Annotated in this window: 898 protein-coding genes, 10 tRNA genes, 2 pseudogenes and 1 riboswitch (2 of these 911 only partly in view); of the genes and pseudogenes, 411 read left to right on the plus strand and 499 right to left on the minus strand. The window is 70.7% G+C overall.

Annotated features, from left to right (window positions below):
* On the plus strand, positions 1 to 53 hold the end of the coding sequence (locus tag EDF28_RS00530; RefSeq protein WP_111086323.1) for a FadR/GntR family transcriptional regulator. It extends 625 nt beyond the left edge of the window; only the last 53 of its 678 coding nucleotides appear in the window; its start codon lies beyond the left edge, outside the window; its stop codon occupies positions 51 to 53.
* A 96-nt stretch (positions 54 to 149) separates the two neighbouring features.
* Positions 150 to 428: a GlsB/YeaQ/YmgE family stress response membrane protein gene (locus EDF28_RS00535; RefSeq protein ID WP_123936825.1), complete on the plus strand. Its 279-nt coding sequence runs from the start codon at positions 150 to 152 to the stop codon at positions 426 to 428.
* 91 nt (positions 429 to 519) lie between these two features.
* Here EDF28_RS00535 and EDF28_RS00540 read toward each other — a convergent pair whose 3' ends face one another.
* From EDF28_RS00540 to EDF28_RS00580, 9 genes are all read right to left on the minus strand, one after another.
* On the minus strand, positions 520 to 1470 hold the full coding sequence (locus tag EDF28_RS00540) for an aldo/keto reductase (RefSeq protein WP_123936826.1): 951 nt from the start codon (positions 1468 to 1470) through the stop codon (positions 520 to 522).
* The gene (locus EDF28_RS00545) at positions 1467 to 1787 is read right to left on the minus strand and encodes an L-rhamnose mutarotase (protein WP_123293339.1); all 321 of its coding nucleotides are present in this window, start codon (positions 1785 to 1787) and stop codon (positions 1467 to 1469) included. Before EDF28_RS00545 ends, EDF28_RS00540 begins: the two co-directional genes overlap by 4 nt.
* Positions 1787 to 3112, minus strand: coding sequence for an alpha-L-fucosidase (locus EDF28_RS00550; RefSeq protein ID WP_111086327.1), 1326 nt, complete (start codon positions 3110 to 3112; stop codon positions 1787 to 1789). The genes EDF28_RS00545 and EDF28_RS00550 overlap by 1 nt, the downstream gene beginning before the upstream one ends.
* Positions 3113 to 3146: 34 nt before the next feature.
* Positions 3147 to 4064, minus strand: a complete 918-nt coding sequence (locus EDF28_RS00555; protein ID WP_123936827.1) for a carbohydrate ABC transporter permease — start codon at positions 4062 to 4064, stop codon at positions 3147 to 3149.
* The gene (locus tag EDF28_RS00560) at positions 4057 to 5034 is read right to left on the minus strand and encodes a carbohydrate ABC transporter permease (protein WP_123936828.1); all 978 of its coding nucleotides are present in this window, start codon (positions 5032 to 5034) and stop codon (positions 4057 to 4059) included. Before EDF28_RS00560 ends, EDF28_RS00555 begins: the two co-directional genes overlap by 8 nt.
* 107 nt (positions 5035 to 5141) lie before the next feature.
* A complete protein-coding gene (locus EDF28_RS00565) occupies positions 5142 to 6380 on the minus strand; it encodes a sugar ABC transporter substrate-binding protein (RefSeq protein WP_260154450.1) in 1239 nt (412 codons plus the stop codon).
* A 47-nt stretch (positions 6381 to 6427) separates the two neighbouring features.
* Positions 6428 to 7765 (minus strand): enolase C-terminal domain-like protein, encoded by a 1338-nt coding sequence (locus tag EDF28_RS00570; RefSeq protein ID WP_123936830.1) that lies wholly within the window; start codon positions 7763 to 7765, stop codon positions 6428 to 6430.
* A 319-nt stretch (positions 7766 to 8084) separates the two neighbouring features.
* Positions 8085 to 8669, minus strand: a complete 585-nt coding sequence (locus tag EDF28_RS00575) for a TetR/AcrR family transcriptional regulator (protein ID WP_123936831.1) — start codon at positions 8667 to 8669, stop codon at positions 8085 to 8087.
* 61 nt (positions 8670 to 8730) lie between these two features.
* Positions 8731 to 10785, minus strand: coding sequence for an MDR family MFS transporter (locus EDF28_RS00580; protein ID WP_123293332.1), 2055 nt, complete (start codon positions 10783 to 10785; stop codon positions 8731 to 8733).
* A 188-nt stretch (positions 10786 to 10973) separates the two neighbouring features.
* On the opposite strand from EDF28_RS00580, the gene EDF28_RS00585 reads away from it, so the two are divergent.
* Together EDF28_RS00585 and EDF28_RS00590 are read left to right on the plus strand one after the other, a co-directional pair.
* Positions 10974 to 11933: a phosphotransferase gene (locus tag EDF28_RS00585; RefSeq protein ID WP_123936832.1), complete on the plus strand. Its 960-nt coding sequence runs from the start codon at positions 10974 to 10976 to the stop codon at positions 11931 to 11933.
* 71 nt (positions 11934 to 12004) lie between these two features.
* The gene (locus EDF28_RS00590) at positions 12005 to 12394 is read left to right on the plus strand and encodes a hypothetical protein (protein ID WP_123293330.1); all 390 of its coding nucleotides are present in this window, start codon (positions 12005 to 12007) and stop codon (positions 12392 to 12394) included.
* Positions 12395 to 12428: 34 nt separating this feature from the next.
* Here EDF28_RS00590 and EDF28_RS00595 read toward each other — a convergent pair whose 3' ends face one another.
* The 3 genes from EDF28_RS00595 to EDF28_RS19085 all read right to left on the minus strand — a co-directional run bounded on the left by EDF28_RS00595 (position 12429) and on the right by EDF28_RS19085 (position 15065).
* Entirely contained in the window at positions 12429 to 13886 is a 1458-nt protein-coding gene (locus EDF28_RS00595) for an SPFH domain-containing protein (protein WP_123936833.1), read from the minus strand.
* Between the two features lie 143 nt (positions 13887 to 14029).
* On the minus strand, positions 14030 to 14857 hold the full coding sequence (nadE, locus tag EDF28_RS00600; RefSeq protein ID WP_123293421.1) for an ammonia-dependent NAD(+) synthetase: 828 nt from the start codon (positions 14855 to 14857) through the stop codon (positions 14030 to 14032).
* 40 nt (positions 14858 to 14897) lie between these two features.
* Complete coding sequence (locus EDF28_RS19085; protein ID WP_165901387.1) at positions 14898 to 15065, minus strand: hypothetical protein; 168 nt, start codon at positions 15063 to 15065, stop codon at positions 14898 to 14900.
* Between the two features lie 410 nt (positions 15066 to 15475).
* Here EDF28_RS19085 and EDF28_RS00605 point away from each other — a divergent pair, with 410 nt between their 5' ends.
* Both EDF28_RS00605 and EDF28_RS00610 read left to right on the plus strand, forming a co-directional pair.
* A complete protein-coding gene (locus tag EDF28_RS00605; protein ID WP_123340836.1) occupies positions 15476 to 15913 on the plus strand; it encodes a MarR family winged helix-turn-helix transcriptional regulator in 438 nt (145 codons plus the stop codon).
* A gap of 116 nt (positions 15914 to 16029) precedes the next feature.
* On the plus strand, positions 16030 to 17469 hold the full coding sequence (locus tag EDF28_RS00610; RefSeq protein WP_123936834.1) for an MATE family efflux transporter: 1440 nt from the start codon (positions 16030 to 16032) through the stop codon (positions 17467 to 17469).
* A 233-nt stretch (positions 17470 to 17702) separates the two neighbouring features.
* Here EDF28_RS00610 and EDF28_RS00615 read toward each other — a convergent pair whose 3' ends face one another.
* The gene (locus tag EDF28_RS00615) at positions 17703 to 18308 is read right to left on the minus strand and encodes a copper resistance protein CopC (RefSeq protein ID WP_123936835.1); all 606 of its coding nucleotides are present in this window, start codon (positions 18306 to 18308) and stop codon (positions 17703 to 17705) included.
* Between the two features lie 41 nt (positions 18309 to 18349).
* The gene (locus EDF28_RS19090; RefSeq protein WP_159570266.1) at positions 18350 to 18517 is read right to left on the minus strand and encodes a hypothetical protein; all 168 of its coding nucleotides are present in this window, start codon (positions 18515 to 18517) and stop codon (positions 18350 to 18352) included.
* Positions 18518 to 18730: 213 nt separating this feature from the next.
* On the opposite strand from EDF28_RS19090, the gene EDF28_RS00620 reads away from it, so the two are divergent.
* A complete protein-coding gene (locus EDF28_RS00620) occupies positions 18731 to 19462 on the plus strand; it encodes an alpha/beta hydrolase (RefSeq protein ID WP_123936836.1) in 732 nt (243 codons plus the stop codon).
* A gap of 127 nt (positions 19463 to 19589) precedes the next feature.
* On the opposite strand, the gene argG is transcribed toward EDF28_RS00620, so the two are convergent.
* Complete coding sequence (gene argG, locus EDF28_RS00625; RefSeq protein ID WP_123936837.1) at positions 19590 to 21032, minus strand: argininosuccinate synthase; 1443 nt, start codon at positions 21030 to 21032, stop codon at positions 19590 to 19592.
* Positions 21033 to 21142: 110 nt separating this feature from the next.
* Between argG and EDF28_RS00630 the strand changes: the two genes are divergently transcribed.
* Together EDF28_RS00630 and EDF28_RS00635 are read left to right on the plus strand one after the other, a co-directional pair.
* Positions 21143 to 21697 carry an RNA polymerase sigma factor gene (locus tag EDF28_RS00630; protein ID WP_123293323.1) on the plus strand — a complete coding sequence of 185 codons (555 nt, stop codon included), beginning with the start codon at positions 21143 to 21145 and terminating at the stop codon, positions 21695 to 21697.
* The gene (locus EDF28_RS00635) at positions 21694 to 22566 is read left to right on the plus strand and encodes a hypothetical protein (RefSeq protein WP_123936838.1); all 873 of its coding nucleotides are present in this window, start codon (positions 21694 to 21696) and stop codon (positions 22564 to 22566) included. Before EDF28_RS00630 ends, EDF28_RS00635 begins: the two co-directional genes overlap by 4 nt.
* A gap of 20 nt (positions 22567 to 22586) precedes the next feature.
* On the opposite strand, the gene EDF28_RS00640 is transcribed toward EDF28_RS00635, so the two are convergent.
* The 4 genes from EDF28_RS00640 to EDF28_RS00655 form a co-directional block, all read right to left on the minus strand.
* Positions 22587 to 22658 (minus strand) — tRNA-Arg (locus tag EDF28_RS00640).
* A 13-nt stretch (positions 22659 to 22671) separates the two neighbouring features.
* Positions 22672 to 23775 carry an epoxide hydrolase family protein gene (locus tag EDF28_RS00645; protein ID WP_123936839.1) on the minus strand — a complete coding sequence of 368 codons (1104 nt, stop codon included), beginning with the start codon at positions 23773 to 23775 and terminating at the stop codon, positions 22672 to 22674.
* Between the two features lie 61 nt (positions 23776 to 23836).
* Entirely contained in the window at positions 23837 to 24487 is a 651-nt protein-coding gene (locus tag EDF28_RS00650; RefSeq protein ID WP_260154451.1) for a cation diffusion facilitator family transporter, read from the minus strand.
* A 20-nt stretch (positions 24488 to 24507) separates the two neighbouring features.
* Positions 24508 to 24861: a helix-turn-helix transcriptional regulator gene (locus EDF28_RS00655; RefSeq protein ID WP_123936840.1), complete on the minus strand. Its 354-nt coding sequence runs from the start codon at positions 24859 to 24861 to the stop codon at positions 24508 to 24510.
* 130 nt (positions 24862 to 24991) lie between these two features.
* Here EDF28_RS00655 and EDF28_RS00660 point away from each other — a divergent pair, with 130 nt between their 5' ends.
* Positions 24992 to 25825 carry a CPBP family intramembrane glutamic endopeptidase gene (locus tag EDF28_RS00660; RefSeq protein ID WP_123936841.1) on the plus strand — a complete coding sequence of 278 codons (834 nt, stop codon included), beginning with the start codon at positions 24992 to 24994 and terminating at the stop codon, positions 25823 to 25825.
* Between the two features lie 138 nt (positions 25826 to 25963).
* Here the strand turns inward: EDF28_RS00660 and EDF28_RS00665 are convergent, their stop codons facing one another.
* The 3 genes from EDF28_RS00665 to EDF28_RS00675 all read right to left on the minus strand — a co-directional run bounded on the left by EDF28_RS00665 (position 25964) and on the right by EDF28_RS00675 (position 28740).
* A complete protein-coding gene (locus EDF28_RS00665) occupies positions 25964 to 26458 on the minus strand; it encodes an HNH endonuclease (protein ID WP_111085210.1) in 495 nt (164 codons plus the stop codon).
* Between the two features lie 365 nt (positions 26459 to 26823).
* A complete protein-coding gene (locus EDF28_RS19650) occupies positions 26824 to 27867 on the minus strand; it encodes a C40 family peptidase (RefSeq protein ID WP_123936842.1) in 1044 nt (347 codons plus the stop codon).
* A 177-nt stretch (positions 27868 to 28044) separates the two neighbouring features.
* Positions 28045 to 28740 (minus strand): metal-dependent transcriptional regulator, encoded by a 696-nt coding sequence (locus EDF28_RS00675; protein ID WP_111085212.1) that lies wholly within the window; start codon positions 28738 to 28740, stop codon positions 28045 to 28047.
* Between the two features lie 174 nt (positions 28741 to 28914).
* On the opposite strand from EDF28_RS00675, the gene serC reads away from it, so the two are divergent.
* On the plus strand, positions 28915 to 30030 hold the full coding sequence (serC, locus tag EDF28_RS00680; RefSeq protein WP_123340884.1) for a phosphoserine transaminase: 1116 nt from the start codon (positions 28915 to 28917) through the stop codon (positions 30028 to 30030).
* Positions 30031 to 30126: 96 nt separating this feature from the next.
* Here serC and EDF28_RS00685 read toward each other — a convergent pair whose 3' ends face one another.
* Together EDF28_RS00685 and EDF28_RS00690 are read right to left on the minus strand one after the other, a co-directional pair.
* Positions 30127 to 30837, minus strand: a complete 711-nt coding sequence (locus EDF28_RS00685; protein ID WP_123936843.1) for a DUF3027 domain-containing protein — start codon at positions 30835 to 30837, stop codon at positions 30127 to 30129.
* 4 nt (positions 30838 to 30841) lie between these two features.
* Positions 30842 to 31219, minus strand: coding sequence for a cold-shock protein (locus EDF28_RS00690; RefSeq protein WP_111085215.1), 378 nt, complete (start codon positions 31217 to 31219; stop codon positions 30842 to 30844).
* A 55-nt stretch (positions 31220 to 31274) separates the two neighbouring features.
* Between EDF28_RS00690 and EDF28_RS00695 the strand changes: the two genes are divergently transcribed.
* The 5 genes from EDF28_RS00695 to EDF28_RS00715 all read left to right on the plus strand — a co-directional run bounded on the left by EDF28_RS00695 (position 31275) and on the right by EDF28_RS00715 (position 37650).
* A complete protein-coding gene (locus EDF28_RS00695; protein WP_123936844.1) occupies positions 31275 to 31574 on the plus strand; it encodes a hypothetical protein in 300 nt (99 codons plus the stop codon).
* Between the two features lie 28 nt (positions 31575 to 31602).
* The gene (locus EDF28_RS00700) at positions 31603 to 33366 is read left to right on the plus strand and encodes a helicase-associated domain-containing protein (RefSeq protein WP_123936845.1); all 1764 of its coding nucleotides are present in this window, start codon (positions 31603 to 31605) and stop codon (positions 33364 to 33366) included.
* A gap of 48 nt (positions 33367 to 33414) precedes the next feature.
* Positions 33415 to 35112 carry a DNA repair helicase XPB gene (locus EDF28_RS00705; protein WP_123936846.1) on the plus strand — a complete coding sequence of 566 codons (1698 nt, stop codon included), beginning with the start codon at positions 33415 to 33417 and terminating at the stop codon, positions 35110 to 35112.
* A 51-nt stretch (positions 35113 to 35163) separates the two neighbouring features.
* Positions 35164 to 35859, plus strand: coding sequence for a response regulator transcription factor (locus EDF28_RS00710; RefSeq protein ID WP_017888045.1), 696 nt, complete (start codon positions 35164 to 35166; stop codon positions 35857 to 35859).
* A 66-nt stretch (positions 35860 to 35925) separates the two neighbouring features.
* Complete coding sequence (locus EDF28_RS00715) at positions 35926 to 37650, plus strand: cell wall metabolism sensor histidine kinase WalK (RefSeq protein ID WP_123936847.1); 1725 nt, start codon at positions 35926 to 35928, stop codon at positions 37648 to 37650.
* Positions 37651 to 37774: 124 nt separating this feature from the next.
* On the opposite strand, the gene EDF28_RS00720 is transcribed toward EDF28_RS00715, so the two are convergent.
* The 7 genes from EDF28_RS00720 to EDF28_RS00750 form a co-directional block, all read right to left on the minus strand.
* Positions 37775 to 38671 (minus strand): hypothetical protein, encoded by an 897-nt coding sequence (locus EDF28_RS00720; RefSeq protein ID WP_123936848.1) that lies wholly within the window; start codon positions 38669 to 38671, stop codon positions 37775 to 37777.
* Between the two features lie 294 nt (positions 38672 to 38965).
* Positions 38966 to 40588, minus strand: a complete 1623-nt coding sequence (gene groL / locus EDF28_RS00725) for a chaperonin GroEL (protein WP_111085221.1) — start codon at positions 40586 to 40588, stop codon at positions 38966 to 38968.
* Positions 40589 to 40849: 261 nt separating this feature from the next.
* Positions 40850 to 41053: a cold-shock protein gene (locus EDF28_RS00730; protein ID WP_111085222.1), complete on the minus strand. Its 204-nt coding sequence runs from the start codon at positions 41051 to 41053 to the stop codon at positions 40850 to 40852.
* 181 nt (positions 41054 to 41234) lie between these two features.
* A complete protein-coding gene (locus EDF28_RS00735; RefSeq protein ID WP_123936849.1) occupies positions 41235 to 41840 on the minus strand; it encodes a LytR C-terminal domain-containing protein in 606 nt (201 codons plus the stop codon).
* Positions 41837 to 42178 carry a DUF3263 domain-containing protein gene (locus EDF28_RS00740; RefSeq protein ID WP_243692318.1) on the minus strand — a complete coding sequence of 114 codons (342 nt, stop codon included), beginning with the start codon at positions 42176 to 42178 and terminating at the stop codon, positions 41837 to 41839. Before EDF28_RS00740 ends, EDF28_RS00735 begins: the two co-directional genes overlap by 4 nt.
* Positions 42179 to 42274: 96 nt before the next feature.
* Complete coding sequence (locus tag EDF28_RS00745; RefSeq protein ID WP_123936850.1) at positions 42275 to 43354, minus strand: DUF2332 family protein; 1080 nt, start codon at positions 43352 to 43354, stop codon at positions 42275 to 42277.
* Positions 43354 to 43827, minus strand: coding sequence for a GNAT family N-acetyltransferase (locus EDF28_RS00750; RefSeq protein WP_185094105.1), 474 nt, complete (start codon positions 43825 to 43827; stop codon positions 43354 to 43356). The genes EDF28_RS00745 and EDF28_RS00750 overlap by 1 nt, the downstream gene beginning before the upstream one ends.
* 65 nt (positions 43828 to 43892) lie before the next feature.
* Here EDF28_RS00750 and msrB point away from each other — a divergent pair, with 65 nt between their 5' ends.
* On the plus strand, positions 43893 to 44300 hold the full coding sequence (gene msrB, locus EDF28_RS00755) for a peptide-methionine (R)-S-oxide reductase MsrB (protein ID WP_123293306.1): 408 nt from the start codon (positions 43893 to 43895) through the stop codon (positions 44298 to 44300).
* 37 nt (positions 44301 to 44337) lie between these two features.
* Positions 44338 to 44413: transfer RNA gene (locus tag EDF28_RS00760), tRNA-Thr, on the plus strand.
* Between the two features lie 104 nt (positions 44414 to 44517).
* Here the strand turns inward: EDF28_RS00760 and EDF28_RS00765 are convergent.
* The 3 genes from EDF28_RS00765 to EDF28_RS00775 all read right to left on the minus strand — a co-directional run bounded on the left by EDF28_RS00765 (position 44518) and on the right by EDF28_RS00775 (position 47358).
* Positions 44518 to 45225: a DUF3800 domain-containing protein gene (locus tag EDF28_RS00765; RefSeq protein ID WP_159570302.1), complete on the minus strand. Its 708-nt coding sequence runs from the start codon at positions 45223 to 45225 to the stop codon at positions 44518 to 44520.
* Positions 45226 to 45465: 240 nt separating this feature from the next.
* Positions 45466 to 46497 carry an aldo/keto reductase gene (locus EDF28_RS00770; RefSeq protein ID WP_123936853.1) on the minus strand — a complete coding sequence of 344 codons (1032 nt, stop codon included), beginning with the start codon at positions 46495 to 46497 and terminating at the stop codon, positions 45466 to 45468.
* Between the two features lie 81 nt (positions 46498 to 46578).
* Complete coding sequence (locus EDF28_RS00775; protein WP_123936854.1) at positions 46579 to 47358, minus strand: alpha/beta fold hydrolase; 780 nt, start codon at positions 47356 to 47358, stop codon at positions 46579 to 46581.
* Here EDF28_RS00775 and EDF28_RS00780 point away from each other — a divergent pair.
* Positions 47357 to 48091 (plus strand): NAD(P)H-hydrate epimerase, encoded by a 735-nt coding sequence (locus EDF28_RS00780; protein WP_260154453.1) that lies wholly within the window; start codon positions 47357 to 47359, stop codon positions 48089 to 48091. The genes EDF28_RS00775 and EDF28_RS00780 overlap by 2 nt on opposite strands.
* 26 nt (positions 48092 to 48117) lie before the next feature.
* Here EDF28_RS00780 and EDF28_RS00785 read toward each other — a convergent pair whose 3' ends face one another.
* Entirely contained in the window at positions 48118 to 49260 is a 1143-nt protein-coding gene (locus EDF28_RS00785; protein WP_123936856.1) for a glycerol dehydrogenase, read from the minus strand.
* A gap of 112 nt (positions 49261 to 49372) precedes the next feature.
* Between EDF28_RS00785 and EDF28_RS00790 the strand changes: the two genes are divergently transcribed.
* Positions 49373 to 50266: a neutral zinc metallopeptidase gene (locus EDF28_RS00790; RefSeq protein ID WP_123936857.1), complete on the plus strand. Its 894-nt coding sequence runs from the start codon at positions 49373 to 49375 to the stop codon at positions 50264 to 50266.
* Positions 50267 to 50269: 3 nt separating this feature from the next.
* Here the strand turns inward: EDF28_RS00790 and EDF28_RS00795 are convergent, their stop codons facing one another.
* On the minus strand, positions 50270 to 51220 hold the full coding sequence (locus EDF28_RS00795; RefSeq protein WP_123936858.1) for a thioredoxin domain-containing protein: 951 nt from the start codon (positions 51218 to 51220) through the stop codon (positions 50270 to 50272).
* A 264-nt stretch (positions 51221 to 51484) separates the two neighbouring features.
* Here EDF28_RS00795 and EDF28_RS00800 point away from each other — a divergent pair, with 264 nt between their 5' ends.
* Together EDF28_RS00800 and EDF28_RS00805 are read left to right on the plus strand one after the other, a co-directional pair.
* Positions 51485 to 52585: an ABC transporter ATP-binding protein gene (locus EDF28_RS00800; RefSeq protein WP_123293301.1), complete on the plus strand. Its 1101-nt coding sequence runs from the start codon at positions 51485 to 51487 to the stop codon at positions 52583 to 52585.
* An 88-nt stretch (positions 52586 to 52673) separates the two neighbouring features.
* Positions 52674 to 53984, plus strand: a complete 1311-nt coding sequence (locus EDF28_RS00805; protein WP_123293300.1) for a DUF4032 domain-containing protein — start codon at positions 52674 to 52676, stop codon at positions 53982 to 53984.
* Between the two features lie 438 nt (positions 53985 to 54422).
* Here the strand turns inward: EDF28_RS00805 and rlmB are convergent, their stop codons facing one another.
* Genes rlmB through EDF28_RS00825 form a run of 4 tightly spaced genes read right to left on the minus strand, consistent with a single transcriptional unit; the run spans position 54423 to position 58604 of the window.
* On the minus strand, positions 54423 to 55433 hold the full coding sequence (gene rlmB, locus EDF28_RS00810; protein WP_123936859.1) for a 23S rRNA (guanosine(2251)-2'-O)-methyltransferase RlmB: 1011 nt from the start codon (positions 55431 to 55433) through the stop codon (positions 54423 to 54425).
* Positions 55434 to 55461: 28 nt separating this feature from the next.
* Positions 55462 to 56871, minus strand: a complete 1410-nt coding sequence (gene cysS / locus EDF28_RS00815) for a cysteine--tRNA ligase (RefSeq protein ID WP_123293299.1) — start codon at positions 56869 to 56871, stop codon at positions 55462 to 55464.
* Positions 56872 to 56889: 18 nt separating this feature from the next.
* Positions 56890 to 58080, minus strand: a complete 1191-nt coding sequence (gene ispD, locus EDF28_RS00820) for a 2-C-methyl-D-erythritol 4-phosphate cytidylyltransferase (protein ID WP_123936860.1) — start codon at positions 58078 to 58080, stop codon at positions 56890 to 56892.
* A gap of 41 nt (positions 58081 to 58121) precedes the next feature.
* Positions 58122 to 58604 carry a CarD family transcriptional regulator gene (locus EDF28_RS00825; protein ID WP_017888066.1) on the minus strand — a complete coding sequence of 161 codons (483 nt, stop codon included), beginning with the start codon at positions 58602 to 58604 and terminating at the stop codon, positions 58122 to 58124.
* Positions 58605 to 58813: 209 nt separating this feature from the next.
* Between EDF28_RS00825 and EDF28_RS00830 the strand changes: the two genes are divergently transcribed.
* Positions 58814 to 59278: a hypothetical protein gene (locus tag EDF28_RS00830; RefSeq protein ID WP_148086805.1), complete on the plus strand. Its 465-nt coding sequence runs from the start codon at positions 58814 to 58816 to the stop codon at positions 59276 to 59278.
* Positions 59279 to 59362: 84 nt separating this feature from the next.
* On the opposite strand, the gene EDF28_RS00835 is transcribed toward EDF28_RS00830, so the two are convergent.
* Both EDF28_RS00835 and EDF28_RS00840 read right to left on the minus strand, forming a co-directional pair.
* Positions 59363 to 60043 carry a response regulator transcription factor gene (locus EDF28_RS00835; RefSeq protein ID WP_123936862.1) on the minus strand — a complete coding sequence of 227 codons (681 nt, stop codon included), beginning with the start codon at positions 60041 to 60043 and terminating at the stop codon, positions 59363 to 59365.
* Positions 60040 to 61206 (minus strand): cell wall metabolism sensor histidine kinase WalK, encoded by a 1167-nt coding sequence (locus EDF28_RS00840; RefSeq protein ID WP_123936863.1) that lies wholly within the window; start codon positions 61204 to 61206, stop codon positions 60040 to 60042. Before EDF28_RS00840 ends, EDF28_RS00835 begins: the two co-directional genes overlap by 4 nt.
* A 146-nt stretch (positions 61207 to 61352) precedes the next feature.
* Between EDF28_RS00840 and phoU the strand changes: the two genes are divergently transcribed.
* The gene (gene phoU, locus EDF28_RS00845; protein ID WP_123936864.1) at positions 61353 to 62021 is read left to right on the plus strand and encodes a phosphate signaling complex protein PhoU; all 669 of its coding nucleotides are present in this window, start codon (positions 61353 to 61355) and stop codon (positions 62019 to 62021) included.
* 45 nt (positions 62022 to 62066) lie between these two features.
* Positions 62067 to 62615, plus strand: coding sequence for an AAA family ATPase (locus tag EDF28_RS00850; RefSeq protein WP_123936865.1), 549 nt, complete (start codon positions 62067 to 62069; stop codon positions 62613 to 62615).
* Between the two features lie 188 nt (positions 62616 to 62803).
* Here EDF28_RS00850 and EDF28_RS00855 read toward each other — a convergent pair whose 3' ends face one another.
* Complete coding sequence (locus EDF28_RS00855; RefSeq protein WP_123293294.1) at positions 62804 to 63550, minus strand: phosphoglyceromutase; 747 nt, start codon at positions 63548 to 63550, stop codon at positions 62804 to 62806.
* A gap of 45 nt (positions 63551 to 63595) precedes the next feature.
* Between EDF28_RS00855 and EDF28_RS00860 the strand changes: the two genes are divergently transcribed.
* On the plus strand, positions 63596 to 64369 hold the full coding sequence (locus EDF28_RS00860; RefSeq protein ID WP_123936866.1) for a class I SAM-dependent methyltransferase: 774 nt from the start codon (positions 63596 to 63598) through the stop codon (positions 64367 to 64369).
* Between the two features lie 205 nt (positions 64370 to 64574).
* On the opposite strand, the gene EDF28_RS00865 is transcribed toward EDF28_RS00860, so the two are convergent.
* From EDF28_RS00865 to EDF28_RS00875, 3 genes are all read right to left on the minus strand, one after another.
* On the minus strand, positions 64575 to 65669 hold the full coding sequence (locus tag EDF28_RS00865; protein ID WP_123936867.1) for a folate-binding protein YgfZ: 1095 nt from the start codon (positions 65667 to 65669) through the stop codon (positions 64575 to 64577).
* Positions 65669 to 66271, minus strand: coding sequence for an FABP family protein (locus tag EDF28_RS00870; protein WP_123293291.1), 603 nt, complete (start codon positions 66269 to 66271; stop codon positions 65669 to 65671). Before EDF28_RS00870 ends, EDF28_RS00865 begins: the two co-directional genes overlap by 1 nt.
* A gap of 137 nt (positions 66272 to 66408) precedes the next feature.
* Entirely contained in the window at positions 66409 to 66690 is a 282-nt protein-coding gene (locus EDF28_RS00875; RefSeq protein ID WP_123936868.1) for a hypothetical protein, read from the minus strand.
* A gap of 174 nt (positions 66691 to 66864) precedes the next feature.
* On the opposite strand from EDF28_RS00875, the gene EDF28_RS00880 reads away from it, so the two are divergent.
* From EDF28_RS00880 to EDF28_RS00890, 3 genes are read left to right on the plus strand one after another with little or no spacing between them, the layout of a single operon-like run.
* Positions 66865 to 67548: a winged helix-turn-helix domain-containing protein gene (locus tag EDF28_RS00880; RefSeq protein ID WP_123293289.1), complete on the plus strand. Its 684-nt coding sequence runs from the start codon at positions 66865 to 66867 to the stop codon at positions 67546 to 67548.
* A complete protein-coding gene (gene mshD / locus EDF28_RS00885; RefSeq protein WP_123936869.1) occupies positions 67548 to 68387 on the plus strand; it encodes a mycothiol synthase in 840 nt (279 codons plus the stop codon). Before EDF28_RS00880 ends, mshD begins: the two co-directional genes overlap by 1 nt.
* Positions 68388 to 68443: 56 nt before the next feature.
* Positions 68444 to 70447 carry a serine/threonine-protein kinase gene (locus EDF28_RS00890; RefSeq protein ID WP_123936870.1) on the plus strand — a complete coding sequence of 668 codons (2004 nt, stop codon included), beginning with the start codon at positions 68444 to 68446 and terminating at the stop codon, positions 70445 to 70447.
* An 88-nt stretch (positions 70448 to 70535) separates the two neighbouring features.
* On the opposite strand, the gene EDF28_RS00895 is transcribed toward EDF28_RS00890, so the two are convergent.
* Genes EDF28_RS00895 through EDF28_RS00905 form a run of 3 tightly spaced genes read right to left on the minus strand, consistent with a single transcriptional unit; the run spans position 70536 to position 78979 of the window.
* Positions 70536 to 74771, minus strand: a complete 4236-nt coding sequence (locus tag EDF28_RS00895; protein WP_123936871.1) for an FtsK/SpoIIIE domain-containing protein — start codon at positions 74769 to 74771, stop codon at positions 70536 to 70538.
* Positions 74772 to 74807: 36 nt separating this feature from the next.
* Entirely contained in the window at positions 74808 to 76226 is a 1419-nt protein-coding gene (locus EDF28_RS19095) for a hypothetical protein (protein WP_185094106.1), read from the minus strand.
* A complete protein-coding gene (locus EDF28_RS00905) occupies positions 76223 to 78979 on the minus strand; it encodes a hypothetical protein (protein WP_123936872.1) in 2757 nt (918 codons plus the stop codon). The genes EDF28_RS19095 and EDF28_RS00905 overlap by 4 nt, the downstream gene beginning before the upstream one ends.
* A gap of 252 nt (positions 78980 to 79231) precedes the next feature.
* Between EDF28_RS00905 and EDF28_RS00910 the strand changes: the two genes are divergently transcribed.
* Positions 79232 to 79825: a hypothetical protein gene (locus EDF28_RS00910; protein ID WP_123936873.1), complete on the plus strand. Its 594-nt coding sequence runs from the start codon at positions 79232 to 79234 to the stop codon at positions 79823 to 79825.
* Between the two features lie 111 nt (positions 79826 to 79936).
* Here the strand turns inward: EDF28_RS00910 and EDF28_RS00915 are convergent, their stop codons facing one another.
* The 4 genes from EDF28_RS00915 to EDF28_RS00930 all read right to left on the minus strand — a co-directional run bounded on the left by EDF28_RS00915 (position 79937) and on the right by EDF28_RS00930 (position 86981).
* Positions 79937 to 80377, minus strand: coding sequence for a hypothetical protein (locus tag EDF28_RS00915; protein ID WP_123936874.1), 441 nt, complete (start codon positions 80375 to 80377; stop codon positions 79937 to 79939).
* A gap of 395 nt (positions 80378 to 80772) precedes the next feature.
* Positions 80773 to 81213: a hypothetical protein gene (locus tag EDF28_RS00920; protein ID WP_123936875.1), complete on the minus strand. Its 441-nt coding sequence runs from the start codon at positions 81211 to 81213 to the stop codon at positions 80773 to 80775.
* Between the two features lie 28 nt (positions 81214 to 81241).
* Positions 81242 to 86593, minus strand: coding sequence for a DUF6531 domain-containing protein (locus tag EDF28_RS00925; protein WP_123936876.1), 5352 nt, complete (start codon positions 86591 to 86593; stop codon positions 81242 to 81244).
* Positions 86594 to 86699: 106 nt separating this feature from the next.
* Entirely contained in the window at positions 86700 to 86981 is a 282-nt protein-coding gene (locus EDF28_RS00930; RefSeq protein ID WP_027466625.1) for a hypothetical protein, read from the minus strand.
* 207 nt (positions 86982 to 87188) lie between these two features.
* Here EDF28_RS00930 and EDF28_RS00935 point away from each other — a divergent pair, with 207 nt between their 5' ends.
* The 6 genes from EDF28_RS00935 to pstB all read left to right on the plus strand — a co-directional run bounded on the left by EDF28_RS00935 (position 87189) and on the right by pstB (position 94656).
* The gene (locus EDF28_RS00935) at positions 87189 to 89354 is read left to right on the plus strand and encodes an RNA degradosome polyphosphate kinase (RefSeq protein WP_123293277.1); all 2166 of its coding nucleotides are present in this window, start codon (positions 87189 to 87191) and stop codon (positions 89352 to 89354) included.
* A complete protein-coding gene (locus tag EDF28_RS00940; RefSeq protein ID WP_123293276.1) occupies positions 89351 to 90298 on the plus strand; it encodes an NUDIX domain-containing protein in 948 nt (315 codons plus the stop codon). The genes EDF28_RS00935 and EDF28_RS00940 overlap by 4 nt, the downstream gene beginning before the upstream one ends.
* A 210-nt stretch (positions 90299 to 90508) precedes the next feature.
* Positions 90509 to 91612 carry a phosphate ABC transporter substrate-binding protein PstS gene (gene pstS / locus EDF28_RS00945; RefSeq protein WP_123936877.1) on the plus strand — a complete coding sequence of 368 codons (1104 nt, stop codon included), beginning with the start codon at positions 90509 to 90511 and terminating at the stop codon, positions 91610 to 91612.
* A gap of 180 nt (positions 91613 to 91792) precedes the next feature.
* On the plus strand, positions 91793 to 92743 hold the full coding sequence (gene pstC / locus EDF28_RS00950) for a phosphate ABC transporter permease subunit PstC (RefSeq protein WP_123936878.1): 951 nt from the start codon (positions 91793 to 91795) through the stop codon (positions 92741 to 92743).
* Positions 92744 to 92756: 13 nt separating this feature from the next.
* Positions 92757 to 93842 carry a phosphate ABC transporter permease PstA gene (gene pstA, locus EDF28_RS00955; RefSeq protein WP_123936879.1) on the plus strand — a complete coding sequence of 362 codons (1086 nt, stop codon included), beginning with the start codon at positions 92757 to 92759 and terminating at the stop codon, positions 93840 to 93842.
* A gap of 34 nt (positions 93843 to 93876) precedes the next feature.
* On the plus strand, positions 93877 to 94656 hold the full coding sequence (pstB, locus tag EDF28_RS00960; protein ID WP_123293274.1) for a phosphate ABC transporter ATP-binding protein PstB: 780 nt from the start codon (positions 93877 to 93879) through the stop codon (positions 94654 to 94656).
* A 278-nt stretch (positions 94657 to 94934) separates the two neighbouring features.
* Here pstB and EDF28_RS00965 read toward each other — a convergent pair whose 3' ends face one another.
* The 3 genes from EDF28_RS00965 to EDF28_RS00975 form a co-directional block, all read right to left on the minus strand.
* Complete coding sequence (locus EDF28_RS00965; protein ID WP_123936880.1) at positions 94935 to 95804, minus strand: anti-sigma factor domain-containing protein; 870 nt, start codon at positions 95802 to 95804, stop codon at positions 94935 to 94937.
* On the minus strand, positions 95801 to 96400 hold the full coding sequence (gene sigK, locus EDF28_RS00970; protein WP_123340923.1) for an ECF RNA polymerase sigma factor SigK: 600 nt from the start codon (positions 96398 to 96400) through the stop codon (positions 95801 to 95803). Before sigK ends, EDF28_RS00965 begins: the two co-directional genes overlap by 4 nt.
* A 648-nt stretch (positions 96401 to 97048) precedes the next feature.
* Entirely contained in the window at positions 97049 to 97678 is a 630-nt protein-coding gene (locus EDF28_RS00975; RefSeq protein ID WP_123936881.1) for a DNA-directed RNA polymerase subunit beta, read from the minus strand.
* Positions 97679 to 97804: 126 nt separating this feature from the next.
* Between EDF28_RS00975 and EDF28_RS19045 the strand changes: the two genes are divergently transcribed.
* The 4 genes from EDF28_RS19045 (at position 97805) to EDF28_RS00990 (ending at position 99391) form a co-directional block, all read left to right on the plus strand.
* On the plus strand, positions 97805 to 97966 hold the full coding sequence (locus EDF28_RS19045) for a DUF2207 domain-containing protein (RefSeq protein WP_146249745.1): 162 nt from the start codon (positions 97805 to 97807) through the stop codon (positions 97964 to 97966).
* A gap of 53 nt (positions 97967 to 98019) precedes the next feature.
* Positions 98020 to 98092, plus strand: a tRNA-Lys gene (locus tag EDF28_RS00980).
* A gap of 52 nt (positions 98093 to 98144) precedes the next feature.
* Entirely contained in the window at positions 98145 to 98894 is a 750-nt protein-coding gene (locus EDF28_RS00985; protein ID WP_165901129.1) for an SGNH/GDSL hydrolase family protein, read from the plus strand.
* Between the two features lie 176 nt (positions 98895 to 99070).
* Positions 99071 to 99391, plus strand: a complete 321-nt coding sequence (locus tag EDF28_RS00990) for a hypothetical protein (RefSeq protein ID WP_111085292.1) — start codon at positions 99071 to 99073, stop codon at positions 99389 to 99391.
* Positions 99392 to 99465: 74 nt separating this feature from the next.
* On the opposite strand, the gene EDF28_RS00995 is transcribed toward EDF28_RS00990, so the two are convergent.
* Together EDF28_RS00995 and EDF28_RS01000 are read right to left on the minus strand one after the other, a co-directional pair.
* Entirely contained in the window at positions 99466 to 100398 is a 933-nt protein-coding gene (locus EDF28_RS00995) for an aldose 1-epimerase family protein (RefSeq protein ID WP_123936883.1), read from the minus strand.
* A complete protein-coding gene (locus EDF28_RS01000) occupies positions 100395 to 101240 on the minus strand; it encodes a DeoR/GlpR family DNA-binding transcription regulator (protein WP_173168871.1) in 846 nt (281 codons plus the stop codon). The genes EDF28_RS00995 and EDF28_RS01000 overlap by 4 nt, the downstream gene beginning before the upstream one ends.
* A gap of 64 nt (positions 101241 to 101304) precedes the next feature.
* Between EDF28_RS01000 and galT the strand changes: the two genes are divergently transcribed.
* Both galT and galK read left to right on the plus strand, forming a co-directional pair.
* Positions 101305 to 102402, plus strand: a complete 1098-nt coding sequence (gene galT / locus EDF28_RS01005) for a galactose-1-phosphate uridylyltransferase (protein ID WP_123340927.1) — start codon at positions 101305 to 101307, stop codon at positions 102400 to 102402.
* Complete coding sequence (galK, locus tag EDF28_RS01010; RefSeq protein ID WP_123936884.1) at positions 102399 to 103535, plus strand: galactokinase; 1137 nt, start codon at positions 102399 to 102401, stop codon at positions 103533 to 103535. Before galT ends, galK begins: the two co-directional genes overlap by 4 nt.
* A gap of 105 nt (positions 103536 to 103640) precedes the next feature.
* Here the strand turns inward: galK and EDF28_RS01015 are convergent, their stop codons facing one another.
* The 3 genes from EDF28_RS01015 to glyA all read right to left on the minus strand — a co-directional run bounded on the left by EDF28_RS01015 (position 103641) and on the right by glyA (position 106584).
* A complete protein-coding gene (locus EDF28_RS01015; protein ID WP_123936885.1) occupies positions 103641 to 104144 on the minus strand; it encodes a hypothetical protein in 504 nt (167 codons plus the stop codon).
* Positions 104145 to 104350: 206 nt separating this feature from the next.
* Complete coding sequence (locus tag EDF28_RS01020) at positions 104351 to 105262, minus strand: tetrahydrofolate dehydrogenase/cyclohydrolase catalytic domain-containing protein (RefSeq protein WP_123937598.1); 912 nt, start codon at positions 105260 to 105262, stop codon at positions 104351 to 104353.
* A gap of 17 nt (positions 105263 to 105279) precedes the next feature.
* Complete coding sequence (gene glyA / locus EDF28_RS01025) at positions 105280 to 106584, minus strand: serine hydroxymethyltransferase (RefSeq protein ID WP_333925078.1); 1305 nt, start codon at positions 106582 to 106584, stop codon at positions 105280 to 105282.
* 53 nt (positions 106585 to 106637) lie between these two features.
* Positions 106638 to 106723, minus strand: a riboswitch (ZMP/ZTP riboswitch).
* Between the two features lie 37 nt (positions 106724 to 106760).
* On the opposite strand from glyA, the gene clpS reads away from it, so the two are divergent.
* From clpS to nagA (EDF28_RS01065), 8 genes are all read left to right on the plus strand, one after another.
* The gene (gene clpS / locus EDF28_RS01030; protein ID WP_185003162.1) at positions 106761 to 107066 is read left to right on the plus strand and encodes an ATP-dependent Clp protease adapter ClpS; all 306 of its coding nucleotides are present in this window, start codon (positions 106761 to 106763) and stop codon (positions 107064 to 107066) included.
* A complete protein-coding gene (locus EDF28_RS01035) occupies positions 107063 to 107539 on the plus strand; it encodes a DUF2017 family protein (protein ID WP_123936886.1) in 477 nt (158 codons plus the stop codon). Before clpS ends, EDF28_RS01035 begins: the two co-directional genes overlap by 4 nt.
* Positions 107536 to 108462 carry an N-acetyltransferase gene (locus EDF28_RS01040; RefSeq protein WP_123936887.1) on the plus strand — a complete coding sequence of 309 codons (927 nt, stop codon included), beginning with the start codon at positions 107536 to 107538 and terminating at the stop codon, positions 108460 to 108462. Before EDF28_RS01035 ends, EDF28_RS01040 begins: the two co-directional genes overlap by 4 nt.
* 76 nt (positions 108463 to 108538) lie before the next feature.
* Positions 108539 to 108964 (plus strand): MarR family winged helix-turn-helix transcriptional regulator, encoded by a 426-nt coding sequence (locus tag EDF28_RS01045; RefSeq protein WP_123936888.1) that lies wholly within the window; start codon positions 108539 to 108541, stop codon positions 108962 to 108964.
* A gap of 100 nt (positions 108965 to 109064) precedes the next feature.
* Entirely contained in the window at positions 109065 to 110405 is a 1341-nt protein-coding gene (locus EDF28_RS01050) for an MFS transporter (RefSeq protein ID WP_123936889.1), read from the plus strand.
* Between the two features lie 39 nt (positions 110406 to 110444).
* Positions 110445 to 111350 (plus strand): formyltetrahydrofolate deformylase, encoded by a 906-nt coding sequence (gene purU, locus EDF28_RS01055; RefSeq protein WP_260096799.1) that lies wholly within the window; start codon positions 110445 to 110447, stop codon positions 111348 to 111350.
* An 8-nt stretch (positions 111351 to 111358) separates the two neighbouring features.
* Positions 111359 to 111766, plus strand: a complete 408-nt coding sequence (locus EDF28_RS01060) for a YrdB family protein (protein ID WP_123936890.1) — start codon at positions 111359 to 111361, stop codon at positions 111764 to 111766.
* The gene (gene nagA / locus EDF28_RS01065; protein WP_123936891.1) at positions 111763 to 112929 is read left to right on the plus strand and encodes an N-acetylglucosamine-6-phosphate deacetylase; all 1167 of its coding nucleotides are present in this window, start codon (positions 111763 to 111765) and stop codon (positions 112927 to 112929) included. The genes EDF28_RS01060 and nagA (EDF28_RS01065) overlap by 4 nt, the downstream gene beginning before the upstream one ends.
* A 5-nt stretch (positions 112930 to 112934) precedes the next feature.
* Here the strand turns inward: nagA (EDF28_RS01065) and EDF28_RS01070 are convergent, their stop codons facing one another.
* The 6 genes from EDF28_RS01070 to EDF28_RS01095 all read right to left on the minus strand — a co-directional run bounded on the left by EDF28_RS01070 (position 112935) and on the right by EDF28_RS01095 (position 119448).
* Complete coding sequence (locus EDF28_RS01070) at positions 112935 to 113237, minus strand: hypothetical protein (protein ID WP_123936892.1); 303 nt, start codon at positions 113235 to 113237, stop codon at positions 112935 to 112937.
* Between the two features lie 48 nt (positions 113238 to 113285).
* A complete protein-coding gene (locus tag EDF28_RS01075; RefSeq protein WP_260154456.1) occupies positions 113286 to 113849 on the minus strand; it encodes a hypothetical protein in 564 nt (187 codons plus the stop codon).
* The gene (locus EDF28_RS01080) at positions 113833 to 115704 is read right to left on the minus strand and encodes an alpha/beta hydrolase (protein ID WP_123936893.1); all 1872 of its coding nucleotides are present in this window, start codon (positions 115702 to 115704) and stop codon (positions 113833 to 113835) included. Before EDF28_RS01080 ends, EDF28_RS01075 begins: the two co-directional genes overlap by 17 nt.
* Positions 115701 to 115979 (minus strand): hypothetical protein, encoded by a 279-nt coding sequence (locus tag EDF28_RS01085; RefSeq protein ID WP_123936894.1) that lies wholly within the window; start codon positions 115977 to 115979, stop codon positions 115701 to 115703. Before EDF28_RS01085 ends, EDF28_RS01080 begins: the two co-directional genes overlap by 4 nt.
* A 67-nt stretch (positions 115980 to 116046) precedes the next feature.
* A complete protein-coding gene (locus EDF28_RS01090; RefSeq protein WP_260154457.1) occupies positions 116047 to 118503 on the minus strand; it encodes a GH92 family glycosyl hydrolase in 2457 nt (818 codons plus the stop codon).
* A gap of 42 nt (positions 118504 to 118545) precedes the next feature.
* Entirely contained in the window at positions 118546 to 119448 is a 903-nt protein-coding gene (locus EDF28_RS01095; RefSeq protein ID WP_123936895.1) for an SDR family NAD(P)-dependent oxidoreductase, read from the minus strand.
* Positions 119449 to 119525: 77 nt separating this feature from the next.
* On the opposite strand from EDF28_RS01095, the gene EDF28_RS01100 reads away from it, so the two are divergent.
* Together EDF28_RS01100 and EDF28_RS01105 are read left to right on the plus strand one after the other, a co-directional pair.
* The gene (locus EDF28_RS01100) at positions 119526 to 120113 is read left to right on the plus strand and encodes a TetR/AcrR family transcriptional regulator (RefSeq protein ID WP_123936896.1); all 588 of its coding nucleotides are present in this window, start codon (positions 119526 to 119528) and stop codon (positions 120111 to 120113) included.
* Between the two features lie 262 nt (positions 120114 to 120375).
* Complete coding sequence (locus EDF28_RS01105) at positions 120376 to 121563, plus strand: MalY/PatB family protein (RefSeq protein WP_123936897.1); 1188 nt, start codon at positions 120376 to 120378, stop codon at positions 121561 to 121563.
* Between the two features lie 9 nt (positions 121564 to 121572).
* Here the strand turns inward: EDF28_RS01105 and nagB are convergent, their stop codons facing one another.
* On the minus strand, positions 121573 to 122358 hold the full coding sequence (nagB, locus tag EDF28_RS01110) for a glucosamine-6-phosphate deaminase (protein ID WP_111085323.1): 786 nt from the start codon (positions 122356 to 122358) through the stop codon (positions 121573 to 121575).
* 59 nt (positions 122359 to 122417) lie between these two features.
* Here nagB and EDF28_RS01115 point away from each other — a divergent pair, with 59 nt between their 5' ends.
* Positions 122418 to 122897, plus strand: a complete 480-nt coding sequence (locus EDF28_RS01115; RefSeq protein ID WP_123936898.1) for an NUDIX domain-containing protein — start codon at positions 122418 to 122420, stop codon at positions 122895 to 122897.
* Between the two features lie 164 nt (positions 122898 to 123061).
* Here the strand turns inward: EDF28_RS01115 and EDF28_RS01120 are convergent, their stop codons facing one another.
* The 4 genes from EDF28_RS01120 to EDF28_RS01135 are packed head-to-tail and all read right to left on the minus strand — an operon-like array spanning position 123062 to position 127168.
* Positions 123062 to 124132: an ABC transporter ATP-binding protein gene (locus EDF28_RS01120; RefSeq protein ID WP_123936899.1), complete on the minus strand. Its 1071-nt coding sequence runs from the start codon at positions 124130 to 124132 to the stop codon at positions 123062 to 123064.
* The gene (locus EDF28_RS01125) at positions 124129 to 125043 is read right to left on the minus strand and encodes an ABC transporter permease (RefSeq protein ID WP_123936900.1); all 915 of its coding nucleotides are present in this window, start codon (positions 125041 to 125043) and stop codon (positions 124129 to 124131) included. Before EDF28_RS01125 ends, EDF28_RS01120 begins: the two co-directional genes overlap by 4 nt.
* Positions 125040 to 126020 carry an ABC transporter permease subunit gene (locus EDF28_RS01130; RefSeq protein ID WP_123936901.1) on the minus strand — a complete coding sequence of 327 codons (981 nt, stop codon included), beginning with the start codon at positions 126018 to 126020 and terminating at the stop codon, positions 125040 to 125042. The genes EDF28_RS01125 and EDF28_RS01130 overlap by 4 nt, the downstream gene beginning before the upstream one ends.
* A 5-nt stretch (positions 126021 to 126025) precedes the next feature.
* Positions 126026 to 127168, minus strand: coding sequence for an ABC transporter substrate-binding protein (locus EDF28_RS01135; protein ID WP_123936902.1), 1143 nt, complete (start codon positions 127166 to 127168; stop codon positions 126026 to 126028).
* Positions 127169 to 127397: 229 nt separating this feature from the next.
* On the opposite strand from EDF28_RS01135, the gene EDF28_RS01140 reads away from it, so the two are divergent.
* Positions 127398 to 127835 (plus strand): YdeI/OmpD-associated family protein, encoded by a 438-nt coding sequence (locus EDF28_RS01140; RefSeq protein ID WP_123936903.1) that lies wholly within the window; start codon positions 127398 to 127400, stop codon positions 127833 to 127835.
* A gap of 138 nt (positions 127836 to 127973) precedes the next feature.
* Here the strand turns inward: EDF28_RS01140 and EDF28_RS01145 are convergent, their stop codons facing one another.
* The 11 genes from EDF28_RS01145 to EDF28_RS01195 form a co-directional block, all read right to left on the minus strand.
* The gene (locus tag EDF28_RS01145) at positions 127974 to 128837 is read right to left on the minus strand and encodes an NAD(P)H-hydrate dehydratase (protein ID WP_123936904.1); all 864 of its coding nucleotides are present in this window, start codon (positions 128835 to 128837) and stop codon (positions 127974 to 127976) included.
* Positions 128827 to 129567 carry a histidine phosphatase family protein gene (locus EDF28_RS01150; protein WP_123936905.1) on the minus strand — a complete coding sequence of 247 codons (741 nt, stop codon included), beginning with the start codon at positions 129565 to 129567 and terminating at the stop codon, positions 128827 to 128829. The genes EDF28_RS01145 and EDF28_RS01150 overlap by 11 nt, the downstream gene beginning before the upstream one ends.
* A gap of 33 nt (positions 129568 to 129600) precedes the next feature.
* Positions 129601 to 130572: a hypothetical protein gene (locus EDF28_RS01155; RefSeq protein ID WP_123936906.1), complete on the minus strand. Its 972-nt coding sequence runs from the start codon at positions 130570 to 130572 to the stop codon at positions 129601 to 129603.
* Between the two features lie 291 nt (positions 130573 to 130863).
* The gene (locus tag EDF28_RS01160; protein ID WP_123936907.1) at positions 130864 to 133977 is read right to left on the minus strand and encodes a glycoside hydrolase family 38 C-terminal domain-containing protein; all 3114 of its coding nucleotides are present in this window, start codon (positions 133975 to 133977) and stop codon (positions 130864 to 130866) included.
* A gap of 37 nt (positions 133978 to 134014) precedes the next feature.
* Entirely contained in the window at positions 134015 to 134914 is a 900-nt protein-coding gene (locus EDF28_RS01165) for a carbohydrate ABC transporter permease (RefSeq protein ID WP_333925055.1), read from the minus strand.
* Positions 134914 to 135864, minus strand: coding sequence for a carbohydrate ABC transporter permease (locus tag EDF28_RS01170; protein WP_111085332.1), 951 nt, complete (start codon positions 135862 to 135864; stop codon positions 134914 to 134916). Before EDF28_RS01170 ends, EDF28_RS01165 begins: the two co-directional genes overlap by 1 nt.
* A gap of 108 nt (positions 135865 to 135972) precedes the next feature.
* Positions 135973 to 137331: an extracellular solute-binding protein gene (locus tag EDF28_RS01175; protein WP_123293238.1), complete on the minus strand. Its 1359-nt coding sequence runs from the start codon at positions 137329 to 137331 to the stop codon at positions 135973 to 135975.
* A gap of 222 nt (positions 137332 to 137553) precedes the next feature.
* Positions 137554 to 138396, minus strand: a complete 843-nt coding sequence (locus EDF28_RS01180; protein WP_123936908.1) for a PhzF family phenazine biosynthesis protein — start codon at positions 138394 to 138396, stop codon at positions 137554 to 137556.
* A gap of 122 nt (positions 138397 to 138518) precedes the next feature.
* A complete protein-coding gene (locus EDF28_RS01185) occupies positions 138519 to 140924 on the minus strand; it encodes a lamin tail domain-containing protein (protein WP_123936909.1) in 2406 nt (801 codons plus the stop codon).
* A gap of 116 nt (positions 140925 to 141040) precedes the next feature.
* Positions 141041 to 141970, minus strand: coding sequence for a hypothetical protein (locus EDF28_RS01190; RefSeq protein ID WP_123936910.1), 930 nt, complete (start codon positions 141968 to 141970; stop codon positions 141041 to 141043).
* A gap of 124 nt (positions 141971 to 142094) precedes the next feature.
* Complete coding sequence (locus EDF28_RS01195) at positions 142095 to 143438, minus strand: ROK family transcriptional regulator (protein WP_123936911.1); 1344 nt, start codon at positions 143436 to 143438, stop codon at positions 142095 to 142097.
* A gap of 85 nt (positions 143439 to 143523) precedes the next feature.
* On the opposite strand from EDF28_RS01195, the gene EDF28_RS01200 reads away from it, so the two are divergent.
* Positions 143524 to 143979: a GNAT family N-acetyltransferase gene (locus EDF28_RS01200; protein ID WP_111085338.1), complete on the plus strand. Its 456-nt coding sequence runs from the start codon at positions 143524 to 143526 to the stop codon at positions 143977 to 143979.
* A 30-nt stretch (positions 143980 to 144009) separates the two neighbouring features.
* Complete coding sequence (locus tag EDF28_RS01205; RefSeq protein WP_235035781.1) at positions 144010 to 144357, plus strand: MGMT family protein; 348 nt, start codon at positions 144010 to 144012, stop codon at positions 144355 to 144357.
* 39 nt (positions 144358 to 144396) lie between these two features.
* Here the strand turns inward: EDF28_RS01205 and EDF28_RS01210 are convergent, their stop codons facing one another.
* The 8 genes from EDF28_RS01210 to sucC form a co-directional block, all read right to left on the minus strand.
* Positions 144397 to 144822, minus strand: a complete 426-nt coding sequence (locus EDF28_RS01210; protein ID WP_123293233.1) for a DUF805 domain-containing protein — start codon at positions 144820 to 144822, stop codon at positions 144397 to 144399.
* Between the two features lie 37 nt (positions 144823 to 144859).
* Positions 144860 to 146668, minus strand: coding sequence for an ABC transporter ATP-binding protein (locus tag EDF28_RS01215; RefSeq protein WP_123341009.1), 1809 nt, complete (start codon positions 146666 to 146668; stop codon positions 144860 to 144862).
* Between the two features lie 110 nt (positions 146669 to 146778).
* Positions 146779 to 148587 (minus strand): ABC transporter ATP-binding protein, encoded by a 1809-nt coding sequence (locus EDF28_RS01220; protein WP_123936912.1) that lies wholly within the window; start codon positions 148585 to 148587, stop codon positions 146779 to 146781.
* A gap of 594 nt (positions 148588 to 149181) precedes the next feature.
* Positions 149182 to 150816, minus strand: coding sequence for a bifunctional phosphoribosylaminoimidazolecarboxamide formyltransferase/IMP cyclohydrolase (purH, locus tag EDF28_RS01225; RefSeq protein WP_123936913.1), 1635 nt, complete (start codon positions 150814 to 150816; stop codon positions 149182 to 149184).
* Positions 150813 to 151406: a phosphoribosylglycinamide formyltransferase gene (gene purN, locus EDF28_RS01230; RefSeq protein ID WP_123936914.1), complete on the minus strand. Its 594-nt coding sequence runs from the start codon at positions 151404 to 151406 to the stop codon at positions 150813 to 150815. Before purN ends, purH begins: the two co-directional genes overlap by 4 nt.
* A 41-nt stretch (positions 151407 to 151447) precedes the next feature.
* Positions 151448 to 153430 carry a DUF6350 family protein gene (locus tag EDF28_RS01235; RefSeq protein ID WP_123936915.1) on the minus strand — a complete coding sequence of 661 codons (1983 nt, stop codon included), beginning with the start codon at positions 153428 to 153430 and terminating at the stop codon, positions 151448 to 151450.
* 104 nt (positions 153431 to 153534) lie between these two features.
* Positions 153535 to 154422, minus strand: a complete 888-nt coding sequence (sucD, locus tag EDF28_RS01240) for a succinate--CoA ligase subunit alpha (protein ID WP_123340958.1) — start codon at positions 154420 to 154422, stop codon at positions 153535 to 153537.
* A gap of 11 nt (positions 154423 to 154433) precedes the next feature.
* Positions 154434 to 155603 (minus strand): ADP-forming succinate--CoA ligase subunit beta, encoded by a 1170-nt coding sequence (gene sucC, locus EDF28_RS01245; protein WP_123671459.1) that lies wholly within the window; start codon positions 155601 to 155603, stop codon positions 154434 to 154436.
* A gap of 357 nt (positions 155604 to 155960) precedes the next feature.
* Between sucC and EDF28_RS01250 the strand changes: the two genes are divergently transcribed.
* From EDF28_RS01250 to EDF28_RS01275, 6 genes are all read left to right on the plus strand, one after another.
* On the plus strand, positions 155961 to 156395 hold the full coding sequence (locus EDF28_RS01250; RefSeq protein WP_123936916.1) for an ester cyclase: 435 nt from the start codon (positions 155961 to 155963) through the stop codon (positions 156393 to 156395).
* Between the two features lie 43 nt (positions 156396 to 156438).
* Positions 156439 to 156732 carry a hypothetical protein gene (locus tag EDF28_RS01255; protein ID WP_111085347.1) on the plus strand — a complete coding sequence of 98 codons (294 nt, stop codon included), beginning with the start codon at positions 156439 to 156441 and terminating at the stop codon, positions 156730 to 156732.
* A 61-nt stretch (positions 156733 to 156793) separates the two neighbouring features.
* Positions 156794 to 157159, plus strand: a complete 366-nt coding sequence (locus tag EDF28_RS01260; RefSeq protein WP_123936917.1) for a hypothetical protein — start codon at positions 156794 to 156796, stop codon at positions 157157 to 157159.
* A 92-nt stretch (positions 157160 to 157251) separates the two neighbouring features.
* Entirely contained in the window at positions 157252 to 158055 is an 804-nt protein-coding gene (locus EDF28_RS01265) for an oxygenase MpaB family protein (protein ID WP_185094107.1), read from the plus strand.
* A 5-nt stretch (positions 158056 to 158060) separates the two neighbouring features.
* Positions 158061 to 158669 carry a hypothetical protein gene (locus EDF28_RS01270; RefSeq protein ID WP_123936919.1) on the plus strand — a complete coding sequence of 203 codons (609 nt, stop codon included), beginning with the start codon at positions 158061 to 158063 and terminating at the stop codon, positions 158667 to 158669.
* Entirely contained in the window at positions 158669 to 159277 is a 609-nt protein-coding gene (locus EDF28_RS01275) for an FHA domain-containing protein (protein WP_123936920.1), read from the plus strand. Before EDF28_RS01270 ends, EDF28_RS01275 begins: the two co-directional genes overlap by 1 nt.
* 78 nt (positions 159278 to 159355) lie before the next feature.
* Here EDF28_RS01275 and EDF28_RS01280 read toward each other — a convergent pair whose 3' ends face one another.
* Positions 159356 to 163777, minus strand: coding sequence for an FtsK/SpoIIIE domain-containing protein (locus tag EDF28_RS01280; protein WP_123936921.1), 4422 nt, complete (start codon positions 163775 to 163777; stop codon positions 159356 to 159358).
* Between the two features lie 107 nt (positions 163778 to 163884).
* Between EDF28_RS01280 and EDF28_RS01285 the strand changes: the two genes are divergently transcribed.
* The 10 genes from EDF28_RS01285 to EDF28_RS01330 all read left to right on the plus strand — a co-directional run bounded on the left by EDF28_RS01285 (position 163885) and on the right by EDF28_RS01330 (position 172282).
* Positions 163885 to 164181 carry a WXG100 family type VII secretion target gene (locus EDF28_RS01285; protein ID WP_071404660.1) on the plus strand — a complete coding sequence of 99 codons (297 nt, stop codon included), beginning with the start codon at positions 163885 to 163887 and terminating at the stop codon, positions 164179 to 164181.
* A 100-nt stretch (positions 164182 to 164281) separates the two neighbouring features.
* The gene (locus EDF28_RS01290) at positions 164282 to 164611 is read left to right on the plus strand and encodes a DUF6507 family protein (RefSeq protein ID WP_123936922.1); all 330 of its coding nucleotides are present in this window, start codon (positions 164282 to 164284) and stop codon (positions 164609 to 164611) included.
* Positions 164612 to 164613: 2 nt separating this feature from the next.
* Positions 164614 to 166500, plus strand: a complete 1887-nt coding sequence (locus EDF28_RS01295; protein WP_395874777.1) for a WXG100 family type VII secretion target — start codon at positions 164614 to 164616, stop codon at positions 166498 to 166500.
* Positions 166497 to 167360, plus strand: a complete 864-nt coding sequence (locus EDF28_RS01300; protein WP_123936924.1) for a hypothetical protein — start codon at positions 166497 to 166499, stop codon at positions 167358 to 167360. The genes EDF28_RS01295 and EDF28_RS01300 overlap by 4 nt, the downstream gene beginning before the upstream one ends.
* Positions 167360 to 168040: a hypothetical protein gene (locus EDF28_RS01305; RefSeq protein WP_123936925.1), complete on the plus strand. Its 681-nt coding sequence runs from the start codon at positions 167360 to 167362 to the stop codon at positions 168038 to 168040. The genes EDF28_RS01300 and EDF28_RS01305 overlap by 1 nt, the downstream gene beginning before the upstream one ends.
* A 200-nt stretch (positions 168041 to 168240) precedes the next feature.
* The gene (locus EDF28_RS01310; RefSeq protein ID WP_123936926.1) at positions 168241 to 168516 is read left to right on the plus strand and encodes a hypothetical protein; all 276 of its coding nucleotides are present in this window, start codon (positions 168241 to 168243) and stop codon (positions 168514 to 168516) included.
* Between the two features lie 24 nt (positions 168517 to 168540).
* Positions 168541 to 169392 (plus strand): phosphoribosyltransferase family protein, encoded by an 852-nt coding sequence (locus EDF28_RS01315; RefSeq protein WP_123936927.1) that lies wholly within the window; start codon positions 168541 to 168543, stop codon positions 169390 to 169392.
* The gene (locus EDF28_RS01320; protein WP_123936928.1) at positions 169389 to 170981 is read left to right on the plus strand and encodes a nicotinate phosphoribosyltransferase; all 1593 of its coding nucleotides are present in this window, start codon (positions 169389 to 169391) and stop codon (positions 170979 to 170981) included. Before EDF28_RS01315 ends, EDF28_RS01320 begins: the two co-directional genes overlap by 4 nt.
* Complete coding sequence (locus tag EDF28_RS01325) at positions 170978 to 171628, plus strand: NUDIX domain-containing protein (RefSeq protein WP_123936929.1); 651 nt, start codon at positions 170978 to 170980, stop codon at positions 171626 to 171628. The genes EDF28_RS01320 and EDF28_RS01325 overlap by 4 nt, the downstream gene beginning before the upstream one ends.
* Positions 171629 to 171646: 18 nt before the next feature.
* A complete protein-coding gene (locus EDF28_RS01330; RefSeq protein ID WP_123936930.1) occupies positions 171647 to 172282 on the plus strand; it encodes a pyridoxal 5'-phosphate synthase in 636 nt (211 codons plus the stop codon).
* Positions 172283 to 172298: 16 nt separating this feature from the next.
* Here the strand turns inward: EDF28_RS01330 and EDF28_RS01335 are convergent, their stop codons facing one another.
* The 6 genes from EDF28_RS01335 to EDF28_RS01360 form a co-directional block, all read right to left on the minus strand.
* On the minus strand, positions 172299 to 172871 hold the full coding sequence (locus EDF28_RS01335; RefSeq protein WP_123936931.1) for a hypothetical protein: 573 nt from the start codon (positions 172869 to 172871) through the stop codon (positions 172299 to 172301).
* Between the two features lie 132 nt (positions 172872 to 173003).
* Positions 173004 to 175379 (minus strand): GNAT family N-acetyltransferase, encoded by a 2376-nt coding sequence (locus EDF28_RS01340; RefSeq protein ID WP_123936932.1) that lies wholly within the window; start codon positions 175377 to 175379, stop codon positions 173004 to 173006.
* The gene (locus tag EDF28_RS01345) at positions 175376 to 176752 is read right to left on the minus strand and encodes a lysine N(6)-hydroxylase/L-ornithine N(5)-oxygenase family protein (protein ID WP_123936933.1); all 1377 of its coding nucleotides are present in this window, start codon (positions 176750 to 176752) and stop codon (positions 175376 to 175378) included. The genes EDF28_RS01340 and EDF28_RS01345 overlap by 4 nt, the downstream gene beginning before the upstream one ends.
* Positions 176749 to 178170: a pyridoxal-dependent decarboxylase gene (locus EDF28_RS01350; protein WP_123936934.1), complete on the minus strand. Its 1422-nt coding sequence runs from the start codon at positions 178168 to 178170 to the stop codon at positions 176749 to 176751. The genes EDF28_RS01345 and EDF28_RS01350 overlap by 4 nt, the downstream gene beginning before the upstream one ends.
* Positions 178171 to 178320: 150 nt before the next feature.
* Entirely contained in the window at positions 178321 to 180765 is a 2445-nt protein-coding gene (locus tag EDF28_RS01355) for an ATP-dependent helicase (protein WP_123936935.1), read from the minus strand.
* Positions 180766 to 180777: 12 nt separating this feature from the next.
* Entirely contained in the window at positions 180778 to 181788 is a 1011-nt protein-coding gene (locus EDF28_RS01360; protein WP_123293190.1) for a glycerophosphodiester phosphodiesterase family protein, read from the minus strand.
* Positions 181789 to 181894: 106 nt separating this feature from the next.
* Between EDF28_RS01360 and EDF28_RS01365 the strand changes: the two genes are divergently transcribed.
* On the plus strand, positions 181895 to 182902 hold the full coding sequence (locus EDF28_RS01365) for a DUF817 domain-containing protein (protein WP_123936936.1): 1008 nt from the start codon (positions 181895 to 181897) through the stop codon (positions 182900 to 182902).
* Between the two features lie 36 nt (positions 182903 to 182938).
* Positions 182939 to 183811 (plus strand): Bax inhibitor-1/YccA family protein, encoded by an 873-nt coding sequence (locus tag EDF28_RS01370; protein ID WP_123936937.1) that lies wholly within the window; start codon positions 182939 to 182941, stop codon positions 183809 to 183811.
* Between the two features lie 306 nt (positions 183812 to 184117).
* On the opposite strand, the gene guaA is transcribed toward EDF28_RS01370, so the two are convergent.
* From guaA to EDF28_RS01395, 5 genes are read right to left on the minus strand one after another with little or no spacing between them, the layout of a single operon-like run.
* Positions 184118 to 185698, minus strand: a complete 1581-nt coding sequence (gene guaA / locus EDF28_RS01375) for a glutamine-hydrolyzing GMP synthase (RefSeq protein ID WP_123936938.1) — start codon at positions 185696 to 185698, stop codon at positions 184118 to 184120.
* Positions 185695 to 186141: a DUF3817 domain-containing protein gene (locus tag EDF28_RS01380; RefSeq protein ID WP_111083416.1), complete on the minus strand. Its 447-nt coding sequence runs from the start codon at positions 186139 to 186141 to the stop codon at positions 185695 to 185697. Before EDF28_RS01380 ends, guaA begins: the two co-directional genes overlap by 4 nt.
* A gap of 10 nt (positions 186142 to 186151) precedes the next feature.
* Positions 186152 to 186931, minus strand: a complete 780-nt coding sequence (locus EDF28_RS01385) for an SURF1 family cytochrome oxidase biogenesis protein (protein ID WP_123339494.1) — start codon at positions 186929 to 186931, stop codon at positions 186152 to 186154.
* Between the two features lie 5 nt (positions 186932 to 186936).
* A complete protein-coding gene (locus EDF28_RS01390) occupies positions 186937 to 188388 on the minus strand; it encodes a cation:proton antiporter (protein ID WP_123936939.1) in 1452 nt (483 codons plus the stop codon).
* A 3-nt stretch (positions 188389 to 188391) separates the two neighbouring features.
* Positions 188392 to 188922 carry a cation:proton antiporter regulatory subunit gene (locus EDF28_RS01395; protein WP_071260110.1) on the minus strand — a complete coding sequence of 177 codons (531 nt, stop codon included), beginning with the start codon at positions 188920 to 188922 and terminating at the stop codon, positions 188392 to 188394.
* A 75-nt stretch (positions 188923 to 188997) separates the two neighbouring features.
* Between EDF28_RS01395 and EDF28_RS01400 the strand changes: the two genes are divergently transcribed.
* On the plus strand, positions 188998 to 189501 hold the full coding sequence (locus EDF28_RS01400; RefSeq protein ID WP_123936940.1) for a hypothetical protein: 504 nt from the start codon (positions 188998 to 189000) through the stop codon (positions 189499 to 189501).
* A gap of 10 nt (positions 189502 to 189511) precedes the next feature.
* On the opposite strand, the gene EDF28_RS01405 is transcribed toward EDF28_RS01400, so the two are convergent.
* The 7 genes from EDF28_RS01405 to EDF28_RS01435 form a co-directional block, all read right to left on the minus strand.
* Positions 189512 to 191398, minus strand: a complete 1887-nt coding sequence (locus tag EDF28_RS01405; protein ID WP_123936941.1) for a glycerol-3-phosphate dehydrogenase/oxidase — start codon at positions 191396 to 191398, stop codon at positions 189512 to 189514.
* 65 nt (positions 191399 to 191463) lie between these two features.
* Positions 191464 to 192582 (minus strand): GuaB3 family IMP dehydrogenase-related protein, encoded by a 1119-nt coding sequence (locus EDF28_RS01410; RefSeq protein ID WP_123339491.1) that lies wholly within the window; start codon positions 192580 to 192582, stop codon positions 191464 to 191466.
* Between the two features lie 52 nt (positions 192583 to 192634).
* Positions 192635 to 192826: a hypothetical protein gene (locus EDF28_RS01415; RefSeq protein WP_123936942.1), complete on the minus strand. Its 192-nt coding sequence runs from the start codon at positions 192824 to 192826 to the stop codon at positions 192635 to 192637.
* Positions 192827 to 193015: 189 nt separating this feature from the next.
* A complete protein-coding gene (locus tag EDF28_RS01420) occupies positions 193016 to 193834 on the minus strand; it encodes an ABC transporter ATP-binding protein (RefSeq protein WP_123293180.1) in 819 nt (272 codons plus the stop codon).
* Positions 193831 to 194733 (minus strand): ABC transporter ATP-binding protein, encoded by a 903-nt coding sequence (locus EDF28_RS01425; protein ID WP_123293178.1) that lies wholly within the window; start codon positions 194731 to 194733, stop codon positions 193831 to 193833. The genes EDF28_RS01420 and EDF28_RS01425 overlap by 4 nt, the downstream gene beginning before the upstream one ends.
* Positions 194726 to 195712, minus strand: coding sequence for a branched-chain amino acid ABC transporter permease (locus EDF28_RS01430; protein WP_123293176.1), 987 nt, complete (start codon positions 195710 to 195712; stop codon positions 194726 to 194728). Before EDF28_RS01430 ends, EDF28_RS01425 begins: the two co-directional genes overlap by 8 nt.
* Before the next feature lie 12 nt (positions 195713 to 195724).
* On the minus strand, positions 195725 to 197119 hold the full coding sequence (locus tag EDF28_RS01435) for a branched-chain amino acid ABC transporter permease (protein WP_260154461.1): 1395 nt from the start codon (positions 197117 to 197119) through the stop codon (positions 195725 to 195727).
* 242 nt (positions 197120 to 197361) lie between these two features.
* Here EDF28_RS01435 and guaB point away from each other — a divergent pair, with 242 nt between their 5' ends.
* From guaB to EDF28_RS01450, 3 genes are all read left to right on the plus strand, one after another.
* Positions 197362 to 198864, plus strand: a complete 1503-nt coding sequence (gene guaB / locus EDF28_RS01440; protein WP_123293173.1) for an IMP dehydrogenase — start codon at positions 197362 to 197364, stop codon at positions 198862 to 198864.
* 74 nt (positions 198865 to 198938) lie between these two features.
* A complete protein-coding gene (locus EDF28_RS01445) occupies positions 198939 to 199322 on the plus strand; it encodes a VOC family protein (protein ID WP_123293171.1) in 384 nt (127 codons plus the stop codon).
* Between the two features lie 191 nt (positions 199323 to 199513).
* Complete coding sequence (locus tag EDF28_RS01450; RefSeq protein ID WP_123936943.1) at positions 199514 to 200845, plus strand: ABC transporter substrate-binding protein; 1332 nt, start codon at positions 199514 to 199516, stop codon at positions 200843 to 200845.
* Positions 200846 to 200952: 107 nt separating this feature from the next.
* Here EDF28_RS01450 and rarD read toward each other — a convergent pair whose 3' ends face one another.
* Together rarD and groES are read right to left on the minus strand one after the other, a co-directional pair.
* Entirely contained in the window at positions 200953 to 201915 is a 963-nt protein-coding gene (gene rarD / locus EDF28_RS01455) for an EamA family transporter RarD (RefSeq protein ID WP_185094108.1), read from the minus strand.
* Positions 201916 to 202069: 154 nt separating this feature from the next.
* Positions 202070 to 202366 carry a co-chaperone GroES gene (groES, locus tag EDF28_RS01460; protein ID WP_110893972.1) on the minus strand — a complete coding sequence of 99 codons (297 nt, stop codon included), beginning with the start codon at positions 202364 to 202366 and terminating at the stop codon, positions 202070 to 202072.
* A 160-nt stretch (positions 202367 to 202526) separates the two neighbouring features.
* Between groES and EDF28_RS01465 the strand changes: the two genes are divergently transcribed.
* Positions 202527 to 203717, plus strand: a complete 1191-nt coding sequence (locus EDF28_RS01465; RefSeq protein ID WP_123936944.1) for a class I SAM-dependent methyltransferase — start codon at positions 202527 to 202529, stop codon at positions 203715 to 203717.
* On the opposite strand, the gene EDF28_RS01470 is transcribed toward EDF28_RS01465, so the two are convergent.
* The 6 genes from EDF28_RS01470 to EDF28_RS01495 form a co-directional block, all read right to left on the minus strand.
* Positions 203710 to 204483 (minus strand): DUF4190 domain-containing protein, encoded by a 774-nt coding sequence (locus EDF28_RS01470; protein WP_123936945.1) that lies wholly within the window; start codon positions 204481 to 204483, stop codon positions 203710 to 203712. The genes EDF28_RS01465 and EDF28_RS01470 overlap by 8 nt on opposite strands.
* Before the next feature lie 89 nt (positions 204484 to 204572).
* The gene (gene tsaD / locus EDF28_RS01475; RefSeq protein WP_123936946.1) at positions 204573 to 205628 is read right to left on the minus strand and encodes a tRNA (adenosine(37)-N6)-threonylcarbamoyltransferase complex transferase subunit TsaD; all 1056 of its coding nucleotides are present in this window, start codon (positions 205626 to 205628) and stop codon (positions 204573 to 204575) included.
* Positions 205615 to 206178, minus strand: a complete 564-nt coding sequence (gene rimI, locus EDF28_RS01480) for a ribosomal protein S18-alanine N-acetyltransferase (protein ID WP_185094109.1) — start codon at positions 206176 to 206178, stop codon at positions 205615 to 205617. The genes tsaD and rimI overlap by 14 nt, the downstream gene beginning before the upstream one ends.
* The gene (gene tsaB / locus EDF28_RS01485) at positions 206175 to 206810 is read right to left on the minus strand and encodes a tRNA (adenosine(37)-N6)-threonylcarbamoyltransferase complex dimerization subunit type 1 TsaB (protein WP_123936947.1); all 636 of its coding nucleotides are present in this window, start codon (positions 206808 to 206810) and stop codon (positions 206175 to 206177) included. Before tsaB ends, rimI begins: the two co-directional genes overlap by 4 nt.
* Positions 206811 to 206830: 20 nt before the next feature.
* On the minus strand, positions 206831 to 209443 hold the full coding sequence (locus EDF28_RS01490) for a polynucleotide kinase-phosphatase (RefSeq protein WP_123936948.1): 2613 nt from the start codon (positions 209441 to 209443) through the stop codon (positions 206831 to 206833).
* Complete coding sequence (locus EDF28_RS01495; protein ID WP_123936949.1) at positions 209440 to 210873, minus strand: 3' terminal RNA ribose 2'-O-methyltransferase Hen1; 1434 nt, start codon at positions 210871 to 210873, stop codon at positions 209440 to 209442. The genes EDF28_RS01490 and EDF28_RS01495 overlap by 4 nt, the downstream gene beginning before the upstream one ends.
* A 165-nt stretch (positions 210874 to 211038) precedes the next feature.
* Here EDF28_RS01495 and EDF28_RS01500 point away from each other — a divergent pair, with 165 nt between their 5' ends.
* Positions 211039 to 211266 carry a type II toxin-antitoxin system VapB family antitoxin gene (locus tag EDF28_RS01500; RefSeq protein WP_123936950.1) on the plus strand — a complete coding sequence of 76 codons (228 nt, stop codon included), beginning with the start codon at positions 211039 to 211041 and terminating at the stop codon, positions 211264 to 211266.
* Positions 211263 to 211667 (plus strand): DUF5615 family PIN-like protein, encoded by a 405-nt coding sequence (locus tag EDF28_RS01505; protein WP_123936951.1) that lies wholly within the window; start codon positions 211263 to 211265, stop codon positions 211665 to 211667. The genes EDF28_RS01500 and EDF28_RS01505 overlap by 4 nt, the downstream gene beginning before the upstream one ends.
* Positions 211668 to 211718: 51 nt before the next feature.
* Here the strand turns inward: EDF28_RS01505 and tsaE are convergent, their stop codons facing one another.
* Genes tsaE through glmS form a run of 5 tightly spaced genes read right to left on the minus strand, consistent with a single transcriptional unit; the run spans position 211719 to position 216720 of the window.
* The gene (gene tsaE / locus EDF28_RS01510; RefSeq protein WP_260154464.1) at positions 211719 to 212231 is read right to left on the minus strand and encodes a tRNA (adenosine(37)-N6)-threonylcarbamoyltransferase complex ATPase subunit type 1 TsaE; all 513 of its coding nucleotides are present in this window, start codon (positions 212229 to 212231) and stop codon (positions 211719 to 211721) included.
* Positions 212228 to 213394 (minus strand): alanine racemase, encoded by a 1167-nt coding sequence (gene alr / locus EDF28_RS01515; RefSeq protein WP_185094110.1) that lies wholly within the window; start codon positions 213392 to 213394, stop codon positions 212228 to 212230. The genes tsaE and alr (EDF28_RS01515) overlap by 4 nt, the downstream gene beginning before the upstream one ends.
* On the minus strand, positions 213391 to 214494 hold the full coding sequence (gene alr / locus EDF28_RS01520; protein WP_123936952.1) for an alanine racemase: 1104 nt from the start codon (positions 214492 to 214494) through the stop codon (positions 213391 to 213393). The genes alr (EDF28_RS01515) and alr (EDF28_RS01520) overlap by 4 nt, the downstream gene beginning before the upstream one ends.
* On the minus strand, positions 214491 to 214865 hold the full coding sequence (locus EDF28_RS01525) for a holo-ACP synthase (RefSeq protein WP_123293157.1): 375 nt from the start codon (positions 214863 to 214865) through the stop codon (positions 214491 to 214493). Before EDF28_RS01525 ends, alr (EDF28_RS01520) begins: the two co-directional genes overlap by 4 nt.
* Before the next feature lie 7 nt (positions 214866 to 214872).
* Positions 214873 to 216720: a glutamine--fructose-6-phosphate transaminase (isomerizing) gene (glmS, locus tag EDF28_RS01530; RefSeq protein ID WP_123936953.1), complete on the minus strand. Its 1848-nt coding sequence runs from the start codon at positions 216718 to 216720 to the stop codon at positions 214873 to 214875.
* A gap of 70 nt (positions 216721 to 216790) precedes the next feature.
* Here glmS and EDF28_RS01535 point away from each other — a divergent pair, with 70 nt between their 5' ends.
* A complete protein-coding gene (locus tag EDF28_RS01535; protein ID WP_111083439.1) occupies positions 216791 to 217276 on the plus strand; it encodes a glutathione peroxidase in 486 nt (161 codons plus the stop codon).
* Positions 217277 to 217303: 27 nt separating this feature from the next.
* Positions 217304 to 218248 (plus strand): type I pantothenate kinase, encoded by a 945-nt coding sequence (gene coaA, locus EDF28_RS01540; RefSeq protein ID WP_123339480.1) that lies wholly within the window; start codon positions 217304 to 217306, stop codon positions 218246 to 218248.
* A 229-nt stretch (positions 218249 to 218477) separates the two neighbouring features.
* Here the strand turns inward: coaA and glmM are convergent, their stop codons facing one another.
* From glmM to truA, 5 genes are all read right to left on the minus strand, one after another.
* Positions 218478 to 219851: a phosphoglucosamine mutase gene (gene glmM, locus EDF28_RS01545; RefSeq protein WP_123936954.1), complete on the minus strand. Its 1374-nt coding sequence runs from the start codon at positions 219849 to 219851 to the stop codon at positions 218478 to 218480.
* Positions 219852 to 219873: 22 nt separating this feature from the next.
* Positions 219874 to 220359 (minus strand): 30S ribosomal protein S9, encoded by a 486-nt coding sequence (gene rpsI / locus EDF28_RS01550; protein WP_111083442.1) that lies wholly within the window; start codon positions 220357 to 220359, stop codon positions 219874 to 219876.
* A gap of 36 nt (positions 220360 to 220395) precedes the next feature.
* Positions 220396 to 220842, minus strand: coding sequence for a 50S ribosomal protein L13 (rplM, locus tag EDF28_RS01555; RefSeq protein WP_071259898.1), 447 nt, complete (start codon positions 220840 to 220842; stop codon positions 220396 to 220398).
* 331 nt (positions 220843 to 221173) lie between these two features.
* Positions 221174 to 224293 carry an ExeM/NucH family extracellular endonuclease gene (locus EDF28_RS01565; protein ID WP_260154465.1) on the minus strand — a complete coding sequence of 1040 codons (3120 nt, stop codon included), beginning with the start codon at positions 224291 to 224293 and terminating at the stop codon, positions 221174 to 221176.
* Positions 224294 to 224374: 81 nt separating this feature from the next.
* Positions 224375 to 225262 carry a tRNA pseudouridine(38-40) synthase TruA gene (gene truA / locus EDF28_RS01570; protein WP_260154466.1) on the minus strand — a complete coding sequence of 296 codons (888 nt, stop codon included), beginning with the start codon at positions 225260 to 225262 and terminating at the stop codon, positions 224375 to 224377.
* 175 nt (positions 225263 to 225437) lie between these two features.
* Here truA and EDF28_RS01575 point away from each other — a divergent pair, with 175 nt between their 5' ends.
* Both EDF28_RS01575 and EDF28_RS01580 read left to right on the plus strand, forming a co-directional pair.
* On the plus strand, positions 225438 to 226451 hold the full coding sequence (locus tag EDF28_RS01575; RefSeq protein ID WP_123936955.1) for an ATP-binding cassette domain-containing protein: 1014 nt from the start codon (positions 225438 to 225440) through the stop codon (positions 226449 to 226451).
* Positions 226448 to 227281, plus strand: a complete 834-nt coding sequence (locus tag EDF28_RS01580) for an ABC transporter permease (RefSeq protein WP_123339476.1) — start codon at positions 226448 to 226450, stop codon at positions 227279 to 227281. The genes EDF28_RS01575 and EDF28_RS01580 overlap by 4 nt, the downstream gene beginning before the upstream one ends.
* 24 nt (positions 227282 to 227305) lie before the next feature.
* On the opposite strand, the gene EDF28_RS01585 is transcribed toward EDF28_RS01580, so the two are convergent.
* From EDF28_RS01585 to infA, 8 genes are all read right to left on the minus strand, one after another.
* Entirely contained in the window at positions 227306 to 230512 is a 3207-nt protein-coding gene (locus tag EDF28_RS01585; RefSeq protein WP_123936956.1) for a BTAD domain-containing putative transcriptional regulator, read from the minus strand.
* A 41-nt stretch (positions 230513 to 230553) separates the two neighbouring features.
* On the minus strand, positions 230554 to 231672 hold the full coding sequence (locus EDF28_RS01590; RefSeq protein ID WP_123936957.1) for a hypothetical protein: 1119 nt from the start codon (positions 231670 to 231672) through the stop codon (positions 230554 to 230556).
* 157 nt (positions 231673 to 231829) lie between these two features.
* Complete coding sequence (gene rplQ, locus EDF28_RS01595) at positions 231830 to 232399, minus strand: 50S ribosomal protein L17 (protein ID WP_123293149.1); 570 nt, start codon at positions 232397 to 232399, stop codon at positions 231830 to 231832.
* A 63-nt stretch (positions 232400 to 232462) separates the two neighbouring features.
* The gene (locus EDF28_RS01600) at positions 232463 to 233458 is read right to left on the minus strand and encodes a DNA-directed RNA polymerase subunit alpha (protein ID WP_071259847.1); all 996 of its coding nucleotides are present in this window, start codon (positions 233456 to 233458) and stop codon (positions 232463 to 232465) included.
* A gap of 190 nt (positions 233459 to 233648) precedes the next feature.
* Positions 233649 to 234047: a 30S ribosomal protein S11 gene (rpsK, locus tag EDF28_RS01605; protein WP_017885507.1), complete on the minus strand. Its 399-nt coding sequence runs from the start codon at positions 234045 to 234047 to the stop codon at positions 233649 to 233651.
* A 9-nt stretch (positions 234048 to 234056) separates the two neighbouring features.
* Complete coding sequence (gene rpsM / locus EDF28_RS01610) at positions 234057 to 234431, minus strand: 30S ribosomal protein S13 (RefSeq protein ID WP_058728274.1); 375 nt, start codon at positions 234429 to 234431, stop codon at positions 234057 to 234059.
* A 186-nt stretch (positions 234432 to 234617) separates the two neighbouring features.
* Entirely contained in the window at positions 234618 to 234734 is a 117-nt protein-coding gene (rpmJ, locus tag EDF28_RS01615; protein ID WP_071276701.1) for a 50S ribosomal protein L36, read from the minus strand.
* Positions 234735 to 234804: 70 nt separating this feature from the next.
* Positions 234805 to 235026: a translation initiation factor IF-1 gene (infA, locus tag EDF28_RS01620; protein WP_017885509.1), complete on the minus strand. Its 222-nt coding sequence runs from the start codon at positions 235024 to 235026 to the stop codon at positions 234805 to 234807.
* Between the two features lie 294 nt (positions 235027 to 235320).
* Here infA and EDF28_RS19100 point away from each other — a divergent pair, with 294 nt between their 5' ends.
* Positions 235321 to 236607 carry an LCP family protein gene (locus EDF28_RS19100; RefSeq protein ID WP_185094111.1) on the plus strand — a complete coding sequence of 429 codons (1287 nt, stop codon included), beginning with the start codon at positions 235321 to 235323 and terminating at the stop codon, positions 236605 to 236607.
* Positions 236608 to 236829: 222 nt separating this feature from the next.
* Here EDF28_RS19100 and map read toward each other — a convergent pair whose 3' ends face one another.
* From map to EDF28_RS01850, 44 genes are all read right to left on the minus strand, one after another.
* Entirely contained in the window at positions 236830 to 237663 is an 834-nt protein-coding gene (gene map, locus EDF28_RS01635; protein WP_123936958.1) for a type I methionyl aminopeptidase, read from the minus strand.
* A 6-nt stretch (positions 237664 to 237669) separates the two neighbouring features.
* Entirely contained in the window at positions 237670 to 238260 is a 591-nt protein-coding gene (locus EDF28_RS01640) for an adenylate kinase (protein ID WP_123293144.1), read from the minus strand.
* A complete protein-coding gene (gene secY / locus EDF28_RS01645; RefSeq protein WP_111083457.1) occupies positions 238257 to 239579 on the minus strand; it encodes a preprotein translocase subunit SecY in 1323 nt (440 codons plus the stop codon). Before secY ends, EDF28_RS01640 begins: the two co-directional genes overlap by 4 nt.
* Positions 239580 to 239726: 147 nt before the next feature.
* The gene (gene rplO / locus EDF28_RS01650) at positions 239727 to 240191 is read right to left on the minus strand and encodes a 50S ribosomal protein L15 (RefSeq protein ID WP_027466723.1); all 465 of its coding nucleotides are present in this window, start codon (positions 240189 to 240191) and stop codon (positions 239727 to 239729) included.
* Positions 240188 to 240373: a 50S ribosomal protein L30 gene (gene rpmD, locus EDF28_RS01655; protein ID WP_173168934.1), complete on the minus strand. Its 186-nt coding sequence runs from the start codon at positions 240371 to 240373 to the stop codon at positions 240188 to 240190. The genes rplO and rpmD overlap by 4 nt, the downstream gene beginning before the upstream one ends.
* Positions 240373 to 241227, minus strand: coding sequence for a 30S ribosomal protein S5 (rpsE, locus tag EDF28_RS01660; RefSeq protein ID WP_123936959.1), 855 nt, complete (start codon positions 241225 to 241227; stop codon positions 240373 to 240375). Before rpsE ends, rpmD begins: the two co-directional genes overlap by 1 nt.
* Entirely contained in the window at positions 241224 to 241598 is a 375-nt protein-coding gene (gene rplR / locus EDF28_RS01665; RefSeq protein WP_031259041.1) for a 50S ribosomal protein L18, read from the minus strand. The genes rpsE and rplR overlap by 4 nt, the downstream gene beginning before the upstream one ends.
* A 2-nt stretch (positions 241599 to 241600) precedes the next feature.
* On the minus strand, positions 241601 to 242137 hold the full coding sequence (rplF, locus tag EDF28_RS01670; protein WP_111083459.1) for a 50S ribosomal protein L6: 537 nt from the start codon (positions 242135 to 242137) through the stop codon (positions 241601 to 241603).
* A gap of 6 nt (positions 242138 to 242143) precedes the next feature.
* Positions 242144 to 242542 carry a 30S ribosomal protein S8 gene (rpsH, locus tag EDF28_RS01675; RefSeq protein WP_017885519.1) on the minus strand — a complete coding sequence of 133 codons (399 nt, stop codon included), beginning with the start codon at positions 242540 to 242542 and terminating at the stop codon, positions 242144 to 242146.
* Positions 242543 to 242695: 153 nt separating this feature from the next.
* Positions 242696 to 243289, minus strand: coding sequence for a 50S ribosomal protein L5 (gene rplE / locus EDF28_RS01680; RefSeq protein ID WP_111083460.1), 594 nt, complete (start codon positions 243287 to 243289; stop codon positions 242696 to 242698).
* Entirely contained in the window at positions 243289 to 243648 is a 360-nt protein-coding gene (rplX, locus tag EDF28_RS01685; protein WP_111083461.1) for a 50S ribosomal protein L24, read from the minus strand. The genes rplE and rplX overlap by 1 nt, the downstream gene beginning before the upstream one ends.
* A gap of 3 nt (positions 243649 to 243651) precedes the next feature.
* A complete protein-coding gene (rplN, locus tag EDF28_RS01690; protein WP_111083462.1) occupies positions 243652 to 244020 on the minus strand; it encodes a 50S ribosomal protein L14 in 369 nt (122 codons plus the stop codon).
* A 31-nt stretch (positions 244021 to 244051) separates the two neighbouring features.
* Positions 244052 to 244336 carry a 30S ribosomal protein S17 gene (gene rpsQ, locus EDF28_RS01695; RefSeq protein ID WP_111083463.1) on the minus strand — a complete coding sequence of 95 codons (285 nt, stop codon included), beginning with the start codon at positions 244334 to 244336 and terminating at the stop codon, positions 244052 to 244054.
* On the minus strand, positions 244336 to 244656 hold the full coding sequence (rpmC, locus tag EDF28_RS01700; RefSeq protein WP_111083464.1) for a 50S ribosomal protein L29: 321 nt from the start codon (positions 244654 to 244656) through the stop codon (positions 244336 to 244338). The genes rpsQ and rpmC overlap by 1 nt, the downstream gene beginning before the upstream one ends.
* The gene (gene rplP, locus EDF28_RS01705; protein ID WP_111083465.1) at positions 244656 to 245075 is read right to left on the minus strand and encodes a 50S ribosomal protein L16; all 420 of its coding nucleotides are present in this window, start codon (positions 245073 to 245075) and stop codon (positions 244656 to 244658) included. The genes rpmC and rplP overlap by 1 nt, the downstream gene beginning before the upstream one ends.
* Before the next feature lie 2 nt (positions 245076 to 245077).
* Complete coding sequence (rpsC, locus tag EDF28_RS01710) at positions 245078 to 245890, minus strand: 30S ribosomal protein S3 (protein ID WP_017885527.1); 813 nt, start codon at positions 245888 to 245890, stop codon at positions 245078 to 245080.
* On the minus strand, positions 245890 to 246282 hold the full coding sequence (gene rplV / locus EDF28_RS01715; protein WP_111083466.1) for a 50S ribosomal protein L22: 393 nt from the start codon (positions 246280 to 246282) through the stop codon (positions 245890 to 245892). Before rplV ends, rpsC begins: the two co-directional genes overlap by 1 nt.
* 25 nt (positions 246283 to 246307) lie before the next feature.
* The gene (gene rpsS, locus EDF28_RS01720; RefSeq protein ID WP_017885529.1) at positions 246308 to 246589 is read right to left on the minus strand and encodes a 30S ribosomal protein S19; all 282 of its coding nucleotides are present in this window, start codon (positions 246587 to 246589) and stop codon (positions 246308 to 246310) included.
* 11 nt (positions 246590 to 246600) lie between these two features.
* Positions 246601 to 247440, minus strand: coding sequence for a 50S ribosomal protein L2 (rplB, locus tag EDF28_RS01725; RefSeq protein ID WP_111083467.1), 840 nt, complete (start codon positions 247438 to 247440; stop codon positions 246601 to 246603).
* An 18-nt stretch (positions 247441 to 247458) separates the two neighbouring features.
* Positions 247459 to 247758, minus strand: a complete 300-nt coding sequence (gene rplW / locus EDF28_RS01730; protein ID WP_111083468.1) for a 50S ribosomal protein L23 — start codon at positions 247756 to 247758, stop codon at positions 247459 to 247461.
* Positions 247755 to 248414, minus strand: a complete 660-nt coding sequence (gene rplD, locus EDF28_RS01735; protein ID WP_111083469.1) for a 50S ribosomal protein L4 — start codon at positions 248412 to 248414, stop codon at positions 247755 to 247757. The genes rplW and rplD overlap by 4 nt, the downstream gene beginning before the upstream one ends.
* A gap of 2 nt (positions 248415 to 248416) precedes the next feature.
* A complete protein-coding gene (rplC, locus tag EDF28_RS01740; RefSeq protein WP_027466731.1) occupies positions 248417 to 249073 on the minus strand; it encodes a 50S ribosomal protein L3 in 657 nt (218 codons plus the stop codon).
* A gap of 12 nt (positions 249074 to 249085) precedes the next feature.
* Entirely contained in the window at positions 249086 to 249394 is a 309-nt protein-coding gene (gene rpsJ, locus EDF28_RS01745) for a 30S ribosomal protein S10 (protein ID WP_017885534.1), read from the minus strand.
* A gap of 510 nt (positions 249395 to 249904) precedes the next feature.
* On the minus strand, positions 249905 to 250732 hold the full coding sequence (locus EDF28_RS01750; RefSeq protein WP_123293140.1) for a DarT ssDNA thymidine ADP-ribosyltransferase family protein: 828 nt from the start codon (positions 250730 to 250732) through the stop codon (positions 249905 to 249907).
* 79 nt (positions 250733 to 250811) lie between these two features.
* Positions 250812 to 251789 (minus strand): DNA topoisomerase IB, encoded by a 978-nt coding sequence (locus EDF28_RS01755; protein ID WP_123936960.1) that lies wholly within the window; start codon positions 251787 to 251789, stop codon positions 250812 to 250814.
* Between the two features lie 205 nt (positions 251790 to 251994).
* Positions 251995 to 253182 carry an elongation factor Tu gene (tuf, locus tag EDF28_RS01760; protein WP_123293136.1) on the minus strand — a complete coding sequence of 396 codons (1188 nt, stop codon included), beginning with the start codon at positions 253180 to 253182 and terminating at the stop codon, positions 251995 to 251997.
* Positions 253183 to 253329: 147 nt separating this feature from the next.
* The gene (gene fusA, locus EDF28_RS01765; RefSeq protein WP_111083473.1) at positions 253330 to 255447 is read right to left on the minus strand and encodes an elongation factor G; all 2118 of its coding nucleotides are present in this window, start codon (positions 255445 to 255447) and stop codon (positions 253330 to 253332) included.
* A gap of 87 nt (positions 255448 to 255534) precedes the next feature.
* On the minus strand, positions 255535 to 256005 hold the full coding sequence (gene rpsG, locus EDF28_RS01770) for a 30S ribosomal protein S7 (protein ID WP_055950927.1): 471 nt from the start codon (positions 256003 to 256005) through the stop codon (positions 255535 to 255537).
* A 5-nt stretch (positions 256006 to 256010) separates the two neighbouring features.
* Positions 256011 to 256379, minus strand: a complete 369-nt coding sequence (gene rpsL / locus EDF28_RS01775) for a 30S ribosomal protein S12 (protein WP_017885540.1) — start codon at positions 256377 to 256379, stop codon at positions 256011 to 256013.
* A 229-nt stretch (positions 256380 to 256608) separates the two neighbouring features.
* Positions 256609 to 257820 carry a hypothetical protein gene (locus tag EDF28_RS01780; RefSeq protein ID WP_123936961.1) on the minus strand — a complete coding sequence of 404 codons (1212 nt, stop codon included), beginning with the start codon at positions 257818 to 257820 and terminating at the stop codon, positions 256609 to 256611.
* Between the two features lie 36 nt (positions 257821 to 257856).
* The gene (locus tag EDF28_RS01785; RefSeq protein WP_123936962.1) at positions 257857 to 258342 is read right to left on the minus strand and encodes a DUF6121 family protein; all 486 of its coding nucleotides are present in this window, start codon (positions 258340 to 258342) and stop codon (positions 257857 to 257859) included.
* Positions 258343 to 258369: 27 nt separating this feature from the next.
* Positions 258370 to 258963 carry a hypothetical protein gene (locus EDF28_RS01790; RefSeq protein ID WP_123936963.1) on the minus strand — a complete coding sequence of 198 codons (594 nt, stop codon included), beginning with the start codon at positions 258961 to 258963 and terminating at the stop codon, positions 258370 to 258372.
* A 176-nt stretch (positions 258964 to 259139) separates the two neighbouring features.
* A complete protein-coding gene (locus EDF28_RS01795; protein ID WP_123936964.1) occupies positions 259140 to 259874 on the minus strand; it encodes a hypothetical protein in 735 nt (244 codons plus the stop codon).
* A complete protein-coding gene (locus EDF28_RS01800) occupies positions 259871 to 260635 on the minus strand; it encodes a hypothetical protein (protein ID WP_123936965.1) in 765 nt (254 codons plus the stop codon). The genes EDF28_RS01795 and EDF28_RS01800 overlap by 4 nt, the downstream gene beginning before the upstream one ends.
* Positions 260632 to 261684 (minus strand): type IV pilus assembly protein PilM, encoded by a 1053-nt coding sequence (pilM, locus tag EDF28_RS01805; RefSeq protein WP_123936966.1) that lies wholly within the window; start codon positions 261682 to 261684, stop codon positions 260632 to 260634. The genes EDF28_RS01800 and pilM overlap by 4 nt, the downstream gene beginning before the upstream one ends.
* 13 nt (positions 261685 to 261697) lie before the next feature.
* Positions 261698 to 262531 carry an A24 family peptidase gene (locus EDF28_RS01810; protein ID WP_123936967.1) on the minus strand — a complete coding sequence of 278 codons (834 nt, stop codon included), beginning with the start codon at positions 262529 to 262531 and terminating at the stop codon, positions 261698 to 261700.
* The gene (locus EDF28_RS01815) at positions 262528 to 264333 is read right to left on the minus strand and encodes a hypothetical protein (RefSeq protein WP_123936968.1); all 1806 of its coding nucleotides are present in this window, start codon (positions 264331 to 264333) and stop codon (positions 262528 to 262530) included. Before EDF28_RS01815 ends, EDF28_RS01810 begins: the two co-directional genes overlap by 4 nt.
* A gap of 11 nt (positions 264334 to 264344) precedes the next feature.
* The gene (locus EDF28_RS01820; protein WP_185094112.1) at positions 264345 to 265049 is read right to left on the minus strand and encodes a hypothetical protein; all 705 of its coding nucleotides are present in this window, start codon (positions 265047 to 265049) and stop codon (positions 264345 to 264347) included.
* Positions 265049 to 266431 (minus strand): prepilin-type N-terminal cleavage/methylation domain-containing protein, encoded by a 1383-nt coding sequence (locus tag EDF28_RS01825; RefSeq protein ID WP_123936970.1) that lies wholly within the window; start codon positions 266429 to 266431, stop codon positions 265049 to 265051. The genes EDF28_RS01820 and EDF28_RS01825 overlap by 1 nt, the downstream gene beginning before the upstream one ends.
* A gap of 80 nt (positions 266432 to 266511) precedes the next feature.
* On the minus strand, positions 266512 to 266937 hold the full coding sequence (locus tag EDF28_RS19655; protein WP_123936971.1) for a type II secretion system protein: 426 nt from the start codon (positions 266935 to 266937) through the stop codon (positions 266512 to 266514).
* A 194-nt stretch (positions 266938 to 267131) separates the two neighbouring features.
* Positions 267132 to 268355, minus strand: coding sequence for a type II secretion system F family protein (locus EDF28_RS01835; RefSeq protein ID WP_123936972.1), 1224 nt, complete (start codon positions 268353 to 268355; stop codon positions 267132 to 267134).
* On the minus strand, positions 268355 to 269878 hold the full coding sequence (locus EDF28_RS01840; protein ID WP_123936973.1) for a type IV pilus twitching motility protein PilT: 1524 nt from the start codon (positions 269876 to 269878) through the stop codon (positions 268355 to 268357). The genes EDF28_RS01835 and EDF28_RS01840 overlap by 1 nt, the downstream gene beginning before the upstream one ends.
* 19 nt (positions 269879 to 269897) lie before the next feature.
* Positions 269898 to 271565, minus strand: a complete 1668-nt coding sequence (locus tag EDF28_RS01845) for a GspE/PulE family protein (RefSeq protein ID WP_111083486.1) — start codon at positions 271563 to 271565, stop codon at positions 269898 to 269900.
* 178 nt (positions 271566 to 271743) lie between these two features.
* A complete protein-coding gene (locus EDF28_RS01850; RefSeq protein WP_123936974.1) occupies positions 271744 to 272772 on the minus strand; it encodes a GNAT family N-acetyltransferase in 1029 nt (342 codons plus the stop codon).
* Between the two features lie 85 nt (positions 272773 to 272857).
* Here EDF28_RS01850 and EDF28_RS01855 point away from each other — a divergent pair, with 85 nt between their 5' ends.
* Entirely contained in the window at positions 272858 to 273253 is a 396-nt protein-coding gene (locus EDF28_RS01855; protein WP_123936975.1) for a VOC family protein, read from the plus strand.
* A gap of 129 nt (positions 273254 to 273382) precedes the next feature.
* Here the strand turns inward: EDF28_RS01855 and rpoC are convergent, their stop codons facing one another.
* The 6 genes from rpoC to EDF28_RS01885 form a co-directional block, all read right to left on the minus strand.
* On the minus strand, positions 273383 to 277264 hold the full coding sequence (gene rpoC / locus EDF28_RS01860) for a DNA-directed RNA polymerase subunit beta' (protein WP_111083489.1): 3882 nt from the start codon (positions 277262 to 277264) through the stop codon (positions 273383 to 273385).
* Positions 277265 to 277309: 45 nt separating this feature from the next.
* Positions 277310 to 280798 carry a DNA-directed RNA polymerase subunit beta gene (gene rpoB, locus EDF28_RS01865; RefSeq protein ID WP_111083490.1) on the minus strand — a complete coding sequence of 1163 codons (3489 nt, stop codon included), beginning with the start codon at positions 280796 to 280798 and terminating at the stop codon, positions 277310 to 277312.
* 429 nt (positions 280799 to 281227) lie between these two features.
* Positions 281228 to 281839, minus strand: a complete 612-nt coding sequence (locus EDF28_RS01870; RefSeq protein ID WP_123936976.1) for a hypothetical protein — start codon at positions 281837 to 281839, stop codon at positions 281228 to 281230.
* A gap of 305 nt (positions 281840 to 282144) precedes the next feature.
* Positions 282145 to 282795: a response regulator transcription factor gene (locus EDF28_RS01875; RefSeq protein ID WP_123936977.1), complete on the minus strand. Its 651-nt coding sequence runs from the start codon at positions 282793 to 282795 to the stop codon at positions 282145 to 282147.
* The gene (locus EDF28_RS01880) at positions 282792 to 284144 is read right to left on the minus strand and encodes a histidine kinase (protein WP_123936978.1); all 1353 of its coding nucleotides are present in this window, start codon (positions 284142 to 284144) and stop codon (positions 282792 to 282794) included. Before EDF28_RS01880 ends, EDF28_RS01875 begins: the two co-directional genes overlap by 4 nt.
* Complete coding sequence (locus tag EDF28_RS01885; protein ID WP_123936979.1) at positions 284141 to 284683, minus strand: hypothetical protein; 543 nt, start codon at positions 284681 to 284683, stop codon at positions 284141 to 284143. Before EDF28_RS01885 ends, EDF28_RS01880 begins: the two co-directional genes overlap by 4 nt.
* A 141-nt stretch (positions 284684 to 284824) precedes the next feature.
* Here EDF28_RS01885 and EDF28_RS01890 point away from each other — a divergent pair, with 141 nt between their 5' ends.
* The 6 genes from EDF28_RS01890 to EDF28_RS01915 all read left to right on the plus strand — a co-directional run bounded on the left by EDF28_RS01890 (position 284825) and on the right by EDF28_RS01915 (position 289995).
* Entirely contained in the window at positions 284825 to 285667 is an 843-nt protein-coding gene (locus EDF28_RS01890; protein WP_123339452.1) for a spermidine synthase, read from the plus strand.
* A gap of 115 nt (positions 285668 to 285782) precedes the next feature.
* Positions 285783 to 286472, plus strand: coding sequence for a hypothetical protein (locus EDF28_RS01895; RefSeq protein ID WP_123936980.1), 690 nt, complete (start codon positions 285783 to 285785; stop codon positions 286470 to 286472).
* A gap of 125 nt (positions 286473 to 286597) precedes the next feature.
* Positions 286598 to 287428 carry a hypothetical protein gene (locus tag EDF28_RS01900; RefSeq protein ID WP_123936981.1) on the plus strand — a complete coding sequence of 277 codons (831 nt, stop codon included), beginning with the start codon at positions 286598 to 286600 and terminating at the stop codon, positions 287426 to 287428.
* Complete coding sequence (locus tag EDF28_RS01905; RefSeq protein ID WP_123936982.1) at positions 287425 to 287916, plus strand: SprT-like domain-containing protein; 492 nt, start codon at positions 287425 to 287427, stop codon at positions 287914 to 287916. Before EDF28_RS01900 ends, EDF28_RS01905 begins: the two co-directional genes overlap by 4 nt.
* Before the next feature lie 47 nt (positions 287917 to 287963).
* The gene (locus tag EDF28_RS01910) at positions 287964 to 288659 is read left to right on the plus strand and encodes a CGNR zinc finger domain-containing protein (RefSeq protein ID WP_111083499.1); all 696 of its coding nucleotides are present in this window, start codon (positions 287964 to 287966) and stop codon (positions 288657 to 288659) included.
* 76 nt (positions 288660 to 288735) lie between these two features.
* Complete coding sequence (locus EDF28_RS01915; protein WP_221182533.1) at positions 288736 to 289995, plus strand: Nramp family divalent metal transporter; 1260 nt, start codon at positions 288736 to 288738, stop codon at positions 289993 to 289995.
* Positions 289996 to 290013: 18 nt separating this feature from the next.
* On the opposite strand, the gene EDF28_RS01920 is transcribed toward EDF28_RS01915, so the two are convergent.
* Positions 290014 to 290316 (minus strand): DUF427 domain-containing protein, encoded by a 303-nt coding sequence (locus tag EDF28_RS01920; RefSeq protein ID WP_111083501.1) that lies wholly within the window; start codon positions 290314 to 290316, stop codon positions 290014 to 290016.
* Between the two features lie 67 nt (positions 290317 to 290383).
* The gene (locus EDF28_RS01925) at positions 290384 to 290989 is read right to left on the minus strand and encodes a hypothetical protein (protein ID WP_260154470.1); all 606 of its coding nucleotides are present in this window, start codon (positions 290987 to 290989) and stop codon (positions 290384 to 290386) included.
* A 97-nt stretch (positions 290990 to 291086) separates the two neighbouring features.
* Here EDF28_RS01925 and EDF28_RS01930 point away from each other — a divergent pair, with 97 nt between their 5' ends.
* Entirely contained in the window at positions 291087 to 291719 is a 633-nt protein-coding gene (locus tag EDF28_RS01930) for a GNAT family N-acetyltransferase (RefSeq protein ID WP_123936984.1), read from the plus strand.
* A 3-nt stretch (positions 291720 to 291722) separates the two neighbouring features.
* Here the strand turns inward: EDF28_RS01930 and EDF28_RS01935 are convergent, their stop codons facing one another.
* Complete coding sequence (locus EDF28_RS01935; RefSeq protein WP_123936985.1) at positions 291723 to 292490, minus strand: carbonic anhydrase; 768 nt, start codon at positions 292488 to 292490, stop codon at positions 291723 to 291725.
* A 74-nt stretch (positions 292491 to 292564) separates the two neighbouring features.
* On the opposite strand from EDF28_RS01935, the gene EDF28_RS01940 reads away from it, so the two are divergent.
* The 3 genes from EDF28_RS01940 (at position 292565) to EDF28_RS01950 (ending at position 294121) form a co-directional block, all read left to right on the plus strand.
* Positions 292565 to 293047, plus strand: coding sequence for a hypothetical protein (locus EDF28_RS01940; protein ID WP_123293092.1), 483 nt, complete (start codon positions 292565 to 292567; stop codon positions 293045 to 293047).
* A gap of 131 nt (positions 293048 to 293178) precedes the next feature.
* Complete coding sequence (locus EDF28_RS01945; protein WP_123293403.1) at positions 293179 to 293751, plus strand: DUF1684 domain-containing protein; 573 nt, start codon at positions 293179 to 293181, stop codon at positions 293749 to 293751.
* Between the two features lie 10 nt (positions 293752 to 293761).
* Positions 293762 to 294121, plus strand: coding sequence for a GntR family transcriptional regulator (locus EDF28_RS01950; protein WP_165901018.1), 360 nt, complete (start codon positions 293762 to 293764; stop codon positions 294119 to 294121).
* A 111-nt stretch (positions 294122 to 294232) separates the two neighbouring features.
* Here EDF28_RS01950 and EDF28_RS01955 read toward each other — a convergent pair whose 3' ends face one another.
* Positions 294233 to 295066, minus strand: a complete 834-nt coding sequence (locus EDF28_RS01955) for an endo alpha-1,4 polygalactosaminidase (RefSeq protein ID WP_123936986.1) — start codon at positions 295064 to 295066, stop codon at positions 294233 to 294235.
* Between the two features lie 288 nt (positions 295067 to 295354).
* Here EDF28_RS01955 and EDF28_RS01960 point away from each other — a divergent pair, with 288 nt between their 5' ends.
* Positions 295355 to 296962, plus strand: a complete 1608-nt coding sequence (locus EDF28_RS01960) for a DEAD/DEAH box helicase (RefSeq protein WP_123936987.1) — start codon at positions 295355 to 295357, stop codon at positions 296960 to 296962.
* A gap of 143 nt (positions 296963 to 297105) precedes the next feature.
* Entirely contained in the window at positions 297106 to 297315 is a 210-nt protein-coding gene (locus EDF28_RS01965; RefSeq protein ID WP_111083508.1) for a CsbD family protein, read from the plus strand.
* 102 nt (positions 297316 to 297417) lie between these two features.
* On the opposite strand, the gene EDF28_RS01970 is transcribed toward EDF28_RS01965, so the two are convergent.
* Positions 297418 to 297960, minus strand: coding sequence for an NUDIX hydrolase family protein (locus EDF28_RS01970; RefSeq protein ID WP_111083509.1), 543 nt, complete (start codon positions 297958 to 297960; stop codon positions 297418 to 297420).
* Positions 297961 to 298033: 73 nt separating this feature from the next.
* Between EDF28_RS01970 and EDF28_RS01975 the strand changes: the two genes are divergently transcribed.
* Positions 298034 to 298651: an alpha/beta hydrolase gene (locus EDF28_RS01975; RefSeq protein ID WP_185094113.1), complete on the plus strand. Its 618-nt coding sequence runs from the start codon at positions 298034 to 298036 to the stop codon at positions 298649 to 298651.
* 139 nt (positions 298652 to 298790) lie between these two features.
* Here EDF28_RS01975 and EDF28_RS01980 read toward each other — a convergent pair whose 3' ends face one another.
* Positions 298791 to 299447 carry a PadR family transcriptional regulator gene (locus EDF28_RS01980; protein ID WP_111083510.1) on the minus strand — a complete coding sequence of 219 codons (657 nt, stop codon included), beginning with the start codon at positions 299445 to 299447 and terminating at the stop codon, positions 298791 to 298793.
* Positions 299448 to 299608: 161 nt separating this feature from the next.
* On the opposite strand from EDF28_RS01980, the gene EDF28_RS01985 reads away from it, so the two are divergent.
* Together EDF28_RS01985 and EDF28_RS01990 are read left to right on the plus strand one after the other, a co-directional pair.
* Entirely contained in the window at positions 299609 to 304393 is a 4785-nt protein-coding gene (locus tag EDF28_RS01985; protein ID WP_123936989.1) for a DEAD/DEAH box helicase, read from the plus strand.
* Complete coding sequence (locus EDF28_RS01990; protein ID WP_123936990.1) at positions 304386 to 305165, plus strand: Fpg/Nei family DNA glycosylase; 780 nt, start codon at positions 304386 to 304388, stop codon at positions 305163 to 305165. Before EDF28_RS01985 ends, EDF28_RS01990 begins: the two co-directional genes overlap by 8 nt.
* A 37-nt stretch (positions 305166 to 305202) precedes the next feature.
* On the opposite strand, the gene EDF28_RS01995 is transcribed toward EDF28_RS01990, so the two are convergent.
* Positions 305203 to 306129, minus strand: coding sequence for a LysR family transcriptional regulator ArgP (locus tag EDF28_RS01995; protein ID WP_123936991.1), 927 nt, complete (start codon positions 306127 to 306129; stop codon positions 305203 to 305205).
* Positions 306130 to 306199: 70 nt separating this feature from the next.
* Between EDF28_RS01995 and EDF28_RS02000 the strand changes: the two genes are divergently transcribed.
* Positions 306200 to 306961 (plus strand): LysE/ArgO family amino acid transporter, encoded by a 762-nt coding sequence (locus tag EDF28_RS02000; protein WP_185094114.1) that lies wholly within the window; start codon positions 306200 to 306202, stop codon positions 306959 to 306961.
* A gap of 14 nt (positions 306962 to 306975) precedes the next feature.
* Here the strand turns inward: EDF28_RS02000 and EDF28_RS02005 are convergent, their stop codons facing one another.
* The 7 genes from EDF28_RS02005 to EDF28_RS02035 all read right to left on the minus strand — a co-directional run bounded on the left by EDF28_RS02005 (position 306976) and on the right by EDF28_RS02035 (position 313149).
* Entirely contained in the window at positions 306976 to 308451 is a 1476-nt protein-coding gene (locus tag EDF28_RS02005) for an APC family permease (RefSeq protein ID WP_123936993.1), read from the minus strand.
* Between the two features lie 191 nt (positions 308452 to 308642).
* Positions 308643 to 309515, minus strand: a complete 873-nt coding sequence (locus tag EDF28_RS02010) for a hypothetical protein (RefSeq protein WP_131845918.1) — start codon at positions 309513 to 309515, stop codon at positions 308643 to 308645.
* 18 nt (positions 309516 to 309533) lie between these two features.
* Positions 309534 to 310355 carry an alpha/beta fold hydrolase gene (locus EDF28_RS02015; RefSeq protein ID WP_165918691.1) on the minus strand — a complete coding sequence of 274 codons (822 nt, stop codon included), beginning with the start codon at positions 310353 to 310355 and terminating at the stop codon, positions 309534 to 309536.
* A gap of 146 nt (positions 310356 to 310501) precedes the next feature.
* Positions 310502 to 310762: a type II toxin-antitoxin system RelE/ParE family toxin gene (locus EDF28_RS02020; RefSeq protein WP_123293075.1), complete on the minus strand. Its 261-nt coding sequence runs from the start codon at positions 310760 to 310762 to the stop codon at positions 310502 to 310504.
* A complete protein-coding gene (locus EDF28_RS02025; RefSeq protein WP_123293073.1) occupies positions 310759 to 311019 on the minus strand; it encodes a type II toxin-antitoxin system Phd/YefM family antitoxin in 261 nt (86 codons plus the stop codon). The genes EDF28_RS02020 and EDF28_RS02025 overlap by 4 nt, the downstream gene beginning before the upstream one ends.
* A gap of 28 nt (positions 311020 to 311047) precedes the next feature.
* Positions 311048 to 311560, minus strand: coding sequence for a methylated-DNA--[protein]-cysteine S-methyltransferase (locus EDF28_RS02030; protein WP_123936995.1), 513 nt, complete (start codon positions 311558 to 311560; stop codon positions 311048 to 311050).
* A complete protein-coding gene (locus EDF28_RS02035) occupies positions 311557 to 313149 on the minus strand; it encodes an AlkA N-terminal domain-containing protein (RefSeq protein ID WP_395874935.1) in 1593 nt (530 codons plus the stop codon). Before EDF28_RS02035 ends, EDF28_RS02030 begins: the two co-directional genes overlap by 4 nt.
* Before the next feature lie 318 nt (positions 313150 to 313467).
* Here EDF28_RS02035 and EDF28_RS02040 point away from each other — a divergent pair, with 318 nt between their 5' ends.
* The gene (locus tag EDF28_RS02040) at positions 313468 to 314004 is read left to right on the plus strand and encodes a molybdenum cofactor biosysynthesis protein (protein ID WP_123937609.1); all 537 of its coding nucleotides are present in this window, start codon (positions 313468 to 313470) and stop codon (positions 314002 to 314004) included.
* 91 nt (positions 314005 to 314095) lie between these two features.
* On the opposite strand, the gene EDF28_RS02045 is transcribed toward EDF28_RS02040, so the two are convergent.
* The 5 genes from EDF28_RS02045 to folE form a co-directional block, all read right to left on the minus strand.
* A complete protein-coding gene (locus EDF28_RS02045; protein ID WP_123936996.1) occupies positions 314096 to 314638 on the minus strand; it encodes a type 1 glutamine amidotransferase domain-containing protein in 543 nt (180 codons plus the stop codon).
* Between the two features lie 115 nt (positions 314639 to 314753).
* Complete coding sequence (locus EDF28_RS02050) at positions 314754 to 315407, minus strand: HAD-IA family hydrolase (protein WP_123936997.1); 654 nt, start codon at positions 315405 to 315407, stop codon at positions 314754 to 314756.
* Between the two features lie 10 nt (positions 315408 to 315417).
* Positions 315418 to 316206, minus strand: a complete 789-nt coding sequence (locus EDF28_RS02055) for a pyrimidine reductase family protein (protein WP_123936998.1) — start codon at positions 316204 to 316206, stop codon at positions 315418 to 315420.
* Positions 316203 to 317141, minus strand: a complete 939-nt coding sequence (gene folP, locus EDF28_RS02060; protein WP_123936999.1) for a dihydropteroate synthase — start codon at positions 317139 to 317141, stop codon at positions 316203 to 316205. The genes EDF28_RS02055 and folP (EDF28_RS02060) overlap by 4 nt, the downstream gene beginning before the upstream one ends.
* The gene (folE, locus tag EDF28_RS02065; RefSeq protein ID WP_123293064.1) at positions 317138 to 317731 is read right to left on the minus strand and encodes a GTP cyclohydrolase I; all 594 of its coding nucleotides are present in this window, start codon (positions 317729 to 317731) and stop codon (positions 317138 to 317140) included. Before folE ends, folP (EDF28_RS02060) begins: the two co-directional genes overlap by 4 nt.
* 176 nt (positions 317732 to 317907) lie before the next feature.
* Here folE and EDF28_RS02070 point away from each other — a divergent pair, with 176 nt between their 5' ends.
* Positions 317908 to 319380, plus strand: coding sequence for an NCS2 family permease (locus EDF28_RS02070; protein ID WP_123293062.1), 1473 nt, complete (start codon positions 317908 to 317910; stop codon positions 319378 to 319380).
* Between the two features lie 166 nt (positions 319381 to 319546).
* On the opposite strand, the gene EDF28_RS02075 is transcribed toward EDF28_RS02070, so the two are convergent.
* The 3 genes from EDF28_RS02075 to EDF28_RS02085 form a co-directional block, all read right to left on the minus strand.
* Positions 319547 to 319999, minus strand: a complete 453-nt coding sequence (locus tag EDF28_RS02075) for a hypothetical protein (protein WP_123937000.1) — start codon at positions 319997 to 319999, stop codon at positions 319547 to 319549.
* A 39-nt stretch (positions 320000 to 320038) separates the two neighbouring features.
* Positions 320039 to 320260, minus strand: coding sequence for a hypothetical protein (locus tag EDF28_RS19475; protein WP_235035857.1), 222 nt, complete (start codon positions 320258 to 320260; stop codon positions 320039 to 320041).
* A 127-nt stretch (positions 320261 to 320387) separates the two neighbouring features.
* Positions 320388 to 320852: a prevent-host-death protein gene (locus EDF28_RS02085; protein ID WP_123937001.1), complete on the minus strand. Its 465-nt coding sequence runs from the start codon at positions 320850 to 320852 to the stop codon at positions 320388 to 320390.
* A gap of 103 nt (positions 320853 to 320955) precedes the next feature.
* On the opposite strand from EDF28_RS02085, the gene EDF28_RS02090 reads away from it, so the two are divergent.
* Positions 320956 to 321216, plus strand: coding sequence for a hypothetical protein (locus EDF28_RS02090; RefSeq protein ID WP_123937002.1), 261 nt, complete (start codon positions 320956 to 320958; stop codon positions 321214 to 321216).
* Positions 321217 to 321235: 19 nt separating this feature from the next.
* Here EDF28_RS02090 and EDF28_RS02095 read toward each other — a convergent pair whose 3' ends face one another.
* Together EDF28_RS02095 and EDF28_RS02100 are read right to left on the minus strand one after the other, a co-directional pair.
* Positions 321236 to 322495 (minus strand): MFS transporter, encoded by a 1260-nt coding sequence (locus tag EDF28_RS02095; RefSeq protein WP_123937003.1) that lies wholly within the window; start codon positions 322493 to 322495, stop codon positions 321236 to 321238.
* Positions 322492 to 323064 carry a transcriptional regulator gene (locus EDF28_RS02100; protein WP_123671389.1) on the minus strand — a complete coding sequence of 191 codons (573 nt, stop codon included), beginning with the start codon at positions 323062 to 323064 and terminating at the stop codon, positions 322492 to 322494. The genes EDF28_RS02095 and EDF28_RS02100 overlap by 4 nt, the downstream gene beginning before the upstream one ends.
* 91 nt (positions 323065 to 323155) lie before the next feature.
* Between EDF28_RS02100 and EDF28_RS02105 the strand changes: the two genes are divergently transcribed.
* Together EDF28_RS02105 and EDF28_RS02110 are read left to right on the plus strand one after the other, a co-directional pair.
* Positions 323156 to 323671 (plus strand): DUF1697 domain-containing protein, encoded by a 516-nt coding sequence (locus tag EDF28_RS02105; RefSeq protein ID WP_123937004.1) that lies wholly within the window; start codon positions 323156 to 323158, stop codon positions 323669 to 323671.
* Complete coding sequence (locus tag EDF28_RS02110; protein WP_123937005.1) at positions 323668 to 324054, plus strand: VOC family protein; 387 nt, start codon at positions 323668 to 323670, stop codon at positions 324052 to 324054. The genes EDF28_RS02105 and EDF28_RS02110 overlap by 4 nt, the downstream gene beginning before the upstream one ends.
* 40 nt (positions 324055 to 324094) lie before the next feature.
* On the opposite strand, the gene EDF28_RS02115 is transcribed toward EDF28_RS02110, so the two are convergent.
* From EDF28_RS02115 to hxlB, 6 genes are all read right to left on the minus strand, one after another.
* Positions 324095 to 326605 (minus strand): glycoside hydrolase family 65 protein, encoded by a 2511-nt coding sequence (locus tag EDF28_RS02115; RefSeq protein WP_123937006.1) that lies wholly within the window; start codon positions 326603 to 326605, stop codon positions 324095 to 324097.
* A 76-nt stretch (positions 326606 to 326681) separates the two neighbouring features.
* Complete coding sequence (locus EDF28_RS02120; protein WP_111083533.1) at positions 326682 to 327449, minus strand: HAD family phosphatase; 768 nt, start codon at positions 327447 to 327449, stop codon at positions 326682 to 326684.
* Between the two features lie 85 nt (positions 327450 to 327534).
* On the minus strand, positions 327535 to 328275 hold the full coding sequence (locus EDF28_RS02125) for an alpha/beta hydrolase (protein WP_123339425.1): 741 nt from the start codon (positions 328273 to 328275) through the stop codon (positions 327535 to 327537).
* A complete protein-coding gene (locus EDF28_RS02130; protein WP_123937007.1) occupies positions 328272 to 328766 on the minus strand; it encodes a GNAT family N-acetyltransferase in 495 nt (164 codons plus the stop codon). The genes EDF28_RS02125 and EDF28_RS02130 overlap by 4 nt, the downstream gene beginning before the upstream one ends.
* A gap of 180 nt (positions 328767 to 328946) precedes the next feature.
* Positions 328947 to 329573, minus strand: coding sequence for a 3-hexulose-6-phosphate synthase (gene hxlA, locus EDF28_RS02135; RefSeq protein WP_123937008.1), 627 nt, complete (start codon positions 329571 to 329573; stop codon positions 328947 to 328949).
* Positions 329574 to 329584: 11 nt separating this feature from the next.
* Positions 329585 to 330148, minus strand: coding sequence for a 6-phospho-3-hexuloisomerase (gene hxlB / locus EDF28_RS02140; protein ID WP_111083824.1), 564 nt, complete (start codon positions 330146 to 330148; stop codon positions 329585 to 329587).
* Positions 330149 to 330259: 111 nt separating this feature from the next.
* Here hxlB and EDF28_RS02145 point away from each other — a divergent pair, with 111 nt between their 5' ends.
* The gene (locus tag EDF28_RS02145; protein ID WP_111083538.1) at positions 330260 to 331105 is read left to right on the plus strand and encodes a LuxR C-terminal-related transcriptional regulator; all 846 of its coding nucleotides are present in this window, start codon (positions 330260 to 330262) and stop codon (positions 331103 to 331105) included.
* Here the strand turns inward: EDF28_RS02145 and EDF28_RS02150 are convergent.
* The 7 genes from EDF28_RS02150 to EDF28_RS19105 form a co-directional block, all read right to left on the minus strand.
* Positions 331089 to 331790 carry a response regulator gene (locus EDF28_RS02150; RefSeq protein WP_123937009.1) on the minus strand — a complete coding sequence of 234 codons (702 nt, stop codon included), beginning with the start codon at positions 331788 to 331790 and terminating at the stop codon, positions 331089 to 331091. The genes EDF28_RS02145 and EDF28_RS02150 overlap by 17 nt on opposite strands.
* Positions 331787 to 334279: an ATP-binding protein gene (locus tag EDF28_RS02155; RefSeq protein ID WP_123937010.1), complete on the minus strand. Its 2493-nt coding sequence runs from the start codon at positions 334277 to 334279 to the stop codon at positions 331787 to 331789. The genes EDF28_RS02150 and EDF28_RS02155 overlap by 4 nt, the downstream gene beginning before the upstream one ends.
* Before the next feature lie 126 nt (positions 334280 to 334405).
* Complete coding sequence (gene kdpC, locus EDF28_RS02160; RefSeq protein ID WP_123937011.1) at positions 334406 to 335011, minus strand: potassium-transporting ATPase subunit KdpC; 606 nt, start codon at positions 335009 to 335011, stop codon at positions 334406 to 334408.
* Positions 335012 to 335013: 2 nt separating this feature from the next.
* On the minus strand, positions 335014 to 337107 hold the full coding sequence (kdpB, locus tag EDF28_RS02165) for a potassium-transporting ATPase subunit KdpB (protein WP_123937012.1): 2094 nt from the start codon (positions 337105 to 337107) through the stop codon (positions 335014 to 335016).
* Positions 337104 to 338795 (minus strand): potassium-transporting ATPase subunit KdpA, encoded by a 1692-nt coding sequence (gene kdpA, locus EDF28_RS02170; RefSeq protein ID WP_123937013.1) that lies wholly within the window; start codon positions 338793 to 338795, stop codon positions 337104 to 337106. Before kdpA ends, kdpB begins: the two co-directional genes overlap by 4 nt.
* 8 nt (positions 338796 to 338803) lie before the next feature.
* Entirely contained in the window at positions 338804 to 338893 is a 90-nt protein-coding gene (locus EDF28_RS02175) for a potassium-transporting ATPase subunit F (protein ID WP_017887940.1), read from the minus strand.
* Positions 338890 to 339027, minus strand: coding sequence for a hypothetical protein (locus EDF28_RS19105; RefSeq protein WP_155896901.1), 138 nt, complete (start codon positions 339025 to 339027; stop codon positions 338890 to 338892). Before EDF28_RS19105 ends, EDF28_RS02175 begins: the two co-directional genes overlap by 4 nt.
* Positions 339028 to 339153: 126 nt before the next feature.
* Between EDF28_RS19105 and EDF28_RS02180 the strand changes: the two genes are divergently transcribed.
* A complete protein-coding gene (locus EDF28_RS02180; RefSeq protein WP_123937014.1) occupies positions 339154 to 339504 on the plus strand; it encodes a hypothetical protein in 351 nt (116 codons plus the stop codon).
* A 19-nt stretch (positions 339505 to 339523) separates the two neighbouring features.
* On the opposite strand, the gene EDF28_RS02185 is transcribed toward EDF28_RS02180, so the two are convergent.
* Positions 339524 to 340471 carry a YafY family protein gene (locus EDF28_RS02185; RefSeq protein WP_123937015.1) on the minus strand — a complete coding sequence of 316 codons (948 nt, stop codon included), beginning with the start codon at positions 340469 to 340471 and terminating at the stop codon, positions 339524 to 339526.
* A 62-nt stretch (positions 340472 to 340533) separates the two neighbouring features.
* Between EDF28_RS02185 and EDF28_RS02190 the strand changes: the two genes are divergently transcribed.
* A complete protein-coding gene (locus tag EDF28_RS02190; protein ID WP_123937016.1) occupies positions 340534 to 340959 on the plus strand; it encodes a VOC family protein in 426 nt (141 codons plus the stop codon).
* Positions 340960 to 340975: 16 nt separating this feature from the next.
* Here the strand turns inward: EDF28_RS02190 and EDF28_RS02195 are convergent, their stop codons facing one another.
* Positions 340976 to 341806, minus strand: coding sequence for a putative RNA methyltransferase (locus EDF28_RS02195; protein ID WP_123937017.1), 831 nt, complete (start codon positions 341804 to 341806; stop codon positions 340976 to 340978).
* Between the two features lie 35 nt (positions 341807 to 341841).
* On the opposite strand from EDF28_RS02195, the gene EDF28_RS02200 reads away from it, so the two are divergent.
* Genes EDF28_RS02200 through EDF28_RS02215 form a run of 4 tightly spaced genes read left to right on the plus strand, consistent with a single transcriptional unit; the run spans position 341842 to position 344807 of the window.
* A complete protein-coding gene (locus tag EDF28_RS02200) occupies positions 341842 to 342597 on the plus strand; it encodes an SDR family NAD(P)-dependent oxidoreductase (protein WP_123937018.1) in 756 nt (251 codons plus the stop codon).
* Positions 342598 to 342646: 49 nt separating this feature from the next.
* Positions 342647 to 343267: a CG0192-related protein gene (locus tag EDF28_RS02205; RefSeq protein ID WP_123937019.1), complete on the plus strand. Its 621-nt coding sequence runs from the start codon at positions 342647 to 342649 to the stop codon at positions 343265 to 343267.
* Positions 343268 to 343318: 51 nt separating this feature from the next.
* Entirely contained in the window at positions 343319 to 344257 is a 939-nt protein-coding gene (locus tag EDF28_RS02210) for an aldo/keto reductase family oxidoreductase (protein ID WP_123937020.1), read from the plus strand.
* A gap of 22 nt (positions 344258 to 344279) precedes the next feature.
* Positions 344280 to 344807: a GNAT family N-acetyltransferase gene (locus EDF28_RS02215; protein ID WP_123937021.1), complete on the plus strand. Its 528-nt coding sequence runs from the start codon at positions 344280 to 344282 to the stop codon at positions 344805 to 344807.
* Positions 344808 to 344900: 93 nt separating this feature from the next.
* Here EDF28_RS02215 and EDF28_RS02220 read toward each other — a convergent pair whose 3' ends face one another.
* From EDF28_RS02220 to EDF28_RS02245, 6 genes are all read right to left on the minus strand, one after another.
* Complete coding sequence (locus EDF28_RS02220) at positions 344901 to 345107, minus strand: hypothetical protein (RefSeq protein ID WP_185094115.1); 207 nt, start codon at positions 345105 to 345107, stop codon at positions 344901 to 344903.
* Between the two features lie 79 nt (positions 345108 to 345186).
* Positions 345187 to 348354, minus strand: coding sequence for a GH92 family glycosyl hydrolase (locus tag EDF28_RS02225; protein ID WP_260154479.1), 3168 nt, complete (start codon positions 348352 to 348354; stop codon positions 345187 to 345189).
* A gap of 47 nt (positions 348355 to 348401) precedes the next feature.
* Positions 348402 to 350045: a serine/threonine-protein kinase gene (locus EDF28_RS02230; RefSeq protein WP_123937023.1), complete on the minus strand. Its 1644-nt coding sequence runs from the start codon at positions 350043 to 350045 to the stop codon at positions 348402 to 348404.
* Positions 350046 to 350152: 107 nt separating this feature from the next.
* Positions 350153 to 351349, minus strand: coding sequence for a Fic family protein (locus EDF28_RS02235; protein WP_123937024.1), 1197 nt, complete (start codon positions 351347 to 351349; stop codon positions 350153 to 350155).
* Positions 351350 to 351434: 85 nt separating this feature from the next.
* Positions 351435 to 352256 carry a phosphatase PAP2 family protein gene (locus tag EDF28_RS02240; protein WP_123937025.1) on the minus strand — a complete coding sequence of 274 codons (822 nt, stop codon included), beginning with the start codon at positions 352254 to 352256 and terminating at the stop codon, positions 351435 to 351437.
* A 32-nt stretch (positions 352257 to 352288) separates the two neighbouring features.
* Positions 352289 to 352891 carry a TetR/AcrR family transcriptional regulator gene (locus EDF28_RS02245; RefSeq protein ID WP_123937026.1) on the minus strand — a complete coding sequence of 201 codons (603 nt, stop codon included), beginning with the start codon at positions 352889 to 352891 and terminating at the stop codon, positions 352289 to 352291.
* Positions 352892 to 352984: 93 nt separating this feature from the next.
* On the opposite strand from EDF28_RS02245, the gene EDF28_RS02250 reads away from it, so the two are divergent.
* Positions 352985 to 354223, plus strand: coding sequence for an NAD(P)/FAD-dependent oxidoreductase (locus EDF28_RS02250; RefSeq protein WP_123937027.1), 1239 nt, complete (start codon positions 352985 to 352987; stop codon positions 354221 to 354223).
* Here the strand turns inward: EDF28_RS02250 and EDF28_RS02255 are convergent.
* The 10 genes and pseudogenes from EDF28_RS02255 to EDF28_RS02300 all read right to left on the minus strand — a co-directional run bounded on the left by EDF28_RS02255 (position 354202) and on the right by EDF28_RS02300 (position 362938).
* Entirely contained in the window at positions 354202 to 354483 is a 282-nt protein-coding gene (locus EDF28_RS02255) for a hypothetical protein (protein ID WP_123937028.1), read from the minus strand. The two genes, EDF28_RS02250 and EDF28_RS02255, sit on opposite strands and share 22 nt — an antisense overlap.
* Positions 354484 to 354506: 23 nt before the next feature.
* A complete protein-coding gene (locus EDF28_RS02260; RefSeq protein WP_123937029.1) occupies positions 354507 to 356192 on the minus strand; it encodes a bifunctional 3'-5' exonuclease/DNA polymerase in 1686 nt (561 codons plus the stop codon).
* A gap of 78 nt (positions 356193 to 356270) precedes the next feature.
* Positions 356271 to 356420, minus strand: a pseudogene (locus EDF28_RS02265) (YegP family protein); the annotation flags it as partial.
* A 124-nt stretch (positions 356421 to 356544) separates the two neighbouring features.
* Entirely contained in the window at positions 356545 to 356751 is a 207-nt protein-coding gene (locus EDF28_RS02270) for a hypothetical protein (protein ID WP_111083557.1), read from the minus strand.
* A gap of 34 nt (positions 356752 to 356785) precedes the next feature.
* Positions 356786 to 357559 carry a hypothetical protein gene (locus EDF28_RS02275; protein ID WP_123937031.1) on the minus strand — a complete coding sequence of 258 codons (774 nt, stop codon included), beginning with the start codon at positions 357557 to 357559 and terminating at the stop codon, positions 356786 to 356788.
* Positions 357556 to 358416 carry a carbohydrate ABC transporter permease gene (locus EDF28_RS02280; protein ID WP_165901014.1) on the minus strand — a complete coding sequence of 287 codons (861 nt, stop codon included), beginning with the start codon at positions 358414 to 358416 and terminating at the stop codon, positions 357556 to 357558. The genes EDF28_RS02275 and EDF28_RS02280 overlap by 4 nt, the downstream gene beginning before the upstream one ends.
* Positions 358413 to 359390, minus strand: coding sequence for a carbohydrate ABC transporter permease (locus tag EDF28_RS02285; RefSeq protein WP_123937032.1), 978 nt, complete (start codon positions 359388 to 359390; stop codon positions 358413 to 358415). The genes EDF28_RS02280 and EDF28_RS02285 overlap by 4 nt, the downstream gene beginning before the upstream one ends.
* An 11-nt stretch (positions 359391 to 359401) precedes the next feature.
* Positions 359402 to 360727 carry a sugar ABC transporter substrate-binding protein gene (locus EDF28_RS02290; RefSeq protein ID WP_123339407.1) on the minus strand — a complete coding sequence of 442 codons (1326 nt, stop codon included), beginning with the start codon at positions 360725 to 360727 and terminating at the stop codon, positions 359402 to 359404.
* A 23-nt stretch (positions 360728 to 360750) separates the two neighbouring features.
* A complete protein-coding gene (locus EDF28_RS02295; RefSeq protein ID WP_123937611.1) occupies positions 360751 to 362001 on the minus strand; it encodes a Gfo/Idh/MocA family protein in 1251 nt (416 codons plus the stop codon).
* A 148-nt stretch (positions 362002 to 362149) separates the two neighbouring features.
* Positions 362150 to 362938 carry a DeoR/GlpR family DNA-binding transcription regulator gene (locus EDF28_RS02300; RefSeq protein ID WP_165901013.1) on the minus strand — a complete coding sequence of 263 codons (789 nt, stop codon included), beginning with the start codon at positions 362936 to 362938 and terminating at the stop codon, positions 362150 to 362152.
* A gap of 132 nt (positions 362939 to 363070) precedes the next feature.
* On the opposite strand from EDF28_RS02300, the gene EDF28_RS02305 reads away from it, so the two are divergent.
* The 5 genes from EDF28_RS02305 to EDF28_RS02325 are packed head-to-tail and all read left to right on the plus strand — an operon-like array spanning position 363071 to position 367761.
* On the plus strand, positions 363071 to 363949 hold the full coding sequence (locus EDF28_RS02305) for an SIS domain-containing protein (RefSeq protein WP_123293030.1): 879 nt from the start codon (positions 363071 to 363073) through the stop codon (positions 363947 to 363949).
* The gene (locus EDF28_RS02310) at positions 363949 to 364854 is read left to right on the plus strand and encodes an ROK family protein (RefSeq protein ID WP_123293029.1); all 906 of its coding nucleotides are present in this window, start codon (positions 363949 to 363951) and stop codon (positions 364852 to 364854) included. The genes EDF28_RS02305 and EDF28_RS02310 overlap by 1 nt, the downstream gene beginning before the upstream one ends.
* Positions 364851 to 365972, plus strand: a complete 1122-nt coding sequence (gene nagA / locus EDF28_RS02315; protein WP_123937033.1) for an N-acetylglucosamine-6-phosphate deacetylase — start codon at positions 364851 to 364853, stop codon at positions 365970 to 365972. Before EDF28_RS02310 ends, nagA (EDF28_RS02315) begins: the two co-directional genes overlap by 4 nt.
* Positions 365969 to 366928: a 1-phosphofructokinase family hexose kinase gene (locus EDF28_RS02320; protein ID WP_123937034.1), complete on the plus strand. Its 960-nt coding sequence runs from the start codon at positions 365969 to 365971 to the stop codon at positions 366926 to 366928. The genes nagA (EDF28_RS02315) and EDF28_RS02320 overlap by 4 nt, the downstream gene beginning before the upstream one ends.
* Positions 366925 to 367761: a class II fructose-bisphosphate aldolase gene (locus EDF28_RS02325; protein WP_123937035.1), complete on the plus strand. Its 837-nt coding sequence runs from the start codon at positions 366925 to 366927 to the stop codon at positions 367759 to 367761. The genes EDF28_RS02320 and EDF28_RS02325 overlap by 4 nt, the downstream gene beginning before the upstream one ends.
* A gap of 28 nt (positions 367762 to 367789) precedes the next feature.
* Here EDF28_RS02325 and EDF28_RS02330 read toward each other — a convergent pair whose 3' ends face one another.
* The 3 genes from EDF28_RS02330 to EDF28_RS02340 form a co-directional block, all read right to left on the minus strand.
* Positions 367790 to 369211: an L-serine ammonia-lyase gene (locus tag EDF28_RS02330; RefSeq protein WP_123937036.1), complete on the minus strand. Its 1422-nt coding sequence runs from the start codon at positions 369209 to 369211 to the stop codon at positions 367790 to 367792.
* Between the two features lie 141 nt (positions 369212 to 369352).
* Positions 369353 to 369547: a PspC domain-containing protein gene (locus EDF28_RS02335; RefSeq protein ID WP_111083567.1), complete on the minus strand. Its 195-nt coding sequence runs from the start codon at positions 369545 to 369547 to the stop codon at positions 369353 to 369355.
* Between the two features lie 132 nt (positions 369548 to 369679).
* A complete protein-coding gene (locus tag EDF28_RS02340; RefSeq protein ID WP_235035886.1) occupies positions 369680 to 370618 on the minus strand; it encodes an NADP-dependent oxidoreductase in 939 nt (312 codons plus the stop codon).
* Between the two features lie 78 nt (positions 370619 to 370696).
* On the opposite strand from EDF28_RS02340, the gene EDF28_RS02345 reads away from it, so the two are divergent.
* Complete coding sequence (locus EDF28_RS02345; protein ID WP_123937037.1) at positions 370697 to 371515, plus strand: shikimate 5-dehydrogenase; 819 nt, start codon at positions 370697 to 370699, stop codon at positions 371513 to 371515.
* A 77-nt stretch (positions 371516 to 371592) separates the two neighbouring features.
* On the opposite strand, the gene EDF28_RS02350 is transcribed toward EDF28_RS02345, so the two are convergent.
* Genes EDF28_RS02350 through EDF28_RS02360 form a run of 3 tightly spaced genes read right to left on the minus strand, consistent with a single transcriptional unit; the run spans position 371593 to position 374195 of the window.
* The gene (locus tag EDF28_RS02350) at positions 371593 to 372036 is read right to left on the minus strand and encodes an SRPBCC family protein (protein ID WP_123293024.1); all 444 of its coding nucleotides are present in this window, start codon (positions 372034 to 372036) and stop codon (positions 371593 to 371595) included.
* A 5-nt stretch (positions 372037 to 372041) separates the two neighbouring features.
* Entirely contained in the window at positions 372042 to 373487 is a 1446-nt protein-coding gene (locus EDF28_RS02355) for an NAD(P)/FAD-dependent oxidoreductase (protein WP_123937038.1), read from the minus strand.
* Between the two features lie 39 nt (positions 373488 to 373526).
* Positions 373527 to 374195 carry a hypothetical protein gene (locus EDF28_RS02360; RefSeq protein WP_123937039.1) on the minus strand — a complete coding sequence of 223 codons (669 nt, stop codon included), beginning with the start codon at positions 374193 to 374195 and terminating at the stop codon, positions 373527 to 373529.
* Between the two features lie 102 nt (positions 374196 to 374297).
* Between EDF28_RS02360 and EDF28_RS02365 the strand changes: the two genes are divergently transcribed.
* Entirely contained in the window at positions 374298 to 374573 is a 276-nt protein-coding gene (locus EDF28_RS02365; RefSeq protein ID WP_123339397.1) for a hypothetical protein, read from the plus strand.
* Between the two features lie 38 nt (positions 374574 to 374611).
* Here EDF28_RS02365 and EDF28_RS02370 read toward each other — a convergent pair whose 3' ends face one another.
* Genes EDF28_RS02370 through EDF28_RS02380 form a run of 3 tightly spaced genes read right to left on the minus strand, consistent with a single transcriptional unit; the run spans position 374612 to position 377186 of the window.
* A complete protein-coding gene (locus tag EDF28_RS02370) occupies positions 374612 to 375139 on the minus strand; it encodes a GNAT family N-acetyltransferase (protein ID WP_123937040.1) in 528 nt (175 codons plus the stop codon).
* Positions 375140 to 375165: 26 nt separating this feature from the next.
* Positions 375166 to 376443, minus strand: coding sequence for an ABC transporter permease (locus EDF28_RS02375; RefSeq protein WP_123937041.1), 1278 nt, complete (start codon positions 376441 to 376443; stop codon positions 375166 to 375168).
* Positions 376440 to 377186 carry an ABC transporter ATP-binding protein gene (locus EDF28_RS02380; protein ID WP_123293019.1) on the minus strand — a complete coding sequence of 249 codons (747 nt, stop codon included), beginning with the start codon at positions 377184 to 377186 and terminating at the stop codon, positions 376440 to 376442. The genes EDF28_RS02375 and EDF28_RS02380 overlap by 4 nt, the downstream gene beginning before the upstream one ends.
* An 80-nt stretch (positions 377187 to 377266) precedes the next feature.
* Between EDF28_RS02380 and EDF28_RS02385 the strand changes: the two genes are divergently transcribed.
* Complete coding sequence (locus EDF28_RS02385; RefSeq protein ID WP_123937042.1) at positions 377267 to 377896, plus strand: TetR/AcrR family transcriptional regulator; 630 nt, start codon at positions 377267 to 377269, stop codon at positions 377894 to 377896.
* 81 nt (positions 377897 to 377977) lie between these two features.
* Here EDF28_RS02385 and EDF28_RS02390 read toward each other — a convergent pair whose 3' ends face one another.
* From EDF28_RS02390 to EDF28_RS02425, 8 genes are all read right to left on the minus strand, one after another.
* Complete coding sequence (locus EDF28_RS02390; protein ID WP_123937043.1) at positions 377978 to 378988, minus strand: glycine betaine ABC transporter substrate-binding protein; 1011 nt, start codon at positions 378986 to 378988, stop codon at positions 377978 to 377980.
* The gene (locus tag EDF28_RS02395) at positions 378985 to 379746 is read right to left on the minus strand and encodes an ABC transporter permease (RefSeq protein ID WP_123937044.1); all 762 of its coding nucleotides are present in this window, start codon (positions 379744 to 379746) and stop codon (positions 378985 to 378987) included. The genes EDF28_RS02390 and EDF28_RS02395 overlap by 4 nt, the downstream gene beginning before the upstream one ends.
* A complete protein-coding gene (locus EDF28_RS02400; protein WP_123937045.1) occupies positions 379743 to 381020 on the minus strand; it encodes an ABC transporter ATP-binding protein in 1278 nt (425 codons plus the stop codon). The genes EDF28_RS02395 and EDF28_RS02400 overlap by 4 nt, the downstream gene beginning before the upstream one ends.
* On the minus strand, positions 381007 to 381654 hold the full coding sequence (locus EDF28_RS02405; RefSeq protein ID WP_111083581.1) for an ABC transporter permease: 648 nt from the start codon (positions 381652 to 381654) through the stop codon (positions 381007 to 381009). Before EDF28_RS02405 ends, EDF28_RS02400 begins: the two co-directional genes overlap by 14 nt.
* A gap of 208 nt (positions 381655 to 381862) precedes the next feature.
* Complete coding sequence (locus EDF28_RS02410) at positions 381863 to 382567, minus strand: DinB family protein (RefSeq protein ID WP_123339390.1); 705 nt, start codon at positions 382565 to 382567, stop codon at positions 381863 to 381865.
* Complete coding sequence (locus EDF28_RS02415) at positions 382564 to 383175, minus strand: hypothetical protein (RefSeq protein ID WP_123339389.1); 612 nt, start codon at positions 383173 to 383175, stop codon at positions 382564 to 382566. Before EDF28_RS02415 ends, EDF28_RS02410 begins: the two co-directional genes overlap by 4 nt.
* A gap of 58 nt (positions 383176 to 383233) precedes the next feature.
* The gene (locus tag EDF28_RS02420) at positions 383234 to 384112 is read right to left on the minus strand and encodes an aminoglycoside phosphotransferase family protein (RefSeq protein ID WP_123937046.1); all 879 of its coding nucleotides are present in this window, start codon (positions 384110 to 384112) and stop codon (positions 383234 to 383236) included.
* A 117-nt stretch (positions 384113 to 384229) separates the two neighbouring features.
* On the minus strand, positions 384230 to 384880 hold the full coding sequence (locus tag EDF28_RS02425) for a ScbR family autoregulator-binding transcription factor (RefSeq protein ID WP_185094116.1): 651 nt from the start codon (positions 384878 to 384880) through the stop codon (positions 384230 to 384232).
* A 73-nt stretch (positions 384881 to 384953) separates the two neighbouring features.
* Between EDF28_RS02425 and EDF28_RS02430 the strand changes: the two genes are divergently transcribed.
* A complete protein-coding gene (locus tag EDF28_RS02430; RefSeq protein WP_123293011.1) occupies positions 384954 to 385397 on the plus strand; it encodes a hypothetical protein in 444 nt (147 codons plus the stop codon).
* A 44-nt stretch (positions 385398 to 385441) separates the two neighbouring features.
* Here the strand turns inward: EDF28_RS02430 and EDF28_RS02435 are convergent, their stop codons facing one another.
* Both EDF28_RS02435 and EDF28_RS02440 read right to left on the minus strand, forming a co-directional pair.
* Complete coding sequence (locus EDF28_RS02435; protein WP_123937049.1) at positions 385442 to 386596, minus strand: PP2C family protein-serine/threonine phosphatase; 1155 nt, start codon at positions 386594 to 386596, stop codon at positions 385442 to 385444.
* Positions 386593 to 387369: a ThuA domain-containing protein gene (locus EDF28_RS02440; RefSeq protein ID WP_260154481.1), complete on the minus strand. Its 777-nt coding sequence runs from the start codon at positions 387367 to 387369 to the stop codon at positions 386593 to 386595. The genes EDF28_RS02435 and EDF28_RS02440 overlap by 4 nt, the downstream gene beginning before the upstream one ends.
* 89 nt (positions 387370 to 387458) lie before the next feature.
* Between EDF28_RS02440 and EDF28_RS02445 the strand changes: the two genes are divergently transcribed.
* The gene (locus EDF28_RS02445) at positions 387459 to 387911 is read left to right on the plus strand and encodes a DUF3817 domain-containing protein (RefSeq protein WP_123937050.1); all 453 of its coding nucleotides are present in this window, start codon (positions 387459 to 387461) and stop codon (positions 387909 to 387911) included.
* A gap of 133 nt (positions 387912 to 388044) precedes the next feature.
* Here EDF28_RS02445 and EDF28_RS02450 read toward each other — a convergent pair whose 3' ends face one another.
* Positions 388045 to 390255, minus strand: coding sequence for an NADP-dependent isocitrate dehydrogenase (locus EDF28_RS02450; RefSeq protein ID WP_123937051.1), 2211 nt, complete (start codon positions 390253 to 390255; stop codon positions 388045 to 388047).
* A 193-nt stretch (positions 390256 to 390448) separates the two neighbouring features.
* Here EDF28_RS02450 and EDF28_RS02455 point away from each other — a divergent pair, with 193 nt between their 5' ends.
* A complete protein-coding gene (locus EDF28_RS02455; protein ID WP_123937052.1) occupies positions 390449 to 390814 on the plus strand; it encodes a hypothetical protein in 366 nt (121 codons plus the stop codon).
* Between the two features lie 318 nt (positions 390815 to 391132).
* Positions 391133 to 392824 carry a sodium:proton antiporter gene (locus tag EDF28_RS02460; RefSeq protein ID WP_123937053.1) on the plus strand — a complete coding sequence of 564 codons (1692 nt, stop codon included), beginning with the start codon at positions 391133 to 391135 and terminating at the stop codon, positions 392822 to 392824.
* Positions 392825 to 392860: 36 nt separating this feature from the next.
* Here EDF28_RS02460 and EDF28_RS02465 read toward each other — a convergent pair whose 3' ends face one another.
* On the minus strand, positions 392861 to 393355 hold the full coding sequence (locus EDF28_RS02465) for a hypothetical protein (RefSeq protein ID WP_111083592.1): 495 nt from the start codon (positions 393353 to 393355) through the stop codon (positions 392861 to 392863).
* Positions 393356 to 393516: 161 nt separating this feature from the next.
* On the opposite strand from EDF28_RS02465, the gene EDF28_RS02470 reads away from it, so the two are divergent.
* From EDF28_RS02470 to pucL, 7 genes are all read left to right on the plus strand, one after another.
* Entirely contained in the window at positions 393517 to 394506 is a 990-nt protein-coding gene (locus EDF28_RS02470) for a M23 family metallopeptidase (protein ID WP_123937054.1), read from the plus strand.
* Positions 394507 to 394648: 142 nt separating this feature from the next.
* Positions 394649 to 395908, plus strand: a complete 1260-nt coding sequence (locus EDF28_RS02475; protein ID WP_123339379.1) for a hemolysin family protein — start codon at positions 394649 to 394651, stop codon at positions 395906 to 395908.
* A gap of 114 nt (positions 395909 to 396022) precedes the next feature.
* Positions 396023 to 396934, plus strand: coding sequence for a helix-turn-helix transcriptional regulator (locus tag EDF28_RS02480; RefSeq protein ID WP_123293003.1), 912 nt, complete (start codon positions 396023 to 396025; stop codon positions 396932 to 396934).
* Between the two features lie 40 nt (positions 396935 to 396974).
* A complete protein-coding gene (locus EDF28_RS02485; protein WP_123937055.1) occupies positions 396975 to 397769 on the plus strand; it encodes a class I SAM-dependent methyltransferase in 795 nt (264 codons plus the stop codon).
* A gap of 169 nt (positions 397770 to 397938) precedes the next feature.
* Positions 397939 to 398421 (plus strand): FBP domain-containing protein, encoded by a 483-nt coding sequence (locus EDF28_RS02490; protein WP_123937056.1) that lies wholly within the window; start codon positions 397939 to 397941, stop codon positions 398419 to 398421.
* A gap of 185 nt (positions 398422 to 398606) precedes the next feature.
* Positions 398607 to 399404, plus strand: a complete 798-nt coding sequence (uraD, locus tag EDF28_RS19660) for a 2-oxo-4-hydroxy-4-carboxy-5-ureidoimidazoline decarboxylase (RefSeq protein ID WP_123937057.1) — start codon at positions 398607 to 398609, stop codon at positions 399402 to 399404.
* Positions 399405 to 399409: 5 nt separating this feature from the next.
* Entirely contained in the window at positions 399410 to 400327 is a 918-nt protein-coding gene (pucL, locus tag EDF28_RS02500) for a factor-independent urate hydroxylase (RefSeq protein ID WP_123937058.1), read from the plus strand.
* Here the strand turns inward: pucL and EDF28_RS02505 are convergent.
* Both EDF28_RS02505 and EDF28_RS02510 read right to left on the minus strand, forming a co-directional pair.
* Positions 400324 to 401730, minus strand: coding sequence for a nucleobase:cation symporter-2 family protein (locus EDF28_RS02505; RefSeq protein ID WP_260154483.1), 1407 nt, complete (start codon positions 401728 to 401730; stop codon positions 400324 to 400326). The two genes, pucL and EDF28_RS02505, sit on opposite strands and share 4 nt — an antisense overlap.
* A 177-nt stretch (positions 401731 to 401907) precedes the next feature.
* Positions 401908 to 402894, minus strand: coding sequence for an aldo/keto reductase (locus tag EDF28_RS02510; RefSeq protein ID WP_123937059.1), 987 nt, complete (start codon positions 402892 to 402894; stop codon positions 401908 to 401910).
* A gap of 128 nt (positions 402895 to 403022) precedes the next feature.
* Here EDF28_RS02510 and EDF28_RS02515 point away from each other — a divergent pair, with 128 nt between their 5' ends.
* The 8 genes from EDF28_RS02515 (at position 403023) to EDF28_RS02545 (ending at position 411394) form a co-directional block, all read left to right on the plus strand.
* Entirely contained in the window at positions 403023 to 403562 is a 540-nt protein-coding gene (locus EDF28_RS02515; RefSeq protein WP_123937060.1) for an acyl-CoA thioesterase, read from the plus strand.
* Positions 403563 to 403665: 103 nt separating this feature from the next.
* Positions 403666 to 403902, plus strand: coding sequence for a hypothetical protein (locus tag EDF28_RS19110; RefSeq protein ID WP_185094117.1), 237 nt, complete (start codon positions 403666 to 403668; stop codon positions 403900 to 403902).
* Positions 403899 to 405437 carry an FAD-binding oxidoreductase gene (locus tag EDF28_RS02520; protein ID WP_185094118.1) on the plus strand — a complete coding sequence of 513 codons (1539 nt, stop codon included), beginning with the start codon at positions 403899 to 403901 and terminating at the stop codon, positions 405435 to 405437. Before EDF28_RS19110 ends, EDF28_RS02520 begins: the two co-directional genes overlap by 4 nt.
* Before the next feature lie 142 nt (positions 405438 to 405579).
* Positions 405580 to 406212, plus strand: a complete 633-nt coding sequence (locus EDF28_RS02525) for a YdeI family protein (RefSeq protein ID WP_123937062.1) — start codon at positions 405580 to 405582, stop codon at positions 406210 to 406212.
* A gap of 9 nt (positions 406213 to 406221) precedes the next feature.
* Positions 406222 to 407103, plus strand: coding sequence for an aldo/keto reductase (locus EDF28_RS02530; protein WP_123292994.1), 882 nt, complete (start codon positions 406222 to 406224; stop codon positions 407101 to 407103).
* Between the two features lie 165 nt (positions 407104 to 407268).
* The gene (locus EDF28_RS02535; RefSeq protein WP_260154484.1) at positions 407269 to 407853 is read left to right on the plus strand and encodes a PadR family transcriptional regulator; all 585 of its coding nucleotides are present in this window, start codon (positions 407269 to 407271) and stop codon (positions 407851 to 407853) included.
* Entirely contained in the window at positions 407850 to 408578 is a 729-nt protein-coding gene (locus EDF28_RS02540; protein ID WP_123292992.1) for an ABC transporter ATP-binding protein, read from the plus strand. Before EDF28_RS02535 ends, EDF28_RS02540 begins: the two co-directional genes overlap by 4 nt.
* Positions 408575 to 411394 carry an FtsX-like permease family protein gene (locus EDF28_RS02545; protein ID WP_123937063.1) on the plus strand — a complete coding sequence of 940 codons (2820 nt, stop codon included), beginning with the start codon at positions 408575 to 408577 and terminating at the stop codon, positions 411392 to 411394. The genes EDF28_RS02540 and EDF28_RS02545 overlap by 4 nt, the downstream gene beginning before the upstream one ends.
* A 45-nt stretch (positions 411395 to 411439) precedes the next feature.
* Here the strand turns inward: EDF28_RS02545 and EDF28_RS02550 are convergent, their stop codons facing one another.
* Together EDF28_RS02550 and EDF28_RS02555 are read right to left on the minus strand one after the other, a co-directional pair.
* Positions 411440 to 411877, minus strand: coding sequence for a hypothetical protein (locus tag EDF28_RS02550; protein WP_123937064.1), 438 nt, complete (start codon positions 411875 to 411877; stop codon positions 411440 to 411442).
* 86 nt (positions 411878 to 411963) lie between these two features.
* On the minus strand, positions 411964 to 412287 hold the full coding sequence (locus EDF28_RS02555; RefSeq protein WP_123937065.1) for a DUF952 domain-containing protein: 324 nt from the start codon (positions 412285 to 412287) through the stop codon (positions 411964 to 411966).
* A gap of 53 nt (positions 412288 to 412340) precedes the next feature.
* On the opposite strand from EDF28_RS02555, the gene EDF28_RS02560 reads away from it, so the two are divergent.
* Positions 412341 to 412883, plus strand: coding sequence for a TetR/AcrR family transcriptional regulator (locus EDF28_RS02560; RefSeq protein ID WP_123937066.1), 543 nt, complete (start codon positions 412341 to 412343; stop codon positions 412881 to 412883).
* A 131-nt stretch (positions 412884 to 413014) separates the two neighbouring features.
* Here the strand turns inward: EDF28_RS02560 and EDF28_RS02565 are convergent, their stop codons facing one another.
* Positions 413015 to 413686 carry an SDR family oxidoreductase gene (locus tag EDF28_RS02565; RefSeq protein ID WP_111083610.1) on the minus strand — a complete coding sequence of 224 codons (672 nt, stop codon included), beginning with the start codon at positions 413684 to 413686 and terminating at the stop codon, positions 413015 to 413017.
* A complete protein-coding gene (locus EDF28_RS02570) occupies positions 413683 to 414081 on the minus strand; it encodes a cupin domain-containing protein (protein WP_123937067.1) in 399 nt (132 codons plus the stop codon). The genes EDF28_RS02565 and EDF28_RS02570 overlap by 4 nt, the downstream gene beginning before the upstream one ends.
* A 109-nt stretch (positions 414082 to 414190) precedes the next feature.
* On the opposite strand from EDF28_RS02570, the gene EDF28_RS02575 reads away from it, so the two are divergent.
* Positions 414191 to 415360, plus strand: a complete 1170-nt coding sequence (locus EDF28_RS02575; RefSeq protein WP_260154486.1) for a sorbosone dehydrogenase family protein — start codon at positions 414191 to 414193, stop codon at positions 415358 to 415360.
* A 63-nt stretch (positions 415361 to 415423) separates the two neighbouring features.
* Positions 415424 to 416311, plus strand: coding sequence for a helix-turn-helix transcriptional regulator (locus EDF28_RS02580; protein ID WP_123937069.1), 888 nt, complete (start codon positions 415424 to 415426; stop codon positions 416309 to 416311).
* Here the strand turns inward: EDF28_RS02580 and EDF28_RS02585 are convergent.
* From EDF28_RS02585 to EDF28_RS02600, 4 genes are read right to left on the minus strand one after another with little or no spacing between them, the layout of a single operon-like run.
* Positions 416298 to 417272 (minus strand): S1C family serine protease, encoded by a 975-nt coding sequence (locus EDF28_RS02585; protein ID WP_123937070.1) that lies wholly within the window; start codon positions 417270 to 417272, stop codon positions 416298 to 416300. The two genes, EDF28_RS02580 and EDF28_RS02585, sit on opposite strands and share 14 nt — an antisense overlap.
* Positions 417273 to 417288: 16 nt before the next feature.
* On the minus strand, positions 417289 to 418284 hold the full coding sequence (locus EDF28_RS02590; RefSeq protein ID WP_123937071.1) for a VWA domain-containing protein: 996 nt from the start codon (positions 418282 to 418284) through the stop codon (positions 417289 to 417291).
* Positions 418281 to 419195, minus strand: a complete 915-nt coding sequence (locus tag EDF28_RS02595; protein ID WP_123937072.1) for a DUF58 domain-containing protein — start codon at positions 419193 to 419195, stop codon at positions 418281 to 418283. Before EDF28_RS02595 ends, EDF28_RS02590 begins: the two co-directional genes overlap by 4 nt.
* On the minus strand, positions 419192 to 420292 hold the full coding sequence (locus tag EDF28_RS02600) for a MoxR family ATPase (protein ID WP_123937073.1): 1101 nt from the start codon (positions 420290 to 420292) through the stop codon (positions 419192 to 419194). Before EDF28_RS02600 ends, EDF28_RS02595 begins: the two co-directional genes overlap by 4 nt.
* Before the next feature lie 138 nt (positions 420293 to 420430).
* Between EDF28_RS02600 and EDF28_RS02605 the strand changes: the two are divergent.
* Together EDF28_RS02605 and EDF28_RS02610 are read left to right on the plus strand one after the other, a co-directional pair.
* Positions 420431 to 421111: pseudogene (locus EDF28_RS02605) on the plus strand (response regulator transcription factor); the annotation flags it as partial.
* A gap of 92 nt (positions 421112 to 421203) precedes the next feature.
* Complete coding sequence (locus EDF28_RS02610) at positions 421204 to 422469, plus strand: cell wall metabolism sensor histidine kinase WalK (protein WP_221182534.1); 1266 nt, start codon at positions 421204 to 421206, stop codon at positions 422467 to 422469.
* Between the two features lie 72 nt (positions 422470 to 422541).
* On the opposite strand, the gene EDF28_RS02615 is transcribed toward EDF28_RS02610, so the two are convergent.
* Positions 422542 to 423426, minus strand: coding sequence for an aldo/keto reductase (locus EDF28_RS02615; RefSeq protein ID WP_123937075.1), 885 nt, complete (start codon positions 423424 to 423426; stop codon positions 422542 to 422544).
* An 86-nt stretch (positions 423427 to 423512) separates the two neighbouring features.
* On the opposite strand from EDF28_RS02615, the gene EDF28_RS02620 reads away from it, so the two are divergent.
* Both EDF28_RS02620 and EDF28_RS02625 read left to right on the plus strand, forming a co-directional pair.
* Positions 423513 to 424385 (plus strand): helix-turn-helix transcriptional regulator, encoded by an 873-nt coding sequence (locus EDF28_RS02620; RefSeq protein ID WP_185020981.1) that lies wholly within the window; start codon positions 423513 to 423515, stop codon positions 424383 to 424385.
* The gene (locus EDF28_RS02625; protein WP_123671333.1) at positions 424382 to 424585 is read left to right on the plus strand and encodes a hypothetical protein; all 204 of its coding nucleotides are present in this window, start codon (positions 424382 to 424384) and stop codon (positions 424583 to 424585) included. Before EDF28_RS02620 ends, EDF28_RS02625 begins: the two co-directional genes overlap by 4 nt.
* A 151-nt stretch (positions 424586 to 424736) precedes the next feature.
* On the opposite strand, the gene EDF28_RS02630 is transcribed toward EDF28_RS02625, so the two are convergent.
* Positions 424737 to 425753 carry an aldo/keto reductase gene (locus EDF28_RS02630; RefSeq protein ID WP_123292981.1) on the minus strand — a complete coding sequence of 339 codons (1017 nt, stop codon included), beginning with the start codon at positions 425751 to 425753 and terminating at the stop codon, positions 424737 to 424739.
* A gap of 123 nt (positions 425754 to 425876) precedes the next feature.
* Here EDF28_RS02630 and EDF28_RS02635 point away from each other — a divergent pair, with 123 nt between their 5' ends.
* Complete coding sequence (locus EDF28_RS02635; protein ID WP_123937076.1) at positions 425877 to 426575, plus strand: carboxymuconolactone decarboxylase family protein; 699 nt, start codon at positions 425877 to 425879, stop codon at positions 426573 to 426575.
* 16 nt (positions 426576 to 426591) lie between these two features.
* On the opposite strand, the gene EDF28_RS02640 is transcribed toward EDF28_RS02635, so the two are convergent.
* Positions 426592 to 427563, minus strand: a complete 972-nt coding sequence (locus EDF28_RS02640) for an NAD(P)-dependent oxidoreductase (RefSeq protein ID WP_123937077.1) — start codon at positions 427561 to 427563, stop codon at positions 426592 to 426594.
* Positions 427563 to 428051 (minus strand): DUF4126 family protein, encoded by a 489-nt coding sequence (locus EDF28_RS02645; protein ID WP_111083622.1) that lies wholly within the window; start codon positions 428049 to 428051, stop codon positions 427563 to 427565. The genes EDF28_RS02640 and EDF28_RS02645 overlap by 1 nt, the downstream gene beginning before the upstream one ends.
* Before the next feature lie 107 nt (positions 428052 to 428158).
* Between EDF28_RS02645 and EDF28_RS02650 the strand changes: the two genes are divergently transcribed.
* The gene (locus EDF28_RS02650; protein ID WP_123292977.1) at positions 428159 to 428809 is read left to right on the plus strand and encodes an SDR family oxidoreductase; all 651 of its coding nucleotides are present in this window, start codon (positions 428159 to 428161) and stop codon (positions 428807 to 428809) included.
* 46 nt (positions 428810 to 428855) lie between these two features.
* Here EDF28_RS02650 and EDF28_RS02655 read toward each other — a convergent pair whose 3' ends face one another.
* The 6 genes from EDF28_RS02655 to EDF28_RS02680 all read right to left on the minus strand — a co-directional run bounded on the left by EDF28_RS02655 (position 428856) and on the right by EDF28_RS02680 (position 434026).
* Positions 428856 to 429857 (minus strand): matrixin family metalloprotease, encoded by a 1002-nt coding sequence (locus EDF28_RS02655; RefSeq protein ID WP_123937078.1) that lies wholly within the window; start codon positions 429855 to 429857, stop codon positions 428856 to 428858.
* Positions 429858 to 429981: 124 nt separating this feature from the next.
* Positions 429982 to 431073: an acyl-CoA desaturase gene (locus tag EDF28_RS02660; protein ID WP_123937079.1), complete on the minus strand. Its 1092-nt coding sequence runs from the start codon at positions 431071 to 431073 to the stop codon at positions 429982 to 429984.
* A gap of 96 nt (positions 431074 to 431169) precedes the next feature.
* Positions 431170 to 431886: a GAF and ANTAR domain-containing protein gene (locus tag EDF28_RS02665; protein WP_123339354.1), complete on the minus strand. Its 717-nt coding sequence runs from the start codon at positions 431884 to 431886 to the stop codon at positions 431170 to 431172.
* A 12-nt stretch (positions 431887 to 431898) separates the two neighbouring features.
* A complete protein-coding gene (locus tag EDF28_RS02670) occupies positions 431899 to 432597 on the minus strand; it encodes a GAF and ANTAR domain-containing protein (RefSeq protein WP_123937080.1) in 699 nt (232 codons plus the stop codon).
* Positions 432598 to 432715: 118 nt separating this feature from the next.
* Entirely contained in the window at positions 432716 to 433174 is a 459-nt protein-coding gene (locus EDF28_RS02675; RefSeq protein ID WP_123339352.1) for a hypothetical protein, read from the minus strand.
* Between the two features lie 150 nt (positions 433175 to 433324).
* Positions 433325 to 434026, minus strand: coding sequence for an SDR family oxidoreductase (locus EDF28_RS02680; RefSeq protein ID WP_123937081.1), 702 nt, complete (start codon positions 434024 to 434026; stop codon positions 433325 to 433327).
* Positions 434027 to 434122: 96 nt separating this feature from the next.
* Between EDF28_RS02680 and EDF28_RS02685 the strand changes: the two genes are divergently transcribed.
* Positions 434123 to 434518: a MerR family transcriptional regulator gene (locus EDF28_RS02685; RefSeq protein WP_123937082.1), complete on the plus strand. Its 396-nt coding sequence runs from the start codon at positions 434123 to 434125 to the stop codon at positions 434516 to 434518.
* 58 nt (positions 434519 to 434576) lie between these two features.
* Here EDF28_RS02685 and EDF28_RS02690 read toward each other — a convergent pair whose 3' ends face one another.
* The 8 genes from EDF28_RS02690 to EDF28_RS02725 all read right to left on the minus strand — a co-directional run bounded on the left by EDF28_RS02690 (position 434577) and on the right by EDF28_RS02725 (position 443190).
* The gene (locus tag EDF28_RS02690; protein WP_123937083.1) at positions 434577 to 435854 is read right to left on the minus strand and encodes a family 1 glycosylhydrolase; all 1278 of its coding nucleotides are present in this window, start codon (positions 435852 to 435854) and stop codon (positions 434577 to 434579) included.
* A gap of 53 nt (positions 435855 to 435907) precedes the next feature.
* Positions 435908 to 436780, minus strand: coding sequence for a carbohydrate ABC transporter permease (locus tag EDF28_RS02695; protein ID WP_123937084.1), 873 nt, complete (start codon positions 436778 to 436780; stop codon positions 435908 to 435910).
* Positions 436777 to 437730, minus strand: a complete 954-nt coding sequence (locus EDF28_RS02700) for a carbohydrate ABC transporter permease (protein ID WP_111083634.1) — start codon at positions 437728 to 437730, stop codon at positions 436777 to 436779. The genes EDF28_RS02695 and EDF28_RS02700 overlap by 4 nt, the downstream gene beginning before the upstream one ends.
* A 9-nt stretch (positions 437731 to 437739) precedes the next feature.
* Positions 437740 to 439002, minus strand: coding sequence for an ABC transporter substrate-binding protein (locus EDF28_RS02705; RefSeq protein WP_123937085.1), 1263 nt, complete (start codon positions 439000 to 439002; stop codon positions 437740 to 437742).
* Between the two features lie 110 nt (positions 439003 to 439112).
* Positions 439113 to 440132, minus strand: coding sequence for a LacI family DNA-binding transcriptional regulator (locus EDF28_RS02710; RefSeq protein WP_185094119.1), 1020 nt, complete (start codon positions 440130 to 440132; stop codon positions 439113 to 439115).
* 142 nt (positions 440133 to 440274) lie between these two features.
* Complete coding sequence (locus tag EDF28_RS02715) at positions 440275 to 441102, minus strand: CPBP family intramembrane glutamic endopeptidase (protein WP_123937087.1); 828 nt, start codon at positions 441100 to 441102, stop codon at positions 440275 to 440277.
* Entirely contained in the window at positions 441099 to 441887 is a 789-nt protein-coding gene (locus EDF28_RS02720) for a CPBP family intramembrane glutamic endopeptidase (RefSeq protein ID WP_123937088.1), read from the minus strand. The genes EDF28_RS02715 and EDF28_RS02720 overlap by 4 nt, the downstream gene beginning before the upstream one ends.
* A 76-nt stretch (positions 441888 to 441963) precedes the next feature.
* Complete coding sequence (locus EDF28_RS02725; RefSeq protein WP_123937089.1) at positions 441964 to 443190, minus strand: FAD-dependent monooxygenase; 1227 nt, start codon at positions 443188 to 443190, stop codon at positions 441964 to 441966.
* Positions 443191 to 443213: 23 nt separating this feature from the next.
* Between EDF28_RS02725 and EDF28_RS02730 the strand changes: the two genes are divergently transcribed.
* Complete coding sequence (locus tag EDF28_RS02730; protein WP_123937090.1) at positions 443214 to 443789, plus strand: MarR family winged helix-turn-helix transcriptional regulator; 576 nt, start codon at positions 443214 to 443216, stop codon at positions 443787 to 443789.
* Here the strand turns inward: EDF28_RS02730 and EDF28_RS02735 are convergent, their stop codons facing one another.
* From EDF28_RS02735 to EDF28_RS02745, 3 genes are all read right to left on the minus strand, one after another.
* Entirely contained in the window at positions 443790 to 444065 is a 276-nt protein-coding gene (locus tag EDF28_RS02735; protein WP_123292961.1) for a hypothetical protein, read from the minus strand.
* A 161-nt stretch (positions 444066 to 444226) separates the two neighbouring features.
* Positions 444227 to 444946, minus strand: coding sequence for an SDR family oxidoreductase (locus EDF28_RS02740; RefSeq protein ID WP_123937091.1), 720 nt, complete (start codon positions 444944 to 444946; stop codon positions 444227 to 444229).
* 46 nt (positions 444947 to 444992) lie between these two features.
* A complete protein-coding gene (locus tag EDF28_RS02745; protein WP_123937092.1) occupies positions 444993 to 445859 on the minus strand; it encodes an SDR family NAD(P)-dependent oxidoreductase in 867 nt (288 codons plus the stop codon).
* 50 nt (positions 445860 to 445909) lie between these two features.
* Between EDF28_RS02745 and EDF28_RS02750 the strand changes: the two genes are divergently transcribed.
* A complete protein-coding gene (locus tag EDF28_RS02750) occupies positions 445910 to 446485 on the plus strand; it encodes a TetR/AcrR family transcriptional regulator (RefSeq protein WP_123937093.1) in 576 nt (191 codons plus the stop codon).
* A gap of 4 nt (positions 446486 to 446489) precedes the next feature.
* Here EDF28_RS02750 and lpdA read toward each other — a convergent pair whose 3' ends face one another.
* Together lpdA and EDF28_RS02760 are read right to left on the minus strand one after the other, a co-directional pair.
* A complete protein-coding gene (lpdA, locus tag EDF28_RS02755; protein WP_123937094.1) occupies positions 446490 to 447902 on the minus strand; it encodes a dihydrolipoyl dehydrogenase in 1413 nt (470 codons plus the stop codon).
* The gene (locus EDF28_RS02760; protein ID WP_123937095.1) at positions 447899 to 448561 is read right to left on the minus strand and encodes a TetR/AcrR family transcriptional regulator; all 663 of its coding nucleotides are present in this window, start codon (positions 448559 to 448561) and stop codon (positions 447899 to 447901) included. Before EDF28_RS02760 ends, lpdA begins: the two co-directional genes overlap by 4 nt.
* Positions 448562 to 448669: 108 nt before the next feature.
* Between EDF28_RS02760 and EDF28_RS02765 the strand changes: the two genes are divergently transcribed.
* The 3 genes from EDF28_RS02765 to EDF28_RS02775 are packed head-to-tail and all read left to right on the plus strand — an operon-like array spanning position 448670 to position 451462.
* Positions 448670 to 449530 (plus strand): alpha/beta fold hydrolase, encoded by an 861-nt coding sequence (locus tag EDF28_RS02765; protein WP_123937096.1) that lies wholly within the window; start codon positions 448670 to 448672, stop codon positions 449528 to 449530.
* Positions 449531 to 449579: 49 nt separating this feature from the next.
* Complete coding sequence (locus tag EDF28_RS02770; protein ID WP_123937097.1) at positions 449580 to 450575, plus strand: NADP-dependent oxidoreductase; 996 nt, start codon at positions 449580 to 449582, stop codon at positions 450573 to 450575.
* Between the two features lie 32 nt (positions 450576 to 450607).
* On the plus strand, positions 450608 to 451462 hold the full coding sequence (locus EDF28_RS02775; protein WP_123937098.1) for an alpha/beta fold hydrolase: 855 nt from the start codon (positions 450608 to 450610) through the stop codon (positions 451460 to 451462).
* Positions 451463 to 451478: 16 nt separating this feature from the next.
* On the opposite strand, the gene EDF28_RS02780 is transcribed toward EDF28_RS02775, so the two are convergent.
* The 3 genes from EDF28_RS02780 to EDF28_RS02790 form a co-directional block, all read right to left on the minus strand.
* Entirely contained in the window at positions 451479 to 452120 is a 642-nt protein-coding gene (locus EDF28_RS02780; RefSeq protein ID WP_123937099.1) for a TetR/AcrR family transcriptional regulator, read from the minus strand.
* 127 nt (positions 452121 to 452247) lie between these two features.
* A complete protein-coding gene (locus tag EDF28_RS02785; protein ID WP_123937100.1) occupies positions 452248 to 452898 on the minus strand; it encodes a dihydrofolate reductase family protein in 651 nt (216 codons plus the stop codon).
* A 17-nt stretch (positions 452899 to 452915) separates the two neighbouring features.
* Entirely contained in the window at positions 452916 to 453638 is a 723-nt protein-coding gene (locus EDF28_RS02790; RefSeq protein ID WP_123937101.1) for an SDR family NAD(P)-dependent oxidoreductase, read from the minus strand.
* A gap of 139 nt (positions 453639 to 453777) precedes the next feature.
* On the opposite strand from EDF28_RS02790, the gene EDF28_RS02795 reads away from it, so the two are divergent.
* A complete protein-coding gene (locus tag EDF28_RS02795) occupies positions 453778 to 455184 on the plus strand; it encodes a hypothetical protein (RefSeq protein WP_123937102.1) in 1407 nt (468 codons plus the stop codon).
* 23 nt (positions 455185 to 455207) lie between these two features.
* Here EDF28_RS02795 and EDF28_RS02800 read toward each other — a convergent pair whose 3' ends face one another.
* The 3 genes from EDF28_RS02800 to EDF28_RS02810 form a co-directional block, all read right to left on the minus strand.
* Positions 455208 to 455777: a manganese efflux pump MntP family protein gene (locus tag EDF28_RS02800; RefSeq protein ID WP_123937103.1), complete on the minus strand. Its 570-nt coding sequence runs from the start codon at positions 455775 to 455777 to the stop codon at positions 455208 to 455210.
* 175 nt (positions 455778 to 455952) lie between these two features.
* Positions 455953 to 456600, minus strand: coding sequence for an NADPH-dependent F420 reductase (locus tag EDF28_RS02805; RefSeq protein WP_123937104.1), 648 nt, complete (start codon positions 456598 to 456600; stop codon positions 455953 to 455955).
* Between the two features lie 65 nt (positions 456601 to 456665).
* The gene (locus EDF28_RS02810; RefSeq protein ID WP_123937105.1) at positions 456666 to 457451 is read right to left on the minus strand and encodes an inositol monophosphatase family protein; all 786 of its coding nucleotides are present in this window, start codon (positions 457449 to 457451) and stop codon (positions 456666 to 456668) included.
* Positions 457452 to 457556: 105 nt separating this feature from the next.
* Here EDF28_RS02810 and EDF28_RS02815 point away from each other — a divergent pair, with 105 nt between their 5' ends.
* Positions 457557 to 458468: a LysR family transcriptional regulator gene (locus EDF28_RS02815; protein WP_173169042.1), complete on the plus strand. Its 912-nt coding sequence runs from the start codon at positions 457557 to 457559 to the stop codon at positions 458466 to 458468.
* 99 nt (positions 458469 to 458567) lie between these two features.
* Here EDF28_RS02815 and EDF28_RS02820 read toward each other — a convergent pair whose 3' ends face one another.
* The 3 genes from EDF28_RS02820 to EDF28_RS02830 all read right to left on the minus strand — a co-directional run bounded on the left by EDF28_RS02820 (position 458568) and on the right by EDF28_RS02830 (position 461105).
* On the minus strand, positions 458568 to 459422 hold the full coding sequence (locus EDF28_RS02820; protein WP_123937106.1) for a LamG domain-containing protein: 855 nt from the start codon (positions 459420 to 459422) through the stop codon (positions 458568 to 458570).
* The gene (locus EDF28_RS02825) at positions 459419 to 460303 is read right to left on the minus strand and encodes a S26 family signal peptidase (protein ID WP_123292956.1); all 885 of its coding nucleotides are present in this window, start codon (positions 460301 to 460303) and stop codon (positions 459419 to 459421) included. The genes EDF28_RS02820 and EDF28_RS02825 overlap by 4 nt, the downstream gene beginning before the upstream one ends.
* Positions 460304 to 460451: 148 nt before the next feature.
* Positions 460452 to 461105 (minus strand): hypothetical protein, encoded by a 654-nt coding sequence (locus tag EDF28_RS02830; RefSeq protein ID WP_123293393.1) that lies wholly within the window; start codon positions 461103 to 461105, stop codon positions 460452 to 460454.
* Between the two features lie 174 nt (positions 461106 to 461279).
* On the opposite strand from EDF28_RS02830, the gene EDF28_RS19115 reads away from it, so the two are divergent.
* The gene (locus EDF28_RS19115) at positions 461280 to 461729 is read left to right on the plus strand and encodes a MarR family winged helix-turn-helix transcriptional regulator (RefSeq protein WP_185040719.1); all 450 of its coding nucleotides are present in this window, start codon (positions 461280 to 461282) and stop codon (positions 461727 to 461729) included.
* A gap of 7 nt (positions 461730 to 461736) precedes the next feature.
* Here EDF28_RS19115 and EDF28_RS02840 read toward each other — a convergent pair whose 3' ends face one another.
* From EDF28_RS02840 to EDF28_RS02890, 11 genes are all read right to left on the minus strand, one after another.
* A complete protein-coding gene (locus tag EDF28_RS02840) occupies positions 461737 to 462297 on the minus strand; it encodes an MOSC domain-containing protein (protein WP_123937107.1) in 561 nt (186 codons plus the stop codon).
* 42 nt (positions 462298 to 462339) lie between these two features.
* Positions 462340 to 462654 (minus strand): multidrug efflux SMR transporter, encoded by a 315-nt coding sequence (locus tag EDF28_RS02845; RefSeq protein ID WP_123937108.1) that lies wholly within the window; start codon positions 462652 to 462654, stop codon positions 462340 to 462342.
* The gene (locus tag EDF28_RS02850; protein ID WP_123937109.1) at positions 462654 to 463016 is read right to left on the minus strand and encodes a multidrug efflux SMR transporter; all 363 of its coding nucleotides are present in this window, start codon (positions 463014 to 463016) and stop codon (positions 462654 to 462656) included. The genes EDF28_RS02845 and EDF28_RS02850 overlap by 1 nt, the downstream gene beginning before the upstream one ends.
* Positions 463013 to 463627: a TetR/AcrR family transcriptional regulator gene (locus EDF28_RS02855; RefSeq protein ID WP_123937110.1), complete on the minus strand. Its 615-nt coding sequence runs from the start codon at positions 463625 to 463627 to the stop codon at positions 463013 to 463015. The genes EDF28_RS02850 and EDF28_RS02855 overlap by 4 nt, the downstream gene beginning before the upstream one ends.
* A 142-nt stretch (positions 463628 to 463769) precedes the next feature.
* On the minus strand, positions 463770 to 463955 hold the full coding sequence (locus EDF28_RS02860; protein ID WP_123937111.1) for a hypothetical protein: 186 nt from the start codon (positions 463953 to 463955) through the stop codon (positions 463770 to 463772).
* A 58-nt stretch (positions 463956 to 464013) separates the two neighbouring features.
* A complete protein-coding gene (dnaB, locus tag EDF28_RS02865; RefSeq protein WP_111083664.1) occupies positions 464014 to 465378 on the minus strand; it encodes a replicative DNA helicase in 1365 nt (454 codons plus the stop codon).
* Positions 465379 to 466033: 655 nt separating this feature from the next.
* Positions 466034 to 466486, minus strand: a complete 453-nt coding sequence (gene rplI / locus EDF28_RS02870; protein ID WP_111083665.1) for a 50S ribosomal protein L9 — start codon at positions 466484 to 466486, stop codon at positions 466034 to 466036.
* Positions 466487 to 466500: 14 nt separating this feature from the next.
* The gene (rpsR, locus tag EDF28_RS02875) at positions 466501 to 466758 is read right to left on the minus strand and encodes a 30S ribosomal protein S18 (RefSeq protein ID WP_017887834.1); all 258 of its coding nucleotides are present in this window, start codon (positions 466756 to 466758) and stop codon (positions 466501 to 466503) included.
* A 50-nt stretch (positions 466759 to 466808) separates the two neighbouring features.
* Positions 466809 to 467399 (minus strand): single-stranded DNA-binding protein, encoded by a 591-nt coding sequence (locus EDF28_RS02880; RefSeq protein ID WP_123937112.1) that lies wholly within the window; start codon positions 467397 to 467399, stop codon positions 466809 to 466811.
* Between the two features lie 3 nt (positions 467400 to 467402).
* The gene (gene rpsF, locus EDF28_RS02885; RefSeq protein ID WP_111083667.1) at positions 467403 to 467786 is read right to left on the minus strand and encodes a 30S ribosomal protein S6; all 384 of its coding nucleotides are present in this window, start codon (positions 467784 to 467786) and stop codon (positions 467403 to 467405) included.
* A 159-nt stretch (positions 467787 to 467945) separates the two neighbouring features.
* Complete coding sequence (locus tag EDF28_RS02890) at positions 467946 to 469382, minus strand: CCA tRNA nucleotidyltransferase (RefSeq protein WP_123937113.1); 1437 nt, start codon at positions 469380 to 469382, stop codon at positions 467946 to 467948.
* A 110-nt stretch (positions 469383 to 469492) separates the two neighbouring features.
* Between EDF28_RS02890 and EDF28_RS19395 the strand changes: the two genes are divergently transcribed.
* From EDF28_RS19395 to trxA, 3 genes are all read left to right on the plus strand, one after another.
* Positions 469493 to 473617 (plus strand): DUF6049 family protein, encoded by a 4125-nt coding sequence (locus EDF28_RS19395; protein ID WP_221182535.1) that lies wholly within the window; start codon positions 469493 to 469495, stop codon positions 473615 to 473617.
* Positions 473618 to 473700: 83 nt separating this feature from the next.
* Complete coding sequence (gene trxB, locus EDF28_RS02900; protein WP_111083668.1) at positions 473701 to 474687, plus strand: thioredoxin-disulfide reductase; 987 nt, start codon at positions 473701 to 473703, stop codon at positions 474685 to 474687.
* A 76-nt stretch (positions 474688 to 474763) separates the two neighbouring features.
* Complete coding sequence (trxA, locus tag EDF28_RS02905) at positions 474764 to 475090, plus strand: thioredoxin (RefSeq protein WP_017887828.1); 327 nt, start codon at positions 474764 to 474766, stop codon at positions 475088 to 475090.
* Between the two features lie 109 nt (positions 475091 to 475199).
* Here trxA and EDF28_RS02910 read toward each other — a convergent pair whose 3' ends face one another.
* Positions 475200 to 475544: a hypothetical protein gene (locus EDF28_RS02910; RefSeq protein ID WP_123937114.1), complete on the minus strand. Its 345-nt coding sequence runs from the start codon at positions 475542 to 475544 to the stop codon at positions 475200 to 475202.
* A gap of 268 nt (positions 475545 to 475812) precedes the next feature.
* Here EDF28_RS02910 and EDF28_RS02915 point away from each other — a divergent pair, with 268 nt between their 5' ends.
* The 4 genes from EDF28_RS02915 to EDF28_RS02930 all read left to right on the plus strand — a co-directional run bounded on the left by EDF28_RS02915 (position 475813) and on the right by EDF28_RS02930 (position 479514).
* Positions 475813 to 477117 (plus strand): PLP-dependent aminotransferase family protein, encoded by a 1305-nt coding sequence (locus EDF28_RS02915; RefSeq protein ID WP_123339332.1) that lies wholly within the window; start codon positions 475813 to 475815, stop codon positions 477115 to 477117.
* Positions 477118 to 477177: 60 nt separating this feature from the next.
* Positions 477178 to 478140: a D-alanine--D-alanine ligase gene (locus EDF28_RS02920; RefSeq protein ID WP_123937115.1), complete on the plus strand. Its 963-nt coding sequence runs from the start codon at positions 477178 to 477180 to the stop codon at positions 478138 to 478140.
* 151 nt (positions 478141 to 478291) lie between these two features.
* Positions 478292 to 478930 carry a ClpP family protease gene (locus tag EDF28_RS02925; protein WP_123937116.1) on the plus strand — a complete coding sequence of 213 codons (639 nt, stop codon included), beginning with the start codon at positions 478292 to 478294 and terminating at the stop codon, positions 478928 to 478930.
* A complete protein-coding gene (locus EDF28_RS02930) occupies positions 478927 to 479514 on the plus strand; it encodes a ClpP family protease (RefSeq protein ID WP_123937117.1) in 588 nt (195 codons plus the stop codon). The genes EDF28_RS02925 and EDF28_RS02930 overlap by 4 nt, the downstream gene beginning before the upstream one ends.
* A gap of 21 nt (positions 479515 to 479535) precedes the next feature.
* Here EDF28_RS02930 and EDF28_RS02935 read toward each other — a convergent pair whose 3' ends face one another.
* From EDF28_RS02935 to rpmH, 9 genes are all read right to left on the minus strand, one after another.
* Positions 479536 to 479844, minus strand: a complete 309-nt coding sequence (locus tag EDF28_RS02935; protein WP_123937118.1) for a helix-turn-helix domain-containing protein — start codon at positions 479842 to 479844, stop codon at positions 479536 to 479538.
* 179 nt (positions 479845 to 480023) lie between these two features.
* Entirely contained in the window at positions 480024 to 480989 is a 966-nt protein-coding gene (locus EDF28_RS02940; RefSeq protein WP_123937119.1) for a ParB/RepB/Spo0J family partition protein, read from the minus strand.
* Positions 480989 to 481882 carry a ParA family protein gene (locus EDF28_RS02945; RefSeq protein ID WP_311394731.1) on the minus strand — a complete coding sequence of 298 codons (894 nt, stop codon included), beginning with the start codon at positions 481880 to 481882 and terminating at the stop codon, positions 480989 to 480991. Before EDF28_RS02945 ends, EDF28_RS02940 begins: the two co-directional genes overlap by 1 nt.
* 81 nt (positions 481883 to 481963) lie before the next feature.
* Positions 481964 to 482644 carry a 16S rRNA (guanine(527)-N(7))-methyltransferase RsmG gene (gene rsmG / locus EDF28_RS02950; RefSeq protein WP_123937121.1) on the minus strand — a complete coding sequence of 227 codons (681 nt, stop codon included), beginning with the start codon at positions 482642 to 482644 and terminating at the stop codon, positions 481964 to 481966.
* Positions 482641 to 483141 carry a R3H domain-containing nucleic acid-binding protein gene (locus EDF28_RS02955; RefSeq protein WP_111083678.1) on the minus strand — a complete coding sequence of 167 codons (501 nt, stop codon included), beginning with the start codon at positions 483139 to 483141 and terminating at the stop codon, positions 482641 to 482643. Before EDF28_RS02955 ends, rsmG begins: the two co-directional genes overlap by 4 nt.
* A complete protein-coding gene (gene yidC, locus EDF28_RS02960) occupies positions 483142 to 484110 on the minus strand; it encodes a membrane protein insertase YidC (RefSeq protein WP_123292941.1) in 969 nt (322 codons plus the stop codon). It abuts the gene before it with no gap.
* An 8-nt stretch (positions 484111 to 484118) separates the two neighbouring features.
* Positions 484119 to 484499, minus strand: a complete 381-nt coding sequence (gene yidD, locus EDF28_RS02965) for a membrane protein insertion efficiency factor YidD (protein ID WP_165901008.1) — start codon at positions 484497 to 484499, stop codon at positions 484119 to 484121.
* Complete coding sequence (rnpA, locus tag EDF28_RS02970; protein ID WP_123937122.1) at positions 484496 to 484846, minus strand: ribonuclease P protein component; 351 nt, start codon at positions 484844 to 484846, stop codon at positions 484496 to 484498. Before rnpA ends, yidD begins: the two co-directional genes overlap by 4 nt.
* A 47-nt stretch (positions 484847 to 484893) precedes the next feature.
* Positions 484894 to 485031 (minus strand): 50S ribosomal protein L34, encoded by a 138-nt coding sequence (rpmH, locus tag EDF28_RS02975; RefSeq protein WP_022889115.1) that lies wholly within the window; start codon positions 485029 to 485031, stop codon positions 484894 to 484896.
* A 517-nt stretch (positions 485032 to 485548) separates the two neighbouring features.
* Here rpmH and dnaA point away from each other — a divergent pair.
* The 10 genes from dnaA to EDF28_RS03025 all read left to right on the plus strand — a co-directional run bounded on the left by dnaA (position 485549) and on the right by EDF28_RS03025 (position 496854).
* On the plus strand, positions 485549 to 487003 hold the full coding sequence (dnaA, locus tag EDF28_RS02980; RefSeq protein WP_111083682.1) for a chromosomal replication initiator protein DnaA: 1455 nt from the start codon (positions 485549 to 485551) through the stop codon (positions 487001 to 487003).
* Positions 487004 to 487410: 407 nt separating this feature from the next.
* Positions 487411 to 488556 (plus strand): DNA polymerase III subunit beta, encoded by a 1146-nt coding sequence (gene dnaN / locus EDF28_RS02985; RefSeq protein WP_111083683.1) that lies wholly within the window; start codon positions 487411 to 487413, stop codon positions 488554 to 488556.
* A gap of 70 nt (positions 488557 to 488626) precedes the next feature.
* Complete coding sequence (gnd, locus tag EDF28_RS02990; RefSeq protein ID WP_123292939.1) at positions 488627 to 489514, plus strand: phosphogluconate dehydrogenase (NAD(+)-dependent, decarboxylating); 888 nt, start codon at positions 488627 to 488629, stop codon at positions 489512 to 489514.
* Positions 489515 to 489545: 31 nt separating this feature from the next.
* Complete coding sequence (gene recF, locus EDF28_RS02995) at positions 489546 to 490745, plus strand: DNA replication/repair protein RecF (protein WP_123292938.1); 1200 nt, start codon at positions 489546 to 489548, stop codon at positions 490743 to 490745.
* Complete coding sequence (locus tag EDF28_RS03000; protein WP_123937123.1) at positions 490745 to 491245, plus strand: DUF721 domain-containing protein; 501 nt, start codon at positions 490745 to 490747, stop codon at positions 491243 to 491245. The genes recF and EDF28_RS03000 overlap by 1 nt, the downstream gene beginning before the upstream one ends.
* A 133-nt stretch (positions 491246 to 491378) precedes the next feature.
* A complete protein-coding gene (gene gyrB / locus EDF28_RS03005) occupies positions 491379 to 493382 on the plus strand; it encodes a DNA topoisomerase (ATP-hydrolyzing) subunit B (RefSeq protein WP_123292937.1) in 2004 nt (667 codons plus the stop codon).
* Positions 493383 to 493516: 134 nt separating this feature from the next.
* Positions 493517 to 496174 carry a DNA gyrase subunit A gene (gyrA, locus tag EDF28_RS03010; RefSeq protein WP_216834274.1) on the plus strand — a complete coding sequence of 886 codons (2658 nt, stop codon included), beginning with the start codon at positions 493517 to 493519 and terminating at the stop codon, positions 496172 to 496174.
* Complete coding sequence (locus EDF28_RS03015) at positions 496167 to 496574, plus strand: DUF3566 domain-containing protein (protein ID WP_027466922.1); 408 nt, start codon at positions 496167 to 496169, stop codon at positions 496572 to 496574. The genes gyrA and EDF28_RS03015 overlap by 8 nt, the downstream gene beginning before the upstream one ends.
* A gap of 75 nt (positions 496575 to 496649) precedes the next feature.
* Positions 496650 to 496726 (plus strand) — tRNA-Ile (locus EDF28_RS03020).
* 55 nt (positions 496727 to 496781) lie between these two features.
* A tRNA-Ala gene (locus EDF28_RS03025) sits at positions 496782 to 496854 on the plus strand.
* A 391-nt stretch (positions 496855 to 497245) separates the two neighbouring features.
* Here EDF28_RS03025 and EDF28_RS03030 read toward each other — a convergent pair.
* Entirely contained in the window at positions 497246 to 497821 is a 576-nt protein-coding gene (locus tag EDF28_RS03030; RefSeq protein WP_111083687.1) for a hypothetical protein, read from the minus strand.
* 116 nt (positions 497822 to 497937) lie between these two features.
* Here EDF28_RS03030 and EDF28_RS03035 point away from each other — a divergent pair, with 116 nt between their 5' ends.
* Both EDF28_RS03035 and EDF28_RS03040 read left to right on the plus strand, forming a co-directional pair.
* Complete coding sequence (locus tag EDF28_RS03035; protein WP_111083688.1) at positions 497938 to 498477, plus strand: peptidylprolyl isomerase; 540 nt, start codon at positions 497938 to 497940, stop codon at positions 498475 to 498477.
* A 7-nt stretch (positions 498478 to 498484) separates the two neighbouring features.
* The gene (locus EDF28_RS03040; RefSeq protein WP_123937124.1) at positions 498485 to 499339 is read left to right on the plus strand and encodes a rhomboid family intramembrane serine protease; all 855 of its coding nucleotides are present in this window, start codon (positions 498485 to 498487) and stop codon (positions 499337 to 499339) included.
* A gap of 509 nt (positions 499340 to 499848) precedes the next feature.
* Here EDF28_RS03040 and EDF28_RS03045 read toward each other — a convergent pair.
* A complete protein-coding gene (locus EDF28_RS03045; RefSeq protein ID WP_123292935.1) occupies positions 499849 to 500103 on the minus strand; it encodes a cell division protein CrgA in 255 nt (84 codons plus the stop codon).
* 81 nt (positions 500104 to 500184) lie between these two features.
* Between EDF28_RS03045 and EDF28_RS03050 the strand changes: the two genes are divergently transcribed.
* The gene (locus EDF28_RS03050) at positions 500185 to 500829 is read left to right on the plus strand and encodes an aminodeoxychorismate/anthranilate synthase component II (RefSeq protein WP_123937125.1); all 645 of its coding nucleotides are present in this window, start codon (positions 500185 to 500187) and stop codon (positions 500827 to 500829) included.
* Between the two features lie 212 nt (positions 500830 to 501041).
* Here EDF28_RS03050 and pknB read toward each other — a convergent pair whose 3' ends face one another.
* From pknB to EDF28_RS03085, 7 genes are all read right to left on the minus strand, one after another.
* Entirely contained in the window at positions 501042 to 502862 is a 1821-nt protein-coding gene (pknB, locus tag EDF28_RS03055) for a Stk1 family PASTA domain-containing Ser/Thr kinase (RefSeq protein WP_123937617.1), read from the minus strand.
* Between the two features lie 133 nt (positions 502863 to 502995).
* Positions 502996 to 504777, minus strand: coding sequence for a serine/threonine-protein kinase (locus EDF28_RS03060; protein ID WP_123937126.1), 1782 nt, complete (start codon positions 504775 to 504777; stop codon positions 502996 to 502998).
* Positions 504774 to 506228 carry a penicillin-binding protein 2 gene (locus EDF28_RS03065; RefSeq protein ID WP_111083694.1) on the minus strand — a complete coding sequence of 485 codons (1455 nt, stop codon included), beginning with the start codon at positions 506226 to 506228 and terminating at the stop codon, positions 504774 to 504776. The genes EDF28_RS03060 and EDF28_RS03065 overlap by 4 nt, the downstream gene beginning before the upstream one ends.
* Positions 506225 to 507667, minus strand: a complete 1443-nt coding sequence (locus tag EDF28_RS03070) for an FtsW/RodA/SpoVE family cell cycle protein (protein WP_123292931.1) — start codon at positions 507665 to 507667, stop codon at positions 506225 to 506227. Before EDF28_RS03070 ends, EDF28_RS03065 begins: the two co-directional genes overlap by 4 nt.
* Positions 507664 to 509022 (minus strand): Stp1/IreP family PP2C-type Ser/Thr phosphatase, encoded by a 1359-nt coding sequence (locus tag EDF28_RS03075; protein ID WP_111083696.1) that lies wholly within the window; start codon positions 509020 to 509022, stop codon positions 507664 to 507666. Before EDF28_RS03075 ends, EDF28_RS03070 begins: the two co-directional genes overlap by 4 nt.
* A gap of 6 nt (positions 509023 to 509028) precedes the next feature.
* Complete coding sequence (locus EDF28_RS03080) at positions 509029 to 509580, minus strand: FHA domain-containing protein (protein ID WP_111083697.1); 552 nt, start codon at positions 509578 to 509580, stop codon at positions 509029 to 509031.
* Complete coding sequence (locus tag EDF28_RS03085) at positions 509577 to 510257, minus strand: DUF3662 and FHA domain-containing protein (protein ID WP_123937127.1); 681 nt, start codon at positions 510255 to 510257, stop codon at positions 509577 to 509579. Before EDF28_RS03085 ends, EDF28_RS03080 begins: the two co-directional genes overlap by 4 nt.
* Before the next feature lie 86 nt (positions 510258 to 510343).
* Between EDF28_RS03085 and EDF28_RS03090 the strand changes: the two genes are divergently transcribed.
* A tRNA-Leu gene (locus EDF28_RS03090) sits at positions 510344 to 510430 on the plus strand.
* Between the two features lie 86 nt (positions 510431 to 510516).
* Here EDF28_RS03090 and EDF28_RS03095 read toward each other — a convergent pair.
* Complete coding sequence (locus tag EDF28_RS03095; protein ID WP_123937128.1) at positions 510517 to 510996, minus strand: hypothetical protein; 480 nt, start codon at positions 510994 to 510996, stop codon at positions 510517 to 510519.
* 58 nt (positions 510997 to 511054) lie between these two features.
* Between EDF28_RS03095 and EDF28_RS03100 the strand changes: the two genes are divergently transcribed.
* Positions 511055 to 511756, plus strand: coding sequence for an NUDIX domain-containing protein (locus EDF28_RS03100; protein ID WP_123292927.1), 702 nt, complete (start codon positions 511055 to 511057; stop codon positions 511754 to 511756).
* On the opposite strand, the gene EDF28_RS03105 is transcribed toward EDF28_RS03100, so the two are convergent.
* Entirely contained in the window at positions 511739 to 512356 is a 618-nt protein-coding gene (locus EDF28_RS03105; protein ID WP_123937129.1) for a TetR family transcriptional regulator, read from the minus strand. The two genes, EDF28_RS03100 and EDF28_RS03105, sit on opposite strands and share 18 nt — an antisense overlap.
* A 20-nt stretch (positions 512357 to 512376) precedes the next feature.
* Positions 512377 to 513912, minus strand: a complete 1536-nt coding sequence (locus tag EDF28_RS03110; protein WP_123937130.1) for a PucR family transcriptional regulator — start codon at positions 513910 to 513912, stop codon at positions 512377 to 512379.
* Between the two features lie 92 nt (positions 513913 to 514004).
* Here EDF28_RS03110 and gabT point away from each other — a divergent pair, with 92 nt between their 5' ends.
* The 4 genes from gabT to EDF28_RS19120 are packed head-to-tail and all read left to right on the plus strand — an operon-like array spanning position 514005 to position 518478.
* Positions 514005 to 515366, plus strand: a complete 1362-nt coding sequence (gabT, locus tag EDF28_RS03115) for a 4-aminobutyrate--2-oxoglutarate transaminase (RefSeq protein WP_123937131.1) — start codon at positions 514005 to 514007, stop codon at positions 515364 to 515366.
* Positions 515363 to 516895 (plus strand): NAD-dependent succinate-semialdehyde dehydrogenase, encoded by a 1533-nt coding sequence (locus EDF28_RS03120; RefSeq protein WP_123937132.1) that lies wholly within the window; start codon positions 515363 to 515365, stop codon positions 516893 to 516895. The genes gabT and EDF28_RS03120 overlap by 4 nt, the downstream gene beginning before the upstream one ends.
* Positions 516892 to 518280 (plus strand): NAD(P)/FAD-dependent oxidoreductase, encoded by a 1389-nt coding sequence (locus EDF28_RS03125; RefSeq protein WP_123937133.1) that lies wholly within the window; start codon positions 516892 to 516894, stop codon positions 518278 to 518280. The genes EDF28_RS03120 and EDF28_RS03125 overlap by 4 nt, the downstream gene beginning before the upstream one ends.
* Before the next feature lie 36 nt (positions 518281 to 518316).
* Complete coding sequence (locus EDF28_RS19120) at positions 518317 to 518478, plus strand: hypothetical protein (protein WP_185094120.1); 162 nt, start codon at positions 518317 to 518319, stop codon at positions 518476 to 518478.
* An 84-nt stretch (positions 518479 to 518562) separates the two neighbouring features.
* On the opposite strand, the gene EDF28_RS03130 is transcribed toward EDF28_RS19120, so the two are convergent.
* The 4 genes from EDF28_RS03130 to EDF28_RS03145 all read right to left on the minus strand — a co-directional run bounded on the left by EDF28_RS03130 (position 518563) and on the right by EDF28_RS03145 (position 523570).
* Positions 518563 to 519927 carry an NAD-dependent succinate-semialdehyde dehydrogenase gene (locus tag EDF28_RS03130; RefSeq protein ID WP_123937134.1) on the minus strand — a complete coding sequence of 455 codons (1365 nt, stop codon included), beginning with the start codon at positions 519925 to 519927 and terminating at the stop codon, positions 518563 to 518565.
* 19 nt (positions 519928 to 519946) lie between these two features.
* Positions 519947 to 521368: an APC family permease gene (locus EDF28_RS03135; protein ID WP_123937135.1), complete on the minus strand. Its 1422-nt coding sequence runs from the start codon at positions 521366 to 521368 to the stop codon at positions 519947 to 519949.
* Between the two features lie 160 nt (positions 521369 to 521528).
* Positions 521529 to 522539 carry an agmatine/peptidylarginine deiminase gene (locus EDF28_RS03140; RefSeq protein ID WP_123937136.1) on the minus strand — a complete coding sequence of 337 codons (1011 nt, stop codon included), beginning with the start codon at positions 522537 to 522539 and terminating at the stop codon, positions 521529 to 521531.
* The gene (locus EDF28_RS03145) at positions 522536 to 523570 is read right to left on the minus strand and encodes a nitrilase-related carbon-nitrogen hydrolase (RefSeq protein ID WP_123937137.1); all 1035 of its coding nucleotides are present in this window, start codon (positions 523568 to 523570) and stop codon (positions 522536 to 522538) included. Before EDF28_RS03145 ends, EDF28_RS03140 begins: the two co-directional genes overlap by 4 nt.
* A 60-nt stretch (positions 523571 to 523630) precedes the next feature.
* Here EDF28_RS03145 and EDF28_RS03150 point away from each other — a divergent pair, with 60 nt between their 5' ends.
* Together EDF28_RS03150 and EDF28_RS03155 are read left to right on the plus strand one after the other, a co-directional pair.
* Positions 523631 to 524071 carry a VOC family protein gene (locus EDF28_RS03150; RefSeq protein WP_123339303.1) on the plus strand — a complete coding sequence of 147 codons (441 nt, stop codon included), beginning with the start codon at positions 523631 to 523633 and terminating at the stop codon, positions 524069 to 524071.
* Between the two features lie 106 nt (positions 524072 to 524177).
* Positions 524178 to 524996: an SDR family oxidoreductase gene (locus EDF28_RS03155; protein ID WP_123671290.1), complete on the plus strand. Its 819-nt coding sequence runs from the start codon at positions 524178 to 524180 to the stop codon at positions 524994 to 524996.
* Between the two features lie 6 nt (positions 524997 to 525002).
* Here the strand turns inward: EDF28_RS03155 and EDF28_RS03160 are convergent, their stop codons facing one another.
* On the minus strand, positions 525003 to 525656 hold the full coding sequence (locus EDF28_RS03160) for a DUF1345 domain-containing protein (RefSeq protein WP_123937138.1): 654 nt from the start codon (positions 525654 to 525656) through the stop codon (positions 525003 to 525005).
* Between the two features lie 703 nt (positions 525657 to 526359).
* Here EDF28_RS03160 and EDF28_RS03165 point away from each other — a divergent pair.
* Positions 526360 to 526797: a hypothetical protein gene (locus tag EDF28_RS03165; RefSeq protein ID WP_123937139.1), complete on the plus strand. Its 438-nt coding sequence runs from the start codon at positions 526360 to 526362 to the stop codon at positions 526795 to 526797.
* Positions 526798 to 526802: 5 nt separating this feature from the next.
* Here EDF28_RS03165 and EDF28_RS03170 read toward each other — a convergent pair whose 3' ends face one another.
* From EDF28_RS03170 to EDF28_RS03185, 4 genes are read right to left on the minus strand one after another with little or no spacing between them, the layout of a single operon-like run.
* The gene (locus EDF28_RS03170) at positions 526803 to 528140 is read right to left on the minus strand and encodes an NAD(P)/FAD-dependent oxidoreductase (RefSeq protein WP_123937140.1); all 1338 of its coding nucleotides are present in this window, start codon (positions 528138 to 528140) and stop codon (positions 526803 to 526805) included.
* Positions 528140 to 529504 (minus strand): FAD-binding oxidoreductase, encoded by a 1365-nt coding sequence (locus tag EDF28_RS03175; RefSeq protein WP_123937141.1) that lies wholly within the window; start codon positions 529502 to 529504, stop codon positions 528140 to 528142. Before EDF28_RS03175 ends, EDF28_RS03170 begins: the two co-directional genes overlap by 1 nt.
* Positions 529505 to 529506: 2 nt before the next feature.
* On the minus strand, positions 529507 to 530949 hold the full coding sequence (locus tag EDF28_RS03180; protein ID WP_123292906.1) for an aspartate aminotransferase family protein: 1443 nt from the start codon (positions 530947 to 530949) through the stop codon (positions 529507 to 529509).
* The gene (locus EDF28_RS03185; protein WP_035809531.1) at positions 530946 to 531428 is read right to left on the minus strand and encodes an Lrp/AsnC family transcriptional regulator; all 483 of its coding nucleotides are present in this window, start codon (positions 531426 to 531428) and stop codon (positions 530946 to 530948) included. The genes EDF28_RS03180 and EDF28_RS03185 overlap by 4 nt, the downstream gene beginning before the upstream one ends.
* Before the next feature lie 133 nt (positions 531429 to 531561).
* On the opposite strand from EDF28_RS03185, the gene EDF28_RS03190 reads away from it, so the two are divergent.
* The 6 genes from EDF28_RS03190 to EDF28_RS03215 all read left to right on the plus strand — a co-directional run bounded on the left by EDF28_RS03190 (position 531562) and on the right by EDF28_RS03215 (position 538162).
* Positions 531562 to 533016 carry an aminobutyraldehyde dehydrogenase gene (locus EDF28_RS03190; protein WP_123937142.1) on the plus strand — a complete coding sequence of 485 codons (1455 nt, stop codon included), beginning with the start codon at positions 531562 to 531564 and terminating at the stop codon, positions 533014 to 533016.
* 31 nt (positions 533017 to 533047) lie between these two features.
* Positions 533048 to 534235: an ABC transporter ATP-binding protein gene (locus EDF28_RS03195; RefSeq protein WP_123292904.1), complete on the plus strand. Its 1188-nt coding sequence runs from the start codon at positions 533048 to 533050 to the stop codon at positions 534233 to 534235.
* On the plus strand, positions 534232 to 535452 hold the full coding sequence (locus EDF28_RS03200; protein WP_221182536.1) for a PotD/PotF family extracellular solute-binding protein: 1221 nt from the start codon (positions 534232 to 534234) through the stop codon (positions 535450 to 535452). Before EDF28_RS03195 ends, EDF28_RS03200 begins: the two co-directional genes overlap by 4 nt.
* Positions 535449 to 536384, plus strand: coding sequence for an ABC transporter permease (locus EDF28_RS03205; protein WP_123339295.1), 936 nt, complete (start codon positions 535449 to 535451; stop codon positions 536382 to 536384). Before EDF28_RS03200 ends, EDF28_RS03205 begins: the two co-directional genes overlap by 4 nt.
* Positions 536381 to 537241 carry an ABC transporter permease gene (locus EDF28_RS03210; protein ID WP_123937143.1) on the plus strand — a complete coding sequence of 287 codons (861 nt, stop codon included), beginning with the start codon at positions 536381 to 536383 and terminating at the stop codon, positions 537239 to 537241. The genes EDF28_RS03205 and EDF28_RS03210 overlap by 4 nt, the downstream gene beginning before the upstream one ends.
* Before the next feature lie 534 nt (positions 537242 to 537775).
* Positions 537776 to 538162 carry a hypothetical protein gene (locus tag EDF28_RS03215; RefSeq protein WP_123937144.1) on the plus strand — a complete coding sequence of 129 codons (387 nt, stop codon included), beginning with the start codon at positions 537776 to 537778 and terminating at the stop codon, positions 538160 to 538162.
* Between the two features lie 21 nt (positions 538163 to 538183).
* Here EDF28_RS03215 and EDF28_RS03220 read toward each other — a convergent pair whose 3' ends face one another.
* The 6 genes from EDF28_RS03220 to EDF28_RS03245 are packed head-to-tail and all read right to left on the minus strand — an operon-like array spanning position 538184 to position 548798.
* Positions 538184 to 539632 (minus strand): L-fucose/L-arabinose isomerase family protein, encoded by a 1449-nt coding sequence (locus tag EDF28_RS03220; RefSeq protein WP_123937145.1) that lies wholly within the window; start codon positions 539630 to 539632, stop codon positions 538184 to 538186.
* Positions 539629 to 543564: a hypothetical protein gene (locus EDF28_RS03225; RefSeq protein ID WP_123937146.1), complete on the minus strand. Its 3936-nt coding sequence runs from the start codon at positions 543562 to 543564 to the stop codon at positions 539629 to 539631. The genes EDF28_RS03220 and EDF28_RS03225 overlap by 4 nt, the downstream gene beginning before the upstream one ends.
* Before the next feature lie 31 nt (positions 543565 to 543595).
* The gene (locus tag EDF28_RS03230) at positions 543596 to 544525 is read right to left on the minus strand and encodes an ATP-binding cassette domain-containing protein (protein WP_123937147.1); all 930 of its coding nucleotides are present in this window, start codon (positions 544523 to 544525) and stop codon (positions 543596 to 543598) included.
* 1 nt (position 544526) lies between these two features.
* Positions 544527 to 546305: a dipeptide/oligopeptide/nickel ABC transporter permease/ATP-binding protein gene (locus EDF28_RS03235; RefSeq protein ID WP_123937148.1), complete on the minus strand. Its 1779-nt coding sequence runs from the start codon at positions 546303 to 546305 to the stop codon at positions 544527 to 544529.
* Positions 546302 to 547243, minus strand: coding sequence for an ABC transporter permease (locus EDF28_RS03240; RefSeq protein WP_123937149.1), 942 nt, complete (start codon positions 547241 to 547243; stop codon positions 546302 to 546304). Before EDF28_RS03240 ends, EDF28_RS03235 begins: the two co-directional genes overlap by 4 nt.
* A gap of 19 nt (positions 547244 to 547262) precedes the next feature.
* The gene (locus EDF28_RS03245; RefSeq protein ID WP_185094121.1) at positions 547263 to 548798 is read right to left on the minus strand and encodes an ABC transporter substrate-binding protein; all 1536 of its coding nucleotides are present in this window, start codon (positions 548796 to 548798) and stop codon (positions 547263 to 547265) included.
* 181 nt (positions 548799 to 548979) lie between these two features.
* On the opposite strand from EDF28_RS03245, the gene EDF28_RS03250 reads away from it, so the two are divergent.
* The 5 genes from EDF28_RS03250 to EDF28_RS03270 all read left to right on the plus strand — a co-directional run bounded on the left by EDF28_RS03250 (position 548980) and on the right by EDF28_RS03270 (position 557491).
* A complete protein-coding gene (locus EDF28_RS03250) occupies positions 548980 to 549993 on the plus strand; it encodes a LacI family DNA-binding transcriptional regulator (protein ID WP_185094122.1) in 1014 nt (337 codons plus the stop codon).
* Between the two features lie 127 nt (positions 549994 to 550120).
* Positions 550121 to 552688 carry a carboxylate--amine ligase/circularly permuted type 2 ATP-grasp protein gene (locus EDF28_RS03255; RefSeq protein WP_123937152.1) on the plus strand — a complete coding sequence of 856 codons (2568 nt, stop codon included), beginning with the start codon at positions 550121 to 550123 and terminating at the stop codon, positions 552686 to 552688.
* On the plus strand, positions 552688 to 554472 hold the full coding sequence (locus tag EDF28_RS03260) for an N-acetylglutaminylglutamine amidotransferase (protein ID WP_123937153.1): 1785 nt from the start codon (positions 552688 to 552690) through the stop codon (positions 554470 to 554472). The genes EDF28_RS03255 and EDF28_RS03260 overlap by 1 nt, the downstream gene beginning before the upstream one ends.
* On the plus strand, positions 554469 to 556418 hold the full coding sequence (locus EDF28_RS03265; protein WP_123937154.1) for a prolyl oligopeptidase family serine peptidase: 1950 nt from the start codon (positions 554469 to 554471) through the stop codon (positions 556416 to 556418). Before EDF28_RS03260 ends, EDF28_RS03265 begins: the two co-directional genes overlap by 4 nt.
* A 155-nt stretch (positions 556419 to 556573) precedes the next feature.
* Complete coding sequence (locus EDF28_RS03270; protein WP_123937155.1) at positions 556574 to 557491, plus strand: GNAT family N-acetyltransferase; 918 nt, start codon at positions 556574 to 556576, stop codon at positions 557489 to 557491.
* Positions 557492 to 557511: 20 nt separating this feature from the next.
* Here EDF28_RS03270 and EDF28_RS03275 read toward each other — a convergent pair whose 3' ends face one another.
* Positions 557512 to 558381, minus strand: a complete 870-nt coding sequence (locus EDF28_RS03275) for a phosphotransferase enzyme family protein (protein ID WP_123937156.1) — start codon at positions 558379 to 558381, stop codon at positions 557512 to 557514.
* Positions 558382 to 558511: 130 nt separating this feature from the next.
* On the opposite strand from EDF28_RS03275, the gene EDF28_RS03280 reads away from it, so the two are divergent.
* The 9 genes from EDF28_RS03280 (at position 558512) to EDF28_RS03320 (ending at position 568225) form a co-directional block, all read left to right on the plus strand.
* Positions 558512 to 559489, plus strand: coding sequence for a matrixin family metalloprotease (locus EDF28_RS03280; RefSeq protein WP_185094123.1), 978 nt, complete (start codon positions 558512 to 558514; stop codon positions 559487 to 559489).
* 84 nt (positions 559490 to 559573) lie between these two features.
* Positions 559574 to 560593, plus strand: a complete 1020-nt coding sequence (locus EDF28_RS03285; protein ID WP_123937158.1) for a YhcG family protein — start codon at positions 559574 to 559576, stop codon at positions 560591 to 560593.
* 44 nt (positions 560594 to 560637) lie between these two features.
* The gene (locus EDF28_RS03290) at positions 560638 to 561354 is read left to right on the plus strand and encodes a GntR family transcriptional regulator (RefSeq protein ID WP_123937159.1); all 717 of its coding nucleotides are present in this window, start codon (positions 560638 to 560640) and stop codon (positions 561352 to 561354) included.
* Positions 561355 to 561445: 91 nt separating this feature from the next.
* On the plus strand, positions 561446 to 562468 hold the full coding sequence (locus tag EDF28_RS03295) for a sugar phosphate isomerase/epimerase (protein ID WP_123937160.1): 1023 nt from the start codon (positions 561446 to 561448) through the stop codon (positions 562466 to 562468).
* Positions 562465 to 563418, plus strand: a complete 954-nt coding sequence (locus EDF28_RS03300; protein ID WP_123937161.1) for a 3-hydroxyacyl-CoA dehydrogenase family protein — start codon at positions 562465 to 562467, stop codon at positions 563416 to 563418. The genes EDF28_RS03295 and EDF28_RS03300 overlap by 4 nt, the downstream gene beginning before the upstream one ends.
* Positions 563419 to 563429: 11 nt before the next feature.
* Complete coding sequence (locus EDF28_RS03305; protein ID WP_123937162.1) at positions 563430 to 564209, plus strand: SDR family NAD(P)-dependent oxidoreductase; 780 nt, start codon at positions 563430 to 563432, stop codon at positions 564207 to 564209.
* Positions 564210 to 564372: 163 nt separating this feature from the next.
* Positions 564373 to 565764 carry an MFS transporter gene (locus EDF28_RS03310; RefSeq protein ID WP_123339283.1) on the plus strand — a complete coding sequence of 464 codons (1392 nt, stop codon included), beginning with the start codon at positions 564373 to 564375 and terminating at the stop codon, positions 565762 to 565764.
* The gene (locus EDF28_RS03315; protein WP_123937163.1) at positions 565761 to 567467 is read left to right on the plus strand and encodes a dihydroxyacetone kinase family protein; all 1707 of its coding nucleotides are present in this window, start codon (positions 565761 to 565763) and stop codon (positions 567465 to 567467) included. The genes EDF28_RS03310 and EDF28_RS03315 overlap by 4 nt, the downstream gene beginning before the upstream one ends.
* Positions 567464 to 568225, plus strand: a complete 762-nt coding sequence (locus tag EDF28_RS03320) for a triose-phosphate isomerase family protein (protein ID WP_123937164.1) — start codon at positions 567464 to 567466, stop codon at positions 568223 to 568225. The genes EDF28_RS03315 and EDF28_RS03320 overlap by 4 nt, the downstream gene beginning before the upstream one ends.
* On the opposite strand, the gene EDF28_RS03325 is transcribed toward EDF28_RS03320, so the two are convergent.
* Positions 568218 to 569060 (minus strand): NAD(P)H-binding protein, encoded by an 843-nt coding sequence (locus tag EDF28_RS03325; protein ID WP_123937165.1) that lies wholly within the window; start codon positions 569058 to 569060, stop codon positions 568218 to 568220. The genes EDF28_RS03320 and EDF28_RS03325 overlap by 8 nt on opposite strands.
* A 79-nt stretch (positions 569061 to 569139) precedes the next feature.
* On the opposite strand from EDF28_RS03325, the gene EDF28_RS03330 reads away from it, so the two are divergent.
* Complete coding sequence (locus EDF28_RS03330) at positions 569140 to 569871, plus strand: TetR/AcrR family transcriptional regulator (RefSeq protein WP_260154498.1); 732 nt, start codon at positions 569140 to 569142, stop codon at positions 569869 to 569871.
* On the opposite strand, the gene EDF28_RS03335 is transcribed toward EDF28_RS03330, so the two are convergent.
* The 3 genes from EDF28_RS03335 to EDF28_RS03345 form a co-directional block, all read right to left on the minus strand.
* Entirely contained in the window at positions 569868 to 570542 is a 675-nt protein-coding gene (locus tag EDF28_RS03335) for a response regulator transcription factor (RefSeq protein ID WP_123937166.1), read from the minus strand. The two genes, EDF28_RS03330 and EDF28_RS03335, sit on opposite strands and share 4 nt — an antisense overlap.
* Positions 570539 to 571750 carry a sensor histidine kinase gene (locus EDF28_RS03340; protein ID WP_123937167.1) on the minus strand — a complete coding sequence of 404 codons (1212 nt, stop codon included), beginning with the start codon at positions 571748 to 571750 and terminating at the stop codon, positions 570539 to 570541. Before EDF28_RS03340 ends, EDF28_RS03335 begins: the two co-directional genes overlap by 4 nt.
* Before the next feature lie 343 nt (positions 571751 to 572093).
* A complete protein-coding gene (locus EDF28_RS03345; RefSeq protein ID WP_123937168.1) occupies positions 572094 to 572864 on the minus strand; it encodes an alpha/beta fold hydrolase in 771 nt (256 codons plus the stop codon).
* 50 nt (positions 572865 to 572914) lie between these two features.
* Between EDF28_RS03345 and EDF28_RS03350 the strand changes: the two genes are divergently transcribed.
* Together EDF28_RS03350 and EDF28_RS03355 are read left to right on the plus strand one after the other, a co-directional pair.
* Positions 572915 to 573328, plus strand: coding sequence for a MarR family winged helix-turn-helix transcriptional regulator (locus tag EDF28_RS03350; protein WP_123937169.1), 414 nt, complete (start codon positions 572915 to 572917; stop codon positions 573326 to 573328).
* Between the two features lie 90 nt (positions 573329 to 573418).
* Positions 573419 to 574210 carry an NAD(P)-dependent oxidoreductase gene (locus EDF28_RS03355; protein ID WP_123937170.1) on the plus strand — a complete coding sequence of 264 codons (792 nt, stop codon included), beginning with the start codon at positions 573419 to 573421 and terminating at the stop codon, positions 574208 to 574210.
* Positions 574211 to 574563: 353 nt separating this feature from the next.
* Here the strand turns inward: EDF28_RS03355 and EDF28_RS03360 are convergent, their stop codons facing one another.
* The 3 genes from EDF28_RS03360 to EDF28_RS03370 all read right to left on the minus strand — a co-directional run bounded on the left by EDF28_RS03360 (position 574564) and on the right by EDF28_RS03370 (position 576052).
* Complete coding sequence (locus EDF28_RS03360; RefSeq protein WP_123292885.1) at positions 574564 to 575250, minus strand: SDR family NAD(P)-dependent oxidoreductase; 687 nt, start codon at positions 575248 to 575250, stop codon at positions 574564 to 574566.
* 99 nt (positions 575251 to 575349) lie between these two features.
* Positions 575350 to 575670 carry a DUF6355 family natural product biosynthesis protein gene (locus EDF28_RS03365; RefSeq protein ID WP_123937171.1) on the minus strand — a complete coding sequence of 107 codons (321 nt, stop codon included), beginning with the start codon at positions 575668 to 575670 and terminating at the stop codon, positions 575350 to 575352.
* A 10-nt stretch (positions 575671 to 575680) separates the two neighbouring features.
* A complete protein-coding gene (locus EDF28_RS03370; protein ID WP_111028791.1) occupies positions 575681 to 576052 on the minus strand; it encodes a DUF6355 family natural product biosynthesis protein in 372 nt (123 codons plus the stop codon).
* A 170-nt stretch (positions 576053 to 576222) separates the two neighbouring features.
* Here EDF28_RS03370 and EDF28_RS03375 point away from each other — a divergent pair, with 170 nt between their 5' ends.
* Positions 576223 to 576429, plus strand: coding sequence for a hypothetical protein (locus tag EDF28_RS03375; protein ID WP_123937172.1), 207 nt, complete (start codon positions 576223 to 576225; stop codon positions 576427 to 576429).
* 57 nt (positions 576430 to 576486) lie between these two features.
* Here the strand turns inward: EDF28_RS03375 and EDF28_RS03380 are convergent, their stop codons facing one another.
* Together EDF28_RS03380 and EDF28_RS03385 are read right to left on the minus strand one after the other, a co-directional pair.
* Complete coding sequence (locus EDF28_RS03380; RefSeq protein WP_235035995.1) at positions 576487 to 577137, minus strand: helix-turn-helix domain-containing protein; 651 nt, start codon at positions 577135 to 577137, stop codon at positions 576487 to 576489.
* The gene (locus tag EDF28_RS03385; protein WP_123937173.1) at positions 577134 to 578651 is read right to left on the minus strand and encodes an APC family permease; all 1518 of its coding nucleotides are present in this window, start codon (positions 578649 to 578651) and stop codon (positions 577134 to 577136) included. The genes EDF28_RS03380 and EDF28_RS03385 overlap by 4 nt, the downstream gene beginning before the upstream one ends.
* Positions 578652 to 578885: 234 nt before the next feature.
* Here EDF28_RS03385 and EDF28_RS03390 point away from each other — a divergent pair, with 234 nt between their 5' ends.
* From EDF28_RS03390 to EDF28_RS03415, 6 genes are all read left to right on the plus strand, one after another.
* Positions 578886 to 580379, plus strand: a complete 1494-nt coding sequence (locus tag EDF28_RS03390) for an APC family permease (protein ID WP_123937174.1) — start codon at positions 578886 to 578888, stop codon at positions 580377 to 580379.
* An 80-nt stretch (positions 580380 to 580459) separates the two neighbouring features.
* Positions 580460 to 582499, plus strand: a complete 2040-nt coding sequence (locus EDF28_RS03395) for a primary-amine oxidase (protein ID WP_123937175.1) — start codon at positions 580460 to 580462, stop codon at positions 582497 to 582499.
* 1 nt (position 582500) lies between these two features.
* A complete protein-coding gene (locus EDF28_RS03400) occupies positions 582501 to 583154 on the plus strand; it encodes a hypothetical protein (protein ID WP_123937176.1) in 654 nt (217 codons plus the stop codon).
* A gap of 563 nt (positions 583155 to 583717) precedes the next feature.
* Positions 583718 to 583900 (plus strand): hypothetical protein, encoded by a 183-nt coding sequence (locus tag EDF28_RS03405; RefSeq protein WP_123292879.1) that lies wholly within the window; start codon positions 583718 to 583720, stop codon positions 583898 to 583900.
* 18 nt (positions 583901 to 583918) lie between these two features.
* A complete protein-coding gene (locus EDF28_RS03410; RefSeq protein ID WP_123292878.1) occupies positions 583919 to 584455 on the plus strand; it encodes a MarR family winged helix-turn-helix transcriptional regulator in 537 nt (178 codons plus the stop codon).
* A 151-nt stretch (positions 584456 to 584606) separates the two neighbouring features.
* Complete coding sequence (locus EDF28_RS03415) at positions 584607 to 585221, plus strand: TetR/AcrR family transcriptional regulator (RefSeq protein ID WP_123937177.1); 615 nt, start codon at positions 584607 to 584609, stop codon at positions 585219 to 585221.
* 125 nt (positions 585222 to 585346) lie between these two features.
* Here the strand turns inward: EDF28_RS03415 and EDF28_RS03420 are convergent, their stop codons facing one another.
* Together EDF28_RS03420 and EDF28_RS03425 are read right to left on the minus strand one after the other, a co-directional pair.
* Positions 585347 to 586483 (minus strand): Gfo/Idh/MocA family protein, encoded by a 1137-nt coding sequence (locus EDF28_RS03420; protein WP_123294463.1) that lies wholly within the window; start codon positions 586481 to 586483, stop codon positions 585347 to 585349.
* The gene (locus tag EDF28_RS03425) at positions 586459 to 587259 is read right to left on the minus strand and encodes a sugar phosphate isomerase/epimerase (protein ID WP_173169103.1); all 801 of its coding nucleotides are present in this window, start codon (positions 587257 to 587259) and stop codon (positions 586459 to 586461) included. The genes EDF28_RS03420 and EDF28_RS03425 overlap by 25 nt, the downstream gene beginning before the upstream one ends.
* A 254-nt stretch (positions 587260 to 587513) precedes the next feature.
* Here EDF28_RS03425 and EDF28_RS03430 point away from each other — a divergent pair, with 254 nt between their 5' ends.
* The 5 genes from EDF28_RS03430 (at position 587514) to EDF28_RS03450 (ending at position 592606) form a co-directional block, all read left to right on the plus strand.
* The gene (locus tag EDF28_RS03430) at positions 587514 to 588812 is read left to right on the plus strand and encodes an MFS transporter (RefSeq protein ID WP_123294465.1); all 1299 of its coding nucleotides are present in this window, start codon (positions 587514 to 587516) and stop codon (positions 588810 to 588812) included.
* Positions 588813 to 588816: 4 nt separating this feature from the next.
* Positions 588817 to 590049 carry an MFS transporter gene (locus tag EDF28_RS03435; protein ID WP_123339270.1) on the plus strand — a complete coding sequence of 411 codons (1233 nt, stop codon included), beginning with the start codon at positions 588817 to 588819 and terminating at the stop codon, positions 590047 to 590049.
* Between the two features lie 10 nt (positions 590050 to 590059).
* On the plus strand, positions 590060 to 591382 hold the full coding sequence (locus EDF28_RS03440) for a carboxylesterase family protein (RefSeq protein WP_123937178.1): 1323 nt from the start codon (positions 590060 to 590062) through the stop codon (positions 591380 to 591382).
* Positions 591383 to 591496: 114 nt separating this feature from the next.
* Entirely contained in the window at positions 591497 to 592087 is a 591-nt protein-coding gene (locus EDF28_RS03445; protein WP_123937179.1) for a TetR/AcrR family transcriptional regulator, read from the plus strand.
* A gap of 78 nt (positions 592088 to 592165) precedes the next feature.
* Entirely contained in the window at positions 592166 to 592606 is a 441-nt protein-coding gene (locus EDF28_RS03450; RefSeq protein WP_123294468.1) for an NUDIX hydrolase, read from the plus strand.
* 4 nt (positions 592607 to 592610) lie between these two features.
* Here the strand turns inward: EDF28_RS03450 and EDF28_RS03455 are convergent, their stop codons facing one another.
* The 3 genes from EDF28_RS03455 to EDF28_RS03465 all read right to left on the minus strand — a co-directional run bounded on the left by EDF28_RS03455 (position 592611) and on the right by EDF28_RS03465 (position 593957).
* Positions 592611 to 593327: a hypothetical protein gene (locus EDF28_RS03455; RefSeq protein WP_123937180.1), complete on the minus strand. Its 717-nt coding sequence runs from the start codon at positions 593325 to 593327 to the stop codon at positions 592611 to 592613.
* On the minus strand, positions 593324 to 593512 hold the full coding sequence (locus EDF28_RS03460) for a hypothetical protein (protein ID WP_123937181.1): 189 nt from the start codon (positions 593510 to 593512) through the stop codon (positions 593324 to 593326). The genes EDF28_RS03455 and EDF28_RS03460 overlap by 4 nt, the downstream gene beginning before the upstream one ends.
* 76 nt (positions 593513 to 593588) lie before the next feature.
* Positions 593589 to 593957, minus strand: coding sequence for a VOC family protein (locus EDF28_RS03465; RefSeq protein ID WP_123937182.1), 369 nt, complete (start codon positions 593955 to 593957; stop codon positions 593589 to 593591).
* Positions 593958 to 594011: 54 nt separating this feature from the next.
* On the opposite strand from EDF28_RS03465, the gene EDF28_RS03470 reads away from it, so the two are divergent.
* Both EDF28_RS03470 and EDF28_RS03475 read left to right on the plus strand, forming a co-directional pair.
* Positions 594012 to 594650, plus strand: coding sequence for a nucleoside/nucleotide kinase family protein (locus EDF28_RS03470; RefSeq protein WP_123937183.1), 639 nt, complete (start codon positions 594012 to 594014; stop codon positions 594648 to 594650).
* A gap of 37 nt (positions 594651 to 594687) precedes the next feature.
* Positions 594688 to 595515, plus strand: a complete 828-nt coding sequence (locus EDF28_RS03475; RefSeq protein ID WP_123937184.1) for an SDR family oxidoreductase — start codon at positions 594688 to 594690, stop codon at positions 595513 to 595515.
* Positions 595516 to 595635: 120 nt separating this feature from the next.
* Here the strand turns inward: EDF28_RS03475 and EDF28_RS03480 are convergent, their stop codons facing one another.
* The 4 genes from EDF28_RS03480 to EDF28_RS03495 form a co-directional block, all read right to left on the minus strand.
* The gene (locus EDF28_RS03480; RefSeq protein ID WP_311394732.1) at positions 595636 to 596976 is read right to left on the minus strand and encodes a CynX/NimT family MFS transporter; all 1341 of its coding nucleotides are present in this window, start codon (positions 596974 to 596976) and stop codon (positions 595636 to 595638) included.
* On the minus strand, positions 596973 to 597629 hold the full coding sequence (locus EDF28_RS03485) for an HAD hydrolase-like protein (protein ID WP_123937185.1): 657 nt from the start codon (positions 597627 to 597629) through the stop codon (positions 596973 to 596975). Before EDF28_RS03485 ends, EDF28_RS03480 begins: the two co-directional genes overlap by 4 nt.
* Positions 597630 to 597822: 193 nt before the next feature.
* Positions 597823 to 598518 carry an endonuclease NucS gene (gene nucS, locus EDF28_RS03490; protein ID WP_111083752.1) on the minus strand — a complete coding sequence of 232 codons (696 nt, stop codon included), beginning with the start codon at positions 598516 to 598518 and terminating at the stop codon, positions 597823 to 597825.
* 9 nt (positions 598519 to 598527) lie between these two features.
* Positions 598528 to 599859 (minus strand): MFS transporter, encoded by a 1332-nt coding sequence (locus tag EDF28_RS03495; RefSeq protein ID WP_260154503.1) that lies wholly within the window; start codon positions 599857 to 599859, stop codon positions 598528 to 598530.
* A gap of 118 nt (positions 599860 to 599977) precedes the next feature.
* Here EDF28_RS03495 and EDF28_RS03500 point away from each other — a divergent pair, with 118 nt between their 5' ends.
* Entirely contained in the window at positions 599978 to 601105 is a 1128-nt protein-coding gene (locus EDF28_RS03500; protein ID WP_173169108.1) for a LacI family DNA-binding transcriptional regulator, read from the plus strand.
* A gap of 57 nt (positions 601106 to 601162) precedes the next feature.
* Here the strand turns inward: EDF28_RS03500 and EDF28_RS03505 are convergent, their stop codons facing one another.
* Together EDF28_RS03505 and EDF28_RS03510 are read right to left on the minus strand one after the other, a co-directional pair.
* Positions 601163 to 601759 (minus strand): TetR-like C-terminal domain-containing protein, encoded by a 597-nt coding sequence (locus EDF28_RS03505; RefSeq protein ID WP_123937186.1) that lies wholly within the window; start codon positions 601757 to 601759, stop codon positions 601163 to 601165.
* Entirely contained in the window at positions 601756 to 602847 is a 1092-nt protein-coding gene (locus EDF28_RS03510; protein WP_123294475.1) for an amidohydrolase family protein, read from the minus strand. The genes EDF28_RS03505 and EDF28_RS03510 overlap by 4 nt, the downstream gene beginning before the upstream one ends.
* Before the next feature lie 48 nt (positions 602848 to 602895).
* Between EDF28_RS03510 and EDF28_RS03515 the strand changes: the two genes are divergently transcribed.
* Positions 602896 to 603834, plus strand: a complete 939-nt coding sequence (locus tag EDF28_RS03515; protein ID WP_123937187.1) for an amidohydrolase family protein — start codon at positions 602896 to 602898, stop codon at positions 603832 to 603834.
* Here EDF28_RS03515 and EDF28_RS03520 read toward each other — a convergent pair.
* Positions 603800 to 604438: a TetR family transcriptional regulator gene (locus tag EDF28_RS03520; protein ID WP_123294477.1), complete on the minus strand. Its 639-nt coding sequence runs from the start codon at positions 604436 to 604438 to the stop codon at positions 603800 to 603802. The genes EDF28_RS03515 and EDF28_RS03520 overlap by 35 nt on opposite strands.
* A 116-nt stretch (positions 604439 to 604554) precedes the next feature.
* Between EDF28_RS03520 and EDF28_RS03525 the strand changes: the two genes are divergently transcribed.
* Both EDF28_RS03525 and EDF28_RS03530 read left to right on the plus strand, forming a co-directional pair.
* Positions 604555 to 606294 carry a CocE/NonD family hydrolase gene (locus tag EDF28_RS03525; RefSeq protein WP_123937188.1) on the plus strand — a complete coding sequence of 580 codons (1740 nt, stop codon included), beginning with the start codon at positions 604555 to 604557 and terminating at the stop codon, positions 606292 to 606294.
* Entirely contained in the window at positions 606291 to 606947 is a 657-nt protein-coding gene (locus tag EDF28_RS03530) for a hypothetical protein (protein WP_123294478.1), read from the plus strand. Before EDF28_RS03525 ends, EDF28_RS03530 begins: the two co-directional genes overlap by 4 nt.
* A 100-nt stretch (positions 606948 to 607047) precedes the next feature.
* On the opposite strand, the gene EDF28_RS03535 is transcribed toward EDF28_RS03530, so the two are convergent.
* The 6 genes from EDF28_RS03535 to EDF28_RS03560 form a co-directional block, all read right to left on the minus strand.
* Entirely contained in the window at positions 607048 to 607851 is an 804-nt protein-coding gene (locus tag EDF28_RS03535) for a MerR family transcriptional regulator (RefSeq protein ID WP_185094124.1), read from the minus strand.
* A complete protein-coding gene (locus EDF28_RS03540; RefSeq protein WP_123937190.1) occupies positions 607844 to 608380 on the minus strand; it encodes a VOC family protein in 537 nt (178 codons plus the stop codon). Before EDF28_RS03540 ends, EDF28_RS03535 begins: the two co-directional genes overlap by 8 nt.
* A gap of 716 nt (positions 608381 to 609096) precedes the next feature.
* A complete protein-coding gene (locus EDF28_RS03545) occupies positions 609097 to 609486 on the minus strand; it encodes a tautomerase family protein (RefSeq protein WP_123339250.1) in 390 nt (129 codons plus the stop codon).
* A gap of 191 nt (positions 609487 to 609677) precedes the next feature.
* The gene (locus EDF28_RS03550; protein WP_123937191.1) at positions 609678 to 610895 is read right to left on the minus strand and encodes a lipopolysaccharide biosynthesis protein; all 1218 of its coding nucleotides are present in this window, start codon (positions 610893 to 610895) and stop codon (positions 609678 to 609680) included.
* Positions 610892 to 612202: an MATE family efflux transporter gene (locus EDF28_RS03555; protein WP_123937192.1), complete on the minus strand. Its 1311-nt coding sequence runs from the start codon at positions 612200 to 612202 to the stop codon at positions 610892 to 610894. Before EDF28_RS03555 ends, EDF28_RS03550 begins: the two co-directional genes overlap by 4 nt.
* A 183-nt stretch (positions 612203 to 612385) precedes the next feature.
* Positions 612386 to 613723, minus strand: coding sequence for a uracil-xanthine permease family protein (locus EDF28_RS03560; RefSeq protein WP_123937193.1), 1338 nt, complete (start codon positions 613721 to 613723; stop codon positions 612386 to 612388).
* Positions 613724 to 613790: 67 nt separating this feature from the next.
* On the opposite strand from EDF28_RS03560, the gene EDF28_RS03565 reads away from it, so the two are divergent.
* The 3 genes from EDF28_RS03565 to EDF28_RS03575 are packed head-to-tail and all read left to right on the plus strand — an operon-like array spanning position 613791 to position 618097.
* Positions 613791 to 615155, plus strand: coding sequence for a hypothetical protein (locus tag EDF28_RS03565; protein WP_123937194.1), 1365 nt, complete (start codon positions 613791 to 613793; stop codon positions 615153 to 615155).
* Between the two features lie 39 nt (positions 615156 to 615194).
* On the plus strand, positions 615195 to 617159 hold the full coding sequence (locus EDF28_RS03570; protein ID WP_123937195.1) for a M13 family metallopeptidase: 1965 nt from the start codon (positions 615195 to 615197) through the stop codon (positions 617157 to 617159).
* Positions 617159 to 618097 (plus strand): serine hydrolase, encoded by a 939-nt coding sequence (locus EDF28_RS03575; RefSeq protein ID WP_123294500.1) that lies wholly within the window; start codon positions 617159 to 617161, stop codon positions 618095 to 618097. The genes EDF28_RS03570 and EDF28_RS03575 overlap by 1 nt, the downstream gene beginning before the upstream one ends.
* A 9-nt stretch (positions 618098 to 618106) precedes the next feature.
* On the opposite strand, the gene EDF28_RS03580 is transcribed toward EDF28_RS03575, so the two are convergent.
* The 3 genes from EDF28_RS03580 to EDF28_RS03590 all read right to left on the minus strand — a co-directional run bounded on the left by EDF28_RS03580 (position 618107) and on the right by EDF28_RS03590 (position 620777).
* Positions 618107 to 619462, minus strand: a complete 1356-nt coding sequence (locus tag EDF28_RS03580) for a hypothetical protein (RefSeq protein ID WP_123937196.1) — start codon at positions 619460 to 619462, stop codon at positions 618107 to 618109.
* A gap of 59 nt (positions 619463 to 619521) precedes the next feature.
* Positions 619522 to 619941, minus strand: a complete 420-nt coding sequence (locus EDF28_RS03585; RefSeq protein WP_123937197.1) for a GNAT family N-acetyltransferase — start codon at positions 619939 to 619941, stop codon at positions 619522 to 619524.
* A 137-nt stretch (positions 619942 to 620078) separates the two neighbouring features.
* Entirely contained in the window at positions 620079 to 620777 is a 699-nt protein-coding gene (locus EDF28_RS03590) for a DUF4232 domain-containing protein (RefSeq protein WP_123937198.1), read from the minus strand.
* 99 nt (positions 620778 to 620876) lie between these two features.
* Between EDF28_RS03590 and EDF28_RS03595 the strand changes: the two genes are divergently transcribed.
* Positions 620877 to 621152, plus strand: a complete 276-nt coding sequence (locus tag EDF28_RS03595; RefSeq protein WP_123294504.1) for a hypothetical protein — start codon at positions 620877 to 620879, stop codon at positions 621150 to 621152.
* A 3-nt stretch (positions 621153 to 621155) separates the two neighbouring features.
* On the opposite strand, the gene EDF28_RS03600 is transcribed toward EDF28_RS03595, so the two are convergent.
* Together EDF28_RS03600 and EDF28_RS03605 are read right to left on the minus strand one after the other, a co-directional pair.
* Entirely contained in the window at positions 621156 to 621596 is a 441-nt protein-coding gene (locus EDF28_RS03600) for an NUDIX domain-containing protein (protein WP_260154613.1), read from the minus strand.
* Positions 621593 to 622915, minus strand: a complete 1323-nt coding sequence (locus EDF28_RS03605; RefSeq protein ID WP_123294506.1) for a glutamyl-tRNA reductase — start codon at positions 622913 to 622915, stop codon at positions 621593 to 621595. Before EDF28_RS03605 ends, EDF28_RS03600 begins: the two co-directional genes overlap by 4 nt.
* Positions 622916 to 622953: 38 nt before the next feature.
* Between EDF28_RS03605 and hemE the strand changes: the two genes are divergently transcribed.
* The 12 genes from hemE (at position 622954) to EDF28_RS03665 (ending at position 633158) form a co-directional block, all read left to right on the plus strand.
* A complete protein-coding gene (hemE, locus tag EDF28_RS03610) occupies positions 622954 to 624060 on the plus strand; it encodes a uroporphyrinogen decarboxylase (RefSeq protein WP_123937200.1) in 1107 nt (368 codons plus the stop codon).
* Positions 624057 to 625397, plus strand: a complete 1341-nt coding sequence (locus EDF28_RS03615) for an NAD(P)/FAD-dependent oxidoreductase (protein WP_260154504.1) — start codon at positions 624057 to 624059, stop codon at positions 625395 to 625397. Before hemE ends, EDF28_RS03615 begins: the two co-directional genes overlap by 4 nt.
* A 100-nt stretch (positions 625398 to 625497) precedes the next feature.
* Positions 625498 to 625752, plus strand: a complete 255-nt coding sequence (locus EDF28_RS03620; RefSeq protein ID WP_017887727.1) for a hypothetical protein — start codon at positions 625498 to 625500, stop codon at positions 625750 to 625752.
* Positions 625749 to 626207 carry a phage holin family protein gene (locus tag EDF28_RS03625; protein WP_111083766.1) on the plus strand — a complete coding sequence of 153 codons (459 nt, stop codon included), beginning with the start codon at positions 625749 to 625751 and terminating at the stop codon, positions 626205 to 626207. The genes EDF28_RS03620 and EDF28_RS03625 overlap by 4 nt, the downstream gene beginning before the upstream one ends.
* 32 nt (positions 626208 to 626239) lie before the next feature.
* Positions 626240 to 626470, plus strand: a complete 231-nt coding sequence (locus EDF28_RS03630; protein ID WP_111083767.1) for a DUF3618 domain-containing protein — start codon at positions 626240 to 626242, stop codon at positions 626468 to 626470.
* 67 nt (positions 626471 to 626537) lie between these two features.
* On the plus strand, positions 626538 to 627281 hold the full coding sequence (hemQ, locus tag EDF28_RS03635) for a hydrogen peroxide-dependent heme synthase (RefSeq protein WP_243834039.1): 744 nt from the start codon (positions 626538 to 626540) through the stop codon (positions 627279 to 627281).
* Complete coding sequence (locus tag EDF28_RS03640) at positions 627278 to 628513, plus strand: ferrochelatase (RefSeq protein ID WP_123937201.1); 1236 nt, start codon at positions 627278 to 627280, stop codon at positions 628511 to 628513. The genes hemQ and EDF28_RS03640 overlap by 4 nt, the downstream gene beginning before the upstream one ends.
* Positions 628510 to 629469 carry a hydroxymethylbilane synthase gene (hemC, locus tag EDF28_RS03645; protein ID WP_123937202.1) on the plus strand — a complete coding sequence of 320 codons (960 nt, stop codon included), beginning with the start codon at positions 628510 to 628512 and terminating at the stop codon, positions 629467 to 629469. Before EDF28_RS03640 ends, hemC begins: the two co-directional genes overlap by 4 nt.
* Before the next feature lie 35 nt (positions 629470 to 629504).
* Positions 629505 to 630221: a uroporphyrinogen-III synthase gene (locus tag EDF28_RS03650; RefSeq protein ID WP_123937203.1), complete on the plus strand. Its 717-nt coding sequence runs from the start codon at positions 629505 to 629507 to the stop codon at positions 630219 to 630221.
* Complete coding sequence (gene hemB / locus EDF28_RS03655; RefSeq protein WP_260154506.1) at positions 630218 to 631273, plus strand: porphobilinogen synthase; 1056 nt, start codon at positions 630218 to 630220, stop codon at positions 631271 to 631273. The genes EDF28_RS03650 and hemB overlap by 4 nt, the downstream gene beginning before the upstream one ends.
* Positions 631270 to 632601, plus strand: a complete 1332-nt coding sequence (gene hemL, locus EDF28_RS03660) for a glutamate-1-semialdehyde 2,1-aminomutase (RefSeq protein WP_123294513.1) — start codon at positions 631270 to 631272, stop codon at positions 632599 to 632601. The genes hemB and hemL overlap by 4 nt, the downstream gene beginning before the upstream one ends.
* 92 nt (positions 632602 to 632693) lie before the next feature.
* Complete coding sequence (locus EDF28_RS03665) at positions 632694 to 633158, plus strand: DIP1984 family protein (protein ID WP_123339224.1); 465 nt, start codon at positions 632694 to 632696, stop codon at positions 633156 to 633158.
* Between the two features lie 226 nt (positions 633159 to 633384).
* Here EDF28_RS03665 and EDF28_RS03670 read toward each other — a convergent pair whose 3' ends face one another.
* The 5 genes from EDF28_RS03670 to EDF28_RS03690 form a co-directional block, all read right to left on the minus strand.
* Complete coding sequence (locus tag EDF28_RS03670) at positions 633385 to 633978, minus strand: hypothetical protein (RefSeq protein WP_123937204.1); 594 nt, start codon at positions 633976 to 633978, stop codon at positions 633385 to 633387.
* A gap of 142 nt (positions 633979 to 634120) precedes the next feature.
* Entirely contained in the window at positions 634121 to 634951 is an 831-nt protein-coding gene (locus tag EDF28_RS03675) for an ABC transporter ATP-binding protein (RefSeq protein WP_243648929.1), read from the minus strand.
* A 19-nt stretch (positions 634952 to 634970) separates the two neighbouring features.
* Positions 634971 to 635678: a GntR family transcriptional regulator gene (locus EDF28_RS03680; RefSeq protein ID WP_123294516.1), complete on the minus strand. Its 708-nt coding sequence runs from the start codon at positions 635676 to 635678 to the stop codon at positions 634971 to 634973.
* Between the two features lie 88 nt (positions 635679 to 635766).
* On the minus strand, positions 635767 to 636744 hold the full coding sequence (locus tag EDF28_RS03685) for an MDR family oxidoreductase (protein WP_123937205.1): 978 nt from the start codon (positions 636742 to 636744) through the stop codon (positions 635767 to 635769).
* 153 nt (positions 636745 to 636897) lie between these two features.
* The gene (locus tag EDF28_RS03690; RefSeq protein ID WP_111083779.1) at positions 636898 to 637926 is read right to left on the minus strand and encodes a 6-phosphofructokinase; all 1029 of its coding nucleotides are present in this window, start codon (positions 637924 to 637926) and stop codon (positions 636898 to 636900) included.
* A gap of 88 nt (positions 637927 to 638014) precedes the next feature.
* On the opposite strand from EDF28_RS03690, the gene EDF28_RS03695 reads away from it, so the two are divergent.
* Positions 638015 to 638977, plus strand: a complete 963-nt coding sequence (locus tag EDF28_RS03695; protein ID WP_123937206.1) for a DNA-3-methyladenine glycosylase — start codon at positions 638015 to 638017, stop codon at positions 638975 to 638977.
* Positions 638978 to 639075: 98 nt separating this feature from the next.
* Here EDF28_RS03695 and EDF28_RS03700 read toward each other — a convergent pair whose 3' ends face one another.
* From EDF28_RS03700 to EDF28_RS03710, 3 genes are all read right to left on the minus strand, one after another.
* On the minus strand, positions 639076 to 639933 hold the full coding sequence (locus EDF28_RS03700; RefSeq protein ID WP_123937207.1) for an NAD-dependent epimerase/dehydratase family protein: 858 nt from the start codon (positions 639931 to 639933) through the stop codon (positions 639076 to 639078).
* Between the two features lie 71 nt (positions 639934 to 640004).
* Positions 640005 to 641015, minus strand: coding sequence for a TerC family protein (locus EDF28_RS03705; protein ID WP_123294520.1), 1011 nt, complete (start codon positions 641013 to 641015; stop codon positions 640005 to 640007).
* Between the two features lie 109 nt (positions 641016 to 641124).
* Entirely contained in the window at positions 641125 to 641457 is a 333-nt protein-coding gene (locus EDF28_RS03710) for a hypothetical protein (RefSeq protein WP_123937208.1), read from the minus strand.
* A 64-nt stretch (positions 641458 to 641521) separates the two neighbouring features.
* On the opposite strand from EDF28_RS03710, the gene EDF28_RS03715 reads away from it, so the two are divergent.
* Genes EDF28_RS03715 through EDF28_RS03725 form a run of 3 tightly spaced genes read left to right on the plus strand, consistent with a single transcriptional unit; the run spans position 641522 to position 643349 of the window.
* Positions 641522 to 642133 carry a YceI family protein gene (locus EDF28_RS03715; RefSeq protein WP_260154507.1) on the plus strand — a complete coding sequence of 204 codons (612 nt, stop codon included), beginning with the start codon at positions 641522 to 641524 and terminating at the stop codon, positions 642131 to 642133.
* Entirely contained in the window at positions 642130 to 642645 is a 516-nt protein-coding gene (locus tag EDF28_RS03720) for a sigma-70 family RNA polymerase sigma factor (protein WP_123294523.1), read from the plus strand. Before EDF28_RS03715 ends, EDF28_RS03720 begins: the two co-directional genes overlap by 4 nt.
* Entirely contained in the window at positions 642642 to 643349 is a 708-nt protein-coding gene (locus EDF28_RS03725; protein ID WP_123937209.1) for a zf-HC2 domain-containing protein, read from the plus strand. Before EDF28_RS03720 ends, EDF28_RS03725 begins: the two co-directional genes overlap by 4 nt.
* 160 nt (positions 643350 to 643509) lie before the next feature.
* Here EDF28_RS03725 and EDF28_RS03730 read toward each other — a convergent pair whose 3' ends face one another.
* A complete protein-coding gene (locus EDF28_RS03730) occupies positions 643510 to 643986 on the minus strand; it encodes a MarR family winged helix-turn-helix transcriptional regulator (RefSeq protein WP_111083786.1) in 477 nt (158 codons plus the stop codon).
* Between the two features lie 153 nt (positions 643987 to 644139).
* On the opposite strand from EDF28_RS03730, the gene EDF28_RS03735 reads away from it, so the two are divergent.
* Together EDF28_RS03735 and EDF28_RS03740 are read left to right on the plus strand one after the other, a co-directional pair.
* Complete coding sequence (locus EDF28_RS03735) at positions 644140 to 644400, plus strand: DUF4190 domain-containing protein (protein ID WP_165918699.1); 261 nt, start codon at positions 644140 to 644142, stop codon at positions 644398 to 644400.
* Positions 644401 to 644479: 79 nt separating this feature from the next.
* Positions 644480 to 648052: a bifunctional proline dehydrogenase/L-glutamate gamma-semialdehyde dehydrogenase gene (locus EDF28_RS03740; protein ID WP_123937211.1), complete on the plus strand. Its 3573-nt coding sequence runs from the start codon at positions 644480 to 644482 to the stop codon at positions 648050 to 648052.
* A gap of 15 nt (positions 648053 to 648067) precedes the next feature.
* Here EDF28_RS03740 and EDF28_RS03745 read toward each other — a convergent pair whose 3' ends face one another.
* From EDF28_RS03745 to EDF28_RS03760, 4 genes are all read right to left on the minus strand, one after another.
* Positions 648068 to 648265, minus strand: a complete 198-nt coding sequence (locus EDF28_RS03745; protein WP_123937212.1) for a hypothetical protein — start codon at positions 648263 to 648265, stop codon at positions 648068 to 648070.
* A 10-nt stretch (positions 648266 to 648275) separates the two neighbouring features.
* Positions 648276 to 648818 carry a dihydrofolate reductase family protein gene (locus tag EDF28_RS03750; protein WP_123294528.1) on the minus strand — a complete coding sequence of 181 codons (543 nt, stop codon included), beginning with the start codon at positions 648816 to 648818 and terminating at the stop codon, positions 648276 to 648278.
* A 65-nt stretch (positions 648819 to 648883) separates the two neighbouring features.
* The gene (locus tag EDF28_RS03755; protein ID WP_123937213.1) at positions 648884 to 649225 is read right to left on the minus strand and encodes a hypothetical protein; all 342 of its coding nucleotides are present in this window, start codon (positions 649223 to 649225) and stop codon (positions 648884 to 648886) included.
* A complete protein-coding gene (locus EDF28_RS03760; RefSeq protein ID WP_123937214.1) occupies positions 649222 to 650217 on the minus strand; it encodes an SDR family oxidoreductase in 996 nt (331 codons plus the stop codon). The genes EDF28_RS03755 and EDF28_RS03760 overlap by 4 nt, the downstream gene beginning before the upstream one ends.
* Before the next feature lie 100 nt (positions 650218 to 650317).
* On the opposite strand from EDF28_RS03760, the gene EDF28_RS03765 reads away from it, so the two are divergent.
* On the plus strand, positions 650318 to 650998 hold the full coding sequence (locus EDF28_RS03765; RefSeq protein ID WP_123937215.1) for a hypothetical protein: 681 nt from the start codon (positions 650318 to 650320) through the stop codon (positions 650996 to 650998).
* Here EDF28_RS03765 and EDF28_RS03770 read toward each other — a convergent pair.
* From EDF28_RS03770 to EDF28_RS03785, 4 genes are read right to left on the minus strand one after another with little or no spacing between them, the layout of a single operon-like run.
* A complete protein-coding gene (locus EDF28_RS03770; protein WP_207895503.1) occupies positions 650956 to 651729 on the minus strand; it encodes a YqjF family protein in 774 nt (257 codons plus the stop codon). The two genes, EDF28_RS03765 and EDF28_RS03770, sit on opposite strands and share 43 nt — an antisense overlap.
* A complete protein-coding gene (locus EDF28_RS03775) occupies positions 651726 to 652559 on the minus strand; it encodes a nitroreductase family protein (protein WP_123937216.1) in 834 nt (277 codons plus the stop codon). Before EDF28_RS03775 ends, EDF28_RS03770 begins: the two co-directional genes overlap by 4 nt.
* 22 nt (positions 652560 to 652581) lie before the next feature.
* Positions 652582 to 652956, minus strand: coding sequence for a hypothetical protein (locus EDF28_RS03780; protein ID WP_123937217.1), 375 nt, complete (start codon positions 652954 to 652956; stop codon positions 652582 to 652584).
* A 10-nt stretch (positions 652957 to 652966) separates the two neighbouring features.
* Positions 652967 to 653404: an Lrp/AsnC family transcriptional regulator gene (locus tag EDF28_RS03785; RefSeq protein WP_111083794.1), complete on the minus strand. Its 438-nt coding sequence runs from the start codon at positions 653402 to 653404 to the stop codon at positions 652967 to 652969.
* A gap of 246 nt (positions 653405 to 653650) precedes the next feature.
* Here EDF28_RS03785 and ddaH point away from each other — a divergent pair, with 246 nt between their 5' ends.
* Together ddaH and rocD are read left to right on the plus strand one after the other, a co-directional pair.
* The gene (ddaH, locus tag EDF28_RS03790) at positions 653651 to 654553 is read left to right on the plus strand and encodes a dimethylargininase (protein ID WP_123294534.1); all 903 of its coding nucleotides are present in this window, start codon (positions 653651 to 653653) and stop codon (positions 654551 to 654553) included.
* A complete protein-coding gene (gene rocD, locus EDF28_RS03795; protein WP_123937218.1) occupies positions 654553 to 655782 on the plus strand; it encodes an ornithine--oxo-acid transaminase in 1230 nt (409 codons plus the stop codon). Before ddaH ends, rocD begins: the two co-directional genes overlap by 1 nt.
* Before the next feature lie 91 nt (positions 655783 to 655873).
* Here the strand turns inward: rocD and EDF28_RS03800 are convergent, their stop codons facing one another.
* Positions 655874 to 656866: an SDR family oxidoreductase gene (locus EDF28_RS03800; protein WP_123937219.1), complete on the minus strand. Its 993-nt coding sequence runs from the start codon at positions 656864 to 656866 to the stop codon at positions 655874 to 655876.
* Positions 656867 to 657244: 378 nt separating this feature from the next.
* On the opposite strand from EDF28_RS03800, the gene EDF28_RS03805 reads away from it, so the two are divergent.
* Positions 657245 to 658255, plus strand: coding sequence for an aldo/keto reductase family protein (locus EDF28_RS03805; RefSeq protein ID WP_123937220.1), 1011 nt, complete (start codon positions 657245 to 657247; stop codon positions 658253 to 658255).
* Positions 658256 to 658323: 68 nt separating this feature from the next.
* Here the strand turns inward: EDF28_RS03805 and EDF28_RS03810 are convergent.
* From EDF28_RS03810 to EDF28_RS03820, 3 genes are all read right to left on the minus strand, one after another.
* Positions 658324 to 658396 (minus strand) — tRNA-Phe (locus tag EDF28_RS03810).
* Between the two features lies 1 nt (position 658397).
* A tRNA-Asp gene (locus tag EDF28_RS03815) sits at positions 658398 to 658474 on the minus strand.
* 53 nt (positions 658475 to 658527) lie between these two features.
* A tRNA-Glu gene (locus EDF28_RS03820) sits at positions 658528 to 658600 on the minus strand.
* Positions 658601 to 658858: 258 nt separating this feature from the next.
* On the opposite strand from EDF28_RS03820, the gene EDF28_RS03825 reads away from it, so the two are divergent.
* Positions 658859 to 660136: a M23 family metallopeptidase gene (locus EDF28_RS03825; protein ID WP_123294538.1), complete on the plus strand. Its 1278-nt coding sequence runs from the start codon at positions 658859 to 658861 to the stop codon at positions 660134 to 660136.
* Between the two features lie 33 nt (positions 660137 to 660169).
* Positions 660170 to 661654, plus strand: a complete 1485-nt coding sequence (locus tag EDF28_RS03830) for an NlpC/P60 family protein (protein WP_123937221.1) — start codon at positions 660170 to 660172, stop codon at positions 661652 to 661654.
* Positions 661655 to 661844: 190 nt separating this feature from the next.
* Here the strand turns inward: EDF28_RS03830 and EDF28_RS03835 are convergent, their stop codons facing one another.
* Positions 661845 to 662336, minus strand: a complete 492-nt coding sequence (locus tag EDF28_RS03835) for an inorganic diphosphatase (protein WP_111086931.1) — start codon at positions 662334 to 662336, stop codon at positions 661845 to 661847.
* 64 nt (positions 662337 to 662400) lie between these two features.
* On the opposite strand from EDF28_RS03835, the gene tilS reads away from it, so the two are divergent.
* The 14 genes from tilS (at position 662401) to EDF28_RS03900 (ending at position 675134) form a co-directional block, all read left to right on the plus strand.
* The gene (gene tilS / locus EDF28_RS03840; RefSeq protein WP_123937222.1) at positions 662401 to 663420 is read left to right on the plus strand and encodes a tRNA lysidine(34) synthetase TilS; all 1020 of its coding nucleotides are present in this window, start codon (positions 662401 to 662403) and stop codon (positions 663418 to 663420) included.
* A gap of 9 nt (positions 663421 to 663429) precedes the next feature.
* Complete coding sequence (gene hpt / locus EDF28_RS03845; RefSeq protein ID WP_111086933.1) at positions 663430 to 663981, plus strand: hypoxanthine phosphoribosyltransferase; 552 nt, start codon at positions 663430 to 663432, stop codon at positions 663979 to 663981.
* A 135-nt stretch (positions 663982 to 664116) separates the two neighbouring features.
* The gene (gene ftsH / locus EDF28_RS03850; RefSeq protein WP_123294542.1) at positions 664117 to 666105 is read left to right on the plus strand and encodes an ATP-dependent zinc metalloprotease FtsH; all 1989 of its coding nucleotides are present in this window, start codon (positions 664117 to 664119) and stop codon (positions 666103 to 666105) included.
* Positions 666106 to 666114: 9 nt separating this feature from the next.
* On the plus strand, positions 666115 to 666981 hold the full coding sequence (gene folP / locus EDF28_RS03855; protein WP_185094125.1) for a dihydropteroate synthase: 867 nt from the start codon (positions 666115 to 666117) through the stop codon (positions 666979 to 666981).
* Positions 666978 to 667367 (plus strand): dihydroneopterin aldolase, encoded by a 390-nt coding sequence (gene folB / locus EDF28_RS03860; protein WP_123294543.1) that lies wholly within the window; start codon positions 666978 to 666980, stop codon positions 667365 to 667367. Before folP (EDF28_RS03855) ends, folB begins: the two co-directional genes overlap by 4 nt.
* Positions 667364 to 667921: a 2-amino-4-hydroxy-6-hydroxymethyldihydropteridine diphosphokinase gene (folK, locus tag EDF28_RS03865; RefSeq protein ID WP_123937223.1), complete on the plus strand. Its 558-nt coding sequence runs from the start codon at positions 667364 to 667366 to the stop codon at positions 667919 to 667921. Before folB ends, folK begins: the two co-directional genes overlap by 4 nt.
* Complete coding sequence (locus EDF28_RS03870) at positions 667918 to 668406, plus strand: DUF3180 domain-containing protein (protein ID WP_111086937.1); 489 nt, start codon at positions 667918 to 667920, stop codon at positions 668404 to 668406. The genes folK and EDF28_RS03870 overlap by 4 nt, the downstream gene beginning before the upstream one ends.
* A gap of 58 nt (positions 668407 to 668464) precedes the next feature.
* The gene (locus EDF28_RS03875; RefSeq protein ID WP_123937224.1) at positions 668465 to 668986 is read left to right on the plus strand and encodes a PH domain-containing protein; all 522 of its coding nucleotides are present in this window, start codon (positions 668465 to 668467) and stop codon (positions 668984 to 668986) included.
* Positions 668987 to 668995: 9 nt separating this feature from the next.
* Positions 668996 to 670753, plus strand: a complete 1758-nt coding sequence (locus EDF28_RS03880; RefSeq protein WP_123937225.1) for a PH domain-containing protein — start codon at positions 668996 to 668998, stop codon at positions 670751 to 670753.
* Positions 670750 to 671442 carry a Rossmann-like and DUF2520 domain-containing protein gene (locus tag EDF28_RS03885; RefSeq protein WP_165901135.1) on the plus strand — a complete coding sequence of 231 codons (693 nt, stop codon included), beginning with the start codon at positions 670750 to 670752 and terminating at the stop codon, positions 671440 to 671442. The genes EDF28_RS03880 and EDF28_RS03885 overlap by 4 nt, the downstream gene beginning before the upstream one ends.
* Positions 671443 to 671659: 217 nt before the next feature.
* Positions 671660 to 673186, plus strand: a complete 1527-nt coding sequence (lysS, locus tag EDF28_RS03890) for a lysine--tRNA ligase (RefSeq protein ID WP_123937227.1) — start codon at positions 671660 to 671662, stop codon at positions 673184 to 673186.
* 29 nt (positions 673187 to 673215) lie between these two features.
* A complete protein-coding gene (locus EDF28_RS03895) occupies positions 673216 to 673419 on the plus strand; it encodes a hypothetical protein (protein ID WP_111086942.1) in 204 nt (67 codons plus the stop codon).
* Between the two features lie 146 nt (positions 673420 to 673565).
* Positions 673566 to 673697: a hypothetical protein gene (locus EDF28_RS19490; RefSeq protein WP_258373406.1), complete on the plus strand. Its 132-nt coding sequence runs from the start codon at positions 673566 to 673568 to the stop codon at positions 673695 to 673697.
* A 378-nt stretch (positions 673698 to 674075) separates the two neighbouring features.
* Positions 674076 to 675134: a sigma-70 family RNA polymerase sigma factor gene (locus EDF28_RS03900; protein WP_123294550.1), complete on the plus strand. Its 1059-nt coding sequence runs from the start codon at positions 674076 to 674078 to the stop codon at positions 675132 to 675134.
* 150 nt (positions 675135 to 675284) lie between these two features.
* Here EDF28_RS03900 and EDF28_RS03905 read toward each other — a convergent pair whose 3' ends face one another.
* On the minus strand, positions 675285 to 676217 hold the full coding sequence (locus EDF28_RS03905; RefSeq protein WP_111086944.1) for an NAD(+)/NADH kinase: 933 nt from the start codon (positions 676215 to 676217) through the stop codon (positions 675285 to 675287).
* A 70-nt stretch (positions 676218 to 676287) separates the two neighbouring features.
* Here EDF28_RS03905 and EDF28_RS03910 point away from each other — a divergent pair, with 70 nt between their 5' ends.
* The gene (locus EDF28_RS03910; RefSeq protein WP_185021088.1) at positions 676288 to 676764 is read left to right on the plus strand and encodes a Clp protease N-terminal domain-containing protein; all 477 of its coding nucleotides are present in this window, start codon (positions 676288 to 676290) and stop codon (positions 676762 to 676764) included.
* 222 nt (positions 676765 to 676986) lie between these two features.
* Positions 676987 to 679506 (plus strand): ATP-dependent Clp protease ATP-binding subunit, encoded by a 2520-nt coding sequence (locus EDF28_RS03915; protein WP_123294552.1) that lies wholly within the window; start codon positions 676987 to 676989, stop codon positions 679504 to 679506.
* Between the two features lie 85 nt (positions 679507 to 679591).
* Here EDF28_RS03915 and EDF28_RS03920 read toward each other — a convergent pair whose 3' ends face one another.
* Complete coding sequence (locus EDF28_RS03920) at positions 679592 to 680044, minus strand: SRPBCC family protein (protein WP_123294553.1); 453 nt, start codon at positions 680042 to 680044, stop codon at positions 679592 to 679594.
* Between the two features lie 98 nt (positions 680045 to 680142).
* On the opposite strand from EDF28_RS03920, the gene EDF28_RS03925 reads away from it, so the two are divergent.
* Both EDF28_RS03925 and EDF28_RS03930 read left to right on the plus strand, forming a co-directional pair.
* Positions 680143 to 680685, plus strand: coding sequence for an amino-acid N-acetyltransferase (locus tag EDF28_RS03925; RefSeq protein WP_173170102.1), 543 nt, complete (start codon positions 680143 to 680145; stop codon positions 680683 to 680685).
* Between the two features lie 64 nt (positions 680686 to 680749).
* Positions 680750 to 681418 carry a hypothetical protein gene (locus tag EDF28_RS03930; protein WP_123937228.1) on the plus strand — a complete coding sequence of 223 codons (669 nt, stop codon included), beginning with the start codon at positions 680750 to 680752 and terminating at the stop codon, positions 681416 to 681418.
* 173 nt (positions 681419 to 681591) lie between these two features.
* Here EDF28_RS03930 and EDF28_RS03935 read toward each other — a convergent pair whose 3' ends face one another.
* Positions 681592 to 681801: a cold-shock protein gene (locus EDF28_RS03935; protein ID WP_017887662.1), complete on the minus strand. Its 210-nt coding sequence runs from the start codon at positions 681799 to 681801 to the stop codon at positions 681592 to 681594.
* Between the two features lie 281 nt (positions 681802 to 682082).
* Between EDF28_RS03935 and EDF28_RS03940 the strand changes: the two genes are divergently transcribed.
* Complete coding sequence (locus tag EDF28_RS03940) at positions 682083 to 682466, plus strand: SseB family protein (RefSeq protein WP_123937229.1); 384 nt, start codon at positions 682083 to 682085, stop codon at positions 682464 to 682466.
* A 4-nt stretch (positions 682467 to 682470) separates the two neighbouring features.
* Here EDF28_RS03940 and radA read toward each other — a convergent pair whose 3' ends face one another.
* A complete protein-coding gene (radA, locus tag EDF28_RS03945; RefSeq protein WP_123294558.1) occupies positions 682471 to 683832 on the minus strand; it encodes a DNA repair protein RadA in 1362 nt (453 codons plus the stop codon).
* Between the two features lie 10 nt (positions 683833 to 683842).
* Positions 683843 to 684808 carry an SGNH/GDSL hydrolase family protein gene (locus EDF28_RS03950; RefSeq protein WP_185040703.1) on the minus strand — a complete coding sequence of 322 codons (966 nt, stop codon included), beginning with the start codon at positions 684806 to 684808 and terminating at the stop codon, positions 683843 to 683845.
* 143 nt (positions 684809 to 684951) lie between these two features.
* On the opposite strand from EDF28_RS03950, the gene EDF28_RS03955 reads away from it, so the two are divergent.
* A tRNA-Ser gene (locus tag EDF28_RS03955) sits at positions 684952 to 685041 on the plus strand.
* A gap of 275 nt (positions 685042 to 685316) precedes the next feature.
* Here the strand turns inward: EDF28_RS03955 and EDF28_RS03960 are convergent.
* Positions 685317 to 685550, minus strand: a complete 234-nt coding sequence (locus EDF28_RS03960) for a hypothetical protein (RefSeq protein WP_123937232.1) — start codon at positions 685548 to 685550, stop codon at positions 685317 to 685319.
* 147 nt (positions 685551 to 685697) lie between these two features.
* Between EDF28_RS03960 and EDF28_RS03965 the strand changes: the two genes are divergently transcribed.
* Positions 685698 to 685973, plus strand: coding sequence for a hypothetical protein (locus EDF28_RS03965; protein WP_123937233.1), 276 nt, complete (start codon positions 685698 to 685700; stop codon positions 685971 to 685973).
* Between the two features lie 906 nt (positions 685974 to 686879).
* Entirely contained in the window at positions 686880 to 688130 is a 1251-nt protein-coding gene (locus tag EDF28_RS03970) for a hypothetical protein (RefSeq protein ID WP_123937234.1), read from the plus strand.
* A gap of 608 nt (positions 688131 to 688738) precedes the next feature.
* Here the strand turns inward: EDF28_RS03970 and EDF28_RS03975 are convergent.
* Positions 688739 to 689791 carry a hypothetical protein gene (locus EDF28_RS03975; protein ID WP_123937235.1) on the minus strand — a complete coding sequence of 351 codons (1053 nt, stop codon included), beginning with the start codon at positions 689789 to 689791 and terminating at the stop codon, positions 688739 to 688741.
* Between the two features lie 203 nt (positions 689792 to 689994).
* Positions 689995 to 690813 carry a hypothetical protein gene (locus EDF28_RS03980; RefSeq protein ID WP_123937236.1) on the minus strand — a complete coding sequence of 273 codons (819 nt, stop codon included), beginning with the start codon at positions 690811 to 690813 and terminating at the stop codon, positions 689995 to 689997.
* A gap of 211 nt (positions 690814 to 691024) precedes the next feature.
* Between EDF28_RS03980 and EDF28_RS03985 the strand changes: the two genes are divergently transcribed.
* Positions 691025 to 691948, plus strand: a complete 924-nt coding sequence (locus tag EDF28_RS03985) for a nucleotidyltransferase (RefSeq protein WP_123937237.1) — start codon at positions 691025 to 691027, stop codon at positions 691946 to 691948.
* The gene (locus EDF28_RS03990) at positions 691948 to 692580 is read left to right on the plus strand and encodes a hypothetical protein (RefSeq protein WP_123937238.1); all 633 of its coding nucleotides are present in this window, start codon (positions 691948 to 691950) and stop codon (positions 692578 to 692580) included. The genes EDF28_RS03985 and EDF28_RS03990 overlap by 1 nt, the downstream gene beginning before the upstream one ends.
* 458 nt (positions 692581 to 693038) lie before the next feature.
* Here the strand turns inward: EDF28_RS03990 and EDF28_RS03995 are convergent, their stop codons facing one another.
* The 4 genes from EDF28_RS03995 to ppk2 form a co-directional block, all read right to left on the minus strand.
* On the minus strand, positions 693039 to 693458 hold the full coding sequence (locus EDF28_RS03995; protein WP_123937239.1) for a hypothetical protein: 420 nt from the start codon (positions 693456 to 693458) through the stop codon (positions 693039 to 693041).
* 68 nt (positions 693459 to 693526) lie between these two features.
* Positions 693527 to 694054, minus strand: coding sequence for a DUF6611 family protein (locus tag EDF28_RS04000; RefSeq protein WP_123937240.1), 528 nt, complete (start codon positions 694052 to 694054; stop codon positions 693527 to 693529).
* On the minus strand, positions 694051 to 694587 hold the full coding sequence (locus EDF28_RS04005; protein WP_123937241.1) for a hypothetical protein: 537 nt from the start codon (positions 694585 to 694587) through the stop codon (positions 694051 to 694053). Before EDF28_RS04005 ends, EDF28_RS04000 begins: the two co-directional genes overlap by 4 nt.
* An 86-nt stretch (positions 694588 to 694673) precedes the next feature.
* Entirely contained in the window at positions 694674 to 695621 is a 948-nt protein-coding gene (gene ppk2 / locus EDF28_RS04010) for a polyphosphate kinase 2 (protein ID WP_111086461.1), read from the minus strand.
* 120 nt (positions 695622 to 695741) lie between these two features.
* Here ppk2 and EDF28_RS04015 point away from each other — a divergent pair, with 120 nt between their 5' ends.
* On the plus strand, positions 695742 to 696743 hold the full coding sequence (locus EDF28_RS04015; RefSeq protein ID WP_123937242.1) for an aldo/keto reductase: 1002 nt from the start codon (positions 695742 to 695744) through the stop codon (positions 696741 to 696743).
* A 90-nt stretch (positions 696744 to 696833) separates the two neighbouring features.
* Here EDF28_RS04015 and msrA read toward each other — a convergent pair whose 3' ends face one another.
* From msrA to EDF28_RS04030, 3 genes are all read right to left on the minus strand, one after another.
* The gene (msrA, locus tag EDF28_RS04020) at positions 696834 to 697355 is read right to left on the minus strand and encodes a peptide-methionine (S)-S-oxide reductase MsrA (protein ID WP_111086459.1); all 522 of its coding nucleotides are present in this window, start codon (positions 697353 to 697355) and stop codon (positions 696834 to 696836) included.
* A gap of 99 nt (positions 697356 to 697454) precedes the next feature.
* Entirely contained in the window at positions 697455 to 698276 is an 822-nt protein-coding gene (locus EDF28_RS04025) for an aldo/keto reductase (RefSeq protein WP_123937243.1), read from the minus strand.
* A gap of 152 nt (positions 698277 to 698428) precedes the next feature.
* The gene (locus EDF28_RS04030) at positions 698429 to 698887 is read right to left on the minus strand and encodes a DUF4383 domain-containing protein (protein WP_123937244.1); all 459 of its coding nucleotides are present in this window, start codon (positions 698885 to 698887) and stop codon (positions 698429 to 698431) included.
* Positions 698888 to 699064: 177 nt separating this feature from the next.
* On the opposite strand from EDF28_RS04030, the gene EDF28_RS04035 reads away from it, so the two are divergent.
* Positions 699065 to 699421 (plus strand): VOC family protein, encoded by a 357-nt coding sequence (locus tag EDF28_RS04035; protein ID WP_123294566.1) that lies wholly within the window; start codon positions 699065 to 699067, stop codon positions 699419 to 699421.
* A 78-nt stretch (positions 699422 to 699499) separates the two neighbouring features.
* On the opposite strand, the gene EDF28_RS04040 is transcribed toward EDF28_RS04035, so the two are convergent.
* Genes EDF28_RS04040 through aztB form a run of 4 tightly spaced genes read right to left on the minus strand, consistent with a single transcriptional unit; the run spans position 699500 to position 703720 of the window.
* Entirely contained in the window at positions 699500 to 700678 is a 1179-nt protein-coding gene (locus EDF28_RS04040; protein WP_123937245.1) for a hypothetical protein, read from the minus strand.
* A 26-nt stretch (positions 700679 to 700704) separates the two neighbouring features.
* Positions 700705 to 701634, minus strand: coding sequence for a metal ABC transporter substrate-binding protein (locus EDF28_RS04045; protein ID WP_395874855.1), 930 nt, complete (start codon positions 701632 to 701634; stop codon positions 700705 to 700707).
* Entirely contained in the window at positions 701631 to 702845 is a 1215-nt protein-coding gene (locus EDF28_RS04050) for an ABC transporter (protein ID WP_123937246.1), read from the minus strand. Before EDF28_RS04050 ends, EDF28_RS04045 begins: the two co-directional genes overlap by 4 nt.
* The gene (gene aztB / locus EDF28_RS04055; protein WP_123937247.1) at positions 702842 to 703720 is read right to left on the minus strand and encodes a zinc ABC transporter permease AztB; all 879 of its coding nucleotides are present in this window, start codon (positions 703718 to 703720) and stop codon (positions 702842 to 702844) included. Before aztB ends, EDF28_RS04050 begins: the two co-directional genes overlap by 4 nt.
* A gap of 50 nt (positions 703721 to 703770) precedes the next feature.
* Here aztB and aztA point away from each other — a divergent pair, with 50 nt between their 5' ends.
* On the plus strand, positions 703771 to 704403 hold the full coding sequence (aztA, locus tag EDF28_RS04060) for a zinc ABC transporter ATP-binding protein AztA (RefSeq protein ID WP_260154513.1): 633 nt from the start codon (positions 703771 to 703773) through the stop codon (positions 704401 to 704403).
* Between the two features lie 15 nt (positions 704404 to 704418).
* Here aztA and EDF28_RS04065 read toward each other — a convergent pair whose 3' ends face one another.
* The 4 genes from EDF28_RS04065 to EDF28_RS04080 form a co-directional block, all read right to left on the minus strand.
* On the minus strand, positions 704419 to 705660 hold the full coding sequence (locus tag EDF28_RS04065) for an MFS transporter (protein WP_123339170.1): 1242 nt from the start codon (positions 705658 to 705660) through the stop codon (positions 704419 to 704421).
* A 49-nt stretch (positions 705661 to 705709) separates the two neighbouring features.
* The gene (locus EDF28_RS04070; protein ID WP_260154514.1) at positions 705710 to 706738 is read right to left on the minus strand and encodes a Gfo/Idh/MocA family protein; all 1029 of its coding nucleotides are present in this window, start codon (positions 706736 to 706738) and stop codon (positions 705710 to 705712) included.
* Entirely contained in the window at positions 706735 to 707754 is a 1020-nt protein-coding gene (locus EDF28_RS04075) for a Gfo/Idh/MocA family protein (protein WP_123937248.1), read from the minus strand. The genes EDF28_RS04070 and EDF28_RS04075 overlap by 4 nt, the downstream gene beginning before the upstream one ends.
* An 81-nt stretch (positions 707755 to 707835) precedes the next feature.
* Complete coding sequence (locus tag EDF28_RS04080) at positions 707836 to 708858, minus strand: LacI family DNA-binding transcriptional regulator (RefSeq protein ID WP_123937249.1); 1023 nt, start codon at positions 708856 to 708858, stop codon at positions 707836 to 707838.
* Positions 708859 to 709074: 216 nt separating this feature from the next.
* Between EDF28_RS04080 and EDF28_RS04085 the strand changes: the two genes are divergently transcribed.
* The 6 genes from EDF28_RS04085 to EDF28_RS04110 all read left to right on the plus strand — a co-directional run bounded on the left by EDF28_RS04085 (position 709075) and on the right by EDF28_RS04110 (position 716174).
* Complete coding sequence (locus EDF28_RS04085; RefSeq protein WP_123294574.1) at positions 709075 to 711108, plus strand: beta-galactosidase; 2034 nt, start codon at positions 709075 to 709077, stop codon at positions 711106 to 711108.
* Complete coding sequence (locus EDF28_RS04090) at positions 711105 to 712016, plus strand: carbohydrate ABC transporter permease (RefSeq protein WP_123294575.1); 912 nt, start codon at positions 711105 to 711107, stop codon at positions 712014 to 712016. Before EDF28_RS04085 ends, EDF28_RS04090 begins: the two co-directional genes overlap by 4 nt.
* On the plus strand, positions 712013 to 712963 hold the full coding sequence (locus tag EDF28_RS04095; RefSeq protein WP_243648935.1) for a carbohydrate ABC transporter permease: 951 nt from the start codon (positions 712013 to 712015) through the stop codon (positions 712961 to 712963). Before EDF28_RS04090 ends, EDF28_RS04095 begins: the two co-directional genes overlap by 4 nt.
* A 64-nt stretch (positions 712964 to 713027) precedes the next feature.
* Complete coding sequence (locus EDF28_RS04100) at positions 713028 to 714368, plus strand: ABC transporter substrate-binding protein (protein WP_123937250.1); 1341 nt, start codon at positions 713028 to 713030, stop codon at positions 714366 to 714368.
* 136 nt (positions 714369 to 714504) lie between these two features.
* Positions 714505 to 715632 carry an XRE family transcriptional regulator gene (locus EDF28_RS04105; protein WP_123937251.1) on the plus strand — a complete coding sequence of 376 codons (1128 nt, stop codon included), beginning with the start codon at positions 714505 to 714507 and terminating at the stop codon, positions 715630 to 715632.
* Positions 715633 to 715634: 2 nt separating this feature from the next.
* Positions 715635 to 716174 (plus strand): hypothetical protein, encoded by a 540-nt coding sequence (locus tag EDF28_RS04110; protein WP_123937252.1) that lies wholly within the window; start codon positions 715635 to 715637, stop codon positions 716172 to 716174.
* A gap of 49 nt (positions 716175 to 716223) precedes the next feature.
* On the opposite strand, the gene EDF28_RS04115 is transcribed toward EDF28_RS04110, so the two are convergent.
* The 3 genes from EDF28_RS04115 to EDF28_RS04125 are packed head-to-tail and all read right to left on the minus strand — an operon-like array spanning position 716224 to position 719694.
* Complete coding sequence (locus EDF28_RS04115; RefSeq protein WP_123937253.1) at positions 716224 to 716964, minus strand: copper homeostasis protein CutC; 741 nt, start codon at positions 716962 to 716964, stop codon at positions 716224 to 716226.
* Positions 716961 to 718517 (minus strand): M81 family metallopeptidase, encoded by a 1557-nt coding sequence (locus EDF28_RS04120; protein ID WP_260154516.1) that lies wholly within the window; start codon positions 718515 to 718517, stop codon positions 716961 to 716963. The genes EDF28_RS04115 and EDF28_RS04120 overlap by 4 nt, the downstream gene beginning before the upstream one ends.
* Positions 718510 to 719694: an ROK family protein gene (locus EDF28_RS04125; RefSeq protein WP_123937255.1), complete on the minus strand. Its 1185-nt coding sequence runs from the start codon at positions 719692 to 719694 to the stop codon at positions 718510 to 718512. Before EDF28_RS04125 ends, EDF28_RS04120 begins: the two co-directional genes overlap by 8 nt.
* Before the next feature lie 216 nt (positions 719695 to 719910).
* Between EDF28_RS04125 and EDF28_RS04130 the strand changes: the two genes are divergently transcribed.
* The 5 genes from EDF28_RS04130 (at position 719911) to EDF28_RS04150 (ending at position 726317) form a co-directional block, all read left to right on the plus strand.
* The gene (locus tag EDF28_RS04130) at positions 719911 to 721707 is read left to right on the plus strand and encodes a peptide ABC transporter substrate-binding protein (protein ID WP_123937256.1); all 1797 of its coding nucleotides are present in this window, start codon (positions 719911 to 719913) and stop codon (positions 721705 to 721707) included.
* A gap of 93 nt (positions 721708 to 721800) precedes the next feature.
* Positions 721801 to 722760, plus strand: coding sequence for an ABC transporter permease (locus tag EDF28_RS04135; protein ID WP_123294582.1), 960 nt, complete (start codon positions 721801 to 721803; stop codon positions 722758 to 722760).
* A 55-nt stretch (positions 722761 to 722815) separates the two neighbouring features.
* Positions 722816 to 723709 carry an ABC transporter permease gene (locus EDF28_RS04140; protein WP_111085912.1) on the plus strand — a complete coding sequence of 298 codons (894 nt, stop codon included), beginning with the start codon at positions 722816 to 722818 and terminating at the stop codon, positions 723707 to 723709.
* On the plus strand, positions 723709 to 725397 hold the full coding sequence (locus tag EDF28_RS04145) for an ABC transporter ATP-binding protein (RefSeq protein WP_123937257.1): 1689 nt from the start codon (positions 723709 to 723711) through the stop codon (positions 725395 to 725397). Before EDF28_RS04140 ends, EDF28_RS04145 begins: the two co-directional genes overlap by 1 nt.
* Complete coding sequence (locus EDF28_RS04150) at positions 725394 to 726317, plus strand: ROK family protein (protein WP_207895507.1); 924 nt, start codon at positions 725394 to 725396, stop codon at positions 726315 to 726317. Before EDF28_RS04145 ends, EDF28_RS04150 begins: the two co-directional genes overlap by 4 nt.
* Before the next feature lie 23 nt (positions 726318 to 726340).
* On the opposite strand, the gene EDF28_RS04155 is transcribed toward EDF28_RS04150, so the two are convergent.
* Positions 726341 to 727075: a hypothetical protein gene (locus tag EDF28_RS04155; RefSeq protein WP_123937258.1), complete on the minus strand. Its 735-nt coding sequence runs from the start codon at positions 727073 to 727075 to the stop codon at positions 726341 to 726343.
* A 122-nt stretch (positions 727076 to 727197) separates the two neighbouring features.
* On the opposite strand from EDF28_RS04155, the gene EDF28_RS04160 reads away from it, so the two are divergent.
* The 5 genes from EDF28_RS04160 to EDF28_RS04180 all read left to right on the plus strand — a co-directional run bounded on the left by EDF28_RS04160 (position 727198) and on the right by EDF28_RS04180 (position 733602).
* Positions 727198 to 728484 carry a HupE/UreJ family protein gene (locus tag EDF28_RS04160; protein ID WP_123937259.1) on the plus strand — a complete coding sequence of 429 codons (1287 nt, stop codon included), beginning with the start codon at positions 727198 to 727200 and terminating at the stop codon, positions 728482 to 728484.
* A 114-nt stretch (positions 728485 to 728598) separates the two neighbouring features.
* Positions 728599 to 730734, plus strand: a complete 2136-nt coding sequence (locus EDF28_RS04165) for a metallophosphoesterase family protein (protein ID WP_221182538.1) — start codon at positions 728599 to 728601, stop codon at positions 730732 to 730734.
* 258 nt (positions 730735 to 730992) lie between these two features.
* Positions 730993 to 731208 carry a helix-turn-helix domain-containing protein gene (locus EDF28_RS04170; protein WP_123937260.1) on the plus strand — a complete coding sequence of 72 codons (216 nt, stop codon included), beginning with the start codon at positions 730993 to 730995 and terminating at the stop codon, positions 731206 to 731208.
* Positions 731205 to 732467, plus strand: coding sequence for a type II toxin-antitoxin system HipA family toxin (locus tag EDF28_RS04175; RefSeq protein ID WP_123937261.1), 1263 nt, complete (start codon positions 731205 to 731207; stop codon positions 732465 to 732467). The genes EDF28_RS04170 and EDF28_RS04175 overlap by 4 nt, the downstream gene beginning before the upstream one ends.
* 97 nt (positions 732468 to 732564) lie before the next feature.
* The gene (locus EDF28_RS04180) at positions 732565 to 733602 is read left to right on the plus strand and encodes a carboxypeptidase-like regulatory domain-containing protein (protein WP_123937262.1); all 1038 of its coding nucleotides are present in this window, start codon (positions 732565 to 732567) and stop codon (positions 733600 to 733602) included.
* 16 nt (positions 733603 to 733618) lie between these two features.
* On the opposite strand, the gene EDF28_RS04185 is transcribed toward EDF28_RS04180, so the two are convergent.
* Together EDF28_RS04185 and EDF28_RS04190 are read right to left on the minus strand one after the other, a co-directional pair.
* Positions 733619 to 734326: an NADPH-dependent F420 reductase gene (locus EDF28_RS04185; RefSeq protein ID WP_123937263.1), complete on the minus strand. Its 708-nt coding sequence runs from the start codon at positions 734324 to 734326 to the stop codon at positions 733619 to 733621.
* Positions 734323 to 734949, minus strand: coding sequence for a TetR/AcrR family transcriptional regulator (locus EDF28_RS04190; RefSeq protein ID WP_123937264.1), 627 nt, complete (start codon positions 734947 to 734949; stop codon positions 734323 to 734325). The genes EDF28_RS04185 and EDF28_RS04190 overlap by 4 nt, the downstream gene beginning before the upstream one ends.
* A 171-nt stretch (positions 734950 to 735120) precedes the next feature.
* Between EDF28_RS04190 and EDF28_RS04195 the strand changes: the two genes are divergently transcribed.
* From EDF28_RS04195 to EDF28_RS04210, 4 genes are all read left to right on the plus strand, one after another.
* Positions 735121 to 735852: a trypsin-like serine protease gene (locus EDF28_RS04195; protein WP_123294589.1), complete on the plus strand. Its 732-nt coding sequence runs from the start codon at positions 735121 to 735123 to the stop codon at positions 735850 to 735852.
* Positions 735853 to 735973: 121 nt separating this feature from the next.
* On the plus strand, positions 735974 to 736861 hold the full coding sequence (locus EDF28_RS04200) for an SDR family oxidoreductase (RefSeq protein ID WP_123937265.1): 888 nt from the start codon (positions 735974 to 735976) through the stop codon (positions 736859 to 736861).
* A gap of 29 nt (positions 736862 to 736890) precedes the next feature.
* The gene (locus EDF28_RS04205; protein ID WP_185094126.1) at positions 736891 to 737196 is read left to right on the plus strand and encodes a Dabb family protein; all 306 of its coding nucleotides are present in this window, start codon (positions 736891 to 736893) and stop codon (positions 737194 to 737196) included.
* Positions 737197 to 737290: 94 nt separating this feature from the next.
* The gene (locus EDF28_RS04210) at positions 737291 to 738040 is read left to right on the plus strand and encodes a hypothetical protein (protein ID WP_123937267.1); all 750 of its coding nucleotides are present in this window, start codon (positions 737291 to 737293) and stop codon (positions 738038 to 738040) included.
* Positions 738041 to 738050: 10 nt separating this feature from the next.
* Here EDF28_RS04210 and EDF28_RS04215 read toward each other — a convergent pair whose 3' ends face one another.
* Entirely contained in the window at positions 738051 to 738899 is an 849-nt protein-coding gene (locus tag EDF28_RS04215; RefSeq protein ID WP_123294637.1) for a helix-turn-helix transcriptional regulator, read from the minus strand.
* Positions 738900 to 738985: 86 nt separating this feature from the next.
* On the opposite strand from EDF28_RS04215, the gene EDF28_RS04220 reads away from it, so the two are divergent.
* Positions 738986 to 739768 (plus strand): SDR family NAD(P)-dependent oxidoreductase, encoded by a 783-nt coding sequence (locus EDF28_RS04220; RefSeq protein WP_123937268.1) that lies wholly within the window; start codon positions 738986 to 738988, stop codon positions 739766 to 739768.
* Positions 739769 to 739859: 91 nt separating this feature from the next.
* On the opposite strand, the gene EDF28_RS04225 is transcribed toward EDF28_RS04220, so the two are convergent.
* Together EDF28_RS04225 and EDF28_RS04230 are read right to left on the minus strand one after the other, a co-directional pair.
* Positions 739860 to 741353 carry a putative Ig domain-containing protein gene (locus tag EDF28_RS04225; RefSeq protein WP_123937269.1) on the minus strand — a complete coding sequence of 498 codons (1494 nt, stop codon included), beginning with the start codon at positions 741351 to 741353 and terminating at the stop codon, positions 739860 to 739862.
* A 141-nt stretch (positions 741354 to 741494) separates the two neighbouring features.
* Positions 741495 to 742337, minus strand: a complete 843-nt coding sequence (locus EDF28_RS04230; RefSeq protein ID WP_123937270.1) for a helix-turn-helix transcriptional regulator — start codon at positions 742335 to 742337, stop codon at positions 741495 to 741497.
* A gap of 101 nt (positions 742338 to 742438) precedes the next feature.
* Between EDF28_RS04230 and EDF28_RS04235 the strand changes: the two genes are divergently transcribed.
* On the plus strand, positions 742439 to 743122 hold the full coding sequence (locus EDF28_RS04235; RefSeq protein WP_123339147.1) for an SDR family NAD(P)-dependent oxidoreductase: 684 nt from the start codon (positions 742439 to 742441) through the stop codon (positions 743120 to 743122).
* A gap of 66 nt (positions 743123 to 743188) precedes the next feature.
* Here the strand turns inward: EDF28_RS04235 and poxB are convergent, their stop codons facing one another.
* On the minus strand, positions 743189 to 744913 hold the full coding sequence (poxB, locus tag EDF28_RS04240; RefSeq protein ID WP_123937271.1) for a ubiquinone-dependent pyruvate dehydrogenase: 1725 nt from the start codon (positions 744911 to 744913) through the stop codon (positions 743189 to 743191).
* 89 nt (positions 744914 to 745002) lie between these two features.
* Here poxB and EDF28_RS04245 point away from each other — a divergent pair, with 89 nt between their 5' ends.
* A complete protein-coding gene (locus tag EDF28_RS04245; protein ID WP_123937272.1) occupies positions 745003 to 745701 on the plus strand; it encodes a phosphatase PAP2 family protein in 699 nt (232 codons plus the stop codon).
* A gap of 9 nt (positions 745702 to 745710) precedes the next feature.
* Here EDF28_RS04245 and EDF28_RS04250 read toward each other — a convergent pair whose 3' ends face one another.
* The gene (locus EDF28_RS04250; protein ID WP_123937273.1) at positions 745711 to 746952 is read right to left on the minus strand and encodes a multidrug effflux MFS transporter; all 1242 of its coding nucleotides are present in this window, start codon (positions 746950 to 746952) and stop codon (positions 745711 to 745713) included.
* Positions 746953 to 746998: 46 nt separating this feature from the next.
* On the opposite strand from EDF28_RS04250, the gene EDF28_RS04255 reads away from it, so the two are divergent.
* On the plus strand, positions 746999 to 747439 hold the full coding sequence (locus tag EDF28_RS04255) for a MarR family winged helix-turn-helix transcriptional regulator (protein ID WP_260154525.1): 441 nt from the start codon (positions 746999 to 747001) through the stop codon (positions 747437 to 747439).
* Here the strand turns inward: EDF28_RS04255 and soxR are convergent.
* The 3 genes from soxR to EDF28_RS04270 all read right to left on the minus strand — a co-directional run bounded on the left by soxR (position 747436) and on the right by EDF28_RS04270 (position 749568).
* Positions 747436 to 747918, minus strand: a complete 483-nt coding sequence (soxR, locus tag EDF28_RS04260; protein ID WP_111085894.1) for a redox-sensitive transcriptional activator SoxR — start codon at positions 747916 to 747918, stop codon at positions 747436 to 747438. The two genes, EDF28_RS04255 and soxR, sit on opposite strands and share 4 nt — an antisense overlap.
* A 97-nt stretch (positions 747919 to 748015) precedes the next feature.
* Positions 748016 to 749062, minus strand: a complete 1047-nt coding sequence (locus EDF28_RS04265; RefSeq protein WP_123937274.1) for a YdcF family protein — start codon at positions 749060 to 749062, stop codon at positions 748016 to 748018.
* A gap of 50 nt (positions 749063 to 749112) precedes the next feature.
* Entirely contained in the window at positions 749113 to 749568 is a 456-nt protein-coding gene (locus tag EDF28_RS04270) for an iron chaperone (protein WP_123937275.1), read from the minus strand.
* On the opposite strand from EDF28_RS04270, the gene EDF28_RS19125 reads away from it, so the two are divergent.
* Together EDF28_RS19125 and mgrA are read left to right on the plus strand one after the other, a co-directional pair.
* Complete coding sequence (locus EDF28_RS19125; protein ID WP_185094127.1) at positions 749567 to 749737, plus strand: hypothetical protein; 171 nt, start codon at positions 749567 to 749569, stop codon at positions 749735 to 749737. The genes EDF28_RS04270 and EDF28_RS19125 overlap by 2 nt on opposite strands.
* Entirely contained in the window at positions 749734 to 750777 is a 1044-nt protein-coding gene (mgrA, locus tag EDF28_RS04280) for an L-glyceraldehyde 3-phosphate reductase (protein WP_123294639.1), read from the plus strand. Before EDF28_RS19125 ends, mgrA begins: the two co-directional genes overlap by 4 nt.
* Before the next feature lie 8 nt (positions 750778 to 750785).
* On the opposite strand, the gene EDF28_RS04285 is transcribed toward mgrA, so the two are convergent.
* Positions 750786 to 751832: an aldo/keto reductase gene (locus EDF28_RS04285; protein ID WP_123937276.1), complete on the minus strand. Its 1047-nt coding sequence runs from the start codon at positions 751830 to 751832 to the stop codon at positions 750786 to 750788.
* 206 nt (positions 751833 to 752038) lie between these two features.
* Between EDF28_RS04285 and EDF28_RS04290 the strand changes: the two genes are divergently transcribed.
* Positions 752039 to 753304, plus strand: coding sequence for an MFS transporter (locus EDF28_RS04290; RefSeq protein ID WP_123937277.1), 1266 nt, complete (start codon positions 752039 to 752041; stop codon positions 753302 to 753304).
* Between the two features lie 3 nt (positions 753305 to 753307).
* Here the strand turns inward: EDF28_RS04290 and EDF28_RS04295 are convergent, their stop codons facing one another.
* The 7 genes from EDF28_RS04295 to EDF28_RS04325 form a co-directional block, all read right to left on the minus strand.
* Positions 753308 to 753655 carry a monovalent cation/H(+) antiporter subunit G gene (locus EDF28_RS04295; protein WP_243648940.1) on the minus strand — a complete coding sequence of 116 codons (348 nt, stop codon included), beginning with the start codon at positions 753653 to 753655 and terminating at the stop codon, positions 753308 to 753310.
* Between the two features lie 5 nt (positions 753656 to 753660).
* Positions 753661 to 754005 carry a sodium:proton antiporter gene (locus EDF28_RS04300; RefSeq protein ID WP_123294605.1) on the minus strand — a complete coding sequence of 115 codons (345 nt, stop codon included), beginning with the start codon at positions 754003 to 754005 and terminating at the stop codon, positions 753661 to 753663.
* Complete coding sequence (locus tag EDF28_RS04305; RefSeq protein WP_123294606.1) at positions 754002 to 754586, minus strand: Na+/H+ antiporter subunit E; 585 nt, start codon at positions 754584 to 754586, stop codon at positions 754002 to 754004. Before EDF28_RS04305 ends, EDF28_RS04300 begins: the two co-directional genes overlap by 4 nt.
* Complete coding sequence (locus EDF28_RS04310; protein WP_123339137.1) at positions 754583 to 756274, minus strand: Na+/H+ antiporter subunit D; 1692 nt, start codon at positions 756272 to 756274, stop codon at positions 754583 to 754585. The genes EDF28_RS04305 and EDF28_RS04310 overlap by 4 nt, the downstream gene beginning before the upstream one ends.
* Positions 756271 to 756723, minus strand: coding sequence for a Na(+)/H(+) antiporter subunit C (locus tag EDF28_RS04315; RefSeq protein WP_111085885.1), 453 nt, complete (start codon positions 756721 to 756723; stop codon positions 756271 to 756273). The genes EDF28_RS04310 and EDF28_RS04315 overlap by 4 nt, the downstream gene beginning before the upstream one ends.
* The gene (locus tag EDF28_RS04320; protein WP_123937278.1) at positions 756720 to 759632 is read right to left on the minus strand and encodes a Na+/H+ antiporter subunit A; all 2913 of its coding nucleotides are present in this window, start codon (positions 759630 to 759632) and stop codon (positions 756720 to 756722) included. Before EDF28_RS04320 ends, EDF28_RS04315 begins: the two co-directional genes overlap by 4 nt.
* A gap of 109 nt (positions 759633 to 759741) precedes the next feature.
* Positions 759742 to 760686, minus strand: a complete 945-nt coding sequence (locus EDF28_RS04325; protein WP_123937279.1) for a zinc-binding alcohol dehydrogenase family protein — start codon at positions 760684 to 760686, stop codon at positions 759742 to 759744.
* 81 nt (positions 760687 to 760767) lie between these two features.
* On the opposite strand from EDF28_RS04325, the gene EDF28_RS04330 reads away from it, so the two are divergent.
* Positions 760768 to 761175: a MarR family winged helix-turn-helix transcriptional regulator gene (locus tag EDF28_RS04330; protein ID WP_111085883.1), complete on the plus strand. Its 408-nt coding sequence runs from the start codon at positions 760768 to 760770 to the stop codon at positions 761173 to 761175.
* Positions 761176 to 761179: 4 nt separating this feature from the next.
* Here the strand turns inward: EDF28_RS04330 and EDF28_RS04335 are convergent, their stop codons facing one another.
* Entirely contained in the window at positions 761180 to 761929 is a 750-nt protein-coding gene (locus tag EDF28_RS04335) for an SDR family NAD(P)-dependent oxidoreductase (protein ID WP_123937280.1), read from the minus strand.
* A 45-nt stretch (positions 761930 to 761974) separates the two neighbouring features.
* Between EDF28_RS04335 and EDF28_RS04340 the strand changes: the two genes are divergently transcribed.
* The 6 genes from EDF28_RS04340 (at position 761975) to EDF28_RS19665 (ending at position 767116) form a co-directional block, all read left to right on the plus strand.
* A complete protein-coding gene (locus EDF28_RS04340; RefSeq protein ID WP_123937281.1) occupies positions 761975 to 762697 on the plus strand; it encodes an SDR family oxidoreductase in 723 nt (240 codons plus the stop codon).
* Entirely contained in the window at positions 762694 to 763353 is a 660-nt protein-coding gene (locus EDF28_RS04345; RefSeq protein ID WP_123937282.1) for a FadR/GntR family transcriptional regulator, read from the plus strand. Before EDF28_RS04340 ends, EDF28_RS04345 begins: the two co-directional genes overlap by 4 nt.
* A gap of 66 nt (positions 763354 to 763419) precedes the next feature.
* Positions 763420 to 764040: a DedA family protein gene (locus EDF28_RS04350; RefSeq protein ID WP_185094128.1), complete on the plus strand. Its 621-nt coding sequence runs from the start codon at positions 763420 to 763422 to the stop codon at positions 764038 to 764040.
* 37 nt (positions 764041 to 764077) lie between these two features.
* Positions 764078 to 764956 (plus strand): SMP-30/gluconolactonase/LRE family protein, encoded by an 879-nt coding sequence (locus EDF28_RS04355; protein WP_260154527.1) that lies wholly within the window; start codon positions 764078 to 764080, stop codon positions 764954 to 764956.
* Positions 764957 to 764963: 7 nt separating this feature from the next.
* Positions 764964 to 766115: a 23S rRNA (uracil(747)-C(5))-methyltransferase RlmC gene (gene rlmC, locus EDF28_RS04360; protein WP_123937285.1), complete on the plus strand. Its 1152-nt coding sequence runs from the start codon at positions 764964 to 764966 to the stop codon at positions 766113 to 766115.
* A 302-nt stretch (positions 766116 to 766417) separates the two neighbouring features.
* Positions 766418 to 767116, plus strand: a complete 699-nt coding sequence (locus EDF28_RS19665) for a transglycosylase family protein (RefSeq protein ID WP_123294616.1) — start codon at positions 766418 to 766420, stop codon at positions 767114 to 767116.
* 87 nt (positions 767117 to 767203) lie between these two features.
* Here the strand turns inward: EDF28_RS19665 and EDF28_RS04370 are convergent, their stop codons facing one another.
* Entirely contained in the window at positions 767204 to 768244 is a 1041-nt protein-coding gene (locus EDF28_RS04370) for an LCP family protein (RefSeq protein ID WP_123937286.1), read from the minus strand.
* Between the two features lie 78 nt (positions 768245 to 768322).
* Positions 768323 to 768736 (minus strand): MarR family winged helix-turn-helix transcriptional regulator, encoded by a 414-nt coding sequence (locus tag EDF28_RS04375; RefSeq protein WP_123294618.1) that lies wholly within the window; start codon positions 768734 to 768736, stop codon positions 768323 to 768325.
* 117 nt (positions 768737 to 768853) lie between these two features.
* On the opposite strand from EDF28_RS04375, the gene EDF28_RS04380 reads away from it, so the two are divergent.
* Entirely contained in the window at positions 768854 to 770959 is a 2106-nt protein-coding gene (locus EDF28_RS04380; RefSeq protein WP_260154617.1) for an efflux RND transporter permease subunit, read from the plus strand.
* Between the two features lie 12 nt (positions 770960 to 770971).
* Positions 770972 to 771622 carry a GntR family transcriptional regulator gene (locus EDF28_RS04385; RefSeq protein ID WP_111085873.1) on the plus strand — a complete coding sequence of 217 codons (651 nt, stop codon included), beginning with the start codon at positions 770972 to 770974 and terminating at the stop codon, positions 771620 to 771622.
* 105 nt (positions 771623 to 771727) lie between these two features.
* On the opposite strand, the gene EDF28_RS04390 is transcribed toward EDF28_RS04385, so the two are convergent.
* Positions 771728 to 772504, minus strand: coding sequence for an IclR family transcriptional regulator (locus EDF28_RS04390; protein ID WP_123294849.1), 777 nt, complete (start codon positions 772502 to 772504; stop codon positions 771728 to 771730).
* Positions 772505 to 772533: 29 nt separating this feature from the next.
* Complete coding sequence (locus tag EDF28_RS04395; RefSeq protein WP_395874864.1) at positions 772534 to 774855, minus strand: FAD-dependent oxidoreductase; 2322 nt, start codon at positions 774853 to 774855, stop codon at positions 772534 to 772536.
* A 34-nt stretch (positions 774856 to 774889) separates the two neighbouring features.
* Between EDF28_RS04395 and EDF28_RS04400 the strand changes: the two genes are divergently transcribed.
* The 3 genes from EDF28_RS04400 (at position 774890) to EDF28_RS04410 (ending at position 778642) form a co-directional block, all read left to right on the plus strand.
* Positions 774890 to 776242 carry an MFS transporter gene (locus EDF28_RS04400; protein WP_123937289.1) on the plus strand — a complete coding sequence of 451 codons (1353 nt, stop codon included), beginning with the start codon at positions 774890 to 774892 and terminating at the stop codon, positions 776240 to 776242.
* A gap of 88 nt (positions 776243 to 776330) precedes the next feature.
* Positions 776331 to 777824, plus strand: coding sequence for an LCP family protein (locus tag EDF28_RS04405; RefSeq protein ID WP_123937290.1), 1494 nt, complete (start codon positions 776331 to 776333; stop codon positions 777822 to 777824).
* A gap of 35 nt (positions 777825 to 777859) precedes the next feature.
* Positions 777860 to 778642 (plus strand): endonuclease/exonuclease/phosphatase family protein, encoded by a 783-nt coding sequence (locus EDF28_RS04410; protein WP_123937291.1) that lies wholly within the window; start codon positions 777860 to 777862, stop codon positions 778640 to 778642.
* Between the two features lies 1 nt (position 778643).
* On the opposite strand, the gene EDF28_RS04415 is transcribed toward EDF28_RS04410, so the two are convergent.
* Positions 778644 to 779360, minus strand: coding sequence for a hypothetical protein (locus EDF28_RS04415; protein WP_123937292.1), 717 nt, complete (start codon positions 779358 to 779360; stop codon positions 778644 to 778646).
* 273 nt (positions 779361 to 779633) lie between these two features.
* Between EDF28_RS04415 and EDF28_RS04420 the strand changes: the two genes are divergently transcribed.
* Positions 779634 to 780515, plus strand: coding sequence for an SDR family oxidoreductase (locus tag EDF28_RS04420; RefSeq protein WP_123937633.1), 882 nt, complete (start codon positions 779634 to 779636; stop codon positions 780513 to 780515).
* A gap of 90 nt (positions 780516 to 780605) precedes the next feature.
* Here EDF28_RS04420 and EDF28_RS04425 read toward each other — a convergent pair whose 3' ends face one another.
* The gene (locus tag EDF28_RS04425; protein ID WP_123937293.1) at positions 780606 to 780923 is read right to left on the minus strand and encodes a hypothetical protein; all 318 of its coding nucleotides are present in this window, start codon (positions 780921 to 780923) and stop codon (positions 780606 to 780608) included.
* Between the two features lie 179 nt (positions 780924 to 781102).
* On the opposite strand from EDF28_RS04425, the gene EDF28_RS04430 reads away from it, so the two are divergent.
* Positions 781103 to 781786: a TetR/AcrR family transcriptional regulator gene (locus EDF28_RS04430; RefSeq protein WP_123937294.1), complete on the plus strand. Its 684-nt coding sequence runs from the start codon at positions 781103 to 781105 to the stop codon at positions 781784 to 781786.
* Positions 781787 to 781850: 64 nt separating this feature from the next.
* Here EDF28_RS04430 and EDF28_RS04435 read toward each other — a convergent pair whose 3' ends face one another.
* Both EDF28_RS04435 and EDF28_RS04440 read right to left on the minus strand, forming a co-directional pair.
* Positions 781851 to 783380, minus strand: coding sequence for a threonine/serine exporter ThrE family protein (locus tag EDF28_RS04435; protein WP_123937295.1), 1530 nt, complete (start codon positions 783378 to 783380; stop codon positions 781851 to 781853).
* 113 nt (positions 783381 to 783493) lie between these two features.
* A complete protein-coding gene (locus tag EDF28_RS04440; protein ID WP_123339114.1) occupies positions 783494 to 783934 on the minus strand; it encodes an OsmC family protein in 441 nt (146 codons plus the stop codon).
* 176 nt (positions 783935 to 784110) lie between these two features.
* On the opposite strand from EDF28_RS04440, the gene EDF28_RS04445 reads away from it, so the two are divergent.
* Positions 784111 to 785154 (plus strand): NAD(P)-dependent alcohol dehydrogenase, encoded by a 1044-nt coding sequence (locus EDF28_RS04445; RefSeq protein WP_123937296.1) that lies wholly within the window; start codon positions 784111 to 784113, stop codon positions 785152 to 785154.
* A gap of 116 nt (positions 785155 to 785270) precedes the next feature.
* On the opposite strand, the gene EDF28_RS04450 is transcribed toward EDF28_RS04445, so the two are convergent.
* Both EDF28_RS04450 and EDF28_RS04455 read right to left on the minus strand, forming a co-directional pair.
* Positions 785271 to 787190, minus strand: a complete 1920-nt coding sequence (locus tag EDF28_RS04450) for a gamma-glutamyltransferase family protein (protein WP_123937297.1) — start codon at positions 787188 to 787190, stop codon at positions 785271 to 785273.
* A 29-nt stretch (positions 787191 to 787219) separates the two neighbouring features.
* Positions 787220 to 788038 carry a sulfite exporter TauE/SafE family protein gene (locus tag EDF28_RS04455; protein WP_123937298.1) on the minus strand — a complete coding sequence of 273 codons (819 nt, stop codon included), beginning with the start codon at positions 788036 to 788038 and terminating at the stop codon, positions 787220 to 787222.
* Between the two features lie 76 nt (positions 788039 to 788114).
* Between EDF28_RS04455 and EDF28_RS04460 the strand changes: the two genes are divergently transcribed.
* From EDF28_RS04460 to EDF28_RS04545, 18 genes are all read left to right on the plus strand, one after another.
* Positions 788115 to 788870 (plus strand): helix-turn-helix domain-containing protein, encoded by a 756-nt coding sequence (locus EDF28_RS04460; protein ID WP_123937299.1) that lies wholly within the window; start codon positions 788115 to 788117, stop codon positions 788868 to 788870.
* Positions 788871 to 788948: 78 nt separating this feature from the next.
* A complete protein-coding gene (locus EDF28_RS04465) occupies positions 788949 to 789356 on the plus strand; it encodes a helix-turn-helix transcriptional regulator (RefSeq protein WP_123937300.1) in 408 nt (135 codons plus the stop codon).
* A complete protein-coding gene (locus EDF28_RS04470) occupies positions 789353 to 789829 on the plus strand; it encodes an SRPBCC domain-containing protein (RefSeq protein WP_123937301.1) in 477 nt (158 codons plus the stop codon). The genes EDF28_RS04465 and EDF28_RS04470 overlap by 4 nt, the downstream gene beginning before the upstream one ends.
* Before the next feature lie 123 nt (positions 789830 to 789952).
* Positions 789953 to 791149 carry a peptidoglycan DD-metalloendopeptidase family protein gene (locus EDF28_RS19670; protein WP_123937302.1) on the plus strand — a complete coding sequence of 399 codons (1197 nt, stop codon included), beginning with the start codon at positions 789953 to 789955 and terminating at the stop codon, positions 791147 to 791149.
* Between the two features lie 271 nt (positions 791150 to 791420).
* Positions 791421 to 791834, plus strand: coding sequence for a helix-turn-helix domain-containing protein (locus EDF28_RS04480; protein ID WP_123937303.1), 414 nt, complete (start codon positions 791421 to 791423; stop codon positions 791832 to 791834).
* Between the two features lie 224 nt (positions 791835 to 792058).
* Complete coding sequence (locus EDF28_RS04485; protein ID WP_123937304.1) at positions 792059 to 793162, plus strand: type I restriction endonuclease; 1104 nt, start codon at positions 792059 to 792061, stop codon at positions 793160 to 793162.
* 1 nt (position 793163) lies between these two features.
* A complete protein-coding gene (locus tag EDF28_RS04490; protein ID WP_123937305.1) occupies positions 793164 to 794807 on the plus strand; it encodes a DUF6119 family protein in 1644 nt (547 codons plus the stop codon).
* A gap of 116 nt (positions 794808 to 794923) precedes the next feature.
* Positions 794924 to 795628, plus strand: a complete 705-nt coding sequence (locus EDF28_RS04495; protein ID WP_260154528.1) for a sulfite exporter TauE/SafE family protein — start codon at positions 794924 to 794926, stop codon at positions 795626 to 795628.
* Positions 795625 to 796266 carry a DNA alkylation repair protein gene (locus EDF28_RS04500; protein WP_123937306.1) on the plus strand — a complete coding sequence of 214 codons (642 nt, stop codon included), beginning with the start codon at positions 795625 to 795627 and terminating at the stop codon, positions 796264 to 796266. The genes EDF28_RS04495 and EDF28_RS04500 overlap by 4 nt, the downstream gene beginning before the upstream one ends.
* Before the next feature lie 69 nt (positions 796267 to 796335).
* Positions 796336 to 797868 carry an MFS transporter gene (locus tag EDF28_RS04505; protein WP_221181237.1) on the plus strand — a complete coding sequence of 511 codons (1533 nt, stop codon included), beginning with the start codon at positions 796336 to 796338 and terminating at the stop codon, positions 797866 to 797868.
* An 8-nt stretch (positions 797869 to 797876) separates the two neighbouring features.
* Entirely contained in the window at positions 797877 to 798434 is a 558-nt protein-coding gene (locus EDF28_RS04510; RefSeq protein ID WP_123294868.1) for a TetR/AcrR family transcriptional regulator, read from the plus strand.
* Positions 798435 to 798540: 106 nt separating this feature from the next.
* Positions 798541 to 799428, plus strand: coding sequence for an aminoglycoside phosphotransferase family protein (locus EDF28_RS04515; RefSeq protein WP_123937307.1), 888 nt, complete (start codon positions 798541 to 798543; stop codon positions 799426 to 799428).
* A 124-nt stretch (positions 799429 to 799552) separates the two neighbouring features.
* Positions 799553 to 800746, plus strand: a complete 1194-nt coding sequence (locus EDF28_RS04520; protein ID WP_123937308.1) for a zinc-dependent alcohol dehydrogenase — start codon at positions 799553 to 799555, stop codon at positions 800744 to 800746.
* Complete coding sequence (locus EDF28_RS04525) at positions 800746 to 801831, plus strand: NAD-dependent epimerase/dehydratase family protein (protein WP_123937309.1); 1086 nt, start codon at positions 800746 to 800748, stop codon at positions 801829 to 801831. Before EDF28_RS04520 ends, EDF28_RS04525 begins: the two co-directional genes overlap by 1 nt.
* A gap of 183 nt (positions 801832 to 802014) precedes the next feature.
* Positions 802015 to 802368, plus strand: coding sequence for an SHOCT domain-containing protein (locus tag EDF28_RS04530; protein ID WP_123294873.1), 354 nt, complete (start codon positions 802015 to 802017; stop codon positions 802366 to 802368).
* Positions 802365 to 802619, plus strand: coding sequence for a c-type cytochrome biogenesis protein CcmI (gene ccmI / locus EDF28_RS04535; protein WP_123294874.1), 255 nt, complete (start codon positions 802365 to 802367; stop codon positions 802617 to 802619). Before EDF28_RS04530 ends, ccmI begins: the two co-directional genes overlap by 4 nt.
* Positions 802620 to 802628: 9 nt before the next feature.
* A complete protein-coding gene (locus EDF28_RS04540) occupies positions 802629 to 803039 on the plus strand; it encodes a DUF6314 family protein (RefSeq protein WP_123937310.1) in 411 nt (136 codons plus the stop codon).
* A 34-nt stretch (positions 803040 to 803073) separates the two neighbouring features.
* Positions 803074 to 803739 (plus strand): pentapeptide repeat-containing protein, encoded by a 666-nt coding sequence (locus EDF28_RS04545; RefSeq protein WP_123937311.1) that lies wholly within the window; start codon positions 803074 to 803076, stop codon positions 803737 to 803739.
* Positions 803740 to 803822: 83 nt separating this feature from the next.
* Here EDF28_RS04545 and EDF28_RS04550 read toward each other — a convergent pair whose 3' ends face one another.
* Positions 803823 to 804809, minus strand: a complete 987-nt coding sequence (locus EDF28_RS04550; protein ID WP_123937312.1) for an NAD(P)/FAD-dependent oxidoreductase — start codon at positions 804807 to 804809, stop codon at positions 803823 to 803825.
* Between the two features lie 67 nt (positions 804810 to 804876).
* Here EDF28_RS04550 and EDF28_RS04555 point away from each other — a divergent pair, with 67 nt between their 5' ends.
* The gene (locus EDF28_RS04555) at positions 804877 to 805485 is read left to right on the plus strand and encodes a helix-turn-helix domain-containing protein (protein ID WP_123339097.1); all 609 of its coding nucleotides are present in this window, start codon (positions 804877 to 804879) and stop codon (positions 805483 to 805485) included.
* Positions 805486 to 805519: 34 nt separating this feature from the next.
* Here the strand turns inward: EDF28_RS04555 and EDF28_RS04560 are convergent, their stop codons facing one another.
* Both EDF28_RS04560 and EDF28_RS04565 read right to left on the minus strand, forming a co-directional pair.
* Positions 805520 to 806197, minus strand: coding sequence for a hypothetical protein (locus EDF28_RS04560; protein ID WP_123937313.1), 678 nt, complete (start codon positions 806195 to 806197; stop codon positions 805520 to 805522).
* Positions 806198 to 806292: 95 nt separating this feature from the next.
* Entirely contained in the window at positions 806293 to 807048 is a 756-nt protein-coding gene (locus tag EDF28_RS04565) for a glycosyltransferase family 2 protein (RefSeq protein ID WP_123937314.1), read from the minus strand.
* A gap of 52 nt (positions 807049 to 807100) precedes the next feature.
* On the opposite strand from EDF28_RS04565, the gene EDF28_RS04570 reads away from it, so the two are divergent.
* Genes EDF28_RS04570 through EDF28_RS04595 form a run of 6 tightly spaced genes read left to right on the plus strand, consistent with a single transcriptional unit; the run spans position 807101 to position 811854 of the window.
* Positions 807101 to 807526, plus strand: a complete 426-nt coding sequence (locus EDF28_RS04570; RefSeq protein WP_123937315.1) for a MarR family winged helix-turn-helix transcriptional regulator — start codon at positions 807101 to 807103, stop codon at positions 807524 to 807526.
* A gap of 56 nt (positions 807527 to 807582) precedes the next feature.
* A complete protein-coding gene (locus EDF28_RS04575; RefSeq protein ID WP_123937316.1) occupies positions 807583 to 808224 on the plus strand; it encodes an MBL fold metallo-hydrolase in 642 nt (213 codons plus the stop codon).
* Positions 808225 to 808279: 55 nt separating this feature from the next.
* A complete protein-coding gene (locus tag EDF28_RS04580; RefSeq protein ID WP_123937317.1) occupies positions 808280 to 808969 on the plus strand; it encodes an HAD family hydrolase in 690 nt (229 codons plus the stop codon).
* A 40-nt stretch (positions 808970 to 809009) separates the two neighbouring features.
* Positions 809010 to 809492, plus strand: coding sequence for a GNAT family N-acetyltransferase (locus EDF28_RS04585; protein ID WP_235035794.1), 483 nt, complete (start codon positions 809010 to 809012; stop codon positions 809490 to 809492).
* A 50-nt stretch (positions 809493 to 809542) separates the two neighbouring features.
* Positions 809543 to 810163 carry a TetR/AcrR family transcriptional regulator gene (locus tag EDF28_RS04590; protein ID WP_260154530.1) on the plus strand — a complete coding sequence of 207 codons (621 nt, stop codon included), beginning with the start codon at positions 809543 to 809545 and terminating at the stop codon, positions 810161 to 810163.
* On the plus strand, positions 810160 to 811854 hold the full coding sequence (locus tag EDF28_RS04595; protein WP_123937318.1) for an MDR family MFS transporter: 1695 nt from the start codon (positions 810160 to 810162) through the stop codon (positions 811852 to 811854). Before EDF28_RS04590 ends, EDF28_RS04595 begins: the two co-directional genes overlap by 4 nt.
* 321 nt (positions 811855 to 812175) lie before the next feature.
* Here EDF28_RS04595 and EDF28_RS04600 read toward each other — a convergent pair whose 3' ends face one another.
* The gene (locus EDF28_RS04600) at positions 812176 to 813174 is read right to left on the minus strand and encodes a LacI family DNA-binding transcriptional regulator (protein ID WP_260154531.1); all 999 of its coding nucleotides are present in this window, start codon (positions 813172 to 813174) and stop codon (positions 812176 to 812178) included.
* Positions 813175 to 813337: 163 nt separating this feature from the next.
* Here EDF28_RS04600 and EDF28_RS04605 point away from each other — a divergent pair, with 163 nt between their 5' ends.
* From EDF28_RS04605 to EDF28_RS04630, 6 genes are read left to right on the plus strand one after another with little or no spacing between them, the layout of a single operon-like run.
* Positions 813338 to 814351, plus strand: coding sequence for a nucleoside hydrolase (locus EDF28_RS04605; RefSeq protein WP_123937319.1), 1014 nt, complete (start codon positions 813338 to 813340; stop codon positions 814349 to 814351).
* 5 nt (positions 814352 to 814356) lie between these two features.
* Complete coding sequence (locus tag EDF28_RS04610; RefSeq protein WP_123294886.1) at positions 814357 to 815787, plus strand: MFS transporter; 1431 nt, start codon at positions 814357 to 814359, stop codon at positions 815785 to 815787.
* Entirely contained in the window at positions 815784 to 816644 is an 861-nt protein-coding gene (locus tag EDF28_RS04615) for a ribokinase (protein ID WP_123937320.1), read from the plus strand. The genes EDF28_RS04610 and EDF28_RS04615 overlap by 4 nt, the downstream gene beginning before the upstream one ends.
* A 30-nt stretch (positions 816645 to 816674) precedes the next feature.
* A complete protein-coding gene (locus tag EDF28_RS04620) occupies positions 816675 to 817619 on the plus strand; it encodes a Ppx/GppA phosphatase family protein (protein ID WP_123937321.1) in 945 nt (314 codons plus the stop codon).
* A gap of 19 nt (positions 817620 to 817638) precedes the next feature.
* Positions 817639 to 818349, plus strand: coding sequence for a DUF998 domain-containing protein (locus EDF28_RS04625; protein WP_123937322.1), 711 nt, complete (start codon positions 817639 to 817641; stop codon positions 818347 to 818349).
* Positions 818346 to 818957: a TetR/AcrR family transcriptional regulator gene (locus EDF28_RS04630; RefSeq protein WP_123937323.1), complete on the plus strand. Its 612-nt coding sequence runs from the start codon at positions 818346 to 818348 to the stop codon at positions 818955 to 818957. Before EDF28_RS04625 ends, EDF28_RS04630 begins: the two co-directional genes overlap by 4 nt.
* Here EDF28_RS04630 and EDF28_RS04635 read toward each other — a convergent pair.
* The 4 genes from EDF28_RS04635 to EDF28_RS04650 all read right to left on the minus strand — a co-directional run bounded on the left by EDF28_RS04635 (position 818954) and on the right by EDF28_RS04650 (position 821703).
* A complete protein-coding gene (locus tag EDF28_RS04635; RefSeq protein ID WP_123937324.1) occupies positions 818954 to 819565 on the minus strand; it encodes an antibiotic biosynthesis monooxygenase in 612 nt (203 codons plus the stop codon). The genes EDF28_RS04630 and EDF28_RS04635 overlap by 4 nt on opposite strands.
* A gap of 239 nt (positions 819566 to 819804) precedes the next feature.
* Positions 819805 to 820008 carry a hypothetical protein gene (locus EDF28_RS04640; RefSeq protein WP_123937325.1) on the minus strand — a complete coding sequence of 68 codons (204 nt, stop codon included), beginning with the start codon at positions 820006 to 820008 and terminating at the stop codon, positions 819805 to 819807.
* A gap of 236 nt (positions 820009 to 820244) precedes the next feature.
* The gene (locus EDF28_RS04645; RefSeq protein ID WP_123937326.1) at positions 820245 to 820625 is read right to left on the minus strand and encodes a hypothetical protein; all 381 of its coding nucleotides are present in this window, start codon (positions 820623 to 820625) and stop codon (positions 820245 to 820247) included.
* Between the two features lie 70 nt (positions 820626 to 820695).
* On the minus strand, positions 820696 to 821703 hold the full coding sequence (locus EDF28_RS04650; protein ID WP_123937327.1) for a Ku protein: 1008 nt from the start codon (positions 821701 to 821703) through the stop codon (positions 820696 to 820698).
* A 106-nt stretch (positions 821704 to 821809) separates the two neighbouring features.
* Between EDF28_RS04650 and EDF28_RS04655 the strand changes: the two genes are divergently transcribed.
* The 6 genes from EDF28_RS04655 (at position 821810) to EDF28_RS04675 (ending at position 827208) form a co-directional block, all read left to right on the plus strand.
* Entirely contained in the window at positions 821810 to 822700 is an 891-nt protein-coding gene (locus EDF28_RS04655; protein WP_123294896.1) for an SDR family oxidoreductase, read from the plus strand.
* Positions 822697 to 825213: an ATP-dependent DNA ligase gene (locus EDF28_RS04660; RefSeq protein ID WP_123937328.1), complete on the plus strand. Its 2517-nt coding sequence runs from the start codon at positions 822697 to 822699 to the stop codon at positions 825211 to 825213. Before EDF28_RS04655 ends, EDF28_RS04660 begins: the two co-directional genes overlap by 4 nt.
* A gap of 179 nt (positions 825214 to 825392) precedes the next feature.
* Positions 825393 to 825548, plus strand: coding sequence for a hypothetical protein (locus EDF28_RS19130; protein WP_159570798.1), 156 nt, complete (start codon positions 825393 to 825395; stop codon positions 825546 to 825548).
* Positions 825549 to 825701: 153 nt separating this feature from the next.
* A complete protein-coding gene (locus EDF28_RS04665; protein WP_235035797.1) occupies positions 825702 to 826316 on the plus strand; it encodes an RNA polymerase sigma factor in 615 nt (204 codons plus the stop codon).
* Positions 826313 to 826882 carry a hypothetical protein gene (locus tag EDF28_RS04670; protein WP_123937329.1) on the plus strand — a complete coding sequence of 190 codons (570 nt, stop codon included), beginning with the start codon at positions 826313 to 826315 and terminating at the stop codon, positions 826880 to 826882. Before EDF28_RS04665 ends, EDF28_RS04670 begins: the two co-directional genes overlap by 4 nt.
* On the plus strand, positions 826879 to 827208 hold the full coding sequence (locus EDF28_RS04675; RefSeq protein WP_123937330.1) for a hypothetical protein: 330 nt from the start codon (positions 826879 to 826881) through the stop codon (positions 827206 to 827208). Before EDF28_RS04670 ends, EDF28_RS04675 begins: the two co-directional genes overlap by 4 nt.
* 3 nt (positions 827209 to 827211) lie before the next feature.
* On the opposite strand, the gene EDF28_RS19135 is transcribed toward EDF28_RS04675, so the two are convergent.
* The 6 genes from EDF28_RS19135 to EDF28_RS04700 all read right to left on the minus strand — a co-directional run bounded on the left by EDF28_RS19135 (position 827212) and on the right by EDF28_RS04700 (position 832305).
* The gene (locus tag EDF28_RS19135) at positions 827212 to 827388 is read right to left on the minus strand and encodes a hypothetical protein (RefSeq protein WP_165901280.1); all 177 of its coding nucleotides are present in this window, start codon (positions 827386 to 827388) and stop codon (positions 827212 to 827214) included.
* 11 nt (positions 827389 to 827399) lie between these two features.
* Positions 827400 to 828392 carry a sugar phosphate isomerase/epimerase gene (locus tag EDF28_RS04680; protein WP_148086808.1) on the minus strand — a complete coding sequence of 331 codons (993 nt, stop codon included), beginning with the start codon at positions 828390 to 828392 and terminating at the stop codon, positions 827400 to 827402.
* Positions 828393 to 828551: 159 nt separating this feature from the next.
* Entirely contained in the window at positions 828552 to 829235 is a 684-nt protein-coding gene (locus tag EDF28_RS04685; RefSeq protein ID WP_123937332.1) for a fumarylacetoacetate hydrolase family protein, read from the minus strand.
* Between the two features lie 33 nt (positions 829236 to 829268).
* Positions 829269 to 829484: a hypothetical protein gene (locus EDF28_RS04690; RefSeq protein ID WP_123937333.1), complete on the minus strand. Its 216-nt coding sequence runs from the start codon at positions 829482 to 829484 to the stop codon at positions 829269 to 829271.
* Positions 829465 to 829815 carry a hypothetical protein gene (locus tag EDF28_RS04695; RefSeq protein WP_123937334.1) on the minus strand — a complete coding sequence of 117 codons (351 nt, stop codon included), beginning with the start codon at positions 829813 to 829815 and terminating at the stop codon, positions 829465 to 829467. Before EDF28_RS04695 ends, EDF28_RS04690 begins: the two co-directional genes overlap by 20 nt.
* A 93-nt stretch (positions 829816 to 829908) precedes the next feature.
* Positions 829909 to 832305, minus strand: coding sequence for a phosphoketolase (locus EDF28_RS04700; RefSeq protein ID WP_123937335.1), 2397 nt, complete (start codon positions 832303 to 832305; stop codon positions 829909 to 829911).
* A 197-nt stretch (positions 832306 to 832502) separates the two neighbouring features.
* Between EDF28_RS04700 and EDF28_RS04705 the strand changes: the two genes are divergently transcribed.
* Positions 832503 to 833183 (plus strand): hypothetical protein, encoded by a 681-nt coding sequence (locus EDF28_RS04705; RefSeq protein ID WP_123937336.1) that lies wholly within the window; start codon positions 832503 to 832505, stop codon positions 833181 to 833183.
* 75 nt (positions 833184 to 833258) lie between these two features.
* Here EDF28_RS04705 and EDF28_RS04710 read toward each other — a convergent pair whose 3' ends face one another.
* Both EDF28_RS04710 and EDF28_RS04715 read right to left on the minus strand, forming a co-directional pair.
* Positions 833259 to 833861 carry a DUF1992 domain-containing protein gene (locus tag EDF28_RS04710; protein ID WP_123937337.1) on the minus strand — a complete coding sequence of 201 codons (603 nt, stop codon included), beginning with the start codon at positions 833859 to 833861 and terminating at the stop codon, positions 833259 to 833261.
* A gap of 13 nt (positions 833862 to 833874) precedes the next feature.
* Positions 833875 to 835704 (minus strand): glycoside hydrolase family 15 protein, encoded by a 1830-nt coding sequence (locus EDF28_RS04715; protein ID WP_123937338.1) that lies wholly within the window; start codon positions 835702 to 835704, stop codon positions 833875 to 833877.
* 509 nt (positions 835705 to 836213) lie between these two features.
* Between EDF28_RS04715 and EDF28_RS04720 the strand changes: the two genes are divergently transcribed.
* The 4 genes from EDF28_RS04720 to EDF28_RS04735 all read left to right on the plus strand — a co-directional run bounded on the left by EDF28_RS04720 (position 836214) and on the right by EDF28_RS04735 (position 840489).
* The gene (locus EDF28_RS04720) at positions 836214 to 837380 is read left to right on the plus strand and encodes an RtcB family protein (RefSeq protein WP_123937339.1); all 1167 of its coding nucleotides are present in this window, start codon (positions 836214 to 836216) and stop codon (positions 837378 to 837380) included.
* A gap of 109 nt (positions 837381 to 837489) precedes the next feature.
* Positions 837490 to 838323: a DUF1206 domain-containing protein gene (locus EDF28_RS04725; protein WP_123293429.1), complete on the plus strand. Its 834-nt coding sequence runs from the start codon at positions 837490 to 837492 to the stop codon at positions 838321 to 838323.
* A gap of 139 nt (positions 838324 to 838462) precedes the next feature.
* Positions 838463 to 839338, plus strand: coding sequence for an SMP-30/gluconolactonase/LRE family protein (locus EDF28_RS04730; protein WP_123937340.1), 876 nt, complete (start codon positions 838463 to 838465; stop codon positions 839336 to 839338).
* 71 nt (positions 839339 to 839409) lie between these two features.
* Positions 839410 to 840489: an alpha/beta fold hydrolase gene (locus EDF28_RS04735; protein WP_123937341.1), complete on the plus strand. Its 1080-nt coding sequence runs from the start codon at positions 839410 to 839412 to the stop codon at positions 840487 to 840489.
* A 97-nt stretch (positions 840490 to 840586) separates the two neighbouring features.
* Here the strand turns inward: EDF28_RS04735 and EDF28_RS04740 are convergent, their stop codons facing one another.
* The 5 genes from EDF28_RS04740 to EDF28_RS04760 all read right to left on the minus strand — a co-directional run bounded on the left by EDF28_RS04740 (position 840587) and on the right by EDF28_RS04760 (position 844444).
* Entirely contained in the window at positions 840587 to 841780 is a 1194-nt protein-coding gene (locus EDF28_RS04740) for an NAD(P)/FAD-dependent oxidoreductase (protein WP_123937342.1), read from the minus strand.
* Positions 841781 to 841794: 14 nt separating this feature from the next.
* Positions 841795 to 842595, minus strand: coding sequence for an SDR family NAD(P)-dependent oxidoreductase (locus EDF28_RS04745; RefSeq protein ID WP_111086919.1), 801 nt, complete (start codon positions 842593 to 842595; stop codon positions 841795 to 841797).
* Positions 842596 to 842603: 8 nt separating this feature from the next.
* The gene (locus tag EDF28_RS04750) at positions 842604 to 843110 is read right to left on the minus strand and encodes a Dps family protein (RefSeq protein WP_123937343.1); all 507 of its coding nucleotides are present in this window, start codon (positions 843108 to 843110) and stop codon (positions 842604 to 842606) included.
* Between the two features lie 111 nt (positions 843111 to 843221).
* The gene (locus EDF28_RS04755; RefSeq protein WP_123339939.1) at positions 843222 to 843734 is read right to left on the minus strand and encodes a MarR family winged helix-turn-helix transcriptional regulator; all 513 of its coding nucleotides are present in this window, start codon (positions 843732 to 843734) and stop codon (positions 843222 to 843224) included.
* Positions 843735 to 843886: 152 nt separating this feature from the next.
* Positions 843887 to 844444 carry an NADPH-dependent FMN reductase gene (locus EDF28_RS04760; RefSeq protein WP_123937344.1) on the minus strand — a complete coding sequence of 186 codons (558 nt, stop codon included), beginning with the start codon at positions 844442 to 844444 and terminating at the stop codon, positions 843887 to 843889.
* A 121-nt stretch (positions 844445 to 844565) separates the two neighbouring features.
* On the opposite strand from EDF28_RS04760, the gene EDF28_RS04765 reads away from it, so the two are divergent.
* The 6 genes from EDF28_RS04765 (at position 844566) to EDF28_RS04790 (ending at position 850781) form a co-directional block, all read left to right on the plus strand.
* Complete coding sequence (locus EDF28_RS04765; RefSeq protein ID WP_260154532.1) at positions 844566 to 846221, plus strand: glycoside hydrolase family 13 protein; 1656 nt, start codon at positions 844566 to 844568, stop codon at positions 846219 to 846221.
* A 109-nt stretch (positions 846222 to 846330) separates the two neighbouring features.
* A complete protein-coding gene (locus EDF28_RS04770) occupies positions 846331 to 848295 on the plus strand; it encodes a lectin-like domain-containing protein (protein ID WP_123937346.1) in 1965 nt (654 codons plus the stop codon).
* A gap of 146 nt (positions 848296 to 848441) precedes the next feature.
* Positions 848442 to 849101: a DUF308 domain-containing protein gene (locus EDF28_RS04775; RefSeq protein ID WP_123293438.1), complete on the plus strand. Its 660-nt coding sequence runs from the start codon at positions 848442 to 848444 to the stop codon at positions 849099 to 849101.
* The gene (locus tag EDF28_RS04780) at positions 849098 to 849361 is read left to right on the plus strand and encodes a hypothetical protein (RefSeq protein WP_111086912.1); all 264 of its coding nucleotides are present in this window, start codon (positions 849098 to 849100) and stop codon (positions 849359 to 849361) included. Before EDF28_RS04775 ends, EDF28_RS04780 begins: the two co-directional genes overlap by 4 nt.
* A 123-nt stretch (positions 849362 to 849484) precedes the next feature.
* Positions 849485 to 850024, plus strand: a complete 540-nt coding sequence (locus EDF28_RS04785; protein WP_123937347.1) for an RNA polymerase sigma factor — start codon at positions 849485 to 849487, stop codon at positions 850022 to 850024.
* Complete coding sequence (locus EDF28_RS04790; protein WP_123937348.1) at positions 850014 to 850781, plus strand: hypothetical protein; 768 nt, start codon at positions 850014 to 850016, stop codon at positions 850779 to 850781. Before EDF28_RS04785 ends, EDF28_RS04790 begins: the two co-directional genes overlap by 11 nt.
* A gap of 72 nt (positions 850782 to 850853) precedes the next feature.
* On the opposite strand, the gene EDF28_RS04795 is transcribed toward EDF28_RS04790, so the two are convergent.
* A complete protein-coding gene (locus EDF28_RS04795) occupies positions 850854 to 851732 on the minus strand; it encodes a LysR family transcriptional regulator (RefSeq protein ID WP_185094129.1) in 879 nt (292 codons plus the stop codon).
* Positions 851733 to 851813: 81 nt separating this feature from the next.
* On the opposite strand from EDF28_RS04795, the gene EDF28_RS04800 reads away from it, so the two are divergent.
* Complete coding sequence (locus EDF28_RS04800; protein WP_123937350.1) at positions 851814 to 853097, plus strand: MFS transporter; 1284 nt, start codon at positions 851814 to 851816, stop codon at positions 853095 to 853097.
* Positions 853098 to 853228: 131 nt separating this feature from the next.
* Complete coding sequence (locus EDF28_RS04805) at positions 853229 to 853834, plus strand: hypothetical protein (protein ID WP_123937351.1); 606 nt, start codon at positions 853229 to 853231, stop codon at positions 853832 to 853834.
* A 173-nt stretch (positions 853835 to 854007) separates the two neighbouring features.
* On the opposite strand, the gene EDF28_RS04810 is transcribed toward EDF28_RS04805, so the two are convergent.
* Positions 854008 to 854928, minus strand: a complete 921-nt coding sequence (locus EDF28_RS04810) for a cation diffusion facilitator family transporter (RefSeq protein ID WP_111086907.1) — start codon at positions 854926 to 854928, stop codon at positions 854008 to 854010.
* A 47-nt stretch (positions 854929 to 854975) separates the two neighbouring features.
* On the opposite strand from EDF28_RS04810, the gene EDF28_RS04815 reads away from it, so the two are divergent.
* Entirely contained in the window at positions 854976 to 855641 is a 666-nt protein-coding gene (locus EDF28_RS04815) for a DUF4166 domain-containing protein (protein WP_123937352.1), read from the plus strand.
* 1 nt (position 855642) lies between these two features.
* Positions 855643 to 856620 (plus strand): epimerase, encoded by a 978-nt coding sequence (locus EDF28_RS04820; protein ID WP_123937353.1) that lies wholly within the window; start codon positions 855643 to 855645, stop codon positions 856618 to 856620.
* Here the strand turns inward: EDF28_RS04820 and EDF28_RS04825 are convergent.
* A complete protein-coding gene (locus EDF28_RS04825; protein ID WP_123937354.1) occupies positions 856589 to 857536 on the minus strand; it encodes an EamA family transporter in 948 nt (315 codons plus the stop codon). The genes EDF28_RS04820 and EDF28_RS04825 overlap by 32 nt on opposite strands.
* Positions 857537 to 857607: 71 nt before the next feature.
* Between EDF28_RS04825 and EDF28_RS04830 the strand changes: the two genes are divergently transcribed.
* On the plus strand, positions 857608 to 858522 hold the full coding sequence (locus EDF28_RS04830; RefSeq protein ID WP_123937355.1) for a LysR family transcriptional regulator: 915 nt from the start codon (positions 857608 to 857610) through the stop codon (positions 858520 to 858522).
* 86 nt (positions 858523 to 858608) lie between these two features.
* Here the strand turns inward: EDF28_RS04830 and EDF28_RS04835 are convergent, their stop codons facing one another.
* From EDF28_RS04835 to EDF28_RS04855, 5 genes are all read right to left on the minus strand, one after another.
* The gene (locus tag EDF28_RS04835) at positions 858609 to 859418 is read right to left on the minus strand and encodes a L,D-transpeptidase family protein (RefSeq protein ID WP_260154533.1); all 810 of its coding nucleotides are present in this window, start codon (positions 859416 to 859418) and stop codon (positions 858609 to 858611) included.
* 2 nt (positions 859419 to 859420) lie between these two features.
* Positions 859421 to 860686: a hypothetical protein gene (locus EDF28_RS04840; RefSeq protein ID WP_123937356.1), complete on the minus strand. Its 1266-nt coding sequence runs from the start codon at positions 860684 to 860686 to the stop codon at positions 859421 to 859423.
* Between the two features lie 134 nt (positions 860687 to 860820).
* Positions 860821 to 862206: an adenylosuccinate lyase gene (purB, locus tag EDF28_RS04845; RefSeq protein WP_123672158.1), complete on the minus strand. Its 1386-nt coding sequence runs from the start codon at positions 862204 to 862206 to the stop codon at positions 860821 to 860823.
* Positions 862203 to 862715, minus strand: a complete 513-nt coding sequence (locus EDF28_RS04850; protein ID WP_123293449.1) for a low molecular weight protein-tyrosine-phosphatase — start codon at positions 862713 to 862715, stop codon at positions 862203 to 862205. Before EDF28_RS04850 ends, purB begins: the two co-directional genes overlap by 4 nt.
* 47 nt (positions 862716 to 862762) lie before the next feature.
* Entirely contained in the window at positions 862763 to 863161 is a 399-nt protein-coding gene (locus EDF28_RS04855; protein ID WP_111087052.1) for a phage holin family protein, read from the minus strand.
* 50 nt (positions 863162 to 863211) lie between these two features.
* Here EDF28_RS04855 and EDF28_RS04860 point away from each other — a divergent pair, with 50 nt between their 5' ends.
* The 6 genes from EDF28_RS04860 (at position 863212) to EDF28_RS04885 (ending at position 869741) form a co-directional block, all read left to right on the plus strand.
* A complete protein-coding gene (locus tag EDF28_RS04860) occupies positions 863212 to 864291 on the plus strand; it encodes a histidinol-phosphate transaminase (protein ID WP_123293828.1) in 1080 nt (359 codons plus the stop codon).
* A 23-nt stretch (positions 864292 to 864314) separates the two neighbouring features.
* Positions 864315 to 865451 carry a thiamine pyrophosphate-dependent dehydrogenase E1 component subunit alpha gene (locus EDF28_RS04865; RefSeq protein WP_111087051.1) on the plus strand — a complete coding sequence of 379 codons (1137 nt, stop codon included), beginning with the start codon at positions 864315 to 864317 and terminating at the stop codon, positions 865449 to 865451.
* Positions 865452 to 865537: 86 nt separating this feature from the next.
* A complete protein-coding gene (locus EDF28_RS04870; RefSeq protein WP_111087054.1) occupies positions 865538 to 866497 on the plus strand; it encodes an alpha-ketoacid dehydrogenase subunit beta in 960 nt (319 codons plus the stop codon).
* 46 nt (positions 866498 to 866543) lie between these two features.
* Entirely contained in the window at positions 866544 to 868136 is a 1593-nt protein-coding gene (locus tag EDF28_RS04875; RefSeq protein WP_123937357.1) for a dihydrolipoamide acetyltransferase family protein, read from the plus strand.
* Between the two features lie 159 nt (positions 868137 to 868295).
* Entirely contained in the window at positions 868296 to 868877 is a 582-nt protein-coding gene (locus tag EDF28_RS04880; RefSeq protein ID WP_185094130.1) for a GNAT family N-acetyltransferase, read from the plus strand.
* Between the two features lie 129 nt (positions 868878 to 869006).
* Positions 869007 to 869741, plus strand: coding sequence for a GntR family transcriptional regulator (locus EDF28_RS04885; protein WP_123293453.1), 735 nt, complete (start codon positions 869007 to 869009; stop codon positions 869739 to 869741).
* Between the two features lie 98 nt (positions 869742 to 869839).
* On the opposite strand, the gene EDF28_RS04890 is transcribed toward EDF28_RS04885, so the two are convergent.
* Complete coding sequence (locus EDF28_RS04890) at positions 869840 to 870292, minus strand: glucose PTS transporter subunit IIA (protein WP_123293454.1); 453 nt, start codon at positions 870290 to 870292, stop codon at positions 869840 to 869842.
* Entirely contained in the window at positions 870289 to 870525 is a 237-nt protein-coding gene (locus EDF28_RS04895) for a PTS transporter subunit EIIB (RefSeq protein WP_071253138.1), read from the minus strand. The genes EDF28_RS04890 and EDF28_RS04895 overlap by 4 nt, the downstream gene beginning before the upstream one ends.
* Before the next feature lie 178 nt (positions 870526 to 870703).
* Between EDF28_RS04895 and EDF28_RS04900 the strand changes: the two genes are divergently transcribed.
* The 12 genes from EDF28_RS04900 to EDF28_RS04955 all read left to right on the plus strand — a co-directional run bounded on the left by EDF28_RS04900 (position 870704) and on the right by EDF28_RS04955 (position 880930).
* Entirely contained in the window at positions 870704 to 871972 is a 1269-nt protein-coding gene (locus EDF28_RS04900; RefSeq protein WP_123293455.1) for a PTS transporter subunit EIIC, read from the plus strand.
* A 127-nt stretch (positions 871973 to 872099) separates the two neighbouring features.
* Positions 872100 to 873011: a metal ABC transporter solute-binding protein, Zn/Mn family gene (locus tag EDF28_RS04905; protein ID WP_123937359.1), complete on the plus strand. Its 912-nt coding sequence runs from the start codon at positions 872100 to 872102 to the stop codon at positions 873009 to 873011.
* Between the two features lie 47 nt (positions 873012 to 873058).
* Positions 873059 to 873904, plus strand: a complete 846-nt coding sequence (locus EDF28_RS04910; protein WP_123937638.1) for a metal ABC transporter ATP-binding protein — start codon at positions 873059 to 873061, stop codon at positions 873902 to 873904.
* Entirely contained in the window at positions 873904 to 874836 is a 933-nt protein-coding gene (locus EDF28_RS04915) for a metal ABC transporter permease (RefSeq protein WP_123937360.1), read from the plus strand. The genes EDF28_RS04910 and EDF28_RS04915 overlap by 1 nt, the downstream gene beginning before the upstream one ends.
* Positions 874833 to 875276: a Fur family transcriptional regulator gene (locus tag EDF28_RS04920; RefSeq protein WP_123937361.1), complete on the plus strand. Its 444-nt coding sequence runs from the start codon at positions 874833 to 874835 to the stop codon at positions 875274 to 875276. The genes EDF28_RS04915 and EDF28_RS04920 overlap by 4 nt, the downstream gene beginning before the upstream one ends.
* A gap of 10 nt (positions 875277 to 875286) precedes the next feature.
* The gene (locus EDF28_RS04925; RefSeq protein WP_123937362.1) at positions 875287 to 875979 is read left to right on the plus strand and encodes an alpha/beta fold hydrolase; all 693 of its coding nucleotides are present in this window, start codon (positions 875287 to 875289) and stop codon (positions 875977 to 875979) included.
* A 229-nt stretch (positions 875980 to 876208) separates the two neighbouring features.
* Positions 876209 to 876445, plus strand: coding sequence for a 50S ribosomal protein L28 (gene rpmB / locus EDF28_RS04930; protein ID WP_111085377.1), 237 nt, complete (start codon positions 876209 to 876211; stop codon positions 876443 to 876445).
* Positions 876445 to 876615 carry a 50S ribosomal protein L33 gene (rpmG, locus tag EDF28_RS04935; RefSeq protein ID WP_017886456.1) on the plus strand — a complete coding sequence of 57 codons (171 nt, stop codon included), beginning with the start codon at positions 876445 to 876447 and terminating at the stop codon, positions 876613 to 876615. The genes rpmB and rpmG overlap by 1 nt, the downstream gene beginning before the upstream one ends.
* 2 nt (positions 876616 to 876617) lie before the next feature.
* On the plus strand, positions 876618 to 876923 hold the full coding sequence (gene rpsN, locus EDF28_RS04940; protein WP_111085378.1) for a 30S ribosomal protein S14: 306 nt from the start codon (positions 876618 to 876620) through the stop codon (positions 876921 to 876923).
* A gap of 278 nt (positions 876924 to 877201) precedes the next feature.
* Positions 877202 to 877489, plus strand: coding sequence for an HU family DNA-binding protein (locus tag EDF28_RS04945; protein WP_111085379.1), 288 nt, complete (start codon positions 877202 to 877204; stop codon positions 877487 to 877489).
* 175 nt (positions 877490 to 877664) lie between these two features.
* Positions 877665 to 879602, plus strand: coding sequence for a cytochrome c oxidase assembly protein (locus tag EDF28_RS04950; RefSeq protein WP_123937363.1), 1938 nt, complete (start codon positions 877665 to 877667; stop codon positions 879600 to 879602).
* Positions 879599 to 880930 carry an ATP-dependent RecD-like DNA helicase gene (locus EDF28_RS04955; protein ID WP_123937364.1) on the plus strand — a complete coding sequence of 444 codons (1332 nt, stop codon included), beginning with the start codon at positions 879599 to 879601 and terminating at the stop codon, positions 880928 to 880930. The genes EDF28_RS04950 and EDF28_RS04955 overlap by 4 nt, the downstream gene beginning before the upstream one ends.
* 63 nt (positions 880931 to 880993) lie before the next feature.
* Here the strand turns inward: EDF28_RS04955 and EDF28_RS19140 are convergent, their stop codons facing one another.
* The gene (locus tag EDF28_RS19140; protein WP_165901145.1) at positions 880994 to 881443 is read right to left on the minus strand and encodes a DUF4383 domain-containing protein; all 450 of its coding nucleotides are present in this window, start codon (positions 881441 to 881443) and stop codon (positions 880994 to 880996) included.
* A gap of 238 nt (positions 881444 to 881681) precedes the next feature.
* Between EDF28_RS19140 and EDF28_RS04965 the strand changes: the two genes are divergently transcribed.
* On the plus strand, positions 881682 to 882581 hold the full coding sequence (locus EDF28_RS04965; protein WP_123937365.1) for a phosphatase PAP2 family protein: 900 nt from the start codon (positions 881682 to 881684) through the stop codon (positions 882579 to 882581).
* Between the two features lie 85 nt (positions 882582 to 882666).
* Positions 882667 to 883806 carry a CE1758 family FMN-dependent luciferase-like monooxygenase gene (locus EDF28_RS04970; RefSeq protein ID WP_123339972.1) on the plus strand — a complete coding sequence of 380 codons (1140 nt, stop codon included), beginning with the start codon at positions 882667 to 882669 and terminating at the stop codon, positions 883804 to 883806.
* A gap of 218 nt (positions 883807 to 884024) precedes the next feature.
* Here EDF28_RS04970 and EDF28_RS04975 read toward each other — a convergent pair whose 3' ends face one another.
* Together EDF28_RS04975 and EDF28_RS04980 are read right to left on the minus strand one after the other, a co-directional pair.
* Positions 884025 to 884384, minus strand: coding sequence for a multidrug efflux SMR transporter (locus EDF28_RS04975; protein WP_123937366.1), 360 nt, complete (start codon positions 884382 to 884384; stop codon positions 884025 to 884027).
* Between the two features lies 1 nt (position 884385).
* Complete coding sequence (locus EDF28_RS04980; RefSeq protein WP_123293830.1) at positions 884386 to 884700, minus strand: multidrug efflux SMR transporter; 315 nt, start codon at positions 884698 to 884700, stop codon at positions 884386 to 884388.
* Positions 884701 to 884796: 96 nt separating this feature from the next.
* On the opposite strand from EDF28_RS04980, the gene EDF28_RS04985 reads away from it, so the two are divergent.
* From EDF28_RS04985 to EDF28_RS05000, 4 genes are all read left to right on the plus strand, one after another.
* Positions 884797 to 885375, plus strand: coding sequence for a TetR/AcrR family transcriptional regulator (locus tag EDF28_RS04985; protein WP_165901146.1), 579 nt, complete (start codon positions 884797 to 884799; stop codon positions 885373 to 885375).
* Between the two features lie 221 nt (positions 885376 to 885596).
* Complete coding sequence (locus EDF28_RS04990) at positions 885597 to 886616, plus strand: permease (protein WP_123937367.1); 1020 nt, start codon at positions 885597 to 885599, stop codon at positions 886614 to 886616.
* Positions 886603 to 887445 carry a TIGR03943 family putative permease subunit gene (locus tag EDF28_RS04995; RefSeq protein ID WP_123937368.1) on the plus strand — a complete coding sequence of 281 codons (843 nt, stop codon included), beginning with the start codon at positions 886603 to 886605 and terminating at the stop codon, positions 887443 to 887445. Before EDF28_RS04990 ends, EDF28_RS04995 begins: the two co-directional genes overlap by 14 nt.
* Positions 887435 to 888877 (plus strand): hypothetical protein, encoded by a 1443-nt coding sequence (locus EDF28_RS05000; RefSeq protein WP_123937369.1) that lies wholly within the window; start codon positions 887435 to 887437, stop codon positions 888875 to 888877. Before EDF28_RS04995 ends, EDF28_RS05000 begins: the two co-directional genes overlap by 11 nt.
* Before the next feature lie 76 nt (positions 888878 to 888953).
* On the opposite strand, the gene EDF28_RS05005 is transcribed toward EDF28_RS05000, so the two are convergent.
* Complete coding sequence (locus EDF28_RS05005; RefSeq protein WP_123937370.1) at positions 888954 to 890000, minus strand: NAD(P)-dependent alcohol dehydrogenase; 1047 nt, start codon at positions 889998 to 890000, stop codon at positions 888954 to 888956.
* Between the two features lie 114 nt (positions 890001 to 890114).
* Positions 890115 to 891152: a glycerate kinase gene (locus EDF28_RS05010; RefSeq protein ID WP_123937371.1), complete on the minus strand. Its 1038-nt coding sequence runs from the start codon at positions 891150 to 891152 to the stop codon at positions 890115 to 890117.
* 118 nt (positions 891153 to 891270) lie between these two features.
* Between EDF28_RS05010 and EDF28_RS05015 the strand changes: the two genes are divergently transcribed.
* From EDF28_RS05015 to EDF28_RS05040, 6 genes are all read left to right on the plus strand, one after another.
* A complete protein-coding gene (locus tag EDF28_RS05015) occupies positions 891271 to 892398 on the plus strand; it encodes a hemin ABC transporter substrate-binding protein (RefSeq protein ID WP_123937372.1) in 1128 nt (375 codons plus the stop codon).
* Entirely contained in the window at positions 892395 to 893498 is a 1104-nt protein-coding gene (locus EDF28_RS05020; protein ID WP_159570927.1) for an iron ABC transporter permease, read from the plus strand. Before EDF28_RS05015 ends, EDF28_RS05020 begins: the two co-directional genes overlap by 4 nt.
* Positions 893495 to 894298, plus strand: coding sequence for a heme ABC transporter ATP-binding protein (locus EDF28_RS05025; protein WP_123937373.1), 804 nt, complete (start codon positions 893495 to 893497; stop codon positions 894296 to 894298). Before EDF28_RS05020 ends, EDF28_RS05025 begins: the two co-directional genes overlap by 4 nt.
* On the plus strand, positions 894295 to 895287 hold the full coding sequence (locus EDF28_RS05030) for a hypothetical protein (RefSeq protein ID WP_123937374.1): 993 nt from the start codon (positions 894295 to 894297) through the stop codon (positions 895285 to 895287). The genes EDF28_RS05025 and EDF28_RS05030 overlap by 4 nt, the downstream gene beginning before the upstream one ends.
* Positions 895288 to 895343: 56 nt before the next feature.
* The gene (locus EDF28_RS05035; RefSeq protein ID WP_111085395.1) at positions 895344 to 895919 is read left to right on the plus strand and encodes a hypothetical protein; all 576 of its coding nucleotides are present in this window, start codon (positions 895344 to 895346) and stop codon (positions 895917 to 895919) included.
* Between the two features lie 70 nt (positions 895920 to 895989).
* Positions 895990 to 897100, plus strand: partial view of an HtaA domain-containing protein gene (locus EDF28_RS05040; protein ID WP_123937375.1) — the start only. It continues 2462 nt past the right edge of the window; only the first 1111 of its 3573 coding nucleotides appear in the window; its start codon is at positions 895990 to 895992; its stop codon lies beyond the right edge, outside the window.

Raw genomic sequence — 897100 nt, forward strand, 5'->3', positions numbered from 1 at the left:
TGGTGTCGCACGTCGAGGGCGTCGAGCGCTGGTTGCGGCGCTCCCTCGACTGAACCCGAGAACGCGTGCAGCCGGGTGGGTGTTGTGTCGGTCGTCGGCCCTGACTCCGGCAACCATGCCGCGGCAACCGCACCCACGAGGAGGAAACCGTGCTCGGTCTCATCATCAGCTTGATCATCGTCGGACTCATCGCCGGCGCCATCGCCCGGCTCGTCGTCCCCGGCAAGCAGCACATCTCGATCCCCATGACCATCCTGCTGGGCATCATCGGCTCGTTCGTGGGCGGGTTCCTCGGGTTCCTGATCTTCCAGCACGACCCGATGGACGGCTTCTTCCAGCCGGCCGGCATCATCGGTTCGATCATCGGCGCCATCATCGTGCTGATCATCTACATCCGCTTCTCGGGTCGCAGCGCCAAGACCCGCTAGGCAGGTCTCGGCGGGCACGACTCGCTGCGCAACCAAAGTCACCCCGAACCGCGCATCCGTGCGGTTCGGGGTGATTTTGGTTGTGCGGGGCTCAGGCGGTGAGCAGGCCCGCGGCGCGGAGGTCGTCCCACAGAGCTTCCGGCACCACGGCCGCCACCCGCTCGACGTTGGAGCGCACCTGCTCGGCGGACTGCACGCCGAGGGCGATCGCGGCGACCGCAGCAGCACGCCGCGGGAACGCCAGCGCCGCCTCGGGCAGCGTGACCCCGTGCCGCTCGCAGACGTCGGCGATCGCGTTCGCCCGCGCGACGAGTGCCGCCGGTGCCGTCGCGTAGTCGTAGGTCGCCGTGGCGTCCGGCCGGTCCCGCCCGAGCAGTCCCGAGTTGTAGACCCCGACCGCGACGACCGCGACGCCGAGCGCGGCGCACCGGGCGACGAGCTCCGCCGCCGGCTGCTCCAGGAGCGTGTAGCGGCCCGCGAGCATGACCACGTCGCACAGCCCGGTGGACACCGCGGCGTCGAGGGCCTCGACCGAGTTCGACCCGACGCCGACGGCTCGGACCACGCCGTCGTCCCGCAGCTCGGCGAGCGTCGGCAGCGCCTGCGTCAGGCCGTCCTCGAGCGAGTAGACGTCGGGGTCGTGCAGGTACGCGACGTCGACGTGGTCGAGCCCGAGCCGTCCGAGCGACTCGTCCATCGACCGCCGAACACCCGACGGTGAGGGGTCCCACTGCCGCACGGTGTCGTTCGGCACCGCGAACCCGCCGGAGGCCAGGTCGTCCCCGTCGCCACGCCCGGGGACGAGCAGCCGCCCGACCTTCGTCGACACCAGGAACGCGTCACGCGGACGGTCGGCGAGCGCCGCCCCGAGCCGCCGCTCCGACAGCCCGAGGCCGTAGTGCGGCGCGGTGTCGAACCCGCGCACGCCGGCGTCCCACGCCGCGTCGACGGTGGCACGGGCGTCGTCGTCGGACACCGGGCGCAGCAGGTTCCCGATGCCGGCGCCGCCGAACCAGAACGGACCGCGGTCGAGGTCGGTCATCCCTGTCCTTCCAGGGTCCAGACGAGCGGGATCCCGTCGTCGTTCCCCGAGTAGTCGTCGTCGGCTTCGAGCAGCGGGTTGATGGTCTCCTGCCACTCGGCGTTGACCGGGTCGTCCGCCAGTGAGCGTCGCATCGCCCGGTAGTCGGACACCTCGATGAGGTGGACCAGGTCCTGGCCGTCGCGCCAGATGCTCCAGTTCGACACCCCGGCTGCCCGGAGTCGGTCGACGAGCGCGGGCGGGACGGCGGCGTGCACGCGCTCGTACTCCGCCTCCGTCCCGCTGCGCAGTCGGGTCCTCGACAGGATGCGCTGCATCAGTCGCGCAGGAACAGCTCGACCACCGGCACGGCGACGTCGGGTCGCACGATCGGCAGCGTGAGCGTCAGCGTCCCCGCCGGCTGCCCGCCGAGCCCGGTGTTCTGCGCGCGGGTCCCGGGCGGGATCTCGCGGAAGTGCAGCTCCGACGCGTCGTTGAGCAGCTGGGCGTAGGCGACGCGTCCGGCCAGGTCGGGCAGGTGCACGTGCTCGAACGGCCACGCGAACAGGTGCAGGTACAGGCGGTTGCCGTTCTGCGTGTACACGGTGTTGCGCGGCGCGACGAACGACGACGGTCCGGCGCCGTAGACGGACCGGGCATGCTGGTGCATCCACGTCCCGATGCCGTCGAGGGTCTGGCGCGAGACCCCGTCGAACTCGCCACGGCCGGTGGGGCCGATGTTGAGCAGCATGTTCCCGTTGTTCGAGACGCCGTCGACGAGCATGCGGACGAGCAGGTCGACGGGCTTGAGGTTCACGTTGTCGCGGTCGTAGCCCCACGATCCGTTGAGCGTCTGGCAGGCCTCCCACGGCACCTGGGCGCCGTCGACCTCCATCGGCTTGTCCGGCTGGTACTGCTCCGGGGTGACGATGTCGCCCGGCAGGTCGAGCCGGTCGTTGACGATGATGCCGGGCTGGAGCCGTCTGGTCAGTTCGAGCAGCTCCGAGGATCCCCAGTCGTCGCGACCCTTGCCGCCCCAGATGTCCTCGTGGTCGTTGTCCCGGTACGAGAAGTCGTAGAACAGGTAGTCGACCTGCCCGTAGTCGGTGAGCAGTTCCTCGACCTGCCCGTGCAGGTACTCCCGGTAGCGCGACATGTCGCGGCCCTGGTTGAACGCCTCGATCTCCTCGGGCGAGTCGTCGCGCCTCGGGTGCACGCCGTCGACGGTGAAGTCCGGGTGGTGCCAGTCGATGAGCGAGTGGTAGAAGCCGACCCGCAGTCCCTCGGCCCGGACGGCGTCGACGAACTCGCGCACGATGTCGCGGCCGAACGGGGTGTTCGTGGACTTGTAGTCGGTGAGCTTGCTGTCCCAGAGGCAGAAGCCCTCGTGGTGCTTCGTGGTGAGCACGACGTACTTCATGCCGGCTTCGCGAGCACGGCGGGCCCAGTCGGCGGCGTCGAACAGGTCGGGGTCGAAGTGGTCGAAGTACTTCTGGTAGTCGGCGTCGGTGATCCGTTCGCGGTTCTTCACCCACTCGTGCCGTGCCGGCAGGGCGTACAGCCCCCAGTGGATGAACATGCCGAACCGGTCGTGGGTGAACCAGGCGGGCAGGCCGCTCGCGTCGGTCGCGGTCTGCGGCTCTGCAGGTGCGGTGATGGTCATGAGGCCAGTGTTCCTTTCAGAGGGGGGAGGGGTGTCACCGGCCGCCGAGGCCGCTGGTGACGATGCCCTTGACGAGGTGCTTCTGCAGCAGGACGAGCAGGATCACGGTGGGCAGCATCGAGATCACCGACGCCGCCATCACGAGGTTCCACTCGGAGCCCTGCTGGCCGAAGAACTGCTGCAGGCCGAGTGGGATGGTGCCCCGGGCCTCGACGTCGTTGACGATGACGAGGGGCCAGAGGAACGAGTTCCAGTACGAGATGAACGAGAACACCGCGAGGACGGCCATGGTCGGTCGGGCGAGCGGCATCATCACCGAGAAGAAGGTCCGGATCGCGCCAGCCCCGTCGACCCGGGCGGCGTCGTCGAGTTCCTGCGGCACGGTCAGGAAGAACTGCCGGACCAGGAACGCGCCGAGGGCCGTGAACGCCCACGGGATGATGAGTGCCTGGAACGTGTCGACCCAGCCGAAGCCCTGCATCATCACGTACATCGGGATGACGAGGACGTCCTGCGGGATCATCAGCGTGACGAGGAACAGCAGGAACACCGTGTTCCGGCCGCGCCAGCGCAACCGTGAGAACGCGTACCCGGAGAGCACGGCCACGGCGACGTTGATCGCCGTCCCGACCGCCGCGACGAACACCCCGTTGAGGATGAAGCGGGCGAACGGCAGGTAGGTGAACGCCTGCACGTAGTTGTCCCACTCGAGCGAGCGACCCCAGAGCGTCGGCGGGGTGGTGAACACCTGGTCGGCGGGCTTGAGGCTCGTCGCGACCATGTAGATGAGCGGCGAGACGAACAGGAGCGTGACGAGGCAGAGCAGGGCGTACCCGATCGCGTGCCGGACCCGCCCCGGTCGTGGCGCGGACTTCGTCCTGGCGACGGCACGGGGGTTGACCGTCCGGTTCGACGTGGTGGCACCGACGTGCCCGCGGACCGCTTCACTCATAGTGCACCCACCGCTTCTGCCCGAGGAACTGGACGGCCGTGATCCCGAGGATGATGACGAACAGCACCCAGGCGCCGGCCGAGGCCAGACCGAGCTGCTGGTTCTGGAAGCCGGTGTTGTAGATGTACTGCACGAGGGTCTCCGTCGCGGTGCCCGGGCCGCCCTTGGTGAGGACGAACGGCTGCACGAACACCTGGAACGAGGTGATCAGCGTCATCATCGTCGCGAAGAACACGGACGGCGAGATGAGCGGGAACTTGATGGCCCAGAAGGTCTGCCAGGCGTTCGCGCCGTCGAGCTGCGAGGCCTCGATCTGGTTCTCCGGTACGGCGTCGAGCGCCGCCGAGAAGATGAGCATGTTGTAGCCGAAGCCCTGCCACACGCTCATCGCGACGATGGCGAGCATCGCCCAGTGCTCGTCGGCGAGGAAGTTCGGCGCGTGCACGCCCACGGTGGACTGCAGTGACGCGTCGATCGCCCCACCGGGCTGGTACAGCATCCGCCACACCACGACGTTCGCGACGATCGGCGTGATGGTCGGGATGAAGAACAGGACGCGGAAGACGTGCCGGCCGGCGATCCGCGGCGTCAGCCAAGCGGCGAGCCCGAGCGACACGACGAGGTTGAGGGGCACGTAGAGCACCACGAACAGCGCCGTGTTGAGGGCGACGGTGCGGAAGACCGGGTCGGCGAAGAGCCGGGCGTAGTTCTCGATGCCGGCCCAACTGCGCTCGCCGAGCATCGGCCAGTTCATGAAGCTGACGACGAGTGAGGCGACGATCGGGAACGCCGTGAAGACGACGAGTCCGATCGAGTGCGGTGCCGCGAACGCGGCGCCCCACCAGGAGCGGCGCCCGAGTGCGCTCGTGTCCTCGCCGTCCTTCCGCCGCGGGGTGGCGGCTCCGACCGCGATCGCGGTCGCGACCGCGGGGACGGCCGCTTCGGCCGGTGGGTCCTGGATGGTGGTCATGCGACGACCTCCTCGTCGTTCGCGCGGTCCTGAACAGGGGATGGATCGGACGGGAGGCCCGTGGCGGGGCCGCAACGGGCCTCCCGTCCGATCACTGGTTCAGCTGGTCACTGCGTGCCGAGCTGGCCGGCGATGGAGGACATCGTCTCCTTGCCGGAGGTCTGCCCGTTCACCGCCTGCAGCGCGTACTGCGTGAACAGCTGGGAGAGCTGGTCGCTCTGCTTGTTCCCGAGGAGCGGCGAGGACTTCGCGAGCCCTGCCTTGAGCGCGGCCTCGGCGCCGTCGATGCCGGCGCTCGAGTACCACGCCGACTGGGCAGCGGTACGGCCGGGGAAGGCTCGTCCCGCTTCGGCGAGCGAGGTCAGGACCTTCTCGCTGGTCATCGTCTGGACGGCCTTGAACGCCTGCTCCGGGTACTTGCACTGCTTCGAGACACCGAAGCCGGAGCCGGCGGCGAAGGTCGACGGACCGGACGTCCCCGCGGGGAGCGTCGTGACCCCGAGGTCGAACTTCACCTTGGCCTTCTGGCTGATGAGCGACCACGGACCGTCGGTGTACATCGCGACCTTGCCGGCGGCGAAGTCGTTGCCCGGCGTCGACGCGTCCGACGACGCCTGCGTCGCGTAGCCCTTCTTCACCAGTGTCGAGAGCCAGTCGAGGCCGTCCGCGAACTTCGCGTTCGACGCGTCGAGCTCGCCGTCGGACGTGATCACCCGGCCACCGTTGTAGCCGTAGACGAGGGACTCGAGGTTGAGGTCGCCCACCGTCGAACCGAACATGGTGACGCCCTTCGCCTTGAGCGCGGCGCCCGCCGCCTCGAAGTCGTCGACGGTCCACCCCGGCTTCGGCTCGGCCACGCCCGCCTTCGTGAAGACGTCCTTGTTGTAGAACATCATGATGGGGCCGGTGTCGTAGGGCAGGCCGTAGAGCTTCCCGTCGACCTTCATGCCGTCGAGCGCGGTGCTGTCGAACGCGGACAGGTCGGTGCCGTCCTGCTTCGCGAGGTCGTCGAGCGGCAGCAGCGACGACGTGTAGTTCGCGGTGCGGAGCGACTGCATGCTCACGACGCACTGGGCGCCGCCTGCACTCAACTGCGTGCTGAGCTTCGTGAAGTAGTTCTCGAACGGCGCGCCCTGGATCGTCAGGGTGATGTCGTCCTCGCTCTTCACGGTGTCGGCGACCTTCTGCCAGGCGGCCTTGTCCTCCTTCCCGGCGATCCACATGGACCAGGTCAGGGCGTCCTTCGACTGGCTTCCACCGGCACTGCTGCCGGAGGAACAGCCGGTGAGCACGAGGGCCGCGGCAGCTGCTGCCGCGAGCCCGGTGATGATGCGTCGTCGTTGCATCGGAGTCTCCACTTCGTCGTGGTGATGGGGTGTGTGGGGTGGTGGGATCAGGCGACGCGGACCGCGTCGGGGACCGTCTCCGTGTCGACCACGGCCCAGGCCGGGCCGTCCGGGAACGCGTAGGCGTCGAGGGAGTCGGCGAGCATCTCGGTGCCGGCTCCCGGAGCGGTCGGCGGCCAGTAGCGGCCGTCGTGGACGTCCACCGGGGTCACGAAGTGCTCGTGCAGGTGGTCGACGAACTCGATGCACCGGGTGTCGAGGTCGCCGGTCAGCGCGACGGCGTCGAACATCGACAGGTGCTGCACCGCTTCGCACAGGCCGACCCCGCCGGCGTGCGGGCACACCCGGACGCCGTGCTTCGCGGCGAGCAGCAGGATCGCGAGGTTCTCGTTGACCCCCGCGACCCGGGTGGCGTCGATCTGCAGCACCGACATCGACCCGGCCTGGATGAGCTGCTTCGCGATCACCCGGTTGGCCATGTGCTCGCCGGTCGCGACCGGGATCGGGGCGATGCGCCGGGCGATCTCGGCGTGCCCGAGGACGTCGTCGGGGCTCGTGGGTTCCTCGACCCAGGCGAGGTCGAACGGGCTCAGCCGTTCGATCCAGGTGACGGCCTCGTCGACGTCCCACCGCTGGTTGGCGTCGACCGCGATCCGGATGTCGGGTCCGACCGTGGCGCGGGCGATGCCCATCCGGCGGACGTCCTCGTCGAGGTCGCCGCCGACCTTGAGCTTGATCTGCTCGAAGCCCTCGTCGACGGCCTCGCGGCAGAGCCGGGCGAGCTTCTCGTCGTCGTAGCCGAGCCAGCCCGGGGTCGTCGTGTACGCCTGGTAGCCCTCCGCTTCGAGCCGGGCCCGACGGGTCGCACGGTGCGGTTCGGCAGCCCGGAACAGCTCGAGCGCCTCGTCCGGGGTGATCGCGTCGGTGAGGTACCGGAAGTCCACCAGTTCGACGAGTTCCTCGGGGCTCAGGTCCGCCAGCAGCGCCCACAGCGGCTGTCCCGCGCGCTTGGCTCGGAGGTCCCAGAGCGCGTTCACCACGGCGCCGATCGCCATGTGCATGACGCCTTTCTCCGGGCCGAGCCAGCGCAGCTGCGAGTCGTGGACCATCGCGCGCCAGGTGCCGCCCATGTCGGCGAGGACCGCTTCGGCGTCGACGCCGACCACGTGCCCGCGCAGGGCGGCGATCGCGGCTTCCTGCACCTCGTTGCCGCGGCCGATCGTGAACACGAAGCCCGTGCCGACGTGTCCGTCCAGGGCGTCGGTCGTGATCTCGACGTACGCGGCGGAGTAGTCGGGCGCGGGGTTCATGGCGTCGGATCCGTCGTGCTCCCGAGAGGTCGGGAAACGGATGTCGCGCACGTGCAGACCGGTGATGCGGCTCATTCGTGTCTCCTGCCGTTCGGTCTCCGTCGACCGAACGAGGCAATCAAAACATCGGATGTCTCGCGCGTCAAGAGAACTCTTCGTCACGTTCTGGTCTCGAACGGGGCCGAGTCGTCGGATGGCTGCGCGGCTTGCGCTTGCGTGGCCGATCCGCCAAAACGACAGATCCCCGCCAACTGTTCGCGGAGATCTGTCGCTTTCGCGAAACCGTCGACAGCGGAGCGCGCGCATCTGTCGCTTCAGCGGGGGCGACCGGACCACGGACGGGAGGCGCGGTGCGGGTCCGACCCGCGCCGCGCCTCCCGTCCGTGGTCGCGCTTCAAGCGGAGGCGAGTCGGCCCATCTCGGCCACCACGCCGCGGAGGCGGTCCGCCAGCTCGTCGCGCGAGCCGTCGGCGAAGCGGTGTGCCGACTCGATGAGCGCCGCCATGACGAGCGTCACCGCGGTCCGTGCGGAGTCCACGTCGGTGCGCTCGGCGGCGACCGTGAACACGGCGAGCCGGGCACGCGCCATCCACTGCAGCATCGCGGGCACCATCTCGGGTCGCGCCTGCACGAGTTCCTTCATGCGACGGCGGTCCGCCGGCAGTGTCACCGTGCGGGCGACGAGGTCGCAGAGGTCCGACACGAGCGGGCCCTCCGCGGTCAGGAACGCATGTCGTGCCACCTCGGGCACCGAGCTCTCGGGGAGCCCGAGTGCCGCGTCGCCCTTCGACGGGAAGTAGTTGAAGAAGGTGCGGGGCGAAACGCCGGCGTCGGCGCAGATCTCCTCGACCGTGACGCCGGCCAGGCCCCGGTCGGAGACCAGCGCCAGCGCCGCCTGGTGGATCGCGTGCCGGGTCTGCTGCTTCTTGCGTTCCCGCAGGCCACTGTCGCCTGCCGGGTGCGATTCGATCGTGCTCACTGCTGCTCCTGGTGCGGGTCGGGGCCTCCCGTCTGGTGACGAGAGGCCCCGGTGGCCGGTCCTACGCGCGGTCCCGCTGCACGGGGATCGATCCGGTGACGGGTGCCGTGGGCGACCCCATCGTGTCGGCCGCCTTGACGGCCTGCACCTCGAGGTCGTCGGCGGTGCCGGCCTGGTCGGCCTGCTCCTGCAGGGCCGAGCTCTTGCGGAGCGGCGGCGCCTTGAAGAACCAGCTGAGGATGAACGCCAGCAGGATCACGGCGAAGCCGACCCAGTAGACGGTCACGGCCGACGCGTTGAAGCCGGTCATGAACGGCTTGGTCAGCGCCGGGGTCGCACCGTTGAGGTAGGACGTGTCGCTCGTCTCGCTGCTCGAGCTGCTGCCGTCGCCGGCTCCCTTGTCGATCTGCTTCGACAGTTCGGGGGCGAGCTCACCGACCCAGTACGAGCGCTGCGAGGCGTCGGACCAGTCGACCACGAGCTTGCCGTCCTGCACGCTGGCGTGCGCCTTGTCGGCTGCGGCGGTGAGGGCCTGCTGCTGCACGGCCTCCGGAGCGCCGGTCGTCGCAGCGGTGACCTGCGCGGTGGCCTGGTCGAGGCCGGACTGCACCTGCGACTTCACCGGGGTGACGATCGGGTTCCAGATCTGCTCCATGACGCCCGCGTTCGCCTTCGCCGTGGCGACGGTCGGGTTCAGGGCGGCATCGAGCGCACCGGACAGGTTCTTCTGGTCCGCGGTGGCGTGCAGGATGTTCGCCGGCATGATCGAGAACAGGATGCTGAGCAGCACCGCCGTCCCGAGCGTTCCACCGATCTGGCGGAAGAACGTGGCGGACGACGTCGCCACCCCCATGTCCCGCGGCTGCACGGAGTTCTGCGAGGCGAGGGTGATGCTCTGCATGAGCTGCCCGAGGCCGAGGCCGATCAGGAACATGCCGATCATCAGGAACCAGAGCGGCTTGTCGATCGTCATGAACGTCAGGACGACGTAGCCGACCGAGACCAGGGCCGTGCCGATCACCGGGAAGATCCGGTAGCGACCGGTGCGGGCGACGATCTGCCCCGAGGCGATCGAGGCGATCATCAGACCACCGATCATCGGCAGGGTCGCGAAGCCGGACTCCGTCGGGGTGAGCCCCGTGACGATCTGCAGGTACAGCGGGATGGTCAGCATGGCGCCGAACATCGCGAAGCCGACCAGGAACCCGAGGATCGTGGCCATCGAGAAGGTGCCCGAGCGGAAGAGCTTGAGCGGGATGATCGCGTCGTCCTTCATCAGGGTCTCGATCACCAGGAAGGCGACGAGCCCGAGCGCACCGATCACGTAGCAGGCGATGGCACCGGCCGAACCCCAACCCCAGGTGCGGCCCTGTTCGGCCACGAGCAGGAGCGGGACGAGCGTCGCGATCACCGAGGTGGCACCCCACCAGTCGATGCGCGGCTTCGCCTTGGCGTCACCGAACTTCGGCAGGTGCAGGAAGGCGATGACCATCAGGAGCGCCGCGACGCCGATCGGCACGTTGATCAGGAAGACCCAGCGCCAGCCGGTGACACCGAGGATCGTGCTCGCGCCGGCGAACAGGCCGCCGATGAGCGGGCCGATGACGGACGAGATGCCGAAGACCGCGAGGAAGTAGCCCTGGTACTTGGCACGCTCACGCGGGGCGAGGATGTCACCCATGATCGCGAGCGGCAGCGACATCAGCGCACCGGCACCGATGCCCTGGAAGGCACGGAACGCGGCGAGCATGATCATCGAGGTCGACATCGTCGAGAGCAGCGAGCCGAGGATGAAGACCGCGATGCCGAAGATGTAGAGCGGGCGGCGACCGAAGACGTCGGAGAGTTTGCCGTAGATCGGCGTCGTGATGGTCGACGCGATCAGGTACGCGGTCGTGACCCACGCCTGCTGGTCGAGACCGTGCAGGTCGTCGCCGATGGTGCGGATCGCGGTGCCGACGATCGTCTGGTCGAGCGACGACAGGAACATGCCGGCCATGAGGCCGTAGATGACGAGCAGGATCTGACGGTGCGACATGATCGGCTTGCCCGGCGTGCTGGCCGGGGAGTCGTGTCGTCCCCGCGACACCTCGACGGGTGCGGTGGCAGTAGACATGGGGGTCCTTCAGGGGTGCGTGGTGGTCGTCGTGCGGGCAAGGGACGCCGGAGCGTGTGTGGCGGGCCGTCGAACGGCGGGTCAACCTTGCAGACGCTGCAACTTTACATCATCAGCACGTTTGCTGCCAACGCAAACTTGCCATCCGTGCACGTTGGTGAACGGCTTCTCAGGTAGCGTCATCGGCCATGGGGCGAACTGCGTGGACGGACGTGCCGGCGATCCTGCGCGACCGGGTGGAGCAGACCCTCGGCGGAGCGGTGACGACCACTGAGTCCCAGACCGCCGGGTGGTCGCCGGGGAGTGCCGACCGTGTGGTCACGGCGACGGGGCGACGGGCGTTCGTCAAGACGGTTTCGCGATCGCGGAACGCCGATGCCTTCGCCCTGCACCGCCGGGAAGCCCGCGTGGTGGCGCAGCTGCCGTCGACGGTGCAGGCACCACCCCTGCTGGACGCCTTCGACGCCACCGTGGACGGCGACGAGTGGGTCGTCCTGGTCCTCGACGACATCGAGGGCAAGCACCCCGGGGCAGCACTCGACGGCAGCGACACCGCGGCGGTGCTCGATGCGCTGGACACCCTGCCGCCGGCGACCGGCGACCTCGGCACGCTCCCCCGGATCGCCGACGACCTGCGCCGCGAGTTCGGCGCCTGGGACCGGATGCTCGGCGACCCGACCCTGGCCGACCGGGTGGCCGAGGTCGTGCCGGCACACGTCCTCACCGCCGGACCCGCGATCGCCCGAGCCGCCGACCGGGCAGCGGCACTCGTCGACGGCGACCACCTCGTGCACGCCGACTGCCGTGCCGACAACCTGCTCGTCGACGGTTCCGGGGTCGTCTGGGTCGTGGACTGGCCGTGGGCGAGCATCGGCGCGCACTGGCTCGACCCGCTGACCTACCTGATCGACACACTCGTCCGCGGCGAGGACAGCGACGTCGAGCACCACCTCGCCGCCCACCCGGTGTTCGCCGGCCTGCCCGCCGCGACGGTCGACGCCGTCCTCGCTGGTCTCGCCGGACTGTTCTTCGAGCACGCGCTGCCGCCCGCACCGCCGAACATGCCGACCATCCGTGACTTCCAACGGCGCGAGGGCCTGGCCGCGGCGGAGTGGTTGCTCCGCCGGTGGGACACGACACCGCACTGACGACGGGCGACAGGCGTCGGGTACCCCGTCTGTCCAGCAAGCGCGGCACCGCGGAGCGTACGGTCCCCCGCATGACTGATGAGCACCGCACTCCGCGTCCCGAAGACGACGCAGCGCGCCTCGGTCTCGTCGTCGTCGGAGAGGCAGCAGCGCTGCACTCCGGTGACGAGGCGGCACTGGACGCGAGCGAGCAGAACATCCGCGACACCATCGACGAGATGATCGACGAGCCCCTGACCCCACGCCAGGAGCAGGTGATCGAACGTCTGGCATCCGCCGGCGGGACCCTCACCGCCGGACTCAGCGGTGCGCTCGCGGCGCAGACCGGACGGAGCGTCGACGACATCCTCGAGGGTGCGGCCCGCAGCGTCGTGTGGCAGCAGCGGCTCGCCGACCAGCGCGAGGACGCCGGTGGCCAGCAGCGCGAGCGCCGGGACGAGAACGGGCGCGACGAGGACTGATCCTCGCCACGCCCGCCCAGGGTACCGCTGAGGACTACTCGGTCGGCTCCGCGACAGCGGTGGACTGCTCACGCACGACGGCCCGAGCGGCAGCCTGCCCCGTCGTCGAACTCTTGACGATGTCACTCAGGGTGAACCCGGCGGTCGTCCCGAGCAGGGCGTCGACCTCGCTGAACTGGCTCACGATGCTCTTCGACAGGGCGCCGGCGCCGTCGGAGGACACCACGGTCAGCTTGTCGATGTTGCCCATCGGCGCCGCGAGCTCGCGGGCGATGCTCGGCAGGGTCTCGATGGCCTTGACGCGCAGGACGGCCTCGGAGTGCTGTGCGAGTGCGTCGGCCTGGGCCTTCGTGGCGTCTGCCTCGGCCTGACCCTTGGCGCGGATCGCGTCGGCCGCTGCCTCACCTTCGGCACGGGAGGCGTCGGCGGCGAGCTTGCGCGCCTCGGACTCGGCCTTCGCCTCGGCGGCGATCGCTTCGGCGGAGATCCGACGGGCCTCGGCCTGGGCGCGGGCCGTCTCGACCTGGGCACCGGCGGCCGCTTCGGCCTCGACGCGGGTCTTGCGCGCCTGCGCCTCGGCGACGGCGGAGACCTCGGACTCGAGCTCGGCACGGCGCAGCTCGGCACGCTTCTGCGCGGTGATCTGCTCCTGCTCGACGACGCCCTGCGCCGCACGGGCCTGGGCGAGCGGACCGGCGGCTGCGGCCTCGGCCGATGCCCGGTCGGCGTCGAGCTGCAGTGCGGCGCGGCGGATCGCCAGGGTGTTCTCGGCTTCGGCGATGGCCTGGTCGGCGGTGGCACGGGCTTCTCGCGCTTCGCGGTCGGCCTGCGCCTCGGCGTTCTCCGCCTCGAGCCGGACTCGGGCGCGCTCGGCACGACCGAGGTCGCTGATGTACTCGTTGCGGTCCGAGATGCCCTTGATCTCGAAGGAGTCGACGTCGAGGCCCTGGCTGTGCAGGGCCTCCTTCGCCACGTCGAGCACCGCGACGGTGAGCTGGTCGCGGTTGCGGATGATCGTGGACACGTCGGTCGCACCGATCGACGCACGGAGCGATCCCGACAGGACCTCGCGCGCGAAGTCGTCGATCTTCTTCTCCTGCCCGAGGAACCGCTGCGCGGCCGCCCGGATCGAGGCGTCGGTCTCGCCGACCTTGACGAGCGCGACCGCTTCGACGTCGATCGTCACGCCGCGGGAGTCCTGCGCGTTGACGTTGATGTCGATCGCCCGGGAACTGAGCGAGAGCTTCGCGACCTTCTCGAAGAACGGTCGGACGAGGACGCCGGCGCCGAGCACGACCTTGATGCCGGACTCGACGGTCTCGGTTCCGTCGTCGTTCTTGACCTTGCGCGAGCGCTTGCCGGTGATGATGAGCGCTTCGTCGGCGCCGGCGTTGCGGTACACGACCTTCGCGTAGATCAGCGCGATCACGGCGAGGACGATGATCCCCACGATGATCAGCGGGATGGCTCCGAGCGCGAACAGGACTTCCATGACTCCCCCTCCGGACCAGGCGCCAGCCTGGATTCCGCATCTGTTGTTCCGTCGGCTCCCATCCTAGGAGACCGCGCGGACGGACAGGAGGCGCGGTGCAGGATCACCTGCAGCGCGCCTCCTGTCGATGGTCGCGTCAGCGCCTACGCGCCCGCACGCCACCAGTCGTCGAACGGCGTCGCCGGCACCTGGCGCTTGTGCTCGGTCGCGCGGTACCGCGACTCGATCGCCTCGGCGACCTCGAGCGGCACGTCGTGCCCCTGCAGGTAGGCGTCGATCTCGGCGTAGGACAACCCGAGGTTCGCTTCGTCCGTCTGGCCGGGCGTCTCGTCGAGCAGGTCCGCGGTGGGGGCCTTCTCGTACAGGCGGGCGGGCGCACCGAGGTGCTCGAGCAGCTGCCGCCCCTGGCTCTTCGACAGGCCGGTGAGCGGCGTCAGGTCGACGCCGCCGTCGCCGTACTTCGTGAAGAAGCCGGTGACCGCCTCGGCCGCGTGGTCGGTCCCGACGACGAGCAGCCCGCGCTGGCCGGCGACGGCGTACTGGGCGACCATGCGCATCCGGGCCTTGACGTTGCCCTTCACGAAGTCGCTCAGCTCGACACCCGAGGCAGCGGTGTCGAGCATGACGCCGTCGACGCCGTGCTCGATGTTGACGGTGATGCCGGGGTCGGCTGCGATGAACTGCAGGGCGAGCTGGGCGTCGTCCTCGTCGGCCTGCACGCGGTACGGCATGCGGACGGTCGTGAACTCGGCGGGGTGGCCCTCGGCGCGGAGGGACTCGACCGCGAGCTGGGTCAGGCGCCCGGCGAGCGTGGAGTCCTGGCCGCCGCTGATCGCGAGCAGGAACCCCTTCGCGCCGGTCGTGAGCAGGTAGTCACGGAGGAACCCGACACGGCGGGCGATCTCCTGCTCCGGCTCGATGGTCGGCTGGACGTTGAGGTCCGCGGCGATGGCGGCTTGGAGTTCACGCACCACCCCAGTATCCCGCTGCACCCGCCGGTGTGCACAGCGTTCAGCGGACGGGTTCTGCGTCCACCGGCCGGATCGTGTTGTCGTGGTCGACGCCGATCGCGCAGGTGCAGACGACGCCGAGCGTCTCGGCGCTCTGCGTCAGCCGGAACCGCTCGACGTGCGGCGGGCCGACTCGACGGTCGAGCGGGTGGGTGTCGTGATCGTGCACGGTGGTCCTCACTGACTCGTGGTGGTGCGGATGTCCGGTGCGGTGGCGGTCCGAACCGCCACCGCACCGGAGAGCCCGAGGCGACCCGAACGCCGCGGCCTCGTGGAGACGCACGCCGGTACCCGCCGGCGCGCGTCGGAGTTCATGGACGCCGGCGGCGTCGCGCTCGGAGCGCAGTGCGAGTCATGGGTCCCTTTCCCGGGCGGAGGTCCGCCGCTGCTGATCCATCCCCCGGCGGTTCGACGGGAGACCCGAACGGTCCGGCACCGGACCGAGGACGACGGCTGGTGAGGCCGTCTTCCTGTGCAAGCTACCAGCGCCACACCCCGAGGCCATACCCCCGTTCCGGGGCCGAGCCACGGGTCGGACCCTCGTTGACAGTTAGAGATCAAACAGTTAGAGTTCTGATCATGCAGGCACCGGATCTCACCACCCCGCTCGAACTCATGCGGTGGATCGGATGGGCACAACGCAAGGCGGCTGACGAGTGGGTCCGTGATCGGGACCTCACCCGCGAGCAGAGCTTCGTGCTCGGGTACCTGCAGCAGAACCCCGGGGCGATCCAACGCGACATCGCCGAGATCACCCGGACCAGCGCGGCCAGCGTCTCGAGCCTCCTGCAGGGCCTCGAGCGGCGCGGCCTCGTCGAACGGCGACCCGACGCCACGAACGGTCGGACGAAGACGGTGCACGCCACCCCGGCGGGCATCGACCTCATCGCCGGCTTCACCGACGCGATGGTCGCCCTCGACGACACCCTGCTCGCACCACTCGACACGGACGAACGCGCCACCCTGCGGCACCTGCTGCAGAAGGTGACCGCGGAGCTCGCACCGCCGACGCGGTAGCGCCGCCCCGGCACCGACGTCACCGGCGCGCTCGACGCGCCACGGGCCTCCCGGCCCCACCCCCGCACGCGACGGCATCCCGTCGCGCCCTCAGCCCTGCCCACGAGGAGGCAGTCATGACCACCACCACCCCCGAGAACACCGCCGCGGCCACCAACCGCTGGTACCTCTCCGCCGCCCCGATCGCCCGGGCCCTCGTGCACCTGTGTGTGCCGATGGCCGCTGCGATGGTCGTCAGCGCCCTGTACAACGTCATCAACGCCGGCTTCATCGGCTCGCAGCACGACACGTCACTGCTCGCCGCGATCACCTTCGGCACCCCGCTGCTCGGCATCGTCATGGCCGTCGGCGGCGTGTTCGGCGTCGGCGGCAGTGCCCTGATGTCCCGTCTGCTCGGCGCCTCGGAGCACGACCCCGCCAAGGCGCAGGACATCAAGCACGTCGCCTCGTTCGCGCTGTGGGGAGCCGTCGTCACCGGTGCGGTCCTCGCCGTCGTCGGGCTCGTGCTCCTGCGCCCCCTGGTCGCCGTGCTCGGTGCCGACGCAGCAGCTGTCCCCGCCACGAGCGAGTACGTCGCCGTGATGCTCGCGTTCGTCCCGGTGCTCGCCTCGTCGTTCGCCCTCGAGCAGATCGTCCGCTCCGAGGGTGCTGCACGCCAGGCGATGATCGGCCTGGTCCTGTCGACCATCGGGAACCTGGTGTTCGACGTGCTCTTCATCCTCGTGCTGCACTGGGGCGTCGGCGGCGCAGCGCTGGCGGTCGGACTCGCGAACGTCGTGTCGATCGCCTACTGGGTGACCTGGCTGCAGCGGAACAGCGAGAACGTCAGCTTCGCGCCGAAGTGGTTCACGCTCCGTGCCGACATCCTGAAGCCCGTCTTCGGCATCGGCGTCGGCGAACTGCTGCAGTCCGCCTTCCTGATCGTCACGACGCTCGTGCTCAACAACCTCGCCGCCGCCTACGGCGACGACCCGCTCGCCGCCATGGGCGTCGCGGTCCGCATCGCGCAGGTGCCGGAGTTCCTGGTGATGGGCGTCACGATCGGCGTACTGCCCCTGCTCGCCTACGCGTTCGGCAAGGGCGACGCCGCACGTCTCCGGGCCGCCCTGCGCGGAGCCGCCTTCACGGTCGGCGCGATCGTCCTCGTGTTCTCCGGCGCGGTCTTCACCTTCCGCGAGCAGGTGTTCACGATCTTCTCCGGCGACCACTCGGTCCTCGCGATCGGCCTGACGATCCTGACGGCGCAGCTCGTCGCCGCCATCGTGAACGGGTTCACGGGGTTGCTCACCTCGCTGTTCCAGGCGACCGGCATGGTGCTGCCCGCGATGGTGCTGTCGCTGGCGCAGGGCGTGCTGTTCATCCCGATCGTCATCGTCGGCAACCTGTGGTTCGGACTCGCCGGGATCATCTGGGCGCTGACCGTCACCGAGGTCATCGTGTTCGTCGCCGCGGTGGTGCTGTGGCTGGCGTCGCGCGGGAAGATCGCGCGCGGCCTGGCCGCCGGCAGCGAGGAGCGGGCGGACGCCGCACTCGAGGAGGCGCCCGCCGCCGCGTAGCGCGGTGCGCGGTGCGGTGCGGCGCGCTCGCATGGTGAGCAGAAGAGGTCGGGTCCCGTTCCAGGACCCGACCTCTTCTGCTCACCAAGCGGGGGTGAACGTGGCCAGCGTCTGACGGGAGGCCCGTGGCGGCCGGGTGGCGGGCCTCCCGTCCGGCGCGTGGCCGGGTGGCAGGCACGGCGCATGGTGCGCAGGAATGGTCGCGTGGCGCTCGGCCACCCGACCATTCCTGCTCACGAAGTGCGTCGGGTGCGGCGCAGGAGGAGCACGACGACGGCCCCGGCGGCGAGGACCGTGCCGGCGCCGAGCGCGACCCAGACACCCGGGGCGATGCCGGGCGCCGAGTCGGGCGCACCGTCGGATGCCCCGGTGGCCGTCGCGGTCGACGTCGGAGTGGGGGTGACGGGGTCCGACGTCGGCACCGTGGTCGGCGGCGCTGTCGCGGACGGCGTCGTGACGGCGGCCCGGTACTCGAACCCGTACGAGCCGTCGATCGGGTGCCCGTCCGGCGACACGTACCGCCAGAGCACCGTGTACGCGCCGTTCTCGAGGTCGACGGCCTTGCCCATCGTCATCCCGGAGACGGTCACCTCGCCCGTCGACACGTCGGTGCCGTCGGCGTCGGTGACCTGGATCCGCAGTCCGGCGTCGAGACCGGCGAGCGGTGCCTCGCTGAACGTCAGGTCGACCCGGTCGAGCGGTTCGGTGATGACCGCGCCGTCAGCGGGCGAGCTGCCGGTGAGCGCCGAGTGCGCCGAGGCCGGCTGGACCCCGACGAGCGCCAGGAGCCCTCCGACGACGATCGCGAGGGAAGCTGCCGTCGTTCGTCCTGTCCGCATGCACAGACTCTACAAGCCGTAGAGCAGCGGACCGGGACGGATCAGATCTGCTCGCCGAGGAAGTCGGCGTAGGACGGCTCGCGCCGTGCGTCACCCGTGCTGGTGGAAGCGTGACCGGTTCCTTCGAGGCGCTCGGCCACGAGGGCTTCGAGGTCCTCCGGCGACCGGAGGCCGTGGCGGTGCCAATCGTGCTGCATCCTGGCGGTCATGACGACCAGCCCTTCGTCGAGATGATGCGCATCTCGGATTCGTCCGGATCGACCCGCTGTGCCAGACCCCACATCTGTGAGGAGCATCGTGACGACGGGTCCCTGATGACCGATCCAGTTCCTCCACGGTAGGGGTTGCGTCCGACGCCGTCGAGCGCGGTGCGCTTCTCGGCCGATCGCACGCCGCCGCCCGGATCGCCGTAGCGTCGGGGCATGGAGATCCTGTTCGTCCACGGCGCCCTGGTCCGCGACGGTGCCTGGTGGTGGCAGCCCACCGCCGACCTGCTGCACAGTCGCACCGGAACCCGCGGCCGCACCGGCATCCGCAGCCGAGCGGTCTCGTTGCCGTCCTGTGGCGAGGGGCCGTCGGGACACCCCGACGGTGGGCTCGCCGAGGACGCAGCCGCCCTGCGTGCCGCCCTCGACGACAGCGACGGGGCGATCGTCGTCGGGCACTCGTACGGTGGCACCGTGATCGCCGAGGCCGGTCGGCACGACGCCGTCGCGCACCTGCTGTACGTGTCGTCGTACCTGCCCGACGTCGGGTCGGCGCAGGCGGGGATCATGTCCGACGAGCCAGACCCCGTGTCGATCGGGCCAGCGGGTGACGGAGTCCTCGCGGTCGCCGGGTACGACGCTGCGTCCTTCGGTGCGCGCTTCCTGCAGGACGCCGACGGGAACACGCAGCGAGCGGCATGGGAGCGGGTGACCGCCCAGTCGGCGGGGGCGTTCGTGACGCCGACGACGGCAGCAGGGTGGCAGGACGTCGACTCGACCTCCCTCGTCTGCATCGAGGACCGCAGCACCACCGTCGGGCTGCAGCGCGCGCACGCGGCGCGGGCGACGCGGAGCGTCGACGTGCCGACCGGGCACCACCCGTTCATCACCCGGCCCGACCTGGTCGTCGAGCAGCTGGAGCTGCTGCTCGGGGCTGCCACGGCCTGAATCGCCGCCAGGACGACGGACGGGAGGCGCGGTGCCAGCTGGCACCGCGCCTCCCGTCATGCTCTTTGCGCGTCCACGGCGCGTGACCGGCCGCGTGGTACCGGTCCCGTGGCGCTGCGCTCGTCAGTCAGTCAGTGCCGGAGTCGAAGGCTGCGCCCTCGGAAGCGAGGTCCGTCCGGCGACCGAGCGCGTCCTCGGCGTCCGAGGCGATGACGGCGCCACCGAGGATCTCCTCGGACTCGCCCGCCTCGAGCTCGCCGACGAGCTCGGCCGTCGCACCGCCGATGAGACCGGCCGCTGCGTACTGCTCGAGCCTTGAGCGGGAGTCCGCGATGTCGAGGTTGCGCATCGTCAGCTGACCGATGCGGTCGTCCGGACCGAAGGCGGCGTCGCCGACCCGCTCCATCGAGAGCTTGTCGGGGTGGTACGACAGCGCCGGACCCGTGGTGTCGAGGATCGTGTAGTCGTCGCCGCGGCGCAGGCGCAGCGTGACCTCGCCGGTGACGGCCGAGGCGACCCAGCGCTGCAGGGACTCGCGGAGCATGAGCGACTGCGGGTCGAGCCAGCGGCCCTCGTACATCAGACGCCCGAGTCGGCGGCCCTCGTTGTGGTACGACGCGACCGTGTCCTCGTTGTGGATCGCGTTGAGCAGCCGCTCGTAGGCGATGTGCAGCAGCGCCATGCCCGGTGCCTCGTAGATGCCGCGGCTCTTCGCCTCGATGATGCGGTTCTCGATCTGGTCGGACGCGCCGAGGCCGTGACGACCGCCGATCGCGTTCGCCTCGTAGACGAGTGCGACGGCGTCCGTGTACTCCTCGCCGTTGATCGCGACGGGGCGTCCGGCCTCGAAGCGGATGCTCACGATCTCGGTGGCGACCTCGACGTCGTCACGCCAGGCGGCGACGCCCATGATCGGCTCGACGATGTCCAGGCCGCTGGAGAGCTCTTCGAGGCTCTTCGCCTCGTGCGTGGCACCCCAGATGTTGGCGTCGGTCGAGTACGCCTTCTCGGTGGAGTCGCGGTACGGGAAGCCGCGGGCGACGAGCCACTCGCTCATCTCCTTGCGGCCGCCGAGCTCCTCGACGAACTCGGAGTCCAGCCACGGCTTGTAGACGCGCAGACGCGGGTTCGCCATCAGGCCGTAGCGGTAGAACCGCTCGATGTCGTTGCCCTTGTAGGTGGAGCCGTCGCCCCAGATGTCGACGCCGTCCTCCTTCATCGCGCGGACGAGCATCGTGCCCGTCACCGCACGACCGAGGGGCGTCGTGTTGAAGTACGTCTTGCCGCCGGAGCGGATGTGGAACGCGCCGGTCTGCAGGGCGACGAGGCCTTCTTCCACCAGGGCGCTCTTCGCGTCGACCAGGCGGGCGATCTCGGCACCGTACTCGTGGGCGCGGCTCGGGACGGCGTCGATGTCCGGCTCGTCGTACTGACCGATGTCGGCCGTGTACGTGCAGGGGATCGCCCCCTTCTCGCGCATCCAGGCAACGGCGCAGGAGGTGTCGAGACCCCCTGAGAACGCGATACCGACTCGTTCGCCGACGGGGAGACTGCTCAGGACCTTGGACACGGGGTCAATCGTACGGGGAGTCCGGGGGGCGCTACCGTCCAGCGCGACGGTTGTGGAGAACTCGTCCCGCGAACCGGGAACCGATCCGCTGCGCCCGGACAATACAGGGCATGAACCAGATCACGGGGGACCGAGCGGACTGGGCGCTGGGCATCGCCGGCGACGGCCGGGCGGTCGGACGCGTCTTCGACCGCCACGCCCCACGCCTGCGCCGGCACGCCGTCGGCCTCGTCCCCACACCGGCCGACGCCGACGACGTCGTGGCCATCGCGTTCCTCGAGGCCTGGCGGAAGCGCGAACGCGTCCGCTTCGTCGACGACTCCATGCTGCCCTGGCTGCTCGTCACGGCGACGAACACCGCGCACAACCTGACCCGCGCCACCCGCCGTCACCGGCTCTTCCTCGGGAGGTTCCCGGTCGACGACCCCGCTCCCGACCCCGCAGAGTCGTTCACCGACGCCGAAGCGGTCGCAGCATTGCGCGGGCTCCCGATCGCAGACCAGCGGGTCCTCACGCTCTGCGTGCTCGAAGGCCTCGGCGAACGCGAAGCGGCCGCAGCCCTCGGGGTCGCACCGGGCACCGTGAAGTCCCGGCTCCACCGGGCGAAGGCACGACTCCAGCAGCAGTACTCGACGTCAGCGGAACCCCTCGGAGGCACACTGTGAACGACCACATCTCCCCTCGTCTCGCCGCGATGCGCGACGCCCTCGTCGCCGACGTCGACGCAACGGCCCACCCCGCGCGTCGGCGGCGACCCACTCGCGGCACGGTCGCCGCGGTCGTGACGGCCTTCGCCGTCGGCGCCGGACTCACCGGAGGGATCACGGCTGCGGCGCTCCCCGGCGCCACCGCGGACGCCGCACGCGAGGATCTGCTCGCGACGACGACCCGCTACGGGACGGTCGAGGTCAACCACGCATCGATGCTCGGCTCCCCCGCGTTCACCGTCACCCACGGCGACGCCTCGTTCTCCCTCGGCGCTCGGCCGGAGGGCGCCGACCGGGTGACGCTCACGTGGGAGTGTCTCGACCCCGGCACCTTCACGGTCGAGGTCGGCGGGACGACCGTCGCGGACGCCGTCGCGTGCACGCCGGGTTCCATGCCGCGATGGAGCCTCTCCCCGCTGACCGGATCCGGAGCGGCCGCCGTGTCGGTCTCCGGTGGCGGCGGTGCCCGCTACGCCGTGTGGGCGTCGTGGGCCCGGTCGGCACGGATCGCGCAGCCCTCGCCCCAGCAGCAGGCTGCGATCGCCGACGGGACCATCACCCTGGCCGAGTACACCGCCGCCTTCGACCGGCTCGCGGCCTGCATGGCGCAGGCAGGGCACCCGATCGGCGACGTGGCGCCGTCGTGGTACGCCGACGGCTTGTGGTCGAGCACGGGCCCCGGCGCCGGCCCGTGGTACATCTGGTCGACGCCGACCGAAGCCGTCGACGTCCTCGACACGCAGTGCGCACCGCGCGAGTTCGAGCAGGTCGACACTATTTGGCAGGGCGAGCACCCGATCCCGGAGGACCCGCCGGCCGCGGGGTGATCCGCGGCGCCCGGCTTCGGTGCCCCTGGAGGGACTCGAACCCCCAACCGTTTCCTTAGGACGGAACTGCTCTTCCATTGAGCTACAGAGGCTGGCCCGTCCACTCTAGCGGCGGAACGGCTCCAGGAAGGTCGTCAGCTCGTCGACGTACAGCGCCGGTTGCTCGAACGGCGCGAAGTGCCCGCCGCGCGGCATCATCCGGTACGACACCAGGTTCGTCGTCCGCTCCAGCCACGCCCGCGGCGGCTCCACCAGGTCGCCGGGGAACAGCGAGAACCCGGAGGGCACCTCGACCCGTCGGGCCGACTGCTCCGGCGGGATGGCGGCGTTCGCGTGGTACATCCGCATCGCCGAGCCGATCGTCCCGGTGGCCCAGTACTCGGTCAGCAACGCGAGCACCTCGTCCCGCGTGTAGACGGACCACAGGTCACCGTCGCAGTCGCTCCACGACCGCAGCTTCTCGACGATCCACGCGGCGAGCCCGGCGGGTGAGTCGTTCAGGCCCACCGCGGCGGTCTGCGGCTTGGTGCGGTGCATCATCGCGTAGGCCCCCTCGGCGTCGCGCCACCGTGCCGTCGCCGCGACGAACCCGCGCTCCTCCGGCGACAACGTGTCCAGGTCGATGCCGGGCCAGGCGAGCCCGCCGTCGATGCGGTGCACGGCGACGACCCGGTCGGCGTGGTCGAGCGCGAGGTACCGGGCGACGTGCGTGCCGATGTCCCCGCCGGCGACCGCGAACCGTTCGTAGCCGAGCTCGGTCATCAGCTCGGCCCACATGCCGGCGACCGCTCGGGCGTCGATCGGCTGCGGCGGGGCGTCGGAGAACCCGTACCCGGGCATGTCCGGCACGATCACGTCGAAGCCGGCCTCGACGAGCATCGGCAGGACCTTGCGGTACCGCCATCCGGAGTCCGGCCAGCCGTGCGCGAGCAGGAGCGGCAACGCGTCGGGAGTGCCCGCTCGGGCGTGCAGCACGTGGATCCCGGTGCCGTCGATCGTCAGCCGTCGGCTCGGCAGTGCGGCGAGCGCCGCCCGGTGCGCGTCGAAGTCGAAGCCGTCGGCCCAGTACTCGATGAGCGACCGGAGCTCGTCGACGTCCGCCCCGAGCGACCAACCGGCGCCGGCGGGTGCGTCCGGCCAGCGCGTGGCCCGCAGTCGCGCGCGGAGGTCCTCGATGGTCGCGTCGTCGATCTGCGGTGTCTCGCCCATGCCCGCGACGCTACTCAGCGGGACCGACACGTGGACGGCGGTCACCGCACCCGAGCGCGCGTCAGCAGCAGTCGCAGGCGTCGGCCGTGCGCTCGCCGGTCAGGGCGGCGACCGGCTGCTTGCAGGCATCGCCCCGCCAGGCCTCGAGCCCCTCGCGCACCGCGAACACGACGACCACCAGGCCGGCCACCGGATCAGCCCACGACCAGCCGAACAGCGTGTTCAGGAGCAGCCCGACCAACACCGCGGCGGACAGGTAGCTGCACACCAGGGTCTGCTTGGAGTCCGCGATCGCCGACGCCGAACCGAGTTCCCTCCCGGTCCGCCGTTCGAGCAGGCTGAGGAAGGGCATCACGGCCAGGCTGACCGCCGCCAGCACGATCCCGACGGTGCTGTGCTCCGGCTCGCGCACCCCGGTCAGGGTCAGCACCGCGTCGACACTGACGTACAGCGCCAGCGCGAAGAACGACACCGCAATGACCTTGAGCGCGACGCGCTCCCGCGCCTCGGGGTCCGGCCCGGCGAACTGCCACGCGACGGCAGCGGCGGACAGGACCTCGACGACGGAGTCGAGTCCGAAGCCGATCAGGGCGGTCGAGGACGCCACCGAACCGGCGGCGATCGCGATGGCCGCCTCGATGACGTTGTACGTGATCGTCGCGGCGACGATCCACCGGATCCGTCGCTGCAGCACCCGTCGGCGATCAGGCACGACCGTAGCCGTCACACCGGTCACGCGCCGGGTCCGCAGCAGAGCGGGACGTCGCAGTCCTCGTCGGTGCAGGCTTCGCCGTCGTCGACGGCGAGCACGACCTCGAGGAGCGAGCGGATCGCAGCCCCGAGGTGCGGGTCGGCGATCTCGTACCGGGTGGAGCGCCCCTCGGGCACCGCGACGACGATGCCGCATCCGCGCAGGCAGGCGAGGTGGTTCGAGACGTTCGACCGGGTGAGCCCCAGGTCGGTCGCGAGCCGACCCGGGTAGACCGGCGCTTCGAGCATCTCGAGCAGGATCCGGGAGCGCGTCCGGTCCGCCATCGCCCGGCCGAGCCGGTGCATGACGTCGAGCCGCGGGGCTATGGTCAGCATTCGCTGACCATACAGCACACGCTGACGCATCGAGTGCCCTACCCCGGCAGGCGGACCCGGGATACGGCAGGCTGGGACCCTCTGCCACCCACCAGGCACTGCACACGACAGACACCTCAGGGGAAACCACATGACGGATCAGACGACCGCGAACGCGTGGCAACGCTTCTGGGCACGCGGCGGGTGGTGGCGTTCGGTCCTGCTCGCCGCCGTCTACCTGCTCGTGTACCTCGGCATCAGTCAGCTGATCGGCCTGTTCGTGCGGCCGTTCATCGACCTCGACGACCTGTACGGCGACCCCGCGAGCGTGCTCTTGGCCTCGATCCTGCCGATCGGCCTGATGGGTCTGCTCCTGCTGCTGTTCGCGCGCTCACTCGGGTGCCTGCCGCACCTGTTCCGCCGGCGCTCTGCACGCGCCCCGCGGTGGATGTGGATCGCGGTCGTCATCACCGTCGTCCCGCCAGTGATGAAGCTCGCCGGCACCGACTGGTCCCGCTTCACCCCCACGCTCGTCCTCGCGATCTTGTTCTTCGGCCTCTGCGTCGGGTTCGCCGAAGAACTCCTCACCCGTGGTCTCACGGTCGAGCTGCTCGAACACCACGGGTACAGCGAGCGTGCGGTCTACGTGCTGTCGTCGGTCGTCTTCGGGTTGATCCATCTGCAGAACCTGCTCGGCGGCGGCAACCCACTGCTCGTGTTCGCGACGGTCGGCTACGCGATGGGCTTCGGCGCGATGATGTTCCTCGCGCTCCGGGTGAGCCGGTGGCTCATAGTCCCGATGCTCCTGCACGCCCTCACCGACCCCACCACCCTGATGGCAGCGGGCGGCATCAACGATGCGCACGCCGTCGTGACCGGCGGATCGCACGCGCTGGTCACCTTCGCGTCGCTGTTCAACTTCGTCTACATCGCCTTCGGGATCGTTGCGGTCTTCCTCCTGCCGGGCCGCAAGCGCGCGCTCTGAACGCACCCACCTGACGGCCTGGAGGCACGTGGCGGGTTCGCCACGTGCCTCCAGTCCGTCACGGAGTGAGCACAAGACGACGGGTCGCCACCCGCGACCAGTCGCCTTCTGCTCGCTCGGCGCCTGCAGCGCAGGCCGCTACGCGGCCACGAGGTACTCGTCCCACTCCGCCTGCGGACGCTCGATGCCGCGGACGACCCACGACGAACCGTGCGGGATCTTCGGACGGAAACGCAGCCGCCACCCCATCTCCTGCGGGGTGCGGTCACCCTTCTCGTTGTTGCACGCCAGGCAGCAGGCCACGAGGTTCTCCCACGAGTCCTGCCCACCGCGCGACTTCGGCTGCACGTGGTCGATCGTCGTCGCGTGCCGGTCGCAGTACGCGCACCGGTTGGCGTCGCGGCGCAGGACTCCGCGACGCGACACCGGCACGAGTCTCGAGTGCGGGATGCGCACGTACCGGGTGAGGATGATGACGGACGGCCGATCGAAGCTCGAGGTCGACCCGGTGACCGGGTGTTCGAGGTCGGCTGCGACGACGGAGGCCTTCTGGTTCATGACCAGCACGAGGGCTCGTCGGAACGAGATCACCGCGAGGGGCTCGTAACCGGCGTTGAGGACGAGAGTGCGCATTGGTTCCCTTCCGACGTGCCTGGACGGCTTCCAGGCGCTGCGGGTGCGTCGGACCGGGGTCCTTCGCAGGTGACCGTCGCTCGCGCACACGTCCCCTGAACCACGAAGAGCACCACCCGGATGGGCAGTGCTCTGGTCATGCAGGGGCGTGCTCGTGCACGCAGGCGGTGGTCGACCGTATGTCGATGCGCGCGCGCCGACCCATGGTGCGGGTCGTGCGGAACAACGACATGGGGTCTCCCTGCTCGGGGCCTTGCGGACCGGTGCAGCGCCAGGCTACGTCAGAAACCGGCCCGGCACGAGGGTGCACGGGCCGGTTTCGGCGATGTTCACGGGTTCGATGCCCCGCGGTCGGGTCTGATGCCTCAGATGCCGAAGCGGACGATGTGGTAGTCGCTGGTCCAGATCGGACGGATCGACACGGAGCCACCGGGCTTCGGGGCGTCCATGATCATGCCGTTGCCCATGTAGAAGCCGTCGTGCGCCTCGTTGTTGAAGATGACGACGTCGCCGGGCTGCGCCTCGGACTCGGGGATCGTGGTGCCGGCCTGGTCCTGCAGCGGCACGGAGTGCGCGAGGTTGATGCCGTACTGGGCGTAGACGAACATGACGTAGCCCGAGCAGTCGAAGCCGGACGGGTCGGCGCCGCCGAAGACGTACGGGGTGCCGATGTACTGCTTGGCGGTGGCGACCACGGCCGGCAGCGAGAACGGGGTGTCCGCGGCACTGGAGCTGGCCACGTAGTCGGCGGCAGACGGACCGGTGTACGAGGCGTACTGCTCGGCGGTCTGGGCACGCGCCGCCTGCGTGGCCGATGCTGCCTGCTCGGCCTGCTCAGCGGCTGCCTCGGTCGCTTCGGCCTGGTCGGCTGCAGCCTGCTTGGCCGCTGCACGTGCGTCGAGCGTCGCGGTCGACGTGGCGCCGTAGCCGTCGCGGCTCGTGCCGGCCAGTGCGACGGCGTCGGACACCGAGAACTCCTGGCTCTGCGTCGCACGGACCTGACGCTGCGCGTTCGCAGCCTCGGTGCCGGTGGAGGTCTGCGCGGCGAAGGCCGGCGCGACCGCCACGGTGCCGAACATGCCGGCGGCGACCGTCAGGACGATGGGGGCGAGGAACTTGCGCTTGCGCGACGACGAGCTCGCCTTGGCAGCGGTCGCGGTGGCTGCGGCCTGTGCGGCACGACGGCCACCGGGGAGCGGGGCGGAGCGGACCGGGACGACCTTGCGGGTCGGGCGCGCGTCGGCCTGGCGGACGGACCGCCGGGTGAGCGGTGCGTCGGTGGCGTTCTCGGTGTTCGTCGGGTTGGCGGGCGTCTGGTCGTCCGCGGCGGAACCGGTCTGCGTCAAGGGTGTGGTCTCCGGCGTCTCGTCATCACGCTGCCGTGGGTGTCCGGCGACGTGCAACCCCATCCGTTCGTCATCGTTTCCGATCGAGGCAGGAGACGGGTTCGAGACGTCCTGCCACGGGTCTCCGGCTCAGGCGCAGCGCGGGGACTCGACGAGTGTACGGGGCCGTCGTTACCTTGTCGAGATGAAACGGGCCGTTTGTAACGAAACGGTAAAGAAGCCCTGGTCAGGGCCCTGAAATCAGTCCCGCTCGATGTACACGTGCTGCGCGACCTCGACGGGGAGCTCGATGCCCGAGTCCTCACCCTCGACGCGGACGGCGACGTAGGCCCCGGCGCGCTGCACGCTCGCCAGACGACCGGGCATGACGCCGGCCGTGCGGAGCTGGTGCAGGAGCTCGGGCTCGAACTGCACGGGCTCGCCCAGACGACGGATCACACCGGTCGCGACGGCGTCGGTGCCCTCGGTCGCGGCGACGATGTTCTGCACGCCGTCGAGGAACCCGGCGGCCGCGGGACCGCCGATCTCGGCCAGGCCGGGGATCGGGTTGCCGTAGGGCGACTCGGTCGGGTTGCCGAGCATCTCGAGCAGGCGGACCTCGACCTGCTCGCTCATGACGTGTTCCCACCGGCAGGCCTCGTCGTGGACGAACGCCCAGTCGAGTCCGATGACGTCGGCCAGCAGGCGCTCCGCCAGACGGTGCTTGCGCATGACGTGGGTGGCTCGGGAGCGCCCTTCGTCGGTGAGCTCGAGGTGGCGGTCGCCGGAGACGACGACCAGGCCGTCGCGCTCCATGCGGGCGATGGTCTGCGAGACCGTCGGGCCCGAGTGGCCGAGGCGCTCCGAGATGCGAGCGCGCAGCGGAACGATCGCCTCCTCCTCCAAGTCGAGGATGGTGCGAAGGTACATCTCCGTGGTGTCGACGAGATCGGTCACGGTCCGCCTCTCATGTCTGGGCCCAGCGGCCACCACCCTACTTGTTCGGACCGACGAACTCCGACCGACACTTGCACGGGGCAAGAAGAGGGCCGTGGCCACAGCGCTCCAGGCCTCCCCGTCCGGCCGGTACAGGCGCACCAGCACTGGGATCGCGCTCGGTAGGATCGGTGCATGGCAGACATCGTCATCCCCGCCGAACTCCTCCCCACCGACGGCCGCTTCGGCTGCGGACCGTCCAAGATCCGCGGCGCGCAGCTCGAGTCCCTCGTGACGCGCGGGGCCACGATCCTCGGCACGTCCCACCGCCAGAAGCCCGTGAAGGACCTGGTCGGCAGCGTCCGCTCCGGGCTCGCCGACCTGTTCCAGGTCCCCGAGGGCTACGAGGTCGTCCTCGGCAACGGCGGCTCGACCGCGTTCTGGGACGCCGCCGCGTTCGGCCTCATCGAGCGTCGCGCAGAGAACCTGTCCTTCGGCGAGTTCGGGTCGAAGTTCGCCAAGGCCGCCGGCGCCCCGTGGCTCGAGGCACCGCACGTCGTCGAGGCCCCCGGCGGATCGCTCGCCGCGCTCGAGCCCGTCGACGGCGTCGACGTCTACGCCTACCCGCACAACGAGACCTCGACCGGTGTCATGGCCCCGGTCGTCCGCGCCGCCGGTGACGCCGGAGCACTGACCGTCGTCGACGCCACGAGCGCCGCCGGTGGTGCCGCGTTCGACGTGGACGCCACCGACGTCTACTACTTCGCCCCGCAGAAGAACTTCGCCTCCGACGGCGGCCTGTGGCTCGCGCTGTTCTCCCCCGCCGCGATCGAGCGCGTCGAGCGCATCGCAGCGAGCGGTCGGTACATCCCCGAGTTCCTGTCGCTCAAGAACGCCGTCGACAACTCGCGCCTGAACCAGACGCTGAACACCCCGGCGATCTCGACGCTGCTGCTGCTCGACGACCAGGTCCGGTGGATCAACGAGTCGGGCGGCCTGGCCTGGGCGGACACCCGCACGAAGACCTCGTCGTCCACGCTGTACGACTGGGCCGAGTCGGTCGACTACGCGACGCCGTTCGTGACCGACCCCGCAGCCCGCTCGCAGGTCGTCGCCACGATCGACCTCGACGACTCGATCGACGCCAAGGCCGTCGCCGCGACCCTGCGCGCGAACGGCATCGTCGACACCGAGCCGTACCGGAAGCTCGGGCGCAACCAGCTGCGCGTCGCGACGTTCACCGCGATCGACCCGGATGACGTCGCGAAGCTCGTGCAGGCGATCGACTTCACGGTCGACGCCCTGCGCTGAGCCGTCCGTCGCGCGGGCCAGCGCCGGCGACGAACACCACGGAAACGACGAAGCACCACGGGATCCCGTGGTGCTTCGTCGTTCTTCGGGTGCGTGTCAGGAGCGGTGGAAGTCCGGGTCGACCTCACCGGCATCGAGCTGGGCGCCGTCGAGGTCGGCGTCCGGGTCGACGGGCTGCACGCGCTGCGCGCGACGACGGCGAGGGGGCTGCGGGGCGTCGTCGACGTCCTCGTCGTCCGCATCAGCGGTGTCGGCGAGCGCGTCGACGTCCACACCATCGATGTCGTCGTCGTCCGGTTCGTCGAGGTCGTCCTCGTCCGCTTCGAACTCGGAGTCCTCGTCGTCCTCGTCGTCCTCCGACTCGTCGTCGGCTTCGTCGTCGTCCGAGTCGTCGTAGTCGGCGTCCTCGTCCGACTCGTCATCGAAGTCGTCGTCGTCCTCGTCGTCCGACTCGTCGTCGTCGCCCTCGTCGTCGGACTCCTCGTCCGACTCGTGGTCCTGTGCCGCCCGGTACTCGGCCAGTCGCTCGGACCACGGCACCCACTCCGGCGCGACGAGCGAGCCGTCGCCGGGCATCAGCTCGACCTCGAGCACGGTGGGGTCCTCGTCGCCGACCTTCGCGACGCTGACGGTCCAGCGCCAGCCGGGGTAGCCCGGCATGCGGTTCGCGAACAGGACGGAGACGACGCCGTCGCCCTCGTCCACGGTGCCGACGGGCGCGCCGATGCTCGACTCGGGGGTCACCTCGAGCAGCGCGGTCCGCGCCAGGTCGGTGTAGTCAACGGGTACTGCGTCGCTGTCTGTCATGGCGTCACGCCTCCAACTGGTCTGCGACGTGCCGCAGGATGGCGGCGAGTCGATCGCCGTTCTTCGGGTAGCGGCCGTGGCGGAGGTCTCCGCTGATCCGGTCGAGTTCCTTCACCAGGTCCTCGACGATCACGGCCATGTCGTCTGCGGAGCGACGGGTCATCCGGGACAACGACGGCTGCGGGTCGAGGAGCCGCACGGACAGTGCCTGCGACCCCTTCTTCCCCTGCACGACGCCGTACTCGAGCCGGGATCCCGCCTTCACGGTCACGACGCCGTCGGGCAGCGAGGACGCGTGCAGGAACACCTGGTCGCCGTCGTCTCCGGTGATGAAGCCGAAGCCCTTGTCGTCGTCGTAGAACTTGACCTTGCCGGTGGGCATGCGTGGACTCCTCGAGGTCGTGGTACGGCCGTGGTGCGTCGGATATCCTGGGTCGATGGCCAATCCGACCCGATCAACCGGGAACCCGCAGGATTCCGCAGAACCCCCGGTGACGTTCAATCGTACCGAACGCGCTCTGGCGTTCATGGTCGGTGGCATATTCATCGCTGCGTTCCTCTGCATGGCGGCGATGATCGTCATGTGGCTGACGGTCCCGAGCGCGCAGGGCTCCATGCCGTGGCCGGTGATCATGGCGATCCCGCTCGTCGGTTTCCCGATCGGCATGGTCCTGGTCTTCACGCTCCTCGCCATCACTTGGACGCGCCGCGCACGAGCCAACCGGACGGCTCGCTGACGTCCGCCCCGGACGCTGGCACCGGACGATGACGACCACCGCCGACCTGGCCGCCCGACTCCGGGCGTTGCCGGACGACTCCCTCGAACGACTCGTCGCTGCGCGGAGCCTGCCCCCGGCCGCCCTCGGCGAGACCGGTCCGCAACGGATCACCGACTTCTTCGACCTGGCCGAGGCGCTCCGCACCGACGACGCGGTCGACGCCGCCGTCGAGCACCTGCCCCGCGCCACGATCCTGGCGCTCCGCGACGGCGGTGACACCGACCGCCTCGGTCCGGCGATCACGCTCGGCCTGGCCGACGAGGACGGCGCCGTCGACGACGCGGTCGCCGCACGCGTGGCCGCCCACCCCGACCTCGTGGCACTGCGATCGACGGGAGGCCCGGATCGCCCCGACCGCGCCGCCCACGCCGACGACGTGGCCGGCCAGGACCGCGCGCGCACCACCGGCGCGGAGCAGGCGTTCTCGAGCATGACCGTGCTCGCCGAGCTGCTGCGTGCGGTGGACGCCGGCACCGTCCGCGAACTCGTCAAGGGCGGCATCGGCACGCCGCTCGCGAAGACCCTGGCCGAGCGCATCGGCACCGACGCCGACGTCGTGCCCGGCCGCCTCGCACTGCTCGACCGGGTCGGGTTCGCCGACCCGGGCTCCGGCCGGTGGACGGTCACCGACGCCGGACAGGACTGGCTCGTCGCCGGCTGGCCGGACCGCTGGGCGACGCTCGTGTCGGCCTGGGCGGACACCCTCGGCCCCGCGGTGCACGAGGTCCTCGCACTCGCCGACGACGACCTGCGCGACCTCGTGGCACTCGGCCGCTGGGCGTACCCGGCGGGCTCCCGCTGGCTCGACGCCGTGCTGCTCGAGGCGGCCGGCACCGCCGCGTCGCTCGGACTCGCGGTCGACGGCATCGTCACGAGCACCGGCCGCGCGTTGCTGGACGGTGACGCCAGGCCCGCAGCGGACGACCTGCCCGGCACCGTCAGCCAGGTGTACCTGCAGCACGACCTGACGGTGATCGCCCCCGGGCCCCTCGCCCCGGTCGACGACGCCGCCCTGCGCACGGTCGCCGTGCTCGAGGCACCCGGTCTGGCCGCCCGCTACCGCATCTCCGAGGACACCCTGCGCACGGCGTTCCGTGCCGGGCACTCCCGCGACGACGTCCTGGCGCTGCTCACCCGACTGTCGTCGACCGGCGTCCCGCAGCCCCTCGCCTACCTGGTCGACCAGGTCGCCGGACGCGACGGCAGCATCGTCGTCGACCGCGGCGAGGGCGGGGTCGGCACCGTCGTCCGCGGCACCGCGGACCAGCTCGACCTGATCGGTGTCGACGCCGAACTCCGGCAGATGGCGTGGGAGCGCAGCGACCTGACGACGCTCACCACCCGCTACCCGGCGCACGTCGTGCACACCGCGCTCGAGGACCAGCGCTACCCGGCCGTGCTCGCGACCGGCGCCCGCCCCGAGACGCACCACGGGCCTCCCGGTCGGCGCAGCCCCACCGGACGCTCGCCGGAGCAGGCGGCGCACGCACTCGTGGAACGGCTCCGCCTGACCACCCAGCGCGGCGACGCCGAACCGGAGCAGGAGTGGCTCGGGCGGCAGATCGACCTGGCGGTGCGCGGTCGCACGCCGATCCGGCTGACGGTGCGGATGCCGGACGGCTCCGAACGGCCGTTCTCGATCATCCCGACCTCGGTCGCCGCCGGACGCGTCCGAGGGCGCGACACCAGCGTCGACGTCGAGCGCACGCTGCCGCTGTCGCTCGTCGTGGCGGTCGAGAGCGACGCCTGAGGGGCACGGTCACCCGAACGCAGGTGACGACGGCTAGGCTGGCAGGTCATGAACGGACCGCTGATCGTGCAGAGCGACCGCACCGTGCTCCTCGAGGTCGCACACCCCGACGCCGAGGACGCACGCCACGAGCTCGCGGCCTTCGCCGAACTCGAACGCGCCCCCGAGCACGTGCACACCTACCGCATCACCCGCCTCGGCCTGTGGAACGCACGGGCCGCCGGACACGACGCCGAGGCGATGATCGCCACCCTCGAGCGCTTCGCCAAGTTCCCGGTGCCGCAGAGCGTCACCGTGGACATCCGCGACACGGTGTCCCGCTACGGCCGACTCGTCATCCGGCGCGAGGAACGCGAGGACGCCCCGGTCATCGCGAACTCCCCCAACGAGGAACTCGAGCGCCTGCCCGTCCTGCTCCTGACCGCCGAGGACCCGTCCGTGCTGGCCGAGGTCATCCGGTCGAAGCGGATCAAGCCACTGCTCGGCGACATGCGGACCCCCTCCGAGGTCGAGCTGCAGCCGTGGGCACGCGGGCAGATCAAGCAGGAACTCGTGAAGCTCGGCTGGCCGGCCGAGGACCTGGCGGGCTACACCCCCGGGCAGCCGCACCCGATCGACCTCGACACGACCGAGTGGCACATGCGCCCGTACCAGGAGCAGGCCGTCGACACGTTCTTCGCGCAGGGCTCCGGTGTCGTCGTGCTGCCCTGTGGCGCCGGCAAGACCCTGGTCGGTGCCGGGGCGATGGCGACCGTCAAGGCGACCACGCTCATCCTCGTGACGAACACCGTGTCCGCGCGGCAGTGGCGCAGCGAGCTCCTCAAGCGCACGACCCTGCAGGCCGAGGACATCGGCGAGTACTCGGGCAGCGTCAAGGAGATCCGGCCGGTCACGATCGCGACCTACCAGATCCTGACCGCCCGTCGGAAGGGCGAGTACACGCACCTGTCCCTGCTCGACGCCCTCGACTGGGGCCTCATCGTCTACGACGAGGTCCACCTGCTGCCGGCCCCGGTGTTCAAGCTGACCGCCGACCTGCAGGCCCGCCGACGCCTGGGCCTGACCGCGACGCTCGTGCGCGAGGACGGCCGGGAGGGCGACGTGTTCTCCCTGATCGGTCCGAAGCGCTACGACGCTCCGTGGAAGGAGATCGAGGCCCAGGGCTACATCTCCCCGGCCGAGTGCTACGAGGTGCGCATCGACCTGCCGCACCAGGAACGCCTGGAGTACGCGGCCTCGAGCGACGACGAGCGCTACCGGCTCGCTGCCACCTCGCCTGCGAAGACCCCGGTCGTCCGCGAGCTCATCGAGAAGCACCGCGGCGAGCAGATCTTGGTGATCGGGCAGTACATCGACCAGCTCGACGCACTGGCCTCGTCCCTCGACGCGGCCGAGATCACCGGTGCGACGCCCGTCGACGAGCGCGAGCGGCTGTACGACGCGTTCCGTGCCGGCGAGGTGGACGTGCTGGTCGTGTCGAAGGTCGCGAACTTCTCGATCGACCTGCCCGACGCCACCGTCGCGATCCAGGTCTCCGGGTCGTTCGGGTCACGACAAGAAGAAGCGCAGCGCCTCGGTCGACTGCTCCGCCCGAACAAGGACGGCCTGCCCGCGTCGTTCTACACGCTCGTCGCCAGGGACACCGTCGACCAGGACTTCGCACAGAACCGGCAGCGGTTCCTCGCGGAGCAGGGGTACTCCTACACGATCCTGGATGCCGACCAGGTCCAGGCGCCCGTGGGCTGACGTACGCACCGCTCTCAGGAAACCATTAGGGAACGGTCAGAAGATAGGACCATGAGCGATGGCCCCAAGATCCTGATCGTCGACGACGAGCCGAACATCCGCGACCTCCTGACGACCTCGTTGCGCTTCGCCGGGTTCGCCGTCCGTGCCGTCGGCAACGGCGCACAGGCGATCTCGGCCGTGCTCGAGGAAGAACCCGACCTGATCATCCTCGACGTGATGCTCCCCGACATGAACGGCTTCGGCGTCACCAAGCGCCTGCGGTCGTCCGGGTACACCTCGCCGATCCTGTTCCTCACCGCGAAGGACGACACCGAGGACAAGATCACCGGCCTCACCGTCGGCGGCGACGACTACGTCACCAAGCCGTTCTCCCTCGACGAGATCGTCGCTCGCATCAAGGCCATCCTCCGTCGCACCATGAACGACGAGGAAGACGCGATCATCCGCGCCGGCGAGCTCACCATGGACCAGGACACGCACGAGGTCACGATCGGTGACGCGCAGATCGAGCTCTCCCCCACCGAGTTCAAGCTGCTCCGCTACCTGATGCTCAACCCGAACCGCGTGCTGTCGAAGGCGCAGATCCTCGACCACGTCTGGGAGTACGACTTCAACGGCGACGCCGGCATCGTCGAGAGCTACATCTCGTACCTGCGTCGCAAGCTCGACCAGTACTCGGCCGAGCCGATCATCCAGACCAAGCGCGGGTTCGGGTACATGCTCAAGGCGTCCAAGGCCTCGTAGCCCGTTCCGTTCTTCACGGCGGTCGTCCGGTTTCACCGGGCGGCCGCTGTCTATCGTTGGGGCAGCATGCACACGCGAATGAGCCGCTGGTGGGACGGGATCTCCCTGCGCACCAAGATCACCGGGATCACGGTGCTCCTGGTCGCGCTCGGCCTGCTCGTCGCCGGGCTCGGCACGATGACCGTCCTGTCGACGTACCTGATGGCGCAGCTCGACAACAACGTCAAGGGCACCACGGAGCAGCTCGAGGGCCAGAACATCAGCGACGGCGAGCAGTACTGCAAGCTGTCGGTCGTGCTGTCGCAGAGCGCCTACGTGGCCGCGTACGACGCCGACGGCGACCAGATCTGCCAGACGAAGGCATCGAGCCGTCCGGACATCCGCGAACTGGACTTCTCCGCAGCGGCGCAGAACGGCGCGCGCTTCTCGCTCTACGACAGCCAGCACAACCACGAGTGGCGTGCTCAGGTCATCCCGGCGTCGCTGCAGAACCAGACGAGCGGTTCCACCGAGACCGGCTTCGTGCTCGTCGCGGTGTCGAGCGCCGACACCGACCAGACCATCGCCCGGTTCACCGTCATCTTCCTGGGCTTCGGCATCTCGGTGATCCTGCTCGGCGCCATGCTCACGCGGCTGCTCGTCACCGCCACGTTCGACCCGTTGCGCGACGTCGAGGACACCGCTGCACGCTTCGCCGCCGGGGACTTCAACCAGCGCCTCGAGGCCGACACCCCGAACACCGAGGTCGGGCGACTGAACCGCTCCCTCAACGTCATGCTCGAGCGCATCGACACCGCGTTCGAGGACCGCCAGCGCACCATCGACCAGATGCGGCGGTTCGTCGGCGACGCCTCGCACGAACTCCGCACCCCGCTGGTGTCCCTGCGCGGGTACGCCGAGCTGTACCGGATGGGCGCCCTGCGCAAGGAAGAGGACGTCGCCCAGGCGATGGAGCGCATCGAGAAAGAGGCGAAGCGGATGGGCCTGCTCGTGCAGGACCTGCTCCAGCTCGCCCGCATCGACGAGTCCAAGCCGCTCGAGCTCGGCCCGGTCGACCTCGTCGCCATCGCCCGTGACTCGGCGCTCGACACCATGGCGTCCAACCCGGACCGCGAGATCCAGGTCCTGGTCGAGGACGCCATGACGGGCGAGAGCGTCCCCCAGGCAGTGCGGCCGCCCGCTTCGTCGTCCTCGCTCTCGTCGGGGTCGTCGGACTCGTCGGGCTCCTCGTCCGACACGGGCGAGGTCCCCCCGGCATCGCCCACGTCGGCGAACACCACGGGTCCCATCGCATTCTCGCGGCAGACGATCGCGCGGCTGCGTGCTCGGCGCACCCGGGCGATGGACATCGAGGCCGGTGCCGCTCCCACCGACGAGACCACGCCGCTTCCGACGGTCGTCATGCCCCAGCGTCCCCCGATCGTGCTGGCGGAGGAGAACAAGATCCGCCAGATCGTCACGAACCTGATGGGCAACGCCATGCGGTTCACCGAGCACGACGACCCGATCGAGATCGGCGTCGGGGTGGACGACGACCGCGGCATGGCCCACATCGACGTCATCGACCACGGTGAGGGGATCCCGGCGCAGCTGCGCGACAAGATCTTCCAGCGGTTCTGGCGTGCCGACACCTCGCGTGCACGGGACACCGGTGGCTCGGGCCTCGGGCTCGCGATCGTGTCGGGCATCGTCGCGGCGCACCACGGCTCGGTCGAGGTGTTCGACACCGAGGGTGGCGGCGCGACCTTCCGCGTCTGGCTGCCGCTGCTGCCGCGCGACTACGCCGCCTGACGCGGGCGCTTGCCGACTGGTCACGAACCGTCGCCCCGCAACTGTCCGTGCGACGAGCCCTGACCACTCGACGTGCACCCGACAGCACGTTGCGACCACTCTGTGGCGCCGGACTGCCGGGAGTTCACGTCCGGCGGAGACGGATCGTGACCGTCCGCGCCTCGAAGGCCTGGCGAAGCCGCTCCAACAGCACCGCTGGCCGCCCCGCGTCGGCAGCCGTCGCGTGGATGATGAGCCAGTCGTTCACCACGAATCCGTTGTCGCGTCGCTGGTCGTGACGGAACGCGTCGCGCTCCCGGTGGTGGTCGCCGTCGTACTCGAGACCGATCCGGAGCGCCGGCCAGACGAGGTCGACGCGACCAAGGAACAGCCCGCTCGGGTCGTGCACGTCCAGGTTGAGTTCCGGCTCCGGGAACCCTGCGTCCTCGACAGCGAGCCGGAGCCAGGTCTCCATCGCGGACTCTGCCCCCACGCGGATCCGGTCAAGCGCGCTCCGCGCCCGGCGGACGTAGCGGCTGCCCGGCAACACCGCCGCCCGGAGGTCGTCGATCGTCGCCAATCCGGATCGGCCGACCAGGTGATCACCGACCGCAACGAGCGCGGGGACGTCGAGACTCGCAGCACACTCGAACCACATCGCGGACGGGGCACTGACCCGGTGGCCCCTGTGCTCCACCACCTCGGGCTCTGCACGTCGGTGCCCGACGACGTTCGGACGGCGCATCCGCACCCCGTTCTCAACCGTCGTCACGTGGACGGCCGTCTCGGACCGCATCGACGCGGGAAGCGGCGCACCCCAGAGCCGAGCGGCCGTGGTGTGGCTGAAGTACTGATCAGGGCGCATCACCTGCGCGACGGCCTCGAGGAAGTCCGCCGACCCTGCCGGCGCGCGAACACCTCGGACCGGCGCGACGAGGTCACTCCGGCGGAGCCGCTCGGGATGCACACCCTTCCCCACGGCCTCGGCCACCGTGAAGGTGCGGACTTCGAGGGCTCGGGGCAGGCGGCGCGGCGTCGGCATCTGGCCAGCTTGAGGCGCGGGAGGGGGACGTGAGGCACGGGCGGACCGGACTGTGGAAGAGGAGGCGAGCCGGGCCTCCTGTGCAGGACTGGGCTCCGCCCGAGCCGGCACGCGTGCCCACCAACGGCCAGAACACCCCGTTCGCACGTCGGCGACCGGTCGCCTGCTGTCGGTACGCGCTCGCGCTGCCGACGTCTGGTGACCGCTCGGCGAACCTGAGCGGCGCGCCACCCCCCCCCCGCACGCGGAAGGGCCCCGCACGCGCAGCGTGCGGGGCCCTTCCGACAGGACTGCTTAGAAGTCCATGCCACCCGTCGGGTCGCCGGCCGGAGCGGCCGCGGCACGCTCGGGCTTGTCGGCGACGACGACCTCGGTCGTCAGGAACAGACCAGCGATCGACGCAGCGTTCTGCAGCGCCGAGCGCGTGACCTTGGCCGGGTCGATGATGCCCGCGGCGATGAGGTCGACGTACTCGCCGGTCGCGGCGTTGAGGCCCCAACCTGCTTCGAGCTCGCGGACCTTGGCGGCCACGACACCCGGCTCGAGACCGGCGTTCAGCGCGATCTGCTTGAGCGGTGCGTCGATGGCGACGCGGACGATGTTCGCACCGGTCGCCTCGTCACCCTCGAGGGTGAGTGCGTCGAGCGCGACCTTGCCGGCCTGGATGAGGGCGACGCCACCACCGGCGACGATGCCCTCTTCGACGGCAGCCTTCGCGTTGCGGACGGCGTCCTCGATGCGGTGCTTGCGCTCCTTGAGCTCGACCTCGGTCGCGGCACCCGCCTTGATGACGGCGACGCCACCGGCGAGCTTCGCGAGGCGCTCCTGGAGCTTCTCGCGGTCGTAGTCGGAGTCGGTCGCGTCGATCTCGGCGCGGATCTGACGGACACGGCCGGCGATCTGCTCGGCGTCGCCGGCACCCTCGACGATCGTGGTCTCGTCCTTCGTGATGACGACCTTGCGGGCACGACCGAGCAGGTCGAGCGTCGCGTTCTCGAGCTTGAGGCCGACCTCTTCGGAGATGACCTGGCCACCGGTCAGGATCGCGATGTCCTGCAGCATGGCCTTGCGGCGGTCACCGAAGCCCGGGGCCTTGACGGCGACGGACTTGAAGATGCCGCGGATCTTGTTCACGACGAGCGTGGCCAGAGCCTCGCCGTCGACGTCCTCGGCGATGATCAGGAGCTGCTTGCCCGCCTGGATCACCTTGTCGACGACCGGCAGGAGGTCCTTGATGTTCGAGATCTTCGAGTTGACGATCAGGATGTAGGCGTCCTCGAAGACGGCTTCCTGACGCTCGGGGTCGGTGACGAAGTACTGCGACAGGTAGCCCTTGTCGAAGCGCATGCCCTCGGTCAGCTCGAGCTCGGTGCCGAAGGTGTTCGACTCCTCGACGGTGACGACACCTTCCTTGCCGACCTTGTCGATGGCCTCGGCGATGAGCGCGCCGATGGTCGGGTCTGCAGCCGAGATCGACGCGGTCGCGGCGATCTGGTCCTTGGTCTCGATGTCCTTCGCGTTGGCGAGGAGCTGGTCGGAGACGGCAGAGACGGCCTTCTCGATGCCGCGCTTGAGCGACACGGGGTCGGCGCCAGCGGCGACGTTGCGCAGGCCCTCGCGGACGAGTGCCTGGGCGAGGACGGTCGCGGTGGTCGTACCGTCACCGGCGACGTCGTCGGTCTTCTTGGCGACCTCCTTGACGAGCTCCGCACCGATCTTCTCGTACGGGTCGTCGAGCTCGATCTCCTTGGCGATGGAGACACCGTCGTTCGTGATCGTGGGGGCGCCCCACTTCTTCTCGAGGACGACGTTGCGGCCGCGCGGGCCGAGCGTCACCTTCACGGCGTCGGCCAGCTGGTTCAGGCCGCGCTCGAGGCCACGGCGGGCCTCCTCGTCGAAAGCAATGATCTTAGCCATGTGAGTTCTCGTCCCTCCCGGACGTCGTGGGGTCGTGCTGGCACTCAACGTGAGCGAGTGCCAACGCCGATTCTGGCACTCGCCCGGTGCGAGTGCAACACGATCGGGAGGCTCGTCACGTCTTCCCAGGACACGCCCCGCCAACAGCGCACCCCGACCACCGCCGCGGACCTCCCGCCACGCACGTCACGCAGCAGGGGCCACGCACGACGAACGCGCCGCCCCTGACGGGACGGCGCGTTCGTGATGAGTGTCGTGCGTTCAGGCCGGTCGGACTGCCTCCGCCTGCGGGCCCTTCGACCCGGTGCCGACGTCGAACACCACTGCCTGGCCCTCCTCGAGGACCTTGTAACCCGACATGTCGATGGCCGAGTAGTGCACGAACACGTCCTGGCCTCCTCCATCGACGGTGATGAAGCCGAAGCCCTTTTCAGCGTTGAACCACTTGACGGTTCCGTTGGCCATGATCTCTTGCTCCCTGGTACTGCTGTGCGAACGACGTGTTCGTCGTCTGCAAGGGACTCTGCTCGAAGCGCGCCGATCAGGCAAGAGGTGTGACGTTGTTTCACGTCGATTCCGTCAGAAATCAACGTGCCCGAAACACGACCGTCACAAATGCGGGTCGAAAGCGCCCGCGGAATGCGGATCAGCCGGTGTAGTCGGCCCCGAGCACGACGCTCACGTCGGCGTTCGGGAACGCTGCCGACTGCTGCACGGCGGTGACCCCGAGCTGCTTCGCGATGCCCTGCGCGACCGCCGCCTGTGCGGCCTGCTGGTAGTACACGACGGTCGAGGTCGACCCGGTCGTGCCGGCGTCCCCGGTCGAGGCGACCTGCCAGCCGGCACCGGTCAGCGTGGCGCTGGCGCGGGCGGCGAGACCGGTGGTCGTCGTGCCGTTCAGGACGACGACAGTGGTCGTGCCCTGCTGTGCCGGCGTCGCGGCAGCGGCTCCGGAGTCGGCACCCGACCCGGCCGACGACGACGCCGAGGGCTTCGAGGTGGCGGACGCGGACGGCTTCGACGTGGCCGACGAGCTCGTCGACGCCGAGGGCGAGTCCGAGCCGCTGAACGAGTAGCTGCCGTTCAGGAGCGCGAGGACGAGCACGCCGATGCCGACGAGCACACCGGTGGCGAGTGCCGCCCAGGCGAACGCGATCCAGCCACGGCCGCGGCGCTGGGCACCGCGGTGTGCGCCGACCCGGGGGCCGTCGGCGACGTCGTCGAACCGGTCACGGGAGAATCTGGTGCTCATCGTTCCTCTTCACGTCCTTCGGGAGCGGCACCGGGCGCGACGAAGCTGCGCGTCGCCCGGGCGCTGGTGCGCGCGTGGCGGAGCCGCTGCAGCCTGGTGACGAGCTGCGGGTCGTACGCGAGTGCCGCGGGCGAGTCGATCACGCGGTTCAGCACCTGGTAGTAGCGCGCCGCCGACATCTCGAACTCGACCCGGATCTCCGCTTCCTTCGTGCGGTCGTGCCGTGCCCGGTCGTGCTCGAACGACAGCACACGCTGCGCGAGCTCACTGAGCTGGTCAGCGCGGTGCTGGTCAGCGCGGTGCTCGTCAGCACGGTGCTCGTCGGTGGAGCTGGTCACGGCGGTTCCGATCACGGTCGGGTAACGGGTCTCGAACATCGTAGGGGCGGAGAGCATCCGGACCCTGGCACGGCGCTGGACTGTCGCGAACACCGGTCACAGGTTCGGGTCGCGGAACCAGCGCACACGCGTGCCGAACGGGTCCGAGACGGCGACCGCGGTGCCGTCGATCGAGGCCGTGGCGAAGGCGTCCGGATCCGCCGCGCCGACGTCGTCGGGCAGCGTCGCCGCCACACCGCGCAGGATCCCGGTGCGTTCGAGCGCGATCCAGTGCACGCCGCGTTCGCGGACGCGGTCCACGAACCGCTGGCGCTCGGCACCCGGCACGTAGACCAGGGTGCCGGTGGTCAGCACGACCGGCTCCACGTCGTCCGGCAGGGCGTCCAGTGCACGGTCGAGGTCGCCGGGCAGCGTGCCCCGGATCCGCACGGGAGGCACGGCGAGCGTCGCGCGCGCCGCCTCGCGCATCAGGGCGATCCGGTCCAGGGCCTCTGGTGGGACCGCTTCGACCAGACGGTCGAACGCGCCGTCCGCCGAGAGGTCGATCGGGTTCGGGTCGAGCAGCACCCGCGCACCGACGCGGATCGGCGCGCGGGCTGGAGCCGGCACCGCCCCCGAGGCCGCGACGACGAGCCGGATCGAGGGGTCGTCCGCCGCCGTGTGCATCCGGACGAGCTCGGTGCGCACCCCACCGTGGTCGTCGCGCCCCGAGGAGTCGGGGCGCGACGACAGCACCGGGGCGCGATCCGCCGGCACCCGGGACTCCGACGTCCGGTGGTCGAGCGTGACCCGGTCCGGGATCGAGCAGAGCCCGGCGGCGCCCCCTGCGTCCACCAACCCGAGCGGCCGCGAGGCCCGCTCCGCGAGCGCCGCGAACAGCGGGACGACGGGACCGAGCCGCCGCGGGTCGTTGGCCTGCACCGTGGCGGAGGCGAGGGCCGTGACCAGCGCGGGGCGGGCCTCCCGACCGATCGCGCGCAGCGCACCGGGGTCCGACGGATCCGCGCCGAGCCGCCGCGCGACCGCGAAGAAGAGTTCCGGCTGCCGCTGCTGCTCGGCGACCTCGTCGAGGAGCGCAACCAACGCAGGGTCGAGCGACCGCGCCCAGGCGGCGTAGGACGGGGACACGGCCTCGATGCGGTCGGCGTAGGCGGCGTACCGGCCGAGGGTGTCCATCAGCGCCCCGGGCGGTGCATGCCGACGTGCCGGATGCCGGCTTCGTCGTAGGGCGTCCCGAACCGGACGAAGCCGTGGCGTTCGTAGAGCGCAGCGACGTACTCCTGGGCGTGCAGGACGACGGGTTCGTGCCCGTGGGCCGCGAGCACGGCGGCGACGAGCCGGCCAGCGATACCGTGCCCACGGTGGTCGGGGTGCGTCGCGACCCGGCCGATCACCCAGGACGGCGGCGGTGCATCCGCCGGGTGTTCTTCGTCCGCAGCCGGTCGGATCAGGCGCAGGTACCCAACCGCTTCGGTGTCCGCACCGAACCACCAGTGCTCGGTCTCGGGCTCACGGTCACGGCCGTCGAAGTCCTCGGCCGTCACCCGTTGTTCGAGTGCGAAGACGCGGTTCCGGAGCACCACGATGCCGTACAGTTCGTCCGTCGTCAGACGGGTCCAGCGGGCGTGGTGCACGGAATGCTCGGACATCGTCGCGAGTTTACTGAAGTGGTCGGGAGTGCCCGGAAGAACCCGACCGGAAGCAGGAGGAAACAATGGCATACAACGTCGACAAGTCCGACGCCCAGTGGCGCGAGGACCTCTCCCCGGACCAGTACGCCGTCCTGCGTCAGGCGGGGACCGAACGGCCGTGGACCGGTGAACTCCTCGACGAGGAGCGTGCCGGCGTCTACACCTGTGCGGCCTGCAACGCAGAGCTGTTCAAGAGCGGCACGAAGTTCGACTCCGGCTGCGGCTGGCCGTCGTTCTACGAGTCGGTGAACCCCGACGCCGTACAGCTGATCGACGACAAGTCGCTCGGCATGGTGCGAACCGAGGTCCGTTGCGCGAACTGCGGTTCGCACCTGGGGCACGTGTTCCCCGACGGCTTCGGCACGCCCACCGGCGACCGGTACTGCATGAACTCGATCTCGCTGAACTTCGCGGAGAAGCCGGCCGAGTGAGACCCCGACGCCCTCACCGGTAAGATGAGCGGCGTCAGCCGGCATGGCGCAATTGGTAGCGCACCGTACTTGTAATACGGGGGTTGCGGGTTCGAGTCCCGCTGCCGGCCCCATATACTGGATTCGCAGGCCGCGACCTCTTCGCCGCCCGCACCGCCTTCAGCCCCGCCGCGAGCGGGGCTGTCGTGCGTCCAGGGCTTCTTCCACCCCGCACTCGTCAGGGCCAGACCCCCGCGCTGTACGCGCAGCTCTCGATGTCCGAGACGAGTGCGGAGAGGACCCGCGCCTGACGATGATCCCGTTCGTCGACGGTCTGGGACCGCACCCAGACGAACGCGACGAGATCAGCGACCTGCAGCATCCTGGAGTAGTGGCTCGGCGCGAAGTGCACCGTGTCGAGAAGCCGTTCAAGCCGGGTTTGCATGTACGTTCCCGGGGTCCCGTAGGCCTGGTACACCGCGAAGCGCTCACGATGACGGTCCCGATCCGACCGTTCGTCCGCGATGACCAGGGCGTGCATCTCCAGGTCGCCGGCCCTCCTGTCCACCCGTTGCAGCAGGTGCTGGAACGCAACCTGCTCCGGAGTGTGCCGATCGCGGAACCCACGCGTGTCCTGGTAACGGCGGAGTTGCTCCGGCCGAGCGCCGCGGAGCAACACGGTCGCGCCGGAGGCAACAACGGCTTCGACGACGTCGAGGAACACCTTCACGCGCACGCGCGGAGGCACCCCGCTCCATGCTCCCTTTCCGTGGAAGATCGGATGGGCGTGGAGCTCCGTCTGCGGCTCGACGCCGTACTCCTGGAGCGCGGCGACGATCTCGTGCATGCGTTGCGTGAGCCAACGGGTCTGCGAGGCATCCGCCATCACGGCGCCGAACCCGTAGAGGTCCGGTTTGAACGATTCGTCGACGAAACAGAGCAGCACGCTGGAATACTGCCGTACACGATGCGCGGCAGGGATCGCGACGCACTGCCGGGCACGAAGCGATGCCCCGGGTGATCACTCACCCGGGGCATCGGCGCGTGTGGAACACGGATCAGGGAGTGTTCCCGGCGCTGGACGCGGTAACCAGCCGGTCGTGCGAAGAGGATGACACCTCACCGAACCGTGCGTCCACACCCGGAGCCCACATCAGCGCGAATCCGCACGAACGTGCACGGATCTTCAGCGCCCGCCGGTGATCTTGCGCCCCCGCTGTGCGACACCCGCGGTGCCGTACGGGTAGTCGTCGATGCGCGGCGCGCTGGCGTCGGTGAGCTGCGTGAGCTCCGCGTCGGTCAGCACGAGGTCGGCCGCACCGAGGTTGTCCTCGAGCTGGGACACGGTCCGGGCGCCGAGGATCACGCTCGTCACCGCCGGCCGGGCGAGCAGCCAGGCGAGGGCGACCTGCGACCGCGAGGCGCCGTGCGCGTCGGCGACCGCGGACACCGCGTCGAGGACGGCCCAGGTGCGCTCGTCACCGTTCCGCGCTTCCCAGGCCTCCATGCCGCGTGCCGGGTTCTCGCCGAGGCGGGTGGAGCCGGTCGGGGCTTCGTCGCGCTGGTACTTGCCGGACAGCCAGCCTCCGGCCAGGGGCGACCAGGGCAGCAGGCCGATCCCGGCGTCGAGGCTGGCGGGGACGATCTCGTGCTCGATGTCGCGGACGAGCAAGTTGTACTGCGGCTGCAGGGTGACCGGCGGGGCCCAACCGTGCGCCTTCGCCTCGTACACGGCCTTCGTGATCTGGTAGCCGAGGTAGTTCGAGAAGCCGTACGAGCCGATCTTGCCGGCGGAGACCGCGTCGTCGAGGAACCGGAGCGTCTCCTCGATCGGCGTCAGGGCGTCCCAGGCGTGCATCTGGTACAGGTCGATGTGGTCGACGCCGAGGCGCTCGAGCGAGGCGTCGAGCGCGACCCGGAGGTGCCGGCGCGACAGGCCGACGTCGTTCGGGCCGTCGCCCTGCGGGAAGCGGCCCTTGGTGGCGAGGACGACCTGCTGCGCCTCGGTGGGGTGTGCCGCGAGCCAGCGACCGATGATCCGCTCGGACTCGTTGCCCGAGTAGACGTCGGCCGTGTCGATCAGGGTGCCGCCGGCCGCGACGAACGTGTCGATGATGGTGTGGGAGGTGGGTTCGTCGGCTTCGCTGCCGAACGTCATGGTGCCGAGGGTCAGCGTCGACACCGATGTCCCGCTGTTGCCGAGGAGTCTGTAGTCCATGGCGGGGACGGTACGCGCGGTGTCCGGCGACAGCGAGGACCTACGAGTACCCCTCAGCGCGGGGCGGACAACGCGCCGCGGTCAGGAACGCAGGAACGCCAGCGCCGCCTCGCGGAACGCCCGTGACGTCGGTGCGTTGAAGTGGTTGCGCCCCGGGATCTCGAAGAACGACGCGTCCGGGGCCGCCTGCGCCAACCGCACGGCGCTGTCGCGGATGCCGTCCTCGCTGCCGGCCGCCATCAGGATCGGCTGCGCGGGAGCGTTGTCCGGCGTCGGCTCGATGCTGTTCCGCATCCCCTCGACCATCGCCACGAGCGCCGCGAGGTCGTTCCCCTCGACGTTCCCCGCCATGGTCAGGTAGCCGTTGGTCACGCGGTCCTCGATCGGGGTGCCGTCCGCCAGGTACGCCTTCGCCTGGTCGACCCGCACGCGGCGCATCGGGTCGGCGTCGGGGATCCCGCCGAACACCGCGCGGGTGATGCGGTCCGGCAGCCGTTCGGCGGTGTGCCAGCCGACGCGTGCGCCGAGCGAGTACCCGAGGAACGCCGCCTCGTCGAGCAGGTACGTGTCGATCACGGTGGTGACGTCCGCCACGAGCAGGTCCATCGAGTACGCACCGGGGTCGCGCGGCTTCGCGCTCGCTCCGTGCCCGCGCTGGTCGAACGCCAGCACGCGGTACCCGGCGCGGACGAGGTCACGGGTCCAACCGGAGGCGTGCCAGTTCAGCACCGCACCGGAGGCGAACCCGTGCACCGCGACGACCGCGGGGGCGTCGGGATCGCCGAAGTCGTAGGTCGCGAGCCGGAGGCCGTCGGGCGACATCACGATGCGGGGACGGGGCGCTTCGGGGACGAGTGACATGTCCCCTCCAGGGTACCGGGGCACTGTGGTCGCCATGGACGGCTACGGCGGTGACCAGATCCGGGCGGCAGAGCGGCCACACCTCGACGCGGGTGAGCCCCTCATGCAACGAGCGGCCGACGTGCTGGCCCGCATCGTCGGCGACCTGCTCGACGATCCGGCCGTCCGGCCGGGCGACGGACCGGGGTCCGTCCTACTGCTGGTGGGCAGCGGCGACAACGGTGGTGACGCCCTGTTCGCGGGTGCGCGGCTGGCGGCGGCCGGGAGGCACGTGGCAGTCTTGCGCGTCGGCTCACGCGTGCACGAGGCGGGCCTGGCAGCGGCGCTGGACGCCGGGGCGCGCCTCCTCGATGATCCTGCCGGACCGGAGGCTGCGGTGACGGACGCGGCACTCGACGCCGACCTGGTGCTCGACGCGATCCTCGGGATCGGGGTGCAGGGGCCTGCGGCCCTCCGCTCCCCCGCCCGCGAGGTCGTCGACGCCATCCGTGAACTCGCCCGCGACCAGCGCGCACCGTTCGTCGTCGCCGTCGACGTGCCGAGCGGCATCGACGTCGACACCGGCGGGATCGCGGACGACCACGTGCTGCACGCCGACGTCACGGTCACGTTCGGCGGGGTGAAGGCCGGGTTGCTGACGGGGCCGGCCGCCACCCTCGCGGGACGGATCGAGCTGGTGGACGTCGGGATCGGTGCGGACCTGGCGACGATGGAGCCGCTGGTCCGCACCTGACCCCGACCCGTCAGCGCAGCCGTCCCTCAGTGGTGCTGGTACAGGACCGGCTCCGGCAGTCCGTGCTCGGCGCGGATGCTCCGCGCGATGCCCTCGACGGCGATGAGCGCGTCCACCACGAGCTCCGGCGTGACCGGGAACGGCATGTTGTGGATGGTCTCGCCCTCGACGGTCGCGGCCTCGGCCACGGCGCGGAGCTCCGTCGTGTCGTCGACGGTCAGGCCGATCTCGGTCAGGGTGTTCGGCAGGCCGACCTTCGTGGTGAAGACGACGAAGTCCTCGATCTCCTCGGCCGGTGCACCCTCGAGCACGAGCTGCGCGATCGTGCCGATGTTGACCTTCTGCCCGTGCGCCAAGCCGTGCGCCTGCGGAGCGGCGGTCAGTCCGTTGTGGATCGCGTGCGCTGCCGCCAGTCCGCCGGACTCGAACCCCAGGCCCGACAGCAGGGTGTTCGCCTCGACGACCTTCTCGAGCGCGGGCGTGACGACCTTGGCCTTCACGGCCTCGATGGCCTGCAGGGCGTTCTCGTGCAGCAGCTTCCAGGACAGCTCGGCGAGCGCGACGCCGGTCTCGGTCTGCAGCCCGCCGGCCATGGTGTCGGCGTTCGCACGCTTGGCGGCACGGGCCTCGACCCAGGTGGCCAGGGCGTCGCCGATGCCCGCGACCAGGAACTGGACGGGAGCGTTCGCGACGAGCTTCGTGTCGATGAGGACGAGGTCGGGGTTGTGCGGGAAGAACCGGTACTCGATGAACTCCCCTTCCTCGGAGTAGATCACCGCGAGCGCCGAGGTCGGGGCGTCGGTACTCGCCGCCGTCGGGACACTCGCCCAGCGGATGCCGGCCAGGTGCCCGGAGGCCTTGGCCGCGTCGATCGCCGAACCGCCGCCGAGCCCGACGATGACGTCCGCGTCGGTCGACCGGATCTGCTCGACGAGGTCGTCGACCGCCTTCGGCGTCGCGAAGCGACCGAAGCCGACCCGCTCGACCCGCAGGTCGGCCGCCTGGAAGCTCGTCGTCACCGCGGCCTCGACGATGCCCCACACGACGTCGTCGGCGACGATCAGGGGGCGCTTGCCGATGGGAGCGACGAACTCGCCGACGCGGGTGATTGCGTCCTTGCCCTGCACGTAGCTGGCGGGGCTCATCACGGTGCTGATGGGAGTGGCCATGGTTGCGGTTCCTTCCGGTTGTACGACACGTGTCGGGGTCGCCGACGTCCCAGACGGTACGCGCGGGGCATGCGTGCGGCGTGCGAGTCCCGTGGGCCGTACATTCGGGGGCATGACGTTCAACGACGATTCGCAGCTCAAGGGCGGCAGGGTGAAGCGCCGGGGTCGGACGGCCGCGGTCGGCGGCGGCGCCGTCGGCGTCACGGCGATCGTCGTCTTCCTGATCGCGCAGTTCACGGGCTTCGACCTCAGCGGGTTCGTCGACGGCGGCAGCGGCACGACGCAGATCCAGCAGCAGGGCGAGACCGTGGACGCCGCGCCGGAGTGCCGCACCGGGCGAGACGCCAACCTCAAGGTCGAGTGCCGGATGGAGGGCGCAGCCGAGTCACTCGACGGCTACTGGACGGCCGAGGCCCGGAAGCTCGGGATCTCGTACACGGCGCCGGACTTCTTCCTGTTCGACGGCTCGACTGACACGTCGTGCGGTCAGGCGTCCGCTGCAACCGGGCCCTTCTACTGCCCGCCGGACCGCGCGATCTACCTCGACACCGCGTTCTACGACGACCTGCAGTCGAAGTACGGGTCGTCGGGCGGGCCGCTCGCGCAGATGTACGTCGTCGCGCACGAGTGGGGCCACCACATCCAGCAGCTGCAGGGTGCCTTCGCGAGCACGGACCGTTCGGGCACCGGGGCGTCGTCCGGCAGTGTCCGCGTCGAGCTGCAAGCCGACTGCTACGCCGGCGCCTGGGTCGGCGACGCGGCGAACACCGAGGACGCGAACGGCGAGACCTTCTTCGAGCCGATCAGCCGGTCCGAGATCGCCGATGCCCTGTCCGCCGCGAGCGCCGTGGGCGACGACAGCATCCAGGAGCGCTCGAGCGGCCGGGTCGACCCGGACTCCTTCACGCACGGCTCGAGTGAGCAGCGCCAGAAGTGGTTCGTCCGCGGCTACCAGCAGGGCGCGACGAGCTGCGACACGTTCAGCGTCCCTGGTTCGTCGCTGTAGCGATCAGCCCTTCGTCGGCGTGGGCGTCGGTGTCGCGCTCCGCGTGCGGGACGGCGTCGCGCTCGGCGTGGGGGTCGGGGTGGGCGTCGCCTCGGTGGCACCGGCCGCGGTGACCACGAAGGTGCGGAAGTCGTCGTTCGTGATCGGCGACGTGAGCTCGTACTGCTGCCCGTTGACGAGCACCAGCGGCGTGCCGGGGAAGTCGCTCAGGGTCGACCCGGGGATGTCGCCGCCGGACACCGCGGTCGTCTGCTCGTCGACCCACTTGCTGTAGTCCTGGTCGGCGATGCAGCTCGTGACGGCCCGGCGGTCCTGCAGGCCGGAGACCCCGGTGACGACCTTGGTGAGCTGCGCGTCGGTGAGCCCGGGTGTGCCTTCTTCCGGCTGCTCGGCGTAGAGCGCCTTGTTGACCGCGTAGAACTGGTCCGGCGAGTGCTCGGCGACGCAGGCCGCGGCGTTCGCGGCGCGCAGTGAGTACTTGGTGCCCTGCGACCGGTTCGACAGGACCGCGAGCGGGTGGATGTCGACGGTGGCGGCGCCGGAGTCGACGAGGCTCTCGATGTAGTCGCCGTTGGCCTGTTCGAACTCGCCGCAGGTCGGGCAGAGGTAGTCGACGTACAGCGTGATGCGCACCGTGCCCGCACCAGCGGTCGCCGAGGCGCTCGGCGACGCACTGCTCGACGCGGTCACGGGCTTGAGCCCCTCGCCGAGGGTGATGCCGCCCTGCGACATGGTCGAGGGCCCGGGGCCTGCTGGCTTCACGGAGTCGACCAGGACGAGCGTGACGACGGCGGCCGCTGCGAGCAGGACGACACCGAGTCCGATCTGGAGTCCGAGCCGGGTTCCGCGCTGGCGGCGCTTCTGCTGTGTCCTGTGGCGCTGCGCTCGCTGTCGGGCGGCTTCGCGGCGCTCGTTCCGCGCGGCGCGGGCGTCACCCTCGGGGCGGTTGGTCATCGGTGCGTCGTCCTCCTGATCGGCGTCCGCACGACCTACCCCCGCTCGGCGGACGGACCCGGCGATTGTAGTGGGCCGCTCTGGGAACCACCCAACCACGCTCTGGGAACCGACCGGCCAGGGGGAAAACACTGGCGCACCCGCGAGAACTCGTGTTGTATGAACCTCGATGGTCGACGACGACCATCCGGGGCCCTCGCGGGCTGACCGCTTCACTCGGATCGTCCGGCACGTACCTGCCGGTGAAGAAAGGACCGAACGCTCATGGCGTCCGTCACCTATGACAAGGCAACCCGTCTCTACCCCGGAGGCAACCGTCCCGCGGTCGACTCCCTCGACCTGGACGTCGCCGACGGCGAGTTCCTCGTCCTCGTCGGCCCCTCGGGTTGTGGCAAGTCCACCTCGCTCCGCATGCTGGCCGGCCTCGAAGAGGTCAACTCCGGTCAGATCCGCATCGGCGACCGCGACGTCACGGACGTCCCGCCGAAGGACCGCGACATCGCGATGGTGTTCCAGAACTACGCGCTGTACCCGCACATGACCGTCGCCGAGAACATGGGCTTCGCGCTCAAGATCGCCGGTGTCGGCAAGGACGAGCGCGCCACCCGCGTGCAGGAAGCCGCGAAGCTCCTCGACCTCGAGGACTACCTCGGCCGCAAGCCGAAGGCGCTCTCCGGTGGTCAGCGTCAGCGCGTCGCGATGGGCCGTGCGATCGTCCGTCAGCCGCAGGTGTTCCTCATGGACGAGCCGCTGTCGAACCTCGACGCCAAGCTCCGCGTCCAGACCCGTACGCAGATCGCGTCGCTCCAGCGCCGTCTCGGCGTCACCACGGTCTACGTCACGCACGACCAGACCGAGGCACTGACCATGGGTGACCGCATCGCGGTGCTCAAGGACGGCATCCTGCAGCAGGTCGGCACGCCGCGCGACCTGTACGAGAAGCCGAACAACGTCTTCGTCGCGGGCTTCATCGGCTCGCCGGCGATGAACCTGCTGCCGGCCGACGTCGTCGAGGGCGGCATCAAGTTCGGCACGCTCAACCACGCGATCGACCGCGACACGCTCTCCAACGCGCGTTCCGCCCAGATCACCGTGGGCATCCGCCCCGAGGACGTCGTCGTGGCGCAGTCGGGCGAAGGCCTGCCGGTCACGGTCGACGTGGTCGAGGAACTCGGCGCCGACGGCTACCTCTACGGTCACGCCGACGTCAAGGGCACGCGCGTCGACATCGTCGCCCGCGTGGACGGCCGTTCGCACCCGTCGATCGGTGACACCATCGTGGTGACGCCGAAGTCGGGCCACGTGCACGCCTTCGACACCGAGTCGGGCGAGCGCCTGGACGACAAGGCCGTCGTCAGCGCGTAACCGAAGCGCACTCCCCGAGAGCCCGCGCCGCCTCACAAGGGCGGGTCGCGGGCTCTCGGCTGTCCCCCACGACACCGAAGGATCCACCGTGCCCGACTCGATGTCCATCACCGCAGCCACCGTCGACCCCGGCCTGCTCGACCTGCCGTGGGACCTGCCGCTGGCGGACTGGCCGGACGAGACCATCGTGGCCCTGCCGAAGGGCATCTCACGGCACCTGGTGCGCTTCGTGCACCTGAGTGGGTACGTCGCCGCCGTGAAGGAGACGGGCGAGGAGATCGCGCGCTCCGAGTACGAGATGCTCCGCACGCTGCAGCGCATGGACGTGCCGTGCGTCGACCCCGTCGCCGTCATCACCGGTCGGGTCGACGCGGACGGCGAGCAGCTGCACCCCGTGCTCGTGACGCGGCACCTGCGCTTCTCGCTGCCGTACCGCGCGCTGTACTCGCAGACCCTGCGCCCGGAGACCGCGACCCGTCTCGTCGACGCCCTCGCGTTGCTGCTCGTCCGGCTGCACGTCATCGGCTTCTACTGGGGCGACGTGTCGCTCTCGAACACGCTGTTCCGTCGCGACGCGGGCTCGTTCGCCGCGTACCTGGTCGACGCCGAGACCGGCAAGCTCTACCCCGGCGGGCTGTCGAACGGGCAGCGCGAGAACGACCTCGAGGTCGCGCGCGTGAACATCGCCGGCGAGCTCCTCGACCTCGAGGCCGGCGGCCGTCTCGACGAGAACGCCGACCCCGTGGACGTCTCCAACCGGATCGTGGCGCAGTACCGGACGCTCTGGACCGAGCTCACGGGCACCGAGCAGTTCGACATCAAGGAACGCTGGCGCATCAACGACCGCGTCGAGCGGCTCAACGAGCTCGGCTTCGACATCGAGGAGCTCTCGATCCACACGACCGAGGGCGGTTCGCAGGTGCGGATCCAGCCGAAGGTCGTCGACGCCGGACACCACCAGCGACGCCTGCTGCGGCTGACCGGCCTGGACGCCGGCGAGAACCAGGCCCGACGCCTGCTCAACGACCTCGACTCGTACCGGGCACGCAACGGCCGCGACGAACTCGACGAGGAGATGGTGGCGCACGAGTGGGTCTCGCGGGTCTTCGAGCCCGTCGTCCGCTCGATCCCCCGTGACCTGCGCGGTCGCCTCGAACCCGCGGAGGTCTTCCACGAACTGCTCGAGCACCGCTGGTTCATGTCGCAGGAAGAGGAGCGGTCGGTCTCGCTGCCCGAGGCCACCACGGCGTACATCAACGACGTGCTGCGCCACCGCCGCGACGAGCGCCTGCTCATCAACCCGCCGACGTCGTCGATGACGCTGCCGATCCCCGTGGTCGACGACGCGGAACCCGCAGACGACGACGCCGACGTCCAGGACTGGCGCACCACCGTCTGACCCGGGTCGCCGGTCGGTCACGACACTCCGCCGGGTGGGTGCCGACTGGTCACAGACCGTCGCCGGCGGCGTCGCGCAGCGACGACTCGCGACCACCCGGAGGACACCGGCCGACATGTCGTGACCGTTCGGGGTCCGTGAACGCGACCGCCTGGAGGCCCGGCGTGCGTCCCGGAGACCGGCGCCGGCCCTCCAGACCGTCACGCCTGCACCGCCGGTGATGCCGTTGGACGTCGAGCGGTCACGACACCCCGCCAGGTGCACGTCGGCCGGTCACGGACGGTCGCCTGCGGCGTCGCGCGGCGACGACTCGTGACCACACGGCGGGCATCATCCGACGTGTCTTGACCCGTCCGGCCTGACCCGGCCGGCACCGCACGCAGGAACGGCCGCCTCCCACGAGGGGAGGCGACCGTTCCTGCGGACGAAGCGCCGCGGCTACTCGGCGCGACGGCGCCGGGCGACCTCCCACAGGGTGACGCTCGCGGCGATGCCGGCGTTGAGGGACTCGGTCGCACTCGAGATCGGGATCGACACGATCGCGTCGCAGGTCTCGGTGACCAGGCGCGACAGGCCCTTGCCCTCGGAACCGACGACGATCACGATCGGGCGGTCGGCGAGCGCGAGGCCGTCGAGCTCCACGTCGCCGTCGCCGTCCAGACCGAGGACGAACAGGCCCATCGACTTGAGGGACTTCAGCGTCTGGGTGAGGTTCGGGGCCATCGCGACGGGCGTGCGGGCCGCGGCGCCGGCGGAGGTCTTCCACGCCGACGCGGTGACGCCGACCGAACGACGCTGCGGCACGATGACGCCGTGTCCGCCGAACGCGGCGGTCGAGCGGATGATCGCACCGAGGTTGCGCGGGTCGGTGATGCCGTCGAGCGCGACGAGCAGCGGGACCTGGTCGCGCGAGAAGGCCTGCTCGACGATGTCCTCGGACACGGCGTACTGGTACGCCGGCACCTTGAGCGCGACGCCCTGGTGCACGCTGTCGTGGCCGGTGATGCGGTCGAGCTCGGGGCGCATGAGCTCGATGATCGGCACGCTGCGGTGGTTCGCGAGCGTCAGGATCTCCTTGACGCGGTCGTCGACCTCGATGCGGGACGCGATGTAGAGCGTCGTCGACGGGGTCTTCGTGCGCAGCGCCTCGAGCACGGAGTTGCGTCCGGTCACGAGCTCGGAGTCATCGGTCTTCCGGGCCGGCGGACGACCGGTGCGGCCCTGCGGGGTGCTCGAGGAACCGTGACGGCCCTTGGCTGCCTCGAAGCGGTCCTTCGCCGCCTTGCGCTTGCCGGCGGGGTGGTACGGCCGGTCCTCGGCCTTCGGGGTCGGCTTGCGACCCTCGAGCGCCTGGGCACCCTGACCACCGGAACCCACCTGCTTGTTGCCCTTGCGACCGGTGCGGACGGCGCCGGGCCGACCCTTCTTGCTTCCCGAGACGTTCTTCATGCGTAGCTCCTGTTCGGCACTGCCGTGTTCAGGCGATGCTCCAGCGTGTTCCGGACGGCGTGTCCTCGATCGTGATGCCCGCGGCGGCGAGGTCGTCGCGCACGCGGTCGGCCGCAGCGAAGTCCCGTGCTGCCCTGGCGTCCGCGCGCTCCTGCACGAGGCGTTCGACGAGAGCGGCGAGCGGGCCTGCCGAGGTGTCCTGACCGCCCCCCGACCAGTGGGCGGCTCGCGGGTCGATGCCGAGGACCTCTACCATGGCGGCCACCTGATGGTACGCGACCCCGAGCGTTTCCGCATCGTCGGCGTCCAGGGCAGCGTTGCCGGTGCGCACGGTCTCGTGCAGGACGGCCAGCGCCTGGGGCACTGCGAGGTCGTCGTCCATCGCGGCGGCGAAGGCGTCCGGCACGGCGGGGGCGTCGGCGAGGTGCACGCCTTCGAGCCGCACCTCGGCCCGCTGCAGGAACCCGTCGATGCGGTCGTAGGCCGCCTCGGCCTCGGCCAAGGAGCCGTCGTGGTGGTCGATCGAGGAGCGGTAGTGCGCAGCGCCGAGGAAGTACCGCACCACGGCCGGACGGGCATTGGCGAGGAAGTCGGCGGCGAAGATCGAGTTGCCGAGCGACTTCGACATCTTCTGGCCCTCGACCGTGACGAGCCCGTTGTGCAACCAGTACGACGCGAAGGGGTCGCCCGCCGCGGTGGACTGCGCGAGCTCGTTCTCGTGGTGCGGGAACCGCAGGTCGAGCCCGCCGCCGTGGATGTCGAACGCCGGACCGAGGTACCGCCGCGACATGGCGGAGCACTCGATGTGCCAGCCCGGACGACCGGGGCCCCACGGGGAGTCCCACGACGCGGTCGACGGCTCGCCGGGCTTCGCACCCTTCCAGAGCGCGAAGTCGCGGGCGTCGCGCTTGCCGCGTGGGTCGGCGTCGGCGGCCTCGACCATGTCCTCGCGACGCTGCCGGGTGAGCGCCCCGTAGGACTCCCAGCTGCCGGTGTCGAAGTAGACGTCGCCCGAGTCGTCGGCGGCGACGTAGGCGTGACCGCGGTCGATGAGCTTCGTGATGATGTCGTGCATCTGCGGCACGCTCGCTGTTGCCCGCGGCTCGTAGGTCGGGGGCAGGATGCCGAGGGCGTTGTACGCGGCGGTGAACTCGAGCTCGACGCGGTAGGCGCGGGCGAACCACGCTTCGTCGGTGCCGGCGGCCAGGTCGAGCACCTTGTCGTCGATGTCGGTGACGTTCCGCACGAGGGTGACGCGCAGACCGCGGTACGTCAGCCAGCGGCGCCAGATGTCGTAGACCAGGGCCGAGCGCAGGTGCCCGATGTGCGGCGACGACTGCACCGTCGGACCGCAGACGTAGACGCTGACCTGTCCGTCGACCAGGGGGACGAGGTCGACGACGGCTGCGGCGCGGGAGTCGTAGAGGCGAACGGTCACGATCCCAAGCCTAGGACGTCAGGCCGGTCGGGTGACGGCCGTGGCGATCGCGGCGAGCCCCTCGCCCCGGCCGGTGAACCCGAGGCCGTCGGTCGTCGTGCCGGACACCGCGACGGGGGCGCCGACGACGGCGGACAGGGCGTCCTGCATCTCCGCACGACGGGCCCCGATGCGCGGCCGGTTCCCGATGACCTGCACCGTGACCGACACGGGGACGAGGCCGGCGTCGGCGAGCAGCCCGACGGCACCGCGGATGAAGACGTCCCCGGCGGCTCCGGCGTAGGCGGGGTCCGCGGTGCCGAACGTCCCGCCGATGTCACCGAGGCCACCCGCGGAGAGCAGGGCGTCGCACACCGCGTGCGCCACGGCGTCACCGTCGCTGTGCCCGGAGAGGCCGGGTTCGCCGGGGAAGTCGAGCAGGCCGACGCGGCACGGCGACTCGACGTCGAACGCGTGCACGTCGACGCCCAGCCCGAGCCGGACCGCCGAGGCACCGGGGTCGCCCGGGACCGTGGCGCGCGACCGGACGATCGACTCTGCTCGTCCGAGGTCCCACGGCGTCGTGATCTTGAAGGCATCGGCGTCACCCGGCACGAAGCGCACCGTGCCACCGGCCGCCTGGAACACGCCGGCGTCGTCGGTCTCGGACTGCGTCGACACCGCGTACGCCCGTCGGAGTGCGTCGAGCGGGAAGCCCTGCGGCGTCTGGACCCCGACGAGCGCTGATCGGTCGACGGTCTCGACGACCACGTCGCCGGACACCCGCTTGACCGTGTCGGTGACGGGGAGCGCGGGGACGACGCCGTCACCGGTGCCGGTCGCGACCGAACCCTCGACCGCGTCGAACACCCGGTCGAACTGCGCGGCCGGCGTGAGGCACCGCGCCGCATCGTGCACCAGCACCGCGGTGACGGAGTCCGGCAGCACGCCCAGGCCGGCCTGGACCGAACCATGGCGATCCGTGCCTCCCGGAACCACCGCCGTGTACGCGACCGCGGCGCCCGCGACCGAGGCGACCACCTGACGGCAGTCCTCGAGCAGGGTCGACGGCGCGACCACGACGACCAGCGTCGGAGCCGACAACGTGAACAGCTGCTCGAGCGCCCGCGCGAGCATGAGCTGCCCCGCGACGGGCACGAACGCCTTCGCGGTGCCGATGCCGAGCCGGGTTCCGGACCCGGCTGCAACGACGACGACCGCCCGGTCCACCCCTTCGGGGAACCGTGCGGTCGTCGTGGTGTGCAGTGCGCTCAGGACGCGAGGACTTCGTCGAGGACGGTCGATGCCTTGTCCTCGTCGGTCTTCTCGGCCAGGGCCAACTCGGAGATCAGGATCTGCCGCGCCTTGGCCAGCATCCGCTTCTCGCCCGCGGACAGGCCGCGGTCCTGATCGCGTCGCCAGAGGTCGCGGACGACCTCGGAGACCTTGATGACGTCCCCGGAAGCGAGCTTCTCGAGGTTCGCCTTGTACCGGCGCGACCAGTTGGTGGGCTCTTCGGTGAACGGCGCCCGGAGGACCTCGAACACCTTGTCGAGCCCTTCCTTGCCGATCACGTCGCGGACTCCGACCAGGTCGACGTTGTCCGCCGGTACCTCGATCGTCAGGTCACCCTGCGTGACCCGCAGTTTCAGGTAGACCTTTTCCTCGCCCTTGATGACGCGCGTCTTGACTTCAGAGATGGTTGCCGCCCCGTGGTGGGGGTAGACGACGGTCTCGCCGACCTCGAATTGCATGTATCAGGCTCCGTTCCCAGACTTCCAGTTTACCACAAGGGGTGTTCGGGTAAGGGGACCCTCAGCACTGGGCCTTCCCGGTGATCGCTAAGATGGAGCGGGACCGTCTGGTCCTCATCGACTTACGGAGGAATCTCTTGCGAGCTCGGGTACTCGTGTCCGTCGCCGTTGCGGCAACCATCGCGCTGGGCGCCACCGGGTGCGAGTTCATGTCGCCTGCGCACACCGTCGACATCAAGCAGATCACCGACGGCGTCAACGTCTCGACCGGCAAGGTCGACGTGCGGAACGCCATCCTCATCTCGGACGACGGCGAGGGCGCGCGGTTCATCGGCACGCTGGTGAACAACTCCGACACCGACGGCATCACCGTGTCGGTCGAGATCGGTGGCGACACCGAGACCGTGCTGGTGCCGGCGAACTCGCACGTCGACCTGGCGAACGACTCGCAGCACGACACCCTCGACTTCGACAGCGCGGACGCGAAGCCCGGTTCGCTCGTCAAGGTGTACTTCTCGTACCCCGACGCCGAGGGCGTCTCGGCCAACGTGCCGGTGCTGACCACCTCGCAGGAGGAGTACGCCACCCTCGCGCCGACCTCGACCCCCGAGCCGTCCAGCCAGATCACGCTGCCGGTCGAGACCCCGTCGGCCACGCCGACGGACGGCGAGTAGCCGCACCGCGCAAGCGCCACCGCGTCAGACAGGAGGCCCGGTGCGAGTCCCAGGGACTCGCACCGGGCCTCCTGTCCGTCCGTCTCAGGCCTCGATGCGGTACCCGAGACCGCGGACCGTCACCAGGAGCTCCGGGGTGGACGGCACGCGCTCGATCTTCGAGCGGATGCGCTTGATGTGCACGTCGAGCGTCTTGGTGTCGCCGAAGTAGTCGGAGCCCCACACCCGGTCGATGAGCTGCCCACGGGTGAGCACCCGGCCGGCGTTCCGGAGCAGCAGCTCGAGCAGCTCGAACTCCTTGAGCGGCATCGCCGTCTCCGACCCGTCCACCGACACCGTGTGCCGCTCGACGTCCATCCGGATGCCCCCGACCTGCAGGATCCCGCTGTCCGCCGGGTCGTCCTCGGTGCGTCGGCGCAGGACCGCACGGATGCGGGCCAGCAGCTCGCGCGTCGAGTACGGCTTCGTCACGTAGTCGTCCGCGCCGAGCTCGAGCCCGACGACGATGTCGACCTCGGAGTCCTTCGCCGTCAGCATGATGATCGGCGCGTTCGACCGGGTCCGGATCTGGCGGCAGACCTCGGTGCCGGAGAGCCCCGGCAGCATGAGGTCGAGGAGCACCAGGTCCGGGTTCTCCGAGTCGAACTTCGACAGCGCGGTCACGCCGTCGGCCGCGACGGAGGTCTCGTACCCCTCACGCTGCAGCAGGAACTCCAGGGGCTCGCTCAGGGCCGGCTCGTCGTCGACGATGAGGATCTTGGTCACGATGGCTGCTCTTCCAGTTGCTCTTCGAGTGCGGTGGTCAGTTCGGTGTCCGCCTCGGGCAGGCGGATGGTGAAGGTCGAGCCCTTGCCTGGCTGCGACCAGACACGGACGTCGCCGCCGTGGTTGCCGACGACGTGCTTGACGATGGCGAGCCCCAGGCCGGTGCCGCCGGTGGCCCGTGACCGTGCCGGGTCGACACGGTAGAACCGCTCGAACACGCGGTCCAGGTCGGCCTCGGGGATGCCGACGCCCTGGTCGGTGATCGCGATCTCGACGAAGCCCTTCGCGGACCGGACGCCCACGCCGACGCGGGTGCCGTCGGGCGAGTACTTCACCGCGTTGGCGATGAGGTTCGAGACGGCGACCTGCAGCAGGCCCGGGTCGCCCATCACCCGGAGCTTCGACTTCTTCGCCCGGATGATCTCGATCGAGCGGGCGCGCGCGACGACCTCGTTCGCATCGATCGCTGCCTGCACGATCTTGTCGACACCGGTCTCCTCGCTGTTCTCCAACGCGTCGACCGACTGCAGCCGGGACAGCTCGATGATGTCCTTCGTCAGGGCGCCGAGCCGCTCGGACTCGGTGATGAGCTGCGCCGCGAACTTCTTGACGTGCTCCGGGTCGTCGGCCGCGATCACGAGGGTCTCGGACAGCAGGCCGATGGCGCCGATCGGGGTCTTCAGCTCGTGCGAGATGTTGGCGACGAAGTCACGGCGGACCTCGTCGATGCGCCGGCTCTCGGTCAGGTCGTCGGCCGTGATGAGCACGTACCGGTTGCCGAGCTGCGCGGCCCGGAAGCTGAGGTAGCCGATGAGCTCCCCGTGCCGTCCGCGCGGGAGCTCGAGGTCCTCCGCTCCCATCTCGCCGCTCTTGCGCACCCGGTCGACCAGGTCGAGGAGCTCCTGGTGCACGAGCCGGCGCCGCACGACGAGCCCGACGGTCAGTGCCTGGGGCGATGCGGCCACGACCGTGTTCGACGGGTCGATGACCACCGCCGGGTTGTGCATCGTCGCGATCACCGCTGCGACGCCGTCCGGCAGGGTGCGTTCCGCCACGTCTGCTGCACGAGCCGTGCGCTCGGCGGTGATGATCAGCACCACGACGCCCGCGCCGAAGACCCCGCCGAGGAGCATCGACAGTGGCACGAGCCACGCGTTGTCCATGCCGCCAGTGTAGGGATGGTCATGCGGGGTTCCGGTACCGTTCACCCGCCTCGGAAGGCCGGATCGCGAAGCGTTCAGCCCCACGTCACCGTTCGTTCACCTGGGCTGACGACACTCGTCCGGTACGCAGAGAGAGGTACTCCCCCATGCGCGAAGTCTTCCAGCAGGAACTCCAGGACGTCCAGGAGCGACTGACCGAGATCGCAGGACTCGTCGAGTCCGCCATCACCCGGGCCACCCAGGCCTTCAGCGACTCCGACGTCGCCCTCGCCGAGGAGGTGATCGCGGACGACCAGAAGATCGACGAGGCCGCCAACAGCCTCGACGAGATCGCCATCGACATCCTGGCCCGCCAGGCACCGGTCGCCCGCGACCTGCGCGTCGTCGTCACCGCCTTGCGCGTGAGCTCCTCGCTCGAGCGCATGGGCGACATGGCCGAGCACATCGCGCAGCTCGCCCGCCAGCGCTTCCCCGAGAAGGTCGTGCCGAAGGGACTCCGCGGCACCTTCAAGGAGATGGGCAAGCACGACGTCGCGATGTCGCAGAAGCTCACGCGGCTGCTCGCGACCGAGGACATCGCCCTGGCCGCGGAGATCCGCGACGAGGACGACGCCGTCGACGAACTGCACGCGAGCGTGTTCGACTTCGTGCTCGGCGAGGCGTGGAAGGGCGGACCGATCGACACCGTCGACGCCACCCTGGCCTCCCGCTACCACGAGCGCTTCGCGGACCACGCGGTGTCGATCGCCAAGAAGGTCGAATACCTGGCGACCGGCGACTGGACCGGCGCCTCGAGTTCGACCGCCACGGTCTGAGCGCCGTGGTCTGATCGCGGCTGCGCGGTCTGCGAGGATCGACGCATGGCTCAGGTCGCGATCATCGTCAACGGCATGCCCGGTTCCGGCAAGAGCACGATCGGCGCTGCGCTGGCCGAGGTGCTCGGCTGCCCGTTCCTGTCGAAGGACCGGATCAAGGAGCCCCTCGCCGACATCGTCGGGCCGATGATCGCGTCGCGTCCGCTCGGTGGCATCGCGATGGACACCGTGTGGGCGATGACGCGGGCCGTGGAGAACGGGGTCGTCCTCGACGCCGTCTGGCTCCCGTCACGCGATCGCGACCTCCTGGAGGCTGGGCTCGCGTCCGCCGGGTCGCCTCGCGCCGTCGAGGTGTGGTGCGACACGGACCGCGCCGCCGCCGAAGATCGGCTGCACGACCGGTACGACCCGGGCACCGTCCCGGTGCGGCACGAGGTGCACGGGGACCTGGCCGGCGTGCTGGCCTTCTGGGACGAGCACGGCGACGACGCGCAGCCGGTCGGGCTGCCGGGCGTCCCCGTGGTCCGCGTCGACACGACGAAGCCCTACGACGTCGGTGCCCTCGTGCAGGAGATCGCGTCGCACTTCGTCTGACCAGCCGAGGCTCGAGGAGCCGACCGCCCCGCCGAAGCGACACGTCGTCGGCGCGGTGATCCGTTCCTCCCGGCAGAGCGACAGGAGTCGGCGGAACGTTCGCGGCACACTGTCGCTTTCGCGGCCACACCAGGCAGAACGACGAACGCCCCGCCCGGAGACCGGACGGGGCGTTCATGCGTGCGGTGCTACTTCTTGGCGCCCTGGGCAGCCACGGCGGCAGCGCCGGCGGCAGCGGCCTCGGGGTCGAGGTAGTATGCCGGCTTCGTCGGACGGAAGTCGTCGTCGAGCTCGTACACCAGTGGGATGCCCGTCGGGATGTTCAGGCCGGCGATGTCGTCGTCGGAGATGTCGTCGAGGTGCTTGACGAGCGCGCGGAGCGAGTTGCCGTGCGCGGTGACCAGCACGGTCTTGCCCTCGCCCAGGTCCTTCGTGATGTCCGACTCCCAGTACGGCAGCAGCCGGTCGATCACGAGCTTGAGCGACTCGGTGCGCGGCAGCTGGTCGCCGAGGTCGGCGTAGCGGCGGTCACCGGCCTGCGACCACTCGGCGCCGTCGGCGATGGGGGGCGGCGGGACGTCGAACGACCGGCGCCACTCCATGAACTGCTGCTCGCCGTACTCGGCCAGCGTCTGGGCCTTGTCCTTGCCCTGCAGGTCGCCGTAGTGACGTTCGTTGAGGCGCCAGTCCCGCTTGACCGGCAGCCAGGCGAGGTCGGCCTGGAGCAGCGCGATGTCGGCCGTCTGGATCGCGCGGGTGAGGAGCGAGGTGTACAGGACGTCGGGGACGATGCCCGATTCGGCGATGAGGTCGCCGGCGCGCTTCGCCTCCTTCTCGCCCAGCTCGCTGAGCCGGACGTCGACCCAACCGGTGAACAGGTTCTTCTGGTTCCAGTCACTGTTTCCGTGACGGAGCAGGACGAGCGTGGAGGTCATGCTCCCGAGTCTACCGAGCGTCGGCAGGCCCGTACCCTTGACGTCATGCCCATCGGGAACGTGACGCGCGGGACGACCGGGTACAACCGGCTCCGCCGTGTCGACCGGTGGATCGCGTCGCTGCCGGCACTCCGCAAGGCCGACGACCCGCTGGTCGCCGACGTCGGGTACGGGGCCTCGCCGACGACGACGCTCGAGCTGCGCGACCGTCTCGCCCTGGTGCGTCCGGACGTCGAGGTCACCGGCATCGAGATCGAACCGGCACGCGTCGCGTTCGCGAACGCGGGCACCCGCGACGGCGTGACGTTCCGGCTCGGCGGCTTCGAGACCCCCACCCCCGGGCAGCGCCGACCGGCCGTGATCCGGGCGTTCAACGTGCTGCGGCAGTACAACGAGTCCGCCGTGGTGGGGTCGTGGCGGATCATGCAGGACCGGCTGCAGCCCGGCGGCGCGCTGGTCGAGGGGACGTGCAACGAGGTCGGGCGGGTGGCCTCGTGGGTGACGCTCGACGAGCACGCGCCGGTGTCGTTCACGGTGTCGCTGCGGCTCGCCGGGCTCGACGTGCCGTCGATCGTCGCCGAACGGCTGCCGAAGGCGCTCATCCACCGGAACGTGCCGGGTGAGCGGGTGCACGCGTTCCTGCGCGACCTCGACCTGTCGTGGGCGGTCGCGGCGCCGCTCGGCACGTACGGGCCCCGGCAGCGGTGGATCGCCACGGTGCGGGGCATGCGCGACCGCGGGTGGCCGGTGCTGCACGGGCCGACGAGGTGGCGGCTCGGCGAGCTCAGCGTGCCGTGGGCCGCGGTCGAGCCCGCCTGACGGGGGCGGCGGCGCGGCGGCGGGACTGCGCCACGGCGGCGGCGGCGAATTGGCGACGATCCACGAGTCGATCACCGCGTGCGCTGTCGGAAGATGCACACGCACACGATGCGTGCGCATCACCCGACGGAACACCAGTCGAGCAACTCGTGGTCTGTCGGAAACCTGCGCGCACACCAGGCGACCGACGACCGCCGGACGGAGCCTAGGAGCGCTTGACGGCTCCGAGCCGGGGCAGCCGCGGGACGTTCGCCGTGGCGCCGGCCTCCGGCGGGACGATGGTCTCCTGCGCCGCCGTCACCACGACGTCGTCGGCGGTGAGCGTCAGCGTCGCGGTGGGGTCGAGGGAACGCTTGACCACGGCCAGCCCGATCGGGCCGAGCTCGTGGTGGACCGCCGAGGCCGACAGTCGCCCGACTTCCTTGTCGCCGAGCATCACGTGCGTGCCAGGAGCCGGCAGCACGGCGTCGGAGCCGTCGAGGTGCAGCTGCACGACACGACGCGGCGGGTGCCCGAGGTTGTGCACCTTCGCGACGGTCTCCTGCCCGCGGTAGCAGCCCTTCGTCAGGTGCACGGCGGAGCGGAGCCAGTCGAGCTCGTGCGGGATGGTGCGCTCGTCGGCGTCGGACAGCGTCGGACGCCAGGCGGCGATCCGCAGCGCCTCGTACGCGAGCAGCCCCGCGACGGGTTCGTCCGACGCAGCGATCGCGGCCGAGGTGCCGGGCGTGACCACGGCGATGCGGAGGGTCCAGTCGGAGCCGGGGTGGGCCTCCTGGGCGGCGTAGCTCCACCCACCGGGCGTGACGGCCGCCCACGGGTCGACCCACTCGACGACGGGCGGGTCCGGCAGGACGGTCGACGCGAACGGGGCGGCCTCGCCGAACCAGCCGAGGGTCGCGAAGTCGGCCGAACGGTCGGCGACCTCGACCCGGAGCATGAAGCGCATCGAGTCGAGCCAGGCGGCGAGCGGTACGGCGTCCTGCGACGCGGTGAGGAGCCACACGACCGCACCGTCGTCGACCACGCGGGCGGCGTGCTCGACCCGGCCGGACTGGTCGAGCACGAGGGTCTCGGTGCTGACGCCGGTCGGCAGACCGGTCAGCTGCTGCGAGGTGATCGAGTTGAGCCACGACAGGCGGTCCGGACCGGAGACGGTGACGACGCCGAGACCGAGCTCGACGACCGCGCGGCCACGGGCCAGCAGCCGCTGCTCACCCAGGGGGTTGCCGAAGTGCGCTGCGGGCGCGCCGGGCGCACCAGATGCCGCGACGAACCCGTCGCGCACCGCGAACGCCGACATCAGTCGACCTTCGCGAGCTGCCCCGAGGCGTGCGAGGTGAGTTCACGACCGAGCGCGGCGATGTCCCACGCCCAGAACAACTTGCCCTCGACCAGGCCGTACAGCCGGGTCGCGGCGGAGTAGTCCTTCGCGTTCGGCGAGCGCATCACGGCGTCGGTGGCCAGGTCGATCCGGCCCTTGAGGACGCGGCCGACGTAGAGCTCGTTGACGCCCGTCGGGTGCACGATCGCGGCCTCGACGTCGAAGCCGTCGGTGGTGTTGCGCAGCGCCTCGACGCTCTCGACGGTGGTGAACGGGGTCGGTCCCTCACCCAGGAGCATCGCAGGGCCGCGGTCGCCGGGCTCGGTCGGACGGTCGATCCGCCAGTAGCCCATCTCGGCGGCGAGCGGGGTGTGGTCGTCGTCGAGCAACCACGTGGTGGACGAGTAGTTGAGGTACGGCAGGCCGTCGTGGCTGAAGCTCACGCGCTGGCCGAACTCGTAGGTGCGGGGTGCCTCTTCGTCACCGACGGGGTACTCCACGACTCCGGTGCCCTCCCAGACGCCGACGAGCCACGACAACGGGACCAGTTCGGGCGCCAGGCCCTCGGGGAGCTCGATCAACGCTGACCCTTGAACAGCTTCACGACGACGACGACCGAGATGAACGCGATCGCGAGCGACGCCAGGCCGAGGAGGCCCACGTAGAACAGCTCGAGCGCAAGCAGCGAATCCATGCCCCGGAGTCTACGCGGCTCGGCTCAACGCGCCAGGAGCACCACCGCGGTGACGAGGACCACGACGAAGGCACCGGACGACGCGATGCTGATCCGTTCGACCAGCCCGTCCTTCGTCGCGGTGATGAGCTGGAGCACGAAGCTCACCATCACGCAGGCGACGAACACGAGCAGCAGCCAGGCGAAGGCGTCGCGCTCGGCGAGCGTCAGGACGAGCACCGCCCCGACGACGGCCAGGATCCAGACCGGCAGGACGGACGTCAGCTTGAGGCGCCGCTGGTCGGTGGGCTGCACTGGCTGGGTCACGCGTTCCATCATGACAGGGGTCACGCCCGGCGCGCAGGCACAGCCCCGCGCCCGGCGCTTGCGCTGCGTGCGCGCTTGCGGGTTGCGGGTTGCCGCGCAAACCGTCCGGCCGGATGAGGACTTCCCGAGCATCACTAGGATGTGTCCACGACGTCATCCACCTGCGGAGGTCCTGTGGCACAGCTCCTGGTACTCACCTCGACCGCGCCCGGCGACGTCCTGCCGAGCCTCGGTCTCCTGAGCCACAGGATCCGTCACGTGCCGGCCGAGGCCGCACAGCTGGTCAACGCGCCGCAGAGCGACCTGATGTTCGTGGACGCCCGCACCGACCTGGTCAGCGCGAAGGCCCTGTGCAAGATCCTCGCCTCGTCCGGCTCGACGACGCCCATCGTGCTCGTCGTGACCGAGGGTGGCCTGACCGCCGTCAACAGCGAGTGGAACGTCGACGACGTGGTGCTCGAGAGCGCCGGCCCGGCCGAGATCGACGCCCGCATCCGGCTGTCCGCGGGCCGTGCGGCCAAGGGGCAGTCCAGCTCGAAGATCCAGGCGTCGGGTGTCGTCATCGACGAGGCCAGCTACTCGGCGAAGGTCCGCGGCCGGCCGCTCGACCTGACGTTCAAGGAGTTCGAACTCCTGCGCTTCTTCGCCACGCACCCGTCCCGGGTCTTCACGCGCGAGCAGCTGCTCAGCGAGGTCTGGGGCTACGACTACTTCGGTGGCACCCGCACGGTCGACGTGCACGTCCGACGTCTCCGCGCCAAGCTCGGCGACCTCGAGTCGCTCATCGGCACCGTCCGTAACGTCGGGTACCGCTTCAACGTCTACGACGACGAGGCCGAGCGCCTGATGGGCCAGTAGTGCCGGACCTCGCACGGTTCGTCGTGCCCGGTGAAGCACCGCCGTTCTCGGACCAGACCCTGGTCGACGTCCGCGCTGGGCGCGCAACCGTCCTCGCCGTCGACGACGGGGTCGCCGTGGTCCGTGACGGCGAGCTGGAACTCGTGGTCGACCGGGAGGCCCGTGGTCGCGGCACCGGCACCGCCCTCGTGACGCAGGCGCTCGCGCTGGGCGGCGGGGCCGCTCCCGTGCTCGCCTGGGCACACGGGGACCACCCCGCAGCTCGGGCCCTGGCCGATCGGTTCGGCTGGCGCGCGGTCCGCACCCTGCTGCAGCTCCGGGCGCCGATCGACGGAGCCGGGCCTCCTCCGGACGCGGCTTCTGCCGACGTGCCGGCCGGGTACAGCCTGTCCGCGTTCCGGCCCGGCACCGAGGACGAGGCCGACTGGCTCGCCCTCAACGCCGCGGCCTTCGCGCACCACCCCGAGCAGGGCCGCATGACGCTCGACGACCTGCACGCCCGCGAGTCGGACGCCTGGTTCTCCGGCGAGGACCTGCTGCTGCTCCGCGACGCCTCCGGGCAGCTGGCAGGCTCGTGCTGGCTCAAGGTCGAGGACGGCATCGGCGAGTTCTACGCCGTCGCCGTCCGACCCGACCTGCAGGGGCAACGGCTCGGCGGGGTGCTCATGCGTGCGGGCACCGCTCGGCTCAGCGGCCGTGGGCTGACCGCCGCCGCACTGTACGTCGAGGGCGACAACGAACCCGCGCTGGCGCTCTACCGGCGATCCGGATTCGAGCAGTATGCAATCGACGTGCAGTACGCCGCGCCGGAGCAGGCGGAGGCACCGACCGGCCGGTAACATTGCGTGGTCGGCGAGGGGTCGGCCAACGGGGGAATCGGGAAGTCGGGGACGCAGTGGCGCAGTACGGTCAGGGTGAGCCACTCGGTGCGTCGTACCGGTTGGTCGAGCTGCTCGGGACCGGTGCCACCGGCGAGGTCTGGCGCACCGAGCACACCGCGACCGGCGAGCACGTCGCCGCGAAGCTGCTCCGTGCCGAGCTCGCCGCCGACCCGCAGATCGTCGAACGCTTCGTCCGCGAGCGTTCGGTGCTCCTCGCGCTGCAGCACCCCTCGATCGTGCGGGTGCGGGACCTGGTCGTCGAGGGCGACCGGCTCGCGATCGTCATGGACCTGGTGCCCGGTGGGTCCGCCCGCGATCTGCTCGCATCGAACGGTCCACTGACCCCGCGGGACGCTCTGACGATCACCGCCGAGACCCTCGACGCCCTCGCCACGGCACACGAGCGCGACGTGACCCACCGCGACGTCAAGCCCGACAACGTGCTGCTCCAGGCCCCCTGGGCCGCCGGTGCGACGGGCGACGTCCGGGTCACCGACTTCGGCATCGCGTCGGTCGTCGCCGAGCGTGAGCGCACCACCACCGGGCTCCTCGGCACACCGCAGTACATGGCCCCCGAGTCGATCAGCCACGGCCGCGCCGGTCCGGCTGCGGACGTCTACGGCGCCGGGGTCATGCTCTACGAGCTGCTCTCCGGTCGCACGCCCTTCGCCGGACCGGGCACGGACTTCGCCGTGGCGTACCGGCACGTCACCTCGAACCCACCGCCGCTCGACGTGCCCGATGCGCTGTGGTCCGCGGTGTCCGCCCTGCTGACGAAGGACACGAACAGCCGTCCGGCAGCAGCGGACGCGGCGGCGACCCTGCGGCGGCTCGCCCGGTCCCTCGCCTCGGCCCCTGCGCTGGCCGCGACGAGCGACCCGGACGCGTTCGACGAGGTCGAGCGGCCCGCCACCGTGGTCCGCGGGGTCCGTCCCGAGCGCGATGCTGATCGGGATGACACCGGGGTACCAGAGGACGAAGCCCTGGCAGGGCCGGCTCCGGAACTGGGCCCGGCCGGATCGCAGACCGTCATCCGGCCGATGGCCCGACAGCCGCTGCCGGCCGCCCCCGCTGCCGAGCCCCCACCGGCGCGTCGGTTCGCCCGTCCCGAGTGGCTGACGAACCGTGCGCTCCTGTTCGGCGGCATCGGCGTCGTGCTCGTGGCCGCACTGGTCGTCGGTGGCGTCGTGTGGCTGCCCGGTGCGCTGCGGAAGACGCCGGGCGCCGGCACCGCGACCGCACAGGCGGCCAACGCCTACCAGCAGGACCGCCCATTGCCCACCGGCCTCGCGACCACCCGCCGCGCGACCATCGACCCCGCGAAGGGCACCGTGGACCTGCGCGTCACGTACGCGGCGCAGGCATCGGCCCTGACCGGTCCGTTCCTCGAAGTCGTCCCCGGAGCCCGCTCGGGTGCCGCATGCCCCGCCGTCACCTGGACCGGCGAGGGCATCGCCGCGAAGCGCAACCAGCCCTCGCTGACGGGTGTCGACACCGCGTGCGCCTGGAGCCTGTCCGGGGTCGAGGTCCCCTCCGGCGGGGACGTCACGGTCGAGGCCTCCGTGCCGCTCGCCTCCGTCACGGACGGCGCGGCGCTGCAGACGTGGCTCGACGGCGTCGGCGAGGCGACCACTGCTGCCGTGACCGACGACTCCGTGCGCGGGACCGCCTACCCGGTCCAGCGGCTGCAGGGCGTCGAGGTCCGCACGCCCGACCGCACGGTGAGCCAGACGGCCCTGCCGGTGACCCTGGTGCCGGTGTGGCCGAACGGTGCCGACGAGCTCAACCCGCTGTACCGCAGTCCCGCCACGGGGCGCCCGTCGCAGATGCTCGTCGACGTGGCCGGCGGGGAGTCCGGCGTGCGGTTCGCCGACGGCTGCTCGGGGGCTCTGGCCGTGTCCTCCGACGGGCTGGTCGTCACGGCTCTGTCGGTCGCGCCGTCGTGCACGGTGCGGGCCACGGTGGGGAACTTCACGAACCTCGAGAGCTCGCCCTTCGGGATCACGACGCGCGACTGAGCGCGCTCTGGTCGTGACCACGGGTCGACCCTCCCGTCCGTGGCGGACGCGGCCACGGGCCTCCCGGCCGACGGTCTCGGCGTCTCGGTCAGCTGCCAGCAGACGCGGTCTGCACGAGACGGACGGTCCCGCCTGAAGCGGCGTAGCCGCGGCCGACGGTCAACGCGACCGGTGCGCGACGCGGCAGCGTGACGCCGAGGAGCTCGCCATCGTAGTCGACGTCCGGCTGCAGCAGCACACCACACCGGGACTTCCGGACCGAACGGGTCCAGTGGCTGCACAGCGACCGGAGGTCCGCGGACCGGCCGGCCGCCACGACGCACAGTCCGGGGCGCTCGGTCGTGAGCAGCGTCGCGATGGCCTGGTCGCCGTCCTCGAACCGCTCCGCGTCGTCGATCAACAACAGCACCGGTCCACGCTCGAGCCGCAGCCCGGCCAACAGGGCCGGGACCTCGTCCGGGCCGACGGCGATGCTGTCGAACGAACCCGAGGCGAGCGGCGACCGGCGGTCGCAGATCGCCCACACCGCGGGACGGACACCCTCGGCGGCTCGCGCGAGCTCGGCGACGGCGAGGAGCACGCTCGACTTGCCGGACCGCGCCGGGCCGGCGACGAGCACGTGTTCGCCGTCGTAGACCTCGACGGACGCCGGCTGCAGGTCGTCCTCGGCGATGCCGATCGGGATCCGCCAGGGCTCACCCGCGAACACCGCTCCGGCACCGAGCTCGTCCACGAGCACAGCGTCGGGCAGCCGGCCGACCGCACTGGCCTTCTTCGTACCGTCCGACCGGATCTCCGCGATCCGTGCGACCGCCTGCGCGAGCGGGACGTCCGGCGTCGCGACGTGCGACTGTAGCCGCCTGGTCGAGTCGATGAAGCGGCCGGGCACCGGCGGCGGGACGTCCTTGGGGCGGACCCCGATGGACGCGTAGTCGTAGGGATCCGCGAGGCGGAACATCCACTTCTGCGTGGTGACCTCGTCCATCGCCGACGGCACCGCCTTCGCGCGCGTCGTGGAGACCGCGAACGAGATGCCGAGCGCCGGACCCTCGGCGTACACCCGGTAGAGCGCGTCGAGCAGCTGCTGCCCCTCGAAGTCCTGGTACTCGTCGCGCAGGGCGGCGAGGCCGTCGATGAGCACCACGGCACGGCGCCCACCGGGTGCCGCACGGCGACGCTCGAGCTCGACGCGGAGGTGCCGCAGGAACCGCGTCTGCAGCTCCCCCGCACCCGCACCGGAGCCGACGTAGGCCGTCGTGTGCGGTAGCTGTGCGAGCGGAGCGAGGTCCCCCGGACCCATGTCGAGCACGAGGAGGTCGAGCTCGTCGGGGCTCGACGCGGCGGCGAGCTGGAGCGCGATCGTGGCGAGGGCGGTGCTCGTCCCGCTGCCGGGGATGCCCATGAGCATGAGGTTGCCCTCGTCGAGGTCCCATCCGGTGGTGACCTGGCGCTGGTGGTCCGGGTCGTCGGCGAGGGCGACGGGCACCGTCGCGGGGCGCGGGTCGGTTCCCGGGCCTGGGGCGGTGAGGGCCGCCAGTTCGACGCGCTCGCCGAGCGCCTCGGGCCAGATCGGACGCGGCGGGGCGTACCCGGCTGCCTCGTTCGCCTGCCCGATCGCCTCGATGAGCTGGTCGAGGTCGGTGACGTCGGACGCCGTCGGAGCAGGGGTGGGCATCGGAGCAGGCACGCCGAAGACGTCGGTCGGTCGGACCGAGACAGGCTGCTCGGCACGCTCGTCACGGGCTCGGCCCGTGACCAGAGCGGTCTGCACCGGGGTGATGTCGTCCTGCCCGAGCTTCACGTAGGCGCGGCCGGTCTGCTGTCGACCGATCCCGGCTGCGGCGGGGACACCGATGACGTTCGTCGAGTCCTCGCGGCTCTGCACCCGCAGGGCGACCCGCATGTTCGTGTTCGCGAGGATGTCCTCGCTCACCACACCGGCCGGCCGCTGGGTGGCGAGGATCATGTGGACGCCGAGCGTTCGGCCGACGGCCGCGATGCTGACGAGCGACGTCAGGACGTCCGGGAAGTCCTTCGCGAGCATCGCGAACTCGTCGACGACCAGCAGCAGCCGCGGCATCGGCTCGACCGGCTTCGTCGCCAGGTAGGCATCGAGGTTGTCGATGTCGGCTCCGGCTGCCGCGAACACCCGCTGACGTCGTTCGAGTTCGGCTTCGAGTGCCCGGATCGCACGGTCGGCGAGCTGTTCGTCGAGGTTGCTGATCGTGCCGATGGTGTGCGGGAGGCGCTCACACGCCGCGAAGGCCGCACCACCCTTGAAGTCGACGAGCAGGAAGTTGAGTCGGGTGGGGTCGTTCCGGGCGGCGAGCCCGGCCACGAGGGACCGGAGGAACTCGCTCTTGCCGGAACCCGTCGTGCCGCCGACCAGGCCGTGCGGACCGTCGCGCACCAGGTCGATCTCGAGCACACCGCTCTCGGACGAGCCGATCGGGGTCGAGAAGCCCGTGCGGGCGTCCCACGCCGCGCGGATCCCCTCGCTCGACAACAGCTCGGGCAGGCGGACGAGCGAGGGCAAGGACGCCCCCGGCACCAGCAGTTCAGGATCGTCGAAGTGCGCCACGCTGCGCGCGCTGCGCTCAGCGGTCTCGACGCTGAGGCCGGCGAGCACGACGTCCTCGACACGGGTCCGGTCCTCTGGTCGGTAGACCGTGGCGGCGGCATCGGCACCGACCGTGATGATCGACGTGCAGGCGGCGGGGAGCTGCTGCTCGTTCGTCGCGATGACGATCCCGCTCACCCGGTGTGGTCGTTCCCCCGGGCGCAGGGATTGCCCGGGCACCGAGCGGCCCTGGCCGAGCAGGTTGCGGGCCGGGGCGTCCCGTCCCTCGGTGAGCACCTCGGAGTCGACCACGACGAGCAGGTTCGGCGTCGGCAGCTCGTCGAGCGACTCCCGCAGGCCACGGAGCATCGCCGCGCTCTGGTCGCGTTGTGCCGACATCCAGCGGGCGCCGGTGCTGCTCCCCGCCACACGCGCGTGCGGCAGCCAGGAGGCCCACCCCCAGTCCTCCGCGCGGCCCGCGTCGCAGAAGACGCCCACCGTCAGGTCCGCTGGACCGCAGTGCACGGTGGCCTGCGTGAGCAGGCTGCGCGCCAGGGCGAGGGCGCCCTGACGGTCGCCGACGATCCCGACGACGCCGGCGTCGGACAGGTCGGCAACCACCGGCGCGGCCGTCAGACGGCTGTCGGCGATGGCGGCCTTCGCCTCGTCCTCGAGCTTCGCGGACGCTGCACGCTGGTCGACCTCGGGCCGCCAAGGAGCGTCCCCGGTGCCGGCGTGCAGGCTCAGGAAGTCCTCGTCATCCGAGCGGCGCTGCCACAGCAGGGTGGTCGGCAGCTCGGCTCGCCGCACCACGGTCGCCGGATCGGGCACGAGCTCCTGGCGGCGGGCGGCCTCGACGGCCGCGGCTTCGGAGATCTCACCGCGGAAGGACTCCACGGCCTCGGCGAAGCGGGTGTCCTCCTCCTTCAGGTTCTTCGCGCGGCGGTGCTTCTGCTCGAACCACATGCCGATCGCGGTGACCGGGGAGAGCAGGGCGAAGAGCGCGAACCGTGCGTCGCCGAGCAGGAGCACCATCGCCCCGGCGAGCACCAGGGGCGCGGCGACGGTGATCCAGCTGAACTTCGACGCCGGTGGCACGTCCTTGCGTCCGGGCGGCACGACCGTCTCGGCGTCGGAGGTCCGTCCGGCGCGCGGTGGACGGTTGAACGGCGCCGTCGCCGCCGGGGTCAGGTTCGCCATCGAGCCGGCCGCCGGCACGGGCACCTCGTCGAGCGCCGGCCGGACGAGCAGCACGGCCCCGCCCACGATGACGCTCGTCGTCCCGCTGAGCAGGACGCCCTCGGCGTCGATGCGCTCCCCGGCGATGACGGTGCCGTTCGTCGATCCCGCATCACGCACCCGGACGCCGTCGTCCTCGCGCTCGACGGTGCAGTGCTCCCACGACGCGCTCTCGGTGGGGAGCACGACGTCGGCCTGCGGCGCCCGTCCGACCACGAGCTTCCGCCCGCGCGGGACCGGCACCACGAGCCCGGCTTCGAGCCCGCCGGCGAGCGTGACGGTCCAGCCGTCGGTGCCGAGCGGACGGTCCTCGGGGGTGCGGCCGATACGGGAGCCCTCGAGCAGCACGAGGTCACGGAGCGGGGTGTCGACGCTGGTGCGGTGCCCGTCGACCGCCAGCGTGGTGCCGGGTTCGAGTGTGAGGCCGACGGCCGCGGACACGAGTTCCCCGAGCGAGGATGCGCCGGACCACCCGTCGACCTCGACCGCTTCACGTCGGTCGTCGAGCTCGATCAACAGGCGCATGCTCGCGTTCCTCTTCCGGGTCGGTGCGTGGGTGGGTCAGTCCGTGCTGGAGTCGTCGAACCAGACGAGCGACGCGGTCCGGGCAGCGTCGGTTCCGCTCCCGGTGCCGTCGCCGGACGCGGTGCTGGCCGGACGGAGACCGAGCTGCTGTGCCGACGCCGCGAGCACCGTCGCCTGTGCGCCGAGTGCCTGCTGCCGCGTGAAGTCGAGCGCCGGACCGGCGATGCCCGCATCGGCGTCGAGGTCGAGCACGGCGAGGGCGTCGGTGACGTCCGTCGGCTCGACGCTCCGCGCCGTGCCGACGGCGCGGACCAGGGCGATGACGGCGTCGTGGCTACGCGAGTCCGCTGCGCCCGCTACCGCCGAGAACGGCTGGTCACCGGTCAGGTTCTCGGCGTCCTGGTCGCCGGCGAGCACCCGGACACCGCCGAGGAAGGCGGACATCGCGCGGCCCCCGGCGTCGGAGGCGAGCGCGCGGGCGTCGTCGGTGGCGACACCCACGGCCCGGAAGGAACCGCTCAGGCTGCCGCCGGCCTCGACGAGTGCGGCGCCGAACGCCGGGCTCGTCGCATCCGGCGTGAGGACGACCGGCACCGTGACGTTCTCGGCCTGGAGCGCGGCGACGAAGGCACCCTGGCGTTCTGCGGAGCCGCTGACGACGACGGCGTCGGAGTCCGGCGTCGGGGTCTTCGCGTCGGCATCGGCATCGGCATCTGCGTCCGCGTCTTGCTCGTTGCTCGTTGCGCCGGTGCGCTCGGCGACGGTCGTGGCGAGCGCTGCGGTGTCCGCGGTGTCGTCACCGTCCAGGACGTGCGCCACCCGCAGGCCCGCCGGAGCACCGCCGCCCAGGTCGACCAGCAGTGGAGCGTCGGCGTCACCGAGTGCCGTCGTCATCGCCTTGCTGATCGAGTCAGCGGCCGGCGCCGTCGACCAGGAGTCCTTCTCCGCCGGAGCGTAGGGCAGGACGACCGGGATGCCCTTCGCCGCAGCAGCAGTGAGGGCGCCGGACACGTGGCTGCCCGACGAGGCGACGACGATGCCCGCGACCCCGCTCTTCGCGAGGGCCTCGACCGCGGCCGTGCCCCCGGCAGCGGTCCCGCCGTCGTTCTTCGTGACGAGCGCGACGTCGGTGCCACCGAGTGCGAGCCGACGCTCCGCCACCAGCGCGCCCTGCGCCGCTTCGTTCCACTCGGACCCCTCGCCGTCTCCGAGCGTGACGATGATGCCGATCTTCGTCTTCGCCGGGACGTGTGCCACCTTGACCTTCACCGGCACGGTCGCCGACACCGCTTCGGCCGGGGTGCTGCTGCCGAACGCCCGGAACGTCAGGACGGCGGCGACGACCGCGGCCACGAGGAGCACCGCAATGCCGACGAAGAGCAGCGGACGGCGGCTGCTCGGACGCGTTCCGTCAGCGCCCTCGGTCGCAGTGGCTTCGGTCGTCTGGTCACTCATCGGTCGGCCCCGATCCGGAAGGTGTACAGCGTGGTCGACGTCGCGCTGGCGGGGACCTTCAGCTGGAACGCCGGCAGCGTCGTCGCCGCATCGAGCGATGCACGGAACTGCTCCTGCTGGAGCAGGATGCCGGCGACGTCCTCGGCCCGGACGTTCGCGTAGCCCGCTGCGTTCTGCGACGCCAGGGCGAGCTGGTAGTCGGCGGAGTCGGACTTCGCCGCGCTCGTGGCCATGGCGCCGAGGATGCCGGAGCCGTTCACCTTGCGGTCGCCGAGGTCGAGCATCACCCGGTTGAGGTCGCCGGTCAGGAGCGTCGAAGCACCCTGGACGTCACGCGTCGAGGCGCTCGTGCTGGCCGCGATGCGCTCGAGGCTGGACGCCGTCTGCCGGTCGACCGCGGAGGAGAGCTCCGAAGCCTCTTGCTCGAGCGTGCTCTTCTGCTCGTCGATCGTGCCCTTCGAGTCCTTCGTGACCTCGTCAGCGGTGGACCGCAGGCCCGAGATCGACTTGTCGAAGGCGTCGCGGACGGCCTGGTTGCTCTCGGACGCCGTGGTCGAGACCTTCCGGACCTGCGCGTCGATGGCCTTCTTGAAGGTCTCCGACGACTGGTCGGAAGCGTCCTTGAAGGTCTTCTCGACCTCGGCCGCGAGGTCGATCTGCGTCTGGCGGACCGTCCCGAGCTGCGTCGCGATGACCGCCTGCGAACGGTCGGCGTCCGCGACTGCTGCGCGAAGGCGTTCGATCGTGGAACCCACGTCGTCGCTCCCACCACGGACGGCGTCACGGACAGCGCGGATGCTGTCGTCGAGCGCGTCCAGATCGGTCCGCAGGCCGGCGATCGCGCTGCCGATGGTGCCCTCGGTCGTCGCGTCGGCGCTGGTCGAGTCGACGACGTCCTGCCAGCGCGCCGTCTGGTCGTCCAGTCGTTCGTCCATCGGGTCGGTGAACCCGAGACCGGGCTGGAGCACGGTCCCCTCAGGCGCACCGGCGCAGGGCTCGGCCGTCAGGTAGCCGCGGAGGCGATCAGCGTCGGCCTGGTCGAGCTGTCCGAGCGTCGCGAGGGTGCAGAGTTGGTCCGCGACCGCCGAGTTCTGACGCTGCATCGACAGCGGGAACCCTGCGCCGTCGACCAGGTCACGTGCCGCCTCGGCACGGTCGTGCGTTGTCTGCACGGCCGTCGCCAGTGCGTCGAGCCGCGTGCCGATCTGGTCCGCACTCGTCGACAGTGCGCGGAGGGCGTCCCCGGTGCCACCGTCCCCGCCGTTCTCGTATTCGTCGAGTGTGGTCGAGATGGTCGTGAGCTGCTCGTCCAGGTCGGCGGCGCTCGCGATGGCGTCGTCGACCGTCTCCGGCTGCAACCGCGCGGCGAGCGCCTGCCCGGTGCTCACCAGTCCGATCAGCGAACCGTTGATCGCGGTGGACGACTCGTAGAGCGTGCAGGTCAGTGAGTCTCGCGCGTCCGTCGCGGCGCAGGTCGTCGCGTCCGGGGCCTTCGGGCCGACGGCAGCGGACAGCTGCGCACTGACCTGCTGCTTGCACGCCTCGCTCGCGTCGGCGTAGCCCTTGAGCTGGGACGAGACGCGGAGCAGGTTGCCGTAGACGCTGCCGCCCGCGGTCGAGGTCTTCGGCGTCGCCGCGCACCCGTTGCCGTCGAGCACCGTGGCCGGTGCCGTCGCCGAGGTGTCGCCGAGCAGGCTGTCGAGACTCGTCGTGGTCTGCTGGAGCTGCTGCAGCACGGTGGACTGTGTCGCCTTCACGGTCGCGCCGAGGTCGCCGTTCAGGGAACCGAGCTCGCCGGACAGGGACCGCATGGTGCCCGCCAAGGACGAGCTGCTCTCCTTGAGCCGCTCGGCCGTGCTGACGCCGAGGGTCTTCGACGTGGTCTCGAGGTTGGACCGGACCTCGGTGATCGTGCCGCCCGCTCGTGCGAGCACCTCGTTCACCTGCGAGATGAGGTCGATGGTGCGGCGCTGGAGCGCGAGTTCGGAGTCGCTGTCGGACCCGAACGCCGCGTTCACCACGCCGGTCGAGGACAGGTCCGTGGACAGCCCGGGCTGCGCGGCGACGTCGAACGTCGGTGCCGTGAAGTCCTTGACGTCGGCGACGAGGTGCAGCGTGCTGCTCGCGCCGGATGTCGGCGGTGCCAGCAGGCGACCCCACTGGACGACCGCGTCCCCGTCCTCGTTCGTGCTGACGACGCCGTCCGTGGACGAACCGGAGTCAGCGGCATCGGTGACGATGCGGTCGGCCGCGGTGCCGGTGAGGACGGTCGAGGCCGCGACGCTGAACGGTGCACCCACGAGCGCCGGCGTCGAGCGTGAGGTGCCGGCGACGTCGTAGGTCAGGTTCTTCGACGTGACCGTGAGGTTCTCGATCGTCAGGTCGATCGCGATACGACCCGAGTACCCGTCGAGGTCGGCAAGGTCGGTACCGGTCTTCTTCGACGTCGAGTACTGCGTCGTGATGCGGAGCGGGAGGTCACCAGCCGCCTTCGCGGGGTCGTGGTCGGTCGTCGCTGACGAGGAGTCCTTGCCCGCGACGGAGATCGCGGTGTCGGAGATCGACGTGATCGAGCCGTCCGCGGCCAGACGCGTGTCGACCGTCTGCAAGATCCGTGACGGGTCAGCCACCGGCTTGTCGTCGGACGTGCACCCGGCGAGCACCAGAGCGGCGATGCCGGTGACGGCGACCGCCCCCACGAGCCGGCGAGTGGTGCTTCGTGCTCCGGTGTTCCCGGCACGCTGGTTGATCACGGTCTTCCCCCCAAGAGAATCGTCGAGCACATCGATGCTAGTTGCTCGATGGCGTCGGGTCCGCGTCGATCGGCCGCCCTGGCCGCCCCCGTTCGGGCCACACGCCCCGACTGGAATACAACGTATCGCATCCGGCGAGTTGCGCGTTCGCCTTCCACAACCGCGCTGATACTCTGCACGCATGATCCAGGGGGACCAGGGCTTCGGGCCCATCGAACGACGACGTCCGCACGCACGACCGGGGGCAGATCGGTGACACTCAACCTCTCGCCGGTCCTCATCGCGCTGCTCGCGATGATCGCGATCCCGGCCGCCGTCAGCGCGCTCGTCCGCCGCAGCGATCGCAAGCGACCACCGTCCACCGTCGTCGGCGACGAGGCCTACGGCGTGCTCTTCACCGTCCGCGCACGCCGGTGGAACTACCTGCTGCTCCGGATCATCGGGATTGTGTTCATCGTCGTGGGAGGGTTCTTCTTCCTCGCCACGCTTACGCTGCTCGACGACCCTGACGCGATCGGGATGCTCATCACTGCTGTCGCCATGGTGCTGTTCGGGATCCTGTTCGTCTACCTCGGCGTCGGGCAGAAGCGCCGTCGCGTCGAGGCGTACGACTCCCAGCTGGTGGTCACCCCGATGTTCCGCGCAGCACGGACCATCGACCCGACGGCGATCAAGCACATCCGTCCCACCACCAACCGATTCGGCGGCCTGGACATCAAGGTGAACGGGCAGCGCGGCGTCATCAGCGTCATCTCCATCGATGCGGCCTACCCGGAACTGTGCGCATGGCTCGAGCAGCGTGCGCCGGCGCAGTGGAACGATTTCGTCCGGGTCTTCGGGCACTGACGAGCGCCTCAGTCACCCTCAGGCCGGAACGAGCCTCGACCGACCGTGAACCGATGATCCTCCGGAGGTCACCCTGCAACAAGCCTGGCGATCGAAGCCGTCCACTCCGAGCTATTCACGAGCCACGTACGACTCCACGATCACAGGCGTCCGGAACGTGTGCAGCACTCCGCGCCACTTGAATGATGCCGCTCCGATGCGGAACTGGACACTGCCAGCGGCACCCAGTTCATCCGCGATGTCTTCCTTGTTCTGCTCGGTCACTCCTCGCCGCAGGACCAAAGGCCCGCAGTTCTTCGTGTCGACCTCGACCTGATCGAAAAGCGTGCCGATACCCCTCGAGGATGTCGAGCCACCGGATGAAGCCACAGCGGTCCGGACTTCGCAGGTCTCCTCGATCTGGTGGGATTTGTCGTACGCCCTGAAGGCCTGTCCGCCACCAACGATGCCGATCGTGACGAGGGCCGCGAGACCGAGAGCGGAGAAAACGAGAACATTTCCTCTTTTTCGCTTCCTCCGCGAAGCATCCGCGCTCCTCGCTTCGTGTTCCAACTTCTGCCCCTTCTCCGTCTACCCAGCCACACGTCTCGGTGTCGAGTACTTCGGGCCTTCCGCACCTGACAACAAGCCGTTGGTGAACCCTTGCACAGGCCCGTCTCCGCCAGGCCGCACCAATTCGTTCGCGCCGCCCTGCACGCCGCCCACGAAGCCATCAACGCCAGCCGTCACCACCCTGTTCACCAAGGTGACGTTGGGCGCCTCCGCGTGCTGCGGAGTCCACACGTGGCGTCCGTTGGGCTGCGGGAAGCGAGGCTCGATGTGGATGTTCGACAGCGCGAGGTTACTTGCCTTCGTCGACACCCAGCTTCCGCCGAGGCTGGTTCCGAAACCCGTGGCGGACGCCCTCGGCTCGGTCGAGCGCATGGTCGTCAATGGCAGATGCGAGGTCAAGCGGGTTCGAAGCTCTTCACGTAGACGGCTTGGCGGATTGCGTTCAGGAATCCCCGCATGTTGTAGGACCCCTCTCCCACGTCGAATCTGTAACGCCCGCCCTCGTCGACACCTCGGGCGATGTCCTCCTCGTTGTCGCGCGTGACACCCCACTGCAGCACGAGCGTTCCACAGTCAGACGTCTCGAACACGACTTGAGATGTCGACGACCCAACGCCCTTCAACGAACGAGAGGAATCGATGCTGCTGTGCGCCGAGCTGACTGTGCAGATCGGCTCGACCCGATGTCCGGCGTCGTACGCCTTCAAAGTTATCGGTCCGACGAAGAAGCCGAGCAGCGGAACCAAGACAACGAACGCCAGGACGATGGAAGCAAGAATCCGCCTCCTGCGCACGAGCCTTCTCTGCGCTGTGCGTTCGAGCGCCGATCTCGTCAACTGCAACTCCGATGTTCGTTGTTCCGCATCAGCGGCTGTGGAGACCAACCGTAGGCCCGCCGGCACCTGACACGGCGCCGTTGATAGCATCCTTCAAGTAGTCGCCCGGATCCTTCCCGGTGAGGACATCGTTCAAGACAGCGCCGCCCGCTCCGGCTGAGCGATCGATTGTCTCTGACGTGATCGTGTTCCACACCGCCGTCGATCCGCGAACCGCGTGCTCAGGAACGAAGACATGTCGGCCGCTGGGCTCGGGGAGCATCACATGCCGACCGCCCGTCGGGCTGAAGGAGTCCGCCACCCATCCCCCGAGCCGAGACGAGCCAACACTGACTGCCGCGCCGGTAGCGAATCCCGTGGCTCCCGTCTGGATGAACCCGCCGACAGTACGATCCTTGCCGTTGAACGCGTAATCCGTCATGTTGGACGCAGAGCCCGCGGCCCCGGCCGAGAGCGCAGACCGGCCCGTTGAACTCAGCAAGGTTCCGGCCAGGCGCTCCGCTCCTGGCACGGCTACTCGCGCAACGTTGGGCGCAAGGCGACCGAGTCCCAGCGCCGCGCCGCCGCCAGCTGCCCCGCCCACCGCTCCCACCACCGCGTCGACGCCGGCTGCTCGCCAATCCACTTCACCCTTCGTGGCTTTCTGTGTCGCCACAGAGATACCACCGGACATCAGGGCACCGGAAGCCGCCAAGAGTGCGACACCCGCCGGTCCACCCACTCCGGTGCACATGAGCGCGATGCCGCCAGCGATCGCAACCCCCGCGACCACGTACTCCCAGTTGTCGTCCCACCAGCTCCCGACAGCAGCGATCGCGCCCTGGTTCGCATCCCGGTACGCCTGCAGGTCCTTGTCCGTCGCCGGCCGCAGCCCGAGCGGGTCGACGGCCTGCAACGGGTCGTTGCCGGCGTACGAGTAGGGGTTCCCCGACCACGCCGCACCCAGGATCGGCGCGAGCGGATCGACCGACAGGAAGCCTCGCGCCGCAGGGTCGTACACACGTGCCCCGAGCCACTCCAACCCGGCGACGGACACCCCGCCCGAGCCGGTCAGTGCCACCCCCGCGGGCAGCCCGACGTCGGTGACGGCAGCGAGCGCCGCCCAAGGGTCCGCAGCGTCGGTGGCGCGCGCGCTGCGCCACGCGGGCTGCGTGACGACATCGCCGATCGCGGTGATACCCCCCGGCAGGTCGAGCAACGACGTGTCGGCAATGCTGATGAGCGACGGAACGACCGCGGCGGAGTCCCACCACGCCGCGACCCCGGCCACCTCGGCGAGTTCACCCAGGGCATCGACCCAGACGTCGAGCCGACCGGTCTCGGCGTACGAGGCGTCGCGGTCGACGACGGCAGCGAGGTACCCCAGGTCGGACCACGCGTACTCGGTGGTGGATCCGTCAGCGGCGGTCCGTCGGATGCGTCGACCGAGACCGTCGTGGACGTACTCGATCCGGCCGGCTTCGGTGATCGTCGCGACCAGCTGACCGGCTGCGTCGTACTCGTGGCGCGTCTCGACACCGCCGACGGTCTCGGCGACGAGTCGCCCACGGTCGTCGTAGGTCCACGTCGAGTCCCCGGCACGGACGAGCTGGCCGGCAGCGTCGTACTCGTACGACACCACTCCGGACGGTCCGTCGACCGCGGTGATCCGCGCGTCGGCATCGCGCTCGATCCGCGTGCTGGTGGCACCGTCGAGCGTGGTCGAAGTGTGTGCGACGAGGGCGCCACCCTCGTACGACCACGACTGCACCAGTTCGCCGGTGGCCGCCTGGACGATCCGACCCGAGGCGTCGTAGGAGAACGTCCCGGCAGGGGCGCCGTCACGGTCCACCCCGACGACGCGGCCGACGGCGTCGCGACGGTAGGTCGTTCGGGTCCCGTTCGGATCGACGCGAGCGATGCGGTTGCCGTCGGCGTCGTACTCCCACGCGACGGACCGGTCGCCTCGGGCACGGCGGACGAGCAGGCCACGGCGGTCGCGCTGGAGCTCGTGCTCGATCGTCCGACCGGCACCACGGGTGTGGTCCGACACGACGACCGTGCGGTGGACGGCGTCGCGGGAGATCTCCGACTGCACCGCACCGTCGACGAGCACGGCCCGCTGTCGGCCGGCCGCGTCGTACGTCCACTCGGTCGTTCGTCCCTCGGCATCCGTTTGCCGGACTTGACGGCCGGCGGCGTCGTAGGCCGCGGTGGTCGTCCGGCCGAGCGGGTCGGTGACCGCGACCACACGGTCGGCGGCGTCGTACTCGCGTCGAGTGGTCCCGCCGGCAGGGTCGGTGATCGTCACCAGGCGCCCGCGCTCGTCGTACTCGAACGAGGTGCCCCCGTCGAGACCGTTGACGACCTGGATCAGCTGGCCCGCGGGGTCGTAGCGGAACCGACGACGGCCGAAGCGTGCGTCGTGGCTGGAGACGAGCCTCCCGGCCTGGTCGTAGCGGAACCGCGCGGTGCCGGAACCCGGAGTCGTCTGCGTGACCACGCGCCCGACGGCGTCGTACGTGATCTCCTCTACCTCGCCGGTGGGCAGGGTCCGGGCCACGACACGGGAGTCCGCGTCGTAGCTAAGCGTCGTCCGCGCCCCCGCGGCGTCGGTGGCTGCGGCGGGACGCCCGCAGGCGTCGTACTCGTACGTGGAGCGCGCGCCCGAGGGAGCGACCAACGCCACGACACGGCCGGCGAGGTCGCGCTCGAGTCGGGTCAGGCCGCCTTCGCCGTCGACGAGTTCGACGGGTCGGCCGGCAGCGTCGTAGGTGACGAGTTCGGAACCGGTCTCGTCGGAGCTCGACTCGACCGGTCGGCCGTACTCGTCGAACCGGACGGTCGCCGAGTCGAAGGCGTCGCGCAGGGTCGCGACGCCGGTCGCGACGTCGTCCGAGAACTCCTGGCGGACGCCCGTCGGGTCGATGGTCGCCGTCAGCTCGCCGACGACGTCGTACTCACGACGCCAGGTCGCGCCGGCGGGGTCGGTGACGGCCTGGAGGCGCGACAAGGCGTCGTGCGCGAACGTCCAGACCGCGCCGCCCGGCAATGCGAGCTCCGCCAGGTTCCCCTGGTCGTCGAACGTCCGCGAGACACGCCGACCCAGCGGGTCGGTGGTCGTCGCGAGCTCGCCGTTCGGGGCGTAGTCGAACGTCGTGCGTGCTCCGAGCGGGTCCACGACCGCTGCGATGCGTGAGCCGGCACCGTACTCGAAGCGCCAGACGGCTCCGTCGGCGTCACGCCGTTCGACGAGGAGCCCCGCTGCGTCGTAGCGGTAATCGCTCCGTGCGCCGGAGGGGCTGACCGCGGCGACCGGGTGGCCGGCAGCGTCGCGCTCGATCCGAGCGGTGGCCCCGACGGCGTTCGTGGTCGCGACGAGCTCGCCGAACGTGTCGTGGTCGAAGGTCAGGACCACGCCGGTCGGGTCGACGACGTGGGTGAGCGCGCCGTCTCGCCAGCTCAGCTCAGTCCGTCCGCCGACCGGGTCGGTGATCACCGACGGGTCGCGGTCGTCGCCCACGTACTCGTAGGAGACGACGGCGCCGGCCTCGGTGACGACGGTCGTGACGCGGTCCTGCTCGTCGTACCCGTAGGTCAGGTCACCGCCGGACGGCGTGACGGTGCGGGTCTTCCGGCCGCGGTCGTCGTACGCGTGCACGGTGACGGACCCGTCGCGCTCGGTCGCCGACACGAGGTTGCCGTGCCGGTCGTAGCTCATCGACTGGCGGCGGTCATCGGAGTCGATGACCCCGACGAGACGCCCCTTGGCGTCGGCGATGTAGGAGTTCGACCGCGAGCCGTCGTGGTCGGACACCACCGTGACACGACCGGGCAGGTAGGCGAAGCGCACGGTGCGGCCGTGCGGGCTGACCTGCTCGACGACGCGGCGCTGGTCGTCGTAGGTGTTGTCGACCTCGACGACACCGGCCGCGCTGGTGACCGTCATGATCAGGTCGTCGTCGTTCCAGCCGTAGCGCCGGACGCCGACGGCATCGGTCACCGTGACGAGGCGGCCCCGGTCGTCGTACCCGTACTCGACCCGGCGGCCGTCGGATGCGCGGAGCACCGCGACCCGGCCGTCGACGTGGTCGACGTCGATCGAGCGGCCTCGCTCGTGCACCAGGCGGACGACGACGTCGTCGCTGTTCCGTTCGATGCGGACCGCTGTGCCGGCTCCGCCGCGCTGTCCGAGCCACTGCCCCGACGGCGAGAAGTCGATGCGCTCGCCCTGGTTGTCGCGGACGACGAGCCGGTCGCCATCGGCCGCGAGCCAGCGGTTCTCGCCGACGCCTCGGGCCCAGCCCTCACCGTCGCGCGGGAACCGGACCTGGCGGCCGTCGGCACCGACGAAGGATGCGCCCTCGTCGTCGATGAGCAACCGGGTCTCGAGGATCGACGCCCAGCCCGGACCGAAGAGCCCGACGTGCTGGTCGAGGGAGTTGTACATGCGGGTGACCTGCAGCGCTGCAGATGCACCGGTGAACCCGAGGTCGAGCTCCGGTTCGAGGAAGTTGCCCGTCGTGGTGTTGACCGGGTCCATCGAGTAGCCGGTCGTCGGCTGGGCCCCGTAGGCCGACGGCGGATCGAACTGCAGGTCGGTGCGGGACTGCGAGACCCCCGCGGCAGCCAGGGCTGCGGCGAGCGCGGCATCCGAGACCGTGGAGACGGCGCCTTCACCGCCGGCAGCAGCGAACGCGTCGGCGATGGTGTTCGCCCAGGTGACGTCCTGGCCGTTGGCGGTGATCCACTGTTCGAAGGCGTTCACCAGGCTCGTCGCGTCGATGTGCCCCCAGGAGCACTTCGACGCGAAGTCGGTGAGCTTGCCGCGCAGACCGGCCGGCTTGCCGTCGAGGGACTGGTTCAGCGTCGACGACCCGGTGGCGAACGAGCGGAGGTCGGCGGGCTTGGCGGACGACGTCCCACCGCCGCCCCCGCCACCGGAGCCGGGGTTCGGCGTCTGGCGCGGAGTGCTCGGTCCGGTCGCCTGGTCGAAGGTCGGTGCGTCCTCGTGGTGGACGGTGGGCGGCACGGGAGCCCCGGCGACCTTGTCGTGCACCCACTCGAAGAAGTTCCGGTCGCCGTACTCCGCTTCCCAGTCGCGGGCTTCCTTGCGACGAGCGTTCTCCCGCTCGGCAGCGGCCTTCATCTTGTCGACCCACCCCGCGACGGTGCGGAGGTTCGCGGCGATCGTCGAACCGTCGGACGCTGCTGTCGACGCGTTCTGCGCGAAGAGTTCGGAGAAGTGTCCCCGGAACTCCTGTGTCGCGGTGGTGACGTAGGACTGCCGTGAGCCGGCCTGCCCCTCGATCGACTCGGCCGCGCCGTTCAGCGCCGTGCTGAGTGCGTCGGCCGTGCCGTTGTCGAACTTGACCGGATCGTTGCCGTGCAGGTCAGCCATGGTTCATCCCCCGAAGTCGTACTGGTCGTGCTGGTCACGCGGCCCCACCGACCGCGAACGCCCGGACCGCCGCGAGCGCGACGGTCCGGGCGGAACGAGTGGCTGCTTACGCGCCGCCACCCGCGGTGAAGATGTCCTGCGAGATCTTGTCGAGCTGCGTGCGGAGCTGCTCGAGTTCGGTCTTCGCCTTGTCGAGGGCGGCCTTGGTCTCCGGCCAGGTCGACCCACGGAAGGTCGCCGCGAGCGGGCCGTCCCAGACGTTGGAGTCGGACAGGATCCGGCCCTGGGCGTCGAGCTGTGAGATCTGGTCGGTGAACCCACCGTTGATGATCGACTGGACCTGACGGATGGCGGTCTTGGCCTGCTCGGTCGAAAGGACACGCGACATGATGAACCTCTTTCATTCGTAGCTGCACCCCCGCGCAGTGGAATCCCCCCGGAGGCTCTGACGGGACCCACCATACCCACAATCCGGCGCAGATGTCACCGTTCGTATATCGTGATCGTTCCTCCACAAACAGTCCGTTCACCGCGGGTTTCCACAGCGTCCACCGGAGCCCCTCCGGCCGTGGCGCCCGGGTGGCAGGATGTTGACATGGACACCGAACCGCAGCTCGACGGCGAATCCGTCGCACCCGACCTCGACGACTTCGACGAGGTCGTCGAGATCGAGCACGAGTCGCTGCCGTCGGACCGCTACTTCGACCGCGAGCTGAGCTGGCTCCGCTTCAACCAGCGCGTGCTCGAGCTGGGCGAGGACCGCACGCAGCCCCTGCTCGAGCGGGCGAACTTCCTGGCGATCTTCGCGTCCAACCTCGACGAGTTCTTCATGGTCCGGGTCGCGGGCCTGAAGCGCCGCATCGACACCGGCATCGCCGTGCCGACGAACGTCGGCCGCGCCCCGAGCGACGTCCTGCGCGACATCGCGAAGAAGGCGCACGAGCTGCAGGACCGGCACGCCCAGGCGTTCATCGGGTCGCTCAAGCCCGACCTCGACGCCGCCGGCATCCACGTCGAGCACTGGTCCGACCTGGACGAGGCCGACCGGCTCCGGATGCGCGAGTACTTCAACGAGCAGATCTTCCCGGTGCTCATGCCCCTGGCGGTCGACCCGGCGCACCCGTTCCCCTACATCTCCGGGCTCTCGCTCAACCTGGCCGTCCGGGTCCGCAACCCGAAGTCGCAGCGCCAGGAGTTCGCGCGCCTCAAGGTGCCGCAGAACTTCTCCCGCTTCATCAAGCTGCCGGACGACAACTCCGGCCGGATGCGCTTCATCCCCCTCGAAGACCTCATCGCGAACCACCTCGACGACCTGTTCCCGGGGATGGAGGTGCTCGAGCACCACGTGTTCCGGGTCACCCGCAACGAGGACGTCGAGATCGAGGAGGACGAGGCCGAGAACCTCATCCAGGCCCTCGAGCGCGAGCTGCTGCGTCGCCGGTTCGGTCCGCCGATCCGTCTCGAGATCACCGAGGACATGGACCCGGTGACCCTCGACCTGCTCGTGCGCGAACTCGACATCACCGAGCAGGAGGTCTTCCGACTGCCGTCGCCGCTCGACCTCGGTGGCCTGTTCGAGCTCTCGAAGATCAACCGCCCGGACCTGCACTACCCGAAGCACGTGCCGACGACCCCGGTGCAGTTCCAGCCCGGTGAGCCGAACACGAAGCCCGACCTGTTCCGTGCGATCAAGGCGAACGACGTCCTCGTGCACCACCCGTACGAGTCCTTCGCGACGAGCGTGCAGGCGTTCCTCGAGCAGGCCGCGGCCGACCCGCACGTGCTCGCGATCAAGCAGACGCTGTACCGCACCTCGGGTGACAGCCCCATCGTCGAGGCCCTGATCGACGCGGCCGCCGCGGGCAAGCAGGTCCTGGCGCTCGTCGAGATCAAGGCGCGCTTCGACGAGCAGAACAACATCACGTGGGCCCGCAAGCTCGAGAAGGCCGGCGTGCACGTCGTCTACGGCCTGGTCGGGCTGAAGACGCACTCGAAGCTCGTGCTCGTCATCCGGCAAGAGGGCGGCACGCTCAAGCACTACAGCCACATCGGCACGGGCAACTACAACCCGAAGACCTCGCGCATCTACGAGGACATGGGCCTGTTCACCGCCGACGACACCGTGGGCAAGGACCTGACGCGCCTGTTCAACGAGCTGTCCGGCTACGCGATCGAGAAGAAGTTCAAGCGGCTGCTGGTCGCGCCGTTGCACCTGCGCAAGGGGCTGCTCAAGCGGATCCAGACCGAGTCCGACAACGCGCGTGCCGGCAAGCCGTCCGGCATCCGGATCAAGGTCAACTCGATGGTCGACGAGCAGATCATCGACGCCCTGTACCTGGCCAGCCAGGCCGGCGTGCCGGTGGACGTCTGGGTGCGCGGCATCTGCTCCCTCAAGCCGGGGATGGAGGGCGTGAGCGACACCATCCGGGTGCGGAGCATCGTCGGGCGGTACCTCGAGCACTCCCGTGCGTTCGCGTTCCACAACGACGGCGACCCGGCGGTGTTCATCGGCAGCGCCGACATGATGCACCGCAACCTCGACCGCCGCGTCGAGGCCCTCGTCCGGCTGACGGCTCCGGACCACATCGACGAGGTGCTCGCGATGTTCGACCTGGCGATGGCCGACACCGCGAGCTCGTGGCACCTCGAGTCCGACGGTGAGTGGACGCGGCACTCGACCGACGATGACGGTCGCCCGCTCGAAGACGTGCAGAATGTGACGATGCGGAAGATCTCGGCTCGGAAGCGCTCCACTCGGTGAGCGGCGGTCCCTCGGGCCCCGTCCTCGCCGCCGGCGCAGTCGTCTGGCGCGAACAGGACGGCACGCCCCTCGTGCTGCTCATCCACCGCGACCACCACAAGGACGTCTCCCTACCCAAGGGCAAGGTCGACCCGGGCGAGGCCGTCCCGACGACCGCCGTGCGCGAGATCGACGAGGAGACCGGGTACCGCGTGCACCTCGGCGCCCCGCTCGGCACTGCGGAGTACGTGCTGCCGAACGGCCGCGACAAGGTCGTGCACTACTGGGCCGCCCGCGTCTCGTCGAAGGAGTACGCCCGCGCGGGTGACTTCACCCCGAACCACGAGGTCGCCGCTCTCGAGTGGGTCACGATCGACGACGCCCGCAACCGTCTGACGTACGAGCGCGACGTGGCGATCCTCGACCGGTTCGCCGAGCGCGCCGCCGCGGGCCACCACCGCACGTTCGCCCTGATCGCGCTGCGACACGCGAAGACCGTGCCCGGCTCCGACTGGAACGGCCCGGACGCCACCCGTCCACTCCTGCCCGTCGGTCGTTCCCAGGCCAAGGCCGCCGCGTCGCCCGTCGCCGCGTTCGGCCCGAAGAAGATCGTGAGCAGCACGGCGGCCCGGTGCCTCGCCACCGTCGAACCGCTGTCCGCCACCACGAAGCTCGGCGTCTCGAGCACCCCCGACATCAGCCAGGACGCCCACGACCGCGGCGCCGCCGACGTCAAGGGCATCGTCCGCCGCCGGCTCGACAAGGGCAAGACCGCGGTGCTGTGCTCGCACGGGCCGGTGCTGCCGGACATCATCGCCCGGATCGCCACCGCGACCGCCGACGACTCCGGCCGGTTCGACCTCCGCCGCGCCGCGATGCTCTCGGTCGGCGACTTCTCGGTGATGCACATCGCCGGCGAGACCCTCGTCGCCGTCGAGACGCACCGCAACACGATCCCGGCGTAGCGACCGCACGCCCTGCACCCGGCCACGGACCGGGCGTCCGCCGCGCCCGGAACGCGATCCGCGCCTCCCGGTCGGCACAACCCCTCGTTCACCTTCCGTTTACCAACGCGCGTGATCCCCGTCACCTCGCGTCCCTACAGTCGCTCCCGGGTCGGCACCGGCCCAGGGACCGCAGTGGTCCCACTGCACCCCATCCCCGAAGGGACCCCTGTGAACATCAAGCGAATCGGTTCGATCGCAGCAATCGCGATCGCCGGCGCAGTCGTGCTCTCCTCGTGCGCGGCGAACGAGGACGCGGGCAGCACCGAGTCCTCCTCGAGCAACACCGGCTCCTCGAGCCTCACCGGCACCCTGACCGGCTCCGGCTCGTCCGCCCAGCAGACCGCGCAGGCCACCTGGGCCGCCGGTTTCCAGGACGTCGCCAAGGGCGTCACGGTGAACTACTCGCCCGACGGCTCGGGCGCCGGCCGCAAGAACTTCATCTCGGGCGCCGCGGACTTCGCCGGCTCCGACGCAGCACTGAACGACGAGGAGCTCTCGGGCTCCTTCGACCTGTGCAAGGCCGACACCAAGGCCATCGACATCCCGGTCTACATCTCCCCGATCGCGATCGCCTACAAGGTCGACGGCGTCAGCGACCTGACCCTCGACGCGAAGACCATCGCGGGCATCTTCTCGGGCAAGATCACCAAGTGGAACGACTCGCAGATCGCCGACCTGAACGACGGCGTCGACCTGCCGGACGCGAACATCACGGTCGTGCACCGCTCCGACGACTCGGGCACCACGCAGAACTTCTCGGAGTACGTCTCCGCGAACGCCGGCGACGTCTGGACCGAAGAGCCGAGCCAGACCTTCCCGTACTCGGTCGGTGACAGCGCGAAGGGCACCTCCGGTGTCGCCTCCGCCATGGGCAGCGCCTCCAACGCGATCACCTACATCGACGACTCCGGCGCGGGTGACCTCGACAAGGCGAAGCTGATGGTCGGCGACAAGGCCACCGAGATCTCGGCCGACGGCGCCGCGCAGGTCGTCGCCGACTCGAAGGTCGCCACCGGCCGCGAGGACAACGACCTCGCGATCGACATCGACCGCAAGGACACCGCTGACGGCGCCTGGCCGCTCGTCCTCGTCTCCTACGCCATCGCGTGCCAGGAGTACAAGGACTCGGACAAGGCCGACCTGGTCAAGGGCTTCCTGAACTACGTCGTCACCGGCGACGCCCAGGACGCCGCGGCGAAGGAGGCCAAGTCGGCCGCCCTGTCTTCCGACCTGGCCGAGAAGGCCGCTGCCGCGGTCGACTCGATCAAGTAAGACCCCCAAGCGCCCGGACGCCGGTCCCACCCACCTGACCGGCGTCCGGGCCCTTGCTCGTCGCGACGCGAGCAGCCCGGCTCCACCGCCAGCGCCCGTCCGACCAGCACCCCGTTCCACGCTCCACGCTCCACCACCCGAACCCGTCGCCTCCCCCGGCGTTCCTCCGACAGGAGTCCCATGACGACCGCACCGGCCCAGCCAGGGGCCACCGTCACCCCGACCAAGCCGAAGGCCGTCGTCCGCGTCGGTGACCGGGTGTTCTCCGCCGCTTCGGTGATCGCCGGCGGCCTCATCCTCTTCGTGCTCGTGCTCGTCGCGGCGTTCCTCGTCTGGCAGAGCATCCCGGCGTTCGCCGCCAAGGTCGGCGACCTGCCGAACAACGCCACGAACTTCTGGGACTACGTCGGTCCCCTGGTGTTCGGCACCGTCTGGTCCGCGCTCATCGCGCTCGTGATCTCGGTCCCGCTCGCCCTCGGGATCGCCCTGTTCATCTCGCACTACGCACCGCGACGCCTCGCGCCGGTGCTCGGCTACGTCATCGACCTGCTCGCCGCGGTCCCGTCGGTCGTCTACGGCCTCTGGGGCATCGTGGTGCTGGCGCCGTTCGTGAAGCCGTTCTACGGCTTCCTGAACGAGTACCTCGGCTGGTTCCCGCTCTTCTCCGGCCAGGTGTCCGGCACCGGCCGCACCATCCTGACCGCATCGATCGTCCTCGCCGTGATGGCGATCCCGATCATGACGGCCGTCATGCGCGAGATCTTCCTGCAGGCGCCCACGCTCAACGAGGAGGCCGCCCTGGCCCTCGGTGCGACGCGCTGGGAGATGATCCGCCTGTCCGTGCTGCCGTTCGCGAAGTCCGGCATCGTCTCCGCGATCATGCTCGGGCTCGGACGTGCCCTGGGCGAGACGATGGCGATCGCCCTGGTGCTGTCGGTCTCGACGAACGTCACCTTCCAGATGCTGACCTCGCAGAACCCCTCGACGATCGCCGCGAACATCGCGCTGCAGTTCGCCGAGGCATCGGGGACCGCCCTGAACGCCCTGATCGCGACGGGCCTGATCCTGTTCGTCATCACCCTGGTCATCAACATGCTCGCGCGGTACATCGTCCGCACGCGGGTCAGCTGAGAGGTCGCACCCGATGTCCCTCGCGCTCCGTCAGACCGGCACCGCCGGCAACGTCTACGCCAACGGCAAGCTGCACCGCTCGGTGCCGTGGCTGCTGCTGGTCGGCAGCTGGGTCGCCCTGGTGGCCGTGTTCGCCCTGCTCAACGCCGGCGGCTCGGTCAAGGACTTCAACGTCGTCGCCGCCCTGTTCCTCGGCACCGTCCTGTTCGACGTCCTGATCGTGGTCGTCTCGCGCATCGTCGAGGGCGGTCGTCAGGCCGTCAACCGACTGGTCACGTCGCTCGTCATCACCGCCTTCGTCATCGCGGTCCTGCCGCTGGTGTCGCTGCTCTGGACCGTGATCGCCGACGGCCTGGCCCGCTTCGACGCGAACTTCTTCTCGTACTCGATGCGCGGCGTGATCTCCGAGGGCGGCGGCGCGATCCACGCGTTGGTCGGCACGCTCGAGATCACCCTGTTCGCGGCGCTCATCTCGGTGCCGATCGGGCTGCTCACCTCGATCTACCTGGTCGAGTACGGCCGCGGCGCACTGGCGAAGGGCATCACGTTCTTCGTCGACGTCATGACGGGCATCCCCTCGATCGTCGCCGGGCTGTTCGCCTACTCGCTGTTCGCGCTGTTCCTCGGCCCTGGTGCCCGCTTCGGCCTGGTCGGCTCGGTCGCCCTGTCGGTGCTGATGATCCCGATCGTCGTGCGCTCCACCGAAGAGGTGCTGAAGATCGTGCCGATGGAGCTCCGCGAAGCGTCCTACGCCCTCGGGGTGCCGAAGTACCTCACGATCCTCAAGGTCGTCCTCCCCACGTCGCTCGCCGGCATCACCACCGGCGTCATGCTCTCCATCGCCCGCGTCATCGGCGAGACGGCTCCGCTGCTCGTCACCGCCGGGTTCACCGCGAGCATGAACTACGACCTGTTCAAGGACCCGATGATGACCCTGCCGGTGTACGCGTACACGCAGTACTCGCAGCAGGGCGCCAACCCGCAGCCGTTCGTCGACCGTGCCTGGACCGCCGCGCTGGTGCTCATCCTCATCGTGATGGCGCTCAACCTGCTCGCCCGGTTCGTCACCCGACTCTTCGCCCCCAAGCTCTCGCGCTAGCGAACCCACTTCCCCACCCACCAGAAGGATCAACGTGTCCAAGCGCATCGAGGTCGACGGCCTCAACGTCTACTACTCGAAGTTCAAGGCGGTCGAGGGTGTCGACATCACCATCGAGCCCCGCACCGTCACCGCCTTCATCGGCCCGTCCGGCTGCGGCAAGTCCACCTTCCTCCGCACCCTGAACCGCATGCACGAGGTCATCCCCGGCGCATGGGTCGAGGGCTCGGTCAAGATCGACGGCGACGACCTGTACGGCCCCGGGGTCGACCCGGTGCTCGTGCGTCGCCAGGTCGGCATGGTCTTCCAGCGTCCGAACCCGTTCCCGACGATGTCCATCAAGGACAACGTGCTCGCGGGCGTGAAGCTCAACAACAAGCGCGTCTCGAAGTCCGAGGCCGACGACATCGTCGAGCGCTCCCTGCAGGGTGCGAACCTGTGGAACGAGGTCAAGGACCGCCTCGACAAGCCCGGCATGGGCCTGTCCGGTGGGCAGCAGCAGCGTCTCTGCATCGCCCGCGCCATCGCGGTGCAGCCCGACGTGCTGCTGATGGACGAGCCCTGCTCGGCGCTCGACCCGATCTCCACCCTGGCCATCGAGGACCTGATCGGCGAGCTCAAGAAGGAGTTCACGATCGTCATCGTCACGCACAACATGCAGCAGGCGTCGCGCGTCAGCGACAAGACGGCGTTCTTCAACATCGCCGGCACCGGTGCGCCGGGCAAGCTCATCGAGTTCGACGACACCGCCACGATGTTCTCGAACCCGTCCGTCCAGGCCACCGAGGACTACGTCTCGGGTCGCTTCGGTTGATCGCCGTCCGTCCGTCGGCCTGACGGACGACCGGGAGGCCCGATGCACGTCCGCCACGGACGCGCACCGGGCCTTCGTGGTTGCGCTGGGTGCGGGGGCCGTGCGGGGTGCGTGCGTGCGCATGTTCCGACGATCCACGCGTCGATCGTCTCGTGGTTCGTCGCTCGATGCGCACGCAGACGGTGCGTGCGCATATTCCGACGATGCACGCGTCGATCGCCTCGTGGAACGACGAAAGGTGCCCACGCATCGATCGCGTGAGCACCTTCCGGGGAGGGTCAGGCCGAGGTGGTCGGGACCGCCATGATCGGCGTCGTGGTCGGCTGCTCCGAACCACCGGCCGGCTCGACCGTCATGCCGATCGTCGCACCGTCGGACATCGAGCCCTTGAGCACGGCCGAGTGCACGCCGTCCGCGACACCGTCGACCAGGCCGGCCGACTTGATCGTGCCGCCCTCGTTCTGGGAGCCGATGTACCAGAGCTCGTACGTCTTGCCCTTCGGCGCCTGGGCGACACCGTCGAGGATCACCGCGGACTTGCCGAGGTCGCTCGACCACACGACCGTGGCCGTGCCGCCGCCCTCGACCTTGGTGGTGCTGCGCTGGAAGTCCGACGCGGCGTAGATGCGGTCGAGACCACTCGAGGCCTGCGTGGTGCCGGTCCCCGGTCCGGAGCCGTTCGGGTCGAAGACCGATCCGAACCCGAGTCCCCCGAAGAAGACCGCGGCGACGGCAGCGGCGGCCGTCAGCATCACTGCCGGACGCTGGAACCAGCGGCGGCGAGCCTCGGAGGTCGCCCGGCCACCGGTGGTGGAGCCGTCAGCGATCGAGGCGACGTGCCTGGCGGGCTCGGGACGGGCCTCCTGGACGGAGGTCGTGTCGACGGCAGGAGCCGTCTCGGTGAGTGGTGCAGCCTGCGGGGTCGTCGCGATCTGGGCCAGCAGCGACGCGCGGAGCGATGTCGGCGGCTCGATCGGGGCGGCGGCGAAGGCCAGCTGCAGCGCGGTCTCGCGCAGCGAGTCGGCCTCGGCCTGGAGTTCGGGCGACGTCGTGAGGACGTCCTCGAGGAGCATGCGCTCATCGTCGGACAGCGCGTCGAGTGCGTAGGAACCCGTCAGCAGGGCGGGGTCGTCGTGTCGTTCGGTCATGAGGTCACCCCCATCTCGTCTCGGAGTCGGATCATCCCGTCACGGAGACGGGTCTTGACGGTGCCGATGGGGACACCGAGTTGTTCGGCCATCTCGCTGTGCGAGAAGCCTCCGTAGTACGCGAGCTGCACGGCCTGCCGCTGGAACTCGGTCAGCTTGGCCAGGGCCCTGCCGACACGTTCGTGTTCGATGCGGATCTCGACCGACTCGGAGACCTGGTCGAACCCGGACTCGAGGTCGCGGATACCGATCTTCGTGTCCCGGTCGTGCGAGGCCTGCGACGCCCGGACCCGGTCCACCGCTCGGCGGTGCGCCATGGTCAGGACCCAGCTGGAGGCCGTCCCGCGCTTCCGGTCGAACCGGGTGGCCTGTTGCCAGACTTCGAGGAAGACCTCTTGCGTGACCTCTTCGGACTGGGCGCGGTCCCGGAGGAGCCGCGTCACGAGTCCGAGGACCCGGCCGGAGAGGGCGTCGTAGAGGTCCGCGAAGGCGGCTTGGTCACCGGAGGCAACCCGCGCCAAGAGGTCGTCCGGCGATGCCTGGGCTGGCTCTGACGAGCTCCAGCGTTCGGTGTCGCTATCCACGAGGGCAAGCATTGCAGGTTTCCCTCCTCTCGGGTGCTTCGGCGACCGGTTGTGGCCGTTCTGTCAGGGGTGCTGCGTGATGCGGTGGTGCTGGTGGTGCTGTGCTGCGGTGGTGCTGTGCTGCGGTCGCGCCCCGGGTAGGACGAAGCCGCCGCGTCGTGCGGTCGAGACGAGAGGCCAGCGTGACCCACAGGGAATTGACCGGCGGATACCGGTCCGGGTCACGCCGGGCCTCTCGCGTTCGTGACGGTCATCAAGTCCGTCACGCTGATGATTCGGCGCGGTGCCCGTGGTGGATTGGATCGGATGCCGAGAAGTTGTCGGGACGCCGCGTCCGGGCAGTCTGCCGGGCACGCCCGGGTCCGGATCTGTCCACCGAGAGTGAACAGGGCAGCGGACTCAGCCGACGCGTCGTAGAGTTGGTCTCGCCGGGCCGCAGCAAGCCCCGGGCTCCAAAATTCGCCGCTTCGAGCGGCCTCGCGCCGAGAGGCGCTTCTGCGGCCCGGTCTTTCTCTGCCCTGCGGCGTTCCGTCTCGTCTTGCTTCGTCCCGTCTCGCTTCGTGAGCAGAAATGGTCGCTTGCATCGATGCGACCCGACATCTTCTGCTCACCATGCGCAGCCAGCCGGGAGGCCCGGTGCGGGTCCGGCGCGTTCGCTCGCTAGTCCAGGCTCTCGCGACGCCAGAGCGCCGCCGCCTCGGTCAGGTCGGCCGCCAGCTCCGTGAGACGGAGCGCCCGCCGCGTCAGCTCGCTCGCGCGGCCGGTCGAGGTCAGGTCGGACTCGTCCGCCACCGCAGTCGCACCGGCCGCGGTCAGCCGGCAGAACGCCGCCCCACGGTCGAGCGCCACGGCGAAGTCGCCCGTGTACAGCCCGTGCAGGATGCGGTCCGCCAGGGTGAGGATCTCGGCAGGACCGGTCGGCTGCTCCGCCCCCGCGACGGCCTGGTCGATCGTGCCGATGCGCTCGGTGCCGCGCTGGAAGAAGTACGCGATCTCCTCCGGGTTCTGCCGGATCACCGTGCGGACGAGGTACACCCGCCACAGGGCACCCGGCAGGGTGTGCGCACCCACCCGCGCCCAGAGTTCGGCGATCGCGTCGATGCCGTGCACGTCGGTATAGGTCACGAGCCGCTCCACCACAGCGGGGTCCGGGTCCTGACGCACCCGGTGCAGCAGCGCGTTCGCGGTCTCGTGCGCGACACGGTTCACGACGGCGGGGTCCTCGCCGCCCTGGATCGCGGCGAACTCGGCATCGGTGAAGTGGACAGGACGGTGGTGATCGCGAGGCACCGCGTCAGTGTAGGCACGGCCGGTGACACGCCCGCCCTCCGTTCGCCCAGAACGCAACGGCAGCGCCGCGGGTACGGTGTCTCGTCGGGAGGCGCTCCTCCCGAACGTGAAGGAGAGGACTCCCCCATGAACCCGTTGCTCATCATCCTGGCCGTCATCGCGGTCATCCTGCTGTTCGTCGGTGGCTTCACCGCGAGCCTCAAGTTCCTGCTGTGGGTCGGCATCGTGCTGCTCATCGTGGCCGTCGTCCTGTGGCTGCTGCGGACGCTCACCGGGCGTCGCGGCTGACCATCGACACCAGGTTCTTCCCAGAGGCCCTCACCCGCTAGCCTTGCGGGTGAGGGCCTCTAGCTCAGTTGGTAGAGCACCGGACTTTTAATCCGAGGGTCGTGGGTTCGAGCCCCACGGGGCCCACACACCCCTCCCTTCGGCGGCCGTCCGGACTGCGTTGTCTAAGATGTGGCGGATGGCACGACGACTCCTCCCCGGCATCGCGCTCGGAGCTATGGCTCTCGGCGTGAGCGGGCTGCTCGTCATCCTCCCGACCGTGTCGAGTGCCTGCCAGCCCGTCACGACGTCGTCGAGCGTCTCGTCCGCCGAGGTCTCCGACGCGATCGCCCCCGGCTCGCACGTGTTGATCGTCGGCGACTCGTACACCTCCGGCCGCGGCTCGACCAGCGGCATCGACGGGTGGGCGCAGGACCTCGCGGCCGACCGGGACTGGAAGGCCACGATCGACGGCTACCCGGGGACGGGCTACGTCGACACCGGCCGCACCGGGTCCTCGCACTACACGTTCGGCCCCCGCCTCGAACGGCACGCCGCGACCGTCGATCCCGAACTCGTCATCGTGCAGGGCAGCCAGAACGACTGGCTCGTCGACGCGTCGGTCCTGCAGGCCCGCGTCGAGAAGACCCTCCGCGACGCCGAGCAGACCTGGCCGGACGCCGTCATCGTCGCGCTCGGACCGTCGGCGCCGCTGCCGTGGGCGAAGTCGACCGTCGGGGTCGCCGCCTCGGTCTCCGCGGGGGCGGCAGCAGCGGGCGTGCCGTACATCGACGCGCTCGCCGGGCAGTGGTTCACCGCGGCGAACAGCCCGGGCTACGCGGCGATCGACGGCGGACACCTCAACGACGCCGGCTACCAGTACCTGGCGGACCGGGTCTCGGACTCCCTCGACGCGCTCGCTGCCTCCGACGACGAACGCTGCGCCTGATCTCGGGTTCGGGTTCGGGTTCGGGGTACAAGTCGTCCCCAGCTGGCTCATGGCAGATCCCCTGCACACATCAGCCCGCGCACAGCCGAGTGTTGGGTTGCCGCCGATAGTGTCGTTCCCGGATCCGATCATCGGATCCTGCAGCACCGCACCACCACGAACGAACGGGGTACACCGTGATCGAGCCCATCGAAGCCACGCAGACCAGCAGCACCGGGGACGCGCGCCGCATCGTCGAGCTCGCCGCAGCGACCAACACGACGATGAGCAACGAGCTCCTGCTCGACACGCTCCGTCGCAACGCGCAGGTCACGACCCGGCACATCCGCAAGGACTTCATCGAGGTCGCGACGGCCACCGCGGTGCTCGGCTACGTGTGCCGACAGCGCAAGGACTTCATCGCCCTGCGCGGGGACGACCCGGCCTGGGCGCACGAGGTCGGGCGCTACGCCAGCGAATCACTCGCGGTCGAGGCACTCCGCATGCGCCGCGGCTGACCAGCAGCTCCCCGCGACGAACGCAGCAGGCCCCGCCGGACATCCGGCGGGGCCTTCTCAGTGCACGAAGGCGATCAGGACCAGACGCGGCGGATGCCCCAGGTGCCCGTCCAGGTCTCGTCGGGCTCGAGCCACCGCAGGCCCTCGCCGGAGTTCAGGGCGTTGGCCGGAGCGGTCATCGGCTCGACCGCCACGGCCAGACCCTTCCCGTCGCCGCGGGGGTACTCCCGAGAGGTGAACACCTGCACGTACGGGAACGACGCGTCCTGCCAGAGCTGCACGCCGTCGCCCTCGGGGCCGTGCAGCGTCGTGTGACGGACCCCGTCGGCATCCGGGGTGATGTCGGAGTACGCGGTGTCGAGATCCGCGTCACCGGCGCGCAGTCCCCGTCGCAGGTCGAACGAAGTGCCCTCCACCGACACGGACCCGTTCGGCACCTTCTGCTCGTCGACGGTGAAGGCGGTGGCGGCGTCGAGCGTGACGACGAGGTCGTCGGCCGGGGTGTCGCCGGCGCGCAGGTACGGGTGCGCCCCCACGGCGAAGGGTGCGCGGGCCCCGGAACGGTTCGTGATCTCGTGCGTCACCCGGATGCCGTCGTCGACGAGCTCGTGGTGCACGCGGGTCTCGAGGGTGAACGGCCAGCCGTGTTGCGGGTGGATCGTGGCTTCCTGCACGATGCCCGTCTCGGTCTGCGACACCACACGGTACGGCGCGAAGCGGAGCAGGCCGTGCGACGCGTTGCCGTACTTCGGCTCCGAGACGTCCAGCTGCTGCCGCTTGCCGTCGAGTTCCCAGACCCCGCCGGCGACGCGGTTCGGCCACGGTACGAGCACGATGCCGTTGGCGCCGGGCGGCTGCTCGGTGACGGGGAACGGCTCGGTCAGGTCGAAGCCGGCGACGCGGAGTTCTCGGATGCCGGCGGCGACCTCGGTCACGACGGCCTCGACGACGCCGTCCGGTCCGGCGTGGTGCAGGCGGTACTGGCCACCGGTGGGTGCTGCGGTCATGGGGTGTGGTTCCTTCCGGCTGTGTCCTCGCCGTCCGCGACGACGACCTCGACGCCGGCCGCCCGGATCGTGGCGACCGCGTCGGCTTCGGCCTCGGCGGTGACGACGACGTCGATGTCCTCGAGCGCGCGGACGACCCCGATGTGGGCCCGGCCGAACTTCGACCCGTCCGCGACGACGACGGTACGCCGAGCCGTGGCCGCGAGCACCCGCTTGGCCTCGGTCTCGGGCAGGTTGACGTTGGTCAGACCGTGCGCGACGTCGACACCGGTGCCACCGAGGAACACGACGTCAGCGGCGATCACCGGCAACAGGGTGTTGTTGAACGGTGCGACGAGCGAGTGTTGGAGCGGTCGGAGGGTGCCGCCCGTGACGATCACCGTGAACCGCGGCACGGCGCGCTCGAGGGCCAGCGCGGTCGTCAGCGAGTTCGTGACGACGGTGAGGTCGGACAGCTCCGTGCGGGCGACGAGCGCCTCGGCGACCGCTGCCGGGGTGGTGCCGACGTCGAGCACGACGCACTCGCCGGACCGCACGAGCGCTGCGGCCGCGCGGCCGATGGCGGCCTTGGCCACCTGGTGCTCGACGGCGGTCTCCTCGAAGGGGCGCTCGGTGGACCCGGCCCCGAGGCGGACCGCTCCGCCGTGCACCCGGCGGATCCGGGCCTCCTGGTCGAGGACCGCGAGGTCCTGCCGGACCGTCACCTCACTCGTGCCGAGCGACGCGGCCAGCGCGGCGGTCCGGACCATGCCGGGCGCGCCCTCGACGATGGAGACGATGCGGTCCTGCCGCAGCGGCGCGGGCAGCGATCCGGCCAGGAAGGAGAGGTCGTCGTCGGTCACGGCTCTAGTTTCGCTTGCTTCCGAAGTCTTTCGCAACGCTTCGGATCGGCGCTAGGCTGTTCCGGTGATCACCAAGCGCGTGACGAAGCTCGCGGACGGCCGCGACCTGTTCTACTTCGACGATGCGGACAGCACCCTGCCCGCTGAGCGTGCCATCGACGAGCGTGCGCTCGACCCTCGGCCCGAGACCGCGCGGATGCGCCAGGACGTCCTGACCGGCGAGTGGGTCTCCATCGCCGCGAGCCGGCAGAACCGTGCGTTCCTGCCGCCGGCCGACCAGGACCCGCTCGCGCCGCAGACACCGCAGAACCCGTCCGAGATCCCGAGCACCTACGACGTCGCCGTGTTCGAGAACCGGTCACCGTCGTTCGGTCCGCTGCTCGAGGCCGATGACGCTCCGTCCTCGCTCCAGTCCTTGTCCGACGTCGGCCTGAACCGGCAGCTCCGCAGCGTCGGCCGGTGCGAGGTCGTGTGCTTCTCGCCCGCGACCGAGGGGTCCTTCGCGTCGATCTCCGAGTCGCGTGCCCGCACCGTGGTCGAGGCCTGGGCGGACCGCACCGCCGCGCTCTCCGCCATGCCCGGCATCCAGCAGGTGTTCCCGTTCGAGAACCGCGGCGAAGCGATCGGCGTCACGCTGCACCACCCGCACGGGCAGATCTACTCGTACCCGTACGTCACGCCCCGCACGCAGCGTCTGCTCGACTCCATCGAGCGCTTCGGACCGGACCTGTTCGAACAGCACCTGGCGAACGAGCGGGCCTCGGACCGGGTCGTCCTGCAGGGCGAGCACTTCACGGCCTTCGTGCCGTTCGCCGCACGCTGGCCCATCGAGATCCACATGCTGCCGCACCGCCACGTCCCCGACTTCGCCGGCCTGACCGAGGCCGAGAAGGACGAACTGGCCCACATGCACCTGCGCTTGACGCGGGGTATCGACGAACTCTACGGCGACCCGACCCCGTACATCGCCGCGTGGCACCAGGCGCCGGTGCACGTCGGGCGGGACACCGTGCGGCTCATGCTGCAGATCACGTCGCCGCGTCGGGCGGCGGACAAGTTGAAGTTCCTGGCCGGCAGTGAAGCCGCCATGGGCGCCTGGATCGGGGACCTCGTGCCCGAGAAGGCAGCCGAGTTCATCCGACAGGGAATCGAGCGAGCATGACGTTCCAGCAGGTCTACGGGTACGAGCCGGCGGTGCGGTACTCCGCCCCCGGCCGGGTCAACCTGATCGGCGAGCACACCGACTACAACGACGGGTACGTCCTGCCGTTCGCGATCGACCGGCGCACCACCGCGTCGATCGCCCCGCGGCCGGACCGTCTGCTGCGCGTCTCGTCCGCGTTCGACGCCGGCACCGTGCTCGAGCTGTCGCTCGACGACCTCGACCCGTCGAACATGACCGGATGGTCGGCGTACGTCTTCGGCATCGCTTGGGCACTCCGCGAGCAGGCCGGCGCGGACCTGTCGGACAAGACCGGGTTCGACGTCTTCATCGAGTCCGACGTCCCCGTCGGGGCCGGCCTGTCGTCCAGCGCCGCGATCGAGTGCGGCGTCGCGCTCGCCTTCAACGACCTGTGGGAGCTCGGGCTCGACCGCAAGACCCTCGCCCGCGTGGGGCAGTACTCCGAGAACCACGCCGTCGGCGCACCGACGGGCATCATGGACCAGTCCGCGTCACTGCTCGGCGAGCAGGACGCCGTCGTGTTCCTGGACTGCCGCACGCTCGACACCGCCGTGGTCGACCTGGCGCTCGAGGCCAACGGGCTCGAGGTCCTGGTCATCGACACCCGGGTCGAGCACGCCCACGCCACCGGTGGGTACGCAGCTCGTCGGGCCTCGTGCGAGAAGGGTGCGCAGGTGCTCGGTGTCGAGGCCCTGCGTGACCTGAGCGTCGATGACCTGCCCCGTGCGCAGGAGCTGCTCGACGACGAGACCTTCCGCCGCGTGCGCCACGTCGTGACCGAGGACCAACGAGTCCTCGACACCGTCCGGACGCTGCGCGAACAGGGCCCGCGGGCGATCGGCTCGCTGCTCGTCGCGTCGCACGAGTCGATGCGCGACGACTTCGAGATCTCCGTGCCGGAGCTCGACCTGGCCGTCGCGACCGCCGTCGAGCACGGCGCCGTCGGTGCGCGGATGACCGGTGGTGGGTTCGGTGGTGCGGCGATCGCGCTGGTCGACCAGGAATCGCGTGGTGCGATCACCGAGGCCGTCACCGCCGCGTTCGCAGCCACCGGGTACCGCGAGCCGAACGTCTTCACGGTGCACGCCGCGCAGGGCGCCCGCCGCGACTGAACCTGACCGGCGGAGTTTCGCGCTCACCGACACGTCACGCGGCGCACGGCCCGTGAGGTGTCGCTGACCGCAAAACTTCGGCGCAATCCAGCGCGAGGCCGTGCGTCAGCGGGTCATGTGTCCCGTGGTGACGGTGACGCCGCCCCACGGGAACCCGTGCGGGTGCAGCACCTCGTGCTGGAGCTGGTCCATCACGACGTGGCCCTGCCACACCGTGTAGACCAGCACGCCGACGACGATGCACACCGGGACCGCCAGGTACGCCGAGTACCGCACGATGTCGCCGAGAGTGCGGTGCCCGTACCGTTCGAGCATCGGCGGCAGGACGATCCCGACGACGACCACGAGCAGCAGCAGTGCGAGTGCGGCCGGTGCGACGTGCGCTTCGACCTGCACCGTGATGGGCGCGGTCTCCAGGACCTTGCCGCCGTTGTCGATCCAGTTGTCGTCGGCGTCGACCCCGCCGTAGCCCGTCGACGTGCTCCAGAGCACCAGGTTCGGGGACAGCACCAGTGCGACGATCCCGACGAGTACGAGTCCCCACGCACGCGGACGCAGCTTCCTGCCGGTGGCCGCCATCACGGGCGCGGTCTGGACGTTCTCCCCCATGCGGCGACCGTAGCACTGGGGCCGGCTCCGCACCCGTCCCCCGAACGCGCGGGGCGGGGGCGAGCCGTGCCTCCTGGCCGCCCGTGGACACGACCATCCCGCCAGAGCGACAGATTCCCGCGAACTGTTCACGGGAATCTGTCGCTTTCGCGGCACGGACCGCGGCACGAACGGACGCGCGCCAGCGGCACCGAACGCCGCGCGCGCTACTTCAGGTGGCGCTCCGCAGCCTCGACCACGTTCTTCATGAGCATCGCGCGGGTCATCGGGCCGACGCCGCCGGGCACCGGCGACATGAACCCAGCGACGGACGCGACGGCGGGGTCGACGTCGCCGTGCAGCTTGGCCTTCCCGGTCTCGTCGTTCACCACGCGGGTGATGCCGACGTCGATCACGGCCGCGCCGGGCTGGATCCAGTCCGGCTTGACGAGCCCGGCGACCCCGGCCGCCGCGATGACGATGTCGGCGCGACGGCACTCCGCGGCGACGTCCGCCGTCAGGGAGTGGGTCAGGGTGGCGGTGGCCTCGAGGCGGGTGAGCAGCAGACCGAGCGGCCGGCCGACCGTCAGGCCCTGCCCGATGATCGTGACGTGCGCGCCCCGGATCGAGATGTCGTACGCCTCGAGCATCGCGACGATGCCCCGCGGGGTGCAGGGCAGGGGCGCGTCGATGGTGCCGGCACCACCGGGCAGGGCGAGCACGAGCTCACCGAGGTTCGTCGGGTGCAGGCCGTCGGCGTCCTTCGACGGGTCCATCAGCTCGAGCATCGGCGTCGGGTCGATGCCCTCCGGCAGCGGCAGCTGCACGATGAACGCAGTGACCCGGGGGTCGTCGTTCATCTGCAGGATCGCGGCTCGGATGTCTGCGGCGGATGCCGTCGCCGGCAGGTCGATGCGGTGCGAGTCGAGCCCGATCTGCGCCGAGTCGCGGTGCTTGCCCGCGACGTAGGACAGGGAACCCGGGTTCTCCCCGACCAGGATCGTGCCGAGCCCCGGACGGATGCCGTGCTCGTGCAACCGATCGATGCGGACCCGCAGTTCGTCGAGGGTCCGGGCAGCGAGGGCGGTGCCGTCGATGCGGACCGCCGAGCCCTCCCCCGCCCATCGCTCGACGGGCAGGGGGGTCAGGGCGTCGCTCACGCGTAGAGGGGGAACGCGTCGGTCAGGGTCTTCACCCGGGCCGAGAGCGCTGCGATGTCCGGGTTCGGCATGAGGGTCAGCGCGATGATGTCCGCGACCTCGGTGAACTCGGCGTCGCCGAAGCCACGCGTGGCGAGCGCCGACGTGCCGATGCGGACACCCGAGGTGACCATCGGCGGACGCGGGTCGAACGGCACGGAGTTGCGGTTCACGGTGATGCCGACCTCGTGCAGCAGGTCTTCGGCCTGCTTGCCGTCGACCTCGGAGGTGCGCAGGTCGACGAGCACCAGGTGGACGTCGGTGCCACCGGTGAGGACGTCGACGCCGGCCGCGCGGGCGTCCGGCTGCGTGAGCCGATCCGCGAGCAAGCGGGCACCGCGGATGGTGCGCTCCTGGCGGGCCTTGAACTCGGGGGTGCCGGCGAGCAGGAACGCGGTGGCCTTGGCGGCGATCACGTGCATGAGCGGGCCGCCCTGCTGGCCCGGGAAGACCGCGGAGTTCAGCTTCTTGAACAGGGTCTCGTCGTTGGACAGGATGATGCCCGAGCGGGGGCCGCCGAGGGTCTTGTGCACGGTCGACGAGACGACGTGGGCGTGCGGGACCGGGGACGGGTGCAGACCGGCGGCGACGAGGCCGGCGAAGTGCGCCATGTCGACCCAGAGCTTGGCGCCGACCTCGTCCGCGATCTCGCGGAACTTCGCGAAGTCGAGCTGGCGCGGGTAGGCGGACCAGCCGGCGATGAGGACCTTCGGCTGGTGCTCGATGGCCTTGGCGCGGATGTCGTCGTAGTCGACCTCGAACGTCTCGGGGTCGACGCCGTACGCGACGGCGTTGTAGATGCGGCCGGAGAAGTTGAGCTTCATGCCGTGGGTCAGGTGACCGCCGTGCGCGAGCTCGAGGCCGAGGATGGTGTCGCCGGCGCTGGCGATGGCGTGCAGGACCGCGGCGTTGGCCGTGGCGCCCGAGTGCGGCTGGACGTTCGCGTAGGCAGCACCGAAGAGCGCCTTGGCACGGTCGATGGCGAGCTGCTCGGCGACGTCGACGTACTCGCAGCCGCCGTAGTAGCGCTTGCCGGGGTAGCCCTCGGCGTACTTGTTGGTGAGGACGGAGCCCTGGGACTCGAGCACGGCGCGCGGCACGAAGTTCTCGGACGCGATCATCTCGAGGGTGTCGCGCTGACGGCCGAGCTCCTGCTGCAGGACGGCGGCGATCTCGGGGTCGACCTCGGTGAGCGGGGCGTTGAAGGCTGCGCGGTCGGTGTCGACGGAGCCGTCGACGGCGGGCAGATCGGTGATGGACACGGTTCTCCTACGTGGGTTGGCGACGACCGGTGGGTCGCGCACGGACGATCGGTCGGTGCAGCCCAGGCGTACGGCCGCGCACCGTGTCAGGTGTCGCTCCCCGATGGTGACCCATCCAACGCCAGTCGCGACGTGACGATCGTACCGAGCCGCCCGCCCTGTGTCACCCTGGATGCATGACGCTGACCTCGCCCGACGTGGACGAACGGACCACCCCGGACGAACGCACCAGTGCGCGCGCGGACACCCCGTGGGTCACCGTCGTGTGGGACGACCCGGTGAACCTGATGTCGTACGTCACGTACGTCTTCCAGCGGCACTTCGGCTTCGGTCGCGCGCAGGCGGAGCGGCTCATGCACCAGGTGGACACGGAGGGTCGGGCCATCGTGGCGACGGGTCCGCGCGAGGCGATGGAGGCCCACGTCCAGTCGATGCACGGCTACGGCCTGCAGGCGACCGTCGACAAGGCCCCCGAAGCGTGATCCCCTTCGTCCGCCGGGCCGACGGCGTCCACCTCGGCATGTCCTCCGGCGAGCGCGGGCTGCTGACGTCCCTGACCGAGCAGCTGCGCCAGGTGCTCGACGGCGACCTGACAGCGGACCCGGTGGCGACACGGATGTTCCCGGACGCCTACCCGGACGACGACGACGCCAGCGCGGAGTTCCGGAAGTACACGCAGTCCGACCTGCTGGCGCAGAAGACCTCGAACGCGACGACCGTGCACGACTGGCTGACGGGGACCCGCGACGGCGCCCTCGACCCGGAGGACGAGCAGGCCTGGCTCCGCACGCTGACCGACCTGCGGCTGACGATCGCCGACCGCCTCGGGATCGTCGACGCCGACGACGAGGAGCGTTCGGTCGAGGCCGACGCGGGCGTCGGCCTGCGCGACGTCTACGACTGGCTCGGCTACGTGCAGGAGCACCTGATCACGACGATGACCGACCCGCGGTGACGGTCACCTTCCGCGCGACCACCGAGGACGACCGGGAGGCCCTGCTCGCGTTCTCGACGTCGGAACCGGTCGCGTGGATCGGTCCGGACCGGTACCGCGCCGAGTCCGGCACGGACAACTACCGGCCGGGGTGGTCGTGGCTGGCCGAGCGCGACGGCCGTCCGGTGGCACGGGCGCTCTGGTGGGGTGGCGCGGACGCCGAGGTGCCGTCGACCCTCGACGACCTGCTGGTGGCTCCGGACGTGCCCGAGGACGAGCAGGTGGCGATCGCCGCCGGGTTGATCACGGCGGGGACCGCTGCGTTCGGGGCGCGACCGGAGTGGATCGTCGACGTCGCGGTGGACTGGCACGACGACCCCGAGGCCGTCGCCGCGGTGTCGTGGCGCACGGCGGCCGCCCGGTCGGCGGGGCTCGGACGTTCGACGGAGCGGGTGAGTGTGGCGTGGACGCCGGACCACGGAGTGCCGATGCCGTCCTCGCTGCGCTTCCGGTCGGGTGACGACGACGAGTTCGTGGACCTGTTCGCCCGCGTCGCGGTGGGGAGCCTCGACGCCCACACCGTGGCGTCGGTGGACGAACTCGGCCCGCGGGGCGCCGCCGCCGACGATCTCGAGTTCTACCGCTCGCTGCCGGGGTCGCGCGACGGCTGGCGGATTGCGCTCGACGCCGACGGCCTGGTGGTCGGGTTCGTCCTGGCGACGCGGACGGCGTACGACGCGGCGATCAGTTTCATCGGCGTGCTGCCGCAGCACCGTGGGCGCGGTGTGGTCGACGGCCTGCTCGCCGAGGGGCTGCGCGTGCACGCCGAGGCCGTGGAGCCGAAGGTGGTCGGCACGACGGACGCGGCGAACACCCCGATGCGCCGGGCGTTCGAACGGGCCGGCTTCGTGGTGACGAAGCGCCGCATCGTGTTCGAGCACTGAGCCGATCCGGAGCGGCGGACCCGGGACTCGCAAGGCCACCTTGCAAGTTGCACTGTCGAAGTAGTACCGTGCCGGTATGGAATCACCCGATCCGACCGCGCTCGCCGGCGACCTGCTGACGCTCTACGGTCGGATCCGTCGCACGCTGCTGACCGGCAAGGCCGACGAGGTCACGGCGTCCCAGACCGCCGCGCTCGGCCGCCTGCTGCGGTACGGCGAGAGCACGGTCGCCGAGCTCGCCCGCGCCGAGGGCGTCCGGCCGCAGTCGATGGGCGCGACCGTCCAGGCGCTCGAGGACCTCGGCCTCGTCGGACGACGTCCTGACCCCGCCGACGGCCGCCGTGCGCTCGTCCGCGCGACCGACCAGGGCGCCCGTGCCCGCGAGGACGCCTGGACCACCCGCACCCGCGTCCTGACCGACCGGCTCGCCGCGCTGCCCGACGCCGACCGCGACACCGTCGCCCGAGCGATCGCGATCCTCGCCCCGCTCACCGAACGCTGACCCCGGAAGAAGCACTCCCACGTCCACCTCGACCACTCCCACCCCCGTCGTCGCCCCGGGCAGCACCGGCAGTGGCTTCGGTCCGAAGCTCCTCATCCCGGTGCTCGTCGGGCCGCTGCTCAACCCGATCAACACCACGATGGTGTCCGTCGCGCTCACACCGATCTCCCGCGACCTGGGGATCGGTGCGGCGCAGGCGATCTGGCTCGTCGCCGCCTTGTACCTGGCGAGTGCGATCGCGCAGCCGACGATGGGGAAGCTCGCCGACCGCTTCGGCCCGAAGAAGGTGTTCCTGACGGGGCTCGTGATCGTCGGCGTCGCCGGGGTCGTGCCCGAGTTCCTGACCGGCTTCGGCGGCGCGGTTTTCGCCCGCGTGCTCATCGGCATCGGCACCTCGTCGGCGTACCCGGCGGCCCTCACCACCCTCCGACAGCACTCGGCGCGGATCGGGAAGCCGACCCCGCCGCTCGTGCTCGGAGCGCTGTCCATCACCTCGCTCGTGTCCGCGGCGGCCGGGCCTCCGCTCGGCGGCGCGCTGATCGCCGCGTTCGGCTGGCACGCGATCTTCCTGGTGAACGTGCCCCTGGCGGCGTTCGGCATCGTCGTGGCATCGATGTGGCTGCCGTCCGACCGGCTCCGTCCGCGTGACGACGAGGCCCTGCCCGTCCTGCAGGCGCTCGACCCGTTCGGCATGCTGCTCATGACGGGCACCGTCTCCGCGCTGCTCGTGTTCCTGCTCGACCTGTCCGCCGGCCTGTGGTGGCTGCTCGCGGTGGCGATCGTGCTGCTCGTCGCCCTGGTGTTGTGGGAGCTGCGCGCGGTCCGACCGTTCGTGGACGTCCGGATGCTCGCTCGGAACGGCGCGCTGTCCCGCACCTACGTGCGGCTGTTCCTGACGTACCTGCTCGCGTACACGATGACCTACGGGTTCTCGCAGTGGGTGCAGGACGTCGCCGGGTACTCGAGCGACGTCGCCGGGTACATCCAGCTGCCGGCCGCGATCGTGGCCGGGATCGCGTCGTTCGTCGTCGCCCGGAAGACCGCCGTCCGCGGGCCCCTGATCGTCGCGGCCGTCGTGCCGATCGTCGGCGGGGCGCTCCTGCTCTTCCTGCACACCGGGTCGCCGGTCGTGCTGCTCGCGCTGGCGCCGGCGCTGTTCGGCGTCCCGCAGGCCCTGGCGTCGGTGTCGAACCAGGCGGCGCTGTACCGGCTCGTGCCCGCGTCGTACATCGGCACCGCGGCCGGGCTGTCCCGGACGGCGGTGTACATCGGGGCGATCGGGGCCTCGTCGCTCATCGGTGGTGTGTTCGGCCAGGCCCCGACCACACCGGACCTGCACGTGCTGGCGTGGGTGATCCTCGGGGTCGCGGTGCTCCTGACGGTCCTGACCCTGGCCGACCGCCGCCTCCGCACGGCCGCCGCCGCCACGCCCGCTTCGTGAGCAGAAATGGTCGGGTCGCGTGACGGCACTCGACCATTTCTGCGCACGAAGCACCGCGCTCGCCGCGCCCGGTACCCTGATCCGGTGACCGACCCGACCCCCACGCACTGGACCCTGACGCTCGTCTGTGACGACCAGCCCGGGATCGTGCACGCCGTCTCCGGAGCGGTCGTCGCCGCCAACGGCAACATCACCGAGTCGCAGCAGTTCTCGAGCGTCGACACGAACACGTTCTTCATGCGCCTGCAGGTCATGGCTCCGGTGGACCGTGCGACCTTCGAGGCGGCCCTCGCCCCCGTCGCCGCCCGGTACGACGCCCGCGTCCAGCTCGACGTCGTCGGTCGCCCGCTGCGCAGCCTCGTCCTCGTGTCGAAGGCCGGGCACTGCCTCAACGACCTGCTCTACCGCCAGCGCGGTGGGCAGCTGCCGATCGAGGTCCCCCTCGTGCTGTCCAACCACCCGGACCTGTCCGAGCTCGCGTCGTTCTACTCCGTGCCGTTCGAGCACCGTCCGGTCACCGACGCGGACAGCAAGGCGGCCATGGAGCGCCGTGTGCTCGAAGCCGTCGAGGAGCACGACATCGAACTCGTCGTGCTCGCCCGCTACATGCAGATCCTGTCGCCGGAGCTCTGCGCGGCGCTCGAGGGCCGTGCGGTCAACATCCACCACTCGTTCTTGCCCGGCTTCAAGGGCGCGAACCCCTACCGCCAGGCGCACGCCCGCGGCGTGAAGCTCATCGGTGCGACGGCCCACTTCGTCACGAGCGACCTCGACGAGGGCCCGATCATCGAGCAGAACGTCGTGCGCGTGGACCACACGAAGGACCCCGCCGAGCTGGTCTCCATCGGCCAGGACGAAGAGTCCCGCACCCTCACCCAGGCAGTGCGCTGGATCGCCGAGGACCGCGTCCTGCTCGACGGCGCCCGCACCATCATCTTCAAGTAGGCAGCACCATGACGAACGCCCCGCAGTCCCCCGTCGACTGGGAAGCAGTCCCCGGCCCGGCACCCGCCGGCAAGCAGCGACGGCCGTTCGACGTCTGGCGGGTGCTCCGCGTCCTGGTCTGCACGTTCGGCCTGCTCTCCCTGGCGTTCTGGGGCTACTGGTCGTGGCAGCTCCCCCTGCCCGGCTACCTGTTCATGGTCGGCGCCCCGCTGTTCGCTGCCGTCGTCTGGTACTTCTTCCGCTCGCCGGCGTCGCCGATCGAGACCGACATCGTCGGCAAGACGATCGTCGAGGTCGCCCTGGTCATCGCCGCAGGCGCGACCTGGATCTCCATCGGCCACCCGGTCGTGGGCTTCGTCTTCATCGTGGTCGCCGCCCTGAGCGGCGTGATCGCGTTCCGCAGGGAGACCGCATGACCGTCACGGGCCTCCAGGCCGGCCGGGAGGCCCAGCGCACCCTGGTGCGCGCATCCCGCGTCGTCGACGCGGCCGGGTCCACGGCGGACGGCTGGGTCCTGCTCGCCGGTGACGTGGTGCACGCGGTCGGCTCCGGCCCCGAAGCCCCCGCGGCGGACCAGGTCGTCGACCTGGGCGACGCGGTCCTGACGCCCGGGTTCACCGACCTGCACGGGCACGGCGGTGCGACCGAGTCGTACGAGGACGACTCCTTCGCCGAGTCGCTGGCCGTCCACCGGGCGCACGGCACGACCCGGTCGGTCCTGTCCCTCGTCGCGAACCCGGTCCCCGCCCTCGCGGACTCGCTCGCGCGGATCCGTTCCGTGATGGCGACCGACCCACTCGTGCTCGGTGCGCACCTGGAGGGGCCGTTCCTGTCCCCGCACAACAAGGGCGCCCACAACGAGTCGTTCCTCATCGACCCGTCCCCCGCAGCGGTCGACGCACTGCTCGAGGCCGGCGAGGGCGTCATCCGCCAGGTCACCATCGCGCCGGAACTGCCGGGCGCGCTCGACGCCGTCCGCCGGTTCGTCGCCGCCGGGGTCACCGTCGCCGTCGGCCACACCGTCGGCACCTACGACCAGGCCCGTGCCGCGTTCGACGCCGGTGCGACGCTGCTGACCCACGCGTTCAACGCGATGCCGGGGCTGCACCACCGCGCGCCGGGGCCGATCGGTGCCGCGGTGGCCGACGACCGGGTGACGCTCGAGCTCATCCTCGACGCCGTGCACGTGCACCCGGTCGTCGCGGACACCCTGTTCCGCGCTGCTCCGGGCCGGGTGGCGCTCATCACCGACGCCATGGGTGCTGCGGGCGCTGCCGACGGCTCGTACCGGCTGGGATCGCTCGACGTCACCGTGACGGACGGCGTCGCGCACGTCGCCGGGACCGACACCATCGCGGGGTCGACGTTGACGCAGGACGTGGCGTTGCGGAACGCGGTCTCGCTCGCCGGACGGACGCTGCCCGAGGCCGTCGCGGCCCTGACGAGCGTGCCGGCCGCGGCGCTGGGGCTCGGCGACCGACTGGGACGGCTCGCGCCGGGGTACGCGGCCGACCTCGTGGCGCTGTCCCCGGCGCTCGAGGTGCAGCGGGTGTGGGGCGGCGGGCGCGAGCTGCGCTGACCCGGTCACCGCCGGGCGAGTGCTCCCGCGACGAGCCGGAGCAGCAGGGCGACCGCGCCGACCACGGCGACGGCGACCCCGATGACGACCACGATGACGAGCCGGGTGAGGAAGTGCACCTCGGACTCGTCCTCGCGCACGCCGAGGGACGACGCACCCACGAACACGAACACCGCCGCGATGAGCAGCAGCCCCCCGATCCAGGTCGTGGCGCGCAGGGCGGCCGGTGCTGGTACTCGATTGCGATCGTCCGGGGTCGTCGGTCGGGCCTTGGCGCCCTCGGTCTCCCAGTCGGCGAGTTCGGTCATGGTGGCCCCCCTCTGTCGGGTCGATCGTAGGGCCTGCCGGCCCGTCGGTCAGGGCAGGTCGGTGGGGCGTGGGTTCAGTGGTTCGCCGAACTTCGGTGCCCTCCCCGGCACGCAGTGCCCGTAGATGGACACGTCGGCGTGGGACTCGTACACCTGGAACATGACGGCGAACCCGTCGCTCGCAGTACCGCCGAGGTAGCCGTTCGGGTAGCCGATGACCGTCCGCTCCGGCGACAGTGTCGCGTCGCGCTGCACCCGTGCGCCGTCGTACCCGACAGCGGCGAGCGCCGTCACGACGCGCCGGGCGACCTGCTCGGGCGTACCGGGCAGCGGCAGCCGACGGGTTGCCGAGTACGAGTACTGAGCCGCTTCGTGGCTCCCTGTACCGCAGATGAACCATGCGGGATCGTCATCGCCCCAGCCGTCCTCGCCGACGACCGACCGGACGGCAGCGAAGACGTCCAGGACGTCCTGATGGGATTCTTCGACGTTCATCGACGTGTCCTTCTGCATCGGGGAGTACGGGGCGGCGTCGGCGCACCCGGCCAACAGCATCGTGACGGCGATCGATGCCACGACGGCTCCGCCCCATCGTTCAGAGCCTCGGGTCACCGGTGAGTCCTGTCTGCCAGCCGTACATGAGCCAATCGTCCTTCGTCTGCTGTCGCATGCGGTCGAAAGGCCCGCCCTGTTCAGGGATCGTGCTGCCGAGTCCCATCGCTGCCCGCGCGCTGTTGTGCTGGGCCGTGGTGCCGTCGTCGAAGTACGAGTACCGGCCGTCACCGTTCCCGCCGACGTAGGGGCCGTGCTGCGTGACCCCGTGCAGCGTGCCGTCGCTGCCCCGCTGGGTCTCCGAGCTGAACTCGTGTGCGTCCCACGAGGACTCGGTCGGATCCCGCCGACCCGACAGGTTCTGGCCGGTGACGGCCCAGCCGTCCTCAGCACCCTGGCTGGCGAAGACCTCGCCCAGCGGCACGTGCAGCGCCGAAGCCTTCGGTGCGACGTCCGTGACCCCGGCCGAGCCGAGCAGCACCACGTGGTCGGCGTGGGTCCTCGTCAACGCGATCGTCGCCACGTTCGTGCCGTAGGAGTGCCCCAGCACGGTCAGGTCGGCGTCGCGTCCGGCGGCGGCGCGTGCCGCATGGAACCCGTCGAGGTCGGCCACCAGTCGGTCGGCGCCCTCGTGCGCGCGGCCGTTCGCGACGACGGCCGCGAACGTCGGGTCGTCGGCCATCGGCGGGTGGTAGCCGAGCCAGGACACCACGGCGATGTCGCCGGCGCGGACGCCGGACACGCGGACCTGCTCAGCGCGCATCCCCATCGCGATCTTGCCGTAGTTCTGCACCGTGCCGTCTTGGTCCGTCGCGGTGTTCATGCCCGGCACGATGACGCTGACGTGCGCGGCGCGGTCGAGGTCACCGGCGACGATCTGCGCGAGTGGTGGACGGTCGTCGACGAGTGACGCGAGCGACACCGGGGTCGTGTCGAGGGTGTCCTGGATGTTCCGGTAGGCATCGCGCTGCCGCGACCACGTGGACAGCTCCGCTCGGGCGGCGGCAGCTCCGGCCGGGGTCTTCGCGGCGTCGAGCTGCTCCCGCCAGTGCGCGACCTGCCGTTCCGCGTGGGCGAGCCGGTCGACCAGGGCCGTCGTGTTCGCCCGGGCTCGTGCCCAGTACGCGACGCCGTTCAGGTTCCCGATCACCGTGGGCAACGCCACGACGAACGCCCGCTGGGCTGCCGACGGCGCTCCGTCCGGGCCGGACATCGCCCGCCACCAGCCGGCGACGTCGGTGGCGTCGAGCCCTGCGAGACGCCGGGCGATGCGCGGGTCGTCCCGCAGCGCCGCGATGCTCTCGTGGTCGAGGGTGCCGAGCCAGGTGGTGAACTGCCCGTCGCTCATCGCCCGGGCGGCCGCAGCCGAGACCAGGCCGCCGAGCACCGCTCGGTCGTCGAGCGCAGAAGCCGCCGCACGGTCCGCGGCAGCGCGTCGGGCGACGAGCTCGTCCCACTGCGCCGACAACCGCGCTTCGAGCCCCGCGAGCCAGACGCCGCTGTTCTGCACCTGCTGCAGGAGGACCTCGTCCGCCTCGACCGCGTCGGGTCCGGCCGCCGTCCGGGTCGCGGCGCGGACCGCCAGCTCGTTCACCGCGATGTCGTCGGCCGTGTTCCGGAGCGCCGTCTGCAGGCGAGCGGCTTCGTCCTGGATCTGCTGGACCTCGCGCGCGTAGTCGGCGAGCGCCGTCGCTGCGGCGTCCAACCGTGCGGCGACGCGGTGCGCACTCGCCGGCACCGTCGCTGCGACCGTGAGGAACTGCTGCTGTGCTGCGCCCTGCCACCCGGCCGCCGCGGACTCCGCCGCGACGAGCACGTGACGGGCTCCGTCGCGGACGGCATCCGCGTGCTCGTCGTGCAGGCGGGCGACGCGTTGGATGCCGTCCGGGTCTCCGGCGGTGGGGTCGGCGCTCACCGGACCCGCCGGGCGAGGTCGGCGTCGGCGCGCAGGACCGCTTCGGCAGCGGTGGTCACGTACCCGCCCAGGGTGTCCGCGTCGTCGCCGAGCGAACGGATCATCGCGTCGAGGGCGCTGGCCGACAGGACGAATGCCGACTCCACCGTCGCCGACCCGAACGTGCCGCTGTCGGCCCCGGACAGCGCATGCTCCGGCCGGAAGTCACCAGCCGCCTGCAGGACCCCTCGTGACACCGCCTGCATCGTCGACAGGTCGACCACCAGATCCCCCATGCTGCCCCTTCCGCCCTCCGGACGGGGTCAACATATCAGTACTGGAGTACGACGTGTCAAGCGCTGTTCACCGGTCGATCGGGCGCCCCCGAGCACCGCTCGCCCACGTCGTGTCCGCCGTGTCCCCGACCCGGAGCGACAGCGTGCCGCCGCGGGTGACGAAGGACGCCGGGACCCACGACTTCTCGAGGGTCCGCCCGTCCAACCGCGCACCGTGCACGTACGGCGCGGTGCCGGAGGACCGGACGATGATCCGCTCCCCGCTCGACCGCCGGATGTCGACCGTGCTGAACGTCGGGCTGCCGATGAGCATCTCCGCCCGCCCCGGCGTCTGCGGGAACAACCCGATCGACGCGAAGACGTACCAGGCGCTCATCGTGCCCAGGTCGTCGTTGCCCGGCAGCCCGCTCGGCCCGGTCGTGTAGGCGTCGTCGACGACCCGGCGCACGGTCTCCTGCGTCTTCCACGGCTTCCCGAGCGCGTTGTACATCCACGGCGTGTGGATGTCCGGCTCGTTGGTCGGGTCGAACTTCGTGGCGTCGCCGCCGGTCACCGCGAACGCACCAGTGCTGTCGTGGAAGAACGCGTCGAGTCGCGCGACCGCCGCGTCGTCGCCACCCAGGGCCGTCGACAGCCCCTGTACGTCCTGCGGCACGAGCCAGGTGTACTGCGCACTCGTCCCCTGCGCGAACCCGGTGCCGGTCGAGGGTGACCAGTCGGGCGTCCACGATCCGTCGGCCTGCCGCGCGGCCTGGTACCCGACGGCGGCGTTGAAGGTGTTCTTCCAGTACTCGCCACGAACGCTGAACATCCGGGCATCGGAGCGCAGCCCGAGGGAACCCGCCCAGTACCCGAGCGCACTGTCGGAGATCGAGTCCTCGAGCGTCTCGGCAGCGCCGCCCCAGCACGAGCAGTCGTCGTTCGCGGCGTACTGGCGCTGCAGGTACTCGTCGAGCGCCGGGCGTTGCGCCAGGCACTGGCCCGGGCACCCGATGTCACTCTCGGCGTCGGCGTTCTCGACGGTCGCCTGGTGCTTCAGCGAGGCGTAGGCGGCTCGCACGTCGAAGTTCCGGACCCCCATCGCGTACCAGGTGGCGAGGGTCGCGGCCGAGGGGTCACCCGTCATCACGTGCGTCGGCGCCCCGAGGTGGAGCCAGCGGTCCCACACCCCACCGTTCTGCTGGGCGAACCGCAGCATCGACTGCGCCATGTCCCCGGCGACGTCCGGCCGCAGCAGTGCGAGCAGTTGGATCTGCGCCCGGTACTGGTCCCACCCGGAGTACGTGCCGTAGACGGCGCGGTGCCCTCGGTCCATGCGGTGCACCCGCTGGTCCGGCCCCAGGTAGCGGCCGTCGCGGTCGTTCAGCGTGTTCGGCTGCATGAGCGCGTGGTACACGGACGTGTACAGCTGGGTTGTGCGGTCCGCGGTGCCGCCTCCGACGCGCAGACGCGACAGTTCGCGGTTCCAGGAGGCCCGTGTGCCGGCCGCCACACTCGCGACGGTCGAGCGCTGGGTCACCTCGCCGTCGCGGTTCGCGATCGCTCCTGCGGCGCTCACGTACGAGATGCCGATCTTCGCGTGCACCGTCGCACCGCGACGCGCGTCGAACCCGATCCACGCGCCCGAGCCGCGTCCGGCACGGTCGGCGCCGGTCAGGTAGCCCTCCCCACCGGAGGAGGACGTGCCTCCCGGTCGGACCGTGCCGTCCTGCCAGGTGCCGGTGCTCGTGAACGCCTTGTCGAAGGTGGCCGTGAAGAACAGCCGGTAGTAGCTGCGCCGGTCGGGGTTGGTGGCCCCGCCGCCGTTCGCCCGGCGGCTGCAGAAGCCGCCGGTGAGGACGCTGCCGCTCACAGTGCGGGTCCGGGCGTCGACGCGGGTGGTCGCGGCCTCGCTGCCGTTGATCGAGTTCGAGGTGCGGAAGAGCAGGTTCGCGGCCTTCCCGGCGGGGAACGCGAACTCGCCGATCCCGGCCCGGGTGGTGACGGCGAGGTCGGTGCGGACACCGTTGTCGAGCGCGACGCCGTAGCGCCCGGGGCTCGCGGACTCGTCGTCGTGCGAGTAGCCGGCGGCGTAGACCGCGTCGGTGCTGTCGGCCGACGGCGAGGTCGTGATCGGGGTCGTGACCGGCATGATCGGCACGTCACCGGCGGCTCCCGGTGCGCAGCCGGCGCCGTTGAGGTGCGTCAGGCTGAAGCCGCGCAGCCGGTTCACGTCGTACGAGTAGCCGTTCGCGACCGGGGTCGAGGTCTGGTCACCCGCGGTGCCGGTGGGGCTCCACTGGAGCATGCCGAACGGTGCGGTCGCGCCGGGCCAGGTGTTGCCGTCGCCGCTCGTGCCGATGAACGGGTCGACGTACCGGGCGGGATCGGAGACAGTCCGCCCCGTCTGCGCTGCCTGCCCTGACGGCGATGCGACGGCCGGCGCGGCGACGACCCCCGTCCCGAGCAGCGCGGCGATCGTGGCCACCGCGGCGAGCGGGAGCGGGCGGACGAGCGGGCGACGGTGCACGCGAGAACGGTTCACGTCGGCGACGCTAGCCCCCTCGGACGGGGGACGCGCGATCCGTCACCGAGCCCTCTCCTGCTGTTCACGTCGCCCCTCCACGAAGGCCCGGACGCGAGCGCGGAACGCCGGGTCCGCCGCCGGGCCCTGCACCGGCACGACGTGCAGCCGCCGGTCACCACGACGGAGCGCCGGTCCGACGAACACCCCCTCGGTGACGTCCGGGGCAGTGGCTGCCCAGAGGGTCGAACGAGCGCCGTCCGCAGCGGTCCGGGCCAAGCTGCGTGCGACCATGCCGCCGAGGCGCTGTGTCAGGGTCTCCGCCTGGTCGTTCATCCCCGTCGCCGCGATGCCGGGGTGCGCGATCACCGACCGGATGTCCGAACCGGCAGCACGGAGTCGTTCACCGAGGTCGACGCTCAGCGCTGCGGCCGCGGTCTTGGAGTCGGTGTACACACCGAACTGCGAGTAGTCGTCCGGACCGTCGACCCCGCCCGGACCAGGCACGCGGCGGGTGCGCTGCGACAGGTTCGAGCCGACGAGCACGACGCGGGGAGAGGGCCCGCCGAGCAGCGGGAGCATCGCCTCGGTGAGCACGGCCGGCCCGACGACGTTCGTCGCCCAGGTGCGCTCGATTCCTTCGTCGGTGCGCCCGAACGTGCCGATCGTCGCACCGGCGTTGTTGACGAGGGCGTCCACGGCGATGCCGTCCTCGGCGAGCTGCCGGGCGAACGCCGTGACGGACGCGACGGACGCGGTGTCGACGAGCCGCGCCTCCAGGTCGAATCCCACGGGGAGGACGCGAGCCGCCTTGTCGAGGTCGCGCACCCCGGCGACGACGCGGGCGCCGGCCGAGGCGAGGGTCGTGGCGACGACGAGGCCGAGCCCACCGGTCGCGCCGGTGACCACCACGGTCCTGCCGTGCTGGTCGGGCATCGCTGCCGGTTCCCACTCGAAGCTGTCCATCGTCGTCTCCTGCTCGTTCAGCGCACCCAATCGGATGATTCATCCGGAACGCTAGCACAACCGGATAGAGTGTCCACATGACGATCGCGATGGCCCGACCCGAGGCGCTGCGCTCCGATGCCCAGCGCAACCGGACGGCACTGCTCGACGTCGCCCGCACCTTCGTCGACCGGGGCGAACCGGCCCTGCTCAACGCCGTCGCGCACGAGGCCGGAGTGGGGGTCGGGACGGCCTACCGGCACTTCCCGAGCCAGCAGCACCTGCTCGAAGCGCTCGCGATCGACGCGCTCGAGGACATGCTCGACCAGGTCCGCGACGCCGTCGTGCTGCCGGACGCAGCCGATGCGCTCCGCGGGGTCGTCACGGCCGCGTTCCGGAGCATGGTGGACGACGCAGCCCTCGGTGACCTGCTGACGAACGGCGGGTTCTCCTGCGCGGACACCGCAGCCCTCGCCGGCGACCTGGTGGTGTCCGTCGACGCGCTGCTCGTCCGCGGACGCACCGAGGGGATCGTCCGGACCGACGTCGACGCCGACGACCTCCGCCGGCTGCTCTGCGGGCTGCGCGAAGCGGCCGTCGCCGGCGGCACCCGGGTCAGCGATCCGGAGCGCTACGTCGAGATCCTGCTCGCCGGGCTCCGTCCGACGAGCCGACCGACGCCCTGATCGCGGCGAGACCGACGAGCGCCCCGAACCCGCAGACGGCCACCGCCGCCACCGCGACCGCGATGTAGGCCGCTTCGGTCGAGGGCCCCCGGTAGGGCATGTCGTCGAGCCATCCCAGTCCGGCGATCACGATCACCAGACCGATCGCGACGCTGCCGACGACCACCAGTACCGCATCACGGGCGGCCCGGAGCACGGTGCGCGAGCGGGGTTCCACGGGTTCATCCTGCCGGGCGGCGGCGGGCACTGTCAGGATGGGCGCATGAGCGTCATGGTCTCCGTGTTCGATGCGCACCGCAGCCGTACGAGCGAGAAGTACACCGCGTACCCGCCGGACGTCCTGCCGATGTTCGTCGCCGAGATGGACTCGATGCTCGCGGAGCCGGTGCGCGACGCCCTCGTCGCCGCGGTCACCAACGGTGACACCGGGTACGTCGGCCACGGTCGTGCGCTGCCCGAGGCGTTCGCGGACTTCGCCGAGAGCCGGTGGGCCTGGCGCGTCGACCCCGACCTCGTCCGCACCACCACCGACGTGTCGGTCGCTGCGGTGGAGATGCTCCGCCGGATCATCGAGCCCGGCGACCAGGTCGTCATCATGCCGCCCGTGTACCCGCCGTTCTGGGAGTACGTGTCCGAGGCCGGCGGCACCGTGACCGAGGTCCCGTTGCTCGCACCCGACGGCCCCGCGGACCCGTTCGACACCACGGCCGGTTGGCGGATGGACCTGGACGGCCTCGCGCAGGCGTTCGCCGACGGCGCGCGTACCGTGCTGCTCTGCAACCCGCACAACCCCCTCGGCCTGGTGCACGACCGCTCGTCGCTCGTCGCACTCGCGAAGCTCGCCGCCGAGTGGGACGCCGTGGTCGTCTCGGACGAGATCCACGCGCCGCTCGTGCATGCCGACGCGGTCTTCACGCCGTTCCTGGAGTCGTGCCCCGAGGCCGCCGCGCTCGGGGTCTCGTTGACGAGCGCGAGCAAGGCCTGGAACCTCGCGGGCACGAAGTGCGCGTTGATCGTCGGCGCCTCGGAGCGGGCCCGTGCGTGGTTCGACGCCCTACCGACCGAGGTCGTCGAGCGCACCGGGATCCTCGGGTACACCGCGAGCGTCGCCGCGTTCAGCGAAGGGGGGCCGTGGCTCGCGTCCCTACTCACCGAACTCGCCGCGAACCGCCGCACCCTGGCCGAGCGGATCGGTGACGTCCTGCCCGGGGCGGAGTACCGGCAGCCGCAGGCGTCCTACCTGGCGTGGCTGGACCTGCGCGCCCTGCCGTGGGGCGACGACCCCGCGGCACTGCTGGTCGACGAGGCGAAGGTGGCGCTCGCCTCCGGCCCGGCGTTCGGACGCCAGGGTCAGGGCTTCGCGCGGCTGAACTTCGGGTGCTCGGCCGAGACCCTGGACGACGGCCTCAGCCGCCTGCACATCGCGTTCCGGCAGCGTGCAGACGGCTGATCCTCGGTCCTACTCGAACACCTGCCACGCCGGCTTGTTCGCGTACGTGTAGCGGTAGTAGTCGGCGAGCTGCAGGCCGGCCGCGGCTTCCTCGTCGACGACGACCGTCGCGTGCTCGTGCAGCTGCAGCGCCGATCCGGGGACGAACGAGCTGAGCGGTCCCTCGACCGCGGCGGCGACCGCGTCGGCCTTGGCGGAGCCCTGCGCGACGAGGACGAGCTGCTGGGCGTCGAGGATGGTGCCGAGCCCCTGCGTCATGCAGTGCGTCGGGACCTGCTCGGGCGAGTCGAAGAACCGCGCGTTGGCGTCACGGGTCGACGGCGCCAGGGTCTTGATCCGGGTGCGCGAGGCGAACGAGGACGTCGGCTCGTTGAACCCGATGTGCCCGTTCGCGCCGATCCCCAGGATCTGCACGTCGATCCCGCCGGCGGCACGGATCGCGGCGTCGTACTCCTTCGCCGCGAACTCGAGGTCGTCGGCACGACCGTCGGGCACCCGCACCCGCGAGGGGTCGAACCCGAGCGGCGCCACGACGTCGCGCGCGATGACGCTGGCGTACGACTCCGGGTGCTCGAGCGGGATGCCGACGTACTCGTCGAGGGCGAACCCACGAGCCTCGGCGAACGAGATCTCGCCCGCACCGACCCGACGCTGCAGGTCGGTGTAGATGCCCTGCGGGCTGGATCCGGTGGCGAGACCGATGACGGCGGACGGCTTCTTGGCGACGACGGACGCGATCTTGGCCGCGGCGACGCGACCGACCTCAGCCGGCGTGGGCAGGATGATGATCTCCACACGCCCATGCTACTGGTCATGACCAGTCTCCGACAGGGCGGGATCGGTAGCGTGGGGACATGCCCACCCCCGACTTCGTCCTGTCCCTCCGGTCGAGGATCGGCACCGATCCGCTGTGGTTGACGGGCGTCACCGCCGTGGTCACGCGGGGTTCCGGTGCCGACCAGGAGCTGCTCGTGGTCCGTCGTGCGGACAACGGCGCCTTCACCCCGGTGACCGGCATCGTCGACCCGGGCGAGGAACCCGCCGTCGCCGCCGAGCGCGAGGTCCTGGAAGAGGCCGACGTCGTCGCCGTCGCTGAACGGCTGGCGTGGGTGCAGGTGCTGCCGGAGATGACGTACCCGAACGGCGACCGGGCGCAGTACCTCGACCTGGTGTTCGCCTGCCGGTACGTCTCGGGCACGCCGAACCCCGCGGACGGCGAGAACACCGAGGCGTTCTGGGCCCGGCTCGACGACCTGCCCGACATGCCCGCGAACATGCGTGCCCGCGTCGCGGCCGCCCTGTCCGACGAGCGCGAGGCGCGCTTCCAGCGCTGACCCCACCGGCCTGGAGGCGCGGGGCGGCCCCGCCCCGCGCCTCCAGTCCGCCCGTGGTCGCGCCCACCCCGCGAAAGCGACAGTGTGCCGCCGACCTTCCGCGGGAAACTGTCGCTTTCGCGGAGGGAACGGGCCCGGCCCGGCGAGGACTGTCGCTTCGCCGGTCAGGCGAGCGGGGCGACCGCCACGGGGGCGCCGAGCAGGCGGACGGCGACGGACTCGCCGGCGGCGCGACGGTCGCCGACCTCGTGCTGCACGATCACGACGGTGTCGTCGTCGAGCCGGACCGTGGTGCGGCGGATCGAGCCGAGGAAGCTCGACGACACGACGGTGCCGGTGATGCCCTCCGGGGCGAAGGCGACGTCCTCCGGTCGGACGTAGGCGAGCACCGGGCCGTCGGCGACCGAGGCGTCGAGCGCGGGCACGCGGAACCCGTACACGAACACGTCGCCGCCGCGCAGGTCGCCCTGCAGCCGGTTGGACTGGCCGACGAAGTCCGCCGTGAACGCCGACGACGGGGAGCGGTAGAGCTCCTCCGGCGTGCCGATCTGCTCGATGTCGCCGGCGTTCATCACGGCGATGCGGTCGGAGACGGCGAGCGCCTCTTCCTGGTCGTGGGTGACGAACACCGTGGTGATGCCGAGGTCGCTCTGGATGCGGCGGATCTCCTCACGGAGCGAGACGCGCACCTTGGCGTCGAGGGCGGAGAGCGGCTCGTCGAGCAGGAGGACGCGGGGCCGCGTGACCAGGGCCCGGGCGAGGGCGACGCGCTGCTGCTGGCCACCCGACAGCTGGTGCGGGTAGCGCTCGGCGAACTCGCCCAGGTGCACCATGTCGAGTGCCTCGACGACGCGGCTCCTGCGCTCGGCGGCGGGGACACGGCGCATCTCGAGGCCGAACGCGACGTTCTGCCGCACCGTCATGTGCGGGAACAACGAGTACTGCTGGAACACCATCCCGATGTCGCGCTTGTTCACCGGGGTGGCGGCGACGTCCTGGCCGTCGATGCGGATGGCGCCGGCGTCGATGGCCTCGAGGCCGGCGAGCGCTCGGAGCGCCGTCGTCTTGCCGCAGCCCGACGGGCCGAGCAGGGACACGAACTCGCCCGGTTCGACGCGGAGCGAGAGTCCGGCCAGGGCCCGGTGCGTGCCGTAGTGCTTCTCGACGGCTTCGAGCTCGACGACGGCGCCGGTGGAGGCGAGGGACGCCGGGGCTGCCGGTGCGGTGACGGTCATGCGGACTCCTTGACGCGGGTGGTGCGGACGGTGCGGGCGCGGCCGGCACGACGGCCCGTCCCGATGCGGCCGATGACGACGAGCAGGACGAAGCCGAACACGAGGGCCGCGACCGAGAAGATCGCGGCGACGTACGGGTCGGTCTGCTGCACGAGCACGAGGGCGGTCTGGAAGGTGGTGCGGGACAGGAACGCGGCGAGCGTGTACTCGCCGAGGACCACCGTGATGGTGAGGAAGCACGCGGCGGTGATGCCCCGGCGGAGGTTCGGCAGGAGCACCCGCCAGGTGACCGTCCACCACGAGGCGCCGAGCGACCGGGCGGCCTCGGACAGCACCGTCAGGTCCGTCGCGGTGATGGCGGCGGCGATCGGGCGGAACGCGAACGGCAGCGTGACGATGCCGATCGCGAAGGCCAGGGTCCAGGCACCGGACCCGAAGACTCGCGAGACCACCTGGTACACGGGGATGAAGCCGACGACGAGCACCACCACGGGGACCGTGATCGGGACGATGCAGACGAACTCGAGCACGCGGCGGAGCCTCGGGTAGCGCAACGCCGTGATGATCTGGGCGGGCAGCAGGACGAACAGCACGATGCCGACGGTGATGACCGCGATGAGCAGCGATGCCCCGAGGCCGTCGAACACCGGCTGGTAGGTGAACGCGTTGACCGGGTCGACGATGGCCGCCCAGTGCGCGACGGTCAGACCGTCGTCGGTGCCCTGGCGGAAGGTGAACTGCACCAGCGCGGCCAGCGGGACGGCGAAGACGATCCCGACGACCGTGAGCACGGCCGTGGCGGTGCCCCGTGACGGGGCCGTGCCGAAGCGGCCGACGCGGGGCGGGCCTCCCGTCCGACCGGACGCGACCGACGTCGGACGCGACGGCCCCACCGGCGTTGCCGCGCTCATCGCTGCCACCTTGCGGCCCGGCGCTGCAGCAACGAGTACGCGCCCATCACGACCGCCATCACGACGACCATGCCGAAGGCGAGCACGCCGGCGACGTTCTGCAGACCGATGAGCGTTTCGCTGGTGAGCTGCGTGCGGATCGTGAGCGGCACGATGCCGCCCTGCGAGATGAGTGCCGCGGCGGTGGCGAACGACGAGAAGCCGTTCGCGAAGAGCAGGAGCAACGAGCCCCAGAACGCCGGTGCGAGCACGGGCAGGGCGATCCGGCGCCAGTACGTGGCACGGGAGGCGCCGAGGGTGGCGGCGGCCTCGCCCCACTGCGTCTTCACGCCCTCGAGCGCGGGCATGAACGTGAGGACCATCAGCGGCACCTGGAAGTAGACGTAGGGGATCACGAGACCGGGCACCGTGTAGAGGAAGGCGCCGGTCGCGTTGCGGTCGACGCCGACGAGGGACACCAGCCACGTCGTGACGAGGCCCTGCACGCCGATCGTGGCGATGAACGCGAACGCGAGCATGACGCCGCCGAACTGGGCGAGGACGCTCGCGGCCGAGTCGATCATCGACCGGACGAGCCCGTCGGGCCGCAGTGCCGACAGCGCCCAGCAGACGAGCGCTCCGATGACGGCGCCGATCACGGCGGACACGGCGGACAGGCCGAACGAGCCGCCGAAGGCCCGCAGGACGGAGGGCTCGGCGAACGCTGCGAGGTTCGCGAGGGTGAACGCGCCGTCGTCGGTGAAGAACCCGCTGCCGACCGCGATCACCGCGGGGACGGCGAGGAAGAGCAGGACGTACGCGGCGAACGGGGTGAGGCCGAGCCAGGCCAGGCCGACACGGCGCCGGACACGGGGCCCGGCGCCGTGACGGACGGCATCGGCGGACGCTCGTGCGGACGGCGGGAGCACGGGGCTCGTCGCGCTCGTCGCCGGTGCGCTCGCCGCTGGCGCGGGCGCGCCCGCCGATGCGGTGGTCATGCTGGTCAGGACCCCATGGTCGAGGACCACTTGGCCGACAGCACCTTCGCGGCGTCTGCCACCTGCGCGTCGGTCAGCTCGACGTAGTCCTTCGGCGCACCACCGGCGGCGTCGAGGGCGTCCTGGTCGACCTTGCCGGACTCCTCCAGGGCGGCGAGGGTCGACGGGAACGCACCGGCCTGCAGGTACAGGTTCTGCGCCTCGGGGCTCGCGATGTACTCCTGCCACAGGCGCGCTGCGGCAGGGTGCGGGGCGTCCTTGTTGATGGCCTGCGAGTAGTACGAACCGAGCGCCTGACCCTCGGGCACAACGGTCTTCCAGTTCTTGTTGCCGCTCGCACCCGCTGCGGGGCCCCACGCGAGGTTGTTGTACGACCACTGGATGACCACGGGGGTCTCACCCGAGGCGACCGTGGCCTGCGTGGGCAGCACGTTCTGGAAGTTGCCGGCCTGCTTCAGCTTGCCGAAGTAGTCGACGCCCTTGGTGATGTCGTCGGCCGAGCCGCCGTTCTCGAGGGCGGCCAGGTACACGGCCGATGCGGCCTGGTTCGCCTGCGTCGGGTCGCCCGCGATGGAGACCTTGCCCTTGTACTCGGAGCCGAGCAGGTCCGTCAGGTCCTTCGGGGCGTCCGTGATCTTCGACGAGTCGTAGCCGATCGACATCAGGCCCGTGTAGTCGCGGGTCCAGGCGCCGTCCTGCTCCTTGAGCGTGTCCGGGATGTCGCTCCAGTTCGCGACCTTGTAGTCCGTCAGCAGGTCGAGGTTCTCCTGCAGCACGGCGTTGCCGAGGTCGAGCACGTCGGGAGCGGTGGACTGCCCCTTCTGCGACTTCACCGCGGCGACCTCGTCGGCGCTGGAGCCGTTCGGGTTCGCGGAGTTGACCTTGATGTCGTACTTCTTCGTGAAACCGTCGATGATCTTGCCGTAGTTGGCCCACGACGGCGGCAGCGCGATGACGTTGAGCTGGCCCTCGGCCTTCGCGGCCTTCACGAGGGCGTCCATGCCACCGGAGGCCTCGGCGCTCGTGGCGGTCTTCCAGTTCGTGTCGTCCTTCGTCGTGCTGGCCGAGCTCGTGGCCGAGCATCCGGCGAGGGTGACGATCGCTGCGGCGGCGAGGGCGATGCCGGCGATGGTGCGCTTGTGCTGCACGGGAGGTGCCTTTCGGGTGGGTGCTGCGGGTGCTTCAGGTGGGTGCTGCGGGTGCTGCGGGTGGGTGCTTCGGGCGGGGCCGCGGTTCTCGGCCCGGGACGATCGTGGAGGCGGCCGGTTTCCGGCCCGTGCTGCGGCGGTGAACGGCTGCGGAACAGCGGGTGCGGCTGTACGATCTCGCCTGGCGGCACGCTCGGTGCGTGCTCCGGTTCACGGCCTGGAGGCACGGATGCAGTTCACGACGACGGTCCTGCTGGCGAGGAAGACGGCGACAGGGCTCCCGGTCCCGTCGTCCGTGATCGATGCGTTGGGTGCGGGGAAGCGCCCGCCGGTGGTGGTCACGATCAACGGCGGCTACACCTACCGGTCCACCGTCGGGGTCATGGACGAGCAGTTCCTGGTGCCGCTGTCCGCGTCGCACCGCGAGGCCGCGGGCATCGCTGCCGGGGACACCGTCGAGGTCACGCTCGTCGTCGACACGCAGCCCCGGGTCATCGACCTGCCCGACGACCTGGCGGCGGCACTGCAGGACGCTGGGGTGCGTGCAGCGTTCGACACCCTGTCGAACTCACGGCAGCGAGCGCTGGCCGATCCGGTGTCGCAGGCGAAGGCGCCGGAGACCCGAGCGCGGCGCATCGCGAAGGCCGTGGAGGCGCTGCAGGGCTGAGCGGCGCGGCGCGGCGCGGGCGGGCGGGCGGGCGGCGCGGCGTACCTGGTCGATTCGGGCGTACCTGGTCAGAAGTTCCTGGCAGGTATGCCCGAAACCATGAGGTATCGCGCGCGCTCTGGGAAAGAACGGGCGAGCTCAGGCGCCGAGTTCGACGAGCACCCGCGGGATCTCGGTCACGAGTTCGCTTGCCAGGTACCCGAGGGGCCCGACCTGCACCGCGAGCCGATCACCGGCAGCCGCGTGCACGTAGGACGCCCACGCCACCGCCTGTGCCGGTTCCGCGCCACGAGCGAGCAGGCCGGCGACCGCACCCGACAGGACGTCGCCGCTGCCGCTGGTGCCGAGTCCTCCGGAGCCGGTGCCCTTGATCCAGCTCCGCCCCTGGGGAGTCGCGATGGCGTCCCCCAGGGCAACGACCGCACCGAACCGCTGCGCGATCGCCATCGCGTCGGCCACGTCGTCGTCGCTGCCCTCCCGACCGAGGAGCCGTTCGGCTTCGCCGGAGTTGGGCGTCATCACCAGCCGACCCCGGAGCGGTTCCAGACGGTCCCGCACGTCGGCCGCCACCCCGAGGGCGAACGCATCGAGCACGACGGTGGTCTGTGGTCCGACGACGTCGGCGAGTCCGGCCACCAGGTCACGGGTGCCGTTCGGCTCGTCGAGTCCCGGGCCGACCAGCAGCGCGTCCGCACTCGCAGCCGAATCCGCGATCCCCTCGATCGCGCCGACGGCGACGTGACCGTCCGCGTCCTCGTCGAGCGGTTCGACACCGGACTCGGGCACGGCGACCGCGACCTCGTTCGCGATGCTCCGCCCGACCGCGAGGGTGAGCCGCCCCGCTCCCACCCGGAGTGCAGCGAGCGCCGAGAGCATCGCGGCGCCGGGCGTCCGCGCTGCGCCGCCGACCACGAGCACCTGCCCGCGACCGTACTTGCCGGCGCCGGGCTCGGGGAGCGGCCAGTCCCGCAGGAAGTTCGGGGTGACGGTCTCAGCGGACATGCTCGTCGTCCTTCCGGCCGGTGTGTGCCGTGACCTCGTCGTCGTCGAGGTGCCCGACGGAGGAGAACTCCTCGAGCACCCACGGTGCGCCCGCACGCTCGCGCCGGAGTCGGGTGAGGGAGGCGTTCGCGACCGCGTGCGTCCGAGCGAACTCCATGAGCGCCGGCTCGTCGAGGTCGAGGCACACCGCCACGACCAGCATCACGACGGCATCGTGCGCCGCGACGACGAGCCGCTCGGTGCCCTCGATCCGTTCGATGTCGACCAGTGCCGATCGGAGCCGGAGCATCACGTCGGCCCAGGACTCGCCGCCCGCTGGCCGGTGGTAGTACTTGCCGAGCCACTGCCGGCGACGTTCCTCGTCGGGGTACCGGTTCCGGACACCCCGCAGGGTGAGCAGGTCGAGCACACCGAGCTCGCGGTCGCGGAGCCGCTCGTCCACCCGCCTGTCGGGCTCGGCCAGCCCGCCGGCCCCGAGCGCGATCTCGATGGTCTGCTGTGCACGCAGGTACGGCGAGACCCACAGCGCCACGGGGACGTCGTCGATGCCACGATCGGCGAGTTCCTGTCCGAGCGACCGCGACTGCGACTCGCCGAGCGGGCTCAGCGGGACGTCGGCGTCCCGGTACTCGACGTCGATGACGTCCTCGCCCGCGGCCTCTGCTCGGGCGGCGGCGACGTTCGCGAGCGATTCACCGTGGCGGACGAGCCAGATCTCCTGCACTGCCATGCCGCCACGCTAACCACGCCGCGCTGAGCCGGCTCACCGACGCCCACCGACTGCGGTGCGGCGGGCGCTCCGGACCGGGCGGATCGCACACGGCAACCCCGCGGCGCGGAACCGGAGCGCCAGCGCATCGAGGTCGAACAGGTCCCGCCACTCGAGCCGGATGATCGTCCGCACGCCCGGCACCGTGAGCAGCCTGGCGTGGCGACGTTTCTCGTCCAGGAACACCTCGGTCTGGCTGCGACCGCCGAGGTACCGGTCCTGCGTGTACTTCGCGCGTCCGTCGATCTCGACGACGACGCCTTCTGCGGGGAACCAGAAGTCGACGGCGGACCGGCGGCCATCGACGACGAACTCCTGCTGCAGCACGGGAGCGGGCAACCCGAGCTCGCGGAAGACCACGCGCGCGAGTGACTCCGCCGGCGACCCCGAACGCCCGTCGGCCAGGTCGAGGACCTGCGCGGCCCGGGCCCGCCCGCGAGCACTCGGGTGCACCGCTCGCCACAGCTCGTCGCGCTCGGTCCCGTTGCGCAGCGCAGCGTCTGCCACGACGACCCCCGTGCGCAGGTCTCCGGTCATCGCGATGTCGATCACCGTCCGCGGGACCGCGGTCACGGCGAGGTCGCCGACCCGGACCCGTTCGGCGCCGGACACCGGTCTCGTGTGCAGGACCAGATCGGGGGTCCTGCCCCGGTACATCGAATCCGGCACGGTGGCGTGCACCGGGACGCTCCACCCGCCGAGCGCGGGCAGCCCATGCACCGCGGCCGCTGAGTCGTGCGATGCCGTCGCCCGCGGGCCGAGCCGGCCGAGCCGCGCGTACACGCGGGTGACGTACCGCTGCCGTGGCCCGGCCGCGTCCCACGCTGCGCCGTCGACGAACGCGTTCGGCCCTGCCCGGACGAGTCGGCCCGGACCCTGGAGTCGGGTCCGGCGGCGCAGGGTGGTGGCGTCGAGTCCGGCCTCACGCGTGGCCGAGGCTCGGAGGATGGGCAGCGGTTCGTTCATGGAGGAGACGTTGCCCGACCCGCCATGCGCCCAGCGGGCTGACGTCGAGATCTGTGGACGGGCCTCCAGGACTGCCCGCCTGTGGAGGGAGGACGTTCCTTCCCAGAACGGCCGCGATGCCAAGCGGAATCGGGTGTACCTGGTCGGAACTTTCGACCAGGTACGCCCGAATCGACCAGGTACCCACCCACCCACGCACGCACCACACGCAGAAGGCGGCGCCGGACGGAACGCACCCGTGTCCCGTCCGGCGCCGCGGTCTCTCCCCCGAGGGGGACCGGCCCCGCTGCCTCAGGCCCGGCGTACCCGCAGGGTCACGATCTCGAAGGGCCGGAGCGTGAGCACGACCGGCTCCCCCGAGTCCCACGAGTCCCCCAGCGGGCGTTCCAGCAGGTCCACCGTCGCCACCGAAGCGACGTCGAACCCGAACGACACCCCGACGTCGGTCGCCCGACCACCGGAGGCCTCGTACAGTCGCACGACCACGTCACCGGAGCGGTCCTCGGCGAGCTTCACGGCCTCGACCAGCACCTGCGGCGACGACACCGAGACCAGCGGCGAAACGCCGGTCGTCCCCGCGACCGAGCGCACCGGCAGGTTCAACCGGTAGCCGGAGTCGGCGGCGTCGAGCACCGAGGCTCCCACCCGCAGCACCGTCCGGAACACGTGGCGCCCCTGGTCGGCGTTCGGGTCCGGGAACGTCGGCCCGCGCAGCAGCGACTCGCGCACGAGCGTCGTGGTGCCGCCGTCGGGCCGCGTCGAGCGTGTGATGTCGTGTCCGTAGGTGGAGTCGTTCGCCACCGCGACGCCGAACCCGGGCTCGGCGACGTGCACCCAGCGGTGCGCCGACGTCTCGAAGCGGGCGTGGTCCCACGAGGTGTTCTGGTGGGTCGGTCGGTCGATGTGACCGAACTGGATCTCGCTCGAGGCGGACGACGCACGGACGTCCACCGGGAACGCGAGCTTCAGCAGCTTCTGGTGCTCGTGCCAGTCGACCTCGGTCTCGATCACCAGCTCTGCGAGCCCGGCGACCGCCGAGTACCGGGTCGTGAGCGTCGACGACCCGAAGGACCGTTCCACCACGAGCGAGGAGCCGTCGATCGCGACCGACGAAGCCGACAGCACGGTGCCGTTGCGCTGGTACGCGCGGTCGATGTCCCACGCCTCCCACTGGTTCGGGGTGTCGCGGAAGACGGTGTACTCGGCAGCTGCCGCACCCGGTGCGATCGCGTCGCGCCCGCTGGCGCGGTCGACGAGCGACACGACGTGGCCGGCGCCGTCGATGGTCGCCGTGACGACGCCGGTGTCGAAGACGAAGTGGTCGCCGGAGCGGACGGGAGGCACGGGTCGCGGTTCCGAGCCGAGCGAACCACCCAGGGCGGCCGCGTCTCCCGCCGCGACCGGCGAGGCGTTGAAGCGCACGACGTTCCCGGACGAGCCGCTGCCGCCGACGGCGTCGGTGCCGGACGGCGCGTCGAGCAGCGCGCTGCTGCCGCCGGCGGCGGCCGACGACGACGCCCCGACGCCGGCGAGCGCCGCAGCACCCCCGTTCGCGAGCGCGGTCGTCGCGTTGCCGATCAGCCCTTCGAGCACCTGGGCGATCTGCGCGTAGTTCTCCTCGGCGTTCTCGTAGACCCAGGCGATCGAGGACCCCGGCAGGATGTCGTGGAACTGCTGCAGCAGGACGGTGTGCCAGGCGCGCTCGAGCTCTTCGTAGGGGTAGTCCAGCCCGAGGCGCACGGCCGCGGTCGACGCCCAGAGCTCGGCTTCGCGGAGCAGGTGCTCGGAGCGACGGTTGCCCTGCTTCGTGCGGATCTGCGACGTGTAGGTGCCGCGGTGGAACTCGAGGTACATCTCGCCGGACCACACACCGGGGGTCGGCAGCACCCGTTCGAGCTCCTCGAAGACCTGGGTGGGGGTGCCGAGCTGCACGCGCGGCGAGCCGTCCAGGTCGTGCTGGCGTCGGGCGGCCGCGACCATCTCGCGGGTGGGTCCGCCGCCGCCGTCACCGAAGCCGTAGAGCAGCATCGAGGTGTTCGCGACGCCGCGCTCCTTGTTGTTCCGTTCGCCGCGGTGCAGATCGGCGGCGGAGACGTCGGAGTTGTAGGTGTCGGCCGGCGGCAGGTGCGTCAGGACGCGCGAGCCGTCGATGCCCTCCCAGTGGAAGGAGGTGTGCGGGATGACGTTCGTCTCGTTCCACGACGGCTTCTGGGTGACGAACCACTTCGAGCCGGCGGCGCGGACGATCTGGGGCAGGGCGCCGGAGTAGCCGAACGAGTCGGGCAGCCAGGCCTCGGGGGTGTCGATGCCGAACTCCTCGAGGAAGAAGCGCTTACCGGCGACGAACTGTCGTGCGAGCGCTTCACCACCGGGCAGGTTCGTGTCCGACTCGACCCACATGCCACCGACCGGGATCCACCGGCCCTCGGCGACGCGCTGCTTGATCCGGGCCCAGATCGACGGGTAGCCGTCGCGGATCCACGCGTACTGCTGCGCCGACGAGCACGCGAAGGTGAAGTCCGGGTCGCGGTCCATCAGGTCGAGGACGTTCGAGAAGGTGCGGGCGCACTTGCGGATCGTCTCGCGCACCGGCCAGAGCCAGGCGGAGTCGATGTGGGCGTGGCCGACGGCGATCGCCCGGTGTGCGGCGGCACTGGCGGGGACGGCCAGTACGGGTGCGAGCACCTGACGGGCGTCCGCTGCGGTGCCGGCGACGTCGTCGGGGTCGAGGGCGTCGGCGGCGAGCTCGAGGGCGTGCAGGATGTCGGCGCCCCGTGTGCCGTCCGTGGGGAGTTCCGCCATCAGGCCGCGCAGGACCCAGAAGTCCTGCTGCAGCTCCCACACGGTGTCGTCGCGCTCGACGAGTTCGAGGGCACGCACGCGGTAGATCGGCTTGTCACCCGCGGTGGAGCGCGACCCGAGGGGCGTCGCGCCCTGGAACGAGTCGCCGCCGATGTCCGGGTTCGCGCCGGCCTCGACGTACAGCTCGAACGACTCCCCTGCGCCGACCTCGACGGGCACGGTGTCGTTCCGCGGCTCGACGCCCTTGATCGTGGAGCCGTCGGGCCGGTACGCCAGTCCCTCGGCCTGGAACCCCGGGTGCCGCTTGGTGAACCCGAGGTCGACGAGCAGTTCCGCAGTGGTCCCCGGCGCGGTACCGAAGTCGGCGGGGACGGTGCCGGTGATCCGGAACCAGGTGGTCCCCCACGGCCGGCCACCCCAGGCGCTGCCCACGGTGAACGGTGTGTACGCCTGCTGGACGGCGGAGTCGAACGGCACCGGCTCGTCCGGCACCTCCCACGCCTCGATCGTCACCGGCGCCGAGCGGCGGTGGACGGCGGGGTCGACACGGTCGCGGACGAGGCGGGCGATCCGGGCCTCGACGAGCGGTTCGTCCTGGTGCATGTGGTTCCTTTCGAGAGAGCCGGCCGGGGCCAGCAGATCAGCCCTTGATGCCGCCGGCGAGGGCGTTGCCGCCGCCGAGGCCTCGGGACACGATCACGTAGAGGGCGATGACGGGCACGGAGTAGACGATGGAGAACGCGGCGAGCTGTCCGTACGCGACCGCCCCGTTCTGCCCGAAGAAGTTGAAGATGCTCACCGCGGCGGGCACCTTGTCGGGCGAGAGCAGCAGGACGAACGGGACGAAGAAGTTCCCCCACGCCTGGATGAACACGAAGATGAACACGACGGCGATGCCCGGACGCATGAGCGGGACGACGATGCGCGTCAGGGTGGTCATCATCGACGCCCCGTCGGTCCACGCAGCTTCTTCGAGCGAGATCGGCACGGAGTCCATGAAGTTCTTCGCCATCCAGATCGCCATCGGCAGCGACGTGGCGGCGAGGAAGAAGATGCAGCCCCACACGTTGTCGATCAGGTTGAGCGACACGAACAGCGCGTAGACGGGCACCATCATGGCGGTGATCGGCAGACCGGTCCCGAACAGGATGCTGTACAGGAACGGCTTGTTGACCCGCATCTTGTAGCGGGACAGCGGGTACGCGGCGAGCAGTGCGAAGACCACGGTGACGACCGCCGTGCCACCGGAGAGCAGCAGGCTGTTCGCGAGCGGGATGAACGACAGCTCGGGCGTGAGCACCTTCGTGAAGTTGTCGAGCGTGAACTGCGTCGGCAGCTTCACGGACAGCGACGCCTGGGTGTCGACCGAGGCGAGGACGAGCCAGAGCAGCGGGACCGCGAAGCACACCGCGATGACGAGCAGCACGGTGTTCGCCACCCACCGCATGGTGCGGCCGCGGGGCGACGTCATGTGCAGCGAACCGGGAGCGGTCACCGAGCGGGTGGTGGTCGGGTCGAGGGACGGGGCAGTGATGGCCATCAGTCCACCTCCGGCTTGAGGGCTCGGATGTAGATGATCGAGAAGACCGCCCCCACCACGAGCAGGATGGTCGCGATCGCGGTCCCGAAGCCGAGCTGCGAGAACTTGAACGCCTCTTGGTAGGCGAGGATCGGCAGGGTCGACGAGTTCGTGCCCGGCCCACCCCCGGTCATCACGAAGATGAGGGTGAAGACCGACAACGTCTGCAGCGTCGTCAGCATCAGGTTGGTCGAGATGCTCCGTCGGATCACCGGCAGGGTGATGTAGACGAGGCGCTGCCATCCGGTGGCACCGTCGACCTCGGCGGACTCGGTGATCTCCTCGGGGACCTCCTGCACGGCGGCGGAGTAGACGAGCATCGAGAAGGCCGTACCGCGCCAGATGTTCGCCAGGATCACGGCGAACATCGGGAACGTGTAGAGCCAGTTCGGTCCGCTGATGCCGATGGACTTCAGGAACTCGTTGAGCGTGCCCTCGTCGTTGAAGAACGCGTACGCGGCGAACGAGGCGACGATCTCGGGCAGGACCCAGGCGGCGACGACGAAGGTACCGACGATCGCGCGGACGGCCTTGTTGGCCGAGCGCATCAGGAGTGCGAGGCCGAGCCCCAGCACGTTCTGTCCCACGACCGCCGAGGCGAGCAGGAACACAACCGTCAGGATGACGGACTTCGGGAAGTCCGGGTCCTGGAACAGTTCGACGTAGTTCTGGAAGCCGACGAACTGCTGGTCGGCAGCGCCAGCGCCGGTGAGTGCGGAGTTCGTGAACGACCCGTAGAACGACGAGATGACGGGGCCGAGCAGGAAGATGACGAGCAGGACGAGGGCGGGCAGGAGCGGGACCGCTCGGCCGACGTTCCGCAGTGGGCGCCGCTTGCGCGGCACGGGTGGATCGGTGCGCTTCGGCGCACCGGGCGCCGACAACGTCGGCGCGAGGGGGGTGCTGGACACGATGGGTGCCTTCCGGGTGCGGAGGGGTTCCGAAGGTGGGGAAGGACGGACCGGGAGGCGCGGTGCGGGGCCGCCCCGCGCCTCCCGTCCGTCAGTGGGTGACGTCCGTCAACCAGCCGAGACGGTGTTCTCCTTGCCGACCACCTGCGTGACGGCCTTGTCGTACACGGCGGCCGCCTGCTTCGGTGTCTGCTGTCCGGTCATGACCGACTCCATCGCGACCTGGATCGCGTTGGACACCTGCGAGTAGTCACTCGTCGCCGGGCGGAAGTTCGTGTTCTCCACCAGTCCGGAGAAGAACTTGAACGTCGGGTTGGCGTCGGTGTAGGCGGTGTCGTCCGCGACGTCCTTGCGGACGGCGATCTGGCTGTTCTCGGTGTCGTACTTCAGCGAGCCGTCCTTGTCGAGGAAGCTCGTGATGAAGTCGAACGCCGCCTGCGGGTTCTTCGACTTCGCGCCGACCGCCAGGGTCCAGCCGCCGGACATCGAGTTGTAGCCCGGGTCCTGACCGTTCTGCGTCGGCATCGGCGCCTGACCCATCACGTCGTTCCACTCGGCCCACGGCGCGGTGCCGGACTTGAGCCACGTGCCGGACTGCCACGAACCGTCGAGGTCGATCGCGAGCTTGCCCTTCGGCAGCCACGTCTGCGCGATGGTCGTGCCGACGTTCGTGTCGAGCGCCTGCTGCGGTGTCGGGCCGAGGCCGCCCTGGTAGACGTCCTTCACGAACTGCAGCGAGTCCTCGAACTGCTTCGAGCCCGTGACCCACTTCTTGTCCTTGTAGAGCGTGTTGCCGGAGCCGTCCGCCCCGTACAGGAGCATCTCGAAGCCCTGCATGGTCGACGCCTCGCCCTGCGCCTTGCCCGAGTAGATGTTGAACGGGATGAGGTCGGGCTTCTTGTCCTTGATCGTCTTCGCTGCGGCGAGCACGTCGTCCCAGGTCTTCGGCTGCCACGGCACGGGCAGGCCGACGGACTTGAAGATGTCCTTGTTGTACCAAAGCGCGCGGGTGTCGGTGCCCATCGGGACGCCGTAGATCTTGCCGTCGTCACCCTGGCCGGCCTGCTTGGCGTTGTCGAAGAACTGGTCCCAGTCCTTCCACTTCGCCGTGTACTTGTCGAGCGGCAGGAGGTAGCCGGCCTCGGCGTCGGCCTTGACGAGGAACGTGTCCTCGTACATGACGTCGGGAGCCGTCGCGGGCGCCTTGTTCATGAGCGCGAGCTTCGTGTAGTAGTCGTTGCCCTGGGCCTGGATCGGGACGAGCGTGACCTTCTTGCCCGGGTTGTCCTTCTCGTACTCCTTCTTGACGACCTTCATCTGGGCGTCGAGCTGCTGGAAGGCTCCGAACTTCTGGTACGCGATCTTGATCGTGTCGCTCGAGGCGGACCCCGAGGCTGAGCAGCCTGCCAGGCCGACCGCGGCGACGGCCACGGCTGCGAGTCCGGCGATGATGCGGGTGCGTTTCATCGGTGCTCCTTTGCACGGGTGACATCCGCGGGCTCCATCGCCCGCGCGCAGGATTAGTCCAGCGTATGGACTTATCCGTGTCAAGGAGTTTTTCGCGCCGCGCGCGTCGGGGCGCTGCTGTTTGGGGAGTACCGTGCCGAATCGGGCGTACCTGGTCGGAACTTTCGACCAGGTACGCCCGATTCCGCTTCCCATCCCACGCGCTCTGGGAAGGAACGTCCGTCAGTCGATCGGGGTCGCGCTCCCCGTCACGGTGATCCCGCCGGACTCCGGCACGTCGACGAGCAGCAGGCTCGGACGACCGACGTGCCGCCCCTGCCGGATGACGACGCGGTCCCCCGGCTCGACGGCACCCACCTCGCGCAAGTACGCCCCGGTCGACGCTGCCGCCGAACCCGTCGCCGGGTCCTCGGTGATGCGGCCGGCGGGGAACAGGTTCCGCGCCTCGTACTCGCGCTCCCCGGTCCGGAGCAGCACCGTGACCGTCCCCTGCCAGCCGGCCTCGCGCTTGAGGTCGGCGAGCGGGCCGGGTGCGAACCGGAACTGGTGGAAGAGCTCCGGGTCGTGCAGCACGACCACCGGGTGCCAGTTGCCGGCGAAGGACTCGAGCACCGGGAAGCCCGGCGCGATGTCGTCGGCCGTGAGCCCGAGCAGGTCGAACAACCGCGTGAGGAGCGCCGGGTCGATGTCCCGCGTCGCCGGTTCGACACTCGTCATCGCGACCTGGACCACTCCGTCCGGGCCGGTGGTGGCGTCGAGGGCGACCTCGCCGGCGGCCGTCGTGAACACTCGGCGGCCGAGCCCCTGCCGTTCGGCGAGCGCCACCGCGAGCGCGACCGTCGCGTGCCCGCAGAACGGCACCTCGGCGGCGGGCGAGAAGTAGCGGACGTGCGGGCCGGTCGCCGTGGTGCCGACGACGAACGCGGTCTCGGGGTAGCCGACCTCGCGGGCGACGGCGAGCATCTCGTCGTCGGAAAGCGCTGCTGCGTCGAGGACCAGGCCGGCGGGGTTGCCGCCCCCTGGCTCGGCGGCGAAGGCGGTGTACCGGAGGACGTCGATGCTCATGCTGCGACGCTACTGCGGGGGCGGCGAGGACTGCTGATCACGCATGGTGAGCAGGAATGGTCGGGTCCGCTGAGCGAACCCGACCATTCCTGCTCACGAAGTGCCCCCGTGGGGCGTGGGGGCTACTCCGCCGCCGCCTTGCGACGGCGGACGATCAGCACACCCGCACCCGCGGCGAGCAGCAGGAACGCGATGAGCGCACCGACACCGAGGCCCTCGGCACCCGTGAACGCGAGCTGCCCGTCAGCGGTGATCGTGATCGGGGTCCAGCCCAGCACCGTGCCGTCCGCAGCGGTCACCACGATGCGGTGCTCGCCAGCCGGAGCATCGGCCGGGATCGTGACGCGCACCGTGCCGTCAGCGCCGACCGTCACGGTGCCGAGCAGCGTCGGGGTCGAGTACAGCCACACGTTCACCTGGTCGCCGGCGTACTGCGTGCCCACCGTCACCGTGATGGTCTCCCCCGCACGAGCCGACGACGGCGCCGAGACGCCCCCACGGTTCGCGTCGGTCAGACCGGTCTCCGAGGGAGCCACCGGGGCGATCGGAGCGGCCGGAGCGGTCGGCGACGGGGTCGGCGACGGTCCACCGGTCCCGGGGGTCGGCGCAGGCGTCGATCCACCGTCACCCGGAGCAGGCGTGGGCGTCGGGTCGGTGCCCGGGTCCGTGCCCGGATCGGTGCCGCCGCCCTCGCACGGGTACGTCCCGGTGCGGAGCGAGAACCCGTCCGTGTCGTTGTCGTCGGCGTAGAAGGTCGCACGCTGCCCGTCGGCGCAGACGCCGGAGATCGCGAAGCCCTCGTTGGCGAGCGTCCGGTCCGCGTTCGACGGCGCCTCGAAGACCTTCGCGGCGGTGAAGGCACCGTCGGTCAGCTCGTAGAGCGCGGTGCGTCCGGCGCAGGCGTCGTCGCACACCACCCAGAGCGCGTCGAGGGTCGGGTCGAACTGCACGTCGGCGACGACCGCGAACGGCGAACCGATGGTGGCAACGCGCTGGGACGAACCGTCCGCCATCAGGGCGTAGGCGTAGACGCTCGCGGTGCCCTCGACGCCGACGAAGAAGAGCCCCTCGCCGTGTCCGGCGTACGTCGACGGCGCGTAGGCCGCGCCGGTGTGCTCGTCGGCGAAGCCGTGCTCGGTGAGCCACGAGTCCGGGATCCAGGTGACGCCCTCGAGACCGGCGTTCGCACCGAGCCCCGGGAAGTCGGCTGCGAGGTTCCACTCGTCGGTGGCGCGCAACGTCGACTCGGATCCGTCGGTGGTGGCGTACCGCAGGACCGACGGACGGCTGGTCTTCGACACGTCGTTGTCCCGCTCGGTCGACACGTACACGGCGCCCGGGTCGTCGCTCGTGACGGTGACGCCCTCGGCGTCCGGGGTCCCCGTGCCGTCGGCGTACCGCAGGTCCGTGCCCGCGGCGTTCGACGGCGCCCAGCCGCCCTGACCGTCCGAGGTCAGGTGGTAGAGCAGGCCGTCGCCGTTCTGCACGGCCCAGAGCTGGCCGTCCTCGGAGGTGCTGGAGGTGGTCCAGTCGATGCCGCTCAGGTCACCGGTGAAGGTGTCCTCGTCGTCGAGCACGGTCTCGTCGGCGCCACCGGGCCACGGCTCGGCGGTGACGACTCCGGCGAACCGGTTCGCCTTGCCCTTCGTCGACTCGGCGGTCTCGGCGAAGTCGCCGGTGCCGTCCGGGTTGCGGCCGTACGTGGCGGCGGCGTGGGCCGTCCACGAGTACGAGTCGACCAGCGCACCCCGCGGATCGAAGACCCGGGCGGAGTCGGCCTTGCCGAGTCCGAAGCCGAAGTCCGCCTCGTCGAGGACGGTGAAGCCCCCGGCCGCTATCGTCGTGCCGGCGGGGATCGTGTACGCGTGGTCGTCCTCGCTGTCCTTGAGGACGTACCCGCCCAGGTCGACCGTGGTGCTGCCGACGTTGGTCAGCTCCACCCAGTCGCCGGGGGTGCCGTCCTGCGACTCGACCTCGTTGATGCGCACGGGCGAGGAGCAGTCGTTGGCGGCCCCCTTCGTCGACGCGGTGGTGTCGACCAGCGCACCGGTCCCGTCGGCGCACCGGCCGTACGTGACGACCGCGTGGCTCGTCCACGAGTACCGGAGCACCAGGTCGCCGGCGGGGTCGTACACCCGCGCGGTGTCGGCGCCACCGAGTCCGAAGTCGAACCCGGGCGCGGTCGCCGAGAGCTGGTCGATGACGAAGTACCCGCCGGGGGCGATCGTCGAGCCGGCGGGCAGGACGTAGGCGTCGTGGGTGCTGTCGTCGTCGAGGAACGCGTAACCGGTCAGGTCGATCGACGCCGACGACGTGTTCGCGAGCTCGACCCAGTCGGTGTCGTCGCCGTTCGACTCGACCTCGTTGACGACGAGGCCGTTCGGGGCGGCGGCGCCGACGCTCGGGTCGTCGTCACCGACGGCGGCGAGTGCCGGGCTGGCCGTGACGACACCGGCGCCGAGGGCCAGCGCGGTGACGATGGCAGCACCGATCCGCACGGAGCGGGGGCGCAGGGCAGGAGTGCGCATGCAGGTCCTTCTCGGGAGGGGAGGGGAGACCTGCACGACTGTTCAGCACCCGGGCGTCCGACCGGTGGCCGCCCGGTGAACGACAGGTGTCGCGCGGCGCCCGAGCGCGGGATCCCTCAGCCCTGCGCGACCCCTGAGAAGTCGGGCGACCCGTCGGGCAGCGCCGGCAGTGGCGTGCCGTCGACGTACCGCGGCCACGCCAGGGCACGCGACGACGCCGGACGCGGCTCGTACCGGTACCGGTCCGCGCCGACCGGGCCGGCCGCCGTGGCGGCCGTGGCAGCCGTCGGGGCATCGGGCACCGGAGTGGCGGCCCACGTCGCGATCGGTGTCGCGGGCGCCATCGGGGGTGCTGCCGGCGGCGCTTCCGGCGGCGGCCACGCTCCGACCGCCCCCGCTGGGACGGCGCCCCGCGGGCGGAAGAGCGCGTTGCTGAGCGGGACGACGACCGTTCCGAGCAGGTCGAGGATGACCACCACCCAGACGAGTCGCCAGTAGCCGCGGGCGTAGTCCACGTCGGGTGCGAGCAGCGGGATCGACAGCAGCAGTGCGAGCAGGGCGATGACCCCGACGGTGGCCTTCGCGACGACCTGGAGCGCCGGTGTCGGGTACCGGCGGTGGATGACGAGCAGCAGGTGCACGTGCAGGAGCGCCACGCGGGCGACGCCGACGAGCCAGATCCAGTGCCAGAACCGCTCGCCGACGAGCCAGAGGCCGTCCTCGCCGGAGGAGTCCGTCGGGGCGAGCCACACCTTGTACAGCCCCGCGACGAGCAGGTACATCGACGTGGCAATGCTGACGAACGCGAACGTGCCCGATCGGCGTGACGAGACGTCGGCGTCGTACCAGGACAGCAGGGCGAAGACGACCACCACGACGATCGTCAGGAGCAGCTGCACCGCGACCCGTCCGAAGTCGCCGACCAGCACCGCCACGATGCCGACGAGCCCGGCTGCGACGACCGCGCCGATGATCGTCCGGAACACCAACGGCCGGACCTTCGCCCAGCGTCGGTCGATCGTGCCCGCGGCGCCGTTGTCCGTCATGTGTCCCCCGTCGTTCGCCGCCCACCTGGCGGATCCGTCGGTTCGCAGCGTAGCGGGCGGTGCGAGCCACCCCCGACCGCCGTCAGCGGCGGATGCACCGCGGTCAGCGGCGGACGAACCGCGGTCAGCGGCGGATGAGCAGCCCGCTCGCCCGCGGTGACAACGCGGCGTCGAGCACCAGGCACGCGGCTCCCACCGCGGCGACGTCGGCACCGCGGTCGCTCTCGACCACGTCGACCGCGTGCTTCGGCACGAGCAACGGCGACCCGACGATCGCCGCGCGGGCCGCCGGCAGTGCTGCACTCGCGATGCGGGACCAGAACGGTCCGCCGAACACGACCCGGTCGATGTCGAGCAGGTTCACGATGACGACGGCGGCGTCGCCCATGACGGTGCCGGCTTCGGCTGCGAGCGTGATCGCGGCCTCGTCGCCGGCGGCGATGGCCTCGGCGAGTTCGTCCCAGGCACGGTTCACCGCGTCGACCGACCCGTCGGACGGGACCGACCCGTCGGACGCGGCCGCACCACCGGACACGGCCGCACCACCGGACGAGACCGCACCACCGGACGAGACCGCACCGGCAGCGTCGCCGCCGCCGGACAACGCCACCCCCCGCTCCCGCGCGATCCGCACGAGTCGGTCCGGTGCCACGGCCGCGCCGACCTCGCCGCGGGTGCCGGACCCGTCGGGGGTGCCGGCGAGCGATCGCTGGTCGACCATGATGTGCCCGGCGTCCCCGGCGTTCGACCCGACCCCGCGCACGGGTTCGTGGTCGACGACGAGCCCGACGCCGAAGCCGGTGCCGAAGTACACGAACGCAAAGTTCCGCGCCGACGACTCCCCCGCCAGGAACATCTCGCCGACCGCGGCGGCCGTGACGTCCTTCTCGAGCAGGACGGGGTAGCCCGTTGCCTCGGCGAGCGCGTCGCGCAGGGGCACGTCCCGCCACCGGGGCAGGAACGGCGGGTCGACGACGATGCCGGCGTCGACGTCGATGGGGCCGGGGCTGGCGATCCCGACGCCGAGCACCCCGTCGACGTCCACGCCGGCGTCGGCGATCAGGCCGTCGACGGCGGAGCCGATGGTGCGGACGACCTCGGACGGGTCGTCGGCGGTCGGGGTCGAGGTGGTGGACGAGGCGACGACGGTGCCGGCCAGGTCGAGGAGCACGTAGGTGACGACGGCCGGGTCGACGTGCACGCCGACGGCGTAGCGGCTGCCGGGTTCGAGCCGCAGGATGGTGCGCGGCTTGCCCCGACCGGCGACGACGGTGCCGGACTCGACGATCATGCCGGCCTCGATCAGGAACCGGGTGACGTTCGACACGGTCTGCGCGCTGAGGCCCGTTCGCGAGGCGAGTTCGACGCGACTCAGGCCGTCCGGCGAGCGTCGGACGGCATCGAGCACGACCGTGCGGTTGAACCCGCCGATCGACGGGAGGTTCGCTCCACGCCGATGTTCTGCCATTCCGCGACCATACCGCGGCAACGGTGCGGTCTCGGTCTGCCGTCCGCGCTGGCCCCCACACGGGTCGCACCGTTACCCTGGCCGCATGGCCGACCTGCGTCTCGAAGAACTCTCCGCGAAGACCGCTGCCGCGGCGAACTCCCTGACGCTCAAGCCGGGTCAGGAACAGTTCGTGCAGCCGACCACCTACGGGGTCGCCGAGTCCGACGTCAAGCCGAGCTCCGCGTGGACCCGTGTGGTCCTGGACGGCGACGAGGTCCTGGGCCTCATCATCGGTTCGTTCGACGCGGACAACGCGCAGGAAGAGCTGCGCAGCGCCATCTGGCGGGTCAACGTCGCCGGCACGGCGCAGGGTCGCGGCGTCGGCCGCTTCGCCGTGCACGGCCTGGCGGACGAGGCCCGCAGCCGCGGGCAGGAACGCCTGACGGTCGTGTACGAGCCCGGTGGCGACGACAGCCCCGAGGCGTTCTTCCGCGCCGTGGGCTTCGAGGTCGTCCGTGAGACCCAGTACGGCGACCACTTCGCGGTCCTGACGCTCTAGTACGTCTCCGACGACGTACTCATCAACGACGTGCCCGAGGACGACGCCCCCGCGCCGGAGCAGGACTTCGGGGCGGCGGTGGCCGAGGTGGTCCGGATGATCCCGCCGGGTCACGTCATGACGTACGGCGACGTCGCCGCGGCGCTCGGCTCACGCGCGTCGCGTGCGGTCGGCAAGGTGATGGCGCACGAGGGCGCCGACCTGCCCTGGTGGCGCGTGGTGCGCGCGGGTGGGCACCCGCCGCTGCACCACGAGGCCCGTGCGCTCCAGCACTACCGCGCGGAGGGCACGCCGCTCGTGCAGGGGACGGCGGCCTGGAGGCTCGACATGCGTCGTGCCCGCTGGTCGCCGTCCACGGATGCGGACGACCCGTTCTGACGTCGGGCCCGCGCACGTCGGCCGTCCGTCCGCCGACGGTCAGCGGTCGAAGCGCTCGCCCTTCGGGCTCGTCGGGATCAGGCACAGCACGTACACGACGAGCGAGCCGATGCCCGGCACGACGTGCAGGAACTGCCAGAAGCCGGACAGGCCGGCGTCGTGCAGCCGTCGGGCGCCGAGGGCGAGCGACCCGATCAGGGTCGCGAGGCCCCAGAGGACGAACAGGTAGGACCCGACGGGGTTCTCGAACAGCGCGGTGTCCGGCGTGAACGCCTGCGGGACGAGCTGCAGGACGAGTCCGATCGCGAGCGACGTGATCCACCACCACCAGAACTCGGCACGCGAGGCCCGTCCGGTGAACACGGTGTACTTCCGCCAGAACCGCCGGACGGCCTCGGTGAAGGGTGCGCCGTAGAAGGGGTCGCGCAGGGCGACGCCGCCGGGCTGCACGCTGTCGTTGCTCATGGAGCAAGCCAACCACGTGGTGCAGCCCGGCTGCGTCCTACACGAGCGAGTCGCGCCAGGCCGCGTGCAGCTGGGCGAACCGCCCGGTACCCGAGATGAGGTCGGCGGGGGTGCCGTCCTCGACGATCTTCCCGTGTTCCATCACCAGCACGCGGTGGGCGATCGCGACCGTGGACAGGCGGTGCGCGATGATCACCGCGGTGCGGTCGGCGAGCAGGGTCTCGAGCCCTTCCTGCACCAGCCGCTCCGAGGGGATGTCGAGCGACGCCGTGGCCTCGTCGAGGATGAGCACCTTCGGGTCCGCGATGAACGCCCGCGCGAACGAGAGCAGCTGCCGCTGTCCCGCCGAGACACGACCACCGCGCTTGTTCACGTCGGTGTCGTACCCGTCGGGGAGCGCCATGATGAACTCGTGCGCGCCGACCGCCTTGGCGGACGCCTCGATCTCGGCACGGGAGGCCCCCGGCTTGCCGAGCGCGATGTTGTCCGCGACCGTGCCGGAGAACAGGTAGGCCTCTTGCGTGACCATGACGATCGCGCGGCGCATGTCCTTCGTGTCGAGGTCGCGCAGGTCCACGCCGTCGAGCCGCACGGAACCGTGCGACGGGTCGTAGAAGCGCGCCATGAGCTTGGCGAGCGTCGACTTGCCGGCGCCGGTGGACCCGACGAGCGCGATGGTCTGCCCGGACGGGATGTGCAGGTCGAACTCCGGCAGGACGACCTTGCCCGCGTTGTAGGCGAACACGACCTCGTCGAAGTCCATCTTGCCCGTGGCGTCGGCCAGCTTGGTCGGCTTCACGGGGTCCGGCACGCTCGGCCGTTCCTCGAGGACGCCGGAGATCTTCTCCATCGCCGCCGAGGCCGACTGGTACCCGTTGTAGAACATCGCGAGCTCCTGCGCCGGGTCGAAGAAGCGCTTGGCGTACAGCGCGACCGCGAGCAGCGCACCGACCTCGAGCGTCCCGCCGACGATCCGGAAGCCGCCGACGACGACCACCGCAGCGAGCGTGGCGTTGCCGATGAGCACGAGCACCGGGTCGAACGTCCCGAACAGGTTGAACACCTTCGTGTTCGCCAGCCGGTAGTCCTCGACGAAGCCGCCGTACTCGTCCTTGTTGCGGGACTCCTTGCGGAACGCCTGTACGGCGCGGATGCCCGTCATCGTCTCGACGAAGTGCACGATCACGCGCGCCGAGGTGACGCGGGTGGCGCGGAACAGCGTCTGCGAGTTCTTCTGGAACCAGCGGATCAGGAACCAGAGCGGCACGAGCGACACCGCGAGCACGAGCCCGGACGTCGGGTCGAGCAGCACCAGGGCCACGGCGGTGAACACCATGTAGAGCACGCCCTGGATGAGCTGGTTCAGGCCGGAGTCGAGCAGCTCGCGGATCGAGTCGAGGTCACTCGTCTGGCGGGAGATGATCCGGCCGGACGTGTAGGTCTCGTGGAACTCGAGCGACAGCCGCTGCGTGTGCAGGAACACCCGCTTGCGCAGGTCGAACAGGATCGCTTGGCTGATCCGTGCGGCGAGCACGGTGTACCAGGCGGTGAGCACCGCGCCGAGGACGGCCACGACGATGTACGTCGCGACGACGCCGAACGCCGGCACCCAGTCGTTCTGGTCCATCACGGCGGGCAGGGCGTTGTCGATGCCCCACGCGATGAGCGCCGGGCCCGCGACGGTGCCCGCCGTGGAGACCACGACGACGATCCCGAGCAGCACCAGGCGGAGCTTCAGCGGGGCCGCGAGGGAACCGAGCAGGGCGAGGGAACGACGCCGCAGGCGCTTGCTCTCCGCCTTGGTGAAGTCCTCACGCTCCTCGCCGCGCACGCCCAGGGTGGTGATCGAGGCGGTGACGGGCGCGGCAGACTGCGCGTCCTCGATGTCGTCGACGACGGGATCCGCGCCTCCCGGCCCGGCCGCCGTGTCCAGCGGCAGGTTCTTCTCTTGCTGGCTCATGCCATCGCCTCCTGTCGTGCGGTCGCGTCGTCGTCGTCGAGCGACGAGATGACGTAGCGGTAGTGCTCGTTGGTGGCCATCAGGTCGTGGTGGGTCCCGACGGCGGTGACGACGCCGTTCTCCATCAGGGCGACCCGGTCGGCCAGCGTCACCGTCGACGGACGGTGCGCCACGATGAGCGACGTGGTGTCGGCGAGCACGCGCCGCAGGCCTGCCTCGACCCGTGCCTCGGTGTCGACGTCGAGCGCCGACAGCGGGTCGTCGAGCACGAGCACCGACGGTCGCGCGGCGATCGCGCGAGCGAGCGCCAGGCGCTGGCGCTGTCCACCGGACAGCGACAGCCCCTCTTCGCCCACCCGGGTGTCCACGCCGTCGGGCAGGTCGTCCACGAAGGACGCCTGCGCGATGTCGAGGGCCTCGCGCATGAGCGCCTCGGCCTCGGCACCCTGCACGTCCGGTCGACCGAGCAGCACGTTCTCACGCACGGTCGACGAGAACAGGGTGGCGTCCTCGAAGGCGACGCCGACGTGCCGGCGCAGCTCTTCGCGGGTGAGGTCGCGGATGTCGACCCCGTCGATCGTCACCGATCCGCCGGTCACGTCGTACAGGCGCGGCACCAGCGAGAGCAACGTCGTCTTGCCGCAGCCCGTGAGCCCGACGAGCGCCATCGTCTCGCCCGGCTGCAGCTGCAGCTCGACGCCGTTGATCAGGTCCGGGTACTGCGGCGCGGAGTCCTGGTACCGGAAGTGCACGCCGTTGAACGACAGCGCACCGTGCGGCTCGGTGATCGTCTTCGGGTCCTTCGGGTCCGTGATGGTGTTCTCGGAGTCCATGACCTCGAAGAAGCGGTCGACCGCCGTGCGGGTGTCGAACGTCATCGAGAGCAGGAAGCCGATCGACTCGATCGGGAACCGCAGCACCGTCGCCGTCGCGAAGAACGCGAACAGCTGACCGACGGTCATCTCGCCCTGCGAGGCCAGCCAGATGCCGGCGAGCAGGCAAAGCGCGAACGCGACGTCCGGCACGAGCAGCAGCCACAGCCAGATGCTCGCGATGGCCTTCGCCTTCTTGATCTCCGTGCCACGCAGGGCTTCGGCCTGCTCGCTGAACTCCTCGAGCTTCGACCCGCCGCGACCGAACGCCTTGAGCACGCGGATACCGTGCACCGACTGCTCGACACTCGTCGCGAGGTCACCGACCTGGTCCTGGCTGCGGCGCGCGACGACGGAGTACCGACGCTCGAACAGCAGCCCGTTGATCCACAGCGGGATCGACGCGATCAGGAAGATCAGCCCGAGCAGCCACCCGAAGGTGAACAGCACGACGAAGCCGACGACGATCGTCACGACGTTCACGACGAGCAGGACGACACCGAAGGCCAGCCAGCGGCGGATCAACGACAGGTCCGACACGGAACGGGACAGCAGCTGCCCCGACTCCCACCGGTCGTGGAACGCGACGGGCAGGTCCTGCAGCTTCGCGTACAGCGAGTTCCGCATGCTGGCCTCGATCCGCGTCGAGGGGCGCATCACCATCCGGCGGCGCGAGGCGATGAAGAACGCCTCGAGCACACCGAGGGCGAGCACGCCGAGGCCGGCGGGCCAGATCTGTGCGCCGTCCTTCGATGACAGCGGGCCGTCGACGAGCCACTGCAGGACGTAGGGGATTGCGAGCGCCACCAAGGAGGCTCCCATCGCTGCGGCCATGCCGCCGATGAGGCGCCCCTGGTAGGGCTTCACGTAGGGGTAGATCCGCGCGATCGCGCGGAAGGTGGACGGGCGCGCCGTGGTGGGCGACTTGGACATGCGTTGCGTCCTCATGCGTCTGCCGGGTCCCCGGGTCGCGCTGCGCCCTGGCCGCCTGCTGCTTGCTTGCTGCTGGCGTGCGGTGCGTGCGCGGCCTCGACCTGGAGGCTCGGTGTGGCGTTGCGTGGTGATCATCGGCCGGGCGCGTGGTCGCGCCTCCGCCGTCACTCGCGTGACGTCGGTCGGGCCGGAGGGCACCGGGAGATACTCGTCCCCCGGGTTCAGGCGGGTGGTTCGCGGACGCTGGTCGTGCGGCGCCGCGAGGCCGTGGGAACGGCCTGGCTAGACGGCGGCCGCGACGCGCGGTCGCGGTGCGATCAGGGATCGCCGTGCGGGAGTGGTCCCCACGACGGACACGAGACCTGCACGGGCGGCCGTCGCCACGGTTCCGGTCATGTTGTCCATCGTCACTCCAGTCGTCGTCTTCGTCACCGTTGTGTCCGCGGTGCCACCGGTCCCGAGGGACCGTCGGCTGCCTGTCGCGGAGCCTTACAGACTATTCACAGTGACTCTCAGCGCGCAATAGGGTGCCGCGATTTGTTCACTTCAGTGGACGAAGTGGTGCTCGCCTCAGTGCTCGCCTCAGTGCACGCCTCAGTGGAAGAAGTGGCGCTCACCCGTGAAGTACATCGTGACGCCCGCGGCCGTCGCCGCGGCGATGACCTCGTCGTCGCGGACGCTGCCACCGGGCTGGGCCACCGCGCGCACACCGGCGTCGAGCAGCACCTGCAGGCCGTCGGCGAACGGGAAGAACGCATCGGACGCCGCGACGCTGCCGGTCGCGCGGTCACCGGCACGGTTCACCGCGAGGTGGCACGAGTCCACCCGGTTGACCTGGCCCATGCCGACCCCGACGCTCGCGCCCTGGTTCGCCAGCAGGATGGCGTTCGACTTGACCGAACGGCTCGCCTTCCACGCGAAGGCCAGGTCGGCGAGGGTCTGGTCGTCGGCGGGCGCGCCGGCGACCAGGGTCCACGTGGACTGGTCGAACGCCGTGAAGCGGTCGGCGTCCTGCACCAGGAAGCCGCCGGAGATCTGCTTGACCTCGCGCGGCGCCAGGGCGAAGTCCGCCGGCAGCGTGAGCAGGCGGATGTTCTTCTTGCGCGACAGGATCTCGAGCGCCTCGGGGTCGAAGCCCGGGGCGACGACGACCTCGGTGAAGATGTCCTTCACCGTCTCGGCCATCGCCACGGTGACCGGACGGTTCGCGGCGATGACCCCACCGAACGCCGACAGCGGGTCGCAGGCGTGCGCGGCGGCGTGGGCCGAGGCGATCGGGTCGGCGGCGTCCGCCGGGGCGATCGCGATGCCGCACGGGTTGGCGTGCTTGATGATCGCGACCGCGGGGGTGTCGAAGTCGAACGCCGCACGGACGGCCGCGTCGGCGTCGACGTAGTTGTTGTACGACATCTCCTTGCCGTGCAGCTGCGTCGCCTGCGCGATGCCGGCGCCGTCGGTGCTCGTGTACAGCGCGGCTGCCTGGTGCGCGTTCTCGCCGTAGCGGAGCGTGGCCGACAGGTCGGCGGTGAAGCCGAGGTGCTCGTCGAACGCGCCGGGCGTCTGGATGTCGCCGCTGGTCGTCGGCGCCGCAGCGGCCGCGACGACGTCGCTGGCGAAGTAGGACGCCACCGCGGTGTCGTACGCCGCGGTGTGCGCGAAGGCCTGGGCCGCCAGACGCTTGCGGAGCTCGAGCGAGGTGCCGCCGGCGCGGACGGCCTCGACGACCTCGGCGTAGGACGACGGCGAGACGACGATCGCGACGTTCGGGTGGTTCTTCGCCGACGCACGGACCATCGCGGGGCCGCCGATGTCGACGTTCTCGACCACGGTCGCGGTGTCGGCACCAGAGGCCACCGTCTCGACGAACGGGTACAGGTTCACGACGACGAGCTCGAACGCCGCGATCCCGAGGTCGGCGAGCTGCTGCTCGTGCGACTCGAGGCGCAGGTCGGCGAGCAGGCCCGCGTGCACCGAGGGGTGCAGCGTCTTGACCCGGCCGTCGAGCGACTCCGGGAACCCGGTGACGCTCGCGACGTCGGTTACGGCGTACCCGGCGTCACGGATCGTCTGGGCGGTGGACCCCGTCGACACGATCTCGACACCCGACTCGGCGAGGGCACCGGCGAGCTCGAGCAGGCCGGACTTGTCGCTCACCGAGATGAGTGCGCGGCGGACCGGCACCACGTCACGGTCGCGGTAGAGGCTGGGGTCGGCTGCGTGCACGCTCATGCGCTCGGGGTGCCCTTCAGGTCGGTGGTGCCGTTGGCGATGTCGAGGATGGTCTGGATGAGCAGGCGGCGCTCGACCGGCTTGATGCGGTCGTGCAGCGTCGACTCGGAGTCGCCCGGGAGCACGGGGACGCGCTCCTGGGCCAGGATCGGGCCGGTGTCCACGCCGTCGTCGACCGCGATGACGCTCGCGCCGGTCTCGGTGACGCCGGCTGCCAGGGCGTCCCGCACGCCGTGGGCGCCGGGGAACTCGGGCAGGTACGCCGGGTGGGTGTTGATGATGCCCGGGGCGAACTCGGACACCACCGCCGGGGGCAGCAGGCGCATCAGGCCGGAGAGCACGAGCAGGTCGGGCGACCACGGGCGGATCTGCTCGGCGAGCTCGTCGCCCCAGGCCGCGCGCGAGTCGAAGCGCGAGAACGGCACCGTGAAGGTGGGGATCGAGAACTCCTCGCCCAGACCGAGACCCTCGGCATCGCGGTCGGCACCGATGGCGACGACACGGGCGGGGTACTCGGCGTCGAAGGTCGCTTCGAGCAGGGCTCGGAGGTTCGACCCGGTACCGGAGATCAGGACGACCAGTTCGAGCACGGCACCAACCCTACCGGGACCCGCGCGGCATGACGTCGGCGCTAGCGATCGTCCTTCGGGCGGCGCCACCAGGGCAGCTCCTCGTCGGGGATCTGGTCGGTGACGTCCCAGTTCGTGGGACGGGCCGCCTGGGTGGGAGCGGCGGCGGGGGCCTCGGGTGCGGCCGGTTCGTCGTCGACGTCGTCCCGACCGGCGACGAACTCCTCGGTGCTCCACGGGAACGCCGGCTGCGCGTCGGTGTGGTCGGGTACGGGCGTCGACGTGGCGGGCCGTTCCGGAGCGGGCGCAGGGCGCTGCTGCTCCGCTACGGCGTCGGCACCGGTCACGCGGTCGCGGAGTCCACCGGCTCGCTCGCGGAGTCCACCGGCACGCTCCCGCACACCGTCGGCGGCACCGTGCAGTCGATCGCGCAGGGCACCCATCGCGGCACGTCCCGACGAGCGGGGCTCGGTCGGGCTCTCGTCCGCCAGACGCTCCGAGGCGACGGCGTCGGTCTTCGCCCAGGCCGGCAGTTCCACGTCGTAGTCCGGGTCGCGCGGGGGCGTCCGAGGCGTTGCGACGGGCGCCGGCGCGACTGGTTCGTCGGCGATCGGTTCCGTCGGGCTGTCCGCGGCGGTGCGGGGGCGGGCAGCGGTCGACCCGTCGTGCGTCTCCTCGACCACGAACCGGTGCACGTCGGTGGTCCGTCCCGCGCCGGCCTGGTCGAGCGCGGCGAGCAGCGATCCCGCCCCGGCCTCGGCTCCGGTCCGGTCTGCGTCGTCGTCGTCCGCCTCGGTCCAGCGCTCCCGTGTCCAGCCCCGGTCCGGCAGGCGGACGAGGTCGCTGCCCGCGGCGAGGGCGATGACCGCCGGCAGGCCGATCTCGAGCGCGGCGAACCCACCCACCACCAGGGCGTGCGGGCCGACGTCGGCCAGTCGTCCGGGGCCGAACGATCCGGACGACACCCAGGCGATCAGCCCGGTCAGGACACCGGCGACGATGCCCGTCGCGACACCGGCGAGCGCCCGGTGGAGTGCGGAGTCGGCGTTCCCCAGCGCACGGACGAGTCGCGGGCGCATCGAGCCGCCGATCGCGAAGCCGGCGATCACCGGCACCAGGATCCAGACCAGGCCGAAGGTGTGGCCCGAGGTCGGCAGCGCACCGAACACCGGCAGCCCGGGGATCGGTCCGAGGGTCGTGGCGATCGGGGACACGCTCGAACCGGTCCCGATGGCGAACCCGGGGCCGACCAGCCACGACGTCGCCCACCCGACGAAGTCCGGCAGGAACGCGAGCTGCCCGACGGTGAGGGCGATGCCGCCGATCACACCGGCGTGGGACTGCTCGTACAGGGTGATGACCTCGGCGAACGAGGTGAAGAGCAGGAGCGCGACGACGACCCCGGCGAACGCGACGACGACTCCGGTGGCGGCGGTCCCGGCACGGAGACCGAACCCGGCGATCGCACGCCAGAGCACGGGCACGCGGTCGAGCAGGTCGAGCACACGCTGGGTGGCGGGGTCCGCCGGAAGGTCCCGCCGTCGTCGGCAGACTTCGGAACTGACCAACGCCGGGATCCCGAACCACAGTGCGGGCAGGACCACGGCCTGCCAGATCGTCGGCTGCGTGGCAGCGGAGGTCGACGACAGCGCGACGCCCAGGCCGAGCGCCGCGACGACCGCCGTCCCGACCAGCAGGCCGGTGGTCCGGTGCTCGGTCTCCGCGAAGCGTCGACCGGCGCGGGCGCCGAGCCAGGCGGTCACGACAGCGAAGCCGAGCGCCGCGAGCGTCACGTGGATGGGATCGGCGGCACCGCTGACCCCGGAGCTCTTCGCCAGCGCGGACCCGAGCAGGAACGAGACGTCGACGCCGTGGCCGACGAGCCAGACGCTGCCGGTGGCCTTCCAGAACACGTCCCAGTCGATCTGCAGGCCGTACTCGAAGCCCCACAGCAGGGTGAGCGGCACCAGTGCGATCCCGATGCCGACGCCGACCGTCACGACCGCCTCGATCGCGGCGAGCAGAGCGGTTCCCAGGCGGTTCATCGCAGCGAGGATACGTGAGCCGACCCCCGAACGACGGGAGGCTCGGCGCGGAACCCGCACCGAGCCTCCCGGCTTCGTCCCGACCGTGTGCCGGGCGATGGCCGCTAGCGGGCGGCGACGACCTCACGCAGCAGCGCAGCGGTCTCGGACGGCGTCTTGCCGACCTTCACGCCTGCGGCCTCGAGCGCCTGCTTCTTCGCCTCGGCGGTGCCGGCGGAACCGGACACGATCGCTCCGGCGTGGCCCATCGTCTTGCCCTCGGGGGCGGTGAAGCCCGCGACGTAGCCGACGACCGGCTTCGTGACGTGCGCCTTGATGAACTCGGCTGCGCGCTCCTCGGCGTCGCCACCGATCTCACCGATCATCACGATGGCCTCGGTCTCGGGGTCGGCCTCGAACGCGGCGAGCGCGTCGATGTGCGTCGTCCCGATGACCGGGTCGCCGCCGATGCCGATGGCGGTCGAGAAGCCCAGGTCACGCAGCTCGTACATCATCTGGTAGGTCAGGGTGCCCGACTTCGAGACGAGGCCGATCGGACCCTTGCCGGTGATCGTCGCCGGGGTGATGCCGACGAGCGACTCCCCCGGGGTGATGATGCCGGGGCAGTTCGGGCCGATGATGCGGGTCGTCCCGCCGAGCGCCTTGGCGTGCGCCCAGAACTCGGCGGCGTCCTGCACCGGGATGCCCTCGGTGATGACGACGACGAGCGGGATCGCGGCATCGATGGCCTCGAGCACAGCGTCCTTGGCGAAGGCCGGCGGCACGAAGACGATGGAGACGTCGGCACCGGTGGTGTCGATGGCCTCGCGCACGGTGCCGAAGACGGGCAGCGACACGTCACCGTGGGTGACGGTGGTGCCGGCCTTGCGGGCGTTGACGCCACCGACGACCTGGGTGCCGGCCTTGAGCATGAGGGCGGTGTGCTTGGTGCCCTCGCCGCCGGTGATGCCCTGGACGATGACCTTGGAGTCCTTGTTGAGGAAGATCGACATGGTCAGTCCCTTCAGGCCGCGGCAGCGGCGAGTTCGGCGGCCTGCTCGGCCGCGTCGTCCATGGTCGCGGCGACGGTGACGAGCGGGTGCGCTGCCTCCGCCAGGATCCGTCGGCCCTCTTCCACGTTGTTGCCGTCCAGACGCACGACGAGCGGCTTGGTGGCCGCGTCGCCGAGGATCCCGAGGGCGGCGACGATGCCGTTCGCGACGGCGTCGCAGGCGGTGATGCCGCCGAAGACGTTCACGAAGACGCTCTTCACCTGCGGGTCGCCGAGGATGACGTCGAGGCCGTTGGCCATGACCTCGGCCGAGGCGCCGCCGCCGATGTCGAGGAAGTTCGCGGGCTTCACGCCGCCGTGACGTTCACCGGCGTAGGCGACGACGTCGAGCGTCGACATGACGAGGCCCGCACCGTTGCCGATGACGCCGACCTGGCCGTCGAGCTTGACGTAGTTCAGGCCGTGGGCCTTCGCCTTGGCCTCGAGCGGGTCCTCGCTCGCGGAGTCCTCGAGGTCCTTGTGCGCGGGGTGGCGGAAGTCGGCGTTCTCGTCGAGCGAGACCTTTCCGTCGAGCGCCAGGATCTGGCCGTCGCCGGTGCGGACGAGGGGGTTCACCTCGACGAGCGTGGCGTCCTCGCCCTTGTAGACGTCGTAGAGCTTCGAGAAGACGTCGGCCACCTGGTCGACGAGCTCCGCCGGGAACCCGGCCTGCTCGGCGATCGCGCGACCGGCGGCCGCGTCGATCCCGGTGAGCGGGTCGACCTCGACGCGGGCGAGCGCCTCGGGCTTCTCGACTGCGAGCTGCTCGATCTCCATGCCGCCCTCGACGCTGGTGAGCGAGAGGTAGGAGCGGTTGGCCCGGTCGAGCAGCACGGAGAAGTAGAACTCCTCGGCGATGTCCGCGCCCTGGGCGATCATGACGCGCTGCACGGTGTGGCCCTTGATGTCGAGGCCGAGGATCGCCTGGGCGTGCTCGAACGCCTCGTCGGGGGTCTTCGCGACCTTGACGCCGCCGGCCTTGCCGCGCCCACCGACCTTCACCTGGGCCTTGACGACCACGACGCCACCGATCTTCTCGGCCGCCGCTCTCGCCTCTTCCGGGGTGTCGGCGATGATCCCCTGGAGGACGGGGACGCCGTAGGACTCGAAGAGGTCCCTGGCCTGATACTCGAAAAGATCCACGCTGTTCTTCTTCCCGCACGGTTCGTGCGATCGGCATCGGTTTCCCGGTCGCGCACTCCACATCGAGGGTCGCTCGATGTCGAGACAACGGCCGTCACGCAGCCTAGCGCGGCGACATGGACGTCGAGACAACGGGCGGCGCGGGACGCAGGGGAAGGCGCGGTCGCTCGACCACCCGTCGGCGACCGCGCTCCACTCCCCCGAGCACCGGCAGTGTGCACGGCCACCGTGACGGGGAGGTGTCCCGCAGGTGAACTCGCGCACCCTGGACGCCGCTCTCACCGACCCGGCGTACACCGGAAAGCCCGAACCACCGGCAGGCCCGAACCACCGGATGGCCCGAACGAAGGAGCGCGCATGACCGCGGAACAGAACCAGCAAGCACAGGAACGACTCGGCGAGATCCTGGAGGCGCGGGCCTTCGACCGCTTCCCCGAGGTGTGGGCCGAGGACGTGGTGGACCACGACCCCGCGCCCAGCCAGCAGCCCGGCCTCGCGGGGATCGTCGACTTCTGGACCGAGTTCACCACGGCGTTCCCGGACCTCACGCTCGAGCCCGACCCGCTCGTCGTCACGGACGACTACATCACCGCGGTGTTCACGATCCGCGGGACCCACACCGGTCCGTTCCAGGGCCACGCGCCGACGGGTCGCACCTTCGAGGTCCGCGGCATCCAGGTCTCGAAGTTCCGTGACGGCAAGATCGCCGAACGCTGGGGCGCCACCGACGAGAAGGGTCTGGCGGAGCAGCTCGCGCTCGGCTCCGGCGACGTCCACTTCGTCAGCGCCTGAACACCATCCGACACCCGGCACCACCCACACCCAGGAGGACACCATGAGCGATCCCGGCATCAGCCCCGTCGACGACTTCGAGGCCCAGCAGCGCCGCGACGACGACATCGACCGCGAGCACGTCGGCCCGTACGAGGTGGACGAGTCCGAGGAGTCCCTCGAGACCGTGACGAACGACGCCGTCGCCGGCGAGACGGTCGAGCCGCAGCCCGGTGACGGTACGGACGACGGTCCGACCGGCGGCTCCCCGCGCGAGGGCTCGCCCGACCTGTGGGAGCACGACGCCGACGAGGACCGGCCGGACCTGGGTGACGACCTCGGCACCAAGCCGCTCTGATCCGCTTCCCCTGACCAGCGATCCCCAGGGATCCGCGGAACGCGGCCCGTAGCATCGGGCCGTGTTCCGTCGTGTCCGTGCCAGCGTCCGCAGCATGCCGTCGGCCGCCCGCCTGGTGGCCATCGCGGCGATGCTGCTCGTCGCAGCCTCCGCACACCTCGCCGCGCAGTCCGAGCCGGCAGGTCGATGGGTCCCGCTCCTCGCGTTCGCGGTGGTCGGAGCCGTCGTCACCGGAGCACCGAGCCGCCTCTGGCCGCTCCCCGCGATCTGGCTCGTCGCGACCCTGCTCGCCCTGACGGGCGACGTCCGGGTCGACGGCACGTACCTGGTGGCCGCCCTCGTGACCGGCGCGGTCGCGCTCGTCGCGGCGATCGTCGCTGATCTCGTCCCCATCCTGCGGGCGCGACGCCGACGGGGTGGACCGTGACCACCCCACGGCCTGGAGGCCCGGTGCCGGGCCCGCCACGTCCCTCCAGTCACGGCCGTCACCCCGCTGGCGCGGTGCGCCGGAACCGGCTGGTGGGGCCCACCTCCCGTCCGTCGTCCGGTCGCGCCCACGACCGCAGCCTGCGTCGGTTCCTCGGTGACAGCACGCCCGTGGCCGCGGGCGGCCGCGCCATCCTGCTGCAGATCGCCGACCCGGTCGTCGCGGCGGGGGTCCGCCGGCACTCGGACTTCGCCCGTCGACCGCAGCAGCGGCTGGCCCACACCCTGATGTTCGTGTACGCCGTCGTCTCCGGCACGGAGCGTGACGCCGCGATCGCCGCGGGTTTCGTGAACCGGGCCCACGCGCCCGTGACCGGCGCGGACGACGTCGACCGGCAGCTGTGGGTGGCCGCGACCCTGTTCGACTCGGCTCGTCGGGCGCACGACCTGTTCGGCGCTCCCGTCACGGCTGAACGCGCCGAGGCCGTGCTCGCCGCGTACGCCCCGATCGCGACGACGCTGCGGGTGCCCGCCGAGCGCTGGCCGACCTCGGTCGCGGCCTTCGACGAGTACTGGGCCGACGCCCTCGACCGGCTCGAGGTCACCGACGACGCCCGCGGGGTGGTGCGGGACCTGCTCCACCCGCGGTTCGCGCCGCTCTGGGTGCGTGCCGCGATGCCGCTCGTCCGGATCGTCACGGTCGGGATGCTGCCGGAGCGGCTGCGGACCGCGTACGGGTTCGCGTGGGGGCCGCGCGAGCAACGGCGGTTCCAGCGGACGGTCGTCGCGGTCAGCGGCGTGCGGTCGGTCCTGCCCGGGGACCTGCTGCGGCTGCCGGGTCCGCTGCTGCTGCGGGCGATGCGCCGGACGGCCGGGCGACACGCCACGGTACGGTAGCGGGCATGTCGGTCGACCACTTCGCCATCACGGTCCCGCGCTCCTGGTTCGAGCTGCCCGTCGAGCCGGAGCGCCGCGACGACCGGATCAGCGCCCTGGTGCAGGAGCGCATCGAGGACCAGCGCGAGCTCTGGGACCACCGGACCGAGATCGTCCGGGCTCTCCGTCGGTTCGCGCGGTCGGCGTGGGACAGCGGTGCGCGGTACTGCGCGGCCTTCGCCGAGCCGAGCGACGACGGCATCGTCTCCGGCGCCCTGACCGTCACGGTCCTGCCCGCGCCCGAGGCCGGCGGCGACCCGCTCGCCGCCCTGACCGACCACGTCGCCGCGCTCGGCGGTGACGACGACGGCATGCACGTCGACGTGCACGAGGTCCCGCGCGTCGGCCGGGTGCCGCGCGTCTGGGGCGTCTCGACCGTGCAGGCGCCGGACGGCCGCGGCTGGTTCGACGTCGTGCTGATGCAGACGTTCGTGCCGGCCGGTGACCAGGTCGCGCTGGTGAGCGTGTCCTCGCCCGCGACCGACCTGGCCGAGCCGCTGTACGAACTGTTCGAGACCGTGACCGACACCTTCGAGCTCATCGACTCGGCCACGGTCGGCGGCGGGGTCGACTGATGAGGATCTGGCCGTTCCGGAAGCGTCGGAAGCCCGTCGAGCCCGTCGTCGAGCGGGTCACCGTCGACGACCTCGCGCGGATGGCGCAGCGTGGCGAACTCGCCCGCGCGGTCGTCACGCCGCCGCCGGCTCCCCGCGCCAGCGCCGACCGGGTGCGGGCGACCGTCGCGCAGCTGCCCGGGCGTCCCCTGGGCTCCGCCGGTGGCACGGCTCGCCGTGACGCGGCCCCGGCTCGGCAGACCGCGGCGGCCGTCCTGGTGCTCGACGACCACCAGCGGGTGACCGTGTCCGGTGGCGGGCTGATCGGCCGTGACCCGGCGAGCGCCCACCCGGACGGCGGCTACGCGCACATGATCGCACTCGAGGACCCGGACAAGCTGCTCAGCCGCACGCACCTGGAGTTCGGCTTCGGTGCCGAGGGCTCGCTCTGGGTGCTCGACACGGCGTCGGCGAACGGGGTCGAGCTGCAGCGGCCGGGGTTCCCGGCGACGATGGTGCCGCCGGCGCAGCGCACCGTGGTGCAGCCGGGCGACGTGGTCGTGTTCGGCGGCCACACCCTGCGCGCCGAGCCGCAGACCGCGCTGGTCGCCGAAGCCCCACTCGGCTGACGCCGAGCGGCGCGGCGGCGCGACGCTGGCGCGCGACGTTGCGCGACGTCGGCGCGCGCCACTGCCGCGCTGTCCCCGTCAGTCGGCGGGCACCTGCACGAGCCGCAGCGCCTGGTCGGCGTCGTTGAGCAGTGCCCGACCCGGCACCCGGTCCTGCGTCACCAGGCTCTTCGACAGCTTCGTGCCGATCAGGTCGCCGTCGACGGTGCTGAGCGGTGCGAGCAGCATCCCGCGACGGGCCTTCTTCGCGTCGACCTGCCATCCACGGAACCCGCTCGCGACGCCCTCGACGTCGCCGGCGATGACGAGCCCGACCGAACGGCCCCGGTCGGAGTCCATGACCGCCCGGAACACCGGTTCGGCCGGGGTCTCCTTGAGCGCCTCGGCGTCGTCGACGAGCACGAGCGTGAAGCCGTCCGAGCCGGTGTCGATCGCGGCGGAGAGGCCCTCGGCCCCGATCCCGCCGTCGGTGACCACGGTCGCGCGCGGTGCACCCTCGAGTGCCCGGAGCGGGGAGTCCCGCGGCGTGACCGCGACGACCGACCCACCCGCGGACAGGACGTGCCGGGCCATCGCGACGAGCGCGGTGCTCTTGCCGGAGCGCGGGCTGCCGGCGACGATGAACACCGGGGTGTCCTGCACGAAATCGTGGGTGAAGAGCCGGAGCTCGTCGCCGCCGACGCCGAGCGCGACCCGGCCGACCGAGGCGTCCGCCGAGGGCAGGTACCGCACGGCCTCCTCGAACGTGATGGACCGCGGCAGCACGTCGATCCGGAACGGCTTCGGCACGGTCGCGGGGACGTGGGCGCGGACCTCGTCGCCGATGCCGCGGATCGCCGCCGCCTGGTCGCGTCCGCCGAGGCCGCCGGGCAGCACGGCGACCTGGGTCTCCGTCGCAGTGGCGTTCCGGAAGCCGCGGCCGGGCGGGATCGACTCCGGCAGCTTCTTGCCGTTGATGCCCTCGTAGTTGTAGTCGCCGCGGTCGGCCAGGGCGAGCAGCAGCTTCCGCTCCACCTGGCTCGACATCCGGCCGGAGGTCAGCGTGCGGTCCCCGGAGACGATCAGGTGCACGCCGACGCCGACGCCCTCGCGGAGCAGCGTCTGGACGGCGTCGTGCAGCGCACCGTTCTCGGCGTCGGCCAGGGTCGCCATGAAGCTCTCCCACTGGTCCAGGAACACGACGACGTGCGGCAGCGGGGTGGTGTGCTCGTCGGACCGCTGCTCGGCGATGGACGAGTACCCGCCGCTCGCGAAGGCCGCCTGGCGCTCCTGCACGGTGCGGAGCAGGATGCCGAGCAGCCGCGAGACCCGGTCGGGCTCGTGCCGCTGCACCACGGCACCGCAGTGCGGCAGGGCCCCGAGCGCGAGCAGGGCGCCGTTGCCGCAGTCGATCCCGTACATGTGCACGTCACCGACGCCGAGGCGCAGGGCCATCGCCCCGGCCAGGGTGCGGAGCGTCTGGCTGCGGCCGGAGCGCGGCGACCCGATGACGAACAGGTGGCCGTCGGCGTCGAGATCGAACACGGCGGGGCGCTGCTGTTGATCGGCGGGGTGGTCCTCGACGCCCCAGGCCACGGCGAGCGGCGGCAGCTCGGCAGCACCTGCGGCACCGGCGGCTTCGACGTCGTCGAGTCCGACGACCGCGCCGAGGGGCGGCAGCCACGGCTTCCGCTGCTCGGGGGTGCCGAGGGCGCGGGTGGCGTCGCCGATCGACGCGACGAGGACGCTCAGGTCGGTGACCTCCACGTCGCTGGCGGCGGCCTCGACGGCTGCCGGGCGGGGGGCTGGTTCGCTGTACGAGGCGAAGGTGAGTTCGCGGACCAGGGCGGGCCGGGCCTCCTGGTCGTCCGTGCCGGGCCGACGCCCGCCCACCCGACCGGACTGGAAGGGCAGCAACGAGGCCGCGCCGAGCCGCACGTACGCGCGACCGGGCGTCGTCTTCGCGATCCGCGCGGCGTCGTTCGCGCCGATGACGTCCTGGCTCTCCGACTGGTCGGTGACGCGCAACGCGATCCGCAGGTTCGTGTTGGCGCGGATCTCGGGCGACACGACACCGCCGGGGCGCTGCGTGGCGAGCACGAGGTGGATGCCGAGCGACCGACCACGCTGGGCGATGTTCACCAGGCCCTTGACGAAGTCGGGCAGCTCGCGGGCGAGCGAGGCGAACTCGTCGATGACGATGAGCAGCCGCGGCAGGCTCGGGATCGCGTCGCCCGACGCCGCGCGCTTCGCCTGCAGGTCCTGGTAGTCCTCCAGGTCCTTCGCGCCGACCTCGGCCAGGGCGTGCTCGCGGGTGCGCAGTTCCGCGCCGAGCGACTCCAGCGCCCGCTCCACCTGGTGGGTGTCGAGGTCGGTGACCATGCCGACCGTGTGCGGCAGGTCGACGCAGTCCTTGAACGCCGCACCGCCCTTGTAGTCGACGAGCACGAAGTTCATCTCGTCCGGCCGGTTCGCGACGGCGAGCGACGCGACGATCGTCTGCAGCAACTCGGACTTGCCGGAACCGGTCGTGCCGGCGACGAGTCCGTGCGGACCGTCGTTCCGCAGGTCGATCGCGAACGGCCCGTCGATCGAGGCGCCGATGACGGCGGTCGTGCTGCGTCCGCCGAGCAGCCACCGGGCCTGCACGGCCTCGGACGTCGGCGGTTCGAGCTGGAGGACGTCGAGCAGCCGCGCCGACGACGGGATGGCGCCGTCCTGCACGTCCGGGCTGGCGTCGACGATCGGCGACAGCGACCGGGCGACCCACTCGAGCCAGTCCTGGTCGACCAAGTCGGGTCGGGCATCGTCGATCCGCTCGGTGCGCTGCTGCGTGACCCGGATCCGGTCGTCGCGGACCACGACCACGGCGTCGCACTCCTCGGGCAGGAGCCGCTCGTCCAGGTCGAGGCAGATGCTGAACACCCCGACCGACGGCCCCTCCTTCAGCACCTGCACGAGCGACGGCATCGCACGCAGGCGTCGGGCGCCGTCCATCACGACCACGATCTCGTCGGCCGGCGGCGTCTTCTTGCCGATGCCGGCTTCCTTCCGGGCGTCGATGACCGCCGCGAGCTCGGCGATGGCCCGCGCGGTCGTCGCGGCGTTCGAGGCGATGCTCGTCATCGGCTGGTCGGCGCCGTCGCGGCGGACGTGCGGCAACCAGGACATCCACTCCCACAGCGCGGTCCGGGTGGTGTCGGTGAGCAGCGTGAAGGTGACGTCCTTCGGGCTCTGCAGCGTCGCGAGCTGCGCGACCACCCAGTTCGCCAGCCGTCGGGCGTCGTCGTCCGGGCCGGCGATGCCGATCACGCCGCGCTCCGCCAGGCGGATCCGGACCGGCACGTCGGTCGCGTCCCACGCGACGGTCCGCTTGTGCGACAGCTGTTCCGGGTCCTCGATGGTCACCTCGGAGCGCTGCGTCGCCGTGCCGACGCGGACGAGCAGGTGGTCGGGGTCGGTCCGACGCCGCTCCCACAGGCGCGGCAGCGGCGTGACCGCCGTCTCGTAGACGGCAGCCGGGTCGGGGGCGCTCGCGATCCAGCGTGCCCGTTCGGACTGGAGGCTCTCGGTCGCGTCCGCCTCGATGCGCGCCTTGGTGTCCTCGTACTCCACGATCCGCTGGCGGTACGTCTTCTTGCCCTGACGGCGACCCTGGAGGCCCGTGATGATCATCAGGATCGGTGACAGCAGGGCGATGAGCAGGTAGATCCAGCGACCGGTGGTCGACACGAACATCACGGCCATGCCCATCGGCGCCAGCGCCATCAGGATGGGCAGCGCCCGCGCCGGGGGTTCGGTCGGCGGGGCCGGAAGCTGGTAGCGGGTGTGCTCGTCGGGAGGCAGGATGCGCGGCGGGCGGTTGTACTCGAGCGACATGCCGTCGTCGGCCAGGGACAGGTGCGCCCCACGGTCCGGCGCCCGACCGAAGCCGAGCAGGACCCCGCCGATCGCCAGCTGCGCGGTCTCCGGCCAGTCGGTCTCCTCGGTGACGGCAGCACCGTCGAGCACCGCCCCGGCGAAGCCGTTCGCCGGACGGACCTTCGCGCCGTCGGCCGTGACCGACACGAGCAGGGCGACCTCCGGTACGGTCTCGGCCCCGGTGGCCTCGGCCTCGACTTCGGCGGTGGTGCTCACCGGGATGCGCACCGTGGCGTTCGTCGCCGTGCCGATCGTCACCGTGCCGGTGCCCACCCGCACGATGGTGCCGGCGTGCAGGCCCGAGACGATCCGGATCTCGGCGTCGGTCAGCGGACGGAGCGGCTGCGGCGGCACCTGCTCGAGGCTGCGGGCCACGACCACGCCCTCGCGCACACCGGACTCGGCGACCGTCGCCGCCAGGTCGAGCGGCTGCTCGCCGACGAAGTACGCCGGGGTCCGTCCGGAGGCCACGACGTCCGTCGCGATGAGGCGTTCGGCCTCGGCGACGAGCTCGCCGACCGCACGGGTGTCGTCCCCGTCGACGTAGACGTTGGCGGTCTGACCGCTCTCGCGGTCGACCATCGTGAACGTGAAGGTCATGGCATCCCCCGTAGCATTGACTACATGTCGCAGGACGATGGTAGTGTCCCCTGCAACACGCCCCGTTGGGGGGACATGACGAAACTCCGGGGAAAGGGAGTCACACCGTGGCGAACATCAACGTCTCGTACGCAGACCTCGAGGCAGCAGCCTCCGACCTCAAGGCGGGTCAGGCGGACATCGAAGACCGTCTCTCCGCCCTGCAGCGCAAGATCCAGCAGCTCATCTCCGACGGCTACGTCACCGACAAGTCGTCCGTCGCGTTCGGCGAGTCCTACGACGAGTTCAACCGTGGCGTGACCCAGACCGTCCAGGGGCTCGAGGGCCTCTCGACGTTCCTGTCGAAGGCGTCGCAGACCCTGTCCGAGACGGACGAGTCGCTCGCTTCCGGCCTCAAGGGCTGACACCGCTGACGACCCCGTGTCCCGCGATCGCGTGGGGCACGGGGTCGACGCGGTTCCGGTGGCGGTGGCTTCCGGTTCGTGATCGGGGAGGGATTGTTCCGTGGCTTCGAGACTGCTCGTTGACCTGATGGGGCTCGGGGAGCTCCAGACCGACCTGTCGACCGTGCACAGCACGCTCGAACAGGCGCACAAGCGCGTCGATGCGTCCGACGACGAGATCGGCTCGGGCACCGTGCAGGACGCCCTGCACGACTTCGACCACCGTTGGGGTGACAAGCGCGACAAGATCAGCGACTCGACGAAGGCGCTGGCGGACATGCTCAGCGCGTCCGTCGAGACCTACACCGAGACCGACGAGCAGCTCGCACAGGCACTGCAGGTCAACGACGAGAACGGCGGCGGCGGACCCGCTGCCTCGAGGGCGGAGTAGTCATGGGGCGGCCGTCGGGGTGGGATGTCGTCGATCAGGGTGATGACCCGGTCAAGGGGGATCCGTCGACGTTGCGGATGATGTCGCGGGAGTACCAGCGCATCTCCGACGCGGCCGATGACGCCTCGACCCGGCTGAAGTCGGTCAAGGGGTCGGGGTGGCTGACCGACTGGGAGGGTGAAGCGGCCGATGTGTTCGTCGACGCGATCGAGGACACCCCGTCGGACCTGACCAAGCTCGTCGACTCGTACGAACTCGCCGCGACGGCGTTGTCGGGGTGGGCGGACACGGTCGATGACACCCAGTACCGGGCTGATGGTGCGCTCGCGGACGCGAAGGACGCGTCCGGGGACCTCGCCGCGGCGCAGGACCGGCTCTCCGATGCGCAGTCGAACCTGTCGCACTACCAGTCGGCGTCGTCCGACCTGTCGAAGGTCGCGGAGAAGTACCCGGCTGGCTCCGAGGTGCCGGACGGGGTGGACGTGCCGTCGCCGGCGCAGTTGCGGGCGGCGTCCGACAACGCTTCCGTCGCGCAGGGGTCCGTGTCGTCCGCGCAGGGCGACATCGCGGCGGCGCAGTCGCGGATCGACGCAGCGAAGCGGCTCGTGGCGGATGCGAAGGGTGACTGGCAGGACGCGGAGCAGCGGACCGCGACGAAGATCGGTGAAGCGGCTGACGCGGGGCTGGGGAAGCAGTCCACGTGGGACAAGATCTTCGGGTCCGAGGCGTGGGAGACCATCGTCTCCATCGCGAAGGTCGTCGTCGCCGTGGGCGGGATCATCGTCATGATCATCGGCGGGCCACTCGCCTGGATCGTGCTCGGCGCAGCCCTGCTCGTACTCGCCGACACCCTGTACAAGATGTCGAAGGGCACCGCCGATGGGTGGGACCTCGCCTTCGCGCTGCTCGACTGCATCCCGGGGATGAAGGGGATCACCACCGCGGCGAAGATCGGCGAGGAGTTCGCGAAGGGCGCCTCACTCGCTGCCAAGTTCAGCTCGGCCGGTCGACACGTCGCCTCGGAGAGCCGACAGCTGTTCGCGCCGGGTCTGCACCTCGTCAACAACCTGCGCCACGGTGCAGCCCTCCGCTCGGTCGAGTCGCTCCGCGCCCTCGCCGTGCACGGCGGTTCCGCGGCGGTCGGTGCACTCCGACGTCCGGGCGACGGCTTCATCGCCTCGGTCCGGTCGATGCCGGAGATCGCGAACAAGGCCACGCAGGCGTACTGGGACAACGGCGGGTCCTCCCTCGCCGAGCTCGCGCGGCACTGGCAGGGTGGCAAGGGCGGCTTCCAGAGCGGCTACCTCGGTGTCGACCGCTGGGCGAACGGCGACGCCGACTCGCTCGTCGGGCAGACGCTCCAGATCAGCGGTCCTGGCCACGGCAACTTCTACGTCCCTGACGGCACCATGCACGCCGGCGGCAGCGCCTCGAACTACAGCGAGTCCGTGCAGGTGGGCGTCCAGTCCCACGCCGGTCACGACGGCGTCCCGGCAGGAGCGTCCACGCACCCCGACTACCGCAACACCGGCGACAGCTACCTGGTGAACCAACCGCTGCCACACGCCGAGGGCACCGCGCAGGCGAACACCCAGTTCGGCGGTGGCGGGCAGCACCAGCTCTTCACGGACAAGTCGACGAGCGACCTGGTGAACACCGGCGTGCTCAGCCCGGTCGACCAGGCGGGGAACGTCGTCCCCGACGGGATGAACCAGGTGCTGATGGACCCGGCCACGCGGAGTCCACAGCCGGGGGTCCTCACGACGAACCAGTACGCGAACGCGCTGCACGACCTCGGCTCGCGCGGGCCGGCCGTCGCGGCGGGCATCGTGACGGCGCCGTGGGACATCAGCGAGGCGACGCAGTCCGTCCAGGACCGACTGCGGTGACCCGCAGCGGCGTCACCCGGGCGGGTCACGAGCTCCTGGACCGTTCACCGTCCTGGAACGCCCTGCCCGAGCGCGCCGCGGACGGCCGGTGGACCATCACCGACACCGTCGACCCACTGTGGCCGGAGTACGGCGCGAGCCTGCGACTGCTCAACGCCCTGTCGGACGATGGCCACGAGGTCGAGGACCTCGACGGCACGCTGTTCGAACGCGGGCGACAGGTCGTCGTCCCGCGCGCGGCGCTCGTCCACACGACTTCCGCACCCGCGGTCCTCGAGTCGGTGGCCCTGCCGGACTCGTTCCACGTCGCATCGTTCGCCGTCGACGGCCGGACCGACGCGAACATCGAGGACGGCTGGCGGAACGAGTACGAACCGCGCCGCTTCCGCACGACGTTGAGCCCGGACCGAGCAGCGATCGACCGCCACGAACCCGGGGTGGTGCCGACGACGGTGTCCCGCATCGAGAAGACCGTGGAACCCCTGCCGGCCGATGCCCGCGGAACGTACACCGTGCCGTCGACCGGCCCGTACGAACAGGGTTGGGGCAGACTCGCTCCGATCGTCCGCACGATCGGCGATCTCGGGTACGACGTCCGTCCCGACCTCGGCGCGTACACGACGCTGTCCGGTGTCGTCCGCCCGACGTGGGGCACCGAGATCCGCGGAGCCGACGACTGGGCCGATCTGCTCGCCCGGTTCGTGTTCCCGCAGGGAGTCCAGTCAGAGGTACTCTCCGACGGGTACGCGATCATCCGCGACATCCCCCACCCCGGCGACCCGCTGCACCCGACGTTCGCGCTCGTGTTCACACCCCCGACGGCGGCACGACCGAGCCTGTTCGCGAGGATCTTCTCCTGATGAGCACCACCACGAACCTCACCTCCGCACAGCGACGCGCCCTGATGGTGCGCTCGCGGTTCGCGTTCGCAGCTGCCGAGGTCGTCGCGCTCCGACACGACGAGCAGGGAATCCCACTCGGCGTCGTCAGCCCCGAGGGCATCCCCCTCGCGCTGGCCTTCACCGATCCCGCAGCGGCCGTCGCGCGCATCCCGGCCGGGGTCGCCGCGACGCCGCTGTCACTGCCGATGTCACGTCTGGTCGCCGGCCTGCCCACTGACTGGGGTCTCGTGCTCGACATCGACCAGCCCTACCCGCAGGTCGTGCAGCCAGACGAGAAGCAGACGGTCATCGCCGCGGGTGGTCCGTTCCCCGACGGCGCCGAGGTCACGCTCCGCCCGGCACCGTCCGCGTCCCAGGGGTTCTCCGACGCGCTCGCCGAACGAGCCCCGCTCACGCCTGGCGTGGTCCGCGTGTGGCTGTTCCGCCACGGCGTCGACATCGTGCCCGAGGACCTCATGGTCGTGGTGGCGACGGCGGACCGTGACGCCGCGTTCGCCTTCTCCGAGATCGTGTTCGAGGTCGCACGCGCGCACGACGTGCCGGTGCCGGTCCTCACCGCCTGGATCGACGAGCTCCCCGTCGAGCACGCCACGTGGGTGCGTCAGCAGCAGCCGCTCGCGCACGTCGAACGGCGCTGAGCCCGATGCACCGTGGGCGCCCGGCGGTCGTGGCCCAGCGGGTCGGCGGAGCCGGCACGCAGTGCATCTCCAGCGACACACTCCGCCAGCGCGAGGCCACGGGCTCGGTACGGTTCGTCATCGACCCGGCGGGCCCGTCCCGCGCCGCTACGGAGTTGCTCCCATCTCCTCGGCCGCCGGTGCTCGCCACGCTCCGGTCCGTGACGCCGACGCCGCTCGGGACGGCCGCCGGCCTCTGGGCCGCGATCACCGCCGACACCGTCTCGCCCGGGCGGTCGCTCATGCTCCGTTCGGGTCGGTGGTCGCTCCCCGTGGTGCTGGCCCGAGACCCCCGGGCGACGACTGCGGCGATCAGACATGCCCTCGGCGACCGCCCGCACCCGGCGATCTTCGTGGTGGAACGTCCCGGAGGGCTGCCGCGGCCGTGGCGGGCTGGAGCGCAGGCAGCGATCGAGGCTGCATTCTTGTCCTCCTGACAAATACCGTGGTACGGTCGAGCCATGGCAGTCGAACTCAGCACCTGGGACGCCCAGGGCAACCAGACGACAGCGACGTTCTCCACCATGCGGTTCCCCGCCGGTGAAGCCCACGTCAAGGTCGCGAACGACACCGCCGAGCCGGGGGGACTCACCGAGATCGCGACCCTGCGCGGCACGAGCGGCGACGACCTGATCATGCTCGGCATGTGGGCGGACGCCGTGCGGCAGCGCGGATCGAAGTCCGTCGCGCTCGTCCCTTACCTGCCCGGTGCCCGGCAGGACCGCGGCTTGCCGTTCGGCGCGAAGGTCTACGCGGACGTCCTCAACGGCTTCCACCTCGACCAGGTCATCGCGTTCGACCCTCACTCGCCGGTCATCGTCGGCCTGGTCGACAACCTGACCGTCGTCACGAGCGAGCAGGTCGTCCGTGACGCCGTGGTCGGCGCACCCGAGCACGACGGCGGCGACCCGTACACCGGCATCATCGCTCCGGACAAGGGCGCGGTCCCCCGTGCAACCGCGGTCGCCGAGGCGTGCGGGCTGCCGCTCTACCGGGCCGAGAAGCACCGCAACCCCGACACCGGCAAGCTCGACGGCTTCACCTGCGAACCCCTGCCCGACACCGGCCGGTTCCTGGTGGTCGACGACATCTGCGACGGCGGCGGCACGTTCATGGGGCTCGCGGGCTCGACGGGCCTGCCCAAGGAACGCCTCGGCCTCTGGGTCTCGCACGGCGTCTTCTCCGGCCGGGCAGCACAGCTCGCCGACCACTTCGGCGAGATCGTCACCACCGACTCGTACCCGGCGCAGAACGCCATCGACGGCCTGCGCACGATCGCACTCACCCCCTACCTGACGGAGCAGATCCGATGACGCAGACCACGAGCACCACGACCACCGCGAACGCCGGAACGACCACGGGGATCGAGCCGCGCATCACCACGGCGAGCCCGATCGCGCCGCTGCTGGCCGTCGACGGCTACAAGCACTCGCACCGACAGGTCTACCCGGCCGGCACCACCCGCATCCTGATCAACTGGACGAACCGGTCGAACGCGCACATGCCCGAGTCGACGCACGCCGTGGTCTTCGGGCTGCAGGCGTTCATCCAGCGCTCGCTCGTCGAGGCCTGGGCACCGTTCTTCGCGGCGGACGAAGACGAGGTCGTCCGGCTCTTCGACGAAGCACTGCAGAGCTACTTCGGCGCGAACCACATCGGCACCGACCACGTCCGGGCCCTGCACCGCCTCGGCTCCCTGCCCCTCGAGATCCGTGCGCTGCCCGAAGGCACCCTCGCCCCGATCGGTGTCGCGACCCTCACCGTCGAGAACACGATCGACGAGTTCTACTGGCTGCCCAACTACATCGAGACCGCCCTGTCGGCGTCGATCTGGCACCCGTCGACGGTCGCGACGAAGGCGCTCGAGTACCGCGACCTGATGGAGGACTGGGCCGCCCGCACCGGCGCGGTCCCGGCCGGCATCGACTTCGCCGCGCACGACTTCTCGTTCCGTGGGCAGTCGAGCATCGAGTCGGCCGCAGCGGGTGGCGCGGGCCACCTCCTGTCGTTCCTCGGCACCGACTCGATGCCGTCGCTCGACTTCATCGACCGCTACTACCCGGGCGACAACGGTTGGGTGGCCGCGAGCGTGCCCGCCACCGAGCACAGCGTGATGTGCGTCCGCGGCGCCGACGGCGAGCTGGCGACCTTCAAGCAGATCCTCGACGTGTACCCGACGGGCATCGTCTCGGCGGTCAGCGACGGCTTCGACCTGTTCAAGGTCATCACCGAGACCCTGCCGCAGCTCAAGGACCGCATCACCGGTCGTGACGGCAAGCTCGTCATCCGACCCGACTCGGGCGACCCGGTCGACATCGTCACCGGCACCGTGCACGGTGTCGACCAGGCCGAACTGTTCGCCGCTGACCGCAGCCACGAGCAGAAGGGCGTCGTCGAACTGCTCGACGAGATCTTCGGGCACACCGTGAACGAGCAGGGCTTCAAGGTCCTCGACCAGCACATCGGCGTCATCTACGGCGACAGCATCACGCTCGACCGTGCCCGTCGCATCTACGAGCGCCTGGCCGCCAAGGGGTACTCGAGCGACAACATCGTGCTCGGCATCGGGTCGTACACGTACCAGTACATGACCCGCGACAACCTCGGCAGCGCGGTCAAGGCCACATGGGCACTCGTCGACGGCGAGCCCGTCGACATCCAGAAGGACCCGAAGACCGGCAGCGGCAAGAAGAGCGCGAAGGGCCGCATCGCCCTGCACCGCGACGAGACCGGCGAGATCCGGCAGACGGACCAGGCCACGGCCGACGACGAGGCGACCAGCCTGCTCCAGCCGGTGTGGGTCGACGGCCGCTTCACGCGCCTCCAGTCCTTCGCCGACGTCCGCCAGACGCTCCGCGACGAGCGTTCGGCTCGTGCCACCCGCCGGGGGGCCACCGCGTGACCGATGCCGCAGCGGCGATCCGCGACCAACCGCTCATCGCGATCGACGTCGTCCCGGTGTCCTTCGTGACGACGGACGGTCTACGGGTCGCCACCGCGCGTCGGGCGTACGCACCGTTCGCCGGACAGGAAGCGCTCCCCGGCGTGCTCCTCGACGGCACCGAGATCCTCGCCGACGGTGCGCGGCGCGCCCTGCGGACCAAGACCGGCGTCGGCCCGGCAGCGGTGCGCCACCTCGCGCAGGTCGGCGCGTTCGACGGACCCGACCGCGATCCACGGAGCTCCGCGATCAGCATCGCGTTCCTCGCGGTCATCGACCCGGCAGCACACGCCGACGCGACGTGGCACGACGTCGGCGCGCTGCCGCTCGGACTGCCGTTCGACCACGACCGGATCGTCGACTCGGCGCTCGAGCGCGCACGGGGCCTCCTCTGGTCAGACCTGCCGTTCACACGAGCGCTGCTCGGCGATCCGTTCACCACGGCGGACGCCGCTCGGCTGCGGATCGCCCTGACGGGGACCACACCGGATCCGGGCAACCTCAACCGGACGCTCCGTACGAACACCGCGCTTGCCCGGGTCGACCTCCCAGCGAGTGCGGGACCCCGGGGCGGGCGTCCCCCGGCAGCCTGGACGTGGCAGGACTGAGCACGGTTGGGTGGACCCATGTCCTCTTCCTTGTCCGGTGACGACTCCCTGCACCTGCCCGAGTTCGACGCACCCCCGGCGTCGCCGCTCGACCTCGCGCAGCGGTGGCTGGATGCCGCGGACGAACGCGACGTCTCCGAGCCGAAGTCGATGACCCTCGCCACGGCCGGAGCGGACGGCCGAGTGTCCGCCCGCACGGTCGACGTGAAGCGGCTCGACGACCGCGGGCTCGTGTTCGGCACCTCGACGCTGAGCCCGAAGGGTCGTCAGCTCGCCGACAACCCGCACGCGGCACTCCAGGTCTACTGGCGCGAGACGATGCAGCAGCTCCGGTTCGAGGGCCGGGCCGTGCAGCTGTCCGACGACGAATCCGACGTGCTGTTCGCCGACCGGTCGCCGAAGTCCCGCGCCGCCACCGCCATCGCGGACCAATCCGCCGTGCTCGAACCGCGGACGCTGCAGGACTTGATCGACGACGCCAACGTGCTGCTCGACGAATCCGACGACGCCGTCCCACGGCCAGCTGGGTGGGTCGCGTGGCGGCTCGAGCCCGACGTCGTGGAGTTCTGGCACGGCAGCCGCGACCGGATGCACCGCCGCCTGCAGTACGTGCTCGCCGACGGCGCCTGGTCGGCCACCCGCTTGCAGCCGTAGTCGAGTCCGCTCCCGGTCAGTCCCGCTGCCACCACGATGGCTTCGCGGACTCGACGGTGATCGTCAGCGACCGGGCGTCGTCGGACTTCCTGCCCACCACGAACACCGTCGCCGTGGGGTCCGCGGCCAGCACGCGCCACACCGGCCACGTGTGCGGACCGAGCTTCGGGTCGTACCACGGCCCCGGTCCGTTGTCGGTCTCGACCAGCACACGTCGAACGCTGGCAGGGTCGAGGTCGGGGACGCCAGCAGCCCGCGCCTGCGTGAGGACACGAGCGACACCAGCATCGACGGCCGTCGTCCGCGCGGCCCGGGCCAGCCGGAGCCGGCGTCGCGTGACCAGGTACCCGAGGGCGATGAGCCCCGCGGCAACCAGCACCGTGCCGACCAGGACCACTGCGGTACCGCGGTCTCTCGGCCGGTCCGCGACGACGACTCCCCCGACGAGGACCGCCCCGCCGAGCAACAGTCCGGCGCCTCGGATGCGCCTGACTAGCCGGAATGCACGGCGCCAGGTCTGATCCGCGTCGAGGACGTCCCCGAGGTCGACCGTGACCTCACCCGTCGCGCCGCCCCCGCCCGTCTGCACCCGTCCAGTCTCCCGCACCCCGCACCGGCGCCGCTCCGGCTGGTGCGAGGTTGACCACTCCGTGCGCGCTTCTTGCGCTGCACGGAGTGGTCAACCTCGCACCGAGTAGGTCCGCCGTCCGCCGCGCAGCCCCTACCGTCCGATCGGGTTCGCCATCGCCCCCGCCCGGATGAGCGACGACGACTGGTCCGCCAGGTCGACCATCGACAGGGTGTTCCGCAGCTGCAACCGGTTCAGGCAGGAGTGCTCGAACGTCGGCACCCGCAGGTCCAACGGACGGCGGCGGTCCGGGTGCGCGGCGGCGTGCGCGTCGATGCACTCCCCCACGACCTCCCAGAACCGGCCTTCCGGCAGCACTCCGTCGTCGTCGAGGATCGCCGCGACGAACCGCAGCACCCCGTCGAACACGTCGGTGAACACCGCGAGGGCCGCTTCGTCGTCGGACACCGGGTGCACGATCCGGTCGATGTCGGCGGGCACGGGGCGATCGTCGTGCCGCCCGAGCACCGCGGCTTCCTCCCCGATGTCCTTCATGACGGCACGGACCACGGCACCGTCGCGGACGACGAGCACGAGGTTCTCGCCGTGCGGCATGAACACCAGGTCGTGCACGGTCAGGCAGTGCACGACCGGCAACAGGTAGGCGTCGAGCCAGCGCCGCACCCACTCATCGGCAGGCAGCCCCGATGCCTCGATCAGCGCCGCCACGACGGCGTTCCCCGAGGCGTCCCGGTGCAGCAGCGCCGCCATCGTCAGCAGTCGCTCGCCCTCCGCCAGCCGCGGGATCGGGCTCTCCCGCCACAGGGCCGCGAGCATCTTGCGCTGCGGCGACGACACGTCGACCCGGTGGTACGCGTCGCCGGTGTAGCCGATGGCGGCGTGCTCCCGGAGCACCGAGAAGCCGGCGGCAGTCAGCGTCGGGTCGGCGGCGACGATCGACTCGACCCAGTCGTTCACCGCCGGAGTGTTCCGCATGTACGCGGGCGACATCCCCCGCAGGAACCCCATGTTCTGCACGGCGAGCGCCGTCTTGACGTACGAGCGCGTCGGGTCCGAGTGGTCGAACGCGGTACGGATCGACTGCTGGGGCTGGTACTCGTCCGGCCCCTCGCCGAGGTCGACGAGGTCCTGCCGCCCCAGGTCGGGTGCGAACGTCACGGCGATCCGGTGCTGCCACTGCCAGGGGTGCACGGGGATCCACACGTAGTCGTCGGGGTCGAGGCCTCGACGTTCCAGCGTGGCGCGGAACCCGGCGATGGTCTGCGGGTCGAGCTCGGCCGCCCAGTGGTCGCGCTCGGTCCGGTCCGCGGCGAGCGCCAGGTGCGTGTGCTCCCGTCGGGCGGCGAACCACCGGTACCGGAACCGACCGCCGACCTCCGGCGCGAAGGCCCGGTACTCATCGAGTCCGAACCCGATCCGCCCGTTCGCGGCGACGAACGCCGGGTGGCCCTCGGTCATCGCTGCCTCGACGTCCTGGAACGAGGCGACGGCAGCCTCGACGGAGTCGCCCGTCCGCCCACGCGCGAGCTGCGCGGCGGACGGCCCGCCCCGCCGGTGCTTCGCAGCAGCGCTCGCCAGGGTCGAGGCGATCTCCTCCAGGTACGTCCCGAGCAGCTCGTCGGGGATCCCGAGCACCTCGTGCAGTTCGAGCACGAAGTCCTGCGCACTGAGCGACGCCGGCGTCCCAGCGCGAGTGCGCGTCAGCGAGGCTTCGTCGATCGACCAGTGTTCGAGCACGTGCTGCCGTGCGTGGAACCGGTAGGTCGAGTCCCCCGCGTCGAGCCGCCACCCCTCCCCGTCCGGCACGGGTGCGATCAGCCGCTCGTGGGTGAACTCGGCGATGGCCTTCGCCACCAGGTGTCGTTCGGCGGGTTCCAGGTGCTCGGGTCGCAGGTGCGCGGCCGGACCGTCGTCGTCGGGCACGCCGATCCGGTCGGTGTCGAGCACGGACAACAGTGCCCGCTTGCCGTCGACGTCGACCTGGCGCAGTGCGCGGAAGCCCACCTCGGCGTTCTTCGCCTGCACCGCGGTGTTCCGCACGTCCGGCTCGACGACGACCCGCCGCGCGCCGAGGACGTCGCGGCAGTGCTCGACGACGGCGCGCATCACGGCGCTCGTCAGTCCGTGCACGCGGCCGCCGGCCGGCACCGGTGCGACGAGCAGGTGCATGCCGACGTCGCCGGGCTCCGCCGCCCACACGTCGGTGAGCAGGACGGCGGCGGGGTCGTAGGTCTCGACCAGGAAGCACGGCTCACCGTCGCGTCGGCCGAGCCACGCAGCCTGCGCCGGGTCCGCCTGCACGCCGGTCAGGTAGTCCCGGACGCCGTCCACGTCGAGGTCGCCCATCTCCCACCACGACGACGCCGGGTGGGCGAGCCACGACTGGACGACGGCGGCGTCGCGTTCCGGGTCCACGGGTTCGACGGCCAGGAGGCCCGGAGCGACTCCGGCAGACACCGTCGCCTCGGGCGCACCGGCCGGTGCACTGCTCGTCACGTGCGCGCTCATGCGGGCACCTCCGTGCGCTCGGTCGCCTGCCGGGCCGGCGCGCGGTGCGCACCGGCGGGAGCGGCGGTGGACTGGTCCGTGGCGGGCAGGCCGAACTCCTGGAAGGCGATCCGGGCCTCCAGGCCGTACACGGGGCGACCCGTGACGGACCGGATGATCGACGCGTTCCGCCACGCACCCATGCCGAGGTCGGGCGCGGTCAGGCCGTGCGTGTGCTCCTCGGCGTTCTGCACCCAGATGCGTCCGCCGAGCGTGTCGACGTGGTGATCGCGCGCGACGGCCAGGCGACCACGGGAGTCACGGGCGACGAGGTGCTCGACGGGGTCGAGGAACCGTGGCGTGCGCGGCGTGTAGCCGGTCGCCAGGACGAGCCGCTCGACCTCGTGCTCGTACGTCTCGCCGAGCTGCTCGTGGCGGAGCGTCAGCCGGTACGTCCCCCGGTCGGCGAGCCACTCGGCGTCGACGACACTCGTCTCGGTGCGCAGGGTCGTCGGGATCGGGCCTCGAGCGCTGATCCGGTACAGCTGGTCGTAGAGCTCGTCGACCAGGTCCGCACTGATGCCCTTGTACAGCCCGCGCTGCTCGCGCCCGAGACGGTCGCGAGCATCCTCGGGCAGGCCGTGGAAGTGGTCCGTGTACTCCGGACTCGTCATCTCGAGCGTGAGCTTCGTGTCCTCCATCGGGAAGAACCGCGGCGACCGGGTGATCCAGTCGAGTCGGTAGCCGTCTTGGCGCAGGTCCTCGAGCAGCTCGCGGTAGACCTCGGCAGCGGACTGCCCGCTGCCGACCACCGCGATCGAGGCGGCGCCGCGGAGCGCGTCGCGGTTCGGCAGGAACTCGGCGGAGTGGATCACCGGTCCGGCGATCCCACGCAGCGGGGCGGGGACCGACGGCTCCGTCCCGATGCCGACCACGACGTGGCGTGCGCGGTACGTCTCGGGACCCTGATCGGTCTCGGCGTGCACCGTGAACACGTCCGTCGCCGTGTCGTGCTCGACGGCCGTGACGGACCGGCCCCACCGGAGCGTGTCGAGCCGGTCGGCGGCCCACCGGCAGTAGGCGTCGTACTCGCTGCGCAGGGGGTGGAAGTCCTCGCGGATGTAGAACGGGTACAGGCGGCCGGTCTCCTTGAGCCACGCGAGGAACGAGAACGGCGAGGTCGGGTCGGCCATCGTCACCAGGTCCGCCATGAAGGGCACCTGGATCGTGGCGTCGTCGAGCATCATGCCGTGGTGCCAGGCGAAGCCGTCGGCGGCGTCGAGGAACACCGCGTCGAGGTCGTCGAGCGGGTCGGTGAGGCAGGCGAGGCCGAGGTTGAACGGGCCGATGCCGATGCCGATCAGGTCGTGGACGGGCTGCTCATCGTGGCTCATCGGATCGCTCCTTCCGTGGTGGTGGTGACGGCTCGGACGCGCGCGGCCGTCGCGGCGACGTGCTCCAGCGAGGCGCGCATCTGCGCCGGGGTGGTCTCGGGGTTGAGCAGCGTCAGCTTGTTGCAGGGTCGGCCGTCGATCACGGTCTTCGCGATGAGGACCCGGCCCTCGGCGAGCAGCGCCGCACGGATCGGTGCGACGAGCGCGTCGGCTTGCTCGTCGGTCACCCCGGCCGGCTGCCAGCGGAAGAGCACGGTGCTGAGCTGCGTCGGGGCGACGAGCACCAGGTCGGGGTGCTCCTCGACGATCCGGTGGGTGGCGGCGGCGAGGTCGATGACGGCGTCGAACGCGGTGCCGATCGCGTCGGCCCCGGTCGCGCGCAGCGTCGCCCAGAGCTTCAGGGCGTCGAAGCGGCGGGTGGTCTGCAGCGACTTGTCGACCTGGTTCGGCTCGGCGGCGTCCTCGGGGTTGAGGTAGTCGGCGTACCAGGCCGTCCGGCGCAGGTCGGCCGGGTCACGGACGAGCAGCGCACTCGAGGACACCGGCTGGAAGAACGACTTGTGCAGATCGGTCGTCACGCTGCGCGCCCGCTCGATGCCGGCGAGCAGGTGCCGACGCGTCGGGGAGACGAGCAGTCCGCAGCCGTACGCGGCGTCGACGTGCAGCCAGACGTCCTCCAGATCACACACGTCGGCGATCGGCTCGATCGGGTCGATGACCCCGCGGTCGGTGGTGCCGGCGGTCGCGACGACCGCGATCGGGGTACGGCCCGCTGCCCGGGTCGCGGCGATCGCCTCCGCGAGGGCTGCCGGTCGCATCCGACCGGCGTGGTCGGTGGCGACGTCGACCACGGCCTCGAGGCCGAGGAGGCGTGCCGACTTCGCGATGCTGAAGTGGGTCTCCGCCGTCGTGAACACGGTGCCGGCGACTCCGACGGCTTCGCGTGCCAGCAGCAGCGCCTGCAGGTTGGACTGCGAGCCACCGGAGGTGAACACCCCGTCGCCGGCAGCGAACCCGGCACGACGGGCCAGCCAGTCGACCACGTGGCGTTCGATGTCCGTGCCGATGCGGGACTGGTCCCAGGTGTCGACCGACGGGTTCACCGCGGCGAGGACGGACTCGGCGGCGACCGCGGGCAGTGCGACCGGGCAGTTCAGGTGCGCGAGGTAGCCGGGGTCGTGGAACCACACGGCCTCGCGGACGAACAGGTCGTCGAGTTCGGCGAGCGCCTGTGCCGTCCCGACGGGAGCGGCGTCCAGGTCGACCGCGCGCACGCGGTCGTGCAGCGCGTCCGGGGCGGTCGCGGTCGTCGGGCGGTCGACGGTGGCGAGTCGGTCGGCGAGCTGGTCCACCGTCGACCCGACGGTCGACCGGTAGCGCTCGGCGTTGGCAGTGGTCAGCAGTTCGATGGGTGTCACGTTAGGTAAGGCTAACCTCACCTGCTTTTCGGTGTCACCCGAACAGGGGTGGACTCCCAGGTCTCGGGCGTGGCGAGACGTCCTCGTGCCCGCGACGAACGCACCCCGCCGGGGAACCGGCGGGGTGTACGGACGTTCAGCCAGCTCTGGCTAGAGCTTCTCGATCGGCGCGATCTTGATGAGCAGCTTCTTGCGGCCCGCGGAGTCGAACGCGATCTCGGCGATGCGCTTCGCGCCCTGGCCGGTCACCGCCGACACGGTGCCCTCGCCGAAGTCGACGTGCTTGATCCGGTCGCCGGCGACGAGTTCCATGTCGCCGTTGTCGCGGACCTGGCCGGACACCCGGTTCGCCCACTCGGTCTTCGGGCGGGTCTTCGACGCAGCGGCCGCGCGGTCGTACGAGCCACCGCCCCAGCCGCCACCGCCGCGGTAACCACCGCCACCGCCGCCGCCGATGCCGCCCTCGCGCTTCGCGTTGAGCGCACGGGGCTGCGTGCCACCACGGCTGTTCGCCATGCCCGGCGACTGCTTCCACTCGATGAGCCCCTCGGGGATCTCCTGCAGGAAGCGCGACGGCATGGCGACGTTGACGTCACCGAACTGGGCGCGGGTCATCGCCAGCGACAGGAACAGGACCTTCTTCGCGCGGGTGATGCCGACGTAGAACAACCGGCGTTCCTCCGACGGACCACCCGGTTCGTTCGCGGACATCCGGTGCGGCAGCAGGTCTTCCTCGACGCCGGTCAGGAACACAGCCTCGTACTCCAGCCCCTTGGCCGTGTGCAGCGTCATGAGCGACACCGTGCCGGACGAGTCGTCGAGCTCGTCCGCCGCTGCGACCAACGAGACCTCGGTCAGGAAGTCCGTCAGCGTGCCCTCGGGGTTGTTCTTCTGGAACTCGCGCGTCACCGCCACGAGCTCGTCGATGTTGTCGGCCCGGGCGGCGTCCTGCGCGTCGGGCGACTTCCGCAGGTTCTCGAGCAGGTGGGAGCCGTCGAGCAGCTGGGTCAGGGTGTCGACGACCGGCTGCGTCGGGGCCTTCTCGGACACGGAGTCCAGCAGCGCCGCGAACTCAGTGATGGCGTTCCGCACCTTCGGCCCGAAGCCGAGCTCACCCGCGTGCCGCAGGGCATCACGCATCGTGGTCTCGTGCTCGTCGGCGTAGCGCTGCAGGGTCGTCTCGGTGACGGAGCCGATGCCGCGCTTCGGCACGTTGAGCACACGACGGAGCGCCATCGGGTCGGCGGGGTTCGCCACGGTGATCAGGTACGCCATGGCGTCCTTGATCTCGGCGCGCTCGTAGAACTTCGTGCCGCCGAGCACCCGGTACGGGATCGCGGCACGGATGAAGATCTCCTCGAGCGCACGGGTCTGCGAGTTCGTCCGGTAGAACACCGCCATGTCGCGGTAGTCCATGCCGTCCTCGCGCAAGCGCTGGATCTCGTCGGCGACGAACTGGGCCTCGTCGTGGCCGGTGTACCCGGTGAAGCCGACGATCTTCTCGCCCGCGCCGACGTCGGTGAACAGGTTCTTCGCCTGACGGTCGAAGTTGTTCGCGATGACGGCGTTCGCGGCGTCGAGGATGGTCTGCGTCGAGCGGTAGTTCTGCTCGAGCAGGATCACCTTGGAGTTCGGGAAGTCGCGCTCGAACTCGACGATGTTGCGGATGTCGGCCCCGCGGAACGCGTAGATCGACTGGTCCGAGTCGCCCACGACGGTCAGGGACGCTCCGGCGATCGACCCGTCGCGCTCGCGCATGCGGGCGACGTGCTGGCCGGAGTCCTCGAGCTTGTCGACCTGGTCGACCGGCACCGGACGCGTGAGCTCGCGGATCAGGGAGTACTGCGCGTGGTTGGTGTCCTGGTACTCGTCGACCAGGATGAAGCGGAAGCGCCGCTGGTAGAGCGCAGCGACCTCGGGGAACGCCCGGAACAGGAAGACGGTCTGGCCGATGAGGTCGTCGAAGTCGAACGCGTTCGCCCGGCGCAGGTCGTTCGTGTACCGACGGAAGACCTCGGTGAACATGACTTCCTGCGGGTCGTTCACGTTGATGTTGCGCGCGTACGAGTCGATGTCCTGCAGCTCGTTCTTGAGCTTCGAGATCTTCGACGCCGCGGCGCCCACCGTGAGCCCGAGCGTGTCCGCCTCGAGGTCCTTGATGATCCGCTTCAGCAGGGCCTTGGAGTCGGCGGAGTCGTAGATCGTGAACGACTGCGCGAACCCGAAGCGCTCGGCCTCGCGCCGGAGGATGCGCACGCACGCCGAGTGGAACGTCGAGATCCACATGCCGTCGGACTCGCCACCCACCAGGGCCCGGACGCGCTCACGCATCTCGGCCGCGGCCTTGTTCGTGAAGGTGATCGCGAGGATCTGCGACGGCCAGGCTTCACGGTTGGCGAGCAGCAGCGCGATGCGGCGCGTGAGGACGCTCGTCTTGCCGGATCCGGCACCGGCCACGATCAGCAGGGACTCGCCGCGGTACTCGACGGCTTCCTTCTGCTGGGGGTTCAGACCCGCGGTGAACGGGTCTTCGTACGCACGGGCACCGGCGCCCGGCTCGGGCGTCGATTCGAAGGGGTCGAGCACGATCGTCATGTTCGGGACAGTCTAAGCGGGACCCCCGACAGCCGACCGGGCGAGGACCGCCAGGTCGGTGTGGTCCGCGAACACCCCGTCGAGGCCGGTCCGGATCACCGAGGTGTACCAGCGCTCCCAGTCGCCGAAGGCCGCGACGTCCCCACCGCGGCGCAGCGGCCCGGGCAGGAACCGGTTCTCCGGTCGGAGCGTCCACGTGTACACCGCGAGGCCCACGGCGTGCGCACGGTCGACGATCGCGCTCCGGACCGGCGTCGGGTCCTCGAGCGCGACGCTGTCCACCCCGGCCATCAGCGTGCCGAGGTCGACGCTGATGCCGTGGAACTCGGTCGCGAACGACGCGAGCGCGTCCTCGGAACGCTCCGCGGCGTAGGTGGGGGCGAGCGATCCGTGGGACGCGACCTCGTCGGCGGCACTGCCACGGGCCTCCTGGAGGTACACCAGCCGACCACCCGTGTGCCGCTCGCGCAGGTCGCGGAGCACGCCCTTCTCGAAGCTCTCGACCGTGAGCCGCTCGTCACGGCGCCACCCGGCGTCACCGAGCGTGCGGTCGACGAGTTCGCCCATCGGGAAGCCCGCGCGGTCGAAGAACGCCGCGTGCTTGACCTCGGCGACCAGCCCGACCGGACGAGGCGCGGCGTCGAGGATCGCGAGCAGGTCCTCGAGGCGCAGGATCGGCTCCTCGCCGTCGTGCTCGGCCGACCCGGGCCGCAGGGCGGGCAGACGTTCCCGGGTGCGGAGCGTCTGCAGCTCGGCCCAGGTGAAGTCCTCGGTGAACCAGCCGGACAGGCTCTGGCCGTCGACGGTCTTCGTCGTGCGCAGGTGCCGGAACTCCGGGTGGTCCGCGACGTCGGTGGTGCCGGACACCTCGTTCTCGTGGCGGAGCACGAGCACGCCGTCCTTCGTGGGCACCAGGTCCGGCTCGATCGCGTCGGCACCGAGCTCGATGGCGAGTTCGTACGCGCTCCGCGAGTGCTCGGGGCGGTAGCCGGACGCACCGCGGTGGGCGATCACGAGGGTCATGGCGCGACCCTACTGGGCCAGGGTGACGGCGGACCGTCCTGTGTCGCGGGACACACGCGCCCGGCCGGAGCCCGTGCATCTCAGCATCGGCGCTGACCATCGCTGCATGACCGTCCGATCGCTCTCCACCGCCGTCGAGGCCAGGATCGACCGTGCCGCCCGCCGACTGCTCGACGCCGGGCACCAGCCGCACCGGCCCGTCCGGCTGTTCGTCACCGAGTTCCTGGTGTTCGGCGCGAAGCAGGCGTGGGCGTGCGCGTTCGGGGCGCTGCTGCTCGGTTCGATGGCCGTGGCCTCGCTGACCGTGCCGGCGGCGTTCCGGAACGACGCGCTGACCGTCGTGGCGGTGCTGCTGCAGCTCGGCATGCTCGTGTTCGGGCTCGAGACCGTGCGGGAACTCCGGGTCGTCCTGCTCTTCCACGTCGTCGGCACCGCCATGGAGGTCTTCAAGACGCACATGGGCTCGTGGTCGTACGAACCCGGCGGGCTGTTCGTGATCGCCGGGGTTCCGCTGTTCTCCGGGTTCATGTACGGCGCGGTCGGGTCGTACATGGTCCGCGTGTACCGCCTGTTCGACCTGCGGTTCGACCGGTACCCGCGGCAGTGGCTGCTCGCCGTCGTCGCTGCCGGCGTGTACCTGAACTTCTTCGGGCACCACTTCCTGCCCGACGCCCGCTGGGTCCTGCTCGCACTCATCGTCCTGCTCTTCGCCCGCACGACCATGCGCGTCCGGATCCACCGATCGACGATGCGCATGCCGGTGCTCGTCGCCATGGGACTCGTCGCCGTGTTCATCTGGTTCGCCGAGAACGTCGCGACCTGGGCCGGAGCGTGGAGCTACCCCGCGCAGCTCGCCGTCTGGCACCCGGTGGCCCCGACGAAGATCGTCGCGTGGTTCCTGCTCATGACGATCTCGGTCGCGCTCGTCACCTGGCTCTACCCGGCGGTGCCGTCGGGCTCGGCGCTGCCGTCCGGCTCGGCGCGTTGGACGGCGGACTCTCGACGACTTCGAGGCGCGCGCGCAGCGGGTGCCCATAGGCTGCCGTCGTCAGGGCCTCCGGGCCCGCGTCCGCTCGCCGCGAATCCTCAGCCTTCCGCGACCGAGCGCACCTAGGCTGAGAGGACTCATATCTCCTAGGAAGAGGACACCATGGCCTTCAAGCCCGGTTTCGACCAGTCCCCCGCCTTCAACGCCCAGGGACCCAACACCTGGGGCGGGCGTGGCGCTGGTCAGCAGCAGGCCGGCTGGGGACAGACCCCGCAGCAGGCACAGGGCGGGATGACCCCCGAGCAGCTGCAGTACATGTACGACCGCCCGGCGGCATCGACGGTCGACACCGACCGCATGTCGTACGAGGACACCATCGTCAAGACGCTGCTCGCCTTCGGCGTGCTGCTCGTCGGTGCGGTGGCCGGTTGGAACCTGCCCCCGATCGTCTGGATCGTCGGCGCCGTCGTCGGGTTCGTCCTGGCGCTCGTGAACACCTTCAAGAAGAAGCCGTCGCCGGGTCTGGTGCTGACGTACGCGTTCTTCGAAGGCCTGTTCGTCGGCGGGATCTCGAACTATTTCCAGACCGCGTTCCCGCAAGCGGACGGCATCGTCGCGCAGGCGGTCTTCGGCACGCTCGGGGTGTTCGGCGTCACGCTGCTCCTGTTCCTGTCGGGCAAGGTCCGTGCGACCCCGAAGGCCACCCGCTTCTTCCTGATCGCAATGGTCGGGTACATGGCGTTCTCGCTGGTGAACCTCGTCCTGATGTGGACCGGCGTCACCAGCACGGCCTTCGGGCTCATGGGCACGACGATCTTCGGTATCCCGCTCGGCGTCCTCATCGGCATCTTCGTCGTGGTCATGGCGGCGTACTCGCTGATCCTCGACTTCGACCAGATCAAGACGGGCGTCCAGCGCGGCGCTCCGAAGATCTACGCGTGGACCGCGGCGTTCGGCCTCATCGTGACGCTCGTCTGGCTGTACCTCGAGATCCTGCGCATCCTCGCCATCGTCGCGAGCAGCGCGCGCAACTAGCACCACCGCGTCCACGAAGGGTCCCGGCGCTGTGCCGGGGCCCTTCGTCGTTTCCGGGGTGCTGTGGGCGGGAGCGGCGGCAGCGCCAGTGGTCGCAACACCCCGCCGGTCGCCCGGCGAGTGGTCACGAAGTGTCGCCCGGGCCGGGGCCAATCGACAGTTCGTGACCGCTCGGCACCGGGCCCGCGGGGTGTTGTCGCCACTCGACCACCCCCAGCAGCACCCATTCCCCCGGCAGCGCCGCCCCCGGACGCGCGGAGGCCCGGCACGCAGGGCGTGCCGGGCCTCCGGTCGTTCAGGGGAGCGTCACTCCCACTCGATCGTCCCCGGCGGCTTCGACGTGACGTCGAGCACGACCCGGTTGACGTCGGGCACCTCGTTCGTGATGCGGTTCGAGATCTTCGCGAGCACGTCGTACGGCAGGCGCGTCCAGTCGGCGGTCATGGCGTCCTCGGACGAGACCGGACGGAGCACGATCGGGTGCCCGTAGGTCCGGCCGTCACCCTGGACACCCACGGAGCGGACGTCGGCGAGCAGGACGACCGGGCACTGCCAGATCTCCCCGTCGAGGCCCGCTGCGGAGAGTTCCTCGCGCGCGATCTTGTCGGCGGCGCGGAGCAGCTCGAGCCGCTGCTTGTCGACCGAACCCACGATGCGGATGCCGAGCCCCGGTCCGGGGAACGGCTGGCGGCCGACGATGACCTCGGGAAGGCCGAGCTCGCGACCGACGGCACGGACCTCGTCCTTGAAGAGCGCACGGAGCGGCTCGACGAGCTCGAAGGTCATGTCCTCGGGCAGGCCGCCCACGTTGTGGTGCGACTTGATGTTCGCGGTACCCGCTCCGCCGCCGGACTCGACGACGTCGGGGTAGAGGGTGCCCTGCACGAGGAACTTGACCTCGCCGTCGTCACCGTCCCCACGCGCCTCGAGCACGAGTGCCTCGGCCGCGGCCTCGAACGTGCGGATGAACTCGCGCCCGATGATCTTGCGCTTCTGCTCGGGGTCGCTCACACCGGCGAGGGCGTCGAGGAACTGCTGCTCGGCGTCGATCGTGATGAGCCGGACACCGGTGGAGGCGACGTAGTCCTCTTCCACCTGCTTGCGCTCGTCGGCACGGAGGAGCCCGTGGTCGACGAAGACGCAGGTGAGCTGGTCACCGACGGCCTTGTGCACGATGGCTGCGGCGACGGCGGAGTCGACACCGCCGGACAGCCCGGCGATCACGCGGTTCGACCCGACCTGGGCCTGGATCCGGGCGACCTGCTCGTCGATGACGTTGCTCGAGTTCCAGTCGCCGGGCAGACCGGCGGCGCGGTGCAGGAAGTTCTCGAGGACGGCCTGGCCGTGCTCGGAGTGCTTCACCTCGGGGTGCCACTGCACGCCGTAGAGCTTGCGCTCGTCGGACGCGAAGGCCGCGACGGGGGTCGACGCGCTCGACGCGAGGACCTCGAAGCCCTCGGGGGCCTTCGCCACGGAGTCGCCGTGCGACATCCACGTGACCTGGGACCCGGGCTGCCCGCCGAGCAGGACGCTGTCGGTGCCGCTGACGTCGACGGACGTCGCGCCGTACTCACGCAGGCCGGTGTTCGCGACCTCGCCACCGAGGGCGGTCGCCATGGCCTGGAAGCCGTAGCAGATGCCGAGCACGGGGACGCCGAGGTCGAGGATGTCGCCGTCGAGGGTCGGTGCACCTTCTTCGTACACGGACGACGGACCACCGGACAGCACGATGGCTGCGGGGTCCTTCGCGCGGATCTCCTCCGCCGTGATGGAGTGCGGGACGATCTCGCTGTAGACGTTCGCTTCACGGACCCGACGCGCGATGAGCTGCGCGTACTGGGCCCCGAAGTCGACGACGAGGACGGGACGCTGTTCGGTCTCGCTCACCGAGCGGCCTCCTTCTCACGCTGCTGGGCAGCGATCAGCTCGTGGTAGGTGTCCATGGCCTTCTGCTGCATGCGGTGTTCGACCACGAAGGACATGAACGGGATGATGCCACCGAGGGCGATGAGCAGGAAGCGGGAGGGCTTCCAGCGCATGATGCTCCACAGACGGAAGTCCGTGAAGAGGTAGAGGACGTACAGCCAGCCGTGCGCGATGAGGATCGCGATCGACAGGTTGAACGTGCCGGGTGCTTCGCCGGCCGTGCCGTTCGGCACGAAGAACGGGCCGTTGCCGAGCTGCATCTCGAGTTGGAGCGGCGTGTACTTGATGATGACCTCGATCACGAGGGCCAGCAGCAGCACACCGGTGATGTACGCGGAGACGCGGTACCACTTCACCGCACCCGGGATCTTCGGGATGTCGCGGGTTCGGACGGTCAAGGCCATGACGACCAGCCTACCGTCGGTCCGCGAGTGCCCCGTCGACGCTGAGGGCAGCCTCACGCCGCTCCTCTTCCTCGCGCTCCCAGGCGTCCTTCACGAACCGGTACCAGAGGAACACCGCGAAGCCGGCGAAGACGACCCACTCGATCGCGTAGAACAGGTTCAGCCAGTCGAACTGGACCTCGCGCGACGGCGCCCGGTCGGCGATGGTGCCGAGGTCGGCGGCCTGCGCGGTGGCACCGTCGGCGACGACGTACCCGAGGTACATCCGGTCGTCGAACGCCTTCCACGTGTTCACGAAGCGCGCGGGTGCCACGGCGGAGTACTCCGCCTGCTTGTAGGTGTCCTGGTCGGGCGACTCGGCGGGGTAGTACCGGCCCTGAACCGTGAGCGTCTGCCCGTCCGTCAGGCGGTCACCACCGGCGACGGCGGCCGACCGTTGGTCGGACCACCCGATGACGACCGGGAGGCTCGCCCCACCATCCGAGTCCACCAAGTGCCCGACGGTCTGGTACGTCCCACCCCCGGTGCGGCCGGTCAGGATCGTGGTGTCGCCGGCGACGAACGTGCCGGTGACGGTGACCTTCTGGCCGGCGATGGTCTCGCTCGCGGGTTCTTCCGGGGCGGTGACCGCATCGAGCGTCTTGCGGGTCTCGGTGGTCGCCGGCAGCGGCTTGCCGTTGGCGATGCTCCGCTCGAGCTGCCACTTGCCCAGCCCGGCGAACACCGCCGCGAGCACGAGCGCCAGCAACAGCAGCGCGATCCACCTCGGTCGTCGGGCAACGGCCCACATCTGTATCAGTACTCCGGATCGCGCTGTCGGACCGGACGCTCGGGGCGCTCGGTGGGGATCTCGACGGGCGACGTGACGGGTTCGTCGGTCGCCTCCGGTGACCCATTCTCCTGCTCGTCCCTGCCAGCGGCCTCCACGAGCGCGAACTCCTCTGCGAACCGGCGGTCCCGCTCGGCACGGCGGACCGCGGCGGCGGACGCTGCTTCGGCTTCCTCGGCCTCCGCTGCCTCGGCGGCGGCAGCCGCTGCGACCGCTCGGCGGCCACCGAGTCGTCCGCGCAGGCGGGCGAGGCGGGCGGGGCGCACCACGAGGCGGCCGATCCGCTCCGAGTTCACCGCGAGCAGCGGCCCGAGGATCGCCATGACGAGGACGTAGAGGCCCGCGAACGCGGTGATCCGGGCCTCCAGTCCGGCGGCAGCCGAGAGCGTCGCGAGGATCAGCGCGAACTCGCCACGGTTCACCAGGATCACGGCGGTGTTGATCCCCTGTTGGACGTTGAAGCCGTTCATGCGCGCGACGATCTGCCCGGCGACCGCGTTGAGCACGACCGTCATGCCGATCGCACCGAGGACCGGCCAGAGCACCTCGCCGAAGGTCGACAGGTCGAGGCCGAGGCCGAAGTTCACGAAGAAGAACGCGGCGAAGACGTCACGCATCGGCAGGGCGAGCTGTTCGATGCGGTCGCGGTACCGGGTGGCGCCGCAGAGCAGACCGATGACGAACGCGCCGATGGCGTCGGTCACGCCGAGCAGGTCGCCGATGCCACCGAACATCACGGCGAGCCCGAAGAACAGCACCGTGAAGAGTTCGTCGTCACGCGTCGCGAAGATCTTCGAGACCCACTTGCCGGCGAACCGGGCGAGCGTGAACATCACGATGAGGAAGCCGAACGCGAGCGCGAGCTTGCCGACGACGGCCCAGGCGTTGGTGTCGCCGGACAGCACGACGGACACGATCGCCAGGTAGACGGCGATGAAGACGTCCTCGATGACCGTGACGCCCAGGATCATCGGGGTCTCGTCGTTCGCGAGTCGTCGCAGCTCGATGAGGAGCTTCGTGACGATCGCACTCGACGAGGTGGCCGTCATGCCGGCGATGATCAGGGCTTCCCGGGTGCCCCAGCCGAGCGAGAACCCGAACGCGAACCCGACGCCCATGTTGATGACGACGTAGGTGCCGCCGGACACCAGGAGCTTGCCGGCGTTGCCGTAGAAGTCCTCTTGGTCGAACTCCAACCCGAGGTTGAACAGCAGCAGGATGAGCCCGAACGTCGCGATGAGCTCGATCGTGTGCGACTCGACGTTCAGGCCGATCCACGGCGTGTGCGGGCTCGCGATGAGCCCGACGATCATGTAGATCGGGATCGCCGGCAGACCGATGGTCTTGCCGAGCCGCCCGAGCACGTAGGCGATGACGAACAGCACACCGATGGTGAGCAGTTCACCGCCCAGGTGCATGCGCTAGCTCTTCCGCGGGGCCTCGGCCGATGCGGCCGCAAGCTCTCCGCTGCGGTAGAAGGAGAAGGCCTTGGCGACCTTCTCGGGGGAACCGGCGACGACGATGGTGTCACCGGGGAAGACGACGAAGTCCGGCGAGGGTGCCGGGTTGGCGCTGTCGCCACGGACGACGGCCACGACGGTCAGGCCGATGAAGCCGGAGTCGTGCAGGTCGCCGAGCGGCTTGCCGGCGATCGCGTCGTCGTAGTCGACCGAGAACCAGTCGATGGACAGCCCGGGGATCTCGTCGAGCTTGTCGAGGCCCTCGGTGATCCGGGTGCCGCCCAGGAGTTCGGCGAGGGTGTGCGCCTCGTCCTCGCTGAGGCGCAGCGAGACCTTCTCGGACTTGTCCGCGCCGTCGGAGACGTCGGCGAACGAGATGAGGTCGGAGTGACCCGACCGGTGCGTGATGACACCGCACTTGCCACCGTCGTCGGTGTAGAAGCTGTGCAGCACGCCGACTCCGGGGAGTTTGACGCGATGGACGTCGACCATGATGGCTCCCTTTTCGAGTACGCCCATGCTAACCACCGCACGGCCCCGCGCATTCCGGTCGCTACTGTTCTGTGGATGGGGAGAACTCGGATCGTCGTCGGGGTCGTCGGGACGCTGGTCGTCACACTGTACGCGGGGTTGCTGGCGCTCAATGCGCTCGTGCTCGATCCGCTCGGCGCGGTGCCGGGGCAGTCGCTCGCGCAGATCCACGCCGAGCTCACCCGCCAGGGCTTCTCGGTGCTGACCGACACGGTGATCGTCATCGTGGTCGGCGCGGTCGGTGTCCTGCTCGCCGCCGGACTCTCCGTGCTGCTGCTGATCACCCGCGCCACCGCACACGTGATGGCGACGGTGCTGCTCGCCGTCGTGGCGTTCGGTGCTCCGGCGTCGTTCTGGAGCGGGTTCGCACTCGGCATGGACATCGCGGACGGCTACGGGATCGGCGGCGGCGACCACACCATCTGGGCCGGTGTGCTGTACGTCACGAGTCTCGTCGCGCTGATCGCGGTGCCGGTCGTGCTCGTCGTCGGCCAGGCGGTGCACGTGCGCCGCGCCGCCCTGCGGGCGCGCGCCGCCTGACGGACGGTCGCTACTCCGGCTCGCTCGTCTTCTCCCCCACCACCTGCTCGTCGGACGCCTTCGCGCCCTCCGCGCCGCTGCTGCGGCCGCCGCCCACGACGACGTCGTCCTCGTCGAAGCCGAACGCGATGTCCGGTGCCTCGAGCCGCACTCGGTCCGCGCTCTCGTCGTCGGGCTGCAGCTGCGACTCGCGTTCCGCGGCCACACGCTTCAGGTAGTTCGACACCTCGTGCTCGGTGGTCTCCTGGTCCCAGCCGAGCACGTCGGCCATGAGCTTCGCGGCGACCGGGGCCGCCGACTCACCACGGTCCCAGGCCTCGATCGAGATGCGGGTGCGGCGGGCGAGGACGTCCTCCAGGTGCAGGGCCCCCTCGTGCGAGGCGGCGTACACGACCTCGGCACCGATGTAGTCGTCGGCTCCCGGCAGCGGCTCGGCCAGGGTCGGGTCCTGCTCGACGAGCTGCAGCACCTCGGTGGCCAGGGTGCCGTAGCGGTTCAGCAGGTGCTCGATGCGGACCTTGTGCACGTTGAAGCTGCGGGCGGTCCGTGCGCGGCGGTTCCACGCGGCCGGGTAGCCCTCGGCGCCGAGCAGTGGGATGTCCTCGGTCGTCGACGCCGGGATCTTGCCGTCCATCGCGGCGACGGCCTCGTCGATGGCGTCCTTGCCCATCACCCGGTAGGTGGTCCACTTGCCGCCGGCGACCACCACGAGCCCGGGCACCGTGTGCGCCACCACGTGTTCGCGGCTGAGCTTCGAGGTCTGGTCGGACTCCCCCGCCAGCAGGGGACGGAGGCCGGCGTAGACGCCCTCGACGTCCTCACGGGTGAGCGGGACGCGGAGCACCTTGTTGACGTGCTCGAGGATGTAGTCGATGTCGGCCGCGGTCGCCGCCGGGTGTGCCTTGTCGAGGTACCAGTCGGTGTCGGTCGTGCCGACCAGCCAGTGCCGGCCCCACGGGATCACGAACAGCACGCTCTTCTCGGTGCGCAGGATCATGCCCATGTTCGACTGGAACCGGTCGCGCGGGATGACCAGGTGCACGCCCTTCGACGCCCGCACCTTGAACTGCCCGCGGGTGCCGATCATCGCCTGGGTGTCGTCCGTCCAGACGCCCGTGGCGTTCACGACCTGCTTCGCGCGGATCTCGAACCGCTCGCCGGTCTGGATGTCGTGGGCCTGGGCGCCGACCACGCGCTCCCCGACCTTGATGAAGCCCTCGATCCGGATCCGGCTCGCGGCGTGCGCACCGTAGGACGCCGCCGTGCGGACGAGCGAAGCGACGTAGCGGGCGTCGTCGACCTGGGCGTCGTAGTAGGTCATGCCGCCGACGAAGGCGTCCTTCTTGAGCGACGGCATGGAACGGAGCACCTGCGTGCGGCTGAGGTGCCGGTGGTGCGGGACCCCGGGCGGACGACCGCCGGACCAGCTGAAGGCGTCGTACATCGCCATCCCGATGCCGATGTAGAACCGCTCCCACACGCGGTGGTTGAGCGGGTAGAGGAAGCGCACCGGCTTCACCAGGTGCGGGGCGATCCGCTGCAGCAGCAGGCCGCGTTCGATGAGGGCCTCGCGCACGAGCCCGAAGTTCAGCTGCTCCAGGTAGCGGATGCCACCGTGCACGAGCTTCGACGAACGGCTCGACGTGCCGGAACCCCAGTCACGCGCCTCGACGATGCCGACGGTCAGGCCGCGGGTGACGGCGTCGAGCGCACTGCCCGCACCGACGATGCCGCCGCCCACGACCAGGACGTCGAGTTCCTTCGTCTTGAGGGTCTCGATCGCCGCCGCGCGTTCGTCGGGGCCGAGCTTGGCCGCAGGGTCGAACCCCGCCCCCGGCACGACGTCGCCAGGACGTCCGGCCGAACTGGTCTGCTTCGTGGTGCTGGACTTCGCCATCGTCGCCTCCGGGTCACGGTCGGCGCCGAAGCGTCACCCGCGTCGGTGCGCGGGTGCCACCAGGATCACTGGTGGTACGGCGCCACGACCACTTCTACTCGCTGGAACTCCTTGACGTCGGAGTATCCGGTCGTCGCCATCGAGCGGCGCAGCGCACCGACGAGGTTGGCGCGGCCGTCGAACGTCGGGGTCGGGCCGTTCAGCACGTTCTCGAGCGGGGCGATCGTGCCCACCTCGACCCGGCGGCCGCGGGGCAGCTCCGGGTGGTGCGCCTCGGCACCCCAGTGGAAGCCGCCGCCCGGTGCCTCGGTGGCACGGGCGAGCGCGGTGCCGAGCATGACGGCGTCCGCACCGACCGCGATCGCCTTGACGATGTCGCCGGCGGTGTCGAGACCGCCGTCGGCGATGACGTGCACGTAGCGGCCACCCGACTCGTCGAGGTAGTCACGACGCGCACCCGCGACGTCGGCGACCGCGGTGGCCATCGGCGCGTGGATGCCCAGCGCGGCACGCGTGGTGGACGCAGCACCGCCGCCGAAGCCGACGAGGACACCGGCAGCACCGGTGCGCATGAGGTGCAGCGCCGACGTGTACGTCGAGGCACCGCCCACGATCACGGGGACGTCGAGCTCGTAGATGAACTTCTTGAGGTTGAGGGGCTCTTCGTTCTGCGACACGTGCTCGGCCGAGACCGTCGTGCCGCGGATGACGAACAGGTCGACACCGGCGTCGACGACCGTCTTCGAGAACTCCTGCGTGCGCTGCGGGCTGAGCGAGCCGGCGACCGGCACCCCGGCGGCACGGATCTCGGCCAGGCGCGCGGTGATCAGCTCCGGCTTGATCGGCTCGGAGTAGATCTCCTGCATGCGCTTCGTGACGTTGCCGTCGGTGAGCGACTTGATCTCGTCGTAGTAGGGCGTCGGGTCCTCGTAGCGGGTCCACAGCCCCTCGAGGTCGAGGACGCCCAGGATGCCGAGCTTGCCCATCTGGATGACCGTGGCCGGCGAGGACACGGAGTCCATCGGCGCGGAGAGGATCGGCGACGCGAAGGTGAACGCGTCGATCGACCACTGCACGCTGACGTCGCGCGGGTCACGCGTGCGCCTGGAGGGGACCACCGCGATGTCGTCGAACGCGTACGCCCGACGTCCGCGCTTGCCTGCACCGATCTCGACTTCGCTCACCCGGCAAGCCTACCGGGCAGGTCCGGGGGCGTGCACGGACCGGACGGTGCGGTCAGCGGGGGCGGCGCGGTGTCCGGCGTCGCTTGCGGAGCACCCGCAACACGAAGCCGAGCAGGAGCGCGAGCACCACGAGCACAACCAGGAGCGCAGCCGCCACCTTCACGAGCAGCGCCGCACCGACGAACAGCGCGATGAAGACCACCCACACCAGGGCGTCCATCGCGCCCGCCGACAGTCTCTGCACCTGCGGAACGATACCGACCCGGCGGACGCGGGGCGGGCCTCCCGGCAGAACCGGAGCCGGCCACGCACCGGGGTGGGCCAACAGACAACCGCATGCAGGAGCGGGGCCGTGCGGCGCGAAGCGACCACGCACGGCCCCACCCGTCGCGGATACCACCCCCACAGCGGTACCCGCAGTCGACACAGTGCGCTAGCGCCCCGCGTCGACGTCCTTGGCGAGCGTCCCGAGGTACAGCTCGATGACCTTCGGGTCGTCCGCGAGTTCCTTCCCCGTGCCCGAGTACGCGTTCCTCCCCTGGTCGAGCACGTACCCACGATCGCAGATCTGCAGACAGCGTCGCGCGTTCTGCTCCACCATGACGATCGACACACCGGCCTTGTTGATCCGGCGGGTCCGCAGGAACGTCTCGTCCTGCCGCACCGGGGACAGCCCGGCACTCGGCTCGTCGAGCAGCAGCACCTTCGGGTCCATCATCAGCGCACGCGCCATGGCGACCGACTGCCGCTCACCGCCGGACAGGGACCCCGCCCGCTGGCCGCGGCGCTGCGCGAGCACCGGGAACAGGTCGTAGATGACCTCGAGGCGCTCCGCGAACTTGCGGGGCCGCAGGTACAGCCCCATCTGCAGGTTCTCCTCGATGGACAGCGACGGGAACACGTTGTTCGTCTGCGGGACGAAGCCGACGCCGGCCTGCACGAGCTTGTTCGCCTTGAGGTTCGTGATGTCCTCACCCTGCAACGTGACCGACCCCTCGCGGATCGACACGAGACCGAACAGGGCCTTGAGCAGCGTGGACTTGCCCGCGCCGTTCGGCCCGATGATCCCGATCAGCTCACCGGGGTAGCAGTCCAGGTCGCAGCCGTTCAGGATGTTCACCCCCGGCAGGTAGCCGGCGACGAGGTTCTTCGCGCTCAGCACCGGCTCGCGTTCCAGCGTGGCGGTGCTCGCCTTCGGCGCTTCCGGACTGGAGGCGCTGCTCGCGTTCGTGGGGTCGACTGCGTCCGTCATCGGGTCTTCTCCTCTGCTGCTGCGTCCGCCGCGTCTTCTTCCGCGACTTCCTCCGCCAGTTCCTCGAAGGTCTCCTCGGTGAGGAGCGAGTCGTCACCCAGGTCGGTGTCGTGGTGCGCACCCAGGTACGCGTCGATGACCGCCTGGTCGTCCATCACGGTGTCCGCCGGCCCCTCGGCGACGACCTTGCCCTCGGCCATCACGACCACCCAGTCCGAGATGTGCCGGACCATGTGCATGTCGTGCTCGACGAACAGCACGGTCATGCCGTCGTCGCGCAGGGACTGGATGTGCCCGAGCAGCGACTGCGTCAGCGCGGGGTTCACGCCCGCCATCGGCTCGTCGAGCATGATCATCGTCGGGTCGGACATCAGCGCCCTGGCCATCTCGAGGAGCTTCCGCTGGCCGCCGGACAGCGACCCGGCGTAGTCGTCCGCCTTGTCGTCGAGCTTGAAGCGGGCGAGCAGGTCCTCGGCCTTCGCGGTGATCTCCCGCTCGCGCTTCGCCCACACCGGCTTGATCAGCGCGGCGAAGAAGTTCTCGCCGGGCTGGTCGCGGGCGCCGAGCAGCATGTTCTGCATCACGGTGAGCCGCGACAACGCCTTCGTCAGCTGGAAGGTGCGGACCATGCCGCGGTTGGCGATGTGGGTCGCGCTGGTCTTCTGCAGCGTGGCGCCGTTGAACTGCGTCCGGGCGCCGGGGCTGGGCTTGTCGAAGCCGGTCAGCAGGTTGAAGAAGGTCGTCTTGCCGGCGCCGTTCGGGCCGATCAGGGCCGTGATGGAGCCGCGCTGGACCTCGAGGTGGTCGACGTCCACGGCGGTCATGCCGCCGAAGTGCCGGGTGACGCCGTCGACCGTGAGGATCGGGTCGGCCTTCGTGTAGCCGTAGGTCTCAGACACTGAACGTCAGCTCCTTCTTGTTGCCGAGCAGGCCCTGTGGTCGGAACACGATCAGGAGCATGAGCGCGACGCCGACGAGCACGTACGAGAACTGCTCGGCCTGCTGGGCGTTCATGATCGAGTCGGGGATGAAGTCGCCGGCCAGGGTGCGGATGAAGAGCCGGACGACGAAGAACAGCACCGCGCCGAGCACCGGTCCGAACACCGTCGCGGCACCACCGAGGATGAGTGCCGTCCAGATGAAGAACGTCATCGAGCGGCCCATGGCGTCCGGTTGCACCGAACTCGGCAGGACGTAGATGATCCCCGCCAGCGCTCCGAGCGCACCACCGAAGACGAGCGCCTGCATCTTGTACGAGTACACGTTCTTGCCGAGGGAGCGGACGGCGTCCTCGTCCTCGCGGATCGCCTTCAGGACACGGCCCCAGGGGCTGCGCATGAGCAGGAAGAGCACGAAGGTGAACAGCGCGACGAGGGCCCAGGCGGCGATGCGGATCCACCAGCCGTTGACGCCGTTGTTCGCGTAGGTGAACCAGAGGATGGTCGTGGTGCCGTCCGGCAGCGGGCTCAGGGCGGTGAACGGGTCGCGGTAGCTCGATCCGGTGATGCCGTTGGAGCCACCCGTCGTCGTGGTCAGCAGGCTGGAGCGGCCGACCATGCGGATGATCTCGGCGCCGGAGATCGTCACGATCGCCAGGTAGTCGCCGCGGAGCCGCAACGTGGGGACGCCGAGGATGATCGCGAACACGATGGCGACGAGCAGGGCGATGAGCACGGCCATCACGAACGGCAGCCCGTTCGTGATCGAGATCGCGAAGCCGTAGGCGCCGAGCAGCAGGAACGCCGCCTGCCCCATGTTCACGAGCCCGGTCAGGCCGAAGTGCACGTTCAGTCCGATGGCTGCCAGGGCGAACGCCGCCGTGGTCGGGGCGAGGGCCTCCTGGGTGAGCGAGGACAGCAGGTTGAGGATGTAGTCCATGCGCGTGCTCCCTTAGCCGACCCGCTCGGCGCGGCCGAAGATGCCCTGCGGCCGGAACAGCAGGATGAGGATGAGGATGACGAGGGCGGTGGCGTACTTGAAGTCACCGGGCAGCACGAGGTTCGTGAGCTCGACGACGACGCCGATGATCATCGACCCCACCAGCGCGCCGTAGGCCGTCCCGAGACCACCGAGGGTCACCGAGGCGAACATGAGCAGGAGCAGCTGCAGGCCGGTCTGCCAGTTCACGCCGTTCAGCACCAGGCCGAGCATCACGCCGGACAGGCCGGCGAGACCGGCGGCGAGCGTCCACACGAACCGGATGACCCGGTCGACGTCGATGCCGGACGCCGCGGCGAGCGCCGGGTTGTCCGACACCGCACGGGTGGCCCGGCCGAAGCGGGTCTTCGCCAGGAACAGGCCGGTGGCGATCAGGACGACCAGCGCGATGCCCATCGCCACGTAGGACTGCACCGTGAGCGTGACCCCGGCGAACCGGACGGTCTCGGGGTTGCCCTGCTGGATCCGGACGGTCGCGGCGCCGAAGAAGTACTGGAACGCGTACTGGGCGGCGATCGACAGACCGATCGTCACGATCATGAGCTGCGTGAGGCTGATCCGCTTGCGCCGCAGTGGCCGCCAGATCCCGGCGTCCTGCAGGTACCCGGTCGCCGCGCACAGCAGCGTGACGACGATGCCGGTCACCCAGATGTTCCAGCCGAGCTGGTTCGCGAACACGTAGGCCAGCAGCCCGCCGAGGGTGACCTGCTCGCCGTGCGAGAAGCTCGACAGCCCCGTCGTGCCGTAGATGAGCGAGAGGCCGATCGACGCCAGCGCGATGAGCAGGCCGAGTCGGATCCCCGAGGCGAACTGCTGCCAGGCCCGCTGCGGGCTGACGCTCGACGAGTCCGCCGTGGTGGTGGCGCCCTTCTGGTCGGACAGCTGGAAGATCTGCCCGACGTTGGCGTTCAGGGTCGCCTGGACCTTGCGCTCCGCGTCCGCCGCGTTCGTCAGGTACTGGCCCTTCGGCAGGGTGTCCTGGTCGACGCTCACGGTGTACTCGCCGGCCTCGTCGACGCTGACCGACCAGCGGCCGTCGGCGTTCGTGGTGGCGGTCTCGGCGAAGCCGCCGGGCCCGGCGACGTCGACGTCGACGTCGTCGGCCGGTTCCCGCTCGGAGTCGGTGATCGTGCCCTGGATGCACCCGTTCGTCGGGCTGACGGTGCAGGCCTGACTGGTCGCCGGTGCCGACGTGGCACTGAAGGCCGGCAGTGTGACCGCCCAGTCGATCAGGAAGGTCGCCAGGAACGCGGCGACGAGCACGGCCGCCAGGACCGGTCGTCGCCGGGCCTGGCGGAGGCGGAACAGGCGCGGCTGCGCCCGTCCCGGAGGAGTGATGGATCCCACGGAAGAGCCTCTCGTTCGGATGTCGAGTGACGCTATGGGGATTGTGTGACACCCGTGTTTCCAACTCGTTCCCGCTGTGAGTCGTCGCGCAACCGTGACCTGTGTGGAGGAGAGCCGCGATCCGTTCTCCCAGGCGGAACGCGGAATAGCGGGACGGCCCACGCGCGTTACCATGTCCTATCCGGAACCCGCCGTTGCGTTCTCGGTGTCTCGACCACTTCACTCGCCCACGAAGGGGACCCATGGACCAGCCGGATCCGTTCGGATTCATCGGACTCACGTACGACGACGTCATGCTCCTGCCGGGGCACACCGACGTCATCCCGAGCGAGGCGTCCACCGCGTCCCGGCTCACCAGGCGGATCTCCGTCAACGTCCCGCTGCTCTCCGCAGCGATGGACACCGTCACCGAAGCCCGCATGGCCATCGCCATGGCGCGGCAGGGTGGCATCGGGATCCTCCACCGCAACCTCTCCATCGAGGACCAGGCGGCCTACGTCGACAAGGTCAAGCGCTCCGAGTCGGGCATGATCACCAACCCGGTGACCACAACCCCGGACGCCACCGTGGCCGAGGTCGACGCGATCTGCGGACAGTTCCGGGTCTCCGGCCTGCCCGTGGTCGAAGCGGACGGCACCCTCGTCGGCATCATCACCAACCGCGACATGCGGTTCGTGGCGACGTTCGAGCAGTCGACCACCTTCGTGCGCGACGTCATGACCAAGGCGCCGCTGATCACCGCGATGGAGGGCATCGACCCCGAAGAAGCCATCGCGATCTTCGCGCAGCACAAGATCGAGAAGCTCCCGCTGGTGGACGCCGAGGGCAAGCTCCGCGGCCTCATCACCGTCAAGGACTTCGACAAGAGCGAGCAGTACCCGGACGCCACCAAGGACGACGAGGGCCGACTGCGCGTCGGTGCCGCGATCGGCTTCTTCGGCGACGCCTGGCAGCGTGCCGAGGCCCTGCGTGACGCTGGCGTCGACGTGCTCGTGGTCGACACCGCCAACGGCGAGAGCGAAGGCGTGCTCGACATGGTGCGCCGCCTCAAGGCCGACCCGTCCTTCGCGGACATCGACGTCATCGGCGGCAACGTCGCGACCCGTGCCGGTGCGCAGGCGCTCATCGACGCCGGTGTCGACGCCGTCAAGGTGGGCGTGGGACCCGGCTCGATCTGCACCACCCGCGTCGTCGCCGGCGTCGGCGTCCCGCAGGTCACCGCGGTGTACGAGGCGTCCCTGGCTGCACGCGAGGCCGGCGTGCCGATCATCGCCGACGGTGGCCTGCAGTACTCGGGCGACATCGCCAAGGCCCTGGTGGCCGGCGCCGACACCGTCATGCTCGGTTCGCTGCTGGCCGGCACGGACGAGTCCCCCGGCGACCTGGTCTTCGTGGGCGGCAAGCAGTTCAAGGCGTACCGCGGGATGGGCTCCCTGGGCGCACTGCAGACCCGCGGCAAGAAGACCTCGTACTCGAAGGACCGCTACTTCCAGGCGGACGTCCCCAACGACGACAAGCTGATCCCCGAGGGCATCGAGGGCCAGGTGCCCTACCGCGGCTCGGTTGGCAACGTCGTGTACCAGCTCACCGGTGGACTCCGGCAGTCGATGTTCTACGTCGGCGGCCGCACGATCCCGGAGCTCAAGGCCCGCGGCAAGTTCGTCCGCATCACGGCTGCCGGGCTCAAGGAGTCGCACCCGCACGACGTCCAGATGGTCGTCGAGGCGCCGAACTACCGCAGCTGAGCCGACTGCACCCCGAACGCCCCGCTCCCCACCGGAGCGGGGCGTTCGTCGTCTGCCGGCAGTAGTGTCACGGCATGGTCAGCGCCGTCTCCCACACCACGATCGACTGCCGTGACGCCTTCGCCCTGTCGGAGTGGTGGAAGCAGGTCCTCGGCTACGTCGACATCGCCGACGACCCGAACGGCCCCGGGCACGAGGAGTGCATGATCACCGCTCCCGACGGCTCGCACCAGGTGCTGTTCATCCAGGTGCCCGAGGCGAAGTCCGTGAAGAACCGGATCCACTTCGACCTGCGTCCCACCGACCGCACGCGCGATGCCGAGGTCGAGCGGCTGCGGGGCATCGGTGCGACCGAACTCGCGGACCTCCGACACGACGACGGTGGGTGGGTCGTGTTCGCCGATCCGGAGGGCAACGAGTTCTGCGTGCTGCGTTCCGTGGCTGAACTCGACGGCTGACGCGCGGGCTGCGCGGCTCGCCGATCCCTGATCCTCCGCACAGAAACGATCACGGCTCGGTAACGAAACACTTTCCGTACCGCCCCGTCACACGGGCGAAACACCGGGACCCTACGTTTCTCGACATCCAGTGGAGGCGCCGCGTTCGACCCGAAGCGGCACGGCCTCCGCGCAGAGAAAGGGCTCCACGGATGATCAGAACCACCCGTGCCACCACGGCACTGGCGTTGGCAGGCGCAGCAGCCGTCCTGCTCGCCGCGTGTTCCACCACCAGCAGCGGCGACTCCCCTTCCAGCTCGGCGTCGAGCGATGCGAAGAAGGACCCCGCCGCCAGTTGCAAGGCCCCCGACACCCCCAGCACCGATGCGCTGAAGATCGGCACGATCCTGCCGCTCACCGGTTCGCTGGCGTACCTGAACCCGCCGGCCGAGTCCGGCGTCGGCCTCGCGGTGAAGGACATCAACGCCGCGGGCGGCGTCCTCGACAAGGACGTCACCATCGACCCGGCGACGGACTCGGGCGACAGCAACGACATGACCGTGTCGAGCTCGGCCGCGACGAAGCTCGTGAACGCGAAGGTCCCGGTCGCGATCGGTGCCGAGTCCTCGTCGGTCACGCTCAACGTCATCGACCAGCTCACCAGCAACTGCATCGTCGAGATCTCGCCCGCGAACACCGCGAGCGACCTGTCCGGCTACTCGTCGTACTACTACCGGACCGCTCCGCCGGACTCGGTGCAGGGTTCGGCACTCGGTCAGCTCGTGACCGGTGACGGCAACGCCAAGGTCGCGTTCCTCGTCTTCAACGACACCTACGGCACGGGCCTCCGCAACTCGGTGCAGTCCGCGGTCGAGGCCTCCGGTGGCCAGGTCGTCTACGGCGGCAAGGGCGAGGGCCAGGAGTTCCCGCCCGGTCAGACCACGTTCTCGTCCGAGGTGACGGCCGCACTCGCAGCCAAGCCGGACGCGATCGTCGTCCTGGCCTTCGACGAGACGAAGTCGATCATCCCGGAGCTCGTCTCGCAGGGGAACACGGCGAAGATCTACATGTCCGACGGCAACACGGCCGACTACTCGAAGGACTTCGACAAGGGCACCCTGACCGGCGCCCAGGGCACCATCCCCGGTGCCTCGCCGAAGGACGACTTCAAGAAGCAGCTGTCCGCCTTCTACAAGGACTCGTCGAACAAGACGCTCGCCGACTACTCGTACGCGGCGGAGTCCTACGACGCCACCGTCCTCGCCGCGCTCGCTGCGGTGAAGGGCAAGGGCACCGACTCGGGCACGATCCAGGCCAACATGGCTGCGGTCTCCGGAGCGGACGGCGGCACCGAGTGCGCCACGTTCAAGGAGTGCGTCGCGCTCCTCGACGACGGCAAGGACATCCACTACACCGGCCCGTCCGGCATCGGTCCGTTCGACGACAACAACGACCCGTCGAGCGCCTACATCGGCATCTACAAGTTCGACGGCGACAACAAGCCCGTCTACCAGAGCGCCATCCAGGGCGCGGTCAAGAAGTAGGGCACCGGGCTCCACCTCACGAAAGCGACAGTTCCCTGCGGATCATCCGCAGGGAACTGTCGCTTTCGCGTGTGGGACGGGCGGACGGGAGGCCCGGGGTGCGTCCGTCAGGCGGGCTCGGCCGGAGCAGGTGCGAGCGCTCGGCGACGGGACGCCCGCGCGGCGACGAACGAGTCCGCCGTCAGCACCACGAGCGCCAACCACACGATGCCGAAGCCGAACCAGCGCGCGGGCGGCATCGCCTCGTGCTGCACCACGACACCGACGAGCAACTGCATCACGGGCGCGAGGTACTGCGTCAACCCGAGGGTCGACAGGCTCACCCGCCGCGCCGACGAGGCGAACAGCAGGAGCGGGACCGCCGTCGCCGGACCGGTGAGCACCGTCACGAGGACGTGCACCCAGCCCTCGCTCGTGAACGTCACGCCGCCGCCGAGCCCCGTCGCGCCGAGCACGACCAGCGCCACGACCGCGATCGGCAGCAGCCACACGGTCTCGATCGTCAGACCGCTCAGCGCGTCGACCGTGCCGCCGACGCGCTTCTTCACCAGGCCGTACAGGCCGAACGAGCACGCCAGCACGAGCGAGATCCACGGCACCTGGCCGTAGCCGACAGCGATCACGACGACCGCCACGACGCTGATGCCGACCGCGGCCCACTGCGCCGGCCGCAGGCGTTCGCGGAGCACGACGACGCCGAGCGCGATCGTCACGAGGGGGTTGATGAAGTACCCGAGGGCGGCCTCGACCGTGTGGCCGGTCGTGGTCGCCAGGACGTACACGGTCCAGTTCACCAGGATGAGGACCGCGGCGAGCCCCATCACGGCCATCACCCGGCGCTGCGCCATCAGGGTGCGGGTGCGGAGCCACGAGCGGGTGACGGCGATCGCGACCGCGCAGAACACCAGCCCGAAGACGATCCGCCAGGCGACGATCTCGAACGCGCCGGCCGGGGCCATCGCCGCGAAGAGCAGGGGCATGAGGCCCCAGAGCCCGTACGCGATGATCGCCTGCACCACGCCGACGGATGCCTCGCTGCGGACGGGTCGCGCGGGACTCGGTTCACTCACGGAACCATCCTAGGAACGGCCACCGACGGGCCGGGCGTGCCACGGGCCTCCCGGTCGGAGCACGTGTACGCGACGGACCCGCCGGAAGCCCGCAGACGCACGAACGCCCCGCCGGCCGACAGGCCGAACGGGGCGTTCGCGTGGAGTACTGGACTCAGTTGACGACGACCGCGAGGACGTCGCGGGCCGACAGGACCAGCAGGTCCTCGCCCGAGTACTTGACCTCGGTTCCGCCGTACTTGGAGTAGATGACCTTGTCACCCACGGCGACGTCCAGCGGGACGCGGTTGCCGTTGTCGTCGATGCGACCGGGGCCCACGGCGACGACCTCGCCCTCCTGGGGCTTCTCCTTCGCGGTGTCGGGGATGACCAGACCGGATGCAGTGGTCTGCTCCGCCTCGACCTGGCGGATGACGATGCGATCCTCGAGCGGCTTGATGCTGACGGCCACGGTGACCTCTTCTTTCTCGGTACGGACTCGGTACAGATGAAAACCGGGTTGGCACTACGCACAGGAGAGTGCCAACGCCAACTCTAGGGGGACACTGGCACTCGGTCAATCCGAGTGCCAGCACATCAGGGGAACATCCAGCACCTGGGAGGATCGGGACATGGAAGCCGCCGAACTCGCCGCACTGCTGACCCCCGACGGGATGGCCCTGCTCGACCGTACCCCCGGCGTCTCGGACGGCGGCGAGATCGTCCGGGTGGTGTCGCGGCTCCGTGCCGAGGGGCACGACCCGCAGCTCGTCGCGGCGGTCCTGACCCAGGCCAAGCTCCGGCAGAAGGCCCGTGGCAAGTTCGGCGACTTCGCCGGACGCATGCTCTTCACCGAGGCCGGACTCGAGCAGGCCACCCGCCTGCAGGTCGCCGCGCAGCACGCCGGACGCTTCGCCGCAGCCGGACTGACCCGGGTCGCCGACCTCGGGTGCGGGATCGGCGGCGACGCGATGGCGATGGCGGCGCTCGACCTCGACGTCACGGCGGTCGACCGTGACGAGGTCACCGCGGCGGTCGCCACGCACAACCTCGCGGTGTGGCCGAACGCCCGGGTCGAACTGGGCGACGCGGCCTCGTTCGACGTCTCCCGCGTCGACGGCATCTGGATGGACCCCGCACGTCGAACCTCCGGCCACTCGGACACCCGCCGGCTGGCCGACCCGGACGACTGGTCGCCCTCGTTGGACACCGTATTCGCCACCGCGACGACGACCCCGACCGGCGTGAAGCTCGGGCCGGGCATCGACCGCGACCTGATCCCGGACACCGCCGAGGCGCAGTGGACGTCCGTCGACCGCGAGGTCGTCGAGCTCGCGCTGTGGTTCGGGCCCCTCGCCCGACCGGGCATCCGCCGAGCGGCGACCGTCATCGGTGCACACGGCATCGCCGAGATGACCGGCCCGGCAGACTCGGAGGACGCCGAGGTGGGGCCACTCGGTGCCTACCTGTACGAGCCGGACGGCGCCGTCATCCGCGCACGGCTCATCGGCGACCTCGCCCGCACCCTGGACGGCCACATGCTCTCCGACGGGATCGCGTACGTCACCTCGGACCGTGCCGCGTCGACGCCCTTCGCCCAGGGCTTCCGGGTGCTCGACACCATGCCGCTCGACGTCAAGCGGCTGGCAGCGCGGCTCGCCGCCGACGGCATCGGCACCGTCGAGATCAAGAAGCGCGGCGTCGACGTCGACCCGGCGCAGTTCCGCAAGCGCCTGCGGCTACGCGGGACCGGTCGTGTGACCCTCGTGCTCACCCGGCTGGAGGGCCGGCACACCGCGATCCTGTGCGAGCGGCTCAGCTGAGGAACGCGCCGGTCCCCGAGTCGTAGCCGTAGTCGGAGTACGAGCTCTGGCCGATCACGCCGAGGAAGATGATGAAGGCGATCCAGATCAGCCAGACGCCGGTCATCACCCAGCCGGCGATGATGCCGGTCAGGGCGAGCCCTCGGCCGGCCTCACCGTTCTGCTTGATCTTGCCGAGCGCGACGTGGCCGAGGATCGCGCCGGCGGGGCCGAGCAGGATCGCGATGAACCACATCGGGACGGCGGCGAGACCGAACACGATCGACAGGATCGCCAGGGTGTTCGTCTTCGGGCGCTGCGCGTAGGGCTGGTACCCCGTCGCACCGTAGGCACCCGCCGGCGCGTACGGCTGCTGCTGCGGCTGCGCGTAGGGGTTCTGACCGCCCTGCGGCTGCGCGTACGGGTTCTGCTGGCCGTACGGGTTCTGGGCGGCGCCGTACGGGTCCTGCGGCGCCTGCGGTGCCGAGTACGGGTTCTGCGGCTGCTGCGGCTGCTGCGGAGCCGCGTACGGGTTCGACGGCTGCGGCTGGCCGTACGGGTTGGACTGCTGCGGCTGGCCGTAGGGGTTCGGCTGCTGCGGTGCCGCGTACGGGTTCGACGGCTGCTGCTGCCCGTACGGGTTCTGCGGCTGCTCGGGAGCCGGCGGGGCCTGGGGTGCGTCGGGGGCCTGCGGTGCATCCGGTGCGGGCGTCCCCTCGGGCTGCCCGCCGGTCGTACCGCCCGGCGTCGTCTCGCCCGGCTTCGGCCACTCGTTCTGATCGGACACCGTCCACCCCTCTCGGCGCCCGGTCTCTCCGACGCCAGGTGAATCCTCCCACAGGCGCCCGAGGGCCGGCCGGTCGGGGCCCGGACGGTTCAGACCTGGACGGTCGTCACCGGCAACGTCGAGTCGGCCGCGATCCCGAGGTCGCTCGGCGCGTGCCCCTCGGCGACCAGGCGTGCGCCGACGGCCGCGATCATGGCGCCGTTGTCCGTGCACAGGTCGAACGGCGGGATCCGCAGCTGCACCCCCGCGGCGGCGCACCGCTCCTCGGCGACCTGCCGCAGCCGAGCGTTCGCGACCACACCGCCACCGAGCAGGAGCCGATCCACGCCGGTGTCGCGGCACGCGTTCAGGGCCTTGGTCAGCAGGACGTCGACGACGGCTTCGCGGAAGCTCGCGGCGACGTCGGCCACGGGCACCTCGCGGCCTTCGTCGCGGCAGCGCTCGACCCAGCGGGCGACGGCGGTCTTCAGCCCGGAGAACGAGAAGTCGTACCGGTGCGCGGCCAGGTCCTTCGGCAACGTCAGGCCGCGGGGGAACCGGATGGCCTTCGGGTCGCCGTCCGCCGCGGCGCGGTCGATCTGCGGTCCGCCGGGGTACGGCAGGCCGAGCAGCCGTGCGACCTTGTCGAACGCTTCACCCGCGGCGTCGTCGATGGTCTCGCCGAGCAGTTCGACGTCGCCGACCAGGTCCTTCACGAGCAGCAGCGAGGTGTGCCCGCCGGACACCAGCAGCGCGATCGTCGGCAGCTCGATGTCGCTGCCGTCCGTGCGCAGGACGTCGGCGCCGACGTGCCCGACCAGGTGGTTCACGCCGTACAGGGGCTTGCCGGTGGCGACGGCGAGCGCCTTCGCGGCACCGACCCCGACCATGAGCGCGCCCGCCAGCCCCGGCCCGGCGGTGACCGCGACGGCGTCGAGTTCGTCGAGGGTGACCCCGGCCCGCTCGAGTGCCTCGTGCAGCGCCGGGGTCATCGCCTCGAGGTGGGCCCGCGCGGCGACCTCGGGCACGACGCCGCCGTACCGGGCGTGCTCGTCCATGCTCGACGCGATGACGTTCGCGAGCAGGGTGCTCCCCCGCACGATGCCCACGCCCGTCTCGTCGCAGCTCGTCTCGATGCCGAGCACCAGTGGTTCAGCCACGCTCATCGAGCGCCTCCTGTCCGATCGGTCCGACGGTCGACGGCGACGGCGACGACGACGGCGTCGCGTCTGCTGCGACCGGCAGCTCCGCCCGCATCACCCACGCGTCGACGCCGTCCGGCTGGTAGTACCGGGGCCGGGTCGCGATGTGCTCGAACCCGAACGCCGTGTACATCGACTGCGCGACGGGGTTGTCGGCGCGGACCTCGAGGAACACCTCGCGCACACCGCGGCGACGGGCCTCGTCGAGGAGTTCCGTGAACAGCACCCGCCCGAGTCCCTTGCCGCGCTGCTCGGCTGCGACCGCGATGGTCTGCACGTCAGCGACCGGGTTGCCCGCCAGCGAGGACAGTCCGGCGTACCCGACGACCGACGGCGCTGCCGAGTCATCGACGGTCTCGATCACGACGTAGTACCCGTGCGGCGAGTACAGCTCGCCCGACATCTGCGACGCCGACCAGGCGTCCGCCGGGAACGAGACGTGCTCGAGCCACATGATGTCGTCGAGGTCCTGCGGGTGCGCCCGCCGCAGGCGGAGCCCGTCCGGCACCGTCACTGCTTCACCCGCTTCGGCGCACCCGGCACCGTGACGTCGGGTTCCCGCAGGTAGAGGGGGGTGTCCTGGTCGAACCCCGCGCCGGACCGCAGGCGGTCCGCGGCGAGTGATCCGAGCCTCCAGGCAGGGATGGACAGGGCCGTCACGCGGTCCCAGCCCACCGCTTCGGGCCGGGAGGCACGGATCGCCTCGTCGAGATCGGCCGGCCTGGCGAGACCCGGACCCGCAACACGCGTGCCGGTCTGGTCGTACGCGCTCCAGTAGACCTCGCGCCGGCGGGCGTCCGTCAGGACGACGAACGGTCCGTCCCGTCGGCCGTCGCGCTCGTCGGCCGCGACCGCGTCGTGGCTGACGAGCGGCAGGACGGGCACGCCGACGGCGGCGGCGAAGGTTCGGGCGGCGGCGATGCCGACGCGCAGACCGGTGAACGGGCCGGGGCCCATGCCGGCGACCACGCCCGTGACGTCCGCGCCGGTGATGCCGGCCTCGGCGAGCACCTCGGCCAGGAACGGGCCGATCACCTCGGCGTGCCGGCGACTGTCCTCGGTGTCGCGGGTGGCGAGGGGCTTGCCGGTGGCCGGGTCGACGACGGCCACGGAGGTTCCGGCGGAGGTGTCGATGGCGAGGAGCACCCGTCCATCGTAGGCGCGCGTCACAGGCGCGGGTCGACGGCCTCGGACTCCATCGCCAGGACCCCGAACACCGGCTGGTGCACCCGCCACAGCGGCTCGCCGGCCACGAAGCGTTCCAGGGACTCCAGCCCGAGGGCGTACTCGCGCAGCGCCATCGACCGCTTGTGCCGCAGGTCGCGGTCGCGCAGCCGAGCGAGGTTCTCGGCTTCGCTGTACTCCGGCCCGTAGATGATCCGCAGGTACTCGCGGCCGCGGACCTTCACCCCGGGTTGGACGAGTCCCTTCGGCCCGCGGACCAGGTTCGCCTCGGGCTTGACGACCGCGCCCTCGCCGCCGGCCTCCGTGATCGCCTGCCACCAGTCAGTCGCGGCGGCGCGGCTGGCATCGTCGGTGACGTCGACGAGGGCCGAGCGGGTGGCCCGGACCACGTCGGGAGCCGCCGCCGCCAACCGCTCGGACACGTCGAGGTGCCAGCCGTGCGGTCGGTCGGCGAACGTCCGCCCCTCGGCGGCGAGGACTTGGAACGGCGCGAACCGGACTTCGTCGATGCCGGTCGACGGCGTCGCGTACCGCCGGTAGGACGCCGTGTAGGCGTCCGCAGCGGCCGCACGTCGGCGGGTCCGGTCGAGCAGGTCGGCGACGTCGACACCGGCGTCCCGTGCGGACTCGAGCGCGGCGACGGCGGTCGGGAACGCGCCAGCGGCTGCGGCACCGACCTCGGCGTACCAATCGCGGATCATCCCCTCGGCCTTCACCGCCCACGGCAGCACCTCGCCGTCGAGCAGCACCCAGTCCGAGTCGAGTTCCGCCCACAGTCCGGCCCGCTCGAACGCCTCGGACAACCGTCCGGCGAACGTCGTGGTCGTCGCCGCGTCGAAGAACGACCGGCCGGTACGGGTGTACGCGACACCGTTCCAGCCGACGGGAGCGTCGAAGCGCGACGGGTCTCTGGCGAGCAGCACGGTGGCCCGTGAGCCCATGTGCTTCTCCTCCATCCGCGCCGACTGCACGCCCTGGTCGCGGTAGTACGTGAACGCCTCGGCGGGGTGCTCCAGGTGGTCCGGGAGCGCGGACGTCGCAACGGGACTCATCGTCGGCGGCAGGTACGGCAGCCAGCGTGGGTCGATGGCGAACCGGCTCATCACCTCGAGGGCGCCGGCGGCGTGCTCCGCACGGATGCCGACCCGCCCGTGGTGCCGGGTCTCGACGATCTGCCGGCCGGTCACGTCCTCGATCGGGAGCACGCCGGGGAGGCGACGTGGTGACGGGGCCGCACCGGGCCTCCCGTCCGTCGCGCTCGTCGTCGGACCGGACTCGGTCGGGCCACGCAACGGCTCGAGCGGCTTGGCCGCCTCGTAGTGGACGCGTTCCGCGTCCACCTGCACGAGCTCGCGCTCCGGGTACCGGAGCGCCGAGAGCTTCCCGCCGAACACGCAGCCGGTGTCGAGGCACATCGTGCCGTTGATCCACTCGGCGTCCACCGTCGGGGTGTGCCCGTAGAGCACCATCGCCGAACCCCGGTACGAATCCGCCCACGGCAGCCGCACGGGCAACCCGTACTCGTCACTCTCACCGGTCGTGTCGCCGTACAGCGCGAACGAGCGCACCCGACCGGACGCCCGGCCCTGGTACTGCTCCAGCATGCCGGCGTGCGCGACCACGAGCGCGCCGTCGTCGAGCACGAGGTGCCCGACGAGTCCGCGGCAGAACTCCCGGACCTCGGCGCGGAAGTCCTCGGACTCGGCCGCGAGCTGCGCGAGCGTCTCGGCGAGACCGTGCGAGGTCTGGACCTTGCGGCCGTCGAGCGCGCGGACGAGCTTGTCCTCGTGGTTGCCCGGCACCGCGAGCGCGTGCCCGTTCCGCACCATGCCCATCACCAGCCGGAGGACGCCGGGGCTGTCCGGTCCACGGTCGACGAGGTCGCCGAGGAACAGCGCCCGTCGGCCATCCGGGTGCACGGCGTCGACGGCGCGGCCCGCCTCGTCACGGAGCAGCGTCCAGCCGAGCCGACCGAGCAGCGCCTCGAGCTCCGACCGGCAGCCGTGCACGTCGCCGATGACGTCGAAGGGGCCGTGCTCGTCGCGCCGGTCGTTGAGCAGCGGCTGCCGGACGATCGTCGCCGCCGCGATCGCGTCTTCGCCACGGAGCACGTGCACCCGGCGGAACCCCTCCTTGTTCAGGCCCTTCAGCCCGCGTCGGAGCTGCCCCTGCTGGCGGCGCACCACCTCGGCGCCGAAGTCACGATCGGTCCTGGCGGCGTTCCGCGCGACGCACACCGACTCCGGGACGTCGAGGACGATCGCGACCGGCAGGACGTCGTGGTCGCGGGCGAGCCGGACGAAGTCGCGGCGGGCCTCCGGTTGGACGTTCGTCGCGTCGACCACGGTGAGCAGGCCGTCGCGGAGACGCTGCGCGGCGACGTGCTTGAGGGCCGCGAACGCCGCCGGGGTCGCCGCCTGGTCGTTCTCGTCGTTCGAGACGAGGCCGCGGAACACGTCGCTCGACAGGGTCTCGTACCGGCCGAAGTGCTGCGCGGCGAACGTGGACTTGCCGGAACCGCTCGTGCCGACGAGGAGCACCAGGGACATCTCCGGGATCGTCAGGGCGCGGTCGCCGTCGTCGTGGGCGTTCATGCGCGGGTCTCCGAGCCGTCGAGGCGGCGGAACAGGGCGAGCTGGGTGGGTGGGCCGACCTCGAGGTCGTCGTCGCCGATCGGGCGGAACTCGACCGTGTAGCCGTGCCGGTCGCCGACCGCCGTGGCCCACGACCGGAACTCCGCACGCGTCCACTCGAACCGGTGGTCGGGGTGTCGGAAGCGTCCGGCGGCGAGGCGTTCGAACCGGACGTTGTGTTCAGCGTTCGGCGTCGTGATGACTGCGGCGCGGGCTCGGGCGGCTGCGAAGACCGAGGTCTCGAGCGCCGGCAGCCGTTCGGGATCGACGTGCTCGACGACCTCCATCAGGACGATCGCGTCCAACCCCGCCAGGCGGTCGTCCGAGTAGGTCACCGACGACTGCAGCAGGCGGACCCTGGCACGCTGCGCGTCACCGGCCTCGTCGAGGTGCAGCCGTCGCTCGGCGCGTTCGAGCTCGCGCGGGGCGACGTCGGTGCCGATGATCGTGGTGAACGTGCGGTCGGCAACGAGGTGCCGGAGCAACGCACCTTCGCCGCAGCCGACGTCCGCGACCGTCCGGGCACCGGTGTCGGCGAGGGCCGTGAGCACGGCTTCGGCGCGGCGGCGGTACAGCGGGGTCTCGGTCTCGGTCTTCGTCGCGGTCGTCGTCTCGGTCTCGGCGACCGGCCCGGTCGTCGCGTCCTCCTCGGACCCGGTCAACCGGGTGGTCACATCGGCCACCAGGGAACGCTGGTGCGCGAGGGACCGGGTGGTGATGAGGTCCCGCAGCGGGTGCTCGGCGAGCCAGCCCTCGCCGCGGCGCAGGAGCTTGCCAACCTCGTCGTCACCCACCCAGTAGTGCTTCGCGTCATCGAGGACCGGCAGCAGGACGGTGAGCTGACGGAGGGCGTCGGACAGGCGGACGCTCCCCCGCAACCGCAGCCCCACGGTCGCCGCGTCACCCCACTCCGGACGGGTCTCGTCGAGCGGACGCCGGACCTCGTCGACGTCCCATCCCAGGGGCGCGAAGAGCCGGGTCGCGAGCCCGACACCATGCTCGTCGACCTCGCTCGGCACGCTCGTCAGCGTGATGTCGAGCTCCATCGGTGCAGCGGCCCGCTCCGGGCGGGACTCGCTCGAGCCGGCCATCGCGCTGCGGAACACCTGCCCGATCGCCAGGGCCAGCATGGACGTCGACACGTACGGTCGGTCGTTGACGTAGCGGGACAGCGCCTGGGCGTCGGCACCGTAGCGCTTGCTCCGGGCAAGGGCGATCGAGTCGACCTCGAGCAGCAGCGCCACGGTGCACACCGCAGGCTTGTCCGCGGGGTAGAACACGTGCGCCGTCCCGACGCTCAGGTCGAAGGCCTGCGCTCGGCCGGGGTGCTTGTGCAGCAGGTGGGAGAAGTCCGGGGCAGCCTCGCCCCGGGTCGAGAGCGTCACGAGCACGCGGTCCTCCGTCGGTCGTCCTCCGGCGATCTCGCCAGCCGGTGGTGGACCGGAGGACGAGCTTACGGGGCTTCCGGCGGTCGGTGGAACCAGCGGGCCGTCCCATCACTCGCGTTTCTATATAGAGCGATGTATATTCGGACGCAGCCGCGAAGGAGGTCCGCCATGACCGTCACCACCATCGATCTCGATCCCGACGTGCTCAGCCTCGCCAAGGAACTCACCGGCGCGCGCAGCAACCGCGACGTCGTCACCCGAGCACTGCAGACCCTCATCGCGATCCGACGTCAGCCCGCCGCGGTGGAACGGGTCATCGAGCGGCAGTTCACCGACGAGCAGATCGCTGCCAGCACGGTGCACTACACAGCTCCGCACACCCCCGCCGGGCTGTGAGCGCGTACATCGTCGACAACTCGGTGTGGTGGAAGGCCGGGCGGTCCCCCGGGATCGCGGCCCGTCTCCGAGCAATCTCGACGCGCGACCTCATCCTGACCTGCCCACCGCAGGTCCTCGAGTACTGCTTCTCAGCTCGGACTGCGGCCGAGCACGTCGAGTTCCAGGCCGACATGGCGTTGTACCTGTCTGCCGAGGAGCACCCGACCACCGATGACGTGCTCGCGGTGCAAGCGGCGCTCTGGGCGGGCGGGTACGTCCGCGGCGCTGGAGTCACGGACACCCAGATCGCCGCGTACGCGATCGCCAACGACGCCACCGTGCTGGCTGCTGACAAGGACTTCGAGCACATCGCTGCGGTCGTCCCCCGCTTCCGCCACGAGTACGTCCCCGAGGGCTGAACACGCCGCCGCCGTTGCGGTTCGACGTCGTGAGGCCGATGGGCCGCAGGGTCAGAGCGAAACGCCCGCCCAGCGTGGGCCGGTCGCGCTGACGACGACACGGCGGGGCTCATCGGGGACGTCGTCGGGGACGTCGGACTCGGAGGTGTCCGAGGCGTCGGCGCCGGTGGCACGGGTGATCTCGACGTCGAGCACGCTGTCGCTGATGCCGTCGACCATGCCGCGGCCCCACTCGACCACGACGATCGACGCATCCCAGTCAAGGTCGAGGTCGTCGAGCTCGACGGGGTCGGACAGCCGGTAGGCGTCGACGTGCACCAGGTCCGGGCCGGCGTTGGTGGGGTGCGTCCGGGCGAGGACGAAGGTCGGGCTCGACACCTGGCCACGCGCGCCGAGAGCAGCGCCGAGGCCACGGGTCAGCGTCGTCTTGCCGGCGCCGAGCGGCCCGGTCAGCACGACCAGGTCCCCGGCACGCAGGACCGCGGCCAGCCGCGCCCCGAGCTGGCCCATCGCATCGGTGCTGTCGACGGCCATGTCCAGCAGGACCCGAGCGGCGCCGGTCACGACTGGTCGCCCCGCAGGTACTCCCCGACGCGTCCCTCGATGTCGTGGCCCTCGTAGAACCGTGGGACGCGGGTCCCGATGCGGCAGACGATCTCCTCGCCGATGGTGCCGAGCGCACGGCCCCAGTCGAGGACGGTCATCTCGTCGTGCTCGCCGGTGCCGAACAGGGTCACGGTGTCGCCGGTGCGGACGTCGTCGTCGCCGACGTCGACCAGGAACTGGTCCATGGCCACACGGCCGGCGATCGGGTAGCGCTTGCCGCCGATCGCCACCTCGATGCGGCCCTGCGCCAGTCGGGGAACGCCGTCCGCGTACCCGACGGGCACGAGCGCGAGGGTCGTCTCCGAGGCGGTGCGGTACGTGTAGTCGTACGAGACGCCGGTGTCGACGGGGACCCGCTTGGTCTTCGCGACCGACGCCGTCAGGGTCATCACGGGTTCGAGCCCGAGGTCGGCCGCCGAGACACCGTCCGCCCCGGGGATGCCGAACAGGTTCGCGCCCATCCGGACCATGTCCTTGCGGAACTCCTTGCGCTCCAACCCGGCGAGCGAGGCGGCGACGTGCTCCATCGGGAGGTCGAGCCCGAGGTCGTCGGCCTGCTCCACGGCGGCGTCGAAGAGCGCCACTGCGTCGGCGTCGTCCTGGTCCGAGGACTCCGCCAGGTGCGTGTACGCCGCGACGACCTCGATGCGGCCGGCGCGCTGGGCGTCCAGCGCGAGCGACACGAGCGCCGGCCAGGCCGCCCGGGTCGCTCCGTCGCGGTGCAGCCCGGAGTCGAAGCCGAGGTGCACGCGCGCGGGTCGCTGGTCGACGGCGTCGATGACGCGCCGCAGCTCCGGCACGTTCGAGACACCGAGGTCGACGGCGGAGTCGATGGCGTCGCGGAAGTCCAGGGCGGGGTCGTGCTGCCAGGTGAAGAGGTGGACGTCCTCACCGACGCCGATCGACCGCAGACGCAGGGCCGCGGGGACCGTGAGCACCCCGATCCAGCGGATGCCGGCGTCCACCGCGGCGAGCGCGATCGGCTCGAGACCGTGGCCGTACGCGTCGGCCTTCATGATCGCCATGACCGCGACGGGGTCCATCCACTCGCGGACCAGGTCGAGGTTCGCGCGGTAGGCGTCCAGGTCGATCCGTGCCTGGCGCAGGGGTGCGGAGCTCACGTCGTCCTCCGGTGCACGCTGTGGCCGACCCGGGCGACCACCTCGTAGTTGATGGTGCCGATCGCGGCGGCCCAGTCCTCGACCGCGGGGTCGCCGTTCGCCGGGTCGCCCCAGAGCACGGCTTCGTCGCCGATGCTGACGTCGGCGTCGTCGATGTCCACGTGCATGGCGTTCATCGCGACCCGGCCGACCACCGGGAACGTGCGGTCGCCGATGCGGACCGAGACCCGGTTGCCGAAGTCGCGGTCGAAGCCGTCGGCGTACCCGAGGCCGATGACAGCGAGGCGAGTGTCGGTCGACGCCCGCCAGGTGTAGCCGTACGACACGCCCTCGCCGGCGCGGACGTCGACGGTGCGGAGCACGGCAGCGGTCACACGCATCGCGGGGCGGAGGCCGAGGTCGGCCGACGTGCGGTCGGTGAACGGGCTCAGGCCGTACAGGGCGAGCCCGACGCGGGACAGGTCGCGGCGCGTCTCCGGCACGGCGATGCTCGCGGCGCTCGCGGCGAGGTGCACCAGGTCGGGCACGATGCCGTTGGCGGCGAGGCCGTCGAGTGCGCGCTGCAGTGCGGCGTCCTGGTCGAGGTCGTCCGTGCGCGACGCGTTCGACAGGTGGGACATCAGCCCCTCGACACGGGTGCGGTTGCCACCACGGGCGAGGGCCCCGGCGGTCGCGAAGAGTTCGGTCCACTCGGACTCGACCGCACCGTTGCGGCTCAGGCCGGTGTCGACGCAGATGTGCACGGCGCCGACCTCGGAGTCGGCAGCGGCGGACAACTGCTCGACGCTCGACACCGCCGGGGTGATGCCGTACTGCGCTGCCCGGCGGAAGTCCTCGTCGGGGGCGTGCAACCACGCGAGGATCCGGACGTCCTCGTCGATGCCGCCCTGACGGAGCGCGACGGCCTCGTCGATGTCCGCGACGCCGATCCACTCGGCACCGGCGTCGACGAAGGCCCGTGCGGCGTCGAGCGCGCCGTGGCCGTAGGCGTTGGCCTTGACGACCGCGATGACGCCGGCCGGTGCGACCTGCTCGGCGATCGTCGCGTAGTTCTCGATCAGCGCTTCACGATCGACCGTGATGCCGGTGAACGCACTCACTTCGTTGTTCCTTCCAGGACCACGAACGCGGTCGCGATCCCTCCATCATGCGAGAGCGACAGGTGCACGCTCGTCACGCCACGCGCATCCGCCACCTGTCGCGCCTGTTGGTGCAGCGTCAGCGACGGGTTGCGCTGGTCGTCCGACACGACCTCGAGGTCCTGCCAGCTGAGCCCCGCACTGGAGCCGAACGCCTTGATCAGGGCCTCCTTGGCCGCGAACCGCGCAGCGAGCGACGCGATCGGCCGTTGTTCGCCGTCGCGGACCTGCTCGGCCGGGGTGAACAACCGCGCACGCATCGCCGGCGTGCGCGACAGCACCCGTTCGAACCGCTCCAGGTCCACCACGTCGACCCCGATGCCGATGATCATCGTGCGACTACTCGACGGTGACCGACTTCGCGAGGTTGCGCGGCTGGTCGACGTCGAGGCCCTTGGCCGCGGCGAGCTCCATACCGAACATGTGCAGCGGTGCCACGGCGAGCAGCGGCTCGAACAGCGGGGTCGCGAGCGGGATGCGCAGCACCTCGTCGGCGAAGGGCAGCACGGCGGCGTCGCCCTCTTCCGCGATGGCGATCACGCGAGCACCACGGGCGCGGATCTCCTGGATGTTCGAAACGACCTTCGGGTGCAGCGACCGCGGGTCACGCGGCGACGGCACGATGACGAAGACGATCTGTCCGGGCTCGATGAGCGCGATCGGGCCGTGCTTGAGTTCACCCGCAGCGAAGCCCTCGGCGTGGATGTACGCGAGCTCCTTGAGCTTGAGCGCGCCCTCGAGCGCGATCGGGTAGCCGACGTGGCGACCGAGGAACAGCACGCTGCGGGTGTCCGCCATCCAGCGCGCCAGGTCCTTGATGCCAGCGGCGTCCTCGATGGTCTGCTGCAGCTTCGGGGCCAGGCCCTCGAGCTCGGCGACCTGCTCGGCGATCTGCTCCGCCGTCATGGTGCCGCGAAGGGTGGCCAGGTGCAGGCCCAGGAGGTACAGCGCAACGCCCTGGGCGATGAAGGCCTTCGTCGACGCGACGGCGACCTCGGGCCCGGCGTGCGTGTAGATCACTGCGTCGGACTCGCGCGGGATCGTCGCGCCCTGGGTGTTGCAGATCGACAGCACCTGCGCGCCCTGCTCGCGGGCGTACTTGACGGCCATGAGCGTGTCCATGGTCTCGCCGGACTGGCTGATCGAGACGACGAGCGTGCGGTCGTTCAGCACCGGGTCGCGGTAGCGGAACTCGTGGGCGAGCTCGACCTCGACCGGGATGCGGGCCCACTGCTCGATGGCGTACTTGCCGAGGATGCCGGCGTACGCAGCGGTGCCGCAGGCGATCACGATGACGCGGTCGACCGTGGCCAGGCGCTCGGCGATCGGGTCGAGGTCGGTCAGGGTGACGGCACCGTCGTGCACGCGGCCGAGGATCGTCTTGGCGACGGCCTCGGGCTCCTCGCTGATCTCCTTCGCCATGAACGAGGACCAGCCGCCCTTGTCGGCCGCGGAGGCGTCCCAGTTCACCTCGAACTCGCTCGGGGTGGCCGGGGTGCCGTCGAAGTGGATGACGTCGACGCGGTCGGGGCGGATCGTGGCGATCTCGTCCTGACCGATCGCGAGCGCGCGCTGTGTGTAGGCGACGAACGCGGCGACGTCCGAGCCCATGAAGTTCTCGCCGTCGCCCAGGCCCACCACGAGCGGGGAGTTGCGACGGGCGCCGACGACGACGCCGGGCTGGTCGGCGTGCACGACGAGGAGCGTGAACGCCCCGTCCAGTCGCTGCACGGCCTGCTGCATGGCGGCGGTCAGGTCACCGGTCTCGCGGAACGCCCGACCGACCAGGTGCGCGGCGACCTCGGAGTCGGTCTCGCTGCGGAACTCGATGCCCTCGGCCTGCAGCTCGGCGCGCAGCTCGGAGAAGTTCTCGATGATGCCGTTGTGGATGAGGGCGAGCTTGTCGCCGTCGGCCAGGTGCGGGTGGGCGTTGCCGTCCGTCGGGCCGCCGTGGGTCGCCCAGCGGGTGTGCCCGATGCCCGTGGTGCCGTCCGGGATCGGCGACGACTCGAGCTCGTCGACGAGGGCCTGGAGCTTGCCCGCCTTCTTGGCGGAGACGAGGTCCCCCGCAGGATCGACCACGGCGATGCCCGCCGAGTCGTAGCCGCGGTACTCGAGGCGACGGAGGCCACCGAGGAGGACGTCCTGGCTGCTGTTGCTGCCGACGTAGCCGACGATTCCACACATGGAAGCGATCCTACGGTCTGCCTGAGCGCGGACCCTGCGAAGCAGCAGGGCTGGGGATAACGTTTCGGCCATGGGACGCTTCGACGACATCGCCATCACCACGCTGCACGGCGAGGACACCACGTTCGGCTCGTTCGCGGACAAGGCGGTGCTGGTCGTGAACGTGGCGTCGCGGTGCGGTCTCGCTCCGCAGTACGAGCAGCTCGAGGCCCTCCAGAAGCAGTACGGCCCGCGCGGCTTCACGGTCCTCGGGTTCCCGAGCAACCAGTTCCTGCAGGAGCTCGGCTCGTCCGAGGCCATCGACGAGTACTGCTCCACCACGTGGGGCGTCACCTTCCCGATGTCCGAGAAGGTCAAGGTGAACGGCAAGAGCGCGCACCCGCTCTACCAGGCGCTCAAGGAGACCCCGGACGCCGACGGCAAGGCCGGACGGGTCAGCTGGAACTTCGAGAAGTTCCTCGTCGCCCCCGACGGCACCGTCTCGCGCTTCCGTCCGACCACGAAGCCGGACGCCCCCGAGGTGATCGCGGCCATCGAGGCCGCCCTGCCCGCCTGACGGTCACCCGTCTGTACGCTCGTCCCCATGCCGATCCCGGAGACCGCCGTCGCGCACCCGACCCCGTTCGTGGAGATCCCGCGGCACGAGTGGTCGCAGCTCGCACCCAAGGAGCACCTGTCGCTCACCGAGACCGAGATCGTGCAGCTGCGCGGGCTCGGCGACCGGTTGGACATGCAGGAGGTGCAGGAGGTCTACCTCCCGCTGTCACGGCTGCTGACGCTCTACGCGGCCGGCGCCCGCAACCTGCACGCGTCGACATCGGCGTTCCTGGGTGACCGCGCCGGACGCACGCCGTTCGTCATCGGCGTCGCGGGCTCCGTCGCCGTCGGCAAGTCGACCGTCGCCCGACTGCTCCGCGAGCTGACGAAGCGCTGGCCGGACACCCCGCGCGTCGAGCTGGTGACCACCGACGGCTTCCTGTACCCGAACGCCGAGCTCGAGCGTCGCGGGATCATGGACCGGAAGGGCTTCCCGGAGTCCTACGACCGTCGCTCCCTGCTGCGGTTCGTCAGCCAGGTGAAGAGCGGCGCGACCGAGGTCCGGGCACCGTACTACTCGCACCTGGTCTACGACATCGTGCCGGACGCCGAGATCGTCGTCCGCCAGCCGGACATCCTCATCGTCGAGGGCCTGAACGTGCTCGCCCCGCCGGTGCACGGGCGGCTCGCGCTGTCCGACCTGTTCGACTTCACGATCTACGTCGACGCCAAGACCAAGGACATCGAGGCCTGGTACGTCGACCGGTTCCTGGCCCTGCAGGAAGAGGCGTTCTCGAGCCCGGACTCCTTCTTCCACCGGTTCGCCTCGCTGTCGCGCGACGACGCGGTCCGGACGGCGACCGAGGTCTGGCGGGCGATCAACGAGCCGAACCTGCTCGAGAACGTCCTGCCGACCCGGTCCCGCGCGACCCTGGTGCTCAAGAAGGCCGCCGACCACAAGGTGAACTCGGTCCTGCTCCGCAAGATCTAGCGCGGGCGCGCGCGGGTGCGCGCGGGCTTGCACCCCGGTATGGGCGTCGCGCCCCCAAGAGTCGGGGCGCAACGACCGCAGCGGGGCGCGCGACGCAAGCGGGGCGCGACGCGGTCGCGTGCTCGCCCGATTGCGCCCCGGTACGGGCATCGCGCCCCGAAGAGTCGGGGCGCAACGACCGCAGCGGGGCGCGAACGCGGCGCGCGCGCAGCGCGAAGTCGCGCCCGCCCTACGCGGCGTCGAGCGCCAGGCGCTCCTGCACGACGGCGGCGAGCTCCTCGGCGATGCGCTGGGCATCGTCCTGCGAGGCGGCCTCGACCATCACGCGCACGACCGGCTCGGTGCCCGACGGACGGAGCAGGACGCGACCGGTGTCACCGAGCGCTGCTGAAGCCGCGGCGACCGCGTCCTGCACGCCCTGGTCGGCGAGACCGTGCCGGTCGACCCCGCGCACGTTGAGCAGCACCTGCGGGAACACCGTCATGCACGAAGCGAGCTCCTGCAGCGACTTCCCGGTGCGCGCCATCTCGGCGACCAGGTGCAGCCCGGTCAGGATGCCGTCACCCGTGGTGGCGTACTCGTTGAAGATGATGTGGCCGGACTGCTCGCCACCGATGGAGTAGTCGCCCTCGTTCATCTTCTCGAGCACGTAGCGGTCACCGACGCCGGCCTCGATCACGGTGATGCCCGCATCCGCCATGGCACGTTTCAGCCCGAGGTTGGACATGACCGTCGCGACGAGGGTGTCGTCCTTCAGCCGGCCGCGCTCCTGCAACGACAGCGCCAGGATCGCCATGATCTGGTCACCGTCGATGGCGTTGCCCGCGGCGTCCACCGCCAGGCAGCGGTCGGCGTCGCCGTCGTGCGCGATGCCGATGTCCGCGCCGGCAGCCAGGACGGCGCGGGACAGGTTGTCGATGTGGGTCGAGCCGACGCCGTCGTTGATGTTCCAGCCGTCGGGCTCGGCGCCGATGAGCGTCACGCGGGCCCCGGCGTTCACGAACACCTCGGGCGAGACGCCGGCGGCAGCACCGTTGGCGCAGTCGAGCACGACGTGGATGCCGTCGAGCCGGTGCGGAAGCGTGCCGAGCAGGTGGACGACGTAGCGGTCCTCGGCGTCGGCGAACCGGGTGATCCGGCCGACGTCGATGCCGGTGGGGGTCGGCGCGGAGTGGTCGTGCATGGCCGCTTCGATGCGGTCCTCGACCTCGTCCGGCAGCTTGCGACCACCCGTGGCGAAGAACTTGATCCCGTTGTCCGGGGCGGGGTTGTGCGACGCGGAGATCATCACGCCGAAGTCGGCGTCGATGTCCGCGACGAGGAACGCCGCAGCGGGAGTGGGGATGACCCCGGCGTCGAGCACGTCGACGCCGGCGGAAGCGAGCCCGGCCGCGACGGCGGCACCGAGGAACTCGCCGGAGACGCGCGGGTCGCGCGCCAGGACCGCGCGCGGGCGCGGTCGACCGGACGCCCGGCGGGCGTCGGCATGGTGTCCGTGTGTGAGGACGGCCGCGCTCGCCTGGGCAAGACCCAGTGCGAGCGCGGCCGTCAGCTCGCCGTTGGCGAGACCACGAACCCCGTCGGTACCGAACAGACGCGGCATTGCGATCTTCAGCCGGTGACGACTAGCGCTTCGAGAACTGCGAAGCCTTGCGGGCCTTCTTGAGACCGGCCTTCTTGCGCTCGATGACGCGGGCGTCACGGGTGAGGAAGCCGGCCTTCTTGAGGGTCGCGCGGTTGTTCTCGCGGTCGATCTCGTTCAGCGTGCGGGCGATGGCGAGGCGGAGTGCGCCGGCCTGACCCGAGGGGCCGCCACCGGTGATGCGGGCGACGACGTCGTACGAGCCGAGGAGCTCGAGGACCTTGAACGGGTCGTTGATGAGCTGCTGGTGCAGCTTGTTCGGGAAGTAGTCCTCGAGCGAGCGACCGTTCACGACGAACGTGCCGGAGCCCGGAACGAGGCGAACGCGCGCGATGGCCTCCTTGCGGCGCCCGACGGCACCGCCGGAGACGTTGAGGATCTGACGGGGAGCAGCCTCGGCAGCGGCGGGTGCGCTCTCCGTGGTGAAGCTCTCCGGGGTCTGGTCGAGGGAATCAGCGATCTGAGCCATGAGTTTTCTGTGTCCTTGAAGTCGTCGTGGCCGGAACTACTGTGCGACCTGGTCGAAGATGTACGCCTTGGGCTGCTGCGCGGAGTGCGGGTGCTCCGCGCCGGCGTAGACCTTCAGCTTCTTGAGCTGCTCGCGACCGAGGGTGTTCTTCGGCAGCATGCCGCGGATCGCCTTCTCGACGGCGCGGGTGGGGTGCTTCTCGAGCATCTCCGGGTAGGAGGTCGCCGTCAGGCCGCCCGGGTACCCGGAGTGGCGGTAGTAGACCTTCTTCGCGAGCTTCGAACCGGTCAGGGCGACCTTGTCGGCGTTCACGATGATGACGTAGTCACCCATGTCCATGTGCTGGGCGAAGGTGGCCTTGTGCTTGCCGCGCAGGAGCGCCGCGGCGTGGGTGGCGAGACGGCCGAGGACGACGTCGGTCGCGTCGATGACGATCCAGTCGTGCTGGACGTCTGCCGGCTTCGGTGAGAACGTGCGAGTCACAGGAGTGCTGCTTTCGTGTCGAGGTGAGGAGTCCGTGAATCCCACTCCGGTCGGGGTTCCCCGCGGCAGAAGCCGGCGGAACGCCCGGATGGAGGGCTCATCTGACTGTCCGGCGCGCGTGGCGCACAGACCAAGGTGAGAGCCTAGCCGACGCGGGTCGCGTCGGTCAAACGCAGCCACTGCCGGACAGGAGGCCCGTGGCGGCCTGGCCACGGGCCTCCCGTCCGTCCGTGGGTCGCGCCCACCCCCGCATGGTGAGCAGCAATGGTCGGGTCGCGCACGGCGAACCCGACCATTCCTGCTCACGAAGTACCCCAGTGGGGCGTGGGGACTACTCCGCGGCCGCCGCCTTGCGACGGCGGACGATCAGCACACCCGCACCCGCGGCGAGCAGCAGGAACGCGATGAGCGCACCGGCACCGAGGCCCTCGGCACCCGTGAACGCGAGCTGCCCGTCAGCGGTGATCGTGATCGGGGTCCAGCCGATCAGGCTCCCGTCCGCGGCCGTCACCGCGAGGCGGTGTGCACCAGCGGGGGTGTCCGACGGGATCGTGACGCGCACCGTGCCGTCAGCCCCGACCGTCACCGTTCCGAGCAGCGTCGGCGTCGAGTACAGCCACACGTTCACGACGTCACCCGCGTACTGCGTGCCCACCGTGACCGTGATGGTCTCCCCCGCACGAGCCGACGACGGCGCCGAGACGCCCCCACGGTTCGCGTCGGTCAGACCCGTCTCCGACGGGGCCACCGGCGGCACCGCCCCCGGAGCCGACGGGGTCGGAGCAGGGGTCGGCATCGACGTGGGCGTCGGGGTCGGGGTCGGGGTCGAGCCGCCGTCACCCGGCGTCGGGGTCGGGGTCGGCACCGGGGTCGGGTCGGTCCTGGGGTCCGTGCCCGGGTCGGTGCCTGCAGCATCGAGGTCGAAGCCGACCAGGATCGGGTCGTGGTCGCTCGCGCGGAACACGTCGTCGGTGTACAGGTCCGACGCGTTGTAGTTGTAGCGGCTGTACTCCAGACCCACCGACTCGACCGAGTTGATGTTCCAGATGTCCACGCCCGTGACCGTCTCGAGCGCGGCCTTCGACGCGAACACGTGGTCCAGCGAGCCACTCAAGCCGGAGAACACGTACGAGTACTCGGTGGCGTCGAGGGCCGGGCCGAGGTCGGTGTAGCCGGCGTCGTCGAGGACGACCACCGGGTCCTCCTTGCTGTAGGCGTTGAAGTCGCCGAGCATGAAGACCTTGTCGGTGCCGTACTGCGCCTGCATGTCGGTGGAGAAGGTCACGAGGGCCTTCGCCTGCCGCACCCGGTCGGCGTTCGAGGCGCCCTGGCCGTCACCCTGGTCGGCGTTCTCGCCGGTGCCGGAGCCCTTCGACTTGAAGTGGTTCGCGATCACCAGGAAGTCGTCGTCCGCGGTGCCGCCGACGGGGCGGAACGCGTCCGCGACGGGCTGCCGGGCGTTCGTGAAGGCGTCGTCGAGCAGGATCGTCGACTCACCGACGGGTTCGACGCGGTCCTGCTTGTAGATGAGCGCGAGGCGGATGACGTCCTCGCTCGCCGGGACGGTCGCGGGCGACTTCGCGTAGGCCCAGGTGTCCTCGCCGGTGGCGGCGTTCAGGGCGTCGACGAGCGTGGCGACCGCGGCGTCGCGGTCCTGGCCGAAGCGCGCCGAGTTCTCGATCTCCTCGAGCGAGACGACGTCGGCACCGAGGCCGTTGATCGCCTTGACGATCTTGACCTGCTGGCGCAGGAAGTCTTCTTCCTCGGCAGCACCGCGGGCGTCGCAGCCGGAGTTCACCGTGACGGGGTCGCCCGCACGGTCGGTGTAGTACGAGCACCCGGTGAGCTGGTCGCCCGTGGTCGGGAAGTAGTTCAACACGTTGAACCCGGCGAGCTTGAGGTCGCCGCCGACGTCCTGCGGCTTCGCCTGGCGCACGTTCGAGAACGACGCGGGCAGGTCCGCCGCCGGGGTCGCACCGGTGATCGGCGCGGTCGGCTGGAACTTCCACCCGCTGTTGCGGTAGTCGAGGACGACCGGACCCTCGAACGTGGCGGTCGCACCGACGGTGACCGGGCCCTGGGTGAGCCAGGACACCGGGATGCCCTGGTTGGCCTTCGTCAGGAAGTTGGTGCTGGCACCGTCGTCGAGCGTGACCTTGCGCGCGGCGTTGGACGCCGCGGCGGCCGTCGCCTCGGCGCTGCCCGGACGACCGACCTCGGTCGGCTGGACGAGGCGGCCGGCACCGCTGGCGAGCACGACCTCGCCGTACTGGTTCGTCGTGTAGTTGTCGGCGACCGTGAAGGAGCCCTGCGGGGCGATGAGCATGCTCTCGAGCGACTCGCGCTGCGCGTCCGACGACGGGAACGCGACCGCGGCGGGCTGCGGAGCGACGACGGCGTCGCTGAGCTCTTCGAGCGAGGATGCCCCCGACACCGTCAGCTCGGTCAGGCCGAAGTACTCGGAGACCGCACCGGTGACCCGCACGTGGTCGCCCTCGGCCACCAGCCCGGCGGTCGCGGACGAGAAGACGAAGACGGCGTCGGACGCGGTGTGGGTGCCGAAGTCGATCGCGCCGCCGGTCCCCGGGGTCTGGATCGTGTAGCCGTTGAAGCCGCCGGACGCGTAGACCGCGGTCACGACGCCGTCGGTGGTGACGGTCTTGCCGGCGTAGGGCGAGGTGTCCGTGGTGCCCTGCAGCTGCGCGATGGTCACGGCCTCGGCAGGGGCGCCGGGGTCCGTCGGCTCCGTCGGGTCCGTCGGGTCGGTGGGCTCCGTCGGGTCGGTCGGCGCAGCCGTCTCACCCGCGGCGTTCCGCGGGGTCAGAGTCGTCGTCACCGAGAAGTCCGCGCCGTTGTCGTCGGTGTCCGCCGTGCCCTGGCGGACCAGGCCGTTCGGCACGGCGTTCGCACCCTCGACGGTGCGCACGGTGCCCTCGAAGGTGTTCGAGGCGCCGTAGCCGAGCAGGTCGACGACGCCCGCGGTGCCGGTCGCCACGGGACCCGCGGCGAGGGCCACCGGTGTGGCGGCGTTCGACAGCACGATCGTGCCCGTGGTGCCGGAGGGGTTCAGCGACGCGGTGTCGTCCGCCGTCGGCAGGTCCGCACCGACCGCGGTGGCCCCACCGTTGCCGGCCATCGACACCAGGAACGTGCCCTCGGCCGGCACGGTGCCCTCGAGCGCGCTCGTCGAGAAGGTGCCGGTGCTCGTCGCCGAGCGGTACTGCAGCGACCAGCCGTCGAGCGACACCGGGGCGTCGGTCGGGTTGCCGATCTCGATGAACTTCTGGTTGTAGAAGGCGCCGTTGCTGCCCGCCTTCAGGTAGGCCTCCTCGATGACGAGGCCACTCCCCTCGGGGTTCGCGGTCGCTGCGGTGACGGTGACGAGCGGGGCCGCGAGGAGTGTCGCGGCAGCCGTGGCGCACAGCAGAGTGCGCCCGAGGGAGTTGGGCATGCCCGCACGCTACCGACCTGCGGAGTCCCTCAGGTTTCGCGCAGATGAATGATTGCGTTCGGCAACATCAGGGCCGGGCGTTCACTCCCGCCGCGCCCGCGTCTGCTCCGCCCGTCCCGCGAGCTCCGCGTCGGCCGGGTACCCCACCTCGGTCAGCGTCAGCCCCTTCGCCGGTGCGGTCTTGAACGCGCTCGTCCGCGTCTCGGCGACGCGGAGCTCCTCGAGCCGCTCCGGCCCGAACCGCCCCTCGCCGACGGCGATGGTCGCCCCCACCATCGCGCGCACCATGGAGTGGCAGAACGCATCGGCCTGGAGGCGCGCCACCACCACGCCGTCCGGCTCGCGGTCCCAGCGGAACTCCTGCAACGTCCGGATGGTCGTCGCGCCCTCGCGCGGCTTGCAGAACGTCGCGAAGTCGTGCAGCCCCAACAGCGTCAGCGCACCGCGCTCCATCGCTGCCGGGTCGAGGCTCGCCCCGTGCCAGACCGTGTGCCCGCGTCGACGTGGATCGCGCGGGGCGTCGGCGTCCGCGATCCGGTACTCGTACCGTCGCCAGAGCGGCGAGAACCGTGCGTCGAACCCGTCGGGTGCGACCGACGCCCGGGTGACGACGACGTCGCCCTCGGGTGCCGCGATGCCGTTCACGCGTTTGACGAGCCCGTCCAGCGGCGAGCGCCCCGTGCCGCGTTTGGCGCTGAGCGCGTCCCACTGCTCGGCGGACAGGTCGAGGTGGGCGACCTGGCCGGTGGCGTGCACGCCGGCGTCGGTGCGTCCGGCGACGGTGAGCAGTGGCGGTTCACCCCACCGGGTGAAGACGGTGGCGAGGGCGGCCTCGAGCGCGCCCTGCACGGTCCGCAGCCCGGGCTGCCGGGCCCACCCGGAGAACGCGGCCCCGTCGTACGCGATGTCCAGCCGCAGACGGATCCCGGCAACCTCGCCGCCGCTCTGCGGGCCCGCCGTCTCGTCCACGCGACCACCGTACCGGGGCTGCACCGCGCCTCCCGGCAGTCGGCGGACACCCGTCTGCACAACCGAAGGCCGCTGCGCCGCTGACGCGCGCTGTCCACCGGTGTCAGCGCCACGTCAGTGCCGCGTGAGCGCCCCGCGGCACCATCGTCCTCGACATCGACGAAAGGACATTTCGATGACCACGACACCGCTCGCGGTGGAGGCCTCCGGCCTCGTGAAGACCTTCGGGACGAACCGCGCAGTGGACGGTGTCGACCTCCGTGTGGAGGCCGGCACGGTCTACGGCGTGCTCGGTCCCAACGGCGCCGGCAAGACCACCACCATCTCCATGCTCGCGACCCTGCTCAAGGCGGACGGCGGCGAGGCCCGGATCTTCGGGCACGACGTCCGGCGCGAGGCGCAGACGGTCCGCACCCTGATCGGGGTGACGGGCCAGTACGCCAGCGTCGACGAGACGCTCAGCGCGACCGAGAACCTGGTGATCTTCGCGCGCCTGCTCGGGTTGTCCCGCGCGGACGCGAAGCGGAAGGCCGTGGAACTGCTCGAACGCTTCGGGCTGACCGAGGCCGCGTCACGCCCGCTCAAGGGCTTCTCCGGTGGCATGCGTCGCCGGCTCGACCTGGCTGCGAGCCTCATCGCGCAGCCGCCGCTGATCTTCCTCGACGAGCCGACGACGGGGCTCGACCCCCGCACCCGTGCGCAGATGTGGGACACCATCCGCGAGCTCGTGGCGACGGGTTCGACGGTGCTGCTGACGACGCAGTACCTGGACGAGGCGGACCAGCTCGCCGACCGCATCGCGGTCATCGACCACGGCAAGGTCGTCGCCGAGGGCACGAGCGACGAGCTGAAGGCCTCGATCGGCAGTTCGTCGCTGCAGCTCCGCCTGACCGATGCGCTCCGGCTCGACGCCGCGCGCACGATCGTCCGGAACACCCTCGGTGTCGACGCGGTGGCCAGCCCCGAGGGCTCGCGTCTCACCGCACCGATGTCGGACCCCGACCGCGTGACGGACCTGCTGGTGTCGTTCCGCGAGGCCGGCATCACCCTCGCCGAGATGAGCGTGCAGAAGCCCACCCTCGACGAGGTCTTCCTGACGATCACCGGCGCACCGGCGACCACCGACGACGACGGCACCGACGACGCCAACGACAGCACCGACCGCGAACTCGCAGGGAGCATCGCATGACCACCATCACCACCACCACGGGCACCGCTGCGCCCCGGATCACCCCGCGCCCCGGCGTCGGTGCGACCGGCCTCGGCGCCACCGTCCGGCAGTCGCTCACGATGGCGTACCGCGGGCTGATCAAGGTCCGGCGCACCCCCGAGCAGCTGTTCGACGTCACCCTGATGCCGATCATCTTCACCGTGATGTTCACGTACATCTTCGGTGGTGCGATCGCGGGTGACGTCGCGAGCTACCTGCCGATCATCATCCCCGGCATCCTGGTCCAGACGAACATCACGTCGTCGATCGTCACGGGCGTGCAGCTGCGCGAGGACATGGACAAGGGCGTCTTCGACCGCTTCAAGTCCCTGCCCATCGCCCGGATCGCCCCGCTCGCGGGTGCGCTGCTCGCCGACACCGTCCGGTACGCGATCGCCACGACGATCACCTTCACGGTCGGCATCATCATGGGTCTGCGTCCGGCCGGCGGCTTCGGTGCGGTCGTCCTGGCCGGGTTGCTGGTCATCGTCGTCGCGTGGGCGATCAGCTGGATCTTCGCCTACTTCGGCGTCGTCGCGCGGACGGCGTCGAGCGTCTCCGGCATCTCCAACATGGTGCTGTTCCCGCTGACGTTCCTGTCGAACGCGTTCGTGCCGGCGGACACCCTGCCGGACTGGCTGCGCTGGTTCTCCGAGGTGAACCCGATCTCGCACCTCATCACGGCGGTCCGCGAGCTCGTGAACCACGGCACGGTGGGCGTCGACCTCTGGATCAGCCTGCTCGGCGCAGCGGTCGTGGTCGCGGTGTTCGCGCCACTGACGGTCCGCGCGTACATGCGGAAGGCCTGACGGGCGCGGATCAGCGCGCGCGGATCAGCGCGCGCGGAACCGCAGCTCCTCGAGCAGGAGCCGCGCCTCCGAGACGGCCTCGGTCCGGTTCGATCCGGCCGAGGCCGTCTCGGCGTCCGCCAGCACCGCGTCGCCGAGGGCGTCGGCCAGCACCGACCGCATCCGTGGGTGCGCGAGCACGCCGAAGTCCTGCCGCGAACCGAGTCGGGTCGCCAGCCCCCAGCAGCGAGCGGCGTGCTCCGGCTGTCCGTCACGGGCGGCGGCGAGCGCCAGGCCGAGCAGGGCGGTCCCGATCACGGGCAGGTCCAGCCACCACGGGTGGACGCGCAGCATCACGAGCGCACCGACGCGCAGGCGTCTCGCGACCGCCACGTCGTCGACCGGGAGGCCCGGCGCGGCTCCGTCGGTCCGGTGCACCGCCGCCTCGTCCCGCGCCGCGAGCCGCGCCGAGCCCGCCATGAGCGTCCAGTGCGGCGTCTGCTTCCGCAGGGGGAGCACGGAGTCCCAGGCGCGGGCGTACTCCGCCGCGGCGTCGTCGAGGGCTCCTTCCCAGCGCGAGCACTCCGCGCCGATGGCCATCGCGAGCACGCCGATCTGCACGCGGTCCTCGTCGAACCCGCCGCGGGCCTCGACCGGCCGGTGCTGCAGGTCGTCGGCGACCTGCCGGGCACGGACGACGTCGCCGGTGCTCGCGGCGCAGAGGCCGACGGTCCAGCCGATCTCGTACAGGTCGTCGTCGGCCCCGAACCGTTCGAGCTGCTCGCGGGCGACCTCGGCGGACCGCAGGGCGTCTGCGTGCCGGCCGGTCTGCGCCAGGAGCTGGGTCATGGTGACGGCGATCGACCCGGTGGTCCAGGCGTCGTCGCTCGACCGCGAGAGCGTCTCGGCGCGGGTCGCGTACCGCAGGGCGACGGCGGACTCCCCGTCGTTCTCGGCGAGCGGCGCGCTGAGCATGTTCGCCAGGCAGGCGACCCCGGGCTCCGGGTCGTCGCGGTAGCGGGCGAGCAGGGCGTACCCGTCGGCCGGTCGCCCCAGGGTGAGGAGCAGCGCTGCCTGGGCGTCGAGCACCGCGAACCCGGTGGTGCCGTCGCGCATCACGCGGCGCAGGGTCGACACGGCCAGGGCTGCGGTGCGCTTGTCGCTGAACGCGGAGGACCCGCCGGTGACGACGAGTCCGAGCACGGTCGCGGCACGGTCCTCGGTCGCCGGTCCGGTACGGCGCAGGACCGGGACGACCTCGGGGCCGAGTGCGACGACCTCACCGTGGGCACCGCGCAGCGACCAGTAGCCGCCGAGGGCCGCGAACAGGTGCGCGACCGCCGCGGTGTCGTCGGCCGCCAGGCTCCAGCGGAGCAGCGTGACGAGGTTGTCGGATTCGCGGGCGACCTCGCGGAACCGCTCGAGCTGGGCGGAACCCGTGATGGTGAGGAGGTTGCGCTCGGCCGCGAACCCACGGCCCCAGCTGATCATGGCCGCTCGGACGGCCTCGGTGGCGCCGCGGTCCCCCAGCCGGGCGGCACCGAACTCCCGCACGGTCTCGAGCAGCCGGTACCGCACGGGCTCGCCCTCGTGCTCGACGAGCTGCACGAGCGACTGCTCCACGAGCTCGGCGAGGTCGTCGAGCGCGTCGGCCCGGCGGTCCGGGGCGGCGACGGCCTCGACGGCGTCGACCGCGAGTCCGTCCGGGAAGAGCGCCAGCCGGGTCAACAGGTCCTGGGCCCCGTCGTCGAGCAGGCGCCAGCTCCACTCGATCACGGCGAGCAGGGTGCGGTGCCGCTCCGGGGCGCTCCGGTCGCCGCCGCGCAGCAGCGCGAACCGGTCGTCCAGCCGGCGCTCGATCTCGTCGGCGCTCATCCCCCGGATGCGTGCGGCCGCGAGCTCGATGGCCAGCGGTGACCCGTCGAGCCGCGTGCAGATCCGGCGCACCGCGTCCACCGGCAGCACGGCTCCGGGTCGTGCGGCCCGCGCCCGCTCGGTGAACAGCCGGACGGCTGCCCCGTCGGCCTCGACGGGCAGGGGCGCGAGGGGAGCCACGACCTCGCCGGCGATGGCGAGCGGCGCGCGTGACGTCGTCAGGATCCGCAGCTCGGGCACGGTCGCGAGCAGGTCCGCGGCGAAGGCGGCGACCTCGGCCACCAGGTGTTCGCAGTTGTCCAGGACGAGCACGGTCGGCCCGTCGGCGAGCGCCCGCACGACCCGGGTGCGCAGGTCGGCCGCGACGGCGTCCCGGAGCGACCTGGTGGAGCGGAACTCGGCGATCCCGAGCAGCGCGCCGAGGGCCGGCACGATGTCGTCAGCCGTGGCGAGCGGCGCGAGCTCGAACACGACGACGCCGTGTGTCGGCGGCAGGCCGGCGGCGACCGCCTGCGCGAGGCGGGTCTTCCCCAGCCCACCCGCACCGAGGATCGTGACCAGCCGTCCGGCGGACAGCAGGTCCGAGACGGCGGCGAGGTCGGCCTCCCTCCCGACCAAGGTGTTCGGCGCAGCACGCAGGCCGACGCGGCGGACGCTGCCCGTGGCGGGGCCGGACCGACGCAGCAACTCGGCGTTGAGGCGGACCAGGTCGGCCGAGGGGTCGGCGCCGAGTTCGTCGGCGAGCCGGTCACGGTGCGCTGCGAAGGCGGCGATGGCCTCGCTCGTGCGGCCGGCCGCGGCGAGGGCACGCATCGAACCGGCGACCGCGACCTCGTCGTAGGGGTTGGCGACGGCCTCTGCTGCCCAGAGTGCGGCGGCCTCGTCGGCGTCGCCCTCGTCGAGCAGTGCACCGCCGAGCGCGCGTCGGAGTGTCCGCCGGAGCGCTGCCGCACGGTCCGCGAGTGCTGCGCCCAGGTCGCCGTCGACGTCGGCGCCCGGTTCACCACGCCAGAGGTCGAGGGCGGCACGGACCGCTGCCGGCTCTGCCTCGCCCACCGCACGCTCGGCGCGGGCGAGGTCGACGTCCTCGGGGTCGCCGCCCAACGCGTACCCGGTGCTCGTCGACACCACGAGGCCGTCCGCCACGCTCCGGCGCAGTCGGGACACGAGCGTCTGCAGCGCCGCACGGGCACCCCGCGGCTGCACGTCCGGCCAGAGGTCGTCGATCAGGGACTCGGTGGTCAGGGCGTGGCCGCGCGCGAGCACCAGCGCCGTCACGAACGACCGAGCGAGCGCACCGGGCACCGGCGACTGCCGGCCGTCCGCACCCGTCACCGTGACCGGTCCGAGGACGTTGATTCGGGGCGGGACGGTCACGGTGCGAGTCTACGGAGCGCCGGTGTCACGGGGTCCTCGCGTCAGCCGCGCGGACGGTGGAACGCCGACGGCCCCGTGCGGGTGTCGAGGTTGTCCGTCGCACGGCGCTCGGACTCCACGATGCCGCGGAGCGCCACGAGCGCAGACGCCGTCACCGCGACGTGCGAGGGGTTCTCGCGCGAAGCGTCGAGCGCCTGCTCGAGTCGCTCGATCGCCTTGTCGCCTTCGTCCTCGGGGCACTCCCCGCGGATCATGCACGCGAGCTGACGGAGCGCCTCCGTGAGGGGCTCGGTGAACGCCGGATCCGGACGCCCGATGTTCGCCGACACCGGACCCGACCGGGCGACGAGCTCGGTGAGGTCCGTCGTGTACCAGGCGACCCGTTCGAGCGCCCGGAAGCGTGCCCCGTCCTGCTGGAGCCGAGCCCGTGACCCGCGGAGCGCCCCGCGGGGGTTGATCTTCCGGCTCTCGTGCGCAACGGACACCCGCGCGCGCACGTCGGCGATCGCACGGTCGAGCTTGTCCTGCTGCCGGTTCCAGGCGTCCTCGTCGCGTTTGCCGGTCTCCAGCACGCGCGCGAGCCCCTCGAGGTGCTCGGCCAACACGGCGTTCACCTCGTCGATCCGACGTTCGGCGTCCCAGAAGTGCAGCGGCGGGAACACCAGGAAGTTCACGAGCAGGCCGACCACGACGCCGACGCCCATCTGCACCAGGTACCCGAACGAGTAGCCCTCGGCGTTCGCCCCGCCGACGAGCAGCACGAACAACGCCGCCGTCGAGACCCAGGTGCTGCCCTCGCCGAGCACCCGGAACCCGCCGACGAGCACGCCGACGCCGACCGCCAGGGCCACGGCGAGGATCCCCGGGTCGCCCACGATCATCGTGAAGCCCGCGACGGCGATGCCGAGCAGGATGCCGACGAGCGTCTGGATGCCGTTGCGCAGCCCCGCGTAGACCGTCGTCTGCATCGCGACGATCGCCCCGAGCGGTGCGTAGTACGGGTAGTCGGACGCGACCCCGGGCACGTGCCTGGCGATGAACCAGGCCAGTGCCGCGGCGCCGGCGGCCTTGGCTGCGTGCAGCAGTCGCGGCTGTGTGCCGGACGTGCGGCTCCACCGCCACGCGCGGCGACCGACGCCCGCGATGTGTTGGAACTCCATGTGGTGACTCTCCCTGTCGGGCGGACACGCTACGGGGCGCCCACTGGGAAGGCGACGGTCCTGCGTTCTCCGGACGTCGGGGAGCAGGGGTAGCGCTCCCGAACGCGACGAAGCCCCCGCGACCTGGGTCGCGGGGGCTTCGTGGTGACGCGGGGTCCTACTTGGTGTCGTCGCTCTTCTCGGCGGCGTCGGCCTCGACCTCGGCGGCAGCCTCGGTCTCGGTCTCCGACTCGACCGGCGCGGACTCCTCGGTGGTCTCGGTCGCCTCGACCGGGGCCTCCTCGGTGGTCTCGTCGGCAGCCGGCTCCTCGACCGGAGCGGCGGCGGCCGGAGCCGCGGTGCGCTTCACCGGGGCGGGCGTGCCCGACACCGGCTCGAGGACGAGCTCGATCGACGCCAGCGGGGCGTTGTCGCCCTTGCGGAAGCCGAGCTTCGTGATGCGGGTGTAACCGCCCTGACGGTCCTCGACCTGCGGGGCGATCTCCGTGAACAGCGTGTGCACGACGGACTTGTCGCGCAGGGTCGCGATGACCCGACGACGAGCGTGCAGGTCGCCGCGCTTCGCGAACGTGATGAGCCGCTCGGCGACCGGACGGAGGCGCTTGGCCTTCGTCTCGGTGGTCGTGATGCGGCCGTGCGTGAAGAGGGCGTTGGCGAGGTTGCTCAGGAGCAGGCGCTCGTGAGCGGGACCGCCACCGAGGCGGGGGCCCTTGGTGGGCTTCGGCATGTCAGTTCTCCAGTGGTGAAAGTGGTGCGCGCGGTGTCAGCGCGCTTGCGCGTGAGCGCGAGATCAGTTGTTGGACTCGTCCTCGTCGTACCCGCTGTAGAAGTGGGCGCCGTCGAATCCGGGGACGGTGTCCTTGAGGGACAGGCCGAGCTCGGTGAGCTTGTCCTTGACCTCGTCCACCGACTTCTGACCGAAGTTGCGGATGTTCATGAGCTGCGTCTCCGACAGGGCGACGAGCTCGGACACCGTGTTGATGCCCTCGCGCTTCAGGCAGTTGTAGCTGCGGACCGACAGGTCGAGGTCCTCGATCGGCGTCTGCAGCTCGTTCGACAGGACAGCGTCGACCGGCGCGGGGCCGATCTCGATGCCCTCTGCGGCCGTGTTGAGCTCGCGAGCGAGCCCGAACAGCTCGACCAGCGTGCGACCGGCCGACGCGATGGCGTCGCGCGGCGTGATCGCCGGCTTCGACTCGACGTCGACGACCAGGCGGTCGAAGTCCGTGCGCTCACCGGCACGCGTCGCCTCGACGCGGTAGGTGACCTTGAGGACCGGCGAGTAGATCGAGTCGATCGGGATCTGACCGGCCTCGGAGAACTCGGAACGGTTCTGCGTGGCCGAGACGTAGCCGCGGCCGCGCTCGATCGTGAGCTCGAGCTCGAACCGCGCGGTGTCGTTCAGGGTCGCGATGACGAGTTCCGGGTTGTGGATCTCGACGCCGGCCGGAGCGGAGATGTCCGCTGCGGTGACCTGACCGGCACCCTGCTTGCGCAGGTACGCGGTGATCGGCTCGTCGTGCTCGCTGGAGACGACGAGGCTCTTGATGTTGAGGATGATCTCGGTGACGTCTTCCTTCACACCGGGAACGGTGCTGAATTCGTGGAGGACACCGTCGATGCGGATGCTGGTGACAGCCGCGCCGGGGATCGAGGAGAGGAGCGTGCGGCGCAGCGAGTTGCCGAGGGTGTAACCGAAGCCCGGCTCGAGCGGCTCGATGACGAAGCGCGAGCGGTGCTCGGAGATCGACTCCTCGGTCAGGGTGGGGCGCTGTGCAATGAGCACTGTGGGATTCCTTTCGGCGAAGTGTCCGCTATATGACACTTGGCGGTACGACGGGGCCGCGTGGGCCCCGACGGGTCTGTTGAGTTGTGATCACGCGCACCGATGTGCGCGATCGAACGACCAGGAATGGCCGCGGGCCCTGCCCGACCCCGTCAGGGGACGAGCAGGGCGCGGCCGGTTGCTCCTCGCGTCAGACGCGACGACGCTTCGGCGGGCGGCAACCGTTGTGCGCCTGCGGAGTGACGTCGTTGATCGAACCGACCTCGAGGCCAGCGGCCTGGAGCGAACGGATCGCGGTCTCGCGGCCCGAACCCGGACCCTTCACGAAGACGTCGACCTTCTTGACGCCGTGCTCCTGCGCCTGACGCGCAGCGGACTCGGCGGCGAGCTGCGCCGCGAACGGCGTCGACTTGCGCGAACCCTTGAAGCCCACGGCACCCGAGGACGCCCAGCTGAGGACGGCACCCGACGGGTCGGTGATGCTGACGATCGTGTTGTTGAACGTGCTCTTGATGTGGGCCTGGCCCACTGCGACGTTCTTCTTCTCCTTGCGGCGCGGCTTGCGCGCGGCAGTCTTGGGGGTAGCCATCGGGGTCTCCTATCGAGCCTTCTTCTTGCCTGCCACGGTGCGCTTCGGTCCCTTGCGGGTACGCGCGTTGGTCTTGGTGCGCTGACCGCGCACCGGGAGACCACGACGGTGGCGAAGACCCTCGTAGCTACCGATCTCGACCTTGCGACGGATGTCGGCTGCCACCTCGCGGCGGAGGTCACCCTCCACCTTGAAGTTGCCCTCGATGAAGTCACGGAGGGCGACGAGCTGGTCGTCGGTCAGGTCCTTGACGCGGATGTCACCGGAGATACCGGTCTCGGCGAGTGCCTGGACCGCGCGGGTACGGCCGACGCCGTAGATGTACGTGAGTGCGATCTCCACGCGCTTCTCGCGCGGGATGTCGACGCCTGCTAGACGTGCCATGTGATGGCTGCTCCTGTTGTCGATGGAGGTGTGGAGCAGTACCGGTGCCCGGGCCTCCGACCCGAGGTGTCCCCCGGCCGTGGTGCGACCGGGTTCTGGTACTGCGTTGTCGATCTTCAGTTGTGGGTCGTGCTCGAGCAGCCTGCTGTCCGAGGGACAGCGTCGGCGCCGGTCACGCGCCCGGGACTAGCCCTGGCGCTGCTTGTGACGCGGGTTGCTCTTGCAGATCACCATGACGCGGCCCTTGCGGCGGATCACTCGGCAGTGCTCGCACATGGGCTTGACGCTGGGGTTGACCTTCATTGTTCTTTCCTCGTGCTCGCTGGCTTCGTGCGCGGCAGGATTGCCGAGCCGTTCCTTTCCAGCTCGCGGATCACTTGTAGCGGTAGACGATCCGGCCGCGGGTCAGGTCGTACGGGCTCAGCTCCACGATCACGCGGTCCTCGGGGAGGATGCGGATGTAGTGCTGGCGCATCTTCCCGGAGATGTGCGCGAGGACCTTGTGTCCGTTCGTCAGCTCAACGCGGAACATCGCGTTGGGCAGAGCTTCGAGCACCGAGCCTTCGATCTCGATGACGCCGTCTTTCTTGGCCATAGCCTCACTGTCGCTTGGTTGTGGAACAGGTGTGATCCCCGAACCGGTCTGCGGGTCGGTCGCCACACCCGAGAGGGCATGACACACCAAAGATCGATCTTATGTGGTAAACCCGCAATTGCCAAGTGCAGGCGCGGCACGCCCCCTCACCTGGGGCTTCCGCGAGCACGCCTGAGTGTTCCACAGTGGTTTGACGGCGTGCTCCGGGCCGGAGCTTGTGCCCGGACCGTAGCGTTGCTCCGCAGCCACGTCCGCCGCCCACGTACCCTGCGCGGACCACCGAACGGAGACCACGTGCCCGACGCCACACGACGCCCCTTCGCCGCACACGGCAAGCAGGCCCGCCGTCGCGGCTGGACCACGCTCGTGACCGTCGTGGCCTCGGCGCTGGCCGTCGTGCTCGTGAGCGGGACGAGCGTCGCCGCCATCGCCGGCGCCCAGCTGGCCACCGCACCGCAGACCGTGCAGCTCAGCACCGACGACCAGAGCACCGCGAAGACCGCCGACATCACGGCGATCAAGGGCGGGGCGAACATCCTGCTCATCGGCAGCGACACCCGCGTCGGACAGTTCGACTCCGACGAGGACGTCGAGGGCGCCCGCAACGACGTCACGATGCTCATCCACATCTCCGAGGACCACCAGCAGCTCACCGCGGTCAGCTTCCCCCGCGACCTGATGGTCCCGATCCCGGCCTGCACCAACCCCGCGAGCGGGACGACGTACCCGGCCTCGACCTCCGCCATGTTCAACACGGCGCTCGGCAACGGTGGCGTCTCGTGCGTCGTCGACACCGTCGAGAACCTCACCGGCCTGAGCATCCCCTACGCCGGGCTCATCACCTTCGACGGCGTGATCGAGATGTCGAACGCCCTGGGCGGCGTCGACGTCTGCGTCGCGGAGCCCATCGACGACACCTTCACCGGGCTGCACCTCACGGCCGGCTCGCACAACCTCGAGGGCTCCGACGCCCTCGCGTTCCTGCGCACCCGCCACGGCGTCGGCGACGGCAGCGACCTGGCCCGGATCAGCTCGCAGCAGGTGTTCCTGTCGGCGCTGCTCCGCAAGGTCACCTCCGACGGGACCCTGTCGAACCCCATCACGCTCTACAAGCTCGCCGGCGCGGCCCTGTCGAACATGACGCTGTCCGACGGCCTGGCCCAGACCCGCACCCTCGTCGGCCTCGCTTCGGCACTGCGCGGCATGAGCACCGCCAACATGCTCTTCGTGCAGTACCCCGTCGCCGACGACCCCGACGACAGCGCGCGGGTGATCGTCGACCAGGAGACCGCCCACACGCTCAACGTGGCGCTGCAGAACGACGTGAAGTCCTCGCTGAGCGACTCGAGCACCGGGCGCGCATCCGAGGAGTCACCGACCGCCGGGGGCACCGCGACGACCGCACCGTCGACCGGCACCACGCCGTCCGACACGGCGTCGTCGCCCGCGTCGAGCGGCGCATCGTCGGGCACGTCGTCCGCACCGAGCTCGTCGGCCACGAGCACGGCGACGTCGACCCCGCTGCCCTCGTCGATCACCGGGCAGAGCGCCTCCGAGCAGACCTGCTCCGTCGGCAACTGACCGCACCCCAGACACCGTCGTCCTGGCACGACACCCCCGAACGCACGAGACGCCGCCGGATCCGACGGCGTCTCGGCGTCTTGCCGGCGTCTCCGCACGACGACGGCGTCTCTCGCGGCCGTGGACGTGGGACCGCCAGGCGCGCGCTGCGGGACGGAGCTGCGCCGAGCCTCCCGGTCGGGGTGTGCGGCCGGCAGTGGCGTGTCGGACTGGAGGCCCGTCCTACGGGATCGGGACGGGCGTCACGCCCAGCGGGGCCAGGCCCGCAGCGCCGCCGTCGGCGGCCGTCAGGACCCACACGCCGTCGGCGTGCACAGCGACACTGTGTTCCCAGTGCGCGGCGTCCTTGCCGTCCATCGTGCGGACGGTCCAGTCGTCGTCGTCCGTCGAGCTGTCGATCGTGCCCGCGGTGACCATCGGCTCGATGGCCACCACCAGGCCGGGCTTCACCGCCGGACCGGCACCGCGGACGCTGTAGTTGAAGACCGGCGGGTCCTCGTGCATGGAGCGACCGATGCCGTGCCCCGTGTAGTCCTCGACGATGCCCCAGGCGCCGGTCTCGTCGATCGCGTCCTCGACCGCGGAACCGACCTCGTGCAGGTTCTTCGCGTGGGCGAGCGCCGCGATGCCGTGCCAGAGCGAGCGCTCCGTGGTGTCGCAGAGCGTCTGGCGTGCTGCGGACACCTCGGCGTCACCACCGGGTACGACCGTGGTGAACGCGCTGTCGCCGTTCCAGCCGTCGACCTCGGCACCGGCATCCACCGACACGATGTCACCGGGAGCGAGCAGGCGGTCACCGGGGATGCCGTGCACGATCTCGTCGTTCACGGACACGCACAGCGTGTGCCGGTAGCCCGGCACGAGCTGGAAGTTCGGGATCCCGCCGCCGGCCCGGATCGTCCGCTCGGCGATCTCGTCGAGCTCACCGGTCGTGATGCCGGGACGGATCGCCGCACGCACGGCGTCGAGCGCCTCGGCGGTCAGCAGCCCGGGGCGCACCATGGCGCGGAGCTCGTCCGGCGTCTTGTAGATCGAGGGCTTGCGGAAACGGACCACGCCGGGTCAGACGCCCGCGGTGAGCCCGCGAGCCGACAGCGCCGCCTGGATGCGGTCGCCGACCTCGTCGATCGCGCCGAGGCCGTCGACGTCGAGGACGAGACCGCGGTCGCCGTAGGCACCGACGATCGGAGCGGTCTGCTCGGTGTAGACCTGCTGGCGACGACGGATCGTCTCCTCGTTGTCGTCACTGCGGCCCTGCTGCTCGGCACGCTTGAGCAACCGGCCGACGAGCTCGTCCTGGTCGGCGACGAGCTGCACGACCGCGTCGATCCCGGTGCCCTGCTCGGCGAGCAGCGCGTCGAGGTACTCGACCTGCCCGACCGTGCGGGGGTACCCGTCGAGCAGGAACCCCTCGGCTGCGTCGGCCTCGTTCAGGCGCGACTTCACGAGCTCGTTCGTCAAGGAGTCCGGCACGTAGTCGCCGGCGTCCATGATCGCCTTGGCCTGCACACCGAGCGGCGTGCCCTCTGCGACGTTCTTGCGGAAGATGTCGCCCGTCGAGACCGCCGGGATCCCGAAGGACTCGGCGATCCGCCCGGCCTGGGTGCCCTTCCCCGCTCCGGGGGGTCCGACGATGATGAGACGTGCGCTCAACGGAGAAGCCCTTCGTAGTGACGCTGCTGCAGCTGCGAGTCGATCTGCTTCACGGTCTCGAGACCGACACCCACGATGATCAGGATGCTCGCGCCACCGAACGGGAAGTTCTGGTTCGCGCCGAACAGCGCCAGTGCTGCCAGCGGGATGAGCGCGATGAAACCGAGGTAGAGCGAGCCGGGCAGCGTCACCCGGGTGAGGACGTAGTCGAGGTACTCGGCGGTCGGACGACCGGCACGGATGCCGGGGATGAACCCGCCGTACTTCTTCATGTTGTCGGCGACCTCTTCGGGGTTGAAGGTGATCGCCACGTAGAAGTACGTGAACCCGACGATGAGCAGGAAGTACAGCACCATGTAGAACAGGTTGTCGCCGGAGACGAGGTTGTTCTCGATCCAGGTGACCCACGCCGCGGGCTCGGAGCCGTCCGAGGGCTTGTTGAACTGCGCGACCAGGGCCGGCAGGTACAGCAGCGACGACGCGAAGATGACGGGCACGACGCCGGCCATGTTCACCTTGATCGGGATGTACGTGTTGTTGCCGCCGTACGTGCGTCGGCCGACCATGCGCTTGGCGTACTGGACCGGGATCCGCCGCTGCGACTGCTCGACGAACACGACGGCCATCATGATGACCAGTCCGACCAGGATGACGAACAGGAAGAGCTCGAACGACTGCGACTGCTCGATGGCCCACAGCGCCGACGGGAACTGCGCCGCGATCGACGTGAAGATGAGGAGCGACATGCCGTTGCCGATGCCGCGCTCGGTGACGAGCTCGCCCATCCACATGATGAGGCCGGTACCGGCGGTCAGCGTGACGACCATGAGCATGATCGCGTACCAGCTGTCGTTCGAGATGATCGACGAGCAGGAGGACGACGCGTTCGTGCCGAAGAGGGCACCCGAGCGGGCGACCGTGATCAGGGTGGTGGACTGCAGCACGCCCAGCGCGATCGTGAGGTAGCGCGTGTACTGCGTCAGCTTCGCCTGACCGGACTGGCCCTCCTTGTAGAGGGAGTCGAAGTGCGGGATGACCACGCGCAGGAGCTGCACGATGATCGACGACGTGATGTACGGCATGATGCCGAGCGCGAAGACCGAGAGCTTCAGCAGCGCGCCGCCGGAGAACAGGTTGATCAGGTCGTAGAGACCGCCGGACGACGAGGCGCTGGCGAGACAGCTCTGCACGGCCGCGTAGTCGACGAACGGTGCCGGGATGTACGACCCGAGGCGGAACAGCGCGATGATCGCGAGGGTGAAGCCGATCTTCTTGCGAAGATCAGGGGTGCGCATGATGCGCGCGACCGCTCTGAACACGAGGACTCCGAACTTCTGGGACCGGGGCCGTCGATCGCGGCCGTTCCGGTGTCGGTCGGCAGGGCCGACCAGGCTGGCGGATGCCGGCCACTGTCAAGGAAACCGTAACGGCGGCCCGTGCGCAAACGCACGGGCCGCCGACGGGGGTTACTGGGAGACGGTGCCGCCAGCAGCCACGATCTTCTCGGCGGCGGACGCCGAGACCTTGTCGACCGTGACCGTGATCTTCACGGTGATGTCACCCTGACCGAGAACCTTGACCTTCTCGTTCTTGCGGACGGCGCCCTTGGCGACCAGGCCCGCAACGGTGACGTCGCCACCATCGGGGTAGAGCTCCGAGATCTTGTCCAGGTTCACGACCTGGTACTCGACCCGGAACGGGTTCTTGAACCCGCGGAGCTTCGGGGTGCGCATGTGCAGCGGCATCTGCCCACCCTCGAAGCCGACCCGGACCTGGTAGCGGGCCTTCGTGCCCTTGGTACCACGCCCAGCGGTCTTGCCCTTCGAGCCCTCACCGCGACCCACACGGGTGCGGTCCTTCTTGGCGCCCTCTGCGGGGCGGAGGTGGTGCAGCTTCAGCACCTGCACGCGCTCGTTCTTCTCGTCGCTCATGCGTCGACCTCCTCGACCTTCACGAGGTGCGCCACCGTTGCGATGTACCCGCGGTTCTGGGCGTTGTCCTCACGCTCGACCGTACGGCCGATGCGCTTGAGACCCAGGCTGCGGAGCGTGTCGCGCTGGTACTGCTTCTCGCTGATAACGGACTTGATCTGCGTGATCTTCAGCGTCGCCATCACGCACCTGCCTTCTCGGTCGCGGCACGCAGTGCTGCGGCCTCGGCCTGGAGCAGACGAGCCGGGACGACCCGCTCGACGTCGAGGCCACGACGGCTCGCGACGGCGCGGGGCTCCTCGAGCTGCTTCAGAGCCTCGACGGTCGCGTGCACGATGTTGATGGTGTTCGACGAACCGAGCGACTTGCTCAGGACGTCGTGGATGCCGGCGCACTCGAGCACGGCGCGGACGGGACCACCGGCGATGACACCGGTACCCGGGCCAGCCGGACGCAGGAGGACGACGCCAGCAGCGGCTTCACCCTGCACGGGGTGCGGGATGGTGTTGCCGACGCGGGGGACGCGGAAGAAGTTCTTCTTCGCCTCTTCGACACCCTTGGAGATCGCCGTGGGGACCTCCTTGGCCTTGCCGTAGCCGACGCCCACGAGGCCGTTGCCGTCACCCACGACGACGAGCGCCGTGAAGCTGAAGCGACGACCACCCTTGACGACCTTCGACACGCGGTTGATGGTCACCACGCGCTCGAGGAACTGGCTGTCGCCACCGCGGTTGTTGCGGTCGCGGCCCTGCTGACGGTCACGACCGCCACCACGACGGCCACGGTTGTCAGCCGAGTCGCGGTTGTTCGATGCGGAACCGGCAGCGGTCTCGACGGGACGCTCGGCGACGGCAGGTGCCTCCGCCTCCTTGCCCTTCGCGGCGGTGTCGGTGCCCTCAGCAGTTGCCTCGGTGCCCTCAGCGGTCGCCTCGGTGGCCTCGGGGGCCTCCGTGCTCGCCTCGGTGGTCTCGACGGCGTCCGTGGCCTCGACGGCCTCGGTCTTGGCGTCTTCGTTGGTGTTCGCGTTGTCGCTCACAGGTTCAGCCCTCCTTCACGGGCACCATCGGCGATCGCGGCGACGCGACCGGCGTACTTGCTGCCACCGCGGTCGAAGACCACGGCCTCGACGCCAGCCGACTTCGCGCGCTCGGCGAGGAGCTCACCGACGCGACGGGCCTTGGCGGTCTTGTCGCCGTCGAACGAGCGGAGGTCTGCCTCCATCGTCGAGGCGCTTGCGAGGGTGTGACCCTTCGCGTCGTCGATGACCTGCACGAACACGTGACGCGACGAGCGGGTGACGGCGAGACGGGGACGAGCCTCGGTGCCGGTGATCTTCTTGCGGAGACGGTTGTGACGACGCGCCTTGGCGGCCGCCTTGCTCTTGCCTCGTGTCTTGAGGAGTCCCATGATCACTTACCTGACTTTCCGGCCTTGCGGCGCACGTTCTCGCCGGCGTAACGGACACCCTTGCCCTTGTACGGCTCGGGCTTCCGGAGCTTCCGGATGTTCGCCGCCACTTCGCCGACTGCCTGCTTGTCGATGCCGGCGACCGTGACCTTGTTGTTGCCCTCGACCGCGAAGCTGATGCCCGCGGGCGGCTCGACCGTGATCGAGTGGGAGTACCCGAGCGCGAACTCGAGGTTCGAGCCCTTCGCCTGCACGCGGTAACCGGTGCCGACGACCTCGAGGCCCTTGGTGTAGCCCTGGGTCACGCCGATGATGTTGTTGGCGATGAGGGTACGGGTCAGGCCGTGGAGCGAACGCGACTCGCGCTCGTCGTCCGGACGGGTGACGAGAACCTGGTTCTCCTCGACCTTGGCCTGGATGGGCTCCGCGATGACGAGCGCGAGCTCGCCCTTCGGGCCCTTGACCGCCACGCTCTGACCGTCAACGGAGACGGTCACGCCGGCGGGGATGTCGATGGGAAGACGTCCGATTCGTGACATTGTCGATCACCACACGTAGGCGAGGACTTCCCCACCCACGCCCTTCTGCTCGGCTTCGCGGTCGGTCAGCAGGCCGGACGAGGTCGAGAGGATCGCCACGCCGAGGCCACCGAGGACCTGGGGGATCTCCGTCGACTTCGCGTAGACCCGGAGGCCCGGCTTCGACACGCGCTTGATGCCGGCGATCGAACGCTCGCGCTCGGGGCCGTACTTCAGGTCGATGGTGAGGGTCTGCCCGACTCGGGCGTCCTCCACCTTCCACTCGCTGATGTAGCCCTCACGCTTGAGGATGTCGGCGATGTTCTTCTTGAGCTTGGAGCTCGGGAGCGCGACGGCGTCGTGGTGCGCGGAGTTCGCGTTCCGCAATCTGGTCAGCATGTCTGCGACCGGATCGGTCATCGTCATGATGTTCGTCCATTTCTCGCCTGGTTTCGACACCCGTTCCACGAATGCCGACCTGAGCGATCGAGTGATCCCGGGGCGGTTCCCCAGGATCGGTGTGTTCGTGCGTGCGGGCCGGAGGACGTGAATCCTCCGGCCCGCACCGCCCGAAGTAGTTTAGACCGTCTGCTCGTTGGAGCGGAACGGGAAGCCGAGCTGACGGAGCAGCGCGCGTCCCTCGTCGTCCGTCTTCGCGGTGGTGACGACAGTGATGTCGAAGCCGCGGACACGGTCGATGCGGTCCTGGTCGATCTCGTGGAACACGGACTGCTCCGAGAGACCGAACGTGTAGTTGCCGTTCCCGTCGAACTGCTTGTCGCTGAGACCGCGGAAGTCGCGGATGCGGGGCAGTGCGAGGGAGATCAGGCGGTCGAGGAACTCCCAGGCGCGGTCACCACGGAGGGTGACGTGCGCACCGATCGCCTGACCCTCGCGCAGCTTGAACTGCGCGATGGACTTGCGAGCGATGTTGACCTGGGGCTTCTGACCCGTGATCGCCGTGAGGTCCTTGATGGCCCCCTCGATGATCTTCGAGTCGCGAGCGGCCTCGCCGACACCGGTGTTCACGACGACCTTGACCAGGCCGGGGACCTGGTTGACGTTCGCGTAGCCGAACTGCTCGGTGAGCGTGGCCTTGATCTCGTCCTTGTACTTCTGCTTGAGGCGCGGCTGGGCCTTGGGGGCCTCAGTCGTTGCAGTCGTGTCAGTCATCAGAGCGTTTCACCTGACTTCTTGGCGTAGCGGACACGGACGGTCTTCTTGACCCCGCCCTTCTCCACCTCTTCGGTACGGAAGCCGACGCGGGTCGGCTTCTTCGTCTTCGGGTCGACGAGCGCGACGTTCGACACGTGGATCGAGGCTTCGTGCTTCTCGATGCCACCCGTCTTCGAGCCGCGCTGTGTCTGGCCGACGCGGACGTGCTTCGTGACGAAGTTCACGCCCTCGACGACGACGCGCTGCTTGTCCTTGAGGACCTCGATGACCTTGCCCTGCTTGCCACGGTCGCCGCCACGCTCCTGCGTCGCGCCCGTGATGACCTGGACGAGGTCACCCTTCTTGATGTTCGCCATGGCTTACAGCACCTCCGGCGCGAGCGAGATGATCTTCATGAACTTCTTGTCACGGAGCTCGCGACCGACCGGACCGAAGATGCGCGTGCCGCGCGGGTCGCCGTCGGCCTTGAGGATCACTGCCGCGTTCTCGTCGAACTTGATGTAGGAGCCGTCCTGACGACGGGTCTCCTTCTTGGTGCGAACGATGACCGCCTTGACGACGTCACCCTTCTTCACGTTGCCGCCGGGGATGGCGTCCTTCACCGTGGCGACGATGACGTCACCGAGACCGGCGTAGCGACGACCCGAACCACCGAGCACGCGGATGGTCAAGATCTCCTTGGCACCCGTGTTGTCGGCGATCTTCAGGCGGGATTCCTGCTGAATCACTGCTGTCTCCTATTCCGAAGCAGGCCGAGGCCTACTTGGCCTTCTCGAGGATCTCGACCAGGCGCCAGCGCTTGGAAGCGCTGAGGGGACGGGTCTCGCTGATCACGACGAGGTCACCGACACCAGCGGTGCCGAGCTCGTCGTGGGCCTTCACCTTGGACGTGCGACGGATGATCTTGCCGTAGAGCGCGTGCTTCACGCGGTCCTCGACCTCGACCACGATGGTCTTGTCCATCTTGTCGCTGGTCACGTAGCCGCGACGCGTCTTGCGGTAGCCGCGAGTGAGGGCGGCGGAGGTCTTCTCTTCGTTCGCCATTACTTCTCCTCGGCGGTCTCGGCCTCGGTCGACTCAGCCGGCTTGTCAGCCTTCTTCGTCGTCTTCTTGGCCTTGGTGGCGGTCTCGACGGGCGCGGGAGTGGCACGGATGCCGAGCTCGCGCTCGCGGAGGACGGTGTAGATGCGAGCGATGTCGCGCTTGACGGCACGGAGACGACCGTGGCTCTCCAGCTGGCCGGTGGCCGACTGGAAGCGGAGGTTGAAGAGTTCCTCCTTGGCCTTCTTCAGCTCGTCAGCGAGACGCTCGTTCTCGAACGTGTCGAGCTCCGTCGGACGGAGCTCCTTGGAACCGATCGCCATTATGCGTCGCCCTCCTCGCGCTTGATGATGCGTGCCTTGAGGGGCAGCTTGTGGATTGCACGGGTCAGCGCCTCACGGGCGATGTCCTCGGTGACGCCGGAGAGCTCGAAGAGCACACGACCCGGCTTGACGTTGGCGACCCACCACTCGGGCGAGCCCTTACCGGAACCCATGCGGGTCTCAGCCGGCTTCTTCGTGAGCGGGCGGTCCGGGTAGATGTTGATCCAGACCTTGCCGCCACGCTTGATGTGACGCGTCATGGCGATACGAGCGGACTCGATCTGACGGTTGGTCACGTACGCCGGGGTGAGGGCCTGGATGCCGTAGTCGCCGAAGCTGACCTTGGTACCACCGGTTGCCTGACCCGAACGCTTCGGGTGGTGCTGCTTACGGTGCTTGACTCGACGGGGAATAAGCATGGTTACGCCTCAACTCCTGCGCCGGCCGGCGCGTCCTGCGGGGCCTGCTGCGGGCGGCGGTCACCGCGGTCGCCGCCACGACGGTCGCCGCCACGGTCGCCACGCTCACCGCGCGGGCCGCCACGACGCTCGGGGCGCGACGAACGCTGGTTCGCCTGCTCGCGAGCGAGCTCCTTGTTCGTGATGTCGCCCTTGTAGATCCAGACCTTCACGCCGATGCGGCCGAACGTGGTCCGGGCCTCGTAGAAGCCGTAGTCGATGTTCGCGCGGAGGGTGTGCAGCGGCACACGGCCTTCGCGGTAGAACTCCGAACGGGACATCTCGGCGCCGCCGAGACGGCCCGACACCTGGATGCGGACACCCTTGGCGCCGGCGCGCTGTGCACCCTGCAGGCCCTTGCGCATGGCGCGACGGAACGCGACACGAGCGGAGAGCTGCTCGGCGATGCCCTGCGCGACGAGCTGGGCCTCGGTCTCGGGGTTCTTGACCTCGAGGATGTTCAGCTGGATCTGCTTCTTGGTGAGCTTCTCGAGCTCACCGCGAACGCGCTCCGCCTCGGCGCCGCGGCGGCCGATGACGATGCCCGGACGCGCCGTGTGGATGTCCACGCGGACACGGTCACGGGTGCGCTCGAGCTCGATGCGAGCAACACCGGCGCGGTCGAGGGTCTTCTTCAGGTACTCGCGCACCTTGATGTCCTCGGCCACGTAGTCGGCGTAGCGCTGACCGGCCTTCTTGCTGTCGGTGAACCAGTGCGAGACGTGGTCCGTCGTGATCCCGAGACGGAAGCCGTACGGGTTGACCTTCTGGCCCATTAGTTGCTCGCCTTCTTGCTCGTCGCGGCAGCCTCGGCCTCTTCCGGCGTCGCGAGGACGACCGTGATGTGGCTGGTGCGCTTGTTGATGCGGAAGGCCCGGCCCTGGGCGCGCGGCTGGAACCGCTTCAGGGTCGTTCCCTCGTCGACGAAGACGCGGCTCACGTAGAGGTCGCGCTCGTCGAGGAAGCTGTTCGTCGAGTCAGCCTTCACCCGGGCGTTCGCGATCGCCGAGGCGACCAGCTTGTACACGGGCTCCGAAGCGCCCTGGGGGGCGAACTTCAGGATGGCGAGCGCCTCGTGGGCCTGCTTGCCGCGGATCAGCTCGATGACGCGACGGGCCTTCTGAGGCGTGACGCGGATGTGTCGCACGCGTGCGATCGACTCCACCATTTCGTTCCTCCTCTGCGTCCCCGCGTTAGCGGCGACGGCCCTTCTTGTCGTCCTTCACGTGACCACGGAAGGTGCGGGTCGGCGCGAACTCGCCGAGCTTGTGACCGACCATCGACTCGGTGACGAACACCGGGATGTGCTTGCGGCCGTCGTGCACCGCGATGGTGTGACCGAGCATGTTCGGGACGATCATCGACCGCCGCGACCAGGTACGGATCACGTTCTTGGTGTTGGCCTCGTTCTGCGTGACGACCTTGCGGAGCAGGTGCTCGTCGACGAAGGGGCCCTTCTTCAGACTGCGTGGCATCTTCTGAACTCCTACTTGCGCTTCTTGCCGGCGTTACGGCGACGGACGATGAGCTTGTCGCTCGGCTTGTTCGGCTTGCGCGTGCGACCCTCGGCCTGGCCCCAGGGGCTGACCGGGTGACGACCACCGGAGGTCTTGCCCTCGCCACCACCGTGGGGGTGGTCGACCGGGTTCATCGCGACACCACGCACGGTCGGGCGGACGCCCTTCCAGCGCATGCGGCCGGCCTTGCCCCAGTTGATGTTCGACTGCTCGGCGTTGCCGACCTCGCCGATCGTGGCGCGGCAGCGTGCGTCGACGTTGCGGACCTCGCCCGACGGCAGACGGAGCTGCGCGTAGGGGCCGTCCTTGGCGACGAGACGCACCGAGGCGCCAGCCGAGCGGGCCATCTTCGCGCCGCCACCGGGGCGGAGCTCGATGGCGTGCACGACGGTACCCACGGGGATGTTGCGCAGCGGCAGGTTGTTGCCGGGCTTGATGTCGGCGCCGGGGCCCTGCTCGATGACGTCGCCCTGCTTGAGCTTGTTCGGCGCGATGATGTACCGCTTCGTGCCGTCCACGTAGTGCAGGAGCGCGATGCGCGCAGTGCGGTTGGGGTCGTACTCGATGTGAGCGACCTTGGCGTCCACGCCGTCCTTGTCGGAGCGACGGAAGTCGATCACGCGGTACTGGCGCTTGTGGCCACCACCGATGTGACGCGTGGTGATGCGGCCGGAGCTGTTGCGACCACCGGTCTTCGGCAGCGGACGAAGCAGGGACTTCTCCGGAGTCGAACGGGTGATCTCAGCGAAGTCGGCGACCGACGAGCCGCGACGACCGGGGGTCGTCGGCTTGTAGTTACGAATAGCCATGATTTATCCCTCTGGTCCTCAGCCGACAGCCGTGAAGATGTCGATCGAACCGGACTTGAGCGTCACGATGGCGCGCTTGGTGTCCTTGCGCTTGCCGAGACCGAACTTGGTGCGACGGGTCTTGCCCGGGCGGTTCAGCGTGTTGATGCTCGCGACCTTGACCTCGAAGATCTTCTCGATGGCGAGCTTGATCTCGGTCTTGTTCGAACGGGGGTCCACGATGAACGTGTACTTGCCCTGGTCGATGAGCGCGTAGCTCTTCTCCGAGACGACCGGCGAGATGATGACGTCGCGCGGGTCCTTGTTGAAGCCGCTCATGCGGTGATCTCCTTCGCGGTCTTCGACGCGATGAAGGCGTCGAGGGCGCTCTTGCTGAAGACGACGGCGTCCGACTTGAGGACGTCGTAGGCGTTCAGCTGGCCGTACGAGAGCGCGTGGACGTTCGGCAGGTTGCGGATCGACTTGAGCGTCAGCTCGTCGTTCGACTCGAGCACGATCAGCACGTGCTTGACGGGCGCGACCTTCTCGAGGAGCGTGCGAGCGACCTTGGTCGACGGCACGTCGGCCTCGACGAAGCCGTCGACAGCCGAGATGCGGCCACCGCGGGCGCGGTCCGAGAGCGAGCCGAGCAGCGCTGCGGCGATCATCTTCTTGGGGGTGCGCTGCGAGTAGTCGCGGGGGGTCGGTCCGTGGACGACGCCACCACCGGTGTGCTCGGGAGCACGGACGGAACCCTGACGGGCGCGGCCGGTGCCCTTCTGCTTGAACGGCTTGCGACCGGCACCGCGGACTTCGCCGCGGTTCTTGGTCTTGTGGGTGCCCTGACGCGCGGCTGCAAGCTGCGCGGTGACGACCTGGTGGATCAGCGGGACGTTGGTCTCGACGTCGAAGAGAGCTGCGGGCAGCTCGACGGTGCCGGACTTGACACCCGATGCGTCGAGGACGTCGATCGTGGTTGCGGTCGTGGTGGCCATGATCACTTACCCTTCACGGCGGTGCGGACGAAGACGGAGCGGCCACGAGCACCGGGGACGGCGCCCTTGACGAGCAGCAGACCCTTCTCGGCGTCGACGGCGTGCACCGTGAGGTTGAGGACGGTCACGCGGTCGCCACCCATACGACCGGCCATGCGCATGCCCTTGAAGACACGCGACGGGGTCGAGGAAGCACCGATCGAGCCGGGCTTGCGGTGGTTGCGGTGTGCACCGTGCGAGGCGCCGACGCCGTGGAAGCCGTGGCGCTTCATGACACCGGCGAAGCCCTTGCCCTTGGAGGTACCGACGACGTCGACCTTCTGGCCCGCCGTGAACGTGCCGTCCACGGTGAGCTCCTGGCCGAGCGTGTACTCAGCGGAGTCGTTGGTCCGGATCTCGGTGAGGGTGCGACGCGGGGTCACGCCAGCGGCCTCGAAGTGGCCAGCGGCCGGCTTGTTGACCTTGCGCGGGTCGATGGCACCGGCGGCGATCTGGATCGCCTCGTAGCCGTCGCGCTCAGCGTTGCGGATCTGGGTGACCACGTTCGGGCCGACCTCGATCACGGTGACGGGGATGAACTTGTTGTTCTCGTCCCACACCTGGGTCATCCCGAGCTTCTTGCCGAGGAGGCCCTTGACGGTCTTGGTTGAGTTCGCCATTGGTCAGCCCCCTTACAGCTTGATCTCGATGTTGACGTCTGCCGGCAGGTCGAGTCGCATGAGCGAGTCAACGGCCTTCGGCGTCGGGTCGACGATGTCGATGACCCGCTTGTGCGTGCGCTTCTCGAAGTGCTCGCGCGAGTCCTTGTACTTGTGAGGGGAACGGATCACTGCGATCACGTTCTTCTCGGTGGGGAGTGGCACCGGGCCGACCACGGTTGCACCGGCACGGGTCACCGTGTCGACGATCTTCCGGGCCGACGTGTCGATGACCTCGTGGTCATACGACTTGAGCCGGATGCGGATCTTCTGTCCCGCCATGTGTCTCTTGTCCTCTCTCTGCGCCGCGCACCCGCAGGCCGCCTGACGCCGCTCGGCTCCGCATTGCTGCAGACCGTGCTGTTTTCCTGAACCAACCGGCCGCATCCGCTGGGGATGACCGCTGTTCACCTGTCAACCGCGCGGGCGACCTTGGCCGTCCAGCGTGGGCAATCGACTTCCTCGCACTCCGGGCGCAACAGTGTCGCGTCCGTCATGACCTCGGGGAGTCGTGTTCTGCTGCCTGCGGCCCAACCCAGCCCTGCTGAACAGGGGGGTTGTGCACTGCCAGAGCAGTGATCCTGCGGACTCGCACCCGCGGGGAATTCGGAACCGGACAAGTCTCGCATGTCCCGAGCCCACGTGCAACCCGGGCGTGTCGCGATGTGCCGGGCGTGTCGACACCGGCTCGCTTCCCCGGATCCACGCGGATCGGACGGCCTGGAGGCACGGGTCGCCGCCGCAACGCGGAGCGCCCTCCGGACATGGTCCGGAGGGCGCTCGTGGAGACGGTTACTCGGCCGTCACCGGAGGGACGAACCACGGCGGGAAGACCGCCACGCGCGGCGCGTGGCCGCCGTGGTCGGCGAGCACCGCACGGACCGTCTGACGGGCCTTGTCGTTCGGGACACCGATCACCGCGACGGACGAGAACGGCACGCTCGGCCCCGCGAGGAGCTCGAGTCCGAGCATCTCGGGGTCGGAGAAGTCGGTGCGGCGGATCAGGTTCGTCCCGGCGTCGGGGCCGACGGCGAACCGGACGTCGTCGGCGTCGGCGTCCTGGTCGGCGACGACCACCGAGTCACCGAACGCCGAGACCGGGACGACGAGCACGACGTAGTCCACCGCGCGCGTGCGTCGGGCGGCGTCGGACCACCGCTCCCCGACGGCGCCGGTGCGGAGTTCGTCCCACCGGACGGCATCCGGCGACAGGGTGAACGGCACGTGGCTCGCGATGGTGCTGCCGTCGGGCGCTTCGGCCTCGGCGCGTGCGGCCCGGGTCTCGGGGCTGCTGACGTCGACGGCGGGCTCCGCCTGGTCGGCCGCCAGGATGGCGCCGGACCCGACGATGCCGTCGAGGTTGTCGATGTGGGTCACGTGGTGCGCACGCAGCGACGCGAACACCCGAGCCTCGGGCAGGTCGGCCGACGACGACCGGAGCGACGTCGGTGAGCGCAGCGACGTCCCGGGGCCGGAGGCCGGCGGGTCGACGCGCAGGTTGGTGGTGATGCGGGTCCGCCGTGGCGCCGGAGCGGCTGGGATCGCCGACTCCTCACGCTGCCGGGGCGCGCAGATGTCGCAGAGCTCGGTGGGGAAACCGTGGATGCACTCGTCAGTCACGACTGTTGTGGGTCCTTCCGTGCCGTGTGGGGTGGTCCGGCACGTCGACCAACGCTACGTCATCCGGACGCTCCCGGGGTCATTGTCGGTAGAGCAGTGCCCGGACCTCGGACTCGGCGGCGTGGATCCGGGCCGGATCGATGGTCTCGCCGTGCTCGTAGGCGTCGAGCAGCCGCGGGTCGATGTAGCTCTGCCGGCACACCGTCGGGGTGTTGCCGAGCTCGTCGCTCGCGGCCTTCACGGCATGGGACACCGCACGCTTCCGCTTCGCCTGCGACGACAGCGGACCGGTCTGGGCAAGGTCGACGGCCGCGGCCACCGTGCCGTGCAGGGTGCGGAAGTCCTTCGCAGTGAAGTCGTCACCAGCACGCTCCTTGACGTAGGCGTTGATGTCCTCGGCGGACAACGGCTCCCACTCGTCACCGCGGCGTTCGCGGAACGACAGCAGTCGGGCGTTCGGCCCACGGCGCTTCATGCCGGCGATCACCGTCGCGAGGTCGGCGTCGTGGATCGACGACGACCACTCCTGCCCGCTCTTGCCGGGGAAGTCGAGCTCGATGTCGTCACCGGAGACGTGGGCGTGCGCGCACAGCAGGGTCGACAGTCCGCGGCTGCCGTGCTCGCTGGCGTACCGCTCCGATCCGACCCGCAGCGAGCCCTGGTCGAGCATCCGGAACGCTGCGGCCAGCGCTCGGCGGCGATCGGGTTCCGGTCGTCGGAGGTCCTGCGTGACCCCGCGCCGTGCGACCGGCAGCGACTCCGCGAGGGCGAGCGCCCGGTCGTACTTGATCCGGTCCATCCGTTCGCGCCACGACGGGTGGTACATGTACTGGCGGCGTCCGGCTCCGTCGATGCCGGTCGCGAGGACGTGCCCGTTCTCGTACGGCGAGATCCAGACGTCGTCCCAGGCCGGCGGGATGACGAGGTCCTCGAGCCGCTGACGCACCGAGGCATCGGTGACGGTCGCACCGTCGGGGTCACGGTACGAGAAGCCGCGGCCGCTCCGGACACGGTGGTAGCCACGACCGGAGGTCGTGGAACGGCGCAGACGAGTCACCCGGCCGAGCCAACTCCCCGCTGCCTGGGACGCCGTACGGGGCGGACGGACGCCGTCGTGGCGGGCGTACCCCGGGCCTCCCGTCCGCCGCCCGCCAGGGCCGTGAGCGGCCGACAGTGGCTCCGAGCGCTGCCACGACGACCGGGGCAACGACACAGCGGGGCCGAGCCCGAAGGCTCGACCCCGCTGCGGCAGGTAACCGGAGTTACTTGAGGATCTTCTCGACCGTACCGGCGCCGACCGTACGACCACCCTCACGGATGGCGAAGCGGAGGCCCTCTTCCATGGCGATCGGCTGGATCAGCTCGACGGTCATGGCGACGGTGTCACCGGGCATGACCATCTCGGTGCCCTCGGGCAGCGTGATGACGCCGGTGACGTCCGTGGTGCGGAAGTAGAACTGCGGACGGTAGTTCGCGTAGAACGGGTTGTGACGCCCGCCCTCTTCCTTGGTCAGGATGTAGGAGTTCGCCTGGAACTCGGTGTGCGGCGTGACCGAACCCGGCTTCACGACGACCTGGCCGCGCTCCACGTCCTCGCGCTTGAGGCCACGGATGAGCAGACCGGTGTTGTCACCGGCGACCGCCTGGTCGAGCAGCTTGCGGAACATCTCGATGCCCGTGACCGTGGTCTTCTGCGTCGCGCGGATGCCGACGATCTCGACCTCGGCGTTCAGGTTGAGCGTTCCACGCTCGACACGACCGGTGACGACCGTTCCACGACCGGTGATCGTGAAGACGTCCTCGATCGGCATCAGGAAGGGCTGGTCGGTGGCGCGCACCGGGTCCGGCACGTGCTCGTCGACCTGGGCCATGAGCTCCTGGACCGACTTGACCCACTTCTCGTCGCCCTCGAGCGCCTTGAGCGCCGAGACCTGCACGACGGGGGCGTCCTCGTCGAACTGCTGCGAGCCGAGGAGCTCGCGGACCTCGAGCTCGACGAGCTCCAGGATCTCCTCGTCGTCCACCATGTCGGACTTGTTCAGCGCGACGACGATGTAGGGGACGCCGACCTGGCGGGCGAGCAGCACGTGCTCACGCGTCTGGGGCATCGGGCCGTCGGTGGCGGCGACCACGAGGATCGCGCCGTCCATCTGCGCCGCACCCGTGATCATGTTCTTCACGTAGTCGGCGTGACCGGGGGCGTCGACGTGCGCGTAGTGACGCTTCTCGGTCTGGTACTCGACGTGCGAGATGTTGATCGTGATGCCGCGCTGGCGCTCCTCGGGAGCGTTGTCGATCTGCGCGAAGTCACGGGCCTCGTTGAGGTCCGGGTACTGGTCGTGCAGAACCTTGGTGATCGCCGCCGTGAGCGTGGTCTTGCCGTGGTCGACGTGACCGATGGTTCCGATGTTGACGTGCGGCTTGGTGCGCTCGAACTTGGCCTTGGCCACTGTGGGTCCTCCTCAGGACTCGGAAGCGTCATCCCCGGCCGGCCCTGGATGGGCTCGCGACCGTTGATGCGCGGTGTGTGTCTGTACTTTACTTGGTGGCGAGGGGCCCGTCGCCGGGCACCCCCGCCTGTGGAGAAGCGCTGAGCGCTACTCCCCCGCGTTCTTCGCGATGATCTCCTCGGCGACCTTGGCCGGGACCTGGCTGTAGGTCTCGAAGGTCATCGAGTAGACCGCACGACCAGAGGTCTTCGACCGCAGGTCGCCGACGTAGCCGAACATCTCGGACAGCGGCACGCTCGCGCGGACCACCTTGACGCCCGAGGCGTCCTCCATCGAGGCGATCTGGCCACGACGGGAGTTCAGGTCACCGATGACGTCGCCCATGTACTCCTCAGGAGTACGGACCTCGACGGCCATGATCGGCTCGAGGATCGCGGGACCGGCCTTGCGGGCCGCTTCCTTGTAGGCGATGGAACCGGCGATCTTGAACGCCATCTCGGACGAGTCGACGTCGTGCGCCGCGCCGTCCTTGAGGATGGCCTTCACGCCGACGGTCGGGTAGCCCGCGAGGATGCCGACCTGCATGGCGTCCTGGATACCGGCGTCGACCGAGGGGATGTACTCGCGCGGGACACGGCCACCGGAGGTCGCGTTGACGAACTCGTAGACCTTCTCGCTCGTGACCTCCATCGGCTCGAGCGCGATCTGCACCTTCGCGAACTGACCGGAACCACCGGTCTGCTTCTTGTGGGTGTAGTCGTAGCGCTCGACGATCTTGGTGAGCGTCTCGCGGTAGGCCACCTGGGGCTTGCCGACGCTCGCCTCGACGTGGAACTCGCGCTTCATGCGGTCGACGAGGATGTCGAGGTGGAGCTCGCCCATGCCCTTGATCGTCGTCTGACCGGTCTCGGCGTTGAGCTCGACGCGGAACGTCGGGTCCTCTTCGGCGAGCTTCTGGATGGCCGTGGAGAGCTTCTCCTGGTCAGCCTTCGTGTTCGGCTCGATCGCGACCTCGATGACCGGCTCCGGGAACGTCATCGACTCGAGGACGACCTGGTTGGTCGGGTCGCACAGGGTGTCACCGGTGGTGGTGTCCTTGAGGCCGATGACCGCGTAGATGTGGCCAGCGGTCACGTTGGCGACCGGGTTCTCCTTGTTGGAGTGCATCTGGAAGATCTTCCCGATGCGCTCCTTCTTGCCCTTGGTCGAGTTGATGACCTGTGCGCCGGACTCGATCGAGCCGGAGTACACGCGGACGTAGGTGAGGCGACCGAAGAAGGGGTGCACCGCGACCTTGAACGCGAGAGCCGAGAACGGCTCCGACGCGTCGGGCTTGCGGATGATCTCCTTCTCCTCGTCCTTGACGTCGTGGCCGATCATCGGCGGCACGTCGAGCGGGGACGGGAGGTAGTCGATGACGGCGTCGAGCATCGGCTGGACACCGCGGTTCTTGAACGCGGAACCGCACAGCACCGGGTAGAGCGTGCTGCTCACGGTGAGGGCGCGGATCGCGGCCTTGATCTCGTCGACCGAGAAGTCGGTGTCGCCCTCGAGGTAACGCTCCATGAGGACGTCGTCCGCCTCGGCCACGCGCTCGATGAGCTTCTCGCGGTACTCGGCGGCGCGGTCCTGCAGGTCGGCCGGGATCTCTTCGATCTCGTACTTCGCACCCATCGCGACGTCACCCTTGGCGTCGCCGCGCCAGGTGAGTGCACGCATCTGGACGAGGTCGACGACGCCTTCGAACGAGCTCTCCGAACCGATCGGCAGCTGGAGCACGAGGGGCTCCGCACCGAGGCGGTTGATGATCGTGTCGACGGTGTAGTAGAAGTCCGCGCCGAGCTTGTCCATCTTGTTGACGAAGCAGATGCGCGGGACGTTGTACTTGTCAGCCTGACGCCACACGGTCTCGGACTGGGGCTCGACGCCCTCCTTGCCGTCGAAGACGGCGACCGCACCGTCGAGGACGCGGAGCGAACGCTCCACCTCGACCGTGAAGTCCACGTGACCGGGGGTGTCGATGATGTTGATCTGGTTGTTGTCCCAGAAGCAGGTCGTCGCGGCCGACGTGATCGTGATGCCGCGCTCCTGCTCCTGCGCCATCCAGTCCATCGTGGCAGCGCCGTCGTGGACCTCACCGATCTTGTGCGTGATGCCCGTGTAGAACAGGATGCGCTCGGTCGTCGTGGTCTTGCCGGCATCGATGTGCGCCATGATGCCGATGTTGCGGACCTTGTTCAGGTCGGTGAGCACGTCCTGTGCCACAGGGTTCCTCCGGAAGAGTTGTAGGAGAGGTTGGCGGCCGTCCGGGCGCCGGGGTTCTTGACCACCGGTGCCCGGACGGTGCCGGGACTACCAGCGGTAGTGGGCGAAGGCCTTGTTCGACTCGGCCATCTTGTGCGTGTCCTCGCGGCGCTTGACCGCGGCACCGAGACCGTTCGACGCGTCGAGGATCTCGTTCATGAGACGCTCGGTCATCGTCTTCTCGCGACGGGCCTTGGCGTACGAGGTCAGCCAGCGGAGCGCGAGGGTGTTCGCGCGGTGCGGCTTGACCTCGACCGGGACCTGGTAGGTCGAGCCACCGACGCGGCGGCTGCGGACCTCGAGGGTCGGACGGACGTTGTCGAGCGCCTTCTTGAGCGTGACGACAGCATCCTGCTGGTTCTTGGCAGTGACGCCCTCGAGTGCACCGTAGACGATGCGCTCGGCGAGGCCCTTCTTGCCGTCGAGCAGGATCTTGTTGACGAGCTGGCTGACGATCGGCGCACCGTAGACCGGGTCGGCGACGACGGGACGCTTGGGGGCGGGACCCTTACGAGGCATCTAACTCAACCCTTCTTCGCGCCGTAGCGGCTACGAGCCTGCTTACGGTTCTTCACGGCCTGGGTGTCCAGGGCGCCACGGATGATCTTGTACCGCACACCGGGGAGGTCCTTCACACGACCGCCACGGACGAGCACCATCGAGTGCTCCTGGAGGTTGTGGCCCTCACCGGGGATGTACGCCGTGACCTCGGTGCCGTTCGAGAGCTTCACACGAGCGACCTTGCGCAGTGCGGAGTTCGGCTTCTTCGGGGTGGTGGTGTAAACGCGGGTGCACACACCACGCTGCTGGGGGTTCGCCTTCAGGGCGGGCGCCTTGGTCTTGGTGACCTTCGGCGTACGACCCTTGCGAACCAGCTGCTGAATAGTAGGCAACTGTTCTCCTGGTTCTTCGCTCGTGCTCTCTGGCCGGCGCGATCCGCCGGCTTCCTCGTCCCACGCTGATGACCGCCTGACGGCGGAGGAACCTGCGGGGGGACGGAGTGGTCCGACTGGGCGATCTCGCTCGCCGGACTTTTCGGGCGCGCCCGAGGGCGCACACCCAGAAGAGACTACCCGCGTAACGGGACGAAATCAATCCGGGCCGGCACCACGCCGGACACCGTCATGAGCCGGTGTCCGAGGACCCGTTGCCGACCGCCGACCGGAACGTCGCGCCCGAGCTCGAGAACCCCGTGATGTACCCGCTCGCGTTGACGTTGAGCGGTCCGGCCGTGGCCGTCCCGGTGCCGCCCGCGCCGGCGATGTCCGCCGTGAAGGTGGCCCGACCGAAGGTGGTGGTGGAGACGAGCCAGCCGTTCGTCGTCCAGCTGCCGACGGCGACGGTCGGCCGCGACTCGAGCGTCCACTTCTCGTTCGTGTAGGTGTACGCGGGGTTCTCGCCGTACGCGTAGAAGCTGCACCCGGCCGGCGCGGCGTCGTTCGAGGCGATGCAGCCGTCCACCCAGGCGTCCACGGCCCGCTTCGCCGCCTGGTCGCCCGCGTTCGTGAGCGTCGCGGTCATCTGCACCGGCGTCGAGGTACTGCCACCGAACCCGCCCACGACGGCGCTGCCTCCAGTGGCCTTGGTCCACTTGCCGCCGTCGTACGTGACCGCGTAGGTGCCGGGGAGGGCGCGGAGACCGACCGTGCCGTCCTTCGGGGTCTTCGTCGACGTGCCCGCGACCTGCACCGAGGCGCCGGACGGACCCCGGACGCTGACGTCGACGCTGCCGAGCTCCGGCGCCTGCAGCTCCCACACCGGGAACACGCCCCAGTCGGTGCCGGTCTTGTCGAGCGTGAAGGTCGCCGCGACGTCACGGCCGGCCTGGCGCAGGTACGCGCGGACGGTGGCGGTGTCGCCGTCCGTGCGCGTCGCGGCCACCCGGTATCCGGTGACCTTCGCGGTCGCCTTCGCGTACGCGGCGTCGGTCAGGAGCACGTCGGCCTTCGTCCGGTCGATGCCCGCTGCGTCGAGGGCGTCGGTGACCTTCCCCGCGGTCAGGTCGTCGAGGAACGCCCGCACGGGGCGGTCGGCCGAGTGGGTGGCCGAGCCGACCGAGAACCCGACGACACCGGCGACGAGCAACAGCACGACGGCGGTGCCGCCGGCGATGATCCCGACCAGCTGGCCGCGGCGGAGCTTCCGGCGCGGAGCGCGCGACGCGGTCGGAGCGTACTGCGCGCCGTGCGCGGTCGTCCCGGCCTGCGCCGTCGACCCGGCCTGCGCGTTCTGCGCGGCCGCGGGCGTCTCTTGTGTCCCGCGGATCGACGCCACCGACGGCACGGCTCCCCAACCGTCCTGCTGGTCCGGATCCGGCGTGTTCTCGTCGCTCATCGTTCCCCCGTTGCGTGTGCGTCCTGCCCGGGCAGACTACCGCCCGACGGTGTCGTCACCCGCGACGGTCGGCTCCTGCCGCTGCCCTGCCGTGGGTGTCGAGCCCGTCGTCCGGGCCTGGTGCCGGGCCATGGAGATCCCGCCGATCACCGACAGGAGCGCCACCACGACGGAGCCGACGACGAACGGCCCGAGTGCGTAGCCGGCCGGGAAGACGAGGAGCTCGGTCAGGTCGCGGCGGATCGCCGCGTACCCGACGGCGCCGACGCCGAGCATCACCAGGTAGGCGGTCGCGGCGGCGACCAGGCCGGTGACACCGGGGTTGCCCTCTCGCGCGCCGACCGCGGTCGCGAGGAACACCACCACGGCGGCGCCGATCACCATGGCCGGGCCGAGGTACGGGGTCGCGTCCGGCTGCGCGATCGCCTCGACGTCGGCGAGGAGCGCTTCGAACCCCGCGACGGCGACGACGAGCGCGATGAAGAGGACGGACGTCATCGTCGCGATCAACCACCGGGACATGAGGTGATCGTATCGCCGACGGGACGGTCAGCGGGTGGCTTCGGTCCGCTCCGCGTGGTCGGCACCTTCGGTGGCGCCTGCGCTGTCCGCGCCGTCCGCACGCTCCACGTGCCCCTGGGCTGCGGCGACCAGGGCCAGTGCGATCGTCGCGGTGATGATCGGGACGGTCTCGGTCATCGGAGCGACCTGCGTCGTGCTGGTGGTCGGTGCTGCCTGCGTCGTGCTGGTGGTCGGTGCGACCTGGAGGCCCGGGGCTGCGTCCGCCTCGGAGGGCTCCTCCGGCTCGTGGTCACGCAGGGCCGGGCCGATGATCGGCAGGACACCGGTGGTGGCCGCCGGCTCGGCGTGCAGGACGGTCGCCTCGGAGGCCGCCGGCTCGCCGCGCTTCGCCGCACGACGGGCGCGTCCCATCTTCACCAGGACGACCACGGCCACGATCGCCCAGATGCCGTTGACGATGGTCGACGGCACCGCGTGGTGCGCGGCCACGTTGACGGCGACGGCCAGCCCGCCGACGAGGTTGAAGAGCTGGTAGACCGGCCCGTTCGGGAGCTTCCCCGTGGAGAAGAGAATGTAACCAGCCAGCACGGTTACAGCGCCGAACCAACCAAAGAATTCCACGATTCCGACCAACACGCGCGACTCCGGGCACGACGGGAACGGCCGGTTCGAGCCGACCGTTCGAGAGGGAGATGAGCAGCCGCGATCGCGGCGTCGTGAGCATCGTACGCACAGCGACGGGTGTCGCGGAAGAGGGGTCGGCGTGGCGCGCCGCACCCCAGTGGGAGGGGGTCGTATCAGCCCTTCGCGGAGGCCGCGGCTGCGGCGTCCGAGAGCACGTAGATCGACCCGCTGAAGGTCCACGACGGAGACTCCGCCTGCGCGTCGGAGTCATCGGCGGCTGCCGTGCTCGGCGACGACGACGAGATCGAGTCGATCAGGAAGAGCCGCGAGTTCGACTGCACACCCTTGACGAAGGCGAGCGCTCCTGGGAACTCACCGTTGACGGTCACCGACACCGGGATGACGGAGAAGTTCCGCGACGTGATGCTGCTGTCCGTCGCCGTCTCCGGAGCCGCCGGGGTCGTCGCGACCGCAGTCGGCGCCGGCGTCGCTGTGGCCGTCGCGGAGCCGTCGGAGGAGGCAGCGTCGCTGCTCGTGTCCCCTCCGGCCGGTGCTGCGGGCGGGGAGTACGCGGTCGCGTCACCGACGGTGATCGTCGCGACCTGGACTCCGGCCGTGTCAGCGGTCCCGTTGAGCTGGCTGATGAACGACGAGACTCCAGCCGCGTCGGGCACGGACGCCTGCAGCGTCGCGAGGCGGGTACGCATCTCGGGCAGGGTCTTCGCCTGCTGGCGGAGCCGTGCGATCTCAGCGCGCGTCGTCGCGTTGCCGGCGCTGATGCTCTCGGTGTCGCTCTTCGCCGTCGCAGCACGGTCGAGCTGCGGCTGCACGCCGAGGAAGAACCCGCCGGCGGCCACCACGACCGCTGCGACGACAGCGAGGAGGAGCATCAATCGGTTGCGGCTCATGATCCGTCCTTCGCTGCGTACTTGCCGTCGTAGACCTTCTCGTCGAGGTGGATCGTCATGTCCACCGTGTAGACGTTCGTCGACGTGTCGAGCGTCACCGAGTTGGCGTTCGCGTCGACGAACCCCCGGAGATCCTTCACCGAGTCGAGCCAGGTCGGCACCGACGGAAGGGTCGGGCTCGCGGCGTCGATCGTGAGCGTCGCCACACGCTGCCCCTGCAACGGGCTGGTCGCCTGGGCGTAGGCCTCGAGCGGGGTCGCGGAGTCGATCTGGACGCCCGTGATCGTCACGCCAGCGGGGAGCGAGTCCTGGACCCGTTGGAGCGTCGCCTGCCAGTCGATCTCCGTCGACCCACCGACCTGCTGAGCCGCACGCAGCAGCTCGGACTGCGTCTCCGTGCTGCGCACCTCGCGGTACTGCTGCTGCTCGACCAGGAGCGAGTCGGTCTGCTCACGGGCCGCTGTCAGCTGAGCGTCGGCCTGCATGGCCGTCGCGGAGGCCAGGACGACTCCGGCCCCGACCGCCACCGCGACGACCACGACACCGAGCCAGGCCCGCCGGACGACCGCGCGCTGGCGACGATCGATGAGGACTTCGGTCGGCAGCAGATCGACTCGCGGCACACCACCCACGACGACCGACTGGCCGTTACCGCGTCCCTGACGTTTCGTCCGCTGGGCGGTGTCCGCCGCGATCCGGACCTCGTGGGAGGTCCCTGCGCCGCGTCGTGCGCGCTTCGAGGGCTCGAGGATCTTGGTCATGCTGCACAGCTCCCGGTCGCGAGGCCCCAGGCGACCGCCACTGCGAGCCCACGGCCGGCAACGTCCTCTCGCCGGATCGACCGGTTCGTGGGCGCGTCGGCGAACGGGTCGCCGATGCTGACGTCGATGCCGGTCGACGCCTGGAGCGCCTCGGCGAAGCCCGGCAGCTGGGCGCCACCGCCGGCGAGGACGAGGCTCTGCACGCCGGCCCCTGGCCGCGTGCTGACGAAGTAGTTCACGGTGTTGCGCAGACTCGTCAGCAACTCGTTGCTGAGTTCACGGACGGTCGTCGCGGCGCGGACGTCATCAGGGGTCTGCGCACGAGCGCCGAGGCCGATCCAGCGCTTCACTGCCTCAGCCTGGTCGACCGCGATGTCGAGTGCCGTCGCGAGGGTCGCGGTCAGGTCGTCGCCGCCACTCGGGATGATGCGCACGAACTGCGGGACGCCGTCGGTCGCCACGACCACCGTCGTGGTGTTCGCCCCGATCTCGGCGAGTGCGTGGGTCCCGGGGAACCGCGATGCGGGGAGGTACACCCGGGTGAGGGCGAACGGGATCAGATCGACCCCGATCGGGTTCAGGCCGGCGAGCTGCACCGCACGGACGTTCGCGAGCACTGCGTCCTTGATGGCCGCGATCAGGAGACCGTGCACGACCGGACCGTCCGTCCCGTGGGACTCGGACACCGGGTAGAAGTCGAGGATCGCGTCGCCGACGGGCACCGGGAGCATGTCCTGGACCTGGAAGGGCAGTGACTCGCGGATCTGCGCGAGCGGAGCCTTCGGGACCGTGAGGTCGCGCGAGAGCACCCGTTGGTTCCCCATGCCGAGGACCACGTCCTTGGACCGGAACCGGCCGACGCGCCAGAGTTCCCGGAGACTGGCCGCGATCGTGTTCGGCTCGAGGACCTCGCCGCGCTTGGTAGCTCCGACGGGCAGGGGGACCTCTGCGACGCGCTGGATCACCGGCCCGGGCTTGTTCGGGTTCGTCACCTCGACAGCGCGGATGGTCTCACCCCCGATGTCGATCCCGACGACGTTCTTCGCCATGTGTGGTCCTTCCTCAGGCCAGTCCGATGATCCGCAGGTACCCGTCGAGGACCGACTGACCGATGAAGACACCGAGCCAGGCACCGCCGAGCATCCAGGGGCCGAACGGGATACCGGAGCCGCGCTTCGCACGTCCGGCCACCATGAGGCCGATGGCGAAGCTACCGCCGAGGACGAAGGCTCCGAAAGCTCCCACTGCGAGGGGTCCCCATCCGAGGTACGCGAGCACGAGGCCGAGCACACCGGCCAACTTCACGTCGCCGAGTCCCATGCCGCCCGGGACGGCGAGCGCCAGAACCAGGTAGCCACCGCCCAGGACCAGCAGACCGGCGCCCGCGCGCAGGAGGGCACCCCAGTCACCGCTCAGCGCGCTCGCGGCCGTCAGCAGCGCGGCGAGCACCGGGTAGGCGGGCAGGACGATCGCGTTCGGCAGGCGGTGGACGTCGAGGTCGATCAGGGCGAGTGCGACCGACACCGCCATCAGGTACAGCATCGCGACGAGGACGGTCGTCGCGACCGCCGCGGCACGGGCATCAGTGGCGGCCAGCAGTGCTGGTCCGAACTGCAGGACGACGAGCGCGAACAGGACTGCTGTCGCGAGCTCGACGAGCGGGTAGCGGACCGAGATCGGCTCGGCGCAGTCGCGGCAGCGCCCGCGCAGGACAGCCCACGAGAGCACCGGGACGTTGTCCCGCGCCCGGATCTCGTGACCGCACCGTGGGCACGCACTCGCCGGTGCCACCACGGACAGACCGGCCGGGACCCGGTGGACCACCACGTTGAGGAACGAGCCGATCGCGAGTCCCGTGGCCGCCGCGAAGCCGACGACCATCACCGCGGCGGTCATCGTGGGCTCCCGCCGGCGTCGTAGGCGGGCTTGACCTCGATCTGCGAGGTCACCTTGTACGTGGTGACCACCGGCTGCGGGAAGAACGGTGGCGTGTAGCTGGCGAGGCTCGTGTCGTACCCGTACGCCTTGAGGTACCCGTTCGCCCCCTTGCCGACGGCTCCGCGGTAGCGCTGAGCGATCGAACCGTTCACCGTCAGGGTTCCCCGGCCACCGCCGTACGCGTAGTTCTGCACCGTGAAGGTGCCCTGGTTCGACAGGATCGCTCCGGCGACGGTCCGGTTGTCCGCGAGGAACGCGTACGCGCTGGCGCCGCTGAAGTACATCGGGTTCCAGACCATCACGGCTTCCTGCCCGACGATCCCGAGCACGGTCGAGGCGGCCCGGTTGGCCACGTACTGCAGGTCCCCGGTGATGTAGACGTAGTTCTCGGCGGACAGCGTGATCGACGTGTCGACCTTGCCGGAGACGAAGAGGTCACCGTTGCTGCAGCCGTAGGCGGTGCTGAACGGGACCGGGTCTCCCTGTGCGTTCCGCGGGACCGACTCCGAGTAGGTACCGGAGTACCCGGAGATCGGCCCCGTGTAGGGGAAGCCCAATCCGTTGTCGGTCACCGACGGGCTCTTCATGCACGCGGACGGTGCGTTGCGGGTCGTGTACTTCGACCAGTAGTAGTTCGGGTTCGTCGAGCTGCCGCTGCCTGCGGAGGCGGGTTCGTCCTGCACGTAGACCAGGTTGTTCGCGAGCAGGCTCGTGCTCAGCGTGGCCCCAGCGCCCTGCAGATCGGCGATCGCCCCGCACTTCGTCGGCTCCGATCCGTAGTTCGGACCCGATTTCTGCAGGTTCGTCTTCAGCGTGAGCGGGGAGCGAACCGTCATCTTGCCGTTGCCGAGGAAGGTGATCTGGGTCGGCCCCGTGTACAAGCACCCCGTCCCGGGTGTCGTCGTGGTGATCGCGGTGTCGTCGGTGTACATGCGGTCGCGCCCGGCGCTGATCGTGGACGGCGGCGTGTACGAGCCGACGGTCTCCGGCGCGTAGCCGCTGTAGTACTGGTACGACGGCGTCCGCTTGGGCGAGCACCCGTAGTCGGTGGTGCCGACCGCGGACTGCACGGTGTTCTTGAAGGTCCCGCCGCAGATGAGCATCACGTCGTTCGACCGGATCGGCCCGTTCAGCGTGTCGCCGTCCTGGAACTGGATCCGCGAACATGCGCTCTTGCCGCCGCCGGGCGAGTTCGAGAACGTCGCGTTCTGGTACACGTTCGAGCAGTCCTCGCCGGTGATGTCCGGATCGCCGGATTCGTAGTCCGTCCAGTACAGGTAGTTCGAGAAGCCGTCCGGCTTGACGTTCGCGACCAAGGTCCTCGTCGTGTTGCCGGCCTTGCCGGTGACCTGGACCCGGACGATGCCCTGCTGCCCGTAGATGCTGTTGTCGACCGCGTACCGGTAGAACGTCGGGCCGCCGGCACCCGTCGAGTCCGGCACCGCGACCCAGGTCGTGAACGCGGCGTTGTCCCCCGTGCGGTTCGGGAACGTGTTCCCGGTGCTGAACGGCTGACCGGAGTCGCCGTACTTCGTCGCGTACGTGTTGTCGGCGTTGACGCGCGACTGGTAGTCGGCGAGCCCGGCGTACGCTGCCGCCATCGCGTTCGCGTAGTCACGATCGGAGGCGGACTTCGTGGCACCGGACGTCGAGAGACCGACCATCGTCGCGGCGAGGATCATCACGATCACCCCGATCCCGAGCACGGCGGTGAGGGCGACCCCGCGGTCGTCGTCCCGCGAGCGGATCACGTCGAGCATGCGGCGCACGGTCAGCCTCCGAACTGCAGGTTGGGCATGCCCACGGTGCTCGTGAGCGAGACGTTGTTGGCGGCGGACGGCTTCGACATGTCGCGTTCGCCCACGGTCAGGGCGACGGTGACGGATCGGACCGACTGCAGGTCAGCGACGCTCAGACCGGTCGCGCCGGGCATCAGCGCGTTCCCGCCCGCATCCCGGTACGTGAACAGCGCAGTCGGCACGACCGACGACGCGAGCGTCAGCCTCGAGGTCGGGGTGTTGCCGAGCGTCGCCGTCGTGGCGCGGGGGAAGTCGAAGTAGCTGTTCGACGCATCGGTCGCCGTGCCGTTCCACTTCGTCTCCGTGATCGTCCCCTTCGACGAATCGAGTGTGAACTGCACCTCGACGGGCTGGACGTCGACCGCGGAGTTCAGGTTGATGTACGCGAAGAAGCGCACCGACGTCGCCGAGGCGTACTGGAACGCGTACTGCGTGTCGATGCCGCTCGCGACGGGGTTGTTCGACGCGACCCGGAACATGCGCTGCATCTCCCGCATCGCGGTCGACGCCGCCCGGGTGTTGCCGTCGACCCCGGTGGTCGTCGTGGACGCGCGGGTCACGGACGCGAAGAAGGCTCCTGCCATCGCGAGGAGCAGGACGGTGACGCTCATCGCGACGATGAGCTCCGCGAGGGAGAGACCGCGGTCATCCCGGCGCAGCCGGGCGAGCGCGCGCATCACGGTGCCCGCCGGGGATCGAGCATGACCTTGCCGGACGAGGTGGAGACGCCCGTCGCCGTGGTCGCCGACGGGGTTCCGCTGCTGAGGGTCAGGGAGACGACACCACCGAGGATCTTCAGCACGGTGCCGGACTGGAAGGAGTACGTGCCGTAGGGCAGAGCGATCGTCGCGGTCTGGTTCGACAGGCCGGTGAAGGTGTAGGTCACCGGAGTTGCGCAGCCAGGATCACCCGAGTTCGCGGTCGGCGCGACGGTCGTGGCCGTCAGCGCGTTGTCGGTCTTCGCGGCGAGCTTCACGGTGACGACCTGGACGGGAGCCTTCACCGCGTTCGTGCCGGCCTGGGGCTGCGCGAGGGCGCGCGGGGCCACCGCGGCGCCCTTCGCCGTGGTCCAGTTCTCCGGGTCGACGCTCAGACAGGTCGCCGGGGTCCCCGGCACCGCCTTGTAGCCATCGGCGTAGGGGAAGACCTGGGCCGTCGTCCCGGCCGCGTAGGGACCGTAGTCGGCGGTCTTCCGTCGGAGCGACACCGGACTGCTGGTCGGTGGCGTGAAGGCGGTGGTGCTCTGGTTCGGATCCGACCACTGCGGCACGACCGTGAGCGCGGTGTCGTAGTTGAAGTTGGCAGCGGAGGTCTGGTTCGTCTGCACCGTGACCGTCGTGGACGGCGTGGCGGTCTGCGCGCCGAGCGAACCCGACGACGTCCCGTCGTCGATGTTCCCGGACTTCGTGAGCGTGACGTCGTACCGCCCGGGCTTGACGTTCAGCGCGTAGGTGCACCCCGTCACGTCCGTCTGTCCGATCGTGGAGGTGATCGCTGCGGCGCCGTTCGGGTTACTGGTGTTCGGCGCGATCGTCACGCCCACACCCTGGTTGCCCGAGCCATCGACCCGGGACACCGAGACCACGATGGTGCCGAGGTTCGCCGCCGTCACCGAGGTGGTCGGAGCGACCATGCTGTTCATCGAGATCGACTGGGTCGATCCACGCCCTCCGGCCGTCCAGCTGATGGTCATCGACACCCGCTTGTAAGCCAGCGGGCCGCCGCCGGACCCACAGGCGTTGGCGGTGCCGGAGGTCGGGACCCAGCGGGCCGTCTGCTTGACGGAGTAGTCGACGCCGTTCCGGGTCAACGAGTCCGTCGCGTCGGTGACGCCGAACAGGTTGCTGCTCGTCCGCGCCTTGTCGATGGCGTCCTGTGCCAGACCGATCGCGACTTCGCGCGAGCGCGAACCCTGTGCGAGGTAGAGGGAGCTCGCGATCCCCATGGCGACACCCGCTGCGATCATCGCGAACACGGTCATGGCGACGAGCACCTCGATGATCGAGAAGCCATCGTCTCGTTCGCGGGCGTCGCGAAGGAGCTCGGTCAGTCGCAGCATGGTCACCTCCGATACGCCGCGTTCATTGGAGACGGACCCCGACTCGTCACGAGCCGGAGTCCGTCTCGGAACTCAATCGATCAAGCGGGGCAGGAGCCGTCCTTGGCCCCGCCGTCCTGGTCGACGTAGAAGTTCTTCGTCGAGTTGCTCGTGACCTGGATGCAGAAGGAACCGGCAGTGGCATCGGACTTCTTGATCTCCGGCGCGGTGCCCTTGTCGTACGTCCCGCTGGCCGAGTAGCCCGCGAGGCCGGCGAGCTTCGTCGGGAACGTGTTGTTCTGCGTGTACGCGGCGATGACCGCGGTCTTCGCGTTCTGCAGGTCGGACTTCGCCGAGGCGTCCTTCGCGTTGTTCTGCACGTTCAGGTACACCGGGATGGCGATCGCGGCGAGGATGCCGATGATGATGACGACGACCAGGAGCTCGATGAGCGTGAAGCCCTTCTCCTCCTCGGCCAGCAGGCCCTTGCGGCGAGCGTCGAGCTTGCCCATGAGAGCGAAGTACATGGTGGTTTCCATTCTTCTGGGAATGCGATGGGGATTGTGCCGGGGACTGCTCCGCCGCCGGTCACAAGAGTATTCAGGGGTGTTTCCGGGCGTAATCCCGAGAACGGGGGGTCCGGGGGTACCGAAATGCCCCCAGTAACGGGGGCATTGCGTGCTTCCATACCCCCGTTACTGGGGGCATCGACTCCGAGTGGTTACTTGACGAGCGAGGTGATCTGGAAGATCGGCAGGTACAGCGCGACGATCATGCCGCCCACCACCACGCCGAGGAAGGCGATCAGCAGTGGCTCGATCAGTGACGTGAGCGCCTCGGTGGTGGACTCGACCTCGCTGTCGTAGAACGCAGCGATCTTCTCGAGCATGATCTCCAGCGATCCGGCGTCCTCGCCGACCGCGACCATTTGCGAAACCATTGCCGGGAAGATCGGTTCTTTTGCCAACGGTGCGGCGATGGATTCACCTTTCCGCACGGCTTCGGAAACGCGCCGGAGCGCTTTCTCGACCACGTAGTTGTTCGACACTTCTCCGGCGATCTGCAATCCTTGCAGAATCGGGACACCGGCTCCGATCATGTCCGAGAGGTTTCGTGAGAACCGCGCGATCACGATCTTGCGGTTGAGCTGTCCGAACACCGGGAGTCGGAGTTTCAGCGGGTCCACGAACGCGCGGACGCGTTCGGTGTTCTTGTTCGCTCGCCACCACACCCAGAACGCGATGGCCGCGACGAGCAGGACCGGACCGACGTACACCATCGCGTTCGACGCGTACACGAGCACCATCGTCGGCAGCGGGAGCTGCCCGCCCAAGGACGAGAACATCTTCTGGAAGATCGGCACGATGAAGATGAGCATGATGACGACTGCCACCAGCGACATCACGAGCACCACGACCGGGTAGGTCATCGCCGACTTGATGGTCGAGCGGAGCTTGTGCTCCTTCTCGAAGTTGGTGGCGATGGAGTCCATGGCCTGGTCGAGGAACCCACCGGTCTCGCCCGCGCGGATCATGTTGATCATGATCGGCGGGAACTCGACCGGGAACTTCGCCACCGCGTCGGAGAACGAGACGCCACGTTCGACGTCGTCGCGGACCTTGCCGAGGATCTCCTTGAGCTTCTTGTTCTCGGTCTGGTCGGCGAGGATCGACAGCGCGCGCAGCAGCGAGAGTCCCGAGGTGAGCATCGTCGAGGCCTGGCGCGACATGATCGCGAGGTCCTTGAGACCGACGCCCTTCTCGAAGCCCGGGATCTTGATCTCGGTCTGCAGGCCGGTGCCGGCCTTGGACTCCGTGATCGCGATCGGCGAGACACCCATGCCCCGGAGCCGCTGGACGACCGCTCCTTCGGACGAGGCGTCGAGACGGCCCTTGACGAGCTTGCCGGCACCGTCGCGCCCGCGGTAGTCGAATGCGAGGGACATCAGTAGCCTCCGGAGAACTTGTCGCCGAAGTCGATCCCGCTGGCGGCGATCGCGGCTGCCGAGGAGTCGGATGGGGACTCGACGCGCTGCACCAGCCGGTCGAAGCCCTCTTCGTCGTGCACCTTGTCCATCGCGGCCTTGCGCGAGATCGTGCCGACGTTGACCAGTTCGGCGAGGTCCTGGTCCATGGTGTGCATGCCCAGGTCACGGCCGGCCTGCATGGCGGACGTGATCTGGTAGGTCTTGCCCTCGCGGATCAGGTTGCCGATGGCGGGGGTGATCGTCATGATCTCGGTGGCGACGACCCGGCCGACACCGTTGGCCTTCGGCACCAGGGTCTGGCAGACGACGCCCTGCAGGGTCGCCGCGAGCTGCGTGCGGATCTGGCCCTGCTGGTGCGGCGGGAAGACGTCGATGACACGGTCGATCGTGCCGGGGGCGCTCTGCGTGTGCAGGGTGGCGAACACCAGGTGACCGGTCTCCGCCGCGGTGAGCGCGACCGAGATGGTCTCGAGGTCGCGGAGTTCGCCGATCAGGATGACGTCGGGGTCCTGACGCAGCACGTGCTTCAGTGCGGCGGCGAAGGAGTGCGTGTCGGCACCGACCTCGCGCTGGTTGATGATCGCCTTCTTGTGCTCGTGCATGAACTCGATCGGGTCCTCGACCGTCACGATGTGGTCGGCCCGGCTCTCGTTCACCAGGTCGATCAGGGCGGCGAGGGTCGTGGACTTGCCGGAGCCGGTCGGGCCGGTGACCAGGACGAGTCCGCGGGGCAGGCCGGCGAAGTCGCCGACGTGCTCGGGGATGCCGAGCTGCTTGAGCGTCTTGATCTTGGTGGGGATGATGCGGAAGGCTGCGCCCCAGTTGCCGCGCTGCTGGTAGAAGTTCACGCGGAAGCGGTACTCCGGCGACAGCGAGTACGCGAAGTCGAGTTCCTGCTCCTGGTCGAACTGGCCGGCCTGCTCGACCGACAGCATGGTCTTGAGTGCGGCGATGACCTTGCCGCGCGACCACGCGCCGCCGGGCACCGCGGGACGGAGCGAGCCGTCGACGCGGACGGTGGGCGGGGCGTCGGCGGTGACGTGCAGGTCGGACGCGCCCTGGTACACGACCTGGGCGAGTGCGGTGATCAGGTCGGGGTCGGCGACCTCGCGCGCGTGGCGGGAGAACTCGATGTCGCCGCCGATCGTGGCGGTCGGTGCCGGGGCGCCAGCCGTGGGGAGCTGCTGCGTCGGCGCCTCGGCGTAGCCGTAGGTCGCGATCGACGACGGCACGCCGGCGGGCGGCGTCGCCGGAGCGGCGAGCGGCTGCGCGACGGGCACGGCGACGGGCGACCCGGACGGTGCCGGCCATCCGGCGGTGTCGTCCCCGAGGTCGTACACCTGCTCCGGAGGGGCCGACGCTGCGGCGGCAGCCAGACGTGCTGCACGGCGGGAGCCCACCTCGGTGCCGGGGTTGCCCGGGTGCCAGCCGGCGACGGGTTCGTCGCCGGGGTGCGTGATGTCGTACACGGAGTCGGTCATCTGCTGCGCTCTCTCGTGACTACGCGACCACGCGCAGGATCTCGTCGACGCTCGTGAGACCGAGCTTGACCTTCTCGAAGCCGTCCTGGCGGAGCGTCAGCATCCCCTGCGCCTGGGCGACGCGGCTGATCTCGGCGCTCGAGGCGCGCGAGACGGCGAGGCGTTCGATCTCCTCGGTGACGGTCATGACCTCGTGCAGGGCGATGCGGCCGCGGTACCCGGTGTTCGAGCAGACCGCGCAGCCGATGGGGGCGAAGAACGCCGGGACCTCGTCGCCGGGGCGCAGGAACCCGAGGGTACGGAGCTGTTCGGCCTCGTACACGGCGGGGGCCTTGCACCGGTCGCACAGCCGTCGCGCCAGACGCTGGGCCACGACGGAGTCCAACGCGGAGCCGACCAGGAAGGGCTCGATGTCCATCTCGGTCAGACGGGTCACTGCCGAGGGGGCGTCGTTCGTGTGCAGGGTGGAGAGCACCAGGTGTCCGGTGAGGGATGCCTCGATCGCGATCTGGGCGGTCTCGTGGTCGCGGATCTCGCCGAGCAGGACGACGTCGGGGTCCGATCGCAGGATCGAGCGCAGCGCCGAGGCGAAGGTCAGCCCGGCCTTCGGGTTGACCTGCACCTGGTTGATGCCGGCCATCCGGTACTCGACCGGGTCCTCGACCGTGATGACGTTGATCTCGGGCTTCGCGACCGCGTTCAGGGTCGTGTACAGCGTCGTGGACTTGCCGGAGCCGGTGGGCCCGGTGACCAGGATCATGCCGTACGGCTTCGAGTACGACCGCTGGTACGCCTGGAAGTTCTGCTCGAGGAGGTTGAGGTCCTTGAGGGTCAGCGACGTGTTCGTGTTGTCGAGGATCCGCATGACGACCTTCTCGCCCCACACGGTGGGCAGCGTCGCCACGCGGAGGTCGATCTGGCGGCCACCGTGGCGGACCGACATGCGGCCGTCCTGCGGCTTGCGACGCTCGGCGATGTCGATGTCGCTCATGATCTTCAGGCGGCTGATGACGCCGTTCTGGATGTTCTTCGGTGCTGGGGCCATCTCGTGCAGTACACCGTCGATGCGGTAGCGGATCCGGACCTCGTGCTCACCGGGCTCGATGTGGATGTCCGAGGCGTGGTCCTGGATCGCCTGCGACACGAGCAGGTTCACGAAGCGGACGATCGGGACGTCGTCGAGGGCACCGTCGGCCAGGTCCACCTGGGCCGAGGAGCTGACCGAGGCTTCTTCTTCCAGCGACGAGGTCAGGTCGTTGAGCTCGTCGTCGGCACGCAGGTAGCGGTCGAGCGCGGTGAGCAGGTCCCGCTCGTCCACCTGGAGCGGCTTGATGGGCCGGCCGGACGCAGCGCGGGCGTCGTCGATCGCGAGCACGTTGGTCGGGTTGACCATCGCGAGGATGAGCAGCTCGCCCTCGAACCCGACGCCGAGGACACCGTGGCGCCGGCAGAGCGCAGCGGGGAGGATCGAGACCGCGGTGCCGTCGACCGGGTAGTCGGTCAACGGGACGGTGCGGGAGTTGTTCGACGCCGCGCGGGCGGTGATGAACTGCGCCTCGCTCACGACGCCCTGGTCGACCAGGCCGCGGATGGCGCGCTCGTCCAGGTCCTCGTCGCCCGTCATCGAGTCGAGGTGCTCGATCGGCAGGGCGCCGTTCAGGATGAGGATCTCGGACAGGGTCGCCATGAGTCCTGTGCCTCCTTGGACTCGCGCGCGGCGAGACGTGGTCGGGTTGCGCACCACCAGGGATGTGGCGCTCGACCACGCTACTTCTGCGACAGTCGTCGGCCGCAGTCCCAGAAGGAGGGGGCGGAGGGGGTCCGGATGCACCCAGAACTGGGGTCCAGGACCCCCGACGTGACGGTCAGAGCGACGTCGACGCGGTGACGTGGACCTCGCCGGCGACGAACCCGAGTCGCTCGTAGATGCGCCCGGCTCCGCTCGGGTTCTCGGCGTCGACGTGCAACACCGCTGCGGACAACCCGTCGGCGCGGATCGCCTGCAGCGTGGCGTCGAGGACGATCGGGGCGAGCCCCGTCCCCCGTGCTGCACGCACGACGCCGACCCAGTGCACGTACCCGTACGAACGGCCCCGGGCAGCGAACCCGTCGGGCTCCACCTCGACGATCGTGAACGCCACGACCGAACCGTCGGCACCGACGACGACCCGCGACAGGTCCAGCCGGCTCTTGTCCGAGGTGAGGAACCCCCGCCAGTCCGACGCGACCATCGGCTGGGAACCCCAGTGGTCGCGGAAGGCGTCGTTCTTGGCCGTCCGGAGCGGTTCGATGTCGTCCGCCGTGACGGGCCGCAGGACGAGCCCGTCCCCCAGGACGGGCACTGCGTCGGCGTCCGACGCGCGGTCGTCGAACACGACCTGCATGTCGAGCCACGTGCGCACCGGCGCGAAGTCGTGGTGCGCCGCCAGCCGCAACGCCGAGGACCCCTGCCGCCCACCGACGTCGAGCGTCGCCGGCAGGTCGACGTCGAGCGTCGCCAGGCGCTGCCGGGCGCGGCCCACCTGCCAGGCGAGCACCCGGCGTCCGATCCCCTGCCCGCGCAGGTCGGGGTGGACCGCCCCGTCGAGCACGGCGCGCGCAGCGGTGACGCGGGAGGGGACGTCGATGACGATGCCGTAGGCCTGCACATGCCCTCCAGCATCGACGCCCACCACGGTGTCCCTGGTGACGTCCAGCCCCTCGGTGGACAACGACCGTTCGAGGTCGGCTGTGGAGGGACGAGCGTGCGGGTCGTCCACCGCGGCCGACGCGACCGCGACGGCGTGCATCGCGCCGACGTCGTCGAGCCCGCCCGCCCGGAACGTCAAGCCGCCGATCGGCGTGGGGAACGAGAGGTGTGCCGGGGCCGTGATCCGTTCGCGCAGGGTCGCCATCCCTCCACCCTGCCAGTTCCGCCGCGCAGCGAGACGCCGCCGAAAGCCCCTCGACGAGCAGGCCCGACCGGGACCATGATGAGTCATGGACATCACGAGCGTGACCGTGGGGCTGCCCGTCACCGACATCGAGGCGTCCTGCCTCTGGTACGGCGCCGTCTTCGAGCGCACCGAACCGGACCTCGAACCCGAGGACGGTGTCGCCGAGTACGAGGTCGGCGGGATCTGGGTCCAGCTCTACGAGGACGACTCCGCCGAGGAGAACCCCGTGAGCGTCCGGTTCGGCGTCGACGACGTCGGAGCCCAGCACGCGCGCATCGGCGCACTCGGCATCGACATCGGACCGGTCGAGTGCGTCGACGGCGCCGTGAACTGGTTCGACGTCCGCGACCCCGACGGCAACGTCCTCAGCCTGTTCTCGCTCGTGGACGAGACCGGTCGCGGTTCGGGACGCGACAACGGCGCGGACCACGCGCTCTAGACACACCCGCTCGACGGCCTGGAGGCCCGTGGCGGCCTGGCACCGGGCCTCCTGTCCGTCACGTGGTGACGACACGACGAAGGCCCCGCCTCCTTGCGGAGACGGGGCCTTCGTGGGATCACATCAGACTCAGTTGTACGTGCCCGGCGTGAAGTCGTCCGACGAGAAGCTGTCGAAGTCGACGAAGCTCAGGTCGGCGTCCGAGAACGACGAGTCGTCCGCGAAGATGCGGTTGGGGTACCGCTCTGCCTTCGCTTCTTCCGTCGCGTTCACGTCCACGTCGCGGTACCGGCTGAGGCCCGTCCCCGCGGGGATGAGCTTACCGATGATGACGTTCTCCTTGAGGCCGACGAGGTGGTCCTGCTTGCCCTCCATGGCCGCCTGCGTGAGCACGCGGGTGGTCTCCTGGAAGGAAGCGGCGGACAGCCACGACTCGGTCGCGAGGGACGCCTTCGTGATGCCCATGACCTCCTGGCGAGCCGAGGCGGTCTTGCGACCCTCCTGCAGCGCCGCACGGTTCAGCATGTTGTAGCGCGACCGGTCGACGAGCTCACCCGGCAGCAGGTCGGTGTCGCCGTGGTCGACGACGGTGACCTTGCGGAGCATCTGACGGACGATGACCTCGATGTGCTTGTCGTGGATCGGCACACCCTGCGAGCCGTAGACGTCCTGCACACCGTTGACCAGGTGCTTCTGGACCTCTCGGACACCCTTGACCCGGAGGACTTCCTTCGGGTCGACGGTGCCGGCGATGAACTGCTCGCCGAGCTCGACGTGCTGGTTGTCCTCGATGAGGAGCGTCGCACGCTTGAGCACCGGGTAGATGAACGGCTCGTCACCGTTGTCCGGCGTGAGGATGATCCGACGACCCTTGTCCGTGTCCTCGACGACGACGCGGCCGGGGGCCTCGGCGATCGGGGACGCGCCCTTGGGCGTGCGGGCCTCGAAGAGCTCCGTGACACGCGGCAGACCCTGGGTGATGTCGTCGGCCGAGGCCGAACCACCCGTGTGGAAGGTACGCATCGTCAGCTGGGTACCGGGCTCACCGATGGACTGCGCAGCGATGATGCCGACTGCCTCACCGATGTCGACCAGGTTGCCGGTGGCGAGCGAACGGCCGTAGCACTTCGCGCAGACACCGACGGCCGACTCGCAGGTCAGGACCGAGCGCACCTTGATGCTCTCGACACCGGCTGCCAGCAGCTTCTCGAGGAGCACGTCACCGACGTCCTCACGAGCCTCGGCGACGACCGTGCCCTTGGCGTCCACGGCCTCGGTGGCCAGGGTGCGCGAGTACACGGTGTTCTCGACGCGCGGGTCGCGGACCAGCTTGCCGTCCGCGTCCACGGTCGCGATCGGCAGCTCGAGGCCACGCGTCGTACCGCAGTCGTCCTCGCGGATGATGACGTCCTGCGAGACGTCCACGAGACGACGGGTGAGGTACCCGGAGTCCGCGGTACGGAGCGCGGTGTCGGCAAGACCCTTGCGAGCACCGTGGGTGGCGATGAAGTACTCCGCCACGGTCAGGCCCTCGCGGTACGAGTTGATGATCGGGCGGGCGATGATCTCGCCCTTCGGGTTGTTCACCAGACCACGCATACCCGCGATGTTGCGGACCTGCAGCCAGTTACCACGAGCACCCGACGACACCATGCGGTTGATCGTGTTGTCGACGGGGAAGTTGTCCCGCATCTCCTGCGCGATCTCGTTGGTGGCCTCGGTCCAGATCTTGATCAGGTCGGCGCGACGCTCGGAGTCGGTGATCAGACCCTTGTCGAACTCGCCCTGCACCTTGGCGGCCTGGATCTCGTAGCCCGCGATGATCTCCTTCTTGCGAGGAGGCGTCACGACGTCCGACAGGGCGACGGTCACACCGGAGCGCGTGCCCCAGTAGAAGCCGGCGTCCTTGATCCGGTCCAGCGCAGCGGCCGTCTCGGTCTTGGAGTACCGCTCGGCGAGGTCGTTGACGATCGCGGACAGCACACCCTTGTCGGTGACCTTCTGGACGAACGGGTAGTTCGCCGGGAGGGTCTCGTTGAAGAGCGCACGGCCCAGGGTCGTCTCGAGGAGGACGGTGTCGCCCTGCTCGTAGCCCTCGGGAGCTTCACCCTCGGCGAAGTGGACACCCGTCATGCGGATCTTCGCCATGGCGTTGAGGTGCAGCGTGTGCTGGTCGTTGGCCAGGATCGCCTCGGCGACCGAGGAGAACGCACGGCCCTCACCGACGGCGCCCTCGCGGACGGTCGTCAGGTGGTGCAGACCGATGATCATGTCCTGTGCGGGCAGGGTCACCGGACGGCCGTCGGACGGCTTCAGGATGTTGTTCGAGGCGAGCATCAGGATGCGGGCCTCGGCCTGGGCCTCCACCGACAGCGGCAGGTGCACGGCCATCTGGTCACCGTCGAAGTCCGCGTTGAACGCAGCACACACGAGCGGGTGGAGCTGGATGGCCTTGCCCTCGACGAGCTGCGGTTCGAACGCCTGGATGCCCAGACGGTGCAGCGTCGGCGCACGGTTCAGCAGCACGGGGCGCTCGCGGATGATCTCCTCGAGCACGTCCCACACCTGCGGACGCGAACGCTCGACCATGCGCTTGGCCGACTTGATGTTCTGCGCGTGCGACAGGTCGATCAGGCGCTTGATCACGAACGGCTTGAAGAGCTCGAGCGCCATCTGCTTGGGCAGACCACACTGGTGCAGCTTCAGCTGCGGGCCGACGATGATGACCGAACGGCCCGAGTAGTCGACGCGCTTGCCGAGCAGGTTCTGGCGGAAACGACCCTGCTTGCCCTTGAGCATGTCGCTCAGGGACTTCAGGGCGCGGTTGCCGGTACCCGTGACCGGACGTCCACGACGACCGTTGTCGAACAGCGCGTCAACGGCTTCCTGCAGCATGCGCTTCTCGTTGTTCACGATGATCTCGGGGGCACCGAGGTCGAGCAGGCGGCGGAGACGGTTGTTGCGGTTGATCACACGACGGTAGAGGTCGTTGAGGTCCGACGTGGCGAAACGGCCACCGTCGAGCTGCACCATCGGGCGCAGTTCCGGCGGGATGACCGGCACGACGCCGAGCACCATCGCTGCCGGCGAGTTGCCGGTGGCGAGGAAGGAGCTGACGACGCGCAGACGCTTGATCGCGCGGATCTTCTTCTGGCCCTTGCCCTCGGCGATCTGCAGGCGCAGCGCCTCGGCCTCGGCAGCCAGGTCGAACGCCTCGAGCCGGAGCTTGATCGCCTCGGCGCCCATGTAGGCGTCGAAGTAGATCCCGAACCGGTCCTGGAGCTCGTGGAAGACGGCGTCCTCGGGCTTGAGGTCGCCCACCTTGAGGTTGCGGAAGTCCTCCCACACACGCTCGAGACGGGTGATGTCCTCGTCGAACGACTTGCGGACCTGGGACATCTCCTTCTCGGCGGTGTCCTTGGTGCGCCGCTTGACGTCGGCCTTCGCTCCCTCTTCCTCAAGGGCTGCGAGGTCGTCCTCGAGCTTCTTGAGGCGGTCGGCGATGATCGAGTCGCGCTGGCCCTCGAGGGTCTTGATCTCGAGACGCATCTCGTTCTCGAGGCCCGGCATGTCCGCGTGACGGCCCTCTTCATCGATGTCGATGATCATGTACGCCGCGAAGTAGATGACCTTCTCGAGGTCCTTCGGCGCCATGTCGAGGAGGTACCCGAGGCGCGACGGGACGCCCTTGAAGTACCAGATGTGCGTGACGGGGGCAGCGAGCTCGATGTGGCCCATGCGCTCACGACGGACCGAGGACTTGGTGACCTCGACGCCGCAGCGCTCGCAGACGATGCCCTTGAACCGGACACGCTTGTACTTGCCGCAGGCGCACTCCCAGTCGCGGGAAGGTCCGAAGATCTGCTCGCCGAACAGACCGTCCTTCTCGGGCTTCAGGGTGCGGTAGTTGATGGTCTCCGGCTTCTTGACCTCGCCGTACGACCACTGACGGATGTCCTCGGCGGTCGCGAGGCCGATCCGAATGGCGTCAAAGGAAGTTGCTTCGAGCAATGTTCTTCTCTCTTGCTTGATTCAGGCTTCGATGTACGGGCGGGATCAGATGTCGTCGACGGACGACGACTCGAACCGCGAGGAGATGTTGATGCCCAGCTCCTCCGCAGCGCGGAAGACCTCGTCATCGTTGTCGCGCAGGCTGACCGCCTGGCCGTCGGCCGAGAGGACCTCGACGTTCAGGCAGAGCGACTGCATCTCCTTCATGAGGACCTTGAAGGACTCGGGGATCCCGGGTTCCTGGATGTTCTCGCCCTTGACGATCGCCTCGTAGACCTTCACGCGGCCGAGGATGTCGTCGGACTTGATCGTCAGGAGCTCCTGGAGGGCGTAAGCGGCGCCGTACGCCTCGAGCGCCCACACCTCCATCTCACCGAATCGCTGGCCACCGAACTGCGCCTTACCACCCAGCGGCTGCTGCGTGATCATCGAGTACGGACCCGTCGAACGAGCGTGGATCTTGTCGTCGACCAGGTGGTGCAGCTTGAGGATGTACATGTAGCCGACCGAGACGGGCTCGGGGAACGGCTCGCCGGAGCGACCGTCGAAGAGCTGCGCCTTGCCGGACGAGCCGATCAGGCGCTCGCCGTCGCGGTTCGGGAGGGTCGAGTCGAGGAGGCCCTCGATCTCGCGCTCGTACGCACCGTCGAACACCGGAGTGGCGACCTTCGTGCCCGGAGCGGCGCTGTGCGCTGCCTCGGGGAGGGCCGATGCCCACTCCTGGATGCCCTCGACGTTCCAGCCCTGCTTGGCGAGCCAACCGAGGTGGATCTCGAGGACCTGGCCGAAGTTCATGCGGCCGGGGACGCCGAGCGGGTTCAGGACGATGTCGACCGGGGTGCCGTCGGCGAGGAAGGGCATGTCCTCGACCGGGAGGATGGTCGAGATGACGCCCTTGTTGCCGTGACGACCGGCGAGCTTGTCACCCGCGGTGATCTTGCGCTTCTGGGCGATGTAGACGACCACGCGCTGGTTGACACCAGAGCCGAGTTCGTCGTCGCCGTCCTGCGAGTCGAACACCTTGACGCCGATGATCGTGCCCTCTTCACCGTGGGGCACCTTCAGCGAGGTGTCGCGCACTTCGCGCGACTTCTCGTTGAAGATGGCGCGGAGGAGGCGCTCTTCGGCGGAGAGCTCGGTCTCGCCCTTCGGCGTGACCTTGCCGACCAGGATGTCGCCGGGGCGGACCTCGGCACCGATGCGGATGATGCCGCGCTCGTCGAGGTCGGCCAGCAGGTCCGGGCTCACGTTGGGGAGGTCACGGGTGATCTCCTCCTTGCCGAGCTTCGTGTCGCGGGCGTCGACCTCGTACTCCTCGATGTGGATCGAGGAGAGCGTGTCGTCCTTGATGAGGTTCTGCGACAGGATCATCGCGTCCTCGTAGTTGTAGCCCTCCCACGGCATGAACGCGACGAGGAGGTTCTTGCCGAGCGCGAGCTCGCCGTTCTCCGTCGCGGGACCGTCGGCGATGACCTCGCCCTGCTCCACACGCTCGCCGGCCGAGACGACCACGCGGTGGTTGTAGCTCGTGCCCTGGTTGGAGCGGTCGAACTTGCGCAGGTAGAAGGTCTGCGTGCCACCCTCGTCGAGCTGCAGGGTCACGGCGTCTGCCGAGACCTCGGAGACGACACCGGCCTTGTCGGCGGTGACGACGTCACCGGCGTCGATCGCGGTGTAGCCCTCCATGCCGGTACCGACGAGCGGCGACTCGGAACGGAGCAGCGGGACGGCCTGACGCTGCATGTTCGCACCCATGAGGGCGCGGTTCGCGTCGTCGTGCTCGAGGAACGGGATGAGCGAGGTCGCGACCGACACCATCTGGCGCGGCGAGACGTCCATGTAGTCGACTTCGCCCTTGGCGACGAGTTCGACCTCGCCACCCTTCTTGCGGACGAGGACCTTGTCGTCGGCGAAGTGGAACGAGTCGGTCAGCGGCGCGTTGGCCTGCGCGACGACGAACTCGTCCTCTTCCGAGGCGGTCAGGTAGTCGATGGTCTTCGTGACCTCGCCGTTGACGACGCGACGGTACGGGGTCTCGATGAAGCCGAACGAGTTGATCCGACCGAACGACGCGAGCGAACCGATCAGGCCGATGTTCGGGCCTTCCGGGGTCTCGATCGGGCACATGCGGCCGTAGTGCGACGGGTGGACGTCACGGACCTCGACGCCGGCACGCTCACGGGACAGACCACCCGGGCCGAGGGCCGAGAGACGACGCTTGTGCGTCAGGCCCGCGAGCGGGTTGTTCTGGTCCATGAACTGCGACAGCTGGGACGTTCCGAAGAACTCCTTGATCGCGGCGACGACCGGACGCACGTTGATGAGCGTCTGGGGCGTGATCGCCTCGATGTCCTGCGTGGTCATGCGCTCGCGGACGACGCGCTCCATGCGGGACAGACCCGTGCGGACCTGGTTCTGGATGAGCTCGCCGACGGCGCGGATGCGACGGTTGCCGAAGTGGTCGATGTCGTCCACGTCGAGGCGCAGCTGCACCGGCTCGCCGTCACGCACGCCGTTCAGCGTGGTCTTCTCGGCGTGCAGGGACACGAGGTACTTGATCGTCGCGACGATGTCCTTGACGGTCAGCACCGAGTCGGACAGCGGGGCGTCGATCCCGAGCTTGCGGTTGACCTTGTAACGGCCCACCTTCGCCAGGTCGTAGCGCTTCGAGTTGAAGTAGAAGTTGTCGAGCAGCGCACGCGCGGCCTCGGCAGCGACCTGCTCGCCCGGGCGCAGCTTGCGGTAGATGTCCTTGAGCGCCTCTTCCTTCGTGAGGATGGCGTCCTTCTCGAGGGTCGACTCGATCGAGGCGAAGCCCTGGAACTCCTCCATGATCTCCTCGCTGGTCAGACCCAGCGCCTTGAGGAAGACCGTGACCGACTGCTTGCGCTTGCGGTCGATGCGCACGCCCACCTGGTCGCGCTTGTCGATCTCGAACTCGAGCCACGCACCACGCGAGGGGATGACGCGAGCGGAGTAGATGTCCTTGTCGGACGTCTTCTCCTGCTGGCGCTCGAAGTACACGCCGGGCGAACGGACGAGCTGCGACACGACGACGCGCTCGGTGCCGTTGATGATGAACGTGCCGCGTTCGGTCATGAGCGGGAAGTCGCCCATGAAGACCGTCTGCGTCTTGATCTCACCCGTCATGTGGTTCATGAACTCGGCGTTGACGTACAGCGGAGCGGCGTAGGTCTTGCCGCGCTCCTTGCAGTCGTCGATCGAGTACTTGGGGTCCTCGAGCTCGGGCGCCGTGAACGAGAGCTGCATGGTCTCGCCGAGGTCCTCGATCGGGGAGATCTCCTCGAAGATCTCCTCCAACCCGGAGTGCAGGGCGAGGTCGGTGCGACCCTGCTCCTGTCCCTCTGCGAGACGGGCCTTCCAGACGTCGTTGCCGACGAGCCAGTCGAAGCTCTCCGTCTGGAGTGCGAGCAGATCAGGAACCGTGAGGGTGTCCGTGATCTTGGCGAACGAGAGTCGCGAGTGGTTGCGACCGTTCTTGGGGTTGGTGGATGCGTTGGGCGCAGCAGCCAAGGGTGTGACCTCCGTAGGCCCCGTCGGGCCGATACTGACGAGCAGCATGTAGGTGAGTAGATGATCGCTCGGCGATCCCCGCGAGTTCTTGCCCTGCGACCACGCCGACGCGTGCCTGACGCGGAACGTCGGTGCACGTGTGGGATGATCTCCGTGAGCGGGACCCGCCGCCATATACGGGTCCGGCTGCACCAGGGCGAGTTGAGCTTGTCCAACTCAGAACTCTGCGTCGACCGCAATATGACGACACGGATGCCAGGGAGCGCGAACTGCCATCATAGTTCGCGCCGAGTCGTGCTGTCCAGTCCTGGCTTGACCAGATTCGGCAGTGGCGTGTATAAGCCGCTCCGTGCCCGCGGAATTCCCGCCCCGCGCCCGGCCCGCAACGGCCCTGCGCACCCCGCCCGCGCAGTGGACCCGGCCGTGCGCTCAGCCGAGTCGCTCGCGCTCGACGTGCCCCGCGCCTCCCGGCTGGCCCTGCCGTCCGGCCAGCGCACGGAAGGCATCCTCGGGTCGACGGGTGCGCACGAAGGTGACGCGACCACGGTCGTCGGTGAGCTCGATCCCGAGTCCGGGGGTGAGGATCAGGGCGCGCACACCGCGACCGATCCGCAGGCCGACGCCGCCGTAGGTGCGAGCGTCCGCCTCCACGAGTCGGACGTCGGCGATGCGCCGACGTGCGATGCGCCGTGGCGGCAGCGGCCGGAAGTGCAACGTGACGTGCGAGTCGGTGACAGCGAACCCGGCTCGTGCGAGCAGCAGCAGCACGCCCGCCACGACGGCGACCAGCGCCGGAACGATGAGCGCGGTCTCCGGTGCGTCGCCGGGCCAGGCGGTCACGGCCGCGGTCAGGCCGAGCCCGCCGAGGAGCAGGACCGCGCCGACGACACGCATCCAGGTGGGCGCCGCCTCGTGGTCGGCGTGGGCCGGACGGGAGGCGCGGGGCACCCGCGTCGCCCGGCTCGCGGTCGTGCGCGTGGTGTCGCGGGTCGTCGGTGCGGCCAGGCGTGCGGTGGGCACGCTCATCGTGTCAGTGGTCATGTCGGGTCTCCTGCAGCTCGGCGGAGTGTTGCATCCCGTATTTTACATGACGGGTGCGATGTGATCACGGCCAGCGCGCGCGGGTGACCGGAAGGGGCACGCGGACGCGTGCCGACGGCGCGCACACTCGAGCGGTGGGGCGCTCGACGGCACGTCGTGGTCACGTCGGGAGGGCGGACGCGCGAGGTGTGGGGCACTGCACGCATCGACGCGGTCCCGCGTGACGACCGGATGAACAGTACGGAACGAGCCTTGGCGTCCGCTGGCCGTCCATGTGTACGCATTCACGTACCGGCCAGGACCGGTCAGCGCAGGACGCGCGCGACCGCCTCGGCGCGTGTGGCGACCCCGAGCTTCGCGAACACCTGGTTCACGTACGACTTCACCGTCGGCACCGTCAGGAACAACTCCGCCGCGATCTGCGGGTTCGTCCGGCCGGCCGCGATGCGCTCGAGCACGTCGGCCTCGCGCGGGGTGAGGTCCGGGAACCGGTCTCGCAGCGGCGGCACAGCAGGCGCGGACGCCGTCGCCCCGCCGCCGGCGAGCTGCGCCACCAGCCGCGCTCCGACCGTCGCGTCGAACGTCGACTGCCCCGACGCGACCGCCCGGATCGCCGTCGCGATCTCGGCCCGTCCGGCGTCCTTCGTCAGGTACCCACGCGCACCCGCCCGGAGCGCGGTCACGATCGACTCGTCGTCCGCGTAGGTCGTCAACACGAGCACCGCCACCTGCGGGTGGTCGGCCACGATGCGCGCGGTCGCCGTCGGCCCGTCGGTGCCGGGCATGCGCAGGTCCATCAACACGACGTCGGGAGCGTCACGGTCCACCGCTACGATCGCCTCGGCACCGTCGGCGGCCTCACCCGTCACCTGCAGGTCCGGCACGAGCGACAGCACCGTCACCAGGCCGTCGCGGACGATCGCCTGGTCATCGACGACGAGGACACGGATGGTCACGAGGCGTCCACCTCGTGCTCGGCCACCCGGTCCACCGGCAGGTGCAGCGCGACGACGAACTCGTCGTCGGACCGCTCCGCTTCGACCGTCGCACCGCTGCCGAGCTCCTCGACGCGCTCGCGCATCCCGAGCAGCCCCTGGCCGCCGCCGGTGAGCGGGTTGGCCACGACGACGTCCACGGCGTCGCCGTCGCGGACGACGGACAGCGACACGGGGCGGCCGGGGGCGTGCCGGCGGGCGTTGCTGAGGGCCTCACGGACGACCTGGACGACGGCGGCGCGGTGCGCCTCGTCGAGTGCGGCCAGGGTCGCGTCGCCCTGCACCACGATGGTGCCGCCGAACGAGCGGTGGGCGGCGACCAGGGCGGTCAGGTCGGTGCGGTCCGGCACGTGGTCGGTGCGGTCGGTCTGGTCGGTGCGGTCCGGCACCTGGTCGGTGGACGGCCGGGAGGCGCGGCTCGCGTCCGGCACGTCGGCTCCGGTGGTCCGCGTGGCCTGGTCCGGGGCTGTGGTCCGGTCCGGGGTGGTGGCGCGGTCCGCGGGGGTGGTCGGGTCGGGGACGGCGGCCCCGTCCGGGGTGGCATCGGGCTCGGCGTCCGCGTCATCGCGGAGGGCGTGCACGGCTCGGCGCGCCTCGGCGAGGCCGTCCGCCGCCAGGGTCCTGGCCTCGCCGGCACGCTTCGTCGCGTCGTCGACCCGGCCGGCCTCGAGCAGGGCCTCGACCGCGTCGAGCTGCAGCACGAGTCCGCCCAGCGAGTGCGCGAGGACGTCGTGGATGTCCCGCGAGGCCCGGGACCGATCGGCGAGGAGCTGCGCCCGCTGCTGGTCCTGCTCGGCCTGCCGCGCGCGCTGCGCCGCGACCCGGAACTGCCGGCGGCTGAACCCGATGAGCACGCCGAGCAGCAGCCCGCCGCTCGTGCCGAGGACGAACTGGACCGAGGCGTGCTCGATCGTCGCGCAGACGGCGATGACCACCATCGCCCCCACCGCCGCCACCGCCGCGAGCCAGACCGGCACCCGGAGGTTCGCGCCGAGCAGGACGATCCCGACGATCACGGGGACGATCATGAGCGAGTCGGTCGCCACCACGGTCAGGGAACCGGCGACGATCATCACCACGCCCGCGACGACGAGCAGCTGCGGCGTCCGGCCGAACTCGCGGAGCGCCCACGCGGCGAGCGCCACTGCACCGAACACCCACACCCACGCGGGGAGCTGCAGCTCGAGTCCGTTCTTCACGAACCAGAACCCGACGATCACGATGCCGAGGGCGTTGAGTCCCCAGGCGGTTGCCGAACGGGACCGACCCCCGGGGAGGTCGGTCGGGTCCTGTCCGCTCAGCAGGGTCACCGGACCATCATGCCGCGGGTGGTGCGGCGGCTGGCGGTCCGGTCGCCGCGGTCTCCGCGGTCTCCGCGCGGGATGCGCTGGTCGATGACGACGGCGCGGGCGGCGCGGTTCAGGGCGAGCACGAGCAGGATCGCGCCGGTCGAGGTGAGCAGGTGCGCACCGAGGTGGCCGCCGAGCACATCGAGGCCGACGCGCACGGCGATGAGCACGATCCAGAGCGACGCACCGAGCCACCCTGTGCGGGACTGGATCGTCCGACCCTTGCTGTCCGGGGTGGCGACCGTGCGGAACCGGGTGATGGTGCCCATCGTCAGGCCCACGCCGATCGTGATCAGGGCCTCGATGCCGAGGAACACGACGTCGGTCGTGGTGATCGTCGCCCCCGACTGCGCCAGGACCACCACGCCGATGATCGCCATGATCATCGGCGTGCGCCAGATGCGCGCCGGGTCGAGGTACTGCCAGGTGGCCTGGCGGTACCCGAGGAAGCCGACGAGGGCGACGCCGATCAGGACGTTGACGAGGAGCTGGACCGACATGGTGTGCCTTTCGAGGTGACCCGGCGGGACGTCCCCGACCGATGGATCCAGCCTCGTTCCGGTGCGTTCGCGGGCACACCAACCAGGGGTGGGGCCCGGGTGGTGATCGCGGTGCCGGTCGGGTGGTGTTCGATTGACCGCATGGCTGATGCGTTCGACGGGTTCCGGATCGGTGCGGGGTACTCGGTGGTCGAGCCGGACCGGCACCGCCCCGGGTCCTTCACGCTCGTGGTGGACGGCACGCCGCAGTCGCACGTCGACCTCGAGGACCCGACCCACCTGGCGTTCGAGTACATCCGGCGGATCGGGCACGCCATCGACCTGCTGCCGTCCGGTCCGGTCACGGCGCTGCACCTCGGCGCCGGTGCCCTGACGCTCCCCCGGTACGTCGCAGTGACCCGGCCGGGCTCCCGCCAGCAGGTCATCGAGCTCGAGCGCGACCTGGTGGACCACGTCCGCGAGGTCCTGCCGTTCCCCCGCGGAGCGTCGATCCGGGTGCGGTACGGCGACGCGCGCGAGGTGCTCGGCAAGCTCCCCTCCGGGCTGCGCGGCACGGTGGACCTGGCGGTGGTGGACGTCTTCGGCGGCTCGCAGATCCCGGCGCACGTGACGAGCATCGAGTTCTACCGCGAGGTCGCCGCGTTCCTGTCGCCGACCGGCATCGTCGCCGTGAACGTGGCCGACGGTGCGGGTCTCGCGTTCGCACGGGGGCAGGCGTCGACGCTGCAGGCCGTGCTGCCGTCGGTGGCAGCGGTGGCGGACACCGGCATGCTCAAGGGGCGACGGTTCGGGAACATCGTGCTGCTCGGTTCGCCGACCGACCTGCCGATCGCCGAGATGCCGCGGCGGTACTCGTCGGACCCGATGCCGGCGAAGGTCGTGCACGGGGCCGAGCTGCGGGCGTTCATCGCCGGGGCGCCGATCGTCACCGACGCGACGGCCGTGGCGTCACCGGAGCCGAACCGGAGCGTGTTCGGCGCCTGACCCCGCGGTGACGACGGGGCGGCGCGCGAGGCCGTTCCCGGGCACTCGGCGGGTGCGGCTGTCAGGATGGTCTGAACGACCGCGCAGGTGCGCGACCGAGCGATGGGATCCCCTGATGACGAACGACGACCGGAGCAACCAGGACCGGACGGGCGACGGCCAGGCGCCGAGCTGGGGCGAAGCCCCGCAGCAGCAGCCCGCCGCCGATGCACCGCGGTACGGCGAGCGGAGCGACCCGACGCCGCAGTACGGGCAGTCCGCCCCGCAGTACGGCGAGCAGCAGAACCAGTACGGGCAGCAGCAGCAGCAGTACGGGCAGCAGCAGGACCAGTACGGGCAGCAGCAGCAGTACGGCCAGCAGCCGTACGCCGCGGCGCCCGCGAGCTCCGGTTCGCCCGCGTGGCAGAGCTACGAGGAGCCGAAGGCCAAGAAGAAGACCGTCGGCGTGATCGCGTTCGTGGTCGGCCTCGCCGCCCTGGTCGTGGGAGCCATCGGCGGGTACCTGTTCGGGCAGTCGTTCGGCGCTTCCGACGCCTTCCGCGACTCGATGCAGAACAGCGGAGCGACGCCGAGCGACGCGCAGATCACCGAGCTGATGACCTCGTCGAACGTCATCACCGGGTCCCTCATGTTCTACCTGGGCACGGCCCTCGGCCTGTGGGCGATCGTGCAGGGCATCATCGCTGCCGTCACCAAGCGTGGCCGCAGTTGGGGCGTCTTCGCCATCGTCCTCGCCGTCGTCGCGCTCATCGTCTTCGTCGTGGCGGTCGGCGTCGCTGCGGTCGCGGCGAGCGGGATGTCCTGATCCGCCGAGCCGGTCCGGAACGGCCCGTCGTGCTCCGGCACGGCGGGCCGTTCTCCGTCCACCGGCGCGAAGCCTGAGCGCGTCGCACCGGCCGCTCCCGGCAGAGCGCGGCTACCCTCGAACCGATGTCCCTCCCGCCCGACGACCGTCAGCAGCCCGACCCGTCCGACCCGTCCCGTGAACCGCGCCACGCGGCTCCCGTGACGGCCGGGGTCAGCCCGGGCAGCACCTTCGCGCCCATCAGCCTGCGGCCGGCGGTCGACGTCGACGCCGTGCACCAGCGTCTGCGCGACCTCGGTCAGAGCCGCAGCACCGAGGCGCTCGCGGAACGCGCCGAACTCCTCCGCCTGCTCGGCCGTCTCGACGAGTCCCTCGTCGTCGCGGAGGAGGTCTTCCGCCTCGCGATGTTCACGGGCGAGCGCCAGGACAAGGTCGCCGCCCGGATCCGGCGCGCGCACATCCTGCACGACCTCGGTCGCCACGACCGTGCCGCGACCGAGGCCGCTCTGGCCCGCGACACCGCCGCGACCGAGGAGTGGCCGGAGCTCGAGGGTGCCGCCGCCGAGATCGAGGGGTGGTCGCTGTTCGAGAACGACCGCTTCGAAGAGGCCCGCGCCGCACTGTCCCGCGCCTACCAGGCGTTCCGCCAGGCCGGTGCCCCGTCCGAGCGCACCGACGCCCTGCGCACCGCGGTCGAGGCGGCGATGCGTGCCTCGATCACGCACCCCGCCGAACCCGCCGACAAGCCGCGGACGGCCCGCGAGGTCGCCGCCCGCCGCGCCGAGGACGACGAACCGACCATGCGCGTCGCCGAGCCGGTCAAGCAGGTGCCGCCGATCCGCCGCCGGGTGCTCGGGGCGCCGGACGCCGCGCGCACCGAGGCCGACGACATCTGGGGACGGATCGCCGCCCGGGCAGCCAAGAAGGGCCAGGCCGACCCCCGCGCCGACCAGTGACCGCACTCGAGACGGTCCGTTCCCGAGCCGAGGCGCTCATCACCGAACACCTCGGCGCGGGCTCGTGGGCCTTCGGGTTCGATCACGCGAAGACCCGCGCAGGACAGTGCGACTTCGCCCGGAAGCGCATCACCGTCAGCCGGCACCTGGCGACACTGTTCTCGGAGGACGACGTCGAGCAGGTCCTGCTGCACGAAGTCGCCCACGCCCTCGCGGGCGCCCGTGCGGGCCACGGCGCGAAGTGGAAGCGGACCGCGTCCGCCATCGGGTACACGGGTTCGCGGCTGCACGACGGCCCGATCGCCAGCGAGCTCGCACCGTGGATCGGGACCTGCCCCGCCGGACACGAGCACTTCCGCTACCGGACGCCCACCCGCCAGCTCGCCTGTGCCCGGTGCTCCCGCCGGTTCGATCCCCGCAACGCCATCGTTTGGCGGCGCCGGAGCGAGGCTGACACCCCGTCGACGGTGGCCTCGACTACCGCATGAGTCCGTCCGCGCTCGGAGGCGCGCCGGTAACCCGTTAGCCTGGACGGATGCACACGGGGCAGCACATCCGCACGGACGCCGGATCCACCTGGTTCTTCGACGCCGGTCGGATCGCCCTGGACTTCGCGCACACCGGTGGGTTCGCCGACGACCCGGACGGCCGGCGTCCCCGATCGCAGCTCGGTGAGCTGCTCGCGAGCCCGGCGGACCTGGACGAGTGGCTCAGCGACCACACCGAACCGATCGACGTCGGGGCGAGCGCGCGCGAGCTGCAGGACGCCCGCGCGCTCCGCGCGGCGATCGCCCGACTCGCCGTCGCCGCAGCCCCCGGCCCGGCGACCACCGCGGCCGAGCGCACCGCCGTCGCGGCGGGCCTGCGTGCCGGGACCGGCCGCACGCGCCCCGCGCCCGACGACATCGACACCGTCAACCTGTTCGCCGCCCTGCCGGACGTGCCCCCGAGCCTCCCGGGTGGCCGACGACGTGCCGGAGCGAACCGCGTCCGCCTGGCCCAGGCACTGTCCAGCGTCGCGCGCGACGCCGTCGCATTGTTCACCGAGGTCGGCTTCGACGACGTCGAGGCCGACGGCCGTCCGACGCGTCTGAGCCGCTGCTCGGCCGACGACTGCGCGCTGGTCTTCTACGACTCCTCGCGGGGCGGGACGCGTCGCTGGTGCTCGATGCAGCGGTGTGGGAACCGCGCCAAGGTCCGTGCGCACCGCGCTCGGCGCGCGGCGGTCTGACCACCCTCCAGCCAGCCGTCAAGGCAGCGCGAAGAAAAAGATTCGGCGCACCGAATTCTCTGGCATGCTGGGTACCGTGACCGACACCGCCGCCGCCAGGACCACCGAGCAGCCCTCCGGCACGCCGCGCCGCCGCGCTGCCGGCCTCACCCTGCTCGGCCCGGCGTTCGTCGCGGCCATCGCCTACGTCGACCCCGGCAACGTGGCGGCCAACCTCACCGCCGGGGCGAAGTACGGCTACCTGCTCCTCTGGGTCCTGGTCGCCGCGAACGCGAGCGCGGTCGTCGTGCAGTACCTGTCCGCCAAGCTCGGCGTCGTCACGGGCAAGTCCCTCCCGGAGCACCTCGGCCTGCGGATGCGTCGCACCCCGAGGCTGCTGTTCTGGGGGCAGGCCGAGATCGTCGCGGCCGCGACCGACATCGCCGAGGTGATCGGCGGCGCGCTCGCCCTGCACCTGCTCTTCGGCCTGCCACTCGTCGCCGGTGGGCTCATCACGGGCGTGGTCTCGATGCTCCTGCTGACCCTGCACAGCCGCCGCGGGACCCGCACCTTCGAAGCCGTCGTCACGGCGATGCTCGCGATCCTGACCGTCGGCTTCTGCGCCGGACTGCTCTTCGCGCAGGTCTCCCCCGCCGAGCTCGTCAGCGGCCTGGTGCCGCGGTTCGAGGGGTCAGAGTCGGTGATGCTCGCGGCGTCGATGCTCGGCGCGACGGTCATGCCGCACGCGGTCTACCTGCACTCGGCGCTCGCCCGCGACCGGCACGGCGACGTGCCCGCCGGGCCCGAGCGCCGCCGCGTGCTCGTCGCGACCCGGTGGGACGTCGGCCTCGCGCTAGTGGTCGCCGGCGGCGTGAACATCTGCATGCTCGTCCTCGCCGCGGCGACGCTACCCGGGGTCGCGGACACCGACTCGATCCCCGGAGCACAGCGGGCGATCGCCGAGCACGTCGGGCCCGTCGTCGGGGTGCTGTTCGCGGTGGGGCTGCTGGCGTCCGGACTGGCATCGACCTCGGTCGGCTGCATGGCCGGCGCCGAGATCATGAAGGGGCTGCTGCACGTCCGGATCCCGCTCGTGGCGCGGCGCGTGATCACCCTGGTGCCGGCGATCGTGCTGCTCGCGATCGGTGCCGACGCGACGATGCTGCTGGTGGTGAGCCAGGTGGTGCTGAGCTTCGGGATCGCCTTCGCGATCGTCCCGCTGGTCGTCTACACGTCGCGCCGCAGCATCATGGGCACGGACGTGAACGCCGCGACCACCCGCGTGGTGGCGTGGGTGATCGCGGCGGTCATCGTGGCGCTCAACGTCGCGCTGATCGTGCTCACGGTGACGCAGTGAGCGCCGGGACGTACGTCGTCACTCGACGACCGTGACGTCCTTCCAGAACGCGACGTAGCCCGAGTAGTCCTTGCCGACGCGGTCGAACGACGACGGGATCGGCGTCGGGTAGGACCACGCGCGGTCCTGCAGCGCTTGTCCGTCCACGTTCACGGTGAAGTACTGCGTGTCGCCCTTCCACGGGCAGTGGTACTGGGTGGGGCTCTCGGTGAACAGCTCGGACTTCACGCTCGACGGCGGGAAGTACCAGTTGCCCTCGATCTTGATGAGGTCCTCTTCCGGGGCCTCCGCGATCACCGTGTCGCCGACGACTGCCTTCATGCGTTGCTCCTTCGCTCGCTGGTGCCGGACGGCCTGGACGGCGCTCCGGTCCCTGTCCGCCCGAACGCTACGCCCGGCCCCGCGATTCCCGCAGGACGACCAGGCCCGGTCCGACGGCGAGCGCCGCGTGCACCGGCTCGCGACCGAGGACGGCCGCGCTCTCGGACGCCGTGACCAGGTGCTTCACCGCGCGCCGGAGCCCGGTGTACGCCGCGCAGGCCGCGGCAGCCTCCGGTGAGGTGTGGTCGATCCCGACCGCGGCGAGCGCGTCGACGACGGCGCCGGCGGCGAGCAGGTCCTCGACGGCGAAGTCGGGTGCGTCGGGCACGTCGACGGTCTCGCCCGCGGCCTCGGCCGCGTCGTCCAGCGCTCCGGGATGGTGCAGCCCGGCGGCGACGACCGCGACGACGCACCGGTCGCCACGATCGGACTGGAGGCCCGTCACCCGTTCCGCGATCGCACTCGCGTTGCCGAGGTGGCCGAGCACGACCTCCGGACCGTCCGGCAGCTGGACGGTCGCGTTCCGCAGCGCGCGGCGCTGCGCCGCCGCGTCCGGCGAGCTCGGCAGGACGTCCACCCAGACGACGAGGTGTGCGCCGTGGGCGATGCGTGCCGCACCACCGGTGCCCCACGCGAACCGGACCTGGTACTGCTCCTGGGTGCGTTCTGCCACGTCCGTCACGATAGCCGTCCGGGCGATGCTGTCCCTCTCCACAGGGTGGCCGTCCCGACAGGCTCCACCATGGTCGACGACCGTAGGATGCACTTCCATGGAGATCGCCCCCGCGCCCACCCTGACCGGCGACCGTGTGACGCTCGAGCCCCTCGCGCAGGAGCACGCGGAAGACCTGCGGGCAGCGGTGACGGACGGCGATCTGTGGCGCACCTGGTACACCTCGATCCCAGCTCCCGCCCAGGTCGAGGACGAGATCGACCGGCGTCTCGCCGAGCACGAAGCCGGCCGCATGGTGCCCTTCGCGGTGCGTGACCGTCCGACCGGCCGCGTGGTGGGCTCGACGACCTTCATGAACATCGACGCGGGCAACCGGCACGTCGAGATCGGCAGCACGTTCCTGGCGAAGTCGGCGCAGCGATCGGGCATCAACACCGAGGCGAAGCTGCTGATGCTGTCCCACGCGTTCGAGGCCTGGCAGTGCATCGCGGTGGAGTTCCGCACGCACTGGCACAACCACCAGTCCCGCGCCGCGATCGCCGGTCTGGGCGCGAAGCAGGACGGCGTGCTGCGGAACCACTCGATCGGTCGCGACGGCACGCTCCGCGACACCGTGGTGTTCTCGATCATCGTTTCGGAGTGGCCGGCGGTCCGGCTGTCCCTGGCCGAGCGGCTCCGGCGGCACGACCGCGCCGAGGGGTCGCGCCGCCGGTCCGCCCGGCACGCCTGACCGTCAGAGCGTGTGACGGACCGTCCGGTCGCCGAGCGGCTGGACCGGACGCGCGTTCTCGACGTGCGCTGCCTCGAGGTCGGCGAGCTGGTCGGCGCCGAGCTCGATCGGGTCCTCGAGCACGATCCACCGCACCCCCTCGGTGCAGGGCGGCGTGGTGAGCGACCCCTCGTAGGTCGCGAAGGAGCGCGATGCGGGCAGCATCGCCTCGACGTCCACCGTGCTCTCCCGGCCGGCACCCGCCGTCGCCCCGGCGAGGTAGCTCTCGTAGGCGGGGTTGTGCGCGCCCCGCTCGGCGAGGACCCCGACGACGGTCAGGGCTCCGCGGTCGTCGGCGTGCACGAAGTGGAACTCCGCGTCGGCCGGGTCACCGTCGACGGTGTGCTCCGACCCCGCGTGGAAGTGCATCTGCACCAGGTCGAGGTCCGCGCCGGCGATGGTCGTCGAGGCACCGTCGCCGGCGGTGAACTGCACGGTGTGCCCGTTGTCCGCCGTCAGACCCCGGACGGCGCCCGAGACCACGAGGTCGAGGTCGGCGCCACCGCGGGCGGCCGGGAGGTCGATCGGGGACTGCTGGTCGCCGGTGCCGCACGTGCCGTACTCGTCGGTGAGACCACCCCAGTGCTGCGGGGCGCCTGCTCCCTCGTACGACCACGACGTGCCGGCGTCGTGCGCGTCGGCCTCGGGAGGCGTTCCGGCCGCGCACCCAGCGAGGACGAGGAGGACGGCGGGGGCGGCGAGCAGGGGGAAGCGGGGGTGAGTGGATCGCATGCTGTCCACACTCACATACTCGTATTTCACATTTGCCGAGAGCGGTCGTCGACCGCGAGCGTAGGGTCCTGGGCATGCACGTCGGTATCCGGATCGTCCTCGATGCGCCGGTCGACGCCGTGCGCGATGCCCTGCTGTCCCCGTCCGTGATGGTCGCGGTGACGAAGCCGTTCCTGGTGTACCGCTCGCGCAGCCCCGAGGGGTTCCCGGAGCGGTGGGAACCGGGGCACCCGCACCCGATCACCGCGAGTGCGTTCGGCCTCGTGCCGAGCGGCGACACGCACGTCGACCTCGACCTGTACGAGATCGACGGCGTCCCCGTGCAGCGTGACAACGGCGGCGGCACGAGCGGGCTGTTCGGCCGCATGACGATGCGCCACCGGATGGCGGTCGTGCCGGCTCCCGGCGACCGGACGCTGCTCATCGACCGCCTGACCTACCGGATGCGGCCGTGGCCCCTCGGCGCACTGCTGTGGCCGGGGATGTGGGTCATCTGGCAGTGGCGGGCGTACCGGATGCGTGCGCTCGCGCCCACCTGGCGGACGGATGCTGCCTGACCGAGGCGAGTCGAGCCTCCCGTCCACCGCGGAGCGGGCGTAGCCTCGACCACGTGAGCCAGACGCGCCCCCAGGAGCCGACGACCGACGACCGTGTGCGCAGCACGCTGGCGACCGTGGACTGGCGGCGCATGACGTTCGACCTGTACCGCCGTGTCCGTGCGACGCCGGATCCCCAGACGGCGCACGCGCTGTGGCGGGAGACCCGCGACGCGATGTTCGCGGAGCACCCCGCGTCGCCGCTCCTGGACGAGGACGCCCGCGACTTCGAGTCGCTGCCCGTGCCGGACTACGACCCCGCCTGGCGATTCCAGGTGCGCATCGAACCCGCCGAGCCCGCCGAGTTCGACTACGAGACCGGCACCGACGGCACCGTGCACTTCGACCGCCTCGGCGTTGTGACGGTCCCGGGCGTCGGCACGCTCGACGTCTGGTCGCACGGCGGCTACGCGGGCGGGCTGTTCGTCCCCGTGAAGGACTCCAGCGCCGGCAAGGCCCGTGGCACGTACGGCGGCGGACGCTACCTGCTCGACACGATCAAGGGCTCGGACCTGGGCGGCGACGACGCCGACTCGCTCGTGCTGGACTTCAACTTCGCGTACAACCCGTCGTGCGCGTACGACCCGGCGTGGGCGTGCCCGCTCGCGCCTCCCGGCAACACCGTGCCGGTGCCGATCCCGGTCGGCGAGCAGTACGACTTCTAGGGTGGAACGCATGGCAGGACTGGTCGCACTCGACGCCGGCGGACGTGTGCCGCCCTTCGAGCAGGTCCGCTCGCAGATCGCGGCACAGATCGGCGCGGGGTACCTCGTCGACGGCGAACGGCTGCCGAGCGTGCGGGGGCTGGCCGACGAGCTCGGGCTGGCAGCCGGCACGGTCGCGAAGGCCTACCAACTGCTCGAGGAGGCCGGGCTCGTGCACACCGCGCGTGGTGCCGGCACCCGGGTGGTGCGGCCGGCCGAGGTGCCCGACGCCGTGGCTGATGCGGCACGCGCGCTGGCAGCCGCTGCCCGCGCGGCTGGTCTGTCGGCCGACCAGGCGGCCACCGCGCTCAAGGACGCCTGGCCCGCGTAGGCGCGGGGCTTTGGGGCGTACCTGGTGCTTTCGGGCGTACCTGGTCGGAAGTTCCGGCCCGGTACGCCCGATTCGACTTTCCATCGCGGGCGTTCTGGAAGGAACCCGCGCTCAGCAGTGCTCGAAGACGTAGGCGTCGTCGGTCGGCGTGACCAGGTCGCGGTCGCGCAGGATCGTCATCGCCGGGCGGCTCTTCAGCTTGCAGACCGAGCCCCACGAGCGCTCGAGGGTGTCCGCGTACTCGATGTCGATGACCCGCTTGCCGTAGGCCTTCGTGTACGCCGAGCACTCCCGGTACTGCACGCACTCCTCGGCGACGACGAAGTCGAACCCGGTCTGCTTCCGGCCGGAGGCCCCGAGCTGCGGCGTGTTCTTCTGCCCGACGGCCAGGCCGTGGCGGTGCCCGGTGTCGACGAGTGACTTCGCCAGCGCGAGGTTGCCGGCGCGCGTGAGCCGCTTCCCGCTCCGGGTCCACGAGTCGAGGTTGTCGAACTCGACCGCGTCGAACCCGCGGTCGCCGCAGCGGGCGATGGACTTCGCGAGCACCTTCGTGATGAGCGCGCGCTTCGCTGCCGTCCGGGTGTCGAGGAGCATCTCGTCCGGCCAACCCGGGTCGGACACCGGCTTGCCGGCCCGGTCGCGCAGGATCGCCGACGGGTACGACCCCGTCCACGTGCGGGCGGACTCGGGCTGCGTCTGGAACCCGTTGACGTAGCAGATGTCGTACTTGCCCGTCGCAGGCTTCGCAGTGCTGTCCCGCTCGACGATCGTCACGCCGGACGGCGGCGTGTAGGAGCCGCCGAGCTGGTAGTCCGGGCGCCCCGAGGTCGGCAGGTTGCGGTAGCTCGCCGCAGCGCTGGTCGGAGCAGCTTCGGCGCAGCCGGCCGTGCCGAGGACGGCCACCAGGGCCATCGCGGTGGTGATCAGGACGGTTCGCGTGCGCACCCGGGAATCCTCGCATGCGCACGGCGAACGGACCGGTCCTGGGTTCTGCGGGGTCGACACGCTATGCTGGTGGTACTCGAGACGCCGATCGTCTCGTGCGTCGTACGGACGCCCCGAACTCCCGACCACGTTCCACTGATCCTCTGGTCGATGATCGAGCACCTCCCGAAGGTGCCCAGGCTTCTCTGCTGCGGCGACTGCGCCAGCCACCTCTGTTGGCGCGCATCCCGCCCGCGCGCTGCCTCAGAGCGCGCCCACAGCCGGTCTCATCCGGCTCGAAAGGTCACCATGACCACCAATGACCTCCGTTTCTCCGACCTGGGCGTCCCCGCGCCGATGGTCGCCGTCCTCGCCGACCAGGGCAAGGAGACCGCGTTCCCGATCCAGGAGGACACGCTCCCCGACTCCCTGCAGGGCAAGGACGTCCTCGGCCGTGGCCGCACCGGCTCCGGCAAGACGATCGCGTTCGCGATCCCGCTCGTCGCCCGTCTCGCCGCCAGTGGCCGCAAGCGCCGTGCCGGCCGCCCCCGTGCCCTGGTGCTCGCCCCGACCCGTGAGCTCGCGACCCAGATCGACGTCGCCCTCGCTCCGCTCGCGAAGGCCATGGGCCTGAACACCACGACCATCTTCGGTGGCGTCGGACAGGGCCGTCAGGTCGACGCCCTGCGCGGCGGCGTGGACGTCGTCGTGGCCTGCCCGGGCCGTCTCGCCGACCTCATGCAGCAGGGCCACGTCAACCTCGGTGACATCGAGGTGACCGTCCTCGACGAGGCCGACCACATGGCCGACATGGGCTTCCTGCCCGGCGTGACCAAGATCATGCAGGCGACGCCCGAGCAGGGGCAGCGTCTGCTGTTCTCCGCCACGCTCGACAACGGCGTGGACAAGCTCGTCAAGAAGTTCCTGCACAACCCGGTGATGCACTCCGTCGACGAGGCGAACAGCCCCGTCGAGGCGATGACCCACCACCTGTTCGAGGTCGCCGACGCCGACGCGAAGAAGCACCTCGTGAGCACCCTCGCCTCGGGCAACGGTCGCCGCATCCTCTTCATGCGCACCAAGCACCACGCCAAGCGCCTCGCCAAGCAGCTCAGCAGCCAGGGGATCCCGGCCGTCGACCTGCAGGGCAACCTGTCGCAGGGCGCCCGTGAGCGGAACCTGGCGAAGTTCTCGTCCGGCGAGGCCCTCGTCCTCGTCGCCACCGACGTCGCCGCCCGTGGTGTGCACGTCGACAACGTCGAGCTCGTCGTGCACGTCGACCCGCCCACCGAGCACAAGGCGTACCTGCACCGCTCGGGCCGTACCGCCCGTGCCGGTTCGTCCGGTGACGTCGTCACGGTGACGATGCCCGCCGAGCGTCGCGACGTCGCGCAGATGATGCGTGCCGCCGCGATCAAGGTCACCCCGCAGCAGGTCACCGCGACCTCCCCGGCGGTCACCACGCTCGTCGGTGAGATCGCCCCGATCCGCCACGTCGCCGAGGACCAGCCCGCGCAGCAGCAGCGTCAGCCGAAGCAGCGCTCCTCCGATTCCGCCGGTGACCGTGGTCGTCGTGGTCGCGGCGGCCGTCCGGGAGGCTCGGGTCAGCCCGCGCGTGCCGGCTCGGCTTCCGAGTCCGCCGGTTCGGCCGGGGGCCGTCAGGGCCGTCCGGCTCGTGGCGCACGTTCCGAGGGCACCGGGCGCTCCGCCGCCGCGGGCGCGGGCTCGACGGGTGGTCGCCGTACCGGCGGCAGCCGTCGTGCCGGCAGCGACACCGTGCGCGGTGGGTCCTCTGCCGTCTGGTCCTCGGACGGTGGCTACGCCGCGGGCCGTGGAGCCGGCCAGGAGTCGGGCGGGGGCCGTCGTGGCTCGTCGCGCCGTGCCTCCCGTCCGGCCGGCGCTGCCGACCGCCACTGACCTGTCGACCCGGCCCGCGCTGACCAGCGGGGGACAACCTTGGGGGCGCCTGCGAAGCGGACGCCCCCGAGGCGTACGTTCTCCTTCACCGGATGCCGCGCAAGCGGCTGACGGGGAAACGTCCGCTGTTGGAAGGAGTGCCTATGGCTGGGATCGAAGACATCAAGAACGCCGCTGAGAAGGCGGCAGGCAAGGTCAAGGAGGCCGTCGGGAACGCGACGGACAACGACCACCTCAAGGCTGAGGGCAAGACCGATCAGGTCAAGGCCGACACCAAGCAGGCGGGTACGAACGTCAAGGACGCCGCTTCAGGCGTCGCCGACAGCCTCAAGAGCGACCGCGACACGAAGTAAGAAGCCGGTTCACTACCGCGCTGCGAAGCCCCCGGATCCGATCGGATCCGGGGGCTTCGTCGTGCGCGGGTGCTCCGTCGTGTTCCAGAACCGGGCGGGTCGCTACATGAGCGCGCCGACCGACGCGAGGCCCGCGCGCAGCAGAGCGCCGCGGCCACCCTCCATGTCGTCGGCGACGCCGTCGGACGCGGCTTCCATCGGGGTCATCCAGGTGAGCTCGAGGGCGTCCTGCCGGGGCTCGCACGTGCCGGTGACCGGGACGACGTAGGCCAGCGAGATCGCGTGCTGTCGCTCGTCGGTGTAGACCGAGGCGCCGGGCAGCGGGAAGTACTCGGCCACGGTGAACGGCGTCGGGCTCGACGGCAGCTGCGGGAACGCCATCGGGCCGAGGTCCTTCTCGAGGTGACGGAAGAGCGCCGTGCGGATGGACTCGCCGAACATCACGCGACCGGACACCAGAGTGCGGACGATCGAGCCGCTCGGGGCCACACGCAGCAGCACTCCGACCTCGGTCACGACGCCGAGCCCGTCGGTACGGACGGGGATCGCCTCGACGTAGCAGATGGGGAGTCGACGACGCGCGTTGGCGAGTTCCTCGTCGGACAGCCAGCCGGAGTCGGGGTCGGGGGTTTGCAACGAGGCCATGCACCGTGTCTACCAGGGACGGCGTCGAGTTCGGCGGAAGGCGCGGGACTTGGGGATGGTTAGCGTTGTCCACATGATCGATGCAGACCTGGTGCAGTGGACCCGTCCCGCGGAGGAACGCGCAGGGACACCGCTGCTCGTGACCATGCACGGGGTGGGGTCGAACGAACGCGACCTGCTCGGACTCGCCCCCGCGCTGCCGGCGGCCTGGACGATGGCGTCACTGCGGGCACCGATGCCGTGGGGCCAGGGGTTCAGCTGGTACCCGCTCGGGACGCCGGGCTCCCCCGCACTCGAGCCCGTCGACGCCGCCGTCGCCGAGGTGCTCGCGTGGGTCGACTCCGTCGCCGCCGACCACCCGCGGATCGGGCTGCTCGGGTTCTCGCAGGGCGGGTCGATGGCGCTGCAGCTGCTGCGCGCACGGCCCGCGGCGTTCGCGTTCGCGGTGTCGCTGTCCGGGTTCGTCGTGCCGGGGGTGACGGACTCGCGCGACGAGGCCGTCGCCGCCGTCCGGCCGCGGGTGTTCCTCGGGCACGGCGACCTCGACCCGGTGATCCCGGCGGAGGCCACCGCGCGGACGCAGGCGTGGGCGGCGGCGAACACCACCGTGACGGACCGGACGTACGAGGGTCTGCCGCACGCGGTGTCGGCAGCGGAGCTGTCGGACGTCGCGGCGTTCATGGGGGCGTAGGCGCGGGGCGCGCTTGGTGAGCAGAAATGGTCGGGTCCGACGTGCGGACTCGACCTTTTCTGCTCACGATGCGCGGGGGTTAGCCCCGGCGACGACGGACGGGAGGCACGGTGCCAGCTGGCACCGTGCCTCCTGACCGTCAGTCGGCGAGGATCTGCAGCAGGTCCTTGCGGAGCTGGTCGACCTTGGCGGTGGCGGCCTTGGCCTGGTCCTCCGTCGCGGTCGTCCGGTACATCTGCAGGACGCCCATGGTCTTCCGGAGCGCTTCGAAGAACTCGCGCTGCGCGTCCGGGATCCCGGGGGCCGCGTCGAGTGCCGCTGCGATCTCGTCGGCCTTCGCCTCGGCCTCGGCCTTGCCGGCATCGGTGAGCTCGAAGAGCGTCTTGCGGCCGTCGCCCGACGAGACCACGAGGTCTTCGTCGACGAGCTGCTGGAGCGTCGGGTAGACCGAGCCGGGGCTCGGCTTCCAGGCGCCGCCGGTGCGTTCGGCGATGGTCTTGATCACGGCGTAGCCGTTCTGCGGCCCCTCGGCCAGCAGGCCGAGGATCGCGAGGCGGACGTCACCGCGGCGGCGGCGTTCGCGACCGAAGCCGGGTCCGCCGAAGCCACCGAAGCCGGGGCCGAAGCCCATGCCCGGCCCGAAGCCCGGGCCGAAGCCACGGCCGCCTCGGCCGCCGTGCTCGTGGTCACCGCGGTCGCGGCCGGGGAAGCCGGCGCCGTGGTGCTGCCGCGCGCCGCCGAAACGGGGGCCGCGCGGGTGGTGGTTGCTGTCGTTGTCGTTGTGCATGGGGCGCATGGTGCGTCCTTCCTTGTTGCTGAGTCGGCTCGCGATCGGTCTGACTGGTTTCGTCTTCGTCGTATCGCGATGTGTTTACGATAGATCGCTAACTATCGTCTTGTCAAGGGGTACTCCCCGCTCGGGCTGCTGTCGGTGGTGACGGGCAGGATGGGCGGACCATGACGGACGTCTTCGAGCGCTTCTCCCCCGCGACCGCGGAGTGGTTCCGAGGTGCGTTCGACGCCCCGACACCGGCGCAGGCGGGCGCCTGGGACGCCATCTCGACGGGGCAGCACGCACTCGTCATCGCGCCGACCGGTTCCGGCAAGACCCTGGCCTCGTTCCTGTGGTCCATCGACCGGCTCATCAGCGCGACCGACCGGCCGCCGGCCAAGCAGCGCACACGGGTCCTGTACGTCTCGCCGCTCAAGGCCCTCGGCGTCGACGTCGAGCGGAACCTGCGCAGCCCGCTCGTCGGCATCACGCAGACGGCCAGGCGGCTCGGTACCGAACCACCAGAGGTCACCGTCGGGGTGCGAAGTGGCGACACCCCGTCGTCGGACCGGCAGAAGCTGCTCCGCCAGCCGCCGGACATCCTCATCACGACGCCCGAGTCGCTGTACCTCATGCTCACCTCGCAGGCGCGCGAGACCCTGGTCAACGTCGACACCGTCATCGTGGACGAGGTGCACGCGGTCGCCTCGACCAAGCGCGGAGCGCACCTGGCCGTCTCGCTCGAGCGGCTCGACGACCTGCTCGACAAGCCGGTGCAGCGCATCGGGCTGTCCGCCACGGTCCGGCCGCCGGAAGAGGTCGCTCGGTTCCTCGGCGGGCGTGCACCGGTGACGATCATCGCCCCGCCGGCGCAGAAGACCTTCGACCTGCGGGTCGTCGTGCCGGTCGACGACATGGCCGAGCTCGGTGCTCCGCCGGTCGGTGCGGACGCGTCCGACGCGCCCGCGAACGGCTCGATCTGGCCGCACGTCGAAGAGCGTGTGGTCGACCTCATCGAGGAGCACCGGTCGACGATCGTGTTCGCGAACTCGCGGCGACTGGCCGAGCGACTCACCGCGCGGCTGAACGAGATCCACGAAGAGCGCGTCATCGCTGCGGCGGCTCCGGCCGCGGTGGGCGATGCGCTGGTGCCGGCGGGTGTCTCGCCGGCCGACGACGGGCTGCCGGTGGCGCGGGGTCGCGCGCAGTCGCCCGCCCGGACCTCGGCACATGCGGTCGCACCCCAGGGCACGAAGCGGCCGCCGGCGCAGATGATCGGCGCGTCCGGGCAGACCGGTGGCGGCGGCTCCGACACTGCAGTGCCCGTGCTCGCCCGCGCCCACCACGGCTCGGTGTCAAAGGACCAGCGCGCCATCATCGAGGACGACCTGAAGTCCGGTCGGCTGCGGTGCGTCGTCGCGACGAGTTCGCTCGAGCTCGGCATCGACATGGGCGAGGTCGACCTCGTCGTCCAGGTCGAGGCGCCGCCCTCGGTCGCGAGCGGTCTGCAGCGCGTCGGGCGTGCCGGGCACCAGGTGGGCGAGATCTCCCGCGGAGTGCTGTTCCCGAAGCACCGCGCCGACCTCGTCAACAGTGCGGTCACGGTCGAACGGATGGTCTCGGGGCAGATCGAGTCGATCTCGGTGCCGGCGAACCCCCTCGACGTCCTGGCGCAGCACACCGTCGCTGCCGGGGCGATCGACACCGTCGACGTCGAGCACTGGTTCGACCTGGTCCGGCGGAGCGCCCCGTTCAGCGGCCTGCCCCGCTCGGCGTTCGACGCCACGCTCGACCTGGTGACCGGGCGGTACCCGAGCGACGAGTTCGCCGAACTCCGCCCGCGGCTGGTGTGGGACCGCGTGCACGGCACCCTGACCGGACGACCCGGCGCCCAGCGGCTCGCGGTGACGAGCGGCGGCACGATCCCGGACCGCGGCATGTTCGGCGTGTTCATGGTCGGCGAGAAGGCCTCCCGGGTCGGCGAGCTCGACGAGGAGATGGTCTACGAGTCCCGCGTCGGCGACGTCTTCGCCCTCGGAGCCACGAGCTGGCGGATCGAGGAGATCACCCACGACCGGGTCATCGTGAGCCCAGCCTTCGGACAGCCCGGTCGGGTGCCGTTCTGGAAGGGCGACGGCATCGGCCGCCCCGCCGAACTCGGTCGCGCGACGGGGGCGTTCGTGCGCGAGGTCGAGGGCTCCTCGGACGACGACGCCCGCGCCCGGGTCGCCGCCGGCGGCCTCGACGAGCGTGCCGTCACGAACCTGCTGACCTTCCTGCGCGACCAGCGCGCGGCCACCGGGCACGTGCCCAACGACACCACGCTCGTGGTCGAGCGCTTCCGCGACGAACTCGGCGACTGGCGGCTCATCCTGCACTCGCCGTACGGCATGCAGGTGCACGCGCCGTGGGCCCTGGCGGTCGCGGCACGGCTGCGTGAACGCCACGGCATCGACGGCGACGCGATGGCCGCCGACGACGGCATCGTGGTGCGCATCCCCGAGACCGACGCCGAACCGCCGGGCGCCGACCTGTTCGTGTTCGAGCGCGACGACCTCGAGGCACTCGTCACGGACGAGGTCGGTGGCTCGGCGCTGTTCGCCGCGCGGTTCCGCGAGTGTGCGGCGCGCGCCCTGCTGCTGCCCCGTCGGAACCCCGGGCAGCGATCGCCCCTGTGGCAGCAGCGGCAGCGGGCCTCGCAGCTGCTCGAGGTGGCCCGGAAGTACCCGTCGTTCCCGATCGTGCTCGAGACCGTGCGCGAAGTGCTGCAGGACGTCTACGACGTGCCCGCCCTGCTCGGCATCGCCGACGAGATCGCCGGCCGCCGCATCCGCCTGGTCGAGACCGAGACCGAGACGCCGTCCCCGTTCGCCCGTTCGATCCTGTTCGGGTACGTCGCCGCGTTCATGTACGAGGGCGACTCCCCGCTCGCCGAGCGTCGGGCAGCGGCACTGTCGCTCGACTCGACCCTGCTCGGCGAACTGCTCGGCCGCGCGGAACTGCGGGAGCTGCTCGACCCGGCGGTCATCGCCTCGGTCGAACAGGACCTGCAGCGGCTGTCGCCGGACCGCCGGGCGCGCGACGCCGAGGGGCTGGTCGACGTGCTGCGGCTCGTCGGCGCGCTCGACCTCGACGAAGCTGTCGACCGGAGCTGGCTGGCGGCGTCGGACGACCGCTCCGCCGCTGCGACCGAGGTGCAGACCGTGCTCACCGCGCTCGAACGCGACCGCCGTGTCCTGTCGTTCTCGCACGCCGGGTCCACCCGCTGGGCCGTCATCGAGGACGCCTCGCGCCTGCGCGACGCCCTCGGGGTCCCGCTGCCGATCGGCGTGCCGACCGCGTTCGTCGAACCCGTCGCCGACCCGCTCGGTGACCTGGTCGGCCGGTACGCCCGGTCGCACGGGCCGTTCTCGGCGCAGGAGGCCGCGGGTCGCCTCGGCCTCGGGGTCGCCGTCGTGCAGGACACCCTGCGCCGTCTGGTCGCCGACCGACGTGTGGTCGAGGGCGAGTTCCGCCCGGATCGGCAGGGCGCCGAGTGGTGCGACGCCGAGGTCCTGCGCCGGATCCGCACGAAGTCCCTCGCCGCGCTCCGCCACGAGGTCGAGCCGGTGTCGCCGGACACGCTCGCGCGCTTCCTGCCCGCCTGGCAGCACGTGCAGACCCCCGGCACCCGCGGCGGCCTGCGCGGGGTCGACGGGGTCCTGCAGGTGATCGACCAGCTCGCCGGCGTCGCCCTGCCCGCCAGCGCCTGGGAGACCCTGGTGCTGCCCGCGCGGGTGACCGACTACTCCACGAACATGCTCGACGAGCTCACCGCCACCGGCGAGGTCCTGTGGTCCGGCGGCGGGACCCTGCCCGGCAACGACGGGTGGGTGCGCCTGCACCTCGCCGAGACGGCGTCGACGACGCTCGCCGAGCCCTCCGGCGACGAGACCACCGAGCTGCAGCGCGACGTGCTCGGTGCCCTGGCCGGCGGCGGCGCGTACTTCTTCCGCCAGCTCGGGCAGGCCGTCGGCAGCACCGACGACCCGGCCCTGACGACGGCGCTGTGGGACCTCGTCTGGGCCGGACAGATCACGAACGACACGTTCGCTCCGCTGCGCTCGATGCTCGGCGGCAAGGCGAAGAGCAGCAGCGCCCCGCGGGCTCGTGCGTACCGCGGGCGCCGCCGTCCGACGATGCCGACGCAGTCCGGCCCGCCGTCCGTCGGTGGCCGCTGGTCCCTGCTCCCCCTGGCCGAGTCCGACTCGACCGTACGGGCCGCCGCGACCGCCGAGCAGCTGCTCGAGCGCTACGGGGTCGTCACCCGCGGGGCCGTCCAGGTCGAGGGGGTCCGAGGTGGGTTCGCCGGTGTGTACCGAGTGCTCTCGCGGTTCGAGGAGTCCGGGCGGGCGCGCCGCGGCTACTTCATCGAGGGGCTCGGGGCCGCACAGTTCGCCACGGGTCCGACCATCGACCGGCTGCGGACCTACGCCCGTGACCTCGACGACGACGAACGCGTCGACCCGGACCGGAAGCGCGAGGCACTGACCCTGGCCGCGACCGACCCCGCGAACCCGTACGGCGCATCGCTGCCCTGGCCGTCCGACGACCGCGCGGCGGCCGACACGGACGTCACGGGCGCCGACGTCGCTGCTGTCGCTGCGGCTGCGCAGAAGGCCCCGGCACCGGCCACCACCGGCGCACGCGGCCACCGGCCCGGGCGCAAGGCCGGAGCACTCGTCACCACCGTCGACGGCCGGCTCGCGGTGTACGTCGAGCGCGGCGGCAAGTCGGTGTTGACCTTCACCGACGACCCCGCCGACCTGGCCGTCGCAGCGGCGTCGATCGCGGGCATCGTGCGCACCGGACTGCGGAAGCTCGCGGTCGAGCGCGTCGACGGCGAGTTCGTGCTCGGCACCCCGCTCGGCACCGCGCTGGGCGACGCCGGGTTCACCGCCACCCCGCAGGGACTCCGGCTCCGTGCCTGAGGGCGACACCGTCTACCGGGCAGCCCACCGGCTGCACACGGCGCTCGCGGGCAAGGTCCTGACCCGGAGCGACTTCCGGGTGCCCGCGTTCGCGACCGTCGACCTGGTCGGCCGCACCGTCGACGAGGTCGTGCCCCGTGGCAAGCACCTGCTGCACCGGATCGGGGACCTGACCGTGCACTCGCATCTGAAGATGGAGGGGCGGTGGGACGTCTACGCCCCCGGCGAGCGCTGGCGACGCCCGGCGCACCAGGCACGCGCGATCCTCGACACCGAGGACGTCTCGACCGTCGGGTTCACGCTCGGGGTGCTCGAGGTGGTCCCCCGCGACCAGGAGTCCGAGGTCGTCGGGCACCTCGGCCCGGACCTGCTCGGGCCCGACTGGGACGCCGACCTGGCGCTCGAGAACCTGACGCGGGATCCTGCACGCCCGGTCGGACTGGCGCTCCTCGACCAGCGGGTGCTCGCCGGCCTCGGCAACGTCTACCGCAACGAGCTCTGCTTCCTGCGCGGGGTCCTGCCGACCCGCCCGGTGGCCGAGGTGCACGACGCCGGCCGGACGATCTCCCTGGCGAGCCGGCTCATCCTGGCGAACCGGGACCGCAGCCACCGGGTGACGACGGGGATCGATCGCCCGGGGCGTCGGTTCTGGGTCTACGGACGCGCGGGCAAGCCGTGCCTGCGGTGCGGCACCCGGATCCGGCGAGGGGACCTCGGTGACTCGGAACTCACCCTGCGGGACACCTACTGGTGCCCGCGCTGCCAGACCTGAGCCGCGGGCGCAGCGACGAGCACCGGCACGTGCCTGCTCACCGGGTGACGGGGTGCAGGCGCTCGGCGGCGGTCGACCGCACCGCGTCCGTGACCCGCTCGAGCAAGGGTGACGCCAGGTTCCACCGCTGCCACCACAGGGCGACGTCGGCTCGGCGCGTCGGGGTGAGCTCGAGCAGCTCGCCCCGCGCCAGGGCATCGAGGCACTGCGCCTCGGGCAGCATCCCCCACCCGAAGCCGAGCGAGACCGCCCGTGCGAAGTCGGCCGAGGTCGGGACGAAGTGGCGTGGACCGGAGGGCGCGTGGCCGAGCACCCGGCGGAGGTAGCCCTGCTGCAGGTCGTCGTCACGGTCGTAGTCGACCAGGGGCACCAGGTCGAGGCGGCTCAGCATCCGCCGCTCGGTGTCGGCGTCGGCCAGGTAGCGGTTGACGAACGCCGGCGACGCCACCGCCCGGTACCGGTCGATGCCGAGCGGCACCGACGAGGAGCCCTGCACGGGGTCCGCCTCGGCCGTCACGGCACCCATCACCGTGCCGGCGCGCAGCAGCTCGGCGGTGCGGTCCTGGTCCTCGCGGTGCAGGTCGAAGACCACCTCGGTGTCGGCACGGACGAGTGCGAGCGCGTCGAGGAACCACGTGCCGAGCGAGTCGGCGTTGACGGCGAGCGGGATCGACGGCACCGCAGACCCCGCACCGTCGGCATCGGTCTCGCCGAGTGCGCGAGCGGTCTCGTCGTCGAGCAACCGCACCTGACGTGCGTGCCGGAGCACGACCGCTCCGTCGGCAGTCGGGGTGACCGGGGTCGTCCGTTGCAGCAGAACCCGGCCGACCTGCTGCTCCATCGACTTGATGCGCTGCGAGACCGCCGACGGGGTGATCGCCAGGGCCCGGGCGGCCGCGTCGAGGGTGCCGTGGTCGACGGCGGCCAACAGGGTCTCGAGGTGCTCGCGCTGGAACCGGACCATGCAGTGCAGCTTACGGCGCTGAAGGAACGTGAGCTGGTCTACAGCCGAGGGAGTACCTAGCGTCGTGGACGTGACCGCACTCCTTCCCCTGCTCGCCGGCCTCGGCACCGGACTCGCCCTGATCGTCGCGATCGGTGTGCAGAACACCTACCTGCTCCGGTTGGCGGTCAGCTCGGGGCTGCGGGTGGTGACGGCGGCGGTCGTCGTGTGCGCGGTGTCGGACGCCGTGCTCATCGTCGCCGGGGTGCTCGGCGTCGGGGCCGTGGTCGAGCGGTTCCCGGTGGCGCTCGTCGTCGTGCGGTTCGTCGGGGCCGCGTTCCTCGTGACCTACGGCGTGCTCGCCGCGCGACGGACGCTGTGGCCGTCGAGCGACGCCATGCGCGTGGCCGACGAGGCGGCGGACGACGTGACCATCTCGACTCGCGTCGCCGACCAGGCGGCGGACGACGGCGTGCCGGAGCCGGCCGCGGGCAGTGGACCCGAGCGCCCGGGGACGGTGGTGGCGGGGCGGACGCGCACCGCGCCTCCCGGCCAGGCGGTCACCATGCGCACGGCGGTGGTGACCATGCTCGTCTTCACGTGGGCGAACCCGCACGTGTACCTGGACACGCTGGTGTTCCTCGGGTCCGTCGCGAACCAGCAGGGCCCGGACGACCGCTGGCTGTGGACCGTCGGCGCCGTCGCGGCGAGCTGCCTGTGGTTCGGCGCGCTCGGGTTCGGCGGGCGACTGCTCCGGCCGCTGTTCGCGAAGCCCCTGACGTGGCGGGTGTTCGACGGCCTGGTCGCCGTCGTGATGCTGGGCTTCGGCGTCCTGCTGGTCGTCGGCGCGTAGGAGGCCGGAGCCCGCTACTGCTGCCCCTTGCCCACCCGGCTGTTGCGGCGGCTGTACCCGAAGTAGATGGCGAAGCCGATGACGAGCCAGACGACGAACCGCAGCCAGGTCTCGACCTCGAGGTTCAGCATCAGCCAGAAGCACAGCACCGCCGACAGGATCGGGATCACCGGCGACCACGGCACGCGGAACGAGCGCGGAGCGTCCGGGCGCGACTTGCGGAGCACGATGATGCCGATCGACACCAGCACGAAGGCCGACAGCGTGCCGATGTTGATCATGCCCTCGAGCTTGTCCACCGCCGTGAACCCGGCGAGCAGCGCGACGACGACGCCCGCGACGACCTGCACGCGCACCGGCGTCTGCGTCTTCGGGTTCGTCTTCGAGAACCAGCGCGGCAGCAGACCGTCACGGCTCATCGCGAAGACGATGCGGGACAGACCGAGCAGCAGCACCATGACGACGGTCGTCAGACCGATCAGGGAGCCGATGGCGATGATGCCGGCAGCCCACGGCAACCCGACGATGTCGAAGGCCGAGGCCAGGGACGGTGCGTCCTCCTGCGCCAGGCGCTGGTAGGAGACCATGCCGGTGATGACGATGCTGACGCCGACGTAGAGCAGCGTCACGATGCCCAGGCCGATGAAGATGCCGCGGGGCAGCGTCTTCTGCGGGTTCTCGGTCTCCTCCGCGCTGGTCGCGACGACGTCGAAGCCGATGAACGCGAAGAACACGAGCGACGCCGCGGCGAGCAGCCCGAAGACGCCGTACTGCGCGGGCTCGGAACCGGTGAACCACGACACGAGCGACTGGGTCCAGACGCTGCCCTCCGCGCCCTTGGCGGGCTCCGACGGCGGGATGAACGGGGTGAAGTTCGCGGCCTTGACGAAGAACGCGCCGGCGACGATGACGAACACCACGATGGCGACCTTGATGATCGTGATGACCGCCGAGACCCGCGACGACAGGCGGGTGCCGAAGGCGAGCAGCGCCGTGAAGATACCGACGATCAGGACCGGGCCCCAGGTGAACGGGATCGGGCCGAGCTGGATCGTGCTCGGCAGGGTCACACCGAACACGTCGAACGCGGTGCTGAGGTAGATGCCCCAGTACTTCGCGATGACGGCGCTGGCGGTGAGGGTCTCGAGGATGAGGTCCCAGCCGACGATCCAGGCGAGCAGCTCGCCCATCGTGGCGTAGGTGAACGTGTAGGCGGAGCCGGCGACGGGGATCGTCGAGGCGAACTCGGCGTAGCACATGATGGCCAGGCCACACGTGACGGCGGCGAGCAGGAACGAGATGATGACGCCGGGCCCGGCGAAGTTCGCGGCGGCGTTCGCGCCGACCGAGAAGATGCCGGCGCCGACGGCGACCGCGATGCCCATCGCGGCGATGTCGAACGTCTTCAGGGAGCGTTTCAGGGACCGGCCCTGCTCCTCGGAGTCGGCCAGTGAGGCCTCGATCGACTTGATGCGGAGCTTCGTTGCCATGGGGTGGATCCCGTCATCGACTGGGCGGCGGACCCCGTGACAGTACTGGTGTACCACCCCGACACGCAAACAGCGGAGCCGCTGGGCGCATGGGAACCAGGTTCCGGACGCGGAACCAGGGAACGGCGCGGTGCAGTGTCCGGAACCAGGTTCCGTGGGCAGAGCGGGTCGACCGGGAGGCCCGGCTCGGCTCAGGCGGATCGGCGCCAGTCCGCCAGGAACCGCGCTCCGGCCTCGTCGTGGATCACCCCGTCGGGTGCGGTGAGCACCGGGTACGGCGTCGCCGGCACGCCGTCCGAGGGACGGACGTCGACGTGCGCGACCTCGTGGCCGTTCGCGTGCAGCCAGTCCGCCATCGCGTAGTCGCTGCGCGAGTCGCCCATCGTGCGCCAGGCCGTCGGCAGCTCGCCGTCCTGCGCCAGGAGCTCGAGCGACCGCTCGGCGCCCATGTCCTTGCCGCTGCGGTCGGACTCGACGTCGGTCGAGATGATCGTCGGGTCGATCCGCCACTGCACGGCACCGTCGGCGTCGGGTCGGACGTCGTCGAGACGGCGCACGCCCAGGCCGCGACGCTCGAGGGCCGCCATCGCCTTCGCGTCGAACTCGGGCTGCCGAGCCAGGTACGTGGCGTTCGGCACCTCCACCCGCTGCTCGATCGACACCATGGCGCGCTTCGTCTCGTCGAAGAACACCAGGTCGGCGTACTCGGTGCGGACGAGCTCGCGCATCTCGTCGGCGTAGTCGCGCGGGAGCGCCAGGTCGTCGGCGACGGTGAGCTCGCTCATGCCGCCCTCGTACTGCGGGCCGATCGAGCACCAGACGGCGCCCTTCTCGCAGACGGCGTGCACGCGGCCACCCTCGGCGAGACCACCGGCGAGCAGCGGACCGACCACCTCGCTCCGGATGAAGGCGTCGCTCCGACCGGTGTTGAAGACGACGGGGATGCCCTCGGCGGCGAGGGCGACGAGGTCCTCGATGATGCTCGGGATCGCGATGGTGCGGGAGACGGGGCTGGCGATGGGCCCGTCGACGTCGAGCAGGAGTCCGAGACGAGGTGCGTTCACCACGCCATCCTCTCGCAGTCAGCTGCTCGGTGAGACGACCCGGACCAGGAACCCGTCGAGCACGGCGCCGATCGCGGCCGGGTCGGGCACGTGACCCTGCCCGGGGACCTCGACGTAGCCCGAGCCCGGCACGGCCTCGACGACCGCTCGGGCCGCCTGCCGCATCCACTCGTGGCCGTCGCTGCCCGCGGCGACGAGCACCGGGACACCGACCGCTGCTGCCACCCGCTCCGGGATCGCCAGGCCGTTGAGCACCCGCACGTCGCGGCTGAGCACGTGGGCGTCGACGACGAGCGACCGCCAGAGCGCACCCTTCAGCCGCAGCGCCGAGATCTGCCCCATCGGCACCCCCAGGACGTGCGCGAGGAACGCCCGGACGGCCTGGGCGCGACGGCCGGCGGCGACGTGCTCGTCGAGCAGGTCGGCGAAGACGACGTCGTCGGCGTGCGGGTCGACCGTCGCCCGGTACGGCGGCTCCCACAGCACGGCGGCCCCGAGCGGGACGCCGGCGGCGAGGCCCCGGAGGACCACCCCCGCGCCGACGCAGAGGCCGAGCGCGGCGACGGGTCCGTCCACACTCGCGACGACGGCCGCGAGGTCCTCGACCTCGCGCTCGATCGTCCACGGGGTGGTGTCGCCGCTCGCACCGCGGCCCCGCCGGTCGTACGTGATGACCCGGTAGCGGTCCTGCAGGCCGCCGGTCAGGTGCTCGACGGTGGGGGTGCCGTGGTGGTCGAAGGCGCCACCGACCACGACGAGCGCCGGACCGGTCCCCGCGTCGGACACGGCGATCACCGTGCCGTCGGCGGAGACGACCGTGCGGTCGACGTGCTGGTCCATTGGGGGCCTTCCGAGGGTGGTTCGACGGCGCTGCGTCGGGTCCTCGGGAGGGACCGGGCGGGTCGGTCCTCGAAGCATGGCATCGGAGCGCTCCCACGTCACCACCCGCAACCAGGGGGAGACGACCGATCCGGGTCCGGCTCCGCTCAGCGGTCGCGGTAGATCGCTCGGCGGTGGCCGGCATCGACGACGATCACGATGAGTCGGCCGTCGTCGATCTCGTAGATCAGACGGTAGTCACCTGATCGCACCCGCCAACCGGGTCGGTTCACGAGCTTCCGAGCTGCCGGGGGCCGCGGGTGGTCGGCGAGGATCGCGAGGAGTCCCTCGATCCGCCGACGACCGTCGGGCGGGAGCTTGCGGATGACACGTTGCGCGGACGGGATGACCTCGACCGACCAGGTCATCCGAGTCCGAGTTCGCGCTTGAGATCGTCCCACTGCACGTTCTCGCCGCCGATGCGCTTGTTCTCCGCGATGGCAGCGTCGTACGCGACCAGGTCGTCGAGGTCCTCGGCCGCCTCGAGCAGGCGGTCCAGGACATCCGCGTCCACCACCGCCGCGACGCGCTTGTTGCGCCGGGTCAGGTAGACGGGTTCGTGCCGGGCGTCGTCGATGATCGACGCCAGGCGGCCACGTGCTTCGGAGATCGACACTTCGCTCACCTGTACATTCTAGAGCGTTTTGTACAACTCAGACGAGCGCCGTGGTGCCGACCGACTCCCGTTCGAGCAACGATCGCTTGACGTCGAGCCCCCACGCGAAGCCCCCGAGCGTGCCGTCCGACCGCAGCACCCGGTGGCACGGCACGAACAGTGCGGGAGCGTTCCGTGCGCACACGCTGGCGGCGGCCCGCACGGCGTCCGGACGGCCCATCGCCCCCGCGAACTCGGTGTAGGTCAGGGTGCCGCCGGCGGGGATGCGGCGGAGCTGCCGCCACCCCTCGGTGAACAGGTCGGTGCCGAACTGCCGCACCGGCACCTGCATGGCGTGCTCGACCTCGCCCGAGTAGAAGGCGTCCACGGCATCAGCGGCGGCGACCGTGCCGTCGACGATGCGACTGGGCCGGTACCGGTCGGCGAGCCGCCCGAGGATCCGGTCGAGGGAGTCGGTCCAGCCCGAGGCGAGGACACGGCCCTCGGCGTCCTCGAGCACGGTGAAGGCCCCGTCCGGGGTGTCCAGGGTCTGGATGGTTGCGTCGGTCATCGTTCGTCCTTCCGAGGGTCGTTGTCTGCGTGCCGCGCACGGCCGGTGCCGTGCACCCGCGCACCGGCGGCCGTCGCGATCGCGCGGTCGATGATCGGTCGCCAGCAGTGCATCGTCAGGTAGCTCCGCCAGGGCGCCACCTGCTCCGACCATAGGGAGAGCTCGCGCGCCGTACCGGGCAGTCCGAGTTCCTGTGCACCGTTGCGCACCGCGAGGTCGCTGTGGAGGAACACGTCGGGGTGGTGCCGGACCCGGAGCGCCACGTAGTCGGCGGTCCACGGCCCGATGCCCTTCACCGCCAGCAGCCGCTCGCGCAGCTCGTCGAGGGACTGTCCGCCGTCGATGACGAGCGACCCGCCAGTGAGCGCTGCGGCGACCCGCAGGATCGTGTCGACGCGGGCGGCCGGACCGCGCAGCACCTCGTGGCCGCGGGCAGCGATGACCTCGGCGGACGGGAACAGCAGGCCGTCCGGCAGGATCGCCGACGGAACAGCAGCACCGAGCGCCGCCACGAGCCGCGTCTGGGCCGTCCGGGCCGCGGCGACGGAGACCTGCTGCCCGATGAGGGTGCGGAACACGATCTCGTGCGCGTCGACGGCACCGGGCAGCCGCAGGCCGGGGACCCGCCGCACGGCCGCGGCCAGCTCGGGCACGGAGCCGAGCACCGCGTCGACGGCGACCGGGTCGGCATCGAGGTCGAAGTACGACCGGACGCGGGCGACGAGCGTCGGCAGGTCGGACAGGTCGGTGACGCGCACCCGCAGGTCGATCCCGGTACCGCGACCGGCGGCCGTGGAACCGGCCGTCCCCGCGACCGCGGCCGACGCGGTGAACCAGCCCGGGCCTCCCGGCAGGTCGAGCAGCCGCCCGTACGAGGCGACCCGACCGGATTCGTCGGTGTCCACCTGCTCCAGGCCCGGCAGGGCGTGCAGCGCGTGCCAGTCGAGGAGCCCCTGCGCGTCGAACGGCGGCCGCGCGGGCAGGTGCACGTGCAGTGCGCCGTCGGACGCGGGCCGGAGCGTCCGTCGGGCGCGCAGCGCGGACGGGGTGACGGCGAAGACCTCGCGGACGGTCTCGTTGAACTGGCGGACGCTCGCGAACCCGGCCGCGAAGGCGACGTCCGCGATCGGCAGGTCCGACGACGTCAGCAGCGTGCGCGCCGTCTGGGCGCGGTGTGCGCGGCTGAGCGCCTTCGGGCCGGCACCGAGCTCGGCCGTCATGATGCGGTTGAGCTGGCGTTCGGAGTAGCCGACCCGTGCGGCAAGGCCCGGGACGCCGTCGCGCTCGACGACGCCGTCGAGGACGAGGCGCATGGCGCGGCCGGCGACGTCCTCGCGCAGGTCCCACTCGGGGCTGCCGGGGGTCGCTTCGGGCAGGCAGCGCTTGCAGGCACGGAAGCCGGCCAGGTGCGCTGCTGCGCTCGTGCGGTAGAAGGTGACGCCGGTCTCGCGGGGCGTGCGTGCCGGGCAGCTCGGTCGGCAGTAGATGCCGGTGGAGTGCACGGCGGTGACGAACTGGCCGTCGAAGCGTGCGTCGCGCGAGGCGACGACGCGGTAGCGCTCGGCGTGCAGCTGGTCGGTTCCGGGGATGGTCACGGGCCCAGCCTGACACGCACCACCGACCGCGACTGGCGGAAATCGGACGCCGCGGCGGTCGCGTGGTGCGGGTGGCGGGCGGCCCGAGGTTCCGAGATCTCGGCATGTCGGCGCTCGATGTGCTCGCCCGTGGAACCTCGGCGCCACACCGACGGCGTGTTGTGGAACCTCGGCGCTGCGGCACCGACGACGGCACGGCGTCGACCGGGAGGCCCGGCTAGCGTTGGGCGGGTGAGCACCGGAGAGGACGTCGCCGGGTCTGACCACCGGGTCGGCCCCGACGAGCTCGCCGAGCTCGCCGACTCCGTCGACCTGCCGTTCCGGACCGACGTCGAGATCGCGCTGCTGCTCGTGTCGCGCCGCCACCGCTACGAGGGCAGGCCGGCCGACGGTGCCCTGCCGGTCCGGTCGGACGACCCGGACGAGCTGCGCGACCGCATCGAACTCCGCGCGGGACTCGGCATCGTCGACGACCGCTACTTCGCGGCGCGGGCGCACGTGCACGCCTCGGTGACGGTCATCGGGCTCGAGGGCCTCGAGGAGGTCGGACGGTCACTCGGCGAGCCGGTCGACCCCGTGGCGACCCGGCGGAACGTGTTCCTGCGGGGCGCCGACGTCGAAGCGCTCCGGGGGGAGCCGTTCTCGCTGCAGAGCCCCGGCAGCGGTGCCGTGCTGTTCCGCGGGTACCGGCCGGCGAACCCGTGCGCCTGGATGGACCACGAGGTGGCGCCGGGTGCGTTCCGGGCGATGCGTGGACGGGGCGGGGTGCGGTGCGACCCCGAGTCCGACGGTGTGCTCACCCTCGGACCCGCGGTGCTCCGGACGACCCGCCCCGTCGCGCTGGGCTGACGGCGGTGCCGTCAGCGGCAGCGCCGGCAGCGGCAGGGCCGTCAGCGGCAGGGCCGTCAGCGGCAGGGCCGTCAGCGGCAGCGCACCGTGCTCACGCGGTCAGCGCGCTCTCGATCGCGTCGACGAAGGCCGGCAGGTCGTCGGGGTTCCGCGAGGTGATGATGCCGCCGTCGACCTGGACCTCCTGGTCGACCCACTCGGCGCCGGCGTTCCGGACGTCGGTCTGCAGCGACGGGAACGAGGTGATCGTCCGTCCGCGCAGCACACCGGCCTCGATGAGGGTCCACGGGCCGTGGCAGATCGCCGCGACGGGCTTGTTCGCCTCGACGAAGGCCGTCACCAGGGAGACCGCCGAGTTGTCCTGTCGCAGGGTGTCGGCGTTGATGGTGCCACCGGGGACCACGAGCGCGTCGTACCCGGTCACGTTGACACCGGCGATGGTGGTGTCGGGGTCGAGGGACTTGCCGGGGTCCTTGTCGCCGACGAGGGTCGCGATCGAACCGGAGTCCTGCGCCGCCACGGTCACCGTCGCGCCACGCTTGCGGAGCTGGTCGACGGGCACGACGATCTCGTCCTGCTCAACGCCGTAGTTCGTCGCGATGACGAGGACCTTCTTGCCGTCCAGGGTTGCCATGGTCGCTCCTTCCGCGGCCCGGTGGTTCCGGCCGCACGTACGGCCCGGGTGTTCCGGCCGCACACCCGAGGGTCGTCGGGGAGCGCTGGGCGTGCCCGCAGGACGCAGCGGGTCCTCAGCCGCGGATGCGGAAAGCGGACCCTTCGGGCTCGACGGTGATGCCCTCGTACCCCGACACCCGGTAGAGCCCCGCCGTGACGTCCGACTCGTGCGGGCCGACGACGACCGTGGTCGCTCCGGAGGCGATGGCCGACTCGAGGCCGGCGGGGGCGTCCTCGAACGCCACGCAGTCGGTTGCCGCGACACCGAGCAGTGCGGCACCGCGCAGGTACCCGTCGGGGTGCGGCTTGCCGTGCTCGACGTCCTCGGACGGCACGAACGCCGTCGGCATGGTCAGGCCCGCCGCCGCCATCCGGCCGGCGGCCAGGTCGCGCGGCGCACTCGTCACGAGCGCCACCGGGACCCCCGCGTCGAGGAGCCGGTCGACGAAGGCTGCGGCGCCGGGGATCTCGAAGATGCCCTCGCTGCTCGCGCTCTCCTCGGCGACCAGTGCGGCGGCGATGCGGAGCTGTTCGTCGCGGTCCAGTCCGGGCAGGAAGTGCCCGATCGTGCTGATCGCCTGCCGGCCGTGCGAGAAGGCGAGGATCTCGGCCGGGTCGATGCCGCGGTCGTGACCGAACCGCGTCCAGGTGGCCTCGACCACCGCGGTCGAGTCGACGAGGGTCCCGTCCATGTCGAAGAGGACCCCGGACGCCACGATGTCGATCACGCGCCCGACCCTAGCCGACGCGGTCGACCGACACCGAGACGCGGGCAGACGGCTCCGCCCGGACGTACCGGGTCAGGAGCACGTCACCCGCACCGCGGAGCACGTGCGCGGGCCGCATCCGTCGCAGCTCCGGGGAACTGCCGCGGGCGATCCGGGGCCCGGTGCCGCCCTCGAGCGACGGGTCGATCGTCAGGGTCAGCTCGTCGACGGCGTCCGCGGCGATGAGCGACCCGAGGAACGACGGGCCGCCCTCGCAGTGGATCGTGCCGAGCCCCCGCGCCACCAGTGCGTCGCGGACGAGCGACACGTCGACCGAGTCGGTGTCGGTGTCGGTGCTGCAGGGCACGACGTCGGCGACGGACGACAGCGCGACCCCGGCGTCCGACGCCGCCGCAGCCGCGGAGGTCAGGACGACGGGCCGGACCGGGGCCTCGGTGAACACCCGGGATCCGGCGTCCAGCGACAGTGACCGAGACACGATCGCGAACACCGGGTGGTCGGGCAGGCCGTGCGCCCGGCGCCAGGCCACGTCGGCGTCGTGCAGGACCATCGGCCCGTAGCCCTCGTCACGCACGGTGCCGGCTGCGACGAGCACCACGTCGGCGACCCGGCGGAGCAGGTCGAACACGCGCAGGTCGTCCGGGCCGCCGAGCGACCCCGAGACCCCGGCGGCCGAGGCGGACCCGTCGACCGTCGCCACGAAGTTCACCCGCAGCCACGGCGCCGACGCACCCGCGGTGTACAGGTCGACCAGGTCGTCGTCGGACAGGTCCGCGATCGACGGGGGCAGGAGGTTCACGTGTTGTGCCGCGCTTCCACCGGCGTGCGCCAACCGAGCGTCGCCTCGACCATGCGCATCGCGTCGACGCTCTCGGCGACGTCGTGCATCCGGACGATCCGCGCCCCGAGCATCGCGCTCACGGTCGCGACGGCGAGCGAGCCCGCCAGGCGTTCGCCGCGCGGGCGTCCGAGCGACTCCCCCACGAAGTCCTTGTTCGACACCGCCGCGAGCACCGGGTAGCCGAGCGCCACGACCTCGGGCAGGCGCCGGGTGACCTCGAGCGTGTGCACGGTGTTCTTGTTGAGGTCGTGGCCCGGGTCGACGACGATCCGCGACTCCGGGATCCCCGCGGCGAGCGCCCGGTCGACGCGCTCCCGCAGGAACCCGACGACGGACGCGGTGACGTCGTCGTACTGCGGCGGCGCTGCGAGGGGCCGTCGGGGTTCGGCGAGCGAGTGCGTGATGACGATCGTCGCCTCGGAGTCCGCGACGACGGCCGCCATCCGGGGATCGGACAGGCCGGTGGTGTCGTTGACCACGCTCGCGCCAGCTGCGATCGCCGCTGCGGCGACCTCGGGGCGGAACGTGTCGACGCTGATGGTGACGTCGGACTCCTGGGCGAGCTGCTCGACGACGGGCACGACGCGGTCGACCTCGTCCGCAGCGGGCAGTTCCGGCCCCGGAGCGAACTTCACGCCGCCGATGTCGACCCAGTCGGCGCCCTGTTCGGCAGCCCGGACGGCGGCGGCGACGGCGCGGTCGAGCTCGAAGGTGGCACCGCGGTCGTGGAACGAGTCGGGCGTGCGGTTCACGATCGCCATCACGGCGATGCGGTGGTCGAAGTCGAACGTTCTGCGTCCGATCGTACGGACCGGCTGCCGCAGGTCCGGCACGACCCAGCCGGGTGCGGTCGATCCTGCCTGGAGGCCCGTGGCGGCCCCCTCAGACGTCACGCGTCCGCCTCGGGGTCGGGTACACGCCCCGCACCGATGAGCGCGATCGCCTCCGCCCGGCCCGCGGCGTCGGCCAGCGAGCCGTTCGCCGCGACCGTGACGGTCGTCGAGCCGGTCTGGCGCTCCCCACGGGTCGTCACGCACTGGTGCTGCGCGTCGAGGACCACGAGGACCCCCTCGGCACCGAGCCCCTCGGCGATCGTGGCAGCGACCTGCTCGCCCAGCCGTTCCTGCAGCTGCGGACGCGAGGCCACGGCGTCGAGCACCCGCGAGAGCGTTCCGAGCCCGATCAGACGGTCACCCGGCGCGTAGGCCAGGTGCGCGACCCCGAGGAACGGCAGCAGGTGGTGCTCGCAGACGGACCGGAACTTCACGTCGCGGACGATGACGAGTCGGCCGCGTTCACCGTCCTCGGCGTGCACCGTGCCGTCGCGGGCGATGGCCACGGCGTCCGTGCCGATGCCGGCGAAGAACTCGGCGTACGAGTCGGCGACCCGAGCGGGTGTGCGTTCGAGTTCGGGGCGGTCGGGATCCTCGCCGATGCCGAGCAGGAGTTCGCGCACCGCGGCCTCGACGCGGGCACGGTCCATGCGTGACGTCACCGGTCCATCCAACACCAGCCATGGCCGGAGAACGCGAGCCGGCGCACGGCGTGACGTCCCCCGATCACGCGGGTCGGGCCTCCCGGTCGGACATCGGCGCACCCTGCGCGCCCTGTGAGGATCCTGTGACATGCCGGAAACCCAGCAGGCTTTAAACTTGCTCGGTGAGCGCCACGAAGACCGACACCCCACCCCGGAACCGCTTCGCGACCGGCCTCGATCGATACTTCTCCATCACGAAGCGCGGATCCACGATCCCGCGCGAGGTGCGAGGCGGACTCGTCTCGTTCGTGACGATGGCGTACATCGTCATCCTCAACCCGCTGATCCTCGGTGGGTTCAGCGCCGACCAAGCCGCCAAGGACGTCTCCGGCGGCTGGCTCGAGAACGCGCAGGTCGCCGCCGCGACCGGCCTCGTCGCCGGCCTGATGACCATCGCCATGGGCGTCATCGCGAACCTGCCGTTCGGCATCGCCGCGGGCCTCGGGATCAACTCGTTCCTGGCCGTCAGCGTCGTGCAGCAGGTCACCTGGGCCGAGGCGATGGGACTCGTCGTCATCAACGGCGTGATCATCGTGGTCCTGGCGTTGACGGGGATCCGGACGATGATCTTCACCGCCGTCCCGGCGCAGCTGAAGGCAGCGATCACCGTCGGCATCGGCCTGTTCATCGCCTTCATCGGCCTCGTCGACTCGGGCTTCGTGCGCTCGTCCGGGCTCGCGTCGCCGCCCCTGCAGCTCGGTGAGGACGGCTCCGTCGGCGCCCTGCCGACCATCGTGTTCCTGATCGGCCTCGTCATCATCGGCACGCTCATGGCCCGCAAGGTCAAGGGCGCGCTGCTCATCGGGATCGTCGCGACGACGATCATCGCGATCATCCTGCAGGCGATCTTCCAGGTGCCGACCTCGGTCGACTCGAAGACCGGCTGGAACCTCAACGCCCCCGGCCTGCCGAGTGCGCTCTTCGCGTTCCCCGACCTGTCGCTCGTCGGCCACGCCGACCTGTTCGGTGCATTCAGCCGCATCGGGCCGTTGGCCGCGTCGATGCTCGTCTTCACCCTCGTGTTCACGAACTTCTTCGACGCGATGGGCACCATGACCGGCCTGGCGAAGGCCGCCGGCGTCGCGAAGCCCGACGGCACGTTCCCCCGCCTGAAGTCGGCGCTCGTCGTCGAGGGCGTCGGCGCGATCGCCGGCGGTGGCGCCTCGGTGTCGTCGAACACCGTCTTCATCGACTCCGCCGCCGGCATCGGCGAGGGCGCACGCACCGGCATGGCGTCGGTCGTCACCGGCCTGCTGTTCCTGGCGTCGATGTTCCTCACCCCGCTCACGCAGGTCGTCCCGCTCGAGGTCGCCGCCGCCGGACTCGTCGTCGTCGGCGCCCTGATGGTCGCGCAGGTCGCGGACATCTCCTGGACGGACTTCGGCTCGGCCCTGCCCGCGTTCCTGACGATCGTCGTCATGCCGCTGACCTACTCGATCGCGAACGGCATCGGCGTGGGCTTCATCAGCTGGGTCCTCATCAAGCTGCTGTCCGGCCGGGGCCGCGAGGTGTCGTGGCTGCTCTACGTCGTCGCCGCGGGCTTCCTGCTGTACTTCGCACGAGGGCCGCTCGAGGCGCTGCTCGGCGTCGGCTGAGGCCGGGGGGCTGGGCAGGGGCTGGCCGGGCTGGGCAGGGGCTGGTCTGCAAGAGCGACAGTTCCTGTGGGGCCGTCCGAGGGTGGTCCACGAAAGCGACAGTTGTCCGCGAAACATCCGCGGAGAACTGTCGCTTTCGCGTTCGGGCCGGCCGGGAGGCCCGTGCTCAGTCCGGCAGGTCGCCCGGCGTCGCCTCGTGGTGGCGTCGACCGCCGGACCGCCGATCCTCCTTCATGCCCGCCTCGAACAGGTGGCGGCGCCCCTGCACGAGCTCGTCCCGCGCAGTGCGCTCCAGCTCCTTCGCCAGGGCGTAGTACCCGTCGTCGTAGTCCTCGACGACCTGGAACGTCCAGCGGCCGGCGATGACGTTGCGACCCACGAGCTCGGTGTCGATGCGGTCGGCGAGTTCGGTGTGGCCGGCCTCCCGGAGCTGCTCGACGGCTTCGCCGAGGTTCAGGTCGGCGGTACCCGTCAGGCGGTGGAAGCCGTAGAGCAGGCCGCGGGCGTGCTCGATGACCTCGACCGCAGCCGACAGTGTGCCGAGAGCCTCCACCGTGGCGTCGGAGACCCCCGCGGGGGCCTGGTGCTGTGCGTCGGGGCCCTGATCGTCGTTCGTCATGCTCCCCGTCTACACGAGGGCATCCGAGGTCAGGCGCAGTCACTTCGTCTGGTTGGGATGGCGCGTGTGGACGTCTGTGATGCAGACGACTCGATCCGCCTCGTCCACCGTGAACCAGATCCGCGCGCCCCGCTTCAGTTCGAGCTGCCGACGTGTCCATTCGCGACCCGAGTGCCGGACGACGCCGAGCGCACCGCGGAGCGCATGGCAGGCCAGGTCTTCGGACAGGGGATCGCTGGTCAACCGCTCCCAGGCTGACACGACGGCGTTCCGCTGTGTCGCCAGGACGTCTCGCCAGCCGTGTTCTGCCGAGCGCGTACCCAGGACGACCGTGAACTCCGTCGTCCGTACCGGACGGGGGACACCGGTGCCGCGACTGACCACGGCTTCACGGTGCGTCGAGGACGATCGGGTGCTCGAGGAGTTCGGGTTCGCCGGTGCTCCAGCCCGCCGCGATCGCCTCGGCACTGCTGCGCCACGCCTGCATCTCGACGAGCAAGGCCCGCGGCTGCCTGAGCGAGAACGATCCACGAGCCACGTCGACGATCTCACGTGCGAATCGCTGCTGGTCGTCTCGACTCAGGAGCTTGATCCACGGGTAGGGGATGGCGAGTCGATCGTGGAGCGGCAGCCCCTCGTTGACGGTCACTGCAGCGATCAACTGCGCAGCGATCTCGAGGACCGCGTCGTCGTCGTCCGAGCGTTCCTTCGTGGTGAGCACGAGCGCTTTTCCATCGCGCCGCGTGACTTCGAGCGGCTCTTCTTCAGCTGCAGCGAACACTTCTCTCGAGTGGCGGGAGAGGTCGGACGACTGGACGGCACGACGCGAGCGAGGAGGGGCGATCAGGGTCATGGATCCAGCGTATTCAGAACGCGTTCTGAACACAACCCGCAGTTGCTCGCCGTTCGATTGCGACCTAGCATTCGAACACACGTTCGAACGAGGAGACCCGATGATGATCACGGAGACGGCCGCCACGGTGTGGTGGTCCGAGGGCGCACCGAGCCGGCTGGTCTGGGGCGGGCGCCGTTGGCGGGTGAGCGACACCCCGACCCGTCTGACCGTGACGCGGGCCGAGCTGCCGACCGCCATCACCCACGCCCCCGAGCGCACGGTCGGCTGGCGTTTCCAGGCCACGGCCGACGACGGGGAAACGCTGGTGGTCGACATCGTGCCCGAGGGCAGCGGCTGGGGCGTCGCGCGGACGTGGACGTGAGCGCCACCCCGGATGCGGACTACGTCGTCACGCGCTCGACCGGCGCCCGCTCCGGAGCCGGTCGTTCCATGAGACGCCAGGCGCCACCCGTCAGCGGCGCGAGCGTCACGACGGTGTAGAGCACGACGACCGCTCCGAACGTCGCCTGCACACCGACACCCTCGGCCGCGAACCCGGCGAGCAGTCCGCCGAGTGGGATGCCCGCCCAGGACCCGGCTCCGAGCAGCCCGAACACCCGGGCCCGCATGTGCACCGGGATGCGCTCGAGCTCGACCGCACCGAGGATCGGGTTGAGTGCGCCGGCGGCGAGGCCCGACAGCGCCGAGGCAACGAGCATCCACGGCAGCCCGAGGCCGAGCGCCGGCACCAGGAGTGAAGGCCCACCGGCGAGCACGAAGCACACGACGAACGTGATCCGACGGGGGACGCGGTGTGCGACGTACCCGAAGGCCACCGAGCCGAGGAACGCCGCACCGCCGAAGGTCCCGGTCACGAAGCCCAGCGCCTGCGCCCCGCCGAGTGTGTCGGCGGCGTAGAGCGGGAGCAACGTCGTCGACCGGGCCGCGTCGAGCAGGTTCGTGATCAGCACGAGGGCGATCACGAGCCGGAAGAACGGGTCGCGGACGCAGAACCGGAAGCCCTCGGCGATGTCCCGCCAGTACCCGTTGGTCGGAGCCGCATCAGCGGTCACGGCCTCCCCGTCACCGTCCGCCGGCCGGACCAGCACCGCAGCGAGCAGGGCGGCGGTGCCGAACGCCACCGCGGTGCAGACGAGTGCGGCCATCGGTCCGGCAGCCGCGACGAGCACCCCGCCGAGCGGCGCGCCGATGAGCACCGAGAGTCGCTGGGACGCCTCGAAGTGACCGACCGCGCGCTCCAGCGGGACGCCGGCCCATCGTGCGAGCCCCGGGAGCAGGACCCGGCGTGCGGACTCCCCGGGCAGGTCGAACAGGCCGCTCACGAACACGAGCGCCAGGAGTGCCCAGAACGGCAGACCCACCGTCCAGGCGAGGATCGGCATCGCCAGGAGGGTCGCACCGCTGACGAGGTCCGACGCCACACTCGAACGGACGAACCCGACCCGCTCGACGAGCGCCCCGCCGAAGGGGCCGCCGAGGACGATCGGCACCGTCGCGGCGAAGGCGGCGATCCCGACGTCCGTCGCCGAGCCACCCCGGGCCAGGACGGCGAAGGGCACGGCCACGGTCGTGACGACGTTGCCGGTCCGCGAGACGACCTGGACCGCGAGCAGCGCACGCAACCGTGCCCGGGCGTTCACGGTCGCCCCATCCGGTAGCTCTGCGTGACGGCGATGACGCGCTCCGACCCGTCACCCGGCGTGTGCGCGTCACTCACGGCCGTCCATCGCTCGACGACGGCACGCAGTTCGGCGCCGAGGCCGGTGAGCTCCTCGGCGGTCAGTCGCAGCACCTCGTCGGAGCTGGTCGACGCCGCGACCCACTCACGGCCGAGCACCGGCGCCTGGTCGATGAACCGCCCGTACTCGGCCGCGTACGCATCGGCGACGGTGTGGTCGAGTGCCGTCGTGGCGAGCATGCGTTCCGGGTCGTCGAACGCATCGGCGAGGTCCCACGACGTGTGGTCCGCAGTCGCACGCCACCACCGTTCCCGCCGGTCCGAACCGAGCTCCGGCGCCGGCTCGATGAAGTCCGCGTCGGCCAGACGCTTGCAGTGGTAGCTGATCGTGCCGGGTGCCTCGTCGATCTCGTCGCCGAGCATCGCCGCGGTCTGCGGTCCACCGGAGCGCAGGAGCCCGACGATCCGCAGTCGGGTCGGGTGAGCGAGGGCGCGCATGTGGGCGGCGTCGTCGAGTCTGCGCACGGTCATGCTCTGACGATAGATGCACAAGAACTCTTGCGCAATGCTTCTTGTGCATTTGACCCGCCTGGATCGGCCGCCTCCGCGCTACGGTTCCGGCATGGCGAAGTGGATCGCGCTGCTGCGCGGAGTGAACGTCAACGGCATCACGATCAAGAACACCGAGCTCGCGGAACTGCTCCGCGGACTCGGCTTCGACGACGTCCGCACGGTGCTCGCGTCCGGCAACGTGGTGTTCGGCACGGACGCCGACGCGCCGACCCTGAAGGCCACGATCGAGCAGGCACTCCGTGACCGCTTCGGCTACGACGCGTGGATCGTGCTCGTCCGGCACGACGACCTTGAAGGCATCGTCGAGGGGTTCCCGTTCGACCGGGCCGACGATCGGCACGACTACGTGGTGTTCGGCTCCGACGACGACGCCCTCGATGCGCTGCTCGCCGACCTCGCGCTCGACACCACGGTCGAGCAGGTCGCCCGGGGTGACGGGGTCGTGTACTGGTCCTGCCCGAAGGGGTCGAGCACGGACACCGTGTTCGCGAAGCGGGCCGGGGCAGCACGCTTCAAGCGCTCGACCACGACGCGCAACACGAACACGCTCCGGAAGCTCCTGTGACCCGAGGAGCCCTGCACCACGTCGAGCTCCGCACCGCCCGCCTCGACACGGCGAGCAGGGCGTGGGGCTGGCTGCTCGGCGAGCTCGGGTACACGCCGTTCCAGGAGTGGCCAGCGGGCCGGAGCTGGCGACTCGGTGACGTCTACGTCGTGCTCGAGGCCGCACCGCTCGACGGCGCGCACGACCGCCGACGGCCCGGGCTGAGCCACCTCGCGTTCCACGCCGGCGACGCCGGACAGGTCGAGCAGCTGTGGACGGACGCACCGGCGCACGGCTGGACCCGCCTCTACGAGGACCGGCACCCGTACGCCGGCGGTCCAGACCACCGTGCTGCCTTCCTGGAGGACGCCGAACGGTTCAAGGTCGAGCTCGTCGCGAGCTGACGGGGTCGAGCGGGCCCCCGCCGACGGCCGGCGTGACGCCCTACGCGGTCGTCTCGTCCACGTCGAAGTCGCGCTGGAGCGAGATCGTCGGGATCGACGCCGTGATCACGGAGCCGTCAGCGCGGAGCGTGCCCTGGATGTCGCTCGTGGTCGGTGCGTGCCCGGACATCCGCGGCCCCTGGTGCGGCAACGGAACAACGGTCGGCTCGCCGGCCTCGATGTCCCACTGCTGGTTGTGCACCCAGGCGGTGAAGCCCGTGCCGGTCTCGACCGTGAAGGTCATGGCGTCCTGCCCGAGGTCGACCCGGACCCGCGACCCGCGCACGGTCAGTCGGTAGGTCAGCGAGTCCCAGTGCCGCGGCAGTCGCGGGTTGAACGTCATCCGGCCGCCGTGGTCGCGCATGCCGCCGAACCCGTTGACGAGCGCACCCCAGATGCCACCGGTCGACGCGATGTGCACGCCGTCCGAGGTGTTGCCGTGCAGGTCGGCCAGGTCGACGTAGAGCGCCGTCTGGAAGTACTGGTCGGCGAGGTCGTGGTACCCGACCTCGGCCGCCATGATCGACTGCACGACCGCCGACAGCGTCGAGTCGCCCGTGGTGAGCGCGTCGTAGTAGTCGAAGTCGCGGCGCTTCTCGGCCGCGGTGAACTCGTGCCCCTGCAGGAACAGCGCGAGCACGACGTCGGCCTGCTTGAGCACCTGGAACCGGTAGATGACCAGCGGGTGGTAGTGGAGCAGCAGCGGACGCTTGGACTCGGGGGTGTTCTCGAGGTCCCAGAGTTCCTTGTCGAGGAACTGGGCGTCCTGCGGGTGGATGCCACGGTGCGGGTCGAAGGGGATCTCCATCGACTCGGCGGCGTGCTCCCACTCGACGAGCTCGTCGGGGCGCAGACCGGTGCGTCGGATCATCCGGTCGTACTCTTCGACGTCGTCGGCCGCGAGTTCGCGGCACGCGTTCACCGCGAACCACAGGTTCGCCCGCGCCATGACGTTCGTGTAGAGGTTGTCGTCGACGACGGTCGTGTACTCGTCGGGCCCGGTGACGCCGTCGATGTGGAACTTCTTGTCGCCGTTGGAGCGCCAGAAGCCGAGGTCGGCCCACAGCCGAGCGGTCTCGACGAGCACGTCGATCGCCCCGCGCTTCAGGAACTCGGTGTCACCGGACGCCCGCACGTACTGCATCAGGGCATGGGCGATGTCGGCGTCGATGTGGTACTGCGCAGTGCCGGCGGCGTAGTACGCGCTCGACTCCTCGCCGTTGATCGTGCGCCAGGGGAACAGGGCACCCCGCTGGTTCAGCTCGCGTGCCCGCGAGCGTGCGGCGTCGAGCATGTTGTAGCGGAACCGCAGCGCGTTCCGGGCGACGATCGGCGCCGTGTACGACAGGAACGGCAGGACGTAGATCTCCATGTCCCAGAAGTAGTGCCCGCCGTAGCCGGAGCCGGTGACGCCCTTGGCGGCGATGCCGTGCCCGTCGGTGCGGGCCGTGGCCTGCGCGAGCATGAACAGGTTCCACCGGACGGCCTGCTGGATCTCCGGCTGCCCGGCGATCTCGACGTCGCTCCGGGCCCAGTAGTCGTCGAGCCAGACGCGCTGCTTCTCGAACGTCTCGTCGATGTTCTCGGCGTGCGCCCGGTCGAGCGTGCGGTCGCAGCGGTCGGCGAGTTCGCGCACCGGGACACCGCGGGAGGTGTGGTACACGACGTGCTTGACGAGTCGGATCGGCTGCCCGGCACGCGCCTGGACGCGGTAGACGTGCTTCGCCAGGTCGTCGTCGATCGACGACGACTCGTCCCAGCTGTTCTCGGTCTCGAGGTGGTGTTCCACACCGACGCAGATGGTCATGCCGGAGCTCGACGCCTGGTACCCGAGCAGGGAACGGGCGCCGGTGCTGCGCTTGAGCTTCGGTTCGAGCACCCGGTCGGTGAAGGCCTCGGCCTTGCGCGGGTCGAAGGCGTTCGCGGCGGCGCGCATCCCCGCGTGGTACTCGTCCTGCACGTCCTGGCGGTTCAGGATCTGGCTGGACAGCAGGATCGAGGCGTCCGCGTCGAGCACGGTGACCTCGTAGTCGATGACGGCGAGGTGCCGATCGGTGAACGACACCAGGCGGCGGGACCGGATCAGCACGCGCTTGCCGGACGGCGTCGACCACTCGGTCTCGCGGAACAGGTAGCCGCCGCGGAACTCGAGGCGCCGCGTGTGGTGGAGGATGTCCGCCTCGGCCAGCACGAGGGGTTCGTCGTCGACGTAGAGCCGGATCACCTTGGCGTCGGGCGCGTTGATGATCGTCTGGCCGGTCTTGGCGAACCCGAAGGCGTCTTCGGCGTGCCGGATCGGCCAGGTCTCGTGGAACCCGTTGATGTACGTGCCGTACTGCACACCGCCGCGGCCCTCGTCGAGGTTGCCGCGCAGGCCGAGGTACCCGTTACCGACGGCGAAGTTCGTCTCGGCGACGCCCTGCTGGTCGGGGGTGTACTCGGTCTCGACGAGTGCCCACTCGTCGATCGGGTACCGGACGCGGTCGAGCGGGTCCGAGGTGATGGGGTTCATGGTGCTCCGTGGGAAGGGAGGGTGGCGTGGGGACGTCGGTTCGACCGGGAGGCGCGGCTCGCCTCCGGCGCGCTGGCTACGTCGTGCTGGTGGTCGCGTGGGGAAGGTCCGCGACCAGGTCGGCGAGGTCCGTCACGACGACGTCGGCGCCGTGTTCACGCAGCGCGTCGGCGCCCGCTCCGCGGTCGACCCCGACGACGAGCCCGAAGGCCCCGTTCCGGCCGGCTTCGACACCACTGGTGGCGTCCTCGACCACGACGCACTCGGCGGCGGTCAGTCCGAAGCGCCCGGCGGCGTCCAGGTAGGTGTCGGGGGCGGGCTTGCCCGCCAGGCCGTCCTGGCGGGCGACGAGCCCGTCGACCACGACGGTGAACCGGTCGAGGATGCCGGCGGTCCGCAGCACCGAGACGGCGTTCGCGGAGCTCGAGACGACCGCGACGTGGAAGCCGGCGTCGATCGCGGCGGTGAGGAACCGGAGCGAGCCGGGGTACGGCTCGACGCCGTGTTCGTCCAGCTCGGCGGTGAACTCGGCGTTCTTCCGGTTGCCGAGACCGCACACGGTGTCGTCGTCCGGGCCGTCGTCCGGGGTGCCCTGCGGCAGGTCGATCCCCCGCGACTCGAGGAGCGACCGCACGCCGTCGTACCGCGGCTTGCCGTCGATGTACGCGAAGTAGTCGGCCTGTGTGTACGGCGCGACCCCGTGCGCTTCGAGGTACGGCGTGAAGAGCCGGCTCCAGGCGCGCATGTGCACGTCGGCGGTGGGGGTGAGGACACCGTCCAGGTCGAACAGGAGCGCTCGCGTGTCCGCGAGTCGCGCGGGTGTGCGCCGGGTCGGCGTCGTCATCTGCAGCCCTTCAGGGAACGGGGTTCGTGGACGTTGCTCTCGTCGAGTCTAGGACCGCTCCAGCACGCGTGTTCAGACCGCGCCGTCAGCGCAGGCCAGGGGCCGGCGGCAGGTCGCGCGCCCATTCCTCGATCGCCGAGGAGATCTGCTCGCGGGCGGCCTCGCGGCTGATGGTCGCCGTGCGGTCGCCCGGCTGGTCCCCGTAGGCGCCGAAGTCGGCGTGGTTCGAACCCTGGACCTCGGTCATCGTCGCGGTCGACGGCAACAGGTGCCGGGCCGCGTCGACCTTGTCGGGGGTCGAGAGCCCGTCACGCGAGCCCGAGACGCTCAGCACGTCGATGTACGAGCTGCTGATGTCGTTCGCGCAGTAGCTGCCGAGCAGCAGCAGGCCGTCCGCGTCCTGCGCGAGCTGGCAGGCACGGACCCCGCCCAGCGAGTGCCCGCCGACCGCCCAGGTCGCGACGTCCGGCGCGTGCGCCTCGAAGGTCGAGAGCGGCCGGGTGTCGAAGAACGCGAGGTTGAGCGTCGGCTTCGTGATGACGACCGTCGTGCCGTTCGCGACCACCTGCCGGAAGGTCGCCATGTACGCGTACGGATCGACCTTCGCACCCGGGATGAACACGATGCCCTTGCCGTCGGCCTGCCCCGTGGGCGTCATCACCACGGAGTCACCGGCATCCTGGACCGACACACGGTCGTCGCGCCAGACCTGCAGCGCAGCGCTCCGGGTGCCCTGCATGACGATGTGCGCCCAGACGAGGAACACCACCACGACCACCAGCAGCACGGCGACGATCCACGCGGTCCACCGCAGTACTCGGTTCATGCGACCACCGTACGACGCATCAGCACCTCGTTCCGACCGTCGGGCAGGGGAGCGCCCGGTTCGTCGAGTGCGGTGAACCCGGCGCGCTCGTAGGTGTGCCGGGCGACGGTGTTGTCGGGCATCACGGAGAGTTCGAGCGCCCCGCCACCGGAGGCCGCTGCCCACTCCGCGATCGTCTCGATCAGGGCACGTGCGACGCCTCGGCCCCGGGCTGCGGGGTCGACCCACATCGAGATGAGTTCGGCTGGCACACCGGCGTCGGCGCCCGGGACACCGCTCGCCATCCCGACGACGTCGCCCTCGGCGGCGACCGCCAGCAGGTCGAGCGCACCGGGGATCGACAGGCGTGTCCGCCAGCGGTGCTCGGGGGCGTCCGCCCAGTCCTGCAGCGTCGAACCGAACGCGTGCGGGGAGTCGGCGAGCGCCCGCAGCCGGACGGGTCGCCAGGTCTGCCAGTCGTCCGCGGTCACCCGGCGCAGCTCGATCGTCACGCCTCGACGGTACCGGCGGAGGTCCCTCGGTGAGCAGAAATGGTCGGGTGCGTGATGCGCACTCGACCATTTCTGCTCACCATCGCGGCGCGGGCGCCGCGGGCACACGCGGCCGCGGGCGCCGCGGGCACACGCGGCCGCGGGCGCCGCGGGCACACGCGGCCGCGGGCGCCGCGGGCGCTACGCAGTGATCGCGGCGCGGATCTCGGCGGCTGCTGCGCCGACGTCCGACGCGCTGTAGATCGCGCTGCCGGCGACGGCGATCCGGGCACCGGCCTCCTGCACCGAGGCGACGGAGGACGCGTTCACGCCGCCGGCGATCGAGAACGGCACACCCGACTCCTTGCCGGCGTCGAGCAGTGTTGAGAACGTGAAGCCCTCTTCCGCCTGCTCGTCGAGCCCGGCGTGCACCTCGACGAACTCGGCGCCGAGCGCAACGGCCTCGCGGGCACGGGCGGCCTTGTCGGAGACGCCGATCAGGTCGACGACGATGCCCTTGCCGTGCTTCTTCGCGGCCTTGACGGCGCCGACGATCGTCGAGTCGCCGGCGACACCGAGGACGGTGACCAGGTCGGCACCGGCCGAGAAGGCGATGTCGGCCTCGAGCTCACCGGCGTCCATCGTCTTGAGGTCCGCGAACACGATCTTGTCCGGGTGGGCTTCCTTGATCGCGGTGACGGCGGACAGGCCGGCGCTCTTGATCAGGGGCGTGCCGAGCTCGAGGACGTCGACGTGCGGCGCGGCCGCGGCGGCGAGTTCGAGGGCGGCTTCGGTGGTCAGGGTGTCCATGGCGAACTGGAGCTGCATGTGGATGCCTTTCATTCGAGGTTTGCGTGTCGGGGCCAGAGGTCGTCGGCGGACTGCCCGCCGCGGGACCAGAGCGTGTGGAACAGGGCGTCGCCGACCAGGGCGACGGCCTGCTCGAAGAGGCTGCCGGCGTACTGCGCCGAGGCCGTGCCGGAGCGGTCGGTCTTCGTCGCTGCCGGCAGCACGAGGGTGACGTCCGCGACCTCGGACAACGGGGAGTCGTCGGTGGTCGACAGGGCGACGACGGACGCGCCGACGTCGTGCGCGGTGCGGGCGGCCTGCACGATGCCGGTGGTCGTGCCGGAACCGCTCGCGACGAGGAGCACGTCCCCGGGCCGGATCGCGGGCGTGGTGACCTCGCCGACGACGTGGACGTCGCGACCGAGGTGCATGAGCCGCATCGCGGTCATGCGCAGCGCGAGTCCGGAACGGCCGGCACCGTGCACGAAGACACGGTGGGAGCGGTCGATCAGGTCGAGAGCGCGCTCAGCCGACGCACCGTCGATGTTCGCGGCGAGGTCGGTGACCTCACGCACGATCACGTCGAACGCTGCGGGGACGGTGGGTTCTGCCATGTCCACGAGCATGCCGTCGCGCGGCCCGCCGCACCGCTACCCGCGTCGGCAGGCATCCCACCCGATCGGGTGGCCCCGTCCGCACGGGTGGGACAGGTAGGTTCGGCTCCCATGGACGCCATCGCACCCGACCGGGAGGCCCGTGGCGAGCCCGCCAGTCGGCTCGCCGCCTCGGAGCACGCCCGGACCGTCGCCGAGCAGGCGGACCGTCAGGCGCTCACCCTCGAGTCCGTGCTCGCCGTGCTCCGGTCACCACGGGTGTCGGACGCCGCCGCGCGGGCCGAGGCCGTCGAGATCGCGTCGGCAGCACTCGTCGACCTGCGCACCGAGACCGACCACCAGCGCAGCACCCTGCTGGAGCCGGTCACCGGGGCGTTCTCGCGCCTCCGAGCCGACCTGCGCCCGCTCGTCCGGTTCGGCGACCTCGACGTGCAGTTCGTCGAGCCGCCGACCACCGGCCGCGCACTGCCGGGCGACGTCGCCCACGCGGCCCGCGCCATCGTCCGGACCGCCGTGCTCGCCCTGGTCGACGGTGGTGCGGCCAAGCGGGTCCGCATCCAGTGGGACTGCGACGGCCGGAACCTGCTCATGCAGCTCCGCGACGACGGCTCCGGCACCCTCGACGTGCACGACGACGCCATGCGGCCGATCGCAGAACGGGTCGTCACCCTCGACGGCCGCGTCCAGGTGTCGAGCACGCCGGACTGGGGCTCGGTCCTCGACATCTCGCTGCCCCTCGACCCCTCGCCGACCGAGGTGGACTCGGTCGCGGACGACGACCTCACCCCGCGGGAGCGCGACGTGCTGCGGCTGCTCGCGACGGGCGTCGGCAACCGCGAGATCGCCGAGGGCCTGGGCATCAGCGTCAACACCGTGAAGTACCACGTGGCGAACCTGCTCCGGAAGCACGGGGCCCGCACCCGTGCCGAGCTCGCCGCCTTCAGTTCCCGGGCGTGACCCCGGAGGGGCTGAAGCGGTAGCCCATGCCGGACTCGGTGACCAGGTACCGCGGGGTCGCCGAGTCGGGCTCGAGCTTCCGCCGCAGCTGCGCCATGTACAGCCGCAGGTACCCGGAGTCGTTGCCGTGCGAGGGCCCCCACACCTCGGTCAGGAGCATCTCGCGGGTCATCAGCCGGTCGGGGTTCGTGACGAGCACCTCGAGCAGGCGCCACTCCGTCGGGGTCAGCCGGATCGCGGGACCGCTGGCCGGGGTGACCTGCTTCGCGACGAGGTCCACGACGAGGTCGCCGATCCGGATCGTCGGCGCGCTGTCGACGCCGGCCGGGGCACGGCGTCGTCCGAGGGCTCGCAACCGCGCCAGCAGCTCGTCCATCTGGAACGGCTTCGTCACGTAGTCGTCCGCGCCGGCGTCGAGTGCGTCGACCTTGTCTGACGAGTCGGTCCGGCCGGACAGCACGAGCACCGGCACCTGCGACCACCCCCGGATGCCCTCGAGCACCCCGATCCCGTCGAGTCGGGGCATGCCCAGGTCGAGCAGCACCAGGTCGGGCCGTTCGGTGATGACGGCGTCGATCGCCGCGCGCCCGTCCTTCGCCGTCACGACCTCGTACCCGCGGGCAGCGAGCGTGACGGAGAGCGCTCGGACGAGTTGCGCGTCGTCGTCCGCGATCAGGACCTTCACCGGAGCTCCACTCCCACGTGCCCGGCGATCGGCAGCCGCACCACGACGGTGAGCCCACCACCCGGGGTGTCGTCGACCTCGATCGTGCCGCCCATGCCCTCGGTGAAGCCCCGCGCGAGTGCGAGACCGAGCCCGAGGCCCGTCTCGTTGTCGGTGTCGCCGAGCCGTTGGAACGGCTGGAAGACCTCGTCGACCCGGTCCGACGGGATCCCCGGACCGTGGTCGGCGATCCGGAGCTCGACCCCGCCTCCGAAGGCGCTCGCCGCGACGCGCACGCGGGTGCCGTCGGGTGCGTAGCGGACGGCGTTCGCGAGCAGGTTCACGACGACCCGCTGCAGCAGGACCGGGTCGGCGAGCACCGGCGGCAGGTCCGCCGGCAGGTCGAGGTCGACGTCGTCGGGCCCGAGCTCGAGCTCGTCGAGCGCCGGTGCGACCACGGTGTCGAGGGCCAGCGGCCCGGACGCGACCGCGAGCACACCCGCCTGCACACGACTGACGTCCAGCAGGTCTGCCAACAGCACCGCCAGCTGACCGAGGCTCTCGTCGGCGGTCGCGAGCAGTGCCTCCCGGTCGGCCCTGGACAGGTCGACGTCCAGCGCACGCAACGACTGGACGGCGGCCGAGGCGGCCGCGATCGGCCGCCGCACGTCGTGGCCGACGGCCGCGAGGATCGCGCTGCGGACGCGGTCCGCCGCCGCGATCCGCTCCGCGTCCAGCGCGGTGCGCGTCAACGAGCGGTGTTCGACCGCGGCGTCGAGCTGCTGCTCGACGACGCGCAGCAACCGGCGCTGGGTCGGGTCGTCCGGAGCGCCCGCGAACTCGAGCACGGCACCGGACGGGAGGCTCGTGGACGCGTCCGGCGATTCGCCGAACGTCCCCGACGTGGCCGGCTCCTCGTTCCCCTGCCGGATCCGGACGCCGGCGAACCCGAAGGCCTCGCGGGTGCGGTCGAGCAGGGCCTGCAGGGCGTCGTCGCCGCGGAGGACGCTGCCGGCGATCCCCATCAGCAGACCCGACTCCGCCGCGGCGCGACGGGCGGCACGCGAACGTCTGGCGGACCGGTCGACCACGAAGCTGACGAGCACGGCACTGATGACGTACATGACCAGGGCGAAGAGGTGCCACGGCTGCTGCACCGTGACCATGTGCAGGGGTTGGACGAAGAAGAAGTCGAGGCTCAGTCCGGACAGCACCGCCGTGAACACCGCCGGCCACATCCCGCCGACGAGCGCCACGACGAGCACCAGCAACTGGTACGCCAGGACGTCCACGGTGATGGCGTCGGGGTCGCTGCCGATCGACAGGACCCAGGTGAGCAGGGGCCCGACCAGGACCGAGAGCACGAACGCGGCGAGGACCCGTCCGCGGGACAGACTGCCGCCGAGCTTCGGCAGGGCGAAGCCACCACCGGCGCGCTCGTGCGTGACGACGTGCACGTCGATGTCGCCGGACTCACGGATCACGGTGTTGCCGATGCCCGGGCCAGTCAGGGCCGCGGCGAGCCGACTGCGACGGCTGACGCCGATGACGATCTGGGTCGCGTCGATCGACCGCGCGAACCGCACGAGGGTCGACGGCACGTCGTCGCCGACCACCTGGTGGTACGTCCCGCCGAGCTGTTCGAGCAGGGTGCGCTGGGCACCGAGCGCCCCCGGGTGCCGCTCGCGCAGGCCGTCGTTCGTCGTCACGTGCACGGCCGCGAGTTCGCCCCCGGCACTGCGGGCAGCGATGCGGGCCCCTCGGCGCAGCAGGGTCTCGCCCTCGGGGCCGCCGGTCAGGGCGACCAGCACGCGCTCACGGGTCTCCCACCGGTGCTCGATGCCGTGCTCGGCGCGGTAGGCCTTGAGCGCGTCGTCGACCTCGTCCGCCAGCCAGAGCAGCGCGATCTCGCGCAACGCCGTCAGGTTCCCGAGCCGGAAGTAGTTCGACAGGGCCGCATCGATCCGGGCAGCCGGGTACACGAGCCCGTCGGAGAGCCGCTCGCGCAAGGCGGCCGGTGCCAGGTCGACGACCTCGATCTGGTCGGCCGCGCGCACCACGGCGTCGGGGACGGTCTCGCGCTGCACGGTGCCCGTGATCTCGCGGACCACGTCACCGAGGGACTGCATGTGCTGCACGTTGACCGTCGAGATGACGTCGATGCCGGCGGCCCGCAGCGCTTCGACGTCCTGCCAGCGCTTCTCGTTCGGACTGCCGGGAGCGTTCGTGTGCGCGAGTTCGTCGACGAGGGCGACCTCGGGCGCTCGCCGGAGCACCGCGTCGAGGTCCAGGTCGTCGAGCTCCACACCGCGGTGGTCCACGGTGCGGCGCGGGACGACCTCGAGGCCGTCGACGAGCGCGGCGGTGGCGGCCCGTTCGTGCGTCTCGACGACGGCCACCACGACGTCCCGGCCCTCGTCGAGCAGCCGGCGGCCCTCCTCGAGCATGGTGAACGTCTTGCCGACGCCCGGTGCGGCACCGAGCAGGACCCGTAGCTTGCCGCGCTTCACGTGCTCATCCTCTCGCGTCGAGTTCCGCAGCGGGTGCGAAGCCGGGCGCAGGGCGGGATCGCGCCCCTGTGTGGTCATCGCGCCCCGGTGAGTCGGGGCGCGATGACCACCGCGGGGCGCGATCGATCACGAGGACGCCTTCGCCAGCGCGAGGTTCAGGGCCAGCACGTTCACGACGGGTTCGCCGAGGAACCCGAGCTGACGCGACTCGGTGTGCGATGCGACCAACTGCCGCACCGTGTCCTCGGACACGCCCCGCGCCGCCGCCACCCGCACGACCTGCTGCGACGCGTACGCGGGGCTGATGTCCGGGTCGAGGCCCGAACCCGAGGCGGTGACCGCGTCGGCGGGGACGTCCGCCTCCGAGACCCCGTCGGCCTTCGCCAGTGCCCCCTGCCGCTCCTTGACGGCCTTGAGCAGGTCCGGGTTGTTCGGTCCGAGGTTCGAGCCGGACGAGGCCCCGGCGTCGTAGCCGTCCTCGCCAGCTGCGGAGGGCCGCGACTGGAACCAGCGATCCGCCTGCTTGCCGGAGAACGACTGCCCGATGAGGGAGGACCCCACGACGGCGCCGGACGAATCGGTGACCTCCGAGCCGTTGGCCTGCTCGTGGAACACCCCCTGGCCGACGCCCCAGACGGCGAGCGGGTAGCCGACGCCGAGCACGACGGTGGCGAGCAGGGTGAGGCGGATGGCCACACCAGCGGAACGGACTGTGGAACGTGCAGATGCCATGACTAGAACCCCGGGATGAGACCGACCACGAGGTCGATCAGTTTGATGCCGATGAAGGGGACGATCACGCCGCCGAGCCCGTAGACGAGCAGGTTGCGGCCGAGGATCGACGACGCTGCGGCGGCGCGGTACTTGACGCCGCGCAGTGACAGCGGGATGAGCGCCACGATGACGAGCGCGTTGAAGACGACGGCGGACAGGATCGCGGACGACGGGCTGTGCAGGCCCATGATGTTGAGCGCCGCGAGCCCGGGGAACGCCGCCTGGAACATCGCCGGGATGATCGCGAAGTACTTCGCGACGTCGTTGGCGATGGAGAAGGTGGTGAGGGCCCCGCGGGTGATGAGCAGCTGCTTGCCGATCCGGACGACGTCGATGAGCTTGGTCGGGTCGGAGTCGAGGTCGACCATGTTGCCCGCCTCCTTCGCCGCCGTCGTGCCGGTGTTCATCGCGACGCCGACGTCGGCCTGCGCCAGGGCCGGGGCGTCGTTGGTGCCGTCCCCGGTCATCGCGACGAGGTTGCCGCCCTCCTGCTCGCGCTTGATGTACGCGAGCTTGTCCTCCGGGGTGGCCTCGGCCAGGAAGTCGTCGACGCCGGCCTCGTCCGCGATCGCGGCCGCGGTGCGGGGGTTGTCACCGGTGATCATCACCGTGCGGATGCCCATCGACCGGAGCTCGGCGAACCGTGACGCCATGCCGTCCTTGACGACGTCCTTCAGGTGCACGACGCCGAGCAGGGCGACCGCGCCGTCCGAGGAGCGGCGGCCGACGACCAGTGGGGTGCCGCCCTGGTCGGAGATCTCCGCGACGGTGGAGTCGATCGCGGCAACCAAACCGGCGTCGGGGGTGTCGGCCCAGGCCAGCACGGCCGCAGCGGCACCCTTCCGGATCTGCGACCCGTCCGGCAGGTCCAGGCCGGACATGCGCGTCTGCGCCGTGAACGGCACCTCGACGGCGCCGTCCGGCAGAGCCGGCGTGACCCCGGCCTCGGCAGCGAGCGACACGATCGAGCGGCCTTCGGGCGTCGAGTCCGCCGCGCTCGACAGGGCTGCTGCCGCCATCAGCGAGGCCTCGCTCACGCCCGGCACCGGCACCACGCGGGACGCCCGACGGTTGCCGTACGTGATCGTGCCGGTCTTGTCGAGCAGCAGGGTGGTGATGTCGCCGGCGGCCTCGACCGCGCGGCCCGACATCGCGAGCACGTTGTGCTGCACGAGCCGGTCCATGCCGGCGATGCCGATCGCGGAGAGCAGGGCCCCGATGGTGGTCGGGATCAGGCAGACGAGCAGTGCGATCAGGACGGGGACGCTGACCGTGGCACCGACGAGTCCCGCAATGGGCTGCATCGTCAGGCAGACGATCACGAAGACGATCGACAGCGAGGCGAGCAGGATGTTCAGCGCGATCTCGTTCGGCGTCTTCTGCCGGGCCGCACCCTCGACGAGGCGGATCATCCGGTCGATGAAGGTCTCACCAGGGGTCGAGGTGATGCGCACGATGATCCGGTCGGACAGCACCCGGGTGCCGCCGGTGACGGCACTGCGGTCGCCGCCGGACTCGCGGATGACCGGTGCGGACTCCCCCGTGACGGCCGACTCGTCGACGGACGCGATGCCGTCGATGACGTCACCGTCACCGGGGATCACCTCGCCGGCGACGACGACCACCACATCACCCTTGGCCAGGTCGACCGACGCGACCTCCTCGGTCGCGTTGCCGACGGCCGCTGCGTCGGCCGGGTCGTAGCCGAGCACCCGTCGGGCGCTCGTGGTCGAGCGGGTCTTCCGCAGCGTGTCGGCCTGCGCTTTCCCACGGCCCTCGGCGACGGACTCCGCCAGGTTCGCGAAGACGACGGTGAGCCACAGCCACACCGCGATGGCGATGGTGAACGCGGACGGCTCGACGACGGCGGCCGCCGTCGTCAGGGCTGCGCCGACCTCGACGATGAACATGACGGGGTTCCGCCACATCAGTCGCGGATCGAGTTTCCGCAGGGCTCCCGGGAGGCCCGCCACCAGTTGACGGGGTCCGAATGCGGACGAGCGGGTGGCCGGCTCCACTGCGGTGCGCGGTTCCGGCTCGGTGGTCACGGTCATGACAGTCCTTCTGCGAGCGGGCCCAGTGCGAGCACCGGGAAGTAGGTGAGTGCGGTAACGATGACGGCGACGCCGCCGAGCAGCCCGATGAACAGCGGGCGGTGGGTGGGCAGCGTGCCGGCGGTCTCGGGTACGCGGTCCTGGGCGGCGAGGGACCCGGCGAGCGCCAGGACGAACACCATCGGCACGAAGCGGCCGAGCAGCATCACGACGCCGAGCGCGGAGTTCATCCACGTGGTGTTCGCGGTGAGCCCGCCGAAGGCCGAGCCGTTGTTGTTCGCGCCCGAGGTGAAGGCGTAGAGCAGTTCGGACAGTCCGTGGTTGCCGGGGTTGAAGATCGACGTGCCGAGCACCTGTTCCCGGACACCGGGGATCACGAGCGAGAGTCCGGTCGCGAGGAGCACGAGGGTCGGCGTCACCAGGATGTACAGCGCCGCGAAGGTCATCTCCTTGGCGCGGATCTTCTTGCCGAGGTACTCCGGGGTCCGGCCGACGAGCAGCCCGCCGATGAACACCGTGATGACGGCGAGCACGAGCATGCCGTACAGGCCGGAGCCGACACCGCCCGGGGTGACCTCGCCGAGCATCATGTTGAGCATCGCCATCATCCCGCCGATCGGCGTGAAGCTGTCGAACATGCCGTTCACCGCTCCGGTCGAGGTCGCGGTCGACGTCGTGCCGAACAACGTGGTGCCGAGGATCCCGAACCGGGTCTCCTTGCCCTCCATCGCGGCGCCGGCTGCGTGTGTGGCGAGCCCCCCACCACTGAGCTCGGCGATCGACATCACCGACAGGGACACGAGGAAGATCGCGCCCATCACGGCGAGGATCGCGTAGCCCTGGCGGTCGTCCCCGACGAGCCGCCCGAACGTGCGCGGGAGCGAGAACGGGATGACGAGCATCAGGAAGACCTCGACGAGGTTCGTCCACGCCTGCGGGTTCTCGAACGGGTGTGCCGAGTTGGCGTTGAAGTAGCCACCGCCGTTCGTGCCGAGTTCCTTGATCGCCTCCTGCGACGCCACGAACCCGTCCGGCAGGTGCTGCGTGCCACCGACCAGCGTGGTGACGTCGGTGCCGCTCCCCCACGACTGGATGACGCCGCCGGCGACGAGCACGATCGCGAAGACGAACGCCCCGGGCAGCAGCAGCCGACCGACGCCGCGGACGACGTCGACCCACACGTTGCCGAGCGTGCCGGACTTGCGCCGGGCGAACCCGCGGACCAGCGCCACGGCGACGGCGAGCCCGACGGCTGCGGACAGGAAGTTCTGCACCGCGAGGCCGGCCATCTGCACGCTGTACCCGACGGTGACCTCGGGCGAGTAGGACTGCCAGTTCGTGTTCGCGACGAACGACGCCGCGGTGTTGAACGCGAGCGACGGGCCGACGGCAGGGAGCCCGAGGTCGCCGGGCAGCACGACCTGGATGCGCTGCAGCAGGTAGACGAGCAGGAGGCCGACGACGCTGAAGAGCAGCACGCCGCGCAGGTACACGGGCCACGACTGCTCGGCGTCCGGGTCGACCCCGATCAGCCGGTAGACCCCGCGCTCGACCCGGTTGTGCCGGACGGGCGTGAAGACACGGGCCATCCAGTCGCCGAGCGGCCGGTAGGCGACGACGAGCAGCAGGACGAGCGTGGCGACCTGGACGATCCCCGCCCAGATGTCCGCGGCGACCGACGCGCCCACGGCGCCCACTAGAACCGCTCCGGACGCACGAGCGCCCAGACGAGGTACACGACAGCGGCGATGCCGAGGACGGCGGCCGCGATGGTGATGCCGATCACAGCCGTTCCACCCCCTTGGCGATCAGTGCCACCACGCCGAACACGGCGAGGACACCGGCGACGACGAACACGTCGAACACGAGGGACTCCAGAAGGTCTGCGGTGTCCGCGCCGGGCGACGCGGACGGCACCACGTGTGGTGCCTGAACCGATGCTGGGTCCTGCGCCGGGCCTCCTGGGCGCTCCTAACGGTTTCCTCACGCCGCCCTGGCGGACGCATGCGCCCCGCTAACGCGCGCTCGCCGTCCTACGATCGGAGCATGGTGATCCCTGCTCCCCCGACCCGCCCCGGAACGAGGGCGTCCGCCGTGGCCGGGAGCCTGCTCACCACGGCCGTGGTGTCGATCGGTGCGCTGTGGGCGGTCGTCTTCGGGCCGCTGTGGCTCTTCGGTGAGCAGCGGCAGCTCCTGCTGTGGTTCTGGGCCGTGCCGCTGGCGTTCGTGCCGTGGCTGGCCGCGATCGCGGCGCTCGTCCTCGCACTGGTGGGGTGGTCGCGCGGGCGCGGGCGGAAGCGCGCGGCGCTCGCCGTCTGCTGCGCCGTGGTCGTCCTGCTGGCACCGATCGCGATGGTGTTCGGCCCGGGCAGCGCGCTCGTCGACACGTCGGTCTGAGGCCCGAACGGGTCCGTCTTCAGTCCGCGGTCGAGGCGCTGAGTCGTGCGGACAGCGCGCGAACCGAGCGGGCGAGGTCCTCGGGACCCTCGACGACGAAGTCGACCGCGAACCCCGCGAACGCTCCGGCGAGCCCCGGCCAGGACCACGAGCCGAGCGTCACCCGACTCCGCTCGTCGGACAGGGGTTCGACGACGGCGTCCTCGGGCAGGTAGGGCGCGATCGTCCGGGCCTCGGCGGCCGTCATGGTGACCGAACCGACGCACGGCCACACGTCGGCCTGCGCCGATCCCTTGAAGCGCGCCGACACGAAGGCCACGGGGTCGCCACCGGGTACGGGCCGTGGGGTGAACGGCACCCGCGTACGCATCCGCGGGGTGATCCGGTCGATGCGATGGGTGCGCCAGTCGTCGCGGTCGAGGTCCCAGTCGAGCAGGTACCAGCGGCCGTTCCGCGCGATCACGGCGTGCGCTTCCACCCGGTGCGGGGTCTCGTGCTCGCCGTAGCCGAAGCGGAACACCTCGCGCAGGTGGACGGCCTCGCTCACCGCGACGAGCACGTCCGGGTCGGTCGTGGTCCGGCTCGTCGCGGTCACGGCCTGCACCGCGTCGATGCGCGACCGGAGCCGCGCTGGCATGACCTGCCGGATCGTCGCAAGCGCCCGGGCGGCCGACTCGGCGATGTCCGCGCCCGAGGCGGGGGCGACGGTCAGGGCGAGCGCGATCGCCACGGCCTGGTCGTCGTCGAACAGCAGCGGCGGCAGGTCCGAGCCCGCTGCGAGCCGGTACCCGCCAGCGGGCCCGCGCAGTGCCTCGACCCGGTACCCGAGCTCGCGAAGCCGGTCGACGTCACGGCGCACGGTACGGGGGCTGACCTCGAGGCGTCCGGCGAGCTCGTCGCCCGGCCAGTCGCGGTGCACCTGCAGCAGTGACAGCAGCGCGAGCATGCGCGAGGAGGGTCCGGCCATGTCGAGCATTCTCGTCGGAGAAGCGGACACGATCTGACCGCATTGCCGGTCATCCTCGTTCCATGAGCATCGAAACGACACCCCACCTCAACTTCGACGGCAATGCCCGCGAGGCCCTCGACTTCTACGCATCGGTCTTCGGCGGCGAGGTCACCGCCGCCACCTACGGCCAGATGGGCGCCCTCGACGACCAGGCCTGGGCCGACCGCATCGTCTTCGGCCAGGTCTCCACCGACGCCGGGTTCCGGGTCATGGCCTTCGACGTCTGGCCCGGGCAGCCCTACGACCAGGGATCGAACGCGTTCTACGTGTTCGTGCACGGCGACGACACCGCCGAGATCGAGCGGTACTGGGCCGTGCTGTCCGACGGCGCCGAGATCCGGCAGCCCCTCGCTCCCTCGGCCTGGGCGCCACTCGCCGGGCAGCTCCGCGACCGGTTCGGCGTGGTCTGGCAGCTCGACGTCGCCCCGGCCGACCGCTACCTGTAGTTCCCCGTGGCCGCGGTCAGCGCGTCGGCGTCCACGTCGACACGGTGACCGCGGCCGTCACCGTCGCTGGGGCGAACGCCGCGTCCGGTGCGACGTGGTGGTGGCTCGGCCCCATGTGCACGACGTCGTGGACGTCCTCGGCGGAGAGGTCCATCGTCCAGGTCAGGTCCTCGGAGGACCGCAGGACGAACGACGGCGTGAGCGACTCGTGCAACCGGCGCTCCTTCTCCGGGTCGACGGAGATCGTCGCCTCGGCCAGCTCCGCCAGGTGGCCGGTGCGCGGGGTCACGACGACCAGCACGCCCTCGGGGTGCAGGACACGGGCGTACTCGGTCTGGTTGCGCGGTGCGAAGACATCGAGGACGACGGCGGCAGCGTGGTCGACGACCGGGAGGCGCTCGGTCACGTCCCCGACGACGGCTCCGGCACGTTCGTGGACGCGGGCCGCGCGGCGGATCGCGATCGCCGACAGGTCCAACGCGACCCCGAGCCTCCCGTCCGCACCGTCCGGAACGTGCGCTGCGTCCAGCGCATGCGCCAGGTAGGTCCCCGGACCGGACCCGACGTCGAGCACGATTCCGGGGGCCGTCGCCTCGGCGACGACGTCGGCGAGCGCCCGCTCGACAGGCGCGTAGTGGCCCCGTCCCAGGAACCGCAGCCGCGCGTCGACCATCTCCGGGGTGTCCGCGGTGAGCGCCCGACGCTTCGCCGGCAGGAGCGTCAGGTGGCCCTGCTTGGCCTCGTCGAACCGGTGCCCGGTCGCACAGCCGACCTGGCCGCCGTCGACCCGACCGAGGGGCTCGGCGCACACGGGGCAGGCGAGCATCGGCAGCAGGTCGTCACGCACCGGCCCAGCGTACGGGGCCTCGCTAGCCTGGCCGGATGTCGCTGCAGCAGCTCTTCGGCCTCGACGGACGCACCGCCCTGGTGACGGGAGGCAGTTCCGGCATCGGACGCGCCATCGCCACCGCACTCGCCGACGCGGGTGCGCACGTGCTCGTCGCTGCTCGGACACGGTCAACCATCGACGCGACGGTCGACGACGTCCGCGCCGCTGGAGGATCGGCCGACGGCATCGTCGCCGACCTGTCCTCGCGCGCCGGAGCACACGCACTCGCCGATGCGGCGGGCGACGTCGACGTCCTCGTGAACTCCGCGGGGATCAACCTCCGGCCGCCGATGGCCGACCTCGACGAGGACACCTGGGACGCCACGATGGCCGTGAACCTCGACGCACCCTTCGTGCTCGGCCAGCGGCTCGCGCCCGGCATGGCCGCGCGCGGCCACGGCCGGATCATCAGCATCAGCTCGCAGCAGGCGCACCGTCCGTTCGCCTCGAGTGGCGCGTACGGGGTCTCCAAGGCAGGCCTGGAGGCACTGGCCCGGTCCCAAGCGGAGGCCTGGTCCGCGCAGGGGGTCACCTCCAACGTCCTCATCCCCGGTTTCGTACGGACGCCGCTCAACGAGCGGCTCGGTTCCGACCCGGCCGCGGTGTCAGCCCTCGCGGCGCGGACGCTGGTCGGCCGGAACGGACTCGCTTCGGACTTCGCCGCCGCTGCCGTGTTCCTCGCCGGCCCTGGTTCGGCGTACGTCACGGGGCAGTCCATCGCGGTCGACGGCGGGTTCTCCGTCCACTGACCTCGAGGTGCGCCGACGACAGGGTGCTGCGCAGCAGTACGGTCAGGACATGGCAGTCATCGAGCAGGCAACGCTCCGCCCCTCCAAGGCCGAGGCGCTCGCCGCCTGGCTGCCCGACCAGGCGTGGAGCGGCGTCGTCGCGGGAGCGCCGCTGCAGGTCGTCGGGCAGTTCCGGTTCGACGACCCCGCCGGCGAGGTCGGCGTCGAAGTGCTGCTCGCCCGCACCGAGGACGGCCGGGTCCTGCAGGCGCCACTGACCTACCGGGATGCACCGCTGCCCGGCGCCGACGCGTTCCTGGTCACCGAGATGGACCACTCCGTGCTCGGGCGACGCTGGGTGTACGACGCCGTGGGCGATCCGGTCCACGCCGACGTCCTGCGCCGGGCGATCGTCACCGGCGGGCACGAAGCGGAGCTCGAACTGGCGAACGATGCCGGACGGCGGCCGAAGGACGCCTGGGCCCACGGCAGCGGCTCCGAACCCGACTCCCCCGATGTCACCTCGGTGCACGCGACCACGACGGGCGCGGTGACGTCGATCGCGACCGACCACGGCACGATCGTCATCGCTCGGGTCGTCGGCACCGCCCTGCCCGAGGGCGAGAAGCTGACCGGTACGTGGACGGACGGCTCCGGAGTGCTCGCCGTCCTGCTGCCCGAACGCGCCTGAGGTACTGGCAGGGCCTGCCTGCACCGGGGACCGGCTGGCAGGATCGATGGCGTGAAGACACTGGAGTTGCCACAGACTGACCTCACCGCATCCGACGTCGTCGTCGGCTTGATGCGGATCAACGACATGAGCGACGAGGACATCCGCGCGCTCTACAGCGCCTCGCGTGACGCGGGCGTGAACATGTTCGACCACGCCGCGGTGTACGGCGAGTGGCACGGTTGCGAGGAGCGGTTCGGTGCCGCCGTGACGCTGTCGCCGGCGGAGCGCGCCGAGATCGTGCTGCAGACCAAGGTCGGCATCCGTCCGACCCCGAACGGCGCGTACTTCGACTTCTCGTACGAGCACATCCTCGAGTCGGTCGAGGAATCGCTCACCGCGCTGCAGACCGACTACGTCGACGTCCTGCTGCTGCACCGCCCCGACGCCCTGGTCGAACCGGAAGAGGTCGCGAAGGCCTTCGACGAGCTGCACGCCGCCGGCAAGGTGCACCACTTCGGCGTCTCGAACCACACCCCTGGCCAGGTCGACCTGCTCAAGAAGCACGTCCAGCAGCCGCTCGCCTTCAACCAGGTGCAGCTGAGCATCACGCACGCCAACGTCATCTCGCAGGGCCTCACGGCGAACATGGGTGGCCTCGACCAGTCGATCTCCCGCGACAACGACATCCTCAACTACTCGCGGATCAACGACATCACGCTGCAGGCCTGGTCGCCGTTCCAGAAGGGGTTCTTCGACGGCGTCTTCCTCGGCGACCGCGAGCAGTACGCCGACCTCAACGACGTCCTCGAGGAGATCGCCGCCGCGCACGGGGTCACCCCGACCGGCATCGCCGTCGCCTGGATCACCCGGCACCCCGCGCACTTCCAGGTCGTCCTCGGCACGACGAACCCGCAGCGCGTGCGCGACTCGGCGGCCGGCTCGGACGTCGAGCTGTCGCGCGAGGAGTGGTACCGCATCTTCACCGCCGCGGGGCACACCGTCCCGTGAGTCCATCGGGCAGGGTGGAGTCGTGCTCCACGACCTCACCCTGCCCGTCCGCCTGTCCGCCCGCGCCGGTTCGGTGGTGGTGCGGAACGCGGCCGACGGTGACCTCGACGCCCTGATGGCGCTGTTGTCCGACGACCCGATCAGTGCCGCCCGCGGCGATGTCGCCGCCCCGGAGGACCGCCCGCAGTACGCCGCGGCCCTTCGATCGATCACCGACGACCCGGCGAACGCGCTGCTCGTCGCCGAGGACGAGTCCGGTCGGCTCGTCGGCACGCTGCAGCTCACCCGGATCCCGGGCATGGCTCGCCGGGGTTCGACGCGGCTGCTCGTCGAGGCCGTCCGCGTGAGCAGTGCGCTCCGCTCGGGAGGCATCGGCAGCGCGCTGATGCGCTGGGTGACCGACGTCGCAGCGCCGGACCTCGGGACCCCGCTCGTGCAGCTCACCTCGGACGCCGCCCGGACGGATGCGCACCGGTTCTACGAGCGCCTCGGCTTCACCGGATCGCACGTCGGCTTCAAGTACCGCGTCCCAGACTCTTTCGCGCGCTGACGTTCTTTCCCAGAGCGCGCGCGATGCAAGACGGTTTCGGGCGTACCTGGTCGAAACTTCCGACCAGGTACGCCCGATTCGACCAGGTACGCCTCAGTCGGAGGACGCCGGGGCCCCCGAGGACGGGACGCGCACGTCGACCGGGGACACCGCGGCGGGGTCGGCGGAGGCGCCACCCACGACGTCGAAGGAGATCCCGAGCATCGCCGGGTCCTCGTCGAGCTCCAGCCCGTCCTCGCGGACCTGGTCCTCCGGGATTGCACGGCCACCAGACGGGTCCCACGAGTTCGCGATCGACATGCCGACGAGCATGCCGGGCGACCTTGAGTGACGCCTCTGAATCGCCGTAGAGCGAGCGATCAGTCGCGGTGGCCGGCGGTCAGGAACGATCCGCCGCGATCAGCTCGAGCTGCGTCAACCCGACGTCGGTACCCGCCGTGAACACGAACGACGAGCCGCCGCCGATGATCCGGAACACCCGGGTCTGCCCGGGCCAGGTGAACTCGGCGCCGTCGACGGCCGTGACCGTCTCGCCGAGGGACACCTGCCACGAGTACGACCCCGGGGTCGCCACCGTCACGGTGTACAGCGACGCGGCGGGGCAGTCCACGTCGAACGCCACCGACTCCTCCGCGGCGAGCGCCGTGACGGTCCGCCCGGTGTCGTCGACCAGTGCCGACGAGCCCTCCGACGACGTCCCGACGGGCAGCAGGTCGACCGGGGCGTCCCGGTAGCCGTGGACCTCGGAGGCCGACACCGGCCGGGTGTCCGATGCCCAGCCCTGCGGTTCGGACGACAGCGTGAAGACGATGTGCGACGCCGACACCACCACGTGGTGCGGGATGCTGACGGACGTCCAGGGCGAGCCGTCGACCGTCACCGACGCCACGTAGGCACCTGCGGAACCGTCGGCGATCTCGATGACGGTGGGCGTTCCTCCCGGCTGCTGCAGCACCGTCCTGCGGACCGACGGCGGCACGAGCACGTAGGTGCCCGTTGACGGCACCAGCGGGTACAGGCCGATCGTCGCGAAGACGTACCAGGCACTCATCTCGCCGTTGTCCTCGTCGCCGGGGTAGCCCTGGCCGAGGTCGGAACCGACGAACAGCCGCTCGAGCGACTCCCGGACGATGCGGTGCGCGTCGTCGTGCCGACCGGTGAACATCGGGAAGAACGGGATGTGGTGCGCCGGCTGATTGGACAGGCCGAGCATGCCCATCCGGACGTCACGGGCCTCGGTCATCTCGTGGATGGGGAAGCCGTACGCGCCGGAGCGGATGGTCGCGCCGGTCTCAGGTGTCGCGAAGAACGCGTCGAGGGCGGCGTCGAACCGCGCCGGGCCGCCGTGCAGGTCCACGATGCCGGCACCGTCGTGGGGTGCGGTGAAGGCCGTCCCCCAGGCGTTCGTCTCGGTGTAGTCGTCGCCCCAGTCGCGCGGGTCGAACTCGGTGCCGATCCGCCACGAGCCGTCGGGGTCGCGGCCGATGAAGAAGCCCCGCTCGGAGTCGAACACGTGCCGGTACTGCAGGGATCGCCGGGCGAACCACTCGGCCTCGGCCTCGTACCGGGACAGGTCGGCGGGCGTGCCCGCCCGCGACGCGAGCAGCCCCGCCATCACCGCGAGTCCCCAGTCGTTGATGGCGGCGTCGAGGGTCCAGGACATCCCTTCGGACGTCGCGGTGTCGACGTGGCCGCGGAAGGCGCCCGGGAGGCTCCCCTTCCGTCCGACGCGCTCGTCGCGCGGCGGGACGGTCGCGTTCCGCACTGCGCTCCGGTACGCCTCGGCGAGGTCGAACCCGGTGACGCCCTTCGCCGCGAGGTCGGCGAAGACGGTGTCGCTCGTGGTGCCCGTCATGCAGTCCTCGGCGCCGGGGGCGCTCCAGCGCGGGGTCCACCCGCCGTCGTGGTGGTGCTCGACGAAGCCCTGCGCGAGCTCGCCGGCGGTCTCCGGGGTGAGGAGTCCGAGGAGCGGCCAGGCGGTGCGGTAGGTGTCCCAGAACCCGTTCGTGGTGGTGAACGGCCCCTCGACGACCTCCGGCCCGGGCTCGTCACGGATCGGGTCGGCGAGGACGGCTCCGTACGGGGAACGGTGGTGCGGCGACCCGGTCAGGGCGGTCTCGCCGGCACGGTTCGGGTAGAGGAACAGCCGGTACAGGCCGGAGTACAGGCTCACCAGCTGGTCCGGGGTGGCTCCGTCGAACGACAGGGTCGCGAGCTTCTCCGTCCAGAGCGCCTCGGCGCGGGTGCACATGGCGTCGAAGGAGCCGGCGGCGTCGAGGTTCGCGCGGGCGTCCTCGATCGAGACGGTCGAGATGCCGAGCAGGACGTCGACCGCTCCGTCGCCGTCGACGGCCAGCCAGCCGCGCAGCTCGTGCTCGCCGGTGCTGGTGTGGTCCGCGGTCACGTGCGGGATCCGGACGTGCACGTGGTGCGGCGGGGTGCCGGGGCGGTCGTCGAGCAGGGCCTCGACCACGGCGGTGCCGTCGGTGACGGTCACGGAGACGTCGGAGACCCACCCGTGGTGGTCGAGCACGATGCTGCGGGTACCGGTGAACCGGAAGCCGAGGGCGAACTCCCCCGCGGTCATCTCGGCCGTCACACCCTGGTCGAGGGCGACCCGGTACCGGTGCGGACCGTCGAGTTCGTCGTCGTGGTCGAAGCCGAGCGCGCGGGCGGCTCGGTCGACGTCGGGGGTGTCGAGCGGCGACGGCATGACCTGGAACACGCCGCGGTCCCCCATCCACGGCGACGGGATGTGGCTCGTCGCGAACGCCTGGATCGCCGGTCGGACCCGCCCGTCGGCGTCGGTGCGCGAGTGCTCCTGGTACGCGTAGGGCCAGCGGTTGCTCGACGCGTCGGTCATCGGCAGGCCGAAGACCCCGCCGTGCGGGATGCCGACGAGCGGCGCGTTGTTGCCGCGGGAGAACCGTGACGACGCCTGCGTGCCGCGGGTCGTGCGGACGTGGTCGAGCGGCGTGACCGGTGCCGGGCGTGCCGGGGCGATCCGGACGTCGTCGAGCCAGCCGCGCAGGGCTGGACGCTCCCCGTCGGCGTCCGACGGCTGCGTGTCGGAGCCGAGCCGGGCCTCCAGTCGGTCGACGACCAGCCCCGCGAACGGCGTGAGGTCCACCGCGCGACGGTTCCACTGGTCGACCCACTGCTTGCGGGCCGCGTCCTGCGCCTCGGGCGTGAGCGCGTCGCCGTACTGGTCGCGGGCGTGTCCGCCGTGCGCGGCCGCGTGCTCGCTCAGTCGTGTGCCGTCGGTGAAGACGACGTCCACGGTGAAGGCCGTGGCGTCCCAGAAGTGCGGCAGGTCCGCCTCGGTGGGCTCGGCGGCGCCCTGCGGGAGCGTGCGTTCGGGGAACCAGACCCACGACAGTTCGTCGCCGGGTGCGACCACCCGGCCACCGGCCCCGGGGACGAGCGCCACGACGGCGCCGTCACCCGCGGGTCGTTCGACCAACCACCCCTCCGATGATCCGAAGCCGACACCGTTCCGCGCCGCGACGGCCGTCGTCGGCCCACCGCTCCGTTGCAGTTCTCGCACGGGTCCAGCGTATTTGGTCCAGCGTCTGGACGAAAACGCTCGGCGTGTCAGCCCTTGTTCTGCCCGGGCGCGTTCTCCGAGTTGCCCGGACCGGCGTCCGCTGAGGTGCCGGTCGTCGTATCGGTCGTCGTGTCGGCTGCGCCGTCGGCTGGGTCGGCGCCGTCCTGCGGCTCCTGCACCGGGTTCGAGACCGGCGCGCTCGGCTCCGGACCGACGGACGGCTCCTGGCTGGGCTCGGCGGGCTCGGTCGGCTGTTCAGCGGGCTCGGACGGCTGCTCGGCCGGCTCGGAGGGCTGCTGCTCGGCCGGCTCGCTCGGCTGCTGCTGCTCCTGGCTCGGCTGCTGCTCCTCGCTCGGCTGCTGCTCCTCGCTGGGCTGCTGCTCCGTCGGCGCGGTCGAGTTCGTGTCCGTCGGAGCCGGTGTGCCGTCGTCGTCACCGTTCAACGCGAACACCGCGACGCCGATGCCGACCAGCACCAGGACGACCACGACGATCGCCGTGATGATCGGCCCCTTGCGTCGCTTCTCGCGCTTCGCCGGGTCGTCACCGGAGCCCGGACGGACGGGTGGGGCCGCGGGTGGCACGCCGCCACCGCCGGTCGGACCGCCGGTGCCGCGCTGGGCACCGAGGACGGTGGTCGACACGTCGTCCGCGGCGTTCGGCTGCTGGGCGTCCATGACGCGGGTCGCGTCGTCCGCGCCCGGCTGTCCACCCGGACGGGAGGCACCACTCGCCGGCATCACGCGGGTCGCGTCGTCCGCGTGCGCGGCCATCGGAGCCGTGGCTGCGCCTGCGGCTCCGGCCGCGGCTGCTCCGGCTGCCGCGCCGGCACCGGCTGCCGTCAGCGTGCCAGGACCACCGGGCAGGAGCTGCGTAGCGGGCCCGGGCTCGTCGCGGCCCAGGGCGCGGAGTCGTTCGGCTGCCTCGGCCGCGCTCGGGCGCTCGGACGGGTCCTGCGCGGTCATCACGTGCAGGAGCGTGCGCCAGGCCGTCGGCAGGTGCTGGTCGATCTCCGGGCCGCGGGTGAGTCGCGCGGTCGCGGACTCGATGGCGCTGCCCGGGAACGGCGTCCCGCCGGTCAGGCACTCGAGCAGCACCAGCCCGAGCGCGTAGACGTCGGCCTTGCCGGTGATCTCCTGCGCCAGGACCTGCTCCGGCGCGAGGTACGCAGCTGTCCCCATCACGGTGCCCGTCCCCGTTACGCGCGAAGCGTCTCGGAGCAGGGCGATGCCGAAGTCGGCGAGCTTGACGTGGCTGCCGTCGCGCTCGAGCAGCACGTTGGCGGGCTTCACGTCGCGGTGGACGATGCCCTGGGCGTGCACGGCGCTCAGTCCGTCGGCAACCTGCGCGCCGACGCGGGCGGCGGTCGTGGGGTCGAGCGGTCCCTCGCGCAGCCGGGTGGCCAGGTCGCTACCGGGCACGAGCTCCATGACGAGGTACGAGTCCCCGTCCTCGTCGTCGAGGGCAGCGTCGTACAGGGTGACCAGGGCTGGGCTGCGCAGTGTCGCGAGCGTCTGGATCTCCGACTCGGCGCGGGCGCGTTCACCGTGGTCGACCGGTCCGATGCGGAACACCTTGACGGCGACCTCGCGGCCGAGCTGCTCGTCGACCGCCCGGTACACGGACGCCATGCCACCGTGTCCGAGCGTGCCCGTGACGCGGTACCTGCCGCCGAAGACCCGTTCTTCCATGACGGGCAACCTACCGGTAGCGGCTGACGGGCCCGCTCATCCGTCGAGTCCCGGCGCTTGGTGAGCAGAAGGTGTCGAGTCCATTCGACTGACTCGACGTCTTCTGCTCACTGAGGGGTTCCGCTCCCCGACCGCATCGTGACCTGGACGACGTTCGAGGCCCGGAAGACACGGATTCCCTGCCGCTCGACCTCGGACAAGATGTCGAGATCGACGAGCCGAGCGACGGCGTTGCTGGCGGCCTGGTAGGTCTTTCCCAGAGCATTGGCCAACATCGGAACCGTGACGAACGGCGCCCCGATGAGGTAGTCAGCCACGTCGAGGACCATTCCCCGCGCTCCGCTTGCTCGGATGCGATCGCGGTACTCCGCTTGCACCGCCAGAAGATCCGACATCCGGGCTCCTGTGTCCGTCGCGGAGCTGTGGATCCCGTCGGCGAAGAGCGCGACCCACTCGTCCCAGGCCCCCTCTGCACTGACCGCGGCCAGCGCATCCTGGTACTCCTCTCGCCGGGCCTCGAACCACGGCGAGACGCTCAGCAACGGCTCCGTGAGGACGTCAGATCGCATGAACTGCAGGACGATGAGCAAGCGACCGAGACGCCCGTTGCCGTCGATGAACGGGTGCAGCGTCTCGAACTGGTAGTGCGTGAGCGCTGCCGCGACCACTGGGTCGATGTCGCACAGAGGCGCCGTGTCCACCCATTCGAGGAGGTCACCCAACGCACTTCGCAGCGGCGTCCCCGGTGGCATCGGGACGAATCGGGCATCCTCGATGCCACCTCCGCGCGTTCCGATCGCCACTGGAACCGTCCGGATGTGTCCAGCTTGCGGTGTATCTGCGGCAGTGCCACGGACCAGTACCGACTGCAGTTCCTCGAGGAGACCGGTCGTGACGCGGCGCTCCTGCACCCAGGTGAACCCGAGCTCGGCGGTATCCACGTAGTTCAGTACCTCGGACAGAGCCGCGGACCGGTCAGCCTTCCCGACCGCTTCCGCGGCGAGGACGTCGTCCAGCGGCGCAAAGGTGCCCTCGAGCGCGGAGGTGCTCTGCGCCTCTCGCCGGAGAGTCGGAGCACGCAAGATGCCGGGGTTCGGGATCAGAGATGATCCTTGCCGAAGCGCCCCGAGCGCCCGGTTCGCGCGGGCGACCTTGGTCCACGTCACTCCGGACAATGTCGGGACTTCACCGAGCGGGTCCGGTACGAAACCGAAGTGGTCGTACGAGCGGCCGGTCCGACCGTCGACTCCACGAACCGGAACGAGTTGACCGACGGGGCTGCTCCGGAAGCGCGTGAGGTCCATCGTTCCACTTTACGGATCAAAACTTGAACTCGAAGAGGGGTTGTTCAAGTTCCGAAGATGTTTCTGGAACAGGATCGATCGCAATTCAAGTCTTCTTGACGATGTCTGCGTCTGGAGTGGGCTCGGCACCGTGGCGGAGCGCCGTCAGGTACAGCCGGTGCGCCGTGATCACGAGGGCGAGCCAGGCGAGACCCAGCGCCCACGCCGCCAGTACGTCGGTCAGCCAGTGGTGCCCGAGGAACACCCGCGAGGCCCCGACCGACAGCACGAACAGGGTCCCGACGACGATCGTCCACACCCGCGTGACGACCCGCGACTGTCGCAGGAGCAACAGGTACACGATCGTCCCCACGATCACCGTCGCGTTGAGGGTGTGGCCGGACGGGAACGACGGCGAGTGCTCGTAGGGCGGTACCGCGTCGGAGAGCGGCGGACGCGCTCGACCGATGAGGTCCTTGCCCGCGATCGTCATGAGCAGCGAGCCGCCACTCGCCGCGACGAGCAGCACCAACGGGGTCCACGCCCGACGCTGGATGGTGAACCCGACCAGGAACCCGAGGGCGACGATGGGCATGCCGATCGTGCCCGCGATGTCGGTCCACCACGTGACCAGGCGATCCCCCACGGGCGACCGGAGGGTGAGTGCCCAGTCGAGCACCGGACGGTCGAGCACGGCGACGTCGTCGGCTTCGCGGACGGCGTCGTAGACCTCGGAGGCGAGCCAGGTCGCGACGACGGCAATGCCGATCCCGACGGCCAGCGTGAGCAGCAGGAGCGGCATCGCGCCGTACCGGTGACCGAGCGTGGTCCACCCCTGCGCGGTCGCCCGGCCCGCGCGGGTGCGCCAGCGGGTGAGGTCGACCTCGCCGACGGTGCGGTCGGCGGCGTCCCCGCGTTCGGTGTCCATCCGTCCACCCTGCCCAGGTGCGGCGGAGCCCGTCACGAAGTTCCGCCCACGAGTCGCTCGTCGCCGCCGGTCTCCGTCAACATGATCGTGGCTGTGCGTGCGGCCTCGAGCACCTCGTCGTCCGAGGCGTCGGACCCCTGCGCGGCGAACAATGCGGCGCTCACGGTATCGAACGCCATCTGCGCCCGGAGTCGATCAGCCCTCGGCGCGGCCTCGGGGAGCACCCGGTCGACGACGGCGTCGAACCAGGACCGGCGATCGGTTCCCTCGGCGGCCAGCTTCTGCATGATCGGGCGGTTGGCGTGCGCGAACCGCATGCCCTGCACGCGGTCGCGACCGGTGGACTCGACCCACCGCACCGCAGCCCGCCGCAGGAGGTCGGGCCCGGCCTGCTGCGACTCGACCCAGGCGATCAACTCGTCGATCTCGTTGCGCCGCCCGTCGAGGAGCGCCCGGACGATCGCCTCCTTGTTCGTGAAGTGGTAGTACAACGACGACTTCGTGATGTCGAGGGCCTCGGCGATGTCCCGGATGGACGTCCCCTCGTACCCACGCTCGGTGAACTGCTCGAGGGCGACCCGGAGGATCTGCGCCCTCGTCTCGCTGCCAGGTCGTCGGGTCGTGATCGCATCCATGACGTGCATCCTACTTGCCGAACGATCGTTCGGTAAGTAGTGTCGCCTCCAGCCGAACGATCGTTCGGTCAGTCCGACCGATCGGAGCACGCCATGACCAACACCACCACTGCCCCCACCATCGCCGTCGTGGGGGCGGGCCCCGGCGGCCTGCTCACCGCACGGATCCTGCAGCTCGGTGGACTCCACGTCACCGTGTACGACGCCGACGAGTCGCTCGCGGCGCGTGACCAGGGAGGAACGCTCGACCTCCATGCCGACAGCGGCCAGATCGCGATCGAGGACGCCCAACTCTCGCGCGAGTTCACCGCGCTCGCCCGCCCCGAGGGGCAGGCGCACCGGCTCCTGGACCCGTCGGGAACGGTCCTGGTCGACCAGGCCCCCGCCGACGGCGAAGCAGCCGCGCCCGAGATCGACCGTGCACAGCTCCGCCGGATGCTCGTCGAGTCACTCGCGCCGGACACGATCCGGTGGGGGCACCGGGTCGCCGCGGTCAGCGACGGCGTCATCACGTTCACGGACGGCTCCACGGCGTCGGCCGACCTCGTCGTCGGCGCGGACGGTGCGTGGTCGAGGGTGCGTGCAGCGCTCACCGATGCGGTGCCGTCGTACACCGGGGTCACCTTCGTCGAGGCGCTGTTCACCCGCGTCACCGAACAGCACCCCGAGATCGCCGAGCTCGTCGGCGACGGTCACATGTGGGCCAACGGCGACGGACGGACAATCGTGCTCCAGCGAAACAGCGGCGACGTCGTCCGCGGCTACGTCTCGATGCGCGCGGAGCTCGACTGGCTCGCCCACGCCGGGCTCGGCACCGCCGACGGTCGAGGCCGCGTCCTGGACGCGAACGGAACGCAGACGACCGACACCGAGCGCGTCCGGACGGCGCTCCGTGAACGGTTCGCCGAGTTCGCGCCGGAACTCCTCCGCGTCATCGACGACAGCGAGGGGTCGTTGCCGAACCGGCCGATCTTCGCCCTGCCGACGCCGACCAGGTGGGAGCACCGTGTCGGGATCACACTGCTCGGTGACGCTGCGCACGTCATGTCGCCCTTCGGCGGCAACGGCGTCAACCTCGCGCTCCTCGACGGAGCCGAACTCGCTCGCGCCGTCCTGACATCGGCCGGCGACGGCACGTCCCTGGACGACGCCGTGCGCGCGTACGAGGAGCGGATGGTCGAGCGTGGCGCCACGATCGGTCGCGCGGCGAACGACGCGATCGTCGAGCACTACGCCGTCGGCGGCCCGGACCTCGACAGCATCCCGGACTTCGACGCCGAGGCCGTCCGCTGGCGGGACGACGCCGTTGCCTACCGCGCCGCCCGGCGCTGATCGCGGCGCTCCAGCTCGGCACTCCGGCGAGACCGCTGGAGGATGACGAGCCCGATCGTCACACCGAGCGCGGTCATGAACGGGGTCATGAACCACCCGATGACGATCGGGACGGCCCGCTCCGCCGGCGCCTCGACGTGGAGCATCAACGACAGGGCGACGATCGGCAACGCGATCGTGGCCACCCAGCAGACCACCACCAGCACCGTGAGCAGTACGGCGGCACCCCGGTGGTCTGGCCTTCGGTACGGAGTCGTCACGACACCATGCAACCAGGTACCGGTCAGTCCTTCGCCTCGGAGTACGCCCCCACCACCGCGACCGACAGCGGGAACGTCACCGGGAAGTCCTGGAACAGCAAGCGTCCGGCGTCGACCGCGGCTTCACGGATCTGCGTCGCCACCCACTCGGCGTGATCCTCCGGCGCGTGCACCACGATCTCGTCGTGCACGAAGAACACCAGGTGCGGGCCGTCCGTCACGGCCCTGGGGAACCGCGCGGTGAGCCGGGAGCGCAACGACCCCATCCACGCGAGCGCCCACTCGGCCGCGGTCCCCTGCACCACGAAGTTCCGGGTGAACCGCCCCCAGCTCCGCGCCCGTGACTCGACGGCACGCTGCATCGCCGGGGTCCCCTCGACCGTGTAGGCCTGGTTCCTGGCCTCGAACCACGACGACTCCGGCACGGGCGACGTCCGACCGAGCAACGTCGTGACGGCTTCGCCCCGCTCCCCCGCGCGTGCGGCGCGTTCGACCAGGTCGAGCGCACGCGGGAACGCCCGCACCAGGCGTGGGACGAGCCGGCCGCCCTCGCCCTGGGTGGCGCCGTACATCGCGCCGAGCATGGCCACCTTCGCCTGCTGCCGGGTCTCGACCGCGCCCGAGGCCACGACGCCGTCGTACAGGTCGCGTCCGTCGCCCGCGGAGGCCATCGCTCGGTCACCGGCCATCGCGGCGAGCACGCGGGGCTCGAGCTGCGCAGCGTCGGCCACGACGAGCTTCCAGCCCGGGTCGGCGACGACCGCCCCGCGGATGCCCTTCGGCAGCTGCATCGCTCCCCCGCCGTCGGCCGCCCAGCGTCCGGTCACGACGCCGCCGACCACGTACTTCGGGTGGAACCGGCCGTCGCGCACCCAGTCGTCGAGCCACGTCCAGCCGTTCGCCGTCAGGAGCCGCGCGAGTCGCTTGTACTCGAGCAGCGGTTCGATGACGGGGTGCTCGATCTCCTGCAGCTCCCACTTGCGGGTGCTGGTCACCATGAGCCCGGCACGGCGCAACGAGCGCAGGACGTCGGCCGGCGAGTCCGGGTTGAGCGTCGGGTCGTCGAGGCGGTCGCGGACGACGGCGGCGATCTCCTCGAGCCGGCGCGGCCGCACGCCGTACGGGACACGCGGCCCGAGCGTCTCCTCGAGCAAGCGTTCGTGCACGTCGGCACGCCACGGCAGCCCCGCGTGCAGCATCTCCGCCGCGACGAGGGCTCCGGCGGACTCGGCGGTCGTCAGCAGGCGGAGGGCACCGGGCGACGTCGACCCCGCGACCGCCGCGAGCTGTGCCCGGAACTCGGCGACCGGGTCGACGTCGTCGTCCGGCACCGACGCGGTGAACAGCGCGTCGTCGAAGAGCTGGGCCTGCGTCGGCCGGACGACCCGGGCCTCCGCCACCGGAGCGTCGAGCGCGTCCGCCGGTGCCGCCGCGAGTGCGGAGCCACGCGCGGCCAGCGCTGCGCGGAGGATCCGTCGGCACAACCGCAGGTCGACGCAGCGCCCCACGCGTCCGCCGGCGGCGAGCACGGCCGGGTACCAGCGTGCGGTGTCGTCCCACACCCAGCGCACGCCCGGGGCATCGTGCGCCGCGACGAAGGCCGGCAGGCCCGACTCGTCCACGCGCATCGGCTCACCGTCAGCGGTCCCCGAGTCGGTCAGGGGCGTCGCGAGGACGCCGCCGTCGACGCGGCGGAGGACGAGGTGCACGGAACGATCATGCCGTGCCCCACCGTCACCGGCCGACGCCGACGATCAGGAGTCGAGTTCGACGATCTCGGCGGCCGGCGCGTTGGCCTGCACCGAGGCGATGCCGCTCTTCGCGCTCGCCTTGGTCGTGTACCCCTCGGACGTGGCGATGACCTCGCCGTTGCCCGCCTTCAGGTGGAAGCGGTACTCACCCTTGGCGTCGGTCCAGATCTCGAACTTGCCGGCCATGTCGACTCCTCGCGTCGATGCGATGGTGCACGGTGTCCGCGGAACGCGGATCACCTCGCACGCTACCGGTCGACGATCCCGAGCGGAAGAGCCGATCCGGCCCCGCGATCGGGCCGCGCCGGGTTCAGGCGCGCTTCGGACCGCCGGGGCGCACGGCTGCGGTGTCGGCCACGTCGATGCGGACGTCGCCGTCCTCGGCGCGGGACACCTCGACCCGGGGGTCGGCGTCGTGCGCGTCGGACCCGGACATGCGTCGGAAGGTGTCCTGGCGTCGTTCCTCGAACGTCATGTCCACGCCGTCGTCGAGGTGGTCGTGGTCGGGCTTCGTCATGCGCTGCACGGTACGCGCTGACTGCTGCGCGCGATCAGACGACGGGTGCGGTGCCGGTCCGTTCGGTCCAGTGCGCGCCCGCCGCCCACCGGTCGAGCACCGCCAGGGGCAGGCGACCGGACGCGTTCGAGGCGCGCGCCGTGGCCAGCGGCACACCGAACACGAACTTCGCCACGCTCTCGTCGCCCTCGGCGGCGTCGTGCGGGCCGGGTGGCGCGAGCCGGAACCGTCGGGCGAAGCGCACCAGGTTCGCGTCGGGGCCGAGCACCGCGGCCAGACCGGGATCGAGGATCCACGAGCGGCACTGCCACCGGTCGGCGGCGAGCGCCGGTGCGAGGGCGCGCAGGACGTCCGGCGCGCGGGCGAAGGACCGGTCGCAGGCGTCCGGATCGAGCGGCCCGGTCTCCGGGACGTGGACGCCCCAGGCCGGCTGGCCGTCCGGCAGGTGGTCGCCGAGTTCGTACTGGAGGCGCCCCACGGCCACCACGCGACCGGTCGCCACCGCGACGAGCCAGTCCACCCCCGTGCCACGCAGACCGTACCGGTCGAGTTTCCGGCCGACGTCGGCGACGGACGCCTCCGCCAGGCTGCGCGGGAGTCCCCGCGCTTCGAGCCCCGCGGCGTTGCCGGGCACGGACGCGCGGAGCGCGGCGACCAGCAGGGCGTCCCGCTGGGCGGGCTCCGCGTCGACGACGGTGGCGGCCAGTGCGGCCGCCACCGTGGCGGAGTCGTCCGGCGACCCCACGGCGGCGGCGAGGACCGCGACGGACGCGGGACGGGCCTCCTGGCCGGGGGTGTCGGCGGTCACTTCAGACCGGACGAGGCGAGCCCGTCCATCACCCGCCGCTGCAGGACGATGAACATGATGAGCACCGGGGCCATGGCCATCAGGCTCGCGGCCATGAGCACCGGGTAGTCGATCGTCCGGTCGCTCGACAGCGTCGCGAGTCCTGCGGCGAGGGGCATGTCCTCGGCACGGGTCGAGACCACGAGCGGCCAGAGCAGCTCGTTCCACGACCACAGCACCGTCGTGATCGCGAGCACGCTGATCGAGGGACGGGCGAGCGGCAGCATGATCCGCCAGAACGTCTGGAACGGGTTCGCGCCGTCCATGCGCGCAGCCTCTTCGAGCTCGGGCGGCATGTTCAGGAACGCCGTCCGCATCAGGAAGGTGCCGAACGCGCTGAACAGGCCCGGCGCGACGATCCCCATCAGGGTGTCGAGCCATCCGAGCCCCTGCACGATCTGGTACTGCGAGATCAGGTAGACCTGCGACGGCACGAGCAGGATCGACAACACGATCGCGAGCAGGATCGCCCGGCCGCGGAACCGCATGCGGGCGAAGGCGTAGCCGGCGAGCGTGCAGAGCACGATCTGCGCGAGGGTGCGGATGATCGTGACGTACACGGACGTGCCGAGCTGGCTGAGGAACGGCAGACGCTCGAAGACCTGCGCGTAGTTCTGCCACTGCAGCTCCCCCGGCCAGAACGTCGGGGTGACGGACTGCACCTGGGCGTTCGTGGACAGCGACATGATGATCTGCCACACGAACGGGAACGCCATCGCGAAGCCGCCGACGCCGAGGACGACGTGGATCCACCAGTGACTGCCGCCGCGACGACCGGGCCGGCGTGCTGCCCGTGGCGGTGTGACGGTTGCGGTCATGCCTGCACCCACTTCCGTTGGACACGGAACTGCACGAGCGTGACGATGCCGATGAGCAGGAAGATCACCATGGCGATCGCGGCCGCGAAGCCCTTGTCGTTGTCGATGAACCCGGCGCTGTAGAAGTAGAAGACGAGCGACATCGTCTTCGGGATCACCGGGTTGGTGCTGCCGAGGATGGCGTAGAGCAGGTCGAACAGCTGGAAGCTCGAGATCGTCGTGACGATGACCACGAAGAAGATGCTCGGGCTGAGCAGCGGGACCGTGACGGAGCGGAACTGCCGCCAGCGGCTCGCGCCGTCGAGCTCGGCGGCCTCGTACAGCTCCGGTGGGATGTCCTTAAGGCCTGCGCCGAGGATGATCATCGAGAACCCGAGGGACGACCACAGGCCGACGAAGCTCACTGCGACGAGCGCGAACCCGGGCGTCGAGATCCAGTACGGGCCGTCGATGCCGAACAGTCCGATGAACCAGTTCACGATGCCGTAGTCGCCGTTGAACATGATGCGCCAGACGAGGGCGATCGCGGCCGGCATGGCGACGTAGGGCAGGAAGAAGAGCACCCGGTAGAACTGCGCGAACCGCAGGCCCGGGGTGTTCAGCAGGCTGGCGAGCCACACCGCGATCGGGATGCCGGCCAGCACGATGACCGTGTAGACGATCGTGTTGAGCAGCGACTGGTACAGCTGCGGGTCACCGGCGAGCCGCACGTAGTTCGCGACGCCGCTGAACGTCGCACCGCCGAACACGCCCCAGCTGGTGAAGGAGTACCAGAACGTCTGGATGATCGGCCAGATGTAGAACGTGCCGACGCCGATGAGCAGCGGCAGGACGAAGAGCCACGGCCACCAGCCGTCGGTCCGTCGGGTTGCGCGCTTGCCGCCGGCCGTCGGGCCGGGGGCGCCCCGCCCGGACGAACGCGTCGTCCGGGCGGGGGTGGAGGCGGCCTGCGGCCGCTCGGTGTTGATCGTCATCGGCTCGGGACTCACTGTTCCTTGGCGAGGGCGGCGTCCATCTTCTGCGCGAGCTGCTTCGCGACGTCGTCGACCGGGGTCGAACCGTCGAAGGCGTTCGGCAGGAGGTTGGTCTCGAGGGTGTTCCACGCGGCGGTGTTCTTCGACACCGGCAGGGGCTTGGCGTAGTCGACGGCGTCGAGGAACACCTGCAGGTCGGCGTCCGGCATCGTCTTCGTGAAGGCGGACTGCGTGCCCTCGTAGGCCGGGATGACGGCGCCCATGTCGCCCTGCTGCTGCTGGGCGGTCTTGCCGGCGAGGTAGACCTGGAGCGCCTGCGCCGCGGCCTTGTTCTTGCTCGCCTCGGACACGACGTTCGAGACACCGTGGATGACGGTCGCCTGCTCCTTGCCCTTCGGCAGGGGGTACACGACGATGTCCTTCTCCATCGCGGTGCCGGTCAGGGCCGAGCGGAACCAGCTGCCGCCCTGGTACATCGCGAGCTTGCCCGACGTGAACCACTGGTCGGCGGTGGTGTCGGTGAGCTGCTTCATCGACGGCGAAGCGCCCGAGTCGATCAGGTCCGTCCAGAACTGCAGACCCGCTTCCGATGCCTTCGAGGCGTACTCGGACTTCGTGCCGTCCGCGTTCACGACCGATCCCCCGGCCTGGAAGATCGTGTCGTAGTAGGTCGTCTGGCCGTCCATGCCGCCGGCCGCGCCGTACGCGCCGTCGGCCTTGAGCTTCTCGCTGAGCTCGGCGCCGGTCTTCTGGAAGTCGTCCCAGGTCCAGTCCTTCGACGGCAGGTCCATGCCGGCCTTCTCGAACAGGGCCTTGTTGACCCAGACGCCGATGGTGTCGAAGTCCTTCGGCACGCCGTACTGGGTGTCGTCGTACGTGTACAGGTCGTTCAGCGCGCTCGAGTACTTCGCGGGGTCGATGTCGCCGGCCTTGACCTCGCCGGTGATCGGCGCGAGCTTGCCGTTGGCCGCGTACAGCTGGAAGTTGGGGCCGTTCATCCAGAACAGGTCGGGCAGCGTGTTGCTCGAGCCCTGGGTCTGCAGCTTCGTCCAGTAGTTGGCGAACGGCGTGACGTCGACGCTGACCTTGATGTCCGGGTACTCCTCGTTGAAGCCCTTGAGGTTGGCCTTGATCGCCTTGACCTGGTTCTCGTCCCAGACGGCGTACGTCAGGTTCGCCTTGGTGTCCTTCGCGGCGGCGGTGTAGTCGCCGCCGGAGCTCGACGCCCCGGAGGACGTGGAGCACCCGGCGAGGAGTGCGGCCGCGCCGAGGGCGGCGACGGCGCCGACGAGGATCCGGCGGACGCCGGTTCCTCGGGCGGGGATGTGTGCGGTCATCGGGAGATCCTTTCGCACGGCCGTCAGGAACCGACGGTCTGGGCGGGGTGGGTGGGGTGCGGAGCGGGTCGTGTGGAGGGTGTGGCGGGCCGGCTGAAGTGCGCGATCGTCTCGGCCGGCAGCGGCGGGACGTCGATGGGGACGGAACCGGTGCGCAGCGAACGGGTCGCCAGGGCACCGGCAGCGACCGCGGCGCGCGCCGCGATCGGGGACAGCTCCGTCGGTTCGCCGAGGGCGACGGACCGCAGGAACTCGGTCATGGTGATCAGGTCGGCGTCGGCGTGGCCGTCCTCGACGCCATCGATCGGGTACTCGCGGTCCCCCGCGGTGTCCCAGCCACGACGGTGCGTCCAGACCTTCACGACGCCACCGCCGGTGTCGCCGATGTTCTCGAGGCGACCCTCGGTGCCGATGACCGTGTAGTTCCGCCAGTAGTCCGGGGTGAAGTGGCACTGCTCGTAGCTGGCCTGCACGCCGTTGTCGAGCGTCATCATCACCATCGAGACGTCCTCGACGTCGACGACCGGGTTCAGCCCGGTCTGGGCGAGTGGCGGCCAGTTGTCGTGGGAGAACCAGTCCCCCATCAGCTCGCCGCTGCGGTCCCGTCGGTCGGTGACGTCGCCGTAGACCGACAGTGACCCCATGCCCACGACGCGGCTGGTGTCCCCGCCGCCGAGTGCGTGGATGACGTCCAGGTCGTGACTGGCCTTCTGCAGGAGCAGGGAGTTGACGTTCGCGCGGTCGGCGTGCCAGTCCTTGAAGTAGTAGTCCCCGCCGTTGCCGACGAAGTGGCGGCACCAGACGGCCTTGACCTCGCCGATCTCGCCGCGGTCGACGATCTCGCGCATCAGGCGGACGACGGCCGCGTGGCGGAAGTTGTGGCCGACGTAGAGCGGGGTGCCCGTCTCGGCGGCGGTGTTGAGGACCGCGTCGGCGTCCTCGACCGTGATGGCGAGGGGCTTCTCGAGGTAGACGGCGATGCCCGCGCGGAGCAGGTCGATCGCGATCTCGGCGTGTGTCCAGTCCGGCGTGGTCACGATCGCAGCGTCGACCTGGTCGGTGAGGTCCCGGTGGTGCTCGACCACCAGCGCATCGGGGTACTCGACCCGCCCGCGCTCGCGGCCCGCTGCGGTGACGTCCGCCACGGCGACGACCTGCGCCTGCAGTGCCGGGTCCGCGGCGACCGCCTCGGCGACGTGCCGTGCGATGGCGGACCGCTGGCCCATCCCGATCACCGCGACGCGGAGGATCCCGTTGTCAACGCCCATGCTCATCTCGCTCCCTTGCGTGATTGTGACGCCCATGATGCCGAATCGATCATGAATGCACAATAGGCGCTCACGGATCGCTCATGGGTCCACGACGGGAGGGTTTTACACGATCGAAACGTCGCGCCCGGGATCCGGGCGCTCGTCCGTCGGCTCAGTCGGCGACGACGAGCTCCACGCCGGCGCTGGCGAGGTCGGCTGCGAAGGCCGGCGGGACGGGCTGGTCGGTGACCAGGACGTCGATGCGGTCCAGCGGGCAGATCCTGGCGAACGTCGACCGCTCGATCTTGGTCGAGTCGGCGACCACGATGACCCGTCGGCCGACCGAGGCGAAGTGCCGGCTGACCTCGGCCTCGCCCTCGTGCATGGTCGTGGCGCCGTACTGCCCGGTGAGCCCGTCCACCCCGAGGACCACGAGGTCGAGCGCGAACTCGTCGAGGGTGTCACGGACGAGTGGGCCGACGAGCTCGTACGACTGCCGCCGCGCGACCCCGCCCGTGACCACGATCTTGACGTTGGCGCGGACGGACAGCTCGTACCCGACGTTGAGCGCGTTCGTCACGATGGTGATCCCGAACTCGCCGTCGGCACGGATGAACCGCTCGCTCTTGCCGAGTTCTCGCGCGACCTCGGTCGTGGTGGTCCCACCGTTCAGCCCGACGGTCTCGCCCGGCTGCACCAGTCGCGCTGCGGCACGGGCGATGGCGGTCTTCGCCTCGGCCTGGCGCGCGATCTTGTACTGCAGGGGCAGTTCGTAGCCGGCCCCGAGCGCCGCGGCTCCGCCGTGCGTGCGCGTGACGAGCCGCTGGTCGGCGAGCGTCGTGAGGTCGCGTCGGGCCGTGGCGGCCGAGATCCCCAGCAGCTCGCCGATCTCGGCGATCGACACGTTGCCGCGTTCGCTCACCAGTTCGAGCAGGGCGTTCAGCCGCTGTTGGGGGGTCATGACGGCCATCCTACGGTGCCATCGCGACTGCTCGGTGATCGGAATTGACGCTTTGGTCTTCCATCGCGCACGATCGCTCGCTACGCTTCCTGATCATCGATCACCCGGATCGAACCGGACCGGAAGGCTCCCATGACCGACACCTTCGTGAGCGCCGAACTGGCCTCCCAGCCGGAGACCTGGCGCGCCGCCGCAGCACTCCTGCCGACCTTCTCGGACGCGCTCCCCCAGCCCGGTGAACGCGTCGCCGTGATCGGCTGCGGCACGAGCTGGTTCATCGCGATGAGCTACGCCGTCGCCCGTGAGCAGGCCGGCCTCGGGGTCACCGACGCCTTCGCCGGCTCCGAGTACCCCGCATCGCGCGAGTACGACCGTGTGCTCACCATCAGCCGCTCGGGCACAACGACCGAGATCGTCGACCTGCTGCAAGCCCTGCCGTCGCAGCGCACCGTCCTGATCACGGCCGTCGCGGACAGTCCCGCCGCGGCCGTCGCCGACGACGTGGTCGCACTGCCCTTCGCCGACGAGCGCTCCGTCGTGCAGACGCGGTTCGCCACCACGGCGCTCGCCCTGCTGCGCGCGTCGATCGGCGACGACGTCGAGGCCCTCGCCGCCCAGGCCGAGATCGCGCTGACCCTGCCGATCGACGACCTGCTCGACGCCGAGCAGGTCTCCTTCGTGGGCCGCGGTGCCGCCGTCGGCCTGACGTTCGAGGCCGCACTCAAGACGCGGGAGGCCGCGCAGTTCTGGGCCGAGTCCTACCCGGCGATGGACTACCGGCACGGGCCGATCGCCATCGCGCAGCCCGGCCGGCTCGTCTGGTCGCTCGGTGCCGCACCGCAGGGGCTGGCTGACGAGGTCGCCGCCACCGGTGCGCGCTTCGTGCAGCACGACCTCGACCCGATCGCCGGCCTCGTCGTCGTGCACCGGTTCGCCGTCGCCCTGGCCGAGGGTCGTGGGCTGGACCCGGACAACCCCCGTTCGCTGACGCGGTCGGTCATCCTCACCTGATGGCGGGCGCAGGCGCGGTGCTCGGGGTCGACGTCGGCGGCACGGGCACCAAGGCCCGGCTGACCGACGCCGACGGACTCGTCCTGGACGAGACCCGGGTCCCGACGCCCCGCGACGATCCGTCGGGGCTCCGACTGGCGGTGGCCGTCGCCGACCTGGCAGTGCGGGCGCTCGACCGCGGTCGGCTCGACGCCGTCGGGCTCGTCACGCCGGGTGTCGTCGACGAAGCCGCCGGCACCGTCGTCCTCGCGGTGAACCTCGGGTGGCGGGACGTGCCGGTCCGTGACCTCGTGCGGGCCGAGCTCGTCCGACGCGGTGTCGACGTCCCGATCGCCTTCGGCCACGACGTCCGCGCCGGTGCCCTCGCCGAGACCCACACCGGTGACACGGCGCTGTCCCGCGGATCGGTCGCGTTCGTACCCGTCGGCACCGGCCTGGCCAGCGCGCTGGTCGTCGACGGCCAGGTCGTGTCCGGGGGCGGATGGGCGGGGGAGATCGGCCAGGTGCTGATCCCGTCCGGACCGCACGAGGGGCTCCGGGTCGAGGAGATCGCATCGGCCGGGGGAGTCGCACGCCGCTCCGGGTCGGCATCGGCGCACGCAGCCATGCTCCGGGTGCGCGACGGCGACCCCGTGGCGACCGCCGTCTGGGACGACTGCGTCGCCGTGCTCGCGGACGCCCTCGCCTGGACGACCGCGGTCGCCGGCTGCCACACCGTCATCGTCGGCGGGGGACTCGCCGAGTCCGGCCCGCTGCTGTTCGGGCCGCTCCGCACGGCGGTGGCCGAGCGGCTCGTCGGGGTCCGCGCCCCGGAGATCCTGCCGGCCGCCCACGGCGACGCCGCCGGAGCCATCGGCGCAGGTCTGCTCGCACGGCGGCTGCTCGAGAGCGGGGTGCTGCTGTGACCACGCTCGTCCGCGCGCCACGCATCGTGACCGCCGCCCACGACCTGCACGACGGGTGGCTCGTCCTCGGCGACGACGCCACCGTGCTCGCGGTCGGTGCCGGCACACCGCCGCGCGCGGACTCCGCGGTCCCCGTCGAGGGCACCGTCGTGCCGGGCTTCGTCGACCTGCACGCCCACGGCGCACTCGGCCACGACTTCGCGACGTGTTCCGCCGCGGACGCCCGAGCGGCGGCCGCGCACCACCGGTCACGGGGGACCACGACCCTCGTCGCCTCGATCGCGACCGGGCGTCCCGACGACACCGTCGCAGCCCTCACGCGCCTGCGACCGCTCACCTCGGACGGCACGCTGGCGGGCCTGCACCTCGAAGGGCCGTGGTTGTCCCCGGCCCGCCGCGGAGCCCACCGGGTGGACCTGCTCCACGCGCCGGACCCGCTCGAGGTCGACGCGTACCTGGCGGCCGCCGACGGCGCGCTGCGGGTCGTGACACTCGCCCCCGAGCTCCCCGGCGCCCTCGACACCGTGGCGCGGTTCGTCGCCGCCGGGGTCGTCGTGGCGATCGGGCACACCGACGCCACCGCCGAGCAGACCCGCCGCGCGATCGACGCCGGTGCCACGCTCGTCACGCACCTGTTCAACGGCATGCCACCGCTGCACCACCGCACGCCGGGGCCGGTCGGGGTCGCCCTGACCGACGACCGCGTCCTGCTCGAGTGCATCGTCGACGGACACCACCTCGACCCGACCACGATCGGGCTCGTCCAGCGGAGTGCACCGGGCCGCCTGGTGCTCGTGTCCGATGCGATGTCGGCGACGGGCTGCCCCGACGGCGACCACACCATCGCCGGGTCCGCGGTCTCGGTCCGCGGCGGTGTCGCGATGCTCGCCGACGGGTCGTCGTTGGCGGGCAGCACGATCACCGTCGCCGACGCGGTCCGTGGGCTGCTGACGAGCGGGGTCGCGGTGCCCGAGGTCGTCGCCGCCTCTGCCACACGTGCGGCTCGGCTGCTCGGTCGGCCGGCGCCGCTCACGGTCGGCGCACCCGCCGATCTCCTCGTGCTCGACCCCGACACCGGTGCGGTGCGGAACCCCCTGCGGACGGCGGTGGTCGCGTGATCATCGTCGTCACCCCGAACCCGGCCGTCGACGTCACGTACCGGGTCGCCGAACAGCGCATCGGCGAGACCCAGCGAGTCCTCGACGTCGCACGGCACCCGGGTGGCAAGGGCCTGAACGTCGGTCGGGTCCTGGCGGCGACGGGTGTCGCGACGCACGCCGTCCTGCCCCTTGGGGAGACGCCCGGCCGCTGGATCTCGGACGCGCTCGACGACCTCGGCCTCGACCACACCGACGTCGTGGTGTCCGGCACGACCCGCACGACCGTCACCGTGGTCGACGACGTCGCCCACCCGACGATGTTCGGTGAGCCCGGCCCGGTGCTCACCGGCACCGAGTGGGACGCCGTCGCCGCAGCGGTCGACGGACTGCTCGGCCGCGCCGACGCCACCGCCCTCGTGGTGTCCGGTTCGCTGCCCGGCGGTGCCGCGCCCGACATCGTCGCGCGCTGGGTCGCCACGGCCCACGAGCACGGCGTCCTGAGCGTCGTGGACTGCTCCGGTGCCGCACTGCTGGCGGCGGCGAGCGCGGGTGCCACCGTCTGCAAGCCCAACCGCGAGGAACTACTCGAGGCCACGGGCGCCGCGGACGAACGCACGGCCGCCCTCCGGCTGCTGGAACGCGGCGCCGGCGTCGTCGTGGTCTCCCGCGGAGCGCACGGCATCGCCGCCCACACCGCGGACCACGTGCTCGAGGTCCCAGCGGTGCCCGGCGTCTCGGGCAACCCGACCGGAGCGGGCGACGCAGCGACCGCCGGTCTGGTCGGTGCCCTGGTCCGCTCGGGTCACCAGCAGGGCACCGGCGCCCCCTTCGCCGACGACACCCTGCTCCGAGCGCTCCGGTCCGCCGCTGCCCACGGGGCCGCCGCCGTCCTCCGCCCGGTGGCGGGCGAGGTCGACCCCGCCGACGTCCACCGCTTCCTGACCCACCCCGACCGAACGAGGACCCCAGCATGATCACCGACCTCGCCCTGACGGGCCTGCTCGACACCGCCCGCACGGCACACCGTGGCGTGGGCGCGTTCAACGTCGTGCTGCTCGAGCACGCCGAGGCCATCGTCACCGGGGCCGAGCGGGCCGGACTGCCCGTCATCCTGCAGATCAGCGAGAACTGCGTCCGGTACCACGGCGGTCTCGCACCGATCACGACCGCGACCCAGGCGATCGCCCGGGCCGCCGACGTCGACGTCCTGGTCCACCTCGACCACATCGAGGACCCGGACCTCGTCGCCGCCGGCATCGACCTGGGCGTCGACTCCGTCATGTACGACGGCTCGCACCTGGACTTCGCGGCGAACGTCGCCGCCACCCTTGACCTCGCGGTCCGGTGTCACGCCGCCGGCGTCGCCATCGAGGCCGAGCTCGGCGAGGTGGGCGGCAAGGACGGCGTGCACGCTCCGGGTGTCCGCACCGACCCCACCGATGCCGCCGCGTTCGTGGCCGACACCGGGGTGGACGCCCTGGCCGTCGCCGTCGGGACCTCGCACGCGATGCAGACCCGCGAAGCCTCGGTCGACCGCGACCTGGTGGAACGTCTGCGGTCCGCGGTGCCGGTCCCGCTGGTCCTGCACGGTTCGTCGGGGCTGTCCGACGACGAGCTGCGCGGCGCGGTGCAGGCCGGCATGACGAAGATCAACATCTCGACGCACCTGAACGGCCTGTTCACGCGTGCCCTGCGCACCGTGCTCGACGAGCGGCCCGACCTGGTCGACCCCCGCAAGTACGTGTCGGCGGGGCGCGAGGCGATCTCCACCGAGACCGCCCGGCTGCTGACGCTCCTGCACGGCTGAGCGGTGGCGGCCCGAGCAGCCGCAGTGCTCAGCAAAGCGGGACGTTCACCGCGAGCCCACCCATCGCGGTCTCCTTGTACTTCGTCGACATGTCCGCCCCGGTCTGCCGCATCGTCTCGACGACCTGGTCGAGCGACACGTGGTGCACGCCGTCGCCACGCAGGGCCATCCGTGCGGCGTTGATCGCCTTGTTCGCCGCGATCGCGTTCCGCTCGATGCACGGGATCTGCACCAGGCCACCGATCGGGTCGCAAGTGAGCCCGAGGTTGTGCTCCATCGCGATCTCCGCGGCGTTCTCGACCTGTTCCGGGGTGCCCCCGAGGACCTCGGCGAGTCCGGCGGCAGCCATCGACGCGGCCGAGCCGACCTCGCCCTGGCAACCGACCTCGGCACCGGAGATCGATGCGCGCTCCTTGTAGATCGACCCGACGGCGCCGGCGGTGAGCAGGAACCGCACGACGGCGTCGTCGCGGTCGGCAGCGGTGATCGCGGGGACGTAGGTGAGCGCGTAGTACAGCACCGCGGGGATGATGCCGGCGGCGCCGTTGGTGGGTGCGGTGACGACCCGGCCGCCGGTGGCGTTCTCCTCGTTCACCGCCATGGCGACGAGATTCACCCACTCCATGGCGAACAGCGGGTCGTGGTCGGGGTCCTCGCGGGTGAGCTGCTCGTGCCAGGTGGCTGCACGACGCCGGACGTCGAGCCCGCCGGGCAGGCATCCGTCACGGCGGACGGAGCGGTCGACGCACGAGTCCATGACGGCATGGATGTCGAGCAGCCCGGAGCGGACGTCGGCGTCGGTCCGGGTGACCGACTCGTTGGCGAGCGCCACTCCGCTGATCGGCAGACCGGAGGCAGCGCAGGCGGCCAGCAGCTCGGCGCCGCTCGAGAACGGGTACGGCACGCGGTCGTCGACCGGGATCGCCGCCCCCGCGACCACGGCACCGTCGTCCACGGCGCCGCCGTCCTCGCCGTCGCTGTCGCCGTCGCCGTCGCCGTCGCGAGCGATGAAGCCGCCGCCGATCGAGTAGTACGTCTCGTCGGCCAGGTCGGCACCGGCTCCGTCACGGACTCGCAGCCGCATGGCGTTCGGGTGCCGGGGCAGCATGGTCAGGGGATGCAGCACGATGTCGGCGAGCCGGAACGGCACGGTCACCCCACCGTCGAGCCGGAGCAGGCCGTCGCGTTCGAGGGCGTCGAGCGACCCGGTCATCGCGTCCGGGTCGACGGTCTCGGGGTGGGACCCCATCAGGCCGGCGACCACGGCGCCGAGGGTGCCGTGGCCCTGCCCGGTCGACGCCAGTGAGCCGTACAGGTCGACGGCGACGGAGGCGACGGGCAGCCCGGCGACCAGGGACGCGAACTCGGCGCCGGCCCGCATCGGCCCGACGGTGTGCGAGCTCGAGGGACCGACACCCACGCTGAACAGATCGAAGACGGAGACCGGCACGCCGCCACACTAACCCGTCCGGACGGACCGGGCTCAGCTGGCCGCACCGAGTCTCGGGCTGAGCGACAGATCACGGACTCACGAGCGCGAGAACTGTCGCTCACCGCGAGACTCGGCCCCCGGGCACGGACGGACCGGGGCTCAGCGGCGGGTGTTGCCCTCGGCCGGCACCACGAACCACAGGACGACGTAGGCGATCCACAGCGGCCCGGGGAACAGGCTCAGGATCACCCAGCCGATGCGGACGAGGGTGCGGGACAGGCCGAAGCGATCGGCGAGGCCGGCGCAGACACCGGCGAGGATGCGGCCGTTGCGGGGACGGGAGAGTGTGCTCATGGGGTCGACGCTACGCACCGGCGACGAGCAAGGGCATCCGGGCAGTACCCCGGAGCACGGTGGGGACAACCCCCGAACGACCCCCGAACCACCGCCGACGCCCGGCCCCCGACCACCGACCACCGACACCCGTCAGGGGATCAGCACGATCTTCCCGCGGGTGTGCCGCTGCTCCAGCTGCTCGTAGGCGTCCTGCACCCGGTCGAGCGGGAAGGTCGCCGCGATCGGCACCTCGACCTCGCCGTTCGCCACCTGCATCGCGAGGGCGCCGAGGATCTCCGGGTCGGCGGTGTCCGCACTGCCGGAGGCCTTCGCACCGACCTCGGCGGCAGCCTCGAACGCGATGATCGTCTCGATGCGGTCGACCGGCACGCCCAGGGCGATCCCCAGGTGCACGTACTCAGGACCGTACGTGTCGATGACGGCGTCGATGCCGTTGGTGGCGAGCTCGGTGATGCGCTCCTGCAGGCCCTCGCCGTACGCGACGGGCCGTGCACGCTTCGACCGGAGCCACTCGTGGTTCGCCTCGGACGCGATCGCGATCACGTCGATGCCCTCGTTCGTCAGCAGCTGCGTGACGAACCCGCCGACACCACCGGCGGCACCGGACACGACGACGGTCTCGCCGGGTCGGGGGTCGACGGCACGGACGGCTGCGGCAGCGGTCGTGGCGACGATGTCGAGCCCGCCAGCGACGGTCCAGTCGAGCAGCCGGGGCTTCTGCACGACCTGTTCGGCCGGCACCGAGACGTACTCGGCCTGGCTCGCGCGGTCCCACGACCACCCGAGGACCTCTTCGCCCTCGTCGACGCCGTCGACGCCCTCGCCGACGGCCACGACGATGCCGGCGAAGTCGGTGCCCTGACCGGACGGCAGCGCGTCGGAGGACCCGCCGTCGAGCAGCCCCTGGCGGATCGCCGACTCGCCCGGGTTGATGCCGGCGGCGCGGACCCGGACGAGCACCCGACCGGCGGTGGCCTCGGGGACGGGGACCTCGGCGACGTGCAGCACGGAGCGGTCACCCCACTCGTCGAAGCGGACGGCGCGCATGGTCTCCGGGATCTCAGTCATCGCGTCCGACGGTACCCCGAGCATGACGAACGGTCCGCGTGGACCGCTCCATCGGCACGACGGTGGGAGACTGGCCCCATGCCCATCCTCAACAAGGACATGCAGGTCTGCATGTCGCTCGCGGCCCGGCCGAGCAACATCGGCACCCGGTTCCACAACTTCCTGTACGACGAGCTCGGGCTCAACTTCCTGTACAAGGCGTTCACCACGACCGACCTGCCCGGCGCCGTCGCCGGCATCCGAGCGCTCGGCATCCGCGGCTGCTCGGTGTCGATGCCCTTCAAGGAGGCGATCATCCCGCTCGTCGACCACGTCGAGGAGTCCGCCGCCGCCATCCAGTCGGTGAACACGGTCGTGAACGACGACGGCGTGCTCACCGCGTCGAACACCGACTACGAGGCGATCGCCGCCCTGCTCGGGTCGCACGACGTCGACACCGCGTCCCGGGTGCTGCTCCGCGGCTCCGGCGGCATGGCGAAGGCCGTGACCGCGGCGTTCCGCGGTGCCGGCTTCGACCGCCTGACGGTCGTCGCCCGCAACGAGCAGACCGGTACGGCGCTCGCGTCGCAGTACGGGTACGAGTGGATCGCCGAGGAGCGCGAGGCGGGGGAGTCCGACCTGGTGGTCAACGTCACGCCCCTCGGCATGCGGGGCGACCAGCAGGACGCGCTCGCCTTCGCGCAGGACCGGATCGAGGCGGCCCACACGGTCTTCGACGTGGTCGCGTTCCCGTCGGAGACCCCGCTGGTCCGTGCGGGACGGAACGCCGGCAAGCACGTCATCACCGGCGCCGAGGTCATCGCGCTGCAGGCAGCGCGCCAGTTCGAGCGCTACACGGGCGTCGCCCTGACGGACGACCAGGTGGCGCGCGCCAGCGAGTTCTCGCGCGCCGAGTAGTCGACGCGCCCACAGGGCGGACGGGAGGCACGGGGCCAGCTGGCACCGCGCCTCCCGTCCGCCTTTGTGGGAACGTCTCAGGCGTTCGTCGCGCGCCCGACGGCCACCCACCCGAGGCGGCGCAGCGTCTCGTGGTTCCGGACCCAGATGAGCGGCTGCATGAGGAAGTCGGGGACCCAGGCGCCGGGACCGGCGACGGCGTTCTCGACGATCGTCACCTTGCAGCCCTTGCGGTGCGGCTCCACGGTCAGCTCCACGCGGGCCTCACCGATCGGCCACCCCTTCGGCTGGATCACCATGCGGTGCGGCGGATCCCACACCAACGAGGTCGTGACGTCGTCGATGACGAGCGGCCAGGCACCGAAGGAGTGGTGCAGGTGCGTGCCGACCTGCGGCCAACCGGCCTCCTGCTTCCGCATGCGCGAGGCGCCGACCACCCAGGTCGTGTAGAGCCAGCCGTCGCCGAGCACGTCGAAGACGTCCTCGGGAGCGCAGTGCAGGATGCGGACGTTCTTCGCCATGGTGATCAGCCTTCCGGGGTGAGGTCGACGTCGTCGGGCAGCCCGAAGGTGTGCCGGAGTGCGCTCTTCGCGGCACGCCAACCGGCCATGCCGTGCACACCGGGGCCGGGCGCGGCCGACTCGGAGCACAGGTACATGCCGCCGCCCATCCGCCACGGGTCGCTGGACAGCACCGGGCGCTTCACGAGCTGCCAGAAGCTCGCAGCACCGGCGGCGATGTCGCCGCCGACGTAGTTCGGGTTGTGGTCCGACATGTGCGCGGCCGTCCGGCTCGACGTGTGCAGGATCGTGTCGCGGAACCCCGGTGCGAACCGTTCGACCTGGCGCGTGATCGCCTCGGTCTGGTCGACGTCGGACCCCGCCGGCACGTGCGCGTAGGCCCAGAAGACGTGCTTGCCCTTCGGCGCCCGGGTCGGGTCGACGACGGTCGGCTCGGAACCGAGCACGTACGGCCGTTCGGCGTGCTGACCGTGCGCGACCGAGCCCTCCGCCGCCGCGATCTCGGCTCGTGTCCCGCCGATGTGCACCGTGCCGGCCCGGCGCAGCGCCTCGTTCGTCCACGGCACCGGATCGGACAGCGCGAAGTCGACCTTCGCGGCCGCGTTGCCGAACCGAAACCGGCGGAGCGCACCGCGCTTCGGCGTGGGGATCTGCGAGCCGGCGATCCGCAGCATTCCGGGGACACTCGTGTCGAAGAGCACCGCCTTCGCCGGGGTGAGGTCGCCGAGCGACCGGACCTCGTGCCCGGTGACGATCCGTCCGCCGTGCGCGACGAGGTCGTCGGCGAGCGCGTCGATGATCGCCTGGCTGCCGCCGATCGGCACGGGCCAACCGCGGGCGTGTGCGTAGGCGCCGAGCGACAGCGCCGCGGCGGCCGTCGACAGCGAGGGCATGTGCTGGATGGAGTGCGCGGCGACGCCGGACACCATCGCCGGGGCGGCGTCCTGCCGGAAGCGGGCGTTCCAGGCGCTGCTGCCCTGCTCGAGTGCGCGCAGGCCGAACCGCAGCACCGTGAGCGGGTGCCGCGGCACGTGCAAGAGCGCGTCGGTGGCGAAGTCGGCGACCTGGTCGGCAGCGCGGGCGAGCGGGCCCATCAGGTTCCGGAAGGCTGGGCCGTCCACACCGAGCTCGGCGGCCGTCCGCTCGAGGTCCTGGTACGCGATGCCGGCACGACCGCCGTCGAGCGGGTGCCCGTACTGCACCTCGGGCAGGCGGAGCTCGATGCGCTCCTCCATCCGGAACAGCCGGAAGAACTCGGACTGCAGCGCCATCGGGTGCACCGCCGAGCAGACGTCGTGCAGGAACCCCGGCAGGGTGAGCTCGGCGGTGCGGGCACCACCGCCGATCGTGTCGTTCCGTTCGACCACCTCGACGGACAAGCCCGCACGGGCGAGCGTCACCGCCGCCGCGAGTCCGTTCGGTCCGGCCCCGACGACCACCGCATCAACCATGGTCCGAGCCTAGGGACTCGTGTCTGCGTGTGGTCCCGGTCAGGGGCGTGCGACGTCGGGGTCTGCCGGGTCGGAGCCGTCCTCGTCGCCGTCGGCGTCGTCCGGCTCGTCGGTGTCGACCGGGGTCGAGCCCACGGGGTGCTCGGCCAGCAACGTCGCGAAGTCCTCGTCGAGCATCTGCTGCAGGCGGTCGTCACGGCCGATCTCGTAGTCGTCGGCCGGACGCTGGGCCCAGCCGAGGCGCCCGACCACCGTGGTGCCGATGTCGTCCCAGGCTCGGGCGCGGGCGGCGAGCACGATGCCGTCGACGAAGTGCTGGTCGTCACGGCGCTTGTCGAGCATCGTCGCGAGTTGCTCGTACGTCGCCTCTCGCGTGCGCAGCTTGAGGTCGTCACCCCGGCGGTAGTCGTGCTGGTGCCGCGAGCGGCCCTTCGACTTGCTCGACGTCGACCGGATCTCCCGCATGCGCGCGGCGTCGCCCCGCTGCTCCTCGGCCATGCGGTGGAGCTCCTCGCGCGCGGCCTCGGCGATCAGCGCGTGGTCGAAGTACCCCTGGTCGCGCAGCGCGTTCGTGATGATCCGGTTGCCGACCGCGATCGTGACCGCGGCCTTCGCGATGAGGAACCCCTCGTCGACGGCCCGCTTCAGTTCGACCTGGCTGATGGGTCGATCGCGCACGTCGTGGTTGCGTCGTCCGAACAAGGCCATGCTCCGACGATACCGGCGTCCGGTGACCATCCGTCGGCAGGTGGACCCGGATCACGCCCTGGAGGGACGACACGCCCCGAGTGGTTCCGTAGCGTCGGGTGCATGGTCACGTACACGGAGTCCCCCCGCACCGGTCTCGGCACCGCGAGCCTCGTCCTCGGGATCTGCTCGCTGCTCGCCGGTTGGACGTTCGTCGCGCCGATCGTCGGGCTGTGCCTGGGCGTCGCGTCGCGCAGCCGGGAACCGCTCGCCCGTGGTCGCGCGGGCTGGGGGATCTTCCTGAACCTCATCGCGCTCGCCGTCTGGATCCTGCTGCTCGTGCTGGCGGTCGTCGGCGGTGTGTTCGCGGTCTGGCAGGGCGCGACGCAGGGCTCCTGACGCACGCGCACGCGCACGCGGGCGGCGGGGAGTCTCGCCTAGAGCAGCAGGCCGTAGACGGCGACGTCGGCGCGGACGGGTCCGAGCGGCAGCGCGCCCCGCAGAGTGCCCTCGAGGGCGAACCCGAGCCGTTCGGCGAGCGCGCGGCTGCGGGCGTTGTCGACGCCGGTCCGGATCTCGAGCCGTGCGGTGCCGCGTGCCCGCGCGACCTCGACCAGGACCCCGGCGGCCCGCCCCGCGACACCGAGGCCCTCGTGTCCGGCGTCCACCCAGTAGCCGAGTGACGCCTGGCCCAGGTACGGGTCGAAGGTCAGCGACGCCACCCCGACGATGCGGTCGTCGGAACGGATGACGCAGGGGAGCGCGCGGTCCATCGCGAACTGGCCGAGCAGCCGTTCGGTGTGCAGTCCGATGGTCTCGCGGTCCTGCGGATCCCACGCCCATGGTTCGGCGGCCCGGAGCCGGTCGAGGTTCGCGCGCACGAGTTCGAGCACCGGGTCGACCGTGGTCAGGTCGCGCAGCGTGAGCGTGTACCCGTCCCCGAGGTCCCGCCCGAATGCCGCCACCCGTCAGAGACTATGCACGCCGGGCGCTACTCGTACCGGAGCGCCTCGATCGGGTTCTGCCGTGCGGCGCGGCGCGCGGGGAGGGTGCCGGCGAGGAACGCGATGAACATCACGACGAGGATGATCGTCGCCACCGAACTCGGCGCGAACTGCATGATCTGCAGGCCCGGCAGGTCCTTGAGCACCGTGCCCGCGAGCACGTTCGAGATGCCCGTCCCGAGCAGGATCGCGACACCGGCTCCGATGGCGCTGCCGAGGAACCCGATGAAGACCGCCTCGAGCGAGAACAGCGTGTAGACCTTGCCGCCGCCCATGCCCATCGCCTTCATCAGGCCGATCTCGCGGGTGCGCTCCTGCACGCTCATCAGCAGCGTGTTGATGATGCCGAAGCCCGCAGCCACCAGGGCGATGACGGCGAAGGCGTTCAAGACCCCGACGATGCCGCTGATGACGGTCTGGAACTGGCCGAGCTGGTCCTGGATGGTCTGCCCGAGGAACCCGTCGTCCGACAGCGCCTTCTTGACCGTGGTCGCGGAGGCCCCGGAGTCGAGCGTCGCGGTGGCGCTGGCGTACGAGGTCGCGATCGAGTCCGGCTTGCCGATCTCCTGCGCGGCCTGCATCGCGTCGGTGAGCGCGGCGTTCGCCCCGGCACCGCCCCCGAACAGCGACTCGTTCTGCACACCGACCACCGTCGCGGTGAGGGTGTGCTCCTTGCCCTGGTAGTCGTCCACCGCGAAGGTGAGCTCCTTGCCGACGGCGGCCTTCGCGCTGCCGAGTCCGAGGTTCTCCAGGTAGTTCGTCGGCAGGATCACCTGGTTCGCGTCGGTGTCGTCGTCGAGCTGCTTCCCGCTCGCCAGGTCGGCGTCGAGCTCCCCCGCGTTGGCGGTCAGGGAGACGACGTACTTGCCGTCGTCGCCGTGCTCGGCGTACTTCGGCGCCAGGGCGACCGCTGGACGGATGCTCTTGATGCCGTCGATCGCGCGGATGTCGTCGACGTCGGACTGCGACAGGTACGAGAACGACGCCGGACCGCGGTCGACGCTCTGGCCGGACTCGTCGGGGTCGTACTCCGCCGGCCCGCTGTCGGTCGACGTGGTGTCGACGGCCTTCGTGATGGTCAGGGAACCGGTGTCGCCGATCGACGAGACCTGGGTGTCGATGTAGTTGCTGACACCCGTACCGATCGCCGAGGTCAGCGTGATCGTGAAGGCGCCGATGAAGATCGCGATGACGGTCAGGGTCGTGCGCAGCTTCGACCGGAAGGTGTTCGAGACCGCGGTGCGGAGCAGGTCGAGGAAGTTCATGCGGAGTGCCTTCCGTGCGTGGCCTGCTGGTCGATGGCGGCACCGGCGGTGGGTGTGCCGTCCGATCCACCGACGATGAGTCCGTCGCGGACGTTGACGCTGCGGTCGCAGCGGGCGGCGAGTTCTTCGTCGTGGGTGACCACGACGAGCGTGATCCCGCGTTCGCGCTGCAGGCCGAAGAGCATGTCCTCGACCACCTGCCCGGTGTTCGTGTCGAGGTTGCCGGTCGGCTCGTCGGCGAAGATGACGCTCGGCTCACCGACCAGCGCGCGTGCGATGACCACGCGCTGCTTCTGCCCGCCGGACAGGTCGTTAGCGTCGTTCTTCGCCTTGTCGGCCAGACCGAGGGAGTCGAGCGCCGCCATGCCGCGTCGCTTCCGCTCGGCCCCGGAGACGCCCGCGATCTTGAGCGGGAGCACGACGTTGTCGAGGACCGAGGTCTTGGGGGTCAGGAAGAACTGCTGGAACACGAACCCGAAGGTGCTGTTGCGCGTGCGGTTCACCTGCCGCGCGCCGAGGGTCGCCGCATCGGTCCCGTCGAGCAGGACCTGCCCGGTCGACGGCTTGTCGAGCAGTGCGAGCAGGTGCATGAGCGTCGACTTGCCCGAACCGGACTTGCCGACGATCGCCAGGCTCTCGCCCTGGTGCACCTGGAGCGACACCCCCTTGAGCGCGTCGAACCGCGTCGGGCCTCGGCCGTAGGTCCTGGCGAGGTCACGGGCCTCGAGCACGGGAGTGGTCATGGCCCCACCGTAGTGTCCACTGCACGACTGCAAGTTTGCGTTTGCTGTAGATCATGTGACGTTCCGGTTACAGTCGGGCCATGCCCGACACCGCGCCCGCCACCGAGATGGGTCTGCGCGACCGCAAGCGCATCGAGACACGCCACCGCATCGCGGAGGCGGCTCGGTCCCTCGCGCTCGAGCAGGACATCGACCACACCACGATCGAACAGATCGCCGCACGCGCCGAGGTGTCACCCCGCACGTTCTTCAACTACTTCGAGAGCAAGGAGGACGCGGTCCTCGGGCACACCGAGCTCGACCTGGACGCCGAGACCCTGGCAGCGCACCTCGAGACCGTCGCGGGGGAGCCGGCTGCGCAGGCCGTGGTCGACCTCGCGTTCCTGGTGTTCGGCTCGTCGTTCGGCGACGAGCACGAGCGGCTCGCCCGGAAGGAGGTCATCGTGCGCTTCCCGCAGCTCATGCGCCGCCAGGTCAGCCGGATGACGACCGTGGCCGAGGCGATGACGGGTGCGGTGCGCACGATCCTCGAACGCGATCCGGCGTGGGGGCCGGACGCCGCGACCCCGCAGGCCGCCGAGATGCTGCTCGGCATGTGCATGACCGGCCTGCGGAGTTCGGCGCGCCACGAGGGTTCCGACCCGGAAGAGGTCCGCGCCCGCGTCGTCGCGTCGATCCGCGACACGGCTGCGCGCATCGCTGTGGCCTGAGAGGCAACCACAGACGGACGGGAGGCCCGGTGCCACCCGGCACCGGGCCTCCCGTCCGTGACGTGGATGCGTCGAGAGCCGTCACGGCTTCGTGATGAAGCCCTCCTTCACCATCCAGTCGAACGCGACGTCGGCCGGCTCGCGCCCCTCGACGTCGACCTGACGGTTCAGCTCCTGCAGCACCGCGTCGGTGAGCTTCGGCGAGATCTGGTCGTAGACGTCGGCGAGCTGCGGGTACTCCTTGAGCGTGGCCGAGTCGAGCACCGGCGCGACGTTGTACGCCGGGAAGAAGCCCTTGTCGTCCTCGAGCACGGTCAGGCCGAGCGACTTGATGCGGCCGTCGGTGGTGAAGACCTCGCCGAAGTTGCACTTGCCGCGGTCGGTGGCCGTGTAGACCGTGCCGGTGTCGAGGATGCTGACGTTGTCGCTGGGGATCCCGTTCTCCCCCGAACCGCCGAGCTCCAAGCCGTACTTCTTGAGCATCGGCTTGAACCCGTCGGCACGCGAGTTGAACTCCGACTCCACGCAGAAGGTGCGCTCGTCGACGGGGAGCTTCGCGATGTCGGACAGGGTCTTGATGTCTCCGAGTTCCTTGACCGCCTCGTCCCGGACCGCGAACGCGTAGGTGTTGTTCATCGGCGCCGGGTTCAGCCACGTGAGCCCGTTGCCGGCGTCCTCCTTCTTGACCGCTTCCCACTGCTCGGTCTTGTCCGGGATCCCCTCGGCGTGGCCCATGAAGGTCAGCCAGGCGGTGCCGGTGTACTCGTACGTGAAGTCCGCACCGTGCGAGGTCATCAACTCGCGGACGGCGACGCTGCCCGGCACGTTGGTCTCGTCGGTGACGTCGAACCCGGCGGCCTTCGCGGCGAGCACGGCGATCTTGCCGAGCACGAGCTGCTCGGTGAAGTTCTTCGACGTCACGGTGATGTGGGCACCGTCCGGCAGGTCGTCGATGCGCTCGATGGTGCCGGGACCGGCCTCGGGGACGAAGGACGTCGCGGGCTGCAGGCCGCAGCCGGCCAGGACGAGCGCGGTGGTGCTGGCGAGGGCGACAACGGCCCCGCGGCGGAGGCGGCGGGTACGGCGGTTCATCGGAGTCCCTTCGGACGTGCGACGGTCTCGACCACGCGGCCGAGCCAGTCGATGGAGAGGGCGAGGAGCGCCACGAGCAGCGCCCCGGCGACGAGCACCTTCGGCAGGAACAGCGTCACGCCCGTGGTGATGAGGAGACCGAGGCCACCGGCACCGACGAAGGTGGCCAGGCTCGCGGTGCCGACGAGCAGCACGAGCGCCGTCCGGATGCCGGACAGCATGACCGGCACCGCGAGGGGCAGCTCGACGCGCATCAGGACGCTGAACGCGCTCATGCCCATGCCACGACCGGCTTCGACGAGTCGCGAGTCGACGCTCTGCACGCCGATCATGGTGTTCCGGAGGACCGGCAGGATCGCGTAGAGCACGAGTGCGACCACGGCGGACCAGCTGTTCAGGCCGAGCCACGCGGCGAGCAGCACGATCAGGCCGACGGCGGGGGCCGCCTGCCCGAAGTTGGCGACGGCGAGCACGTACGGGCTCGCCCGACGCAGCGGTCCGCGCGTGAGGACGATGCCGAGCGGGATACCGATCACGAGCACGAGCACCGTCGCCTGCAGGGTCAGCACGAGGTGCTGCCCGGTCAGGTCGAGGATGTCGGCCGGGTTGAGCGTCGTGCGTTCGGTGGGCGTGAGGTCGGCCGTGGCGAGCCAGACCGCGAACCCGGCGAGCACGACCAGGATCGCGATCGGCTGGAACAGCAGGCCCTTCCAGGACGTGCTGGCGCCGGTGGCGGGTCCGGCGGTGACAGCACTCACAGGTCTTCCCCGGAGGGCGCGATCACGGGCGCGGCCGGCGAGGACGGCAGCGTCTCGATCTGGTTGGTGTTCGTGCCGACCGGCGTGTACGCGCGGTCGTCGGCAGCTGCCGCACGCGACCGGGTGATGGCCTCCATGACGACCTCGACCGTGATGACACCGCGGAACGCCTCGCCACGACCGGTGACCAGTGCGGCCCCGGCGCTCGAGACGAGCATGGTGTCGAGGGCGTCGTTGAGCGTCGAGGCCTCGCCCACGATGGGCAGCTCCGGGTCGACGCCGTCCGGGATCCGGTCCAGGCGCTCGAGCTGTCGGCGGGACGGCCAGCCGATCGGCCGCTGCCGACGGTCGACCACGACGGCGTGCCCGTGGCCTCCGGCCTCCTGCATGCGCTGCAGGACGGCCTTCGCCTCTTCGCCGGGGGAGCAGGTCACCGCGGAGACGACCTCGACGTCGCGGACGCGGTTCAGGGTGAGCTGCTTCAGCCCGGCGCCCGAGCCGATGAAGTTCTCGACGAACTCGTTCGCCGGCTCCGCCAGGATCCGCTCCGGGGTGTCGTACTGCACGATGTGGGCGCCCTCGGTGAAGATGACGATCCAGTCGCCGAGCTTCACGGCCTCGTCGAAGTCGTGGCTGACGATGACGATCGTCTTGTGCAGCTCTTCCTGGATGCGCAGGAGCTCGTCCTGCAGGCGCTGCCGGGTGATCGGGTCGACCGCACCGAACGGCTCGTCCATCAGCAGGACGGGCGGGTCCGCGGCGAGCGCCCGGGCGACACCGACGCGCTGCTGCTGGCCACCGGAGAGTTCGCGGGGGTAGCGGTCGCGGTAGGTGGCGGGGTCGAGCGAGACGAGGTCGAGCAGCTCGTCGACGCGCGACGCGATCTTCTCCTTCGACCAACCGAGCATCTTCGGCACGATCGCGATGTTCGCTGCGACGGTCATGTGCGGGAAGAGCCCGCCGGCCTGGATCACGTAGCCCATCCGGCGGCGGAGCTCGTCGGCGTCGATGCCGGTCACGTCGTCGTCACCGACGACGATGCGGCCCTCGGTGGGCTCGATCAGGCGGTTGATCATCTTGAGGGTCGTCGTCTTGCCGCAGCCGGACGGGCCGACGAGCATGACGATCTTGCCGGCCGGGATCTCGAGGGTGATGCCGTCGACGGCGGGCTTCGACTGCCCGGGGTACCGCTTGGTGACCTCGTCGAGCAGGATGCTGCGGCCGGTGACGTCCCCGTCGGGCGCGGTGGTGGTGGCGGAGTCAGTGCTGGACACGGATACCTCTCGAGATGGTCAGGCGGCCGAGGCCGAGGAGGAGCAGGTCGAGGACGAGGGCGAGCAGGACGACGCCGACCACCCCGACGACCACGGAGTACAGGGCGTTCGCGCCGCCGAGGCGCGAGAGTCCGGAGAAGATGAAGCCGCCGAGCCCGGGGCCGAGGGCGTACGCGGCGATGGCTGCGATGCCCATCACCATCTGGGCGGACACGCGGACGCCGCTCAGGATGATCGGCCAGGCCATCGGCAGTTCGACCTGCACGAGGGTCCGGAACCGGCTCATGCCGATGCCGCGCGCGGACTCGACCACGCTCGGCGGGATCTCGGCGAGGCCGACGACCGCGTTGCGCAGGATCGGGAGCGCGGCGAAGAAGACGACCGTCACGACGGACGGCAGCACGCCGAAGCCGAGCGGGACGATGAGCAGGCCGATGACCGCGAAGGACGGCAGGGTGAGGCCGATGGCGGACACCCCGTTCGCGACGGAGGTCAGGCGGGGACTGCGGTAGACGAGTGTGGCGAGCACCACGGCGATGACCGTGGCGAGCACCGTGCACTGGACCACCAGTGAGAAGTGTTGCCACGACGAGAACCAGATCTGGCTCCATCGCTCCACGACGTACTGGAACACGGGTGGGCGCTCCCCTTCCGGTCGGCCGAACTGCCCACGGGTCGGGGCACAAGCTGCGCCAAAGCTACGCAGGGCACGGACCGGTCGTACGACGCAGCGCAGCGGAAGTGATCGATTCCTGTGCAGACAGCCGAGCGAGAACCCCTGGTCAGCGACCAGTTTGACTGTCGAGCCTGAGAGAACGGTAACGATCGTGAGGGGCCATCGGCTACATGGCCAGGCCCCGCAGGCCGGACCGCTCGGCGATGTCGACGAGCTGCTCGCGCCAGAGGACCCACTCCTCTGGGCTCTTGTCGGCCAGGTTGCCGTCCCCGTCGCCCGCCAGTCCGTCGAGCATCTCGCGCACGATGTCGGCGTGCCCTGCGTGCCGGGCCGTCTCGTACGCCATGTGCACCAGGATGCGGTGGAGCGTGACCTCGCGGAGCTCCTCCGGCCACCAGGGAACGGTACCGCGGGCGTCGAGGTCGAGCGCTTCGATGGTCGCGTCGGCGTGCGCGGCGCTGCGGTGGTGGAAGGCCACGACGTCGTCCAGGGTCTCGTCGAGCGTCGCGTACATGTCCTCGCCGTCCTCCGATTCGAGCCAGGCGGGCGCATCGGGCAGCGGTCGACCGAAGACCTCGCCGAAGTACCCGGCCTGCACACCGGCGACGTGCTTCACCAGCCCGAGCACGTTCGTGCCGGTCGGGGTCACCGGCCAGCGGGCCTGCCGTTCGGCCAGGCCGTCGAGCTTGCCGAGGAGCGCGGCGCGGTGCTTCTGCAGGTACCGGTGCAGCGTCCGCTTCACCGCTGCGGCCGAGGCCAGGGGGTCGGTGTCCGACGACGCGCCCTCGTCCGACAGGGCCGAGTTCCCGCTGGACGCGAGGCCGGTGGTCGTCGCGGGGTGGACCTCGGGGACGGCGTCGGTGCTGCTCATGCCCTCGATCGTGCCACCACGACGTCCTGCAGGCGTGCCGATTCCTGCACGGCCACCCGCTCCGCGGTGAGCAGCAGCCCGGCCACCTCGGCCGAGGTGCGCGCAGGGGCGTCGTTCCAGCTCGTCAGGTCACGCACGCGGCCCATCCGGACGTCGGGCGCCGGACACCAGAGCACCGGCGCGCCCTCGTCCACGGCGAGCGCGTGCCAGACCAGGTCGAGGGAGTGCTGGACCCGCGGCGAGTGCACGGCGTGCGGCCCGCCAGCGGCCGAGACGACCGCGCCGACCAGGCACGCAGCGACGAGCGGTCGCCCCTGCACGTCCATCGCGGCGGCACTCGTGGCCTTCCGCATCCGGCCGTGCTCGTCGAGGTACGCGAACCAGGCGTGCTGGATCCAGCCGCGTTCGACGACGCCACGCGCGTCGGACAGCAGGTGCTCGAGCTCGCCGAGTTCCTGCAGCCGGGCTTCGACCCGTCGGACGCGTGCGGCGGCGCGGCGCTCGGCGAGGCGGTCGAGGAACCCGCGGAGGCCGGTTCGCTCGGATCGGGTGGGGGCGGGAGAGGCGTCGGTGGCGACGTCGTGCTGGACGCGGAACTCGAGGGTCATGAGGGCCCCTCCGATCGGCTGTGCACGGATGGTGCGGTCACGATAGCCCCGCGGGGTCTCAGCCGTCCAGCACCGCGTCGATGCTGCGCCGCGCGACGCTCCGGAAGGCGCGTTCGTCGGACGTCGCGAGCGCGGAGGCGAGCGCGATCGCCCACCCGCGCGCGCGTCCCCAGGTGACGTCCGGAGCGGCGACCAGCGTCCGGAACGCGTGGCGGGCCTCCCGGTCGAGCGTCAGCCAGGCGGTGGCGAGGTCGACGGCGGGGTCCCCCGAGGTCACGTCGCCGAAGTCGACGACCGCCGACAGGCGTTCGTCGCCGTCCGGCGTGCGGTCCACGAGCAGGTTGAACGGGTGCAGGTCGCCGTGCACCCAGACGGGAGGCCCGGTGTGCGTCGGCAGCGCCGCCGCGGTCCGCCAGACCGCTGCCAGCTCCACGGCCCGGGGCACGTCCTGCGTGGCGAGTCGCGTCAGGACGGCGTCGCTGCGCGTCGCCAACGGCACCGCACGGAACGGGTTCGCCGGAGCATCCGCCGGAGCCGGCACGTGCAGCAGTTGCACGAACTCCGCGAGGGCCTCGGCGACCCGGACACCGGCAGCACGCTCACCGACGGGTGCTCCCGGGAGCCACGGGAGGATGCTCCACGACCAGGGGTACCCGAGCGCCGGACGGCCCACGCGCACCGGGGCCGGCACCGGGACGACCGGTGCGACGCGGGCGGCGATCTCCGGCAGCCACCGCTGCTCGTGCTCGACCAGGCGTGCTGCGAGCTCCCGACGCGGCAGCCGCACGGCGTACTCGTCGCCGAGCCGCACGATGACGTTGTCCCAGCCGTTCGCGACGACCACGAGCCGGAGGTCCGCCAGGTCGGGGTGCTGGGCGTGCAGCAGGGCCCGGACGAGCGGGACGTCGACGTCGACCTCTGCCGGTGGTGTGGGCACCGGCTCAGGCTAGTGGGCCGGTGGACACATGCCCGCGAACGGGGGCGGGTGCGGAAACCGACCGCTGGGTATGCTCGCAGGGACGGTGACGTGGGTGTTTCCCTGGGGGGACCCGCGTCATTCCGGCGCGATGATGGCGACGAGTCGCGGGACCTCTGGTCGGACGCGTTCGGTGACGAGCGCGGCGAGCAGCACCGTCCAGAGTTCCCGCAGGCGTTCGTACAGGTCGGTGCGGTCGGCGAGCACGTCCGACACCGTCTGCACGCCCGTGTACGCGGGGATGACCACGCGTCCGACCATGTCCGGGTCCCACCGCGGGTCGACCTCGCCGGCGTCGATCGCCTGGCGAACGGTCTGTGCGATGAGCGCCATCCAGTCGGTGTACGGGTCCTGACGGGGGACGTCGTGCGTCGCGACCTCGGTCGACAGTCGGATGCCGGCGCTCACGACGACCTCGGTGACCATCTGGGTCGCCAGTCCCTGCGACATCCACATGAGGGCTTCGAGCGGCGTCCGGCTCCGGGCGACCGCGGCCTCGCCGTAGCGCCGCGAGACCTCGTGCTGCTGCGCGATCACGGCACCGGCGAGGTCGGCCTTCGACGCGAAGTGGAAGTACAGCGCGCCCTTGGTCAGCCCGATCCGCTCGGCGACGCCGTCCATCGACGCGCCGAGGTACCCGCGCTCGTCGAACTCGGCGGCCGCGGCCCCGATGATCGCCGCGCGGGTCTCGAGCGCCCGCTGCTGCCGGGTGCGTCCGTCCTGGGCCATCACCTGCCGATCGTAGTCCGCTCCGAGGCTGCGCACGGCCCGCGTCCGGGCGGGTGCCCTACGGTTGGCCGCCATGGACGGATGGCGGAACCCCGCGCGGTGGGCGCGGACCGGTCGGTGGCTGCTGCTGCCGATCGCGGTGCTCGACTGGGTGGCCCTCGCGCCGCAGACCATCGTCGTGCTCGCGTTCCTCATCGCCGTCGTCGGCCTCGCCGGGATGGCAGCCGCGCTCGTCGTGCACATGCTCGGGCGCTCCCGCGGGGTGATGGCGCTGCTCGGTGTCGTCCTGCTGCTCGGCGGGCTCGTGGTGTTCGGCCTCGACCCGTTCCCCGCATCGTTCCCGCTGATCGACGCGTGGTGGCCCGAGTCGATCACGCAGCCGCAGGTGGTCGGCAGTGCCTACTGGCAGCTCGCCGGCCTCGGCATCGAGCTCGCGGGCTTCGGACTGCTGGCCACGCTGCTCGTCGTCGCGCTCACCGGCGCACCGCGATCACGGCAGGACCGCTTCCGCTCCTGACCGCGGCGCACGACTGCGGCAGCGGCGTCGTCAGCGGACGGTGTTCAACGCCGCCCGAGCACGACCAGCGTCACGTCGTGGGCTGCGCCGGCCGGCACCAGGGCGCGGACCCGTTCGACGACCGCGGCACCGGTCGGCTCGGCAGCGACCAGGGCGGCCAGGTCGTCGAGGTGGCTGATCCCGTCGAGCGCCAGGACGCCCTCGGTGCACACCACGAGCCGGTCGCCCGCCGCCAGGTCGAGCATGGCGGGGGACCGCGGCACGGACTCCGGCTGCAGGCCGAGCGGCAGGTCGAGCGAGTGCAGCGCTCGGCTGGTGCCGTCGGCGCGGACGAGCACGGCGAGGCCGTGGCCGGCGTCCCCGAAGACGACGTGCCCCGACGTCGGGTCGAGCCGCAGGTGGAAGAGCGAGCCGACGGCGTCCGCAGCGGACAGGTCGGCCGTGATCTGGGCCTCCAGGCCGCCGATCGCGTCCTGCATGGCGGTCTCGGTACGCGCGACGACGGCACCGCGGACCGCGGAGGCCAGCAGGCCGGACGCGCGTCCGGCCGCCGCGACGCTGCCCATGGTGACGTGCAGCGCACCGTCGGTGGCGAGTCGCCAGTCGGCGACGTCCCCACCGCCGTCCTCGGTCCGGAGCACCAGGGTGTCGAGGTCGTGTCCGGGGACCTCGACGGGTCCGGGGACCAGGCCCTCGAGCACGCGGGTCACCCGATCGCGGTCGATCGCGTGGCCGAGTTCGCGCTCCGCCCACCGTGCGAGGTCACGCAGCAGGTCGAGGTCGGCCGCCGACAGCTCGCGCGGGGTCGCGTCCATGATGCAGAGCGTGCCGACACGGGTGCCGTCGAGCATCGACAACGGTGCTCCGGCGTAGAACCGGATGCCCTGCTCGGTGACCGCTGCCAGGTCGCGGAACCGGGGGTCCAGCAGCGCGTCCGGCACCACCATCGGCTCGTTCGTGAGCACCGTCGTCGAGCAGAAGACCTGCTCCGCCGGGGCGCTCCCGCCCTGCCGCCAGCCCTGCGTCGACTGCGCCGTCACGACGTTGCCGTGCACCAGGTTCAGGAACGTCAGCGGGACCCCGAACGCCTCTTGGGTCATGCGGGTGATGCGGTCGAACCGCTCCTCCGGGCCACTGCCGAGGACACCGAGTGCCTCGACGACGGCGGTCCGGTGCGCGGCGGGGTCCAGCTGGGTCATGCGCCCTGTCTACCCGCACCCTCCGTCATGAACCAGTCCCGCGGGTGCTGGTCGGCCGTCAACTCGCGTCGCTCGGACACCGGAGCGGCCCACGCCGCCGCGTTCGACAGCACGCGCTGGATGTCCGGGTGGTGGTAGACGGGGTACTCCTGGTCGCCGGGGGAGAAGTAGAAGACCTTCCCCAGACCGCGACGGTAGGCGACCCCGGACCGGAAGACCTCGCCGCCGGCGAAGGTCGACAGGAACACCTCTTCGTCGGGGCGCGGGATGTCGAAGTACTCGCCGTACATCTCCTGGCGCTCGATCACGATCGGGTGCGGGACCCCGGCGGCGATCGGGTGCTCCGGCGCGATGGTCCAGACGAGTTCGCGCTCGCCGTCGTTGCGCCACTTCAGCGAGCAGGTGGTGCCCATCAGGCGCTTGAACGGCTTCGAGTAGTGCCCGGAGTGCAGCACCACCAGGCCCATGCCGGCGTGCACGGCGTCGACGACCAGGTCGACCACGGCGTCGCTGACCTCGTCGTGGGCGGCGTGGCCCCACCAGAACAGGACGTCGGTCGTGGCCAGGCGCTCGGCGGTGATGCCGTGGTCGGGCTCCTGCAGCGTGGCGGTGCTCACGGTGGCGTCGGGGTGGTGCTCGCGGAGCGCTGCCGCGATCACGGTGTGCATGCCGTCGGGGTAGTGCCCGATGACCGTCGCGTCACCGCGGGTCTCGTGCACGTTCTCGTTCCAGACGACGATGTTCAGGGGACGGTTCTCGGTCGGCACTGACATGGCTCCAACGCTAGCCTCCCCGGGCGTCGAATCGATACGACCACCGGAGTGTCGGGGGTTTCCCGGGACACGTCCGCGACGATGTGGGCATGACTCCCCGCTCCCTGTTCCGTGCCGCCGCGGTCGCCGAACTCGTGACCTGGACCATGCTCATCGCCGGGATGGTGCTCAAGTACGGCCTGGACGCCGGCGACTGGGGCGTCCGGATCGGCGGCGGGGTGCACGGCTTCGTGTTCCTGGCGTACCTCGTCGTGACGACCGTCGTCGCGGTCAACCAGCGGTGGTCGTTCGGGGCACTCGTGCTCGGCTGGGCGAGTGCCGTCGTGCCGTACGCCACGGTGCCGTTTGAGGTCGCGGTCGCCCGACGCGGCATGCTCGAGGGCCCGTGGCGCCGCTCACCCGACGCGCGCTCGGGCTTCTGGGACCGTCTCCTGTTCTTCGTGGTGCGTCGCCCCGCGGTCGCGGTCGTCATCGGGGTCGTGGCGGTCGCTCTGGTCTTCGTGGTGCTGCTGGCGGCGGGCCCGCCCCGCGTGACTTCGTGAGCAGAAATGGTCGGGTTCGTGATGCGGACCCGACCATTTCTGCTCACGATGCGCGGCCCTGGTCGCGACCACGGACGGACGGGAGGCCCGGTGCCAGCTGGCACCGGGCCTCCCGTCCGTCAGGTGCGTGCGTCTAGAGCGCGGCGAGCGTCGCGTTCAACGTGGCGGACGGGCGCATGACCGCGCTCGTCTTGGCGTCATCCGGGCGGTAGTAGCCGCCGATGTCGGCCGGGTGGCCCTGCACGCCGTTCAGCTCCTCGACGATCTGCTGCTCCTGCGCGTCGAGCTTGCCCGCGATCTCGGCGAACGACGCTGCGAGCTCGGTGTCCGTCGTCTGCGCTGCGAGCTCTTCCGCCCAGTACTTGGCCAGGTAGAAGTGGCTGCCGCGGTTGTCGATCGAGCCGAGCTTGCGGCCCGGGGACTTGTCCTGCTCGAGGAAGGTCCCGGTGGCACGGTCGAGCGTCTCACCGAGGATCTTCGCCCGCTCGTTGCCCGTCACACCGGCGAGGTGCTCGAGGCTGACCGCCAGGGCGAGGAACTCGCCGAGGCTGTCCCAGCGCAGGTAGTTCTGCTGCACGAGCTGCTGGACGTGCTTCGGGGCGGAGCCGCCGGCACCGGTCTCGAACAGGCCGCCGCCACCGAGCAGCGGGACGACGGAGAGCATCTTCGCCGAGGTGCCGAGCTCCATGATCGGGAACAGGTCGGTCAGGTAGTCGCGCAGGACGTTGCCCGTGACGGAGATGGTGTCCTCGCCGCGGCGGATGCGCTCGAGCGAGAAACGCATGGCGTCCTCCGGCGAGAGGATCTCGATCTGCAGGCCCTCGGTGTCGAGCTCGCCCAGGTACTGGCGGACCAGACCGATCAGGTTCGCGTCGTGCGCCCGGGTCTCGTCGAGCCAGAACACGGCCGGGGTCTCCGAGGCGCGGGCACGGGTGACGGCGAGCTTGACCCAGTCGCGGATGGCGATGTCCTTGGTCTGGCAGGCGCGCCAGATGTCACCGGGCTCGACGTCGTGCTCGATGACGACGTCACCGGCGGCGTTCGTCACGCGGACGGCGCCGGCGCCCGGGACCTCGAAGGTCTTGTCGTGCGAGCCGTACTCCTCGGCCTTCAGCGCCATGAGCCCGACGTTGGGCACGGAGCCCATCGTCGCCGGGTCGAAGGCACCGTTGACGCGGCAGTCGTCGATCACGGTCTGGTAGATGCCGGCGTAGCTCGAGTCCGGGATCACGGCGAGGGTGTCGTGCTCGTCGCCGTCCGGACCCCACATGTGGCCGGAGGTGCGGATCATCGCGGGCATCGAGGCGTCCACGATGACGTCGCTCGGGACGTGCAGGTTCGTGATCCCCTTGTCCGAGTCGACCATCGCCAGCTCGGGGCCCGCGGCGATGCCGTCGGTGAAGGCCTGCTTGATCTCCGCGCCGTTCGGCAGGGCGTCGAGCCCCGCGAGGATCGAACCGAGGCCGTCGTTCGGGGTGAGTCCGGCGGCGGCCAGGTCGGCACCGAAGCGCTCGAACACCGACGGGAAGAACGCCTTGATGACGTGGCCGAAGATGATCGGGTCGGAGACCTTCATCATCGTCGCCTTGAGGTGCACGGAGAACAGGATGTCCTCGGCGGCGGCGCGCTGGATCTGGTCCTGCAGGAACGCCTCGAGCGCGGCGACGTGCAGCACGGTGCCGTCGACGACCTCGCCCTGCACGACGGGGATCGACTGCTTGAGGACCTGGGTCTCGCCGCCCTCGGCGACGAACGTGATCGTCAGGACGTCGTCGGCGGGGGCGATCCAGGACTTCTCGTTCGAGCGGAAGTCGTCGACGCCCATCGTGACGACGTTCGTCTTCGAGTCGCCGCTCCACGCACCCATGCGGTGCGGGTGCTTCCGGGCGTAGTTCTTGACGGACAGGGGAGCGCGGCGGTCGGAGTTGCCCTCGCGCAGCACGGGGTTGACGGCGCTGCCCTGGACGCGGCCGTAGCGGGCGCGGGCGTCGCGCTGCTCGTCCGTCGTGGGCTCGTCCGGGTAGTCCGGCAGGTCGTATCCCTGCGACTGCAGTTCCTTGATCGCGACCTTGAGCTGCGGGATCGACGCCGAGATGTTCGGCAGCTTGATGATGTTCGCTTCGGGGGTCTTCGCGAGCTCGCCGAGCTCGGCCAGGGCATCGTCCACGCGCTGCTCGTCGGTGAGCCGCTCCGGGAACTGGGCGATGATCCGGCCGGCGAGCGAGATGTCGCGGGTCTCGACGTCGACACCAGCGGTGCCGGCGAAGGCCTGGATGACCGGGAGGAAGGAGTGGGTGGCGAGGAACGGCGCCTCGTCCGTGAGGGTGTAGATGATCTTGGCCATGCTGGCGGGTACTCCCTTGTTCGACCGTCGGTACGTCCACGCTACTCGTGGTGCGGGATGTCTCGACATCAAGATACATGGTCCGGCCTGCGTCCGGCAGGTACTCGGCAGACGTCCTGGAGGCGCACTGTCGGCTCATAGGAACGCTCGGTGGACTGGTCTTCCGCAGTTCCAGAGCCGCAGGAGGGCGATCATGGCGACGACACGAGCGACACCGGAGGACTTCGGGTGGACCGCGGAGGACCTCCGCTCGGCCTACGCCTCGGACGGCAGCGGCCCGTACCGGTACGCGCCGGACGGCAGCGGGCCGTTCTCGTACGACGTCGACGGTTCCGGACCGTGGCTCGTCGGGCCGGAGCCCCGCCGCGGACTGGCCCGTTTCGCCCCGCGTGACCGCGGTGGACGCTCCCGACTCCGCCGCATCGGCACAGCGGTGAGCGCCGGGGCGCTGGCGCTCGTGCTCGCCGTCGGCAGCGTCGCGGTCGTCGCCCACACGGTCCCGCCACACCCGTCCGTGCAGGCGGGCGTCCTCCACAGCCCGGACACCGACGGGACCTGATCGCCCGGACGGCCCCCACCGCACCGCACCGTGCCGGTTCCTTCGTTCGGTGCGAGGATGACCGCCGCGTGCGCGCCTACTGCGCCGCACCGCGCGGCCAACCGCGCACGGGATGACGACGCACGCACCGTGCGGACAGGAGGCACGCGGCCACGCCGCCACGAGCCTCCCGTCCGTCCGGCGGTCGCGCCCACCGCACCGTGCCGGTTCCGCCGTTCGGTGCGAGGATGACCGCCGCGTGCGCGCCTACTGCGCCGCACCGCGCGGCCAACCGCGCACGGGATGACGACGCACGCACGGTGGTGCCACGCTGGACCGGTGACCGAACTCCTCGTCGTGGGCGTCATCGCCCTGATCGCCATCGCCGGTGCCGCCGTGCTCGGGCCCCGCATCGGGGTCGCGGCACCGCTCGTGCTCGTCGTCGTCGGGATCATCGCGAGCCTGCTGCCGTTCATCCCGGACGCGGAGATCGAGCCCGAGTGGATCCTCGCCGGAGTCCTGCCGCCGCTGTTGTACTCGTCGGCGGTGTCGATGCCGTCGATGAACTTCCGGCGCGAGTTCGGTGCCATCAGTGGGCTGTCGGTGCTGCTCGTCGTCGCGAGCAGCCTCGTGCTCGGGCTCTTCTTCGCCTGGGTGGTCCCGGGCCTCGGCTTCTGGTGGGGGATCGCCCTCGGTGCGATCGTGAGTCCCACCGACGCCGTCGCGACGTCGATCGTCAAGCAGACCTCGGTGTCGCGCCGGGCGATCTCGATCCTCGACGGTGAATCGCTCCTCAACGACGCCACCGCACTGGTGCTCCTGCGGACGGCCATCGTGGCCGCTGCCGCGTCGTTCTCGTTCTGGGGAGCGCTCGGCGACTTCGCGGGCGCCGTGGCCATCGCGGTGGTCATCGGCTGGTTCGTCGGCTGGCTGAACGTGTTCGTGCGCTCCCGGGTGCCGAGCGCAGCGGTGAACACGGCGCTGTCCTTCGCGGTGCCGTTCGTCGCCGCGGTACCGACCGAGCACTTCGGCGGGTCAGGACTCGTCGCCGCTGTCGTCGCGGGGCTGTTCACCGGCATCGTCGGACCGCGCAAGCTCCCGCCGGGGCACCGACTGTCCGACGCGCAGAACTGGCAGACCATCGAGCTCGTGCTCGAGGGCGCGGTGTTCCTGACGATGGGGCTCGAACTCGCGACGATCCTCCGCGACGTGCAGGAGGACCACTCCGGCATCGGCCCGGCGCTGCTCATCGCCGTCGGCGCCCTCGTGCTCACCGTGCTCGTCCGGACCGCGTACGTCGTGCCGCTCCTGTTCGCGCTGTCGGCGGCCGCCAAGCGCGGTGAGCGGATGCAGGACCGCTTCGCCGAGATGCACGCCGGCGACCGCGACGCGATGAGCGAGGTGATCCGCGAGCACCGACCGGGCAACCGGGCGCCGTCGGAGCGCGAACTCGACCGGTTCACGACACGCGTCCGGCGAACCCTGGCGGACATCGCGTACTACACGACGGCACCGCTGGGCTGGCGCGAGGGCACGGCGGTGGTCTGGGCGGGCATGCGCGGCGCGGTGACCGTCGCGGCGGCGCAGACCCTGCCGACGGACACTCCGGAACGGTCGCTCCTGGTGTTCGTCGCGTTCGCGGTGGCCCTGCTCTCGCTCGTCGTGCAGGGCAGCACGATCGGCCCGCTGCTCCGTCGGATCGCCGCACCGGTGCCGGACACCGCCGCGAAGGACACCGAGGAACGCGGGCGGTTGCTGGAACTCATGCGGACCGCGGCGGAGCAGGTCCCCGGTACCAGCGAAGCCGGCCCCCGGACGCGCGAGGAACTGGAGGCAGCCGATCCGGCGGAACTCCGCGCGTGGATGGGCCGCGAGAAGGCACGGCGGCTCGCCGTGCTCGAGGCACAACGCGCCGCGATCCTCGACGCCCGCGACGACGGTTCCTTCGACGCCGAGGTGCTCGAGTCGATGCTGCAGAACCTCGACGCCGAGCAGATCGCCCTCGAGCTCCGTGGAGCACCTGCCCGCTGACGGCAGTCCCGTGCCCGCTGACGGCAGTCCCGCCGGTCAGGTGCCGATCGAGACGCGGAACACCCGGACGCCGGCCGCCCGGAGTGCTGCGAGCCCGAGCCGCATCCGCATGCTGCGGAACGGCCGCTCGAACCCCGACGGCGCCGATGCGGCGTCGATCTGGTGGAGCACTTCGGACGTCAAGGTGCGCTCGACCTTCGGCGCCAACCGTGTCAGTCCCGAGACCGTCACCACGATCCGGACGGCGTGCGGCACGAGCAGCGGATCGATGAGCTCGGCTGCTGCCTGCGCACGGTGGAACGCGGGGTCGTCACCGGGGCGCCGGATCGCGATGACCGCGAGTTCGGCGTCCCAGGTCTCCTCGGGGTCCGGCAGGTCGTCGACCCCGATGACCCGCATGCGTGCGGCGTCGATGCCCGCGCGCACCGCGGCGGCGCGGAGCACGGGCAGGAGTTCCTGGGTGCCGGCGAGCACGACGTCGGCGGTGCCGAGGTCGACCTGCGCGGGCCGCTCTCTCGGCGATCGGGCCATGGTGCGGGTCCTTCCGTCGCTTTCCCACGACGCTACCGATGTCGGACGGTCGGGGGACGTCGGGGCCCGCGGTGATCAGGTGCCTCCCAGCCCCGCGGTAACGAAAAGATCACGGTGGGGCCTGTACAAAGCGACAGAGTCGTGCAGAATGGTGGGCGGCCATGACGACTGCACCCGAACTCGACCAGCACCCGGAGACCCCGGTGGTGCACCTGTCCCGTCGCGCTGCCCTCGAGGCCGAGCGCGCCGCAGCCCGGAAGCCCCAGCGCCGAGCGGACAAGCCGGAGAAGCCCGCCAAGGTCGCGAAGCCCGTCGGCCGCCGCGCCACCGCAGCCCGCGCGACGACCGAGCACGTCGACACCCGCATCACGCGCGTGGTCCGCCGACCCGCTGCCACCGTGACGAGCGTCACGAAGGCCCCACGGGCCTCCCGGTCCGGTCGTGCCGGACGGATCACCCTGACCAGCGCGGCTGCGGCGATCGCGATGTTCGCCGCCTCGGCGATGCCCGCCCACGCCAGCGCCGGCACCTCGATGGCGACCTCGACCATCGCGCCGATCGTGCGCACCCAGGACTACGCGGTCACCCAGGCGGTCACCGCGACCGGGCTCGACCGCGACGGGTTCACCGTCGGCGGCGGTACGACGCGCCGGATCGTCACCACCGGCGGCACGGCCGACACGAGTGGCATCGCGGGCGAAGCCGTCTCGTACGGCGGCGCGGTCCGCTCCCCGTTCCCCGGCCCGGTGCAGATGAGCTCGGGCTTCGGCTACCGCTCGGCACCGTGCGGCGCGTGCTCCTCGCTGCACCAGGGCCTCGACTTCACGCCCGGCATGGGCACGGCCATCGGTGCCGTCGCCGCGGGCACCGTCCGGATCTCGGGCACGTACTTCTCGTACGGCAACGCCGTGATCATCGACCACGAGATCGACGGCCGCCAGGTGTCGACGCTCTACGGGCACATGATCCCGGGGTCGTCGCCGCTCAAGGTCGGCGACCAGGTCGAGGCCGGCGAGTTCATCGGACTCGTCGGTTCCTCCGGCGTCTCGACCGGTGCGCACCTGCACCTCGAGGTCCTGATGGACGGCGTGACCCCGATCGACCCCGAGGCGTGGCTCGAAGCCCGCATCGGCCGCTCACTGACGACGTAGCCCCCGACACCACCCACCCCGGACGCACAGCAGACGTCGAGCGCTGGTGGGGTGACGTCACAGCTGCCCTGTGCAGACTCACAGGCATGGACGATCACCACAGACCGCCCGCCCGTCGTCGATCCGAGGAAGCTGCCCGCTGATGGGCGCCGACACCTGGATCGCCTTCGGGCTCGTCATCCTCTTCGTGCTCGTCGGCGGGGTCTTCGCCGCCGCCGAGATCGCACTCGTCTCGCTCCGTGAGTCGCAGCTGCAGCAACTCGAACGCCGGGGCTCCCGTGGCTTGCGGGTCGCCGAACTCGGGCGTGACCCGAACCGGTTCCTCGCGGCCGTACAGATCGGTGTGACCGTCGCCGGGTTCTTCTCCGCCGCGTACGGCGCCTCGTCGATCGCGCCCGACGTCGCACCCGTGTTCACCGGGCTCGGACTCGGCCAGGGAGCCGCCGAGACGGTCGCCCTCGTGTTGATGACCCTCGTCATCGCCTACCTGTCGCTCGTGTTCGGTGAACTGGTGCCGAAGCGACTCGCCCTGCAGCGCGCCGAGGGCTTCTCGATGCTCGTCGCACCGACCCTCGACCGCTTCGCGACCCTGATGCGCCCGGTGATCTGGGTGCTGTCGGCCTCGACGAACCTGGTCGTCCGCGCACTCGGTGGCGACCCGAACGCCCGCAGTGAGTCGATGAGCACCGAGGAGCTCCGCGGCCTCGTCGACGAGCACACCGGCGTCGACGAGCAGGGCCGCCGGATCGCCCGGAGTGCGCTGGACGCCGGTGACCGGATCCTGCGCGAGTCGATGCGCCCCTGGTACGACGTGTCCACGATCGACGCCGCGCTGACCATCGCCGAGGCCACCGACCACGCGATCGAGGTCGGGCACACCCGGTACCTCGTGACCTCCGGCGGACGCGACGAGGTCGACGGCTTCGTGCACCTCCGCGACCTGCTCCGTCCGAGCGACCCGTCCGCACCGGTGTCGACCCTGGTACGCCCGGTGCTCGCGCTGCCGGAGACGAAGTCGCTGTCGAGCGCGATCGCGGACATGCGGACCGACGGGCACCAGATCGCCCTGGTGGTGGACGAGTACGGCGGCAGTGCGGGCATGGTCACGCTCGAGGCGCTGCTCGAGGACCTCGTCGGCCGCATTCGCGACGAGTACGACGAACCCACGGCCGAGCACGACGGCGTGGACGGGTCCACGGTGCTCGAGGACCTCGTCGCCGACGGCGGTCCGGCGCTGCCCGACGGTGACTACGAGACCGTCGGCGGCCTCGTCCAGGTCCACCTGGACCGCGTGCCGGAGGTCGGCGACGTCGTCGCCGCCGGCGGACACCGCCTCGAGGTGACCGCCATGGACGGTCACCGCGTGGCGCGCGTCCGGATCACGGCCGACGTCACGCTCTGAACTCCGCGCAGCTGACCTGGAGGGCCGTGGCGGCGCCGCCACGGGCCTCCCGTCCGCCCGGCGGGTACCGCCAGTGCCTGCCGGACGGACAGCGCCGCCACGTACGCTCTCCCCATGGGTATCGACGTGCGCAACGAGATCCGCGACTTCCTGTCCTCCCGGCGAGCGCGGCTCACCCCCGAGCAGGTCGGCATGCCGTCGTTCGGCGGCGGGGTCCGACGCGTCCCCGGGCTGCGACGGCACGAGGTCGCGATGCTCGCCGGCGTGAGCGTCGACTACTACACACGGCTCGAGCGTGGATCGCTCAAGGGGGTCTCGGACAGCGTGCTCGAGGGCCTCGCGAGCGCCCTGCAGCTCGACGAGGACGAGCGCGTCCACCTGTGGGACCTCACCCGACTGGCGAACTCCGGCGTCAAGACGATGCACCGCACCGTCCCCACGCGGGTCCGCCCCGGCGTCCAGCGCCTGCTCGACGCCATCACCGGCGCGCCTGCCTGGGTGCGGAACGAACGCGGTGACGTCGTCGCGACGAACGAGCTCGGTCGCGCGCTGTACTCGCCGATGTTCGCCGGCCCGGGGCGTCCCGTGAACACCGCACGCTTCACGTTCCTCGACCCCGCTGCCCGAGACTTCTTCCCGGACTGGGCGCAGACCGCGAAGGACGCCGTCGCCGTGCTCCGGGCGGCTGCGGTGTCGAACCCGTGCGAGCCCGGACTCATCACCCTGGTCGGGGAGCTCTCCACCCGCAGCGAGGAGTTCCGCGGCTGGTGGGCCGCGCACGACGTCCGGCTGCAGCGCGCCGGCGGGAAGCGCATCGACCACCCGATCGTCGGCGAGCTCCGGTTGTCGTACGAGGCGCTCGACCTGGTCGCCGACCCCGGCCTGACCCTGTTCACGTACTCGGCCGAGCCGGGCAGCGAGTCCGAGCGGTCACTGGCCCTGCTCGGCACCTGGGCCGCGACGGAACGGGCCGAGCAGTACGCGGCCCTGCGCGCGGCGGAGTCCGAGTCCGAGTCGGTCGACTGAACCGCTGGTCGGCCCAGCGCACGGTTCGTAGGCTGGGGCCGTGACCAGGACGACGGACGGATCAGCGGGGGACGCCGACTACGCCCGCATCGGCCAGGACTACCGGCAGTACCGGCGCCCCGAACCGACGTTCGCCCGGGCGATCGCGAAGGCCCTAGGCGACGCCCGCACCGTCCTCAACGTGGGTGCCGGTGCCGGATCCTACGAGCCGACCGATCGCGACGTCACGGCTGTCGAACCCTCGGCGTCGATGCGTGCCCAACGACCGGACACCCTGTCGATGGCGATCGACGCCACCGCCGAGGACCTGCCCTTCGACGACGACACGTTCGACGCCGCGATGACGACGTTCTCGGTGCACCAGTGGGGCGACCTCGAGCGCGGGCTGGCCGAGCTGCGCCGGGTGACCCGGGGTCCGGTCGTGATCCTGACGTGCGACCCGGCCCGCGTCGAGGACTTCTGGCTCGCCGAGTACGCACCAGAGGTGATGGCGACCGAGGCCCGGCGCTACCCGGCGCTCGACCGCATCGCCGCCGCGCTAGGCGACGACACCGTCACGAACACCCCGCTGCCGATCCCGTTCACGTGCGTCGACGGCTTCTCCGAGGCGTACTACGCCCGCCCGGAGCGCCTGCTCGACCCCGGCGCCCGGAAGGCGAACTCGGCGTGGAGCTTCGTCGACGAGCTCACCGCCCGGCGATCGGTGGCCGCCCTCCGTACCGCGCTCGACTCCGGCGAGTGGGACCGGCGGCACGGGGCGCTGCGGATCCAGCCGACCTACGAGGGCGCCCTCGTCCTGGTGACGGCCGTCCCCGCGCTTGACACGTCGACGTAGGCTGGTCGCGTGAGCTTCCAGGAGGTGGTCGGCGCCCGTAACGCCGGCATCAGGGCGTGAGGCCCCCGGTCGTGCCCGCAGGCACGGCCGCCCTCGTCGAACCCTGACCTCCTTCCGCCCGGTGCGGTGTGCGTCCGCACGCCCCGGGCCCGCTCGAAAGCGATGCACCATGCTCCCCATCACGGAGAAGACCCTCCGCACGTCCTTCGTCAACGCCTCCCGCAAGGAGACGACCGACATCACGCTGCCCGCCGACTTCGAGACGATCGGCTGGGACGCCCTCGACTTCCTGGGCTGGCGCGACCCGAAGATCGGTCGGCGTGCGTACGCCGTCGTGCCGACACTCGAGGGAACGCTCGTCGGCATCGTGTTCCGGCAGGCCGAGGCCTCGTCGCGCTCGCGCGCCCAGTGCTCGTGGTGCCAGGACGTCAAGCTGCCGAACGACGTCGTGTTCTACAGCGCGAAGCGGTCCGGCAAGGCGGGGCGGAACGGCGACACCGTCGGCACGCTCGTCTGCCAGGACTTCCAGTGCTCGCGGAACGTCCGGAAGCTGCCGCCGCCCGCGTACGAGGGCTACGACGTCGAGGCCGCGCGCCTGCGGCGCATCGAGGACCTGCAGCTGCGCGCAGCGTCCTTCGCCACGGAGGTCTGAGCCGCCGAGGTCTGAGCCGCCGGCGTCTCGCGTCCGCAACGCGACGGACGGCGGACGGGAGGCGCGGGGCGGGGCCGCCACGGGCCTCCCGTCCGGCAGACGCGACCGTTTCAGGGCCGCGGGTCGCGTTGCGGGGGAAACCGCCCGGTAACGCGGGTGAAACGGTCGTTCCGTAGCCTCGCCACATGGACCTCGGCGACCTCGACGACGCGACCGCCCCCGACGCCGCCGCGGTGATCCGGCGATGGGCCGACGTGCCCGCGTGGGTCGACGCCCTGGTGGCCGCGCGCCCCTTCGGCTCGGTGCCGGCGCTGATCGACCGGGCACGTGCCGAGTCGGCGTCGTGGGGTGGGCCGGAACTCGACCACGCCCTCGCGCAGCACCCGCGGATCGGGGAGCGGACGACCGATGCCTCGTCCGCCCGCGAACAGTCGTCGATGCGCACCGCCGGCGACGAGGTGGCCGGCCGGATCGCCGACGGCAACGTCGCGTACGAGCAACGGTTCGGGCGGGTGTTCCTGGTGCGGGCCGCCGGTCGGACCCCCGAGGAGCTGCTGGCCGAGCTCGACCGGCGCCTCGCGGGCGACCCGGCGGTCGAGACGCGCGAGGCCGCCGCTGCCCTGGCCGACATCGCCCTGCACCGCATCCGTGCGACCTTCGCCGTGCCGCACCTGACCACGCACGTGCTCGACGCCACCACCGGCACCCCGGCGGTCGGCGTCGGCCTGACGCTCAGCACCGTGGACGGTGACGTCGTCGCGACCGGCTCGACCGATACCGACGGCCGTGCGGCACTCGGCCCCGACGTGCTCGCGCGCACCGACCACGTGCTGCGCTTCGACACCGGCCCGTACTTCGCCGCCGCCGGGGTGCCGACCTTCCACCCGTTCGTGACCGTGGCGTTCCGCGTCACGGGAACCGAGCACCTGCACGTCCCGCTGCTGCTGAGCCCCTTCGCCTACAGCACCTACCGAGGGAGTTGACCGCCATGTCGGAGACCACCGTCCACCTGGGACCGAACAAGTACGGCAAGGCCGAGAACCGCCTGGTCCGGGTGACCCGGCACGGCGACCGGCACGAGATCGCCGACCTGACCGTGACGTCGCAGCTCATCGGCGAGGCGTTCGCCGGGTCGTTCACCAGCGGCGACAACTCCCGGATCGTCGCGACGGACACCCAGAAGAACACCGTGTTCGCCCTGGCGAAGGAGCACGGCGTCGGCGCCCCGGAGGACTTCCTCGCGCTGCTCGCCGACCAGTTCACGAGCGAGTTCGACTGGGTCGAGGGCGGGCTCTGGCAGGCGGAGGTGCACCCGTGGGAACGCATCACGGTCGACGGACAGCCGCACGACCACTCGTTCCGCCGCACCGGCACCGGGACCCGTCTGGCGACGGTGCACGTCGAAGGCGGCGAGCGCCACGTCACCGGCGGCGTCAAGGACCTGGTCGTCCTGAAGTCGACCGGTTCCGAGTTCCACGGGTTCCCGCGGTCGCGGTTCACGACCCTGCCGGAGACGACGGACCGCATCATGGCGACCGAGGTCACGGCGCGGTGGCGGTACCTGCCGTCCGCCGTCGCAGCGGGGATCGACTACGACGCCCTGTACGACGAGGTCGTCGCCGTGATGCTCGAGCAGTTCGCCACGGTGCACTCCCTCGCCCTGCAGCAGACCCTGTGGGAGATGGGCCGCGCGGCGATCGAGCTGCGACCGGAGCTCGCCGAGGTACGGTTCGCGATGCCGAACAAGCACCACTTCGTCGTGGACCTGTCGCCGTTCGACCTGACGAACGAGAACGAGGTGTTCATCGCGGCCGACCGTCCCTACGGGCTGATCGAGGGGACGGTCGTCCGCGACGGCGTGGCCGAGGCGCCCCGCGCGTGGGAGCACCTGCCCGCCTTCGTCTAGGCCGAGGGCTCCTCGCGCGGCAGTGCGATCGGCGCCGTCGACCGCACCCCGTCGTACGAACCGACCGCCGGGTCCTCGCCGTACCGCTCGGCCACGGAACGCGACCCGAGCAGCAGGTTGAGCAGGATCGCCGCGACGGCGCCGGCCGAGATCCCCGAGTCGAACACCAGCGTGAACCAGGTCGGGAACTGCCCGTAGATCTCCGGGGCGACGGTCGGCAGCAGCGCGATGCCGAGCGGCAGCGCCACCACGAGGACGTTCCGGTTGTCGAACCGCACCTTCGACAGCGTCCTGATGCCCGAAGCCGCCACCATGCCGAACAGGGCGACACCGGCACCCCCGAGCACCGCGTGCGGGATCGCCTCGACCACCGCGGCCACCTTCGGCACCAGGCCGAGCACCACGAGGATGCCGCCGGCCGCCGTCGCCACGTACCGGGAGCGCACGCCGGTCAGTGCGACGAGCCCGACGTTCTGCGCGAACGCCGTGTACGGGAACGTGTTGAACACCCCGCCGACGACGGTACCGAGTCCGTCCGCGCGCAGACCGTCGGCGAGCGTGCGCTTCGACACCGGGCGGCCGGTGACCTCGCCGACCGCGATCATGTCGCCGGTGGTCTCGGTCATGATCACGAGCCCGACGACGAGCATCGACACGATCGAGGCGAGGTCGAACGTCGGCAGCCCGAAGTGGAACGGCGTGACGAAGGCGAACCAGCCCGCGTCGCCGATGCCCGACCCGTCGACCATGCCGGGGACGAACAGCGCCACGACCGTGCCGAGCAGCAGTCCGAACAGCACCGAGACCCGGGCGAGACCGCGCGGGGCGAACCGTTCGACCAGGACGATCGCGAGCAGGACCCCGGCGGCGAACGCGACGTCGAGCGGGTCGGCAGCACCGTCCTTGCCGCCGTCGGTGACCCAGCCGGCGGCGACGCTCATGAGCGACAGACCGATGATGAGGATGACCGTGCCGGTGACGATCGGTGGGAACAAGCGGACGAGCTGCGCGAACCATGGTGCGACGACCACCATGAAGACGCCGCACGCGATCGTCGCCCCGTAGACGGCGGTGATGCCGTGCTCGGTGCCGATCGCGATCATCGGGCCGACCGCGGCGAACGTGACGCCCTGCACGAGCGGCAGCCGGACTCCGAACCGCCAGAAGCCGACGGACTGCACGATCGTGGCGAGGCCCGCGACGAACAGGTCGGCGCTGATGAGGAAGGCCAGGTCGGCGCTGTCGAAGCCGAGGGCCCCACCGACGATGAGCGGCACGGCGATCGCGCCCGCGTACATCGCGAGCACGTGCTGCAGGCCGAGCGGCAGGAGCCTGGCGAGCGGTGGGACGGAGTCGACGCCGTCCTCGGTCGGTGTCGCGCGCGGTGTCTTCGTGGTCGTCATGGCGTCCCCTTCGAGCGGTGGTTTCCCTGTGCTCCGGACGCTATGCACCCCGTGTTTCCCCGGGATGACGGGCGTGGGTCGCGTCGGTCACCGGACCAGCGCCCGAAACGCACGCCGAGACGGCCGGGAGGCCCGTGGCGGATCCGCCACGGGCCTCCCGGCCGTCATCCGGTTGCGTCAGCGACCGATGGTCGACATGTCGGGGTAGCGGTCGCCGCTCGGGACCGGGAGCGCCGACAGGCGCGTGACCTGGTTCGCGGTGAGGGTCAGGTCGGCGGCACCGACGTTCTCCTCGAGGCGCGACACGCGCTTCGTGCCCGGGATCGGCACGACGTCGTCGCCCTGGGCGAGCAACCAGGCGAGGGAGACCTGGGCCGGGGTGGCTTCGGCCTCGGTCGCGATCGCCTTGACGGCGTCGACGATGCGCATGTTCTGCGCGAACGCTTCCTCTTGGAAGCGCGGGTTCGCCAGGCGGAAGTCGTCGGAGTCCAGGTCGGACGGCTTCGTGATCGCACCGGTCAGGAACCCGCGGCCGAGCGGCGAGTACGGCACCAGTCCGATGCCGAGCTCGCGCAGAGTGTCGAGCACCGCACCCTCGGGGTCGCGCGTCCACAGCGAGTACTCGCTCTGCAGGGCAGTGATCGGGTGCACGGCGTGGGCCTTGCGGATGGTCTCCGGACCCGCCTCGGACAGGCCGATGTGCCGGATCTTGCCCTCCTGCACGAAGCCGGCGAGCTGCCCGATGACGTCCTCGATCGGGACGGCCGGGTCGACGCGGTGCTGGTAGTACAGGTCGATGTGGTCGGTGCCGAGGCGCCGCAGGGACCCCTCGAGGGCCTCGCGCACGGACTCCGGTGCGGAGCTGATGCCGCGGCCGGTGGCGGGCGTCTCCTCACCGGCGGTGTGGGTGATGAGGCCGAACTTCGTCGCGATCACGACGTCGTCGCGGCGGTCGGCGAGGGCCCGGCGGAGCAGGTCCTCGTTCGTGTAGGGGCCGTACGCCTCGGCCGTGTCGAACAGGGTGACGCCGAGGTCGATCGCGCGGTGGATCGTGCGGATCGACTCCGCGTCGTCGGTGCCGGCGCCCGTGTAGAAGGCGCTCATGCCCATGGTGCCGAGGCCGACGGGTCCGACCTCGAGGTCTGCGAGCTTGCGTGTCTGCATGGTGCAGGTCTACTCCGGGAGCACCGCTCGGAGGAAGGCACTGCCTGTGCCGGTCAGACACGGGCACCGTTCGTGTGGATCCTCCAAGGTCCACGCGGGGCAGCGCGGCCTTCTGGTGTGATCGGGGCGTGAACCTGTACTTCCGGCTGTTCCTGTTGCGCCTGCGTGTCCGGCTCCGCCCGACGACCGGCGGACGGCGGCCGTCGCTCTGGGACGAGGCACGCACACCGTTCCGCGTGACCCTGACCGACCTGGACCCGCTGCGGCACGTCAACAACGGGAAGTACCTGTCGATGCTCGACCTCGGGCGGCTCGACCTGATGCTGCGGTCGGGGTTCTGGGGCGCGATCGCGGAGCGCGGCTGGTACCCGGTCGTCTCGGCGCAGACCATCACGTACAAGCGGTCCCTGACGCTCGGGCAGCGGTTCGAGCTCGTGACCCGGGTGCTCGGCGTCGACGACCGGGCCGTGTACCTGGAGCAGACCTTCGTCCGTCGCGGAGCCGTCGTCGCCCGTGCCGTCGTGCAGGCGCGGTTCCTGCGACGCTCCGGCGGGACCGTCCCGATGACGGACCTGCTCGACGCCGTGGGCGGAGCACCGGCTGACCGCGAACTGCCCGAGTGGGTGCACGGGTGGGCGGGCGCCGTTCGGATCAGCAGCACCGCCTGACGGTCACGGAACGGCGACAGATCCCGGCTCCGTTGGATGGCATCGCACCGCCGGCGCTACGCTGCGAGCACGGGGTGGATGCCCCGGACGGAAGGGGAACGTCATGGTCGTCATGTGGATCGTCATCGGAGTGGTCGTGGCCATCGCCGCGCTGCTCACCGTGCTCGAGGTGCAGAACCGCCGTCGTGCGAAGCGCCTCGCCCACCTCGAACCCGTCGACCCGACCCTCGGAGCCCGATCCCTCGCCGACGCCGAAGCGGCGCACTCGATGACCGAGGGCCTCGCGAAGTCTGCACACCCCGGCATCACCGGTGCCATCGGGGGACTCGCCGGCTCGTGAGCCGCACGTCGACCCGGCGCGCCCTGCTCGCCGGGGGCGTCGGACTCGGGCTCGCCGGGGTCCTGGCGGCGTGCAGCCGGCCGGGTCCCGCTCCGTCGGGTTCGCCGCGACCGACTTCCAGCGGCTCCGCCGAGCCGACGAGCACACCGACACCCGGTGGCCCCGACTCGTGGGACGCCCTCGCCGCCGCGGTCTCCGGCACGGTGCTCCGGTCCGGGTCGAACGGGTGGGACAGCGCCCGCGTGCTCGAGAACCCGCGGTACGACGACGCCGACCCGCAGGGCATCCTGCGCGTCGCCGGGGCTCCGGACGTGCAGGCCGGTCTCGCGTTCGCGCGGAACACCCGCACCCCCGTCGCACTGCGCGCGGGCGGGCACTCGTACACGGGCTGGTCGGCCGGCGGCGCACCCGGGACCGACGTCCCGCGGTCGCTCGTGATCAGCACGCAGGACCTCGACGGCATCGAACTGCACGACGACGACACCGTCACGATCGGCCCGGGTGCGCAGCTCGGGGACGTCTACGCCGCGCTCGCGAAGGCCGGACGGGCGATCGGCGCCGGCTCCTGTCCGACCGTCGGCATCGGCGGGCTCACCCTCGGCGGTGGGGTCGGCGTGTTCGTCCGCTCGTTCGGGCTGACCTGCGACCAGCTCACCGGCGTGACGCTCGTCACTCCGGACGGCGCCGTGCACGAGGTCTCGACGTCCAGCGAACCGGACCTGTTCTGGGCCTGCCGCGGTGGGGGCGGTGGAACCGTCGGCGTCGTGACCGCACTGACGTACCGGACGCAGGCCGCGCCTCCCGTCCTGCTCTTCACAATCACGTTCGCGTGGTCGGCCGCCGCTGCCGTGGTGCGCGCCTGGCAGGACTGGGCGCCCACCGCCGACCCGAAGCTGTGGTCGACGCTCAAGCTGCTGAACGGCAGTCGGCACACCGCGCCGACGGTCACCGTGACCGGCGTGTGGACCGGATCGAAGACCGGCGCCGACACCTCCGTCGACGGTTTCATCGCCGCCACCGGTGCGAAGCCGCTCGCCCACACCGGGCAGGTGCTCACCTACGGCGCCGCGATGTCCGCGCTGGCGGGGAAGCCGCAGCGGGTGTCCGAGGCAGCGACGTCGTCGATCGGATCGGCGAAGCTCACCGACGCGCAGATCGACATGCTCGTCGCCCGGGCGGCCGCGGCGGGCGACGTCGACGGCAACCTCGAGGGCGGGGTCGCGCTCGACGCCCTCGGCGGCGTCGTGGCGGACATCGGCCGGACCGACTCGGCGTTCCCGTGGCGATCCGCGCTCATGACCGTGCAGTACACCGCGGTCTTCGCCGACGGCGCTGACCCTGCACCGTTCGACGCGTACGTGCGGGGGTTCCGTCGGGCCATGCGGCCGGCGTGGGGCGACGCGGCGTACGCGAACTACTGCGACGCGGCGATCACGGACCCGTCGGCGTACTTCGGGGACAACACCTCGCGCCTGCACCGCATCGCCGAGCAGGCCGATCCGACGGGCGTGCTCGACCAGCCGAACTGGGTCTGAGCACGCACGATTCTCGGCCCGACGCACGCGAGTCTCGGTGTGGGCGACAGTTCTCGTGGCGCGCACCGCGAGGACTGTCGCCCACGCCGAGTCTCGGGCAGGAGCCGGGGCCGGTCGGCCGACCGCGTCCTACGATGACCGCATGGACATCGTCGACCTGGTGCTGCCGGACGTCGCCGCGTGGCGTGCCTGGCTCGACGCGCACGAGGGCGACGCCGACGGGGTGTGGCTCGTGCTCGCGAAGAAGGGCGTCACCGAGCCGACGACCCTGACCTACGACACCGCCCTCGACGAGGCACTGTGCTCCGGGTGGATCGACGGGCAGCGGCGTGGGCGGGACGACACGACCTACCGCCAGCGGTTCACCCCGCGGCGGAAGGCCTCACTCTGGTCGCAGCGCAACCTCGGACTCGTCGCGACGCTCATCGCCGACGGCCGGATGCGCGAGCGCGGGCAGGCCGAGATCGACCGGGCGAAGGGCGACGGCCGGTGGGACCGCGCGTACGCCGGGCCGGCGACCGCCACCGTCCCCGAGGACCTGCAGGCGGCGCTCGACGCGTCACCCGCGGCAGCCGCCCTGTTCGCCGAGCTCGACGGCACGAACCGGTACGCCGTGCTGCACCGGATCACGACCGCGCCGAGTGCGACCTCGCGGACGAACCGGCTGACGAAGCTCGTCGCCGGACTGGCACGCGGCGAGACGCCGCACCCGCGTCCGGACCGGTCGGAGCGCCGGGGGACACCGACTCAGGGACCGGCAACGCCTCCGGCGTAGACCGGGGACATGACCACTGACACCGACACCACGAACCGCCCGGCCGCGGCCTCCGGCACCTTCCGCATCGGTGGCGACCTCGAGGTCCACCGCCTCGGCTACGGCACCATGCAGCTCACCGGCCCCGGCGTCTGGGGACCCCCGAAGGACCACGACGAGGCCGTGCGCGTGCTGCGGCGCGCCGTCGAGCTCGGCGTCGACTTCTTCGACACCGCCGACTCGTACGGCCCCTACGTCGCCGAGGAGCTCCTGCACGAGGCGCTCCACCCCTACGGCGACGACGTCGTCATCGCGACGAAGGCCGGACTCACCCGGACCGGCCCGAACGAGTGGCCGCCGGTCGGCCGCCCGGAGTACCTGCGTCAGGAGGCCGAGATGAGCCTCCGCCGTCTGGGCCTCGAGCGCATCGACCTGTTCCAGCTGCACCGCATCGACCCGAAGGTCCCGCTCGAGGACCAGGTCGGCGAGCTGAAGAAGCTGCAGGACGAGGGCAAGATCCGGCACATCGGCCTGTCCGAGGTGTCGGTCGACGACGTCAAGGCGGCCCAGGAGATCGCGACGATCGTCTCCGTGCAGAACCTGTACAACCTGCAGAAGCGCGACGCCGAGGAGCTCCTCGACTGGTCGACCGAGCAGGGCATCGCGTTCATCCCGTGGTTCCCGCTCGCGACCGGCGGGCTGACCGGTGAGGACTCTCCGCTCACCGAGATCGCGTCGCGCAAGGGTGCTTCCCCGGCGCAGCTCGCCCTCGCCTGGCTGCTCAAGCGCTCGCCCGTCGTGCTCCCGATCCCGGGCACTTCGAGCGTCTCGCACCTGGAGGACAACCTGCAGGGCGCGACCATCGAGCTCACCGACGACGAGTTCGAGGAGCTGTCGAAGCTGGGTTCCTGACCCTTCGGTCGCGGACGCGACCGAGCGGCGGACGGGAGGCACGGTGCCAGCTGGCACCGTGCCTCCCGTCCGTCTCCCGCGTTCTCCACCACCGCGCTTGCGCATGCATACGCGGTATGGGCATACTCGGTATGTCCATGGTGGACGAGAGACGGGGGAAGTGTCATGAGCGTACGGATGGGCGTACTCGCGCTGCTGGTGGGGGGACCCGGCTACGGGTACCAGCTCCGGGGGGAGTTCGAGCACCGCACCGGCGGGAGCTGGCCGCTGAACATCGGCCAGGTCTACACGACACTCGACCGCCTGGAACGCGACGGCCTCGTGGCCCGCGGCGACACCGATGACGACGGCCACGTCGTCTACACGGTGACCGACGCGGGTCGCGGGGAAGTGGCGCGCTGGTTCAGCGAGCCGGTGCCCGCCAAGCGTGGGCGTGACGAGCTCGCGATCAAGTTCGCTCTGGCCGTGACGGTGCCCGGCGTCGACGTCGCGCGCCTGGTGCAGGTGCAGCGCGGTGCCGCGATCCGGAACCTGCAGGACCTGACCCGGCTCAAGCGCACGACCGATCCCGCGACGGACCTGGCGTGGTCGCTCGTGCTCGAGTCGATGGTGTTCCAGGCCGAGGCCGAGGTGCGGTGGCTCGACCACGTGGAGTCGACCGTGGCGCGGTACCGGCCGGACGACCCCCCGGCGACCGACGCTGGCTCCTCGTCCCCGACCGCCGCCGACACCGTGCGGAGTGCACGGTGAGCGCCGCTCCGCTCCTGCAGCTCGACGCCGTCAGCGTGCACTACGGCTCCGGCGCGAAGGCCGTCACGGCGCTGGCCGGCATCGACCTCGCCGTCCAGCGCGGTGAGATGGTCGCCGTCATGGGGACCTCGGGTTCCGGCAAGTCGACGCTGCTCGCCTGCGCCGGCACCCTGCTTCCGCCGACGAGCGGCGAAGTGCTGATCGACGGCGAGTTCGTGTCCGACCGGCCCGCCAAGGAACTCGCGGCCCTCCGCCGTCGCCTCATCGGGTTCGTGTTCCAGGACTTCAACCTGATCCCATCGCTCACCGCGGTCGAGAACGTGGCGCTGCCGCTCGAGCTCGACGGCTGGAAGGCCTCGCAGGCCCGCCGCGCCGCGGAACTGGCACTCGACAACGTCGAACTCGCGCACCGCGGCGACGCCTACCCGGACGACCTGTCCGGTGGGCAGCAGCAGCGCGTCGCGATCGCCCGGGGCGTGGTCGGCGAACGTCGGCTCGTGCTGGCGGACGAACCGACCGGTGCCCTCGACTCGCAGACCGGCGAGGTGGTGCTCCGCATGCTCCGACGACACGTGGACGCCGGAGCCGGCGCACTGCTCGTCACCCACGACGCCCGGCACGCTGCCTGGGCGGACCGGATCGTCTTCCTGCGCGACGGTCGCGTGGTCGACGAGACCGTGTACTCGGGCGTCGAGCTCGCCCTGTCGGACCGGACCGCGTCGTGAGCCGGCGTCGGCGTCCCGGTACCGGCCGGACGCCGTTCGCCCTCCGACCGGCGCTCCGTCTGGGGCGTCGACTGGCCTTCGCGAAGGCCGGTCGTGCGGCACTGATCATCGCGCTCATCGGCATCCCGACCGCCGGGTTCGCCGCAGTGGCGGTCGTCGTGCAGTCGACACAGCCCACGGTCGAGGAGTCACTGGACTACGACCTCGGCAACGCGGCGGCGCAGATGCGGGTGTCCGGACCGGACCTGCCCGGCATGCGGCAGGACCCGGTGCAGTGGCAGTTCACCGACTCGAAGCGGAACAGCCCGGTCACGAAGGCCGACGAGGACCCCCCGTTCGCGAACGTCCTCGCCCACGTGCCGGACGGTGCCCTGTCGATCCCGGTCGGCAGTACCCCCGTCGTGGTGCAGGGTCCGCGGGGCCCGGTGGGTCTGGCCGCGGTGGAGGGCAGCGTCTGGGACCCGTCCCTCGAGGGGCACTGGCGCGTCCTCGACGGCTCGGCACCGACCGCACGCAACCAGCTCATGGTCACGCCCGCGACCCTCGACCGGCTCGGTGCGCACATCGGTGACACCATCGACATCACCGATCCCGTCACGAAGCGGTTCACGATCACCGGGACGATGCGCGACCTCGGTTCGGCGCCCACCGAGCAGGGCGTGTTCCTGCCGTGGGGGACGACCCTGTCGACGACCGAGACCACCGACGACGCGGGTCTGACCGACGTCACCGTCTACCTGCCGTCGGACGCGCCGACCTGGTCGGAGATCCGGCAGCTCAACGCGCACGGCATCGTCGTGCAGTCCCGCCCGGTCGTGCTCGATCCGCCGGACGCCCGCCTGCCCGGCGGCCAGATGAGCTCGTCGCTCGGCTGGTACCTCGGTGCGATGGCGCTGCTCGGGGTCTTCGCGATGTTCGAGGTCGCGCTGCTCGCCGGGGCCGCGTTCCTGGTCGGCACCCGGGCGGACACCCGTTCGTACGCGATCGTCACGAGCGTCGGCGGGGACAAGCGGTTCGTCCGGACGATCGTCGCCGGGTCCGGCCTCGTGCTCGGGTCCATCGGCGCCGTCCTCGGCGTCGCGGTGGGCACCGGGATCGGCGTCGCGGTGTTCCGCCTGATCGACAACGGCGACGTCGTGTCGTTCCCCGGCTTGCACGTGCCCCCGCTCCTGCTGCTCGTGGTCGCGGCCGCCGGCGTCCTGGCCGGGCTGGTCTCCGCACTCGTCGCTGCGCGGGCCGCCACCCGCATCAACGTGCTCGCGGCGCTGCGGGGTTCACTCCGGCCCGCGCCCGTCGACCGTCCTGCTCGTCGTCGGCGACGCATCTGGGGGCCGGTGCTCATCATCGCGGGTGCCGTGATGACGCTGGCCTGCGGCGCCGGGGTGCTCATGCTCAACGACCGCCGGGTGCAGGACGACCACTGGGCCTGGGTGGTCGGTGCCGGGGTCGCGCTCGGGCCGTGCCTGATGCAGCTCGGCATCGCGATCTGCTCGCCGTGGCTCCTGGCCCTGGTGTCCCGGATGTCCGCACGCCTGGGCCTGTCGGCTCGGTTGGCCGCCCGCGATGCCCGGCGCAACCCGGTCCGGACGGTGCCGGTGCTCGCCAGTGTGATGAGCGTCGTGTTCGTCGCGTCGGTCGTGATCACGTGGAGCGCATCGAGCCACGCGCAGTACGTCCGCGGGTACGAGTACACGACGGCGGTCGGGGTCGCGACGTCCGAGGTGCAGCTGTCCAGCGAGGACGGTGCCGCCAGCGGGCACGACGCGGCGTTGACGGCGCACGCGGCGAAGGTCGTGGCGCGGGTGCTCGACCACGACCGGATCCGGGTGCTCGGCGTGGCCGAGGGCTGGGCGGGCGACACCCCGTCGTCCGTGACGATGCCGCACCGGTGGACGGACTTCGACTGCGACGGCTACGACTCCACGTCGTGCTCGTACTACCTCGACACCGCTGACGCGACCGTCCCGCACATCTGGACGGGCACCGTCGACGACTACGCGGTGCTCACCGGACACCGACCGTCTGCTGCCGTGCGGGATGCGCTCGAGGGCGGCAAGGCGGTGTCACTGTGGCCGGAGTACGCCCACGACGGTGCGGTCCGCATCGACACGTTCCACGAGCGCACGTGGGAGAGCCCGACGATCACGACGACGACGAAACCGGACGCCAGCGTGTCGATCCCGGCCGTGCTCGACGTGCAGTCGCCGCGGATCCAGGTCGGCGTCTTCATGACGAAGGCGACCGCTGCGCACTACGGGGTGCGCGCCGTCGACGGCATGCTCGTCACGACGCTGCCCGGGGACATCGCGCCCGAGCAGTGGGACGAGCTGAGTTCCGCCTGGCAGAGCTTCGGCGGCGCGGACCGCGCTCGATGGGACGGCCCGCAGTTCGCCTACGAGGCCGGGCCGGTCGACAACGGCGCGCTGATCCGGGCGATCGTGCTCGCGCTGGCCGCGGCGGTGACGATCGGTGCGACGGCGGTGGCCATCGGGCTCGCGCGGTCCGACGGGCGCCGAGACGACGAGGTGCTCGACGCGATCGGTGCCGCACCACGACTGCGACGGCGGGTGTCGACCTGGCAGGCAGCGATCCTGGCCTCGGTGGGCGCGGTGATCGGCACCCTGCTGGGGCTGCTGCCGATGCGGGCACTCACCCTGCGGTTCACCGAGCCAGCGGTCGGGTCGAACCACATGCCGTTCGTGCCGGACTGGTCGATGCTGGCCCTGCTCGCGATCGGTCTGCCGCTCCTGGTGACGGCCGGGGCATGGCTCACCGCGCACGGCCGACGCCGCGTGGCGGTGCGGCGGGCGCACTGAGGTGTGGGGCGGCGCTGCACGTGGCGCCGTCCCGGTGCAGCCTGGTCAGGCGCCGGGCTGCACCACCATGAGCACGGCGACGACGACCCACACCAGGTTGAACAGGCCGACCAGGGCAGCGAGCTTCCGCGGCGAGCGCTCGGTCCCGTTCCCGCGCAGGACCTCGCGCTGTTCCGGTAGGACCCCGAGCGCGAGGATCCCCGCAGCCACCGCGGTCAGACCGATCGAGACGAGCAGCCACGCCTCGTCGAGCGCCCCGACCTCGAACGCCAGGGCCATGCCGAAGGTCGGGACGGCGAGCGAGATGATCGAGTACACGTGGCAGATCCGGTGCAGGACCCTGGCGACCGCTCGGGCCCCCTGGTCGCCCGGATCGACGACGAGCGCGCGGGCCGGCTTCGGGAACATGCTCCCGGCGACCGCGACGGGCCCGAGGGTGAGCAGCGCCGCCACGACGTGCACGGTGAGGAGGACGCTGGACATCCCTTCCAGCCTAGGGCGCGGTACTTCGTGAGCAGAAATGGTCGGGTGGCCGTTGGCGGACTCGACCATTTCTGCTCACGAAGTGGTCACACGTTCGGGATGGGCACCTCGGCCAGCACGACCTCGTCGTCCATCGGGATCGGACCGCGCACCCGGGGGAGACCGTCGACCCACTCGACCGGCACCCCCGCAGCTGCGAGCCCCTCGACGCTCAGGTCGATCCGGAGCAGGGGGAGCGCGAGGTCGCCGTACCGCTCGGCGACGACGTCGGACACCCGGTCGGGCGTCGTGGCGCGGACGTACCCGCCCGGCTCGAGCGGCACCCCGCGAGTGGACACCTCGTACTCGCCGAACCCGCGGCTCATCTCCCAGTCGTCGGCGATCGCCACGTGACAGACCACATCGGTCATGGACCCTCCTCAGTAATGAAACGGGAGCGTATCATTACGACTAGGATGGGTCCGTGAACAAGCGAGGACGTCCGACCGCCGACGAGCGGACCGCCCGTGACGAGCGGATCCTCGACGTCGCGACCGCACTGTTCCTCGAGCACGGGTTCGCGGGGGTCGCGCTCGACCGCATCGCCGCCGAGGCCGGGGTCACCAAGCGCACGCTCTACACGGCGTTCGGCGACAAGCCCGCGATCCTCCACGCGGTCGTGCGCCAGCAGCACCCGTACGCCGCGCAGCCCGCCGCGGACCTCGTGTCCACGGCCACGGCGATCGGCAGCGCGTTGCTCTCGGACCGCGCCGTCGCCCTGCACCGGCTCGTCATCGCCGAGTCGGCGCGATCACCCGAGCTCGCCCGTGAGTTCCACGAGGCCGGCCCGCTCGCCGCGCAGCAGGCCCTGGTCCGCGCCGGAGCCACTCCGGAGACCGCCGCCGAGCTCTTCACCCTGCTGCTCGGGGAGCTCCACCGCGAGCGCCTGCTCGGCCTGGCTCCGGCCCCGACGGCGGCCGCGGTCGCCGCACGCGCCGCGCGTGCCGTCGCGGTGCTCTCGACGTGACCCCAGGGCGGACGGGAGGCCCGTGGCCAGCTGGCACCGGGCCTCCCGTCCGCCACGGAGTGAGCAGAAGGCGACGGGTCACGCGCTCGGACTCGTCGCCTTCTGCTCACTCGATGCGGCGCGAACCGCGCTCAAGCGGGGTCGGGCAGCGCCTCCGCGTACGTGCGGAACTCGCCGCGCTCCGAGTGGATCGCCCACAGACGATCCGCGATGGACTCGCCGGAGTGCTCCGGCTGCCCGTCGTCGATGCCGAACGGGATGATGAGCTGGCCGACGTGGACCTGCTCGTCGCGCACGGCGTCGTGCAGGAGCTGGGCGTAGGCGCTCTCGGCCGCGAAGGCGACCGAGGTGCCGGTGACCCGGGCGCCAGGACGCACCGCACTGCCACCGTTCACGAACAGGATCGTGCCGTGGCCGATCGCGCGCATGCCGGGCAGCACCTGGCGGACCGCGTTGACCGAGCCGTAGACCGAGAACTCGATCGGGCCGACCAGGTCGTCCGCGGTGGTCTCGAGCACCGGACGCATGTACTCCTTGGCGGGGAGCGGGCTGTACTGCAGCACCTCGATGGGGCCGAGCTGCTCGGTCGCACGCTCGAGGGCGCTGCGGAGCGAATCGCCGTCACGGACGTTCGCGGCGAACCCGGCGGCCGTGATGCCCTGCTCGCGCAGCGACGCGGCGAGGCCGTCCAGGCGGTCCTGGTTGCGGGAGACGAGGGCGATCGAGAAGCCCTCGCGGCCGAAGCGTTCGGCGACGGCGAGACCGAGGCCCTTGCCGGCCCCGATGATGGCGATGGTGGTCATGCGGAGTACTCCTCGTCGGTGACGTGTTCGAGCCAGGTGGTGGTGGTCGCCGGGTCGTCGGCGAGGTCGAGCATCGCGAGGTGCTCCATGTAATCCGTCGGGGTCGCACCGTGCCAGTGCTCCTCACCCGCAGGCGTGTAGACGGTCTGGCCCGGCTGGACCTCGATCACGCCGCCGTCACGGGTGCCCATGCGCGCGACACCCTCGGTGACGTGCAGGGTCTGGCCGTTGGCGTGCGAGTGCCAGGCGGTGCGGGCGCCGGGCAGGAACCGGACCTTCGCGACGGTCATCGACTGGCCGGCTTCCTTCGGGCTGGCGATGGCGTCGAGGTACACGTCGCCGGTGAACTGCGCGGCCGGGTTCTTGACGGTCGGCTGCTTCGGTTGGATCTTCATGGCCCCGACGGTAGGCCGATGTGCGCACTGGAGGGAGGTGCCGGCCGTACCCCTCAGCCGTTTCCCGAACGCGACGTGTGTGATCGACGCACGATCCGGGAGGACCACCGTGGACAGCAGCGAACACCCGAACCCGCACCCGAACCCGAACCCCACCCGAGCCCGATGCGGCTGGTCCGCTGCGGGCATCGCCGCGGTGGCCGCCCTCGCCCTGGGCGGCTGCGCCGATGCCGCACCGGACGACGACCGCGGCTCGTCGGCGAGCGCCCGCGCCACCGCCCCCGCCGACCTGCCCACCGGGCAGGTCGCGCTCGACGGCGACACCAGCGACGTGGTCACCGGGCTCGAGGCACCGTGGTCGGTCGTCCGCACCGGCGACGACGGCGACGCCCTGGTCAGCGAACGCGACTCCGCGAAGGTCCTCGAGCTGCAGGAGGACGGCACGACGCGCGAGGTGGGCACCGTCGACGGCGTCAGCCACGGCGGCGAGGGCGGGCTGCTCGGGCTGGCCCTGCACGACGACGACCTGTTCGTGTACTCGACGGCCGACGACGGCAACCGGATCCAGCGGTTCGAACTGACGGGCAGCGCCGGGTCGTGGGCGCTCGGTGACGCCACGACGATCATCGACGGGCTGCCGTCGAACACGTTCCACGACGGCGGCCGCATCGCGTTCGGCCCCGACGACATGCTCTACGCCAGCGTCGGGGACGCCGGCACGAGCAGTGACGCGCAGGACGAGGACTCGCTCGCGGGCAAGATCCTGCGGCTCACCCCGGACGGCGACGTACCGGACGACAACCCGTTCGACGGGTCACCCGTCTGGAGCCTCGGGCACCGCAACGTGCAGGGGTTGGGATGGTCATCGGACGGCACGATGTTCGCGTCGGAGTTCGGCGAGAACACCCTCGACGAGCTGAACGTGATCGAGGCGGGCGAGAACTACGGCTGGCCCGAGGTCGAGGGTGAGGGCGGCGAGGACCAGGGCTTCGTCGACCCGGTGCAGCAGTGGTCGACGGACGAGGCGTCCCCGAGCGGCCTGACGGTCGTCGACGACACCGTGTTCGTGGCCAACCTGCGCGGCGAGGTGCTCCGGGCGATCCCGGCGGACGACCCGGGGACGTCGACCGAGTACTTCCCGGGCGACTTCGGCCGGATCCGAACCGTGCTCGAGGGGCCGGCGGACACCCTCTGGTTCGTCACGAACAACACCGACGGCCGTGGTGACCCCGCAGCGGGGGACGATCGCATCGTCTCGGTCCCGCTCACGCGGTCGTGACGACCCCACAGGGGTTCCGGCAGCCCCTCGCTCGCACGCTGTCCAGCCGGTTACCGTGACGGCATGAACCACCGCGACGAAGCCCGCGACTTCCTGTCCAGCCGTCGCGCCCGCATCACCCCCGAGCAAGCCGGGGTGGAGACGTTCGGCACCCGCCGTCGGGTCACCGGGCTCCGGCGCGAAGAGGTCGCACGGCTGGCCGGCGTCAGCATCGACTACTACACGCGGCTGGAGCGGGGGAACCTGCAGGGCGTCTCGGACAGCGTGCTCGAGGCCGTCGCCGGTGCACTGCAGCTCGACGCCGCCGAGCTCGAGCACCTGCGCGACCTGTCCCGGCACCAGAACGCGACACCGCGGCGCGCGGGCAAGGTGGTGCCGGTGGCCGCAGTCCGCCCGGAGCTGCAGTACCTGCTCGACGTCATCACCGATGCGCCGGCGATGATCATCAACAACCGGCAGGACATCGTCGCCGCGAACGCGCTCGGCTACGCGATGCACTCGGACCTGGTGGCGGCACCGGCCCGGCCGATGAACTTCTCGCGCTTCATCTTCCTCGACCCGCAGGCCCGGAACTTCTACCAGGACTGGCAGCGGGCGGCGCACACGAACGTCGCGATCCTGCGGCGCGAGGCCGGCCGTACACCGAACGACCGCGACCTCGCAGCACTCATCGGCGAGCTGTCGATGCGGAGCGACGACTTCCGCGCCCTGTGGGCGGCGCACGACGTCCGCCGCCACTACGCCGGCGTGAAATCCTTCCGGCACGCTGTCGTCGGTCCGCTCGAGCTGCACTTCCAGACGCTCGAACTCGCCGAGGACCCCGGGCTCGCGCTCACGATCTACCCGGCGACCCCGGGCAGCCCGACCGCCGATGCGCTCCGCCTGCTCGCATCGTGGGCGGCGACGGAGCAGATCGCGGAACGTGCGCGCAGCGCGGTCAGCCCCGGATGATGTCGTCCGCGATCCGTGCGGCGTCGTCGATGGGCACCGCGAAGCCGATGCCGATGTTGCCGGAGGAGTAGCCGAGTGTCGCGATCGACGTGTTCACCCCCACGACGCGGCCGTCGAGCCCGACGAGCGGCCCGCCGGAGTTGCCGGGGTTGATCGACGCGTCGGTCTGCACGAGCGGCTGCGCCGATCGCTGCGAGGTCCGTTCGAGGGCGCTGATGATGCCCGAGGTGACGGTGCCGTTCAGGCCGAGCGGGGACCCGACCGCGATGACGGACTCGCCGATCCGCAGGTCGGCGCTGCGTCCGAGGTCGGCTGCGGGCACGGTCAGGCCGGTCGCCTCGATGACCGCGATGTCGCTGTCCTCGTCGCTGCCGACGACCCGGCCGTCGGTGCTGGTGCCGTCGGGCAGTACGAGCCGGACGGCCGACGATCCGTCGACGACGTGGTGGTTCGTCATGACGTGTCCGGCGTCGTCGATGACGAAGCCGGAGCCGCTCCCGCCGGTCGTGCGGACCTGCACGACGCTCTGCAGCATCCGCTGGGCGGCGTCCTCGGCGTCGGTCGCAGTACCGCCGGACGAGCCGGACGTCCCCGACGAGCCGGACGTACCGGACTGCTGCCGACCGGCCGCCGGGGCGCTGACCGGGGAGTCCGGGGTGACGAGCAGGGCGCCGGTGACCCCCGCGGTGCCGCCGAGGACGAGCGCGGCGACGAGGACGGTCGCGGTCCGGCCGCCGCCCCGCCGCTCGCGGCGCGGTGCCGGCTCGTCGAACTCGGACCGGCGGGTGGCCGGGTCCGGTGGGGGGCCCTGGACGGGCGTGGGGACGGACGGGAGGCCCGTTGCGAGCTGGTCCCGGGCCTCCCGTCCGCCGTCTGGTCGCGCAGATCGCTCGGGCGGTGCGCCGGTGGACCAGTGCTGTGGACCTGCGGGCCGGCCGATGCCGGGAGGGGTGTCACTCATGGTCGTGTCCTCGTGTTCAGACGATGCGGGCGAACCAGCGGAGGGAGAGCGCGCCGGCGGTGAGGGCGAGGAGCATGCCGAGCAGGGCGAGCCACGGCGTGATCTCGACGGGTTCCTCGTGCCAACCGATCGACGAGCCGATGTCCTGGTAGACCTCGCGGAGTTCGTCGGTGCTGGACGCCCGGTAGAACCGTCCGTCGGTCTCGTCCGCGAGCTGGCGGAGCGAGGTCTCGTCGACGGGGACGGCCTGCTGCGTCCCCCAGAGGTTCGCGACCCCGGAATCGGTGCCGTAGGCGATGGTGGAGACGGGCATGCCGGCTTCGCGAGCTGCTTCGGCGGCCGCGGCGGGTTCGCGCCCGGTGGTGTTCGCGCCGTCGGAGAGCAGCACGAGTCGCGCCGGGATGCGCTCCGGTTCCCCGGACCAGCCGGGGGTCGGGGACGGCGACGCCGAGCCGGTGGCACCCTCGTCACTGAGGCGGTCGACCTCGCCGACCGCCTCGAAGACGGCCTCGCCGATCGCCGTCCCACCGCCGCCGTCGTCCATGCCGGCGATGGCCTCCCGGACCGCTTCGTGGTCGCGGGTGGCCGGAGCCAGGACGTCCGCGCCGCCGGCGAAGGCGATCGCCCCGACGTTGAACGTCTCCGGCATCTCGGCGACGAAGGACTCGGCGGCGGACTTGGCGGCCTCGAGCCGGTTCGGGTCGACGTCGTCGGCCTGCATCGAGCCGGACGTGTCGATCGCGACGATGACCGTGGCACGCTCGTACGGCACCCGGACGTCGATCTCGGGGCGCGCACCGGCGAAGCCGAGGGCGGTCAGGCCGACCAGGACGAGCGCCGCGGGCAGGTGCCGACGCCACCGGGGCTGCTTCGGGACGAGCTTGTCGAGCATCGGCAGGGTCGCGAAGCGCACGGCGTACCGCCGGCGTCGGCGCTGGACGAGCAGGTACGCGACGGCGAGCGCCGCCACCGGCACCAGGGCGAGCAGGAACCAGGGTGTGAGGAAGGTCATCGGGTCCTCCGTGCCGATCGGGCGGGCGTGCGGTGCCGGCGGTGGATGAAGCGGGTGAGTTCGCGGCCGAGGTCATCGTCGGTGCGCAGGACCAGGTGGTCGGCCCCGGCGGCGCGGACGGCGGTGGCGGTGGCCGCGCGGTGGGCGGCTGCTCCGGCGGCGTACGCGGTGCGGAGTGCCCGGTCCGAGGTGGCGACGACGCGCTGGGCGCCGGACTCCGGGTCGACGAAGACGACGTCGCCGACGTCGGGTAGGTCGAGTTCGCGGGGGTCGAGCACCTCGACGACGATGACCTCGTGGCGTGCCGACAGCCGACGCAGGGCGGGCTCCCACGGCAGCCGCGCGCTGTCGGTCGCCGGCTGGTCGAGCAGGTCACTGATGACGACCCGCAGACCGCGGCGGGGCGCCTGGGCGGCGAACACGCGGAGCGCTGCGGACAGGTCGGTCGTCGGGACGCCGTCGCGGGGGCCTGGATCGGCACGGAGCACGCGGCGGGCGGTGGTGCGACCGGCGCGCGGTGGGGTCCAGCGGATCCCCTCGGTGCCGACGACGCCGAGTCCCACCTGGTCACCCGCGCCGGTGGTGAGCAGGCCGATCGCCGCCGCCGTCCAGGTGGCGACGTCGGCCTTCTCACGGTCGGTGGTGCCGAAGGCCATGCTCGGCGAACGGTCGACCAGCACCCACGTCTCGAGGGCGTGCTCAGCGCGGGTGAGCCAGACGTACGGTTCGCCGGCTCGAGCCGTGGCGTTCCAGTCGATCCGGCGGACGTCGTGCCCGGGCTGGTAGCGCACGAGTTCCTCAGGGTCGCTGCCCGTGCCGAGGGACAGGCCCTGGTGGTCGCCGTGCACCGTGCCGTCGACACGGCGCCGGACGGTGAGCTCGAGGCGGCGGAGCCGTGCGGCGTCGCTCACGGCGTCGCCTCGTACGGGGTGGAAGCGGCCGCGGCGGGGGTCGGTGCGGCTGGGGGGTACCGCACGTCACCGCCCGCCGCGACCGCGCTCGGGTCCTCGGACGCCGCGATCCGAGGCTGCGGGACGGCCGCGAGCACGGCCTCCACAGCGGTCCTGGGGTCGACCCCGTCGGCGACGGCGTCGAAGGTGAGCACGAGGCGGTGCGCGAGCACGTCGGAGGCGACGTCCGCGATGTCACCGGGCAGCACGTAGTCGCGGCCCCGGAGGAGCGCGAGCGCACGGGCCGCGGCGACCAGGCCGAGCGACCCGCGAGCACTGACGCCGTACTCGAGTACTCCGTCGAGGGTGTGCACGCCGTACCGGTGCGGGTGGCGGGTCGCCATCACGAGCTGCACGGCGTACATGGCGACCGCGTGGTGCACGAAGACCTGCTCGGCTTCGGCCTGCAGCCGGACGATGTCCGGCACCGTCAGGATCTGCTGCGCGCGTGGCCGGTCGGCGCTCATCCGCTGCACGATGGTCAGCTCCCCGAGCTCGTCGGCATGGTCGACGTCGACCTTGAGCAGGAAGCGGTCGCGCTGCGCTTCGGGGAGCGCGTACACGCCGTCGTTCTCGATCGGGTTCTGGGTGGCGAGCACGATGAAGGGGTCGGGGAGCCGGTGGGTCTGCCCACCGATCGAGACCTGCTGCTCGGCCATCGCCTCGAGCAGCGCCGACTGCACCTTCGCGGGAGCGCGGTTGATCTCGTCCGCGAGCACGAGGTTGGCGAACACCGGTCCGGGTTCGATGTCGAAGGTCTCGGTGGACGGCCGCCAGACCCGCGTCCCGACGATGTCGGACGGCATCAGGTCGGGGGTGAACTGCAGGCGGACGAAGTCCCCGCCGACGACGGTGGCCAGGGTGCGCACCGCGAGGGTCTTCGCGACGCCGGGGACGCCCTCGAGCAGCACGTGGCCCCGGGCGAGCAGCCCGATCATCATCCGTTCGACCATGGCGTCCTGGCCGACGACCACGTGCTTGACCTCGAACAGTGCGCGTTCGAGGACGGCTGACGCGGACGGCGTCGTGTACGGGTCGGCGTGGGCGGCTTCGGTCATGGTGTCCTCCTGTCGTTCGGGTGCGTCCCACTCCAGTCGCCAGGGGCGAAAACGACGGGAAGCCGGATCGAAACCAGACCGAAAAGGGGGAACGGACAGTACCTGTCAGTCGCCCAGCCGCCCTGGTTACCGTGAGGCATGCGTGTGCTGATGGTGGAGGACGAAGCCGGTCTGGTGACCGCGTTGCGCGTCGCCCTGCAGCGTGAGGGGTACGCGGTCGACGCCGCCGGCACGCTCGGGGACGCCCGCGGGAAGCTCGCCGTCACGGACTACGACATCGTCCTGCTCGACGTGAACCTGCCGGACGGGGACGGCTTCGAGCTCGCCGGCGAACTCCGGTCGACCGGCGAACCCGGTGGGTCCGGTGGCCCTGGCCCACGGATCCTCATGCTCACCGCCCGCGGCCAGCTGCGCGATCGGGTCCGCGGGCTCGACCTCGGTGCCGACGACTACCTGGTGAAACCGTTCGCGCTCGTCGAGCTCACCGCCCGGATGCGCGCACTCACCCGGCGCTCGGGCGAGGCCGCGTCCTCCGTGCTCGTCGACGGCCCGATCGTCGTCGACACCGCGCGGCAGCTCGCGCGCCGTGGCGACCGCGAACTCGCGCTGACCCTGAAGGAGTTCGGGGTGCTCCGGTACCTGCTCGGCCGTGTCGGCTACGTGGTGTCGGCAGAGGAACTGCTCGAGCACGTGTGGGACGAGAACGCCGACCCGTTCACGCAGACCGTCCGGGTCACGGTGGGCACGCTCCGCCGGAAGCTCAGCGTCGCGGACGAAGAGCCGGCGATCGAGACCGTCGTCGGCCGCGGGTACCGGCTCCGGGAACTCACCGAGGACGGCACCGGGGACTCGTCGACGCTCGGAGCGCCAGCGGCGCCGGTACGGGCGGTCGGCGCGGCCGGCGCTGCGTCGTGAGCGCGCTCGACCGCGCCAGGCGCGAGGTCGGCCACCGCCGGTTCCTGCGCCTGCCGGCCTGGGCACGCACGATCCGGATGCGCCTGACCCTGACGTACAGCGCCGTCCTGTTCGGGATCACCGCGCTCGCCCTCGCCGCCGTCTACGTCGCCCTGTCGAGCACGGTCAGCGCCGAGCCCCTCAACCCCGTCACGGTGAAGAAGTTCTACAAGGCCGCCGACGGCACGATCGTCTACAAGCCCGGCGAGCAGTTCCAGGTCGCCGACCTCGAGACGGTGCAGCGCGCCGTCAACTACACGTCCCTGCAGTCGCTGCAGCAGTACTCGATCATCGCCCTGGTCGTGATGTTCGTCCTGAGCCTGGCGATCGGCTGGTGGGTCGCCGGCCGCGCGCTCCGCCCCGTCGGTGCGATCACCCGGGCGACGCAGGAGATCACCGCGACCGACCTGTCACGCCGCATCGACGCGTCAGGACCTCCCGACGAGCTGCACACCCTTGCCGACACCATCGACGGGATGCTCGACCGGCTCGACCGCGCGTTCCGGGCCGAACGGATGCTCGTCGAGGACGTCTCCCACGAACTGCGGAACCCCGTCGCCGTCGTGCAGTCGAACGTCGAGGCCGTCCTCGCGGACGACGCCGCCACCCCGGCCGAACGGCAGGCGTCAGCCGACGTCGTGCTGCAGTCCACCCGGCGGATGAGCCGCCTGCTCGAGGACCTGCTCGCGACCGCCCGCACCCGGTCCGAGGCCTTCACCGACCGCGACGTCGACGTCGCGCGGCTGACCGCGTCCGCTGCTGCGGAGTACGGGATCCTGGCGAGCCGCCGCGACCTCACGATCCGCGAGCGGATCCACGGCGGCCCGGTGGTGTTCGCCGATCCCGACGCCCTGTCGCGCGCACTCGGCAACCTGCTCTCGAACGCCGTCCGGCTCGCACCCGTCGGCTCCACCGTGACGATCGGCGTCGGGAGCGTCCGTGGGTGGGCGTGGCTCGCGGTGCGTGACGAGGGCCCCGGCATCGCCGACGATGCCCGGCCACGGGTGTTCGACCGCTTCTACCGGGAGTCCTCGGACGCCTCCACCGGCAGCGGCCTCGGGCTGTCGATCGCGCGCCAGATCGTGGAGAGCCACGAGGGCCGCCTCCGCCTCGAGAGTCGCGGCTCCGACGGGTCGACCTTCGTCATCTGGTTGCCGGAGCGCGCCGTGCCGGGCGCGCCGACGAGGACGGACGAGCCGCCGGACGGCGACCCGCTCGCCTGAGTGCCGACCCCGTGACGGCCAGGAGGCCCGTGGCGGCGCCGCCACGGGCCTCCTGGCCGTCTCCTGGTCGCGTCAGGCCTCCGGGATCACCCGCTCGAAGCGGCTCGTGTCCGCACCGTCGGGGTCCGGGCCGTTCCGGCGGCCCGTGTCGAGCGCGTCCAGGGCCCTGAGGTCGTCGTCGGACAGCACGAAGTCGAAGACGTCGAAGTTCTCAGCGATCCGTCCGGGGTTCGTCGACTTCGGGATCGCGTTCCGCCCCTGCTGCACGTGCCAGCGGAGCATCACCTGCGCCGGCGTCTTGCCGTGCGTCTGGGCGATGGTCCGGATCGTGGGGTCGTCCATCACGCTGACCCGCTCGTCACCCCAGCCCGGGTAGAAGGTGATCCCGCCGATGGGGGACCACGCCTGGTCGAGGACCCCGTGCTCCGCGTCGGTGCGCTGCACGTCCGGCTGCGTGAAGTACGGGTGCAGCTCGACCTGGTTGAGCGCCGGGATGACGTCGGTCGCGTCGAGCAGCGACTGCAGGTGGTGCGGCATGAAGTTGCTCACGCCGATCGCTCCGACCCGACCATCGGCGTACAGCGTCTCGAGCGCCTTGTACGCCTGCACCGTCCGTTCGAAGCGGTCCGGCGCGGGCTGGTGCAGGATCAGCACGTCGACGCGGTCGAACCCGAGCTTGCCGGTGGCCTTCTCGAACGCGTGCAGGGTCTCGTCGTAGCCGTAGTCGGAGACCCAGATCTTCGTCTCGACCACGATCTCGTCGCGGTCGACGCCGGAGGCGCGGATGCCCTCGCCGACCTCGCGTTCGTTGCCGTACGCGGCGGCGGTGTCGATGTGGCGGTACCCGGTCTCCAGTGCCGTGCGGACCGCGTCCACGGTCTCGTCGGGTGCGCTCTGGAACACGCCGAAGCCGATCGCGGGGATCTCGAGTCCGTTGTTGAGGGTGAGTGAGTCCATGCCCACGACGCTAGGCCGGTGCCCCTGACCCTGACGGGTACCAGCAACCCCTTCTTCCCCGCCCGGCACCGTCCTACCGTGGACGCATGGACACCAGAAGCGAAGTGCGCGACTTCCTCCGCACCCGCCGCGAGCGCGTCACGCCGCAGCAGGTCGGGCTGCCCGACTTCGGTGGCGCCCGACGGGTCAAGGGTCTCCGCCGCGAGGAGCTCGCGCTCGTCGCCGGCATGAGCGTCGACTACTACATCCGCCTCGAGCGCGGGAACCTCACCGGCGTCTCGGAGAGCGTGCTCGAGTCGCTGTCGCGCGCGTTGCGCCTCGACGACGCCGAGCACGCGCACCTGTTCGACCTGGCCCGCGTGCAGAACGCCTCGGCGACCACGCGGCGCAAGCCCCCGACGTCGAAGGTCCGACCGAACGTGCAGCGCATGCTCGACGGCATGACCATGCCCGCGTGGGTGCGCAACGGCCGCTCGGACTTCCTGGCCGGCAACGCCCTGGCCCGTGCGCTCTACTCGCCGCTGTTCCTCGACCCCGCCGGCACCCCGAACACCGCCCGCTTCGCGTTCCTCGATCCACGCGGTCAGGAGTTCTGGCGCGACTGGGACGTCGTCGCGAGCGACATGGTGGCCGTGCTCCGTGCCGAGGCTGCCCGGTCGCCGTACGACAAGGGACTGACCGACCTGATCGGCGAGCTCTCCACCCGCAGCGAGGAGTTCCGGCAGCGCTGGGCCGCGCACGGGGTCATGCGGCACCTGAACGGCTCGAAGCGCGTGCACCACCCCGAGGTCGGCGACCTCGACCTGACGTACGAGACGATGGAGCTCGCGACCGACACCGGGCTGACGCTCATCGCGTACGGCACCGAGCCGGGCTCACCGTCCGAGGAGCGCCTGCAGCTGCTCGCGAACCTCGTCGCCACGACGGCCGCAGCCGTCCCGGAACCGGAGGACGCATGAGCGAGACCGAGTCCGTCCCGACGACCGCAGCCGCTGCACCGCTCGGGTTCCTCGGCCGGTTGCGGTTCCGCTGGCGCGCTGAGCAGGAGATCCACGACCTGACCCGCGACCGTGCGCTCGAGGAGCGCGTGCGTGCCGAGGCCGCTGTGCGGCTCGCGCCCGGCCCGTGGCACCTCGGCGAGCTGTTCCGACGCCGCTGACGCGCTGCGGCGCAGCGCCGCACAACCAAAGTCACCCCGAACCACGTGATCGCGTGGTTCGGGGTGACTGACGTTGTGAGCGTGCCCAGATGGCGGACGGGAGGCGCGTGGCCAGCTGGCCACGGGCCTCCCGTCCGTCACTCGGTCGCGTTCACCGGCGACGTGCGGCGGGCACCAGGGTGTGCTGCCCGTAGCTGTTGTCGTCGGGGTTGATCGTGACGCCCGGTGCGACGAGCTCGTCGATGCGGTCCAGGACCTCGTCGCTGAGCACGCGGTCAGCGGCGGGGAGCTGCGACTCGAGCTGCTCCATGGTGCGCGGGCCGATGATCGCGCTCGTGACGCCGGGGTGCCGGATCACCCACGCCAGCGACATCTCGATGAGGGACATGTCCTGCGACTCGGCCAGGAGTGCGAGTTCCTCGACGATGTCGAGCTTCCGCTGGTTCGCGGGCGTCGACATGTCGAACCGGGCCGCGGGGCGGTGCTTCGCCGTCGGGGTGCCGGGAGCGTCCTTGCGCCAGCGGCCACTGAGCCAGCCGCCGCCGAGCGGGCTGTAGACGAGGGTGCCCATGCCGTAGCGCTGCGTGGTCGGCAGGACGTCCTCCTCGATGCCGCGCACCAGGATCGAGTACGGCGGCTGCTCGGTGCGGAAGCGCTCCAGGCCACGGCGCTCCGAGGTCCACTGGGCCTCGACGATCTCGGCGCCCGAGTACGACGACGATCCGATGTTCCGGACCTTGCCCTGGCGGACCAGGTCGGTCAGGGCGCCCAGGGTCTCCTCGACGTCCGTCGTCGGGGACGGACGGTGCACCTGGTACAGGTCGATGTGGTCCGTGCCGAGGCGGCGCAGGGAGTTCTCGACCTCCTGCATGATCCAGCGGCGCGAGCCCCCGGAGCGGTTCGGGCCCTCACCCATCGGCATGAAGAACTTGGTGGCGAGCACGACGTCGTCACGGCGGTCCTTGATGGCCTTGCCGACGATCTCCTCCGAGACGCCGTCCGAGTAGGCGTCGGCGGTGTCGACGAAGTTGATGCCCGCGTCGAGGGCGCGGTGGATGATCCGGATCGAGTCGTCGACGTCGGCGTTCGCCCACGGGCCGAACATCATGGTGCCCAGAGCGAGCGGGCTCACCTCGACGCCGGTGCGTCCGAGCTGGCGGTACTCCATGGTTTCCTCTCCGTGCCCGCGGGTCTCGCCGGGCACGGCTGCCACGCTAGGCCGGTCACCCACGGCGAAAGGGGGGAGGCCCTTACCTCCCTCGGTCGGCGGGGCGGTCGTAGCGTCGGGGACATGACGTTCGCCGAGACCGACCCCGAGTTCGCCCAGTACCACGCCGACTTCGTGGACGAGACGCTGCAGTACGCGTCGCTCAGCAGCCACGACCGCGCGGTCGTGCAGCTCGGCGCGATGATCGCCGCCGGCGCCCAGATCGCCTTCCGACAGCTGCTCGGCACCGCGCTCGACGAGTCACTGACCCCGGTCGAGGCGAAGGAGATCGGCTACCAGGCCGTTGCCTACGTCGGGTCCGCACGCGCCTCGGACTTCCTCACGATCACCAACGACGTGCTGATCGCGCGCGGTGTCGAGTTGCCGCTCCCGGGCCGGTCGACGACCACCCCCGACGACCGACTCGAACGGGGCCGTGCGGTCCAGAGCGCCGTCGTCGGCGCCGGACGTGTCGACGCGATGTACGAGAACGCCGCCGACGACACCGTGCACTTCCAGCGGTTCCTGTCCGGCAACTGCTTCGGTGACACCGTCGGACGGGACGGGTTCGACCTGCCGACGCGTGAGCTGCTGACGTTCGCGGTCCTCGTCGCACTCGGCGGCGCGGACGCGCAGGTCACGGGACACGTCGCGGGCAACCTGCACGTCGGGAACACCCGGCAGCAGCTGCTCGACGTGCTCACCGTCCTGGTGCCCGTGATCGGCTACCCGCGGACGCTCAACGGGCTCGCCGCCGTGAACGAGGGCGCGCCCGCCGCCTGAGGTCGCGGCCGGTCCGTCAGACGACGAGGGGGCCGGCGACCTCGAGCTGGTCGTGGTCGACCTGCCAGCGGATGGCGTCGAGCACCGTCTGTTCGGCGGTGAACCCGGGCGCGTAACCGAGCAGACGGCGGGCCTTCTCGACGCTGAACACCTGACTGCGTGACAGGTGCTCCCAGCTGGCGCCAGCGTGCTCTGGAGTCGTGGTCTCGCGGAACCGGTCCCAGCTGACGGGCTCGAGCCGGGCCTCCTGGCCGAACCACGACGCTGCCAGGTGGGCGTACCCACGCGCGGTGAGCGCCGTCGGGGCCGTGATGAAGAAGTCCTCGCCGACCGCCGCCTCGCGGCGTTCGACGGCGAGCTGGAAGGCCTGCGCGACGTCGTCCGCGTGCACGTGGGCCATGGTCTCGGCGCCGAGACCGGGGACCTCGATCGCCTCGCCGGCGGACAGCCTCGTCAGCATCGACGGGTCGAGGTTTCCGAGCGGACCGATCGGCATCCAGCCCGGACCGCTGATGTGACCCGGGTGCAGTGTCGTCGTCGCCAAACCCCCTGACACGGTTTCTTCCTTGAGCATCCGGGCAATCGCATCCTTCTGCACGCCGTAGTCGCCGAAGGGCGGCGTGAAGTCGTCCTCGGTGATCGGCAGCACACGGGATGCACCCGCGCGCCAGATCGAGCCGCAGTGCACGAGGTGCGTCCCCGTGCCGCGGAGCGCTTCGACGAGGGCGGCGGCGGACGGCTCGGTGAAGCAGACCAGGTCGACGACGGCATCGGCGCCGAGCGCAGCGATCCGCGCTCCGAACGTGCCGTCGCGGTCCTCCTGCTCACGGTCCGCGGTAACGCGTTCGACCCGCTGCCACTCGGGGGAGTCGGCGTAGGGGGTGCTGGTGCCGCGACTGATGGCGACGACCTCGTGACCGGCGCGGACGAGGCGGGGGACGAGGAACGTGCCGATGTGGCCGGTGGCTCCGATGACGACGATGCGCATCAGTCGGCGGTGATGACCTTCACGGAGCCGGCGATGGTCGCGGCGTCCTCGGCGAGCGCCACGACCGGGTCGGGCAGGCGGGTGGTGGCACCGACGAGCTTGCGGGCACCCCACCCGACGAACGACCCGACGATCGCACCGACGCCGCCGAGGATCGCGCCCTCGATGCGCAGGTCGCGCTTGCCGGTCGTGCCGAGTGCCGCGCCGACGAGCGCGCCGGACCCGATGCGGCCGATGAGGCCGGCGGGGGAGATGCGGTTCGGGGTCATCGGCAGCTTGTCGCCGATGAGTTCACCGACGGCCGAGGCGACGAGCAGCCCGCGGCCGAGCGGGGTGCTGAAGACCTTCCAGTCCTGCCACGACCCCTTCAGCGAGGACCGGTCGTGGTTCAGCGCCAGCACCGCGAGTGGGGTGGCACTGCGGCCGCCGCTCAGGATGCCGAGCACCAGGGTGCGGACCAGGGTGTGCTGCTCGTGCTGCTTGCTCATCGTGTCTCCAGTCGTGATCAGGTCCGACCGTACGCACGCGGGCCGCGAGCGCTCCGAGGGTCCTCACGGACTGCGGGTACTGAGCCGACCCGAGTAGCGTCCGCCGCATGAGCAACGTCATCGTCTTCGGCGGCCACGGCAAGGTCGCACTCCTCACCACCCGCATCCTCAGCGACCGCGGCCACTCGGTCACCTCGGTCATCCGCGACGCGGACCAGTCCGACGAGATCCGTGCCCACGGCGGCGAACCCCGTGTCGCGGACATCCAGCAGCAGTCCCTGACCGACTTCGCGGAGCTCGTCCACGGGCACGACGCCGTCGTGTGGTCGGCCGGTGCCGGCGGCGGGTCCGTCGACCGCACCTGGGCGATCGACCGCGACGCCGCGATCCTATCGGTGCAGGGCGCGAAGCAGGCCGGCGTCGACCGCTACGTCATGGTGTCGTGGTCCGGGTCGCAGCTCGACCACGGGGTACCGCAGGACAACGACTTCTTCGCCTACGCGCAGTCGAAGGCGATCGCCGACGCCGTGGTGCGCGACTCCGGTCTGCAGTGGACCATCGTCGCGCCGAGCACCCTGACGGACGACGACGCCACCGGCTCGGTCGACTGGGCGGGCTCGTCGAGCGACGTGCCTCGCGGCGACGTCGCACACGTGATCGCCGACGTGCTCGAGACCCCCGGCACGGCGGGCAACACCATCCGGTTCAACTCGGGATCGACCCCGATCGCGGACTTCCTCCGCGCCGACGCTGTCTGAGGACCCCGACGGGGTCTGACGACGGCCCGCGGCCCGCAGCCGCGCTTCAGTAGATCGCTGCGATGCCGGTCATGTCGCCGAGCCCGAGCGTGCGTGAGCCGGTGTCGCAGTACCCGCCGGACGGCTCCATGACCTGACCGGTTCCGGTCTTGACGTGGCCGAGTCCGTACAGGTGTCCCCACTCGTGGGTGGCGACGGCCTGGGTGTCGAACCGTGCGCCCGAGCAGGCGGTCGTCGAGCTCCACTTGTAGCTGGTGGCGTACCGCTGGTCGGACTCCTTCGCAATGCCGTTGCCGTCGTACCAGACGCACGTCACGCCGAGGGTGCCGGAAGGGAGCTTGCCCCATCCGACGACGCTGTAGCCGTTGCTCTTCGAGCAGCCGCCCTTGTCGGTGAGCCCGGGCACCTGGGTCGCCAGGCGCACGTAGGAGTTCCGGGCCGACGAGGTCACGGTTCGGTCGCACGACGCGATCGTGCCGGTCCACGCGTTCGCCGCCTTGCGCAGGGCGTCCTTGGCGTACGACGACTTCTGGCCGGACTCGTTGTAGTACCACTGCACCGTGCTCGACCAGCGGTACGGGTTCCGTGCGTTGGCCGTGCTGGTGCACTTGGTGGTGGCCGCGGTCGTGGCGGCTGGCGCTGCGGGTGCGCTGGCTGCCGCGCTCCTCGCCTGTTCGCGGCGCACGGCGGGCGCCGAACCGCTCCAGGTCTCGTCGATGCGGACCGCGACACCGCCGGTGCCGGTGTTCGCGATGACGACCTCCGCCAGTTCTGGAGCACCCGGCGCCGCCGAGCTGCTCGCCATCACGCTCTCACCGGGCGCCGGCACGGCGAACGTGCGGCCGTCCGGCAGCGCGATCGTGCCGGACGAGACCGTGCACCCCGACCGGAGCGTCTGCACCGAGAGCGTCCCCGTGGCGCAGCGGGTACCGGCGGCCGGCGTCGATGCCCCCGGCGTCGCCGCCTGCGCGGGTGCCGCCGTCGCGGTGAGGCCGACGACGAGTGCGATGACCGCCCCGGTGGTGAGCGTGTTCCTGACAGGACGCATGGTTGCCCTTCCCGCGGTGGGCCCCTGTGCCCGCCGTCCCTGATCGGGTCCATGCTCGCCGATGAGCCCCGTCAGGTCCAGGGCTGCGCCAACAGGACAGGAAGCGCCCAGCCGTCGCGGTCGGTCAGCGCAGCCGCTCGACCATCGGACACGCGAACGGGTCGCGAGCCGCCAGACCGACCTCGTTGAGGTAGCGGACCACGATGACGTAGGAGTGCACCAGCGTCGTCTCGGTGTACGGCACGTCCTGGTCCGCGCAGTACTTCCGGACCATGTCCCGGGCGGCCCGCAGGTTCGGCCGGGCCATGCTCGGGAACAGGTGGTGCTCGACCTGGTGGTTCAGGCCACCCATGAAGTACTCGACCCAGGCGCCACCACCGATGTCGCGCGAGGTCAGGACCTGGCGCGAGAAGAAGTCCACGCGGCGGCCGGGTTCGATGACGGGCATGCCCTTGTGGTTCGGCGCGAACGCGATCCCCATGAGGAACCCGAACACGGCGAGCTGGACACCGAGGAACGCGAAGGCCAAGCCGACCGGCAGGAACCAGAAGACGACACCCAGGTAGAGCACGAACCGGCCGACGAAGACCGATCCCTCGGCCCACCGCCGCTTCACCGGGCCACGACTCGTGTACGTGCGGATCGACTGCCAGTGCAGGTTCACGCCCTCGACCAGGAGCATCGGGAAGAACGCGTACCCCTGCACGCGGACGAGCACACGCAGGAACCCGGTCCGGCTGGCAGCGTCCTCGGGTCGGAACGAGATCGCGTCGAACGAGATGTCGGGGTCCTTGCCGACGGTGTTCGGGTTGGCGTGGTGCCGGGTGTGCTTGTTCATCCACCACGCGTAGCTGATGCCGGTCAGGAACGTGCCGGCGTACCGGGCTGCTCGGTCGTTCCAGTGGTGCGACGCGAAGACCTGTCGGTGGGCGGCCTCGTGCGACAGGAACGCGAACTGCGTGAACAGTGCGCCCAGCACCCCCGCGACGATCAACTGGTACCAGGAGCCGCCGAGCACGGCGAACGCCCCGCCGGTGATGCCGAGCAGCGCGGCGAGCACTGCGATGAGGCCCCAGTACCAGCCCGTGCGGCGACCGAGGAGCCCAGCGGTGCGGACCTGCGCGAGCAGCGCGGTGTACGTGGAGGTGGTGTCGGTCCGAGGCGACCGTCGTTCGGTCTTCCGGTAGCCCGTCGGTACGACCAGTTCGTCGCCCATGCTTTCCTCCTGGATCCAGTGCTGCGCCTGCAACCGGGGTCCGGGGCTACGACTTGCTCGTGATCGTACGCCGGCCCGGACCGGGGACACACGGGATCAGGCGGGGAGGACCAGGCGGCGTTCGACGATGGCCCGGGCGACGTCGGCGAGGCGCTCCTGGTTCGACCGCGCGTACTGCCGCAGCAGTTCGAACGCCGCCTCGGTGTCGACCGAGTGCGTGTACGCCACGAATCCCTTGGCCTGCTCGATCACGACCCGGCTGTCGAGGGCTCGCTGCAACTGCGCCTGCGTCAGCGCCGCGTGTTGCAGGGTCCGCTGCTGCAGGATGCTGATGGTCGCGACGTCGGTCAGGGCCTGAGCAGCCAAGGCATCGTCGCGGTTCAGCGCACCCTCGGTCTCGCGGAACAGGTTCAGCGACCCGAGCGTGGTGTCCCGCAACCGCATCGGGATCGCGTGCACCGACGCGTACCCCGACTCGGCGGACGCGGCGGCGAACGTCGGCCACCGGCGTTGCATCTCCGCCTGGTCACTGACGGACACCGGACGCCCGGTCGCGAAGCACTCCACGCACGGCCCTTCGCCGGCGTCGAGCTGGAGGAGTCCGACGAAGCTGGACCGCTCACTGGTCGACGCCACGACCTCGAGTTCCTGGTGCTGGTTGGCCAGCAGGATGCCGGCCGCCGAGGCGTCGAAGATGTCGACGACGCTGTCGACCAGGTTCTGCAGCAGGTCGACGACGTCGTACTCGTCGACGAGGGTGTCGGTCAGCGTGACGAAGGTGTCGATGAGCCGGCGCTCGCGGGTCGGTGCCATGGTGCGTGCTCCTCAGTTCTCGGAACCGTACGGCCGGGCGAGGTCGATGCGGCGAGCGATGACGTCGTTCGAGACGTCGCGGACGGTGCGTTCGGTGGCGAAGGCGTGCGCCTGCAGCACGAGGAGGGCGTCGGTGACGTCCACCCCGAGCTGTGCTGCGACCATGCCGGTCGCCTGGTGCACCTCTCGTCGGGAGTAGCGGCTGGTACCCATGTCGGCACGGCCGTCGGCGGCCGCGGCGAGCAACGCACCACGGAGCACCCGACGGGCTGCGACCTCGGTGAGCTCCACGGCGCCGCGGATCTGCCCCACGGTCAGGGTGCGCTCGCTGTCCACGGAAAGGTCGACGGCGCCGACGGGGATCGTCCCGATGCGCATCGGGAACGAGAACACCGCCCCGACCCCGGCGCGCAGGAGTTCCTCGAGCGCGAGCGGCCAGTCGGTGTTCGTCGTGCCGGACAGGTCGGACTCCAGGACCGGGCGGCGGGTCGTCAACGCCTGCCAGCACGGGCCCTCGCCGAGGTCGAACTGGATCTCGTCGATCCGCGCGGCGCGCGCGTCGCTCGCGCACACCGTCGCCGACCCGAGCGGGTTGCCGAGGGTGGAGATGCCGACCCCGGTGACGGGCAGCGTCGTCAGGAACGGCGGGCACATGTCGGCGCCGTCGGGTGCGGCCTGCAGTGCGGAGACTGCCGTCGTGAAGTCGTTCATCGCGAGGAAACCGTCCGGGTCCGTGAACGCGGGGCTGATCCGGCCCCCGCGTTGTGCAACGCTAGCGCAGTGCCCCGCTGGCGTCGCCCGCCGGGCACGTCGACCCGCGCGGACACGGTCAGCCCGCGCTGACGCGCGACGGCTCCGGCACGAAGTGGATCCGCTCCGCCGCCCGCGTGACCTCGCGGGCCCGGGCCGTGCGGTCGTCGAACTCGATGCGCGCTGCGTCACGGACCTGCTCCTTGTCGAACAACGACGCCCGGCTCACGACGTCGACGATCGTCGCGACCACCGTGGCGAGACCGCGTTCAAGCTGTCCGAGGTTCGTGTTGCCGATGACGAGACGCCGGTCCTGCACGTCGAGCGTGACGTCGGGGTAGCCGGCCGTCACGAGCTGCGCGTGTCCGTCGGCACCGCGCAGGCCGGCCATCTCGGCTGCGTCGGGTCGGCGGTTGAACACCGCCGGGACGTCGTAGTACTTCGCCGCCGTGGGCTTGCCGAGCTCGGTGGGCAGGCCGGAGGCCACCACACTCGTGAGCGCGAGCGGCGTCGAGGCCGCCTCGGACTGGTCCGTCATGATGACTCCCTTGGCGGATCCCCGCGGGAGCTCGAGAGGATCTCGGACTCGGTACGGCGACACCGTGGCGTCAGTGTGGGACCCGCGGATGTGAGCACTCCCAGCCGCGGCCCGACGCCGGGGCTCCACCACGCCCCGGCGTCACCCTGCTCAGGCGAACTGCGCGTAGAACGCCGACGGGTCCTGCGACAGCGACGCCTTCACCGCGCTGCTCCACTCGTCGACGACGACCTCGGCCGCACCCCGCTCGACACCGTCCAGCGCGGCCCGCGCCACGTCGGCCGGGTCGACCTTCGGCCCCTCGTAGCCGTCCATCATGTCCGTGTCCGCCGCCCCGAGGTGCAGCCCCTGCACGCTGATCCCCTTGCCGGCGAGCTCCAACCGGACGGCGTTCGTCAGGTTCCACTCGGCGGCCTTCGCCGCCGCGTACGCGCCGGATCCCGGGTAGACGAACCAGGACAGTGCGGACAGGACGTTCACGATGCCGCCGCCGCCGTTCCGCTCGATCACCGGTGCGAACGCCCGGATCATCGCGAGGTTCCCCCAGTAGTGCGTGTCCATCTCGCGGCGCGCATCGGTCAGGTCGTCGGTGAGCAGCGAGCCCGTCGTCGAGATGCCCGCGTTGTTCACGAGCAGGGTGACGTCGCCAGCGGCTGCGGCCGCCGCCTCGACCGACGCCGGGTCGGTGATGTCGAGCGGCAGCGCCACGACGCCCTCGATGTCCACGAGCTCGGGTCGGCGTGCGGTCGCGTAGACCTTGGTGGCGCCGCGCTCCAGCAGCTGCAGGACGAAGCGGCGTCCGATGCCCCGGTTCGAGCCCGTGACGAGTGCGACCGATCCAGCGATGTCCATGGTGTCTCCTCCTGCCGCGCGGGTCTCTCCCGCAGCGGCTCGGTTACGCTAAGACCTCACATCGATGTCAGGGGCAAGCCCCGGATCGGAGTCCGCATGCGGATCGGCGACCTCGCCGCAGAGACGGGTGCCAGCGTGCGCTCGCTGCGGTACTACGAGGAGCAGGGACTGCTCGCCGCGTCGCGGACCACCAGCGGGCAGCGCGTCTACGACACCCCGGCGGTCGAACGCGTCCAGCTCGTGCAGCAGCTGTTCGCCGCCGGTCTGCCGAGCCGCACCATCGTGCAGCTGTTGCCGTGCGTGGACAGCGGCCACACGACACCGGAGTCGTTCGCGCTGCTCGTCGCCGAGCGCGACCGGATCACGGCGCAGATGGCGGAGCTCGAGGCCGCGCGTGGCCGGCTCGACGAGGTCATCGCCATCAGCGAGCACCCGACTGCCGAGCACTGCCCGGCCCTGCGCGAGCCGGCAGACGGAGCGGTCGCGGCCTGAGACGTGGTGCGGGGCGGACGGGAGGCACGGGACCGACCCGACCCGCGCCTCCCGTCTGTCAGGTGGTCGCCGCAAGGGCCGCTGCCACGGCTCGTTCCTGCCGCGCATGCGCGGCGAAGGCGTCGGCGACCGGGTTGCGACGGCGGTCGAGCCCGCCGTCGCCGTCTTCGACGAGGTCGAAGAGGCCCATCGTGAGCAGGTGCTCCTGGCGGGGTGCGCCCGTGTGCCGCCAGGTCCACTCGTACATGTCGAACAGCGGCCACCAGGTGTACCCGACCACCGGGACGCCCTCGGCACGGAGCTCGCGCACGGCGGCCACGGAGTCGTCGAGCCAGCCGATGCGTTCGTCGACGGACCCGGTGACGCACGTCTCGGTCAGCATGACCGGGGCGCCGTACCGCTCGGCGTACGTCGTCAGCACGTCGCGGAGTCCCTCGGCCCCCGTGTCCCGGTACGGACGCGGGTCCGCGAAGCCGCCGCCGTGGTGGACGCCGGCCTCGAAGACCTCGGTGGAGTGCAGGGGGTAGTAGTTGACGCCCATCACGTCCGGCCGGACCGCGTGCTGGTGGAACCAGTCCAGGTCCGCGTCGGTGACCCCGCCGGAGCGCAGCCGTCCGACGAGCGGGTGGTGGTCGTCGACGCCGCCGGTCACGAGGTCCTCGACCAGGAACGTCTGGGCGCGGAGCCGCGCCACGGTGTCGCGGTGCTCGGGGGCATCGACGTCGCCGACGTACCGGATGCCGGCGTCGACGTGCACGAAGGTGGCGGCGTCTCCGAGTTCACGGGCGATCGCGTGCTGGGTGGAGACGAACCCCTTCGCCAGCGCCGAGGCGATCCGGGCAGAACCGTCGGCACCGGTCAGGTACGGGGGCCAGTACCCGTACTCACCCGAGAACAGGGCGTGGATGACGGGCTCGTTGACGGGCGTGTAGTCGGTCGCGACGTCGCCGTACCGGGCGGCGAACCGGGCGGCGTACTCCGTGACGTGCGCCGGGTAGTCGGGGTTCGCGAACTGACCGTCGAGCCAGAGCGGTGTGCCGTAGTGCAGCAGGTCGATGACGGGCCGCAGGCCGGTCTCACGGAAGCGCTGCATGACACCGTCGACCCACGACCAGTCCCACACACCGGGCTCGGGAGCGACCCGGTGCCAGGGCACGCCCCAGCGGAGCAGCTCGGCGCCGACGTCGACCGCCAGGCCGAGATCGGCGGCGTACTGCCGGTAGTGGTCGGTGAGTTCGTACTCGTCGATGGGGCGCTCGCCCGGACGGGCCTGCGGGACGAAGGTGTCCTCGATGCCCAGGGCGAAGTGCAGCCGTCCGTCGTCGGACCAGTGCATGGTGTCTCGTTTCGTGGTGGGCGCGTCCCCGAAGGGACCGCGCGGGGTCGTCGTCACTTGAGCCCGGTGCTGGCGACGCTCTCGATGAAGCGGCGTTGCACGAGCAGGAACATGACGGCGAGGGGCAGCACGGCGATCAGGGCGCCGGCCATCATCACGCCCTGCGGGATGATGCCGCCGGGTCCGGTCAGCAGGGTCAGCCCCGAGGTGATGGTCCCCATGTCCTGGTCCGTGGTGAACACCAGCGGCCAGAGCAGGTCGTTCCAGTTGTTGACGAAGGTGAAGATGCCGAGGGTGAGCAGTGCCGGTACGGCGTTCGGCAGGATGATGCTCCGGAAGATCCGCCACTCGGACGCACCGTCGATGCGCGCCGCGTTGTCGAGGTCGCGGGGGAGCGACACGAAGAACTGCCGGAGGAAGAAGATGCCGAAGGCGTCCGCCGCCCGTGGTGCGATGAGGCCGGCGAAGGTGTTCACCCACCCGAGGTCGGACACGAGCTGGTAGATCGGGATCAGGGTGGCCTGGAACGGGATCATCAGGCTGGCGATGATCACGATGAGCAGGACCTTGCTGCCCCGGAAGTCGAGCCGGGCCAGCGCGTAGGCGGCGAGCGCGTCGAACGCCAGCGCGAAGACCGTCACCCCGCCGGCGAAGGCGAAGCTGTTCAGGATGAGCCGGCCGAACGGCAACTGCGTGAAGATCGCCCGGAAGTTGTCGAGCGTCCACGTGTGCGGGAACAGCGTCGGCGGGTAGGCGTTCACCTCGCTCGCCGGCTTGAACGCCGTGAACACGATGACGAGCACGGGGAGCAGCACCGCGAGGGTGACGATGAGCACCGCGGCGAAGCCGAGCCAGCGCATCGACGGTGGGCGCCGGGCCACGGTCCTGCGCCGGACCGCGGTGGCCGGACGGGGGAGTGCGGTCATGATGCGGTGTCCTCTCCGCGCTTGCCGAAGAACAGGAACTGCACGAGGCTCAGCAGCAGGGTCGCGATGAGCAGCACGTACGCCAGTGCGGACGCGAAGCCGAGGTCGAGGTCCTTGAACCCGGACTGGTAGATCTGCATGACGATCGTCTCGGTCGACCGGTACGGCCCGCCGCCGGTCAGGACGTAGATCTGGTCGAACGCCTGCAGTGCGGCGATGAGCGCGACGATGACGACGAACGCCATGGTGTTGCTGAGCATCGGGAACGTCACGTTCGCGAACCGCTGGCGGCCGTTCGCGCCGTCCAGCTGCGCCGCCTCGTACAGGCTGGTCGGGATCTCCTGCAGCCCCGCCAGGAAGATGACCATGTAGAAGCCGAAGTTCTTCCAGACCGCGACGAGCACCACGGTCGGCATGGCGAGCGTCGGGTCCTGCAGGACGTTGCCGAGCCGGATGCCGCCCACCTGGAGCCAGTGGTTCAGCAGGCCGATCTGCGGGTCGAGCAGGTACGACCACGCGAACGCGGCGACCGCCAGGGACACGATGAACGGCAGGAACAGCGCCGAGCGGAAGAAGCCGCGGAACGGCAACGCCGGGTGGTTGAGCGCCAGGGCCAGCACCAGCGCCACGGCGATCGCGACCGGGGTGAACAGCACCGAGTACAGCGCCGTGTTGCCGATCGAGCGGACCACGTCCGGGTCGGTGAAGACCCGGACGTAGTTCGCGAAGCCGACCCAGCTCGGGTCACCGAAGCCGCTGGCGTCCGTGAAGGACAGCCGCAGTGCCGAGAGCATCGGCCACAGGACGAACGCCCCGAGGATGACGATCGCGGGTGCGAGGAAGCCGACGACGGTCGCACGGCGGCGGAAGGTCCCGTTCAGGGGCGTCCGGCCGCCGAGCTGTCCCGGGGGTCGGTACCGACGGCGTCGGCCGAGTTGCTGCGTGGTCATCGTGGTCCTCTACTTCAGGGCTGACTGCACGTCGGTGTCTGCGGTGCCGAGGAGCGACTCCGGGTCGCCGCCCGCGATCGACTTCTGCGTCGCGGTGTCGAGCGCGGTGAGCACGTCACCGCTGTTCACGACGCCCGGGAGGAGCGGGATCGTCGTGCCGGGCAGACCGGTCAGCGCCGCGACGGTGGGGTTCGCGTCGACGTCGGCGGCGGTCACGTCGGTGCGCAGGGACGGCCAACCCGACCCGAGCGCCCACTTGGTCGCGACGTTCTTCTCGTTGAAGTACCGCAGGAAGTCCTCGGCAGCGGCCTGCTTCGGGTCGTCGGTCTGTGCGGTCACGCCGAGCGAGATGCCGATGGCGGAGGCCACCTGCGCCTTCGGCCCGGCCGGGATCGCGGCGATCCCGTAGTCGATGTCGGACGCCTTCGCGACGCCGGCCATCCACGGGCCGCCGATCTCCATGGCGGTCTTGCCGGCGGTGAAGAGCTTGTCGGCCGCGATGCCGTCGACACCGGTCGGCGAGATCTTGTCCTGCCGGATCGCCTTCGCCCAGTACTCGAGCGTCTCGACGTTCGCAGCGGAGTCGATGGTCGACTTCGTGCCGGCGTCGTTCGTGATCGAGCCGCCGTTGCCGGCGAACAGGCTCGGCCAGATGCCGTTGCCGACCGTCTGGTGGTCCGGCAGCACGAGCCCGTACTGCTCCGGGGTGCCGTCGCCGTTCTCGTCCTTCGTCAGCTTCTTCGCGTCGGCGACCCACTCGTCCCACGTCGTCGGGAACGCGTCGATGCCGGCCTCGGCGAAGAGCTTCTTGTTGTAGATCACGGACAGGGGCACGAAGCCACTCGGGACGCCGTACTCCTTGCCGTCGACCTGCTCCATCGCGACGGCCTGCTCCTTGAGCTCGCCGGTGTTGCTGGTGTCGTCGTCGTAGAAGTCGCTCAGGTCGACGAGGGCCTTCTTCTCGGCGTAGACGGGCAGTCGGTCCGAGGTCATCGCGACGATGTCCGGGCCCTTCTTCGCCGTCAGCGCGGGGAGCATCGTGTCGTCGATGACCGCCCACGTCTTCGTCTGGGTCGTGATCGTGACCTTGTCCTGCGACTCGTTGAAGTCCTTGACGATGCCGTCCAGGACCTTGCCGTCGGCCTCGGTGTACCCGTGCCAGAACGTCAGGTCGACGTGGGCGTTCGCGGACGATCCGGGGGAGCCGGCGCATCCGGCCAGGGAGATCGCCGCCGCTGTTGCGAGCGCGACGACCGCGATGTGCTTCTTCATCGAAAACCTGCCATCCGTCCCGCACTTCGGTGTGCGGAACCTCGTCCATGCCGGATTTACACCGGTGTAAATCTGGACAGTAGTCCGTGCTCGACGGGCAGGTCAAGACCTCAGGCGGAGACCGTGCGTTCCACGACGACGGGCGCCGACGACGCCCGCACGACCAGGGCATGCGGCGAGCGCAGCACGCCCGGACCGACGGCCGCGTCCTCCTCGAGCTGCTCGACGAGGACCCCGACCGCCGTCGCCGCGACCCGGTCCAGGTCGGCCGACACCGTGGTCAGCGCGGGCGTCGCGTACGCCGACTCCTCGATGTCGTCGAAGCCGACGACCGCGACGTCGTCCGGCACGGTCCGACCGGCGAGCTGCAACGCGCTCATCGCCCCGAGCGCCAGGGCGTCGTTGCAGCAGACGATCCCGTCGACCTCGACGCCGGAGTCGAGCAGCGCCCGCGCCGCCGCTGCCCCCTCGGCCCGGTGCCAGAGCGCCGTGGGGACGACGAGTTCGGGTCGGAACGCCACGCCGTGCTCGGCGAGCGCCTCGCGGTACCCGCGGAGCCGCTCCTGCGCCGTCCGTACCGGCCCCGACGGTTCGGAACCGATGAAGGCGATCGAACGACGGCCCGCGTCGAGCAGGTGCGCGGTCGCGTCGTGCAGCGCGTCCGCGTTCGACATCGTGATGAACGTGACCGGGCTGTCCGGGATCGGCTCGCCGAGCACCACGAGGGGGAACTTCACCTCGAGCGCAGGAGCATCGCTCGACCGCACCGTCAGCGGGCTGTAGATGATGCCGTCGATCGAGTGTTCGCGCATCCGGGTGATCGCGTCCGCCTCGCGCACACCGCTCGCGGTCTGCTCGATGAGCACCGTGTAGCCCACGGCACCGGCGGCGCGGATGACGGCGTCGGCGAGTTCGGCGAAGTACGCCTGCCGTAGCTCCGGCACCGCCAGGCCGATGACCTTCGACCGGCCGGCGCGGAAGTTCCGGGCCGAGACGTTGAGCTCGTAGCCGAGTTCGTCCACCGCAGCCATCACCCGGTCGTGGGTGCGGGCCGAGACGTGTTCGTAGCCGGAGAGGACGTTCGAGACGGTCTTCTTCGAGACGCCCGCGACGGCTGCGACGTCGCTCATCGTGGGGGGCGAGCGGTGTCCCTGGGCCATCCGCGTCCCCTCTCTCGCGTCCGGAATGCGTTGGGCAGGAACCTACCGCACCAGCGTGGTGCGGCCCGGACGGGAGGCCCGTGGCGGCCTGGTCACGTCCTCCTCCGCAGGCTCACGCCGACCGGGCAGTGCGGGCGCGGTGGTCTTCGCGCGCGGCACTCACGACCCCCGCCACGGCGAGCACGATGAGGATCGTCTGCACCGTGGCGAGCACCGGTGCAGACGTTGCATCGTCGGGCTGGACGAGGGCGTCCGTCGGGCGCGACGGACCGGACGCCAGGTACAGGACGAAGTCGGTCAGCACGTGGACGAGCATCGCCACCCACAGCCGGCCGCTGACCCGACGGACCCAGTAGTACAGGCTGCCGTTCATCGCCAGGAACGACACCTGGAACAGGATCGCCGCCGGTGGCACCCCCGCCCACACGCTCCCGACGACGTGCGCGAGACCGAACACCACCGAGGTGACGAGCAGTGTGACGAGTTCGCCGTGCTTGCCGCGGACGGCCTCGACGAGGATGCCGCGCAGGAAGAGCTCCTCACCGAAACCGACCATGAGCGTGCCGAGCAGGACGATCAGCACCGTGCCGAACGTCCGACCAGCCCCGATCGAGTCGCCGAGCTGAGCGAACGCCAGCACGAGCATGAGCACCGGGATGGCGATCAGCCACAGCCGGCGCGGACGGAGGGTCGGGGTCGGCGGTTCCGACCACACCCGTCGACCCCACCCGGACCGACGCAGGAACACGAGGCCGAACACGATGGCGATCGGCAACGGGATGAAGTGCGACAGGACGAACTCGGCGGTGTCGTCGTCGCCCGCCAGGTCACCGAGCACGTTGCCGAGGACGGCAGCGAAGAGCACGTAGACGACCACGGCGGCCAGGCCGACCCAGGTCGTCCGGGCGATCGGCGCGCGCGTCGGGGCGGTGGTCGTCACCGCGATCGCGTCGCCGTCGACGTGAGCTGCGCCCGCGGTCCGAGCCGTTCGTCAGCACCGCGGATCACGAACCCGACCGACACCAGGGCCAGGGCGCCGACGACGAACACGAACGCCTGCGCGAACGGCGCTGCCGCACCCGGCGTGCCGTTGCCCGAGATGAACTGCGCGAAGTCCCACAAGCCGTGCAGGAACATCGCCGGGATCAACGACCCGGTGCACCGGCGGACGATGTAGAACGACGTCCCGACCAGGAAGGCGAAGCCCACCTGCGGGAGGGTCGCCGACAGCGGCTGCCCGAGCAGCGAGTTGCTGAGGTGCATCGCACCGAAGAGCACGGACGTGATCAGCCACACCCAGACCTCGGACAGCCGACTGCGGAGTGCGACGAGGAGCAGGCCCCTGGCGACGATCTCCTCGGTGAAGCCCACGAGCACCAGGACGAGGGCGGCGGCGAGGAACGCCCCACTGACCGCCTGCCAGTCCGACGCCAGGAGGACGACGACGGCGATCACCGCGAGCAGGACCGGGGCGATCAGCGGCCACCGGTGCTGAGCACGGTGCCGCTCGCGCAGCGCCGGTCCCCACCAGCCGAGCAGCGTCGTGACGATCGCGAGCACGACGGTCGCCACGATGAGGGAGAGCCCGGCGCCGAGGAACAGGTTCCGCGCGGAGTCTCCCCAGCGCGTGTAGTCGATACCCGTCGCCGCTTGGATCCCGACCACGAGAACGGCGTAGCCGACGAAGACCACCACGCCGATCCAGATCTTCGGTGCAACACGCATGCCGTCCCCGTCCGCTCAACGGGACGCCCGATCGTCCCCGGACCCATTGTGCAGGCGGCACGACGGACGTGTTCGTTCAGCCCAGGTGCGCGTAGTCGGGCAGGTCGATCGCGTCGGCCGGTGGCGTGAAGAACCGGTCGCCGAGCCGACCGATGAACGGGGTGGAGGCGACCCGGACCGCAGCACCGAACGCGGCGATGCCGAGCCGGCTCTTCGGGTTCGCGACCCGCGGCACGCCCGGCGGCAGCTGCTGCGCCTGGGCGACGTACGGCCGCATGATGCGCTCGTAGCCCCGGAATGCATCGCGGTGGTCGACGTGGGCCGCGAGCTCGCCGGCCAACACGTACGCCCCGGTGAGCGACAGGCTCGTGCCCATGCCACTGACCGGTGAGGCGCAGTAGGCGGCGTCGCCCACGAGCGCGACCCGACCCTCGGACCACCGCGGCGCGCGGACCTGCCCGATCGACTCGGAGTACAGGTCGTCGGCAGCGTCGATGCCCGCGAGCACACGACGTGCTTCCCAGCCGGCGTCGGCGAAGACCTCGTGCAGTCGTCGGCGCTGCTCCTCGATCGATCGTCGCTCGGATCCGGCGCGCTCCCGGGTCCGGTCGGTCACGAACGACAGTGTCGCCCGGATCGTGCCGTGCCGGTCCGGGCGCAGCGTGACCGATCGGCCACCCGGTGCGTTGTACCAACGCCACCAGTCGTCGTCGGCGTCGGTGCGGGGGATCGTCGCGTAGGACGTCTCGAGGCCGAGGGACCGGATCTCGGGCTCGTCGCCGAAGACCAGTCGCCGGGTGCTCGACCCGATGCCGTCCGCCGCCACCACCAGGTCGAACCGCTCGTCGGCGGCGTGCTCGAACTGCACGGTCACGCCGTCGCCGGCGCCGCCGTCGTCGTCCGCCATGCCGGTGATGCGGTCGCCGAACCGGTACTCGGTGGTGTCGGTGGTCCGGCTGACCAGCAGCTGCGCGAGGTCACCGCGCAGGATCTCGAGCTCCGCGGTGGCGCCGCCCGAGTCCGTGGTTCCGGCCGGGAACTCCGCGATGACCGAACCGGAGCGGCCGATGAACCGCGTGCCGACCTCACCGGTGGTGGCGGCACGGATGTCGTCCTCGATCCCCATCCGCCGCGAGACCTCGCGCCCGGCGCCCCGCACGTCGACGTTCTGGCCACCGGTCCGGAGTTCCGGCGCGCGCTCGACGATCGTCGTGTCGTAGCCGTACCGGTGCAGCCAGTAGGCCAGGGCGGGTCCGGCGATGCTCGCACCGGAGATGAGGACGCGCTTGCGGTCGGTCGACATGTTGCCTCGAATCTTGATTACCAATGAGATTGGCAATCTACACGACTACTATCGACCTCGTGCCGCACGACGAACCGACAGCGCCCACCGACGGAAAACGAGACCGCGACGCCCGGAGCGACCGCGAGGACCGACGCGACCGCGAAGCCGCCCGTCGCGACGGACGGCCGCTGCCCGACGACGACATCCGCGCCCGGGTCCAACAGGTCGGGGTCCGCCAGCAGCGCTTCGAGCGACACCTCGCCCGGGCACTCGACGTCGACGCGGCCGGGCTCGAGGCGATGGACCACCTCATCACCCACGGACGGTCCACCCCGACCGAGCTCGCGCGGCGACTGGAGATCTCCACCGCCGCCATGACCCTCGTGCTCAACCGACTCGAGTCCGCCGGCCACGTCACGCGGGAGCGGCACCCGAGCGACGGCCGGAAGCTCGTGGTCACCGCAGCCGAGCGGTCGTCCGATCGTGCGTACGACCTGGTGCTGCCGCTGATCGAGGGGATCGAGGACGTCGTCGCCGACATGGACGACAGCGAGCGCGCCACGGTGCAGGCGTTCCTGGACCGCCTGATCGGGATCTACGACGACGCGATGGACTGATCAGTCGACTCCGTCGGGTGACCACGGTCGCTCACCGAGGCTCCACCGCGCCATCGCCTCGACCTGTGCCTTCGCGCTCTCCAGGCTCGTGTGGTCGCCGAAGACCTCGCCCGACCACCCACGGACCTCGTACCGGTTCGTGAAGACGACGGTTCCGATGTGGGACCGGCCGGAGCGGGCTTCCCACCGGCCGACCTCGAGCGCGGTCCAGCTCGTCGGGTCGTGCTGGTGTGGGAGATCGGTCTGCGAGGAGGACATGGCGTTTCCGGTCGGCATCGGACGAGGAGATCGTGCCGGCAGCCGGGGGCCTGGGTCACCTGCGGTCGACGGTAGTCCCCGAGGGGATCCGCGGCCCAGGTTCGACCGACCGGAGCAGCCGGACGCGGACAACTCGGAGGCGGAGAGGTGCATCACGGTGCTCGACACGGAGTCCGGGTTCAGCGGACCGCCGCAGGATCGGCGAGCTGGGGGTAGAGCGCCTCGATCGGTGCGGCGAGTCCTTCCTTGACCCGAGCACTGAGTTCGTCGGCGATGACCTCGAACGCGTCAGCCTCGATTCCGTCGTAGATCGCCGACGCGAGGTCGGTCGGGGCCATCTTGGCGTCGTCGGTGTGGGCGGCCATCTGCGTGTCGACGTAGCCGACGTGGACGCCGGTGACGAGCACGCCGTGGGGTGCGAGTTCGAGGCGAAGGGAGTTCGTCGCGGACCAGATCGCGGCCTTCGACGCGCTGTACGCCCCGCCGAACGCGACCCAGCTCGCGACGGAGTGGATGTCGACGAGGGCTGCTCCGGTGGCCGCTGTGAGCAGGGGAGCGAACGCCTGGGCGACGCGCACCGGTGCGAAGAAGTTGATCTCCATCGTCTGGCGGAGGTCGTCGTCCGTCACGTCGAGCATGCTCGCGGTCGACGGGAGTCCGCCGGCGTTGTTGATGACGATGGTGACGTCGCTGGCGGAGGCGACCGCTGCCGACACGGAGTCGGTGTCGGTGACGTCGAGCGCCAACGGGACGATGCGCTCGTCGTCCCATGCACGGGGTGTGCGGGCGGTGGCGTACACCTTGGCGGCGCCGCGCGCGAGCGCCGCGTGCACGAGTGCGGTGCCGATGCCGCCGTTCGATCCGGTGATGAGGACGACGGCGTTGTTGATGGTGGGCATGGTGACTTCTTTCTGCAGGGTGGGGCGGTCGCCGAGAGGGCGGTGGTTACTTGCTGGTCGGGTACAGGGGGCGCAGCGCACGGGTGAGGACCCGGTCGATGGCTCGGTCAGGGAGGAACCGGGCGAGACGCGTCAGGAGCGCAGCGTCCCGGCCGATCGTGTAGCGAGTCCGCGGGCGGGGGTGCGTTGCGGCAGCCGCGATGGTCTTCGCTGCGGTGTCGGCGGTCACTCCGTCGCGGAGGAAGCCTTCGGACTGCGCGAGGATCGCGTGGATCAGCCCGCCGTACCGGTGCTGCTGGTCCGGGGTCATCTCGCTCGAGAGTCGGCGTGCGGTGACGCCGCCGCGTCCGACCATCTCGGTCCGGACTGCGCCGGGCTCGACGATGACCACTCCGACGCCGTGTGGTGCCAGTTCGCGGCGGAGTGAATCGCTGACCGCCTCGAGCGCGAACTTCGACCCCGAGTACGCACCGTAGGTCGGCTGCGCCAGGCGGCCACCGACGGAGCTCATCATGACGACACGTCCGCGGCTTCGGAGCAGCGCCGGCAGAAGCGCCTGGGTGACGGCGATGTGACCGAAGAAGTTGACGTCGAACTGGCGCCGCCACTCGGTCATCGGCATGACCTCGACCGGAGCGTTGACGGCGATCCCCGCGTTGTTGATCAGCGCAGCGAGCGGCAGGTCTTCCGCCTCCACAGCGGCAGCGAGGTCGGCGATCTGCTCGGGCTCGGTGATGTCGAGGATCACCGGGCGCACGGTCGAGGACTGCAGTGCGCGTCCGTCTTCTGCCCGACGAACGCCCGCGAGCACGTGGTGGCCACGGGCAGCGAGCTCGCGGACCGTTGCCGCACCCATCCCGGTGGACGCGCCGGTCACGACGAAGAGCGATGCACTTTCAGTTGACGTTGTCATCTTGCAAGAGTCACATGCTCAGATGACGGTGTCAACTGTAGGATCGGGTCATGGTGAGTCGACTCGAATCCGCCGCTGCCACGCGCCGTGCGCTGCTGGATGCCGCCCGGAACCTGCTGACGGAGGGTGGGCCGGCACGCGTGACGCTCCGCGAGGTGGGCGCGCGCGCGGAGGTGTCCCGAGGGGCGCCGTACCGGCACTTCGCCGACAAGGAGAGCCTCCTCGCTGCGGTCGGAGCGGAGAGTTGGGACCGGATCACGACTGAACTCGCGCAGATCCAGGCGTCGGACTCCCGCTCTGCGGTGGACCGCCTCAGAGCCGCGTTGGAGACGCTGATGGCGGTGGCTCGGGACGAGCCGGAGGTCTACCGGATGATGTTCACGATGCCGGCGAACGATCCGGAGGTCGCGATCGCGGCTGCGGCACGCGCGCAGTTCGAGTTCTTGCGCATCGTCGGGAGCGTGGTCGGTGCCGAGCATGCGCACTTGTACGGAGCGATGCTGCTGACGAGCGCGCACGGCATCGCGAGCATGGATGCCAGCGGCCACCTCTCGCCCCAGATGTGGCAGACGACTCCCGCTGCGGTGGTGACTGCACTGGTCGATCTCGTCGCGCACGCCAGCTGACACCTCAGAGGTTGATCATGTGCCCGGTGAGCCCGTGGAACGCTTCCTGCAGCGCCTCACCGAGCGTCGGATGGGCGTGCACGTTGCGCGCGAGCTCCAGCGCGGTCAGGTCCCACTTCTGGGCGAGGGTGAGTTCTGGGAGGAGCTCGGCGACGTCGGCTCCGACCATGTGCGCCCCGAGGAGTTCTCCGTGGCGGGCGTCCGCGACGAGCTTGACGAACCCGCCGGGCTCGCCGAGGCCCTGGGCCTTCCCGTTCGCGGTGAACGGGAACTTGGCGACTCGGACGTCGTGACCCTCGGCGCGGGCTTGGGCTTCGGTGAGGCCGAACGACGCGACCTGCGGCTGGCTGAAGGTGGCGCGCGGCATCATCCGGTAGTCGACGATCGGCATGGTCTCGGCGCCGGCGATGGTCTCCGCCGCGACGACGCCCTGTGCCTCGGCGACGTGGGCGAGTTGGAGCTTCGCCGTGACGTCGCCGATCGCGAAGACGTGTGGCACGTCGGTGCGCATGACGTCGTCGACCGCGACTGCTCCGTGTTCGGTGAGCGACACCCCGGTGCGTTCGAGACCGAACCCCTCGGTCCTGGGGGCGAACCCGACCGAGACCAACGCCCGGTCGGCGCGCAGGCTCGATCGCTGACCCGCGGCGTCGGTGTACTCGACGGTGACGGCCGCACCGTCGTCGGTGACGGACTCGACCTTCGTCGAGGTGAGGAGGGTGATCCCGAGCTTCCGGTACTGCCGTGCGACCTCCTTCGACACCTCGGCGTCCTCGTTGGGCAGGACGCGGTCGAGGTACTCGACGATGGTGACGTGCACGCCGTAGTTGGCGAGGACGTAGGCGAACTCGATCCCGATGGCGCCAGCGCCGATGATCACGATGGACTCCGGCAGGTCTCGGTCGAGGATCTGGGTCTCGTACGTGACGACGCGTTCGCTCAGTGCGATCCCGGGGAGGAGCCGGACGGTCGACCCCGTTGCGATGATGACGTGCTCGAACGTGATCTGTCGACTGCCGCCCTGGGTGAGGTCGACCTGCATGGTGTGTGCGTCGGTGAAGGTGCCCCGGCCGTCGATCTCGGTGATCGCGTTCTTCTGCATGAGGTAGTGGACGCCCTTGACGCGCCCCGCCGCGACGGATCGGCTGCGGTCGTGGGCGATTCCGTAGTCGAAGGTGACGTCGCCGGAGATCCCGAACCGCTCCGCGTCGTGCTGGAAGACGTGGGCCAGTTCGGCGTTCCGGAGCAGGGCCTTGGACGGGATGCAGCCGACGTTGAGGCAGACCCCTCCCCAGTACTGCTGTTCGACGACGGCGACGCGCTTGCCGAGTTGGGCGGCACGGATCGCGGCGACGTAGCCTCCGGGGCCGGCGCCGAGGATCACGACGTCGAAGTGCTGGTGGTCGGTGGCGTTCATGACAGGCCTTCTCTCTGTGTGGCGGAGACCAGATCCGACGACGACCCACGAGGCGCGATGACCGTGTCGATCTGTGTGCGGATGTCGGCGAGGAGTTCATCGGCGCCCCGGTCGAGGTGGATCGTCGCGGTGACACCGATGTGGACGATCGCGGTGACGACGCCGGCCAGGACGGTCGCTTCGCCGTGCTCGATGTGTGCTGACCGCTCGAGTGCGCGTGCGATGCCACCCTCGAGCTGCTCGGCGAGGACGAGACCGCGGCGCCGGTTCGCTTCGGTCGGGTCGCCGAACACCAGCTCGTGCAGGTAGGTGCGGCCGTTCTCCGGATGCTCCCGGATGCACAGCACAACCGGCGTGAGCACCGCGAGCACGACCTCCGTCGGGGATGCAGCGGAGGAGACGACATTGGCGACGGTGAGTCCTTCTTCGATCGCCGCCGCGAACTCCTCGTTCTGGACCATGATCAGCAGCTCCGCTTTCGAGGCGGCGTACCGGAACAGGGTGCCCACCGCGACATCGGCTCGGTCAGCGATCTGCTGGGTCGTGACTCGGGACACGCCGTGCTCGGCGAACAGTGCTCGCGCAGCAGCGACGATCCGTCGTGACTTGTCCTCCTTCGCGCGCTCGCGGCGCGTCGGTTCAGTCCGTTGCTGTGACATCCGAACTCCCTTGACAAGACGACTGAGTGACCTCATTATTGAGCGTACTCGGGAAAACCGGGGACCACCAGTCGCTGCTGCAGGGACCGAGGAGAAGGCGAGACGACCGTGACCGACACCGGAGACGTCCAGCGGGTCGAGACGACCCCCACGCAGGTGGTGCCCGTCCCGACCGGCGGCGTCGCCATCCGGGTCCTCGGTCGGCCGGCCGACGAAGCAACTCCGCTGGTGGCACTGACGCACCTCGGCGGGAACCTCGACAGTTTCGACCCCGAGGTCGTCGACCCGCTGGCAGAACACCGCCGGGTGGTCCTCGTCGGGTACTCCGGCGTCGGCGCTTCGGACGGCCCGCTCCGAGACTCGATCGAGGACATGGCCGTCGACGTCATCGCAGTGATCCGGGCACTCGGGTTCGAACGGGTCGACCTGCTCGGACTCTCGATGGGCGGGATGGTCGCTCAGGAGATCGCAGACCGGGTGCCGGAGTCGGTGGAGCACCTCGTCCTCGCCGGGTCGGGCCCTGCGGGCGGTCCGGGACTCACTCGGCTGCCGGGCATCATGATCCGGGGGATCCTGCGGGGCATCCTCACCCGCACGGACCCGACGGTCCTGTTGTTCTTCACGCGAACCCGGAACGGTCGTCGGGCCGCAGCCGCGTACCGGTCCCGCCTCGCACGACGTGTCGTCGACCGAGACGCGCCGGTCGCGCTCCGCGTGTTCCGCGCGCAACTCCGAGCGGTGCACCGATGGGGAGACCGCCGCTGGTCGCCGACTCCTTCAGCGTTCAGCGGCCCCGTCCTCGTCGTCCACGGCGACTCCGACCGGATGGTTCCGGCAGCCAACGCCGAGACCCTGCGTGACCGCTACCCGCAGGCGACCGTCCGCCGCTTCCCCGACTCCGGCCACGGCGTCGTCTCGCAGAACCGAACGGACATCGTGACCGCCGTCCGGCAACTCCTGCAGACGTAGTACGACATCCCCCACCCCCACGACCACACGACCCCAGGAGCAACCGACCATGCGCGCCTTCGCCTTCGACCAGTACAAGCAGCCCCTCCGCGAGACCGACGTCCCCGAACCGGTCGTCGGCGAACACGACGTCCTCGTGGCCGTCGCCGCCGCCGGCCTGAACCAGCTCGACGAGAAGATCCGCCAGGGCGAGTTCAAGCTGATCCTGCCGTACAAGACCCCGCTCGTCCTCGGCCACGACGTCGCCGGCACCGTGATCGCGGTCGGAGCAGGCGTCCGACGGATCAAGCCCGGTGACGAGGTCTTCGCCCGCCCCCGTGACCACCGCATCGGCACGTTCGCCGAGCGCATCGCCGTCGACGAAGCCGACGTCGCCCGCGCGCCGTCGAACGTGAGCGCAGCCGAGGCCGCCTCGATGCCGCTCGTCGCCCTGACCGCGTGGCAAGCGCTCGTCGAGAAGGGCGGGGTCGGACCGGGCACGAAGGTGCTCGTCCACGCGGGCTCCGGTGGCGTGGGGACGATCGCGATCCAGCTCGCCAAGCACCTCGGTGCCCACGTCGCCACCACGGCGTCGGCCGCCAACGCCGAGTTCGTCCGCGAGCTCGGTGCCGACGTGGTGATCGACTACCGAGCCCAGGACTTCGAGCAGGAACTGTCCGACTACGACTTCGTCCTCGACAGCCTGGGCGGCGAGAACCTCGAGAAGTCCATGCGCGTGCTGCGCCCCGGCGGCAAGGTCGTGAGCATCAACGGCACACCTGACCCCGCCTTCGCGAAGGAGGCCGGGCTCAACCCGGTGATCCGACTGGTGATAGCCGGCATCAGCCGCAAGGTCCGCGCGCAGGCGAAGCGACTCGGGGTCACGTACGAGTTCCTGTTCATGCGAGCGGACGGCGCGCAGCTCCAGCAGATCGCCGACCTCGTGCAGGCCGGCGCGATCCGACCGGTGGTCGGCGCCACGTTCGCCTTCGACCAGACCCCCGAAGCGCTCACGTCGATCGGGACGAGCCGCGTGCGCGGCAAGACCGTCGTCACCAGCAACTGACACCCCACCCACGACCGAACGGATCCGCCACCATGAGCGCCACCGACCCCGCGATCACCTCGTACGCCCACGCACCGACCAAGACCGTGCACGCCGGCGGTGCCACCTTCGCGTACCGCGAGCTCGGGCCGACCGGAGGCATCCCCGTCGTGTTCTTCGTGCACCTCGCAGCGACACTCGACAACTGGGACCCACGGATCGTCGACGCGATCGCCGCGACCCGGCACGTGATCACCTTCGACCAGCTCGGCGTCGGCGCCTCCAGCGGCACCTTCCCCGACACCCTCGACGCCGCAGCGGATGACGCGTACGCGTTCATCAGCGCCCTCGGCCACGAACAGATCGACGTGTTCTCGTTCTCGATGGGCGGGATGATCGCGCAGGACCTCGTCGTCGCGCACCCCCGGCTCGTCCGGCGGCTCGTCCTGACCGGCACCGGACCACGCGGCGGCAAGGACATGGACAAGGTCGCTCGCACGACGTACTACGACATCCTGCGCGCCACGCTCACCCGGTCGGACCCGAAGGAGTTCCTGTTCTTCAACCGCGATGCCGTCGGTAAGCAAGCAGGCAAGACGTTCATCGGGCGTCTGGAGGAACGCACGAACGACCGCGACGAGGCGATCAGCGCCAAGGCGTTCCGAACCCAGCTCAAGGCCATCCAGCGCTTCGGCCGGTCCGAGCCGTCCGACCTGTCCGTGATCACGCAGCCGACCCTGATCGCCAACGGCGACCACGACCGGATGGTGCCCTCGGTCCTCTCCGAGGACCTGCACCGCCGCATCGCCGGGTCCGAGCTGGTCATCTACCCGAACTCCGGCCACGGCGGCGTCTTCCAGTACTGGGAGCAGTTCGCCCCGGTCGCTGCGGAGTTCCTGGCCGCCTGACCGCGGCACCACCGCTTCAGCGCGGCAGGACCACCTCGAGCTGCGCCCGGATCGACTCGACGACGCTCGCCACGCTGGTCTCGGGGTCGACGTGCGACACCATGGTGACGAACACCACCGCCGAGACCACGTGCGCGAGCATCGCGGCCCGTGCGTCGTCGAGACCACAGCGGTCGATCAGGATCGCCGCGATCGCCTGCTCGGTCATCCCCGAGATCGCGAGCGCTCGCGCATGATGCGGCTCGCCAGGGTCCCCGAAGGCCATCTCCCGCAGGTAGGTCCGCCCGTTGGACACCTGCACCCGGTTGCAGGCGACGATCGGCGTCACGAGCGCGAGCACCGCATCGAGCACGTCGTCGGTCGCCTCAGCAGCTCGACGGCCCTGCGCGAGGGCCTCGTCGTACTTCGCGTTCTGCACCAGCAGCAGCAACTCGCCCTTGGTCTTCGCGTACAGGAAGAGCGTGCCGGCTCCGATGTCCGCGCGCTCCGCGATCTGCTGGGTTGTCACTTCGTCGACGCCGTGCTCGGCGAACAGTTCGCCGGCAGCAGCCGTGATCCGGTCGAGCTTGTCCTGCCGGTTCCGCTCACGCCGACCTGGGACCTGTGTCACGTGCACACTCCGGATCTGGTCGGCGATGGGGTCGACCCATCCTGCCATCCGCAGGAGAACCCCGGGACCCGGCCGGCGGCCGTCGACGTGGCGCGCAGTGCTGACGGGAGGCCCGTGGCGGGCCCGCACCGTTCCTCCCGTCCGCCGCCCCCTGCGTTCAGTGCCCGCCCTGCGGTCAGCGCGCCACGCGCGTGAACGTGCGGTGCACGACCCCCGACGGCGACGCGACCGTCTCGACGGCGAAGCGCTCCTCGATCCCCTCGAGTCCGTCCCAGAGCCGCTCGCCGCGGCCGAGCACGATCGGCACCTCGACCAGGTGCAGGTGGTCGACCAGGTCGGCCTGCAGGAACTCGCGGACTGTCTCGACCCCGCCGCCGATCCGTACGTCGCGGCCCGGTGCGGCCTGGCGGGCGAGCTCGAGCGCTTCCGCCGGGGTGGCGTCGACGAAGTGGAAGGTCGTCCCGCCCGCCATCTCGAGGGGCTCGCGCGGGTGGTGGGTGAGCACGAACACGGGCGTGTGGAACGGTGGTTCGTCGCCCCACCACCCGGTCCAGCCGTCGTCGGGCCACGGTCCGCGCTGGGGTCCGAACTTGTTCCGCCCCATGATCTCGACACCGATCTCCGGTCCCCAGGCGCGAGCGAACTCGTCGTCGACATCGGTGGTCCCGCCGGACGCTCCTTGCATCGCGCGGAAGGTGGCCGTGGCGGCGAACCACCCCATGAGTCGGCCGTCGGCGTGCCCGAACGGCCGGTCGATCGACTGGTCGGCTCCGGCGCCGTACCCGTCGAGCGAGATCGCGAAGTTGTGGACCCTGACCGTCGACATGGTGCTCCTGTCCTGCTTCAGAGGGTGATGCCCGTCGCCGTCGCCAGGGCGTCGACGAGTTGGCGGCGGAACTGCGGGTCAGCAACCGCCTGGTGCGGCTCCTGCCGCTTTCCGTGGAACCAGTAACCACCGCTGAGGGTTGCGTCGGGGTCGGTCACGAGGGCTTCCTGGGTACGGTGCCCGAGCTCGAGGTCGTCCGACGCCCCCGCGCCGCCCATCTTGGTCGGGACCCAACCCGGGTCGACGGCGTTGCTCAGGACCCCGGGCCGGCGCGCCGCGACCTCGGCGGCGAGCGCGGTCACGAAGAGCTTGGTGTCCGAGTAGGTGTTCGTCTCCGCGGTGCCGTCCCAGTCGACGCCGTCCAGTCGGGGCCGGCCGCCGCGGTGCATCCCGCTGCTCAGGTACACGTGCCGGGTCGGCGCGTGGAGCAGCGCGGTGAACAGGTACGGCGCGACGACGTTGACCGGGATCAGCGCACGGCCGGAGATCACGCCGGCGTTGTGCACGACCGCGTCGATCGGGTCGCCGGTGTCGAGGTCGCGCGCAGCGGCGATCACGGCGTCGCGGTCGGACAGGTCGGCGACGACGAGCGTGGCACCACGGTCGAGCAGGTCGGCGACTGCCTCCGCCCGTGCCGTGCTCCGGGCGTGCACGACGACCTCGTGCCCGTCGCGGAGCAGGGTGTCGGCGGTCGCCCGCCCGAGGCCGTCGGTCGAGCCGGTGACGAGGATGCGGGACATGCGTTCATCATGCGCCGGGTGGCGGGGGCGTGTGCGGCAGGTGGACCAGCAGCGGGGCGGACGGGAGGCGCGGGGCGGGCCCGCACCGCGCCTCCCGTCCGTTCTCGGCCCGGCCACAGGGCTGCAGTACGGTCGCAGCATGAGCAGCTTCCTCGACCCCGCGGACGCCGTCGCCGTCGGCGACGCGACGATCGTGCCGGACGCGACGCGTCCGGTCGCAGCGGTCGTCACGGGTGACGACGTGCGGTGGGTGACGTGGTCGGACGCCCTGTTGCCCGCCGGTGCGGTCGACGACGTCCGCGTCCTGGCGACCACAGATGGCGCGTGGATCGTCTACGGGTCGAACGGTGACGGTGGCGACGCCGTGTCCCGGTCAGCCGTCCACGTCACGCCGACCGGTGTGACGTGCGCGGTCGAGCTCGGGGATCGTCGGCCGCACGGTGCCGACGTGGACGGGTTGTGGATCGGTGACCCGCGACCCGCGTCGATGTGGGACGGCGAGGACGACGACGTGGACGTCGATGTGGATGCCGGTGGCTCCGACGACTCCGACGCCGACGCCGACGATCCGCTCGACGGCGTCGACCCCGAGACCCTGCCGTGGGCGCCGGCCGAGCCGTTCTGGCCGACACCAGAGGAGTGGGCGGCGACGCTCGAGACCGAGGCCGCCGCCGAGCACGATCACGACGACCCGGAACTGCTCGACGACGAGGACGACGGTGGCCCGTACACCTGGAGCATCGGCTTCGGCGACGAGTCCGACGGCTTCGTCCCGTCGATGGAGCCACTCGCTGACCCGGGTCCGCCATTGCCCACCCCGGCGACCGACCTGGTGCTCGTGCGGCCGGACGGCACCCGCGCGACGATCGCTGTCGACCACCTGGTCGACGGCGTCGGTCGCGAGGGCTCGGTGCTGACCGTCCGGTACGCGCCCACCGGGCCCCGGCGGACTCCGGACTCCGCGGGCGGGCTGGACTACACGTACCAGTACCGCGAGGTCGACGTCGACCTCTCCGATGGCCTGCCGACCACCATCACCACCGATGCCCTGCCGGCGCGGACGGTGGACGAGGACGAGGACGAGGACGAATCGTCGTGGGAGGCCGAGGAAGCACGGCTCGAAGCGGCTCGCGCCCCGTGGATCGAGCGGCTCGACCTCACCGGGGTCGAGGGCGCCCGGTGGCCGCTCCACGACACGGACGACTCGACGAAGGCGCAGGCGGTCGCCGCACTCGTCGGGGTGTTCGAGTCGCTGGCCGAGCCGGGCATCCTGTGGACCCGCGAGCACCCGGAGCCCCGCCGTGCGGCGAGCGCCTACCGGGCCGTCGAGGTCGTCGTCGAGGGGGAGTGGCCGTCGACCGAGGTGGTCGTGTCGTTCGAGCACAGCGACGTGCCGTACCTGCGGCTCCGTCGGCGCTACCGGGTGTTCGACGACGCCGGCCACGTCGAGGACTGGACGTACGTGACGGTGTACCTCGAGGAGGACATCGCGACCCGGGACATCCCTGCGCGTGACGCCGCCGTGGACGGCGTCCTCGACATCTGACGGATCGCGCCCGTTGCGCAGCCTCAGCCGATGATGCCCGTGTGCTCGAGCACGATGTTCACGCCGATCAGGATGAGCACGACACCGCCGGCGATCTCGGCCGGCTTGCCGAACCGGGCTCCGACACGGCGCCCGACGACCACGCCGGCGAAGGACAGCACCGCCGTCGTCACACCGATGAGCAGCACCGCGCCGCCGATCGACACCGGCAGGAACGCCAACGTGACACCGACGGCCAGGGCGTCGATGCTCGTCGCGATCGCCAGGACCAGGAGTTCGCGGATCGGCAGACGGTCGGTGTCCTGCTCGGTGTCCTCGTGCTTCGAGAACGCCTCCCACAGCATCTTGCCGCCGATCAGCGCGAGCAGCCCGAACGCGATCCAGTGGTCGAAGGCGGCGATGTACTGCGCGAACGCCGAACCGAGCAGCCATCCGAGCAGGGGCATGAGCGCCTGGAACGCACCGAACGTCAGCGCGATGACGAGCGCGTGCCGCACGTCGAAGCGCTTCATGTGCAGGCCCTTGCCGAGGGCGACGGCGAAGGCGTCTGCGGAGACGCCGAGCGCGATGAGGAAGAGGGCCCAGAACGACATGGGGGCGGCGCCTTTCGAGACGGTCGGACGGAGACGCCGACGTCTCAGGACCTGTCGATCCTGGCATGGTTCCGAGGACGAAAAGGCCTGATCAGCGGTATTCGTCGTGCCGAATCCGGGGGTTGGTGCGCCCGCCCCGGACCCCCGTGGTCGCCGCCGGTCGCGCCTCCGGTCCTCAGCGAGCGACGGACAGGGCGAAGGGCGCGAAACCGATTGCGCCGAGCAGGCTCGGCACCATCAGCGCCATCGACTCCGGGCCGGACGCGGTGGCGATCGGGCCGAGGTCCACGACCCACCCGTCCTTCCAGCCCAGGCTGCGGAGCAGGTCGCCCACCGTGGCCTTCGCCGCGGCGTCGTCCCCGGAAACGAAGGCGGTCGGCGGGGTGGCGAGTGCCGCCGGCGCGGTCATGACCGAGAACAGCATCGTGTTGAGGCTCTTCACCACCCGGGTCTCCGGCAGGGCGGCCTGCAGCCGCTCGCCGAGGCTGCCGTCGAGGTAGGCGAGTCCACCCGGCAACCCGTCGGCGGTCCGCGTGGTCGCGTTCGAGACATCGAGCAGGATCCGTCCGGCGAATCCGGCCCGCAGTGCGGTCATCCGCTCCAGGGTTGTGTCGCCCGGTGTGGCGTTGACCACGACCGCGGCGGTCCGGATGGCGGTCGCGACGTCGGCGACCTCGACCCCGGTGTCGGCCCAGTGCGGCCGGACGGACTCGGGGTCGCGGACGCCGATGGTGACGGGGTGGCCGGCGGCGACGAGGCCGCGCGCGAGCGTGCTCCCGACACGTCCGGATCCGAGGACGGAGATGGTCGTGGTCGTGGTCATGGGGGTGTCCTTCGTGGTCAGGTGCGACGGGTGGGTCAAGGGGTTGGGGTCAGCGGCTCAGCGGCTCAACGGGTGAGCACTGCTGCGATCGGGCGGGCGAGGTCCGGCGCCGCGGCGATGCAGTCCTCGCTCGCCAGCGTCCAGGGGGCACCGGTCGTGTCGGTGACGGCACCGCCCGCCTCGTGCACCAGGAGCGCTCCTGCAGCCAGGCCGGACCGCACCTGCCCGAACTGCCAGAAGCCGTCGACGTGCCCGGTGGCGACCTGGACGAGCTGCACCGTCGCAGGGACCGAGGCCGACACGAGAAGTGCTGCTTCGAGCATCCGGTCGATCGAGTCGCTCATCCGGCGGCGAACCGCCGGCGCCTCGCCCGGCTTCGCTTGACCGGTACCGACCAGGGCGGCTCCGAGCTCGGTCTTCCGCGAGGAACTGATCGGGGTCCCGTTCAACCGCGCACCGGCACCGCGGACGGCCGTGAACACCTGGTCGAGTGCGGGCAGGACCACGGCGGTCAGGACGGGGACGTCGTCGCGCACGAGCGTCGCGGTCACGCCCCAGTTCGCGGATCCGTGGACCAGGTTGACGTTGCCCTCGGCGGCGTCGGTCACCCACCATTCGCCCGGGCCGAGCGTGCCGGCGCCCTCTTCGTCGTCGTCCCACTGCGCATCGGGCCGGAGGCGCTCGAGCGCCGGTCGGAGCACCGCCGTCGAGGCCGCGTCGTTCGCGTCGATCGCGGCGAGCAGCGACCGCCCGTCGTCGACCCGGTTCGCGGTCGAGAAGCGCTCGAGGAGCACCTGCGCGGCCGCGGTCACCGCCTCCGTCGCGCTGGCGAGCAGCTGGTGGTCGTCCATGGTCGTCTCCTGTCCCGGCCGACGCGGTCCGTCGATCCGGGGGCAACGCTATAAACGTCGGTCATTGCGCGCCAGTACATTCCGCGCACCGGTAGATTGCGTCTTGTGCAACTGGATTTGAACCTGCTCACCGCGCTCGACGCCCTGCTCGAAGAGGAGAGTGTGACGGGCGCCGCCGACCGACTGCACCTGTCGGCACCGGCCATGAGCCGCGCGCTCGGCCGCATCCGGATCGCCGTCGGAGACGAGGTCCTGGTGCGCAGCGGCCGGGTCATGCGGCCCACGCCACGCGCCCTCGCGATGCGCGAGGAGGTCCGGTCGCTCGTGCTGCGCAGCCGGCAGGTCCTGACACCCGAGACGACCTTCGACGCCGGCGCCCTGCACCGGACCTTCACGATCCGTGCGCACGACGCCCTGGTCTCCGTGCTCGCCCCGTGGCTCGTCGAGCACACGCACCGGGCCGCCCCTGGCGTCGGCCTGCGGTTCCTCGGCGAACCGGACGACGACACCACGGACCTGCGGCGGGGCGTCGTGGACCTGGAGATCGGTTCCGCCGAGCCCGCGACCGCCGAGATCGACCACCGGCACATCGCGACCGACCCCCTGGTCGGGCTGGCACGCCGCGGGCACCCGCTCCTGGCCTCGGGCACCGCCGACGTCGACCTGGCTGCGTGGGCAGGTGTGCCGCACGTCGTCGTCTCCCGCCGCGGCCGGTTCGGCGACCGGATCGACGAGCTGCTCGCCGCGACCGGGCGGTCACGGTCGGTGGTCGCGTCGGTCGCGTCCACGAGCGCCGCCGTCGAGATCGTGCGCGAGACGGACGCGGTCGTCGTCATCCCGGCGTCGGTGGCGTCACGTGCCGTCCGCGCGGACGACACCGTGGTCTTCACGCCGCCCGTCGAGCTGCCGGCGGTTTCGGTCGTCCTGACCTGGCACCAGCGCTCCACGTCCGACCAGGGGCACCGGTGGCTGCGCAGCCTCGTCGAGCAGGCGCTCGTCGGCACGCTGGAACCCTGACCGGCTTCGGCGACCCGGCTCACGTCTTCGACGTCAGCCGGATCGGACGGGAGGCCCGTGGCGGGCCCGCCACGGGCCTCCCGTCCGGTCTGCGGCGCGTCAGCGACCGGCTGCTGCGTGGGCGGCGACCTGGGCGGCGGACAGTTCCGTCCCGTAGACGGCCGCGTACCGCATGGACCCGGTGAAGTAGGCGTTGGCGGGCGAACCCGGCCATCCGCCGATGGTGTCGTAGCCGATCCGGAACCAGCCGGTGTAGTTCTCCGGCGTCTTGTACGCCGCGTTCGACGCGACCAGCGTGCCGTCGACGTACAGGCGCATGCCGTTGGCCGGTGACATCGTCGTCACGGCGTGGTGCCATGCGCCGTCGGTGTAGGCCTTCGGCGACGAGACGACCTGGGTCGTGCCGCTGTAGGCGCCGAACACGAGCTGTCCGCTCGTGTTCAGGTAGAGCTTCCGGTCGTGCTGCCCGTACCCGCCGGTCTGGCTGCTGCCGAAGCCGATGAGCTGTCCACCGGCGACCGTCGTCTTGAACCAGACCTCCTCGCTGAAGGTGGTCGGGTTGGCGTACGAGCGCGAGGTGGAGACGTAGCTCGTGGAGCCGTTCAGCACGTAGGCACTGCCGGTGTCGCGCGGGCAGGCGTTCGGGTCGGGCGTGACCGCCGTCATCGCGCCCTGGTAGGTGCCGTTCACGCCGCGGCCCGACCAGTCCGTGGCGGTCTTCGCGTTCGTCGACTCGGTGAGCCGGTACGCGAACAGGGCGTTCGCGGTGTCGGCTCCGACGGCGCCCGTGCAGGTGAAGTACGGGGCGGTCGCGGCGGTGTTCGTGTCGTTCCGGACGGTGGCGCTGTAGGCGGAGCGCGTCGGCGCGAACTGGTTCAGCAGGACGACGACAGCCAGGGCGACCACGAGCAGGAGGGCGACGACGCGGCCGTCACGCAGGCGACGGAGGATCACGAGGGACGCACCGCCTCGACGCGGCCGACGGCCAGGCAGGCCACGAGCGGCACCAGGCACATGGCGATCAGCGCCACCCACCCGAGCGGGTCGAGGTCGATGTTCGAGGTCAGCTGGTAGTGCCCGTTCTTCGTGAGTTCGTGGATGACCACGCGGCCGACCTCACCGTCGACCAGGTGCACGGTGTTGCCGCCGTGGGCGTCGACGCGCACCGGGAAGATGCCGGACGAGATGACGGTGGCCTCGACGCCCGTCGGGCTCGAGGTGTTCGTGATGGTCGTCACGTTGACGAACGGCTTGAGCACGAACGCGGCGTACGAGACCGTCAGGGCGGAGCCGGCGATCCGCAGGCACGTGCGGGTGACCCGGTCGGTGAAGGCACTGGTCAGGGTCAGGATCAGCAACGTGCCGATGAGCAGGATCGGGGCGGCGCGGAACAGCCAGCCGAGGTGCGGGACCAGGAGCGCCGGGGTGCCGATCACGTCGGCCTGCGACAGCGTCCACGGGTCGACCGCGCCGTTCACGTCGCCGCGGGTGTGCAGGCCGCCGTCGGCGTCGATCGCGATGATGCGGTGCGTGTAGACGACGTCGGGGTTGGCGGAGGTCTCGAACGAGACGACGTCGCCGACGCGCAGGGTCGTGACGTCGACCGGCAGGTCGAGCACGAGGGTGCCGACCGGGGCTGCTTCACCCATCGAGGGCGTCTCGACGACGAACCAGCGGCCACCGGCGGACAGGAACAGCACCGCGGCGGTGAGCAGCAGGGCGGCGACCAGGGCGAGCAACCAGGCGAGGACGGTCTCGGAGCGGGTGACCGCGCGACCGCGGAGGACCGGACGGTCGAGCGTGCCGCTGAGCGGGATCGCTGCGGTCTGGCTCATGTCGTGCTCCTGCGGCTCGGTGGGGTTCGGCTACTGCGCGTGGTGGAACGGGGGTGGCGACGCTCGGCCGGAGGGGGTCGGTCGAGCGTCGCCGGTCTGGGGTCACGGGACGTCCCGGGACGGCTGGGGGAGCCGGCCCGGAGCGGGATCAGGCCGTGAACGTCCAGGTCATGGGGACCGAGGCTGCGAGGCCCTGGTACGTGTTGCCCGCCGAGGAGTCGAGGGTCACCGCGAAGTTGAACGGCGTCGACGCACCGGCGGCCGGAGCTGCGGGCATCGTGAAGGCCGACGCTGCGGCGCCCTTGAAGCTGGCGAGCGTGCCACTGAAGACCGTGGTCGAGCCCGAGGTGATGACGAGGTTCATCTTGGCGCAGAGGTCGGTCGCGGTTCCGTTCGAGGAGCCGTTGTTCGACTGGGTGCACGTGCTGCCCGGCGTCAGGGTGAAGGTGCTCGCGGCAGCGGTGCCGGTGTTCTTGATCGAGATCGCCGTGTTGACCGTGTTGCCCGGCGTCATCGTCGTGCTGCCGCCGAACTTGTTGATCGTCGAGCAGGTCGCGGAGTTCGTCGAGACCGAGCCGCCGTCGGTGCTGAGGCAGGTGACGGTCGCGCCGGCGTTCTGCTCCTGCATGATCAGCGTGCCGCTGGCGGCGGTGTTGCTGCTGTTCGTGATGCTCGCCGCGAACCCGGACAGGGTGCCGGTGAGCGAGAGGGAGAGGAGCACGGCGGCGAAGATGCCGGCGAGGAGCGCCACGGGGGCGAAACGGATCCGCTTCAGCGCGGAGGTGCGGAGCTTGGTGGACACGGTGTACCTCATCGGTTCGGTGGTTCGCAGTGGTTGGGGGAAGCAAGTCACTCGGGCGGATTTGCTTCAATCATTAAGATAGTCATCGCTTGACCAAGTTAGCCACTCGCACACCTACCCCAGTGCGGGGGACGCTCCTGTCCCCCGGGTTCCCGACATGGAAGGATTCCCCCCGTGACCCCCGCCGCACCCGATGACGACGCCGCCGACCTGATGGCCGCGTTCACCGCTGTCGTGCGCGCGAACGCGAGCCTGGTGAACCAGCTCAGTGCCCGAGCCGGGGTGCACGAGAACGCCCTGCGAGCACTCGTGCTCATCAGCGACACCGGGTACTCCACGCCGACGGAGGTCGCCGGCTACCTCGGCCTGACCTCGGGCGCGGTGACGAACATGATCGACCGGATGAGCACCGCCGGACTCCTCGAGCGCGCGCCGAACCCGAACGACCGTCGTGGGTCGTTGCTGCGGCTGCTGCCGAGTGGCGACGACGTCGTCGCGGACTACCGGCAGCGCTACGCCGCCATGCTCCGGGCGGTCGACGGCGCGCACGGCGGCGAGCTGCACGAGGTGCTCAACGACCTGGCGACGAGTCTGTACCAGCAGGCCGCGGCGGCGGGGGAGTAGGCGCTCGTCAGACCGGCTGGAGCGCCTGCTGCTCGCCGGCGGGGAGCTCGACCCGGATGCGGTCACCCGTCCGGACGACACCGCCGGTCACGACGACGCTCATCACGCCGCCCTTCCGCACCACCGCACCGTCCTCGTCCCGCCCGAGCACCTCACGCAACAGACCCGGTTCGAACCCGTTGATCTGCTGGCACGGGTTCCGCAGGCCCGTCACCCGGACGCACGCCTCGTCGCCGAGGTGCAGCACCGTGCCGGTGGGCAGGCTGAGCAGGTCGACACCGCGGGTCGTGACGTTCTCGCCCATCTGGCCCGGCTCGAGGTGGTACCCGGCGTCGGCGACCTCGTCGAACACCTCGGCGTGGAGCAGGTGCACCTGCCGCAGGTTCGGCTGGGACGGGTCACGCGCGACTCGAGACCGGTGCTGGACGGTCGTCCCGGCGTGGGCGTCGCCCTCGATGCCCCAGCCCTCGACCAAGGTGACCTCGTCGACCACGGGCTTGCTGAACCGATGGACGTCGTCCCGGCTCACGGCGATCACACGCGGCTGGTCGTCACGGTTGTCGGTCATGGTGCGATTCTGGCGCAGGTTCGGTTTCGACGCAGCCCCCGGTCAGTGTCCGAGCTCGACCAGGAACACCCCGGCGATGATCAGCGCGATGCCGCCCAGCATGAGCAACGTCAACGGTTCGCGGAACAGCACCCGCCCCAGGATCGCCGTCAGTGCAACACCGGTCGCGGCCCAGATCCCGTAGGCGACACCGATCGGCAGGCCGAGCGTCAGGGCCATGGCGAGCAGGCTGAAGGCGACGAGGTACCCCAGGACGACCGGCACGAAGAACAGCTTCTTGCCGTCGGTGGCGAGCTTGAGGCTGATCGTGGCACCGACCTCGGAGACGATCGCGACGGCGAGCAGGACCCAGGCCATCAGAACGCCTCGCGCTCTGGCGTATGGCGCTTCCGTGCGGCGAGCGCTCGCTGCGAACCGATCTCGACCAGCAGCACCCCGGCAGCGATGAGCGCGATGCCGACGACCATGGTGAGCGTGAGTGCCTGCCCGAACAGCACGGCCGCGAGCACGGCGGTCAGGGCGACGCCGGAGGCTCCCCAGATGCCGTAGGCGACCCCGACCGCCATCCCCGCGCGGAGCACCAGGATCAGCATCGCGAACGCGGCGACGTAGCCCACGGCGACGAGCGCGTACCACCCGGGCTGGTCCACAGCGGCCTGCATCGAGAGCGCCCCGGTGACCTCGGCGACGATCGCGGTCCCGAGGAACAGCCACTTCATGCGCCGGTCCTGTCCGCCAGGGCCGCGATCGCCCGTGCCGCGACCCGGCCGGTGGCATTCGCCGCAGCGTCGTCCCGGTCGGCGAGCCACGTCGAGCCGATGCCGTCGGCCGTCGCGATGAGCAGCCGGACGAGGTGCTCGACCGGCACGGCCCAGCGGATGCCGTCCTCGGCGGTCCACGCCTCGACCTGCGCGCGGACGGCGGCGAGGTACGCGTGCTGCTCCCACGCGGCGAGGTCCTGCAGGTCGGGGTCGCGTCGTGAGTACGTGACGAGCTCGACGACGGCGAGGGCCGTCGCTGGATCGCTGCGCGTCTGCGCGAGGTGCGCCGACAGGCCGGAGGCGATCCGGGCCTCCAGGTCGAGCCGCGTGACCGGCGGCGCGAACGCGACCGCCATGGCCGCGCGGAGCTGGCGTTCCAGGACCGCTCGGAAGAGTGGCGCCTTCGACGCGAAGCAGTAGTGGAAGGCGCCGTGCGGCAAGCCGGCGCGGGCGGTCACCGCCCGCGTGGTCACCGCGCTGATCCCGCCGTCGCGCAGGACGGCGATCGCGGCGTCGACGAGCTGCTCGCGCCGCTCCTCGACGCTGCGGTGCTCTTGCTGGAGGGTCATGGTCCGACCGTAACGCCGAACTTGGCCATGTGGCCAAGTCGGGCGGTGAACTCTCAGCGAGGGATGGGTTCGCCCAGCACCCCGTCCACGGCAGAACGACCCTCAGCCCACCAGCTGAGGGTCGTTCTGTGGTGCGACGCGCCTACTTGTGACCGGAGCGCTGCGTGAACTTGGCGTTCACGACGCCGTAGAGCACCCAGACGACGACCACGACGAGGGCAACCGTGCCGACGGTTGCCGGCAGCATCCCTTGCGCGAGGAACGGGACGAGCAGGAGGCTGGCCACGCCGAGGACGGCGAGGGTGATCTTGTAGCTGCGAGGAGACATCAGACCGTCCTTACTTGCACTGGCTGGCACTCTTGTCAGCTGGCGGGCGGCACCCGCCTTACTGCGGCATGTCCACGAACCGCGAGAACATCCCGTGGAACGCCACGGTGATGGTGTCCGTCGGACCGTTACGGTGCTTCGCCACGATCAGGTCGGCCTCACCCTGCCGCGGGTTGTCCTTCTCGTACGCCGACTCGCGGTGCAGCAGGATGACCATGTCGGCGTCCTGCTCGATCGACCCGGACTCTCGCAGGTCGGAGATCGCCGGCTTCTTGTCGGCACGCTGCTCGGGACCACGGTTCAGCTGGGACAGCGCGATGACGGGGACCTGGAGCTCCTTCGCCATCAGCTTCAGTGCACGCGAGAACTCGGAGACCTCTTGCTGGCGGCTCTCGACCTTCTTGCCCGAGGTCATCAGCTGCAGGTAGTCGATGACGACGAGCTTGAGGTTGTGCTGCTGCTTGAGTCGACGGCACTTGGCGCGGATCTCGACCAGCGTCATGTTGGGGGAGTCGTCGATGAAGAACGGCGCGTCGTTGATGCGCCCGCGGGTCTGCGCGATGGTGGTCCAGTCGCGGGAGTCCACGGTGCCCTTGCGCATGTTCTGCAGCGGCACGCTGGTCTCGGCGGACAGCAGACGCATGGCGATCTCGGCGCGACCCATCTCGAGCGAGAAGAAGGCGGCGGTCTGGTCGTGCTTGATCGCCGCGGCGCGGCACAGGTCGAGCGCGAGCGTCGACTTACCGAGGGCGGGTCGAGCGGCGACGATGATCAGCTGTCCGGGGTGGAAGCCGTTCGTCAGGCCGTCGAGCTGCGCGAACCCGGTCGGCACGCCGGTCATCTGGCCGTCACGGCCCTTGGCGGCCTCGATCTCGTCGAGGGCGGCGGAGATGGCGTCGGTCAGGGGGACGTAGTCCTCGGTCTGCACGCCACCGGCGACGTTGTAGACCTCGGCCTGCGCGCTGTTGACGAGGTCGGTGACCTCGCCTTCGGACGCGTAGCCCATCTGCACGATGCGGGTGCCGGCGTCGACGAGGCGACGGAGGACGGCCTTCTCGGCGACGATCCCGGCGTAGTACCCCGCGTTGGCCGCGGTCGGCACCATGCTCGTCACGCTGTGCAGGTACTCGGCGCCGCCACCGCGGGACAGCAGACCGGTCTTGGTCAGCTCGTCGGTGACCGCGATGACGTCGGTGGGCTCGCCGTGCGAGTAGAGCGACAGGATCGCGTCGAAGATGACCTCGTGCTTGGGGACGTAGAAGTCAACGCCACGAGCGGTCTCGATGACGTCGGCGACGGCGTCCTTCGACAGGAGCATGCCGCCGATGGTCGACTGTTCGGCCAACAGGTCGTGCGGCGGGGTGCGTTCCATGCCGCGCTCCGCGTACTCCTGCGGTGCGGGCTCAAGATGCGCGATCGACACACTCTCTCCTCTGTTGAACGACGCAGGGCTGGACACAGTGATCCGACACCTGCAACGACTTTCTACCCCCAGCGACCGACATCCCCGAGTCGCTGGGCCAAGCTACGGCCGCAGAGTTATCCCCAACAAACGGCCCTGTGGATAACTCTGTGGAGGGATTGCGGAACACGCCGGAATGCTGTGTGGAGAACTGTGGACGAGCCTGTGGAAACATGGCCATGGGAACACACTTTCGACCACTTGACCTGGGGTTTTCCGGTTCACACCATGTGTGGAAAAGTGGGGTTCAAGTACGCCTTGAAGGTTCCGATTTGACACGTTTCTGCTGTGTAAAACGACTTGACAAGCACCCCTCCTGTGGGAAGTGTTCTCGGGCCGTTCCCAGCAAGCCGGATCGTGCCTGAGAGGTAACCAGCCAGCCAAGCCGAGCCCGCCCGTGCAAGCCGAGCCGGGCCTCCCGGCCGTTCTGGACGACGGTGCGTTGATGGTGAGCAGAAGATGTCGAGTGGGGGATCGGGACCCGACCTTTTCTGCTCACCAAGTGAACCCCGCATGCCGCACGCCCCGCGCCCCGCACCACGCGGAGAACCCCCCAACGCAACGACGGGCGGGCCTCCCGGAGGAGACCCGCCCGTCGTGGAGCGGAACGTCAGTGCTACTTGGCAGCGACGACCTTGAGCGAGATCACGGCAGTGATGTCCTCGCGCAGACGCACGGTGGCCTCGTGGTCACCGACGGTCTTGATGGTCGCGGGGACCTCGACCTTGCGCTTGTCGAGCGAGCCGACTCCCTGCGCCTGGACGGCGTCAGCGACGTCGCCCGGACGGACGGAGCCGAACAGACGACCGTCCTTGCCGGCCTTGACCGCCAGGGAGATGGTCGCGTTCTCGAGCTTCATCTTGAGGTCCTGTGCCTCTTCGATGGTGGCGAGCTCACGCGCGGTGCGCGCGGCCCGGATCGACTCGACCTGCTTCTCGCCGCCCTTGGACCACGCGACAGCGAAGCCCTGGGGGATGAGGTAGTTGCGGGCGTAGCCGTTCTTGACGTCGACGACGTCACCAGCGGAACCGAGGCCGGAGACCTCGTGGGTGAGGATGAGCTTCGACATGTGTCGACCTCCGATCAGCGGCCGGAGCCGGCGTAGGGGAGGAGCGCCATCTCACGGGCGTTCTTCACGGCACGGGCGATGAGGCGCTGCTCCTGGACGGAGACGCCGGTGATGCGACGGGCGCGGATCTTTCCACGCTCCGAGATGAACTTGCGAAGGGTCGCAACGTCCTTGTAGTCGATGACGCCGACCTTGATCGACTTCGCGGGAGCGGCGTTCTTGCCGCCCTTGCCGCGAGGCTTCCGGCGGTCGCCGGTGCTCTTTCCAGCCATAGTGATTTGTCCTTAGAAGAAAAGTTGTGTGTCCGTCGGAACGCGGAGGATCAGAACGGGGTCTCGTCGTCGAAGTTGCCGCCGGGGGTGCTCCACACGTCGTTCGACTGTGCGTTGCCGCCGCCCTGCTGGCCACCCTGCGGGGACCACGGCTCGTCCGACTGGCCGCCAGCGGGGGCGTTGCCGCCACCGTTGTTGTTCCAGCCGCCGTTGCCGCCGCCCTGCTGACCGCCGCCGCTGTTGCCGCCGCCGACCTGGCCACGACCGCCGCCGCCACCCGCTGCGCGGGTGATCTGTGCGGTCGCGTACCGGAGCGACGGGCCGATCTCGTCGACCTCGAGCTCGATGCTCGTGCGCTGCTGACCCTCACGGTCCTGGTAGGAACGCTGACGCAGACGACCCTGCGCGATGACGCGCGAGCCCTTCGTCAGCGACCCCGCCACGTGCTCGGCGAACTCCCGCCACACACTCGCGCGGAGGAACAGCGCGTCGCCGTCCTTCCACTCGTTCGCCTGACGGTCGAACGTGCGAGGCGTGGAGGCGATGGTGAAGTTCGCCACTGCGAGCCCGTTCTGCGTGTAGCGCAGCTCGGGGTCCGCGGTGAGGTTGCCCACCACCGTGATGACGGTTTCGCCGGCCACGGGTTACTCGGCGCTCGCGGTCGCGGTTGCGGAGGCGTTGGCAGCCTTGCGGGCTGCGCGTGCCTCGTCGCGCTGCTTCTGGGCGGCGACCTGCGCGATGCCCTCTTCGGCGCGGAGGACCTTCGTGCGGAGCACGGCCTCGGAGAGACCGAGCTGACGGTCGAGCTCCTTGGCGGCCTCGGGCGAGGACGTGAAGTCGACGACGGCGTAGATGCCCTCGGACTTCTTGGCGATCTCGTAAGCGAGCCGGCGACGGCCCCAGACGTCCACGTTGTCGACGGTGCCACCGTCGTTGCGGATGACAGCGAGGAACTTGTCCAGGCTGGGAGCGACGGTGCGCTCATCGATCTCGGGGTCGAGGATCGCCATCAGTTCGTACTGGTGCATGCGGAACCCACCTCCTCTGGTCTCAGCGGCCCCGGGCAGTTCCCGGGGCAGGAGGGTTGATGCATGTGCCACGGCACGCAGACACGCGCCGGGCAACCTGCACAGACTACCCGACGGCCTGGAGGCGCGCCACCGGTCTGTGGAGAACCGTCGCGTCCGTCAGGCGGTCGCGTCCCGAGCGGCCCACCAGTCGCGCAGGCGCGCCTCGGCAGCGTCGGCGCCGAGCGGCCCGTCGTCCATCCGCGCCTCGAGGAGGAAGCGGTAGGCCTCGCCCACGGCACGCCCCGGCGGGATGTCGAGGATCCGCATGATGTCGTCGCCGGTCAGGTCGGGCCGGATCGAGTCCAGCTCCTCTTGGTCGGCCAGGACGCGGATCCGCTCCTCGAGGTCGTCGTACGCGAACGCCAGGCGATCGGCCTTGCGACGGTTCCGCGTGGTGACGTCCGAGCGGGTGAGCTCGTGCAGCCGTTCGAGCTGCGGGCCGGCGTCGCGGACGTAGCGCCGGACGGCCGAGTCGGTCCAGGCACCGTCGGTGTACCCGAAGAACCGCAGGTGCAGCTCGATCAGGCGGGACACCGCGGCGATGGTGTCGTTGTCGAAGCGCAGGGCCCGGAGCCGCTTCTTCGCGAGCTTCGAGCCGACCAGGTCGTGGTGGTGGAAGCTGACGGCGCCGCCCGGCTCGAGCTTGCGGGTGGCGGGCTTGCCGATGTCGTGCAGCAGCGCCGCGAGCCGCAGCACGGTGTCCGGGGGGTCGCCCGCGTGCCGCTCGGCCTCGTAGCCGATCGCCTGTTCGAGCACGGTCAAGGAGTGCTCGTAGACGTCCTTGTGGTGGTGGTGCTCGTCGATCTCGAGCTGCATCTCGGGCAGCTCGGGCAGGAACCGCTGCGCCAGCCCGGTGTCCACGAGCAGGCGGATGCCCGGCACGGGGTCGCCCGTGCCGAGCAGCTTGACGAGTTCGTCGCGCACCCGCTCGGCGGACACGATGTCGATGGAGTCGACCAGGTCCTGCATGGCGGCACGGACGTCGTCGTCGACGGTGAACCCGAGCTGCGACGTGAACCGCGCTGCCCGCATCATCCGGAGCGGGTCGTCGCGGAACGACACCACGGCGGCCTGCGGGGTGCGGAGTCGTGCGGCCAGCAGGTCTTCGACGCCGCCGTGCACGTCGACGAGCTCGCGCGCCGGCAGCCGGAGCGCCATCGCGTTGACGGTGAAGTCGCGGCGGAGCAGGTCGTCCTCGATGGTGTCGCCGAACGCCACCTCGGGCTTGCGGGTCTCGCCGTCGTACACGTCGCTGCGGTAGGTGGTGATCTCGACCTGTTCGCCGCGGACCAGAGCGGCGATCGTGCCGAACTGCCGCCCGACGTCCCACGTGGTGCTCGCGATCGGCTCCACGATCGCCAGGATCTCGTCCGGACGCGCACTCGTCGTGAAGTCGAGGTCGGTGACGGGACGACCGAGGAAGGCGTCCCGCACGGGTCCACCGACCAGGGCCAGCTCGTGTCCGGCGTCGGCGAAGGCCCGAGCGAGGAGGTCGACGGGCTCGGTGGTGGCGAGTGCGTCGAGTCGTTCGACGGCCTGGGCAACGGACTGCATGACGGTGCTCATCCTCCCAGATCGAGGCCCCGAGTTCTCCACAACCCCGCGCGCACGGGACCTGTTCATGGTCACGCCTCATACACTCGTGCTCGGCCCGAACCGACCCCGTGGCCCGCTTCCGTATGCACATCCTCCGCACCACGCTCGCCGCAGCCGCGTCGACCCTCGTCGCGCTCGGCCTGGTCGTCGCGCCCGTCAGCGCCCCGCACGCCGATGCTGCGACGGTGTCGTCGGCCAAGACCCACCTCGCCGATCCGGCTGCTGCCGATGCGGGCAAGGCCACGATCTCGGTCGCCCCCGCGCACCGGGGGATCGTCCAGCGCGACCAGGACCTCACCCTCTCGGTGACCGTCACGAACGACACCGACACCGCGCTGCCCGCTGGCACCGCGGAGTTCGACATCTTCCGCTCCGTGAGCACGCGGGACGTCCTCGCCGACTGGCTTGCCGACACCACCACGACCGGTTACCTCGGCGCCCCGATGGACTCCGTGGACATCCCGGAGGTCCCGGCGCACCGATCGGTCACCATCGACTCGGTCGAGATCGTCTCGGGCAACGTGGCACTCGGCGGGTACTCCTCGTTCGGTGCGCGGCGCATCGCGGCGGAGTACACGGCCGGTGAGACCTTCGCCGTCGCCCGCTCCGCGATCACCTGGTACCCGGACTTCGAGCAGGTGCCGGTCAGCGTCTCCGTCGCGATGCCGGTGACGGTCCCGAAGTCCACGGACGGCATCCTCAGCGCGGCTGTCCTCGCCGCCGCGACCTCGGTGGACGGCACCCTCACCCAGCAGCTCGACGCCGCCGAGGACCACAACGTCGCGGTCGCGGTCGACCCCCGCATCATCGCCTCGATCCGGATCCTCGGCGAGAACGCGCCGTCCGCGGCGACCGCGTGGCTCCAGCGCCTCGAGTCCCTGCGCAACGAGACCTTCGCGCTGTCGTACGCCGACGCCGACGTCACCGGGCTGCGCCAAGCCGGGTCGGACGGCATCCTCGCCCCGATCTCGCTCGACCAGTCCGTGAAGACCGAGAACTTCCCCGGCGCCGAGACCCCCGCACCGACCCCGACCGCGACGCCCGGGCAGACGACGACCCCGAGCAGCACCGCGTCCCCGAGCGACGACGCCACCACCGACGCCGGCTCGGGCGAGACCACGGAGACGCTGCCGACGACCGAGCAGCTGCTGGACTTCCCGTACTCGATGGACTCCATCGCGTGGCCGGCGGACGGCACCGTGACCGCGGCCGACCTCACGGCACTGCAGCGGGCCGACAAGGACACCACCATCGTGTCGAGTGGGAACACCTCCGCCGGCGCGAACGCCACGGTCTCGGCGTCGGAAAAGATCGGCGACGACCACGTCCTCGTGTCGGACCAGTCGATGTCGTCCCTGCTGCGCGACGCCGCGACCGCACCGGACCGCCAGAGCTGGTCCTCGGCGATGTCCGAGCTCACGGCGACGCTCGCCACCTCGGCGCGCGACGGCACCGCCACGGGGCCGATCCTGCTCACCCTCGGTCGCGACTGGCCCTCGGACTCCACACGCCTCAGCCAGACCCTCGACGCCCTCGAGAGCACCGCCTGGGTGGCACCGGCCGACCTCTCCACGGCGTCGGACGCCACGGCGGGGTCGCTCACGCTCAACAGTGCGTCCACCGGGGCCGACCGCATCGCACAGCTCAAGCGCCTCGTGCAGGGCGAACAGGGGCTCTCCGCGTTCGCCACCATCCTCGACACCCCCGCTGCACTGACGGCACCCGCACGCCTCCGGCTGCTCGCCATCGCCTCGAACGCGTGGCGCGGGGACGACGACGGGCTCCAGGCCGCGGTCGACGTCCGCACCGCAGCCTGGGCGAAGCAGACCACCGAGGTCGGGATCGTCGACTCGAGCAGCCTGACCCTGCTCGGCGACCGGTCCTCGCTGCCGGTGTCCATCCGCAACAGCTCGGACTACCCGGTGACGGTGCACCTGGCCGTCCAGCCGTCGAACTCCGCCCTCCGGATCGTCCGCAACGACATCGTCGTCGAGATCCAACCGGACTCCTCGACCCGAGCGACCGTCCCCGTGCAGTCCGTCGCGAACGGCAAGGTCGAGCTGACGATGTCCCTGTCGAGCCCGACCGGCGTCGCCATCGCGCAGCCGGCCACCGTCGAACTCAACGTCCAGGCGCAGTGGGAGACGGTCATCACCGCCGCCGCAGCGGTCGCCCTGATCGCGATCTTCGGCTTCGGGATCTTCCGCAGCATCCGGAAGCGCATCCGTCGTCGCAACGGCGAACTCGACGACGAGGACGACGACGACCCCAACCGCCCGCTCGCCGTGCAGCCGGGTGCGCCCGGCGCGGCTGCTCCGTCCGCGGGATCGGTCGCCGGACCGGGAGGCCCGGATCACCGCGCCGAGGCATCCACCGCGTTCGCCGTGGCCGGCTCCGGCACGGCCGCTGTCGCGGCTCCTGGTGGCGACCGCCTGCAGGACGCGATCGCCCGTGCCGGGGCCGAGCCGGGCCTCCCGTCCGACGCCCGTACCAGCCGCGTCGCGGACGCCCGCGACCCCGAGGAGCCGACCATCAGCGCCACCCAGCCCCAGCCCGACGTCGACGCGGAACCGGTCGCGGAGCGCAGCCTGGGGCGGGCGAGTGCGATGCTCGCGGCGGGGACGATGGTGAGCCGGATCCTGGGCTTCGCGAAGACGTTCGTCCTCGCCTACGCCATCGGGCAGAACGCGAGCCCCTCTGCGAACGCGTTCGCCGTCGCGAACCAGCTGCCGAACAACATCTACGCGCTCATCGCGGGTGGCCTGCTGTCGGCCGTGCTCATCCCGCAGATCGTCCGCGCCATGAAGAACGGCACGGACGGCGGACAGGCGTACGTCAACAAGATCGTGACGCTCGGCGGGTCGGTCTTCATCGTCATCACGATCGTCGCGACGGCACTGGCACCGCTCCTGGTCCGCCTGTACACGACGTCCTCGGACACCCGTAGTCCCGCTGCGACCGACCTCGCCATCGCCTTCGCGTTCTGGTGCCTGCCGCAGATCCTGTTCTACGCGATGTACTCGCTGCTCGGTGAGGTCCTCAACGCCAAGCAGGTGTTCGGTCCGTTCACCTGGGCACCGCTGCTCAACAACGTCATCGCGATCGCCGGGCTCGTGGTGTTCATCGCCCTGTACGGCACGAGCGGCAGCGCCCTCGACGATTGGACGCCGGCGAAGATCGCGCTCCTCGCCGGCAGCGCCTCGTTCGGTGTGTTCGCCCAGGCGGCGTTCCTCCCGCTGTTCTGGCGGCGAGCAGGGCTGTCCTTCCGGCCGGACTTCCGGTGGCGCGGCGTCGGCCTGAAGTCGACGGGAACCGCTGCCGGCTGGCTCTTCGCGATGATCCTGGTGACCCAGGTCGCCGGCATCGTGCAGTCCGCGGTCGCGTGGAAGGGTCAGGGCGACGGACCCGGCAACGCGGTGCTCGGCAACGCGTGGCTCATCTTCATGCTGCCGCACTCGATCATCACGGTCTCCATCGCGACGGCGTACTTCACCCGGATGAGCCACGATGCTGCACGCGGCGACCTGGCATCAGTCCGACGGAACCTGTCGCTGTCCCTGCGCATCGTCGGACTCTTCACGGTCTTCGCGTCCGTGGCGCTGGTCGTCGTCGCGGTGCCGTTCGGCCGGCTCTACGAGGGCACGTTCGAGAGCGCCCTGCAGGTCGGTGCCGTCCTGGTCGCCTACATGCCGGGCCTGGTGCTGTTCAGCATGTTGTTCATCATCCAGCGCGTGTTCTGGGCCATGCACGACCACCGGACCCCGTTCCTGATGCAGTGCATCCAGTCCGTCCTGTTCGTCATCGGTGCCCTCGCGGTGTCGACGTTCCCGACCTCCGTGATCGGCATCGGTGTGGCCGCCTGCACGACGCTCGCCGGCACCGCGCAGACGATCGTCGCGCTCGTCCTGGTGCGTCGCAAGCTCGGCAGCATCGAAGGACCGGTCGTGACCCGCTCGCACGTGCAGTTCATCATCGCCGCGCTGATCGCCGGGGTGGTCGGCCTGCTGGTCGTGAACTTCTTCGGGGCGTTCTCCGCGGCCGGGTTCGCGATGTCGGACCGCACCGGGGCACTCATCACCATCGTCCTGACCGGCGCCGTCATGGTCCTCGTGTACTTCGGGGCGCTCGTCGTCGCCAAGAACGGCGAGATCAAGAACGCCGTCGGCATGGTGAAGAGCAAGCTCGGTCGCTGACCGCACGCTTCCCGGACGTCGCGGAATGCCGCGCCGGTACCATGTGTTGACCCGGTCAGCACGCAACGGAAGGGCAGTCAGGCATGCGCCAGCTCATCATCATCGGTTCCGGTCCGGCCGGGTTCACCGCCGGCATCTACGCCGCGCGCGCAGAGCTCAAGCCGCTCATCGTCGCGTCCAGCGTCGAGACGGGCGGGGAACTCACCAAGACGACCGAGGTCGAGAACTTCCCGGGCTTCCCCGAGGGGATCCAGGGCCCCGACCTCATGATCAAGATGCAGGAACAGGCCGAGAAGTTCGGCGCTGAGGTCCTGTACGACGACGCCGTCTCCGTCGACCTCACCGGCGACGTGAAGAAGGTCACCGTCGGCTCCGGCGAGACGTACGAAGCCCTCGCGGTCATCTACGCGACCGGTTCGGCGTACCGCCACCTCGGCATCGCCGACGAAGAGCGCCTCTCGGGCCACGGTGTCTCGTGGTGCGCGACCTGCGACGGCTTCTTCTTCCGCCAGAAGAACATCGCCGTGGTCGGCGGTGGCGACTCCGCGATGGAAGAGGCGACGTTCCTCACGCGCTTCGCCGACAAGGTCACCGTGATCCACCGCAAGGACACCCTCCGCGCGTCGAAGATCATGCAGGACCGCGCCCACAACGACCCGAAGATCGAGTTCGCGTGGAACAAGGAGGTCATCGGCATCCAGGGTGACTCCGCCGTGACAGGCGTGACGCTCAAGGACACCGTGGACGGCACCGAGAGCGAACTCGCCCTCGACGGTCTGTTCATCGCGATCGGCAACGACCCCCGCGTGCACCTCGTGCACGGTCAGCTCGAGCTCGCTCCCGAGGGCACCATCGCCGTCGAGGGCCGCACGTCCAAGGCCGTCGGCGTCCCCGGGGTCTTCGTCGCGGGCGACGTGCTCGACCACACCTACCGCCAGGCCATCACGGCTGCTGGGTCCGGTGCCGTCGCTGCGCTCGACGCCGAGAAGTACCTCGCCGACCTCGAGGACACGCTGACCGACGCTGCTGCGGGCGAGACCCCGGTCGAGCCGGTCACCATCTCCGCCTGACCCGTACGGCCCCCGGAATGCCGGGGGAGCGTCCGCGGTTCCACATCCTGTACCGACTTCTCACGAAAGGACACCCATGTCCAACGCAAAGGCTGTCACCGACGCCACCTTCTCGGACGAGGTCCTCAAGTCCGACAAGACGATCCTCGTCGACTTCTGGGCCGAGTGGTGCGGCCCGTGTCGCGCCGTCTCGCCGATCCTCGACCAGATCGCCGAAGAGCACGCCGGCAAGATCGAGATCGTGAAGCTCAACGTGGACGACAACCCCCAGTCGGCCATGAACTACCAGATCACGTCGATCCCGGCGATGAAGGTCTTCAAGGGTGGCGAGGTGGTCAAGACCGTCATCGGCGCCAAGCCGAAGCCCGCGCTCGAGGCCGACCTCGCCGAGTTCCTCGCGTAGGTCGCACCCGCACCACGAACGCCCCGCCCTCCATTGCATCGGAGGGCGGGGCGCCTTCTTGTTCAGGACCGTTCGGCCGTCGAAGTGCGCTGGTGGCGCGACCTCCCCGTCAGCAGGACACCCAACCGAAGCCGTAACTCGTCGTCGCGTTTCGCATGCTGGTCTTCGCTCCCGGATTCAAAGTCACACAGCTGCCGTTCTGATCCCAACCGATCAGACCAACGACGTTGTGAATCCTCATGGCGACACGCTTCTTGGAGGTGAAGCAGTTCTGAATGGTTGATGTGCCCCCGTTGATCCCGCTGTTGGAGAACTTGATGGCCTGGGGCGAGTTACAGGGCCCCAGTTGAGCACGCGGGTCGCCGGGCGAGGCTTGCGCAGCTGTTCCTCCGAGGAAGAACGTACTGGCCACGGCCGTCGCCACGAAGATCGAGAATGACTTGCTGAACCTCATTGTCTGTCTGCCCTCCGATGCACCTGGGCTGGATTGCGTCAGCCCCCGCTGAGACCATCGCGGTCTCGAATCGACGGTAGTGTTCACACTCTAAATTTCACGTGTGATGTTATAAGGTCGTTACGGGACTATTGGACGGAGCGATGCAAATCTCTCTGTGCAGGGCGTTCGCATGCCACCCGTTGCGGATCGGCCCCCGCCGCGGAGCCCGGGTTTCCGGGGTCGATGTCGTAGTGTGGCGGGAATGTCTCACTGATCGGAGCACGGTATGACGAACGGCAACAGCCTCGACCCCTGGTACGACTCCTACGCCCAGCGCACCGCCGGGCTGAGCGCCTCCGAGGTCCGAGCCCTGTTCGCCGTCGCCTCGCGCCCCGAGGTGGTCTCGCTGGCTGGCGGCATGCCGTTCGTCTCCGCGCTGCCGAGGGAGCTCGTCACGGGCTCCCTGGACCGCGTGATGAACGAGCACGCGGCCATGGCACTGCAGTACGGCGGCGGACAGGGTCTGCGGTCCCTCCGCGAGCACATCGTGGACGTCATGAGCCTCGAGGGCATCCGTGCCAGTGCCGAGGACGTCGTCGTGACGACGGGCTCGCAGCACGCCCTCGACCTCGTCACGCGGCTGTTCATTGATCCGGGCGACGTCGTCCTCGCCGAGTCCCCGTCCTACGTCGGCGCGATCGGTGTGTTCCGGTCGTACCAGGCCGAGACCGTCCACGTGACGACCGACGAGCTCGGGCTGGTGCCCGAGGCACTGCGTGAGGCGATCGCGAACCTCCGCACGCAGGGCAAGCGGATCAAGTTCCTCTACACGATCCCCAACTTCCACAACCCGGCCGGCGTCACCATGAGCCGGGAGCGCCGCATCGAGGTGCTCGACATCTGCCGGTCGAACAACATCCTGGTGCTCGAGGACAACCCCTACGGACTCCTCTGGTTCGACGAGCCGGCACCGCAGGCGATCCGTTCCATCGACGAAGAGGGCGTCGTGTACCTGGGGTCCTTCTCGAAGACCCTCGCACCCGGTTTCCGCGTCGGCTGGGCGCTCGCACCGCACGCCATCCGCGAGAAGCTCGTGCTCGCCAACGAGTCCGCCGTCCTCGCCCCGAACTCCTTCGGGCAGTACGTCGTGAACGCCTACCTGGACGCCGCGGACTGGAAGGGTCAGGTCGACACCTTCCGGGGCATCTACGCAGAGCGCCGTGATGCCATGCTGTCCGCTCTGGGGGAGTTCCTGCCGGACCTGTCCTGGACGAAGCCGAACGGTGGCTTCTTCGTCTGGCTGACGCTCCCCGAGTCCCTCGATTCGAAGGGCATGCTGCCGCGCGCCGTGAAGGAACTCGTCGCCTACACGCCGGGGACGGCCTTCTACGCCGACGGTCGTGGCGGCGGGCACATCCGCCTCTCGTTCTGCTACCCGACCCCCGAGCAGATCCGCGTCGGCGTGAAGCGGCTCGCCAACGTCGTCAACGACGAGCTCGAGCTGATCGAGACGTTCGGTCCGACGACTCGGCCGAACAGCGTCGTCCGCGAGACGTCCTCGGTGAGCGCTCCGCCGCCGAACATCTCCTGATCAGCGCTTTTCTGCGGTGCGTGGCCCACCAGCACCGTCGTTCCACACCGGAGGATCCCCATGGCTGAGCTCACTCGTCGTCACGTCGTCGTCGTCGCCGGAGGGATCTCGCACGAACGTGACGTCTCCCTGCGCTCCGGTCGGCGGGTCGCCGACTCGCTGACTGGGTACGGCTGGCAGGTCGACCTCCGCGACGCCGACGCGCTGCTGCTGCCGGCTCTCGCCGAGTCCCGCCCGGATGTCGTGTGGCCGGCTCTGCACGGCGCCTCCGGTGAAGACGGGGCCCTGCGGGGCATCCTGGAGGCGGTGGACATCCCGTTCGTCGGCTCACGTTCCACGTCGGCCCGGTTGGCATGGGACAAGCCCACGGCGTCAGCGCTGGTCGCGCGGGCAGGCGTCCGCACCCCTCGCTCCGTCACGCTGTCCCACGACGTGTTCCGCGAGCTCGGCGCCGTCGGGGTGCTCAAGGCCATCGCGGGGGAGCACCCGGTACCGCTCGCCGTGAAGCCGGCGCGTGGTGGCAGCGCGCAGGGAGTGACCCTCGTCGATGACGTCAACGACCTGCCGCGTGCCATGGTCACGGCCTACACGTACTGCGACGACGTCGTGGTCGAGCAGCTCATCCGCGGTACCGAGGTCGCGGTCGGCATCATCGACACGGGCGACGGGCCGGTGGCACTCTCCGCGGTGGAGATCGTCCCGCGGAACGGCATCTACGGCTTCGAGGCGCGGTACAACGCGGGGGAGACGACGTTCTACACCCCCGCCCGACTGTCTGACGAGTTCGCGACCGCTGCAGCCGATGCCGCCGTCGCGGCGCACACAGCCCTCGGCCTCCGCCACCTGTCCCGTGTGGACCTCATCATCGACGGCGCCGGAACGCCGTGGTTCCTCGAAGCCAACGTGCTCCCGGGTCTGACCGAGACATCCCTGCTGCCGCAGGCACTCTCCGCATCGGGGTTCGATCTCGGGTGGACGTACGCCGAACTCGCGGAACAGGCGATCCGCGACCACCACGCTTGATCCGTCTGCTCCGACGTTCCACGTGGAACATCGAAGTGCGCGAGAGTCATGTTCCACGTGGAACATCGACACTCGCGGTTCGCTGCTGAGAGCTGATCCGCTCTGAGCAGCATCGGGTGCGTCGAGTCATCTGCGCGCGCACGGTGGACGCATGACCGATTCACCACCCCCCGCAGCCTTCACGACCGAGTACCGGCGTGCCCTCTTCGACCAGCGCGTGCTCGTACTCGACGGCGCCCTCGACGACGACAACGGCACCGTCTTGATGACGCAGTTGGTACAGCTCGCGACGGCGGATCCCTGGAACGACATCGCGCTTTGGATCCATTCACCCGGAGGCTCGGTCCCGGCGATGCTCGCACTCCGGGACCTCATGCGGGTGATCCCCAACGACGTCAGCACGCTCGCGTTCGGGATCGCTTGCAGCGCGGGGCAGTTCCTGCTGTCCTCGGGTACTCCTGGCAAGCGCCGAGCGCTGCCGCACAGCCGGATCCTGATGCACCAGGGATCCGCAGGGATCGGGGGGAGTGCGGTGGACGTGGCGCTACAGGCGGACCACCTCCGTGACACCCGCGACACCGTGCTCGGACTCATCGCTGCGGACACCGGGCAGACCGTCGACCGCATCTTCGAGGACTCGCTGCACGACCACTGGTACTCCGCACAGGAGGCCCTCAACTACGGGTTCGTCGACCTGATCGTCGACGACTTCTCGGTGATCCGGCCCCAGCAGCCCCGTTCCACGGTGACGGGCTTCGGCGGACCTGCCGCAGCGGAGGGAGACCGATGAGCGCGTACACGATCCCGAACGTCATCGCGCGGGACGCTCGCGGCGACCGGGTCTTGGACGTCTACTCGCACCTGCTCACCGAGCGGATCATCTACATCGGGACGGCGATCGATGCTGGCGTCGCCAATGCCCTCATCGCGCAACTCCTCTTCCTCGAGTCAGACAACCCGGACTCGGACGTGCAGCTCTACGTCAACTGCGACGGCGGCGACCCGAGTGCCATGCTCGCCGTCTACGACACCATGCGGTTCGTCCGCCCCGCCGTCGCGACCACCTGTGTTGGGCAGGCAATCGGTGTCGGAGCCGTCCTGCTCGCCGCGGGCGCCGAAGGAAAGCGGTCGGCCCTGCCGCATGCTCGGGTCGTGCTCCACCAACCCGCGGCGCAGGGACAGGGGGCCATTCCGGAGCTCATCCTGCAGGCCGACGAGGTCGTTCGGATCCGGGCCGAGATCGAGTACCTGCTCGCCGAGCACAGCGGCCAGAGTCCCGACCAACTCCGAGCCGACACCGATCACGACCGCGTCTTCACGGCCCGTCAGGCCCACCAGTACGGGCTCGTGGACCACGTGATCACTCGACGCTGACGGACGGTGCTCCCCGACGCCTCAGGCTGCGAGGAGGAAACTGCTCTGCAGCTGTTCGCCACCAGTATCTGCGGAACGTGCTCGCTCGCGGAGCTGTTCTGCTGCCGCCGCTGTCAAGTCCAGCAAGGAGCTCTCGAGTGCGCCGGCCACTGCTGCCAACATCTCGCTCGAAGGCTCCTTCCGCCCCCGTTCCATCTCCGACAAGTACTGCGGCGACACCCCTGCGCGACGAGCGACATCCTGCAGGGTGTCCCCGCGGACGCGGCGACGAGCACGGAGTTCTCGACCGACGACATCACGCCAGAGCGGCTCGGGATTGCGGGATCTCATGATGCGAGCCTGGCAGTGTTCCACGTGAAACGTACGGGCTTCCCGTTCGCTGCTCGTGAACTCGAACCAGCGGAACGGCTACGCGCCCCGTACAGGGCCGAACGATCCCTCACTGCTCCAGGCGCCCGCACCAGGCATGCGAGGCCCGCTACGGGGCGCTCAGCGCCGTTGACAAGCCGTCAGGACGAGACGTCGCTGATCCCCAGCTCCGACAGGATGCGATTGAGGTCGTCACCGTTCGCGAAGTCGATCGTCACGGAGCTCTTCCGGGCACCGACGGCGATCTTGACGCGTGTGTTCAGCCTGTCACCGATGCGCTCAGCAAGGTCGTTGAAGTGCGCCTGGTTCTTGGAGGGCTGCGGCGTCGTCTTCGGAGGGGTCTTCGTCGCCAACTGCTGCGCGATCGCTTCGGCAGCGCGCACCGACAGGTCCTCGTTGACGATCTTCTCGGCGAGGTACTCCATTGCCTCCGCGTCCGGGGCAGCAAGGATCGCGCGTGCGTGACCGGCCGACAGCACGCCGGCAGCAACCCGACGCTGCACGGGGGAGGGGAGCCGCAGCAGACGGATGGTGTTGGTGATCTGCGGACGGGAGCGGCCGATGCGCTGGCCGAGCTGTTCCTGCGTGATCCCGAAGTCCGCCAGGAGCTGCTGGTACGCCGAAGCCTCTTCAAGCGGGTTGAGCTGCGCTCGGTGCAGGTTCTCGAGCAGGGCGTCGCGGAGCATCGCGTCGTCCGGCGTCTCCTTGACGATTGCCGGGATGGTCGTGAGCCCGAGTTCCTTGGTGGCGCGGAGGCGCCGCTCACCCATGATCAGCTCGTACTGCGGCTCCGTCCCCGCGGCCCCGGGGATCGGACGGACCACGACGGGCTGCAGCACGCCGATCTCACGGATGGAGTGGACGAGCTCCTGCAACTCCTCTTCGCGGAACTCCTTGCGCGGCTGCTGCCCGTTCGGGATCACGTCCAGCGGGTTGAGGTTCGCGAGTCGGGCTCCCGGAACAGCGACGAGTTCGTCTGCGGTGGGTGCCGACGCCGGCGACCCACCGGTCGGGAAGAACACGTCGACCGGGCGGTCCTGCTGGTCCGTTGCCGTCGGGATGAGCGCGCCGATGCCGCGGCCGAGTCCGGTTCGCTTGGGTGCCATCAGTCTTTCGCTCCTCGTGCTGCGATCTCGGCGGCCGCTTCCAAATAGGAGAGCGACCCGGTGGAGTTCACGTCGTACGCGACGACGCTCTGTCCGTAACTCGGCGCTTCACTCACCCGGACGGACCGGGGGATCATCGCCTTCAACACCTGGTCACCGAAGTGCTCGCGGACGTCGTTCGCCACCTGGTTCGCCAGGTTGGTCCGACCGTCGTACATGGTGAGCAGGATCGTCGAGACCCGGAGGTTCGGGTTGAGGTGTCGCTCGATGAGCTCGATGTTGCGCAGCAGCTGGCTGAGTCCCTCGAGCGCGTAGTACTCGCATTGGATCGGGATCAGGACTTCCTGGGCCGCCACGAACGCGTTGATCGTGAGGAGACCGAGCGACGGCGGGCAGTCGATGAAGACGTAGTGGTACGGCTCGTCCAGAGACTGGAGGTACAGATCGAGCGCCGTGCGCAGCCGCTGCTCTCGAGCGACCAAGGAGACGAGCTCGATCTCAGCGCCCGCGAGGTGGATCGTCGCCGGGACGCACCACAGGGTGTCGGACTCGGGGGAGCGCTGCACGGTGTCGGCCATCGCGGCCTCGTCGACGATGACGTCGTAAATGCTCGCGACCTCAGCCTGGTGGTCGACGCCCAAGGCCGTCGACGCGTTGCCCTGCGGATCGAGGTCGATGACGAGCACCCGTGCGCCACCGTGCGCGAGGCCAGCAGCCAAGTTGACGGTCGTCGTTGTCTTCCCGACGCCACCCTTCTGGTTCGACACGGTGATGATCCGCGTCTTCGAGGGCAACGGGAACTGCTGCGTCGCGATCGCCCGGCGTCGGCGGTTCAGGTCGGCGATCTCGCGAGCAAGCGGAGTCGACGCGTCGTAATCGGTCGATGAGCTCAACGAGTGCCTCTTCCCCGGTTCGATGTTTCACGTGAAACGTAGAGCAGCAAGAGATCAGTCGTCCCGATCCGAGCCGCAGGGTCAGTCAACTGTAGCCCGGAAGACCCGCGTGGTCTCTGCGACCACACCATCCCCGAGCTCGAGGACCTCGACGTCCGAGAGGTGCTGGCGAAGGATCACCTTGCGCGCCTTCTCGATCTCGTCGTCGACTCGCGCACCCTTCATCAGGATGAGCTGCCCGCCCGAGCGGACGAGTGGAACCGTCATCGGGATGAGCTTCGACAACGCACTGACGGCACGCGCAGTGACCTGGTCGACCACGATGTCGTCGGAGACGTCCTCGGCGCGGCCGCGGACCACCGTCACGTTCGACAGGCCGAGCCGGCTCGACTCACTGGTGAGCCAGTCCACGCGGCGCTCCATCGGCTCGATGAGCGTGAAGTGCACGTCCGGACGGGCGATCGCGAGCACGAGACCGGGCAATCCCGCACCCGAGCCGACGTCGGCGACCCGACCACGGGCCTCCAGGAGGGGCGCCAGCAAGCCGGAGTTGAGGATGTGTCGCGTCCACAGTCGAGGCAACTCAAGCGGGCCGATCAGGCCCAGCTCCTCGCCTCGGCGAGCCAGCTCGTTCGTGAACGACCGAGCCGTCTCGATCTGATCGCCGAAGAGCACGGACGCAACCGCAGGCTCGGCCTCGAGCACCGGAGCAGCGTCCGAAAGCACGGGAGCGGTGTCGGCTGACACCGACTCGTCCGTCATCGGGTGACGACCGTGTGGCGGTCCCGACCCTCACCCTCGGACTCCGAGTGGAAGCCCTTCTCAGCGACGAGGTCGTGGACCAGTTTGCGCTCGTACGACGACATCGGGGGGAGTGCTGCGGAGGACGATCCGGCTTCGATGCGCTCGACGGCGGTGTCGACCAGTCGCTGCAGCTCGTCGGCACGAGCGTCACGGGAGCCGCCCACGTCGAGGATGAGCCGGCTGAACTCGCCCGTCTCGGCCTGGACGGCGATGCGGGTGAGTTCCTGCAGGGCCGTGACCGTGTCCGGCTTCGAGAGGACGCGGAGCGCCTCGCCGTCGTCGGTGACCGACAGGTAGACGCGACCGGCGCGCTCCTCGATCTCGATGTCTCCGTCGAGGTCGCAGATGTCGAGGAGTTCCTCGATGTAGTCCGCAGCGATGTCGGCCTCGTCACGGGCGTCCTCGTCCGGGACCTCGGTGGTGTCGACGGCTGCGGCGGTGTCCTGCTCGGTCACTTACTTCTTCCCGTTCTTCTTCGAGCGCTGCTTGCCGACCGGCTGCGAACGCTGGGTGGTGACGCGCACGGCCTCGATCTCGGCGGCGCCAGCACCGGCACCGGCCTCGGCGAGGACCGGGTTGGCGATGCCGCGACGCTGGGCCTTCTTGGCCAGACGCGCCTCACGTGCCAGGGCCGCCTCGGAACCAGGCGTCGGCATGCTGCGGATGACGAAGTACTGCTGCGCCATCGTCCAGACGTTCGAGGCGAGCCAGTAGAACATGACGCCGAGGGGGAAGCTCAGACCCGAGATCACGAAGACCAGCGGGAGGATGTACAGCATCATCTTCTGCTGGCGGTACATCGGCGACGCCTTGGTCTCCGGCGACATGTTCTTGGCGACGAGCTGCAGCTGCGTGATGAACTGCGAGGCCGTCATGACCACGATCATGAAACCGGCGATCGCACGGACCTCCCACCCGGAGGCGTTGGTGAACGTCTCGTGCAGGGGGGCACCGAACAGGGCCGCGTTGCCGAACGACGCCGCGAGGTCGTTCGTGAGCAGGCCGATGCCCGTCTTGTTGATCTGGGCTTCGTGCAGCACCGAGTACAGCGAGAAGAAGATCGGCATCTGCAGCAGCAGCGGCAGGCAGGAGCTCAGCGGGTTGGTGCCCGTCTCCTTGTACAGGGCCATGGTCTCGCGGCTCATGGCCTCACGCGAGAACTGGTCCTTCTTGCCCTTGTACTTGTCCTGGATCTTCTTCAGCTGCGGCGCGACCTCGAGCATGCGGCGCTGCGACTTGATCTGCCGCACGAAGATCGGGATCAGCGCGGCGCGGACCACGAAGGTCAGGAAGATGATGGAGAGGACCCAGGTGATACCCGCGCCCGGGTCCATGCCGATGCTCTCGAAGATCCAGTGGAAGCCGACGAGGATGGCCGAGACCACCCATTTGAGCGGCCAGAGGATCGTACCGATGATGTCCATGGGGACGGCTACGCCTTTCGAGTGCGCTGGGGGAGCAGGACCGGCCGGGCCGTTCCGACCGCGGGGTGCGGCTGCTGCGGGATCGGCGCGAGGACGAACCCGAACCGGTTGACGACGAACGGGCGACGACGTTCCGTGACGTCGTCGATCCCGCCTGCAGCCCAGGGGTTGCAGCGAGCGATGCGCCAGGCGCCCATCGCGGATCCGCGGACGACGCCGTACTGCTGGATCGCTTCGAGGGCGTACCGGGAGCACGACGGGTGGTACCGGCAGACGTTGCCGTACAACGGGGAGATCACTGCACGGTAGGCGCGGAGCACGACGACGCAAGCGTTGCGTGGGAGCAACGCGGCGACCCAGGCCAGCCGGGTCCACAGGGTGCGGTTCATGCTGCCTTCTCCACCCCGCGCGCGAAGGAGCGCACGACGTCTTCGAGCAGGGTAGGCCATCCGGCCTGCGATGCGGCTGGCAGTGCGCGCACCACCACGTCGTACCCCACGGGGGAGTCGGCGAGGATGCCGTGCGCGATCGCCTTGAGCCGCCGCCTGATCAGGTTCCGGGTCACGGCGTTGCCCACCGTCTTGGCGACGATGAACCCGAACCGCGACGGTCCGGTGGGGTCCGTCGAGCGACGGACCACGGACACGACGACGTGCGCCGTGGCGCTCTTGCGACCACGACGCACGACGTTCCGGTAGTCGTCCCCGCGGACGATGCGGTTGGCGCTGGCCAACACTGCGATGCCGGGGTCAGACCGAGGACCGGATCAGGCGGTGAGCCTGATCAGGCCGAGAGCTCGGTGCGGCCCTTGGCGCGACGCGCCGACAGGATGGCGCGGCCGGCACGCGTCCGCATGCGGAGGCGGAAGCCGTGCTTCTTGGCGCGGCGACGGTTGTTCGGCTGGAAGGTGCGCTTGCTCATGATCTCTCCACACGGCTGCTCGCGGCGAGCCGTCACGTATGTATGTGTCATCGCTCGGTGTCGAACGACGCAGATGGGCGCGACCAATCGGCCGCAGTCAACTGGTTAACGGTACGTGACAGCAGCGAGCAGGTCAAACGCCGATCGGGCCGGCCTCGGTGCCGGAGGCGTCGAGGACACCGCTGCGGTCCATTCTCCACATTGGGGACAACTTCCGTTCGGTGCCACCCGGCCCGGTCCTTTACAGTGGGGTCATCGATCGGCCCCGCGCCCCGGTACGACAGGGAAGTACTCCTGTCCGACGGATCCGGGCGGTCGTGGACAACACTGTGGACAACCCTGTGGGAACACGCGCGGTACGAGGCGTCGACGAAGCCCCCGAGACCCCGACGAACCGCCGGCGAACGACACGGTCCGCTGAGCGCCACACCCCGCGGCGCTCCGGCACGTCCGACCCAGCAGGACGCACCCCGGTCCGGCACCGAACGCACGACACACACCTGGAGACGAGCGCGACATGACGATGCCGGCCGACCCCGTCGAGGACCTCTGGTCATCCGTACTCGGAATCCTCAGCGAAGACCCCCGCATCACGCCGCAGCTCCACGGGTTCCTCAACCTGGTCGAACCGAAGGGCGTCCTCGCCGGCACGCTGTACCTGGAGGTCCCCAACGACCTGACCCGCGGCATGCTCGAGCAGCGGATCCGCATCCCGATCACCGAGGCCGTCGCCCGCATCGGTGACGACTCGGTCGCGAACTTCGCCATCACGGTGAACCCGGACATGGCGTCCGAGCCGCGCGTCGACCCGAACGTGCCGGAGTACGCCGAGCCCGTCCAGGAAGCAGTGGAGCAGAGCGCTGCGCCCCGCCAGTACATCGAGGCACCCTTCGTGCCGAGCCAGATCGACTCCCCGGGCACGAGCGGCCGGCCGGAGTCGCGGCTGAACCCGAAGTACAACTTCGACAACTTCGTCATCGGCTCGTCGAACCGCTTCGCCCACGCCGCAGCGGTCGCGGTGGCCGAGGCTCCGGCGAAGGCATACAACCCGCTCTTCATCTACGGCGACTCCGGGCTGGGCAAGACCCACCTGCTCCACGCCATCGGGCACTACGCGGAGAGCCTCTACCCGGGGATCCGCGTCCGGTACGTGTCGAGCGAGGAGTTCACCAACGACTTCATCAACTCGATCGCGAACAACCGCTCGAACCAGTTCCAGCAGCGCTACCGCGACATCGACATCCTGCTGATCGACGACATCCAGTTCCTGCAGGGGAAGGACTCCACGCAGGAGGCGTTCTTCCACACGTTCAACACGCTGCACGACCACAACAAGCAGGTCGTCATCACGTCCGACGTCGCACCGAAGCACCTCACCGGCTTCGAGGACCGCATGCGGTCGCGCTTCGAGTGGGGTCTGATCACGGACGTCCAGGCGCCCGAGCTCGAGACGCGCATCGCGATCCTCCGCAAGAAGGCGCAGTCCGACCACCTGCAGGTGCCGGACGACATCCTCGAGTTCATGGCCTCGAAGGTGTCGAGCAACATCCGGGAGCTCGAGGGGACGCTCATCCGCGTCACGGCGTTCGCGAGCCTGAACCGGACGGCCGTCGACATGGCCCTGGTGCAGACCGTCCTCAAGGACCTGATCACCCTCGACGAGGACAACGTCGTCGCGCCGACGGACATCATCAACCACACCGCCGAGTACTTCAAGCTCTCCGTCGACGACCTGTACGGCTCGTCCCGCTCGCAGGCGATCGCCACCGCGCGACAGATCGCGATGTACCTGTGCCGCGAGCTCACGAGCCTGTCGCTCCCGAAGATCGGGCAGCTGTTCGGCAACCGCGACCACACCACGGTCATGTACGCGAACAAGAAGATCACCGAGCTCATGAAGGAGCGGCGGTCGATCTACAACCAGGTCACCGAGCTCACGAGCCGCATCAAACAGGACCGCCGCTACCGCTGAGATCGGTACGTCTCCGGGCGTATCCACCATCTGAGACGGTTCCATGGGCCGGAGTTCTCACAGTGTGGATAGCCTGTGGATAACTGTGGAGGACACGCCGCCCGGTTGTTCACAGCGAGGGGGCCTCCTGTGGAAACTGGGGATGGAAGTGGATAGATGAGATTCATTCATCCCGACGTCGCCCACAGCCCGCCCACAAGTCACAACGGTGTAGTTCCCTACGGCCGAGCGGCATGCACAGGGTTATCCACAGTGTGCACAGGCGTTAACACCATTACTCCTGGTTAACGATCCATCTCCGCGGGACAACCTTGTGGACGGCGGGATGACAAGAAATCCGGCCCACGTCCGCCTGTGCCAGAATGGGGCGGCCGGACAGTCCAAGCCGATCGACAGGGGTTCCAGCTGTGAAGTTCGAGGTCAACCGGGACGTCTTCTCCGAAGCCGTCTCCTTCGCGGTGAAACTCCTCCCACAGCGCACGACCCTCCCGATCTTGTCGGGCGTCCTGATCCACGCGGACGGCGATCGTCTGACGCTCTCGTCGTTCGACTACGAGGTCTCGGCGCAGACGTCCATCTCGGCACAGATCGACGACCCGGGCACGGTCCTGGTCAGCGGTCGCCTGCTGAACGACATCGCGAGCCGACTGCCGAACGCTCCGGTGACCTTCACGACCGAGGACTCCAAGATCTCGGTCTCCTGCGGATCGGCGCACTTCACGCTGCTGTCCATGCCGGTCGAGGAGTACCCGACGCTGCCCGAGATCGGTCCGCAGACCGGTGTCATCCCCGGCGATGCCTTCTCCGAGGCCGTGTCGCAGGTCGCCGTCGCCGCCAGCCGCGACGACGTCACCCCCGTCATCACCGGTGTCCAGCTCGAGGTCGGTGACAACGACCTGTCGCTCATCGCCACGGACCGGTACCGCGTGGCCGTCCGGACCATCGCGTGGGACTCCGGCCGCGTCGGCTCGGACCCGCTGCACGCCCTCGTCCCCGCCCGCACGCTGCAGGAGGTCGGTCGCACCTTCGGGTCGGCGTCCACCGTCTCCGTCTCGATCAGCGGCAACTCCGACCGTGAGCTCATCGCGTTCCACGCCGATGACAAGACCGTCACCTCGCTGCTGATCAAGGGCAACTACCCGCCGGTCCGCCGGCTCTTCCCCGAGAACGTCAACGACCACGCGGTGATCAACACCGCTGAGCTGGTCGAAGCCGTCCGACGGGTCTCACTCGTCCTGGAGCGCGAAGCAGCGCTCCGGTTCTCCTTCACGGTCGACGGGCTCACGCTCGAGGCGATCGGATCCGAACAAGCGCAGGCGTCAGAGTCGATCAGTGCGTTGCTGACCGGAGAGGAAACGGTGGTCTCGCTGAAGCCCGCCTTCCTCCTCGACGGACTGAACGCGGTGCACTCCGAGTTCGTCCGCATCTCCTTCACCAAGACGGAGAACCCCAACAAGCCGGGCCCGGTGCTGATCACCGGCCAGACTTCGCAAGAGGCTGCTGCGACCGATGGATACCGGTACCTGCTGCAGCCCAACCTGCTGCTGCGATAGGCGCAACAGGAACACTGCGCTGACGCACCAGCTGCGGCCTCAGCGCGACGACGAAACAGAAGAGGAAATCATGCACATCGGTCTTGTCGGCCTTGGTCGCATGGGCAACAACATGCGTGCCCGTCTCCGCAACGCAGGGATCGAGGTCACCGGTTACGACGCGAACCCCGCCGTCTCCGACGTCGCGAGCCTCGCAGACCTGGCGGGCGCCCTGCCCGAGGGTCAGCGACTCGTCTGGGTGATGGTGCCGCACGGCAAGATCACCGACGACGTCATCACCGAGCTCGCCGGCGTCCTGAACGAGGGCGACCTCGTCATCGACGGTGGCAACTCGAAGTGGCTCGACGACACCACGCACGCCGAGCAGCTCGGTGCGCGCGGCATCCGCTACATGGACGCCGGTGTCTCCGGCGGCGTGTGGGGCAAGGACAACGGCTACGGCCTGATGGTCGGCGGTGACGTCAAGGACGTCGAGTTCGCCATGCCGGTCTTCGACGCACTGCGCCCCGAGGGGCCGCGCGAAGAGGGCTTCTCGCACGCCGGTCCGATCGGCGCGGGGCACTACGCCAAGATGGTCCACAACGGCATCGAGTACGCGATCATGCAGGCCTACGGCGAGGGCTACGAGCTCCTCGAGGCCAAGGACCTGATCACCGACGTCCCCGCCGTGTTCGCCGGGTGGCAGCGCGGAACGGTCGTCCGTTCCTGGCTGCTCGACCTCATGGTCCTGGCCCTGAACGAAGACCCGAAGCTCGACGAGCTCGAGGGCTACGTCGAGGACTCGGGCGAGGGACGCTGGACGCTGGAAGAGGGCATCGAGCTCGCCGTTCCGATGCCGGCGCTGTCGGCGTCGATCTTCGCGCGCTTCGTCTCGCGTCAGGGCAGCGCGTCCCCGACGATGAAGGCCGTCGCGGCGCTCCGCAACCAGTTCGGCGGTCACGCCGTCAAGAAGTCCTAGGACCACCCGGGGAAACCCGGACTCGGCCCGCGTGCACGTCGACCATCTCCAACTCACCGACTTCCGGAACTACCGGGAGGCGGACGTCGACCTCGCACGCGGGCCGAACCTGTTCGTCGGCCGGAACGGGCAGGGCAAGACCAACCTGGTCGAGGCCATCGGGTACCTGTCGACACTCGGTTCCCACCGGGTCCCGACGGATGCCGCGCTCGTCCGTCAGGGCTGCGACGCCGCGATCGTCCGGGCCCGCCTGGCGCACGAGGACCGCAGCATCCTCGCCGAGGTGCAGATCAACCGCACCGGAGCGAACCGTGCGCAGGTGAACCGGTCGGCGATCAAGCCGCGTGAACTCCCGCGCTACTGCACCTCCGTCCTCTTCGCTCCCGAGGACCTCGCCCTGGTCCGTGGCGAACCGGCCGGTCGGCGACGCATGCTCGACGAGCTGCTCGGCCAGATCGCACCGCGGATGCAAGGGGTGCTGGCCGACTACGACCGCACACTCCGCCAGCGGAACACCCTGCTCAAGTCGGCCCGTGCCACCGGCGCCAAGGCCAACGCCCTGTCGACGCTCGACGTCTGGGACGACCGCCTCGTCGGACTCGGTGCCGAGATCGTCGCCGCGCGCGACCACCTGACCCGCCGGCTCGCACCGTTCGTCGCCGAGGCGTACGCCACCGTCGCGGGCGAGGACCACGATGCCTCGATCGCCGGTGTGCTCTCGATCCGTGGCGGTGACCCGGAGGCCGCCGCCGCGACGGACCCGGTCCTCGGCACCCCCGACGAGCCGGTGAGCGTGACCGCTGCAGCCGAGGCGTTCGCAGCTGCCCTCGAGCGTCGTCGTCGCGACGAGCTCGACCGCGGGTTGACCCTCGTCGGGCCGCACCGGGACGACGTCCTGTTCCAGCTCAACGGGTTACCTGCCCGCGGGTACGCCAGTCACGGGGAGTCCTGGTCCTTCGCGCTCGCGATCCAGCTGGCGAGCGCGTCGATCCTGCGGGCGGAGTCGAACCTCGGTGACCCGATCATCATCCTCGACGACGTGTTCGCCGAACTCGACGAATCCCGGCGCGAACGCCTCGGGAACGCCGTGGCCGACTACGAGCAGGTCCTCATCACGGCCGCGGTGTTCGGCGACGTCCCCTCCCAGCTGGCCGCGCACACGGTGCGGATCGAGGCGGGCACGATCGTGACCGACGACACCGACGCGACCCCGCCGGAAGCCGACGCCTGATGCCCCGCCCGTGGAAGCCGACCGAGCCGTCGCGGCTGTACCGGCACCTCCGAGCCGTCTTCGGCGACCCCTCGAAGCGCGGGGTCGACGCCCGCCGCCGTCGCTCCCGCGAGTTCGACGCCGACACCGTCCCGTACGGCCGCGGCCGTGAGCCCCGAGGGCTCGGTGACGTGGTCGGATCCCTGGCCAACGAGCTCGGGTGGACCGAACCCCTGGCCCGCTCGGAGCTGTTCGTGGACTGGCCGAGCGTCGTCGGTGAGGAACTCGCGAAGCACTCCACCCCGGTCACCATCGACGACGGTGCGCTGGTCATCCGGTGTGACTCGACGGCCTGGGCGACGCAGCTCCGTCTCATGCGGGCCAGCGTCACGACGACCATCGCCGAGCGGCACCCGGAAGCCGGGGTCGAGTCGATCCGGGTTTCGGGGCCGTACGTCCCCACCTGGAAACGCGGCCCCAGGACGGTCCAGGGGCGCGGTCCTCGCGACACCTACGGTTGAGTCGACGAAATCATCCTGTGGTGCCAAAAAAGCCCGCCTGTGGGCCGGATGAGCCCTCGAAAGAGGGGCCTCTGCGGTAGACTGGGAGGTGCAGTGCGCGGGCGTTCCGCGCGCAGGCAGGAGCACGCTCGACATGGCATCAGAATCTGAAGACGACCCGCAGAACCCGCTCGACGCGGAGACCCCGCAGAGCGAACCGTCCTACGGAGCAGACCAGATTCAGGTGCTCGAGGGGCTCGAGGCGGTCCGCAAGCGTCCCGGTATGTACATCGGTTCGACGGGGCCCCGCGGTCTGCACCACCTGGTCCAGGAGATCGTCGACAACTCCGTCGACGAAGCCCTCGCCGGGTACTGCGACACCATCGACGTCACCATCCGTGAAGACGGCGGTGTCCGCGTGGTCGACAACGGCCGTGGCATCCCGGTCGGCATCCACGCGGCCGAGGGCGTCTCGACCGTCCAGGTCGTCCTGACCGTCCTGCACGCCGGCGGCAAGTTCGGCGGCGGCGCGTACGCGGTGTCCGGTGGTCTGCACGGTGTCGGTTCCTCCGTCGTGAACGCGCTGAGCTCCGAGCTCGACGTCGAGGTCCGACAGCAGGGCCACGTCTGGCGCCAGAGCTACACCGACGGCGTCCCGGTCGCACCGCTCACCAAGGACGAACCGTCCGACGAGCACGGCACCACGATCACCTTCTGGCCGAACGCCGAGATCTTCGAGACCGTCGTCTTCGACTACGAGACCCTGCGCACCCGGTTCCAGCAGATGGCCTTCCTCAACAAGGGGCTGCGGATCAACCTGCGCGACGAGCGCACCCCGGAAGAAGGGGAAGAGGCGCGGAACGACTCCTTCATGTACGAGCGCGGTCTCGCCGACTACGTCGAGTACATCAACGCGCAGAAGAAGGCCGACCTCGTCCACCCGGACGTCATCGGCTTCGAGTCCGAGGACACCGAGCGCAAGATCGCGCTCGAGGTCGCGATGCAGTGGAACACCTCGTACCAGGAGAGCGTCCACACCTTCGCGAACACGATCAACACGCACGAGGGCGGCACCCACGAAGAGGGCTTCCGCGCGGCGCTGACGTACCTGGTGAACAAGTACGCGCGCGAGACGAAGATCATCAAGGAGAAGGACGACAACCTGACGGGTGACGACATCCGTGAAGGGTTGACGGCCGTCATCTCCGTGAAGCTCGGCGAACCGCAGTTCGAGGGCCAGACGAAGACGAAGCTGGGCAACACCGAGGCGAAGGGCTTCGTGCAGCGCGTCGTCGGCGCCGAGCTCACGCACTGGTTCGAGAGCAACCCGACACAGGCCCGCGACGTCGTCCGCAAGGCGATCCAGGCGTCGCAGGCGCGACTCGCCGCCCGCAAGGCCCGCGAGACCACGCGTCGCAAGGGGCTGCTCGAGTCGGGTGGCATGCCCGGCAAGCTGAAGGACTGCCAGTCCAAGGACCCGACCCTGTCGGAGATCTTCATGGTCGAGGGTGACTCCGCCGGCGGTTCCGCCGTGCAGGGCCGCAACCCGATGACCCAGGCGATCCTGCCCCTGCGCGGCAAGATCCTGAACGTCGAGAAGGCGCGGCTCGACCGCGCGCTCGCCAACCAGGAGATCCAGTCGATGATCACGGCGTTCGGCGCCGGCATCGGTGAGGACTTCGACCCGGACAAGGCCCGGTACCACAAGATCGTGCTGATGGCCGATGCCGACGTCGACGGCCAGCACATCACCACGTTGCTGCTGACCCTGCTGTTCCGCTACATGCGGCCGCTCATCGAGCGCGGCTACGTGTACCTCGCGCAGCCGCCGCTGTACCGCCTGAAGTGGTCGAACGCCGCACACGAGTACGTGTTCAGCGACCGGGAGCGCGACGCCCTGATGCAGTCGGGCATCGCCGCCGGCAAGCGGATCCCGAAGGACAACGGCATCCAGCGCTACAAGGGCCTCGGCGAGATGGACTACAAGGAGCTCTGGGACACCACGATGAACCCGGACACCCGTACGCTCCTGCAGGTCACGCTCGAGGACGCCGCCGCGGTGGACAGCACCTTCTCGACGCTGATGGGTGAAGACGTCGACGCACGTCGCCAGTTCATCCAGCAGAACGCCAAGGACGTCCGCTTCTTGGACATCTGAACAGACTCGACATCTCGACCCTGGCCTGGAGGCGCGGTGCCAGCCGCGTGCTCTGGTCCGGACCACTTGTGGTCGCGTCCACCGCGACGAACGTCACCACGGCCTCCCGGCCGTCAGAAAGGTAACGCAAGCCAATGGCTGACGACAACGAGAACGCCCCCGACGAGCAGCCCGAGATCGTCCACGGCGACAGCGGGGACATCGTCGTCTCCGGTGACCGCATCTCGCAGGTCGACCTGCAGCTCGAGATGCAGCGTTCCTACCTCGACTACGCGATGTCGGTCATCGTCGGCCGCGCGCTGCCCGAGGTCCGCGACGGCCTGAAGCCGGTGCACCGCCGCGTGATCTACGCGATGTTCGACGGCGGCTACCGTCCGGACCGCGCGTTCTCGAAGTGCTCCCGCGTCGTCGGCGACGTCATGGGGCAGTTCCACCCGCACGGCGACTCGGCGATCTACGACGCGCTGGTCCGTCTGGTGCAGCCGTGGTCACTCCGGTACCCGCTCGCACTCGGCCAGGGCAACTTCGGCTCGCCGGGCAACGACGGCGCAGCAGCCCCGCGGTACACCGAGACCAAGATGGCGCCGCTCGCCATGGAGATGGTCCGGGACATCGACGAGGACACCGTCGACTTCCAGGACAACTACGACGGTCGCACGCAGGAGCCCGCGATCCTGCCGGCACGGTTCCCGAACCTGCTCGTCAACGGCTCGGTCGGCATCGCGGTCGGCATGGCGACGAACATCCCGCCGCACAACCTGCGCGAGGTGGCCGAGGGCGCGAAGTGGGCCCTCGACAACCCCGAGGCGACGCGCGAAGAGCTCCTCGCCGCGCTCATGCAGCGCATCAAGGGGCCGGACTTCCCGACCGGTGCGCAGATCCTGGGCACCAAGGGCATCCAGGACGCCTACCTCACCGGTCGCGGTTCGATCACGATGCGCGCCGTCGTCAACGTCGAGGAGATCCAGGGTCGCACCTGCCTCGTCGTCACCGAGCTGCCGTACCAGGTCAACCCGGACAACCTCGCGATCAAGATCGCCGACCTCGTCAAGGACGGCAAGCTCGCCGGCGTCGCGGACATCCGCGACGAGACCTCGGGTCGCACCGGCCAGCGCCTGGTGATCGTCCTCAAGCGCGACGCCGTGGCCAAGGTCGTGCTGAACAACCTGTACAAGCACACGCAGCTGCAGGAGAACTTCGGCGCGAACATGCTCGCGATCGTCGACGGCGTCCCGCGGACCCTGCCGCTCGACGGGTTCATCTCGGCGTGGGTCGCGCACCAGGTCGACGTCATCGTCCGCCGCACCCAGTTCCGCCTGCGCGAGGCCGAGAAGCGCGCGCACATCCTGCGCGGCTACCTCGCAGCGCTCGACGCCCTCGACGAGGTCATCGCGCTCATCCGTCGGTCGCCCGATGTCGAAGAGGCCCGCTCCGGCCTGATGGACCTGCTGTCCGTCGACGAGATCCAGGCGCGCGCGATCCTCGAGCTCCAGCTCCGTCGACTGGCCGCCCTCGAGCGCCAGAAGATCCACGACGAGGCCGAAGAACTCGAGCGCAAGATCGCCGACTTCCAGGACATCCTGGCGTCGGAGACCCGGCAGCGCACGATCATCCGCGACGAGCTCGAGGAGATCGTCGACCGCTTCGGCGACGACCGCCGCACCGAGATCATGCTCGGCTACGACGGCGACATGTCGATGGAAGACCTCATCCCCGAAGAGGAGATGGTCGTCACCATCACCCGCGGTGGGTACGTCAAGCGCACGCGCAGCGACCAGTACCGCTCGCAGCACCGCGGTGGCCGTGGTGTCCGTGGGGCCCAGCTCCGCGCGGACGACATCGTCGAGCACTTCTTCGTCACGACGACGCACCACTGGCTGCTGTTCCTCACCGACCAGGGCCGGGTCTACCGCGCCAAGGCGTACGAGCTGCAGGAAGCCGGCCGCGACGCCAAGGGCCAGCACGTGGCGAACCTGCTCGCGATGCAGCCGGACGAGCAGATCCAGCAGGTGCTCGACATCCGTGACTACGAGGTCGCGCAGTACCTCGTCCTCGCGACCGAGCACGGGCTGGTGAAGAAGACCGCGCTCACCGAGTACGACACCAACCGCACCGGTGGCATCATCGCGATCAACCTGCGCGACGGCGACAAGCTCCGCCAGGCGCTGCTCGTCGACGAGCACGACGACCTGCTGCTCGTCTCACGACAGGGCATGTCGCTCCGCTTCACCGCGACGAACGACACCCTGCGGCCGATGGGTCGGTCGACCTCCGGCGTGAAGGGCATGTCCTTCCGCGACGGCGACTCGCTCCTGGCCGCACGCGTGGTGGCGGACGACGGTTTCGTCTGGGTGATGACCGAGGGCGGGTACGCCAAGCGCACCGCCGTCGACCAGTACCGCATCCAGGGACGCGGTGGTCTCGGCATCAAGGTGGCGAAGTTGGCGACCGACCGAGGCGACCTTGTGGGTGCTCTCATCGTCGGTGAGGACGACGAAGTGCTCGTCGTGCTGCAATCGGGCAAGGTGGTAAGGTCTGCCGTGGCCGAGGTCCCTGCCAAGGGTCGCGACACCATGGGTGTCGTCTTCGCCAGGTTCGCGGCGAACGACAAGATCATCGCAGTGGCCCAGAACACCGAGCGGAACCTGGTCGACCAGGACGACGCCGAGATCGAGCCAGCGGGCCCGGTGGAGACGGTCAGCCCTTCCGAAGCGGCCCCGGACTCCACTGATCCCATCGACACCGAGCCCGTCGCGGACGAGGCCGGAGAGGACCAGTCAAGCAATGAGTAGTGTCGCCGAGAAGCTCCAGAAGAAGGCGAAGCGACCCGTCGGCACCCGCCAAGTGCGGCTGCGGCTGGTCTACGTCGACTTCTGGTCGATGGTGAAGCTCAGCTTCCTCATCGCCCTGGCCGGCAGCATCGTGATCGTGGTCGCCACGGCGCTGGTGTGGGTCATCCTCAACCAGACGGGCGTGTTCACGCAGGTGGACGCCTTGTTGAAGGACGTCACCGGTCAGAACAGTTACTCGATCATGGACCAGTTCTCACTGGGTCAGGTGCTCGGGTTCTCCATCGTCGTGGGCATCCTCAACGTGGTCGTCGGCACCGTGCTCGGCGCCATCGTGAGCGTCCTCTACAACCTCAGTGTTCGCATCACCGGCGGCTTGCTCGTCGGCTTCACGAACAACTGACACACCCGGGCCGGGTGAGCCGACCGCTCGATTTCGTTCTGCGAGATCCGTGGGGTAGGCTTTCATCCGGTCTGAGGGGCTATAGCTCAGGCGGTTAGAGCGCTTCGCTGATAACGAAGAGGTCCAAGGTTCAAGTCCTTGTAGCCCCACCAGTTCTTCGGAACACACGACAATTCCATCCCGTCACCGATCACCTCGGTGGCACCCGGGGCCTTAGCTCAGTTGGTAGAGCGCCTGCTTTGCAAGCAGGATGTCGGGAGTTCGATTCTCCCAGGCTCCACTCCACTCCGGGATGACCCTGCTGCGGTCGTTCCTTCCTCCGCCGGATCGTTCCGCCGTGCTCGTCTCGTGCCTTCGGCACGGGCCGCTCCGCGATGGCCGTCTCCGTGGGACGTCGCGCGTTCGTCGTCGTCGTCGTCGTGCGTGCTCGTCGTGCGTGCTCGGTCCGGGCGGGTGTCGGTGCGCCGAGGTCTCGCGGCGCCGAGGTTCCGAAATATCGGCATCTCGGGCGCGGCTGGGGACGGCCGTGGAACCTCGGCGGCTGGCGTGCGGCATGTCGTGGAACCTCGGCATCGGCCGGTCAGCCAGTCGATGCCTCGTCGCAGACCCGAGGCCGGGAACGACGAAGGGCCCCGGCGGAGTGCCGGGGCCCTTCGTACGAACCGTGGAGGTCAGGCGGCAGGCTTCTCCGCCGTGTCAGCGTCGTCGGCAACCCACAGGTCGTCGTCGGCGCGGAGCGTCTGGTACGCGGCGTACGCAGCACCAGCAACGGCGACGACGCCGACGATGATGAGCGCGACACCACCGAAGCCGATGCCCTTCTTCTGCTGCGACGGCACGTACTTCACAGCAGCCTTCTTGGCCTTCTTGCCCTTCTTCTGGGCGTTCTTCACGATCTTCTTGACCCGGGGGTCCTTCGCGAGGTCGGTGACGCTCAGCACGGAGCCAGCGGTCGACACCAGTCCGGGGATGACCTCGGACTGGAACTTGTGCGAAGCGTTCTGTGCTGCGGACGTCGCAGCGTGGACCCCGGTCGCGACCGCGGGACGGATCCCGTTGTCGATCGCGTTCTGCACACGAGGGGCGATGTCCTTGCGGGCTGCGTCGGCTGCGTTCGACCGGGCTTCCGCCAGGATCGCGTTCGCGTGCTCGAGGACCTTGCGCTGCTCTCCGAGGAGCGAGGCGGTCTGGCCCTTGAGCTTCTTGATCTGCTTCCGACGCTTGCGCGGGATCTCGATCGTCGTCATCTGGTACCTCCATCGGATCGGCGTGACCCCATCCTGCCACCAGAGTCCCTGACAGGTCACGGAGCCTCACCTGTGGGTCCGGTCCGTACGCAGCCGGTACATGCGAGAATCGGAACATGTCTCTGCACACCGCTGTCGCAACGATCCACACCAACAAGGGCGACATCCGCGTCAACCTGTTCGGCAACCACGCACCGAAGACCGTCAAGAACTTCGTCGACCTCGCCACGGGCAAGCAGGAGTGGACCCACCCGGGTACGGGCAAGGTCTCCACCGACAAGCTCTACGACGGCGTCGTCTTCCACCGCATCATCAAGGACTTCATGATCCAGGGTGGTGACCCGCTCGGCCAGGGCATCGGCGGCCCGGGTTACCGCTTCGACGACGAGATCTCCCCGGAGCTCACGTTCCAGAACCCCTACATCTTCGCCATGGCCAACGCCGGCATCCAGGGCGGGCGTGGCACCAACGGCTCGCAGTTCTTCATCACCACGGTGGCGACGCCGTGGCTGCAGGGCAAGCACACCATCTTCGGTGAGGTCGCCGACGACGAGTCGCGTGCCGTGGTCGACGCCATCGAGGGTGTCCCCACCGACGGCCGTGACAAGCCCGTCGAGGACGTGGTCATCCAGAGCATCGACGTCGAAGGCGTCTGATCCACACGTGACCGACCAGGCGTACAACCCGAACAACACCTGCTACCGGCATCCGGACCGGCAGAGCTTCGTGCTCTGCCAGCGCTGTGGGCGGACGATCTGCCCGGAGTGCCAGACGCCGGCGGCAGTCGGGGTGCACTGCCCGGAGTGCGTGCGTGAACAGCGCGCACAGTTCGCAGCGAACCGTCGCGCGTCCGGAGCCCCCAGTGGGCTGACGGTCGCGCGACGGCGCTTCGCGATGCTCGACCAGAAGGCGACGGTCGTCATCGTGGCGATCACGGTCGCCATCTGGCTGCTGGACCAGGTGAGTGGCCGGTTCTTCACCAGCCTGCTGGCCTACAACTCGTTCCTCTTGCCCACACAGCCGTGGCGAGTCGTCACCTCCCTGTTCGTGCACTCGGGGATCTTCCACATCCTGTTCAACATGTGGGCGCTGTGGATCTTCGGTCGGATGCTCGAGAACATGCTCGGCACCTGGCGATTCGTCGCGCTGTACTTCATCACGGGGATCTTCGGCTCGATGCTCGTGACGTTCCTCGCTCCCGGAACGACCGTCGTCGGCGCTTCCGGAGCGATCTTCGGGCTCTTCGCGGCGTTCTTCGTGCTGCAGCGGAGCCTCGGGCAGAACGCGGTGCAGCTCCTCGTGATCATGGGGCTCAACCTGGTCGTCGGGTTCCTCCCGGGGATCAACATCTCGTGGCAGGCGCACGTCGGTGGGATCATCGGCGGCTTCCTGGTGGGCTTCGTGTTCGCCAAGACCCGGAACGTCCGGCAGCGGCCGCTGCAGATCGGCCTGCTCGTCGCCACCGCCTTGGTGGGTATCGTGCTAACCGCAGTCGGGTACGCGGTCACCATCGGCTGACCCGACCTGGACACACGTCCACCGAACGCCCCGTCGCTTCCGCGGCGGGGCGTTCGTCGTTCCGAGACATCCCTGCGCCCAGCCCGTCGTGCGGCCGCTCTCCCGCGGAAGCGACAGTCTGCCGCCGACCTTTCGGCGAGGTCTGACGCTTTCGCAGACAGGACGGCGCAGCCAGCCGCACATTCGTGGCGCGACCGAACGGCGGACGGGAGGCACGGTGCCAGGCCGCCACGGGCCTCCAGTCCACCGTCCACAAGGCGTCCGCAGAGTTATCCACAGGTGTGGAGAAACCGGTGAGTTACACGCGTGTGATTATCCCCATTGTGGACTCAGCTGTGGATAACTCCGGGGTCGGGGTGTGGATGACGATGTGGAGAGTGTGGAGAAGTGTGGAGAACCGCCCGGATCCTCGATGATCTGGGGACGAGCGGCAGCAAGTCCTGTGGAGAACGACAACGCCCGCCGCACCAAGTGGTGCGACGGGCGTCGGAGTGTCTCGAGGCTGCGGATCAGCGCCAGCGGGTGGTCATGAGGAAGCCGATGAACATGATGCCGAAGCCGACCAGGATGTTCCACGAGCCGAGGCTCGGCACCGGCAGGGTCGCGTTCGAGATGTAGAAGACGATCACCCAGACGAGGCCGATGAGCATGAAGCCGAACATGACCGGCTTGAACCACACCGGGTTCGGGGCGTCCCCCGCGGTGTCGACCGAGTCGGCTCGGGTCCTCCGGGCGGGCTTGGTGCGGTCCTTGTCACTGGCCATGGCCGGTATCCTACCGTGACCACGTGTGTGGATCGGCCCGCAGACCGCTGCACACATCCCCCACGAGTACGGTGAACCGCCATGACCAGGATCCTCGTCGTCGACAACTACGACAGCTTCGTCTACACGTTGAACGGGTACGTCCAGCAGCTCGGAGCCCAGACGGACGTGGTGCGCAACGACGCCTTCCCCGAGTCGGAGATCGCGGACCGCATCGCCGACTACGACGGCATCCTGCTGTCGCCCGGCCCAGGCACCCCGGCCGACGCCGGCGTCTCGATCCCCACGGTGCACGCGGCGATCGCGTCCGGCACCCCCCTGCTCGGGGTCTGCCTCGGCCACCAGGCGATCGCAGAAGCCCTCGGCGCCACGGTCACGCACGCCGACGAACTCATGCACGGCAAGACCTCGCAGGTCGACCACGACGACAGCACGCTCTTCGCGGGCGTTCCGCACCCGTTCACGGCGACGCGGTACCACTCCCTCGCAATCGTCGACGGCACGGTGCCCGACGAGCTCACCGTCACGGCCCGGACCGGCGGCGGCGTCATCATGGGAGTCCAGCACCGCGCCCACCCGCTGTACGGGGTGCAGTTCCACCCCGAGTCGGTCCTGACCGAGGGTGGCTACCGCATGGTCGGCAACTGGCTCGAGACCACCGGTCTCTCCGGGGCTGCCGAGCGCGCCGACGGCCTCGGCCCGCTCATCGCGACGCATCGCGGCTGACTCGTCAGAGCGCACTCGACGGCGTCGCGTGTCGACGCGCTTGGAGCAGTGGACGCGACGACCTGACGGGCTCGCGGACGCGTGGCGGGGGTGAGCCGGGCCTCCTGGCCGTCAGTGTGCCGACGGGAGGCCCGTCACCGGTCCGTCACGCCGCACGCGTGTGCGTGTGGTCGGCTCGACCGCCGTGGTGGCGTCGTTCCTGATCGGGACGATCAGCGACCGTCGCCGTTGTCCCCGCCGGTGTCCCCGTTGTCTCCACCGTTGTCCCCGTTGTCGCCCTTGTCGTTCCCGTTGTCGGACGACGGAGCGTGGGTCGGCTGGCTCGACGCGGCGCAGTAGGTCAGGGCGACGGCACTGCCCTGGGCGACATCGCCCTGCGGGGTGTCCTGCTGCGTCACGAGGCCACCCGTGCACGAGTACGACGGCGACGGCGTCACGGTGAGGCCGAGCTGCTCGAGCGACGCCTTCGCCTCGGAGAACTGCTGGTTCGTGACGTTCGGCAGCTGCACCTTGCCGTTGGACACCGTGAGGTTGATCACGATGCCCTTGGTGTGGAGCGAACCGGACTCGGGGTCGGAACTCATCACGGTGCCCTCTGGCACGTCGGACGAGTAGTCGGAACTGATCGCGCCGACGCGGAAGCCGGCATCGTCCAGTGCCTGCTGTGCCGCTGCCTGGGACTGCCCGTTCAGCTCGGGGACCGGGACCCGCTCGGGGCCGAGGGAGACGACCACGTTGACGCTGGACTTCCGGCCCACGTTGATGCCGGAGCCCGGGTCGGTGCGGATGACCGTCCCCTTGTCGACCGAGTCGGAGTTCTCCTCGACCTTGACCGCCGTCAGGTCCTTCTTCTCGAGCGCGGTGGACGCGGCGCTGAAGGTCGACCCGGTGACGTTCGGCACGCTCACGGACGACGACACCGGCGGTTTGCCCGGCTGCAGGTTCGCGACGAAGAACACGACCCCGACGATGACCGCGACCGTCAGCAGGATGCCGACCCAGATCCACGCCACCGGCGGACGGTTCTGCGTGCGCTGCGGGCGGTGCTCCGCGGTGTCGTCGTCGAGCTCGCGGAACGCCGCGGCGGGGTTCGACGTGGTGCGCGGGTCGACCCCGAACAGCACCGTCGAGGCGTCGTTCGCCGCGTTCTGCTGGATCTTCTTGGTGGATGCCGGAACTCGGCCCGCAGCGGCCTGCTGCAGGTCCGAGCGGAACTCGGCGGCGTTCTGGAAGCGGCGCGTGCGGTCCTTGACCAGGGCGTGCAGGGTCACGGCATCGAGTGCCGGGGACACCTCTGGTGTGATCGACGACGGGGCGACGGGCTGCTCGCTGACGTGCTGGTAGGCCACCGCCACCGGGGTGTCACCGAGGAAGGGCGCGCGGCCGGTGAGCAGCTCGAACAGCACGACACCGGTGGAGTAGATGTCCGTACGGGCGTCGACGGTCTCGCCACGGGCCTGCTCCGGCGAGAAGTACGACGCAGTGCCGAGGATCGACGTGGTCTGCGCGACCGTGGCGGAGGTGTCGGTGATGGCTCGGGCGATGCCGAAGTCCATGACCTTGACCTGGCCGCTGTGCGTGACCATGACGTTGGCGGGCTTGATGTCGCGGTGCACGACGCCGGCGCGGTGGGAGTACTCGAGCGCGGTGAGGATGCCCTCGGTGATGCGGACGGCCTCGGCCGGAGCGACGGCGCCCTCGGCGATGATGTCGGAGAGCGGGCGGCCCTCGACGTACTCCATCACGATGAAGGGGACCTGCACCTCGGCGCCCGAGGTCTCGGTCACGGTCTCTTCGCCGGCGTCGTACACGCGGACGACCGTGGGGTGCGCCATACGTGCGGCGGCCTGGGCTTCCTGCCGGAACCGGGTGCGGAACGCCGGGTCGTTGGCCAGGCTCGGCTTCAGGAGCTTCACCGCGACCTTGCGACCGAGACGGGTGTCGTTGCCGAGGTGCACGGTTGCCATGCCGCCTCGGCCGATGACATCACCGATCTCGTAACGGTTGGCGAGGAGGGTGATCCCCGCGGTCACACCTTCTGGCACGTACTCCTCCGTCTGTCCGTCCGGGCTAGTGTACGGCAGCACCACCTGGTGAGACGCTGGTCAGGGAGGGGTCGACCGAACCGTTACCGAACGGTGTCGACAGTCCCCGTCCGGGGGTCGTTCAGTTGCCGTCCATCGGGGCGTCGGTCGGGTCGATGCCGTCGTTCGGGTCGGTCGTGGGCTCCTCGGTGGGCTCGGTCCAGGTGACCTGCGCCCCGGGCGACGAGTCGGAGACGACCGCGGTGCCGGACTGCGGCGACTTGCACGTCACCTTGTACGACAGGGTCACCGTGCCGGACTGCGCCGCCGCGACGGTGACCGCCGTGCCGGAGGTCGAGCCCGAGCTGCTGCCGTTCGACGGGACCGTGCCGTTGTCGATCGTGTACGTGTAGCTCACGTCGGAGTACCCGGCGGGGCACTTGTCGTAGGACGGCCAGCTGAACGTGACGCGGCCGGAGTCGCTCACGGATCCACCGGTCGCACGCTCGGGTGCCTCGGCGGTCAGCACGTCGCCGAACGCCTTGATCGTCACCGTCGTGCCCTGCTCGAGGCTGCCCTCGGGGCTGAGCGACTCGACGGTGCCGACCTGGTCGGAGGACGTCGCGTTCGAACCGGCGACGACCTCGGCGACCAGGCCCCGACCGCGGAGCTGGTTCGCGACCTGCTCGGCGTTCTGGCCCGTGTAGTCGGCTGCCGACACCGTCACGCGGGTGTCGACCGGCGTCTGGGACGGGGTCTCGGACGGTGTCGTGGTCGGACGCGGGGTCCTCGACGCGGAGTTCGAGGGCGTCGGGTCGGGGTCGGCCGGGTTGTTCAGGGCGTACACACCGAAGCCACCCGCGATGGCGAGCACCACGACGATGCCGACGACCCACCAGATCCAGGCGCGCTTCTTCTTCGGTTCCTCGGGCTCGTCCGTCGCCGGGGAGCGCGGTCCGACGGGTCCACCGGCACCGCCGGCGGCCGCACCGGACTGGGTGCCGAGCAGTGCCGTGGCGGCGTCGTTGCCCTGGCCCTGCGGCGGGTTGAACGCGACGGTGCCGCCCTGTGCGATGGCGGGGACGGCGACGGTGGCCGCTGCGACGTCACCACGGCGGAGCGCCTGTGCGGCGCGCGCCAGGTTGGCGGCGGTGGCGGGACGATCGGCGGGCTTCTTCGCGATGCACGAGATCACGAGGGCGGCGACGGGCTCGGGGATGTCCCCGGGCAACGCCGGCGGCTGCTCGTTGATGTGCGCCATCGCGATCGCGACCTGCGACTCGCCCGTGAAGGGACGACGACCCGCCAGGGCTTCGTACGCGACGATGCCGAGCGAGTAGATGTCGGTCGACGGTGACGCCGGGTGCCCGCTCGCCTGCTCGGGCGAGAGGTACTGCACGGTGCCCATGACCTGGCCGGTCGCGGTCAGCGGGACCTGGTCGGCGATGCGTGCGATGCCGAAGTCGGTGATCTTGACGCGGCCGTCCGGCGTGATGAGCAGGTTGCCGGGCTTGATGTCGCGGTGCACGAGACCGACCGCGTGCGCGGCCTGCAGGGCGTTCGCGGTCTGCGCGACGATGTCCAGGACCTTGTCGACCGGCAGCGTGTGCTCGCGCTCGATCATGGTCGAGAGCGCTTCGCCGGGGACGAGCTCCATCACGAGGTAGGCGCTGCCGTCCTCTTCGCCGTAGTCGAAGACGTTGGCGATGCCCTCGTGGTTGACGAGCGCAGCGTGCCGGGCCTCGGCGCGGAAGCGCTCGAGGAACCCGGGGTCGCCGAGGTACTCGTCCTTGAGGATCTTGAGTGCGACGGTTCGGCCGATGACGAGGTCGGTGGCCTGCCACACCTCTCCCATGCCGCCGATGGCGACCCGGGACGAGAGCTGGTACCGCCCACCGAAGGTGAGTCCGCTGGTGGGTCTCATTTGTTCAGCACCGCCTCCATGACTTTCTTCGCGACCGGGGCCGCGACTGTGTTGCCGACTCCCGACTGGCCGAGCCCGCCGCCGTCTCCGACGACGACCGCCACGGCGACCTCCGGGTCCTTCGCGGGCGCGAACCCGGTGAACCAGAGGGTGTAGGGATCGCCTGTTCCGCCCTCGGCCGTGCCCGTCTTCCCTGCGACGTCGACACCGTCGATCTTGGCATTCGTTCCGGTCCCGGCGTTCACGACGCTCTGCATGGCCTCGGTGAGGTCAGCGGACTCGGAGGAGGACAGCGGATCACTGTACTGCCTCGGGGAGAAGGACTCGACCGTCTTCAGGTCGCTCGTGGTGATCGAGTCGACGAGCGAGGGCTGCATGACCTTGCCGCCGTTCGCGATGCCGGCCGACACCATGGCCATCTGCAGCGGGGACACCCGGACGCTCGCCTGGCCGAACGCGCTGAGCATGAGCTGCGCGGTGGAGTCGACCTCGGGGTACTGGCTGGCGGTCGCGGACATCGGGACCTCGATGGCGTCACCGAAGCCGTACTTGTCGGCCATGCTCTTGATCGCGTCGTACCCGAGCTTCTGTCCGAGCTCGGCGAACGGGATGTTGCACGAGTACTGGATGGCCGTGCGGAGCTTGACCTTGTCGCCGCCCCCGCACGTGCCGCCCTCGGCGTTGTTGATGTACGAGCTCGTGCCGGGGAGCTGCAGGCGCGACGGGTTCGGGAACGTCGAGTCGAGGTTGTACTTGCCGCCCTCGAGCGCCGCCGATGCCACGACGAGCTTGAAGACGGATCCGGGCGTGTACAGGTCGCCGCCGATGGCGCGGTTCTGCAGCGGGGACGACGAGGCGCCGAGCAGGGCGTCGTACTGCTCCTTGACCTTCGCGGTGTCGTGCGAGGTGAGGGTGTTCGGGTCGTAGCTCGGCTTCGAGACCATCGCGAGGATCTTGCCGGTCTTCGGCTGGATGGCCACGACGGCGCCGCTGTTCGTGCCGAGGGCGTCGTACGCGGCCTGCTGCACGGCGGGGTCGATCGTCAGGTTGACGTTGTCGCCCTGGACGTCCTGGCCGGTGAGGATCGAGTTGAGGTTCTGGAAGAACGAGGCGTCCGAGTTGCCGGACAGCACGGTGTTCTCCGCGCTCTCGATGCCGGTGTTGCCCTGGCCGATGGTGAAGTACCCGGTGACCGCCGAGTACAGGTCGCCGTTCGTGTACTTGCGCTGGTACTCGTACTGGTCGTCCACGGGGGTCGACTCGGCGATCGGGCTGCCGTCGACGAGGATCGCACCGCGCTTGGTCGAGTAACTGTCCAAGATGGTGCGTGAGTTGCGGGAGTCGGCGCGGAGCGTGTCCGCCGAGAAGAACTGGATCGAGGTCGTCGACACGAAGAGTGCGACGAACATGAGCACGATGACGGTCGAGACACCGCGGAGCTGTCGGTTCATCGACGACGCTCCTTCCTGGTCGCGCGCGCGGACCGCCCGCTCGCGGCGGGGATCGCACCCTGCTGGACGCGTTGTTCGGCTGGGATGGAATCGGTGAGTCGCAGCAGCATCGCGGCGATGATCCAGTTGGCGATGAGCGAGGAACCACCCGCAGCCATGAACGGCGTGGTGAGGCCGGTCACCGGGATCACGCGGGTGATGCCACCGACGACGACGAACACCTGCAGGGCGATCACGAAGCCGAAGCCGACGCCGAGCAGCTTGCCGAAGTCGTCCTGCGCCATGAACCCGACGCGGATGCCGCGCGAGGCCAGCACGATGAAGAGCGCCAGGATCGCGAAGACACCGATCAGGCCGAGCTCCTCGCCGAGCGAGGCGATGATGTAGTCCGCGTTGGCGACCGGCGTGATGTACGGGCGCCCCTGGCCGAGGCCGGTGCCCGTGATGCCGCCGTTCGCGAAGCCGAACAGTCCCTGCACGAGCTGGTAGCTCGCCTGGGTGTCGCGGCTGAAGACCTCTTGGTTGAACGGGTCGAGCCACTGCTCGAAGCGGCCGTGCACGTACTCGAGGACGCTCTGCGCGACGAGGGCGCCGCCGACGAACAGCACGAGGCCGATGGCCACCCAGCTGATGCGCGCGGTCGCGACGTAGATCATCACGAGGAACAGGCCGAAGTACAGCAGCGCCGTGCCGAGGTCGCGCTGGAAGACGAGGACCGCCATCGCGGCGCCCCACATCACCAGGATCGGGCCGAGGTCGCGGGCACGCGGGAACGTCATGCCGAGGAATCTCTTGCCGACGATCGACAGCGAGTCGCGCGCGGTGACGAGGTACCCGGCGAAGAAGAGCGCCATGGTGATCTTCGCGAGTTCGCCCGGCTGGAACGAGAACGGTCCGACGCGGATCCAGACCCGTGCTCCGCCGGGTGCGTAGCCGATGCCGGGGAGCATCGGCAGCAGCAGCAGCGCGATCGTCAGGAACATGAAGATGTAGCGGTAGCGCTGCAGGAACCGGTGGTTCCGGACGACCAGCAGCGTGATGATCGCCAGGACCATCGCGAGCATCGTCCAGACGATCTGCTTCACACCGATGGCGTCCCAGCCGGTCAGGCCGTTGTGGACGTCGATGCGGTAGATCTCCGCGATGCCGATGCCGTTCAGCACGAGGGCGATCGGCAGGACGAACGGGTCGGCGTTCTTGGCGACGACCCGCAGCACGACGTGCATCACGAGCCCGAGCCCGAGGATGCCCCCGCCGACCCACAGCACCGAGGTGTCGAACAGTCGCCCCTTGGTGCCGAGCTGCACGAGCACCATCGCGCCGGCGCAAATGCCGCAGGCGATGACGAGCAGCACGAGCTCGAGGTTCCGAGCACGTGCGGGTTCACGGAGCTTGATCGTGATCGCCTGCGTGAACGACTGGGCGGTGGCGTTGCTCATCGCGAGCCCCGGGTCGGGGACGGGGAGGGCGTCGACGACCGGGTCGGTGACGGCGAGGGTGACGAGGTGGATCCGCCGTCACCGCCGGTACCGGCTTGGTCCTGCCCGGTCTCGGCGGCCTTGCGCAGTCGGTCGACGATGTCCCGCGCGTCGTCGAGCGACTGCGCGTTGATCGTCGAGCGGACGTTCTCGCGGGTGTAGTCCGGCAGCATCGACACGGTGATGTCGGTGTCCTCGTAGACGTCCGACAGCGCCAGTGGTCCGATCGACTGCTGGACGCCCTTGTAGATGGCGACTGTGCCGCGGTCGGTGCCGACGTAGTAGTGGTCCTGGGTGATCCGCCAGCCGAGGAACACGGCCCCGACCAGGGCAGCGACCGCCACCACGAGCGCGACCGTCCACGAGACCCGACGTCGGATGCGGCGTCGGCGGTCCTCGGCGATGAGCTCCGCGAAGAACTGGTCGGACTCGGGCTCGAAGTGCGAGTCCTCCGGGGCGGTGGTGACCTTGAGCGGGTGCAGCAGGATCGTGGGGAGGCGGATCGGCTTGCGACCGGTCGACGCCTCGAAGGTCAGGGGGGCGGCCGCGGACCCGACGGTGGTGGCCGCGTCGTCGTCGTCGTCGACCTCGTCAGCGGTGACGTCCATGACGACGACGGTGACGTTGTCGGGGGCGCCGTGGTCGAGGGTCTCCTTGACCAGGCGCTGTGTGACCTGGTTGGCGTCCATGTTCGACGCCAGGGCGTGCCGGATGCGCTCTTCGGCCAGGTACGACGACAGGCCGTCGGAGCACAGCAGCCAGCGGTCGCCCGGCTGGATGTCCATGATCGCGGTGTCGACCTCTGGTGCGGCATCGACGTCGCCGAGCACCCGCATGAGCACCGAGCGACGGGGGTGGACCGCGGCTTCCTCCGGGGTGATCCGGCCGCTGTCGACCAGGCGCTGCACGAAGGTGTGGTCCGACGTGATCTGCTGCAGCTCGCCGTCTCGGTGGCGGTAGATGCGCGAGTCACCGATGTGCGCGATCGCGATCTGTTCGCCGACCCGGATCATCGCGGACACCGTGGTGCCCATGCCGGTCAGTTCCTGGTGTTCGAAGACCGTCTCGGTGATGAGCTGGTTCGCCGCGATCAGGGCCGACTGCAACGCGAACTCGGCGTCGTGGGCCGAGGGGAACTCGCGGTCCACCTCCCTGATGCGCCGGATCGCGATCGCCGAGGCGACGTCGCCGCCGGCGTGCCCACCCATGCCGTCCGCGACCGCGAACAGGTGCGCCCCGGCGTAGCCGGAGTCCTGGTTGTTCGCGCGGATGCGGCCCACGTGGGACACAGCGGCGCTCAACGTGCGAGCGGTCATGCCGGGTTACCGCCGCAGCTCGAACGTCGTCGTCCCGATCGTGATCGGCGTGCGCTCCGCGACGATCAGGGGAGCGCTCACCTTCTGACCGTTGACGAAGGTGCCGTTCGTGGACTCGAGGTCGGTGAGGAGCCAGCCGTCGGCGCGCAGGTCGAGCCGGGCGTGGTTGGTCGAGGTGTAGTCGTCGCGGATCACGACGTTGGACTCGCTGGAGCGGCCGATCGTGATCGGCCCGCCGCCGAGTGGCATCTCCATGCCCTCACGCGCGCCCTCGGTGATCACGAGGCGCACCGCTGCCGGCGAGGGCGACTGCGTCGCCGCCGTGGGTTGCCCGATGAGGTCGGTGAACGCGCCGCCCGAGGCCGCTGCCGGCGCCGCCGCTGCGGGGATCGTCGGGGTCGTCGGGCCGGAGGGAGCCGACTTGGAATCCGTGGGGATCGTGCGCACGCGCTGGCCGAAGAGATCACTGCGCAGGGCGAAGACGATCACGAAGACGAACAGCCAGAGCACCGCGAGGAACGCGAAGCGCAGGACGAGCAGGGTCAGGCCTGTGGTCATCGAGCACCTCCGTCGTTCTCCGGGATCACCCGGAACACCATACGGGTACGACCGATCTCGATGGTGGAGTCCGGCTCCACGATCGCCTGTTGGAAGTGCTGTCCGTTCAGCAACGAGCCGTTCGTCGAGCCCAGATCCGTGGCCTGGGCGTGCTTGCCGTCCCACAGGACCTCGACGTGCTTCCGGCTCGTCCCGGTGTCCGCGATGGTGATGTCGGCGTCGCTGCCGCGGCCGATCACGGTGCGTCCGCGCTGCAGGCGGTGGCGCTGCGAGCCGATGTCGAGCACGGCGATCCAGGCGACGTCGCGCTGCACCGTGGTGGAGTCGATCTGCAGGATGCCGGTCGACAGGGTGCCGTCCTGCTGCAGCCGGATGGTGACCGGTCCGGAGAACGAGTAGTTCTGCGCGACGGCGTGCTGGTGGGCCATCTGCGTGAGTTCGTCGATGAGCGGACGACCGACGTCGTTCATGCGCGTGAAGTCCGGCGGTGCGAGGCGCACGGTGAACTCGTTCGGCACGAGGATGCGCTCTCGCGACACCACGGCGGCCTTCGTGTCGAGCTCACGGCGCAGGGCGCTGGAGATCTCGACCGGCTGCACACCGGAGCGGAAGGTCTTCGCGAACGCGCCGTTCACGGCGCGCTCCAGCCCTCGCTCGAAGTTGTCCAGCAGGCCCATGTGTCTCCAGAGTCGTCGGTCGTCAACCACTGCATGGTAGTGGTTGGCGCAGGGGGCAGTCTGTGCGTGGTAGTGTTTTGGGGCTGGCGCGAGTGGCGGAATTGGTAGACGCGCACGGTTCAGGTCCGTGTGCTGGAAACGGCGTGGGGGTTCAAGTCCCCCCTCGCGCACCAGGCGAAACAGCGAAAGGCCCCGGAAGAATCCGGGGCCTTTCGTGTTCTTCCAGGACGTACCCGGGCGGCCGTCGCCGGTGGGCGGATCAGGTCCGATCGGCGTCCGTCGCGTGGTCGGGATCCGGCCAGGAGGCGCGGCTCGACCCCGACACGCCGGGTCCGGAGAACCCGTGGTCGGTTCTTCCCGCATCGCTCGGTGCGAAGAACGGGCGCGCGCTGGGCAGGAAGAGGAGGACCGCGGCGACGACCGACAACGCGATCGTCAGGAGTCCGAGTTCGCCGCTCGTGAGGCTGAGCACCGCACGGGCCACGGCGACGACGACCAGCACGATGCGTGCCACCCGCGACCCGGCGGCCGTGCGGACGACCGCCCACCCGACGAGTCCCCAGACCACGGTGGCGACGAGCACCGTCAGGACCGTGCCGAGGGCGTTGCCGCCAGTGCCCGCCACGAACTGCAGGACGGTCGCCACCAGGCAGACCGCGACCCAGACGAGCCAGAGCACGAACGACACGGTGACCACTTGCGGTCGATCCGGGCGACGGGTGAACGGTGTCCTGGTCATGGCTGCACGGTACCGGGCGGGCAGGTCGTGCGAGCAGCCGCCCCGCTAGCGTGACCAGGTGACCGATGATCGTGCAGCAGCCCCTCGTCCCGGCGTCGACGTCCCCGATGCCCGTGGGCGGACCGGACTCGACGCCGTCGGCCGTGACCTCGACCGCAACCCCGACGTCGTCGTGCGGGACGTCGAGGTCGTGTCGGACGGCTGGCACGTGCTCCGTCGCACCACGCTCGACGTCCGGCGCCGGGACGGCCGGTGGGACCGACAGCAGCGGGAGACCTACGACCGCGGGAACGGCGCCACCGTGCTGCCGTACGACGCCGAGCGCCGTACCGTCCTGCTCACCCGGCAGTTCCGGTGGCCGGCGTACGTGAACGGGCACCCGGACGGCATGCTCATCGAGGCGGCGGCGGGGCTGCTCGACGAGGACGACCCCGAGACCGCCGTCCGCCGCGAGGCCGCCGAGGAGCTCGGCATCCGGCTGGGTGAGCTGGTGCGCGTCGGCGACGTCTTCATGAGCCCCGGCTCGGTCACCGAGCGTGTCCACTTCTACGTCGGTGCCTACACACCGGCGGACCGGGTCGAGGCGGGCGGCGGGGTCGAGGACGAGGGCGAGGACATCGAGGTGCTCGAGCTGGCACTCGACGAGGCCCTCGCGATGGTCGAGGACGGCCGGATCGCCGACGGCAAGACGATCATGCTGCTGCAGTGGGTGGCGCTGCGGTCAGTGGCGCCGCGGCGGGTGTCACCCCGACAGGGCTGACCCGTCCAGGCCCACCGCTCGGGCGATCGTCGTGCGGACCAGGCCCTCGCGGGTCGGTCGGTCGAGGTAGTCGACCAGGGCGTACCCGTTGGTGGCGTCGACGAGCGCGAAGAGCAGGCGTCCCACGCCGTCCGGGTCGTCGGTCCGCAGCACGCCCGCGCGCACCCCGTCGACGACGACCGTGGTCGCGAGGAGCTGCCAGTCGTCCATGACGTCCCGTGCCGCGGTCGCCAGCGCCGCGTTCGTGCGGCCGACGCTCCACGCGTCGGCCCACAGGGTGGCGACGTCGTCGCGCGCGGGATCGGCGATGCAGCCGAGCAGGGTGCGGAGGCCGGAGACGGGGTCGGGCGCAGCGGCGACGATCGCGCGGACCTCGGCGACCTCGGCTGTCGCGACGGTGCGGAACGTCTCGCCGACCAGGTCCTCCATGCTCGGGCGGTAGTGGGCGACGAGCGACGGCGCGACCCCGATCACGGCGGCGACCCCGCGGAGCGTCACCGCCGCGAGGCCCTCGGCGCGCGCCAGGTCGACGGCGGCCGCCGCGATCTGGGATCCGCGTTCGGCCGGGCTCAGGCGCCGGCGGGCCGGTGTCGTCGGCATCGTCCCACCGTATCCGCGGGTCACGCGCCCTCGACGACGAAGGCCGCCCACAGGTCGGCACGGGTCGCGAAGACGGTGAGGTCGCGGTCGAGGAGCCGGCCGGCGTGCTCGACCCGGGAGCGTGCGGTGTGGCGGTGGATGCCGAGCACCTGGGCGGCCCGGTCGTACTCGCAGTTCTGCTCGAGCCAGGCGCGGACGGTGCGGGTGAGCTCGGTGCCCGCCGACCGGTCGTGTTCGAGCAGGGGAGCGAGGAACGCGCGGGCGACGGCGCCGGCGTCGACGTCCACGTGGGCCAGGTGTGCGAGGACGCCTTCCCGGGCGAGGTCGCCGAACTCGGTGGTGCCCGGTCGTCCTTCGCGCCGACGGTCCAGGGCCTGCACGGCCTCGGTCCGAGCGCGGCCGAACGACCGGTAGGCGGCACCGTCCGACAGGCCGGCCCGCAGGTCGAAGCGCCCGACCAGTTCCTCGACGATCGCGGTGTCGTCGGCGCTCACGCACAGGAAGAGGGCGTCGTCGACGGCGAAGAAGAGCTGTCCGGGCCGGTCCTGCACCCACAGTTCGAGCAGGTCGACGACGGTGTCGAGGTCGTGGTCGTCGACGTCGAGGGCCGCGATCCGGACTGGTTCGGCGGGCAGGGGACCCCACACCTCGCGCGACGTCGACTGGACCACCTCCGGATCGCCGACCGAGAGCATGGTGAGCAGGCCGGTGCGCAGGAGCCCGCGTGCCCGGGCCAGCTCACGGTTCTGCTGCAGCGCGAGGCCAGCGAGGGCGATGACGGACGTCACCACCTCACGACCGGCGCGGTCGAGCGCACCGCCGTTGGCGATCGCGAGCACGCCGCTCAGGTGGCCCCCGCTGCCGAGGGTCTGCAGGGTGAACCCGGTGTGGTGCTCGGTGGTCACCGGCAGGCTCGCCCGCTGTCCCGCGCGCAGCAGGCGCAGTGCCTCGGTCCGGAGCAGCTCGAGGTCCTGCGCGGGCACGCCGTCCGCCGGGTGCCCGCGGTCCAGGCGCCCCGACACGTCGAAGAGCCCGACCCAGCCGTCGAGCTGCCCCGAGAGCTCGGCGATCGTGGCGCCGAGTCCGTCCGGGCGCATCGCCGCGAGCGAGATCGCCCGCTGTGCGGCGAGGGCCCAGGCGTTCCGGGCGTTCGCGTCGCGGGCGACCGCTTCGGCGTTCGCCTGCGCGACCGCGATGAACGAGGTCTCGTAGGGCACCTCGAATAACGGGAGTCCGTGCTGCGAACAGGCGGCGACGAGGGCGTCCGGGGTGCCGGCGCGGACGACCTCGGTGCCGAACCCGAGTGCGACGACGCCCCGCTCGACGAGTCGGCGGACGTAGGGGCCGGCGACGTCCTCCGGGACCTCGGCCTCGGCGCCGAACTGGGTGCCCGTGGTCAGCAGTCCCTGCCCGTCGGCCAGGAACGGTGTCGGGTCCTCGAGGTCGGAGCTGTGCAGCCACGACAGCGGGGTGTCGAGGGCGTCCGTGTCCGCGTCGGTCAGCGGGCGGAGGCGGAGGTCGGCACGGTGCAACAGGGAACGCAGCGTCGCGGGCATGGGAGCACCTTATCCACCGGGGCGATCGGACCGGTGCTCGATGTACACGGTGGACAGCCGCCGTGGTCACCGCAGGCTCCTACCATCGCCGCATGTCCTCCACCGCAGCACCCTCGATCAGTGCGCCCACCGGCGGCCCCTCGCTGCCCCAGGAACGACGGCTCGTCACGGCCGTCCCCGGCCCGCGATCACGCGAGCTCATGGCGCGGAAGGCCGGAGCCGTCGCGGCCGGGGTCGGGGTCGCCGTGCCGATCGCCGTCGTCGCAGCCGGTGGCGGGGTCGTCGTGGACGCGGACGACAACTCGTTCGTCGACCTGGGGTCCGGGATCGCCGTGACCAGCGTCGGCAACGCGCACCCCGCCGTCGTCGCCGCGGTCACCGAGCAGGTCGCTGCCTTCACCCACACGTGCTTCACGATCGCCGCCTACGACGGGTACGTCGCGGTCGCCGAGGCACTCAACCGGCTGACCCCCGGTGACCACGAGAAGCGCACGGCGCTGTTCAACTCCGGCGCCGAGGCCGTCGAGAACGCCGTGAAGATCGCGCGCAAGCACACCGGTCGGCAGGCCGTCGTGGTGTTCGACCACGCGTACCACGGCCGCACGAACCTCACGATGGCGCTCACCGCCAAGAACCAGCCCTACAAGGACGGCTTCGGCCCGTTCGCGCCCGAGGTCTACCGGGTGCCGATGTCCTACCCGTTCCACGACGGGCTCTCCGGGCCCGAGGCGGCGAAGCGCGCGATCAGCCAGATCGAGAAGCAGGTCGGCGCGGCGAACACCGCGGCGCTGCTCATCGAGCCGATCCAGGGGGAGGGCGGCTTCGTCGTCCCCGCGCCCGGGTTCCTCACCGCCCTGTCCGAGTGGACCACGGCGAACGGCGTCGTGCTCATCGCCGACGAGGTGCAGACCGGCTTCGCGCGCACCGGGTCGATGTTCGCGAGCGAGCACGAGGGGATCGTGCCGGACGTCGTCACGACCGCGAAGGGCATGGCCGGCGGTCTGCCCCTGTCCGCCGTGACCGGGCGCGCCGAGATCATGGACTCCGCGCACGTCGGCGGGCTCGGCGGCACCTACGGCGGCAACCCGATCGCCTGCGCTGCCGCACTCGCCGCGATCGACGCGTTCGAGCACGACGGGCTGATCGACCGAGCCCGCGAGATCGGGGACGTGCTGCTCGGACGACTCCGTGCCGCGCAGACGACCGACCCGCGGATCGGTGACGTCCGCGGACGCGGCGCGATGGTCGCGATGGAACTCGTGGACCCCGCCACCGGAGAACCGGACGCAGCACTGACCGGGAAGGTGGTGCGGTCCGCGTTCGAGCACGGCGTCATCGCGCTGACCGCCGGCACGTACGGCAACGTCGTCCGGTTCCTGCCCCCACTGTCGATCGACGACGCCCTGCTCCACGAGGGACTCGACGTCGTCCTGGAAGGACTCGCAACCGCATGACCACCGGCACCACCACCGCCCCTGCGGCCGACCGCACCGACGCCGAACGCGAGCTGCTCGCCCGCGTCCCCACGGGCCTCCTGGTCGACGGCGCATGGCAGCCGTCGGCCGACGGCCGGACCTTCGCCGTCGTCGACCCCGCCACCGGCGAGACGCTGCTCGACATCGCCGACGCAACCCCCGAGGACGGTGTCCGAGCGCTCGACGCCGCGGAAGCGGCCAAGACGGGCTGGGCGACCACACCGCCGCGGCACCGCGCCGAGCTGCTGCGTCGCGCGTTCGACCTGCTGCAGGAACGGCGCGAGGAGTTCGCGCTGCTCATGACGCTCGAGATGGGCAAGCCGCTCGCCGAGGCCCGCGGCGAGGTCGCGTACGGCGGGGAGTTCCTGCGCTGGTTCTCGGAGGAAGCGGTCCGGATCGGCGGCTCGTACGGCACCAACCCGGAGGGCACCGGCCGTGCCACCGTCTCGCACAAGCCCGTCGGCACCGCGTTCCTCATCACGCCGTGGAACTTCCCGCTGGCGATGGCGACCCGGAAGATCGCACCGGCGCTCGCCGCCGGATGCACGGTCGTCGTGAAGCCGGCCGAACTGACGCCGCTCACGACCCTGCTGTTCGTCGACCTGCTGCGCGAGGTCGGTCTGCCCGCCGGGGTGGTCAACGTGGTGCAGACCACGCGGGCCGCCGACGTCTCCGCGCCGGTGATCGCCGACCCCCGGCTCCGGAAGCTGTCCTTCACGGGCTCGACGCCGGTCGGACGCACACTGCTCGCCCAGGCGGCGCAGAACGTGCTCCGGACGAGCATGGAGCTCGGCGGCAACGCCCCGTTCCTGGTGTTCGCCGACGCCGACCTCGACCTGGCCGTGGAGGGCGCGCTCGCCGCCAAGTTCCGCAACACCGGGCAGGCCTGCACCGCCGCGAACCGGTTCCTGGTGCACGAGGACGTCGTCGACGAGTTCACGCGCCGGGTGACCGCACGCGTCGAGGCCATGCGGGTCGGACGCGGCACCGAGGACGGCGTCGCCATCGGACCGCTCATCGACGACCGTGCCGTCGACAAGGCGCACCGCCTGGTCACCGACGCGCTCGACCGCGGGGCGACGCTCCGCACCGGCGGACACCCGGTCGACGGCCCCGGCACCTTCTACGCGCCCACGGTCCTGACCGACGTGCAGCCCGGCAGCGACCTGCTCCGCGACGAGATCTTCGGGCCCGTCCTGGCGATCCGGACGTTCCGGACCGAGGACGAGGCCGTGGCCGCCGCCAACGACACCGAGTACGGTCTGGTCGGCTACGCGTTCACCGAGGACCCGGCCCGCGGCCAGCGCCTGATGGAGCGGCTCGAGACCGGAATGCTCGGACTCAACACCGGTGTCGTCTCGAACGCGTCGGCCCCGTTCGGCGGGGTGAAGCAGTCCGGCCTCGGCCGCGAAGGCGGCGGCGAGGGCATCGCCGAGTACCTCGAGACCATGTACACGCTGACCCCGGACCCGTTCCGGAGCACCACCACCGAAGGAGCAGCACGATGATCGAGAGCGACGTCGTCGTCATCGGAGCCGGTGTCACCGGCCTGACCGCCGCGAACCGCCTGCGCGCCGCGGGACTGACCGTCACGGTGCTCGAGGCGCGCGATCGCGTGGGCGGCCGCACCTGGACCAACGACATCGACGGCGTCACGCTCGAGATCGGTGGCCAGTGGGTCTCGCCCGACCAGACCGCACTGCTCGAGACCCTCGACGAACTCGGACTCGACACGTACGACCGGTACCGCGAGGGCTCCAGCGTCTACGTCGACGCCGAGGGCACCCGCACCGAGTACACCGGCGACATCTTCCCGCTGCCCGAGGCGACGGCGAACGAGATCGAGCGACTCGTGACGGTCGTCGACGAGTACGTCGCGGCGGTCGACCCCGCGCGCCCCTGGGAGACCCCGGACGCGGCCGCACTCGACGAGGTCTCCTTCCGTGCCTGGCTGCACGCGCTCAGCCCGGACCGCGTCGCCACCGACAACGTCGAACTGTTCATCGCCGGCGCCATGCTCACGAAGCCGGCACACGCGTTCTCGGCACTGCAGGCCCTGCTGATGGCTGCCTCTGCCGGGAGCTTCACGAACCTGGTCGACGCCGACTTCATCCTCGACAAGCGCGTCGTCGGCGGCATGCAGCAGGTGTCCGAACGCCTCGCGGAGCGCCTCGGTGACGCCGTGCACCTGAACGCGCCGGTGCGCACCCTGCGCTGGACCGACGACGGGGTCGTCGCGCTCGCCGACGGCGGGCTCGAGGTCCACGCCCGGCAGGCGCTCGTCGCCGTGCCGCCGCCCCTGTACTCGCGGATCTCGTACGAACCCCCGCTGCCCCGTCGCCAGCACCAGCTGCACCAGCACCTGTCGATGGGCTTCGTCATCAAGGTGCACGCCGTCTACGACCGGCCGTTCTGGCGCGGCGCCGGGCTCTCCGGCACCGCGTTCAGCCCGTACGAGGTCGTGCACGAGGCGTACGACAACACCGAGCACGGATCGGAGCAGGGCACGTTGGTCGGGTTCGTCTCCGACCAGCACGCCGACGACCTCTTCGCGCTGTCGGCCGAGGAGCGGAAGGCCCGAGTGCTCGGTTCGCTCGCCCACTACTACGGCGACGAGGCCCTGCGCCCGGTCGTGTACTACGAGAGCGACTGGGGCACCGAGGAGTGGACCCGCGGCGCCTACGCGGCGAGCTTCGACCTGGGCGGGCTCGTCCGCTACGGCGCCGACCAGCGTGCAGCCGTCGGTCCGATCCGGTTCGCGTCGAGCGACCTGGCCGGGCAGGGGTACCAGCACGTCGACGGTGCGGTGCGGATCGGGCGTGAGGTCGCCGACGAGATCCTGGCCGTGACCCCGGTCACCGCCGGCTCGGGCGCTGCCGCCTCGTCCGTCTGAACGGGTGCAGCGCCGACCGCGCGTAGCGTCCGGGCCATGAGCGACACGACGGCGAACGGATCCAGCGACCCCAGCGAGGCCGAAGAGCAGTACACCGAGGACCTGCCGGACGGGTCGCCCACGGGCGACGCGACGAAGGACCCCGCGCAGGACAGCGACACGGACTCCGGCGGCGAGCCCGCCGACCCGCAGCAGTAGCGGCGACCGACGAGCAGACGGGAGGCACGGTGCCAGCTGGCACCGTGCCTCCCGTCCGTCGTGGAGCCGGGTCCAGAGCGTCCGTCAGCCGATGCGGATCAGCTTCTTGTTGACGAACTCGTCGGCCCCCAGGGGGCCGAGCTCGCGGCCGAAGCCGCTCGCCTTGACGCCGCCGAACGGCAGTTCGGGGCTGTCCGCGCCGACGATGTTGACGTAGACCATGCCGGCCTCGAGCCGGTCCGCGACGCGGAGTGCCTGGTCGGCGTCGGTCGTGAACAGGTACGAGCCGAGGCCGTACGGGGTGTCGTTGGCGAGTGCGACGGCGGCGTCCTCGTCGGCGACGCGGTACACGGCGGCGACGGGGCCGAAGAACTCCTCGCGGTACGCGTCGTTGTCCGGCGTGACGTCGGTGAGGATCGTCGGCACGAAGGCGTTGCCCTGGCGGTCACCACCGGTGACGACGGTCGCACCCTGCGCGACGGCGGACGCGAGCTGCTCCTGCAGCCGGTCCGCGGCGGTCGGGGACGACAGCGGGCCGAGCTCGGCACCGGGCACGGACGGGTCGGTCGGCGAAACCGCCGACATGGCCGTCGTGAACTTCGCCAGGAAGTCGTCGTACAGGTCGTCCACCACCAGGAAGCGCTTCGGGGCGTTGCAGACCTGCCCGTTGCCCTCGAGGCGGGTCGTGACGGCGGACTCGACGACGGAGTCGAGATCGTCGGTGGACAGCACGATGAAGGGGTCCGACCCACCGAGCTCGAGCACGACCTTCGTGAGGTTCCGGCCGGCGATCTCGGCGACGGCGGCACCGGCGCGGGCGGACCCGGTCAGCGAAACCCCCTGCACGCGCGGGTCGGCGATGACGTCTGCGGCCTGGTCGTTCGTCGCGAAGACGTTCGTGTACGCGCCCTCGGGGAACCCGGCGTCGTGGAAGATCCGCTCGATCGCCAGGGCCGACTCGGGACACTGCGGTGCGTGCTTGAGCAGGACCGTGTTGCCGATGAGCAGGTTCGGGCCGGCGAACCGAGCGATCTGGTAGGCGGGGAAGTTCCACGGCATGATGCCGAGCAGCACGCCGATCGACGACTTCCGGATGAAGGCGCTGCCCTCGGAGCCGTCGGCCAGCGTGATCGGCTGGTCGGCGAGGAACTCCTCGGCGTGGTCGGCGTAGTAGTCGTAGATGTCGGCGCAGAAGTCCACCTCGCCCTCGGCCTGGTCGATCGGCTTCGCCATCTCGCGCACGATCGTGGCGGCGAGGTCGGCGTGACGCTCCCGGTACAGGTCCGCGACGCGGTGGAGCAGGGCCGCGCGGTCGGCGACGGTGCTGGTGCGGCCCCACTCGCCGTGGGTCTGGTGGGCGGTGGTGACGGCGGCGCGCAGCGCGTCGTCGGTGATGGTCGGGAACGTCTCGAGGGTCGTGCCCGTGGTGGGGTCGGTGACGGCGTACATGGCGTCCTCTCGTGGTGGGTCAGGCCTGGTCGGTCAGCTGCTTGTTGACGCCGGTGACCGGCTGGTTCTCGTCGAAGCTCTTCGGCAGCACCCGGAAGCCCTTCGTGATGACGAGCAGGTAGGCGAAGCCGATCGCCGCCCACACTCCTCCTGCGATCAGTGCGTCGGCGTGGAGCTGCGACCAGAGCACACCCGTCAGGACCATCGCGAGGCCGGGCAGGACGATGTACTTCCACCGGTCACCCGCGGTGTGGCGGCGGCCCTGCCGAACGGCGAAGTGCACGATGACGCTCGCGTTGACGAAGGTGAAGGCGACGAGCGCGCCGAAGTTGATGTACGACGAGATGGTGTCGAGCGAGAAGCTCATCGCGAGCAGCGTGACCGCCCCGACGAAGACCACGTTGAACACCGGGGTGTGCGTGCGCGGGTTGACGTAGCCGAACACCCGCTTCGGCAGGACGTTGTTCCGACCCATCACCATGAGCATGCGGGCGACGCTCGCGTGCGAGGCGAGCCCCGACGCCAACGCGGCGACGAACCCGGCCGACACCAGGACCGCCTGGAACACCGGGCCACCGACGAGCAGGCCGATCTGGGGGAGCGGGTCGTCGGTGAACTCGCCGAACGGGGTGTTCGTCGGGAACCGCAGCTGCGCGAAGTACGCGGACACCAGGAAGATCGCGCCGCCGAGCAGCACCGTCAGCATGATCGCCTTCGGCATGATCCGGATCGACTTCGCCTCTTCCGTGTACATCGTCACGGCGTCGAAGCCGATGAACGAGAAGCAGACCACCGTCGCACCGGTGAGCAGGGCGGACATCGTCACGCCGTCGTGCACGAACGGCTCGGTGCTCGCGATCGTGCCGGCGCCGGCACCGTGGACGAGTTCGATGACGGTGAAGACCACGAACGCGATCATCGCCAGGATCGCGCCGATGAGCAGCACCATGTTGAGGTTCGACGTGCCACGCATCGACAGGCAGATCACCGTCGTCACGAACACCGTGTAGACGACGACCGTCACCCACGACGGCAGTGCCGGGAACACCTGCTCCAGGTAGAGCCGGATGATCAGGGCGTTCACCATCGGCAGCAGCAGGTAGTCGAGCAGGGACGCCCAGCCGACCATGAACCCGAGGTTCGGGTGCATCGACTCCCGCACGTACGTGTAGGCCGAACCGGCTGCCGGGTAGACCCGGACCATCTTCCCGTAGCTGATCGCCGTCAGGGCCATGATGACCAGCGCGATCAGGTACGCGCTCGGCACGGCGCCGTCGGTCTGCCCGGAGACGATGCCGAAGGTGTCGAACACCACCGTCGGGGTCATGTAGCCGAGGCCCAGGCCGACGATCGCCCAGAGTCCGAGGCTCCGCTTCAGGGAACCGCCGCGCGCAGGTGTTGCCGGTGCTGTCGGTGTGGGGACCGCGGTCGGTGATGCCATGTGCGTGGACTTCCCTGCTGGGTCGGAGGTGGGCAGCGCCGGAGCTGGGCTGGGCAGCGTCGCCCGGACTGGTTCGGAGCAACATACCGATGTGCGAGTGCTCGGTGGACCGGCCGCGGTGTACAGACGTCGGGCAGTTGCTGTACACCGCGGCGATGGATCAGACCGCCGGCTGTTGCTGCGTGATGCAGTGCAGGCCGCCGCCGCGCGCGAAGACCTGACGAGCGTCGATCGAACGCACCTGACGACCCGGGTACACGTCGGCGAGGATGCCGCGGGCGTGGTCGTCGGCGACGGCGTCACCGAACGCGCAGGCGATCACGGCGCCGTTCACCACCACGTGGTTGACGTAGTTCCAGTCGACCGGGCCGTCGTCGTCGGTCAGGGTCGACGGGGCCGGCAGTTCGACGATGGTCGCGTCCGTGGCCTGCTCGAGCGCCCGACGGATCTGCGGCATCACCAGGTGGTCCGGGTGGCCGGCGTCGGGCTGCGCGTGCAGCAGGACCGTGCCCGGATCGGCGAAGGTCGCGACCATGTCGACGTGGCCCCGGGTCCCGAACCCGTCGTAGTCACGGGTCAGGCCGCGGGGCAGCCAGACCACGTTCGTCGCGCCGATCGTCCGGGCCAACTCGAGTTCGACGCGCTCGCGGTCGGCGTACGGGTTCCGTCGCGGATCGAGCTGCACGGTCTCCGTCACCAGGACCGTGCCCGTGCCGTCGACGTGGATCGCCCCGCCCTCGTTCACGAGCAGTGACGGGATCCGCCGCACACCGGCGGCGGCCGCGACCGTGGCGGCGACCTCGGCGTCACGGGTCCACGTCGACCAGGAGTTCGCGCCCCAGCCGTTGAAGACCCAGTCCACGGCGCCGAGCTCGCCGGTCACGTCGTCGACGACGAACGTCGGCCCGATGTCGCGCATCCAGAAGTCGTCGAGGGGCGCTTCGAGCACCTCGACCGCGGTCGACAGCAGGCGACGAGCGTCGGCTCGCGCGACCGGGTCCACGACGATCGTGACGGGCTGGTGCTCGCTGATCGTGTTGGCGGTGGTCGCCCACGTCCGTCGCGCCGCCTCGGCGCTCGCCGCGTCGTCACCGAGCGTCAGGCCGGGGCGCGGGAACGCCATCCAGGTGCGTTCCTGCGGAGCCGTCTCGGGAGGCATCACCCACGTCATGCGCGCACCTCCGGTCCGGCGTCGGTCGCGGCCACCCCGATGGCCGCGTCGATCGCGTCGCGTGCGCCGTACGCGTGGCGGTCCTCGTCGACCGGGGCGACGAGCCCCGCGTAGAGGTCGGGGCGACGGGTCACGTAGAAGGGGAACAGTCGGAGCCACTCCGTCCGGGCCTCGAGGTCGAGGTCCGCCACGAGCACCGCGTCAGCGTCACGCGGCGCCTCGGCGAGCACGCGGCCGAACGGGTCCGAGATGAACGACGACCCGTAGAACGTGATGTCGCCCTCATCGCCCCAGCGGTTCGGGACGACCATGAACTGGCCGGCGGTGACGCCGTTCGCGACGATGACCTGCCGCCAGATCGGTGCGGTGTCGAAGTCCGGGAACGTCGGCTCGGAGCCGATCGCCGTCGGGTACGCCAGGACCTCGGACCCTGCGAGGCCGTAGGACCGGGCCACCTCGGGGAACCACTCGTCCCAGCACGTCGGCAGTCCGACGCGTGCGCCGAGACCCGCCGGCTCGTACACCGGGAAGGCGTCGTCGTCCGTGCCCGGGCGGAAGTACGTGTCCTCGTAGTAGCCGGCGCTGATCGGGATGTGGGTCTTGCGGGTCCGGCCGACCAGGGTGCCGTCGGGGGCGACGAGGACGGCGGTGTTGTAGCCGCGGGGGTCGTCGGGGTGGTCGTCGTCGGCAGGTCGCTCGTAGAGCGAGGCGTGGACGAAGACCCCGTGCTCGATCGCCTGTGCGCGGGCGAAGGTGACCGTCGGGCCGTCCTCGAGCGACTCGGCGAGGTCCTTCGGGACACCACTGGCCGGAGTGTCGCCGGGGTAGCGGCGCAGGGTGAGCTCGGGCAGGAACACCGCCGCGGCGCCGTTGGCCGCGGCGGTGACGATGCCGTCGGCGAGTTGTGCTCGGTGGGCAGCGGGGTCTTCGAGCCAACGCACCTGCACGAGGGCGACGCGGGTCGAGCGGCGGGGGTTGCCTGTGTCCTGGTGCAGCGGAGACGGGTGCGGGGGAGCGATGACGACGTCCATCCCGCCATTGTTGATCGCATGGTCAATGAGTGCAAGGCCCAGGGGGAGTTGGGTGGGGTGATGAGCGAACCCATCGTCACGCCGCTCGGCTTCTCGCACGTGCGCCTCACGGTCACGGACATCCGCCGGAGCAAGGCCTTCTACGAGCAGCTGTTCGGCATGTCGCCCGGCAGTGACTTCAGCGACCAGATCGACGACCCGACGATTCACGACGACCCGTGGCGGACCTACGGCGGATGCTCGTTCACGTTCGGCGGGCAGACGCTCGGCCTGCGACCGGTCGCCCCCGCCGAGGACCGGTTCGATCCCGACCGAGTCGGCCTCGACCACGTGTCGTTCCGCGTCGGGTCCGTCGACGACCTGCACGCCGCCGTCGAGCGGCTGGACGCCGCCGGCATCGAGCACGGCGACGTCACCGACCTGCCGCCGTTCGGCCTGGTGATCCTGTCCGTGCAGGACCCCGACGACGTCAACCTGGAGTTCGCGGCACCTCGACCCTGAGTCGCGGTCCGCTGGTGTCCGCTTGCCGCGTCCGTCACCCGGACCTCCAGGTGCCACGGAAGCGGGGAGCGTTGCCTGATCGCGTCAGATCTCAGGAGGAGACAGCATGAGCAAGACCTGGTTCATCACCGGAGCGTCGAAGGGCTTCGGCCGCGAGTGGGCGGAAGCCGCCCTCGAACGTGGAGACTCCGTCGCCGGCACGGCCCGCGACACCGACGACGTGCAAGCACTCGTCGACCAGTACCCGGACACGTTCCTCGGACTGCAGCTCGACGTGACCGACCGTGCCGCGGACTTCGCGGCTGTGCAGCGCGCGGCGGAGCACTTCGGCTCGCTCGACGTCGTCGTGAACAACGCCGGCTACGGCCACTTCGGCATGGTCGAGGAACTCACCGAGGACGACGTCCGCGCCCAGCTCGAGACGAACCTGTTCGGAGCGCTCTGGGTGACCCAGGCCGCGCTTCCGATCATGCGGGAGCAGGGTTCCGGGCACGTCATCCAGGTCTCGAGCATCGGCGGGATCAGCGCGTTCCCGACCGTCGGCGCCTACCACGCGTCGAAGTGGGCGCTCGAGGGGCTGTCCCAGTCCCTGTCGCAGGAGGTCGCCGGCTTCGGCATCCACGTGACGCTCATCGAGCCGGGCGGCTTCTCGACCGACTGGTCCGGGCCGTCGTCGAAGAAGAGCGACGAGATCGCCGCGTACGCCGACGTCCGCGAGGCCGCGTCGAAGCGCCCGTCGGCCGCCGACCCCGGCAAGCCCGAGGCGACCCGCTCGGCGATCCTGAAGGTCGTCGACGCCGAGCAGCCGCCCCTGCGCGTCTTCTTCGGCAAGGCGCCGCTCGGCATCGCCGAGCAGGACTACGCGTCCCGCCTGGCGACCTGGCGCGAGTGGCAGCCGGTGTCGGAGGAGGCACACGGCTCCTGAGCGGCCTCAGCTGATGATGTTGACCGCGCGCGAGATGACCAGGGCCAGCAGGATGAACCCGCCGAGTGCCTGGTAGGCCATGATCATCTTCGCGCGCACGGTCATCGGCATCGTGTCCGTCGGGCTGAACGCGACCATGTTCGTCATCGCGACGTAGAGGTAGTCGAGGTAGACCGGTCGCCACGCAGCGGTCTTCGGGTCGGTCTCCTGTGGGAACTGGAAGTCTGCCTCGTCACTCGTCCACAGCTCCGGACGCCGTCGGGCCACCGGCCCGCCCCGGTCGAGCTCCCAGTACACGAGCCCGAACGCGATGATCGTGCTCACCCACACCTGCAGGGCGGTGAGCAGCACGGCACCGCCGTCCGCGTGGCCGCCGAGGAGCAGCTCGATCGTCCGGACCACGGTCAGCTGGTTCGCGACGGTGAGCAGGATCGCCAACGAGAAGGACACCCACCGCGACCAGGTCGTCTCGCGGGTCAGTCGCCGCGGGTTGAAGACGACGAGCGGGATCAGCAGCAGGACGCCGAGCACCGGGACCACCCATGACGGGAAGAACAGCACCTCGCTCGGCAGGAACAGGCTGAGCCCGAGGTTCACCAGGACGGCGATCGCCACCGGCGCGCGGTGCTCGTGCCGGGGTGTGGTCCGCGTCGTCGTCACGGCTCCGAGTGTGGCACTCGAACATCGTTCCGGGCCCGTGCGACCCGTGAGGGTCCGGTCAGTAGGACACCCGTGTCTCTCTCACCGGCACCTGGAACATCAGTAGGCTGGTGGCGGGCCGCGTCACCGCCGGAGCGTGGCCCGAGCAAGGATGAAGCCCACCGCTGGGCAAACAGCGATGGGCTTCGATTTGCTCTCCGAGTGGAGAACGAGGGACAGAACGCGTCCCGAGCTTGAACTCGGAACCAGTGTAACTCGATCACCGTCGGGTCGCACGTCCCTCGGCCCCTGCTCTTCGTGTCCGCCGGCGCTGACACGGAAGGTGGTTCGGATGTCCTCCGACGACGAACCGCGTCGACGCCGTCAGGTGCCGTGGTTGGGGATCGCGACGTTGCTCGTGACCCTGGCCCGGTTCCTGCACGACGTGTGGCGCAAGGGTTGAGCACAGGGTGTCCCGCGCTCTTGCCGGCGCGGGGCACCCGTCGGGAGCCGCTCAGTCGACGCGCGCCGGGCGAGAGCACCGAGGGGCACGAAGAGCAGCACGTTGAACAGGACCTGCGCGGACGCCGGGTCGACGGTACTGACCGCCAGGGCGGACGGAGCCGATGTCAACCGCTCGGAGGACCCGGGATCGATCCGTCGTCGCACGGGGTCGCGTCGCCCGGGGGACGATCCGCGGGCGCTCGGTGCGCAGGCTGATGGCATGTCCGAACGCAGCCGTCCCACCGTCCGTCTCCTCGCCGCCGTTGTGGTCGCCGGCTCCGTCGCGGTGCTCGCGACCGGGTGCAGCTTCGTCCAGCAGCAGACGGGCGATGCCTGGTCCGTGACCTACGAGGTCAGCGTCGACCAGCCGAGCGGGGCCGCGCTCACCGACGTGCGCGTCGAGGGCGCCGAGAAGCGCGGCGACGCCCCGGAGGTGCACCGGCTCGGCACGCAGGAGACAGGCACGGAGGAGACGGGTACCTGGGAGCACGAGTCGATCGTCCTCGCCGAGCAGCGCGCCTCGGTCCGGGCGACCCCGGCGCGGGGCGCGACGGCGACGTGCCGGATCCTGCTCGACGGCAAGCGCGAGATCGCCACGGAGACCGCTGCCGCGGGTGAGCCCGTGACGTGCTCGGTCGACACCCCCGCCTTCGACTGAGCGGATCAGCCGCTGACGTGCGTCGCGAGCACGAGCGGGTCGACCTCGGAGCCGAGCAAGCGCCCGGCCGCCCGCAGTCCGGACAGCAGCGCGCCGTGCACGGTCGCCGGGTCGTCTCCCCACGTGGCCTCGCCGGCGAGTTGCACCCGGCCGGACGGCGCCCCGAGCAGGTCGTGGTCGTCCGGTGACGCCCCGACGTGCAGGTACGAGTAGGAGCCTCGTGCGAACGGGTCGTCGGCCCACCGGGTGATCCGGAACGCCTCGGGTTCGGGGACCGACGGGCCGAACATCCGCCGCAGGCCGCCGATGCCCTCTTCCACGATCATGGCGTCCGGCAGGGTCTCGAGGCGCCGGGCCCCGGTCCCGCCGACCAGGGCGGCCAGCACGGGCGCTCCGGTCACGCGGGACATGTCGTACCAGGAGTGCCAGTCGACACCGGCCGACCCCTGCTGGCGGACCACCCACGAATCGCCCCAGAACCGCTCCGGGAACCGCAGGAACACCTTGTCGTAGACGCCCATCCCGAGTCGGCCCATCGCACCGGTGACCGTCTCGCCGAGCGGTGGGTCGAACGTCACGTCGCCGGCCTGCAGCACCCCGAGCGGGACGGTCACGACGACGTCGTCCGCCGTGACCGACGAACCGTCGGCGAGTCCGACCACGACACCCGTCGCGGACTGCGTCACCGACCGCACGACCGCGGACAGCCGGACGTCGAGCCCCTCGGCCAGGGCGGCGGCGTACTGCGCGTAGCCGCCGGGGAACACCACCTCGTCGCCGGGGACGTGTTCCTCTTCGAGGCCGCGGGCGTCGAGGACGGTCACGGGTGCGCCGCAGAGGTCCTCGGAGCGGTGCGCCATGTACTCGCGGACCCGCGCGGCCCGGTCGCCCTGCCACTGCAGGGACCGCAGCACGGTGTCGACGGCGGCCGCGTACGTCGAGGGCGGTGGAGCGTGTGCGACGACGGTGTCCAGGACGGCGTCGACGGTGTGCAGGTCCGCGACGAACGCCGAGGCCGAGGCCTCGGACAGCGGTCCGCCGGAGGGGCCGTGCCACGCGATCGGCCGGCCGTCGAACTGGAAGCTCCCGACGGTGAACTCGACGGTCTCGATGCCGAAGCGGGGAGCCAGGGCCCAGAGCGGGTTGCCGTCGACGCCGTGGATCCACGAGGCACCGAGGTCGACGGGCACGCCGAGCGCGGTGTCGGTCCAGGTGCGGCCGCCGATCCGGTCGCGGGCCTCGAGCACGACGATCCGCTGGCCGTCGAGTGCGAGCGCCCGGGCAGCGGCGAGCCCGGCGACCCCGGCTCCCACGACGACGACGTCGGCATCGAGTGCAGCCATCAGTGGCCTCCTGTCAGGGGTGCCATCAGCCGCGCCGCCAGGCTCGGCCGTCCGGTCAGGGCTTCTTCGCGGTCGGCCAGGTCGGTCGCCACGAGCCCGGCGTTCGCCCCGAGGAACCGGAGCGGCTCGGGCTCCCAGTCGGGCGAGCGGTGGTTCACCCACGGCAGCGCGGTGAGCGGCGACGCGACCCCGCGCACGAGGTCGGCGAGCGTCCGCCCGGCCAGGTTCGTCGTGGAGAGTCCGTCACCGACGTAGCCGCCAGCGGTGCCGACGTGCCCGTCCCAGGTGACGGACGCGCACCAGTCGCGCGGCACCCCGAGCGGGCCGCCCCACGTGTGGGTGACCGGGGCGTCGGTGACGGCGGGGAACAACTCCACCAGGGACTTCCGCAGGTGCTCGAAGACGCGTGGCACTCGGTCGTAGCCGGGGGTGATCGCGGACCCCCAGTGGTAGCGGGCTCCGCGTCCGCCGAACGCCAGTCGGTCGTCCGCCGTGCGCTGCCCGTACACGAGCAGGTGCCGGTAGTCGGAGAACGTCTGCCCGTGCTCCAGGCCGATGCGCTCCCACACCGCCGTGGGCAGCGGCGCCGTCGCGATCATGAGCGAGTAGAGCGGCAGGATCCGCCGCTTCGTCTGTTCGAGCTGTGCGCCGTACCCCTCGACCGCGATGACGACCGCGCCGGCCGTGACGGTCCCACGCGACGTGACCACACGCCCGTGGTCCCACGACGAGGCGGGCGTGTGCTCCGCGATCCGGACGCCCCGGGCCTCCAGGGCGGCCGCCAGGCCACGCACCAGTGCGGCGGGCTGCACCCGCGCGCAGTCCGGGGTCCACGCGACCCCCGCCGATCCGGCGGCGTCGCCGGGCCGAGCCGGGCGCCAGGTCATGGCGTCGCCCCACTCGGCCGACGAGGCGACCTCGTCGTGCGCCGCGCGTTCCTGCACGGCGGACCGTGCGTAGAGGACGGTGCCGCCCTTCACGTAGTCGCAGTCGACCCCGGCCTCGGACGCTGCGCGCCCGACCTCGTCGACGGTGTCGCGCATCGCTGCGCGCAGCGCGAGTGCTGCGTCGCGGCCGTGCTCGCGCGCGACGGAGTCCGCGGAGCGCGGGAACAAGGCCGAGCACCAGCCCCCGTTGCGACCGGAGGCGCCGAACCCGGCGATCTCGCGTTCCAGGACGACGATCTGGAGGCCCGGGTCGGCCTGGAGCAGGTACCAGGCGGTCCAGAGACCCGTCAGCCCACCGCCGACGATCGCGACGTCCGCGGTCGTGTCGCCGTCGAGCGGCGGCCGGGGCGCCAGGTCGTCGCGTCCGGTGGACGCGAGCTGGTCGAGCCAGAACGAGACGCCCCGGTAGCCGCTCACGGTCAGATCTTCGACGAGGCCTCGGACAGGACGCTCCGCAGGATCGAGGTGATCTCGCGGAACTCCGGCTGCCCGATGGTCAGCGGCGGAGCGAGCTGCACGACCGGGTCGCCGCGGTCGTCCGCCCGGCAGTACAGCCCGGCGTCGAACAGCGCCTTCGACAGGAACCCGCGCAGCAGCCGCTCGGACTCGTCGTCGTCGAAGGTCGTCTTGGTGGCCTTGTCCTTGACGAGCTCGATGCCGTAGAAGTAGCCGTCACCGCGGACGTCCCCGACGATCGGCAGGTCCTTCAGGGTGTCGAGCTCGGCCTTGAACAGCGGGGCGTTCTGCCGCACGTTCGCGAGCAGGCCCTCTTCCTCGAAGATGTCGAGGTTCTCCATCGCGACGGCGGCCGACACCGGGTGCCCGCCGAACGTGTACCCGTGGTAGAAGGTCGTGTCGCCCTTGGAGAACGGCTCGAAGAGCTTGTCGCTGATGATGGTCGCGCCGATGGGGGAGTAGCCCGAGGTCATCGCCTTCGCGCACGTGATCATGTCCGGCACGAAGTCGTAGGTGTCGCACGCGAACATGGTCCCGATGCGGCCGAAGGCGCAGATCACCTCGTCGGAGACGAGCAGGACGTCGTACTCGTCGCAGATCTCGCGCACCCGCTGGAAGTACCCGGGCGGCGGGGTGAAGCAGCCGCCGGAGTTCTGCACCGGTTCCAGGAACACCGCCGCGACGGTGTCGGGGCCCTCGAACTCGATCATCTCGCGGATGCGCTCGGCCGCCCAGAAGCCGAACTGCTCCTCGGTGCCGCCCGGGAAGCCCATCTCCTCGGCGCGGTAGTAGTTCGTGTTCGGCACCCGGAAGCCACCGGGCGTCAGGGGCTCGAACATCTGCTTCATCGCCGGGATGCCGGTGATCGCCAGGGCACCCTGCGGGGTGCCGTGGTAGGCCACCGCGCGCGAGATGACCTTGTGCTTCATGGGCTTGCCCTGGAGCTTCCAGTAGTACTTCGCGAGCTTGAAGGCGGTCTCCACCGCCTCGCCGCCGCCCGTCGAGTAGAAGACCTTGTTGAGGTCGCCCGGGGCGTGCTCGGCCAGGCGGTCGGCGAGCTCGATGGCCGCCGGGTGCGCGTAGGACCAGATCGGGAAGAAGCTCAGCGTCTCCGCCTGCTTCGCAGCCATCTCGGCCAGGCGCTTCCGACCGTGGCCGGCGGCGACGACGAACAGGCCGGAGAGCCCGTCGATGTAGCCCTTGCCGTGGCTGTCGTAGACGTGGTGGCCCTCGCCGCGCACCATGATCGGCACGTCGGCACCGGCCTGGTTCGCACCGTGCCGGGCGAAGTGCATCCACAGGTGATCCCGGGACTTCCGCTGCAGGTCGGCGTCGTCGACCGGGGCGAACGGGTCGTAGGAGTGGAGCCGCGTGGGCTGTCCGGTCGTCTGGTCTGAGATGGTCATCGCGTTCCCCAGTCGTAGAGCTGTTTGCGGAGTTGCAGGTAGACGAAGGTCTCGGTGCCGGCGACGCCCGGGATGGCCCGGATCGTGCCGTTGAGCAGTTCGATCAGGTCGTCGTCGTCCTCGCAGACGACCTCGACCATCAGGTCGAAGCTGCCGGCGGTCATGACGAGGTAGTCGACCGCCGGCAGCTGTTCGAGGGCATCGGCGACTGTTCGGGTGTCGCCGCTGACCCGGATGCCGATCATCGCCTGCCGGTGGAAGCCGAGCTGCATCGGGTCGGTGACCGCGACGATCTGCATGACGCCGGTCTCGGTGAGCTTCTGGACTCGTTGCCGGACCGCCGCCTCGCTGAGACCGACGGCCTTGCCGATCTCGCCGTACGGACGGCGGCCGTCCGCCTGGAGTTGTTCGATGATCCGCTTCGAGGTGTCGTCGATCGGTCCCGGACGTCGTGGTGCTGCCGCCATGCCGGACAGCATGGCAGCGAGGCCCGGAGCGCGCAAGGGATTCCGTTGTGAACACCGTGTTTCGCGACGATTTCCGTTGTTACGGTTCTCCACAACCTCCGAATCCGTCTTCCGAACCGCCGGAATCCGTGTCAGGATCACCGCCATGCTGGACACGACGGAAACGGTGACCACGACGCACGAGGTGCGCAACTTCGTCGGTGGGGCGTTCGTCGAGTCGGGCGCGGACACCCGGTTCGACCTGGTCGACCCCACCACCGAGCAGGTCTACGGCACGTCCCCCGTGTCCACGGCCGCCGACGTCGACGCCGCGTTCACGAGCGCGAGCACCGCCTTCGCGACCTGGCGCCGCACGACCCCCGGCGAACGACAGCTCGCGCTGTTCCGGATCGCCGACGCCATGGAGCAGCGGGCATCGGAGTTCGCCGACCTCGAGTCCCTCGACACCGGCAAGCCCCGGGCCACCCTGGTCGAGGACGAGATCCTGCTGTCCGTCGACCAGATCCGCTTCTTCGCCGGAGCCGCCCGCAACCTCGAGGGCCGCAGCGCCGGCGAGTACATGGCCGACCACACCTCGTTCGTCCGGCGCGAGCCCATCGGCGTCGTCGCCCAGGTCACCCCGTGGAACTACCCGCTCAACATGGCGGTGTGGAAGTTCGCCCCGGCGCTCGCCGCGGGGAACACCACCGTGCTCAAGCCGAGCGACACCACTCCGCTCTCCACCCTGCTGCTCGCCGAGGTCGCCGCCGAGTTCCTGCCGCCCGGCGTGCTCAACGTCGTCGTCGGCGACCGCACCACCGGCGCCGCGATGATCGACCACCCCACCCCGCAGCTCGTGTCCATCACCGGGTCCGTCCGCGCCGGCATGGAGGTCGCCCGCGCCGCCGCCGGCGACCTGAAGCGCACCCACCTCGAGCTCGGCGGCAAGGCCCCGGTGATCGTGTTCGACGACGCCGACATCCCGTCCGCCGTCGCCGGCATCGTCGCCGCGGGGTTCTTCAACGCCGGGCAGGACTGCACCGCCGCCACCCGGGTGCTCGTGCAGGACGGCATCCACGACGAGTTCGTGGCGGCGCTCGCCGCCTCGGCACGTGCGACCGCGACCACCGGCGCCGACACGGCCACCCCGTACTTCGGCCCGGTGAACAACGCGAACCAGCTCGCCCAGGTCCGGTCCTTCGTCGACACGCTCCCCGACCACGCCACGATCGAGCTCGGCGGCGGGCGGCAGGGCGACGTCGGCTACTTCCACCAGGCCACGATCGTGTCCGGCCTGCGCCAGACCGACCGCATCGTGCAGCAGGAGGTCTTCGGCCCCGTGCAGACCGTGCAGCGCTTCACGACCGAGGACGAAGCACTGCGCGCCGCGAACGACGTCGAGTACGGGCTCGCGAGCTCGGTGTGGACGACCGACCACTCGCGGGCGATGCGCTTCGCCCGCGACCTGGACTTCGGGTGCGTGTGGATCAACACCCACATCCCGATCGTCGCCGAGATGCCGCACGGCGGCTTCAAGCACTCCGGCTACGGCAAGGACCTGTCCCAGTACGGGTTCGACGACTACACCCGCATCAAGCACGTCATGTCCTACATCGGCTGACCCCGATCCTTCCGAAGCAGCAGGAGGCACCATGGCAATGACCGGCACGTTCGCCGAATCCGGAGCCGATCTCCGACTCGAGCAGATCACCAAGTCGTTCCCCGGGCACACCGCGGTCGACGCGCTGGACCTGACGGTGCCGGCCGGCTCGTTCTTCGCCCTGCTCGGCCCCTCGGGCTGCGGCAAGACCACGACCCTGCGACTGGTCGCCGGGCTCGAGGAGCCCACGAGCGGCACCATCACGATCGGCGGCGAGGACGTCACCGACACGAAGCCCTACCAGCGGCCCGTCAACACGGTGTTCCAGAACTACGCGCTGTTCCCGCACATGAGCGTGCTCGACAACGTCGCGTTCGGCCTGAAGCGGCGACGGATCCCGGACCCGATGACGAAGGCGCGCGAGGCCCTGCACCTGGTCGAACTCGACGCCTCGGCCGACAAGCGCCCCGCTTCCCTGTCCGGCGGCATGCAGCAACGCGTCGCGCTGGCACGCGCGATCGTGAACCGGCCGGCACTCCTGCTGCTCGACGAGCCGCTCGGTGCGCTCGACCTGAAGCTCCGGCACCAGATGCAGCTCGAACTCAAGACGATCCAGGCCGAGGTCGGGCTCACCTTCCTGCACGTCACCCACGACCAGGAAGAAGCGATGACGATGGCCGACACGGTCGCCGTCATGAACGGCGGCCGGATCGAGCAGATGGGCAGCCCCCAGGACCTGTACGAGCTGCCCCGCACCGCGTTCGTCGCGAACTTCCTCGGCCAGTCGAACCTGCTCGAGGGCGAGGTCCGCGGCACGGACGGCCCGCTGCTCGTGGTCGCGACCCCGGCGGGCACCATCGCCGTCCCGGCCGACCGCGCCGTCCGCACCTCGGGCAGCGTCGTCGTCGGCGTCCGCCCCGAGAAGCTCAAGATCCGCACCTCGGAGCCCACCCCCGAAGCCGGCCGCAACATCCTCGGCCCCGGCCGCGTGGTCGACGTCTCGTTCTCCGGCGTCAGCACGCAGTACCTGGTGGACGTCCCCGGAGCCGGCCGCGTCTCCGTCTTCGCGCAGAACTCGAAGGGCGGACCGCGGATCGCCACCGGCACCGAGGTCTGGCTCACGTGGGGCGTCGACCACGGTTTCGGCCTGGAGGCGCACCCCGCGTCCGACCAGACCGTCACCACCCACGCGGCCACGGGCCTCCAGTCCGCACCCGCCACGGCAGGATCGCTCGCGTGACCGGCGGGGGACCCGGCCCGGACCTGCTGCGCGGACTGACGTCCGCGCGCGTCAGCCGACGCGGCCTGCTCGCCGGCGGAGGAGCCGCCGCGCTCGCGGCGCTGCTCACCGGGTGCAGCATCAAGGGCTCAGCCGCCTCCGGCGCCGAGAACGCCGTCGACTGGACCGCGTTCTGGAAGGACGCCAAGGCGACGAAGCAGCTGAACTTCGCGAACTGGCCGCTCTACATCGACTCCGACCACGGCAAGTCCGAGTCGCTCGCGCTGTTCCAGAAGGCCACCGGCATCAGCGTCGACTACCAGGCGGTGATCCAGGACAACGCGACGTTCTACGCAACCGTTTCGCCGATCCTGCGGGCGCAGGGTGCCACCGGCTACGACCTGGTCGTGATGACCAACGGGTTCGAGCTGACCCAGATGATCAAGAACGGCTTCGTGTGCGAGCTCGACCACTCGCGGCTGCCGAACTTCGCGGCGAACGCGGGTGACTCGGTGAAGGACCCGACGTACGACCCCGGCAACAAGCACTCTGTCGTCTGGCAGACCGGCTTCACCGGGATCGCCTACAACCCGAAGTACGTCGACCGCGAGATCACGTCGTTCCAGGACCTGCTCGACCCGGCGTTCGCGGGCCGCGTCGGGCTGATGAGCGACAACACCGAGCTCGGTTCCCTCGGATTGCTCGCGAACGGCATCGCCCCGGAGACGTCGACCCCGGCGGACTGGCGGAAAGCGCAGGCCTGGTTGCGGAAACTGCGCCCGAGCGTGACCGGCTTCTACGACCAGAGCTACATCAACAAGCTCGAGAACGGCGACACCTGGATCACCCAGGCCTGGTCCGGCGACGTCTTCCAGGCGCAGCAGTCCGGGTTCGAGGACCTGAAGTTCGTGACGCCGGAGGAGGGCCAGATGATGTGGCACGACAACCTCATGATCCCCCGGCAGGCAGCGAACCCGGTGGCCGCCCTCGAGTGGATGGACTTCTACTACACGCCGAAGATCGCGGGCATCGTCGAGGACTGGGTCAACTACGTCTGCCCGGTCCCCAGCGCCGAGGCCTACGTCCGTGACGAGCTCGACGACGCGACGGTGGCGGACAGTCCGCTGGTGTTCCCGGACTCCGACGTGCTGGACCGGTCGCACGAGTTCCGGGTGTTCGAGAACTACGACGAGTACTCGGAGTGGAACGGCATCTTCAACGCGGTGGTGCAGTCGTGACCGCCGTCGGGGTCGCCGGCCCGGGTGCCGCACCGACACCGGGTGCTGGTCCGGCACCGGTCCGTCGGGGACGCCGTCGCAGCACGCCCTTCCTGCTCGCGCTGGTCGGGACCGCGTACCTCTGCGTGTTCTTCGTCATCCCGCTCGTGTCGGGGCTCATCGTCTCGCTCATGTCGGGCAACCCGGACGACGGGTACACCTTCACGTGGAACTGGGGGATCTACGGCTCCCTGTTCATCGACCCGCAGGTGCCCTACCTGACGTTCCTGCTCCGGTCCCTCTGGTACGGCGCCGCCGCCACGGTCGTGACCATCATCGTCGGCTACCCGGTGGCGTACTTCATCGCGTTCCGGGTCTCGCCGCGGTGGAAGAACCCGCTGCTCATGCTCGTGTTCGTGAGCTTCCTGGTGTCGTTCATCATCCGCACCGACATGTGGGCGTTCGTGCTCGCGTCGCAGGGTCCGGTCGTCACCTTCCTGCAGGCGATCGGCCTGGCGGGCAAGGACTTCCACATCCTCGGCACCGGCGGCGCGGTGATCTTCGGCGACGCCTACAACGACCTCGCGTTCATGGTGCTGCCGATCTACGCCGCACTCGAACGCATCGACCCGCGACTCGGCGAGGCCGCCAACGACCTCTACGCCGGCAAGTTCCGGGCGTTCTGGCACACCACGCTGCCGCTGTCCCGCTCGGGCATCTTCGCCGGCGTCCTGCTCGTGTTCATCGACAGCGTCGGCGACCCGGTGAACTCGGCGCTGCTCGGCGGCACGAACACGTACACGATCGGCCAGGCGATCCAGGACGCCTACTCCGGCAACCAGCAGTACAACGTCGCCGCGGCACTGTCGACCGTGCTCATGGTCGTGCTCGGCATCATCCTGTTCATCTACGCCCGCGTCTCCGGCACCGACGACCTCGAGGACCTCGTATGACCGCCGTCGCACCGTCTCGTCCGTCCACCGCGACCACCTCGTCGCCCGTCGTCCACCGCCACGGCGTGAACCGTCGCGGGCCCTGGCTCGCGATCGTCTACTGGGTCACCATCGCGATCACACTCGTCCCGATCGTCTACATGATCGTGTACTCGTTCAACGACGCCCCGACGAACCGGCTGTCGTTCGCGTGGAACGGCTTCACGACGTACTGGTACGCGAACCTGGTCAACGTGTCCGGGCTCGGAGCCGCGTTCGTCACCTCGGTCGTCGTCGCGTTCCTGGCCGCGATCATCTCGGTCGCGATCGGGCTGCCGCTGGCCCTGGCACTCGAGCGGTACCGGTTCCCCGGCCGCGGCGCCGTGAACGCCGTCGTGTTCGCGGACATCGCGGCGCCCTCGATCGTGGTCGGCTCGGCGTCGCTGTCGTTCTTCTTGTCGGTGGGCCTCGGCACCGGGTTCCTGACCGTGCTCATCACCCACGTGGCGTTCGACGTCGCGTACGTCGTGGTGGTGCTCCGCGCTCGGATCTCCGGCACGTCGCGGGTGCTCGAAGAGGCCGCGAGCGACCTCGGTGCGACGCCGTTCCAAGCCTTCCGGCTCGTGACGCTGCCGTTGCTCGCGCCGGGCATGCTCGCGGCCGGGCTGCTCGCGCTCGCGATGTCGATCGACGACTACGTCATCACCTCGTTCGTCGCCGGGCCCGCGGTCACGTTCCCCTTGTTCGTCTACGGCGCCGCGAAGGCCGGGATGCCGCCGCAGGTGCTCTGCTTCGGGACGCTGGTGTTCGCGGTGGGGCTGCTCGTGGCGCTGCTCAACGGCGCACTCAACCGTCGCTTGTCCCGCACGCGCGGCTGACTCGCGGCCCACCACCCTGACGAGTGCGCGGAGGTGGTCGCCCGTAGCCCACAGAAGCCGTCTCTGCTGCGCACTCGTCCGGGCTGGGCACCGTCGGGAACGTGCCGCACCGATCGAGACCGGTGCGGCACGTCCTTGTCTCAGTCCTTCCGGACCAGGTCGACCAGGAGCCTGGCGAGGTTCACGAGCAATCCCGCGACCCCCAACCAGAACACCCGACGCCCGGGCTTGGGATCGGTGTCGTTCGACATCGAGACCACCTCCGGTGTCAGCGCCGGCGGACACGAGGAGCGGGGACCGGGACGGGCGTGCAATCGGGCCGGGGCTCGATTACACTGGGCCCGAGCGTTCAGACTCGGGAACGGTTTGTGCCCGTCCTCGGCTTTCCACTCGGAGAGCAACCCGAAGCCCATCACCGTTGCAGCGGTGGTGGGCTTCACGCTTGCCCCAGGACCACGACCCGGCGGTGTCGGAGTCCACGCGGACAGCCTACGTGGAATTTCACCGGACACCCGGCTCTCGTGCGCTCGATCGATGGACGCCATCGAGGTCGACGAGCGCGACAGCACCTGGGAAGACCACAGCCCGCACTTCCGGGTGTACCTACAGGAGCGATCGGGCGACTCGTACTCGACGGAGACGGTCGACCTGTTCGATGCAGACGTCCTGCAAGCGATCGACTGGGCGCAACGAGCGGTCGCGCCGCGCACCGACGCGGTCTGGGGGCTCGCGCTGGTCGGGCGGGACAGTCGTGGGCTCCGCGGGCTCACGTGGCTCGTCGGCATGGACGCCAACGACCCGCCGTCCGACGAGCACGAGATCGACCTCGGCGAACGGATGCGCGCGCGAGGTGGCGCTCCCGTCGGTGTGCCGTCCGCGGACCACTGGCAGCCGGATCTGCGACAGCGGACCGGCGACTGAAGCTGCCGTGGTCCGTCCGGGTCAGCAGGTGCGGAACTCGATCCCGAGGAGCTCGGCGGCGGCCCGGTAGTCCGCGACCCGGTCACCGATCGACAGCGACCAGTGGTGGCCGACGCCCGTCCCGCTCCACTCGTCCACCCACTCGCCGGGGTCCCGGCCGAAGTCGACCCGTGAGGTCGTGTTGCCGATCTGCAGGAGCGGCCCGGGGACGACGTCCCCCGTGGAGGCGATGAACGACAGCCGCCCGTCGCGGTCCTGGCCGAGGCCGAGCAAGGTCACCGGGCCGTGCTGCACGTCGAACTCGACGGACACACCCCATCCGCGCTTGCCGTGGTAGACCCCGAGCCCCCGGAGCAGGGGGTCGCGCGACGAGACGGCCAGGTTCGCCGGACCGTCGTGGCCCATCTCGACGACCCCGTCCTCGAAGTCGAGCGCCTGGAGTTCGCAGAACGATCCACCAGCACCGGCGACCTGCGTCACGAGTTGCGCGACCGTGGTCCGCAGCTCGTACTCGCCCGTGGTCGGGATGCCGCGAGCGGTGAGCAGCGACGCACCGAGGATCATGCCGGCACCGAGTCGCTCGTGCTGCTCGCCGTCGAGTCCGCGGTGGTAGTACGCCAGGCTGTCGAGGTCTGCGTCCTCCACGAGTCGGTCCAGCCCGACGGAGACGCGCGCGCCCCACGCCAGGTCGACCTCGTCCACGGAGTCGTCGACGGTGAAGACCGCCCGGGCGAGTGCCACCCGGTCGGCGACCTCCGCCTCGGTCACCAGTTCGACCCGGTGCCGGAGATCGTCGAACTCGAGGACCTCGACGTGCGATCCGAAGGTAGTCGGGAGCAGCGTCAGGTCGGTCGAGACGTCGAGCATGCCGGGGTAGAGGTGCCCCATCAGGCCGTGCCGTGCGTGCCGGAGTGCTGCACGGACGTCGGCCGCCCGGACCCAGCGGGCGATGCGCTCCCAGGCGGCGTCCTGTTGCAGCCAGCCGGACACCGACCGGAACGGGATGCCCGCCCGTCGGAACACGTTGCCGATCTCCGGAACCGGGCACTGGCCGCAGTACGCGAGCCACTCGCCGGTGCCGAACGTGTCGTGGTCCATGCGAGGGGTCGGTTGGAGGTCGATGACGAGGACCGGGGTGCCCGTGCGCTGTGCGATCGGGAGCACCATCGACGACGTCAGGTAGGTGGCCACGAAGAGGACGATGAGGTCGCAGTCGGCGCCGCGCAGCCGTTCTGCCGCCCGGGCGGTGTCCGTGACGTCCGACACGAACCCCGCGTCGACGATCTCGGCGTCCATCGACTCGAACCGGCGCGCGACGTACGCCGCGGACCCCTCGAGTTGCGGCAGCAGGTCGGGGAACTGCGGCCAGTACGCTCCGAGCCCACCCGAGACGAGCCCGATCCGGGTCCGACGACGCGTCCGCATCGGCAACAGGTCGGACACCGCCGTCACAGTGGTCGTCGTGGTCATCGGAGATCCTCCTGGTCGGTGAGCAGCTCGACCCGGACCTTGCCGGTGATGCCGGTCCGCAACTGCGCGGGCTTCAGGAACGTTGTCTGCGTCGCTGCGGCGTAGCGGGGCGCGAGCGTCCCGTACACGGTCACGGCGAGTTCGTGCCGGCCGCTGCCGACGTCGGGGACCGTGAACACCCAGGGCGCGCAGAACGCCGCGGCGACCCGTTCGCCGTCGAGGTCGAGCTCCACAGCACCGCGGACGGTCCCGAGGTCGATGCGGATCGCGCCGCGGGCCGCGGTCTCGATCGGTGTGGTGTACCGGACGGCGCCGCTCCAGCTCTCCAGGTGCTGCTCGGACCAGTCCTCGAACCGCGCCGCCGTCGGGACCGTGCGGACCCGGACGGGCTCGGACCACGCGGCTCCCGACGTGGAGAAGGCCCGGGGGGCGACCGTGACAGCGAGTGTCGCAGGCGCGTCCGTCGGGGCGTCGAAGGTCACCGTCCGTCCGGACACGACGGAGTCGCGCCCGGGGATCTCGACGTGCTGCGGATCGACCGGCAACTCGACGGCGGCGGCACCGGCCGGCAGGCGCAGTGCGAAGTCCTCCGCCCGCGGCACGCTCGACACGGCGGTCTCGAACGGGACGGTCGGCGGACCGACCTCCGGCGGTCCGCTCAGCCAGTGCGCCGCGGGGAGGGGGTGCGGCCGGACCGCTGCACGCGCGTGCACGGTCGATCCGGTCCGCGCGGGCAGCAGGACCACCGTGGCGTCGTCGGGTCCGACCGACCAGTCCGCGCCGCTCGGGACCGCGACCGTGCCCGACGGCGTCGTGAGGACGAGGTCGACGAAGAGCGGTGTCGTGGACGTCACCCCGTCGGTCGTCACCTCGATGACGTGGTCACCGGCGGCGAGCGTCCCGAGTTCGTGCAGGAAGTAGTTCGGCAGGTCGCCGAGGCCGGACTCGTAGTACTCGACCTTCTCCTGACGCGCGACCATCCGACCGTCCAGGAGCACGGTGAGCGCGCTCGGTGCCCCCGTGACGATCCGGACGTCCGACGCGTCGGCGTCGATCCGGAACGCGCGACGGAACGTCGCGGAGCCGTCGACGACCCCACGCTCGCCGGCACCGACGAACTCCGGTCGGACCGAACGTTCGCCGGGGCGCTCGAGGCGGAACGCCGACGTGACGTGCGTTGCAGGGTGGGTCGAGCCTCCAGGCAGGGCCGGTGTGCCCAACCGGTACTCCAGCACCCCGACCGTGGACGCGAAGCGGACCGGTGCGGTCGCGTCGAAGCCGGTACCCGTGAGTTCCAGCTCGACCCCGTCGAACCAGGCGCGCGTCGCGCAGGCCGAGGAGATGGTCAGTTCCAGGTCGCCTGGCTCGGGGACCCGGACCAGGGCACGGACGGCGACCTCCTCGCCGACCGCCGGCGTCTCGTGCGTCAAGAACTCCTCGGCGATGAAGCCCTTCGGGTCCTGCGCCGCACCGAGTGCGCCGTCACGACCGAGCGACGCCGAGAAGCGCTGCACGGTCCAGCCGGAACCGGCGAGCGAGCCTCCGTCCCAGGCCCGAGCGGCGCCGTCCGGATCGAGGGGCTCCGGCGTGGCCGCATCGGTGAACGGGCCGCTGACGAGCAGCTCCTGACCCATCGTGACGGTGACCGGTGTGGTGCCCTCGGCGGTGACCTGATCGATGCTCCAGAGCTCCAGCGGGATCGGGTCGGTGCTCGCCGGCAGGGCGAAGTCCCCCCACCGGTTGTCGAGGGTCGGGACGAGTTCCTGCGACCAGTCGGTGTCGAGCGGTCGGGCGGTCCGCTCCGCAGGGGCGGCCGGAGGCGGTCCGTCGACGGTGTCGCCGGTCCGCCACACCGCGATCAGGAGTGGTGACCCACCCGTGACGACCTCGATCCTGCTCGAGGCGCCGTCCGCGGCGACCTCGAACGACGTGGGTGTCCTCGTTCCGGTGGCCGGGTCCCAGACCTCGGCCTCGACGACCGTACCGCGCACACGGAGCTCGTCGTGCTGCCCGTACCTGGCGGCGTCGAAGTCGATGTCGTCCCAGCCGCCTGCACCCTCGTCGGTGCGGAGCGGGTAGGCCGTGGCGTTCGGGAACGCCCCCGGCAGCAGCGCGACGCCGTGGTCGCCGTGTTCCTGCGCGCGGACACCGTGCGTGGAACGGGCGAACAGGGCCGAGCGGTCGACGGCCGCCACGGCCGCTTCCGGGGTGGCGAACCGTTCGATGCCGACGAGTCGCTCGTCGACGTCGCCCACGCCGAGGACGCGCCCGCCCGCACGGAGGAGCGCGGTGAGACGGTCCACGACGACGTCGGGCAGCCGGGTCGTCGACGGCAGGATCACCGTGCCGAAGCGGAACCCGTTCACGTCGAGGGTCCGGTCACCGGCGCTCGAGCGCGCGAACGAGTCCTCGTCGACGACGTCGAAGTCGATGCCGCTCTGATCGAGCAAGCCCGGCTGTGCGCGGAACCAGTCGTTCTTCCCCGCGAGCGCCATGTAGGTCCGCTGGGTCACGTCGGCTCCCGGGTACTCCGGGCCGATGTCGCCGTCGAGGAAGTGGTCGATCGGGAGGTCCGGCGGCAGCTCGCTGCTGATCGAGGTCGACGGGTACAGCACTGCCACGTCGACGGCGTGCCGGCCCCAGGTCATGAGCGCCGACACCCGGGCGACCGCTCGGGCGAACTCCGGGTACACCGCGTAGTACGGCTGCCGGAAGTCGGTGGACGGCGGAGCCCACTCGAACCAACCCGCGCGGAGACCGTAGTAGCTCGCGTGCGGGTTGTAGAGGTTGGCGCCGCTGCGGAAGAACGGGATGAGCCAGTCCCAGGTGTCCTCGAGCGTTCCGCCCCATCCGCTGGAGTGGAACGACTCGATCCACACGCGCGGGTGGTCGTACATGTCGGCCATCGACGAGTGGATCCTGGCGTCGCCCTCGTGGTCACTTCCCACCGCGTCGAACCACCGGTGCGTGGCGTAGTAGTCGCCGTAGAGCTGCGTGCTCTGGGTCGGGACACCGGCACGCGCTGGGTTCATCTGATCGGCGCCGATCAGCATGCCCCTCGACCGGTGCCACTCGCCGAGCGGCTTGAAGAACGCCCGTTCCGCGAGCAGGGTCCGGACGCGGTGGTAGTCCGCGCGGACGGCTGCGCTCGCCGGTGCCCCGTGGTCCCACAGCGCGGGCAGGTTCGCGACGAGGTCGTAGCCGGTCTCGTCACGGAACCGTTCGGCGAACGTCGCCGACCAGGTCGGCATCGCCGGGAGTTCGTCCTGGAAGCTGCCGACGATCGTCGTGCCGACGTGCTCCGGGACGCGCCGCTCGTACTCGCCGTGCACGAAGTCGATCAGGCGGGCGACGGAGCCCTCGTCGAGGTAGTCGAACGAGGTCTCGTGCCAGGCCACGACGCGGAGTCGCGAACCGGCCGGCACGTCGACCCGGCCGTCTCGGACCTCGTGTCGAACCCACCGTCCGCCGGCGTCGGGCTCGACGTCGAACACGGCGATCAGGTGCTCACGCGGTTCCTCCGGCAGGACGCCGTCCGCGGGGACCTCGACCACGTGGGAACGGAGGGACCGTCCGGCCGCCTCCGGGTGCTGCGCCGTGATGACACCCTGCAGGTTCGCACCGGAGAAGCCGATCTGGTCGTAGAACCAGAGTGCGATGCCGAGGTCCCGCGCGCGGTCGCAGGTGTACCGGAAGAGCTCCCACCAGCGCTCGCCGAACCACACCGGGTCGTCCGGCGGTGCGCCGTACGTCGGGCCCTTCGGCGCGAGGTTCATCAGGACGAGGTTGAGGATCCCGCCGTCCGCGAAGCGCCGGAGCTGCCAGTCGATGCCCTCCTCGGTCACCGTCCCACCGCTCCACCACCACAGCGGTGTCGGGCCGTACTCGGACGGCGGGGTCTCGAAGCGCTCCACGAGTGCTGGATCGATCACGTTCGTCACTCTCCTTGCGAGTGTGTGCGGGTCAGTGGGTGGTCGTGCTGATCGACGGTTCGATCGACCACGGGTCGCCGTCGGCGCCGGTGTGCTCGAGCAGCGTGCGCTGTGCCTCGAGGAGCCGGTGCCGGTCGGCGCGACGTCGTTCCTGCGCGACCGGGTCCGGGATCGGCGTCGCCATCTGCAGCCGTTGCGTGTAGGGGTGCTCGGGGTTCGTCGCGACCGTCTCGGCGTCGTCGAGCTCGACGACCTCTCCGCCGAGGAGGACCGCGGTCCGGTCGCTCATCCGGCGCACGACACCGAGGTCGTGGCTGATGAAGAGGTACGCGACCCCGGTCCGCTCCTGGATCGACTGCAGCAGGTCGAGCACCCGCGCCTGGGTCGTCATGTCGAGCGCGCTCGTCGGTTCGTCGCAGACGATGAGCTCGGGTTCGAGCGCGAGTGCCCTGGCGATGGCGATCCGCTGGCGTTGCCCGCCGGAGAACTCGCGGGCGAGCCGCGTCCCGGAGTCACCCGGAAGCCCCACTGCGTCGAGCAGCCGGGCGACCGTGTCGCGACCGGCGGCGACGCGGCGGACCCGCAGTGGCTCGGTGAGGATGTCCTCGATCGTGAGGGACGGGTTCAACGACGAGTACGGGTCCTGGAACACGACCTGGATGCCCTGGGCGACGCGGCGTCTGGCGGTCCTGGAGAGCGTGTCGATGCGGGTGCCGTGGAACTCGACCGACCCGCCGGTGACCGGCGCGAGGCCGAGGACCGCTCGACCGATGGTCGTCTTGCCCGAGCCGGACTCGCCGACGAGCCCCAGGGTCTCGCCGCGGCCGATGTCGAACGAGACGCCACGGATGATGTTCGTCGTCCGTCGGAAGCCGCGGGCCGGGTACGCGACCTCGAGGTCGCGGACGCGGAGGAGGGGTTCGGCGGTGCTGCTCGTGTCGGGTTCGGTGTCGTGGGGCATCTCAGTGCACCTCCGGGGCGGTGGACGTGGACGTGGTCGCGGCCGCCAGCAGCTCGCGTGTGTAGGGGTGGGACGGCGCCGCGAACACGGTCCGGACGTCACCGGTCTCGACGATGTGGCCGCCGCGCATCACGCTGACGGTGTCGCAGATGTCCGCGACGACGCCGAGGTTGTGCGTCACCAGGACCATGCCGAGGCCGCGCTCGTCGCGGATCTCACGGAGCAGGTCCAGCACGTCGGCCTGGATCGTCACGTCGAGGGCGGTCGTCGGTTCGTCGGCGAGGATGACGTCCGGATCCGCGGCGATCGCGCCCGTGATGAGGACGCGCTGGGCCATCCCGCCGGAGATCTCGTGCGGGTACATGTCGAACACGGCTGGCGGGTCCTTGATGCCGACCCGCGCCAGCAGCCCGAGGAGCTCCGTGCGTGCGGCACGGCGGCTGATCGGCTTCACCGCACGGACCCCGACGACGAGCTGCTGCCCGACGGTGAGCGTGGGGTCGAGGTTGCTCATCGGCTCCTGCGGCACGTATGCGATCCGCTTGCCCCTGACCGCGCGCAGGGCCGAGTCGGAACCGAGGATCTCAGCGCCGTCGAACACGATCGACCCGGCGGCGACGGCCTCGCGGGGCAGGATCCCGAGCACGGAGAACACGGTTTGCGACTTCCCCGAACCGGACTCCCCGACCAGACCGTGGATCACCCCGCGGTGCACGTCGAGGTCGATGCCGTGGACGACCTCGGTGTGGTCGTCCCCGTTCGGGTAGGCGATGTGGAGGTCCCGGACGGCCAGGAGCGCGTCCCCTGCAGGCGCGGCCGTCGTGGTCGTGGTCAGGCGGTCGCGCAGGTCGTTCCGCTGTCTGCGGGTCAACGGCCGGGGAGCGGCCGTCACCTGCAGGACGTCTCGCAGCGCGTTCCCGAGCAGGACGAGCACGAGGGTCGTCAGGCTGATTAGGACCGTCGGTGCCACCACAGCGCCCGGGTTCTGGTAGATCGACGCGAAGGACGTCTGCAGGATGCCGCCCCACGACGCCTCGCGAGGGTTCCCGAGCCCGAGGAACTCGAGCCCCGCCTGGATGCCGATGCCGGCGGCGAGCACGAACGAGCTCTGGATGATCACGGGAGCACGGACCGCGATGAGCACGTGCCGGAGCACGATGCGCAGGTCCGACAGCCCGGAGACCCGAGCCGCGTCGATGTACAGCTCGCGCCGTACCTGGGTGACGACGGCTCGGACGAGACGGAAGAACGACGGTGCGATCAGGAGTCCGAACACCGCCATCGCGATGAGGATCGACGGCCCGATCACCGTGTACAGCGCGATGAGGAGGACCGTGCCCGGCAGCGCGAGCACGACGTCCGACAGCCAGCCGGAGACCCGGTCCGTCCACCCGCCGAGGAACCCGGCCGCGAGTCCCGCGGTCACGCCGATCAGGACGGAGACGACGAGCACGACGACGCAGGCGAGGAACGTCCCGCGCGACGCCCAGATCAGCCGGGAGAGGATGTCGCGTCCCGAGGAGTCGCCACCGAGGACGAAGCTGCCGGAGAACGGCTTCGCGTTGGTCAGGTCGACCCTGGTGAAGTTCTGGTCGTACGGTGCGAGCACCGGCGCGAGCAGGGCGACGGCGACGAGCGCCGCGAGGAAGACGATGCACGTCACGGCCATCGGGTTCCGGACGAGTCGACGGAGCGTGGACGTCCGGCGCGTGCGCGAGTCGACGGTGACGCCGCCGACCTCCGGGTCGACGCTCGTCGCGGTGATCTGTTCGACGCTCATGCCTGCCTCGCTTTCGGGTTGAGCCACGCCGCCGCGATGTCGGCGAGCAGGTTCACGACGACGACCACGACGATGGTGAAGAGCACGCACCCCATCACCGCCGGGACGTCGCCCTGGAGTGCCGTGGACACGGTGAGGTCGCCGACACCGGGCAACGCGAAGATGCGCTCGATGAGGACGACGCCGCCGAGCAGCCCGATCGTCTGGAGCCCGAGGATCGTCAGCCCGGGTCCTGCGGCACTCCGCAGCACGTGCACGAACACGATGCGCCGCTCGGGGACGCCACGGGAACGCAGAGTCCGGACGAAGTCCTGCGAGAGCACGTCGGCGACGGCGCCCCGGAACTGCTGCGCGGCGCCGCCGACCGACCCGACGAGGACCGCGAGCACCGGCAGGACGAGTGCGCTCAGCCAACCGGTGACGCTCACCGTCGGCGATACGTACCCCGTGGCGGGCAGCAGGTGCAGCCCGACGGCGAACGTCAGGACGAGCAGGATCGCCACGATGAAGCCGGGGACGGCGGCGCCGAGGACGCTGACGAACTGCAGCACGCGGTCGATCCACCCGCCCTTCACCGCTGCGGCGACACCGACCAGGATGCTGATCACGGCGGTCAGCAACAGGATGATCACCGCGAGGCTCGCGGTCACCGGCACCCGGGTCGCGAGCATCGTCGTGATGGGCTCCTGGGTGAAGTAGCTCCGGCCGAGCGACCCCGTGAACAGACTGCCGAGCCAGTGCAGGTACTGCGTGAACACGGGCTGGTCGAGTCCGAGCTCCACGACCTTCGCCTGCACGGTCGCCTGCGTCGCCTCTTTCCCGAGGATGGCGCGGGCGATACCGGGGCCGTTGCTGAAGACGAGGAAGTACGTCGCCATCGTGACCACGAGGGTGAGGAGGACCGCCGACCCGAGCCGACGGGCGACGAGTCTCAGCACGGTGTACCGCCGCCCGCCGTCACCGGAAGTCCCACAGGTTCGGGATGAGGTGGAACTGGTCGGTCTGTTCCGGAGCGAGGTCCTTCGAGGTCAGCGCGAAGTAGCTCTTCACGTCCACCCACGGCACGTACCAGGCCTGGTCGACCACGTACTCGTTGATCGCCTGGGCGTTCTCGTCGGCGGCCGAGCCCTGCAGGGTCTGCGCCTTGTCGAGGAGCGGTTGGAGCTCCGGGTCGCTGGTGTGCCGGACGTTCCAGATCGAGTCCGGCTGCAGCGACTGGACGATGTCGAAGAGCGAGTCCGCGGTGCCGAGCTGGATCGGGAACACCGGGAAGTCACCGCGGAGCACCTTGTCCTGGGCGGTCGGTCCGGAGATCGTGACCTGGTCGACCTTGATCTTCAGGAGCGCGAGCTGCTGCACGACCATCGGGTTGACCTTGTTGCCGCTGCCGTCATCGCTCGCCTGGTTCGGGATCTGGAGGGTGAACCCGTCGGCGTACCCCGCGTCCTGCATCAACTGCTTCGCCTTCTCGACGTCGTAGGCGTACCGGTCGTCGAGCTTCGCCTGGTAGGCGGTCTCGTTCGGCGTGAAGATCTGTGTCGTCGGGGTCGCCTCACCGTTGAACAGGCCCTTCGCGATCGCCTTCCGGTCGAACACCATGTTCATCGCCTGGCGGACGCGGACGTCGCCGAGTGCCGGGACGGTCTCGCCGGCGCGGTCGGCGATGGCGAGTCCGCTCCAGCCGGACAGGTGCGACAGGACCTCGAGGCCGGACGACGACGCCTGAGCCGCGGTGGACTGGTCGATGACGGCGCCCTGGATCTCCTTCGAGCGCAGCGCGTTGAGTCGCGCGTTCACGTCGGGCATCACCTTGAGCACGAGGTTCTCGTACGGGTACTCCTTCGCGTTCCAGTAGTCGTCGCGCTTCTGGAACGTGTAGACCGACCCGCTCGTCGTCTTCGACGGTACGAGCGTGTACGGCCCGGAGCTGACGACCTTCGACCCGACGTCCTTGCTGTCGAGTTGCGCGGGACTGGCGACGATCCCCGGCGCGAAGCACATGAACGTCGGCAGCTGCCCGGTCGGTTCCTTCGCGGTGAGCACGACCGTGTCGGAGTCCGGCGTCGTGATCTGCATCCCCGCGACCCGGCCGGCATCACTGCCGCCGCCGGTCTGCATGTGCTCGATCGACGCCTTCACCGCGGCCGCGTCGACCGGCTTGCCGTCGGAGAACTCCATCCCGTCGCGGAGCTTCATCGTGAGCGCCTTGGCGTCGTCGCTCATCGAGAAGCTCTTGGCGGCCGCCGGGTGCACCTTCCCGTTCTGGTCGCAGCGCAGCAGGGTGTCGTACACCGCGTGCCACCGCCAGACCAGGTCACCGGCGCTCGACTGCAGCGCGGGGTCGAGCGACGGGGGCCGACCGGAGACCGCCAGGGTGAGGGTGGTGTGGTCGCCCGTGGCGCTCTGGGCACCGGAGGTGCAGCCGGTGAGCGCGGCGACGGACAAGGCGGCGGTAGCCACCCCGAGGACGATCTTGCACTTGGTTCCGAGCACGTTCACTCCCTTGTCAACGTCGTCGACGGGCGTGGAGCGTGCCACATCGCCATCGACGGTGGAACTTGGACCGATCATGATTTAATCGATTAAAAGTGAGGATGCCCGGTGGCTCGGCTCCTGTCAACAGTCGGCGCCGAATCGAGTGGCAGGGGGGCGGTGATCGTGCTTGACTGACCGCGTGGCGGGCATCCAGGACCTCGGGCTCGCTGCCGTCGCGCAACTCGCGGGTGTCTCCACCGCGACCGTCTCGAACACGATCAACCGTCCCGAGATGGTCACCGCGAAGACCAGGAGCAAGGTCGAGGCGGCGATCCGCGAACTCGACTTCGTGCCGAACCAGGCAGCGGCGGCACTCCGGACCGGGTTCAACCGACTGTTCGGTCTCGTCATCCCCGACGTCGTGAACCCCTTCTACGCGACCATCGTCGACGCGGTGTCCGACGCCGCCGATCGCAGTGGGTACTCGCTCGCGCTCTGCGTGAGCCACGACGACCCGGCGAAGGAGCTCCGACAGCTCGACACCCTCGCGCGGCAGCGTGCGGCCGGTGTCCTCGTCGTCCCGCTGACGGCGGACTCCTCACGCCTCTCGATGCTGCGACGCATCGGGTCACGGCTCATCCTCGTCGACCGTGGGGCGGACCCCGGGGAGAGCTGCTCGGTCGCCATCGACGACCGGCACGGCGGCGCGCTCGCCGCCGAGCACCTGCTGGACCTGCCTGGCGACGGGCTGACCCTGGTGAACGGCCTCCGGTCGATCCGTCAGTGCGAGGATCGGCGCAGCGGTGCGCGGAGCGCGGTCGCGGGGCGCGGGCTCGACCCGGACGCGATCGTGGAGTTCGAGACGGATGCGATGACGATCGACTCCGGCTTCGACATCGGTCGACGCCTCGTCCTCGCTGGCGCCCCGCGGCGGGTGTTCTGCACCAACGACCAGCTCGCACTCGGCGTGATCCGTGGCATGGCGGCCGAGGGCGTGCGGACACCGTCCGACGCCGTCGTCGTCGGCTACGGCGACCTCGCGTTGTCGACCGAGGGGGCACTCCCGTTGTCGACGGTCGGGCAGCCGAAGCGCGCGATGGGTGAAGCGGCGGTCGCTCGGTTGCTCGCCGAACTCACCGAAGGGCCGCGGCACCACCACACCGCGACGCTCCTGGAGCCGGAGCTGCTCGTCCGCGAGTCCTCGACGCCGTGACCCCGGCGCGCTGACTCACCGTCCGCTCCGGTGCGGAACTGCAGCGCACGAGGACGACCTTGTTACGAGCTTGCGTCAGGCGGTGCGCCGCGGCGCACGCCACAGCGGCCGCGCGTAGGTTCCAGCCATGAGTGCAGAGCTGACGCTCGGCGCCGAGGAAGAGCTGCACCTCATCGACCTCGAGTCCGGCCGACTTTCCGCGAAGGCCCCGCGCCTTCTGCCCAAGCTGCCCGCCGACCGCTTCGGCGCGGAACTGCAGCGCACGACCATCGAGACGAACACCCCCGTGGTGCGTACCCTCGACGACCTGCGGCGGGTGATCGTCGACCTGCGCCGGGAGCTCAGCGCCGCGATCGCACCGGCCGGGGTGACCATCGCGTCGGTGGGCACCGCGCCGCGGTCCGAGTACGCCGACTTCGAACTGACCAGCGGCGGCCGCTACGGCCGGATGCAGGAGCAGTACCGGATGCTCGTCGACGAGCAGCTCATCTGCGGCCTGCAGGTGCACGTCGGTGTGAGCGACCGCGACCTGGCGGTGCAGATCGCCCAACGGGTCGCGCCGGTGCTGCCGGTGCTGCTGGCCCTGAGCGCGTCCAGTCCGTTCTGGAACGGGCAGGACACCGGGTACTCGTCGTTCCGCAGCATCATCTGGCAGCGGTGGCCGTCGGCCGGCAGCTTCGGGCGAGTGTCGAACGCGGCCGAGTACGACAAGGTGCTCGACGACCTGATCGCCTCGGGGGTGATCGCCGACAAGAAGATGGCGTACTTCGACGTGCGGCCGTCGTCGCACGCTCCGACGCTCGAACTCAGGGTCTGCGACGCCACCCCGATCGTCGACGACGCGGTGCTCATCGCCGGGCTGTTCCGGGCCGCGGTGCGGAAGGCCGAGGTCGCCGTCGAGTCCGGCGCCGAGTGGCACCCCCGCAGCGAACCCCTGCACCGTGCAGCGATGTGGCAGGCGGCGCGCACGGGGCTGAGCGGCGAACTGCTCGGCCTCGGGCAGCACCCGGACCGCCTGCCCGCCGAGGTCGCCGTCCGGCAACTGGTGTCCCGCCTGCGCCCGGAACTCGAGGAGCTCGGCGACTGGGGCACCGTCACGGACCTGCTCGAGGCGACCCTGGCCCGCGGCAACTCCACCGATCGACAGCGCACCGCGTACGCCGAGCGCGGGGAGCTCGACGACGTCGTCGCCCTGGTGGTCGAGGACACCGCCGGCACGCCGTCCGGACGTGACGAGGACCCGGCGGTCGCGGTCCCCGGGTACCGCGTGCGCGCCGGCGACGAAGCGGTCGGCCCCGGTGCCCGCCCCCGTCCGGCGTTCCGCGACCTGGCGACGTACTTCACCGCCTGGGACGCGGACACGACGAACGAGCACTGCGCCGCACGCGACGCCTGGGCCCGCGAGCACGAGGTCGGCTTCGTCGTGGACGGCGGCGTGCAGGCATTCGGGTGCGACCTGGTGCCGCGGACGATCAGCGCGTACGAGTGGTCGCAGCTGGAGCGCGGCCTCGGGCAGCGCGCACGGGCGATCGAGCTGTTCCTGCGCGACGTGTACGGCGAGCGGCGGATCGTGGCCGACGGGGTCATGGACGAGCACCAGTTCGTCGGTGCGAACGGCTGGGACCCCGACGCCTCGCGCCTGCCCGGTCACGCGGTGCGGGCACCCGTGCTCGGCTTCGACCTGGTGCGGAACGAGTTCGGCGGTTGGCGGGTGCTCGAGGACAACGTGCGCTCACCCTCGGGTGTGGCGTACGGCATCGCCCTCCGCGAGCTCATGGACGCCGTCGTGCCCGACGCGCCCCGTCCGGCGCTGTTGCGGGACCCGCACGGCGTGACCGACCGGCTGCGCGAGACCCTGCGCACCAACGCGACCGCGGTGACCGGTAACCCGGACCCGGTGCTCGCACTCGTCAGCGACGGCCCCGCCGCCGGCGCGTGGTTCGAGCACCGCAGGCTGGCCGACGGAGCCGGGCTGCGCCTCCTGGCCGGGTCCGACCTGGACGTCCGTGACGGACGCGTGGTCGACGCGACGACCGGCGACGTGCTCGACGGGCTGTACCTGCGGATCGACCGCGATGTGCGCGCGCTGACCGCGGAGCACGCGCCGGAGCTGGGCGCCCGCGTCCTCGACGTCGCCGAGGCCGGACACGTCCACCTGGCGAACGCCCCGGGCAACGCCCTGGTCGACGACAAGGCGATGTACGTCAACGTGCCGGACCTGATCTGGTACTACCTGGACGAGAAGCCGCTGCTCGAGTCGGTGCCGACGTACCGCACGAGCATCGAGGGCGAACGGCTGTCCGTGCTCGACCGGGTCGGCGAACTCGTGACGAAGCCGGTCGACGGCGAAGGCGGACGCGGGGTCCTGATCGGGCCGAGCGCGAGCGCTCCCGAGGTGGCCGAGCGACGGCGTGAGATCGCCGCGGATCCTGCTGGTTGGGTCGGGCAGGAAGTGGTGCAGCTGTCGTCGCACCCGACCATCGGACCGGCGGGCCTCGACCCACGGCACGTCGACCTGCGCGCGTTCGTCTACCTGACCGGTACCGGCGCGGACGACGCGCACCTCGCCGACGTCGCCCTGACCCGGGTCGCACCCGAGGGCAGCATGGTCGTCAACTCGTCGCGCGGCGGCGGGGCCAAGGACACGTGGATCGTGGGATCCGCCGCGAAGGCTGCGGCCGAGGGAGAGCGCTGATGTGTGGACTCGCGGGCGAGATCCGGTTCGACGGCACGGCCCCGGACGTCGGAGCAGTGGCACGGATGACCGGGTGCATGGTGCACCGCGGCCCCGACGGTGACGGGCTGTGGGCACGCGGACCGGTCGCGCTCGGGCACCGACGGCTGTCGATCGTCGACCTGTCCACCGCCGGTGCGCAGCCGATGGTGCTGCCCCGGGCCGGACTGACCATCGCCTACAACGGCATGGTCTACAACTACGAGCAGCTGCGTGACGAGCTACGGGGCAAGGGTCACGAGTTCTTCTCGACGTCGGACACCGAGGTCATCGCCGTCGCCTACGCCGAGTGGGGCACGGCCTTCGTCGAGCACCTGATCGGCATGTTCGCCATCGCGATCTGGGAGCACGCCAGCGGCCGACTCGTCCTCGCGCGGGACCGGCTGGGCATCAAGCCGTTGTACGTGGCACAGGTACCTGGCGGGCTCCGCTTCGCGTCGTCCCTGCCTGCGGTGCTGGCCGGCGGCGGCATCGACACGTCCATCGACCCCGTCGCCTTCGCGTCCTACATGAGCTTCCACTCGATCGTGCCGGCACCCCGCACGATCCTGTCCGGTGTCGGCAAGCTCCCGCCCGCCACCGTCCGGGTGATCGAGCGCGACGGTACGTCCCGCGACACCGTCTACTGGGAGCCGCGGTTCGAACGCGACCCCGCCAGGGCCGACTGGACCGACCAGGACTGGGAGCAGGCGTTCATCGGGTCGCTCCGCACCGCGGTCGAGCGCCGCATGGTGGCCGACGTCCCCGTCGGCGTGCTGCTGTCCGGCGGCATCGACTCCTCCCTGGTCGTCGGACTGCTCGCCGAGGCCGGGCAGCAGGACCTCGCCACGTTCAGCATCGGCTTCGAGGCCGCTGGCGGTGAGTCCGGCGACGAGTTCGAGTACTCGGACCAGGTCGCGAAGCACTTCGGCACCGACCACCACCGCATCCACATCCCGTCGACGCGCCTGCTCGACGGCATCGACGGTGCGGTCGCCGCCATGAGCGAGCCGATGGTCAGCCACGACTGCGTCGCGTTCTACCTGCTGTCGCAGGAGGTCTCGCAGCACGTCAAGGTCGTGCAGTCCGGCCAGGGTGCCGACGAGGTGCTCGCCGGCTACGACTGGTACCCGCCGCTGGCCGACGTCCCCCGCGACCAGGCGGCCGAGGCCTACCGCTCCGTGTTCATGGACCGCAGGTGGCCGGCGCTGCAGGGGCTGCTCGGGGAGCGCTGGAAGAGCGACGACGACACCCCGTCGGCGTTCGTGGACGCTGCGTTCGCGGTTCCGGGCGCGGAGACGAGCGTCGATGCTGCGCTCCGCAGCGACACGATGACGATGCTCGTCGACGACCCGGTCAAGCGCGTCGACAACATGACGATGGCGTGGGGCCTCGAGGCCCGCGTGCCGTTCCTGGACCACGAGTTCGTCGAGCTCGCCGGCGCGATCCCGCCCGCGCTCAAGCTGTCGGACGGCGGCAAGGGCGTCATGAAGCGGGCGTCGCGCGGCATCGTCCCCGACAGCGTCATCGACCGCAGCAAGGGGTCGTTCCCGGTGCCCGCGATCCGGCAGCTCGAGGGCCCGTACCTGGAGCGGGTGCGCACGGCACTGCACGCGCCGGAAGCACGTGAGCGCGGCCTGTTCGACCCGGGTACGGTCGAGCGGATGCTCCAGGACCCGAACAGCACGCGAACCGAGATCGGCGCGAACGCGCTCTGGCAGCTCGGCCTGATCGAGATGTGGCTGCAGCAGCAGGGGGTGCGGTGAACGTGGGTTCCACCCGGACTGGAGGCTCGGCGAGCGTCGCGTCGTCGGCCGACGTCCGTCCCTCGGTCACGACCAGGGCCGCGGCCGACCTGGGTGAGCGGCTCGCCGCCGCCTGGGGGTCGTGGGGCCCCACCATGACCCGGAACGCCCGGCGCGTGGCGTTCGTGTCCGACCGGCACGGCACCCCCGAGGTGTTCGTGCAGGACGTCGTCGTCGACGGCGAACTGCCCGAACCGGTCCGGATCGCGCTGTCCGACGACCCCGTGATCCGGGTGTCGTGGTCGTCCGACGGAGAGTGGCTCGCCGTCGCGATCGCGACCGACGGCGGCGTGAAGCAGCAGGTCTGGGTGGTCCGGCCGGACGGCACCGACGCCGCGCAGATCGCCGGTTCGCGGTACCAGCACGCCGAACTCGGCCCGTGGAGCCGCAGCGGGCACCGGGTCGTCATCACGCTGCCCTCGACCGAGGCCGACCAGCCGGCCCGCTCGTACCTGGTCGACCCGGTCTCCGGCGACCGGGACGACCTGGCCGTCGGCGAACTCATCCACATCCTCGACCTGTCGGTGGAGGAACGCCTCGTCGTGCTGAGCGACGGGCAGCGTGGGCAGGAGTTCGTCGTCGTGGTCGACCGGTTGACCGACGAGAGCCACGCCCTGTTCGCCGACGACCCCGACGGGTCCGCCGAGATCGCGTTCCTGCGGCCCTCGCCCGCGAGCGAGACCAGCCCCCTCGTCGCCTACGTCGCCACCGAGGCCGGACTGCCCCGCCGCGGACTCGTCGCCCAGCCCGTCGGACCACACGGCTGGCGCGGCACGCCCCGACGGATCATCGAGCGCGCCGACGCCGAACTCGAGTACCTCGACGCCGACGACGCTGGCCGCACGTTGCTGCTCGTCTGGAACGTCGACGGGCGCAGCGAACTCGACCTCATCAACACCCACGACGCCTCGCGCACCCCGGTGCCCGACCTGCCCGGGTACGTCGTCACCGACCCGGTGCTCAGCCGTGACGGCCGGAGCGTGCTGCTCGCCGTCGAGGGACCCACGCGACCGCGGGAACTCTGGCGGCTCGACACGAACGCGCTCACCTGGAGCCGGGTCACCGACGTGCCCGCACTGCCCGATGTGCCGCTGGTCGAGCCGACGCTCGAGCGGTTCACCGCGCGTGACGGACTGGAGCTGACCGGCTGGCTGTACCGGGCGGTGGAGCCGGCCGCGTCGTCGGCCGTCGGCGCTCGTGCTGCTGCTGCCGTGCCTCCCGGCCCGCGCGCAGCGCTCGTCCACCTGCACGGCGGACCGGAGTCGCAGGAGCGACCCACGTTCTCACCGCAGCACCAGGCGCTCGCCGCAGCGGGCGTGACCGTCCTCGCCCCGAACATCCGCGGTTCGTCCGGGTACGGCCACGAGTTCGTGCACGCCGACGACCTGGCCCTGCGCTGGAACGCGCTCGCCGACGTCGTGGACTGCGCACGGTTCCTGGTGTCGAACGGGTACGCCGACCGCTCCCGGGTGGCCGTCGAGGGCCGCTCCTACGGCGGGTACGCGACCCTCGCATCCCTGGCGTTCACGCCCGACGTGTTCGCAGCAGGTGTCGCCGTGTGCGGGATGAGCGACTTCGCCACGTTCTACCGGGACACCGAACCGTGGATCGCCTCTGCCGCTGCGACGAAGTACGGGCACCCCGTCGACGACGAAGCGCTGCTCGCGGCCCTGTCGCCGATGCGGGCGATCGACGACGTCACGGCGCCGTTGCTCGTCGTGCACGGTGAGCTCGACACGAACGTCCCCATCGGCGAGGCGCACCAGGTGGTCGCGGCGCTGCGGGAGCGGGCGCACGACGTCGAGTACCTGGAGCTCGCGGGTGAGGGGCACGAGTACCGACGGGAGTCGTCGCGGGCGCTGCTGGTGCGGCGGATGGTGGAGTTCGTGGCGTCGCGGCTGGGGTGAGGCGGGGCGCTCGGTCTGGTGGGGGTGCTCGCTGGTGCGAGGTTTCACACTCGGTGCGAGGTTGTTTCCTCGCACCAGGTGAACAACCTCGCACTGTGCCGTCACGGGGTGCAACGATGCGGTGGCGGCGCTCGCCGCGGGCAGAGAATGGTGGGATGACGACGACTGCGCCGACCTCGACCGCGCTGCCCCGACCGGGAGAGGTCCTCGTGACCTCGGCAGCGGACGTCGAGCAGGTCGTCCAACGCGCCACGAACCACTACGCCTCCGGTGTCGTCGCGGACACCGCCGGGTGGGCGGACGGCGATCGTCGGCGGCTCGAGGACCTCGGGTTCCGTGGTGGTGATGCCCGCGGCGAAGCACTCCGGACCCTCGACCTGACGATCGCCGACGACGGCACCCCGACGCGGATGCTCGACGCGCCCGCCATGGCCGCGCTGAACAGCCACCACGCACGGTTCGCCGAGCGGCGTGGCGAGGTCGTCCGGTACCAGACCGACGTGTCGGTGTGGACAGGGATCCCCGAGCAACCCACTGCGCAGGACTGGGAGGACGTGCGGGCGCTGCTCGGGTCGGGCGGGATGCTCGGCGTCGGTGCCGCTGCCGTCCTACCGTCGGGGTGGGAGCTCGTCGAGGGCGCCGGCGGCGTGCAGCTCACCGGTGAGGCGATCGAGGGGGCGCCCGACGACGAAGCCGTCGTGCTGACATCCGACGACGTGCCGGAGATGACCGCCCTGGTGGAGCGGACGAAGCCGGGGCCGTTCCTGCCGCGCACCATCGAGCTCGGCACGTACCTGGGCATCCGGCGGGACGGACGGCTCGTCGCCATGGCGGGGGAGCGGTTGCACCCGCCGGGGTGGACCGAGATCAGCGCCGTGTGCACCGATGCGGAGTACCGAGGTCAGGGGTTCGGGCGGCGGCTGGTGCTCGCCGTCGCGCACGGGATCCGCGAGCGTGGGGAGACGCCGCTCATGCACGCGGCCGCCGGGAACACCGGGGCGATCGGGTTGTACCAGCACCTCGGGTTCCGGCTGCGGGATCGCGGGGCGCCGCGGTTCGTGCGGGTGCCGTGAGCTGGGCTCGTTCCTGACCGTCAGAAGGCGGCGAGGGCGTCCCGGAGCATGTCGTGGCCCTGCGCCTCGAAGCCCTCGTCGCCGACGGCGTAGGCCCAGGTCGCGGTGCCGACGGCCTCGCGGAGTTGCAGCCAGCGCCAGGCGTCCGACTCGCGCGGATCGTCGCCGTAGCCGTCGAAGAACGCCGCTTCGAGGGCCGGATCGTCCTGCCAGTGCAGCACCGCGAGGCGGGTGAGGTCGAACGATGCCGGGCGCCAGCCGAAGCGGCCGAAGTCGATGACGCGCAGCCGTCCGTGGCGGTCGTCTTCGTCGTCGACGATCCAGTTGCGCGGGTGGAAGTCGCCGTGGGTCGGGACCAGGGGCTCGTCCGGGTGGCCGGTGGGGAGCATCTCGAGTGCCGCGCGGGTCCGGGCGGCGACGTCGGGCGAGATCCGGTGCGGGGCATCGAGCGCGCGGAGGGCCTTCGCCTGCTCGTGCAGCAGGAACGTCGGGTCGTGCCGGGTGCCGTGGTCGTGCAGACGCCGGAGGACCGCGCCAGCCTGCCGGTGGACGTCGGGGGCGTGCTCGTCCACGGTGCCGAGCGCGAGGTGACCAGGGACGCGCTCGAGGATGAGGACCCGGTGCTGTTCGTCCGCGGCCACGAGGGCACCGGTGTCCCCGGCAGCGCGCAGGGCGTCGGTCACGGTCCGGTGCCCCTCGAGTTCCCGGGGGAAGTGGGTGTTGTCCCGGCCGGACGCCTTCACGGTGTAGCTGTCGTCGCCGTCGACGACGTGCAGGACCCTCGTGTCGAGCAGACCCCACGAGTCGTCCGCCACGAGGACGGCATCGGGGAGCGTGCGGAGCACGAACGCGATCTGGTGGTCGTCGAGTCCGGTGTCGCCCCACTGCATGGCGGCACGTTACCCGGTCCGCTCTGCGCACCGCGGCCGTTCTGGGGGCTTGTCGACCCTTCCGCTCCCTCGGACACTGATGCAGCCGTCCGCCACCGGGGTGCGGGTGCGGCGTGATCAAGGAGGCGCTGTGCGCACGTCGTCGAAGGCCGCAGCCGCGGTCGCGCTCGGGCTCGCCCTGACGGCGGTCGTCGCCGCACCGGGAATCGCGGGAGCGCCAAGCTGCCAGGGGAGCAGCATCTCGATCCACGACCTGTCGTCCGGGTGTCGCGTCAGCTCCGGCGTGGTCGCACTCGAGGACGGTCGGACCTTCGTGGTACCCGCCGCCGGCGTCACGCTCACCGCCGCCCCGGTCGCCGAAGGGGACACCGACCCCGGTGACGTGGTGATCGCGAACCGTGGTGCCGCGGGCATCGCCGTGCAGGTCGACGAGGTGTGGGCCGGATCGCCCACCGCCGTCCGGCAGGAACGCGCAGCCCAGCAGCGCCGAGCGCTCGGAGCGACGATCCGTGGCACTGTTTCGCACAGCGGCGCCACGACGTCCGCGAGCTGCGGGAGCAAGGCGTACGTGCTGACCGGCGCGCACTGGGAGTCCACCCTCCAGTGGCGGTACAACCCGACGGGGTCGAAGGTGTCGAACGTCGCAGCGATCCAGCGCGGTGCCGAGGCCTGGACCGGCACGATCACGGCGTGCGGTGAGACGGTCCAGTCGAAGGCGGCGCAGGAGTACCTCGGCACCGCGAAGCAGCAGGCTGCGGTTACCGCTGGCGGGGGCTGCGGAACCTCGAACCGGACGAGCGTCGTCGGGTGGGGCAAGCTGCCGCCGAAGACCCTGGCGCTGACGTGCATCTGGTCCTTCACAGGCGGGGTCGCATTCGAGACCGACCAGCGGTACTCGACGAGCCACCGGTGGGGATCGACCAGCACCTGCTCGGGCAACCGGTTCGACCTGCGTGGCATCGCGACGCACGAGTGGGGGCACTCGTACGGGCTCGGGCACACGGCGCAGAAGTCGGGGCTGGTGATGAAGCCGTCGTCCACAGTGTGCGACACGGCGCAGCGGACGCTCGGGCTCGGGGACGTGCGGGGGATCGCGGCGCTGTACTGAGCGGACGCGACGGCGTCGTCGATCTGTCCACAGGATCAGCTGGACGGGCCCGCCGACCGCGCGCACTGGCTACGGTCGTTCGCGATGACCCAACCTGCCCTGCCCGAGAATTACGCGGCAACGCTCGATGCGCTGAAGAAGCGCGTCCAATCCGCCAGGTTCACGGCGCAGCGCCGTGTCAACACAGAGCTGGTCCGCCTCTACTGGCAGATCGGCGCAATGATCCTCGACCGCCAGCAAACCGCAGGGTGGGGGAGTGGGCTCGTGGACCAGTTGGCGCGTGATCTCCGGACCGCCTTTCCTGAGATGAAGGGCTTCTCACGGCGGAACGTGTTCTACATGCGCAGTTTCGCGGCAGCGTGGCCTGGTCCGGATGTCGTGCAACAGCCTGTTGCACAACTTCCGTGGGGTCACATCACCGTGTTGCTCGGTCGCCTCGACGGCCGAGAGCGCCGTGACTGGTACGCGGCGCAAGCGCTCGAGCACGGTTGGTCCCGGAACGTCCTCGAGCACCACGTCGCGACGAACGCCCACGAGCGATTCACCTCAGCACTGACCAACTTCGACCGTGTCCTCGACGAGGCTGACTCCGATCTGGCGCAGCAGATCACGCGCGATCCGTACGTGCTCGACTTCTTGGCGCTCGACGCAGGTGCAACGGAGCGACAGCTCGAGGAGCGGCTCGTCGACCGCATCATCGACACGCTCCGGGAGCTCGGCACTGGGTTTTCGTTCGTCGGGCGGCAAGTCCACTTCGAGGTTCACGGTGACGACTTCTTCGTCGATCTTCTCTTCTTCCACGTCGACCAGCTCCGGTACGTCGTCGTCGAACTCAAGAGCGGCAAGTTCAAACCCGAACACCTCGGCCAGCTGTCGTTCTACGTGTCCCTGGTAGACGACCGGCTCCGGCGCCAACAGCACTCGGGCACCGTTGGGCTCCTGCTCGTGGCTGACAAGAACGACCCGGTCGTGCGGTACGCCCTCAGCGGGCACGGAGCCCCGGTCGGCGTCGCTCGGTACGACCTCCTTCCATCGACGCTTCGTGCGGCACTGCCCTCGGAGGACGACCTGACGGGGATGCTCGCCGATTCTGCCGTCAACTGATCAGGGTCGAGCTGTCGGATTCGTGGATTCTCTAGGATCGACACATGTCCACGACCATGCCCGGCTTCGGGACCGAACGCATCGCGCAGCTCGGCCTGCGTGACCGCGTGTACGACCGGGTTCTCGAGGTCCTGATGGGCCACGACGTCGAACCCGGCATGCGACTGTCGATCGACGGGCTCGCCCGCACCCTCGGCGTTTCCCCGACTCCGGTGCGCGAAGCCCTCGTGCAGCTCGAACGCACCGGCCTCGTCACCCGAGAGGCGAACAAGGGCTACCGGGTCTCTCCACCCTTGGCCGGCGACCAACTCGAGGCACTGTTCGACGCCAGACTCATCGTGGAGAGCGGTGCCGTCGAGCTCGCTGCGCGCGGTGACGTCGACGCCCTGCGGGAGCGGCTCGGCACGGCGCTCGACGAGCAGGCTGCGGTGGCCGACGAGGTCGCGGCGGTCGGTGCGGCTGAGGCGTCGGAAGAACTCATGGCCCGGTTCTTCCGCAGCGACTGGCAGTTCCACCAGCTGATCTTCGACGCGACGCGGAACCCGTTCCTCGAGGAGATGTCCGAGATCATCACGACCCGCGTGCACCGGATGCGGCAGATCGTCGAGGGCGGCGGGGACGACACCGACCGCGCCGTGCACGAGCACCGAGCGGTGGTCGATGCCCTCGCGGTCGGGCCGGCCGAAGCAGTGGCGGCGATGCGGCACCACATCGACGCCGTCCGGCTCCGGTCGCGCGAGGACGCTTCGCACACGAGCTGATCCCGCAGGGGTTGCGCTCTGTCGAGGTGCGAGTATCTTTCCTATAGGAAAGAGGTTCACCGCCGAACCCCGACATGCGAAGGAGCATTCCGTGAGCACACCGCAGGACTGGGTCGACCAGGATTGGGACCCCACCACCTGGACGTCGGACACCTGGCCGATCGCCGCCTGTCTGCACGGCTTCGCCCAGGTCACGCGCGACGGCACTGCGTTCCACGATGCCCCGGCCGAGGTCTGGGACGACGTGTTCGCACAGATCGCAGCCGCAGGGTTCTCGCTCGCTGAACTCGCCGACAGCCACATCCGCCCCGCGGACCTCGAGCGCTCCCGCCGCGACGAGCTGTTCGCCGTCGCGAAGGCGCACGGCATCGGGATCCCCTCGGTGCACCTGCAGCGCAAGAGCGTCATCCAGCCCGGGCACGAGGAGGACAACCTCGCCTACGCCCACCGCACCATCGACGCGGCGGCCGAGTGGGGCATGCAGGTGTTCTCGACGGGCCTGCACCAGCCGTTCACCGAGGCCCAGAAGCGCGCGCTGTGGTTCTGGACCGCGCAGGGCCCGAAGGACCCGGACGACCCCGAGGTCTGGAACGCGGCGGTCAAGCGCCTGCGGGAGCTCGGTGAGCACGCTGCGAGCGTCGGGCTGCCGATGGCCCTCGAACTGTACGAGGACACCTACCTCGGCACCGCCGACAGCGCCGTGCGACTGGTCGAGGACATCGGGCTCGACAACGTCGGCCTGAACGCGGACGTCGCGAACCTCATCCGCCTCCACCGGCCGATCGAGGACTGGCGGGAGCTCTTCGCGAAGACCATGCCGCACACGAACTACCTGCACGTGAAGAACTACACGCGTGACGAGGCCGGCGACGGCAGCTGGGCGACGAGCGCGCCGAGCACGATGGAGACGGGCCTCATCAACTACCGCCAGGTCCTGCGCGACGCCGTCGCCGACGGGTTCCGCGGGATCGTCATGACCGAGCAGTACGGCGGGGACAGCCTCGGCGTCTGCGCCACGAACCAGCAGTACATCCGATCCGTCCTCGCGACGACGAAGCTCGACGCGACGGCGACCCCGACTGCAGCAACCAGCACCGAAGGAGCAACCCGATGAGCACCCTCGACATCGCCGTCGTCGGATCCGGCTACATGGGCGGCGGGATCGCCCAGGTCCTCGCCCTCGCTGGCCACACCGTCCGGATCGCCGACGTCTCGGCCGAGATCGCCGCGTCCAACCGAGCCCGGCTCATCGCAGAGACCGAGCAGTTCGTCGCGGACGGCCTGTTCCCCGCGGACGCCGTGGCACGCGTCGACGCCCACCTCAGCGCAGCCGCCTCCATCGAGGAAGCAGTCGCGGAGGCCGACTTCATCGAGGAGGCCGTCCCCGAGAAGATCGAGATCAAGCACGCGACCCTCCGCCGCATCAGCGAAGCCGCCCGCCCCGGCGCGATCATCGGCTCGAACACCTCGACGATCCTGATCGAGTCGCTGGCCGAGGCGGTCGTCGGCCCGGAGCGGTTCCTCGGCGTGCACTTCTCGAACCCGGCGCCGTTCATCCCCGGCGTCGAGCTCATCCCGCACCCGACCACGAACGAGCACGCGATCGCGGTCGGCGAGACCGTCGTCGCCGCGACCGGCAAGCAGTCGGCGCGGGTGAAGGACTCGACCGGGTTCGTGCTGAACCGCCTGCAGTACGCGCTGTTCGAGGAGGCCACGAAGATCGCCGACGAGGGCATCGCCACCCCCGACGACATCGACACCATCGTGCGGACCACGTTCGGGTTCCGCCTGCCGTTCTTCGGCCCGTTCGCGATCGCCGACATGGCCGGTCTCGACGTCTACGCGTTCTGCTTCGAGTCGCTGCAGACCCGTTGGCCCGAGCGCTTCGCCACCCCGCCGTCACTGCAGCAGCACGTCGACGCGGGCGAGCTCGGCACGAAGTCCGGCGCCGGGTACCTCGAGGTGCCGGCCGACCGCACGCCGGAGCTCGTCGCTTACCGCAACAAGGCCTACGTCGCGATGCAGAAGCTGCTCGACGACCTCGGCCCGGCGCCGATCCACTGAGGGGGACGAGCATGAACACGAACACGAACACGCAGAACCAGCCCCGCACCGCCGTCCTGACCGGAGCCGCCTCGCCGCGCGGCATCGGTCGCGCCACCGCCCACCACCTGGCCGAGGCCGGCTGGGACATCGGCGTCATCGACCTCGACCAGACCGCCAGCGAACAGGTCGCCACCGAGATCCGCGAGCAGCACGGCGTCCGCGCGGTCGGCGTCGGCGCGAACGTCGCCGACGAGTCCGCCGTCCGTGCGGCCTTCGACACGATCGAGGCCGAACTCCAGCCGATCACCGCACTGGTGAACCTGGCCGGGGTCTCGTCCGCGCACGCCTACCTCGACCTGCCCGAGGGGGAGTGGCACCGCGTGCTGTCCATCAACCTCGACGGCGTGCACTTCGCCAGCCTGCGGGCAGCCGAGTCGATGGTGCAGCACGGCTACGGGCGCATCGTGAACCTGTCGTCGGTCTCCGCCCAACGTGGCGGCGGCACCTTCAGCAAGACCCCGTACACGGTGGCGAAGGCCGGCGTGATCGGCCTGACCCGTGGCCTGGCCCGCGAGCTCGGCCCGCGCGGCGTCACCGTCAACGCGATCGCTCCCGGCCCGATCGACACCGACATCATGGGCGGCACCCTGACCGAGGAGCGCAAGACCGAGATGGCAGCGGACGGCGTGCTGCCGCGCATCGGTACGCCGCGGGACATCGCCGCGGCGATCGCGTACCTGATCAGCGAGGACGCCGGGTTCGTCACCGGCCAGACGCTGAACGTCGACGGCGGCCTGTACATGCACTAGAGCCGACCGGCCACGGATCGCGCGCCGTCCGCGCGACGCGATCCGTGCCTCCCGTCCGACAGGCCGAACGGCCAGACGGCCAGACGGCCGAACGGCCAGACGGCCACCAGGCCCCACCGCCGGACGCCCCGAAACCGCACCGTGCTCGCAAAGGAGCGAACCCGTGTCACTTCCCCCTGCCCCCGCGCTCGGGTCGACGAACGACCCCGGCCTCAAGTCCGCCATCGGCAAGGCGACGAAGCACCTCATGCCGATGCTCGTCATCCTGTACTTCGTCGCGTTCCTCGACCGCACCAACGTCGGGTTCGCCGAAGAGGCCCTGAGCGTCGACCGCGGCATCTCCGACGCGGCCTTCGCACTCGGCGCCGGCATCTTCTTCATCGGCTACGCGATCTTCGAGATCCCGTCGAACCTGCTGCTCAAGCGCTTCGGTGCCCGGTTCTGGCTCGCCCGCATCGCGGTCACGTGGGGCATCGTCGCCGCACTGTTCGCCTTCACGACGAACGACACGATGTTCATCGTCCTGCGCTTCATCCTCGGTGTGACCGAGGCGGGGCTGTTCCCGGGCGTGATCATGTACCTGTCGGAGTGGTTCCCGAACAAGGTGCGCGTGCGGATGTTCGCGATCTTCTACCTGGCGCAGCCGTTCTCGCAGATGATCGGTGCCCCGTTGTCCGGCGGTCTGCTGAGCTTCGGCGACCAGGCGACCCCGTTCCACGGCTGGCAGGTCATGTTCTTCGGCGAGGGGATCCTCGCGGTGCTCGCCGGCATCGCGGCCCTGGTGTTCCTGACGAACAGTCCGCAGCAGGCGAAGTGGCTCGAACCGGGCGAGAAGCAGTCGCTCACCGCGGCGATGGCACGCGAGGACACCGCCCGCAGCGCGGACGGCCCGACCGGCATCTGGAAGGCCATGGCGAGCGGCCGGGTCTGGTACTTCACGATCATCTACTTCTGCCTGCAGGTCGCCGTGTACGGCACGACGTTCTACCTGCCGCAGCAGGTCTCCTCGCTGCTCGGGCAGGACGTCGGGTGGCAGGTCGGCCTCGTGACCGCGATCCCGTGGCTCGTCGGACTCGTCGCCTGCTACCTGGTCGGGTCGAAGGCGGACTCCGTCGGTCGCCGTCGTCGCTGGGGCACCATGTTCTACATCACGACCGGGCTGTCGATCCTCGGGTCGGCGTGGGCCGGTGCGAACGGGCAACCGATCCTGGGCATCGTGTTCATCACGCTGGCGGTCGCGAGCTTCCTGGCCGTCGGCCCGATCACCTGGGCGTACCCGACGGCGTTCCTCACCGGGGCAGCCGCCGCGGCGGGCATCGGCCTGATCAACTCGCTCGGCAACCTCGGCGGGTTCGTCGCCCCGATCATGCGCACGGCGATCAACGAGGTGGTGCCGACCGACAGCGGTGCGTTCGGGATCGTCTCGCTCGGGGTCCTGGCGTTCGTCGCGGCCGTGATGATCTTCTGCACGAAGTTCTTCCGGGGGTCGAAGGCGGATGATCTCCTCGACACCTCGCATGTCCGCACCACGACGTCGAAGGAGACGAACGCGTGACTAGACTGTTCAACGACCCGGCGGACTTCGCCGACGAAGCGACCGACGGCTTCGTCGCCGCGAACGAGCGATGGGTGCGGAAGGTGCACGGCGGCGTCGCCCGCGCCACCACCAGCCCCGACGGCACGGTCGCCGTCGTGATCGGTGGCGGCTCCGGCCACTACCCGGCGTTCGGTGGCCTCGTCGGGCCGGGCCTGGCAGCCGGTGCCGCGATGGGCAACCTGTTCGCCAGTCCCAGCGCCCAGCAGGTCGCCGGTGTCGCGCGGGCGTCCGAGCACGGCGGCGGGGTGCTGCTGAGCTACGGCAACTACGCCGGTGACGTCCTGAACTTCGACGCCGCGGCCCGCACGCTCGAGGCCGACGGCATCCCGGTCCGGACCGTCCGCGTCACCGACGACGTGGTGAGTGCGCCCGCGGACCGCCCGCAGGAGCGGCGTGGCATCGCGGGCGACCTCTGCGTCTTCAAGGTCGCCGGTGCCGCCGCCGAGCAGGGCCGCAGCCTCGACGAGGTCACGGCCGTCGCCGAGCGCGCCAACGACCGCACGCGGTCGTTCGGCGTCGCGTTCTCCGGCTGCTCGCTGCCCGGCGCCGACGAACCCCTGTTCACGGTGCCCGAGGGGCGGATGGCCATCGGCATGGGCATCCACGGCGAACGTGGAATCGACGAGACCGACGTGCCGACGGCGTCCGAGCTGGCGTCGCTGCTGGTGACCCGACTGCTCGACGAACTGCCGGAGAGCGTGACACCCGACGGCGCGCGCGTCGTCCCGATCCTCAACGGGCTGGGCAGCGTCAAGTACGAGGAGCTCTTCGTCGTCTACCGCTCGGTGCAGCAGCGCCTGGCCGACGCAGGGGTGGTCATCGTCGAGCCCGAGGTCGGCGAACTCGTCACGAGCTTCGACATGGCCGGCGTCTCGCTCACCCTGTTCTGGCTTGACGCCGAACTCGAGGAACTCTGGGCAGCAGCCGCGGACACCCCCGCGTACCGCAAGGGCGGCGCCGTCCCGCGGGAACGCGTCGACCCCTCCACCGTGGAGGCGGACGCCGAGGGCGTCGCCATCGGCGCGGCGAGCGACGACTCGCGCGCAGTCGGCGAGCAGGCTGCGGCCGGCTTCGCCGCAGTCCGCACGCTCCTCGACGAGCACGCCGACGAGCTCGGCCGGATCGACGCCGTCGCGGGTGACGGCGACCACGGCATCGGCATGCAGCGCGGGGCGCACGCCGCAGAGGCCGCAGCCGCGGATGCAGTAACCGCCGGCGCAGGTGTCGGTTCCGTCTTGCGGATCGCTGCAGACGCCTGGTCCGACAAGGCCGGCGGCACGTCCGGTGCGATCTGGGGAGCCGCCCTGGAGGCACTGGGTCGCGTCCTCGGGGACGACGAGCGTCCGTCGGCCGCCACAGTCCAGAGCGCGGTGCACGCCGCCACCGAGGCGGTCCTCGCGTTCGGCGCGACCGTCGGCGACAAGACCATGGTCGACGCGCTCGTGCCGTTCGACGAGGTGCTCCGCACCCGGGTCGACGCGGGAGCGTCGCTCGCGGACGCCTGGGCCGACGCCGTCAGCGCCGCTCGCGAGGCCGCCGACGCCACCGCGTCGCTCGTGCCGAAGATGGGCCGCGCACGCACCCACGCCGAGCAGGCCGTCGGCACACCGGATCCCGGAGCGGTGTCGTTCGCGCTCATCGTGGAGACCCTCGCACCGTGATCACCATCGGGGTGTCGCTGAAGACGTACTTCTCGCACGCCCGGACCCTGGAGTGGTCGGGGGCCGTCGCCGAGATCGCCCGGAGGCACCCCGCGACGCGGTCGGGAGCGGCCTCGCTGTTCGTGGCGCCGACGTTCCCGGCGCTCGTGCCCGTGCGCGATGTGCTCTCCGGATCGGGGGTGCTCCTCGCCGCGCAGGACCTGTCGTGGGCCGACGAAGGAGCGTTCACCGGCGAGGTCTCCGGCGCCGAACTGCGGGAGATCGGGGTCGACCTGGTCGAGATCGGGCACGCCGAACGACGTTCCCTGTTCCACGAGGACGACGCGACCGTCACCGCGAAGGTGCACGCGGCCTTCCGCAACCACCTGCGCCCGCTCCTCTGTGTCGGGGAGACGACCCGGGCCTCCCGGTTGGCGGAAGCCGTGGCGGACGTGACCGCGCAGCTCGACCGTGGTGTCTCGACGGCCACCGCGGACGGTCTGGCCGGGGCGCTGACCGTCGCCTACGAACCGGTGTGGGCCATCGGCGCGCTAGCACCGGCGCCGGACGACCACATCGTCGCGGTGCTCGCGGGGATCGAGCAGCACCTCGCCACGCGGCCCGAGCTGCGCGGCAGCACCGTGCTGTACGGGGGCAGCGCCGGGCCCGGTCTGCTCACCCGTGGGCAGGGGCGGCTCGGCGGGTTGTTCCTCGGTCGGTTCGCGCACGACCCGGCTGCGGTCGAGGCGATCCTCGACGAGGTCGCAGCCCTCAGCTGAACTGGTCCTCGACCGCGCGCGGTGCACGTCCGAGCAGTTCACCGAGCAGGGGATCGGTGCCGGCGAACAGGCCCTGTGCTGCAGCCTCGTACATGCCGAGCAGGAACCCCACCATGTGCGGGTCCTGTCCGGCGGCGACCGCGCGAGCTCGCCACTCGTCCTCTCCGAGGGCCTCGAAGCCGATGGTCCGGCCGGTGCGCTCCGATGCGGAGTCGGCGAGGTCGGCGAAGGTCGGGGCCGCCGGCGCGGTGAGCGTCACCGGGCCGTCGAAGGGCTGCTCGGCGAGCAGGATGCGAGCGGCTGCCTCGGCGGCGTCCTCACGCGCGGTCCACGACACCGGGCCGTCGACGGGCACGGACACGGTGCCGGTGGTCTGCCACGGTCCCATCAGCCACGTGGTGCTGTGGGCGTAGAAACCGTTCCGCAGGCTCGTCCACGGCAGGCCGGACTCGCGGAGCAGGTCCTCGGTCGCGGCGTGGTGGGCCGCGGGGACGAACGGCGACCGGTGCGCTGCACCCTGGTGGCTCGTGTACAGGACGCGGCCGACGCCGGCGGTCACGGCCGCGGCCACGGCGGAACGGTGCAGCGCGACGGCGTCCGCACCCGGGTCGTTCGACGAGACGAGCAGGAGCTGGTCGGCACCGGCGAAGGCGCGGGCGAGCGTGTCGGGCTCGGCGTAGTCGCCGCGGCGGACCTCGACGCCCTGGTCGGCGAACCGCTGGCCCTTCGCCGGATCGCGGGTGACGACCACGAGTTCGCTCGGGTCGACCTGTCCGAGCAGGTGGTCGGTGGTGGCGCCGTTGAGTGCGCCCGTGGCGCCGGTGATGACGATCATGGGATCTCCGAATCAGTGGTAACGGCCAAGTTGTATCGACGGTAACACACTGATAGCAGTGATCCGTTATCGTTGTTCCGTGATCGACCAGGGAACCCAGCGCGAGGAGACACGAGCGCGCATCGTCGAGGTCGCCGGCTCGATGCTGCGGGAACTCGGCGCGGCAGCGGTGACCACCCGCGCAGTCGCCGACGGCGCAGGCGTGCAGGCACCGACGATCTACCGGCTGTTCGGCGACAAGGACGGGCTGCTCGAAGCGGTGGCTGAGCACGCGATGACGACCTTCGCTGCGGTGAAGGCGGACGCGGTGCGGGCAGCGCGTGACGGACGGACGGACCCCGTCGACGACCTGCGCGCCGGGTGGTCGATGACGATCGGGTTCGGGCTCGCCAACCCGCACCTGTTCGTGCTGTTGAGCGACCCCGAGCGTGGTCGGCGCTCAGCAGCGGCGCGGGCCGGCACGGCGTTGCTCGCCGAACGGATCCAGCGCGTGGCCGAGGCCGGGCGGCTCGCCGTGCCGGAACGACGTGCCGTGGAACTCGTGCACGCGGCCGGCACCGGCGCCGTCCTCGCTGTCCTGGCCGCCCCGGTGGACGAGCGGGACCCGTCGCTCGCCGACGACGTGCTCGACGCCGTGCTCGGCCGGATCCTCGTGCCGAGCGCGTCGACGACGGACGACGGCGGCGCGGGCGGCGACGCCGTGACGAGCGCCGCGATCACGCTCCGTGCTGCTGCACCCCGGCTGGATCGGCTGTCGGCTGCCGAGCGGACGATGCTCGCGGAGTGGCTCGATCGGATCGCGACCGGCTAGGACCCGTCGCGGTTGCCCGCCAGCCCGTGGTCGTGCGCGTAGACCACGAGCTGCACGCGGTCCCGCAGCGAGAGCTTGCCGAGGATGCTCGAGATCTGCGTCTTCACGGTCGACTCGGTGACGTACTCCTTCGTCGCGATCTCGGCGTTCGAGAGCCCGCGCGACGCCCAGCCGAACACCACCCGCTCCCGCTCGGTCAGCGCCTGGAACTCGGGCGGCTGCGGCGCCGGTGCCCTCGCGACGTCGGCCCCGAACAGCTGCGCGAGGTCGTTCGGGGCGATGACGGAGCTGCCCTCGTGGACCGCCCGGACCGCCGCGAACAGGAACGTCGGGGTGGCGTCCTTGAGCAGGAACCCGCTCGCACCGAGCCGGATCGCGGTCGCGGCGGCGGGGTCGAGGCCGAACGTGGTGAGCACGACGACCCGGGGGAGCGGGCCCTCGACGGCGCCGGAGAACAGCTGCCGGACGGTCTCGACGCCGTCCATGCCGGCCATCCGCATGTCGAGCAGCATCACGTCGGGTCGGAGCTCCCGGATACGGTCGAGGGCCTCGGCGCCGTCGGAGGCCTCGCCCACCACGTGCATGTCGTCCTGGGCGTCGAGCACCACGCGCAGACCGGCGCGGAACAGCGCCTGGTCGTCGGTGAGCAGGATCCTGATCGGTTCGGTCATCGGACGGGTCCCCCTTGGACGTCGAACGGGATGCGGGCGCGTGCGGCGAACACGTCGTCCAGCGCGGCGGCGTCGAAGGACCCGCCGAGTGCGGTGAGGCGGGTGTGCATGCCGTCGATCCCCCGGCCGGAGCCCCCGGTGGTGCCGTCACCCACGACGTTCTCGACCTCGAGCACGACGTCGGCGCTCCGCCAGGTCTCACGGACCACGACGGGCAGCCCCGGAGCGCCGTGCCGGAGCGCGTTGGTGAGCATCTCCTGCAGCACGCGCCGGGCCGCCGTGCCGGTGTCCGGGCGGAGCGGGACCGGGACGCCGCGCACCGTGCGGTCGACGTCGACTCCGGCGTCGCGGATGCCCTGCACGATCTCCTCGAGCGAGCCAGGATCGGTCGTCTCCCCGGAGCCGTCGATGTGCCCGAGGACCTGCCGGACCTCGAGCAGGGAGCTGCGGGCGGTGCTGGCGATGGTGGCACTGACCTCGCGGATGCGGGCCTCGTCGGCCAGGAACGGCACCGAGTCGGCCTGCGCGATGATCACCGCGAGCGAGTGGCCGACGACGTCGTGCACGTCACGGGCGATGTCGGCGCGGATGCGTTCGGACTCCGCGACGTCGATGGCACGGGTGGCGGTCGCCTCGGCTTCGCTGGCGACGGCCTCGGCGCGCGACGCGGCAGCCTCGGCATCGGCTCGACGGACGGATTCGCGGTCGCGCGACCGGAAGGCCCGGACGGCGACGCCGCCCGCCCACACCCCGAGGAGGGCGGCGACCGGTGCGGCCATCGCGAGGAACGCCTGGTCGCGGGGGCCGTTGAGCAGCACCAGGTACCGGAAGCCGGTGACGGCGAGGTAGAACGTCGCGCCGACGCCCGCGACGAGCGCGAGCACCCCGGAGAGGATGACCTCGGTCCGGGTCCCGACGACCGCCGCGGTGCCGATGACGACGAAGATGGCGAGGTCGACGAGTGACGGGCGCTCGCCGCCGCCGACCTGGATGATCCCGAGGACGACCACCATGAGCATCGCCGCCGACGGGGAGACCCGACGGAGGGCGATCGCGCCGGCGGCAGCGAGCACGGCGAAGAAGCTCGCGTGCTCGAGCTCGACCTCGAGCGGTAGCAGGAAGACGAACGCCGCCAGGACCGCCCACGCCACGTCGACGACGATCGAACGGGTGGCGAGCGGCCGGATGAACGTGCGCCGGTCCGTCACGGCTCGATCATCGCATGCCGCCCACGCCGGGCAGCGCGGACCGACGTCACGCGCCCGGGGTCATGGCGGCGAGTGCGATGACGGTCGTGGCGACGATCGCGGCGCAGAGCAGCAGCGTGGCGATCGTGTGTTTCGTCGAGGACTCCATGTCACCAGACTCGCGGTCCGGAGTCGCCGGGGCATCGGGCGCAGGGGCGAAGCGCTTCGTCCCTGCGGGTGAAGCGAGGGGCGAGCACCCGGTACTCGGCGTCGACGAAGACACCCGCAGTTGGGCGACAGGTCGTCCTGCACGGTCCCCGCGCGGAGCCGCGTTCCTTCCGGTGTGTGCCGCCGTGCGTGCTGGTCAGCTCAGGAAGGCGTCGATCGCGGCCCAGGTCGCTTCGGGTGCTTCGAGGTGCGGGAGGTGGCCGGCGGCCGGGATCTCGGCGTAGGTCGCACCCGGTACCGCCGCGGCGACTGTTCGCCCGTAGGCCGGAGTGACGACGCGATCGCTTGCGCCCCAGACGACGAGCGTCGGCACGTTGACCGCATGAAGTCGGCTGAGCAAGGTCGGGTCGCTCATCGCCGCGCCGGCGACCGCTGCCATCGTGCGACCGTTGGACTGCTGTACCGCTCGTTGCTCTTCGGTGGAGTCGGCGGGATCCGTGTACCCGCGCTCGGGGTCGTGCCACGCGACCTCGGCCAGGCCGCGAGCATCGAGGGCGAAGAAGTCGGCGATCGGCTCCCCGTCGACGATGGCGCCAACGGTGTCGATGACCACCACGGCCCCGATGAGGCCGGCGAACCGCTGGTCGGCTGCGGCCTGGACGGCCATCTCGAGCGCGATCCATCCGCCGATCGAGGACCCGACCACGACCACGTCGCGGTCGCCGTGTTCGGTGAGCCGCGCGAGGTACGCGTGGGCGAGCTCGGCAACGGAGGTGATCGACTCAGGGCGCGCGGTTCCGTCCCAGCCCGGGTGGGTCGGGGCGAGGGCGTGCATGGTCGCCGACAGGTGTCCGACGATCGGCGCCACGGTCCTCGGCCCGCCCCCACCGTGCAGGACGAGGGCGGTGCGAGCGGTCGAGCTACCGGCCTCGATGACCGGCAGGGATTCGGGGAGGGAGCTGTTCATGAACGTCCTGTCTAAACATGTTGATGTAAGCGTGTTGATACAGTATCACCATGGCGGCGGACCTCGAGGTACTCGGACAGATGATCAAACGCGCGCAGTACCGGAACCACCGGACGATGGACGCGGCGCTCAAGGACGTCGGCGTCTCCCTCGTGCAGTGGGATGCGCTCCGTGCCATCGATCGGTTGCCCGGCGCATCGGGCCACGAGCTGGCCGTCGCGACCTTCCAGAGCGACCAGGCATTCGGGACCCTCGCGACACGGCTGGTCGAACGAGGGCTCATCACCCGGTCGGCAGGGCGCGGACGGCGTCTCGAGCACGCGCTGAGTGATGCCGGTCGGACTGCGCTCCAGGACGGCCACTCGGTGGCGTCGAGCGTCCTCGATGTCCTCTTCGCTCCGCTCGACGGCGACCAGCGCAGCGATCTGCTCCACACGCTGCGCCTGCTCACCGAAGCGGACTGAACCGGAACGGCGGTGAGACGTCGCCCAGGCTTGGCCGCGACGAAGACCCGGACAAGGCCGCTCCGCTGGCGTCGCCAGTACGATCGCACGATGTCGAGCATCGCCGGAAGCCGTTGGGTCGTCACCGGTGCTGCCGGGAACATCGGGTCTGCGCTCCGGTCGGCGCTGTTGGAGCGCCATGCGGTCCTCGTCTCCACCGACATCCGTCCGATCACCTCCAGCAGCCCACAGGAGTCCGTCGCATCGGTCGACCTCGCCGACCTGGAGAACCTGGTGGAACTCTTCGCCGGAGCTGACGGTGTGGTCCATCTGGGCGGAATCGCGGACGAGGCCGACTTCCACGACCTGGCCGAGGCGAACATCGTCGGGACCTACCACGTGCTCGAGGCCGCCCGGCGGGCAGGGGTACGTCGGGTCGTGTACGCGAGCAGCAACCGCCTGACGGGCTCGTACGCCGCGGGTGACCACGTGTCGCCCGACATGCCGCCGCGACCTGACGGTTTCTACGGGGTGTCGAAGGCCGCGGGGGAAGCGCTCTGTCGGCTGTACGCGGACAAGTTCGGCATGAGCACCATCTCGTTGCGCATCGGCAGTTACGAGGAGCAGCCGTCTTCGGCTCGAGAGCAGCAGACGTGGCTCAGCCCCGCGGACGCGATCCGCGCCTTCGTCGCGGCGATGACGACCACCGAACACACGGCAGTGTTCTACGCCGTCTCCGCGAACACCGATGGATGGTGGGACCTCCAGCCAGGGGAAGCCGTCGGCTTCTTCCCGCGGGACGACGCGGCTGCGTGGAGCACGCGAGCGCCCCTTGCCCCGGACGTGCCGCAAGGTGGGAGGTACGCCACCCCCGAGTACTCGACCGACCGCATGCGCCGGTAGCGGATCGTCCATCCGACGCCTCACAGTGCCATCGACCGCTGTTCCGATCGACGCGAGAGGTTCCGAAGTCGGGACCGACGGCGCTCCGTCGGCAATCGAGGGTGGACCGCCGGGGCCATCGGATCCAGGAGCGGGCAAGAGGTTCTCGGTCGTTCATGATGAAGACGGGGAACGGCCCCCATTCGTCACGAACTCGGCGTGCCGGTCAGCGCTCCGTGGCACGGTACCGCCAGTCGTGCGCGAGCGGCACGTCGACGCAGCACGGACGGCCGCGGAGCTCGCCTTCGGAAGCCCACCTGCGGTGCACCGGTACTTCTGCAGGGAAGAGCAGATCCTGACACTCGTACTCGGGATCAGACGACGACGGATCCCCGCTGGCGGTGCGCGATCGAGACGGACTCGCCGGACACCGCGTTCAACGGCGACGACAGGAACGCGATGAGGTCCGCGATCTGCTGCGGGGTCGAGTCGCCGGGGCCCCCTGGACGGACCTCGGCGGACGGAGTGTCCGTCACGGTCCCGGGGTTGACGACGTTCACCGTGACCCCGGTGCCCGCCACGTCGTCGGCCAGGTTCTTCGCGATGACGCTCACCGCCGTGTTCCGGAGTGACGCCGTGATGTTGCCGGAGAAGTAGGCGTTCTGCCCGCTCACGACGACCACGCGGCCGAACCCGGCCTCGCGCTGGGCGGGGAGCACGGCGTTCGCGACGCGGAGGAACCCGAGCGCCTTGCCGTCGATCGCGTCGAGGACCTGCTCCGGGTCGGACTTCCGAGCCGGGTCGAGGGTGCTCGCGCTCGGGGCAGCGGTCACGACCAGCACGTCGATGCGCCCGTGCCGCTCGAGGACGGTGGCGATGCCCGCGTCCACGGAGTCCTGCGAGGCGGTGTCGATCGACACGCTGTCGTCGGAGTCGTCGGCGCTGCGGGACGCGACGACGACGGTCGCCCCCTCGGCCCGGAGGCGGTCGGCGACGGCGGCACCGATGTACCCCTTGCCTCCGACGACGAGTGCGACACGGTTCTTGAGTTCGAGGTCCACGCGCCCACGCTATGCCGGGACGGTGCAGTCTGCCCGCCCGTCGCGCACCGGAGCCCCCACCCGATGGCGGGCAGGGGCTCCGGTGTGCTCAGATCACGATCAGCAGTACTTGCCGGTCCACGAGGCACCGGTCAGGGCTCCGTAGTCCGGATTGGCGAACAACGTCGTCTCGCCGGCAGACAAGCACAGGCTCTTCGACGTGTACGTGTACTTGACGGTGATCTGGACCGGGTCCGACTTGCAGTTGTTGTAGGTGCCCTTCTCGTAGTGTCCGTCGTCCCCGCCGCCGATGTTCCCCGTCGTGATCGGGTAGAACCCGCACGGTGACGCGGCGTTCGCGGGACCGGCCACTGCCAGCGACCCGCCGAGCATCATGGTGGCGGCGAGTGCCGTGCCACCGATCTTCGTCCAGAGCTTCATCGCTCTCCCCCTAACAGCTTCCGACCTTGCTGGCCCCTGAGATCTGCTTGTCGTTCTCGGTGAATCCCAGTCGGACATCGCCGGGCTGGACGCAGTAGTTCTTGCTCCCGCCCTTCATCGTCACCTTGATCTTCACATTGCCGCTGCCGCAATTGCCGTAATGCGCGACCTGGCGCTGTCCACTGAACGGCGATATCGACCCCACCACCGGCACGTTGATCGCGAAGGTCGAGTCGTAGTCCTCGATCTCTTCGCTGTACCCGCAGACCATCGCGCTCGCCGGCGCTGCGGTGACGGTACTCACACCGACGACTCCGCCGAGTGCGAGTGCGGCGGCCGCACTCCCCAGTGCTGCCTTCCGGATTTTCTGATGCAGATGCATTCTTTCTCCCCTCTGCGGGACTGCGGTAGGCTGTCCGCGCAACGAATTGTGCATCGTGCCCCGAATTCCGTTCGTGGAATTCGGAACGACAACGAACTTACTCCTGAAGAATCATCACGCAAGCCCGCCTGGTGTGCATGCGGTGGGTATCGCAACGGAATGAGGTGGACATGGGCTCACGATCAGCTGGCAATGTCGCGACGATCATCGCCGCAGGGTGTTTGGTACTGCTCCTCGTCGTCGTGTGGCTCCGCGGACAGCAGTCGATCGGAGACGCGTTCGCGATCCCGGTCGTGTCCGTGCTCGTTCTCGGGTTCGCCGGCTGCACGGTCTGGGCCGGTGTCGTCGCCTTGCGTCGACGCGGATCCGGGCGCTGAGTACCGTGCACTGCGGTTCGCGGCGGGCCGCAGCGACATCGGACGTGTGACCACGCCTCACCCGAGCAGCGGCTCGAGCCGCGTCACCGCCCGGCGCAGGTGCACCAACGCGTCCCCCGGCGACGACACCCGGGCCGCCGGCGCCGACAGGGTCAGCCCCGCCACGAGTTCACCGCGCTCGCCGCGGACGGGCAGCGCCAGGCACCCGAACCCCGCCGTGAACGCGCCGACCTGGTGGACCGGTCCGAGGCCCCCTTCGGCGTGCAACCGCCCCATCGCACTCGACCCGGGCGTCGCCCGCAGCGCGGCCTCGTCGAGCAGCGGGAAGTCCGGGTCGACGTCGATGTCGCGCACTCCGGCGGCGTCGTAGCGCGCCAGGTGCACGCCCGCCCGGACGGCGGAGCGGACGTCGGCGAGCACCGATCGCACGGCCCGGGGCAGCGGCGCGAGCGCCGGAGCGGGCGACACCCCGGCCAGGTCGGCGACCTTGTGGCCGAGGGCGAAGCCGCGCAGGTCCGGCAACCGGACGAGGTACTCGTCCTCGACGAGCAGCGTGATGAGCCGGTAGGTGGTGGCCCGCGGCATCCCGAGGGCCTCCGAGATCTGCTGGGCGGTGACGCCCGGTCCCGCGTGCGCGGCGGCCTCCAGCACCGCGAGGGCGTTCTGGATCGCCTTCGGCTGCCGTGCGCGGAGTCCGGGTTCGCTCACCGCACCTCCGCCTGGTGGCCGGTTCCGGCGGACGGACGGGAGGCCCCCAGCAGGTCCGCCTCGACCGGCACGTCGTACACGGCGTGGCTCCGACCCCGCCGCCAGGGTCGCCGACGCGTGGCCACCAGGAACGCGACCACCACCGCGGCGACCGTCCCGACGGCGAGGGCGACGGCCGGCCAACGGGACGACGCGCCCTCGACCCCGAGGTAGGTGAGCAGGACGGCGGTCAGCAGGACCCCGGTCGTGACGGCGACGACCGCGACCCCCGCCGTCAGCTCGCCGATGCGCCGCAGGAACACCGGGGCCGCGAAGCACGTCAGGGCGTACGCGGCGATGTACCCGAGGGCGGCGACGACGAGCTCCGCCTCCATCAGCGTCCACGTCGGGATCCCGCTCGCCAGGCCGAGGACCGGCAGCACCGTGAGCACGCCGCACGCGACCGCGCCGGCCACGAACGGGGTCCGGAAGCGCGGCGACGCCCGACCGAGCACCCGGGGCAGGACCCCCTCGCGGCCCATCGCGAACAGGACCCGCACGAGCGCCGTGGTCGAGGCGATCGCGCACGCCGCGAACGACGCCGCGATCCCGAGGTCGAGCGCCCACCCGATCCACTGCATGCCGAAGGCGTTCGCCAGCTCGTTCACGGGCGAGGCGCTCGACGCGAGGTCGGCGCCCACGGCGGCGAACCCCATCTGCTGGGCCGCAGCGCTGACCACGTAGAGGACGCCGGCGACCAGGACGGTCCACGAGATCGCGCGGGGGATCGCCTGGAACGGGCGCCGGGCCTCCACACCGAGCACCGACGCGCTCTCGAACCCGACGAACGCGGTCACGGCGAGGGCGGTGCCGACCGCGAACGACGCCGGCTGCGTCGGCCCGAGGGCGACGGCGGAGGCATCGGCCGGGTGCAGGCGCGCGACCAGCGCGACGATCAGGACCACGATGACCGCCACCGACAGCGACTCCACGAGCAGGGTCAGCCGGGTCGACAACCGGACCCCGAGCGCGATCACCGCGAAGACGGCCGCGCCCATGACCAGCACGACGACGATCGTGACCAGGGCGTCGTCGCCGGCGGCCGGCACGAAGCGGGACAGCAGGTAGTCGAGGTAGTAGCCGCTGCCGGTGAGCGAGAACATCGCGATGAAGCCGTACCCGAGCAGGAGTGCTGCGCCCGCGACGACCCCGGCGACCGGGCCGAGCCCGAGCGAGACGTAGGTGTAGAGCGACCCGGTGCCGGCGACGCGTCGGACGAACTGGTTCACCGTCCGCCCGACCAGGAACGACAGCGCCATCGCTGCCAGCAGCGACCACGTGGCACCCTGCCCGGCGACCGTCGCGACGAGGACCGGGATCGTGGTCGCTGCGGCGGACGGTGCCACGGCGGACACCGACTGCGCGAGCACGTCGACCGGGCCGATGCTCCTCCGCGACAACCCGTCGACGGGGGAGCGCGTGCCGACGCCGGGCACCCGTGGCGGGTCGGCGATGGCTCGGTCGAGCGCGGTCATGCGGCAACCGTAGGGCTGCGCCGTTGCGCCCGTGTCTCGGTGGTGTTTCGGCCGCGTCTCACGCAAATGAGACGCCTCCGACGAGCACGTCCCATTCGACGGCGACAGGGCTTCACGCCGGTGGAACGGCACCGCAACGGCGGCACGGGACCGTGGTCACACCCAGCACCACCCACCTGCGATCCCCACCCACTCCGTTCCACCCACCTCGCTCCACCCACCCGGAAGGCCACGATGTCCAGCATCACGAAGGACCCCGCGTCACTCGGAGCCGCACCCGCGCCGCAGCGGACCATGCGCGGCTCGCTCGGCGTCACCGCGATCGTGTTCATGGTCGTCGCGGCCGCCGCCCCGCTCACCGTCGTCGGCGGCGCCGCCCCGCTCGGCATGCTGCTCGGCAACGGCGTCGGGTTCCCGTCGCTGTACGCCGCGTCGGCCGTCGTGCTGCTGCTGTTCTCGGTGGGGTTGGCGGCGATGACCCGGCACGTGCCGCGGCCCGGCGCGTTCTTCACGTTCGTCGGGCACGGGCTCGGTCGTCCGGCCGGCGCGGGAGCCGCCACGCTGGCGCTCCTGACGTACACGACCATCCAGGTCAGCGTGCACGGGTACATCGGGTACCTGCTCGGGGTCACCGTCACGGGCCTCGGCGGGCCGGACATCCCCTGGTACGTCTGGTCGCTCGTCGTCGTGGCCCTGGTCGGGATGCTCGGCTACCGGCACATCGACCTGTCGAGCAAGGTGCTCGGCGTGATGCTCGTCGGCGAGGTCGGCATCGTGCTCGTCCTGGTCGCGGCGATCGTGTTCCGCGGCGGGGCCGACGGCCTGTCCCTCGCACCGTTCGAGCCGACCCAGATCATGTCCGGGTCGCCCGGCGTCGGGCTGATGTTCGCCATCGCCGCGTTCATCGGGTTCGAGGCCACCGCGATCTTCCGCGACGAGGCGAAGGACCCGGAGCGGACCATCCCCCGTGCCACCTACACGGCCGTGATCGGCATCGGCGTCTTCTACACACTCGCGTCGTGGGGGCTCGTGATGGCGTGGGGCCCCGACGGCATCCTCGCCGAGGTCGCGAAGGACCCCGGATCGCTCATCCTCACCACCGCCGCGCAGTACATCGGCAGCGCCGGGGAAGCCGTGCTCAACGTGCTGCTGCTGACGAGCATGTTCGCCTGCGTCCTGTCGTTCCACAACGTCATCACCCGGTACCAGCACTCGATGGCGAACGCGTCGCTGCTGCCCGGCCGGCTCGGCGACGTGCACCGGAAGCACGCGTCGCCGCACACCTCGAGCCTGGTGCAGACCCTCACCGCCGCCGTGCTGATGGTGCTGTTCGCGGTGCTCGGCCTCGACCCGGTGCTGCAGGTGTTCAGCTGGTTCGCCGGCGTCGCCACCCTGGGCGTCGCGATCCTGATGGCCGCGACGAGCCTCGCCGTCATCGTGTACTTCCGCCGCAACCCCGGGGACCGGCGGGTCTGGAACACCATCGTGGCCCCCGTCCTCGGGTTCCTCGGGCTCGTCGCCGCCGCCGTCCTGATCTGGGTGAACTTCCCGACGCTCGTCGGCGACGTCGACGCCTCGGGCGCGAGCGTCTTCGGCGTCGTGAGCATCGTGCTCACCGGCCTGGTCGTGGTCGTCCCCGTCATCGGCGTGGTGCAGGCCGTGGTGCTGCGACGCCGCAGTCGGAGCCGCTACGAGCTGATGCTCGACCGTCTCGCCACCGAGAGCTGACCCGCCGGGCGCACCACGCGCCTCCCGGCCGAACCGACCCGACCCCACGCACGACGCAACGCGCAAGGAGCACCACGCACATGACGATCACCGACCCGACCACCGTGACCACCGACGCAGACACCACCGCGCACCCGCTCGGCAGCCTGACGCCCGACGAGTTCACCGCCGTCCGCGACCTCGTCACGGCGCAGCCGGACTGGACCGACACCACCCGCTTCGCCTACGTCGGCCTCGAGGAGCCGCACAAGCAGGAGGTCCTGGCGTGGCAGGCCGGCGACGGCCCCCTGCCGGACCGCACGGCCCGGGTGATGCTGCTCGACATGGCGACCGGTCGCTCCACCGACCGCGTCGTGTCGATCACCACCGGCACGGTGCTGCGGACCGACGTGCTCGACGGGTCCCGTGGCCAGCTGCCCGTCCTGATCGAGGAGTTCGACGCCGTCGGCGAGATCGCGAACGCGGACGAGCGCTGGGTCGCTGCCCTGGCGAAGCGCGGACTGTCCGCCGACGAGGTCAAGTGCGTGCCGCTGTCCGCCGGGTACTACGACTACCCGGAAGAGGTCGGTCGGCGCATCCTGCGCGTGCTCGCCTTCAAGCAGGACCACCCGGCCGACCACGTGTGGGCGCACCCCGTCGACGGCCTGTCGGCGTACGTCGACGCGGCGAACCGGGCCGTCACGCGGATCGTGGACGTGGCGGACATGCCCGTTCCGACCACCTCGGGGAACTTCGACGACCCCGCGATGCAGGGCGAACCGCTCGACCTCAAGCCGATCGTCATCACCCAGCCCGAGGGGCCGTCGTTCCGCGTCGACGGCGAGTTCGTCGAGTGGGCGAACTGGCGGTTCCAGGTCGGCTTCGACGCCCGCGAGGGACTCGTGCTCCGCCAGCTCTCGTGGCAGGACGGCGAGCGGCTGCGCCCGATCGTGTACCGGGCGTCGATCGACGAGATGCTCGTGCCGTACGGCGACCCGTCGCCCGTGCGGTTCTGGCAGAACTACTTCGACACCGGCGAGTACCTGTTCGGTCGCTTCACGAACTCGCTCGAACTCGGCTGCGACTGCGTCGGCGAGATCCAGTACTTCGACGCCGTCCTGGCCGACGAGCTCGGCAACCCGCAGACCATCCGCAACGGCATCTGCATGCACGAGGAGGACTTCGGCACGCTCTGGAAGCACGGCGACATCTACACCGGCTCGCAGGAGGTCCGTCGGTCCCGCCGCCTGGTGATCTCGTTCTTCACCACCGTCGGCAACTACGACTACGGCTTCTACTGGTACCTGTACCTGGACGGCACGATCGAGTGCGAGGCGAAGCTCACCGGCGTGCTCTTCACCAGCTCGTACCCGGGCCGTTCGGAGTCCGGCGACGACTACCCCTACGCCTCCGAGGTCGCCCCCGGCCTCGGGGCCCCGTACCACCAGCACCTGTTCTCGGCGCGACTCGACATGATGGTCGACGGGCTGTCGAACGCCGTGGACGAGGTCGACGCCGTGCGGGTGCCGGTCGGGCCGGGCAACGAGCACGGCAACGCGTTCACGAAGTCGGTGACCCGGATCGCGTCGGAGTCGTCGTCCGGCCGTCTCGCCGACGCGTCCAAGGCACGCACGTGGTTCGTCTCGAACACCGAGGAGCGCAACCACCTCGACCGCCCCACCGGCTACGTGCTGTACCCGCAGGACGCCCCGGTGCTGCTCGCCGACGACTCGTCCTCCGTCGCCGCCCGTGCCGAGTTCGCCCGCAAGCACCTCTACGTCACGCAGTACGACCCGGCGGAGCGCTTCGCCGCCGGCGACTTCGTGCACCAGAACCCCGGCGGCGACGGGGTCGCCCGCTACGTCCAGGGGGACCGACCGCTCGACGGCGAGGACATCGTGCTCTGGCACACCTTCGGCCCGACGCACTTCCCGCGGCCCGAGGACTGGCCCGTCATGCCGGTCGACTACGCCAAGTTCACGCTCAAGCCGTACGGGTTCTTCCCGCGGAACCCGGCGCTGAACGTGCCGGCGGCCATCGGGGCGTCCGCCGGGTCGCACTGCTCGCACCACGTCTCCGGCGCCGTCGGGGCCGCACACGACGCAGCCGAGCACCAGCACGACCACGGGCACGGACACTGACGTGACCGACCTGCTCGGGCTCGCCGCGATCGTGCCGGCGTCCGCCGGAGCCTGCTGCACGGTCGGGGCGTGGCGCCCCGGCCGTGCAGTCGACGTGGTGGCGGCAGTGGTGATGGTGGCCGCGATGGTGGACGGGGCCTTCGGTCCGCGCGTGCTGCCCGGGGTGCTCTGGTTCGTGGTGCTCGCGCTGCTGGCCGTGGTGGTCGCCGCGGTGCACCGGGTGCAGAGTGCGTCCGGTGCGTCCGGTGCGTCCGGTGCGTCCGGTGCGTCCGGTGCGTCCGGTGCGTCCGGTGCGTCCGGTGCGTCCGGTTCGGACGGGAGGCCCGGGTCGGCTCCGGCGGTCCGGGTCGCGTCGGCGCACGGCCGGTTCGGGCGACTGCACGCGGCGCTCGGTCTGCTGGTGATGGGCGCGCTGGGCGTCGGCATGGCGCACGACCCCGGCATGTCCGGCATGGCGGGTGTCGGCGTGCACGGACACGGCGGCGCAGTCGCAATGACGTGGCAGGTCGTCCTCGGCGGCCTGACCGTCGGCTACCTGCTGCTCACCGCCCACATGGTGCGGGACGGCATCCGGCGTCGGACCCGCGCGCTCCCCGTCGTCGAGACGCTCGCCATGGGGATCGCGGTGGCGGTGATGGCCGCAGCGATGGCCTGACGGCTCCGGAAGGCATCCCGCGACGATGGAACCGCCGCGGGATGCCTCGAGCACCTAGCCCTTCCGCCCCAGGTCGTACAAGAACCGCGCCACGGTCACGAGCAAGCTCGCGATCCCCAACCACGGAACCTGACGCCTGCGGTCGGACTCGTTGTCCTTCGACATCGAGTCCTCCTCTCGGTGTCAGCCGGCCGACACGAAAGAGCGGAGAGCCAGGGATGCGTACGCGAGCGTGCCCGCGTACACTTGCTCCCGAGCGCTCAGCTCGGGAAGACTTGTTTCCCTGGCTTTCCACTCGGAGAGCTGATCGAAGCCCACCACCGTTGCTGCGGTGGTGGGCTTCAACTTTGCCCGGATGCACTCCCCGGCGAGAGTGGCATCTGATGTGCAGCGTATCGGAGGGTCTTCGACCGCAGGCCCCCGCCGCGAGCTGATGTGCGAAGCGAACGGTTCGGTGCGCGAAACGTACAGTTTACGAACCGTTCGTTGCGAAAAACGTTCACGTCGTGAAAGAGTTCGAGCGTCCGCAGGGGACGAACGGCCGCAGAAGGGCGGGATCAGACATGCACAGCACGTACTCCGGTATGCCTCGGGCGGCACGGATCGGTGGCAGCCACACCCGCATCGGTCTGACCGACCCGGCCGTCATCGACGCCTACGTCGAGCGCCGCATCGAGGACCCGTCGCTCCTCGCCGGTCGCGCCGAGCCGGCGTACGCCGACTTCTTCACCGTCCCCGCCGCGTAGCAAGGAGCGCATGATCACATGCCGTTGACCGTCGTCCGTCGAGAGCACGTCCACCTCTACGCCCACGAGCCCCGATCCGAGGCCGCGAAGACCGCCGTCGACGCCCTGCTGCGCCTCCAGCACGCCGAAGAGCAGCAGATCGAGTCCGCACGCATCGAGAGCGGGCTGAGCAAGAACGAGTCCCTGGCGATCCGGTACATGCTCCAGGCCCACCGCGACGGCCGCACCATGGGCCCCAAGGACCTCGCCGTCATGCTCACCGTGTCGAACGCCTCGGTCACGAAGCTCGTGGACGCGCTCGTCGACAAGGAACTCCTCGTCCGCACCGCGCACCCCACCGACCGTCGTGCGCAGGTCCTCGAACCCACCGACCTCGCCGCCGAGAAGATCGATGCCTCGTACGCCCGCTTCCACGAGGCCGTGGTCGGGGTCCTCGACCACCTGTCCGACGCCGACAACGCCGTCCTCGCGGAGTCGCTGACCAGGATCGTCGACGCGCTCGCCGACGGTGAGCCGGCACCGGTCGACGAGTACACCGTCGACGACCAGGACTGACGAGCCCGGGCTGCAGCGAGCCGGGCCGACGCGACCGGACCGACGCGACCGAGGCGGTCGACGCGACCACCCGTCGACGGGAGGCGCGGTACCGGATCGCTGCGGGCCTCCAGACGGTGGCGGAAAAACCTTCCAGCGGTAAGTTGGGTGCATGACGCACCCCGCCGACGACGACGCGGCCCCGCCGCGACGCGGCGGGTACCGCAAGGGAGCCGAGCGCCGGACCCAGATCCTCGACGAGATGATCCGCATGGTCGCGGAACAGGGCGTCGACGCATCGTCGTTGCGGTCCGTGGCCGAGGCCCTCGGGATCACCCACGCGGCGCTCCGCCACTACTTCCCCAGCCGTGACGAACTGCTGCTCGCCGTCTACCGCGAGCACGAGGTGCGCGAGCAGGGGGCGCCCGACCGGTTGAAGTCGGCGATCGGGGACATGCGCGACAGTGCCTCGCGCAACCGTGCGGTGCCGGGCCTGGTGCAGCTCTACACGACGCTCGCGGCCGACGCCGTGCAGGAGGGGCACCCGGCGACACGTGACTTCATGCGGGAGCGGTTCACCCGGCTCCGGGCCGACCTGGCCGCGTTGATCGCGGCGGACCAGGAAGCGGGGCGGATCCGCAGCGACCTGGACCCGGTCGACCTCGCTTCGCTGAGCATCGCGGCGTCCGACGGGCTGCAGGTGCAGTGGTTGCTCGACCCCGAGGCCGTCGACGGCGAGAAGGTGCTGCGGTTGCTCGAGCAGATCGTGCCCGCGCCGCCGGAGTGATGCCGGTGCGTGCGTGCGTGCGTGCGTGGCGCGTGCGTTTCGTGAGCAGAAATGGTCGGGTCCCCGTTCGGGACCCGACCATTCCTGCTCACCAGGTGCGGCGCGGTGCGCGACGCACGACGTGACTACGCGTTCGCGGCCTCGGCGAGGACCGCGGCGGCGGGGTCGAAGTCCTCGGGGAGCGGCTGGATCGGGTCGATCGACGAGGTGATCTCGACGGACTGACCCGACTCGGCGGCGTCGCGGATGCCGAGCATGACGTCCAGCGCGTGCGACGCGACGGCACCGGAGGCGCGCTCCGGGCGGCCCTCGGCGATCGCGCGGGCCAGCTCGACGACACCCGTGCCACGGCCCCAGGTGGAGCCCTTGTGCGTCAGCGTGGTCGGCTCGTCCTTGCCGAGCGTCCACAGCGTGCTGTCGCCGTCGAAGACGTTCGGGTCCGGCAGGACGATGGTGCCCTCGGAGCCGTTGATCTCGACGAATCCGTTGCGGGGCAGTGCGTGCTGGAACGACAGGGTCGTCTGGGCCGACTGGCCACCCTCGAACGAGATGAGCGCTGCGTGGTGCGTGGGCACCTCGACGGCGAACTCGGTGCCGGCGCGGGGGCCGGAACCGATCACGCGCGTCTCGCGGGACTTCGACGACACGGCCTGCACGCGCGAGGCGGCGCCGAAGGCGTGCAGGAGCGTCGTGACGTAGTACGGGCCGATGTCGAACAGCGGACCGGCGCCCTGGGCGTACAGGAACTCGGGGTCCGGGTGCCACTGGTCCGGTCCGGGCACGTGGAACATCGTCGTCGCGGTGAGCGGCGTGCCGATGTCGCCGCGGGCGATGGCGCGGATGGCGGTCTGGATGCCGGCACCGAGGACGGTGTCGGGAGCGCAGGCGTAGCGGACACCGGCGGCGGCAGCAGCTGCGAGCAGCTCCTGCGCGTCCGAGGCGTTCGTCGCGACCGGCTTCTCGCTCCAGGTGTGCTTGCCGGCAGCGATGATCTGCTGCCCGACCTTGGCGTGCTCGGCGGGGATCGTGATGTTCACCACGATCTGGATGTCGTCGCGGGCGAGGAGCTCTTCGACCGTGCCGGACGCGGGCACGCCGTACTTCTCGGCCTGCGACGCGGCGCGCTCGAGGATGAGGTCGGCGACCATCAGGACCTCGACGTCGGCGAACTGGGTCAGGTTCGTCAGGTACTGGTCCGAGATGTTCCCCGCACCGATGATGCCGACTCCGATGCGGCTCACTTGTCGTTGTCCTTCAGCCATGCGAGGGACTCGGTGATGCCCTGGAAGACGTCGCCGGAGTAGGCGTCGAACTCGACGACGCGGATGGCCTGCGGCGCCGCGGCGAGGATGCCCGCCACGTTCACGTCGCCCTGGCCCGCGGGGGTCTGGTTCTCGAACGCACGCTGCAGCGCCTCGGGCACGACGAGCGCGCTCTCCGACGAGGGCAGTGCGGTGAGGATGTCACCGTCGACCTTGCCGTCCTTGACGTGGATGGCAACGACGCGGTCGCCGAGTGCCTTCAGGACGGCGGGGGCGTCGGCGCCACCGACGGTGGCCCAGAAGGTGTCGAGCTCGAGCACCGTCTCCGGGCTGATCTGCTCGACGAAGTGGTCGTAGACCGTGCGGCCGTCGACCTTGTTCGTGAACTCCCACTGGTGGTTGTGGTAGCCGAACTGCAGGCCGCGCGAGGCTGCCTCGGCGGTCAGGACGTTGACGCGCTCGGCGATCTTCGCGACGTCGTCGGCGGTCTGCCAGCGGTCGGTCGGGATGAACGGGTCGATGACCGTCTGGATTCCGAGGCGCTCGGCGGCGTCCCAGATCGGCGCGGTGTCCTCGGCGTCGATCACGGCGACGTGGCCGGACGGCGCCTTGAGGCCGGTCGCGGCGAAGGCACGCTCGAGGTCCGTGGCACGCTCGACGAACGCGTAGGGCTCGACGTTCTCGTACCCGATCTCGGCGACGCGGGCGATGGCCTTGTCGAGGTCTTCGGCGATGGCGTCTCGCAGCGAGTACAGCTGCACAGAAGTGGTGGGCATTGCAGAGGCTCCTTCGGTCCTGTCTGGGGGTCGCGACTCCCAGGTGTCGAAGCACCGGGTGTCGCAGTCCGTCGAGGAGCGATGCTCCACGGCGAGATCGATGACGACGCTACCCCAAAAACCACCCGGTGTGTAGTTTTTGCGTCCCCCGTGTCGCACGTCAGTACATGAACGACACCTGTCGATGTATGCTCAGCCAGTCAAAACCGTGCATAGGACGGTTTTGGCCACCAGCATCGACTCGAGGAGGCGTCATGAGCACACCCGAACCCGGCAGCCCGGCACTGTTGCACCCCGAAGAGGGCATCACCCAGCCGATCAGCACCGTGAAGGTGGGCATCGGCTACCAGATCGCCCTGTTCCTCGGGCAGTTCGGCCTCTTCGTCGCACTCATGGCACCGGTCTACGTCAGCATGCAGCTCAAGGCGCAGGCCCTGGTCGGCGACGACGCGGCGAACGTCATCGGCTCGGTGCTGCCGATCGGCGCGTTCGGTGCGCTCATCATGAACCCCCTCGCCGGCGCGCTGTCCGACCGCACCCGCACCCGTTGGGGTCGTCGTAGGCCCTGGCTGCTGAGCGGTGTCGTCGTCTTCGCGATCGCCCTCGCCTGGATCGCCTACTCGCCCGACGTCCTGAACCTGACGCTGGCCTGGCTCCTCGCCCAGCTCGCCGCCAACGCGACGCTGGCCACCCTGCTCGCGAGCTTCGCCGACAACGTCCCCCAGCTGCAGCGCGGCCGCTCGTCGAGCATCATCGCCCTCGCGCAGAACATCGCCGTGCTCGCCGGCACCTACCTGTCGGTGTTCTTCGTCGCGAACCTGCCCGTGCTGTTCATCGCACCCGGCATCCTGGCGATCATCCTCGTCGCGGTGTACGCCGTGGTCGCCCGTGACGACCTGCCGACGTACAAGCTGAAGAAGTTCACGTTCCTGAACCTCATCGCCTCGTTCTGGACGAACCCGATCAAGAACCCGGACTTCGCGTTCGCCTGGTGGTCGCGCTTCCTGATCATCTTCGCCACCTTCATGTTCACGACCTACCGCCTGCTCTACATGGAGAAGCACCTCGGCATCGAGGACGCGAAGGAGGCCACCGCGGCCGTCGCCTTCGGTGTGCTGCTCTACACGATCGCGCTCCTGGTCAGCGCGGCGCTGTCCGGCTGGGCGTCCGACAAGATCGGCCGTCGCAAGGTCTTCGTCGGCGGTTCGACGGCGATGTTCGCCGTCGGCCTGGTCGTGCTCGCGCACGCCGACACCGTGAACGGCTTCTACGTGGCCGAGGTCATCATGGGCTTCGCGTACGGGATCTACTCGGCCATCGACACGGCGCTCGTCGTCGACGTGCTGCCGAACGCCGACCGCCCCGGCAAGGACCTCGGGGTCATCAACATCGCCAACGCGCTGCCGCAGTCGCTCGCTCCGGCCGTCGCACTGTTCTTCCTGAAGATCGGGTCGGGCGACGCCGCCGACAACTACACGCTCATGTGCTGGGCCGCCGGTGCGATCGCCATCATCGGTGCCCTTGTGGTGATCCCCATCAAGCGGGTTCGATAGCCGGATGCACACCTCCGGGGTCGACGTGGACCGCAGCCAGCTCGCCGGGTGGCGGAACGCGATCATCGTCGCGTTCGCCATCGGCGGGATCAGCCTGGCCGGCTGGGGTCCCCGGCTCCCGGAGCTCCGCGTCGAGCTCGGTGTCGACATCGGCACCATCGGTCTCATGCTCGGCGGTGTCACGATCGGCTCGATCGGCGGCCTGCTCAGCGCCGCCCCGCTGCTCCGGCGCCTGGGCGGCCGACGTGCCCTGACGGCGGTCGCCGTCCTGGTCCCTGCCGCACTGGCACTCATCGGCGTCGCCGCTGCGCTGCACTCCGTGCCGCTCGCGAGCGTCGGGTTCGTCGTCGCCGGTGCCGGGATCGGGGCGCTCGACGTCATGGCGAACGTCGAGGGCACGGCGATCGAGGCGCTCGCCGGTCGCACGCTGCTCCCGTTGATGCACGCCGCCTGGTCGGGAGGCGCGGCCCTCGGCGCCGGGATCGCCGCCCTCTGCGCATGGCTGGGCATCACCCCCTCGGCCCAGTTGATCGGTGAGGCGGTCGTCATCCTGGTGGTCGGCGTGATCGCCATGCGTGCGATCCCGGACGGCACGCGCGCCGAGGAACACGACACGACGCTCACCCCGCGGCAGCGCCTGCGGCAGTGGGCGCGCGGCTGGGCGGACGTCCGACTGCTGCTGATCGGCGTCGTGATGCTCGGCGTCGAACTCGGCGAGGGGTCGGCGAACAACTGGCTCGCCCTGGCGGCCACCGACGGACACGGCCAGACGGCGACGATCGGGGCCCTCTTCTTCACCGTGTTCGCGGTCTCCGAGGCCGCGACGCGCGTCTTCGCCGGCCCCGTCGTCGATCGGCTCGGACGGGTCCGGACGGTCCGCTGGACGACCGCGCTCGGCATCCTCGGCGCCGTCCTGTTCATCGTCGGCACGACCTGGTGGCTCACGCTCATCGGCGTGGTCCTCTGGGCGGTCGGCGTCTCGATGGGGTTCCCGCTCGGCATGTCGGCAGCGGCGCAGAGCGGCCCGAACCCGGCCGCCCGGGTCAGCGTCGTCGCGTCGATCGGGTACTTCGCGAACTTCGCCGGCCCGCCCGTCATCGGCGCGATCGCCGAGCAGGTCGGCGCGCTCAGCGCGCTCTGGTTGATCGCCGTGCTCTTCGTGGCCGCCTTCGCCGCATCCGGGTCGCTGCGTCCGGTCGCCGAACCGACCCACGAGCGGGTCAGCGACCCTCGGTAGCGTGGAGCCCATGCTCGACGCGACGCCTGCCCCGTTCGACACCCCGGCCGGTCGCATCGTCGGGACGGTGGACGGTGACGTCGTCCGGGTGCTCGGGATCCCCTACGCGCGGGCCGACCGGTTCGCGCCGCCGGAGCCGATGCCGCCCTTCGCGAGCGAACTGCATGCGTCGACGCCGTCCCCCGTGGCGCCGCAGCCGCACGCGCAGTTCGTCGACCAGCTGCTCGGCGAGGTCGAGGACATCACCGTCGACGAGCACTGCCAGCGCCTGTCGATCACGCTGCCCGCCGACGTGACGCCCGACGAGCGCCTGCCCGTGATGGTCTGGATCCACGGCGGCTCGTACGTCATCGGCGGCGGCGACCTGCCGATCTACGACGCCCGCGACCTCGTGACCGAGCAGCGCGTGATCGTGGTGTCGGTGACCTTCCGGCTCGGGGTCCTCGGGTTCCTGGGCGACGGGGCGTCGATCCCGGCGAACCTCGGACTGCTCGACCTGCTCGAGTCGCTCCGCTGGGTGCAGGCGAACATCGCCGCGTTCGGTGGCGACCCCGACCTCGTCACGGTGTTCGGGCAGTCGGCCGGCGGCGACGCAGCAGCCCACCTAATGATCAGCGACGGCGCGGCCGGGCTGTTCCGCCGGGCGATCATCCAGAGCGCACCGCTCGGGCTGTCGCGCGGTCGGTCCCGGATGAACCGCGCGATGATCCGGGCCGTCGGTGCCGTGCACGCCGACACCCCGCTCGACGACCTGCTCGAACGGCAGGCTCTCGGCACCCGGGCGGCCGCGTCGTACGGACTCGCGGGCGGGATGCCGTTCGGCACCCAGTACGGGTTCGCCCCGTTGCCCGCCGAACGCGACCTCGACGACGCCTGGAGCCGAGTCGCTCCCGACGTCGACGTCCTGATCGGTTCCGCGACGGACGAGACCGGCATGTACGTGCCGTTGGTCCGCGGTCTGTCGCGGGTCGCTCGGTCACGGATCCTGCGCCCGGCGCTCCGCTGGTGGGTGGTCCGTCCGCTCTCCGACGTCATCTACGGCCGCGACGTCCGACGCTTCACCGCGCGGCATCGTCGAGCCGGCGGGCGGGCGACGTCCTACCGGCTCGTCCGTGGCGTGACGACCGCGCCGACCGGCGCCGTCCACATGAGCGACCTGCCGCTGTTGCTCGGCGGCCGCGAGGCCTGGGCCGGCACCCGCTTCGTCCCCGAGCGCGACTGGCCCGAGGTCGAGCGGCGCGGCCGGGCCTTCCGTGCGATCTGGGCCGAGTTCGCCCGGACCGGCGCCGTCACCGCCCCGGACGACGAGACGCTGACCTTCGACCGGCCCTGACCTTCGACCGGCCCTGACCTTCGACCGGCTCTGACGTTCGACCGGCACTGGCCGTCTTCGCGCCCCCTGAACTGGCGGTCGCGTGGTCGCCCCCGGGACCGGACAATCGTCAGCATGCCCACGCCCGACGCCGATCTCCGTGCACGCATCGTGTCCGGCGCGATCGAGGCGTACCGCGCGACGGACTTCCACCGGGTCGGACCGGACGAGGTCGCCGAGCACGCCGAGGTGCCGGTCGCCGAGGTCAGCCGAGCGTTCCCGATGTGGGAACTCCTCGTCGTCGCGGTCATCGACCGGTGGAACAACGGCAGCCGGCTCGCGCTGTGGCCCGTCGCCGAACGGGACGGTGCCGTCGCGTACCTGCGTGCCCGGCTCGAGGCCGGCGTCACGGACCCGGCCCTCGTCCGGCTCCGGATCGCCGTGCTCAGCGCCGCGTCGAACCCCGGCCACCCCGCAGCCGGGTGGTTCCGCACCCAGTACACCCGGGCGTTCGAGGACCTCACCCTCGCCCTGGTCCGTGACGTCGTCGCTGCCCGCGAGCCACGGGGCGCCTCGCCCCGGCACGCCGCCGAGCAGCTCATGGCACTGTTCGAGGGGCTGCAGCTGCAGGCGATGGTCCGCGACGACGCCGAGCCACTGAGCGGCTTCGACCGCGCCGTCGCCCGGATGCGGGTCGGCTGGGCAGCAGCGCGCGTCGACGCCTGAGGACTCCGAGCGGGAGCACGGACGGGAGGCACGGCGCGGCTTGCGTGCGTCGGCTCGCGCACCTGGCATGGTCGGCCCATGGAGTACACCGACTACGACACCCGGCTCGCCGCGTACGGCGTGATCACGGACGGTGACCGGGTGCTCCTGGCGAAGCTGCGCTTTCCCGAAGCCGGCACGTGGACGTTGCCGGGCGGTGGCGTCGAGTTCGACGAGACCGTCGAGCAGGCCGTCGTGCGCGAGGTCCGCGAGGAGACCGGGTACGAGTCCGAGGTCGGCGCCCTGCTCGGCGTCCGGCACCACGTCGTCCCCGCCGAGCGCCGGATCCACGCCAACGGTCGCCCGATGAAGGCCGTGCAGGTCGTGTTCCGCGCGACGGTCGTCGGCGGCACACTGCGCGACGAGATCGACGGGTCGACCGACGAGTCGCGCTGGCTGCCCATCGCCGAGCTCCCGCACCACCGGCACGGGCTGCTCGTACCCGTCGCACTGGCGTGGGCGGGTGCGCTCACGCGCTGACCCCTCATCCGGCGGCCAGCGTCGCGAACTGTGCCGGGATCTCAGCGGGTGCTGGCGGCTGGACGGACCACCCGAGTGCGCGGAGTGCCCCGGCGGTCTCGGCGGGGAACTGACGAGCAGTCGCGGCCGCTTCGCCTCGGCGCCATTGCTTCCGGAACTCGTGCACCGCTGACCGCCAGGTCGGGAGCGAATCGACGCCGCACTCGACGATGACGAACTCGACCACGTCGGCGAGACTCGGTCGGAAGTGCGGGCCGCCGAGCGGGAAGTGCAGCGAGGACAACCGAGCAGCGTCCCGACGCCCTGATCCGTTGTCGCCCGCCCTGGCCAGCAATGCACTGAACGCGCCGCGCTCGGCGTGCAGGTGCCAGTGCGACTGCGGGGTGGCGGTCAACGCTTCTTGGAACTCGAAACGGACCAGCGGCTGGCGCTCGTCCGCAAGGAGCAAACTGAACCGGCTCTCGTTCACCGCGAGCGCGCGGCAGTGGTCGAGCCACCGGAAGCGGATCGACACCGAGATGTCGGCCGTGTGGACGCCTCCGACAGTCAGGCGGAGTGGGGGAGTCCTTCGTGCTTCGGCGGTCGGTTGCACGACGATCGTTCCGCTCGCGACATCGAGATCGGAGGTGACCCGCACTCCGTGTCCGGGCAGGGAACCGTCCAGGAGTTCCTGCGTGAGCTCCATCTGCTGCTGGGCCGCGGACTCCGCGTTGCCGGTCATCGCTCGCCCAGCAGGAAGGAGATGCTGTCGAGCCAGTCCTGAGCCAGGTACTCGTCGGTGAAGAGATCGCGCCACTGCTCGGTCGGCGCGAACTCTCGTTCATCGAGGTCCCACTGCGCCCGGACCCGCGCGCGTTCGATGAGGAGTTCCTCGCGGGTCCAGTGTCGTCCCACTACAGCGGTCATGGCCGTCCTCTCGTCGGTGTGGGACGACGGTAGGGCGGTCAGTGGGGCCGGCGCGAGCTTTCTGAATACAACATGTTCACTCGGCGACGACGCTCAGGACGTTGCCCGACGGGTCGGTGAACCAGGCGATGAGCGGCCCGCCCTTGCGGTTCACGCCCTTCTCGTCGGTCATCCCCTCGTACTGCAGGAACGTGATGCCCTTCGCGGTGAGCTCGTCCACCGCGGTGTCGACGTCCGGCACGGGGAAGTTCAGCACCGTGAAGGCCGCGGGTTCGTGCGCAGGGCCCTTCGGGTAGACGAGGACACCGTGGCCGTCGCCGAGCTGCAGGAAGAGCATGCCGTGGTCCTCGGAGACCTCGACCCCCAGGACGTCCTGGTAGAACTCCTTCGCCTCCGGGACGTCCCGTACCGAGAACCCGCTGAACGCCTTCGTCGCATCGACCATGCCGCCAGTGAACCACCCCGGTCCGGTGTCGGCGCGCTCTGCCAGGATGGGGCCGTGAGCCACCCGGACAGCAGCGTCGACGACGCCGTCGAGCGTGCGGTCGAGCTGGCCTCGGCGGGGCCCCGGGCAGTGCTCGGCATCGCGGGTGCTCCCGGTGCCGGCAAGTCGACCCTGGCCCGCCGCGTGGTCGCCGCCGTCGACGAGCGACTCGGGGCCGGCACGGCGGTGCAGGTGCCGATGGACGGCTTCCACCTGTCGAACGCGGCGCTCGACGCCCTCGGCCGGCACGACCGCAAGGGTGCCGTCGACACGTTCGACGCCGACGGCTACGTCGCTCTGGTCCGACGACTCGTCGTTGCCGACACCACCGTGTGGGCGCCGGACTTCGACCGCCGCATCGACGAGCCCGTCGCCGGCAGCATCGCCGTCCCGCCGACCGCCCGGCTCGTGGTCTCCGAGGGGAACTACCTGCTCGACGATGCCGAACCGTGGGCAGCGCTCGGCGACCTGTTCACCGAGACCTGGTTCTGCGCCGTCGACGACGGGGTGCGGGTCGACCGCCTGGTCGGTCGGCACATGCGTCACGGACGCGACCACGACGCCGCGCGTGCCTGGGCGGTGGAGGTCGACGGCGTGAACGCGGCGAGGGTCGCGCCCACGGTGATCCGTGCCTCCATGACGGTGCGGACGTGACCAGCAGACCGACGCGACACCGATCGAAGGAGCGACCATGACCATCGCCATCACCGGAGCGACCGGCAACATCGGGGGCGCCGTCGCACGCGCGCTCGCCGCGGACGACGTGCCGTTCCGGATGATCGTGCGCGACGCAGCGCGCGCGCCGGAGCTGCCCGGCGCCGAGGTCGCGGTCGCGACGTTCGCCGACGCCAGCCGGGCGGCGCTCGAGGGGGTCGACGTGCTCCTGATGGTGTCGGCGGCCGAGGCCGAGGACCGGCTCGACCAGCACCGCACCTTCGTCGCAGCAGCTGCCGAAGCCGGTGTGCGGCACGTCGTCTACACGTCGTTCCTCGGCGCGGCCGAGGACGCGACCTTCACCCTCGGGCGCGACCACTGGGCGACCGAGCAGGCGATCCGCGCGACCGACACGGCGTACACGTTCCTGCGGGACAGCTTCTACCTGGACTTCGTCGAGGACCTGGTCGGCGAGGACGGCGTGATCCGCGGGCCGGCAGGCGACGGCGCCATGGCGGCGGTCGCCCGTGCGGACGTCGCACGGGTCGCGACCACCGTGCTGCAGGACCCGGGTGCGCACGTGGACCGCACGTACGAGCTGACCGGGCCGGCGGCGTTCACGCTCGCCGAAGCCGCCGCGGTGGTGACCGAGGTGCGTGGCCGGACGGTGACGTACCACCCGGAGACGCTGGACGAGGCGTACGCGTCTCGTGCGCAGTGGAACCCCGAGCCGTGGCAGGCCGACGCGTGGGTGAGCACCTACACGGCGATCGCCGAGGGGGCTCTCGCGCACGTGTCCGGCGACGTCGAGCGGATCACGGGCCGGCGCCCGATGTCGCTCCGCGAGGTGCTCGCCGCGCGGTAGTGGGCGCGGGCGGGGCGCGGGCGGGACTTCGTGAGCAGAAATGGTCGGGTCAGGTGCGGCGACCCGACCATTTCTGCTCACGAAGCGCCCCGCAGCGCAGCGCAGCGGGCGCGGCGCCGCTCAGGACACGCGGCGCGCGGCGAGCGTGCCGACGACCCCGAGCGTCAGCACCGACACGAGCACGACGAGCAGCGGTGCCGTCCAGTCCCCGGTCGCACCGTGCAGCGCGCCCGCGACGAGCGGCCCGGCCGAGCCGATCAGGTACCCGCCGCCCTGCACGAACGCGGACATCCGACGGGCATCGGCGTCGCTCGACACGATCCGCACGATCACGATGAAGATCACGGTGATGCCGCCGCCCTGGGCCGCGCCGCCGAGCACCGACCACAGCAGCCAGAGCTGCGGGGCGAACAGCAGCCCGAGCGGCATCGCCAGCCACAGGAACGCGACGAGCGCGATGATCGCCCGCGGCCGCCACTTCGCCGCGAGCAGCGGGACCCCGAGCGCACCGACCACGGCCAGGATCTGGAACACTGATGAGCTCGCCCCGGACGACGCCTTCGAGAACCCGATCTCGTCGTGCAGCAGGGTCGGGATCCAGGCGGTCAGGGCGTAGTACGAGAACGCCTGGCCGCCGAAGGCCAGCGTGAGCCCCCACGTGATGAGTCGTCGTGCGGGACGGACCGGCTCGGCGGCGGTGGCAGCAGCGGCCGCCGCGGCCCGGTCGGCGCGGATCGTCCGGATCGCCCCGGTGTCGAGCACCTGGTCGATCGGACCGGTGATCGGCAGGGGCTCGTCGTCGTCGGAGCGCACCGGGCGGCGCCACGCGGCCCGGGCACCCACTGCGTACGTCCACGCGAACCCGGCGATGACCGCGAAGACCGCCCACACGGCGATGGCGATCGGCCAGCCCCACAGCGCCGCCAGGGGAGCGGTCGCGAGCGACGTGATCATCGACCCGACGTTGAGCGCCGACGTGTAGACGCCGGTGACCAGGCCGACGCGCTCCGGTGAGGTGTCCCGCCGGATGACGACGGGGATCACCACGTTGCCGATCGTGATGCCGATGCCGATCACCGCGGTGCCGATGAGCAGTGCGGCGGACGACGGCATCGAACGCACCACGGTGCCGGCGAGCACGATGACGAGCGACAGGGACACCGCACGCTCGGGGTCGGCCTTCGCGATGACCCAGCTGGCGAACGGCGTCGCCAGGGCGAAGCAGAGCACGGGGATCGTCGTCAGCAGCCCGGCGATCGTGGACGTCAGGCCGAGGTCGAGCCGGACGTCGCCGATGACCGGGGCCGTCGCGACGATCGGCCCGCGGAAGTTCAGTGCGATGAGGACGATGGCGGCGGGCAGTACCCACGCGGCGGCACGCAGCCCCTGCCGCGTCGCGCCGGTCCGGCCGTGCCCGCTCGTCGCGTCGGTCCCGCCGGTCGCGTCGGTCCCGTCCGTCACGGCAGCAGGATCGGGAGCAGGTCCAGCGGGGTGGCGGCCGTGGCGATGGTGCCCTCGGCCTCGGCGGGGGAGCCGTACCCCCACTCGGCGAAGACCACCGGGACGCCGTGCACCGTGGCGCCCTCGACGTCGTGCACCCGGTCGCCGATGAGCACCGGACGGCTGATGTCGAACCCGCGGGCGTCGAGGCGGCGCAGCGCTTCCTCGACGACGTCGGCCTTGCTCGACCGGACCTCGTCGTCGCTGGCGCCCGTGATGATGTCGATGTCCCCGGTGAGCCCGTAGTGCTCGAGGATGTACGTCGCCGGCGTCTCGGGCTTGCTCGTCGCGGTCGAGATCGGCAGCCCCGCGTCGTGCAGCGCGCGGAGCACGACGTCGATGCCGGGGAACATCGTCGAGTCGAGGGCGCCGTGCGAGAAGTAGTGCTCGCGGTACACGGCGAGGGTGTGCTCCGCCTGCGCCTCGTCCATGCCCATCGCGACCCGGAACGTGTCCATGATCGGCGGGCCGACGAACGACATCAGGGTGTCGTGGTCGGGCACCGGGACGCCCACGGTGCGGAAGGTGTGCGTCAGGCTCTCGAGGATGCCCGGCGCGGAGTCGCTGATGGTGCCGTCGAGGTCGAACAGGATGGCGGAGAACGGGCTGGTCATGTCCTGCCCACCCTACCGGCGGCGGTCGACGGGACCATCCTGGTGCCGCGCGCGACGGGGCGGACGTGCACCGGGCCTCCCGGTCGGGCGGCGGCCGTCGGGCGGAACCTGGTTCCGGACACAGCACCACGCGATTCCGCGGTTCCGTGTCCGGAACCTGGTTCCGGCGGGAGACCCACCAACGCGACCGCGCTCAGAACAGGCGGGTGTGCCCGCCCTCGATGCCGCGCATCGCGTCGTAGTCGAGCACGAGGACGCGGATGCCGCGGTCCTCGGCGAGGGTGCGCGCCTGCGGTGCCACCGTCTGCGCCGCCAGCACGCCCTGCACCGGCCGCAGGTGCGGATCGCGGTTCATGAGTTCGAGGTAGCGCGTGAGCTGCTCGACCGCGTCGATGTTGGCGTTCCGCTTCATCTCGACCGCGACGCTCGCCCCGGCGTCGTCGCGGGCCAGGATGTCGACCGGCCCGATGGCGGTCATGTACTCGCGGCGGACCAGCGTGTGGCCGTCTCCGAGCAGTTCGATCTGCTCCGCGAGGAGCTGCTGCAGGTGCGCCTCGACCCCGTCCTTCACCAGGCCCGGGTCGACGCCGAGGTCGTGGGTCTGGTCCGCGATGACCTCGTGGATGGACACGATCAGGCGGTCCTGGGTCTTCTTCTGCGTCACCGTCCAGACCTCGGTGATGCCACCGACGGTCTGCTCCTCGTCCGGCTCGCTCATCTCGATCGAGCACGGCGGGCTCATCCAGTTCAGCGGCTTGTAGCTGCCACCGTCGGAGTGCACGAGCAGCGAGCCGTCCGCCTTGAGCATGAGCAGACGGGTCGCGAGCGGCAGGTGGGCTGAGAGCCGGCCCGCGTAGTCGACGGAGCAGCGGGCGATGACGAGACGCACCCGGGAAGCCTAACGGGCGTCGCGTCCCGACCCGGACGGCGCGCTCGTCGCGTTGTGGACGTTGTCGGCGTTGTCGGCCGGGAGGCGCGGCTCGCCCCCGTCGTGTCCGTCGCCGCCCCCACGGGTCGGCCTGGCGGCGGCGCCGGTCTCACGGGCGGCACCCGACGCGAGTCCCGCCGCGATGATGAACACGAAGACGACCAGGAGCGCACCGAGCAGTCCGACGTGCTCGCCGAGGAACCCGATGAGCGGAGGACCGGCCAGGAACGCCACGTACCCGATGGTCGCGACGGCGCTGACCTTGGCGGCGGCCGTGCGGGGGTCGTCGGCGGCGGCCGACATGCCCATCGGGAAACCGAGGCTGGCACCGAGGCCCCAGAGCACGACGCCCACGATCGCGAGCGGCACGTTGTCGATGAAGATGAGCATGCCGAGGCCGACCACCGCGACGGCGGCGCTGATGCGCAGGATCGGGACGCGCCCGAACTTGTCGATGAGGGGGCTGCCGGCGACGCGGCCGACGGTCATCGCGGCGAGGAACACCGTGAGCACGCCGGCACCGGCGGCGTTGTCGAGCCCGTGGCCGTCGATCATCGCGAGCGGCAGCCAGTCGTTCGCGGATCCCTCGGCCAGGGCCATGCCGAGCACGATCACGCCGATCAGGATCGTGGACGGCTGTGCCCAGACCTGCATGCGGGTGAGCGGCGTCGCGACCGGGCTGGTGTCGGTGGAGACCTGCTCGGCGAAGCGGTGCTCGTCCTGGAACTTCGTGACGGCGACGAGCATCGCGGCGCTCGTGATGACGACCAGCACGATGAAGTGCACGGAGACGGGGATCTCGAGCCGCTCGGCCAGCGCTCCGAGCCCGGCGCCCGCCAGCGTTCCGAGGGAGAACGCTGCGTGGAACAGCGGCATGATCGTGCGCCCGCCGGCCTTCTCGGCTGCGGCACCGGACACGTTCATCGACACGTCGCACAGGCCGTTGCCGAACCCGAAGGCGATCAGGGCGATCCAGATGGCGGCGAAGCCCCAGCCGAGCGTGACCGCGATGCCAGCGAAGACCATGCCGAGCGCCAGGCAGGCGGCGGCGATCTGGATCCCGCGCCGCGCGCCGAGCTTGGCGACGATGTGGCCGGCGAAGGTCAGGCCACCGATCGAACCGACGGCCATGCCGAGCACGAGCAGCCCCATCTCGAACGTGCTCGCGCCCAATGAGTCGCGGACGCTCGGGATCCGGCCGAGCCACGTCGCGATGTCGAGCCCGGACAGGGTGAACACCACGAACACCGCGATGATCCAGGCCCTGGTGGTCGGAACGGTGCGGGTGGACGGCGTCGTCATGGTGGTCCCATCGTGCTTCGTTGCTGGTGGTCGTGGTGCGGGTCGCGCTGCGCGTTTTGTTCGGTGTCGGTCGTTATCGAATCGATTCGACCGCTTGTTCCCGCTACGCTAACCGGCGATGGACGAACCGGCAACAGCACTCGGCGCGTCGCCTTCCCGCGGCGGAGGCACCCGTCCGTCGCGCCCGACGCTGGCCGCGGTCGCCCGTGCCGCCGGTGTCGCGCCGTCGACGGCCTCGCTCGCGTTCAGCGGCAGCGGCCCGGTGTCCGAGGACGCCAAGGCCCGAGTCCTCGCCGCCGCTGCCGAGCTCGGCTACGGCGGCCCCGACCCCCGTGCGCGTTCGCTCCGCCGAGGCCGTTCCGGCGTCATCGGCGTCGTGATGGACGAACGCTTGAGCGATGCCTTCCGGGACCCCGTCAACGTCCTGACGCTCGACGGCATCGCCGAGGTCGCCGGGGCTGCGGGCGCTTCGCTCTTGCTGGTCCGGAGTCCGCTCGATGACGAACAGGGGGCCGGCCCACTCGTCGATGCCCCGATGGACGCCGTCGTGCTCGTCGGGTGCAACGTCCGGATCGACCCGGCCGTGGCGGTGCTGCGGCGCCGGCAGATCCCCGTCGTCGCGATCGAGGCGGACGAGATCGAGGGTGCCGTGCCCGTCCAGCTCGACAACCGGGATGCCTCGCGCCGTGCTGCTGCGTACCTGCAGGACCTCGGGCACACTGCGGTCACGGTGGTGACGCTGCCGCTCGACGCTGCTCGTCGGCGGGGGCCGATCGACGACGACCGGTTCGCCTCGGGCATCGCGTTCACGACGCTCGAACGGCTCCGGGGCGTGCGCGAGGTCTACCCCTCCGTCGTGGCGGTCGAGACGGCGGGGAGCTCGGTGGAAGAAGGACGCCTGGCCGGCGTGGAGCTCTTCGCTGCCGATGGCCCTCGCCCCACCGCCGTCATCGCCCAGAGCGACCTGATCGCCGTCGGGGTGATCTCGGCTGCCCTCGACGCCGGGCTGCGGGTGCCCGAGGACGTCAGCGTCGTCGGGTTCGACGGCATCACGGTGGACGACAGCCTGTTGCACCGCACGCCGATCCGGCACCTGACCACGCTCGTGCAGCCGTTCGTGCAGAAGGGCCAGGCTGCCGCTCGTGCTGCGCTGGCGATGCTCGAGGGGGCGGAGCCGCAGCCGGCGTCGTTCATCTCGGAGTTGCGAGTGGGGGACACGACGGGGCCGCCGCCGGCTGTGCGCTGATCCCACCCCCGGATTCCGCCACACCCCTACGAGTCGGTCAGCGCAACTTCGCGACGATCACCGCGACAGGGCGGGAAGTACGACGTCATCGACGACCTCGACGATGTCGTCGCGGGACAGCGGGCCAGTGGTGAGGTGACGGGCGAGCACGAGTGCGGCGCCAGCGCTGACGCGTGATGGGCTGACAGCGCTCGAGGGGATCTCGCCACGGGCCGCGGCGCGTCCGAATGCTTCGGTCACGAGGCGTTGGCGCGGCGCGATGAGCAGTGCGACGATGCGCTGCCACATCTCGGGTCGTCGCTCTCGCTCCAGGAGAACTGGTGCGAGGACCCGTCCGACGGGGGTGGTGAGCCCGTCCGCGAGATCGGACAGGAACGCGATGAGTTCGTCGCGGAGGTCACCGACCGGCTGGAGTCGGGTCCCCCCGGGGTGATCGCTCCGCTCCGCGGTGTCTTCGGTCCAGGCGAGGGCAGCGAGGACGAGCTGCTCCGGATCGGTCCAGCGCCGGTAGAGCGAGGCCTTGCCCGCACCGGCTGCCGCGGCGACGTTCTCGAAGGTGAGGCCCGCCATGCCGTGGTCAGCCAGCTGTTCGAGTGTGGCGGCGAAGATCGCGTGCTCGAGGTCAGCACCGCGCCGCCGGACGGGAGCGTTCACGAGATGAGTGTCCCACCGACCCACACAGCGCCCGGCTGAGCGAGGACGGCTGGGTCGACGAGGGGATCGCCGGTCGTGAGCAGGAGGTCCGCACGCAGCCCCACTTCCACACGCCCGCGGTCGTGCAGACCGAATGCCGCCGCTGCCCCGTCCGTGGCAGCGGTCAGTACCGCGCCGTTCGTCATCCCGGTGTCCCGCAAGAGGAGCATCTCCTCGTGGAGGGCCTCGCCGTGGCGAACCGGCGCGAACGGGGTCTCGTTCGCGTCCGTGCCGGCGACGACTGGCACACCGGCGGTGTGCATCCGGCGCACACTCTCGACGGCGTTCTCGAATGCGGCGTCGGCACGGTCCCCGAGCCGCGCGCGGGCCATCGCGCGCATCATGACGAGGGTCGGTGACGCGATGGTGCCCTGGTCGACCATCCGACGGACGGTCTCGCCCGGCAGCGGCCGGTCGAGCGGTGCGTGCGTGAGGATGTCGACCCCGGTGTCGAGCCCGCGGACGAACGACGCGGCGGTCACGACGTGGGCCACGGTCCGGAGCCCCCGGCGGCGTGCACCGTCGACCAGGGCCGTGATCGTTGCGACGTCGAGCGCGGGGACGTCGGTGGCGTCGGGGTCCTCGATGATGATCTTCACCAGGTCCGACCCGTTCGCGGCCCGCCAGTCCAGGTACCGCTCGGCATCGGCTGCGCTGCTCACGCCGCTCGCGTCCGGGAAGCCCATCCGAGCGATCTGGGTGCTGCCCGGTGCCGAGGCGGCCGAGCCCGCGCTGAGGAGCCCCGGCGCCCCCGGTGCTCGTCGCTGCTCGTCGACGAGGGAGTCCGGGTGTGTCCCGAGGTCGACCATCGTCGTGACGCCGGCTCGGACTGCGGACGACAGCGCCGCCGGGGAGCCCAGGTGGACGTGCGTGTCGATCAGGCCCGGAACGAGGAACTGCCCCGTTCCATCGACGACCGGACCGCCGGCTGGAGCGACGGTCCCCGCGGGACGGACCGTGCTGATGTGCTCGTCGAACTCGACGTCGACAGCCTCGGTTGTGGTCACCCCGCCGGAGCTGGTGCGGACGTTGCGAATGGTCGTGGTCATGCGGTCTACGATACAGAATCGTTCACTACACGCAACGAGGAGCCATCGATGTCCGAACTGATCGACGTCCACGCACACTTCGTCACCGCGGACTACGTCGCAGCGGCCCGAGCAGCCGGGTACGAACAGCCGGACGGCATGCCCGCCTGGCCGAGCTGGTCGCTCGCCGGCCAGCTCGGTGACATGGACCGCCGCGGGATCGCCCGAGCGGTCCTGTCCGTCTCGTCGCCCGGCGTGCACTTCGGGGACGACGACCGAGCCGCGGAGCTCGCGCGGACACTCAACGACGAAGCCGCCGCGATCGCGGCCGCGCACCCGGACCGGTTCTCGTACTTCGCGTCCCTCCCGGTGCCGGATGTCGACAGTGCGGTCCTGGAGGCCCGGCGCACGTTGCAGGGACCGGGTGCGGTCGGCGTCGTCCTCGAGTCCAACGCGCACGGCCAGTACCTGGGAGATCCCGCGTTGGAGCCGCTCTGGGCCGAGCTCGACGCCCGCGGCGCGGCCGTCTTCGTGCACCCGACCTCGCCCGTCGGGTGGGAGCACACCGCCCTCGGGCGTCCTCGCCCGATGCTGGAGTTCATGTTCGACAGCACCAGGAGCATCGTCGACCTGGTGTTCGCCGGCGTCCTGGACCGGTACCCGGACCTGCGCGTCATCGTGCCGCACTCGGGTGCGACCCTGCCGGTCCTCTCCGACCGGATCGCCCTGTTCCAGCAGTTGTTCGGCGCCGCCGCCGGCACGATGCCTTGGAAGGACGCGATGCGGCGGCTCTGGTTCGACACGGCAGGCACGCCGTTCCCACTCGACGTGCCAGTCCTCGCCGAGGTCGCCGGGACGGATCGGCTGCTCTACGGCAGCGACTCGTGCTGGACACCGACGCAGGGCGTGGACGCGCAGATCGCCGCGCTCGACGATGCCGAGCCACCGCGCGACGCGACGAGTTGGCGGGAACTCACGACCCGGAACGCTCGGCGTCTGCTCGACTGACTCCGGCGAGGACGCTCTGGATCGCGGGTCCGGCGATCGCGACGACGGTGTCGTGGTCGGCTGCGAGCACGGCAGGGACCCCGAAGACCTGCCGGCTCGTGATGATCCCGACGAGCATGGCCGCGGCGAGCCCGGCCCGGAGCGCACGGTCCTCGTGATCGGCGCCGGAGGCTCCGTGCACGAGGCGGGCCTGGATGAAGTCCCGCAGCTGCGCCGTCGCGTCCTCGTTGACCATCGCACCTCGGAGCATCGCCATCAGCGGTTCCGACTCCTCCGGGGCGCCTTCCCAGGCCTGTAGGAACGCCCGGACGACACGCTCGCCGAGATGCTCGTCCGGACCCTCGAAGGCCGTGTCGAAGCGCCGGAGCGCGGACGGAGACACGGCCATCACCGCTGCGAACAGGTCGGCCTTCGACCCGAAGAACTGCATCACCTGCGAAGGGTCGACGCCGGCGTCCGCCGCCACGGCCCGGATCGTCGTGCCGGCGAAACCGTCGCTGGCGAACCGCGCACTCGCCGCCGCGAGGACCGTCGTGCGGGTGCTGGCCGCCCCGGGACGGCGACCCACGCGGGAGGTCGTCGCTGCTTCCGTCGTTCCGTCCATGCCCGCAATCTACTCCGCCGACGGGTTTCTCAACACGCGTTGAGTTCTTGCCGAATCGGACGTACGCTCGCCTCGACGACGAGCCCACGGAGGACTCCCGCACGAAGGAGAACACGATGACCGACCAGAGGATGACCGTCCCCTCCACCCCGCTGCCCGCTCCGCGCACGGGTGTGCTCACCCCCTTCGAGCCCGGCACCCGAACCCTCGAGGCCGGGTTCCGGATCGCGCCGCAGTTCAAGCCGCTGCCCGTCGACACGGTGTTCGACAAGGACGTCGCGATGCAGCTGCGCGACGGCACGACCATCCACGTCGACGTGTTCCGCCCGGTCGGTACCGAGCCGGTGCCGGTGATCGTGGCATGGAGCCCGTACGGCAAGGCGCAGGGCACGTCGCTCAGCGTGATGGGGGTGTTCGGGCTCGTCGGGCTGCCGAACAGCACGGTGTCCGGACTCGAGAAGTTCGAGGCACCGGACCCGGCGTACTGGGTCGAGCACGGCTACGCGATCTGCAACGTCGACATCCGCGGCGTGGTCGACTCCGAGGGCGACAGCGTGCTCTGGGACCGGCAGGAGGGCCGCGACGCGTACGACGTCATCGAGTGGCTGGCCGAGCAAGAGTGGTGCGACGGCAAGGTCGGCATGAGCGGCACGAGCTACCTCGCCGTGTCGCAGTGGTTCACCGCCGCCGAGCAGCCCCCGCACCTCGTCGCGATCAACCCGTGGGAGGGCGTCAGCGACGTCTACCGCGACCTCGTGAAGCGCGGCGGCATGCCCGACACCGGGTTCGCGCAGCAGCTGCAGGACGGCAGCTTCTTCGGGAAGGGCCAGAAGGAGGACATCCTCGCCGAGGTCGACGCCCACCCGCTGATGACCGACCTGTGGGAGCAGAAGATCCCTGACTTCTCGCAGATCGAGGTGCCGGCGTACGTCGTCGCGAGCTACTCGAACACCCTGCACACCGCCGGGACCTTCCGCGCCTGGCGTCGGATCGCCAGCGACGAGAAGTGGCTCCGGATCCACAACACCCAGGAGTGGCCGGACTACTACGACCCGGCCAACGTCGAGGACCTCCGCCGGTTCTTCGACCACTTCCTCAAGGGCGCCGACAACGGGTGGGAGACCACTCCGACCGTCCGGTACTCGGTCCTCGACCTGCAGGGCGGAGACGAGGTCGCCGTGCCGGCTGAGTCGTTCCCGCCGCAGGACGCCGCTTCGACGAAGTACTACCTCGACGCCCGGACGCGAACGCTGACCACGGCCGCGCCCGAGGCACCTGCGGAAGCGTCCTACGCCGTCGACGCGAACCCGGACGCCGTCTCGTTCCTGACCCGCTTCGACGAGGAGACCGTCCTGGTCGGGTACCCGAAGGCGCACCTGTTCGTCGAGGCCCGGGGCGCCGACGACATGGACCTGTTCGTCCTCGTCCAGAAGCTCGACCGCTGGGGAACGCCGCTGCAGGCGTTCACCGTGCCGAACCAGTCGGCGATGGCGCACGACCTCACCGACCACGGCGCGACGATCCTGCGCTACAAGGGCTCCGACGGACGCCTCCGCGTGTCCGCCCGGCACCTCGACGAGGCCCTGTCGACCGACGACGTCCCCGCGCACTCGTTCGACCGCGTCGAGAAGCTCGCTGCCGGGCAGGTCGCCGAGATCGAGATCGACCTGTTCCCGGTCGGACTGCGCTTCCACGCGGGCGAGCAGCTGCGGTTCATCGTGAGCTCCCGCAACCTGCTCGGCACGCTCATGCCGGCGATCCGCGAGTACGTCGGCGCGAACACCGGGCGGCACGTCGTGCACACCGGCGGCGACCAGGCCTCGTACCTCCAGCTCCCCGTCCGGGCCGCACGGTGACCGGCGCGACCGTCCGCCTGGCCGGCGAGGACACCGACTCGACCATCGACGGGTTCGAGCTGTTCTCCGCCCGCCGGGCGCTCGCGCTCCTGAAACGGAAGCTCGGCCGGGTCCAGCTGCTCGAGCTGCTCGAGGACGAGATCGCTGCGGGTGACGCGTTCCTCCGCGCCCACCTCGGACGCTCCGGCGGCGAGCAGGCAACCGGCACGACCACGCTCCGTGCACGGGGCATCAGTGCCGCGCAGTTCGGTGCGTGGCTCGGCGCCGCGTTCGCCCGCGAGGACGTCATGCTCGCCGGACACCCGGAGCACTACGGGATCCACGCCGAGCCGGGGCGCAACGTGAACATCGTCGAGACCCTCGACGAGTACGTCTGCTCGTTCTTCATGCGCCCCTGGGACGACAGTGCCGTCGTCGAGCAGGAGCTGCCCGCCGCAGAAGCGACTGCCGGTCGCCGGTCGCACATGCTGTTGGCGGACGGGACGGTGATCGGCTCGATCGCGAACTCCTTCGACGAGGAGCAGGACGGCTTCACCGCACGTCTGTCCGTCACCTTGCCGGCGACCTGCGCCCCGGCGGTGATCGAGCAGCACCTCGAGCACTTCGCCGTCGAGTTCCGCACCTGGATCCGCCGAGCCGCCAACGAGCGGTGACCACTCGAAGGCCGGCGATCCGCACGAGACGTTGGCTCAGGGCAGCGTTCGCTCCCACGTCGACGTCGGCCGCTCCGCGCGCGACCGTGAGCTGCGAGTCCTACTGCCAGGTGGCGGTGTCGGGGTCGATGCCGCGGGCGCGTGCGCCGGCGTCGATGATGCGACGCAACCATGAGGCGAGCCCGGCTCGGATGCCGTCGTAGTGTGCGGCGTACCCCGGATCGGCTTCGTACATGCGGCCGAGGACGACCTGCATCTGCCGGGTGATCGGGAAGTAGGCGGAGAACACCTCGCGGTGCTGTTCAACGAGAGCGTCCGCGGCCGGGCTGCCGGGTTCGACACCAGCATCCATGGCGTCGGCAAGGGCCTGATCAAGCGCCGCAGACGCATCGGCGACGGCCTGCCAGTCGTCCACGGTGCGTGAGGCGGAGCGTTCGGCGTAGTGCCGCCACTCCGGCGTATCGCCGTAGAGTTGCCGCGCCTCAGCCGGCCACTGCGGATTCCATCCAGGCCCGAACGTCGCGGTCTGCTCCTCATTGGTCATGAGCAGCCCGTGCTCGTGGGCGTCGGCCATCCGGGCCAGGTCATCGCCCAGCGCGCTGAGATGCTCGATCCGCGCCGCAAGCTGGGACTGCTGGGCGCGCAGCGCAATGACAACAGCCGCACTCGGATCGTCGAGAACGTTCCGAATGGCTTCCAGGTCGAGCCCCAGCTCGCGGTAGACGACGATGCGCCGCAGCCGCTCGAGATCGTCTTCGGCATAGAGCCGGTACCCGGCAGCTGACCGTGACGACGGCCTCGCAAGGGCGATCTCGTCCCAGTGATGCAACGTCCGGACCGTCACGCCCAGGCGCGCCGCGGCCTGACCAACAGTCAGGTCCACGGCGTCGCTGTCATCAGGCATGCGCTCCATTCTTCTCGCCGTCGGCGTCAGGTGCGGTGATGCCGATCGCTTCGAGGTTCTTGGCGGTCTGGCTGGTCGGCTCGAAGGGTTTCGCGGCAGTGAAGACGACTCGCACCTTCTCCGGCGTGATCACCTCGACATCGCGGGTGCCCCAGGGCGTGTCCCGCGGCTCGCTCACCACGCCCGCGTCGTGGGCTCGGCACGCGGTGACGAGGGCGTCGATCTGGTTCAGGACGCACGCGAAGCTGAAGCTCACCGCCGGCGCCTGATCCGGAGCGGACGCGGTTGGGACCAGCAGGACGTCCTGAAAGGCCCACCGGCGCAGGTGCACGAGCTGGCCCGGCACGCTGAACAGGTCGAAGAAGCCCAGGCCGCGGGTCCAGAAGTCGACGGAAGCGGCCAGGTCGGTTGTCGGGATCGTCACGAACGACGGCATCCCGTAGATCCCGTGGAACGGCTCAGGCGCGACCACGTCAGGGCCGGGGGCGGGGACCGGGCTCATCTCAAAGGCGTTGTAGTAGCTGCTCATGGGTCCACGTTCTGCCCTCACGCGGCGTGAGGGTCAAATCGGGGAACTCTGGGACCAACCTGTTGGCCCGGTTCACCGAGTTGCGGCCCGCGTCCGGAGAACGATCGGCTACCGGGCGTGCGCTGCCCCGTGGTGATCTGACTCGTCGTCTCGAGCGTCTGCTCTTGGTCGTCGGAGAAGAAGACCAGCGCATCCCGCGGCCAGGCAACCGCAGATGGCTGCCGCCGGAAGGACAAGTTGCCAACCGCCCACGGTCAACAGCAGACCGCCAACAACGGCAGTGACGAATGCCAGCACTCCCACAACGGTCGATGCACGGCGGACCGGATGCGCCACGAGTTCGTCTTCCGCACGGTTCCTCGCGATCACTCCGACACGTGCGACGGTAGCGGCCACCGCAACTCCCAACGGGATCGCGACCTGTGAGGCGACAGCCACCGATTCCCAGCTCACGTAGCTGTAACGGATCTTGCCGAGGCTGAACATCCCGACCGCGAAGACTGCGCCAGCGAGAACGACCACCGCGGGAAGCGTCGCTCGGCGTAGCCAACTCAGCACCGCTTTCTCACGGGATCGCACCATGTCGACAGATTAGAACTGCACAACGCAGTGCAGGCGCGACGTTCACCGACCTGCGCGCCGGAAGTCAAAGCCAATACCCTCCAGCGCGGGCTCCCGCGGGCTCCGGCGGGCGAGCAGGTCGGCGTCCGTCGCCCTCAGACCTCGACGGTGTAGTCGAGCGCGAGGTCGGCGGCGTTCCGGCCCCGGATGCCCCAGTTCACCTTCGGCGTCTCGGTGATCGTGATCTCGATACTGTGCGACGAGATGCCGGCAGCGGATTCAATTCGGGCAAAGAGCTCGCTGATGAGCCTTCGCTTCGCCCCGTCGCTCCTGCCCTCAAACATCGAGATCTCGATGATCGTGTAGTTCGGACCCCGGTCCTCCGGGTAGACGAAATCGGAGGAGTCGAGACCGATGAACCGCTGGAACCGCTTCTCTGGCGGGTAGTCGAGCGCCTTCGTGATCGCGCCATGGATCGCATCGGAGAGGGCAGCACGATGTGCATCGAGAGACGCACGAAGGCCGAAGACGACTACTTGTGCCATGACCCGATGCTAGCGAGCGCGGGGCGTCCTGTAAGCCGGTCGACTACCGCGACTGCGTGCGCATCGGTCCAGCTCCCCCCTCGAGCCCCGTGCTTCCTGATGGGGGCGTTCTCGGATAGGTGGTCCGAAACGATTCCGAACGACGGGACGTCAAAGAGGCGCCCCACGGACGCCCACCATGTGCGGAGGAATCAGCGCCGCCGCACCCCGAGCCCCACCACCGCCACGAGGTTGACAGCACTCCCCACCAAGAACCCCGTCGTCCCACCCGCGACTCCCGCGACCGGCCCGAGCACCGCCATGAGCACCGCCCCGACGACGAAGCCTGCGACCGACGCCAGCGCGACCTGCCGTGACCGCCCCGATGCGAGCAGCAGCGCCGCAGGCACGAGCCCGACGGTGAACACCCACACCCCGACCATCAAGTACCGCAGGTCAGCCACGGCAGCAGCACCCTCGGCGGGGTAGACGATCGGCAGGAACCACCCGGCGAGCAGCGCCACCAGACCGAACACGACGGCAGAAGCAGCGGCGAACCCGACGACGAGCATCAGCGCTCCGCGAGACCGCAAGGACCCACCATCCGTCCGGTGCGCGAACGCCGGTACGAGCACCTGCCCCAACGCCTGCCCGAGCATCGACGCCGGCGTCGCCAGGGTGAACGCCGCCGCGTAGACCCCGGCCTCGTGCGCCGACGAGGTCACCTGCGCCGAGATCATCGTCAACTGCAGCAACCCGTTCGAGGTCACCACCGCCAGCACGTTCCACGCCGCGAACCCGAGCGCCCCGGCAGCGGGTTCACGAGCCGCAGGGCCGAAGTCGTTCCCCCGAGGCCAGCACGCGATCGCGAACACCGTGTACCCGATGGCCAGCGGCAGCAGCACGAAGGGCTCGAGCCGAGCGACGCACGCCACCACGAGCATCCCGAGCGCGAGCACGCTCGTCACCGAGTCCCAGAGCGCGACCCACGGTGCCCGGCCGTAGCCGAGCTGCGCTCCGCGGGCGTAGCAGTACAGGCCGTAGCCGACGACGACCCCGACACCACCGAGCACCATGCCGGGGCCGTTGCCCCAGGCGACCGCGATCGGCACGGTGACCGCGGCGAGCACCACGGTCGACACCAGCATCGACAGCCCGAGCACCCTGTTCACCGCGGCGTCCGACCGCCGACCCCGCAACGCGATCGCCAGGTACCGAGAGGCGGTGTTGCCCGCGGCGTTCGGCCAGAGCAGCGCGACGAACACCGACAGGGACAACAGCGCCGTGGTCTGCCCGAGGGTCTCGGTGCCGAACACCCGCCCGACGACGACGGTCACGAGCAGCTTCGCGACGCCCTGCACCCCGATCCCGACCGTGGCGAGCACGGCCGACGACGCCACAGAAGACGACGCAACAGAAGAATCGCTCACCGCGCCAACGCCTGTTCCACCCATCCACGCCGATGCGCGCGCACCCCGAGCGTCACCGCCCGGACCCCGATGTACCCGAGGGCGAACGCCGCCCACAACCCGGCGAGCGTCCCGCCGGCCCACCACAGCAGCGGCAGGTACACGACCAGGTTCACGCCTCCCGCGATCGCCAGGTACCGCGCATCCCCGGCGCCGATCAGCACCCCGTCGAGCACGAACACGTACCCGGCCACGGGCATCCCGACGGCGATGAGCGCCAGCACGAGCGGCAGCGCGTCCCGCACGGCGGACGAGTCGGAGAACACCGGCCCGAGCACACCACTGACAGCCAGGGTCACCACGCCGAGCAGCGCCCCACCGACGATCCCGAGCAGCACGAGCCGCCGCGTCACCAGCCGTACCCGGGCCGGGTCCCGCGCCCCGAGGCCGTGCCCGACGAGCGCCTGCCCGGCGATCGCCAGGGCATCGAGCGCGAACGCCAGGGTCGAGAACACGGTCAGCCCGACCTGCGTCGTCGCGAGTCCTGCCGTCCCGAGTCCGGCGGCCGCGCCGACGGTCGCGAGCATCGCGATCCGCAACGACGCGGTCCGCAGGAACAGCCAGGCCCCGGACCGCAGTGCCCGGACGACGCCCGAAGCGCCGGGGCGAAGCGGCGCTCCCGATGATCGCGCGGCCCGCACGGCGATCCGGACGTAGACGATCGCCATCGCCCACTGCACGATGACGGTGCCGGCGGCGGAGCCCTCGACGCCCCAACCCGCCCCGTAGATCAGGAGGGCGTTGAGCAGTCCGTTCGCGACGAACCCGATGGTCGCGACGACGAGCGGGGTCTTCGTGTCCTGCAGCCCGCGCAGCAGCCCGGTCGAGGCGGTGACGACCAGGATCCCGGGCAGCCCGATGAGCGAGACCGTCAGGTACGCGGTCGCCGCCGCCGACACGTCGGGCGACGCACCGAACAGGTCGACGAGCGGTCCGGCGAGCGGCCACCCGACGAGCGCGAGGACCACGCCCAGCACGAGCGCGAGCCACATCCCGTCGATGCCGGCGTGGACTGCGCCGCGACGGTCACCACCGCCGAGCGCGCGCGCCACGGCCGGAGTCGTCGAGTACGCCAGGAACACCAGCAGCCCGGTCACCGTCGACAGCACGGCACTCGCGAGTCCGACGGCCGCCAGGGGTGTCGCACCGAGGTGGCCGACGAGTGCGGTGTCGGTGAGCAGGAAGAGCGGCTCGACCACGAGCGCGCCGAGCGCGGGTACCGCCAGCCGCACGATGTCGCGATCGACCGCACGCCGTTCGGTGGTCACTGCGGGTCGCGTCGGTCGGGGCACCGGCCCATTCTGGCGGCGATGCGGACCGCGCGTGGTCCACGCACGCAGTCGACGTGGCGACAGGGCGGACGGGAGGCCCGTGGCCGTGTCCGCCACGGGCCTCCCGTCCGGTGGTCCCACGCCGTCAGGCCGGACGCGCGTTCCGGCCGACCACTCGCGTCAGTCGGCGCGTGGTTCGGCGGGGACACCGCCGGTGGCGGCGTGCGCGTCTTCGGATGCGACGGGCGTCGCCTCGTCGGTGCCGCGCGCCCGCCCGATCAGGTCCATCAGGTGGTAGACGACGATCGCGGCGATGGTGCCGAGGATGATGCCGCCGAAGCTCGCCTGGCCGAACGCGAACGTGAAGTCCGCGATGCCGATGATGAGCGCGATGCCAGCGGTCAGCTGGTTCTTCGGCTTCGAGAAGTCGACCCGGTTCTCGACCCAGATCCGGATGCCGATGACACCGATCAGACCGTACAGGGCGGTGGTCGCACCGCCGAGCACGCCAGCGGGGACCGAGGAGATGACCGCACCGATCTTCGGGGAGAGGCCGAGCAGGACGGCGGCGATCGCGGCGACCCAGTACGCGGCGGTGGAGAAGACGCGGGTGGCGGCCATGACGCCGATGTTCTCGCCGTAGGTGGTGGTGGCGGAGCCGCCGCCGGCACCGGCGAGCACGGTGGAGATGCCGTCGGCGAAGAGCGCCCGGCCGGTGAGGGGCGTGAGGTCGCGGCCGGTGAGCTGCCCGACGCCCTTCACGTGGCCGACGTTCTCGGCGACGAGCGCCAGCACGACCGGCACGAACGCCAGGTAGATCGCGAGCTGCGACGGGTCGAACGCGGGAGCGGTGAACGTCGGCAGGCCGATCCAGGGCGCCGCGTCGACCTTCGAGTAGTCGACCTGGCCGCCGATGAGCGCCGCCACGTACCCGACGAGCACGCCGATGACGATGGACAGGCGACCGATCAGCCCCTTGAACAGGACGGTGACCAGGATGATCGCGGCGAGGGTGATGACCGCGACGACCGGGGCCGCGGTGAAGTTGTTCTTCGCCGCAGGTGCCAGGTTGAACCCGATCAGGGCGACGATCGCACCGGACACCACCGGCGGCATCAGGCGGTCGATCCACCCAGCGCCAGCCAGGTGCACGACGAGCCCGACGATCGCGAGCAGGGCGCCGACGACGATGATGCCCGACAGGGCGAGGGGGATGCCGCCGATCTTGGTGGCAGCACCGATCGGTGCGATGAAGGCGAACGACGACCCGAGGTAGCTCGGCAGGCGGTTGCCGGTGATGAGCAGGAACAGGATCGTGCCGATGCCGCTGAACAGCAGGGTCGTCGACGGCGGGAACCCCGTCAGCAGCGGCACCAGGAAGGTGGCGCCGAACATCGCGACGACGTGCTGCACGCCGAGACCGATCGTCCGGCCCCAGGTCAGTCGCTCGTCCGGTGCCACGATCGTCGTCGCGGAGACGGTCTTGCCGTCGCCGTGCAGCTTCCACGGAAGTCCCATGCGATGACCGTACCGGCAGCCGTGGGCCCGTGACGTCCCGCGGTTCCCACCCGCGCTGTCGCCCGTCGTGGCTGCCACCTCGGCCAGCGCCGCGAACGGGTCCAGTGCCGCTGCGACGCGGCAGACACCGCGGGCCGACTTCACCGCCGGCGTGCGGTCGATCGACCACGGACTGGGTGTCGTCACACTCGTCGGGACCGGGCCGGCCGGGGGCAGCGTGGGCATCACGGGCGATGGCGTCGAGACCACGTGGACCGAGGCCGGCCCTGACGGGTCCTGGAACGCCCCGGTCCGGGTGCGATCGGGCGAGCGCGTGCTGCACGTCACCTCGCAGGTGACCGGACGACAGGTCGACGTCCCGGTGGACGTCCTCGTGCTCACCCCGCCGGAGATGCTCGCCACCGTCGACGGCCTCGCCCGCACGATCACCCTCGACGGCTCCGGGCACCCCAGGGCGCACATCGTGATCAAGGACGACGGGGAGACCGTCGGTGAGACCGATGCGGATGCGGACGGTGTCTGGTCCGCCACCCTGCGGGACCTGGCCTTCGGCGACCACCACATCGAGGCGTGGCAGTACTTCGACGGCACGCATAACGGTGGTGTCGACGACGTCTACACGGTCTCGGGCGCAGCGATCGTGTCCACCGCGACCGCTTCGCGTGAGACGGAACGGGTGTCGATCGCTGGACGGGCACCGGTCGGGACGACGCTGCGGTTCGCGGACGCCGACGGGCCGGCCCTCGACCCCGACGGCCGCCCGGTGACGGCGACGACCGCGGCGGACACCTCGTGGTCCGTCGAGCTGCCCATCCCGGCCACGGCCCGCTTCTACTCCGTCACCGTGACGACCTTCGACGGCGCGACCGAGCTCGGCGCGACCGAGGCGCGGGTCACGATCCCCCTCGCACTCACCGGCACGGTCGACGTCCTCGCCGACGGGTCCGTCCGGCTCGCGGGCACCGGCGAGATCGGTGGGGTCGTCGCGCTCGAGGCCGAGGACGGCACCGCGATCGAGAGCGCCGACGGACACCCGATCGCGACGTCGATCGGACGCGACTGGGAACTCACGGTCCCGCGCACGCTGCTGCCGGGCGACGTGGTCGTCGCGCGACAGCGGGTGGACGGCGTCGAACAGGGCGCGCTCCGCCTGGTGCTGCCGAAGCTCCCGGCCCACCCGACGCCGCGGCCGGAGCCCGGCCAGGGCCCCGGTCACGGCACGGGCTCCAGGCCCGAGGTGTCCACCGGGACCCACCCGACGGCGCAGCACGCGGCAGCCGGCCGGATCACCGTCGTCTCGGCGAAGCAACTGGCGTACACGGGAACCGACCCCAGCGTGCCCGTCCGGATCGCCGCTGCACTCCTGGCGTCCGGCCTCGGGGGGCTCGTCGTCGCCCGCCGGTTGCGCGGTCGCGCAGCCCACCGCGACTGACTCCGCTCGAACATGGCGTCGGTGGCTATCGTGGACGGCATGACCGACGTCGCACGTGCCTCCGGCATCCACACTGACGAACTCGACCCCGCGGTGCGCCCCCAGGACGACCTGTACCGCCACGTGAACGGCACCTGGATCGCCGAGACGCCGATCCCCGACGACAAGGCCCGCTACGGCTCGTTCACGGTGCTGGCCGAGGCCGCCGAACTCGCCGTCCGCGAGATCATCGAGCGCTCGCAGCGGGCCGCCCCCGGCACCGAGGAACGCAAGGTCGGTGACCTCTTCTCCTCCTTCACCGACGAGGCACGGCTCGAAGAGCTCGCCACCGCACCGATCGAGCCGCTCCTCACCGAGATCACGGCCATCGAGTCCGTGCCCGAGCTCATCGCCACCGTCGGACGCTTCGAGCGCCTCGGCCTGCCGAGCTTCCTGCAGCTCTTCGTCGACAACGACCCGGGCGACCCCGAGTCCTACGTCGTGTTCCTCGAGCAGTCCGGCCTCGGTCTGCCCGACGAGTCGTACTACCGCGAAGAGCGCTTCGCCGACATCCGGACGAAGTACCGCGAGTTCGTCGCGGCGATGTTCCCGCTCGCCGGGTTCGAGGACGGCGGCGACCGCACCGAGCACGTCATCGCGCTCGAGACGGCCCTGGCGTCGAAGCACTGGGACAACGTCACCACCCGCGACAGCCAGAAGACCTACAACAAGCTGCCCTGGGCAGAGGTCGCGGCGCTCGCCGAGGGCATCGACCTGCAGACGTGGTGGCAGGCCATCGACGCACCGGCCGGCGCGTTCGAGACGGTCGTGGTCCGCGAGCCGTCGTTCATCACGGGCCTTGCCGAGCTCCTGCGCGACCAGCCGCTCGAGGTCTGGAAGGACTGGCTGCGCTGGCAGGTCATCCGTGGCTCGGCCGCGTACCTGACGAGCGCGTTCTCGGCCACGAACTTCTCGTTCTACGGCACCGCCCTCACCGGGGCGCCGAAGCAGCGCGAGCGCTGGAAGCGCGGCGTCTCCCTGGTCGAGGGCGCGATGGGCGAGGCCGTCGGCCGGATCTACGTGCAGGAGCACTTCGACGAGACCTCGAAGGCCACGATGGACGACCTCGTCGCCAACCTGGTCGAGGCGTACCGGCAGAGCATCACGGCGCTCGACTGGATGACCGACGAGACCCGTGCGCGTGCCCTCGACAAGCTCGACAAGTTCACGCCGAAGATCGGGTACCCGGTCAAGTGGCGCGACTACTCGGCGCTGCCGGTCGTGCCCGACGACCTCGTCGCGAACGTCCGCGCCGTCGCGTCGTTCCAGGTCGACCGCGAGCTCGGCAAGATCGGCAAGCCGATCGACCGCGACGAGTGGTTCATGACCCCGCAGACGATCAACGCGTACTACAACCCCGGTTTCAACGAGATCGTGTTCCCCGCGGCGATCCTGCAGTTCCCGTTCTTCGACGCCGACCGCGACGCCGCCGCCAACTACGGTGCGATCGGTGCCGTCATCGGCCACGAGATCGGGCACGGCTTCGACGACCAGGGCTCGCAGTACGACGGCGACGGCAAGCTCGAGAACTGGTGGACCGAGGCCGACCGCACGGCGTTCGAGGAGCGCACGAAGGCCCTCATCGCCCAGTACGACGCGGTCGTCCCGACCGAGGTGCCGGACGGCCACGTCAACGGTGCCCTGACGATCGGCGAGAACATCGGCGACCTCGGTGGCCTGTCGATCGCGTGGAAGGCGTACCTGCTGTCGCTCGACGGTCAGGAGCCCCCGGTCGTCGACGGCCTGACCGGTGCCGAGCGGTTCTTCCTGAGCTGGGCGCAGGCGTGGCAGATGGCGATCCGTCCGGAGGAAGCCGCGCGCCTGCTGTCGATCGACCCGCACTCGCCGAACGAGTTCCGGTGCAACCAGGTCGTCCGCAACATCGACGGCTACTACGACACGTTCGGCGTGACCGAGAAGGACGCGATGTACCTCGACCCCGCCGAGCGCGTCGCGATCTGGTGATGGTGGAGCCGGACGCGGCTCGGTCGTCACGCCGTCGGCGGCCGGAGGACCGCTCGGATGGTGGCGGTCGGGCCCGCGGTCGGCACAGCGGTCGGCCGGACGACCGCTTCGGCGCCACGACCGAGGCCCTCGGTGCCCTCGCCCTCGACGGCGCCGGCGTCAGCGCCTCGGTGATCGACACCTCGACCGGCAAGGCCCTGCTCGCGATCGACGACACCGTCGTGCAGCCCGTCGCGAGCCTCGGCAGGGTGCTGCTGCTGATCGAGGTCGCGGCACAGCTCGAGGACGGACGCCTGCACGGCGACCGCCTCCAGCGCATGGCACGGGACACCGCGACCGGCGCCGGGCTGTGGCAGTTCCTGCAGGAACCGACGATGCAGGTGCCCGACCTGGCGACCCTGGTCGGCGCCACCGGTGACACCTGGGCGATGAACGCACTGCTGTCGACGGTCGGCATCGACGCCGTCCGCGAGCGTGCGGAGTCGCTCGGCATCGAGCGGACCGCGCTGATCGACCGGGTGCGCGACCGTCGTGGTCCGGACGACGCCCCGGACGCCTCGGTGGCCCCGACGGGTGAGCTCGCGTGGGTGATGCGCGGACTGGCGCTCGGCGAGGTCGTGGACGAAGCGGTCTCGAACCGGGTGCTTGGCTGGCTGTCGCTGGCGAGCGATCTGAACCTGGTCGCCGGCTCGTTCGGCCTCGACCCCCTGGCGCACCGTGCGCTCGACCACGGGCTGCAGGTCGTCGCGGTCACGGGTTCGAGCACGGGCGTCCGCGCCGAGGCCGGGATCCTCCGCGGCCCGGGGTCGTCGGTCAGCTACGCCGTGACGGTGACGTTCGACGACGCCACGTTGCAGCGGCGCCTCGCGGTCATCGAGGCACTGCGGACCATGGGCACCGAACTGCTCGAGGCAGTGCACGCCCCGGCGCGCCGCTGACCGGGTCGCTCAGTTCCCCTCGGACGTTGCGTCGGGTGGCGGCACGCAGGCCGACTCGGCGGTGAGGCTCAACCCGTCGACGGTGCCGCGGATGCTGGCGGTGGCCGGGTCTGCGCCGGAGGAAGACGACCAGGAGTCGCGGCCCATCGCGCGGTCACTGACCCCGAGGCCCTCGGACGTCCAGAGCGCGGTCACGGCGTCGAACGGCTCCTGGGCGTCGTCGACCACGTCGAACACGGGCACCACGCTGAGCGCCGTCGCCCGGGTGCCGGTCGGGTCGGACGACCCGGACGTCGCGCACTGTTCGGTGCCCGTCGTCACGGTTGCCGGGACCCCGGCGGCGGCTGCTGACCGCTCGAGGAACGCGCGGAGCACGGTGGCGCGGTCGTCGACGTCTGCAGGGACCCACGGGGTCGGCGTGGGACTCGTCGGTGCGTCGCCGTCCGGACCGGCATCCCGCGGCTTGGGTGCGTCGAGGGGGAGCCCGAGCCACCCACTGACCGCGCCGCTGCCCAGGTCGAAGGCGGTCCGCGGTGCGCGGTGTGCATCGGCTGCCTCGTCCGTCGTCGCGGCGAGGGTCTCGGCGACGTCGCCGAGCGGACGCACGCCGATCGACAGGGACGGCCGATCGGCCACTGCCGGGAGGCCGGAAGCGTCGTCGGGGGCCCGCGCCGCGTCTGCGTACGTCGTCCCGGGCGAGTAGTAGAGGCGCTCCACGTGGTGGTCGTCGGCGAGTGTGTCGATCATGCGCATCAGGGCCCGGCCGGGGTGCGTGGCCGTGACGTCGACGGACACGTCGCCGCGGCTCAAGGTCGTCGTCCTCGTCGTACTCGTGTTCGTCGGCTCTGGACCGGTGATCGTCCGCACACGTTTCGCTGCATCGCTGAAGCTGACGTTCCGCACGAGCCCGATCCTCGAACCGGTCGGGGTCATCCACAGCTGTCGCACGAAGGTCTGCGTGCGCAGCCGACCGGCCAGGCCGACGACCCTGCGGTCCATCGGATCGAGGCTGACCGGAGCGGTCTTCCGCGCAGACGGCACGTCGAGTGTCACCTGCAGCGTCGTGCCGGTGACACCGCGCTCGGCCGTCCGCCGGACCCGCTCGGCGACGGCGAGGTCGGCGGTGTCCGCGGTGACCCGGAGCGACGTGAGCCAGTGGTCCGGGTCGTCCTTGGCGTCGAACTGGCGGATCTCGCCCTCGGTCGAGCCCACGCCGGGCAGCCGATCGACGTCCGCGATCAGGTCCGCGAGCGCCGACTCCGACCCGTGCGGCGGCGGTGGCATCGTGCACGCTGCGAGTGCCAGCAGGGCCCCGAGTGCGGTCGCGATCGCTGCCGCGGACCGTGTTCGTCTTCGAGCCCCCATGCCGTGAGTCTAGGAACAGGCCGTCGCAGTGCGGTATCGGTCGCGAGACCCATCGGTGCTCAGCGGAGGACCACGAACGACCGCAACGGCTGCGGGGCGACGTCGTGGACCTCGACGAAGCCACGTGACTCGTAGAACGCGCGCTGACCTGGCTCCGCATCGGTGAGCAGGACCGTCTGGCGGACACCCGCGTACCGCTCGAGGACGGCGTCGAGCAACGCGCCGCCGACGCCGGACCGGTGCGCTTCCGGCACCACGAGCAGGTCCTGGACGTAGACGATCGTCACGCCGTCGGACACCGTGCGGACGAGCCCGAGCAAGCGGTCGTCGTCGTCGCGTGCGGTCAGCACGGTGTCGGAGCCCGCGATCGCCCTGGCGAGGGCGGCGGGGTCCTGCGTGTACGCGGTCCACCCGACGGCTTCGTAGAGGGTGAGGAGTTCGTCGGTCCCCGGTCGTTCGTCCCTGATGGCGAAGGTCACCGGTCCATCGTGCACGAGGCCCGAGGCGGCCAGGCCGAGGTCGACACCGCCGCCGGGCGTGCGGTGACCTGCCGGAGGTGCCCTCCGTGGGCATCACGGTGATCCGGCTGCCCGACGAGCCAGCCGTCACCCACCCGCTACGACGTCGCCTGCCCCTCCGGCACGAGCGCCTGCACGGACAGCAGCGACGCATCGGCGGACGAGCACGCCTGGTAGTCGGCGTCCTTCACGAACAGCGACTGCTTGGATCCGGGCGGGTACACGCGGAAGCCGTCCGGGGTCTTCGGCGAGCAGTCGGCCTTCGAGTAGTTCCCGGCCTGGACGATCTTGAGCGGCGCCACGGCGGTCTGCCCGGCGGCCAGGGTCACGGTCGGGTGCGGTGAGCTCTTCTCCTGTGTCGCCGCAGCACCGATCTGACTGCCGTTGCCACCGCCGACGAACGAGACGCCCGGCCAGCCCTGCAGGGTGCAGGTGGTCGACCCGGTGTTCTGCAGGGCGAGGTGCACGATGACGCTGCCGGCCGCACCGCCGCTGCCCGGCTCGATGCTGGCGGCGAGCGAGGACGCGGCACAGCGACCGCCAGCGGCCGACCCGGACCCCGACGACCCGGATCCGGAAGACCCGGAACCGGCGCCGGCCGACGCCGACGAGCCGGACGACGGGGTCGCGGACGACGACGACGCCGACGTGGACGACGACGCGGACGGCGACGGCGCGGGCGCGGTCACCGTCTCGGTGGCGGAGGGCTCCCCGCCGGAGGCACAACCCGCCAACGCCCCGACTGCGACGAGCCCGGTGACGGCGAGCAGGAACTTCGATCGACTGCTGCGTTGCATGGTGCACAGGCAACCACCACCGGGAGATCGCGGTTCGGTCGGCATCCAGGGACCGCGAGCACACTCCGGAGCAAGGAACCCGAGCAGCGGAGGTCGGACATGACGGGCAAGCACGAACAGGCACGTGGCGACGAGGGCCGCGCGGACGGGGTCGAGACCCGCGCAGGTGCCTTCACGGACAGCGACATCCCCGGCGAGGAGCGCGTCACGACGACGGAACCCGTCGGCGAGTTCGTCGCGAGCGACATCCCGGGCGAGGCCCGCCCGGAGTCGAGCGGACCCGACGGCGAGTACGTCGAGTCGGACATCCCCGGTGAGGCCGAACCGACGCAGGACGGCGAGACCGGCCACTACGTCGACAAGGACCAGGCCTGACGACTAGTCGATGCGCTCCGCCGCCACCAGGCGGCGGAGCGTCTCCACGCCCGCTGGCGGGCAGCGACCGGCATCCTCCGAGGTGACCCACTCGACCTCGTCCACCTCGGCCGAGGCGACGGGCGTGGCGGAGTCCAACGGGCCTCCTGGTCGGACCAGGAACAGGGTCATCGCGACCATGGTGCCGGGTGCCTGCCCGTGGGCCGGCTCGAGGACGACACCGAACGGGTCGACGTCATCGGCGGTCACCCGCAGACCGGTCTCCTCGTGGGCTTCGCGGATGGCGGCGTCGAGGTCGGTCTCGTGCGGCTCGGCCTTGCCGCCGGGCAGGTAGAGCACGTCGCGCGCTCGCGCACGCACCATCAGGACGCGTCGGTCCCGCACCAGCAGGAGCGCGCTGACCCGCAGCGTGGGTGGCTGGGTCGTGTCGGCCGGGAGGCTCAGCTCGCGTCCGCCTCGTCGGCGCGCTTCGAGACGGTCGGGTCCAGGGCGGTGCGGTCGGCAAGCGGGACGACGGGCGCCGGCAACTCTGCCTCGGGCTCGGGCCGCACGCCGAACAGGGCGTCGATGGCCCCGACGAACTCCTCGCCACGGCCGGCGCGGCCGAGCTCGCGGGCCCGGACCGACGGGCGGTGCAGCAGGACGCCCACCAGGTGCCGGAGGGCGCGCTCGGTGTGCTCGGCGGACTCGCCGTCGGCGTCACCGCGGCGCTTCGCACGGTCGATCTCGTCGTCGAGGATGTCGAACACGTGCTTGCGGAACGCGACGAGGGCCGGGGTGGTGGACTGCTCGAGCGCCTGCGCCCGGAAGCGGGACACGGCGTCGTCGACCATCGCGCGGGCCTCGGACTCGGCGTTCAGCTCGGAGATCGGGGCGTGCAGGCTGATGGTCTCGAGGTCGAGCAGCTCGACGCCGTCGACACCGGCAGCGGCCGGGTCGACGTTGCGGGGGAGTCCGAGGTCGATGACGATGCGGCGGATGCCGTCGTCGAGGTCGGCCGGTGCGACGACCGGGAGCTCGCTCGACGTGCAGGTGATCACGACGTCGCTGGTGCCGATCGCGTGGCGCAGGTCACGGGCGGCCACGAGGTCGTGCTTCGCGGCGAACCAGGCGGCACGGCCCGAGGGCGAGAACACCTGGATGTGCACGGCGCCGCGGTCGCGCAGGGCCGCGATGGTGGTGGCCGCGTAGCTCCCGGTGCCGATCAGCAGCACGCGGGTGTGGGCCCAGTCGGTGACGCGCGACGACGCGAGCTGCAGGCCGAGGCGCACGAGCGAACGACCGGCGGCACCGATCCGGGTGCGGGTCTTGACGCCGCGTGAGGTGTGGGCGGCTTCCTGGAACAGCCGCTCGAGGTCCGAGGTGGTGGTGCCGTTGCTCCGGGCGTCCTCGAGCGAGCGGCGGACCTGGCCGGAGATCTCGGTCTCGCCGACGACGACGGACTCGAGCCCGCTCGACACGGCGAACAGGTGCTGCACGACGTCCTTGCCGCCGAGCACGTTGACCGAATCACGCAGTTCGGTGGCGTCCAGGTCGCTCGCAGCGGCCACGGCCTGCACGGTGGCGGCGACGGCGGAGTCGCGGTCGTCGCCGGCGATGTCGAGGTAGGCCTCGAAACGGTTGCAGGTGGCGAGGACGACGGCGCCGTCCAGGACGTCGGAATCCGTCACGAGGTGGCCTGCTGCGGCCGGGGCAGCGATGCTCAGTCGCTCCAAGAGGTCGAAGCTGGCGTTGCGATGCGACGCCGTGAGACAGATGAGCACGTAGCCAATGGTAACGCGCTCGATGGGACAATCATCCGGTGACCGACGCGACGACCACATCCCTCCCCGACTCCCACCCCCTGGCATCAGGGCGGACGAGCGGGTCCCGCCTCGTCCGGGCCCTGCGGGGTGACCGTCCGGAGACGCTGCCGGTGTGGTTCATGCGGCAGGCCGGTCGGTCGTTGCCCGAGTACCGCGAGCTCCGGGTGGGCACGGCCATGCTCGACGCGTGCCTCGACCCCGAGATGGCGTCGGAGATCACGCTCCAGCCCGTCCGCCGGCACGGGGTGGACGCCGGCATCTTCTTCAGCGACATCGTCGTGCCGATCAAGCTCGCGGGCGTGGACGTCGAGATCGTCCCCGGTCGCGGCCCCGTGCTCGGCTCACCGATCCGCACCGCGGCGGACGTCGACGCTCTCGTGCCGCTGGACCCGGCGGCCCTCGAGCCGATCCGGCAGGCGGTCGCCCGCACGGTCGAGCAGCTCGGCGACACCCCGCTGATCGGATTCGCAGGCGCACCCTTCACGCTCGCCGCGTACCTGGTCGAGGGCGGCCCGTCGAAGGACCACATCCGCGCACGGACCCTCATGCACGCGGAGCCGGAGACCTGGTCGCGGCTGCTGGCCTGGGCGGCCGAGGTGTCGGGGGCGTTCCTCCGGGCCCAGGTGCTCGCCGGGGCCTCGGCCGCACAGCTCTTCGACTCGTGGGTCGGGTCCCTGTCGCGCGCCGACTACGTCCGGTACGTCGCACCGCACTCGGCGCAGGCGCTGTCCCACGTGACCGACCTGGGCGTGCCGCGCATCCACTTCGGCGTCGGCAGCGGCGAGGTCCTCGCCGACATGACCACGCTCGGCACCGACACGGTCGGCGTCGACGCGGTCGGGGTCGACTGGCGGCTCCCGCTCGACGAGGCCGTGCGCAGGGTCGGTACCGGCGTCAGCGTGCAGGGCAACATCGACCCGGCGATGCTCGCGGCCCCGTGGGAGGTCCTCGAAGCGCACGTGCGCGAGGTCGTCCGCCGCGGTGGCGCCGCCCGCGCCCACGTCGTGAACCTCGGCCACGGTGTGCCGCCCGAGACCGACCCGACGGTGCTGACGCGCGTCGTCGAGCTGGTCCACTCGCTCGGTGACGGGTCTGCCGCGTGACCGACGTCGTCGTGGTCGGCGGCGGGATCGCCGGACTCGTCACGGCCCGTGACCTGGCGAAGGGCGGCGCGGACGTCGTGCTCGTCGAGTCTTCCGGCGTGCTGGGCGGCATGATCCGGCGGCACACGGTCGGCGGCCTCGACCTCGACATGGCGGCAGACTCGTTCGCGACCCGCACGGACGCCGTCGGCCGCCTGGCGATCGAACTCGGGCTCGGCAACGACGTCGTCGCCCCGGACCCGCGCGGTGCCTGGTTGATGACCCGTGACGGCCGGACGTCGCCGATCCCCGCGACGGGGCTCCTCGGCATCCCGAGCACCCCGATGGCCGCCGACGTGCTCGCCGTGGTCGGGCAGAAGGGCGGGCTCCGTGCACAGATGGACTCGCTGCTGCCCGGACCGGTCGGCGCCAAGGCGGAGTCCCTGGGTGAACTCGTCCGGCGGCGCATGGGGGAGCGGGTCCTCGACGACCTGGTCGTCCCGATCGCCGGCGGGGTGCACTCCACCCACCCGGACCAGCTCGACCCGGAGCGGGTGGCTCCCGGCCTCCGTGCGGCACTGCTCCGCGAGGGCTCGCTGGCCCGCGCGGTCCTGGCACTCCGCGCCCGCGCGGCCGCCGGTACCCCGGTGCAGGGGATCCGCGGCGGGATCGTCCGGCTCGTGGACGAACTCGTCGCCGACATGGAGACCTACCGCGTCGACGTCCGGCTGCACACCCGGGCGACCCGGATCGAGGCGCACGCGGTCGAGGTCGTCTCCGCCGACGGCACGGTCGAACGCCTGCCCGCGCAGCACACCCTGTCGTCGGTGCCCGATCCCGAGCGCACCGCGGCGTCGGACTGGACCGGGATCGAGCTCGTCACGCTCGTCGTCGACCAGCCCGAGCTCGACGCAGCCCCCCGCGGGACCGGGATGCTCGTGCACCCGGACGCGCAGGCCGTGTCGGCGAAGGCCCTGACGCACGCGACGGTGAAGTGGCCGTGGCTCGCCGAGGCGGCTGCCGGCCGCCACGTGCTGCGCCTGAGCTACGCGATGCCCGCCGAAGCGACCAGCGCGCACGGCGCGAGCGGTCCCGACGACGCGGCCACGAGCCTCCCGGTCGACCCGGACGGACCCGTCGGCACCCGAGCGCTGCACGACGCGGCCACGCTGCTCGGCGTCCCCCTGACGGCGACGCACGTCGTGGGCGCTGCGCGCGTCCGCTGGCACGGTCCGGACCTGACCGCTGCCGGCCTCGGAGCAGGCGTCATCGGCATCGGTGAGGTCGCGACCGGACGGGGCCTGGCCGGGATCATCGCGGCCGCCCGCACCGCCGCTGGACAGATCCTGGATTCCTGAGCGGACCCCAGACCGCCCGGGGGCTACTGTTGGTGAGACCGTCGGACGTATTCCGTTCGGCGCATGACCACCGCACACTGAACCAACGGAGGAATCGCACATGCGCGGAAAGCTCCTGTTCGTCGCCGGCGCCGCACTCGGGTACGTCCTGGGATCGCGAGCCGGACGGGCGCGGTACGAGCAGATCAAGACCGTCAGCGGCAAGGTCTGGAACAGCAACGGCGTCCAGAAGGGCGTGCACGTCGCCGAGGACTTCATCGCCGACAAGACCCCGGACGTCGCCGAGTTCATCGGTGAGACGACCAAGAAGGCCGTCCGCAAGGTCGGCCAGAAGAAGGACACCACCACCTCATGACCGACACCCGCGACCGCAAGTCGCGTTCGCTGTTCGGTCTGGTGGGCGACGTCCCGAAGCTCGTCAAGGGCCTGGTCAAGGGTGAGATCGACCTGCTCAAGGCCGAGATGCTCACGAAGGCCAAGATCTTCGGGCTCGCCGCGGGGCTGCTGGTCGGTGCACTCGTCATCGTGCTCTACGCGATCGGCGTGCTCCTGACCGCCGCCGTGATGGGCCTGGCGACCGTGATGCCGGCCTGGCTCGCAGCGATCGTGATCGCCGTGGTGATGCTGATCGTCGCCGCCATCCTCGGGTGGATCGGCTGGAAGCGCCTGAAGAAGGGCCTCCCGATCACGCCGAAGCGCACGATCGACAGCGTCAAGAACGACATCAACGCGGTGAAGGGGATGGGCAAGAAGCCCACTCCGCCGAGCCAGTACGGCAGCCGCAAGCCGGACGTCGGCGGCCGGTTCTGAGCCCCGACAGCCGCACCACCGACGGAGGAACCGTGACCGATCCGCACGACGATCTCGCAGACCGCGTCGCCGCGACCCGCGCCCAGCTGTTCGACACCCTCGACGCGATCGAGGACAAGCTCAACGTGCCGAAGCAGATCGGCATCGCGGCGTCGAAGGTCAAGCGCGGCATCGACGAGAAGCCGGTCCCGTACCTGGCCGGCCTCGCAGCCGGAGTAGCGGTGGTCGGGGGTATCGTCGTGATGGTGCTCCGACGGCGGTAGACCGCCCGAGCGCGGTCCACCGGGTGCGGGGCGGCCACAACCCTGGCAACCGATAGGACAAGGACCCATGAGTTCCGACGCGCCCGCTCCTGCATCCGCGCACACCTCTCCGCACGAGACCGACCCCGCGACGGGGATCGATCCCAACCTCATGACGGCGTACGCCCTCTGGGCCGTGTTCCGCAGGCCACTCGGCCCGGTCCACCGCGTCGGCGACGACGCCGTGGCCGAGCTCGACGCCGTGGTCGCGTCCGCCGCCGAGCGCGGGGTGACCGTCCGTGGCTTCTACGACGTCTCCGGCTTCCGCGCCGATGCCGACGTCATGATCTGGCTGCACGGCGACGACGCGCAGGTCATCCAGGCCGTGCTGCGCGAGATCCGCCGCACCGGGCTGTTCCAGGACACCGAGCCGGTGTGGCACGTCATGGCGATGCACCGCGAAGCCGAGTTCAACAAGCGGCACACGCCCGCGTTCCTCCGTGGCAAGGACCCCGAGGCGTGGATCACGGTCTACCCGTTCGTCCGTTCCTTCGAGTGGTACCTGCTGCCCGAGGACGAGCGCTCGAAGATGCTGCGCGACCACGGGATCGCCGGCGCCAAGTACCGCCGCGTCCTGACGAACACCATCGCCACCTTCGCCCTGAGCGACTACGAGTGGATCCTGCCGCTCGAGAGCCCCGAGCTCGTCGACCTCGTCGACCTGATGCGCGACCTGCGTGCCACCGAGGCCCGTCTGCACGTGCGCGAAGAGGTCCCCTTCTTCACGGGTCGTCGCGTGACGACCGCCGAACTCCCGGAGGTGCTGTCATGACCGACACCAGCCTGATCACGAACGGTCAGCCCGTCCTCGCCGCCACCCCAGCGGCCGCTTCCGGCCCGGAGCACGTCGAGGTCCCGACCGCCTACGACGCGATCCTGCTCGCCGGCTTCGGTGGCCCCGAGGGCCAGGACGACGTCATCCCCTTCCTGCGCAACGTCACCCGCGGCCGCGGCATCCCGGACGAGCGGCTCGAAGAGGTCGCGCACCACTACCGGCACTTCGGCGGCGTGAGCCCGATCAACGCGCAGAACCGCGCGTTGAAGGCGGCGCTCGAGGTCGAGCTGGCATCGCGCGGCATCGACATGCCGGTGCTCTGGGGCAACCGCAACTGGGAGCCCTACCTCGAGCAGGCCTTCACCGAGGCCGCCGACAAGGGCTACAACAAGCTCATCGCGATCGCCACGAGCGCCTACTCGTCGTTCTCGAGCTGCCGCCAGTACCGCGAGGACTACGCACGCGTGCTCGACGAGACCGGCCTGCTCGGCACCATCGAGATCGACAAGATCCGGCAGTTCTTCGACCACCCCGGCTTCGTCCGCCCGTTCGTCGACGGCGTCCGTGACGGCATGGCGAAGGCCATCGCCGAGAACGCTCAGCTCGACGTCGCGACCGAGCTGCACGTGCTGTTCTCGACCCACTCGATCCCGTCGACCGACGCCGCGAAGTCCGGCCCGGACTACCGCGGCTTCGACGAGCACGGCGCCTACGAGGCCCAGCACCTCGCCGTCGCGCAGGTCGTCCTCGACCAGGCGTGGGCGGAGCTGCTCGAGCAGCCCGAGCACGCGCACCTGCAGGGCACGTCCAAGCCGGCGTGGAAGCTCGTCTACCAGTCGCGCTCCGGTCCCCCGACGCAGCCGTGGCTCGAGCCCGACGTCAACGACTACATGAACGAGGAGCTCAAGGGCGGCTCGACCCGCGCCGTGCTCATCGTCCCGCTCGGCTTCGTGAGCGACCACATGGAGGTCATGTGGGACCTCGACGAGGAAGCCACCGAGACCGCGCAGGAGCTCGGCTTCTGGTCGGTCCGCACGCAGACCCCCGGTGTCGACCCGGCCTACGTCTCAGGTCTCGTCGACCTGGTGCTCGAGCGCGTCAACGGCACCCCCACCAGCGAGCGTCCGCACCTGACCGACATCGGTCCCTGGTACGACGTCTGCCGCCCGGGCTGCTGCGAGAACGTCCGCGCCGGCTTCAAGCCCGCCGCCGCCGGCGTCGCCCCGTGACCGACGCTCCGACCCCGATCCGGCTGGGCACCCGCGCCAGCCGGCTCGCGGTCGCGCAGTCGCAGGACGTCGCCGACCGCCTGGCAGCGGCGGCCGGTCGTCCGGTCGAGCTCGTCACGGTCACGAGCGAGGGCGACGCGAACCGCGCCTCGCTCGCGTCGCTGGGCGGCACCGGCGTGTTCGCCAGCGCCCTGCGTGAAGCCCTGGTCGCCGGCGAGGTCGACGTCCTGGTGCACTCGCTCAAGGACCTGCCGACCGCGCCGTACCCGGGCCTGACGATCGCGGCCGTGCCGAAGCGTGCCGACGCCCGCGACGTCCTCGTGGCGCGGAACGGCGCGACCGTCGAGAGCCTGCCCGAGGGTGCGAAGGTCGGCACGGGCTCTCCGCGTCGCGTCGCGCAGCTCAAGGCGAAGCGCCCCGACCTGGACGTCATCGACATCCGCGGCAACATCGACACCCGGCTCGGTCGCGTCGACGACGACCTCGACGCCGTCGTGCTCGCCGCCGCCGGGCTCACCCGCATCGACCGCCTGTCGGCCGCCACCGAACTGCTCGACCTCGGTTTCTGGCCGAGCGCTCCGGGGCAGGGCGCCCTGGCGGTCGAGACCCGTGCCGGTGAAACCGACACGAACCTGCTCGCCGCGCTGCGCAAGATCGAGCACGCCCCGACCCGCCTGACGGTGTCGGCCGAGCGCGAGGTCCTGGCGAAGCTCGAGGCCGGCTGCTCCGCCCCGATCGGTGCGACAGCGGTCGTGGACGCCGAGCTCCTGCTCGTCTCCGCCACCGTCTACAGCCCCGACGGCGCCGAGTACCGCACGGCGTCGCACGCGGCCGTGCTCGAGGGATCCGCGCAGGACCGTCTCGCCGAAGCACTCGAGGTCGGTGGCCGCGTGGCCGCCGAGCTGCTCGAGAACGGTGCCGGCGACCTGGCGGACCTCGCCGACTCGGTGAAGTAGAGCCCGTCACGGACACGCCCGCTCCCGTCGTCGTCATCCCCCGGGGTGGCGCGTGGGGCGAGCGCGTCGCGGCGGCGGCGCGGCAGCGCGGGCTCGACCCGAAGGTCGTCCCGCTCATCACGACCGAGCCGCCGCTCGACTGCGGCCCGCTCGATCGTGCCGTCGCCCGCGTGGCCGGGTACGCGTGGGTGGTTGTGACCAGTGCGACGGCCGTGACGGTGCTCGCAGAACGCGTGGCGGGCCTCCCGTCCGGTGTCCGCGTTGCGGCGGTCGGTGAGCCGACCGCCCGTGCCGCGCGTGCTGCGGGCTGGGTCGTCGACCTCGTGCCGGAGCAGGCCTCGGCCGTTGCCCTCGTCGCCGCGCTGCCGGACACCGACGGCACCGTGCTCTTCCCGCGCTCCGAGATCGCCGCGCCGACCCTCGTCGACGGACTGCGGGCCCGCGGCATCGACGTGGACGACGTGGTCGCGTACCGTACCGTGGGGACCGGCGACGAGCCGATCACCCTCGACGCGGTGCCCGACGCGGTGCTCGTGACGAGCGGCAGCGTGGCCCGTGAGATCGCCCGCCGGATGACCCCGCTCGACCCCCGCACCCTCGTGGCCTGCATCGGCCCCGGAACCGCCGCCGACGCGCGCGCGGCCGGACTGCCGGTCCACGTCGTCGGACCCACCCGGTCCGCAGAAGCCCTGCTCGACGCCGTCGTCGAGGCCCTGAACCCCACCGCCCCCGAACAGGAAGGCCACCCGTGACCGGCCGTTTCCCCCAGGTCCGCCCCCGTCGGCTCCGCGCCACCCCCGCGATGCGACGGCTCGTCGCCGAGACCCGGTTGCACCCAGCCGAGCTCGTGCTGCCGATGTTCATCCGCGAAGGCGCCACCGACGCCGTCGACATCTCGAGCATGCCGGGCGTGCAGCAGCACTCGCTCGACTCGTTCCGTCGCGCCCTGGTGTCGGCCGCGGAGGTCGGGATCGGCGGCGTGAACCTGTTCGGTGTCCCGACCACGAAGGACGCCACCGGTTCCGGCGCGACCGACCCCGACGGCATCCTCAACGTGGCCATCCGCGTGGCGAGGGAAGAGGTCGGTGACGACCTGGTCGTGCAGTCCGACCTGTGCCTCGACGAGTTCACCGACCACGGCCACTGCGGCGTCCTGGCGGCGGACGGCTCCGTCGACAACGACGCGACCCTGCTGCGGTACCGCGACATGGCGGTCGCGCAGGCAGAGGCCGGCGCCGAACTGGTGTGCCTGAGCGGGATGATGGACGGCCAGATCGCCGCCGCCCGTGACGCGCTCGACGTCGCCGGTCACACCGGCACCGCGCTGCTGGCCTACGCGGCCAAGTACGCCTCCGCCTTCTACGGCCCCTTCCGCGAGGCCGTGTCGTCGTCGCTCGTCGGCGACCGGCGGACGTACCAGATCGACGCCGCCAACGGTCGGCAGGGGCTGCGCGAGGTCGCGCTCGACGTCGACGAGGGTGCCGACGTCGTGATGGTGAAGCCGGCGATGAGCTACCTCGACGTCCTCGCCGAGACCGCTGCGACGTCGCCCGTGCCGGTCTGGGCCTACCAGATCTCCGGCGAGTACGCGATGATCACGGCAGCCGCGCAGAACGGCTGGATCGACCGTGACGCCGCCGCGATGGAGTCGCTCATCGGCATCAAGCGTGCCGGCGCCGACGCGATCCTGACCTACTTCGCCGTCGACATCGCACGGAAGCTCAACCAGGAGGCCGGCCTCCGCACCTCCGGCACCACCGCCGCTGTCGCCGGCATCGCCTCGACCGGGAAGGCCCCCGAATGACCACGAACGACCAGCTGTTCGGCCGCGCCAAGAACGCGATCCCCGGCGGCGTGAACTCGCCCGTCCGTGCCTACGGATCGGTGGGCGGCACCCCGCGCTTCCTGGTGTCGGCGAAGGGCGCGTACGTCACCGACGCCGAGGGACGTGAGTACGTCGACCTCGTGGCGTCGTGGGGTCCCGCGATCCTCGGACACGCGCACCCCGGCACCGTCGAGGCCGTGCAGCAGGCCGCCGCGCGCGGACTGTCCTTCGGCGCCTCGACCCCGGGCGAGACCGAGCTCGCCGAGCTCGTGAAGCAGCGGGTGTCGGTCGACGGCGACGGCCCCATCGAGAAGCTCCGCATGGTGTCCACCGGCACCGAGGCCACGATGACGGCGATCCGGTTGGCCCGCGGCTACACCGGCCGCGACCTGCTCGTGAAGTTCGCCGGGCACTACCACGGGCACTCCGACTCCCTGCTCGCCGAGGCCGGTTCGGGTGTCGCCACCCTGGCCCTGCCGGGCAGCGCGGGCATCACCGAGGAGACCGCGGCGCAGACCCTGGTGCTGCCGTACAACGACCTCGACGCCGTCCGCCGCGCGTTCGACGAGCACTCCGAGCGCATCGCCGGCGTCATCGTCGAGGCCGCCGCGGCGAACATGGGCGTGCTCGCTCCCGAGCGCGGGTTCAACCGCGCGCTCGCGCAGATCGTGCAGGCGCACGGGGCGCTGCTCATCGTCGACGAGGTCCTGACCGGGTTCCGCGTCGGGTCGGCCGGCTGGTGGGGCCTCGAGGCGTCGAAGGTCGTCCCCGACGGCGCCGGGTGGAAGCCCGACCTGATCACGTTCGGCAAGGTCATCGGTGGCGGCATGCCCCTGGCCGCACTCGGCGGCCGACGCGAGGTCATGGACTTCCTCGCCCCGCTCGGCCCCGTGTACCAAGCGGGCACCCTGTCCGGCAACCCGCTCGCGGTCGCCGCCGGCATCGCCACGCTCCGGGCCGCGACGCCGTCGGTGTACGAGTCGCTGAACCGCACGGCCTCGGTCATCTCGGCGGCCACGTCGGACGCGCTGTCGGCCGAGGGCGTCGCCCACACCGTGCAGCGCGCCGGCAACCTGTTCTCGTTCGCCTTCACGGACACTGCACCGCGGAACTACGACGACGTGCGGGCACAGGACGTGTTCCGGTACGCGCCGTTCTTCCACGCGATGCTCGACGCCGGGGTGACCCTGCCGCCGAGCGTGTTCGAGGCGTGGTTCGTCACGGCCGCCCACGACGAGCGGGCCGTCGGACGGATCCTCGACGCCCTGCCCGCCGCGGCGAAGGCAGCGGCCGCCGCGACGGCGTAGGTGGTAGGCGCCGCGACGGCGTAGGCAGTAGCCGCCGCGGCGGCGTCGGGGCCGGTGCTCCGTGCCGGAGCCTCGGCTGGTTGACTGGCCACATGCAACTCGCCGAGGCACTCATCGAGCGCGCCGACCTGCAGAAGCGCATCGAGCAACTGCGCGGCCGCATCGCCGCGAACGCCCGCTACCAAGAGGGCGAGGAGCCCGACGAGGACGCCCGCGAGCTCCTCGCCGAGGCCGAACGGTCGATCGATGCGCTCGAGGTCCTGCTCGCCCGCATCAACGCGACGAACGCCAGCACCACCGTGGCGTCCGGGCAGACCGTCACCGCACTGCTCGCCCGACGCGATGCCCTGCGGCTGCGGCACGCGCTCGTCACCGGAGCGGCGGACGCAACCGCCGGCACGAACGGCGGCTACCGACAGCTCCGCAGTGAACTCCGCACGTTCGCCGCGCTGCCGACCGCCGAGCTCCGGTCGCGGGCCGACGCCCTGGCGAAGGAGATCCGCGAACTCGACGCGGTCGTCCAGCGCACCAACTGGGAGGTCACCCTGGTCGACTGAGCAGCGGGCGGTGCGTCGGTAGACGGACCGGGGCGGGTACGGACCCGACGACCGGCGGGCAACCCGGTCACCTGTCGGCGCAGTGGGCAGCGCCATGGCGAGAGCCGTGCACATCGCAGCCCAGCACGTCGCACCAGGTACGGTGCACACCGCACCACGCACAACCGCGTACCGACCGGACCGACGAGGGCGGGACAGGGGACAGCACCGCCCCACCCTCGACGGGTCAGGAGCAGTCGGCCTTGGTGAAGGTCGTGTCGAGCGTCTTCGAGGTGCCGTCGAACGCGTAGGTGTACCGCATGTCGACGCCCTCGTCGAGGAGGTCCTTCGTATCGCTGTTCGAGCAGAGCGTCGGGCCGACCGAGTCGCGGATGGCGCTCTCGGTGATCGACGCCGGGTCGACGCTGGACGACACCGTGTAGTCGTAGTGGATCGCGTTGCCCTCGGCCTCGACGCCCGTCCACGACGTCACCGAGTCGACCTGCTTCGGCAGGTCGCTCTGCTCGCGGATCTGCACGACGGCCTTCGAGACCTTCTCCTCCGTCGAGTCGCTGAACGCGGCGGTGAGCGCCTGGCGGACCAGGAACGCGACGACCACGGCGACGACGACGCCGAGCAGCGAGATCAGGACGCGCTTGCCACGGGACTGCTTGGGCGGCGGGGCGTACGGAGCGCCGGCGGGAGCGGGCTGCGCGTACGGCTGCTGGCCGGGCTGCTGCTGCGCCCAGGGCCGCTGGCCCGGCTGCTGCGGACCGGGCTGCTGCGGGCCGGCGTTCGGCTGCGGCTCGGACCCCGGGTAGGGCGGCGGCGTGTTCGTCATGGTGTTCCCCCTCGTTGCGGTGCGCGGCCTGACACCGTCATCCGGCATCGGGTCCCTCCCCGAAACGGGCCGCGGACACCTGAGCAACCATCCAAGCACAGGCCGGAGCGCCGCAACGCGCCTGTCCGGCCCCAGCGACGCGTCAGGCGGAACGGCGAGCTGCCCAGCGGCCCTCGGAGCGCAGGATCGCGAGCGGGAAGTCGAACGCGTGCGACACCGCCGACGACGTGATGACCTCGTCCGCGGTGCCCTGTGCCACCACGGCACCGTCACGGAGCAGCATCGCGTGCGAGGTCGACACCGGCAGGTCCTCGAGGTGGTGCGTGACCATGACGCTGCCGAGCTCGGGGTGTCGGTGCCGCAGGGCGTCGACGGTCTCGAGCAGGTGCTCGCGCGCAGCGACGTCGAGCCCGGTCGCCGGTTCGTCGAGCAGCAGCAACTGCGGCTCCGACATCAGCGCCCGTGCGATGAGGGTCCGTCCGCGTTCGCCCTGGGACAGCACGGGCCAGCGGGCGTCCCGCCGTGCGGCGAGCCCGACGTCGGCGATGTGCTGCTCGGCCAGTGCGACCTGCGCGGCCGTGGGCTCCCACCGCATCATGAGGTCGGTGGTGCCCGTCAGTCCCGTCAGCACCGTCTCGAGCACGGTGAGCGGGGAGAGCATCCGGTGCCGCGGGTCGACGTGGCCGATGTGCTCACGCAGCTCGCGGACGTCGACGCGTCCGAGGCGTCGGCCGAGCACCTCGACCGTGCCCGCCGTGGGGTGGCCCGTCGCCCCGAGCACCGCGAGCAGCGTCGACTTGCCGGCGCCGTTCGGTCCGAGGAGCGCCCAGTGCTCACCGCGGCGGACGGTCAGGTCGACGTCGTGCAGCAGGTCGCGGCCGGAGCGCGTCACACGGACGCCCTCGGCACGGAGCAGGACGTCGTCGGCGCGGAACTGGGCGCCCGCGGCGCGGAACTGGTCGGTGTCGGTCACGACTCCATCGTGGCCGACGTCAGCGCCGTTCGGTGCCGTCGGCCAGCGCGCCGCCCTCGGCGACGAACGCGCGGGCCTGCACGGTGTGCTCCTCGACGGTGCTGCTGAGCGAACGGATCACCGCGGCCGCTGCTTCGCCGTCTCGCTTCGAGATCGCCGCACGGAGCGGGTCGACGAAGTGCTTGACGTCCCAGAACATGCCGCTCTGGTGGGTCAGGGCGAGGAAGTTCGCGCGGGGCAGCAGCGAGGTCGACAGCTGGACAAGCAGGTCGTTGTCCGCCGCACCGATCAACTGGGTGACGACCGCGCCGACCTGCGTCGAGACGTCGCCGGCGCGCTCCTGCTCGGCGGCAGTGCGCAGGGCTTCCAGCGTGTCGACGAGGCGTGTGGCCGCTGCGTCGTCGAGCTTCGGGACGGCCCAGCGGGCGGCGAGCTCCGTGACGCCGGCGAGCACCTGGATGGTGTCGTCGAACTGCTTGGCGGTGGGCGACGCGACCCGGGTGTACCGGTTCGCCTCCATCTCGACCAAGCCGTAGTCGACGAGCTTGGCGATCGCCTCACGGATGGGCGTGCGACTGACGCCGAGCCACTGGACCAGTTCGTCGTCGTTGAGCCGTTCGCCGGCCTGCAGCGTGCCGTCCTGGATCGCGGCCAACATCTTCTCGAGGACCACGTCGCGGAGCAGCTTGCGCGGCGAGTTCTCGACGGTCGACTTGGGTACCGGCATGACGGACTCCTCGTGTCACGGACGTTTGGTATCCAAACCCTAACGTGTCAATATGCAATCGTTTGCGGAATAACAGCATCCCAGAACATCAGCCACGCACGTCGACCACCGTGCGTCCGTGCACCCGACCGGCGACCACCTCGGCGCCGATCTCGATCGCCTGCTCCGGGGTGACGGTCCGGGTGACGCCCGCCAGCAGTGCCGGGTCGAGGTCGGTCGCCAACCGCTCCCACGCCCGACGCCGGAGCTCCAGCGGGGCGTCCACCGAGTTGATGCCGAGCAGCGACACCGCACGCAGGATGAACGGCAGCACCGTCGTGGGCAGGGCGGAGTCCTGCGCGAGCCCGCACGCCGTGACGGCTCCACCCCACCGGGTGCCGGCCAGCACGTTCGCCAGGGTGGCCCCGCCGACGCTGTCGACCGCCCCGGCCCACGCGGCACGCTGCATCGGCTTGCCGGGCTCGGACAGGGCACCCCGGTCCACGACCTCGGTCGCGCCGAGGCGTCGGAGGGAGGCCTCGTTGGTGCTCCGGCCGGTCGACGCGGTCACCTCGTACCCGCGCGCGGCGAGCAGCGCGATCGCCACCGTCCCCACCCCGCCGGACGCTCCGGTCACGAGCACCGGCCCTGCACCGGGCTCGACGAACCGTTCGAGCGCGAGCACGCTGAGCATCGCCGTGAACCCCGCCGTGCCGATCGCCGCCGCGAACGAGTCCTCGATCGCCTCGGGCAGGACCACGAGGGAACCGGACGGCACCACCGCGTGCTGGGCCCAGCCACCGTGCCGGGTCTCACCGAGTCCGGCACCGTTCAGCACGATGCGGTCGCCGATCGCCACGTCGTGCACCCCCGGTCCGAGCGCCGACACGGTGCCGACGACGTCGATGCCGGGCACGAGCGGGTCGACCCGCGCGACGCCGGGGTTCCTGGCGAGGGCGAGGCCGTCCTTGTAGTTGACGCTCGAGTACGTGACGTCGACGAGGGCTTCGCCCTCGGTCGGATCGGGCAGGTCGACGTCGGCGACGGTGGGCGGGGCTGAACTGGACACGACTACGGCGCGGGTCATGCGCCGGACGCTACCCCGGGCCTCCCGGCTGGCGGTCCGTTCTTTCCCAGAACGCGCGCGATCCCTGGCGGAATCGGGCGTACCGGGCCGGAAAAAACGACCAGGTACGCCCGAATCGGTCAGGTACGCCCCGGCCAGCGCCCCCGACCAACCTCAGCCGAACATGATGGCGGCTTCGTCGAAGCGCGCCTGCGGCACCGTCTTCAGCTCGCCGAGCGCCTCGTCGAACGAGACGTGCACGATGTCGGTGCCCTTCAGGGCGACCATCCGGCCCCATCGTTCCTCGACCACCGAGTCGATGGCCGCCAGGCCGAGCCGCGTCGACAGCACCCGGTCGTACGCGGTCGGCGTGCCACCGCGCTGGATGTGCCCGAGGGTCGTGGCACGCGTCTCGATACCCGTCATCTCCTCGATGAGGGGCGCGAGGCGCTCACCGATGCCACCGAGCCGCGGACGGCCGAAGGCGTCCAGCCCGCGCTCGGTGTGCGCGTTGTCCTCGTGGTCGGGGACGAAGCCCTCGGCCACCACGACGAGCGGTGCACGCCCGCGGTCGTAGGCGGCACGCACCCACTTCGCGATCTGCTCCATGCTCGTCTTCTGCTCCGGGATCAGGATCGCGTGCGCGCCCGCGGCCATGCCGGAGTGCAGGGCGATCCAGCCGACGTGCCGGCCCATGACCTCGGCGACCATGCAGCGGGAGTGCGACTCGCCGGTGGTGCGGAGGCGGTCCATCGCTTCCGTCGCGATCGCGACGGCGGTGTCGAAGCCGAACGTGTAGTCGGTGGCGCCCAGGTCGTTGTCGACCGTCTTCGGGACGCCGACGATCTTCAGCCCGGCGTCGGTCAGGCGCTTCGCCGCGGCGAGCGTGCCCTCGCCGCCGATCGCGACGATGGCGTCGATGCCGTGGCGGTCCAGGGTCTTCGAGATGTTCTCGACGCCGCCGTTCGGGCCCTCGAAGGGGTTCGTGCGGCTGGTGCCGAGGATCGTGCCGCCCTGCTTGGCGATGCCCTGGATGTCCTTGCGGCCGAGCGGGACGATGTCGCCGTCGACGACGCCGCGCCAGCCGTCCCGGAACCCGACGAACTCGTGGCCGTGGATGGCGATGCCCTTGAGAACGATCGCGCGGATGACCGCGTTCAGACCGGGGCAGTCGCCTCCGGAGGTGAGGATGCCGATGCGCATGGGAACTCCGTCGTCGGGTGGTGCGGGTGGGGGTCGTGGGGGACTGCGACCATCATGACTGACGGTGGTTGCGCATTACCATCCCGGTGTGACCCTGCTCGACTCCGCCTCGTCGTCCGCTGGTGCGTCCGGCGACGCGTCTCGCGTCGACACCGTGTACCGACCGGGAGGCCCGGTGAACGTCACGTCGACCCTGCGGCCCCTGCAGCGCGGCTCCGGCGACCCCGCCTACAAGGTGGTCGGCTCGGACGTGTGGCTCGCCCTGCGGACGCCCACCGGCCCCGCTGCCGTGGCGATCCGGCCGGCTGGCGTCACCATCGCGGTCTCGGCCTGGGGCGACGGCGCTGCGTGGGCGGTCGAGCACGCGCCGGAGCTGCTCGGTCGCGGCGACGACTGGGACGGGTTCGACGTCTCCGGGCACGCGTTCCTCGCTGCCGCCCGACACCGGCAGCCCGGACTCCGGCTGCTCCGGACGAACACCGTCGTCGCGATGCTCGTGCCGGCGATCATGGAGCAGAAGGTGACCTCGCGGCAGGCGTGGGGCGCGTGGCGGTACCTGCTCCGTCGGTACGGCACGCCCGCGCCGGGTCCTGCGCCGGAGGGACTGACGGTGCCGCCGACGGCCGACGAGTGGGCGCGGATCCCGAGCTGGGAGTGGCACAGGGCCGGCATCGAGCCCGGACGGTCGGCGACGGTGATGCGCGCGGTGCGTGTGGCTCCGGCGCTCGAACGGACGCTGACGCTCGGTCGCGGCGGTTCGGTCGTGTCGGCGCGGCTCCAGTCGATCCCCGGCATCGGGAAGTGGACGGCTGCCGAGACCGCGCAGCGCTCCCACGGCGACCCCGATTCGCCGAGCGTCGGGGACTTCCACGTCCCCGCGCTGGTCGGGTGGGCGCTGACCGGGGGACCGGTCGACGACGACGGGATGCTCGAGCTGCTCGAGCCGTGGCGGGGGCACCGGGAGCGGGTCGTGCGGCTGATCGGCGGCTCGGGGTTCCGGAAGCCGTCGTTCGGGCCGCGGCTCACGATCCAGGACCACCGCGGGCACTGAGCGGTCGCGCCCGCGGCTCGCTTTCGTCCGCACCCTCTTCGCGACACGACACCAGGTGATCACGTGGTGTCCTGTCGGAGAACCGGTGTCGCGCCGGGTCAGGGGTGGCGGACGCCCTCGCCGGCCAGCACGGCGCGGTAGCCCTCGCGGAACGTCGGGTACTGCGGCGCCCAGCCGGTGGACCGGAGCAGCGCGTTCAACAAGCGCTTGTCGCCACCGGACTGCCGGGCACCGCCGTCACCGGTGACGGGCTCGGGAACGCCGACCTCGTCGGCCAGGAACCGCAGCACGTCGTCGAGCCGGCTCGGTTCGTCGTCGGTGCCGAGGTACGTCGGTGCCGGGTCCTCCACGGTCGCCAGGTGCACGAGCGCGGCGGCGGCGTCGTCGCGGTGGATCCGGTTCGTGTGCGGCGAGGCACCCCGAGCCAACCGGGCCGAACCGGAGCGGACCTGGTCGATCAGGCGCTCGCGGCCCGGACCGTAGACACCGGACAAGCGCACGAGCACGGCGTCGGGAGCACGGTCGCGCAGCAGTGCCTCGGCCTCGACCAGGACCTCGGCAGTCGGGGTCGCACCGTGCGCCGGGGTGTCCTCGGTGACCTCGCTGCCGTCGTCGACGTCGTACACCGCGGTCGAGGACACCACGAGCAGGCGTGGATCGGCGTCCGAGGCGTCGATGCCGTCGAGCACGTTCCGCAGGCCGTCGACGTAGGTGGCGCGGTACTCGTCGACGTCACGGCTGCCCGCGGCGAAGGCCACGACGACGACGGAGGTGTCGGCGGGGATCTCGGGGACCTCGTGCCGCAGGTCGGCGCTGCGGCCGGTGATCGGCGCCGGGACCAGTTCGGCGCGACGTCGGAGGCCGATCACGTGGTGTCCCTGCTGCGCGAAGCGGAGGCCGGCTTCGGTCCCGAGGTCGCCGCAGCCGGCGATCACGACGGTGTCGTTGTTGTGCACCCGTCGACCTTGGCACGGGCAGCTGGTGGACGCTCCGGCGCCCGGCCTGCTGCCGCTCAGAGCACCTTCCGTCAGTCCGAGGTACGAGCGGGTTCTTCGTCCTTCGCCTCGACGCCGTCGTGGCGCATCCGCACGACGCTGGCCAGGGTCGACAGCGCCATCGCGGCGATGATCACGATCAGGGAGACCCAGGTGTTGATCTCCGGTGCCCACTCGATGTGCTCGCCACCGTTCAGGAAGGGCAGCTCGTTGTCGTGCAGTGCGTGCAGGACGAGCTTCACACCGATGAACGCGAGGATCACCGCGATCCCGTACTTCAGGTAGACGAGCCGCTCGAGCAGCCCACCGAGCAGGAAGTACAGCTGCCGCAGACCCATCAGGGCGAAGACGTTCGCGGTGAACACGATGAACGGGCTCTCGGTGATGCCGAAGATCGCCGGGATCGAGTCGAGTGCGAACAGCAGGTCGGTGGTGCCGATGGCGATCAGCACGATCAGCAACGGGGTGAAGTGCCGCACGCCGTCGTGGGTGGTCCGGAACTTCATGCCGTCGAACGTGTCGGTGAGGCGCACGCGACGGCGGAGCAGCCGGACGATGAAGCTGTCCTTCTGGTCGTCGGCATCGTCCTCGCCGCGGAGCTGCTGGATCGCCGTCCAGATCAGCCAGGCGCCGAAGATGTAGAAGATCCACGAGAAGTTCTCGATGAGCTGGGCGCCGACGAGGATGAAGATGCCGCGCAGCACGAGCGCGATGATGATGCCGAGCATCAGCACCTCTTGCTGGATCTTCTTCGGCACCGAGAACCGCGCCATGATGATGACGAAGACGAACAGGTTGTCGATGCTCAGGCTGTACTCGGTCAGCCAGCCGGCCAGGAACTCGCCCGCCGAGTCGCCGCCCGCGAACACGAGCATCAGGACCGCGAAGACCAGCGCGAGTCCCACGTAGACGCCCACCCACGTCGCCGACTCGCGCAGCGTCGGCACGTGCGGCCGGCGCGCGACGATGAGCAGGTCGGCGAGCAGGATCGCGACGATCGCGATCAGCGAGCCGACTTCGAACACGACGGGGAGTTCGGGCATCTGGTGCGTTCCTTGCTGGTGATGGGCGGGCACTCGAGCACGGCCGGGCTCGGGTGCTGTCCCCTCTAGTGTCGGGGACGTTCGCGCGCCGAGCGACCGCGTCCCGCGTTCAGCGACCGGGGCCGTCGATCGATGGGTCCGGTGGGAACGGCCGTCGGGCGACCCAGATCTGTACTCCGACGAGCACACCGAGCATCCCGCCGAGGCACAGGAACACCCATCCGGCCGCCGGGTGGCCGCCACTGATGAAGACCGCACCGATGACGAACCCCGCTGCGGCTCCGAGCCCGTGGAACACCAGCGAGACCACCGTCCAGCCCGGACTCGCGTTCATCGACAGCTGCGCGTCCCGGACCCATCCCGCATCCCGCGTGCGCCGGAGCACGACGACCGTCGTGGCGATCGAGACGCCGACGGCCACCAGCAGCATGACCAGTTCCACGGCGCATCGACCTCCTCCGGCATCGTCGTCACGTCGACGGTGAACGATCCAGACTGCCACCTCGTTGACCGGGTATGGGACTCCGCACACGCACCAAGGTCATCATCGGCATCTCCACCGGCGTCGTGGTCATCGCGGCCGCCGCCGTCATCGCCGGTCCGTCCATCTACGCGAACACCGTCAACGGACAGGCCGCCGCAGCTCCCTCCCTGGAAGCGACGTCGTCGGCCAGCCTCGACGCGTCGGACGCCGACGGCACCTGGACCAGGGCACCGCCGAGGTCGACGGCGGCTCCCTCGCGACGGCGACGGTCACGGTCCAGGTCGCGAAGATCTCCACGCCCGAGTCCGCGCGCGACGCCTACTTCCGGGACACCGCGCTGGAGACGGACAAGTTCCCGACGGCGACGTTCACGCTGACGAAGCCCGTCGACGTCTCGAAGGCGCTCGACGGCAGCACGCAGGACGTCACCCTGACCGGCACGATGGACCTGCACGGCGTCACGAAGGCCGTCACCGCCGACGCGCAGGTGGCGGTCGGCACGGGAGGCACCGTCCAGGTCGCTGGCTCGGTGCCGATCACCTTCGCCGACTACGGCGTGAAGGCTCCCTCGCTCGGCTTCGTCACCGTGGACGGGAAGGGCTCCGTCGAGTTCTCCCTCGACCTGCAGAAGTGACCGTGTCGAGCCGTTCCGCCGACGAGCTGCTCGCGACGCTGTACCGCGAGCACGGTGACGCGCTCACCCGGTACGTCCGGCACCTGACGCGGGACGGCTCGGCGGTCGAGGACGTCGTGCAGGAGACCATGGTCCGCGCCTGGCAGCGCCCGGCGGTCCTCGAACGCGCGCCGGACAGCGCCCGCGCCTGGCTGTTCACGGTCGCGCGGAACCTGGTCGTCGACGACGCGCGATCAGCTCGGAACCGCCGGGAGTTCGGCACCGAACACCCCGTCGACCGCGCCGAGTCGGACCGCACCGACGCCGTGCTCGACCGCATCGTCGTGGCCGACGCGCTCGCCTCGCTCTCCCCGGACCACCGCCGCGTGGTCGTGGACGCCTACTGGCTCGGCCACACGGTGCCGGAGATCGCACGACGACACGACATCCCCGAGGGCACCGCGAAGTCGCGGCTGCACTACGGGCTGCGAGCCCTGCGGCTCGCACTGCAGGAACGAGGAGTGACCCGATGAGCGACGACCGGTACGCAGAGTGGGACGCGGCGTACGTGCTCGGGTCCCTGAGCCCGGACGAGCGGCTCGAGTACGAGCAGCACCTGGAGACCTGCGACCGCTGCACGGCCGCCGTCGCCGAGCTGGTCGGCCTGCCCGGTCTGCTCGCCAAGCTGCCGGCCGACCAGGCGATCGAGATCGCCGAACCGGACGGGAGGCCCGACACCGGTTCCGAGAGCACCCTCGCCTCGGTCGCGCACCGCGTTCGACACCGTCGCCGCCGTCGCCGGGTCTGGGTCGCCGCCACCGCGGGGCTCGCGGTGGTCGCTGCCGTCCTGGGTGGACTCGCCGTCGGCACGGCGGGGGACCGTGGCTCGGTGCAGGCCGGACGTGACGTCTCGGCATCGGCGACTGCGGACCGCTACGACATGACCGGCGCCCAGGGACTCGACGTCGACCTGGCCGTCAGCGGCGAACAGTGGGGCACCCGCTTCGACTGGGGCTGCTCGTACGGCGGCAAGGAGTGGGCGGCGGACGGCTCGGTCATGTACGACCTGGTCGTGGTGCGGTCCGACGGCACCGCCCAGATCGTCGGCTCGTGGACGGCCGCGGGCGAGGACGCGAAGGGGCTGTCGGCGTCGACGGACATCCCGCGCGACGACATCGCGAGCGTGCAGGTGCGGCTCCGCGGCGAACAGGGAGCCCTCGCCGTCGTCGACCTCTAGCCGCCCCGCCGCGCCGCCCGGCCCCGCCCGCCCGCCCCCGAGCCCCCGAGCCCCCGAGGTTCCGAAATCTCGGCATCTGGGCGCAGCTCAGGGGCGTTCGTGGAACCTCGGCGCTCCCCGTGCGGCGAGTCGTGGAACCTCGGCGGAGGTGCGGGGGCAGCTAGCCCGAGACGGCCTCGTCCGACACGTCGGGGCCGATCGCGTCCTGGACGCGCGCGCTGACGGACCGGAGGGTGTCCGCGTCGGTCCCCACGGGCCTCCAGAACAGGTCTTCCAGCGCACCGGTGTGCGCGCGGATGCCGGCGAGCACCGCGCGGCGGCCGTCGGGGGTCATCTCCACCCAGCTGCCGCGGCCGTCGGTCGGGCAGTCGGCGCGTCCGACCAGGCCGCGGGAGACCATCCGTGTGACCTGGTGACTGACGCGCGACTTCTCCCAACCGATGCCGGCGGCGATGTCGCGGACGCGCAGCCGGTGGTCCGGCTCGCGCTGCAGCCCGATCAGGATCTCGAACTCGGGGATGGAGATGCCGGCGCCAGCCTGGACGGCCTGGTCGAGCGCTCGATCGAGGCGTCGCCAGACGTCGTGGTAGGCGTCCCACGTCGCCCAGTCGTGGCCATCGTTGCCCTGCGTCGACATGCCGACCAGCGTATCCACCGCGGCGGCCGGCCGACCCCGCCGCCGCGTCTTTCATCCGTCCGGATGACCCGAACGGGGCGCTGCGGAGCGATCCGCACGGCCCGTACGATGACCGGGCCGTGCAGCGCTCGGCGCGACGAGACAGGAACCCGCATGACGAACCCGTACGCACAGCCGCCGATCGCACCGGTCCGCCCGACGAACACCCTGGCGATCATCGCGCTCGTGCTGGGGTTCGTGGTGCCGATCGGCGGGGTCGTCGTGGGGCTCATCGCGCTGCCGCAGCTGCGGCGGACGGGCGAGGCCGGGCGCGGTCTCGCGATCACGGGCATCGTCGTCGGCGCGGTGATCTCCGTCTTCACGGTGCTGCCGGTGCTGCTCTTGCTGCCGGAACTGATCCGGGTCTTCGGCTGACGTCATCCCCCAGGACGGTTCCGAGCCGACGTGCGGCGCGCTCCAAGGTGAGGTCGGAGGTGCGGCATACGATCGGAGCATGCCGAGCGCCCGCCTCCAGGACTGCACCGACGACGCCGTTGCGCTGGTCCGCAAGTGGCTGGCGGCGTCCGCCGGGGCGAAGCCGGACGCCGGTGCCGCCCGTCTCGCCGAGGCCCTGCGCGACGAGCGTGGCCTCGACTTCACGCGCAGCTTCGTCGACAAGGTCATCCGCCCCGAAGACCCCCGGGTCGCGGCCCGCAACCTCGAGCAGGTCAGCCGCGACGTCCCTGACTTCCTCGCCTGGTACCTGCGCGGCGCGGTGACGCTCGGCGGCGGGTTCGCGACGATGGCGCCGTGGGCGGTCATCCCCACCGCACGGCGGATCCTGCGTCGGATGACCGGCCATCTGGTGATCGACGCGAGCACGGCGAAGCTCGGTCCGGCGCTCGCCAAGGTCGGTGGGCCGGGCACCCGGCTCAACGTGAACCTGCTCGGCGAAGCCGTGCTCGGCAGCGCCGAGAGCGACCGCCGGCTGCAGGGGACGATGGACCTGCTCGCCCGCGACGACGTCGACTACGTGTCGATCAAGGTCAGCTCGGTCGTGCCGCAGATGTCGATGTGGGCGTTCGACCAGACGGTCGAGCGGATCGTCGACCGGCTCGTGCCGTTGTACCGGCTGGCGGCGGCTCCGCTGGCGTCCGGCGGCCCGGCGAAGTTCATCAACCTGGACATGGAGGAGTACCGCGACCTCGACGTCACCCTCGCGGTGTTCCGGACCCTGCTCGACCGTGACGAGTTCGCGGGGCTGCAGGCCGGCATCGTGCTGCAGGCCTACCTGCCCGATGCCGCGGGGGCGCTCGAGTCCCTGACGACGTGGGCGCAGGAGCGCCGGGCCCGTGGTGGAGCGCCGATCAAGGTGCGGCTCGTCAAGGGCGCGAACCTGGCGATGGAGCACGTCGACGCGATCGTGCACGACTGGCCGCTCGCGACCTGGGGCAGCAAGCGCGAGACCGACTCCGCCTACCTGCGGATGCTCGACGCCGCGCTGACTGCGGAGCGCACCGACGCCGTGCGCATCGGGGTCGCCGGGCACAACCTGTTCGACCTGGCGACCGCGTGGGTCCTCGCCCAGCGCCGCGGGGTGACCGACGCGGTCGACGTCGAGATGCTGCTCGGCATGGCATCGACGCACGCCGACGCCGTCCGCGCCGACGTCGGACAGATCCTGCTCTACACACCCGTCGTCCAGCCGGACGAGTTCGACTCCGCGATCGCGTACCTCGCCCGCCGCCTGCAGGAGAGCTCGAGCCCCGAGAACTTCATCGCCGCGGCGTCCGACATCGACCACGACGCCAGCGTGTTCGACCGCGAGCACGGCCGGTACCTGGCGTCGGTCGCGGCGCTCGACCAGCCGGTGCACGCGACGCACCGCACCCAGGACCGCCACCGGGCGCTCGGCGAGCCCGTCCTGCGCGACGCGTTCCGGAACGCCCCGGACACCGACCCCGCCGTCCCCGCCAACCGTGCGTGGGCGCTCGACGTCCTGCGCCGGGTACCGCGCTCGCAGCTCGGCGCGCAGACGATCCGCGGGGCCAAGGTGGCCGACCGCTCCAAGCTCGAACGGATCGTGGCCCGCACCGCGCAGGCCGGCGTCAACTGGGGGCGGCAGGACCCCTCCGACCGTGCCGAGCTCCTCGACCTGATCGGGCACGAGCTCGAGACCCGCCGCGCCGACCTGATCGAGGTGATGGCGGCGGAGACCGGGAAGACGTTCTCCGAGGCTGACACCGAGGTCACCGAAGCCGTCGACGCCGCCCACTACTACGCCGAGCGCGCCCGCCGCCTCGGCGACATCGAGGGTGCCCGCTACGTCCCCCCACGCCTGACGGTCGTCGTGCCGCCGTGGAACTTCCCCGTCGCGATCCCCGCCGGTGGGGTGCTGGCGGCGCTCGCCGCGGGCAGCGGAGTCGTGCTCAAGCCGGCACCCGAGGCGAAGCGCAGTGGTGCGCTGCTGGCCGACGTACTCTGGGACGCCGGCGTGCCGCACTCGTTGCTGCAGCTCGTCGACCTGGCCGAGGACGAACTCGGCCGTGACCTCGTCGGACACCCCGCAGTCGACCGCATCATCCTGACCGGTTCGGCCGACACCGCGCGATCCTTCCGCTGGTGGCGCGCCGGTCTGCCACTGAGCGCCGAGACGAGCGGCAAGAACGCGATCGTCGTCACGCCGAGCGCCGACATCGACCTCGCGGTGCAGGACATCGTGCAGTCCGCCTTCGGCCACGCCGGCCAGAAGTGCTCGGCGGCGTCCCTGGTCGTCCTGGTCGGCACGGTCGGCGAGAGCGAACGCTTCCGTCGGCAGCTCGTCGACGCCACGCGCACGCTCCGGGTCGCCTGGCCCGACGACCCCACCGCCCAGGTCGGCCCGGTCATCGCCGAGCCCGAGGGCAAGCTGCGGCAAGGGCTCACCGAACTCGGCCCGGGGGAGTCCTGGCTCGTGCAGCCGACGGCCCTCGACGACTCCGGGCGGCTGTGGTCACCCGGCATCCGCGACGGCGTCCGCCCGGGCAGCGACTTCCACCAGACCGAGTACTTCGGCCCGGTGCTCGGGATCATGCGCGCCGAGACGCTCGAGCAGGCGATCGCGATCCAGAACGGCACGGACTACGGCCTGACGGCGGGGATCCACTCGCTCGACGCCGACGAGGTGGCGGACTGGCTCGCCAGCGTGCGCGCCGGCAACCTCTACGTGAACCGCGGCATCACCGGTGCGGTCGTCGGCCGGCAGCCGTTCGGCGGCTGGAAGCGGTCGTCCGTGGGCACCGGCACGAAGGCGGGCGGACCGATGTACGTCGCGACGCTCGGCCGGTGGGAACCGGTGCCGCGCACGGTGCACAAGAGCATCCAGCTGCACGGTCTCCCGCCGCGCGTGACCTCGGTGATCGAGGCCGCACGCAGCGGCTTGTCGTTCGAGGAGTTCGACCAGGTGCGGGCCGGTGCGCTGAGCGACGTCCGTGCGCGCGAGGAGCTGTACGGCGGCTCGCACGACCTGACGGGGCTCGTGGTGCAACGGAACGTGCTGCGCCACCGACCGCAGTCCGTCATCGTGCGGCAGGCCGAGGACGCCTCGGCGGGTGACCTGGTCCGCGCGCTCGTCGCTGCCACGGCTGCACGCGCCCACGTCCTGCTCAGCACCGCCCGCCCGTTGCCCGGCCCGCTCAGTCAGCTGCTGGCCTCGAGTCGGTCGCCGCTGGACGTCGTCGACCACCTGGTCGAGTCCGACCAGGACTTCCACGCCCGCGCTTCGTCCGGCGCCGTGTTCCAGGCGAACTGGACGAGTGGTGAGGACGACGAACCCGTCGACGCACTCGGGGACATGCTCGCGCAGGGGCAGGACCGACCCGTGCACACGGCGTTCGGCGGCCCCGGGGCACGGATCCGGCTCATCGGTGGCGATGCCCTGGCGCTCGAGGAAGCCCTCGGGGCGAGCATCGACGTCGCGATCCACGACGCGCCGGTGGTCGAGGCCGGGTTGATCGAGATGCTCCCGTTCATCCGTGAACAGTCGGTCTCGATCACCGCGCACCGGTTCGGGGACGTCGACGCGGACTTCGCTGACCTGCGCGTCTGACGTCCCCGGCTCGGGTCAGTCCTCGGTGTCGCCTGCTGCTTCGTCCTCGACGCCGGTCTCGTCCATCCGGTCACGCAGGTGGTCGGCCATCGCTCCGGCGCCCTCGCCGTGGTGGTCGTGGTCGACCTGTTCGATCAGGCCGTGCAGCTTCTCGTGGTTCGTGGCCTCGTTGGCGCCGTCCATGACGGGCTCGGTCTGCTCGTTGTCGCTCATGGCTCGGACGCTACGCCGGGGTGGCTGCGGACCGGTAGTGCAGCTCGACGGCACCGCCGGTGAACGGCGTCGTCCCGACCAGCTCGAACACCGGGGTCGGTGCCGCGACCGGTAGCAGCGGCGCACCGGCGCCGAGCGCCACCGGCATCACGGTGACGCGGAGCTCGTCGAGCAGCCCTGCTTGCTGGTACTGCGCCGCGAGCAGTCCGCCGCCGACGACCCAGACGTCGCGCTCGCCGGCGGCCCGTTCGAGGTCGGCCTGGTGGTCCGCGACCTCGCCCGACACGAAGTGCACGTCGGCGCCGTCCGGCACCGGCAGGTCACGCGTGGTGAACACCCACGTCGCCAGGTCCGGGTACGCCCACGTGTCGTCGTGCTCGAGCAGCCACTCGTACGTGGTCGAGCCCATGACGATCGCGCCGATGCCCGCGAAGAACCGGTCGTGGTGCTCCTGGAACGGCTCGAAGCCGAACTGCAGCAGCCAGTCGAGGTCGTCGTCCGGTGCAGCGACGAAGCCGTCCAGCGAGGACGCGACGGAGTAGGTGGTACCCATGCCCCGGACGCTACCGAGCACCCCCGACAGGCGTCAGCGCCGACGGACGTCAGCGCCGCCAGCCGTCAGCGCCGGCTGCCCCGACCGACGACGGCGACCTCGGCGACGGTGAGCACCGTGGCGATCCACACCTGCTGCAGGGCGAACCCGCGGCGTCGTGGGTCGAGGGCGAGCGGCATCATCGTCACGCCGTGCACCGCGTCGACGGCGGCGCTCAGCGTGTGCGCGTTCCCGGAGCCCGTGCGTGCGACGAGGGCGGCCTGCACGAGCTGCCGGACGCCGAGCACGCCGTGCAGCACGGCCTGGTCGCGACCACGAGCCGCTCGGCCCAGGTGCCACAGGCCGAGTCCGGCCCGGCACAGCTCGACAACGGCTGCACCCCGCACCGACGATCCGCGGCGGCTCATCGTCGTCGTCCGGCCACGAGAGCGACGGCCCCGGCCGCGCCGAGTGCCGCCCCGATGATGCCGTTGCCGATCCGTCGGTGTTCCACCCACCAGGTCTGCGGCGACCAGGCGTGCGCGGACTCGTCGAACACACCGTGCGCGCCGTGGTCGCCCGGCACCGGCTCGTACAGGTTTTCCTGCAGCTCCTGCCCGTCCTTGTCGGGCGCCTGCTGCCCGGAGACGAGCGTCTTGGCGGCGTACCAGTCGGCGAAACGCCCGCTGATCCGGTTGCCGAGGATCGTGTAGACGGTCGACTCGCCGACCCAGGTGCGACGGCGCGGCCGCTCGGCCACGGCAGCGATCGCGCGGGCGCCGACCTCGGGCTGGAAGATCGGGGCGACCGGCTGCGGGTGGTGCGGCAGCTTCGACTTCACCCACCCGAACTGGATCGTGTTCAGGGCGGGCATGTCGACCCGCGACACCTTCACCTTGCTGCCCTGTTCGAGCAGCTCGGAGACGACGGACTCGGTGAACCCGACGATCGCGTGCTTCGCGCCGCAGTACGCGGCCTGCAGCGGGATGCCCCGGAAGCCGAGTGCTGAACCGACCTGGACGACGTGCCCCTGGCCGCGGGGCACCATCCGGGAGAGCGCGGCACGGGTCCCGTTGACGAAGCCGAGGTAGGTGACGTGCAGCGCTCGCTCGAAGTCCTCGGGCGCGGTGTCCAGGAACTTTCCGAACACCCCGACCATCACGCCGTTCACCCACAGGTCGATCGGCCCGAGTTCCTGCTCGACGCGGTCGGCCGCGGCCTCGACGGCCTCGCGGTCGGACACGTCGGCGACCAGGGCCAGCCCGCGACGCCCCGCGGCCTCGACCTCGGCGACCGCGGCGTCGACGCCGTCCCGTCCACGGGCGAGGACGGCGACGTCCCACCCCCGCGCGGCGAGCTCCCGGACGGTCGCACGCCCCAGTCCTGCGGATCCACCGGTCACCACTGCCACTCGAGTCATGGCTCCCTTGTACCTGCGGCCGACCATGCACCACTCAGCCGGTGTCCCCCGGACCGGCGGGCACCGAACCACGATCACACCGACCGGCCATGATGGCCACGTGGAGACTCGAGACCCCGAGAGTGACGAGCTCGCTGAGGAAACCCCTCCCGGCTGGGTCCTGAACACCCCGAACCGGCTGCTCGAGGTCTGGCTCTACCCCGTGCTCGAGCTGCTCCTCGCCGCCGCGCACGTCGCCCTCGGCATCGCCTTCGGCGGCGTCTTCGCGCTCGTCGTCGGCATCGCCGCTGCGGTCGTGTTCGGGATGGGTTCAGTCGCGCTGCTCGTGACAGGCTGGCGCGCGTACGACGAGCAGACGCGTGCGGCCTCGTGGCGCTGCCACGTCACCCGGGTGGTGGTGGCAGTGACGAGCGCGGCGGTCGTCGCGGTGGCGAGCCTGGTGGTCGGGACTCCATCCGGCCTGGTGTTCGGCGCGATCGCCGGGATCCCGATGGCGTTCCGGTTCGCGCGCATCGTCCCGCGCATCGACCACCTCGTCGTCGCGTGGGCCTCGGCGTCGGTGGCGGTGATCTGCACGACCCTCGCCGTGATCGGGTTCACCGTGCCCGACCTCCCGGAGTACCGGACCGTCGCCTGGATCGGCGGGTCCTTCTTCGGACTGTTCGGTGCCGTCGTTGCCATTCACCAGTTCCGGGCAGCCGCCCGGGCGCCGCGACGAGCTCGAGCTCGAGCTCGGCCTCAGCGCCCCCGACCGAACCGCGTCGTGACCCCCGCCGAGTAGAGCACCGAGTCCGGCTCGAGCTCCGTCAACCCGAACGGCAGCCCCGCAGCGCCGACCAGGTCGTCCCGCAACGACACCACCGAGGCCCGGTGCAACGGCCACGCGTCGTGCTCGTTCGGCCAGAACCGGGTCCGCCCGGCCCGGTGCACGTGCATGCCCCACCGCGCGGTCAGGAACGTCTCGAGCAGCCCTGGCTCGTCCAGTACCTCGCCCACGCGGACGTCTAGCATCGACCGCAGGTGCGTCCCGTGCCGCCGCATCGCGTACCCGACGCGGCCGTCGCCGCTCCGCGACTCGGCGTCCGCCCACCAGTAGGGCAGTCCGGTGGCCACGCGTGCGCCGAGGGTCGGCAGCAGCTTGCCGGCGTCGAGCGACAGGAACACGACACCGTGCTGGCCCTGCTCGTCGACCGTGTAGACGCGGACGTTCACCTCGACGAAGTCGCCGATCGAGCCGGTCCGCCCCAGCGCCCCGAGGGGCGGGAACCGGGTGTCCTCGAACCGGAACCCGATGAGGCCCACCCAGGTGGTCACCCCGTCGTCCGTCCCGTCGAGCGCCATCGTGTCGGGTCGCGTTCCGGCTGGCAGCAGCGGGGCCACCGCCGACACGTCGACGCGCCAGTGCACGAAGACGACGTCGAGCCAGTCCTGCGAGATCCAGGGGCGGCCCGGCAGGCCGGGGGCGGTTCCCGGGAGGCCCGGGGCACTCTGGGTGGGTCGGGTGTCGGTCACGATGTGGTCGCCTCCGGTTCGATGTGGCCCGCGACGGGCGCGTCGTCCCACCCCTGCTGCGGGGTGTCGCAGGTGCCGCGGAACACGTACTGCGATGGCCGCTTCCGCTCGCTCGACGTCCAGTCGATCGCGGGGCGGCGCCGTTCGGGCGGTAGGTACCCGATCCGGTAGACGGCCATGAGCTCGAGCGACTCGGGCACCCGGAGCAGCCCCTCGATCTCCGCCCAGGCGCCCGGGGTCTCCATCGGGAAGGACACGAACTGGATCCCCAGCCCGAGCTCGGTCGTCGCGAGCCAGATGTTCTCCATCGCCGCGCCCATGCTGAACACGGAGTAGAAGCCGGACAGCTCCTGCTGCCGGTACTCGTGGCGGTCGAGCATCACGCCGAGCAGCAGCGGCGACCCGGCGACGAGCTTCCGGTTCTCCTCACCCAGGCTCTGCGGCACGCGGAGGGTGTTCATGAGCAGCTGCCCACGCTTCGTGAACACCTGCTTCGTGAACGGCCGGAGCGGCCCGGGCAGCTTGTCGAACAGCATGCCGTCGCGCCGCTCGTCCATCTCGGCCTTCGAGAACCGGAAGTACGGCTTGTACCGCTCGAAGAACGTCCCCTCGGCCATGGTGCGGGTCATCGAGCTGCCGCTGATCGCGGCGACCCGGTCGATCGTGTCGCGCTCCTCGACCAGCACGAACCGCCACGGTTGGCTGTTCAGCTGGGACGGGGCCCGGCCGGCGAGCTCCATGAGCAGCCGTTGGTGCCCCTCGGACACCGGGTCGGGCAGGAACGCCCCGTTCGTGGTCCGTCGGCGTCGGATGGCCTCGAAGAGCTCCACTGCTTCCCCTCGTGTCTCGTGGTCACGGTCGGCGCCGCACCAACAGCGCCCCCAGGTAGGACGGCACGGCGGCCACCGCGATCTTCCAGTGTGCTCCGGAGCGCGGGTTCGTGCGGGGCGCGAGCGCGAGCGGGACGAGTGCGGGCAGCAGGAACAGCGCCGAACGGTCACGGGTCCACAAGGGCGTCGTCGCGGCGGCCCCGGTGAGCGTCGCCGTCACGACGAACAGGCCGTGGTGCACGACGCGGAGCTTCCTCGTCCGGATCAACCGGACGGCGACGGCCGTGCCCCAGAGGCAGTTCGCGACGTAGGCGAGGCCCGCAGCGGTGACCAGCCGACGGGCGGGACGCGATCCCGTGGGCGGTGATCCGCGCCTCCCGGTCGTGTTCCGTGCCATCTGCCGGACGTTACGCGGTGTCGCGACTGACCAGCTTGGAGAGCACGATCGCGGACCGCGTGTGGTCCACCTGCGGCGCGAGGCGGACCTTGTCGAGCGCCTCCTCGAGCGCGGACAGGTCCTTCGAGCGCATGTGCACGACGGCGTCGGCGCTCCCCGTGACCGTGCCGGCGTCGATGACCTCGGGCACGGTGTCGAGCAGCGCACGGAGCTCGTCGGGGGAGACGGTGCCGCGGCAGTACAGCTCGACCCAGGCCTCGGTGCCGCGGTCCTCGACGGCGGGGTCGACCTTGATCGTGAAGCCCTGGATGACACCATCGCCGACGAGTCGGTCGACGCGGCGCTTGACGGCCGATGCCGAGAGTCCGACCACCGACCCGATGTCGCCGTAGCCGGCGCGGGCGTTGTCCCGGAGTTGATCCAGGATGCGGTGGTCGAGCGAATCCATTGCACCCATCGTACGCGGACTTCTTGCGAGGTCGGCGGTTCGGACGCACGAAACGTGCGTCACCCGAACGGGTGCCACGACGCTTCGCTCCCGGTACTGCACTTGCCGGACGGTCTGTGTCAGGATCGACGTGGCGTCGACCTGGTCCGCTACGGCGAGTGAGCCTGCATCTCGCCGGAGCACCTCTCCTTCGTTCCGTTTCGGTTCCTGGCAGGCTCGGGCCCCGGTCCCTTCTCAGGAGGACTGATGTCGAACACCGCACCCTCGACCACCGATGCACCGGCCCGTACCGCCACCAAGCGGACGATCCTGATGTGCAAGCCGGACTTCTACACGGTGAGCTACCGGATCAACCCCTGGATGCACCCGGAGGAGCCGACCGACACGTCGAAGGCCGTCGCCCAGTGGCAGACGCTCGTCGACGTGTACGAGCAGCTCGGCTTCGACATCTCGTACATCGACCCCATCGACGGCCTGCCGGACATGGTCTACGCGGCCAACGGCGGGTTCGTGCTCGACGGCATCGCCTACGGCGCGAAGTTCCAGTACCCCGAGCGCCAGCCCGAGGGCCCGGCGTACATGGACTGGTTCCGTCAGGCCGGCCTGACGGTCGCCGAGCCCGAGCAGACCAACGAGGGCGAGGGTGACTTCCTGCTCATCGGGAACACGATCTTCGCGGGCACCGGCTTCCGGTCGGACAGCACCTCGCACGACGAGCTCGCGACGATCTACGGCCGTGAGGTCGTCACCCTGAAGCTCATCAACCCGAGCTTCTACCACCTCGACACCGCCATCGCCGTGCTCGACCCGGAGCCCGACGCTTCCGGCCGGTCGAACATCGCGTACCTGGAGAGCGCCTTCGACGAGCCGTCGCTGGCGATCCTGCGCGAGCGGTTCCCGGACGCGATCATCGCGACGGAGGAGGACGCTGCGATCCTCGGCCTGAACTCCTACTCCGACGGGTACAACGTCGTGATCGCCGCGCGGGCTGTGCGGTTCGCCGAACAGCTCAGGGAGAAGGGGTACAACCCGATCGGCGTCGACCTCTCCGAGCTGCTGCTCGGCGGTGGCGGCGTGAAGTGCTGCACGCTCGACCTGCACCCGGTCGGCACCGGCAACTCGGTCGCCCGCTCGCTCGGGGTCAGCTGATGTCGGCGGCAGCGTCGCTCGGGGTCAACACCGCGGCGGCGCTCGCCGTCGAGGACCGCGCCCTCGCGCACAACTACAGCCCGCTGCCCGTCGTCATCGCGTCGGGGGCCGGAGCGACCGTCACCGATGTCGACGGCAAGCAGTACCTGGACGGCCTCGCCGCGTACTCCGCGGTGAACTTCGGCCACGGCAACCCGCGGCTGCTCGACGCCGCCCGGGCGCAGCTCGACCGGGTGACGCTCACGAGTCGTGCGTTCGTGAACGACCAGCTCGGGCCGTTCGCCACGGCACTGGCGGCGTTGACGGAGACCGAGATGGTCCTGCCGATGAACACCGGTGCCGAGGCCGTGGAGTCCGCGATCAAGGTGTCCCGCGCCTGGGGCTACCGCGTCAAGGGGGTCCCCGCGGACCGCGCGACGATCATCGTGGCGTCCGGGAACTTCCACGGCCGCACCACCACGATCATCTCGTTCTCGGACGACCCCTCGGCCCGCGATGACTTCGGTCCGTACACCCCGGGGTTCCGCACCGTGCCGTACGGCGATGCCGCTGCCCTGCGCGCAGCGATGGACGAGACCGTCGTCGCCGTGCTGCTCGAACCCATCCAGGGCGAGGGCGGCGTGGTCATCCCGCCGGCGTCGTACCTCCCGGAAGTCCGGGAGGTCTGCGACGAGTTCGGTGCGCTGTTCATCGCCGACGAGATCCAGTCCGGCCTCGGACGCACCGGCCACACCCTCGCCGTGCAGCGCGTTGGTGTCCGTCCCGACCTCATCACGCTCGGCAAGGCACTCGGCGGCGGCATCGTGCCGGTGTCCGCGGTCGTCGGCTCGGCTTCCGTCCTCGGGGTGCTGCGTCCTGGCGAGCACGGTTCGACCTTCGGTGGCAACCCGCTCGCCGCTGCCGTCGGCGCCGAGGTCGTGGCGATGCTCGGCGAGGGCACGTTCCAGCAGCGCGCCCTCGACGGCGAACCGTTGCTGCGCGGGCTGCTCGACGACCTGCTCGGCAAGGGGGTCGTGTCGCACCGCGTCGCCGGACTCTGGGCGGGGATCGACATCGACCCCGCGCTCGGCACCGGCAAGGAGATCTCGAAGGACCTCGCCGACCGCGGGCTGCTCGTGAAGGACACCCACGGTTCGACGATCCGCTTCGCCCCGCCGCTCGTCGTCACCGACGACGAGCTGCGCACGGCGATGGGGACGCTCGCGTCGGTCCTGTCCGCGCGCGCCTGAGCCGCGCGCTCGGCGCCACGCGCGCGCTTCGTGAGCAGAAATGGTCGGGTCGCCACACGGCACCCGACCATTTCTGCTCACCAAGCGCGGCTCACACCGCCCAGCGCGCCGCCAACTCGTCCATGAGCGCATCGAGGCGCTCGTCGACGACCTGCGCGTCGGGGTTGGCCTCGTACCAGGCGATGACCTCGCGCACACCCTGCCGGTAGGGCGTCCGCGGCCGGTACCACGGCACGAGCGACCGGATCTTGCTGTTGTCGAACACCGAGCTGTTGGCCTTGTCGCCGAGCAGCGCCGCACCCCACTCCGGGTCCACGGCGTTGATGGCGTCCGCCGGCACGTGCACGATCTGCAGATCGGACACCCCCGCCGCCGCCGCGATCTCGTGCGCGATGGCGTTCCACGTCGGCGCCTCATCGCTCGTGATCGTGAAGGCCTCACCGATCGCCGACGCGTTGTCGAGCAGCCCGGTGAACCCGACCGCGAAGTCACGGCTGTGCGTCAGCGTCCACAGCGACGTGCCGTCACCGGTGATGATGATCGGCTTGCCGGCGCGCATCCGCGCCACCGCAGTCCAGCCACCGGTGAGCGGCAGCTTCGTCTCGTCGTAGGTGTGTGACGGCCGCACGATCGTCACCGGGAAGTCCTGCTCCCGGTACGCCTCCATGAGCAGTTCCTCGCACGCGATCTTGTCGCGCGAGTACTGCCAGTACGGGTTCTTCAGCGGCGTCGACTCCGTGATCGGCAGGTGCGTCGCCGGCGTCTGGTACGCCGAGGCCGAGCTGATGAAGACGTACTGCCGCGTCCGTCCCGCGAAGAAGCCGATGTCGGCCTGCACCTGGTCCGGCGTGAAGGCGATCCAGTTCACGACCACGTCGAAGTGGCGGTCGCCGAGTGCGTCCGCCAGGGCGCTGCGGTCCGACACATCGGCCTGGAGGCGCGTCACACCCTCCGGGATCGGCCTGCCCCCGGTGGTCCCCCGGTTCAGGACCGTGACGTCGTGGCCCTGTTCGGTTGCCTCCCGCACACAGGAGGCGCTGATCACGCCGCTCCCGCCGATGAACAACACGCTCGCTCCGGTCATGGATGCTCCCTCGCTCTCCGCGGCACCGCTCCGTGCCGCCACTTCCCTCCGATCCTGCACCTCGGCGGCTTGGCCACGTCGCGGATGCGGTTGGGTTTCCTGGGTCGCACGGCCCTTGAGCGCGCGAGTACTCAACCCGATGAGATGGATCGTCGGAGGGATGAGTCGAAAAAGGTCGTCTGCTGCGTACAGCCATTGGTCGGTCATACCCTGCTTGTGCATCGATTCCGAGAAACCTCGGTCATCGCGCGGGCACGGCTAAATCCCGTGGGTCCGAAGCGTGAACTTTGTGAACGCCGCTGTGTCCCGGCATCGACCCGCGGACTACCGTCACGGGTCGAGCCGCACCGACGCGGCCACGACAGGAGTGACACGCACATGGAGTACCGCTACCTCGGCAACTCGGGCCTCAAGGTCTCCGAGATCACCTACGGCAACTGGCTCACCCACGCATCCCAGGTCGAGAACGACGCGGCCATCGCCTGCGTCAAGGCCGCCCTCGAGGTGGGCATCTCGACGTTCGACACCGCCGACGTCTACGCCAACACCGGCGCGGAGACCGTCCTCGGCGAAGCCCTCAAGGGGGAGCGGCGCCAGTCGCTCGAGATCGCCACGAAGGTGTTCGGGCCGACCGGGCCGAAGGGGCACAACGACACCGGGCTGTCCCGCAAGCACATCCTCGAGTCGATCAACGGCTCGCTCGGCCGCCTGCAGACCGACTACGTCGACCTGTACCAGGCGCACCGCTTCGACCACGAGACCCCGCTCGAGGAGACGATGCAGGCCTTCGCCGACATCGTGCGCCAGGGCAAGGTCCTGTACGTCGGCGTGAGCGAGTGGACCGCGGAGCAGCTCCGTGCGGGTGCCGCGCTGGCCAAGGACCTCGGGTTCCAGCTCATCTCGAACCAGCCGCAGTACTCGGCGCTGTGGCGGGTCATCGAAGAAGAGGTGGTGCCGACCTCGAAGGAGCTCGGCATCTCGCAGATCGTCTGGTCCCCGATCGCCCAGGGTGTCCTGACCGGCAAGTACAAGCCGGGTCAGCCGCTGCCCGAGGGCTCACGCGCCACCGACGACAAGGGCGGCGCGGACATGATCAAGCGGTTCATGCGCGACGAGGTGCTGTCCTCGGTGCAGGAGCTCGAGCCGATCGCGCAGGAGCTCGACCTGTCAATGGCACAGCTCGCCGTCGCCTGGGTACTGCAGAACGAGAACGTCGCGAGCGCCATCATCGGGGCGTCGCGTCCGGAGCAGGTGCACGACAACGCCGGCGCTGCCGGTGTCACGATCCCGGCGGAGCTGCTCAGCCGGATCGACGATGCCCTCGGTGCCGTGGTCGAGCGTGACCCGGCGAAGACCAACGACAGCAGCCCGAAGACCCGCGAGGCCTAGCGCCGACCCGGGCCAGACGGCTCAGACAACGGAAAAGGCCCCCTGCCGAAGCAGGGGGCCTTCACCGGTGGCTGGACACGGCATCGATCCGTGGACCTTTCGATTTTCAGTCGAACGCTCTACCAACTGAGCTATCCAGCCGTGGCGACCCTGACGGGACTTGAACCCGCGACCTCCGCCGTGACAGGGCGGCACGCTAACCAGCTGCGCTACAGGGCCATGTTGAATTGCTGTGGTGTTGCTCAGTACTACTTGCTCGCTCACTCGGAGAGTGACCCCAACGGGATTCGAACCCGTGCTGCCGCCGTGAAAGGGCGGTGTCCTAGGCCACTAAACGATAGGGCCGCAAGTGGTGCTTCGCGCTACCGATGGACAAGCATACGGATGCCCCCGGGGGTTCGCAAATCGGGCGGCGTTCCCGCGGAATCCCCGGCGTGTCGCGCCCGCCCGGCACCGGGTGTCGAGGTTGCGGTGCGAGCATCGTCACCGGCTCCACGCCCCTCGACCGAGGGGCTGTGGGGCTGCGACACCTGTTGTTACTGTTGCGTCTGTTAACAGTGTTACGTGCGTGAGCCTTGCCGCGCTGTTACGAAATCGAGATACATGTCGACCTCACCTTCGCTCTCCCTCCGCAACCGCAGCCGCCTCGTCGCCGCCGCGGTCGCTGTCGTGCTCGCCGGCAGCACCCTCGCGGTCCTCGCCCCGGCGACGTCGGCCAGTGCCGCGAGCTACCCGAGCTGGTCCGAGGTGCAGAAGGCCAAGTCCTCGACGAGTGCCCAGCAGGCGAAGGTCACCGAGATCAAGTCGCTCATCTCGACCCTGAAGTCCGAGGCCGCTGCGAAGCAGAAGGCCGCACAGGCCGCCGGCGAGGCCTACCAGGCGGCACAGAACAAGTACGACGAGGCGACCCTCGAGCAGAAGACGCTCCAGTCCCAGGCGGACGACGCCGAGCAGACCGCCGCACAGTCCGAAGAGCAGGCCGGTCAGCTCGCCGCGCAGCTCGGTCGGGCCAGCGCCAACGACGTGACGACCGACATCCTCACGCACCCCTCGGACTCCGGCGACCTGCTCTACGAGCTCGGCGCCATGTCGAAGCTCAGCGAGCAGGCCGACGGCATCTACTCGCAGGCGTCGCAGGACCGGGGCACCGCGCAGGCGCAGGCCGACAAGGCGGACAAAGCAAAGGCGGCGCTGGGCGACCTCGCCGACGCGGCCCAGTCGAAGATGCAGCAGGCGCAGGGTGCTGCCGACGCGGCGCAGACTGCCGTCGACGCCCAGAACGACAACGAGTCGCGGCTCGAGGCCCAGCTGACGGCCCTCACCACGAAGCAGCGCGGTGTCGAGGCCGACTACCGCAAGGGCGTCGCCGCCGAGAAGGCCCGACAGGCCCGCATCGCCGCTGCTGCCGCCAAGGCAGCCGCGAAGGCCGCGGCGACGAGTCAGGGCGGTACCGGCGGCGGGACGGCCAACTCTGCCGGGTGGGTCCGTCCGGCCGGCGGCTTCCAGACCAGCGGCTACGGCATCCGCGTCGACCCGTACACGCACTACACGGCACTGCACGCCGGGGTCGACCTCGCTCCCGCCTGCTACGCCCCGATCTACGCGGCCCACGACGGCACCGTGACCTTCGCGGGCAACGGCGGCGGCTACGGCAACGAGGTCATCCTCGACAACGGCGGCGGCATCTCGACGGCCTACGGCCACATCGTCGACGGCGGGATCATGGTCGCCAGCGGCCAGCACGTCACCGCCGGGCAGCAGATCGCCAAGATCGGTTCGACCGGCTGGTCGACCGGGTGCCACCTCCACTTCGAGACCCGGATCAACGGTGCTGCCGTCGACCCGGTCCCCTTCATGGCAGCGCGGGGGATCTCGGTATGAGCATCAGCGCAGCCGGGATGCGTTGACCCCGCCATGACCCTGTCCGCTCGCTCGTTCTCCTGCGGGATCGCCACCGTCGCCGTGCTCGGCATCGGACTGTCGGTCGTCATCGCCGGACCCGCCCAGGCCGCGCCGTCGGCACCGTCCTGGGACGACGTCAAGGCCGCGAAGTCGGATGCCGCCGACGCGCAGCAGACGGTGGACGAGCTGAGCGACCGGCTGACCTCGCTGCAGGCCGCCGCGGACCGCGCCGGCATCGTCGAGCAGCAGGCCGGGCAGGCGTACGCCCTCGCCGCCTCGCAGCAGCAGGAGGCGAAGGACACCCTCGCCGACCTGTCCGCGCAGTCGAAGCGGGCCAAGGGCAAGGCGGACGATTCCGCGGGCCAGGTGGCCGCGCTCGTCGTCGAGCTGTCCCGCACGGGCGGCGGCGACCTGTCGACGACGATGCTCACGGACGCCTCGGACTCCGGTGACCTGCTCTACCGGGTCGGCACGATGTCGCACCTGTCCGAGCGGTCGGCGACGATCCTCGCCCAGGCCCGCTCCGACCAGAAGACCGTGGACTCGCTCGCCGACCAGCAGTCCGTGGCCACGACGGCGCTGAGCAAGGCGACCGAGGCGACGAAGACCGCCTTCGCCACCGCCAACGACGTCTCCGCCGACGCCCAGGCCCGGGTGCAGAAGCAACAGGACCAGCAGGACGAGGTCCTCCGTCAGCTCGCGTACCTCAAGGGCACGAGCGTCGCGACGGAGAGCGCGTACTGGAGTGCGCAGCAGGCCAAGGCGGCCGAGACCGCCCTGGCGGCCCAGACGAGCAGCGGCGGCACCGGCACGGCCAGCGGCAGCGGCGCGAGCGGCACCAGCACCGACAACGGCACCAGCGGCGGCACCAGCAACGGCAACACCTCGACCACCAACCCGAGCACCGGCGGCGGTAGCGGCAGCGGCACGACCACCCCGTCGCGCCCGAGCACCCCGTCGCGCCCGAGCACCCCGTCGAAGCCGAGCACGCCGGCGGCGCCCGCTCCCGCGCCCGCCCCGGCTCCCGCCAAGCCGAGCACGCCGACGCCGTCGAAGCCGAGCACCCCGGCGCCCAGCACTCCGGCACCCGCCCCGAGCAGCCCCTCGAAGGCCGCCGGTGCGATCTCGTACGCCCGCGGGCAGCTCGGCAAGCCCTACGTCCTCGGTGGTGCCGGCCCGAGCACCTGGGACTGCTCCGGCCTCGTCATGATGGCCTACAGCTCGCAGGGCATCGCGACCGGTGGGCACAACGTCGTCTGGCAGTACAACTACTTCGGCTCGATCGGTCGCCTCGTGCCGCTCTCACAGCGCCAGCCCGGCGACATCCTCTTCTACTCGTCGAACGGAACCGCTTCCGGCGGTTACCACGACTCGATCTACACCGGCAACGGGATGATGGTCGAGGCGGCCCGACCGGGCGTCGGCGTGGTCGAGCGCGCGGTCTGGACCCCCAGCCAGCTCCTGCCCTACGTCGCCCGCCCGAGCGGCTCCCTGTAGCTCGCAGCCCGGTCTTTCCCAGAACGGCTGCGGTAGCAAGCGGAATCGGGCATACCTGCCCGGATCAGAGCACCAGGTACGCCCGTTCCCACCAAGTGCGCCCCCGCACCGCACGGCAAAGCACCCCACGAACACAGAGCGGCGCCCGCCCTCCGGATGGAGAGCAGGCGCCGTTCGGCGTCAAGAAGCGTCAGTGACCAGCGGGCACGTACGCGGCCTGGCCGGCCTGCACGATCGCCTCGGCCTCGGCGGCGTCGCCCCAGCCCTCGGCCTTGACCCACTTGTTCGGCTCGAGGTCCTTGTAGCGCTCGAAGAAGTGCGCGATCTCGGCCTTCGTCTGCTCGTCGACGTCCGAGATGTCCTGGATGTGCGTCCAGCGCGGGTCCTTCGCGGGGACCACGAGGACCTTCTCGTCCTTGCCGGCCTCGTCGCTCATCTTGAAGACGCCGACCGGACGGACCTTGACGCCCACGCCGGGGAACGTCGGGAACTCGAGGAGCAGCAGCGCGTCCACGGGGTCGCCGTCGTCGGCCAGGGTCTTCTCGAAGAAGCCGTAGTCGGTCGGGTAGACGAACGACGTGAACAGCACGCGGTCGAGGTAGACACGACCGGTCTCGTGGTCCACCTCGTACTTGTTGCGGCTGCCCTTGGGGATCTCGACGACGACGTCGTACGCGGCCATGTCTGTACTCCTGGTGTGTCGGTGGGGCTGTCGGTGGTCCCGAGAGCGCGGCTAACGTTACCGGGTGAACTCTCCGCGTCCCCGGCTGGACCCTGCCGTCGCCGAGACCCGCCTGGCGGTCCGCGACCTGCTCGCCACCGCGATCGACGACGGCGTCGTCACCGCGGGTGACCTCGTGCTGGTCGCGCTGAGCGGCGGACCGGACTCGCTCGCGCTCGCCGCGGCCACCGCGTTCGAGGCGGGCAAGCAGGGGCTCCGAGCCGGGGCAGTGGTCGTCGACCACGCGCTCCAGGCGGGCTCCGAGGCGGTCGCGAGCCGCGCCTCCCGGCAGGCATCCGAGCTGGGTCTGGACCCGGTCGAGGTCCGTAGGGTCGCGGTCGGCTCCGACGGTGGTCCGGAGGGCGCCGCCCGGGAGGCCCGCCACGCGTCGATCGCCGAGGTCGCGTCCGCCACCGGGTCGCCTCTCGTGCTGCTGGGACACACCCTGGACGACCAGGCCGAGACGGTGCTGCTGGGCCTGCTGCGCGGCAGCGGGCCGGACAGCCTGTCCGGCATGCTGCCCCTCGCACGGCGCGACCAGGGGCCGGCCTACGGCCGCCCGCTGCTCACCGTGCGTCGGCACGCGACGCGGCAGGCGTGCGCCGCCGCCGGGCTGGCGCCGTGGCACGACCCGCAGAACGACGACCCCGCCTACGCCCGTGTCCGCGTGCGGAACACCCTCATGCCGGTGCTCGAGCGCGAACTCGGTGCGGGGGTGCCCGAGGCGCTGGCGCGGACGGCCGACCAGCTGCGCGAGGACTCGGCGGCACTCGACCACTTCGCCGAGGAGATGGCGGAGGACATCGCCGAGCACTCCGAGGCCGGCATCTCGCTGTCCGTCCGGGCCCTCGGGGCGAACCCGCCGGCGCTCCGGCAGCGACTCGTCCGCCTGGCGGTGGAGAGCGAGTTCGGGGTGACGCTGTCGCGCGTGCAGACGCTCGAGGTCTGCCGGCTCGTCACGGACTGGAGCGGACAGGGGCCGATCGACCTGCCGGGCGTCCGGGCGTCGCGATCCGGTGACCGCCTGTCGTTCAGTGCCGGTTAGGCTGGACCGGTGGAACTCTCCGACGTCCAGGCAGACCTGTCCGAAGTCCTCTTCACCCCCGAGCAGATCGACGACAAGCTCGCCGAACTCGCGGCGGTCGTCGACGCCGACTACGCGGGCCGCGACCCTCTGCTCGTCGGTGTCCTGAAGGGTGCCGTCATGGTGATGGCCGACTTCTCGCGGCACCTCAAGATGCAGGCGCGGATGGACTGGATGGCGGTGTCGTCGTACGGCTCCGGCACGAAGTCGTCCGGTGTGGTGCGGATCCTCAAGGACCTCGACACCGACCTGCACGGCCGCGACGTCCTCATCGTCGAGGACATCATCGACTCCGGTCTGACGCTGTCCTGGCTCAAGCAGAACCTGCAGTCCCGCGGTGCCGCGAGCGTCGAGATCGTCGCCCTGCTGCGCAAGCCCGAGGCCGCCAAGGTCGAGGTCGACGTCAAGTACGTGGGCTTCGACATCCCCGACGAGTTCGTGGTCGGCTACGGCCTCGACTACGACGAGCGCTACCGGAACCTGCGCGGTGTCGGCGTCCTGGCGCCGCACGTGTACTCGTAACCCGTCCAGGGGGTACTTGCCTCGGGTTGAGTTCGCCCGCAGAGGACACCCATTCTCGCCACAGAATCGCGGCCGTATGCTGACCTGCACGCAACTTCGGCAGAGAAAGGTGTCGGGCACTCGCGCCCGGATCACATGAACTTCAAGCGCATCTTCCGCGGCCCGTACCTCTACGTGCTGATCGCGCTGGCGGGCATCTTCATCGGCTGGAGCGTCATCAGCCAGGGCAGCACGACCGAGGTCAGCACCCAGAAGGGCCTCGAGCAGCTCGCCGACGGCAAGATCTCGTCCGTCATCGTCAACTCGACCGAGCAGCGGGTCGACATGATCACCCGCGACGGCGACAAGCAGGAGCAGTTCTACTACTCCACGCCCCGTGGCGAAGAGGTCATCCAGGCCGTCAACGACGCCAACCTGCCCAAGGGCTACGACGACCACGTGAACACGGGCAACTGGTTCCTGTCGCTCCTCGGCGTCCTGCTCCCCTTCCTGATCATCGGTGCCCTGTTCTGGTTCCTGCTCTCGAGCGCCCAGGGCGGCGGCTCGAAGGTCATGCAGTTCGGCAAGTCGAAGGCCAAGATCAACAACAAGGAGAACCCGCAGGTGTCGTTCGCCGACGTCGCGGGCTCCGACGAGGCGATCGAGGAACTCCACGAGATCAAGGAGTTCCTGAAGGAGCCGGCGAAGTTCCAGGCCGTCGGCGCCAAGATCCCGAAGGGCGTGCTGCTGTACGGCCCTCCCGGAACCGGCAAGACCCTGCTCGCCCGCGCCGTCGCCGGCGAAGCGGGTGTGCCGTTCTACTCGATCTCCGGTTCGGACTTCGTCGAGATGTTCGTCGGTGTCGGTGCGAGCCGTGTCCGTGACCTCTTCGAGCAGGCCAAGGCGAACTCGCCGGCCATCGTCTTCATCGACGAGATCGACGCCGTCGGTCGTCACCGCGGTGCCGGCATCGGCGGCGGCAACGACGAGCGCGAGCAGACGCTCAACCAGCTGCTCGTCGAGATGGACGGCTTCGACGGCAAGACGAACGTCATCCTCATCGCCGCGACGAACCGTCCCGACGTGCTCGACCCCGCGCTCCTGCGTCCGGGCCGCTTCGACCGTCAGATCGGTGTCGACGCCCCGGGCATGGCCGGCCGCAAGCAGATCCTCGAGGTGCACGCGAAGGGCAAGCCGCTCGCCGCGAGCGTCGACCTGGAGCTGCTCGCCCGCAAGACGCCGGGCTTCACCGGCGCCGACCTGGCGAACGTCCTGAACGAGGCCGCGCTGCTCACCGCCCGGTCGAACGCGCAGCTCATCGACAACCGTGCGCTGGACGAGGCCGTCGACCGCGTGATGGCGGGCCCGCAGCGTCGGACCCGGATCATGTCCGACCAGGAACGCCTGATCACCGCGTACCACGAGGGCGGCCACGCCCTGGCGGCAGCGGCGATGCGGCACACCGACCCGGTCACCAAGATCACGATCCTGCCGCGCGGCCGTGCCCTCGGGTACACGATGGTGCTCCCGCTCGAGGACAAGTACTCGGTCACCCGCAACGAGCTGCTCGACCAGCTCACCTACGCCATGGGTGGACGCGTCGCCGAGGAGATCGTGTTCCACGACCCCACCACCGGCGCCTCGAACGACATCGAGAAGGCCACCGGCACCGCCCGCAAGATGGTCACCGAGTACGGCATGAGCCAGGCCGTCGGGTCCGTGAAGCTCGGCTCCGGGTCGAGCGAGCCGTTCGTCGGCCGTGACATGAGCGGTGGGACCGGGCGCGACTACTCGGAGAACATCGCGCAGACCGTCGACGCCGAGACCCGTGCGCTGCTCGAGGCCGCGCACAACGAGGCCTACCAGGTGCTCAACGACAACCGCGACATCCTCGACCGCCTGGCCGGTGAGCTCCTCGAGAAGGAGACGCTCGACGCCCCGGAGCTCGTGGAGATCTTCAAGGACGTCCGCAAGCTGCCGGAGCGCCCGCAGTGGCTCTCCAGCGACAAGCGTCCGGTGAGCAACCTGCCCGCGATCGACGTGCCAGGGCAGGCCGCCGCCACCGCAGCGGACCAGTCGGACAGCGAGTCGACCTCGAAGCCCCGTCGTCGCCCCTTCGGCAACCCGGGTATCGCCCCGGCGTAGGGGGCCGGCATGACCGACCTGCCGACGAGACGTGCTCGTCGGCTCGACACCCGCGGCGGTCCGACACCGGACCGCACGCGGGTGTTGGGCATCCTCAACGTGACACCCGACTCGTTCAGCGACGGCGGGCTGCACCAGGCCTACGACGCCGCCGTGCAGCACGCGCGTCACCTCGTCGCCGCGGGTGCCGACATCATCGACGTCGGTGGAGAGTCGACCCGGCCGGGCTCGGAGCGCGTTCCGGTGCCGGTCGAGCAGGAGCGCGTGCTGCCGGTCGTCCGGCAGCTCGTCGCCGAGGGCATCCCGGTGAGCGTCGACACGATGAACGCCTCGACCGCCGAACGGGCCGTCGAACTCGGCGCCGCGATCGTCAACGACGTGTCCGGCGGCCTGGCCGACCCGGACATGGCCCGTGTGGTCGCGTCGACCGGGGCCGGGTTCGTGGTCATGCACTGGCGTGGCCACAGCGACCGGATGTACCGCAACGCCGAGTACGTGCACGCCGTCGACGAGGTCCGGCGCGAGGTCGAGATGCGGGTCGCCGAGCTCATCGTCCTCGGGGTGCGCCAGGAGCAGGTCGTGATCGACCCGGGCCTCGGCTTCGCCAAGCAGGGCGTGCAGAACTGGGAGATCCTGGCCGGCTACGAACGGTTCGCCTCGATCGGCCTGCCGGTGCTCGTCGCCGCATCACGCAAGCGGTTCCTGGACGGAGTGGGCAGCCCCGAGGGTGCCCCGCCGAAGGACCGCGACCTCGCCACCGCCGCCATCAGCCTGCTCGCCGCCGAACGCGGCGCGTGGGGGGTGCGCGTGCACGACCCGGCACCGACCCGTGCCGTGCTCGACGTCTGGGACGCCTGGAGGGCAGCTCGCTCGTGAACGACACCATCCGCCTCGTCGGGGTCCGCGCCCGCGGCCACCACGGGGTCTTCGACCACGAACGTGCCGACGGTCAGGACTTCGTCGTCGACGTCGCCGTGGAGCTCGACGCCCGCGCGGCGTCGGGCAGCGACGACCTCGACGCCACCGTGCACTACGGCGTGCTCGCCGAGCAGGTCGTCGCCGAGATCGAACGCGACCCGGTGGACCTGATCGAGACCCTCGCGGAGCGCATCGCGGCCGCGGTGCTCACCCACCGTGCGGCCCTGGCGACCGAGGTCACCGTGCACAAGCCGCAGGCACCCATCACCGTGCCGTTCACGGACGTCTCGATCACCATCCGCCGTGCCCGCGGGGCGACCGTGCCGGACGAGGAAGAAGAGTGAGCCGCGTCGTCGTCGCGCTCGGCGCCAACCTCGGCGACCGGGGGAGCACCCTCCGCGCCGCCGCCCGAGCGGTCGCCGCGCTGCCCGGGGTCCACCCGGTGGCGTCGAGCCACGAGGTCGAGTCGGTCGCCGTGACCCTGGACGGCCGCGACGACACCAAGCCGCGGTACCGCAACGCCGTCGTGGTCGTCGACACCGACCTCGAGCCGCAGGCGTTCCTCGACGCACTGCACGGCATCGAGGACGAGCACGGCCGCACCCGCGACGTCCGTTGGGGCGACCGGACCCTCGACCTCGACGTCGTCGCCGTCGACGACCTGCACATCGACACCGCCACGCTCACCGTCCCGCACCCCCGTGCCGCCGAGCGCGCGTTCGTGCTCGCACCGTGGCTCGACGCCGACCCGGGGGCCGTCCTGCCCGGCGCCGGGCCGGTGGCCGACCTGCTCGCCGCCGTGGGGGACGACACCGAGCGCGTCGACGAGCCGCGCCTGTTCGCGGACGTGCCCCGCGCCTCCCGGGCCACCACCGAAGGGAACGTGACCCACCCGTGAAGCCGACCCGTCCCTCCACCCTGCTGAGCATCGCCGTCGTGACCGCGGTGGCGGGCTTCGCGTTCGACGCGGTGCTCGCGTCGCGACAGTCGCCGACGCTGCTGCTCGCCGTGCCGCTCGGCATCACGCTCGCGTTCATCGGCGTCGCCGTCGTGCTCATGGCGCGTCCCGTCCGCCGGCACGCCCGCGAGGGCGCGGGCCGGCAGCGCCCGGTCGACCCGCTCTACGCCACGCGCGTGGTGGTGCTGGCGAAGGCCTCGAGCATCTGCGGCGTCCTGTTCGGCGGCTTCGCGATCGGCCTGGTCGTGTACCTCCTGACCCGCTCGGTGACGCCTTCGCTAGGCTCGACCCTGCCGAACGTGGTCGCCGTCGGGGGCGGGATCGTGCTGACGGTCTGCGCACTCGTGGCAGAGCGCATGTGCATCGCTCCTCCGGGCGACGACGACGAGCCGGGCGACCCCCGGAACGGCACGACGGCGAACTGACCCGAGCGCACCCGGCACGACGGCGAACTGACCCGAGCACACCCACTGGAGGCCCGCGATGGCGCGTGAACGACTCGACGAGCCGGGCCTCGGCCTGACCGGCATCGACTGGACGAGGGTGTCCGCGAAGCTCGTGTGGACCGAACTCATCACGACCCTGGTGATCGGCCTCGTGGTGACCGCCGGCCTGGTCCTGATCGGGGTCGTGAACGACGGCTTCGGCTCGGGCGCCGGCACGGTCTGGCTGCTCATCGGCATCGTGGTGCTCGTCATCACGCTCGTCACCGCGGCGCTGACGCCCCGCCGGGTCCGTGCGATCGGCTACGCCCTGCGCGACGACGACCTGGTGGTCCGCCGCGGCCTGATGTGGCAGCGCTTCACGGCGGTGCCGTACGGGCGCATGCAGCTCGTCGACGTGGCGCGCGGTCCGCTCGACCGGGCGCTCGGCATGAGCGAGCTGAAGTTCGTGACCGCCGCGGCCGCCACGAACGTCCGCATCCCCGGCATCCCCGCGACCGACGCCGACGAACTGCGCGACCGGCTCGTCGAGCTCGCCGAGTCCCGCCGCGCCGGGCTGTAGGGGGTCGCGGTGACCTTCCGACCCGGCCCGCCGCCGCCCGCCCCGCCGACGCGTGGGAACGCCGCTGCCGCAGCGCCCCTGACCGACGGCGAGTGGCACCGCCTGCACCCGCTGACCCCGCTGCTCAAGGGCGGGATCTTCCTGATCGTCATCCTCGGCTACGTGCTGAACAGCCTGCGCGACCAGCTCGTCGAGTTCTTCATCCCGGGCGGCGAGCAGCAGGACGGCGACCCCGTCCGCTACGTCTACGAGCACGGCGTCGTCGGCTGGGTGCTGCTCGGCGTCGCGGTGTTCCTGCTCGTGCTGATCGGGCTCTTCTACCTGTCCTGGCGGATGCACGAGTTCCGGGTCACCGGCGAGATCGTCGAGGTCCGCTCCGGCGTGCTGTTCCGGAACCACCGCAAGGCCCGGCTCGACCGGATCCAGGGCATCAACATCTCGCGTCCGCTCATCCCGCGGGTGTTCGGCACGGCGAAGCTCGAGATCGCCCAGGCCGGCAACGACGCCAACGTGCAGCTCGCGTACCTCGGGGTGAAGGCCGCCGACGACCTGCGGCTGCGCATCCTCGTGCTCGCCTCGGGTGCGAAGGACGACGACCGTGGCAGTGGTCCGGCGCGCGCGTCGAACGGTGTGCTGCAGGACCGCGTCGACGAGATGTTCTCGCCCGAGCTCGACCCCGCCGCGGTGCAGGCCACCCGGATCGTCAAGGTGAAGCCCGGTCGGCTGATCGCGTCGATGCTGCTCTCCGGCACCACCGTCTTCATCCTGCTGGCCGTGGCGGCGATGATCGTCAGCGTCGCGCTCACCGGCGAGTACGGGATCCTGTTCGGCCTGTTCCCCGCCGTGATCGGTGCGGGCAGCTACTACGTCCGCAAGTTCTCGCGGTCGCTGCAGTACACGATCGCCGCGACCCGCGACGGCATCCGGATCGGGTTCGGGCTCGTCTCGACCTCGAACGAGACGCTGCCCCCGGGCCGCATCCACGCCGTCAGCGTCGCGCAGCCGCTGCTCTGGCGCCCGTTCGGTTGGTGGGACGTCCGGATCAACCGTGCGACGAACGCGGGCAACGGGGCGTCGAGCAACCAGCAGGCCTCCGCCATCGTGCTGCCCGTCGGCACCGCGGCCGACGTCCGCGAGGTCCTCGACATCATCCTGCCCGGCCTGGTCGGCACTGCCGTCGCCGGCCCCGAGGCGTCGCAGGAGGCCCTGCGGGAAGGCTCCGCCGAGGCCGTCAGCGTCGTCGACGACAGCCTCACCACGAGCGGCGACGAAGGTGGTTTCGTGCACTCCCCGCGCCGCGGCGCCTGGCTCCGGCCGTTCGCGTTCCGACGCAACGGGTACCGGTTCGTGCAGGGCGCGGTGTTGCTCCGGCTCGGCGCCGTCTGGCGGTCGCTCGTCATCGTGCCGCTGCCCCGGGTGCAGAGCGTCAAGGTCGAGCAGGGTCCGCTCGAGCGTGCCCTGCGGCTCGCCGCCGTCCACGTGCACACCGTCGCCGGGCCGGTCTCGGCCCGCGTCGGTGCGCTCGACGCACGGGACGCGCAGCGTCTGTGGTCCGAGACCACCCAGCGCGCCGTCGAGGCCGCTGCGGTCGACACGTCCCACCGGTGGCGCGAACGGGAGGCCCGTCCCGCGTCCGCCAGGCACGCTGCGGACGTGCCGTGGCCCGGGACCGGAGCCCCTGCCGGACCCGACGGCGACCACCGGCCCGGCACCGTGCCTCCCGGACCGGGGTGGAGCGACGTCCCGCCCACCGGGGCCGTCCGATGAGGGCCGGGCGCCTCGGCGTCGGCGTCGTCGGTGCCGGACGGGTCGGACCCGTGCTCGGCGCCGCACTCGCGAACGCGGAGCACGCGGTCGTCGGCGTGACCGCCGTGTCCGCCGAGAGCCGTGACCGCGCCGAGGCGATGCTGCCCGGCGCTCCCGTGCTCGCAACGCCGGACCTGGTGGAGCGGAGCGAACTCGTCCTGCTCGCGGTGCCGGACGACCAGCTGGCCTCACTCGTGCAGGGCCTGGCGGACGCCGGCATCTGGCAGCCCGGGCAGCTCGTCGTGCACACCAGCCCGGACCACGGCGTCGGCATCCTCGCCCCCGCGATGGCGGCCGGTGCGATCCCGCTCGCCATCCACCCCGCGATGGCGTTCACCGGCACCAGCGTCGACCTGTCGCGGCTCCGTGACGCCTACTGCGCGGTCACCGCCCCGTCACCCGTGCTGCCCATCGCGCAGGCCCTGGTGGTCGAGATGGGCGCCGAGCCGTTCGTCATCGCCGAGGGGGACCGGCCCGCCTACGCCGACGCCGTCCGCGCCGCCGTGAGCTTCTCGACGGCGATCGTGGACCAGTCGGCGGGCACGCTCTCCGGCATCGGCGTCGACCACCCCGGCCGGGTGCTCGGCGCGCTCGTCCGCTCCGCCGTCGACAACGCACTGACGGCCGCCGACGGGCAGTCCACGCTGTAGGGGCGTGGCGGTCGGTCACGACTCCCCGCTCAGTTCCGCCGAGCGGTCACGAACCGTCGGCCCGCAGCGCTCCGGCCGACGGAACGTGACCGGTCGGCGCCGCGCCGGCCGGGAGTCGCGACCAGTCGAGGGGACCCGTCCGCGCACGGTTCGGGGGCGGGAGCGCGGCGCGGGTAGCATTTCCCCCGACCCCCACGACCATCGGAGCCGCACCCGCATGACCGACGAGACCGCCACCACCGACACCGCGATCGCCGACGCCGCCGCACTGGCCGAGCAGGAGACCAGCGAGCAGCGACAGGTCCGGCTCGACAAGCGCGCGAAGCTGCTCGAGTCCGGCATCGAGGCGTACCCCGCCGAGCTCCCGATCACGACGACGATCCCGGCGGTCCGCGACCAGTACGCGCACCTCGAGACCGGCGAGGAGACGCAGGACGTCGTCGGTGTCGCCGGCCGCATCGTGTTCTCGCGCAACACCGGCAAGCTCTGCTTCGCGTCGCTGCAGTCCGGCGACGGCTCCCGCATCCAGGCGATGGTGTCCCTGGCCGAGGTCGGAGACGAGTCCCTTGCACGCTGGAAGGAGTTCGTCGACCTCGGCGACCACGTGTTCGTGCACGGCCGTGTGATCTCCTCGCGCCGCGGTGAGCTGTCGATCATGGTCGACGAGTGGGCGATCGCGGCGAAGGCGATCCTGCCGCTGCCGAACCTGCACAACGAGCTGAACGAGGAGACGCGGGTCCGCCAGCGCTACCTCGACCTCATCGTCCGCGACGAAGCACGCGCCACCGTCCGCGCCCGCGCCGCCGTGATGTCCTCGCTCCGTCAGACCTTCACCGAGCACGAGTACCTCGAGGTCGAGACGCCGATGCTGCAGACCCAGCACGGTGGCGCCTCGGCTCGTCCGTTCGTGACCCACTCGAACGCCTTCGACATCGAGCTCTTCCTGCGCATCGCGCCCGAGCTCTTCCTGAAGCGCGCGGTCGTCGGCGGCATCGACCGGGTGTTCGAGATCAACCGGAACTTCCGCAACGAGGGTGCCGACTCGTCGCACTCGCCCGAGTTCGCGATGGTCGAGGCGTACCAGGCGTACGGCAACTACGAGCAGATGGCCGACCTGACGCAGGAGCTCGTGCAGCGCGCTGCGCGGGCCGTGACCGGCGGCTCGCTCGAGGTCACCCTGCCCGACGGCAGCACGTACGACCTCGGCGGCGAGTGGCCGCGCATCGACATGTACGGCTCACTGTCCGAGGCAGCCGGTCGCGAGATCACCCCGGAGACCCCGCTGTCCGAGCTGCAGGAGCTCGCCGCTGCCGAGGGCGTCGAGGTCGCGCACGCCACGCACGGCAAGTACGTCGAAGAGCTCTGGGAGCACTTCGTGATCGACTCGCTCGACCGCCCGACGTTCGTGATGAACTTCCCGGTCGACACCTCGCCGCTCACCCGCGAGCACCGCACCCGACCGGGCATCGTCGAGAAGTGGGACCTGTACGTCCGCGGCTTCGAGCTCGCGACGGCGTACTCCGAGCTCGTCGACCCGGTCGTGCAGCGGGAGCGCTTCGTCGAGCAGGCGAAGCTCGCAGCCGGCGGTGACCCCGAGGCGATGCGCGTCGACGAGGAGTTCCTGCGGGCCCTCGAGCACGCGATGCCGCCGTCGGGTGGCATGGGCATGGGCGTCGACCGCCTGCTCATGGCGATCACCGGCCTCGGCATCCGCGAGACGATCCTCTTCCCCCTGGTGAAGTAAGTCCCGGTTCCCCGGGGTACGATGCTCCGGTGCCGCATGGAGTCGTGACCGGGATCATCTTCGCCCTGACGCCGACCATCGTCGTCGGCCTCATCTTCTGGTTCGTGATGCGCGCCATCATGCGGGCCGACCGCACCGAGCGTGCCGCGTACGCCAAGGTCGAGGCCGAGGAGCGTGCCCGGTTCGAGCGCGAGCACGGCGTCCCCGCGCCGGCACCGGCCTCGGCCGAGTAGCGCCGCCCGACCCAGTCCTGTCCGAAGGCCGTCGCCCCATCGTGGGCGGCGGCCTTCGACGTCGGTGCCCCCTGGACGGCTGTGCGCCCTCGACCGGTCACGCGCCGTTCACCTCGCCGTCGCGCGCCGGGGTGAGCATCGTCCGCATGGCAACCACACACCCCTTCACGGGTCGCAGCCTCGTCGGTGACATCGAGAGCGAGTACGACGAGTTCGACCGAGACGCCGACCTCGAGGCGTCCAAGCGCCGGGACGGGTGGCTCGAACCCTCCTGGTGACCCCCACCCACTCGGTTTTCGGGGTACGACCACCGGATCGCATCGATCCGGCCGGACGTACCCCTTTTGCATGTCCGGAAGGCGCGGCGGTGCGGGGTACAGGTTCGGAAACGCGTGAGAAACACTCCTGCAACGCCGGAAACATCACGTCATACCCTTGATCCGCGGCAGTTCGGGGGACCACACTGGCAGCATCGCTGTACCCCACGGGGGACGGTTTCGATGACGAAGCACGGAGATGCCTGAGAATCATTCCGATCGGTTTGTGGGGTACACCTCCGGACCGCTTTACTCGTGAACACCCCAAGCAGCACCCAGAAGCAACACCCCCAGCACCACCGCACGAAGCCATCACCGCCGAACGCAGGGAGCAACACCATGACGATCGCACCGGCTGCACCGAGCACCACCCGCCGCGCCACCACGAAGAAGGCAGCGGCATCGAAGACCCAGGGCGCCGAGTCCGCGACGACCTCCCTCGACACCGAGGTCGAGGCCGACGAGCAGCTCGCTGGCGTCCGCGGTGCCTCCGTCGACCAGGTCGGCGACTACCTGCGCCACATCGGTCGCCTCTCGCTCCTCACCGCCGAGGAAGAAGCGCAGATCGCCCGTCGCATCGAGGTCGGTCTGTTCGCGGAAGAGAAGCTCGCGACCGAGAAGGGTCTCGCGAAGACCCTGCAGCGCGAACTCCGCTGGCTCGTCCGCGACGGTGAGCGCGCCAAGGAGCGCATGATCACCTCGAACCTCCGACTGGTCGTCAGCATCGCGAAGCGCTACTCGCAGCGTGGCCTGCCGTTCATGGACGTCATCCAGGAGGGCAACCTCGGCCTGGTCCGTGCGGTCGAGAAGTTCGACTTCACGCAGGGCTACAAGTTCTCGACCTACGCCACCTGGTGGATCCGCCAGGCGATCTCGCGTGGTCTCGCCGACAAGGCCCGCACGATCCGCATCCCGGTCCACACCGTCGAGCTGATCAACAAGATCTCCCGCACCGAGCGTGACCTGACCGTCGACCTCGGCCGCGCGCCGATGCCCGACGAGGTCGCCGCCGAGCTGAGCATGACGGTGGAAGAGCTCGTCGACCTCAAGGGCCGCTCGCACGAGCCGGTCTCGATCCACACGGTGGTCGGCGACTCGGACGACAGCGAGCTCGGTGACTTCATCGAGGACGAGGACGCTGCGTCCCCGAACGAGCTCACCGAGACCACGCTCCTGCACCGCGACATCCGTTCGATCGTCGCCGAGCTGCCGAGCGAGGAAGCCAACGTGATCCGCATGCGCTACGGCCTCGACGACGACAAGCCGATGACGCTCGACGAGATCTCGAAGATCGTGCACACGACCCGCCAGGCCGTCAGCCGGGTGGAGTCGCGCGCCAAGCTGCGCCTGTTCGCCAAGGCGGTCTCGCAGGACATGCAGCTGTACCTGACCGACTGAGGTCAGCAGGCTTCGGCCGGCGCTCGCGTCGGCAGGGGAACCCGGGTCGGTCTGTGGGAAGACGATCCGGTGGGGTGATGGGAAGGCCCGCTCGAGCACTGCTCGAGCGGGCCATTCACGTTCGTGGGCACCGGACGCTTGCCCGGACCGCTACTGGTCGAGTTCGCGCCCGAGCTTCTGCCGCAGATCGCTCGGGATCAGCTCGATGAGCTGGTCGGGCCGGACCGGCAGGTCGAGCAGGCTCAGCTTCACCCGACCGGTGCGTCCGTGCCGCTCGGCGTCGAGTCGCACGACGCTGCCGGCGTCCTTGCGGAGGCGGACGTCGATCTGCGCTCCGGTGGCGACCTCGCCGACGACGAGCCCGTCGACCTCGAGTGCGGCGCTCCTGGTGCCCTCCGCGATGTCGAACCGGTAGCGCTCGCGGGCGGCGAGCACCACGGCGCGGTCGATGCCCGCCATCGGGGCGACCGGGGTGACGACGGACCCGGAGAGTGCGGGGGAGAGCACCGGGCCACCCGCGGCGTAGTTGTACGCGGTGGAGCCGGCCGGGGTCGCGGCGACGATGGCGTCGGCGCGGTAGTAGCCGTAGCCGAGCCCGCCGACACTGAGGTCCGCCGACACCTGGCCGGAACCGGGGCGCCGCACGATCGTCAGGTCGTTGAAGGCCAGGTAGTCCGTGCGCGCGCCGCTCCAGGACAGGCGGGCCTCGAGCGCGTGGTGCGGCTCGAGCTGGTACTCGCCGGCCGACAGTCGGTCGAGCGCGGCTTCGAGCTCCGGAGGTTCGATCTCCACCAGGAACCCGACGTTGCCGTAGTTCACGCCGAGCACCGGCACCGGACGCTTCGCCACGAGTCGCATCGCGCCGAGCATGGTGCCGTCGCCGCCGAGGGCCACGACGAGGTCGACGCGTGCGGTGAAGTCGTCGTCCTCCACCGCGGTGATGCCCCCGCCGATCCGCTGTGCATCGGCTCGGCGGGCGACGAGCTCGCCCCGGCCGGACGCGTTCCATCGCTGCAGGGTCGTGACGGACTCCTGCACGTTCTTGGTCGGGTGGACGACGAGGCCGACGACGGGCTGATCCATGACCGGATGGTACCGAGCCGCGCTGAACCGAGGGGTGTTGAATTGCCATCGCATGCGATATTCTGAATACATGCAGATCGCTCAGCTGTCCGTCGCCCTCCCCACCGTCCGGCAGGGTCGCGAGATCGTGCTGCTCGCCGACCTCGAGTCCCACGAGACGGGCTTCGGCTTCGTCGACGCGGAGCACCTCCTGCTCGCCTCCGTCACCCTCTGCAGCGGGATGCCCCGGTTCCGCCCGATCCTCGACGCGCACGGCGTGACCCCAGAGGCCGTCCGCTCCGAGATCAGCGTCTTCGTCGGTGCGCGGGCCGCGTGCCCGGACGAGCACGACCGGGTCGCCTGCACCCCGGCGGCCGCCAGGGTCCTCGCACGAGCAGCCGTCCTCGCCGGTCCGGCCGAGCGCGTGCGCCCGGTGCACGTCGTGCTGGCCGTCCTCGACGGCGTCGACGACCCCTTCATGGGCTCGGCGCACGACGTCCTCGACGCCCTGGGCGTCGAGCCGCGCCGCTTCCGGCGCGCCCTGCGCCGGGCAGCGCGCCGCGCCTGAGACGCGACGGAACACCAGACGGGAGGCCCGTGGCGGACGCCGCCACGGGCCTCCCGTCGTCTGTTCCGTTCGCTCACTGCGCACATCGCGCAGTGAGGTCACGCCCACGGCGAACAGGGGCAGCCCGCACGGGGAGCGCTGGTTACTCTCGGAGTACGTGACCGGACTCAGACGAGACCGGACCAGCTGTCGGCTCCGTCAGAAAGGGCCAAGGGAGAGCACATGTTCGAGAGATTCACCGACCGAGCCCGTCGTGTTGTCGTCCTCGCTCAAGAAGAAGCGAAGATGCTCAACCACAACTACATCGGCACCGAGCACATCCTCCTCGGCCTGATCCACGAGGGCGAGGGCGTTGCTGCCAAGGCGCTGGAGTCGCTCGGCATCTCGCTCGACGCCGTCCGCGAGCAGGTCCAGGACATCATCGGCCAGGGTCAGCAGCAGCCGACCGGGCACATCCCGTTCACGCCGCGTGCCAAGAAGGTGCTCGAGCTGTCCCTGCGCGAAGCGCTGCAGCTCGGCCACAACTACATCGGTACCGAGCACATCCTGCTCGGCCTGATCCGCGAGGGCGAGGGCGTCGCAGCCCAGGTGCTCGTGAAGCTCGGCGCCGACCTCAACCGGGTCCGCCAGCAGGTCATCCAGCTCCTGTCCGGCTACCAGGGCAAGGAAGCGGTCGCCGTCGGCGGCGAGCAGCAGCAGAACGCGCAGCAGGGTTCGCAGGTCCTCGACCAGTTCGGTCGCAACCTCACCCAGGCCGCGCGCGACGGCAAGCTCGACCCCGTCATCGGGCGCGAGAAGGAGATGGAGCGGGTCATGCAGATCCTCTCCCGCCGCTCCAAGAACAACCCCGTCCTGATCGGTGAGCCCGGCGTCGGCAAGACCGCCGTCGTCGAGGGCCTCGCCCAGGCGATCGTCAAGGGCGACGTGCCCGAGACGCTGAAGGACAAGCAGCTCTACTCGCTCGACCTCGGATCGCTCATCGCCGGGTCCCGCTACCGCGGTGACTTCGAGGAGCGCCTGAAGAAGGTCACGAAGGAGATCCGCACCCGCGGCGACATCATCGTCTTCATCGACGAGATCCACACGCTCGTCGGTGCCGGTGCTGCCGAAGGTGCGATCGACGCCGCATCGATCCTCAAGCCCCTCCTCGCCCGCGGTGAGCTCCAGACCATCGGTGCCACCACGCTCGACGAGTACCGCAAGCACTTCGAGAAGGACGCCGCACTCGAGCGTCGCTTCCAGTCGGTGCAGGTCAACGAGCCGTCGCTGCCGCACACGATCAACATCCTCAAGGGCCTGCGCGACAAGTACGAGGCGTTCCACAAGGTGTCCATCACCGACGGTGCGATCGTCTCGGCCGCCAACCTGGCGGACCGCTACGTGCAGGACCGCTTCCTGCCGGACAAGGCCATCGACCTGATCGACGAGGCCGGCGCACGCCTGCGCCTCTCGATCCTGTCGGCGCCCCCGGAGCTCCGCGAGTTCGACGAGAAGATCTCGACGGTCCGTGGGTCGAAGGAAGCCGCCATCGAGGAGCAGGACTTCGAGAAGGCAGCCAGCCTGCGTGACGAGGAGAAGAAGCTCCTGGGCGAGCGACTCCGCCTCGAGAAGCAGTGGCGTGCCGGTGACGTCGCCGCGTCCGGCACCGTCGACGAGGGCATCATCGCCGAGGTCCTGGCGCAGGCCACGGGCATCCCGGTGTTCAAGCTCACCGAAGAGGAGACCTCGCGTCTCGTCTTCATGGAGAAGGCACTGCACCAGCGCGTGATCGGTCAGGAAGAGGCCATCTCGGCCCTGTCCAAGACCATCCGCCGGACCCGTGCCGGTCTGAAGGACCCGAACCGCCCCTCGGGCTCGTTCATCTTCGCCGGGCCCACGGGTGTCGGCAAGACCGAGCTCGCCAAGGCGCTCGCCGAGTTCCTGTTCGACGACGAGGGCGCACTGATCTCCCTCGACATGTCGGAGTTCGGCGAGAAGCACACCGTCTCGCGTCTGTTCGGTGCCCCTCCCGGGTTCGTCGGGTTCGAGGAGGGCGGCCAGCTCACCGAGAAGGTGCGCCGCAAGCCGTTCTCCGTGGTCCTGTTCGACGAGATCGAGAAGGCCCACCCGGACATCTTCAACTCGCTGCTGCAGGTGCTCGAGGAAGGCCGTCTCACCGACGGTCAGGGCCGCGTGGTCGACTTCAAGAACACCGTCATCATCATGACCACGAACCTCGGTTCGCAGGGCATCGCCGGTGGCCCGGTGGGCTTCCAGGTCGAGGGTGACTCGGCCGTCGGCTACGACCGCATGCGCGGCAAGGTCAACGAAGAGCTCAAGAAGCACTTCAAGCCGGAGTTCCTGAACCGCGTCGACGACACGATCGTGTTCCCGCAGCTGTCGCAGCCCGAGCTGCTGCAGATCGTGGACCTGTTCGTGAAGCGTCTGGCGGACCGTCTGCTCGACCGCGACATGACGGTGGAGCTCACCCTCCCCGCCAAGGAGCAGCTCATCAAGGTCGGGTTCGACCCGTCCCTCGGTGCACGCCCGCTGCGTCGCGCGATGCAGCACGAGGTCGAGGACCAGCTGTCCGAGCACATCCTGCAGGGTGAGCTCACCGCCGGTGACCACGTCAAGGTCGACTTCGTCGACGGTGCGTTCCACTTCGAGACCGGGCGTCAGCCGGGCCGCGAAGAGGTCCTCGCCGGCGCAGCCGCGGTTGAGACCGCGACCGACGCGCCCCAGGGTGAGATCGAGTCCTAGGACACGACACCAGACAGACGGGAGGCCCGGTGCCAGCTGGCACCGGGCCTCCCGTCTGTCCGTGTGCGGACGTGTCAGGCCGTGATCACGCCTGCACGTCGCCGCGCCAGCCCGTATCGGTCGGAGCCGACTCGACGCGCTCCTTGTAGTTCTGCAGGTCCTTCTTGATGGCGTGGCCACCGACGCCGACCGCAGCGCCGAGCTTCTCGAGGAAGCCGGACGGCTCCCAGTCGATCTGCGCGGTCACGCGCGTCTCGTCGTCGGAGAGCTTGTGGAAGGTGACGACGCCGGCGTGGTCGGTCTCGCCGTCCTTGACGGTCCAGGCGACACGCTCGTCGGGGTGCTGCTCGGTGATGACGGCGCGGAACTCGCGCTCCTGGCCGGCGACCTTCACGGTCCAGTCGGTGGTCTTGTCGTCGACCTGGACGATCTTCTCGACCTCGTCGAGGAAGTGCGGGAACTCCTCGAAGCGGGTCCACTGACCGTACGCTGCGGAGACGGGGACGTTGACGTCGACGGTTTCGATGATCTGAGGCATGGTGTGGACGGTAGGCGGCCGCGCCTGGGCGCAGTACAGCGGGATGTCCCCCGGAGCGGTCGGCTGCCGCTCGTCCACGCGCGGCTATGGTTGTCGGGATGACAGAGCACGGGAAGCACGCGTTCCACGAACGTGACGAGCACGGGATCCTGGTGCGTCCGGCACTCGCCTCGGACGTCCCGCACATCCAGCGGCTCATCGCCCCCTACGTCGACCGGCGCATCCTGCTCGGCAAGGAGAACGTCGCGCTCTACGGCTCGATCCAGCAGTTCCGGATCGCCGAGGGCCCAGACGGCGTCCCGATCGGCTGTGGTGCCCTCGCCGTCTTCTGGGACGACATCGCCGAGGTCCGCACGCTCGCCCTCGACGCCGACTGGATCCACAAGCGCGTCGGACACCGGATGCTCGAGGCGCTCGAACACGACGGCCGTGAACTCGGCGTCGCGCGGATCTTCTGCCTGACGTTCGAGGTCGACTTCTTCGCGAAGCACGGCTACCTGGAGATCGGCGAGCAGGTCGTCGAACCGGCGGTCTACGCCGAGCTGGTGCGGTCGTCGGACGAAGGGGTCGCGGAGTTCCTCGACCTCGCCCGGGTCAAGCCGAACACCCTCGGCAACACCCGCATGCTGAAGATCCTCTGACGCTTTCGCGCGGCACCCGGCGGGGGTCCCGCACCGGGCATCCGCGGTTGTCTACCCTGTGCGCATGTCGTCGTTGCGTCACCCCGTCGGGCCCGAGAAGCCGGTCGTGTACTGGCGCCGTCGTGCAGCCGTGCTCGGCGCGCTCGTGATCATCATCGTGGTGGTCGTGCTCATCGTCGTCGGACGAGGGAGCGCGTCGACCCCGACGGCAGCGCCCACGTCCTCTCCGTCCGCTTCGGCCCCGGCTTCGGCCGGTGGTGCGTCGTCCGCTGCCCCGTCCCGTTCGGCGTCGGCATCCGCGTCGGCGTCTGGGTCGGGCGCTGCCGACGGGTCGACGTGCAGCAAGGACCAGGTCGTCCTGACGCCCGTGCTCGACAAGGAGGCGTACGGCCCCACCGAGGACCCGAAGATCGCCATGTCGATCAAGAACACCGGCACGAACTCGTGCCACCTCGACCTCGGGTCAGCGCAGCAGGTGCTGACGATCAGCTCGGGCGAGGAGCAGTACTGGTCGTCGAAGGACTGCCAGACCGGCGGCACGAACCAGGACGTCACGATCAAGTCCGGGCAGACCCTGACCACGCCCGCGATCGCTTGGGACCGCACCCGGTCGTCCACCACGACGTGCGATGCGTCCCGCCCGGCGGTGTCGGCCGACGGGGCGAGCTACCACCTGCAGGTCGCGGTGGGGAACCTCGAGTCGAAGGCCTCGGTGCAGTTCATCCTGCAGTGACCGGCTCGCGCGGGGGTGCGCGGTTCGGGCCCGCGGAACCAGGTTCCGGACACGGCACCACGTGGATCCGCGGTGCTGTGTCCGGAACCTGGTTCCCGGAGCGCGGGAGACCCTGGGGACAGCAAACGGCCCCGCCGTCCAGAGGACGACGGGGCCGTTCGAAGCTGATGTGATCAGCCGAGGACGGTGATGTTCTCCGCCTGCGGGCCCTTGCGGCCCTCGGTGATGTCGAACTCCACCTTCTGGTTCTCCTCCAGCGACTTGTAGCCGTTGCCGGCGATCGCGGAGAAGTGCGCGAAGACGTCAGCGCTTCCGTCGTCCGGGGCGATGAAGCCGAAGCCCTTTTCGTTGTTGAACCACTTGACGGTACCGGTAGATGCCATGATGGCGTTTCCTTAGCTTTCTTGCGTTCCGCCATGGTGCGATCGCACCTGCGGAGCCCCGACGTACGTCGACGGGGGTGATGCGCCACGCGGGCAGGTGCCGGCGGGACGGGTTCGGGGTCAGGCCTGATGGCCAGTGACCCTGGTAGTCCGAGTTGAGGGGCAAACCACCTCGCTCGAACGTTGAGCGCCGCCGAAGCGGTTCCATCAGGCTAGCGTGCTCTGGGCCGACTGGCTACCCGTGCGTCACTGAACGACGAAAATCTGGTGGAATTGCTCAGATGGCAGACAAGGAACAGCGCTTCCGGAGTGAACAACTCGAGGAAGCCCTCGCGAAGCAGGACGTCGCTGCGGTGGCGTTCGCGCTGCGCAACGACATCGTGATCGTCCCCCGGCTCGTGACCGGCAAGAAGGACATGCAGGTGCGGGTCTTCGGGCGCGAAGGCTCTGAACAGCGCATCCTGCTGCTGTTCTCGTCGGCGGACGCCTACACGGCGATGGTGCCGGACGAGAAGATCCGGCAGGTAATGGTCTACGACGGACCGCGGCTCGAGGAGTTCCTCGACGCCCACCTCGACATGCTCGAGGGCGTGTTCTTCGACATCGCCGGGCCGAACACCATGCAGGCGACCCCGGGGGACCTGCTGGCCGCATTGCGCGCTTAGGCGATCAGAACGCGCGGTCGAGCTCGCGCTCACGGGCCGACTGCGTCATCGAGAACGCCACACGCAGTGCTTCGCGCAGATGCCCGGAGTCCGAGCCGAGCACCGTCGTGAACCCGAGGCGGGTGGCCTCGTTCACGCGCTGCTTCGTGCCCGTGGCCGGACGGATCTCGCCCGCCAGGCTGATCTCGCCCACGGCCGCGAGCGTGTGCGGGTACGGGCGGTCTCGTGCCGCACTCGCCAGGGCCAGTGCGATCGCCAGGTCGGCTCCGGGTTCGGTGAGCTTCATGCCGCCCACCGTCGAGACGTAGACGTCGGCATCGGAGAGCTTGAGGCCGGCTCGGCGCTCGAGCACCGCGAGCAGCATCGCCACGCGGGAGGCATCGACGCCGTTCACGACCCGACGTGGCTGCGGCGCGGAGCTCGGGACGATGAGCGCCTGGACCTCGACCGGGAGCGCCCGGCGGCCCTCGAGCGCGACGGTCACGCACGTGCCGGAGACCGGGGTTGCGTTCTTGGACATGAAGAGGCCGCTGGGGTCGGGGACCTCGTGGATGCCGTCGCCGCCCATGTCGAAGCACCCGACCTCGTCCGTGGGGCCGAAGCGGTTCTTCAGTGCCCGGACGAAGCGGAGCGCGGTCTGCCGGTCGCCCTCGAAGTGGCAGACGACGTCGACCAGGTGCTCGAGCAGGCGTGGCCCGGCGATCGTGCCGTCCTTGGTGACGTGGCCGACGATCAGGACGGGGAGGGCGCGGTCCTTCGCGATGCGGATCAGGGTCGAGGCGACCTCGCGCACCTGGGACGTCCCACCCGCGATGCCGTCGATCGAGCTGGACGAGATGGTCTGGACGGAGTCGGCGATGAGCAGGTCCGGCTTGACCTGGTCGATCTGGCCGATGATGACGCCGAGGTCGACCTCGCTCGCCAGGTAGAGGTCGTCGTGCATCGCCCCGGTGCGCTCGGCGCGGAGCCTGACCTGGTCGACGGACTCCTCCGCGCTGACGTAGAGGACGCGCTTGCCGGAGGCCGCCGCGCGCGAAGCGACCTCGAGCAGGAGCGTGGACTTGCCGACACCGGGTTCGCCGGACAGCAGCACCGCAGCGCCGGGGACGACCCCGCCGCCGAGCACGCGGTCGAACTCGCCGATGCCGGTCTGCCAGCGCTGCACCGTCGTGCCGCGGGCCTCGGTGATGGGCCGTGCCGCTCGGGCGCCCGTGACGGCGACGGCCGCGGTGCCACGTGTGCTGGCCGAGACCGCCGAGGAGTCCTCGACCGTGCCCCAGGTCTGGCACTCGCCGCACCGGCCGACCCACTTGACACTGGTCCAGCCGCACTCGGTGCATCGGTAGAGGGACTGCGGGCGCGCCATGTCGTCGAGGCTAGGCCGTGCCGCCGACATCGCCGGAGCGGTGCACCGGCTCGTCGGGCAGCGCGATCGACCCCGTCATCCGGTTGCGGATCCGCTCGACGGGACTCGGCCGGTTGGCGTGGTCGAGTGCCTCGGCGCCGTCGGTGTCCTGCTCGGCACGAGCGTTCGCGACCGCTCCGGCCTCACGCCCGAGGTTCTCCGCCTCACGCGCGGACAGGTAGTGCCGGATCGCCGCGACCGTGTCCACTCGAGCGTCGACCGCCGGCTCGAACGCGCTCGCCCAGACCTCGTACCCCCGGTCGTTCGGGTGGAACAGGTCGCCGTAGCTGTTGAAGAACGTGCGACGGACCCCGACCCGCTTCGTGATCGTGTGCAGCGGCGCCACGGTCAGCCCGAACTCGGCGGCCACGCGGTGCACGATCTCGTTCGCCACCGCCACCTTGCGCTCACGGTCCGGCACGAACATGCACGGCAGCTCGGCCACCACCGCGTGTGACGGCACCGCGCCGTAGATCGCCCGGATGTTCCGCTCGAACTTGTCCGGGTCGAAGTCCGCGATGTCGTTCGCCCCGATCGACACCGTGCAGATGTCCGGCGTGTACTGCCGGAGCTTCGGCAACTGGTCGCGCTTGGCACCCCACGTCGTCGAGCCCGAGACACTGAGGTTCACGACGCGCACCGACTCGTGGGACCGGTGTCGGATCCGTCGCGCCAACAGGCCCACGTAGCCGCGCGACGGCACCGTCGCGCCGACGCCCTGCGCCGCCGAGTCGCCGATCGCCACGTACAGCAGCTGCCCCTCGTGCTGCTGTCGCTCGTGCCACCAGTCGGCGTGGATCGGCAGCATGTCGACCACCCGTTGCGCAGCTGCCCGTTGGCCCTTGACGCCGGCCCGGGCCCCGACGGCAGCGGCGCCGAGGACACCGGCCCCACCGAGGACGGACGTCAGGAGTGCGATGAGCGTGCGGGTCTTCATGTCGTGGACGGTACGCCCGCAGGCCGAGTCGACGACGTGGGCGCCCTGTGGGTGTGGGAAGAGCCGTGAGGGTGACCGCCTGTGGAGGGCGAGCCGACGTCGGGTGGCGTGACGGGGCTCCCGGATCGTGTAAACTCTTTCCCGGTACCGTGTCCGAGCGGCCGAAGGATCATGTCTCGAAAACATGTGTGGGGGCAACTCCACCGTGGGTTCAAATCCCACCGGTACCGCCACTGGGCCGTTTGTGTTTCGCACCTCAACGGTTTGCGAAACTCGGCCCAAGAGAAGAACCCCCGGCTCCGGCCGGGGGTTCTTCTTGTTCTCGGGGTGCTCCGGCGGACGATCGCGGCTGTCAGGGGGCCGTCTCGGTCCTCTCCTGCCGTCCAGCGGCCGCGTGCTCGAGTTTTTGGGCGCGCTGAAGCGCCCCGGACGCTTCCGGTGCGTTTCGGGCGCGTTGATGCGTCCGGGGTGCCGGTGGGCCTTGTTTCGTTAGGGGCGGGGCGGCGGCTTACGTGCGCTCCAGGGGGATGAGCTTAACGGGGTCGGGGTTGGCCTTGTAGTTGGACCGGCCGAGCCGGTCGCGGCGTCGCTGCAGGAGTTCGTGCTTCTGCTTCCGGCGCTGCGGTGGGCGGCCTTCCCGGGTGCGCTTGTCGAGGATGTAGAGCTGGTGCTCGAACTCGATGATGCGCTTCATGTTCGTCGCGACCATGAGGAGCGCGAAGGCGAACTGCTGCGCGGCCATGCCACGCGTGGGTCGGTGGGAGGACTTGTAGAGTTCGATGTCGTCCTTGACGGCGTGGCATCGCGGCCGGCTTCTTGGCGATGCTCGCCGCGAAGCGTGACGCGCAGGCTGCGCGCTTCGCGCTGCTCTCGGAGCTCAGGTCTGACGGTGACCACCGCGCACCGCGCACCGCTCACCTCAGCGGATCCCGTGCGTGCAGCGCTGATCGCGACCGCGACGCAACTTCTCGACGCGCTCGGCGCCGGCAACCCGGCTGCTGCCGCTGTGGATCTCGTCGGCCTGATCGACGCGCTCACGCTGTACCGCATCGCGGACGTCGGACCAGTCGACTCTTTGCATGTACTCGAGGCGTACTTCACCGGACTGGTGCGCGAACACCAGCGTGCCGCACGGACAGACACGACAGGTGAGCAGCATGATTGACGTGAGTATCTGCCGGCCGCGGCCGTGCACCCCTCGACAGATGAGCACCCGGTGGTCGGCGCCACTCGGGATCCTCACCGCGCTGACATGGCTGACCGCGACTGTCGTGACCAACGTAGTGCTGATTCGCTACTGGCCGAACGAGCGAGCGTCGTGGTCGGGCGCGATCACACGGACCGTATTCGCGTACTTCGGCTGGGGATGGTTCGTCACCGCGGCGCTCGTGCTGCTCTTCAGCGCGGCGTCGTGCTTGTTCCTGCACTGGTCACGGTCGCGTGCAACCTGGCTGCCATGGGTGCTCCCGCTCGTCGCATCGCTCGTAACTCTCTCGCCTTCGACGCATGCTCCAGAATGCTCACCCACACTCAGTACACAACCGAAGCGGGAGCTGCCGAAGCGGCACGGCAAACGGACAGCGCATCACTCATCACGTTGACGCTGGTGGTCCTAATCTCTGCGACGCTCGGAATCCTCTTAAGGAACCGAAACATTGCACCCACCCCAGGTCGTCGGGAGTAGTCAGACTACGGACACGGCCATCGGTCGCCGAAGTCGAGCGCCTTATCCACGGCGGCTGAAGAAAGGCGTGCCCGGACACGCTCTCGCTAGCGTGATCGAGCTCTTCGCGCTGCCGGCGGACTAGGTCGAGTGAGTCCCACCAGTCATCGCGCCCGGCGTTTGATTTTCGTGCGAGTTCCTTAACCACAGGATGCGCCGAGAACTGTGCCCGAGGTCGGACAAAGGTGTCGAAAGTGCTCTCGCAAGTCTCCGTATCTACTGTCTGCGTCCTCGCTACGTGGCACGAGAACGTCGGCGAGCCGTCTCAACGCGATTTTCGTAGATCGGCTGGGGCGTCGCTGTTGATAGCGGAAGTCTGCCAAGGTGGGGGCAACGGTTGGGGGAAACGTGTCGGTTCTGTTCAACGCACTGCAGGTGGTCGCGTCGACGGGAAACGTTGCCGCGGTAAGCACCCCGGGCCTCGCATCCCGCGTGCGGGCGACGCAGGCCCAACTGCAGCGCAAGGATCCGACGATCGCCACGAAGGCGGGTATCGTCCACGTTCCTGCGTTGTCGACAGACCTCACGCTGCGGCCGTTGGACGCGCTGTTGGAGCTGTCGCTCGGCACGGCATTACGGACCCCACGCTCACTCGCGCCCTTCACCAGCTGGTGGTCGGTACTGCGCTACCTCGGGTTGTTCGACTGGGATCCGTCGACGAATCGGCTGCGCCTCGACAGCGGGGCGATTCTGGATGTCGGCGCGAACCAGCGTCGGGTGATCTCCGAAGAAATCGGCATCGGGTTCGCTGTTCTCGCCGCGAAACAGTGGGTACAGGCCCGAGTTCCCGGGGTCGGACCGGTCAGCGTGATGGATGTCGACCGTGCTCTATTCAACGGGTGGGTGCCCGGGATGCAGCGGGCCGGGAAGCGTCAACCGGACTACCTTCTGCGCTATGAGAACCCACAGCAGTCCGGCGTGTCCGTCTACGAGCTGCTTGAGTCGAAGGGAACTGTGAGCCGATCGGCGGTGACGCGGCAACTCGGGCGGGCCGCGACGCAACTCGGCGGGTTACTGATTGGTGGGCGACCGGTCACAGGGCTTGCGGTCTCGACAGTGTCTGCCGCTGACGGGGTCGAGATTCATGCCATCGACCCAGTAGAGCCTCCTGTGGAGTGGCGCCGCGACCAGCTCGCCGTCGAGTCGTGGCGCAACGTCGAACGCCACTACGATCTGCAGGCACCACGAATTGATGTGAGCCCCGCGCCGTTCTTCGCCGCCGCGGCGAACGTGGAGCTGGGGTCCCTGTCGCACTTCGCCGGCCTCCGCACAGTGGCGCGGCAGTGGTATCCGCGCTTCGGGTCGCCCACGGACGGCGCCTCGGATGCTGACGCACATCGCGACTATGGCGGACGGACGTTTGTGGGTGAAGAGTTCGTCGCCGAGGTGCCCGGCGTCGCCGACTCTCGGGTCCGCGTCTTCCACGGCGTTGACACGAACGTCGCGGCGGCGCTTCGCGACACGGACGCAGAACAGGTCTCAGGAGCGCAGCGTGAGTTTGCGGAATCCCGACCGGCGAACTCGGCGCCCACCGAGGCGCAGCCGGCAGCGGCTGCCGTCTCGGACGTCGGCGCCATCCTCGAAATAACCCTGACGTAGGTCGATGCCCGTCGCACTGGGCGAGCGTCTAGGGTCGGGCCGTGTTCTGCACCTTCTGTGCATCGCTGCGCTCGGCCGCGCATGACGACTCCGCGGGAGGAAAGCGACGTCGTTCGTGGGCGCCCGGCGATCAGGCGCCAGTGACCACCACGCCGGCTAGTAGTACCGGGTATGCGAGCACGGCCGCAAGTATGCCGGTAGCGCCCAGCCCGATACTGCTCGTCCGCGACGCCCTAAAGCGGAAAGCCGACACTGCACCAATGATGAACAGCGCTGTTGGCACCAGAATCGCCGGGAAGAACAGGGGGTGAGCGGATCCCCAGCCCTCGAAGCCGATCCAAATCGGCGCCCACAAGCCGAGGAACAGGGCCGCGTGCATGACTGCCGCAAGCTGCAAGATGCGCGCGCCGTTTCGATTTCGGTGACGAAATGGTCACATTTGCCTCGGAGAGATGCGCCGCCCACCCTATCGGAAGTGACCATGGAGGGATTCGGCGTGCTGGAATTCTTTTTTACATCCCTCCGAGGCTCAATCACATTGCGCTCTCAGAGATGGAGGCTGCCCCCTTCGCGCAGGTCGAGGGTGCGAGCCCAGTGCTACCGCCCGGTCAGAACGGGACTTCGTCGTCGTACCGGCTCGGAGGCGCCCACACCTGGCTGGCAACCTGTGATTCCGCTTCGTGCTGCCGACGTAGTCGCTCCGCCTCTTCGGCGACTGCACGCAGTGCCGTCTCTCGCGCTCGCTCCTCACGCATGAGCTCGATGCTGCGCGGTTCCTCGTTGGCTAGACGCACCATGAGCGCTGCAGCGACGTGGATAGCCAGCCAAGCGTCTGCCTTCGTGACCTCGTCGTCACGGAACTGGTGCGCGTTGCCACGGGCCGAGCGGTCCGCGTTCACCCAATCGATGAAGGGTTTCAGGAGCTTCCTGTCTGCTTGGGAGATGATCCCGGCGGTCGCAGCGCCGTTGAGTTGGTCCGAGATGCTCTGTCCCTCAATGCCGAGGGCGCGGAAAAACTCCTGCACTGCTGTCGCCGCGTCGGTGATCGCAACCGCTGGCCTGTTCTCCGACAGCCGCGTCAGGGCTGCTTCGAATCCGGCCGAGGCGCGAGCGAACTTCGGGCTCAGATCTAGGAAGGTTGACGCGGGCTTCACGACTTCGGCGTGCAGCACATGATTACCGCGTTGCTGGAATCGGCCGGCGTCCCACGCCCAATCGACGCGGTAGCCGAGAAGGATGTCGTTGACGGTCTCCACGAGCGCGTCTGGATCGTACGTCGGAGGAACCCATTCCTGATTCCATCCGACCTCGACCTCAACCTCAACCGGCTCCTCATCCTCCTCGGCCAATGCGGTGACCGCGTACAGCACGGCGGCGACGACATCCAACCGGTCGTTGTCGTCGCCATCGCCGGTGAGGACGTCAGACGCGTCGATGTCGAAGCTGCCATCGGCGGCGCCGATACGCCGATGGCGGTCAGCGCGGACGAGAACTCGACGTGCAGCGTTCGTCGTCTCCTGCAGAACCGCGAGGACCTTCTGTCCCACCCCGACGGGACAATCGTCACGCCATTCGGTTCCGATCTCGTTCTCACGCTCGGACAGGTCTCGCCGTCGCCGAAGTTCCGAGGGCAGCGGCGAAAAGCGTCCAAGTTGACTCACAACGACAGGATACGAACCCGCACCGACGAGATCGCGAGGAGGCGCCACGATAAGCACACCGGCGAAGATCTGTGGCTTGAACTGTCGTCGCCCAGACTGGCCCGCTCCTCTTGCTTGGCGTCATGGGCCGCCCGCACGACCCCGGTCGGGATCGGCAGCGCGAGTGCAACACCGACCGAAGGTCCAGCGGCGTCACGGTGCTCTCACGAGCGCGGGGGGACCGGACCTCCGTCGGAGAACCGCAGTAGCTTGTCCGGGAAGCCCTTCACTCGGATCGACGCCCCCTCCCGAAGCGCGAGAAGGGGAATGCTGCTGCTGTTCCCATGAGTGAAGGGGAACGCGGCGGCTGCGACGGAGGCGACTTCGTCCGCGATGATGTCGAGGATGCGGAGTGTCTGTCCTTGGGTTAGCTCGACGCCACGGGTGAAGTAGGGTTTGTGGTCGGCCAACGCAACGTAGGTGCCGTCTGTCTTGACGTCGTCGAGATGCATCGCTGCGAGGTGTTGCTCGAACTCCACTCGGCCTGCAGGTGTCCGAATCTCGGAGCGCTGGTGAGTCATCTTGTGTCGGATCCACCGCGCAGCCTGGATCCGGGCCGTGGCGACATCGACGCCGAGGTAGGAGTCGTAGAACGCGACACAGTCGTCCCACCGCCACGTCTTCTCGGCTTGAGTGGTTGCCAGCCGGACACCGTAGTTCGACAGGACCTCGTCGGCCAGTGACTCCAGGAACAGTTCGTACAAGGTCACCGCGTCCTTGACGACCGCCGCTGAGAGCTGGAGGAAGAAGTCCTCCGGCCAAACGTCAGTCGCTTGCTCAAAAAGTTCTGCAGCGAGTCCGGCGTCGTGGCGCTCCGGGTCGAAGATCTCATCCGCACGATCGTTCGCCGCAGCCCACTGCCTGTCGAACCAGTCCGACATACCCTCGTTCGTGTGGACAAGAAACGCCCGCATCTGCTGGTGGTCGCGCTGCCAGAACACGTACTGCACCGACACGTCATGCGACCTGAGATATTCGACCACGGCTCACAGTATCGAGTGCGCACCGTTTCGAACTCCGGACCAGTGCTGGGCAGAAGTCCGGTCACTCGTGTGACGGAGCCGGAACCTCGAGTTCGATCGCCGTGAACGCCTGCCTGTCGCTAACAAATCGGTGGACTGCGTAGTCGCCTCTGTCGGAGCCGGCCTTTAACCTGCGGAGTACAGCAGCGAACGAAGAGCAGGAGGCCAGGGCATGGGACCCAATGAACGCAAGGCGGTGCTCGACCGCTGGATGAGCCGATCGAGCCCGGCCGAGGACGACCGCATGGAACGCGCGGAACGCATGGTGCGAGCTGCCATCGACGCTCACCCGGCGTTCGTCGACTACCGGGGCTCCATCAAAGTCTACCCGAAAGGCTCTTACGCGAACCGGACCAACGTTCGAGCTGACAGCGACGTCGACGTCGTAGTGGAGAACCAGGATCTCTACTACTACGAGTACTTCCCACGTAGCGATGCACCCACACCCGACCCGAACGCGATTCCCTATCGAGGCCGTTGGGACGACGAGGACGACTGGCGGAGCGAGGTCCTCGCCGCCCTCCAGAACGCCTACGGACCAGCCCATGTGGATACCAGCGGCAAGGTGGCCATCACCATCGACGAAGTGCCCGGAAGTCGTCCGAGCACGGACGTCGTCCCGTCGTTCGAGTTCCGTCGTTTTGATAGCCCCGACCGTCGCGCCCCACACGTCGGAAGTCGAGTGTTCTCCACCGACGGCAAAGCCATCGACAACTTCCCCGAGCAGCAGAGAGTCAACGGGATCGCGAAAGACGGATGCACCCGCGGTCGCTATAAGAAGTACGTGCGCGCGCTGAAGAGCGCCGAGAACTTCCTCGCGGACGACGGCCAGATCGAGGGACTTCCCTCCTACTTCATGGAGTGCCTCGTCTGGAACGTGCCCGACTCGATTATCAACCGCGGCCTCGAGCTCGCCGACGGCTTCCACGCCGTGCTCGGTTACCTTCTCGTCAACCTTCACGCAGACGACTTCGACTCCGAGAAGTGGGAGGAGCCGAACGGGCTCAAGTGGCTGTTCCGAGGTGAGAAGAAGTGGACCCCGGAGGACGGGCTCTTCCTTGCGTTCCGAACCCTGAAGCACCTCGGATACGTCTGATGAACTCGAACGCGCCGTTCGCACGCAGGATCGCGGTCACCGTCTCGGCCATCTGGGCAGCCGTACTCTTCCTCACCGGTCTCGACCTCGACTACGACCTCCGACGGCTCCTCGCCTACGTCCCGTCCCTCGTCGGCTTCGCGGTCGTTGTCTTCGACCTCTGGCTGTGGAAGATACCCGGGGTTAGCAAGATCACCGGGCGTCCGCGCATCTACGGCACATGGCAGGCAAAATTGACTCCGAACGCGAACAGTCGCATCCCCGAGAGAGGCAACTGGGGTCCGATCATAGGAGCCATGGTGATCGAGCAGACGTTCTGGACGATGTCTATCCGCTTCCATACAGATCAGAGCAGCTCGAGTTCGACCACAGCGGCGCTTGCTGCTGACTCGGAGAGCAAACAGAGCCGGAGCTTATACTTCACGTACGCCAACAAGGCTCGCCAAGAGCACAATGAGCGCAGCTACCCGCACCACGGCACCACGCTCCTTCAAGTCACCGGCCTCGACCCGCAGATCCTCGAAGGGTCGTACTGGACCGACCGACTCACCGCAGGAGACATCACACTCACCCTCGTGGATCGGAGAGTCGACCGGTCAGCCTCAGAGGCAGTGCGGCTCGCGCAGCAGTAGACCTTCGGCGAGGATGGTCCTGTCTCCGCGGGGGAGAAGAGCCTCAGCGTGCTCATTCCACCTCATGCGTCACCCGGGACCTGATTCCAGAGGACCGAGCATGCCCCGGACGACGCTATGGCTATGGCGATGGCGATGGCGATCGTATGCCTGTCCGCGGGCGACGTCGCCGCACAGCACACGACGACCGCCGTCAGTCGCGGCCATGGCCGCAGCGGGCGCGGCGCGTAACGGGCCCGCTGACCAGGCGTTTCCTTCCGAGGGGAAAAGCCGCATGCACTCGGGGAAACCCAGATTGGAGCTTCGTCGGATCCGCGCCAGCACTGGGAAGTACGAGAAACACAAACGGCCCGCCACTTCTCAGAAAACCCCCGTTCACGCGGGGGTTTTCTGCATTTCCAGATGCAGCACCGATCGTTCTCGAGGACGTGAGTGACCGGGGCGCTCTGCAGCCGGGCTCAGCGCCGCTTGCGGAGCGCGTTCGTCGCCCAGAGCGCGACGGCGATCAGCATGGGCTGGAACAGGAGCCGGACGAACCGCTTCGTGTCCGTGTCCAGGCCGAAGCCGTCACGGTGGTGCATCCACTGGGCGATGTTGCCCGGGAAGATCGCGGTGAAGAACACCGCTGCGACCCACCCGACGGTGGCCTGCCGACGCACCAGCAGCACGAGGGCGGCGCCGAGGGAGATCTCCGCGATGCCCGAGGCCAGGACCGTGACGTCCGAGTCCAGGGGGACGAACTCCGGCACCTGGGCCCGGAACTCCTGACGTGCGACCGTGAGGTGGCTGATGCCGGCCCAGGTCATGGCGGCACCCAGCAGGATGCGGACGACGGTACGGGGCTTCGTCGAGCGGGGAGTGCGGCGGCGGGAGGTCATCGGGTGGGGGCCTTTCGAGGGGTGCCGGACACGGATGCCCGGTTGTGCGCAAGTGAATTGTGCACAACCTAACACGACGCCGTCCGCGCACGAGGACGCTCCTCCGGCAGCGCGGTCCACACATCGGCCCAGACCAGCTCGAACTCGACGGGCGCGAGCCGGCGCGCCCGCACCGCCCGCTCCAGGATCGAGAGCGCGTCGAGCGACCCGGCGAGGAGCCGCTCGTCGCCGTGCACCTCCGGCCGACCGTTGCCCAGGAACGTGGTCACGGTGACCGATCGCACCCGCGGACGGAGCCGCCGGGTCGCCCGGCGGAGGACGACGAACCCCGCGGCGTACAGCGCGAGTCCGACGGGCATGCCCGCCGCCGGCACCGAGACCGCCAGGACCACGACCACGAGCGCGGTGAACGCCCCGACGGCGGGCCAGACGTGCCACGCTCGGAGCAGCAGGCGTTCACTCCTGCTGGTCCCGGGCGGGAACACGACGAGCGTCCGCGAGGCCCACAGCGTGCGCCCCACCGGCCGGATCGTGTACCGGCCCCACAGGTGCGGCCCGTCGACCAGGCGGTCGCGGACGGCCGTCGCCGTGGTCACCGCTCCACCGGCAGGAGCTCGGCGCGGACGGGGACGACGTCCCGGTGCCGGACGGTCGTCAGGCAGGGGAAGCAGACCAGGTCGCCATCGCAGACGTCGGCCGGCAGCGGAGCCGGGAGGCGGTGGAACGGACCGTTGGCCTGACCGTCACATCGGGACACGACGTACATCGTGGCGAGGGGAGCGGTGCTCCGGCGTCCGATCAGGCGCATCTGGTCGAGCACGGCGCAGGTCGGCAGGACCGCGTCCAGTTCCAGGAGCACCACCCCGGTGCGCGGCCGTCGGACCCGGGTGACCGACGCGACCGCGACGCTGACGTCACGAGGGGTCCAGCCGCGGGGGCGGTAGCGCGGCGGCGACTGCTCCGCGGTGTGCACGCTCGGGGTGCCGGTCAGGTCGGCGAGCCGGACCATCGAGATCGCGGCGACCACCAGGTCGTCGGTGGTCGCCACGGTGTGGGCCGGCCACAGGACCGGGTCCATCGGATCCGGCAGGGACGCACGGAGCGTCGGCATGATCGCTGTCAGTGTCACACCGGACACGTTCCCGCGCGGACGGGCAAGGGGGAAGGTGCCCTGACGGAACCCCTACGCCCGAGCGCCGACTCCTGACGGTCCGCTCACTCGATGTCGACGTCCCGCTTGCCGCGCCGCACGATGAGCGGGTCCGGCTTGCCGATCACGTCAACCGCCTTGTCCGGGTAGTCGAACTGGGTCAGGAAGTACCGCATCGCGTTGAGTCGGGCGCGCTTCTTGTCGTTCGACCGCACGATGGTCCACGGCGCGTACCGCTTGTCGGTGCGCGTGAACATCGCCATCTTCGCCTCGGTGTAGTCCTCCCAGCGGTCGAGGGACAGCAGGTCGATGTCGGACAGCTTCCACCGGCGCACGGGGTCGAGCTGCCGCATCGCGAACCGGGTGCGCTGCTCGCGGCGGGTGACCGAGAACCAGAACTTCGTCAGGTGGATGCCGGAGTCGACGAGCATCCGCTCGAACTGCGGCACCTGGGTCATGAAGGACTCGTACTGGTCGTCGTCGCAGAACCCCATGACCCGCTCGACGCCTGCCCGGTTGTACCAGGAACGGTCGAACAGGACCATCTCGCCGGCCGACGGCAGGTGCTGCACGTAGCGCTGGAAGTACCACTCACCGCGTTCCCGTTCGCTCGGCTTGCTGAGCGCCACCACGCGCGAGGTGCGGGGGTTGAGGTGCTCCGTGAACCGCTTGATGGTGCCGCCCTTGCCCGCGGCGTCACGCCCTTCGAACAGCACGACGACCTTCTGGCCGGTGTCCTCGAGCCAGTACTGGCACTTCAGGAGCTCGATCTGCAGCTGGTACTTCGCGTACTCGTACTCCTCGCGCGGCAGCCGCTCGTCGTACGGGTAGTCGTCGCGCCACGTCAGGACGGGGTTGCCGTGCGGGTCGATGAGGTCCGGGTCAGCGGTGTGCCCGTCGGCGACGCTGTAGCCCTCGGTCCGGAGCTGCTCGATGTACTCCCGGAGTGGTTGCGAGTACGGCGCTGTGTCCACGGTGTCTCCTCTACCCGCCGATCGGTCGGCTGGTCCCATCCTGTCCTGTGTGACCCGACAACTGCCCAACCGGACGTGTCCCTCAGGTGACCAAGCGGCTGCGTGACCCGAAGCGGTAGCGTTCTCGATGGCCTGTCCCCGACCCCGGATCGAGCAACGATGCCTGACGTCCACCTGCCTGCCGCCGACCGCTACGAGCAGCTCCCGTACCAGCGCGTGGGGAGGAGCGGCCTCATGCTGCCGCGCATCTCCCTCGGCCTGTGGAACAACTTCGGCGCCGACCGTGCACTCGCCACGCAGCGCGACATCGTGTTGCACGCCTTCGACCGCGGGATCACCCACTTCGACCTGGCGAACAACTACGGTCCGCCTCCCGGGTCGGCCGAGGAGCAGTTCGGCCGCATCCTCGAGTCGGACCTGCGTCCGTACCGCGATGAGATCGTGGTGTCGACGAAGGCCGGCTACGACATGTGGCCGGGCCCGTACGGTGACCGGGGGTCCCGCAAGTACATGCTCGCGTCGCTCGACCAGTCGCTCGGGCGCCTCGGGCTGGACTACGTCGACGTGTTCTACTCGCACCGTCCCGACCCCGAGACCCCCATCGAGGAGACGGTCAGCGCGCTCGTGACCGCGGTCCGTTCGGGCAAGGCGCTCTACGCGGGCATCTCGAACTACGACCCGGAGCAGACCGCCGCGGCAGCCGAGGCGCTCGCCGCCGAGAACATGCACCTGCTCATCCACCAGCCGCGCTACAACATGTTCGACCGAGTCCCCGAGGACGGGCTCTTCGACGAGCTCACGCGACTCGGCACCGGTGCGATCGTGTTCTCGCCGCTGGCCGGTGGGCTGCTGACGGACCGGTACCTGGACGGTTCGGTTCCGGTGGGGTCGCGTGCAGCCGAGGGCCGCTGGTTCGGCGCGGACCGCATCGACGACGAGTACCTGACCACCGCGCGGGCGCTCAACGACATCGCTGCGGCCCGCGGGCAGACGCTCGCGCAGCTCGCGATCACGTGGGTGCTCCGGCAGCCGGCCGTCACGTCGGCGTTGGTCGGGGCATCGAGCGTCCGTCAGCTGGACGGCACGCTCGACTCGCTCGCGGGTGCCCCGCTCACCGACGAGGAGCTCGCGGCGATCGACGTACTGGTGCCGCGCGGCTGACGCACGCCGGATGCAGTGGGCGTGACCCAAGAGCAGACGGGAGGCACGGTGCCAGCTGGCACCGTGCCTCCCGTCTCTTGGTGGGTTGCCCTAGACCGCCGCGGTCGCCTCGTCGCGGTGCGGGAGCTTCCAACCCGGACGCACGAAGTGGCACGTGTACCCGGCGGGGTACTTCTCGAGGTAGTCCTGGTGCTCCTCTTCGGCCTGCCAGAAGTCACCAGCGGGCTCGACCTCGGTGACGACCTTGCCGGGCCAGATGCCCGAGGCGTCGACGTCGGCGATCGTGTCGCGCGCGACCTGCTCCTGCTCGGGCGAGGTGAAGAAGATCGCCGAACGGTAGGCACGGCCGACGTCGTTGCCCTGGCGGTCCTTCGTCGACGGGTCGTGGATCTGGAAGAAGAACTCGAGCAGGTCGCGGTACGAGATCACCGACGGGTCGAAGACGATCTCGACCGCCTCGGCGTGGTCACCGTGGTTGCGGTACGTCGCGTTCGGGGTGTCCCCACCCGAGTAGCCGACGCGGGTGCTGATGATGCCGGGACGGCGGCGGAGGAGCTGCTGCGCTCCCCAGAAGCAGCCGCCGGCGAGGATGGCGGTTTCGGTGGTGGTCATGGTGGCCTCCTGAGGTCGTCGTGCCGCTGGCTGCGGCACCGTGTGGTGCAACCGGCAACGGGGCTGCGGTGTTCCCGCGTCGCCCGATGTCCGATCGCGTCAGTTCGTGGTGTCCTCGAGCGCGTCGAGCGCGGCAACGTCGTCGGCCGACAGCACGAAGTCGACGTCGGCGTTCGCGGCGATGCGCGACGGGGTCGTGGACTTCGGCAGCGGCAGGACGTCCTTCTCGAGCAGGTAGCGGATCGCGACCTGGGCGACGGTCTTGTCGTACTTCGCCGCGATCTCGGCGATCTGCGTGTTCTCGAGCAGGCCGCCGGTGGCGAGCGGCGAGTAGCCCTCGGTGAGGATGTCGTGCTCGCGGTCGAACGCGGTGGTCTCGTCCTGGGTGTTGCCGATGAACCAGCGGATCTGGTTGGCGTGCGGGACGACGTCGGTGCGGCCGAGCAGGTCCTCGAGGTCGGCGACTGCGAAGTTCGAGACACCGATCGAGCGGGTCCGGCCGGCGTCGTAGACCTCTTCCAGCACCTTCCACACCTCGACGTTGCCGTCGCGGTGGTCGGAGCCGATGGCGTCCCAGGGCCACGGTGCGTGCACGAGGTACAGGTCGATGACGCCGACGTCGAGGTTGCGGCTCGAGGTCTCGAAGGCCTCACGGGCGCCGTCGGCGGTCTTGATCTCGGCGGGCAGCTTCGTCGTGACGAAGACCTCGTCGCGGGGGACGGCGCTGTCACGGATGGCCTGGCCGACGCTGGCCTCGTTGCCGTAGGCCAGGGCGGTGTCGATGTGGCGGTAGCCGGCGTCCAGCGCGGTCTTCGTGGCGTCGTAGGCGTCGTCGCCGGACGGGATCTGCCAGGTGCCGAAGCCGATCTTCGGGATGTGCAGGCCGTTGGACAGGGTGAACGTGTCGGTGAGAGCGGGCATGCGTCGGACAGTACGCCGCTCGGTTCCGGGGGCGGTCACGGGACGCAACGCTGGGCCGCCGCGCAACGCGCCCCGGAACGGGCATCGCGCCCCGACTCACATGGGCGCGATGCCCGCCAGGGGGCGCGAACGCGTCAGACGACGGACGACCGTCAGCGCGTGCGCACGCCGACGCGCGGCAGCACGAAGCCGAGGACGATCATCGCGACGGCCAGGAACGCGTGCAGGACGTTGTCCGCGCTGTTCAGGGGGACGAAGTTCGCGGGGTCCGCCATGCCGGCCGTGAACAGACCGTAGACGAACAGGACCGCGTAGACGATGCCGCCGACGATCAGGTACAGGCGAGCGCCCGACGCCGAACGGGCTGCGATGAGCCCGACGATGCCGAAGAGCAGATGCACGATGTTGTGCAGGACCGACACCTGGAACAGGCCCAGGAGCAAGGCCATGGAGCCGTGACCGGCCATCGACATCGAGCCCATGTCCATCGTGAGTCCGGGGATGAAGCCGGCGATGCCGACGATCAGGAAGACGACACCGAAGAGGAGCGCACCCTTCTGGGTCCACGTCGAGCCGGTGCGGTTGCGAGCGGTTGCTGCGTTGCTGGTCATGGTGAGACCTCTCTTGTCGAGCGCGCCACGGATGTCGCGCACAGGGCATTCGAGGCCGATGTGCAGTCGGATTGCAGGTGCCATCCGATTTCCGAACGCACGAGGGACCGCTGAGTCGGTGCGCATCGCGTGCTGCCTACGCTCCGCCGTACGGCAACACCGACGGAAGGCAGCACCATGGCAAGCGGAGTCGCAGCGGTATGGGTCCCGGTCACCGACATGCAGCGGGCGGTCGCGTTCTACCGCGACACCCTCGGACTGACGGTCACGGACGAGTCCGACGACTGGAGCGAGATCGACGCGAACGGCTTGATGATCGGCCTGAACGGCCGTGAGTCGGCGAGTCCGTCGAGCGGCGGGGGAGCGGTCATCACGTTCCAGCCGGACGGGTCGATCGAGGACGAGTTGGCCAGCATCCGCGAGCGCGGTGCGGACGTGCAGGGCGAGATCAGCGAGCACCCGTGGGGCAAGATCGTCCCGTTCAAGGACAGCGAGGGCAACGACCTGCAGTTCTACGCGCCGCCGCAGGGCTGACGCGACCCCAGGACGGACGGGAGGCCCGGTGCCAGCTGGCACCGGGCCTCCCGTCTGCGCGTGGTCGCCTGCAGAGCGCTACGCGACCGCGATCTCGTTGGGCACGCCCGGCAGTGCGTCGCTGGAGGCGACGACCTTCCCGGTGGTCAGGTCCACGGCGTGGACCTTCCGCTCGGCGGGGTCGGTGACGTAGGCGATGTCGCCGGCGACCTTCACGGCGGGGTGGGCGTCCTGCCACTCGGCCGGGCCCTCCCACGCGTCGATCACGGGGAACGAGTCGAGCTGCTCCCCGTTGGTCTCGTCGAAGGTGTGCAGGGCGCCGTCGTCGCCGAGGACCACCGCTTCGTCGCCGGGGCCGCGTGCGAGGTCGCGGAACGTGAAGCCGACGCCGTCGGGCATGTCCGCGACGGTGTACTTCCCCGAGGCCGCGTCGATCAGGGCGATCTGGTCGAGCAGGTAGCCCTCGCTGTCCGGGTCGTCGTTGTAGTCACCGACCGCGACCGACGACGTGTCCGTGGTGAACAGGTTGCCGGTGCGGCCGTACTCGGTCGGGGCGTCGAGCTTCTCGAACGCGCCGTCGGCGTAGACGAGGGCGCCGTCGGTGCAGCCGAAGACCGCGACCTCGTCCTGGACCGCACCTTCGCCGTGCACGTCCGGGCACGATTCGGAGCGGGTGAGTTCCTCGCCGTCGGCGTCCAGGGCTCGGACGCCACTCCGGCTCTCCTCGGTGCCGATGGTGGTCAGGAGCGTGCCGTCCTCGAGCTCGATCGCGACGCCGTGGTGCGCCGCCTCGGACTCGGTGGTCCGGGCGTCGGGCAGGGCGTCGCCGTCGAGATCGGTGTTGTCGAAGGTCGTCACGTCGCCGGTGCCGTCGGCGAACAGGGCGGTGCGGTCGCCCTGCACGACGGCGTGCCCACCGGTGTCGGCCGGGAAGACCGCGTCGGTGAGGGCCGGGTCCGCTGCGGTGTCGAGCACCCGGAAGCCCTCGGGCACCGTGACGAGCACGTGGCGGCCGTCGCCGGCGGGGTTCACGCGGGTGAAGCCGTCGATGGCGTCATCGGCCACGACCTGCAGGTCCTGGTCGAGCACGAGCAGACCGCCGTCGTAGGTCAACGTGATGCGGGTGCTGTCCGCCTTCGGGGTCGAGGTGCTCTTGGCGTCGGCGGCGTTCGTGGCGCACCCGGTCAGGGCCAGGGCAACGGTGCCGAGCAGCGCGGCCGGCAGTGCTGCGGCGCGGAGGGTCTTATTTCTGGTCATGGACAACACTGTACTGATTCTCATTCTCATCTAGAAATCGGAGCCGTCAGGCCGTCAACGATCGAGTCGGTGTTCGAGCGCATCATCCCGAGGTAGGTCGACGCGGCGCCGTCCTCGGTCAGGGACTCGGTCGCCAGCGAGCGGATCGACACCTGCACGTCGACCTCGTCCGCCAGGACCTCGGCAAGGCGAGCGGGTTGCGAGGCGTCGGCGAAGATCGTCGGGACGCCCGCCTGCTCGATCGCGTCCGCCAGGTCACGCAGGTCGGCGGCGCTCGGGGACGCCAGGGTCGTGCCGCTCGGGATCACGGCACCCACCACCCGGAATCCGTAGCGGTCGGCGAGGTAGCCGAACACGTGGTGGTTCGTCACCAGGGCCCTGCGATCGGCGGGGATGGTGTCGAACGCGGCGGTCATGTCGTCGTCGAGGGCATCGAGCCGGTCGGTGTAGGCCTCGGTGCCGGGAGCGTCGATGCCGACGGCGTCCAGCTCGTCGTCGAGGGCCTCGACCACGTCGACCATGCGCGCGGGGTCCGTCCAGAAGTGCGGGTCCGGGCCGCTGTCGTCGTCGGTGGTCCACTCCAGGGCGTTGATCGCGTCACCGGCGGTGAAGACGGCCACGCCGTCGTCGGCCGCGGCGCGGACGTGGTGGGCCACTCCTTCCTCGAGCCCGAGGCCGTTCTCGACCACCAGGTCTGCGCTCCGGAGTCGCGCCGCCTGCTGCGCGGACACCTCGAACGAGTGCGGATCGCCGCCAGGGGGCATGAGCACCATGACGTCGACGTCGTCGCCGACGGCCTCGGTCACCACGTCGCCCAGGATGTTCGTCGTCACGGCGACGAGTGGACGGTCCGACCCGGCGGCGGTGCAGCCGGACGTCGTGACGGCGACGGCGGTGACGACGAGGGCCGCTGCCACCGCCCGCGCGGTGCGCCCGACCGGCGTGGTTCCGCTCACAGTCCCACCTCGGCGAACGCGACGGGCGCCAACGGGAGCTCGATGGTCCGGGCCACGCGGGCGCCGTCCGCGAAGTCGATCTCGTGCACGACGGCGGCCGTGGGGTCGGCCACGTAGGCGCGCTGCGCGTCGAGCTGCAGCAGCGGTGCCCGGTCGCCGTCGACCAGGGGATCAGTCGTCGCGACCTTCCCGGTCGAGGCGGTCACCACGACCACCCGACCGGCGTCGTCGACCCCGACCACGTGCTCGTCCTGGTCGTCGACGGCGACCACCGCACGCAGCGGCCGTTCGGTCGGCACGTGCTGCCAGGAGCCCTGTCGGACGTCGAGCAACCAGAAGCCGGTGTCGCCCGCGAGTCCGGCGACCGTGGGGCGGCCGGCCCGTGCGGCGAAGGCGGTCGGACGCTCGGCGTCGTCCGGCAGTTCGACGAACGAGGTCGCACCGGCATCGTCGACGACGACCGCTCCGTCGGCGCAGCCCACCACGGCGCCGGCGCGGGTGACGATGCCACCAGCGGGGTCGGTGCAGGCCTGTCCGGCGCTGGTCGACCCGGTCGACCCGGTCTGTTCTCCGTCGGTGTCGAGGACGCGGACGGTGTCGCCCTCGGCAGCAACCAGGTGCTCGCCGAGCGGGAGCAGCACGGTCGCGTCGAGTCGTGCGGTCTCGTCGAGCTCGCCCTGCCCGAGTGCCGCGCGGTCGAGCACCACCGCCTCGCCGCGCTCTGGCCAGGCGATCGTGGTCATCGTCTCCGAGGAGTGCACCTGGACCGGACCGCCGCCCTCGAGCGTCCCGACGATGCGCGGCTCGGCGGCGTAGTAGTGCGTGTGGTCTCCGTGGTCGACGGTCCAGGAGCCCCCGTCGACGACCGTGGTGCGGTCGCCGTCGCTCGTCACCAGGAACCGACCGTCGGTCGCGGAGTGCTCGGCTGCGCCGACGCGGTCCAGGTCGGTCGTCTCGCCGGTGAGCAGGTCGCGCAACGCTGTCTCGCCGGTCGCGGAGACGGCCAGGAGGCCCAGCTGGGGTTCCTGGGACTCGGTCGCGCCCGCCACCCAGCCGTGCGGGGCCGCGGTCGCGCTGGCGTCGTCGACCGGCGGTGTCGACGCGGTGGAGCACGCAGTGGCCGTCAGCGCGAGGCCGGTCGTCAGGCCCAGGGCTCCCAGGAGTCGCGGGAGTCGTGTGCGTGGTCGGTCGGTGGTCGGGTCGTGGTTCATGGTGCCTCTCGTGCTGATGCTCGGACGGGGTGTTCGACGGGCCTGGTGGTCGCGCGCGCGGTGCTGCGTGCGACGGCTGCCAGCCCTTGGGAAAGGGCGACCCCGGCGACGGCGACGGCCGCGATGCTGGCGCCGGCCGCGGTGCCGGCGTGCCACGAGACGAGCAGGCCGACCAGGACGGCGACGACACCGAGCACCGCGCCGAGGAGCATCGTCGAGGCCACGTGCTTCGTCCAGGCGCGGGCCGCGGCGGCGGGCGCGAGCAGCAGCCCGACGACCAGCAGGGTGCCGACCGCGCGGTACGAGGCGACGACGGCGAGGGTGACCAGGCCGATGAGGACCACCTCGGCGAGCCGGGGGTGCAGGCCGAGCGTCGCGGCCTTGCGGACGTCGAAGGCCAGTGCCGTGAACGGTCGGTGGAACACGGCCGCGACGAGCAGGGCGACGGCGACCGCGATCGCCAGGCCGACGAGGTCGGTGCGTGTCACGGCCAGCACGTCGCCGAACAGGATCGCGGTGACGTCGGTGGCGAAGGACCGCGATGCCGACACGATGATGACCCCGAGCGCGAGCATCCCGACGAAGAGCAGCCCGATCGAGGTGTCGTAGGACAGGCCACCGCGTCGTCGGAGCGCCCCGACCCCGAACACCATCACTCCGGCACTCACGGCGGCGCCGAGCACTGCGGGGACTCCGGTGAGCGCTGCGATCGCGACGCCGGGCAGCATGCCGTGCGACAGGGCTTCGCCCAGGAACGCCATCCCGCGCACGAGCACCCACGTCCCGACGACGGCGCACAGCACCGCGGCCAGGGCGCCGCCGGTCAGGGCGCGCACCATGAAGTCGACGGTGAAGGGGTCGGTCAGCCAGGTCACGATCCGAGACGCTACATGAAAACGACTATCGATACTGATAGCGTGTTCAGGTGCCAGCAGCCGACACGCGACCAGCCGTCCGCCTCGAGCAGGTGACCGCCCTGCGCGGGGAGCGGACCGTCCTCGACGGCCTCGACGCGGCCTTCCCGGCCGGCCGGGTCACCGCGCTGACCGGACCCAACGGATCCGGCAAGTCGACGCTGCTCGACGTGGTGGCGGGCGTGCTGCGACCGACCGCCGGGCGCATCACGGGCCTCCCGTCCGACGGCGTCGCCCACGTGAGCCAGTCCGTCCCGCCGACCACGCTCCCGCTCACGGTCCGCGCGGCCGTCGCGATGGGGCGGTGGCGTCACCGGGCCTGGTGGCGTCCGCTCGGACGCGACGACCGCGTCGTCGTCGACGCGCAGCTCGAGCGGATGGCGATCGCGGACCTGGCCGACCGGCCCCTCGACGCGTTGTCCGGCGGGCAGCGGCAGCGCACGCTCGTGGCACTCGGGCTGGCGCAGCGGGCGCGGGTGCTGCTCGTCGACGAACCGACGGCCGGCGTCGACGCGGCGTCCGCGGCGCTCGTGGTGGCGGCGCTCGCCGCCGAGGCTGCCGACGGCGTGGTGGTCGTGCACGCCGCACACGATCCGGTGGCGATCGCCGCAGCCGACGCCGTGGTCACCCTCCCCGCGCTCTGACGGCGCGGGTGACGGTCAGGGGCAGGCGACGGCGACGGAACCCGTCGAGGTCGTCACCGGAACGGGTGCCGGAGCCTCGTCGGCGACCGGCGCCGCGCTCGAGCGGCGCAGCCCGAGGGAGACGAGCACGATCGCGCCCACGACGGCGACCCCTCCGGACAACCAGAAGTCCGCGGCGAGCCCGAACGACGACACCGCTGCGCCGCCGAGCACCGACCCCGCGGCGATCGCGAGCTGGATGGTCGTCACGAACAGCGCGAGCCCGGTCTCGGACCCGGCGGGCGACGCCGTGGACATCCACGTCTGCATGCCGAGCGGCAACGCGCCCCAGACCAGCCCCCACACCACGAGCAGCACGAACACCCCGACGACGGAGTGCGCGAGCAGGGGGAGCAGGACCACGGCGACCGCGAGGGCGACCTTGGACACGCTGATCGTCCCGAGCACGCTCCGCCCCAGGGTGAAGCCCGCGGCGAAGTTCCCGACGATCCCCGCGACGCCGAACACCAGGAGCGCGAGCGTGACGGTGTCCGGGCCGACCCCGACCAGGTCCTGCAGGTACGGCGCGATGTACGTGTACGCGGCGAACTGTGCGGCGAACAGGAACGCGGCGGCGATCAGACCGACACGGGCACGGGGGACGCGGAGCAGCGAGCCGAGCGTCGCGAACCGGACCTGCTGCTGCGCGGGGATGCGCGGCAGCATCGCGAGCTGCAGGACGAGCGCGACCAGACCGAGCACGCCGCCGATGACGAACGCGAGCCGCCAGGTGGCGAGCGACGAGACGAGGGCGCCGAGCGGCAGGCTCACGACCGTCGCGACCGAGACGCCGGCGGTGATGAGCGAGGTCGCCCGGATCGTGGCGGCCGGCCGGACCAGTCGACCGGCGATGCCGGCGCCGATCGCCCAGAACCCGCCGATGCCGACGCCCAGGAGCATCCGGGCCACGAGCAGCACACCGAACGAGGGCGCGATCGCCGCGAGCCCGTCCGCCACCACGAGCAGCACGGTCAACGAGACGAGCACGACACGGCGGTCCACGCGCGAGGTCAGGACCGTGACGACCGGCGCCGCGACGGCACCGACCAGCCCGGTGGCGACGACCATGAGCCCGGCCGTGCCGATCCCGACGTCGAGGTCGGCGGCGATGGCGGGCAGGAGTCCGATCGGCAGGAACTCGGAGAGCACGAGGACGAAGGATCCGAGTGCGACGGACGTGACACCGAGCCACCCGCGGCGCTCTGCTGACGAGGTCATGGGTTCGTCAAGCAGCGCCGGTCGCGGGCCATTCCCGCGTGTCGTGTCGTTACTCGGCGGGTACCGGCACGGTTCGGCCCGACGCCACCGACTCCTGCGCCGCGAGCACGATCGACAGGGTCCGCAGCCCGACGTGCACGTCCGGCTGCGGCTGCACGCCCGACCGGACGGCGTCGACGAACGTCCGGAGCATCACCGCGTCGGGGTCGGCACCGGTGCGGGACTCGATCGGCAGTCCGGTCTCCGCGACGATCCCGCGAGCAGCCGCCCCGAAGAAGTCGAGCGACACCGTGCCGCCCGTCCCGGCGACGTCGAGCGTCAGCCCACCCCACACCGCCGAGGTGTCCGGCTTGCTCCACGAGCAGTCGATCGCGGCGACGACGCCGTTCGCGTACGTGATCGTGACGAGTCCGGCGGTCTCCGCCTGTGCCCGGGCCGCGTGCAGCGTGCGGTTCGCCACCGCGGTCACGGTGACGGGTGCCGACCCCATCAGGCCCTCGAGCAGGTCCGCGATGTGCACGACGTGGTCGACGATCGCGCCGCCGCCGGACAGCTCCGGCTCGGTGAACCACGACCGGGTCAGGGGGAGCATGCCGTTGTTCGCGCCGCGGATCGAGAACAGCTGCCCGAGTGCTCCGGAGTCGTGCGCCGCGCGGAGCTTGTCGAACGCCGAGGTGAACCGCACCGGGAACGCCACCATGAGCATGACGCCCGCCGCTTCGACGGCGTCGCGGATCGCGAGGCCGTCCTCCCACGTGGTCGCGAGCGGCTTCTCGCACAGGACGTGCGCACCGGCGGCGGCCGCGGCCTCGACGAGTTCGCGGTGCCGGGCGTTCTCGCTCGTGACGACGACGGCGTCCGGGCCCCAGGCGAGCAGCTCGTCGTACGTCTCCGCGTAGTCGACCCCGAGCTCGTCGGCCAGGTCGCGGCCGCGGAGCTCGATGACGGTCTCGCCCGTGCTGACGCCGCCCGGATCGGCACCGCGGACCTCGACCCCGGGCATCGCGGTGAGGGCGGTGAGGTAGCCGATCGCATGGGTGTGGGCGAACGACATCACGGCGATCTTCAGAGCGGTCACGCGCGAGCCCCCGTCGTCAGGGACACCGGCTGCCCGGTGTCCATCGAATCGAGTGCCGCGTTCGCGATCCGGACTGCCTCGGCGCCGTCCGCCGCCGTCACCCGCGGAGCGGCGCCGCCGGCGAACGCCCCGAGGAACTCGGCCAGCTCGAGCCCGTACGGGTCGTCGGCGGGGTCGACCTCGGGCAGGAAGCCGTCCGCGGCGTCGGGCACCGCGAGGTCGGCGACGTAGTCCTGTTCGTCGAGCGACCGGTGCGCCAGGCTGCCGCGCGTGCCCGTCACCGAGTACTCGGTCGAGAACGCGAGGTGCTGCGGTCCCCAGATCCCGGCGACGTGGCTGATCGCGCCGGACTCGTGCGTGAGCAGGACGTGTGCGGCCTCCACCGGCTCGGCCTCGGTGCCGGCACGGACGCCGACCGCCGACACCGTGCTGACCGGCCCGGCGACCCACCGCGCGATGTCGAGGTCGTGGATCATCTGGTCCATCACGATGCCGCCGGACAGTGCCCGGTCGGCGAACCACGCGGTGCGGATCGGGAAGGCCCCGGAGCGCACGAACCGCAGGACCGCCAGGTCGCCCAGGAGGCCCGTGGTGACGGCGTCGTGCAGGCGCACGTACGCGGGGAAGAAGCGCACCACGTGGGCCGGGAAGAGCTGTCGGCCGGCGTCCCGCGCACGGGCCACCAGGTCCGCAGCATCGGCGTCGGTCCGGGCGAGCGGCTTCTCCGACACGACGTCCTTGCCGGCGGCGAGTGCGGCCCGCACGACCTCGGCGTGGGTGAAGGTCGGCGTCACCACGTCCACGACGTCGACTTCCGCGAACAGGTCGTCGAGCGAGTCGACGACGGTGATCGACGACCCCGCGGCGGATGCTGCCGGGGCGAACGCGGCGGCCAGATCTTGCGCACCGTCCTGCGCGTACACGACGACCGGGCCGAGCCGGAGCAGGCCGGGCATGTGCGCGTGGGCGATGCCGCCGGCGCCGACGAGGCCGATCCGGGGAGGGGTCGGGGGCATCGGGGCTCCTTCGCGGGGTGGACCGGTCGACGGTGACGGGGACCGGGCCATGCTACCGAGCCGGCGGTCGGAGGGTGGTGCTCAGGCGGAGCCGCGCCAGACCACCTCCGTCGGCAGGATGAGTCCGTGCGGGCCCTCGTCGGCACCGGCGATCTGCGCGAGTACCTGCTGCGCCGCGCTCTCGCCGAGGGTGTGCGCGGGTTGCCGGACCGTCGACAGCGGCGGGTCGCAACGCAGTGCCCAGGCGCTGTCGTCGAAGCCGACCACGCCGACGTCACCGGGGACCGACCGGCCGCTGCGCTGCAGGACGTCCATCGCGCCAGCGGCCACGGCGTCCGAGGCGGCGAACACCCCGTCGAGGTCGGGGGCCCGGTCGAGGAGTTCACGCATGCCGTCGGCGCCGGCGGTGTAGCTGAACAGCGGGTTGCGGGCCACCAGCTCGGGGTCGAAGCGGTCGCCGAGGGCCGCGGTGAAGCCGGCCAGTCGGTCCTGCCCCGAGTCGCGGTCGAGCCCGGACGCGAGCATGCCGATCCGCTTCCGGCCGGTGGCGACCAGGCGCCGGGTGATCCGCTCGGCGGCCGCGCGGTTGTCGATGCCGATGTACGAGATGTTCGCGGCGTCGGACGGGTGGCCGACGAAGCACGCCGGCATGCCGATCTCCTCGATCGCCCGGGTGATCGGGTCGCCGTCGCGGGCGGAAAGCACGATGGCACCGTCGACGAACCCGCCGCGCAGGTACTCGACGACGCGCTCGTTGTCGCGGGCCGAGTCGACCATGATCGTGACGAGCTGCTGGTCGGCCTGCGACAGCACCGTGTTGGTGCCGATCAGGATGTTGCCGATGTTCGGGTCGTCGAGCACCTGGACCGACGGCTCGTGCACGATCAGGGCGATCGCTCCGGAGCGCCGGGTGACCAGGCTCCGGGCCGCCGCGCTGCGCACGTAGCCGACGCGCCGGACGGCTGCCTGCACGGCTTCGCGGGCTTCGGGCGACACGTACGGTTCGTCGTTCAGGACCCGTGAGACGGTGCCCCGGGAGAGTCCTGATTCGTCGGCGACGTCCTGGATCGTGGCGCGCTGGCGTGCGGTTCGGACCTCGGACATGCGGCAACCATATCCGTCCCAGGACGGGCTCCAGCACGCGTCTTGTTGACAGCGGTCCGCTTCTGGTGTTCACTCTGGGAGCGCTCCCAGAACGATCCGAACCCGTTCGATCCGGCTGGACTGGGAGCGCTCCCAGAACCTGGGTGACCTTCGCCGTCGAAGGGGTCGTCAACGACCGGAGCGGCAGCGGTCGCCCCGATCAGCGAGGACCCTGACGTGACCACGACCACCCTGCCGACGCCCGCCACCGGGGCGCTCGGGCTCGGCTCGACCGGGCTCGCCTTCGGGTGCGACTACAACCCCGAGCAGTGGGACCCTGCGGTCTGGGTCGAGGACGTCCGGCTGATGCGCGAGGCCGGGGTGAACCTGGTCGCGATCAACGTCTTCGGCTGGTCGCACGTCGAGCCGCGTCAGGGCGAGTACGACTTCACCGCGCTCGACACCGTCATCGAGCTGCTGCACGGCGCGGGCATCGGCGTCGACCTCGGCACCGGCACCGCCTCGACCCCGCCGTGGCTCACCACGCTGCACCCCGAGGTCCTGCCCGTCGTGGCGGACGGCACCACGCGCTGGCCCGGCGGGCGGCAGGCGTTCTGCCCGAGCTCCCCGGTGTACCGCGAGCACGCCCTCGCCCTGGTCCGCGCCACGGCGGAGCGCTACGGCGACCACCCCGCGGTCAAGCTCTGGCACGTGTCGAACGAGCTCGGCTGCCACAACGCGCACTGCTTCTGCGACGTCTCGGCCGAGGCGTTCCGTGGCTGGCTCCGTGCCCGCTACGGCACCGTCGACGAACTGAACGCCGCGTGGGGCACCTCGTTCTGGAGCCAGCGGTACTCGGCGTGGGAGCAGGTGCTGCCGCCCCGCGCGACGCTGTCGTCCACGAACCCCGCGCAGACCATCGACTTCGACCGGTTCTCGTCCGACGAACTCCTCGGCCACCACCGTGCCGAGGCCGCCGTGCTGCGCGAACTGAGCGACAAGCCCGTCACCACGAACTTCATGGTCGCCGCGCACATCACCGCGCTCGACTACTGGTCGTGGACGGCCGACATGGACGTCATCGCGAACGACCACTACCTCGACCACCGCCTGCCCCGCCCGCACGCCGAGCTCGCCTTCGCCGCGGACACCACCCGCGGACTCGCCGGCGGAGCCCCGTGGCTGCTGATGGAGCACTCGACCGGCGCCGTGAACTGGCAGCCGCACAACGTCGCGAAGGCACCGGGCCAGATGCTGCAGGACACCGTCGCGCACATCGCCCGGGGCGCGGACGGCGTCTGCTTCTTCCAGTGGCGCGCGTCGGTGCAGGGCTCCGAGAAGTTCCACTCCGCACTGCTGCCGCACGCCGGCACCGATTCGCGCACCTGGCGCGAGGTCGTCGCCCTCGGGTCGCTCGTCGAGCGGCTCGGCGAACTGCGCGGATCCCGGGTCGTCGCCGAGGTCGCGCTCGTCTTCAGCTGGGAGACCCAGTGGGCCGCCGACCTGGAGGCCCACCCCACCACTGCGCTCCGGTACCTGCAGCAGGTGCACGCGTTCCACGCCGCGCTCCGGGACCTCGGGGTCACGGTCGACGTCGTCGCGCCGGGCGCCCCGCTCGACGGCTACGCCGCGGTCGTCGTCCCCGAGCTCTACCTGGTGCGCGACGAGCACGCCGCCGTGATCGCCGACCACGTCGCCGCCGGTGGCCACGCGGTCGTCACCTTCTTCAGCGGGATCGTCGACGAACGCGACCGGGTCCGCACCGGCGGCTACCCCGGCGCCTTCCGCGACCTGCTCGGCATCCGGGTCGACGAGTTCCTGCCGCTCGCCGCGGACCAGGCGATCGCGCTGTCCGACGGCACCACCGGCACCGTGTGGTCGGAGCCCGTCGCGCTGCGCGGCGCCACGAGCGTCGTCGAGTACGCCGAGGGCCCGCTCGCCGGCTCCGCCGCGGTCACCCGCAACGACCACGGCGCCGGATCCGCCTGGTACACGTCCACCGTGCTCGAGGCCGACGCGCTGCGCGACCTGCTCCGCCGCGTGCTCGCCGAGGCCGGCGTCTCCCCGGATCCCGCGACCGCACCGGGTGTCGAGGTCGTCCGGCGCCGCGACGACCAGCACGAGTGGGTCTTCCTGCTCAACCACTCCGACCAGCCCGCCTCGCACACCGTCACGGGCCACGAGCTCGTCACCGACCGACCCGTCGACGGCGTCACCGTCCTCGACGCCGGCAGCACCCAGATCATCCGCACCGACAGGAACCGATCATGACCACCACCACCCAGCGGCCCCGCGCCGTCCGTCGTCGGGGCGGGGGCTCCCGCTACCGCCTGGCGATCGCGATCTTCGTGGTCCCGTTCGCCCTGCTGTTCACCGCGTTCTACCTCGTCCCGATCCTGTACGCCGTGTGGCAGTCGCTGCAGAAGATCGAGCGCCAGGGCACGTTCGGCGCCCCGACACAGGTGTTCGGCGGGCTGAGCCAGTACGCGCTCGTGTTCCAGAACAGCGCGTTCTGGGACTCGGTCCTCCGCGTGCTGCTGTTCGGTGTCGTGCAGGTCCCCGTGATGCTCGGGCTCGCGCTCCTGTTCGCGCTGCTGCTCGACTCCCCGCTGCTGCGCGGCAAGCGGTTCTTCCGCCTGGCCTTCTTCGCGCCGTACGCGGTCCCCGGTGTCATCGCCGCGATCATGTGGGGCTACCTCTACGCCCCGGACCTGTCGCCGTTCTCCGCCGTGACCTCGAAGGTCGACTTCCTGGGATCCGGCACCGTGCTCTGGGCCGTCGCGAACGTCGTGACCTGGGTCTTCGTCGGCTACAACATGCTCATCATCTACTCGTCGCTGTTGGCGATCCCGGCCGAGATCTACGAGGCTGCCAAGCTCGACGGGGCCTCGCAGCTCCGGATCGCGCTGTCGATCAAGATCCCCCTGGTCGTGCCGGCGATCGTGCTGACCGCGGTGTTCTCGGTGATCGGGACGCTGCAGCTGCTGACCGAGCCGACCGTCTTCCGGCAGTTCACCTCGACGATCTCGTCGACGTTCACGCCCAACATGCTCGTCTACTCGACCTCGTCGGTGCCGAACTTCAACCTGGCGGCCGCGTTCTCGGTCGTCCTCGCCCTCGCCACGTTCATCCTGTCGATCGGGTTCCTCCGACTGACCCAGCGGAAGGCCGCCCAGTGACCGTCCACGCACCCACCCCGGGCGACACCGTGCGCGACGCGGGCCGACCGCTCGAGCCGAACCGGGCCTCCCGTCCGCACCAGCACGGTGCACGCGGGCCGCGGGAGAGCGTCATCTCGCGCAGCGCCGCGATGATCGTGATGGGTGTCTTCACCCTGTACTTCCTGCTGCCGATCTTCTGGCTGCTGGTCTCGTCGACCAAGACGGCCGCGAACTTCAACACCACGTTCTCGCTGTGGTTCAGCGCGACCTCGGTGCAGGACTTCTTCGCGAACCTCGCCGAGCTGTTCACCCGGCAGGACGGCATCTACCTGCGCTGGCTGCTCAACAGCATCGCGTACGCCGGTGTCGCCGGGCTGCTCGGCACCGTGCTGTCGGCGATGTGCGGGTACGCCCTGGCCAAGTACCGGTTCCGAGGGCGCGAGGCGCTGTTCAACACGTTCCTCGGCGGCGTCCTCGTGCCGGCCACGGCGCTCGCCCTGCCGCTGTTCCTCATCTTCAGCCAGGTCGACCTGACCGACACGTTCTGGTCGGTGTTCCTGCCGAGCATCGTCAGCCCGTTCGGCGTCTACCTGTCGCGGTTGTTCGCGGCGTCGAGCGTGCCCGACGAGATCATCGAGGCCGCGCGCATCGACGGCTCCGGCGAGGTCCGCACGTTCTTCACCGTCGCCGTCCGGCTCATGTCGCCGGCCCTCGTGACGATCTTCCTGTTCCAGTTCGTCGCCGTCTGGAACAACTTCTTCCTGCCGCTCGTGATGCTCCGCGACTCGTCGCTGTTCCCCGTCACGCTCGGCCTCTACACGTGGAACTCGAGCGTGAACCAGTACCCCGACCTGCGCACCCTCGTGCTCATCGGGTCGTTCGTCTCGATCATCCCGCTGCTCATCGCGTTCCTGAGCCTGCAGCGCTTCTGGCGCTCCGGCCTCGGGTCCGGCGGTCTGAAGTAGCCACCCGACCAGCACTCCCTCCGCACACCAGCCCTCCCCACACCACATCCCGAACGGAAACAGCATGAAGACAACGAAGTTCCTCAGCGTCGCCGCCCTGGCGGTCGCCGCGACCGTCGCCCTCGCCGGCTGCAGCGCCGGCGGCAGCGGCAGCGGCGGCAGTTCCTCCGACACTGCAGCCGCGAGCTGCAAGCCCTCGAGCGGCAAGGTCACGCTCGACTTCACGACCTGGGTGCCGAACATGGACAAGGTCGTCGCCATCTGGAACAAGGCGAACCCGGACATCCAGGTGAAGACCTCGATCGTCGCGAACGGCAACAGCGGGACGTACCAGAACTTCTTCAACCAGCTCAAGGCGAAGCAGGCGCCCGACATCGGCCAGGTCGAGTACGACACCCTGCCGGCCTTCCGGGTGCAGGGCGGCCTCGAGGACATCGGTGCGTGCTCCGGCATCTCGGCGGCGAAGAAGGACTTCTCCGACGGCCTCTGGAACCAGGTCACCTTCGGCGAGTCGAAGTCCGTCTACGCCGTGCCGCAGGACTCCGGTCCGATGGCGCTGTACTACCGCAAGGACCTGTTCGAGAAGGCCGGGCTCGACGCCCCGAAGACGTGGGAGGAGTACGGCGAGGACGCCGTCAAGATCAAGGCGCTCGGCGGCAACATCACGAACTTCGCCAAGGGTGACGTCAACCAGTTCGCCGGGCTCGTGTCACAGGCCGGCGGCCAGTGGTTCGCGAACTCGGGTGACTCGTGGAAGGTCGACCTGACCGACGCGAAGTCGAAGAAGGTCGCCGACTACTGGCAGGACCTGATCGACAAGAAGCTCGTCAACACCCTGCCGAGCTTCACCGACCAGTGGAACGCCGCGTACGACAGCGGCCAGGACTGGACCTGGGTCTCCGCCGTCTGGGGTGCGAACACCATCTCGAGCGGTGCGCCGTCGACCTCCGGCAAGTGGGCCGTCGCGCCGATGCCGCAGTGGAGCGAGGGCGAGTCGAAGTCGGCCGCCTGGGGCGGTTCGTCGAACGTCGTCTTCGCCGGCAGCGAGCACCCCGCCGAGGCGTCGAAGTTCCTGGTCTGGCTGAACACCTCGACCGAGGCGCTGTCCGCACTGAACAAGGAGGCCAACCTCTACCCGGCGTCCTCCACCGGCGCCGAGCTCCCCGCGCTGACCGAGGGACTCCCGTTCTACGGCAACCAGAAGATCTACGAGGAGTTCGCGACCGCGGCGAAGGACATCCAGCCCTTCACCTGGGGTCCGACGATGACGCAGACCTACTCGGACGTCTCCGACGGGTTCGGCTCGGCGGCGTCCGGTGACGGCACGCTGCTCGAGGCACTCGAGTCCGGGCAGTCCAAGACGGTGGCGGCGCTCAAGGCGCAGTCGATCCCGGTCAAGGGCTGACAGCGCTGACGCGCTGACGGCGGACGGGAGGCACGGTGCCAGCTGGCACCGAGCCTCCTGTCCGTTGCTCGGTCACGCTGGCAAGCGCGGCATGTGATGTGTTGCCGTTTGCGATAATCGCAAGTACGCTAGCGACATGGCCGGATCCCTGGAACAACGTGTCGAAGCCGTCATCACATCGGTCGACCTCGGGCGAGCGGACTTCGCAGCCTCCATCGGCATCGACGCGAGCAAACTCTCGAAGTCGCTCTCGGGTCGGCGACGGTTCTCCTCCCTTGAACTGGCCAGGATCGCCGACGTGGGCCGTCGCAGCGTCGATTGGCTGATCACTGGACGTGAGCCGTTCCGACCGGTGTTCGCCCAGCGCGCCCGGCTCGCTGGTGTCGATGACGAAGCGGGGGCGAGGACGGTCGAACTCCTCGCCACTGGCGTTCGTGGCCTCGCAGCGGTCGACCGCCCGTTGGTCCTGCCTGAGCTCCCGCAACTCGCCCAACGGTCGAGCTGGTACACGGTGGAGGCGGCTGAGCTCGCGCGTCGCTTCGTCGCGGCGATCGGTCGACCGCTCGGCGGCCTGTCGACGCACGATCTCATCTCGGCCATCGAACGCGTCTTCGGCGTGATGGTCGTCGTCACCGACCTGCCGGAGGGGATCGACGGTCTCTCGTACGAGGACGCGCACTGCCGGGTGACCCTCCTCGCGACCACCGACCAGCCCCTGCGTCAGCGGTTCACGCTCGCGCACGAACTCGCGCACATCGCCTTCGGTGATGCTCGTCAGGGCATGCTCGAGGAACGAATGGGGACGGCGCGCTCGAACGTCGAGCGGCGCGCGAACAGCTTCGCCGCGGCCTTCCTCGCCCCCGCGGACGAACTCAGCGCGGCGATCGGCGGGCGCTCGACGGCAGCGGCGTTCCCGGAGCTGGTCGGGCACTTCCAGCTCTCGCCCGAGTCGATGGCATGGCGGCTCTTCAACGAGAAGCACATCGGCGAGACCGACCGAGCAGGTCTGATCGGCCTGCGCGCTCGCTCGATCTACATGCGGCTCGGGAAAGCGGCCGAGTACGTCGACCTGTCGCACGCTGCGGGGGAGCCACGTCCGAGTTGGCTGCTCGTCAACGCTGCCCTCGATGCCTACCGCGACGGCGACACGACGGTGAAGCCCGTCGCGACGCTCCTTGGGTGGGCACCGCAGGATGCCGAGGAGTTCTTCGCGCTGGACGATGGATCGACACCGGTCCCAGAAGCCGGCATGACCGAGAACTGATCGTGGCGCTCCACTGGTTTCCGGACAACTCGCTGATCTGCAACTTCGCTGCCGTCGACGAACTCGACCTCTTGCGTGCCAGCCTCCACGGTGCAGGGAGGGTTGTGGAAGCCGTTGCGTTCGAGATCGAGCGTTCCACAGCCCATGTTCCGAACCTCGCCCGGCTGGACCTCCACGACTGGTTCGGTCCGGCGATCGAGTTCCGCGATGTAGTCGATCAGCTGCAGATCGAAGCGGTGCGCACGGCTCGCTTCGGCGGTGGCGACGAGAAGCCCCTCGAACACCTCGGTGAGAGTCAGACGCTCCACCTGCTCCGGACCCGCGCGGAGTTCGCGGGAAGCGTCTGGATGAGTGAGGACGGCGGGTCGCTCAGAGTGGCCGGGCGCATGGGCATCGTCACTCGAGACACGCGTGCTGTCCTTGAGGAACTCGTCGCGTTCGGTGAGGTGACGGCGCAGCGGGCTTACACGATCGCCGTCGCGATCGAGCAGGCCGATCGGCCGATCCTCAGGATGCCGACGTCCTCCCGCGACCTGTCGTGATCGGACCGGAGGCGCGCTGCGAGCTGGCGCAGTTGTTCTGAGACCAGTGTCAGGCGTCGAGGGCGCGTCGCGCGGCCGCGACGACCTCGGCATCGGTCACGAAGTGCGCGGAACCGTCGTCGGCGCCGCCCATCGGGACCCCGGCGTGGGCGCTGCCCGCTGCTGGGCGCTTGGCGGACAGGTGCACGGCGGCGGCACCGGTCGCGACCAGCGCCCGGATGTCGGCCGGGGTGACACCGGCACCGGCCATGACCTGCACCGGCCCGGCGGCGTCGACCATCCGCGCGATCGTGGCAGCGCCGGCTCCGGCGGTGGGAGCGCCGCCGGAGGTCAGCACGCGGGTGAACCCGAGGGCGGCGAGCGTGGCTGCTGCGGCGACGGGGTCCACCGCGTGGTCGATCGCCCGGTGCAGGGTGATCTCGGCGGTCGTGCTGACCGAGCGGGCGGCGTCGACGAAGCGGCGCAGGGCGTCCTCGTCGAGGGTCCGGTCCGGGCGCAGCGCGCCGACGACGACACCGGCGGCACCGGAGCGCAGGACCGTCCGGACCTCGCGCACCATGAGCTCGACCTCGTCGGCTGTGTGCACGAACCCGCCGGGGCGGCACCGGACCAGCGCGTGCGCCGGGATCCCGGTCTCGTGGGTCGTCTCGACCAGGGCCTGCGACGGGGTCAGCCCGCCGAGCTCGAGCCCGACGCAGAGCTCGACCCGGTCGGCCCCGCCGTCCCGTGCGACGACCGCACCCTGCGGCGAGGTGACCGCGATCTCGAGTGCAACGGGCGAAGGGGTCATGCAGAGGCTCCGAGTGGCTGGTCCGAGGCCGGGATGATCCTGGCGGTCAGGTCCGGGGCCTCGGGGAACACTCGATCGTAGGGGAACATCGGCCGCTCGATCCTGTGGTGCCCGAGGCGGAGCAGGTCCTGGTCGACACCACCCGGGGTGAGCGCGAGCATCCAGTCGGCGGCCATGTCGAACAGCTCCGGCTCGAGGTACCCGATCTTCACCACGACGACGTCGGCCTGCCGTGGTGCGAGGTCGAGGTCGGTGAAGTCGTGCTCGTGGTGGTACGGCTTGCGCAGCTTCGTCAGGATCGCGAAGACGCTGCCGACCTGCAGCACGACCTCGGTCTCGGCGTCGCGGTCGCCGTGCTTGACCGCGTGGACCCGCCCGGTCATGGTGATCGGTCCGGCGTGCACGGCATCGACCGACGCACCGGCGGCCACCGTGACGGTCGCACCCACACCGGCCTCGACCGCGGTCGCCACGGCGGCGGCGCCGGGGACGCTCGCGTAGATCAGGGTGGGGCCGTCGGCGCTCGCGAAGGCCGGGTTCGCGAGCACCTGTGTCAGACCCCAGGTCATGTCGCCGGAGCCACCCGCGGTGGGGTTGTCGCCGGAGTCGGACACGAAGTAGGGGTGTGCGGCGCCGGGCGCGAGCGCGGCGGCCAGGCACTCGTCGAACGTGCCGGTGGGTGCGACGAAGACGAAGTCCTCGCGGACGTCCCAGAAGGCACGGGCGAGGCGCTCGGCCCCGGCGGCGACGGCGGCCTCGTCCCACCCGGTGACGACGGTGACGGCCTGGTCGCGGGGCTGGTCCGCCCAGGCGTAGCCGACCCAGATCGCGGCGTCGAGCACGCCGTCGGTCTGCTCGACGAGCGGCACCTGGGCGTACAGCGAGGCGGCGGGTTCGAGGCGGGTCGAGGTCTGCTCGCCGGGCAGCAGGACGGGGATCGGGATCCAGGCCTTCACGGGGCGCTGCGCTCCGGCAGGACGCGCGGTGAGCACGTCGACCAGGTTCCGGACGGCACGTTCCTTGGTCTCCATGGCGTCCTCGTGCGGGGCCATCCGGTAGCACGTGACGAGGTCGACCTGGTGGGCGAGCTCGCGCGTGACGTTGCCGTGCAGGTCCATCGACGCCGACACGATGACGTCCGGGCCGATCACCGCACGGATCCGGCCGAGCAGGTCCGCCTCGGCGTCGTCGAGGCCCTCGACGACCATCGCGCCGTGGATGTCGTACCAGAGGCCGTCCACGTGCTCGGCGTCGACGATCGCGCGCAGCCGCGTGACGATCTCGGCCGCGAGCTCCTCGTACGACGCCCGGTCCACGATGCCGCCGGGCAGCGCGTGCCCGATGAGCGCCCCGCGGAAGTCCGCCGCGTCCGACATCGCGGACAGGAACGGGTACCGTGCCACGACCTCGTCGCCACGGTCCGGGTGGAACGCCGGTGCGTGGGTGCGGGTGGGGGTGAAGGTCGACGTCTCGATGGCCAGTCCGGCGATGGCGACGACCGGACGACGGGCACCGGCGGGGACGGCGGGGGTGGCGGGCACGGTCTCAGACACGGACGCTCCTGTTCCTGGTGGTGGACTGCGGGATGGGGGTGGACAGCTCCTCGAGCGAGGCGGCGAGGCCCCGCTGCAGTGCGAACTGGCCGGCACCGACGAGCCCGGCATCGGCGCCGAGCGACACCGGCTCGATCGCCAGGTGCTGCGTCATGAGCGGGTGGCAGCTCTCGTAGAGCTGACTGCGCACGGCCGCGATGAACGGGTCGAGGGTGGAGAGGATGCCGCCCAGGTAGACGGCGTCCGGGTTGAAGAAGTTCACGTTGGCCGCGAGCACCTCGCCGAGGTACCGACCGGCCAGGCGCACGGCACGGGTGGCCTCGGGGTGGGCGTCCGAGGCGAGTCGGACGACGTCGGCGGTCGAGGAGACGTCGACCCCGGCGCCCGACAGGATCCGCACCAGGGCAGCTCCGGACGCGACGGTCTCGAGGCACCCGGTGTTCCCGCACGAGCAGGGGGTGTCACCGGCGGCGTCGATCCGCACGTGGGTGATGTCCCCGGCCGAACCCGTGGACCCGCGGTACAGGCGGCCGTCGATGACGATGCCCGCGCCGATCGCCGATCCGGCCTTGATCGTGATGGTCTGCCGGCGTCCCGGAGGCTGCACGCTCTGCTCGCCGGCGGCCATGCAGTTCGCGTCGTTGTCGACGATCGTCGGCAGGCCGAAGCGGTCGGACAGCCAGGCGGCCACCGGGAACCCGTTCCAGCCCGGCATCCGGCTCGGCAGGTCGACGACACCGGCCTCGACGTCGACGGGACCGGGCAGGCTGAGCCCGACCCCGCGTAGACCGGCGCGGCCACGGTCGTCGGCGAGCCGCTCGAGCAGGCCGGCCAGTCGCTGCAGGCCGGCGGTCGGACCGTCGGAGAGTGCGAACGGGACGTTCGCGACCGACTCGAGCGCGCCTCCCGGCAGCACGATCCCGACCCGCGCGTGCCCGCCGCCGACGTCCGCGGCGACCGCGTACTCGTCGACGCCGCCGATGCGGAGGACCTTGCGGGGACGCCCGCCGGTCGAGACGTCGGTGCCCTCTTCTGCGAGCAGCCCGTGCGACAGCAGCTGGGTGACGACGTGCGACACCGTCGACGGAGCGGCGCCGAGCAGTGTGGCGATCTCGGTGCGACTCGCGGCCTGACCCGACGCGACGAGTTCGAGGACGCGAGCAGAGAGGTCCGTCACGACTTTCTCCAATCCGGGGGAAACGACGGTCGAACCGACCGAACACCCGGAGCCTAACCGGCGGAACGGCCCGTTCACCCTTTCGTCCAAACGGCAGAAACGCAGTTTTTACACGAAGATGTTTGTTTTTCCAACGGCTTTGGCCATTGACTGTGTCCGTGCCGCTCGGCACGCGTGCTCCACCTCCCCAGAACTCCCACGCACCAGGAGACACACATGACCAAGCCCCGCCGCTGGGCGCTCCTCACCGGAGCAGCGATCGCCGTGAGCGCCCTGCTCGCCGGATGTTCCGGGGGCGGTTCCGCCACCTCGAACGCGAATCCGGACGAGATCGACTACGCCCTTCCTGCGAACTTCACGCCCAACTGGATCCTGCCGATCGGCACCGCCGCGCACCTCAACACGAACAACGGCTCCATCGCGCAGTCGCTGTACGAGCCGCTCGTCGCGTACGACGGCTCCACCGGCAAGATCGCGTGGAACAAGGACGGGTCCGTCGCCACGGACGCGGAGTTCGCCGACGACGGCAAGAGCGTCGAGATCACCCTCGGTGACCGGCACTGGTCCGACGGCGAGGCGATCACGAGCCGCGACGTCGAGTTCTGGTTCAACCTGATCAAGGCGAACAAGGACCAGTGGGGCTCGTACTCGAAGGGCAAGGCGCCGGACAACTGGACCTCGTTCAAGACCGTCGACGACACCCACTTCACGATCACGTTCGACAAGGCGTACAACTCGGACTGGATGCTCGCCAACCAGCTGAGCCACATCATCCCGCTGCCGCAGCACGCCTGGGACAAGACGAGCGCGAGCGCCAAGGTCACCGACGCCGACGAGACCACCGCCGGCGCGAAGCAGGTCTGGAAGTACCTGAACACCGCGGCCGGCAAGATCTCCGACTACGCCACCGACGACCTGTGGAAGACCATCTCCGGTCCCTACGGCGTGAAGGCGTTCACCACCGCCGGCAAGGTGACCCTCACCGCGAACACGAAGTACGACGGCGGCGAGAAGCCCTCGATCACGACCGTCAACCTGCTGCCGTTCACGACGGCCGACGCCGAGGTGAACGCGGTCCGCTCCGGCGAGGTCGACTACGGCTACATCAACGCCACGGACATGGACCAGGAGTCCTCGTTCACGGCGAAGGGCTACGAGGTCGAGCCGTGGACCGGCTGGGCCATCACCTACATGCCGTACAACTTCAACAACCCGGACATGGGCGCCGTCTTCAAGCAGCTGTACGCCCGCCAGGCCGTGCAGATGTCGATCGACCAGAAGTCCCTGTCGAAGGTCGTCTTCAACGGCACCGCCACCTCGACCTACGGCCCGATCCCGCAGGCGCAGGAGTCCGACTACGTCTCCGACGTGCAGAAGGACAACCCGTACCCGTTCAGCACGTCGAAGGCCAAGGACCTGCTGACCAGCCACGGCTGGGAGGAGCAGGGCGGCACGATGGTCTGCACCGACCCCGGCACGTCCGACAGCCAGTGCGGTGAGGGCGTGAAGAACGGCACGAAGTTCACCATGGGTGTCCTGTCGCAGTCCGGCTCGACCGTGACCGACAACATGATGAGCGCGATCCAGTCCTCGCTCGCGAAGACCGGCATCGGCTTCACCATCAAGACCGCGCCGGTGTCGAGCGTGCTCTCGCAGACCCCGACCTGCACGAGCGACGAGGCCAGCTGCGACTGGGACCTGTCGTTCTTCGGCACCGCGGGCAGCTGGTACTTCCCGGCCTACCCGACCGGTGAGTCGCTCTTCTCGACCGGTGGTTCGGCGAACTTCGGCAGCTACTCGAACAAGCAGGTCGACGACCTCATCGATGCGACCACCACCTCGACCGACGCCACCGCCGTGCAGGACTACAGCGCCGCGGTCGCGAAGGACCTGCCGGTGATCTGGCTGCCGAGCCCCGACTACCAGATCTCGGTCGTCAAGAAGGGCCTGTCCGGGTTCGACCAGGACTCGCTCGCCAACTTCCACCCGGCCCAGTGGAAGTGGAACAAGTAGGACCGTGACCACGGACGGAAGGCGCGGTGTGCGCCCGACGCACACCGCGCCTCCCGTCCGCTCCGACGCAACAACCCAGACGACGGAAGCCGCATGACCACAGCTCTCTACCTCACCAGGCGCGTCCTGCAGGCGCTCGCGGTGATCCTCATCGTCACGATCGTGGTGTTCTGCCTGCTGCACGCGCTGCCCGGCGGACCTGCCCGCGGTGTCCTCGGCGTCTCCGCGACGCCCGCGCAGATCACGGCGTTCAACCAGGCGCAGGGACTCGACCAGGCGCTGCCGGTGCAGTACCTGCGGTTCCTCGGCCGCCTGCTCACCGGTGACCTCGGCACCTCGTACACGCTCAACGAACCGGTGTCGCAGCTCATCGCGGAACGCCTGCCGAAGACCCTCGTCCTCACCGGCATCTCCGCCGTCCTCGGCCTCGTCATCGCGATCCCGGTCGGCATGCTCCAGGCCGCCCGCCGCAACGGCGCGGTCGACTACGCCGCCACCGCGCTGGCCTTCGTCTTCTACTCGACGCCGGCCTTCTTCCTCGGCCTCATCCTGATCATCGTGTTCAGCCAGCAACTGCCGTGGCTGCCGTCGCAGGCGCCGAGCGGCACCACGCTCGCCGAGGTGTTCCAGGACCCCGCCGGGCTCGTCCTGCCCGTCGTCACCGGAGCGCTCGCGATGATCGCCGTGTTCAGCCGGTACATGCGGGCCTCGACCCTCGAGAACCTGCAGGAGGACTACGTCCGCACCGCCCGCGCCGGTGGTGCGTCGACGATGACGATCCTGCGCCGGCACGTGTTCCGGAACTCGCTGACGCCCGTCGTCGCGATGCTCGGCTACTACCTGCCCGTGCTGTTCGGCGGTGCCCTCGTCACCGAGCAGCTGTTCAACTACCCCGGCATGGGGCTCCTGTTCTGGAACGCGGCGCAGTCGTCGGACTACCCGACGCTGCTCGGCTGCGTCCTCGTCATCTCCATCGCGACCGTCATCGGCACCTTGCTCGCCGACGTCGCGCAGTCCCTCATCGACCCGCGAGTGAAGGCGAGCCGCGCATGACCGCCGCGTCAATCATCGACACTGCGTCCACCCATGACGTGAAGGCGAGCCGCGCATGAGCGCCGTACAACTGGCACCCGAAGCACCGGGCGCTCCCGTCACCGTCGCGGCCACCGGGTTCCGGCTCGCCGCCCGCCGGTTCCGCGGCAACACGCTCGCCGTGATCGGCCTGGCCGTGATCGTCGTCATCGTCCTGTTCTGCTTCGTCGGGCCGTTCCTGTACCCGACCGACCAGACCCACACCCTGCTCGAGCAGGCGAACCAGGGTCCGAGCGCGGCGCACTGGCTCGGCACCGACGCCGTCGGCCACGACGTGCTCGGCCGGCTGATGTACGGCGGCAAGGTCTCGCTCATGGTCGGCATCGCCGCCGGGGTCCTGGCCACGGTCGTCGGCACCCTGTGGGGTTCGGTCGCGGGCTACGTCGGCGGCTGGGTCGACGCGCTGATGATGCGCGTCGTCGACGCGGGCATCGCGATCCCGGCGCTGTTCATCCTGCTCGTCATCTCGGCCATCACGACCCCCGGTGTCGCCGGGCTCATCCTGATCCTCGGGCTGGTGTCGTGGCTGGTGCCGTCCCGCCTGATCCGCGCCGAGACCCTGACGCTGAAGAACCGCGACTACGTGCTCACCCTGCGCGCGATCGGCGGCTCGCACGCCCGCGCCATCGGCAAGCACCTGCTGCCGAACTCGGTGTCCACGATCGTCGTCGCCGCGACCTTCCAGGTCGCCGACGCGATCCTGCTCGTCGCCTACGTCTCGTACCTCGGGCTCGGCGTGCAGCCGCCCGCGACGGACTGGGGCGGCATGCTCTCGGCGGGACTCACCGCCGCCTACTCCGGACGCTGGTGGCTCATCGTGCCCCCGGGTCTGGCCGTGATCCTGATCGTCTGCGCGTTCAACGCCGTGGGCGACGGACTCCGGGACGCCTTCGACGTGAGGGGCCGCTGATGACCACCGAACCGATCCTGCGGACGACCGACCTCGGCGTCTCGTTCAGCACCGAGTCCGGTACCGTGTCGGCCGTGCGGGGCGTGTCCCTGACGGTCGCGCCGGGCGAGACGCTCGCCCTGGTCGGCGAGTCCGGCTCCGGCAAGTCCACGGTGGCGCTCGCCGCGATGGGGCTGCTCTCCGGCAACGCGACGGCGACGGGCAGCGCGCTCGTCGCCGGTCACGAGGTCGTCGGTGCTCCCGAACCGTCGCTCCGTGCTCTGCGGGGCTCGACGGTGTCGATGGTCTTCCAGGAGCCCGCGACGGCCCTCGACCCGCTCACCCGGGTCGGCGCGCAGATCGCCGAGGTGATCCGGAACCACCGAACGGTCACCGCCGCGCAGGCTGCGGCCGAGGCCGTCGACCTGCTCCGCCGCGTCGGCATCCCCGACCCCGGGTCGCGCACGCGGTCGTTCCCGTTCCAGCTGTCGGGTGGGCAACGCCAGCGCGTGGTGATCGCGATGGCGATCGCGAACTCGCCGAAGCTGCTCATCGCGGACGAGCCGACGACCGCCCTCGACGTGACCGTGCAGGCCGAGATCCTCGAACTGCTCCGGAAGCTCGCCGTCGACACCGGCACGGGCGTGCTGCTCGTGACGCACAACATGGGCGTCGTCGCGGACTTCGCAGACCGCGTCGCGGTCATGCTGCAGGGCGAGATCGTCGAGACCGGCAGCGTCGAGGACGTCCTGCTCCGTCCGGAGCACGAGTACACGAAGCGGCTGCTCGCCGCGGTGCCGCGGCTCGACGTGGCGGGCGACCGTCCCGCCGCCCCGGTCGACGCGGGGTCCGCTGACGCGGCGGCCGGGAGGCCCGGTGCGGCCCCGGTGGTCGACCTGCGGGACGTCACGGTGACGTTCGGGCGCGGGGCGCGCGCCGTCCACGCGTTGCAGGGGATCGACATCGCCGTGCACGCGGGCGAGACGGTCGGCCTGGTCGGCGAGTCCGGCTCCGGCAAGTCCACCGCGGCCCGGGTGGCGCTCGGGCTCATCACGCCGACGTCCGGCACGGTGTCGCTGTTCGGGCAGGACCTGCGGACCGCGAAGGGCCGTGACCGCCGTGCACTCCGCGCTGGCATCGGCGTCGTGCTGCAGGACCCGGTGGCCTCGCTCGACGCCCGGATGTCCGTGGCGGAGTGCATCGCCGAACCGCTCGCCGTGCACCGCCGTGGGATGTCGTCGGCGGACCGTCGTCGGCGGATCGACGAGGTGCTCGACGCCGTCCGGTTGCCGCGGTCCCTCGCCTCGCGTGCACCCCGCGAGCTCTCGGGCGGGCAGCGCCAGCGGGTCTCGCTCGCCCGTGCCCTGGTGCTCGAGCCGCGGTTGCTCGTCGCCGACGAACCGACCTCGGCGCTCGACGTCAGCGTGCAGGAGACCGTGCTCGAGGTCCTCGGTGAACTGCAGGACGACCTGGGGTTCGCGTGCCTGTTCGTCTCGCACGACCTGGCCGTCGTGCAGCACTTCGCCGAGCGCGTCGTGGTGATGCGCCAGGGCGTCGTCGAGGAGCAGGGCACCACCGGCACGACGCTGCTCCACCCCACGACCGACTACACCAGGCGCCTGCTCGCCGCCGTACCCGTGCCCGACCCCGTCCTGCAACGGCAGCGCCGGACGGAGCGTCTCGCCTCGCTCGCGGCGGTGACCGCGTGACCCGGGTGATCGCCGGCGTCGACGTCGGCGGCACGAACACCAAGGTCGTCCTGACGACCCCCGACCTCGAGGTCATCGACCGCGTCGACCTGCCGACGCCCGCCCACGCGGGCGGGGCGGCGATCGTGACGGCCGCCGTCGGGGCGGTGACGGGCCTGCTCGTCCGGCACCGGGCCTCCTTGACGGGTGTCGGGGTGGGCGCGGCCGGCGTGGTCGACGCGGCCACGGGCACCGTCCTGGTGACGGGCAACTCGTTCACCGGCTGGGCCGGTTACGGCGTGACCCGCGCGGTCAACGACGCCCTCGGCGTGCCGGCGACGCTCGACAACGACGTGAACGCGTTCCTGCTCGGCGAGATCGCCACCGGTGCCGTCGCGGGGGAGTCCGACGTGCTCGGGATGACCCTCGGCACCGGGGTCGGCGGTGCGTTCGTGCTCGGCGGACGGCTGTTCGCGGGGCCGCGCGGCGCCGCCGGTGAGATCGGCCACGTGCCGGGCTTCGGTGACGCGCTGTGCACCTGCGGACAGATCGGACACCTCGAGACGATCGCGGGCGCGCGTGGCATCGCCGACCGGTACGCCGAACGATCCGGCCGGCGGCTGTCGGCGCGTGACGTCGCCGTCGCCGCACGCGCCGGTGACACGGACGCCGCTGCCGTCTTCCAGGCCGCGGGGTGGGGCCTGGCGCGCGCCGCCCTGCTCACCGCGGGGATCCTCGACGTCACGACGATCGTGATCGGCGGCGGCATCGCGCGGTCGTGGGACCTGCTCGAACCGGCCATCACCGCGGCGATCGCGGCCGAGCCCCCGGTGAGCGGTGCGACGATCCGGTTGGCGCAGTCGACCCTCGGGTCGGACGCCGTGGCGCTCGGTGCCGCGTCGCAGGTGCGCGCGCTCGTGCTCGAGGCCGAGCCGGCGTAGCGACGGACCCGGGGCGGGTCGGGTCAGCGCACCCAGACGACGATGCCGCGCAGGTCGTGCAGCACGGCCGCCAGACCCGCGCGCAGCGCGCGGTCGGCGCGCTCCTCCGTGAAGGTGGACGGGTCGTAGTGGCTCGACGGTCCGAGTCCTTCGCCACGGAAGCCGCCGCCGGTCCAGTCCGCGGCCGTCACGTTCGACGTCGGCTCGGCGATCTCGGCACCCACGACCAGGAACTGCTGGTGGAGCGCCGTCGGCGACACCGCGGCGAGCGGGTCGACCATGTGGTTGCCGACGCTGATCACCAGGTCGGACCGCTCGTCGATCGCCCGGGTGACCGCCGCGATCCGGTCGTCGGCGTCCGTCGCCGACACCCTCGTGACGGTGACGTCCTCGTCCGCCGCCCACGACGCGACGGCGTCGAGCAGGGTCCGAGTCGGGGCGTCGTCGGCGTCACCGGCGTCCGACAGGAGTACGACGTCGTAGTCGTCGGGGGCGTGGACCCCGGACCACGAACCCGGCTCCGGGTGGATGGTGGCCTCGGGTGCCGGCGGCTGCGTCGGGTCGGAGAAGCCCGCGCCGAGGGCACCGGCCGTGGCGTGCGCCGTCGCCGACGTGCCGGTGCCGTCGCCGGCGTCGGTTCCGGCTCCAGCGTCGGTCCCGCCGGGTGTCGCCGAGCACCCGGCCAGCAGGGCGACGCCGGTGCTGACGAGGGCGACGGTGGTCAGCAGGACGGTCGTCCGGGCAGCGAGGCGGGTCACTGCATCATCGAAACACGTCGGTGTGCCGCACCGGGCCGGCTCCGGCGGCTGTCCGGCACCTGTCCCACTGCTGGTCACCACCTGTTCACCTGCCGGTCGTCCGAGGGCCGGATCGTCTGCGCGTGCCTTCCGGAACCCCCGTCGCGCTGCTGCGCGCCCGCCCTGCCCGTCCGTCCCGCCCGTCCGCGCTGATCGCACGGGTCGTCGCCGCGCTCCTGCTGCTCGGGGTGGTCGTCGTCGGCGTGCTGGCCGGGGCGTCGCCGGCATCGGCGCACGGCTTCAGCTCGGTCGTCTACGCGAAGGTGACATCGACGGAACCGACCGTCGTGCACGCGGAGCTCGGGCTCGAGTACGACCTGATGCTCGTGTCGGTCGCCACGAGCGAGCACGACGACGCGTTCCACACGCAGGGTCAGGCGGCCTGGGACGACGGCGACTTCCCGGGGATGGTGTCGGCGGCCGAGGCGCACACTGACGCGCTCGGGAAGTACGTGTTCGACCGGTTCTCGGTGTCCGGCGCGGGTGGGCAGGCCTGCACGGGCGTGCTCGGCGACAGCGTCACGGTCGACCTGCAGGACGAGGTGCCGTACGCCCACGTGACGGCGGACTTCACCTGCCCGGAGCCGTCGGAGACGCAGACCGGACACGTCGTGACGTCGACACTGTTCCCGGACAGTGAGACCTTCGTGCGCGACACCAAGACGATCGTCACCTACGACGTCGACGCGAAGCAGGGATCAGCGACGCTCGACGCCTCGCAGCCGTCGTTCTCGACCGAGCAGTCGGCCGGGCAGCGCTTCTGGGAGTTCTTCCGCCTCGGTGCCGAGCACCTGCTGACCGGCATCGACCACATCCTGTTCCTCGTCGCGCTCATCGCCGGGTCACGGCGCCTGCGCGAGGTGGTCTACACCGCGTCGGCGTTCACCATCGCGCACTCGATCACGTTCATCCTCGCCGCGCTCGGGGTGGTCAGCCCGCCCGCGATCGTCGTCGAGCCGCTCATCGCCCTGTCCATCGCCGCCGTGGCCGGCTGGTACCTGTGGCGGCTCTGGCGGCGCCGGTCGCGCGCCGACGAACTCGTGGTCGGTGAACACGGGCACTTCTCGCTCGACCGGGCGGGCTGGACACGCCTGGCCGTCGTGTTCGCGTTCGGGCTGATCCACGGGCTCGGGTTCGCCGGGGCGCTGGGCATCCACGAGGCGTTCTCGTGGCAGCTGCTCGTGTCGCTCCTCGTCTTCAACGTCGGCATCGAGGCCGTGCAGCTCGCGATCATCGTCATCGTCTTCCCACCGCTGTCCCTCCTGCGTCGGAAGGCCCACCGGGTCTCGCTCTGGGTCACCGGAGTCGTGACCGCCGGGGTGTTCGTGATGGGGATGATCTGGTTCGTCGAGCGGCTCGCAGCGGGATGACGGTGGTCCGCTCCTGAACAGCGACGACTTGTCACTCAGCGTTTACCAAGACGTTTCGCAGTGCATGCAGAGTCTTCCGTGCTGCACCATCCCACGTCTGAGAAACGGACCACCATGAGTCTCCTGTCCGGCGCCACCACACGGCGCAGAACCACCACCCTCCGCGTGTGCGGAGCCGTCCTCGGGGCCGCGCTCATCGCCGGCGCCTCGATGGTCGGCACGAACGTCGCCTCCGCCGCGACGAACACCCCCACCACCAACATCTCCACCGGCGGCCCGCTCCACATCCTGCTGGGCGTCGGTGCCACCGAGAGCCAGCGCATCGCCTCGTGGTACTTCCCGACGAACGTCGCGCAGTCGCTCGAGATCCAGAAGACCGCGTCGATGACCGACGGGGTCTTCACCGACGCCAAGTCGACGATCGCCGCGTCGAAGGCCGCCAACACCGCAGTCGACACGAGCACGACGGACTCGAACACGAAGAGCATCGACGGCATCGCCGCCGAGTCGGGCTACATCAACGCCCACGCCACGATCTCGGACCTCGAGCCGAACACCTCGTACACGTACCACGTCGGTGCGGCGGACGGGTCGGCCTGGTCGGCGTCGTACACCTTCACCACGAAGAGCTTCTCCGGCGACTTCGACTTCCTGTTCTTCGGTGACCCGCAGATCGGTTCGTCGGGCTACGTCGACGACGACGGCGCCGGCTGGGCGGACACGCTGCGGTACGCCACGACGACCGAGCCGGACGCCGAGCTCCTGGTCTCCGGTGGCGACCAGATCGAGCACGCCAACAACGAGTACGAGTGGGGCGCGTTCGCCGACAGCAGCGACGTCCTCAAGCGCTACCCGTGGGCCTCGACCATCGGCAACCACGACGTCGGCGGCAAGGCGTACGAGCAGCACAACCAGGTGCCGAACTCGCTCAAGGTGCCGGACTTCTACCCGGGCGGCAACACCACCGCGAACTCGGGTGGCGACTACTGGTACATGTACAAGGGCGTCCTGTTCATCGACATCAACTCGAACGCCTACGCGGCCGGATCGGACGCTGCCCACGTGAACTACGTGCGCGACGTCATCAACCGCTACGGCGACGACGCGAAGTGGACCACGCTGGTCTACCACCACTCGATCTACTCGCCGGCCGACCACGCGAACGACAAGGACAACCAGCAGCGCCGGTTCGACTTCACGCGTGCGTTCTCCGACATGGGCGTCGACCTCGTCCTGCAGGGCCACGACCACTCCTACTCGCGCAGCTACGCGATCAAGAACGGCAAGAAGGCCAACGTCAACGAGCAGCCCGCTGCTCCCGAGGTCTTCTCCGGCCCCGGCGGCGTCATCTACATGACGGCGAACTCGGCCTCCGGCTCGAAGTACTACGACCTGACCGCTCCGGACGCCACCCAGAGCGGCTACGGCGCAGACCCGCTCGACCCGACCGGCAAGCGCCACTGGGCCAACTCGGTCGAGAACCAGGAGCACGTCCGCTCCTTCGTCAAGGTCTCGGTCACCGACGAGAAGCTCTCCGTGCAGGACATCCGCGCCGGCGACTGCACCACGCTCAACTCGGCGGTCCAGCACGGCAACGTCGACAGCTGCGGCGTGACGCTCCAGCCGACCGCCACCGCCGACCCGGCCGCGATCGGATCGACCGTCGACCAGTTCGACCTGCACGCCACGCTGCCCGCGACGACCACGACGCTCGCCGTCTCCGCCGCGTCGCAGACCGTCAACGCGGCGAAGCCGGCCACGGTCACCGCGACCATCGCCGGTGGCATCGGCAAGCAGCAGGGCACGCTGACGGTCTCGGACGGCAAGAAGGTCCTCGGCACCGTCCCCGTCAAGAACAGCACCGCGACCATGACGCTCCCGAGCGCCCTGGCCATCGGCACGCACGCGCTCACCGCCAAGTTCGTCAACGCGGACTCGACCTTCTCGGGCACCGACTCGGCGACCGCGAAGGCCACCACCGTCACCGTCACGAAGGCCCCGTCCCGGACGGCGCTCAAGTACAGCGGCGGCAAGGCGACCGTGCAGGTCAAGGCCACGGGCTTCACCGTGAACGGCACCGCGCGGATCTACCAGGGCACGAAGCGCCTGGCGACCGTCACCGTCAAGAACGGCAAGGTCACCTCGGCGCTCGCGCTGAAGAAGGGCACGCACAAGCTGCACGCCGTCTTCGCCGGCACCGACACCCTGACGACGAGCACCAGCCCGGTGCAGTCGATCGTCATCAAGTAACACCAGCGCACCAGCGCACCAGCGAGGGCCCCGCGACTCCGGTCGCGGGGCCCTCGTGCGTCGTTCAGGACTGCGCGATCGTGAAGCGAGGACGACGATCGCCACGGGTGTGCCGACCACGGCGACCATCACGACCACAAGGCTCCGTGGGATCGATCGGTTCCGAACACGTTGTGTAAGCGATGGGTTACTGGTGGTACTTGTAAGCGATCGGTGACAGGGTTACGCTGTAACCGGACGATTACAGCGGAGGCGCACATGCGAGTCGACACTGCCCTTGCACTGGGCGATCTCGTGCACGAACGCCGCACGCGTCTCGGTTGGTCCCAGGCTGAACTCGCCGAGCGGATGGGTGTCAGCCGCCGATGGGTCAACGAGTTCGAGGGCGGAAAGGGCACCGCGCAGCTCCGTCTGGCCTTCGACGCGCTGACCGTCCTCGGCCTTGTCCTCGAGGCGAACGAGCGTGACCGATGAGCGAGCTGCGCGCGTTCCTCGACGGTGTGCCGGTTGGCACCTTCGAGATGAGCACCGGTGGGAACACCACCTTCACCTACGACGAGGCGTACCGGAACCTGCCCGACGCGACCCCGGTGTCGTTGTCGATGCGAACCGGCCGCGCCAGATGGAAGGCAAAGGCGGCCGGACCGTTCCTCGCGGGACTGCTTCCCGACAGCCCGGAGCGGCTGCGCGAACTCGCTTCGGAGCACCACGTCACCGAGAACCCGTTCCGGCTGCTTGAGCGCCTCGGCCGTGATGCCGCTGGTGCCGTGCAGCTGCTCCCTCCGGCGACGGACTCCTCGGACGCGGCGGTCCGGCGTGGTGCCGTGCACCGCCTGACGGACGACGACTTCGACGGCTTGGTCGACGCGCTCGCGCGCAACCCGGGATCGTGGGGCGGCACGATGAACGCCGGACGGTGGTCGCTCGCGGGCGCGCAGAGCAAAGCCGCCCTGTTCCGCTTCGACGACGGGACCTGGGGTGTGCCGCAGGACTCGACCCCGACGACCCACATCATCAAGCCCGTCATCGCGACGATGCCGGACCACGACGTGAACGAGTACGTGTCGATGGAGGCCGCTCGGCTCCTCGGGCTGCAGGTCGCGGACCACGAGTTGCTGCGGACCTCAACCGGCGCCCGGGTGTTCGTCAGCAAGCGGTACGACCGAGGCCGTGACGATGACGGGTCATGGCGTCGGCTCCACCAGGAGGACCTCTGCCAAGCGCTGTCCGTCTACCCGTCCAGGAAGTACCAGGAAGAGGGCGGACCATCGGCGAAGCAGATCGCGGTGCTCCTCCGCGGAGCCATCGCGCAGCCCGACGAACGCCGTGATGCGCAGCGACGGTTCTTCGAGGCGCTGGTGCTGAACGTCGCGATGCTCGGAACGGATGCCCACGCGAAGAACTACTCGCTCCTCCTCGACGGCCCCTCTGTCCGCCTGGCGCCTCTGTACGACCTCGGCTCACACGCTGCGTACCCGTCAGCTGACGGTTCGACGCTGCGCGGCGCGATGTCCGTCGGCGACGAGTACCGCTTCGACGGGATCGGTGAGGAGCAGTTCCGTGACATCGGCAGGTCCCTGGACATCGCTCCGGACGAGGCAACCGATCGCTACCGAAACATCACCTCCGGCGTCGCCGCAGCGTTCGCGCAGGCGGCGGCAACGGTGGAGGAGCCATTCGGTCGAGAGCTCGCCGACGCTGTGGCACGGAACGCGACGCGTCGCGGTTGGTGAGCTGAGCGGAGAGCGACCGCGCGCTCCGCGCGGGTCGCGGCTACGCTCCACTCCACCGGGGCCAGGGGCGGCCCCACCAGGGGACCAGGGGCACACCATGACGGGACGACGACGCGCGACGGTCGGGATCACGATCGCACTCACACTGATCGGCGTGCTCATCGCGCCCGTCACCGCGGCCGTGGCCGCTCCGGACGACGGTGCGCTCACCGTCATGCTGACCGACCCGGAGAAGCGGCCGCTCGCGATGGAGGGCGTGGTCGTCGACCTCCGCGCCCCGGACGGCAGCACCGCTGACTCGGCGACGAGCGACCGCCGCGGCCGGATGACGTTCGACGCGGTCCCGGCAGGCACCTGGACGCTGCACGGTGAACGCGAGGGCTCGTACGGCTTCGACGACGTGGTCCCGGCGGAGCGGACCGGCGTCGTGGTCAGCGCCGGTGGGCACGAGACCGTCGTGCTCGTGGTGCGGCGGGGTGCCTCGATCGGCGGCACCGCCCACAACCCGTACGGCGCGGACCTGTCCGGCGCAGCGGTCGTCGTCCGTGGCTGGAACACCGGCACCGTGCGGCGGACCGTCACCTCGCCCGACGGTCACTACTGGGTGCACGGCCTGCCGAGCGACGACTACAGCGTGCAGGTCAACGCGCACGACGAGACGCTCGACTCGTGGCCGGCGTTGCGCAACGAGTCGTGGGGCTTCCACCGTGATCCCGACTCCACCGCTGAGCGCTCGTACGTCCGGGTCGCGCACCAGGCCGGGGGCCGCACCGAGACGGTCGTGGACGGCATCGATGCGAGCTCGACCCGGGGCGTCACCCTGACCGGGATCCTCAACCCGCAGCTCGACACCGACTTCACCGGCGCCACCGTGCACGTGTACGGGGAGTCGATCGGCAGCACCTTCGACACGCACCTGAGCTACTGGTCGCCCGGTCGGGGCGGGACCTTCGGCGCAGTCCTGAGCCCCGGACGCTACAAGGTCGAGGTCGTCGGCTGGTCGCCGACCCAGCGCCGGTACGTGTCGTACTGGTACGGCGGTGAGGGCAACCGGCCCGTCGCGGACCGCGCGGCGTCGCACACGATCGTCATCCGCGACGAGAGCCGGTCGATCTCGTTCTGGAGCACCCGCTGACGGCTTCGTCGTCTGCTCAGAACTCGCGGGCGGCGACGTCGGGTCGCTGCGACGCCACGAGGAGTCTGCGGAGCTGGTCCGCGCTGACGGGTGCGCCGGGGTCGGCGAGGTGGTCGCGTGCGAACCCCTCCGGATCGGCCGCGTAGATCGGCGTGTAGGCACCGGACTCCGGCTCGGAGCGCCACGACTCCGCCAGACTCCCGGAGTCGACGGGGTCGAACCCCAGGGCGTCCACGATCGACGAGACGGACGCCTTCGCCCCGGCGTCGTCCCCCGCGACCGCCAGTGCCGTGCGCGGCTCGGAGCCGGACAGCGTCGGGATGTGGTGGGCCACGATGTTGTTGAACGCCTTGACCAGCGCGACACCCGGTAGCAGCGACTGCTCGTACTCGGCGGTCGTGCTCGTCAGCGTGTCCAGCTCCTCGATCCGGCCGTCTCGGTAGGGGTAGTAGTTGCCCGTGGACAGCACCGTCCTGCCGGCCAGCGCGTCGAGCGGCAGGGCCCGGTAGGAAGCGAGTGGGACCGTCAGCACCGTGACGTCCCCGAACCGGGCGGCAGCTCGAGCGTCGCCAGCCTGCGCGCGGGGCCCGAGTTCGTGGACGAGGTCGGCGAGCGACTCCGGCCCGCGTGAGTTCGCGACGAGGACCTCGAGCCCGGCCGTGACGGCCCGTCTGGCGATCGCGCTCCCGATCGCTCCGCTGCCGATGATGCCGATGCGTGTCATGGTCGTGCTCCTTGCGTCGCTGGTTCGTGGTCGTCGGTGGGTGGGGCCGTCCAGCCGCTCCTGAGCAGCGTCGTGAGGGCGCCGGTGGTCGTGGCGTCCGCCATGGCAGCTCCTCGCACCCAGCTGATGGCCAATGCCGCGAGGAACAGATCGCGTGCGCGCACGTCGCGTCGGGCGCTGCCGTCCTTCTGCGCAGCGCGCAGGAACGAAGCGGTCGTCGTGACGAACCCCTCGCAGGTCATCGACAGCGGGGAAGAGTCGGTCATCGTCGCGGTGCGCAACGGGTCCGGCAGCCCGTCGAAGGCGCTGGCCCACTCGACGACTGCGTCGAGCCAGCCTGCCAGCGCGTCGGCGGTGGCCACCGACCCGGCGAGGAGCCGATCGCGTCGCGCGACGAGGGCGTCATCGCGGGCGGCGAGCAGGGTCGCCAGCAAGGACTCCCGGTTCGGGAAGTGCCGGTACAGGGTGCCGGCACCGACGCCGGCCTGCTTCGCGATCGCATCGAGCGAGCCGGAAACGCCGTGCGCCGAGAAGTGCTGCTCGGCGACGTCCAGGATGTGGTCACGGTTGCGCTGCGCGTCAGCTCGGGGAGCGCGGCCTGCTCGGGTCGTGGTGGTCGCCATACGGGTTCGGTCCCCTCTCCGGAGACTGTCTCCGGAACTCCTAAGAGGAGACTATCTCCATTTCGGCCGTCCGCCGAAGTGCGGACTGGCGCGGCCCCCGAACGAGGGTCAGGATGCTGCCTAGTTGCACAACGCAACGGGTCAGGTGCTTCCCCCGACAGAGGAGTCGTCATGAAGAAGTCCATCGCAGCCGCGTTCGCCGCGGCAGCCGTCATCACCGCAGGCGTGTTCGCCGCGTCACCCGCCTCGGCCCTGCCGGCCAGCACCAAGGTCGTCGGCGGCGAGAAGGCCCCCACCACCTCGTGGGCGGTCCAGCTCGAAGCGTCGGGCGGCTCCATCCCGTCGGGTTACGTCAGCAACTGCACCGGCGAGCAGATCAACGCTTCGTGGATCCTCACCGCCCGCCACTGCATCGACGGCATCGGTGCGATGAACGTCTACCACTCGAACTCCACGACCAACCGGGGCACCGCCGTCGCCGTCGACCGGGTCTCCGCCGCACCGGCCGGCGACATCGCGCTCGTGCACCTGAAGAGTGCCTACTCGCTGTCCACCTACGCCCCGCTCGACCTCACCGCGACCGCCAAGTCGAGCGGCACCGGCACCATCCAGGGCTACGGCCTGCGCGCGAACGCGACCCAGTCCGACGGCCTCTACCAGGCCACCGTCTCGCTCACCGGTGCGAGCACCGATGCGTACAGCGGTCGTGCGCAGCACCTCACCGGCGTGACCGGCGCCTCGAACCACGGCGACTCCGGCGGCCCGCTGCTCGTGAACGGCAAGGTCGTCGCCGTCTGCTCCACCGGTGACAGCGCCGACCCCGGCGCCGACACCAAGGCCGGCTCGAACTACGCCCTGCTGTCGCAGGCCTCGTCCTGGATCCGGACCACGGCCGGCGTCTGAACCACGTGACGGACGGGAGGCCCGTGGCGACGCCGCCACGGGCCTCCCGTCCGTCATCAGCCGTGTCCCAGGACCGCAGCGGCTGAACGCGCGTCCACGCGCGACGACGACAGTGGAACGCATGAGCCAGTACGACAAGCGCGACCCGAACACCCTCTACCCGGCGCCGCCGTACCCGAAGCAGGAGCAGTCGCTGCCGGGTGCCGCGTGGAAGATGGACCCGAAGCCCGACCACGGCGAGGAGAGCTACGTCGGCCGGGAACGCCTCACCGGCTACCGCGGCATCATCACCGGCGCCGACTCCGGCATCGGTCGCGCCGCCGCCATCGCCCTGTCGCGTGAGGGTGCCGACCTGGTGCTGTCCTACCTGCCGGACGAGCAGCAGGACGCCGAACAGGTCCGCGATCTGCTCGAGTCCGAGGGGCGTCGCGCCGTCCTGTTCCCCGGGGACATCTCCGACGAGCAGTACTGCAAGGACCTGGTGCAGAAGGGCGTCGACGAGTTCGGCGGCCTCGACACCCTGGTCATGGTCGCCGGCCGGATGGACAGCAACGAGGACATCCTGACCCTCGACACGTCGATGTTCGACTCGACGTTCAAGACCAACATCTACTCGCTGTTCTGGCTGACCAAGGCAGCGGTGCCGCACCTCGAGCCGGGCTCCACCATCGTGACGACCGGTTCGATCCAGGCGTCGACTCCCTCGGCCGACAAGATCGACTACGCCGTGTCGAAGGGTGCGATCAAGCTCTTCACCGAGGCCGTCGCCCAGCAGCTCGCGCCGAAGGGCATCCGTGTGAACTCCGTCGCCCCCGGACCGGTCTGGACGCCGCTGCAGCCGGGATCCGACGACGCCGAAACCGTGTCGCACTTCGGCGAGACCTCGCCGTTCGGTCGGCCCGGACAGCCGGCCGAGCTCGGTGCCGCGTACGTGCACCTGGTGAGCCCGGAGTCGAGCTACCAGTCAGGGTCGACGATCACGATCGCCGGCGGAACGCCCGCGTTCTGATCGGCGTCGTGACAGACGAAGGAGACCACGTGTCAGGAGTGACGCACACCGTGCTGGTCGAGTGGGACGGAGCGGACCGGTCGTCCGAGGCCGACGCCCTGTCGCGCGAGCACCTGCCGCGGATCGACGGTGTCGAGTCCGTGCAGTTGGGGACGAGCGTGAGCACCGAGGGTCTGGAGGGCGGGTTCCACTGGATGCTCGTGGTCCGGTTCCGCGATCGGGCAGCGCTCGCCGGGTACCTGCCGCATCCGGAGCACCGGCCGGTGGCGGAGTTCATCGGTGGTGCGAGTGCCCGGGTCGTGGTGTTCGACGTCGAGGACGCAGCCGCCAAGTAACGCTCTGGTTGCGATGGACGCCGGGGGGCCCGTTGCCCGTCGGGCGTCGACGTACGGTGGATTGCTCGACATCCGCCGTCGGAGGGAACAGACGATGCCCGGCAACCAGAACCCGCGCGTGCAGGACGGTACGAAGCCACTGCTGGACGACGGTGGCGGCCTTGTGAAGGGTGCCGTCCGGACCACCGGGATCATCATTGCGCTCATGGCATCGACTGTGCTGGCAGCATGCTCCGGAGCGCCGGTTTCGACGCCGACCCGGACCGTTACCGCGACCGCGACCGCGAGTGCCGTCGCGCCGCCGGAGCCGACGGCAGACACGAGCACGCCGACCCCCACCGCGACGGAGGCGGCGTTCAGCCTGTCGGACCCCGCCACCTGGACGATCTCGGCGGAGGAGGTCGGCCCGATCGCCCTCGGTGGCGAACTCCAGGGGGAGATCGACGACCTGTCTGCGGCCTACACCCGCAGCTCGGATGCGTGCCCGGCCAGCCCGGAGACTTCGTTCTGGGAGAGCGCCGATGCGCCTTGGCTCGCTGTCGTCCCGCGCGGCGGCAACGTGGCCGGTGTCGCCGTCGGCGGTCTGAGCCCGGAACCGGTGAAGACGAACTCGCCCGAGACCGCAGCCGGGATCGGTGTCGGCACTGCGCTGGCCGAGGTGCAGTCCGCGTACCCGGACCTGCAGTACACGGGCACCTACGGCGAGGAACAAGGACCGTTCTCGCTGTGGAGTGTCCAGATCGGCGGAAGTTACATCACGTTCCAGCTCGGGGAGGACGGCGCGACGGTCGGCATGATCTGGGTGGGTGCGGTCGCCATGCCGCCGTACGAGTACTGCGCCTGACGGGCCGTCGTTACCGACTGGGGGAATCGACACCCAGCAGGCCGAGGAGCGCGAGCGCGTCGGCATCGGGTGACCCGGGCGGGGCCGTGTAGAGGACGAGGTGCTGGTCCCGATCCGTCAACGCGAGGCTGTCGCAGTCGACCGTCACCGCCCCCACCGCCGGGTGGTCGAACGTCTTGGTGAGCACCGGTGTCGTCTGCACGTCGTGGCGATCCCACAGGCGCGCGAACACCGGGTTGCCGTCACGGAGTTCCTCGACGAGACCGACGACGTCAGGGTCGTCCGGGTACCGCGTTCGGCTCGTCCTAAGTTGCATGACGACGTGCCGCTGAAACTCGGCGCCGTCCGAGATTCCGTAGGGCCGAGCTGCCTGGTGGACGGCTTCGGTCGGGAAGGCGCGGCGGGCGAGGTTCCGGTCGGCCGGTGCGAGCAACGCGAAGTCCTCCATGAGCGCCGCCGCGAGGGGGTTCCAGGCGAGGACCTCGAAGCTGGCGGACAAGACGATCGCAGCGGTCTGCGGCAATCGTTCGACGAGCGCGAGGATGCTCGGGCGCACGTCACGCTGGACTCGGCCGACCTGCAACGGTGCCGTGCCGGACAAGGCGTGCAGGTGCTCCGACTCCGCCGATGTCAGCAGGAGCGATCCTGCGATTCCGGCGAGTACTTCTGCTGACGGGCGGGGCGCACGCCCCTGCTCGAGCCGGACGTAGTACTCCGTGGAGATGTGGGCGAGGACCGCTACTTCCTCACGGCGGAGGCCAGGCGTCCGGCGGCGCGACCCGGTCGGCAGTCCGACGTCCTCGGGGCGCAACCGCTCACGTCGTGAGCGGAGGAAGGCGGCGAGTTCCGGCTTGTCCATGACCCGAGTCTCCACCGGTTCCGGCCGGAGATCCTGGTACCGCTCGTACCTGTATCCGCACGCTCCCTCGGCGTGACGCTGAGCGCATGACGAACGACATCACATCCAACCCGATCGGCCTCTTGTCCGACAAGGTCATCCTCATCACCGGCGCGAGCCGTGGCATCGGCGCCGCGGCTGCTCGGCTCTTCGCGGATGAAGGCGCCCGTGTGGTCCTCGCTGCCCGCAGCGCCCACGCACTCGAGGGGATCGTCGCCGAAGTCCGTGCGGCCGGGGGCACGGCAGACGCTGTCGCACTCGACCTCGCGGACCCGGACAGCATCCGCGCGGCCGTCGAGCAGGTCGACGAGCTGCACGGCCGACTCGACGGGGCGTTCAACAACGGCGCCGCGATCCAGCAGCCCGGACCGCTCGACACCACCAGCGACGAGGACATCGATACCCAGTTCGCCGTGAACTTCCGCGGTCACTGGGTGGCGATGACCGCCGAGGCCGCGCTGATGCGTCGCTCCGGCGGCGGCGCGATCGTCAACACGTCGAGCATCGGCAGCCGCCGCGCGAACCCGGCGCTGCCGGCGTACGGCGCGATGAAGCGCGCACTGAACAGCATCACCGAGACGGCCGCGGTGACCTGGGCGCCCGAGCACATCCGGGTGAACGGGATCACGCCGGGTGGCACCGCGACCGAGATGATCGAAGCGTGGGAGGCGGCGACGCCTGGCGTCACCGCCCAGATCACCGCTTCGGTCCCACTCGGGCGGATGGCTGAGCCAGCGGAGGTCGCCGAGGTCGCCGCGTGGTTGCTCAGCGACCGCGCGGCGATGGTGACGGGGGCGATCGTTCCGGTCGACGGGGGTGCCGGGGCCTGACGCCCACCGCTACGCTGGAAGCACGACGGGCCGGCTACCGGAACGTCGCCAGCCAAAGGCCCCGCTTGCGGGGCCTTTGTTCGTGCACCCGTCAGTGCTGCTTCCGGCGGCGGACGGCCTGCAGTGCGACGACCGCGGCACCGATGACGGCGAGACCGCCGGCCCAGGGGAGCAGGTGCATCGCGTCCGACCCCGTGTAGGCGAGCTCGCCCGTGGTCACGGTCGGAGTGGCGACCGTGCCCGTGGGGGAGACGGCCAGAGCCGCGGTGGGCTGGACGTCGACCGCGAAGGCGGTGGCGAACCCGCTCGAGGCGACCTCGAGGGAGTGCGTCGACGCCTCGGGGAACGTGACGTCGGTCGCGACCCACGGATCGCGGCTCGGCGTGATGACGTCGGAAGGGTGATCCGAGGTCACCGTGAACGGCACCGGGTAGCCGTCGGCGTCGTCGACCTCGTTGCCGAAGCGGTCGACCAGGTGGCCGCTGACGAGCAGGGTCCCGCCCTGGTCGATGGTGGGCTGGCCGCCCTCGAACCCGGCCCCGAACCCGATGTACCCGCCGTCGGGCTGACGGGTGGTCTCGTTCTCGAACGTCCAGACGGTGCCGTCGCGTTCGATGACCCAGCTGGTGGAGTGCGCGGTGAGGAAGGTGTCCTTGTCCTCGGCGGTGACCTCCACGCCGAGCGGTGCGGCGGCGTCGATCGTGATGTTGACGTACTGCGACGCGGTCGTGGTGCCGCTCGTCGCGACGATGCGGAACGCGTAGGTGCCGGAGTAGCGGGGTTTCCCGGAGAGCGCGCCGGTGGCGTGGTCAAGGGACAGGCCGTACGGCAGGTACCCGGACTCGTCACCGTCGTCCTCGCTCGCGTACGGATCGTCGAGCGAGTAGTAGGCGGCCGAGTACGTCGGTGCGGGGAAGCCCTCTGCGGCGAACGTGTGGGTGAAACGCTCACCTGCGACCGCGGAGAACGTGATCGGGTCGTCTTCGGTCGAGGCCTCCGGGAAGGCCGCCGCGTGCGTGACGACGGCCGTCGTGGTCGTCGCGGACTCGTCGGTGTCGCTGGTGATCGTGACGCTGATGGTCTTGCCGGCGTCCGCGGCAGCGACGACGTACGAGTCGGTGGTGGTCGGCAGGATCGCGTCGCCGCTGGCCCACGTGTAGGTCAGCTCGCCGGTGAAGTCGTGCCCGGTCGCCGTCAGGGTGCTGCCGACGGTCGCGTCCCCGGTGATCGTCACGGTCGGCGTCGCGGCCGGTTCTGCTGTGACGGGCGCGGTGGGATCGGGGGTCGCAGTCGCGGCCGGCGTGCTGACCGGCAGGGACGGTTCCGCGGTGGGATCAGCTGTCGCCTTGGCCGTCGGCGTGGACGTCGCCGCGGGAACCGGCGGAGCCGACTCGTCAGCGCCGTCGGCCGTGCTGTCAGTGCCCTGCGCCGGGGACGCGGTCGCGGTGCTCGTCGGCGCGACGGGCTGCTCGTCGGCGAAGGCGGTCGTGGCCGTCAACGCGCCGAAGCCGGTGCTCAGGCCGATGACGGCGATGGTCGCGCCGATCGCGCAGGCGCGTCGAAGTGTTGCAGTGCTGTGCTGCACGGGTGGTCCCCTCGGGTGTGCAGTCCGGCAGGAGACCGGACGTCTGAGATCGCCGGAAGCCGGCGCTCTCGGATCGTAGCCAACCTTGGAACGGGCTGAGGGCCACGTCGCGAGCATCCCCCACGAATTGGGGGCGAGTGCTCACTCCACCAACGACTGCGTCCCCAGCACGATCGCCAGCGCCAACCGCTCGGCGTCCACCGACCTGGGCACCGCCGTGTACGCCAGGATCCGCAGGTCCTCCGGCCCGACGACCAGGGTGTCGCAATCGAGTGTGATGAGCCCGACGTCGGGGTGGTCGATCACCTTGCGGCGGGCCGTCTCGCCCAGGGCCGTCGCACCCGAGTCCCACAGTTCGACGAACCGCGGGCTCGCCGCCCGCAGGTCCCGCACGAGCTGCTGCAACTGCCGGTCGAGCGGGTAGCGGGCCGCGGTCATCCGGAGTCCGGCGACCAGGTTCTCCTCGAACGCCGCCTGTTCCGCGGGCGTGTGCACGGCGCGGCTGCCGGCACCGACCAGGTGCCGCCAGGCGGTGTTCCGTTCGTTCCCGCGCATCCCGCCGATCGGCCCCATCAGGGCTTCGTGCGGAGCGTTGGTCACGAGCAGGTTCCCGGCGGCGTCGAGCACCGCGACCGGGGTGTCCGCCAGCCGGTCGAGCAGCCGCTGCACGCTCGGCGGGATCCGCGACGGCACGACGTCCGCGCCCGGGGCCGCGTGCCCGGCGAGCCGGTACAGCAGCTCGCGTTCGGCGTCCGAGACCCGGAGGGCACGCGTCAGCGCCTCGACCACCTGGGCGGACGGCGACGTCGCGCGACCCTGCTCCAGGCGGGTCAGGTAGTCGGCGGAGATCCCCGCGAGGCCCGCGAGTTCCTCACGCCGCAGTCCCGCCGCCCGACGTCGTGGCCCGACGGTCATGCCGGCCGCAGCCGGGGTGACGTGGTCGCGGAGCCGTCGCAGGGTGTGCCCGAAGTCCGTGTCCGCCATGCCCCCAGTCTGCGCGCACGTCGCGGCCGCGTCCTGGCCCCACCAGTCCTACGACAACCGGGCGACTCCCTGCCGACCGCGTCGAGCGTGACGCTGGACCCATGACAACGACACTCATCACCGGCGCCACCCGTGGCCTCGGCAAGGAAACCGCCCGCCAGCTCGTCGCAGCCGGCCACACCGTCTGGATCGGCGCTCGCGACGCCGACCAGGGAGCGGCCGTCGCCGCCGAGATCGGCGCCCGCTCCGTGCAGCTCGACGTCCGCGACGACGACTCGGTCGCCGCAGCCTTCGCGCACATCGACGCGAACGGCGGCCTGGACGTCCTGGTCAACAACGCCGGCATCGCGATGTGGGGTCTCAACGGACCGGACGCGCTCGCCGTGTTCGACACGAACGCCGTCGGCATCGTCCGCACGACCGAGGCCGCGTTGCCGATCCTGCGCCGATCGGCCAGCCCCCTCGTCGTCAACGTCGGCAGCGCGCTCGGCTCGTTCACGGCGGTCCACGACCCGGACAGTGCGGCGTCGACCGTGCAGGCCGCGGTCTACGGCGCGAGCAAGTCGGCCGTCTCGATGCTCACGGTGCAGTACGCCCGCATCGCACCCGAGGTGCGCTTCGTGGTGCTCGAGCCCGGCTACACGGCGACCGAGCTCGGTGGGGTGCCGAACCCGCACGGTCGCCCCGTCGAGGTGAGCGCGGCGACCGTCGCGGCCGCCGCGAGCGTGGGCCCGGAGGGCCCGACCGGCGTGTTCCTGGAGGACGGCCAGCCGCTCGGGTGGTGACGTCGTGACGGACTGGAGGCACGGTGCCAGCTGGCACCGTGCCTCCAGTCCGCCGTGCGGTCGCGTCTACAGCAGCTGACGCGCGTTGGTCGACGCGAGGTCCAGCAGCTCGTCGCCGCGACCGGACAGCACCGTGCGGATGGCGTAGAGCGTGAAGCCCTTCGCCTGCTCGAGCGTGACCGCCGGGGGCATCGACAGCTCCTGCCGGTTCGCGCGGACGGACACGAGCGCGGGACCGTCGTGCGCGAGCGCGGCGGCCATCGCGTCCTCGAAGTCGTCGGACACGTCGACCTTGAAGCCCTTGATGCCGATCGCCTCGGCGACCGTGGCGAAGTCCGGGTTCTGCAGCTCGGTGCCGTAGTTCACGAACCCGGCGGCCTTCATCTCGAGCTCGACGAAGTTCAGCGACGAGTTGTCGAACACGACGATCTTCACGGGCAGCTTGTTCTGCACGATCGTGATGAGCTCGCCGAGCAGCATCGTCAGGCCGCCGTCACCCGCGAGTGCGATCACCTGGCGGTCCGGGAACGCCGTCTGCGCACCGATCGCCTGCGGGACCGCGTTCGCCATCGTGCCGTGCACGAACGAGCCGATCAGGCGACGCTTGCCGTTCATCGTCAGGTAGCGCGAGGCCCACACGACGGGGGAGCCGACGTCGGGGATGAACACCGCGTCGTCGGCGGCGATCCGGTCGAGCACACGCGCGACGTACTGCGGGTGCAGCGGCTTCTTCCGGCCCGCGGGGACGGCCAGGTCGTCGAGCTTCTCGCGGGTCTTCCGGTAGTGCTTCAGGGCGTTGTCGAGGTGCGTCGTCGGGTGCGACCCGGTCAGCAGGGGGATGAGGGCGAGCGCGGTGTCCTTCACGGTGCCGACCAGGCCGATGTCGACCGGGTGCCGTCGGCCGAGCTGCGACCCGCGGATGTCCACCTGTACGTGCTTCGCCTTGGCCGGGAAGAACTGCTGGTACGGGAAGTCGGTGCCGAGCATGAGCACGACGTCGGCGTCCTCCATGGCGCGGTACCCGGACGCGAAACCGAGCAGGCCCGTCATACCGACGTCGTAGGGGTTGTCCCACTCGATGTGCTCCTTGCCGCGCAGGGCATGCACGATCGGGGCCTGCAGCCGTTCGGCCAGCGCGATGACCTCGTCGTGGGCGCCGGCGACGCCCGCTCCGGCCAGGATCGTGACGTTGTCGGCGCCGTTCAGCAGCTCGGCGGTGCGGAGCAGCTCGGCCTCACTCGGCACGATGCGGGGCGTCGTGCGCTCGATGCGGGTGGTGCGGTCGTCCTTCGCCTCGGCGAGCAGGACGTCGCCGGGGATGACGAGCACCGCGACCCCGCGCTTCTCGACGGCCTCGCGCATCGCGATCTCGAGCAGGCGCGGCATCTGGGTCGGGTCCGCGACGTACTCGACGTAGACCGAGCACTCGCGGAACAGCTCCTGCGGGTGAGTCTCCTGGAAGTAGCCGGAGCCGATCTCGGCGGTGGGGATGTGTGCGGCGATCGCGAGGACCGGGACGCGCGACCGGTTGGCGTCGAACAGGCCGTTGACCAGGTGCAGGTTGCCGGGGCCGCAGCTGCCGGCGCAGACCGCGAGCTCGCCGGTCAGTTCGGCCTCGGCGCTCGCGGCGAAGGCGGCGGCCTCCTCGTGGCGGACGTGCTCCCACCGGATCGTGCCGTCCTTGCGCAGCGCGTCGGTGAAGCCGTTGAGGGAGTCCCCCGGCAGGCCGTAGACGCGGGCGACGTCGTTCTTGCGGAGGGTGGCGACGATGTTCTCGGCAACGGTTGGCATGCCTCCTGTCTACTCGCGGGCGGCTGCGCTGAGTGCTTTCAGAGGCTCGCCGGGCCCGTGGTCGGAGTCCGGGCTGGGACGATGGTCGGATGACCGACGCGCCGCTGCTCCGCCCCCGCCGACCGGAGTCCGACGGCACCGGGATCCTCGAGCCGTCGCCCTACCCGCTCGTCTCCGTCGCGATCGCGGTCATCGCCGTGGTCGTCATCACGCTCGTCGGGTTCGCCCTCGGCACGGTCGACCTCGGACTGTCGAAGGCCCTGAACGCCCTGCACACCGGCGCGATCGGGGCGTTCACCACGGCGGTCTACCACGTCATCAGTCCGGGGCCGGCGATCGGGATCACCGTCGTCGTCGTGGCCGTGATCTGGTGGCGCACCCGGAGTCTCCGCCCGGCCCTGGCCTTCGGCGGCACGATCGCCATCACGTGGGTGCCGTCCGCGGTCGTGAAGGAGATCGTCCACCGCGCCAGGCCCGACGTCGCCGTGCTGCCGCACCCGTTCCCGGTGCAGCCCGACCCCGGGTACCCGAGCGGGCACACCGTCTACATCACGGCGTTCGTGATCGCGCTGATCTGGCTGCTGCGCGAGACCCGGTGGCACCGACTCGCACTGACGCTCGGGGTCGTCGCGATCGTGGTCGTGTTCTTCTCGGTGTCGATCGACGCGGTGCACTACCCGACCGACGCGGTGGCCTCGATCGTGTGGGCGCTCGCCGTGGCCCCGGGGGTGCGGGTGGTGTGGGTCGACTGGCTCATGCCGCGGATCCCGTTCCTGCGGGGGCGGTGACCGGCCGGGTCAGGCCAGGCGGGTGCGACCGCGGGCGACGAGCAGTGCCACGACGGCCACCACGGCGGACGCGAGCATCACGATCGCCAGCGGTGCCGCCGTCACCGAGCCGCCGATGCTGACGAGCGGGGACACCAGCGCCGCGAGCCCGAACTGCAGCGCGCCGAGCACGGCCGACGCGCTGCCGGCAGCGGCGGGGACCGCACCGAGCGCCAGCGCCGTGGCGTTGCCGAGCACCAGTCCGAGCGAGCCGACCGCGGTGAACAGCGGGACCGCGAGCCAGAACACGGGTGCCGCGAAGACGACGAGCAGCGCGAACGCGACCGTCGACGCGAACACCAGGGCGATGCCGAGCGACAGCACGCCGGTGACCGAACGGGTCTCGGTGAGCTTGGCGGACACGATGCTCACACCCATCAGGGCCAGCGCGTTCAGCCCGAACGCCAGGCCGTAGCCGACGGTGCCGAGCCCGATCATGTCCTGGTACAGGAACGGCGAGGCGGAGATGTACGCCATCATCACGGCGAACGCGAAGCCGAACACGGCGATGTAGCCGAGGAAGGTGCGGGAGCGCAGCGCGCGGAGCGGCGAACCGGTGCCCTTCCGCTCTTCGCGCAGCACGTCGCGGTGCGCCTTCAGGTGGGTCTCACGGATGACGGCGAGCACCGCGACGAGCATGACCACGGACAGACCGAGGACGATCGACAGCAGGCCGCGCCAGCCGATCGGACCGGTGAGCAGGCCACCGAGCAGCGGAGCGACGACGGGGGCGACCCCGCCGACGATCATCATGAGCGAGAACGCGCGGGCGGCGGGCTTGCCGGTCGCCAGGTCGGAGATGACCGCACGGCTGATCACCATGCCGGCCGCACCGCCCAGGCCCTGCAGGAGTCGAGCTGCGATGAGCACGCCGATGTTCGGTGCGAACACGGCGGCGACGCTCGCGAGGACGCACAGTGCCGCGCCGGCGATGAGCGGCGGCACGCGGCCGAACCGGTCGGACAGCGGGCCGAAGACGAGCTGGCCGGCCGTGACGCCGACCAGGAACGCGGTCAGGGTGAGCTGCACGGTGGTGGCGCTCGCGCCGAGCTCGGTGGTCATCTGCGGGAACGCCGGCAGGTACAGGTCGGTGGCGAAGGGGGCGACGGCGCTGAGCAGGCCGAGCACCAGCAGCAGCGGTGTCGTGATGCCCTGCTGCCTGGTCGTGGGTGTCGCGGCGTGCGCGCGGATGGTTCCGGTGTCCGTGGTCATTGTTATGAAAGCATAACTCATTACCGATCCTCGGTACAGTACGGACATGCACCCCGCCGTGTCCGACCACGTCCTCGCCGACCTCGCCGACGTCGTGCTGCGGATCTCGCGGGAGATCGACCCGCACGGTGCCGGGGCACTCGACATCGTGCCGCTCACCGGGACCGAGGCGCTCGTGATGCGCTGGGTCGACCGCAACCCCGGCACCTCGCCGAGCGCGACGGCCGAGGCGACGGCACTCAAGCGCAGCAACCTCAGCGTCGCGCTGCGGTCCCTGGTGGAGAAGGGGATGGTCGAACGTCGGCCGGACCCGGACGATGCACGGACCGTGCAGCTGCACTCGACCGACGTGGCACGGGAGAGCATCGGGCGCCTCCGCGCGCACTGGGCCGGCAAGCTCCGCGCCGCGCTCGGCGACGACGACGCCGGGTTGCCCGAGGCCCTCGCGCTGCTCGACCGGATCGACGAGGGGCTGCGCGGGGTCTAGTCCTGCGGGGCGTCGTCCTCGATCGGCAGCAGCCGCCGAGCGCCGTGGCCTTCGTCGCCGAGCGTGTCGCCCGGGTTCACGACCGAGCACGCCCCGAGCGAGACGCAGCCGCACCCGATGCACTGCGTCATCTCCTGCTGCAGCCGCTCGAGTTCCAGCTGGCGGGCCCGGAGTCGTGCACGCCACCGCTCGTTCAGCCGGTTCCAGTCGCGCAGGGACGGCATCCGGTCGGCCGGCAGCGTGCCGAACTGCTCGGCGACCTCGCTGAGCGGGATGCCGAGGCGCTTCGCCACCTGGATGATCGCGATCCGCCGTTCGACGTGCCGCGGGTACATCCGGGTGCCGCCGTCGGTGCGCTCGGGCCGGATCAGGCCCTTGCGCTCGTAGAAGTGCAGGGCCGACGCGGCGACGCCGGTGCGTCGGACGATCTCGCCGATCGGGAGCAGGTCGGTCGGGCGGGGCGGCTGGATCTCGACCATGGTCGAGATCCTACGGTGGATCTCGACGCGACGAACGGGCGGACGGGAGGCCCGTGGCGGGCCCGCCACGGGCCTCCCGTCCGTCCGTCGGTCGCGTCTACCGCTGCTGGAACGACTCCCAGAGCAGGAACGCGGTGAACAGGACGAACGGCGTGCACGCCACCACGTTGAGCCAGCGGTGCTCGACGACCACCGCGACGAACTCGCGCAGGAACGCACTCGGCACGTAGTACGGCGCCGTCGGCGAGCCGACCACCTGCGCCGGCAGGCCGAGCCGGCGGGCCAGGGTGGCGGCGCGGAGCACGTGGTAGTCGTTCGTGACCACGACGACCTGACCGTCGCGCCCGGCCTCGGCCTGCACGGCGCGCGAGAGCCGCAGGTTCTCGCGGGTGTTGCGGGACTCGGTCTCGGGCCGGACGTCGTCGGGGTCCGCCCCGTTCGCCAGGAGGTACTCCGCCATCGCGGTGCCCTCGGCGCGCGGTTCGTCGTCGCCCTGCCCGCCGGAGGGGATCAGCAGCGGCCGACGCCCGGCGGCTCGTTCGGCGCGGTACACGACGAGTGCGCGGTCGAGGCGGCTGCGGAGCAGGGGCGGCACCTCACCGCGGATCAGCCCGGAACCGAGGACGACGATCGTGTCCGGCACGGTGCCGTGAAGCATCCGGCCGTAGACGACGGAGTACACGGCGAACGCGACGAGGGACGCGGCGAAGTACCCGCAGACGAACACCATCAGCACGGCGACCGCGATCCGGGCGCCGTCCCAGAGCGTGAACCCCTCGCCGCTCGCGGACACGAACAGCGCGATCGCCACCGCCGGCAGCACGAACACCAGCACCCCCGCGACCAACGACAGGGTGTTGCCGAGACTGCGCCCCTCGGAGCGGAGCATCCGGAACCCGTTCGCGATCAGGGCCACACCGAGGACGACCACCGCGAGCGGGACGAGCAGCAGCACGGTGCCGACGACCAGGCTGAACCCGGGGACCACGAGCGTCAGCGCGGTCACGGCCGTCGCGAGCGCGAAGAACGCGGCCGCCGTCAGGAACACGCCGTTCCGGAGCATCCGCGGATCGTGGCGCCGTCCCAGGGCGTACAGCAGCAGGAAGACCAGCGCGAAGCAGGCCGGCACCCCCACGGAGGTCATCGGTCGGCCGAACGGAGCGCGGTCATGCGCTCACGGTACCGGCCGCGGGGTCAGGCGACCGCGCGGCGGATCAGGTCGGCGACGGTCGCCTCGTCCGCCTCGGAGAACTCCGGCGTGATCGCCCACGACGTCGGCCAGAACGTCCCGTCGTCGAGTGCGGCAGAGTCCTGGAACCCGAGCGTCGCGTACCGGGCCTTGAACTTCGCGGCGTCCTGGAAGAAGAACGCCGCCTTGCCGTCCTGGTAGTACGCGGGCATGCCGTACCAGAGCTTCGGCGCGAGGTCGGGCGCGACGTCGAGCGCGATGCGGTGGATGCGTTCCGCGAGACCGCGATCCGGCTGGGGCATCTCGGCGATCTTCGCCTCGACCGCGGCGGCGTCCGCTGCCGCCTTCTCCGCCTTGGTGCCCTTCGTGCCGCGGGTGCGTTTGACCTCGGCGGCGTGCTCCTGCATCGCCGCGCGTTCCTCGTCGGTGAAGGTGCCCTCGGTCTTCGTCGTCCGTGCCATGGTGGTGCCCTTCCGTGTCGGTGCGTCGATCATGCACCCGATCACGCTCGCTGCGCTCGCTGCGCTCGCTGCGCTCGTCGCGCTCGTCGCGCTCGTCGCGCTCGTCGCGCTCGTCCGATCACGCTCGTTGCGCCCGTCCGATGGCGCTGGTGGCAGGCTCGGACCATGACCTACATCGCCAGCGACGACCGCTACGACTCGATGACGTACCGCCGCACCGGCCGCTCGGGCCTCGACCTGCCGCTGCTCTCCCTGGGGTACTGGCACAACTTCGGTGACGACGTGCCGTTCGAGACGCAGCGCGCGATCAGCCGTCGGGCCTTCGACCTCGGCATCACGCACCACGACCTCGCGAACAACTACGGCCCGCCCTACGGTGCGGCCGAGGTGAACTTCGGGCGCCTGATGCGTGAGGACTTCCGGCCGTACCGCGACGAGATGGTCGTGTCGACCAAGGCCGGGTGGGACATGTGGCCGGGTCCGTACGGCCAGGGCGGCGGTTCGCGGAAGTACGTGCTCGCCTCGCTCGACCAGTCCCTGCAGCGGACGGGCCTGGACTACGTCGACGTCTTCTACTCGCACCGACTCGACGCCTCGACCCCGCTCGAGGAGACGATGGGCGCGCTGCACACGGCGGTCCAGCAGGGCAAGGCGCTGTACGTCGGCATCTCGTCGTACGACGCGGAACGCAGCCGCCAGGCCGCCGCGATCCTGCGCGACCTCGGTACCCCGCTCCTCATCCACCAGCCGTCGTACTCGATGCTCAACCGCTGGATCGAGACCGAGGGGCTGCTCGACGCCGCCGGCGAGCTGGGCTTCGGCGTGATCGGGTTCACCGCGCTCGCCCAGGGCCTGCTCACCGGCAAGTACCTGGACGGGGTGCCGTCTGATTCCCGAGCCGCCGCCGGCAAGTCGCTCGACGCGTCGAGCATCACCCCGGAGGTCGTCGGGCACCTCCGGGCACTGAACGACGTCGCCGCGGCTCGTGGACAGTCCCTGGCGCAGCTCGCCCTGGCCTGGGCGCTCCGTGACGAGCGGGTGACCTCGCTCGTGATCGGGGCGTCGAAGGTGTCGCAGCTCGAGGACAACGTCGCGGCGCTGGCGAACACCTCGTTCACCGACGAGGAGCTCCGCACCATCGACGAGCACTCCGTCGGCATCACCGACGTCGACCTGTGGGCGGGAGCGCGTGCCGGCGAGGTCTCCTGACCGCGGACCTACGAGCGGTTCGGTCCGGCGCCCACCGGGGTGCGACCGCGGAGTCGCTCGCGGCTGAGCGCCGGCAGCGCGAACCCGGTGTCCCGCTCGAGCACGTGGGTGCCCGGCGCGACGATCGCGTCGATCGCGTCGAGCAGCCCGTCGTCGAGGACGATCTCGGAGGCCTGCACGTAGGCGTCGACGTGCGACACGGTGCGCGGCCCGATCACCACCGAGGACACGTCCGGGTGGGTCAGGGCGAAGGCGACCGCGAGCTCCGACACCGTGAAGCCGGAGTCGTCGGCCAGGCGTCCGAGCCGGTCGGCCACCTCGAGCTTCCGACGGTTCCGCGGGGCGCCGATGTCGTACGCGTCCGGGTGCTCGTCGACGTGCGGTGAGCGTGGTTGGACGGTGCCGTTGCGGTAGGTGCCCGCGAGCCAGCCGCCGGCGAGGGGTGCTCCGGCCAAGACCCCGAGACCGAAGCGGCGGGCGACCGGGAACACCGTGCGCTCCGCCGTGCGGGTGAGGATCGAGTAGGGCACGTGCGTCGCGGTGGCGCTCTTCGACCCGGACCGCAGCCACTGCGCCTCGACGAGCTCCTCGGCCGGGAACCCGGGCAGGCCGAAGGCTCGGATCTTGCCCTGTGCCACCAGGTCGGCGAGGGCGTCGAGCGTTTCGTCGAGCGACGTCGCCGGGTCCGGCAGCGCCGGCTGGTACAGGTCGATGACGTCGGTGCCGAGTCGCTGCAGGCTCCGCTCCACGGCACGGAACATCCACCGCCGCCCGTTGCCCCGGTGCGCCGGGTCCTGGTCGACCGGGGCGCCGAACCGCACCGACAGGAACACGTCCTCGCGCCGTCCGGCGATCGCCGCGCCCACAGCCGTCTCGGCCAGGCCCGCGCCGTCGGCGTCCGAGACGTCGACCGACGTCACACCGCGGGTGAGCGCCTCGAGCACGAGGGTCACTCCGGCCGACGGGTCGTGGGCCGCGACGCCGGAGACGGCACGCGTCCCGAGCGTCAGCGAGCTGACGGGCGCCCCCGTGCGCCCCATGCGTCGCTGTTCCATGCGCGCCACGATATGGGCCGAGCGGGCCGCAGGACGGTCCGGTGACGAAGCATTACCCCTGGCCCCGACCGGAACGGTTGGTACGATGGGAGCAGTTCTGAAACACGCAGTGTGTATCTACCGGCCGCCGGCTCCCCGGCGGACAACGGCGGCACCCGATGGGTCCGCCCCCACCGAACCGGGCCGGGCCGAGAAGGCACACCCCCATGCTCCACACCAGTCCCACCCCGTCCGCGCCCGCCCCGGAGCGCACGGACCCCGCGGCCGGCGCAGACGCCTCGCTCGTCTCCCTCGCCGGACGCTGGTACTTCCCGGTGGCGTTCATCGCCCGCCTGCCGTTCGCCATGATGGTCGTCGGGGTCCTCACCCTCGTCGTGGCCGCGCGTGACTCCGTCGCCCTCGGCGGCGTCAACTCCGCCTCGGTCGGCATCGGTGCCGCGGTGTTCGGACCGATGGTCGGCGCCGCCGCGGACCGGTTCGGCCAGCGTGCCGTGCTCGTCCCCGTCGGCCTCGTCAACGCGGCGCTGCTCGGCGCGTTCCCCTTCGTCGTCAGCGGCAGCGCGCCGGACCTGGCCGTGCTCGCGATGGCGTTCTGCATCGGGGCGTCCGCGCCCCAGGTCGCGCCGATGTCCCGGACCCGGCTCGTCGCCATCATCGCGCAGCGCATGCGACCGGCCCGCCGCGAGAAGACCCTCAGCGGCACGATGGCGTACGAGTCGGCCGCCGACGAGACCGTCTTCATCATCGGCCCGTTCCTGGTCGGCATCCTCGCCAGCGCGATCGCCCCCTGGGTCGCCGTGGCGGGCGCCTCGGCCCTGACCTTCGTGTTCGTGACCGCCTTCGCGCTGCACCCCACCGGCAAGCTCGTGCTCGGGCAGCACGAGGAACTGACCCAGGCCCCGGCCCGCCAGCTCCTGCGTCCGCGGCTCGTCGTCGTGGTCATCGGGATCCTCGGCATCGGCCTGTTCTTCGGCTCGACGCTGACGTCGCTGACGGCGTTCATGGAGACCCACGGCGAGGCGTCCCAGGCCGGCCTGCTCTACGGCCTGATGGGCATCGGTTCGGCCGGACTCGCCCTCGGGTCCGCAGCGTTCCCGCGGTCGTTCGGCCTCGGCTGGCGCTGGCTCGTGTTCGGTGTCGTCCTGCTCGGCGGCGCGATCGCGTTCTCGCAGGCCGACTCCGTCATGGCGGTCGGCATCGTCCTGGCGATCATGGGCGTCGGCATCGGCCCGACCCTCGTCGCCCAGTACAGCCTCGGTTCGGACCGTTCACCGGTCGGCCGGTCCGCGACCACGATGACGATCCTCGGATCCGCCGTGATCGTCGGGCAGTCGATCGCCTCCGCCATCACCGGCGACCTGGCCGAGCAGCACGGCACGTCCGTCGCGATGGTGCTCCCCGCGGCCTCGGCAGCGGTCGTCGTGCTCGCGGCCGTCGTCAACCTGCTGCTGCGGCGCCGTACCGCCGCCTGACGATCAGGACTCGGTGTCGTCGACCAGCAGGTCCTCGTGCCGGTAGTCGTCGGCACGCAGCCCGGCGCGGGCGATCATGTGCGTCGAGACGGGCACCAGGAACAGCTGGAACACCATGATGGGCAGGACGACCCAGAACGCCGTCCAGGTCCCCACCGCGACGACGATCGCGGCCAGCCCGAACGCCAGCCCGAGCACCTGCGGCTTCGCCATGGCGTGCAGCCGGACGAGCGGGTCCGGGAAGCGCACGATGCCGACCCCGGCGCCGAGGGACAGCAGCGAGCCGATGAGCAGCAGGGCGAGCGCGATCCACGCCCGCACGCCGGCGCCGTCGAGGAACGCCTGGATCATCTCGGTCACGACTGCTCCTCTGCTTCGGCGGCGTGCTCGGGGGTGGTGACGCTCAGGCCTTCGTCCGACGGGTCCGACGACGGCGTGACCGCTCGCGCCACCGCGACGGTCGCGAACACGCTCGTCGCCGCGATCACCACGAGGACGGGGATCCCGGTCAGGTCGCGCCGGACCACCATCGACGCCGCGATCACCACGAGCACGGTCGTCAGGACCATGTCCGATCCGATCATCCGGTCGAGGATCGTCGGGCCGCGCACGATCCGGAACACCGCGAGCGCGAGGGTGGCGCCGAGCAGGGCCAGGACCAGGGCGATGCCGATCCCCATGACGACGACGGCGGCGCTCATCGGGTGACCTCCGGCAGCGGTTCGGACAGTTCGGAGACGTCCTGCTTCGAACCGAGGGCACGGATGACCATGGCCTCGATGCCGAGGGCCTCACGACGGGCGGCCTCGACCTGCTCGACCCGCTCGGTGTCGAGCACGTGCAGCAGCAGGCGCCGGCGGCGGAGGTCGACGTCGGCGACGTACGAGCCGGGCACCAGCGAGATCGCGAGGGTCGCCAGCGTGAAGGTCATCTCGGCGGTGGAGTGCAGCTGCACGAGCGTGATGGAGCTGCGGCGGACACCCCGCGGGCGGAACGCGACCCAGGCGACCCGGAACGACGCCGTGATGACGAGTCCGGACCACACCACGAGGAACCGGACGGCGTGCACGATCGAGAACCGGGCCGACAGCGGGACCGGCGGGAGCGGCAGCGCCTGGGTGACCAGGAGCGCCACCACGATGCCGCAGAGCAGGGTCAGTGGCGTCCACGAGCCCCAGAGCAGGGCCCACAGGACGGTCAGCCCGGCGACGAGCGGCACGTCGTACCGCCACGCCACCGCGATGCGGCGGGCGTTCGCGACGTGTCGGGTGTCGGTGTTCACCGGTCACCCCCGAGGACGGCCTGCACGTACCGGTCCGGCGACTCGAGCGACTCCGCTGCGCGGCTCGCGTACCCGTAGAGCGGGCCCGCGACCACGGTGAGGGCGACGGATCCGAGGACCGCGACCGTCGTCACACCGACGAGCATGCGCGGCAGCCGGACCTTGGTCGGCGCTTCGCCGACCGTCTCGGTCGACCCGGTGGTCGGACGGGAGGCACTGCTCGCGTGGGGTGCGTCGGTGACCGTCACCGAGCCTCCTGGGTGGAAGGCCTCACCCGTCTCCTCGGAGACGGTCAAGGGGGCGGGTTCCGGCGACCGCAGGGCTGCGTGCGGTTCGGCGGTCGTCGCGTGCGGCGCCGCGGCCTCGGCCGCGGGCTTCGGCCGCCAGAAGGCGGCGTCCCACACGCGCATCAGCGCGTACAGCGTGAGGAGCGACGTGACCACGCCGGCGGCGATCGTGACGTACGCCAACGGGGAGCCGTCCTCGGCGGCGGCGCGGAACAGCCCGAGCTTGCCGATGAAGCCGGAGAACGGCGGGATGCCGCCCAGGTTGAACGCCGGGATCAGGTACAGCGCGGCCAGCAGCGGCGCGGCCTTCAACAACCCGCCGAGTGACCGGGTCGACGTGGTCCCCCCGACGCGTTCCATCAGGCCGGACACCAGGAACAACGTGGTCTGCACGACGATGTGGTGCACCGTGTAGAACACCGCGGCCGCCGTCCCCGCGACCGTCCCGAGCCCGACACCCATCACCATGAAGCCGATGTGGCTGATGAGCGTGAAGGACAGCAGGCGCTTGACGTCGGTCTGGGACACCGCACCGAGCACCCCGACGACCATCGTCAACACCGCCACCACGAGCAGCACGTTGTTCAACTGCGGCCCGGGGAAGATGACCGTCTCGAGGCGGATGATCGCGTAGATGCCGACCTTCGTCAGCAGACCGGCGAAGACGGCCGTGACCGGGGCCGGGGCGGTCGGGTACGAGTCCGGCAGCCAGAACGCCAGCGGGAAGACCGCCGCCTTGATGCCGAAGCCGATGAGCAGCATCGTGTGCAGGAGCAGCTGCACGTGCTCGGGCAGATCGGCGACGCGCTCGCTGATCTGGGCGATGTTGACCGTGCCGGTCGCGCCGTACACCAGGCCGATCGCGGCGAGGAAGATCGCCGACGCGATCAGGCTCGTGACGATGTACGTGGTGCCGGCCCGGACCCGCTGCTCGCTGCCGCCCAGGGTGATGAGCACGTAGCTCGCCACGAGCAGCATTTCGAACGCCACGTACAGGTTGAACAGGTCGCCGGCGATGAACGAGTCGAGCACGCCCGCGGCCAGCACGAGGTAGGTCGGGTAGAAGATCGTGACCGGGGCCTCGCCGTCGTCGGCTGCGAGCCCCTGGCCGATCGAGAACAGCAGGACGATGAGCAGCACGCTGGCGCTCACCGTGAGGAGCAGGGCGCTCAGGCGGTCGACCACCAGCGAGATGCCGTACGGGGCGTCCCACCCGCCGACCTGCACGACGATGGTGCCGTGGTGGTCGACGAGCACCATGAGGGTCGCGGCGACGGCGAGTGCGACGACGAGCACCACGACGGTGATCGCTCGCTGGAGCTTCTGGTGCCGCAGGAGGCCGAGTGCGACGGCGGCGCCGAGCAGCGGGACGAGGACGAGGAGCGGGACGAGCCAGGTCATCGGTTCACTCCGTCCTGGTGCGGTTGGTGTTCGTGCGGATCGTCGGCGTCCTCGGGGGACTTCGGGTCGAAGTCGGCTTCCGGGTCGTCGTCGGGGTCGTCGCGCGTGCGGCCGATGGCGACGTCCGCTTCGTCGACCTCGACCTCGTCGGCACGGGACAGCTGCCACGAGCGGTGGATGAGGGCGAGCAGGAACGCGCTGACGGCGAAGGTGATGACGATCGCGGTCAGGGCGAAGGCCTGGGGGAGCGGGTCGGTGATGCCCTCGGAGGACTTGCCGATCGGCGGGTTGCCGGCGGCACCGGACATCACCAGCAGGAGCAGGTTCAGGGCGTTGCCGAGCAGCAGGAAGCCGAGCAGCATCCGGGTCAGGGACCGTTCGAGCAGCAGGTAGACGCCGCAGGAGAACAGCACGGCCATCGCGATCACGAGGACGAGGGTGACGGTCATGTGGCGCTCCCTTCCGGGGTGGGTGCCTCGAGGGTGTCGCGGACGGACCCCTCGGTGGTGTCGCGGGTGGGCGCCCCGGCATCCTCGAGGCGCTGCCGGTCCACCTCGGCGCCGAGGCTGCGGAGCACGTCGAGCACCAGGCCGACGACGACCAGGTACACGCCGATGTCGAAGAACGTCGCGGTGACGAACTCGACGTGGCCGAGGATCGGGACGGTCGCCTCGAAGAACTCGGAGTACAGCGCTTCGCGGCCGAAGAACAGCGGCACGATCGCGGTGATCGCTGCCGTCGCGACACCGAGTCCGAGCAGTCGACCGGCACGGACCGGGGCGGCGGCGCCGAGTTCGGCCGGGCCGCCCGCCAGGTACCGGGCCGCCAGCGCGATGCCGGCGACGAGGCCACCGGCGAAGCCGCCGCCGGCCGCGTTGTGCCCGGCGAACAGCAGGTAGACCGACAGGACGATGAGCCCGTGGAACAGCAGTCGGACCACGACGTCGAGGAGTGCCGAGCGGCCGGTCGGGATGGCGGCGCTCGTCGGCAGCCAGGCGCGCGGCTCACCGTCGGTGCGCTGACCGTCGGCCGTCAGCTTCTCCGGCAGGTCACGGAGCCGGGGCAGCGTGTCCTCGCGGGAGTTCACGAAGATGAGGCTCGCGACGCCCGTGGCCGCGGCGACGACGACGGTGAGCTCACCGAGGGTGTCCCAGCCGCGCAGGTCGACGAGGGCGACGTTGACGACGTTCAGGCCGTGGCCGAACGAGCTCGTGAGCGCCGGCAGGTCCGGCCAGATCGGGTCGGCGGTGCGCGCCGAGGCGGCGACGATGACGACGATCGCCAGCGTGAGGCCGGCCAGCCCCGCGAAGAGCGCACGGACGATGCGGAACCGGCTCGGGTTCGTAGTCGCGATGCGCGGGGGGAGCCGCCGGAGCACCAGGACGAACGCGATGAGGGTGACGGTCTCGACCACGAGCTGCGTGAGCGCGAGGTCGACCGCACCGTGCAGGACGAACAGGACGGACATGCCGTAGCCGGTCACGCCCACCAACACGGCGGCGGCGAACCGGGTCTTCGCGGTGAGGACGGCGATGGCGCCGACGGACATCACGATGACGACCGGGATCTGCCCCCACGAGTCGGAGAACCGGACGTGGAACTCCCACGGCCCGCCGAGCACGAGGTTCGCGAGCGCACCCGCCACGAACACCGACAGGATCACCGTCAGGTAGTAGGGGAGCGAACCCCGCTGCACACCGGCGGTCAGGCCCGTCGCGAACCGGTCGAGGCCGCGCATGAGGTGCCGGTAGGTGCCCGAGGCGCTCGGGAACCCGGCGAGCTGGTGCTGCAGTGCCTCGACCGGACGTCGGAGGGCGAACAGCGCGAGACCGCCGACCAGGGTGACGGCCGAGATGCCGAGCGCCGGTTCGAGGCCGTGCCAGAGCGCGAGGTGGGGGACTTCCTCGCCGGGGAGCGAGGCCACCGTCGCGGCGGGCTCGATGCCGTGCGCGACGACCGGGGTCAGCAGGCCGAGGGTGAGACCGGTCAGCGCCAGGATCGACGGCACCACACCCAGACCGTGCAGGGCGTGCGGTGCCGTCTGGGCGACGTCGGGCTTGCGGGCGAACGCTCCCCAGAAGAAGCGGAGCGAGTACGCCACGGTGAGCACCGAGCCGAGCGTCACGCCGACGAGGGCGAACCAGGCCCAGCCGGCGTCGGGTCCGTGCAGCGATTCGGTGAAGCCGGTCAGCACGGCTTCCTTGGCGACGAAGCCGATCGTCGGTGGGATGCCGGCCATGGACACGAGCGCGAGGGCGGCCACGACGGCCAGCCACGGTGCCTTCCGGCCGAGGCCGCTCAGGCGCCCGAGGTCGCGGGTGCCGGTGGTGTGGTCGATCGCACCGACCACCAGGAAGAGCGTGGACTTGAACGCGGCGTGCGCCACGAGCAGGGCGACCCCGCCGAGTGCCACCGCGGGCGCGCCCCACCCGGCGGCGAGCACGAGGAACCCGAGCTGCGCGACGGTGCCGTAGGCGAGCAGGAGCTTGAGGTCGGTCTGGCGGAGCGCCCGGTAGCCACCGATGAGCATGCCGAGGACACCGAGCACGGTGATCGTCTCGCGCCAGCCGTCGAGCAGTGCGAACGCCGGAGCGAGCCGGGCGACGAGGTAGATGCCGGCCTTCACCATCGCTGCGGCGTGCAGGTACGCACTGACCGGGGTCGGAGCTGCCATGGCCGCGGGCAACCAGAAGTGGAACGGCACGATCGCCGACTTCGTCAGCGCGCCGAGCAGGACGAGGACCACCGAGACGGTGACGATCGGTCCGGTCGGCGGGGCGGCGATGATGCCGGAGAGCGAGGTCGTGCCCGCCGTGACCGACAGCATGACCAGACCGGCGAGCATCGCCAGACCGCCGGCGGTGGTGACGACGAGGGCCTGCATCGCGGCCGCACGGCTCGCACGCTTGTCGGCGTCGTGTCCGATGAGCAGGTAGGAGAAGACCGTGGTGGCTTCCCACAGGACGAAGAGCACGATGACGTCGTCGGCGAGGACGAGCCCGAACATCGACCCGGCGAACGCGGTCAGCACGCCCGCGAACCGACCGATCCCCGGTTCGTCGCGCCCGAAGTACGAGGCGCAGTAGACGAGCACGAGGGCCCCGACGATCGACACCACGAGCGCGAGCACCCACGACAGGGCGTCCATCCGCAGCGTGATCTCGAGGTCGAGCTGCGGGACCCACCGGTGCCGTTCGACGACGCTGCCGTGCAGGGCCGCGTCCGTCTGCAGCACCGTCAGCACGGCGGCGGCTGCGGGCGCGAGGGCGGCCACGTAGAACACGCGGCGGCCGAGGACGGGGGTCAGGGCGGGGACGATCAGGGCGACGATCGCGAACGCGACGAGGACGAGGACCATCGGGCACCTCCTCGGGGTCGGGCTGCAGTCCGGCTCACTGGGCCCTCACAGCCTACGAAGAGTGGGATGTGGAGAACCTGTGCGACCGGACAGCCTGCTCGCGCTCGGTTCACACTGTGAACACCACTCTGCCCGTGCTCCCGGCGGGCTGTCCGGCCCACGTCGCCTCGACGTCCGCCAACCGCACGGCCGTCGCGTCCACCCGGACGGTGCCGTCCGCGATCGCACTGACGATGCCCGGGAGCTCGGCGACGAAACCGGCACGCCCGACCGACCCCTGCCCGCTGCCGACGATCGTCAGGCCCGAGGCGCGCAGTGCCGCGGACGGGATCGTCGCCTCGTGGCCCGCGGTGGAACCGATCGCGATCCAGTCGAGTCGGCGACCCGGTTCGGTGCGGGCGGTGACGACGGCGCGCATCACGTCGGCCGCGGGCTGGCCCCAGACGTAGTCGATGACCACGTCGACGTCGGCTGCCGCTGCGCCGAGGGCGTCGACGTCGGCCAACGGCAGCACGACGTCGGCGCCGAGGGCGGTGAGCGCCGCCAACCGCTCCGGGTTGCGCCCGCTCGCGACGACGTGTGCGGCACCGAGGTGCTTCGCCACCTGCACCGCCGCGGTGCCCGAGGCCCCGGTAGCGCCGAGCACGAGGACGCGGCTGCCCGGGGCGAAGTCGATCCGCCGGCGCAGGGCCACCCACGACGACAGCACCGGGTTCACGCCGGCGGCCACGGTGACCGGGTCGGCACCGTCGGGCAGGACGACGCTCGCCCGCGGGTCGACCGCGACGCGCTCGGCCATGGTGCCGCGGGTGTCGCTCGCGACGGCCACGTAGCGGAGCGTGCCGTCGGGGAACCGGGCGACGCCGTCGACGCCGGGGACCAGGGGGAGCGCGCCCTCGCTGGTGTAGTGCGAACCGTCGGCCTGCGAGCGGACCCGCGGGTGGAGACCGGCCGCGACGACGTCGACGACGACCTCGCCGGGTCCGGGAGTCGGTTCGTCGAACTCGTGCCAGGTCGGGGCGTGGCCGAACTCGGTGACGACTGCTGCGTGCATGGTGTCCTCCATTTGCTTCGTGTTACGAACAAAGTAGTTCGCATCACGAAGTTCGTCAACTAGGCTGGAGTGGTGCAGGAGATGACCGAGGACGAGCAGCTCGTCGATGCCCTGGGCGAGGCCGCGTTCCGGACGATGGGGCCGCTGACCGGGCTCGCGGCCGATGCCGGGCTGTCGCTGACGCAGCTGCGGGTCCTCGCGATCCTGCGTGACCGTCGTCTGCGGATCGGTGACCTGGCGCAGTACCTGGGGCTCGAGAAGTCGACGATGACCGGGTTGGTGGCGCGCGCGGAGAAGAAGGGGTTGCTCGCGCGGCAGCCGAACGCGGACGACGCCCGCGCGGTGGACGTCGTGATCACCGACGCCGGTCTCGAGGTGGCGCGCTCGCTCGAGGGCGCGATCCGCGATGCACTGCTGCCGCTCACCGCCCGGTTGCCGGAGCGGGACCGGCGGCAGCTGCGCGCACTCCTGGAGCGGATGCTGCGCTGAACCCTCAGCGGCCGTGCGCGCGTGCCGGGATCTGTGTCGCGAGCTTGCCGCCGGAGACGTCGAGCAGCGTGCCGGTGACGTAGCCCGAGGCGTCGCTCGCCACGAAGACGAGCAGGTCGGCGACGTCGTCCGCGGTCTCCCACCGGCGCAGCGACAGGGTGTCGAGCAGGCGGTCCTGGGCCTCGGCCGGCATGGTCGCGAACCCGTTCATCGCCGTCGGGACCATGCCCGGCGCGTACGCGTTGACGGTGATGCCCCACGGGCCGAGCTCCGACGCCAGCACCCGGGTGAACGAGACGACCGCGGCCTTGGACGCCGCGTAGGCAGCGCTGCCGACACTCGGGACGATCGCGGCGAACGAGGCGGCGTTGATGATCCGCCCCCGCCCCGCGGCCTGCATCACCGGCGCGACGGCCTGGCTCATCAGGAAGGTGCCGCCGAGGTTGACGTCCATGCACCGGCGCCAGGCATCCCACTGCAGCTCGGCGACGGTGCCCTCGACGTTGATGCCGGCGTTGTTCACGAGCACGTCGATCGTGCCGTGCCGGGTGACGACCTCGTCGACGGCGGCCCGGACCGAATCCGGGTCGGCGACGTTGCACACGACGTGGTCGAGCGGGAAGTCGGGTTCGAAGGCCAGGTCGAGGGCGACGACGCGGCACCCCTCGGTGACGAATCGATCGGCGAGGGTGCGTCCGATCCCGCGTGCTGCGCCGGTCACGACCACCACACGGTCGGTCAGGTCGAGGTGCATCGTTGCTCCTGTCGTCGGTTGCTGCAATAGGCATACTATTGCAGCATGACGAAGCAACGGGTGCTCTGGGTCACCGGCGGCGGCAGCGGCATGGGGGCTGCGAGTGCCGAGGTCGCTGCGCGCGACGGGTGGACGGTGGTCCTGAGCGGGCGGCGCGTGGACCGGCTCGAGCAGGTCGCAGCGACGATCACGGCCTCCGGCGGCACGGCGGCGGTCCTGCCCCTCGACGCTGCCGATCCCGCTGCCGTCGCGTCTGCGCGGGACACCGTGCTCGAGCGGTTCGGACGACTCGACGCGGTCGTGCTCGCCGCCGGGCTGAACGCGCCGCGGCGCCGGTGGGACGACCAGTCGTTGCCGGACTTCCGCGCGATCGTCGACACGAACCTCACCGCGGTGGTCGCGGTCGTCGACGCCGCACTGCCTGCGCTCCGCGAGTCCGGCGGCGTGGTCGTCGTGGTGTCGTCCTACGCCGGGTGGTCCTTCCAGCCCGGCGCCGGCGTCGCGTACTCCGCCTCGAAGACCGCGCTCGGTTCGGTCGTCCGGAGCCTCAACCAGCAGGAGGCACGCCACGGGGTCCGGGCGACGCACCTGTGCCCCGGTGACGTCGCGACCGACTTCCTCGACCAGCGGCCGTCGGTGCCCGACGCCGCCGCACGATCGGTGATGCTGCAGCCGGAGGACATCGCCCGCGCGGTGTCGTTCGTGCTCGAGGCGCCGTCGTACATGCGGGTCGACGAACTCGTGGTCAGCCCGGTGTCCCAGCGGTGACCAGCACGTTCGACCGCGTCCTCGACCAGATCGGTTCCGCCGTCGTCTCCGGCGTCATCGCCGTGGGCAGCCGCCGGAGCATCGACGACCTGGTGGCGTCGACCGGGGCCAGTCGCAGCATCGTCCGCGAGGCCGTCCGCGTCCTCGTCGCCCTCGGCCTGGTCACCGCGCGGCGCCGGGTCGGCGTGACCGTCCTCGGCGTGCTGGAGTGGGACGTCCTGGATCCGCGGGTCGTGCGGTGGCGGCTCCGGGGCCCGGACGGTGACCGCGTGGCGGTCGAGCTCCGCGAACTCCGCGCGGCGGTCGAACCCGCCGCAGCCGCCGCAGCAGCCCGGCGGGCGCCCCTCGACGAGTGCGCGGACCGACGGGAGGCGCTCCGCACCACCGCGGACGAGCTCGCGGCCGCAGCGGCCCGCGACGACCGCCTCGACTTCGTGGCCGCCGACGTGCGGCTCCACGCGCTCGTGCTCGACCTGTCCGACAACACGCTGTACCGACGCCTGCACCGCGTCGTGGGCCAGGTGCTGCGCGAACGCGGGAGCATCCGCCCGGACCGGCACGACGTCGGCCTCCACCTCGCGCTCGCCGGTGCCGTCGTCGAAGGCCACCCGGACGACGCGGCCGCGGCGATGCGGGCGATCGTCGAGCGCACGTGAGCGGTGCTCCGCCGACCTGGAAAGATGGAGTCCGGTGCGCTCCTCCGGCGCCCGTGGAGGGTGAGCGTGGACGCAGCACAGGACCTGGTCGTCCAGCTCATCGGCACCCCGTGGACGTTCGTCGTGGTCGGCCTTGTGCTCGCCGTCGGCAGTGTCGCGGTCTTCCTCCCCAGCCAGGCGCTCGTCGTCGCGGTCGGCACGCTCCTGGTGGGCGGTGACGGCGGCCTCCTGCCGGTCCTCGTCCTCGTCGTCGCGGCCTCGATCGGCATGGTCCTCGGCGACCTCGGGCTGTACCACCTGACGCGCTCGGTCGACCTCGGCTCGAGGTCGTGGTTCGCGCGTCCGAAGGTCCGCAAGGCCCGGGACGCCATCGACGGCCGCTACCGTGCCGCTCCCGGGCGCATCGCGGTCCTCGGACGCTTCATCCCGATGGGCCGGCTGACGACGAACCTGGTCGGCGCGGACAGCGGGCTCGACGTTCGGCGGTTCCTGGTGAGCTGCGTGCTCGCCGACGTCGTGTGGGCCGCGTACTGCGTCGGCATCGCGGCGGCCACCGGGCGCTGGAGCCGCGAGCAGCCCTTCCTCGTCACGACCCTCGCGGTCGTGGCGTCGATCCTGCTCGGCCTCGCGATCTCGGCGATCGAGAAGGCCGTGCGACGACGCAGCGAGGCGGCGGCTGCGGCCTGACGAACGTAGGGTGGGGACACCGTTCGAAGGAGAACCCGTGCTGCTCGACGACCTCGTACCGGACCCTGACGCGCTCGAGCGCATCGCCACCGGCAGCACGTGGGCCGAAGGACCCTGCTGGATCCCGGCGTCCCGCACCCTGCGCTGGTCGGACATCCCCGGCGACCGGGTCCTGCAGTGGCACGCCGACTCCGGCGAGACCTCGACGTACGCCGAGGGCGTCGAGTTCACCAACGGCCGGACGCTCGACCGCGACGGCAGTGTCGTCCAGTGCTCGCACGGACTCCGGCGGGTGGAGCGCGACCGCGACGGCGTCGTCACGCCGATCGTCGACGCCTGGGCCGGCGTGCGGTTCAACTCGCCGAACGACGTCGTCGTCGCGCGGGACGGCAGCGTGTGGTTCACCGACCCGGCTTACGGCATCACTCAGCCGCGCGAAGGCCACCCCGGCGTGCGCGAGTACGGCGACCACTGGACCTTCCGCTGCGGACCGTCCGGTGAGGACCTGCGCCCCGTCGCGACCGACGTCGACGAGCCGAACGGACTCGCCTTCGACCCGTCCGAGCGGGTCCTCTACATCGCGAGCTCGTCGGGGGACGAACCGGTCATCCGCGCCTACGACCGCGTCGGTGACGGCGGCGACCTGCTCAAGAACGGCCGGGTGTTCGCGCGACTCGAGCCGGGCGAGGGCGCACCGGACGGCATCCGGGTCGACGGGCACGGCAACGTGTGGTCGTCGTCGCACCGCGGCGTCGTGGTGTTCGACCCCTCCGGCGAGCGGATCGGCGAGGTGGCCGTCCCCGAGGTGACGTCGAACCTGTGCTTCGGCGGCGACGACGGCACGACGCTGTTCCTGACGGCGAGGACGTCGGTCTACCGGATCGCCACGACGACGCGGGACGCTGCCGTATCCTGACTCGGCCATGCAGTGCGACTACTTCGACCGTGGGGTGTGCCGGTCCTGCACGCTCATGGGGCAGCCCTACGCCGACCAGGTCCTCGACAAGGAGCTCCGCACCCGCGAACTCCTGCACGACGCCGTCGAGGCGGCGGGCGGCCCCGGAGCCGTCACGTGGGCACCGGCGATCACCAGCCCCGAGTCCGGGTACCGGAACAAGGCGAAGATGGTGGTCGGCGGATCGACCGAGCACCCGACCGTCGGCATCCTCGACCACCGGCAGCGCGGCGTCGACCTGCGGCACTGCGGGATCTGCACGCCCGGCATCCGACACGCGCTGCCCCTGCTCGCCGACTTCGTCCAGACCGCGGGGTTGATCCCGTACGACGTCGCTGCCCGACGCGGCGAGCTGAAGTACGTCCTGGTCACCGAGTCGCCCGACGGCGAACTCATGGTGCGGTTCGTCCTGCGGTCCGAGGGGCAGGTGGCTCGGATCCGGCAGTACCTCGATGTGCTGCGTGACGCCCTGCCGAACGTGGTGGTCGTCACGGCGAACCTGCTTCCCGAGCACAAGGCCGTGACCGAGGGCGACCGGGAGATCGTGCTCACCGAGCAGGAGACGCTGCCGATGCGCCTCGGCGGGATCACGATGCACCTGCGGCCGCAGAGCTTCTTCCAGACCAACACCGCCGTCGCCACCGAGCTGTACGCGCAGGCCTCGGCGTGGATCGACGAGCTCGACCCGGCGTCGATGTGGGACCTGTACTGCGGCGTGGGCGGGTTCGCCCTGCACGCTGCGCGACCGGGCCGAGCGGTGACGGGCATCGAGACCAGTGCCGAGGCGATCCGTTCGGCGAAGCAGTCCGCGCGCGAGGCCGGGCTCGAGGGGCTCCGGTTCGCCGCCGACGACGCCACCGAGCACGCACTCCGCGCCCGACCCGACACCGTGCCCGAGCTCGTCCTGGTGAACCCGCCACGACGCGGGATCGGCGAGGCGCTGTCGACCTGGCTCGAGGAGTCCGACGTGCAGCACGTCGTCTACTCGAGCTGCAACCCGGTGACCCTGGCGAAGGACCTCGCGCGCATGCCCTCGTTCCGGCTGCGCCGCGCTCGTGTGCTCGACATGTTCCCCCAGACCGGCCATCTCGAGGCCGTCACGCTGCTGTCGCGGGCGTGATCCGGGCCTCCTGGCCGGCATTGCCAGGGAATTGCCAAGGTGACGTACCCGGGTACGGCTCGATGACCATGGCCATGGGCATCGAGGCGTACAGGTTCGAGTGCGGGGTACATAGCACCAACGGGTAGAACCGTTTGTCTCGGTTTGATAACGGTGAAGAGTTTCCTATGGTTGCCGACCGAGGTGCCGCCGGCCCGATGACCACTGCCCCCGGTGGCGCACCCCACAACTGACCGCGATCGGTCGGGGTGGGCAGTGGATTCCGCGTTCGAAGCGGCTCGTGACCCCGGTGGAGCAATCACATGAAGAAGCTTTCCCGTACCCGCACCATCGTCGGCGGCCTCGCGTTCGCCGGCATCGCCGCGACCGGTGTCGGCCTCGCGGCAACCCCCGCGAACGCTGCGTCCGGCTCGACCTGGGACGCCCTCGCGCAGTGCGAGTCCGGCGGCAACTGGGCCATCAACACCGGCAACGGCTACTACGGCGGCCTGCAGTTCAACCTCGGCACCTGGCAGGCCAACGGTGGCGTCGGCAGCCCCGCCGGCGCGAGCCGCGAGGCCCAGATCGCCGTCGCCGAGCGTGTCCTCGCCACGCAGGGCTGGGGCGCCTGGCCTGCCTGCTCGGCCCAGCTCGGACTGAGCGGCACGAGCGGTGCCGCACCGGCCGCCGCTGCTCCGGCTCCGGCAGCCCCCGCTGCTCCGGCCCCGACGCAGCAGGCCGCACCGGCCCCCGCTGCCCCGGAGCAGGCCGCGCCGAGCACCCCGGCTCCTGCTCCGGCACCCGCGCAGGAGGCCGCCCCGGCAGCCACCACGCCGAGCAAGCCCGCCGCCGTGAAGACGAGCGGCAAGACGTACACGATCGCCTCGGGCGACACGCTCGACACCATCGCCACCAAGCTCAAGATCGACGGTGGCTGGAACAAGCTGTGGGCCGCGAACACGTCGACCATCGACGACGCGAACCTCATCTACTCGGGCCAGGAGCTGCAGCTCCCCGCCTGATCGTTCCACCGGACGAACACGTCGACGCCCCGCGACCTCGGTCGCGGGGCGTCGTCGTGCGTGACCGGTGGTGGGAGCCTGCGGGCGCTACTGCCGGTTGTCGGCCAGCCAACCGGCGACGTCGTCGGACCGAAGCGCCTGTGACAGCGAGCCGACCGCCAGGTCGTTGAGCGTGACGTAGGACTGCCCGTCCGGCGAGGTTCCGGACCCCGCAGTCGGCACCGTGAACGTCTTGAGGTCGTCGGTCCGAACGTCGCGCAGCGACCATCCGAGGCCGACGAGGGTCGGGAAGGTCAGTCCGGCATCGACCGCCAGGTGCTCGCTCGTCGCGGTCACGAAGTCCTGGATACGCCCGGGGTTCGTGATCGTGCCGCGGGAGAGCAGCCCGCCGACGACCCCGCGCATGAACGCCTGCTGGTTCAGCACGCGGGTGTGGTCCGCGTCGGCGAACGAGTACCGCTCGCGCACGAACGCGAGTGCGGCGTCGCCGTCGAGCCGGTTCGCGCCGGCGACGAACTCGTGCTTGCCTGCGGCGAACGCCTGCCCGGAGTCGACCGTGACACCGCCGAGGGCGTCGGTCATGTCCTTGAACCCGGTGAAGTCGATCTCGGCGACGTGGTCGATGCGGACGTCGAGCAGCTGCTCGACGGTCTGCACGGTGAGCGGGACGCCGCCCCACGCGTACGCGGCGTTGATCTTGGCGCTCCCGTGACCCGGCACGTCGACCCACGAGTCACGCATGATCGACATCAGGTACACGGCCTGCCGGTCGGCCGGGACGTGCGCGAGCATCAGGGTGTCCGAACGGCCACCGGCCTCGGATGGCTTGCCGTCCGGTCCGCGTGCAGCTCGTGAGTCGGACCCGATGAGCAGGATGTTCTCGCCGCCGGACGCAGCGGGTCGGGTCCCGCTCGGGAACGGGTTCGCGATCGTGTCGTGGCGGGCGTCGAAGCTGCGCGCCAGGCCGCCGACGAAGATGCTCGCGACGACGGCGATCACGGTGGCGATGCCGACCAGCGAGCCGACCGTCGCGAGCAGTGCGACGAGGAACGGGCGTCGGCGCCGCGGGTGGCGTCCGCCTCGGGTGGTGGTGTCGGCGGCCAGGCGGGCCGCCCGTCGTTCGGACATGCGGGACTCCAACGGGTTCGCGTCGGCGTGCCACCGACCGACCCATCGTACCGCATGTGGTATTTCAGGTACAGCGTGTCAGTTGCTGGGTTGCCGTGACTTCCCGAGCAGCTCCGTGAGCGCGGTCCGCAGTGCCGGGTCGTCCGGCAGGACCTCGCGCTCGATGTGCCGAGCGGTCTCCCACGCTCGGCGTCCGTGATCGGTCACGGTCACGAGGCGCCGGCGTCGGTCGTCGGGGTGCGGGGTGCGCTCGACCAGGCCGTCCCGCTCCATGCGCTCGAGGGTCCGTGACATCGTCTGCGGTTGCACCCGTGCCGTGCGGGCGATCGTGTCGGCACCGGTGGGGCCCGTGCGGATCAGGATGTCGACCGCGATGAGGGCTGCGTGCGGCAGCCCGATGGCGCGGAGGCGTTCATCCCAGTCCCGCTCGACCGAGCGTGCCGCGGCCGACAACAGCCGGCCGAGGGGCCACTGCTCGGTCGTGTCGTCCATGGGCGCAGTCTACGGTCGACAGCTGTCGCGGTCGGCGTCACGACGGCGTCGCAGCCGTCTAGTAATCAGCATGCTGACGACCGGTGTACGCTCGCCGTCGTGTCCCGCTTCCTCCGCATGGTCCTCCCCGCGCTCGTCATCGTGGCCTGGCTCGCGATCGCCTCCGTCGGCGGTCCGTACTTCGGCAAGATCTCCGAGGTGTCGACGAACGACCAGACCTCGTTCCTGCCGGCGTCAGCCGACGCCACGAAGGTGCAGGAGCGGTCGTCCGAGTTCCGCCAGGAGTCGGGCGCACCCGCGATCATCGTGCTCGAGCGCGACGGCGGCATGTCGTCCTCCGACCTGACCGCGGCGAAGGACCTCGCGACCCAGCTCGGTGACCGCGACGACGTCGAAGCCGTCAGCCCGGTGATCCCGAGCGAGGACGGCGACGCGGTCGAGATCGTCGCGACCCTCACCACGGCAGCCGACACCGGTGACGCGGTCGAGGCGATCCGCGCCGACGTCGACGACGCCCTGCCCAGCGGCGTCAGCGGGTACGTCACCGGGCCCGCCGGGTTCACCGCCGACCTGACCGAGGCGTTCGCCGGCATCGACGGCCTGCTGCTCGGGGTGGCGCTCGCCGCGGTCTTCGTGATCCTGATCATCGTCTACCGGTCACCGCTGCTGCCGATCCTCGTGCTCGGCACCGCGACGTTCGCCCTGTGCGCCTCGATCCTCGTGGTGTGGTGGCTCGCCAAGGCCGACATCGTCACCGTGAACGGCCAGGTGCAGGGGATCCTGTCGATCCTGGTGATCGGCGCCGCGACGGACTACGCCCTGCTCTACACGGCGCGCTTCCGCGAGGCGCTGCGCGACCACCGCACGGGCTGGGGTGCGACGAAGGCGGCCCTGCGGGGGAGCCTCGAGCCGATCCTGGCCTCGGGCGGCACCGTCATCGTGGGCGTGCTCTGCCTGCTGCTCTCCGACCTCAACTCGAACAAGGCGCTCGGTCCCGTCGCGGCGATCGGCATCGCGTTCAGCCTGCTCGCCGCCCTGTCGCTGCTGCCCGCCCTGCTGCTCGCGTTCCGTCGCGCCGCGTTCTGGCCGCTCCGTCCCGCGTACGGCAGCGCCCACCCGGTGCTCACCGGTCCGGACGCGCGCGGCATCTGGGCTCGCGTCGGTCGGCTCGTCGCCAAGCGTTCCCGGGTGGTGTGGATCGTCTGCACGGTCGGGCTGCTCGCGATGGGCACGGGCCTGGTCGGGCTCAAGGCCGACGGGGTCCCGCAGAGCGACCTGGTCATCGGGGCCTCGCAGGCACGCGACGGGCAGGACGTCCTGGCCGACCACTTCCCGGGTGGCTCCGGCAGCCCGGCGCAGGTCATCGGGTCGGAGCGCGACCTCGACGCACTCGTCGACGCCGTCACGGGGGTCGACGGCGTCGACGGGGTCGTCGCGGCCGCGAAGGACGCCCCGTCCGGCACGGTGCCCGTGACGGGCGACTCGACCTCGAGCGGCGGCGCCGCCGCTCCGACGGTGTCGCGGGGCGACGTGCTGCTCGAGGCCACGCTGTCCGACCCCGCCGACTCCGACGCCGCCGAACAGACGGTCCGCGACCTCCGCACCGCCGTCGAACGGGTCGATCCCGGCGCGATCGTCGGCGGCGTCACCGCGACGGCCGTCGACACGAACGACACCGGGATCCGCGACCGCACGCTGATCATCCCCGTGGTGCTGGTCGTGATCCTGCTCATCCTGATGCTCCTGCTCCGCAGCGTCGTCGCCCCGCTCGTGCTCATCGGCAGCGTGATCGTGTCGTTCGCCGCCGCACTCGGCGTCGGAGCGCTCGTGTTCGACCACGTGTTCCACTTCCCCGGTGCGGACCCGAGCGTGCCGCTGTACTCGTTCGTGTTCCTCGTCGCGCTCGGGGTGGACTACAACATCTTCCTCATGACACGGGTGCGGGAAGAGGCGCTGCGGCACGGTCCGCACGAGGGGGTCCTGCGCGGACTCGGGGTCACCGGCGGGGTGATCACCTCGGCGGGCGTGGTGCTCGCGGCGACGTTCGCGGCCCTCGGCGTCATCCCGATCCTGTTCCTCGTGCAGATCGCGTTCGTCGTGGCGTTCGGCGTCCTGCTCGACACGATCGTCGTCCGTTCGCTGCTCGTGCCGGCGATCGCGTACGACCTCGGTCGGCGGGCCTGGTGGCCGTCGCGCCTCTCGCGCGCGAACCATCACATGTGACACGCTGGGTGCATGCCAGTTCCTTCGACGCAGCCCGCCGCCGAGCGCAAGCTCCTCCGTGACACCGTGCAGGACAAGATCCGCGACGCGATCATGGACGGCACGCTGGAGCCCGGCGAGCGGCTCAACGACGACGACCTGATCGCGTGGCTCGGGGTCTCCCGCACCCCGATCCGCGAGGCGCTCGCGGAACTCGCCCGCGCCGGCCTGATCGAGATGGCACCGAACCGCTACACCCGCGTGGCGGCCCCGACGAAGGACGAGCTCCTCGACGCCTACCGCACGCTCGGCGTCATCTACGGGGGCGTCGTGCGCCTCGCGGTGCCCAACTTCACCGAGCCGCAGCGCAAGAAGATCGTGAAGATGCTCGACGACGTCATCGCGCGGGTCGGCGCCGACGAGCAGGACCAGGTCGCCCGCAACGGCGCCGACATCTACTCGCAGTGGGCGGACGCCTGCGGCAACCCGTCGCTCGTGCAGCTCTGCCGGTCGACCACCGACGGGCTGTCCTTCAAGCTCCGGGTCCCCGAACTCGCCGAGCTCATCCCGGCCGCGGTGATCCTGCCCGAACTCGAGAACCTCAAGGCTGCCGTCCTGGCGAAGGACCCGATCGCGGCAGAGCTCGCGATGGAGGCCATCCACCTGCTGCCGTCGCGCGCGTAGCGCCCCGTCGCCCAGCGCGACCAGGAGGCGGACGGGAGGCCCGTGGCGACGCCGCCACGGGCCTCCCGTCCGCCGTCACGCGCGTCTCGAGCCGCGACGCCCGCGTCAGTGCGCGACGGCGCTGATCATCCCGAGGCCGACGCTGATGCGGTCGGCGACCTCGATGAGGTCCTCGGCGAGGGAGTCCAGGTCGCGGTCACGCAGCTGCGTCAGGCGCCCCGAGATCGACAGCGCCGCCGCGATCCGCCCCGAGGCGTTGCGGATCGGTGCCGCGATGCAGAACCGGCCGAGCGCGAGCTCCTGGTTCTCCTCGCACCAACCGCGCTTCGCCGAGGCGGCGAGATCGGCCGTCAGGGCGTCGTGCGTCGTGATCGTGTGGTCGGTGTACCGGGCCAGGTCGTCCCCGAGCAGCGAGCGTCGCTCGTCCGGCGACAGGTCGAGCATCAGCGCCTTGCCGAGTGCGGACGCGTGCATCGGCTGCCGCATCCCGATCATCGTGTGCGACTTCGGCGCGAGGGAGCCCTCGAAGTGGCAGAGGTAGATGCACGACGCGGCGTCCTGCACGCCGACGTTGGCGGTCAGGCCGACGCGGTGCGCGAGTTCCTGCGCCGCCGAGCGGCTCTCGCGGTGCACCGGGTTGTGGTTGAGCCCCTGGCTGGCGAGCTCGAGCACGGCCCGACCGACCGAGTACGCCTGGGTCTCCGGATCGCGTCGGACGTACTCGAGCGACTCGAGCGTCGCCAGGAGCCGCCCGGTGGTCGAGGTCCCCAGCCCGATCGCCCGCGCGATGTCGGAGGCGCGCACCGCGCCGTCGGACGCGCCGAGCGCACCGAGGACCGCTGCGGCTCGCTCGATGCTCTGGTTCGGAGGGGTGGTCGCCATCCCCTCATTCTGGCCCGTCCCGGCGCGCGTCAGGAGACCTTCACGGCGCTCGCGGTGACGAACGGGGACCCGTTCGTCGCGGTCACGACGACCCGCAGGGCGGCCGTGCGCACCGGATCGACGTCGTGGACGCGATGGCGGTGTCGGTTCGCGTCGACCGCGGCGAGCGTCCGCCAGGTCCCGTCGACGCACGCCTCGATCCGGTAGTCGCGGGCGAGTGTGGGCACGGCGTCCCAGGGGGTGCGGTGGTGGTGCAGGTTGATGAGGTCGGCGTCGACGTCGTCGTTCCAGACGATGCGCATCTGGCGGACGTCGACGGGCTCCGCCCAGTCGAGCGAGAGCACGGCTGCGCCGGCACCCGCGTCGGACGACCACATGTGCGGTCCGCCGAACGGGCGCTGGTGGCCGTCGCTGACCCGGGAGGCCCGCCACGCGTCCGTCTCGCCGGCTGCGGTGAACGCGAACGCGTGTCCGCGCAGGGCGCGCGCCTCCCAGTCCGTCACGGGCTGTCCGGACTCCTCGGGGATGTGGTCGTCGAACTGCTCGTCGTCGGCAGCGCGGGCGCGCAGGGCCATCACGCCGTAGGGGTGGCCGTCGGTCAGGACCAGTCGGACGCCGGGCTGCCGACGGACCACGACGACCGCGTTGCAGGGTGCGTCCGGGTGGAAGTCCAGGTCGACCACTGCTTCGCCCGGTCCGGCGGCGACGTGTGCGGAGTGCGTGCTGACGTGGTCGATCGGGGCGTAGTTCTGGGGCTTGCCGGTGGTCCAGAGCTCGATGGTGAGCTCGGTGTCGTCGTCCGCCTCGGTGCGGAGCCGGAACTCGCCGAGCGCGGGGTCGGCGGGCAGGAGGATCGCGACGTCGCGGTCCAGGTCGAAGCGGTCGGCGGTCGCGAACGGCGTCGTGTCGATCGTGGTCAGCTCGCTGCTCGCGGTGATGCGGGCGGTGCGGGCCAGGTCGGCGGGGTCGTCGGCGCGGACCCCGATGACCGGTGCGTCCTCGCGCAGCAGGGTCTGCTGCAGCAGGGCGATCTGCTCGGTGCCGAGGGACCGTGGCGTCGTGCCGTGCCGGGCGACCAGGTGCGCGGCGGTGCCGGCTGCCTGCCCCTGGGCCGCGCAGGTGGCCATCACCCGGGTGGACCCGAACGCGACGTGCGACGCGGAGATGTCGCGGCCGGCGAACAGCAGGTTCGACACGTTCGCCGAGTACAGCGACCGGAACGGGATGTCGTAGGTGCCGTCGGTGTACCGCTGCTGGGCGCCGGCGGTCTCGGCGTAGACGCCCTCGACGGGGTGCAGGTCGATCGACCAACCGCCGAACGCCACCGTGTCGGGGAACGAACGCTGCTCGAGCAGGTCCTGCTGCGTCAGGGTGTGGTCGCCGACGAACCGTCGGTACTCGCGCTTGCCGGGGATCGCGCCCACCCAGTCGAGCGTCAGGGTGTCCGCGTCGAACGCCCCCGAGTTCTTGATGTGGTCCCAGATGCCGTAGACGACGCCCCAGAGCTCGTCGCGGATGCGTTCGTTCTCGGCGACGGTGTCGAGTTCGCCGCCCCACTCGATCCACCAGTAGTTGCAGCCGTTGTCGCCGGTCCGGATCGCCCGGTTCGCCAGGATCGGCGTCGTGCCGAGGTCCTTCGCGATCGACGGCGGCACGAACTTCTCGGGGCGGCCGGTGTCGTGCGTCGAGAAGAAGATCGAACTGCCGAGCAGTTCGTCGTCGGCCGTTTCCGGCGCCCACTCCTCTCCGTGCTCGTCGCGGCCCTCGCGCCCGATGCGGTACTCGGCTCCGGCGAGGGCCCCGACGAGGCCGTCGCCCGTGCAGTCGAGGAACACCGGTGCGGTGAACGTCGTCTCGATCTCGGACCCCATGGTCCACCCCGTGACGGCGGTGATGCGTGGTGCGCCGCTGGCGTCGTCCGTCGTCTGCACGGTCCGGACGTCGGTGTTGAGGTGCAGGTGCACGTTCGGCTCGGCCCGGACCAGGTCGAGCACGACCTGGTCCCAGTAGACCGCGTTGCCCTGCGGGTTCCGGTACTGGTTCTCGAGGAAGAGCTCGCCCATGATCCCGGTCTCGCGGGCGAACCGCTGCGTGCCGTGCGCCGTCGCGCCGACCACCCACACCCGGATCTCGCTCGAGGCGTTGCCGCCGAGGACCGGGCGGTTGGTGACGAGGGCGACGTTCGAGCCGAGGCGGGCGGCGGCGACGGCCGCGCTGACACCGGCGAGACCGCCGCCGACGACCACGACGTCGTGGTGCTGTTCACGGGATTGCATGGTCGAAACGGTATCACTCGGTGGCGTGTCTTTCCCACTGTGTGGCAGTGTGTGCCCGGCGAGTGCTATCGTCAACGAATTCTCGACAACGAAGTGTGAGGCCCCACCCATGAGCGACGGAACCCGGACGCAACCCAGCGTCGATGCCGCCACCGCCCCCGAAGTCCAGGTGGCCCTGGGCGACGACGCACGCCGCCAGGGCATGCGGAAGGTGATCGTCGCCGCCGGCGTCGGACACTTCGTCGAGTGGTTCGACTTCGGCCTCTACGGCACGTTGGCGACCGTCATCTCGCTGTACTTCTTCAAGCAGGGCGACCCGCAGGTCGCACTGCTGTCGGCCTTCGCCGTGTTCGGTGCCGGCTTCGTGATGCGTCCGCTCGGCGGGCTGTTCTGGGGGTCGCTCGGTGACCGGGTCGGCCGGAAGACCACGCTGGCCACGGTCATCCTGATCACGAGCGGCGCGACCGCCGTGATGGGCATCCTGCCGACGTACCAGAGCGTCGGGATGCTCGCACCGATCCTGCTCGTCGTGGTGCGGCTGGTGCAGGGCTTCGCCGCCGGTGGCGAGGGTGCCGGGGCGACGACGCTCCTGGCCGAGTACGCCCCGTCGAACCGGCGCGGCTTCGTGACGAGCTTCATCGACGTCTTCGGCTTCGCGGCGTTCATCGTCGGTGGTGGCCTGGTCTTCCTGTTCACGGCGATCGCCGGGGACGGAGCGCTCGAGTCGTGGGGGTGGCGTGTCCTGTTCCTCGTCGCGGTGCCGCTCGGTCTGGTCGGGTTGTACTTGCGCACGAAGCTCGAGGACACCCCGGAGTTCCGCGCGCTCAAGGCCAAGGGGGAACTCGCGAAGAACCCGCTCCGCCGCTCGCTCCGGACCGGGTGGAAGGCCCTGCTCTTCTGCGTCGGGTTCGTCGTCCTCAAGGCCGTCGGTCACTGGATCCTGCAGACGTTCATGCCCTCGTACCTGCAGGCGGACCTCGGGTACTCGCCGCTCGTCTCGTACGGGGTCGTCGTCATCGGCTTCCTGGTGATCGCCGGCCTCGTCCCGTTCTTCGGGCTGCTGTCGGACAAGATCGGCCGGAAGCCCGTGATGCTCGCCGGGTGCGCGGGGTTCCTGGTGCTGACCTACCCGACGCTCATGCTCATGGACGCCGGCAACTTCTGGGCCGCCGCAGCCGCGATGGTGCTGCTCGGGCTGTTCATGGCGGCGTTCGACGGGGCGGTGAGCGCCGCGATGGCCGAACTGTTCCCGACCGCCATCCGCTACGGGTCGATGGGCATCGCCTACAACATCAGCGTGGCGCTCTTCGGCGGCATCACCCCGTACTTCGCCACGTGGCTGATCAGCGCGACGGGCAACACGTTCGCGCCGGCCTTCTACGTGATGGCCGCCGCCGCGATCACCGGCGTGACGGTGCTCCGGGCGCGCGAGACGAACAAGCAGGGACTCGTCGCCGAGTGAGCCGAGCGCGGGCCGGTCGCAGGGGCTGTGGAGTGACCTTCCAGGCGGATTCCATGTCCCCTGCGCGCGCTCCGGTTATGGTTTCCCGGTGAGCAACGAACCCGAGCAGACGACGGAGCCCGCGCGCCGCGGTGCCGTGACGCCGCGCCACGGGCGCCAGAAGCGACGAGCGGGTGTGGTGTTCCCGGCGATCGCGGGCGTGCTCACCATGGCCGTCGTGCTGAGCGGTGGCTACGCGGCGTACGCGTACAACCAGCTGTCCGGCGGGGTCACGATCGTCAACGCGATCACCGGCAAGAAGGACACGAAGGACGACGTCGACGGCAAGGCGCAGAACATCCTGCTCGTCGGTGACGACCACCGGCCGGACAACGCCACCCCCGAGCAGATGGCGGAACTCAGCACGACGTCGGACGGCGGTGCGACGAACACCGACACGATGATCGTCCTGCACATCAACGCCGACGGCACGCAGGCGACGATGATCTCGTTCCCCCGTGACTCGTACGTCGACATCCCGGACGTGGGCAAGGGCAAGCTCAACAGCGCCTTCTACTACGGCACGCTCAACGGTGGCGGCGACACCGGTGGTGCGAAGATGCTCATCAAGACCATCGAGAACCTGAGTGGCCTGCAGATCGACCACTACGTGCGCGTCTCGCTGCTCGGCTTCTACCAGGTGGTCAAGGTGCTCGGTCCGGTCGAGGTCTGCCTGAACCAGGCGACCAACGACCCGTACTCCGGCGTCGACCTGCCGGCCGGTAAGTCCTCGCTGAACGCGAAGGAAGCGCTGTCCTTCGTGCGGCAGCGCCACGGCCTGCCGAACGGCGACCTGGACCGCAACGTCCGCCAGCAGTACTTCCTGTCGCAGGAGGCCCGGAAGGTCACCTCCGCCGGCACGCTGCTGAACCCGGTCAAGATGGGCAACATCCTCAAGGCCGTCGGTGGATCGATCCAGACCGACACCAACCTGATCGACCTCGCCTCGCAGATGCGGAACCTGCGCCCCGCGAACATCCAGTCCGCCACGATCCCGACCCTCGGCACGCCGACGATCTACGTGAACGGTTCGGCGCTGTCCATCGTCGAGGTCGACACCGTCGGGCTGCCCGCCTTCGTGCAGGGCCTGGTCGGCGAACCGGAGGCCTACGCCAAGGCCGGTCGCGCCCAGCCGGCCAACACCTCGGTCACCGTGCTGAACGGCAGCGGCGTCGAGGGTGCCGCGACCGCAGCAGGGCAGGTCCTGACGAGCCGCGGGTTCCAGGTCGCACCGGCCGGGTCCTCGGACACCACCAAGGCCACGCAGGTGCAGTACCCCGCCGGCCAGGAGTCCCAGGCGAAGGCGATCGCGGCAGCCGTGCCCGGTGCCGTCCCGGTGCGCACCAGCGCGGTCGCCGGCGTCACGCTCGTGCTCGGCACCGACGGCAAGACCGCGAAGGCCGCCAGCGAGCCGAGCGCGACCGCTTCGAAGCCCGCGAGCACCGGTTCCGGGTCGAAGCCGAGCAAGCAGGCGTCCAAGGAACCCGCGCCGAAGTCGACCGACGTGCACAACTACGGCACCGAGGGCACCTGCATCAACTGAGGCCACGGCCGGGACTTCCTCGCTAGGTTCGAGGGGTGAGCAGCGCAACGCGTCCGATCGTCCTGATGACCTACAACATCAAGAACCCGGATCCGGAGCACGACTGGCCGGCCCGGCTCCCCGTGCTCCTCGACGTCATCCGCCGGCACGACCCCGACCTGGTGTGCGTGCAGGAGGCCTTCGCGCACCAGCTCGACGACCTGCGCGCCGGGCTGCCGGACCACGCCGACGTCGGACAGGGGCGTGAGGGCGGCACCGCGGGGGAGCACCCGGCGGTGTTCTACCGACGTGACCGGTTCCGACCGACCGACGAGGGGTCGTTCTGGCTGTCGGACACCCCGGACGAACCGGTCTCGAACACGTGGGGCAGCCTGTTCCCCCGCATCGCGAACCACGCCGTGTTCCTGGACACCGACGGGCCGGCGGTCACGGTGCTCACCACGCACCTCGACCACGAACTCGGCGAGCACGGCGACGAGGTGCGCGGGAAGAGCGCGGCGCTCATCGTCGAACGGCTCGCGCGGGAGACCGGTCCGGTCATCGTCGCCGGGGACTGCAACGAGCCGGCCGGCGCCGGAACCGCGTCACGGGTCTTCGCCGACGCCGGGTTCGACGACACCTGGCTGCTCGCGGGCGCCCCGGGGGACCGGACGGCGACGTTCAACGACTGGCAGCCGCCGGTGGACACCGGGGAGCGCATCGACTGGGTGCTGACCCGCGGGGTCGCCGGCGTCGACCGGGTCGTCATCGACCACGACGGGCCGGAGACGTGGTTCGCGAGCGATCACTTCCCGGTGGTCGCGACGATCCGCGTGTGAGTCAGCAGCTCCGCTGCGCGTGCACGGGCATCGGGGAGCCGAGCACCGTGACCGTGGTGTCGTCCGTCAGGGCCGAGACGCCGTTCGTGCCGGAGGAGTCCTGGTCGTCGGAGGAGCCCCAGCCTGCGCGCAGCAGCAACTGCCACGCGCGGAAGTCGTCGGAGCCGAAGGACACCCGTTCGGAGCGCGGGGCGTCCGCGATCTCTTCGGCGATGTCGTCGCCGACCTGGACGCCGCCGGGGCCGGTCAGCTCGATCCGTGCACCGAGCCGGCTGCGGACCTGGTCGCGCAGCACACGGACCTCGACGGCGTTGCCCGCCTGCGCATCGGTGGTCAGGGCCGCGACCCGGATGGCGCCGCCCCACGTGTAGGTGGTGCCGGCCGGGAAGCACGCGCCGCCGTCGCCCTCGGCGGTCTGCGTGCGCGACGGGGTGCCGAGCAGGCGGTCGAGCAGGCTCACGGTCAACCGGGAGTCGCGCATCGACGACTCGACGACGGTCTTCCCGCCGTTGCGGAGCACCAGGGACTCGGCGTCGAGCTCGATGGAGTCGACCCGCCGGAGCTTCGCGTTGGACACGTGCACCGGAGCGGCGTCGTGCGACGTCTCCGCCGCCACGGCGGTGTCCGCACCGAGCCCGGTGGTGCCGTCGAGCGCCAGCGCACCGGCCGAGAAGGCGAGCACGGCAGCGCCGAGCGCCAGCAGGGTCCGAGGGGTCACCGTTCGACGGTACGACCCTGATCCGTCCAGAACGACAGGTGTTACCGAATCGGGTCCTGGCCGTCACCGGACCGTGACAAACGAGGAAGACGCAGTTGCGGCACTGGACCGGTGCGGCCGGCGGACGCTGGCCGCACCGCGCGACGGGGGACAGCCTCCTGGACGGCCCGTGGTGCGCCCCTGCGTACCGTCGGCGGCATGACGGACCAGCAGAACGACCAGGCAGGGCTCGACCAGGCAGCGCTCGACCAGGCAGCGCTCGACCAATACGCCATGCAGGACCCGACGAAGATGTACGCCGACAAGAAGCCGGACGAGCAGTACCTCGAGGGCGCCGGCACCGACGCCGAGATGGCGGAGAACGTCCCCGCCGACCACGGCGAGGACACCTACCGCGGCTCCGGACGGCTGACGGGCCGCAAGGCGCTCGTCACCGGTGGTGACTCCGGCATCGGCGCAGCGGTCGCCATCGCCTACGCACGCGAGGGCGCCGACGTCGCGATCTCGTACCTGCCCGAGGAGCAGGAGGACGCCGACCGCATCATCGCGCTCATCGAGGCAGCCGGACGCAAGGCCGTCGCGCTGCCCGGCGACATCACCTCGCTCGCGGTCTGCGAGCAGATCGTCGCCGACACCGTCGCGCAGCTCGGCGGGATCGACATCCTGGTGAACAACGCGGGCAAGCAGCAGAACGTCTCCTCGATCGAGGACATCTCGGACGAGGAGTTCGACGAGACGTTCAAGACGAACGCCTACGCGACCTTCCGGATCACGAAGGCCGCCGTGCCGCACCTGCAGCCGGGCTCGACGATCATCAACACGACGTCGATCCAGGCCTACGCGCCGTCGCCGCACCTGGTGCACTACGCGGCCACGAAGGCCACCGTGAACAACCTGGCGAAGGGCCTGGCTGCGCAGCTCGCGCCGAAGGGCATCCGCGTCAACGCCGTCGCACCGGGGCCGATCTGGACGCCGCTGCAGCCGGCTGGTGGGCAGCCGCCCGAGGCGCTGCCGTCCGCGGGCGAGCAGACCTACCTGGGCCGCTGGGGCCAGCCGGCCGAGCTCGCGCCGGCCTACGTGTTCCTGGCGAGCGGTGAGTCGTCGTACGTCGTGGGCGAGACGCTGCACGTCGACGGCGGGATGCCGACGCCGTAGGGCGCCGCTGCGGGCTGACGGGAGGCGCGGTGCCGGTGGGTACCGCGCCTCCCGTCGTCCGGGTGGTCCCGTCTGCGGGCCGTGGCGACGTCAGCAGGTGACCGCGCGCGCCATCCGCTCGAGGAGCTCCCGCGCCGACAGTGCTGCCGCCAGCTCGACCTCGACCGGGTTGATGCCGATCGCGTGCTCGAACGCACGGCGTCGGGCCTGGTCGGCGATCGGCACCTCGGGGCGCTGGGGCAGCACGGCGATCGCCTGGGCCGCCGCCCCGAACGCGCCCGCGGGCCGCCCGAGCTGTTCCCACATCGCGCGGACGTCGTGCGCGACCTGCTCCGGGTCGCCGCCGAACTCGAAGCCGGCCGAGGCCATCGTCGCGAGTCCCTGTGCGGTGGGGTCGTTCGGGGTCATGCCCGGCATCGTCACACGGATCCGTGCGAACGCGCTGGGCGTGGTGTCGGTGTCCGTGTCCCCCCATGTGCTGACACCCGTACCGGGGATTCTGTTGTCCCCCGTTCTGCGTTTGGATGGACGTGCCCCGGACTCGGGGAGACCTCGGACAGGACGTCCGTGGAACGACGGAGGGCACGATGCTCGAGAACACCAGCGCCGACACGCAGGCCGCAGCGGCCGCGGCGGCCACCCTGCACCTCCGGATCACGATCGTGGGGGCCACCGTCGACCTGCTCCGTGACGTCCCCTTCCACGAAGCACGCGCCGTGCACGTGGCCGAGCGGATGGGCATCTCCGTCGAGGAGCTCGAACAGCACTTCCCGTCCTGGGACGGCCTGGTGCTCGCAGCCGTCGACCGCTGGAACGGCGGTCGGATGGACGAGGTCACCCGCGAGGTCGGCGACGGCTCGACCGTCGAGCTCTTGCGCGCGATCGTCGCGTCGAACGCCGAGGACCCCGCGCTCATGCGCCTGCTCGTCGCCCTGCTGTCCGTCGCGGGCAACGCCGAGCACCCGATGGCGACCTACCTGCGGTCGCGCTACCAGCTCTTCTACGCCCAGGTGAAGCGCGGCCTCGAGCACGACATCGCCGTCGGTCGCGCCCCGCACACCATGGAACCCCGTCGCGGCGCCGAACAGCTCATCGCGCTGTACGAGGGGCTGCAGCTCCAGGCCCTGCTCCGCTCGGACCTCGACCTGGTGCCGGCGTTCGACCGTGCGGTGGCCCGACTCGAGCGCGGCTGGATGGAGCGCTACGAGCCGCAGGCCGCCCGCCGGCACGCGACGTGGAGCGACGGCGACGACGGCAGCTGGGACATCTGAGCCCGGACCGTCAGCGGCCGTCCGGAGTGCCGGGCCGTCAGCGCCCGTCCGGAGCGCCGCACCGTCAGCGTCCGTCCGGCGCCGACCGTGACCCGCGTGGCACCGAGCCGTCGCCGGGGTCGTACCCGGTGTCGCGGATGACCCGGAGCGCCGTCGTGTCGTTGTGGACCGAGTGCACGACGACCCGACGGGTCCGCCGGAGCGCCCGGCGCGCACCAGGTGTTGCGAACAGGCCGCCGAGCACGAGCCCGGCGCCGATCCCGAGCGCCACGGAGACCGCGGCCACGAAGTCGAGGGCCGCACTCGACGAGCCCGACATGAAGTTCAGCAGTGCGTTCGACACGGCGACCCCGGGCAGCAGCGCTCCGCAGAACGCCGGCACCGCGATCGCCGCGACCGCGGTCCGCATCCGCGCCGCTGCGTAGGTGGAGAGCACGCCGAGCAGGACCGCGGCCAGGAACGTCGCGCCGAGCAGCGGCAGGCCGAGCTGCCGCAGCCCCCACAGCGAGGCCCCCGCCGCCACCGAGAACACCACGGCGACGGGGATCACCCGCGCACTGGCCTGCTGCACGAAGCAGTTCGCCCCGGCCGACACCACCGTGAGCGAGAGTGACGCCCACAACGGCAACGCCTGCGTGACGATGCCCGACGGGTCGACCTCGAGGTGCAGCCACTTCGTCATCGCGATCCCCGCGGGCACCCCCACGACGATGGCGGCGATGACCAAGCCGATGTAGAACGCCCGGGCGACCGCCATCGCGCGGAAGCCGGAGATCGCGTCCTGGGCCCAGGTCACGAGTGAGACGTGCGGCAGGAGCAGCACCACCAGGGCCGCCACCATCGTGGCGGCACCCGCCGGGTGCAGGACGCCCACTCCGATGGCCAGGGTGCCGATCACCGACGCGACCGCTCCCTGCGCGCCGGACACGAAGAACTGCGGGTAGCCACGACCGGTCAGCCAGCGCCCGGACAGGATGATCCCGAACATCAGCACGAAGGCGCCGATGCCCGCTCGCCACCCACCACCGGCCTGCATCGCGATCGAGGTCCCCAGGATCGAGAGCCCGACGTCGGCGAGCCACGTGGGCCAGCGCGGCGGCATCCGCAGCACCGCCACGAGGGCGCTCACGCCCGAGGTCATGTCCCGTTGGTCGTGGATCAGGTCGTCCACGATCTGGTTCGCGCGCGCGAGTCGGTCGAGGTCGGAGCCGTCGGAACTCACTGTCCGGACCTTCACGAGCGGCGGGATGTCGGCCGGCGCGTACTGGATCGTCACCGAGCTGCCGGAGAAGTCGAGGTCGAGCGGGGCCAGGTTCCACTTCGTCGACACCGCGACGACGGCGGTCTCGACGCTGCGGGTGTCGGCGCCGGAGGCGAGCATCACCTCGGCCAGGTCGAGGCAGAAGTCGACGATCTGGGCGGCGGTGTACTGGTCGCGCCCCTTGGCGTCGGGTTCGACGTGCTCGTAGATCGTGCCGCGCAGTCGGGCACGTGCGTCGCGCAGGTCGTGCTGCGCCAGGCTGCGGCGTCGGGGGCGGGGTGGCCGGTGTGGGCGCCCCGGCTTGGGCTCGCCGGGGAAGTGCTGCTCGGCCATCCGACCATGGTGCCAGTCGCGATCTGGACGCGACCAGAGCGGACGGGAGGCCCGGTGCCAGCTGGCACCGGGCCTCCCGTCAGGTGGTCGGTCGCGTCTCGGACGCGACCCGACTACTGCTCGAACGTCGCGTCGAGCGTGATCTCGACGCCGGTGAGCGCCTTGCTGACCGGGCAGGTCGCCTTGGCGTCCTCGGCGGCCTTCAGGAAGGTCGCCTCGTCGATGCCGGTGACCTCACCGTGCACGGTCAGGGCGATGCCGGTGAGCTTGAAGCCGCCAGCCGAGTCCGGGCCGAGCGAGACGTCGGCCTTGACGTCGAGGGCCTCGACCGTGCCGCCGGCCTCGCCGAGGACGGCGGAGAACTGCATGGCGTAGCAGGCCGAGTGTGCGGCGGCGATGAGCTCCTCGGGGCTGGTGCTGCCACCGGCCTCGTCAGCGGCGCGCTTCGGGAACGAGACGTCGTAGGTGCCGACCTTCGAGCTGGAGAGTTCGACCTGGCCGGAACCGTCGTTGAGGCCGCCGTTCCAGGCGGTGCGTGCGGTGCGCGTGGGCATGGCCGCTCCTTTCGTGTGGGGGATCGGACCCGAGCGGGACCGTCGCAGCCGAGTCAAGCGGAGAACGCACGTTCTCGCAACCGGCTCACGGCGAAGACGCAGGCTTCGCGGTTCTGAGCGACAGGTGTTGTCCACAACAACAGGTGTAGCGTGATGGTGTTCAAAGGAGACCCATCATGCGCGCCGTCGTGTTCGAGCAGTACCAGACCTTCCCGTCCCTGACGGAGGTCCCGAAGCCCACCCCGGGTCCGGGGGAGGTGCTCCTCAAGGTCGCAGGTGCCGGCGCGTGCCACTCGGACGTCGCGGTCTACCGCGAGTTCGCCGCCGGTGCTCCGGGGTCGCAGCAGCCCCCGTTCGTCCTCGGGCACGAGAACTCCGGCTGGGTCGAGTCCGTCGGCGACGGCGTGACCGGGTTCACCGAGGGCGACGCCTACCTGGTCTACGGGCCGGTCGGCTGCGGGCACTGCTCGTACTGCTCGAAGGGGCAGGACACCTACTGCGAGAACGCCGCGACGAACCCGTACATGGGCATCGGTCTCGGGCGGGATGGCGGCATGGCGGAGTACGTCAGTGTCCCCGCCCGCAACCTCGTGCCGCTCGGCGACGCCGATCCGATCGCTGCCGCACCGCTCAGCGACGCCGCGCTCACGCCGTACCACGCGATCAAGAACTCCCTGCCGAACCTGGCCGGCGGCGGCAAGTACGCGCTGGTCGTCGGGCTGGGCGGCCTCGGGCAGATCGCCGTGCAGATCCTCACCGCGCTCACCGGCGCCACGGTGATCGCGACCGACGTGAAGCAGGACGCCATGGACCGCGCTGCCGCCCGTGGCGCGATCACGGTGCCCGGCGGGCCGGACCAGGCCGCCGCGATCCGCGAGATCACCGGCGGCCGCGGGGTCGATGCCGCGTTCGACTTCGTCGGAGCGACGCCCACCATCAAGGTCGCTCAGGCGTCGATGGCGGTCGGTGGCCGGTTCACCGTCGTCGGGATCGCCGGCGGTACCACCGAGTGGAACTTCTTCGCGACGCCGTACGAGTCGACGATCACGAACACCTACTGGGGCACGATCGAGGACCTGCACGAGGTCGTCGCGATGTACCGCGCCGGGCAGATCGTCCCCGACGTGGAGCGGTACGCGCTGTCGGACGCGCTCGAGGCCTACCGGAAGCTCGAGGCCGGCGAGCTGTCGGGTCGCGCGGTGGTCGTCCCGACGCTCTGACGCGGGGCGCCTCGCGGCGTAGCTGGTCGAATCGGGCGTACCTGGTCGGAAGTTCTGACCAGGTACGCCCGATTCCGCTTTCCAGCGCAGGTGTTCTGGGAAGGAACGACCCCGGGTCAGCGGCCGGCGGCGTAGCCCTGGGCACCGCGTGGGTTCGCGGCGGCGCCGAGTACGCCCGTCGCCGGGTCCCGCGTCACGCAGGACAACCGTCCGAGGCTCCAGTCGCCGGCGCGGGTGACGACGTGACCGCGTGCCTCGAGTTCCGCGATGACGTCGTCGCCGAGGCGGTCCTCGACCACGAGCCCCGCCGGCTCCCACGTGCGCGGCCAGAACGACCCCGGGAACGACGTCGTGTGCAGCGCCGGGGCGTCGATCGCCTGCTGCGGGGTGTACCCGCCGACGATCCACCGCAGCAGGAACAGCAGCTGCCACTGGTCCTGCTGGTCGCCGCCGGGTGAGCCGACCGCGGCCACGGGGACGCCGTCACGCAGCACCAGGGTCGGTGTCAGGGTCGTGCGGGGGCGCTCGCCGGGGCGGAGCGTCGACGCCGTGCCCGGTTCGAGCCAGGTCATCTGCAGCCGGGTGCCCAGGCAGAACCCGAGGTCCGGGATCGTCGGCGACGACTGCAGCCACCCGCCGGACGGCGTCGCGCTGACGATGTTGCCCCAGCGGTCCACGACGTCGATGTGGCAGGTGTCGCCCCGGGTCTCGCCGTCCGGGGTCACGAACGGCTCGCCGCGGTCCTCGACCGGAGCGACCGGAGCGACCTGCACCGTGGGTTCGCCGAGACCAGCGCCGTCGCCGGCGGAGTACGACGTCCGGGCCGGCGGCATCGCCCGCTCGACGCCCGCGATCGTGCCCGGTCGCAGCTCGGCCGAGGCCCGCTCGCCGATCAGCGCACGCCGCTCGTCCGTGTACGCGTCGGAGAGCAGCACGTCGAGCGGGACGTCGCCGTCGCCGTAGAACGCCTCGCGGTCGGCCATGGCGAGCTTCTGCGCCTCCACGATGGTGTGTGCGCCGACCGACGTCGACGGGTCGAGCAGTGCGTCGTCGAGCGGTTCGAGCAGCCGCAGGGTCTGCAGGAGCGCCGGACCCTGGCCCCACGGCCCGGTCTTCGCGATCGTGCAACCGCGGAACTCCGTCGTCGCCGCGGGCTCGTACGACGCCCGGAACGCCGCCAGGTCCGACGCCCGGATGACTCCAGCGTGGTCGGTGCCCGACGCGTGTCGGTGCGGCTCCCGCACGAAGCGGTCGATGGCCTCGGCGACGAAGCCCTCGGCCCACTCGCTCCGCGCGGCGTCGATGCGGGCGGTCCGGCTGCCGGAGCCGTCACCGGCGTCGAGGAGCCGGTCGAGCACTGCGGCCAGCGCCTCGTTGCGCACCAGGTCCCCGGGGGCCGGCACCGTCCCCACGGGCTCGGCCGACGCGTCGCTCCGCAGGCTCCGCGACCCGTCGGTACCGGCCCGCGTGGGCCCACCTCCTGGCAGCCACTGCGTGGCGGACGTGGGCCAGTGGTCACGGAACAGGCCCTGCACGGCGGTGATCGTCCGGACCACCCCGGCTGCGACCGGGTGGCCGTCACGGGCGTATCCGATCGCCGGCGCGAGGACGTCCGCGAGCTCCCACGTGCCGTGGTCGCGGAGCAGCAGCAGCCACGCGTCGACGGCACCCGGGACGGTGGCGGCGAGTGCGCCGGAGCCGGGGACGAGGTCGAGTCCCTCGGCGCGGTAGTGCTCGGGTGTCGCACCGGCCGGCGCCGGACCCTGGCCGACGAGCACGACCGGGGTCGGGTTCGATGCCGTCGCGAACACCGCCGTCAGGTCGCCGCCCGGGCCGTTCAGGTGCGGTTCGACCACGTGCAGGACGAACGCGCCCGCGACGGCTGCGTCGAAGGCGTTGCCGCCGCGTTCGAGCACCGACTGCGCGGTGGCGGTCGCGATCCAGTGTGTCGCGGCCGCCATGCCGAACGTGCCCTGCAGGTCCGGGCGCGAGGTCTGCGTGGCGGGCGGGACGAAGGCGGGGTTCGGCGTCGGCATGCACCCATCCTGTCCCCACGGTTCTCTGCTCAGCCCAGGGCCACGACGATCCCCGCTGCGACGAGCAGTGCGACGTACCCCCAGGCGTGCACGACCTCGGGCAGGTGCGGAGGGCGACGTCGGAGCAGCACGATGACCGGCATCGCGCCGACCAGCAGGGCTGCGGCTGCCCGGACGTCGACGGCGCCGACGAGTCCGGCGGTGTGCGGGACGACCGCCGGCAGCAGCATGGTCACCGCGGCTGCGGGCAGCGTGATCGCCAGCGTGAGGGGGTTCGCCAGCGTTGTCGCCGCGGTCATGGTGGCACCGGACCGGCGCAGCATCGGGACCGTCACCACGCTGCCGCCGACGCCGAGGAACGCCGCGACCGCACCGATCGGGAGGCCCGTGGCAGTCGGCACGCCGGTGCGGGTCGGTCCCTGGTCGCGTCCACCGCCGCGGGTCGCGACTGCGCGATCCGTCGCCGAGCTGCGCAGGAAGCCCGGGCGCAGGAGCAGGTCGGCGACCGTGACCCCGAGGTAGACGACGAAGCCCCAGCGCAGGAGCGCGTCCGGTGCCTCTCGTGCGGCGAGCACCCCGACCGTGCCGCCGACCCCGAGCAGGACGAACAGCGACGAACGGCCCCGGAGTGGTGCGAGGGCGCCGCGCCGGGCCGAGACGGTGGCCACGGCGGCGTTCACGAGCATCACGAGGGCCGAGGTCGCCGTGGCCACCCGGACGGCGTCGCCACCGAGGGCTGCGTCGGCGACGGTGATGATCGGCACGGTGACGAACCCACCGCCGAACCCGAACAGGACGGTGGTGACCCCGACCAGGACCCCGATGACCACGAGCACGATGAACGACATGCCTCCATCCCAGCCGGGATCACCACGGCGGACGATCGGGTGTGCGGCATGTTCCTTCGAGACCTAGCCTCGACGTGTGCGCAACGTCCCGGTCTCCGAGTTCGACCACCAGCCGTTCGACGTCCTGCCGATCGGCACCGACTACCCGCCGGACCACCTGCTCGCCCGGCACGAGCACCGACGGGCGCAGCTGCTCTACGGTGCGAGCGGCGTGATGCTCGTCGAGACCGACGACGGCTCGTGGACGGTGCCGACCGACCGGGCCGTGCTCATCCCGCCCGGGGTGCCCCACGAGGTCCGGATGCTCGACGTCAGCACCTGGAGCCTGTACGTCGAGCCGGACGCCGTGCCCTGGTGGCCGACACGGTGCACCGTCGTCGAGGTCGGGCCCCTGCTGCGCGAGGTGCTTCGCGCCGCCAACGCGCTCGACGTGCCGTACGACGACGGCGGCCGGGACGGCACCCTCGTCCGGCTCGCCCTGCACGAGCTGCAGCGCGTCGCACCGATCCCGCTGAGCGTCTCGCTGCCGCCACGGGGCGTCCTGCGCGACCTGTGTCGGGCGTACCTGGCCGAGCCCGACGTCCACGTGACGAACACCGACTGGGCACGTGCGGCAGCCGTCTCGGAACGCACCCTCGACCGCCACTTCCGTGCGGCCACGGGGGTGGGTCCCGCGAGCTGGCGCGTGCGTGCGCGACTGTTGGCGAGCCTCCCGGCCCTGCGACGCGGCACCGTGACGGAGGTGGCGGGCCGACTCGGCTACGCGACCCCCGCGGCGTTCACCGCCGCCTTCTCGAAGGCGTTCGGGGCCCCGCCGTCCCGGTTCCGGTGAGGCCTTGCGCTCCCGCGGGTGCGAGCGCATACTGAACGCAACGGTTAATTAACCGACCGGCTCACAGAGGAGGCGACGATGGAACCCGACCACACCGACGTCGTCCTGTCAGCGCTCGCCGACCCGATCCGACGGCGCATCGTCGAACGGCTCGGCAAGGGTGAGGCGACCGTCTCCGAGTTGTCGGAGCCGTTCGACGTCAGCGCCCCGGCGATCTCGCGGCACCTCGGCGTGCTCGAACGCGCCGGCCTCATCACGCGCGAGCGGCACGGCACGTGGCGCACGTGCCGTCTCCGGCCCGAGGCCGTCGACGAGCTCGGCGCCTGGCTGGGCCGGTTGCGTCCCGACTGGGACCGCCGGTTCGACCGCCTGGAGGCCCTGCTCGCCGCCCAGCGCACGCCTGCCCCGGTGGGCAGCCCGTCCACCGCCCCACCCGCCAGTTCCACCAGTTCCGCCTTCACCGTCGATCCGCAGGAGCAGTCATGACCGAACAGTTCACCGCCCACGCCACCCACCGCTTCGCCCACCCCGTCGCCGACGTCTACCGAGCGTTCGTCGACCCGGCCCTGCTCGCGCTCTGGTTCGGGCCCCTCGGCTTCCACGTCCCCGTCGCCACCGTCGAGGTCGACGCGCGAGTCGGTGGCGCCTGGAACCTCACGATGGTCAGCAACGACAACGCCGAGTGGTCGTCGCCCGTCACCTCGACCCTCGAGCAGATCGAGGAGAACCGGATCATCGTCGGCACCTCGACGGCGCACGGCATCCCCGGGGTCGAGGACGGCACCGCGCTGTCCCTGACGCTGGAGTTCGCCGAGGACGGCGACGGCACGATCGTCTCCCTGACGCAGGGACCCTTCCCCGAGTTCATGCGCGACATGAACATCGCCGGCTGGACGCAGTCGTTCCACAAGCTCGAAGCACTGCTGGCGACACCGAAGGAGTTCTTCCAGCAGCCGTAGCCACACCCCCCTGTCAAGGGGTTGTGCGCCCCGCGCAGAAAAGCGAACATCGTTCGGTGACTCGTACAGGGCGAGCGCCGAACGACCGCGCAGGGGCGTGGTCGGTTCCGAGTCAGGGGATCCATGACCACCACTCCGTCGACCGTCGCACGTGCGCGCCGACTCCCACGCTTCGCCGGCGCGCTCACGGTGCTGGCCCTGGCCGCCGGTGGCCTCGTCGCGACCGCTGAACCCGCCGCAGCATCGGCGGTGTGGGTCGGATCGGCACCCGCCGGCACCAAGATCAACCCCGGCGACCAGGTGACGTCGCCGAACGGCCAGTTCAAGCTCATCATGCAGGGCGACGGCAACCTGGTCGAGTACGGCATCGGGAACCGCGTGCTGTGGGCCTCGAACACCGCCGGTTCCCCCGGTGCGATCGCGGTCGTCGGCAAGAACCGTGCCCTCGACATCACCAAGAACGGCAAGCGTCTGGCCCGCTGGGCCTCGGCCGGCACCGTGAACTCGACGGCGCTGAAGATCCGCGCCGACGGCACCATGGCGCTGCTCGCTGGCAAGTCCGTCGTCGTGAACTGGACCACCTACCAGGACCGGGTCGCCTCGGGGAACACGCTCCTCGGCGGCACCGTGCTGCGCTCCGACACCACGAACACACGCATCCTCAACATGCGCACCGACGGCAACCTCGTGCAGAAGGTCAGCGGCCGCGTCGTCTGGCAGTCGCGCACCGGCGGGCACCCCGGCGCCTGGGCCGAACTGCAGTCCAAGGGCAACTTCGTCATCTGGACCCGTGACGCATCGCGCAAGAAGGTCGCGCTCTGGACCTCGCGCACCGGCACGGCCGGCTCCGGCAACCTGCTCGTGCAGGTCGACGGCAACGTCGTGCTCTACGGGGCCAAGGACACCCGCGTCTGGTCGAGCCGACCCGTCACCGGACTGGCATGGCCCGTCAACGGGACGAAGATCACCGGCAAGTACGGCGACGACCGTGGCGCCGGGCACGTCCCGCGCTACCACCAGGGCACCGACGCGCCCGTGCCCGTCGGCACCCCGGTGTACGGCTCCGGCACCGGCGAGGTGACCAAGACCGTGGCGAACGACGCCTCGTACGGCAACTACATCGTCGTGACCTACGGCATGACCGCGGTGCTCACCGCCCACCTCAGCAAGATCGAGGTGAAGAAGGGCCAGATCGTGAAGCTCGGTACCGAGATCGCGAAGTCCGGCAACACCGGGCAGTCGACCGGCCCGCACGTGCACGTCGAGACGCGGCGCAACGGCACGCTCGTCGACCCGTTGAAGAACATGCACTTCCGCTGATCCGGGCGCGCTGGCGGCGTACCGCTTCGTGAGCAGAAATGGTCGGGTCGCCTTCGGGCACCCGACCATTCCTGCTCACGAAGTGCGGGCGCCCCGCACCCGGCATCGCAACTCATGCCGCTTCGTCTATGTTGCTTGACCCGAACGATCAAGCGCCCTAGACCTGGGTTTTAGAGCGGAGCACGATCGGTCGGCACTCCGAGATCGCAGACGGCACGGCTCGTGCGTTCTTCAAGCAGTACGAGCAGGAGCTCGGAAAGGGGCGGTGGCGATGACCTACACGTCACGTGCACATCGTGAGGGCAACTGGTGGATCGTGCAAAACGATCAGTTCCCCGGCGCGATCTCACAGGTCCGCCGGCTCGACCTCGCTGCTGATGCCCAGCGTGAGGCAATCGCGTTCGTCGCCGAGGTCGACCAAGACGAGGTCGTGGTCGTCATCCGAGTGGAACTCGAACCGGCGCTCGCCCGGTCGCTCGACGAAGCTGTCGCACTCCGCGCCGAGGCCGAGGCCGAGGCCGAGGTCAAGGAAGCGAGGGCGCTGTCGCTTCGGCGGGCCATCGCGATCTCGCTCAAGGACGACGGCATGACGCTGCGCGACATCGCGGTCGTGCTGGGGGTCTCGTACCAACGGGTGCACCAGCTCGTGCGCGAGGGTGAACCTGTGGCGCTCGCGGCCTCCTGATCCTCAGCGATCCGCCTGGGAAGTACAGAGGCCCCACCGAAGTGGGGCCTCGCGCCCGGTAGTCGAGACATCCGGGGTGCGGTCCTAGCGTAGTGGGCCCAGTCGTGTGCAATGCTGATGTTTCGCATGCCGCGACGGGCTCACCACCCACGAAGTGGGGTCGGTGAACCATCGATTGATGACAGGTCGTCAACTAGCGTTGGATCGATCACAGGGGAGAAACAATGGAGTTCGAAGAACGCCTCGCTGCGCTGGCGACCAAGGTGCAGAACCAGCGCGAGGCCATCCAGACCGAAGAGGCGACGAAGAACGCCTTCGTCATGCCGTTCATCTCGACGATCCTCGGGTACGACGTCTTCAATCCGTTGGAGGTCGTGCCCGAGTTCACGGCCGACGTCGGGGTGAAGCGCGGCGAGAAGGTCGACTACGCGATCATGCGCGACGGCGAGGTGCAGATCCTCATCGAGTGCAAGAAGTCGACCGAGCCGCTGAAGATCGAGCATGCTTCGCAGCTGTTTCGCTACTTCTCGGTCACGAACGCCCGGATCGCGGTCCTGACGAACGGCGAGGTCTACAACTTCTATACGGACCTCGATGCGCCCAACAAGATGGACGATCGCCCGTTCCTGGTGTTGGACCTCGCCGACATCGACGAGACCCTCCTTCCCGAGCTGAGCAAGCTCACGAAGGACGTCTTCGACCTGGACTCCGTCATCAGCGCTGCGGAGGAACTCAAGTACGTCGGCTCGATCAAGCGGGCGATCGCCGCGCAGTTCCGCGAGCCGGAAGAAGACTTCGTGCGTCTCTTCACGTCACGTGTCTACGACGGGCGTTTCACGCAGGAGGCGCGGACGCAGTTCACGGCGCTCGTCGCGAAGGCCTCGAAGCAGTTCCTCAACGAGCAGGTCAACGACCGCTTGAAGACGGCCCTCGGCGCCTCGTACAGCGCGCCCATCGGCGCAGAGGCGCCGGCGGAGACGGTCACCAGCGCGGCTGTGGCGGAGGATGACCTCGACCGCGACACCGAGATCGAGACGACGCTCGAAGAACTCGAGGGTTACCAGATCGTCAAGGCCATCGCCTGCAGTGAGGTCAAGCCGGATCGCATCGCGCACCGTGACCAGAAGTCGTACTTCGCGGTGCTGCTCGACGACAACAACCGCAAGCCGATCGCCCGCCTGTGGTTCAACGGCAAGAAGCAGAAGTACCTCGGGCTCTTCGACGAGGCCAAGGTCGAGACGAAGCACCCGATCGAGAACCTCGACGACATCTACCTCCACGCTGCAGCCATCCGAGTTGCCGTTTCGCGCCATAAGGAAGGCAAGTAAAATGAAGCTGACGGTACAACTCCTGAGAGTCGATATCCAGCTGCAGGATGACGTTTTCCGCTCGACAGCGACGCCGATCGATTTGAAGCCGGTGGGGTCAGGCCTCACCGGAGCTCGTGCCATTCTGGTGAAAGGAAAGGAGAAGCCCCCGGGTTGGGCTGGGGAGGTGCAGGACGTCTTCGACGTCATGTCCTTGGTTGATGATCAGCAATCCGCTGGCGTCGTGATTCTTATCGAGAGGTCTTCGCGAGTATTTGCAGTCACGTTCGGCATCGGGTTCCAGGTCATCGAGTCTGTCCACATTGAGCAAGGGTTTGGCCTACGTGTTGCGGCAAACGTGATCGCAACAGGCAAAATCCGAGGCGCGCAGACCCGAGGAATTGCTACTAATTCGCGCGATCAACGCACAGTCCTACCGAAGGATGGTGAGTTCGGCGACCTCGATATCGAAGTTGACGATGACTGGATGCGGCAGATCAACGGACGCGCGGAGGACGGTGGGTTCGCGTCGACTCTCGCTGGAGGCGATTCGCTGCGCCTGACTGTTCCTGACTTCAGATTGTCCGCTCTGCCTGGCAAAATCGACGAGATTCATGCCGCTTACGAAAAGGACGCATTCAAGACGAAATTCCCGTTCCTCGATCAGATGCAGCCACTTGGAAGCGGAGATGAACGGATACCCGCCCTGACGGCGGCTTTGAAGCGTCTTGCGCAGGCTGGGGAAGTGACCTATGCGGCACCGGATCCCTTCACGAAGGACGAGGAGAACTTCCATCATTATGAGCTCATTATTCGCCGATCTCGGTGGATGTTCGCTGATCTCGATGCGCGTGAAATTCTGCTGCTTCTCAATGAAGAAGCAGCTGGTTTGAACTGGCTTGAGGATGTTAAGATCGCGGCGGTGGACATCGATGGCGATTTGGTTGACCGCATTCGTCCTCTATTCGCGTATGTGGTGGCAGAGGTAGAACTTGGTGAAGATCGCTACTTCGTCACCGCAGCGAACTGGTTCAAAATCAGCCCGGACTTTGTGAAGCAGGTTGAGCAGGCGGTAGCGCGAATACCTGAAGTAAGTGGGCCGCTTAATCTCCCGGTGTGGGATGTCGCTGTTCTGCAATCCCGAGCGGTTGGTAATCATCGAGAGGAGGTCTACAACCGTGATCTCGCTGATGATCGGGGATGGATTTTGCTGGATAAGAAGCTTGCTCGTTATGGAATGAACAATAAAATCGAAGTTGCCGACGTTCTGACCGACGACGGCAAGTTGCTTTGCATCAAAACCGCGAGCAACTCCCCGGCCCTATCCCACCTAGTCGCTCAGGCTACTGTGTCAGCGAGCCTCTGGGGAAGTGAGCCGCATGTTGCAATGCTTCGAGATGCTTGGACGAAAATGCATGGGGCGGACGAGCCTCTACTGCGACGCGACCAAGCGGAGTACGTGCTCGCAATCGCGACTGAACGCGAGGGGCCGCTCCATGAATCGCTTTACTTCTTCACAAAAGTCCTGTTGGCAAATGCTTTACGAGTCGTGACAAGTGCGGGTCTGAAGGTTGCACTAGCGCGGATCGAAATGGTGGTTCCTCCCAAAGAGAAGAAGATTCGAACCCGTAACGCCAAGTCCCGCGGTGGAGTGCGCTTCGAGTGACGAGGTAGCCTCCGGGGGATGAGGAAGCGCGGCGGAACGGGGCTCGTGTTGGTGGCGATCGGGGTCCTCGCGGGGTCCTGTCCGGGCTGTTCGGTGTCGGCGGTGGGGTCATCGTGGTGCCGGCGCTGATGGCCGTGGCGCAGATGGACCAGCGCCGTGCTTCGGCCACGTCGCTCGTGGCGATCGCCCCCGCGGCCGTCGTCGGTGCGATCACCTACGCTGCCCAAGGTGAGGTGCACTGGCTCGCCGCCCTGACCCTCGCGATCGGCAGCGTCATCGGCGCCCCGATCGGTGCGCGGCTGCTCCGAGGCCTGCCGCTCCGAGTCCTACCGTGGATCTTCGTCGGGTTCATCGCCGTCGTGCTGGTGTCCCTGTTCACGACGGTGCCGAGCCGTAGTGGCGAGGTGCACTTCGGCGTCGTCGAGGCGATCGTGCTCCTGCTGATCGGGCTGCTGTCGGGTGTGCTGTCCGGGCTGGTCGGGGTCGGCGGTGGAGTCGTCATCGTGCCGGGCCTCGAGGTCGTGCTCGGAGCCGGCGACCTGCTCGCCAAGGGCACGTCGTTGCTCACGATGGTGCCGACGTCGGTGTCGGGAACGGTCGCGAATCTCCGGCGGCGGGTGGTCGACCTACGCGTCGGGCTGACGGTCGGTGTCACGGCCGCGGTGTGCTCGCCGGCGGGTGCGTGGCTGGCTCGCCTCGTCGACCCGCAGGTCGGCACGTGGTTGTTCGCCGCGTTCCTGGTGGTGGTGGCGGTCATCGTGCTCAGCCGCGGACGTCGGACGGCACCACGGAACGGCGCGACCGACGGGGAGGTCACATGACGGGTCTCCCGGGTGGGAGCGGGGCCGACGCGGAGGCCGTGCTCGTCGCCTTCGCGCGCACCAGCGGGGACGTCGCGGCAGCGCGCCGGGTCGCACGTCGGTTCGAGGGCCTCGACGACGGCGAGCGCTCGGCGCTGCTGTGGAGCGACGACGACGGCGCGAAGCTCATCGCCGTGCTGCTGCTGGTGCAGGCGATGCGCGAGCACCCCGATCCGGAGCTGACCGACGAGTACCTGTCGGCAGCGAAGGCCGAGCGGTTCGACGACCCAGCGCTGGTCGACCTGGCAGCCGAGGAGCTCGTCGGTGCGCCGCTCGTGGGCGGCTCGACTGGCCCACTGTTCGCGCTCGTGAAGTCCGACGTGGCGATGGTGCGTCGGATCGCGATCGTGGCGACCCTGGCGTTCGTGAAGCAGGGCGATGCCGAGGTGCCGCTCGGGATCGCCGGACGCCTGGTGCGGGAGCGGAGTGACACCGTGCAGTCGGCGCTGGGGTGGGTCTTGCGCGAGACGGGCAAGCGCGCGTCGGAGCCGGCGCTCGTGGCGTTCCTCGAGAAGAGCGGACGGTTCTTGACGCCTGCGGCGCGTCACACGGCGACCGAGCACCTGCCGCCGGCGGATCGCGACCGCCTGCGGGGTTGAGGACGAACGACGCTGACAACCAACTGTGCAGTCGGCTCTACCGACCATGTGGTCGGTTAGGGTCTCCGGGTGACCGAAACCACCCCGAGCACCAGCACCGCCCCGATCCACCGCGCCTCCGTCCGTGAATGGGCGTCCCTCGGCGTCCTCACCCTGGCCGTGGTGCTGCTCGCGATCGACGGCACCGTGCTTGCCCTCGCCGTCCCGTCGCTGACCGCGGACCTCGACCCGACCGCGACGCAGGTGCTCTGGATCGGCGACGTGTACTCGTTCGCGCTCGCGGGGCTGCTCGTCACGATGGGCAACGTCGCCGACCGGATCGGCCGGAAGCGCCTGCTGCTCATCGGCGCGGTCGCGTTCGGCCTGGCCTCGGCCGCCGCAGCGTTCGCGCAGACGCCCGAGCTCCTCATCGCCGCGCGGGCACTGCTCGGCATCGCCGGAGCGACCCTGATGCCGTCGACCCTGTCGCTGGTGCGCACCATCTTCCGCGACGCCCGGCAGCGCACCACCGCGATCGCCGTGTGGTCGGCGGGTGCGACGGGTGGTGCCGCCGCCGGTCCGCTCGTCGGCGGTGCGCTGCTCGAGCACTTCTGGTGGGGCTCGGTCTTCCTCATCAACATCCCCGTCATCGTCGTGATCGTCATCGCCGGAGCCATCCTGCTGCCCGAGTCGAAGGGCGGCTCGCGCACCCCGATCGACCTGCTCTCCGCCGTCCTCTCGGTGCTGGCGATCGTGCCGCTCGTGTACGCCGTGAAGCACGTCGCCGGGCACGGGTTCGACTGGACGGTGCCCCTGACGGCACTCCTCGGCATCGGCGCCGGCTGGTGGTTCGTCCGCCGCCAGAAGCGCCTCACGACGCCGCTCATCGACCTGCAGCTGTTCCGGATCCCGGCGTTCTCGGGCGCCGTCGTCGCGAACTCGTTGTCGGTCTTCGCGCTGAGCGGCCTGCTGTTCTTCTTCTCGCAGTACCTGCAGCTGGTCCGCGGGTTCACGCCGCTGCTCGCCGGAGCGGCCGAGCTGCCGGCGACCCTGGCCTCGATCGCGGTGATCGCGATCATCGGGCTGCTGTCCCGGCGGGTCGGACCCGGCCGGTCGATCGGTCTCGGCCTGGCGGTCGCCGCCGTGGGCATGGCCGGCCTCGCGTTCGCCGAGGGGCTGCCGACGTACTGGGGGATCGCGATCGCCCTCGCCGTGGTCGGCCTGGGCGTCGGGGTCTCGATGACCCTGGCCACCGACGCAGTCGTCGCCGCGGCACCGCGGGAGCGTGCCGGTGCGGCCTCGGCCATCTCCGAGACCGGCTACGAACTGGGCGTCGCGCTCGGCATCGCGGTGCTCGGCTCGCTGCAGACCGCGTTCTACCGGTCGAACCTCGACGTCACGAGCGGCGCGGTCAGCGGCGGCGTCGGCGACCAGATCCGTGAGTCCCTGGCGTCGGCGTCACAGGTCCTGCAGGACGGCGACCCGATCCTCGAACACGCGCGGCACGCCTTCACCGGTGGCATGCAGCTCGCGTCGATCTGCGCGGCCGTGGCGCTCGCCGTCGCAGCCGCGGTCGCACTCCGGGTGATCCCGAACCGGCAGGATGGACCGCATGAGCACTGAAGGTCGTCATGAGCACTGACGGCACCCGCGATCGTGAGCGCACCCGTCAGGCGGTCCTCGAGGCCGCCGAGCGGCTGCTCGCCGAGCGCGGCACCCGGGTCAGCGTCGCCGAGATCGCGGCGGACGCCGGCGTCTCCAAGAGCGGCCTGCTCCACCACTTCCCGTCGAAGGACGAGCTGCTCCTCGCCGTCGCCGCGCACGGTCTCGCGACGTTCAAGGACGAGGTGCTCCGGCACGTCGACCTGGCCGAGAACCGCCCCGGCAAGGTCCTCCGCGCCTACGTGCGGACCCTGTGCGGCGGCAGCCAACGCGCCATGGAGGTCTTCTCGCCGACGGCGCACTGGACCGGTCTGATGGCGGTGCCGGGGGTCGAGGCGGTCGTCGCCGCGGACGCCGAGGACTGGCGCGCGGTGTTCGCGCGCGACGGCCTGCCCGAGGACCGCACGTTGGTCGTCCGGCACGCGGCCGAGGGGCTCGCAGCAGCTGTCGCCATGCCGCCGTACCTGGACGCACGCGAGCTGGCGGTCACCCGTGACGCGCTGCTCGCCCTGGCAGAACCCGCCTGACGACCCGGCCAGGAGGCCCGGTGCCGGCCCGCCCCGCCGGTCACCAGGGCAGGTGGCCGGCCCGACCCCCGTGGTCCGGTCGGCGGTGTCGGCCTACCCTGGGGCCATGCACACCGAAGTGCCCCGGATCGACGCCGCACTCGTGGAACGACTCGTCGCGACGCAGTTCCCCGAGTGGAACGGCCTGCCCGTGCGCGAGGTCGACCACCAGGGCTGGGACAACCGCACGTACCGACTCGGCGACGCGCTGTCCGTCCGGCTGCCGAGTGCCGCCGGCTACGTGCCCGCGGTCGAGAAGGAGCAGGACGTCCTGCCGTACCTGGCACGCCGGTTGGACGTCGCGGTCCCCGAGCCGGTCGGCCTCGGCGAACCGGGCGAGGGGTACCCGTTCCCGTGGTCGGTCAGGCGGTGGCTCGACGGGACGGTGGCCGCGCGTGCGGTCGACCTCGACCACGAGCGCTTCGCCGCCGACGTCGGCGCGGTGCTCCGGCAGCTCCGGAGCCTCCCCGCCACCGGGGGCCCGACCGCCGGCGTGCACTCGTTCCACCGTGGCGAGCACCCCTCGGTGTACGGAGCCGAGGTCGTCGCGGCGCTCGACACCCTGGGCGCGCAGGTCGACCGTGCCGCGTGCGAACGCATCTGGGACGACGCGGTCGCCTCGACCTGGGATCGTCCGGGGGTCTGGTTCCACGGGGACGTGGCGCCGGGCAACCTGCTCGTGGACGACGCGGGACGCCTCGCCGCCCTGATCGACTTCGGCACGTGCGGGGTCGGCGACCCGGCCTGCGACCTCGTGCTCGCGTGGACGTTCCTCGAGCCGGCGGCGCGCCCGGTGTTCCACGAGGCCGTGGGGCTCGACACCGACACCTGGGCGCGCGGGCGAGGCTGGGCGCTCTGGAAGGCGCTCATCATCCTCGCCGGCAGTGCCGGGCCCGGCGACCGCACGGAGCACGAACGCGTCCTCGCCGCGGTCCTCGCCGACCCCGTCGTCTGACGCGACGGCGCGCCCGGGGTCGCGCGTGGGGCTGTGAACGCGCCACGGGGCGGGCGCGTACCGAGGAGGGAGAAGCGAGTCGTGCCTCCCGGCCGGCCCGAAGCGACCGCGAGAGGAACGCGACGTGCGCGCACTGACCTGGCAGGGCACCGAGAAGGTGTCCGTCGAGACCGTCCCCGACCCGACCATCCAGGAGCCAACCGACGCGATCGTGCGGATCACGTCCACGGCGATCTGCGGCTCCGACCTGCACCTGTACCGGGTCCTCGGCCCGTACATCGACAAGGGCGACGTCCTCGGCCACGAGCCCATGGGCATCGTCGAGGCGGTCGGCAGCGCCGTCACGAACCTCAAGGTCGGCGACCGCGTCGTCGTCCCCTTCAACATCTCGTGTGGCCACTGCTGGATGTGCACGAACGGCCTGCAGTCGCAGTGCGAGACCACGCAGGTCACCGAGTACGGCTCGGGAGCGGCGCTCTTCGGCTACACGAAGATGTACGGCCAGGTCCCCGGCGGTCAGGCCGAGTACCTCCGGGTCCCGCACGCGGACTACGGCCCCATCGTGATCCCGGACGACGGCACGCCCGACGACCGGTGGCTGTTCCTCAGCGACATCCTGCCCACCGCGTGGCAGGCCGTGCAGTACGCGAACGTGCCCGAGGGCGGCACGCTCGCCGTGCTCGGACTCGGCCCCGTCGGCCAGTTCGCCGCCCGCATCGGCAAGCACCTGGGCTACCGCGTGCTCGCCGTCGACCCCGAACAAGTCCGCCGCGACCTCGGGGCGAAGCACGGCGCCGAGGTCTTCGACCTGACCAAGGACACCGTGCCGGAGCTCGTCGACCTGACCGACGGCCGCGGCCCGGACGGGGTCGTCGACGCCGTCGGCATGGAGGCGCACGGCAACCCCGTCGCCGGCTTCGCGCAGCGTGCGGCCGGGCTGCTGCCCGACGCCCTGGCGCAGAAGGCGATCGAGGTCGCCGGCATCGACCGACTCGCAGCCGTGCACGCCGCGATCGACCTGGTGCGTCGCGGTGGCACCGTCTCCCTGAGCGGCGTCTACGGCGGCATGGCCGACCCGATGCCGATGATGACGCTCTTCGACAAGCAGATCACCATCCGCGAGGGACAGTGCAACGTGAAGCACTGGATCGACGACATCATGCCGCTCGTGCAGGACCCGTCGGACCCGCTCGGCACGCTCGACCTCACCACGCACCGGGTGTCGCTCGAGGACGCCCCGCACATGTACGAGGTGTTCCAGAAGAAGCAGGACGGCTGCGTGAAGGTCGTGCTCGACCCCGCCCTGGCCGCCGCCTGATGCGGATCGTCGTCGTCGGCGGGACCGGCAACGTCGGGACGGCGGTGCTCCGTCGCCTCGCGCAGGCGCGGGTCGCCGCGCGGGCGGACGAGGCTTCGCCCGGTGCCTCCGACGGCGACGGGCGCGGCGGCAGCGTCGAGATCGTCGGGGTCGCGCGGCGGCTGCCGGACGTGCACGCGGAGCCGTACGGTTCCGCCGTCTGGCACGCCGTCGACATCGGCGCGTCCGACGCGGTCGGCCAGCTCACCGCGGTCTTCACCGGCGCCGACGCCGTGATCCACCTGGCGTGGGCGCTGCAGCCGACGCACGACATCCCGCTGCAGTACCGGACGAACGTCACCGGCACCGCGAACGTGCTGTCGGCCGTGGCACGAGCAGGGGTGCCGCAGGTCGTCGTCGCGTCGTCAGTCGGGACCTACCGGGGCGTCGACGCCGCAGGCAAGCGGACCCCGGTCGACGAGAGCTGGCCGACCGACGGCATCCCCACCGCGACGTACTCGATCCACAAGGCCGCGAACGAAGCGGCGATGGACGCGTTCGAGGCAGACCATCCGTCCGTGGTCGTCACGCGGCTGCGCCCGGGGCTGATCTTCCAGCGGGACGCCGCCGCCGAGATCCGCGGGCTGTTCCTCGGACACCTCGTGCCGATGTCGATCGTGCGGTGGATCCGGTGGCTCGTACTGCCCCTGCCGTACCCGTTCGTGTTCCAGGCGGTGCACGCCGACGACGTCGCGGACGCGTACTGGCGGACCGTCGACCAGCGGGCCGGCGGAGCGTTCAACATCGCTGCGTCGCCCGTGCTCAACCCGCCGCGGTTGGCAAGAGCCTTCGGCATGCTCGGTGCCGTGCGGATCCCGCTCGGACTGCTGCGAGGGATCGTGACGCTGACGTGGCGGCTGCGGTTGCAGCCGACGGATGCCGGCTGGATCGACATCGCGGCCGGCGTGCCGATCATGCGGACCGACCGTGCCCGGTCGGTGCTCGGATGGGAGGCCCGGCACACCTCCGAAGACGCGTTGCGTGCGCTCGTGGCCGGGTTCGCGGACGGTGCGCACGTGGCCGCGTCGGATCCGCTGCGGGGGTAGCTGGGCTGGGCTGGGCTGGGCTGGGCGGGGGCTGCCGGGGCGTACCGGGTGCTTTCGGGCGTACCTGGTCGGAAGTTTCGACCAGGTACGCCCGATACCGATTCCCATCGCGGGTGTCCTGGGAAGGAACGGGCGCTCGGGTCGCGCTACGATTCGCTCGTCGTTGTGAGAAGGGGGAGCGCGATGGTGCTCAGTTGGTCGGCGTTCGGTGAACTCGAGGGACCGGGCGGCTCGGGGATGCCCGACCTGTTCGGCGGTTGGTTCGGCATCGCGTTCGGGGTCGTCGCAGCCCTGACGATCCTCACCACCCTGACGATCGTCGTCCTGACGCTCTACCGGGGCAAGCGGATGGCCGACCGCGGTCAGAACCCGCTCACCATGCAGGAGGACATCGCGTACCAGGCGATGCAGAGCCGGACGCTCGCGCCCGAGAAGCCGCTCGAACAGCGGCTCGCCGAACTCGACGACCTGCACGCTCGCGGTGTGATCTCCGACGAGGAGCACCGGGCGGCCCGAGCCGAGGCCCTGCGCGGATGATCGCCTCCGAGGAGCTGCACAACCCGCTCATCCCGCCGCTGTACGACATCGTGTGGAGCGTGGCGATGGGGCTCATCGTGGTCGCCGTCGTCGTCACCGTGTGGATCGCGGTCGTCCGGAGCCGTCGCTCGAACGGTGCGCCCCGGACGCTCCGCGAGCAGCGGTTGGCGGAACTCGACGACCTGCACGCTCGCGGTGTGATCTCCGACGAGGAGCACCGGGCAGCGCGAGCCGAGGCCCTGCGCGGTTAGCCTGGGGCGGTGCTGTTGCCGACGGACCTGCTGGGGGAGTGGGTGCTCCGCCGGACCCTGGACGACCGGCGTGCCGGCGTGCAGGGCATCGTCACCGGCACCACGACGCTGACCGCGGTCGGCACGGACGAGGTGCGCTGGGACGAAGCGGGCGTGATGACCTTCGGCGGCCGGACCACCCCGGTGTCCCGGACGCTGACCGTCCGGCGGGACGATGACCACGCGTGGACCGTGCACTTCGCTGACGGCCGGGTGTTCCACGACTGGGTGTGGGGCACGAGCGTCGCCCACGCCTGTGCTCCGGACGACTACACCGGGGCACTGGACGGCGACGAGCAGCGGTGGACCGTGCGCTGGGAAGCCCGGGGCCCGGCGAAGGACTACCGGCTCGACAGCGTGCTGACCCGGTTGCCGGCGTGACCACGACGTCACCGGCACGCGCCAGACTGAGTCCATGGCACGTTCCTCCGGCACCGAAGCCCCGCGCATCACCCTGACCGAGCCCGTCGACCTGCAGGACTGGGTCCCCGGACCCGGCGACGTCCTGACCGGCGACCGCATCGAGGGGAAGCGCATCGGCGTGCTCGACCTGGCCGGTGAGCGCCTGCCCGACCTCGAGATCGAGGAGTGCGTCATCGACACGCTCCGGGGCGACGGCGCCGACTTCCGTGGCCTGCGGGTGCACGACTCGATCATCGACACGCTCGACGCTCCGGTGCTGCGGGCGTCGAGCAGTTCGTGGCGTGAGGTCCGGGTGTCCGGCGGTCGCATCGGTTCCGGCGAGCTGTACGACTCCGGGTTGAACGGCGTCGAGTTCGTCGGGATGAAGTTCGGGTTCGTGAACCTGCGCGGGTCGACGCTCACCGACGTGGTGTTCCGCGACTGCGTCATCGACGAGCTCGACATCGCGGACGCGAAGCTGCTCCGGGTGTCGTTCGAGGGCAGCAGCATCCGCGACGCCGAGGGCTCCAACACCCGGATCGACCACGTCGACCTGCGGGGTGCGGACCTCGACCGGGTCGAGCGCCTCGAGGGGTTCCGCGGTGCGACGATCGGCGCCGACCAGCTGTACACGCTCGCCCCGCTGCTGGCGGCGCAGGCGGGCTACCGCGTCGACTGACGGCTGCCCCGAGACTCGGGCCGTCTGCCCCGAGTCTCGGGGTGGACGACACTCCTCGCTGCTCCGAGCGCGAGGACTGTCGCTCAGGCCGAGACTCGCCCAGAGCCCGCCGCCGCGGCCAGCGCCGCCGCGAGGTCGGCCTGCACCAGGTCGCCGTGGGCCGCCGCACCGGCCTGGACCCCGGCGGCAGCGGACGCGATGACCGTCGCCATCGGGGCAGCCACGTTGCCGGCCGCGTACACACCGCGCACCGAGGTCTGCCCGGCCGGGTCGACCGTCAGCGCGCTCGCGTACCGGAAGTCACCCATGAACTGGTCGGTGGCGACCAGGCCGAGCCCGGACAGGAAGTCCACGCGCGCTTCAGCGGTGCTCGCCGCGGCCAGGGCGTCGAGTTCGACGACCTCGCCGGAGCCGAGCGTGACCCCGGTCAGCGTGCCCTCTGACGACAGGACCTGCGTGACCGTGTCGTCCACGACCTCGATCCCGCGGGCCCGCAAACCGGCCAGGCCGGTGTCGTCGACGAGTGCCGGATCGGTGACGAACGCCGTCACGTGCTCGCTCAACGCCCGGAACATCAGCGCGTGGTGCACGCCGTTCGGCGTCGTCACGAGCACGCCGATGCGCTGGTCGCGGATCTCCCACCCGTGGCAGAACGGGCAGTGCACGACCCCGCGCCCCCACTGTTCGGCCAGGCCGGGTACCTGCGGCAGCACGTCCACGGCGCCGGAGGCGACGACGAGCCTGCGGGCGGTGACGACCGTGCCGGAGTCCAGCGTGACCGAGAAGCCGACCGGGTCGGTGCCGTCACCGGTGGTGGCGGACGCGGCCACGATCCTCCCGGCCGTCACCTCGACTCCGTAGGCGGCGACCTCGTCGCGACCGATCGCGGACAGCTCGGCGGGGGCGATGCCCTCGCGCCCGAGGTAGTTGTGGGCGCCGGCCGACGGCGCGTTGCGGGGCTCGCCCGCGTCGACGACGAGGACGGAGCGGCGGGAGCGCCCGAGGACGAGGGCGGCGGAGAGGCCGGCGGCTGCTCCGCCGATGACGATGACGTCGTAGTGATCACGCATGCACGGAGCATGCGGCCGATGGGTCGCGGACAGCAAGGAACCTTGCTGATGTGGCAACCTGGGCAGCATGTCCCACGGCCCGCAGGAACCAGTCGCCCCCCGCACGACCGCCCAGGTCGTCGACGGGGTGGGGCCGCGGTTGCGCGCGCTCCGCGCCCACCGGGACGTCACGCTCGCCGCCCTGTCCGAGGAGACCGGGGTGTCGGTGAGTACGCTCTCGCGGCTCGAGTCGGGGCAGCGCAAGCCGACGCTCGAGCTGCTGCTCCCACTGGCGCGGGCGTACCAGGTGCCGCTCGACGACCTGGTCGGAGCACCCCAGACCGGCGACCCCCGGGTGCACATGAAGCCCGAGGTGCACGGCGGCCGGGTCGTCGTGCCGTTGACGAAGCGCACCGGCGGCGTGCGGTCGTTCAAGCAGCTGTTCCCGCCGAACACACCGGGCGGCGAACCATCGCTCAAGACGCACGAGGGGTACGAGTGGCTCTACGTCCTGTCCGGCCGCCTGCGCCTGGTGCTCGGTGAGCACGACCTCGACCTCGGGCCGGGTGAGGTCGCCGAGTTCGACACCCACACCCCGCACTGGATGGGCAACGTCACCGACTCGGTCACCGAGGTGCTGTGCCTGTACGGGCCCCAGGGGGAGCGAGCGCACGTGCGGTCGCGACCGACGCGCTGACCAGCTGGCCCGCGGGCCAGCTGGCCCGCTCGGTCTACGACGTGAAGACGTGGTCCATGACGTCGTCGAGGAGTCCCGAGGTCTCGATGTTCGACTGCTGGATGTGGATGCCGATGTCACCACGCGTGAAGTAGGTGTCGCCGTCGGTCACGGGGTACTGCTCGTTCTTCGACACCTTCTGGCACTGGTAGCCCTCCGCCTCGTTGCCGCAGTCGTAGCCGTCGTCCGGCAGCTTCTGCAGCGCTGCGCTCGCCGTTGCCGAGTCCACGACGTCGACCGCGATCGACAGGTAGGAGATGTCGGCCTGCGGTTCCCGCCACACGCAGTACAGACGCTTGCCGTCGGCCTGCAGGACGGGGGTGAAGGCGCTCTTCGGGATCGCGACCGGGTCGCCGACGACCGAGGGGTCGTTCAGCGGAGCGGAGGCGAACGCGTCGTCCCACTTGCCGGGGGTGATGAGATCGGTGCAGCTCGCCGGCACCGTGCCGCCGTCGTAGTCGACCCCGGGGACCTGCGTGAGCGTCGATGTCGGCTCCGGAGTACTGCTCGGGCTGGCGCTCGGTGTGCCGGTGCTCTCCGCCGTCGTCGCGGACGGCGTACCCGGACCCGCTGGAGCGCTCTGGGCGCAGCCCGACAGGGCGAGTCCGATCGCCAGCGCCGCCGTCAGCGTCGCCGTGATCCCGGATGTCGTCGTGCGCGCTGATCGCCGCATCGTTCCCCCTCGTTCGTCGTGCGGACGTGCCCGCACGATCGAACGTAGGCGGACGTGCTGGTGGCGTCCGCAAGCGTCACCGTTCCGTGACCCCGTCAGCGCGTGCGCCACCCGCGCCGCACCCGCAACCCGGCGCGCACCCGCCGCGCCCACCGACGCACCGGGTTCGCCCGCCGGCCGTTCACGCGGAACGTGTGGAAGGCGCGTCGAGTCCGCAACAGTGCGGACGGGAGGCCCGACAACGGTCGCGCGGACACCTGCACCGTGAGCACGGGGTCGGCCACCACCCGCCAGGCCGGGTCGAGCTGCATGCTCAGGTCGACGTCGTCGTGCACCTCGGGGTCCTCGCGGTGCGCTCGGCTGCGGACCGCGTCCCAGGTCCACCGCCGCATCGCCATCGCGGAACCGAACAGCGGTGGGCGGCCGAGCGCGGCCCACATGAGCGCGAAGTACGGCCGCATGTAGACGGCGTCCCACAGTCGGCCGATCAGCGGTCCGCCGTCGTGCGGGCATCCGGGCCCGGTCACCGCGACCACCGACGGATCGGCCAACAGCCGCACCGCGTCGGCGATCCACCCCGGCGGCGGGACGGAGTCGGCGTCGAGTCGGACGAGGACGTCCCCGGAGGCCCGGTCGTAGCCGCGCGCCGAGGCCCGGGCGATGCCACGGATGCGTTCGGTGAGCACGATCGCCCCCGCTGCCTGGGCGACCTCGGCACTGTCGTCCCGGCTGCCGTTGTCGACCACGACGACCTCGTCGGCGAGCAGTGTCTGCACCGCGAGGGCGTCGAGGCAGCGTCGCAGGTGCGCAGCGTCGTCACGCACGGGGATGACGACGGAGACGCGGACCATCCTCCGATCCAACCGGAGGTCCGCTGTGCGGCCACGCGGTAGCGTTCCGGGCATGGACCGGACCGACGAACTCGCCGTGGAGCTCCGGCACGCGATCGGTCGCGTCGTGCGCGCTGCGAGACGAGAGGCGGACTCGCTGCCGACCGCCCACGCGACGACCCTCGGGTTCCTCGAGCGCGAGGGGCCGATGCCGATCGCCGAGTTGGCACGTCGCCGGGCGGTGAAGCACCAGGGGCAGTCGCGCACGGTGGGGGAGCTCGCCGACCTCGGGTACGTCGAGCGGACGGCGTCGGACACCGACCGTCGGGTGTCGGTCATCCGCATCTCCGACACCGGCAGCGAGGTCCTCCGCCACGACATGACGGCGCGGGCCGACTGGTTGGCGACGGCGATCCGCGAGGAACTCGACGACGAGGAACGTGCGGCCCTCGAACGCCTGCCCGGCATCTTCGAACGGTTGGCCCGGCGCGCCGACTGAGTGCTCCCTCACCCGGATCGGCTACCAGAAGTACAACACAGTTGTAGTGTTGTCGCATGGAGCTGACGAAGTACAACCACGCCACCGTCGTCCTCGAGCAGGACGGCACCACCCTCGTCATCGACCCGGGTACCTTCACGCCCGAGGCTGCTGATCTTGCCGGCGCTGCCGCCGCTGTCCTCATCACCCACGAGCACGCCGACCACTTCGACGTCGACGCCGTCCGTGCCGGGCTCGACGCGAACCCGTCGCTCGTGGTCCGCGGGCCGGCGGCGATCGTCGAGCAGCTGGGTGACCACGACGGCCGCGTCGCTGCGGTCCGTGCCGGTGACGCGTTCGAGGTCGGGCCGTTCTCCGTGCAGGTCTTCGGCGAGGAGCACGCCGTCATCCACCGCGACATCCCGACGATCGCGAACGTCGGGTACCTGATCAACGGTGCCGTCTTCCACCCGGGTGACGCATACCTCGAGCCGGGTGTCCCCGTGCAGACGCTGCTCCTGCCGACCAGCGGTCCGTGGACGAGCACCGCCGCTGCGGTCGACTACGTCCGATCGGTGGCGCCGGAGCGTGCCGTGCAGATCCACGAGGCGATGCTGAGCGACCTCGGCCAGCAGTCCACCGCGCGGTTCCTCGGCTCCGATGGTCTCGGACCGGTGCCGGTCCTGATCCTGCCTGCGGGGGGATCGATCACCGTCTGACGGACGCGACCGTGCTCCTGGGAGGCGATCCGCGCCTCCCGGGCAGCATGGAGGGATGTCCGACGCTCCCTCGACCGCAGTCCTCTTCGACATCGACGGCACGCTCGTCGACTCGAACTACGCCCACATCGACGCCTGGTGGCGAGCTGCCCGCGCAGCGGGCGAGTCCGTCGACGCTTGGCGGATCCACCGCGCGATCGGCATGGACTCCGCGAAGCTGCTCGAGACGCTGCTGCCGGACGCGTCCGACGAGACGCGCGACACCATCAAGCAGTTCCACACCGCCTACTTCGCCGAGCACATGCCGCAGCTTCGGCTGCTGCCGGGCGCCCGTGACCTGCTCCGTGCGGTCGCTGAGGCCGGGCACGCCGTCGTCCTGGCGACGAGTGCTCCGGAGCACGAACTGACGCGGCTGCGCGAACTGCTCGACGCCGAGGAGTGGCTCACCGCGGTGACGAGCTCCGAGGACGTCGAACAGGCGAAGCCGGACCCCGGGATCATCCAGGTGGCGCTCGACCGGGCCGGTGTGCGTGCGGACGCTGCCGTGATGGTCGGTGACGCGATGTGGGACGTCGAATCGGCCGGACGCGTCGGCGTGACCTGCGTCGCGGTGATGACCGGCGGCATCGGCGGCGACGAACTCCGCGGAGCCGGCGCCGCCGAGGTCCACGACGACGCCGCTGCCGTGCTCGCCGCGTTGCGGTCCGGGGACGGCGCGATCGCCGCGCTGGGTGGGCGCGCGTGAGCGTGCACCGCCGCTGGCATCCGTGACAGGATCGTCGACCGTGATCACGATCGAACGCGTGTCCTGGGGCGACCCCCGATCCGTGGCGCTCCGCGCCCGCATGGACGACGAGATGCACGAACGCTACGGTTCGTCGAACGGCGACGAGGACCCGGCGATCACGGCTGAGCGGAGCCGCGCGCTGTCCGTCGATCCGTCGACCGTCGTCGCCTCGGTCCTGGCGCTCGACGAGTCCGGTGACGCCGTCGGGCACATCGCGATCCGCCGTCTCGGCGACGAGGTCGAGCTGAAGCGACTGATCGTGCTGACGTCGGCTCGCGGCAAGGGGGCCGCCACCGCACTGCTCGACGAGTGCGAGCGCATCGGCCGCGAGCTCGGCGCACCCCGGCTGATCCTGCAGACCGGTGACAAGCAGCCCGACGCGGTCGCCCTGTACGAGAAGACCGGGTGGAGCCCGATCCCGGTCTACGCGCCGTACGCGGCGACGATGCCGTGGTCGTTCTGCTTCGAGAAGGCGCTCTGAGGCTTCCCGCCCGCATTGCACTCTCAGAGAGATAGTGCAATTCTTGCTCGGTGAGCACCACCGAACGCACCCGCGCACTGCGCCGACGCATGATCGTCGAAGCGCGTCGGGCGACCGTCGAGCACGGGTTGAGCGGTTTCACGATCGAGCAGCTCTGCGAGACCGTCGGGGTGTCACGGCGCACGTTCTTCAACCACTTCGCGTCGAAGGACGACGCCGTGCTCGGCATCGAGCTGCACGCCGACGTCGAGGCGATCGACCGGTACGCCGAGGGCGGGATCGTCCCCGGCGGACTCGACCCGCTCGACTCGATCGTCGCGCTGGCGATCGACCAGTTCCACCGCGTCGGCATCGATCGTGCGGACGAGGTCCTGGTGCGCCGGGTCTTCGAGCGGGAACCGGCGCTCGTCGCGCGGTTCCTGTCGGCCACCGATGTGCAGCTCGCTCGGATCACGGACGCCGTGCGGCTGCGGTTCGGATGGGACGATCCCGCCGACCGCCGTGCGCGCCTCGTCACCGAGGCCGCCGCCGGGCTGCTCAAGGTGACGGCGGAGACCTACTTCGACGACGCCTTCGACGAGACCACCGGCCCGCCGTTCGACGAGCTGCTCACCCAGAACCTCCGCCTGATGAGGGCGGCCATCACCACCGGACAGGACTCCACACCATGAGCGCAACCGCGCCGGGCACCACCAAGCGTGCCCGCCCCGGCACCGACGGACCGCTGCTGCTGACACAGCGCCGGATCTGGATCATCTTCTCCGCGCTCATCGCGGGGATGCTGCTCTCCAGCCTCGACCAGACCATCGTCTCGACGGCGATGCCCACCATCGTCGGCGAACTCGGCGGCGTCGCGCACCAGGCATGGCTGACGACCGGGTACCTGCTCGCCTCCACCATCGTGATGCCCGTGTACGGCAAGTTCGGTGACGTCCTCGGCCGCCGTAACCTGTTCCTCATCGCGATCGCCCTGTTCACCATCGCGTCGGCCGGGTGCGCCTTCGCCGGCGACTTCACGCAGCTCGTGGTGTTCCGCGCCATGCAGGGGCTCGGCGGCGGCGGTCTGATGATCCTGTCGCAGGCGATCATCGCCGACATCGTGCCCGCCTCGCAGCGCGGCAAGTACCTCGGCCCGCTCGGGGCGATCTTCGGCCTGTCCGCGATCGGCGGCCCGCTCCTCGGTGGCTTCTTCGTCGACCACCTCACCTGGAACTGGGCGTTCTACATCAACATCCCGGTCGGCATCGCGGCGTTCTTCGTGGCGTGGTTCGCGCTGACCCTGCCGAACAAGAAGGCGACGAAGCGCATCGACGTGCTCGGCGTGCTCTTCATGTCCGCCGCGACCACGTGCCTGGTGTTCTTCTCGGAGTTCGGCGGCAGCAAGGACCACGGCTGGGACGCCCCCGAGACCTGGGCATGGTTCGCCGGGCTCGTCGTCTCCGCCGCGCTCCTCGTGCTCGTCGAGTCGCGTGCGCAGGACCCGGTCCTGCCGCTGTCGTTCTTCAAGAACCGCACCTTCCTGCTCGCGACCGGCATCGGCCTGGTGCTCGGCATCGGCATGTTCGCGGCGATCGGCTTCGTCCCGACGTTCCTGCAGATGGCATCAGGCACCTCGGCCGCGGTGTCGGGTCTGCTGATGCTGCCGATGATGGTCGGCCTGATCGGCACCTCGATCGCGTCCGGCAACCTGATCACCAAGACCGGCCGCTACCGGATGTTCCCGATCATCGGCACGGTCCTGGTCGCCATCGCGATGCTCGCGATGACCCAGCTCGCCGCGGCCACCCCGATCTGGCTGATCTGCGCCTACCTGTTCGTCTTCGGCGCCGGGCTCGGACTGATCATGCAGGTGGTCGTCCTGGTCGCGCAGAACGCCGTGCCGGCCGAGCAGGTGGGCACCGCGACCTCGACGAACAACTACTTCCGCGAGGTCGGCGCCTCCCTCGGGACCGCCGTGTTCGGTGCGCTGTTCACGGCCCGGCTCACGACGTCGCTCACCGACGTGTTCACCGGTGCCGGCGGCTCGGAGACCGATGCGGCGTCGTCGGCGGGCAGCATCGACCCCGCGACCGTGGCGAAGCTGCCCGAGGCAGTGCAGGACGGCATCGTGAACGCGTACGCCGACTCGCTGGCGCCCGTGTTCTGGTACCTGCTGCCCTTCATCGCGGTGGCGTTCCTGCTCGCCCTGTTCCTGCCGCAGATCACGCTCTCCGACACGGCCGGCATGGTCGCCCGTGGTGAGGCCGTCGGTGGCGACGAGGCCGACGAGCTCGAGCGTGCGCAGCGCGCGGGCCGGACGGAGTCCGTGTCGGCGGAGTCCGGGTCGTCCGGTGGTGAGACGCCGGACCGCGCGCAGCAGTAGTCCGGTCCCGGCAAAGCGACAGATCTCCGTGGAACATCCGTGGAGATCTGTCGCTTTCGCGGGATGGACGGTGGCGCGTCGGCGCGGCCTGTCGCTTTGGCGGGGTGGTCGCGACCGCGTGCTGACGGGAGGCGCGGAGCCAGCTGGTGCCGCGCCTCCCGTCCGTCGTCCGGTCGCGTCCACTGCCGCTGCCCGCATTCGACGCGACCCTGCTCGCGAAAGCGACAGTGTGCCGCCGACCATCGGCGGCACACTGTCGCTTTCGCGGGGGTGAGGGGGCTGCCTCAGCGAGGAGTGTCGCTTCCGCGGGCAGGAGCGGCGCTACGCGCCGGTGCTCGCGCGGCGGACCAGGCGCGTGGGGAGCGCTGCCGGCTCGGCCGCGGTGCCGTCGAGCGTCGCGAGCAGCCGTTCCGCGGCCGCGCGCCCGAGGTCGGCACCGGGCAGGGCGACGCTCGTCAGGGCGGGGGCCGTGACCGACGACGACGGCAGGTCGTCGAAGCCGGCGACCGCGAGCTCCTCGGGAACCGCGATGCCCAGTGACCCGGCGACGCGCAGGACGCCGTAGGCCAGGGTGTCCGCCGCGGCGACGACCGCGGTGACGTCGTCGTCCTGCCAGGCCTCGATGACGTGCTCGGTGGCCGAGGCGGCGGCGTCCACGGTGAGGTCGGCGCGGGCGGTGACCTCGGACACGGTGATGCCTGCGGCGGCGCACTCCTGCTCGAAGAGGTCGCGCCGGACCCCGAACGTCGTCGCGCGGGAGGTCCCGTCGAGGTACCCGACGCGGCGGTGCCCCCGTTCGTGCAGGTGTGCGACGAGGTCGTGGACGCCGGGGGAGAGGTCGTAGTTGACGGCCTCGGCACCACCGGGGGCGTCGAGGAGCACCACGGGCACGCTCGCCGACATCGACTCGCCCGCGGCCGGGGCGTCGACGAGGATGCCCGCCGGACGGAGCCGTTCGAAGCGGCGGACGTCGGCTGCCAGGGGCTGCGCGCCGCGCTCGGTTACCGACAGCACGAGTTGGAACCGGTCGCCGATGGTGTCGCGCACGCCGCGGATGACCTCGGCGAAGAAGGGGTTCGACAGGTCGGGGGCGATGAGGACGACCAGGTCGCCGCTGCCGCGCGCCAGGGAGCTCGCGGCGTGGTCGACGACGTAGCCGAGCTCGTCGACGGCGTCGCGCACCCGCGTGGCGATGGGGACGGAGACCCGGCCGCGGTCCTTGCCGTTGACGACCAGGGAGACCGTGGCGATGCTCGTGCCGGCGCGCTCGGCCACCATGGCAGCGGTCACACGGCGGCCCGGGGCGACGGATGAAGGCACGGGTCGATGCTACCGAGGAGGCCTCGACGACTTGACGTCAAACGCTTGACGTGTTTCGATGTCAAACGCTTGACGCGCTGCGCGACGACGCTCTGTCGAACCGCGGATCCCCACCGCGTCGAGCACAGACCCCTCGATTCCCCGAAGAAGTGGAGCGCCCCGCGTGCCCAGTGCGACCCAGCCCGCGAAGATCATCCTCGACTGCGACCCCGGCCACGACGACGCCGTCGCCATCCTGCTGGCCCACGGCAACCCGGACATCGAGCTCCTGGCCGTCACCACCGTCGTCGGCAACCAGACGCTGCCGAAGGTCACCCGCAACGCCCTCGCCGTCGCGCGCATCGCCGGCATCACCGGGGTGCCGTTCGCCGCGGGCGCCGATCGTCCGCTCCTGCGCCAGATCGAGGTCGCGCCGGACATCCACGGCGAGAGCGGCCTCGACGGGCCGATGCTGCCCGAGCCCTCGTTCGAGCTCGACCAGCGGCACGCCGTCGACCTGATCATCGAGACGGTCATGGCGCACGAGCCCGGCACCGTCACGCTGGTACCGACCGGCGGCCTGACGAACATCGCCCTCGCGGCCCGCAAGGAACCCCGCATCGTCGAGCGCGTCAAGCAGGTCGTGCTCATGGGCGGCGGCGTGCACGTCGGCAACTGGAGCCCCGTCGCCGAGTTCAACATCGTCATCGACCCCGAGGCCGCGTCGATCGTCTTCGACGCCGGCTGGGACGTCGTCATGGTCGGACTCGACCTGACGCACCAGGCTCTCGCCACCCCCGAGGTCGCCGCACGCATCGCCGCCGTCGGCACCGCCCCCGCCGCGTTCGTCGGCGAGCTGCTCGACTTCTTCGGCCAGACCTACAAGGACGCCCAGGGCTTCGACTCCCCGCCGGTGCACGACCCCTGCGCCGTCGCCTACGTGATCGACCCGACCATCGTCCGCGCCGTGAAGGTCCCGATCCACATCGAGACCCAGGGCACCCTGACGCTGGGCATGACCGTCGCCGACTTCCGTGCGCCCGCGCCGGAGGACTGCCGGACGAGCGCGGCCATGGAGCTCGACCACGAACGGTTCTGGGACCTGGTCGTCGACGCCCTCGAGCGCATCGGCGAGACCCCTGACACCGGCTGGACCCCGCGCGCCGCCACGACCACCACCACGACCTCGGAGATCTGAGCACCATGACCACCACATCGACGAAGAAGTCGATCGGCGCCCTCACCGCGGCGCTCCTCGCAGCGTGCATCGCGTTCCAGCTCAACGCGAGCATGCTCAGCCCCGCGCTCGTCACGATGGCGCGCGAGCTCAAGACCGACGACGCCACGATCGGGCTCTCGCAGACCCTGTACTTCACGCTCGCGGCACTGTTCTCGCTGTTCCTGCCGCGCCTGTCCGACATCGTCGGGCGCAAGCGCGTCCTGATCGGCATGCTCGCCGTGATGCTCGTCGGCAGCATCGTGGCCGCACTCGCCGTGAACGTGCCGATGCTGTTCGCCGGCCGGATCATCCAGGGTGTCACCGGTCCGGTCGTCCCGATCTGCCTGCTCGTCCTGCGCAACGAGATCGCCGACCCGAAGCGCTACGGCGCCGCGCTCGGTCTGCTCACCGCCGTGAACGGCGGCATCGCCGGCGTGGACGCCCTGGCCGGTGGCTGGATCGCCACGAACTTCGGGTTCCGCGGGATCTTCTGGGTCATCGCCGTCGTCACCGTCATCGCGCTGGCGCTCGTCGCCGTGTGGGGTGTGGAGTCGAAGCCGTCCGCCGGCACCCGGATGGACTGGATCGGTGTCGTCCCCCTGGTGGTGAGCGTCGGCGCACTGCTCACCGCGTTCAACGAGGCCGGCAAGCTCGGCGCCGCCAACCCGGCACTGGTGATCGGCGGCGTCGTCGTCGCGCTCGCCGCCTTCGCGGTGTTCTGGGCGGTCGAGTCACGCGTGAAGGAGCCGCTCGTCGAGACCCGGTTCCTCAAGCGCCGTGCCACGTGGGCGCTCCTCGCGACGACGTTCCTGACCATGACGGGCGTCTTCGCGGTGGTCAACGGTCTCGTCACGTCGCTCGCGCAGAACGGCGACGCCGGCTTCGGCATGGAACCCGACCTCGCCTCGCTCGTGTTCCTCACCCCGTACGCGCTGGTCGGCTGGATCGTCGGTCCGTTCGCCGGACGCCTCGCGCCGACCATCGGCTACCGCGCCGTGCTCCGCTTCGGGCTGATCGGCAGCATCGTCTCGACGGTCCTGATGGCACTGGTGGGCGTGCACTCGCTGCCGGTCCTGGTCACCGCGACCGTCCTGATCGGCATCACGTACGCGGGCATCGCGAACATCATCCTGAACGGCCTGGGCATCGTGCTCTCGCCGGAGTCGAACCCCGGCTTCCTGCCCGGTCTGAACGCCGGTGCGTTCAACCTCGGTGCCGGGGTCAGCTTCGCCGTCCTGCCGGCGCTGCAGATCGCGCTCGGGGTCGGCGGGTCCGCGGGCACCGCCGGGTACTCGGGTGGCATGCTGCTCGGTGCCGTGATCACGACCGCCGCGCTCGCGATCTCGTTCCTCATCCCCCGCCCGGAGAGCGCCGAGACCACGTCCGTCGCGCCGCAGAAGGAGACCGTCCGTTGACCCAGACCATCGTGATCGTCGGATCGCTCAACGCGGACCTGGTGGTCCGGACCGAGCGGTTCCCGAAGCCCGGTGAGACCCTGCACGGGTCCGACCTGGCGATCCTGCCGGGTGGCAAGTCCGCCAACCAGGCGGTGGCTGCCGGGAGGCTCGGGGGCACGGTCCGCATGATCGGTGCGGTCGGCGACGACGGGAACGGTGCGCTGCTCCGCGACTCCGTCGCGGCTGCGGGTGCGGACACGACGCACGTCGCCGTCCGGGAGGGCGTGGCCACCGGCACCGCCGTCATCACGGTCGACGCCGCGGGGGAGAACACCATCGTGATCTCCGCCGGCGCCAACGGCACGCTGACGCCGGACGACGTGCCCGCCGACGCCTTCGACGACGCCGGCGTGCTCGGCCTCTGCCTCGAGGTCTCGATCGACGTCGTCCTCGCCGCAGCCCGGGCAGCGCACGCCGCCGGGGTCACGGTGCTGACGAACCTGTCGCCCTTCGGCGATGTCCCCGCCGAGATGCTCGAGCTGACCGACGTCCTGCTCGTCAACGAGCACGAGGCCGAGTCGCTCGGCGAGCACGGTGTCGCGCGCTCGATCGTCACCCGCGGCGGCTCGGGCTGCCTCGTGCACGACGGTGATGCGGACCCGGTGTCGATCGACGCCGTCCGGGTCGAGCCGGTGGACACGACGGGCTGCGGCGACGCCTTCATGGGTTCGGTGGCCCTGCGGCTGGCGGCGGGGGACTCCCTCGTCGACGCCGCACGGTTCGCGGTGGGGGTCGGGGCGTACGCCGCGACCAAGGCGGGCGCGCAGGCCTCGTACCCGACCACGGCGGAACTCGAGGCGTTCCTGCGGGCGTAGGGCGGGCCTCCAGGCGGCTAGCGTTGTGGCATGCGCGTGGGAGTCCTCGACATCGGGTCCAACACCGGCCACCTGCTCGTGGTGGACGCCCACGGCGGTGCCGCGCCGCTGCCGGCGTCCTCGTTCAAGCAGCCACTGCGGTTGGCCGAGCACCTCGACGACGCCGGGGCGGTGACGCCCGAGGGTGTCGACGCGCTGACGCGGTTCGTCGCGGACGCCGTCCGCGTCGCCGAGGAACGTGGCTGCGAGGACATGCTCGCGTTCGCGACCTCGGCCGTGCGCGACGCGGTGAACTCCGACGAGGTGCTCGCCCACGTCGAGGCCTCGACCGGGGTCGAACTGGCCGTCCTGTCCGGCGGCGACGAGGCACGACTGACGTTCCTGGCGGTCCGGCGGTGGTTCGGGTGGTCGGCCGGACGGCTCGCGGTGTTCGACATCGGCGGTGGGTCACTCGAGATCGCCGGGGGCGCCGACGAGGCGCCGGACGTCGCGTGGTCGATGCCGATCGGCGCCGCCCGCCTGGCCCGGTCCTACTTCGCCGCGGGGACCCCCACCGAGGAGGACGTCCGCCGCATCCGGCACGAGATCCGGGTCGAGATCGCCCGCGATGCCGGCAAGTTGCTCCGCGCCGGTCGGCCGGACCGTGCCGTGGCGACCTCGAAGACCTTCCGGTCGATCGCGCGGATCTGCGGGGCGGCGCCCTCTGGTGCCGGTCCGCTCGTGCCGCGGGTGCTCGACGGCGACGTGCTCCGGTCGAAGCTGCCCGCGCTGCTGACGATGTCGGTCGACGAACTCGCGACGCTGCCCGGGGTGTCGGCGAGCCGGGCGCACCAGGTGGTGCCGGGAGCGCTCGTGGCCGAGGCCTGCCTCGACATCTTCGACCTGCCGGCGCTGGAGATCTGCCCGTGGGCCCTCCGCGAGGGCGTGATCCTCGAGCGGCTCGACCAGCTGTCGGTGCTGGGCAACTCCCAGTAGTGACCATTATGGTCAGTACATGACCAAAAGGGACACACCCCGTGCGCTCGTCCCCGGCGCACTCTGGACGGTCGCGGGAGTCGGATGGCTCGTCGGCGAAGCCGTCTCGGCGTCGGCGTTCCCCGGCTACAGCTACGCGACGAACTACATCTCCGACCTCGGGGTCCCCGACGTCGGCGCGTTCCAGGGGCGGGGGATCGACTCACCGCTGCACGCGCTCATGAACACGACGTTCATCGGGCAGGGCGTCCTGTTCGGGATCGCAGCGGTGCTCGCCGTCGCGGTGTTCCGTGCCGCGTCCCGCCGTGCGCGGGTGGCGACCGCGGTCCTCGCCGTGGTCCACCTGGTCGGGATGGTCCTGGTCGGCTCGTTCCACGGCAGCCAGACGAGCACCGACGGCGGCACCATCGTGTTCCACGTGCTCGGCGCGGCGGCAGCGATCACGACCGGCAACCTCGTGGCGATCACCGCCGGCATCGGGTCCCGGGCGCTGCGGGCGCCGGCGGCCTTCCGGATCGCGAGCGTCGTGCTCGGGATCGTCGGCCTCGTCTCCCTCGTGATGCTCGTCGTGGACTCGTCGTCGACGGTGATCGACGTGCTCCCCGACGGCGTGTGGGAGCGTGCATCCGTGTACACGATCGTCGCGTGGGAGCTCATGACCGGGATCACCCTGCTGGTCGCGGGGACGCGGCGCCAGCGGGCGGCACGAGCCACGGTGGTCCGCGCATGATCCGCCCCGCGCGCCGTGCTCGGCCCTCTGCCGAGGAGATCAACGGGGACGTCCTGGACATCACCGCCGGACTCATCGCCCGCCGCGGCATCAAGGACACCGCCGTGCAGGCCGTCGCCGACCAGGCCGGCTACTCGAAGGCGGGCATCCTCGCCCGGTTCACGAGCAAGGAGCTGCTCGTCGAGGCCGCGCTCGCGCAGTGCGCCGTGCAGACCGAGGCGATCCGGGCAGCTGCCTCCGACGCCCCCGCGGGGGAGTCCCGCGACGCCGCGGCGCTCGCGGGGATCGCCGACCTCGCACTCGCCCGGCCGGGGTGGGCGGAACTCGCCCTCGCGGCGTTCACCCTGCGGCGCGGGGACGACGTCGGCGTCCGGCTCGAACCGGTCGCCGCGACGCTCCTCGACGTGTTCGGCATCGACATGGCCGACGCCACGGCCACCCCGCTGGACCGGCGGGCGCGGGTCTCCGGGGCGTTCGGTGCGATCGTGATGCTCGCGCTGACGTACGAGACCGAGGCCTCCGCCGCCGAGGCCCGGCCGCACATGCTGCAGGTCGGGTGGGACGCCCTCGGCCACGACGGGTTCGTGCCGCTCGGGGTCGTCGGCTAGGGCCGCTCGGACCTCGGTGGAGCCAACAGCCACGGACGGATCAGCTTCGTCACGAAGGGCAGCACCCAGAACGTCATGATCGGTGTGAGCACGAGCGTCGTGATGAGCACCCGCGGCAGCGCTGCGAGTCCCGCGAACGACGGCACGAGCAGCCCGACGACGATCGTGAACGCCAGGTTCACCGGGAAGAAGCCGAGCCAGATGCTCACCGCCTGCTTCCACCGCGGGGGAGCGCTCGAGGCCGGGGCGTCCTGCGGGACGTCGAACCAGCCCTCGATGCCGGTGCGCTTCTCGACGCGGGACTCCACGACCAGGTCGCGACCGAGGTCGAGCCAGCGGAGCCGGTCGTCGGAGTTCTCCCACGTGGCCAGCGAGTCGTGATCGGCGAAGCGGTAGAGCATGTGCCACTCGCGGGACTGCGCCCTCGACCGCACCCACCCGGAGCCGAGGAACCCCGGGTACCGGTTGGCGAGGTTCACGCCGGACTGCACCCAGTGGGTGACCTCGGGGATGCGGTCGGGTTCGACCAGGCGGGTGATGGACACAGTGACGGGCGGGCCGGCGGTCTCGGGTGACGACTGCAGGCTCCCTGGCTCTTGTGGAGTCATGGGTCCAGTGTCGCGGACGCGTGTTACCGGCTCGTGTCGTCGAGGAGGTCAGTCCTCTGCTGACAGGCCGTGGAGCTGCATCGCCGCGATCACTGCAGGATCGTGCGTTCGGAGCGGTTCCGCTGTGACGTCGTGGAGCAACCGGCTCCGGTCCCCGTCGTCCGATCGCTCGAACACCGTCCAGAGCTCGAGGTCGGACCCGTGCCGGGAAAGGAACCGCACTCCGTCGAACACCGGGTTCACTCCGCGAGCCCCAGCCGCTGCGCGGACTCGAGGAACTCCGGACGGAGCTGTGCCACGGTCGCAGCTGCGCCGACGTCGCAGAACACTCCGGAAAGCGCCGCGCGGGCGAGGAGCCGCTCTCGGAACCACGTCGACGGTACGACACCGGCTTGGCCCGTCGGGTAGAGCGCATCGACTTCGTCTTCGATGATCTCCGCCATTGCGTCGATGACCTGCGGGTCCGGGCGGAACTGTGCGAGTACCTCGACGAGGGACGCGAACGGCGAGGAACCCGCGTAACTCGTCCGGTAGGTTCCGTTCGGCGAATCCCATCGGCCAGGGAACACTCCCCCGTCTGCCCACTTCCAATCGGACCAACCCCACGGCGTCGGCTTCCGACCGACGCGCCACACCGGTCCGTCGGGGCGGCAGGCGACGAGGTCGCCCTCGAGCTTCATCAGCCGTTCGCCACGAACGCTCGGGCCGCGTCCAAGACCCTCGGGCCGACTTCGTCCAGGTCGCCCTCGCGCAGGGTCCGCGCCGGGGAAGCGTCGTCGAGTCGCGGATTGAGTCCCTGGAACCAGGCTTGGGCAACGCGTTCTCCGTCGACCCCGGCGATGAACTCGGCCACGCGGAACGTGAGCTTCAGCCGCTGCTCGACGACGCTTGATGGCCGTCGGCCCCCGGCTTCGGACCATTGCTGCACCGCTCGGGTCTCGTTCACCCCCGCGATGTACGCGACCAGCTTGGAGCCGAGAACCGAGCGGAGGTCCCCCACGATCTCCGGGAGGTCAGCGCGGATCGAGCGTTCGAATGCCTGGAGCTCAGTGGTGCGCATGCTTGCAACTTACCACTCACACCCCAGATCACACCCCGGATCACATCACACCGCGCAGCAGTGAAGACGCCTAGCTCGCCTGCTTCTTCTCGGCGGGCGCCTTCTTGGCCGCGGGCTTCTTGGCGGGCGCTTTCTTCGCCGGGGTCTTCTTCTCGGTGGCCTTCGCTGGCGCAGACTTCTTGGCGGGCGCCTTCGCGGCCGGTGCCTTCTTCGTCGAGCCGGACGTGCTCGAGTCGGAACCCGACGACGAACGCGAGCTGGACGACGGACGCGACCCCGGGCCTCCTGTCCGCTTCTTGTCCACGGACGCACGCAGGGCGGCCATCAGGTCGAGGACGTCACCGCCCTCGCCCTCGTCGTCCTCGTCCTCCTTCGCGCCGAACGTCTTCTCGGTGTCGATGTCGTCACCGGCGTCGAGCTTGGCGTCGATGAGCTGCTGCAGTTCCTCTTGGTAGGAGTCGGTGTAGCGGTCGGGATCGAAGTCCGTCGACATGCTCTCGACGAGCGACGAGGACATCTTCAGCTCGTTCGCGCTGACCTTCACCGACGAGTCCAGCGCCGTGAAGTCGGCGGCTCGGACCTCGTCGCCCCACAGCAGCCCCTGCAGCAGGATGACGTCGTCGTGGACGCGCAGCACGCCGAGCCGGGTCTTCTGGCGCAGCGTGAACTGCACGATCGCGAGCCGGTCGGTCTTCGCCAGGGTCTCGCGCAGCAGCACGTAGGCCTTCGGCGAGCGCGAGTCCGGCTCGAGGTAGTACGTCTTCTCGAACATCATCGGGTCGACCTGATCGACGGGGACGAACTCGAGCACCTCGACCTCGTGCGACTGCTCCTCGGGGAGCTGCTTGAAGTCGTCCGCGGTCAGCACCACGGTCTTGTCGCCGTCGTCGTAGGCACGCTGGATGTCGGCGTACTCGACCTCGTGTCCGAACTCGCAGACGCGCTTGTAGCGGATGCGGCCCTTGTCCTCGTCGTGGACCTGGTGCAGGGACACGTCGTGGGTCTCGGTGGCCGCGTACACCTTGATGGGCACGTTGACGAGCCCGAACGCGATGGAACCCTTCCAGATCGACCTCATGCGCACATGATGCCCGTGTCCGCACGGGAGTGCCCGCAGCCGACGGGTTCTCCACAGATCCGGGTTCGCTGGACCGTCGACCGGTCGACGCGAGCACGATGGGCGCATGAGCCAGCTCGACAAGCAGGACCCGCGCTCGCAGTTCGCCAGGCCGCCGTTCCCCGCGCAGACGCAGCAGGGGTCCGGGCTGGCCAGTGCGATGGACCCGCCGCCCGACCACGGCGAGGTCTCCTACCTCGGCACGGGGCGCATGCGGGGGTACCGCGTGCTCGTCACGGGTGCCGACTCCGGCATCGGCCGAGCCGCGGCGATCGCGATGGCGAAGGAAGGGGCAGACGTCGCACTGAACTCCCTGCCCGAGGAGATCGACGACCTGACCGAGGTCCGTGACGTCATCGCCGACCTCGGTCGCAACGCCGTGATGCTGCCCGGTGACCTGACGGACGAGGGCTTCTGCGACGAACTCGTCCGGACGGCGGTGCGCGACCTCGGCGGGCTGGACGCCCTCGTCCTGGTCGCCGGACACCAGCTGGTGCACGAGGACGTCACCGAGCAGTCGACCGAGGACTTCGACCGCACGATGAAGGTCAACCTGTACTCGCTGTTCTGGCTGGTCCGGGCTGCCGTGCCGCACATGGCGCCGGGCAGCGCGATCGTGACGACGAGCTCGGTGTCCGCGTACCAGCCGCAGGACCGCATGATCGACTACGCGGCGACGAAGGCCGCGATCACCACCTACACCAACGGCCTCGCGCGGCAGCTCGCGGCGAAGGGCATCAGAGCGAACACCGTGGTGCCCGGGCCCGTGTGGACGCCACTGCAGCCGATCAGCTACCCGGGCGACGAGATCGCACGGTACGGCCAGGACACCCCCTTCGGCCGGCCGGCGCAGCCCGTCGAGCTCGGCAGCGCCTACGTGTACCTGGCGGGGCCGGAGTCGTCGTACACCTCGGGCACGACCCTGACGGTGGCGGGAGCGACCGGGGTGGCGCTGTGAGTCCGGCGGCCCGCAAGACCGTCGTCCTGGTCGGCGATCGGCGACTGGCGCTGACGAACACGGACAAGGTGCTCTACCCCGAGACCGGCACGACCAAGGGGCGGGTGATCGAGTACTACGAGCGTGTGGCGCCGTGGATTATCCCGCACGTCAAGGACCGTCCAGTGACCCGGAAGCGGTGGGCGAACGGCGTCGACGGCAAGGTCTTCTTCGAGAAGAACCTGCCGGACTCCGCGCCCGACTGGGTCCGCCACCACACCATCCACCACTCCGAGCACGACAACGAGTACCCGATCGTCGACGACCTGCCGACCCTCGTGTGGATGGCGCAGCAGGCCGCGCTGGAACTGCACGTGCCGCAGTGGCGGTTCGGCCCGCGCGGTGGGCAGCAGAACCCGGACCGGCTCGTGCTCGACCTGGACCCCGGCGAGGGCGTCGGCCTGCCCGAGTGCGTCGAGGTGGCGGTCGCGGCACGCGAGATCCTGCACGGCATGGGGCTCGACCCGTACCCGGTGACCTCCGGTTCGAAGGGGATCCACCTCTACGCCGCCCTCGACGGCCGGTCGACCACGGCGAACGTCTCCGACGTCGCGCACGAACTCGCGAAGGCGCTCGAGCACGACCTGCCCGACCTGGTGCTGTCGTCGATGAGCCGGGCCGAGCGGACGGGCAAGGTGTTCGTCGACTGGTCGCAGAACAACGGCAACAAGACGACGATCGCGCCGTACTCGCTGCGCGGCCGCGAGCGGCCGACGGTCGCAGCACCCCGCACCTGGAAGGAACTCGAGGAACGCGGGCTCGCGCAGCTCACGTTGGACGAGGTCCTCGAACGCCTGCAGGCGCACGGGGACCACCTGCACCCGGTCGCCTCCGCCTCGCTGGCCGTCGGGCGCGACGACCACGTTCACTGGGACAGCGACCGGACCGAGCGTGCGAACGAGGCCGAGCAGCCGGCTCGCGACCGGCTCACTGCCTACCGCGCGAAGCGCGACGCATCGAAGACGCCGGAACCGGTGCCCGAAGGAGCCCCCACGGTCCGGAAGGACGGCACCCCGACGTTCGTGATCCAGGAGCACCACGCCACCCGCGACCACTACGACTTCCGGCTGGAGCACGACGGTGTGCTGGTGAGCTGGGCATTGCCCAAGGGCGAACCGACCGACCCGGGCAAGAACCACCTGGCCGTGCAGACCGAGGACCACCCGCTCGAGTACGGCGCGTTCGAGGGCACGATCCCGAAGGACGAGTACGGCGGCGGCACGGTCACGCTCTGGGACGACGGCACCTACGAGCTCGAGAAGTGGCGCGAGGGCGAAGAGGTCATCGTCACCCTGCACGGTCGGACCGGCGGCGCTCGCCGACTGGCGCTCCTGCACACCCGCGGTCGGGGCGGAGCGGGCGACGAGAAGAACTGGCTCATCCACCGCACGAAGGAGCAACCCGACAAGCTGGCGGACGCCGGCGGCGCGACGGACGCGGGGCGGGCCTCCCGTCCCTCTGCCGCGCACCGAGACGGACAGCGGCGCATCAGCGGAGCCAGCCCTGCGGACACCCCTCCGGGGGACCGACGGACCATGCAGGCCACCCTGGCGAAGGACGCACCCCGGCTGGACCCGGCCGACTGGGCGTTCGAGATGAAGTGGGACGGCGTCCGTGCGCTCGCCACCGTCCGGGACGGCTCGGTCACGCTGCGGAGCCGGAACGACAACGACCTGACGGAGCAGTACCCGGAACTGCAGGAACTCGGCGACCGTGCCGGGGTCGACGGCGTCTTCGACGGCGAGATCGTCGCGTTCGACGACCGGGGGCGCCCGAGCTTCCAGCTCCTGCAGAACCGGATGGGCCTGACGAAGGCGCGCGAGGTGCGGGCGGCGCAGCAGACGACCCCCGTGCGGTTCCTGGTCTTCGACGTGCTCGAGGCCGACGGGCACGAACTCACCCGCCTGGCGTACGACGCCCGGCGGCAAGCGCTCGAGACGGTCGTCGAGCCCGGCGGGGCGATCGACGTGCCGCCAGCCTCGCAGGGTGACCTCGACGGCGTGATGACGTCGTCGCAGGAGCAGGGCCTCGAAGGGGTCGTCGCGAAGAAGCGCAGCTCGAAGTACGCCGAGGGCAGGCGGTCCGAGGCCTGGCTGAAGCTGAAGCACCACGCCACGCAGGAAGTCGTGGTCGGTGGGTGGAAGCCGGGCAGCGGTCGTCGAGCGGGTGGGATCGGCTCGTTGCTGCTCGGCGTGCCCGGTCCGGACGGTCTCGAGTACGTCGGCAAGGTCGGCACCGGGTTCCGTGACCGCGACCTCGACGAGATCGCCGCAGCGCTGCGACCGCTCGACCGGAAGACCTCGCCGTTCGTCGACGTGCCCCGGATCGACGCACGGGACGCGCACTGGGTGACGCCGAAGCGGGTGGGCGAGGTCGAGTTCGCCGAGTGGACCGGTGACGGACGCCTGCGGCAGCCGTCCTGGCGGGGCTGGCGTCCGGACAAGGACCCCGAGGACGTGGTGCGCGAGCACTGACCTGCCTCGCCGGACCGGCCGCCCTGTGCCAGCTCGCGAACGCGCTGATGCGTGCGCATGGGGTCCGCCCGTGGCGAAATTCCGTCCCCCGTCCGGCGCCCGGGCGGGGGACGTTTCCACATGTCCGGCCGCCGGTCCGCCGCCGACTGTTACGTTCGCCGGGACGAAAGGGCCTGGGGATGAGCTCGAGCAAGTACCTGCCGCCGTACACGGCCGAGGAACGCGTCGCGATCAACGGGGATCGTGCCGCACGGATCCCGGTCGATCCGGGGGCCGTGGTGACCGACACCGAAGCGACCTACGCGGACTTCCTCGCCGACGAGACCGACGAGTAGCCGCCGGGGCGGGGGAGAAGACGGCCCGTGCACCGGATCAGGGAGCGCACGGGCCGCCGTCGAAGCACCGTGACCGACCCTTCAGGGATGGCCGGCCACGGCGCGCTCGCACCAGGCGCGCGGAGGCGTACCTGGTAGGCACGTACTAAGGACGTGACGAACACCCGATTCGTCACACGAGAATCCGAGATCCGCGAAGAGGAGCTGCTCCTGTCCAGCGACGAAGCCCTCGCGGCGTTGTCCGACGCCTCGCTCGTCGAGCGCAGCGCCGACGGCGACACGGCCGCGTTCGGGGTGCTGATCCGTCGGTACGGACCGCACATGCGGGCCTACGCGGCTCGGATCCTCGGGTACGGCGACGGCGAGGCCGACGACGCCGTCCAGGAAGCCGCACTGCAGGCCTGGCAGCGCATCGACCGGGTCGAGGACCCGGAGCGGGTGCGCAACTGGCTCTTCCGGATCGCGGCCAACAAGGCCCTCGACCGGCTCCGCGGGCGGCACCCGCACGCCGACCTCGAAGCGATGGTCGACGCCCCGGACGAACGACCCGTCGACGAGGTGGTCGCCACCCGGATGCAGGTGCGGGAACTCGCGCGTATCGTGCAGGCACTCCCGGATGCACAGCGCGCCGTCTGGGTGATGCGCGAGGTGGGTGGGGCGCCCTACGCCGAGATCGCCGAGGCGACCGGGTTGCCCGCGCCGACCGTCCGCGGGCTGCTCGCACGTGCGCGGCGACACGTGCTCGAACAGATGGAGGGGTGGCGATGACCGACGACGTCGACGACCGTCACGGTGCCTTCACGCTGGACGAACTCTCCGACTACCTCGACGCCGACCGGACTCCTGTCCGGGCGGACATCGAGGGTGACCCCGAAGCCGTCGCCGCACTCGAGCGGCTGCAGGCCCTGCGGGTGGCATCACGGGACCTGCTCGACACCGAGGCATCGGCGGACGGCGACGAGCGCTGGATCAGCTCGGTGCTCGCGTCCATCCGGACGACCGCCCACGCCGGACGGGACATCCCCGTCCCCGACGACGATCCGGCCGCGCACCTGGTCGTGACCGAGGGGGCTCTGCGCGGACTCGTCCGCACCCTCGGTGACGACGTGCCCGGTGTCGTCGTCCGGCGGACCCGGTTCAGCGGGGACGTCGGGGTCCCCGGCGGTGCCGTGGACGTCGACGTCACCATCGTGGCCACGCTCGAGGCATCGGTGTCGGACCGTGCCGAGGCGCTCCGGGCGCACATCACGTCGGTGCTCGGCGCGCACGCACCGTTCCGGATCCGCAGTGTCGTCGTCCGCGTCGCCGACGTCGTGGTCGGGGGCACACCGTGACCGCGGACGTCCGGGTGCTCTCCCGCGAACTCACCTCCGTCGTCCTCGCGGTGCCGGGCGTCCGGTCGGTCCTGCCGCCCGGACCCGGGCTCGCCACGCTCGTCCGCGACGTCCGCTCCGTGCTCGAGATCCCGCGGGACGGTGGGGCCGTGCTCGTGCAGGACCGCCCGGACGGGGCGCGGATCCGCGTGGTCGTCACGACCGACCGGGCCGTGCCGACGATCACGGTCATCCGGGCCGTGCGTGACGCCGTCGTGACCGCAGCGCGCCACTCCCTCGGGGCATCGCCCTCCGACGTCACGGTCCGCGTCGTCGAGATCGACTGAGCGTCAGGCGGCCGGTGCCGGTCCGTCCGACGGCTCGGCGTCGTCCGCGACGGGGAGGTCCTCGTCGACGAGCTCGTCCTCGCCGGGTTCGGACACCTCGGCCGCAGCGGCCTTGGCCTCGTCGATGGACTCCTGCGAGCGGCGGAGGAGGTCGTCGTCGTGTGCAGTCTGGTCGCTCATGCTCCAGGAGGCTACGCGGGCGTGCCTGTGTCGGCGTCCCGGCGTCCGGCCGGGCGGTGCGACCCCCAGTGTGTCCTGCCCCGCGGATCGGTCCGGGGGCGGGGCGGCTCGAAGTCGACCGCCGAGGTCGGAGCCGGTGACGAGGGCATCGCCGGCGCGGCCGGTGCGCCGTACGCGTCCGCCGCATCGAGCACGGCGCGCGTCGCCGCAGCGGCCGTCCGCAGGGCGTCGCCGATCGGCATCGCCCGGTGGCCGGGGGTCCGGACCTCGACGCCCCACGGCTCGTCGAAGCCGAGCTCCCGGACGGTGCGCACGAGCCCCGGCAGGTCCCACGCGCCCGCTCCGGGCAGGTACCGTGCCTCGCGGGCTTCTTCGGACAGGGTCATGCCGGCCGGGGTGTGCAGGAGCCCGTCGCTCAGTTCGACCGCCGCGAGCGTCGCGGGCGCGACCGCCTGGCGGATCGACGCCAACGTGGACCCGCCCCGCAGGGTGTGCATCGCGTCGAGCAGCAGCCCGCCGTTCGGGTGACCCGCCGCTGCGACGAACCGCGAGGCCCGTTCGATCGTCGGCAGGTTCGACCACGGCTCGGGTTCGAGGACGAGCTGCGCGCCGACGGCCGCGGCCTGGTCGGCCAGCACGGTCCAGTCGTCGGCCATCGTGATCGGTGAGGCGCCGGGCAACGTCGTGTCGGCACGAGCGATCACCTGCCAGGCACGGAGCGCCGCGGCGGCCTCGAGGACCACCCCGCGGTCGGCGGCGTCGTCGTCGGCCCGGCTCGTGCAGGTCCACCAGCGGTCGAGCGGCCCCAACTGGACCCAGACGATCCCCGCACCGTCGAGCATGCGGCGGAGTTCGGCGAAGCCCGTCGTCGCACGCACCTCGTGCAGGTCGTCGAGCGACAACGAGAGCCCGGCGAACCCAGCGGCACCGACCGCGTGGACCCGTTCGCTGATGGGCTCGTCGCCCGCCCACGTCCACGACGTCGCCAGCAGATCGTGTTCCATCACGGCCGTACCTCCGTCATCCCGGAGCAGCTGCAGACGCCCGTCGCGATGGTCCTGCCCCGTGTGTGCGACGCCGCGATCCCCACCTGGCGTCGCACCAGGGATACCCGGCGTGTCTGCGAGCCCTCCCAGCGGCGCGTCACACTGCGGAAACGCCGGTCAGACGATGCGGGTGCGGACCGTGCCGATGCCGGCGATCGTGCCGACGACGAGTTGTCCGCGTTGCAGGGCCCCGACCCCCTCGGGCGTCCCCGTCATGAGCAGGTCCCCGGGGGCGAGCGTCACCGACCGCGACAGCGCCGCGATCGTCTCTGCCACCGACCAGATCTGCTCCGCCAGGTCACCGACCTGCCGTCGTTCGCCGTCGACGACGAGCTCGATCACACCAGCCGTCGGGTCGATGCCCTGCGCCGGGACGATCGCGCCGATCGGTGCCGAGGCGTCGAACCCCTTCGCCGTGTCCCAGGGGCGACCGAGGCGCTTGGCCTCGGCCTGGAGATCGCGTCGGGTGAGGTCGATGCCCACCGCGTAGCCCCAGACGTGGGTGAGCGCGTCGTCGACGCCGATGTCCGCGCCGCCGGTGCCGATCGCGACGACCAGTTCGACCTCGTGCTCGAGCTGCGCCGTCTGCGGCGGGTACGGGGTGTCCGCGTCGTCGACGACGACGGCGTCCGCCGGCTTGGTGAAGAAGAACGGCGGCTCGCGATCTGGGTCGTGACCCATCTCGCGTGCGTGCGCCGCGTAGTTCCGACCGACGCAGAAGACGCGTCGGACGGGGAAGCGTGCGCCCGTGGTCGTGGGGACGGTCGGGAGGCTCGGGGCCGGGATGACGAGGTCGGTCACGGTCTCAGCGTGGCAGGCTCGCAGGGCGTCGGTTCAGCTCTCACCGAAGGACGCCTCGTACTTGAGCTTCCGCGCGCGGGCGCGCTCCTGCCGTTCGCGCCACTCGATCCGCATCTGCGCGAGCTCTTCTTCGGCGCCCTTGGCGAGCATCAGCGGACCGTAGTGGGGGCTCGCGAGGAGCCGTGGTGTCGTCATCTCGCGGTTGTCGAGCCATCGTTTGAACTCTTCATCAGTCAGCGTCGAGATCATCTGCGTGCACTCCTTCCTGTTGTCTCCGGGCTTCCGCTCGTGCTGCCTCGAAGTCAGCGAGCGCCGTGGACGTCCATGTGTCGTCATCAGTCGTCCAGCTCCGGGTCACCAGTGCCGCGGACATCACGGCAGCTGCCGCGCGCCTGTCCTCGTCATCCGAGGTTGCTCGGTCAGCGACCCACGACCAACGCTGCCACCAGAGGTCGCGATGCCCCAAGAACTCCGTATTTCGCCGACCGGCGCGCCCGTCGAGCACCGAGGCGACGAGTGCGCCCACTGCGACGGACGCGCTCGTGACCGACACGAGTGCACTGATCCAGCCGATGTCCATGCCCGCCACCCTGACGCCACAGGACCGGCCACGCGGCGGGCGTGACCGGTCCTGTGGACGGTGATCCGGGCCTCCCGGCCTGTGCAGGAGGGATCAGGCAGACGGGTCCTGCGGCCACCCCGAGAACTCCCACCCGTCGACGGACGGGTGGTCCTCGCCCCGTGAGTAGGCGTACTCGCGGGCCGCGTCCCGTGCGGCGGACAGCCGGTCGAGCAACTCGGCGTGTGCACCGGCGTCGACCCGCGTCAGGGCGTCGTGCGCCAGCGCGAAGCGGTCCATCTCGTTCCGCATGAGCATGTCGAACGGCGACGTCGTCGTGCCCTGCTCCAGGAAGCCATGCACGTGCAGGTCGTCGTGCCCGTTGCGACGGTAGGTCAGCTGGTGCACGAGCGACGGGTACCCGTGGAACGCGAACACCGTCGGGGTCCCGGGCAGGAAGAGCTCGTCGTACCGCTCGTCTGGGATCGGGTGCTCGTGCTTCCGGGGATCGCCGAGGGCGAGCAGGTCGACGACGTTGACGACCCGGACGCCGACCCCGGGAGCGTGCTGCCGGATGATGTCCGCGGCGGCGACCGCCTCGACCGTGGGGACGTCCCCGGCGCAGGCGAGGACGACGTCGACGCGACCGACGGACTGCTCGGTACCGGCCCAGTCCCAGACCCCGAGACCTGCGTCCGCGTGGGCGACGGCGTCCTCGAGGGACAGGAAGACGGGCTCGGGGTGCTTCCCGGCAACGATCACCTCGATGCGGTCGGTGGTCTCGAAGGCGTGTGCCGCGACGGCGAGCAGCGTGTTGGCGTCGGCGGGCAGCTTGATCCGGACCAGGTCCTGCTGCTTGGACGCGACGACGTCGAGGAACCCGGGGTCCTGGTGGGAGAACCCGTTGTGGTCCTGCCGCCAGACGTGCGACGACAGCAGGATCGACAGGTTCGACACGGGCGCACGCCATTCGATGTCGGTCGAGGACTCGAGCCACTTGGCGTACTGCCCGACCATCGAGTCGATGATGTGGGCGAACGCCTCGTAGGTGTTCAGGAGCCCGTGCCGGCCGGAGAGGACGTAACCCTCGAGCATGCCCTCCAGCAGGTGCTCGGACAGCACCTCGGTCACGCGTCCACGGGCAGCGAGGTGCTCGTCGCCGACCGCGCGTTGTGCCCGCCACACGCGCGAGGTGACGTCGAAGACGGCGTCGAGCTTGTTCGAGATCGTCTCGTCCGGGCCGAAGAGCCGGAACGACGACGGGTTCTTCGTGATCAGCGCTGCGAGCCACGGGCTGAGCGTGCCGGTGGCCGAGGCCGTCGAGCCGGCGGGGACCCCGTACGCGTCGAGCGCGGGCCGGTCGAGGGCCGTCCGGATGCGCCCGCCGTTGGCGTGGGGAGTGGCGCTCATCCGGTCGTCGCCGGTGGGACGGATCGTCGTCATGATCCCGACGGGGTTCCCGTCCGCGTCGAAGAGCTCCTCGGGTCGGTAGGACCGCATCCACTCCTCGAGCTGGGCGCGGTGTGCGGAGTTCTCGCGGACCTCGGACAGCGGCACCTGGTGGGCGCGGAACGTCCCCTCGACCTGCTGGCCGTCGACCTCCTTCGGCCCGGTCCACCCCTTCGGACTGCGGAGGACGATCATCGGCCAGCGCGGGCGCAGGTCGGCGGCGCCGGCGGGTTGCCCGGCAGCCGCACGTTCGGCCTGCGCGCGAGCTGCCGCCTGGATGTCGTCGATCGATGCGAGCGCTCGACGCAGAGCACCGTCGAACAGGGCGTGCACGGCGTACGGGTCGTCGTCGACCCGCTTCGAGTCCACCACGATCGGGTCGTACCCGAGGCCACGGAAGTAGGCGGTCAGGTCCTCACCGGGGATGCGGGCGAGGACGGTGGGGTTCGCGATCTTCCACCCGTTGAGGTTGAGGATCGGGAGCACGGCACCGTCGGACACCGGGTCGAGGAAGGTGTGTGCCTGCCACGACCCCGCGAGCGGGCCGGTCTCCGCCTCGCCGTCGCCGACGACGCACGCGACCACCAGGTCGGGGTTGTCCAGGGCCGCTCCGTACGCGTGGGCGAGTGAGTAGCCGAGTTCGCCGCCCTCGTTGATGGACCCGGGTGTCTCCGGTGCCGCGTGCGACGGGATCCCGCCCGGGAACGAGAACTGCCGGAAGAAGCGCTGCAGGTCGTCGTCCGCGTACAGCTCGCCCCACGTGCCGTCGAGCCAGGCGTTCGCGTTCATCGCGGGGCCGCCGTGGCCCGGGCCGCAGACGTAGAGGAACTCGCGTCCGGTCTCGGCGATCAGCGCGTTGCAGTGCGCGTACACGAGGTTGAGGGCGGGCGAGGTGCCCCAGTGTCCGAGCAGCCGGGGCTTGATGTCGTCGGGCTCGATCGGCCGCCCCAACAGCGGGTTGTCCAGCAGGTAGATCTGCCCGACCGTCAGGTAGTTGGCGGCACGCCACCAGGCGTCGACCGCCCGGAGTCGGTCGGTGGTGGAGAGCTGTGCAGGAGCCATGCCCCCACGCTACGAAATGCCGGCCCCGTGAACCTCAGGAAACCCGTTCCAAACCGATCGCGGGGGTGCACCGAATGAGTTGCACAGGGCAAAAGCCCAGGGCGCTCTCCGGTCAGACATGGCCGTTGTTCAGCGTACGCACAGGAGCATACGTCGGCCGTAGGCCGGGGTGCCCACACAGCAAAGGACAGATCACCATGCGCAAGAGCCTGAAGACCTCCATCACCCTCGCCACGACCGGCGCCCTCGTGCTCGGCGGTGCCGCGTTCGGCATCTCCTCCGCCCAGGCCGCCACCCCCGCGATCCACACGGTCTCGTCGTCGTCGTCGAAGATCCCCGCACCGGTCGCCTCGGTCCCCGAGGTCCTCGGCGGCTCCACCGCCGTGAAGCTCGACTCCGGCTTCACCGACGCCCTCACCGCCCTCAAGCTCACCCCCGGCGTCTCGGGAGATGCGACCCTGGCTGACGGGTCGGTGTCGTTCCCGATCACCGCCGGGTCGGTCACGTACTGGTCGCCGGACGGCAACTACAAGCCCTACGTGCAGGGCCTGCTCAACCACGACGACTCCGGCCTCACGCTGAAGGCCGGCGACACCACCGTCACGCTCGAGAACTTCGTCGTGAACCCGGGCTCCTCCAAGCTCTACGGTGACGTCCTGGTCAACGGCAAGGTCGCCGCGTCCAACGCGTTCCTGTTCGAGCTCTGGGGCGGTTCCCTCAAGCCCCTCCAGCTCGAGGGCGACAACGCCATCCTGACCGGCACCACCGTCCACGTCTCCGAAGACGCCGCCGGCCTGCTGAACAAGACCTTCGGCACCGACGCCGTCAAGCGCGGCCTCCTCGTCGGCACCGCCACCATCACCGCACAGATCAAGTAACGCCCCGCACCACACGCACCACCGCACCACACGTGAAGGGCCGCCCCGGGCAACCGGGACGGCCCTTCACCACGTTCAGTGACGCCGGCGCCACCACCGACGAGGTCGGTCGTCAGACCCGGCCGCCAGTGCAGCCGCAGCCGCTGCGGCCGCGGCGAGACGGGCCTCCCGGCGGTCACGCCACGCGGTGACCTCGTCATCGACGTCCCGCAGCGGCGTCACGACCGGCGGCCCACCGAGCAGCTGACGTCGGGCTTCCTTCACCCGGGCGTTGAAGTCCACCAGGACATCGCGCACGTCGGCCTCCGTCGACAGTGCGTCGAGGGCATCGTCGAGTTCCGCGTCCTCGGTGCGGAGTGCGAGAGCGGGAGGAGCGATACCGCGGATGTCCTCGCGTTCGATCTTGGAGCGGATCCACCAGTCCGGGTCGTGCTGCCCGTCGTTCCCGGGCAGGGGCTTGCCGTGGTACGGATTGCCCTCGAAGACGCCGCGGCGCTCGGCCTGCTCGATCTGCGCCCGAGCGTGGGCGGCGACGTCTGCCGCCTTCAGCAGCCGGCGTTCCTCACGCACCTCGTCCGGATCGAGCGACCCCCGCTCGATCTCACTGTCGACCAGCTGCTGGTAACGGTAGCGAGCGGCCCTGCGGAGCCGGTCCATCCGTGCATCGACGTCGTTCATGACCCCTCCATGATCACTCCGAGTGGTCGTCCTCGCCAGTCAGTTCCTCGATGGTCAGCGCTGCCTGGATGAGCGCCAGGTGCGACAGTCCCTGGGGGAGGTTGCCCATGAACGAGCCGTCCTCGCTGATCATCTCGCTGAACAGCCCGACGTCGTTCGCCTGGCCGACCATCTCGTCCATCAGGGTCCGAGCGTCGTCGATCCGGCCCGTGCAGGCCATCGCGGCTGCGAGCCAGAACGAGCACGCGACGAAGGGCGACTCCTCGTCCTCGATGCCCGAGTAGCGGTACACCAGCGGTCCGCGCTGCAGCTGCTCCTCGATCGCCCGGATGGTCGACGCCATGCGTGGGCCGCGGTCGAAGGAGCTCATCGCGTGCAGCAGGATCGACGTGTCGAGCGCGTCCGAACCCGGGTACATCACGTAGTGACCGCGTTCCTCGTCCCAGCCGTGTTCCGCGACCCACTGCGTGATCAGTTCGCGGTTCTCGACCCACTTGGCGCGCGGCCCGTCGATCATGCCGGCATCGTGGAGGTCCACCGCGGCGTCGAGGGCCTGCCAGCAGCCGATCTTGCTCGTGACGTAGTGCTGGGTGTCCTCGAGCTCCCACATGCCCGAGTCCGGTTCCTCCCACCGGTGGCAGGCGTCGTCGGCGAGTTGCTGCAGGACGGCCGCGGTCTTCCGGTCCAGGACGTTGCCGGCGTTCACGTACTGGCGCAGGATCTCGAAGACGTCACCCCAGACCCCGAGCTGCAGCTGGTCGCCAGCGCGGTTGCCCACCGTGACCGGGCCGATGCCGTTCCACCCGGGGACGTCGCGCTCCTCGACGTCGTCGCTCTTCGTGCCGTCCAGCTCGTAGAAGATCGGCATGTCCTCGTCGTGCTCGGCGATGGTGCGCATCACCCACGACACCGCCGCGTGGGTCTCTTCGCGCAGGCCGAACCGGGTCAGGGCGTGCACGGTGTACGACAGGTCGCGCACCCAGGCGAACCGGTAGTCCCAGTTCTTGCCGCCGGTCCGGTCCTCGGGCAGGCTCGTGGTCGGCGCCGCCGCGATCGCTCCGGTCGGCGAGAAGATGAGCAGCTTCAGGGCGAGGGCGCTGCGCTGCACTGCCTCGGCCCAGGGGCCGTCGTAGGAGAACTCCTCCGACCAGGTCGCCCAGTTGTCGATCGTGCGGTCCATCGCGGCGAGTGCGCTCTCCGGCCGCGGCATGAAGATCGGCTCGTCGTGCGTGCCGACGATGGTCAGGATGTGCTTCGATCCGTCGCCGGTGGTGAACCGGCCGGAGAAGCGCGGGCGGTCGTCGTCCACCGGGTCGAACCCCTGCTCGACGATCGCGATCGTGATGCCGTCGATGCCGATGACGGCGCCGTTCGCGGTGTCGAGGCGCTTCGGTTCAGCGGTCCCCAGCAGGGTGCCGGGCACGACGGCCCACTCGAACTCCACGGACCCGTTGACCCCCTGAACGCAGCGCGCGACCTCGGCCCACGGCAGGCGGCCGGCGACCCCGGTGACCATCGCGTCCGTCACCGTCGCCCGCCCGGACGGTGTCGTCCACGTGGTGACGAGCACGTTGGTGCCGGGCAGGTACTCGCGGGTGACGTCGGCCGATCGGTCCACCGGGCGGAGCGCCACGTGGCCGCCGCGTTCGGCGTCGAGGATCTCCGCGAACACGGGCGGTGAGTCCATCGAGGGGATCGGCAGCCAGTCGATCTGCCCGTCGCGGGCGATGAGCGCGACGGTCCGACCATCGCCGATCGCTCCGTAGGTGCGGAGCGGGGCGTAGCCGTCGGTGCGTGCGTGGGTGTCGACCGCGTCGAGGGTGTCTTCGGTGCGCTCCGTCATGCACCCAGACTGCCCGCGCCCGAGGCGCGACCATCAGGCGGACGTACCCCGCTGTGGAGGACGCGGGACGGACCTCCCGGCTGTGGACGACCTCGACACGCCCGGGTGAGTTGCGCATCCCGGGCGTGTCGCACTACTGTCGCTCTCCTGCCCAACGGCAGGAACGCCAGCGGCACCAACGCCGCCGGCAGGAACGCCCGCCCCGGGCACACCGGAAGGACAGCGCATGCGCGCCGTGCAGCACAACGAGGAACGCGTCGAGCTCCAGCTCGACGCGACCGCCGTACTGCCCGAACCGCAGCAGCAGTGGTCCCTCCGCTATCCCGCGTAGGCACGGAACGTCCCTCGACGCCCCGTGCCCACCCGGCCCGGGGCGTTCGTCGTCCTGCTCATCCTCGCCACGTCGCGCTCGACGTCGCCCGGAGCGCAGGCCGGACACCGTCCCGGACCGTCATCGAAGACCGTCCAGACGACCGTCCAGACGGCCATCCTGAAAGCGAGACGAAGCAATGAAGAAGATCAACGACCGGCTGCTGAGTTGGGCCTCGATGCTCGAGGACAACACCGAGCAGCAGGCCCGCACGACCGCACGCATGCCGTTCGTGTTCCCGCACCTTGCCCTGATGCCGGACGCCCACCTCGGCCTCGGCGCCACCGTCGGTTCCGTCATCCCGACCCTCGGCGCGGTCATGCCGGCTGCCGTCGGCGTCGACATCGGCTGCGGCATGATCGCGGTCCGGACCCAGTTCACCGAGGCCGACCTGCCCGACGACCTGCAGGAGCTGCGCGAGCAGATCGAGCGCGCGATCCCGCTGTCGGCCGGCGCGTCGAACCGCAAGATCGTCGCGACCGCCGAGCCGCGGATCGCCGAGCTCGAGGCGATGGCCGACGCCGCCGGGTTCGACCCCGCACAGGCGCACGGCGGCTGGCGCAACCAGCTCGGCACGCTCGGCTCCGGGAACCACTTCATCGAGGTCTCCCTCGACGAGCAGGACCGGGTCTGGCTCTTCCTGCACTCCGGATCGCGGGGCGTCGGCAACAAGATCGCGCAGCGGCACATCACGGTCGCCAAGCGGCTGATGGAGCGCTGGTGGATCCAGCTGGCGGACCCCGACCTCGCCTACCTGGTCGAGGGCACGCCGGAGTTCGACCGGTACATCGCCGAGCTGCGGTGGGCACAGCACTTCGCCCTGCTCAACCGCGAGGAGATGATGGACCGCGTCGTGCGGCAGCTGTCCGAGGTCGTCGGTACCCCCGTCGACGAGCAGGAGCGGATCAACTGCCACCACAACTTCACGCAGCGCGAGACGCACTGGGGGAAGTCCGTGTGGGTGTCCCGCAAGGGCGCGATCCAGGCGACGGCAGGTCAGGCCGGCCTGATCCCCGGGTCCATGGGCACGGCGTCGTACGTCGTCGAGGGCCTCGGCAACAAGCCGTCGCTCGAGTCGTCGCCGCACGGAGCCGGCCGGCTGTTCTCGCGGAGCGCGGCACGGCGGACCTTCACCCACGACCAGCTGCGGGAGGCGATGGTCGGCATCGAGTACCGCGACACCGACGCGTTCCTCGACGAGATCCCGGGCGCGTACAAGCCGATCGACCAGGTCATGGCGGATGCGTCGGACCTCGTGTCGATCCGGCACACGCTGCGGCAGGTCGTCAACGTGAAGGGCGACTGACGGGAGGCGCGGGTGCAGCCCGCCCCCGCGCCGCCCGTCCGACGTCGGTCCGCGTCCACTGCCCGGCGCGGCCCGGACAGACCGGCCCGCGTCGGGCACGCTTGACCGGATGAGCGACACAGCAGAGCACGCAGCACGGGAGACCGGACGACAGGTCCGACGAGCGGCGGACAGCCGCTGGTTCGAGCTGACTGCTCGCGCCGGCTTCGTCGGCAGCGGCATCGTCCACCTGCTGATCGGGTACCTCGCGATCCTGCTCGGCATCGGCAACGCGTCCTCCGGCGGTGAGACCGACCAGTCCGGAGCACTGCAGCAGATCGCTGCCGTGCCGGGCGGGGTCTTCCTGCTCTGGCTGATCGCGATCGGCACTGCAGCACTCACCGTGCGGCTGATCGTCGAGGCCGTCGTCGGCGGCCGGTCGGACAGCACGCGTGGGTGGCTCGCCCGGGCGAAGGACGTCGCGAAGGCCGTGGTCTACGGCATCATCGCGTACTCGTCGGCGTCGTACGCCCTCGGCGCCGGGTCGAGTTCCAGCAGCTCGTCGCAGAGTGCCGCGGCGAAGACCCTCGCGACGCCCGGCGGGGTGTTCGTGCTGCTCCTCGCCGGCGCGATCGCGGTCGCGGTCGGCATCGGGCTCGTGGTCATCGGGTGTCGGCGGACGTTCCGGAAGCAGATCACCCGACCGTCCGGGACGCTCGACCGGGTGGTCACGGTGCTCGGGGTCGTCGGGTACGTCGGCAAGGGCATCGCCGTGGTCATCGTCGGTGTGCTCATCGGTGTGGCCGGACTGCGGAGCGACCCGGAGCAGGCGACGGGCCTCGACGCGGCGTTCGACGCGGTGCGCTCGATGCCCGGTGGCGTGTTCGTCCTGGTCGCGATCGGCATCGGGTTCCTCGCCTTCGGCGTCTACAGCTTCTTCCGCGCGCGGTACGCCCGCCTCTGATCGGAGCGGACCCTGCGGACTTTCGTGCCAGGCGACACTCCACGCGCCCGCGGTCCCGTGAGGTGTCGCCCAGCGCGTGAACTGGTGGGCAGCGCGCCCGGCTGAGGGAGCACGGAGCCGGCGCCGGTAGACCGGTCCGATGAACACCAGCGCGACGACCGGGCCCGTGACCGTCTTCTCCGACGCCCGGGCGGTCCTCGCCGAGAGCATCGTGTGGGACCCGTCGGCGCAGCTGCTCCGCTGGACCGACATCACCCTCGGCACCCTCGTCACCGCGCAGTCCGACGGCACCGTGGTGTCGACGGTCCCGCTCCCGCCGCCGCTCGCGAGCTTCCAGCCGCGGGCCTCTGGCGGCTTCGTCGCAGCGCTCGGGGACACCGTCGTCGTGACGGACGAGCACGGGGTGGTCGAGCGTGAACTCACCCGCGTCGAGCACGCCACGGCCGGGCTCCGGTTCAACGAGGGCAAGTGCGACCCGTTCGGCCGCTTCCTGGTCGGCAGCATGAACCTGACGACGGGCGAGCCGGACGGCGCGCTGTACTCGGTCGAGGCCGACGGCACGACGCGACTGCTCCGCGGCGGCTTCGGCGTGACGAACGGCTTCGAGTGGTCGGACGACGGCACCGTGATGTACGTCACCGACACGAGCGCGTCGACGATCTACTGCGGGTCGTACGGTCCGGACGGCGAACTCGGCGAGCTCGAACCGTTCGTCGTCGGCCACGCCCACGACGGCCTGGTCCGCGACGACGAGGGCTGCTCGTGGAGTGCGGTCTACGGCGGCGGCCGGGTGGAGCGGTACGGCCCTGACGGATCGCACCTCGAGACCGTCGAGCTGCCCACCCCGAACGTGACGTCGGTGGCCTTCGGCGGCCCCGACCTGTCGACGCTCTTCGTCGCCTCGGCACGGGAGAACCTCACCGAGGAGCAACTCGAGCAGCACCCGTCCTCGGGGGCGATCCTGGCGGTGCCGACGCGGGTGCACGGGTTCCCCGCGAACACCTTCAGCGGCTGACCGGGCGGGAGCGCACGCTGCGGCGGTGTCCGCGGGTATCGTGGGCGCTCGCCCGACCCGAGGAGACCCACGTGAACGACGAGCGCACGGCAGCCACCCCGGACCCGGCCGGCGAACTCGCGGAGGCCGAGAACGCCGACGTCACCGTCGAGGTGGACCGGGTCGCGGTCGACGGCACGTACGTCCGCGTGAGTTCGATCGGCGAGCCGGGGGAGCGCGCCTTCCTGCTCGTCGCCGGCCTCGGCATCGCGGCCACCTACTACGAGCGGCTCGCCCCGCACCTCAACGAGAACGGCCCGGTGCACGCCCTCGACCTGCCCGGCTTCGCGGGCGTTCCCCGGTTCCGCGGGAAGGTCTCGATCGAGCGGTACGCCGACGCCGTCGAGAAGGTCATCGACGACCTCGGCCTGGTCGACCCTGTCCTGGTCGGCCACTCGATGGGCACCCAGGTCGTGACCGAGGTCGCGGCGCGTCACCCCGAGATCTCGGACCTCGTGCTCATCAGCCCGGTCGTCGACTCGCACGCGCGCACGGTCCGCCAGTCCGCGTTCCGGTTCCTGCGGTCGACCCTGCACGAGCCCTCGGCGGTCCGGTGGCACGGCATCACGGCGTACGCGCTGTGCGGGTGGCACTGGTTCTCGAAGGTGCTGCCGCGGATGATCGCGTTCCCGATCGAGGAGCGCGCGGCCCACGTGCAGGCGCGCACCCTCATCGTCCGCGGCGAGCACGACGCGATGGTCCCGCGGGACTGGATCCGCCGGCTCGCGCGGGTGTTCCCCTACGCGGTGCTGCGCGAGGTCGTCGACGGCGCCCACTCCGTGATGCACGCCCAGGCCGACGCGGTCGCACGGCTTGCGGTCGCGCACGTCGACCACCGGCTGCCGGACCGCGGGGTGGGTTCGCTGCAGCGGGTGCGCGACGACTCGACGGCGTCCGACCTGTCGCGCCTGAGTCCGAGCGAGGCGTGGATGCTCGTGAAGTCGCGCTTCGTCGAACTGGTCGGCATGGCGAAGAACGACGACGAGACCCTCGAGGCGGCGAAGTCCGCCCACGCGGTCGCGATGGCCGACGGCGACGACCTGCCGGTCGACCCCGCCGACCGCAAAGCGGTCGTCGACGCGGTCGCACCCGAGGCCGACCCGAACCGCTGACACGGGCACTGCAGGCGACGTACAGGAGGCCCGGTGCCGGTTCACGGAACCGGCACCGGGCCTCCGTCGGTCGCGTCCAGGGCGACCAGCGTGCCGGTCAGGCGGTGATGCGGCCCGGCAGCATGTCCGACGTCAGGGAGTTCGCCTCGGCGAGGACCTTGCGGGCCTCGTCGGTCTTGTCCCACACGTTCCAGAGCAGCACGCCGCGCACCGTGTCGTCGTCGTCCAGGTAGTAGACGACACCGGTGACGGTCGGGTCCTGCCAGTCCTCGACGGTCCGGAGCTTCGTGGAGACCTGCCCCACCGCCTCGTACCCCATGTCGAAGACGTCGGAGTAGAACATCGGCGTGTGGTCGTAGGTCTCGTCGGCATCGGCGAGGTTCCGGCCGGCCTGCCGACCCTGCTGCTGCGCGTTGTCGACGTGCTCGACCCGGCGGGTCCCGAGGATCCGGTCCGGGTACTCGGCGACGTCGCCGGCCGCGAAGACCGAGTCGTCGTCGGTGAGCAGCGTCGACGAGACCACGATGCCGTCACGCACCGTCAGGCCGGCGTCAACGGCGAGCTGGGTGGCGGGCTCGATGCCGAGTCCGGCGACCACGGCGTCGGCATCGAGGACCGTGCCGTCGTCGAGGGTGAGGGTGACGCCATCGGCCGTCTGCGTGCCGGACTCGACCCGGCGTCCGAGCCGGAGGTCCACGCCGGCGTCGACGAAGCGCTGTTGGAACGCACGCGCGAGGTCGTCCGGGAACATCCGGCCGCCCACGATGTCGTCGGGGTCGACCAGGGTGACGCGGGCACCGTTCTGCACGACCCCCGCGGTGATCTCCTGGCCGATGTAGCCGCCGCCGACGACGACCACGTGCGCCCCGGCGTCGGCGAGCTCGCGGAGCTTCCGGTAGTCGTCGGCGCTGCGGTAGTCGAGCACCCGGTCGGAGGGCTCCAGGCCCGGCAGCCCGCGGGGCTTGCCGCCGGTCGCGATGAGCAGCCGCTCGTAGCCGTGGGTCCGGCCGTCGGCCGTGGTCACGGTCTTCGATGCACGGTCGATCCCCGTCACCGCGGTGCCGAGGACGAACGACGCCCCGGTCTCCTCTGTGTGCAGGTCGACCTTCTCGTCCCAGCTGAAGTCCGGGTCGGTCCACAGCTTCTTCGACAGGGCCGGGCGGGCGTAGGGCCGGTCGACGTCCTCGCTGAGGATGCCGATCGTGCCGTCGGCGTCGAGCTCGCGGACACCGCGGGCGGCGGCGTCGGCGACCATCCCGCCGCCGATGATGAGGTATCGGTAGTCGGTCACGGTGCCTCCCGGCGTCAGATCGTGGCGACCGAGCCGGAGTCGACCCGGTAGTTGGAGCCGTTTACGAAGCTCGCGAGGTCGGAGCAGAGGAACGCGATGACGTTCGCGACCTCTTCCGGCTCACCGCGGCGCTTCAGCTCCATGTACGGACGTTCCTCGTCGAGGAAGCTCGTGATCGCGTCGTCGAAGCTCTGGTTCGTCTCCTTCGCCCGCTTGTTCATCATCGCGTCCGTCATGGGCGTGTGGATGAACGCGGGGCTGACGGTGTTCACGAGGACGCCCTCCTGCGCGTAGGTGCGCGACAGGCCCTTCGCGAACGACAGGACCCCGGCCTTCGCGGCGCAGTAGGGCAGTTCGTCGTCGTAGGGCTGCGAGGCGTCCTCGGACACGAGGTACACGATCCGGCCCCACCCGCCCTGCCGCAGGTCGCCGATGAACTCGCGCGTGATGCGGACCGGACCCATCAGGTCCACGTCGATGGTGTCGGCCCAACCCTGCTCGTCGATCTCGTGGAACAGTCCCTGGGCGCCGGTGACGCCCGAGGACTGCACCAGGATGTCGATCGCGCCGACGGCGTCCCGCACCTTGCCGTGCAGGTCCGCCAGGCTCGCCGCGCTCGTGACGTCGGCCGCGAACGCGTGCAGCTTGCCGAGCGGCGCTTCGAGCTGGTCGGCGCTGTTGTCGAGCTGCGCCTGGTCGAGGTCGCTCACGACCACGGTCGCACCCTCCGCCAGGAGGATGCGAGCCGTGTTCCAGCCGATGCCGGAGTCGGCACCGAAGACGAGCGCGGTCTTGCCCTGGATGCCGAGGTCCACTCGGTCCCCTAGGCGTGCGCCGAGGCGTCGGCGACGGCAGGCGTCGTGGCGGATGCCAGCGGCGTGCTCGGTGCGCGGTTCTCGGCGGAGACCATCCACGCGAGCTGCTCGAGGCGCTCGATGAAGCCGTGGAGCAGGTCCGCGGTCGTCGGGTCTTCGTCGTCGACCTCGTCGTGGACGTCGCGCATGGTGCCGGTCGCCTGGTAGAGGCGGAGCGTCACGTGGTCGATCGCGTCGTGCGTGGTGATCTCGCCCTCGGGGAACTGGTCGAGGTGGCTCGAGGCCGCGACCGTGCTCGAGCGTCCGTCCGGCACGGCGTACAGGGCGCGCATGCGCTCCGCCGTGTCGTCGGCGAACTCGCGTGCGGCGTCGACGATCTCGTCGAGCTGCAGGTGCAGGTCGCGGAAGTTCGTTCCGAGGATGTTCCAGTGGGCCTGCTTGCCCTGGAGGTGCAGGTCGATGAGGTCCACGAGGACCGCCTGGAGGTTCTTGGCCATCTTGTCCGAAGCGTGCATGGTGGTGGCTCCTTTCGCGTCGGTGACCCTTCCGGTCTACGCGGTGCGGCCGTGACCACTCTCAGTGCGCACGGAACCGCACTGTCCCCCGGGGTGTCCGCGGGGCGGAGCTCAGTGGGCCGGTGCCGGGTCGACCTGGTCGACGGCGCCGCGCATCTGCTCGAGGAACGACGCGACGATGCGTGCCTCGTCCGCTGGCAGTCCCTCGGCGATCGACATCATCCGGCGGTGCATGATGCCGAGGGTCGCGCGGACCTCGTCGTCGGTCTCGGTCGTCGGGGTGATCACGAGCGCTCGACGGTCGGTGGGGTGCGGGTCGCGACGCACGTGGTTCGACTTCACCAGGCGGTCGATCAGGATCGTGGTCGAGGCCGACGAGATCTTGAGGTAGGCGGCGAGGTCCTTCGGGCTGATGCTGCGGCCCGAGCGCTGCGACTGCAGCAGGAAGCGCACGGCGAGCAGGTCGGTCTCGCCCATGCCCATCGAGTCGCGGGTGCGACGGCGCATCGCGGTCTCGGCGGCCCGGTAGCGTCGCAGGGCGTTGAGCACGGCGACCCCGCGCTGGGTCGCGTCGTCGTCGGGGAACCAGTACCCGGACGCCTCGGTGATCTCCTGCGTTGCCATTGCCACAGGCTAGTCCGTCTCGTATGGAGGCCGTCTAGCGACTTCCTGTGGGTGTGCCTGCTTCGTTCCCGCCTGCAGGACGGGAGGCCCGTGGCGGGGTCGCCACGGGCCTCCCGTCCGTCCTGTGGTGCGGTCGACCGCACCCGGTCGCTCTACGCGGCGGCCTGCTCGGTCGAGGCGTCGGCGAGTGCGTTCAGCGCGCCCTGGACGAGCGAGGTGACCTCGGCGTCCTCGCCCGGGTGGGTCTCCGCGAAGCGGACGACCGACTGCGGGATCGCGACCTTGACGTCCTCGAGGACCTTCGCGCCGGCGATGCCGGCGACCTTGCGGGCGTCGTCGTGGGCCCACACGCCGCCGTACTGCCCGAACGCGGAACCGATGGCGGCGAGCGGCTTGCCGGACAGCGGCGAGGCGCCGAACGGACGCGACGCCCAGTCGAGGGCGTTCTTCAGGACGGCCGGGATCGTGCCGTTGTACTCGGGGGTGACGAGCAGGACGGCGTCCGCGGCGGCGATCGCGTCGCGGAAGGCGACCGCTGCGGCCGGCGGGGTGTCGCCGTCGATGTCCTCGTTGTAGAACGGCAGGTCGACGATGCCGTCGAACGTGGTGACCTCGATGCCCTCCGGCGCGTGGTGCGCCGCGGCCTCGGCGAGCTTGCGGTTGATGGAGTCGGCGCGGAGGCTGCCGACGAGTGCGAGGACGTTCGTCATGGTGATCCTTCTGGTTCGAGACGTTGTTCTGGGACGGAAAGGTGTCTGCGACAACCAATCCGAGCGTACGGCGTGCTATTCCCAGACCGCTGGGTACGGTGGCGATGGGTACGGTGGCGACGTGAGCACGCTTCGGACGCCGGCCAGCACGCCCCGCACGACGAACCCGGACTGGTGGCGCGATGCCGTCGTCTACCAGGTCTACCCACGCAGCTTCGCGGACTCGAACGCCGACGGCCTGGGCGACGTCGCGGGCATCACCAGCCGCGTGCCGTACCTGGCCGCGCTCGGCGTCGACGCGATCTGGCTCTCGCCGTTCTTCCCGTCGCCCCTCGCCGACGGCGGGTACGACGTGGCCGACTACCGGGCGGTCGATCCACGACTCGGCTCGCTCGAGGACCTGGACGCCCTGCTCCGGGCCGCGCACGAGCACGAGCTGCGGGTGATCGTGGACATCGTGCCGAACCACACCTCGGACGAGCACGAGTGGTTCCGGGCGGCGCTCGCATCCGCGCCGGGCTCGCCGGAACGGGCGCGGTACGTGTTCCGCGACGGAAGCGGTCCCGCCGGGGAACTGCCGCCGAGCGACTGGGTGTCGAACTTCGGCGGGAGCGCCTGGACCAGGGTCGCGGACGGTCAGTGGTACCTGCACCTCTTCGCACCCGAGCAGCCCGACCTGGACTGGTCCAACCCCGAGGTCCGTGCGGACTTCGAGGACACGCTGCGCTTCTGGTCGGACCGCGGGGTCGACGGCTTCCGGGTGGACGTCGCACACGGCCTGGCGAAGGACCTGTCGACGCCGTACCGCGCATCGAACGAGCACGCGCTGCCGCTCGACGGCTCCGACCCGCTGTACGACCGCGACGAGGTGCACGAGGTCTTCGCGTCCTGGCGCACCGTGCTCGACGAGTACGACCCGCCCCGGGCCGCCGTCGCCGAGGCCTGGGCACCGGCCCCGCGACGCGTCCTGTACGCCCGGCCCACCGAACTCGGGCAGGCGTTCAACTTCGACCTGCTCGAGGCGCCGTTCGAGGCCGCTGCGTTCCGGAGCATCATCGAGCGGAACCTGGCGGCGTCCGAGCAGTCCGGTGCGTCGAGCACCTGGGTGCTCTCGAACCACGACGTCGTGCGGCACGCCAGCCGGTACGGTCTGCCGGACGACACCGACACCGACGCGTGGTTGCTGACGGACGGGACCACCCCCGAGCTCGACCGCGAGCGGGGCCTGCGCCGAGCCCGCGCCGCGACCCTGCTGATGCTCGCGCTGCCCGGGTCGTCGTACGTCTACCAGGGCGAGGAACTCGGCCTGCACGAAGCCGCCGCGATCCCGCGTGACCAGTTGCAGGACCCGAAGTGGCTCCGCTCCGGACACACCGTCAAGGGCCGTGACGGGTGCCGTGTGCCGATCCCGTGGACGACCTCCGGGCCGTCGTTCGGCTTCGGTGACGTCGCGCCGCTGCTGCCGCAGCCCGCTGACTTCGGGGCGTCGTCGGTGCAGGCGGAGGACGGCGATCCCATGTCCACCCTGACGCTGTACCGGGCAGCGCTCGACGCGCGTCGCCGGTTGCAGCAGGGGGAGGAGCTCACCTGGTTGGACTCCGACGACCGCGTCGTGGCCTTCGCCCGGCACGACGGGTGGCGGTCGGTCACGAACTTCGGCACGACGCCCGTGCCGCTGCCGTCGGGTGACGTCGTGGTCGCGTCCGGGCCGCTCGGTGACGCGGCCGGCGTGCTGCCGGGTGTCCTCCCCGGCGAGACGACGGTCTGGTTGGCCTGAGCGGACCAGCTCCGTCCGTTCTCCTCCACAGCCAGGAGGCCCGTGGCCGCGTTCCACAGATCGGTTCCGGCCCGCCGTCCGGTGACGCCCGGATCGCGACGATCGGGGCATGACAGAACCCACTGCTCCAGCATCCGTCCCACGTCCGGTCCGGTCACGGGTGGCCCGTCGCCTCGCAGCGGCGTGCACCGCGCTGACCGCGCTCGCCGTGCTCGCGGCACCGACGATCCTGCCCACGGGGTCGAGTGCGGCGACGCTCGACTTCCCCTACGTCAACCAGTTCTCCAGTGCGTCCGGCGGCGCCCTGCACGGTGACGCCGCGGTCTCCGGCGGACGACTCCGGCTGACCGCGGACGTCCGCAACCAGGCCGGCGCCTGGTCGACGAACGACACGTTCCCCTCGGACACCGGGCTCGAGATCGAGTTCACCTACGCGATGCACACCGCGAAGGACGACCCCGGGGCCGACGGCCTGCTGCTGTACCTCGCCGACGGTGCAGCGGCACAGGGCGTGGGATCGTTCGGTGCCGGGCTCGGGTACGCCTGCCGCAAGGAGGCCACCGAGGGCGGCGGGCGGCTGTGCGACCTGCCGGGGGTGCCCGGTGGCTTCGCCGGGATCGCGATCGACCACTACGGCAACTTCTCGTCGCGCATCAACGCCTCCGGGCCGGGAGCCCAGCCGGACCACGTCGTCGTCCGCGGCTCCGGCAACGGGCTCGAGGGCTACCGGTACGTCGCCGGGGCTCCCGCTCCCGGCGGCACGGTGACGAACGGGTCGACGCCGCGGACGGTGCGCATCACCCTGCTGCCCGGGGACGCCGGCGAGCTCTCGATGACCGTCCGGCTGCAGGTCGGCTCGACGATGCGCACCGTGCTCGACGCGGTCCCCCTGCACGGGGACGACCAGGCACCGCTGCCGAGCACCCTCCGCCTCGGGTTCGCCGGCGCCACCGGCAGCCACGTGAACAACCACGAGGTGGACGCCCTCAGGGTGTGGAAGCCCGCCGACCTGTCCGTCGAGCACGACCTGCCCGCCACCGCCGTCGCCGGGGAACCCGTCCGGTACACCGTCACGGCGCGCAACCCCGGACCGAACGCCGCCGACCCCAGCCCGCTGCAGGTGGACGTCCCGGACACGATCGAGGGCGCTTCCTGGACGTGCGAGGCGGCGGAGGGCTCTGGCTGCGCCACCCCGTCCGGGCAGGGCGACGTGGCGACCGACCTCGACCTGCCCCGCGGTGGTTCGGCGGTGGTGACGGTCGAGGGGCGGATCGCCGACGGCGTCGAGGGGCCGGTCGAGAGCGTCGCCACCATCGCACCACCGACGTCGTTGTCCGACACGAACGAGTCCGACAACACCTCGCGGGCGAGCACGACCGTCACCACGCCGCCGGTCGTCGCCCACGTCGAGACGGACAAGACGGTGTCGCCGTCCACCGTCGAACCCGGCGACGAGGTGGAGTACACCGTGACCGCACGGAACCGCGGACCGTCGGTCGCCCAGCAGGTCGGCGCGGTGGACGACCTGCCCGAGGCGATGCGCTTCGTCGGGTCCGACGACGGCTGCACGGCCGAGGGGCAGCGGGTGACCTGCCGGTCGGACGTGGCGCTCGCCGTGGGGGAGACCCACGACTTCCGGCTCCGTGCCGTCCTCGACCCGGAGTACCAGGGGGACGGGTCCGACGTGGTGAACGTGGCCACAGCGACCTCCCCGACGGACCCGGACGGCGGCGACCCGTCGACCGAGGTCGCGATCGTCGTCGAGCAGGACGACGACGGGCCCGCGCCGTCCCCGTCCCCGGCGCCCGGACCCGACGACGACGACGAGGCATCGGTGCCGGATGCTCCCCGCGGTGACGACGGCAACGACGACGGCGACCGGGATCCCCGTGGCCCGGTCGCCGACGCGGGACCGCAGGTCGCACGCGGCGCCCTCGCGTACACCGGCGTCGACGACCTCGGACTGCTCGCCGCGCTCGCAGCGGTGGTGGTCGCGGCCGGTTCGACGTGCTGGTGGCTCGCTCGTCGGCGTGCACGGCGGTCGGTGGTGACGGACGACCAGCCGCGGTCCTGATCCAGCGAACGGGGTGGCGTCGTTCGGGCGACGCCACCCCACCGGGTATTCGAGCATCCTCAGTGCTGCGGGACCCCCGGCGGTCGGTCGGCTGCCACCGCGGCGGTAGGATCGATCTCACGATCCGCATGCCTGAAAGAGGTCCCGTGTCCGACACCGTGGACGACGCCACCACCGTGAACGAGGCGACCCAACGCGCGCGGTACTGGCCGATCCCGATCCTCCGGGCCGTGCCCGCCGCGGTCGTCGCGCTCGTCATCACCTTCTCGACGAACCACGCCGCCGGCTACGGCCTGCTGCTGTTCGCCGGCTTCGCCCTGGTCGAGGGACTCGTGCTCCTGTGGGCGGGCGTCGCGCGGCTCCCGCTCGACGGTCGGTCCCGCCGCACCACGTTGCTGCAGGCCGTCATCACCCTGCTCGCCGCCGTCGCCGGGTTCGCCGGCAACGGTCTCGGGCTGCCGGCGTTCATCTCGGTCATCGTCGCCTTCGCGGTGCTCACCGGGGCCCTCGAGCTGGCACAGGGACTGCGGGCTCGTCGTCGTTCCCCCTTCGCGCGGGACTGGACCACGATCGGCGCACTCACCCTGCTGCTCGCGATCGCGTTCCTCATCACCCCGCCGGACTACTCGCAGCAGCTCGGTGGGGTGGAGCAGGTCACCGGCACGCTGGACGCCTCGATCGTCCTGGTCGGCCTGCTCGGCGCCTACCTCGCCATCACGGCGGTCTTCCACGTGATCGCCGGCCTCTCGCACAAGTGGGGCACGGCCACGCCGGCCGTCGCCCCGGACGGAGCACCACACGCATGACCACCCCCAGCCGCCGTGACCGTCTGCGCCCGGTCGAGCTCCTCGGGATCTCCGCGATCATCGCGGTGTTCACCGGGCTCGTCGTGCTGTTCTCGACGCGGGAACTGCAGCTGGCCGTGATCTTCCTCGGCGTCGCGTTCATCGTGGTGGTCGTCGTGCTCGCGATGCTCCAGCTCGCGTCGACCAGCGACCAGGACGACAACGACATGCTCGGCGGACACAAGACGCCCGGCGACGGCGAGGGCGACGACTTCCACTGATCCGCATCGGGCGCGGTCGATCGCACCGCGGTCCGGACACGCCCGGGATCACGTTTCCGCCACGGTCCTGTCAGGATCGCGCGTCCTGCCGACACCTCTGGGTGAAGGAGGTGGGATGTGGACGTGACGACCGGCACCGACACGGACGAAGGACTCGTCCGTGCGATCGCGCAAGGGGACACCGGTGCGCTCGCACGGGTGTTCGACCGCTACGCCGCCACGCTCACCCGGTACGCCTGGGCGCTCGTCGACGACCGGTCCGACGTCGAGGAGATCGTGCAGGACACGTTCCTGACCCTCTGGCAGCGAGCGGTGACGCTCGAGCTCCCGGCCGACACCGTGTTGCCGTGGCTGCTCGTCGTCTGCCGGAACCACGCCTTCAACACCGGCCGGAAGCGGGCCCGTCGGCGCGCTGACGAGCTGCCCGAACACCTGGCCGCTCCCACCGACCAGGACGAGGCCCGTGACCTCCTGCGCTGGGTCCGCGACGAGATCGCCGCACTCCCCGCCACCGACCGCCGCATCTGCGAGCTCTGCCTGCTCGAGGGGTACTCGTACGCCGAGGCCGCCGAGATGCTCGGACTCAGTGTCGGAGCGGTCACGCAGCGGGTCTCCCGCAGCCGACGCCGACTCAAGAAGGTGGTGACGCACGATGAACACTGAACCTCCCGAGGGAGACGACCTGCAGCGCATGCTCGTCTCGATGAAGCAGAACGTCCTCGAGCGCGCCACCCCGCGGTCCGCACGGCGGCGGGGCCGATCCGGCATCGTCATCGGTGTCGTGGCGCTCCTGGCCGTGGGCACCGCGACCGGAGCCGTCGCCCTGACGCTCTCCCAGCAGGACACCCCGGTCGCCGCGCCCACCCAGACGCAGGTGCCCGAGCCCTCGCCCACCGCGACGACCCCGTCCTCCGCGCCGATCACCGGTGCACCGACCCCGACGTCCACACCGAGCGCCCCGGTGGACGTGGCGACGATACCGACGGACTGTCGCGCGCTCGTCTCGGCAGCGGACTACGACCGCTTCTTCGGGGACACTCCGTTGACGCAGGCCGATCCGCCGTCGGGAACCGATCGGGTCCCCGACGGCCAGGACCCGGCAGGCGTCGAGTCGAAGGTCTCCTGCACGTGGCGTGACCCGCGCGCGGACGTCTCGGGGATCGAGGTCCGGGTCGGGACCGCCACCGAGGCCGCCATCCAGCAGGAGATCGACGAGTTCCCGGCGCACGACGGCGGGGGGACGTGCACCGAGCGCGACGGCGGGACGTTCTGCCAGTCCCGCGGGATCGTGGAGCCCTACGGCGTGGAAAAGGCGTACACGTACTTCGCCCGAGGTGACACCTGGATCACCATCGAGCAGACCAACGTCCCGACCGACGGGCTCCTGCCCGCTCTCATCGTGACGATCTGGGGGGACTGACGGCCGGGAGGCCCGTGGCGGACCCGCCCCGCGCCTCCCGTCCGTCGGTGGGACCCACCAACCGGCGCCGCGTCACACGACGCGCGCCGCGACGAGGTCGCGTGCGAGCGTCCGGACGGCACGGTTCGGCTCCGGACTCGTGCGGATCGCCAGGCCGATGCGGAGCGGTTCGACCGCGTCCTCGAGCTCGAGGACCGCGCCGTCGTGCCGCACCCCGGAGTCCGGCACGACCCCGACCCCCAGCCCCGCCGAAGCGAACCGGATCACCGCGGGCATGTCGTTCATCTCGGCGACGATCCGCCGCCGGATCCCGAGCCGTTCGAGTGCGCCGTCCAGGATGATCCGGTTGCCGAACCCGTGCGCGGTGTCGACGAAGGGCTCGTCCGCGAGCTCGGCGAGCGACACCGACCGGCGCCCGGCCAGCGGGTGGTCCGACGCCGTGAAGACGCGGAACGGCATCTCCCGGAGCGGTTCGACCACGACTCCGGCCGGCACCGTCGGCAGCCCGGTGTACGCGAGGTCGAGCCGTCCGGCGACGAGGTCCTGCACGAGCCCGGTCGTGCCGGACGGCGAGGTCATGAGCTCCACGGTGACGAGCGGGTGCCGCCGCCGGAACCGCTGCAGCACGCCGGTCAGGTCGACGATGTCCATGCTCGTGAAGATGCCGAGCCGCACCCGTCCGCGCAGGTCGGCGTCGTCCACCGTCGCCAGGTCGCGCATCCGGTCGAGCGACTCCAGCACGGCGCGGGCGTGGGGGAGCAGGTCCTCGCCGGCGGTCGTGAGGACGAGGTGCCGTCCGGTGCGGTCGAACAGCCGCACGCCGAAGGTCCGCTCGAGCGAGGCGATCCCGGCCGACACCGTGGACTGCGCCGCCCAGAGCCGTTCGGCCGCGCGGGTCACGCTGCCCTCGGCGGCGACGGTGACGAACTGTTCGAGCAGGCGGGTCTCCATCTCCCCATCATCGATCCGATCGATGGACGGTATCAAGAGCATCCGTTGGACTCGATGGTCGGTGCGCGCGATCATCGGAGCATGTCAACCGTGACCGACACCCCGACGGGCGCTCTCCCCGCCACCGCATCCGCGCCCGCGAGCGACCGCGTCCCGGCCCCGCGTGGCCGTCGTGCGCACACCCGTCGGCGCCACGGCTTCGGCTTCTGGGCCGTCGCCTTCGCGTTCCTGTCGGTGATGGCCTTCGCGACCGTCCCCGCACCGCTGTACGTCATCTACCAGGCACGAGACGGCTTCCCGACGTTCACCACCACGATCATCTTCGCCGCGTACGGCGTCGGGGTCGTCGGGTCCCTGTACCTGGCCGGGCACCTCAGCGACGTGCACGGGCGGAAGCCGCTCATCCTCGTGTCGATCGCGCTCGAGCTCGTCGCCGCCGTGCTGTTCCTGGTCTGGAACGACGTCACCGGCCTCATCGTCGCGCGGCTCGTGACCGGCCTCGGCGTCGGCACGCTCACCGCCACGGCGACCGCCCACCTCGGTGAGCTGCGGGTCCGTGCGACCGGTTCGTCCGACTCGGCGAAGGGCGCGAGCGTCGCCGCCGGTGCCGTGAACCTCGGCGGGCTGTCGCTCGGCGCCCTCGTCGGCGGGGCGCTCGCCGAGTTCGTCGGAGCGCCGCTCATGGTGCCGTACGTCGTCTTCGTCGTCGCGCTGACCGTGGCCTTCGTGCTCGTCCTCGTGGTGCCGGAGACCGTCGCCCGCCCCGAGACCCGCGTGCCCTACCGCCCGCAGCGCATGCAGGCGCCGGAGGGCAAGGCCGCCGCGTTCTGGGCAGCCGGTGCCGCAGCGTTCGCGGCCCTCGCGGTCCAGGGGCTCTTCACCTCGGTCGCCCCGACGTTCCTCGGCACCACCTTCCACGTCACCGACCGCCTGGCGGCCGGTGCGACGACCTTCGGGGTGTTCGCCGCGAGCGCCGTCTCGCAGATCGTGTTCGCCCGACTGACGCAGCGCACGCAGATCCGACTCGGCATGGTGCTCCTGGTCGGCGGTCTGGCGGTGCTCGCCGTCGCCGCGGTCCTGCTGCAGGTCGCCGGCTTCATCGGCGGTGGCGTCGTGGCGGGCGCCGGGGTCGGGCTGCTCTTCCGGGCCAGCATCGCGAGCGCCGGAGCCCTGGTCGGTCCCGAGCGTCGCGGCGGGGTGCTCGCGGCCACGTTCCTCATCGCGTACGCCGGGCTGACGGTGCCGGTCGTGGCCGTCGGGGCGGCGCTCCTGGTGATCCCGACCCTGCCCGTCCTGATCGGGTACGTGGTGCTCGTCGCCGTCCTGGCCGTCGTCGCCGGCACCCGACTGGCCGCGCGCGCCTGACGCGGGGCGGGCCTCCCGTCCGCCCGTCGCATCCCGGAACCAGGTCCCGGACACCGAACCACGCGATCGCGCGGTGTCGTGTCCGGAACCTGGTTCCGTCGTCAGGGTCGCACTCCCGGCATACTGGGCGCGTGCCCCAGAACCGCAACCGTCCCGTGATCACGGGGATCGCGGCCGTGGTGGCCGCCGGTCTCCTCGCCGGCGGGCTGTTCCTGACGGCGCGGCAAGGCGCGGACGACCCGACCATCGGGGCCGGATCGAGCTCCGGGACGCCGAGTGACGCTGCAACCGCCTCCGGCGACGGCACCGTCACGATCACCCGGACCGGGCCGGACCTGCCCGGCGACGCCACCCTGGCGCGGTGCGACTCCACGACCCAGGCGGCCGTCGCCCAGTACGACACCGCGGCGCTCGGGCGGGTCACGCTGCAGTGCGGCACGTCGGCGCAGGGCTACGAGCACATTCGGCAGCGACACACCGCCGACTGGCAGGAGGTCGTCGCGGGCCACGGCTCCCGCGACTGGGACGACGCGATGCTCACGGCCGTGCAGACGGCGCTGGTCGCACCGCGAGCGGGGTTCCCGGTCGACGCCGGCGACGGCAAGGTCTGCTACGCGGCGCCGGTGCGGTTCGACGACGGGTCGCGCCCGGAGGCGGACCCGTTCGTGAAGGTCATCGTCTCCGCCACCACCGACCGCGTCATCACGGCGTACCCGACGCGCACCGACGACTGCTGACGCGGGCGCGGGCGAACGCCGACCCCGAACGACACTCTCGATGTCGTACGACGTCGAGGATGTCGTCTCCGGGCACCGGCAACAGTGCGCGCGTGCAACGAACGACGACGCCGATGTCGTACGACGTCGACGAAGTCGTTCCGCGTCGACAAGCACAACGCACGCCAGCACCCCTACGCGTGCACCTCGTGCTCGTGCCGCCGGTGCGACGCGGGCTCCAGCTGGAAGGTCGAGTGCTCCACGGGCACGTCGAAGTGCTCCGCCACGCACTGCTGCAGCTCGTCGAGGATCCGCGGAGCGTGCGCCGTCGAGAAGCACTCGTCGTCCACCACCACGTGGGCGGTCAGGTTCGGGACCCCCGTCGCCACCAGGGTCGCGTGCAGGTCGTGCACGGCGATGACGTGCTCGAGCTCGAGGATGTGGCCCCGCACGTCATCGAGGTCGAGCCCCGGCGGCGTGGACTCGAGCAGCACGTTCGCGGTCTCGCGCAGCAGCCGGATCGCCCGCGGCAGGATGAGCAGGCCGATGAGGATCGCCGCGACCGAGTCGGCACGCTCCCACCCGGTCAGCATGAGCACGACCGCGGCGGCGATGACGGCGACCGAGCCGAGGGTGTCGTTGAGGACCTCGAGCCGGGCGGCGCGCGAGGTGAAGCCCTCGCCCGAGGCCCGCAGCAGCACGCCGTAGGCCACCAAGTTGCCGACGAGTCCGATGATGCCGAACACGAGGAGCGGCCCGGAGTGGATCTCGGCGGGCACGAACAGCCGTTGGATCGCGGAGATGATCACGAAGACGCCGACCGCGAGCAGGATCGCCGCCTGGGCGGTGGCACCGAGCACCTCGGCACGTTGGAAGCCCCACGTGCGCTGCGTCGTCGGGCTGCGGCGGGCGAGCCGCGTCGCGACGAGTCCGATGCCGAGCCCACCGGTGTCGACGACCATGTGCCCGGCATCGACCAGCAGCGCGAGGGAGCCCGTGACGACGGCGCCGACGACCTCGGCCAGCAGGATCGTCGCCGAGATGCAGAACGCGATGAGCAGTGCGCGCTCGGACGCGTGCCCGTGCGAGTGCCCTGCTCCGTGGTCGTGACCCATGTGCCACATCGTAGGGATCGGCACCGACGACATGCCAGGATCGGGACGTGACCCGGTCGCCCTACGAGCTGTCCACACCATCCGACGTGCTGGCCCGGTTGCACCCGCGGCTGTCGGCGTACTTCGGCGCGATCCCGCCGGGCCACGTCGGCCGCGGTGAAGGGGTGTTCGACGTCGTCGGCACACCGCGCCGGTGGCTGTGGCCGCTGCTCGCCTGGTTCGCCCGCGATGCCGTCATGTTCCCGGTCTGGGAGCGGGACGTCCCCTTCACGGTCGAGAACCACCCGGCTCGCGTCCGTCGTGGTCGTGCCGGACGGGAGGCCCGCCCCGCGGTCCGCGCGCACCGCACCTTCCGGTTCCGCTCCGGCAGCCGCACGATGGTGGACGCCATCACCGCCGAACCGGACGGCCTGGTCGACCACCTCGGTCGCCACGGGCGCGTCAGCGCCCGGCTCCGGGCGGAGGTCGACGCGCACGGGCCGGACGCGGGCGCCCTGCGCCTGGTCTCCACGCGCGTGACGTTCCGTGCGATGGGACGCGAGGTGCGCCTCCCGGCCCTCATCGCACCACGTGTGACGCTGATGGAACGATTCGATGACGAAGCGGACCTCCAGCGCGTGTCCCTGGTGCTCTCGGCGCCGGTGCTCGGCACGCTGTACCGGTACGAGGGGGCGTTCCGGTACGAGATCGCGCCGGACACAGGACGGGGATGAGATGAGCGACCAGAAGGGCCGCGTCGTGATCGCGGGAGCGAGCGGGTTCGTGGGGCAGTACCTGCGTGATGCCTTCACCGAAGAGGGCTACCAGGTCGTCACGGTGGGCCGGACCGGTGATGCGGTGTGGGGCAACACCCTGCGCATCCGCGAGCTCGTCGACGGTGCAGCCCTCGTCGTGAACATGGCGGGCAAGAGCGTCAACTGCCGGTACGGCCGCCGGAACCGCGCCGAGATCACGCGCTCGCGGGTGGACACCACGCTCGAGCTCGCCGAGGCCATCCGCACCGCCGAGCAGCCGCCACCGCTGTGGCTGAACGCCTCGACGGCGACGATCTACCGGCACGCCGACGACCGCCCCCAGGACGAACTGACCGGCGAGCTCGGCGAGGGCTTCTCGGTCTCCGTGGCGCGCGCGTGGGAGGACGCGTTCTTCGGCGCCGACCTGCCGTCGACCCGTCGGGTGGCACTCCGGATGGCGATCGTGTTCGGTGACGGCAGCGCGCTCGTGCCGCTCCTCCGGCTGGCGCAGACGGGCCTCGGTGGGCCGCAGTACGACGGCGCCTGGGTGCCGACGCGTTCTCGGCTGCGGGCAGGGACGTACCACCACCACCGACCGACCCGCGGTCGACAGCGGTTCAGCTGGGTGCACATCGCCGACGTCCTCGGCTCGATCCGGTTCGTCCGCGACCACCCGGAGCTCGAGGGGCCGGTGAACGTGTCGAGCCCGAACCCGTCCGACAACCGGACCGTGATGGCGACGATCCGCGACGCCGTGGGCCGCAGGTTCGGACTGCCGACGCCACGGTGGATGCTCGAGGTCGGGTCCTTCGCGATCCGCACCGAGACCGAACTGGTGCTCAAGAGCCGATGGGTGGTGCCGACGCGGTTGACCCAGGCGGGTTACGAGTTCCGGTACCCGCACCTGCGCGGTGCGCTCGCCGGGATCATCGCGGAGCGTCGCCAGCACCGGGGCTGAGCACCGGCACCAGGACCCCGTCGACCGGCGTGGGGACCGGCTCGTCTGACAGCCGCGCCGGTCGCGACGACCACAGCACCGCCCCGACCACGACGGCACCGGCGAGCACCTCGACCAGGTCGGGCACCTCGCCGAAGGCCGCCCACGACGCGAGCACACCGACGACCGGCACGAGCATCGAGAACGGCGCGACCGTGCTCGACGGGTAGGTCGCCATCAGCCGCGACCAGATCCCGTAGCCGACCAGGGTCGCGACGAGCACGATGTAGAGCAGGCCGAGGTCCGCCGGCAGGGCCTCGGGGGTGAAGGCCGTGCCGAGTGCGGCGCCGATGCGGTCCGGCCCCTCGACCACGAACGACAGCACGGCCATCGGGATCGGCGGCACGACCGACCACCAGAGCGTCAGGTGCAGCGGGTTCGCGGCTCCTGCTCGTCGGGTCGCGACGTTGCCGATCGCCCACCCGAGCGCGCCGCACAGCGCCAGCACCACCGGCAGCAGGGCCGCCGTCTGCGACCGGTGCAGGGCGATCAGGCCGAGGGCGGCGACCGCGATCGTCACGCCGATGACCTGTCGCCCGGTGAGCCGTTCGCGCAGGAACACCCCGGCGAGCACCACGGTGAACGGCGCCGAGGCCTGCAGCACGAGCGAGGCGAGCCCGGACGGCATCCCCGACGCCATGCTCAGGTACAGGAACGAGAACTGCAGCACCCCGAGCCCGAACCCGACGAGCAGCAGCCGCCCGAACGGGATCTTCGGCCGCGGGACGAACAGCAGCGTGGGGACCGCCAGGATCGTGAACCGCAGGGCCGCGAGCAGGAACGGCGGGAAGTGCTCGAGGGCGAGCGCGGTCGCGGGGAAGTTCAGGCCCCAGACGACGGCGACGACCAGGGCGAGGAGGCGGTCACGGGTGGTCATGCTCTGATCGTGGTGGCTCCGAAGGTGTAGGACCAGCGAATTGTTCGCAACCGACGTTGTAGCCTCCCTGCATGGTCGACTTCGACGTGCAGCTGCTCGCCGTCCTGCGCGAACTTGCCGAGCGCGGCAGCGTCACCGCCGTCGCCGAGGCCACGCACCGCACGCCCAGCGCGGTGTCGCAGCAACTGCAGACGCTGCAGCGGCAGGTGGGCGTCCCGCTCGTCGAGCGCATCGGACGCGGCGTCCGGCTCACCGCCCACGGCGAGGTGCTGGCCGGCCTGTCCGCCGGCGTCGCCACGGCGATCGCCCGGGTCGACGCCGCGTGGCAGGAGCACCTGGGCGGTGCGACGGGCCGCGTCGACCTCGCGATCTTCCCGTCGGCGGCTGAACTGCTGCTACCCGGAGTCCTCACCCGGATGCGCGCGCACCCCGGCATCGAGCTGGCCCTCGTCGACGTGGACGTCAGCGAGGGGGAGTTCGCACCCCTGGCCGCCGACCACGACATCGTCGTCGGACACCGGTCGGACGGGGTGCGGCCGGCGGACCAGGGATCGGTCGAGACCGTGCCGCTCCTGCGCGAACCGCTCGACGTCGCGGTGCCACCGGGACACCGGCTCGCCGGTCGTGAGCGGGTCGGGATCGACGAGGTGGTCGGCGAGACCTGGATCGGCGTGCCCGAGGGCTACCCGATCGACCGGGTCCTGCAGGCGATGGCGGCGGCGTCGGACGCCCCGCCGAGCGTCGCCTTCCGGACGATCCACCTGCCCGTCATCGAGAACCTGGTCGCAGCGGGCCACGGCGTCGCGCTCGTGCCGCGGTACACCTCGGGCACCCGGGCGTCCGGCCGGTTCCACCTGGCCGAGCTGGCCGACGTGCGCGCGGGGCGCCGGATCGAGGCGCTGGTCCGCCCCGACCGTGCGGTCCGCCCCGTGGTGCGCACCGTCCTGGAGGCACTGGTCGCCGAGGCCCTGGACGTCACCACCTGAGACGGTCGCGCCCACTGCCGGGCGCACGCCGTGCCTCCAGTCCGGGTGTGCGCCACGGCAGACCCGTTTCGTGCGCGGAAACGCGCTCAGCGCACCTGGAACGGTGTGCCGAGCGGCAGGAGCTCGGCCAGGGCGCTGATGTCGGCGTTGTGCATGCGGATGCAGCCGTGCGAGGCAGCGGTCCCGATGCTCGAGCTGTCGTCGGTGCCGTGCAGGCCGATCTGGCCCGGGCCGCCGCCGAACGAGTTGAGCACGTCCGAGAACGCCGTCGTGCCGTACGCGTACGGGCCGTAGCCGCTGTTCGTCGGGGCGAGCAGCTCGGTCAGGGCGAAGCGGCCGGTCGGCGACGGGGTGCCGCCGGTGCCGGTCGCGACGGGGTAGCTGTCGACGACCTTGCCGTCCTTGTACAGGTCGAGCGTGTTCTCCGCGCGGGTGACCACGATCGCGTACGGGTCCTCGGTGAGGGTGACCGCGCTCGTCGGGACCCACCCGGTGCTGCCGTTCGGACGCTGTGCGAGCTGTACCTGCGCCCAGCCGTCCTGCTGGTCGACGACCCGGAAGACGAGTGGTGCTCCGGACGACTGCGGGTTCGACAGGGTGGTCGTGGCCGTGCCACCGGGCGTACTGCTGACCGGCACGCTGTCACCGCGGACTGCGGCGACGGTGGTACTCGCGGGCGCGTCGACCGCATCGGTGGGGCCCGCGGAGCGCGTCGGGCCCGGTGTCGCCGTGGGGGTCGGCGTCGCGCTCGCGGCGACGGACCGTGTCGGGGTCGGCGCGGGGGCCGCCGACAGGGGGCCGAGGGCGACGAACGCCACCGCCCCGGCGCAGACGACGGCCACGGCGGCGGCGATCAGTGTCGCGCGCCGCCGTGGCTCGGTCGGGAGGATCGGCAAGATCAGCCCGTGAAGGTCGCCGTTCCGGGCACCGGCACGGCGACCGGCGCCGTGGCGGCGTCAGCCGTCACGGTGAGCGTCGTCGCGGCCGTCTGCCCCGAGGACAGGCCGACGAGACCGAGCACGTAGGTGCCGGCCGAGTCGACGAGGTCTGCGGGCAGGACGATGGTCCCGGAGACGTTGCCGTCAGCGTCGGCGCGGAACTGGACGCCGGGGATCGCGACGGCGTCGGCTGCGTCGCCGACGGCAGCGGTGACGACCTCGTTCGGGGCGAAGCCCGAGCCCTGCACGCGGACACCGGTGGTGGTGGCCTCGGTCAGCGTGGCGGAGGTGGTGAGCAGACGTGCTGCCGCGGTGGGCTGCGGCGTGAAGTACGTCGTGGTGTCGTCGATGCGCAGGGCCGAGATCGAACCGCTGGCGTCGGCGGCGAGGGCCTGGGCGTCGGACTCGAGCGGCGAGGCGAGGCTCTTCAGCTCGCCGCCGGGGGCGGTGGTCGCGTCAGGAGCCTCGGTGGTCGGCGGCGTCGGGGCGGTCGTCGGCGTCTCGGTGGGCGCGGGGGTCTCGGTCGGAGCCGGCGTCTCGGTCGGGGCGGGCGTCTCGGTCGGGGCGGGCGTCTCGGTCGGCTCGTCGGTCGCGGGCGGTGCGGGGACCTCGGCGGTGATGTCGATGCCGACGTAGACGACGTAGCCGACGACCTCGGCGTCTGCTGCCTTCAGGTCGGTGGCGAGCTTCGAGGTCGACTCGACCTCGCCGGTGGCGGGGTCGATCCACCGGGTGAGGCCGTCGCTGACACCGTCGGTGTTGCGGGCGTCGGTGGCGAAGACGACGGTCTGCGCGCTGGTGTCGCCGCCCTCCTGGATCGCGAGGCCGAAGCTCGTCGCCCCGGTCGTGGTGGTGCTGAGGCCGGAGGCGAGCGCCCCGACCTCGCCGCCGGGCACCGGCTTCGTCAGGCCGCGGACCAGGCCGACGGCCTCGCCGTCGGAGACCGACAGGCCGTCCTCGTCGAGCGTCGCGAAGTCGGTGATCTTCCCGCCGGCGGTCGGGTCGGACAGTGCCGCCCAGTACCACTTGTCGTTCAGCGGGACGGTGCCCTCGGGTGCCGCAGTGAAGTCGGCGGCCGAGTCGGTCCAGGTCACGATCGCCGACGCGGCGGTGGTCGTCTGGTTCGCGGTGGAGACGGTGGGGACGAGCGCAGCGGTGACGCCGAGCACGGTGGCGCCGACGGCGGCCGCGGTGATGCGGGAACGAAGCACGGTGTGGAGATCCATCCGGTCAGAGGACAGGGGTCGTCCTCTGTGACGCCCCCGTGCTGAGACGATGCTCAGCGGAACGAACCTATCGACTTCATGAGGATTCCGCACCCCTTTGGGGCACAGTGTTCACATCGTGCAGGTGAACAGCGTCAGACGTCGAGGTGGTCGACCAGTTCGTCCGCCAGGCCCGTGTACGTTGCCGGCGTCAGGTTCGTCAGCCGGGCCTTCGCGCCGTCCGAGATGTCCAGGCCGTTCACGAACACGATGAGGTCCTGCTGGGTCACCCGCTTGCCGCGCGTGAGGTCCTTGAGCATCGCGTAGGGGTCCTCGATGTTCGACTGCCCGGCGGTGACCTCGGCACGGATGACCGTCTGGATCGCCTCGGCGAGGACCTCCCAGTTGTGGTCGAGGTCGTCGGCGAGCTTGGCCTCGTTCACCGAGATCTCGCCCAGGCCGCGGCGCAGGTTGTCGAGCGCGAGCAGCGAGTGCCCGAACGCGACGCCGATGTTCCGCTGCGTGGTCGAGTCGGTCAGGTCGCGCTGCAGACGGCTCGTCACCAGGGTCTCGGACAGGGTGGAGAACAGCGCCGACGAGATCTCGAGGTTCGCCTCGGCGTTCTCGAACTTGATCGGGTTGATCTTGTGCGGCATCGTCGACGAGCCGGTGGCACCGGCGACCGGGATCTGCGTGAAGTACCCCATCGAGATGTAGGTCCACACGTCGGTCGCCAGGTTGTGCAGGATGCGGTTGGCGTGCCGGATCCGGTCGTACAGCTCGGCCTGCCAGTCGTGCGACTCGATCTGCGTGGTGAGCGGGTTCCAGGTGAGCCCGAGGCCCTCGACGAACTCGCGCGACAGCGTCGGCCAGTCGGCCTCGGGGTCCGCGGCGAGGTGGGCCGAGAAGGTGCCGGTCGCGCCGGAGAACTTGCCGAGGTACTCGCCGCCCTCGATCTGGGCCAGGACGCGCTCGAGCCGGTAGACGACGACCGCGAGCTCCTTGCCGAGCGTCGACGGGGTCGCGGGCTGCCCGTGCGTGTGGGAGAGCATCGGGACGGCGCGCAGCTCGACGGCGAGCGTCCGCAGCTTCTCGAGCACAGCACGGTACGCCGGCAGCCAGACCTGGTCGACGGTGTCGCGCACGGTCAGGGCGTACGACAGGTTGTTGACGTCCTCGCTCGTGGCGGCGAAGTGGGTCAGCTCGGCGATCGCGTCCAGCCCGAGCTCCGAGAGCCGGCGGCGGACGAAGTACTCGACGGCCTTGACGTCGTGGCGGGTCGTCGCCTCGATCTCGGCGAGTTCGGCGATCTGGTCGTGGCCGAAGGTCTCCACGATGCGCCGGAGCGCGGCCTTGTCGTCGACGCTGAGCGGCGAGGTGGTGAACATCGCGTGGTCGGTCAGGAAGACCAGCCACTCGACCTCGACCACGATGCGCGCGCGGTTGAGCCCGGCCTCGGAGAGGTGCTCGCCCACCGTGTGCACGATCGGGTAGTAGCGCCCGTCGAGCGGGCTGATCGGCTGCGGGGGAAGGGGGGTCATGGGGCTCCCTGACGGACTGCCGGCTCGAGCTGGTGGAAGAGCGCCCGGCAGGCCCGTTCGACGGTCGAGAGCACTCGGTCGAACTCGTGCCGGTCCGCGTAGTACGGGTCCGGCACGTCGGTCTGCTGGGGCCAGGCGTCGTCGTACCGCAGCAGGAGCGTCACCTTGGCGGAGTCGTCCATGGTCGGTGCCCACGATCGCAGGACGCGTTCGTGGGAGCGGTCGAGTGCGACCACCAGATCGAGGTCCGGGAACCGGTCCGGGTCGAACTGACGGGCGCGATGCCTGCTGCCATCGTATCCGCGTGCCGCGAGGGCTGCGATCGTGCGCTCGTCGGCCGGTTCGCCGACGTGCCAGTCACCAGTGCCGGCCGACTCGACGTGGAAGCGTTCGGCGAGCCCGGCGTCCGCGGCGATCTGCGCGAAGACGACGCCGGCCATCGGGGACCGGCAGATGTTGCCACTGCAGACGAACGAGACGCGGAACGGGGCGTCGACGTCCGGGGCCATGGTCACATCATGACGCAGGGAGGTGTCCTCCGCGAGGTCCGTCCGCGTCACGCCCGCTGGCGGTTCAGCACCGGGCGGACGAACAGCCCGATCAGCCAGGCGAAGACGGCGAGCACGAAGGCCCCGACGATGCCCCAGCCGAACGACTCGACCTCGAGCCCGAAGCCGAACGCGTCCGAGATGCCCGCGACGATGAGCAGCAGGATCGCGTTCACGATGAAGGAGATCAGCCCGAGGGTCAGGATGTAGATCGGGAACGCCACGATCCGGATCAGCGTGCCGATCACGGCGTTGACGAGCCCGAACACGAAGGCCACGAGCAGGTAGGTGAGCACGGTCGCCGTGGTCCCGCCGTCGCCGAACGCGGTGACGGAGACGCCGCTGACGATGAGCGTGGTGAGCCAGAGGGCCACGGCGTTGACGACGAGGCGGACGAGGAATCGCATGCACCCATGATGCCCTCCGGTCCCCGCGCACGTGCCGGTAACCTGAACCGGTGACTGACGAGCGTGTGCACATCCGGCCCGAGATCGCCGTCCTCCCCGCCTACAAGCAGGGACGCCAGGCCGCCGACGACGCCTTCAAGCTGTCGAGCAACGAGAACCCGTTCCCCCCGCTCCCCGGGGTGGTCCAGGCCGTGCAGGCGCAGACCGCGTTCAACCGCTACCCGGACGCCACCGCCCTGGCCGTCCGTGCCGCGCTCGCGAACCGCTTCGGACTGACCGCCGACGAAGTGCACGTCGCCCCGGGCAGCGTCGCGATCCTGCACGAGCTCGCCCGCGCGACCTCCGGCCCGGGCGACGAGATCGTCTACGCCTGGCGGTCGTTCGAGGCCTACCCCGGCGTCGTCACCGTCGCGGGTGCCACGAGCGTGCAGGTGCCGAACCGGCCGGACGGCGGCCACGACCTCGACGCGATGGCCGCCGCCGTCACCGACCGCACCCGCATGGTGATCGTGTGCACGCCGAACAACCCGACCGGCCCGATCGTGACCGAGTCCGAGTTCGCGTCCTTCATGGCCGCGGTGCCGCAGTCCGTGCTGGTCGTGCTCGACGAGGCATACGCCGAGTTCGCCACCGACGAGGCCGCCGTGCACGGGCACCCGTTGCTGGCCCGCTACCCGAACCTGGTCGTCCTCCGGACCTTCTCGAAGGCGTACGGTCTCGCCGGGCTGCGCGTCGGCTACGCCCTCGGCCCGGTGTACGTGCTCGAGGCGGTCCGCGCGTGCGCGATCCCCCTCTCCGTCACGGCCCAGGGGCAGGCGGCCGCACTGGCCAGCCTGGAACGCGAGGGCGAACTGCTCGAGCGGGTCTCCGAGATCGCCGCGCTGCGGGACCGCATCGTCACCGAGCTGCGCGAGCAGGGGTGGGCCGTGCCGGACGCCCAGGGCAACTTCGTCTGGCTGCCGACGGGGGACCGCACGGTCGCGGCGGCCGCCGCCTTCGAGGAGGCCGGCATCATCGTGCGGGCCTTCCCGCCGGAGGGCATCCGCATCTCGATCGGCGAGCACGAGGCTGTGGAAACGCTCCTCGAAACGGCCCGCTCGCTTGTGGGGGACCTCCAGGTGGCCGACTGATGCCTGCCGCTACGCTGGCCCGCATGTCATTCCGCGCCGCGGCTCCCGCGACGACCACCGTCCGGCTCCTCGACCCCGAGGGTCGGTTCGTGGAGTCCGACGAGAACGCCGAGTTCGCCGCCGCCGCGCGGGCGATCCCCGACGAGACCCTGCTGGCGATGCACCGCCGCATGGTCCTCACCCGACGGTTCGACCACGCCGGCCACAACCTGCAGCGCACCGGCCAGCTGGGCCTCTGGGTCCCGAGTCACGGGCAGGAAGCGGCGCAGACCGGTTCCGCGTTCGCCCTGCGCGCCCAGGACCACGTCTTCCCCTCGTACCGCGAGCACGCCGTCACGATGCAGCGCGGTGTCGAGCCGATGGAGATCATCGCGATGTACCGCGGGCAGACCCACGGTGGATGGGACCCGGACCAGCGCGGCAACACGCACATCTCCACCCTGGTGATCGGCTCGCAGACCCTGCACGCCACGGGCTACGCACTCGGCCAGAAGCTCGACGGCGACGTCGGTACCGGTGACCCGGACCGCGACGCATGCTCCATCGTGTACTTCGGCGACGGCGCGACCAGCCAGGGCGACGTCAACGAGGCGTACGTCTTCTCCGCATCGACGAAGGCCCCCGTCGTCTTCTTCCTGCAGAACAACCACTGGGCCATCTCGGTGCCGGTGTCGGTGCAGTCCCCGACGCCGCTCGTCGACCGTCCCCGCGGCTTCGGGATCCCGAGCGTCCTGATCGACGGCAACGACATCCTCGCCTCGTACACGGCGTCGGTCGTCGCCACCGACCACGCCCGAAGCGGCCAGGGTCCCGCGTTCATTGAAGCCGACACGTACCGCATCGGCGCGCACACCAGCTCGGACGACCCGAGCCGGTACCGCGCGGACGGCGAACTCGAGGACTGGGTCCGCCGCGACCCGATCGTCCGCTCCGAGGCGTACCTGCGCTCGAAGGGCGCGACGGACGAGCAGTTCGCCGCGTTCGACGAAGAGGGCGAGGACATCGCCGCCGACGTCCGCCGCCGCACCGTGGCGCTGACCCCGCCGTCCGTCGACGTCATGTTCGACAACGTCTACCGCGAGCCGCACCCGCTGGTCGCCGAGCAGAAGGCCTGGCTCGAACAGTACGAGGCCGGCTTCGAAGGGGGCGCCCACGCATGAGCACCACCGAGCAGCTCTTCGACTACACGCTGCGCTCCCACCCGGGCGCCGGCGAGGTCCCGAGTGACCCCACCCCGACCCTGCCGATGGCGAAGGCCCTCAACGCCGGGCTCGCCGCGGCGATGCAGGCGGACGACAAGGTCCTGCTGATGGGCGAGGACATCGGCCAACTCGGCGGCGTCTTCCGCATCACCGAGGGCCTGCAGGACCGCTTCGGCCCGGAGCGCGTGCGGGACACCCCGCTCGCCGAGGCCGGCATCATCGGCACCGCGATCGGCCTCGCCCTGCGCGGCTACCGCCCGGTCGTCGAGATCCAGTTCGACGGCTTCGTGTGGCCCGGCTTCGACCAGATCACCTCGCAGCTCGCGAAGATGGCGAACCGGCTGCCGGCGCACATGTCGCTGCCCGTCGTCATCCGCATCCCCTACGGCGGCCACATCGGTGCCGTGGAGCACCACCAGGAGTCGCCCGAGGCGTACTTCGCGCACACCCCCGGTCTGCGCGTGGTCAGCCCGAGCACCCCGAACGACGCCTACTGGATGATCCAGGAGGCAATCGCCTCGAAGGACCCGGTCGTCTTCCTCGAGCCGAAGTCGCGCTACTGGCCCAAGGGCCAGGTCGACCTCGTCGACGGGCACGTCCCGATGCACACCACGCGTGTGGCACGCACCGGCACCGAGGTCACCCTCGTCGGCCACGGTGCGATGGTCGCGACCCTCATGCAGGCTGCCGAGCTCGCCGAGTCCGAGGGCACGAGCTGCGAGGTCATCGACCTCCGCTCGATCTCGCCCATCGACTGGGACCCGATCCTCACCTCGGTCCGCAAGACCGGTCGCCTCGTCATCGCGCAAGAGGCGTCCGGCTTCGTCAGTGTCGGCAGCGAGATCGCCGCCACGGTCGCCGAGAAGGCGTTCTACACGATGCAGGCGCCGCCGCTGCGGGTGTCCGGGTTCGACATCCCGTTCCCGGTATCGAAGCTGGAGCACCTGCACCTGCCGGACGCCGACCGCGTCCTCGAGGCCGTCGACCGCGCCCTCGCGTACTGATCCAGCTCGACTGACCCAACTCGTCCGAACGCCGAAGGAGCCGTAAGTGGCCGTCGCCGAATTCCCCCTGCCCGACGTGGGCGAAGGCCTCACCGAGGCCGAGATCGTGCAGTGGCGCGTCGCGATCGGGGACGAGATCACCGTCGACCAGGTCCTGGTCGAGATCGAGACCGCGAAGTCGCTCGTCGAGCTGCCGTCGCCGTTCGCCGGCACCGTCACCGGGCTGCTCGTCTCCGAGGGCGACACGGTCGAGGTCGGCAAGCCGATCATCCGTGTCGAGTCCGATGCGTCGGTCGCGTCCGGCGCGCCGGTCACGGCTCCGGCCGCCCAGTCGGGAGGCCCGGCACCGGTCGCCGACAGCGTCCCGACCTCGCCCGTGGTCGCCCCGACCCCGCCGGCAGCGCCCGCCCCGGTGGCTCCGGTCGCGCAGACCCAGCCCACCCCCGCGGCGGCCCCGGCACCCGCTGCTGCACCTGCTCCCGTCGTCGCTGCCGCCCCCGCGGCAGCGCCGGTGCAGCCCGTCGCCGACGGCGCTTCCGTCGTCGGGACGGACGAGTCCTCCGGCGCCGTCCTCGTCGGCTACGGCTCGGCGACCTCGTCGCCGTCCCGTCGCAAGCCGGGCGCCCGCCGGGCCGCAGCCCTCGCGGCCGAGGCGAGCCGTGCCTCCAGTGTGGATGCGCAAGCAGCGGCCGAAGCGGCCAGCGATCCCGGTGAGGACACCACCGCCGAGGCGATCGCCGGTCTGGCCTCCGCGCCCGCGCGCAAGCAGACCCTCGCGACCAACGTGCTCGCGAAGCCGCCGATCCGGAAGCTCGCGAAGGACCTCGGTGTCGAACTGACCGAGATCGTCGCGACCGGGTTCGCCGGCGAGGTCACCCGCGACGACGTCATCCGGCACGCGAAGCAGGCCAGCGTCTTCCGCAACATCGAGACGCCCGAGTGGGGCGAGGTGCGCAGCGAGACGATCCCGGTCAAGGGCGTCCGCAAGGCCATCGCGACCGCGATGACCACCTCGGCCTTCACCGCACCGCACGTGTCGCTGTTCGTCGACGTCGACGCGACCCACACGATGGAGTTCGTCAAGCGCCTCAAGGCGTCGCCGACGTTCGCCGGCGTCAAGGTCTCGCCGCTGCTCATCGTGGCGAAGGCCGTCATCTGGGCCGTCCGCCGCAACCGTTCGGTGAACTCGACCTGGACCGACCGCGAGATCATCGTCCACCACTTCGTGAACCTCGGCATCGCCGCAGCGACCCCTCGTGGGCTCATCGTGCCGAACATCAAGGACGCGCAGGACATGTCGCTGCTCGAGCTGGCGCAGGCGCTCGAGGAACTCACCCTCACCGCCCGTGACGGCAAGACGACGCCGAAGCAGATGGCGAACGGCACGGTCTCGATCACGAACATCGGCGTGTTCGGCATGGACACCGGCACCCCGATCCTCAACCCGGGCGAGGTCGCCATCGTCGCCATGGGCACGATCAAGCCGAAGCCGTGGGTCGTCGACGGCGAGGTCCGCTCGCGCATGGTGACGACCATCGGCGCCTCGTTCGACCACCGCGTCGTCGACGGCGACGTGGCGTCGCGGTTCGTGCACGACGTGGCCTCGGTGCTCGAGGAGCCGGCGCTCCTGCTCGACTGAGTGGCGTTCAGGGGCCGGCGCGTCGGTCGTTCCGCTTCGTGAGCAGAAATGGTCGGGTGGCTTCGAGCCACTCGACCATTTCTGCTCACCATCTGCGGCCTTCCGCAATCGTCGCGTGGTGTTCACACGGATGTCGGTGGTGCGGGGGATGATCAGGGCATGGTCCACCAGCTCCTGACCCCCTCGCAGGAGATCCGAACGGATCGCCTCCTGCTCACCCCGCTCACGCCGGCCGACATCGACGACGTGCACGCGGTGTTCGCTGACGCCCGCACCTGGCAGCACCTGCCGAGCGGACGGCATGTCGCCCGGAGCTCGAGCGTGGACCTGGTGCAGCGGAAGATCGGTGGTCGGGCCCGACACGGACTCGGTTCGTGGGCCGTCCGCACGGCTGCAGACCACGTGTTCGTCGGGGTCGGCGGGGTCGACATGACCGCCGGTGGGGTCTGGAACCTCGGGTACCGGTTGGCTCCCGCGGCCTGGGGGCAGGGCTTCGCGTCCGAGATCGCCCTCGCTGCCGTGCGCGCTGCTGCCGAGACCGCGCCGGACGTCCCCGTGACGGGTCGCGTGCTCACGAACAACCCCGCGTCCGCTGCGGTGCTCCGTCGTGCCGGGCTGTCACTCGTGTGGCAGGGGGCTCCCGGGGTGCAGACGTCCTCCGCCGCGGGGGTCGAGGGGCAGGTCTGGACCGACCGGCTGCTCTCCGACGAACAGTTCGCCTGGCTCGTCCGCAACGCCTGAACCCTCCCGCCGGTCCACGCGGAACGTCACGCACGTTGGCGTTCCGAGGTCGACTCGCTACTGTGATGGGAACTGGTCATGTCCGCGCATGACCACCACCCAGGACCAGCAACGGAGCACGAGGGACGCATGACGAGCCGCATCACCGAGGGTGCCGAACCGAAGCACCAGCAGTTGCGGCGCATCCTGCTCGACCTCGCCACCGCGCGCCTGGCCCCCGGCGCCGCGATCCCGTCCGAACGCCAGCTCATCGCCGAGTACGGCGTCTCACGGATCACCGTGCGCGAAGCACTCGGGCAGCTCGTCAACGAGGGCTACCTCGAGCGCGTGCGCGGCAAGGGCACGTTCGTGGCGCACCGCCCCGTGCAGTCGACGCTGCACCTCGCGTCGTTCACCGAGGAGATGCGCGCGATGGGCCACGTCCCGACCACGGTTGTGCTGGTGCGCGAGGAACGTGTGCCGCCGAGTGACACCGTGGCGGCGCTGCGGCTCGACGCCGAGGTGTCGGCCTTCCACGTGAAGCGACTCCGGATGGCGGACGGCGCTCCGGTGTCGATCGACGACGCCTGGCTCGTGGCCGATGCGTTCCCGGGCCTGCTCGACCACGACCTGTCCGGGTCGGTGTACTCGATCATCGCGAACGAGTACGGCACCCCGATCGACCGGGCACAGCAGACGGTGGCCGCGAACCCGGCCGCCGACGACGTCGCGACCCTGCTCGGCACGAAGACCGGTGCTCCGGTGCTCGAGTTCGACCGGGTGTCGTACGCGGGGGAGCGCCCCGTGGAGCACACCCGCAGCTGGTACCGCTCGGACCGCTACCGCGTGCAGATGGAGGTCACCGCGACCCCGGCGGTCGCGTAGTCCGGCACGAACGCGAAAGCGACTGTGTGCCGCGAACAGTTCGCGGTACACAGTCGCTTTCGCAGGACGAACCGGGGAAGAACCGGAGTGGGCCCGGGTCAGACCTCGAACAGGGTGTCACCGTCGAGCACCGAGGTGCCCACCGTGCCCTGGTCGACGGTGTCCGGCGCGGAGCCGAGCACCACGACGGGGCAGATCGGCGAGTAGCCGGCGGCCGAGATCACCGAGGGGGTGAACCGGACGACGGGGTCGCCGGCCGTGACCGTCGAGCCCTCGGTGGCGAGGAGCTCGAAGCCCTCGCCCGACAGCTTCACGGTGTCGATGCCGACGTGCACGAGGACGTCCGTGCCCGCCGAGCCCTGCAGCGCGAACGCGTGCGGGTGCAGCTTCACGATGGTGCCGTCGACCGGGGCCACCGCGGTGACCGCGCCCTCGACGCCCGTCGGGTCGACGGCCACACCGGCGCCGACGAGCTGGCCGGCGAACACCGGGTCCGGCACGTCAGCGAGGGCGACGACCGGGCCGGCGAACGGCGTGCGGACCGCCGTCACAGTTCGTCCTGGATGTCCTGCGCGAGGTTGTCGGCGACCGTGCCGACGATGACCTGCCAGCCGGTGCCGCCGCCGACGACGGCCTGGGCGCCCGCAGCCTGGAGCGCGGCCTTGTCGACGAGGTCGCCGTCCTCGACCTCGACACGGAGGCGCGTGATGCAGCCCTCGACCTCTTCGATGTTGTCGGCACCGCCGAGCGCGGCGATGATGTCGGCTGCCTTGATGTCGGCCATCGTTTCCTCCTCGTTAAGGGTTTTCGTACCAGGTTGACACGGGACCGGTCTCGGTTCAGACTACGGAACTGGTCATGACCGGACAGGACCGGACCTGGCGACACCGCCGAGGTTACCTGCGCTGGCTGCACGACTCAACTCACCCCGACAGCTCCACCCAATGACGAGAGGACCTCCGATGAGCGCCACCACTGCCACGGACGTGCCGGAGAAGAAGAAGCCGAAGAAGCAGTCCCGGCTCTTCGCCAACGCCCAGCGCCTCGGACGGAGCCTGCTCCTGCCGATCGCGGTCATGCCCGCTGCGGGCATCCTGAACCGCATCGGGCAGCCCGACCTGCTCGGCGCGATCCCCGGCTTCGAGACGGGAGCGGGAGTCATCTCGGCTGCCGGACAGGCCATCTTCACCTGGCTGCCGCTCCTCTTCGCGGTCGGCATCGCGATCGGGTGGGCGAAGAAGTCGGACGGCACGACCGCTCTGGCCGCCGTCGTCGGCTACATGGTCATGTACCAGGTGTTCGCAGTCATGTCCCCGGTTGTGCTCGCGGGGGTCAAGGACGCGAACGGTGACCAGGCGACCATCAACTTCGGTGTCCTCGGCGGCATCGTGATGGGGCTCGTCTCGGCGGTCATGTGGGAGAAGTTCCACCGCACGAAGATGCCCGACTTCCTGGGCTTCTTCTCCGGTCGTCGCCTCGTCCCGATCCTGACCGCTGCGGCTGGTCTCGTCATCGCCGTGCTCATGGCATTCGTCTACCGCTACTTCGACATCGCGCTCACGGCAGCCGGTACCGCCGTTGCGGACAACGCCGTGATCGGTGGCGGCATCTTCGGGTTCGCGAACCGCATGCTCATCCCGATCGGCCTGCACCAGCTGCTCAACTTCTTCCCGTGGTTCCAGCTCGGCAGCTTCACGAACGCGGCCGGCGACATCGTGCACGGCGACATCCCGCGCTTCCTCGCCGGCGACCCGACCGCTGGTATCTTCCAGACCGGCTTCTTCCCGATCATGATGTTCGCGCTGCCGGCCGGTGCGCTCGCGATCTGGCGCAACGCCAAGCCGCAGAACCGCAAGCTCGTCGGCGGCATCATGATCTCGGCCGCGCTCACCTCGTTCGTGACCGGCATCACCGAGCCGCTCGAGTACTCGTTCATGTTCGTGGCGTTCCCGCTGTACATCATCCACGCGGTGCTCACCGGGACCTCGCTGGCGCTGGTCAACGCCCTCGGGATCCACGACGGGTTCTCGTTCTCGGCCGGTGCGATCGACTACGTGCTGAACTTCGGCAAGGCGGACGGAGCGATCTGGCTCATCCCGATCGGCCTCGGCTACGCGGTCGTGTACTACTTCCTGTTCAGTTTCGTGATCAAGAAGTGGAACCTCCGCACGCCCGGGCGTGAAGAGGACACGATCGCCGAGAACACGATCGACGCGGCCACCAAGCCGTAGACGTCACCACGTGACGGACAGGAGGCGCGGTGCCAGCTGGCACCGCGCCTCCTGTCCGTCTGTCGTCACCACCAGAGCGCTGATACCGGTTTTGACAATCGTTATCAGCAAGCGCTACCGTCGGAGCATGCACAACCGCCTCCTCGCCCTCCCGCTCGTCGCCGGCGCCGCCGCGCTCGCCCTGACGGGCTGCGCGACCTCCTCGGCCTCGGGCAACGCCAGCAGCGACGGGAAGATCGCCGTCGTCGCCTCGACCAACGTCTACGGCTCGATCGTCCAGTCGATCGGCGGCGACCAGGTGTCGGTCACGAGCATCCTGAACGACCCCTCGCAGGACCCGCACTCGTTCGAGTCGAGCGCCCGCACCCAGCTCGCGGTGTCGAAGGCCGACCTGCTCATCGAGAACGGCGGCGGGTACGACGACTTCATGACCACGCTCGCCGACGCCTCGGACACCAAGGCCGACACCATCAACGTCGTGAAGCTCTCGGGCTTGGACAAGGGTGGCGACGCCGAGTTCAACGAGCACGTGTTCTACAGCTACCCGACGATGGTGAAGCTGGTCGACGACGTCACGAAGCGCCTGTCCGCGCTCGACGCGGGCGACAAGACCACGTTCGAGAAGAACGCCGACGCGCTCACGACGAAACTCGAGGGCCTCGAGTCCCAGACCGCCGACTTGAAGAAGACGTACGACGGCGAGAAGGTGGCGTACACCGAGCCGGTGCCGGGCTACCTCTTCGACGCGATCGGTCTCGACAACGTCACCCCCGAAGCGTTCTCCGAGGCGATCGAGGAGGGCGACGACGTCCCGCCGGCAGCCCTCAAGGACACCCTCGCGCTGTTCAGTGGCAAGAGCGTGGAGCTGCTCGCCTACAACGACCAGACCTCGAGTGCCGAGACCGAACAGGTCAAGAAGGCCGCCGACCAGGGCGACGTCCCGGTGGTCGGTGTCACGGAGACGCTCCCCAAGGGGCAGGATTACGTCTCGTGGCAGCAGGCGAACATCGACACGGTGCAGGCGGCGCTCCAGAAGTGACGACCTCGACCGCAGCAGCGACGACCGACAGCCCGGCGACCACCTCGGTGGACGACCGGGCTGCGGCCCGTCCGGTCCTGGCCCTGCGCGACGCCGGGCTGTCCTTCGGCGAACGGAAGCTCTGGGGACACCTGGACCTGGACATCGCGCCGGGGGAGTTCGTCGCGGTCCTCGGCCCGAACGGCGCCGGGAAGACCTCGCTCCTGCGCACGGTGCTCGGGCAGCAGCGCCTGACGAGCGGCACGATGTCGTTCCTCGGCCAGCCCGTCCGTCGTGGACACCGGAAGATCGGCTACATCCCGCAGCAGCGACTCATGGAAGCCGGCACCCCCCTGCGCGCGCGGGACATGATCGCGCAGGGCGTGACGGGGCACCGGTGGGGCGTCCTGCCGACGTCGAAGGCCGACCGCGCCCGCATCGACCGGATCCTCGACGAGGTCGGCGCCACCGCGTTCGCGGACGCCCCGGTGGCCGAGCTGTCCGGCGGCGAGCAGCAGCGCACCCGCGTCGGTCAGGCCATCGCCGCCGACCCGGCACTGCTGCTGTGCGACGAACCCCTCATCTCACTCGACCTGCGGCACCAGCGCGGCGTCACCGAGCTCATCGACCGGCAGCGTCGGCAGCACGATGCGGCCGTGCTCTTCGTGACGCACGACGTGAACCCGATCCTCGACGTCGTCGACCGGGTCCTGTACATCGCCGGTGGCCGGTTCCGGATCGGTTCCCCCGACGAGGTCCTGCGCGCCGACGTGCTGAGCGACCTGTACGGCACCCCCGTCGACGTCGTCCGCACGATGGGCCGCATCGTCATCGTCGGCGCGAACGACGCGCACGACCACCACCACGGCGAGGTCGACCCGCACGCCCCGGCGTCGGACGAAGGGCGGATCTGATGGACGTCCTGTCGACGGTCTTCTCGTTCCAGGACTACGGCGAGCTCGTGGCCCTGGTGCAGAACTCGATCTGGGCCGGCGCGGTGCTCGGCATCGTCGGCGGGCTCATCGGCCCGTTCGTCGTCGCCCGGAACATGCCCTTCGCGGTGCACGGCATCTCGGAGCTGTCGTTCGCCGGCGCGAGCGCATCCCTGCTGCTCGGTGTCAACGTCGTCACGGGCTCGCTCGTCGGGTCGGTGATCGCGGCGCTGCTCATCGGGGTGCTCGGCTCGAGGGCGCGTGACCGCAACTCGATCATCGCCGTGCTCATGCCGTTCGGTCTCGGGCTCGGCATCCTGTGCCTGGCGCTCTACAAGGGGCGTGCGGCCAACAAGTTCGGGCTGCTCACCGGCCAGATCGTGTCGGTGGACAACCCGCAGCTGTGGTTCCTGATCGTCATCGCCGCCATCGTGGTCGCGACCCTGCTCGTCATCTGGCGGCCGCTGATGTTCGCGTCGGTCGACCCCGACGTGGCCGCGGCCGCAGGCATCCCGGTGCGGACGCTCGCGATCGTGTTCATGCTCGTCCTCGGCCTGGCCACCGCGGTGTCGGTGCAGATCGTCGGCGCGCTGCTCGTGCTGTCGCTGCTCGTCACCCCGGCCGCTGCGGCCCTGCGGCTCAGCTCGCACCCGGTCGTCGTGCCGGTGCTGTCCACGGTGTTCGCCGTGGTGTCGGTCGTCGGTGGCATCCTGCTGGCACTCGGCGGCGGCCTGCCGATCAGCCCCTACGTGACGACGATCTCGTTCGCGATCTGGGTGGTCTGCCGGATCGTCGGGGCCCGGCGCGACCGCCGTGGACGCGACCGGGTCGTCCGCCGCGACCAGCGTGGCGGGGGCACACCGGGCCTCCCGTCCGGAACGTCAGCCGAAACGAAGGTGGGTGCACCAGCATGAACGCCGTGCAGAAGGTCAAGCGGAACACGTGGCAGCGCGAAGCGGTGCGCGGTGCCCTCGAATCCACCGAGGGGTTCGTCAGCGCGCAGGCGCTGCACCAACACCTGCGTGACGAGGGCTCGACCATCGGCCTCGCCACCGTCTACCGGGCGCTCGCCGACCTGGCGACCGAGGGTGACGCCGACTCGTTGCAGCAGGACGGCGAATCGCTGTACCGGGCGTGCACGACGGACGCGCACCACCACCATCTGATCTGCCGGAACTGCGGCCGGACCGTCGAGATCGAGGCGGACCCCGTCGAGCAGTGGGCGCAGGACGTCGCCGCCGCCAACGGGTTCACGAACGCCAGCCACGTCGTCGACATCTTCGGCGACTGCGCGGTGTGCACGGCATCTGCCGCCGCAGCCGGACCGCGGACCGGCGACGCCGACGGCGAGTAGCGTCCGCGCCATGCACGTCATCCTGGTCCCCGGGTTCTGGCTCGATGCGAGCGCGTGGGACGACGTCGCCCCGGTGCTGCTGCAGGCGGGCCACACGGTCGAGGCGATCACCCGCGACGGCGACACGCTCGACGAGCAGGTCGCGGCGCTCGTGGAGCGCCTGGACGACGTCGCCAGCCCGGACGAGCCCGTCGTGCTCGCCGGACACTCCGGTGCCGGACCGATCGCGTACATGGCCGCCGACCAGCGGCCCTCGCTCGTCGCACACCTGCTCTACGTCGACACGTTCCCCGGTCCCGCCGGCGGCTGCGTGAACGACGAACTGCCCGTGGTGGACGGTGTGGTGCCGCTGCCGTCGTGGGACGTCTGGGAGCCGGCCACGGTGCGCGGGATGACGCCGGCGTTGCGGGAGTCCTTCGAGCACCGCGCGATCCCGGAGCCGGCCGCCGTGCCGTCCGACCGGTTCCACTACGCCGACGCCGCCCGGCACACGATCCCCGCGACGGTGATCACCTGTGAGATCCCGGCGACCGAGCTCGCGACGATGGTGGCCGACCACCAGACCTGGGCCGCGGAACTCGTCGAGACCGAGGAACTCAGCATCGTCGGACTCGAGACCGGACACTGGCCGATGTTCACGGCGCCGCGCGAACTCGGCGAGCTCATGGTGCGTGCGCTTGCGACACGCCCGGAGCTCGCGTAAGCTCTTCCCTTGGTCCTCCACGTCCGCGTGGTGGACTGTTGTTCCAAGCCCTCCGACCGTCGCGAACGCCGCGGTCGCGTGGTGTCCGTTCCCCCTTCGACAGGGGCTGCGGGCCTGGGCGGTGTGCACAACCCCCTCGCATGCACCACTCCGGTGGTCCTGCGCGTGCGCACCAGGCAAGTGAACTTGGGTGCGGCCGTCCGGTCGCACGGTACCTCAGGAGGAAACCATGGCAGCAGTGTGCCAGGTGACCGGCGCCGTTCCCGGCTTCGGTCACAACATCTCGCACTCGCACCGCCGGACGAAGCGCCGCTTCGACCCGAACGTGCAGAAGAAGACGTACTACGTGCCGTCGCTGCGTCGCAACGTGACGCTCAACGTCAGCGCTAAGGGCATCAAGGTCATCGACGCGCGGGGCATCGAGTCCGTCGTCAAGGACGTCCTCGCCCGTGGGGAGAAGATCTGATGGCGAAAAAGGGTCAGGACATCCGTCCGATCATCAAGCTCCGCTCGACGGCGGGCACCGGGTTCACGTACGTGACCAAGAAGAACCGTCGGAACAACCCCGACCGTCTCGTGCTGAAGAAGTACGACCCGGTGATCCGCAAGCACGTCGACTTCCGTGAGGAGCGCTAAGCATGGCGAAGAAGAGCAAGATCGCGAAGAACAACCAGCGTGCCGTCATCATCGCGCGCTACGCCGAGCGTCGTCTCGAGCTGAAGAAGGCCCTCGTGGACCCGAACGGCTCCGACGAGTCGCGTGAGGCCGCTCGCGTGGGCCTGCAGAAGCTGCCCCGCGACGCATCCCCGATCCGCTACCGCAACCGCGACGCGATCGACGGCCGCCCCCGTGGCCACCTGGGTGAGTTCGGCATCAGCCGTGTCCGCTTCCGCGACATGGCCCACCGTGGAGAGCTCCCCGGCATCACGAAGAGCTCCTGGTAAGCACTCGCAGTACCCGACGCCCCGTCACCTCCTGGTGGCGGGGCGTTCGCTGTGTCCGGGGTACAAGGGCGCCTCAGGGGTCACATCTGCCCCGTTGGACCCGCGACAAGCCCGGAAATCCGGGCGAGTCGGCTGAAAACGTCCGATGTGGCTGGTAGGTTCAACTCCGGTTCCGCCGGGCCCTCGGCCCACTGGCACCGTGGCACGGGGCAACCGCTCCGGGCGCCGGACGGCACGTCCGTCCGACCGATACTGCAAGAAGTCCGAGGAGGACATCCATGGCTGACAAGTCACTGAACCGCACCGAGCTCGTCGCTGCCGTCGCCGCCGAGTCCGGCCAGAGCCAGGCCACCGTCAACGGCGTCGTCGACGCGCTCTTCAGCGTCGTCTCGTCGTCCGTCGCGGACGGCACGAAGGTCACGATCCCCGGTTGGATCGCCTTCGAGAAGACGCACCGCGCCGCCCGCACCGGCCGCAACCCGCAGACGGGTGAGGCCATCGAGATCGCCGCGAGCGACTCGGTCAAGGTCAGCGCCGGCTCGAAGCTCAAGGCTGCGGTCAAGTAAGACTGTTCCGCGTATCGGGAGGGACGGCTTCGGCCGTCCCTTTCGTCGTTCCCGGGGTGCGTTCGGTGCGTCGGGTCGCGTTCGTCCTGTCGCGTCGACCGGGAGGCCCGTGCCGGTTCCCACAGGTCGGCCCCGCCGGTTCGGTGGCCGGGTGGGCACCGCCTAGGCTTGACGGGTGAATCGGATCGCGCGCATCGCCGGTCCCGCCGTGCTCCTGCTCGTCGGGTTCGTGGCGCTGCTCACGGCACTCGTCATCGGCGGTGGTGCGAACGCAGCGCTGATCGCCGACCCTGGTGCCCTGGTCCGGTTCGGTCTGCCGATCTCCCGGTTGGTCGTGGACCTGTCCGCCGCTGCGACGATCGGCGGCCTCGCGTTGGCCACCGTCGGACTCTCGCGCTCCGGCCCGGAGTGGAACCGCGCCATCGACGTCGCGGCCGCCGCCAGCGGGCTCTGGACGGTGTCGTCCGCGGTCACCACCTTCTTCACGTTCCTGAGCGTCGCCGGCTCGAAGATCAGCATCGACGAGCAGTTCGGCCAGTCGATGGGCGTGTTCCTCACCGGAACGGACCTCGGGCTCGCCTGGCTCGTGACGGTGCTCGTCGCGGCTGCCGTCACGGTGCTCTGCTTCGCCGTCCGTTCCCGGGGCATGGTCGCCCTGACCGCCGGTGTGTCGATGATCGGCCTCATCCCGCTCGCACAGCAGGGCCACGCCGCCGGCACCGCGAGCCACGACGCCGCCGTGACCGCGCTCGGGCTGCACCTGGTCGGCGCCGCGCTCTGGGTCGGTGGCCTGACCATGCTCGTGCTCCTGCGCGGCGTGCTGCCCGGTGACCGCCTGGCCGTGGTCGTCGCGCGGTACTCGAGCATCGCGCTCGGGTGCTTCGTGCTCGTGGCGGTGTCGGGTGTCGCCTCGGCACAGATCCGCGTGGGTGCCCTGTCGAACCTGTTCACGCCGTACGGCACCCTCGTGCTGGTCAAGATCGGCGCGATCGTCGCCATCGGGGTCCTCGGTGCCGTGCAGCGTCGGCGTGCGATCCGCTCCCTGACCGAGGCGCCGGCACGGCACCGCCCGTTCTGGACCCTGATCGTGGTCGAGCTCGCCGTGATGGGCGTCGCATCGGGTTTCGCCGCGGCGCTCGGACGCACGGCCACCCCGGTCGACCAGATCGCGCTGAGCAAGACGACCGACCCGAGCCCCGCCGAGCTGCTCACCGACGACCTGCTGCCGCACGCGCCCGGGGCCTGGGGCTGGCTGACGCAGTGGAACATCGACCTGTTCTGGCTGATGGCCGCCGTGCTGCTCGCTGCGACCTACGCGGCCGGTGTCGTGCGCCTGCGCCGCGCCGGGGTCCACTGGCCGGTGCGCCGTTCGGTGGCGGCAGCCCTCGCGATCATCTCGCTCGTGGTCGCGACGTCCGGTTCGCTGCACCAGTACGACCGGTTCCTGGTGTCGGCGAACGTCGGCGCGCACGTGCTGCTCGGCCTGGTGGTGCCGGCGCTGGTGTGGGCGGCGGCTCCCGTCGTGCTCATCCGGGCCGCGGTGCACCCGCGCGACGATGACAGCACCGGGGTGCGCGAGTGGACCGGTGTGCTGGTCGACAACGCCGCGGTCCGCTACCTGGTGCAGCCCTTCCCGGCGTTCCTGCTCGCCGCAGCGGTGTGGTGGGCGTACTTCGCCACGGATGCCGTCCGGTGGTCGGTGAGCGACTCCACGGGGCGCACGGTCATCGACGTGGGCTTCCTGCTCGTCGGGCTCCTGGCGATGCCGACGCTCTTCACACCGGTCGCGGCCGGCCAGCAGTACCCGACCCGCGCAGCAGCGATCGTCCGGATCGTCGGGGCCGCGGTCGTCGCCGCCGGAGCGGTGTCGCTCGGCGTCGCGATGCGCGGGCCGCTCGGACTGCTGCAGGCGTCGTGGTTCGGGGCGATGGGGCGGACGTGGGGCCCCGATCCGCTCGTCGACCAGGCCCGTGGCGGGCTCGTGCTCGTGGTCGCCGGGGTGCTGCTCCTGGTGGCGGTCGTCGTGGTGGTGCTCGTGCAGCTGCGGCGCGCTGGATCGGCGGCGCACACGCTCGGAGCGGACGCGCGGACCCTCGAGCAGGACGCACGATGAGCGTCGAGCTCAGCGACGAGCAGCGGGCCGTCTTCGAGTACATCGAGCACACCCGCGACCACGTCTTCATCACCGGTCGTGCCGGCACGGGCAAGTCGACCCTGCTCAACCACCTTTCGTGGAACACCGAGAAGCAGGTCGTGATCTGCGCACCGACCGGGGTTGCAGCCCTGAACGTCGGTGGCCAGACGATCCACTCGTTGTTCCGCCTGCCGATCGGGCTCATCGCCGATGCCGAGCTGCGCCAGGGACCGGACACCCGCAAGCTCCTGAACACCATCGACACCCTGGTCATCGACGAGGTCTCGATGGTGAACGCCGACCTGCTCGACGGGATGGACCGCTCGCTGCGCAAGGCCCGCGGGCGGCAGTTCGAGGCGTTCGGCGGAGTGCAGGTGGTCATGTTCGGCGACCCGTACCAGTTGCCGCCGGTCCCGGGTGGTGCCGACGAACGCGCCTACTTCACCGACCACTACCGGTCGATGTGGTTCTTCGACGCCAAGGTGTGGCTCGAGGCGAAGCTGAACATCATCGAGCTCGCCACCGTGCACCGTCAGCGCGACGACGCCTTCGCCGCCATGCTCACGGCGGTGCGGCACGGCCGGGTGACCGCCGAGATCGCGGACCAGCTGAACACCGCGGGCGCACGGCCCTCGCCCGACGACGCCATCACCCTCGCCACCCGGAACGACACCGTCGCGCGCATCAACAAGGCGGCGCTCGAACGGTTGCCCGGCAAGGTGAAGACCGCGAAGGCCGACGTCAACGGCGACTTCGGCGGGCGGAACTTCCCGGCCGACGAAGCCCTCGAGCTCAAGCCCGGCGCGCACGTGATGTTCCTGCGCAACGACGCCGACCAGCGGTGGGTGAACGGGACGCTCGGCATCGTCACGGCGATCCGCGACACGGTCTGGGTCGACGTCGACGGAGAGTCCTTCGAGGTCCAGCCGTCGGTGTGGGAGAAGTTCAAGTACTCCTACGACGCCGACAAGAAGGAGCTCAAGAAGGACACCGTCGGTGAGTTCCAGCAGTTCCCGCTGCGGCTCGCGTGGGCGGTGACGATCCACAAGTCGCAGGGCAGCACCTACGACCGCGCGGTGGTCGACCTGGGCAACCGGGTGTTCAGCGCCGGACAGACCTACGTCGCGCTGTCACGCCTGACGTCGCTCGAGGGGCTGTACCTGACCCGGCCGCTGCGGCCGCAGGACATCATCGTCGACACGGACGTCCGACGCTTCATGTCCGAGGCGCCACGCATCGTCGCGACGGCACTCGAAGCTCGGAAGCCGGAGCCTGCGCCGGATCCCGACTCCGGCGACGACGCCTGACGCACCCACGACGACGCCCGCCTGCCGGAGCGGCAGACGGGCGTCGGGGAGCGTGTCGGTGCGTCAGGCGCGAGCCGCCGCACGCAGCGCGCGGAGGTTCTCCTTGTCGGCACCGAGCGCCGTCAGCAGCAGGATGACCCCGACGATCGCGTGGAACACGTTGTCGGTGGTGTTCAGCGCGAAGATGTTCGCCGAGGTGTTCACGAAGACGAAGCCGTACACGGCCAGCACCACGAGCACGGCGCCGACGACCAGGTTGCCGTTCCGCGAACCGATGGTGGTGCCGAGCCCGGTGATGAGCAGGACCGCGGCGAGCAGCACCCAGATGAGGGCGAGCGGCGGGTTCACCCCGAAGGCGTTCCAGAGCATCCCGCCCTGGCGGCTGAAGAAGCCGGGGTCGCCGTCGGCGGCGAAGAAGAAGCCCAGGATGCCCCAGAGTGCGAGGACGCCACCGACCGTGAGCGCGAGCCCGCGGTTCGGTGAGGCGGTGATGCCCGGTTCCTTGATGGCCACTTCGGTCTCCTCCTCGTACACTGCCGACGCGACGTGCGTCAGTCCGGCGGTGCCCGCCGGACTGAGCGGCGCGGCACTGAGCGGCACAGCGCGGGATCCGCGGGTGACGGCCGCGCGGTTCCCAGCCTCCGGCCGGTGAGCCAACGGTATCGTGTCCGACCCCGACCGTCCGAATCGCAGCGCCGTCACCAGGCGTGCGACGAGACCGACGACGACCACTCCGAGGAGGACCAGCCCGGTGACCTTGACACCCGAGCGCAATGCACCGGAGTCGCGTGGACCGAGCGTCTCGCGGCGGTTGCGGTGGGGTGTGCTGGCGGCTCTGGGGTTCGTGATCGTGCCTTCCGTCTACGCGGCCGCGGTGCTGACGCCGGTGGGGCAGCGCATGGAGGACGCCGCGCTCGGCGGGGTCCGTGAGTCCGACCTGTTCAGCTCGGACACTGCGCTCAACGTCATCTCGGTGCCGGTGATCCTGTTGCTCGTTGTCGTGATCGTCGCGGTGGCGTTCGCCAGGCGACGGCTCTCGGTGGGGCTCGGCGCGGGTGCAGTGGTGCTCGCGTCGGCGGCCACCTCGACGCTCGTCAAGCGTATCGCCGAGCGCCCGGAGATCGCCCAGTCGACGACGCCGAACTCGTTCCCCTCGGGCCACGCGACCATCGCGCTGGCCGCACTGTTCGCCGTCCTGATGGTCACGCCCCGTCGCTTCCGGCCGATCGTCACGCTGCTCGGTGCCGCCTACGCGGTCTTCGTCGCCAACCAGACGGTCGTCTACGGCTGGCACCGGGTGAGCGACATCATCGGGGCGTGCGCGATCGCGATGTTCTGGCTCGGCGTCGTCCGGGCGTTCGGTCCGAGGGTCGACCGGGGCCTCCGAGGTGACCGGGACGGCCGTCGGGGTCCGCGCCGGGTGGTCAGCGTCGTCCTGCTCGTCGCCACCGGGGTCACGCTGGCCGTCGGCGTCGCCGCGCTCGTCGTCGGCCTGACGGGGGACGGTGCTCACGACCACGCCGCGATCCTGATGGCCGGACGACTGGCCTCGAGCGCGAGCGTCCTGGCGGTGGTGACCGCGGTGTGGTTCCTCGACGGCATGCACCACGCGGCCCGGACCGACCCCGCAGCGCTGTCCGCAGCTCGCTGACGCCTGGTGGGAATGCACCGGCGTACGCTACGTTGTACCCAGCAAGTCGATGCAAACGCATCGATATCGCGAAAGGCGGCGCATCATGCAGTTCGGCATCTTCACGGTCAGTGACGTCACGACCGACCCCACGACCGGCACCACGCCGGACGACACGCAGCGCGTCCGTGACATCCTCACGATCGCGCAGCACGCCGACCAGGCCGGACTCGACGTCTTCGCCACCGGCGAGCACCACAACCCGCCGTTCGTCGCCTCGTCGCCGACCACGTTGCTGGCCTACCTCGCGGCGAAGACGAAGGACATCACGCTCTCGACGAGCACCACGCTCATCACCACGAACGACCCGGTGCGCATCGCCGAGGAGTACGCGATGCTCCAGGTGATCTCCGACGGCCGCATGGACCTCATGATGGGTCGCGGCAACACCGGCCCGGTCTACCCGTGGTTCGGGCAGGACATCCGCCAGGGCGTCAACCTGGCGATCGAGAACTACGCGCTCGTCCGCCAGCTCTGGGAGAACGACGTCGTCAACTGGCAGGGCAAGTTCCGCACGCCGCTGCAGGGCTTCACCTCGACGCCGCGCCCCCTCGACGGCGTGCCCCCGTTCGTCTGGCACGGCTCGATCCGCACGCCCGAGATCGCGGAACAGGCCGCGTACTACGGCGACGGCTTCTTCCACAACAACATCTTCTGGCCGATCCAGCACACCGAGCAGATGGTCGGGCTGTACCGCCAGCGCTTCGAGCACTACGGTCACGGCCGTGCGGACCAGGCGATCGTCGGTCTGGGCGGGCAGTTCTTCGCGCGCAAGAACTCGCAGGACGCGGTCAACGAGTTCCGGCCCTACTTCGACAACGCCCCGGTCTACGGCCACGGCCCCTCGATGGAGGACTTCGCCGCCCAGACCCCGCTCACGGTCGGTTCGCCGCAGCAGGTCATCGACCGGTACGCGGCCATGAAGGACCACGTCGGCCACTACCAGCGCCAGCTGTTCCTGGTCGACCACGCCGGGCTGCCGCTCAAGACCGTGCTCGAGCAGATCGACATCCTGGCCACGGACATCGTCCCCGAGCTGCGCAAGCTGAACGACGAGGGCCGTCCGTCCGACGTGCCGTCGAACCCGCCGAGCCACACGGAGCGCGCCGCCGCGGCGCTCGCCGCCGGCACGGTCGGCAGCGACCACGTCGCCGCCGAGGACGAGTGGACGGGCGCCTCCGTCTGACGCTCTCAGCGCTCGGTTCGTGAGCAGAAATGGTCGGGTCCCGCGAGGTGACCCGACCTTTTCTGCTCACGATGCGGGGTTCACGCGACCACATGCGGACGGGAGGGACGGTGCCGGCTGGCACCGGGCCTCCCGTCCGTCTCGGCACGCGTCCACGGCGCGAGTCGGCTTTCGGGTTCAGCGACAGATCACGGGGCCGGCGGCGCGTGAGCTGTCGCTCAGCGCGAGAGCTCGGCGGGGGACGCGGGCTCGGCGACCGGGCGGGCCGGCACGAGCTTCAGGCCGACGACGCAGCCGACGATCCCGGCGATGAACAGCACGCGCAGCAGGGTGACGGGCTCGGCGCCGGTGGCCATGCCCCACAGCACCGTCAGAGCTGCACCGGTGCCGGTCCACACGGCGTACGCGGTGCTGATCGGGATGTGCTTGAGGACGTAGCCGAAGGCGACGAGGCTGATCACGATCGTGATCGCGAACACAACGGTCGGGCCGGGTCGGGTGAAGCCGTCGCTCTCGCCGAGGGCGGTCGCCCACACGGTCTCGAGCGTGGCGCTGAGGAACAGGACGATCCAGGCCACCTCAGCTCACCACCTTGAGGCCGACGACGCAGGCGACCAGGCCGAACACGAGGCCGAGGCGTGCGAGCGACGCGGCTTCCTGCCGGCGCAGGATCGACACGACGACCGTCAGTGAGGCGCCGATGCCGACCCAGACGGCGTAGGCGGTGCCCACCGGGATCGACTTCATCGCGAACGCGAGCCCGACCATGCTCAGCGCCATGCCGGCGATGAACACGATCGTCGGCACGACCTTCTTGAAGCCGTTCGAGGCGCTCAGCGCGGTGGCCCAGACGGCCTCGAGCACGCCGCTCAGCACGAGGATGACCCATGCCATGACGATGTTCCCTTCGTTCGGTCGCATAGTCGCACGACTGTGCGACAACGACCTCGACGGTAGCACGAGTTCGTACGACTGTGCGAGTATGGCGTCGTGGCCAGGAGCATGGACGTCGAGCAGCGGCGCCGCACCGTGTCCGAGGCGGCGTGCCGGGTGCTCGCCCGCGACGGACTCGGGGCGCTCAGCGTCCGGAACGTCGCGGCTGAGGCCGGACTGCCGCCGAGCACCGTCCGCTACACCTTCCCGACCCAGGCGAGCGTCCGGTCGCACGCGCTCGAGCTCGTGTTCGACGCGACCGCGGCCCGGATCGACGCCGTGCCCGCGGACCTGCGGGGCACGGCGTACGCGCACGCGGTCCTGCTCGAGCTCCTGCCCCTCGACGAGGAGCGACGCATCGAGCTCGACGTCTACCTGGGCCTCGGCACGGCGGCGCTGACCGACGCCGAGCTGCGGCCGTTCCACGACCGGGTCGTCGACGAGATGCGGGAGTGGTGCGGGCGGATCCTGCGGGCGCTCGGGGTGCCGGACGCCGACGTGCCCTACGAGACCCGGCGGCTGCACGCCCTGGTGGACGGGCTCGCGATGCACATCGTGCGGGTCGATCCCGGGGGTGACGCCTCGTGGGCGATCGACACGCTCGACCGGCACGTGGCGGGCATCGCCCGGGTCTGACTGCGGCACGGTGCCGGGTTCGCGGGCCGGTGCGGCGTTGTGGCTGGCGGTGGAGCACGTGCACGGTGCCGGGTTCGCGAACCCGTGCGTCGTTGGTGGCTCCGTGCGGCGCTCCAGGCCTGCACCGAGCGAGCAACCCTGCACGGGGTGAACGAACTCGCACGGTGCGCAGGCGGCCGCGCGCGGACCGCCACGCAGCACGCGTCGCCTATCCTTTCCGGGTGACGACGACCACGCCGCCGCAGCAGCGCTCCCGCTCCCGTTCCCTGACGAGCCCGGGCCTCGTGCTGCTCACCGTCGTCGTGCTCCTGGGGATCCGGCTGCTGTCCCCGAGCATCGGGACCGCGGGGCTGCCGGACGTCGTGCAGGACTTCCTGACGCTGGCGATCAGCGTGGTGGTCGAGTCGCTGCCGTTCGTGGTGCTCGGCATCGTGCTGTCGATCGTCGTCGAGGTGTGGGTGCCGGTCGGTGCGCTCGAGAAGGTCCTGCCGCAGAACGCCTTCGGCCGCCGCGCCGTGATCTCGCTGATCGGCATGCTGTTCCCGGTGTGCGAGTGCGGGAACGTGCCGCTCGCCCGCGGCCTGATGATGCGCGGGTTCACCCCTGCCGAGGCCGTCACGTTCCTGGTCGCCGCCCCCATCCTCAACCCGCTCGTGATCATCAGCACCGCGCAGGCGTTCGGCTGGTCCGGCTGGATCCTGCCGGTCCGGATCGTCGGCGGCTTCGTGATCGCGAACCTGGTCGGCTGGATCGTCGCCGCGCACCGCCGCCCGGCCGACCTGCTGCTGCCCGCGTTCGAGGCCCGCTGCCGCGCTGCGATCGGCGCACCGCGGAGCCGGAACCGCTGGCGGGAGAGCGCCGCGCAGTTCGGCGGCGAGACCGCAACCATGATGCCGGCCCTGTTCGTCGGCGCCGGCCTGGCTGCGGCGATCCAGGTCGCCGTGCCCCGTTCCACGCTCGTCGCGATCGGCTCGAACCCGGTGCTCTCCGTCGCGGCGATGATGCTGCTCGCCATGACGGTGTCGCTCTGCTCGAACGTCGACGCGTTCTTCGCACTGTCGTTCGCCTCGACGTTCCTGCCCGGGTCGATCACGGCCTTCCTGATCATCGGGCCGATCATCGACGTCAAGATGATCGCCCTGCTCCGCACGACGTTCCGGGTCCGGTTCCTGGTGCTGCTCGCCGTCGTGTGCGTGCTGTTCGCCGGCGCCGTGGGATTGGTGATGAATGTCTTCGTCTGACGCACGCAGCAGCAATGCTCCGGCCTACCTCGGGCTCGGGTCCGTGCTGGCGGTCGCCCTGTGCACGCTCTGGCTCGCACTGGTGGGCCACCTCGACCTGTACATCAACCCGCGGTACTCGGTGTTCACGATCGTGCTCGCCGCCGTCGCGGTACCCGCCTCGATCGCGGGCCTGGTGGTCATCGCACGCGGCCACGGCCACACGCACGGTGACGACGAGCACGAGCACGAGCATGAGCACGAGCCGGACCACGACCACGGGCGGCGCGGGCCCGGCCGTGGTCGCGCCGTCAGCCTCGCCCTCGGCGGAGCGGCCGCGATCGTCACGGTCGGGGTCACCGTGTCGATGCTGGTCCTGCCCCCGACGACGCTGTCCGCCCGCACCGCGCAGCAGCGGAGCGTGGACTCGGCGACCCTGTCGAACGCGACGGGCTCCGAGGCGGCGGTCTCCCTGCTCGGCAGCGAGGGCGTCGACACCTCGGAGTACGGCGTCAAGGACTGGGCGGCGCTGATCCGGCAGGCCACCGACACCACGGCCCTGGTCGGCAAGCAGGTGCGGCTGTCCGGCTTCGTCGTGCCCGGCGAGGGCGGCTCGTTCACCCTGACCCGGTTCGTGATCAGCTGCTGCGCCGTGGACGCCCAGCCAGTCGGCCTCGGCGTGGTGACCGAGGGCGGCGACCGTACCGAGGCGGAGCCCGACGAAGGGCAGTGGGTCACGGTGACCGGCGCACTCGCGGCGAACCCGGACCAGTCCGCCGACGCCCGCATCGTCATCAAGGCCGCGAAGGTCACCGAGATCGCGCAGCCGAAGGACCCGTATGAGTACTGAGACGGGCACGAGTACTGAGACGGGCACGAGTACTGAGCGCACGGACCGCCGCCCGGTCACGCGCCGGTTCCACCGCCGGTACCTCGCCGTCGTGCTCGTCCTGGCGGTCGTCGCCGCGCTCGCCGCCGTCGTCGGGTCGCAGCAGGGCCCACGCCTGCGTGACGTGTCGTACGACGCCACCGGCCTGGTGTCCCGTCCGGCGCAGCGGGTGATCCTGACGGCGAACCAGGCACTGCAGCAGGTGTCCGCTGACGACGTCCGGGTCAGCCCCGCGGCCGCGCACACCGTGACCTCGAGCGGCAACACGATCGCGGTCGAGTTCGCCGGGCCCCTGGCCTACGATCGCGACTACACGGTGACCGTCGCGAACGTCCGGGCTCCGGGGCAGCGTGCCACCGCGGACCTCACCGCCGCGATCCGGACCGGCAGCACCGACGTCCTCGCCCTCGTGCCGGGAGCCGACGGCGCGAAGGACCGCATCGTGCGCCGCTCCCTCGACGCCGGCGGTGCGACCACCGTGTACCAGGGCACGGACATCTCGGAGTACGCCCGGCTCGGACGGTCGCTGGTGGTCGTCAGCGGCAGCGACGCGAGCTCCTCGGTCGACGTGGTCGCGCTGTCCGGCGGGGTGCAGGACCCGGACGCCCCCGTCGAGCACCTCACCCTGCCGTCCTCGCAGGGTCGGGTCACCGCGCTGCACGTCGCCGACGACGCGGCCTCGTTCGGGTTCGAGTACGCCGACACGTCCACCGGGCAGTCGCGGAACACCGGTCTGTACGTGGTCGACATGACGGGCACGCACCTGCCCACCGCGATCGCCGAGGACGGGAAGCCACAGACGGGCGCCGTGCCGATGACGGTCGGGCAGTGGGCCTACGTGCCCCGGACCGAGAGCGCCCTGGTGCGGACGGGCAGCGACGACCTGGTGCTCGTCGACATGAGCGGCCGTGCCGACCCCGTCCGGCTCGGCAGCGCCACGTACCTGCACGGGTTCGTCGGCTCGGGCACCACGGCGGTGGTCGAGACCGGCACGGGCATCGAGCGCCTCGACCTGACCGACGGCGCGAAGACGGCGCTGCGGGCGCCGGCCGCGAGCACCGACGCGGCGGTGCTCGGCAGGATCGCCCCGCTGACGGACGACACGTACCTGCGCGTGCTGGGGGACGTGCGGTCGGACGGGACCGTCTCGGCACGGATCGTGCGCGTGGACGGTGGGCGGGCCTCCCGGCTGCCGGTGACCGTCCCCGACGACGCGAGCGTCACGGCGGTCTGCCCGTCCCCGAACGGGCAGTTCGTGGCGGTCGCGACGAAGTCGGCGACCGACGAGCTGGTGAGCATCGTCGACGCGACCTCCGGTGCGCTCGAGGCGAGCATCGACGCGGGTTCCGTCGACTGGTGCGGCGCGCTGCCGTCCGGCGACGAGGTCGGCTGACGGCCCGACGGACAGACACAGACAGGAGGCCCGGTACCAGCTGGTACCGGGCCTTCCGTGGATCAGGTGGTGACGACTACGCCAGCGTGGCCGCGTCGATCACGAAGCGGTAGCGGACGTCCGAGGACAGCACGCGCTCGTAGGCCTCGTTGATCTGGTCGGCGCTGATGAGCTCGGTCTCCGGCAGGATGTCGTGCTCGGCGCAGAAGTCCAGCATCTCCTGGGTCTCACGGATGCCGCCGATGGCCGAACCGGCCCAGCTGCGGCGCGACCCGATGAGCGCGAAGGCGGGGACCTCGAGCGGCTCGGACGGTGCACCGACGTTGACGATGGTGCCGTCGACGGCGAGCAGGCCGAGGTACGAGCCCATCGGGATCTTCGCCGACACGGTGTTGATGATCAGGTCGAAGGAGTTCGCGAGCTTCTCGAACGTCTCCGGGTCCTTCGTCGCGTAGTGGGCCTTCGCGCCGTAGCGGAGCGAGTCGGCCTCCTTCGACGTGGTCTGCGACAGGACGGTGACCTCGGCGCCCAGGGCAACCGCGATCTTGACGGCCATGTGGCCGAGGCCGCCCATGCCGACGACGCCGACCTTCGTGCCGGGGCCGGCCTTCCAGTGGTGCAGCGGCGAGTAGGTGGTGATGCCGGCGCAGAGCAGCGGCGCGACCTTCTCGATGTCGAGCGACTCGGGGACGCGGAGGACGAAGTCCTCGTTCACGACGACCGCCTGCGAGTAGCCGCCCTGGGTGATCGAGCCGTCGGCCGGGTCGACGCCCGCGTAGGTCTGGATGTTGCCCTTGAGGCAGTACTGCTCCTCGCCGGCGACGCAGTTCTCGCACTCGCCGCACGAGTTCACCATGCAGCCGACGCCGACGCGGTCGCCGACCTGGTGCTTGGTGACGTTCTCGCCGACTGCGGAGACGTGGCCGACGATCTCGTGGCCGACGACCTGCGGGTACTGGATCTGGCCCCACTCACCGCGGACGGTGTGGATGTCCGAGTGGCAGATGCCGGCGTAGGCGATGTCGATCTCGACGTCGTTCGCTCCGACGTCACGACGGGTGATGGTGGTCTTGACGAGCGGCTCGGTCGCTGACGGTGCCGCGTAGGCGTTGACGGTGCGCAATGATCTCCTCGTGGGGGTGCGTTGCGGGCCGGTTCCGGCCCGGAACCAGTCTGATGGAGCGCGCCACAGCGTGGGAGGTTCCAATGGGGCTCCCCAGTGCGGGAATCGGAGTGGTCAGGCCAGCCGTGCGAGGCGCTGGCCCGCGATCGTGGCGAAGCGCAGCGGGTCGGCCAGGGCGTCGTCCGGTTCCCCGGTGGTCTGCGTGGCGAGGACGGTGAGCGAGGCAGCGGCGGCGTAGTCGTCGAGCGAGGCCTCGATCGCGCCGGCGACGAGCATCGACCGGGCGCCGGGGGCGTGCGTCGCCGTGAGTGACCGCACCACCGACGGGACCTTGCCGGCGGCGGACTGGCCGTCGTACCGGCCCTCGCCGCTGATCACGACGTCAGCGCCGGTGAGTCGGTCGGCCAGCCCGAGTACCTCGGCGACACCGTCCGCGCCGCGGGCCAGGGTCGCACCCCAGGCGAGCAGGCCGAAGCCGACGCCACCCGCGGCGCCGGCGCCGGGGGTCACGGGGTCCACCGAAGGGAAGCGGGCGGCCCAGGCGGCCAGCAGCTCGTCGAAGAACGCGACCCGCGAGGGCTCGATCCCCTTCTGGGGTCCGAAGACCGCGGCGGCGCCGGTCGGGCCGAGCAGGGGAGAGGTCACGTCGGTCAGGACGGTGACGCCGAGCGGTGGCAGGGCACGCAGCGTGCCGCGATCGCCGTCGTAGCCGAGGGCTTCGAGCACGGGACGGCCGCCGTCGGTCGAGGCGCTGCCGCCGATGCCGAGCACGAGCCCCGTGGCGCCGGCGTCGAGCGCGGCGGCGATCGCCTCGCCGAACCCGCGGCTCGTCGCGGTGTCCGGCAGGAGTTCGTCGAGCAGTGGCAGACCGCTCGTCGCCGCGAGCTCCACCACCGCACGGCCGTCGGGCAGCATGAGCCACCACGTCTCGACGGGGGTGCCGGCGGGCCCGGTCACGGTGACGGGGACCCGGACGGCACCGGGGACGGCGGTCGCGAAGGCATCGAGGGTGCCCTCGCCGCCGTCGGCCATCGGCACGAGCACCACGTCGTCGTCGGGGCGTTCGGCCAACCAGCCGTCGCGGACCGCCTGGGCGACGGACGCCGCGGTCGCGGTGCCCTTGAACGAGTCCGGAGCCACCACGATGCGCACGGGACCACCGTAGCGGGGAGACGGCGACACGTGCTGGACAAGGTAGGCAAGGCTCACCTAAGTTACCAGTTAGGTGAGGCTCACCTAACTTCACGAACCAGCACTCGGGATCATCTCCATGTCGTCACTCCGTCGCGCCCTCACGGCCGCAGCGTCCGCCCTCGTCGTCCTCGCCGTGGCGACCGGCTGCACCGGCGGCGGCACCGGCACCGCGGGTGCGACGCACGCGGCGGGTCGTGGGACGAGCGCGACGGACCCGGCCGCGAGCCTCCAGGCCATCGCCCCGGTGATCGACGCGCAGGACGTGACCGGCGAGCGCACCGCGACCCTGGCGACGGACCTGCCGCCGACAGCGAGCACGGTCGACGAGCCCGAGCTGCCCGTCACCGTCACCGACAACCAGGACACCGAGGTGACCGTCACGAGCGCGGACCGGATCCTCGCGCTCGACATCTCCGGCACGCTGTCGTCCACCGTGTACGGCCTCGGCCTGGGGGACCACCTGGTCGGACGGGACGTCTCGACCGGCTTCGCGGGCACCGAGGACCTGCCGCTCGTCACCCAGAACGGCCACGAACTCTCCGCCGAGGCGATCCTCGCGCTCCGCCCGACCGTGCTGCTGACCGACACCTCACTCGGACCGTGGGACGTCGTCCTGCAGATACGGAAGGCCGGCGTCCCCGTCGTCGTCCTGGACCCGCACCGGGACACCACGAACACCGACGCGATCATCGAGCAGGTCGCGACCGCGCTCGGCGTCCCGGCGACCGGCGACCGCCTGGCCGCCGAGGTGCACGCGCAGGAGCAGGCCGTCGCCGCGCAGGTGGCCCGGATCGCGCCGTCGGCTCGCGCCGACAAGCTGAAGATGGTGTTCCTGTACGTGCGGGGGAACGCCGGGATCTACTACCTGTTCGGCAGCGAGTCCGGCGCCGACTCGCTCATCGACGCCGTCGGCGGGCGGGACGTCGCGACGGAACAGGACTGGACGGGCATGCGCCCCGTCAACGCCGAGGCACTCGTCGCGATGCAGCCGGACCTCGTCATCATGATGACCAAGGGCCTCGAGTCCGTCGACGGCGTCGACGGCCTGCTCCAGCGGGTCCCCGCGATCGCGAAGACGCCCGCGGGCGAGCACCGCCGCATCGTGGACATGGCGGACACGACGGTGATGAGCTTCGGGCCGCGCACGCCCGAGATCGTGGCCGCGTTGGCCGCGGCGATCTACGGTCCGGCGGACGCCTCGTGACCGTCCGGGAGGAACGGATCGCGCCCGCCACGCACGTCCCCGCCGCACCGGCGGTCACGTCCAGGTCGCGGGCCGGCCGCATCGCGCTCCTCACCATCGGGCTCGTGGTGGCGCTCGTCGTCGCGACGCTGGTGTCGGCGAGCGTCGGGCAGCTCGGGATCTCGCCCGCCGAGGTACTCCGGACCGTGGGCCGGTCGCTCGGGCTGCCCGTGGACGGTCCCGCCGACGACCTCGTCACCCAGGCGCTGTGGACGATCCGGTTCCCGCGCGTGGTGATGGCGCTGCTGATCGGTGCCGCGCTCGCCGCAGCCGGTGTGCTCATGCAGGCCGTGTTCGCGAACCCCCTGGCCGACCCCGGCGTCGTCGGGGTGTCCGGAGGCGCGGCGTTCGGGGCCTGCGCCTCGATCGTGTTCGGGCTGCAGTTCGCCGGGTACTGGACGACGCCGCTGATGGCCTTCGCCGCGGGCCTGGTCGCGACGCTGCTCGTCTACGGGCTGTCCCGTGCCGGCGGCCGGACCGAGGTCGTCACGCTCCTGCTCACCGGCATCGCCGTGAACGCGTTCACCGGGGCCGGGCTCGCCTTCCTGACGTTCCTCGGCGACCAGCAGGCGCGCGAGCAGATCGTGTTCTGGCAGCTCGGGTCCCTGAACGGCTCGATGTGGGACCAGGCCGCGGCGATCGCCCCCGTCATCGGGGCGGGACTCGTCGGCGCCGTCGTGCTGACGCGCTCGCTCGACCTGCTCGCCCTCGGCGACCGGGCCGCGCGGCACGTCGGGGTGCGGGTCGAGGCCGTCCGGGTCGTCGCGATCGTCGTGGTCGCCCTGCTCGTCGGCGCAGCGGTCGCGTTCGCCGGCATCATCGCGTTCGTCGGGCTCGTCGTCCCGCACCTGATGCGGATGGTCATCGGCCCGGCACACGGCCCGCTGCTGCTGGTCTCGACGCTCGGCGGCGCCCTGCTCCTGACGATCGCCGACCTGCTCGCGCGCACCCTGGTGCCGTACGCGGACCTGCCGATCGGCATGCTGACCTCGCTCGTCGGCGGTCCCTTCTTCTTCTGGCTCCTGCGCCGTGCCCGCCGACGGTCGGGAGGCTGGGCATGATCGAGACGAGCGCGGTCGGCGCCGTGGTCGCCTCCGGGATCGGCGTCGTCATCGACGGACGACCGCTGCTCGCCGACGTCGACCTGACCGTGCGCGCGGGCGAGGTCCTGGCGCTCGTCGGTCCGAACGGTGCCGGCAAGTCGACCCTGCTCCGGGCGATCGCCGGTGACCTCGCGCACAGCGGCACGGTCGCGATCGACGGCGTGCGCACCGGCGGCGAAGCACCGCTCGCGACCGCTCGTCGGCGCGCCGTGCTCGAGCAGGACACCGCCGTGGCCTTCGGGTTCCGCGTCGGCGAGGTCGTCCGGATGGGCCGTGCTCCGTGGCGGGGGACCCCGCGAGCGGTCGACGACGACACCGTGGTCGCGCGGGTGCTCGACCAGGTCGAACTCGCCGACCGGATCGACCAGGCGTTCCCCTCGTTGTCGGGCGGGGAGCGCGCCCGGGCCTCGTTCGCCCGGGTCCTGGCGCAGTCGACCCCGGTGCTCCTGCTCGACGAACCGACCGCCGCCCTCGACCTTCGACACCAGGAGGCCGTGCTGGCCGTCGCCCGCGCCCACGCCCGGGCCGGCGGCGCCGTCGTCGTGGTGCTCCACGACCTGAGCCTCGCCGGGGCGTACGCCGATCGCGTCGCCATGCTCGCCGGCGGCCGGATCGTCGCCGACGGCACCCCGACCGACGTCCTGACCGCCGACCGCATCGGCACCGTCTACCGGCACCCGGTCACCGTCGTGCCCGACCCGAACACCGGCACGCCCGTCATCGTGCCGTCCCGAACCCTCCAGGAGGCCTCCTCGTGACCACCCGCACCCGCCCGCTGCGGCTCGCGCTCGCCGGACTGCTCGTCGCGCTCAGTGCCGGGGGAGCCGCCCTGGTGGGCGTCGCCCCCGCATCGGCAGCCGGCCGTGTCAGCGTCGCGATCGAGGGGCACCCCGAGGTCACGAACCAGGTCGACTCGACGTACCTGACGACGCTGCGCCTGAGCGGTTCCGGGTTCCAGGGCATCAAGAACGGGTACGGCGGCATCTACGTGGCGTTCGGCACCGTGAACGGCACCTGGCAGCCGAGCAAGGGCGGGGCGACGGGCGCGGACTACAGCTACGTGCCCGACGACGAGTCGAACCCCACCGGGTACCTCGACTTCGTGGCCTTCGAGGGCAGCACCACCGCGTCGGCGGCGAACGGCGGCACGGTCGACTCCGCCACGGGCACCTGGTCCGCGACCCTCAAGGTCCCCGGTTCGACGTTCCAGGCGCTCGACCGGAACGGTGCCGCGAAGACCGTCGACTGCACGGTCGTGCAGTGCGGGATCATCACGATCGGTGCGCACGGCGTCGCGAACGCGAACAACGAGTCGTTCACACCCGTCTCCGTGCAGAACCTGTACGGCAGCGGCGGCACGCTGGCCGGCGGCGGTACCAGGGCGACCACCGGGCAGACGCCGGCCGACACGACGGACGCGGGCAGTGCCTCCCGTCCGTCCGCCGAGCCGTCGTCCGAGGCGAGCGCCGACACCCGCGCGACCACGAAGCCGTCCGCGCGGTCGGCGAAGCCGAGTGCCACCGCGGAGCCGACCGCGTCGGCGACGCCCACCGCGCCGGCCGGGGCGACCCCCTCGGCGGTGGCGGCGGCTGCCGACGGCTCCGCGGGCGAGATCGACCCGGGCGTGCTGCGGATCGTGCTCGGCGGCCTGTCCGCGCTCGTCGTGGCCGTCGCGGCGCTCGTCGTCTTCGCGATCGTGCACTCCCGTCGCACCGCACGACGCACCGCGACCGACGTCGCGCCGTAGGACCACCGGACCCGGGTGCTCACAGGGGGCGCCCACATCGAGAGGGAAACACGAACATGACACGAATCGCACGCTCGTTCGGGATCACGCTGGCGGCAGGGGTCGCCGCGGTCGGGATCGCCGTCCTGCCCGCGGTCAGCGCGTCCGCGGCCACCGCGGTCACGAACGACTACGGCGCCAGCCTGTCCGTCAGCGGTCCGGCCTCGGTCGTCACCGACGGCCCGGGGGCGCTCCACGGCGTCTCGGACGGCAGCGTCACGGTCACCGGCAGCGGCTTCGACGGGGACGCGCAGGGGCGCGGCTTCGGCGTCTACGTCGTCTACGGGCCCAAGCAGGCGGACTACGCCACCAACTCCGGCTGGTTCGGCTCCGCCCAGTGGGTGTCGAAGAGCGCGTTCACGGCCGGCGGCGGCTTCACCACGACGATCGACGTCGCGAAGTCCTACACCGCGGACCCGCACCACACCGGCGACGCGGCCGCGACCGTCAGCTGCGACTACGACGCCACGAAGACCGCGACCGCCAACGCTGCCCTCGGGCAGTACGAGTGCTTCGTCCAGACGTTCTCGGCGCACGGCGTCGCGAACGACCCGGTCGACCTCGACGAGGTCCAGGTCCCCGTCACCTGGTGACCCACGCGGTGCCCCGGGTCCGCCCGGGGCACCGCCTCCCCACACGCGCACCACCCGACCCGAGGAACCGATGCACACCCAGACCAGACCGGCCCGTCGCCTCCGCGCGCTCAGCGCCACCGTCGCCGCGATCATCGGCCTGACCGCGGCCGTCGCCGGCACCGTGCCCACCGCGGCGACCGCCGCCACCGCGGCCTCGGGTCCGAGCGCGTCCGTCACGGGCGGCACGCTCGACTGGGGGTTCAAGCAGTCGTTCCGGAACTACGTGCCGGCCGCAGGGCAGTCGGTGTCCGGCGGTGCGTCGAAGAACGCCGACGGCACGTTCCGGTTCGCCGCGTCGGGCGGCAGCTACGACCCCGGCACGCGGAAGCTCACCGTCACGGGTTCCGGCGCCGCGGTGTTCGACTACCGGGCACACACGTTCGTCATCTCGCTGCGCGACCCGGCGATCGAACTCACGCCGACCACCGGCACCCTGACCGCCGGGGTCGACGTGCGTCTCGTGGACCCGACGACCGGTGCCACGACGTCCGACCCGGGGACGAAGCGCATCGCGTTCGCGACGATCGACGTCACCAAGGGCACCCGATCGGTCACCGACGGGGCGTACTCGTGGACCGGTCTGCCCACCACGATCACCGCGGCGGGTGCGGCGGCCTTCGCAGCCGACGTCACCGGCGGCGGCAACCCGACCCAGTTCTACGCCGCGGGCACCGCCCTGGACCCGCTCTCGGTCGCCGTGACGGGCGACTGGGCCGCCGAGGGCACGGACGGTGACGGCGGCGACCAGGGGTTCAGCGACCCCGGCGTCCAGGGAGTCGTGAGCACCGGCGTGCAGACCACGGTCGGTGACAGCACGATCGGCCGGGTCACCACGGTGGTGCGGGACGCCGCGCGCGCCCTGAACGTCGTGCAGGTACCGGCTGCCGGAACCGCCAAGGCAAGTTACTTCGTCGTGGACGACGAGGGCAAGCGCGTCGCCGGGCCGATCGACCCCGGTGTCGCCACCTCGAAGCCGAGCGTCGACCCGTCCACCGGGAACATCGTCGCGACCGCGTCGTTGCCCGCCGCGGAGTTCGGCGGCACCGGCGCGAACGTCCAGGGCTGGGTCGTCGTCGTGCGCGGCACGGACGCCGCCTACCGGGACGTCGTGCACGTGAAGCCGTCCGTCGCGGTGCCCG

Source organism: Curtobacterium sp. PhB137, assembly GCF_003814955.1.
GTDB lineage: Bacteria > Actinomycetota > Actinomycetes > Actinomycetales > Microbacteriaceae > Curtobacterium.

Bases quoted from the DNA above. Each gene is read 5' to 3' on its own strand.
- EDF28_RS03900 (WP_123294550.1), top strand. From the start codon at position 674,076: ATGACGATCGCACCGGCTGCACCGAGCACCACCCGCCGCGCCACCACG.
- yidD (WP_165901008.1), bottom strand. From the start codon at position 484,499: ATGAACCGCACCCTGTGGACCCGGCTGGCCTGGGTCGCCGCGTTGCTC.
- EDF28_RS01970 (WP_111083509.1), bottom strand. From the start codon at position 297,960: ATGGCCTCGTTGCAAACCCCCGACCCCGACTCCGGCTGGCTGTCCGAC.
- EDF28_RS02205 (WP_123937019.1), top strand. From the start codon at position 342,647: ATGGCAGTCATCGAGCAGGCAACGCTCCGCCCCTCCAAGGCCGAGGCG.
- EDF28_RS03785 (WP_111083794.1), bottom strand. From the start codon at position 653,404: ATGGATTCGCTCGACCACCGCATCCTGGATCAACTCCGGGACAACGCC.
- EDF28_RS00735 (WP_123936849.1), bottom strand. From the start codon at position 41,840: ATGAGCACCAGATTCTCCCGTGACCGGTTCGACGACGTCGCCGACGGC.
- EDF28_RS01095 (WP_123936895.1), bottom strand. From the start codon at position 119,448: ATGGACAGCTTCGAGTGGGAACCGGCAGCGATGCCCGACCAGCACGGC.
- rplR (WP_031259041.1), bottom strand. From the start codon at position 241,598: ATGGGACTCCTCAAGACACGAGGCAAGAGCAAGGCGGCCGCCAAGGCG.
- EDF28_RS01430 (WP_123293176.1), bottom strand. From the start codon at position 195,712: ATGGACTACATCCTCAACCTGCTGTCCTCGCTCACCCAGGAGGCCCTC.
- EDF28_RS04370 (WP_123937286.1), bottom strand. From the start codon at position 768,244: ATGTCCGAACGACGGGCGGCCCGCCTGGCCGCCGACACCACCACCCGA.
- EDF28_RS01370 (WP_123936937.1), top strand. From the start codon at position 182,939: ATGGCCTTCAAGCCCGGTTTCGACCAGTCCCCCGCCTTCAACGCCCAG.
- EDF28_RS04255 (WP_260154525.1), top strand. From the start codon at position 746,999: ATGCACCCCGCCGTGTCCGACCACGTCCTCGCCGACCTCGCCGACGTC.
- EDF28_RS02425 (WP_185094116.1), bottom strand. From the start codon at position 384,880: ATGGCCCAGGACGGACGCACCCGGCAGCAGCGGGCGCTCGAGACCCGC.
- rpsQ (WP_111083463.1), bottom strand. From the start codon at position 244,336: ATGGCGAACGAAGAGAAGACCTCCGCCGCCCTCACTCGCGGCTACCGC.
- rlmC (WP_123937285.1), top strand. From the start codon at position 764,964: ATGCAGTGCGACTACTTCGACCGTGGGGTGTGCCGGTCCTGCACGCTC.
- EDF28_RS00630 (WP_123293323.1), top strand. From the start codon at position 21,143: ATGAACCAGATCACGGGGGACCGAGCGGACTGGGCGCTGGGCATCGCC.
- rplV (WP_111083466.1), bottom strand. From the start codon at position 246,282: ATGGTGGAGTCGATCGCACGCGTGCGACACATCCGCGTCACGCCTCAG.
- EDF28_RS01210 (WP_123293233.1), bottom strand. From the start codon at position 144,822: ATGAGCAACGACAGCGTGCAGCCCGGCGGCGTCGCCCTGCGCGACCCC.
- lysS (WP_123937227.1), top strand. From the start codon at position 671,660: ATGACCGACGAGACCGCCACCACCGACACCGCGATCGCCGACGCCGCC.
- EDF28_RS03190 (WP_123937142.1), top strand. From the start codon at position 531,562: ATGCTGGACACGACGGAAACGGTGACCACGACGCACGAGGTGCGCAAC.
- EDF28_RS03520 (WP_123294477.1), bottom strand. From the start codon at position 604,438: ATGGACGGAACGACGGAAGCAGCGACGACCTCCCGCGTGGGTCGCCGT.
- infA (WP_017885509.1), bottom strand. From the start codon at position 235,026: ATGGCCAAGAAAGACGGCGTCATCGAGATCGAAGGCTCGGTGCTCGAA.
- EDF28_RS01910 (WP_111083499.1), top strand. From the start codon at position 287,964: ATGCACACGGGGCAGCACATCCGCACGGACGCCGGATCCACCTGGTTC.
- EDF28_RS04700 (WP_123937335.1), bottom strand. From the start codon at position 832,305: ATGGCTCCTGCACAGCTCTCCACCACCGACCGACTCCGGGCGGTCGAC.
- ppk2 (WP_111086461.1), bottom strand. From the start codon at position 695,621: ATGGGACCAGCCGACCGATCGGCGGGTAGAGGAGACACCGTGGACACA.
- EDF28_RS01945 (WP_123293403.1), top strand. From the start codon at position 293,179: ATGACGTTCGACCTGTACCGCCGTGTCCGTGCGACGCCGGATCCCCAG.
- EDF28_RS02510 (WP_123937059.1), bottom strand. From the start codon at position 402,894: ATGCAGACACGCAAGCTCGCAGACCTCGAGGTCGGACCCGTCGGCCTC.
- EDF28_RS02840 (WP_123937107.1), bottom strand. From the start codon at position 462,297: ATGACCGACAACCGTGACGACCAGCCGCGTGTGATCGCCGTGAGCCGG.
- EDF28_RS04375 (WP_123294618.1), bottom strand. From the start codon at position 768,736: ATGGACGACACGACCGAGCAGTGGCCCCTCGGCCGGCTGTTGTCGGCC.
- EDF28_RS02940 (WP_123937119.1), bottom strand. From the start codon at position 480,989: ATGGCACCCAAGCGAACCGGACTCGGCCGCGGCATCGGCGCGCTCATC.
- rpsJ (WP_017885534.1), bottom strand. From the start codon at position 249,394: ATGGCGGGACAGAAGATCCGCATCCGGCTCAAGTCGTATGACCACGAG.
- EDF28_RS02075 (WP_123937000.1), bottom strand. From the start codon at position 319,999: ATGACGAACGACGATCAGGGCCCCGACGCACAGCACCAGGCCCCCGCG.
- EDF28_RS00720 (WP_123936848.1), bottom strand. From the start codon at position 38,671: ATGCCGACGCCGCGCCGCCTGCCCCGAGCCCTCGAAGTCCGCACCTTC.
- EDF28_RS04090 (WP_123294575.1), top strand. From the start codon at position 711,105: ATGACCACCACCACCCAGCGGCCCCGCGCCGTCCGTCGTCGGGGCGGG.
- EDF28_RS02235 (WP_123937024.1), bottom strand. From the start codon at position 351,349: ATGGACCTCACGCGCTTCCGGAGCAGCCCCGTCGGTCAACTCGTTCCG.
- EDF28_RS02565 (WP_111083610.1), bottom strand. From the start codon at position 413,686: ATGACCACCATCGCCATCATCGGGGCCGGCAAGGGCCTCGGTCTCGCC.
- EDF28_RS01140 (WP_123936903.1), top strand. From the start codon at position 127,398: ATGCAGTTCACGACGACGGTCCTGCTGGCGAGGAAGACGGCGACAGGG.
- EDF28_RS04300 (WP_123294605.1), bottom strand. From the start codon at position 754,005: ATGAGCGCCGCCGTCGTCGTCATGGGGATCGGCATCGCCCTGGTCCTG.
- EDF28_RS03500 (WP_173169108.1), top strand. From the start codon at position 599,978: ATGGACGAACCGGCAACAGCACTCGGCGCGTCGCCTTCCCGCGGCGGA.
- EDF28_RS01780 (WP_123936961.1), bottom strand. From the start codon at position 257,820: ATGAGCGACGAGAACACGCCGGATCCGGACCAGCAGGACGGTTGGGGA.
- EDF28_RS02290 (WP_123339407.1), bottom strand. From the start codon at position 360,727: ATGACCGCACACATCCCCGCCCGAGGAACCGGCGTCCGCCGGATCCTC.
- EDF28_RS03540 (WP_123937190.1), bottom strand. From the start codon at position 608,380: ATGAGCAGCTACTACAACGCCTTTGAGATGAGCCCGGTCCCCGCCCCC.
- EDF28_RS04645 (WP_123937326.1), bottom strand. From the start codon at position 820,625: ATGCGCACCACTGAGCTCCAGGCATTCGAACGCTCGATCCGCGCTGAC.
- EDF28_RS03345 (WP_123937168.1), bottom strand. From the start codon at position 572,864: ATGAACAGCTCCCTCCCCGAATCCCTGCCGGTCATCGAGGCCGGTAGC.
- glmS (WP_123936953.1), bottom strand. From the start codon at position 216,720: ATGTGTGGAATCGTCGGCTACGTCGGCAGCAACAGCAGCCAGGACGTC.
- EDF28_RS04545 (WP_123937311.1), top strand. From the start codon at position 803,074: ATGGCACGTTCCTCCGGCACCGAAGCCCCGCGCATCACCCTGACCGAG.
- EDF28_RS01535 (WP_111083439.1), top strand. From the start codon at position 216,791: ATGGGACGCTTCGACGACATCGCCATCACCACGCTGCACGGCGAGGAC.
- EDF28_RS02125 (WP_123339425.1), bottom strand. From the start codon at position 328,275: ATGAACCGAGTACTGCGGTGGACCGCGTGGATCGTCGCCGTGCTGCTG.
- EDF28_RS01070 (WP_123936892.1), bottom strand. From the start codon at position 113,237: ATGACCGAACTCGCCGACTGGGAGACCGAGGGCGCCAAGGCCCGACCG.
- EDF28_RS02800 (WP_123937103.1), bottom strand. From the start codon at position 455,777: ATGTCGTTCTGGGCCCTCTTCCTCATCGCGCTCGGCGTCTCCGCAGAC.
- EDF28_RS03920 (WP_123294553.1), bottom strand. From the start codon at position 680,044: ATGCCTCAGATCATCGAAACCGTCGACGTCAACGTCCCCGTCTCCGCA.
- EDF28_RS04235 (WP_123339147.1), top strand. From the start codon at position 742,439: ATGACAACGACACTCATCACCGGCGCCACCCGTGGCCTCGGCAAGGAA.
- EDF28_RS00685 (WP_123936843.1), bottom strand. From the start codon at position 30,837: ATGACAGACAGCGACGCAGTACCCGTTGACTACACCGACCTGGCGCGG.
- EDF28_RS02750 (WP_123937093.1), top strand. From the start codon at position 445,910: ATGGTGAGTCGACTCGAATCCGCCGCTGCCACGCGCCGTGCGCTGCTG.
- EDF28_RS02230 (WP_123937023.1), bottom strand. From the start codon at position 350,045: ATGGAAGAACGGGTCTTCGGCGGCAGGTACCGCGTCACGGGCACGCTC.
- EDF28_RS04455 (WP_123937298.1), bottom strand. From the start codon at position 788,038: ATGTCGTTCATCGTGCTCGTGGTCATCGGGGTCCTGGTCGGGGTCACC.
- EDF28_RS04995 (WP_123937368.1), top strand. From the start codon at position 886,603: ATGTCTTCGTCTGACGCACGCAGCAGCAATGCTCCGGCCTACCTCGGG.
- EDF28_RS04575 (WP_123937316.1), top strand. From the start codon at position 807,583: ATGGAGCTGACGAAGTACAACCACGCCACCGTCGTCCTCGAGCAGGAC.
- sucD (WP_123340958.1), bottom strand. From the start codon at position 154,422: ATGTCGATCTTCCTCAACAAGGACTCCAAGGTCATCGTCCAGGGCATC.
- EDF28_RS04925 (WP_123937362.1), top strand. From the start codon at position 875,287: ATGCACGTCATCCTGGTCCCCGGGTTCTGGCTCGATGCGAGCGCGTGG.
- EDF28_RS04550 (WP_123937312.1), bottom strand. From the start codon at position 804,809: ATGCGTGATCACTACGACGTCATCGTCATCGGCGGAGCAGCCGCCGGC.
- EDF28_RS19120 (WP_185094120.1), top strand. From the start codon at position 518,317: ATGAGCGACACGACGGCGAACGGATCCAGCGACCCCAGCGAGGCCGAA.
- ftsH (WP_123294542.1), top strand. From the start codon at position 664,117: ATGAACTTCAAGCGCATCTTCCGCGGCCCGTACCTCTACGTGCTGATC.
- EDF28_RS03425 (WP_173169103.1), bottom strand. From the start codon at position 587,259: ATGCCCACCACTTCTGTGCAGCTGTACTCGCTGCGAGACGCCATCGCC.
- EDF28_RS03430 (WP_123294465.1), top strand. From the start codon at position 587,514: ATGAGCACACCCGAACCCGGCAGCCCGGCACTGTTGCACCCCGAAGAG.
- EDF28_RS00895 (WP_123936871.1), bottom strand. From the start codon at position 74,771: ATGCGCCTGTTGATCGAGCTCGACGACCGACGTGAAGCGGTCGAGGTC.
- EDF28_RS04980 (WP_123293830.1), bottom strand. From the start codon at position 884,700: ATGGCATGGGTCATCCTCGTGCTGAGCGGCGTGCTCGAGGCCGTCTGG.
- EDF28_RS02785 (WP_123937100.1), bottom strand. From the start codon at position 452,898: ATGTCGACGGTCAGGGTCCACAACTTCGCGATCTCGCTCGACGGGTAC.
- EDF28_RS03455 (WP_123937180.1), bottom strand. From the start codon at position 593,327: ATGACCGGCAACGCGGAGTCCGCGGCCCAGCAGCAGATGGAGCTCACG.
- EDF28_RS04230 (WP_123937270.1), bottom strand. From the start codon at position 742,337: ATGGCGGACACGGACTTCGGGCACACCCTGCGACGGCTCCGCGACCAC.
- ddaH (WP_123294534.1), top strand. From the start codon at position 653,651: ATGTCGAACACCGCACCCTCGACCACCGATGCACCGGCCCGTACCGCC.
- EDF28_RS04130 (WP_123937256.1), top strand. From the start codon at position 719,911: ATGACCAAGCCCCGCCGCTGGGCGCTCCTCACCGGAGCAGCGATCGCC.
- EDF28_RS03335 (WP_123937166.1), bottom strand. From the start codon at position 570,542: ATGACCGAACCGATCAGGATCCTGCTCACCGACGACCAGGCGCTGTTC.
- rocD (WP_123937218.1), top strand. From the start codon at position 654,553: ATGTCGGCGGCAGCGTCGCTCGGGGTCAACACCGCGGCGGCGCTCGCC.
- EDF28_RS04620 (WP_123937321.1), top strand. From the start codon at position 816,675: ATGCGCGTGGGAGTCCTCGACATCGGGTCCAACACCGGCCACCTGCTC.
- pstA (WP_123936879.1), top strand. From the start codon at position 92,757: ATGTCCCTCGCGCTCCGTCAGACCGGCACCGCCGGCAACGTCTACGCC.
- gnd (WP_123292939.1), top strand. From the start codon at position 488,627: ATGCACATCGGTCTTGTCGGCCTTGGTCGCATGGGCAACAACATGCGT.
- EDF28_RS03950 (WP_185040703.1), bottom strand. From the start codon at position 684,808: ATGAAGACCCGCACGCTCATCGCACTCCTGACGTCCGTCCTCGGTGGG.
- EDF28_RS02720 (WP_123937088.1), bottom strand. From the start codon at position 441,887: ATGCGTGTTGCACCGAAGATCTGGATCGGCGTGGTGGTCTTCGTCGGC.
- EDF28_RS03910 (WP_185021088.1), top strand. From the start codon at position 676,288: ATGCAGATCGCTCAGCTGTCCGTCGCCCTCCCCACCGTCCGGCAGGGT.
- EDF28_RS04295 (WP_243648940.1), bottom strand. From the start codon at position 753,655: ATGATCCAGGCGTTCCTCGACGGCGCCGGCGTGCGGGCGTGGATCGCG.
- EDF28_RS02325 (WP_123937035.1), top strand. From the start codon at position 366,925: ATGATCACCGACCTCGCCCTGACGGGCCTGCTCGACACCGCCCGCACG.
- EDF28_RS04165 (WP_221182538.1), top strand. From the start codon at position 728,599: ATGAGTCTCCTGTCCGGCGCCACCACACGGCGCAGAACCACCACCCTC.
- EDF28_RS04035 (WP_123294566.1), top strand. From the start codon at position 699,065: ATGGCAAGCGGAGTCGCAGCGGTATGGGTCCCGGTCACCGACATGCAG.
- EDF28_RS19665 (WP_123294616.1), top strand. From the start codon at position 766,418: ATGAAGAAGCTTTCCCGTACCCGCACCATCGTCGGCGGCCTCGCGTTC.
- EDF28_RS01995 (WP_123936991.1), bottom strand. From the start codon at position 306,129: ATGGTCCGGTTCCAGCGCGAGCACCTCGAGACCCTGTTGGCCGCCGTC.
- EDF28_RS04715 (WP_123937338.1), bottom strand. From the start codon at position 835,704: ATGACGGAGCGCACCGAAGACACCCTCGACGCGGTCGACACCCACGCA.
- rpmD (WP_173168934.1), bottom strand. From the start codon at position 240,373: ATGGCGACGCTGAAGATCACGCAGATCAAGTCCGTTATCAGCGAGAAG.
- EDF28_RS01145 (WP_123936904.1), bottom strand. From the start codon at position 128,837: ATGTCCGCTGAGACCGTCACCCCGAACTTCCTGCGGGACTGGCCGCTC.
- EDF28_RS00770 (WP_123936853.1), bottom strand. From the start codon at position 46,497: ATGGACTACAGACTCCTCGGCAACAGCGGGACATCGGTGTCGACGCTG.
- EDF28_RS02730 (WP_123937090.1), top strand. From the start codon at position 443,214: ATGAGATTGGCAATCTACACGACTACTATCGACCTCGTGCCGCACGAC.
- EDF28_RS04750 (WP_123937343.1), bottom strand. From the start codon at position 843,110: ATGCACGCTTCGGACAAGATGGCCAAGAACCTCCAGGCGGTCCTCGTG.
- EDF28_RS02090 (WP_123937002.1), top strand. From the start codon at position 320,956: ATGATCACGGAGACGGCCGCCACGGTGTGGTGGTCCGAGGGCGCACCG.
- EDF28_RS00745 (WP_123936850.1), bottom strand. From the start codon at position 43,354: ATGGACACCCTCGGCCGGTACGCCGCCTACGCCGACCGCATCGAGGCC.
- EDF28_RS03140 (WP_123937136.1), bottom strand. From the start codon at position 522,539: ATGACGTGGGTGATGCCTCCCGAGACGGCTCCGCAGGAACGCACCTGG.
- EDF28_RS04135 (WP_123294582.1), top strand. From the start codon at position 721,801: ATGACCACAGCTCTCTACCTCACCAGGCGCGTCCTGCAGGCGCTCGCG.
- EDF28_RS03690 (WP_111083779.1), bottom strand. From the start codon at position 637,926: ATGCGCATCGGCATCCTCACCTCCGGAGGCGACTGCCCCGGTCTGAAC.
- EDF28_RS04510 (WP_123294868.1), top strand. From the start codon at position 797,877: ATGAGCACTGACGGCACCCGCGATCGTGAGCGCACCCGTCAGGCGGTC.
- EDF28_RS02590 (WP_123937071.1), bottom strand. From the start codon at position 418,284: ATGACCTTCCTCACACCCTGGTTCCTGCTCGCCCTGGTGCCGGTGGCG.
- EDF28_RS00540 (WP_123936826.1), bottom strand. From the start codon at position 1,470: ATGACCGACCTCGACCGCGGTCCGTTCTGGTTCGGCGGCGCCGGCATC.
- EDF28_RS03410 (WP_123292878.1), top strand. From the start codon at position 583,919: ATGCCGTTGACCGTCGTCCGTCGAGAGCACGTCCACCTCTACGCCCAC.
- EDF28_RS03485 (WP_123937185.1), bottom strand. From the start codon at position 597,629: ATGACCAGCCCGTTCTCCGCCATCCTGTTCGACCTCGACGGCACCATC.
- EDF28_RS02710 (WP_185094119.1), bottom strand. From the start codon at position 440,132: ATGAGCGACGTCGCAGCCGTCGCGGGCGTCTCGAAGAAGACCGTCTCG.
- EDF28_RS00855 (WP_123293294.1), bottom strand. From the start codon at position 63,550: ATGACCTCCACGCTCGTCCTGCTCCGTCACGGAAACAGTGACTGGAAC.
- EDF28_RS03575 (WP_123294500.1), top strand. From the start codon at position 617,159: ATGGTGGAGCCGGACGCGGCTCGGTCGTCACGCCGTCGGCGGCCGGAG.
- EDF28_RS03835 (WP_111086931.1), bottom strand. From the start codon at position 662,336: ATGGCCGCGTACGACGTCGTCGTCGAGATCCCCAAGGGCAGCCGCAAC.
- EDF28_RS01105 (WP_123936897.1), top strand. From the start codon at position 120,376: ATGAGCGTCATGGTCTCCGTGTTCGATGCGCACCGCAGCCGTACGAGC.
- EDF28_RS03375 (WP_123937172.1), top strand. From the start codon at position 576,223: ATGGGCTCACGATCAGCTGGCAATGTCGCGACGATCATCGCCGCAGGG.
- EDF28_RS03180 (WP_123292906.1), bottom strand. From the start codon at position 530,949: ATGACCATCTCAGACCAGACGACCGGACAGCCCACGCGGCTCCACTCC.
- EDF28_RS01795 (WP_123936964.1), bottom strand. From the start codon at position 259,874: ATGAGCCGCAACCGATTGATGCTCCTCCTCGCTGTCGTCGCAGCGGTC.
- trxA (WP_017887828.1), top strand. From the start codon at position 474,764: ATGTCCAACGCAAAGGCTGTCACCGACGCCACCTTCTCGGACGAGGTC.
- EDF28_RS03465 (WP_123937182.1), bottom strand. From the start codon at position 593,957: ATGGTCGATGCGACGAAGGCGTTCAGCGGGTTCTCGGTACGGGACGTC.
- EDF28_RS02740 (WP_123937091.1), bottom strand. From the start codon at position 444,946: ATGCCCACCATCAACAACGCCGTCGTCCTCATCACCGGATCGAACGGC.
- EDF28_RS00645 (WP_123936839.1), bottom strand. From the start codon at position 23,775: ATGGGCGAGACACCGCAGATCGACGACGCGACCATCGAGGACCTCCGC.
- EDF28_RS02385 (WP_123937042.1), top strand. From the start codon at position 377,267: ATGCCCGACACCGCGCCCGCCACCGAGATGGGTCTGCGCGACCGCAAG.
- EDF28_RS04955 (WP_123937364.1), top strand. From the start codon at position 879,599: ATGAGCGTCGAGCTCAGCGACGAGCAGCGGGCCGTCTTCGAGTACATC.
- EDF28_RS02270 (WP_111083557.1), bottom strand. From the start codon at position 356,751: ATGACGAAGCCCGACCACGACCACCTCGACGACGGCGTGGACATGACG.
- EDF28_RS04220 (WP_123937268.1), top strand. From the start codon at position 738,986: ATGACGAACGACATCACATCCAACCCGATCGGCCTCTTGTCCGACAAG.
- EDF28_RS19670 (WP_123937302.1), top strand. From the start codon at position 789,953: ATGACCACCACTCCGTCGACCGTCGCACGTGCGCGCCGACTCCCACGC.
- EDF28_RS03270 (WP_123937155.1), top strand. From the start codon at position 556,574: ATGACGACGACTGCGCCGACCTCGACCGCGCTGCCCCGACCGGGAGAG.
- EDF28_RS01960 (WP_123936987.1), top strand. From the start codon at position 295,355: ATGACCACCAATGACCTCCGTTTCTCCGACCTGGGCGTCCCCGCGCCG.
- EDF28_RS04075 (WP_123937248.1), bottom strand. From the start codon at position 707,754: ATGCCCCCGACCCCTCCCCGGATCGGCCTCGTCGGCGCCGGCGGCATC.
- EDF28_RS04630 (WP_123937323.1), top strand. From the start codon at position 818,346: ATGATCCGCCCCGCGCGCCGTGCTCGGCCCTCTGCCGAGGAGATCAAC.
- EDF28_RS03095 (WP_123937128.1), bottom strand. From the start codon at position 510,996: ATGACCAGGACACCGTTCACCCGTCGCCCGGATCGACCGCAAGTGGTC.
- EDF28_RS01965 (WP_111083508.1), top strand. From the start codon at position 297,106: ATGGCTGGGATCGAAGACATCAAGAACGCCGCTGAGAAGGCGGCAGGC.
- EDF28_RS02015 (WP_165918691.1), bottom strand. From the start codon at position 310,355: ATGGACCAGCACGTCGACCGCACGGTCGTCTCCGCCGACGGCACGGTG.
- EDF28_RS03875 (WP_123937224.1), top strand. From the start codon at position 668,465: ATGGCGCGTGAACGACTCGACGAGCCGGGCCTCGGCCTGACCGGCATC.
- EDF28_RS03155 (WP_123671290.1), top strand. From the start codon at position 524,178: ATGAGCAAGACCTGGTTCATCACCGGAGCGTCGAAGGGCTTCGGCCGC.
- EDF28_RS04170 (WP_123937260.1), top strand. From the start codon at position 730,993: ATGCGAGTCGACACTGCCCTTGCACTGGGCGATCTCGTGCACGAACGC.
- EDF28_RS01120 (WP_123936899.1), bottom strand. From the start codon at position 124,132: ATGACCGTCACCGCACCGGCAGCCCCGGCGTCCCTCGCCTCCACCGGC.
- EDF28_RS02220 (WP_185094115.1), bottom strand. From the start codon at position 345,107: ATGTCGATCGCGAACTCGTGGGACCCGTCTGGTGGCCGTGCAATCCCG.
- EDF28_RS02795 (WP_123937102.1), top strand. From the start codon at position 453,778: ATGAGCAGCTTCCTCGACCCCGCGGACGCCGTCGCCGTCGGCGACGCG.
- EDF28_RS01330 (WP_123936930.1), top strand. From the start codon at position 171,647: ATGTCCTCTTCCTTGTCCGGTGACGACTCCCTGCACCTGCCCGAGTTC.
- EDF28_RS01195 (WP_123936911.1), bottom strand. From the start codon at position 143,438: ATGGCAGAACATCGGCGTGGAGCGAACCTCCCGTCGATCGGCGGGTTC.
- EDF28_RS04880 (WP_185094130.1), top strand. From the start codon at position 868,296: ATGGTCCACCAGCTCCTGACCCCCTCGCAGGAGATCCGAACGGATCGC.
- EDF28_RS02525 (WP_123937062.1), top strand. From the start codon at position 405,580: ATGGACATCGTCGACCTGGTGCTGCCGGACGTCGCCGCGTGGCGTGCC.
- EDF28_RS02200 (WP_123937018.1), top strand. From the start codon at position 341,842: ATGTCGCTGCAGCAGCTCTTCGGCCTCGACGGACGCACCGCCCTGGTG.
- EDF28_RS03915 (WP_123294552.1), top strand. From the start codon at position 676,987: ATGTTCGAGAGATTCACCGACCGAGCCCGTCGTGTTGTCGTCCTCGCT.
- gyrA (WP_216834274.1), top strand. From the start codon at position 493,517: ATGGCTGACGACAACGAGAACGCCCCCGACGAGCAGCCCGAGATCGTC.
- EDF28_RS01870 (WP_123936976.1), bottom strand. From the start codon at position 281,839: ATGACCACTGACACGATGAGCGTGCCCACCGCACGCCTGGCCGCACCG.
- EDF28_RS01810 (WP_123936967.1), bottom strand. From the start codon at position 262,531: ATGACCGCCGCGGTGATGGTCGTCGGCTTCGCGGCGGCCACGGGACTC.
- EDF28_RS01255 (WP_111085347.1), top strand. From the start codon at position 156,439: ATGAGCGATCCCGGCATCAGCCCCGTCGACGACTTCGAGGCCCAGCAG.
- EDF28_RS01815 (WP_123936968.1), bottom strand. From the start codon at position 264,333: ATGCTCGACGTGATCCGCTCGCGGGACGACGACCGCGGGGTCGCCCTC.
- rplB (WP_111083467.1), bottom strand. From the start codon at position 247,440: ATGGCTATTCGTAACTACAAGCCGACGACCCCCGGTCGTCGCGGCTCG.
- rplI (WP_111083665.1), bottom strand. From the start codon at position 466,486: ATGTCGAAGCTCATCCTCACCCACGAGGTCTCCGGCCTCGGTTCCGCT.
- EDF28_RS02470 (WP_123937054.1), top strand. From the start codon at position 393,517: ATGACGACTGCACCCGAACTCGACCAGCACCCGGAGACCCCGGTGGTG.
- EDF28_RS02465 (WP_111083592.1), bottom strand. From the start codon at position 393,355: ATGGCCCGATCGCCGAGAGAGCGGCCCGCGCAGGTCGACCTCGGCACC.
- EDF28_RS04790 (WP_123937348.1), top strand. From the start codon at position 850,014: ATGAACACTGAACCTCCCGAGGGAGACGACCTGCAGCGCATGCTCGTC.
- rplC (WP_027466731.1), bottom strand. From the start codon at position 249,073: ATGGCGAACTCAACCAAGACCGTCAAGGGCCTCCTCGGCAAGAAGCTC.
- EDF28_RS03940 (WP_123937229.1), top strand. From the start codon at position 682,083: ATGGCAGACAAGGAACAGCGCTTCCGGAGTGAACAACTCGAGGAAGCC.
- EDF28_RS01345 (WP_123936933.1), bottom strand. From the start codon at position 176,752: ATGAGCCACGATGAGCAGCCCGTCCACGACCTGATCGGCATCGGCATC.
- msrA (WP_111086459.1), bottom strand. From the start codon at position 697,355: ATGACCACCACCGAAACCGCCATCCTCGCCGGCGGCTGCTTCTGGGGA.
- EDF28_RS03755 (WP_123937213.1), bottom strand. From the start codon at position 649,225: ATGAGCCGCCGCGGATCGTCGGTGCGGGGTGCAGCCGTTGTCGAGCTG.
- EDF28_RS02700 (WP_111083634.1), bottom strand. From the start codon at position 437,730: ATGACCACGCAGCAACTCGGCCGACGCCGTCGGTACCGACCCCCGGGA.
- EDF28_RS02105 (WP_123937004.1), top strand. From the start codon at position 323,156: ATGGCGAAGTGGATCGCGCTGCTGCGCGGAGTGAACGTCAACGGCATC.
- EDF28_RS02475 (WP_123339379.1), top strand. From the start codon at position 394,649: ATGGGCGCCGACACCTGGATCGCCTTCGGGCTCGTCATCCTCTTCGTG.
- EDF28_RS01895 (WP_123936980.1), top strand. From the start codon at position 285,783: ATGACGAACGACGACCGGAGCAACCAGGACCGGACGGGCGACGGCCAG.
- rpsH (WP_017885519.1), bottom strand. From the start codon at position 242,542: ATGACGATGACCGATCCGGTCGCAGACATGCTGACCAGATTGCGGAAC.
- EDF28_RS03000 (WP_123937123.1), top strand. From the start codon at position 490,745: ATGCCCCGCCCGTGGAAGCCGACCGAGCCGTCGCGGCTGTACCGGCAC.
- EDF28_RS00610 (WP_123936834.1), top strand. From the start codon at position 16,030: ATGACCACCACCACCCCCGAGAACACCGCCGCGGCCACCAACCGCTGG.
- EDF28_RS03640 (WP_123937201.1), top strand. From the start codon at position 627,278: ATGACCGACACCAGCCTGATCACGAACGGTCAGCCCGTCCTCGCCGCC.
- hemQ (WP_243834039.1), top strand. From the start codon at position 626,538: ATGAGTTCCGACGCGCCCGCTCCTGCATCCGCGCACACCTCTCCGCAC.
- EDF28_RS01275 (WP_123936920.1), top strand. From the start codon at position 158,669: ATGAGGATCTGGCCGTTCCGGAAGCGTCGGAAGCCCGTCGAGCCCGTC.
- EDF28_RS04730 (WP_123937340.1), top strand. From the start codon at position 838,463: ATGAACACCAGCGCGACGACCGGGCCCGTGACCGTCTTCTCCGACGCC.
- tsaD (WP_123936946.1), bottom strand. From the start codon at position 205,628: ATGAGCGTGGCTGAACCACTGGTGCTCGGCATCGAGACGAGCTGCGAC.
- EDF28_RS00705 (WP_123936846.1), top strand. From the start codon at position 33,415: ATGAACGGACCGCTGATCGTGCAGAGCGACCGCACCGTGCTCCTCGAG.
- EDF28_RS03930 (WP_123937228.1), top strand. From the start codon at position 680,750: ATGTCGTCGTTGCGTCACCCCGTCGGGCCCGAGAAGCCGGTCGTGTAC.
- EDF28_RS03570 (WP_123937195.1), top strand. From the start codon at position 615,195: ATGACCGACGTCGCACGTGCCTCCGGCATCCACACTGACGAACTCGAC.
- EDF28_RS03740 (WP_123937211.1), top strand. From the start codon at position 644,480: ATGCCGAGCGCCCGCCTCCAGGACTGCACCGACGACGCCGTTGCGCTG.
- EDF28_RS03125 (WP_123937133.1), top strand. From the start codon at position 516,892: ATGATCGAGAGCGACGTCGTCGTCATCGGAGCCGGTGTCACCGGCCTG.
- EDF28_RS03905 (WP_111086944.1), bottom strand. From the start codon at position 676,217: ATGGATCAGCCCGTCGTCGGCCTCGTCGTCCACCCGACCAAGAACGTG.
- EDF28_RS01270 (WP_123936919.1), top strand. From the start codon at position 158,061: ATGTCGGTCGACCACTTCGCCATCACGGTCCCGCGCTCCTGGTTCGAG.
- EDF28_RS05015 (WP_123937372.1), top strand. From the start codon at position 891,271: ATGTCGTCACTCCGTCGCGCCCTCACGGCCGCAGCGTCCGCCCTCGTC.
- EDF28_RS04725 (WP_123293429.1), top strand. From the start codon at position 837,490: ATGAGCGACACAGCAGAGCACGCAGCACGGGAGACCGGACGACAGGTC.
- EDF28_RS04420 (WP_123937633.1), top strand. From the start codon at position 779,634: ATGCAGGACCCGACGAAGATGTACGCCGACAAGAAGCCGGACGAGCAG.
- EDF28_RS03760 (WP_123937214.1), bottom strand. From the start codon at position 650,217: ATGACTCGAGTGGCAGTGGTGACCGGTGGATCCGCAGGACTGGGGCGT.
- EDF28_RS01420 (WP_123293180.1), bottom strand. From the start codon at position 193,834: ATGACGGACGCAGTCGACCCCACGAACGCGAGCAGCGCCTCCAGTCCG.
- EDF28_RS02350 (WP_123293024.1), bottom strand. From the start codon at position 372,036: ATGGCGAAGAACGTCCGCATCCTGCACTGCGCTCCCGAGGACGTCTTC.
- EDF28_RS02435 (WP_123937049.1), bottom strand. From the start codon at position 386,596: ATGACCCAGCTGGACCCCGCCGCGCACCGGACCGCCGTCGTCGAGGCA.
- EDF28_RS03110 (WP_123937130.1), bottom strand. From the start codon at position 513,912: ATGCCCGCGACGCTGCGTTCCCTGTTGCACCGTGCCGACCTCCGCCTC.
- EDF28_RS04870 (WP_111087054.1), top strand. From the start codon at position 865,538: ATGGCGAAGGCCCTCAACGCCGGGCTCGCCGCGGCGATGCAGGCGGAC.
- rpsG (WP_055950927.1), bottom strand. From the start codon at position 256,005: ATGCCTCGTAAGGGTCCCGCCCCCAAGCGTCCCGTCGTCGCCGACCCG.
- EDF28_RS03255 (WP_123937152.1), top strand. From the start codon at position 550,121: ATGAGTGCAGAGCTGACGCTCGGCGCCGAGGAAGAGCTGCACCTCATC.
- EDF28_RS03830 (WP_123937221.1), top strand. From the start codon at position 660,170: ATGACCCTGTCCGCTCGCTCGTTCTCCTGCGGGATCGCCACCGTCGCC.
- EDF28_RS02555 (WP_123937065.1), bottom strand. From the start codon at position 412,287: ATGACCGATGTGGTCTGTCACGTGGCGATCGCCGACGACTGGGAGATG.
- EDF28_RS00700 (WP_123936845.1), top strand. From the start codon at position 31,603: ATGACGACCACCGCCGACCTGGCCGCCCGACTCCGGGCGTTGCCGGAC.
- EDF28_RS03620 (WP_017887727.1), top strand. From the start codon at position 625,498: ATGCGCGGAAAGCTCCTGTTCGTCGCCGGCGCCGCACTCGGGTACGTC.
- soxR (WP_111085894.1), bottom strand. From the start codon at position 747,918: ATGGTCGAGATCCAGCCGCCCCGCCCGACCGACCTGCTCCCGATCGGC.
- EDF28_RS03220 (WP_123937145.1), bottom strand. From the start codon at position 539,632: ATGACCACGACGACCACTGTGACGGCGGTGTCCGACCTGTTGCCGATG.
- EDF28_RS02660 (WP_123937079.1), bottom strand. From the start codon at position 431,073: ATGGGCGACGAACTGGTCGTACCGACGGGCTACCGGAAGACCGAACGA.
- EDF28_RS03045 (WP_123292935.1), bottom strand. From the start codon at position 500,103: ATGGCCAGTGACAAGGACCGCACCAAGCCCGCCCGGAGGACCCGAGCC.
- dnaA (WP_111083682.1), top strand. From the start codon at position 485,549: ATGACGATGCCGGCCGACCCCGTCGAGGACCTCTGGTCATCCGTACTC.
- EDF28_RS03745 (WP_123937212.1), bottom strand. From the start codon at position 648,265: ATGAGCGACAACGAGCAGACCGAGCCCGTCATGGACGGCGCCAACGAG.
- EDF28_RS02185 (WP_123937015.1), bottom strand. From the start codon at position 340,471: ATGGCCGGACCCTCCTCGCGCATGCTCGCGCTGCTGTCACTGCTGCAG.
- EDF28_RS04705 (WP_123937336.1), top strand. From the start codon at position 832,503: ATGCGCAAGAGCCTGAAGACCTCCATCACCCTCGCCACGACCGGCGCC.
- EDF28_RS03450 (WP_123294468.1), top strand. From the start codon at position 592,166: ATGGAGTACACCGACTACGACACCCGGCTCGCCGCGTACGGCGTGATC.
- EDF28_RS01490 (WP_123936948.1), bottom strand. From the start codon at position 209,443: ATGAACGCCCACGACGACGGCGACCGCGCCCTGACGATCCCGGAGATG.
- pilM (WP_123936966.1), bottom strand. From the start codon at position 261,684: ATGGCGAAGAACGTCGTCGGGATCGACATCGGGGGTGAGACCATCCGC.
- EDF28_RS02910 (WP_123937114.1), bottom strand. From the start codon at position 475,544: ATGAGGTTCAGCAAGTCATTCTCGATCTTCGTGGCGACGGCCGTGGCC.
- EDF28_RS04065 (WP_123339170.1), bottom strand. From the start codon at position 705,660: ATGACCTCGTCAGCAGAGCGCCGCGGGTGGCTCGGTGTCACGTCCGTC.
- EDF28_RS03885 (WP_165901135.1), top strand. From the start codon at position 670,750: ATGAGGGCCGGGCGCCTCGGCGTCGGCGTCGTCGGTGCCGGACGGGTC.
- rplW (WP_111083468.1), bottom strand. From the start codon at position 247,758: ATGAGCGGCTTCAACAAGGACCCGCGCGACGTCATCATCTCGCCGGTC.
- EDF28_RS01185 (WP_123936909.1), bottom strand. From the start codon at position 140,924: ATGCGCACTCCTGCCCTGCGCCCCCGCTCCGTGCGGATCGGTGCTGCC.
- EDF28_RS02100 (WP_123671389.1), bottom strand. From the start codon at position 323,064: ATGACCGTGCGCAGACTCGACGACGCCGCCCACATGCGCGCCCTCGCT.
- EDF28_RS04865 (WP_111087051.1), top strand. From the start codon at position 864,315: ATGTCATTCCGCGCCGCGGCTCCCGCGACGACCACCGTCCGGCTCCTC.
- EDF28_RS19090 (WP_159570266.1), bottom strand. From the start codon at position 18,517: ATGACCGCCAGGATGCAGCACGATTGGCACCGCCACGGCCTCCGGTCG.
- EDF28_RS19650 (WP_123936842.1), bottom strand. From the start codon at position 27,867: ATGGGGTTGCACGTCGCCGGACACCCACGGCAGCGTGATGACGAGACG.
- EDF28_RS02300 (WP_165901013.1), bottom strand. From the start codon at position 362,938: ATGACCCCCCAACAGCGGCTGAACGCCCTGCTCGAACTGGTGAGCGAA.
- rpsR (WP_017887834.1), bottom strand. From the start codon at position 466,758: ATGGCTGGAAAGAGCACCGGCGACCGCCGGAAGCCTCGCGGCAAGGGC.
- EDF28_RS00615 (WP_123936835.1), bottom strand. From the start codon at position 18,308: ATGCGGACAGGACGAACGACGGCAGCTTCCCTCGCGATCGTCGTCGGA.
- lpdA (WP_123937094.1), bottom strand. From the start codon at position 447,902: ATGAACGCCACCGACCACCAGCACTTCGACGTCGTGATCCTCGGCGCC.
- hxlB (WP_111083824.1), bottom strand. From the start codon at position 330,148: ATGGCAGAACCCACCGTCCCCGCAGCGTTCGACGTGATCGTGCGTGAG.
- EDF28_RS02365 (WP_123339397.1), top strand. From the start codon at position 374,298: ATGGTCACGTACACGGAGTCCCCCCGCACCGGTCTCGGCACCGCGAGC.
- EDF28_RS04690 (WP_123937333.1), bottom strand. From the start codon at position 829,484: ATGATCTCGACGCTGACTGATGAAGAGTTCAAACGATGGCTCGACAAC.
- EDF28_RS04470 (WP_123937301.1), top strand. From the start codon at position 789,353: ATGACCGAACAGTTCACCGCCCACGCCACCCACCGCTTCGCCCACCCC.
- EDF28_RS02415 (WP_123339389.1), bottom strand. From the start codon at position 383,175: ATGACCCTCGAGTTCCGCGTCCAGCACGACGTCGCCACCGACGCCTCT.
- EDF28_RS03665 (WP_123339224.1), top strand. From the start codon at position 632,694: ATGCAACTCGCCGAGGCACTCATCGAGCGCGCCGACCTGCAGAAGCGC.
- EDF28_RS03030 (WP_111083687.1), bottom strand. From the start codon at position 497,821: ATGACGACGATCGAGATCCCGCGCAAGCGTCGGAAGCAGATCAAGAAG.
- EDF28_RS04265 (WP_123937274.1), bottom strand. From the start codon at position 749,062: ATGACCTCCGTGGGGGTGCCGGCCTGCTTCGCGCTGGTCTTCCTGCTG.
- EDF28_RS04330 (WP_111085883.1), top strand. From the start codon at position 760,768: ATGACCGAGGACGAGCAGCTCGTCGATGCCCTGGGCGAGGCCGCGTTC.
- EDF28_RS01950 (WP_165901018.1), top strand. From the start codon at position 293,762: ATGGCAGGACTGGTCGCACTCGACGCCGGCGGACGTGTGCCGCCCTTC.
- EDF28_RS02455 (WP_123937052.1), top strand. From the start codon at position 390,449: ATGGCGACGACACGAGCGACACCGGAGGACTTCGGGTGGACCGCGGAG.
- EDF28_RS04250 (WP_123937273.1), bottom strand. From the start codon at position 746,952: ATGACCACGGACACCGGAACCATCCGCGCGCACGCCGCGACACCCACG.
- EDF28_RS04015 (WP_123937242.1), top strand. From the start codon at position 695,742: ATGCCTGACGTCCACCTGCCTGCCGCCGACCGCTACGAGCAGCTCCCG.
- EDF28_RS00730 (WP_111085222.1), bottom strand. From the start codon at position 41,053: ATGGCCAACGGAACCGTCAAGTGGTTCAACGCTGAAAAGGGCTTCGGC.
- EDF28_RS02810 (WP_123937105.1), bottom strand. From the start codon at position 457,451: ATGGACGACCACCAGCTGCTCGCCAGCGCGACGGAGGCGGTGACCGCG.
- EDF28_RS02570 (WP_123937067.1), bottom strand. From the start codon at position 414,081: ATGAAGATCCAACCGAAGCAGCCGACCGTCAAGAACCCGGCCGCGCAG.
- EDF28_RS04025 (WP_123937243.1), bottom strand. From the start codon at position 698,276: ATGCCCGCTCTCACCGACACGTTCACCCTGTCCAACGGCCTGCACATC.
- EDF28_RS02825 (WP_123292956.1), bottom strand. From the start codon at position 460,303: ATGAGCCAGACCGCAGCGATCCCGCTCAGCGGCACGCTCGACCGTCCG.
- EDF28_RS01115 (WP_123936898.1), top strand. From the start codon at position 122,418: ATGCCCACCCCCGACTTCGTCCTGTCCCTCCGGTCGAGGATCGGCACC.
- EDF28_RS02655 (WP_123937078.1), bottom strand. From the start codon at position 429,857: ATGCGTCCTGTCAGGAACACGCTCACCACCGGGGCGGTCATCGCACTC.
- EDF28_RS00750 (WP_185094105.1), bottom strand. From the start codon at position 43,827: ATGTCCGAGCATTCCGTGCACCACGCCCGCTGGACCCGTCTGACGACG.
- EDF28_RS02375 (WP_123937041.1), bottom strand. From the start codon at position 376,443: ATGAACTTCCTCGACCTGCTCCGCACCGCGGTCTCGAACACCTTCCGG.
- EDF28_RS02790 (WP_123937101.1), bottom strand. From the start codon at position 453,638: ATGTCCCGCATCCTCGTCACCGGCTCGACCGACGGCCTCGGGCGGGCG.
- yidC (WP_123292941.1), bottom strand. From the start codon at position 484,110: ATGGACATCATCGGTACGATCCTCTGGCCGCTCAAATGGGTGGTCTCG.
- rpmC (WP_111083464.1), bottom strand. From the start codon at position 244,656: ATGGCGATCGGTTCCAAGGAGCTCCGTCCGACGGAGCTCGACACGTTC.
- EDF28_RS04030 (WP_123937244.1), bottom strand. From the start codon at position 698,887: ATGACCAGCAACGCAGCAACCGCTCGCAACCGCACCGGCTCGACGTGG.
- rlmB (WP_123936859.1), bottom strand. From the start codon at position 55,433: ATGAAGAACGTCTCGGGAAGCAAGAAGGGTCGGCCCGGCGCCGTCCGC.
- EDF28_RS00695 (WP_123936844.1), top strand. From the start codon at position 31,275: ATGGCCAATCCGACCCGATCAACCGGGAACCCGCAGGATTCCGCAGAA.
- rpmG (WP_017886456.1), top strand. From the start codon at position 876,445: ATGGCGAAAAAGGGTCAGGACATCCGTCCGATCATCAAGCTCCGCTCG.
- EDF28_RS01445 (WP_123293171.1), top strand. From the start codon at position 198,939: ATGGTCAGCGCCGTCTCCCACACCACGATCGACTGCCGTGACGCCTTC.
- EDF28_RS03925 (WP_173170102.1), top strand. From the start codon at position 680,143: ATGACAGAGCACGGGAAGCACGCGTTCCACGAACGTGACGAGCACGGG.
- rplD (WP_111083469.1), bottom strand. From the start codon at position 248,414: ATGGCCACCACGACCGCAACCACGATCGACGTCCTCGACGCATCGGGT.
- EDF28_RS00550 (WP_111086327.1), bottom strand. From the start codon at position 3,112: ATGACCATCACCGCACCTGCAGAGCCGCAGACCGCGACCGACGCGAGC.
- EDF28_RS00985 (WP_165901129.1), top strand. From the start codon at position 98,145: ATGGCACGACGACTCCTCCCCGGCATCGCGCTCGGAGCTATGGCTCTC.
- EDF28_RS03135 (WP_123937135.1), bottom strand. From the start codon at position 521,368: ATGGCATCACCGACCGCGGTCCCCACACCGACAGCACCGGCAACACCT.
- EDF28_RS00545 (WP_123293339.1), bottom strand. From the start codon at position 1,787: ATGCAGCGCATCCTGTCGAGGACCCGACTGCGCAGCGGGACGGAGGCG.
- purB (WP_123672158.1), bottom strand. From the start codon at position 862,206: ATGACCCCCCTTCCCCCGCAGCCGATCAGCCCGCTCGACGGGCGCTAC.
- kdpB (WP_123937012.1), bottom strand. From the start codon at position 337,107: ATGACCGTGACCACCGAGCCGGAACCGCGCACCGCAGTGGAGCCGGCC.
- mgrA (WP_123294639.1), top strand. From the start codon at position 749,734: ATGACCTACATCGCCAGCGACGACCGCTACGACTCGATGACGTACCGC.
- EDF28_RS02920 (WP_123937115.1), top strand. From the start codon at position 477,178: ATGGCTGAGCTCACTCGTCGTCACGTCGTCGTCGTCGCCGGAGGGATC.
- rpsF (WP_111083667.1), bottom strand. From the start codon at position 467,786: ATGCACCAGTACGAACTGATGGCGATCCTCGACCCCGAGATCGATGAG.
- EDF28_RS04770 (WP_123937346.1), top strand. From the start codon at position 846,331: ATGACAGAACCCACTGCTCCAGCATCCGTCCCACGTCCGGTCCGGTCA.
- EDF28_RS04905 (WP_123937359.1), top strand. From the start codon at position 872,100: ATGCACAACCGCCTCCTCGCCCTCCCGCTCGTCGCCGGCGCCGCCGCG.
- pucL (WP_123937058.1), top strand. From the start codon at position 399,410: ATGTCGGAGACCACCGTCCACCTGGGACCGAACAAGTACGGCAAGGCC.
- EDF28_RS01840 (WP_123936973.1), bottom strand. From the start codon at position 269,878: ATGACCGACTCCGTGTACGACATCACGCACCCCGGCGACGAACCCGTC.
- EDF28_RS04465 (WP_123937300.1), top strand. From the start codon at position 788,949: ATGGAACCCGACCACACCGACGTCGTCCTGTCAGCGCTCGCCGACCCG.
- EDF28_RS03065 (WP_111083694.1), bottom strand. From the start codon at position 506,228: ATGAACCGACAGCTCCGCGGTGTCTCGACCGTCATCGTGCTCATGTTC.
- EDF28_RS00590 (WP_123293330.1), top strand. From the start codon at position 12,005: ATGACTGATGAGCACCGCACTCCGCGTCCCGAAGACGACGCAGCGCGC.
- EDF28_RS04885 (WP_123293453.1), top strand. From the start codon at position 869,007: ATGACGAGCCGCATCACCGAGGGTGCCGAACCGAAGCACCAGCAGTTG.
- nagA (WP_123936891.1), top strand. From the start codon at position 111,763: ATGACCGTCACGGGCCTCCAGGCCGGCCGGGAGGCCCAGCGCACCCTG.
- EDF28_RS01165 (WP_333925055.1), bottom strand. From the start codon at position 134,914: ATGGCCATCACTGCCCCGTCCCTCGACCCGACCACCACCCGCTCGGTG.
- EDF28_RS02725 (WP_123937089.1), bottom strand. From the start codon at position 443,190: ATGTCGACCGACCGCAAGCGCGTCCTCATCTCCGGTGCGAGCATCGCC.
- EDF28_RS03260 (WP_123937153.1), top strand. From the start codon at position 552,688: ATGTGTGGACTCGCGGGCGAGATCCGGTTCGACGGCACGGCCCCGGAC.
- EDF28_RS04610 (WP_123294886.1), top strand. From the start codon at position 814,357: ATGACCACCACATCGACGAAGAAGTCGATCGGCGCCCTCACCGCGGCG.
- EDF28_RS04655 (WP_123294896.1), top strand. From the start codon at position 821,810: ATGAGCCAGCTCGACAAGCAGGACCCGCGCTCGCAGTTCGCCAGGCCG.
- EDF28_RS04710 (WP_123937337.1), bottom strand. From the start codon at position 833,861: ATGAACGACGTCGATGCACGGATGGACCGGCTCCGCAGGGCCGCTCGC.
- sigK (WP_123340923.1), bottom strand. From the start codon at position 96,400: ATGCTTGCCCTCGTGGATAGCGACACCGAACGCTGGAGCTCGTCAGAG.
- EDF28_RS02490 (WP_123937056.1), top strand. From the start codon at position 397,939: ATGCTCCCCATCACGGAGAAGACCCTCCGCACGTCCTTCGTCAACGCC.
- EDF28_RS02120 (WP_111083533.1), bottom strand. From the start codon at position 327,449: ATGACGACGCCGACCCGGCGCACACCCGCGCGACTCGCGGACACGCGA.
- EDF28_RS04185 (WP_123937263.1), bottom strand. From the start codon at position 734,326: ATGACACGCATCGGCATCATCGGCAGCGGAGCGATCGGGAGCGCGATC.
- trxB (WP_111083668.1), top strand. From the start codon at position 473,701: ATGCGCCAGCTCATCATCATCGGTTCCGGTCCGGCCGGGTTCACCGCC.
- EDF28_RS04625 (WP_123937322.1), top strand. From the start codon at position 817,639: ATGACCAAAAGGGACACACCCCGTGCGCTCGTCCCCGGCGCACTCTGG.
- rplP (WP_111083465.1), bottom strand. From the start codon at position 245,075: ATGCTTATTCCCCGTCGAGTCAAGCACCGTAAGCAGCACCACCCGAAG.
- EDF28_RS03325 (WP_123937165.1), bottom strand. From the start codon at position 569,060: ATGATCGTCATCACCGGCGCCACGGGCGCACTCAACGGCGCCACCACC.
- EDF28_RS02675 (WP_123339352.1), bottom strand. From the start codon at position 433,174: ATGACGGACCAGTCCGAGGCGGCCTCGACGCCGCTCGCGCTCACGAGT.
- folP (WP_185094125.1), top strand. From the start codon at position 666,115: ATGACCGACCTGCCGACGAGACGTGCTCGTCGGCTCGACACCCGCGGC.
- EDF28_RS02550 (WP_123937064.1), bottom strand. From the start codon at position 411,877: ATGTCCAGCGTCCTCCTCACCGTGCACGTCGTGGCGGCGCTGCTCACC.
- EDF28_RS01565 (WP_260154465.1), bottom strand. From the start codon at position 224,293: ATGCCCAACTCCCTCGGGCGCACTCTGCTGTGCGCCACGGCTGCCGCG.
- EDF28_RS01235 (WP_123936915.1), bottom strand. From the start codon at position 153,430: ATGAACCGCCTGGGAACCGCTCTGCTCGCCGCGATCGAGGCGGTCGTG.
- EDF28_RS19490 (WP_258373406.1), top strand. From the start codon at position 673,566: ATGGCAACCACACACCCCTTCACGGGTCGCAGCCTCGTCGGTGACATC.
- EDF28_RS01975 (WP_185094113.1), top strand. From the start codon at position 298,034: ATGATCGATGCAGACCTGGTGCAGTGGACCCGTCCCGCGGAGGAACGC.
- EDF28_RS19135 (WP_165901280.1), bottom strand. From the start codon at position 827,388: ATGAGCGACCAGACTGCACACGACGACGACCTCCTCCGCCGCTCGCAG.
- EDF28_RS02340 (WP_235035886.1), bottom strand. From the start codon at position 370,618: ATGACTGAGATCCCGGAGACCATGCGCGCCGTCCGCTTCGACGAGTGG.
- EDF28_RS03145 (WP_123937137.1), bottom strand. From the start codon at position 523,570: ATGGACGTCGTCATCGCTCCCCCGCACCCGTCTCCGCTGCACCAGGAC.
- EDF28_RS04390 (WP_123294849.1), bottom strand. From the start codon at position 772,504: ATGGCGACCACCCCTCCGAACCAGAGCATCGAGCGAGCCGCAGCGGTC.
- EDF28_RS19045 (WP_146249745.1), top strand. From the start codon at position 97,805: ATGAACCCGTTGCTCATCATCCTGGCCGTCATCGCGGTCATCCTGCTG.
- EDF28_RS03780 (WP_123937217.1), bottom strand. From the start codon at position 652,956: ATGGCACGGAACACGACCGGGAGGCGCGGATCACCGCCCACGGGATCG.
- rpmB (WP_111085377.1), top strand. From the start codon at position 876,209: ATGGCAGCAGTGTGCCAGGTGACCGGCGCCGTTCCCGGCTTCGGTCAC.
- EDF28_RS02775 (WP_123937098.1), top strand. From the start codon at position 450,608: ATGAGCGCCACCGACCCCGCGATCACCTCGTACGCCCACGCACCGACC.
- EDF28_RS03355 (WP_123937170.1), top strand. From the start codon at position 573,419: ATGTCGAGCATCGCCGGAAGCCGTTGGGTCGTCACCGGTGCTGCCGGG.
- EDF28_RS02145 (WP_111083538.1), top strand. From the start codon at position 330,260: ATGGACGCCATCGCACCCGACCGGGAGGCCCGTGGCGAGCCCGCCAGT.
- uraD (WP_123937057.1), top strand. From the start codon at position 398,607: ATGGACCTCGGCGACCTCGACGACGCGACCGCCCCCGACGCCGCCGCG.
- EDF28_RS04595 (WP_123937318.1), top strand. From the start codon at position 810,160: ATGAGCGCAACCGCGCCGGGCACCACCAAGCGTGCCCGCCCCGGCACC.
- EDF28_RS00605 (WP_123340836.1), top strand. From the start codon at position 15,476: ATGCAGGCACCGGATCTCACCACCCCGCTCGAACTCATGCGGTGGATC.
- EDF28_RS04640 (WP_123937325.1), bottom strand. From the start codon at position 820,008: ATGGCGGAGATCATCGAAGACGAAGTCGATGCGCTCTACCCGACGGGC.
- EDF28_RS00595 (WP_123936833.1), bottom strand. From the start codon at position 13,886: ATGGAAGTCCTGTTCGCGCTCGGAGCCATCCCGCTGATCATCGTGGGG.
- EDF28_RS04435 (WP_123937295.1), bottom strand. From the start codon at position 783,380: ATGGCCGAGCAGCACTTCCCCGGCGAGCCCAAGCCGGGGCGCCCACAC.
- EDF28_RS01980 (WP_111083510.1), bottom strand. From the start codon at position 299,447: ATGCGCCCCATGCACAACGACAACGACAGCAACCACCACCCGCGCGGC.
- EDF28_RS04215 (WP_123294637.1), bottom strand. From the start codon at position 738,899: ATGGACAAGCCGGAACTCGCCGCCTTCCTCCGCTCACGACGTGAGCGG.
- EDF28_RS03015 (WP_027466922.1), top strand. From the start codon at position 496,167: ATGAGTAGTGTCGCCGAGAAGCTCCAGAAGAAGGCGAAGCGACCCGTC.
- EDF28_RS02850 (WP_123937109.1), bottom strand. From the start codon at position 463,016: ATGAAGTGGCTGTTCCTCGGGACCGCGATCGTCGCCGAGGTCACCGGG.
- EDF28_RS00840 (WP_123936863.1), bottom strand. From the start codon at position 61,206: ATGGACAACGCGTGGCTCGTGCCACTGTCGATGCTCCTCGGCGGGGTC.
- EDF28_RS03185 (WP_035809531.1), bottom strand. From the start codon at position 531,428: ATGCTGTCCGGCATGGCGGCAGCACCACGACGTCCGGGACCGATCGAC.
- EDF28_RS03105 (WP_123937129.1), bottom strand. From the start codon at position 512,356: ATGCCGACGACACCGGCCCGCCGGCGCCTGAGCCCGGCCGAACGCGGA.
- EDF28_RS04400 (WP_123937289.1), top strand. From the start codon at position 774,890: ATGAGCGACGGAACCCGGACGCAACCCAGCGTCGATGCCGCCACCGCC.
- EDF28_RS03285 (WP_123937158.1), top strand. From the start codon at position 559,574: ATGACCCAACCTGCCCTGCCCGAGAATTACGCGGCAACGCTCGATGCG.
- EDF28_RS02925 (WP_123937116.1), top strand. From the start codon at position 478,292: ATGACCGATTCACCACCCCCCGCAGCCTTCACGACCGAGTACCGGCGT.
- EDF28_RS02745 (WP_123937092.1), bottom strand. From the start codon at position 445,859: ATGACAACGTCAACTGAAAGTGCATCGCTCTTCGTCGTGACCGGCGCG.
- EDF28_RS00660 (WP_123936841.1), top strand. From the start codon at position 24,992: ATGACGGATCAGACGACCGCGAACGCGTGGCAACGCTTCTGGGCACGC.
- EDF28_RS04970 (WP_123339972.1), top strand. From the start codon at position 882,667: ATGCAGTTCGGCATCTTCACGGTCAGTGACGTCACGACCGACCCCACG.
- EDF28_RS00930 (WP_027466625.1), bottom strand. From the start codon at position 86,981: ATGTCGCGTGTCCTTTCGACCGAGCAGGCCAAGACCGCCATCCGTCAG.
- EDF28_RS04810 (WP_111086907.1), bottom strand. From the start codon at position 854,928: ATGGGTCACGACCACGGAGCAGGGCACTCGCACGGGCACGCGTCCGAG.
- EDF28_RS04315 (WP_111085885.1), bottom strand. From the start codon at position 756,723: ATGACCGTCACCCTCGTCCTCGTGATCGCGATGGCCGTGCTGTTCTCC.
- kdpC (WP_123937011.1), bottom strand. From the start codon at position 335,011: ATGGCATCTGCACGTTCCACAGTCCGTTCCGCTGGTGTGGCCATCCGC.
- EDF28_RS02360 (WP_123937039.1), bottom strand. From the start codon at position 374,195: ATGGCCTTGTTCGGACGACGCAACCACGACGTGCGCGATCGACCCATC.
- EDF28_RS03305 (WP_123937162.1), top strand. From the start codon at position 563,430: ATGAACACGAACACGAACACGCAGAACCAGCCCCGCACCGCCGTCCTG.
- EDF28_RS00800 (WP_123293301.1), top strand. From the start codon at position 51,485: ATGGCGTCCGTCACCTATGACAAGGCAACCCGTCTCTACCCCGGAGGC.
- EDF28_RS00965 (WP_123936880.1), bottom strand. From the start codon at position 95,804: ATGACCGAACGACACGACGACCCCGCCCTGCTGACGGGTTCCTACGCA.
- EDF28_RS04850 (WP_123293449.1), bottom strand. From the start codon at position 862,715: ATGGCCCCGGACGTCGACGCCCCGTTCCGCGTCTCGTTCGTCTGCAGT.
- EDF28_RS02335 (WP_111083567.1), bottom strand. From the start codon at position 369,547: ATGAGCACACTCTCCCGTCCCCGCAACGGCCGCATCCTCGCCGGTGTC.
- galK (WP_123936884.1), top strand. From the start codon at position 102,399: ATGACGTTCCAGCAGGTCTACGGGTACGAGCCGGCGGTGCGGTACTCC.
- EDF28_RS03960 (WP_123937232.1), bottom strand. From the start codon at position 685,550: ATGGCCGCGCAGCAGTTCGCCTTCGCGCTCCTCATGGTCGCGACGAAC.
- EDF28_RS03545 (WP_123339250.1), bottom strand. From the start codon at position 609,486: ATGGCACAAGTAGTCGTCTTCGGCCTTCGTGCGTCTCTCGATGCACAT.
- EDF28_RS01385 (WP_123339494.1), bottom strand. From the start codon at position 186,931: ATGTGGGCCGTTGCCCGACGACCGAGGTGGATCGCGCTGCTGTTGCTG.
- rplQ (WP_123293149.1), bottom strand. From the start codon at position 232,399: ATGCCGAAGCCCACCAAGGGCCCCCGCCTCGGTGGCGGTCCCGCTCAC.
- EDF28_RS04670 (WP_123937329.1), top strand. From the start codon at position 826,313: ATGACCGACGACGTCGACGACCGTCACGGTGCCTTCACGCTGGACGAA.
- EDF28_RS04755 (WP_123339939.1), bottom strand. From the start codon at position 843,734: ATGGCAACGCAGGAGATCACCGAGGCGTCCGGGTACTGGTTCCCCGAC.
- EDF28_RS03150 (WP_123339303.1), top strand. From the start codon at position 523,631: ATGAGCGAACCCATCGTCACGCCGCTCGGCTTCTCGCACGTGCGCCTC.
- EDF28_RS01160 (WP_123936907.1), bottom strand. From the start codon at position 133,977: ATGCACCAGGACGAACCGCTCGTCGAGGCCCGGATCGCCCGCCTCGTC.
- ccmI (WP_123294874.1), top strand. From the start codon at position 802,365: ATGATCGCCTCCGAGGAGCTGCACAACCCGCTCATCCCGCCGCTGTAC.
- EDF28_RS04945 (WP_111085379.1), top strand. From the start codon at position 877,202: ATGGCTGACAAGTCACTGAACCGCACCGAGCTCGTCGCTGCCGTCGCC.
- EDF28_RS04480 (WP_123937303.1), top strand. From the start codon at position 791,421: ATGACCTACACGTCACGTGCACATCGTGAGGGCAACTGGTGGATCGTG.
- EDF28_RS03075 (WP_111083696.1), bottom strand. From the start codon at position 509,022: ATGACCGCTCGCACGTTGAGCGCCGCTGTGTCCCACGTGGGCCGCATC.
- EDF28_RS01575 (WP_123936955.1), top strand. From the start codon at position 225,438: ATGACCACGACACCGCTCGCGGTGGAGGCCTCCGGCCTCGTGAAGACC.
- EDF28_RS19125 (WP_185094127.1), top strand. From the start codon at position 749,567: ATGGTGGTGCCCTTCCGTGTCGGTGCGTCGATCATGCACCCGATCACG.
- EDF28_RS02600 (WP_123937073.1), bottom strand. From the start codon at position 420,292: ATGACCGAAGCCGCCCACGCCGACCCGTACACGACGCCGTCCGCGTCA.
- EDF28_RS02635 (WP_123937076.1), top strand. From the start codon at position 425,877: ATGACGTTCGCCGAGACCGACCCCGAGTTCGCCCAGTACCACGCCGAC.
- EDF28_RS00860 (WP_123936866.1), top strand. From the start codon at position 63,596: ATGCCCATCGGGAACGTGACGCGCGGGACGACCGGGTACAACCGGCTC.
- EDF28_RS02180 (WP_123937014.1), top strand. From the start codon at position 339,154: ATGGTGATCCCTGCTCCCCCGACCCGCCCCGGAACGAGGGCGTCCGCC.
- EDF28_RS02685 (WP_123937082.1), top strand. From the start codon at position 434,123: ATGCGGATCGGCGACCTCGCCGCAGAGACGGGTGCCAGCGTGCGCTCG.
- EDF28_RS04380 (WP_260154617.1), top strand. From the start codon at position 768,854: ATGGTCCTCCCCGCGCTCGTCATCGTGGCCTGGCTCGCGATCGCCTCC.
- EDF28_RS01155 (WP_123936906.1), bottom strand. From the start codon at position 130,572: ATGAACGAACCGCTGCCCATCCTCCGAGCCTCGGCCACGCGTGAGGCC.
- EDF28_RS05035 (WP_111085395.1), top strand. From the start codon at position 895,344: ATGACACGAATCGCACGCTCGTTCGGGATCACGCTGGCGGCAGGGGTC.
- EDF28_RS03510 (WP_123294475.1), bottom strand. From the start codon at position 602,847: ATGACCACGACCATTCGCAACGTCCGCACCAGCTCCGGCGGGGTGACC.
- EDF28_RS03350 (WP_123937169.1), top strand. From the start codon at position 572,915: ATGGCGGCGGACCTCGAGGTACTCGGACAGATGATCAAACGCGCGCAG.
- EDF28_RS01785 (WP_123936962.1), bottom strand. From the start codon at position 258,342: ATGTCCCGGTGGTTGATCGCGACGATGACGTCCGTCCTCTTCATCGCG.
- EDF28_RS00775 (WP_123936854.1), bottom strand. From the start codon at position 47,358: ATGTCACTCGTCCCCGAAGCGCCCCGTCCCCGCATCGTGATGTCGCCC.
- EDF28_RS01360 (WP_123293190.1), bottom strand. From the start codon at position 181,788: ATGACCCTCGTGATCGCCCACCGCGGTGCGTCCGGCTACCGCCCCGAG.
- EDF28_RS03050 (WP_123937125.1), top strand. From the start codon at position 500,185: ATGACCAGGATCCTCGTCGTCGACAACTACGACAGCTTCGTCTACACG.
- EDF28_RS01885 (WP_123936979.1), bottom strand. From the start codon at position 284,683: ATGTCGGTCCAGCTCCTCGTCAACGTCCTGATCGGCGTCGCCCTCGTC.
- EDF28_RS04830 (WP_123937355.1), top strand. From the start codon at position 857,608: ATGGTCGACTTCGACGTGCAGCTGCTCGCCGTCCTGCGCGAACTTGCC.
- EDF28_RS02245 (WP_123937026.1), bottom strand. From the start codon at position 352,891: ATGGATGCGATCACGACCCGACGACCTGGCAGCGAGACGAGGGCGCAG.
- EDF28_RS04900 (WP_123293455.1), top strand. From the start codon at position 870,704: ATGAGCGCCACCACTGCCACGGACGTGCCGGAGAAGAAGAAGCCGAAG.
- glmM (WP_123936954.1), bottom strand. From the start codon at position 219,851: ATGCCGCGTCTGTTCGGTACCGACGGGGTTCGTGGTCTCGCCAACGGC.
- EDF28_RS01850 (WP_123936974.1), bottom strand. From the start codon at position 272,772: ATGGCGACCCTGCGCGAACGGATCACGGCCCCGGCACACCTCTCGTTC.
- EDF28_RS03395 (WP_123937175.1), top strand. From the start codon at position 580,460: ATGACGATCACCGACCCGACCACCGTGACCACCGACGCAGACACCACC.
- EDF28_RS02445 (WP_123937050.1), top strand. From the start codon at position 387,459: ATGACTCCCCGCTCCCTGTTCCGTGCCGCCGCGGTCGCCGAACTCGTG.
- EDF28_RS04210 (WP_123937267.1), top strand. From the start codon at position 737,291: ATGCCCGGCAACCAGAACCCGCGCGTGCAGGACGGTACGAAGCCACTG.
- EDF28_RS03070 (WP_123292931.1), bottom strand. From the start codon at position 507,667: ATGAGCAACGCCACCGCCCAGTCGTTCACGCAGGCGATCACGATCAAG.
- EDF28_RS00620 (WP_123936836.1), top strand. From the start codon at position 18,731: ATGGAGATCCTGTTCGTCCACGGCGCCCTGGTCCGCGACGGTGCCTGG.
- EDF28_RS02625 (WP_123671333.1), top strand. From the start codon at position 424,382: ATGAGCGAGACCGAGTCCGTCCCGACGACCGCAGCCGCTGCACCGCTC.
- EDF28_RS00825 (WP_017888066.1), bottom strand. From the start codon at position 58,604: ATGCAATTCGAGGTCGGCGAGACCGTCGTCTACCCCCACCACGGGGCG.
- EDF28_RS01985 (WP_123936989.1), top strand. From the start codon at position 299,609: ATGACGGACGTCTTCGAGCGCTTCTCCCCCGCGACCGCGGAGTGGTTC.
- EDF28_RS03460 (WP_123937181.1), bottom strand. From the start codon at position 593,512: ATGACCGCTGTAGTGGGACGACACTGGACCCGCGAGGAACTCCTCATC.
- EDF28_RS02690 (WP_123937083.1), bottom strand. From the start codon at position 435,854: ATGCACTGGTCCGACGACGGACGGCTGCACTTCGCCCTGGGCATCGAG.
- purH (WP_123936913.1), bottom strand. From the start codon at position 150,816: ATGAGCGTGCACGCAGCCGACCCCAGCCTCTACCGCGACCGTGACGTG.
- msrB (WP_123293306.1), top strand. From the start codon at position 43,893: ATGGCATACAACGTCGACAAGTCCGACGCCCAGTGGCGCGAGGACCTC.
- EDF28_RS02860 (WP_123937111.1), bottom strand. From the start codon at position 463,955: ATGTCTCCTCGCAGCTACAAGATCACCCTCGCCGTCCTCGGCGTGGCC.
- EDF28_RS02735 (WP_123292961.1), bottom strand. From the start codon at position 444,065: ATGCCGACCGGAAACGCCATGTCCTCCTCGCAGACCGATCTCCCACAC.
- EDF28_RS01320 (WP_123936928.1), top strand. From the start codon at position 169,389: ATGACGCAGACCACGAGCACCACGACCACCGCGAACGCCGGAACGACC.
- EDF28_RS01590 (WP_123936957.1), bottom strand. From the start codon at position 231,672: ATGGAGTTCCAACACATCGCGGGCGTCGGTCGCCGCGCGTGGCGGTGG.
- EDF28_RS02345 (WP_123937037.1), top strand. From the start codon at position 370,697: ATGCCCATCCTCAACAAGGACATGCAGGTCTGCATGTCGCTCGCGGCC.
- EDF28_RS04200 (WP_123937265.1), top strand. From the start codon at position 735,974: ATGAGCCAGTACGACAAGCGCGACCCGAACACCCTCTACCCGGCGCCG.
- rpmH (WP_022889115.1), bottom strand. From the start codon at position 485,031: ATGAGCAAGCGCACCTTCCAGCCGAACAACCGTCGCCGCGCCAAGAAG.
- EDF28_RS03985 (WP_123937237.1), top strand. From the start codon at position 691,025: ATGGGACCCAATGAACGCAAGGCGGTGCTCGACCGCTGGATGAGCCGA.
- EDF28_RS02240 (WP_123937025.1), bottom strand. From the start codon at position 352,256: ATGGACACCGAACGCGGGGACGCCGCCGACCGCACCGTCGGCGAGGTC.
- EDF28_RS02450 (WP_123937051.1), bottom strand. From the start codon at position 390,255: ATGGCCAAGATCATCTACACCCTCACGGACGAGGCGCCGTTCCTCGCC.
- EDF28_RS00565 (WP_260154450.1), bottom strand. From the start codon at position 6,380: ATGCAACGACGACGCATCATCACCGGGCTCGCGGCAGCAGCTGCCGCG.
- EDF28_RS03725 (WP_123937209.1), top strand. From the start codon at position 642,642: ATGAGCGACGACCGGTACGCAGAGTGGGACGCGGCGTACGTGCTCGGG.
- EDF28_RS01450 (WP_123936943.1), top strand. From the start codon at position 199,514: ATGATCAGAACCACCCGTGCCACCACGGCACTGGCGTTGGCAGGCGCA.
- rplE (WP_111083460.1), bottom strand. From the start codon at position 243,289: ATGACTGACACGACTGCAACGACTGAGGCCCCCAAGGCCCAGCCGCGC.
- EDF28_RS03525 (WP_123937188.1), top strand. From the start codon at position 604,555: ATGACCGACCAGAGGATGACCGTCCCCTCCACCCCGCTGCCCGCTCCG.
- EDF28_RS02410 (WP_123339390.1), bottom strand. From the start codon at position 382,567: ATGAGCAGCACCGACGCCGTCCCCGAGGTCCACCCCGCGACGACCACC.
- EDF28_RS01465 (WP_123936944.1), top strand. From the start codon at position 202,527: ATGGAAGCCGCCGAACTCGCCGCACTGCTGACCCCCGACGGGATGGCC.
- EDF28_RS02930 (WP_123937117.1), top strand. From the start codon at position 478,927: ATGAGCGCGTACACGATCCCGAACGTCATCGCGCGGGACGCTCGCGGC.
- EDF28_RS01295 (WP_395874777.1), top strand. From the start codon at position 164,614: ATGGGGCGGCCGTCGGGGTGGGATGTCGTCGATCAGGGTGATGACCCG.
- EDF28_RS01845 (WP_111083486.1), bottom strand. From the start codon at position 271,565: ATGGCGACCCTGTCCGAGATCCTCATCCTGAACGGCGCCCTGCCGATC.
- EDF28_RS04190 (WP_123937264.1), bottom strand. From the start codon at position 734,949: ATGGCGACCACCACGACCCGAGCAGGCCGCGCTCCCCGAGCTGACGCG.
- gabT (WP_123937131.1), top strand. From the start codon at position 514,005: ATGTCCTCCACCGCAGCACCCTCGATCAGTGCGCCCACCGGCGGCCCC.
- EDF28_RS04430 (WP_123937294.1), top strand. From the start codon at position 781,103: ATGCTCGAGAACACCAGCGCCGACACGCAGGCCGCAGCGGCCGCGGCG.
- EDF28_RS00865 (WP_123936867.1), bottom strand. From the start codon at position 65,669: ATGTCGGCGTTCGCGGTGCGCGACGGGTTCGTCGCGGCATCTGGTGCG.
- EDF28_RS03825 (WP_123294538.1), top strand. From the start codon at position 658,859: ATGTCGACCTCACCTTCGCTCTCCCTCCGCAACCGCAGCCGCCTCGTC.
- EDF28_RS04335 (WP_123937280.1), bottom strand. From the start codon at position 761,929: ATGCACCTCGACCTGACCGACCGTGTGGTGGTCGTGACCGGCGCAGCA.
- rpmJ (WP_071276701.1), bottom strand. From the start codon at position 234,734: ATGAAGGTCAACCCCAGCGTCAAGCCCATGTGCGAGCACTGCCGAGTG.
- EDF28_RS03385 (WP_123937173.1), bottom strand. From the start codon at position 578,651: ATGACCGCGCTCGACCGAGCCATCGCCGACCCGCCACGGGTGCCCGGC.
- EDF28_RS01125 (WP_123936900.1), bottom strand. From the start codon at position 125,043: ATGAGCGCGGCAACGCCGGTGGGGCCGTCGCGTCCGACGTCGGTCGCG.
- EDF28_RS02770 (WP_123937097.1), top strand. From the start codon at position 449,580: ATGCGCGCCTTCGCCTTCGACCAGTACAAGCAGCCCCTCCGCGAGACC.
- EDF28_RS03995 (WP_123937239.1), bottom strand. From the start codon at position 693,458: ATGACCTCCCGCCGCCGCACTCCCCGCTCGACGAAGCCCCGTACCGTC.
- EDF28_RS01405 (WP_123936941.1), bottom strand. From the start codon at position 191,398: ATGGCGAAGTCCAGCACCACGAAGCAGACCAGTTCGGCCGGACGTCCT.
- EDF28_RS04560 (WP_123937313.1), bottom strand. From the start codon at position 806,197: ATGCGGCGATCAGCGCGCACGACGACATCCGGGATCACGGCGACGCTG.
- EDF28_RS00995 (WP_123936883.1), bottom strand. From the start codon at position 100,398: ATGACCGCAGCACCCACCGGTGGCCAGTACCGCCTGCACCACGCCGGA.
- EDF28_RS01580 (WP_123339476.1), top strand. From the start codon at position 226,448: ATGACCACCATCACCACCACCACGGGCACCGCTGCGCCCCGGATCACC.
- EDF28_RS01900 (WP_123936981.1), top strand. From the start codon at position 286,598: ATGTCCCTCCCGCCCGACGACCGTCAGCAGCCCGACCCGTCCGACCCG.
- EDF28_RS00935 (WP_123293277.1), top strand. From the start codon at position 87,189: ATGGACACCGAACCGCAGCTCGACGGCGAATCCGTCGCACCCGACCTC.
- EDF28_RS03730 (WP_111083786.1), bottom strand. From the start codon at position 643,986: ATGTCGACGCAGGGCAACGATGGCCACGACTGGGCGACGTGGGACGCC.
- EDF28_RS04650 (WP_123937327.1), bottom strand. From the start codon at position 821,703: ATGAGGTCGATCTGGAAGGGTTCCATCGCGTTCGGGCTCGTCAACGTG.
- EDF28_RS04100 (WP_123937250.1), top strand. From the start codon at position 713,028: ATGAAGACAACGAAGTTCCTCAGCGTCGCCGCCCTGGCGGTCGCCGCG.
- EDF28_RS04635 (WP_123937324.1), bottom strand. From the start codon at position 819,565: ATGACTCCACAAGAGCCAGGGAGCCTGCAGTCGTCACCCGAGACCGCC.
- guaB (WP_123293173.1), top strand. From the start codon at position 197,362: ATGGACCAGCCGGATCCGTTCGGATTCATCGGACTCACGTACGACGAC.
- EDF28_RS04720 (WP_123937339.1), top strand. From the start codon at position 836,214: ATGAAGAAGATCAACGACCGGCTGCTGAGTTGGGCCTCGATGCTCGAG.
- EDF28_RS02380 (WP_123293019.1), bottom strand. From the start codon at position 377,186: ATGACCACTCCCGTGCTCGAGGCCCGTGACCTCGCCAGGACCTACGGC.
- EDF28_RS03935 (WP_017887662.1), bottom strand. From the start codon at position 681,801: ATGGCATCTACCGGTACCGTCAAGTGGTTCAACAACGAAAAGGGCTTC.
- EDF28_RS00785 (WP_123936856.1), bottom strand. From the start codon at position 49,260: ATGGCCACTCCCATCAGCACCGTGATGAGCCCCGCCAGCTACGTGCAG.
- EDF28_RS02505 (WP_260154483.1), bottom strand. From the start codon at position 401,730: ATGACGACCACGAAGACACCGCGCGCGACACCGACCGAGGACGGCGTC.
- EDF28_RS04270 (WP_123937275.1), bottom strand. From the start codon at position 749,568: ATGGCACGGACGACGAAGACCGAGGGCACCTTCACCGACGAGGAACGC.
- EDF28_RS02190 (WP_123937016.1), top strand. From the start codon at position 340,534: ATGAGCATCGAAACGACACCCCACCTCAACTTCGACGGCAATGCCCGC.
- EDF28_RS00780 (WP_260154453.1), top strand. From the start codon at position 47,357: ATGTCCCCTCCAGGGTACCGGGGCACTGTGGTCGCCATGGACGGCTAC.
- EDF28_RS02665 (WP_123339354.1), bottom strand. From the start codon at position 431,886: ATGGCACCGACCCGCGAGCGCCGGCTCATCGACACCTTCGTCACGCTG.
- EDF28_RS02935 (WP_123937118.1), bottom strand. From the start codon at position 479,844: ATGAGATCCCGCAATCCCGAGCCGCTCTGGCGTGATGTCGTCGGTCGA.
- EDF28_RS01380 (WP_111083416.1), bottom strand. From the start codon at position 186,141: ATGGCCTTGACCGTCCGAACCCGCGACATCCCGAAGATCCCGGGTGCG.
- EDF28_RS04800 (WP_123937350.1), top strand. From the start codon at position 851,814: ATGTCAACCGTGACCGACACCCCGACGGGCGCTCTCCCCGCCACCGCA.
- EDF28_RS04820 (WP_123937353.1), top strand. From the start codon at position 855,643: ATGAGCGACCAGAAGGGCCGCGTCGTGATCGCGGGAGCGAGCGGGTTC.
- EDF28_RS01280 (WP_123936921.1), bottom strand. From the start codon at position 163,777: ATGACCTTCACGTTCACGATGGTCGACCGCGAGAGCGGTCAGACCGCC.
- EDF28_RS02285 (WP_123937032.1), bottom strand. From the start codon at position 359,390: ATGACGATCAACACCGAGCGGCCGCAGGCCGCCTCCACCCCCGCCCGG.
- EDF28_RS02645 (WP_111083622.1), bottom strand. From the start codon at position 428,051: ATGAGCAAGCAGCACGAGCAGCACACCCTGGTCCGCACCCTGGTGCTC.
- EDF28_RS01890 (WP_123339452.1), top strand. From the start codon at position 284,825: ATGGCTGATGCGTTCGACGGGTTCCGGATCGGTGCGGGGTACTCGGTG.
- EDF28_RS05025 (WP_123937373.1), top strand. From the start codon at position 893,495: ATGATCGAGACGAGCGCGGTCGGCGCCGTGGTCGCCTCCGGGATCGGC.
- EDF28_RS04325 (WP_123937279.1), bottom strand. From the start codon at position 760,686: ATGCACGCAGCAGTCGTCACCGAGTTCGGCCACGCCCCGACCTGGCAC.
- EDF28_RS03415 (WP_123937177.1), top strand. From the start codon at position 584,607: ATGACGCACCCCGCCGACGACGACGCGGCCCCGCCGCGACGCGGCGGG.
- EDF28_RS03085 (WP_123937127.1), bottom strand. From the start codon at position 510,257: ATGGGCCTGCTGGACAACTTCGAGCGAGGGCTGGAGCGCGCCGTGAAC.
- EDF28_RS01200 (WP_111085338.1), top strand. From the start codon at position 143,524: ATGGCCGACCTGCGTCTCGAAGAACTCTCCGCGAAGACCGCTGCCGCG.
- EDF28_RS04140 (WP_111085912.1), top strand. From the start codon at position 722,816: ATGAGCGCCGTACAACTGGCACCCGAAGCACCGGGCGCTCCCGTCACC.
- EDF28_RS03165 (WP_123937139.1), top strand. From the start codon at position 526,360: ATGTCCGAACGCAGCCGTCCCACCGTCCGTCTCCTCGCCGCCGTTGTG.
- EDF28_RS19095 (WP_185094106.1), bottom strand. From the start codon at position 76,226: ATGAGTGACCAGACGACCGAAGCCACTGCGACCGAGGGCGCTGACGGA.
- EDF28_RS01525 (WP_123293157.1), bottom strand. From the start codon at position 214,865: ATGATCATCGGCATCGGGGTCGACGTGGTGGACCTGGAGCGGTTCGAA.
- EDF28_RS03445 (WP_123937179.1), top strand. From the start codon at position 591,497: ATGCCCACGCCCGACGCCGATCTCCGTGCACGCATCGTGTCCGGCGCG.
- poxB (WP_123937271.1), bottom strand. From the start codon at position 744,913: ATGCCAACCGTTGCCGAGAACATCGTCGCCACCCTCCGCAAGAACGAC.
- EDF28_RS03595 (WP_123294504.1), top strand. From the start codon at position 620,877: ATGACGGGCAAGCACGAACAGGCACGTGGCGACGAGGGCCGCGCGGAC.
- rplX (WP_111083461.1), bottom strand. From the start codon at position 243,648: ATGGCGAACATCAAGAAGGGTGACCTCGTCCAGGTCATCACGGGCGCG.
- EDF28_RS01935 (WP_123936985.1), bottom strand. From the start codon at position 292,490: ATGCGATCCACTCACCCCCGCTTCCCCCTGCTCGCCGCCCCCGCCGTC.
- coaA (WP_123339480.1), top strand. From the start codon at position 217,304: ATGCCGATCCCGGAGACCGCCGTCGCGCACCCGACCCCGTTCGTGGAG.
- serC (WP_123340884.1), top strand. From the start codon at position 28,915: ATGGCAGACATCGTCATCCCCGCCGAACTCCTCCCCACCGACGGCCGC.
- EDF28_RS01355 (WP_123936935.1), bottom strand. From the start codon at position 180,765: ATGACGATCGTGCTCGACCCCTTCGAATCGACGCCCGAGCCGGGCGCC.
- EDF28_RS04340 (WP_123937281.1), top strand. From the start codon at position 761,975: ATGACGAAGCAACGGGTGCTCTGGGTCACCGGCGGCGGCAGCGGCATG.
- EDF28_RS04795 (WP_185094129.1), bottom strand. From the start codon at position 851,732: ATGGAGACCCGCCTGCTCGAACAGTTCGTCACCGTCGCCGCCGAGGGC.
- EDF28_RS03420 (WP_123294463.1), bottom strand. From the start codon at position 586,483: ATGGCTGAAGGACAACGACAAGTGAGCCGCATCGGAGTCGGCATCATC.
- EDF28_RS04555 (WP_123339097.1), top strand. From the start codon at position 804,877: ATGTCCCACGGCCCGCAGGAACCAGTCGCCCCCCGCACGACCGCCCAG.
- EDF28_RS03580 (WP_123937196.1), bottom strand. From the start codon at position 619,462: ATGGGGGCTCGAAGACGAACACGGTCCGCGGCAGCGATCGCGACCGCA.
- EDF28_RS02705 (WP_123937085.1), bottom strand. From the start codon at position 439,002: ATGAAGAAGCACATCGCGGTCGTCGCGCTCGCAACAGCGGCGGCGATC.
- EDF28_RS01015 (WP_123936885.1), bottom strand. From the start codon at position 104,144: ATGGGGGAGAACGTCCAGACCGCGCCCGTGATGGCGGCCACCGGCAGG.
- rpsC (WP_017885527.1), bottom strand. From the start codon at position 245,890: ATGGGCCAGAAGGTCAACCCGTACGGCTTCCGTCTCGGGATCACGACG.
- EDF28_RS00580 (WP_123293332.1), bottom strand. From the start codon at position 10,785: ATGTCTACTGCCACCGCACCCGTCGAGGTGTCGCGGGGACGACACGAC.
- EDF28_RS04895 (WP_071253138.1), bottom strand. From the start codon at position 870,525: ATGGCCGACATCAAGGCAGCCGACATCATCGCCGCGCTCGGCGGTGCC.
- EDF28_RS01315 (WP_123936927.1), top strand. From the start codon at position 168,541: ATGGCAGTCGAACTCAGCACCTGGGACGCCCAGGGCAACCAGACGACA.
- EDF28_RS03680 (WP_123294516.1), bottom strand. From the start codon at position 635,678: ATGCCGGTACCCAAGTCGACCGTCGAGAACTCGCCGCGCAAGCTGCTC.
- EDF28_RS19655 (WP_123936971.1), bottom strand. From the start codon at position 266,937: ATGTACTTCGCTCTCATGGGCAAGCTCGACGCTCGCCGCAAGGGCCTG.
- EDF28_RS04180 (WP_123937262.1), top strand. From the start codon at position 732,565: ATGACGGGACGACGACGCGCGACGGTCGGGATCACGATCGCACTCACA.
- EDF28_RS03990 (WP_123937238.1), top strand. From the start codon at position 691,948: ATGAACTCGAACGCGCCGTTCGCACGCAGGATCGCGGTCACCGTCTCG.
- EDF28_RS01800 (WP_123936965.1), bottom strand. From the start codon at position 260,635: ATGACCAAGATCCTCGAGCCCTCGAAGCGCGCACGACGCGGCGCAGGG.
- EDF28_RS02670 (WP_123937080.1), bottom strand. From the start codon at position 432,597: ATGAACGACTTCACGACGGCAGTCTCCGCACTGCAGGCCGCACCCGAC.
- rpsN (WP_111085378.1), top strand. From the start codon at position 876,618: ATGGCGAAGAAGAGCAAGATCGCGAAGAACAACCAGCGTGCCGTCATC.
- EDF28_RS00665 (WP_111085210.1), bottom strand. From the start codon at position 26,458: ATGCGCACTCTCGTCCTCAACGCCGGTTACGAGCCCCTCGCGGTGATC.
- EDF28_RS01045 (WP_123936888.1), top strand. From the start codon at position 108,539: ATGGAATCACCCGATCCGACCGCGCTCGCCGGCGACCTGCTGACGCTC.
- rplO (WP_027466723.1), bottom strand. From the start codon at position 240,191: ATGAGCGACGAGAAGAACGAGCGCGTGCAGGTGCTGAAGCTGCACCAC.
- EDF28_RS02045 (WP_123936996.1), bottom strand. From the start codon at position 314,638: ATGGCAACCCTGGACGGCAAGAAGGTCCTCGTCATCGCGACGAACTAC.
- EDF28_RS03390 (WP_123937174.1), top strand. From the start codon at position 578,886: ATGTCCAGCATCACGAAGGACCCCGCGTCACTCGGAGCCGCACCCGCG.
- EDF28_RS04515 (WP_123937307.1), top strand. From the start codon at position 798,541: ATGCACACCGAAGTGCCCCGGATCGACGCCGCACTCGTGGAACGACTC.
- gyrB (WP_123292937.1), top strand. From the start codon at position 491,379: ATGGCATCAGAATCTGAAGACGACCCGCAGAACCCGCTCGACGCGGAG.
- EDF28_RS02620 (WP_185020981.1), top strand. From the start codon at position 423,513: ATGGACACCAGAAGCGAAGTGCGCGACTTCCTCCGCACCCGCCGCGAG.
- EDF28_RS19110 (WP_185094117.1), top strand. From the start codon at position 403,666: ATGGTCGTCATGTGGATCGTCATCGGAGTGGTCGTGGCCATCGCCGCG.
- EDF28_RS01100 (WP_123936896.1), top strand. From the start codon at position 119,526: ATGACGATCGCGATGGCCCGACCCGAGGCGCTGCGCTCCGATGCCCAG.
- EDF28_RS01825 (WP_123936970.1), bottom strand. From the start codon at position 266,431: ATGCTGCGACTGACCGAGCTCCTTCGCGACGCCCGCGAACGAGACGAT.
- EDF28_RS04175 (WP_123937261.1), top strand. From the start codon at position 731,205: ATGAGCGAGCTGCGCGCGTTCCTCGACGGTGTGCCGGTTGGCACCTTC.
- EDF28_RS02280 (WP_165901014.1), bottom strand. From the start codon at position 358,416: ATGACCGCAACCGTCACACCGCCACGGGCAGCACGCCGGCCCGGTCGT.
- EDF28_RS01180 (WP_123936908.1), bottom strand. From the start codon at position 138,396: ATGAGCATCGACGTCCTCCGGTACACCGCCTTCGCCGCCGAGCCAGGG.
- EDF28_RS02535 (WP_260154484.1), top strand. From the start codon at position 407,269: ATGAGCGTACGGATGGGCGTACTCGCGCTGCTGGTGGGGGGACCCGGC.
- EDF28_RS01305 (WP_123936925.1), top strand. From the start codon at position 167,360: ATGAGCACCACCACGAACCTCACCTCCGCACAGCGACGCGCCCTGATG.
- EDF28_RS04050 (WP_123937246.1), bottom strand. From the start codon at position 702,845: ATGAACCACGACCCGACCACCGACCGACCACGCACACGACTCCCGCGA.
- EDF28_RS03560 (WP_123937193.1), bottom strand. From the start codon at position 613,723: ATGGGACTTCCGTGGAAGCTGCACGGCGACGGCAAGACCGTCTCCGCG.
- EDF28_RS04570 (WP_123937315.1), top strand. From the start codon at position 807,101: ATGGACCGGACCGACGAACTCGCCGTGGAGCTCCGGCACGCGATCGGT.
- EDF28_RS02695 (WP_123937084.1), bottom strand. From the start codon at position 436,780: ATGACCGCACTCCCCCGTCCGGCCACCGCGGTCCGGCGCAGGACCGTG.
- EDF28_RS00585 (WP_123936832.1), top strand. From the start codon at position 10,974: ATGGGGCGAACTGCGTGGACGGACGTGCCGGCGATCCTGCGCGACCGG.
- EDF28_RS04290 (WP_123937277.1), top strand. From the start codon at position 752,039: ATGCTCCACACCAGTCCCACCCCGTCCGCGCCCGCCCCGGAGCGCACG.
- EDF28_RS02295 (WP_123937611.1), bottom strand. From the start codon at position 362,001: ATGAGCATGGGCGTTGACAACGGGATCCTCCGCGTCGCGGTGATCGGG.
- EDF28_RS01940 (WP_123293092.1), top strand. From the start codon at position 292,565: ATGCACGTCGGTATCCGGATCGTCCTCGATGCGCCGGTCGACGCCGTG.
- EDF28_RS02615 (WP_123937075.1), bottom strand. From the start codon at position 423,426: ATGGACTCACTCACCCTCAACAACGGACTCGAGATCCCCGCGATCGGC.
- EDF28_RS03440 (WP_123937178.1), top strand. From the start codon at position 590,060: ATGCTCGACGCGACGCCTGCCCCGTTCGACACCCCGGCCGGTCGCATC.
- EDF28_RS03210 (WP_123937143.1), top strand. From the start codon at position 536,381: ATGACCGCCGTCGCACCGTCTCGTCCGTCCACCGCGACCACCTCGTCG.
- EDF28_RS04320 (WP_123937278.1), bottom strand. From the start codon at position 759,632: ATGGTCCTCGTCCTCGTCGCGTTCGCGATCGTCGCCCTGATCGTCCCC.
- EDF28_RS01930 (WP_123936984.1), top strand. From the start codon at position 291,087: ATGGAGATCGCCCCCGCGCCCACCCTGACCGGCGACCGTGTGACGCTC.
- EDF28_RS04760 (WP_123937344.1), bottom strand. From the start codon at position 844,444: ATGACGAACGTCCTCGCACTCGTCGGCAGCCTCCGCGCCGACTCCATC.
- EDF28_RS01500 (WP_123936950.1), top strand. From the start codon at position 211,039: ATGACCGTCACCACCATCGATCTCGATCCCGACGTGCTCAGCCTCGCC.
- EDF28_RS03195 (WP_123292904.1), top strand. From the start codon at position 533,048: ATGGCAATGACCGGCACGTTCGCCGAATCCGGAGCCGATCTCCGACTC.
- clpS (WP_185003162.1), top strand. From the start codon at position 106,761: ATGACGCTGACCTCGCCCGACGTGGACGAACGGACCACCCCGGACGAA.
- EDF28_RS04310 (WP_123339137.1), bottom strand. From the start codon at position 756,274: ATGACCTGGCTCGTCCCGCTCCTCGTCCTCGTCCCGCTGCTCGGCGCC.
- EDF28_RS04115 (WP_123937253.1), bottom strand. From the start codon at position 716,964: ATGACCCCTTCGCCCGTTGCACTCGAGATCGCGGTCACCTCGCCGCAG.
- EDF28_RS00690 (WP_111085215.1), bottom strand. From the start codon at position 31,219: ATGCCCACCGGCAAGGTCAAGTTCTACGACGACGACAAGGGCTTCGGC.
- EDF28_RS02005 (WP_123936993.1), bottom strand. From the start codon at position 308,451: ATGGCAACGAAGCTCCGCATCAAGTCGATCGAGGCCTCACTGGCCGAC.
- EDF28_RS03230 (WP_123937147.1), bottom strand. From the start codon at position 544,525: ATGCCCCACGACACCGAACCCGACACGAGCAGCACCGCCGAACCCCTC.
- EDF28_RS02480 (WP_123293003.1), top strand. From the start codon at position 396,023: ATGGGTATCGACGTGCGCAACGAGATCCGCGACTTCCTGTCCTCCCGG.
- EDF28_RS01085 (WP_123936894.1), bottom strand. From the start codon at position 115,979: ATGGGGGATCTGGTGGTCGACCTGTCGACGATGCAGGCGGTGTCACGA.
- EDF28_RS03800 (WP_123937219.1), bottom strand. From the start codon at position 656,866: ATGACCGGAGCGAGCGTGTTGTTCATCGGCGGGAGCGGCGTGATCAGC.
- EDF28_RS01390 (WP_123936939.1), bottom strand. From the start codon at position 188,388: ATGCACCTGGGCGGTGAACTGCTCACCATCGGTGTGCTGTTCGTCATC.
- rsmG (WP_123937121.1), bottom strand. From the start codon at position 482,644: ATGACGGACGAGTCGGTGTCAGCCGACACCGCTCCCGTGCTTTCGGAC.
- EDF28_RS01220 (WP_123936912.1), bottom strand. From the start codon at position 148,587: ATGTCCAAGTCGCCCACCACGGCGCGCCCGTCCACCTTCCGCGCGATC.
- EDF28_RS03435 (WP_123339270.1), top strand. From the start codon at position 588,817: ATGCACACCTCCGGGGTCGACGTGGACCGCAGCCAGCTCGCCGGGTGG.
- EDF28_RS00850 (WP_123936865.1), top strand. From the start codon at position 62,067: ATGGCTCAGGTCGCGATCATCGTCAACGGCATGCCCGGTTCCGGCAAG.
- pstC (WP_123936878.1), top strand. From the start codon at position 91,793: ATGACGACCGCACCGGCCCAGCCAGGGGCCACCGTCACCCCGACCAAG.
- EDF28_RS04825 (WP_123937354.1), bottom strand. From the start codon at position 857,536: ATGACCACCCGTGACCGCCTCCTCGCCCTGGTCGTCGCCGTCGTCTGG.
- EDF28_RS02020 (WP_123293075.1), bottom strand. From the start codon at position 310,762: ATGACCTGGTCGGTCGAGGTCATCCCGTCCGCGCAACGTGTCATCCGC.
- EDF28_RS02890 (WP_123937113.1), bottom strand. From the start codon at position 469,382: ATGCAGTCCGTTGCCCAGGCCGTCGAACGACTCGACGCACTCGCCACC.
- EDF28_RS03685 (WP_123937205.1), bottom strand. From the start codon at position 636,744: ATGACCCGCGCCGTAGTCGTGTCCAGTTCAGCCCCGCCCACCGTCGCC.
- EDF28_RS04425 (WP_123937293.1), bottom strand. From the start codon at position 780,923: ATGACCCCGAACGACCCCACCGCACAGGGACTCGCGACGATGGCCTCG.
- EDF28_RS04530 (WP_123294873.1), top strand. From the start codon at position 802,015: ATGGTGCTCAGTTGGTCGGCGTTCGGTGAACTCGAGGGACCGGGCGGC.
- EDF28_RS01130 (WP_123936901.1), bottom strand. From the start codon at position 126,020: ATGACCACCGCATCGGCGGGCGCGCCCGCGCCAGCGGCGAGCGCACCG.
- EDF28_RS03130 (WP_123937134.1), bottom strand. From the start codon at position 519,927: ATGTACGCCGTCACCGACCCCACCACGGGCACGACCCTCGAGACGTTC.
- EDF28_RS00560 (WP_123936828.1), bottom strand. From the start codon at position 5,034: ATGACCACCATCCAGGACCCACCGGCCGAAGCGGCCGTCCCCGCGGTC.
- EDF28_RS03705 (WP_123294520.1), bottom strand. From the start codon at position 641,015: ATGCCCGAACTCCCCGTCGTGTTCGAAGTCGGCTCGCTGATCGCGATC.
- phoU (WP_123936864.1), top strand. From the start codon at position 61,353: ATGCGCGAAGTCTTCCAGCAGGAACTCCAGGACGTCCAGGAGCGACTG.
- EDF28_RS04445 (WP_123937296.1), top strand. From the start codon at position 784,111: ATGCGCGCCGTCGTGTTCGAGCAGTACCAGACCTTCCCGTCCCTGACG.
- EDF28_RS03670 (WP_123937204.1), bottom strand. From the start codon at position 633,978: ATGACGAACACGCCGCCGCCCTACCCGGGGTCCGAGCCGCAGCCGAAC.
- EDF28_RS19130 (WP_159570798.1), top strand. From the start codon at position 825,393: ATGAGCTCGAGCAAGTACCTGCCGCCGTACACGGCCGAGGAACGCGTC.
- EDF28_RS03495 (WP_260154503.1), bottom strand. From the start codon at position 599,859: ATGACGACGCCGTCCACCCGCACCGTTCCGACCACCAGGGCCTGGATC.
- EDF28_RS01920 (WP_111083501.1), bottom strand. From the start codon at position 290,316: ATGAAGGCAGTCGTCGGCGACACGGTGATCGCGGAGGCCCCGGAAGAG.
- EDF28_RS03235 (WP_123937148.1), bottom strand. From the start codon at position 546,305: ATGAGCGTCGAACAGATCACCGCGACGAGCGTCGACCCGGAGGTCGGC.
- EDF28_RS03290 (WP_123937159.1), top strand. From the start codon at position 560,638: ATGTCCACGACCATGCCCGGCTTCGGGACCGAACGCATCGCGCAGCTC.
- EDF28_RS03405 (WP_123292879.1), top strand. From the start codon at position 583,718: ATGCACAGCACGTACTCCGGTATGCCTCGGGCGGCACGGATCGGTGGC.
- EDF28_RS03080 (WP_111083697.1), bottom strand. From the start codon at position 509,580: ATGACCACAGGCCTGACCCTGCTCGTCCTGCGCTTCGCGTTCCTCGCG.
- EDF28_RS00555 (WP_123936827.1), bottom strand. From the start codon at position 4,064: ATGAGTGAAGCGGTCCGCGGGCACGTCGGTGCCACCACGTCGAACCGG.
- EDF28_RS02310 (WP_123293029.1), top strand. From the start codon at position 363,949: ATGGCGGGCGCAGGCGCGGTGCTCGGGGTCGACGTCGGCGGCACGGGC.
- EDF28_RS02585 (WP_123937070.1), bottom strand. From the start codon at position 417,272: ATGAGTGACACCCCTCCCGGCATCGGCCGGCCCGCAGGTCCACAGCAC.
- EDF28_RS03475 (WP_123937184.1), top strand. From the start codon at position 594,688: ATGACCATCGCCATCACCGGAGCGACCGGCAACATCGGGGGCGCCGTC.
- EDF28_RS04840 (WP_123937356.1), bottom strand. From the start codon at position 860,686: ATGGATCTCCACACCGTGCTTCGTTCCCGCATCACCGCGGCCGCCGTC.
- EDF28_RS04490 (WP_123937305.1), top strand. From the start codon at position 793,164: ATGAAGCTGACGGTACAACTCCTGAGAGTCGATATCCAGCTGCAGGAT.
- EDF28_RS04485 (WP_123937304.1), top strand. From the start codon at position 792,059: ATGGAGTTCGAAGAACGCCTCGCTGCGCTGGCGACCAAGGTGCAGAAC.
- EDF28_RS02580 (WP_123937069.1), top strand. From the start codon at position 415,424: ATGAACCACCGCGACGAAGCCCGCGACTTCCTGTCCAGCCGTCGCGCC.
- EDF28_RS03370 (WP_111028791.1), bottom strand. From the start codon at position 576,052: ATGCATCTGCATCAGAAAATCCGGAAGGCAGCACTGGGGAGTGCGGCC.
- EDF28_RS03300 (WP_123937161.1), top strand. From the start codon at position 562,465: ATGAGCACCCTCGACATCGCCGTCGTCGGATCCGGCTACATGGGCGGC.
- EDF28_RS04920 (WP_123937361.1), top strand. From the start codon at position 874,833: ATGAACGCCGTGCAGAAGGTCAAGCGGAACACGTGGCAGCGCGAAGCG.
- EDF28_RS03735 (WP_165918699.1), top strand. From the start codon at position 644,140: ATGACGAACCCGTACGCACAGCCGCCGATCGCACCGGTCCGCCCGACG.
- EDF28_RS04450 (WP_123937297.1), bottom strand. From the start codon at position 787,190: ATGCCGACGCCGAACCCCGCCTTCGTCCCGCCCGCCACGCAGACCTCG.
- EDF28_RS04245 (WP_123937272.1), top strand. From the start codon at position 745,003: ATGACCGACGCGCCGCTGCTCCGCCCCCGCCGACCGGAGTCCGACGGC.
- EDF28_RS01835 (WP_123936972.1), bottom strand. From the start codon at position 268,355: ATGTCCCTCGCATTCGACTACCGCGGGCGCGACGGTGCCGGCAAGCTC.
- EDF28_RS04440 (WP_123339114.1), bottom strand. From the start codon at position 783,934: ATGCCCACGCGCACCGCACGCACCGCCTGGAACGGCGGCCTCAACGAC.
- EDF28_RS02780 (WP_123937099.1), bottom strand. From the start codon at position 452,120: ATGGCAGGATGGGTCGACCCCATCGCCGACCAGATCCGGAGTGTGCAC.
- EDF28_RS04080 (WP_123937249.1), bottom strand. From the start codon at position 708,858: ATGTCCGAGGTCCGAACCGCACGCCAGCGCGCCACGATCCAGGACGTC.
- rpsK (WP_017885507.1), bottom strand. From the start codon at position 234,047: ATGGCTACCCCCAAGACTGCCGCGCGCAAGCCGCGCCGCAAGGAGAAG.
- EDF28_RS00925 (WP_123936876.1), bottom strand. From the start codon at position 86,593: ATGGCTGACCTGCACGGCAACGATCCGGTCAAGTTCGACAACGGCACG.
- EDF28_RS02030 (WP_123936995.1), bottom strand. From the start codon at position 311,560: ATGACCGACGCAACCATCCAGACCCTGGACACCCCGGACGGGGCCTTC.
- EDF28_RS04915 (WP_123937360.1), top strand. From the start codon at position 873,904: ATGGACGTCCTGTCGACGGTCTTCTCGTTCCAGGACTACGGCGAGCTC.
- EDF28_RS03060 (WP_123937126.1), bottom strand. From the start codon at position 504,777: ATGAGACCCACCAGCGGACTCACCTTCGGTGGGCGGTACCAGCTCTCG.
- EDF28_RS02845 (WP_123937108.1), bottom strand. From the start codon at position 462,654: ATGGCCTGGGTCCTGCTCGCCGTCGCGATCGTCTCCGAGGTCGGTGCC.
- EDF28_RS04040 (WP_123937245.1), bottom strand. From the start codon at position 700,678: ATGACCAGAAATAAGACCCTCCGCGCCGCAGCACTGCCGGCCGCGCTG.
- EDF28_RS02355 (WP_123937038.1), bottom strand. From the start codon at position 373,487: ATGGTTGATGCGGTGGTCGTCGGGGCCGGACCGAACGGACTCGCGGCG.
- EDF28_RS02250 (WP_123937027.1), top strand. From the start codon at position 352,985: ATGACCAACACCACCACTGCCCCCACCATCGCCGTCGTGGGGGCGGGC.
- EDF28_RS03515 (WP_123937187.1), top strand. From the start codon at position 602,896: ATGTCCGAACTGATCGACGTCCACGCACACTTCGTCACCGCGGACTAC.
- rpsS (WP_017885529.1), bottom strand. From the start codon at position 246,589: ATGCCACGCAGTCTGAAGAAGGGCCCCTTCGTCGACGAGCACCTGCTC.
- EDF28_RS01340 (WP_123936932.1), bottom strand. From the start codon at position 175,379: ATGAGCGCGCACGTGACGAGCAGTGCACCGGCCGGTGCGCCCGAGGCG.
- EDF28_RS03625 (WP_111083766.1), top strand. From the start codon at position 625,749: ATGACCGACACCCGCGACCGCAAGTCGCGTTCGCTGTTCGGTCTGGTG.
- EDF28_RS00570 (WP_123936830.1), bottom strand. From the start codon at position 7,765: ATGAGCCGCATCACCGGTCTGCACGTGCGCGACATCCGTTTCCCGACC.
- EDF28_RS01855 (WP_123936975.1), top strand. From the start codon at position 272,858: ATGGACATCACGAGCGTGACCGTGGGGCTGCCCGTCACCGACATCGAG.
- EDF28_RS04565 (WP_123937314.1), bottom strand. From the start codon at position 807,048: ATGGTCCGCGTCTCCGTCGTCATCCCCGTGCGTGACGACGCTGCGCAC.
- EDF28_RS03590 (WP_123937198.1), bottom strand. From the start codon at position 620,777: ATGCAACGCAGCAGTCGATCGAAGTTCCTGCTCGCCGTCACCGGGCTC.
- EDF28_RS04695 (WP_123937334.1), bottom strand. From the start codon at position 829,815: ATGGACATCGGCTGGATCAGTGCACTCGTGTCGGTCACGAGCGCGTCC.
- EDF28_RS02430 (WP_123293011.1), top strand. From the start codon at position 384,954: ATGGACGGATGGCGGAACCCCGCGCGGTGGGCGCGGACCGGTCGGTGG.
- EDF28_RS01395 (WP_071260110.1), bottom strand. From the start codon at position 188,922: ATGGTCGACGTCCATCGCGTCAAACTCCCCGGAGTCGGCGTGCTGCAC.
- EDF28_RS01190 (WP_123936910.1), bottom strand. From the start codon at position 141,970: ATGACGGACAACGGCGCCGCGGGCACGATCGACCGACGCTGGGCGAAG.
- EDF28_RS02760 (WP_123937095.1), bottom strand. From the start codon at position 448,561: ATGTCACAGCAACGGACTGAACCGACGCGCCGCGAGCGCGCGAAGGAG.
- EDF28_RS02915 (WP_123339332.1), top strand. From the start codon at position 475,813: ATGACGAACGGCAACAGCCTCGACCCCTGGTACGACTCCTACGCCCAG.
- EDF28_RS03805 (WP_123937220.1), top strand. From the start codon at position 657,245: ATGGAGTACCGCTACCTCGGCAACTCGGGCCTCAAGGTCTCCGAGATC.
- EDF28_RS04105 (WP_123937251.1), top strand. From the start codon at position 714,505: ATGGCCGGATCCCTGGAACAACGTGTCGAAGCCGTCATCACATCGGTC.
- EDF28_RS04525 (WP_123937309.1), top strand. From the start codon at position 800,746: ATGCGGATCGTCGTCGTCGGCGGGACCGGCAACGTCGGGACGGCGGTG.
- rplF (WP_111083459.1), bottom strand. From the start codon at position 242,137: ATGTCACGAATCGGACGTCTTCCCATCGACATCCCCGCCGGCGTGACC.
- EDF28_RS01175 (WP_123293238.1), bottom strand. From the start codon at position 137,331: ATGAAACGCACCCGCATCATCGCCGGACTCGCAGCCGTGGCCGTCGCC.
- folE (WP_123293064.1), bottom strand. From the start codon at position 317,731: ATGGACCGTGCCCGCGTCGAGGCCGCGGTGCGCGAACTCCTGCTCGGC.
- EDF28_RS02530 (WP_123292994.1), top strand. From the start codon at position 406,222: ATGACCACTGACACCGACACCACGAACCGCCCGGCCGCGGCCTCCGGC.
- EDF28_RS02855 (WP_123937110.1), bottom strand. From the start codon at position 463,627: ATGACCCTCCAGCAAGAGCACCGCAGCGTCGAGGAGCGGCGCGAGCAG.
- EDF28_RS02305 (WP_123293030.1), top strand. From the start codon at position 363,071: ATGACCGACACCTTCGTGAGCGCCGAACTGGCCTCCCAGCCGGAGACC.
- EDF28_RS02115 (WP_123937006.1), bottom strand. From the start codon at position 326,605: ATGAACCCCATCACCTCGGACCCGCTCGACCGCGTCCGGTACCCGATC.
- EDF28_RS03215 (WP_123937144.1), top strand. From the start codon at position 537,776: ATGGACGCCATCGAGGTCGACGAGCGCGACAGCACCTGGGAAGACCAC.
- EDF28_RS04195 (WP_123294589.1), top strand. From the start codon at position 735,121: ATGAAGAAGTCCATCGCAGCCGCGTTCGCCGCGGCAGCCGTCATCACC.
- EDF28_RS05000 (WP_123937369.1), top strand. From the start codon at position 887,435: ATGAGTACTGAGACGGGCACGAGTACTGAGACGGGCACGAGTACTGAG.
- EDF28_RS03170 (WP_123937140.1), bottom strand. From the start codon at position 528,140: ATGGCTGCACTCGATGCCGACGTCGTCGTCGTGGGAGCCGGGGTCGCC.
- EDF28_RS04500 (WP_123937306.1), top strand. From the start codon at position 795,625: ATGACGGGTCTCCCGGGTGGGAGCGGGGCCGACGCGGAGGCCGTGCTC.
- EDF28_RS04680 (WP_148086808.1), bottom strand. From the start codon at position 828,392: ATGGAACACGATCTGCTGGCGACGTCGTGGACGTGGGCGGGCGACGAG.
- EDF28_RS02390 (WP_123937043.1), bottom strand. From the start codon at position 378,988: ATGAACCGCCGTACCCGCCGCCTCCGCCGCGGGGCCGTTGTCGCCCTC.
- EDF28_RS00655 (WP_123936840.1), bottom strand. From the start codon at position 24,861: ATGCTGACCATAGCCCCGCGGCTCGACGTCATGCACCGGCTCGGCCGG.
- hxlA (WP_123937008.1), bottom strand. From the start codon at position 329,573: ATGCAGCTCCAGTTCGCCATGGACACCCTGACCACCGAAGCCGCCCTC.
- EDF28_RS04145 (WP_123937257.1), top strand. From the start codon at position 723,709: ATGACCACCGAACCGATCCTGCGGACGACCGACCTCGGCGTCTCGTTC.
- EDF28_RS04285 (WP_123937276.1), bottom strand. From the start codon at position 751,832: ATGGAACAGCGACGCATGGGGCGCACGGGGGCGCCCGTCAGCTCGCTG.
- EDF28_RS02640 (WP_123937077.1), bottom strand. From the start codon at position 427,563: ATGCGCATCGTCGTCATCGGAGCCACCGGCCACATCGGCACGTTCCTC.
- radA (WP_123294558.1), bottom strand. From the start codon at position 683,832: ATGGCGCGCCCGCAGTCCCTCTACCGATGCACCGAGTGCGGCTGGACC.
- EDF28_RS01250 (WP_123936916.1), top strand. From the start codon at position 155,961: ATGACCGCGGAACAGAACCAGCAAGCACAGGAACGACTCGGCGAGATC.
- groL (WP_111085221.1), bottom strand. From the start codon at position 40,588: ATGGCTAAGATCATTGCTTTCGACGAGGAGGCCCGCCGTGGCCTCGAG.
- EDF28_RS04385 (WP_111085873.1), top strand. From the start codon at position 770,972: ATGCCAGTTCCTTCGACGCAGCCCGCCGCCGAGCGCAAGCTCCTCCGT.
- EDF28_RS00795 (WP_123936858.1), bottom strand. From the start codon at position 51,220: ATGACCAACCGCCCCGAGGGTGACGCCCGCGCCGCGCGGAACGAGCGC.
- EDF28_RS04780 (WP_111086912.1), top strand. From the start codon at position 849,098: ATGACCACCCCCAGCCGCCGTGACCGTCTGCGCCCGGTCGAGCTCCTC.
- EDF28_RS00830 (WP_148086805.1), top strand. From the start codon at position 58,814: ATGTCGCCTGCGCACACCGTCGACATCAAGCAGATCACCGACGGCGTC.
- EDF28_RS03750 (WP_123294528.1), bottom strand. From the start codon at position 648,818: ATGGGTACCACCTACTCCGTCGCGTCCTCGCTGGACGGCTTCGTCGCT.
- EDF28_RS03365 (WP_123937171.1), bottom strand. From the start codon at position 575,670: ATGAAGCTCTGGACGAAGATCGGTGGCACGGCACTCGCCGCCACCATG.
- EDF28_RS02680 (WP_123937081.1), bottom strand. From the start codon at position 434,026: ATGGACATCGCTGGATCGGTCGCACTCGTCACGGGCTCGAACCGGGGC.
- EDF28_RS01365 (WP_123936936.1), top strand. From the start codon at position 181,895: ATGACCGTCCGATCGCTCTCCACCGCCGTCGAGGCCAGGATCGACCGT.
- EDF28_RS03275 (WP_123937156.1), bottom strand. From the start codon at position 558,381: ATGCAGTGGGGCGACACCGGACTCGACGACCACCAGATCGCGTTCGTG.
- EDF28_RS04855 (WP_111087052.1), bottom strand. From the start codon at position 863,161: ATGCGATTCCTCGTCCGCCTCGTCGTCAACGCCGTGGCCCTCTGGCTC.
- EDF28_RS01400 (WP_123936940.1), top strand. From the start codon at position 188,998: ATGGGGAGAACTCGGATCGTCGTCGGGGTCGTCGGGACGCTGGTCGTC.
- EDF28_RS03120 (WP_123937132.1), top strand. From the start codon at position 515,363: ATGACCACCGGCACCACCACCGCCCCTGCGGCCGACCGCACCGACGCC.
- hemL (WP_123294513.1), top strand. From the start codon at position 631,270: ATGACCACGAACGACCAGCTGTTCGGCCGCGCCAAGAACGCGATCCCC.
- EDF28_RS02630 (WP_123292981.1), bottom strand. From the start codon at position 425,753: ATGGAGTACCGCCAGCTCGGACGCACCGGCGTCGAGGTGAGCCCGCTC.
- EDF28_RS00710 (WP_017888045.1), top strand. From the start codon at position 35,164: ATGAGCGATGGCCCCAAGATCCTGATCGTCGACGACGAGCCGAACATC.
- EDF28_RS04580 (WP_123937317.1), top strand. From the start codon at position 808,280: ATGTCCGACGCTCCCTCGACCGCAGTCCTCTTCGACATCGACGGCACG.
- EDF28_RS02805 (WP_123937104.1), bottom strand. From the start codon at position 456,600: ATGACCACGACCACGACCATCTCCGTCCTCGGATCCGGACGTGTCGGG.
- rpsM (WP_058728274.1), bottom strand. From the start codon at position 234,431: ATGGCACGTCTAGCAGGCGTCGACATCCCGCGCGAGAAGCGCGTGGAG.
- EDF28_RS00715 (WP_123936847.1), top strand. From the start codon at position 35,926: ATGCACACGCGAATGAGCCGCTGGTGGGACGGGATCTCCCTGCGCACC.
- EDF28_RS02085 (WP_123937001.1), bottom strand. From the start codon at position 320,852: ATGACCCTGATCGCCCCTCCTCGCTCGCGTCGTGCCGTCCAGTCGTCC.
- EDF28_RS02650 (WP_123292977.1), top strand. From the start codon at position 428,159: ATGAGCAACGTCATCGTCTTCGGCGGCCACGGCAAGGTCGCACTCCTC.
- EDF28_RS01150 (WP_123936905.1), bottom strand. From the start codon at position 129,567: ATGGCAGTGCAGGAGATCTGGCTCGTCCGCCACGGTGAATCGCTCGCG.
- EDF28_RS02440 (WP_260154481.1), bottom strand. From the start codon at position 387,369: ATGTCAGTGCCGACCGAGAACCGTCCCCTGAACATCGTCGTCTGGAAC.
- rpsI (WP_111083442.1), bottom strand. From the start codon at position 220,359: ATGGCTCAGATCGCTGATTCCCTCGACCAGACCCCGGAGAGCTTCACC.
- EDF28_RS03535 (WP_185094124.1), bottom strand. From the start codon at position 607,851: ATGCCTGATGACAGCGACGCCGTGGACCTGACTGTTGGTCAGGCCGCG.
- EDF28_RS01820 (WP_185094112.1), bottom strand. From the start codon at position 265,049: ATGCGCGCGCTCGCCCGGCTGCGCCGGGATGACCGCGGTCTCTCCCTC.
- EDF28_RS00790 (WP_123936857.1), top strand. From the start codon at position 49,373: ATGACGTTCAACGACGATTCGCAGCTCAAGGGCGGCAGGGTGAAGCGC.
- EDF28_RS01060 (WP_123936890.1), top strand. From the start codon at position 111,359: ATGACGAACGCCCCGCAGTCCCCCGTCGACTGGGAAGCAGTCCCCGGC.
- EDF28_RS03035 (WP_111083688.1), top strand. From the start codon at position 497,938: ATGTCTCTGCACACCGCTGTCGCAACGATCCACACCAACAAGGGCGAC.